The organism is Candidatus Fukatsuia endosymbiont of Tuberolachnus salignus (genome assembly GCF_964030845.1).
In the GTDB taxonomy this organism is placed as follows: Bacteria; Pseudomonadota; Gammaproteobacteria; order Enterobacterales; family Enterobacteriaceae; genus Fukatsuia; species Fukatsuia symbiotica.
The window spans coordinates 115,343-1,038,088 of record NZ_OZ034983.1 but is presented as its reverse complement, the minus strand read 5'-3'; the positions used below and the strand labels follow the sequence as shown (position 1 = coordinate 1,038,088).

784 protein-coding genes, 28 tRNA genes, 6 rRNA genes, 2 other RNA genes, 81 pseudogenes and 1 riboswitch (2 of these 902 only partly in view) are annotated in these 922,746 nt (G+C 43.8%); of the genes and pseudogenes, 488 read left to right on the top strand and 413 right to left on the bottom strand.

Annotated elements, in window-relative coordinates; genetic code table 11:
* From AAHH42_RS05055 to AAHH42_RS05040, 4 genes are all read left to right on the top strand, one after another.
* A protein-coding gene (locus AAHH42_RS05055) for an IS4 family transposase (protein WP_342221796.1) crosses the window boundary here: on the top strand, positions 1-635 show its 3' portion. It extends 511 nt beyond the left edge of the window; the window shows 635 of its 1,146 coding nt (coding positions 512-1,146); its start codon lies beyond the left edge, outside the window; it ends in the stop codon at positions 633-635.
* A gap of 146 nt (positions 636-781) precedes the next feature.
* Complete coding sequence (locus AAHH42_RS05050) at positions 782-967, top strand: hypothetical protein (RefSeq protein ID WP_119797565.1); 186 nt, start codon at positions 782-784, stop codon at positions 965-967.
* A 126-nt stretch (positions 968-1,093) separates the two neighbouring features.
* Positions 1,094-2,116, top strand: a complete 1,023-nt coding sequence (locus AAHH42_RS05045) for an IS630 family transposase (protein WP_342222015.1) — start codon at positions 1,094-1,096, stop codon at positions 2,114-2,116.
* A gap of 467 nt (positions 2,117-2,583) precedes the next feature.
* Positions 2,584-3,084 (top strand): DUF2165 family protein, encoded by a 501-nt coding sequence (locus AAHH42_RS05040; protein WP_072550116.1) that lies wholly within the window; start codon positions 2,584-2,586, stop codon positions 3,082-3,084.
* 205 nt (positions 3,085-3,289) lie between these two features.
* Here AAHH42_RS05040 and thiD read toward each other — a convergent pair whose 3' ends face one another.
* Genes thiD through AAHH42_RS14740 form a run of 3 tightly spaced genes read right to left on the bottom strand, consistent with a single transcriptional unit; the run spans position 3,290 to position 4,876 of the window.
* Positions 3,290-4,093, bottom strand: coding sequence for a bifunctional hydroxymethylpyrimidine kinase/phosphomethylpyrimidine kinase (gene thiD / locus AAHH42_RS05035; RefSeq protein WP_342221795.1), 804 nt, complete (start codon positions 4,091-4,093; stop codon positions 3,290-3,292).
* 51 nt (positions 4,094-4,144) lie between these two features.
* Entirely contained in the window at positions 4,145-4,705 is a 561-nt protein-coding gene (locus tag AAHH42_RS05030) for a disulfide bond formation protein B (RefSeq protein WP_072550115.1), read from the bottom strand.
* 18 nt (positions 4,706-4,723) lie between these two features.
* Complete coding sequence (locus AAHH42_RS14740; RefSeq protein ID WP_353962779.1) at positions 4,724-4,876, bottom strand: DUF5993 family protein; 153 nt, start codon at positions 4,874-4,876, stop codon at positions 4,724-4,726.
* Positions 4,877-5,414: 538 nt separating this feature from the next.
* Here AAHH42_RS14740 and AAHH42_RS05025 point away from each other — a divergent pair.
* Positions 5,415-5,831, top strand: coding sequence for a hypothetical protein (locus AAHH42_RS05025; protein WP_342221794.1), 417 nt, complete (start codon positions 5,415-5,417; stop codon positions 5,829-5,831).
* 105 nt (positions 5,832-5,936) lie between these two features.
* On the opposite strand, the gene rseC is transcribed toward AAHH42_RS05025, so the two are convergent.
* From rseC to rpoE, 3 genes are read right to left on the bottom strand one after another with little or no spacing between them, the layout of a single operon-like run.
* Positions 5,937-6,380, bottom strand: coding sequence for a SoxR-reducing system protein RseC (gene rseC, locus AAHH42_RS05020; RefSeq protein ID WP_072550113.1), 444 nt, complete (start codon positions 6,378-6,380; stop codon positions 5,937-5,939).
* A gap of 32 nt (positions 6,381-6,412) precedes the next feature.
* Positions 6,413-7,066, bottom strand: a complete 654-nt coding sequence (locus AAHH42_RS05015) for an RseA family anti-sigma factor (RefSeq protein ID WP_342221793.1) — start codon at positions 7,064-7,066, stop codon at positions 6,413-6,415.
* Between the two features lie 23 nt (positions 7,067-7,089).
* Positions 7,090-7,665 (bottom strand): RNA polymerase sigma factor RpoE, encoded by a 576-nt coding sequence (rpoE, locus tag AAHH42_RS05010; RefSeq protein ID WP_072550111.1) that lies wholly within the window; start codon positions 7,663-7,665, stop codon positions 7,090-7,092.
* A gap of 181 nt (positions 7,666-7,846) precedes the next feature.
* Here rpoE and nadB point away from each other — a divergent pair, with 181 nt between their 5' ends.
* The 6 genes from nadB to mukB all read left to right on the top strand — a co-directional run bounded on the left by nadB (position 7,847) and on the right by mukB (position 17,062).
* Entirely contained in the window at positions 7,847-9,451 is a 1,605-nt protein-coding gene (gene nadB / locus AAHH42_RS05005) for an L-aspartate oxidase (RefSeq protein ID WP_342221792.1), read from the top strand.
* Between the two features lie 78 nt (positions 9,452-9,529).
* On the top strand, positions 9,530-9,712 hold the full coding sequence (locus AAHH42_RS05000) for a Trm112 family protein (RefSeq protein WP_072550109.1): 183 nt from the start codon (positions 9,530-9,532) through the stop codon (positions 9,710-9,712).
* Positions 9,709-10,467 carry a 3-deoxy-manno-octulosonate cytidylyltransferase gene (gene kdsB / locus AAHH42_RS04995; RefSeq protein WP_072550108.1) on the top strand — a complete coding sequence of 253 codons (759 nt, stop codon included), beginning with the start codon at positions 9,709-9,711 and terminating at the stop codon, positions 10,465-10,467. Before AAHH42_RS05000 ends, kdsB begins: the two co-directional genes overlap by 4 nt.
* A gap of 45 nt (positions 10,468-10,512) precedes the next feature.
* Positions 10,513-11,835, top strand: a complete 1,323-nt coding sequence (mukF, locus tag AAHH42_RS04990; protein WP_072550107.1) for a chromosome partition protein MukF — start codon at positions 10,513-10,515, stop codon at positions 11,833-11,835.
* Complete coding sequence (gene mukE / locus AAHH42_RS04985; protein ID WP_072550106.1) at positions 11,816-12,517, top strand: chromosome partition protein MukE; 702 nt, start codon at positions 11,816-11,818, stop codon at positions 12,515-12,517. Before mukF ends, mukE begins: the two co-directional genes overlap by 20 nt.
* Positions 12,518-12,586: 69 nt before the next feature.
* Positions 12,587-17,062 (top strand): chromosome partition protein MukB, encoded by a 4,476-nt coding sequence (mukB, locus tag AAHH42_RS04980; RefSeq protein ID WP_342222014.1) that lies wholly within the window; start codon positions 12,587-12,589, stop codon positions 17,060-17,062.
* A 164-nt stretch (positions 17,063-17,226) separates the two neighbouring features.
* Here mukB and rplS read toward each other — a convergent pair whose 3' ends face one another.
* The 6 genes and pseudogenes from rplS to AAHH42_RS04950 form a co-directional block, all read right to left on the bottom strand.
* On the bottom strand, positions 17,227-17,616 hold the full coding sequence (rplS, locus tag AAHH42_RS04975; RefSeq protein ID WP_072550105.1) for a 50S ribosomal protein L19: 390 nt from the start codon (positions 17,614-17,616) through the stop codon (positions 17,227-17,229).
* A 241-nt stretch (positions 17,617-17,857) separates the two neighbouring features.
* On the bottom strand, positions 17,858-18,610 hold the full coding sequence (gene trmD / locus AAHH42_RS04970) for a tRNA (guanosine(37)-N1)-methyltransferase TrmD (RefSeq protein WP_240313917.1): 753 nt from the start codon (positions 18,608-18,610) through the stop codon (positions 17,858-17,860).
* Positions 18,611-18,696: 86 nt separating this feature from the next.
* Positions 18,697-19,245 carry a ribosome maturation factor RimM gene (rimM, locus tag AAHH42_RS04965; protein ID WP_072550103.1) on the bottom strand — a complete coding sequence of 183 codons (549 nt, stop codon included), beginning with the start codon at positions 19,243-19,245 and terminating at the stop codon, positions 18,697-18,699.
* Positions 19,246-19,753: 508 nt separating this feature from the next.
* Positions 19,754-19,978: pseudogene (gene rpsP, locus AAHH42_RS04960) on the bottom strand (30S ribosomal protein S16); the annotation flags it as partial.
* 147 nt (positions 19,979-20,125) lie between these two features.
* A complete protein-coding gene (gene ffh / locus AAHH42_RS04955) occupies positions 20,126-21,487 on the bottom strand; it encodes a signal recognition particle protein (protein ID WP_342221790.1) in 1,362 nt (453 codons plus the stop codon).
* 155 nt (positions 21,488-21,642) lie between these two features.
* Complete coding sequence (locus tag AAHH42_RS04950) at positions 21,643-21,999, bottom strand: diacylglycerol kinase (RefSeq protein WP_072550102.1); 357 nt, start codon at positions 21,997-21,999, stop codon at positions 21,643-21,645.
* 95 nt (positions 22,000-22,094) lie between these two features.
* Between AAHH42_RS04950 and plsB the strand changes: the two genes are divergently transcribed.
* From plsB to der, 11 genes are all read left to right on the top strand, one after another.
* Positions 22,095-24,563, top strand: coding sequence for a glycerol-3-phosphate 1-O-acyltransferase PlsB (gene plsB / locus AAHH42_RS04945; RefSeq protein ID WP_342221789.1), 2,469 nt, complete (start codon positions 22,095-22,097; stop codon positions 24,561-24,563).
* 570 nt (positions 24,564-25,133) lie between these two features.
* A complete protein-coding gene (locus AAHH42_RS04940) occupies positions 25,134-31,079 on the top strand; it encodes an autotransporter domain-containing protein (RefSeq protein ID WP_342221788.1) in 5,946 nt (1,981 codons plus the stop codon).
* A 316-nt stretch (positions 31,080-31,395) separates the two neighbouring features.
* Positions 31,396-31,824 (top strand): nucleoside-diphosphate kinase, encoded by a 429-nt coding sequence (gene ndk, locus AAHH42_RS04935; protein ID WP_072550099.1) that lies wholly within the window; start codon positions 31,396-31,398, stop codon positions 31,822-31,824.
* 64 nt (positions 31,825-31,888) lie between these two features.
* The gene (locus tag AAHH42_RS04930; RefSeq protein ID WP_072550098.1) at positions 31,889-33,082 is read left to right on the top strand and encodes a bifunctional tRNA (adenosine(37)-C2)-methyltransferase TrmG/ribosomal RNA large subunit methyltransferase RlmN; all 1,194 of its coding nucleotides are present in this window, start codon (positions 31,889-31,891) and stop codon (positions 33,080-33,082) included.
* Between the two features lie 528 nt (positions 33,083-33,610).
* Positions 33,611-34,327 (top strand): type IV pilus biogenesis/stability protein PilW, encoded by a 717-nt coding sequence (gene pilW / locus AAHH42_RS04925; RefSeq protein ID WP_342221787.1) that lies wholly within the window; start codon positions 33,611-33,613, stop codon positions 34,325-34,327.
* Positions 34,328-34,346: 19 nt separating this feature from the next.
* Positions 34,347-35,405: a cytoskeleton protein RodZ gene (gene rodZ / locus AAHH42_RS04920; protein WP_072550096.1), complete on the top strand. Its 1,059-nt coding sequence runs from the start codon at positions 34,347-34,349 to the stop codon at positions 35,403-35,405.
* 41 nt (positions 35,406-35,446) lie between these two features.
* Positions 35,447-36,586, top strand: coding sequence for a flavodoxin-dependent (E)-4-hydroxy-3-methylbut-2-enyl-diphosphate synthase (gene ispG / locus AAHH42_RS04915; protein ID WP_072550095.1), 1,140 nt, complete (start codon positions 35,447-35,449; stop codon positions 36,584-36,586).
* 97 nt (positions 36,587-36,683) lie between these two features.
* Positions 36,684-37,925 carry a histidine--tRNA ligase gene (gene hisS, locus AAHH42_RS04910; RefSeq protein ID WP_216824472.1) on the top strand — a complete coding sequence of 414 codons (1,242 nt, stop codon included), beginning with the start codon at positions 36,684-36,686 and terminating at the stop codon, positions 37,923-37,925.
* A gap of 182 nt (positions 37,926-38,107) precedes the next feature.
* Entirely contained in the window at positions 38,108-38,665 is a 558-nt protein-coding gene (locus tag AAHH42_RS04905) for a YfgM family protein (protein ID WP_342221786.1), read from the top strand.
* 205 nt (positions 38,666-38,870) lie between these two features.
* Complete coding sequence (gene bamB, locus AAHH42_RS04900; RefSeq protein ID WP_342221785.1) at positions 38,871-40,061, top strand: outer membrane protein assembly factor BamB; 1,191 nt, start codon at positions 38,871-38,873, stop codon at positions 40,059-40,061.
* A 56-nt stretch (positions 40,062-40,117) separates the two neighbouring features.
* Entirely contained in the window at positions 40,118-41,593 is a 1,476-nt protein-coding gene (gene der, locus AAHH42_RS04895) for a ribosome biogenesis GTPase Der (RefSeq protein WP_342221784.1), read from the top strand.
* On the opposite strand, the gene xseA is transcribed toward der, so the two are convergent.
* Positions 41,579-42,943 carry an exodeoxyribonuclease VII large subunit gene (gene xseA, locus AAHH42_RS04890; protein WP_072550090.1) on the bottom strand — a complete coding sequence of 455 codons (1,365 nt, stop codon included), beginning with the start codon at positions 42,941-42,943 and terminating at the stop codon, positions 41,579-41,581. The two genes, der and xseA, sit on opposite strands and share 15 nt — an antisense overlap.
* 368 nt (positions 42,944-43,311) lie before the next feature.
* Between xseA and AAHH42_RS04885 the strand changes: the two genes are divergently transcribed.
* From AAHH42_RS04885 to AAHH42_RS04830, 12 genes are all read left to right on the top strand, one after another.
* Positions 43,312-43,387 (top strand) — tRNA-Thr (locus AAHH42_RS04885).
* 17 nt (positions 43,388-43,404) lie between these two features.
* Positions 43,405-43,489: transfer RNA gene (locus AAHH42_RS04880), tRNA-Tyr, on the top strand.
* A gap of 27 nt (positions 43,490-43,516) precedes the next feature.
* Positions 43,517-43,591, top strand: a tRNA-Gly gene (locus AAHH42_RS04875).
* 199 nt (positions 43,592-43,790) lie between these two features.
* On the top strand, positions 43,791-44,174 hold the full coding sequence (gene secE / locus AAHH42_RS04870; RefSeq protein ID WP_072550117.1) for a preprotein translocase subunit SecE: 384 nt from the start codon (positions 43,791-43,793) through the stop codon (positions 44,172-44,174).
* Positions 44,175-44,178: 4 nt separating this feature from the next.
* Positions 44,179-44,727: a transcription termination/antitermination protein NusG gene (nusG, locus tag AAHH42_RS04865; protein WP_072550088.1), complete on the top strand. Its 549-nt coding sequence runs from the start codon at positions 44,179-44,181 to the stop codon at positions 44,725-44,727.
* Positions 44,728-44,935: 208 nt separating this feature from the next.
* Positions 44,936-45,364 carry a 50S ribosomal protein L11 gene (rplK, locus tag AAHH42_RS04860; protein WP_072550087.1) on the top strand — a complete coding sequence of 143 codons (429 nt, stop codon included), beginning with the start codon at positions 44,936-44,938 and terminating at the stop codon, positions 45,362-45,364.
* A 4-nt stretch (positions 45,365-45,368) separates the two neighbouring features.
* On the top strand, positions 45,369-46,067 hold the full coding sequence (gene rplA / locus AAHH42_RS04855) for a 50S ribosomal protein L1 (protein WP_072550086.1): 699 nt from the start codon (positions 45,369-45,371) through the stop codon (positions 46,065-46,067).
* Positions 46,068-46,320: 253 nt separating this feature from the next.
* Positions 46,321-46,818 carry a 50S ribosomal protein L10 gene (rplJ, locus tag AAHH42_RS04850; protein WP_342221783.1) on the top strand — a complete coding sequence of 166 codons (498 nt, stop codon included), beginning with the start codon at positions 46,321-46,323 and terminating at the stop codon, positions 46,816-46,818.
* Between the two features lie 63 nt (positions 46,819-46,881).
* Entirely contained in the window at positions 46,882-47,250 is a 369-nt protein-coding gene (gene rplL / locus AAHH42_RS04845; protein WP_072550084.1) for a 50S ribosomal protein L7/L12, read from the top strand.
* Positions 47,251-47,617: 367 nt separating this feature from the next.
* Positions 47,618-51,748, top strand: coding sequence for a DNA-directed RNA polymerase subunit beta (gene rpoB, locus AAHH42_RS04840; RefSeq protein WP_072550083.1), 4,131 nt, complete (start codon positions 47,618-47,620; stop codon positions 51,746-51,748).
* Positions 51,749-51,869: 121 nt separating this feature from the next.
* A complete protein-coding gene (gene rpoC, locus AAHH42_RS04835) occupies positions 51,870-56,090 on the top strand; it encodes a DNA-directed RNA polymerase subunit beta' (RefSeq protein WP_342221782.1) in 4,221 nt (1,406 codons plus the stop codon).
* Between the two features lie 597 nt (positions 56,091-56,687).
* The gene (locus AAHH42_RS04830) at positions 56,688-61,691 is read left to right on the top strand and encodes an ESPR-type extended signal peptide-containing protein (protein ID WP_342221781.1); all 5,004 of its coding nucleotides are present in this window, start codon (positions 56,688-56,690) and stop codon (positions 61,689-61,691) included.
* Positions 61,692-61,723: 32 nt separating this feature from the next.
* Here the strand turns inward: AAHH42_RS04830 and thiH are convergent, their stop codons facing one another.
* The 7 genes and pseudogenes from thiH to AAHH42_RS04795 form a co-directional block, all read right to left on the bottom strand.
* The gene (gene thiH, locus AAHH42_RS04825; protein WP_342221780.1) at positions 61,724-62,848 is read right to left on the bottom strand and encodes a 2-iminoacetate synthase ThiH; all 1,125 of its coding nucleotides are present in this window, start codon (positions 62,846-62,848) and stop codon (positions 61,724-61,726) included.
* Positions 62,841-63,644: a thiazole synthase gene (locus tag AAHH42_RS04820; RefSeq protein ID WP_072550079.1), complete on the bottom strand. Its 804-nt coding sequence runs from the start codon at positions 63,642-63,644 to the stop codon at positions 62,841-62,843. The genes thiH and AAHH42_RS04820 overlap by 8 nt, the downstream gene beginning before the upstream one ends.
* A gap of 1 nt (position 63,645) precedes the next feature.
* A complete protein-coding gene (gene thiS, locus AAHH42_RS04815) occupies positions 63,646-63,846 on the bottom strand; it encodes a sulfur carrier protein ThiS (protein WP_072550078.1) in 201 nt (66 codons plus the stop codon).
* Positions 63,847-63,858: 12 nt separating this feature from the next.
* Positions 63,859-64,620, bottom strand: coding sequence for a HesA/MoeB/ThiF family protein (locus AAHH42_RS04810; RefSeq protein WP_342221778.1), 762 nt, complete (start codon positions 64,618-64,620; stop codon positions 63,859-63,861).
* Positions 64,621-64,630: 10 nt separating this feature from the next.
* Positions 64,631-65,272, bottom strand: a complete 642-nt coding sequence (gene thiE, locus AAHH42_RS04805; RefSeq protein WP_342221777.1) for a thiamine phosphate synthase — start codon at positions 65,270-65,272, stop codon at positions 64,631-64,633.
* A pseudogene (gene thiC, locus AAHH42_RS04800) lies at positions 65,268-67,109 on the bottom strand (phosphomethylpyrimidine synthase ThiC); the annotation flags it as partial. The pseudogene thiC and the gene thiE, both read right to left, overlap by 5 nt.
* Positions 67,110-67,249: 140 nt before the next feature.
* A riboswitch (TPP riboswitch) is annotated at positions 67,250-67,362 on the bottom strand.
* A 62-nt stretch (positions 67,363-67,424) separates the two neighbouring features.
* Positions 67,425-67,922, bottom strand: coding sequence for an Rsd/AlgQ family anti-sigma factor (locus tag AAHH42_RS04795; protein ID WP_072550075.1), 498 nt, complete (start codon positions 67,920-67,922; stop codon positions 67,425-67,427).
* A 327-nt stretch (positions 67,923-68,249) separates the two neighbouring features.
* On the opposite strand from AAHH42_RS04795, the gene hemE reads away from it, so the two are divergent.
* The 3 genes and pseudogenes from hemE to AAHH42_RS04780 all read left to right on the top strand — a co-directional run.
* A complete protein-coding gene (gene hemE / locus AAHH42_RS04790) occupies positions 68,250-69,368 on the top strand; it encodes a uroporphyrinogen decarboxylase (protein WP_072550074.1) in 1,119 nt (372 codons plus the stop codon).
* 95 nt (positions 69,369-69,463) lie between these two features.
* The gene (locus AAHH42_RS04785) at positions 69,464-70,054 is read left to right on the top strand and encodes a YjaG family protein (RefSeq protein ID WP_072550073.1); all 591 of its coding nucleotides are present in this window, start codon (positions 69,464-69,466) and stop codon (positions 70,052-70,054) included.
* Between the two features lie 185 nt (positions 70,055-70,239).
* Positions 70,240-70,506: pseudogene (locus AAHH42_RS04780) on the top strand (HU family DNA-binding protein); the annotation flags it as partial.
* A 217-nt stretch (positions 70,507-70,723) separates the two neighbouring features.
* On the opposite strand, the gene purD reads toward AAHH42_RS04780, so the two are convergent.
* Both purD and purH read right to left on the bottom strand, forming a co-directional pair.
* Positions 70,724-72,016, bottom strand: a complete 1,293-nt coding sequence (gene purD / locus AAHH42_RS04775) for a phosphoribosylamine--glycine ligase (protein ID WP_072550071.1) — start codon at positions 72,014-72,016, stop codon at positions 70,724-70,726.
* 49 nt (positions 72,017-72,065) lie between these two features.
* Positions 72,066-73,655, bottom strand: a complete 1,590-nt coding sequence (gene purH / locus AAHH42_RS04770) for a bifunctional phosphoribosylaminoimidazolecarboxamide formyltransferase/IMP cyclohydrolase (protein WP_342221776.1) — start codon at positions 73,653-73,655, stop codon at positions 72,066-72,068.
* A 567-nt stretch (positions 73,656-74,222) separates the two neighbouring features.
* Here purH and AAHH42_RS04765 point away from each other — a divergent pair.
* From AAHH42_RS04765 to AAHH42_RS04720, 10 genes and pseudogenes are all read left to right on the top strand, one after another.
* Positions 74,223-75,769: ribosomal RNA gene (locus tag AAHH42_RS04765) — 16S ribosomal RNA — on the top strand.
* An 80-nt stretch (positions 75,770-75,849) separates the two neighbouring features.
* A tRNA-Glu gene (locus AAHH42_RS04760) sits at positions 75,850-75,925 on the top strand.
* Positions 75,926-76,114: 189 nt separating this feature from the next.
* Positions 76,115-79,027: ribosomal RNA gene (locus AAHH42_RS04755) — 23S ribosomal RNA — on the top strand.
* An 84-nt stretch (positions 79,028-79,111) separates the two neighbouring features.
* Positions 79,112-79,227: ribosomal RNA gene (gene rrf, locus AAHH42_RS04750) — 5S ribosomal RNA — on the top strand.
* A 50-nt stretch (positions 79,228-79,277) separates the two neighbouring features.
* A tRNA-Asp gene (locus tag AAHH42_RS04745) sits at positions 79,278-79,354 on the top strand.
* An 8-nt stretch (positions 79,355-79,362) separates the two neighbouring features.
* Positions 79,363-79,438: transfer RNA gene (locus tag AAHH42_RS04740), tRNA-Trp, on the top strand.
* 189 nt (positions 79,439-79,627) lie between these two features.
* A pseudogene (locus AAHH42_RS04735) lies at positions 79,628-79,964 on the top strand (ribonuclease E inhibitor RraB).
* 372 nt (positions 79,965-80,336) lie between these two features.
* Complete coding sequence (locus tag AAHH42_RS04730; RefSeq protein WP_342221038.1) at positions 80,337-81,311, top strand: IS110 family transposase; 975 nt, start codon at positions 80,337-80,339, stop codon at positions 81,309-81,311.
* A gap of 17 nt (positions 81,312-81,328) precedes the next feature.
* Positions 81,329-81,592: pseudogene (locus AAHH42_RS04725) on the top strand (IS481 family transposase); the annotation flags it as partial.
* Positions 81,593-81,645: 53 nt separating this feature from the next.
* Positions 81,646-82,649, top strand: a pseudogene (locus AAHH42_RS04720) (IS630 family transposase).
* 26 nt (positions 82,650-82,675) lie between these two features.
* Here the strand turns inward: AAHH42_RS04720 and AAHH42_RS04715 are convergent.
* Positions 82,676-83,037 (bottom strand): annotated as a pseudogene (locus AAHH42_RS04715) (IS982 family transposase); the annotation flags it as partial.
* A 136-nt stretch (positions 83,038-83,173) separates the two neighbouring features.
* On the opposite strand from AAHH42_RS04715, the pseudogene AAHH42_RS04710 reads away from it, so the two are divergent.
* Positions 83,174-83,585 (top strand): annotated as a pseudogene (locus AAHH42_RS04710) (transposase); the annotation flags it as partial.
* A gap of 238 nt (positions 83,586-83,823) precedes the next feature.
* Here AAHH42_RS04710 and acrD read toward each other — a convergent pair.
* Together acrD and hemF are read right to left on the bottom strand one after the other, a co-directional pair.
* Entirely contained in the window at positions 83,824-86,877 is a 3,054-nt protein-coding gene (gene acrD, locus AAHH42_RS04705) for a multidrug efflux RND transporter permease AcrD (RefSeq protein ID WP_342221775.1), read from the bottom strand.
* Between the two features lie 245 nt (positions 86,878-87,122).
* On the bottom strand, positions 87,123-88,037 hold the full coding sequence (gene hemF / locus AAHH42_RS04700; protein ID WP_342221774.1) for an oxygen-dependent coproporphyrinogen oxidase: 915 nt from the start codon (positions 88,035-88,037) through the stop codon (positions 87,123-87,125).
* Between the two features lie 303 nt (positions 88,038-88,340).
* On the opposite strand from hemF, the gene metK reads away from it, so the two are divergent.
* The 3 genes from metK to AAHH42_RS04685 all read left to right on the top strand — a co-directional run bounded on the left by metK (position 88,341) and on the right by AAHH42_RS04685 (position 90,951).
* The gene (gene metK / locus AAHH42_RS04695; RefSeq protein ID WP_072551096.1) at positions 88,341-89,495 is read left to right on the top strand and encodes a methionine adenosyltransferase; all 1,155 of its coding nucleotides are present in this window, start codon (positions 88,341-88,343) and stop codon (positions 89,493-89,495) included.
* Positions 89,496-89,739: 244 nt separating this feature from the next.
* Positions 89,740-90,555 carry a hypothetical protein gene (locus AAHH42_RS04690; RefSeq protein ID WP_342221772.1) on the top strand — a complete coding sequence of 272 codons (816 nt, stop codon included), beginning with the start codon at positions 89,740-89,742 and terminating at the stop codon, positions 90,553-90,555.
* Positions 90,556-90,618: 63 nt separating this feature from the next.
* The gene (locus AAHH42_RS04685; protein WP_342221771.1) at positions 90,619-90,951 is read left to right on the top strand and encodes a hypothetical protein; all 333 of its coding nucleotides are present in this window, start codon (positions 90,619-90,621) and stop codon (positions 90,949-90,951) included.
* 131 nt (positions 90,952-91,082) lie between these two features.
* On the opposite strand, the gene AAHH42_RS04680 is transcribed toward AAHH42_RS04685, so the two are convergent.
* Positions 91,083-92,225, bottom strand: a complete 1,143-nt coding sequence (locus AAHH42_RS04680) for an ISAs1 family transposase (protein WP_342221770.1) — start codon at positions 92,223-92,225, stop codon at positions 91,083-91,085.
* 293 nt (positions 92,226-92,518) lie between these two features.
* Between AAHH42_RS04680 and endA the strand changes: the two genes are divergently transcribed.
* The 10 genes and pseudogenes from endA to tldD all read left to right on the top strand — a co-directional run bounded on the left by endA (position 92,519) and on the right by tldD (position 102,383).
* Positions 92,519-93,217 (top strand): deoxyribonuclease I, encoded by a 699-nt coding sequence (gene endA, locus AAHH42_RS04675; protein ID WP_072550991.1) that lies wholly within the window; start codon positions 92,519-92,521, stop codon positions 93,215-93,217.
* A gap of 13 nt (positions 93,218-93,230) precedes the next feature.
* Entirely contained in the window at positions 93,231-93,977 is a 747-nt protein-coding gene (rsmE, locus tag AAHH42_RS04670; protein WP_342221769.1) for a 16S rRNA (uracil(1498)-N(3))-methyltransferase, read from the top strand.
* On the top strand, positions 93,974-94,930 hold the full coding sequence (gene gshB / locus AAHH42_RS04665) for a glutathione synthase (RefSeq protein WP_072550992.1): 957 nt from the start codon (positions 93,974-93,976) through the stop codon (positions 94,928-94,930). Before rsmE ends, gshB begins: the two co-directional genes overlap by 4 nt.
* Positions 94,931-94,935: 5 nt before the next feature.
* Positions 94,936-95,358 (top strand): Holliday junction resolvase RuvX, encoded by a 423-nt coding sequence (gene ruvX, locus AAHH42_RS04660; RefSeq protein WP_072550993.1) that lies wholly within the window; start codon positions 94,936-94,938, stop codon positions 95,356-95,358.
* 38 nt (positions 95,359-95,396) lie between these two features.
* Positions 95,397-95,990 carry a YhgN family NAAT transporter gene (locus tag AAHH42_RS04655; protein ID WP_072550994.1) on the top strand — a complete coding sequence of 198 codons (594 nt, stop codon included), beginning with the start codon at positions 95,397-95,399 and terminating at the stop codon, positions 95,988-95,990.
* A gap of 372 nt (positions 95,991-96,362) precedes the next feature.
* Positions 96,363-97,406, top strand: a complete 1,044-nt coding sequence (gene mreB, locus AAHH42_RS04650; RefSeq protein ID WP_072550995.1) for a rod shape-determining protein MreB — start codon at positions 96,363-96,365, stop codon at positions 97,404-97,406.
* Between the two features lie 131 nt (positions 97,407-97,537).
* The gene (gene mreC, locus AAHH42_RS04645) at positions 97,538-98,650 is read left to right on the top strand and encodes a rod shape-determining protein MreC (RefSeq protein ID WP_342221767.1); all 1,113 of its coding nucleotides are present in this window, start codon (positions 97,538-97,540) and stop codon (positions 98,648-98,650) included.
* Positions 98,647-99,135 carry a rod shape-determining protein MreD gene (gene mreD, locus AAHH42_RS04640; protein WP_072550996.1) on the top strand — a complete coding sequence of 163 codons (489 nt, stop codon included), beginning with the start codon at positions 98,647-98,649 and terminating at the stop codon, positions 99,133-99,135. Before mreC ends, mreD begins: the two co-directional genes overlap by 4 nt.
* Positions 99,136-99,201: 66 nt before the next feature.
* Positions 99,202-100,697, top strand: a pseudogene (gene rng / locus AAHH42_RS04635) (ribonuclease G).
* Positions 100,698-100,937: 240 nt separating this feature from the next.
* Entirely contained in the window at positions 100,938-102,383 is a 1,446-nt protein-coding gene (gene tldD, locus AAHH42_RS04630) for a metalloprotease TldD (protein ID WP_342221765.1), read from the top strand.
* A 205-nt stretch (positions 102,384-102,588) separates the two neighbouring features.
* Here tldD and AAHH42_RS04625 read toward each other — a convergent pair.
* The 3 genes from AAHH42_RS04625 to AAHH42_RS04615 all read right to left on the bottom strand — a co-directional run bounded on the left by AAHH42_RS04625 (position 102,589) and on the right by AAHH42_RS04615 (position 102,862).
* A tRNA-Lys gene (locus tag AAHH42_RS04625) sits at positions 102,589-102,664 on the bottom strand.
* Positions 102,665-102,678: 14 nt separating this feature from the next.
* Positions 102,679-102,754 (bottom strand) — tRNA-Val (locus AAHH42_RS04620).
* Positions 102,755-102,786: 32 nt separating this feature from the next.
* A tRNA-Val gene (locus AAHH42_RS04615) sits at positions 102,787-102,862 on the bottom strand.
* Between the two features lie 252 nt (positions 102,863-103,114).
* Here AAHH42_RS04615 and gltX point away from each other — a divergent pair.
* From gltX to AAHH42_RS04600, 3 genes are all read left to right on the top strand, one after another.
* Positions 103,115-104,521, top strand: coding sequence for a glutamate--tRNA ligase (gene gltX / locus AAHH42_RS04610; RefSeq protein ID WP_072550999.1), 1,407 nt, complete (start codon positions 103,115-103,117; stop codon positions 104,519-104,521).
* Between the two features lie 456 nt (positions 104,522-104,977).
* A tRNA-Ala gene (locus tag AAHH42_RS04605) sits at positions 104,978-105,053 on the top strand.
* 196 nt (positions 105,054-105,249) lie between these two features.
* Positions 105,250-105,528 (top strand): integrase arm-type DNA-binding domain-containing protein, encoded by a 279-nt coding sequence (locus AAHH42_RS04600; protein ID WP_240313857.1) that lies wholly within the window; start codon positions 105,250-105,252, stop codon positions 105,526-105,528.
* A 276-nt stretch (positions 105,529-105,804) separates the two neighbouring features.
* Here AAHH42_RS04600 and AAHH42_RS04595 read toward each other — a convergent pair.
* Positions 105,805-105,989, bottom strand: a pseudogene (locus AAHH42_RS04595) (IS5/IS1182 family transposase); the annotation flags it as partial.
* A gap of 61 nt (positions 105,990-106,050) precedes the next feature.
* Here AAHH42_RS04595 and AAHH42_RS04590 point away from each other — a divergent pair.
* The 4 genes and pseudogenes from AAHH42_RS04590 to AAHH42_RS04575 form a co-directional block, all read left to right on the top strand.
* Positions 106,051-106,371 carry an IS630 transposase-related protein gene (locus tag AAHH42_RS04590; protein WP_240313858.1) on the top strand — a complete coding sequence of 107 codons (321 nt, stop codon included), beginning with the start codon at positions 106,051-106,053 and terminating at the stop codon, positions 106,369-106,371.
* A gap of 91 nt (positions 106,372-106,462) precedes the next feature.
* Positions 106,463-106,663: a hypothetical protein gene (locus AAHH42_RS04585; RefSeq protein ID WP_119797328.1), complete on the top strand. Its 201-nt coding sequence runs from the start codon at positions 106,463-106,465 to the stop codon at positions 106,661-106,663.
* Positions 106,656-106,805 (top strand): annotated as a pseudogene (locus AAHH42_RS04580) (ISKra4 family transposase); the annotation flags it as partial. The gene AAHH42_RS04585 and the pseudogene AAHH42_RS04580, both read left to right, overlap by 8 nt.
* Before the next feature lie 223 nt (positions 106,806-107,028).
* Positions 107,029-107,497: pseudogene (locus AAHH42_RS04575) on the top strand (IS5 family transposase); the annotation flags it as partial.
* A gap of 86 nt (positions 107,498-107,583) precedes the next feature.
* Here AAHH42_RS04575 and AAHH42_RS04570 read toward each other — a convergent pair.
* Positions 107,584-108,282 carry an XAC2610-related protein gene (locus AAHH42_RS04570; RefSeq protein WP_072551001.1) on the bottom strand — a complete coding sequence of 233 codons (699 nt, stop codon included), beginning with the start codon at positions 108,280-108,282 and terminating at the stop codon, positions 107,584-107,586.
* A 440-nt stretch (positions 108,283-108,722) separates the two neighbouring features.
* Here AAHH42_RS04570 and AAHH42_RS04565 point away from each other — a divergent pair, with 440 nt between their 5' ends.
* The gene (locus AAHH42_RS04565) at positions 108,723-110,207 is read left to right on the top strand and encodes a CoA transferase (RefSeq protein ID WP_342221764.1); all 1,485 of its coding nucleotides are present in this window, start codon (positions 108,723-108,725) and stop codon (positions 110,205-110,207) included.
* A gap of 454 nt (positions 110,208-110,661) precedes the next feature.
* Here AAHH42_RS04565 and AAHH42_RS04560 read toward each other — a convergent pair.
* The 4 genes and pseudogenes from AAHH42_RS04560 to AAHH42_RS04545 form a co-directional block, all read right to left on the bottom strand.
* Positions 110,662-111,134, bottom strand: a pseudogene (locus AAHH42_RS04560) (integrase core domain-containing protein); the annotation flags it as partial.
* A 10-nt stretch (positions 111,135-111,144) separates the two neighbouring features.
* Positions 111,145-112,167 carry an IS630 family transposase gene (locus tag AAHH42_RS04555; protein ID WP_342222013.1) on the bottom strand — a complete coding sequence of 341 codons (1,023 nt, stop codon included), beginning with the start codon at positions 112,165-112,167 and terminating at the stop codon, positions 111,145-111,147.
* Between the two features lie 54 nt (positions 112,168-112,221).
* A pseudogene (locus tag AAHH42_RS04550) lies at positions 112,222-112,485 on the bottom strand (IS481 family transposase); the annotation flags it as partial.
* Positions 112,486-112,502: 17 nt separating this feature from the next.
* Complete coding sequence (locus tag AAHH42_RS04545; protein ID WP_342221038.1) at positions 112,503-113,477, bottom strand: IS110 family transposase; 975 nt, start codon at positions 113,475-113,477, stop codon at positions 112,503-112,505.
* A gap of 281 nt (positions 113,478-113,758) precedes the next feature.
* Here AAHH42_RS04545 and AAHH42_RS04540 point away from each other — a divergent pair, with 281 nt between their 5' ends.
* On the top strand, positions 113,759-114,430 hold the full coding sequence (locus tag AAHH42_RS04540; protein WP_342221763.1) for a hypothetical protein: 672 nt from the start codon (positions 113,759-113,761) through the stop codon (positions 114,428-114,430).
* Here the strand turns inward: AAHH42_RS04540 and AAHH42_RS14735 are convergent.
* The 3 genes from AAHH42_RS14735 to AAHH42_RS04530 all read right to left on the bottom strand — a co-directional run bounded on the left by AAHH42_RS14735 (position 114,362) and on the right by AAHH42_RS04530 (position 116,116).
* On the bottom strand, positions 114,362-114,607 hold the full coding sequence (locus tag AAHH42_RS14735) for a GNAT family N-acetyltransferase (protein ID WP_425286314.1): 246 nt from the start codon (positions 114,605-114,607) through the stop codon (positions 114,362-114,364). The two genes, AAHH42_RS04540 and AAHH42_RS14735, sit on opposite strands and share 69 nt — an antisense overlap.
* Before the next feature lie 250 nt (positions 114,608-114,857).
* Positions 114,858-115,286 (bottom strand): YjdF family protein, encoded by a 429-nt coding sequence (locus tag AAHH42_RS04535; RefSeq protein WP_342221762.1) that lies wholly within the window; start codon positions 115,284-115,286, stop codon positions 114,858-114,860.
* Complete coding sequence (locus AAHH42_RS04530) at positions 115,283-116,116, bottom strand: AraC family transcriptional regulator (RefSeq protein WP_342221761.1); 834 nt, start codon at positions 116,114-116,116, stop codon at positions 115,283-115,285. Before AAHH42_RS04530 ends, AAHH42_RS04535 begins: the two co-directional genes overlap by 4 nt.
* 214 nt (positions 116,117-116,330) lie before the next feature.
* Here AAHH42_RS04530 and AAHH42_RS04525 point away from each other — a divergent pair.
* From AAHH42_RS04525 to AAHH42_RS04515, 3 genes and pseudogenes are all read left to right on the top strand, one after another.
* Positions 116,331-116,429 (top strand): annotated as a pseudogene (locus tag AAHH42_RS04525) (IS5/IS1182 family transposase); the annotation flags it as partial.
* A gap of 179 nt (positions 116,430-116,608) precedes the next feature.
* Positions 116,609-123,652, top strand: a complete 7,044-nt coding sequence (locus tag AAHH42_RS04520) for a TcdA/TcdB pore-forming domain-containing protein (protein WP_342221760.1) — start codon at positions 116,609-116,611, stop codon at positions 123,650-123,652.
* Between the two features lie 100 nt (positions 123,653-123,752).
* Positions 123,753-123,908 carry an integrase core domain-containing protein gene (locus AAHH42_RS04515; RefSeq protein WP_342221759.1) on the top strand — a complete coding sequence of 52 codons (156 nt, stop codon included), beginning with the start codon at positions 123,753-123,755 and terminating at the stop codon, positions 123,906-123,908.
* Positions 123,909-124,121: 213 nt separating this feature from the next.
* Here AAHH42_RS04515 and AAHH42_RS04510 read toward each other — a convergent pair whose 3' ends face one another.
* The 6 genes from AAHH42_RS04510 to AAHH42_RS04485 form a co-directional block, all read right to left on the bottom strand.
* Positions 124,122-126,530, bottom strand: coding sequence for a hypothetical protein (locus AAHH42_RS04510; RefSeq protein ID WP_342221758.1), 2,409 nt, complete (start codon positions 126,528-126,530; stop codon positions 124,122-124,124).
* A 668-nt stretch (positions 126,531-127,198) separates the two neighbouring features.
* Entirely contained in the window at positions 127,199-134,452 is a 7,254-nt protein-coding gene (locus AAHH42_RS04505) for a TcdA/TcdB pore-forming domain-containing protein (protein ID WP_342221757.1), read from the bottom strand.
* 154 nt (positions 134,453-134,606) lie between these two features.
* On the bottom strand, positions 134,607-143,414 hold the full coding sequence (locus AAHH42_RS04500) for a C80 family cysteine peptidase (RefSeq protein ID WP_342221756.1): 8,808 nt from the start codon (positions 143,412-143,414) through the stop codon (positions 134,607-134,609).
* Between the two features lie 396 nt (positions 143,415-143,810).
* Entirely contained in the window at positions 143,811-144,698 is an 888-nt protein-coding gene (gene trfA, locus AAHH42_RS04495) for a plasmid replication initiator TrfA (protein ID WP_342221755.1), read from the bottom strand.
* Entirely contained in the window at positions 144,695-145,669 is a 975-nt protein-coding gene (locus AAHH42_RS04490) for an IS110 family transposase (RefSeq protein WP_342221038.1), read from the bottom strand. The genes trfA and AAHH42_RS04490 overlap by 4 nt, the downstream gene beginning before the upstream one ends.
* Before the next feature lie 572 nt (positions 145,670-146,241).
* Positions 146,242-146,532, bottom strand: coding sequence for a hypothetical protein (locus tag AAHH42_RS04485; RefSeq protein WP_342221754.1), 291 nt, complete (start codon positions 146,530-146,532; stop codon positions 146,242-146,244).
* A gap of 574 nt (positions 146,533-147,106) precedes the next feature.
* Here AAHH42_RS04485 and AAHH42_RS04480 point away from each other — a divergent pair.
* Positions 147,107-147,583, top strand: a complete 477-nt coding sequence (locus AAHH42_RS04480; protein ID WP_342221753.1) for a hypothetical protein — start codon at positions 147,107-147,109, stop codon at positions 147,581-147,583.
* Between the two features lie 176 nt (positions 147,584-147,759).
* On the opposite strand, the gene AAHH42_RS04475 is transcribed toward AAHH42_RS04480, so the two are convergent.
* The 6 genes from AAHH42_RS04475 to AAHH42_RS04450 all read right to left on the bottom strand — a co-directional run bounded on the left by AAHH42_RS04475 (position 147,760) and on the right by AAHH42_RS04450 (position 151,821).
* Entirely contained in the window at positions 147,760-148,941 is a 1,182-nt protein-coding gene (locus AAHH42_RS04475) for an IS91 family transposase (RefSeq protein ID WP_342221137.1), read from the bottom strand.
* A gap of 15 nt (positions 148,942-148,956) precedes the next feature.
* Positions 148,957-149,205, bottom strand: coding sequence for a hypothetical protein (locus tag AAHH42_RS04470; protein ID WP_342220947.1), 249 nt, complete (start codon positions 149,203-149,205; stop codon positions 148,957-148,959).
* Positions 149,206-149,367: 162 nt separating this feature from the next.
* Positions 149,368-149,559: a transposase gene (locus AAHH42_RS04465; RefSeq protein WP_240313882.1), complete on the bottom strand. Its 192-nt coding sequence runs from the start codon at positions 149,557-149,559 to the stop codon at positions 149,368-149,370.
* A gap of 189 nt (positions 149,560-149,748) precedes the next feature.
* Complete coding sequence (locus AAHH42_RS04460) at positions 149,749-149,913, bottom strand: hypothetical protein (RefSeq protein WP_342221752.1); 165 nt, start codon at positions 149,911-149,913, stop codon at positions 149,749-149,751.
* A 6-nt stretch (positions 149,914-149,919) separates the two neighbouring features.
* Positions 149,920-150,942, bottom strand: a complete 1,023-nt coding sequence (locus AAHH42_RS04455; protein ID WP_342221999.1) for an IS630 family transposase — start codon at positions 150,940-150,942, stop codon at positions 149,920-149,922.
* 42 nt (positions 150,943-150,984) lie between these two features.
* On the bottom strand, positions 150,985-151,821 hold the full coding sequence (locus tag AAHH42_RS04450; RefSeq protein WP_342221751.1) for an IS110 family transposase: 837 nt from the start codon (positions 151,819-151,821) through the stop codon (positions 150,985-150,987).
* Between the two features lie 327 nt (positions 151,822-152,148).
* Here AAHH42_RS04450 and AAHH42_RS04445 point away from each other — a divergent pair.
* The 3 genes and pseudogenes from AAHH42_RS04445 to AAHH42_RS04435 all read left to right on the top strand — a co-directional run.
* Positions 152,149-152,334 (top strand): annotated as a pseudogene (locus AAHH42_RS04445) (IS5/IS1182 family transposase); the annotation flags it as partial.
* Positions 152,335-152,390: 56 nt separating this feature from the next.
* A complete protein-coding gene (locus AAHH42_RS04440) occupies positions 152,391-153,413 on the top strand; it encodes an IS630 family transposase (protein ID WP_342222012.1) in 1,023 nt (340 codons plus the stop codon).
* A pseudogene (locus AAHH42_RS04435) lies at positions 153,407-154,067 on the top strand (IS5 family transposase); the annotation flags it as partial. The gene AAHH42_RS04440 and the pseudogene AAHH42_RS04435, both read left to right, overlap by 7 nt.
* A gap of 1 nt (position 154,068) precedes the next feature.
* Here the strand turns inward: AAHH42_RS04435 and AAHH42_RS04430 are convergent.
* The 6 genes and pseudogenes from AAHH42_RS04430 to AAHH42_RS04405 all read right to left on the bottom strand — a co-directional run.
* Positions 154,069-154,194: pseudogene (locus tag AAHH42_RS04430) on the bottom strand (IS5/IS1182 family transposase); the annotation flags it as partial.
* 54 nt (positions 154,195-154,248) lie between these two features.
* A complete protein-coding gene (locus AAHH42_RS04425) occupies positions 154,249-156,444 on the bottom strand; it encodes a TonB-dependent siderophore receptor (RefSeq protein WP_342221749.1) in 2,196 nt (731 codons plus the stop codon).
* Between the two features lie 17 nt (positions 156,445-156,461).
* A complete protein-coding gene (locus tag AAHH42_RS04420; RefSeq protein ID WP_342221748.1) occupies positions 156,462-157,805 on the bottom strand; it encodes a lysine N(6)-hydroxylase/L-ornithine N(5)-oxygenase family protein in 1,344 nt (447 codons plus the stop codon).
* Complete coding sequence (gene iucC / locus AAHH42_RS04415) at positions 157,802-159,550, bottom strand: aerobactin synthase IucC (RefSeq protein ID WP_342221747.1); 1,749 nt, start codon at positions 159,548-159,550, stop codon at positions 157,802-157,804. The genes AAHH42_RS04420 and iucC overlap by 4 nt, the downstream gene beginning before the upstream one ends.
* Complete coding sequence (locus AAHH42_RS04410; protein ID WP_425286313.1) at positions 159,547-160,494, bottom strand: GNAT family N-acetyltransferase; 948 nt, start codon at positions 160,492-160,494, stop codon at positions 159,547-159,549. Before AAHH42_RS04410 ends, iucC begins: the two co-directional genes overlap by 4 nt.
* Entirely contained in the window at positions 160,476-162,245 is a 1,770-nt protein-coding gene (locus tag AAHH42_RS04405; protein ID WP_342221746.1) for an IucA/IucC family protein, read from the bottom strand. The genes AAHH42_RS04410 and AAHH42_RS04405 overlap by 19 nt, the downstream gene beginning before the upstream one ends.
* 240 nt (positions 162,246-162,485) lie before the next feature.
* Between AAHH42_RS04405 and AAHH42_RS04400 the strand changes: the two genes are divergently transcribed.
* The 6 genes from AAHH42_RS04400 (at position 162,486) to fhuB (ending at position 169,633) form a co-directional block, all read left to right on the top strand.
* Entirely contained in the window at positions 162,486-163,598 is a 1,113-nt protein-coding gene (locus AAHH42_RS04400) for an MFS transporter (RefSeq protein ID WP_342222010.1), read from the top strand.
* Between the two features lie 5 nt (positions 163,599-163,603).
* Complete coding sequence (locus tag AAHH42_RS04395; protein ID WP_342221745.1) at positions 163,604-164,488, top strand: siderophore-interacting protein; 885 nt, start codon at positions 163,604-163,606, stop codon at positions 164,486-164,488.
* A 115-nt stretch (positions 164,489-164,603) separates the two neighbouring features.
* Entirely contained in the window at positions 164,604-165,353 is a 750-nt protein-coding gene (gene fhuC / locus AAHH42_RS04390) for a Fe3+-hydroxamate ABC transporter ATP-binding protein FhuC (protein WP_425286323.1), read from the top strand.
* A 50-nt stretch (positions 165,354-165,403) separates the two neighbouring features.
* Positions 165,404-166,648: an IS256 family transposase gene (locus AAHH42_RS04385; protein ID WP_342221106.1), complete on the top strand. Its 1,245-nt coding sequence runs from the start codon at positions 165,404-165,406 to the stop codon at positions 166,646-166,648.
* Positions 166,649-166,736: 88 nt separating this feature from the next.
* Positions 166,737-167,651: a Fe(3+)-hydroxamate ABC transporter substrate-binding protein FhuD gene (fhuD, locus tag AAHH42_RS04380; protein WP_072550921.1), complete on the top strand. Its 915-nt coding sequence runs from the start codon at positions 166,737-166,739 to the stop codon at positions 167,649-167,651.
* Positions 167,648-169,633, top strand: coding sequence for a Fe(3+)-hydroxamate ABC transporter permease FhuB (gene fhuB / locus AAHH42_RS04375; protein WP_072550920.1), 1,986 nt, complete (start codon positions 167,648-167,650; stop codon positions 169,631-169,633). The genes fhuD and fhuB overlap by 4 nt, the downstream gene beginning before the upstream one ends.
* Before the next feature lie 595 nt (positions 169,634-170,228).
* On the opposite strand, the gene AAHH42_RS04365 is transcribed toward fhuB, so the two are convergent.
* Both AAHH42_RS04365 and AAHH42_RS04360 read right to left on the bottom strand, forming a co-directional pair.
* Positions 170,229-171,020 (bottom strand): class I SAM-dependent methyltransferase, encoded by a 792-nt coding sequence (locus AAHH42_RS04365; protein ID WP_072550919.1) that lies wholly within the window; start codon positions 171,018-171,020, stop codon positions 170,229-170,231.
* Between the two features lie 41 nt (positions 171,021-171,061).
* Positions 171,062-171,847, bottom strand: a complete 786-nt coding sequence (locus AAHH42_RS04360) for a GNAT family N-acetyltransferase (protein ID WP_072550918.1) — start codon at positions 171,845-171,847, stop codon at positions 171,062-171,064.
* A gap of 1,082 nt (positions 171,848-172,929) precedes the next feature.
* On the opposite strand from AAHH42_RS04360, the gene srmB reads away from it, so the two are divergent.
* From srmB to AAHH42_RS04345, 3 genes and pseudogenes are all read left to right on the top strand, one after another.
* Positions 172,930-174,255 carry an ATP-dependent RNA helicase SrmB gene (srmB, locus tag AAHH42_RS04355; RefSeq protein WP_342221744.1) on the top strand — a complete coding sequence of 442 codons (1,326 nt, stop codon included), beginning with the start codon at positions 172,930-172,932 and terminating at the stop codon, positions 174,253-174,255.
* Between the two features lie 244 nt (positions 174,256-174,499).
* Positions 174,500-174,852 (top strand): annotated as a pseudogene (locus tag AAHH42_RS04350) (transposase); the annotation flags it as partial.
* A 5-nt stretch (positions 174,853-174,857) separates the two neighbouring features.
* Positions 174,858-175,133, top strand: a pseudogene (locus AAHH42_RS04345) (phage integrase); the annotation flags it as partial.
* A 7-nt stretch (positions 175,134-175,140) separates the two neighbouring features.
* Here AAHH42_RS04345 and AAHH42_RS04340 read toward each other — a convergent pair.
* Positions 175,141-175,377, bottom strand: a pseudogene (locus AAHH42_RS04340) (integrase core domain-containing protein); the annotation flags it as partial.
* 2 nt (positions 175,378-175,379) lie between these two features.
* On the opposite strand from AAHH42_RS04340, the gene AAHH42_RS04335 reads away from it, so the two are divergent.
* Complete coding sequence (locus AAHH42_RS04335) at positions 175,380-176,468, top strand: LD-carboxypeptidase (RefSeq protein ID WP_342064672.1); 1,089 nt, start codon at positions 175,380-175,382, stop codon at positions 176,466-176,468.
* 174 nt (positions 176,469-176,642) lie between these two features.
* Here the strand turns inward: AAHH42_RS04335 and AAHH42_RS04330 are convergent.
* A pseudogene (locus tag AAHH42_RS04330) lies at positions 176,643-176,753 on the bottom strand (IS5/IS1182 family transposase); the annotation flags it as partial.
* A 128-nt stretch (positions 176,754-176,881) separates the two neighbouring features.
* On the opposite strand from AAHH42_RS04330, the pseudogene AAHH42_RS14730 reads away from it, so the two are divergent.
* A pseudogene (locus tag AAHH42_RS14730) lies at positions 176,882-177,520 on the top strand (IS982 family transposase); the annotation flags it as partial.
* 167 nt (positions 177,521-177,687) lie between these two features.
* On the opposite strand, the gene AAHH42_RS04320 reads toward AAHH42_RS14730, so the two are convergent.
* Positions 177,688-178,932 (bottom strand): IS256 family transposase, encoded by a 1,245-nt coding sequence (locus AAHH42_RS04320; RefSeq protein WP_342221106.1) that lies wholly within the window; start codon positions 178,930-178,932, stop codon positions 177,688-177,690.
* 81 nt (positions 178,933-179,013) lie between these two features.
* Between AAHH42_RS04320 and AAHH42_RS04315 the strand changes: the two genes are divergently transcribed.
* Both AAHH42_RS04315 and AAHH42_RS04310 read left to right on the top strand, forming a co-directional pair.
* A complete protein-coding gene (locus tag AAHH42_RS04315) occupies positions 179,014-179,628 on the top strand; it encodes a hypothetical protein (protein WP_342221743.1) in 615 nt (204 codons plus the stop codon).
* A gap of 11 nt (positions 179,629-179,639) precedes the next feature.
* Positions 179,640-180,665 carry a hypothetical protein gene (locus AAHH42_RS04310; protein ID WP_342221742.1) on the top strand — a complete coding sequence of 342 codons (1,026 nt, stop codon included), beginning with the start codon at positions 179,640-179,642 and terminating at the stop codon, positions 180,663-180,665.
* Between the two features lie 95 nt (positions 180,666-180,760).
* On the opposite strand, the gene AAHH42_RS04305 is transcribed toward AAHH42_RS04310, so the two are convergent.
* A complete protein-coding gene (locus AAHH42_RS04305) occupies positions 180,761-181,204 on the bottom strand; it encodes a hypothetical protein (RefSeq protein WP_072551050.1) in 444 nt (147 codons plus the stop codon).
* Positions 181,179-182,132: a transcriptional regulator gene (locus AAHH42_RS04300; RefSeq protein ID WP_342221741.1), complete on the bottom strand. Its 954-nt coding sequence runs from the start codon at positions 182,130-182,132 to the stop codon at positions 181,179-181,181. Before AAHH42_RS04300 ends, AAHH42_RS04305 begins: the two co-directional genes overlap by 26 nt.
* A gap of 944 nt (positions 182,133-183,076) precedes the next feature.
* Between AAHH42_RS04300 and AAHH42_RS04295 the strand changes: the two genes are divergently transcribed.
* The 9 genes and pseudogenes from AAHH42_RS04295 to lafU all read left to right on the top strand — a co-directional run bounded on the left by AAHH42_RS04295 (position 183,077) and on the right by lafU (position 190,304).
* Positions 183,077-183,958 carry a flagellin gene (locus tag AAHH42_RS04295; protein ID WP_342221739.1) on the top strand — a complete coding sequence of 294 codons (882 nt, stop codon included), beginning with the start codon at positions 183,077-183,079 and terminating at the stop codon, positions 183,956-183,958.
* Positions 183,959-184,188: 230 nt separating this feature from the next.
* Positions 184,189-185,514, top strand: coding sequence for a flagellar filament capping protein FliD (gene fliD, locus AAHH42_RS04290; protein WP_072551048.1), 1,326 nt, complete (start codon positions 184,189-184,191; stop codon positions 185,512-185,514).
* 28 nt (positions 185,515-185,542) lie between these two features.
* Positions 185,543-185,941, top strand: a complete 399-nt coding sequence (gene fliS, locus AAHH42_RS04285) for a flagellar export chaperone FliS (protein ID WP_072551047.1) — start codon at positions 185,543-185,545, stop codon at positions 185,939-185,941.
* Entirely contained in the window at positions 185,934-186,266 is a 333-nt protein-coding gene (locus AAHH42_RS04280) for a hypothetical protein (RefSeq protein ID WP_072551046.1), read from the top strand. The genes fliS and AAHH42_RS04280 overlap by 8 nt, the downstream gene beginning before the upstream one ends.
* Positions 186,263-187,252, top strand: a complete 990-nt coding sequence (locus AAHH42_RS04275) for a flagellar hook-length control protein FliK (RefSeq protein ID WP_342221738.1) — start codon at positions 186,263-186,265, stop codon at positions 187,250-187,252. The genes AAHH42_RS04280 and AAHH42_RS04275 overlap by 4 nt, the downstream gene beginning before the upstream one ends.
* Positions 187,253-187,292: 40 nt before the next feature.
* On the top strand, positions 187,293-187,766 hold the full coding sequence (locus tag AAHH42_RS04270) for a flagellar basal body-associated FliL family protein (RefSeq protein ID WP_342221737.1): 474 nt from the start codon (positions 187,293-187,295) through the stop codon (positions 187,764-187,766).
* Between the two features lie 13 nt (positions 187,767-187,779).
* Positions 187,780-188,471 (top strand): annotated as a pseudogene (locus AAHH42_RS04265) (FliA/WhiG family RNA polymerase sigma factor).
* A gap of 7 nt (positions 188,472-188,478) precedes the next feature.
* Positions 188,479-189,339 carry a flagellar motor stator protein MotA gene (motA, locus tag AAHH42_RS04260; RefSeq protein WP_342221735.1) on the top strand — a complete coding sequence of 287 codons (861 nt, stop codon included), beginning with the start codon at positions 188,479-188,481 and terminating at the stop codon, positions 189,337-189,339.
* On the top strand, positions 189,339-190,304 hold the full coding sequence (gene lafU / locus AAHH42_RS04255) for a putative lateral flagellar export/assembly protein LafU (RefSeq protein ID WP_072551041.1): 966 nt from the start codon (positions 189,339-189,341) through the stop codon (positions 190,302-190,304). The genes motA and lafU overlap by 1 nt, the downstream gene beginning before the upstream one ends.
* A gap of 40 nt (positions 190,305-190,344) precedes the next feature.
* Here lafU and AAHH42_RS04250 read toward each other — a convergent pair whose 3' ends face one another.
* Positions 190,345-190,608: a DNA-binding protein gene (locus AAHH42_RS04250; protein ID WP_072551040.1), complete on the bottom strand. Its 264-nt coding sequence runs from the start codon at positions 190,606-190,608 to the stop codon at positions 190,345-190,347.
* A gap of 235 nt (positions 190,609-190,843) precedes the next feature.
* The gene (gene bioA, locus AAHH42_RS04245; protein ID WP_072550700.1) at positions 190,844-192,169 is read right to left on the bottom strand and encodes an adenosylmethionine--8-amino-7-oxononanoate transaminase; all 1,326 of its coding nucleotides are present in this window, start codon (positions 192,167-192,169) and stop codon (positions 190,844-190,846) included.
* Positions 192,170-192,261: 92 nt separating this feature from the next.
* Here bioA and bioB point away from each other — a divergent pair.
* The 4 genes and pseudogenes from bioB to bioD form a co-directional block, all read left to right on the top strand.
* Positions 192,262-193,249: pseudogene (gene bioB / locus AAHH42_RS04240) on the top strand (biotin synthase BioB); the annotation flags it as partial.
* Entirely contained in the window at positions 193,235-194,368 is a 1,134-nt protein-coding gene (bioF, locus tag AAHH42_RS04235; RefSeq protein WP_240313912.1) for an 8-amino-7-oxononanoate synthase, read from the top strand. The pseudogene bioB and the gene bioF, both read left to right, overlap by 15 nt.
* A complete protein-coding gene (gene bioC, locus AAHH42_RS04230) occupies positions 194,352-195,137 on the top strand; it encodes a malonyl-ACP O-methyltransferase BioC (RefSeq protein WP_342221734.1) in 786 nt (261 codons plus the stop codon). Before bioF ends, bioC begins: the two co-directional genes overlap by 17 nt.
* Positions 195,130-195,810 (top strand): dethiobiotin synthase, encoded by a 681-nt coding sequence (gene bioD / locus AAHH42_RS04225; RefSeq protein ID WP_072550694.1) that lies wholly within the window; start codon positions 195,130-195,132, stop codon positions 195,808-195,810. The genes bioC and bioD overlap by 8 nt, the downstream gene beginning before the upstream one ends.
* A 41-nt stretch (positions 195,811-195,851) precedes the next feature.
* Here the strand turns inward: bioD and yhjD are convergent, their stop codons facing one another.
* Together yhjD and secA are read right to left on the bottom strand one after the other, a co-directional pair.
* Positions 195,852-196,889 (bottom strand): inner membrane protein YhjD, encoded by a 1,038-nt coding sequence (gene yhjD, locus AAHH42_RS04220; RefSeq protein WP_083429633.1) that lies wholly within the window; start codon positions 196,887-196,889, stop codon positions 195,852-195,854.
* Positions 196,890-197,119: 230 nt separating this feature from the next.
* Positions 197,120-199,849: a preprotein translocase subunit SecA gene (gene secA, locus AAHH42_RS04215; RefSeq protein WP_342221733.1), complete on the bottom strand. Its 2,730-nt coding sequence runs from the start codon at positions 199,847-199,849 to the stop codon at positions 197,120-197,122.
* Positions 199,850-200,049: 200 nt separating this feature from the next.
* Here secA and AAHH42_RS04210 point away from each other — a divergent pair, with 200 nt between their 5' ends.
* Complete coding sequence (locus AAHH42_RS04210; protein WP_072550692.1) at positions 200,050-200,589, top strand: DUF721 domain-containing protein; 540 nt, start codon at positions 200,050-200,052, stop codon at positions 200,587-200,589.
* Here the strand turns inward: AAHH42_RS04210 and lpxC are convergent, their stop codons facing one another.
* From lpxC to mraZ, 16 genes and pseudogenes are all read right to left on the bottom strand, one after another.
* A complete protein-coding gene (lpxC, locus tag AAHH42_RS04205; protein WP_072550691.1) occupies positions 200,590-201,510 on the bottom strand; it encodes a UDP-3-O-acyl-N-acetylglucosamine deacetylase in 921 nt (306 codons plus the stop codon).
* 98 nt (positions 201,511-201,608) lie between these two features.
* Positions 201,609-202,757 (bottom strand): cell division protein FtsZ, encoded by a 1,149-nt coding sequence (ftsZ, locus tag AAHH42_RS04200; RefSeq protein ID WP_072550690.1) that lies wholly within the window; start codon positions 202,755-202,757, stop codon positions 201,609-201,611.
* A 104-nt stretch (positions 202,758-202,861) separates the two neighbouring features.
* A complete protein-coding gene (gene ftsA, locus AAHH42_RS04195) occupies positions 202,862-204,118 on the bottom strand; it encodes a cell division protein FtsA (protein WP_342221732.1) in 1,257 nt (418 codons plus the stop codon).
* A 50-nt stretch (positions 204,119-204,168) separates the two neighbouring features.
* The gene (gene ftsQ, locus AAHH42_RS04190) at positions 204,169-204,969 is read right to left on the bottom strand and encodes a cell division protein FtsQ (RefSeq protein WP_072550688.1); all 801 of its coding nucleotides are present in this window, start codon (positions 204,967-204,969) and stop codon (positions 204,169-204,171) included.
* A gap of 1 nt (position 204,970) precedes the next feature.
* On the bottom strand, positions 204,971-205,891 hold the full coding sequence (locus AAHH42_RS04185) for a D-alanine--D-alanine ligase (RefSeq protein ID WP_072550687.1): 921 nt from the start codon (positions 205,889-205,891) through the stop codon (positions 204,971-204,973).
* Positions 205,892-205,988: 97 nt separating this feature from the next.
* A pseudogene (gene murC / locus AAHH42_RS04180) lies at positions 205,989-207,443 on the bottom strand (UDP-N-acetylmuramate--L-alanine ligase); the annotation flags it as partial.
* Positions 207,444-207,514: 71 nt separating this feature from the next.
* Positions 207,515-208,591: an undecaprenyldiphospho-muramoylpentapeptide beta-N-acetylglucosaminyltransferase gene (gene murG / locus AAHH42_RS04175; RefSeq protein ID WP_342221731.1), complete on the bottom strand. Its 1,077-nt coding sequence runs from the start codon at positions 208,589-208,591 to the stop codon at positions 207,515-207,517.
* 214 nt (positions 208,592-208,805) lie between these two features.
* A complete protein-coding gene (ftsW, locus tag AAHH42_RS04170) occupies positions 208,806-210,026 on the bottom strand; it encodes a cell division protein FtsW (protein WP_119797524.1) in 1,221 nt (406 codons plus the stop codon).
* Positions 210,026-211,420, bottom strand: coding sequence for a UDP-N-acetylmuramoyl-L-alanine--D-glutamate ligase (murD, locus tag AAHH42_RS04165; protein ID WP_072550684.1), 1,395 nt, complete (start codon positions 211,418-211,420; stop codon positions 210,026-210,028). The genes ftsW and murD overlap by 1 nt, the downstream gene beginning before the upstream one ends.
* Positions 211,421-211,422: 2 nt before the next feature.
* Positions 211,423-212,505 carry a phospho-N-acetylmuramoyl-pentapeptide-transferase gene (gene mraY / locus AAHH42_RS04160; RefSeq protein WP_072550683.1) on the bottom strand — a complete coding sequence of 361 codons (1,083 nt, stop codon included), beginning with the start codon at positions 212,503-212,505 and terminating at the stop codon, positions 211,423-211,425.
* On the bottom strand, positions 212,499-213,914 hold the full coding sequence (gene murF, locus AAHH42_RS04155) for a UDP-N-acetylmuramoyl-tripeptide--D-alanyl-D-alanine ligase (RefSeq protein WP_342221730.1): 1,416 nt from the start codon (positions 213,912-213,914) through the stop codon (positions 212,499-212,501). Before murF ends, mraY begins: the two co-directional genes overlap by 7 nt.
* Complete coding sequence (gene murE / locus AAHH42_RS04150; RefSeq protein WP_425286312.1) at positions 213,911-215,470, bottom strand: UDP-N-acetylmuramoyl-L-alanyl-D-glutamate--2,6-diaminopimelate ligase; 1,560 nt, start codon at positions 215,468-215,470, stop codon at positions 213,911-213,913. Before murE ends, murF begins: the two co-directional genes overlap by 4 nt.
* Positions 215,415-217,181: a peptidoglycan glycosyltransferase FtsI gene (ftsI, locus tag AAHH42_RS04145; protein ID WP_072550680.1), complete on the bottom strand. Its 1,767-nt coding sequence runs from the start codon at positions 217,179-217,181 to the stop codon at positions 215,415-215,417. The genes murE and ftsI overlap by 56 nt, the downstream gene beginning before the upstream one ends.
* A 38-nt stretch (positions 217,182-217,219) precedes the next feature.
* Complete coding sequence (gene ftsL, locus AAHH42_RS04140) at positions 217,220-217,546, bottom strand: cell division protein FtsL (protein WP_072550679.1); 327 nt, start codon at positions 217,544-217,546, stop codon at positions 217,220-217,222.
* Positions 217,547-217,599: 53 nt separating this feature from the next.
* Positions 217,600-218,541, bottom strand: a complete 942-nt coding sequence (gene rsmH / locus AAHH42_RS04135; RefSeq protein WP_072550678.1) for a 16S rRNA (cytosine(1402)-N(4))-methyltransferase RsmH — start codon at positions 218,539-218,541, stop codon at positions 217,600-217,602.
* A gap of 50 nt (positions 218,542-218,591) precedes the next feature.
* On the bottom strand, positions 218,592-219,044 hold the full coding sequence (gene mraZ / locus AAHH42_RS04130) for a division/cell wall cluster transcriptional repressor MraZ (protein ID WP_072550677.1): 453 nt from the start codon (positions 219,042-219,044) through the stop codon (positions 218,592-218,594).
* 439 nt (positions 219,045-219,483) lie between these two features.
* Here mraZ and AAHH42_RS04125 point away from each other — a divergent pair, with 439 nt between their 5' ends.
* The 3 genes and pseudogenes from AAHH42_RS04125 (at position 219,484) to hslU (ending at position 222,258) form a co-directional block, all read left to right on the top strand.
* Complete coding sequence (locus AAHH42_RS04125; protein ID WP_216824475.1) at positions 219,484-220,125, top strand: SPOR domain-containing protein; 642 nt, start codon at positions 219,484-219,486, stop codon at positions 220,123-220,125.
* Between the two features lie 141 nt (positions 220,126-220,266).
* Positions 220,267-220,788: pseudogene (gene hslV / locus AAHH42_RS04120) on the top strand (ATP-dependent protease subunit HslV); the annotation flags it as partial.
* Between the two features lie 120 nt (positions 220,789-220,908).
* On the top strand, positions 220,909-222,258 hold the full coding sequence (gene hslU, locus AAHH42_RS04115) for an HslU--HslV peptidase ATPase subunit (protein WP_072550676.1): 1,350 nt from the start codon (positions 220,909-220,911) through the stop codon (positions 222,256-222,258).
* An 83-nt stretch (positions 222,259-222,341) separates the two neighbouring features.
* Here the strand turns inward: hslU and rpmA are convergent, their stop codons facing one another.
* Both rpmA and rplU read right to left on the bottom strand, forming a co-directional pair.
* Positions 222,342-222,620, bottom strand: coding sequence for a 50S ribosomal protein L27 (gene rpmA, locus AAHH42_RS04110; protein ID WP_072550675.1), 279 nt, complete (start codon positions 222,618-222,620; stop codon positions 222,342-222,344).
* Between the two features lie 19 nt (positions 222,621-222,639).
* Entirely contained in the window at positions 222,640-222,951 is a 312-nt protein-coding gene (gene rplU, locus AAHH42_RS04105) for a 50S ribosomal protein L21 (RefSeq protein WP_072550674.1), read from the bottom strand.
* A gap of 295 nt (positions 222,952-223,246) precedes the next feature.
* On the opposite strand from rplU, the gene ispB reads away from it, so the two are divergent.
* On the top strand, positions 223,247-224,227 hold the full coding sequence (gene ispB / locus AAHH42_RS04100) for an octaprenyl diphosphate synthase (RefSeq protein WP_072550673.1): 981 nt from the start codon (positions 223,247-223,249) through the stop codon (positions 224,225-224,227).
* Between the two features lie 70 nt (positions 224,228-224,297).
* Here ispB and AAHH42_RS04095 read toward each other — a convergent pair whose 3' ends face one another.
* Positions 224,298-224,672 (bottom strand): DNA-binding protein, encoded by a 375-nt coding sequence (locus tag AAHH42_RS04095; protein ID WP_072550672.1) that lies wholly within the window; start codon positions 224,670-224,672, stop codon positions 224,298-224,300.
* A 183-nt stretch (positions 224,673-224,855) separates the two neighbouring features.
* On the opposite strand from AAHH42_RS04095, the gene AAHH42_RS04090 reads away from it, so the two are divergent.
* Together AAHH42_RS04090 and AAHH42_RS04085 are read left to right on the top strand one after the other, a co-directional pair.
* The gene (locus AAHH42_RS04090; RefSeq protein WP_072550671.1) at positions 224,856-225,131 is read left to right on the top strand and encodes a helix-turn-helix domain-containing protein; all 276 of its coding nucleotides are present in this window, start codon (positions 224,856-224,858) and stop codon (positions 225,129-225,131) included.
* A 62-nt stretch (positions 225,132-225,193) separates the two neighbouring features.
* The gene (locus AAHH42_RS04085) at positions 225,194-225,484 is read left to right on the top strand and encodes an IS630 transposase-related protein (protein ID WP_072550670.1); all 291 of its coding nucleotides are present in this window, start codon (positions 225,194-225,196) and stop codon (positions 225,482-225,484) included.
* A 102-nt stretch (positions 225,485-225,586) separates the two neighbouring features.
* Here the strand turns inward: AAHH42_RS04085 and AAHH42_RS04080 are convergent, their stop codons facing one another.
* The 7 genes and pseudogenes from AAHH42_RS04080 to AAHH42_RS04050 all read right to left on the bottom strand — a co-directional run bounded on the left by AAHH42_RS04080 (position 225,587) and on the right by AAHH42_RS04050 (position 233,721).
* Positions 225,587-226,015, bottom strand: coding sequence for an IS4 family transposase (locus AAHH42_RS04080; protein ID WP_323586317.1), 429 nt, complete (start codon positions 226,013-226,015; stop codon positions 225,587-225,589).
* Between the two features lie 14 nt (positions 226,016-226,029).
* Positions 226,030-227,043, bottom strand: a pseudogene (locus tag AAHH42_RS04075) (IS630 family transposase).
* Between the two features lie 135 nt (positions 227,044-227,178).
* On the bottom strand, positions 227,179-228,084 hold the full coding sequence (locus AAHH42_RS04070; protein WP_072550303.1) for a TIGR01777 family oxidoreductase: 906 nt from the start codon (positions 228,082-228,084) through the stop codon (positions 227,179-227,181).
* A 359-nt stretch (positions 228,085-228,443) separates the two neighbouring features.
* Positions 228,444-230,207, bottom strand: coding sequence for a heme ABC transporter ATP-binding protein/permease CydC (gene cydC / locus AAHH42_RS04065; RefSeq protein ID WP_342221728.1), 1,764 nt, complete (start codon positions 230,205-230,207; stop codon positions 228,444-228,446).
* Positions 230,208-230,209: 2 nt separating this feature from the next.
* Entirely contained in the window at positions 230,210-231,982 is a 1,773-nt protein-coding gene (cydD, locus tag AAHH42_RS04060) for a heme ABC transporter permease/ATP-binding protein CydD (RefSeq protein ID WP_072550301.1), read from the bottom strand.
* Between the two features lie 16 nt (positions 231,983-231,998).
* Complete coding sequence (gene trxB / locus AAHH42_RS04055) at positions 231,999-232,955, bottom strand: thioredoxin-disulfide reductase (protein WP_072550300.1); 957 nt, start codon at positions 232,953-232,955, stop codon at positions 231,999-232,001.
* A 130-nt stretch (positions 232,956-233,085) separates the two neighbouring features.
* Positions 233,086-233,721 (bottom strand): hypothetical protein, encoded by a 636-nt coding sequence (locus AAHH42_RS04050; protein WP_342221727.1) that lies wholly within the window; start codon positions 233,719-233,721, stop codon positions 233,086-233,088.
* A gap of 108 nt (positions 233,722-233,829) precedes the next feature.
* On the opposite strand from AAHH42_RS04050, the gene AAHH42_RS04045 reads away from it, so the two are divergent.
* The 7 genes from AAHH42_RS04045 (at position 233,830) to rlmM (ending at position 239,463) form a co-directional block, all read left to right on the top strand.
* A complete protein-coding gene (locus AAHH42_RS04045; RefSeq protein ID WP_342220947.1) occupies positions 233,830-234,078 on the top strand; it encodes a hypothetical protein in 249 nt (82 codons plus the stop codon).
* Between the two features lie 15 nt (positions 234,079-234,093).
* Positions 234,094-235,275 (top strand): IS91 family transposase, encoded by a 1,182-nt coding sequence (locus AAHH42_RS04040; RefSeq protein ID WP_342221137.1) that lies wholly within the window; start codon positions 234,094-234,096, stop codon positions 235,273-235,275.
* Between the two features lie 229 nt (positions 235,276-235,504).
* Positions 235,505-235,855 (top strand): L,D-transpeptidase family protein, encoded by a 351-nt coding sequence (locus tag AAHH42_RS04035; RefSeq protein WP_342221726.1) that lies wholly within the window; start codon positions 235,505-235,507, stop codon positions 235,853-235,855.
* A 194-nt stretch (positions 235,856-236,049) separates the two neighbouring features.
* Positions 236,050-236,364 carry a hypothetical protein gene (locus AAHH42_RS04030; RefSeq protein WP_072550831.1) on the top strand — a complete coding sequence of 105 codons (315 nt, stop codon included), beginning with the start codon at positions 236,050-236,052 and terminating at the stop codon, positions 236,362-236,364.
* Positions 236,365-236,918: 554 nt separating this feature from the next.
* Complete coding sequence (locus tag AAHH42_RS04025; RefSeq protein WP_342221725.1) at positions 236,919-237,467, top strand: YcbK family protein; 549 nt, start codon at positions 236,919-236,921, stop codon at positions 237,465-237,467.
* A gap of 66 nt (positions 237,468-237,533) precedes the next feature.
* On the top strand, positions 237,534-238,163 hold the full coding sequence (locus AAHH42_RS04020) for an MBL fold metallo-hydrolase (protein WP_342221724.1): 630 nt from the start codon (positions 237,534-237,536) through the stop codon (positions 238,161-238,163).
* A gap of 196 nt (positions 238,164-238,359) precedes the next feature.
* Positions 238,360-239,463, top strand: coding sequence for a 23S rRNA (cytidine(2498)-2'-O)-methyltransferase RlmM (gene rlmM / locus AAHH42_RS04015; protein ID WP_072550828.1), 1,104 nt, complete (start codon positions 238,360-238,362; stop codon positions 239,461-239,463).
* A 90-nt stretch (positions 239,464-239,553) separates the two neighbouring features.
* Here rlmM and queF read toward each other — a convergent pair whose 3' ends face one another.
* The 6 genes from queF to AAHH42_RS03985 form a co-directional block, all read right to left on the bottom strand.
* A complete protein-coding gene (queF, locus tag AAHH42_RS04010) occupies positions 239,554-240,399 on the bottom strand; it encodes an NADPH-dependent 7-cyano-7-deazaguanine reductase QueF (protein WP_072550827.1) in 846 nt (281 codons plus the stop codon).
* Between the two features lie 746 nt (positions 240,400-241,145).
* The gene (gene dapD, locus AAHH42_RS04005; protein WP_342221723.1) at positions 241,146-241,964 is read right to left on the bottom strand and encodes a 2,3,4,5-tetrahydropyridine-2,6-dicarboxylate N-succinyltransferase; all 819 of its coding nucleotides are present in this window, start codon (positions 241,962-241,964) and stop codon (positions 241,146-241,148) included.
* A gap of 235 nt (positions 241,965-242,199) precedes the next feature.
* Entirely contained in the window at positions 242,200-243,210 is a 1,011-nt protein-coding gene (locus AAHH42_RS04000) for a hypothetical protein (protein ID WP_342221722.1), read from the bottom strand.
* 38 nt (positions 243,211-243,248) lie between these two features.
* Positions 243,249-245,915 (bottom strand): bifunctional uridylyltransferase/uridylyl-removing protein GlnD, encoded by a 2,667-nt coding sequence (gene glnD, locus AAHH42_RS03995; RefSeq protein ID WP_072550823.1) that lies wholly within the window; start codon positions 245,913-245,915, stop codon positions 243,249-243,251.
* 28 nt (positions 245,916-245,943) lie between these two features.
* Positions 245,944-246,735, bottom strand: a complete 792-nt coding sequence (gene map / locus AAHH42_RS03990; protein ID WP_072550822.1) for a type I methionyl aminopeptidase — start codon at positions 246,733-246,735, stop codon at positions 245,944-245,946.
* A gap of 20 nt (positions 246,736-246,755) precedes the next feature.
* Positions 246,756-247,343, bottom strand: a complete 588-nt coding sequence (locus tag AAHH42_RS03985; protein ID WP_342221721.1) for a lipoprotein — start codon at positions 247,341-247,343, stop codon at positions 246,756-246,758.
* A gap of 430 nt (positions 247,344-247,773) precedes the next feature.
* Here AAHH42_RS03985 and bolA point away from each other — a divergent pair, with 430 nt between their 5' ends.
* The 3 genes from bolA (at position 247,774) to recD (ending at position 253,785) form a co-directional block, all read left to right on the top strand.
* The gene (gene bolA / locus AAHH42_RS03980) at positions 247,774-248,112 is read left to right on the top strand and encodes a transcriptional regulator BolA (protein WP_420836475.1); all 339 of its coding nucleotides are present in this window, start codon (positions 247,774-247,776) and stop codon (positions 248,110-248,112) included.
* Between the two features lie 97 nt (positions 248,113-248,209).
* Complete coding sequence (recB, locus tag AAHH42_RS03975) at positions 248,210-251,761, top strand: exodeoxyribonuclease V subunit beta (RefSeq protein WP_119797419.1); 3,552 nt, start codon at positions 248,210-248,212, stop codon at positions 251,759-251,761.
* A complete protein-coding gene (gene recD, locus AAHH42_RS03970) occupies positions 251,758-253,785 on the top strand; it encodes an exodeoxyribonuclease V subunit alpha (RefSeq protein WP_342221720.1) in 2,028 nt (675 codons plus the stop codon). The genes recB and recD overlap by 4 nt, the downstream gene beginning before the upstream one ends.
* A gap of 34 nt (positions 253,786-253,819) precedes the next feature.
* On the opposite strand, the gene AAHH42_RS03965 is transcribed toward recD, so the two are convergent.
* Positions 253,820-254,296 carry a hypothetical protein gene (locus tag AAHH42_RS03965; protein WP_162860019.1) on the bottom strand — a complete coding sequence of 159 codons (477 nt, stop codon included), beginning with the start codon at positions 254,294-254,296 and terminating at the stop codon, positions 253,820-253,822.
* 181 nt (positions 254,297-254,477) lie between these two features.
* Between AAHH42_RS03965 and AAHH42_RS03960 the strand changes: the two genes are divergently transcribed.
* The 5 genes and pseudogenes from AAHH42_RS03960 to AAHH42_RS03940 form a co-directional block, all read left to right on the top strand.
* Positions 254,478-254,846 carry an IS630 transposase-related protein gene (locus AAHH42_RS03960; RefSeq protein ID WP_072549715.1) on the top strand — a complete coding sequence of 123 codons (369 nt, stop codon included), beginning with the start codon at positions 254,478-254,480 and terminating at the stop codon, positions 254,844-254,846.
* 265 nt (positions 254,847-255,111) lie between these two features.
* A complete protein-coding gene (locus AAHH42_RS03955; RefSeq protein WP_240313882.1) occupies positions 255,112-255,303 on the top strand; it encodes a transposase in 192 nt (63 codons plus the stop codon).
* Between the two features lie 24 nt (positions 255,304-255,327).
* A pseudogene (locus AAHH42_RS03950) lies at positions 255,328-255,453 on the top strand (IS481 family transposase); the annotation flags it as partial.
* Positions 255,454-255,672: 219 nt separating this feature from the next.
* Complete coding sequence (locus AAHH42_RS03945) at positions 255,673-256,647, top strand: IS110 family transposase (protein ID WP_342221038.1); 975 nt, start codon at positions 255,673-255,675, stop codon at positions 256,645-256,647.
* A 17-nt stretch (positions 256,648-256,664) separates the two neighbouring features.
* Positions 256,665-257,399, top strand: a pseudogene (locus AAHH42_RS03940) (integrase core domain-containing protein); the annotation flags it as partial.
* Between the two features lie 81 nt (positions 257,400-257,480).
* On the opposite strand, the gene AAHH42_RS03935 reads toward AAHH42_RS03940, so the two are convergent.
* Together AAHH42_RS03935 and AAHH42_RS03930 are read right to left on the bottom strand one after the other, a co-directional pair.
* Positions 257,481-257,557 (bottom strand) — tRNA-Arg (locus AAHH42_RS03935).
* Positions 257,558-257,567: 10 nt separating this feature from the next.
* Positions 257,568-257,660: transfer RNA gene (locus AAHH42_RS03930), tRNA-Ser, on the bottom strand.
* Positions 257,661-257,955: 295 nt separating this feature from the next.
* Between AAHH42_RS03930 and AAHH42_RS03925 the strand changes: the two are divergent.
* Positions 257,956-258,169: pseudogene (locus AAHH42_RS03925) on the top strand (helix-turn-helix domain-containing protein); the annotation flags it as partial.
* A 12-nt stretch (positions 258,170-258,181) separates the two neighbouring features.
* On the opposite strand, the gene AAHH42_RS03920 reads toward AAHH42_RS03925, so the two are convergent.
* Complete coding sequence (locus AAHH42_RS03920) at positions 258,182-259,204, bottom strand: IS630 family transposase (RefSeq protein WP_342222008.1); 1,023 nt, start codon at positions 259,202-259,204, stop codon at positions 258,182-258,184.
* 396 nt (positions 259,205-259,600) lie between these two features.
* Positions 259,601-260,143: an oligoribonuclease gene (gene orn, locus AAHH42_RS03915; RefSeq protein ID WP_072551111.1), complete on the bottom strand. Its 543-nt coding sequence runs from the start codon at positions 260,141-260,143 to the stop codon at positions 259,601-259,603.
* Between the two features lie 167 nt (positions 260,144-260,310).
* Between orn and rsgA the strand changes: the two genes are divergently transcribed.
* From rsgA to mscM, 3 genes are all read left to right on the top strand, one after another.
* Entirely contained in the window at positions 260,311-261,354 is a 1,044-nt protein-coding gene (rsgA, locus tag AAHH42_RS03910; protein ID WP_072551108.1) for a small ribosomal subunit biogenesis GTPase RsgA, read from the top strand.
* A 120-nt stretch (positions 261,355-261,474) separates the two neighbouring features.
* Positions 261,475-262,356, top strand: a complete 882-nt coding sequence (gene asd / locus AAHH42_RS03905; protein ID WP_342221719.1) for an archaetidylserine decarboxylase — start codon at positions 261,475-261,477, stop codon at positions 262,354-262,356.
* Between the two features lie 64 nt (positions 262,357-262,420).
* Positions 262,421-265,738: a miniconductance mechanosensitive channel MscM gene (gene mscM, locus AAHH42_RS03900; RefSeq protein ID WP_072551112.1), complete on the top strand. Its 3,318-nt coding sequence runs from the start codon at positions 262,421-262,423 to the stop codon at positions 265,736-265,738.
* An 87-nt stretch (positions 265,739-265,825) separates the two neighbouring features.
* On the opposite strand, the gene ybjG is transcribed toward mscM, so the two are convergent.
* From ybjG to gmhB, 7 genes are all read right to left on the bottom strand, one after another.
* Positions 265,826-266,431: an undecaprenyl-diphosphate phosphatase gene (gene ybjG, locus AAHH42_RS03895; RefSeq protein ID WP_072551110.1), complete on the bottom strand. Its 606-nt coding sequence runs from the start codon at positions 266,429-266,431 to the stop codon at positions 265,826-265,828.
* Positions 266,432-266,905: 474 nt separating this feature from the next.
* A 5S ribosomal RNA gene (gene rrf, locus AAHH42_RS03890) occupies positions 266,906-267,021 on the bottom strand.
* Positions 267,022-267,105: 84 nt separating this feature from the next.
* A 23S ribosomal RNA gene (locus AAHH42_RS03885) occupies positions 267,106-270,018 on the bottom strand.
* A 172-nt stretch (positions 270,019-270,190) separates the two neighbouring features.
* Positions 270,191-270,266, bottom strand: a tRNA-Ala gene (locus AAHH42_RS03880).
* A gap of 114 nt (positions 270,267-270,380) precedes the next feature.
* Positions 270,381-270,457, bottom strand: a tRNA-Ile gene (locus AAHH42_RS03875).
* 113 nt (positions 270,458-270,570) lie between these two features.
* Positions 270,571-272,117: ribosomal RNA gene (locus AAHH42_RS03870) — 16S ribosomal RNA — on the bottom strand.
* Positions 272,118-272,549: 432 nt separating this feature from the next.
* Complete coding sequence (gene gmhB / locus AAHH42_RS03865; RefSeq protein WP_072549920.1) at positions 272,550-273,116, bottom strand: D-glycero-beta-D-manno-heptose 1,7-bisphosphate 7-phosphatase; 567 nt, start codon at positions 273,114-273,116, stop codon at positions 272,550-272,552.
* 190 nt (positions 273,117-273,306) lie between these two features.
* Between gmhB and metN the strand changes: the two genes are divergently transcribed.
* The 6 genes from metN to AAHH42_RS03835 all read left to right on the top strand — a co-directional run bounded on the left by metN (position 273,307) and on the right by AAHH42_RS03835 (position 282,287).
* Positions 273,307-274,338, top strand: coding sequence for a methionine ABC transporter ATP-binding protein MetN (metN, locus tag AAHH42_RS03860; RefSeq protein ID WP_342221718.1), 1,032 nt, complete (start codon positions 273,307-273,309; stop codon positions 274,336-274,338).
* Positions 274,331-274,984 (top strand): methionine ABC transporter permease MetI, encoded by a 654-nt coding sequence (locus AAHH42_RS03855; protein WP_342221717.1) that lies wholly within the window; start codon positions 274,331-274,333, stop codon positions 274,982-274,984. The genes metN and AAHH42_RS03855 overlap by 8 nt, the downstream gene beginning before the upstream one ends.
* Before the next feature lie 223 nt (positions 274,985-275,207).
* A complete protein-coding gene (locus tag AAHH42_RS03850) occupies positions 275,208-276,023 on the top strand; it encodes a MetQ/NlpA family lipoprotein (protein WP_072549923.1) in 816 nt (271 codons plus the stop codon).
* 226 nt (positions 276,024-276,249) lie between these two features.
* On the top strand, positions 276,250-277,989 hold the full coding sequence (locus tag AAHH42_RS03845) for a proline--tRNA ligase (RefSeq protein WP_342221716.1): 1,740 nt from the start codon (positions 276,250-276,252) through the stop codon (positions 277,987-277,989).
* A 95-nt stretch (positions 277,990-278,084) separates the two neighbouring features.
* On the top strand, positions 278,085-279,362 hold the full coding sequence (waaA, locus tag AAHH42_RS03840) for a lipid IV(A) 3-deoxy-D-manno-octulosonic acid transferase (RefSeq protein ID WP_072549925.1): 1,278 nt from the start codon (positions 278,085-278,087) through the stop codon (positions 279,360-279,362).
* Between the two features lie 315 nt (positions 279,363-279,677).
* Complete coding sequence (locus AAHH42_RS03835; RefSeq protein WP_342221715.1) at positions 279,678-282,287, top strand: autotransporter outer membrane beta-barrel domain-containing protein; 2,610 nt, start codon at positions 279,678-279,680, stop codon at positions 282,285-282,287.
* An 8-nt stretch (positions 282,288-282,295) separates the two neighbouring features.
* Here AAHH42_RS03835 and AAHH42_RS03830 read toward each other — a convergent pair whose 3' ends face one another.
* The 6 genes from AAHH42_RS03830 to cyoA are packed head-to-tail and all read right to left on the bottom strand — an operon-like array spanning position 282,296 to position 288,526.
* On the bottom strand, positions 282,296-283,684 hold the full coding sequence (locus AAHH42_RS03830; RefSeq protein WP_342221714.1) for an MFS transporter: 1,389 nt from the start codon (positions 283,682-283,684) through the stop codon (positions 282,296-282,298).
* Between the two features lie 19 nt (positions 283,685-283,703).
* Positions 283,704-284,591, bottom strand: a complete 888-nt coding sequence (gene cyoE, locus AAHH42_RS03825; protein WP_072549927.1) for a heme o synthase — start codon at positions 284,589-284,591, stop codon at positions 283,704-283,706.
* Positions 284,592-284,604: 13 nt separating this feature from the next.
* Positions 284,605-284,970, bottom strand: coding sequence for a cytochrome o ubiquinol oxidase subunit IV (locus AAHH42_RS03820; protein WP_342221713.1), 366 nt, complete (start codon positions 284,968-284,970; stop codon positions 284,605-284,607).
* Positions 284,971-285,600, bottom strand: coding sequence for a cytochrome o ubiquinol oxidase subunit III (locus AAHH42_RS03815; protein ID WP_072549929.1), 630 nt, complete (start codon positions 285,598-285,600; stop codon positions 284,971-284,973).
* Complete coding sequence (gene cyoB / locus AAHH42_RS03810) at positions 285,590-287,581, bottom strand: cytochrome o ubiquinol oxidase subunit I (RefSeq protein ID WP_072549930.1); 1,992 nt, start codon at positions 287,579-287,581, stop codon at positions 285,590-285,592. The genes AAHH42_RS03815 and cyoB overlap by 11 nt, the downstream gene beginning before the upstream one ends.
* A gap of 3 nt (positions 287,582-287,584) precedes the next feature.
* Positions 287,585-288,526, bottom strand: coding sequence for a cytochrome o ubiquinol oxidase subunit II (gene cyoA, locus AAHH42_RS03805; protein ID WP_072549931.1), 942 nt, complete (start codon positions 288,524-288,526; stop codon positions 287,585-287,587).
* A gap of 676 nt (positions 288,527-289,202) precedes the next feature.
* On the opposite strand from cyoA, the gene cgtA reads away from it, so the two are divergent.
* Complete coding sequence (gene cgtA / locus AAHH42_RS03800; protein WP_342221712.1) at positions 289,203-290,315, top strand: Obg family GTPase CgtA; 1,113 nt, start codon at positions 289,203-289,205, stop codon at positions 290,313-290,315.
* Between the two features lie 80 nt (positions 290,316-290,395).
* Here cgtA and degP read toward each other — a convergent pair whose 3' ends face one another.
* Complete coding sequence (gene degP, locus AAHH42_RS03795) at positions 290,396-291,838, bottom strand: serine endoprotease DegP (RefSeq protein ID WP_072549933.1); 1,443 nt, start codon at positions 291,836-291,838, stop codon at positions 290,396-290,398.
* Between the two features lie 356 nt (positions 291,839-292,194).
* On the opposite strand from degP, the gene mtnN reads away from it, so the two are divergent.
* The 10 genes from mtnN (at position 292,195) to yigL (ending at position 302,532) form a co-directional block, all read left to right on the top strand.
* On the top strand, positions 292,195-292,908 hold the full coding sequence (gene mtnN, locus AAHH42_RS03790; protein WP_072549934.1) for a 5'-methylthioadenosine/S-adenosylhomocysteine nucleosidase: 714 nt from the start codon (positions 292,195-292,197) through the stop codon (positions 292,906-292,908).
* Between the two features lie 32 nt (positions 292,909-292,940).
* Entirely contained in the window at positions 292,941-293,741 is an 801-nt protein-coding gene (gene btuF, locus AAHH42_RS03785; protein ID WP_425286322.1) for a vitamin B12 ABC transporter substrate-binding protein BtuF, read from the top strand.
* A gap of 229 nt (positions 293,742-293,970) precedes the next feature.
* On the top strand, positions 293,971-294,129 hold the full coding sequence (gene lptM, locus AAHH42_RS03780) for an LPS translocon maturation chaperone LptM (protein WP_072549936.1): 159 nt from the start codon (positions 293,971-293,973) through the stop codon (positions 294,127-294,129).
* A gap of 15 nt (positions 294,130-294,144) precedes the next feature.
* Complete coding sequence (gene dapF, locus AAHH42_RS03775; RefSeq protein ID WP_072549937.1) at positions 294,145-294,969, top strand: diaminopimelate epimerase; 825 nt, start codon at positions 294,145-294,147, stop codon at positions 294,967-294,969.
* A gap of 13 nt (positions 294,970-294,982) precedes the next feature.
* The gene (locus tag AAHH42_RS03770) at positions 294,983-295,699 is read left to right on the top strand and encodes a DUF484 domain-containing protein (RefSeq protein ID WP_072549938.1); all 717 of its coding nucleotides are present in this window, start codon (positions 294,983-294,985) and stop codon (positions 295,697-295,699) included.
* Complete coding sequence (xerC, locus tag AAHH42_RS03765; protein ID WP_342221711.1) at positions 295,693-296,595, top strand: tyrosine recombinase XerC; 903 nt, start codon at positions 295,693-295,695, stop codon at positions 296,593-296,595. The genes AAHH42_RS03770 and xerC overlap by 7 nt, the downstream gene beginning before the upstream one ends.
* Positions 296,596-296,604: 9 nt before the next feature.
* Positions 296,605-298,767 (top strand): DNA helicase II, encoded by a 2,163-nt coding sequence (gene uvrD, locus AAHH42_RS03760; protein ID WP_342221710.1) that lies wholly within the window; start codon positions 296,605-296,607, stop codon positions 298,765-298,767.
* A gap of 29 nt (positions 298,768-298,796) precedes the next feature.
* On the top strand, positions 298,797-299,747 hold the full coding sequence (corA, locus tag AAHH42_RS03755; protein ID WP_072549941.1) for a magnesium/cobalt transporter CorA: 951 nt from the start codon (positions 298,797-298,799) through the stop codon (positions 299,745-299,747).
* Positions 299,748-299,801: 54 nt separating this feature from the next.
* The gene (recQ, locus tag AAHH42_RS03750; RefSeq protein WP_342221709.1) at positions 299,802-301,640 is read left to right on the top strand and encodes an ATP-dependent DNA helicase RecQ; all 1,839 of its coding nucleotides are present in this window, start codon (positions 299,802-299,804) and stop codon (positions 301,638-301,640) included.
* 91 nt (positions 301,641-301,731) lie between these two features.
* Positions 301,732-302,532, top strand: coding sequence for a sugar/pyridoxal phosphate phosphatase YigL (gene yigL / locus AAHH42_RS03745; RefSeq protein ID WP_342221708.1), 801 nt, complete (start codon positions 301,732-301,734; stop codon positions 302,530-302,532).
* A 5-nt stretch (positions 302,533-302,537) separates the two neighbouring features.
* Here the strand turns inward: yigL and glpQ are convergent, their stop codons facing one another.
* The 3 genes from glpQ to AAHH42_RS03730 all read right to left on the bottom strand — a co-directional run bounded on the left by glpQ (position 302,538) and on the right by AAHH42_RS03730 (position 305,566).
* On the bottom strand, positions 302,538-303,635 hold the full coding sequence (gene glpQ / locus AAHH42_RS03740) for a glycerophosphodiester phosphodiesterase (RefSeq protein ID WP_072549944.1): 1,098 nt from the start codon (positions 303,633-303,635) through the stop codon (positions 302,538-302,540).
* Between the two features lie 88 nt (positions 303,636-303,723).
* Positions 303,724-305,094 carry a glycerol-3-phosphate transporter gene (gene glpT, locus AAHH42_RS03735; RefSeq protein ID WP_342221707.1) on the bottom strand — a complete coding sequence of 457 codons (1,371 nt, stop codon included), beginning with the start codon at positions 305,092-305,094 and terminating at the stop codon, positions 303,724-303,726.
* Between the two features lie 94 nt (positions 305,095-305,188).
* Positions 305,189-305,566, bottom strand: a complete 378-nt coding sequence (locus AAHH42_RS03730; protein WP_342221705.1) for a hypothetical protein — start codon at positions 305,564-305,566, stop codon at positions 305,189-305,191.
* Positions 305,567-305,715: 149 nt separating this feature from the next.
* Here AAHH42_RS03730 and AAHH42_RS03725 point away from each other — a divergent pair, with 149 nt between their 5' ends.
* The 11 genes from AAHH42_RS03725 to pckA all read left to right on the top strand — a co-directional run bounded on the left by AAHH42_RS03725 (position 305,716) and on the right by pckA (position 315,015).
* On the top strand, positions 305,716-305,958 hold the full coding sequence (locus AAHH42_RS03725; RefSeq protein WP_072549947.1) for a YhdT family protein: 243 nt from the start codon (positions 305,716-305,718) through the stop codon (positions 305,956-305,958).
* Positions 305,948-307,402, top strand: a complete 1,455-nt coding sequence (gene panF, locus AAHH42_RS03720) for a sodium/pantothenate symporter (RefSeq protein WP_072549948.1) — start codon at positions 305,948-305,950, stop codon at positions 307,400-307,402. The genes AAHH42_RS03725 and panF overlap by 11 nt, the downstream gene beginning before the upstream one ends.
* A gap of 61 nt (positions 307,403-307,463) precedes the next feature.
* Positions 307,464-308,387, top strand: coding sequence for a 50S ribosomal protein L11 methyltransferase (gene prmA / locus AAHH42_RS03715; protein WP_072549949.1), 924 nt, complete (start codon positions 307,464-307,466; stop codon positions 308,385-308,387).
* 145 nt (positions 308,388-308,532) lie between these two features.
* Positions 308,533-308,925: a 30S ribosomal protein S6 gene (gene rpsF, locus AAHH42_RS03710; protein ID WP_072549950.1), complete on the top strand. Its 393-nt coding sequence runs from the start codon at positions 308,533-308,535 to the stop codon at positions 308,923-308,925.
* Between the two features lie 11 nt (positions 308,926-308,936).
* Entirely contained in the window at positions 308,937-309,251 is a 315-nt protein-coding gene (gene priB, locus AAHH42_RS03705) for a primosomal replication protein N (protein WP_425286321.1), read from the top strand.
* A gap of 4 nt (positions 309,252-309,255) precedes the next feature.
* Positions 309,256-309,486, top strand: a complete 231-nt coding sequence (gene rpsR, locus AAHH42_RS03700) for a 30S ribosomal protein S18 (protein ID WP_072549951.1) — start codon at positions 309,256-309,258, stop codon at positions 309,484-309,486.
* 39 nt (positions 309,487-309,525) lie between these two features.
* Positions 309,526-309,996, top strand: a complete 471-nt coding sequence (gene rplI / locus AAHH42_RS03695) for a 50S ribosomal protein L9 (RefSeq protein ID WP_072549952.1) — start codon at positions 309,526-309,528, stop codon at positions 309,994-309,996.
* Between the two features lie 210 nt (positions 309,997-310,206).
* Entirely contained in the window at positions 310,207-311,592 is a 1,386-nt protein-coding gene (cysS, locus tag AAHH42_RS03690) for a cysteine--tRNA ligase (protein ID WP_072549953.1), read from the top strand.
* Positions 311,593-311,726: 134 nt separating this feature from the next.
* The gene (gene rph / locus AAHH42_RS03685; RefSeq protein WP_342221702.1) at positions 311,727-312,443 is read left to right on the top strand and encodes a ribonuclease PH; all 717 of its coding nucleotides are present in this window, start codon (positions 311,727-311,729) and stop codon (positions 312,441-312,443) included.
* A gap of 184 nt (positions 312,444-312,627) precedes the next feature.
* The gene (gene pyrE, locus AAHH42_RS03680) at positions 312,628-313,275 is read left to right on the top strand and encodes an orotate phosphoribosyltransferase (RefSeq protein WP_072549954.1); all 648 of its coding nucleotides are present in this window, start codon (positions 312,628-312,630) and stop codon (positions 313,273-313,275) included.
* Between the two features lie 111 nt (positions 313,276-313,386).
* Positions 313,387-315,015: a phosphoenolpyruvate carboxykinase (ATP) gene (pckA, locus tag AAHH42_RS03675; protein WP_342221701.1), complete on the top strand. Its 1,629-nt coding sequence runs from the start codon at positions 313,387-313,389 to the stop codon at positions 315,013-315,015.
* A 114-nt stretch (positions 315,016-315,129) separates the two neighbouring features.
* Here the strand turns inward: pckA and AAHH42_RS03670 are convergent, their stop codons facing one another.
* A complete protein-coding gene (locus tag AAHH42_RS03670; protein WP_072549956.1) occupies positions 315,130-315,936 on the bottom strand; it encodes a helix-turn-helix transcriptional regulator in 807 nt (268 codons plus the stop codon).
* 869 nt (positions 315,937-316,805) lie between these two features.
* Between AAHH42_RS03670 and rdgC the strand changes: the two genes are divergently transcribed.
* From rdgC to emrD, 3 genes are all read left to right on the top strand, one after another.
* Positions 316,806-317,735, top strand: a complete 930-nt coding sequence (rdgC, locus tag AAHH42_RS03665) for a recombination-associated protein RdgC (RefSeq protein WP_072549957.1) — start codon at positions 316,806-316,808, stop codon at positions 317,733-317,735.
* Between the two features lie 88 nt (positions 317,736-317,823).
* Positions 317,824-318,096, top strand: a complete 273-nt coding sequence (tusA, locus tag AAHH42_RS03660) for a sulfurtransferase TusA (RefSeq protein WP_072549958.1) — start codon at positions 317,824-317,826, stop codon at positions 318,094-318,096.
* 86 nt (positions 318,097-318,182) lie between these two features.
* Positions 318,183-319,361 carry a multidrug efflux MFS transporter EmrD gene (emrD, locus tag AAHH42_RS03655; protein ID WP_342221700.1) on the top strand — a complete coding sequence of 393 codons (1,179 nt, stop codon included), beginning with the start codon at positions 318,183-318,185 and terminating at the stop codon, positions 319,359-319,361.
* A 49-nt stretch (positions 319,362-319,410) separates the two neighbouring features.
* Here the strand turns inward: emrD and glpK are convergent, their stop codons facing one another.
* Both glpK and AAHH42_RS03645 read right to left on the bottom strand, forming a co-directional pair.
* Complete coding sequence (gene glpK, locus AAHH42_RS03650; RefSeq protein WP_342221699.1) at positions 319,411-320,946, bottom strand: glycerol kinase GlpK; 1,536 nt, start codon at positions 320,944-320,946, stop codon at positions 319,411-319,413.
* Between the two features lie 40 nt (positions 320,947-320,986).
* Entirely contained in the window at positions 320,987-321,814 is an 828-nt protein-coding gene (locus AAHH42_RS03645) for an MIP/aquaporin family protein (protein ID WP_072549961.1), read from the bottom strand.
* Positions 321,815-322,320: 506 nt separating this feature from the next.
* Between AAHH42_RS03645 and AAHH42_RS03640 the strand changes: the two genes are divergently transcribed.
* A complete protein-coding gene (locus AAHH42_RS03640; protein ID WP_072549962.1) occupies positions 322,321-322,527 on the top strand; it encodes a cell division protein ZapB in 207 nt (68 codons plus the stop codon).
* Between the two features lie 257 nt (positions 322,528-322,784).
* On the opposite strand, the gene tcdA is transcribed toward AAHH42_RS03640, so the two are convergent.
* Positions 322,785-323,603 carry a tRNA cyclic N6-threonylcarbamoyladenosine(37) synthase TcdA gene (tcdA, locus tag AAHH42_RS03635; RefSeq protein WP_342221698.1) on the bottom strand — a complete coding sequence of 273 codons (819 nt, stop codon included), beginning with the start codon at positions 323,601-323,603 and terminating at the stop codon, positions 322,785-322,787.
* Positions 323,603-324,682: pseudogene (gene mltA / locus AAHH42_RS03630) on the bottom strand (murein transglycosylase A); the annotation flags it as partial. The pseudogene mltA and the gene tcdA, both read right to left, overlap by 1 nt.
* A 206-nt stretch (positions 324,683-324,888) precedes the next feature.
* Here mltA and AAHH42_RS03625 point away from each other — a divergent pair.
* The 11 genes and pseudogenes from AAHH42_RS03625 (at position 324,889) to truB (ending at position 334,470) form a co-directional block, all read left to right on the top strand.
* Positions 324,889-324,965, top strand: a tRNA-Met gene (locus AAHH42_RS03625).
* 419 nt (positions 324,966-325,384) lie between these two features.
* The gene (gene folP, locus AAHH42_RS03620) at positions 325,385-326,230 is read left to right on the top strand and encodes a dihydropteroate synthase (RefSeq protein ID WP_072549964.1); all 846 of its coding nucleotides are present in this window, start codon (positions 325,385-325,387) and stop codon (positions 326,228-326,230) included.
* Positions 326,231-326,238: 8 nt separating this feature from the next.
* Positions 326,239-327,582, top strand: a complete 1,344-nt coding sequence (gene glmM, locus AAHH42_RS03615) for a phosphoglucosamine mutase (RefSeq protein WP_072549965.1) — start codon at positions 326,239-326,241, stop codon at positions 327,580-327,582.
* Positions 327,583-327,776: 194 nt separating this feature from the next.
* Positions 327,777-328,103, top strand: a complete 327-nt coding sequence (gene secG / locus AAHH42_RS03610; RefSeq protein ID WP_072549966.1) for a preprotein translocase subunit SecG — start codon at positions 327,777-327,779, stop codon at positions 328,101-328,103.
* Positions 328,104-328,142: 39 nt separating this feature from the next.
* Positions 328,143-328,229 (top strand) — tRNA-Leu (locus AAHH42_RS03605).
* 60 nt (positions 328,230-328,289) lie between these two features.
* Positions 328,290-328,366 (top strand) — tRNA-Met (locus AAHH42_RS03600).
* Positions 328,367-328,626: 260 nt separating this feature from the next.
* Positions 328,627-328,722, top strand: a pseudogene (locus AAHH42_RS03595) (ribosome maturation factor RimP); the annotation flags it as partial.
* Between the two features lie 88 nt (positions 328,723-328,810).
* Complete coding sequence (gene nusA / locus AAHH42_RS03590; RefSeq protein ID WP_342221697.1) at positions 328,811-330,337, top strand: transcription termination factor NusA; 1,527 nt, start codon at positions 328,811-328,813, stop codon at positions 330,335-330,337.
* A 21-nt stretch (positions 330,338-330,358) separates the two neighbouring features.
* Positions 330,359-332,959: a translation initiation factor IF-2 gene (gene infB / locus AAHH42_RS03585; RefSeq protein ID WP_342221696.1), complete on the top strand. Its 2,601-nt coding sequence runs from the start codon at positions 330,359-330,361 to the stop codon at positions 332,957-332,959.
* Positions 332,960-333,067: 108 nt separating this feature from the next.
* Entirely contained in the window at positions 333,068-333,502 is a 435-nt protein-coding gene (rbfA, locus tag AAHH42_RS03580) for a 30S ribosome-binding factor RbfA (protein ID WP_072549970.1), read from the top strand.
* On the top strand, positions 333,502-334,470 hold the full coding sequence (gene truB / locus AAHH42_RS03575; RefSeq protein WP_342221695.1) for a tRNA pseudouridine(55) synthase TruB: 969 nt from the start codon (positions 333,502-333,504) through the stop codon (positions 334,468-334,470). Before rbfA ends, truB begins: the two co-directional genes overlap by 1 nt.
* A gap of 92 nt (positions 334,471-334,562) precedes the next feature.
* On the opposite strand, the gene yacG is transcribed toward truB, so the two are convergent.
* The 18 genes and pseudogenes from yacG to dprA all read right to left on the bottom strand — a co-directional run bounded on the left by yacG (position 334,563) and on the right by dprA (position 349,169).
* The gene (yacG, locus tag AAHH42_RS03570; protein ID WP_072549972.1) at positions 334,563-334,754 is read right to left on the bottom strand and encodes a DNA gyrase inhibitor YacG; all 192 of its coding nucleotides are present in this window, start codon (positions 334,752-334,754) and stop codon (positions 334,563-334,565) included.
* A gap of 245 nt (positions 334,755-334,999) precedes the next feature.
* Complete coding sequence (gene zapD, locus AAHH42_RS03565; RefSeq protein ID WP_072549973.1) at positions 335,000-335,752, bottom strand: cell division protein ZapD; 753 nt, start codon at positions 335,750-335,752, stop codon at positions 335,000-335,002.
* 11 nt (positions 335,753-335,763) lie between these two features.
* The gene (gene coaE / locus AAHH42_RS03560; protein ID WP_342221694.1) at positions 335,764-336,369 is read right to left on the bottom strand and encodes a dephospho-CoA kinase; all 606 of its coding nucleotides are present in this window, start codon (positions 336,367-336,369) and stop codon (positions 335,764-335,766) included.
* Positions 336,370-336,392: 23 nt separating this feature from the next.
* The gene (locus AAHH42_RS03555) at positions 336,393-336,731 is read right to left on the bottom strand and encodes a YegP family protein (protein ID WP_072549975.1); all 339 of its coding nucleotides are present in this window, start codon (positions 336,729-336,731) and stop codon (positions 336,393-336,395) included.
* 224 nt (positions 336,732-336,955) lie between these two features.
* Positions 336,956-337,870: an SPFH domain-containing protein gene (locus AAHH42_RS03550; protein ID WP_072549976.1), complete on the bottom strand. Its 915-nt coding sequence runs from the start codon at positions 337,868-337,870 to the stop codon at positions 336,956-336,958.
* A 214-nt stretch (positions 337,871-338,084) separates the two neighbouring features.
* Positions 338,085-339,149 carry a 5-(carboxyamino)imidazole ribonucleotide synthase gene (gene purK, locus AAHH42_RS03545; RefSeq protein ID WP_072549977.1) on the bottom strand — a complete coding sequence of 355 codons (1,065 nt, stop codon included), beginning with the start codon at positions 339,147-339,149 and terminating at the stop codon, positions 338,085-338,087.
* Entirely contained in the window at positions 339,146-339,670 is a 525-nt protein-coding gene (gene purE / locus AAHH42_RS03540; protein ID WP_072549978.1) for a 5-(carboxyamino)imidazole ribonucleotide mutase, read from the bottom strand. Before purE ends, purK begins: the two co-directional genes overlap by 4 nt.
* A gap of 234 nt (positions 339,671-339,904) precedes the next feature.
* Positions 339,905-340,657 carry a UDP-2,3-diacylglucosamine diphosphatase gene (locus AAHH42_RS03535; protein WP_342221693.1) on the bottom strand — a complete coding sequence of 251 codons (753 nt, stop codon included), beginning with the start codon at positions 340,655-340,657 and terminating at the stop codon, positions 339,905-339,907.
* Positions 340,658-340,675: 18 nt separating this feature from the next.
* A complete protein-coding gene (gene ppiB, locus AAHH42_RS03530) occupies positions 340,676-341,164 on the bottom strand; it encodes a peptidylprolyl isomerase B (protein ID WP_072549980.1) in 489 nt (162 codons plus the stop codon).
* A gap of 88 nt (positions 341,165-341,252) precedes the next feature.
* Entirely contained in the window at positions 341,253-342,065 is an 813-nt protein-coding gene (yidA, locus tag AAHH42_RS03525) for a sugar-phosphatase (RefSeq protein ID WP_072549981.1), read from the bottom strand.
* Between the two features lie 431 nt (positions 342,066-342,496).
* Positions 342,497-342,679, bottom strand: a complete 183-nt coding sequence (locus tag AAHH42_RS03520) for a hypothetical protein (RefSeq protein WP_072549982.1) — start codon at positions 342,677-342,679, stop codon at positions 342,497-342,499.
* 28 nt (positions 342,680-342,707) lie between these two features.
* The gene (locus tag AAHH42_RS03515; protein WP_275887666.1) at positions 342,708-342,842 is read right to left on the bottom strand and encodes a hypothetical protein; all 135 of its coding nucleotides are present in this window, start codon (positions 342,840-342,842) and stop codon (positions 342,708-342,710) included.
* Between the two features lie 76 nt (positions 342,843-342,918).
* The gene (locus AAHH42_RS14725) at positions 342,919-343,191 is read right to left on the bottom strand and encodes a hypothetical protein (protein ID WP_072549984.1); all 273 of its coding nucleotides are present in this window, start codon (positions 343,189-343,191) and stop codon (positions 342,919-342,921) included.
* A 237-nt stretch (positions 343,192-343,428) separates the two neighbouring features.
* Positions 343,429-344,544, bottom strand: a complete 1,116-nt coding sequence (locus tag AAHH42_RS03505; RefSeq protein WP_072549985.1) for a calcium-binding protein — start codon at positions 344,542-344,544, stop codon at positions 343,429-343,431.
* 149 nt (positions 344,545-344,693) lie between these two features.
* Positions 344,694-344,855 (bottom strand): annotated as a pseudogene (locus AAHH42_RS03500) (IS1 family transposase); the annotation flags it as partial.
* 728 nt (positions 344,856-345,583) lie between these two features.
* Positions 345,584-346,828: a tryptophan permease gene (gene mtr, locus AAHH42_RS03495; RefSeq protein WP_342221692.1), complete on the bottom strand. Its 1,245-nt coding sequence runs from the start codon at positions 346,826-346,828 to the stop codon at positions 345,584-345,586.
* 137 nt (positions 346,829-346,965) lie between these two features.
* Positions 346,966-347,988: an IS630 family transposase gene (locus tag AAHH42_RS03490; protein ID WP_342222006.1), complete on the bottom strand. Its 1,023-nt coding sequence runs from the start codon at positions 347,986-347,988 to the stop codon at positions 346,966-346,968.
* A gap of 92 nt (positions 347,989-348,080) precedes the next feature.
* Positions 348,081-349,169: a DNA-protecting protein DprA gene (gene dprA / locus AAHH42_RS03485; RefSeq protein ID WP_342221691.1), complete on the bottom strand. Its 1,089-nt coding sequence runs from the start codon at positions 349,167-349,169 to the stop codon at positions 348,081-348,083.
* A 434-nt stretch (positions 349,170-349,603) separates the two neighbouring features.
* On the opposite strand from dprA, the gene def reads away from it, so the two are divergent.
* The 5 genes from def to mscL all read left to right on the top strand — a co-directional run bounded on the left by def (position 349,604) and on the right by mscL (position 354,561).
* On the top strand, positions 349,604-350,143 hold the full coding sequence (gene def, locus AAHH42_RS03480) for a peptide deformylase (protein ID WP_072550354.1): 540 nt from the start codon (positions 349,604-349,606) through the stop codon (positions 350,141-350,143).
* 22 nt (positions 350,144-350,165) lie between these two features.
* Positions 350,166-351,128 carry a methionyl-tRNA formyltransferase gene (gene fmt / locus AAHH42_RS03475; RefSeq protein ID WP_072550355.1) on the top strand — a complete coding sequence of 321 codons (963 nt, stop codon included), beginning with the start codon at positions 350,166-350,168 and terminating at the stop codon, positions 351,126-351,128.
* Between the two features lie 16 nt (positions 351,129-351,144).
* On the top strand, positions 351,145-352,470 hold the full coding sequence (gene rsmB / locus AAHH42_RS03470) for a 16S rRNA (cytosine(967)-C(5))-methyltransferase RsmB (protein WP_342221690.1): 1,326 nt from the start codon (positions 351,145-351,147) through the stop codon (positions 352,468-352,470).
* 24 nt (positions 352,471-352,494) lie between these two features.
* Entirely contained in the window at positions 352,495-353,877 is a 1,383-nt protein-coding gene (trkA, locus tag AAHH42_RS03465; protein WP_072550357.1) for a Trk system potassium transporter TrkA, read from the top strand.
* 279 nt (positions 353,878-354,156) lie between these two features.
* Positions 354,157-354,561 carry a large-conductance mechanosensitive channel protein MscL gene (gene mscL, locus AAHH42_RS03460; RefSeq protein WP_072550358.1) on the top strand — a complete coding sequence of 135 codons (405 nt, stop codon included), beginning with the start codon at positions 354,157-354,159 and terminating at the stop codon, positions 354,559-354,561.
* Between the two features lie 184 nt (positions 354,562-354,745).
* On the opposite strand, the gene wzz(fepE) is transcribed toward mscL, so the two are convergent.
* The 32 genes from wzz(fepE) to dnaX all read right to left on the bottom strand — a co-directional run bounded on the left by wzz(fepE) (position 354,746) and on the right by dnaX (position 390,758).
* Complete coding sequence (gene wzz(fepE) / locus AAHH42_RS03455) at positions 354,746-355,870, bottom strand: LPS O-antigen length regulator Wzz(fepE) (RefSeq protein ID WP_342221689.1); 1,125 nt, start codon at positions 355,868-355,870, stop codon at positions 354,746-354,748.
* Between the two features lie 116 nt (positions 355,871-355,986).
* Entirely contained in the window at positions 355,987-357,363 is a 1,377-nt protein-coding gene (gene cpsG, locus AAHH42_RS03450; protein WP_072550395.1) for a phosphomannomutase CpsG, read from the bottom strand.
* A gap of 162 nt (positions 357,364-357,525) precedes the next feature.
* The gene (locus AAHH42_RS03445; protein ID WP_240313787.1) at positions 357,526-357,987 is read right to left on the bottom strand and encodes a PIN domain-containing protein; all 462 of its coding nucleotides are present in this window, start codon (positions 357,985-357,987) and stop codon (positions 357,526-357,528) included.
* Positions 357,947-358,171, bottom strand: a complete 225-nt coding sequence (locus AAHH42_RS03440; protein ID WP_342221688.1) for a DUF6364 family protein — start codon at positions 358,169-358,171, stop codon at positions 357,947-357,949. The genes AAHH42_RS03445 and AAHH42_RS03440 overlap by 41 nt, the downstream gene beginning before the upstream one ends.
* A 181-nt stretch (positions 358,172-358,352) precedes the next feature.
* Positions 358,353-359,105: a Fic family protein gene (locus AAHH42_RS03435; protein WP_072550362.1), complete on the bottom strand. Its 753-nt coding sequence runs from the start codon at positions 359,103-359,105 to the stop codon at positions 358,353-358,355.
* A 20-nt stretch (positions 359,106-359,125) separates the two neighbouring features.
* Positions 359,126-360,085 (bottom strand): NAD-dependent epimerase/dehydratase family protein, encoded by a 960-nt coding sequence (locus AAHH42_RS03430; protein WP_342221687.1) that lies wholly within the window; start codon positions 360,083-360,085, stop codon positions 359,126-359,128.
* A gap of 95 nt (positions 360,086-360,180) precedes the next feature.
* The gene (locus AAHH42_RS03425; protein ID WP_072550364.1) at positions 360,181-361,854 is read right to left on the bottom strand and encodes a glucosamine inositolphosphorylceramide transferase family protein; all 1,674 of its coding nucleotides are present in this window, start codon (positions 361,852-361,854) and stop codon (positions 360,181-360,183) included.
* 469 nt (positions 361,855-362,323) lie between these two features.
* Positions 362,324-362,923: an SIS domain-containing protein gene (locus AAHH42_RS03420; RefSeq protein ID WP_342221686.1), complete on the bottom strand. Its 600-nt coding sequence runs from the start codon at positions 362,921-362,923 to the stop codon at positions 362,324-362,326.
* Between the two features lie 5 nt (positions 362,924-362,928).
* A complete protein-coding gene (locus AAHH42_RS03415) occupies positions 362,929-363,918 on the bottom strand; it encodes a GHMP kinase (protein ID WP_072550366.1) in 990 nt (329 codons plus the stop codon).
* A 2-nt stretch (positions 363,919-363,920) separates the two neighbouring features.
* On the bottom strand, positions 363,921-365,825 hold the full coding sequence (locus AAHH42_RS03410; protein ID WP_072550367.1) for an HAD-IIIA family hydrolase: 1,905 nt from the start codon (positions 365,823-365,825) through the stop codon (positions 363,921-363,923).
* A gap of 16 nt (positions 365,826-365,841) precedes the next feature.
* Positions 365,842-366,642, bottom strand: a complete 801-nt coding sequence (locus AAHH42_RS03405) for a glycosyltransferase (protein WP_072550368.1) — start codon at positions 366,640-366,642, stop codon at positions 365,842-365,844.
* Between the two features lie 28 nt (positions 366,643-366,670).
* Positions 366,671-367,657 (bottom strand): NAD-dependent epimerase/dehydratase family protein, encoded by a 987-nt coding sequence (locus AAHH42_RS03400; RefSeq protein WP_342221685.1) that lies wholly within the window; start codon positions 367,655-367,657, stop codon positions 366,671-366,673.
* A gap of 261 nt (positions 367,658-367,918) precedes the next feature.
* Entirely contained in the window at positions 367,919-368,932 is a 1,014-nt protein-coding gene (locus AAHH42_RS03395; RefSeq protein WP_083429607.1) for a glycosyltransferase family 2 protein, read from the bottom strand.
* Positions 368,933-369,085: 153 nt separating this feature from the next.
* Positions 369,086-370,189 carry a hypothetical protein gene (locus AAHH42_RS03390; protein WP_342221684.1) on the bottom strand — a complete coding sequence of 368 codons (1,104 nt, stop codon included), beginning with the start codon at positions 370,187-370,189 and terminating at the stop codon, positions 369,086-369,088.
* A 227-nt stretch (positions 370,190-370,416) separates the two neighbouring features.
* Positions 370,417-371,253 (bottom strand): LicD family protein, encoded by an 837-nt coding sequence (locus tag AAHH42_RS03385; RefSeq protein ID WP_072550372.1) that lies wholly within the window; start codon positions 371,251-371,253, stop codon positions 370,417-370,419.
* A 596-nt stretch (positions 371,254-371,849) separates the two neighbouring features.
* A complete protein-coding gene (locus AAHH42_RS03380; protein WP_240313786.1) occupies positions 371,850-372,680 on the bottom strand; it encodes a LicD family protein in 831 nt (276 codons plus the stop codon).
* Between the two features lie 435 nt (positions 372,681-373,115).
* A complete protein-coding gene (locus AAHH42_RS03375) occupies positions 373,116-373,391 on the bottom strand; it encodes a hypothetical protein (RefSeq protein ID WP_072550374.1) in 276 nt (91 codons plus the stop codon).
* 40 nt (positions 373,392-373,431) lie between these two features.
* Entirely contained in the window at positions 373,432-374,532 is a 1,101-nt protein-coding gene (locus AAHH42_RS03370) for a 2-aminoethylphosphonate aminotransferase (RefSeq protein WP_072550375.1), read from the bottom strand.
* On the bottom strand, positions 374,532-375,722 hold the full coding sequence (gene aepY / locus AAHH42_RS03365) for a phosphonopyruvate decarboxylase (protein WP_072550376.1): 1,191 nt from the start codon (positions 375,720-375,722) through the stop codon (positions 374,532-374,534). The genes AAHH42_RS03370 and aepY overlap by 1 nt, the downstream gene beginning before the upstream one ends.
* Entirely contained in the window at positions 375,719-377,440 is a 1,722-nt protein-coding gene (gene aepX / locus AAHH42_RS03360; RefSeq protein ID WP_342221683.1) for a phosphoenolpyruvate mutase, read from the bottom strand. The genes aepY and aepX overlap by 4 nt, the downstream gene beginning before the upstream one ends.
* Positions 377,440-378,204 (bottom strand): phosphocholine cytidylyltransferase family protein, encoded by a 765-nt coding sequence (locus tag AAHH42_RS03355; protein WP_342221682.1) that lies wholly within the window; start codon positions 378,202-378,204, stop codon positions 377,440-377,442. Before AAHH42_RS03355 ends, aepX begins: the two co-directional genes overlap by 1 nt.
* A 208-nt stretch (positions 378,205-378,412) precedes the next feature.
* Complete coding sequence (locus AAHH42_RS03350; RefSeq protein ID WP_342221681.1) at positions 378,413-378,940, bottom strand: NTP transferase domain-containing protein; 528 nt, start codon at positions 378,938-378,940, stop codon at positions 378,413-378,415.
* Complete coding sequence (locus AAHH42_RS03345) at positions 378,937-379,881, bottom strand: DMT family transporter (protein WP_342221680.1); 945 nt, start codon at positions 379,879-379,881, stop codon at positions 378,937-378,939. The genes AAHH42_RS03350 and AAHH42_RS03345 overlap by 4 nt, the downstream gene beginning before the upstream one ends.
* On the bottom strand, positions 379,871-380,734 hold the full coding sequence (locus AAHH42_RS03340) for a phosphotransferase (protein WP_342221678.1): 864 nt from the start codon (positions 380,732-380,734) through the stop codon (positions 379,871-379,873). The genes AAHH42_RS03345 and AAHH42_RS03340 overlap by 11 nt, the downstream gene beginning before the upstream one ends.
* A gap of 96 nt (positions 380,735-380,830) precedes the next feature.
* A complete protein-coding gene (locus AAHH42_RS03335; RefSeq protein WP_342221677.1) occupies positions 380,831-382,336 on the bottom strand; it encodes a lipid II flippase MurJ in 1,506 nt (501 codons plus the stop codon).
* Positions 382,337-382,454: 118 nt separating this feature from the next.
* Entirely contained in the window at positions 382,455-382,886 is a 432-nt protein-coding gene (locus AAHH42_RS03330; RefSeq protein ID WP_072550383.1) for a DUF29 domain-containing protein, read from the bottom strand.
* Positions 382,887-383,333: 447 nt separating this feature from the next.
* Positions 383,334-384,299, bottom strand: a complete 966-nt coding sequence (gene hemH / locus AAHH42_RS03325) for a ferrochelatase (protein ID WP_072550384.1) — start codon at positions 384,297-384,299, stop codon at positions 383,334-383,336.
* A 144-nt stretch (positions 384,300-384,443) separates the two neighbouring features.
* Entirely contained in the window at positions 384,444-385,130 is a 687-nt protein-coding gene (gene adk, locus AAHH42_RS03320; RefSeq protein WP_072550385.1) for an adenylate kinase, read from the bottom strand.
* Between the two features lie 426 nt (positions 385,131-385,556).
* On the bottom strand, positions 385,557-387,542 hold the full coding sequence (gene htpG / locus AAHH42_RS03315) for a molecular chaperone HtpG (protein WP_119797693.1): 1,986 nt from the start codon (positions 387,540-387,542) through the stop codon (positions 385,557-385,559).
* Positions 387,543-387,886: 344 nt separating this feature from the next.
* Positions 387,887-388,492, bottom strand: a complete 606-nt coding sequence (recR, locus tag AAHH42_RS03310; protein WP_072550386.1) for a recombination mediator RecR — start codon at positions 388,490-388,492, stop codon at positions 387,887-387,889.
* A complete protein-coding gene (locus AAHH42_RS03305; RefSeq protein ID WP_072550387.1) occupies positions 388,492-388,803 on the bottom strand; it encodes a YbaB/EbfC family nucleoid-associated protein in 312 nt (103 codons plus the stop codon). Before AAHH42_RS03305 ends, recR begins: the two co-directional genes overlap by 1 nt.
* Before the next feature lie 86 nt (positions 388,804-388,889).
* Positions 388,890-390,758 carry a DNA polymerase III subunit gamma/tau gene (gene dnaX / locus AAHH42_RS03300; RefSeq protein ID WP_072550388.1) on the bottom strand — a complete coding sequence of 623 codons (1,869 nt, stop codon included), beginning with the start codon at positions 390,756-390,758 and terminating at the stop codon, positions 388,890-388,892.
* A gap of 211 nt (positions 390,759-390,969) precedes the next feature.
* Here dnaX and AAHH42_RS03295 point away from each other — a divergent pair, with 211 nt between their 5' ends.
* Positions 390,970-391,299: a hypothetical protein gene (locus AAHH42_RS03295; RefSeq protein ID WP_072550389.1), complete on the top strand. Its 330-nt coding sequence runs from the start codon at positions 390,970-390,972 to the stop codon at positions 391,297-391,299.
* Positions 391,300-391,390: 91 nt separating this feature from the next.
* Positions 391,391-391,837 (top strand): YcgN family cysteine cluster protein, encoded by a 447-nt coding sequence (locus tag AAHH42_RS03290; RefSeq protein ID WP_072550390.1) that lies wholly within the window; start codon positions 391,391-391,393, stop codon positions 391,835-391,837.
* A 296-nt stretch (positions 391,838-392,133) separates the two neighbouring features.
* Here AAHH42_RS03290 and dsbB read toward each other — a convergent pair whose 3' ends face one another.
* On the bottom strand, positions 392,134-392,664 hold the full coding sequence (dsbB, locus tag AAHH42_RS03285) for a disulfide bond formation protein DsbB (RefSeq protein ID WP_072550398.1): 531 nt from the start codon (positions 392,662-392,664) through the stop codon (positions 392,134-392,136).
* A 260-nt stretch (positions 392,665-392,924) separates the two neighbouring features.
* Here dsbB and fadR point away from each other — a divergent pair, with 260 nt between their 5' ends.
* Together fadR and dadX are read left to right on the top strand one after the other, a co-directional pair.
* Positions 392,925-393,614: a fatty acid metabolism transcriptional regulator FadR gene (gene fadR / locus AAHH42_RS03280; protein WP_072550391.1), complete on the top strand. Its 690-nt coding sequence runs from the start codon at positions 392,925-392,927 to the stop codon at positions 393,612-393,614.
* A gap of 78 nt (positions 393,615-393,692) precedes the next feature.
* On the top strand, positions 393,693-394,769 hold the full coding sequence (dadX, locus tag AAHH42_RS03275) for a catabolic alanine racemase DadX (RefSeq protein WP_342221676.1): 1,077 nt from the start codon (positions 393,693-393,695) through the stop codon (positions 394,767-394,769).
* Between the two features lie 51 nt (positions 394,770-394,820).
* Here dadX and gapA read toward each other — a convergent pair whose 3' ends face one another.
* Positions 394,821-395,828 carry a glyceraldehyde-3-phosphate dehydrogenase gene (gene gapA, locus AAHH42_RS03270; RefSeq protein WP_072550393.1) on the bottom strand — a complete coding sequence of 336 codons (1,008 nt, stop codon included), beginning with the start codon at positions 395,826-395,828 and terminating at the stop codon, positions 394,821-394,823.
* A 395-nt stretch (positions 395,829-396,223) separates the two neighbouring features.
* Between gapA and AAHH42_RS03265 the strand changes: the two genes are divergently transcribed.
* Positions 396,224-396,496: a YeaC family protein gene (locus tag AAHH42_RS03265; RefSeq protein ID WP_342221675.1), complete on the top strand. Its 273-nt coding sequence runs from the start codon at positions 396,224-396,226 to the stop codon at positions 396,494-396,496.
* Between the two features lie 49 nt (positions 396,497-396,545).
* Here the strand turns inward: AAHH42_RS03265 and sppA are convergent, their stop codons facing one another.
* Positions 396,546-398,375 (bottom strand): signal peptide peptidase SppA, encoded by a 1,830-nt coding sequence (sppA, locus tag AAHH42_RS03260; protein ID WP_342221674.1) that lies wholly within the window; start codon positions 398,373-398,375, stop codon positions 396,546-396,548.
* A gap of 216 nt (positions 398,376-398,591) precedes the next feature.
* Between sppA and AAHH42_RS03255 the strand changes: the two genes are divergently transcribed.
* Both AAHH42_RS03255 and AAHH42_RS03250 read left to right on the top strand, forming a co-directional pair.
* Complete coding sequence (locus AAHH42_RS03255) at positions 398,592-400,514, top strand: DNA topoisomerase III (RefSeq protein WP_342221673.1); 1,923 nt, start codon at positions 398,592-398,594, stop codon at positions 400,512-400,514.
* Between the two features lie 42 nt (positions 400,515-400,556).
* Complete coding sequence (locus AAHH42_RS03250) at positions 400,557-400,859, top strand: DUF1496 domain-containing protein (protein ID WP_072549919.1); 303 nt, start codon at positions 400,557-400,559, stop codon at positions 400,857-400,859.
* Between the two features lie 4 nt (positions 400,860-400,863).
* Here AAHH42_RS03250 and xthA read toward each other — a convergent pair whose 3' ends face one another.
* Positions 400,864-401,670 carry an exodeoxyribonuclease III gene (gene xthA, locus AAHH42_RS03245; RefSeq protein ID WP_072549915.1) on the bottom strand — a complete coding sequence of 269 codons (807 nt, stop codon included), beginning with the start codon at positions 401,668-401,670 and terminating at the stop codon, positions 400,864-400,866.
* Between the two features lie 726 nt (positions 401,671-402,396).
* On the opposite strand from xthA, the gene AAHH42_RS03240 reads away from it, so the two are divergent.
* From AAHH42_RS03240 to AAHH42_RS03230, 3 genes are all read left to right on the top strand, one after another.
* Positions 402,397-403,272 (top strand): LysR family transcriptional regulator, encoded by an 876-nt coding sequence (locus AAHH42_RS03240; RefSeq protein WP_342221672.1) that lies wholly within the window; start codon positions 402,397-402,399, stop codon positions 403,270-403,272.
* A gap of 426 nt (positions 403,273-403,698) precedes the next feature.
* Positions 403,699-404,712 carry a two-component system response regulator RssB gene (gene rssB, locus AAHH42_RS03235; RefSeq protein ID WP_072549913.1) on the top strand — a complete coding sequence of 338 codons (1,014 nt, stop codon included), beginning with the start codon at positions 403,699-403,701 and terminating at the stop codon, positions 404,710-404,712.
* Positions 404,713-404,913: 201 nt separating this feature from the next.
* Positions 404,914-406,260: a UDP-glucose/GDP-mannose dehydrogenase family protein gene (locus AAHH42_RS03230; protein ID WP_342221671.1), complete on the top strand. Its 1,347-nt coding sequence runs from the start codon at positions 404,914-404,916 to the stop codon at positions 406,258-406,260.
* 111 nt (positions 406,261-406,371) lie between these two features.
* Here AAHH42_RS03230 and AAHH42_RS03225 read toward each other — a convergent pair whose 3' ends face one another.
* On the bottom strand, positions 406,372-406,782 hold the full coding sequence (locus tag AAHH42_RS03225) for an H-NS family nucleoid-associated regulatory protein (RefSeq protein WP_072549918.1): 411 nt from the start codon (positions 406,780-406,782) through the stop codon (positions 406,372-406,374).
* Positions 406,783-407,516: 734 nt separating this feature from the next.
* On the opposite strand from AAHH42_RS03225, the gene oppB reads away from it, so the two are divergent.
* From oppB to oppF, 4 genes are read left to right on the top strand one after another with little or no spacing between them, the layout of a single operon-like run.
* Positions 407,517-408,437: an oligopeptide ABC transporter permease OppB gene (gene oppB / locus AAHH42_RS03220; protein WP_342221670.1), complete on the top strand. Its 921-nt coding sequence runs from the start codon at positions 407,517-407,519 to the stop codon at positions 408,435-408,437.
* 41 nt (positions 408,438-408,478) lie between these two features.
* On the top strand, positions 408,479-409,399 hold the full coding sequence (oppC, locus tag AAHH42_RS03215; RefSeq protein ID WP_072549910.1) for an oligopeptide ABC transporter permease OppC: 921 nt from the start codon (positions 408,479-408,481) through the stop codon (positions 409,397-409,399).
* Positions 409,396-410,409 carry an oligopeptide ABC transporter ATP-binding protein OppD gene (gene oppD / locus AAHH42_RS03210; protein ID WP_072549909.1) on the top strand — a complete coding sequence of 338 codons (1,014 nt, stop codon included), beginning with the start codon at positions 409,396-409,398 and terminating at the stop codon, positions 410,407-410,409. Before oppC ends, oppD begins: the two co-directional genes overlap by 4 nt.
* Positions 410,399-411,391: a murein tripeptide/oligopeptide ABC transporter ATP binding protein OppF gene (oppF, locus tag AAHH42_RS03205; RefSeq protein ID WP_425286311.1), complete on the top strand. Its 993-nt coding sequence runs from the start codon at positions 410,399-410,401 to the stop codon at positions 411,389-411,391. The genes oppD and oppF overlap by 11 nt, the downstream gene beginning before the upstream one ends.
* 32 nt (positions 411,392-411,423) lie before the next feature.
* Here the strand turns inward: oppF and cls are convergent, their stop codons facing one another.
* Positions 411,424-412,884 carry a cardiolipin synthase gene (gene cls, locus AAHH42_RS03200; protein ID WP_072549907.1) on the bottom strand — a complete coding sequence of 487 codons (1,461 nt, stop codon included), beginning with the start codon at positions 412,882-412,884 and terminating at the stop codon, positions 411,424-411,426.
* A gap of 340 nt (positions 412,885-413,224) precedes the next feature.
* Between cls and AAHH42_RS03195 the strand changes: the two genes are divergently transcribed.
* Entirely contained in the window at positions 413,225-413,974 is a 750-nt protein-coding gene (locus AAHH42_RS03195; protein ID WP_072549906.1) for a TonB family protein, read from the top strand.
* 120 nt (positions 413,975-414,094) lie between these two features.
* On the opposite strand, the gene AAHH42_RS03190 is transcribed toward AAHH42_RS03195, so the two are convergent.
* The 4 genes from AAHH42_RS03190 to AAHH42_RS03175 all read right to left on the bottom strand — a co-directional run bounded on the left by AAHH42_RS03190 (position 414,095) and on the right by AAHH42_RS03175 (position 417,734).
* Positions 414,095-414,637, bottom strand: coding sequence for a septation protein A (locus AAHH42_RS03190; RefSeq protein WP_342221669.1), 543 nt, complete (start codon positions 414,635-414,637; stop codon positions 414,095-414,097).
* 69 nt (positions 414,638-414,706) lie between these two features.
* Complete coding sequence (locus tag AAHH42_RS03185) at positions 414,707-415,462, bottom strand: YciC family protein (RefSeq protein ID WP_072549904.1); 756 nt, start codon at positions 415,460-415,462, stop codon at positions 414,707-414,709.
* A gap of 379 nt (positions 415,463-415,841) precedes the next feature.
* A complete protein-coding gene (locus tag AAHH42_RS03180; RefSeq protein WP_072549902.1) occupies positions 415,842-416,156 on the bottom strand; it encodes a BON domain-containing protein in 315 nt (104 codons plus the stop codon).
* 288 nt (positions 416,157-416,444) lie between these two features.
* The gene (locus tag AAHH42_RS03175; RefSeq protein WP_072549901.1) at positions 416,445-417,734 is read right to left on the bottom strand and encodes a citrate synthase; all 1,290 of its coding nucleotides are present in this window, start codon (positions 417,732-417,734) and stop codon (positions 416,445-416,447) included.
* A 466-nt stretch (positions 417,735-418,200) separates the two neighbouring features.
* Between AAHH42_RS03175 and AAHH42_RS03170 the strand changes: the two genes are divergently transcribed.
* From AAHH42_RS03170 to AAHH42_RS03150, 5 genes are all read left to right on the top strand, one after another.
* The gene (locus AAHH42_RS03170; RefSeq protein WP_342221668.1) at positions 418,201-418,947 is read left to right on the top strand and encodes a helix-turn-helix transcriptional regulator; all 747 of its coding nucleotides are present in this window, start codon (positions 418,201-418,203) and stop codon (positions 418,945-418,947) included.
* A gap of 225 nt (positions 418,948-419,172) precedes the next feature.
* On the top strand, positions 419,173-420,483 hold the full coding sequence (locus AAHH42_RS03165) for a cytosine permease (RefSeq protein WP_342222004.1): 1,311 nt from the start codon (positions 419,173-419,175) through the stop codon (positions 420,481-420,483).
* Positions 420,480-421,580 (top strand): DUF917 domain-containing protein, encoded by a 1,101-nt coding sequence (locus tag AAHH42_RS03160; RefSeq protein ID WP_072549898.1) that lies wholly within the window; start codon positions 420,480-420,482, stop codon positions 421,578-421,580. The genes AAHH42_RS03165 and AAHH42_RS03160 overlap by 4 nt, the downstream gene beginning before the upstream one ends.
* Positions 421,577-423,157 (top strand): hydantoinase/oxoprolinase family protein, encoded by a 1,581-nt coding sequence (locus AAHH42_RS03155; protein ID WP_342221667.1) that lies wholly within the window; start codon positions 421,577-421,579, stop codon positions 423,155-423,157. Before AAHH42_RS03160 ends, AAHH42_RS03155 begins: the two co-directional genes overlap by 4 nt.
* Before the next feature lie 180 nt (positions 423,158-423,337).
* The gene (locus tag AAHH42_RS03150) at positions 423,338-423,481 is read left to right on the top strand and encodes a hypothetical protein (protein ID WP_162859941.1); all 144 of its coding nucleotides are present in this window, start codon (positions 423,338-423,340) and stop codon (positions 423,479-423,481) included.
* A gap of 83 nt (positions 423,482-423,564) precedes the next feature.
* Here AAHH42_RS03150 and AAHH42_RS03145 read toward each other — a convergent pair.
* A tRNA-Ile gene (locus AAHH42_RS03145) sits at positions 423,565-423,641 on the bottom strand.
* Positions 423,642-423,851: 210 nt separating this feature from the next.
* Between AAHH42_RS03145 and AAHH42_RS03140 the strand changes: the two genes are divergently transcribed.
* Positions 423,852-424,061 carry a DUF1107 family protein gene (locus AAHH42_RS03140; RefSeq protein WP_072549896.1) on the top strand — a complete coding sequence of 70 codons (210 nt, stop codon included), beginning with the start codon at positions 423,852-423,854 and terminating at the stop codon, positions 424,059-424,061.
* Between the two features lie 73 nt (positions 424,062-424,134).
* Here AAHH42_RS03140 and AAHH42_RS03135 read toward each other — a convergent pair.
* Positions 424,135-424,989: pseudogene (locus tag AAHH42_RS03135) on the bottom strand (hemolysin family protein); the annotation flags it as partial.
* Positions 424,990-425,292: 303 nt separating this feature from the next.
* Between AAHH42_RS03135 and tamA the strand changes: the two are divergent.
* The 3 genes and pseudogenes from tamA to AAHH42_RS03120 all read left to right on the top strand — a co-directional run bounded on the left by tamA (position 425,293) and on the right by AAHH42_RS03120 (position 431,131).
* Positions 425,293-427,020: an autotransporter assembly complex protein TamA gene (gene tamA, locus AAHH42_RS03130; RefSeq protein ID WP_342221666.1), complete on the top strand. Its 1,728-nt coding sequence runs from the start codon at positions 425,293-425,295 to the stop codon at positions 427,018-427,020.
* Entirely contained in the window at positions 427,017-430,784 is a 3,768-nt protein-coding gene (tamB, locus tag AAHH42_RS03125) for an autotransporter assembly complex protein TamB (protein WP_072549893.1), read from the top strand. Before tamA ends, tamB begins: the two co-directional genes overlap by 4 nt.
* 2 nt (positions 430,785-430,786) lie before the next feature.
* Positions 430,787-431,131 (top strand): annotated as a pseudogene (locus tag AAHH42_RS03120) (gamma-glutamylcyclotransferase family protein).
* Between the two features lie 81 nt (positions 431,132-431,212).
* On the opposite strand, the gene ppa reads toward AAHH42_RS03120, so the two are convergent.
* Together ppa and fbp are read right to left on the bottom strand one after the other, a co-directional pair.
* The gene (gene ppa, locus AAHH42_RS03115) at positions 431,213-431,749 is read right to left on the bottom strand and encodes an inorganic diphosphatase (RefSeq protein WP_174224017.1); all 537 of its coding nucleotides are present in this window, start codon (positions 431,747-431,749) and stop codon (positions 431,213-431,215) included.
* A gap of 39 nt (positions 431,750-431,788) precedes the next feature.
* Positions 431,789-432,775 (bottom strand): annotated as a pseudogene (gene fbp / locus AAHH42_RS03110) (class 1 fructose-bisphosphatase); the annotation flags it as partial.
* A gap of 350 nt (positions 432,776-433,125) precedes the next feature.
* Here fbp and mpl point away from each other — a divergent pair.
* Positions 433,126-434,499, top strand: a complete 1,374-nt coding sequence (gene mpl, locus AAHH42_RS03105) for a UDP-N-acetylmuramate:L-alanyl-gamma-D-glutamyl-meso-diaminopimelate ligase (protein WP_072549891.1) — start codon at positions 433,126-433,128, stop codon at positions 434,497-434,499.
* Positions 434,500-434,513: 14 nt separating this feature from the next.
* Here the strand turns inward: mpl and argR are convergent, their stop codons facing one another.
* Positions 434,514-434,975 carry a transcriptional regulator ArgR gene (argR, locus tag AAHH42_RS03100; RefSeq protein ID WP_072549890.1) on the bottom strand — a complete coding sequence of 154 codons (462 nt, stop codon included), beginning with the start codon at positions 434,973-434,975 and terminating at the stop codon, positions 434,514-434,516.
* 244 nt (positions 434,976-435,219) lie between these two features.
* On the opposite strand from argR, the gene mdh reads away from it, so the two are divergent.
* Positions 435,220-436,182 (top strand): malate dehydrogenase, encoded by a 963-nt coding sequence (gene mdh / locus AAHH42_RS03095; RefSeq protein WP_072549889.1) that lies wholly within the window; start codon positions 435,220-435,222, stop codon positions 436,180-436,182.
* Between the two features lie 221 nt (positions 436,183-436,403).
* Here the strand turns inward: mdh and speG are convergent, their stop codons facing one another.
* Entirely contained in the window at positions 436,404-436,940 is a 537-nt protein-coding gene (gene speG / locus AAHH42_RS03090; RefSeq protein ID WP_072549888.1) for a spermidine N1-acetyltransferase, read from the bottom strand.
* A gap of 375 nt (positions 436,941-437,315) precedes the next feature.
* On the opposite strand from speG, the gene AAHH42_RS03085 reads away from it, so the two are divergent.
* The 7 genes from AAHH42_RS03085 (at position 437,316) to AAHH42_RS03055 (ending at position 442,920) form a co-directional block, all read left to right on the top strand.
* Positions 437,316-437,810 (top strand): choline/ethanolamine kinase family protein, encoded by a 495-nt coding sequence (locus AAHH42_RS03085; RefSeq protein ID WP_342221665.1) that lies wholly within the window; start codon positions 437,316-437,318, stop codon positions 437,808-437,810.
* A gap of 20 nt (positions 437,811-437,830) precedes the next feature.
* Positions 437,831-438,205, top strand: a complete 375-nt coding sequence (locus AAHH42_RS03080) for a phosphotransferase family protein (protein ID WP_342221664.1) — start codon at positions 437,831-437,833, stop codon at positions 438,203-438,205.
* On the top strand, positions 438,195-439,151 hold the full coding sequence (locus AAHH42_RS03075) for a DMT family transporter (RefSeq protein ID WP_342221663.1): 957 nt from the start codon (positions 438,195-438,197) through the stop codon (positions 439,149-439,151). The genes AAHH42_RS03080 and AAHH42_RS03075 overlap by 11 nt, the downstream gene beginning before the upstream one ends.
* Positions 439,148-439,846 (top strand): NTP transferase domain-containing protein, encoded by a 699-nt coding sequence (locus tag AAHH42_RS03070; protein WP_072549886.1) that lies wholly within the window; start codon positions 439,148-439,150, stop codon positions 439,844-439,846. Before AAHH42_RS03075 ends, AAHH42_RS03070 begins: the two co-directional genes overlap by 4 nt.
* Before the next feature lie 115 nt (positions 439,847-439,961).
* Positions 439,962-441,095, top strand: coding sequence for a CDP-glycerol glycerophosphotransferase family protein (locus tag AAHH42_RS03065; RefSeq protein ID WP_342221662.1), 1,134 nt, complete (start codon positions 439,962-439,964; stop codon positions 441,093-441,095).
* Positions 441,096-441,114: 19 nt separating this feature from the next.
* Positions 441,115-441,522 (top strand): adenylyltransferase/cytidyltransferase family protein, encoded by a 408-nt coding sequence (locus tag AAHH42_RS03060; protein ID WP_072549884.1) that lies wholly within the window; start codon positions 441,115-441,117, stop codon positions 441,520-441,522.
* A 162-nt stretch (positions 441,523-441,684) separates the two neighbouring features.
* The gene (locus tag AAHH42_RS03055; protein ID WP_342221661.1) at positions 441,685-442,920 is read left to right on the top strand and encodes a sulfatase-like hydrolase/transferase; all 1,236 of its coding nucleotides are present in this window, start codon (positions 441,685-441,687) and stop codon (positions 442,918-442,920) included.
* 288 nt (positions 442,921-443,208) lie between these two features.
* Here the strand turns inward: AAHH42_RS03055 and purN are convergent, their stop codons facing one another.
* Both purN and purM read right to left on the bottom strand, forming a co-directional pair.
* The gene (gene purN, locus AAHH42_RS03050; protein WP_342221660.1) at positions 443,209-443,835 is read right to left on the bottom strand and encodes a phosphoribosylglycinamide formyltransferase; all 627 of its coding nucleotides are present in this window, start codon (positions 443,833-443,835) and stop codon (positions 443,209-443,211) included.
* A gap of 16 nt (positions 443,836-443,851) precedes the next feature.
* Positions 443,852-444,895, bottom strand: a complete 1,044-nt coding sequence (gene purM / locus AAHH42_RS03045; RefSeq protein ID WP_072549917.1) for a phosphoribosylformylglycinamidine cyclo-ligase — start codon at positions 444,893-444,895, stop codon at positions 443,852-443,854.
* A gap of 169 nt (positions 444,896-445,064) precedes the next feature.
* Here purM and hda point away from each other — a divergent pair, with 169 nt between their 5' ends.
* The gene (gene hda / locus AAHH42_RS03040; protein WP_072549880.1) at positions 445,065-445,772 is read left to right on the top strand and encodes a DnaA inactivator Hda; all 708 of its coding nucleotides are present in this window, start codon (positions 445,065-445,067) and stop codon (positions 445,770-445,772) included.
* 177 nt (positions 445,773-445,949) lie between these two features.
* Here hda and arsC read toward each other — a convergent pair whose 3' ends face one another.
* The 4 genes from arsC to putP form a co-directional block, all read right to left on the bottom strand.
* The gene (gene arsC, locus AAHH42_RS03035; protein WP_072549879.1) at positions 445,950-446,306 is read right to left on the bottom strand and encodes an arsenate reductase (glutaredoxin); all 357 of its coding nucleotides are present in this window, start codon (positions 446,304-446,306) and stop codon (positions 445,950-445,952) included.
* A gap of 168 nt (positions 446,307-446,474) precedes the next feature.
* Positions 446,475-446,891, bottom strand: coding sequence for a hypothetical protein (locus AAHH42_RS03030; protein ID WP_072549878.1), 417 nt, complete (start codon positions 446,889-446,891; stop codon positions 446,475-446,477).
* A gap of 364 nt (positions 446,892-447,255) precedes the next feature.
* A complete protein-coding gene (locus AAHH42_RS03025; RefSeq protein WP_342221659.1) occupies positions 447,256-448,728 on the bottom strand; it encodes a M48 family metallopeptidase in 1,473 nt (490 codons plus the stop codon).
* Positions 448,729-448,782: 54 nt separating this feature from the next.
* Positions 448,783-450,267, bottom strand: a complete 1,485-nt coding sequence (putP, locus tag AAHH42_RS03020) for a sodium/proline symporter PutP (RefSeq protein WP_072549876.1) — start codon at positions 450,265-450,267, stop codon at positions 448,783-448,785.
* 655 nt (positions 450,268-450,922) lie between these two features.
* Between putP and putA the strand changes: the two genes are divergently transcribed.
* Positions 450,923-454,930, top strand: a complete 4,008-nt coding sequence (putA, locus tag AAHH42_RS03015) for a trifunctional transcriptional regulator/proline dehydrogenase/L-glutamate gamma-semialdehyde dehydrogenase (RefSeq protein ID WP_342222003.1) — start codon at positions 450,923-450,925, stop codon at positions 454,928-454,930.
* Positions 454,931-455,458: 528 nt separating this feature from the next.
* Positions 455,459-456,037: a thiamine pyrophosphate-binding protein gene (locus AAHH42_RS03010; protein WP_342221658.1), complete on the top strand. Its 579-nt coding sequence runs from the start codon at positions 455,459-455,461 to the stop codon at positions 456,035-456,037.
* Here AAHH42_RS03010 and AAHH42_RS03005 read toward each other — a convergent pair.
* From AAHH42_RS03005 to AAHH42_RS02990, 4 genes and pseudogenes are all read right to left on the bottom strand, one after another.
* Positions 456,034-456,843: a metal ABC transporter permease gene (locus tag AAHH42_RS03005; RefSeq protein WP_072549873.1), complete on the bottom strand. Its 810-nt coding sequence runs from the start codon at positions 456,841-456,843 to the stop codon at positions 456,034-456,036. The two genes, AAHH42_RS03010 and AAHH42_RS03005, sit on opposite strands and share 4 nt — an antisense overlap.
* A pseudogene (locus tag AAHH42_RS03000) lies at positions 456,843-457,573 on the bottom strand (iron chelate uptake ABC transporter family permease subunit). The gene AAHH42_RS03005 and the pseudogene AAHH42_RS03000 overlap by 1 nt, the downstream one beginning before the upstream one ends.
* Positions 457,573-458,463, bottom strand: coding sequence for a manganese/iron ABC transporter ATP-binding protein (locus tag AAHH42_RS02995; protein WP_072549871.1), 891 nt, complete (start codon positions 458,461-458,463; stop codon positions 457,573-457,575). Before AAHH42_RS02995 ends, AAHH42_RS03000 begins: the two are co-directional and overlap by 1 nt.
* Positions 458,460-459,398: a metal ABC transporter substrate-binding protein gene (locus AAHH42_RS02990; RefSeq protein WP_342221657.1), complete on the bottom strand. Its 939-nt coding sequence runs from the start codon at positions 459,396-459,398 to the stop codon at positions 458,460-458,462. The genes AAHH42_RS02995 and AAHH42_RS02990 overlap by 4 nt, the downstream gene beginning before the upstream one ends.
* A 206-nt stretch (positions 459,399-459,604) precedes the next feature.
* Between AAHH42_RS02990 and gspS the strand changes: the two genes are divergently transcribed.
* Positions 459,605-460,012: a type II secretion system pilot lipoprotein GspS gene (gene gspS, locus AAHH42_RS02985; RefSeq protein ID WP_342221656.1), complete on the top strand. Its 408-nt coding sequence runs from the start codon at positions 459,605-459,607 to the stop codon at positions 460,010-460,012.
* A gap of 146 nt (positions 460,013-460,158) precedes the next feature.
* On the opposite strand, the gene AAHH42_RS02980 is transcribed toward gspS, so the two are convergent.
* From AAHH42_RS02980 to AAHH42_RS02970, 3 genes and pseudogenes are all read right to left on the bottom strand, one after another.
* The gene (locus AAHH42_RS02980) at positions 460,159-461,400 is read right to left on the bottom strand and encodes an O-antigen ligase family protein (protein ID WP_072549869.1); all 1,242 of its coding nucleotides are present in this window, start codon (positions 461,398-461,400) and stop codon (positions 460,159-460,161) included.
* A 67-nt stretch (positions 461,401-461,467) separates the two neighbouring features.
* Positions 461,468-461,737 carry a hypothetical protein gene (locus tag AAHH42_RS02975; RefSeq protein WP_072549868.1) on the bottom strand — a complete coding sequence of 90 codons (270 nt, stop codon included), beginning with the start codon at positions 461,735-461,737 and terminating at the stop codon, positions 461,468-461,470.
* A gap of 870 nt (positions 461,738-462,607) precedes the next feature.
* Positions 462,608-464,136: pseudogene (locus AAHH42_RS02970) on the bottom strand (YifB family Mg chelatase-like AAA ATPase).
* Between the two features lie 405 nt (positions 464,137-464,541).
* Between AAHH42_RS02970 and metG the strand changes: the two are divergent.
* The 3 genes and pseudogenes from metG to sanA form a co-directional block, all read left to right on the top strand.
* A pseudogene (metG, locus tag AAHH42_RS02965) lies at positions 464,542-466,191 on the top strand (methionine--tRNA ligase); the annotation flags it as partial.
* Positions 466,192-466,435: 244 nt separating this feature from the next.
* Entirely contained in the window at positions 466,436-468,133 is a 1,698-nt protein-coding gene (locus tag AAHH42_RS02960; RefSeq protein ID WP_342221655.1) for an NAD-dependent malic enzyme, read from the top strand.
* 66 nt (positions 468,134-468,199) lie between these two features.
* Positions 468,200-468,937 carry an outer membrane permeability protein SanA gene (gene sanA / locus AAHH42_RS02955; RefSeq protein WP_072549863.1) on the top strand — a complete coding sequence of 246 codons (738 nt, stop codon included), beginning with the start codon at positions 468,200-468,202 and terminating at the stop codon, positions 468,935-468,937.
* 557 nt (positions 468,938-469,494) lie between these two features.
* Here the strand turns inward: sanA and hemB are convergent.
* Together hemB and AAHH42_RS02945 are read right to left on the bottom strand one after the other, a co-directional pair.
* Entirely contained in the window at positions 469,495-470,517 is a 1,023-nt protein-coding gene (gene hemB / locus AAHH42_RS02950; protein WP_342221654.1) for a porphobilinogen synthase, read from the bottom strand.
* 1,114 nt (positions 470,518-471,631) lie between these two features.
* Positions 471,632-472,116 (bottom strand): annotated as a pseudogene (locus AAHH42_RS02945) (IS5 family transposase); the annotation flags it as partial.
* Between the two features lie 68 nt (positions 472,117-472,184).
* Here AAHH42_RS02945 and AAHH42_RS14720 point away from each other — a divergent pair.
* From AAHH42_RS14720 to AAHH42_RS02925, 3 genes and pseudogenes are all read left to right on the top strand, one after another.
* Positions 472,185-472,983, top strand: a pseudogene (locus tag AAHH42_RS14720) (IS701 family transposase); the annotation flags it as partial.
* 58 nt (positions 472,984-473,041) lie between these two features.
* Positions 473,042-474,064 (top strand): IS630 family transposase, encoded by a 1,023-nt coding sequence (locus tag AAHH42_RS02930; RefSeq protein WP_342222002.1) that lies wholly within the window; start codon positions 473,042-473,044, stop codon positions 474,062-474,064.
* A 9-nt stretch (positions 474,065-474,073) separates the two neighbouring features.
* Positions 474,074-474,262 (top strand): annotated as a pseudogene (locus AAHH42_RS02925) (IS701 family transposase); the annotation flags it as partial.
* Positions 474,263-475,111: 849 nt separating this feature from the next.
* On the opposite strand, the gene AAHH42_RS02920 reads toward AAHH42_RS02925, so the two are convergent.
* On the bottom strand, positions 475,112-475,513 hold the full coding sequence (locus AAHH42_RS02920) for a helix-turn-helix domain-containing protein (protein ID WP_119797079.1): 402 nt from the start codon (positions 475,511-475,513) through the stop codon (positions 475,112-475,114).
* Between the two features lie 234 nt (positions 475,514-475,747).
* On the opposite strand from AAHH42_RS02920, the gene AAHH42_RS02915 reads away from it, so the two are divergent.
* The gene (locus AAHH42_RS02915; protein WP_342221653.1) at positions 475,748-482,530 is read left to right on the top strand and encodes a TcdA/TcdB catalytic glycosyltransferase domain-containing protein; all 6,783 of its coding nucleotides are present in this window, start codon (positions 475,748-475,750) and stop codon (positions 482,528-482,530) included.
* A 484-nt stretch (positions 482,531-483,014) separates the two neighbouring features.
* Here AAHH42_RS02915 and AAHH42_RS02910 read toward each other — a convergent pair.
* A tRNA-Arg gene (locus AAHH42_RS02910) sits at positions 483,015-483,091 on the bottom strand.
* A 214-nt stretch (positions 483,092-483,305) separates the two neighbouring features.
* Here AAHH42_RS02910 and folD point away from each other — a divergent pair.
* From folD to AAHH42_RS02885, 5 genes and pseudogenes are all read left to right on the top strand, one after another.
* Positions 483,306-484,091 (top strand): annotated as a pseudogene (gene folD, locus AAHH42_RS02905) (bifunctional methylenetetrahydrofolate dehydrogenase/methenyltetrahydrofolate cyclohydrolase FolD); the annotation flags it as partial.
* A 99-nt stretch (positions 484,092-484,190) separates the two neighbouring features.
* Positions 484,191-485,504, top strand: a complete 1,314-nt coding sequence (pepP, locus tag AAHH42_RS02900; RefSeq protein WP_072551073.1) for a Xaa-Pro aminopeptidase — start codon at positions 484,191-484,193, stop codon at positions 485,502-485,504.
* Positions 485,505-485,507: 3 nt separating this feature from the next.
* Entirely contained in the window at positions 485,508-486,686 is a 1,179-nt protein-coding gene (gene ubiH, locus AAHH42_RS02895; RefSeq protein WP_072551069.1) for a 2-octaprenyl-6-methoxyphenyl hydroxylase, read from the top strand.
* 3 nt (positions 486,687-486,689) lie between these two features.
* Complete coding sequence (gene ubiI, locus AAHH42_RS02890; RefSeq protein WP_342221652.1) at positions 486,690-487,898, top strand: FAD-dependent 2-octaprenylphenol hydroxylase; 1,209 nt, start codon at positions 486,690-486,692, stop codon at positions 487,896-487,898.
* A gap of 393 nt (positions 487,899-488,291) precedes the next feature.
* A complete protein-coding gene (locus tag AAHH42_RS02885; RefSeq protein WP_072551067.1) occupies positions 488,292-488,528 on the top strand; it encodes a hypothetical protein in 237 nt (78 codons plus the stop codon).
* Positions 488,529-488,882: 354 nt separating this feature from the next.
* Here the strand turns inward: AAHH42_RS02885 and AAHH42_RS02880 are convergent, their stop codons facing one another.
* On the bottom strand, positions 488,883-489,749 hold the full coding sequence (locus tag AAHH42_RS02880; RefSeq protein ID WP_342221651.1) for a hypothetical protein: 867 nt from the start codon (positions 489,747-489,749) through the stop codon (positions 488,883-488,885).
* A 639-nt stretch (positions 489,750-490,388) separates the two neighbouring features.
* Here AAHH42_RS02880 and AAHH42_RS02875 point away from each other — a divergent pair.
* The 3 genes from AAHH42_RS02875 (at position 490,389) to AAHH42_RS02865 (ending at position 490,706) form a co-directional block, all read left to right on the top strand.
* A tRNA-Gly gene (locus AAHH42_RS02875) sits at positions 490,389-490,461 on the top strand.
* A 74-nt stretch (positions 490,462-490,535) separates the two neighbouring features.
* Positions 490,536-490,609, top strand: a tRNA-Cys gene (locus tag AAHH42_RS02870).
* Between the two features lie 10 nt (positions 490,610-490,619).
* Positions 490,620-490,706 (top strand) — tRNA-Leu (locus AAHH42_RS02865).
* A gap of 103 nt (positions 490,707-490,809) precedes the next feature.
* Here the strand turns inward: AAHH42_RS02865 and AAHH42_RS02860 are convergent.
* The 10 genes from AAHH42_RS02860 to AAHH42_RS02815 form a co-directional block, all read right to left on the bottom strand.
* Positions 490,810-491,820 (bottom strand): tyrosine-type recombinase/integrase, encoded by a 1,011-nt coding sequence (locus AAHH42_RS02860; protein WP_119797153.1) that lies wholly within the window; start codon positions 491,818-491,820, stop codon positions 490,810-490,812.
* Entirely contained in the window at positions 491,820-492,053 is a 234-nt protein-coding gene (locus tag AAHH42_RS02855; RefSeq protein ID WP_119797152.1) for a DUF4224 domain-containing protein, read from the bottom strand. The genes AAHH42_RS02860 and AAHH42_RS02855 overlap by 1 nt, the downstream gene beginning before the upstream one ends.
* A 354-nt stretch (positions 492,054-492,407) precedes the next feature.
* Positions 492,408-492,551 (bottom strand): hypothetical protein, encoded by a 144-nt coding sequence (locus AAHH42_RS02850; protein WP_162859961.1) that lies wholly within the window; start codon positions 492,549-492,551, stop codon positions 492,408-492,410.
* Between the two features lie 11 nt (positions 492,552-492,562).
* Entirely contained in the window at positions 492,563-493,249 is a 687-nt protein-coding gene (locus AAHH42_RS02845; protein WP_342221650.1) for a helix-turn-helix transcriptional regulator, read from the bottom strand.
* A 153-nt stretch (positions 493,250-493,402) separates the two neighbouring features.
* Positions 493,403-493,669 (bottom strand): transcriptional regulator, encoded by a 267-nt coding sequence (locus tag AAHH42_RS02840; RefSeq protein WP_342221025.1) that lies wholly within the window; start codon positions 493,667-493,669, stop codon positions 493,403-493,405.
* 160 nt (positions 493,670-493,829) lie between these two features.
* Positions 493,830-494,594 (bottom strand): Rha family transcriptional regulator, encoded by a 765-nt coding sequence (locus AAHH42_RS02835; protein ID WP_342221649.1) that lies wholly within the window; start codon positions 494,592-494,594, stop codon positions 493,830-493,832.
* Between the two features lie 462 nt (positions 494,595-495,056).
* Positions 495,057-495,968: an Rpn family recombination-promoting nuclease/putative transposase gene (locus AAHH42_RS02830; RefSeq protein ID WP_205411484.1), complete on the bottom strand. Its 912-nt coding sequence runs from the start codon at positions 495,966-495,968 to the stop codon at positions 495,057-495,059.
* Between the two features lie 156 nt (positions 495,969-496,124).
* Positions 496,125-496,745, bottom strand: coding sequence for a lambda exonuclease family protein (locus AAHH42_RS02825; RefSeq protein WP_342222000.1), 621 nt, complete (start codon positions 496,743-496,745; stop codon positions 496,125-496,127).
* Positions 496,746-496,897: 152 nt separating this feature from the next.
* A complete protein-coding gene (locus tag AAHH42_RS02820; RefSeq protein ID WP_342221645.1) occupies positions 496,898-497,584 on the bottom strand; it encodes a group II intron maturase-specific domain-containing protein in 687 nt (228 codons plus the stop codon).
* On the bottom strand, positions 497,532-499,211 hold the full coding sequence (locus AAHH42_RS02815; protein WP_342221151.1) for a recombinase family protein: 1,680 nt from the start codon (positions 499,209-499,211) through the stop codon (positions 497,532-497,534). The genes AAHH42_RS02820 and AAHH42_RS02815 overlap by 53 nt, the downstream gene beginning before the upstream one ends.
* Before the next feature lie 175 nt (positions 499,212-499,386).
* Here AAHH42_RS02815 and AAHH42_RS02810 point away from each other — a divergent pair, with 175 nt between their 5' ends.
* Positions 499,387-500,205 carry a group II intron maturase-specific domain-containing protein gene (locus tag AAHH42_RS02810; RefSeq protein WP_119797158.1) on the top strand — a complete coding sequence of 273 codons (819 nt, stop codon included), beginning with the start codon at positions 499,387-499,389 and terminating at the stop codon, positions 500,203-500,205.
* A gap of 501 nt (positions 500,206-500,706) precedes the next feature.
* Positions 500,707-502,383, top strand: a complete 1,677-nt coding sequence (locus tag AAHH42_RS02805; protein ID WP_342221648.1) for a hypothetical protein — start codon at positions 500,707-500,709, stop codon at positions 502,381-502,383.
* A 289-nt stretch (positions 502,384-502,672) separates the two neighbouring features.
* Here the strand turns inward: AAHH42_RS02805 and AAHH42_RS02800 are convergent, their stop codons facing one another.
* The 11 genes from AAHH42_RS02800 to AAHH42_RS02750 form a co-directional block, all read right to left on the bottom strand.
* On the bottom strand, positions 502,673-503,737 hold the full coding sequence (locus AAHH42_RS02800) for a site-specific integrase (protein ID WP_072550644.1): 1,065 nt from the start codon (positions 503,735-503,737) through the stop codon (positions 502,673-502,675).
* Positions 503,712-503,942: an excisionase gene (locus tag AAHH42_RS02795; RefSeq protein WP_072550645.1), complete on the bottom strand. Its 231-nt coding sequence runs from the start codon at positions 503,940-503,942 to the stop codon at positions 503,712-503,714. The genes AAHH42_RS02800 and AAHH42_RS02795 overlap by 26 nt, the downstream gene beginning before the upstream one ends.
* Before the next feature lie 286 nt (positions 503,943-504,228).
* Positions 504,229-504,426, bottom strand: coding sequence for a hypothetical protein (locus AAHH42_RS02790; RefSeq protein ID WP_342221028.1), 198 nt, complete (start codon positions 504,424-504,426; stop codon positions 504,229-504,231).
* Positions 504,427-504,683: 257 nt separating this feature from the next.
* Positions 504,684-504,992, bottom strand: a complete 309-nt coding sequence (locus tag AAHH42_RS02785) for a hypothetical protein (RefSeq protein WP_342221027.1) — start codon at positions 504,990-504,992, stop codon at positions 504,684-504,686.
* A complete protein-coding gene (locus AAHH42_RS02780; protein ID WP_342221026.1) occupies positions 504,953-505,384 on the bottom strand; it encodes a PAS domain-containing protein in 432 nt (143 codons plus the stop codon). The genes AAHH42_RS02785 and AAHH42_RS02780 overlap by 40 nt, the downstream gene beginning before the upstream one ends.
* Positions 505,385-505,521: 137 nt before the next feature.
* A complete protein-coding gene (locus tag AAHH42_RS02775) occupies positions 505,522-505,788 on the bottom strand; it encodes a transcriptional regulator (RefSeq protein WP_342221025.1) in 267 nt (88 codons plus the stop codon).
* 159 nt (positions 505,789-505,947) lie between these two features.
* Positions 505,948-506,712, bottom strand: a complete 765-nt coding sequence (locus AAHH42_RS02770; RefSeq protein WP_342221647.1) for a Rha family transcriptional regulator — start codon at positions 506,710-506,712, stop codon at positions 505,948-505,950.
* A gap of 362 nt (positions 506,713-507,074) precedes the next feature.
* Complete coding sequence (locus tag AAHH42_RS02765) at positions 507,075-508,022, bottom strand: Rpn family recombination-promoting nuclease/putative transposase (protein ID WP_342221646.1); 948 nt, start codon at positions 508,020-508,022, stop codon at positions 507,075-507,077.
* A gap of 110 nt (positions 508,023-508,132) precedes the next feature.
* Entirely contained in the window at positions 508,133-508,753 is a 621-nt protein-coding gene (locus tag AAHH42_RS02760) for a lambda exonuclease family protein (RefSeq protein ID WP_342222001.1), read from the bottom strand.
* A 152-nt stretch (positions 508,754-508,905) separates the two neighbouring features.
* A complete protein-coding gene (locus tag AAHH42_RS02755) occupies positions 508,906-509,592 on the bottom strand; it encodes a group II intron maturase-specific domain-containing protein (RefSeq protein WP_342221645.1) in 687 nt (228 codons plus the stop codon).
* Positions 509,540-511,219: a recombinase family protein gene (locus tag AAHH42_RS02750; protein ID WP_342221151.1), complete on the bottom strand. Its 1,680-nt coding sequence runs from the start codon at positions 511,217-511,219 to the stop codon at positions 509,540-509,542. Before AAHH42_RS02750 ends, AAHH42_RS02755 begins: the two co-directional genes overlap by 53 nt.
* 175 nt (positions 511,220-511,394) lie before the next feature.
* On the opposite strand from AAHH42_RS02750, the gene AAHH42_RS02745 reads away from it, so the two are divergent.
* The 9 genes from AAHH42_RS02745 (at position 511,395) to AAHH42_RS02705 (ending at position 518,663) form a co-directional block, all read left to right on the top strand.
* Entirely contained in the window at positions 511,395-512,213 is an 819-nt protein-coding gene (locus AAHH42_RS02745; RefSeq protein WP_342220949.1) for a group II intron maturase-specific domain-containing protein, read from the top strand.
* A gap of 150 nt (positions 512,214-512,363) precedes the next feature.
* A complete protein-coding gene (locus AAHH42_RS02740) occupies positions 512,364-512,984 on the top strand; it encodes a lambda exonuclease family protein (protein ID WP_342222000.1) in 621 nt (206 codons plus the stop codon).
* A 110-nt stretch (positions 512,985-513,094) separates the two neighbouring features.
* On the top strand, positions 513,095-514,066 hold the full coding sequence (locus AAHH42_RS02735; protein WP_342221644.1) for an Rpn family recombination-promoting nuclease/putative transposase: 972 nt from the start codon (positions 513,095-513,097) through the stop codon (positions 514,064-514,066).
* Between the two features lie 356 nt (positions 514,067-514,422).
* Positions 514,423-515,187, top strand: coding sequence for a Rha family transcriptional regulator (locus tag AAHH42_RS02730; protein WP_342221643.1), 765 nt, complete (start codon positions 514,423-514,425; stop codon positions 515,185-515,187).
* A gap of 161 nt (positions 515,188-515,348) precedes the next feature.
* Positions 515,349-515,612, top strand: coding sequence for a helix-turn-helix transcriptional regulator (locus AAHH42_RS02725; protein WP_119797145.1), 264 nt, complete (start codon positions 515,349-515,351; stop codon positions 515,610-515,612).
* 353 nt (positions 515,613-515,965) lie between these two features.
* Complete coding sequence (locus AAHH42_RS02720; RefSeq protein ID WP_342221642.1) at positions 515,966-516,649, top strand: helix-turn-helix transcriptional regulator; 684 nt, start codon at positions 515,966-515,968, stop codon at positions 516,647-516,649.
* Between the two features lie 257 nt (positions 516,650-516,906).
* A complete protein-coding gene (locus tag AAHH42_RS02715) occupies positions 516,907-517,104 on the top strand; it encodes a hypothetical protein (protein WP_342221641.1) in 198 nt (65 codons plus the stop codon).
* 337 nt (positions 517,105-517,441) lie between these two features.
* The gene (locus AAHH42_RS02710; protein WP_240313846.1) at positions 517,442-517,621 is read left to right on the top strand and encodes an excisionase; all 180 of its coding nucleotides are present in this window, start codon (positions 517,442-517,444) and stop codon (positions 517,619-517,621) included.
* Positions 517,596-518,663: a tyrosine-type recombinase/integrase gene (locus AAHH42_RS02705; RefSeq protein ID WP_342221640.1), complete on the top strand. Its 1,068-nt coding sequence runs from the start codon at positions 517,596-517,598 to the stop codon at positions 518,661-518,663. Before AAHH42_RS02710 ends, AAHH42_RS02705 begins: the two co-directional genes overlap by 26 nt.
* A gap of 58 nt (positions 518,664-518,721) precedes the next feature.
* On the opposite strand, the gene AAHH42_RS02700 is transcribed toward AAHH42_RS02705, so the two are convergent.
* Both AAHH42_RS02700 and AAHH42_RS02695 read right to left on the bottom strand, forming a co-directional pair.
* Positions 518,722-519,603 (bottom strand): IS630 family transposase, encoded by an 882-nt coding sequence (locus AAHH42_RS02700; protein ID WP_342221639.1) that lies wholly within the window; start codon positions 519,601-519,603, stop codon positions 518,722-518,724.
* Positions 519,604-519,633: 30 nt separating this feature from the next.
* Complete coding sequence (locus tag AAHH42_RS02695; RefSeq protein ID WP_342221638.1) at positions 519,634-520,611, bottom strand: IS4 family transposase; 978 nt, start codon at positions 520,609-520,611, stop codon at positions 519,634-519,636.
* A 128-nt stretch (positions 520,612-520,739) separates the two neighbouring features.
* Between AAHH42_RS02695 and AAHH42_RS02690 the strand changes: the two genes are divergently transcribed.
* The 4 genes from AAHH42_RS02690 (at position 520,740) to AAHH42_RS14715 (ending at position 523,390) form a co-directional block, all read left to right on the top strand.
* Positions 520,740-521,108, top strand: coding sequence for an IS630 transposase-related protein (locus AAHH42_RS02690; protein WP_072549715.1), 369 nt, complete (start codon positions 520,740-520,742; stop codon positions 521,106-521,108).
* Positions 521,109-521,442: 334 nt separating this feature from the next.
* The gene (locus tag AAHH42_RS02685; protein WP_342220947.1) at positions 521,443-521,691 is read left to right on the top strand and encodes a hypothetical protein; all 249 of its coding nucleotides are present in this window, start codon (positions 521,443-521,445) and stop codon (positions 521,689-521,691) included.
* A 15-nt stretch (positions 521,692-521,706) separates the two neighbouring features.
* On the top strand, positions 521,707-522,888 hold the full coding sequence (locus AAHH42_RS02680; RefSeq protein WP_342220948.1) for an IS91 family transposase: 1,182 nt from the start codon (positions 521,707-521,709) through the stop codon (positions 522,886-522,888).
* A gap of 226 nt (positions 522,889-523,114) precedes the next feature.
* Positions 523,115-523,390 (top strand): transposase, encoded by a 276-nt coding sequence (locus tag AAHH42_RS14715; protein ID WP_425286320.1) that lies wholly within the window; start codon positions 523,115-523,117, stop codon positions 523,388-523,390.
* Here the strand turns inward: AAHH42_RS14715 and AAHH42_RS02675 are convergent.
* Entirely contained in the window at positions 523,321-523,506 is a 186-nt protein-coding gene (locus tag AAHH42_RS02675) for a transposase DNA-binding-containing protein (RefSeq protein WP_119797256.1), read from the bottom strand. The two genes, AAHH42_RS14715 and AAHH42_RS02675, sit on opposite strands and share 70 nt — an antisense overlap.
* Before the next feature lie 231 nt (positions 523,507-523,737).
* Between AAHH42_RS02675 and AAHH42_RS02670 the strand changes: the two are divergent.
* Positions 523,738-523,881: pseudogene (locus tag AAHH42_RS02670) on the top strand (recombination factor protein RarA); the annotation flags it as partial.
* A gap of 225 nt (positions 523,882-524,106) precedes the next feature.
* Here AAHH42_RS02670 and AAHH42_RS02665 read toward each other — a convergent pair.
* From AAHH42_RS02665 to AAHH42_RS02645, 5 genes are all read right to left on the bottom strand, one after another.
* Complete coding sequence (locus AAHH42_RS02665) at positions 524,107-524,466, bottom strand: hypothetical protein (RefSeq protein WP_342221637.1); 360 nt, start codon at positions 524,464-524,466, stop codon at positions 524,107-524,109.
* A 351-nt stretch (positions 524,467-524,817) separates the two neighbouring features.
* A complete protein-coding gene (locus AAHH42_RS02660; RefSeq protein ID WP_342221636.1) occupies positions 524,818-526,701 on the bottom strand; it encodes a dermonecrotic toxin domain-containing protein in 1,884 nt (627 codons plus the stop codon).
* A 395-nt stretch (positions 526,702-527,096) separates the two neighbouring features.
* The gene (locus tag AAHH42_RS02655; protein ID WP_162859987.1) at positions 527,097-529,316 is read right to left on the bottom strand and encodes a hypothetical protein; all 2,220 of its coding nucleotides are present in this window, start codon (positions 529,314-529,316) and stop codon (positions 527,097-527,099) included.
* Between the two features lie 25 nt (positions 529,317-529,341).
* Positions 529,342-531,738, bottom strand: coding sequence for a hypothetical protein (locus AAHH42_RS02650; protein WP_342221635.1), 2,397 nt, complete (start codon positions 531,736-531,738; stop codon positions 529,342-529,344).
* Positions 531,725-532,045: a hypothetical protein gene (locus AAHH42_RS02645; protein WP_342221634.1), complete on the bottom strand. Its 321-nt coding sequence runs from the start codon at positions 532,043-532,045 to the stop codon at positions 531,725-531,727. Before AAHH42_RS02645 ends, AAHH42_RS02650 begins: the two co-directional genes overlap by 14 nt.
* 191 nt (positions 532,046-532,236) lie before the next feature.
* On the opposite strand from AAHH42_RS02645, the gene AAHH42_RS02640 reads away from it, so the two are divergent.
* A complete protein-coding gene (locus AAHH42_RS02640) occupies positions 532,237-532,398 on the top strand; it encodes a hypothetical protein (RefSeq protein ID WP_162920469.1) in 162 nt (53 codons plus the stop codon).
* Here the strand turns inward: AAHH42_RS02640 and AAHH42_RS02635 are convergent.
* From AAHH42_RS02635 to AAHH42_RS02620, 4 genes are all read right to left on the bottom strand, one after another.
* Complete coding sequence (locus AAHH42_RS02635; RefSeq protein ID WP_342221633.1) at positions 532,395-535,367, bottom strand: glycosyltransferase family 32 protein; 2,973 nt, start codon at positions 535,365-535,367, stop codon at positions 532,395-532,397. The genes AAHH42_RS02640 and AAHH42_RS02635 overlap by 4 nt on opposite strands.
* Positions 535,368-535,458: 91 nt before the next feature.
* Positions 535,459-538,110: a hypothetical protein gene (locus AAHH42_RS02630; protein ID WP_342221632.1), complete on the bottom strand. Its 2,652-nt coding sequence runs from the start codon at positions 538,108-538,110 to the stop codon at positions 535,459-535,461.
* Positions 538,111-538,165: 55 nt separating this feature from the next.
* Complete coding sequence (locus tag AAHH42_RS02625) at positions 538,166-543,772, bottom strand: TcdA/TcdB pore-forming domain-containing protein (RefSeq protein ID WP_342221631.1); 5,607 nt, start codon at positions 543,770-543,772, stop codon at positions 538,166-538,168.
* An 18-nt stretch (positions 543,773-543,790) separates the two neighbouring features.
* The gene (locus AAHH42_RS02620; protein WP_342221630.1) at positions 543,791-545,434 is read right to left on the bottom strand and encodes a hypothetical protein; all 1,644 of its coding nucleotides are present in this window, start codon (positions 545,432-545,434) and stop codon (positions 543,791-543,793) included.
* Between the two features lie 214 nt (positions 545,435-545,648).
* Here AAHH42_RS02620 and AAHH42_RS02615 point away from each other — a divergent pair, with 214 nt between their 5' ends.
* The 5 genes from AAHH42_RS02615 to AAHH42_RS02595 all read left to right on the top strand — a co-directional run bounded on the left by AAHH42_RS02615 (position 545,649) and on the right by AAHH42_RS02595 (position 548,992).
* Positions 545,649-545,771, top strand: coding sequence for a hypothetical protein (locus AAHH42_RS02615; RefSeq protein WP_342221629.1), 123 nt, complete (start codon positions 545,649-545,651; stop codon positions 545,769-545,771).
* A gap of 9 nt (positions 545,772-545,780) precedes the next feature.
* Positions 545,781-546,212 (top strand): nuclear transport factor 2 family protein, encoded by a 432-nt coding sequence (locus tag AAHH42_RS02610; protein ID WP_342221628.1) that lies wholly within the window; start codon positions 545,781-545,783, stop codon positions 546,210-546,212.
* 582 nt (positions 546,213-546,794) lie between these two features.
* Entirely contained in the window at positions 546,795-547,106 is a 312-nt protein-coding gene (locus tag AAHH42_RS02605) for a helix-turn-helix domain-containing protein (RefSeq protein ID WP_342221627.1), read from the top strand.
* Positions 547,107-547,199: 93 nt separating this feature from the next.
* Positions 547,200-547,745, top strand: a complete 546-nt coding sequence (locus AAHH42_RS02600; protein WP_342221626.1) for a helix-turn-helix domain-containing protein — start codon at positions 547,200-547,202, stop codon at positions 547,743-547,745.
* 224 nt (positions 547,746-547,969) lie between these two features.
* Positions 547,970-548,992: an IS630 family transposase gene (locus tag AAHH42_RS02595; protein ID WP_342221996.1), complete on the top strand. Its 1,023-nt coding sequence runs from the start codon at positions 547,970-547,972 to the stop codon at positions 548,990-548,992.
* A 40-nt stretch (positions 548,993-549,032) separates the two neighbouring features.
* On the opposite strand, the gene AAHH42_RS02590 is transcribed toward AAHH42_RS02595, so the two are convergent.
* From AAHH42_RS02590 to AAHH42_RS02540, 11 genes are all read right to left on the bottom strand, one after another.
* A complete protein-coding gene (locus AAHH42_RS02590; RefSeq protein WP_342221625.1) occupies positions 549,033-549,413 on the bottom strand; it encodes a transposase in 381 nt (126 codons plus the stop codon).
* 91 nt (positions 549,414-549,504) lie between these two features.
* Positions 549,505-549,807 carry an IS630 transposase-related protein gene (locus AAHH42_RS02585; protein ID WP_342221624.1) on the bottom strand — a complete coding sequence of 101 codons (303 nt, stop codon included), beginning with the start codon at positions 549,805-549,807 and terminating at the stop codon, positions 549,505-549,507.
* Positions 549,808-549,813: 6 nt separating this feature from the next.
* Positions 549,814-550,836: an IS630 family transposase gene (locus AAHH42_RS02580; protein WP_342221999.1), complete on the bottom strand. Its 1,023-nt coding sequence runs from the start codon at positions 550,834-550,836 to the stop codon at positions 549,814-549,816.
* 295 nt (positions 550,837-551,131) lie between these two features.
* On the bottom strand, positions 551,132-551,323 hold the full coding sequence (locus AAHH42_RS02575; RefSeq protein ID WP_342221998.1) for a transposase: 192 nt from the start codon (positions 551,321-551,323) through the stop codon (positions 551,132-551,134).
* Positions 551,324-551,588: 265 nt separating this feature from the next.
* Positions 551,589-551,957, bottom strand: coding sequence for an IS630 transposase-related protein (locus tag AAHH42_RS02570; RefSeq protein WP_072549715.1), 369 nt, complete (start codon positions 551,955-551,957; stop codon positions 551,589-551,591).
* A gap of 28 nt (positions 551,958-551,985) precedes the next feature.
* Complete coding sequence (locus AAHH42_RS02565; protein ID WP_119797034.1) at positions 551,986-552,303, bottom strand: tail fiber assembly protein; 318 nt, start codon at positions 552,301-552,303, stop codon at positions 551,986-551,988.
* 3 nt (positions 552,304-552,306) lie between these two features.
* Entirely contained in the window at positions 552,307-553,692 is a 1,386-nt protein-coding gene (locus AAHH42_RS02560) for a phage tail protein (RefSeq protein ID WP_342221623.1), read from the bottom strand.
* Positions 553,689-554,297 carry a phage tail protein I gene (locus AAHH42_RS02555; RefSeq protein ID WP_119797036.1) on the bottom strand — a complete coding sequence of 203 codons (609 nt, stop codon included), beginning with the start codon at positions 554,295-554,297 and terminating at the stop codon, positions 553,689-553,691. The genes AAHH42_RS02560 and AAHH42_RS02555 overlap by 4 nt, the downstream gene beginning before the upstream one ends.
* 45 nt (positions 554,298-554,342) lie before the next feature.
* Positions 554,343-555,251 carry a baseplate assembly protein gene (locus AAHH42_RS02550; RefSeq protein ID WP_342221622.1) on the bottom strand — a complete coding sequence of 303 codons (909 nt, stop codon included), beginning with the start codon at positions 555,249-555,251 and terminating at the stop codon, positions 554,343-554,345.
* A complete protein-coding gene (locus tag AAHH42_RS02545; protein WP_342221591.1) occupies positions 555,251-555,598 on the bottom strand; it encodes a GPW/gp25 family protein in 348 nt (115 codons plus the stop codon). The genes AAHH42_RS02550 and AAHH42_RS02545 overlap by 1 nt, the downstream gene beginning before the upstream one ends.
* The gene (locus AAHH42_RS02540) at positions 555,595-556,188 is read right to left on the bottom strand and encodes a phage baseplate assembly protein V (protein ID WP_342221621.1); all 594 of its coding nucleotides are present in this window, start codon (positions 556,186-556,188) and stop codon (positions 555,595-555,597) included. Before AAHH42_RS02540 ends, AAHH42_RS02545 begins: the two co-directional genes overlap by 4 nt.
* A gap of 177 nt (positions 556,189-556,365) precedes the next feature.
* On the opposite strand from AAHH42_RS02540, the gene AAHH42_RS02535 reads away from it, so the two are divergent.
* Both AAHH42_RS02535 and AAHH42_RS02530 read left to right on the top strand, forming a co-directional pair.
* Complete coding sequence (locus AAHH42_RS02535) at positions 556,366-556,680, top strand: type II toxin-antitoxin system RelE/ParE family toxin (protein ID WP_119797549.1); 315 nt, start codon at positions 556,366-556,368, stop codon at positions 556,678-556,680.
* On the top strand, positions 556,677-556,961 hold the full coding sequence (locus AAHH42_RS02530; RefSeq protein WP_119797548.1) for a helix-turn-helix domain-containing protein: 285 nt from the start codon (positions 556,677-556,679) through the stop codon (positions 556,959-556,961). The genes AAHH42_RS02535 and AAHH42_RS02530 overlap by 4 nt, the downstream gene beginning before the upstream one ends.
* Positions 556,962-556,980: 19 nt before the next feature.
* Here the strand turns inward: AAHH42_RS02530 and AAHH42_RS02525 are convergent, their stop codons facing one another.
* The 10 genes from AAHH42_RS02525 to AAHH42_RS02480 all read right to left on the bottom strand — a co-directional run bounded on the left by AAHH42_RS02525 (position 556,981) and on the right by AAHH42_RS02480 (position 562,636).
* Complete coding sequence (locus AAHH42_RS02525; protein WP_420836488.1) at positions 556,981-557,436, bottom strand: phage virion morphogenesis protein; 456 nt, start codon at positions 557,434-557,436, stop codon at positions 556,981-556,983.
* Complete coding sequence (locus AAHH42_RS02520; protein ID WP_342221595.1) at positions 557,424-557,891, bottom strand: phage tail protein; 468 nt, start codon at positions 557,889-557,891, stop codon at positions 557,424-557,426. Before AAHH42_RS02520 ends, AAHH42_RS02525 begins: the two co-directional genes overlap by 13 nt.
* A 6-nt stretch (positions 557,892-557,897) precedes the next feature.
* Positions 557,898-558,368, bottom strand: a complete 471-nt coding sequence (locus AAHH42_RS02515; protein WP_342221620.1) for a lysis protein — start codon at positions 558,366-558,368, stop codon at positions 557,898-557,900.
* A complete protein-coding gene (locus tag AAHH42_RS02510) occupies positions 558,361-558,879 on the bottom strand; it encodes a lysozyme (RefSeq protein ID WP_342221619.1) in 519 nt (172 codons plus the stop codon). The genes AAHH42_RS02515 and AAHH42_RS02510 overlap by 8 nt, the downstream gene beginning before the upstream one ends.
* Positions 558,863-559,114 (bottom strand): HP1 family phage holin, encoded by a 252-nt coding sequence (locus AAHH42_RS02505; RefSeq protein ID WP_342221618.1) that lies wholly within the window; start codon positions 559,112-559,114, stop codon positions 558,863-558,865. Before AAHH42_RS02505 ends, AAHH42_RS02510 begins: the two co-directional genes overlap by 17 nt.
* A gap of 24 nt (positions 559,115-559,138) precedes the next feature.
* Positions 559,139-559,336 (bottom strand): tail protein X, encoded by a 198-nt coding sequence (locus tag AAHH42_RS02500; protein ID WP_342221617.1) that lies wholly within the window; start codon positions 559,334-559,336, stop codon positions 559,139-559,141.
* Positions 559,337-559,434: 98 nt separating this feature from the next.
* Complete coding sequence (locus AAHH42_RS02495) at positions 559,435-559,914, bottom strand: head completion/stabilization protein (protein WP_342221616.1); 480 nt, start codon at positions 559,912-559,914, stop codon at positions 559,435-559,437.
* A gap of 188 nt (positions 559,915-560,102) precedes the next feature.
* Positions 560,103-560,693 carry a phage terminase small subunit gene (gene gpM / locus AAHH42_RS02490; RefSeq protein WP_342221997.1) on the bottom strand — a complete coding sequence of 197 codons (591 nt, stop codon included), beginning with the start codon at positions 560,691-560,693 and terminating at the stop codon, positions 560,103-560,105.
* A gap of 70 nt (positions 560,694-560,763) precedes the next feature.
* Positions 560,764-561,819, bottom strand: a complete 1,056-nt coding sequence (locus AAHH42_RS02485; protein ID WP_342221615.1) for a phage major capsid protein, P2 family — start codon at positions 561,817-561,819, stop codon at positions 560,764-560,766.
* Between the two features lies 1 nt (position 561,820).
* Positions 561,821-562,636 carry a GPO family capsid scaffolding protein gene (locus tag AAHH42_RS02480; RefSeq protein ID WP_342221254.1) on the bottom strand — a complete coding sequence of 272 codons (816 nt, stop codon included), beginning with the start codon at positions 562,634-562,636 and terminating at the stop codon, positions 561,821-561,823.
* Between the two features lie 163 nt (positions 562,637-562,799).
* Between AAHH42_RS02480 and AAHH42_RS02475 the strand changes: the two genes are divergently transcribed.
* A complete protein-coding gene (locus AAHH42_RS02475; protein ID WP_342221614.1) occupies positions 562,800-564,563 on the top strand; it encodes a terminase large subunit domain-containing protein in 1,764 nt (587 codons plus the stop codon).
* Entirely contained in the window at positions 564,563-565,567 is a 1,005-nt protein-coding gene (locus AAHH42_RS02470) for a phage portal protein (protein WP_119797543.1), read from the top strand. The genes AAHH42_RS02475 and AAHH42_RS02470 overlap by 1 nt, the downstream gene beginning before the upstream one ends.
* Positions 565,568-565,925: 358 nt before the next feature.
* Here AAHH42_RS02470 and AAHH42_RS02465 read toward each other — a convergent pair whose 3' ends face one another.
* From AAHH42_RS02465 to AAHH42_RS02425, 9 genes and pseudogenes are all read right to left on the bottom strand, one after another.
* Positions 565,926-566,474, bottom strand: a complete 549-nt coding sequence (locus AAHH42_RS02465; RefSeq protein ID WP_119797542.1) for a hypothetical protein — start codon at positions 566,472-566,474, stop codon at positions 565,926-565,928.
* Between the two features lie 406 nt (positions 566,475-566,880).
* Positions 566,881-567,213 carry a type II toxin-antitoxin system HicB family antitoxin gene (locus AAHH42_RS02460; protein ID WP_425286319.1) on the bottom strand — a complete coding sequence of 111 codons (333 nt, stop codon included), beginning with the start codon at positions 567,211-567,213 and terminating at the stop codon, positions 566,881-566,883.
* 29 nt (positions 567,214-567,242) lie between these two features.
* Entirely contained in the window at positions 567,243-567,497 is a 255-nt protein-coding gene (locus AAHH42_RS02455; RefSeq protein ID WP_174224030.1) for a type II toxin-antitoxin system HicA family toxin, read from the bottom strand.
* Positions 567,498-567,695: 198 nt separating this feature from the next.
* Positions 567,696-569,723: a replication endonuclease gene (locus tag AAHH42_RS02450; protein ID WP_342221251.1), complete on the bottom strand. Its 2,028-nt coding sequence runs from the start codon at positions 569,721-569,723 to the stop codon at positions 567,696-567,698.
* 523 nt (positions 569,724-570,246) lie between these two features.
* Positions 570,247-570,594 (bottom strand): DUF5347 family protein, encoded by a 348-nt coding sequence (locus AAHH42_RS02445; protein ID WP_342221250.1) that lies wholly within the window; start codon positions 570,592-570,594, stop codon positions 570,247-570,249.
* Positions 570,595-570,606: 12 nt separating this feature from the next.
* Complete coding sequence (locus AAHH42_RS02440; RefSeq protein ID WP_342221612.1) at positions 570,607-570,987, bottom strand: phage filamentation protein Fil family protein; 381 nt, start codon at positions 570,985-570,987, stop codon at positions 570,607-570,609.
* Between the two features lie 468 nt (positions 570,988-571,455).
* Positions 571,456-571,812, bottom strand: a complete 357-nt coding sequence (locus AAHH42_RS02435; RefSeq protein ID WP_342221611.1) for a hypothetical protein — start codon at positions 571,810-571,812, stop codon at positions 571,456-571,458.
* 7 nt (positions 571,813-571,819) lie between these two features.
* Positions 571,820-572,022, bottom strand: a pseudogene (locus AAHH42_RS02430) (DNA-binding protein).
* Positions 572,010-572,225: a hypothetical protein gene (locus AAHH42_RS02425; RefSeq protein WP_119797538.1), complete on the bottom strand. Its 216-nt coding sequence runs from the start codon at positions 572,223-572,225 to the stop codon at positions 572,010-572,012. Before AAHH42_RS02425 ends, AAHH42_RS02430 begins: the two are co-directional and overlap by 13 nt.
* Positions 572,226-572,307: 82 nt before the next feature.
* Here AAHH42_RS02425 and AAHH42_RS02420 point away from each other — a divergent pair, with 82 nt between their 5' ends.
* The 6 genes and pseudogenes from AAHH42_RS02420 to AAHH42_RS02395 all read left to right on the top strand — a co-directional run.
* Positions 572,308-572,643 (top strand): helix-turn-helix domain-containing protein, encoded by a 336-nt coding sequence (locus AAHH42_RS02420; RefSeq protein WP_119797537.1) that lies wholly within the window; start codon positions 572,308-572,310, stop codon positions 572,641-572,643.
* Between the two features lie 427 nt (positions 572,644-573,070).
* Positions 573,071-573,445 (top strand): type II toxin-antitoxin system RelE/ParE family toxin, encoded by a 375-nt coding sequence (locus tag AAHH42_RS02415; RefSeq protein ID WP_119797536.1) that lies wholly within the window; start codon positions 573,071-573,073, stop codon positions 573,443-573,445.
* The gene (locus AAHH42_RS02410; protein ID WP_119797535.1) at positions 573,432-573,770 is read left to right on the top strand and encodes a helix-turn-helix domain-containing protein; all 339 of its coding nucleotides are present in this window, start codon (positions 573,432-573,434) and stop codon (positions 573,768-573,770) included. Before AAHH42_RS02415 ends, AAHH42_RS02410 begins: the two co-directional genes overlap by 14 nt.
* Positions 573,771-573,961: 191 nt before the next feature.
* Positions 573,962-574,681, top strand: a pseudogene (locus AAHH42_RS02405) (phage integrase); the annotation flags it as partial.
* Between the two features lie 58 nt (positions 574,682-574,739).
* Complete coding sequence (locus tag AAHH42_RS02400; protein WP_342221996.1) at positions 574,740-575,762, top strand: IS630 family transposase; 1,023 nt, start codon at positions 574,740-574,742, stop codon at positions 575,760-575,762.
* 9 nt (positions 575,763-575,771) lie between these two features.
* Positions 575,772-575,960: pseudogene (locus tag AAHH42_RS02395) on the top strand (IS701 family transposase); the annotation flags it as partial.
* A gap of 101 nt (positions 575,961-576,061) precedes the next feature.
* Here AAHH42_RS02395 and traF read toward each other — a convergent pair.
* Together traF and AAHH42_RS02385 are read right to left on the bottom strand one after the other, a co-directional pair.
* Positions 576,062-576,622, bottom strand: a complete 561-nt coding sequence (gene traF, locus AAHH42_RS02390) for a conjugative transfer signal peptidase TraF (RefSeq protein WP_072550899.1) — start codon at positions 576,620-576,622, stop codon at positions 576,062-576,064.
* 30 nt (positions 576,623-576,652) lie between these two features.
* Positions 576,653-577,825 (bottom strand): amino acid aminotransferase, encoded by a 1,173-nt coding sequence (locus AAHH42_RS02385; protein WP_425286310.1) that lies wholly within the window; start codon positions 577,823-577,825, stop codon positions 576,653-576,655.
* On the opposite strand from AAHH42_RS02385, the pseudogene AAHH42_RS14710 reads away from it, so the two are divergent.
* Positions 577,812-577,868: pseudogene (locus AAHH42_RS14710) on the top strand (hypothetical protein); the annotation flags it as partial. The gene AAHH42_RS02385 and the pseudogene AAHH42_RS14710 sit on opposite strands and share 14 nt — an antisense overlap.
* A gap of 223 nt (positions 577,869-578,091) precedes the next feature.
* Here the strand turns inward: AAHH42_RS14710 and AAHH42_RS02380 are convergent.
* Complete coding sequence (locus tag AAHH42_RS02380; RefSeq protein ID WP_342221610.1) at positions 578,092-579,171, bottom strand: porin; 1,080 nt, start codon at positions 579,169-579,171, stop codon at positions 578,092-578,094.
* Positions 579,172-579,473: 302 nt separating this feature from the next.
* Complete coding sequence (gene asnS, locus AAHH42_RS02375) at positions 579,474-580,874, bottom strand: asparagine--tRNA ligase (RefSeq protein WP_072550902.1); 1,401 nt, start codon at positions 580,872-580,874, stop codon at positions 579,474-579,476.
* 342 nt (positions 580,875-581,216) lie between these two features.
* Between asnS and pepN the strand changes: the two genes are divergently transcribed.
* From pepN to AAHH42_RS02355, 4 genes are all read left to right on the top strand, one after another.
* Positions 581,217-583,853 carry an aminopeptidase N gene (pepN, locus tag AAHH42_RS02370; RefSeq protein ID WP_342221995.1) on the top strand — a complete coding sequence of 879 codons (2,637 nt, stop codon included), beginning with the start codon at positions 581,217-581,219 and terminating at the stop codon, positions 583,851-583,853.
* A gap of 121 nt (positions 583,854-583,974) precedes the next feature.
* The gene (gene zapA, locus AAHH42_RS02365; RefSeq protein ID WP_072550903.1) at positions 583,975-584,286 is read left to right on the top strand and encodes a cell division protein ZapA; all 312 of its coding nucleotides are present in this window, start codon (positions 583,975-583,977) and stop codon (positions 584,284-584,286) included.
* 76 nt (positions 584,287-584,362) lie between these two features.
* A non-coding RNA gene (gene ssrS, locus AAHH42_RS02360) (6S RNA) lies at positions 584,363-584,546 on the top strand.
* 80 nt (positions 584,547-584,626) lie between these two features.
* Complete coding sequence (locus AAHH42_RS02355; RefSeq protein WP_072550904.1) at positions 584,627-585,232, top strand: 5-formyltetrahydrofolate cyclo-ligase; 606 nt, start codon at positions 584,627-584,629, stop codon at positions 585,230-585,232.
* A gap of 53 nt (positions 585,233-585,285) precedes the next feature.
* Here the strand turns inward: AAHH42_RS02355 and rpiA are convergent, their stop codons facing one another.
* Both rpiA and rfaQ read right to left on the bottom strand, forming a co-directional pair.
* Positions 585,286-585,942 (bottom strand): ribose-5-phosphate isomerase RpiA, encoded by a 657-nt coding sequence (rpiA, locus tag AAHH42_RS02350; RefSeq protein ID WP_072550913.1) that lies wholly within the window; start codon positions 585,940-585,942, stop codon positions 585,286-585,288.
* 121 nt (positions 585,943-586,063) lie between these two features.
* Positions 586,064-587,218 (bottom strand): putative lipopolysaccharide heptosyltransferase III, encoded by a 1,155-nt coding sequence (gene rfaQ, locus AAHH42_RS02345; protein ID WP_119797533.1) that lies wholly within the window; start codon positions 587,216-587,218, stop codon positions 586,064-586,066.
* Positions 587,219-587,456: 238 nt separating this feature from the next.
* Between rfaQ and AAHH42_RS02340 the strand changes: the two genes are divergently transcribed.
* From AAHH42_RS02340 to AAHH42_RS02320, 5 genes are all read left to right on the top strand, one after another.
* Positions 587,457-587,533 (top strand) — tRNA-Pro (locus AAHH42_RS02340).
* 194 nt (positions 587,534-587,727) lie between these two features.
* A complete protein-coding gene (locus AAHH42_RS02335; protein WP_342221609.1) occupies positions 587,728-588,972 on the top strand; it encodes an integrase domain-containing protein in 1,245 nt (414 codons plus the stop codon).
* A gap of 403 nt (positions 588,973-589,375) precedes the next feature.
* Positions 589,376-589,834, top strand: coding sequence for a hypothetical protein (locus AAHH42_RS02330; protein ID WP_342221608.1), 459 nt, complete (start codon positions 589,376-589,378; stop codon positions 589,832-589,834).
* Between the two features lie 114 nt (positions 589,835-589,948).
* The gene (locus AAHH42_RS02325; RefSeq protein WP_342221607.1) at positions 589,949-590,167 is read left to right on the top strand and encodes a helix-turn-helix transcriptional regulator; all 219 of its coding nucleotides are present in this window, start codon (positions 589,949-589,951) and stop codon (positions 590,165-590,167) included.
* Positions 590,167-590,382 carry a Derepression protein gene (locus AAHH42_RS02320; protein ID WP_342221606.1) on the top strand — a complete coding sequence of 72 codons (216 nt, stop codon included), beginning with the start codon at positions 590,167-590,169 and terminating at the stop codon, positions 590,380-590,382. Before AAHH42_RS02325 ends, AAHH42_RS02320 begins: the two co-directional genes overlap by 1 nt.
* 200 nt (positions 590,383-590,582) lie before the next feature.
* Here the strand turns inward: AAHH42_RS02320 and AAHH42_RS02315 are convergent, their stop codons facing one another.
* Positions 590,583-590,810 carry a transcriptional regulator gene (locus tag AAHH42_RS02315; protein ID WP_425286318.1) on the bottom strand — a complete coding sequence of 76 codons (228 nt, stop codon included), beginning with the start codon at positions 590,808-590,810 and terminating at the stop codon, positions 590,583-590,585.
* Between the two features lie 145 nt (positions 590,811-590,955).
* Here AAHH42_RS02315 and AAHH42_RS02310 point away from each other — a divergent pair, with 145 nt between their 5' ends.
* From AAHH42_RS02310 to AAHH42_RS02280, 7 genes are all read left to right on the top strand, one after another.
* Positions 590,956-591,228 carry a Cox family DNA-binding protein gene (locus AAHH42_RS02310; RefSeq protein WP_342221604.1) on the top strand — a complete coding sequence of 91 codons (273 nt, stop codon included), beginning with the start codon at positions 590,956-590,958 and terminating at the stop codon, positions 591,226-591,228.
* Entirely contained in the window at positions 591,225-591,569 is a 345-nt protein-coding gene (locus tag AAHH42_RS02305; RefSeq protein WP_342221603.1) for a hypothetical protein, read from the top strand. The genes AAHH42_RS02310 and AAHH42_RS02305 overlap by 4 nt, the downstream gene beginning before the upstream one ends.
* Before the next feature lie 478 nt (positions 591,570-592,047).
* On the top strand, positions 592,048-592,428 hold the full coding sequence (locus AAHH42_RS02300; RefSeq protein WP_342221602.1) for a phage filamentation protein Fil family protein: 381 nt from the start codon (positions 592,048-592,050) through the stop codon (positions 592,426-592,428).
* Positions 592,429-592,440: 12 nt separating this feature from the next.
* Positions 592,441-592,788: a DUF5347 family protein gene (locus AAHH42_RS02295; RefSeq protein ID WP_342221601.1), complete on the top strand. Its 348-nt coding sequence runs from the start codon at positions 592,441-592,443 to the stop codon at positions 592,786-592,788.
* Positions 592,789-592,863: 75 nt separating this feature from the next.
* On the top strand, positions 592,864-593,238 hold the full coding sequence (locus tag AAHH42_RS02290; protein WP_342221600.1) for a hypothetical protein: 375 nt from the start codon (positions 592,864-592,866) through the stop codon (positions 593,236-593,238).
* Between the two features lie 36 nt (positions 593,239-593,274).
* Positions 593,275-595,404, top strand: a complete 2,130-nt coding sequence (locus AAHH42_RS02285; protein ID WP_342221994.1) for a replication endonuclease — start codon at positions 593,275-593,277, stop codon at positions 595,402-595,404.
* Positions 595,405-595,408: 4 nt separating this feature from the next.
* Entirely contained in the window at positions 595,409-596,914 is a 1,506-nt protein-coding gene (locus tag AAHH42_RS02280) for a Fic family protein (protein ID WP_342221599.1), read from the top strand.
* 217 nt (positions 596,915-597,131) lie between these two features.
* Here the strand turns inward: AAHH42_RS02280 and AAHH42_RS02275 are convergent, their stop codons facing one another.
* The 3 genes from AAHH42_RS02275 to AAHH42_RS02265 form a co-directional block, all read right to left on the bottom strand.
* Positions 597,132-597,320, bottom strand: a complete 189-nt coding sequence (locus AAHH42_RS02275) for a hypothetical protein (protein ID WP_342221598.1) — start codon at positions 597,318-597,320, stop codon at positions 597,132-597,134.
* A 235-nt stretch (positions 597,321-597,555) separates the two neighbouring features.
* Entirely contained in the window at positions 597,556-598,599 is a 1,044-nt protein-coding gene (locus tag AAHH42_RS02270) for a phage portal protein (protein ID WP_342221597.1), read from the bottom strand.
* Positions 598,599-600,362, bottom strand: a complete 1,764-nt coding sequence (locus AAHH42_RS02265) for a terminase large subunit domain-containing protein (protein WP_342221253.1) — start codon at positions 600,360-600,362, stop codon at positions 598,599-598,601. The genes AAHH42_RS02270 and AAHH42_RS02265 overlap by 1 nt, the downstream gene beginning before the upstream one ends.
* A 163-nt stretch (positions 600,363-600,525) precedes the next feature.
* Between AAHH42_RS02265 and AAHH42_RS02260 the strand changes: the two genes are divergently transcribed.
* The 10 genes from AAHH42_RS02260 (at position 600,526) to AAHH42_RS02215 (ending at position 606,088) form a co-directional block, all read left to right on the top strand.
* Entirely contained in the window at positions 600,526-601,341 is an 816-nt protein-coding gene (locus tag AAHH42_RS02260) for a GPO family capsid scaffolding protein (RefSeq protein WP_342221254.1), read from the top strand.
* A 1-nt stretch (position 601,342) separates the two neighbouring features.
* Entirely contained in the window at positions 601,343-602,398 is a 1,056-nt protein-coding gene (locus AAHH42_RS02255) for a phage major capsid protein, P2 family (RefSeq protein ID WP_342221255.1), read from the top strand.
* A gap of 6 nt (positions 602,399-602,404) precedes the next feature.
* A complete protein-coding gene (gene gpM, locus AAHH42_RS02250) occupies positions 602,405-603,058 on the top strand; it encodes a phage terminase small subunit (RefSeq protein ID WP_342221256.1) in 654 nt (217 codons plus the stop codon).
* 96 nt (positions 603,059-603,154) lie between these two features.
* Positions 603,155-603,634 carry a head completion/stabilization protein gene (locus AAHH42_RS02245; RefSeq protein ID WP_342221257.1) on the top strand — a complete coding sequence of 160 codons (480 nt, stop codon included), beginning with the start codon at positions 603,155-603,157 and terminating at the stop codon, positions 603,632-603,634.
* 98 nt (positions 603,635-603,732) lie between these two features.
* The gene (locus tag AAHH42_RS02240; RefSeq protein WP_342221259.1) at positions 603,733-603,936 is read left to right on the top strand and encodes a tail protein X; all 204 of its coding nucleotides are present in this window, start codon (positions 603,733-603,735) and stop codon (positions 603,934-603,936) included.
* A gap of 18 nt (positions 603,937-603,954) precedes the next feature.
* A complete protein-coding gene (locus tag AAHH42_RS02235) occupies positions 603,955-604,206 on the top strand; it encodes an HP1 family phage holin (protein ID WP_342221260.1) in 252 nt (83 codons plus the stop codon).
* Positions 604,190-604,708, top strand: a complete 519-nt coding sequence (locus AAHH42_RS02230) for a lysozyme (RefSeq protein ID WP_119797042.1) — start codon at positions 604,190-604,192, stop codon at positions 604,706-604,708. Before AAHH42_RS02235 ends, AAHH42_RS02230 begins: the two co-directional genes overlap by 17 nt.
* Positions 604,701-605,171 (top strand): lysis protein, encoded by a 471-nt coding sequence (locus AAHH42_RS02225; protein ID WP_342221596.1) that lies wholly within the window; start codon positions 604,701-604,703, stop codon positions 605,169-605,171. Before AAHH42_RS02230 ends, AAHH42_RS02225 begins: the two co-directional genes overlap by 8 nt.
* 6 nt (positions 605,172-605,177) lie before the next feature.
* A complete protein-coding gene (locus AAHH42_RS02220; RefSeq protein ID WP_342221595.1) occupies positions 605,178-605,645 on the top strand; it encodes a phage tail protein in 468 nt (155 codons plus the stop codon).
* Positions 605,633-606,088 (top strand): phage virion morphogenesis protein, encoded by a 456-nt coding sequence (locus tag AAHH42_RS02215; protein ID WP_342221594.1) that lies wholly within the window; start codon positions 605,633-605,635, stop codon positions 606,086-606,088. The genes AAHH42_RS02220 and AAHH42_RS02215 overlap by 13 nt, the downstream gene beginning before the upstream one ends.
* A gap of 27 nt (positions 606,089-606,115) precedes the next feature.
* Here AAHH42_RS02215 and AAHH42_RS02210 read toward each other — a convergent pair whose 3' ends face one another.
* A complete protein-coding gene (locus tag AAHH42_RS02210) occupies positions 606,116-606,547 on the bottom strand; it encodes a TA system VapC family ribonuclease toxin (protein ID WP_342221593.1) in 432 nt (143 codons plus the stop codon).
* Complete coding sequence (locus tag AAHH42_RS02205; protein WP_119797039.1) at positions 606,547-606,780, bottom strand: CopG family transcriptional regulator; 234 nt, start codon at positions 606,778-606,780, stop codon at positions 606,547-606,549. The genes AAHH42_RS02210 and AAHH42_RS02205 overlap by 1 nt, the downstream gene beginning before the upstream one ends.
* Before the next feature lie 157 nt (positions 606,781-606,937).
* On the opposite strand from AAHH42_RS02205, the gene AAHH42_RS02200 reads away from it, so the two are divergent.
* Genes AAHH42_RS02200 through AAHH42_RS14705 form a run of 6 tightly spaced genes read left to right on the top strand, consistent with a single transcriptional unit; the run spans position 606,938 to position 611,317 of the window.
* Positions 606,938-607,531, top strand: a complete 594-nt coding sequence (locus AAHH42_RS02200) for a phage baseplate assembly protein V (RefSeq protein ID WP_342221592.1) — start codon at positions 606,938-606,940, stop codon at positions 607,529-607,531.
* Complete coding sequence (locus tag AAHH42_RS02195) at positions 607,528-607,875, top strand: GPW/gp25 family protein (protein WP_342221591.1); 348 nt, start codon at positions 607,528-607,530, stop codon at positions 607,873-607,875. Before AAHH42_RS02200 ends, AAHH42_RS02195 begins: the two co-directional genes overlap by 4 nt.
* Positions 607,875-608,783: a baseplate assembly protein gene (locus tag AAHH42_RS02190; RefSeq protein ID WP_342221266.1), complete on the top strand. Its 909-nt coding sequence runs from the start codon at positions 607,875-607,877 to the stop codon at positions 608,781-608,783. Before AAHH42_RS02195 ends, AAHH42_RS02190 begins: the two co-directional genes overlap by 1 nt.
* A gap of 45 nt (positions 608,784-608,828) precedes the next feature.
* Complete coding sequence (locus tag AAHH42_RS02185) at positions 608,829-609,437, top strand: phage tail protein I (RefSeq protein WP_119797036.1); 609 nt, start codon at positions 608,829-608,831, stop codon at positions 609,435-609,437.
* Positions 609,434-610,963 carry a phage tail protein gene (locus tag AAHH42_RS02180; protein WP_342221590.1) on the top strand — a complete coding sequence of 510 codons (1,530 nt, stop codon included), beginning with the start codon at positions 609,434-609,436 and terminating at the stop codon, positions 610,961-610,963. Before AAHH42_RS02185 ends, AAHH42_RS02180 begins: the two co-directional genes overlap by 4 nt.
* A 3-nt stretch (positions 610,964-610,966) precedes the next feature.
* On the top strand, positions 610,967-611,317 hold the full coding sequence (locus AAHH42_RS14705) for a tail fiber assembly protein (RefSeq protein WP_425286309.1): 351 nt from the start codon (positions 610,967-610,969) through the stop codon (positions 611,315-611,317).
* A 308-nt stretch (positions 611,318-611,625) separates the two neighbouring features.
* Here AAHH42_RS14705 and AAHH42_RS02170 read toward each other — a convergent pair whose 3' ends face one another.
* From AAHH42_RS02170 to AAHH42_RS02155, 4 genes and pseudogenes are all read right to left on the bottom strand, one after another.
* The gene (locus AAHH42_RS02170; RefSeq protein WP_342222100.1) at positions 611,626-611,964 is read right to left on the bottom strand and encodes a hypothetical protein; all 339 of its coding nucleotides are present in this window, start codon (positions 611,962-611,964) and stop codon (positions 611,626-611,628) included.
* 186 nt (positions 611,965-612,150) lie between these two features.
* Positions 612,151-612,942: pseudogene (locus tag AAHH42_RS02165) on the bottom strand (glucosyltransferase domain-containing protein); the annotation flags it as partial.
* A gap of 101 nt (positions 612,943-613,043) precedes the next feature.
* Positions 613,044-613,979 carry a glycosyltransferase family 2 protein gene (locus AAHH42_RS02160; protein WP_342221589.1) on the bottom strand — a complete coding sequence of 312 codons (936 nt, stop codon included), beginning with the start codon at positions 613,977-613,979 and terminating at the stop codon, positions 613,044-613,046.
* Positions 613,976-614,338: pseudogene (locus AAHH42_RS02155) on the bottom strand (GtrA family protein). The gene AAHH42_RS02160 and the pseudogene AAHH42_RS02155 overlap by 4 nt, the downstream one beginning before the upstream one ends.
* 317 nt (positions 614,339-614,655) lie before the next feature.
* Here AAHH42_RS02155 and AAHH42_RS02150 point away from each other — a divergent pair.
* The 5 genes from AAHH42_RS02150 (at position 614,656) to AAHH42_RS02130 (ending at position 619,699) form a co-directional block, all read left to right on the top strand.
* Positions 614,656-615,825 (top strand): phage tail sheath protein, encoded by a 1,170-nt coding sequence (locus AAHH42_RS02150; RefSeq protein ID WP_342221335.1) that lies wholly within the window; start codon positions 614,656-614,658, stop codon positions 615,823-615,825.
* A gap of 13 nt (positions 615,826-615,838) precedes the next feature.
* Positions 615,839-616,354, top strand: a complete 516-nt coding sequence (locus tag AAHH42_RS02145; RefSeq protein ID WP_119797556.1) for a phage major tail tube protein — start codon at positions 615,839-615,841, stop codon at positions 616,352-616,354.
* Between the two features lie 96 nt (positions 616,355-616,450).
* Entirely contained in the window at positions 616,451-616,801 is a 351-nt protein-coding gene (locus AAHH42_RS02140; protein ID WP_342221588.1) for a phage tail assembly protein, read from the top strand.
* A 14-nt stretch (positions 616,802-616,815) separates the two neighbouring features.
* On the top strand, positions 616,816-616,935 hold the full coding sequence (locus AAHH42_RS02135) for a GpE family phage tail protein (protein ID WP_342221587.1): 120 nt from the start codon (positions 616,816-616,818) through the stop codon (positions 616,933-616,935).
* A complete protein-coding gene (locus AAHH42_RS02130; protein ID WP_342221586.1) occupies positions 616,928-619,699 on the top strand; it encodes a phage tail tape measure protein in 2,772 nt (923 codons plus the stop codon). The genes AAHH42_RS02135 and AAHH42_RS02130 overlap by 8 nt, the downstream gene beginning before the upstream one ends.
* A gap of 102 nt (positions 619,700-619,801) precedes the next feature.
* On the opposite strand, the pseudogene AAHH42_RS02125 reads toward AAHH42_RS02130, so the two are convergent.
* A pseudogene (locus AAHH42_RS02125) lies at positions 619,802-620,267 on the bottom strand (integrase core domain-containing protein); the annotation flags it as partial.
* Positions 620,268-620,328: 61 nt separating this feature from the next.
* On the opposite strand from AAHH42_RS02125, the gene AAHH42_RS02120 reads away from it, so the two are divergent.
* Positions 620,329-621,351: an IS630 family transposase gene (locus tag AAHH42_RS02120; RefSeq protein ID WP_342221993.1), complete on the top strand. Its 1,023-nt coding sequence runs from the start codon at positions 620,329-620,331 to the stop codon at positions 621,349-621,351.
* A gap of 9 nt (positions 621,352-621,360) precedes the next feature.
* Here the strand turns inward: AAHH42_RS02120 and AAHH42_RS02115 are convergent.
* From AAHH42_RS02115 to AAHH42_RS02065, 11 genes and pseudogenes are all read right to left on the bottom strand, one after another.
* Positions 621,361-621,624: pseudogene (locus tag AAHH42_RS02115) on the bottom strand (IS481 family transposase); the annotation flags it as partial.
* A 17-nt stretch (positions 621,625-621,641) separates the two neighbouring features.
* A complete protein-coding gene (locus AAHH42_RS02110) occupies positions 621,642-622,616 on the bottom strand; it encodes an IS110 family transposase (RefSeq protein WP_342221038.1) in 975 nt (324 codons plus the stop codon).
* A gap of 171 nt (positions 622,617-622,787) precedes the next feature.
* Positions 622,788-623,846, bottom strand: a complete 1,059-nt coding sequence (gene ltrA, locus AAHH42_RS02105; RefSeq protein ID WP_342221585.1) for a group II intron reverse transcriptase/maturase — start codon at positions 623,844-623,846, stop codon at positions 622,788-622,790.
* A gap of 550 nt (positions 623,847-624,396) precedes the next feature.
* A complete protein-coding gene (locus tag AAHH42_RS02100) occupies positions 624,397-625,857 on the bottom strand; it encodes an AMP-binding protein (RefSeq protein ID WP_342221584.1) in 1,461 nt (486 codons plus the stop codon).
* A 795-nt stretch (positions 625,858-626,652) separates the two neighbouring features.
* Positions 626,653-627,156, bottom strand: a complete 504-nt coding sequence (bcp, locus tag AAHH42_RS02095; protein ID WP_072551016.1) for a thioredoxin-dependent thiol peroxidase — start codon at positions 627,154-627,156, stop codon at positions 626,653-626,655.
* Between the two features lie 321 nt (positions 627,157-627,477).
* Positions 627,478-630,390 carry an RNA polymerase-associated protein RapA gene (rapA, locus tag AAHH42_RS02090; protein ID WP_342221583.1) on the bottom strand — a complete coding sequence of 971 codons (2,913 nt, stop codon included), beginning with the start codon at positions 630,388-630,390 and terminating at the stop codon, positions 627,478-627,480.
* Between the two features lie 292 nt (positions 630,391-630,682).
* Positions 630,683-631,816 (bottom strand): radical SAM family heme chaperone HemW, encoded by a 1,134-nt coding sequence (gene hemW / locus AAHH42_RS02085; RefSeq protein ID WP_072551017.1) that lies wholly within the window; start codon positions 631,814-631,816, stop codon positions 630,683-630,685.
* Positions 631,809-632,402, bottom strand: coding sequence for an RdgB/HAM1 family non-canonical purine NTP pyrophosphatase (gene rdgB / locus AAHH42_RS02080; RefSeq protein ID WP_072551009.1), 594 nt, complete (start codon positions 632,400-632,402; stop codon positions 631,809-631,811). The genes hemW and rdgB overlap by 8 nt, the downstream gene beginning before the upstream one ends.
* 216 nt (positions 632,403-632,618) lie before the next feature.
* Positions 632,619-633,173 carry a YggT family protein gene (locus AAHH42_RS02075; RefSeq protein ID WP_072551010.1) on the bottom strand — a complete coding sequence of 185 codons (555 nt, stop codon included), beginning with the start codon at positions 633,171-633,173 and terminating at the stop codon, positions 632,619-632,621.
* 80 nt (positions 633,174-633,253) lie between these two features.
* Positions 633,254-634,078, bottom strand: coding sequence for a pyrroline-5-carboxylate reductase (gene proC, locus AAHH42_RS02070; RefSeq protein ID WP_072551011.1), 825 nt, complete (start codon positions 634,076-634,078; stop codon positions 633,254-633,256).
* Between the two features lie 68 nt (positions 634,079-634,146).
* Positions 634,147-634,880: pseudogene (locus AAHH42_RS02065) on the bottom strand (YggS family pyridoxal phosphate-dependent enzyme).
* Between the two features lie 19 nt (positions 634,881-634,899).
* Here AAHH42_RS02065 and AAHH42_RS02060 point away from each other — a divergent pair.
* Positions 634,900-635,913, top strand: a complete 1,014-nt coding sequence (locus AAHH42_RS02060) for a PilT/PilU family type 4a pilus ATPase (protein WP_342221582.1) — start codon at positions 634,900-634,902, stop codon at positions 635,911-635,913.
* Between the two features lie 184 nt (positions 635,914-636,097).
* Here AAHH42_RS02060 and sixA read toward each other — a convergent pair whose 3' ends face one another.
* On the bottom strand, positions 636,098-636,634 hold the full coding sequence (gene sixA / locus AAHH42_RS02055; protein WP_342221581.1) for a phosphohistidine phosphatase SixA: 537 nt from the start codon (positions 636,632-636,634) through the stop codon (positions 636,098-636,100).
* Between the two features lie 1,833 nt (positions 636,635-638,467).
* On the opposite strand from sixA, the gene AAHH42_RS02050 reads away from it, so the two are divergent.
* Complete coding sequence (locus AAHH42_RS02050) at positions 638,468-639,490, top strand: IS630 family transposase (protein WP_119797580.1); 1,023 nt, start codon at positions 638,468-638,470, stop codon at positions 639,488-639,490.
* Here the strand turns inward: AAHH42_RS02050 and trmJ are convergent.
* Positions 639,473-640,210 (bottom strand): tRNA (cytosine(32)/uridine(32)-2'-O)-methyltransferase TrmJ, encoded by a 738-nt coding sequence (gene trmJ, locus AAHH42_RS02045; RefSeq protein ID WP_342221580.1) that lies wholly within the window; start codon positions 640,208-640,210, stop codon positions 639,473-639,475. The two genes, AAHH42_RS02050 and trmJ, sit on opposite strands and share 18 nt — an antisense overlap.
* A gap of 122 nt (positions 640,211-640,332) precedes the next feature.
* Here trmJ and suhB point away from each other — a divergent pair, with 122 nt between their 5' ends.
* The 3 genes from suhB (at position 640,333) to AAHH42_RS02030 (ending at position 642,969) form a co-directional block, all read left to right on the top strand.
* Positions 640,333-641,142 carry an inositol-1-monophosphatase gene (suhB, locus tag AAHH42_RS02040; protein WP_072551063.1) on the top strand — a complete coding sequence of 270 codons (810 nt, stop codon included), beginning with the start codon at positions 640,333-640,335 and terminating at the stop codon, positions 641,140-641,142.
* Positions 641,143-641,315: 173 nt separating this feature from the next.
* Complete coding sequence (gene csiE, locus AAHH42_RS02035) at positions 641,316-642,608, top strand: stationary phase inducible protein CsiE (RefSeq protein WP_072551062.1); 1,293 nt, start codon at positions 641,316-641,318, stop codon at positions 642,606-642,608.
* Between the two features lie 285 nt (positions 642,609-642,893).
* Positions 642,894-642,969: transfer RNA gene (locus AAHH42_RS02030), tRNA-Gly, on the top strand.
* Between the two features lie 302 nt (positions 642,970-643,271).
* On the opposite strand, the gene queG is transcribed toward AAHH42_RS02030, so the two are convergent.
* On the bottom strand, positions 643,272-644,420 hold the full coding sequence (gene queG / locus AAHH42_RS02025) for a tRNA epoxyqueuosine(34) reductase QueG (protein WP_342221579.1): 1,149 nt from the start codon (positions 644,418-644,420) through the stop codon (positions 643,272-643,274).
* 562 nt (positions 644,421-644,982) lie between these two features.
* On the opposite strand from queG, the gene minC reads away from it, so the two are divergent.
* From minC to AAHH42_RS02005, 4 genes are read left to right on the top strand one after another with little or no spacing between them, the layout of a single operon-like run.
* Positions 644,983-645,660: a septum site-determining protein MinC gene (minC, locus tag AAHH42_RS02020; RefSeq protein WP_072551059.1), complete on the top strand. Its 678-nt coding sequence runs from the start codon at positions 644,983-644,985 to the stop codon at positions 645,658-645,660.
* Between the two features lie 24 nt (positions 645,661-645,684).
* The gene (gene minD, locus AAHH42_RS02015; RefSeq protein ID WP_342221578.1) at positions 645,685-646,497 is read left to right on the top strand and encodes a septum site-determining protein MinD; all 813 of its coding nucleotides are present in this window, start codon (positions 645,685-645,687) and stop codon (positions 646,495-646,497) included.
* Positions 646,498-646,501: 4 nt separating this feature from the next.
* On the top strand, positions 646,502-646,771 hold the full coding sequence (minE, locus tag AAHH42_RS02010) for a cell division topological specificity factor MinE (protein ID WP_072551057.1): 270 nt from the start codon (positions 646,502-646,504) through the stop codon (positions 646,769-646,771).
* A 44-nt stretch (positions 646,772-646,815) separates the two neighbouring features.
* Positions 646,816-647,037, top strand: coding sequence for a hypothetical protein (locus AAHH42_RS02005; RefSeq protein ID WP_072551056.1), 222 nt, complete (start codon positions 646,816-646,818; stop codon positions 647,035-647,037).
* A gap of 3 nt (positions 647,038-647,040) precedes the next feature.
* On the opposite strand, the gene rnd is transcribed toward AAHH42_RS02005, so the two are convergent.
* The 4 genes from rnd to tsaB all read right to left on the bottom strand — a co-directional run bounded on the left by rnd (position 647,041) and on the right by tsaB (position 651,132).
* Positions 647,041-648,162: a ribonuclease D gene (gene rnd, locus AAHH42_RS02000; protein ID WP_072551065.1), complete on the bottom strand. Its 1,122-nt coding sequence runs from the start codon at positions 648,160-648,162 to the stop codon at positions 647,041-647,043.
* A gap of 4 nt (positions 648,163-648,166) precedes the next feature.
* Positions 648,167-649,831: a long-chain-fatty-acid--CoA ligase FadD gene (fadD, locus tag AAHH42_RS01995; RefSeq protein ID WP_342221577.1), complete on the bottom strand. Its 1,665-nt coding sequence runs from the start codon at positions 649,829-649,831 to the stop codon at positions 648,167-648,169.
* Between the two features lie 5 nt (positions 649,832-649,836).
* Positions 649,837-650,349 carry a Slp family lipoprotein gene (locus tag AAHH42_RS01990; RefSeq protein WP_119797766.1) on the bottom strand — a complete coding sequence of 171 codons (513 nt, stop codon included), beginning with the start codon at positions 650,347-650,349 and terminating at the stop codon, positions 649,837-649,839.
* 84 nt (positions 650,350-650,433) lie between these two features.
* On the bottom strand, positions 650,434-651,132 hold the full coding sequence (gene tsaB, locus AAHH42_RS01985; protein ID WP_072551053.1) for a tRNA (adenosine(37)-N6)-threonylcarbamoyltransferase complex dimerization subunit type 1 TsaB: 699 nt from the start codon (positions 651,130-651,132) through the stop codon (positions 650,434-650,436).
* A gap of 391 nt (positions 651,133-651,523) precedes the next feature.
* Here tsaB and AAHH42_RS01980 point away from each other — a divergent pair, with 391 nt between their 5' ends.
* Entirely contained in the window at positions 651,524-652,546 is a 1,023-nt protein-coding gene (locus AAHH42_RS01980) for an IS630 family transposase (protein ID WP_119797033.1), read from the top strand.
* A 59-nt stretch (positions 652,547-652,605) separates the two neighbouring features.
* On the opposite strand, the gene AAHH42_RS01975 is transcribed toward AAHH42_RS01980, so the two are convergent.
* The 5 genes and pseudogenes from AAHH42_RS01975 to znuA form a co-directional block, all read right to left on the bottom strand.
* Positions 652,606-654,537, bottom strand: a complete 1,932-nt coding sequence (locus AAHH42_RS01975) for an ATP-dependent DNA helicase (protein WP_072550068.1) — start codon at positions 654,535-654,537, stop codon at positions 652,606-652,608.
* Between the two features lie 79 nt (positions 654,538-654,616).
* A pseudogene (gene zwf / locus AAHH42_RS01970) lies at positions 654,617-656,083 on the bottom strand (glucose-6-phosphate dehydrogenase); the annotation flags it as partial.
* Between the two features lie 499 nt (positions 656,084-656,582).
* The gene (gene lpxM / locus AAHH42_RS01965) at positions 656,583-657,563 is read right to left on the bottom strand and encodes a lauroyl-Kdo(2)-lipid IV(A) myristoyltransferase (protein ID WP_072550067.1); all 981 of its coding nucleotides are present in this window, start codon (positions 657,561-657,563) and stop codon (positions 656,583-656,585) included.
* Between the two features lie 36 nt (positions 657,564-657,599).
* Positions 657,600-658,916 (bottom strand): murein DD-endopeptidase MepM, encoded by a 1,317-nt coding sequence (mepM, locus tag AAHH42_RS01960; RefSeq protein ID WP_072550066.1) that lies wholly within the window; start codon positions 658,914-658,916, stop codon positions 657,600-657,602.
* 21 nt (positions 658,917-658,937) lie between these two features.
* Positions 658,938-659,927, bottom strand: a complete 990-nt coding sequence (znuA, locus tag AAHH42_RS01955; protein WP_072550065.1) for a zinc ABC transporter substrate-binding protein ZnuA — start codon at positions 659,925-659,927, stop codon at positions 658,938-658,940.
* Between the two features lie 102 nt (positions 659,928-660,029).
* Between znuA and znuC the strand changes: the two genes are divergently transcribed.
* Together znuC and znuB are read left to right on the top strand one after the other, a co-directional pair.
* The gene (znuC, locus tag AAHH42_RS01950) at positions 660,030-660,806 is read left to right on the top strand and encodes a zinc ABC transporter ATP-binding protein ZnuC (protein WP_072550064.1); all 777 of its coding nucleotides are present in this window, start codon (positions 660,030-660,032) and stop codon (positions 660,804-660,806) included.
* Positions 660,799-661,584 (top strand): zinc ABC transporter permease subunit ZnuB, encoded by a 786-nt coding sequence (gene znuB / locus AAHH42_RS01945; RefSeq protein WP_072550063.1) that lies wholly within the window; start codon positions 660,799-660,801, stop codon positions 661,582-661,584. Before znuC ends, znuB begins: the two co-directional genes overlap by 8 nt.
* 235 nt (positions 661,585-661,819) lie before the next feature.
* On the opposite strand, the pseudogene AAHH42_RS01940 reads toward znuB, so the two are convergent.
* Both AAHH42_RS01940 and AAHH42_RS01935 read right to left on the bottom strand, forming a co-directional pair.
* A pseudogene (locus AAHH42_RS01940) lies at positions 661,820-663,422 on the bottom strand (IgaA/UmoB family intracellular growth attenuator); the annotation flags it as partial.
* 180 nt (positions 663,423-663,602) lie between these two features.
* Positions 663,603-666,038, bottom strand: coding sequence for a PBP1A family penicillin-binding protein (locus AAHH42_RS01935; protein WP_342221576.1), 2,436 nt, complete (start codon positions 666,036-666,038; stop codon positions 663,603-663,605).
* A 119-nt stretch (positions 666,039-666,157) separates the two neighbouring features.
* Here AAHH42_RS01935 and pilM point away from each other — a divergent pair, with 119 nt between their 5' ends.
* The 13 genes and pseudogenes from pilM (at position 666,158) to AAHH42_RS01870 (ending at position 677,529) form a co-directional block, all read left to right on the top strand.
* Positions 666,158-666,991, top strand: coding sequence for a type IV pilus biogenesis protein PilM (gene pilM / locus AAHH42_RS01930; protein WP_342221575.1), 834 nt, complete (start codon positions 666,158-666,160; stop codon positions 666,989-666,991).
* Positions 666,991-667,557: a PilN domain-containing protein gene (locus AAHH42_RS01925; protein ID WP_342221574.1), complete on the top strand. Its 567-nt coding sequence runs from the start codon at positions 666,991-666,993 to the stop codon at positions 667,555-667,557. Before pilM ends, AAHH42_RS01925 begins: the two co-directional genes overlap by 1 nt.
* Complete coding sequence (locus AAHH42_RS01920; protein ID WP_342221573.1) at positions 667,550-668,245, top strand: hypothetical protein; 696 nt, start codon at positions 667,550-667,552, stop codon at positions 668,243-668,245. The genes AAHH42_RS01925 and AAHH42_RS01920 overlap by 8 nt, the downstream gene beginning before the upstream one ends.
* Positions 668,226-668,564 carry a hypothetical protein gene (locus AAHH42_RS01915; RefSeq protein ID WP_342221572.1) on the top strand — a complete coding sequence of 113 codons (339 nt, stop codon included), beginning with the start codon at positions 668,226-668,228 and terminating at the stop codon, positions 668,562-668,564. Before AAHH42_RS01920 ends, AAHH42_RS01915 begins: the two co-directional genes overlap by 20 nt.
* A 93-nt stretch (positions 668,565-668,657) precedes the next feature.
* A pseudogene (gene hofQ, locus AAHH42_RS01910) lies at positions 668,658-669,911 on the top strand (DNA uptake porin HofQ).
* 450 nt (positions 669,912-670,361) lie between these two features.
* A complete protein-coding gene (gene aroK / locus AAHH42_RS01905; protein WP_119797765.1) occupies positions 670,362-670,883 on the top strand; it encodes a shikimate kinase AroK in 522 nt (173 codons plus the stop codon).
* A gap of 19 nt (positions 670,884-670,902) precedes the next feature.
* Positions 670,903-671,997, top strand: a complete 1,095-nt coding sequence (gene aroB / locus AAHH42_RS01900; RefSeq protein WP_342221571.1) for a 3-dehydroquinate synthase — start codon at positions 670,903-670,905, stop codon at positions 671,995-671,997.
* Between the two features lie 170 nt (positions 671,998-672,167).
* Positions 672,168-673,130 (top strand): SPOR domain-containing protein, encoded by a 963-nt coding sequence (locus AAHH42_RS01895; RefSeq protein ID WP_342221570.1) that lies wholly within the window; start codon positions 672,168-672,170, stop codon positions 673,128-673,130.
* 80 nt (positions 673,131-673,210) lie between these two features.
* A complete protein-coding gene (gene dam, locus AAHH42_RS01890) occupies positions 673,211-674,023 on the top strand; it encodes an adenine-specific DNA-methyltransferase (RefSeq protein ID WP_342221569.1) in 813 nt (270 codons plus the stop codon).
* Positions 674,024-674,103: 80 nt separating this feature from the next.
* Entirely contained in the window at positions 674,104-674,808 is a 705-nt protein-coding gene (gene rpe / locus AAHH42_RS01885; RefSeq protein ID WP_072550051.1) for a ribulose-phosphate 3-epimerase, read from the top strand.
* Positions 674,809-674,819: 11 nt separating this feature from the next.
* Positions 674,820-675,836 (top strand): tryptophan--tRNA ligase, encoded by a 1,017-nt coding sequence (gene trpS / locus AAHH42_RS01880; protein ID WP_072550050.1) that lies wholly within the window; start codon positions 674,820-674,822, stop codon positions 675,834-675,836.
* Positions 675,837-676,008: 172 nt separating this feature from the next.
* Positions 676,009-676,692: a 2OG-Fe(II) oxygenase gene (locus AAHH42_RS01875; protein WP_342221568.1), complete on the top strand. Its 684-nt coding sequence runs from the start codon at positions 676,009-676,011 to the stop codon at positions 676,690-676,692.
* Positions 676,693-677,112: 420 nt separating this feature from the next.
* Positions 677,113-677,529: a hypothetical protein gene (locus AAHH42_RS01870; protein ID WP_162860062.1), complete on the top strand. Its 417-nt coding sequence runs from the start codon at positions 677,113-677,115 to the stop codon at positions 677,527-677,529.
* 774 nt (positions 677,530-678,303) lie between these two features.
* Here AAHH42_RS01870 and rplQ (AAHH42_RS01865) read toward each other — a convergent pair.
* From rplQ (AAHH42_RS01865) to fkpA, 39 genes and pseudogenes are all read right to left on the bottom strand, one after another.
* Positions 678,304-678,501, bottom strand: a pseudogene (gene rplQ / locus AAHH42_RS01865) (50S ribosomal protein L17); the annotation flags it as partial.
* Between the two features lie 279 nt (positions 678,502-678,780).
* Positions 678,781-679,002: pseudogene (gene rplQ, locus AAHH42_RS01860) on the bottom strand (50S ribosomal protein L17); the annotation flags it as partial.
* Between the two features lie 38 nt (positions 679,003-679,040).
* Positions 679,041-680,045: a DNA-directed RNA polymerase subunit alpha gene (locus tag AAHH42_RS01855; protein ID WP_072550044.1), complete on the bottom strand. Its 1,005-nt coding sequence runs from the start codon at positions 680,043-680,045 to the stop codon at positions 679,041-679,043.
* A gap of 27 nt (positions 680,046-680,072) precedes the next feature.
* On the bottom strand, positions 680,073-680,693 hold the full coding sequence (gene rpsD, locus AAHH42_RS01850) for a 30S ribosomal protein S4 (RefSeq protein ID WP_342221567.1): 621 nt from the start codon (positions 680,691-680,693) through the stop codon (positions 680,073-680,075).
* A 29-nt stretch (positions 680,694-680,722) separates the two neighbouring features.
* Positions 680,723-681,112 carry a 30S ribosomal protein S11 gene (gene rpsK, locus AAHH42_RS01845; protein ID WP_342221566.1) on the bottom strand — a complete coding sequence of 130 codons (390 nt, stop codon included), beginning with the start codon at positions 681,110-681,112 and terminating at the stop codon, positions 680,723-680,725.
* Positions 681,113-681,128: 16 nt separating this feature from the next.
* Positions 681,129-681,521: a 30S ribosomal protein S13 gene (gene rpsM / locus AAHH42_RS01840; RefSeq protein WP_072550041.1), complete on the bottom strand. Its 393-nt coding sequence runs from the start codon at positions 681,519-681,521 to the stop codon at positions 681,129-681,131.
* A 143-nt stretch (positions 681,522-681,664) separates the two neighbouring features.
* Positions 681,665-681,781 carry a 50S ribosomal protein L36 gene (gene rpmJ / locus AAHH42_RS01835; RefSeq protein WP_072550040.1) on the bottom strand — a complete coding sequence of 39 codons (117 nt, stop codon included), beginning with the start codon at positions 681,779-681,781 and terminating at the stop codon, positions 681,665-681,667.
* A gap of 34 nt (positions 681,782-681,815) precedes the next feature.
* On the bottom strand, positions 681,816-683,147 hold the full coding sequence (secY, locus tag AAHH42_RS01830) for a preprotein translocase subunit SecY (protein ID WP_072550039.1): 1,332 nt from the start codon (positions 683,145-683,147) through the stop codon (positions 681,816-681,818).
* Positions 683,148-683,154: 7 nt separating this feature from the next.
* Positions 683,155-683,376, bottom strand: a pseudogene (locus tag AAHH42_RS01825) (uL15 family ribosomal protein); the annotation flags it as partial.
* A 9-nt stretch (positions 683,377-683,385) separates the two neighbouring features.
* Positions 683,386-683,859, bottom strand: a pseudogene (rplO, locus tag AAHH42_RS01820) (50S ribosomal protein L15); the annotation flags it as partial.
* A complete protein-coding gene (gene rpmD, locus AAHH42_RS01815) occupies positions 683,859-684,065 on the bottom strand; it encodes a 50S ribosomal protein L30 (RefSeq protein WP_072550038.1) in 207 nt (68 codons plus the stop codon). The gene rpmD and the pseudogene rplO, both read right to left, overlap by 1 nt.
* A 2-nt stretch (positions 684,066-684,067) precedes the next feature.
* Complete coding sequence (gene rpsE, locus AAHH42_RS01810) at positions 684,068-684,574, bottom strand: 30S ribosomal protein S5 (protein WP_072550037.1); 507 nt, start codon at positions 684,572-684,574, stop codon at positions 684,068-684,070.
* 12 nt (positions 684,575-684,586) lie between these two features.
* Positions 684,587-684,940, bottom strand: a complete 354-nt coding sequence (rplR, locus tag AAHH42_RS01805; RefSeq protein WP_072550036.1) for a 50S ribosomal protein L18 — start codon at positions 684,938-684,940, stop codon at positions 684,587-684,589.
* Positions 684,941-684,948: 8 nt separating this feature from the next.
* Positions 684,949-685,482, bottom strand: coding sequence for a 50S ribosomal protein L6 (gene rplF, locus AAHH42_RS01800; RefSeq protein ID WP_072550035.1), 534 nt, complete (start codon positions 685,480-685,482; stop codon positions 684,949-684,951).
* Between the two features lie 14 nt (positions 685,483-685,496).
* The gene (rpsH, locus tag AAHH42_RS01795; protein ID WP_342221565.1) at positions 685,497-685,889 is read right to left on the bottom strand and encodes a 30S ribosomal protein S8; all 393 of its coding nucleotides are present in this window, start codon (positions 685,887-685,889) and stop codon (positions 685,497-685,499) included.
* A 35-nt stretch (positions 685,890-685,924) separates the two neighbouring features.
* A complete protein-coding gene (rpsN, locus tag AAHH42_RS01790) occupies positions 685,925-686,248 on the bottom strand; it encodes a 30S ribosomal protein S14 (protein WP_072550033.1) in 324 nt (107 codons plus the stop codon).
* Positions 686,241-686,828 carry a 50S ribosomal protein L5 gene (gene rplE / locus AAHH42_RS01785; RefSeq protein WP_072550032.1) on the bottom strand — a complete coding sequence of 196 codons (588 nt, stop codon included), beginning with the start codon at positions 686,826-686,828 and terminating at the stop codon, positions 686,241-686,243. Before rplE ends, rpsN begins: the two co-directional genes overlap by 8 nt.
* 14 nt (positions 686,829-686,842) lie before the next feature.
* Positions 686,843-687,175 carry a 50S ribosomal protein L24 gene (gene rplX / locus AAHH42_RS01780; protein WP_072550031.1) on the bottom strand — a complete coding sequence of 111 codons (333 nt, stop codon included), beginning with the start codon at positions 687,173-687,175 and terminating at the stop codon, positions 686,843-686,845.
* A gap of 10 nt (positions 687,176-687,185) precedes the next feature.
* Entirely contained in the window at positions 687,186-687,557 is a 372-nt protein-coding gene (rplN, locus tag AAHH42_RS01775; protein WP_072550030.1) for a 50S ribosomal protein L14, read from the bottom strand.
* Positions 687,558-687,735: 178 nt separating this feature from the next.
* On the bottom strand, positions 687,736-687,993 hold the full coding sequence (rpsQ, locus tag AAHH42_RS01770; RefSeq protein ID WP_072550029.1) for a 30S ribosomal protein S17: 258 nt from the start codon (positions 687,991-687,993) through the stop codon (positions 687,736-687,738).
* Positions 687,986-688,201: a 50S ribosomal protein L29 gene (rpmC, locus tag AAHH42_RS01765; protein WP_342221564.1), complete on the bottom strand. Its 216-nt coding sequence runs from the start codon at positions 688,199-688,201 to the stop codon at positions 687,986-687,988. Before rpmC ends, rpsQ begins: the two co-directional genes overlap by 8 nt.
* Positions 688,201-688,611 (bottom strand): 50S ribosomal protein L16, encoded by a 411-nt coding sequence (gene rplP, locus AAHH42_RS01760; protein ID WP_072550027.1) that lies wholly within the window; start codon positions 688,609-688,611, stop codon positions 688,201-688,203. Before rplP ends, rpmC begins: the two co-directional genes overlap by 1 nt.
* A 12-nt stretch (positions 688,612-688,623) precedes the next feature.
* On the bottom strand, positions 688,624-689,322 hold the full coding sequence (rpsC, locus tag AAHH42_RS01755; protein ID WP_072550026.1) for a 30S ribosomal protein S3: 699 nt from the start codon (positions 689,320-689,322) through the stop codon (positions 688,624-688,626).
* A gap of 2 nt (positions 689,323-689,324) precedes the next feature.
* Entirely contained in the window at positions 689,325-689,678 is a 354-nt protein-coding gene (rplV, locus tag AAHH42_RS01750; RefSeq protein ID WP_072550025.1) for a 50S ribosomal protein L22, read from the bottom strand.
* A 14-nt stretch (positions 689,679-689,692) separates the two neighbouring features.
* Positions 689,693-689,971, bottom strand: a complete 279-nt coding sequence (gene rpsS, locus AAHH42_RS01745) for a 30S ribosomal protein S19 (RefSeq protein ID WP_072550024.1) — start codon at positions 689,969-689,971, stop codon at positions 689,693-689,695.
* Between the two features lie 17 nt (positions 689,972-689,988).
* Positions 689,989-690,816 (bottom strand): 50S ribosomal protein L2, encoded by an 828-nt coding sequence (rplB, locus tag AAHH42_RS01740; RefSeq protein WP_342221563.1) that lies wholly within the window; start codon positions 690,814-690,816, stop codon positions 689,989-689,991.
* 18 nt (positions 690,817-690,834) lie between these two features.
* Positions 690,835-691,020 (bottom strand): annotated as a pseudogene (locus tag AAHH42_RS01735) (uL23 family ribosomal protein); the annotation flags it as partial.
* A 645-nt stretch (positions 691,021-691,665) separates the two neighbouring features.
* A pseudogene (gene rplW / locus AAHH42_RS01730) lies at positions 691,666-691,818 on the bottom strand (50S ribosomal protein L23); the annotation flags it as partial.
* Positions 691,815-692,420 carry a 50S ribosomal protein L4 gene (gene rplD / locus AAHH42_RS01725; RefSeq protein ID WP_342221562.1) on the bottom strand — a complete coding sequence of 202 codons (606 nt, stop codon included), beginning with the start codon at positions 692,418-692,420 and terminating at the stop codon, positions 691,815-691,817. The gene rplD and the pseudogene rplW, both read right to left, overlap by 4 nt.
* A 15-nt stretch (positions 692,421-692,435) precedes the next feature.
* Entirely contained in the window at positions 692,436-693,170 is a 735-nt protein-coding gene (gene rplC / locus AAHH42_RS01720; RefSeq protein ID WP_072550020.1) for a 50S ribosomal protein L3, read from the bottom strand.
* A 32-nt stretch (positions 693,171-693,202) separates the two neighbouring features.
* Positions 693,203-693,514 carry a 30S ribosomal protein S10 gene (rpsJ, locus tag AAHH42_RS01715; protein ID WP_072550069.1) on the bottom strand — a complete coding sequence of 104 codons (312 nt, stop codon included), beginning with the start codon at positions 693,512-693,514 and terminating at the stop codon, positions 693,203-693,205.
* Between the two features lie 283 nt (positions 693,515-693,797).
* Positions 693,798-694,982: an elongation factor Tu gene (tuf, locus tag AAHH42_RS01710; RefSeq protein ID WP_072550019.1), complete on the bottom strand. Its 1,185-nt coding sequence runs from the start codon at positions 694,980-694,982 to the stop codon at positions 693,798-693,800.
* 69 nt (positions 694,983-695,051) lie between these two features.
* Positions 695,052-697,208: an elongation factor G gene (gene fusA, locus AAHH42_RS01705; RefSeq protein ID WP_342221561.1), complete on the bottom strand. Its 2,157-nt coding sequence runs from the start codon at positions 697,206-697,208 to the stop codon at positions 695,052-695,054.
* A 105-nt stretch (positions 697,209-697,313) separates the two neighbouring features.
* On the bottom strand, positions 697,314-697,784 hold the full coding sequence (gene rpsG / locus AAHH42_RS01700; protein ID WP_072550017.1) for a 30S ribosomal protein S7: 471 nt from the start codon (positions 697,782-697,784) through the stop codon (positions 697,314-697,316).
* 97 nt (positions 697,785-697,881) lie between these two features.
* Complete coding sequence (gene rpsL / locus AAHH42_RS01695; protein WP_072550016.1) at positions 697,882-698,256, bottom strand: 30S ribosomal protein S12; 375 nt, start codon at positions 698,254-698,256, stop codon at positions 697,882-697,884.
* 157 nt (positions 698,257-698,413) lie between these two features.
* Complete coding sequence (gene tusB / locus AAHH42_RS01690; protein ID WP_072550015.1) at positions 698,414-698,701, bottom strand: sulfurtransferase complex subunit TusB; 288 nt, start codon at positions 698,699-698,701, stop codon at positions 698,414-698,416.
* A gap of 187 nt (positions 698,702-698,888) precedes the next feature.
* Positions 698,889-699,260, bottom strand: a complete 372-nt coding sequence (gene tusC, locus AAHH42_RS01685) for a sulfurtransferase complex subunit TusC (protein ID WP_119797764.1) — start codon at positions 699,258-699,260, stop codon at positions 698,889-698,891.
* A gap of 32 nt (positions 699,261-699,292) precedes the next feature.
* Complete coding sequence (tusD, locus tag AAHH42_RS01680) at positions 699,293-699,682, bottom strand: sulfurtransferase complex subunit TusD (protein ID WP_072550013.1); 390 nt, start codon at positions 699,680-699,682, stop codon at positions 699,293-699,295.
* Positions 699,683-699,749: 67 nt separating this feature from the next.
* Complete coding sequence (gene fkpA, locus AAHH42_RS01675) at positions 699,750-700,601, bottom strand: FKBP-type peptidyl-prolyl cis-trans isomerase (RefSeq protein ID WP_342221560.1); 852 nt, start codon at positions 700,599-700,601, stop codon at positions 699,750-699,752.
* 252 nt (positions 700,602-700,853) lie between these two features.
* Between fkpA and AAHH42_RS01670 the strand changes: the two genes are divergently transcribed.
* From AAHH42_RS01670 to ilvA, 10 genes and pseudogenes are all read left to right on the top strand, one after another.
* The gene (locus AAHH42_RS01670; protein WP_342221559.1) at positions 700,854-701,261 is read left to right on the top strand and encodes a hypothetical protein; all 408 of its coding nucleotides are present in this window, start codon (positions 700,854-700,856) and stop codon (positions 701,259-701,261) included.
* Positions 701,262-701,431: 170 nt separating this feature from the next.
* The gene (locus AAHH42_RS01665) at positions 701,432-702,145 is read left to right on the top strand and encodes a hypothetical protein (protein WP_342221558.1); all 714 of its coding nucleotides are present in this window, start codon (positions 701,432-701,434) and stop codon (positions 702,143-702,145) included.
* A gap of 289 nt (positions 702,146-702,434) precedes the next feature.
* Positions 702,435-703,523, top strand: coding sequence for a hypothetical protein (locus AAHH42_RS01660; RefSeq protein WP_342221557.1), 1,089 nt, complete (start codon positions 702,435-702,437; stop codon positions 703,521-703,523).
* 55 nt (positions 703,524-703,578) lie between these two features.
* Positions 703,579-703,797 carry a SlyX family protein gene (locus AAHH42_RS01655; RefSeq protein ID WP_072550009.1) on the top strand — a complete coding sequence of 73 codons (219 nt, stop codon included), beginning with the start codon at positions 703,579-703,581 and terminating at the stop codon, positions 703,795-703,797.
* 265 nt (positions 703,798-704,062) lie between these two features.
* Positions 704,063-704,161, top strand: a complete 99-nt coding sequence (gene ilvL / locus AAHH42_RS01650; RefSeq protein ID WP_119797763.1) for an ilv operon leader peptide — start codon at positions 704,063-704,065, stop codon at positions 704,159-704,161.
* A gap of 138 nt (positions 704,162-704,299) precedes the next feature.
* Complete coding sequence (gene ilvG / locus AAHH42_RS01645; RefSeq protein WP_342221556.1) at positions 704,300-705,949, top strand: acetolactate synthase 2 catalytic subunit; 1,650 nt, start codon at positions 704,300-704,302, stop codon at positions 705,947-705,949.
* On the top strand, positions 705,946-706,215 hold the full coding sequence (ilvM, locus tag AAHH42_RS01640) for an acetolactate synthase 2 small subunit (protein WP_072550006.1): 270 nt from the start codon (positions 705,946-705,948) through the stop codon (positions 706,213-706,215). The genes ilvG and ilvM overlap by 4 nt, the downstream gene beginning before the upstream one ends.
* Positions 706,216-706,332: 117 nt before the next feature.
* Positions 706,333-707,256 (top strand): annotated as a pseudogene (locus tag AAHH42_RS01635) (branched-chain amino acid transaminase); the annotation flags it as partial.
* A 107-nt stretch (positions 707,257-707,363) separates the two neighbouring features.
* Positions 707,364-709,217, top strand: a complete 1,854-nt coding sequence (gene ilvD / locus AAHH42_RS01630; RefSeq protein WP_342221555.1) for a dihydroxy-acid dehydratase — start codon at positions 707,364-707,366, stop codon at positions 709,215-709,217.
* A 1-nt stretch (position 709,218) separates the two neighbouring features.
* The gene (gene ilvA / locus AAHH42_RS01625) at positions 709,219-710,763 is read left to right on the top strand and encodes a threonine ammonia-lyase, biosynthetic (RefSeq protein WP_342221554.1); all 1,545 of its coding nucleotides are present in this window, start codon (positions 709,219-709,221) and stop codon (positions 710,761-710,763) included.
* A 49-nt stretch (positions 710,764-710,812) separates the two neighbouring features.
* On the opposite strand, the gene birA is transcribed toward ilvA, so the two are convergent.
* Both birA and murB read right to left on the bottom strand, forming a co-directional pair.
* Positions 710,813-711,772, bottom strand: coding sequence for a bifunctional biotin--[acetyl-CoA-carboxylase] ligase/biotin operon repressor BirA (birA, locus tag AAHH42_RS01620; protein WP_342221553.1), 960 nt, complete (start codon positions 711,770-711,772; stop codon positions 710,813-710,815).
* Complete coding sequence (murB, locus tag AAHH42_RS01615) at positions 711,769-712,806, bottom strand: UDP-N-acetylmuramate dehydrogenase (protein ID WP_072550002.1); 1,038 nt, start codon at positions 712,804-712,806, stop codon at positions 711,769-711,771. Before murB ends, birA begins: the two co-directional genes overlap by 4 nt.
* 487 nt (positions 712,807-713,293) lie before the next feature.
* Here murB and AAHH42_RS01610 point away from each other — a divergent pair, with 487 nt between their 5' ends.
* From AAHH42_RS01610 to AAHH42_RS01585, 6 genes are all read left to right on the top strand, one after another.
* Positions 713,294-713,977, top strand: a complete 684-nt coding sequence (locus tag AAHH42_RS01610; RefSeq protein WP_072550001.1) for a DedA family protein — start codon at positions 713,294-713,296, stop codon at positions 713,975-713,977.
* Complete coding sequence (gene mzrA / locus AAHH42_RS01605) at positions 713,974-714,348, top strand: EnvZ/OmpR regulon moderator MzrA (RefSeq protein ID WP_072550000.1); 375 nt, start codon at positions 713,974-713,976, stop codon at positions 714,346-714,348. Before AAHH42_RS01610 ends, mzrA begins: the two co-directional genes overlap by 4 nt.
* A 238-nt stretch (positions 714,349-714,586) precedes the next feature.
* Entirely contained in the window at positions 714,587-714,868 is a 282-nt protein-coding gene (locus AAHH42_RS01600; RefSeq protein ID WP_342221552.1) for a DUF1090 family protein, read from the top strand.
* Between the two features lie 110 nt (positions 714,869-714,978).
* The gene (locus AAHH42_RS01595; protein ID WP_072549998.1) at positions 714,979-715,284 is read left to right on the top strand and encodes a DUF883 family protein; all 306 of its coding nucleotides are present in this window, start codon (positions 714,979-714,981) and stop codon (positions 715,282-715,284) included.
* Between the two features lie 2 nt (positions 715,285-715,286).
* On the top strand, positions 715,287-715,682 hold the full coding sequence (locus AAHH42_RS01590) for a phage holin family protein (protein WP_072549997.1): 396 nt from the start codon (positions 715,287-715,289) through the stop codon (positions 715,680-715,682).
* Positions 715,679-715,963 (top strand): YqjK-like family protein, encoded by a 285-nt coding sequence (locus tag AAHH42_RS01585; RefSeq protein WP_072549996.1) that lies wholly within the window; start codon positions 715,679-715,681, stop codon positions 715,961-715,963. Before AAHH42_RS01590 ends, AAHH42_RS01585 begins: the two co-directional genes overlap by 4 nt.
* Before the next feature lie 214 nt (positions 715,964-716,177).
* Here AAHH42_RS01585 and rnpB read toward each other — a convergent pair.
* Both rnpB and rsmI read right to left on the bottom strand, forming a co-directional pair.
* An RNA gene (gene rnpB, locus AAHH42_RS01580) (RNase P RNA component class A) lies at positions 716,178-716,556 on the bottom strand.
* Between the two features lie 42 nt (positions 716,557-716,598).
* Complete coding sequence (rsmI, locus tag AAHH42_RS01575) at positions 716,599-717,471, bottom strand: 16S rRNA (cytidine(1402)-2'-O)-methyltransferase (protein ID WP_072549995.1); 873 nt, start codon at positions 717,469-717,471, stop codon at positions 716,599-716,601.
* Positions 717,472-717,604: 133 nt separating this feature from the next.
* On the opposite strand from rsmI, the gene AAHH42_RS01570 reads away from it, so the two are divergent.
* From AAHH42_RS01570 to dolP, 4 genes are all read left to right on the top strand, one after another.
* Positions 717,605-719,302: a penicillin-binding protein activator gene (locus AAHH42_RS01570; protein ID WP_342221551.1), complete on the top strand. Its 1,698-nt coding sequence runs from the start codon at positions 717,605-717,607 to the stop codon at positions 719,300-719,302.
* A 235-nt stretch (positions 719,303-719,537) separates the two neighbouring features.
* Positions 719,538-719,906: a YraN family protein gene (locus AAHH42_RS01565; RefSeq protein ID WP_072549993.1), complete on the top strand. Its 369-nt coding sequence runs from the start codon at positions 719,538-719,540 to the stop codon at positions 719,904-719,906.
* A 95-nt stretch (positions 719,907-720,001) separates the two neighbouring features.
* Positions 720,002-720,610, top strand: a complete 609-nt coding sequence (gene diaA / locus AAHH42_RS01560) for a DnaA initiator-associating protein DiaA (protein WP_072549992.1) — start codon at positions 720,002-720,004, stop codon at positions 720,608-720,610.
* Positions 720,600-721,175, top strand: a complete 576-nt coding sequence (dolP, locus tag AAHH42_RS01555) for a division/outer membrane stress-associated lipid-binding lipoprotein (RefSeq protein ID WP_342221550.1) — start codon at positions 720,600-720,602, stop codon at positions 721,173-721,175. Before diaA ends, dolP begins: the two co-directional genes overlap by 11 nt.
* Before the next feature lie 181 nt (positions 721,176-721,356).
* Here the strand turns inward: dolP and arcB are convergent, their stop codons facing one another.
* Complete coding sequence (gene arcB, locus AAHH42_RS01550) at positions 721,357-723,741, bottom strand: aerobic respiration two-component sensor histidine kinase ArcB (protein ID WP_072549990.1); 2,385 nt, start codon at positions 723,739-723,741, stop codon at positions 721,357-721,359.
* A 609-nt stretch (positions 723,742-724,350) separates the two neighbouring features.
* On the opposite strand from arcB, the gene glpE reads away from it, so the two are divergent.
* Complete coding sequence (glpE, locus tag AAHH42_RS01545; RefSeq protein WP_342221549.1) at positions 724,351-724,674, top strand: thiosulfate sulfurtransferase GlpE; 324 nt, start codon at positions 724,351-724,353, stop codon at positions 724,672-724,674.
* Positions 724,675-725,046: 372 nt separating this feature from the next.
* Here glpE and AAHH42_RS01540 read toward each other — a convergent pair.
* Positions 725,047-725,870, bottom strand: a protein-coding gene (locus AAHH42_RS01540) for an IS5 family transposase (protein WP_240313793.1) whose coding sequence is annotated in 2 segments (ribosomal slippage) — positions 725,047-725,483 and positions 725,483-725,870 — 825 coding nt in all. Because the reading frame shifts where the segments join, the coding sequence is not laid out codon by codon here.
* 504 nt (positions 725,871-726,374) lie between these two features.
* Positions 726,375-726,522, bottom strand: a pseudogene (locus AAHH42_RS14700) (IS982 family transposase); the annotation flags it as partial.
* 320 nt (positions 726,523-726,842) lie between these two features.
* Between AAHH42_RS14700 and macA the strand changes: the two are divergent.
* The 4 genes from macA to clpA all read left to right on the top strand — a co-directional run bounded on the left by macA (position 726,843) and on the right by clpA (position 732,541).
* Complete coding sequence (gene macA, locus AAHH42_RS01535; protein ID WP_425286342.1) at positions 726,843-727,904, top strand: macrolide transporter subunit MacA; 1,062 nt, start codon at positions 726,843-726,845, stop codon at positions 727,902-727,904.
* The gene (gene macB, locus AAHH42_RS01530; protein ID WP_342221548.1) at positions 727,904-729,862 is read left to right on the top strand and encodes a macrolide ABC transporter ATP-binding protein/permease MacB; all 1,959 of its coding nucleotides are present in this window, start codon (positions 727,904-727,906) and stop codon (positions 729,860-729,862) included. Before macA ends, macB begins: the two co-directional genes overlap by 1 nt.
* A 75-nt stretch (positions 729,863-729,937) precedes the next feature.
* The gene (clpS, locus tag AAHH42_RS01525; protein ID WP_119797762.1) at positions 729,938-730,237 is read left to right on the top strand and encodes an ATP-dependent Clp protease adapter ClpS; all 300 of its coding nucleotides are present in this window, start codon (positions 729,938-729,940) and stop codon (positions 730,235-730,237) included.
* A 27-nt stretch (positions 730,238-730,264) separates the two neighbouring features.
* On the top strand, positions 730,265-732,541 hold the full coding sequence (gene clpA / locus AAHH42_RS01520; protein ID WP_072551078.1) for an ATP-dependent Clp protease ATP-binding subunit ClpA: 2,277 nt from the start codon (positions 730,265-730,267) through the stop codon (positions 732,539-732,541).
* A gap of 10 nt (positions 732,542-732,551) precedes the next feature.
* Here the strand turns inward: clpA and tadA are convergent, their stop codons facing one another.
* Genes tadA through pdxJ form a run of 3 tightly spaced genes read right to left on the bottom strand, consistent with a single transcriptional unit; the run spans position 732,552 to position 734,215 of the window.
* Complete coding sequence (gene tadA / locus AAHH42_RS01515; RefSeq protein ID WP_072551077.1) at positions 732,552-733,058, bottom strand: tRNA adenosine(34) deaminase TadA; 507 nt, start codon at positions 733,056-733,058, stop codon at positions 732,552-732,554.
* 39 nt (positions 733,059-733,097) lie between these two features.
* Positions 733,098-733,484: a holo-ACP synthase gene (gene acpS, locus AAHH42_RS01510; RefSeq protein ID WP_072551076.1), complete on the bottom strand. Its 387-nt coding sequence runs from the start codon at positions 733,482-733,484 to the stop codon at positions 733,098-733,100.
* Entirely contained in the window at positions 733,472-734,215 is a 744-nt protein-coding gene (pdxJ, locus tag AAHH42_RS01505; RefSeq protein WP_072551075.1) for a pyridoxine 5'-phosphate synthase, read from the bottom strand. Before pdxJ ends, acpS begins: the two co-directional genes overlap by 13 nt.
* 652 nt (positions 734,216-734,867) lie before the next feature.
* On the opposite strand from pdxJ, the gene AAHH42_RS01500 reads away from it, so the two are divergent.
* The 5 genes from AAHH42_RS01500 to glpD all read left to right on the top strand — a co-directional run bounded on the left by AAHH42_RS01500 (position 734,868) and on the right by glpD (position 740,364).
* Positions 734,868-735,233, top strand: coding sequence for an IS630 transposase-related protein (locus tag AAHH42_RS01500; protein ID WP_342221546.1), 366 nt, complete (start codon positions 734,868-734,870; stop codon positions 735,231-735,233).
* Between the two features lie 265 nt (positions 735,234-735,498).
* Complete coding sequence (locus AAHH42_RS01495; RefSeq protein ID WP_342221545.1) at positions 735,499-735,726, top strand: transposase; 228 nt, start codon at positions 735,499-735,501, stop codon at positions 735,724-735,726.
* Positions 735,727-737,235: an IS4 family transposase gene (locus AAHH42_RS01490; RefSeq protein WP_342221544.1), complete on the top strand. Its 1,509-nt coding sequence runs from the start codon at positions 735,727-735,729 to the stop codon at positions 737,233-737,235.
* A gap of 541 nt (positions 737,236-737,776) precedes the next feature.
* Positions 737,777-738,619: a rhomboid family intramembrane serine protease GlpG gene (gene glpG, locus AAHH42_RS01485; RefSeq protein WP_072550429.1), complete on the top strand. Its 843-nt coding sequence runs from the start codon at positions 737,777-737,779 to the stop codon at positions 738,617-738,619.
* A gap of 260 nt (positions 738,620-738,879) precedes the next feature.
* The gene (gene glpD / locus AAHH42_RS01480; protein ID WP_072550428.1) at positions 738,880-740,364 is read left to right on the top strand and encodes a glycerol-3-phosphate dehydrogenase; all 1,485 of its coding nucleotides are present in this window, start codon (positions 738,880-738,882) and stop codon (positions 740,362-740,364) included.
* Here the strand turns inward: glpD and AAHH42_RS01475 are convergent, their stop codons facing one another.
* From AAHH42_RS01475 to rsmD, 5 genes are all read right to left on the bottom strand, one after another.
* Positions 740,365-741,735 carry a hypothetical protein gene (locus AAHH42_RS01475; RefSeq protein ID WP_342221543.1) on the bottom strand — a complete coding sequence of 457 codons (1,371 nt, stop codon included), beginning with the start codon at positions 741,733-741,735 and terminating at the stop codon, positions 740,365-740,367.
* A gap of 39 nt (positions 741,736-741,774) precedes the next feature.
* Positions 741,775-742,818 carry a hypothetical protein gene (locus AAHH42_RS01470; protein ID WP_342221542.1) on the bottom strand — a complete coding sequence of 348 codons (1,044 nt, stop codon included), beginning with the start codon at positions 742,816-742,818 and terminating at the stop codon, positions 741,775-741,777.
* A gap of 21 nt (positions 742,819-742,839) precedes the next feature.
* Complete coding sequence (locus tag AAHH42_RS01465) at positions 742,840-748,368, bottom strand: TcdA/TcdB catalytic glycosyltransferase domain-containing protein (protein ID WP_342221541.1); 5,529 nt, start codon at positions 748,366-748,368, stop codon at positions 742,840-742,842.
* A 481-nt stretch (positions 748,369-748,849) separates the two neighbouring features.
* A complete protein-coding gene (locus AAHH42_RS01460) occupies positions 748,850-749,122 on the bottom strand; it encodes a DUF1145 family protein (protein ID WP_072550425.1) in 273 nt (90 codons plus the stop codon).
* Complete coding sequence (gene rsmD, locus AAHH42_RS01455) at positions 749,112-749,717, bottom strand: 16S rRNA (guanine(966)-N(2))-methyltransferase (RefSeq protein ID WP_083429612.1); 606 nt, start codon at positions 749,715-749,717, stop codon at positions 749,112-749,114. The genes AAHH42_RS01460 and rsmD overlap by 11 nt, the downstream gene beginning before the upstream one ends.
* 415 nt (positions 749,718-750,132) lie before the next feature.
* On the opposite strand from rsmD, the pseudogene ftsY reads away from it, so the two are divergent.
* The 3 genes and pseudogenes from ftsY to ftsX all read left to right on the top strand — a co-directional run.
* Positions 750,133-751,086 (top strand): annotated as a pseudogene (gene ftsY / locus AAHH42_RS01450) (signal recognition particle-docking protein FtsY); the annotation flags it as partial.
* A 5-nt stretch (positions 751,087-751,091) separates the two neighbouring features.
* Positions 751,092-751,760, top strand: a complete 669-nt coding sequence (ftsE, locus tag AAHH42_RS01445) for a cell division ATP-binding protein FtsE (RefSeq protein ID WP_072550422.1) — start codon at positions 751,092-751,094, stop codon at positions 751,758-751,760.
* Positions 751,750-752,694 (top strand): permease-like cell division protein FtsX, encoded by a 945-nt coding sequence (gene ftsX, locus AAHH42_RS01440; protein ID WP_119797596.1) that lies wholly within the window; start codon positions 751,750-751,752, stop codon positions 752,692-752,694. Before ftsE ends, ftsX begins: the two co-directional genes overlap by 11 nt.
* A gap of 50 nt (positions 752,695-752,744) precedes the next feature.
* Here the strand turns inward: ftsX and rep are convergent, their stop codons facing one another.
* From rep to rnr, 3 genes and pseudogenes are all read right to left on the bottom strand, one after another.
* Positions 752,745-754,778, bottom strand: coding sequence for a DNA helicase Rep (gene rep / locus AAHH42_RS01435; RefSeq protein ID WP_072550420.1), 2,034 nt, complete (start codon positions 754,776-754,778; stop codon positions 752,745-752,747).
* A 33-nt stretch (positions 754,779-754,811) separates the two neighbouring features.
* Positions 754,812-756,289: pseudogene (ilvC, locus tag AAHH42_RS01430) on the bottom strand (ketol-acid reductoisomerase).
* A gap of 92 nt (positions 756,290-756,381) precedes the next feature.
* Positions 756,382-758,700, bottom strand: a pseudogene (gene rnr, locus AAHH42_RS01425) (ribonuclease R); the annotation flags it as partial.
* A gap of 257 nt (positions 758,701-758,957) precedes the next feature.
* On the opposite strand from rnr, the gene dps reads away from it, so the two are divergent.
* The 4 genes from dps (at position 758,958) to glnQ (ending at position 762,023) form a co-directional block, all read left to right on the top strand.
* On the top strand, positions 758,958-759,467 hold the full coding sequence (dps, locus tag AAHH42_RS01420) for a DNA starvation/stationary phase protection protein Dps (RefSeq protein ID WP_072550417.1): 510 nt from the start codon (positions 758,958-758,960) through the stop codon (positions 759,465-759,467).
* Positions 759,468-759,829: 362 nt separating this feature from the next.
* Entirely contained in the window at positions 759,830-760,576 is a 747-nt protein-coding gene (gene glnH, locus AAHH42_RS01415; RefSeq protein ID WP_072550416.1) for a glutamine ABC transporter substrate-binding protein GlnH, read from the top strand.
* A 34-nt stretch (positions 760,577-760,610) separates the two neighbouring features.
* Positions 760,611-761,276: a glutamine ABC transporter permease GlnP gene (gene glnP, locus AAHH42_RS01410; RefSeq protein ID WP_342221540.1), complete on the top strand. Its 666-nt coding sequence runs from the start codon at positions 760,611-760,613 to the stop codon at positions 761,274-761,276.
* Between the two features lie 24 nt (positions 761,277-761,300).
* Positions 761,301-762,023, top strand: coding sequence for a glutamine ABC transporter ATP-binding protein GlnQ (gene glnQ, locus AAHH42_RS01405; protein ID WP_072550414.1), 723 nt, complete (start codon positions 761,301-761,303; stop codon positions 762,021-762,023).
* A gap of 667 nt (positions 762,024-762,690) precedes the next feature.
* Here glnQ and AAHH42_RS01400 read toward each other — a convergent pair.
* Positions 762,691-763,452 (bottom strand): hypothetical protein, encoded by a 762-nt coding sequence (locus AAHH42_RS01400; protein ID WP_162860070.1) that lies wholly within the window; start codon positions 763,450-763,452, stop codon positions 762,691-762,693.
* 570 nt (positions 763,453-764,022) lie between these two features.
* Here AAHH42_RS01400 and AAHH42_RS01395 point away from each other — a divergent pair.
* Positions 764,023-764,223, top strand: a complete 201-nt coding sequence (locus AAHH42_RS01395; RefSeq protein WP_072550412.1) for a hypothetical protein — start codon at positions 764,023-764,025, stop codon at positions 764,221-764,223.
* A gap of 8 nt (positions 764,224-764,231) precedes the next feature.
* Here the strand turns inward: AAHH42_RS01395 and AAHH42_RS01390 are convergent.
* Both AAHH42_RS01390 and rhlB read right to left on the bottom strand, forming a co-directional pair.
* Positions 764,232-765,146, bottom strand: a pseudogene (locus AAHH42_RS01390) (guanosine-5'-triphosphate,3'-diphosphate pyrophosphatase); the annotation flags it as partial.
* Between the two features lies 1 nt (position 765,147).
* Entirely contained in the window at positions 765,148-766,455 is a 1,308-nt protein-coding gene (gene rhlB / locus AAHH42_RS01385) for an ATP-dependent RNA helicase RhlB (protein WP_072550411.1), read from the bottom strand.
* 118 nt (positions 766,456-766,573) lie between these two features.
* Here rhlB and trxA point away from each other — a divergent pair, with 118 nt between their 5' ends.
* From trxA to AAHH42_RS01195, 39 genes and pseudogenes are all read left to right on the top strand, one after another.
* Positions 766,574-766,915, top strand: coding sequence for a thioredoxin TrxA (gene trxA / locus AAHH42_RS01380; RefSeq protein WP_072550410.1), 342 nt, complete (start codon positions 766,574-766,576; stop codon positions 766,913-766,915).
* 519 nt (positions 766,916-767,434) lie between these two features.
* Positions 767,435-768,703 (top strand): transcription termination factor Rho, encoded by a 1,269-nt coding sequence (rho, locus tag AAHH42_RS01375; protein ID WP_072550409.1) that lies wholly within the window; start codon positions 767,435-767,437, stop codon positions 768,701-768,703.
* A 522-nt stretch (positions 768,704-769,225) separates the two neighbouring features.
* Entirely contained in the window at positions 769,226-770,302 is a 1,077-nt protein-coding gene (gene wecA / locus AAHH42_RS01370) for a UDP-N-acetylglucosamine--undecaprenyl-phosphate N-acetylglucosaminephosphotransferase (RefSeq protein WP_342221539.1), read from the top strand.
* 65 nt (positions 770,303-770,367) lie between these two features.
* Positions 770,368-771,447 (top strand): ECA polysaccharide chain length modulation protein, encoded by a 1,080-nt coding sequence (gene wzzE / locus AAHH42_RS01365; RefSeq protein ID WP_072550432.1) that lies wholly within the window; start codon positions 770,368-770,370, stop codon positions 771,445-771,447.
* 17 nt (positions 771,448-771,464) lie between these two features.
* On the top strand, positions 771,465-772,583 hold the full coding sequence (gene wecB, locus AAHH42_RS01360; RefSeq protein ID WP_072550407.1) for a non-hydrolyzing UDP-N-acetylglucosamine 2-epimerase: 1,119 nt from the start codon (positions 771,465-771,467) through the stop codon (positions 772,581-772,583).
* Positions 772,580-773,887 carry a UDP-N-acetyl-D-mannosamine dehydrogenase gene (gene wecC / locus AAHH42_RS01355; protein ID WP_342221538.1) on the top strand — a complete coding sequence of 436 codons (1,308 nt, stop codon included), beginning with the start codon at positions 772,580-772,582 and terminating at the stop codon, positions 773,885-773,887. The genes wecB and wecC overlap by 4 nt, the downstream gene beginning before the upstream one ends.
* Positions 773,884-774,939, top strand: a complete 1,056-nt coding sequence (rfbB, locus tag AAHH42_RS01350; protein ID WP_072550431.1) for a dTDP-glucose 4,6-dehydratase — start codon at positions 773,884-773,886, stop codon at positions 774,937-774,939. Before wecC ends, rfbB begins: the two co-directional genes overlap by 4 nt.
* Positions 774,940-774,947: 8 nt before the next feature.
* Positions 774,948-775,844: a glucose-1-phosphate thymidylyltransferase RfbA gene (gene rfbA, locus AAHH42_RS01345; RefSeq protein WP_072550405.1), complete on the top strand. Its 897-nt coding sequence runs from the start codon at positions 774,948-774,950 to the stop codon at positions 775,842-775,844.
* Positions 775,822-776,526 carry a dTDP-4-amino-4,6-dideoxy-D-galactose acyltransferase gene (gene rffC / locus AAHH42_RS01340; RefSeq protein ID WP_072550404.1) on the top strand — a complete coding sequence of 235 codons (705 nt, stop codon included), beginning with the start codon at positions 775,822-775,824 and terminating at the stop codon, positions 776,524-776,526. The genes rfbA and rffC overlap by 23 nt, the downstream gene beginning before the upstream one ends.
* Positions 776,523-777,653: a dTDP-4-amino-4,6-dideoxygalactose transaminase gene (gene rffA, locus AAHH42_RS01335; RefSeq protein ID WP_342221537.1), complete on the top strand. Its 1,131-nt coding sequence runs from the start codon at positions 776,523-776,525 to the stop codon at positions 777,651-777,653. Before rffC ends, rffA begins: the two co-directional genes overlap by 4 nt.
* 1 nt (position 777,654) lies before the next feature.
* The gene (gene wzxE / locus AAHH42_RS01330) at positions 777,655-778,905 is read left to right on the top strand and encodes a lipid III flippase WzxE (protein WP_072550402.1); all 1,251 of its coding nucleotides are present in this window, start codon (positions 777,655-777,657) and stop codon (positions 778,903-778,905) included.
* An 11-nt stretch (positions 778,906-778,916) separates the two neighbouring features.
* On the top strand, positions 778,917-780,062 hold the full coding sequence (locus AAHH42_RS01325; protein WP_342221536.1) for a TDP-N-acetylfucosamine:lipid II N-acetylfucosaminyltransferase: 1,146 nt from the start codon (positions 778,917-778,919) through the stop codon (positions 780,060-780,062).
* Positions 780,063-781,394: an ECA oligosaccharide polymerase gene (wzyE, locus tag AAHH42_RS01320; protein WP_072550400.1), complete on the top strand. Its 1,332-nt coding sequence runs from the start codon at positions 780,063-780,065 to the stop codon at positions 781,392-781,394.
* A gap of 187 nt (positions 781,395-781,581) precedes the next feature.
* Complete coding sequence (wecG, locus tag AAHH42_RS01315; RefSeq protein ID WP_072550399.1) at positions 781,582-782,322, top strand: lipopolysaccharide N-acetylmannosaminouronosyltransferase; 741 nt, start codon at positions 781,582-781,584, stop codon at positions 782,320-782,322.
* 169 nt (positions 782,323-782,491) lie between these two features.
* A tRNA-Arg gene (locus AAHH42_RS01310) sits at positions 782,492-782,568 on the top strand.
* 65 nt (positions 782,569-782,633) lie between these two features.
* Positions 782,634-782,709, top strand: a tRNA-His gene (locus tag AAHH42_RS01305).
* 15 nt (positions 782,710-782,724) lie between these two features.
* A tRNA-Leu gene (locus AAHH42_RS01300) sits at positions 782,725-782,811 on the top strand.
* 72 nt (positions 782,812-782,883) lie between these two features.
* Positions 782,884-782,960: transfer RNA gene (locus AAHH42_RS01295), tRNA-Pro, on the top strand.
* A 194-nt stretch (positions 782,961-783,154) separates the two neighbouring features.
* A complete protein-coding gene (locus tag AAHH42_RS01290) occupies positions 783,155-783,859 on the top strand; it encodes an integrase arm-type DNA-binding domain-containing protein (RefSeq protein ID WP_072550430.1) in 705 nt (234 codons plus the stop codon).
* Positions 783,860-783,908: 49 nt separating this feature from the next.
* On the top strand, positions 783,909-784,931 hold the full coding sequence (locus tag AAHH42_RS01285; RefSeq protein WP_342222071.1) for an IS630 family transposase: 1,023 nt from the start codon (positions 783,909-783,911) through the stop codon (positions 784,929-784,931).
* A gap of 12 nt (positions 784,932-784,943) precedes the next feature.
* A pseudogene (locus AAHH42_RS01280) lies at positions 784,944-785,495 on the top strand (tyrosine-type recombinase/integrase); the annotation flags it as partial.
* A 169-nt stretch (positions 785,496-785,664) separates the two neighbouring features.
* Positions 785,665-785,835 (top strand): hypothetical protein, encoded by a 171-nt coding sequence (locus AAHH42_RS01275; RefSeq protein ID WP_162860071.1) that lies wholly within the window; start codon positions 785,665-785,667, stop codon positions 785,833-785,835.
* Positions 785,819-786,265, top strand: a complete 447-nt coding sequence (locus AAHH42_RS01270) for a hypothetical protein (protein WP_119797599.1) — start codon at positions 785,819-785,821, stop codon at positions 786,263-786,265. Before AAHH42_RS01275 ends, AAHH42_RS01270 begins: the two co-directional genes overlap by 17 nt.
* A 110-nt stretch (positions 786,266-786,375) precedes the next feature.
* Positions 786,376-786,594, top strand: coding sequence for a helix-turn-helix transcriptional regulator (locus AAHH42_RS01265; protein WP_119797600.1), 219 nt, complete (start codon positions 786,376-786,378; stop codon positions 786,592-786,594).
* A 149-nt stretch (positions 786,595-786,743) separates the two neighbouring features.
* Positions 786,744-787,109 (top strand): IS630 transposase-related protein, encoded by a 366-nt coding sequence (locus tag AAHH42_RS01260; protein WP_342221003.1) that lies wholly within the window; start codon positions 786,744-786,746, stop codon positions 787,107-787,109.
* Complete coding sequence (locus AAHH42_RS01255; RefSeq protein WP_342221535.1) at positions 787,024-787,500, top strand: transposase; 477 nt, start codon at positions 787,024-787,026, stop codon at positions 787,498-787,500. The genes AAHH42_RS01260 and AAHH42_RS01255 overlap by 86 nt, the downstream gene beginning before the upstream one ends.
* Positions 787,501-787,620: 120 nt before the next feature.
* Positions 787,621-787,710 (top strand): annotated as a pseudogene (locus tag AAHH42_RS14695) (hypothetical protein); the annotation flags it as partial.
* Between the two features lie 57 nt (positions 787,711-787,767).
* Positions 787,768-788,589 (top strand): IS4 family transposase, encoded by an 822-nt coding sequence (locus tag AAHH42_RS01250; RefSeq protein WP_342221534.1) that lies wholly within the window; start codon positions 787,768-787,770, stop codon positions 788,587-788,589.
* Positions 788,589-788,903 carry a hypothetical protein gene (locus AAHH42_RS01245; protein ID WP_119797603.1) on the top strand — a complete coding sequence of 105 codons (315 nt, stop codon included), beginning with the start codon at positions 788,589-788,591 and terminating at the stop codon, positions 788,901-788,903. The genes AAHH42_RS01250 and AAHH42_RS01245 overlap by 1 nt, the downstream gene beginning before the upstream one ends.
* Positions 788,881-789,237, top strand: a complete 357-nt coding sequence (locus tag AAHH42_RS01240) for a hypothetical protein (protein ID WP_342221533.1) — start codon at positions 788,881-788,883, stop codon at positions 789,235-789,237. The genes AAHH42_RS01245 and AAHH42_RS01240 overlap by 23 nt, the downstream gene beginning before the upstream one ends.
* Positions 789,238-789,890: 653 nt before the next feature.
* On the top strand, positions 789,891-790,097 hold the full coding sequence (locus tag AAHH42_RS01235; protein ID WP_342221532.1) for a phage filamentation protein Fil family protein: 207 nt from the start codon (positions 789,891-789,893) through the stop codon (positions 790,095-790,097).
* A 13-nt stretch (positions 790,098-790,110) separates the two neighbouring features.
* On the top strand, positions 790,111-790,458 hold the full coding sequence (locus AAHH42_RS01230; protein WP_119963822.1) for a DUF5347 family protein: 348 nt from the start codon (positions 790,111-790,113) through the stop codon (positions 790,456-790,458).
* A gap of 75 nt (positions 790,459-790,533) precedes the next feature.
* Positions 790,534-790,875, top strand: a complete 342-nt coding sequence (locus AAHH42_RS01225; RefSeq protein WP_342221531.1) for a hypothetical protein — start codon at positions 790,534-790,536, stop codon at positions 790,873-790,875.
* A 206-nt stretch (positions 790,876-791,081) separates the two neighbouring features.
* Positions 791,082-791,474: a hypothetical protein gene (locus AAHH42_RS01220; protein ID WP_254052045.1), complete on the top strand. Its 393-nt coding sequence runs from the start codon at positions 791,082-791,084 to the stop codon at positions 791,472-791,474.
* Positions 791,475-791,564: 90 nt separating this feature from the next.
* The gene (locus AAHH42_RS01215; RefSeq protein WP_342221530.1) at positions 791,565-793,163 is read left to right on the top strand and encodes a replication endonuclease; all 1,599 of its coding nucleotides are present in this window, start codon (positions 791,565-791,567) and stop codon (positions 793,161-793,163) included.
* Between the two features lie 307 nt (positions 793,164-793,470).
* Positions 793,471-794,391 carry a hypothetical protein gene (locus AAHH42_RS01210; protein WP_342221529.1) on the top strand — a complete coding sequence of 307 codons (921 nt, stop codon included), beginning with the start codon at positions 793,471-793,473 and terminating at the stop codon, positions 794,389-794,391.
* Positions 794,364-794,612, top strand: a complete 249-nt coding sequence (locus AAHH42_RS01205) for a hypothetical protein (RefSeq protein WP_119797609.1) — start codon at positions 794,364-794,366, stop codon at positions 794,610-794,612. Before AAHH42_RS01210 ends, AAHH42_RS01205 begins: the two co-directional genes overlap by 28 nt.
* A gap of 17 nt (positions 794,613-794,629) precedes the next feature.
* Positions 794,630-795,184 carry an IS630 family transposase gene (locus AAHH42_RS01200; RefSeq protein WP_342221528.1) on the top strand — a complete coding sequence of 185 codons (555 nt, stop codon included), beginning with the start codon at positions 794,630-794,632 and terminating at the stop codon, positions 795,182-795,184.
* A 25-nt stretch (positions 795,185-795,209) separates the two neighbouring features.
* Positions 795,210-795,353: a hypothetical protein gene (locus AAHH42_RS01195; RefSeq protein ID WP_162860073.1), complete on the top strand. Its 144-nt coding sequence runs from the start codon at positions 795,210-795,212 to the stop codon at positions 795,351-795,353.
* A gap of 148 nt (positions 795,354-795,501) precedes the next feature.
* Here the strand turns inward: AAHH42_RS01195 and cpxA are convergent, their stop codons facing one another.
* Both cpxA and cpxR read right to left on the bottom strand, forming a co-directional pair.
* Complete coding sequence (gene cpxA, locus AAHH42_RS01190) at positions 795,502-796,878, bottom strand: envelope stress sensor histidine kinase CpxA (protein ID WP_072550701.1); 1,377 nt, start codon at positions 796,876-796,878, stop codon at positions 795,502-795,504.
* Positions 796,875-797,573, bottom strand: coding sequence for an envelope stress response regulator transcription factor CpxR (gene cpxR / locus AAHH42_RS01185; RefSeq protein ID WP_072550702.1), 699 nt, complete (start codon positions 797,571-797,573; stop codon positions 796,875-796,877). Before cpxR ends, cpxA begins: the two co-directional genes overlap by 4 nt.
* A gap of 145 nt (positions 797,574-797,718) precedes the next feature.
* Here cpxR and AAHH42_RS01180 point away from each other — a divergent pair, with 145 nt between their 5' ends.
* The 3 genes and pseudogenes from AAHH42_RS01180 to AAHH42_RS01170 all read left to right on the top strand — a co-directional run bounded on the left by AAHH42_RS01180 (position 797,719) and on the right by AAHH42_RS01170 (position 800,948).
* The gene (locus AAHH42_RS01180) at positions 797,719-798,150 is read left to right on the top strand and encodes a Spy/CpxP family protein refolding chaperone (protein WP_072550703.1); all 432 of its coding nucleotides are present in this window, start codon (positions 797,719-797,721) and stop codon (positions 798,148-798,150) included.
* A 294-nt stretch (positions 798,151-798,444) separates the two neighbouring features.
* Positions 798,445-799,425, top strand: a pseudogene (pfkA, locus tag AAHH42_RS01175) (6-phosphofructokinase).
* A gap of 395 nt (positions 799,426-799,820) precedes the next feature.
* Entirely contained in the window at positions 799,821-800,948 is a 1,128-nt protein-coding gene (locus AAHH42_RS01170) for a hypothetical protein (protein WP_342221527.1), read from the top strand.
* A 126-nt stretch (positions 800,949-801,074) separates the two neighbouring features.
* Here the strand turns inward: AAHH42_RS01170 and tpiA are convergent, their stop codons facing one another.
* Positions 801,075-801,842: a triose-phosphate isomerase gene (gene tpiA / locus AAHH42_RS01165; RefSeq protein ID WP_072550705.1), complete on the bottom strand. Its 768-nt coding sequence runs from the start codon at positions 801,840-801,842 to the stop codon at positions 801,075-801,077.
* Between the two features lie 1,010 nt (positions 801,843-802,852).
* Between tpiA and grxD the strand changes: the two genes are divergently transcribed.
* A complete protein-coding gene (grxD, locus tag AAHH42_RS01160) occupies positions 802,853-803,200 on the top strand; it encodes a Grx4 family monothiol glutaredoxin (RefSeq protein WP_072550706.1) in 348 nt (115 codons plus the stop codon).
* 159 nt (positions 803,201-803,359) lie between these two features.
* Here grxD and rnt read toward each other — a convergent pair whose 3' ends face one another.
* Positions 803,360-804,001, bottom strand: coding sequence for a ribonuclease T (gene rnt, locus AAHH42_RS01155; protein WP_072550730.1), 642 nt, complete (start codon positions 803,999-804,001; stop codon positions 803,360-803,362).
* 946 nt (positions 804,002-804,947) lie between these two features.
* On the opposite strand from rnt, the gene AAHH42_RS01150 reads away from it, so the two are divergent.
* The 6 genes from AAHH42_RS01150 to AAHH42_RS01125 all read left to right on the top strand — a co-directional run bounded on the left by AAHH42_RS01150 (position 804,948) and on the right by AAHH42_RS01125 (position 812,068).
* Positions 804,948-807,158 (top strand): inverse autotransporter beta domain-containing protein, encoded by a 2,211-nt coding sequence (locus AAHH42_RS01150; protein WP_119963731.1) that lies wholly within the window; start codon positions 804,948-804,950, stop codon positions 807,156-807,158.
* A gap of 127 nt (positions 807,159-807,285) precedes the next feature.
* Complete coding sequence (locus tag AAHH42_RS01145) at positions 807,286-808,203, top strand: hypothetical protein (protein ID WP_205411426.1); 918 nt, start codon at positions 807,286-807,288, stop codon at positions 808,201-808,203.
* 107 nt (positions 808,204-808,310) lie between these two features.
* Positions 808,311-809,195 (top strand): SinI family autotransporter-associated protein, encoded by an 885-nt coding sequence (locus AAHH42_RS01140; protein ID WP_342221526.1) that lies wholly within the window; start codon positions 808,311-808,313, stop codon positions 809,193-809,195.
* A 525-nt stretch (positions 809,196-809,720) separates the two neighbouring features.
* The gene (locus AAHH42_RS01135) at positions 809,721-810,749 is read left to right on the top strand and encodes an adhesion domain-containing protein (protein ID WP_162860074.1); all 1,029 of its coding nucleotides are present in this window, start codon (positions 809,721-809,723) and stop codon (positions 810,747-810,749) included.
* Positions 810,750-810,780: 31 nt separating this feature from the next.
* Positions 810,781-811,230, top strand: a complete 450-nt coding sequence (gene nrdR, locus AAHH42_RS01130; protein WP_072550711.1) for a transcriptional regulator NrdR — start codon at positions 810,781-810,783, stop codon at positions 811,228-811,230.
* A 94-nt stretch (positions 811,231-811,324) separates the two neighbouring features.
* Entirely contained in the window at positions 811,325-812,068 is a 744-nt protein-coding gene (locus tag AAHH42_RS01125; RefSeq protein WP_072550712.1) for a type 2 GTP cyclohydrolase I, read from the top strand.
* A 64-nt stretch (positions 812,069-812,132) separates the two neighbouring features.
* On the opposite strand, the gene AAHH42_RS01120 is transcribed toward AAHH42_RS01125, so the two are convergent.
* Positions 812,133-813,173 (bottom strand): PLP-dependent cysteine synthase family protein, encoded by a 1,041-nt coding sequence (locus tag AAHH42_RS01120; protein ID WP_072550713.1) that lies wholly within the window; start codon positions 813,171-813,173, stop codon positions 812,133-812,135.
* A gap of 122 nt (positions 813,174-813,295) precedes the next feature.
* On the opposite strand from AAHH42_RS01120, the gene AAHH42_RS01115 reads away from it, so the two are divergent.
* From AAHH42_RS01115 to lpxB, 15 genes are all read left to right on the top strand, one after another.
* Complete coding sequence (locus AAHH42_RS01115; RefSeq protein ID WP_072550714.1) at positions 813,296-813,757, top strand: Lrp/AsnC family transcriptional regulator; 462 nt, start codon at positions 813,296-813,298, stop codon at positions 813,755-813,757.
* A 452-nt stretch (positions 813,758-814,209) separates the two neighbouring features.
* On the top strand, positions 814,210-814,932 hold the full coding sequence (rpsB, locus tag AAHH42_RS01110; RefSeq protein WP_119797612.1) for a 30S ribosomal protein S2: 723 nt from the start codon (positions 814,210-814,212) through the stop codon (positions 814,930-814,932).
* Between the two features lie 129 nt (positions 814,933-815,061).
* The gene (gene tsf, locus AAHH42_RS01105; protein ID WP_072550715.1) at positions 815,062-815,910 is read left to right on the top strand and encodes a translation elongation factor Ts; all 849 of its coding nucleotides are present in this window, start codon (positions 815,062-815,064) and stop codon (positions 815,908-815,910) included.
* Positions 815,911-816,032: 122 nt separating this feature from the next.
* Positions 816,033-816,761: a UMP kinase gene (gene pyrH, locus AAHH42_RS01100; RefSeq protein ID WP_072550716.1), complete on the top strand. Its 729-nt coding sequence runs from the start codon at positions 816,033-816,035 to the stop codon at positions 816,759-816,761.
* Positions 816,762-816,911: 150 nt separating this feature from the next.
* Positions 816,912-817,469, top strand: coding sequence for a ribosome recycling factor (gene frr / locus AAHH42_RS01095; protein WP_342221525.1), 558 nt, complete (start codon positions 816,912-816,914; stop codon positions 817,467-817,469).
* A 35-nt stretch (positions 817,470-817,504) separates the two neighbouring features.
* The gene (gene ispC / locus AAHH42_RS01090; protein WP_072550718.1) at positions 817,505-818,752 is read left to right on the top strand and encodes a 1-deoxy-D-xylulose-5-phosphate reductoisomerase; all 1,248 of its coding nucleotides are present in this window, start codon (positions 817,505-817,507) and stop codon (positions 818,750-818,752) included.
* On the top strand, positions 818,730-819,488 hold the full coding sequence (gene ispU / locus AAHH42_RS01085) for a (2E,6E)-farnesyl-diphosphate-specific ditrans,polycis-undecaprenyl-diphosphate synthase (RefSeq protein ID WP_342221524.1): 759 nt from the start codon (positions 818,730-818,732) through the stop codon (positions 819,486-819,488). Before ispC ends, ispU begins: the two co-directional genes overlap by 23 nt.
* A 97-nt stretch (positions 819,489-819,585) precedes the next feature.
* Positions 819,586-820,434: a phosphatidate cytidylyltransferase gene (gene cdsA, locus AAHH42_RS01080; protein WP_072550720.1), complete on the top strand. Its 849-nt coding sequence runs from the start codon at positions 819,586-819,588 to the stop codon at positions 820,432-820,434.
* 42 nt (positions 820,435-820,476) lie between these two features.
* Positions 820,477-821,832: a sigma E protease regulator RseP gene (gene rseP / locus AAHH42_RS01075; RefSeq protein ID WP_342221523.1), complete on the top strand. Its 1,356-nt coding sequence runs from the start codon at positions 820,477-820,479 to the stop codon at positions 821,830-821,832.
* Positions 821,833-821,866: 34 nt separating this feature from the next.
* A complete protein-coding gene (bamA, locus tag AAHH42_RS01070; protein WP_342221522.1) occupies positions 821,867-824,254 on the top strand; it encodes an outer membrane protein assembly factor BamA in 2,388 nt (795 codons plus the stop codon).
* 103 nt (positions 824,255-824,357) lie between these two features.
* Complete coding sequence (gene skp, locus AAHH42_RS01065) at positions 824,358-824,855, top strand: molecular chaperone Skp (RefSeq protein ID WP_342221521.1); 498 nt, start codon at positions 824,358-824,360, stop codon at positions 824,853-824,855.
* Between the two features lie 3 nt (positions 824,856-824,858).
* Entirely contained in the window at positions 824,859-825,926 is a 1,068-nt protein-coding gene (lpxD, locus tag AAHH42_RS01060) for a UDP-3-O-(3-hydroxymyristoyl)glucosamine N-acyltransferase (RefSeq protein ID WP_072550724.1), read from the top strand.
* A gap of 133 nt (positions 825,927-826,059) precedes the next feature.
* Positions 826,060-826,536 (top strand): 3-hydroxyacyl-ACP dehydratase FabZ, encoded by a 477-nt coding sequence (gene fabZ, locus AAHH42_RS01055; protein ID WP_162860075.1) that lies wholly within the window; start codon positions 826,060-826,062, stop codon positions 826,534-826,536.
* Entirely contained in the window at positions 826,533-827,321 is a 789-nt protein-coding gene (gene lpxA, locus AAHH42_RS01050; protein WP_072550726.1) for an acyl-ACP--UDP-N-acetylglucosamine O-acyltransferase, read from the top strand. Before fabZ ends, lpxA begins: the two co-directional genes overlap by 4 nt.
* 3 nt (positions 827,322-827,324) lie before the next feature.
* Complete coding sequence (gene lpxB, locus AAHH42_RS01045; protein ID WP_072550727.1) at positions 827,325-828,524, top strand: lipid-A-disaccharide synthase; 1,200 nt, start codon at positions 827,325-827,327, stop codon at positions 828,522-828,524.
* A gap of 23 nt (positions 828,525-828,547) precedes the next feature.
* Here the strand turns inward: lpxB and ampC are convergent.
* Both ampC and AAHH42_RS01035 read right to left on the bottom strand, forming a co-directional pair.
* Positions 828,548-829,477, bottom strand: a pseudogene (gene ampC / locus AAHH42_RS01040) (class C beta-lactamase).
* A 52-nt stretch (positions 829,478-829,529) separates the two neighbouring features.
* Positions 829,530-830,552 carry an IS630 family transposase gene (locus AAHH42_RS01035; protein WP_342222096.1) on the bottom strand — a complete coding sequence of 341 codons (1,023 nt, stop codon included), beginning with the start codon at positions 830,550-830,552 and terminating at the stop codon, positions 829,530-829,532.
* Positions 830,553-830,597: 45 nt separating this feature from the next.
* On the opposite strand from AAHH42_RS01035, the gene AAHH42_RS01030 reads away from it, so the two are divergent.
* The 3 genes from AAHH42_RS01030 to csrA all read left to right on the top strand — a co-directional run bounded on the left by AAHH42_RS01030 (position 830,598) and on the right by csrA (position 834,213).
* Positions 830,598-830,774, top strand: coding sequence for a hypothetical protein (locus AAHH42_RS01030; protein WP_162860076.1), 177 nt, complete (start codon positions 830,598-830,600; stop codon positions 830,772-830,774).
* 371 nt (positions 830,775-831,145) lie between these two features.
* On the top strand, positions 831,146-833,776 hold the full coding sequence (gene alaS / locus AAHH42_RS01025) for an alanine--tRNA ligase (protein WP_342221520.1): 2,631 nt from the start codon (positions 831,146-831,148) through the stop codon (positions 833,774-833,776).
* 251 nt (positions 833,777-834,027) lie between these two features.
* Positions 834,028-834,213, top strand: coding sequence for a carbon storage regulator CsrA (csrA, locus tag AAHH42_RS01020; protein WP_072550507.1), 186 nt, complete (start codon positions 834,028-834,030; stop codon positions 834,211-834,213).
* A 393-nt stretch (positions 834,214-834,606) separates the two neighbouring features.
* Here the strand turns inward: csrA and murA are convergent, their stop codons facing one another.
* The 9 genes from murA to pncC form a co-directional block, all read right to left on the bottom strand.
* Complete coding sequence (murA, locus tag AAHH42_RS01015) at positions 834,607-835,878, bottom strand: UDP-N-acetylglucosamine 1-carboxyvinyltransferase (protein WP_072550508.1); 1,272 nt, start codon at positions 835,876-835,878, stop codon at positions 834,607-834,609.
* A 201-nt stretch (positions 835,879-836,079) separates the two neighbouring features.
* Positions 836,080-836,334 carry a BolA family protein gene (locus AAHH42_RS01010; RefSeq protein ID WP_072550541.1) on the bottom strand — a complete coding sequence of 85 codons (255 nt, stop codon included), beginning with the start codon at positions 836,332-836,334 and terminating at the stop codon, positions 836,080-836,082.
* A gap of 171 nt (positions 836,335-836,505) precedes the next feature.
* Positions 836,506-836,799 (bottom strand): lipid asymmetry maintenance protein MlaB, encoded by a 294-nt coding sequence (gene mlaB, locus AAHH42_RS01005; protein WP_072550509.1) that lies wholly within the window; start codon positions 836,797-836,799, stop codon positions 836,506-836,508.
* Positions 836,800-836,801: 2 nt separating this feature from the next.
* The gene (gene mlaC, locus AAHH42_RS01000; RefSeq protein WP_072550510.1) at positions 836,802-837,428 is read right to left on the bottom strand and encodes a phospholipid-binding protein MlaC; all 627 of its coding nucleotides are present in this window, start codon (positions 837,426-837,428) and stop codon (positions 836,802-836,804) included.
* Positions 837,429-837,523: 95 nt separating this feature from the next.
* A complete protein-coding gene (mlaD, locus tag AAHH42_RS00995) occupies positions 837,524-838,024 on the bottom strand; it encodes an outer membrane lipid asymmetry maintenance protein MlaD (protein ID WP_072550511.1) in 501 nt (166 codons plus the stop codon).
* A gap of 3 nt (positions 838,025-838,027) precedes the next feature.
* Positions 838,028-838,810: a lipid asymmetry maintenance ABC transporter permease subunit MlaE gene (gene mlaE / locus AAHH42_RS00990; protein WP_342221519.1), complete on the bottom strand. Its 783-nt coding sequence runs from the start codon at positions 838,808-838,810 to the stop codon at positions 838,028-838,030.
* 187 nt (positions 838,811-838,997) lie between these two features.
* Complete coding sequence (gene mlaF / locus AAHH42_RS00985; RefSeq protein WP_342221518.1) at positions 838,998-839,828, bottom strand: phospholipid ABC transporter ATP-binding protein MlaF; 831 nt, start codon at positions 839,826-839,828, stop codon at positions 838,998-839,000.
* A 78-nt stretch (positions 839,829-839,906) separates the two neighbouring features.
* Entirely contained in the window at positions 839,907-841,049 is a 1,143-nt protein-coding gene (gene recA / locus AAHH42_RS00980; protein WP_072550514.1) for a recombinase RecA, read from the bottom strand.
* A gap of 263 nt (positions 841,050-841,312) precedes the next feature.
* Positions 841,313-841,801, bottom strand: a complete 489-nt coding sequence (gene pncC / locus AAHH42_RS00975; RefSeq protein ID WP_342221517.1) for a nicotinamide-nucleotide amidase — start codon at positions 841,799-841,801, stop codon at positions 841,313-841,315.
* Between the two features lie 262 nt (positions 841,802-842,063).
* Here pncC and trbB point away from each other — a divergent pair, with 262 nt between their 5' ends.
* The 10 genes from trbB to trbL are packed head-to-tail and all read left to right on the top strand — an operon-like array spanning position 842,064 to position 851,949.
* Entirely contained in the window at positions 842,064-843,026 is a 963-nt protein-coding gene (gene trbB, locus AAHH42_RS00970; protein WP_072550516.1) for a P-type conjugative transfer ATPase TrbB, read from the top strand.
* A gap of 11 nt (positions 843,027-843,037) precedes the next feature.
* Entirely contained in the window at positions 843,038-843,439 is a 402-nt protein-coding gene (locus tag AAHH42_RS00965; protein WP_072550517.1) for a TrbC/VirB2 family protein, read from the top strand.
* A gap of 2 nt (positions 843,440-843,441) precedes the next feature.
* Positions 843,442-843,753, top strand: a complete 312-nt coding sequence (locus AAHH42_RS00960) for a conjugal transfer protein TrbD (RefSeq protein WP_072550518.1) — start codon at positions 843,442-843,444, stop codon at positions 843,751-843,753.
* The gene (locus tag AAHH42_RS00955; protein WP_425286308.1) at positions 843,750-846,326 is read left to right on the top strand and encodes a conjugal transfer protein TrbE; all 2,577 of its coding nucleotides are present in this window, start codon (positions 843,750-843,752) and stop codon (positions 846,324-846,326) included. The genes AAHH42_RS00960 and AAHH42_RS00955 overlap by 4 nt, the downstream gene beginning before the upstream one ends.
* 4 nt (positions 846,327-846,330) lie before the next feature.
* Complete coding sequence (locus AAHH42_RS00950) at positions 846,331-847,032, top strand: VirB8/TrbF family protein (protein ID WP_072550519.1); 702 nt, start codon at positions 846,331-846,333, stop codon at positions 847,030-847,032.
* Positions 847,033-847,048: 16 nt separating this feature from the next.
* Entirely contained in the window at positions 847,049-847,954 is a 906-nt protein-coding gene (gene trbG / locus AAHH42_RS00945) for a P-type conjugative transfer protein TrbG (RefSeq protein WP_425286307.1), read from the top strand.
* On the top strand, positions 847,954-848,433 hold the full coding sequence (locus AAHH42_RS00940) for a conjugal transfer protein TrbH (RefSeq protein ID WP_205411429.1): 480 nt from the start codon (positions 847,954-847,956) through the stop codon (positions 848,431-848,433). The genes trbG and AAHH42_RS00940 overlap by 1 nt, the downstream gene beginning before the upstream one ends.
* 5 nt (positions 848,434-848,438) lie before the next feature.
* The gene (locus AAHH42_RS00935) at positions 848,439-849,779 is read left to right on the top strand and encodes a TrbI/VirB10 family protein (protein WP_342221516.1); all 1,341 of its coding nucleotides are present in this window, start codon (positions 848,439-848,441) and stop codon (positions 849,777-849,779) included.
* Positions 849,780-849,796: 17 nt separating this feature from the next.
* Positions 849,797-850,588 carry a P-type conjugative transfer protein TrbJ gene (gene trbJ / locus AAHH42_RS00930; protein WP_342221515.1) on the top strand — a complete coding sequence of 264 codons (792 nt, stop codon included), beginning with the start codon at positions 849,797-849,799 and terminating at the stop codon, positions 850,586-850,588.
* A 14-nt stretch (positions 850,589-850,602) separates the two neighbouring features.
* Positions 850,603-851,949, top strand: a complete 1,347-nt coding sequence (trbL, locus tag AAHH42_RS00925; RefSeq protein ID WP_342221514.1) for a P-type conjugative transfer protein TrbL — start codon at positions 850,603-850,605, stop codon at positions 851,947-851,949.
* Positions 851,950-852,116: 167 nt separating this feature from the next.
* On the opposite strand, the gene AAHH42_RS00920 is transcribed toward trbL, so the two are convergent.
* Positions 852,117-852,698, bottom strand: coding sequence for an aminodeoxychorismate synthase component II (locus AAHH42_RS00920; protein WP_342221513.1), 582 nt, complete (start codon positions 852,696-852,698; stop codon positions 852,117-852,119).
* A gap of 106 nt (positions 852,699-852,804) precedes the next feature.
* The gene (locus AAHH42_RS00915) at positions 852,805-854,829 is read right to left on the bottom strand and encodes a TonB-dependent copper receptor (RefSeq protein ID WP_425286306.1); all 2,025 of its coding nucleotides are present in this window, start codon (positions 854,827-854,829) and stop codon (positions 852,805-852,807) included.
* A 306-nt stretch (positions 854,830-855,135) separates the two neighbouring features.
* Between AAHH42_RS00915 and AAHH42_RS00910 the strand changes: the two genes are divergently transcribed.
* Positions 855,136-856,824, top strand: a complete 1,689-nt coding sequence (locus AAHH42_RS00910; protein ID WP_072550525.1) for a hypothetical protein — start codon at positions 855,136-855,138, stop codon at positions 856,822-856,824.
* Between the two features lie 81 nt (positions 856,825-856,905).
* A complete protein-coding gene (gene dsbA / locus AAHH42_RS00905; RefSeq protein ID WP_072550544.1) occupies positions 856,906-857,526 on the top strand; it encodes a thiol:disulfide interchange protein DsbA in 621 nt (206 codons plus the stop codon).
* Positions 857,527-857,684: 158 nt separating this feature from the next.
* Here the strand turns inward: dsbA and AAHH42_RS00900 are convergent, their stop codons facing one another.
* Positions 857,685-858,230 (bottom strand): hypothetical protein, encoded by a 546-nt coding sequence (locus tag AAHH42_RS00900; RefSeq protein WP_072550526.1) that lies wholly within the window; start codon positions 858,228-858,230, stop codon positions 857,685-857,687.
* Positions 858,231-858,787: 557 nt separating this feature from the next.
* Here AAHH42_RS00900 and polA point away from each other — a divergent pair.
* Positions 858,788-861,589 carry a DNA polymerase I gene (gene polA, locus AAHH42_RS00895; protein WP_342221512.1) on the top strand — a complete coding sequence of 934 codons (2,802 nt, stop codon included), beginning with the start codon at positions 858,788-858,790 and terminating at the stop codon, positions 861,587-861,589.
* Positions 861,590-861,621: 32 nt separating this feature from the next.
* Here polA and yihA read toward each other — a convergent pair whose 3' ends face one another.
* Complete coding sequence (gene yihA, locus AAHH42_RS00890; protein WP_072550528.1) at positions 861,622-862,242, bottom strand: ribosome biogenesis GTP-binding protein YihA/YsxC; 621 nt, start codon at positions 862,240-862,242, stop codon at positions 861,622-861,624.
* 313 nt (positions 862,243-862,555) lie between these two features.
* On the opposite strand from yihA, the gene ompR reads away from it, so the two are divergent.
* A complete protein-coding gene (gene ompR, locus AAHH42_RS00885; RefSeq protein ID WP_072550530.1) occupies positions 862,556-863,275 on the top strand; it encodes a two-component system response regulator OmpR in 720 nt (239 codons plus the stop codon).
* A complete protein-coding gene (gene envZ, locus AAHH42_RS00880) occupies positions 863,272-864,603 on the top strand; it encodes a two-component system sensor histidine kinase EnvZ (protein WP_342221511.1) in 1,332 nt (443 codons plus the stop codon). The genes ompR and envZ overlap by 4 nt, the downstream gene beginning before the upstream one ends.
* Before the next feature lie 42 nt (positions 864,604-864,645).
* On the opposite strand, the gene AAHH42_RS00875 is transcribed toward envZ, so the two are convergent.
* Positions 864,646-865,026 carry a VOC family protein gene (locus AAHH42_RS00875; protein ID WP_072550532.1) on the bottom strand — a complete coding sequence of 127 codons (381 nt, stop codon included), beginning with the start codon at positions 865,024-865,026 and terminating at the stop codon, positions 864,646-864,648.
* Positions 865,027-865,356: 330 nt separating this feature from the next.
* Positions 865,357-866,412, bottom strand: coding sequence for a hypothetical protein (locus AAHH42_RS00870; RefSeq protein ID WP_342221510.1), 1,056 nt, complete (start codon positions 866,410-866,412; stop codon positions 865,357-865,359).
* Between the two features lie 511 nt (positions 866,413-866,923).
* Between AAHH42_RS00870 and AAHH42_RS00865 the strand changes: the two are divergent.
* From AAHH42_RS00865 to AAHH42_RS00855, 3 genes and pseudogenes are all read left to right on the top strand, one after another.
* Positions 866,924-867,061, top strand: a pseudogene (locus AAHH42_RS00865) (IS982 family transposase); the annotation flags it as partial.
* A gap of 499 nt (positions 867,062-867,560) precedes the next feature.
* Positions 867,561-867,851: a type II toxin-antitoxin system RelE/ParE family toxin gene (locus AAHH42_RS00860; protein WP_420866972.1), complete on the top strand. Its 291-nt coding sequence runs from the start codon at positions 867,561-867,563 to the stop codon at positions 867,849-867,851.
* Positions 867,851-868,135, top strand: a complete 285-nt coding sequence (locus AAHH42_RS00855) for a HigA family addiction module antitoxin (RefSeq protein ID WP_072550534.1) — start codon at positions 867,851-867,853, stop codon at positions 868,133-868,135. The genes AAHH42_RS00860 and AAHH42_RS00855 overlap by 1 nt, the downstream gene beginning before the upstream one ends.
* A gap of 408 nt (positions 868,136-868,543) precedes the next feature.
* Here AAHH42_RS00855 and AAHH42_RS00850 read toward each other — a convergent pair whose 3' ends face one another.
* The 4 genes and pseudogenes from AAHH42_RS00850 to AAHH42_RS00835 form a co-directional block, all read right to left on the bottom strand.
* Positions 868,544-868,795 (bottom strand): pyocin activator PrtN family protein, encoded by a 252-nt coding sequence (locus tag AAHH42_RS00850; RefSeq protein WP_072550536.1) that lies wholly within the window; start codon positions 868,793-868,795, stop codon positions 868,544-868,546.
* Between the two features lie 1,674 nt (positions 868,796-870,469).
* On the bottom strand, positions 870,470-871,192 hold the full coding sequence (locus AAHH42_RS00845) for a helix-turn-helix transcriptional regulator (protein WP_342221509.1): 723 nt from the start codon (positions 871,190-871,192) through the stop codon (positions 870,470-870,472).
* Between the two features lie 234 nt (positions 871,193-871,426).
* Positions 871,427-871,696 (bottom strand): transcriptional regulator, encoded by a 270-nt coding sequence (locus AAHH42_RS00840; RefSeq protein WP_072550539.1) that lies wholly within the window; start codon positions 871,694-871,696, stop codon positions 871,427-871,429.
* Positions 871,697-872,758: 1,062 nt separating this feature from the next.
* Positions 872,759-872,891 (bottom strand): annotated as a pseudogene (locus AAHH42_RS00835) (regulator); the annotation flags it as partial.
* Positions 872,892-873,544: 653 nt separating this feature from the next.
* Between AAHH42_RS00835 and AAHH42_RS00830 the strand changes: the two are divergent.
* A protein-coding gene (locus AAHH42_RS00830) for an IS5 family transposase (protein ID WP_342221508.1) occupies positions 873,545-874,359 on the top strand; the annotation gives its coding sequence in 2 pieces (ribosomal slippage) (positions 873,545-873,932 and positions 873,932-874,359; 816 coding nt in all).
* A 52-nt stretch (positions 874,360-874,411) separates the two neighbouring features.
* Here the strand turns inward: AAHH42_RS00830 and tnpA are convergent.
* The gene (gene tnpA, locus AAHH42_RS00825; RefSeq protein WP_119797021.1) at positions 874,412-874,843 is read right to left on the bottom strand and encodes an IS200/IS605 family transposase; all 432 of its coding nucleotides are present in this window, start codon (positions 874,841-874,843) and stop codon (positions 874,412-874,414) included.
* 169 nt (positions 874,844-875,012) lie between these two features.
* Here tnpA and AAHH42_RS00820 point away from each other — a divergent pair, with 169 nt between their 5' ends.
* The 3 genes and pseudogenes from AAHH42_RS00820 to AAHH42_RS00810 form a co-directional block, all read left to right on the top strand.
* Positions 875,013-875,363 (top strand): ATP-binding protein, encoded by a 351-nt coding sequence (locus AAHH42_RS00820; protein WP_119963701.1) that lies wholly within the window; start codon positions 875,013-875,015, stop codon positions 875,361-875,363.
* Between the two features lie 160 nt (positions 875,364-875,523).
* Positions 875,524-876,547 (top strand): annotated as a pseudogene (locus AAHH42_RS00815) (IS630 family transposase); the annotation flags it as partial.
* A 20-nt stretch (positions 876,548-876,567) separates the two neighbouring features.
* Positions 876,568-876,771, top strand: a pseudogene (locus AAHH42_RS00810) (ATP-binding protein); the annotation flags it as partial.
* A 112-nt stretch (positions 876,772-876,883) separates the two neighbouring features.
* Here the strand turns inward: AAHH42_RS00810 and AAHH42_RS00805 are convergent.
* On the bottom strand, positions 876,884-877,255 hold the full coding sequence (locus AAHH42_RS00805; protein ID WP_119797619.1) for a hypothetical protein: 372 nt from the start codon (positions 877,253-877,255) through the stop codon (positions 876,884-876,886).
* Between the two features lie 94 nt (positions 877,256-877,349).
* On the opposite strand from AAHH42_RS00805, the gene AAHH42_RS00800 reads away from it, so the two are divergent.
* From AAHH42_RS00800 to AAHH42_RS00675, 26 genes and pseudogenes are all read left to right on the top strand, one after another.
* Complete coding sequence (locus tag AAHH42_RS00800; RefSeq protein WP_119797620.1) at positions 877,350-877,574, top strand: transcriptional regulator; 225 nt, start codon at positions 877,350-877,352, stop codon at positions 877,572-877,574.
* Between the two features lie 473 nt (positions 877,575-878,047).
* Complete coding sequence (locus AAHH42_RS00795; protein WP_119797621.1) at positions 878,048-878,845, top strand: replication protein; 798 nt, start codon at positions 878,048-878,050, stop codon at positions 878,843-878,845.
* Between the two features lie 5 nt (positions 878,846-878,850).
* Positions 878,851-879,699, top strand: coding sequence for an ATP-binding protein (locus AAHH42_RS00790; RefSeq protein WP_162920444.1), 849 nt, complete (start codon positions 878,851-878,853; stop codon positions 879,697-879,699).
* 245 nt (positions 879,700-879,944) lie between these two features.
* A complete protein-coding gene (locus AAHH42_RS00785; protein WP_342221507.1) occupies positions 879,945-880,370 on the top strand; it encodes a hypothetical protein in 426 nt (141 codons plus the stop codon).
* A gap of 154 nt (positions 880,371-880,524) precedes the next feature.
* Complete coding sequence (locus AAHH42_RS00780; RefSeq protein WP_342221506.1) at positions 880,525-880,926, top strand: hypothetical protein; 402 nt, start codon at positions 880,525-880,527, stop codon at positions 880,924-880,926.
* Between the two features lie 122 nt (positions 880,927-881,048).
* Positions 881,049-881,600 carry a hypothetical protein gene (locus AAHH42_RS00775; protein ID WP_119963698.1) on the top strand — a complete coding sequence of 184 codons (552 nt, stop codon included), beginning with the start codon at positions 881,049-881,051 and terminating at the stop codon, positions 881,598-881,600.
* 229 nt (positions 881,601-881,829) lie between these two features.
* Positions 881,830-882,078 (top strand): hypothetical protein, encoded by a 249-nt coding sequence (locus AAHH42_RS00770; protein ID WP_342220947.1) that lies wholly within the window; start codon positions 881,830-881,832, stop codon positions 882,076-882,078.
* 15 nt (positions 882,079-882,093) lie between these two features.
* Positions 882,094-883,275: an IS91 family transposase gene (locus AAHH42_RS00765; protein WP_342221419.1), complete on the top strand. Its 1,182-nt coding sequence runs from the start codon at positions 882,094-882,096 to the stop codon at positions 883,273-883,275.
* Between the two features lie 199 nt (positions 883,276-883,474).
* On the top strand, positions 883,475-885,379 hold the full coding sequence (locus AAHH42_RS00760; protein WP_342221505.1) for a gp53-like domain-containing protein: 1,905 nt from the start codon (positions 883,475-883,477) through the stop codon (positions 885,377-885,379).
* 155 nt (positions 885,380-885,534) lie between these two features.
* Positions 885,535-887,199, top strand: coding sequence for a phage tail sheath family protein (locus tag AAHH42_RS00755; RefSeq protein WP_119963696.1), 1,665 nt, complete (start codon positions 885,535-885,537; stop codon positions 887,197-887,199).
* Between the two features lie 88 nt (positions 887,200-887,287).
* On the top strand, positions 887,288-887,737 hold the full coding sequence (locus tag AAHH42_RS00750) for a phage tail protein (protein ID WP_119797626.1): 450 nt from the start codon (positions 887,288-887,290) through the stop codon (positions 887,735-887,737).
* A gap of 22 nt (positions 887,738-887,759) precedes the next feature.
* Positions 887,760-888,236, top strand: coding sequence for a phage tail protein (locus AAHH42_RS00745; protein ID WP_119797627.1), 477 nt, complete (start codon positions 887,760-887,762; stop codon positions 888,234-888,236).
* The gene (locus AAHH42_RS00740) at positions 888,236-888,514 is read left to right on the top strand and encodes a DUF5908 family protein (protein WP_240313767.1); all 279 of its coding nucleotides are present in this window, start codon (positions 888,236-888,238) and stop codon (positions 888,512-888,514) included. The genes AAHH42_RS00745 and AAHH42_RS00740 overlap by 1 nt, the downstream gene beginning before the upstream one ends.
* A gap of 3 nt (positions 888,515-888,517) precedes the next feature.
* Positions 888,518-889,213 (top strand): hypothetical protein, encoded by a 696-nt coding sequence (locus tag AAHH42_RS00735; RefSeq protein WP_342221503.1) that lies wholly within the window; start codon positions 888,518-888,520, stop codon positions 889,211-889,213.
* Positions 889,214-890,884 carry a type VI secretion system tip protein VgrG gene (gene vgrG / locus AAHH42_RS00730; protein ID WP_342221502.1) on the top strand — a complete coding sequence of 557 codons (1,671 nt, stop codon included), beginning with the start codon at positions 889,214-889,216 and terminating at the stop codon, positions 890,882-890,884.
* Positions 890,885-890,896: 12 nt separating this feature from the next.
* A complete protein-coding gene (locus AAHH42_RS00725; RefSeq protein ID WP_176488058.1) occupies positions 890,897-891,307 on the top strand; it encodes a GPW/gp25 family protein in 411 nt (136 codons plus the stop codon).
* A gap of 263 nt (positions 891,308-891,570) precedes the next feature.
* Positions 891,571-892,005: a hypothetical protein gene (locus AAHH42_RS00720; protein ID WP_119963693.1), complete on the top strand. Its 435-nt coding sequence runs from the start codon at positions 891,571-891,573 to the stop codon at positions 892,003-892,005.
* Between the two features lie 108 nt (positions 892,006-892,113).
* A complete protein-coding gene (locus tag AAHH42_RS00715; protein ID WP_342221501.1) occupies positions 892,114-896,571 on the top strand; it encodes a baseplate J/gp47 family protein in 4,458 nt (1,485 codons plus the stop codon).
* A 33-nt stretch (positions 896,572-896,604) separates the two neighbouring features.
* A complete protein-coding gene (locus AAHH42_RS00710) occupies positions 896,605-897,843 on the top strand; it encodes a tail fiber domain-containing protein (protein WP_342221500.1) in 1,239 nt (412 codons plus the stop codon).
* A gap of 58 nt (positions 897,844-897,901) precedes the next feature.
* Entirely contained in the window at positions 897,902-898,114 is a 213-nt protein-coding gene (locus AAHH42_RS00705; protein WP_342221499.1) for a hypothetical protein, read from the top strand.
* 64 nt (positions 898,115-898,178) lie between these two features.
* Complete coding sequence (locus AAHH42_RS00700; protein ID WP_342221498.1) at positions 898,179-901,028, top strand: hypothetical protein; 2,850 nt, start codon at positions 898,179-898,181, stop codon at positions 901,026-901,028.
* A 13-nt stretch (positions 901,029-901,041) separates the two neighbouring features.
* Positions 901,042-903,405, top strand: coding sequence for a contractile injection system tape measure protein (locus AAHH42_RS00695; protein WP_342221497.1), 2,364 nt, complete (start codon positions 901,042-901,044; stop codon positions 903,403-903,405).
* Positions 903,406-903,464: 59 nt separating this feature from the next.
* Complete coding sequence (locus AAHH42_RS00690; RefSeq protein ID WP_240313773.1) at positions 903,465-905,561, top strand: AAA family ATPase; 2,097 nt, start codon at positions 903,465-903,467, stop codon at positions 905,559-905,561.
* On the top strand, positions 905,558-906,145 hold the full coding sequence (locus AAHH42_RS00685; protein WP_342221496.1) for a DUF4255 domain-containing protein: 588 nt from the start codon (positions 905,558-905,560) through the stop codon (positions 906,143-906,145). Before AAHH42_RS00690 ends, AAHH42_RS00685 begins: the two co-directional genes overlap by 4 nt.
* A 72-nt stretch (positions 906,146-906,217) precedes the next feature.
* Entirely contained in the window at positions 906,218-907,999 is a 1,782-nt protein-coding gene (locus tag AAHH42_RS00680; RefSeq protein ID WP_342221495.1) for an eCIS core domain-containing protein, read from the top strand.
* An 81-nt stretch (positions 908,000-908,080) separates the two neighbouring features.
* A pseudogene (locus AAHH42_RS00675) lies at positions 908,081-908,170 on the top strand (IS5/IS1182 family transposase); the annotation flags it as partial.
* Here the strand turns inward: AAHH42_RS00675 and AAHH42_RS00670 are convergent.
* Together AAHH42_RS00670 and AAHH42_RS00665 are read right to left on the bottom strand one after the other, a co-directional pair.
* Positions 908,170-908,529 carry a type II toxin-antitoxin system VapC family toxin gene (locus AAHH42_RS00670; RefSeq protein WP_342221494.1) on the bottom strand — a complete coding sequence of 120 codons (360 nt, stop codon included), beginning with the start codon at positions 908,527-908,529 and terminating at the stop codon, positions 908,170-908,172. The pseudogene AAHH42_RS00675 and the gene AAHH42_RS00670 overlap by 1 nt on opposite strands.
* A 78-nt stretch (positions 908,530-908,607) precedes the next feature.
* Positions 908,608-908,874 carry a type II toxin-antitoxin system prevent-host-death family antitoxin gene (locus AAHH42_RS00665; protein ID WP_119797637.1) on the bottom strand — a complete coding sequence of 89 codons (267 nt, stop codon included), beginning with the start codon at positions 908,872-908,874 and terminating at the stop codon, positions 908,608-908,610.
* Between the two features lie 121 nt (positions 908,875-908,995).
* On the opposite strand from AAHH42_RS00665, the gene AAHH42_RS00660 reads away from it, so the two are divergent.
* From AAHH42_RS00660 to AAHH42_RS00645, 4 genes are all read left to right on the top strand, one after another.
* On the top strand, positions 908,996-909,820 hold the full coding sequence (locus AAHH42_RS00660; protein ID WP_342221493.1) for an N-acetylmuramoyl-L-alanine amidase: 825 nt from the start codon (positions 908,996-908,998) through the stop codon (positions 909,818-909,820).
* Positions 909,821-910,275: 455 nt separating this feature from the next.
* Positions 910,276-910,533, top strand: a complete 258-nt coding sequence (locus tag AAHH42_RS00655; protein ID WP_119797638.1) for a hypothetical protein — start codon at positions 910,276-910,278, stop codon at positions 910,531-910,533.
* 37 nt (positions 910,534-910,570) lie between these two features.
* Complete coding sequence (locus AAHH42_RS00650; protein WP_119797639.1) at positions 910,571-910,894, top strand: type II toxin-antitoxin system RelE/ParE family toxin; 324 nt, start codon at positions 910,571-910,573, stop codon at positions 910,892-910,894.
* A gap of 12 nt (positions 910,895-910,906) precedes the next feature.
* A complete protein-coding gene (locus AAHH42_RS00645) occupies positions 910,907-911,218 on the top strand; it encodes a DNA-binding protein (protein WP_119963683.1) in 312 nt (103 codons plus the stop codon).
* Between the two features lie 108 nt (positions 911,219-911,326).
* Here the strand turns inward: AAHH42_RS00645 and AAHH42_RS00640 are convergent, their stop codons facing one another.
* The 8 genes from AAHH42_RS00640 to AAHH42_RS00605 all read right to left on the bottom strand — a co-directional run bounded on the left by AAHH42_RS00640 (position 911,327) and on the right by AAHH42_RS00605 (position 918,042).
* Entirely contained in the window at positions 911,327-911,614 is a 288-nt protein-coding gene (locus tag AAHH42_RS00640) for a hypothetical protein (RefSeq protein ID WP_119797640.1), read from the bottom strand.
* A gap of 321 nt (positions 911,615-911,935) precedes the next feature.
* Positions 911,936-912,229, bottom strand: coding sequence for a plasmid mobilization protein (locus AAHH42_RS00635; RefSeq protein ID WP_342221492.1), 294 nt, complete (start codon positions 912,227-912,229; stop codon positions 911,936-911,938).
* A 401-nt stretch (positions 912,230-912,630) separates the two neighbouring features.
* Positions 912,631-913,104, bottom strand: coding sequence for an IS630 family transposase (locus AAHH42_RS00630; protein ID WP_205411517.1), 474 nt, complete (start codon positions 913,102-913,104; stop codon positions 912,631-912,633).
* Positions 913,085-913,453 (bottom strand): IS630 transposase-related protein, encoded by a 369-nt coding sequence (locus tag AAHH42_RS00625; RefSeq protein ID WP_119797643.1) that lies wholly within the window; start codon positions 913,451-913,453, stop codon positions 913,085-913,087. The genes AAHH42_RS00630 and AAHH42_RS00625 overlap by 20 nt, the downstream gene beginning before the upstream one ends.
* A 114-nt stretch (positions 913,454-913,567) precedes the next feature.
* Entirely contained in the window at positions 913,568-914,182 is a 615-nt protein-coding gene (locus tag AAHH42_RS00620) for a recombinase family protein (protein ID WP_119797644.1), read from the bottom strand.
* Positions 914,183-914,297: 115 nt separating this feature from the next.
* A complete protein-coding gene (locus AAHH42_RS00615; RefSeq protein ID WP_119797645.1) occupies positions 914,298-915,470 on the bottom strand; it encodes a TniQ family protein in 1,173 nt (390 codons plus the stop codon).
* On the bottom strand, positions 915,467-916,375 hold the full coding sequence (locus AAHH42_RS00610; protein ID WP_342221491.1) for a TniB family NTP-binding protein: 909 nt from the start codon (positions 916,373-916,375) through the stop codon (positions 915,467-915,469). The genes AAHH42_RS00615 and AAHH42_RS00610 overlap by 4 nt, the downstream gene beginning before the upstream one ends.
* A gap of 2 nt (positions 916,376-916,377) precedes the next feature.
* A complete protein-coding gene (locus AAHH42_RS00605) occupies positions 916,378-918,042 on the bottom strand; it encodes a Mu transposase C-terminal domain-containing protein (RefSeq protein ID WP_342221490.1) in 1,665 nt (554 codons plus the stop codon).
* Between the two features lie 639 nt (positions 918,043-918,681).
* On the opposite strand from AAHH42_RS00605, the gene AAHH42_RS00600 reads away from it, so the two are divergent.
* The 6 genes and pseudogenes from AAHH42_RS00600 to AAHH42_RS00580 all read left to right on the top strand — a co-directional run.
* On the top strand, positions 918,682-919,152 hold the full coding sequence (locus tag AAHH42_RS00600) for an Hsp20 family protein (RefSeq protein WP_342221489.1): 471 nt from the start codon (positions 918,682-918,684) through the stop codon (positions 919,150-919,152).
* Positions 919,153-919,475: 323 nt separating this feature from the next.
* Positions 919,476-921,176, top strand: a complete 1,701-nt coding sequence (locus AAHH42_RS00595; RefSeq protein WP_342221488.1) for an endonuclease/exonuclease/phosphatase family protein — start codon at positions 919,476-919,478, stop codon at positions 921,174-921,176.
* A 342-nt stretch (positions 921,177-921,518) separates the two neighbouring features.
* Positions 921,519-921,743: pseudogene (locus tag AAHH42_RS00590) on the top strand (IS21 family transposase); the annotation flags it as partial.
* Positions 921,744-921,879: 136 nt separating this feature from the next.
* A pseudogene (locus AAHH42_RS00585) lies at positions 921,880-922,158 on the top strand (integrase core domain-containing protein); the annotation flags it as partial.
* A gap of 10 nt (positions 922,159-922,168) precedes the next feature.
* Positions 922,169-922,340, top strand: a pseudogene (locus AAHH42_RS14690) (IS1/IS1595 family N-terminal zinc-binding domain-containing protein); the annotation flags it as partial.
* Positions 922,341-922,718: 378 nt separating this feature from the next.
* Positions 922,719-922,746, top strand: the 5' end (the start) of a protein-coding gene (locus AAHH42_RS00580; RefSeq protein WP_119797651.1) for an AbrB/MazE/SpoVT family DNA-binding domain-containing protein. The gene runs 209 nt beyond the window's last position; the window shows 28 of its 237 coding nt (coding positions 1-28); its start codon is at positions 922,719-922,721; its stop codon lies beyond the right edge, outside the window.

Sequence of the window (922,746 nt, the reverse complement as noted above, 5' to 3'; positions counted from 1 at the left end):
TTCGCTCCATTTCAGGCTGGCTCCCCATTAGAAATAATCTAGTTTATGGGCCTACCAATAAAGACGCTTCACGGCATATCCATGAAAAGGTTCACGTATCTGCCATCAGTGTTAAAGAACAGCCTCCTCCAGAAGGAGTAGCGCCTGTCGAATGGGTATTATTGACCCATTTGACGGCCACTGACGCCTTTGAAGCAGAAGAGAAAGTGAATTGGTATAGACTGAGATGGAAGATAGAAGAGTTCTTCAAAACACTGAAATCAGGATGTTGTGTTGAACAATGTCGTTTAAATACGGCAACCAAACTAACGAAAATGATCACCCTCAAAAGCATTATCGCCTTCAAACTGATGTATATGACCAAAATGGCAGCGTTGTGTCCTGAGGCTACCTGCACCGATGTGTTGTCAAAGATAGAATGGCAAACGCTGTATTGCAGAATACAGACAACAAGCCGCCTTCCCGAGCATCCCCCCACAGTGCTTCAGGCAATAACATGGCTGGGTCAATTGGGAGGATTTCTTAACCGACGTGCCGAGGGTTTACCGGGAATCATGTCGCTTTGGCGAGGGTATGAGATCCTGCAAGAAAATGTGAGATTGTTCATTATTCTTAATAACAAAAATTGTGGGTAAAAGTGAGACCTCAATCCCATTGAACATCAATGGGCACAAGCCAAAAGCAAAAGAAGGAACTTAAATTGCAGCCTTGACGCCTTATTCTCTCAATATAGTGCATAATCATTATTATGTCGTTCAGCCATAAACAGGAAGGAGAGTCTGTGAGACGTTACAAAACAGCTCAGTTGGTGCGTGAGGCAGGCATAGAAAGCAAGCAACGCCGGCATCGTTATAAATTCACGGGTAAAGAAGCTTGTTATACGCCTAATCAAGTAGAGTGTGGCGATGTGACCTACATTGGTGATATATACACCAGGAAAAATGCGGCCAGTATAAAAGTAGCCTGATTAAGACAAATACCTTCCTATGAATTTTACTGTATGTAGGATGATGTTTTCTGTCATCAGACGGTTTATACCCGTGATCAATGAAGATGCTTGATTTTGAAGTCGATAAGGATCATGCTCATAGCCATGAAAATAGAGCTGACTGCTGACCAGAAAATTACCCTCGAAGCCCAACATCGTCAAAGCCATGACCGCCGTGTCTGTGACAGGATCCGGTGTGTTTTGTTGTCCGCAGACGGCTGGACTCCCCCTATGATTGCTCACTCACAGCTCATTAATGAAACCACGGTGCGGCGCCACCTTACAGACTATCATAAACTCAACAAGCTCAAGCCTGAAAATGGCGGCTCCGATGGCTATCTCAATGCGGAACAGACCACGTCGCTGGTTGAACATCTCACCCAGCCGCTCTACCACCACAATCACCAAATTGTGGCGTATATCGCTGGACGCTGGAACATCACCTTTACCGTATCAGGTCTGTATAAAGGGTTGAAGCAGCATGGCTTTAGCTATAAAAAGCCGAAAGGTGTTCCGCATAAATTTGCCGTTGAGAAACAGCAGCAATTTATAAAGACCTACAGCGAATTGAAAGACGCCGCGGGTAATGACCCCATACTGTTTATTGATGCCGTTCATCCGACACAAGCCACCAAAATAAGCTACGGCTGGATACGAAAAGGCCAGGATAAAACGATAGAGACCACCGGGAGCAGAACGCGGTTGAATATCATGGGAGCCTTGAACATCCAGAATGTGGCTAACCCCATAATCCGTGATGATGAGACGATTAACAGCGAAAATGTGGTTCACTTCCTGTCTGCCATTCGCGTGCATTATCCCATCACGACAACGGCACATGTGATCCTCGAGGGTGCAGGCTATCACCGTTCACAGCTTGTGCAAGACGCCGCGCTTACGTTGAATATCCAGCTTCATTACCTTCCGCCGTATAGCCCGAATCTAAACCCGATAGAGCGATTGTGGAAGGTGATGAATGAGCAAACACGAAACAATAGATATTACCCATCTAAACAGAGTTTTAAGAACGATATCTTAAACTTCTTTGAAGTGAAGCTACCACAAATGGCAAGTTCTCTGGTATCTCGCTTAAACGATAATTTCCAGGCGCTAAATCCTGCATCTTGATTTCACTTGGGTATATATAAAATAGATGGCAAATAACCACACAAATTACGGAAATAAGAATAGATTGATATAAAATATCGCTCATTAGGATAAGCACGGAATACATAACGACTGTATTATCGGTTTAAAAAACTTTATGAGCAGGGAGGTTAGGCTGCACTTGTGGAGTTTCATAAGACGATGAAAAATGAGTGCTATAAAGTGATGTTTCGGCGTAAAATTTATTCATCACTGGAAGAAATTAAGGATGACAGATACCCAATGAATTTCGAGTGGCAAGGCGGCAATTAATCGAATCCCAGGAGTGTACAGGTAGTACATGACTGGGATGAGTTTGAGCCATTACAAAAATCGAGCTTAGTTTTTAACATTTCATAAGGGGTTTTTCCAGCGTGTGCTTTCTGGGCTTAGTGACATCTAGAACCCCTATAAACAAATCAAAAAAACGACACCATGGAGAATGCATTATGAAGACCGTCCGCTTTTCAAAAATAGTGATGGCGTTAATGATTGTTTCGTTCGCTTTTATGATCACATTGAATAACATTCTTGACTACCGTACCAATTATGCTTTTGTGCAACATGTGTTAAGTATGGATACGACTTTTCCGAACAATACACTAATGTACCGTGCTATCACTAGCGAGAGTCTATGGCATTTTAGCTATTGGTTAATCATCGCTGGAGAAGGTTTAATCTGTCTATTTTTTCTGATGGGTAGTCTGGCGCTTTGGCGCGCACGCTATGGTACGGCAGAGGTATTCCATCACGCAAAAAAGTGGATTTATGTCGGCGCGACAATGGCAATGTCGGTCTGGTTTTTTGGCTTTATGGTGATAGGTAGCGAATGGTTTTTAATGTGGCAATCACGTGAATGGAAGGGGCAAGAAGCGGCATTCCGGTTTTACATGAGCGTACTCGGGGTGTTGATTTACATCAATCAGAGGGATAGAGATATTTCTTTATGAAAAAGGCGTGTTTCCATAGACTTGTTGCCTAATAGTGGCTTGTTGCTTATTAAGCAACAATGCGCGCCATAGAAGATAGAAGGGCCTCTAAGCGATTTTTTCGCACAAGCTAATGCAAAACGTCCCCCTAAAAATGACTAAAAAATATTTGTTTCTTGATTAGGCAGCATCTCATGAAAATTTATAATGGATTCTGGCACCACTACTACCACCAATGATGAAAATGATGTACCGGGCCAATCCCTTTGCCGACCTCTAGACTGTCTGCCTGTAACAATGCCTGTTGTAGGTAATCTTTAGCTATTTGGACACTATCTTGCCAATTATCATGCCTGGGCCGTAATGCTGCTAATGCTGCCGATAAAGTACAACCCGTACCATGTGTATGACGCGTTTTCACCCGAGCACAAGCAAAACGGTATTCACCTCCTTCGCTGGTAAATAACCAGTCAGGGCTTTCGTCGCTATTTAGATGACCTCCTTTTATTAATACGTTTTTGCATCCTAAATCCAATAATCTCTGCCCCTGTTCACACATTTGCTTTTCATTTTTCGCAATTGGACAATCCAGCAATATCGCGGCTTCCGGCATATTTGGCGTCACCAGGGAGACCTGTGGTAACAGATATTGCTTGATGGCTTCTACGGCCGTTAGCGGCAATAACGGATCACCACTTTTAGCCAACATCACGGTGTCCAGTACCACAAAACCAAGGGAATTATCACGTAATTTTTCAGAGACAATCCGTACGATAGATTCATTGGCCAGCATACCTATTTTAGAGGTATCGATACGCACATCATTTAGCACTGAATCTAATTGGGCTGATACAAATTGGGGATCGACAGCACAAATTGCTTGCACACCAAGGGTATTTTGCGCAACCAATGCGGTGATTACACTGGTGCCATAGGCTCGTAACGCAGAAAAAGTTTTTAGATCTGCCTGAATGCCAGCACCACCACTAGGGTCGGTTCCTGCAATGGTGAGCGCGTTGATGCGTTTCAAAGGATCGAGGTCTCCATCATGTGTCTATGAAATTCGCTGTGTCAGTACTCTTTATTGAATTAACTGGTACTTTACTGGATTTGCGGCGCATAGGCCACCAGCGCATTCAAAAACAGTGGAAACTGCATTACAGAATACCAATAGCGCAAAAACTACTATGATTACCCGACCCGTTTTATTCAGTATGGGGATAGACTCAGTGTTATCAAAAAATCTGTTATCAGAAAATTGACAGTCGAAAAACAGCATCACGGCAGCTCCTATGATAATCACTGAAAACAGGATAAATGCCCATGTATAAAAATGCATACCGAGGATAATATGACCATATGCACCTGTCCCTGGGATAATATGCAACAAAATTTGCCGGCCAGAGATAATGGTACCAACGACAGCACTCAGAATTGTTAGAGCATAATGGCTGGGTCGTGGGCCAAAGCGTATATTAAGAGCCAATCCTATCCCTACACCGGCAAACCCAATACGTTGCAACAAGCAAAGCGGGCAGGGAATATCGTGAAAAATAATTTGGTCAATGAATGCGATTAGCAATACAACGCCAATTGTGCTAAGTCCGAGCAGATTTAATTTGCATGCAACAGAAGGTGACATCGTGCATTCCTTTTATACTCAGAGGGGGACATTAAGTGAACCAGAAGTATGTAACCGGAATAGGACGAGAGTTAACACAGTGGCGATCAACCAGAAGAAAAGTGCAGCTCGTCGTTTCCCATTTAGAATGAAAACCAGTCCACCGGCATAGAACAGAAATGGTAACGCCATCATCAGGTTATTCCTTATCAACTGATTGCAAATTTATCTCCCGAGTATAGTAGAAAATATTGACGCTTATTAGAAAGCTATTACACCCGCTGATACTTCATCGAAAATGATCTCAACATGCGTGGTGTAACTACGTTTTTTCGCCAATTTTCCTTGTCTGAGCATCGCCTATGACGATGTCGAATGGTTTCCTGGAGTTTATGTGACATTACTGAGTGGCATGAGCTCTACTTTGTCTTAACACTGACCGTGGATGATGACGGAGTATAAAATCATGATGAATTGTCATCTCTGTAAACAGGCCGCACTGTGTTTTTTTTGACATGAGGAAGTGATTATTTTAGAGTGCGGCAGCTTTTCTGTATGGGACTAAGCTTGGGGCAAAAGTACGAGGCAATTGGAATGTCTGTTTTTTTAATGACTACAAGTTAAGTAATAGGTTGCAATTCGTTTACCTTTAAAACTGGCTTTAGGTTGGTTTTTTTCTTGTGGAAAGAGGTTTCTAGCAAAGGTTTATTTTTTTATTGAGGAACGATAGATGAAAAAATGGAGTATTTTAGCGATGGTTTCAGCAGTGATGTTAAGCGGCTGTGCGACAATAGTCGGTAAGGATACGCAATTGGTTCAGGTTAACAGTGATCCAGCAGGTGCTCACTTTGCAATAAAGGATGAGACAGGCCAGTTAGTGGCACAAGGAACGACACCTCAGGGAGTGACACTGGAAAAATCTGATGGTAGTTACTTTGGTAAGAGAAACTATCAAATTACTTTTTCAAAAGACAAATACCAACCCACAACTTTACCCATTAGAGCCAGTGTAAACGGCTGGTATATTGGTGGCAACGTCCTGTTTGGTGGTTTGATTGGATGGCTGGTAGTCGATCCTTTCCACGGTGGTATGTATACATTGCGCCCGAAAGAAACGAAACCCGCTATGGTGCCCAGTGCCCATTGAAGTTGAGGTCTTATTACTAATTCGAAACCTGTTACATTCACTGACACTTCGTCATAAATGATCTCAACATGTTTATTATATGGGGTGCTACGGTTTCACAAGAAGTTATGACTTGGGTGGTGAACCGATTTGCAGTATCACCGGTCGATAGGTACTACTGGTAGCTATTTTTTCTGCAAATCGGCGAGCCACTGTAAAACAACCGACACCGCCAATGAGCGCACCCAAAGCAGCAATAGCATCGTTGGAAAATGAAGCCTGACAAACAGTAGCGCCGATAATTAAGCCCAATAAAGGTGTCAGGTAAATGAGCAAAGCAGAACGTAATACACTGCTTCCACGGATACCGACCTCTACTCGCTGACCTGGTTGCAAAGCCTGCGCTATCGGTATCTGCAGTCGATGTTCCGGCCGTGAAAAAAACTCATCCAACAGTGCTTTTCCACACCCCCCCGATGAATTGCAGCGCTTGCATCCTGTACGCGGTTGATAACTTAGCAAGGCCATCCCTTGTTGCCATGATATCACTGTAGCCCATTCTTTCATCATACTTAAACCTTCAAATGAACCTTTTGCGAGATCTATTGTGTTGCCAATTGAGTGTCAGGGGCATGAACAGAGGTCGGTAACGGCTCCAGCCTGACAAAGGGTATGTGTTGGTCCAACCCAAATCCTTGTTCCACACGTTTACGTTGTTTTTGTACTTGTTGTTGTTGGCTATCGCCAAAAGTTCCATCGACAGGAACACCGAAACTAACCGGTGAAGCTTTACCTCCCATCATTGGCAAAGTATTAAATACTGGAGATTCTGGTTGTAAATTTAACATTGCCGGTTGATTACGTTGTTGGCTATATTGTTGAACACCGACAACTACCGCCAGGCAAACGCAGGCGGCCACGGCAACTTGAGTCACCTGGCTTGCCCAGGGGCAAACTTTTTGCCAATGCCAGCCGGATGGTCGTGGTTGATGTTCAGGCACACCAGCAGGGTTCAAAGGCACAACGGTCGCTTTTTCTCCTTCTTGCGCGTCGACGATTTTAATCACCTGCGCAACGGAATGGGCAATATCTATATGCAGCATCGCGCCCACGGCCTGATCTCTGCATAGAACACCACGGATCATGTGGTAACGTTGCCAACGTTGCTGAAGTTCGTCATCCTTTAATAAAGAATCTATCAGCTTAGTATCGAGAATTTCTCCATCCATCAAGGCGGAAAGCTTTTCTTTCTGCATGATTAAATACCTTTGCATATCCACTACTGCTGGATTAGTGGCTGAATTTTGTTATCGATAGTTTCCCTAGCCCGGAAAATACGTGAACGGACGGTACCAACCGGGCAATCCATAATGGTCGCTATTTCCTCATAGCTTAAACCCTCTAACTCACGAAGCATAATCGCCATACGGAGATCTGCTGGCAGTGATGCGATGGTTCGAAAAACCGTCTGCTCCAACTCCTCGGACAATATTAAGTTTTCAGGGTTCGATATTTCTTTTAATGCGGATGAATTTTCGTAATATTCAGCCTCATTGACATCGACATCACTTGAAGGAGGACGTCGTCCCTGAGAAATCAGATGGTTCTTCGCCGTATTCACTGCTATGCGGTACAACCATGTATAAAAAGCGCTTTCACCGCGGAATGACTCTAACGCACGATAGGCTTTAATAAAAGACTCCTGTACTACGTCGGGTATATCCCCCAGTGGAACGTATCGGGACATCAAACTAGCAACCTTATGCTGGTAACGGATGACCAGTAGGTTGAATGCTCGTTGATCCCCTTGTTGTACCCGATCAACCAATACTTGATCTGTTAACGGCTCGCTCATTCGGGGTAGACTCCCCCGAAATCTATTGCTAGGTAAAAAAAAGTAGTATTGATCATATAATTATTTTCCTGAGCAAGCTTGGTTGGGAAGCTGTTTACCTGGAGGATACTACATCCGTAGCTTTTGCTTAACCAAATAGGCTAACATGAAACTTTATTTTCTTCTGTAGGCATCATACCTTATGCCAGCATCATCTGAACATGTTAGTGATGTATTGATCATCGGAAGCGGAGCAGCAGGTTTATCACTGGCTTTGCGGCTTGCGTCACCACATTGTAATGTCACTGTCCTGAGTAAAGGATTACTTCAAGAGGGGGCCACGCTTTATGCGCAAGGCGGCATCGCTGCCGTTTTTGATGAAACGGACAGTATAGCATCACACATTAAAGATACGGAGATCGCGGGTGCGGGGCTATGTGACCCAATGGTAGTTGAATTTATCGCCAGTAACGCCCGTTTTTGCGTAGATTGGCTTATCGAACAAGGTGTCATTTTTGATCGAGAGACCGATATACATGGTGAAAAGCGTTATCATTTAACCCTTGAAGGGGGTCATAGTCACCGTCGAATTTTACATAGTGCTGATGCGACAGGCAAAGCGGTACAGAATACGCTAACAGGTAAGGCAAGTGCTCATCCCAATATCTGTGTGAAAGAACGCTGTAATGCGGTCGACCTGATTATTTCTAACAAAATCGGTTTACCCGGCACCAAACGTGTTGTCGGTGCCTATGTCTGGAATCGTGAGTTAGAAGAAGTAGAGACTTTTCAGGCGAAGGCAGTGGTATTAGCCACTGGCGGCGCGGCTAAGGTTTATCAATATACCACCAACCCGGATGTTTCTTCTGGTGATGGTATCGCGATGGCGTGGCGAGCCGGCTGCCGAGTAGCTAACCTCGAATTTAACCAGTTTCATCCTACCTGTTTATTTCATCCGTCAGCGCGAAATTTCCTGTTGACCGAAGCGTTACGTGGTGAGGGTGCCTATCTTAAACGCCCTGATGGTAGCCGTTTTATGCCCGATTTTGATTCACGCGCTGAACTGGCACCCCGTGATATCGTTGCCAGAGCCATTGATCATGAAATGAAACGATTGGGCACAGACTGTATGTATTTGGATATCAGTCACAAACCTAGTGACTTTGTTATACAGCATTTTCCGATGATTTATGAAAAGCTGCTGTCATTGGATATTGATCTGACCATTGATGCGATTCCCATCGTACCCGCAGCGCATTACACCTGTGGGGGAGTGATAGTGGATCAACATGGTCGTACTGATCTGGACGGTTTGTATGCCATTGGTGAAGTAAGTTACAGTGGATTACACGGCGCCAATCGCATGGCTTCAAATTCACTACTAGAGTGTCTGGTGTATGGCTGGTCAGCGGCGGAAGATATTCTGACGCGTCTACCCCGTGAAGAGCTGACCAGTAGTCTGCCTCAATGGGATGAAAGCAGGGTGGATAATTCTGATGAACAAGTGGTTATTCAACATAATTGGCATGAATTGCGTTTATTTATGTGGAATTATGTCGGCATTGAGCGAACCACTAAAAGATTAGAACGTGCGTTACGGCGGATCAATATACTACAGCAAGAAGTTAATGAGTATTACGCTAACTTTCGTCTCTCAAACAATCTGCTGGAGTTACGTAACCTAGTACAGGTAGCTGAATTGATTGTTCGCTGCGCCATGGAAAGAAAAGAAAGCCGGGGCTTACATTATATTCTTGATTATCCAGATAAAATAGACAATCCACAACCTACTATTCTCAGCCCTTGAACTTGACACCATAACCTGAGTGGATATGCTATGCTTCTGCTGGCCTGCTGATTGTCACTCCACACTTTTGGAGGATTTATGGATCACCGTTTACTTGAAATCATTGCTTGCCCCGTCTGCAACGGCAAATTGTATTTTAATAAAGAACATCTTGAATTGGTATGTAAAGCTGATAACCGGGCTTATCCTGTGCGGGATAACATTCCTGTTCTGTTGGAAAGCGCCGCTTACCCTCCTACTGTCGATGAGAAACTAACATGAGCTTTGTTGTCATTATTCCCGCTCGTTATGAATCACGTCGTTTACCTGGTAAGCCTCTGGCTGATATTGATGGTAAGGCGATGGTGTTGCACGTTATGGAGCGAGCACTGCAATCGGGTGCTGGGCGGGTGATTATCGCTACTGATAATAATGCTGTGGTGAAGGTCGTTGAGGCTGCTGGAGGAGAAGCCTGTCTCACCGGGCTCGATCATCAGAGTGGTACTGAGCGGCTAGCTGAGGTTATTAAACGGTATGGTTTTCCTGCCGATAATATTATCGTTAATGTACAGGGTGATGAGCCACTCATTCCTCCCGCGATTATCCGACAGGTTGTAGATAACTTGGCAACATGCGGCGCGAGTATGGCGACACTGGCAGTGCCTATTGAAAGTGGTGACGAGGTCTTCGACCCTAACGTAGTGAAAGTGGTGAGAGATGCGAAAGACTACGCGCTCTATTTTTCCCGTGCACCTATCCCTTGGGATCGGCAGCGTTTTTCTCAATCGAAAAGCAATATTGATGTAAGTCTTTTGCGGCATATCGGCATTTATGCTTACCCTGCAGCTTTTGTCCAGCGTTATGTCGATTGGTCATCCAGTCCAATGGAAAAAGTTGAATCACTTGAACAACTGCGAGTGCTGTGGCACGGCGAAAAAATTCATGTAGCACTAGCACAGGAGATACCTACTGTAGGGGGGATTGATACTCCAGAAGATCTGCAAAGAGTACGGGATATTTTTCCCTCGGTGAAATAGGCCTTTGCAGAGCTAGTGTTTGTTACCTGAAGTCAAGGATCCAGGATGAGTGAAATTTCCCAGACAATACCCGAGCTGATCGCTTGGGCACGAAAAAATGATTTTTCGATTACACTCCCTACTGAACGTCTCACCTTTCTGTTAGCCATCGCGATGCTTAATGGCGAAAGATTAGACTGTGAAATGAGCGAAAGCGAGTTGATTGATGTATTTCGTTATGTCAGTAGCGGATTTGAACAAACTCATGACACTGTCGTGCTACGTGCCAACAACGCCATTAATGATATGGTACGGCAGCGCCTGTTAAACCGTTTTACCACTGATTTGGCAGATGGCAATGCAATTTATCGTTTAACCCCTTTGGGTATTAATATTACCGATCATTATATTCATCAACGCGAGTTTTCAACGCTACGCCTTTCGATGCAACTCGAGGTTGTCGCACAAGAATTACATCGAGCAGCAGATGTGGCAGAAGAAAGCGGTGATGAATTCCATTGGCAACGCCATGTTTTTGCGCCTTTGAAATACTCGGTTGCGGAAATTTTTGACAGTATTGATATCAGCCAGCGGTTAATGGATGAACAACAAAATAGCGTCAAAGAAGATATCGCTGCGTTATTGAATCAAAACTGGCGTGCCGCCATTGCCAATTGTGAATTATTGCTCTCGGAAACTTCAGGTACACTGCGTGAATTACAAGATACGTTAGAAGCAGCAGGAGGTAAACTACAAACCAATTTGCTGCGTATCCAGGAGGCGACCTGTGGTAATGTTGCATTGGAGCGGATTGACCACCTGGTTTCTGCCTTGCAAAACAAACTGGATCGTATTATCGGCTGGGGTCAACAGACTATTGATTTGTGGATCCACTATGATCGTCATGTACATAAATTTATCCGTACCGCGATTGACATGGATAAAAACCGTGTCTTTGCACAGCGATTACGCCAATCGGTACAAAATTACTTCGATAATCCTTGGACACTGGTGTTCGCTAATGCTGATCGCCTGCTAGATATGCGTGATGAAACCCTAGCACTGTGCAGTGAAGAAGTCACAGGTGAATTACCACAGGATTTGGAATTTGAAGAGTTCAATGAGATTTGCCAACAACTGGCCGCTATCATCGCACAAGCATTGGCTGTTTTTCCACAACAAGCAAAACCACTTAATCTGGCGGAGGTGATGCGTGATTATCTGGCGCAGTATCCGCGCGCCCGTCATTTTGACGTAGCACGTATTTTGGTTGACCAAGCGGTTCGACTTGGTATAGCTGAAGCCGATTTTTCTGGACTATCCCCCGAATGGTTGGCGATTAATGATTACGGAGCCAAGGTGCAAGCCCATGTCATCGACAAATATTGACCTCATTATGCCGCTCAAGCTGGCGCAGGCATTAGCCAACTCATTATTTCCTTCTTTGGACAGTCAACTACGTGCTGGACGTCATATTGGCTTCGATGAACTGGATAACCATGCTTTTTTGATGGATTTTCAAGAGCCGTTGGAAGAATTTTACCGGCGCTACAATGTGGAGTTGATCCGTGCCACCGAAGGTTTTTTCTACTTAAGACCACGTTCCACCACCTTGATCCCTCGTTCTGTACTGTCTCAGCTGGATATGATCGTGGGTAAAATCCTGTGTTATCTCTACCTTAGTCCTGAACGCCTTGCTCATCAAGGGATCTTTAGCCAACAGGATCTGTATGCAGAACTGATAACGTTGGCAGATGAAAGCAAATTGCTTAAATTGGTTAATCAGCGTTCTAGCGGCTCAGATTTAGATAAACAGAAGCTACAAGAAAAGGTACGCGTCTCCCTTAACCGCTTGCGTCGTTTGGGTATGCTTCATTTTATCGGTAGTGACAGTAGCCGATTTCGCATTACTGAAGCGGTATTTCGTTTTGGTACCGATGTCCGTAGTGGCGACGATCCACGGCAAGCACAATTACGGATGATTCAGGATAGTGAGGCGATGGCGGTTGAAAAGGGTTTATTAGGGCATAACGACGATACTGAAGCGGATGCTGTAGTGGACAATAAATAGGGACAGTACGATAACGGAAAAGACGCTAGCGGAAAACACAGAGGATGAGTAGTGATGATTGAATCAGGCATAATCGAACGAGGTAAGTTTCGCTCACTGACATTGGTTAACTGGAATGGTTTTTTTGCTCGCACTTTCGATCTGGATGAATTAGTCACCACTTTATCAGGCGGTAACGGTGCGGGTAAATCCACGACTATGGCTGCTTTTGTCACCGCCTTGATCCCGGATCTGACCTTACTGCATTTTCGTAATACCACGGAAGCCGGTGCTACCACGGGTTCGCGTGATAAAGGTTTACACGGCAAATTGCGTGCTGGAGTCTGTTATGCCACTCTGGATGTTGTGAATTCGCGTCATCAACGGATATTGCTGGGCGTGCGTTTACAACAGGTGGTGGGGCGGGATCGTAAGGTTGATATTAAACCCTTTACCATTCAGGGATTGCCGATCACGCTTCAGCCAACACAAATACTGACGGAAATACTGAGTCAACGTCAGGCACGAGTTCTCACCTTAGCTGAGCTGAAAGTGCGCCTTGAGGAGATAGAAGGGGTACAATTTAAGCAGTTTAATTCGATTACTGATTACCACTCTTTGATGTTTGATTTGGGTGTGATCCCAAAACGGCTGCGTTCTGCGTCTGATCGCAGTAAATTTTATCGATTGATAGAGGCCTCTTTATACGGTGGTATTTCCAGTGCCATCACACGCTCACTGCGGGATTACCTGTTACCGGAAAATAGCGGTGTGCGTAAAGCTTTTCAGGACATGGAAGCGGCATTGCGGGAAAACCGCATGACATTGGAGGCGATACGTACTACTCAGTCGGACAGGGATCTATTTAAACACTTGATTACAGAATCGACACATTACGTCGCTGCCGATTATATGCGCCATGCCAATGAACGGCGTATTCATCTTGATAGTAGCCTGGTTCTACGGGGAGAGCTGTTTAGCAACCGTCAAAAACTGCAGGTGGAACAGTATCGTTATGTTGAGATGGTGCGCGAATTGGCAGAAAAAAGTAGCTCAGAGTCAGTTTTGGAAGCGGATCATCAAGCTGCCAGCGATCATTTGAATCTGGTGCAAACAGTCCTACGTCAGCAGGAGAAAATCGAACGTTATCAGAGCGATTTAGAAGAGTTAGCTTATCGACTGGAAGAACAAGGTGCAGTGATGGCTGATGCGGCGGATCAGCAAGCAGCAAATGAAGCAAAAGCTGAAGCTGCAGAGCAAGAAGTCGATGAACTAAAAAATCAATTGGCGGACTACCAACAGGCGTTGGATGTGCAACAGACCCGTGCCATTCAGTATCAACAGGCGTTGCAAGCATTGGATCGTGCTCGCACACTGTGCCAGTTGCCCGAACTGGCAGCCGATAATGCTGAACACTGGTTGGCAACTTTTCATGCTGTCGATCAAGAAAAAACTGCCGCTTTACTTCAGATTGAGCAAAAACTGAGTGTGGCAGAGGTTGCTCACAGCCAGTTTGAGCAGGCTTATCAACTCGTGATCAATATCGCTGGGCAGGTAGATCGTGCTCAGGCCTGGCAAAGTGCGCGTGAGTTATTACGCGATTGGCCGGCACAACAACATCTGGCGGAGCGTGTACAGCCATTACATATCGCTTTATCCGAATTGGACCAGCGTTTGCGTGCTCAACGGGATGTCGAACGGATGTTGCAAGAATTTTGTAAAGATCAGGAGCAGCAGTATCAACCCGAAGAGCTGGTAGATCTGCAACGTGAATTGGAGCAACAAGTTGCTACACTCTCACTCGGAGTCAACGACGTGGCAGAACGTCGTATGGAAATACGTCAAGAGTTGGAGCAAATTAAACAAAAAATTGCCACGTTAACTGCCCGCGCGCCCATCTGGTTGGTGGCACAGGATGCGTTGCATCAGCTCAATGAGCAGAGAAAGCGAATATTAGCGCTGTGGCGCCATCACAGCGAGTGGCATGTATTGGAAAATAGTGCTCAGATGACGGAGTACATGCAGCAATTGTTTGAATATGAACGTAAAATCACGATTGAACGCGACACAGTAGCGAATAAGCAACGTGAAATTGAAATACAGATTGAACGTTTGAACCAGCCAAATGGGGCGGAAGATCCACGATTACTCGTACTCGCAGAGCGTTTTGGTGGCGTGCTGTTATCAGAAATTTATGACGACATTACCCTTGACGACGCTGCCTATTTTTCTGCCCTTTATGGCCCTGCACGTTATGGCATTGTCGTGCCAGATCTATCGTTGTTAGTGGGACAACTGCAAAATCTAGAAGATTGTCCAGAAGATCTTTATCTGATCGAAGGGGATCCTCAATCGTTCAATAACGATGTTTTCACTGTAGAAGAGCATGGAAAAGCGGTACTAGTGAAAATCGCTGATCGCCAATGGCGTTATTCTTGCTATCCCAAAATGCCGTTATTTGGTCGTGCCGCCCGTGAAAATCACCTTGAAGTGTTATATTTGGAGCGAGCTAACTTAGCTCAGCGCTACGCTCTGCTGTCGTTTGACGTACAAAAAATTCAGCGTGTGCATCAGGCATGCAGTCATTTTATTGGTACTCACCTGTCTGTTGTTTTTGATACTGATCCAGAAGCGGAAATTCGGTTGCTTAATATTCGACGTACTGAAGTAGAACGTAATTTAACTACCCATGAAAATCAGAATCAGCAACATCAACAACAGCTTGAACGGGCAAAAGAAGCAATTTCTTCCCTTAATAAATTGATCCCTTTCGTTTCTTTACTGCTTGACGATGGGTTGCAACACCGTGTAGAAAAAATGACCGCTGAGCAGGCAGTGGCTGGCCTCGCTGCTCGTCATATTCAGCAACATGGTGAATCTTTAGCTAAATTGGAGCCTTTGCTTGCAGTATTACAAAGTGATCCACAGCAACACAAACAGTTGCAGGCAGATTACCTACAAACGAAGCAGCAGCAGCAGCAAGCCAAACAACAAACATTTGCTTTAACTGAAGTGGTGCAACGGCGAGTTCACTTTAGCTACAGTGATTCGGCTGGTATGTTAATAGAAAATGCAGATCTTAATGACGGATTGCGCCAACGTCTTGAACATGCGGAAACAGCACGTACCCGTGCTCGTGAACGATGGCGAGAGTATCAGGTTCAATTTACCCAGTACAATCAAGTTCTAGCATCGTTGAAAAGTTCTTATGATACCAAAAAAGAAGTGTTGAAAGAGCTCGCTCAGGAGTTACAGGATAGTGGTATACAGGCCGATATCAATGCTTACGAACGTGCTTCGAGGCATCGCGATGAATTGCATAGAGCGCTTCGTGACAATCGTTTACAACGTAATCAGTTAGAAAAACAGCTGATGTACTCTGAGGCAGAGACGGATAATTTACAGAAAAAGCAAGGCAAATTAGAACGCGATTACCGTCAGATGCGGGAACGAATTGTTAATGCAAAAGCGGGCTGGTGTCGGATTATGAGCATGGTGAAAGACAACGGTATTGAACGCCGCCTGCACCGCCGTGAGCTGGCCTATAGGGGGGCGGATGAGCTTCGTTCGATGTCGGATAAAGCGCTAGGTGCATTACGGCTGGCGGTCGCTGACAATGAGCATCTGCGTGATGTACTACGTTTATCGGAAGATCCTAAACATCCAGAGCGAAAAATTGCTTTCTATATTGCTGTTTACCAGCATTTACGGGAACGTATCCGTCAGGATATTATCCACACCGATGATCCGGTGGAAGCTATCGAGCAAATGGAAATTGAATTGGGACGCTTGACTGAAGAATTAACTACACGTGAGCAAAAACTAGCCATCAGTTGTAAAAGCGTCGCTAATATTATCCGTAAAACCATTCAACGGGAACAAAATCGGATCCGTATGTTAAACCAGGGCTTGCAAACCGTTTCCTTTGGTCAGGTAAAAAGTGTACGGCTTCATGTAAATATACGTGAAGCTCATGCTAGCTTACTGGAAGTACTTTCTGAGCAGCAAGAACAACATCAGGATCTGTTTAACAGTAATCGTTTAACTTTTTCTGAAGCATTAGCAAAATTGTATCAGCGCCTCAATCCTCAGGTGGATATGGGGCAGCGTTTGCCGCAGACGGTCGGTGAAGAACTATTAGATTATCGCAATTATCTGGAATTGACGGTGGAAGTTTACCGTGGCGCTGATGGTTGGCTAAAAGCGGAAAGTGGTGCATTATCAACAGGTGAAGCGATAGGTACAGGTATGTCGATTCTTGTTATGGTCGTGCAAAGTTGGGAAGAAGAATCACGGCGTTTACGGGGCAAAGATATTTCACCCTGTCGTTTACTCTTCCTTGATGAAGCTGCTCGATTGGATGCCAAATCTATCGCCACGCTGTTTGAATTATGTGCACGATTGGAAATGCAGTTAATTATTGCAGCACCAGAAAATATCAGTCCCGAAAAAGGTACAACGTACAAATTGGTGCGAAAAGTATTTAATAATCATGAACACGTTCATGTGGTTGGATTACGTGGCTTTGTTAACACGTCTCTTGAAGAAGAGGTTGTAGCTGTATAGGTTCGTCAAAAACGCGCTCAAAATGCTCACTTACTCCCTTTTTGTTGCATACAAAGAGTAAACTACACTTTTTCGCGCGTTTTTTCCTCGTCTGAGCGTCGCTCAAGAAGATTTGAAACAGGCTCTTAGGCGAGCTATCTCGGCCAGGGGTTGGCTATGCAACATCAGCTAGCGTTACGTTTTCGGCTAAGATCCTCTTTGATACGTGCCGATTTACCAGTACGTGTACGTAGGTAGTACAATTTGGCTCTACGAACGGCACCACAGCGCTTCACCTCAATGCTGTCGATGATGGGAGAGTGGGTTTGAAACACGCGTTCAACGCCCACACTCTTGGAAATTTTACGCACGGTGAATGCGGAGTGCAGGCCACGGTTGCGAATGGCGATAACGACACCTTCGAATGCCTGCAAACGTTCTGTATTTTTTGGTCGTGATTTGGTTCCTTCACCATCAACCACCTTTACCTTAACTTCCACAGTGTCACCAGGACGGAATGCAGGTAGGTTCGTCCTCATTTGTTCTTGTTCAATCTGTTTAATAATGTTGCTCATAATTAACTCTCTTATCCTAGGTAAACTGATATATCAGGCTAGTTGGCACCTTAGAACCTGTTCGAAATCTCTTGTGCTCGTCGTGTTTTGGTCAAGTAATTCGTCAAAAACGCGCTCAAAATGCTCATTTACTCCCTTTTTGTTGCATACAAAGAGTAAACTGCGCTTTTTCGCTCATTTCTTCCTCGTCTGAGCGTTGCTCAAGAAGATTTGGAACAGATTCTTAGTACACAACACGCCCCTACATGGTTTTATTGCATGGCTCTACTACGCAAGTTCTCTTGCTGAGGGTTTCATGCTCCTGTTGGAACTCAGCCAGCAGCACCATTTGCTCGTCAGTCAGAGCTAGGCTTGCCAGAAGTTCAGGCCTTCTTAGCCAGGTACGACCCAACGACTGCTTTAAACGCCAGCGACGGATCTCAGCATGGTTGCCCGACAGTAGGATTTGAGGGACTTCCATTCCATCTAACATTTTAGGACGGGTATAGTGTGGGCAGTCTAGCAATCCATCAACAAAAGAATCTTCTTCGGCTGAGGCTCGATGACCTAAAACACCCGGTATAAAGCGGGAGATTGAATCAATCAATGTCATTGCCGGTAACTCACCACCACTGAGAACGTAATCACCCACCGACCATTCCTGGTTAATTTCTGTTTTGATCACGCGTTCATCTATCCCTTCGTAGCGCCCACACACCAGAATTATCTTCTGATAAGCTGTCAGCTCAATAACACCTTGTTGGTCTAGTTTGCGCCCTTGAGGTGATAGATAAATCACTTCGGCTGCTAGGCTAGCCTTTTCTTTGGCTGCACGGATAGCTGCACGCAACGGTTGTACCATCATGAGCATCCCCGGTCCACCGCCATAAGGACGGTCATCTACGGTACGATGTTGGTCGGAAGTGAAATCACGTGGGTTCCAACAGGCTATCTCTAACAACCCTTTTCTCACCGCTCGACCTGTTACTCCGTAATCGGTTATTGCGCGAAACATTTCAGGAAACAGGCTAACAACACCAATCCACCTCGTTTTGCTTTGCTTAGCCTGGTTTGCCTCATCATACTGACTTAGTTCGGTACTCAAAAATGAGGCTCCCAATCTACTTCAACCCGTTGAGCCGCGATATCGACTTGTTTTATGACTTGCTCATCAAGGTATGGGATCAAACGTTCTTTGATGCCAAATGCATCTTTCAGGTTTGCTTTCACTACCATCACATCGTTAGAACCGGTTTCCATCATATCGACGATTTTACCTAGTTGATAACCAGACGTGGTCACTACCTGACAACCAATAAGGTCTTTCCAATAGTATTCACCATCACTTAAAGGGGGAAGCTGTGGCGCATCAACTATAATCTCTAGGTTAGTGAGTTGACTCGCGGCTTCTCGATCATCGACACCTTTTGCTTTGATGATAAGATCTCGGTTGTGGTACTTCCAGCTCTCTAGTTCGAGATGCCGCCACTGACTTGCTTGTTGGACAAACCAAGGTTGATAATCAAAAATATTGTTAGCATTTTCGGTGAATGAAAACACTCTGAGCCAACCGTGAATACCGTAAGCCGATCCCACTTTACCGAGAACAATCGGCTGCGTAGAGACGACAGAATTAAGTTGTTTGCTCATGCCACCACCTTAACGTGACGAATCAAGCGGCTTTTTTAGCTGCATCGGCCGCTTTCATTGCTGCATCGACAGCCTTTGTAGCTGCATTAGCGGCTTCTAGAGATAATTTTTCCGTTTTTTCAGCGGCTTTTTTAGCTGGAGCAGACATTTTTTCTGTTGCTTTTTCAACGGCTTTTTTAGCTACGCTTGCGGCTTTTTCAGCAGCTTTTTTAGCTACATCAGCGGTATTAGCGGCTTTTTCAGCGGCCTTCTTAGCTGTCGTTGCATTAGCTTCTGCTGCTGCATTTTTGGCTATAGACTCATTATTAGCGGCTTTTTTAGCTGCATTTTTAGCTTTGTTGGCTGCCTTTATGGCAACATCGATAACGGCATCAGCTGTTTCTCTATCTGCTTTTTCAAGTAAATTAGCGGGATCGACAGACTCTTTAGCTTCTTTTTCCTTTTTTCCGCTAATGAGCACGTTTCTTACAAGATCTTTTACTTTCAGTGTTTCCGAAATTGCCATTCCAGACACCCGCGCGGAAACGGTAGCACCTTTACGCAGCCAGTGTTCGATGCGATCTGCGTTTAAACGCAAAAGTTCAGTACGACCCTGTGCCAATGGAGCTAGCGGATTAAAAAAGCCGACACGCTCGATGAAGCGACCATCACGCGCATTACGGCTGTCAGCGACGACAACCTGGTAAAACGGCCGCTTTTTAGCACCGCCACGAGCCAAACGAATGGTTACCATAACATCCTCTTTAATTAACAAAATAACGAGATCCTGCCTAGAAGCGGGATCCTGTTCCAATACAAAAAGCCTCAGAATTCTACTGATTTCGGTGCAAAAAGCAATCTAAAGCTCGACTTTCTTAAGGCTCCTCATCCTCGATCCCTGTTAACGACCGAGGAAGCCCGGTAGCATCATGCCCCTCATGCTGCGCATCATTTTCGTCATGCCTCCATTCTTCATCTTTTTCATCATGCGTTGCATATCATCGAATTGTTTCAATAAAACGTTGACATCGTGCACTTGTACGCCTGATCCACTGGCGATACGGCGCCGGTGAGAACCTTTGATGATTTCTGGTTTAGCACGTTCTTTGAGTGTCATTGAATTAATGATAGCTTCCATACGTACCGTCATTTTATCATCCATCTGTGATTTTATGTTGCCAGATAATTGGCCTATACCGGGCATTTTATTCAACATATTGTTCACGCCACCCATATTGCGCATTTGCTTTAGCTGTTCCTGGAAGTCGTTCAGATCGAATCCGTGGCCTTTTTTCAGCTTGGTCGCCATTTTTTTAGCTTGAGCTTGATTGACTGTGCTTTCAATATCGTCTATTAGCGACAGTACGTCACCCATGCCAAGAATACGTGAGGCTATGCGATCGGGATAAAATGGCTCTAATGCATCGGTTTTTTCACCGACACCGAGAAATTTAATTGGTTTGCCTGTGAGATGGCGGATAGACAAAGCGGCTCCACCACGTGCATCGCCATCGACTTTAGTTAATACTACCCCGGTGAGAGGCAAAGCCTGGTTAAACGCCGTAGCGATATTAGCAGCATCTTGACCCGTCATGGCATCAACCACAAATAAGGTTTCTACCGGATTCACTGCGGTATGTAATTTTTTGATTTCGTCCATCATTGCGTCATCAACGTGCAGACGACCTGCTGTATCGACGATCAGCACATCGTAGAACTGGATCTCTGCTCGTTCCAAGGCACGGTTAACAATATCAATCGGTTCTTCCTGTTCATGAGATGGGTAGAAATCAATCTCTACTTCTTGCGCTAATCTTTCTAACTGTTGTATCGCCGCCGGCCGATAAACGTCAGCCGATACGACCAACACCTTTTTCTTGTGTTTTGCTTTAAGAAATTTTCCCAGTTTAGCTACACTGGTGGTTTTACCTGCACCTTGTAGTCCTGCCACCAACACGACGGCAGGAGGTTGGGCAGCGAGATTTAACTCGCTGTTGGCATCACCCATTGCTGAGGTCAATTCACGTTTGACTATTTTTATCAGTTCTTGACCTGGCGTAAAGCCTCTATTGACGGTTTTGCCCAGAGCATGTTTTGTAATTTCGCTAATAATAGCCTGTACCACTGACAAAGACACATCAGCGTCGAGTAGTGCCACGTGGACTTCACGTAGGGCATCTTTAATATTTTTTTCTGTCAGTCGACCACGGCCGCTGATATTGCGCATTGCGCCTGACAATCGATCAGTTAAATTTTCAAACATCGTTTTATGCTCAGATATAAACAAGTCGCTTGGGCGACAAAAACCATGCTGGCGCACAATACGCCGCACTCGGCGATACAAATAATAAGGTGATTGTAGCACGAAGCTGGAATTATCGAATCTGTTTGAAATCTGTTGTGTTCGCTTATCTCATATCAAATTAAAATACTTATCCAAACAAAGAAAGCCAATAAAATAGCCAACAAGACTGCCGCCGAAGCCATATCTTTCGCCTGACCTGACAGTGGATGTAATTCACTACCAATACGATCAACAGCCGCTTCAATGGCACTGTTTATTATTTCAACGATGATGACCAGTATCACCGATCCTATCAATAAAACACGTTCGATTATCGTCAAATCGAGGCAGTAGGCAACTATGATGGCGGCAATAGCCGCTACAGTTTCTTGGCGAAAAGCCGCTTCATTTTTCCACGCCACCCGTAATCCTTTTACCGAATAGTGGGCAGCTCTGTAGAGACGGATTAATGCTGCTGTCTGATTTTTCATCAATTAATAAGCCCTTATCGTCGTTGAGTCGTAACCTTCACTGGCGGTTTCTGGTATCCTTGTGCTGAATTGCTAACGAGAGGCTTTACCTTGTTATGTCAGGTTGGCGTAAAATATACTATAAGTTACTGAACTTACCACTTAATTTTTGGGTAAAAAGCAGGGTTATTCCGGCAGATCCGCTGACAGAATTAGGTCTGGATCCCTTATGTCCTGTTCTGTACGTGTTGCCTTATTATTCTAAAGCTGATTTGCTGACGTTACGGACGCAGTGTTTGGCGCAAGATTTGCCTGATCCCTTAGATCCCTTAGAAATGGATGGTAGGCAACTCCCCAGCTATGTTTTCATTGCCAGGGGTTCTAGAGCGGCGCCTGATTGTCGTTTTAAACAGGAATCGGTGAAGTTGTTTCACGATTATTTAGATCTGCATCGCAATAACCCTGAATTGGATGTACAAATGTTGCCGGTCTCGGTGATGTTTGGGCGTTCACCAGGTCGTGAGCAACATGGCACACTACGTTTACTTAATGGCATACAAAAATTCTTTGCTTTATTGTGGCTAGGTCGTGACAGCTTTGTTCGTTTTTCAAACAAAGTGTCATTGCGCTATATGGCGGATGAGCACGGTACAGATAAAACCATCGCTCATAAATTGGCTCGGGTAGCCAATATGCATTTTTCCCGACAACGTTTGGCTGCGGTTGGACCAAGCTTACCGGTTCGTCAAGATCTGTTCAACAAATTGCTGTCTTCTAAAGCTATTGAAAAAGCGCTATTGGATGAAGTACGTATAAAAAAAATTTCTTATGAACAAGCGCAGCAAAACGCCATGCTACTGATGGCAGAAATCGCTGCTGATTTTTCTTATGAGGCGGTACGTTTTTCCGATCGTGTATTGAGTTGGACTTGGAATCGTCTCTATCAGGGGATTAATGTCCACAATGCCGAACGGGTACGCCAGTTGGCACAGGATGGGCATGAGATAGTCTATGTGCCCTGTCATCGTAGTCATATGGATTATTTACTGCTCTCCTATGTGCTTTATCACCAAGGTTTGGTGCCACCCCATATCGCGGCGGGAGTTAATCTGAATTTTTGGCCTGCGGGGCCAATTTTTCGCCGTTTGGGGGCGTTCTTTATCCGCCGTTCTTTTAAAGGCAATAAACTTTATTCGACGGTATTTTGTGAATATCTTAGCGAACTCTTTACCCGTGGTTATTCGGTAGAATATTTTCTTGAAGGAGGGCGTTCTCGTACAGGGCGTTTACTGGAACCTAAAACAGGCATTCTATCTATTACTATTCAGGCCATGTTACGGGGGGGGACACGTCCTATTACACTGGTGCCAATTTATATTGGCTACGAGCATGTGATGGAAGTGAGCACTTACGCCAAAGAATTGCGTGGCGCAGCCAAAGAGAAAGAAAACCTGCTGCAAATGATACGTGGTCTGCGCAAATTGCGTAATCTGGGGCAAGGCTACGTGAATTTTGGTGAACCTTTATCGTTGATGACTTATCTTAATCACCATATCCCTCAATGGCGTGAATCCATTGACCCTATTGAGGCACCACGTCCGAGTTGGCTGACGTCGGTAGTGAATGATCTAGCAAGCCAGATTATGGTGAGGATCAACAATGCTGCCGCCGCCAATGCGATGAATTTATGTTCGACTGCGCTGTTAGCCTCGCGTCAGCGTTCATTGGCACGTGGTCAGCTGCTTGAACAGCTTGATTGTTATTTACAACTTTTGCGTTATGTGCCCTACGCTCATGACGTCACTGTACCGGATAAAACGCCGCAAGAATTGCTTGATCATGCATTAAAGATGAATAAGTTTGAGTTAGAGCAAGACAACATCGGCGAAATTGTGATTTTGCCACCTGAGCAAGCTGTGTTGATGACTTATTATCGTAATAATATTCAGCATTTGCTGGTACTGCCTTCATTGATTGCTAGTATGGTCATTCACCACAATGGTATTACGCGAGTAGAAATACTGCGTCAAATAGAAATAATTTATCCTATGCTGCAAGCTGAACTCTTTTTGCATTACAGTAAAGAGCAGTTACCGCAGATACTGGATACTTTGTTTGATGAATTGGTTCGTCAACAGTTAATTTGTGATACCGATAATCAGTTAATAGCAAATGTGGCACGTATCCGTCCGTTACAACTGTTAGCCGCCGGAGTGCGTGAAACATTACAACGCTATGCCATTACCTTTTTTTTACTCAGTGTGGATCCGCAAATAACACGAAGCGTCTTAGAAAAAAAAAGCCGTATTATGGCGCAACGTCTATCGGTATTACATGGTATTAATGCTCCCGAGTCTTTTGATAAAGCCGTGTTCACAACACTAGTAACGAAGTTACGTGAAGAAAACTTTATGAGTGACAATGATAATTCCATCGGAATGGATACGACGTTACAAATTTACCGTATGCTGAGCCATCTGATGACACCTGAAGTGAAATTGACCATTGAAAGTGCAAGCATAGCTGTGAAAACTGATACCACCTTGGTATTATCAAATGGATCTCCATCAAATACTCAAGATTAGTTTTTTATTATCATATTAAAAATAAATAGGCCATGATTATGCTTGGCCTTATTTATATAAGTATAATCTTTAATATTAGGGTAATAAATTCATCTCTCATCCTATTTTTTTATCTAAAAAGATTACGACAGTGGATTATAACAATACAATGGTGTTAAGCCGCTTGACGAATACCTTTTATTAAACTTTACTGTATTTATGTGAGTAAATTTTTTATTTAACGAATAGGAAGATAAAGCAATAATACAATCCTGGCTAGGCTGATATTATTGCCGTTGTCTTATTATTTTATAATCTATTTTTATCATCTGAGCATCGACTAAAAATTTATCCCTCTCAATTTTTTGCATAATAAATTTTATGTAGTTGGATAGCTATTGCCTGCTGTATTTTTTGGAGAATAAGAACAGTATGAATAAAAGCTATTATTTGATACGAAATAAAGTACAGGATGTTTTAGTCATGACTACGGAGTCCTCTAAAATTAATAGTAAAAAAAATGCGAGTCTATTAATATTTTTTGTAAATAATAAATATATATTTAATCGGTTTAATGAATTATTTAAATTGATGCTAAAATCGATTTTACTGGCGTTAGCCAGTGATATTTTTTGTCTTACTACAGCATTAGCAGCATATTCACTGAATAGCACCTCAAGCGGTCAAGTAGTCTGTTATGGCAATGAGCCTCCGGGAGTCAATAGCATTAAACCTTTTATTCCACCCAAAGGTGTTGTGGTGAATGCTGCTGTTCATAACCCTCAACATTTGGATATTAACAGCGGTGACTGTCTTGTTTCAGGCGTGCAAGAGTTTCAATATACCACCTTGAATGGCGGCTTGGTTTTTTTTGATCATGTTGCATCTTTTGGCAGGGGGATTATCAGCGCCAATGGTGGCATGATGGAAACACGTACCGACCAGCTTAGTCTTGAGAATGACATCCATTTAGAAAGTAATGGGTTAACCGTGCAAGGTGCTAATGAACTCCGGCTATTAGGGACTATTATGGGTAGCGGTAGTTTAACGAAATCCGGCTCTTCTAATTTGCTATTGAATGCTTCTAACCGTTATCGTGGTGGTACTTTTGCGACTGGCGGCATTATCACTCTCGGCAGCCAGTTAGCATTAGGTAGCGGTACCTTGACTGTAGAGGGTGCGACTTTCCTGGATACGACGCTTGGTATGGGACTCAATAATGCCGTCGTGCTTAATGCGGATCTGTCACTGACAGGCAATTATCCGATGATCATCAATGGGATGATCTCAGGCCAAGGGGGAATACATAAATACGGTAGTGAGTTATTGGAATTAACAGAGGCTAATAGCTACAGCGGTGGTAGTTTTTTATATCGTGGAATGTTATTCCTTAATCACAAAGAAGCACTGTCCAGTGGTGCCTTGACGGTTGAAGGACATTCGACCCTTGATGCTCAAAGCGGAATGCGGTTGAAAAATGATCTTAAACTTAATGCCGGTCTCAATTTGGTGGGTCGTTATTTAACGTTGAACGGTACAATTTCAGGCACGGGAGGGATAACACATTTAACTTCCTCACCACTGACGTTGAACGCAGCTAACAGTTATAGCGGTGGCACCTTCACCACGGGTGGAAAACTGGTTCTCGGTGATAATAAGGCATTGGGTAGTGGCGTTTTAGCAGTCGATGGAGAGACGATACTGGATAATTGGCAAGCGCTAGTACTGAATAATGATATAAATTTGAATGCTGACCTCAACGTGGGAGGCAGTCGCAATCTGGTGCTTAAGGGTATCATTTCAGGTACTAAAGGGATAAAAACAGGAGGGACGGCTTTGCTGACGTTAAATGGTGCTAACAGTTACAGTGGTGGTACCATCCTAAGTAACGGGAGTTTGACACTCGGTAACGATACAGCATTGGGCAGTGGTGTAGTGAGGTTAGAAACAGATCTGACTTTGAATAGCTCTATCCCGTTAACACTAGATAATGCCATGGTGTTAAATAAGGATCTCAAGGTGGTAGGTTATCACGATCTGACTTTAAACGGGGTAATTTCAGGTACCGGCGGGATCTCGAAATTTGGCATAAATCATTTAATGTTGAATGCGGCTAATAGTTACAGTGGCGGTACTTCTTTTGATAACGGAATGTTATCACTGGGTAACGATGCTGCACTAGGAAGCGGTACATTAACTGTCCATGGAATGTTCAACTCATTAGAGACGACGACTCCACTCACCTTAAATAATCCTATCGAACTCGTAGGGGATCTCAAGATAGCAGGAGATCACGATCTGACTTTAAACGGGGTAATATCTGGCGGTGAATACATAGATAAACAGGGCCCTGCTACTCTGAGATTAAATGCGGCTAATAGTCATGAAGGGGGTATTTTGCTGTATGGTGGAAAACTGCTGCTCGGCCATCATGCAGCATTAGGCCATGGTAGCTTGATGCTGATGAGTGAGGGTGGCAGTCTGGATACCACCACTGAGTTGACGTTGAGTAATAAGATTAAATTATGGGAGGCGGATCTTAACTTGGTAGGTAGTCATGATTTGACACTGAATGGAGAGATTTTGGGGCCAAAGAGGATAATAAAATCAGGTGCGAACACACTGATATTGAATGCGGCTAACCACTATGAAGGGGGTACTCTCTTTAACAAAGGAAAACTGCTACTTGGCCATCATACCGCATTGGGCAGAGGTGCATTGCAGCTCAGCGCAGAGGAGGTAAGTTTGGATACCCTCAAGGTGCTGACGCTGGATAATAATATTGAACTCAATGCCGATCTCAATGTAGCAGGTAGTCAGGATTTGACGTTAAACGGAATAATGACCGGCATCGGGAAGATAATCAAGTCAGGTTCTGTTGCTTTGAAATTGAATCAGCCTAACGATTATAGCGGTGGCACTGTCCTTAATAACGGAAAACTATTACTTGGAAATGATACAGCACTGGGCAGTGGTATTTTGACTGTCGAGGGTGCCGCGACCCTGGACACCACGACCAGGTTAGCACTCGATAATCCCATCGAACTCGGGGCGGATCTCCATCTAAATGGCAGTCACGATCTGACATTGAATGGTGTAATTTGGGGTGGCAGAGGGGTAACCAAATCCGGTTCTGGCACACTGACGTTGAACTCATCTAATCGTTATACCGGTGGCACCGTCCTCAATGACGGAAAATTATTGGTTGGCAGTCAAACAGCGTTAGGCAGTGGTGCTTTAACGGTAGCCGGATCGGCGACGCTAGATACGGGATCTATGCCGATGTTGGATTTGGATAATGCTATTGAATTGAAAGCCGATCTCGATATAGCAGGTCGTTATGCGATATTAAATGGCCCTATTTCAGGGCCGGGTGGGATAACGAAATCAACAGGTGCGCCACTTACGTTAAATGGGGTTAACAGCTATAGCGGGGATACGATCTTGTATGACGGAGAGCTGTTACTGGGTCGTTCAGCGGCGTTAGGCAGCGGTAAGTTGGTCATCAGGGGAGCAGCAATCTTGGATAATAAGATCGAGATGACGTTAGATAATGCCATTGAGCTTAATACTGATCTCAAAGTAATGGGTAGAAAAGATCTCACATTGAACGGGGTGATGACAGGTGACGGAGGGATAACGAAATTTGGCAACGGCACCTTGACGTTGAATGCAGCTAATCATTACGGCGGTGTTACTGTTTTGGATGATGGCGTACTGGTGCTCGGAGCGGGTGGTAGTTTTGCGGCAAACAGTGCGGTGAATATCACTGGCTCCGAGGCGCAGTTGGATATCTCAGCAGCAGGCGATCAAACTATAGGTTCATTAATAGGGGTAACAGGTAGTGGCGTGAACTTGGGTGAGCATACTCTGACCTTTGGCGACGGCAGCAATCAAACCTTTGCTGGCGTGATCAGTGGCAGCGGGGGGCTGATAAAAGCAGGTAGGGGGAAAGCTATTCTAAGTGGTACTAATACCTTTACCGGTCACACTACTATTAATGCCGGTACGTTACAGATTGGTGATGGTGGCACTACGGGTAGCTTAGTTGGTGACATTATTAATCATGGTTCACTGATATTTAATCATGCCAATAAACATGTTTTTGGCGGCGTTATCAGCGGAATAGGTAACCTGGTTAAGGAGGGAAATGGCGTGTTAGTATTGGCAGGAAATAATACTTATAGTGGTATGACCGTAGTAAATGCGGGTACGCTTGAAGTAACAGGTTCATTGGCTCATGCAGAGGTTAACGTGAATAATGGTGCCACCTTCCAGGCTGCTGGCACCATAAGAGATGTGACGATTGGTAGTGGTGCCACTGTTTCTGCCGCTCCCATTCCTCCGGTGGATCAGCGCGTTGATGACTTACAACGAGTCAGTGATATTCGTTCTGTCGTAGAAGGGGCTGATGATAATAATCACGATGATGTGCAGATTGTTTCGCAACGTTCAGAGGAGAGGGATACAACCAGGGCTGCCGCTTTGTTGGCGGCACCTATTGCTGCTGCTCCCATTCCTCCTGTGGATCAGCGTGTTGATGACTTACAGCGCGTCAGTGATATTCGTTCTGTCGTAGAAGGGGCTGATGATAATAATCATGATGATGTGCAGGTTGTTTCGCAACGTTCAGAGGAGAGGGATACAGCCGGGGCTGCCGCTTTGTTGGCGGCCCCTATTGCTGCTGCTCCCATTCCTCCTGTGGATCAGCGCGTTGATGACTTACAGCGCGTCAGTGATATTCGTTCTGTCGTAGAAGGGGCTGATGATAATAATCATGATGATGTGCAGGTTGTTTCGCAACGTTCAGAGGAGAGGGATACAGCCGGGGCTGCCGCTTTGTTGGCGGCCCCTATTGCTGCTGCTCCCATTCCTCCTGTGGATCAGCGCGTTGATGACTTACAGCGCGTCAGTGATATTCGTTCTGTCGTAGAAGGGGCTGATGATAATAATCATGATGATGTGCAGGTTGTTTCGCAACGTTCAGAGGAGATGGATGCAGCCAGGGCTGCCGCTTTGTTGGCGGCACCCGTTTTTGCTGCTCCTACTCCCCCTAGGAAAGAGTACGTTGATAGCTTACGAGTAGCCGGTAATATTAATTTTTCCTCTGGATCTTTCTATGATGTGCGTGTTACTCCGCAAAAAAGTGGCATCATCAATGTTGCCGGTAATGCCACCCTATCTGGTGCAGCTGTCAAAGTGGCAGTGACACCAGGTCGTTATCAATTGGTTAATCGATATACCATTCTTACTGCCGATGGCGGTTTCAATGGTATGTTTGTCGATACAACGTCTGATTTGGTGTTTCTTACGCCAAGTTTACGTCAGGATGCTAATCGTATTTTTCTTACTTTGTCGCGCAACGACACGACTTTCGAGCAAACAGCACAAACGCGAAATCAGAAGAGCGTGGCACGAGCACGGGATAACGCCGATGCTACAACCCTGATTAATAGGCATTTATTGCCTCTTGATATGGCCTCTGTTCGCACTGCATTCGATCATTTATCCGGCGAGATTCAGGCCAGTGCACAGAGTATTTTATTAGCTCATAGCCATTACACCAGAGAGACGGTGATGGCACGTACTCGAGGGGAGTATTTTATGCCCAATCCGGCGACCTATCATGTTTGTGCGTCTCACGATCAGTCAATACAACAAAATAAATCGTTCATCCCCAACGAAACATGTAGTGATCCCGTTCAGGAAACGGCGACCGTTTGGGGGCAGGTACTGGCTGGTAAAGGCAATTTAAAAGGGGGGGAGAATACTAACGCGGTGAATTATCGTACCACAGGGTTTGTTATGGGTAGCGATATGGTGTTGAATGATCGCTGGCATGTCGGTGCCGCGGGTGCGCTAGGTCATACCTTCTTTAATACCAATCAGATTGATAATTCGGGTTCCGTCAATCATTACCATTTGGCATTATACGGCGGCACAGGTTTTGGTGCACTGGCTGTGCGACTGGGGGCCGCTTATACCTGGCATCATCTTGATATTGATCGCCGGATTGTCTTTCCTAGCTTTAGCGAGCGTGCGCAATCCAGGTATAACGCAGGGACAATGCAGTTTTTAGGTGAACTGGGTTATGCCATTACAGCAGGTTCGGTCATGTTTGAGCCTTTTGTGAGCCTGGATCATATTAATTTATACAGCGATGGATTTACCGAGACAGGGGGAGCGAGCGCATTGGTTGGTAATAAAAATAGCCAGCATGTCGCTTTTTCAAGCTTGGGTTTAAGAGCGCGGACGTCTTTTGATATTTTGGGTTTGACGGTGAGTGGCCATGGTTCTATCGGCTGGCGGCGAGGGTTTGGCGATCTTATACCCAGGACAAATCTCACTTTTGGCGACCAAAGCACCACTTCCTTTGAGATAATCGGTGTTCCCATTACCGATGATAGTACGTTGATAACGAGCGGCATCGATGTCAAGATCAGTAAAAAATTCACTTTAGGGCTAGGGTACTCGGGTCAATTTGCCGCGAAAATGCAAGATAATGCCATTAACGCTCGAGTGATATGGGAATTTTAATAAACCTTGTAAAAGTGCCGTTGATTAATAACTATTTTGAATAGGCCACTGGGATCCCGTGTCAAGCAGTAGGTTTTATGAGAAGTCTACTATATAATCCGCTCCCCTTAACGCTGATTCGACGTTAGACTTCTTGCAAAACCTACTACCTACTGCGAATTCTACGTTACCTGGTCGCAATCCTCATGTACGTGCTCCAGGTGCCTTGACTGCACAAGCCCTCACTACGGTTTTGTAAGAAGTCTATTGTTGAGAACGAAGCTCAGACGAAGAAACAATTGGCGTGGATCCCCTTAAAAATCAAATAGAGGTTGTTATGGCTGTTGAACGTACCTTATCTATCATCAAACCTGATGCCGTTGCTAAAGATATTATTGACGCCATTTATGTGCGTTTCAAGATGGCTGGATTCAAAATTATTGCAGCAAAGATGGTGCACTTAACTCAAGATCAGGCAGAAGGTTTCTACGCGGAACATAAAGGTCGCCCATTCTTTGGTGAGTTGGTTACATCTATGACCTCAGGGCCAATAATGCTCCAGGTCCTGGAGGGTGAAAATGTGGTGCAACGTCACCGCGATATGATGGGTGCGACTGACCCGAGTCAGGCACTGACAGGTACGCTGCGTGCTGATTTCGCTGATAGTGTTACCGCTAATGCGGTGCATGGTTCTGATGCAGTTGCATCGGCTCAACGTGAAATTGCTTATTTTTTTGCCGCAGATGAAATTTTCTCGTGTAGCTAATCTGTAACATTCTGCGCTCTGGATGAGTTAATTTTCCGGAGCGTTCAACAAGGTCACGACGTTTATGCCCGAACAATTTTTATCGTCTCCTATTTTATCCGATGTGACGCCTCCATCTGGACAGATCAAGACTGCCACTGTGGTTAGCGCTAAAATTAATTTACTTGATTTAAATCGCCAACAATTGCGTGAATTTTTTGCCCGAATGGGTGAAAAGCCCTTTCGTGCCGACCAAGTGATGAAATGGATATACCATTATTGTTACGATGATTTTGAGCAGATGACCGATATCAATAAAGTATTACGCACCAAGCTACAACAAATGACAGAAATCCGCGCACCTGAAGTGGCGCAAGAGCAACGCTCGGCGGACGGTACTATCAAATGGGCGATTAAAGTGGGTGATCAGCAGATCGAAACCGTCTATATCCCGGAAGGTGACCGTGCCACCTTGTGCGTTTCTTCACAGGTAGGTTGTGCATTGGAATGTAAATTCTGTTCAACCGCCCAACAGGGATTTAACCGTAACCTGCGAGTCGCGGAAATTATCGGCCAAGTATGGCGTGCGGCTAAAATTATCGGCTCTTTGAAATCAAGTGGTCGCCGTCCGATCACCAATGTCGTCATGATGGGGATGGGAGAACCGTTACTTAATCTGAATAATGTGGTACCGGCGATGGAGATTATGATGGACGATTTTGGCTTTGGTCTGTCTAAACGCCGTGTCACTTTATCGACCTCTGGTGTCGTACCGGCGTTGGATAAACTTGGTGATATGATCGATGTGGCCTTGGCAATCTCTCTCCATGCCCCGACGGATGACATCCGTGATGAAATTGTGCCAATTAACCGTAAATATAATATCGCAACTTTTTTAGCCGCTGTGCGCCGTTATCTAACAAAATCTAATGCTAACCAAGGGCGTGTTACCGTTGAATACGTCATGCTCGATGATATTAACGATCGGATAGAACAAGCCCATCAATTGGCTAACTGCCTGAAAGATACGCCTTGCAAGATTAATCTTATCCCCTGGAATCCTTTTCCAGGTGCGCCCTACGGTCGTAGTTCCAACAGCCGTGTGGATCGCTTTGCCAAGGTGTTAATGCAGTATGGTTTTACTACCATTGTACGTAAAACCCGTGGTGATGATATCGACGCGGCTTGTGGTCAATTAGCGGGAGAGGTGATTGACCGTACAAAACGAACGTTGAAAAAGAAAATTACCGCTGAAACTATCGGCATAAAAATAGTTTGAACGTTGTTAGAACCTATTCGAAATCTTTTATGCTCACTGATACTTTGTCAAAAATGGGCTCAAAATGCTCATTATTCTATGTAAACTGCGCTTTCTTGCCCATTTTTTCCTCGTCTGAGCGTCGCTTAAGAAGATTTGGAATAGGTTCTTAGACTTCTTGCAAAACCGTAGCGAGGGCTACGAAGTCAAGGTACTTGGCATGCAATAGCTGCACGGTACAGTACATGAGGATTGCGAGCACCAGGTAACGCAGAATTTATAGCACGTAGTAGGTTTTGTAAGAAGTCTATTAAGACGAGGAGATAAGGCGCGGATTTCTATCTAACCTGTGTTAAAATTTTTCTGCGCTTGTTATTGAGGATGAGGAAGAGAGTAGACTTCTTGCAAAATCGTAGTTCGTTATGCGAAGTTAAGGCATCTGGCGCTCAGTGACTGCATGGGACGCGAATATATGAAGATGACGAGCACCAGAGGTTCTGCAAGAAGTCTATTGAAGGGTGATATAGCTCTAGGGACAGGATGGAAAGCATGAAGCTAAATAGGCTGTGGGCAATATACTTAACGAGTAGCATATTAGCGGGTTGTTCAGTATCACAGGATAAAACTCGTCAAGTGGTCGCCGGGCAGACGCGTTTGCAACTCGGTCTAGAATATTTGCTGCAAGGTGATTTCAATGCTGCTCGGCAGAATATTGCTAAGGTTTTGCATGCTGATCCGCAGAATTATCAGGCTCAGTTAGCGATGGCTCTTTATGAGCAAAGGGTTGGCGAAAATCGTGCGGCAGAGCTACGCTATCAGAAGGCGATGAAACTTGCTCCGGCAAAGGGTGTCGTATTGAATAATTACGGTGCGTTTTTGTGTGGTTTAGGGCAGTATGTATCCGCACAGCAGAAATTTAGTGCATCTGCGGCGTTTCCTGATGAAGGTCAAGTGGCAAATAGTCTTGAAAATTCGGGTTATTGTTTTTTACAGGCTAATCAGAATGCTCAAGCCCGGATGCGCTTAAGTCGTGCGTTGCAGTATGATCCTGGTAAAGGAAAGCAGTTGCTCGTTGAAGCTGAAAGGCATTTGGCGCTAAGGAACAGTGCTAAAGTACAGTTGTTACTAGAGGTGTACCAAAATATTCTGCCAGCGAATGCTGAAAGTTTATGGTTACAAATTCGTTTCGCCGCATTGGCAGGTCGTCAGGATAGCGTACGACGCTATGGCCAGCAGCTTGCGCGAAATTTCCCACAATCCAAATAGTACCAGCATTTTCTCGCCCATGAATACTGAAACCGGCCAAGATAACATTGTTCCAGAGACGACAGGTGCGCGCCTGCGTCGAGCTCGCCAGGCATTAGGATTAACAGAACAGACTGTTGCAGAACGTCTGTGCCTAAGGGTGTCTACGGTCCGGGAGATTGAAGAAGACAAGATGCAAGCTAATCTGGCTTCAACGTTTCAACGTGGCTATATTCGTTCTTATGCCAAACTGGTTCATATCCCAGAAGATGAGTTATTACCACTGCCCACGAAAGATGTAGCAGGGGGGATAACTAAATCTTCCTTGATGGGAGGTGTTTCATTAGGTAAAAAACGTAAAAAACGTGACACCTGGTTAATGGGCCTCACCTGGTTGATTGTGCTGATTGTTTTGGGTCTAACCTGTGCTTGGTGGTGGCAAAATCATCAAATTCGTCAGGTAGAGATTACGACTATGGTGAATCAATCGTCTTCTTCTGTGCCGTTACCTTCTGCACAATCGTCTGTTATACAATCGCCTACTACACAACGGTCACATGGTGATGGATCCGTTGCTCTTTCGCCGCCTGACGATCGTGATGTTGTTAGCGGCAAAAGAAATGAAGTACCTTTGGCTTCTAACCTTGCTGGGGTGACGCCAGTGGCGGCCAAGCAAAACTTGCTGCCGTTTAATGGTTCTCCAACGGGTGCTAGTGGTAATGGCTCTATTGCTATGGTATCTGACACAGTCATGGCGGAACCTTCCACTGAGGCAGTGGCGGTGGATCGAACAACCTCCGTAGACAGTGCGATGCCTTTATCCATATCCACGAATGATGCCACGTTCGAATCAAAGAGCGACTTGCTCATGAATTTTTCTGCGGATTGCTGGATACAGGTTATCGATATTAGCGGTAAGACATTGTTCCGAGGCATACAGAAAAAAGGAGCCACACTAAATTTATCTGGCAAGGCACCTTATAAACTGACCGTTGGCGTGCCGAGTGCAGTCAGTATTCAGTATCAAGGTGAGCGTGTGAATTTAGCTAAGTTTATCAAGGCAGGCAGCATAGCTCGTCTCACTGTTGGTGTAGAGTAGTGGTCTGTCATCGTTACCCTACCGTATAAGGAGAAAATGTGATGCACAATTCATCCCCTATAAGCCGTCGTAAATCTACTCGGATTTATGTTGGTGGGGTGCCGATCGGTGATGACGCTCCCATTACTGTGCAATCGATGACCAATACTAAGACCAGTGATATTGATGCAACGGTAGAACAGATCCTGGCTTTGCAACGTGTGGGTGCAGATATCGTCCGGGTTTCTGTGCCGACGATGGATGCTGCGGAAGCTTTCCAGAAGATCAAGAAACAAGTCAGTGTTCCGCTGATAGCCGATATCCATTTTGACTACCGTATCGCCTTGAAAGTGGCGGAATATGGCGCTGATTGCTTACGTATTAATCCAGGTAACATTGGTCATACAGATCGTATTCGTGCGGTCGTCGACTGTGCTAGAGATAAGAATATCCCGATCCGCATTGGTATCAATGGTGGTTCCTTGGAAAAAGACATTCAGGAAAAATACGGAGAGCCAACAGCGGAAGCATTGGTGGAATCAGCCATGCGTCATGTAAAGATCCTTGAAGACCTCAATTTTCATAACTTCAAAGTCAGTGTCAAAGCCTCGGATGTTGCTTTAGCAGTAGGTTCGTATCGTTTATTGGCAAAAAAGATCGAACAGCCACTGCATTTAGGCATTACGGAGGCAGGTGGATTGCGTAGCGGTTCGGTGAAGTCGGCAATAGGTTTAGGATTGCTTCTCTCTGAAGGTATTGGCGATACATTGCGTGTTTCTCTGGCTGCCGATCCGGTAGAAGAAATTAAAGTGGGTTTCGATATTCTCAAGTCGTTACGTATCCGGGCGCGAGGGATTAACTTTATTGCTTGCCCAACTTGTTCACGACAGGAATTTGACGTTATTGGTACGGTGAATGCGCTTGAACAGCGATTGGAAGATTTAATCATCCCTATGGATGTTTCCATTATCGGTTGTGTGGTTAATGGCCCTGGCGAAGCTTTGGTTTCGACGATTGGTGTAACTGGTGGACACAATAAAAGTGGATTATTTGTAGATGGTGTACGTCTTAAAAAAGAGCGTCTTGATAATAATAATATGATTGATCAACTTGAAGCCAAGATCCGAGCAAAAGCAGCGATATTGGATGAAAAAAACCGTATTGAGGTCAACCAGTGTGCCAGCCTGTCATCTGGAAATTAAAAATTTAGAGAGCCGTTGCCGGTATTTGGGATGATTGAACCATTATATTTAGAGAAAAGATGTGGCAAAAGTAGAAAATATTCAGGCTGTTCGTGGTATGAACGATTGCTTACCGGCAGAAACAGCAGTGTGGCAAAAAATTGAAAGTGTGTTGCAGCAGGTATTGGCAAGTTACGGTTATAGTGAAATACGTTTACCGATAGTAGAAGCGACACCCTTGTTTAAACGCGCCATCGGTGAGGTCACTGATGTAGTAGAAAAAGAGATGTACAGCTTTGAAGACCGCAACGGTGAAAGTTTGACGCTGCGCCCCGAAGGTACTGCGGGTTGTGTGCGTGCCGGTATTGAGAATGGTCTATTTTATAATCAACAACAACGTCTATGGTACAGTGGCGCGATGTTTCGCTATGAGCGCCCTCAAAAAGGGCGTTATCGTCAGTTTTATCAGTTGGGCGCAGAAGCTTTTGGTTTATCTGACTCGAGTATTGATGCGGAGTTGATCCTGCTAAGTGCACGTTGTTGGAAGGCGTTGGGTATTACGGATCATGTTGAACTTGAGCTGAATTCTATTGGATCCTTGGTCGCACGAACCGATTATCGTCAAGCGCTGGTAAAATTTTTAGAAGTGCATCAAGATAAACTGGACAAAGATTGTCGACGTCGTATGTACACAAATCCATTAAGGGTGCTCGATACTAAGGATCCGGATGTTCAGCGATTACTTAATGATGCCCCGCAACTCTCTGAATACCTCGATGAAGAATCAAAACAGCATTTTGCAGATTTGTGCGCACTTTTAGATCAAACAAAGATTAAATACAGAGTCAATCCCCGGTTGGTGCGTGGATTAGATTATTACAATCGTACGGTGTTTGAGTGGGTAACGAAAAGCTTGGGTGCGCAAGGTACAGTTTGTGCTGGTGGTCGTTATGATACATTAGTGGAGCAATTGGGTGGACGGGAGACCCCGGCAGTGGGTTTTGCTATCGGATTGGAACGGCTTATCTTGCTGTTTAAAAAGGTTGATCCTGACTTTACCGTACCCGTGGTTGATTTATATTTTGCCGTTTCGGGTGAAAATACCCTGAATGCAGCGATACAATTGTCTGAAACTTTGCGCGATGCGATACCTCATTTGAAATTAATGACCGATCACCGTGGTGGTAGAATGGCAAAGCAATTTACTCGTGCGAATAAGTATGGGGCACGTTTCGTTCTAGTACTTGGCAAAGATGAACTTGCCGCTAAGCGAGTGGGACTGAAAAATCTCAGTACCGGTGAACAAGAAACATTAGCACTGGTTGATGTTGTTTCACGTCTCGTGACGCTGTTGGCTTAAGAGTCTGTTCCAAATCTTTTTCGCTGTGCTCAGAAGAGGAAAAAATAGGCGAAAAAGCACAGTTTATTCTTTGTATGCAAAAGGGAGTAAATGAGCATGTTGAGCTCATTTTTGACGAATGACTTGACCAAAACACGGCGAGCACAAAAGATTTCTAACAGCTTCTAAGGAGGAAATATATCGTGGAAATTTATACCACTGCAAATGACCAAGCTGATGCAGTACGCCGTTTTTTTAGTGAAAATATTAGGGTGCTGGTTGTGAGTGTGGTGCTTGGCATCAGTGTTTTAATTGGCTGGCACTATTGGCAAAACCATCAGAATACAACATTAAAGGCGGCTTCTTTTTCCTATCAACAGGTGAGTGAAGCGTTGTTTCCTCGTGATAAAGATCTTGGCGATAAAAAATCGATTGATAAAGATCACGATGTTGCTGCGGCTGAAAAATTTATTCAAGACAATAATAATAATTACGGTGTTTTCATCGCCCTAGAATTAGCAAACTATTTTGTTGAGCAAAAAGCGTTTGACAGAGCGGAACAGCAGCTGACTCTCGCTGTGGATCAAACGAAAGATGAAAATCTATTATCGTTGATTAATCTGCGTATACGGGGTGACTTATTTTTGAGTAAGGGGGATATCGTGGCGGCACGTGCGGCTTACACTAAGGGTATCGAGTCCAATGCTTCTCAGGCACTGCAAGTATTGTTGCGCTTGAAGTTAGATGATCTGTCTGACTGACAGTCTATCCAGGTGCTGTAAATTCTGCGTTACGTGGTGCTCGCAATCTTCATATGTTTGCCTGTACGTTGCAGTTGCTGCGCTCCAGGCGCCTTGACTTCGCAGCACTGGTCACGGTTTTGCAAGGAAATCTATCTTGATATCATTTTTGACGAAACATCAGCGAGCCTAATAGATTTCGAAAAGGTTTTAAAGGGGAATTCTCATGCGATTGCGTAAAACACTTTTATCAGGACTGGTATCAGTTATTTTTTTGAGTGGTTGTTCACTGCTTAATAGTGAAGACGAGATGGCAGTTCTATCGCCTCTACCAAAAGTTACCAATCAATTCACTCCTGATAAAATGTGGAGTGTCTCTGTGGGTAGTGGTGTTGCCGGTTATTATTCTCGTTTACACCCGACTTGGCAGGGTTCGTCAATATTTGCCGCTGATCGTAAAGGTTTGGTGCAGGCAATGGAGGTAAACAGTGGTAAACAAATTTGGCGGGTTAATCTGGCGGAAAAAACTCATTTCCTTGGCAATGATCGATCAGCGATGTTATCGGGAGGCCTAACGGTAGCCGATTCTCATCTCTATGTTGGCAGTGAAGAAGCACGAGTGTATGCGTTGAATACCTCTGATGGCAAGCTCGTTTGGCAAAGTGCTGTCGCTGGTGAAGTCTTATCTCGTCCGGTGGTCAGCGACGATTTACTACTGATCCACACCAGTAATGGTATGTTACAGGCGTTAAACCGGGCGGACGGTACTATTAAATGGACATTGAATTTGGATATGCCATTGCTTTCGTTACGTGGTGAATCAACGCCGACCGTGGCAATGGGTGCTACTATTGTTGGCGGTGATAATGGTCGTGTCAGTGCCGTGATGATAGAACAAGGCCAGCTAATTTGGCAGCAACACATTTCCCAGATAACGGGTGCTACCGAAATTGATCGCTTGAGTGATGTGGATATGAGTCCGGTGGTGGTGGAGGGTATCGTCTACGCATTGGCCTATAACGGTAATCTGACGGCATTGGATCTGCGTTCGGGGCAAATTTTGTGGCAACGCGAGATGGGGTCAGTCGATGATTTTATCGTCAATATGGGGCGTATTTATTTGGTTGATCAAAATGATCGTATTATGGCACTGCAATCGAATGGTGGTGTTACCGTTTGGAACCAAAGCGATTTATTACATCGCAATCTGACTTCACCGGCCATGTATAACAATTATTTGGTTGTGGGTGACAGTAAAGGATATTTACATTGGCTAAATAAAGAAGATGGTCGTTTTGTGGCACAACAGCAGGTGGATAGCTCTGGTTTTCTCAGTACACCGTTAGTTGTTGATAATAAACTGATTATACAAAGCAAAAACGGCACAGTTTACGCCTTTACCGGTATCCCTGATTGACAGATTATGGATCCCTGACAACATTTACCCTGTGTAAGACCATAAGGCTTCAACAAATGATACCTGTTATCGCGCTAGTTGGGCGCCCAAATGTGGGTAAATCCACGTTATTTAACCGTTTAACACGCACTCGTGATGCATTGGTCGCTGATTTTCCAGGGTTAACACGTGATCGTAAATATGGTCGTGCTGAATTGGAAGGGCATGAGTTTATTGTTATCGATACGGGTGGTATCGATGGCACAGAAGAGGGTGTTGAGACACGAATGGCAGGGCAATCCCTATTGGCGATTGAAGAGGCTGACATCGTATTCTTTATGGTGGATGGTCGATCTGGAGTGATCCCTGCGGATAAAGGCATTGCTCAACATTTACGCAACCGAAAAAAAGCGACTTATTTGCTTGTCAATAAAACAGATGGTGTCGATCCTGATAGTGCTATAGCCGATTTTTACTCGTTGGGTCTGGGTGAAATTCATGCGATTGCGGCCTCTCATGGACGTGGTATTATCCAGTTGATAGAACGGGTTATGGCACCGTTTATTACCATTGAAAAACCTGAATCGGCATTGACTGAAGAACAACTTAACGCCTCTTATTGGCTTGAGCAAGAAAAACAGCATCATGAAGAAGAGCCAGAAGACGATTTCAATCCACAGGATTTGCCGATTAAACTGGCTATCGTTGGACGTCCTAATGTAGGTAAATCGACACTCACTAACCGTATTTTGGGTGAGGAAAGAGTGGTGGTGTATGATATGCCAGGTACTACACGTGACAGTATTTATATTCCGATGGTTCGGGGTGAACGTGAATATGTTCTCATTGATACTGCGGGTGTACGTAAACGTGGCAAGGTGACGGAAACCGTTGAAAAATTTTCAGTGATCAAAACATTGAAAGCGATTGAAGATTCTAATGTTGTGCTGCTGGTCATTGATGCTCGTGATGGCATTTCTGATCAGGATCTTTCTTTGCTGGGTTTTATCCTTAACAGTGGTCGCTCGTTGGTGATTGTGGTGAATAAATGGGATGGTATGAAGCCAGAAGATCGTAACCAATTGAAAGATATGCTTAATCTACGTTTAGGTTTTATCGATTTTGCCCGTGTCCATTTTATCTCTGCTTTACGGGGGAGTGGTGTTGGTGATTTGTTCACTTCGGTACAGGAAGCCTATGACTGTTCAACTAAACGGGTTAACACCTCGTTACTGACCCGAATTATGCAGATGGCAGAAGAAGAACATCAGCCGCCGCTGGTTCGTGGTCGCCGTGTGAAACTTAAGTACGCTCATGCGGGGGGCTATAATCCGCCTATTGTAGTGATCCACGGTAATCAAGTGGCAGAGTTAACTGATACATATAAACGTTATTTGATGAACTATTTTCGTCGCTCATTAAAAGTGATGGGGACACCGATCCGCATTCAATTTAAAGAAGGCGATAATCCCTTTGCGGGCAAACGCAATAGCTTAACACCAAACCAAATGCGTAAACGTAAGCGCTTGCAATCACATCTAAAGAAAAAATAACTTGTTTCGACGCATTTTTGGGGTGGTATTAATTTGTGTGACTTCACTTTCTACCCAACCATCTTGCAAGCAAGTAATTAATTTATCACCTGTTTGTACCTGCTGGGTTGTTTTTAATACCGTGCCTGCTGGAGTTTGTGTCACATTATAACCACGTGACAAGGTGGCTAACGGGCTGACGGCTTCCAGTTGGGAACAAGCAATACCAAAACGTTGGCGATAGCAATGCAGTTGGTGTTGTAAGGCTTGTTTAAGGCGATACGATTGCCGTTGTATTTGTTGCTGATAACCATGAATTATCCTTGGTAGTGGCAGCTGTGCTAGGCGTTGTTGTAGCCGATCCATGCGTTGTAACGGCAGGAGAATTTGTCTGGCTACGCCATTCTCCAGCCTGTTTTGTAGCTTGGTTAACAGGTTTTGTTGATGTGCCAACCGTAATTGTGGATGTTGCTGTTGTAGATGATGATTAAGTGTGGTAAATCGCTGATGGCATTGTGCCAGATAATAATCCATCGCCACTTCTATGTGTTGTCGTTGAACTTGTAGTTGGCGTATCAACTCCAACTGGTTACGGCTCACTAATTCAGCGGCAGCCGAAGGGGTTGGTGCACGTAAATCGGCGACAAAATCGGCAATGGTAACATCGGTTTCATGGCCGACGGCACTGACTATCACGATATGGCTATTAAAAATAGCGCGCGCGACCCGTTCATCGTTGAAACTCGATAAATCCTCCAGGGAGCCGCCACCACGACTCAGAATTAACAGGTCACACTCTGCTCTCTGATTAGCGATTTCGATTGCTCTGACAATTTGTAGTGGTGCATCGGTACCTTGCACGGCGGTGGGGTAAATCACCACAGGCAGTGAGGGATCACGACGTTGTAATATTTGTAAAACATCATGTAAAACTGCACCGCTGACAGAAGTAATGACGCCAACTTGCTTAACTGGGCTGGGTAGTCGTCGCTTGTGGTTTTGGTCAAATATTCCTTCGGTGATTAAACGTTGTTTAAGTTGTTCAAATTTGTGTTGTAATACACCCTCACCTGCGCTCTGCATACTCTCGATGATCAGTTGGTACTCACCTCTAGGTTCGTATACGGTGATCGATGCTCTGACAAGTACCTGCTGACCGTTTTGGGGTTTAACAACACTCCGACGATTACAGTTACGGAACATGGCACAACGTACCTGTGCATGATCGTCTTTCAAAGTGAAATACCAGTGACCAGAAGAGGGCTGTGAGAAATTGGAAATTTCGGCACTTAGCCAAATTTGACCTATTTCGACTTCCAACAGTTGCCGCACGCTTTGATTAAGGTGACTGACAGTAAAAATTGACGACATATAAGCGCTAGAGAATTCCAAAGTAAACACCTTCTATACTCATCACCATTTAAAACATTGGAACAATTAGATTATTTAATAGCGCACAACATGATGATTTTTACTGAAAATTGATAATATTTTTCTAAACACAAAAACCAATATCTTCAGGTCAAATGAGTATGTAGGATATTCTGGTTTGATACACTTGGACACTAAAAAGAGTACAAAATTTTTCTGAAAAGATCGGCGGTGAAGAAAAGGCACTAATTCCGCCTGATAAATCACCAATTAATAAATGTTTGTTCGTTTTACAGGCAAAAGAATCCGTAAAATAATTTTTTTGTTGCATAGCGCGTTCACACTGCCTAGAATGCGCTCCACTTGATGCCGGCATAGCTCAGTTGGTAGAGCAACTGACTTGTAATCAGTAGGTCCCGAGTTCGACTCTTGGTGCCGGCACCATTCAGATTCTAAATGTAGGTGGGGTTCCCGAGCGGCCAAAGGGAGCAGACTGTAAATCTGCCGTCATCGACTTCGAAGGTTCGAATCCTTCTCCCACCACCAGATTTGATTTTTCTACTCAGTGCTTCTGCGGGCATCGTATAATGGCTATTACCTCAGCCTTCCAAGCTGATGACGTGGGTTCGATTCCCACTGCCCGCTCCAGATTGTATTATGCCTATTGGTAAGTAGTGCGTAGCGTCGCGCCTCTGCATCAGTCTAGTATCACCTCCTCCCAATTTTATGTCACTATTGTCCGTGTTTGTCGATCGATTGAAGATGACTGCTCTGTCTTTGTAAGTGTGATACAATCGCCGAAGTTGTTACATTAGGGTTTGTTTGATTTAAAATGACGGGTTGGTTTATGAGTGTGAATATACAAGCTCAAGGTAGCCGTAGCGGTTTAGAAACGATTAAATGGTCTGTTGTTGCCGTATTGTTAATTGTGGCTGTTGTCGGTAATTACTATTACCGTGATGTTACTTTGCCACTGCGTGCGTTGGCAGTACTGGTTATTATCGCGATTGCTGGTGCTGTGGTGTTGGTGACGGTAAAGGGCAAAGCCACTATTGCCTTTGCTCGTGAAGCGCGTACTGAAATGCGTAAGGTGATTTGGCCTACGCGGCAGGAAACACTGCAAACCACCCTGGTTGTTGCTGCAGTAACTACCGTGATGTCGCTGATTCTTTGGGGGCTTGATGGTATTCTTGTCCGTCTGGTATCGTTTATTACTGGCCTGAGGTTTTAAAAAGATGTCCGAAGCACCTAGAAAACGTTGGTACGTCGTTCAGACGTTTGTCGGTCATGAAAAGCGTGTAGCGGTGGCGTTGCGTGAACATATCAAGTTGCACAACTTGGAGGAGCTTTTTGGTGAGATAATCGTGCCAGCAGAAGTAGTCGTCGAGGTACGTCCGGGCGGGCAGCGTGTCAAAAGTGAGAGTAAGCTTTTCCCTGGCTATGTGCTTGTACATATGCAGATGAATGATGCTAGTTGGCACTTAGTAAGGCGCGTAGCTCGAGTGCAGGGGTTCATCGGCGGAACTTCTGATCGTCCTGCGCCTATCAGTGATAAAGAATATAGGAATATAATGTGTCGTCTGGAACAAGTAGGTGATAAACCGCGGCCGAAGGTATTGTTCGAACCAGGTGAATCAGTGCGTGTTAATGACGGTCCCTTTGCCGATTTTAGTGGTATTGTTGAAGAAGTCGAGTATGACAAGAATCGTCTGAAGGTGTCTGTCTCTATCTTCGGTCGTTCTACTCCGGTCGAATTGTGTTTCAATCAAGTTGAAAAAAGTTGATTTTTCCGCCGTATATTGAAGTCTGAGTATTGCTACTGGCGTGGAATTAAAATAAAATTCCGCGCTTTCGTTTCTATTATCTGGTCTTCGCTTTTTATGGTGGAGAATATATCGAGCGTCTTGCTTTTGTTCGGTCGTGACAAGCGAAGTAAGGTGGCACAAGGGAAGCCTTAAATGAGGCGCTACTACCCAAATTGAGGAATGGTAAATGGCTAAAAAAGTACAAGCCTATGTCAAGCTGCAAGTGGCGGCCGGTGCGGCGAATCCGAGCCCGCCAGTAGGGCCAGCTTTGGGGCAGCAGGGTGTTAACATTATGGAGTTTTGCAAAGCGTTTAATGCCAGAACTGAAGGTATTGAAAAGGGCTTGCCTATCCCTGTTGTTATTACTGTGTATTCTGATCGCTCTTTCACGTTTGTTACTAAAACTCCGCCAGCTGCAGTTTTGCTGAAAAAAGCAGCGGGTGTTAAGTCTGGCTCCGGTAAGCCGAACTCAGAAAAAGTAGGTAAGGTGACCAGTGCCCAGATTCTTGAAATCGCACAGACTAAAGCTGCGGATATGACAGGTGCTGATATCGGTGCTATGGTGCGCTCTATTGAAGGTACCGCCCGTTCTATGGGTTTGGTAGTAGAGGGATGATGAAATGGCCAAGCTAACCAAACGTATGCGGATGATCCGTGACAAAGTTGATGTTACCAAAAACTATAGTATTGATGAAGCCTTTGCTCTGCTTAAAGAGCTGGCTGTTGCTAAATTTGTAGAGAGCATGGACGTTGCCGTTAATCTCGGTATTGATGCACGTAAATCTGATCAAAACGTTCGTGGTGCCACTGTTCTACCACATGGTACTGGTCGTTCAATACGTGTTGCTGTATTTGCTCAAGGCGCTGCTGCTGACGCCGCGAAAGATGCAGGTGCTGAACTGGTAGGAATGGATGATTTAGCTGATAAAATCAAAGAAGGTGAAATGGACTTTGACGTCGTCATTGCTTCCCCTGATGCAATGCGTGTTGTTGGTCAATTAGGACAAATTCTGGGTCCACGTGGTCTGATGCCTAACCCTAAAGTTGGCACTGTAACGCCTAATGTTGTAGAAGCGGTGAAAAACGCTAAAGCAGGTCAAGTTCGTTACCGCAATGATAAAAACGGAATTATCCATACCACTATTGGTAAGGCCGACTTTGATACTGCTGCGTTGAGAGAAAATTTAGAATCTTTGGTTGTGGCGCTGAAAAAAGCTAAACCTGCCACGGCGAAGGGTGTTTATATCAAGAAAATTAGTTTGTCCACTACTATGGGTGCAGGTGTTGCTATCGATCAAAGCGATCTGGCTGCTTTGTAATGACGAATTAATTACTAAGTTGATTAATTGCTAGATCATGTAATTCGGAGCTTGGCCTATCCAAGCCTCCGTCCAAGACCGCAGGTGTATTGAAAAATACTTAATTTCCTGCATAGACGGTGGCAGATTCTCAAGCTTCTTTGCTGAATTCTGCTCGCCGTGTTTAGACGCCTCACTGTCTCAATCTTATTTGTGGTTGGGATGATGTGAGTATACGGGGATATTTCCCCGCTAATCCAGGAGCAAAAAGCTAATGGCATTAAATCTTCAAAAAAAAGAGGAGATCGTTGCTAAAGTCAGGGAAGTAGCCAAAGGAGCGCTTTCTGCGGTTGTTGCCGATTCACGTGGCGTTACCGTAGATAAAATGACTGAACTGCGTAAAGCAGGTCGTGAGGCTGGCGTATATATGCGTGTTGTTCGTAACACCTTGATGCGCCGCGCTGTTCTGGATACTTCATTCGAGTGTTTGAAAGACACCTTCGTTGGTCCAACCTTAATTGCATTTTCCTCTGAGCATCCGGGTGCTGCTGCTCGTTTGTTTAAAGAGTTTGCTAAGGGAAATGCAAAATTTGAGGTTAAAGCTGCAGCCTTTGAAGGCGAGTTAATCCCAGCTACACAGATTGACCGTTTGGCAACCTTACCAACCTACGAAGAAGCAATCTCACGTCTGATGGCAACCATGAAAGAAGCCTCTGCAGGCAAACTGGTTCGTACTCTGGCTGCATTGCGCGATCAGAAAGAAGCGGCTTAATCGCTCCTTCTCCGTGCTGCTTTTTAACGTATAAACTATTTCTGTATTTTAGGAACACTTGTTATGTCTATGAGTAAAGAACAAATTTTGGATGCAATTGCAGAATTAAAAGTAATGGAAATCGTTGAATTGATCTCCGCTATGGAAGAGAAATTTGGTGTTTCTGCTGCTGCTGCTGTGATGGCTGGCCCTGCGGGTCCTGTTGAGGCGGTAGAAGAAAAAACTGAATTTGATGTTGTCATGACCTCTTTTGGGGCAAATAAAGTTGCGGTTATTAAAGCGGTACGTTCTGCAACTGGCTTGGGTTTGAAAGAAGCGAAAGATATGGTAGAAGCTGCTCCAACGACAGTGAAGGAAGCTATCGATAAAAAAGAGGCTGAAGAACTGAAAAAACAGCTTGAAGAGGTGGGTGCTACGGTTGATCTTAAGTAAGCTGAGTTTTTTAGTTTGCAGTCTGGCTTGATAGGCTGACGGCTGGTGATTCTTTGTCATCAGCCTTTTTGCGCTGTTAAGACTGAGCAAAGTTGCATGTTGTTCGTCTTCTGGCTACGCCAATATTTTTTTATCGACGACTTAATATACTGTGTTCTCAGCTACGACCCACTGAGGTAAGCTCGGTAGGCAACACAATGAAATGATTTAAGAGTGGTAGACAAAAATATGACGGAAAATGTTTCGGTGCTACAGTCATAATGGCCAATCGAGAAAATCGATCAAAATCAATAGCGTTGCATGCATTGTCTTTGAACAACGTTCTTAAGACAGAGTGGGTCATGAGATCAGTGAGCTGAGGAACCCTATGGTTTATTCCTATACCGAGAAAAAACGTATTCGTAAAGATTTTGGTAAACGTCCACAAGTACTGGACATACCTTATCTCCTTTCTATCCAGCTTGATTCGTTTCAAAAATTTGTCGAGCAGGATCTGGCAGGACAACACGGCCTAGAAGCAGCATTCCGTTCTGTGTTTCCGATTAAAAGCTATAGCGGCAATTCGGAGTTGCAATATGTTAGCTACCGTCTTGGTGAGCCAGTTTTTGATGTTAAAGAATGCCAAGTCCGTGGTGTAACCTATTCGGCACCCCTGAGGGTTAGACTGCGTCTGGTCATTTATGAGCGGGAAGCCCCCGAAGGCACAGTTAAAGATATCAAAGAACAAGAAGTTTACATGGGTGAAATCCCGCTGATGACCGAAAATGGTACCTTTGTGATTAACGGTACTGAGCGGGTTATCGTATCCCAGCTCCATCGCAGTCCGGGTGTATTTTTCGATAGTGATAAGGGAAAAACTCATTCATCGGGTAAAGTGCTGTATAACGCACGTATCATTCCTTATCGTGGTTCATGGCTGGATTTCGAATTCGATCCGAAGGATAACCTGTTTGTTCGTATTGATCGGCGTCGTAAATTACCGGCGACTATCATGCTGCGTGCATTGAATTACACTACACCGGTGATCCTGGATCTCTTTTTTGAAAAGGTCGTATTTGAAATTTGCGATAACAAGTTACAAATGGAATTGATACCAGAGCGTTTACGTGGTGAAACGGCTTCTTTTGATATTGAGGCCAATGGCAAAGTTTATGTCGAGAAAAACCGTCGTATCACCGCGCGTCATATCCGCCAACTTGAAAAAGATGAAATTGATTCTATTAACGTACCGGTTGAATATATTACCGGTAAAGTGGTAGCAAGAGATTATGTTGATCTGAATACCGGCGAAGTGATCTGTGCAGCCAATATGGAGTTGTCAACAGATTTGCTGGCGAAACTAAGTGAGGCAGGTCATAAGCGCATCGAAACGCTATTTACCAATGATTTGGATCACGGTGCTTATATTTCCGAGACCCTACGTGTTGATCCAACCAGTGATCGCTTGGGTGCTTTGGTTGAAGTTTATCGGATGATGCGTCCTGGTGAGCCCCCCACGCGTGAGGCAGCAGAAAACCTGTTCGAAAATCTTTTCTTTTCTGCAGATCGTTATGATTTGTCAGCGGTTGGCCGCATGAAATTCAACCGTTCACTGTCTCGCCCCGAGATTGAAGGTTCGGGTATCTTGAGTGAAGAAGACATCATTGACGTGATGAAAAAGCTTATTGATATTCGTAACGGTAAAGGTGAAGTCGATGATATCGACCACTTGGGCAACCGTCGTATTCGCTCTGTGGGTGAAATGGCTGAAAACCAGTTTCGTGTTGGCCTGGTTCGGGTTGAACGTGCAGTTAAAGAACGCCTTTCTTTGGGGGATCTTGACACACTGATGCCACAGGATATGATTAACGCTAAGCCTATTTCGGCGGCAGTGAAAGAATTCTTTGGCTCCAGCCAACTTTCTCAATTTATGGATCAAAATAATCCGTTGTCTGAGATTACGCATAAACGCCGTATCTCTGCATTGGGTCCAGGTGGTTTGACTCGTGAACGTGCTGGTTTTGAAGTGCGAGATGTACATCCGACTCACTATGGTCGTGTCTGCCCGGTTGAAACGCCGGAAGGCCCGAACATTGGTCTGATTAACTCCCTGTCGGTGTATGCAAGAACTAACGAATATGGCTTTCTGGAAACACCTTATCGTTCCGTAGGCGTCTATATAGGTGAACATAAGGGCGTCAAGCATACCGTACGTTTACGTGATAATCATCTTGTCGATTTAAGTGATGATGAGGCTGCAGGCCTGGACAATGGTAGTATTGTAATAACCAATGAAATTCGCTATCTGTCTGCCATTGAAGAAGGTAACTTCGTTATCGCTCAGGCGAACTCTAATTTAGATGAAAAAAACTGTTTTATAGAAGATTTGGTCACTTGTCGGAGTAAAGGTGAATCCAGTTTGTTTAGCCGCGAACAAGTTGATTATATGGATGTTTCCACTCAACAGGTGGTTTCTGTTGGTGCTTCGCTGATTCCCTTCCTGGAACATGATGATGCTAACCGCGCCTTAATGGGAGCGAACATGCAACGCCAAGCAGTTCCGACTCTGCGCGCTGATAAACCGCTGGTAGGTACAGGTATGGAGCGTGCCGTGGCGGTTGACTCGGGGGTAACTTCGGTGGCAAAACGTGGCGGTGTTGTACAGTATGTTGATGCATCGCGCATTGTTATTAAAGTTAACGAAGACGAAATGCGTCCAGGTGAGGCGGGTATTGATATTTATAACCTGACTAAATACACCCGTTCTAACCAAAACACCTGTATCAACCAAATGCCCTGTGTCAGCTTGGCTGAACCCATCGAGTGTGGCGACGTACTGGCGGATGGCCCTTCTACTGATCTTGGTGAACTGGCGTTAGGGCAGAATATGCGTGTTGCCTTTATGCCTTGGAATGGTTATAACTTCGAAGATTCCATTTTGGTTTCTGAACGTGTCGTGCAAGAAGATCGTTTCACTACCATCCATATTCAGGAATTGGCCTGTGTGTCCCGTGATACCAAATTAGGGCCTGAAGAAATTACTGCTGATATTCCGAATGTGGGTGAAGCTGCCCTTTCCAAATTGGATGAGTCCGGAATTGTATATATCGGTGCTGAAGTCACTGGTGGTGACATTTTGGTGGGTAAGGTAACACCGAAAGGTGAAACTCAGTTGACGCCGGAAGAAAAATTGTTGCGTGCTATCTTCGGTGAAAAAGCGTCTGATGTGAAAGATTCTTCTCTACGGGTACCAAATGGTGTTTCTGGTACGGTTATCGATGTGCAGGTCTTTACGCGCGATGGTGTAGAAAAAGATAAACGCGCATTAGAAATTGAAGAAATGCAACTCAAGCAAGCGAAAAAAGACCTGACGGAAGAATTGCAAATCTTCGAAGCTGGTTTATTTGCTCGTATCCGCGCGGTACTGGTTGCCGGTGGCATAGAGGTTGACAAGTTGAATAAGTTGCCACGTGAGCGTTGGTTGGAACTTGGCTTGAGCGACGAAGAGAAACAAAATCAGCTGGAGCAGTTGGCTGAGCAGTACGATGAAATGAAATCCGAATTCGAAAAGAAACTGGATGGTAAACGGCGTAAAATTACCCAAGGTGATGATCTCGCGCCCGGTGTGCTAAAAATTGTTAAGGTTTATTTGGCGGTTAAACGTCAAATACAGCCGGGTGATAAAATGGCAGGTCGTCATGGTAATAAGGGGGTTATTTCTAAGATTAACCCGGTTGAAGATATGCCTTACGATGAAAAGGGTACGCCGATTGACATCGTACTTAACCCGCTCGGTGTGCCTTCACGTATGAACATCGGTCAGATTTTGGAAACACATTTAGGCATGGCCGCGAAAGGTATTGGTGAGAAGATTAATGCCATGCTCAAAACGCGTGAAAAAGCGGCCAATTTACGTGAATTTATCCAGAAGGCTTATGATCTCGGCGATCACGTGTGTCAAAAAATTGATCTGAGTACTTTTTCTGATAGCGAAATATTACGTTTGGCGGAGAACCTGAAAAAAGGTTTGCCTATTGCTTCACCGGTTTTCGACGGTGCAACCGAAAAAGAGATAAAAGCATTGTTAGAGTTGGGTGATCTGCCGACTTCAGGTCAGATTACTTTGTATGACGGTTGCACAGGTGAAAAATTCGAGAGAAAGGTTACCGTCGGCTATATGTACATGCTAAAACTGAACCACTTGGTTGATGATAAAATGCACGCGCGTTCTACCGGTTCTTATAGCCTGGTTACTCAGCAGCCGCTGGGTGGTAAGGCTCAGTTCGGTGGTCAACGCTTCGGTGAAATGGAAGTGTGGGCGTTGGAAGCTTATGGTGCTGCGTACACATTGCGTGAAATGCTTACCGTTAAGTCTGATGATGTCAACGGCCGAACCAAGATGTATAAAAACATCGTGGATGGCGACCACCGTATGGAGCCAGGTATGCCGGAGTCCTTCAACGTATTGTTGAAAGAAATCCGCTCACTGGGTATCAATATTGAGTTGGAAGAAGAGTAAATTTTCTCCAAGGCGGCAAACTCTCAGAGCCGGGGGTTTGTCGGTGTTCGCATTGGTCACAGGGCTATTTAAACGTAGGTTTGAGTAGCCAACAGATCTAACTCCGACAGGAGCCAATCCCGTGAAAGACTTATTAAAGTTTTTAAAAGCACAAGCTAAAACTGAAGAATTTGATGCCATTAAGATTTCCTTGGCATCGCCAGACATGATCCATTCGTGGTCGTTCGGTGAAGTTAAAAAACCGGAAACCATTAACTATCGTACGTTCAAACCAGAACGTGACGGCCTTTTCTGCGCCCGTATTTTCGGTCCAGTGAAAGATTACGAGTGCCTTTGTGGTAAATACAAGCGTTTAAAACACCGTGGTGTCATTTGTGAGAAATGTGGTGTTGAAGTGACCCAAACTAAAGTGCGCCGGGAGCGTATGGGGCATATCGAGCTGGCTTCTCCCACCGCACACATTTGGTTCTTGAAATCGCTCCCCTCGCGCATCGGCTTGTTACTCGATATGCCACTACGTGATATCGAACGCGTACTCTACTTTGAATCTTATGTCGTTGTTGAAGGCGGAATGACCAATCTGGAACACCGTCAAATATTGACTGAAGAACAGTATCTCGATGCGTTGGAAGAATTTGGCGATGAATTCGATGCGAAGATGGGTGCCGAAGCTATCCAGGCTCTGTTGAAAAATATGAATCTGGAAGCCGAATGCGAGAAACTTCACGAAGAACTTAACGAAACCAATTCTGAGACCAAACGTAAGAAACTGACTAAACGTATTAAGCTGTTAGAAGCATTTATCCAGTCAGGTAACAAGCCAGAGTGGATGATACTGACCGTGTTGCCGGTGTTACCTCCCGACCTGCGTCCGTTAGTGCCTTTGGATGGTGGTCGTTTTGCGACTTCTGATTTAAACGATCTCTATCGTCGTGTGATCAACCGTAATAACCGCCTGAAACGTCTGTTGGATCTTGCAGCGCCTGACATTATCGTACGTAATGAAAAACGGATGTTGCAAGAAGCGGTTGATGCCCTGCTGGATAATGGTCGTCGTGGTCGTGCTATTACTGGATCGAATAAGCGTCCGTTGAAATCTTTGGCTGATATGATCAAAGGTAAACAAGGTCGTTTCCGGCAAAACTTACTAGGTAAACGTGTTGATTATTCCGGTCGCTCGGTTATCACGGTAGGCCCACGCCTGCGTCTGCATCAGTGCGGTTTACCGAAGAAAATGGCGCTTGAACTGTTCAAACCTTTTATTTATGGCAAGTTAGAGTTGCGTGGTTTAGCGACGACGATTAAAGCGGCCAAAAAGATGGTGGAACGCGAGGAAGCTGTGGTATGGGATATCCTAGATGAGGTTATCCGTGAACATCCTGTGCTACTAAACCGAGCACCCACACTGCACCGTTTAGGGATCCAGGCGTTTGAACCGGTTCTGATTGAAGGTAAAGCTATCCAACTGCATCCGTTGGTGTGTGCGGCTTATAATGCCGACTTCGATGGTGATCAGATGGCTGTACACGTACCCTTGACACTGGAAGCTCAGTTGGAAGCCCGTGCGTTGATGATGTCGACTAATAACATCTTGTCACCGGCGAACGGCGAACCCATCATCGTTCCTTCGCAGGATGTTGTTTTGGGGCTGTACTACATGACCCGTGATTGTGTTAACGCCAAAGGCGAAGGCATGTTACTGACGGGGCCGAAAGAAGCAGAGCGTGTGTACCGTATGGGGCTGGCTTCACTACATGCGAGGGTGAAAGTCCGTATTTCTGAAGAGGTACGTAACACTGAAGGCGAAACCCTTAACCAAACTAGTATTGTCGATACGACCATTGGTCGTGCCATTTTGTGGATGATTGTTCCGAAAGGTTTGCCATATTCTATCGTTAATCAGCCGCTAGGCAAAAAAGCCATTTCTAGGATGTTAAACACTTGCTATCGCATCATGGGACTGAAACCAACGGTTATTTTTGCTGACCAAATCATGTACACCGGTTTTGCTTATGCCGCACGTTCAGGTGCGTCGGTTGGTATCGATGATATGGTCATTCCACAGAAAAAAGAAGAGATCATCAAAGAAGCGGAAACCGAGGTTGCTGAGATCCAAGAACAATTCCAGTCAGGTCTTGTTACTGCTGGTGAACGTTACAACAAGGTGATTGATATTTGGGCAGCGGCTAACGAACGTGTCGCTAAGGCGATGATGGAAAACTTGTCAGTCGAAAAGGTTTGCAATCGTCAGGGTGAATGGGAAAAACAAGTTTCCTTCAACAGTATTTTTATGATGGCGGATTCCGGTGCGCGTGGTTCTGCAGCGCAAATCCGTCAGTTGGCTGGTATGCGTGGTTTAATGGCGAAACCTGACGGTTCTATCATTGAGACGCCTATCACGGCTAACTTCCGTGAAGGTTTGAACGTACTGCAATACTTCATTTCAACTCACGGTGCACGTAAAGGTTTGGCGGATACCGCATTGAAAACGGCAAACTCTGGTTATCTGACCCGTCGTTTGGTTGACGTGGCACAGGATCTGGTAGTGACCGAAGATGACTGTGGTACTCGCGATGGTATTGTGATGATACCGGTTATTGAAGGTGGTGATGTTAAAGAGCCGTTGCGTGAACGTGTATTGGGTCGTGTGACCGCAGAGGAAATCCTTAAGCCGGGTACGGCTGATATTCTGGTGCCGCGTAACACTTTGTTAAACGAAAAATGGTGTGATCTGTTAGAAGAAAACTCGGTTGACAGTGTTAAGGTACGCTCCGTAGTAAGTTGTGAAACTGATTTTGGTGTTTGTGCTAATTGCTATGGTCGTGATCTGGCGCGTGGTCACATTATTAATAAAGGTGAGGCGGTAGGTGTTATCGCTGCGCAGTCCATCGGTGAGCCGGGTACCCAGCTTACCATGCGTACCTTCCATATTGGTGGTGCGGCATCGCGTGCTGCGGCAGAATCGAGCATTCAGGTTAAGAGCAAAGGTAAGTTAAAACTCAGTAACGTTAAATGCGTTACTAACGGTGTGGGTAAACTGGTTATTATTTCACGTAATACTGAGCTTAAACTGATCGATGAATTCGGCCGTACCAAGGAAAGCTACAAAGTTCCCTACGGTGCGGTGATGGGCAAAGGTGATGGAGCCGAAGTTAATGGCGGCGAAACAGTCGCTAACTGGGATCCGCATACTATGCCAGTGGTCACTGAAGTCGGTGGTTTCATTCGCTTCACTGATATGGTTGATGGTCAGACTATTACTCGTCAGACTGATGATCTGACTGGCTTGTCTTCTCTGGTGATACTCGATAGTGCAGAGCGTACTGGTGGTGGTAAAGACCAACGTCCGGCGTTAAAAATCGTTGATGTCAAAGGTGAAGATGTCTTGATCCCAGGGACGGATATCCCTGCGCAATACTTTTTGCCGGGTAAAGCCATTGTCCAATTGGAAGATGGTGTTCAGATCGGTGCGGGAGACACTCTGGCACGTATTCCACAAGAATCCGGTGGTACTAAAGATATCACTGGTGGCTTGCCGCGGGTTGCTGATTTGTTTGAAGCACGTCGCCCGAAAGAACCTGCTATTCTGGCTGAAATCAGTGGAATTATCTCGTTTGGTAAGGAAACTAAAGGAAAACGTCGTCTAGTGATCTCACCTTTGGATGGTAGTGACGCTTATGAAGAGATGATCCCCAAATGGCGCCAACTCAACGTATTCGAAGGTGAAGTAGTAGAATGCGGTGATGTCGTCTCCGATGGCCCAGAATCGCCACACGATATTTTGCGCCTGCGTGGTGTGCATGCGGTAACACGTTACATTACTAATGAAGTGCAGGAAGTGTACCGTCTCCAGGGTGTTAAGATTAACGATAAACATATTGAGGTTATCGTTCGTCAAATGTTGCGTAAAGGCACTATCGTTAGCGCCGGGGGAACTGACTTTCTGGAAGGCGAACAGGCAGAAATGTCGCGTGTTAAAATCGCTAACCGCCAGTTGGCAACTGAAGGTAAGATCGAGGCGACTTATACCCGTGATCTATTGGGTATCACCAAGTCCTCTTTGGCGACAGAGTCCTTTATTTCTGCGGCTTCGTTCCAGGAAACCACGAGGGTATTAACCGAAGCGGCGGTAGCAGGTAAGCGTGATGAACTGCGTGGTTTAAAAGAAAATGTGATCGTAGGTCGATTGATCCCAGCCGGCACCGGTTACGCTTATCATCAGGAACGTATGCGTGGCCGTCTGCAAGGAGAAAAGTCGCTTGTACAGCCGGTGAGTGAAGATGAGGCGACAGCGAATTTTGCTGAGTTACTTAATGCGGGTTTTGCTAACAAGAAAGAGTAACAGGTTTTTTTAGGTAATATATTGATCGTTCTGTAGTATTTGAAAGAAATTATAGATAATTGATAATCAGGTTTCAACAATGTTGGAACCTGATTTTTTTGTTTAATAATAAATTTCGTATTTTAATATGATAGAAAATAAAAAAATATTTTGTGCAAATTTGCCTTTTACATATTACTAGCTAAACTTCCAATTACTGTGAACTAATAATAATACAGTGAAAATTTTATATTAGATTATTTCATCAATCTAATTCCCCTAATTTTTATCTTAAAAAAATAAATCTATCTATTTGTTTTATAATATTTAGATAGAATTAATATTATATGATACTTGGAGGTATATTAAAATTAAGTTTTTTCTGAAACTTTGATTAGGCAGTAGCTATATTCTAATCTCGTTATATTCGTTTAATCGTTTTATAAAGTGAGGGAATAATTATTTAGTAAGGATAATTATTTATTATACTTTGTCTTAATCTATTTATATGACATCGACAAGAATGTAAATCCTACATAGCATTTTATTGTGATGAACATAAGAAATTAGTCGTTATCCCAAGTAAAAAATAATGTTTATAGAGTGAAATAAAGTCCAATGAACAGAATATATAAAATAGTTTGGCATGGCTCTTTAGGCTGTTGGATAGCTGCTTCAGAACTGGCAAAAGCGTCGGGAAAGAAAGGCAAAAAAAAATTGTGGGTTTATAGGTTAATTATTGGTCTTTTTCTATCCGGCATAGTATTTGGTAGTTACGCTGCAAATTCTGGACAGAGGATTGAGGCTGCAAATGGAGCATTGGTAATTGATGGAGGGGTGCCCGAGAGTGCAAGCACAAAAACTGATGCAACGGGTCATATGGGTAAAGGTGGGGCGCAAGGGAAGACGCTTGCTGGCGTTGCGATTGGTTCAAGAGCTCAGGGTTATTTTGGCAGTGTTGCCATTGGTGACGACCCGAGTGCTAATTCTGTATATGGTGTGGCAATAGGTTCAGGAGTGTCGATTGATCGCAGAGGTAGTGGTGACGCTGATAGTGATGTGGGTAGAACTTTTGGTGATAAGGATACAAAAGGGCCATCGGAGCGTGCTGTTTCAATAGGAAGTGGGGTATGGGTAAAGCAATCGTTCGGGGGTATTAGTGTTGGTAATGAAGCCAGTGTCAATAACTCGACGAAGGGTATTGCCATAGGTAATGGTGCTAAGGTTGATAGCTCCGTAGGTTCTGTTGCCATAGGTAGTGAAGCCAGAGTTGATGGCTTCGCAAATTCTGTTGCTCTTGGTAGTGGTTCAATCGTTCATCAAGACAAAACGGTATCGATAGGAACTCTAACCAATCCACGTAAATTAACCAGCCTTGCTAAGGGAACCGTGAGCAACAGTAGTACGGAGGCCGTCAACGGTAGTCAATTTTTTCAGCTTGAGCAAGAAGTGACGAAAAATGCTAATAGTATTAGAACTCATAGATCTGAAGTCGATAGTGGATTATTCGGCATAGTACAACAGGATGTGATCACTCAGGAGATTACGGTAGCTGGGAGGAAAACAGGAAGACAAGTCTCGCTTCTAGGTACGTCGGGAACTCGTAAGTTAACCGGTGTCATGGAAGGTATATTAAACGCTAACAGCAGTGACGCTGTTAACGGCAGTCAGCTGTTTGCCACTAACGGAGAAGTGACGAAAAATACCAGAAGCATTACACAAAATGCTGCTGACGTAAGTACATTGACCACTAACATCAATGCGGGGTCGGTCGGCTTGGTGAGGCAAAATCCATCAAGCAAAGCCGTCACTGTCGCCGCTACCAGTGCAGGAAATCAAATTTCTTTTGCTGGTACAGCAGGATCACGGATGTTAACCGGTGTTGGGGAGGGTGTGTTAAGCGTGAGTAGCACTGATGCGGTTAACGGCAGCCAGCTTTTTTCTACTAACACCGCCGTTACCATTAATACTGAAGGGATTGAGAGAAATACCCTTGAAGTGAAAAAAAACACAGCTAGAAGTAGGACCAATTCCGATACGATTTTGGACAATGCTAGCAGTATTAGGCTAAATAATGATGCTGTCAGCCAGCTAAAGGTAGATATCGGCAAAGGAGCGATTGGTTTGGTGCAGCAAACTCCGGTGACAGGGGTTATTACTGTAGCGGCCGACAGTGGAGGAGATAACATCTCATTAAAGGGAAAAACAGGGGAGCGCAGATTGAGTGGCATTAAGGCAGGCGAGTTAAGCACCGTTAGCACTGATGCTGTCAGCGGCAGCCAGCTTTTTGCTACTGACACCAATGTGACGGGAAATCTCAATAATATTAGAAGATTGATCAGTAACCTTCATCAGGGAGCGATTGGTTTAGTACAACAGGATGGTACTACTAAGGTCGTCACTGTTGCAGCTACTCAAGCAGGAAATCAGGTTTCTTTTGCTGGTAGCGCAGGGACACGCAAATTAACGGGTGTTACACAAGGCGACATAACGGCAGATAGCAGCGATGCCATCAATGGTGCTCAACTTTTTACTACTAATAAAAATATTGTGAAAAATAGTGATGATATTGCAAAAAGCACTAAAGATATCGTAGAGAGTGCGCAAAAAATTACCGAAAATGTAAATACTATCAGTAAATTGACCCGTGATATTAGTCAAGGAACTATCGGATTAGTACTACAGGATCCATCAAGCAAAGCGATTACCGTCGCGGCGGATAGTGCAGGAACACAAATTTCTTTTACGAGTAACACTGGAGCCGCTCGCACATTAAGCGGTATAAAAGCGGGTACGTTAAGTATCAGTAGCAGCGATGCGGTCAACGGTGCCCAGCTTTTTGCTACCAATGAGAATGTGACGAGAAATGTCCGAGATATCGGGGAAGGCGCGAAGAAGATAACGGAAAATGCGGCGGCGGTGAGTACACTGACTAACAATATAAGCCAAGGAGCCATTGGATTAGTGCGACAGGACCCGTTAAGCAACGTGATTACTATCGCGGCGGACAGAGCAGGTGAGCAGGTGTCTTTTGCCGGTAATGCAGGGGTGGCACGTAGGTTAAACGGCCTAAAATCCGCTGAGTTAAGCACGAGCAGTAGTGATGCGGTCAACGGTGCTCAGCTTTTTGCTACTAATGAAAATGTTGCAAAAAATAGTCAAAGTGTTGCAAAAAATATCAGTGACATCACGCAACATGAAGGAAAGATCGCACAAAACAGTGCCGATATTCGGTCGAATGCGAGTGGTATAACGCAAAATGCCGACAAAATCACGCAACATGAAGGAAAGACTGCACAAAATAGCGCCGATATTCGGTCGAATGCGAGTGGTATAACGCAAAATGCTGACAAAATCACGCAACATGAAGGAAAAATCGCACAAAACAGTGCTGATATTCGGTTGAATACGAGTGGTGTAACGCAAAATGCTGACAAAATCACGCAACATGAAGGAAAGATCGCGCAAAACAGTGCCGATATTCGGTCGAATACGAGTGGTATAACGCAGAATGCTGACAAAATCACGCAACATGCAGGAAAGATCGCGCAAAACAGTGCCGATATTCGGTCGAATACGAGTGGTATAACGCAGAATGCTGACAAAATCACGCAACATGCAGGAAAGATCGCACAAAATAGCACCGATATTCGATTGAATGCGAGTGGTATAACGCAAAATGCTGACAAAATCACACAACATGAAGGAAAGATTGCGCAAAATAGCACTGATATTCGATTGAATGCAAGTGGTATAACGCAAAATGCTGACAAAATCACACAACATGAAGGAAATATTGCGCAAAATAGCACCGATATTCGGTCGAATACAAGCGGTATAACGCAAAATACTGGCGAGATTAGAACTTTGACTAACAATATTAGTCAGGGATCTATCGGTTTGGTACAGCAAGACACTCCTACCAATACTATCACTGTGGCTGCCACAAACTCAGGTGATAAAGTTTCCATCGTTGGTACGTCAGGTGTGCGCACCTTAAACGGCTTAAAAGATGGTGAATTAAGTGCTAGTAGTAGCGATGCGGTTAACGGCAGTCAGCTTTTTGCCACTAATACGGATATTGCGAAAAATGCTGACGATATCAACAAATTTAGCAACAGTGTTATAAAAGGGGCAAGTGGTTTGGTGCGGCAAAAATCGCCGACGGATATTATCACTGTAGCGAGTGAAAGTGCCGGAGATCAGGTTTCTCTGGCAGGTAAAACAGGATCTCGTAAATTAAGCGATTTAAAAGACGGTGTGTTGAGTATAGATAGTAGCGATGCTGTCAATGGCAGTCAGCTTTTTACTGTTAATCAAAATGTGGCGAAAAATACTGGAAACATTGTGCAAAATGCTGCTGATATTGTCGAAAATGCTGGCAAAATTGTGCAAAATTCTGAAAGTATCAGCAAATTGACTACTGATATTAGTGAAGGCGTGGTCGGTCTGGTACAGCAAAATTCGCCTATAGCGACTATCACTGTCGCTGCTATGAAAGGTGGAGAACAGATTTCCTTTGCAGGTCAAAGCGGATCACGCATTTTAACCCGTGTCAAACGGGGTGCGCTAAGTACGACTAGTACAGATGCCATCAATGGTAGCCAATTGCTGACGACCAATAATGAAGTCGAAAAAAATGCCGATGGTATCGAGCAATTGCGGGAAGAAATTATGAACGGATCGATCGGCCTATTACTAGATAATCCGAAACATGGTGGCTGGTCAACAGACTCCAATAGTACAAGGAAAACGAGAAGTATCACCTTGGCGGCGGGACACGTAGCAGAAGAAGTTTCCATTGAGGGTAAAAATGGAGAGCGTAGATTAATCGGTGTTGCGCCGGGTGAGCTAAGCCCAACCAGTGTGGATGCGGTCAACGGCAGTCAGCTTCTCAAAACGAATAACGAATTGATGCAAAATGCCAACAATATTGCCGCTATTGCCAACAGCTTCGGTGGCGGTGCGATGATTGATCCGACAGAGGACAAGTTTGTTTCCCCAAGTTATATCGTACAAAATAGGGAGGTCAACAACGTTGGGGATGCGCTCTCAATGCTAAATGATGTGGTGGTTCTAAATAGTAGCGACATTGCTGCATTGAAAGCAGGTAGAAATAAATATCCGTCTAATACTATGACTCAGCTAGTACGTGAGGATGCGAGTAGCAAAAAGATCACAGTAGGAAAACTGACTGGAGGAAAGTCAGTTGACATCACGGGAACAGAAGGGGTTCGTAGGATCAGTGGTGTTAAGGCGGGTGTGGCGGATAACGATGCGGTGAACCTTGAGCAATTGAATAAGACGTTGGCTGACATGCGATCCGCTAATGACCATTCAGTAAATCGGGCAATTAAAAAATTGGATAATCGCCTTGATCAGGTAAAAAATAAACTTACTGCGGGCATCGCTTCATCTATGGCAATGGCCGGGATCCCACAGGCATATGTACCGGATTCCAGTTTGCTAGGTGCTGCGGTTGCCAGCTATCGTGGCGGATCTGCGATTGCCATTGGAGTTTCTACCGTTTCTGAAAGTGGTAAATGGATAACGAAACTACAGAGCAGTAATAACACGCAAAAAGATTTTGGTGTCTCTTTGGGGATAGGTTATCAATGGTAAACACGGTTTTGCAAGGAGTCCAATACAAGAATTCATGAGCGCCCGAAATAATGCTCCCAATCTTTCCAAATGGGCTGTAGCCCATTTTTAATCAACGCTTGTGCGACCTGTTGTGGAGAACGGTTGTCATGTGGCGTAAATTGTTCCAGTTCAGGATGATCATCGGCATAACCTCCTGGTTGAGTTTTAGAACCGGCACTGATGTTATTGATGGCTAACGGGATCATATTATCGCGGAAAAACGGTGATTCTCGCGTCGAGAGAGAAAGCTCGACATCGGGTGCGAATAAGCGGAAAGCACAGATCACCTGCACTAGTTGTTGTTCACTTATTACGGATGCAGGCTCAACCCCACCAACGCAAGGGCGTAGACGTGGAAATGAGATCGAATAGCGGCTTTGCCAATACGTTTTTTGCAAATAAAATAAATGTTCCGCTAGCATATAACTATCGGCACGCCAGCTATGTGATAAACCGAATAACACCCCTAAGCCGATTTTATCGATTTTAGCGTGTCCCAAGCGATCTGGTGTTGTTAATCGCCAATAAAAATCTTGTTTTTTCCCCCGCAAGTGGTGCCGGTGGTAGCTAGCATGATGATAAGTTTCCTGATACACCATAACACCGTCTAACCCTAGCGTTTTTAGCTCTGCATACTCTTGTTCTGCCAGTGGCTGAACTTCCATCATTAAAGAACTAAAACGTTGGCGGATCCCAGGCAGATGATGACGGAAGTACGCCATGCCCACTTTGGTTTGATGTTCTCCAGTAACCAGTAACAAATGATTGAATCCTTGTGCCTTGATGGCGCTGCATTCACGGATAATTTCTTCTTCATTGAGTGTTTTGCGTTTGATTTTGTTGCTCATGGAAAAACCACAATAGCTACACTCATTGGCACACAGATTGGAAAGATAGAGCGGCACAAAAAAATGCACCGTATTGCCAAAGCGTTGCCGAGTCAACTGTTGTGCTTTTTGCGCGAGCGGCTCGAGATAAGGTAATGCCGCTGGTGATATCAGTGCCATCAGATCTTCTCGCCCTGGTTTGCTGGCATTCAGGGCGTCTTCAACGTCACGTGCTGTTTTGCTATTAATACGCAGAGAAATATCGTCCCAATCCAATTTTTTCCAGTGGTGACTAAAATCTTTAAGCATGTTCTTGATCTTTCATTTGATTGAGGAAAGCGGTTAATGGGCTACTGGCGACGGCCTGTTGTTGAGGTTGTACCAAACCAGCTTGATAAGCTGATCGACCGGCTACAACCGCCAGTTTAAAGGCATACGCCATCTGGATGGGATCACGGGAAACGGCGATGGCGGTATTGACCAACACGGCATCTACTCCTAACTCCATTGCTTCCAGGGCATGACTAGGCGCGCCAAGGCCGGCGTCGACTACGACTGGTACGTTGCTTTGCTCAATAATCAATTGTAGAAAATCACGGGTGCGTAATCCCAGATTAGAGCCGATGAAGGCACCTAGCGGCATTACGGCAGCACAGCCGACCTCTTCCAATCGTTTGCACAGCAATGGATCGGCATTACAGTAAGGCAGCACCACAAAACCTTTTTTTACTAAGGCTTCTGCGGCTTTTAGGGTTTCTATCGGATCGGGTAACAGATGTCTGATGTCGGGGTGGATTTCCAGTTTTATCCAGTGGGTACCTAGCGCTTCACGCGCTAGCCCGGCGGCAAAAATAGCTTCCGTTGCTGTTTTGGCACCGGAAGTATTCGGGAGTAATTGGATACCCAGCTGTTGTAGCGGTGTTAAGATTGCATCGTGATCGGCACCTAGATCGATCCGTTTCATCGCGAGAGTAGCCAACTGCGAACCTGATTCCTGTAGCGCATCTGTCATTAATTTTGAGCTGGCAAATTTTCCGGTGCCGGTAAATAGACGTGAATCAAAGAAAGTATCGGCAATTTTTAATTTATCATTAAGCTTTAACATATTAGCCTCCGGCTATCGCCTGAAACAGTAAGATCTCATCACTCTCTTGTAGCAAATGGGTCTCCCAGTGACTGCGAGGAATAATGTTTTGATTAATTGCCAGAGCATGCCCTTGCTGGTGTCGTCGTAATTGGCGGAGTAGAGCATCAATAGTCATGGCGGCTTCAAGTTCTATGGGCTGGTCGTTTAGCGTAATTTTCACAGTATTTTTCCACTAGGCTCTTTTTTCACATATTGTCCTGCTACAAACTGCACAGTGAGTTGAACGGCTTAGTTGTAATGTATGCCAACTATGCTGTTTGCCATCAAATAAACACAGTTTTCCACTGAGTGGGGAGGGTATCCCCGTTAGAATTTTGATTGCTTCCAATGCTTGCAAGGTGCCGATGACGCCAACCACGGGGCCTAATATCCCAGAAGTACGGCAGTTGTATGGCGCTATTTTTTGATCGGGATACAGGCAGGCGTAGCAGCCATAGGTATAGGGTGACTCGATCACTAACAGTTGTCCGCTAAAACCCATGGCACTGCCACTGATCAGGGTTTTCTGTGCCGTAACACAGGCTGTGTTAACTTGATGGCGAGAGCGCATAGTATCACTGCAGTCGAGTACCAAATCTGCATTGATTACCGTATCCGTCAAGTTTTGGCCGTCAAGCCTCTTGTTAATGGCGATAATATTTATCTGTGGATTAAGTTGATGTAGATGATTCTTGGCGAGTTTGGCTTTGCTCTGGCTGATATCACTGGTGCGGTATAGGATCTGGCGTTGTAAGTTACTAATATCGAGCAGGTCATCATCGGCGAGTAACAGGGTGCCGATTCCCGCTGCCGCAAGATAAAGGGCGGCCGGCGAACCCAGTCCCCCAATACCCACGATAAGTACACGGGACGCCTGTAACTGACGCTGTTTTTCAATGCCGATTTCTTCCAACATTAGTTGACGGCTGTAACGTAAAAAATCGTTATCATTCATCACCGGTTACCTATTTTTTTTCGATCAATTGCAATAAAGTGGCTGTTGCTTGCCGCCAGTTACTGACCTGTGTAATGGCACTTACCACCGCCACACCACTAACGCCGCACGCCAATACTTGTGGTACGAGCTCGATGCTGATCCCACCAATGGCAACGGTTGGGTAATCAGGTGTGTTGGCAACCTGACGTTTTAACGCCACTAACCCTTGTGGTGGAGAGGGCATTTGTTTGGTTTGGGTGGGGAAAATATGACCGAGTGCAATGTAAGAAGGACGCAATCTGCGTGCTTTTGCTAACTCTTTCTCATTGTGCGTTGAAATACCTAGTCGTAGCCCCGCGCGCTGAATGGCACTGAGATCTGCGCTGACGAGATCTTCTTGCCCCAGGTGTACGCCGTAAGCTTGGTGTTCAATGGCTAATTGCCAGTAGTCGTTGATAAATAGCCTTGCTTGATAGCGTTCAGCTAACGCAATGGCACAAGCAATGATTTTTTCCCTATGCGGATGCGCTAAGTTTTTAATACGTAGCTGTAAAGTGGTTACACCTGCATCCAGCATCCGGTTGATCCAGGTCAAAGAATCCACTACAGGATAAAGCCCCAAATGGGGCTTTGTACTGGCAAAGGCGATGTCAGGCAGATTGATTAGCATAATCACGCACTTCCTGCGAAATCTTCATCGAACAGAACTTAGGGCCACACATGGAGCAAAAATGAGCGACTTTGCCGGATGCCTGTGGCAGAGTTTCATCATGATAGGCACGTGCAGTAGCAGGATCGAGGGCCAGGTTAAATTGATCTTCCCAACGGAATTCAAAACGCGCTTTGGACAGCGCATTATCGCGGATTTGCGCACCAGGGTGTCCTTTCGCTAAATCAGCGGCATGAGCGGCGATTTTATAGGTCATCAGCCCTTGTTTAACATCTTCTTTATTTGGTAAGCCCAAATGCTCTTTTGGCGTGACATAACACAACATAGCACAACCGAACCAACCGATCATTGCTGCTCCAATACCGGAAGTAAAATGGTCATAACCTGGCGCGATATCCGTCGTCAGTGGTCCCAATGTATAAAAAGGGGCTTGATGGCAGTGTTCCAGCTCTTCCGTCATATTACGGCGGATCATCTGCATGGGCACATGCCCGGGACCTTCAATCATCACCTGTACATCGTATTCCCAGGCAATTTTTGTTAATTCACCTAAGGTATGCAATTCTGCAAATTGAGCCTTATCATTGGCATCTTGAATTGAACCGGGGCGTAGGCCATCGCCTAATGACAGTGAAACATCATAGGTAGCACAAATCTGGCAAATATCGCGGAAATGTTGGTACAGGAAATTTTCTTGATGGTGGGACAAGCACCACTTAGCCATGATAGCGCCGCCTCGAGAGACAATACCAGTCAAGCGTTTTGCTGTCATAGGAACATAACGCAGCAGTACTCCAGCGTGAATGGTGAAATAATCTACTCCTTGTTCTGCTTGTTCCAGCAGTGTGTCACGAAATATTTCCCAATTTAATTTTTCAGCAATGCCGTTCACTTTTTCTAATGCTTGATAAATGGGCACTGTACCTATAGGTACTGGACTGTTACGTAAAATCCATTCACGGGTTTCGTGGATATAACGACCCGTTGATAAATCCATCACCGTATCAGCGCCCCAGCGGGTTGACCAAACCAGTTTTTCTACTTCTTCTTCAATGGAAGATGTCACCGCTGAATTGCCGATATTGGCATTGACTTTGACTAAAAAATTACGACCAATAATCATTGGTTCGGATTCAGGGTGATTAATATTGGCAGGGATAATGGCACGACCCGCAGCCACTTCTTGTCGTACAAATTCAGCGGTAATATTTTCTGGCAGATTGGCACCAAAGGATTGCCCGGGGTGCTGTTGGCACAATATCTCACTACAGATTTTTTCGCGCCCCATATTTTCACGAATGGCGATAAATTCCATTTCAGGGGTGATGATACCGGCACGTGCGTAATACAGCTGAGTGACAGATCGACCCGCAATCGCCCTTATCGGATGAGGACGTTGTGCAAAACGTAGATGATCTAGCCCCTCATCAGCCAAACGTTGTTGGGTAAAACAGGAACTGACAGCAGGCAACGCTTCGGTATCTTGTCGTTGCGCGATCCAGTTGGCACGTAGTTTAGCCAGGCCCGCTCGGACATCCGGTTGAGCTTGAGGATCACCATAAGCACCGGATGTATCGTAAACGGGGATCGCTTCATTATCCACATAATGTGCCGCGTCTGTTGTGCCACTAATAAGTGTCGGACCTTGCTTGATTTCACGCATGGGCACTTGAATATCTGCCCGTGAGCCTTGCTGATAAATACGCCGTGAATTAGGAAAGGTCATGCCTTCTAATGTAGAGATAAACTGCTGTGCGGCATCACGTTGCCGTTTACGTGGGCGTGTTGTAGGCTCTGGTGTTATCGCCTGATGAACTGAAATCGTATTATTAGACACAGCAAATTCCTTGGTATGGGGAAATGAGTACGGCAGAGAAAATTGCTTGTCTGGAGGCTGGCGGGAGTAACGATATAGAGAGACGAATGGCATTCTTTCTTTTGCAAACGTAAATCACTGCAGTTGAAAACCAGTTCTAACGATAAATTACTCTTGTTCCCTTCGCGGGTATTAGCCCGATCAGGTTCCGCGGATCCCGAATTAACGGTCTCAGCCTGCGCAACGTTTACGCTAGGCACTCCGACAAGAGGGCTTAGTATATGAAGTAGAATAAAAACCACAAGCCCTGTTGAATTATATTTTTTAGATTTCGTTTTAGGTATCAGCGCATCGCTCCTGAACGATGGTTTGCCAAGATTCGACTGCCCACTGAATAAGCTGGTCCTCGAGCTGAAAACGTGTATCGAGCGCTTGACCGAGCGCAGACAACGTCTGATTAAATTCCAGGTAACGATCCTGATCGACGTTGGTATCTATATAGTTATCGTGAAATTCCATGATGTCTTGTGTATTATCTTTTAACGCCGGATAAATTTTGCTTTTGAGTGCCATCTTCGGGCTAGACTGACCTTCTGTCTGTTCAATAATGGTATCGTAAATCTTAAAATGACCCGATGAAAGATAATCCATTAAATTCTGGAAAAAATCCTCCAGTGCTTTTTTATCGAATGAGGCGTGCTCCGCTTTTGGCTGTTTAACACCGATCACGGTGCAATAGGTGACTAATAATTTTTTACGCGCCTGAAGCCATTGATCAATTAATTCATTACTGCCGCCAACGCGTTGAGTGAGGTTTTCCAGTCGGTTGAGCATGATTGATTCCGTGAGTTAAATAAGATAACGGTAGGTTATAGAACAGACCTCTTCTCCCCTCGCTACGGTTTTGAAAGCAGTCTAATATATAACAAGCCAGACTTTAGAGTGCCAGTGAACTCGAGATTGTGCAACAATAGACTTCTTGCGTAACTATTGCGTAGTGTAAATTCGGCGTTACACGGTGCTCGAATCCCATCCGTATGTACCGCGCCGTTACTGTGCTCCGGGTGCCTTGAACTCATACCATTCGTTACGGTTTTGCAAGAAGTCTAATTGAAATAACATATCCCCAGATATAGCCCGAGATAATTTAGGAAGCCTCTGATGAATGAATTGAAAAATGATCGTTATCTGCGTGCTTTGTTGCGTCAGCCGGTTGATGTTACTCCGGTGTGGATGATGCGTCAGGCGGGTCGCTATTTACCTGAGTATAAAGCCACCCGTGCGAAGGCGGGTGATTTTATGTCATTGTGCAAAAATACAGAGTTAGCCTGTGAAGTTGCAATGCAACCTCTGCACCGTTATCCACTATTAGATGCGGCAATTTTATTCTCGGATATTTTAACTATCCCTGATGCGATGGGGCTTGGACTATATTTCATCGATGGCGAAGGCCCGTGCTTTCACCAACCGATTAGCTGTTTAACTGATGTACAGCAACTCCCTACCCTCGATCCAGAAAACGAATTAAGGTATGTCATGGATGCGGTGCGTGCTATTCGTTGTGAATTAGCAGGCAGTGTGCCTTTGATCGGTTTTGCTGGTAGCCCGTGGACGTTGGCAGCTTACATGGTCGAAGGTGGTAGCAGCAAAAACAAGGATTTTACTAAAATAAAAAAAATGATGTGCACTGAACCTAAAACTTTGCATTTATTGTTGGATAAGCTGGCTGAAAGTGTACGGCTGTATTTAAATGCGCAAATTAAAGCCGGTGCACAAGCCATAATGATCTTCGATACCTGGGGTGGGCTGTTAACCACTGAAGGCTATCAAACATTTTCCTTGCAGTACATGCATAAAATTGTTGATGGCTTGTATCGAGAAAATGACGGGCGTCGCGTACCGGTTACACTATTTACCAAAGGTGGTGGGCAGTGGCTGGAAGAGATGGCAAAAACAGGATGTGATGCTTTAGGGCTGGATTGGACAACGGATATTGCTCATGCTCGTCATCGAGTCGGCGATAAAGTTGCGCTGCAAGGTAATATGGACCCCAATATTTTGTATGGATCACCAGAACGGATCCGTCAGGAGATCGCTACCATTCTAGGGAACTATGGTGAGGGGAATGGTCACGTATTTAATCTCGGTCATGGTATTCCTCAGGATGTGCTGCCAGAGAATGTGGAAGCCTTTGTTAAGGGAGTACATGGTCTCTCACGCCAATATCACCAGTCGGTCAATGATATTTTAGCACCTAGTGGAACCATTTTACTCTCATAAGTGTTCAGGTACACTAGCACGCAAATTTATGCACCAGGCCTCTTGCGCAAGCTGGATCCTGTGTTGCGTTAAAAGGTTTATTAAAAGAAGGTGTCATGTTACGTAATCCGATCCATTTACGTCTTGAAAAATTAGAGGGCTGGCAACATCTGACGTTTATGGCCTGTTTGTGCGAACGGATGTATCCCAACTATCAAAAATTTTGTCTGGAAACACATTTTGGCGATCCCGCTGTTTATCGGCGTATTTTAGATTTAATCTGGGAAACTTTACTGGTAAAGGATGCTAAGGTAGATTTTGATAGTCAGCTTGAAAAACTGGTAGAGGCTATTCCTTATACCGATGATTGCAGTATTTACGGTGTTTATCCGGCCATTGATGCTTGCAGGGCACTCGGAGAAGCTATCCATTCACGTCTGAGTGGTGGGGATTTGGAACATGCTATTGCTATCAGTGAGATTTCCGTCGATACGGTAGCGATGCTTGAAATGAGTCATGCAGGTAAGGAAATGACGGCTGAAGAGTTAAAAGTCCTGCCTGCAATTGCCGAAGAATGGGATATCCAATGGGAGATTTTTCGTCTGTTGTCCAGTTATGAAGAGCGTGATTCAGATCTGATCAAAGGGTTGCGATCTGACTTGCGAGAGGCTGCTGTAAGCAATATTGGTATAAATTTAATACAATAAGGAGAAAAAACGTGATTTAACTGCTAATTTGGGGTGTTTTAAAGCTTCACAGCAGCGCTTGTCTGTTCTACATTTGAAAGGTGAAAGCAATTGGCGATCAGTGCCTGTGTAGAAGGGTAGTGTTGGCCGGCATATCCATGGCACTTGGTGCTTTATAAACGATAAATATACTGTAAGGGTAACTTATGAATAAGACACAACTGATTGATATAATCGCAGACAAAGGGGATATTAACAAAGCTAAGGCTAAATCGATTCTGGACATTATTTTGGAGGCCATTACGAACTGTTTAAAAGAGGGAGATACAATGCAATTGGTTGGTTTTGGTACTTTCAAGGTCAATCAACGCCAAGCAAGAACCGGACGTAATCCACAAACGGGTAAGCCGCTTGAGATTGCAGCATCTAACTCGCCAGCGTTTGTTTCTGGTAAAACGTTTAAAGAGGCAGTTAATAAAGTAATGGCCAGTGAACCCCAAAAGGTAGTCGGTGCACCCCAAAAGGTAGTCGGTGCACCCCAAAAGGTAGTCGGTGCACCCAAAAAGGCGGCCAGTCCACCAAAAAAAGCGGCCAAGCAATAGTAATGTGCTAGTGGTCATCACAAAATAGGGGAGGGGTTGTTTAAACCCCTTTTATCTATGTGAATATAAAGGAGCCGGCAGTTCTTTGTTATTGTTTGCCTCGTGCAATAGCTCGATAGCCAATATCTTTTCGGTAAAAACTCCCTTGCCATTGAATGTTTTTGACCAATGCATATGCATGTTTCTGTGCATCGGCGACAGTCATACCGAGAGCCGTTACGCAAAGTACGCGTCCACCATGGGTGACCACCTGGTTACTGTCATTTAAATGGGTACCTGCATGGAACACTTTCCCTTCATTCGTGATTTTTTGTTGTGGCAAACCTTGAATAACATCACCCTTACGATAATTACCAGGATACCCCTCGGCGGCGAGTACCACACCTAACGCGCAACGTTCGTCCCACTCAGATTTTTTTTCGTTCAATTTACCTTGTGCACCTGCTAAACAAAGTTCGACTAAATCAGAACGCATACGCAGCATAATGGGTTGTGTTTCTGGATCGCCGAAGCGGCAGTTAAATTCGATGACTTTCGGTTGCCCGTCACTGGAAATCATCAAACCGGCGTACAAAAAACCGCTGTAAGTGTTACCTTCAGCAGTCATTCCTCGCACTGTCGGCCAGATAATCTGTTCCATAATCCGTTGATGGATATCATCTGTTACTACGGGAGCCGGTGAATAAGCACCCATACCGCCGGTGTTTAACCCGCGATCACCGTCATTAACACGCTTATGATCTTGGCTGGTTGCCATAGGTAATACATTTTTTCCATCTACCATGACGATAAAGCTGGTTTCTTCACCCTCAAGAAATTCCTCGATTACGATACGATGACCGGCATTGCCAAAAACATTACCCGCTAGCATATCATTAACCGCCGTTTCGGCCTCTTCCTGCGTACTGGCAACAATCACACCCTTACCGGCAGCTAAACCATCGGCTTTGATCACGATTGGGGTACCTTTTTTACGGATGTAAGCCAATGCAGCATCAATATCGGTAAAATTTTGATATGCCGCGGTTGGGATCTGATGGCGAGCCAGGAAGTCTTTGCTGAAAGCTTTCGAACCTTCCAATTGTGCGGCGGCTTGGGTTGGGCCAAATATCGTTAGATCGGCAGCGCGGAAGGTATCAACGATACCAATGACCAAAGGTGCTTCGGGGCCGACGATCGTCAGGCCGATAGCATGACTTTTAGCAAATGCCAGTAACGCGGGGATATCTGTGGCAGCAATATCAACATTTTCTAATCTGGGTTCCAATGCAGTACCTGCGTTGCCTGGTGCAATATAAATTTTTTCTGCTAAAGGTGATTGTGCTGCCTTCCAGCCTAGTGCGTGTTCGCGTCCACCATTGCCAATAATCAAAATATTCATCGTGATGATTCCGTGAAATTATGTGGTTTAAAAATAAGGGGATGTTAACTTAATGACGGAAGTGGCGCATACCGGTAAAAATCATAGCGATATCATGTTCATCGGCTGCGGCAATGACCTCTTGGTCGCGGATTGAACCACCAGGTTGGATGATACAGGCAATACCGACATCAGCGGCGGCATCGATGCTATCACGAAACGGAAAAAAAGCGTCAGAAGCCATCACGGCACCAGAGATGTTCAATCCTTCATCGGCGGCTTTAATTCCAGCAATTTTGGCCGAATAAACACGACTCATCTGACCAGCACCTATCCCTATGGTCTTATTATCACGTGCGTAGACGATGGCGTTGGATTTAACGAATTTAGCCACTGTCCAACTAAATAAAGCGTCACGTAACTCTTGTTTTCTGGGTTGACGTTTAGAAACGACTTTTAAATCATCCAATGTCACCACGCCAGCATCTCTTTCTTGCACCAATAATCCTCCATTGACACGTTTGAAGTCCAACGCTGCTGTTTGCTTATCGCATTGACCACAAATCAGAATACGCATATTTTCTTTCTTGGCTAATAATGTTTTGGCATCCTCGCTTATATTGGGAGCAATGATCACTTCGACAAATTGGCGGCTAATAATGGCGCTAGCCGTACCGGCATCCAACTCACGGTTGAAAGCAATAATACCGCCAAAGGCTGAGGTTGGATCGGTTTTATAAGCATTCTCATAGGCTTTAAGAATGGAATCTCCGATGGCAACACCACAAGGATTAGCATGTTTGACGATTACACAGGCAGGATCACTGAATTCTTTGACGCATTCTAGTGCTGCGTCGGTGTCCGCGATGTTGTTATAAGAAAGTGTTTTACCTTGTAGCTGTTGTGCACAGGTAACAGAAGACTCTTTCGACTCTTCTTCTACATAGAGAGCGGCTTGTTGGTGATTATTTTCGCCATAACGCATATCCTGTTTTTTGAAATAGTTAAGGTTCAGAGTTCGGGGAAAACGACCAGAAGGTTGGGTTGTTTCGCCATGATAAGCTGGAACTAAAGTGCCAAAATAGTTAGCGATCATACTGTCATAAGCAGCGGTATATTCGAAGGCTTTAACTGCCAGATTGAAACGAGTCGCATCGGTCAGGGAGCCGCCATTTTTTTTCAATTCATCGATAATGTCTTTATAGTCGCTGCTCTTAACCACGATAGCGACGTCTTTGTGATTTTTGGCTGCTGAACGTACCATCGCAGGGCCACCAATATCAATATTCTCAATGGCATCTTCTAGTGAGCAATCCGGTTTGGCAGTGGTCTGAGCAAATGGATACAAATTGACAACTACCATATCAATCGGTTGAATGTCATGTTCATCCATAACGGTTTTATCCTGACTACGACGCCCCAAAATGCCACCATGTATTTTGGGATGCAAAGTCTTAACACGTCCTGCCATCATTTCTGGGAAACCGGTGTAATCAGCAACTTCACAGACAGCCAAACCAGCTCCTTTCAATAGATTGAAGGTACCACCAGTGGAAAGTAACTCAATGCCCTGTGCGCAGAGTTCGGTAGCAAATTCAACGATGTCGGTCTTATCGGAAACACTGATTAGAGCACGGCGTATCACAGCGGGTCGTTGCATGGCTTGTATTCCTTGGTATTTTACTACAAAAATTATGGCAAAAATTGACGACACGAATTGTAGCGAAAATGTCTGCTTGATGCTTGTCAAATTTAATATGGAGTTATTTTGTGGATAACATTGTGCATAAAAGGGTATAAAGTGGACCTTTGCTGTGGAATACAGCGAACGTATATTTTAATTGGAACTAGCGATTGCGTATGGCACAAAAATCTCTATAATGCGCCCCTCTGCCGAGATGAAGTGATTTACTGAATAGTTTATCCGATAGAACGAAATTCAAGACAAGAAAATCTTGACTCTCGACAAGGGAAGCGTAGAATTCTCCCCCTCGCGTTGTACAGATAGCCGGTTGATATAGATACCGATAAGTGGTCAACGCCTTGCTCTTTAACAATTAATCAGACAATCTGTGTGGGCACTGGCAATATGCTATCGCTTGGTTTTGAAAAAGACTGGGCAAAAGCAAGAATAAAGTGCTGAAGAATGTATGAATCCGTGATCGTTTTGTTTTTTACTGCAAAGTGGTTGAGGCTGATTTCATATTGAAGCGCAGAGCAGTAAATAAAATTGAAGAGTTTGATCATGGCTCAGATTGAACGCTGGCGGCAGGCCTAACACATGCAAGTCGAGCGGCATCGGGAAGGTAGCTTGCTATCTTTGCCGGCGAGCGGCGGACGGGTGAGTAAAGTCTGGGGATCTGCCTGATGGAGGGGGATAACTACTGGAAACGGTAGCTAATACCGCATGATGTTACGCGACCAAAGCGGGGGACCTCCGGGCCTCGCGCCATCAGATGAACCCAGATGGGATTAGCTAGTAGGAGAGGTAATGGCTCCCCTAGGCGACGATCCCTAGCTGGTCTGAGAGGATAACCAGCCACACTGGAACTGAGAGACGGTCCAGACTCCTACGGGAGGCAGCAGTGGGGAATATTGCACAATGGGCGCAAGCCTGATGCAGCCATGCCGCGTGTGTGAAGAAGGCCTTCGGGTTGTAAAGCACTTTCAGCGAGGAGGAATGAAGCAATGCAAAGAGTGTTGCTAATGGACGTTACTCGCAGAAGAAGCACCGGCTAACTCCGTGCCAGCAGCCGCGGTAATACGGAGGGTGCGAGCGTTAATCGGAATTACTGGGCGTAAAGGGCACGTAGGCGGTTTCTTAAGTCAGATGTGAAATCCCCGAGCTTCACTTGGGAACGGCATTTGAAACTGAGAGTCTAGAGTTTTGTAGAGGGGGGTAGAATTCCAGGTGTAGCGGTGAAATGCGTAGATATCTGGAGGAATACCGGTGGCGAAGGCGGCCCCCTGGACAGAGACTGACGCTGAGGTGCGAAAGCGTGGGTAGCAAACAGGATTAGATACCCTGGTAGTCCACGCTGTAAACGATGTCGATTTGTAGGTTGTGGTTATAAACTGTGGCTTGCGGAGCAAACGCGTTAAATCGACCGCCTGGGGAGTACGGCCGCAAGGTTAAAACTCAAATGAATTGACGGGGGCCCGCACAAGCGGTGGAGCATGTGGTTTAATTCGATGCAACGCGAAGAACCTTACCTACTCTTGACATCCAGAGGAGTCGACAGAGATGTTGACGTGCCCTTCGGGGAGCTTTGAGACAGGTGCTGCATGGCTGTCGTCAGCTCGTGTTGTGAAATGTTGGGTTAAGTCCCGCAACGAGCGCAACCCTTATCTTTTGTTGCCAGCACGTAGAGGTGGGAACTCAAGAGAGACTGCCGGTGATAAACCGGAGGAAGGTGGGGATGACGTCAAGTCATCATGGCCCTTACGAGTAGGGCTACACACGTGCTACAATGGCGTATACAAAGAGAAGCGAGCCTGCGAGGGTGAGCGGACCTTATAAAGTACGTCGTAGTCCGGATTGGAGTCTGCAACTCGACTCCATGAAGTCGGAATCGCTAGTAATCGTGGATCAGAATGCTACGGTGAATACGTTCCCGGGCCTTGTACACACCGCCCGTCACACCATGGGAGTGTTTTGCAAAAGAAGTAGGTAGCTTAACCTTTGGGATGGCGCTTACCACTTTGTGAACCATGACTGGGGTGAAGTCGTAACAAGGTAACCGTAGGGGAACCTGCGGTTGGATCACCTCCTTACCTGAAGATAGGTATTGCGTGGTGTCCACACAGATTGTCTGATAGAAGTCGTTTCGTTTTTGTGCACTGAATATTTTTCCGTCCCCTTCGTCTAGAGGCCTAGGACACCGCCCTTTCACGGCGGTAACAGGGGTTCGAATCCCCTAGGGGACGCCATTTATTGGTATGAAAGAGGCAGTATAAGCGAGACAAAATATCTTAAAGCGTGTGATGGAATGTGTTTTAAGATATTGCTCTTTAATAATCTGGAACAAGCTGAAGCTGAGGCGATGAAGTCATGCGTGATGAAAATTAGGCGTGTGTCGTTGTGAGAACTCAGTACCCGAAGACAATTTCGGGTTGTAAGGTTAAGTAATGAAGCGTACAGGGCGGATGCCTAGGCAGTCAGAGGCGAAGAAGGGCGTGCAAATCTGCGAAAAGCGTCGGTAAGCTGATATGAAGCGAGAGAGCCGACGATCCCCGAATGGGGCAACCCAGTGCAATAAGTTGCACTATCGTTAGATGAATAAATAGTTTAACGAGGCGAACCGGGGGAACTGAAACATCTAAGTACCCCGAGGAAAAGAAATCAACCGAGATTCCCCTAGTAGCGGCGAGCGAGGGGGGAGCAGCCCAGAGTGTGTATTGTTAAGAGTGGTTAGGGGAATGACCTGGAAAGGTCGGCGATAAAGGGTGATAGCCCCGTACCTAAAAATGCGCTGACATTGCACTCAAAGAGTAGAGCGGGACACGAGAAATCCTGTTTGAAGACGGGGGGCCCATCCTCCAAGGCTAAATACTCCTGACTGACCGATAGTGAACCAGTACCGTGAGGGAAAGGCGAAAAGAACCCCGGCGAGGGGAGTGAAAGAGACCCTGAAACCCTGTACGTACAAGCAGTGGGAGCCTTGAATAGGGTGACTGCGTACCTTTTGTATAATGGGTCAGCGACTTATATTTTGTAGCAAGGTTAACCGTTTAGGGGAGCCGTAGGGAAACCGAGTCTGAATAGGGCGACGAGTTGCAAGGTATAGACCCGAAACCCGGTGATCTAGCCATGAGCAGGTTGAAGATAGGTTAACGCCCGTTGGAGGACCGAACCGACTTATGTTGAAAAATGAGCGGATGACTTGTGGCTGGGGGTGAAAGGCCAATCAAACCGGGAGATAGCTGGTTCTCCCCGAAAGCTATTTAGGTAGCGCCTCGTGAGATTATCTTCGGGGGTAGAGCACTGTTTCGGCTAGGGGGCCATCCCGGCTTACCACCCCGATGCAAACTGCGAATACCGAAGAATATATCACGGGAGACACACGGCGGGTGCTAACGTCCGTCGTGAAGAGGGCAACAACCCAGACCGCCAGCTAAGGTCCCGAAGTCATGGTTAAGTGGGAAACGAAGTGGGAAGGCGAAGACAGCCAGGATGTTGGCTTAGAAGCAGCCATCATTAAAAGAAAGCGTAATAGCTCACTGGTCGAGTCGGCCTGCGCGGAAGATGTAACGGGGCTAAACCATGCACCGAAGCTGCGGCAGTGGTGATTACAGATGTAATGACTGTTGGGTAGGGGAGCGTTCTGTAAGCCGCAGAAGGTGAATAGAGATGTTCACTGGAGGTATCAGAAGTGCGAATGCTGACATAAGTAACGATAAAGCGGGTGAAAAACCCGCTCGCCGAAAGACCAAGGGTTCCTGTCCAACGTTAATCGAGGCAGGGTGAGTCGACCCCTAAGGCGAGGCTGAAAAGCGTAGTCGATGGGCAACAGGTTAATATTCCTGTACAGTTTGTTATGACGAAGTGGTGACGGAGAAGGCTATGTTATCCGGGAGACGGTTTACCCGGTTCAATCGTGTAGGGAGTGCAGTTAGGCAAATCCGGCGGCACACAATCTTGAGGCGAGATGAGGAGGTACGTAAGGTACGTAAGTAACAGATGCCCGGCTTCCAGGAAAAGCCACTAAGTGAGATGTAACAGACGATCGTACCCGAAACCGACACAGGTGGTCAGGTAGAGCATACTAAGGCGCTTGAGAGAACTCGGGTGAAGGAACTAGGCAAAATGGTGCCGTAACTTCGGGAGAAGGCACGCTGATGTAGGTGAGGCACTGAGAACGTGCTGAGCGTATGTGAGTCGCAGAGACCAGCTGGCTGCAACTGTTTATTAAAAACACAGCACTGTGCCAACACGCAAGTGGACGTATACGGTGTGACGCCTGCCCGGTGCCGGAAGGTTAATTGATGGTGTAATCTGCGAGGAGAAGCGCTTGATCGAAGCCCCGGTAAACGGCGGCCGTAACTATAACGGTCCTAAGGTAGCGAAATTCCTTGTCGGGTAAGTTCCGACCTGCACGAATGGCGTAATGATGGCCAGGCTGTCTCCACCCGAGACTCAGTGAAATTGAACTCGCTGTGAAGATGCAGTGTACCCGCGGCAAGACGGAAAGACCCCGTGAACCTTTACTATAGCTTGACACTGGGACTTGAGAACTAATGTGTAGGATAGGTGGGAGGCGACGAGATGTGGACGCCAGTTTGCATGGAGCCGTTGTTGAAATACCACTCTTTAGTTTTTGATTTTCTAACTTAGCGCCGTGACCCGGCGCAAGGACAGTGTCTGGTGGGTAGTTTGACTGGGGCGGTCTCCTCCTAAAGCGTAACGGAGGAGCACGAAGGTTAGCTAATCACGGTCGGACATCGTGAGGATAGTGCAAAGGCATAAGCTAGCTTGACTGCGAGAGTGACGGCTCGAGCAGGTACGAAAGTAGGTCTTAGTGATCCGGTGGTTCTGAATGGAAGGGCCATCGCTCAACGGATAAAAGGTACTCCGGGGATAACAGGCTGATACCGCCCAAGAGTTCATATCGACGGCGGTGTTTGGCACCTCGATGTCGGCTCATCACATCCTGGGGCTGAAGTAGGTCCCAAGGGTATGGCTGTTCGCCATTTAAAGTGGTACGCGAGCTGGGTTTAGAACGTCGTGAGACAGTTCGGTCCCTATCTGCCGTGGGCGTAGGAAGATTGAGGGGGTCTGCTGCTAGTACGAGAGGACCGGAGTGGACGCATCGCTGGTGTACGGGTTGTCATGCCAATGGCATAGCCCGGTAGCTAAATGCGGAAGAGATAACCGCTGAAAGCATCTAAGCGGGAAACTTGCCCCGAGATGATTCTTCCCAGAGATAGTAATCTCCGAAGGGACGTTTAAGACGAAGACGTAGATAGGCTGGGTGTGTAATTGCAGTGATGCATTGAGCTAACCAGTACTAATGACCCAGGAGTCTTAACCTTACAACACCGAAGTTGTTTTATGTTGATTCAGCTTGCTTCTAGAAGCAGACATGTTGAGAGAGACATGTTGAGAGAAAGAATTTGCCTGGCGGCCCTAGCGCGATGGTCCCACCTGATCCCATTCCGAACTCAGAAGTGAAACATTGTAGCGCCGATGGTAGTGTGGGGTTTCCCCATGCGAGAGTAGGACACTGCCAGGCATCCATTTTAATTTATCAATGCGGAGCATTGATAATATAAAAGAATCGGTGGTGCGGTAGTTCAGTTGGTTAGAATACCGGCCTGTCACGCCGGGGGTCGCGGGTTCGAATCCCGTCCGCACCGCCACCCTGTCTAGGGGCGTAGTTCAATTGGTAGAGCACCGGTCTCCAAAACCGGGTGTTGGGAGTTCAAGTCTCTCCGCCCCTGCCAAATATGTCAAATAGGAACCCTTTGCGTAAGCGAAGGGTTTTTATTTGATGGCTAGAAAGTTATTGGTTTGAGTTATTAAGAAGTTTTCTGTAGCCATGTGGGGACATACTTATTTTCTTTTTTTTGTTTAGACAAAACTGATGGATTTTGCAATGGCTCGAAATAATACCACCGATTGAGGGTAGTAGCATGGGAAATGACGAAATACTGAGTGAGCAGCGCAAAGAAACCCGCTTGATCATTGAAAAATTGTTGGAAGATGGGAGTGATCCACATGCGTTGTATATCATTGAACATCATCTTTCTATTCCACAATCCCGAGATGTATTGAGTTGTGCTATGTTGTGATGTTATTAGTGAGCTCCCTCTCGAAGCAGAATTAATCGATGCTCAAGTAGAACAATTAGTTATGTTGGCTAAAGAACATGATGTTGACTATGATGGCTGGGGAACCTATTTTGAAGATCCTAATGATGAAGATGATGAAGAATTGTTTGATGCAGAGGATGATGGTAGGCGTCATTAATAAAGATCCTATTCTAAACGAGAGTGTTAGAAATTCTGTGTCATTCTAGTAAAATACTTCGAAAAAGGAATGACACATGCCCCAGCACTTTGATTTGAATAAAGCCCTGAAAGCTCTTCAAGATGGTCAAGCACTCACGGGCAAAGACGGTATCCTTATATCTTGATTATTAACTTTCAAAGGTTGATGATCCCCAACTGATCATTGGGATGTCACCGGAGAGTTTGTTTGCGCCCTTAGGCTTAAAGCTTGTGCAGTCAGATAAAACCCCGGTGACATATTTATCGTCGCCTGTAAGACCGAACGGTATCTTGTGCTAAGAGCACGTATTTATAAGGAAGGTCGGGGCGATCATTTAATTATCTGTTTTTCATGGGAGAATCAGCCATGGACAAGACCGCAGTGGGTATTGATGTTGCCAAATTAAAATTCGATGTTGCAGTGTGGGTAGAGAGAAAAAAGTATAAAACAAAAGCATTCCCGAATACCCCCTCTGGATTTAGCCAACTACTGAAATGGCTTATCCCTTACGGGGATTGTCATATTTGTCTCGAAGCCACAGGGAGTTACAGTGTTCCACTGGCTATGTTCTTAGTTGATAATGGCATTGACGTCAGCCTAGAAAACCCATCACGTATTCATGCCTTTGGTGAGAGTGAACTGAGTCGGAACAAGACGGATCAGGGGGATGCAAAAATGATAGTGCGCTACTGCGCACTGCATACACCTGTCCTCTGGACTCCTCCTCCCTTGAGCGAACGTCAATTAACCGCGCTAGTACGCCATCTAAAGAGTTTAGAGGAAATGAGGCAAATGCAAGAAAATCGGCAATCAGTGGCTGACGATGTCGTTCAATCCTCACTGCTTGAAATCATTTCTGCACTTAAACAACAAATCCAGGCCACCAAAGAAAAAATAAAAAACCATATCGATAACGATCCTGACTTAAAGAAAAATAAAGCGTTGCTGGAGAGTATTCCTGGTATCGGTGAAATACTAAGTGCCAGTTTGCTGGCGTATGTGGGTAATGTGTCAAAATTCACTAACAGTAAGGCAGTGGTGGCCTATGCCGGGCTTAACCCAAAACTTTGTGAATCAGGTTTATTTAAAGGACGGAGCCGCCTATCAAAACGGGGTCATACCGAGCTCAGGAAAGCGTTGTATATGCCCGCTCTGGCTGCCCTTTCTTGTAATCCGATAGTGAAAGCACAGTGGCAACGACTCGTATCACGCCATAAAGGGGGTAAAATGGGCGTCTGTGCAGCAATGCGCAAATTACTCCAACTGGCGTATGGTGTGCTGAAATCAGGCATCCCATTCGATACAAAAATAGCACTTGCATCATGATGGGCAAGACGGTATCTGACCTGGAAAATATCAAGAAACGCCTTTCTGCCTTGGAAGCCAAAGTAGCTCAGGAGGGGTACTTACTGACGGAAGCCCAACTGCAAGCATTAGAAAAAGTGCAGGATAAACGAGAAGCTCATGGACAAATTGAAACGCAACATCCGGGCTATCTCGGCTCTCAGGATACTTACTACGTGGGGCACATTAAAGGCGTGGGTAAAATTTATCAGCAGACCTTTGTTGATACCTATTCCAGAGTCGCTTTTGCCAAGGTCTATACCCATCGCCATTAAAACCACTGGAAAATTTGCTCAACTAGATTAAAAATAAGGTCATGAAAATAAACTCACTGACAGCCTCTCAAAAACAAGATTTGGAACGCCTTCATCGTTACGAACACGATGGCCGTGTTCGAGATCGAATCAAAGCGGTGTTGTTGAAAAATGAAGGCTAGAATAACAAAGCGCTTGCCCAAGCATTACGTATTCATGAAGAAACAGTGAGGCAACATGTAACAGATTGGCTTTCAGACGAAAAATTAAAGCCTGAAAATGGCGGTTCGTATAGTAAGTTGAGCGTGCATGAATCTTTATTGCTTGAAAAACACATTGAAAGCACGACTTATAGCCGTGTCATCGATATCTGTGCTTATAATTTGGCGTCTGTTACACCGTATCTGGCATGACAAAATGGCTGCAAGCGCATTGTTTTAGCTATAAGCAGCCCAAAGCGACGCCGGTTAAAGTGGATGTTGCTCAGCAAGAAGCGTTTATCGCGTCTTATTTCACTTTGCTAGAGAGTGCTCTTAAGAATGAACCGATTGTTTTTATGGATTCAGCCCCTCCAACGATGGCTACTAAAGTGGTCTGCGGTTGGATAAGGAAAGGCAAAGATAAGCCGCTGGTCAAAACAGGGGCAAAAACACGGGTTAATGTCATGGGTGCCATTGAATTGAGCACCATGAAGGTGGTCAGTGCCCGTCCTGAGCAGGTGAATTCAGAAACCACCGTCGCTTTTTTTGAGCAGCTCAAAGCTGCTTATCCTGATGCACAAAAGATACACATTATTTTAGATAATTCTGGCTATCATTGCCGTCAGCGAGTCAAAGACGCCGCATTAGAGAAGGCTATCGTACTCCATTATTTACCCCCTTATAGCCCTAATCTTAATCCCATCGAGCGATTATGGAAGGTCATGAACGAGTGTGTCAGAAACAACCGATTTTTCTCTTCAGCCAAAGAGTTTCGTGGGGCTATAGCCGAATTTTTTGATAGTACATTGGCAAAAATTGCTCCCTTTCTCAGGGGCAGAATTAACGATAATTTCCAAACCATCTAATCCAGACCTTCAAGTTGAATGAGTATATCGCAAACGGCAAGCGTCGTGGAATCGACAATAGAGAGCCCTGAACAGTCTCCCTTCACTGTTTCAAAGAAGGCATAAAGCGCCATTGCACAGCGGGGAAGGAGTTCAATACAACGAGAATAAAAGGGAAGGGTTGGAAACTCAGCCCTGAGATGCTGACACACATGATGAAGATAGAATGATTTGAACTGGTGATAACGAATTGGATGGAACAATACCACTAGCGTCATCAGCTCTGCCAAAGAAAGAGAACTGGCACGGATACGCCGCTTGGACCCATCAGGAGCTTTGCATTGAGTAGTGGCTCAAATTTTTTGCAAAAATCATCCATTAAGCAATAAAGTTCGGTAATACCGTTCATGAGTGTCTCGCTATTTCGTGATGAATAATGTCTGCAAACATCATTATCTTGAAGTACGAGGCACTTACCTCTTCTTGAGCAAAAAGTTAGAGAAAATAAACGTCAATTCCTTATCCCGAACTCAAGTTAGGAATGAGCTACAACGGCGGATTTAAAGCCGGTTTACCGCACCGTATCAAAAGAAGCAGCCGAAACAAACAGCACTGGATGTACTGGAAGTGCAATGTGGGGGTAGCTAATATCCTGTTGTCCTGCAGTCCTGGTGCAGAAAATGGGGTAATCTGTCAGCTTGTTTTCGCTATCTGGCAGACATACGTAAAATCATTTACATGACTAATGACATAGCATCGGTGCACTGTCAATTCAGAGAGCTGACGAAAACAAAGGGCGCTTTTCTCAATGAAAATAGCCTGCTAAAGTTGTTTTATCTTGGATTACAGAATGCGTAGGAAAAATGGACTATGCCGATCCAGAGCTGGAATCTGACGCTGTCACAGTTAGTCCTTTATTTTGAAGGACGCCTTGATAGCATGATAACCTTACAGTGATTTTTTAACCTGACACAGAATTCTGAACGCCTTCTTCTAAACCCGTTGCGTTTGCTGATATTTCGTCAGAAATGTGTTTAAAATTCTTATTTACTTTGTGTAAACTGCGTTTTTTTGCCATTGGTTTCCTTGACTGAGTTTTACTCTAACTATTTCGAATAGGTTTTAAGATAGATTTCTTACAAATTCCATTGTGGTGTAGTGGTATAAGTTCGGCATCTACATAGTGTCTGTGTTTTTATAGTTTGATTTTGCCTGGAAAACGACGCTTTATTAATACAAAAAACAGTGGCACGAAGAAAATAGCTAATATTGTTGCTGAAATCATACCTCCCGTCACACCTGTTCCAACGGCGTGCTGACTGCCAGAACCCGCCCCTTGGCTGATCGCCATAGGTAGAACACCAAAAATAAATGCCAAGGAAGTCATTAAAATGGGTCGTAGCCGTTGACGACAAGCTTCCAATGTCGCTGCTAATAAATCTTGGTTTTTGTTATTTAAATTATTAGCAAATTCGATGATTAATATGGCATTTTTTGCTGATAAACCCGTGATGGTTAATAGACCAACCTGAAAATAAATATCATTTTCTAAGCCGCGTAGCCAAGTGGCGCTCACAGCTCCTATCACTCCTAGAGGAACCACTAGCATGACACAGAAGGGAATTGACCAGCTTTCATATAGGGCGGCTAAGCATAAAAATACGACTAAGAGCGAAACGACATACAGTGCCGGAGCTTGTGATCCTGATAGTCTTTCCTGGTAAGACATGCCTGTCCACTCGAGTCCAAAACCATGAGGCAGTTGATCGACTAGTTTTTCCATAATATTCATGGCGCTGCCGCTACTTACTCCTGAGGCAGCTTCGCCTGTTATTTCCAATGAGGAGTAACCGTTATAGCGCTCCAGCCGTGGCGGACCATATTCCCAATGAGTGGTGCTGAAAGCTGAAAAAGGCACCATACTGCCATTTTTATTCGGCAGATACCATTTATAGATATCTTCTGGCAGCATACGTGCCTTGGCTTCTGATTGAACATACACTTTTTTTACTCGACCCCTGTCGATAAAATCATTGACGTAAGTTGAGCCCCAAGCAGTTTTTAGTGTGTTATTAATAGCATCGAGTGACACACCCAACGCTAGTGCTTTATGTTGATCAATATTAATTTGCAGCTGTGGACTGTCATCGAGTCCATTATGTCGTACCTTGGTGAGTTGAGGTTGTTGGGTGGCAAGTTGTAATAGTTGGTCACGGGCTGCCGTGAGTTTATTGTGTCCCAACCCGCCATGATCCTGTAATTCCATAACGAAACCTGCCGAGTTACCCAGCCCGGAAATTGCTGCAGGGCTGCTGGCAGAAATCTTGGCACTACTTATTTTATTAAAGGCTTTGTTAGCTCGTTCAATGATGGCGAAAGAAGAGTTCTGACTGGCTGAGCGTTGTTGCCAGTTTTTTAAACGGATAAACAAACGAGCGACGTTTTGTCCGTTGCCGCCCGATCCTGCCCCTATGGTTGAAAATACCGAGAGTAGGTTATGCTGTTCTTCACTCAGGAAGTAATGTTCTACTTTTTCAACGATCTTGAGTGTTTGCTGTTGTGTCGCACCAACCGGGAGTTGTACTTGAGCCGTAAATACCCCACGATCTTCCTGAGGTAAAAAAGAACTGGGTAATTTAAAAAACAGAAATATCAGACCTGTGAGGAGTAATAAATAGAGTATTATGTAGTATCCGCCGCGATGTAGCACCCGTTTGACCGCAGTTTCATAGCAGCCAGTGTTGCGATCGAACATGTGGTTAAACCAGGCGAAAAAACCATTTTTCTTATGATATTGTCCCTTGGCAATGGGCTTTAGTAGCGTTGCACAAAGTGCTGGGGTTAGGATGAGTGCGACCAATACTGATAATCCCATTGCTGAGACGATAGTGATTGAAAATTGGCGATAGATGGCGCCAGTAGTGCCACCAAAGAATGCCATTGGCACAAATACGGCGGAGAGGACTAAAGCGATACCGATTAATGCTCCCTGTATTTGTCCCATTGATTTACGTGTTGCCTCACGTGGGCCGAGTCCTTCTTCACTCATTATTCGTTCAACATTTTCGACGACGACAATAGCATCATCTACCAGTAATCCAATCGCCAGTACGATAGCAAATAGGGTAAGTGTGTTGATGCTAAAGCCGCAAGCAAAAAGGATGGCGACAGTGCCGAGTAGCACTATGGGTACTGCTATCGTGGGGATAAGGGTAGCGCGAAAATTTTGTAAGAATAAATACATCACCAAAAAGACCAGTAACACCGCTTCCAGTAGTGTTTCTATTACATCCTGGATAGAAGCCTTCACAAATGAGCTGGTTTCATAGGCAATCTTTGCCTCCAATCCTCTGGGAAAGAAGGGCGCTAATTCGGCGAGGCGTTTTTTCACCAATGCATCAGTTTGTAGTTGGTTAGCACCGGAGGCTAATTTGATGCCGAGACCTGACGCGGTTTGACCATTGAATCGGCTGAGATAATCGTATTTTTCTGCTCCCAATTCAACCTTGGCTACATTGCCTAAGGTGACTACTGAACCATCCTGATTGACACGTAAAGTGATGGCGTCAAATTGCTCAGGGGTCTGTAATTGTGACTGAGCGTTGATCACCGCGTTCAGTGCTTGCGTAGCAACGGCAGGTGTTCCTCCTAGCTGTCCAACGGCAACCTGACGGTTTTGGGATTTAATGGCAGCAACAATATCTTGAGCTGTCAAGTGATACTTATTAAGTTTTCCAGGATCTAACCAGATACGCATGGCATATTGAGAGCCGTAGACATCGACGCTGCCGACGCCTTGGATACGACTGAGAGGATCTTGCAGATTACTGGCGACGTAATCGGCAATATCCTGCTTGTTCATGCTGCCGTCAGTGGACACAAAAGCCAACATCATCAAGGTATTATCGCCAGATTTTGATACTGATATCCCTTGTTGTTGAACATCCTGCGGTAATCTTTTAATGGCAAATTGCAGTTGATTTTGCACTTGTGTCATGGCTTCACTGGGATTGGAACCGGCTTGAAAGGTGAGAGTGACACTGACTTTGCCGGTATTGCTACTCTGTGCAGACATATACAGCATTTCTGCGGAAGCACCAGGATAACTGGCATTGATACGCACTTTTGGTGGCGCTAAATTAGGGTATTGTTCAATAGGTAGAGAAAAGAGGGATAACACGCCGGCAAGACACAAAATAATCGCGAGTACCCAGGCAAAAATAGGGCGGTCGATAAAAAAATTGGCCATTTAGCATAAACCTCTTTCAAATATCACGGGCGTCACCGCTAATGCAGATAAATTTTTCGCAAAACTTACCTCGGTATTTTACGCGATTAAATATGGAAGATGATTAGACTTCTTGCAAAGCCTACTACGTGCTGCAAATTCTGCGTTACCTAGTTGCTTGCAATCCTCATATTCGTATGTACCGCGCAGTTACTGCGCGCCATGCGCCTTGAATTCGCATAACGAACTACAGTTTTGCAAGACCTCTATTCATCAATCCATTTACGCACGGGTAAAAAATCGCTATACAGTTTGGCTTCGGGGCTATTGGGAGTAGGCTGATAATCATATTGCCAACGAACCAGTGGTGGTAGCGAGATTAAAATGGATTCAGTGCGTCCTCCGGTTTGCAGGCCAAAAAGTGTCCCGCGATCATAAACGAGGTTGAATTCTACATAACGACCACGGCGATAGAGTTGAAACTGACGTTCTCTTTCCCCCCAAGGTAAATTTTTACGCTTTTCAACAATCGGCAAATAAGCGGCTAAAAATCCGTTGCCTATAGTTTGCATAAAATCAAAACAGCTGTTGAAATCTGGGGTATTAAGATCGTCAAAAAACAATCCACCAATACCCCGCGCTTCGTTGCGATGTTTGATGTAAAAATAGTCGTCACACCATTTTTTATATCGACCATATTTTTCATTGTCGAACTTATCACAGAATTCCTTTGCGGTTTTATGCCAAGACACCGCGTCTTCCTTAAAGCCATAATAGGGCGTCAAATCGAAGCCTCCGCCAAACCACCAAACGGGATCTTCGTCGGCTTTTTCTGCAATAAAAAAACGTACATTAGCGTGGCTGGTTGGTAGATAAGGGCTTTGCGGATGAATAATGACTGAAAGACCGATAGCTTGAAAACTGCGACCCGCTAGTTCGGAACAATGTGCTGTCGCTGAAATCGGGAGTTTTTCACCATGGACATGCGAGAAATTAACACCGGCTTGTTCGAATAGCGCGCCTTCTGTCATCACTCGGCTACGTCCGCCGCTGTCTGGAGCACTCGCCCATTTTTTTTCTGTAAACTTACCTTGACCATCTGTTCTAGCTAATTTTTCGCAGATGTCATCCTGCAAAAAAAGCAGAAAGGTTTTGATTTTTTCAATATAGGGTGAGTTCATAAATGCTGATCAGAGGGTTAGAAGTTTTCAACTGCTGAGTATACCGCTATTCATCATCATTAGTTGTATCAGTATATGTTTTAAGATGTTGAAACATATTTTTTAAGGCGATTAGAAATATTTTGATAAAAAAAGAAGTAACCCCTGAGGTAAAAAACAACTTATAATAGCCATCTAGATGTAAATCCATCTATATCTGTCAGTTCTTAGCCTAGTCAGTACAAAGTACAAATTTTAGTAATAAATTAAAAATAACAATTAATAATATGAATTAATTTTTAATTCTATTCCAAGGTAAAAAAAATGGCACAACACCTTTTCACCTCAGAATCTGTTTCAGAAGGGCATCCTGATAAAATAGCCGACCAAATTTCCGATGCAGTACTCGACGCAATTTTAGAACAGGATGTACAAGCCCGTGTTGCTTGTGAAACCTACGTTAAAACCGGTATGGTTATCGTTGGTGGTGAAATTACCACCGAAGCGTATGTGGATATTGAAACAATAACCCGCAATACTGTACGTGAAATCGGCTATACTCATTCTGACATGGGGTTTGACGCTGATTCTTGCGCAGTATTAAGTGCCATTGGTAAACAGTCACCGGATATTAGCCAAGGCGTTGATTGCACTGATCCGCTGGAACAAGGTGCCGGTGATCAGGGGTTAATGTTCGGTTATGCGACGAATGAAACCACTGAGCTGATGCCTGCGGCTATCACCTATGCGCATCGTTTGGTACAGCGTCAGGCGAAAATACGTAAAGAGGGTACATTAGAGTGGCTACGTCCTGATGCTAAAAGTCAAGTGACTTTTAAATATGATGACAGCAAAATTATCGGCATTGATACAGTAGTGTTGTCAACACAGCATGACGAAAATATCGAGTTGAAAGAGTTGCAAGAAGCCGTGATGGAGGAAATCATTAGGCCGGTTCTGCCTGCTGGCTGGCTTACTAAAGACACTAAATATTGGATTAATCCTACTGGTCGTTTTGTGATTGGTGGCCCTATGGGTGACTGTGGTTTGACTGGCCGTAAAATTATCGTAGATACTTATGGTGGTATGGCTCGTCACGGTGGTGGTGCATTTTCAGGTAAAGATCCATCGAAAGTTGATCGTTCTGCTGCCTATGCTGCTCGTTACGTAGCAAAAAATATTGTCGCTGCAGGTTTGGCTGATCGCTGTGAAATTCAGCTTTCTTATGCTATTGGCGTGGCTGCACCCATTTCCATCATGGTAGAAACCTTTGGTACTGGAAAAATTAGTGCTGAGAAGTTGGTTGAGTTAGTGCGGGAGTTTTTCGATCTACGCCCACACGGTCTAATCAAGATGTTGGATCTGCTAAGACCGATTTACCGTAAAACGGCAGCCTATGGTCACTTTGGTCGTGAAGATTTTCCGTGGGAAAAAACCGATAAGAAGGAATGTTTGCGGGAAGCTGCAAAGTTGAAATAAGCATCAATGCCGTAAAAATCATTGCTTTTTAATGATACCGCCCTTTAAAGGGCGGTTTTTTTATACAGATTGATAACGAATTATGGTTTTGCAAGAAGTCTATTGATACCTGGGTTTGGTATCTGTTACTCCTATCTCTCGTTATCGAAAAAGATCGATTGTTATCATATAAGGTACTGAGTATATTTATTTCCTAGCAAAAATAGTATTAAATACTCTTTACTTTTAGAGGGAGAATATAAAAATGAATTTTATAGACCCAAATGTTTCTGATATGGTAACGAATCGTTTCAAAAATTATTATAACAACACATTTGATACTGAACTCAATCAGATTTTAGTTGCAGTAGCTAGCATGGATGAAAAATCTACTCATGAGTGTGACGATATCCTCTCTATGTTTAATGCACATGACCGAAGGCTGATTGAAAGTACCAGAGACAATCTTGGTATTCAATCTATAAAAAAATTAATTATTGATGTTATGTTTGCTAATAAAAAATATTATGAGTTTTATCTCAATAAAGCACAAGAAAATAGCGTGATCAGCTCATTATTTTGTGAGAAAGCCTGGTGTGATATACATAAATCTTCGCTGAGTTTTAAGAATGTTAGCAAGGACTATCTCTGTATTTTTGCAATTCGTTTCATGTCAGAATTGGCTTTAATTCATATTAAAAAGAAATATATTAGGTTGCAAATAAAAACATTTTCTCTCGAACACTACAACGAAAAATGTGGCGATTTATTATGTCAAATCTCACAGATGCTAGGTATGGTGGGCAGTAGGTCTACAGAACGGAACAGTACTAAGGGCATTATGGCAATGCGGGAAGTCTTGTTTCAGGTTTTGAGTGATAATTTGGAGACTCATCATCAAATTGAGACTAATAAAGAAAAAATAGTCGATAATATTCTTTCTCTTTATTATAAAAAACATGCTCCTAAGTATAATCTTCCAGCAGAGGCGTTATTACGATCAATCGCTATTGCTACTGCTGAATCTGTTTTTAATGTAAAAAATGTAACGCTAATTATGTTATTGCTAAGGGAATTATAGAGCCTTATTTATTATAGAAATCATTTTGACCAAAAGACAATTACAGCTTATTTAATAGAATATATGTTTACTTACACAAAGAAACAAATTAAGAAAAATAAGGGAGAGAAATTAATTACTCTCTATGAAGCTTCGCTTATTAACTTTCTCTATTCAAATGGTGCTTCGGAAGGTATAGAAAAGACAACAAGATTGGTCAGTAAATTAGTTTATGAAACTTTAAAAATACTTAAAAAAAATCAACTGCTGGGATCTTACGAAGAAAACATGGCTATTTGTAATGCTTTTTATGATATAGCTAGAAAAAGTCACGGATTGAACTTACCGTCACTGGATGAGCTTAAAAATAAAGCCAAAATGATTATTGATAATGTTAATCGTAATCTTAAAGACTAATAGATATAAAATAAATCAGGTAATGAAGCCATTGCTTGTCTTAATGGATATTATGCCATCTTCAAATTAGACTTCTTTTGAAAGCCGAAGGCTACTTGAAACCCAGGGCGGGATTCCACTTTGCTGATTTTTTAACCAAAAATAAGTTTACTACGAAAATCGGCTGACCAGGCGGCTCGTCTACGTTTACTGGCAATACTATCTTGTTTACCTTTGTGCTGTTTAATCACACCCAACACGACGCGATTGAAAAGAGCGACATGGGCTGCTCCATCCGGAGCTTTTATCAAGAGTTCATCTTCTCTAAACACCACATCCAATACCCAGTGAAGTTGATTTTCTATCCCCCAATGCAGCCGAATTGCCTGTGCCGCTTGTTCTGCATTCAGCGTTAATGAGCTGACATACCAACGTGACCGACAGTGGGTGACATTATTTTTTGTTCGTTCACTAGCGACCTCAATGAAAGTACGAATGGTAGGCCATTTCGCTTTTAATTCATTGGGTAATTCCGCATTAATTTGCATAACCGTACGTTTTTCTATCCGGCCATGCCCCTGATTAGTCTGCGTATATTCGTGCAATTTATCGCTATCATAGGCAAAAGCAAATTGCTGTTTTACCTGTTCAAACAGCTTCTTTTGAGTCGCTTTAAGCTGCACCACAAAATTGCCTTTACGTTGCGTGATAAGTGATGAAGTTGAGGTTTGGCAATGCAATGAATCGAGCGTCACAATAGCATTATCCAGCGCTAACGCGTCAATGCTCTGACGGGCTAATTCTCCTTCTTTTCCCTTATTGTTCGCCGCTTTTTGATAAAGCGTAATACCAGCATCAACATCATAGGCACTCACCACATGCAGCGCAGTGCAAATCTCTTCAGACACATCATAGGCACTCACCACATGCAGCGCAGTGCAAATCTCTTCAGACCAGGTTCTCCGCAAGGTTTTACCGTCGATGGCGAGCAACGTCTTACCGGCTCGTTGGCGTCGTTCGTTAATCCATAAAAACAAGGATTGAATCAGCAAATTTGTATCTAATGCATTGATGATTTTAGCAATACAATGACGACGTGGGCTCACACCATGATAAGAGCCATATTTTTTTAGCCAATCGAGCTGAGCTTCGCCAAAATCCTGGATGGATTTCCATCCCGAGGCCCCACTTAACACGGCGGCAAAAAACAGGAAAATAACATCGAGCAGGTGATGTTTGATATTAATATCTTTACGCGGGTCAGGGATCAGGGCTAATTGCTTTAAAATACTCATGATTACATATTCTTTAGGATACATAATATTATGAGCTTACTGCCTATTATTAGTTCACATTAAAGTGGGATCCCGCCCTGACTTGAAACCTACTGCGTGATGTGGATCTTGCGTCATGTGGTGTACTTATGCACACCGTGCTACCGCGCTGACTTCACATTATTCGCTGTGATTTCACAAGGAATCTATTGTTTTGCTCCGTTGGGAATAGGGTTAGAGGTTCGACTGAATTTGCCTTGTTGTACAACTTTCTATAATCTGCGTGTTTTTCCATGTTTGAGCTATTTTGAGATATGCTACGCAAAATTTTATTTTTTCTTATTCTACTCTCCCCGTTATTTTCTCCAATCAGTTATAGTCAAAGTATAAATAATTTCTCGCAGGCTAAAATGGCAGCGGCTAAAATTCATCGGGATGTGTCAGGAAGTTTTTACTGTGGCTGTCCCATTCGTTGGCAGGGGAAGAAAGGGATACCTGATTTAGCCGCTTGTGGTTATCAGGTACGCAAGACCAGTCAGCGTGCTGAGCGTATCGAGTGGGAACATGTGGTACCAGCCTGGCAGTTTGGTCACCAACGTCAATGTTGGCAGCAAGGCGGCCGCAAAAACTGTGTTAATGATCCGGTATATCGTCAGATGGAAAACGATTTACACAATTTACAACCTGCCATTGGCGAAGTGAATGGAGATCGTGGTAACTTTAAATTTAGTCAATGGAATAGTAAGGCAGATCAATATGGTCAATGCGCGATGAAAGTCGATTTCAAAAATAAACAGGCTGAGCCCCCCGTCCGTGCTCGTGGTGCTATTGCCCGCACTTATTTTTATATGAGTGACCGTTATCAATTACGCTTATCTAGCCAACAGAGTAAACTGCTTGAAGTTTGGGATCGACAATATCCAGTGAGTTCATGGGAGTGTCAGCGTGAAGCACGTATTGCTCAAGTTCAAGGCAATCACAATCCCTATGTACAGCGGGCTTGCCAGTATTGACCAGGGCAAATGTATGCATATACCTCGTATTTATCATCCCGTGCTGTTGTCCGCTTACAGCGAGTTGTCGCTCAGTGATAGCGCTGCCCGGCATGTTAGCCGTGTGTTACGCATGTCTGTTGGGCAGGCTCTGTATTTATTTGATGGTAGTAATCAGGTTTTTACTGCCAACATCATTCACCTGGATCAAAAAAATGTCTCTGTCCGGCTTGACGCTGGCAAAGTGGAGGATCGTGAATCACCTTTGAAATTGCACCTGGGACAGGTTATCTCTCGTGGTGAAAAGATGGAATTCACTATTCAAAAATCTGTTGAATTAGGTGTCAATATAATTACTCCGTTATTTTCGCAACGTTGTGGTGTCAAACTCGACGGAGAACGCTTAGAGAAAAAAAACCAGCAGTGGCAAAATGTCGCTATCGTTGCTTGTGAGCAATGTGGTCGTAATACTATTCCCGAAATTCGTGCTGCCATGCTACTTTCCGATTGGTGCCAACAACAAAGTGATGGCTTTAAGTTAAATCTGAATCCGCACACCGGTCGAGGCATCAATAGTTTAACACCATCAATAAATAATATTCGCCTGTTGATTGGTTCGGAAAGTGGTTTGTCCACTGCTGAAGTTGCCATGACTGCAAGCAATGGATTTACTGATATCCTATTAGGGCCACGTGTTTTGCGTACAGAAACCACGGCGCTTGTTGCAATCACTGCATTACAGCTGCGTTTTGGTGATCTGGATTATAAGGAAAAAAAATGATCAAGCTTGGTATCGTGATGGATCCCATCTCATCGATCAATATAAAAAAAGATAGCAGCTTTGCGATGCTGCTTACCGCCCAAAAGCGGGGCTGGCAGTTGTATTATATGGAAATCGATGACCTCTATCTGCGTAACGGCGAGGGGTATGCTCACACTCGCGTAATCACAGTCAAAGACGACGATAAGGGATGGTATAGCTTTGGGGATGAGCAGGATCAGTCGCTGCATGATCTCAATGTTATTCTGATGCGTAAAGATCCACCATTTGATACTGAATTCATTTATGCCACCTATATTTTACAGCGAGCGGAAATGAAAGGTACTTTGGTGGTTAATAAACCGCAGAGCCTGCGTGATTGTAACGAAAAGCTATTCACTGCGTGGTTTCCTGATTTAACGCCGGATACTTTGGTGACGAGGAGTGCAAAACGGATCCGTGAATTTCATGAGAAATACAGGGATATCATCCTGAAACCACTGGAGGGTATGGGAGGAACCTCGATTTTCCGCGTAAAACCTGAAGATCCTAACTTATCAGTGATTATTGAAACCTTAACGGGGCAGGGGCACCGTTTCTGTATGGCACAAAACTTTCTGCCGGCAATCGAAGAGGGCGATAAGCGCGTACTGGTCGTTGACGGTGAACCTGTGCCCTATTGTTTGGCACGAATCCCCGCTCAGGGCGAAACGCGCGGTAATTTGGCGGCGGGCGGTCGTGGTGAAGTACGTTCTCTTAGTGACAGTGATTGGGAAATTGCACGTACTGTCGCACCGCTGTTAAAAGAAAAAGGGCTAATTTTTGTTGGTTTGGATATTATCGGCGACCGTCTTACTGAAATTAACGTCACCAGCCCCACTTGCATCAGAGAAATTGAAGCAGAGTCTTCGACCTCTATCACGGGTATGCTGATGGATGCTATCGAGGTATATTGCAGGCAACCAGCAGGATAGGATTAATGGTTAATCGTACTATCATGGCTTTTGATTTTGGTACCAAAAGTATTGGTGTCGCCATCGGTCAGGAGATCATTGGTACAGCGACAGGTTTGACTGCATTTAAGGCACAAGAGGGCATTCCTGATTGGCAACAGATTGAAAAATTGTTACAAGAATGGCAACCAGATTTAGTGGTGGTCGGATTACCATTAAATATGGACGGAACAGAGCAACCATTGACCATCAGAGCACGTAAATTTGCTAACCGTCTACATGGGCGTTTTGGTGTGCAGGCTGTTTTGCATGATGAACGACTGAGTACGGTGGAGGCACGAGCTTATTTGTTCGAAAGTAGGGGCTATCGTGCACTGGATAAAAACCGTATCGATGCTGCTTCGGCAGCTTGTATTCTAGAAAGTTGGTTTGAGCAGCAAACATCGTAATGCCTAACCCCGATATTTTTATGGTTAAGGAGGTCGACATGACAGAAATGATAGCGGTAACTGTATTGCTATTTTTGATTATCGATCCGCTAGGAAACTTGCCTATTTTCATGTCAATGCTTAAACAATTAGAGCCTCAGCGGCGGCGGGTGGTGTTAATCCGTGAGCTATTGATGGCACTGATAGTTATGCTGATATTTCTGTTTGTCGGCGAAAAAATTTTGACTTTCCTTAATTTGCGTACTGAAACGGTTTCAATTTCCGGCGGTATTATTTTATTTCTTATCGCCATTAAAATGATTTTTCCCAGTCATGAAGACAGTGTCCGGGGTTTACCTGCCCAAGAAGAACCTTTTTTAGTGCCATTAGCTATCCCGCTGGTTGCTGGCCCGTCTATCCTTGCAACTTTGATATTGTTGTCTCATCAATACAAAAATAAGATTACACAACTGGTGTTGGCATTGATGATTGCCTGGGGGCTATCGGTGGCCATTTTGCTTATGTCTAATGTGTTTTTACGTTTATTGGGGAAAAGAGGTGTTAGCGCGTTGGAGCGTCTCATGGGGTTGATCCTGGTGATGTTATCAACACAGATGTTTTTGGACGGGGCAAGGGAATATTTGAGATTTTAATCAAGAGCCTGTGCCAGAGATTGATATTTAACCTAAGCGTAACACAAAAATTGACGTAGAATGCTTTGTAGCTGTTTCTATCAGCAGCGAGCAAAGACCGACCTATCGCTGGTAAACTAATTGTTGGATATCCAGCGTGCCGTAAAACTCCATCCTTTAGGGGGGAGGATGTCAAATGTACTGTACTACGCCGGGTTGCATGCAAAATAGATAGGATTTTTAATCTATATACGTTTTTAGCAATGGCGGATGTATATAATTAAACCACTTTTCTCACCAATGCAGTATGTTTTTGAGCCTTGTCGCTGCTACGTGTGATTGGTAAAGTAGGCGGATTTTTCCGCCCTCAGCTTGCAGGATTATCCTTTCACTATGTTTAAGAAATTTCGTGGCATGTTTTCTAACGACTTGTCAATCGACCTGGGTACCGCCAATACCCTGATTTATGTTAAAGGACAAGGTATTGTACTTAATGAACCTTCCGTAGTTGCAATTCGCCAAGATCGTGCCGGTTCACCTAAGAGCGTAGCGGCCGTGGGGCATGACGCCAAACAGATGTTAGGGCGCACCCCTGGTAACATTGCTGCGATTCGTCCAATGAAAGACGGAGTGATTGCTGATTTCTTCGTGACTGAAAAAATGTTGCAACACTTTATCAAGCAGGTTCATAGCAATAGTTTTATGCGTCCAAGTCCCCGTGTACTAGTGTGTGTACCTGTGGGTGCGACTCAGGTTGAACGTCGTGCTATCCGGGAATCCGCACAAGGTGCCGGTGCCCGTGAAGTATTTTTGATCGAAGAGCCCATGGCTGCCGCGATTGGTGCCGGACTGCCTGTTTCTGAAGCCACTGGTTCGATGGTGGTGGATATTGGTGGTGGTACAACCGAAGTGGCCGTTATTTCACTCAACGGTGTGGTTTATTCTTCTTCAGTGCGTATTGGTGGTGATCGTTTCGATGAAGCTATTATTAATTATGTACGTCGCAACTATGGTTCCTTGATTGGCGAAGCGACAGCCGAACGTATTAAGCACGGTATTGGTTCATCTTATCCCGGTGAAGAAGTGTTAGAAATTGAAGTGCGTGGTCGTAATCTCGCTGAGGGTGTGCCGCGTGGTTTTACCTTGAATTCCAATGAAATTCTTGAGGCTTTGCAGGAACCACTGACCGGTATTGTGAGTGCGGTGATGGTTGCACTGGAACAATGTCCGCCGGAATTGGCATCTGATATTTCTGAGCGTGGTATGGTGCTGACCGGTGGTGGTGCGCTATTGCGTAATCTGGATCGCTTATTGATGGAAGAAACGGGTATTCCCGTCGTGGTTGCTGAAGATCCATTGACTTGCGTCGCTCGCGGCGGTGGTAGGGCGCTGGAAATGATAGATATGCATGGTGGTGACTTATTTAGCGAAGAATAATGAATGTCAGCGAAAATAGCTGACAGAGAATAATGTCAGTCGGATAAGGGAACGCTGAATCAGGTGAACGAACTCTACGCTCAGCGGATTTAGTGTCTCCTCTTGGTGTCGTCGAGGAGTTTGCGTAATTTATGAAGCCAATGTTTAGCCGGGGTCCATCTCTGCAGCTGCGACTGTTCATTGCAGCCATTGCAGCCATTGCGCTGATTATTGCTGATAGTCGGTTCGGTTCGTTTGTTAAAATACGAACTTACATGGATACCTTGGTCAGTCCTTTCTATTTTCTCGCTAATGGGCCACGTGTTCTATTGGATGGTGTTTCTGAAACGCTAGCAACAAGACAGCAGATTGAACTGGAAAATAGTGTGTTACGTCAGGAGTTGTTATTTAAAAATGCTGATTTACAACTATTGAAACAATTTAAACACGAAAACATTCGTTTGCGTGAGTTACTGGGTTCTCCTTTGCGTCAGGATGAGCATAAGATGGTAACGCAAGTGATGTCCAGTGGTACTGATCCCTATAGTGATCAAGTGGTTATTGATAAAGGCAGTAATAACGGTGTTTATGAAGGTCAACCGGTTATCAGCGATCGTGGGGTTGTTGGTCAGGTAACGGCGGTCAGTAAATTCACGAGTCGCGTGGTATTAATTTGCGATATCTCCCACGCGTTGCCGATTCAGGTATTGCGTAATGATATTAGGGTGATCGCTGCGGGAGGGGGCTGTGCTGATGATTTAATATTGGAGCATCTGCCGAGCAATACCGATATCCGTGTCGGTGATATGTTGGTGACATCGGGACTAGGCGGGCGTTTTTCTGAAGGTTATCCGGTTGCGATTGTTTCTTCGGTAAAAGTAGATAATCAGCGTGCTTATACTATGATTCAGGCACGCCCCACGGCGGACTTACAACGCTTACGCTATCTGCTATTGTTGTGGGCTGGGGATCGTCATGGCGATACACCCTTGGCGCCGGATGCTGTCCATCAGGTGGCCAAAGAACGTCTGACACAGATGGCAGACCTGCTTCACCCGCGTGGTGAATGGGATCAAGTTAAAGCGCCCACGCCTAGAGAATGTACTCAAATCGATGAAAATTGCCCATATCAGACAACATCTGATTCACCAGGCACGGTCGGTTTTGAAAGTACAACATCACATGGTCGTGAGCCAACAAATATCGTGAGGCCATTGGTTCCGATGACGAATACACCGTCAGTTCGGGATGGTGTAATACCATGAGTGCCTTGTACAGTCATGGTCGTTGGATAATCTGGCTATCATTTCTGTTGGCGATGGTCTTACAGATTATGCCTTGGCCGGAGCAAATGTATATGTTTCGTCCTTCTTGGTTGACTCTGGTGTTGATCTATTGGGTGATAGCATTGCCGCATCGGGTTAATGTCGGTAGTGCTTTTGTTCTTGGCTTGATTATGGATCTTATTCTGGGATCGACCTTGGGTGTCCGCGCACTGGGATTAAGCCTAGTGGCTTATTTTGCCGCTTTTAGATTTCAGTTATTCCGTAATATGGCGTTGTGGCAACAGGCACTCATTGTGGTATTACTGGTACTCATGCGGGATATTGTGGTGTTTTGGGCTGAATTTTTGGTGATTAACGTTTCGTTTCGTCCGGAGATTTTCTATAGCAGCGTAATAAACGGTATTCTATGGCCTTGGCTGTTTTTATTAATGCGCAAAGTTCGCCGTCAGTTCAGAGTGCAATGAGGATGAGCTACGTTTCAAGTAGCCTTCAGCTTTCGTGAAAAGGTCTATTGCGTACGAGAGGATTACATGACCACTGAATTATTGGTCAATATTACTGCATATGAAACACGGATAGCTTATATCGATGATGGTATTGTGCAAGAAATTCACATTGAGCGTGAAGCAAAAAAAGGCATAGTAGGCAATATTTATAAAGGTTTCGTTGGTCGAGTATTGCCGGGAATGCAGGCGGCTTTTGTTGATATTGGTTTAGAGAAAGCAGGATTTCTTCATGCGTCAGACATCGTATCCGATACCCCATATACTGCTAAAGATGAAACGAAAAAAATTCAGAATCGGGATATTGCCGAACTGGTTGATTCGGGGAAGAGTTTAATGGTGCAAGTGGTTAAAGAGCCGCTAGGTACTAAGGGTGCCCGTTTGACGACTGATATCAGTTTGCCTTCTCGTTATTTGGTGCTGATGCCCAAGGTGGCACATGTTGGTGTTTCTCGGCGTATTGAAAATGAAAAAGAACGTGAGCGTTTAAAAAGTATCATTACGTCGCATTGTGGTCCGGTGCAGGGGTTTATTGTGCGTACTGCTGCCGAAAATATCAGTGAGGAAGAATTGTTGGCCGATGTTATTTTTCTCAAACGGTTATGGGAAAAAATCACTAAACGGAAAAAAACAGCACAGTAAAATCCGACATACTTTATCGGGAATTGTCACTCGAGCAGCGTATTTTGCGTGATTTTGCTGCTGCTGAACTTGATCGCATTCTGGTTGATTCTAAACTGACCTATGATCTTTTGGTAAAATTTACTACTGAGTATATTCCTGCAATGGTACCAAAACTGGAGCACTACACGGGTAATCAGCCTCTCTTTGCTCGCCACAATGTTGAGAAGGAAATTCAGTATTCATTGGATCGCAAAGTGGTCTTACGTTCAGGTGGTTACTTGGTTTTCGATCAAACTGAAGCCATGACCACCATTGATATCAATACTGGTGCCTTTGTGGGGCAGCGTAATCTTGATGAAACTATCTTCAATACCAATATTGAAGCCACACAGGTTATTGCCCGTCAGCTGCGATTACGTAATTTGGGTGGCATCATCATTATTGATTTCATCGATATGAATAGCCAGGAGCATCGTCAAAAGGTATTACAAGCTTTGGAACAAGCATTGAGTAAAGATCGGGTAAAAACCACCTTCAGCGATTTTTCGCAGCTAGGGCTGGTGGAAATGACTCGTAAGCGTACGCGCGAAAGTATTGAACATGTTTTATGTCATCATTGCCCGAACTGTCATGGCCGCGGGACGATAAAATCTCTGGAGACAGTATGCTACGAAATTTTGCGTGAAATTTTGCGTTTTCGTCACGATTATCCTGCAAATGATCTTCTGGTTTGTACCTCTTCTGCTGTGAGTAACGCATTAAAAAACGAAGAGTCTGATGTGTTGGCGGCAATAGAAACTGTCACTGGTAAGCCGATAAAAATACAGGTTGAACCACTTTATCGTCAAGAGCAGTTTCACCTGCGTTGCATGAGTGACAAATATTCTGTTGCAACTTAGCATTATAAAAGATATTAAAGATATTCGTGTTGTATAAAATCGTTTTGGAAGAGGCCTGGTGTTTGATAGTGCCCTTTAATAATAATTAATCTAATAGACCTCTTGCATAACCTGCTACGTGGCGCGAATTCTACGTTACGTGGTGTTCGCAGTTCTCATGTACTCGTATGTACACTGCGGTTGCTGTGTGTCGTCACTCGTGACGATTTTGCAAGAAGTCTAATAAAGAGCGATAAAAATATGAGCCTCACTTTTGTTAGTGAGCAGCTACTCGCTGCTCACAAATTAAATCATCAAGATCTGTTTTCAGTACTTGAACAATTGAATCAACGACACCTTGACTATGCTGATCTCTATTTTCAATCGTGCTATCACGAAGCTTGGGTGATTGAAGACAGTATCATTAAAGAAGGGTCTTACCATATTGACCAAGGTGTTGGGGTACGAGCAGTCAGCGGCGAAAAAACCGGATTCGCCTATGCAGATCAAATAACCCTCAATGCATTGCAGCAGAGTGCACAAGCGGCACGTAGCGTTGTTAGCGATAACGGCAATAGTAAAGTTCATCAGTTGAGAGAAATTGTCCATTGTCGGCGTTACCCGTTATTGAACCCACTGGAAAGCTTATCACGGGAAGACAAAATTGCGTTACTACACCGTGTGGATAAAACTGCTCGTGAGGAAGATCATCGAGTACAGGAAGTCAGTGCCAGCCTGACCGGAGTTTATGAGCTAATTTTGGTCGCTGCCACCGATGGCACATTGGCGGCAGACGTGCGGCCGTTAGTACGTCTATCGGTAAGTGTATTAATTGAAGAAAATGGCAAACGGGAACGTGGTGCCAGTGGTGGCGGTGGTCGTTGTGGCTATGATTATTTTCTTACATCAATTGATGGTGAAGTACGTGCTGATGTTTTTGCTAAAGAAGCCGTCAGAATAGCCCTGGTCAATCTTTCGGCCATTGCTGCCCCAGCGGGAACGATGCCGGTGATCTTGGGTGCAGGTTGGCCGGGTGTATTACTGCATGAAGCGGTTGGACATGGTCTGGAAGGTGATTTTAATCGTCGTGGTAGCTCGGTATTCAGTGGTCAGATGGGGGAACTTGTCGCTTCTCCTTGTTGCACGGTGGTTGATAATGGCACTTTGGCAAATCGCCGTGGTTCACTGTCTATAGATGATGAAGGTGTCCTTGGTCAGTACAATGTTCTCATTGAAAACGGTATTTTAAAGGGTTATATGCAGGATAAACTGAATGCACGTTTAATGGGTGTGGCACCGACGGGTAATGGTCGTCGTGAATCCTACGCTCACTTGCCGATGCCACGAATGACCAACACTTATATGTTAGCGGGCACATCGACACCAGAGGAAATTATCGCCAGCGTAAAACACGGTTTGTATGCACCGAATTTTAGTGGTGGTCAGGTGGATATCACCTCGGGGAAATTTGTCTTTTCGACCTCAGAAGCGTATCTGATTAAGGAAGGCCGCATTACTGATGCCGTGAAAGGTGCAACCTTGATTGGTTCTGGTATTGAGGCAATGAAACAGATTTCGATGGTTGGCAATGATCTGGCTTTAGATAAAGGTGTTGGCGTCTGTGGTAAAGAAGGACAAAGTGTGCCGGTGGGTGTTGGGCAACCTACATTGAAACTGGATAATTTGACGGTCGGGGGTACGGTCTGAGTCAAGTAATCACTTGAACAACAGGGTGGTCGCGTGGAGAAATTAAATATGAAGTGTTGGATAGAAATGATTTAACGGATGGCGCGTAGTCGCCAAATGTTGTGCTTAAAGATCAAGTTAACTCACTCAGGATAATTTTAGTTTTCTCGGGGTGAGTTGGCTGAGTGGATCACTGTTACTAAATGGGAGTGGCTGATGAGGAATTTGGTGGGTCGTGCAGGATTCGAACCTGCGACCAATTGATTAAAAGTCAACTGCTCTACCGACTGAGCTAACGACCCAAAAAAACACGTTCTGGTGGGCGATACCAGATTCGAACTGATGACCCCCTCCTTGTAAGGGAGATGCTCTACCAACTGAGCTAATCGCCCATCATTTCTTTTATACCTTAACACGCCGAGTTTGGTGGGCGATACCAGATTCGAACTGATGACCCCCTCCTTGTAAGGGAGATGCTCTACCAACTGAGCTAATCGCCCCGTCGCGTTATTGGAGTCGCATTATAGGGATAGTTGTAAGTGAGTCAACGCTTTTTAAAACGAAAACCGTCATTAGCAGCAAATTTAGTCAGAATATTATGATGTCATTATCAATTGGGGTCGTATGAATGTGTAGCAGATAGTAACAGCGTTGAGGAATCGAAGCGGAGTGGTAGAATGCTAGCTAATTTTTCCCCATCCAAGGCAATCGTCAGCATTTGCTGATATAGCGTAGCGTAATAAGGCATCCGAATGAAAATCAAAACCCGTTTTGCCCCCAGTCCTACTGGCTACTTACATGTAGGTGGTGCCCGTACAGCACTATATTCCTGGTTGTTTTCTCGTCATTTGGGCGGTGAATTTGTATTGAGGATTGAGGATACTGATCGGGAACGCTCAACTCAAGAAGCTATTGATACGATTATGGACGGCATGAATTGGTTGAATTTGGACTGGGATGAAGGCCCGTATTTGCAGACTCAGCGTTTTGATCGCTACAACAGTGTGATCGATCAGATGCTAGAAGATGGTAAGGCATATCGGTGCTGTTGCTCCAGGGAGCGTCTTGAGGCGTTACGTGCAGCGCAAATGGCCAAAGGAGAGAAACCCCGTTATGACGGTCATTGTCGCGATAGCCAGTATAATTCGGATCAATGCTCGGTAGTACGTTTTCGTAATCCACAAGAAGGATCCGTCGCTTTTAATGATAAAATTCGCGGATTAATTGAAGTTAGTAATGCGGAGTTGGATGATTTAATTATTCGTCGTAGTGATGGTTCTCCCACTTATAACTTTTGTGTCGTTATCGATGACTGGGATATGCAAATTACCCATGTGGTCCGTGGTGAAGATCATATCAATAATACTCCGCGTCAAATCAATATTCTGCATGCTTTAGGGGCACCGATACCTGAGTATGCTCATGTATCGATGATTTTGGGAGATGATGGTAAAAAATTGTCAAAGCGTCATGGTGCTGTCAGCGTGATGCAATACCGTGATGACGGTTATTTGCCAGAAGCTTTGCTAAACTACTTAGTACGTTTGGGCTGGTCTTGTGGTGATCAGGAAATTTTTTCTCTAGAGCAGATGAAAACGTTGTTTACATTTGATGCTATCAGTAAATCTGCAAGCGCATTTAATACTGAAAAACTGCTGTGGCTAAATCATCATTACATTAACCATCTTCCACCGGAAAGTGTCGCAGTTTATCTCTCTTGGCATATAAAACAACAAGGTATTGATACCCGTAATGGACCACAATTGGTTGAAATCATTAAGTTACTTGGTGAACGTTGCAAAACACTGAAAGAAATGGCCAGCTCTTGCCGCTATTTTTATGAGGAGTTTGATGAGTTTGATGCAGATATGGCAAAAAAACATTTGCGTCCGTTAGACCGTCAACCATTAGAAGCACTGCGTACTAAACTGGCTGCAATTTCTGAATGGAATGTGGAAAACATTCACCAGGCACTACAAAGCACTGCGGTGGCACTCGGTATCGGTATGGGGCAAATTGGGATGCCACTACGTGTGGCAGTGACAGGAAGTGGTCAGTCTCCTTCAATAGATGTGACTGTTTGCGCTATTGGTCAGCAGCGGACGCTCACCCGTATCGATGGAGCACTAAAATTTATTACCGCACGTGAAGCTCAATAATTGATGCCTTGGTAGTATAACGCCTGTTCGAGATTATTATGCTCTTTGATATACTTCGTGAAAAATAGGTGTAAAACGCTCATTATTGTCTTGTGCTATATACAGTGACGGTGCTTTTTCTTCGATTTTTTCTTTTTCTGGCTGTTCATGACGGTTTCGAATAGGTCTTAGAGCCTGTTCTAAATCTTCTTGAGCGACGCTCAGACGAGGAAAAAATGAGCGAAAAAGCGCAGTTTACATAGAGTAAGTGAGCATTTTGAACTCGTTTTTGACGAAGTATCAGCGAGCACAAAAGATTTCGAACAGGTTCTTAGATCCATTCGCAAATCTATTGAGTGATGTGAATTTGGCGTCTTTTTCAACGCTCAACGTAAAAGGTTGATTTAACCATTGACACTATTTCAGTGGTTTCATATGATGCGGGCGGTTCGAAGCGTTTAATATGTTTAGGCTTGTGGGGCTATAGCTCAGCTGGGAGAGCGCTTGCATGGCATGCAAGAGGTCGACGGTTCGATCCCGTCTAGCTCCACCAAATACTCTATCGGCACTCACCAGCGAGTACCGGTAAAACAAGAAAAACCCGCACTCTAACTAAGTTTGTGGGTTTTTTATTGCCTGTTGTCTTTCGGTGTGGCAGGGTTATACTCTGTTTTTTAGGGACTAGATTTGAGACTCTATTCTCTAGTCCTTAAAATAGGTAGTCCCGTAGTCCTACTATGGTGATTAATATGGCAATACAAGCAAAACCTTTGACTAATACCGAAGTGGAAGCGGCAAAGGCACCCAACAAAGATTTATCTTTATACGGTGGTGGATTACTGCTGTTTGTTAAATCATCAGGCGTTAAAACATGGCGTCTACGTTACTACCACCCTACAACGAAAAAGCAGACAACGTTAACACCAGGACATTACCCTACTTTGTCTCTGGTAGAGGCAAGGAAAGGATTTGCTCCAGATGTGATCGAAGCAGCCTTGGTACATGTTGGATACACACCAAATCCGTAGAGCCTATAACCGTAGCACTTATGCCTAAGAATACGGTGCTCGTTTTTTTTGTAAAAACACTTGCTTTGATTGGATAATGTCGGTCTCTTATCTTTTAAACCACGTAAAAAACAAGCTTATTTCAAAACAAACTTTGTCAACAGTGCCATAACAAGGCGTTTAGCATACTGCTCAGTTACTATATGGCTCCATATAAATTGATTTAAAATAATCGAGCAGAAAACAAGGTACCTAGGTCACTTTGTAGTTTTCTAGGGAATGATTTAAATAGTGTCGTCATGAAATACTGAGCCATAGAGCAAGGCATCGTATTTGTACAGCAGCGGGAAAAGAGGAGGTATTCTTTACATAGCGAGTAGCAATCCCCCGCCAGCGCTTTAGGTGTAGAGTAGAAAAGCATTCTCCACGAGATGTCGATGTTTGTAGAGCACTTTATCGTATTCGCGTTGAATTTTACGATTTGCATGCCGGCTTCTTCTGCTTCTTTAATGATGTTATGGCATAAAATTCCGCCAACATGTCTTGGCTATTAAAAAGCAAGAAAAGCTCACTTATGCCGAAACGGCGACACGTTTTTGTGTGGGGATAGCGAGCCTAATGCGCTGGGCTAAACGTATCGACCCTTGCCTAACGCGTGATAAACCGGCGACCAAAATAAATCGCGCCGCGTTGCTCCTTGATGTGGAAACCTATCCTGAGGCGTCTCAATACGAACGCGCTCAACGTATGGGGGTCAGTGCTCGAGGGATAGGCGATGCGTTAAAACGGGCTGGGTTTAGCTATAAAAAAAACATTTTATCATCCCAAAATCGACGTCCAAGCTCGAAAAGATTTTCAGACTAAGATACAGGCCTATGAAACCTGTGATACCCCGATAATTTACGTGGATGAAAGCGGTTTTTCCCATGATATGCCGCGTCTTTATGGTTATTGAGTGAAAGGTAAGCGCTGTTACGGCCAGCACGATTGGCATGCTAAAGCCCGTACTTATGTCATTGGTGCCCAGCTTAACGGAACATTAACCACGGTTTGTACCTTCGACTGCCATATCAACAGCGATATTTTTTATGCCTGGGTCACCCAAGATTTACTGCCAAAATCCCCTCCAGGCGCGGTCCTTGTGATGGATAATTGAAGTTATTGCAAAGCGGAGGGTTAAAAAACAACAGATGTAATGGAGCCAGGAAGGTGCTCATTATTTGCTTCAGACACGAACAGTTGTTTTGAATGATGAGCTAAAGGCTCAATTTGAGCGTTGGCGCCCCGGTGTCAAAATTGGTTTTGTTGCATTAATAGAGATAAATGAATTGGAAACGGTGTACCTATTTTTTAAGCAGCTAATAGATAGAACTGCTCCACGGGAGATAGAAATAAACTTTCCTGATTTGAGAGTGTTCATAATTCTGTGTTAGGGGCTGTTGACGTTTGATAATAAAGAATTGAAAAATAATAGCAAATTCGTATTATTACAGTTCCTACACCTAATAAGACGAGTTTGCGATGCCCCGATTGATGTTCAATGATGAGCTCTGGCCGAAGCTGAAAGGTATCATGCTTCAACACATTATTTATGACAAGCCAAAATTACGTTTAATGGTAGAAGGCATGTTTTTCCGACTACGCACAGGATGCCCATGATGTGACCTCTCTGAACAATTTGGCCGCTGGAATTCTATTTTAAAAAAATTCAATAATGGGTCGAAAAAAGGGAAATGGCTATCTATGTTCAAAGCGTGAGTTGATGACCCTGATTTGGAATGGCAATTTATTGATGGCAGTGACGTAAAAGCGCATCAACACAGTACCGGTGCTGCAAGCATTGGCACCGGAGGCGATTGGCAAAAGCAGAGCAGGTAACACCACAAAAATTCATCTCGGTGTGGATGCTTACGGATTACCTGTTGCCTTTGAAATCACGGGAGGTGAAATTCATGATTGTACAGCGGCACCTGCTCTTCTGGATAAACTATAAACTGCCTCTTTCGGATGTTACAAATACGGTGCCTTGCTCTATGGCTCAAAATTTCATGACGACACTATATAAGATCTTCCAGATTACTGTGTAAATTTGCTTTTTTTCTTCGAAATTTCCCACTGACCCTCTACCAGATTACGAATAGTGATCTCTAACATATTCTCGTTAAATAAATATTCTTTTGTCACATCGCTAATTAACATGGGTGTATTGTGAACGACCTTGTAAGTGGATTCTTGCGACCAAGAGGCACCGCTTTTCATAAAAGTCGTTAAGGTTCTCTTTTTTTTATCGACATCAAATAATCCCATCCCCTCACTCGCCAGTACAGTCAACGTTTTACTGAACAGGAATTGTTTTTTATCTACATCAAAGAGATAAATATTATAGGATGGCGAGCCATAACCCCCATCATAGCCATTGAGCAAAGCAATATCATCGTGATTATCGAAATTGAAGTCATCAATAACCAATGTACTATTATCTTTATCGTCTATTGTTACCGTATTAACTGTTGTTTTATTCGTAGTATCCAGTTGGATACCTATTTTCTTAATAGTAATGCGTTGAAACAAATCATCCCGACCTTTGTTAAAAATATCCAGGGTACCTGCTCCCTCACAGCTTGGAGAAAGTTCATCATCATTACAATTGGCAACTTTTAAAACGAAATCCCATTGTTTTGATGTTTTTTTAAACAATGAGATGTTTGTGTTAGCTGAAAGTGCCCAAGTAGAGAACACAGATAAAAAAATCGCCAGGAACCTGTTTGAAATCATATAGCGTACCCCTCTGCATGTGATAACGGTCTATCCAAATAAACAATTATAAAGTATGTGTCCGTTATGATTTTGCTTTACGTTTTTTCAGCAGCCAATACGCTACGGATAAAACCATAATGGTGTGACTGTTAGAGGGAGTTGGAGAAAAATAGCCATCAATATGATTGTATTACAGTATGACACTCGATAGTGTGACTCTGCTTGCAAATAGGTCATCTCCCCGCTGAGCCATGTTCATTGAGAACTGAATTGATACACATATTGCGAAAAACAGTTAACCTAATTTAGGCTGAGTTGATTGATAATGCAGAGAGATCCTGTATAGCGGGACCGATGCAAATTGATGTTAAAAACACATGCTAATCGATTGATATTAAATAACCCCCATTAATAAAAGCTATCATAATTTACCTTATATAAAAAAGGACATTATGCTTATGAATACGAGACAAAAAAATATCCTCCAAGCCCTAGCCCATCCCATGCAAAGTGACAATATTCTTGATCCTGTACGTGAATTAACAAAGGTTATTGAAAGTGTCGGGCTACATCTCAATTCTGGTGGTGGCTCTGTAAGTTTTACCGGAAAAGATCCGATTATCAGCAGCCCACTGCCGCTCGCGACTATGGCAGGCGTCAGCCTTATGGCGAAAGCCATTGCAGTTGCAGACATATGGCGTATGCGAACGGGTCAAAGTCAAAATCTTTCTATTAATCTCGGGCAGGTACTGCACCGCCTCTGCCCCTTCTACGATAGAAAATGGGAATTGCTCAACGGATGCCCTCCAGGTACACCGGAAGATCTAAAAAAACCATTTATGCCAAGTTGTATGTATGAAACCCTAGATAATCGTCGGATCCAATTGGTGAATCCTTATCCTAAGAGCAAAGCTGAGACACTGAAATTATTAGGTTGTCACGAAGATCCTAGTGCTATTGCCGAGATCGTTAAGAAATGGAATTCCTTTAAACTTGAAGAGGCGGCCAATCGTCATGGCATTCAGGCAACCGTCATCCGTACTGTCGAAGAGTTTTTAACCTGTGAACAATTCCCTTATATCGATGCATTACCACTCATCGAAATCGAAAAAATTGGAGATAGTAAACCTGTTCCTTTCACGCATAGCCCTAAGCATCCGCTGGACGGGATACGTGCACTGGGGCTTGGTCATGTTATTGCCGGATCGGGTTTCGGTCGTGCACTGGCTTATCATGGTGCCGATGTACTGAATATCTGGCGCCCCATGGATTTTGAATTTGATATGATTTACTACTCGGCAAATGTGGGTATGCGTTCAAAAATACTTGAGATCGGTCAGACAGAAGGAATGGAAAAATTCCATACCCTCCTAAAGGGAGCCGATATTTTCTTCTCGAATCGTAGGCCAGGTTATCTGGAAAAGTTACATTTATCCGCAGAATCAATAAGCTCTCTTAAACCTGGCATTATCCATGTTGATATGTCACTTTACGGCCATCAAGGTCCTTGGGCCAACCGTATTGGTTTCGATCAAAATGCTGGGGGAGTTAGTGGAATACTTTCGCTGGAAGGTACAGCTGAGGATCCGCGCTTAACTGAGATATTCGTTGTTAATGATTACGCCATGTCTTGGCTTGGCGCCCTTGGTGCGATGGTTGCACTTAAAAGAAGGGCTATCGAGGGAGGAAGTTACCGTATCCGTCTCTCCCTTACAAGGTTGTCTTTATGGTTACTAGAAATGGGTATCTTCGATAAGAATTATGTCCGACAAGTTGCAGGAATCGGAAAAGATCATGCTTATCTAGTACCGGAAACCTTCTGTGAGGAAACACCTTGTGGTCTCTATCAGGGTGTAACCGATCAGGTATATATGTCTAAAACACCGGGCATGTATCAAATTCCCTTGGTACCTAGAGGATCCTCTAAACCTGAATGGTTGTAGTAAGCCTAGAATTGGTGCCAATGTAATATAGCTGAGCGATGCGTAGCCCTTAATAATTGCCGAGTATCACTCTCGCCCGGCGCGTGCTTCCTGCTATTCCCCAACAACGAAAGAAGTGGTAACGTATTGTTACCCCCCCCCCTTTATATTGATGGTGTTTCATTTACTTCCCGGTGAAAGGCGGCCAGCCAAACGCACCACCGAAAATCAGTCCACCGAAAAAAATCAATAATGGTGTAAGGATGAAAGCATAGTGATGGATGACATCATAAAGTTCTTGCAAGATTACTCTCCTGTTATCAGTTTGTTTACCTTTTTCCTTGGCCTGGTTCTCGGGAATAAATACGCTCGGAGATAAACGTAAAGAATTTAATGTGTTGGCAGAACCCGTGCTTGAAAAGCTTGTAGTAGCTCAAACTTAACCTGACAGACACAAGCTAAGCCATCGAATTTGTCAGAGTAGTCTGACTGTGCGATGGTTCAAATAAATTATCGAGTTGTTTTTCTTTTACTAACTCTTTTGATGCAATCCAAGTTTCCCAGGGGGTTTTGCCATAACAATACCAGCCTGAATGAGGTCGCTCTCTGTTGTAGAATGCGAGCCATTTATCGATGTCTTGCTGAATGTCTTCCAATGATGAATAAATTTTACGCCGAAACATCACGTCATAGCCTTCATTTTTCATCGTCTTATGAAACCTCTCACAGATACCATTAGTCTGCGGGCTGTATGCCTTGGTCCGCGTATGCTCGATATCTTCTAGCTCCAGGTAAAGCTGATACGCATGGGTTTCCTTTTTCCCCGAGTATTCCTGACCCTCTGTCGGTCAGGATACGCAATAAGGGAACCGCTTGCTCATCATATAATGGCAGCACCTGATCGTTTAACATATCTGCGGCAACCAAGGCATTTTTCTCTGTATATACCCAAGTGAAATCAAGATGCAGGATTTAGCGCCTGGAAATTATCGTTTAAGCGAGATACCAGAGAACTTGCCATTTGTGGTAGCTTCACTTCAAAGAAGTTTAAGATATCGTTCTTAAAACTCTGTTTAGATGGGTAATATCTATTGTTTCGTGTTTGCTCATTCATCACCTTCCACAATCGCTCTATCGGGTTTAGATTCGGGCTATACGGCGGAAGGTAATGAAGCTGGATATTCAACGTAAGCGCGGCGTCTTGCACAAGCTGTGAACGGTGATAGCCTGCACCCTCGAGGATCACATGTGCCGTTGTCGTGATGGGATAATGCACGCGAATGGCAGACAGGAAGTGAACCACATTTTCACTGTTAATCGTCTCATCATCACGGATTATGGGGTTAGCCACATTCTGGATGTTCAAGGCTCCCATGATATTCAACCGCGTTCTGCTCCCGGTGGTCTCTGTCGTTTTATCCTGGCCTTTTCGTATCCAGCCGTAGCTTATTTTGGTGGCTTGTGTCGGATGAACGGCATCAATAAACAGTATGGGGTCATTACCCGCGGCGTCTTTCAATTCGCTGTAGGTCTTTATAAATTGCTGCTGTTTCTCAACGGCAAATTTATGCGGAACACCTTTCGGCTTTTTATAGCTAAAGCCATGCTGCTTCAACCCTTTATACAGACCTGATACGGTAAAGGTGATGTTCCAGCGTCCAGCGATATACGCCACAATTTGGTGATTGTGGTGGTAGAGCGGCTGGGTGAGATGTTCAACCAGCGACGTGGTCTGTTCCGCATTGAGATAGCCATCGGAGCCGCCATTTTCAGGCTTGAGCTTGTTGAGTTTATGATAGTCTGTAAGGTGGCGCCGCACCGTGGTTTCATTAATGAGCTGTGAGTGAGCAATCATAGGGGGAGTCCAGCCGTCTGCGGACAACAAAACACACCGGATCCTGTCACAGACACGGCGGTCATGGCTTTGACGATGTTGGGCTTCGAGGGTAATTTTCTGGTCAGCAGTCAGCTCTATTTTCATGGCTATGAGCATGATCCTTATCGACTTCAAAATCAAGCATCTTCATTGATCACGGGTATAGACCTTGGCAAAAGCGACTCTGGAATAGGTATCAACAAAGGTCTGCTGATAAATTTTACCCACGCCTTTAATGTGCCCCACGTAGTAAGTATCCTGAGAGCCGAGATAGCCCGGATGTTGCGTTTCAATTTGTCCATGAGCTTCTCGTTTATCCTGCACTTTTTCTAATGCTTGCAGTTGGGCTTCCGTCAGTAAGTACCCCTCCTGAGCTACTTTGGCTTCCAAGGCAGAAAGGCGTTTCTTGATATTTTCCAGGTCAGATACCGTCTTGCCCATCATGATGCAAGTGCTATTTTTGTATCGAATGGGATGCCTGATTTCAGCACACCATACGCCAGTTGGAGTAATTTGCGCATTGCTGCACAGACGCCCATTTTACCCCCTTTATGGCGTGATACGAGTCGTTGCCACTGTGCTTTCACTATCGGATTACAAGAAAGGGCAGCCAGAGCGGGCATATACAACGCTTTCCTGAGCTCGGTATGACCCCGTTTTGATAGGCGGCTCCGTCCTTTAAATAAACCTGATTCACAAAGTTTTGGGTTAAGCCCGGCATAGGCCACCACTGCCTTACTGTTAGTGAATTTTGACACATTACCCACATACGCCAGCAAACTGGCACTTAGTATTTCACCGATACCAGGAATACTCTCCAGCAACGCTTTATTTTTCTTTAAGTCAGGATCGTTATCGATATGGTTTTTTATTTTTTCTTTGGTGGCCTGGATTTGTTGTTTAAGTGCAGAAATGATTTCAAGCAGTGAGGATTGAACGACATCGTCAGCCACTGATTGCCGATTTTCTTGCATTTGCCTCATTTCCTCTAAACTCTTTAGATGGCGTACTAGCGCGGTTAATTGACGTTCGCTCAAGGGAGGAGGAGTCCAGAGGACAGGTGTATGCAGTGCGCAGTAGCGCACTATCATTTTTGCATCCCCCTGATCCGTCTTGTTCCGACTCAGTTCACTCTCACCAAAGGCATGAATACGTGATGGGTTTTCTAGGCTGACGTCAATGCCATTATCAACTAAGAACATAGCCAGTGGAACACTGTAACTCCCTGTGGCTTCGAGACAAATATGACAATCCCCGTAAGGGATAAGCCATTTCAGTAGTTGGCTAAATCCAGAGGGGGTATTCGGGAATGCTTTTGTTTTATACTTTTTTCTCTCTACCCACACTGCAACATCGAATTTTAATTTGGCAACATCAATACCCACTGCGGTCTTGTCCATGGCTGATTCTCCCATGAAAAACAGATAATTAAATGATCGCCCCGACCTTCCTTATAAATACGTGCTCTTAGCACAAGATACCGTTCGGTCTTACAGGCGACGATAAATATGTCACCGGGGTTTTATCTGACTGCACAAGCTTTAAGCCTAAGGGCGCAAACAAACTCTCCGGTGACATCCCAATGATCAGTTGGGGATCATCAACCTTTGAAAGTTAATAATCAAGATATAAGGATACCGTCATTGACCAAAGTGACCTTGATGTCATTGTTCATGCCGGCGAAGGTGATGATAACGTGCTCGTGGGTACAGATAAAACGGCTAAGGAAAGAAAAGGAAACAAAACCTTCTATGGCGAGGCTGGCAATGATTTTCTTACCGGTGGCGCGGGTGATGATTGCCTTGATGGAGGCGTCGGTAACGATACGCTGAGAGGCAACCAAGGCCACGACCGTTTGGCAGGGGGGGAAGAGGATGATACCTATCTGTACCGCCTGGGTGATGGTAATGATGTTATTAATGAAATCGGTGGCCATGACACCTTGGCTTTTCTTGGCGACATTACTGAAGGTGACGTTCAGCTACAAAGACAAGGCAGCGATCTGTACCTATTAATTACCGCCAAAGAAGGTATAAATGCAGGTAAAATTCGGGTTGAAAACCACTTTTCTTCAGCCGATAACCGCCTGGAAAAATTACAGATAGCAGGCAAAGAGTATAATATTAGTCAACTGTTGGGTGCTAATGTTGCCTTTAATGCGGATGAGACAGAAGAAATAACCCTCAGGGGTTTACTCCAACAAAGTGATAATCTGCCTAGCAGAAACACCCTGGCGCCACTAACACAAGCGATGAGTTCATTGCATGAGTCAGGACAGCAATCGGTGGGGCCCAGTGCGTTACCTGCACCAAGCAGGCAACCGCTGACGTTTGGTGGCAACCCCCTGAATGATGTAGGCACCAGGTAATGCAAAATTTGCAGGATTATGGATTAAGTGAGAGGCATATATCCAGTTAAGGCTCAGCTGCGTGAATCCAAAGTGAAGAACAGCAAGAGTTGCTTCGGTTGCGTAGCCTTGTCTCCAAAACGGTGATCCTAACCAATATCCCAGCTCAGCCCGCAAGCAGCTAGACAACTGGCACATCACTCATGGCAAATGGACGAAGCAAAAGGTGCGCTGTTGTCACGATAGGCTGTTTAATCATATGGATTTCTCGGGTGCCAATGTCTTGGATAGTTGATACTGGTTGCAATAGTGCCGATTCAACCAGCAAGTGTAACCCTATTTTTAATATCCACAATTTTAGAAAAATTTAGGGATACAAACTATCTTTTAAAATAGCGTTATTTTATATAGCTTGTCTTAACAAGTCACAAGTACAATATTTTTTTACTTAGTGCCCACGTTTTTTCTTCTTTCTCTTAGCTTGTCGCAGTAAAAAAAATTTTTGAAGTAGTTCTTCTTTTTCAAATTTTGATAGAGATTTTTTTAACTGTTTATTTTTCTCAAGTTCAAGCCTTAGCACCTCTTGAGCTTGAGTTTTTTGTACTAACTTTAATTTTGCCATCTCCATTTTTTTTCTTACTTCACGCTGTACCCGTTTAGGGTTTTGACGTTTAGTCATTGTCTTGAAAGCGCGGGGTTCAGTAAATTTGAGCTGGTAAAAATGGGTCGCAATAAACTCATATATTTCTGGAGCTGTAGGCTCATCACCAAATACAGTGCGAGCAACTGTATATCCCTTTTCATCTATGCGTTCGAATAACGCTACCCATAGGGAGTTTTTTAGTAAAACAGTGATTTTAATAGTGGCTGGCTTCATAATAATGATGGAACTAACGGAACGTGAATAAGAATATTTTGTTCTTTTAAAGGCTCGGGAAAATGATCAAATTCCATAAAGGCAGATTTTGTTTTAACTATTTGAACTGGTGATGCTTTCGACCATTTTCCATAGATATAATGATAGTCAAGACCCAGATTATTGGGTTTTCCAAAATAGTGAAATCGGGCATAGCGGCCTCCTGATAGGATAACACGCTCAATTTCAAGGTCTCTCTTAATCAGCGCAACTCCTGCAGTAAAACGAACTTCATCTTCTTTTACATTTTCTTCATGAGGATTATCATGGCCTATGCCAATAAACATACTTAAAGAATCGTCACTGAGCTCATTTGTTGTTAGCTTACTTTTAAGAACATTAAATGTCTTTGGCGCAGCTTCAAAATAAAGCCCCTTTTCCGTGACAGATTGAATTGGCAAATCTGTTAATTCAACGATATCAGGCTCATCCAGTGAAACATTTTCCAACTCGCTAACGATATTTAATTTCTTCCTTGCGTGACGCGGTGAATAGCCAAATGTTTCTTTAAAACGACGCGCAAAAGATGATTGGTCTTCAAAACCTGAGCTTAATGCTACCTCTAGAATAGAATCTTTCCGACTTTGAAGAGAGAGAAAGGCACATTCCATTCTGAGACGCCGAATAAATGCGCCTGGTGTTTTAGCCGTTGCTGCTATAAAAAGCCGCTTTAAAGAAGATACAGACATACCAACGGATTTTGCCAAATCTTTTAGCGTGATAGGATGATCAATATGGTCATAAACAAACCGGACTGCGTTGATAAAATTTGTACTATTTAAATCATTCATTGGCAAACCTCTTTGTCAAGCTACCTATCATACACGTTAAATAAGTTACTATTTATGCAGAAAAGGTCATAATCTATTAGTTTCCAAGGTGTTACTTGAGCGGTGCTGTTTATCGGTTTTTCCTCAAATTCGGGGCATACCAAATGCTTTGTGTCATATTTGATAAATTCGATTTAATACGGAATAAAAGGAAAAAATAAAAGTCACATCATGTGCAGGTGCTGCAAGCAGGGGTACGGAGGCAATTGGCAAAAGTAAAGCAGGTAACACCACAAAAATTTATCTCGGTGTGGATGCTTATGGATTACCTATTTATGTGAATTGTCAACAGCCCCTCGTGGCGTGGATTGAATGGGTTTCAAGAGATCTCTATTAAAATAGGCATGATATTTGCTTATTTATATTGGCACCAAAATTGCATAGGTTGCTATTTTCTATTACAATCACTGAATTCTCCATTCTCCCCTCTTCAACATTAATGAAAAAAACACCATGAACCGACAAAATTTAATCAGCGAGATCAGTACCTGGATCGACCAGCAGGAAAAAACGGGCCTCAACAAAGAAGCTGCCTTGACGGCATTTAAGGCAATGCAACGGGCCTACCAGGAAATAAAAACAGACGTATCCCATAGTGAAGAAATGCTGCACTTGATCAAACTGCTGCAGGCAGTGAATGATAGCAACCACTGGGCGGAGGTAAAAACCAGGGTTAGCGAAAGTATCCAGCAACGCATCGCCGCGATTAAGGTAGCGCTGGCGCCGGCAGAGAAGATCCTGCATTTTTTTCTAACAGAAACGGATCCTATTCAGCAATACAACAACATCAGCAGCTGGATAAGGGCTTATCCCGATTTTCATATTAGGCTCTGGACTGACGATATGTTTGATCTGTCGCTTAAACTTTTTAACGTTTTGGAACAACAGGCCAGCAGCGAGTTAAACAATAAACTGCCTGATCATGACTATCAATTTGACAAAACATTAGAAACTCTGCTGTTGACGAAAAGAAAAGAAAGCCATAGCGAAATTTTACAAACCATCACGAACAACAGCTCAGACACACAGGCCCTTAAAACCTATCTAAAAAAGCTCGGCATCAGTGAAAATGAGATTACGAGTATTAGCACCGATAGAAAAAATAACGCTGCCGCATTGGTGCTGCAATTAAAACAGATCAATACGGATGCTGTTATTCAACATCAAACCATTACTATGGATGATACGCTTAAAGGTCTGTATCGGGATCGGCTGATTTTAACGCAAAACAAACAACACGCCATACATACCCTCCGCCTATCAGTGCTAGCAGCACAGGGCGGTATCTTTATTACTCCAGGTAGCACCGCTCACAGCATACCGAGTGAAAAATTAAAAATGGATGGATCATTCGGCGCACTTTATTCAAAAGGGCTTGAAATGGTGGTTGCCATAAAAAATAGCCCGTTCATCAACGCATTGGTTGCCAGAGAAGAAAAAATTAAACAGCTTATGACAGCGTTTCCACAGATCCAACAGGGAAGCACCTTGTCTCAAACCCTGCAGGAAAGCATAGACAGCCAACTGAAACAGCTGAAATTAACCATTTCAGCGAATGAACTGGCCGGGTATGCCTATGAAACACTGAGAACCCCCTACTCCAGTCATGCCACCGAATTCTTTGCCGGGGCAGGAGGCTATAACGATGTGTTTATGCAACAAATACAAATAGCTATCGGTGATAGCAGCACTGTTTTTAAAGAAAATAGTTTTTTAAATCTCATCGCGCCACATATTGATGACATGGTAGCCCATAGCGCACAGAGAAACGTCGATCCGGGCCCTTCGATGATTGCCAGCAAAGAAAGATTTGCTTTAACGGCTGCGCATAAAAATGCCACCGGACATAGCCAATATACCCGGCAAATCGTGCTGCAATTCACCGAAGATTTGACGATAAATGCTGGCGCGATGGCATTGCATAGAAAAAATAAAGCCATCAGTTCTCTGTATCGTTACCATGCAACAGAAGATAAATTGATCACAGTCGACGCCGGTAACATCGTGAAAAAACCTGATGAAGTGTTGCGCATTATCTTGATCAGTCATGGATCTTATTTACGAAATTTTCCGGCCGATAAAATAAAAGCGCTGCTTTTTAACCATGAGCAGTTACTGGTCGCCAAGCAACCACTCGCTAAGTTAAGTGTCGTGGCCTGTAATTTTGCCCAAGGGGCGCTAGAAAGAGGAGAAAATCCCAAAATATTGGGGGCCGGCCCGGCAAAAACATTATTCGATGTTTTCGATGCGGCAGTACAACTGGATAAAATGAGCATACGTGAAGGCTATCTCAGCATTGATAACAATGGGCAGAAATGGATCTCGATCAAAGGCGATCATACTGCCAACAAGATTGAAGATCGTGGTTACCAATCCAAACTGGCGAGTACCAGTGACGAAAGAATTGAAATTTATAAAGAGGATGGGATCGTTAAATATGAGCGGCGCGCGCCAGAAGAGAGTTTAGAAGCCAGAACAAAAGTTTTCGCCAACGATTCCCGCCGCTTTGGTTTGTTCAGCCCGATAAAAATCAATACCGCAAAAAGAGATGGCGTGGTCATCAGCAAAAAAAAAGAACAAGCGCTTAAAGGGGCAGTCGATACAGCAATCGCCCAAAAACTACTGGCAAACAGTGGCGGCCACACGGTCATCAATGCCAGCCCGATGGCATTGTTCGCGGCGATGGCCGACAGCCAGTATCGCGTGATGGTGATTGATAACGATGCTTATCAAATCGATGCATTGCAAAAAGCCCTGATCGAATCGCATTACCACGATACCTTTGCGAGCTGGATAGAAAAGATAAATTTAGCGCCCGAGGCAAAGCAAGCATTAAAAACGTTGTTTGCCACTTTTTCATCCGTCGATCAGCAAGAATATTTTGCCATGCTGCACAGACGTGATCAGCAAAGTGCCTATGATTTTTTTCATGCGGATATCAGTATCCCCGCACTGGCGCATGAAATGGTTTTATACAAAGGCGATAGCGCTATTACCCACATTCATTTGGCTATTGACCCGCTGCTAGCCGCGAAAATTTTACAACAGGATAAAAATGGCAGCACAATCACCCCTTTACCGACAGAAACAGCACAAAAAGGGGTCAAAACAAAGCTCGAGGCACTGACTAACAGCACCAGGATACTGTATGGCCCTTCATCAGCATCGAAATCCACGGATCAGTCCCTCTATTTATATAGTCACAGCGAGGGGCAATACAAAACGCTGACCAGCACGGCTATCGATACCTTAGCCAGCCTCTATATTGGCGCAACAGGCGAAAATTATGATTATGTCGCTAAAATACGGCAGCTCAACCAAGCCGGGCCGACACTCCTTAGCTGCGCCAGACAGGCACTCACCATTTTAGAAGAAGAGCAATTGATCAGGGCATTGCCACAAAATCAACGCACCATCGCAGGTAGCCGCCGCCAATTACCGAGCAGCTGGATCCCCTTGTTAGCGGAAATGACTTACGATCCCACATCTAAAGAATTCACGCTCCCTTACCTGGATAGCAATAATCCCAATCACAGGGAAACCTTAACCACTCAACGGACCGATTTCGCCCTGATGAAGCAGGATTTGGATCGCCAGAATAAACTATTGAATCACGACTTCGAGCTCGATCGCGACGATCAACTCCCTCATTATAAAGCCTCTTCCCTGACTGCCGTCGATGCCATCGGTATCGGTGTCAGTAGCCTTTTCTCCACACTGGCCATTTGGGGCTGGGTGAAAAATGGCATCAGGGTCCCAGGCAATGACGGCCTGGTGCAAGCACTGCAACTCCATACCTATGTTGCTATGGCCGAAGTCACCTATAACCTGGCGGACGATGCAGTGACGCTGAAACAGCTGGCGCAAAATAAAATCAGACTGAGCTTAAAGACCCCCTTGGCAAAAGGATCGATCAGCAATTTTTCGCAAGGGCTGAAAGCCTTTGCGCGCAAAGCCGGCTGGATCGGGCTGGTATTTGATATGACCGACATCGGCCTGAGTATTCGCGAATATCAGTTGGCGAAAACCGAGGCACAAGCCGTTATTTTCAGAACCGAAATTATCTTCGGTGGTATCAGCCTGGTACTGTCTTTGGGCTTTATCGTCGCGGGCATGTTGGGGGCGACTTTATTGGCTGCGGTGCTGCTACCGGTCAGTTTATTGCTTGCCGGCATACGCTACCTGGTTGGCGAGGCACTGGCAAAAGCAGCGGATGATGTCGCACGCGCTAAAGCAATAGGCGCTTATTTTAATGAGATGAAAGCGGGCTGGGAAAATGGGGGCTTCAAATTGGAAAAAGGGCTGTTGATCCCTTACCAAGGGGTCATGATCAGCAGCATCGATCTCCGTGATCCTGCTAATGCATCGGTTAGCTTCTCTCCGAAAGGATTACGGATGGGCCGGTCATCCAACACGAAAAATTATATTGATTGCTATCAGTTACGTGATGCAAGCAAAGTAAAAACGAAAATTCCGCTGCAGAATGATGCTGCCAAAATAAGAACCCTGATGCTACCCATGACCGCGGCGGCCAACGTGAAACCGACCTACAGCCTGATAGCGGATGAGGTAACTAATAATGATGCTGATTTTACCGCCTTGCGTTATTTTGCGGGAAAAAAAACCTTGGCATTTCTGTATTGTATAGGCGGTGAAACGGTCAGGATGGGCAGAGGCCAGCTGACTAAAACAGATAAATATGCGCCCACCGCACTGGAATTTTCCTATAGCAATACAGTGATAGATGTCCATCTTGGCGCTCATGACTACGTCCTGATCGCACCGGGAATAGCAGAAGAAGCCTCGGTAAGCGATTCTCCCTATAAAGAGCTGCATTATCATTTAAAAGGGCCTGCCAGCGGCAATGCGACGGTGGCGTTGGTGCTAAACCGAGGCCAGGGCACGGTGAAGATTGATTGTGCCAATAAAGAAGTAGACTGGGTGATTGAGGCAGGTCATTTATCGGGCATCGAACTGCTGGATGTAAAAGAAGGCACTGATGGGCGTCGCCTCACGTTCTCCCGCAATCAGATAAAGACTAACGGCTCCTATCTGAGCGAAGTACTGGCCACCATAGTGATCAGTAAACACGCCAGCACGCAACTGTCTATTCAGCTAGAAAGGGGGAGCATAAAATTAATGACCAACATGCAGCAACAGAGCCAGAGTTATCCTTTCCGTCGCGCTCTGCCTACCCTGGTTGATGGGGGCCATGGTTTGGATTTTTATCACACCCAAGACTACGTAAAAAGATTTGTCAGCAATGCGCCATGGTCTGGCGGCATTAGCCGTTATCTTAAAATAGATAATTTTATGCCGGTGCGGGGAGTAAAAAATGACAACGGTTTTTATCTCAGAGATGACAGTATCTATGTCGATCAACTGGTCTACACTCAAGACACCCAAAATCTGAAATTTAGTCAAGCAAAGCTGATTTTCTACAATGAGCACTATGTTTTATATCAAGGAGATGTGACTGTATCTTCTGCTGATGGAAAAACACATCGCACTATTAAACAGATATTTTGGATCACACTACTCACCGCCAATGTGCCACATCGGATTTATTGCCCAATCCTCCACCTGGTTGATCATCAGGAGCCGGTGCTGGCCGCCTCTGTCATCATTCAAACACAGGTGTTAGAAAAAGCTATCCTGTTTAAGCAACGCTTTACTGATCTGAACGGGCGCCACTTCTTTTTAACCTATCTGATTGATATTTTGGAGACATCCGATAAATTATACCTGCTTGAAGTGCAAGGACTCAGTCCACAGGAAAAAACCAATTTGAGCAGTGACAGCTTAACCAAACTGAAGACATTGATGCAGCAGATGATAAAGCGTCCCGCAGATACCTTCCAGTCGCCATTTGAATGGTGGGCACGGTATTCTCCTCCTCTGAGGACGGTTTCTTCTCTTGGTGGCAGCAAAATTATTCCTGAACTACAACTGCCACAAAGCACCACTCGAATATCGATAGGTGATCGATTGATTTGGCCGATGCTAAACAACTTAAAAGGGATCACAGGGGTGATCACGGCTAATATAGACAGCGTGGTGCTGAATAACGGCGATTACCACTGTCATCTGGTGGGTGTCCTGCGGGAGCCCACCACGCTGGATCACGGCTATTTTTGGCAGGCAGTAGAGATTAATAATTACAACCAGTGCCACAGTCTCTATTTTCAACAGGGTGATCAGCAGGCAGAAAGCATTGATCTCATCACCATGGGACTGCAACCATCACAAATAAAACAGGTGACCGACTGCCGGCAAGGGGTACAGCTGTACATGCATGATAACAGCCGCTATTACCTTTATCGCCAAACTGAAGGTGCCAGCCAGCAATGGGCATGCTGTCAAGAAGAAAAAACCTACCTCGGAAAAGCCAACGACCAACAGGGTGTGTGGTTTTGGGATCATTCTTTGGATACAGACAAAAAAATCAGCTATATGCCCGCCACCGACATCAGGCCTGATATGTTTGCCTGTAATACTTTTATCGCCGCCGATCATCCCGCCGTCACGCCGCTGGTTACCAGCACAGTGGCCAACGGAGAAGCAGGTAAATTACCTTATGGCGAAAGTGTCCTTGATGCCAACGTAGCGACCAGTGGCCATCTCAATGTCCTGACCCAGGGCGGGCTGCTGCTAGATATTCATATCGAGAAAAACGCACAAAATCAGCCAACGTTACAACTCGATTTAATCGGCGTCACCAAGGTTTTTACCGACAACTATGCTCAGCATGCTTCCGGTACCCGGGAGGCGCTTGAAGAGGTCTTCACCACTAAGCTCAGTCAGTTAACCTTGCCTGAAATCATCGCCATACCCTTTGCCACCGAAACTTATTGGTATCACCAGGCCAGTAACAGTCTATTTGAGACTGATATTGATCAGCCCTACCTCGGCTTTAATTCAGATCAGCAAACGGCTTATTTTGATGACGGAGACGCACTCTTAAGTATCACATTATCGACAACAGACCAGCAGCTCAGTTCGCTCAGCCTCCCTGAAAGCTATCAGCGTCAGGGAGAAGTCCTGATCTTCAAGGAGAATGAGATTACTGTACCAAGTCATTATCTCAACATTGATGGGATAACTAACTTATTGCTGGATATTCGAGGAGACGGCAATAATGCCTTCACTTTTGAGCCACACTTATTTACCTATCCGGTCATCGGTTTGTTATACGATTATCAGAGAGAATTGATTTGCCTGATTGAAAAGACCATCCGGCGGAAAGAAGTGCTCATGATGCAACAAGCGCAGCAGCTGATCTTGTATATTGGCAAACAATGGCTGGTGATTGATGATGCCTTCGCCCCACTGAAGCCAAATCTTGACAAACTGAAATTTACTTTCACGCGTGATGGTATTCAACTCACCGCTCTGCATTTAGTCAATGGCTATATTCAAACCCTGGATGAGCAAAATATCACTGATCGCGCCAATGCGGGGATCAAGATACCGATATTATTATGGCCTGATATCTGAATATACCCTGCGCCTCAATTAACAGCTTTGAAATCGGAACGTAAAATCATCCGCTTGTTTGTCCTGGAAATAAACTACAGCGATATCAACAAGGAGATTGATGATTTGTAGGCGGTTTCATAAAACGATGAAAAATGAATGCTGTGACGTCATGTTTCGGCGTAAAATTTATTCATCACTGAAAGACATGCAGCAAGACATCGATAAATGGTTATTATTCTATGACAGAAAGCGATCACATTCAGAAGTATTGTAACGGAAAGGCCCTTTGGAAAACCTGGCTGGCATCCAAAGGGCCGCTAGAAGAGAAACAGCTGGATAATTCATTTAAACCATCTGACAAAGTCGGCAGTTTACGTCTGTCAGGTTAAATTTAAGCTACTACATTTTAACATTGATCGATTAATCGCAAATACTTTGTGCTTTTGTATGAGATCTTTATTTCACCCTTAGCTGCCAGTACTTGTTTTCACTTCCCCACCATAGAGGTATGCTGGATACCGGCAGAAAGCGAAAACCAATCGCCGCTAGCGGCTACTGGTGCGCTTTGTGTGCCGCCATTACCAAGCGCATTATAACCCCAAGTATAGACTTTACCATTTCTTGTCAGCGCGGCTGAGTGTTGTTCGCCAGCCGCAACAGCATCCCAAACTGTGTCTGTGCCAACCTGTGTGGGTTCTGTCTTGTCTTTTAGATCACGTAATCCCAACCTGTGATTGGCACCCACTCCCCATGCCCAAAGTGTGTGGTCACTTTTAACAGCAAGGGAGTGGAATACACCAACTATCACGGCTATCCAGTCACCTATGATTTGTTTCGGGATAGTAATCGGATCGCCAATAGTACCGTGACCAGTTTGCCCCTTATCATTACGACCCCAAGTATAGAGTTTGCTGGCGTTACCCTGCGGGTTTTTTGCAAGTGCAGCACCATTAAAGGGACCCATTGTTACAGATGACCACGTTTCCGCTGGTGTTATGATCTGTTGGGGTAATAAGCTTTCAGTGGTAGTACCGTTTCCTAGTTGGCCATATGTGTTATTCCCCCAAGTACAAAGTTGACCTCTCGTGTTAATACCAGCACTAACACCTATAAACGTCCAGCCCACGGCTATTCCGCCAGCACTTACCGTTTCCCAGAAGTCATCTCCGATTCGCACGAAAAGATTACTCGGTGTCTTATTGCCAGTACCCAATTGGCCATTAGCATTGTGGCCCGTAGCATACAGGGAACCATCTTCTGTGAGCTTCAACGTGTGGGCATGACCACAAGACACGAAATGATCAGTAGTATTATTAGTATTTTTAATCAAGACGGGATCTTTGCTTTGTGTGGTGGTTTTGTTGCCATATAGCCCTTGGGCATTATAGCCCCAGGCCCAAACTTCGTCTTTACCCGATATTATCTCGTTGGTATAGCCTTTACTGGATATGTATTTAGCACCATCAGCAATGGGCTTATCAAGTATACTCGGAGTAGCGTAGAAAAATGATCTTCCAAGCTGCTGATAAGCGTTTAAACCGATGGTACACACCTGCCCTGTTTGGCTACCAATGGGGGGACGATGAGGATGCCCTTCTGGGTAGAAGGCGCCTGTTTTTGGTTGAGGTTCTTTTGTATCTTTCTCTGTGTCTTTCTCTGTGTCTTTCTCTGTATCTTTCTCTGTGTCTTTCTCTGTATCTTTCTCTGTGTCTTTCTCTGTATCTTTCTCTGTGTCTTTCTCTGTATCTTTCTCTGTATCTTTCTCTGTATCTTTCTCTGTGTCTTTCTCTGTGTCTTTCTCTGTGTCTTTCTCTGTGTCTTTCTCTGTGTCTTTCTCTGTGTCTTTCTCTGTGTCTTTCTCTGTATCTTTCTCTGTATCTTTCTCTATGTCTTTCTCTATGTCTTTCTCTGTGTCTTTCTCTGTATCTTTCTCTATGTCTTTCTCTATGTCTTTCTCTGTGTCTTTCTCTGTATCTTTCTCTGTATCTTTCTCTATGTCTTTCTCTATGTCTTTCTCTATGTCTTTCTCTATGTCTTTCTCCAATTCTCCGGGTGTACCTTTCCCAGCCCCCTGACAACACGCATCAATAAGTTTATTTATGGCCATGGCTGACATTTGTATGGTTTTAATAATCTCTGGCAATTTATCACAGACTAATTTGCATCCTGAGCTATCGCCGTCAGGAAGCTTGGGATCAGATGGATTCACAGGCGGATTCAGGCTGTCACACAATATCTCCTGCAACACCGGGTTAAAATCTGGCGCACCCGCTGTATGGATATAAGGAGTCCCCCCTGTCTCTTTAGCAAGGCGGCTATATTCCTCTGTCAATACGTCTGTTTCCGCCTTAGTACACGAAGAGGGGCCTTGGTAGGTGTAGACTTTAATCGAATGTTTCTGAGCGCAGGCAATGGCTTCATTGTTCTTTTCTTTTTCAACACTGGTTACTTTGCAACCGCCGCCTTCCAGACCTTCATCACCTAAAACAAAAATCGCGCGAGAAGCGCCTGCAAGCCAGTCGTAATGTGTACAGCAGTCAATCACAGCACGCGCTAAATCTTCCTGAGCCCCTGCGTCTGGTACAGAATTGACATCCCGCGCTTGTAGATTTTTTATATCAATACCGAGAGCGGTAAGGTAATCGGACAAGGACTGATCGAACTTTGTACCTGCCCAGGTACCCTGAATGCCAAAAAAACGAGAGCGTAGTTGCGACGGGCATTTTTTCTGTGCTGCATCAAGAGAAGTATTAAAATTGTCACTAAGCGCTTGGGCCTGATCCCTCATTGAGCCGCTCGTGTCAATGATGAACACGACATCAAGCGCAGAGCCAGAAGCTGCTTTTCTTGCCATAGCAGGCATTGTGGGTGAAGTCTCAGTCTGTATTTTATCCACAGTAGTTTCCTTAGAAAAATATATTATTTAATTTATTAGCCTATATTGACAATAACCAGGTGCTCATAATTAATATTTTATGTAACTTTAGGGCAGTGATTTTATTTTTATAAAATTTATATAACAACATTAAAATTTAAAATTTATATATTATAAATTAAATGGCTTTAATTTAAATGTCATCATGTGAATTTTTATTAGCAAGCTCTGACTGTATCGGTTCTGTCGCATTAAATTTTCATACCTGGCGTTTAAGTTTGAGAAACATTGAAGAGATGATGATAGTGACGACATTATCTAGAGTAAAAATGTATTACTTAAAATGGGAGAGGGTTTTTTAATGAGATGTTAGATGGCTTTTGCCCATCATTGCATTAATTAATAACTAACACCAACAATAAAATGCTTTTTTATATTTTCTGATTTGTTTTCTTATTTTATTAAAATGAGTGCAAGACCCCCTTTGTGGTCCTCTATTTGTTTTTGGAATGAGATTTCAACAAATGAGGACCGCAAGGGGATACACTCTGTAACGCAGAATTGGCAGCAGGTTATATAGAAAAAATATTCTATTCTAATTACAGCATAAAGATGAATCGTGTCGTATACTTATGTTAAATAGTATTCAGTATGTAATCAAAATTACACCGTACCGCTATACAAGAGGTCTACCCATTTTTTGACACCAGTACCGAATCAGGTATGGCAATCTCACTGTTTGCTTCTGTGCCCTCTTTAATCGTTTTTGTGTAGTGGCTCACTAATCTCTGCAAATCCGTTTCATGCCGCTGAAAAGAAAATTTCACCTTGTTAAGGCCGGTTTTACTCGGCGTAAAGGCATCGCTAATGACTAGCCATTGTTTTTTAACAGCGGGGTTGCCAATCAACAAATAGAGCTGCTGACCCTGTTGCATCATTGACACTGCTTGCGGGGTGTCGTCAAGTTTGCAATCCAATTGCCTGTTATAAGCAAGCAATATACCGATCACTGGGTACTGAAATTGTTTTGGCTCAAAAATAAAAGTATTACTTGCCGCTTGCCGCATCTCTATCAATAAATTTGACACACCATCAATGTTTAAATAATAGCCGGGTTGAGTTATTTGATCAGCATTCAAGATCAAGACGTCACCTTGACGGCTGTAGCGACCGGGTTGAACAATATCTCTAGTATCCGTGGAATAAATTCTAGCTCCCGATGAAAGTGTTTTCCGCGATGATTCGATGCGGATAAGTAATTCATGGCCATTTCTCGTAGAGCTAAAATACGCCCTGTTTTTATCGTTATTACCGCCTAAATAGGGCGCATGAGATCCCGTAACGAATAAGGTTTGATTTTTGGGTTGATACCAATCTGTTTGATTGTCAAAAGGCATCGCTATTATTTCAGGCAATGTCAACTGACTAAACAGGGTAGCAAACGCTGTTTTTATCTTATCTTCATCGTGTTGGTATGTGCCGGTAAATCGGGTCGTCACTCCGATTAAATCAAGTTGAAAAGTTGGCTGACCTTGCGGTGCCTGTTCTACCTGGATAGCCAAAACAAGCCCACTGCTGGTTATAACATTGAGGTTGCCACTGCTGGCAACACTGGCTTCGATAATCTTTTCTCCACGAGGGAGTTTACCCTTTTCACCGTTAGCTAAAACACTGGCAAACAGTGGGATAGCCGTATTGAGTAAAGGATCGATGCCTCTCACAGCGTCGCAGGTAAACATCTGAGGCGTTATATTTTCACCTGGCAGATAGCTAATGGTTTTCTCTGCGGTTATCGGGCTATCAAGCATCCACACCCCCTGTTGATTATTAGCCGTGCCAAGATAGATTTTGTCTTCTTTACAAAAAATAAATTCTGCATTGATACTAGGATGCCGCGCGGAAAGCCGCCTTATACCATCGGTGCCAAGCACCCCCCCTTTGAGGACATTGCTCGAAAGGTAATAACGCACTCCATCATGAGTATTGAGGTATACCCCTTGAGGGGCGCTGCTCACATCCTTTATCTGATTTTTTGCAAGCTGTATATTGGTTAACTCAACCTTTTCAGCTTGCTGATCACCACGCTGCAGGTATAAGGCGTAGAACTGGTTGTAATTATTGCGTTCTGTTGCTTCCCAAAAATAATAATGATCCTCAATTTTATTACCTGGCACTATACCAACAAGGTGAAAGTGGTAATCGTCGGTTTTAGCAAAATCTGATGCCTCTATACGGGCAGTAACCGTCCCTGTAATCCCCTTTACGCTGCTTGGCATTGGCCATATCAGCCTATCACCGATGGCGATAATCGTCGTGTTTTGTGGCAGCTGTAGTCTCGAGATAACGGCAATATTTTCCTGTAAGGAGGAGGTAAATTTTAATGGTTCAGGGATCGCGTCGATCATTAAGGTTTTCAATTTGTTTAGGCTGTCACTTTTTAAATTTTCCATTTCTGTGCCAGATAATCCTTGTACTTCAAGCAAATATAATTTATTTTCCGTATCTGTAGTATCAATCAAATAGGTCAAAAAGAGCTGTCGACCTGTCATATCAGTAAACTGTTGCTTAAACAAAATGCCTTTTTCTAACACCTGTGTCTGCACCATAGAAGAGGCCACCGTGACCTCTTGCTGATGATCGACCAAGTGTACGATCGGGAGGTAGATCCGATATGGCTGGTTAGCCGTCAACCCTGTGATCCAAAATATCTGCTTCAAGGTTTCATTGTCTCGCTCATTACCCTTAATCAAGATCACATCACCTTGATACAAAACATATTTATCATTGTAAAATACCAACTTTGCTTTACAAAACTGTACGTACCCTGTGTTTTGGGTATAGACGATCTTATCGACCTCGTTGAGATAAAAGCCGTTGTCATTTTTGCTACCATCGGGCATAAAATTATCTATTTTGAGGTAACGGGTGATACCACTGTACCACTGTGCATCGGTAACACATGTTTTTACCTCGGTAAGACTATGTGCTCTTCTATTTGTTGGCGCAGGCAATGCGTAACGAGCAAGATAGCGGCGGCTATCCTGTTGCATAGTCGTTTCTAATGCTATTGCTCCTCTTTCTAGCTGAATACGCAATGGGGTGTGAGTTCTATTGCTAATGGCGATAGTCGCGATCGGCTCATCCAGGTAGGTACCGTTTGTTTGCAGCTTCTTATAGGAAAAAATCAGTTTTCGACCATCAGATCCTGCTTTTTCATCCTGTAATTCAACATCGGGCAAATGGCTAGTCTCAATGATCCATTCTACTGCCTTATTGGTACAATCAATCTTTACTGCACCCTGCCCTCTGTTTAACACCAAGACGATTTTAGCCTTACCACTTGGGGAGGCTTTGAGATGATAGTGAAACTGGCGATAGGGTGAATCGGCCAATGAGATATCTTCCGTTATCCCTGGCGCAATCAACGCGTAGTCATAAGCACCGAGCAGGATTTCTACCTCTGTGGGTTGATAGGAAAAGGTCAATTCGGTAGGAACACGCGTATTATTTTGCGTTATGTTAATTGGGTTTCCTCGAGCACCACTATCTAGAAAAGGGTCTCTAACGATAAATGCATGAGATTGCTTTGAATTAAAATCCCTCAAGGCAGCAAAATCCGCCGTAGTATTAACGGTATCACCATTGATAACGCTATAAGCCGGTGTCACTGTGGCAGCAGTGGTCATCGGTAACATCATTGTTCTCGTTTTACCCGCATCATTGCGCAGTGAAATGGCTGTTTTTAATTTCTGTTGATCATGTAACGGATAGGAATTAATAGGTGTGGGGGAGTGCAGTGTGGGTATTATTTTCAATCCCTGCGGGTCGAAGACAACAAAAGCATTAGCGGGATCCTGCAGATTGAGCGTTTTGATAACGGCGCCCTGATAAGGGAGCAAGACACCTTTTTCGAGCTTAAAACCTCCATTTTCCCAACCCGCTTTCATCTGGTTAAAATAATTGCCGATAATTTTGGCTTTCTCTAGCGCGTCTGCTGCCGCCACGAGGGCCGTGCCGACCAGGTAGCGCATCCCGGCAAGGAGTAAGCCTATCGGCAACAGAACAGCAGACAATAAGGTGGCACCGAGCACGCTGGCAACGATAAAACCTAACGACAATCCCAGACTGATACTACCGAAAATAATTTCAGCACGAAAAATACGCTCTTGTGCCTCGTTTTTAGCCAGATGATATTCGGTACTACTGAGGGTAATATCTACGACGTCGAATACCGGCCCTAGCCACATGATCTTGCCACCAAAAGATCGCAAACCACGAGAAAAACTGCCAATCGGGCCTTTAGCCAGCGTACTTTTCATGCCCAGTTGTATTTTATTTTGTGCAAAATTACCCAAGGTGATCGCATCACCGGTGACACTGTGCGCCACTTCTGCCATCGAAACATAGGTATGTACTTGTAGCGCTTGCGCCAAACCGTCATTGCCTTCGACAGTGATGCCATTTTTTACCCAGCCCCAAATAGCCAGTATGGAAAAAAGGCTACTTGTACTCATGCTGGCGACATCTAGTCGACCTAAAGTAGACGTACCCTGCATTTTAAGACGAGGCTTATCGTCATGCAGTTCAAAGTATTCGTTCAACAACCTGTTCTGACGATCCAAATCCTGCTTTGCTCGCGCGAAATGAGTATTGCGGGTTTTCAATATTTCCTTTTTATACGGATTGTTGGGGTCGACATAGGGAACACTAAATTCTTTGGTGGTAGTGTCATAGTCGATTGCCGATAATAAGGGTATCCAGGTTGTTGGTAGTGGCGCTGCAGTCCTGCCCCCTGCTATTTTTCGTTGATTCTGTGCCAAATTTCTGATCGCGTGATCAGCCTCTAAGAGCTTTAACGACTGTCGCACCCAATTGAAAACCGTTGGCAATATTTTTCCCTGACTAGATAGCAACTGTACTTTAGCGACATAATCATAATCATCACCCTTTAAGCCGATATATTGACTGGATAAGGTATCGATATCGGCTTTAGCCAGTGTTTTATATTGCCTATCGCTAACACTGTACAAATAGAAGGAGAATGCTGTTGTTGTGGTTGACATTGAAGAGGATGTGGAGTCATTACAGAGTGCTCTTAAGCTTTGTGTCAATGTGGCAAGATTTGTTTTTACCTGTTTTTGCGCTGTTTCTTGGGATAAATTGTAAGTCACTTTACTTATTCTTCCTTTTTTAACCATTTTCTCGATGAGGATAGCGTCAATATCTAGATGAATAACCGTGATCGGGCTACTCCCTTTATGTAGAAGCAGTTCATTCGCCATTGAGGAACTGCTGATATCCGCATGGAAAAAATCATAAGCAATTTGCTGAACACGTGTGCGCATCATGGCAAAGTACTTTTTTTGATTTACCTCAGAAAAAGAAGACAATACCCGTTTTAATTGTTGTTTTGCTGTTTCCTCTAACACTATCTTCTCTATCCAGGTGTTAACATTATCGTGATATTTGGACTCGATTAGCGCTTTTTGTAATGCATCAATTTGATAAGGATCTTTATCTATCACCATCACACGATGAGGACCATCAGCCATCGCCGCTAACAAAGCCATGGGTCCGGCATTAATAACCGTATTACCGCTACTGTTTGCCAGGAGTTTTTTACCTATGTCTATATCTACGACCCCTTCAAGGCGTCTTTGCGCTTTTTCACTAATGATCACGCCATCTTCGTCACGCGTATTGATCTCAATGGGGCTAAACAAACCAAAACGTTTGAAATCATTGTGGAAAACTTTTGTCCTCGCCGACAGACTTTGTTCAATGGGGAGTCGCTGATATTTAAGACGCCCTCCTTCTTTGTAGATTTCAATTCTTCCATCAGTACTACGAGCCAGCCTGGATTGGTAGCCTCTCTCTTCTAGCTTGGCCGCGGTATGATCACCCTTGATCGAAATCCACTTTTGTCCATTATTATCGACGCTGACATAGCCTTCACGTACTGTCATTTTTTCCAGGTTGACTACAGTAGATAAATCGTCAAATAGCTTTTTCGCCGGACCATCGCCTAATAGGTGAGTGCCTACTGCGGTGTTTTCTGCGCCTTCTTGAAATTGACAAGCGACGACACTGACCTTGGCAACGGTTTGATGTTCGACCAGTAGCCCGTGGGTCAACAAGATATCTTTTATTGTTTTATTATTGTTTTCAAAGAAACGCTTTAAATAAGAAGCATGACCGACCAGAATGATACGTAAAATTTCACCGTGTTTTTTAACGACCTCACCAGGATCAACGGTAATTAAATTTTGTGCTACCTCATGGTAACGGTAGAGTGAACTGATTGCTCGATTTTTTCTGTTTAGTGCCATAGCGCTAGCATTAACGGCTAAATCCTCGGTAAATTGAATCACCATTTGCCGAGTATAACGACTGTACCCCGTCGAGCTCTGATGGCTGTTAATCGTCGACGTAAAAGCAAATCTTTCTTTGCTAGCAATCATTGAAGGACCAGGATCGGCGTTTTCTGCTACCGTATCGGCGGTAATACCTTTAATATAGGGCGCAATAAGAGGTAAGAATGGGCTTTTTTTGAATGACGAACGGGTATCGCCAATCGCGGATTGTATTTGTTGCACGAAGACATCATGGTAGCCACTTTCGCCGACCAAGCGCTCAGTAATTTGATTGTAAGAGGGGTTCCTCAATGTTTCATAAGCGTAAGCAGTGAATTCATCAGCAGAAATATTTAAACCTTCCGTTTTAAGTCGGAGATCTATGCTACTCAATGTAACCTGAGACAATGTATTTCCATATTGAATATCAGGAAACTGTTCCATCACTTTTTTAATTTTTTCTTCCCGAGAGAAAAGTGCGTTGATAAACAAGCTGCCTTTTTTAGCAATAACAATATCCAGGCCTTTTGTATAAGCTGCTCCTAATAAAGGATCGAGTTTTAAATTTTTAACCTGATCAAAGCGATTCTCTGTCTTGCTATCCACATTAATAAATATGCCACCATACTCTTTCAACACAGATAGACAGACAGTATGAATAGCCTGTTGTCGGTTGGCCGTTAAAATTAGCCTGTCCAGATAAGGTGTATTGAGGGCATGATCAATAGTGACTTTTTTATGCTCAATAATAGCGTCATCATTTCTATGGTGACTTTCTAATCCTGAGACCAATTGGTTGGCGTTATGAGTACTGGTACGGCTAATTCTATTTATCTCATCTTCATTTGAGATGAGTGTTTTTAGATAATTTTTTAATTCAATCGCCCTAATTTCGTCTATTTTACTCTGACTGATTGCAAACATTCTTAAAAAATCGGGTAAACTGGCCTGTTCAATATTTCTCCTTTGGTTTGGCGTCAGTGTATGTGTTCTTAGGTGATCGTAGAGGGTGTCGCTTCGAAAACGTTCCGTTTTAATATTGATCGCTTCCAAGATACGCGTATAGCTGTGTCTTCTTTTATTCAGCATCAGTGTTTCTAATGTTTTTGTAAACTGATAGTCATAATTGACTAGCGCGTCATTTAACTCAGTACCCACTTTTGTTTGCAATGTATCGGAAATTTCAACCGCCAGGTTAAAAGAATCGTCGGTCCAAATGTAGATAGTATAATCGGGATAGGCGGTAGCCCAGGCGTTGATATCGGTATGTCGATAGGTAGAGTTCGTTTCTGTGAGAAAGAAATGCAGAATTTTTTCTTCGCTGGCCAAAGGGATCCTGATCGTTTTTATACGTTCCAAAATGCTGTCTTTAATATTTTTTGGCGCATCAAACCAGCTGTCATCATTCACTTCTTGCAATAGTTTGATCAGGTGTTTCATTTCTTCACCCGGTGATGATGTGAACTGAGTTCTCCGGTAATTTTCTCGCAGGGTTTTAAATGCAGTGATCCTTGTTTCTTCATTAAGTCCTATTTTTTCCTGCTGGTGAATCCAGGTATTCAGTGCGGTGATAAGATCTTGTTTTTGCATGATGTTTTTCCTAGGATAAAGAGCGAGTGGCACTGTTATCGCCTGCTTTTTAAGCATTGCAAAAGTTGGCCCAAATATTGCTTACTTGATTTTGGCACAACTTTTGCTTAAACACTAGGATTTAATATAAAGATCAACGGCTCGTGCTATACAACTAAGCATCAAGCAGCAGGAAACCGTTATGCTGCGGCGCTAATGCACTGAAATTGACCGTTGGCGCCGATCCGGATCCCCGATTATCGAATGACCCCATGGTCTCCACGAGCTGCGTGGTATCGTATCGGGAAATCGTCTCTTCACTGCCTCCGAGAAAATAAGGCCTTTCTGTGCGGCAAAAAACCGAATAATTTTCCAGATCACTGCTTGCAGGCTGAGATGTCACCTCCGGTCTCTCTGCCAATAGCTGTTGACCATTCCAATACAAGATCGCTTCATCTTGCCTGATACTATCGATAATGCGCACCCTTTGTGGTGTCATCCTGTTCAACCAGGTCATTAATGGAGATAATTCATCAACGATATTTTCTTGTAGCTGCTGAAAAAAAGTATGCTTATTGCGCGCGTGAGTACGGTAATGTTGACTGTCGCTTAAGACGATGCTCAGTGGCTGATGGGCAGGTTCTGGCTGCTGATTCGGACTGTATTGATAGCGAAGCTGGACAAGGGGTTGTCTGTTGCTGTCATACATAATTGTTTTACTGCTAATAACATGAAGACCCTGTTTATCGTCAGCGAGAGTCGAGCCAGCAGGTATATCGATGTGCTTACCATGGCTGGTATAAAGCCTAAGATCAGGATGAGTTAGATCAGTATGACTATCGATGACCAGCCAGTTTTGTCGGGCTATATCAAACATCCCTTCGGCCTGCTGATTACTCTCATTATTATTGACATAAAGTGGGACGTATGCGCCCACCTCAAATCGTACTGGACCATTCAATGTGTAGTGCCCGAGTGTATGCGCAATTTTTGCCGCGTTATCGCCCTGCAATACGTCTCGACTCTCAGCGTACAACGACAGCCCCCATTTTTGTGTAGTTTCTCCGGGTACTGGCGGAATTGCTGTCAGCTTGAATGTGACCTTGGGCAGATCATTTCTGTGCAAAAAAAGTGTGGTATTGGGAGAAGCACCCACTATCTCTGTACCGACATGAGCAAAGACACTGAGGGGGATCGCGGGAAATGCCGATAAATCGATGGTGTCGGTGTTATCTTGCACTATGACAGCCAACCGTTTATCGTCACCCTTTTGGGATAAAATAAATTGATGACCACTGCTTTCGTCTTTCCACTGTACCTTTTCAAAATATTGTGAACGCCCAGACCACGTCAACTCTGCCCGTTGGCTTTTGAAGTGTACCGGTATCATTTGGCTTGATCGATCAATGACTTCATACAGTTGCCACAGGGTATCCCGCTGGACAATCTCGTCGAATAGCCGGTCTGAGAAGAGGGAAAAGGGTTGCATGTAATGGTCATTGAGCTCTACAACGATCTGCTGATAGCGATCCTTTTCTGGCCTATCAGGAAAATAACGGTAGTGCAGTTGAGTGATGGCATCCTGTTCCTCTTTTGCCTTCACCGTACCATCAACATAAAACCCTTTCTTTTCGTTATCGTAAGCGATAAAGGCTTCACCAGGGGGCAAATCAACCCTCTCGTAAGAGACATAAGCTTCATCAGGGGGCACAGGATACAGAGAAACATCATAGGGCAGCGTGACAGTAGCCCCGTTAATATCACGAGTGACATAGGCAGGCTCACCGGTTGGCAAATTAATCCTCGTACTGTCACTCCCGTAGAGGAAGGTGACAACAGCATCATTAATATCACGGGTGACGTACTTCACACCAACACGCAAGGGAAGGGTGACAAAGCTACCGTGAATATTGCGGGTCTCATAGCCCGGGCCTGTAGGCAAATCGACGCTCGTACCCTCACCGTTGCAAGGAATGATAGCCACGGCACCCTGAATATCACGGGTGATATATTCAGCATCCGGCCGCAAATAAACGTGTTTACCCTCACCCCTATAGAGAGTCGTGACCTTCTCACCGTCACGATGATTCCCCTGACTTATGGCTTGCCAACGCTGAGTCGTTAATTCAAGGGATCCCCTCGCCTCTTTTCCCTGCTCAATCTGGATATTCAAATATATTTGCGGTGCGACAACAAATCGCGTTGGATCGTTGAAATAGCGCTGCACTGTTGCCTGAATGACGGCTAATTTATCGCCAGATAAGGCATTTAAATTATCCACTGCTAATGTCAAATTAAATTTTTGTTTTTCTGCCGTGGATTTTATTAACGAAGTCAGTGTCAATGTCACCCCAGGTAATGCTAATAGACGCATATTCAGTACAACACTGCCGGGCAATTCGCCCGCAATCGCGATTTTCCTATTACCTAACGTCAGCTCCCATCCTGCCGAGACTTTATGTAACCCCAACTTTTGGGCATGCTCCTGTTGCGCAGCCGTTATTTCTGCCTTCTCTTTTCTTTGGGTGGACACAAAGATGGCTTCAACTCTAGCAATGGACGCGCTTGGTTTAACCCTCAGGTTGGTCACATGCTCCCCTGCTGCCTCCAAACGTTGGATCTCTTCTCTTACCGTATCGTCATCAAGCCTAAGCTCTCTTAACGCTGAGATCATTTCCTGGTACCCCATCTCCCTTTCGCGTATTTTCTGCAATGTTGACCACACTTTTTCTCTGTGAACAACAGTCGCTAACTTATCGGGAGTGATATCTACTACCCAGCGCTCGCTTTGTCGTTTTTTATTTTCACGGCTCGGTTCGATAGCAATCTGTCGAGCGTCATCGGGGAGATCAATAAAAGTCGTTCCCCCACCCCCCTGAAACTGGTAGGTTAAAAGGCTTGCATAGGCTGCATTGGCGATTGGTGTGGGCAACTGATCATCTCTAAGACCGTAATGATCCTGGCCTGGAATGGCCTTAACCTCTTGTGTCTCTTGAAAAGAAATATAACGCGTCCCCTCATCCAATTTTATGCTGTATTGTGTTGGAAGAGGATGGAATACCACGGTGTTGACCGCATTAAAACCGCCTATTGTGAAGGGGAAGTGGCCCGTACGAGCATAGTGCTCAGCGAATTTATTGAATATCTCTTTTCCCTCTAAACTCCCATACGCCCCCGTATCATGCATAAAGTTATAATGCCCATCCAAAGCGGCGGACAATGACAGTAGGGTCGTAGGTTTGAGAGTGACAGATTGTTGATAGCGTACTCCTGTCTCAAAACCAAAAGCTGGATAGGCACTTATCGACTCCGCGTGGCGAGTAGTGTGTGTCCGATCGACAGAAAAACGAGGGATCCCTATATCTGCCACCTGCACGAAAAGTTTCTCTCCACGTATCACTATCTCTTTTATCGGTACATAGGGTTCAAGATAGATAAAATTAGGGTGATTACCATCCACTTGCGCAACTTCCGTCGTTGTGATCGCTTGTTTCGAAATTGAGTGACGGAAAGGGGCGACGACCTGATCTAATTCGATTTGGTAGTGTGTATTATTATAAGTAATGGCTTGAATCCAGGCGCCCACACCTATCATGACGCCGGCAAAAGGAATGCTAAGCGGCCCGAGTATGGTCATGGCCGTCGCAGCAGCAGGAGAGACACTGGCAGCAACACCTAACACCGCCAGGCTGGTATCAGCTAACAATTGTATGCCCGCCAGTGCCGCTCGAGTAATGGCAAGATCTTTTTGCGCGCCAGGGGGTATCTCTTCCACCATCATAATGGCATCAACAAAATTGATGATATCAACCCCAACACTGATAGCACTGCCTGCATGGGTAATGGGTGTACCGCCAAGTAATCGAGACAGCATGCTCTGAGCCTTACTCCCTGCCCCTCTCAATACTTGTACTGTTTTGACAAAGGTGTAGACATCCTGCCCTATACCATGAAGTATTTGAGCCAAATTACTGATGTTGACGAACTGACTCCAAAGTGAGCCAGAATTTTCATGTTGATTCGACAAAAAGTGCATGGCAATAAATGCCACATTCATTGTCGATGTGCCCTCTACATTAGCAATCTCCGGTGCCAGCCCAGACATTACGCTAGACATCCGGGTAAAAACATCGCTCTCGCTGATTACCTGCCTTTCAAGAGGTTTTTCTTGCCCTTCTTGAACAGTAGAGACAAAAGTGAGTTGTGTTTTACCGTCCTCTGTTGACTGCAATCCTTTGAATCGATAGTGCCCGCCCTCACTATTTAACGCTGAATTTAACACTGATGTATGCCGCTCAATTTCGGCAGAAACAGTCCTCTCTAGCGACGCCACCTCGGCGGCCTGACGCGCAGATTCCGTTTGTTGAATTAACAGCGCATCCGATGGCGTAATAACCGAGTGCTGCGTAGCCTGTGTCGCAGTGAGCTTGGTAGGATGCGTTGGACTCCGTGGCACAGTCATGCCGGTTACGGTGACTAGTTCTTTTGCGGCATTCCAACGCAAGAGTAATTTATCCTCTCTGATTTTATGGTGCCAGTGGTCATCTTCTGAACGTGTTAATCGTTGGCCTGAGGGTTCGACCTCCACTTCTGTCCGGTACGCGCCGATATTTGCATAGAGTCCCTGATGAGCCAGTGCCTCAGCAAACTGCCGTGCATAACCACCGGTCTGTTGTGCATAGTCGGTCAGTGAACATCCCACTAACGTGATAGCCGCCGGTACACGCTTTTTACCATATTGAACCTCAAGATAATTAAGCGCCTTTTCCATCCTAGTCGCCAGCTCGGTTGGGTTGCTGCCGCCGAGCGTCTGATTATCTCTTTCGGCAACACCTTCACGACCATGGCCTACCGTCAGAATGGGGGAATCACTGTTCAAAATACCCGGGTCACCCTGTCTCAAACGTATTTCGCCTTCAGCACCGATATCAAATACGACGCGATTGCCGGGATCCTTATTAAACAATCTTTCTGCTGCATCTATGGCTTGTGGATCGTTTTCAAGCACAAAAATGGCTTTACTCTTTGAACGGGCGAGCCTCTCTGACGGTGCCACCATTGTTGTCCTGCCCCATTCGCTGCTATTAAACGGCTGTGCCGGACGCCTATGCGCAGACAATCCTCTTCTCTGGTCAGCAGAAATTCCTAAACGAGAAGGAATATCGTCAAGAACCTGCAATTGTCCTACTGACTGGATCTCCAATGCAGGTAGCCCTAGACGCAGGGCGATACCGGGTAAGAAGCCTGTTTCTGATTTACTGGAGAGAAGATAATGTTGTGGATAGACTGCGATGAATTTTTTACTTTTGAGTCTTGCTACCTCTGTCTCATTCACATATCTTTTTTGAAGTTCACTTTCCGGTTGGTCTAGTGGTGGTAAAACAACAAGAGTGATACCTAAATCACGGGCGTTCAAGCATAACTGTCCCAGGCTAGTATAGAGCTTTTCCTCAGGCAATCTTCTCAGTCTCTTCATGAAAAGATCAATTTCACTCGACGAAAACAAGGTAAATTTGTCTAACGAGAGATAAATTGTCGTGACACCCTCTGTTTTGAGTCTACCCATGGAGTTGCGAATGTATCGCAGATTGGATTGATATTGAGCATCATCCTTATAGCCCAGCAACAATCTTTTATTTCCCTGTCCTAGCGTTGCAACCACTTGATGGACATTTCTTTGTTCGACAAGCCGTTGGTTCAACGCTTCCCGTGCTGCTCCCGCATACTGCCTATCCCACTGAGTTACCGCCGATGTCGGATGGTGAAGGGAGGCATCATACACGCTTTTTATCTTCGTAAAACGCGCGCTAGCATCCACTGATCTCTTCAACTGGTCAATCAAAAAAATCATAGAGTCTGATTGAAAAGTTTGCGATAAACGGGATACCCATTGATAGCATTCAACCGCCAATGACAGATTATCTTTTGCAAAATGCGTGATTTTCTCTATATCAGACGACTGCATCTGCGTAATAAAGAGGGCGGTATCAATTTGCCTCTCCAGTACTTGCAAGGCATTATAACGCCGGTGATCCTGACGGGCGGCGATTGTATACTTCGCCATTAGGCCTTTTAAGCTAAAAGCAGCGGTAAGTTGTTCAGTACCGGATGTAGAGTGTAGTCTGTCGAGAGCATCAATAATGGCTTGATACGACGGACCAATACGTTTACCGGGCACCGCTGCTCTTTCTCGCAGGTGACGGCTCAACATCACAAATTCAAACTGACCGGTCTTTTGTTTTAGGCGACTTTCATGGCGTTTGAGAATAGCGACTAGGGTTTCTTTATGGGGAGGGGTAAGCGTTTCTGCGTTCGACAGGGCGTCACGGTATACGCTATCTAACCTGTCATTATTACGGCGAATACCGGCTAGCTGTTGCACCATATTGTCATTTCCTTGACGTATAGCCTGCATCAAGGCCTCAGCCGAGTCATCTCTAGCTTGAAACTTTAACAGCTCTTCCACCAAAGCGGGATCGCCTGACAATACCGCACTTAGCAAAATAGAGTGGGTGTTTGGCCGCAAACTTTTTTCGTTCGGATCCACCCCAGCCTGCAGCAGCTGCCTCAGTGTTGCCAATTCTTTATGTTTAATCGGATAGTAGAGCAAGCTATGTTTGTCTGACGGTTGATAAGCTTGCCAGGCATGTTTCGATAATAACCGAGATATCACCGAACTTAGATTTACGTCCAGCACGACCACTAACGGATTCCTGGTCGTTTCATAGTGACTTTGTGTGAGATGGATATTCCGTTTTTTGATCAATCTACTGGCCATCTCCTCATCTTTAGCTTCGATGGCATATATTAGCAATTGGCCCAGTACATAAGCATATTTCTCGGATGTTTTAACGCTGGGTAGCTTATCTTCCGTACCCTCCTCGGTGAAGAGCCTATCAATAATATTACCACTATTATTGATAGCATCAGCATCGGCCGCCGCTCGGCGTATCTGTTGGTAAATAATCTGCAACAAATTTGGGCCAAATTTGATATCCAGGGATTGCCAATATTTGAAAAAAACGCCTATATCAGTGAGGACCATCGAATGCAACATATCAGTGTTAATGTTGTTAGCCAATTCACCATCAGGGTACAAGGAGAGCTTGTGGAATAGAATATCTTTAGGTTTTAAACGATTAAACCAATCAAGATGACCTGTTATATAGTCGATGCTGGCTTGAACACCCAATTTTGAGAAAAACTGTTGGAGTTCTGTGGGAGTCATTTTCACTAACAACGCGGGAGGAATTTCAGCTAATGCTACTCCCGCGAGATCTGTGGTTAAAATAATATCGATCAAAGGGTTGAAGCTTAACCTATTGAACCAATCAAGGTGACGCGCTGTATAGTCGATGCTGGCTTGAACACCCAATTTTGAGAAAAACTGTTGGAGTTCTGTGGGAGTCATTTTCACTAACAACGCGGGAGGAATTTCAGCCAATGTTATCCCCGCGAGGTCTGTGGTTAAAATAGTATCGATCAAGGGGTTGAAGCTTAACCCATTGAACCAATCAAGGTGACGCGCTGTATAGTCGATGCTGGCTTGAACACCCAATTTTGAGAAAAACTGTTGGAGTTCTGTGGGAGTCATTTTCACTAACAACGCGGGAGGAATTTCAGCCAATGTTATCCCCGCGAGGTCTGTGGTTAAAATAGTATCGATCAAGGGGTTGAAGCTTAACCCATTGAACCAATCAAGGTGACGCGCTGTATAGTCGATGCTGCCTCGAACGCCCAATTTTGAAAAAAACAGGGAGATATCTTTCATGCTGCTGACTTGTAAATATTTAGGATCAATGCCACCCAGTCGCGGATCGGTTTCGGTTATCTGCTCAATGCCATAAATCAGTTGCTGGTAAGTCACCTCATCCACATATTTTACGAGATCGGCAAGGGTAGGCTGGCTCACTTCACCTTCCACCTCCTGCCAAAATAGATTACCTATCCGCTGGAGTCTCTTACCCTCTACTTCACTGGGTCCCCAATTTAGCCAAGTGATCTCCGGGGGTAAAAAAGAGAGCTGTTTGGCAATCTCAACTTGTAGCCAAAGGTGATCCTGTCGTAACCGATATCTACCTGGGCTATCAGGCAGTTCTTCTATCAAAGAGCCAGAATATATTGCTTTATAGCTTGATTTAAGGCCTGATAGTATGTCTGGTATCTGTCCCCATTCAGTTGCATCACCAATAAAACTACGGAGATTATTCAGATGATCTGTAGCCAACTTAGCCGTGATGCTATAGGGTGTGAGAGCTTGCTGTAGTGCATTTTGACAAAGTTGGCGATTTTCCCTGCTAATAGTGATGTTTGCAGAGAATGGATCTTCAATAGGATCAGAACCGAATGTTGGACCAAAATGATTCCAGTATCCATTAAAGGTATGTATATCACCCTGTGAGGGGATAGTACGGCCACTGGTAAATTCAGTTATTACAGCACGGGCTATCACATATTTACACGCCGAAAAATTATCCGATAATTCACCTGCATAGCCAGTCAACCTTAGCTTGGTATCCATGATATAGCTATATACACCGGGGCCACAAAGTTTAACTTTTATTGCAAGTTCCCGAATTTCATCCAATTTTGTTACAGTAGGAACCGGCGTCATTTCCAGAAGAGATTGAGCAATCTTTTCTATATGTTCTTTTGCTTTATATAGGCTATGAAGGTGAGCCGGATCGACGTTTTCTGCAAACAGATCCATTCTAAAATTACTGAACATATTTTCTACTGTAGTCTGACCATTTCCACCTTCGAATCTAATTGGATTCTGTCCTTGATTCAGGGCATGTTGCTTATAAAAATCAATGATGATCTGAATAGCATGTTCATACTCTTGTTGAAACTTAAGATAATTGGCTGAAAGTTTAAAGCCAGCAACCTCAGCTGAGGTTTTTCCTCCGTAATAGGCGCGAAGATTAATATCTGAAGAAGCCTCCGGCTGATTACTTCCTGTAGCCTGATCACTGTTTTGCATAATAATTACCCTGAATTAAATTAAATAGAAAGAAACCGTCTTTATTTTATATTATTATTAATCACTCATTTTTTTAAAAATAGTTATCCTTTTAAAAAGAGGAAATAACACCGATAAATAATTTATATATGCTTAATAAATAGACCATTGACATTAATAAAAGTATAAATGAAAATTATATTAAATAATAAATTAAAAAAATTATATTTACTTACCGTCTGCTAAATTAATACAAATAAGCTACCATCCTGATGGTCAACCGTTACGGTTATAATTTTCCGTGCGCGCCCATCGCACCTAAATTAATGAACTGAACGTTGGTCGTCTCATGTTACCGTATAGTCGCTCTAAAATATTTAATTTGAAGAGTAATGAGTAATGAGCAAAGAGCTAAGATTATTTTTTCTTTACATAAACCAAATTATTATCATTTATCAAACACTCCCAACCTGTAGCATCAGAAAGATAAACAAGGGATTTTTTAAGCTTTTGCTTAAATGTCTTTTCAGCAACGACTTCGCTACCACATAAGTGCATCAATGTTTCTACTTTGTACTCAAATGGCTGATCATGGGTACTATAAAAAGCATGTAACCACTTCGCCAAGGGTTTATTTTTCAACAGTGCCCGCTGTTCCGCTAAAATTCCTGTCCACATGTCAACCGAGAAAAACACGGCGATTTTTGGATTAATGACAATCAAATGCTCCCCTGTTGCTTCATCTCGATACCATTCATGAAGTATGTGCCCCACATAGAAAAAACGCCCGTCCCCTAATTCCAGTACGCAAGCCGACAATCGGAATAAACTGGATTTCAACCATTCATGTTGCGTATTACCGGTATTACGCCCAATTGATTTGAGAAAAGCGTACGAGGAAAAACGGATTTGTTCCCCCAATTCGTACCCCCTACAACGATGGATACACTCTGCCCACACATCAAGATCAGCTTGATCGAGTTGCTCTCCAGTAAACTTAACCGTAAGCCCCCTAACCGTAGCCTTGAGAATATTCTTTTCATAACGCCTCTTTCCCTTTGCAACTATACCAAACAACGAGCCACGCAAAATAGCATTAGGCAGTGTACGTACATTATTAGCACAAGCAGGGAGGAGGTAAGAAATTGCTGTTTTACTCTCAGCAATTTCACCTTTTGGTATATTTTTCTTTTTTTCTTTTGCTACAGACGCCTCAATCAATGCTTTGTGAGCCTCAAGAGCACTCAAGCCATCAGCTTTTTTTGCCTCTAACGTTTTCAGAACAGATACCGTCTTGCCCATCATGATGCAAGTGCTATTTTTGTATCGAATGGGATGCCTGATTTCAGCACACCATACGCCAGTTGGAGTAATTTGCGCATTGCCGCACAGACGCCCATTTTACCCCCTTTATGGCGTGATACGAGTCGTTGCCACTGTGCTTTCACTATCGGATTACAAGAAAGGGCAGCCAGAGCGGGCATATACAACGCTTTCCTGAGCTCGGTATGACCCCGTTTTGATAGGCGGCTCCGTCCTTTAAATAAACCTGATTCACAAAGTTTTGGGTTAAGCCCGGCATAGGCCACCACTGCCTTACTGTTAGTGAATTTTGACACATTACCCACATACGCCAGCAAACTGGCACTTAGTATTTCACCGATACCAGGAATACTCTCCAGCAACGCTTTATTTTTCTTTAAGTCAGGATCGTTATCGATATGGTTTTTTATTTTTTCTTTGGTGGCCTGGATTTGTTGTTTAAGTGCAGAAATGATTTCAAGCAGTGAGGATTGAACGACATCGTCAGCCACTGATTGCCGATTTTCTTGCATTTGCCTCATTTCCTCTAAACTCTTTAGATGGCGTACTAGCGCGGTTAATTGACGTTCGCTCAAGGGAGGAGGAGTCCAGAGGACAGGTGTATGCAGTGCGCAGTAGCGCACTATCATTTTTGCATCCCCCTGATCCGTCTTGTTCCGACTCAGTTCACTCTCACCAAAGGCATGAATACGTGATGGGTTTTCTAGGCTGACGTCAATGCCATTATCAACTAAGAACATAGCCAGTGGAACACTGTAACTCCCTGTGGCTTCGAGACAAATATGACAATCCCCGTAAGGGATAAGCCATTTCAGTAGTTGGCTAAATCCAGAGGGGGTATTCGGGAATGCTTTTGTTTTATACTTTTTTCTCTCTACCCACACTGCAACATCGAATTTTAATTTGGCAACATCAATACCCACTGCGGTCTTGTCCATGGCTGATTCTCCCATGAAAAACAGATAATTAAATGATCGCCCCGACCTTCCTTATAAATACGTGCTCTTAGCACAAGATACCGTTCGGTCTTACAGGCGACGATAAATATGTCACCGGGGTTTTATCTGACTGCACAAGCTTTAAGCCTAAGGGCGCAAACAAACTCTCCGGTGACATCCCAATGATCAGTTGGGGATCATCAACCTTTGAAAGTTAATAATCAAGATATAAGGCTTCATGAGATCTCTAATATTTTTAGCCATTACTCTTTGCTTCCATTAAAAAAAATTAATAGGTTCGGCAAATAAACACCCAAAAGCATAGGATAAAAATAAATAGGACGCGAAATAAATGGAGTAGAGCACTGGCAAAATAGGGGTGATCCGGTAAGATCGAGAGTATCCATAGCAGCCTCTTGTATAGGTTGTAGTGGTCAGCAGGTGAGGAGAGGGCTGAACTCTTTTTGCCTGCGTTAAACTCATTATTTAGTTGAATAAAATTCCTTCCTCCCGAATATAGCACTCTGAAAAAAAAAAACATCCATAATTTCGTCTCGTCAACATGACTTGATATCTATCTTTTTTGATCACCTGGCATAGCGGATACTAAAGCACGGCATAGCGGATACCAAAGCACGGCATAGCGGATACCAAAGCACGGCATAGCGGATACCAAAGCACGGCACAGCGGATACCAAAGCACGGCATAGCGGATACCGAAGCACGGCATAGCGGATACCAAAGCACGGCATAGCGGATACCGAAGCACGGCATAGCGGATACCGAAGCACGGCATAGCGGATACCGAAGCACGGCATAGCGGATACCAAAGCACGGCATAGCGGATACCAAAGCACGATAAAATTTATAATTAACATTATGATTAATAAAGTAAAAAACTTCAGTCCTATTTTTCACTAATCTTTTAATAATCAAAAGAATATAATCTTTTCTAATCCGCGCGCGCGTGAAAAAAAACAAAACCCGCTTAGCGTGCAGAAAAAGCATGGCGTTAAGACATTATCCTAGATCCTAGTTATTTGACGTATAGAAAATTCAGAATTTTACTAGCGATAAACATTAAGTGGGTATATTTCGTCTCACGTACCAAAAAATCCCGTATAACAGGTTTTACGGCAGGAGACATACGCTCACCTTACTAACAAGTGATCACACACTTAACAGCCCTCTATTCGCCTCTCAGGGGCATAAACAAGTTTCATTCACATAGCGGGTTATGCAAGAAGTCTATTAAGGACCTAAATGAGTATTTTGAGCGAATTTTTAATGAAGTATCAGCAAGCACAACAGATTTCAAACAGGCTCTTACTGTCTTGTTAAAGACCCATTATTGATTTAAACAACAAAAATTGTCAGCCATATAAATAAAATAATGCAAAAAAAATATAAAAATTATATGATGCTGCCTAATAAAAAATAGGGATATAAGACATGTTAACTATTAAAATAGCAAACAAATTTGTTAAAAATTTTCATAATAAAATCAATAATATATTTTCATTCGCTATGTTGATGGTCATGACGAGTTATAGTTTTCATGCTCATGCTAACGTGGAAAATATTAGCGTAGAAAAAAATACTCGATATGAAGTCGTTTTCGATGCGGGGAGCAGCAAAACACGTGCTTATCTCTACCAAATAGACAAAAACACCATAAAAATAACTCCACTCTTTGATGTAGAGAAAAAACTTCCTTTAGAAAAAGTGAATAATATAAAAACAGAAATTATTAATCCTATGCTAAGAGAGATAGCGACTTTTTTATTACAAGAACATAAAATTAAACCAGATGAAGTGGTTGTCAATATATTAGGCACGGCAGGTATGCGTAAGGTCACAGGATCACACCAAAAAGAGATTTATACACGTGCAAAAGAAGCAGTAAGTGATAATAATTTTAATAGATAGGAATTTTAATAATTTGGTTTTATTGTCAAAAACAGAATTGGATCAAAAAATAAACGATATTATTTTCAAACTTTAGGGTTATTCTCCTTAACGTAGAGAGTCCCGGGTGATAATAGGGTCATTTTCGTTTAAAAAACCAGCATTTTCGAACGCGAGGCGCCCCTTCCCTGCAGAGGCTAAATCCCCTTCATTTTTGCCAGAGATTCATGGTGAAGCATTAACTGATGCCACGGCAAGCCTGATGTGATACCGCTTAGCACCAAACGAGAGCCACACAGGATGCACTCATGAGGGTCAATACGACTTAGGCGTTTTAACATTGCCGCATAAGTGATGTTGACGGTTTTTTCTTTTTCCTGCCCCAACAAAGCATCTATAATCGGCAGCAGTGTAGTCCGACGGCGGGGCGCTAAAAAACCATAATAGCGGACCATCCTAAAATGTTTATCCGGAATGTGGCTAATAAAACGCTGAATAAACTCGTCCATACTGAGGTTAAGTTTTTCTTGCTCTCGGGTTTTATGACTGAGGTAGCGATAGGTCACTTCCTGGCCGTTATAATGTTCCAGCCGGGATAACGACACCGGAGGCTTTTTTAAATAACGGCCTAAATAATTGAGCGTTTGCTGGGCATTGTCTGTCGGCTTTGCCAGGTCGATATTCCAATGCCGTTGGTAATGGAAATCCAGAAACTGCTCCCGTTGACCCGGCCTCGTGAGGGTTTGTGATAACTCCGGTGGTAATTGCAAGGTATCCCACTGTTGACGAAGTAGTGTGATAATCTGATAACGCCACTGTTTCATCAACGTTTTTCCGCTAAACGTGATTTTTTTCCATTTTTCGGCATTGTCATCGAGTCCGCCACAGGTCACCGAAAGATGCACATGAGGATGCCAATTCAGCGCTCGCCCATGCGTATGCAACGCCGTGAATAGGCCAGGCAATAGGTTTTTTGGCTGGCAAAAATCTAAAATAACCTTGGCAGCGAGACGACTGAGATGCGTTAACAGCGCACGATTTAGCTCAAACAACGGCCAGAACTCACGGGGAAAAGTGAACGTAATGTGTTGCCATTTTGTGATGGGAAGCACCGTGCGCTGTTTGGCCACCCACCGCTCTGTGGCTTTCTTACCACAGGAAGGGCATGAACGGCTGTGGCAGGTAAAGCAAATCCGTTTGGTGTGCGTACAGCCTGCCTTTTGACAGCGCCAGCTGGCAAACCCCAGCGCCGATGTTCCGCAGGAAAACAGTTTAATCAGATTATCGACCACCACCGGCCGTATTTTATCCGCATGAGCACAATAGTAATTCCACCACGCATGACCGACCTGAAAAGGATGACGCAGTTTACGGTTCATCTTTCAGCTCAAGCATCACGGGTGTTCTAGATCAAACGACCGACACTCCGGGCAAAAATAGACCGCATTCATTGCAGACTCTGCGGGAAAGCGAGCCCAGAATATTTCCCAAAACGTCTCTGTAATGAAAAGATTATCTCCGCCAGTAAAGGCCTGATGCGTTTTCTGATAAGGCATGGCTAAGGCTTTAGCAACCTCTTTCAAGGTCTGCTTCACCATTTTGGTATGCGCTGTTTGATGTGAGTGACAGATATTTTTAGGCATAACACCTTAGCTGAACGAGTAACGGGACCGGCTAATAGATAACACCGTTTCTTCAAAAAAATCAAGAGATAACAGACTACTTCACGTCGCCGACCTTAGGAGGCAGCCTTGATGAGATGGAAGCCCAGCTCAGGCGGTATGGCTGTAGCCGTATAAATTGATTCAAAACAAAGGGTCAGAAAAGAGAGTGTCGATATCGCATTGTCGTTTCCTACGAAGGGCTTTAGCCTGAGCCCATTTGTGCTCAATTGGGTTGAGGTCAGGAGAATACGTCGGGAGATATTCCAGAATAAAACCGGATTTTTGTCTAGCAGACTGTATATCCTGGCGTTTGTGAAAGCTCACATTATCCATCACGATGACAGCCCCTTGAGGGATTTTTGGCAGTCAGTCTTGGGTTACCCACGCATAACAAATATCGCTATTGATATTATATTCAAAGGCACAAACGGTGGTTAATTTTCCGTTAAGCTGAGCGCCGATGACATTGGTACGCGCTTTAGCGTGCCAATCATGTTGACCGTAACACCGCTTACCTTTAGCTCAATAGCCGTAGAGGCGGGGCATCTCATGAGCAAAACCGCTTTTATCCACGTAAATAATGGGGGTCTCGCTGGCTTCATAGGCCTGGATCTTGATCTGAAAATCTTCTCGGGATTGGACGTTGGCTTTTGGATGATAAAATGTTTTTTTTATAGCTATACCCAAGTGAAATCAAGATGCAGGATTTAGCGCCTGGCAATTATCGTTTAAGCGAGATACCAGAGAACTTGCCATTTGTGGTAGCTTCACTTCAAAGAAGTTTAAGATATCGTTCTTAAAACTCTGTTTAGATGGGTAATATCTATTGTTTCGTGTTTGCTCATTCATCACCTTCCACAATCGCTCTATCGGGTTTAGATTCGGGCTATACGGCGGAAGGTAATGAAGCTGGATATTCAACGTAAGCGCGGCGTCTTGCACAAGCTGTGAACGGTGATAGCCTGCACCCTCGAGGATCACATGTGCCGTTGTCGTGATGGGATAATGCGCGCGAATGGCAGACAGGAAGTGAACCACATTTTCGCTGTTAATCGTCTCATCATCACGGATTATGGGGTTAGCCACATTCTGGATGTTCAAGGCTCCCATGATATTCAACCGCGTTCTGCTCCCGGTGGTCTCTATCGTTTTATCCTGGCCTTTTCGTATCCAGCCGTAGCTTATTTTGGTGGCTTGTGTCGGATGAACGGCATCAATAAACAGTATGGGGTCATTACCCGCGGCGTCTTTCAATTCGCTGTAGGTCTTTATAAATTGCTGCTGTTTCTCAACGGCAAATTTATGCGGAACACCTTTCGGCTTTTTATAGCTAAAGCCATGCTGCTTCAACCCTTTATACAGACCTGATACGGTAAAGGTGATGTTCCAGCGTCCAGCGATATACGCCACAATTTGGTGATTGTGGTGGTAGAGCGGCTGGGTGAGATGTTCAACCAGCGACGTGGTCTGTTCCGCATTGAGATAGCCATCGGAGCCGCCATTTTCAGGCTTGAGCTTGTTGAGTTTATGATAGTCTGTAAGGTGGCGCCGCACCGTGGTTTCATTAATGAGCTGTGAGTGAGCAATCATAGGGGGAGTCCAGCCGTCTGCGGACAACAAAACACACCGGATCCTGTCACAGACACGGCGGTCATGGCTTTGACGATGTTGGGCTTCGAGGGTAATTTTCTGGTCAGCAGTCAGCTCTATTTTCATGGCTATGAGCATGATCCTTATCGACTTCAAAATCAAGCATCTTCATTGATCACGGGTATATAGCGCTTTTCTGAGTTCTGTACACCCGACTTTTGAGAGGCGGCTACGCCCTTTAAATGCACCTGATTCGCACAGTTTCGGATTAAGCCCTGCGTAGGCGACCACTTGCTTGCTGCTAGTAAATTTTGATACATCACCGACAAACGCCAATAAAGTGGCACTCAATATTTCGCCTATACCAGGAATACTCTCCAAGAGATGCTTATTCTTTTTCAGCCCGGGGGAGTTATTAATATGCTCTTTAATTTTCTGTTTTATCTCGACAATTTGTTTTTCTAATGCACAGATACTGTCTGTCAAAAAAGGCTGGACTATTTCATCTGCCCCCTCTTTTCGGTTACATTCCATCTGTTTCATTTCGACTAAATGATTAAGACGACGTATCAGTGCCATAAGCTGACGTTCATTTAACGGGGCGGGAAACCAGCGTGCTGGCGAATAAAGCGCGCAATAACGCGCAATCATCTTCGCATCCCCTTGGTCCGTTTTGTTACGACTCAGCTCACTTTGAGCAAAGGCATGAATGCGGGCGGGGGTTTCCACACTGACCTCAATCCCGTTATCCACCAAAAAAGTGGCCAGTGGCACACTGTAATGGCTGGTTGCTTCCAGGCAAATGTGGCAGTCACCGTAAGGAAGTAGCCACTTCAGCAAGTCGCTAAAACCGGATGGGGTATTGTTAAACACTTTTGTTTTATATTTTTTTCTTTCAATCCAGACAGCCACATCGAACTTTAATTTTGCTATATCAATACCGACGGGGGTTTTGTCCATCAGATACACTCCAGACATGACAGTAAAAATCAGAGAATTCGCCAAGATCATCCTTATAAATACGTGCTCGAAGCACAAGATACCGTTCGGTCTTGAAGGCGATGATGAATATGTCACCGGGGTTTTATCTGTCTTACAAGCTTTAAAGCTTAAGGCTTCATTCAAACTCACCGCTGACATCCCAATGATCAGTTAGGGATCATTAGACCTCTTCGGAAACTATAGCAGGCGCCATGTAACGTGATCACTTTTGTTAATAAATATTAATTAATATCAATATGTTATTTCTAATTTTCATAATCAACTGATACGGCGCCTGCTATAGCATTCATGTAGGAATGTTGGTAAAAATCTCCTGAACAAGGAGCCCCCATGAAATATGAACAAATAAAGGTATTGGAAGAGGAAAAATTTCGGCGCTTAACCGGAGTTAAACGCAGTACATTTGAAAAGATGATAAAGATATTGAATGAAGCAGATAAATATAAGCAAGGGAAAGGAGGTCGGAAACCCAAGCTGGGTTTAGAAGATCGCTTATTAATGGCCCTTGAGTATATACCCGTGATCAATGAAGATGCTTGATTTTGAAGTCGATAAGGATCATGCTCATAGCCATGAAAATAGAGCTGACTGCTGACCAGAAAATTACCCTCGAAGCCCAACATCGTCAAAGCCATGACCGCCGTGTCCGTGACAGGATCCGGTGTGTTTTGTTGTCCGCAGACGGCTGGACTCCCCCTATGATTGCTCACTCACAGCTCATTAATGAAACCACGGTGCGGCGCCACCTTACAGACTATCATAAACTCAACAAGCTCAAGCCTGAAAATGGCGGCTCCGATGGCTATCTCAATGCGGAACAGACCACGTCGCTGGTTGAACATCTCACCCAGCCGCTCTACCACCACAATCACCAAATTGTGGCCTATATCGCTGGACGCTGGAACATCACCTTTACCGTATCAGGTCTGTATAAAGGGTTGAAGCAGCATGGCTTTAGCTATAAAAAGCCGAAAGGTGTTCCGCATAAATTTGCCGTTGAGAAACAGCAGCAATTTATAAAGACCTACAGCGAATTGAAAGACGCCGCGGGTAATGACCCCATACTGTTTATTGATGCCGTTCATCCGACACAAGCCACCAAAATAAGCTACGGCTGGATACGAAAAGGCCAGGATAAAACGATAGAGACCACCGGGAGCAGAACGCGGTTGAATATCATGGGAGCCTTGAACATCCAGAATGTGGCTAACCCCATAATCCGTGATGATGAGACGATTAACAGCGAAAATGTGGTTCACTTCCTGTCTGCCATTCGCGCGCATTATCCCATCACGACAACGGCACATGTGATCCTCGAGGGTGCAGGCTATCACCGTTCACAGCTTGTGCAAGACGCCGCGCTTACGTTGAATATCCAGCTTCATTACCTTCCGCCGTATAGCCCGAATCTAAACCCGATAGAGCGATTGTGGAAGGTGATGAATGAGCAAACACGAAACAATAGATATTACCCATCTAAACAGAGTTTTAAGAACGATATCTTAAACTTCTTTGAGGTGAAGCTACCACAAATGGCAAGTTCTCTGGTATCTCGCTTAAACGATAATTGCCAGGCGCTAAATCCTGCATCTTGATTTCACTTGGGTATCTACGGGAATATCGCACTTATTTTCATGTTAGCCGAAGCGATGGGGTGAGTGAGAGCACCTGCTATGAAACGATTAAATGGATAGAAAATACGCTAATAAAGCATCCTGATTTTGCACTCTCTGGACGCAAAGCTTTATTAAAAAGTGATAGGGAGTATGAGCTCGTTCTTATTGATGCCACAGAAACGCCGATTGAACATCCAAAAAAAACAAAAGCAATTTTACTCAGGAAAAAAGAAACGACCCACCTTAAAAACCCAAGTGATCGTCGATAAAAAAAGCAAAGCAGTCATCTGTACAAGCTTTACTCATGGGAGGCGTCATGATTTTAGGTTGTTCAAAGAGTCTGGCGTGCGAATACATCCTGAAATCAAAACAGTGACAGATACAGGTTACCAAGGGCTTGGCAAGATCCATTCAAACTCGGCGTTGCCTAAGAAAAAGACAAAGAAAAATCCCTTAACAAAAGAAGATAAACGCAACAATCGTGAGTTATCAAGCCAGCGTGTATTAAACGAAAATGTCCTTGGTATGATTAAACGATTTAAAATCGTATCAGATCGTTATCGAAACAGGCGAAAACGTTTTGGATTACGATTTAATCTGATTGCAGCAATTTATAACATGGAAATTAGATAAATCAGAGTTTCCGAAGAGGTCTAATGAAGAGACGATTAACGAACTGCAGGCTGGTATTGAGCTGTTGCTCGCAGTTTTTCCATACCCTTCGGCATTTTTCGAGCCAAGCAAATTTCCTATCCGTCACATCCGCTGTCGTTACACTGATGGTATTCAGAACAACAGCGCCGGGTTTCTAATTTTAAAAAATCACAGAATAGTTTAAACGAAAAGTTCTGCCACGGCCCTGGTAGTTATAGAGATCTGGTGAGCCATAGGCTGGACTGTAAAGGATTGGTGCACGCTGTCCCCAGACGGTTGCGTACTCCTTGTTCAGCACGTTTTCCACGCCAAAGCTGACTTTGCCCACCGGCAGGGCATAGCTGCCAAGGAAGTCGATGGTATTATAGCCATTGATTTTGCGATCCTGACCGTCGGACATGTCAAAGGTATTCTCCGATTGTACACGTAGCTCCCAGTTGTCAGTCGTCCAACCGACGTAAGCTGTAGCTTTCGATGGGCTGGCGGTATCGATGGTTAATTTCCGCCATTTGCCATCGGTTTGGGTCTCCGATTTAATCAGGTTAAAGGTGGTGCCAATGTTCCAGTCGCTGTCTTCGAAGAAATAATCTACAGCGCCTTCTATTCCGTAAATCCGGCGGTTAGACGACTGTACATTGATGCTCATATCGGTCTTGTTAATTGAAATGGTCTGATCTGACAACGAATAATATGCTGCAACCTGGGTGCGCAGGGTATCCCCGGTATAACGCCAACCCAGCTCGTAGGAGTCGATCTTTATACCTTTTAGCTTGGAGTTGTTGACGTTCAAGCTGTTTTGCAGCCGGTAATGGCCGTTGACCAGCCTATAGGTGCCGGAACCGTAATATTTTGCCAGGTCCGGGATCTCAAAGCCTTGTGAGAAGTTAAACCAGGTTTGCTGCTGTTCAGTCAGGTGCGCCAGCAAACCGGCGTTGAACAGGAGGTTATTGTAATCAGTCTTGCCGCCTGGCACTGTGTCGGCAGAAGCGGCCGTTCCGTTGGCAATCGCCTGCTGCTGTGCATAACCAACGAAATCATCTACCTTGTTTTCGGTATACTGATAACGTATACCCCCACTTAAGGTGAAGATTGGATTGATGTCGTAACTGCTCTGCAGGAACGGTGCAAGGTTGAGGGTCGTGTAGCTTGGGTAGCGGCCAACATTGTAGATTTTTTTTAGCGTCATACCACCAGACTGCTGTGCCTTCGTTAGGTTGAAGAACTGTTGGTTAGCGTTAAAGCTTTCGTGATCGGCGTCGATACCATAAGCCAGCGCCAGGTTGTCGCTTGGCTTACTGTTTAGCGTCATTTTTCCGCCGTAGAAATCGGTTTTTTGTTCTGAAGCACTAATACTGCTCACCGTACCTTTGCTCAGTTTAGGGAAAGGGTAAAAGGTTAGATTTTCGTCTCGATAATAGATCTGAGTTACCAGATCTTGGCCACAGAAATCGGTATTAGAGTATTGCAGGTTAATCAGATGACGTTTGGTACCCGGGATACGGTCGGCATTCAGGCCTCCGCTGTTGGACGCCCGATTCGTGCTGGTGACCGCAGAGAAATTCTTACCCAGGTACGTGCCGTGTTTACCATCCGATTCACTGTTAAAATACTGTGTGGTCAACTGCATTTGTTGGTGGTCATCAATGTTGATGGTACCGGTACCCATCACGTCGATGCGATCGGAATACTGCAACCCGGTCTGAGTGTTATCGATCAGCACCTCTTGGCCTTTACCGTCGTACCAGCCACCATAGCGCTGGTAGGAAACAGACAAGCGGCCTGCAGCATAGTCATTGCCACCGCTGACAGCAGCAGACACATTTTCGTCGTGGTCATTGTGGTTTTTTAAGCCGGTTTTGCTACCAATCTGTAGTTCGACCTGCTTCTCTTCCTTGCCTTTTTTGGTAACGATGTTGATCAGGCCGCCGGTGCTGCCGCCACCATACAAAGCGGTAGCACCGGAAATAACTTCAATATGATCAATATTGAACGGATCGATCGAATCCAGCTGGCGACTGTCGCTACGTGATGAGTTTATCCGTACGCCGTCGATCATCACCATCATCGAACGACCACGTACGTTCATACCGTAGTTGGTGCGCCCCTGACTACTGACGTCTATACCTGGAATTAACTGAGACAGGATATCTTTTATCTCCTTACCACCTTGCATCTGTTGCTCGATTTCATGGTCTTCGATTACCCAGATAGCTTGAGCCATTTCTGCGACCGGACGTTGTATACGGCTGGCGGAGACAACGATTTGTTCCTCATTCTTTTTTTCTTCTGCCCAGGCTGCAAGGGGGAGTATCGCTAGCAAGCCCATGTTTAATCCCCAGAGGTGTTTGCGTTTCATCTTTATTTATATTGTTCTCATGGTTGGTATGCCAAAACTCGATGTATATTGAGCATCGTGTGTTCAGTGCAGGTAGGGGCGTCTTGCTGCTGACTACGCCATTGGATCACTGTCGGGGTAGACGTTAAATCAAACTGATCACGTCCTAATGCCCGGTTGAGAATGCGAGCCGAACGCCAGGCCATCATGCTGAGCTGTGGTTCCGCGATGCCGTGGCTGTGCATGCCGACATTGACGGCAAACAGGCAATTGTCACGCGGTCCGTTCCACCCCAGCGTGAAGTCAGGCGCTACATGGTAATTACCGTCTGAAGTAATAAACAAGCGATAAGCTAACGGCTCGAGGAATGCCGGGCGATCCTGCTGATAGCCTGTGGCGAAGATCACTATGTCTGTATCGAAAGTTTCTTTGCCATGATCGAGATGGTGATGGGTCACTAGCTGATAGCCATTACCCTGGGTGTGGAGTGCGGCAAGCGTACGGCTTGGTAGTAAGCGCGCCCAAGGCTTTTCGCCCAGTACTTCGAACCGGTGGTATATTGCGCGGTAAATGGTCAGCAACGATTCACTGGTTATACCGTCGGAAGTCATCTTTTGTTCCGTCAGCATACGTTGCTTGGCGCCATCGTTTAAGGTATTGAACCCTTCTACGTATTCAGGTGTGAAGTATTCGTTGGCGAATGCTGCCTCGTCCAGTGTGTTGTAATTGTTGCGGCGAGAGATCCAATTCAGCTGCTGCGGTTGTCCCCATTCGGCACGGAAGATGTTCAGAAACAGATCAGCACCGCTTTGGCCACCGCCAACGATGGTGACGCGCTTACCAGTCAGGTTTGGGTTACGCTGAGCCATCTCGCTGGCGTGGAAGCAACGTTCGTTCTGCTCGACCACGCATTCCGGTAGTTTGATTTGTTTGCCAATACCCAAACAGATATGGCGAGCACGGTAGACGCTGCTATGGCTTGTAACGACAAACTGGCGTTGCTGGTCGTCAAAATCCACGCTTTGGATGTTTTGGCTAAATTCCAGTGAACTCAAGTCGTTGGCGGCCCAATTAAGGTAATCGGCGAATTCTTCGCGTGAAACAGTGCGTTGCTCAGTCGTCAGGAAGCGATAGAATTTTTTCCGTTTAACCAGATAATTAAGAAAGCTATACGGATTCGTAGGCGATACTGCGCTGACCAAATCCTTCAGAAAACTGGTCTGCATGCGACAATCCGGTACCATCATGCCCGGGTGCCAAGAAAAATTTGGCTTACGCTCGAAAAACTTGTTGTTAAAGCGGGGAACCTCGCTACTTAGAGCAGCAATGCTGAGGTTGAAGGGGCCGATACCGATGCCGATGAAATCGAGGGGGTGATTCATTGGTCAAACTCCTTAGTAACCAGATAAAGAGGGTTATCAAGATTTTTCAGATAATTCGGCAACATACGGCTACCGCCGTCATGTTCTGAATAGATGAGTTTCACTGGGTTGAGCACCACACGAATGATTTGTGGTGTAAACAGATCGAAAAGGGCAAAGCGTTCGACTAACTGTAGGTGCTGAGCCATGTAGCATTTTAGCACCTGCGCCAGCACTTGGTAGAAACGTGATTCATCCACATCGAAAGCAGCCATCAGTGGCGAAATAAAACGCAGTACGGTGACAAAATGCCCAGTTTGCAAGTCATGAATCAAATAATCGGCGGACAGTCGCACGGTAACCTCTTTCACCACCCTCGGCAGTGAAATCGCCTGTGGAAACTCCTGATCCACTAGGCGCATGTCACCCTGGAAATCTTTCAGTAACACACGCTGCGGAACGTGATCTTTCATCACTAGCGTGATGTTCTGCCCATGGGCGATCAGCGCTACACCGTAGCAGCACATTAGGTGGTACATCGGGATGACCACGGCCTGGAACATTTTCTCCAGCCAAGTTTCAGCACTCAGGCCGGAATGTGTGATATAGGCGCCAATCAACGGTTCACCACCATTGTCAGTTTCCATCAGTGTAGCCATAAGGATTGCTTGCTCACCATCTCGCAGATAACAGGAAGGGTTTTCGCGCCAAATGACCCCAAGCATCTCCTGGTAGCGGTATGGAGCCTGCTTCAGAGAGGCATACGTCTGGTGTGCCATATAGCCCGCTGCCAGCTCGCCGAGGATCTGCGCACCACTGGCCTGCAGCGTGAGGTCTTCGGCGAAGAGCTGCTGTAACCAGCGTGATGCTGCGGGTCCGGCGCTGATATATTTACCCGGGATGCCGCGATAACATGAGGTATTGTAAATGGTCAGTGTCAGCTTGATATCGAACGGTGTGTGGCGACTGACGTTGGTCAAGGTGCGTAGTGACTGTTGTGCAAGATAGTAGTCACCAAACTCTCCCAGCTCCACCAATTCACCGGATGCCAATTGTGGCAAAAAATGTAGGGCAATTTTTTGTTGCCACTGCCATGGGTGCAGCGGCACAGGTACCCAGTCGTTGCTTAGTTTCAGCTCGTCCCAGCGAAGGTTAAAACGTTGGCGTTCGCCCTGCTCCATTGCACTATTGAGCAGATTGTCCAACGGGCAACCTTCGTCAGCACACCAGACAAAGTTGCCACGTTTTGCTGCCACCCAGTACAAACGGAACTGACTCTGGTATTCGGGTGCATATTGCTGCAACGCTGTGAGCCCCCAACCACGGCGGCCTTTATTGAAGATAAACTTTGGGTGTCCGATCAGCAAGCATTGCAACATATCGGCATCGAGAGCGATCAGATCCTGCGCACTCATGCCATTGCGCGCGGCCAGGAGTTGCATGTCACCACGCAGCGTGGCGTAGAGGTCTTCCAGATGTTCAGCGATCTGTGCATCGTCCATATCCAGCACTTGTGCTAACTGGCGAAGTGTCTGATCGGCTGATAATGGCGGGTTGTCACATGTCAGTGAAGTCGGATCGATATGCAGCCAGCCCCAGATGCCACGTCGAGCGCTGAAAGTGTAGGTAGCGTCGCCCAACATAATACGCCATTTTCTACCCTGTGTTTCAGCTCTGAATACATGTTCGTACTCCAATTCGGCCAGAATTTTAGCGATCATCTGGCGGTTGACACATTGCCAGTCAGCGTAGTCATTTTTTATCATACGGATGCCTCTTGGAAGAAATTCCAACGCTGATTCATGACAAGACGTGAGCGTTTATGCGGGAAATCAAATTCCTTGATGGTCTGGTAACCTGCAGTTGGCAGATGACGGAAAAGTTGCTGGTTATCGACGTGCGGCTCAGCCACCACGCGGTGAGTGCGTGGCTCGTCAAGGTACAGATAATGGGTCAGGCCACGCAGCCAGCTGCGGATGTAGCGTGCACCCCGCCAGTTTTCTTCACCGACCAGCATATGAAGACCACGATCAAACGGCTGCCAGCGGTAGTGGCGGCCGATACGGTCTTCTGGCGCCCAGTACACTTCGAAATACCCGAACGGCTGATCGTCGAAGCAACCCAACAGTGGGTAGCAATAGCTGGAATCCAGCTGGCGTTGCAGATAAACAGCCTGCATGTCCAGTGGACCACTCATTTTCCAAAAAGCATCGACACGTGCCAAGTTCATCCAACGAGTAAACTGTTCAACATCTTGTGCTACTTCCGGTAGACGGAAGCTCAAAGTGTGTTGAGTTTGCGGATCGAAACGGCGGTAAACTTCACCCACCGGGCGCGCCGGACGTTTCGGGGACCAGAGTTCGCATTCAGCATTGTACTGCATTTTGCTGGAAGCGCTGTTACGCTTTGTCATTAACCAAAGTGGCAACTGGTAAAAAACTTCACGTGCCAAATAGTCACTGCTTGCCAGGGTAAATAACGCCTTAGCCTGCGGTTCTTCGTGCCATTCGGCGTGCGGTAGGACAATGCCGGTGAGCTGTGGCGCAGCAACTAACAGTTGGTCTAGCGCCTGCACTAACCAGCCTTGGGTTAGGGGACCAGGGTAATGGAGTATTGCGCTTCCATCCAGCCCCAAGCTGAGCGACAGTTTTTTTCCTTGGGTTTCACAGCGTAACCCCCCAACGGTATATATCAGTTTGGCCTGCTGCATGATTGTCTCCCTCCTTGACTCTCGTGCAATGGATTGACGAAATCGAAGTAAATCACTGCAGGATCTAAGATGGTGTTTTCATTGTGATCGTGCAGATAGCAAAAAAAGTTACCTTTGCAATTCCAATATGTACTATCCAGAACGTAGTCCAAGCACAGAGTGTTTTCCGTTATGGTGCGCAGGCGGCTGAGTAAATCGCGTACCTTTGCCATCAGGTTCTCTTCGCTGTCGAAACCGGCAGCCGCCATCGCAGCGGTAACTGCCAAAGTGGAGCTCACTAAAAGGTAATAGGGGAAGTAACGTAGCAGTTGTTGCTCACTGAAAAGGTTTTCCGCATCGGCCTCACCGATCTCTTCCAGCCATGGCATAGCGTTTCGGGTAAAACCGCTGCCTTGGCAATCGCGATACAGCATGCCAATCGGCAGATCCTGCTGCATCTCCACCAGGATATTTTGCTGATGAGCCAGCAGCACTAGGCCGTAATTGGCCTCGATGCTGAATAGTGGCAATAGTACGTGGTTGCAGTAGGCATCTAGCCAACAATGGGCTGCACACTGCTCAGGTAGCTTGAGACGCTCGGCCAAACGTCGTACTGTGGCAGCCAGCAAACTGTCACCACCGTCCAGTGCAGCCTGAGTCAATGTCACTAGCACATTGGTTTGGCTTTCCGGCAGACTGAACAAAAGGTTGTCGCGGAATGTCATCAAGCTATCTTCTTGGATCACGCCATTGACTGAATGCAGGCCGACCCAGCCATCTTCCTGCATTATCCGCATAGTGGGATAACATGCCTGAAGTTCCTGCCAGCGTGGTGTTTGCGCAAGCCGTGCCAAGCGCATGCCGCGTTTCACTTCTTTCACCGACAAGGTACGTATTGAGTTGGTCAGGCGCACATTGAGAGAAAACTTAATCATGTCGTGACTGGAAGCGTTATACAACGAACGTGATGAACTGGTTGGCAGCCAGCGTTCACCCGCTTCACCCAGATCCCGCATCCGTTGTTGCGCAATTAATTGCCGACACCATGCTTGTGCCAGCAGATGGTCGGCTTGCCACGGGTGCATCGGTACCAGCCAGACATTATCAGTAAAATGTTTTAGTAGCTGCGGTGCACTTTCAGTAACGAAGCGTTGCAGGCGTTGTTGCAGCGTGAGCACCAGGCTATCACCGCACACATAACGTTTATCCACAGCAAACCAGCGCAGTGGAAATTGAGCGGCAAAATCGGGTAGGTAGCGGCGTGCCTGTTGTTTATCAAAGGGTTCACGGGATTTTGGCGCAGGGTGGAAAGCGTGCCCGACCAGCAATCCCTGCTCCGCCTGGGCAAAGTTTAGCGGCTTATCGCGTAGCATAGGCCATTCGAGGCGAATATTAATGGCATTGTGGGTATTGTCATGACTTTCCAGCACTCGCTGGCGGAAGCGAGCTATAACCTCATCCGTCAATTCACCTCGTACCGCCGGTTTTTCTAACAATAGCGTCACCAGTTGCTCCACACTCAGTGCAACACCCTTACCATCACCCTGCTCATGCAGGCGTGCAGGGAAGATGTATTGATGATGCTGGGTTGGAGAGATATGTTGTAAGGCGATACGGATTGTTTGGGAATGGGAAAGAGGAATATGCACTTGAGTATGTTGCTGGATATCTGTCGTCGGGACAATTTGCCAATCCCGAGTTTCACGCATAAATGCGTTGAGGAAACATTGTATAGCCACATCGGTTGTTGTGGTTTCAAACTGGATAGTCATGATACCTAGTCACTTTAAATAATAATAATAGTAATATTAATAGTAATTATTATCAATTGGATTATAATTATTTTTGTTCGTGCCTACTTGTAAGGTACTTATTTTCTTAATAATTATTTTGATTTTTTTATAAGCGTATCTCCTAAATCGAAACACGTCACTGTCAGAAATGCGTCTGCTGGTAATTGGCCGCTGGCGTTTTGTGCCGGGTTGCTGGGCATTGGGCAAAACGGTTTACTGGTGGCATTGCCGATGCTGGTCAGTATGACACAGTTTCCCCTTTCTGTCTGGGCTGGGCTGTTAACACTCGGCTCAATGTTGTTTTTGATTAGCTCTCCTTATTGGGGCAGTCAGTCAGAAATTCGCGGATGTAAATTTGTGGTGGTAATGGCGCTGGTCGGTTATTTGCTGAGTTTTGCTTTACTGGCACTGTCAGTATGGGGGCTGTCGGCAGGTTGGTTGAGGGAAATGACCGGCTTGGGCGGCCTAATTATCGCACGGATTCTTTATGGGCTGACGGTGTCAGGCATGGTGCCCGCTAGTCAGATCTGGGCGCTGCAGAGAGCAGGTTATGAACAACGCATGACGGCTCTGGCAACCATCAGCTCTGGCTTGAGTTGTGGTCGTTTGCTTGGCCCACTGTGTGCCGCACTTGCGTTAGCTCTTCATCCAATGGCACCTCTGTGGTTGATGGCCGTTGCCCCCTTGATTGCGCTGTGGGTGATCTGCTGCCAGCAGAATGATCTGCCGTTGCCTCCAGTACCACACCAACAAAACCGTCTAACATGGGAGGTCCTACCTTACCTTATGTGTGCGCTGCTGCTGGCGGCAACGGTCAGCCTAATGCAACTGGGTCTAGCGCCACATCTGATGCTGCTGTTTCGTGATTCTGCCACTACCGTCAGTCATCATGTGGCGCTGCTACTCAGCGTGGCGGCCAGTTGTACCTTGCTGGCCCAGTTCCTAGTGGTGCGCCCACAGTGCTTTAGCCCGGCACAGTTATTGCTGATTGCCACAGTGCTCATGATTGCTGGCCTGGCGCTGATGTGTACCTCACCACTGGTGATTTTTTATGCAGGGTGTGCACTGACGTCGTTTGGCGCGGCAATGGCAACACCGGGTTACCAGCTCATGCTGAACGATAAATTATCCACCGGCAAAGGAGCTGGGATGATCGCAACCAGCCATACACTGGGATACGGCATGAGCGCATTGATGGTGCCGATGGTGATAACACTCTATGGCGAGTCGCAATTGGTCGCGGCAGCACTGGTAATGGCCGTCCTGTTAGGCGGCTTTAGCGGTTGGCTATGGTGTCGGCAACAAATAACGATCAATACTTTTAAAGAGTAATTTACATGTCCGCAAGCTATCGTATTTTTAATGTTACCCTGAAGCATAAGGAGCATATTTCTCCCTCGTTGCTACGCTGTATTTTCACTGGGCCAGAGGTGGATCGTATGAAGCTGGAAGCGCCTGACCAGCGCATTAAGCTACTGTTCCGGAACGAGGATGGACAGCTGCGACAGTTGGAAAACAGTGACGACTGGTACCGTAACTACATGGTGATCCCGAAAAAACAGCGTCCGGTGATGCGCACTTATACGTTGCGGGCCTTACGCAGCGAGCAGCGTGAGGTGGACGTGGAGTTCGTATTACACGGTGTAAAGGGCCCTGCTTCGGCCTGGGTAACTCATGCTAACCCAGGTGATCCTATCCAAATGGTAGCTCCGAATGCTGATTTTAAAGGAAAAAGTGGGGGTTATGAGTGGATGCCGTCCGCACAGGTGAAAAAAATTCTGTTAATTGCTGACGAAACGGCAGTGCCGGCTGTAATGGGAATCCTGGAGCAATTGTCGTTACAGGTAAACCCGCCGCCCGTGCAGGCTTTCTTCGAAGTGCCAATGGCGAAAGACTGCATTAACGTTGCACAATTTTCGTTCGCCGAGGTTTACTGGTTACCTCGTGATATTAGCCAGCAACAGCGACATGGGACCTTACTAGTAGAGGCTGTGCGTCAGCACGTAGACATCTCTGATGCTGCGTGTACAGATACTCCGGCGCTAGCGGAAAGGAGTCAGAATGGTGATCTACTGTGGGAACGTGCGGAAAGCACGACAGATTTTTACGCTTGGGTGGCGGCGGAATGTTCGACTGTTAAGATGCTACGCCATTACCTTCTTTCTGAGTGTAAACTGGATCGATTAACAATAAATTTCATGGCGTACTGGTGTAAATTTTAAGGTTATTTCTGAATTTGACAATTCCCCTCTTAAAGAGAGGGGAGATCCCGACTCCTCTTCCTCCCAGGCTTCAAGGTCGAGGTTTCTGGGAAACCCTATGATGAGTAAAACCGTGATGTCTATCCCAATAGTATTCTCTTTGCAACAGATCAGTTTTACGATTTCCGATCGCACTTTGCTACAGAATGTTTCCCTAACCTTTCCTCAAGGTAGTGTATGTGGCCTGCTTGGTCACAACGGATCGGGTAAATCCACACTGCTGAAAATGCTTGGACGCCATCTCTCTCCCAGCGGAGGAGAAATTCTGTTAGGCAATAAGCCGCTAACGCAGTGGAACTGTAAAACCTTTGCCCGTGAAGTGGCCTATTTACCGCAGCAACTGCCGGGTGCAGAAGGTATGAACGTACGCGAATTGGTAGCATTGGGGCGTTATCCGTGGCACGGTGCGCTAGGACGTTTTCGGTGTGAAGACCATCAATATGTAGAAGAAGCCATCGCAATGGTCGGCCTCAAACCTTTGGCAGGACGCCTAGTCGATAGCCTATCCGGTGGCGAGCGCCAACGCGCGTGGCTGGCAATGACGGTTGCCCAAAATAGCCGCTGCCTACTGTTGGATGAGCCAATTTCGGCGCTGGATATTATGCATCAGGTTGAGGTGCTGTCATTGATTCAACGTCTGAGTCGTCAACAGAGGATCACTGTGATTATCGTACTGCATGATATCAACATGGCGGCGCGCTACTGTGATCAGCTGATAGCTTTACGTAGTGGACAGCTAATCGCACAGGGCGCGCCAGAGGAACTAATGACCGCTGAAGTATTAGAAAAAATCTATGGTATTCCGATGGGGACGAGCCTGTCCTGAAAATTGTGTAATTGCCTATATTTAAACAATTTGTGAATAGGATATAGACAATGGTAAGAAAGAATAAATTACCGGATACCCCGCAACAATCTCAGCTACGTCAGGTAGCTCAGGCGCTGGTAAAAGACATTAAAACTGAATCTGATCTAAACAAGATACTCAATGAATTCGTTAAGATGACAGTAGAAGCGGCATTAGGTGCTGAAATGGAACATCACCTAGGTTATGCCAAAAATGCGGCTGAAGGACGTGGCAGCGGTAATAGTCGTAATGGCTATTCTGCAAAAAATATTACCTCTCAGTACGGTGAATTAGCGATAGAAACGCCCCGTGACCGTAACGGCGAGTTTTCCCCGATAATGGTTGAAAAAGGGCAAACTCGGCTGACCCATTTTGACGATCACATTTTAGCGTTTTACGCTCAAGGCATGACCACACGGGAAATTACCGAAACCTTTAAAAAAATCTATGATGCTGAGGTATCGCCAACCTTGATATCTAAAGTCACTGATGCGGTAATTGACCGAGTAACCACCTGGCGTAGTCGCCCACTGGACAATCTGTATCCGATTGTTTATCTGGATTGTATTGTCGTTAAAGTTCACCAGGATAAGCGGGTTATCAATAAATCTGTCTATATCGCGCTAGGCATCAATATGGAAGGACATAAGGAATGCCTTGGCTTGTGGATAGCGGAGACGGAAGGAGCAAAGACCTGGTTATCGATTCTGACCGAGTTAAAGAATCGGGGCTTAAATGATATATTAATTGCTTGTATGGATGGTTTAACCGGGTTTCCTGAGGCTGTCAACACGGTCTATCCTGAGACAAAAATCCAGCTTTGCATTGTCCATTTAGTCCGTAATTCGGTCAAATACGTCAGTTGGAAAGATCGACAAGCACTCTGTGCCGACCTAAAACTCATTTACCGTTCCGCTACAGAAGAAAATGCTTTGCAAGAGCTTGATAGTTTTGAAGGACGCTGGGGTGAAAAATACCCAACACTGGTACAAATTTGGCGCAGAAATTGGGATAACCTATCCACATTTTTTACTTATCCCGACGAAATTCGCAAGGTGATTTATACAACAAATGCGATAGAATCACTCAATAGTGTGATACGTAAAGCCATAAAAAAACGCAAAATATTTGCACATGATGGGTCTGCATTAAAAGTGATTTATCTGGCAATAGAATCTGCATCAGAAAAGTGGACAATGCCGATACCAAACTGGCGTCAGGCTCTCAATCACTTTATGATCGAATACCCTGAACGGTTATCAGTGTATTTATGAGGAATCGGCAGTTACACAGAATCTTGTACAGGCTCATGGGGACGTTACCTCATCCGAACGGTGGTGCGCCAGTGAGCTTTATTTATTAATGAAAAATTATCCCGATCTTATGCGGCGGCGTTTATTAACAGTGCTGGCATTATTTCCTTTGTCGCTACCGCAATTCTCTCTAGCAGCGGGTGCGGCCTGTTCCTCTGATACTCATTTTGATGTTAATCGCATAGTGGCATTGGAATGGCTACCGATCGAATTACTACTTACTCTCGGGATTATCCCTTTTGGTGTGACTGAAATCGCTAACTACCATCGTTGGGTACAGCAACCAAAACTACCTGTATCAGTCCTGGATGTTGGTAGCCGAACGGAACCCAATATGGAACTTATCCAGTATATCAATCCATCGTTGATCCTCCATACGACAGGCTTTGGACCGCCGGTAACAAAAATGAAAAGTATCGCGCCAATCATGGGCTTCACCTTCAACGATGGGTCAGGCAAACCACTAAAACTGGCAAAGCAATCACTGTACAGACTGGCTACTCACCTGGGTGTAGAAGATCGTGCTATGGTACATTTGGAGCAATACAAGCAACGTATCAATCAAAGTAAACAGAGGATTCAAGTATGGCGTGATACACCGCTATTGTTGTTTACCTTACTGGACAGTAACCATGTCTTGGTATTTGGTCGGGGCAGTTTGTTTCAGGAAGTGATGAATGATCTCGACCTAGAAAATGCTTGGATCGGACATACCAATTTTTGGGGTAGTGCTACTATCGGTATTGAACAATTGGCTATAGTACCTAAAGCACAGGCAATTTTTTTTAGTCATGGAAATGACACATTGTTTACTCAGGTACAAAAAACAGCGTTATGGCAAGCGTTACCTTTTGTCCGTCAAGGCAAAGTTTTCATTCAACCAGGTGTCTGGTTTTATGGCGCTACTCTTTCAGCGATGCGTTTTTGCGACCTGTTGGAATCTGCGGCGGGCGTGCAAGCATGAGCGTAAATATCAAAATATGGCTACTTCCCATACTACTGGCGTTACCCGCACTGGCATTAACGCTATATAACATGCAATATCAACTGCCATTTTCCCTGTGGTGGCAGGCAATGACAGCACCAGATATCAACAATATCAGTCAGATAGTGATGCACTACAGTATCTTGCCACGGAGCGTGGTTTCTCTTCTGGTTGGGGCAGGGCTCGGCCTGGCTGGACTCTTGTTTCAGCAGGTTCTGAAAAATCCGCTTGCAGAACCGGCAACGCTTGGTGTTTCTGCTGGTGCCAAATTGGGTATTACAGCGGCGATATTACTGGCAGTTCCCTCAGACAGCTGGATGATGTCAATCGCCGCCCTGAGTGGCGCGATACTGGTTGCGCTGATGGTGATAGGATTGTCTTGGGGAAAACAAATATCTCCTGTCACACTGATCCTCGCAGGTCTGGTAATGGGACTGTACTGCGGTGCGCTCAACTCGCTGATAGCATTATTCAACCATGAAAAGTTGCAAAGTATGTTCGTCTGGGCCAGTGGTGCACTGAACCAGCATGATTGGCACAATGTGACTGGACTGATCTTCCTATTGCTGGTGGCCCTGATCCTATCGGCATTGTTGATCCGTCCTCTGACGCTGCTCGGTATAGACGACGGCATAGCTAAAAATTTGGGGTTAAGACTTAAGTGTGCCCGTTTGGCAGCACTGGCACTGGCGGTACTTATCAGTTCGGAGATAGTCAATGCTGTCGGTGTGATCGGTTTTATCGGTTTGTTTTCACCCTTACTGGCACGTATCTGTGGTGCTCGCCGTTTGACACAACGCATAGTACTAGCTCCATTGATCGGGGCACTACTGCTTTGGCTGACTGATCAAGTCGTTCAGTCGTTGGCTCATGTTTGGCACGACATTCCAACAGGTTCCGCTACCGCTTTGGTCGGAGCGCCAGTACTGTTATTATTTCTACCCAAGCTGCTTACCAATGCTAATTTACCCACCGTACGTCAGGGCTATTACGTGGCGAAAGGGCACAACCATGTATTCTCCTGGATAACAATTGGCATAGCGATATTGGTTTTAACCTTCGTGGTAGCGTTGCTGTTTGGACGTGGCAGTAACGGCTGGTTTTGGGCACAGGGTAAACAAATTCAGGAACTGTTGCCCTGGCGTTTACCGAGAGTTATTGCCGCATTGGCGGCAGGTATGATGCTGGGAGTCGCAGGTAGCCTGATCCAAAAACTTACCATCAACCCGATGGCAAGTCCCGAAGTGTTGGGGATTAGTTCTGGTGCTGCACTTGGTGTACTGGTACTCATGATGTTGGTTTCAGAGAATACTATTGTCTGGTTTTTACCTGCAGGAAGTATTGGTGCGGCATTGACGTTGTTGTTGGTCATGGTCGTTGCGGGACGACGTAACGGTTTTTCTGCACAACGTATGTTACTGGCAGGGATTGCGGTGAGCACTGTATTTACTACGCTGGTGGTGATGATATTGGCCAGCGGTGATCCACGAACGGGGATACTACTGGCTTGGCTAGCGGGTTCGACTTACAACGTAAGTGCGGCACAGGCGTGGCGCACCCTAATCTTGGCAGTGATCCTGATTGCAACAACACCGTTATGCCGTCGTTGGCTGGTACTATTACCGTTGGGTACGGTTACGGCAAAAGCCGTTGGTATGGCGCTGGCACAGTCACGTATTATTATTCTGCTGATTGCTTCGTCTCTGACCGCTGCCGCTACACTAATGACGGGTCCACTAAGTTTTGTTGGCCTGATGGCTCCACATATGGCACGGTTGTTAGGCTTTAAACGTGCGATGCCACAACTGACGATAGCCGCTTTAATCGGTGGTGTTCTAATGATGTTTGCCGACTGGAGTGGTCGTATGGTGATGTTCCCATACCAAATCCCTGCAGGGTTGCTTGCAACTTTGATTGGAGTACCATACTTTATCTTACTGCTACGCAAGCAAGACAAATGAGGAATCAGTATTACCGCGCTAACTAGATGATTTAGAAGCTATTCTGATAGGTAATGGTTATTGTATCAAGGATTTTGTTGCACAACTTGATACCAGAAATGTTGAAATTAAAGCGCTTTTATTCACTTAATCCGGCATACAATTGTTACGACGAATGTAGTGGTCTAATGTCACGCCCGACCAAAGCAAATCGTAAACCCCGGGCACTCTGTGCTAACTCGCCCAATCAGCTGTACAGTTGGGACATCAGCTATTTACCCAGCTGTATTAAAGAACAGTATTTATTTTTACCTCTAAGTTTTCCTTGATATTTTTAGCCGTAAGATTGTGGGTTGGCAGGTTTATGCCGAAGAAAGTGCGGATAATGCCAGTGATATGATGAAAGCGATTTCGCAAAAGATATGCCGCGAAACCACAGGTATTCTACGCGGGGTCAGCGCTGTTTTGGCGTTCAACCGCTAGCTCAGTGCGAAATTCGTGTTAGATTCTTCTGCAGACACCTTCTGATACCTTGTTTTTACAGGAAAGTGTTTGCCTTTTTTAGTGTCCAAATTTATTGGATCAGAATATTGGCATACCAAAGAAACAAAATTTTCTATCGTTTAACGGCTCGCGTAGCCAAAAAAGTTGGCATGAACTTATCCACTAAAAAGCGAGGATTAGGTTGTTTGTCTTCATAAAATCCGTCGATGCTGAACCCTGCCTCAAGTTGGCCACCGATCAAATCCGTCAATGTATGTCCGAACACAACGGTTTCGCCACACTCGCATTTTTTATTGAGCATGGCTTGATCAAGGTCTTTAAGATCTGAATAAGGGAGTGTATACCGTGGTCGAATAATTCCCTTTTCAGCATAAACTGGGTCGCGATCACCAATAAACACTACAGGATTATAGAAACTGGCAAGTAAAGCACCGCCCGTCTTCAAAACACGGTAGCATTCCTTCCATACAGAGCGAACATCTGGGACATAGAGATTGGAAATTGGGTGAAAAATAAGATCAAAGCGTGAATTGCAAAAGGGGCTCAGATCACACATGTCACCTTGTACCGTTTCCAGTTTGAGAGTATCACGCTGTGCAACCCGGCGATCTTGCTCAAGTTGCTTGTCTGAAATATCAAAGACGGTCACTTGGGCCCCTGCTGCAGCTAAAACAGGGGCTTGCTGACCACCTGCAGAAGCTAGGCAAAGAATTTGTTTGCCACTGACATTACCCAACCATTCCCGAGGCAATGGGCGAGGTGTGAGGTGTACTTGCCATTGCCCATTCCGGGCTTTCTCAATCAAGTCGCTGCTTACCGGACGTGACCATTCTTTTTCATTTATGGCTTGTTGATCCCATGCAGCACAATTATGGGTCAGATAATCAAAATTAGGGTCTGACATAATTAAACTAATCTCTCTTACTTAGGCGTTCGGCTGTATAATCAACACCGCTCGCGATGAAAAATAATGTACTCAAATAGCGTTGAAAAACCTGTACGTTTATAAAGGGAAATACCTTCAGTAGACGCATCCAGAAAACATCGAGAAATACTTCGTGACTTCGCATAGCGTAGCGCATGCTGCATTAAAGCACTAGCGTGTCCTTGCCCCTGAAACTCAACTTTTGTTCCAATGTCGTCCAAACGAGCAATATCCTTTTGCATGGAAAGTGTGAGTGAACAAACAGGCTGTTGCTTTACATAGAGCGAAAAGTGGACAAGATTCTTTTTGGCATCTATCGCGGCTTGATGCCTTTCCTGATATTGGTTTATGACTGTTGGGATCGATGCAAACGCACTTTCTAGCGGCGTGGTCCAATCTGTCAAACACCTGTCTGTGCATTGAATATTATCATTGTTGCGCAAGTCACTCGATGGGAAATTCTCCATATTTAGTTGCATAGCAGTTGATGTATCATCAGTGTGAAAATTTTCTTTGTTTAATTTATTTTTTATTTTAATATCAATCAGTTCACTTCGAATCATAATGCTAAAGGGGTATTCAGTTGTGTGTAAAAAATGTATACCCCTTTGTAAAACGGCTTCTATATCCATATGGCAATTTTTTTTGTTTACGATCAACAAATTAAGACCACTTGATTCGACACCAGTGAAATAGGCACAAGCGCCATCAGTAACGTAATGATGGCGTTGGCTAATCGATGTAAAAAAATAGTTTTCTATCTGGTAATAAAGAGAAAATAATGGCGTACGGTTTTTATAATTCATAGTTTATAAAACACACTGTTTTTTGACGTTCCTTTAAATATAGTCCTCTTTTTTAGCCTAGGGACAATGTGTATTGAGCTGACAATTCATGAGACTCAGTCAGGGTCAGAAAACGTATCCGACTATCAACGATCATGTATTAAAATCAGAGTGTTGATATACATAATCCATTAACAGGCTGATTGTATACTTTTAATCACATTAAGAAAAATGTTCTTATGTACACTATAAACAGCAAGTTAATTACAGCTTTCTACACAGGCTTTCTTTGAAAATGGTTCATTTTTCGTTAGACCTCTTTCCAAACCCTAGCGAGTGATACGAAGTCAAGGCGCACTGCGCACAGTAACCTTCGTTAACACAGAGTACATGAGGATTTCGTGCACCGGGCAACACAGGATTCGAGTCACGCAGCAGGTTTAGAAAGAGGTCTATTATACAATTACATGGGTACGGCCTTTGGCCTGCCAATTTTGAACACTAAAACAGCGTTGACCCCGTGTAGAATACCCATGGGTTTGTGGCATATCTTTTTCGAAACCGCTTTCATCAAGATAAACGACGGATTTTCCCTCTTTCTTGTGGCCCTCTATTTTTTCTTGGAACCGGAGCCGGGCGGTTTTGTCCGCTTTGGGATGACGTCACGTTTTTGTTAGCAGATCCGTGCCAATGTGAAAACACTTAGCCGTTTCTTTTACGCTCAACTCTTCTTACTCTCAAATACTGAAGACTTTTCGCCGAAAATCAACTGAATACGTCATCTTTTGCTCATCGTAGTCAATAAAACATGCCTTCTACCATTAAACGTAATTTTGGCTTGTCATAAATAGTGTGTTGAAGCATGATACTTTTCAGCTTCGAGTAGATTTTATCATTCAACATCGATCAGGACATCGCAAACTCATCTTATTGGGTATCAGAACCGTAATATTACGAGTTTTCATCTTTTTTTCAAATGATTACGATAAAATGTCAATAGCCCCTAGCAACGCATAATTGATTAAAAAACCATTATTGCCACTGAAACAAGTGAAGAAGTAGGCCAAGCCGTCTATAATCGACGCCCCAAACAGAGGAACACCATGACTGTGACCCATTTTTCGGCGTTTGATCTCGATGAACGCTTGATTAAAGCTTTATGTGATAAAGACTACCAGCACCCGACTGCTATTCAGGCAATGGCTATCCCGGCAGCAATGGACGGGCGTGATGTTTTAGGGTCTGCTCCTACGGGAACCGGCAAAACCGCCGCCTTTTTACTGCCTGTCTTGCAGCATTTACTGGATTTTCCTCGTAAAGAACCGGGAGCGCCACGTATTTTGGTCCTCACACCCACTCGCGAGCTGGCGATGCAAGTGGCGGAACAGGCTCATGAATTGGCAGTGCATACTCGACTGGCTATCGCTACCATCACCGGTGGCGTCGCTTATATGAATCATGCAGAAGTATTCAGCAAAAACCAAGATATCGTGGTTGCGACCACTGGTCGTTTGCTGCAATATATCAAAGAAGAAAATTTTGACTGCCGTGCCATAGAAATTTTGATCCTTGATGAAGCTGATCGTATGTTGGATATGGGTTTTGCACGGGATATCGAAATTATCGCTGCTAAAACTGTCGAGCGTAAACAAACCTTACTCTTTTCCGCCACATTAGAAGGCGAAGCTATTCGTGAATTTGCTCAACACATTCTCAATGATCCCATAGAATTGGACGCTGATCCATCACGGAAAGAACGTAAAAAAATTACCCAATGGTATTACCGCGCTGATAATATTCAACATAAAATAGCATTGTTATGCCATTTGCTTATCCAATCAGAGGCAAAAAAATCCATCATTTTTGTGCGTACCCGTGAACGGGTGCATGAATTGGTTCGCTGGTTGCGTGAGGCGAATATTAATGCTTGGTATCTCGAAGGCGAAATGGTGCAGGCAAAACGCAACGAAGCGGTGGCACGTTTAAGTGATGGTCGAATTAAAGTGTTGGTGGCAACCGATGTCGCTTCTCGTGGCCTGGATATTGATGATATCAGCCATGTTTTCAATTTCGACATGCCACACACTGCCGATGTTTATTTGCATCGTATTGGTCGTACCGCTCGTGCAGGTCGTAAAGGCGTGGCGATTTCTTTAATTGAAAACCATGACCATTTATTACTGCAGAAAATAGGCCGTTACCTTAACGAACCGCTTAAAGCGCGCGTGATCGATGAGTTACGTCCTACCAGTAAAGCACCGAGCAACAGAGTCACGGGTAAACCATCGAAAAAAGTTCTCGCCAAACGCAAAGCGAAACAAAAAGCTAGCAAAGAGAAAATAAAGGTTAAAATTCGTCATCGTGATAGTAAAAATATTGGTAAGCGTCGTCAGCCTACAAAGAAATCTGAAAATACCGGTGCTAAATAAACCAGCAATCCGGGTGGGTTGGCCTAATAAATTTTGACCCTTATTTGACGAGTCGGTTCGAGAAAGCGCAGACAAAACAACCTATCACTTCCTCTACCTATCTTGGGCTTGGTTATGGATCGCTTCTTGTGGGAGCGGTATTAGAGGCTGTTGACATTTGATAATAAAGAATTGAAAGAGAAGAGTAAACTCGTAATATTACGGTTCCAACACCCAATAAAACGAGTTTAGTGTGCCACAATTGATATTCAATGATGACAGTTATGTAAAAACACATCAACACAGTGCAGGTGCTGCAAGCAGTGGTACGGAGGCAATTGGAAAAAGTAGAGCAGGTAACACCACAAAAATTCATCTCGGTGTGGATGCTTATGGATTACCTATTGCTTTTGAAATCACGGGGGTGAAATTAATGATTGTACAGCGGCACCCGCTCTTTGGGATAAACTCCCCCTTTCGGGGGTTGTGGTGGCAGATAAAGGTTATGACAGTGAACACGTGAGAGAATACATTACAAATAAAGGAGTGAAAAGGTTCATACCCAGAAAATGTAACTCAGTTATTGGTAATGGAAAAATGGACTGGGGTCTCTATAAATATATTCCTATCTCCGTGCCGTATTCTCTGAATTAAAGCGGTCAGGGGAATGGAAAGAAGATAATCCACTTGATGGAATTCGTCAGTTTAAAGAGGAATATCAAGAACTGGCTTTCTTTTATCCAGAGGATATAAAACGACTTTTGGAGGCTTGTGATGAGCCGGCAAATAAAGATTTAGGACATGTTGTACGTTTATGTCTAGCGACAGGAGCAAGATGGAGTGAGGCACAAAGGTTATCTCAATCACAACTCATGCCGGGGTGGGTCATTTTTACTGAATGAGGGGCTCTCTGTTGTAGAATGCGAGCCATTTATCGATGTCTTGCTGAATGTCTTCCAGTGATGAATAAATTTTACGCCGAAACATGACGTCATCGCATTCATTTTTCATCGTGTTATGAAACCGCTCACAGATACCATTGGTCTGTGGGCTGTACGCCTAAGTCCGCGTAGGTTCGATATCTTCTAACTCCAGGTAAAGCTCATACGCGTGTGTTTCCTTTTTACCCGAGTATTCTGACCCTTATGTCGCGTAGCTATATTATTTTTTATATTTACTACACTGAAATAACAGCAAAAATGGCAGGATTTTGTTACTTTAACCATAAAAATGAGGTGACATCAATGACATCAATGACATCAATGACATCAATGACATCAATGACATCAATGACATCAACGCAGCTAAAGTGGCCCAAGCCTTTAACTATAGGCAGTAAAATTGCAATTGTGTCTCCTGCTGGTGCTATAAAGGACCTGGCTATTTTAGATGACACAAAAAAGAAAATAACAGCTAAGGAATATAAACCAGAACTTGGACCACATGTCGACAAAACATATCAGAACCACTATCGTTATGCAGGAACAGTAGAGGAAAGGCTGAAAGATTTGCAGTGGGCATTGGATGACAATTCAATAGATGCAATCTGGGCGACAAGAGGAGGATATGGCTGTGTTCAGTTACTTGAAAAAATAAACCCCAAGAAATTTTTAGATAACCCCAAGTGGTTTATTGGTCATTCAGATAATACCTATTTGCAAAGCTACCTTGCCCAACATGGCGTTCCTTCCATACATGGGCAAAATGTTATTCAGACTACTAATACTCCTAGCCTAAAACCTGTATCTTATGAAAAGATTTTCGATATACTCGCAGGAAAAAAACTCTGTTACGAGATTAAGAAAAACTCGCACAACCAGAAAGGAAGCGCTGAAGGAATATTAATTGGGGGGAACTTAACTATAGTCGCCGCTCTTCTGGGGACAAAATACGACTTCTCTTATAAAGGAGCAATCTTGTTTATAGAGGAAATTGGGGAAAATGGCTATTACAAGATAGACCGGTATATGCAAAGTTTGGAGTTGTCTGGCGCTTTAAGCAAAATAAAAGGTATTGTGGTCGGTGGGATGAAAAATATAGGTGGAGCAGCAGAACCATATGACGATAAAGCATATAAAATTATTGCTGAAAATGTAAATAAATATAACATTCCTAAGATCTTTGGTTTTCCTAATGGGCATATTGCAGATACGCAACCCCTTATTATTGGTGCAACGGTCACCATCACAGTAGGTGATGAAAAAACGACGTTAAAATACAATAATCAGCGCTGAGAACCTGCTACCTTTTATCGTAAACTCAAACTACCTCGGGGCGTACGCTGAAATCAAACACTGGTATTCGATGGTGGCAAAGATTGTCGCGTGTTCTGGTCAAGTAATTTTGGATACAAATTCAGGAGTTTTATGCCGCTTGATATTCTTTCATCAGTAGACCTCTTTCGAAACTTATAAATTGAGCTCCCAGTTATATATTCCGGCAATAAGATTAAATCTGAGTCCAAACCTTTTTCGCCTGTTGCGATATTTTTCAGCGATAGTTCTGAAACGCTTAAGCATAACCTGAGTTCGGGATAAGGAATTGACGTTTATTTTCTCTAATTTTTTGCTCAAGAAGAGATAAGTGCCTCGTACTTCAAGATAATGATGTTTGCGAACATTATTCATCACGAAATAGCGAGACACTCATGAACGATATTACCGAACTTTATTGCTTAATGGATGATTTTTGCAAAAAATTTGAGCCACTACTCAATGCAAAGCTCCTGATGGGTCCAAGCGGCGTATCCGTGCCAGTTCTCTTTCTTTGGCAGAGCTGATGACGCTAGTGGTATTGTTCCATCCAATTCGTTATCGCCAGTTCAAATCATTCTATCTTCATCATGTGTGTCAGCATCTCAGGGCTGAATTTCCAACCCTTCCCTCTTATTCTCGCTGTATTGAACCCCTTACCCGCTGTGTAATAGCGCTTTATGCTTTCTTTGACACAGTTAAGGGAGACTGTTCAGGGCTCTCTATTGTCGACTCCACGCCGCTGGCCGTTTGCGATAACCTATGTTTTTCAAGGCTTGGCAGAACGGGGGAAAAGTTCAACCGGCTGGTTTTTTGGCTTTAAATGACATGTGCTGATTAAGCATCGGGGAGAACTACTCAGTATTCGTCTAACCCGTGGGAATGGTGACGATAGAAAACCCCTTCCTGACTTGGTCACAGGGCTTTTTGGCCAGCTTTATGCAGATAAAGGAGATATTTCTAACACATTGTTACAACAGCTGAAAGAAAAGGGAGGCGCCTTGAACACTCGAGTTCGTCGCAACATGAAGCCTTATATACCCAAGTGAAATCAAGATGCAGGATTTAGCGCCTGGAAATTATCGTTTAAGCGAGATACCAGAGAACTTGCCATTTGTGGTAGCTTCACCTCAAAGAAGTTTAAGATATCGTTCTTAAAACTCTGTGAGCCTGTACAAGATTCTGTGTAACTGCCGATTCCTCATAAATACACTGATAACCGTTCAGGGTATTCGATCATAAAGTGATTGAGAGCCTGACGCCAGTTTGGTATCGGCATTGTCCACTTTTCTGATGCAGATTCTATTGCCAGATAAATCACTTTTAATGCAGACCCATCATGTGCAAATATTTTGCGTTTTTTTATGGCTTTACGTATCACACTATTGAGTGATTCTATCGCATTTGTTGTATAAATCACCTTGCGAATTTCGTCGGGATAAGTAAAAAATGTGGATAGGTTATCCCAATTTCTGCGCCAAATTTGTACCAGTGTTGGGTATTTTTCACCCCAGCGTCCTTCAAAACTATCAAGCTCTTGCAAAGCATTTTCTTCTGTAGCGGAACGGTAAATGAGTTTTAGGTCGGCACAGAGTGCTTGTCGATCTTTCCAACTGACGTATTTGACCGAATTACGGACTAAATGGACAATGCAAAGCTGGATTTTTGTCTCAGGATAGACCGTGTTGACAGCCTCAGGAAACCCGGTTAAACCATCCATACAAGCAATTAATATATCATTTAAGCCCCGATTCTTTAACTCGGTCAGAATCGATAACCAGGTCTTTGCTCCTTCCGTCTCCGCTATCCACAAGCCAAGGCATTCCTTATGTCCTTCCATATTGATGCCTAGCGCGATATAGACAGATTTATTGATAACCCGCTTATCCTGGTGAACTTTAACGACAATACAATCCAGATAAACAATCGGATACAGATTGTCCAGTGGGCGACTACGCCAGGTGGTTACTCGGTCAATTACCGCATCAGTGACTTTAGATATCAAGGTTGGCGATACCTCAGCATCATAGATTTTTTTAAAGGTTTCGGTAATTTCCCGTGTGGTCATGCCTTGAGCGTAAAACGCTAAAATGTGATCGTCAAAATGGGTCAGCCGAGTTTGCCCTTTTTCAACCATTATCGGGGAAAACTCGCCGTTACGGTCACGGGGCGTTTCTATCGCTAATTCACCGTACTGAGAGGTAATATTTTTTGCAGAATAGCCATTACGACTATTACCGCTGCCACGTCCTTCAGCCGCATTTTTGGCATAACCTAGGTGATGTTCCATTTCAGCACCTAATGCCGCTTCTACTGTCATCTTAACGAATTCATTGAGTATCTTGTTTAGATCAGATTCAGTTTTAATGTCTTTTACCAGCGCCTGAGCTACCTGACGTAGCTGAGATTGTTGCGGGGTATCCGGTAATTTATTCTTTCTTACCATTGTCTATATCCTATTCACAAATTGTTTAAATATAGGCAATTACACAATTTTCAGGACAGGCTCACCAACGGTGATCAGGATATGCCTATCCATGCTGCTAATCTGGAGTATATTATCGATTCGATCATCTATCAGCTGAATGCTAAAGATACCGGTGGCAGCTATCTGTTCTCTGGTACCAAAAATGATGTAGCACCCATAATCTATGATACTGGTACTCAAAGCTATAGCTATGCAGGCAATGCCGAATATCGTGAAGTGAGTGTGGCACAGGGCGTGACACTAAAGGCGAATGTACATCTCTACAGTGCGTTTTCTACAGCCGGTGGCAACGATATGAGTATACTCACCAAGCTTAAACAGCTGAGTGAAAACATGAAAGATACGACTAAAAAGAAATCCGACTATCAGAATGATATCCAGGTACTTTTAGATCTAACCAGCAAAGCCAGGGATGATGTCAGTGGCACGGTAACTGAATTGGGTTACCGAACGAATATGTTAGAACTTCTGGACGGTGTTCAAATAACACAAACCAACGCCAACAATCAGCTATCTACTCATTTAGTGGGGCTAACTGAGGACGACAAGAAAGATAAAATACTAGAACTCACGCAGCAAGAATCTGCGTTGCAGACCAGTTTTTTAATCTATAGCAAAATCTATCGAATTTCCCTATTTGACTATATAAGGTAGACCGAGATTCTATGTCGGTAAAATTTCACACCAACAAAATCAGCACCAGCAAAACAGATACTGTCACGTTAACCCAACAAAGTGGCATTGAGACATTACGGCGAACCCAAACACAAAAAAGTAACAGGTCAACCGCTACTTTCCCCGATCAGCCGCTGATTTCCAGCTGCCCGTTACGTTATAACGTGCAGCTTAATCAGCAGCTAACCTCAGTGCAGCAGGCCTATCGCTATTTAATGAATGTTGAACGTCAGCTATCGCATTACTATCATGCACAAGAACAGGAGAAAAGCTCGCCTCTTATTCAACAGCAGGCGAATAAATTATTGTCATTATTACACCAGAGAAGCGAGCTTTCTGGTGGCACGGTTGATCGGCAGCTACAAGTTGAATTGACACGCAGGCCAAAGGTTGATTTTACTTCCAACGACCTCGATAACTTGCTACAACAATCCACGGGAGAAACATTATTGTTTTCTGTATCGGGGACAAAAAATAAAATGACCGCGGTAAAATTTGCTGAACAAAGTACGCTAAAACAGAGACTATTACAATTAAACAAAGGGTTGGGACGCTTTGGTATTCATGGTCAATTACGTCATGATCAGACAGTATTCAGCGTCGATGAAAGTCAGTGGAGCTTACTGAATAATCATTTCAGTGCCAGGGGAGAAGGGCATGGTTATCCTAAAGAACAATTCACTCAGATTAAATTACAACTTGAGAGTGCTGCCGAACAGCATATACAACAAATAGTCGCCAACCCCGCTACGGCTAAAAACCATCTTGATGAAATACAGAACCTGTTGGATAAGATAACGCAACAACTGCGACAACTCTCAACAAATAAAGAGAAGGTTCATAGCCGTATTAGCGGGATGTCTACTTTTAGCCAACCCGGATCAGCATTACTGGCAGCACAGATTTTAACCGAAAAATTAAGTCATGCAGATAACAATTACAGCACGTTATCACAGGCCATCAGTGGGCAAGATAATGTACACAGTGCTACAGTAAAAAATCTATTGTGTTATTGATCACTGGAAGCCCATTTAAAACCGTATTCATTAAGGGGGATGCACTCGCCCCCTGAGTGATGGCAGACTAGACTTTTTGTAAAACTGACTTAACCTCAGCTGCCTTCAAGAAAAATGCCCCCTTGTCCAAAGACCAAGTATTGCCCATTTACCCATATTGGAGTGATAATTATTCTGTTATGTACTAAATAGTCTATTAACCCATCTACCATATGACCGGATGTCGGATTATGGTGAAAAATAGGTGTGTACTTATATTGAAGTTGCCGCCCTGGTAATGGTTTTTGCACTAACTTTCCTTTCAAAATAAAGCGATTATCATTAGGACTTGTCATGGTAGAAATCACCACACCCTTGTTGACAGTTATTTTGGCATCATAAATTTCTTTTTTCTGCGAGAGCAGATCGTAAAAACCGATCTGCACATTCTCTCTTCTTTTTATAGTTGGCAACTCGTTAGTACTAAAAACAGGGAGAGGCATTATCGCTTGTGCCAAAATTAATCCGATGAAACTAACTGTGGCAGGGATCCATTTCATTAACTTTTCTCTCTGTTTCACGGTAAATCAGATTATTAAGATTTTTATTATCAAGACGCCAATGGTAGATAGTCATATTGAGTTGTTTTTTTTCACAACCATTTTCGATGAGAAAAGTATAATCCAGCCATCGTAGTGACAAATGATAGTAAATACTCATACGCATTTTTTTTGCCCCAATCTCTTTGTCAAGTAAATATAGGGTATCTTTCAATCTATGATAAAGATTATCATCATCTTCAGTGTTGGGGTCGTCATCCCTTAGTTGAAACAAACGGATATTGCGGTAAACGTTCGGTTCCTGTTCTTCGGCGAAAAAATTTGGCGCCAGACGGTTATTGTGCTCGATAACAAATGTGATCCAGCTACTCACCGCAACTGTCAATAAAAGCGTAAAAATTATTTTTATCTTGGTCGATAAGAACATTTTTTTTGCTAACGGTGGCAACGAAATATTTTCTTGCCATTGACTGTCGTTATTTTGATCGGGCACATTATCTTGGTTTTGCACATTGTATTTTTTATCGACATCATTGCTATTGTGATCAAAATTGTTTTTATCATCATTATTTTCATCAATCGCTGTTGCCGTATTTTCTTCCACGGTGACGCAATAAGAAGCATCTAATAGATAGCCTTTTTTGGGGATTGTTTGGATAACACGTTGTTGTTTCTTATCATCACCCAATGCAACCCTTAGCGTATGAATGGCATTCGGTAAACTATTATTGCCAATTACCCGTTTTTCCCACACCAAATGCGTCAATTGATCGCGAGAAAGGATCTCTCCGGCATGTTGTAGCAACATATCTAACAATTTAAGCTGGTACTCACCAAGACGTTTTTTCTCACCGGAACCTTGATGAGTCATAAATCCCGAACAGAAATCGATTAGCCAATTATTAACAGAATATAAACGTTTATTCATTGCAATTTTTCAAAAATATAAGCAAAAAGTGTCATGTAACAAAAATGCGCTCAACATGTTCATTAGACTGCGCTTTTTCGCCCATTTTTTCCTCATCTGAACCTCGCTCACGACGATTTTTTAATAGGCTTTTGGATCCTATCGTTTAGCTCTGTAGCTGTATTTTTTTAAATTTTTATGATAGAGGCTGCTGGAACCTAATGTTTTAAATAAAATTTAAATTGTTGTTAGTAACCAATTGTTAGCAAGCGAATATTTTTACGCTACAAAGAGAAAATAATCAATAGTTTCATGACTAATAGTCTGGTTTCTTTTTAAGAATGAATCACAACATCCCAGTAGAATTTTTCTATCCGATTGAATTTTATTAAAAATGCAGGGTACATACGAGTATATGAGGATGGCTAGCACTGAGTAACGCCGAATTTACACCACACAGTAGGTTATACAAGAGGTCTATTGACTTAATAACCTTACTTTAAATACAGTTATAATAGCGTTTGCTGGCAGAAAATGAATTAACTTATCTTTTAGCGGGTTATTTTATCCATGAAGATAATTTTGCTTGTTTATTATCCCCATAAATAATGTTAAATATTTGTTAAGTATTTAACATTATCAACGATGCCAGCGAACCCAACCAACCCATCATCAATAACCGATTTTTTTATGCTCAACAGTCATATTCTATTTTAAACATAGATCATATTAAATTTTTTAGTTTACATTATTAATTTTTACTAAACAGAGTTTATTAAAATATAGATCATAGTTAATTTTTAATAAAAAAATGTCGTCTCTTTTATTTTTTTATAGCGATAAAATTATTATTTTAAACATAATTTATCTTATCAAATTAATTTAATTTCACTTTGCCGGATGTCGCTTATATCGGGTATCAGCGGGGGCTAATAGGTAGCTCCCTAAATAAGGAGAGGTTTACAATGGCACAATCATCGGTTCACACTAATCCGGCGTCCATCGCAGCAAAGCTTTCAATGAGCAGGGCTGGCACTTCATCGACTAAATTTTCGACACAAGCAGCAACGGGTTATCGCATTAATGGTGCGGCTGATGATGCTGCAGGACTGCAAATTGCTGGTCGTTTGGACGGTGAATTGAGTGGTATGAGAGTAGGTATACGTAACATTTCCGACGCAAAATTCATGCTGCAAACGGCAGAAGGCGCTTTCCAGGAAATGAAAGATATCATGATTCGGATGAAAGATCTGAGTATGCAAGCCGCCAACGATACTAATTCACCTGCTGATAAAAAAGCAATGAATGATGAATTTAAAGAGTTGCACCTTGAATTAATCAATACCATTCAAACCACGAGCTACAGTGGCGAGAGATTACTACACGGTTCAGGTGTATTGAGTACAACTAGTGGTGCTAACTTCCAGATCGGTAGTGCCTCAGGAGCAAAATTGGCCGTTAGCTTGAAGGATCAACTTAAGAAGTTAACTGATATTATCGGTTTAAAACCTGCTGAGGGTTTTGGAAAAATCGATCTGGCGGCGAGTGGCGGTAAAATTGCCACTGAAGGGCCTATGTTTGCAGCGTCGGGACTTATAGCGGGACTCTCAGGACTGTCTGCCATACGTTCTAAATTGGGCGCCACTATTAACCGTCTAGACCATACCTCACGCAATCTAGAAAACATGGTAAGCAATACTGAAAAGGCCAGAGGTAATCTCATGGATACTGATTTTGCCGTTACCTTGACGGATCTGGCTCGTAGTCAAATGCTGGAACAAACCAGTATGGCAATGCTACAGAAATCGAACCAATCCTCTCAGATGATTTTGGGTCTGTTACGCTGATAAATCGTTAGTCTTTACTCGAATTATGATGGAAGCACCGTTTTTTGGCGGTGTTTCCATGCTATCAGCTCTTTCCTCCTAACAATAGGAAAGAGGAAGTATGACTTCCGCGATTGAATATATTTGTCTATAAATCAGTTAATTAATATTGGCACAATTGTTGCTTTCTTTTGTCATATAGATTGTGTGGTAACGGATAAGGCACAAGTACTACCAGGGGAAGCTATTCGATGAATATGAATATTGAACCAGAAAAATGGGCAGAAAAAATAGCACAAGCCAGCATTGAAGTTGAAGAAAAGCGTTGGAGCAATCAGAAGCTGAAAGCAGAGGCAGAAGAAAAGGGCTTAAAGGAACTTAAAAAAACACTCACTGGTTTTCGTAATTCTATCAGGGCATTAAATGGTATTGATGGTGGTATGGTAAAAAACAGTGTCACCACCAGTGACGACAAGGTTGCCAATATTACTTCTAATGGTAAAGCAGTTAAAAGCTCTTATAACTTGAAGATTGCTCAGCTAGCCAGCAATCATAAAATAAGATATCAGAGTCTGAATGATGCACAGGTAGCCAGTGCCACAGGTTCACTAAAGTTAAAAGTAGCGGGTAAAGATTTTACCATTGAGGTGGATAAATTGCGGACGTTGGAAGAGTTAGCCGATGCGATCAATCTCTATGCCAATAACAATGAAATCGCTGCTTCGATTTACCGTATCAACGGTCAACAACAATTGGTTTTAAGTAGCCATAAAAGTGGTAAGGACAATGAAATTGAGATTGATCCAAGCTCTAGTCCCCTATTCATTGGAAGCACAGAATTAAGTCCAGCACAAAATGCAAAGGTGACGCTCGACGGGATAGATATTGAAAGTGATAGCAATAAGTTAACCACTGTGCCCGGTGTTTCAATTGAGCTGAAAAAAGAGACCACAGTAGGCACAGATTTACATTTTTCTGTTGCTCCTGATGAATCAGGCACTGAAGAACAGACACAAAAATTTGTTGAGGCGTATAACACACTAAAGAGTTCACTCAAGTCTCTGATGCGCAGCGGCTCAGACTCAGAAAAGATTGAACGTGGTGCTTTTGCCGGTGATTCAGCTCTCGCTCAATTAGACAGCCAGTTATATCGTCAGATCTACAGCTCACCTGGTAGAAAACCTTTATCTGCATTAGGAATAACAACGCAAAGGGACGGAACCTTGTCAATTGACAGTAAAAGACTAAAAGAGTCGTTAACCACTGATTTTGGCGTTTTGGCCCATGTATTTAACGGTCCAGAGGGGCTTATCAAAGGCATGGAAAAGGCGTTATTTCCTTTCCTGAGTGCTACAAAAAACAAGGGTAATGCAGAATCTGAACCTAGCATTTTGCAACAACGTCAAAATTCTCTGGATATTCAACTAAAGAGTGTAAAGCGTATCGAAGAACAACTGAAAGAACGTCTTGACAAAGTGTACAAGGACAATCTTAAGAAATTTAGCGATGTGAAAACAGCCATGGCTAAAATACAGGAAAATTCAATGAGTATGATGTCGATGCTCATGAACAGATAAATTTCAACCCGAAAAACCGGAATATTTTATGTACCCAAACCAAGACCACAGTTTGTATCAGCAGGATGATATTGCTATTCAAGCAGCGGCGGCGACGCCGCATCAACTGGTACTGATGTTATTTGCAGGACTCATGGATGAATTAGTACGAGCTAAAAGCCATATTGTGGCAAAACGCTATGAAAAAAAGGCAAAGAGTATCAATAAATGCATTGATATTCTCAATGGACTGACCGCCGTACTCAATTACGAAAAAGGCGGTGAAGTTGCTGCCAATTTAGCGCGTTTATATGACTACTGTGTGTTCCGTTTGTATGGTGCCAGTCATCAATTATCCACCGAACTGGTTGAAGAAGCTGAAAAAATATTAATTTCCCTTCATGAAGGATGGATAAGATTGGGGAGCAAAAGCAAAAAGAATGGATGAGCTGCAGTGGATAGAACGCTTAGGCAACGAGTTAAAAAAAGCCGCTAAGGATCATGATTGGCAGCGTTTACAGAAGATCAATACACGTATTACAGAGTTATTGATTTCATCACAATCTGAGTCTTTATCAGTGAAAAAAATTCAAACATTAAAATGTTTGCGAAGCAGCCATCAACAAGCTTTCGATTATTGCCAACAACAAAGCCAGTTGCTGGAAAAGAAGATTTCCCTCTACCGCAATAACCAAAACGGTTTAAGTGCTTACGCCAATATGGCAGTGATAGCTCATGAGGACATTGCTGAACACGGGGGTATAGAAAAGTGAGCACCCAGATCAATTCGACACCATTAGCACCTGTGTCATTAGCTGCCGGGGAAAAAAGCAAAAATGTGGCTGCTAGCCCCATCTCTGGTTCACCAGAGAGCGATGGTGCAGATTTGCCCACATTTAACAATACGCTATCTCAGATGATGCAATCCAATTCGTCTGTATCGTCGACTGCTGAACCCCAGAACACAGAGGAAGAACTGGTGGCTTTGCACAACAATGCTGAAGAGGTTAGCGACACTGAGATATTGAATGAACAGAATCAGCAATGGCTACATGCTTTATTAAACATTGTGCCATCATCGAAGCCAGCCAATGTCCTCGTTACTCTGTCGTCTGCTATGGAACAGGTTAATTCATCGACATCCAATGAAACTCAGCTGCTGGTACCCGTAAAATCACAGGATGAAGAGCAATCTACCCGGAATCTAACCTCTGATTTGATGATGAATGTTTTAGCGGCAAAGCCAATGATAACAACATCAGAAAGCTCAGTGATCACGCTACAACCTGGTTCAAATAATCCGTCTATCGTCAATACTGATCAAAACCTTAAGATGGCAAACACGCATCTCACTTTGGCAAAGGATCAAAACCAATGGTCAGAACAGTTACGCACCCTGCTGGGGGAAAGACTACAGCTACAAATAGATAAACATGTTCAGCAGGCTACCATTCGTCTTGATCCTCCGGAAATGGGAAAAATAGATATTTCTGTGAGTTTTGATGCCGGCAAATTGCAAATCCATATCAACGCCAGCCAGGGGGATATTTATCGTGCACTTCAACAAAGCAGTAATGAACTGCGGCAAAATCTTATTGCGCTACATACATCACAGGTAGATGTACAAATCTTTTCTGGCGATAAACAGCAACAGAAAAAACAGGAAACAACACCAGGCTCCAAAATCATTGCCGCTGAAATTATTAATAGCGAAGAAGAGACGAGTGCAGATGATGGCACTCTTTTAGCAACCGTTTAATAGCAAACGGTTTAATAGCAAACGGTTTAATGGATTATTTATGACTATCTTAAAAAAATTCTCAAAAATATTGATAGTGATCGCCATTGCTGCCACTTTGATCGGCGGCTGGGTAGCATTTAATTATCAGAATGAAATAAAAAAAGATCCTATCAAACCACCGACATGGTGCGCCAAAAATTTTGTGCGCGGAAATAAAGCTGTGCAATTTGTTGAGATTAAAAATATGGTTATCACCCTGAAAAATATCGATCAGGATGAACGTTATATGTTATTGGAATTAGGAATAGCTACTGGTGATGACGATGACATTAAGAAAGTCAATGCGTTAACACCTGCTATTCGTGGTGCCACCGTTAATTTACTTTCAGGTATGAATTACCGGGAAGTCCGTGATCTTACGATTGCTGATTTACGCCAGAGTTTAATGAGCGAATATCAAAAGAACTTTAATCAATTAAAAGTTCCTATGCCATTCGATGATGTTGTAATTAGTAAAATGGTCTTTCAATAATTCTATGACGATAATGTGTCTTAAAGAAAATATAGCGTTGACTACTGTAGATGAAGGTAAATATCTCGATATTTATTTACCCTTGGTAAAGCGAGTCGTCAGGCAACTGTCATTTCAGGCTGACAGCGTTATAGAAAGAGAAGATATGCAGCAAATTGCCCTGATGGGGCTACTTGAAGCACTACGCCGTTATGGCCATCCCGATGGCAATTTGCTGCTTATGCGGTACATCGTATTCGTGGTGCTGTATTGGATCAATTGCGTGAACATGATTGGCGACCACGACGCTTAAGGCAAAAAACACACAAAACCAATGAAGCGATAAGGGAGCTAGGGAAACGATTAGGACATGAACCTAATTACGAAGAGATTGCCATAGAATTATTAATCACACCACAAGAGTATCAAGAGTATCTGTTATTGGAAAGCGCCAAGGCAATGGAAAGTTTAGATGATCTCCTTTCAGTAGAAATGCATACCGACGCATTGCAAAGTCGTGAACTGGAAGATCAAATCATTATTCAGGATAGCCTTCAACAGGCAATTGCTACCTTGGATAAACGAGAGCAACTTATTCTCAGTCTTTATTACCAGCAAGAACTCAGTTTGAAAGAAATTGCATTGGTATTAGAGCTTACTGAGGCACGTGTCTGTCAATTAAATAAAAAAATAACAGAAAAAATCAAAAAATTTTTTAGTCATTGAGGAATATATGCAGAAATTATTGGGTTTGATTATTATTATGTTCTGCGTTATTGGCGGTTATTTAATGTCGGGAGGCATTCTATCGTCTTTTTGGCAGCCAGGTGAAATTATTATTATTTTTGGCGCAGGCATAGGTGCCACCATCCTTGCCAATCCCAAAAATGTATTGGTGGAAATGTGGCAGCAGATAAAGAGTGTTACCAGTAAAAATGAATATACATTGGAATTTCAGCAACAGTTATTGATGCTGCTCTATGAATTATTAGAGATGGTCGATGAAGGAGGGCTGAAACGATTAGATGAACATATTGAAATTCCTGAAAACAGTAAACTGTTTCAAAAATATCCCCTTATTTTGCGTCATAAAAGTCTGGTGACATTTATCTCAGATAATTTTCGTTTAATGGCGATGGGAAAAATAAATGCTCATGAATTAGAAGGTATTCTGGAACAGGAATTAGCCGCAGTTGAAGAAGAGTTGCTGATTCCATCCCGTTCTATGCAAAGGACGGCAGAAGCCATGCCGGGTTTTGGTATTTGTGCGGCAGTACTCGGTATTATTATTACCATGCAATCGATAGACGGTTCTATTGCATTAATTGGTGTTAAAGTGGCGGCGGCTTTGATCGGTACTTTTCTTGGAGTCTTTATTTGTTATTGTCTGATAGATCCGTTGGCTAATGCCATGGAACAGGAAATGAAAAAGAAAATTTCCTTTTTTGAATGTGTCCGCATGGTATTGGTCAATCATGTAGCAGGTAAACCTTCTTTATTAGCTGTGGATTCGGGGCGTAAAATGTTACCACTGGATAACAAGCCCACCTTCGCCACGCTTGATTCTTGGATCAATAAGATGGAAGGCATGTAATGAGAGGACAAGGTCGAGGTACAGATACTACCATCATTAAACGTTCGGCCAAAAAACACCACAGCGGTGCCCATACTGGGGCGTGGAAAGTGGCTTTTGCTGACTTTACTCTCGCAATGATGGCGCTGTTTATGGTGTTGTGGATAGTGGGTGCTGTTTCTGAAGAAGAGCGACATGAAATTATGTCTCACATTCACGGAAATAGCATTTTTTCTGAACAATCATTTTTATCGATTCCATTACAGCATAAAAATGGCGCTGATCAGCATTTTGATATCGTTAATAGCAAGTCGCGAGACAACAAAAAAGAGAGTAATTGGCGTGAGCAATTTAAGCAAACCGATCAATCACTGCAAGAACTCGTCGATAAGTCTGCAATAGAAATGAAAGATTTATCACGTATGATTATGAAAATCAGTAATGCAAACAATGCGCAATCCAATTTGAACATAGAAATTATTCCGCAAGGACTGCGTATTTTAGTACAGGACGATAAAAACCGGGAGATGTTCTCGCGTAGTAGTGCTTTGCTTACACCGTTTTTTACTCGCTTATTGGGTGAATTAGCGCCGGTTTTAAATAACCTCAATAACAAAATTATCATTACGGGTCATACTGATGTTTCACGTTATCGTGACCAAGAGTTGTACAACAATTGGAATTTATCAGGGGAAAGAGCGATGGCCGCCCGTCGAGCCTTAGAGAAAGGTGGGTTAGACGGTACGCATCTTTTACAAATCAATGCTATGGCTGATCAAATGCTACTTGATGAAGAAAATCCTCTGGGAGCGGCGAACCGCCGTATTGAAATCATGGTGTTAACTAAAGCGGCGACCGCAACCCTCTATCAATTTTTTGGTGACCATGGAATAAAAACGATTAAAACGGTGACAGAGAAAGCCGAAACGATTAAAACAGGGGCAGAACAGGCTGAAGAACTGGAAGAATCGGAAGAAGCGGCGTAATACAACCGGTCAAGGGGCTTTCTCCCCTTGACAACCGAAATTAATGATGCCATAGCTCCTGAATCAAACTACGGACACGAACTTTAGACGCAGTCGCAACCCGTGCAATAATACGATTAGCACTCAGTTCTGACACTTCGGTATTCCATTCATCAAATGAATGTTCCGAATAACTGTCATTAAAAACTTTTTTTATTGATGATTCAGCTGTAGACATCTCAGTAAAAATTTTAGTATTGACTAAACATTTAGCGATAATTGAAACCTTTTTTACAACAATTTGCTTCATAAAAACTTTTTTCATATTTTATCCTCAAATCCCGGCATCGCATTTTAGCACAATTAATGTACACCTACTGACATATTCCGGTGCTTTTTTCTTAGAACCTGTTCTAAATCTCTTGTGCTCGCTGATACTTCGTTAAAAACGGGCTCAAATACTCATTTACTCTATGTAAATATGTAAACTGCGCTTTTTCGCCCATTTTTTCCTCGTCTGAGCGTCACTCAAAAAGATTGGGAATAGGTTCTTATTAGACTTATTCTACACGATAAGCGGAATACGCTTTGCCCTCGACACGTTTCAGTATAGTCACTATGGCATCAGTTAGCTGCCGCAGCTGCGGGGGCTGAATAATATACGGAGGCATCAAATAAATCAGCTTACCAAAAGGTCGGATCCATACCCCTTGTGCGACAAATTCGCGTTGTACCTCTGCGATATTGACCCTTTCTTTCATTTCTACCACACCGATAGCGCCTAACACGCGAACATCTGCCACTGTCTGTTGTTCCTTTAACGGTGATAATGCTTGCCATAACTGAGTTTCGATGGCTTTAACCTGCTGTTGCCAATGGTTCTGTGCCAGTAAATCCAGGTTGGCATTTGCTACCGAACAAGCCAGCGGGTTAGCCATAAAAGTGGGGCCGTGCATGAAACATCTGGCTTCGCCCAGGCTGATGGTTTCAGCAATCTGACGGGTGGTCAAAGTAGCGGCAAGCGTCATATAACCTCCGGTCAGTGCTTTGCCTAAGCAAAGAATATCTGGCTCAATAGCAGCGTGTTCACAGGCAAATAGTTTGCCGCTACGCCCAAAACCGGTGGCGATTTCATCAGCGATTAACAGGATCTGGTATTGATCGCAAAGTTCTCTCACTCGTTTTAAATAATCTGGATGGTAGAAACGCATACCACCGGCGCCTTGCACAATAGGTTCAACAATGACCGCCGCAATCTCATCAGCGTGACATGCCATCATAGTGGTAAAGTCGCTGATATCTTGCTCATCCCAATTCTCTTGTACCCTGCCTTCTTTAAAGCGAGATAGTGCCGGTGCTGTGGCAAACAGGTTTTCTTTTAGATAACCCCGATAAAGATGATGCATGGAATTTTGCGGATCACATACTGACATGGCAGCAAAAGTATCTCCGTGATAGCTATGGCGTAGTGCCAATATACGTTGACGTTTCTCCCCTTTGGCTTGCCAATATTGCAACGCCATTTTCAATGCAACCTCTACCGCGACCGATCCTGAATCCGCCAAAAAAACGGTTTGCAACGATTTAGCGGTGATGTCTATTAACTTGCGACACAGTGTGATTGCTGGCAGATGGGTAATGCCACCAAACATGACATGGGACATTTTTTTCAGCTGTTGGCACACAGCATCATTCAGTATTGGATGATTATAGCCATGAATGGCAGCCCACCATGAAGACATGCCATCAATTAAATGCTGATCGTTATCCAAATGTAATTCGACGCCATCGGCAGCAATGACCGCATAACAGGGAAGTGGATCACTCATCGAGGTGTAGGGATGCCAGATATGGCGCCGATCAAACGCGCGATCTTCAGGTTTAATAACATTCATATGTAAACAATAATATATTTAATTGGTTGACAGTATATCGCCTTCACTTAAACTAACGAAAATTTTATTTTGGAGATACCCTGATGGGAAATCGTAGACAATGGACAATCGAACAAGCTGAGGTGTTGTTTGCTCAACCTCTACTGGAATTGTTGTTTACTGCTCAGAATGTCCATCGTCAGTATTTTGATCCACAGCAAATACAAGTGAGTAGCTTACTGTCGATAAAAACGGGGGCTTGTCCCGAAGACTGCAAATATTGTCCACAAAGCGCGCGCTATAAAACCGGACTAGAAAATAAACCGTTAATGCAGGTTGAACAAGTGCTAGTAGCAGCGCGTGCCGCCAAAGCTGCGGGTGCCACTCGTTTTTGTATGGGGGCGGCTTGGAAAAGCCCTCACAAACGTGCTATGCCATATCTGCAACAAATGATCCAGGAAGTGAAAGAATTGGGGATGGAAACCTGTATGACACTGGGTGAATTGGATACTGATCAGGCTCAGTTTTTAGCCAGTGCTGGTCTGGATTATTACAATCATAATCTGGATACTTCACCCGAATTTTACCGTGACATCATCACCACTCGCAGTTATCAACAACGCTTAGACACCTTGCATGAAGTGCGCAATGCTGGCATCAAAGTTTGCTGTGGCGGTATTGTCGGCTTAGGTGAAAAAGTACGTGATCGCGCCAGTTTACTGGTACAACTGGCTAATCTAGACGCCCCCCCGGATAGCATACCTATCAATATGCTCGTCAAAGTGAAGGGAACACCGTTAGAAAGTAATCCAGATGTGTCCGCTTTTGCTTTTATCCGTACCATCGCAGTAGCACGTATTATGATGCCAACCTCATATGTTCGTCTTTCTGCTGGACGTGAACAAATGAATGAACAAACTCAAGCTATGTGTTTTATGGCGGGAGCGAATTCCATTTTTTATGGTCGACAATTGCTTACAACAGCGAATCCTGATGAAGATAAAGATCGTCAGTTATTTAGCACATTGGGTTTGTATCCACACAGAAACAAGGTATCTAATGAGTTGGCAACAGAAAATTGAACAAAGCCTACAGCAACGTCATGCCGCGGTTACCTATCGTACTCGTCAGTTAAATCAAGGTAGCACCGGACGTTGCTTGCGGATTGATAACCAATCCTATATCAATTTTTCCAGTAACGATTATTTGGGATTGAGTCATGATAAATCAGTCATTGCCGCTTGGAGGAAAGGATCACGCTGTTATGGTGTCGGCAGTGGTGGCTCTGGTCATATTACCGGTTACATGCAACCCCATGCTGAGCTTGAACAACAATTAGCCGATTGGTTAGCCTATCCAAGAGCTTTACTGTTTATTTCTGGCTATGCGGCTAATCAAGCATTATTAGCCTCCCTCACTGCCGCTGGCGATCGCATATTGGCCGATCGATTAAGTCATGCTTCGTTATTGGAAGCGGCAGTCAATTCAGCCGCGCAACTACGGCGCTTCCATCATAATCAGCCAGATGCTTTGCAAAGACTATTGGATAAACCTTGTGATGGTCAGACCTTGGTGATCACGGAAGGGATCTTTAGTATGGATGGTGATAGCGCACCACTGAGCCAGTTGCAAGCACAGACAATCGCGGCGGGAGGTTGGTTGCTGGTCGATGATGCACATGGCATTGGTACGCGTGGAGAACAAGGACGTGGCAGTTGCTGGCAGCAAAAAATAAAACCTGAACTGTTGGTGATAACCTTCGGTAAAGCCTTTGGTTTAAGTGGTGCCGCTGTGTTGTGTCAACACGAGGTTGCCGAATATTTATTGCAGTTTGCGCGTCATCTGATTTACAGCACGGCCATGCCGCCTGCTCAGGCTTGTGCTTTGCAGGCAGCTCTGATTCGTATCCAGCAAGGTGATGATCTACGTGATCGACTACAGCAGCGTATTAAGCAGTTCCGCCACGGTGCGGCGAATTTGTCTTTGGGCTTAGGTCGGTCTGATAGCGCCATTCAGCCACTGTGGGTCGGTGATAATCAATCCGCATTAGAACTGGTCCATAATTTGCGCAAACGTGGGCTATGGCTCACGGCGATCCGTCCCCCGACTGTCCCGCTAAACACGGCTAGATTGCGTATTACCCTGAGTGCAGCTCATCAGGCGAGTGATATTGATGATTTACTGGAGGCATTAAATGCAATCGACCGTTGATAAATCATCAGCTACTGACAATATTGATAAACAGGCCATTGCGGCGGCATTCAGCCGGGCAGCGGTAAGCTATGATTCTGTGGCACAATTACAGCAAAAAACCGGCAAGTTGTTGCTACGTATCGGTTGCCAACATCCGGGCACAGTCGTATTGGATGTGGGTTGTGGAACGGGTTATTTTAGCCAAAAATGGCGTGCATCAGGCAAAAAAGTGATAGCGTTAGATCTCGCTGAAGGCATGTTACAACAGGCACGCCGACAACAGGCAGCGGATGTTTATTTGCTTGCAGATATGGAAAAAATTCCTTTATCAGATAAAAAAGTCGACATTTGCTTCAGTAACTTAGCGGTGCAATGGTGTCACAGTTTGGATGCTGTATTGGCAGAATGGTATCGCGTGACGCATTCCGGAGGTGTTATTTTGTTCTCTACATTATCAGCAGGATCATTAGATGAACTCAGACAAGCCTGGCAAAGCGTCGACGGTTATCATCATGTCAATGATTTTCTTACCCTAAGCCAAATTCATGTGGCCTGTTCACATTACCCTCATCATTTACACCATCGTTTACAGCAACTCTTCTTTCCTGATGTGGTTACGCTGATGCGTTCACTACAGGGTATCGGTGCTACGCATTTGCACCATGGACGAAAACAAGGGCTAACCGGACGCCAGCGTTTAACTGCACTTCAGGCAGCTTATCCGTCTGTAGTAGGACGTTATCCACTCAGTTATCAACTCGTTTACGGGGTGATTTATCGTGATTAAGCGCTGGTTTATCACGGGTACCGATACTGGGATTGGTAAAACTGTTGCCAGTTGTGCGCTATTACAAGCGGCTAACAAACAGGGGTATTACACTGCCGGATATAAACCCGTGGCTTCTGGCAGTGTGATCACAGCGGCAGGTATACGTAATAGTGATGCGCTGGCGTTACAGGCTAACAGCAATCAGCGACTAACCTATTCACAGGTTAATCCATTGGCATTTATCGAAGCCACATCACCGCATATTGCCTGCGAGTCAGAGAAACGAGCTATCGAATTAGCTGAATTATCACAAGGATTACGGCAACTGGAAAACAGAGCTAATTGGCTAGTCATTGAAGGCGCGGGTGGTTGGTTTACACCGTTATCGGCACAAATTACCTTTGCCGATTGGGTTAAACAGGAAGCATTGCCCGTAATATTAGTGATCGGTATAAAATTGGGAGCAATCAATCATGCTTTGCTCACAGCACAGGCGATTGAACTTGCCGGCTTAACTCTAGCGGGTTGGATCGCCAATCATATCGACCCCACGGCTGAACGACAGCAAGAATATCTCTTCACCTTAACGACTCGACTTACTGCCCCATTGCTCGGTATCATCCCTTATCTCACATCTATAGACCGACAAGTGATGGGTGATTATCTCAATATTCACTTATTAGACTTCTAGGAACGGGTTCTTACAAAGCAGTAGCGAGTGGGTGTGATATGCTAGCGACAACTCTTTGGCTGGATTTCCTCTTCTGGGTAGTGAGCGGTGGCTATCCAGGCCGCACAGAATAAGATTAAACGGGCAAAAAAATAGAAAAAGGCCATCAAACCTAGTACTGAGCCAAAAGCAGCCCCTGAAGGTGAGCTGGCAAGGCGGGGTAACATCATGGTCATGACAAGTTTGATGATCTCAAAGCCGATGGCAGCAATAAGCGTACCTCGTAATAAGGCTTTTTTTTGCGGTTTATGACGCGGCAGTATCCACAAAATCCAAATGAATAATAAACAGTTGGCAGTAATAGAAATTGTCAGCGTAATCAAGGTCAGTGCTGGGCGTAGCCACTCAATACCGCCTAAACCCAATGCGTTGACAATAGCCGCTTGCGCTGAACCCGCGATCGATGTAAGCGACAGTGTTATGATCAGGGCGATGATCAGTCCGATCAATGAGACAAAATCACGGAGATAACGGAAATAAAATTTTTCTTTATCGTGAACGTTACGCTCCCAAACATCGCGTGATTGTGCCCGGATCGCCTCACGTAGATTGCCTATCCAACAAATGCCAGAATAAAGCGCGATAGCTAAACCGGTTAGCCCGACGGTCGTGCGTTGTTTCACCGCAGTATTAACCGTATTTTTTAACGTTGTCGCTAGCATGGGATCACTGATGCTATTAACGATTCTATTAATTAATTCGGCGAGCAGGTAGGGATTGGAAGCCAAAAAAAAACCCGCTGCCGCAAAAGAAACCATTAAAATCGGGATCAAAGACAAAAAAGAAAAGTAGGTAATAGCGGCACCAAATTGGCTACCCAAGCGATCGTTAAATCGATCTGTAGTACGTATTATATGGGCAACAGGTGAATACCTTTTGATCCGTTGATTCAAACGGGTAAAAATGGAAATGGCCTGTCTACTCTTTTGTATACCACCTTGTACACCACTTTGTATGCCCTCGGTGAGGGAGGGGGGAAGTCGCTCCTTGTATTTTTTTGTAGTAAATAAAATCTGATTATTTTTAGATGCGTTACGCATAATTCCTCATCCGGCAAGCTAACCGCTACTAAGCATAAAAGTCACATTAGACTTCTTGTAAAACCGGAGTTCGTTACGTGAAGTCAAGACGCCTAGCGTGCAGCAACCTCAGCAGTACATGAAGATTGCGAGCACCACGTAACGCAGAATTTGCAACACGTAGTCGATTTTGCAAGAAGTCTATTAAGGATCCTGTAACATTAGCTCTTTATCCGCGAGATACCAAAAAATTATTTTTTTAAACGACCGTGGCATTGTTTATATTTTTTTCTGGAACCACAAGGGCAAGGATCATTACGGCCCACTTTACCTTCAATCTCTATCCGTGTTATTTCTTTAGATGACATCAGTGCACTGCTATCATTTGGATGACTTAATTGTTGCTGGCTCACTAGGTGATCGGCATCTTCACGATATTGTAACTCTAGCGCAGCGACCTCCTCCGGCACATGTACCTGTAATTTGCTTAACACGCTGATGACTTCATATTCCAGTAATTCCAGCATAGCGGAAAACATCGCGAAAGATTCACGTTTGTATTCCTGTTTTGGATCTTTTTGCGCATAGCCACGCAGATGAATGCCCTGACGTAGGTAATCCATCGCCGCTAGATGTTCTTTCCATAGCGAGTCCAGTGTTTGTAGCATTACCCCTTTTGCAACGTTACGTATTGTTTCGCTACCAACAATTTCTTCTTTTTGTCGGTATTGCTCAATCGAGTACTGAAGAACACGTTCACGTAGTGTTTCTTCATCTAATGGTTGCTCGCTTGGCAGTTTTTTATTTGTTAACCAAGAAGCAATGGGTATATCGAGGTCGAAATCGTTTTTCAGACGTTGTTCCAATCCGCAGATATCCCACATTTCTTCCATCGACTGGGGCGGAATGAAGTGATTAATGGTAAGCGTGAATACGTCTTCACGAATGCTGTTTATGGTTTCACTCACATCTGAAGCATCTAACAACTCGTTACGTTGACTATAAATAGCACGTCGTTGATCGTTAGCAACATCATCGTATTCTAGCAATTGCTTACGCATATCAAAGTTACGACTTTCTACTTTACGTTGCGCGTTAGCAATCGCCTTTGTGACCCACGGATGCTCAATGGCTTCACCGGGCTCCATTCCCAGCTTACGCATCATGCCAGATACACGATCAGAAGCGAAAATACGCATCAAAGTATCTTCCATCGATAGGTAAAAACGCGAAGAGCCAGCATCTCCCTGACGACCTGCACGACCACGAAGTTGATTATCAATGCGACGTGATTCGTGGCGCTCAGTACCAATAATATGTAAGCCACCGGATGCCAGCACAGCATTATGACGGATTTGCCAGGCGGTTTTAATGGCATCGATTTGCTCTCGTGATGGATCATCCAGTAGAGTAATTTCACTTTGCCAACTACCACCCAATACGATATCAGTCCCTCGTCCCGCCATATTAGTAGCAATAGTGACCGCCCCAGGTTGCCCCGCTTGCGCGATAATTTCCGCTTCCGTCGCATGAAATTTGGCATTCAGTACTTTATGTGCAACACCGGCCTGGCTTAATTGGGCAGAGACCATTTCAGATTTTTCAATTGAGATGGTTCCCACCAGCACCGGTTGTCCATTGGCGGTACGTTCGCGGATATCTTCAATAATCGCCCCTATTTTTTCCCTCTCGGACATATAGACTAAGTCGGCCAGATCTTTACGCACCATCGGACGGTTAGTGGGCACCACTATAGTATCTAGTTTATAAATTGAACTAAATTCAAACGCTTCGGTGTCTGCAGTACCCGTCATTCCCGCCAGTTTCTCATAGAGACGGAAGTAATTTTGGAAAGTAATGGAAGCCAATGTTTGGTTTTCGTTCTGAATGCTAACACCTTCTTTCGATTCAACCGCCTGATGCAAGCCATCCGACCAGCGACGTCCTTGCATGGTGCGCCCCGTATGCTCATCGACAATGATCACTTCACCGTCTTTAACGATGTAATCAACATCGCGTGTAAACAAAACATGCGCGCGTAGTGCAGCAGTAACATGATGCATCAGCATAATATTGGTTGCAGAATAAAGAGATTCGCCTTCCTGCATGATATCGGCATCGATTAACATGTGTTCAATCAGGATCAACCCACGTTCAGTTAAATGTACCTGGCGTGCTTTTTCATCAACAGAAAAATGGCCTTCGCCCTGAAAGGTTTCAGAATCTTCTTTTTCCTGGCGGATAAGTTTTGGGATCAGTTTATCAATTCTGAGATACATGTCCGAGCTGTCTTCCGCTGGACCCGAAATGATAAGCGGAGTACGGGCTTCATCAATCAAGATGGAGTCAACTTCATCGACCAGTGCATAATATAGTTCACGTTGTACGCGTTCTTGTGGGCTGAAAGCCATATTATCGCGCAGATAGTCAAAACCATATTCGTTGTTGGTACCGTAGGTGATATCTGCAGCATAGGCTTCACGTTTGGCGGATGCTTGCATGCCTGACATATTAATCCCGACACTCAGACCGAGAAACTCAAACAATGGACGATTATTTTCAGCGTCACGTTGTGCTAGATAATCGTTGACGGTGACAACATGAACACCACGACCACCCAAAGCATTGAGATAAGCAGGCAGTGTTGCTGTTAATGTTTTACCTTCACCGGTACGCATTTCTGCAATACAGCGCTCATTGAGCACCATTCCGCCGATTAATTGCACATCGAAATGGCGCATACCGAATACCCGTTTACTGGCTTCACGAACAACCGCAAAAGCCTCCGGTATCAGGTTTTCCAATGTTTCATTTTTTGACAAACGTGCGCGGAATTCATCGGTTTTAGCACGCAGTTGCTGATCAGGTAATTTTGCAATTTCTGGCTCCATACGATTGATAAAATCAACCATTTTGTGCATACGGCGTAAGGTACGATCATTACGGCTGCCAAACATTTTGGTGAGTAATTTAATTAGCATAATTCTTAATGTCTCTTACAATGCCGCTAAACGGGCGATCAAAGGTTATATTGACCCCTTGCTTAACCTGCTGCGTGGTGTGAGAACGACGGTTTTGCAAGAAGTCTATTTAATTTGGCGACCAAAAATAACGGCTGCGTAACTGTTGCTAAGGATTTAGAATACCGGTTATCAGTCTAACATCCGACGAGGCTATATTCATGCGTCAAAGCCACCCACAATTATTGAACGTCTTGTTTGATGATACGATAGCAGAAAAACATAGTTCGTTATCTCATTCGCAAAAAGATAATTCCCAACCCTATAGCCTGCATAAAGTGCAACAGCGTACAGTTGCGCTATTAAAACTCAACCAGGCGGTGCAAGAATTACTCCCACCACAATTACAACCCTGGTGCCGTGTTGCCAATTATCGACAGAATATTTTAGTGCTAGAAGTAGCAAATGCGAGCTGGATGATGGCATTACGTTATCAACAACTTCATTTGCTCTCTACACTGAGAGCGCAAATTCTAGCATCATTGTCATCAATCGACATTAGGATTAATCCTGCGCTAATGGCTCCGGGTCATAACATTGTGAAAGACGCCGCAAAACCGGCAGCAAATGCGGAAAAACCGGCACTATCAGGCCGTCATTTAAGTGTGAAAAGCGCGGTAGAACTCAGAAAGCTAGCAAGTCGCAGCCCAGAAAAATTACGTGCTATCCTGGAACGCTTCGCTTCATTGGCAGGAACCTGATCAATAAGCCGGCAACGTTGACGGCGTTTTAAATGCCACTGGTAGTTCCGCTTCATCCTGAAAAGTGACATATTCCCAAGCCTGCTGTTTTTTCAGAACAGCCTGTAATAGCTTGTTATTTAATGCGTGACCAGATTTAAAGGCAGTAAAAGCGCCAATAATATTATGACCACACATAAAGAGATCACCAATAGCATCAAGCATTTTATGCCGTACAAACTCATCGTCGAAACGTAGGCCATCCTCGTTAAGTACACGGTAATCATCCACGACGATAGCACAATCGAAACTACCACCAAGGCACAACCCACGGGACTGAAGATGTTCGATATCACGCATAAAACCAAAAGTACGTGCCCGACTGATCTGCTGTACAAAAGAGTCAGCCGAAAAATCTAGACGATAACGCTGTGTGCTAGCGTCGATCGCTGGATGATTAAAATCGATGGTAAAATCTAGACGGAAGCCATTAAATGGTGACAATTCTGCCCATTTATCACCCTCTTCGACACGTACTGCTTCTTTTAAACGCAAGAACTTTTTCGCTGTATTTAATTCTTCGATACCTGCGTCTAATAACAGAAATACAAAAGGGCTAGCACTGCCATCCATAATCGGCACCTCGGGGGCATCGACTTCAATAATAATGTTATCAATCCCTAAGCCCGCCAGAGCAGCATTGAGATGTTCAACCGTGGAGATGCGTACATTGCGTTCATTAACCAGACAGGTACAGAGCAAGGTATCTTGCACCGATTTTGCGTCTGCCGGAAAATCGACCACGGGTGTTAGATCAGTGCGACGATAAATGACGCCGGTATTAGCTGCTGCGGGACGCATTGTTAGTGTGACCTTTTTGCCCGTATGCAGACCAACACCCGTCGCTTGAACAATACTCTTTAGTGTTCTTTGTTTTATCATTGTGTTATCCCGCAATATATCTGCCCAGCCGATTTAAGATAGCGCAAAACTTGCCGTACAGTCTAACACAAAGGATAAAGATTCCAAGCTTCTGGTCATTAGTCGGCTTGTTTACGCAAAAAAGCCGGAATATCCAAATAATCGGGTTCTTTATTGTTATCTGTGGTCTGATCATTAACTACATTCGCGTTAAATTTAGCCTCCTGTGGCATCAAAGACATCCCGGGTTGTTGATAACAACGCTCGAGTGGCTGAGCTTGTTTATTGGCAACTAGCTTGATTTCTTTTTGTTTATCTATGCCAATACCTGTCGCCACCACCGTGACCCGCAGTTCATCGTTCATTTCTGGATCCAGCGAGGTGCCGATAACGACAGTCGCATTATCAGAGGCAAAGGCGCGGATCGTATTACCGACGGTTTCAAACTCATCCAGACGTAGATCGAAGCCAGCAGTAATGTTGACTAACACTCCTCGCGCACCAGACAGATCGATATCTTCTAATAATGGGCTGGAAATGGCCGTTTCTGCTGCTTCTTCTGCGCGATCTTCGCCTCGCGAAACACCCGATCCCATCATGGCATAACCCATTTCGGACATCACAGTACGCACATCTGCAAAATCGACGTTCATCAAGCCAGGGCGGGTGATCAACTCTGCGATCCCCTGTACTGCACCTTTTAAAACATTGTTAGCCGCACCGAACGCATCGAGTAACGAAATACCTCGACCCAGTACTTTAAGTAATTTATCGTTGGGAATGGTGATTAAGGAATCGACATGTTTAGATAGCTCGGCGATGCCCTGTTCAGCAAATGCCATGCGTTTCTTGCCTTCAAACTGAAAAGGCTTGGTTACCACGGCAACGGTCAGAATGCCCAATTCTTTTGCCACCTTAGCGACGACGGGTGCAGCTCCCGTTCCGGTTCCCCCGCCCATACCCGCGGCGATAAAAACCATATCGGCACCATTGAGCGCGGCACACAGTGCTTCACGATCCTCCTCTGCGGAATGACGCCCCACTTCAGGGTTAGCACCGGCACCCAAACCTTTAGTAATGGTGTTGCCGATCTGGATCGTCTGTTCCACTGTTGTTTTGCGTAACGCTTGAGCATCGGTGTTCACGGCAAAAAATTCAACACCTTCGATGCGTTCACGCACCATGTGTTCAACAGCATTACCACCACCGCCGCCAACGCCGATGACTTTAATCACCGCGTCATTGGTTAATTCCATCGGTTCAAACATAGTTTCTCTCCGCTTTGTGCCTATAACTTTGAGATCAACTTACTTTGAGATCATACCCCCTGTTTTTTGTGGTGATCTCTTTGTTGCAATATCAGGTTAAGGCATTAAAACTCTTTTCTCAGCCAGCTATTGATACGTTTAAACCAACCGCACACTGAGGCACGTTTTTCTGTATCTGACTCATTATTAAGATGGCTCTCTTTACCATAGTGCAATAATCCAACAGCAGTAGAATAATAAGGTTTCTGAGCATAGTCCGTTAGTCCAGTAATATTGAGAGGTTGACCAATGCGAACCTGAGCATGAAATACCCGCTGCGCGCAAGCCGCCAGACCCTCAATCTGAGCCGCCCCTCCTGTCAGTACAATTCCCGCTGCCAGGTGATGTTTTACCCCTTGCTGACGTAATCGCTCCTGCAACTGTAATATCTCCTCATTAACTAAGTTCAGTAACTCGGTGTAACGTGGTTCAACCACCTCGGCGAGCGTCTGTCTTTGCAGACTACGAGGAGGACGTCCACCCACACTAGGTACTTCTACACTTTCATCCTTACTGACAATCGACCCGAGCGCACACCCGTGCCGAACTTTAATCGTTTCCGCATCACCTGGTGGTGTACCAAAAGCATAAGCAATATCGCTGGTGACTACATTGCCGGCATAAGGGATAACTTTACTGTGGCGTAAAGCTCCACCGGTATAAACGGCGATATCCATAGTGCCACCACCAATATCCACCACACAAACGCCTAGCTCACGCTCATCTTCGGTCAATACTGCATAACTGGCGGCCAACCCGGAAAAAATAAGTTGATCAACTTTTAAACCACAGCGTTCAACCGCTTTAACAATATTTTTTGCCATATCATTATGGCAGGTGATCAAATGCACTTTGGCGTGCATCCGCACACCACAAAGCCCAACCGGATTTTTGATCCCTTCCTGGTAATCGATGGCATATTCTTGAGGAATAACATGCAAGATGCGATGTTCATCACGTACACGTACCGACTTCGCAGTATGAACCACGTTTTCAACATCTTCCTGAATGACTTCCTCTTCAGAGATAGGCACCATCCCTATTTCATTTTGACAACTGATATGTTTACCCGATAGCGCCAAATAAACGGAAGAGATTTGGCAATCTGCCATTAATTCAGCTTGATCAATAGCACGTTGTACGCATTTTACTACCGATTCAAGATCGTTAACCCCGCCTTTATCCATGCCACGAGAAGGACAGCTACCCACACCAATAATGTTAACCATGCCATCGGGCAGAATTTCGCCAACTAATGCCGAGACCTTTGCCGTGCCGATCTCAAGACCTACTACCAACTTTCTGTCCGTTGACTTGATCATCGTTGTTTTGCCTGTCTCTGATGTTATTGCTGCCACTATTCTTTTGATCATCAATTGATCGCTTGAAAAACAGGCGACCAACCCACCGCAGCCCCGCTGTCATAACGTAAATCGACGTAATTGAGTTGTTTATCAGGCTGTTTTTCCAGCAATCGGTACAGCTCAATAAAACGTTGTAAGCGTCCGTTGAGGTCATCTCGCCCCAATTCGAGTCGAACATCATTATCCAAGGTCAATTGCCAGGAATGACGCGCGCTCATCGTGACCATTTTTACTTTAAATTTACTGGCAGCCAATACTTCATTGATTGTTTTATAACCGCTCAATACGTCATGCTCACTGCCTTCAGAGCCGTAAAGTGATATCAGTTTCTGATCACCAATACGCTCTAAGGGCACACTGAATGGCTTCCCTTCGCTGTCGAGTAGATACAAGTCGTTCCAACGCGCCACCGGCACATACTCTACCAGGTGGATTCTCAGCTCATCCGGCCATTGCTTACGCACACTAACTTGCTTGATCCAAGGTAAACGTTCAATATGCTGTTGAAAAATATTCACATCCTGCTTCATAAAAGAGCCAGGTGTTCCCAATGCCAGAACCGCCTGGCGGATATCATCGTTAGTGGTGAAGTAACGCTCCCCTGTCACCACTAATTTTGATAACGGCAAACGGCGCTCATCCTTCATCCAACTGACAATCGCCCAAATCGTCCACAGCAATGTCGCTAAAACCATCAGCAGGAAAATCAGCCCAGCTAATTGGCCTTTGTTGCGACTTCGTTTTGCACTCTGCCTGGCGATATTGTTTGCAACCATTCGTGCCTGTGTTTTTCGGGCAGCCTGTGACATATCAATCAGCCAACGCGAGAATGCGCATCACCAGCTGAGAGAAGCTCAACCCACACTGACGCGCCGCCATTGGCACCAAGCTATGATCGGTCATTCCCGGCGAAGTATTCACCTCTAACAGGCAGAAAGTGCCATCACTGTCTTGCATCACATCAACCCGACCCCAACCACTACAACCTAGCGCCTGATAAGCCTGTTTTGCTAACTGTGCTAACTGCTGCTCTTTTTCCTGGTCTAAGCCACTTGGACAAAAATACTCTGTATTATCCGAGAGATACTTAGCGTCATAATCATAGAACATGGCAGGTGTCTGAATACGAATTGATGGTAAAATTTCGTTACCCAGTATTGCAACGGTGAATTCCGACCCGCCAAGCCATTTCTCAATCAAGACCTCATCATCATGATGGAAAGCTTCTTTTAGTGCGGATAGCAATTCATCGTGTTGCATCACTTTGCTCATTCCGATACTGGAACCTTCACGGTTTGGCTTAACAATCAGTGGGAAACCAAGATGCTCAGTAAGTTGTTTTACATTATCAGGCAAAACGGTTGCAAATTGTTGACGATTCAGCGAGACATAAGGTGCTATCGGCAAACCTAATGCTTGCCATATTAATTTGCTGCGTAACTTATCTATCGCTAGCGCACAAGCCAGTACACCACTGCCGGTATAAGGCAATTGTAAAAATTCCAATGCTCCTTGTAAGCTACCATCTTCACCACCACGCCCGTGAAGCGCGATAAAAACCTTGTCAAATCCCAGCTGTTTTAATTTCGTGACCGCAACCTCTTTGCTATCTACTGCATGTGCATCAATGCCTCCCTGACGCAGACCCGCCAATACGGCTTTACCTGACAACACTGAGATTTCACGTTCAGCGGAAATCCCACCCAGCAATACCGCGACTTTTTCAGTCATGACTTGCCTCGTTTTTATCTAACAGTTGTCGTTTTAGTGGCTGTTGTTTCGGTGATCGTTGTTTCACTGGCCGTTTTGATGACAATTTCGATGACAGTCGTTTCTGCGGCTGTAATTCCAATGCAGCCAGGTGTCGCGCGATCTTACCAACGTTACCCGCGCCCTGAACCAATAGCAGATCGTTGCCATTGAGCATAGATGCCAAAATCTTTGGCACGTCTTCATTTTTTTCAACTAAGATCGGATCCAGATGACCACGGTTACGGATAGTACGGCATAGAGAACGACTGTCAGCACCTGGGATAACTGACTCACCTGCAGAATAAACATCAAGCATCAGCAAGAGATCTACTTGAGATAACACGTTAACAAAGTCGTCGTACAGATCACGTGTACGCGTGTAGCGGTGTGGTTGAAAAACCATCACAATACGTTTATCTGACCAGCCAGCACGCGCGGCCTTAATGGTGACATCAACTTCAGTGGGATGATGCCCATAATCATCAACCAGCATAACGCTGCCTTTTTTGCCATTTACCTTTTCTAATGAAAAATCACCAAGAATATCGAAGCGGCGACCGGTACCTTGAAAATTCTCTAATGCCCGTAAAATACAATTATCTCTGATCCCTTCTTCCGTCGCCACCGCTACCGCAGCCGCCGCATTAAGCGCGTTATGACGACCAGGTGCATTCAACGTTACTTTGATTGCTTCCTTATCTCGCCGCTTCAGGGTGAAATATCCCTGTGCCTTTTTCTGCTGGTAGTCGATAATTCGTACATCAGCACTCTCTGTAAAACCATAGGTTGTGATATGGCGCCCTACACGTGGCAATAATTCGCATACTACGGGATCGTCGATACACATTACAGATCGACCATAAAAGGGCAAATTGTGTAAAAAATTGATAAAAGTCTGTTTTAAATTCTCAAAGTTACCCTGATAGGTGTCCATGTGATCGGCTTCAATATTAGTCACAATGGCGACCATAGGTTGTAGATGAAGAAAGGAAGCATCACTTTCATCTGCTTCAGCGATCAGATAACGACTAACACCTAAACGTGCATGAACACCTGCAGCTTTCACCAATCCACCATTAACGAAAGTTGGATCCAAACCCGCTTCAGCATAAATACAGGCAACCATCGCGGTGGTGGTAGTCTTGCCGTGAGTACCAGCGACAGCAATACCATGACGATAACGCATCAGTTCGGCCAGCATCTCTGCACGACGGATCACCGGAATGCGTGCTTTACCCGCCGCGATAACCTCTGGATTGCCATCAAGGATCGCACTGGAAACCACCACCACATTGGCACCCAGTATATTTTCCGCACGATGATGATAATCAATCTGTACACCTAACTCACTCAGTATCTCTGTCACTGAATTGGGTGTGAGATCAGACCCACTGATTTGATAGCCTTCATTCACCAGCACTTCAGCGATGCCTCCCATGCCGGCACCACCAATGCCAACAAAGTGAATGTGCCGAACGCGCCGCATTTCGGGCACGATAGTACGTAATTTCGCCAGTTGCTGTGTATTCACGTTTTTTTTCGCTATCCCGTTGCCTGTTATAGGATTATAAATATTGTTTGTTACAAATATTGCCTATTTAACTATTTCTGTGACCTCTTTTCGGCCGCTATTACCGCGGCAGCGACGCGTTCAGTTGCATCAGGGATAGCGATTGCTCTGGCTTTCTCTGCCATCGCTACCAATGTTGCACGATCCCAACTTGCCAGCAAACTGCTCACTGCTGATACGGTAAACTGTGATTGCTCGATAATTGTGCCAGCACCTGCCTCTTCCAGCGGCAGTGCATTCCAATATTGCTGGCGATCTTTATGCTGAAATGGCACGAATATTGCTGGTAATCCAACCGCAGCTATTTCACTGACTGTCAAGGCCCCGCTACGACACACCACCACATCAGCCCAGAGGTAAGCCGCAGCCATATCGTCAATAAACTCGGTGATCTTATGCTGCTGCTGATTGTATTGCTGATAAGCTTGCTGTACCTCTGTCAACGCCCCTTTGCCTACCTGATGCCATATTGTTATTTGTTCGCCAAATTGAGCGGCGACACCCGGTAAAACCTGATTTAATATCCGTGCACCTTGACTACCCCCCATCACCAGTACTCGTATTGCCCCTGCACGTGTAGCCAGGCGTTGTGTTGGCGGCGGTAATACGAGTAGATCGCTTCGTAACGGATTACCTACCACATCGGCATGTAAAAATGCGCTTGGGAAGGCTTGCAATACTTTTTTGGCAATTTTTGCCTGAATGCGATTGGTTAAACCGGCGATACCGTTTTGTTCATGCAATACCAATGGCACCGCACACAGCCAGGCTGCCAGACCACCAGGACCTGAAACATAACCTCCCATTCCCAATACCACATCCGGTTGGTAATCACGGATAATTTTTTTTGCCTGGCGTACTGCCCGATAGATGTGTAGCGGTGCCAGCAGCTGAGCACGTAACCCTTTACCTCGTAGACCTGAAATCTGAATAAAGTCTATTTCAATGCCATATTTGGGGACTAAATCGGCTTCCATTCTGTCTGCTGTACCTAACCAACGCACCTGCCAGCCCTGCGCTAGCAAATAGCGAGCTACCGCCAGGCCAGGGAAAACATGACCACCTGTACCCCCTGCCATTATCATTAAACGTCTAGTGCTCACACTCATCACCTAACCCCTTAGAACCTATTCAAAATCTCTTTTGCTCGCCGTGTTTTGGTCAAGTAATGCGTTAAAAACGAGCTCAAAATGTTCATTTATTCCCTTTTGCTGTATACAAAGAGTAAATTGCGCTTTTTCGCCCATTTATTTCCTCTTCTGATGCATAGTGAAAAAGATTTGAAACAGGCTCTTAGAGTCTATGCGAAATCTATCGTGCTCGTCATGTCGATTTCGAATAGGTTCTGACAAAGGCTTGGGCTTTTGCTAAACGTGTTTCAAAATCAATGCGTAGCAACAACACTATTGCAGTGGACATTATCAACAGACTCGAACCACCGTAGCTGATCAAAGGTAGTGTTAGGCCCTTAGTCGGCAGTATTCCGGCAGCTGCACCAACATTAATCAATGTTTGCGAACTGAACCAAATACCAATTGAGCACGCCAAAAAACCCGCAAACTGCTGATCAGCCTTCAATGCACGATGTCCAATGGACATCGCACGCAAAGCGACGAAGAATACCATCAACAAGGTGAGAGCTACACCGGAATAGCCAAGTTCTTCAGCCAGAATCGAAAAAATAAAATCGGTGTGTGCTTCTGGCAAATATGCCATTTTCTGCACCGAATTTCCTAGTCCTTGTCCCCATAACTCGCCACGACCAAATGCCATCAACGATTGGGTTAATTGATAACCACTACCGAAGGGATCACTCCAGGGATCCCAAAACGATGTGACTCTGCTTATACGATAAGGTTCTGCAATAATCAGCAAAGCCACCGCAAAAATGCCACAACCGATGATCGCCAAAAATTGCCACAATTTGGCACCGGCTAAAAACAACATCGCGAGCGTAGTGATAAACAGCACAACCACGGTGCCTAAATCAGGTTGAGCCAGCAGCAACACCGCGAGAGCCACCATTACGCCCATGGGTTTACAAAAACCCCAAAAATTACGGCGCACTTCCGGTGCCTTGCGTACTAGATAACCGGAGAGATAGCAAAATAGTGCCAATTTGGAAAGTTCTGCTGGCTGAATGCGTAATGGACCCATAGTGATCCAGCGTGATGCGCCATTGACTGAACTCCCTACAAACAAAACCATGACCAGCAACATTGTGGTAACCAGTAAGATGATATTGCTATAGCGCTGCCAGATTAGCAGCGGAATGCGTAACGTGACGAGCGACATGGCGAACGCTAAAGTAAGATAAAACGCATCACGTTTAGCAAACAGGAAGGGATCATTAGCAAGCCGCTGGCCGATCGGCATTGAAGCCGAGGTCACCATTACCAAACCGATAATCGCTAAACCAAAGCTTAGCCATACTAGAATTCTGTCATAAAGAATAGGGCTAGTAATATCATGGTTATTAGCATTGCCTTTTGGCGAGCGTATTAGCCAATATTTTAGTTTGTTAGGCAACCTGTAGATATTCATCAGCCTAATTCCTTCGCGAGACGAGAAAACTCATCACCACGTTGTTCAAAATTACGGAATTGATCCAGGCTAGCGCAGGCCGGTGAGAGTAGCACTGTATCGCCGCTCACGATCTGCCCAGCGAGTAGCTGCATAGCTTGCCGCAGGTTATCAGTACGTTGTGACACTTCTGGTCGTAACTGGGCCAATTGTTGTGCATCGCGACCAAAACAGTAGATACGGATGTGGTCGCCTTGTAAAAATCGAGTTAAACCAGAAAAATCGGCAGATTTACCATCTCCTCCTAATAACAGATGTAGAGTACCCACTAGCTGTAAACCATCAAGGGCAGCTTCAGTACTTCCCACATTTGTGGCTTTGGAATCGTTAATCCAACGTATTCCTCTATTTTCAAACACCAACTGAAAACGGTGAGGCAGCCCCTGATAAGTGGTTAACGCTTTTAGACTGGATGAACGCGGAATACCGGCGGCATCAGCTAACGCCAATGCTGCTAATGCATTAGTGTAATTATGACGCCCGTTGAGTTTTATTTCTTTGGTATCTAATACTTTTTTCCTCCCTACCTGTAGCCAGATCGTGCCTTGTTGTTTACTCAAATGGTAATCGCCGACATCGATACCGAAGCTGACCCAACAGTTATTTTTTTTCTGTTCATCCTTTTCTTGTTGTGACATAGCTCGTCGTGGCATAGCTTGCAGTGAAACAGCGCATTGTGGCATAGCGAAATTCGGCATGGTACCGGTGTCATCCGCATTCACCACGCAAGTTTGCGCATTTTCATAAATACGTAATTTGGCTCTCTGGTACTGTTGCATCCCTAAAGGATAACGATCGTTATGATCTTCTGTAACGTTAAGTACGGTAGCCGCGCACGCGCGCAAGCTGTATGTGGTTTCTAACTGGAAACTGGATAATTCCAGTACTATTAACTGATATTCCTGTTTTAGCAGTGTTAACGCGGGGGTTCCTATGTTGCCGCCAACACCGACTTGCCAGCCAGCTGCTTGTGCCATCTCACCCAATAACATAGTAACGGTACTCTTGCCGTTAGAACCGGTGATAGCAACAATAGGTACTTGATTTTCTCGGCAGAATAATTCGATATCGCCGATAACTTCTACTCCGGCGACTATCGCCTCGTTGAGTACTGGATCAGACAATGCAATGCCAGGGCTGGCAACAATTAGGTCGGCCTCTAACAACCCTTCCCGATTGAGCGAGCCACAATGACATTCCACATCGGCCATTAATTGATGATCCAACTGGGGTGGATTAACACGGGTGTCCATAACCCATGGTGTTATGCCACGAGCCATAAAGAAATCAACACAGGAAATACCGGTCAATCCTAACCCGATAATAACCACTTTCTTACCCCGATAATCTACCATAACTACCGTACCTTAAGTGTTGCCAGCCCGATCAATACCAGCATCAGTGAAATAATCCAGAAACGCACGATCACCCGAGGTTCTGGCCAACCTTTAAGCTCATAATGATGATGGATCGGTGCCATGCGGAAAATACGTTGCCCACGCAATTTAAAAGACCCAACCTGCAAAATGACTGATAAAGTCTCAACCACGAATACACCGCCCATAATGACCAGTAAAAATTCTTGCCGTAGCAATACCGAGATGGTGCCCAATGCGCCACCCAGCGCCAGTGAACCGACATCGCCCATAAATACCTGAGCGGGATAAGTATTAAACCACAGGAAGCCTAAGCCTGCGCCGACAATGGCGGTGCAAACAATCACTAGTTCGCCGGCATGACGCAAATAAGGAATGTGTAAATAATGGGCGAAATTTACGTTACCTGTCGCCCAGGCGACCAGGGCGAAACCAGCAGCAACGAATACCGTTGGCATAATCGCTAGGCCATCAAGCCCATCCGTGAGGTTAACTGCGTTACTGGTGCCGACGATAACAAAATAAGCCAGCAGAATGTACAGCAAGCCCAACTGTGGCATAACATCCTTAAAGAATGGCACGACCAGTTGAGTCGCCGCTGTGTCTTTACCGATACTATACATGGCAAAGGCAGCGATTAGCGCAATGACTGATTGCCAAAAATACTTCCAGCGGGCAATCAAACCGTTAGGTTTTTTACTTACTACTTTACGGTAGTCGTCAATAAATCCGATAACACCGTAGGAGAATAAAATAAACAACACACACCAGACATAAGGATTTGTAGGATACGTCCACATCAACACCGAAATAATGATCGATAGCAGGATCATCAATCCTCCCATCGTGGGAGTACCGCGTTTATTAAAATGCGATTCTGGCCCGTCGCTGCGAACGACCTGACCAATTTGTAGTTTCTGTAACCAAGCAATCAGGTGTCGCCCCATCCATAAAGAGAGACATAAAGCGGTGAGTAAACTGACGATGGCACGAAACGTCAAATAGGAAAAGACATTAAAACCAGAATAAAATTTCACTAAATATTCAGCTAGCCAAACTAACATAATGTTTTCTCCTGAAGCGTGTGCACAATCTTTTCCATTGCAGCGCTGCGTGAACCTTTAATTAATACGGTGATCATCGGGTGTTCAAGCAACAATGTGACTAAACACGTCGTTAACTCGTGTTGATCCTGAAAATGTTCGCCGTTACCGCTGGCACTGCTAAGCTGCTGACTGAGTTTCCCGACACTCAACACCTTATCCACCCCCACTTGTCGAATCGCTTCACCAACCTGGCGGTGGTAGTCTGCTGCTTTTTCTCCCAATTCCCCCATATCACCGACCACCATAACGCGATAACCCGGCATATCGGCAAGTACCTGTGCTGCGACGGTCATAGAACTCACATTGGCATTATAACTGTCATCTAGCAGTAATTTCCCCACTGCCAGTGGGATGGGAAATAATCGTCCAGTCACTGCTTGGGATTGCGCGAGCCCTTGACGTACCGCTGGCAAATCAGCTCCCACTGACATAGCCAACGCTGCTGCCGCCAGTGCATTAGCAACGTTGTGTCGGCCAGGCAATGATAATGCAATCTCTGTAGTGCCCTGCGGTGAATGCAGAGTAAAATGCGTTACCTGCGCTTGAATACGGATATCAGTGGCAAAAAAATCAACACCCTCCTTCGCATCCAGTGCAAAACGCCAAACACGCTGTTGATGCAATAAACACCGTTGCCAACGCGGCCAGTCGTGACTGTCTGCATTAATAATGGCAGTCCCTTTTGGTGGTAATTCAGTGAAAATTTCCCCTTTAGCCTGAGCAACAGCGGACAGAGAACCAAATCCTTCCAGATGAGCAGCGGCTAAGTTATTTACCAATACACTTTCAGGGCGGCTTAAAGCGGTGGTGTAGGCAATTTCACCTAAATGATTGGCACCCAATTCAATAACGGCAAAATCATGTTCTGGCGTTAAACGTAATAACGTCAGTGGTACACCGATATCATTGTTTGCGTTACCGGCGGTATACAGCACAGTACTGCCTTTTTTTGCATTGATTCGGCACTGACACAAAATCGCCGCGACCATTTCTTTTACCGATGTTTTACCGGAAGAACCGGTTATAGCCACAACTCGGGTTGGTAACTCTTGACGAAGCCAAGCAGCAAGCTGCCCTAGCGCTATACGGGTATCTGCCACAATCAGTTGCGGGATCTTGAATGGCAAAAGGTTATTATCTAGTGGTCTACTGACCAACAAGGCTGTGGCACCCGCAGCAATGGCACTGGCTGCAAAATCATGCCCATCAAAGCGTTTACCTTTTAAAGCAACGAACAGACAACCCGTCGTCACTCGATGGCTGTCAATGACAACTTGTGTGATCTCGATTTTGTCGTTAGTCAGTTGTGTGCCAATAAGTTTAGCATTGAGCGCTTGTGCTAGTTGTCGCAAGGAAAGTGTGATCATACATTGATCTCCAATAGCCGAGTGGCGGTCAGGCGGTCAGAGTATTCAAACCGACGGCTACCCACTAATTGGTAATCTTCATGTCCTTTACCGGCGACTAAAACCACATCCTGTTCTTTTGCCTGCATAATGGCTCTGGTTAACGCTTCTGTCCGATCATGGATCACCAACGCATGATTAGCATCGAGCAATCCACTGCGAACATCCGCTACAATCGCATGTGCTTCTTCGTTGCGCGGATTATCATCCGTCAACACGATGTGGTCGGCCAGTTGTTCTGCAATACTTCCCATCAGTGGACGTTTACCTTTATCTCTACCTCCACCACAACCAAAGACACACCAGAGTTGTCCTTGACAATGTAACCGGGCAGCCATTAGCGCTTTTTCTAATGCATCAGGAGTATGTGCATAATCCACTATTACCTTTGGTTTACCTAACGCATTAAATATTTCCATCCGTCCACAAACTGGCTGCAATTGTGACCCTGTGGCAATCAGCCGTGCTAACGGATAATCGAGCGCCAATAGTGTCGCCAAGGCAATCAATAGATTGCTAACATTAAATTCACCTAGCAGGCGGCTTTGCAAATACCCTGTCCCCCAACTTGAATCAAAATTGATAATGACTCCTTCAGTCCGATAGCTGATACTTTGCGCCGCCAACCAACGTTTTCTGCCGCTGACAAGGGTTTTATCCTGCATCGTCACCGCCACTGCATCAGGCAGCTTATCTAGCCAACGATGACCGACCTCATCATCAGCATTAATTATTTGCTGTTTGACATTGTGAGTAGAAAAAAGTCGCCATTTTGCCGCCTCATAATTGACCATATCACCATGATAATCGAGATGATCGTGGCTTAAATTGGCAAACACAGCGGCGGCAAAAGATAATGCTGCTACCCGATGTTGTATTAAACCGTGGGAAGAAACTTCTATCGCGGCAAAATTCGCCCCTTGCATCCGTAAACCGTGCAACATTTTCTGAATAGCAACCGCAGAATCGGTAGTATTTTCTGTTTGCTTTAGCCGTTGCCCTAGTAGGCCACTGCCCAAGGTGCCCAATACGGCACTGGTTTTTCCCAAAGCATGACTCCACTGTGCTAACAATTGTGTGATTGTCGTTTTGCCGTTAGTTCCGGTGACAGCAACCAATTCTAATGCGGTGTCTGGTTGTGGATAGAAAAAACCGGCCAACTGAGATAAATGTCGTGTGAGATCATGAAGATAGATCACAGGTACGCCTTGTATTTCAGTTATCAGAGGAGTAACGGCGACTTCTTTGGTCTCTGTGTGTGCTTCTGCCCCTTTTGCCTCAGCAATAACGGCAGCGACACCTCGAGCGATGGCTTGTGGAATATAACAACGCGCGTCTATTTGCTGACCGACAACGGCAATAAAAACATCCCCAGCAGCAGCATGGCGGCTGTCTAATATCATTTCCCGTAGCGGGAGCGTGGGGACATCAAGCCCCCAGGGAGCGAGCAAGTCACGTAAATTACGATCTGCCACCTGAAGCCTCTTTCTTATTAATAACCAGTTTGCTTTGATCATTTATCGGTAACGCATCGGGTTCAATGTTCATAGTACGCAGTACTCCGCCCATAATGGCACCGAACACCGGAGCAGAGACCGCACCTCCGTAGTATTTTCCTGCCTGCGGATCATTAATCACCACAACTAAAGCAAACTGGGGATTGCTCGCTGGGGCCACGCCCACAGCGTAAGCGATATATTTTTTGATATATTTGCCGTCAGGGCCGACTTTCTTGGCTGTACCTGTTTTAAGCGCAAGACGATAACCTCTGATCGCGGCTTTGACACCACCACCACCAGGTAAAGCCACACTTTCCATCATATTTATCACCGTGCGTACCAGTGGTTCTGGAAAAACGCGTTGACCTGTTACAGATGAATCGACTTTGATGATCGACAGGGGGCGATAAATTCCCAGACTACCGATGGTTGCATAAGCACGTACTAACTGTAACGGAGTTACCATCAGCCCGTAGCCAAAAGAAAAAGTAGCTCTGTCCAGGTCAGACCAACGTTGTCTGCTCGGATATAAACCGCTTCTTTCGCCGACCAATCCCAGGTTGGTGGCTTTACCAATACCAAAGAGAGAATAAGTTTCGACTAATGACGAAGGAGGCATCGCTAACGCCAGTCTGGAAACACCGACGTTACTCGATTTTTGTAAAATCCCGGTAACTGATAGCTCAGCATAACGCGCAACATCTTTAATCTCGTGACCACTGATGTAGAATGGCAATGTATTTAATACGCTGTTTTCTTTCACCAAACCACGCTGCAAGGCCGCCAGCACCACCATAGGTTTTACCGTTGAACCCGGTTCAAAAATATCGGTTATCGCAAGGTTGCGCATTGCATCCTTGGTGGTACCGGTTAATTTATTTGGATTGTAAGAAGGACTGTTAGCCATGGCTAGTACTTCACCGGTGTTGACATCGACCAGGACGGCTGTGCCGGATTCCGCTTTGTTGAAGGCTACCGCGTTACTTAATTCTCGATATACCAACGTTTGCAAACGTTCATCGACGCTGAGTATCAAATTATGTGCCGCCTGACTGTCAATGGAAGAGACGTCTTCGATGACTCTTCCATAACGGTCTTTACGTACCGTACGTTCACCAGGCTGACCAGTGAGCCAACGGTCAAAACTTTTTTCTACTCCTTCAATACCCTGGCTATCAATGTTAGTCACGCCAATAATATGTGCCATTACTTGGCCAGCAGGATAATAACGGCGTGATTCTTGCTGCAGATAGACACCAGGTAATTTCAATTTATCGATGTAATTGCCAATAGTAGGGGTAACCTGACGCGCTAGATAGACAAAACGTCCTTTAGGGTTGGTGTTGATACGTTTAGTCAGTTGATCAAGCGGAATGTCTAGGGCATCCGACAACGCTTGCCAGCGTGTGTCCTGGGTGATCCCGCCATGTTCAAGTAATTCTTTTGGGTCGATCCATACTGCATCGACCGGTACACTGACGGCTAAGGGCCGTCCCAATCTATCACTGATCATGCCACGGGCAGTGGGTACCGTTTGTACTCGTAGTGAACGCATGTTACCTTCACGTACCAATTGTTCTGGACTGATCACTTGTAGGTAAGCCGTACGTATCATTAACCCCATCATCGCCAACAGGATGCAACTGCAGAGCAAAGCAAAACGCCAGCCAATAAAGCTAATTTGCCGTTCCTGACGTTTTAATTTGTTCGTAGGACGCACTGTTTTCATTTTCTAGAGCCTATTTGAAACTAACATCAAGATTGAGATCAAAAATATTTTTTTATTACAATGTTCTCTTGCAATGGATTAACCTGTTGCATTTTTAATTTTTCGCTGGCGATACGTTCAACACGGTTGTGAGCACCCAATGCATTTTCTTCCAGAATCAGATTACGCCATTCAATGTCGAGAGCATCTCTTTCGAGAATGAGCCGCTCACGTTCTGCTGTTAATGAACGAGTTCGGTAAGTCGTTGTGACCACGAGCATTGCTGATATCAATATCATGACCAATAATATCAATGGAATCTTGGCACTATGGATAAAATCCACTGTTATCACTTTGATTAAACTTGGTTGCTCATGGCTTGTCATGCGTTATTCCTTCTCTTCCTCTTCACACCCCTCGCTACGGTTTTGCAAGAAGTCTAGTACAGTTTTTCTGCAAAACGGAGTACTGAGCTACGCGCCCGTGGGTTTGTTTCCACCTCTTTTTTTGAAGGCATCATTTTTTTGAGTGATTTCAGATCACGTCCACCCAAGTTGTGTAATTGTGTTTCAGTCAGCGGCAAACCAGGAGGAATTTGTCGCCCACGACTGTGTTGGCGAATAAAATTTTTTACAATGCGATCTTCCAGTGAATGGAAGCTAATTACCGATAACCGCCCCTGTGGTGCCAAAATTTCAAGTGTTGCCTCTAATGCTCTGGTGATTTCTTCTAACTCCTTATTGAGGTAGATGCGAATCGCTTGAAAGCTACGTGTGGCCGGATGTTTATGTTTTTCACGCCGAGGAATGGTATTAGCAATTAGGTGAGCCAGTTCGAGAGTGTTGGTCATCGGTTGTTGTTGTTGGTTACGTTCGACAATGGCGCGAGCCAATCGTTTGGCAAAACGTTCTTCACCAAAGGTTTTTAGTACCCAGGCAATTTCGTCTATTTCCGCTTTCAGCAGCCATTGTGCTGCAGACACACCACGGGAAGGATCCATACGCATATCCAGTGGACCGTCACGCATAAAAGAAAAACCACGTTGTGGATCATCAAGTTGGGGGGATGACACACCAAGATCGAATAATATGCCATCAATGTGCCCAACAAGATCCCGTTGGCGCACATAGTGTGCTAAATCAGAAAAAGAACCTTGGATAATAGTAAAACGAGGATCAACGATGGATTTCGCCGCTGCTATCGCTTGTGGATCACAATCGATAGCAATCAGACGCCCTTCCCGACCAAGTTGCGAGAGGATCTGACGAGAATGACCTCCACGACCAAAGGTAGCATCGATATAGATACCGTTATCGCGAATATTGAGGGCATTTACTGCTTCATTCAACAATACGCTCGTATGCTCATAATGAGTTACCATTCTATTCATTTATCATGATCTTGCTTTATCCTGCCGTTTATTTACCCTAACTACAAAGAAAAATTCTGTAATCGTTCAGACAGTGGTTGGAGCTGTTCTGCGTCAACATCTTCCTTTATTTGCTGGTACCAAATCTGTACATCCCAGAGTTCAAACTTGTTAAATTGTCCGACTAACATGACTTCTTTACTTAGCCTTGCGTGTTGACGCAAAGTGTTGGGGATTAACAATCGGCCTGAACCATCCATCTGACATTCGCTGGCGTGTCCCAATAACAAACGCTGAACACGGCGTTCTAATGGGTTCATGCTGGATAAGTAAGAGAGTTTTTCCTCAATCACTTCCCACTCAGACAATGGATAAAGTAGTAAACAGGGCTGATGCAAGTCGATAGTACAGACCATCTGGCCTTGTGTTCCCTCATTGAGCAAATCCCGATACCGGGTAGGCACGGCGAGCCGACCTTTGTTGTCGAGGTTTATCATCGTTGCACCACGGAACATAGCTGAGTTACCTTTTCACCACTTTAACCCACAAATACCCACTTAAAGAGTTTACGGAGGGTTTTGAAACCTTGTCAAGGTAGAGCCAATACGGTTATCTATCTATTTTGCGATATGGCTCGTAGAAGCAGTGTTTTTTGTCAGCAAAGAAAGAATTAACATCATGATAAAATGAATATTTTTTTTGACATCAGCTTTTTATATAATAACTAATAAATTAGCAATTAATTATCTTATTATTGCTTACTAAAAGTAATATTTTATTTGAATGTAAATTTCTGTTACAGCTATTGGCTGTTATATTTTTCCTCTATTTGTGCCGTTGACAAGGATTACCCTAAAACGAAATAGGGTTAAGTGACAACATGTCTAGGCAAATATTCGAGAGTTAAGTAACATAACGAATCTATTTCATCTTCAAAAACGTGGCGCAAAAATAGTGGCACAAAAAGATTATGTAAGCCGAGAACGCTTGGCAACATCCCGGAGTAAAACTGGCCGCCCAAAGAGAGTCAACAGTGGCAGCATGGCTAAAATCGTGCTGGTTCTGGCTGTCGTACTATCGGTGGGGTTTGCTGCGGGATTTTATTTCATCAGCCATAACAAAGTAGATAAACCGCCGTTATTGCCAAATCGTAATCCTCACACTGTGACTGGATTACCTCCATTACCAGAAGAGCGTTGGCGCTATATTAAAGAATTAGAAAATCGCCAGATTGGGGTCGCAAAACCGACAGAACCTTCTTCAGGTAGTGAGGCTCGCTTGCTATCACCACTAACTCATGATCCCTCTCGTCAAATAATGGAGCCACCGTCGGTGACGACACCAAAACCCAAACTGGAAAAAGAAAAAGTACAGAGTTGGCTACTACAATGTGGTTCTTTCCGCACAGTGGATCAGGCTGAATCGATCCGGGCTAAACTGGCTTTTGATGGCATTGAAAGCCAAGTTACCTCCAGTGACGGCTGGAATCGTGTTCTACTTGGCCCTTATAGCAGCCGTGCTAGCATAGATACGATGTTGCGACGTCTCAAAGATACTGAGGTGTCAGGTTGTATTGCCCTCTCTGTGGGGGGTTGAAAAATATCATTTCTCCCCCATCTACAGCTTAAAAATGATTTTCAAATATACCCCGTGTTATCGTTGAGAAAGCATCATGTTGGAAACACCGCTTTTTTGGCATAACACGAGGCTCATTTAGTCTGCAACAAGGGGTTGTTCGTGACAACAATTGTGAGTGTACGTCTTAATGGAAGGGTAGTGATCGGTGGTGATGGTCAGGTCACCTTAGGTAATACGGTGATGAAGAGTGATGCTCGTAAAGTACGTCGTCTTTACCATAATCAGGTGCTCGCAGGGTTTGCTGGTGGTACTGCGGATGCTTTTACTTTGTTCGAGTTGTTTGAAGGTAAACTGGAAGCACATCAAGGGAATTTAGATAAAGCTGCTGTTGAATTAGCAAAGGAGTGGCGCGCTGATCGTTCACTACGCCGTCTTGAAGCTTTATTAGCGGTAGCAAATAAAAAATCATCCCTGATCATTACCGGTACTGGAGACGTCGTACGACCTGCAAAAGATTTGATTGCTATTGGTTCTGGTGGTCCCTATGCCCAGTCTTCAGCAATGGCGCTGCTCGAAAATTCTCAGTTAAGTGCCAGAGAGATTGTGGAAAAATCGCTGAGTATTGCGGGGAAGATTTGTATCTATACTAACCTCAATCAAACCATCGAAGAGTTAATTTTTGAAGATATCGAGAAAGAGGTCCCTTTAGTCGATAACGGTAAGATCGAAACTAAAGCGCGTGCTCATGGCCGTGGTGCAAAAATTAAGAATTCGCCTTTAAAGCGCAAGGAATAGAAAAATATGTCTGCAATTGATCCACAGGAACTGACCCCGAGCCAGATAGTTGATGAGTTAAATAGCCATATTGTCGGCCAGAACAAAGCCAAGCGTGCTGTTGCTATCGCCTTGCGTAACCGTTGGCGGCGTATGCAGTTGAATGAAGAGTTACGTCATGAAGTGACACCAAAGAATATTTTGATGATTGGTCCAACAGGTGTGGGTAAAACCGAAATTGCTCGTCGTTTGGCCAAGCTGGTCAACGCGCCCTTTATCAAGGTCGAAGCGACAAAATTTACCGAAGTCGGTTATGTGGGTAAGGAAGTTGATTCCATCATCCGTGATTTGACCGATGCCGCGATAAAAATGGCACGTCAGCAATCTATCGAGAAAATGCGTCCACGTGCCGAAGAATTAGCCGAAGAGCGCATCCTGGATGTTTTGGTTACACCACCGGCAAAAGATAATTCGAAATCCAAAGAAAAACCGGAGCTTCCTTCCGCCGCTCGCACCGCTTTTCGTAAAAAACTGCGTGAAGGCGAGCTTGATGATAAAGAAATCGAAATTGATTTGGCAGTGGGATCGCTAGGAGTAGAAATTATGACGCCTCCTGGCATGGAAGAAATGACCAATCACCTGCAATCCATGTTCCAACAGATGAACAGTCACAGGCAAAAAACGCGCAAACTCAAGATAAAAGAAGCACTTAGACTGGTAGTTGAAGAGGAAGCAGCTAAGCTGGTGAATCCAGAAGAGCTGCATAAACAAGCTATTGAGGCCGTTGAGCAGCAAGGCATCGTGTTTATCGATGAAATCGATAAAATTTGCAAGCGAGGCCAAACTTCTAGTGCAGATATCTCCCGCCAAGGTGTACAGAGGGATCTACTGCCACTGGTGGAAGGCTGTACGGTTTCCACTAAACATGGCATGGTAAAAACAGACCATATTCTGTTTATTGCCTCGGGTGCCTTTCAGGTAGCAAGCCCTTATGATTTGATCCCTGAACTGCAGGGGCGTTTGCCTATCCAGGTTGAATTAGAAGCACTGAGTACTGAAGATTTTGAACGCATTCTGACCGAACCTAATGCCTCACTCACCGAGCAGTACAAAGCATTGATGGCAACAGAAGGTGTAACTGTCAAATTTACTGACGATGGCATCAACAGTATTGCCAAAGCAGCCTGGCAGGTGAACGAAAATACCGAAAATATCGGTGCGCGTCGTTTGCACACGGTATTGGAGCGTCTAATGGAAGATATTTCTTATAGTGCCAGTGAAAATCACGGCCAGTCTGTCACTATTGATGAAAAGTATGTTCGTAAGTATTTGGATAAGCTGGTAACAGATGAAGATTTAAGTCGTTTTATTCTATAAAGCTATTAGTGTGTTCGGGGCTTAGAAAAAAGCCCCGCAGTTTCTGCAGGGCCCTATATTGAACTCAGTACAACACGAAAAATCTACATTGCTTTGTCAGTACTGACTGTAGCTTCAACACTGACAAATTTACGGTTCTTCAAGCCTTGAACCTTAAACTTGACTTTGCCACTAACCATAGCAAACAAGGTATGGTCTTTACCACAGCCGACGTTAGTACCTGCATGGAATTTGGTACCCCGCTGACGAACGATAATACTGCCAGCCAGTACCGTCTCACCACCAAAACGTTTCACACCAAGGCGTTTACTTTCGGAGTCGCGACCATTACGTGTCGAGCCACCAGCTTTTTTGTGCGCCATAAATTTACTCCCCTAAAACCTAAGCACTGATGCCGGTGATTTTAACATCAGTGAACCACTGACGATGCCCTTGTTGCTTACGGTAGTGCTTACGCCGCCGGAATTTAACAATCTTAATTTTTGCACCGCGGCCATGAGCAAGCACTTCAGCTTTAATCTTACCGCCATCGACGAGAGGAACGCCAATCTTGATATCTTCCCCATCAGCTACCATTAGAACCTGATCAAACTCAATAACCTCACCCGTTACAATGTCCAGTTTCTCTAGACGAACGACCTGACCCTCACTGACCCGGTGTTGTTTACCACCACTTTGGAAAACCGCGTACATATAAAGCTCCGCCTTCCGTACACCCCACTTTATTGAATCCAGAGCGCACATAAATATCCACAATAAAGCGCGAATTCTACGCAAAAACAGTGTGGATAACAAGAACAGAATCAGTACCAGGATAGAAAAAAACATAGTATGCTCAGATGTCATTTATTTACTGCATTTTTTCAGTACAATAAGGTTCTTTCAACAGAGGTCTCTTCATAGTCTTTAACTTAGTCTTGTGTAATTAATGTGAGCAATGATCTCATCACAGCTAAAACAACTAAAAAGAAAAGTGCTGGATAATATAATGAACCTAGAAAAATTAAACCATATTAATCAATTGATTATGGAAGATATGCTTGCTGTCGACGCAATGATTCGCCGGCAAATGGACTCCAAAGTTGCATTGGTGAACCAGCTTGGTGATTACATTATCAACAGTGGCGGGAAACGTATTCGTCCGATGGTCGCTCTCCTCGTTGCACGTACTTTGGACTATCAGGGTGATAAGCACATCGATATTGCTACATTGATAGAATTTATTCATATTGCCACACTATTGCATGATGATGTCGTCGATGAATCTGATCTAAGACGCGGTAAAAAAACCCCTAATACTGTATTTGGTAATACAGCCAGTATATTGGTCGGCGATTTTATTTATACCCGTGCCTTTCAGATGATGACTCGCCTGGGCTCAATGCGGGTGTTTGAGGTTATGTCTACAGCAACCAATATGATAGCAGCAGGTGAAGTGCAACAATTAATGAATTGTAATAATCCTAATATCACCGAAAAAGACTATATGTCTGTTATTTATGATAAAACGGCTCGACTGTTTGAAGCCGCATCACAGTCTTCTGCTATATTAGCAGGCGCCAGTACAGAGCAAGAACTGGCGTTGCAGTGCTATGGCTGTCACCTCGGCACCGCTTTTCAGTTGATTGACGATTTACTCGATTACAGCTCAGAGGGGAACACATTGGGTAAAAATGTCGGTGATGATCTTAATGAAGGCAAAGTAACACTACCACTGTTACATGCCATACAGCATGGCACAGAAAAGCAAGCTGCAATGATACGCCAAGCAATTAGACAAGGTAATAGCCGCCATGTGCTCACATCGGTACTTGAGGTTATGCAAGAATGTAAATCTTTGGACTATACCCGTCAACGGGCGCAGGAAGAAATCGACAAGGCCATTACCGCACTAAAAAAACTGCCCGCGAACGATTATTGTGCAGCGTTAAAGGACATCACTCATTTTGCTATAAATCGCTTTTTTTAAGAAAATATTTAGAAATTTTTACATATAAAAAACTGTTAAATTTAACAATTTAACGGTCACAGGGTTTCCTTCACTCTGATTCTAAAAGATCTTCCATTTGCTTATTATTAACCAGCTCGACTAACTTCTCAATGCCGGCACTCAATATGAAGCTAGTCATTCTTTTACGTTTAGACTCAGTCAATTGGTTAAATGCTCCGACCCATATTGCCAACGGATCTTCTCCATTGACAGAATAACATGCTGTATTTTCGTTTAATTGCAGTAGGTTAAAAACAGTATCTGGCAAACTATCTACGTGGTATTCGAGTGCTTTTCCTTGAACACCTAAGCGGCGACGTTGTTCCCATCCTTGACGTTTAGCCATGAGGTTGACTCCTTGTGGTGAAGAAGGTAATCCAGCAATGCCTGTAAGTTCTTTGGCTGCAAACCACTCTTTTTTCATGGCTTTATTTTCTCTATGTTTGCGTTGAGGAAAGAATAATTTTTTAAGAAAAAATTAGAAAATATATCGAAATTAATGGTATAATTGTCCAACAATTATCTTTTGTTCCTAATACGCCTAACAATATCACGTTAGTTATACCATTAATAGACCAGTACCTCAGCAGAAAATAAAGGATTAACGATGACAGTAACTCAAAGGAAGTCCGATTGGCACCCTGCCGATATAATTGCTGCATTACGCAAGAAAGGAACCACCATAGCATCTTTATCGAGGGAATCAGGGTTACATTCTTCCACTCTTTCTAACGCCTTGACGCGACCGTGGCCTAAAGGTGAATGGTTGATAGCCGAATGTCTGAAAATTCATCCATCCAAGATATGGCCATCTCGCTACTTTGATCGAAAAACTGGTGCCCTGATTGATCGTAAAAGCAAAATACGGGAATCAAAACTTTAACTAAATAGCTATGCATTTTAATTTTGATTACAATGTAAAAAAATAATCCAAACGAGCTAAAGATGAGCTATTCAGTTGATTTTCGACGAAAAGTCCTCAGTGTTCGAGAGCAGGAAGGCCTGAGCATAAGAGCCACCGTGAAGCGTTTCCACATTGGCACGGATCCGCTAACACGTTGGCTGAGGCGAATAGAGCCACAGCAGTCTGGCTCGCGTCGGCGTAAGATTGACAAAAAAGCCCTGGTCAAATATGTTGAGCTTTATCCGGATGCTTACCAACGGGAACGCGCGGCCCGTTTTGGGGTGTGCACGAAATCCATTTGGCAAGCCTTGAAAAAATGGGGCATCACCTAACGCCAGTTTCCACAAGCGTCAGGACATTCAGCAGGCCATTAGCAAGGCCGGGCATCTGATTGAATATCTACTTCCTTATTCATCTGACCTCAGTCCTCACTTTTACCCACAATTTTTGTTATTAAGAATAATGAACAATCTCACATTTTCTTGCAGGATCTCATACCCTCGCCAAAGCGACATGATTCCCGGTAAACCCTCGGCACGTCGGTTAAGAAATCCTCCCAATTGACCCAGCCATGTTATTGCCTGAAGCACTGTGGGGGGATGCTCGGGAAGGCGGCTTGTTGTCTGTATTCTACAATACAACGTTTGCCATTCTATCTTTGACAACACATCGATGCAGGTAGCCTCAGGACACAACGCTGCCATTTTGGTCATATGCATCAGTTTGAAGGCGATAATGCTTTTGAGTGTGATCATTTTCGTTAATTGGGTTGCCGTATTTAAACGACATTGTTCAACACAACATCCTGATTTCAGTGTGTTGAATAATTCTTCTATCTTCCATCTCAGTCTATACTCATTCAACTTGAAGGTCTGGATTAGATGGTTTGGAAATTATCGTTAATTCTGCCCCTGAGAAAGGGAGCAATTTTTGCCAATGTACTATCAAAAAATTCGGCTATAGCCCCACGAAACTCTTTGGCTGAAGAGAAAAATCGGTTGTTTCTGACACGCTCGTTCATGACCTTCCATAATCGCTCGATGGGATTAAGATTAGGGCTATAAGGGGGTAAATAATGGAGTACGATAGCCTTCTCTAATGCGGCGTCTTTGACTCGCTGACGGCAATGATAGCCAGAATTATCTAAAATAATGTGTATCTTTTGTGCATCAGGATAAGCAGCTTTGAGCTGCTCAAAAAAAGCGACGGTGGTTTCTGAATTCACCTGCTCAGGACGGGCACTGACCACCTTCATGGTGCTCAATTCAATGGCACCCATGACATTAACCCGTGTTTTTGCCCCTGTTTTGACCAGCGGCTTATCTTTGCCTTTCCTTATCCAACCGCAGACCACTTTAGTAGCCATCGTTGGAGGGGCTGAATCCATAAAAACAATCGGTTCATTCTTAAGAGCACTCTCTAGCAAAGTGAAATAAGACGCGATAAACGCTTCTTGCTGAGCAACATCCACTTTAACCGGCGTCGCTTTGGGCTGCTTATAGCTAAAACAATGCGCTTTCAGCCATTTTGTCATGCCAGATACGGTGTAACAGACGCCAAATTGGGTTTCCACATAAGCACAGATATCGATGACACGGCTATAAGTCGTGCTTTCAATGTGTTTTTCAAGCAATAAAGATTCATGCACGCTCAACTTACTATACGAGCCGCCATTTTCAGGCTTTAATTTTTCGTCTGAAAGCCAATCTGTTACATGTTGCCTCACTGTTTCTTCATGAATACGTAATGCTTGGGCAAGCGCTTTGTTATTCTAGCCTTCATTTTTCAACAACACCGCTTTGATTCGATCTCGAACACGGCCATCGTGTTCGTAACGATGAAGGCGTTCCAAATCTTGTTTTTGAGAAGCTGTCAGTGAGTTTATTTTCATGACCTTATTTTTAATCTAGTTGAGCAAATTTTCCAATGGTTTTAATGGCGATGGGTATACCCCTTTCTTGTCCATGGAAGAAAAGGCATCTGGGGTGTATAGCTATAAGACGTGTGATGATTGATGCTATTCAGGTCATGGTACATTCCGCAGTACATCCCGTAGTGCCCCTTCTAAATCACAGTGGTGAAAGTTAAAACCGGCTTCCTCCAGGCGTTTAGGAACGGCGTGTTGGCTGCCTAGCACCAGCACTGCTGATTCTCCCATCAGTAGGCGGATAATACTGGCCGGAGCCCGTAAAAATGCCGGACGGTGTAAAATCTTAGCCAGTATGGCACTGAATTGCCCATTACACACTGATGAGGGAGAAACCATGTTATAGGGGCCACATAGAGTATCATTAGTAAGCAGATAGTGAATCGCATTCACCATGTCATCAATATGGATCCACGGAAAGTATTGACGACCATTACCCATTGGTCCACCTAAACAAAGACGAAACAAAGGCAGCATTTTAGCTAATGCTCCACCTTTTGCGGCGAGTACTACTCCGGTACGTAACAGGCAAACACGGGTTTGGCTACTTTCTGCCGTTGATGCCAGTTGTTCCCAGCGCGCGCATAGCTGATGGGTAAACTCATCGTGTGGTGGTTCTTCTTCAGTGACCAATACCTGCTCTTTATCACCATAAAACCCTACTGCAGATCCGGAGATAAATACGTCAGGTGGATTACTGCTGACATTAATCAGTTCCGCTAATTGCTGGGTTATCTGCCAACGGCTTTGACATAACCGTTCTTTTTGTTGAACTGTCCAGCGTTTGTCAGCGATAGGTTCACCCGCCAAATTGATTACGGCATCAATGTTATTGAGATCCTGTTGGTCATTTAATGTTGACCAACAGGTTATTTGCTTGCCGAGTACATCAAATGCTTTCCGTGGATCACGGCTTAATACAGTTATCTGGTGGGAAAGAGACAGGAGCCGTTGGGTAAGCGCACGGCCAATTAAGCCTGTTGCACCTGTTATCAAGATATGCATGGAAAACCTCCGTTTAAATCGCCATTCCTACCTACAATGGAGACGACATTATGAAATTTGGGCGTACACACAAAAGACTCAATGTTGTAGTTATCGCAATACTCACTGTCAAACAAAAACATTTTTGCATGACTCTCACTGTCAAGGATGCCTGATCGAGGTTAAACGCCAGTTAGATTCATTTAAGAACCTATTCGAAATCTTTTATGCTCGCTGATACTTCGTCAAAAACGGGCTCAAAATGCTCATTTACTCTATGTAAACTGCGCGTTCTCGCCCATTTTTTCCTCGCCTGAGTGTCGCTTAAGAAGATTTGGAATAGGTTCTAAAAAATAGTGACTAAATTTTTTATCTCGAACTCAGATTATATGTGAACTGCCATAGCGCTTACGGAGTTGGTAATAACGACCTTTATTTTTTAGTAAGCTCTGATGATCACCTTGTTCGACAATACGACCACCATCCATTACACAAATACGATCCATCGTTTCCAATCCATATAGACTATGGGTAATCAGTATCAAGCTTTTGCGCTGACAGTGTTGCCTCAGTAGCGAAAAAATTTGTTGTTCAGTTTCTGCATCTAGCCCGTCGGTGGGTTCATCGAGCAGCCATAATGGCGCCGAATGCAACAGTGCACGAGCTATCCCTAAACGACGTTGCTCACCGCCGGATAATCCTCGCCCTCCTTCTCCTAACCATGCATTTAAGCCCTCATCATTGGCTAACAAATTTTGTAACCCTACCTGGTTTAATACCTTTTGCAATTGAATATCCGTAGCAGAAGGAGCAGCTAGTAATAAATTGGCTCGCAATGTATCGCTAAAAATATGTATTCTCTGACTAACGACAACCATTATTCGGCGCAATGTGCTTTCATCAAAATGGGTAATGGGCTGCTTATTAATGTAAATATGACCTTGAGGCGGATCCCAAGCACGGGTTAACAATTGCAACAACGTGGATTTGCCACAACCAGTACGCCCAAGCAACGCAATATGTTCCCCTGCAGCCAGTGATAATGAAATAGCTTGTAAGACAGGTAATGGTTGGTCTGGATAGGTAAAGCTTACCTGTTTCATTTCCAGGGTGATCAGTGATGATATAGGTGACGAGATTACTGTACTTGGGAAGGTCACTGCAGGTTGTTGCTTGATAAGGTGTGTGACACGTTTGGCGGCAGTGATCACCTGCCCCAAGTGTAGAAAAGCACCTGTTACTGGTGACAATGCTTCAAAAGCCGCGATGGCAGCAAATACAAAGAAAGCAATAAGAGCACTTGCTTGATCATTGCTAACAGTGTGAATGAAATTAATATTTTCGGCAGCCAGCCACAATAGCAAGATAAGCGTTAAGCCAGTAGCCAATATCATCAACGCTTGAGAAAACGCAGACAATGACGCCTGCTGCTGCTGACGAACCAGCCAATGTTGCTCGATATTTGCCAACTTAGTGTGAAAACGTTCCACAGTGCTAAATACCAAAAGTTCAGCTTGGCCTTGTAACCATGAGGTCAGTGCTGAGCGATAAAGAGCACGTAAATCGGTGAGAGCACTACCGATAGGTTTACCGATATGGTAAAAAATCACAGGTAATAACAGCAATAAACCCAGTAAAATCGCGCCTAATGTTAATGCCATATTGATATCTAACAGGCTTAACCCAAAAGTAACCGTAAAAATAATTACCATTGCGGCGACTAACGGGGTAATAATTCGTAGATAAAGATGATCTAAAGTATCCACATCAGCAACAAAGCAATTCAATATTTCACTTTGCCGAAAACGGGCGATACCGCCCGGGGATAACGGTAAGATTTTTTGAAAAGCGAACAAGCGTAGATGTGCTAATATGCGAAAGGTCGCATCATGACTCACCACCCGTTCAACATAACGCCCCGCAGTGCGTATTATTGCTGCACCTCTGACCCCCGCAGCAGGCAGCAGGTAATTAAAGCTATATAGCCCCGAAGAGCCAGCAAGGGCGCTACCTGCAAGGAACCAGCCAGATAGAGCAAGCAGACCCACAGCCGCTAGCAGGGTTAGAGTCGTCATGACTATCCCTAAGCTAGCAAGAAACCAATGACGACGATACAGCGCCAGAAAAGGCAACAAAAGGCGCATAATTAACCTTCCTTGCTACGGTAAGAAAGTAAGCTAGCAAAAGCGCCTGTAGTCTGACACAGCGTACTGTAATCACCTTGCTGAAGCAACATACCACGATCCATCACCCAAATAAGATCGTAATCACATATATTCTCTAGCTGATGAGTCACCAACAGGGTAGTTTGTGCATAGGAAGCTCTGCTTAAGGCGTTCATGACCCGTTGTTCACTATGCATGTCAAGGCTAGCACTGGGTTCATCCAATAATAATAGGCGACAAGGATTAAGTAAGACTCTCGCTACCGCTACTCGCTGTGCCTGACCGACAGAAAGGCGTGACGCATGATCGCCTATTTCAGTTTCCAGTCCTTCAGGTAAATCAACAAGAAATTCATTGATATAGGCTCGATCTATAGCCTGCTGTAACTGTACGTTACTGGCATTGGGTTGACTAAGTAAAATATTCGCTCTCAACGTTTTTTCTGGTAGATAGGGATTTTGACCGATCCAACTTACTTGATGACGCCATGCCTCTGTATTCAATTCTCTCAGTTCAATCCCCTCGACTTTGAGTGAACCACGGTAAGGCAAAAAACCAAGTAACAAATGAAGTAATGAACTTTTCCCTGCACCGCTATGGCCGACGATAGCGATCCGCTGTCCGGCAAGCACAGTAAAGTTTAATGGTCCAGCTAAGCGAGTACCGTTGACAGCTAATATTTCTAACTCATTGGCGACTAGCCTGATGGGTGTATTGCCTGATAATTTTTTATCTCCTTGCTCAATTGCCACCTCGGCTTCACTTGTCAAAAAAGTAACCAGTGATTCCGCGGCCCCTAAGGCCTGTGCTTTAGCATGATAAAAGGTACCGAGATCGCGTAAGGGCTGGAAAAATTCCGGCGCCAAAAGCAACAGAAAAAAACCGGAAAATAGCGTGACTCCTTCTGTATGGTAATTACCAAAATGCAGCACACCGAGATACGAAAAGCCGAAATAAACAGCGACGAGCGCAATAGAGACAGCGGCAAAGAACTCCAACACCGCTGATGACAGAAAAGCGAGACGGAGTACTTCCATTGTACGACGGCGAAAATGTTCTGACGTTTCAACAATTTGTTTTGTTTCTGCCTGTGCACGATAGAATAACCGCAAGGTATCCAAACCACGTAAACTATCAAGAAATTTACCACTGAGACGTGCCAAAGCGACAAAATTACGTCGATTGGCATCTGCTGCTCCCATACCGACTAACACCATAAACAGGGGTATCAAAGGGGCAGTAGTCAATAAAATCAGGCCGGCAACCCAATTTATAGGGAAAACAGCCAGTAGAATCAATAGTGGGATAAGCGCAGAAAGATATATTTGTGGTAGATATCGCGAATAATAATCCTGCATATCCTCAATTTGCTCGATGATAATCGTCGTCCAGCTACCGGCGGGCTTGCCTCTTACCCAGGACGGCCCTAATTGTGCCAATTTCTCCAATACCCTGTTGCGAATTAATAAACGGATACGCATACCACAAACAAAACTGGTACGCTCACGGCACCAGCTAACAATAGCTCGCAGCACAAATACTACCAACAGCCAGCAGAGATCGGTAACCAACAAGTGGCGAGGCAGATGATCAATAATCAAAGACTGCAAAAGTGTCGCTAATAACCCTGCCTGAGCAATCATCAGTAAACCACCCAACAGACCTAACAACATGGATAAACGTAACCAGGGCCGTGCGGGTGTACTCTGCTTTTTCAACCATTGGATCAATTCATGTTGTCTTGTTTTATTCATCAGATCATTAATCAGCTCATTGATTTAAACCATCTAAATAACGCTCGGCATCCAAAGCTGCCATACAACCACTCGCAGCAGAAGTAATCGCTTGACGATAAACATGATCCATTACATCACCCGCAGCAAACACACCAGGAATAGAAGTTTGTGTGACATTTCCACCAAGACCCGACTGTACTTTGATATAGCCATTTTCTAATCGCAACTGATCAGCAAAAATAGTGGTGTTTGGAACATGACCAATGGCGATAAAAACACCGGAAACTACCAACTCTTCACCTTGTCCACCCTTAGCATTGCCTAAATGTAGACCTGTTACGCCTGTATCATCACCTACTACTTCCTCCAAGGTACTATCGGTATGTAGCACAATCCTACCCTCGGTGACTTTTTTCATCAGCCGGTCGATCAATATTTTCTCTGCACGAAACTTACTTCGACGGTGAATTAAATAAACTTTTGTCGCAATATTCGACAGATATAGCGCCTCTTCAACAGCGGTATTCCCCCCCCCGACTACCGCAACGTTCTGATCACGGTAAAAAAATCCATCACAGGTCGCACAAGCTGAAACACCTTTCCCTTTAAAGGCTTCTTCTGATGCTAAACCAAGATAACGTGCACTAGCCCCCGTGGCGATGATTAATGCGTCACAAGTGTATTCTTGACTACCGCCAAACAGACGGAAAGGACGCTCTGTAAGATTTGTCTTGGTAATATGATCTTGTGAGAGGGTAGTGCCGAATTTTTCCGCATGCTTGCGCATACGTTCCATCAGAAGAGGGCCGGTTAAATTTTCAGCATCTCCTGGCCAGTTTTCCACTTCAGTGGTGGTGGTCAATTGACCACCTGGCTCCATACCAGCAATCAACAGCGGTTCCAGATTGGCGCGTGCCGCGTAGACCGCAGCGGTATAACCTGCAGGCCCTGAACCTAAAATAATTAATCGTGAATGTGTGGGTGTACTCATGAATACCTCAAGAAAAGCTAACAACCTCAACGGCTGTACAATCGCATAAATCAATAGACTTCTTTCAAAACCTACATATATGTTTGTAAATACGTGCTGCAAATTCTGCGTTACCTGGTGCTCGTAATCCTCATTTTGCGCGGGCTATCCGGTAGGTTTTTAGCCAATTTTTAATATTTTTACTTTCCCGAAAAAGAGTCAGATCTGCCTCCACACGATCAATATCACGTTGAATGTTTTTAATATCATTCTGTAAATCACGTATTACTGTCATAGGCACTATTCGGCAACGGGGTGACATATTTAAACGTATCTTGAACGAAACTTCGATATCGTTAATTTCATTTTGCAACTCAGCAAACTGCTCCGCTAAAATAGTATTGTAATATTTCAATTTATCTTCAGGGAGAGTATTAATAATAGACTGATCGATTTGTTCAATTTCCAATTGTAGCGCCAATAACTCAAGCAAATTTTTACTATTATACGCTATATTGACCCGTTGCATCAGTTCTGTTTTACGCTCTCTTTCTTCTGCGTCTTGTTCACGATCTGGATGTAAGCTGCTAGCTAGTTTACGGTAAATTTCACGGAGTGATTGGCTGATATTTTGTATTTCTGCTTGTTGTTTTTCTTCTCTGGCAAGAGTCTTTGCCGATTTTTTTTGTTCATTATAGGATCCCTCAAATTGTTTTTTAACTCGTTCTTCCTGAATTAATTCTTGTTGTATTTCCTCACCAACATTCTCCATTATTTTTTCTGTCAAGGCTGCCTCCTAAGGTCGGCGACGTGAAGTAGTCTGTTATCTCTTGATTTTTTTGAAGAAACGGTGTTATCTATTAGCCGGTCCCGTTACTCGTTCAGCTAAGGTGTTATGCCTAAAAATATCTGTCACTCACATCAAACAGCGCATACCAAAATGGTGAAGCAGACCTTGAAAGAGGTTGCTAAAGCCTTAGCCATGCCTTATCAGAAAACGCATCAGGCCTTTACTGGCGGAGATAATCTTTTCATTACAGAGACGTTTTGGGAAATATTCTGGGCTCGCTTTCCCGCAGAGTCTGCAATGAATGCGGTCTATTTTTGCCCGGAGTGTCGGTCGTTTGATCTAGAACACCCGTGATGCTTGAGCTGAAAGATGAACCGTAAACTGCGTCATCCTTTTCAGGTCGGTCATGCGTGGTGGAATTACTATTGTGCTCATGCGGATAAAATACGGCCGGTGGTGGTCGATAATCTGATTAAACTGTTTTCCTGCGGAACATCGGCGCTGGGGTTTGCCAGCTGGCGCTGTCAAAAGGCAGGCTGTACGCACACCAAACGGATTTGCTTTACCTGCCACAGCCGTTCATGCCCTTCCTGTGGTAAGAAAGCCACAGAGCGGTGGGTGGCCAAACAGCGCACGGTGCTTCCCATCACAAAATGGCAACACATTACGTTCACTTTTCCCCGTGAGTTCTGGCCGTTGTTTGAGCTAAATCGTGCGCTGTTAACGCATCTCAGTCGTCTCGCTGCCAAGGTTATTTTAGATTTTTGCCAGCCAAAAAACCTATTGCCTGGCCTATTCACGGCGTTGCATACGCATGGGCGAGCGCTGAATTGGCATCCTCATGTGCATCTTTCGGTGACCTGTGGCGGACTCGATGACAATGCCGAAAAATGGAAAAAAATCACGTTTAGCGGAAAAACGTTGATGAAACAGTGGCGTTATCAGATTATCACACTACTTCGTCAACAGTGGGATACCTTGCAATTACCACCGGAGTTATCACAAACCCTCACGAGGCCGGGTCAACGGGAGCAGTTTCTGGATTTCCATTACCAACGGCATTGGAATATCGACCTGGCAAAGCCGACAGACAATGCCCAGCAAACGCTCAATTATTTAGGCCGTTATTTAAAAAAGCCTCCGGTGTCGTTATCCCGGCTGGAACATTATAACGGCCAGGAAGTGACCTATCGCTACCTCAGTCATAAAACCCGAGAGCAAGAAAAACTTAACCTCAGTATGGACGAGTTTATTCAGCGTTTTATTAGCCACATTCCGGATAAACATTTTAGGATGGTCCGCTATTATGGTTTTTTAGCGCCCCGCCGTCGGACTACACTGCTGCCGATTATAGATGCTTTGTTGGGGCAGGAAAAAGAAAAAACCGTCAACATCACTTATGCGGCAATGTTAAAACGCCTAAGTCGTATTGACCCTCATGAGTGCATCCTGTGTGGCTCTCGTTTGGTGCTAAGCGGTATCACATCAGGCTTGCCGTGGCATCAGTTAATGCTTCACCATGAATCTCTGGCAAAAATGAAGGGGATTTAGCCTCTGCAGGGAAGGGGCGCCTCGCGTTCGAAAATGCTGGTTTTTTAAACGAAAATGACCCTATTATCACCCGGGACTCTCTACGTTAAGGAGAATAACCCTAAAGTTTGAAAATAATATCGTTTATTTTTTGATCCAATTCTGTTTTTGACAATAAAACCAAATTATTAAAATTCCTATCTATCAAGCGCCAGGGGCGAATAACTCGTTGGGAAGATACAAATTTAATATGCCAAGTTCAGATGCCATTTATTTGCATGACACTCCCAATCATAATTTATTCCAGAAAGATATGCTCGCATTAAGTTCAGGTTGTGTACGGGTTAATAAAGCTTCGGTATTGGCCAAGATTTTATTAAAGGATGCCGGTTGGGATGACGCCCGTTTATCTAGTGTCCTACAACAAGGAAATACTACTTACGTTAATATCCGTCAACATATTCCAGTGTTACTTTATTATTTGACGGCATGGATTGCTAAAGATGGTCAGCCGCAGTTTCGGAAAGATATTTATAGTTACGATACCATGGCACGCTCTGGCACACAGATTTCATCACAAGCAGAAGTTTTAATGCAATAAATATATTAAAAATAAATATAATTTATTATGTATCCAACCATTATAGACTAAGATATTTATGAAGCATCATTAATTTCATATTTTGTTTATTTGTATTTTTCAAAATTTTACACTAGTATCTGTACCCCTCCTCAGGGAGTACCATAAGTATAACGAAAGCACATTTAATTCAATTTAATATATAAGGATGTAATATGTCTACGCCAATGGCAACACCTGTACTTAGGGCTGCAGAGATGAGAAAGCAAGGTCGACGTGAGGAAATTTTTCCTGTCAGGTTCAAGGCTGAAACTATCAATACGAAAAACAAATTGCTTCTTTCAGCAAGCAAGCCAGATCCGGTTTCTGATTATACAAATGACCTGACGTCAGTAGATAAATTAACCATATTGATATCAGGATCGAAATTCAGTTTATTCAGTGCTCCATCTGCTATTCTCGCTCAAATTGGTATTTCTGTAACGGGTAATTCTGTTCCTCCTGTGGCGTCGAAAATCCTGCAGTGGTAGCAAAAACGTATTATTTTGTTAATAACCATAATATGTAAGCCAAACAAAAAGATATTTGTTTGGCTTCTCCTTATTACCTTACCCTCAAGATTTTATCCGTAATAATGGGTATATCACTGTGGTTCTCCACTATCGCCTCCGGCAAATTTTTCGCCCGCCGGTCAAAAATTCTTGCCGAATAGTTTGAGCCTTCAGAGTACGTTCAGATTGTTGAATGAAGAGTTGTAGGTCTGTTTTTTTAGCTAAATACAGATATTTACAATTAGGATAATACGTTGTGATTGAACAGACAAATTTCATGATAGGAAAAAGATTTTATTCAATAAAAATATGAAAAATCAATCAGTAATCTAGTAGATATTTAATGCTATATTAGGGGGCTTCTGTATTATTTATTGTAAATAGCCTAAAGTATTATGATTAATGTACCTTGACTGCTTTTCTGTGAAAGGTTAAGGTACATAACGCTTGATTATTGAGCATACATTATCAATACACAGTATAAGCAGATAATCAAGCAAATCGTTTTAATATTATTAGGTACAATAGAAAAGATGGAAAAAATAGATAATCATCGCCGTAAATGGCTAACTTTGGGTGGTGCTGCGCTGGGTATTTCACTGTTGCCACATAAAACGCTGGCTACTCTTTCTACTTCACGACCGCGCTTATTAAAATTGAATAATCTTCATACTGGTGAATCAATTAAATCCGAGTATTTTAATGGTCATAGTTATAATAAAAAAGAGCTCACTTGTTTGAACTATTTTTTTCGTGATTTTCGTGCCAATGAGGTAAAACATATCGATCCTAATTTATTTGATCAGCTTTATCGCCTAAAACTTTTACTCGATACCAATAAGCCTGTGCAACTTGTATCCGGTTATCGCTCACCCAAGACTAATAATGCTTTGCGTCAGCGTAGCAGTGGTGTCGCTAAACACAGTCTTCATACGTTAGGGAAAGCGATGGACTTTCATATTGAAGGTGTTGCACTGAATACTATCCGTAAAGCAGCGCTAAACATACGTGCCGGTGGTGTCGGTTATTATCCCCGCAGTAATTTTGTGCATATAGACACTGGGCAAGTAAGAGCCTGGTAATTGTATAGAAGAAATTAGGGTATTATTGCTATTTCTTTTTGTACATAGCACGAGGTTCAGCCTGAGATGAAGTATAAAATTATTCCGGTAACGGCATTTAAACAAAATTGTTCATTGGTTTGGTGCGAGAATACTTGTGAAGCGGCGTTGGTCGATCCGGGTGGAGAAGCGGATAAGTTGATTGACGAAATAAAACAGCAAAAATTGATCGTCAGTCAAATCTTATTGACCCATGGTCATTTAGATCACGTCGGTGCTGCTGCCGAATTGGCACAACGTCTGCAGGTACCCATTAATGGCCCGTCGATAGAAGATAATTTTTTATTATCGGAATTACCCGCCCACAGCCGGATGTTTGGCTTTGAAGAATGTCAGCCGTTTACACCGGACCGCTGGTTACAGGAAGATGATCAGATCAGTATCGGTAATATGTGTTTCACTGTTTTACATTGTCCCGGTCATACGCCAGGTCATATCGTTTTTATCAACCATGAAGCCAGCTTCGCTTTGGTGGGGGATGTTATCTTTAATGGTAGTGTTGGGCGCAGTGACTTTCCTCGTGGTGATCACCAACAGCTTATTGACTCCATCCGCAACAAATTGTTACCGCTTGGCGACAACATCACTTTTATCCCTGGTCATGGGTCGATTTCTACTTTTGGTAATGAGAGAAAAAATAATCCTTTTATTCGTTAACTTATTGTACGCGATCTACTCTGAATATACCCAATGAATTTCGAGTTACGGCCAGGCGGCAATCAATCGAATCCCAGGAGTGTACAAATAGTACATGACTGGGATGAGTGCGAGCAGCCAACGCTGCCGTAACTTGAAAGGCGAAGGGTATATTACTCATTCCTACTTTGGATAGGTTATAAAAAGGCTAACCACCATGAATAAAATAGCGTTGTATTGCCGTGCAGGTTTTGAAAAGGAGTGTGCGGCAGAAATCACAGCGAAGGCCACCGAACAGGGTGTATTTGGTTTTGCTCGGGTAAAAGAAAATTGTGGCTATGTATTGTTCGAATGTCAGCAACATGAAGATGCTGATAATTTACTTAAACAATTGCCTTTTCAAGATCTTGTTTTTGCTCGCCAAATGATAGTCGTTGGGGAGCTACTGCGTAATTTGCCACCCAATGATCGGATATCACCGATTGTTGGCATGTTAACCGATGTAATTGAAAACGCAGGCGAGTTAAGAGTTGAAGTCGCTGATACCAATGAAAGCAAAGCGTTACTGAAATTTTGTCGTAAGTTAACTGTCCCCTTACGTAACCGCTTACGTGAACAAAAACTGTTATTGATGAATGAGACGCGCTACCGTCCAGTGATACATGTATTTTTTATCGCTTCAGGTTGTTGTTACGTCGGCTACTCTTACAGTAATAATAATTCGCCCTTCTACATGGGTATACCACGCCTCAAATTTCCTGCTGATGCACCCAGTCGTTCAACATTAAAACTGGAAGAAGCGTTTCATCTTTTTATCCCTTTTGATGAATGGGGAGAACGGATAGCCAATGGCATGTATGCTGTGGATCTTGGCGCTTGCCCTGGCGGTTGGACGCATCAATTAGTGCAACGCGGTATGATGGTACAGGCAGTGGATAATGGAACCATGGCTGCAAGTTTGATGGATGGTGGTCAAGTGACTCACCATCGTGCTGATGGTTTTAGATATGAGCCAACACGCAACAATATCTACTGGTTAGTCTGCGATATGGTGGAACAACCGGTACGTGTGACTGCTTTGATTAGCAAATGGTTAATCAAGGGGTGGTGCCGTGAGGCTATTTTCAACCTTAAATTACCGATGAAAAAACGTTACCAGGAAGTATTACAAAACTTGGCAACCTTAAAGCAGAAACTTACCGTCGAGGGCATTAATGCTCAAATTCAGGCAAAACAGCTTTATCATGATCGAGAAGAAGTGACGGTACATGTCCGACGTGTCTGGTCGGCAGTAGCGGGTCGCCGTGATGAACGGCAGTAAATAAGCATTTTGATACCATTTTTGATCAAGTATTAGTAAGCGCAACAAGACTTCGAATGGCTTTCGGCCTTAGTTGCGCTACAACGTCAATCATTGCCGAGCCAGGCGTCCAGTTGCTGGCGTGAAGTCGGTATTAGAGCGCCAAGGATTGATATCTAACCCACCGCGTCGAGTATAACGGGCGTAAACGGAAAGTTGTTCCGGTCGACAAAAATTTATTAAATCATTGAAAATCCGTTCTACACAATGTTCATGAAACTCATTATGGTGGCGGAAAGACACAAGATAATGCAACAACGCTGCGCGGTTAATTTTTTTTCCACGGTAATAAATTTGTACCGACCCCCAATCTGGCTGATTAGTAATTAAACAATTCGATTTAAGTAAATGGCTAACCAGCGTTTCTTCGACGATTGACTCACCACAAGCGGTTTGTAGGTATTTAGTGCTAAATGCATAATCATCAATACTGATATCTTCTTGATCTATACATTCACCAGATAAATTTGTTATTGACTGATTCACTATTTCATCAAGGTGCCGTAGGGTTACGCTAACGTCACTTTCGGCACGAGTGGATAAATCGTTTTTCAGTCTGTCAGCTACCGTTTCCCAGTTTAAAAAACGAGTTTGGTTAAAACTATTGAGATAAAGTTTAAAACTTTTCGATTCAATCAAATAAGGACTATCGGCTTTAATGCTAATTTCACCCACTGCGACTTGAGGTACCCCCTTGTTATTTAGCCAGGATAATTCGTAAAGGGTCCAAATATCAGCGCCGTGAAATGGCAAGTTATCGGGACATAGGCCAATCTGTTCACGATTTGTACTACGGGGAAGCGTTTGTAATAAAGTCTCATCATATTGGTCTTTGAACTTTGTTACTTTACCGAGTGTCAGTTTCGAGAATACTTGAGAAGTGTGATAGGAAGACATGCCGTTTTCTCTCCGTAAGAGCCTGTTTATCACTAAGTGCAATTTAATTGAAATATTTAAGCGTGTCAGTCTAACACCGACTAGACTGGTGTGTAGAAAAAAATAAATTGATTAGCTCATTGCGGTAGTGCGTTACAACAGCTTGTTACAACAAGAGTGTATTGCTGACTACTGCTTTCGGTGATTATTTGAACGTAATTCGTTTTCTACGGTGGACGCGGGTGTAGGATATTTCTCACACTAACTGTGAGATATCACTTATTTTTATAAAATATGATTGCAGTATTTAATACTTATTTTTAATAAAATCATTGTATTACAGATTACTTTTTTTTTTACGGAAAATTTATATATAAGAAGCTTTACAGCATATTGTCTCTGTTGGTGAATTAATGCATTCTCTTGCTATCAGGTGGATGGGATCGTAGTTTGTACGACGTAAATGTCGTCATCGCTGATCACTGTCGAGGTGGGTTACTGCCCGACTTTAATCCCTGCGTAGGAAATATGTAGATTAATCAGGATGGTGTTAGTTGTCTTGGATTATTCGCAGAAAAAACTAAGGATTAATACCAAGGGGGTATGAAACAACGACAAGGATGTCTGGTTAGGATGACCACAGGGACAAGTTTTCAAGGATGAGCAGGGAGCAGCTTTTTAGCAGGATTGCTATAAAACGAATTAAGGGGTACTAATTAAACGGTGCCCCTTTTTTTTTGTGTTGATGATAAGTTTAATTCTTCGTATCAACCACGTAATAGTTCGTTAATACTGACTTTAGCACGCGTTTTCGCGTCCACTTTTTTTACAATTACCGCACAGTACAAACTGTATTTACCGTCTTTGGATGGCAGATTACCTGATACTACAACCGAACCTGCGGGGATGCGACCATAATGAGTCTCACCCGTTTGGCGATCATAGATAGCAGTACTTTGGCCAAGATATACGCCCATAGAAATCACCGAGTTTTCTTCCACAATAACGCCTTCAACCACTTCTGAACGAGCGCCGATAAAGCAATTATCTTCAATAATAGTCGGATTAGCTTGCAGCGGTTCCAACACCCCGCCGATACCGACTCCTCCAGAGAGGTGAACATTTTTACCTATTTGTGCACAGGATCCGACAGTTGCCCAAGTATCGACCATCGTACCTTGGTCAATAAACGCGCCAATATTAACATAAGACGGCATCAAAACGGTATCTCGTGCAATAAAAGCCCCTTTACGTACAGCTGCGGGTGGAACGATGCGCGCATTCGTACACTGAAAGCGTGCCTGATCATAATCAGCAAATTTCATGGGTACTTTGTCGTAATAGTGTGTTTCAGCACCTACAATTAGCTGATTATTATTGATACGAAAAAAAAGTAACACCGCTTTTTTTAGCCATTGATGGGTGATCCATCGGCCATCAATTTTTCCTGCTACTCGTAGTTTTCCGTTATCTAATTGGTTAATTGTACGATTAATGGCATCACAGGTTAGCGGATCTACATTTGTGGCTGTTATCTCACTGCGGCGTTCGAAAGCTCGTTCAATAACGGTTTGCAGTTGCTGCATGTTGTTTTTTTTCCTTCAGGTAATAAAAAATAATGGTGAGCTATGTGTTAGAACCTGTTCGGAATCTCTTATGCTCGCCGTGTTTTGGTCAAGTCATTTGTCAAAAACGCTCTCAATATGCTCATTGACTCCCTTTTGTTGTATACAAAGAGTAGATTGCGCTTTTTCTCGCGTTTTTTCCTCGTCTGAGTGTCGCTCAAGAAGATTTCGAACAAGCTCTTACACCGTATGTTTATCATTTATTTAATGCAGGTGATAACTTCAACACTTCCTCCACAAATTTATTAATAGCATTTTCCACGGTTGGTAAGTCGCCCGTATGCATTCCAGAGCCTAGTGTATGTGTATTGGCATTGGGGATAGCTATGGTGCGCTTATTGTGTTGCTCTGTCGCGAGTTCTTGATGCATTTTTAGTATAGCGGGTACTTTTACCACCGAATCTTGCTGTTGCTCATCTTTGTAATAATACAGGTTTAAAACAAGCTGTCGGATCTGGTCAAAAGTCAGCTTGTGCATAGTACTTTCCAGCAAATTCTGCAACTGCACCACGGCTTCTAATCGATACGCCTGATACCAATATTTTTTTTCTTCTCGAGTTTTTATTGTCCCCGCTTGAAATCGACCGTTTTTTATCAGTCGAGCGAATTGTAAGCCCCAAGGATTATTGATCATAAAAACGAAAGGATCGTTGATCGCCACATTGGGTGATAGATTGATCAGTGCAGCGACATCGTTGGGAAATTCAGCGGCCAATTTGAGCGCTAGCGTACTACCGGTAGAGGTACTGATCAGGATGACTTTATTTCCCAATGCGTTTCGAATACTTAAGGCTTCCTTCGCATCTTTCCATAAACCTGCCACTGTCATTTTTAATAAAGGATCTGTGGTCACTAAACCATGTTCATCAAGTCGCGATAAATAGAGATTACAACCATAACGACGCGCAGTATTAAAATGAATGGGGTCACCGTCTTGTTGACTCGCTGAAAAACCGTGCAGGTACACCATGCTACAGGCAGTTTTACTCGGTTGAGCTGGGTTAAACCATAGGATACGTGCTTCATTATTCGGTTTAATGCGGAATGATTTTTCTTTCTCTTGGATGTATTGCACAAGCTGGACGGGATCTTTGGGTACCACCGGCAACGTGGGATCATAGATTGGCACCGCGGGTTTGGGTCCCGATAAATATATCATTCCAAGTATAACCATAATCATTATGATTATTCCGATCTTTTTATACATGATTTTCATCCTTGCGCCGTGGTCCAAAAACATTTGTATCACAATTTCTGCTGCGTAGAAAAAGTATCTATCAGCCGTTGTGTCAATTGCTGGCGCGTTTCACAATTTAAAGCACGGTGATCCTTATCTGCTAGCACAAATAAATCTTCTATCCGTTCGCCGACGGTGGTGATACGTGCGCTATGCAATGATAATTTCAGCTCGGCAAAAACATTCCCCACTTTAGCGAGTAATCCTGGTTGATCTAGTGCAATCAGTTCCAGGTAACTGCGGCGCTCATTGTGTGTTGGCAAGAAGTTGACTTCGGTTGTGACACTAAAATACTGTAATTTCGCCGATGGATACTTTATCCGAGGTGGTCGATAATCGACCTGAATAATGGCTTGTTCGAGATTTTGACGGATCAGCCGGTGTCGATCTGATGCTAATGGGTTGCCGTCAGGTTGCAGAACAATAAAGCTATCCATCGCCATTCCATCACGATTGGTAAAAATTTGCGCATCATGCACACTGAGGTTACGGCGATCGAGTTCGCTTACCACGGTGGCAAACAGACAGGGACGATCTGGACCATAGATAAAAATCTCTGTCCCTCCACGATTCGTATCATCATTTATCAGCACCAGTGGCTTGTTGGTCCCCTGCTGTAGCAGATATTGCGCATGCCAGGCTAACTGTTTAGGTAAATGACGCAGAAAATAATCAGCATGACAACGGCTCCAGATTTGTTGTAGTGCTATCTCATCAATATTATTCATACGCAATAGTGCCAGCGCTTGAAAGCGATGCTCGCGTACTTTTTCACGCAAATTTGCTTGCCGAAAATCTCGACTATTTTGTAGGCCACTGTCCAACTGTTTTTCAGTAGCAAAATACAGCTCAGACAGTAAGCTTTGCTTCCAACTGTTCCACAAGACTTCATTAGTGGCGTAAATATCGGCCACAGTCAGATTAATCAGATAACGTAGTCGGGTTTTATTTTGTACGGCAGTGGCGAATTGCTGGATCACTTCTGGATCTTGAATATCACGACGTTGGGCAGTGATTGACATCAACAAATGATGGCGTACCAACCAAACAACAAGCTGGGTCTCCCGCGCATTTAGACCATGAAATTCGGCGAACTCCTGTGCTTCCTGTGCGCCCAATAGAGAATGATTACCACCACGCCCTTTGGCGATGTCGTGAAAGAGTGCCGCCAGCAATAATAGTTCAGGCTGCGGCAAATTTGGATAGAGTTCAACACACAGAGGGTGGTGCGCTCGAGTTCTTTCAGCAGTAAAACTCTCCAGTTTTTGTAATACCCGAATGATGTGTTCATCAACAGTATAAGCATGGAATAGATCGAATTGCATTTGCCCAACGATGTTACTCCATTGTGGCATATAAGCCCCGAGTACACTGTAGCGATGCATGGGTAACAATGCGTGATTGACCGCTCCTGGATGACGTAAAATAGCCATAAACTGCTTTCGTGCTTCAGGCAGCATATACAGTGGTTGTTTTAAGTTGCGACGCGCATGACGTAATTGACGTACTGTGGTGGAGTAAATGCCCTTTATCTTTGGATGATGCACCATGAGGTAGAACATCTGTATCATCGCTTCAGGTTGGCAGATAAATAATGTTTTTTCACGCAGATCGATTAAATTACCGCGTAATTGAAAATCGTCGTCTAACGGGTGTGGTTTTTTATCGCTTTCAGGTGAAAGGATAGCTTCATCAAACAATTGCAACAGCATTTGATTCAGCTCGCTAACACGTCGTGTCATCCGGTAAAAATCTTTCATCATACGTTCGACTGCTTGATTTCCCTCTCCTTGGTAGTGCAATGATTGCGCAACACTAAGCTGGCGGTCAAATAGCAAGCGGTTGTCATGGCGGGTTAGTCCCAGATGAAGCGCAAAGCGAACACGCCAAAGAAAGCTACGGCATTCATGAAGTTCATCACGTTCTGCCCGAGTCAGAAAATTAAAATCGACCATTTCATCGAGCGATGTTGCCGCAAAATGACGACGTGCTACCCACATCAGGGTATGAATATCACGCAACCCCCCCGGGCTACTTTTGATATCAGGTTCCAAATTATAGCTAGTACCGTGATAACGTTGATGGCGTTGTTGCTGCTCGGCGATTTTTGCATGAAAGAATTGGCGAGAAGGCCAAAAATTATCGCTGAAAATATGTTGCTGCATTTGTAACAATAAAGCCATATCGCCGCATATTAAGCGTGATTCAATCAAATTGGTAGCGACAGTTAAATCAGCCAGTCCTTCCAGCAAGCATTCTTCCAAGGTGCATACGCTGTGACCTACCTCTAGTTTCAAATCCCATAGTAGGGTAATGAATTGCTCCACATGCTGTGTCTGTTCTGCACTGAGTGGATTTGTACTCAGTAGTAGCAAATCGATATCTGATTGCGGATGCAGTTCAGCACGACCATAACCACCAACAGCCACCAATGTGGCTTCAGTCACTGTAGTAAAACCATAGAAAATCCACAAACGTTGCAATAAGCAATCAATATAATGACTGCGTGTTGCTATCAATGTTTCTGCACTGAGACCTGTATTGAAGGCCTCCGTTAGCCAAAGTTGGAAATCATGCAACCGCTTTTTCAGTACCGTGCAAGTCAGTTCATGATCCAGATAAGTCTCGGGTGATGCGGGCAGTGATGCTTGTATCGGAGTATGATGGATAGACATGTTTTAGTTGATAGTAAGGCTCTGCTGATTAGGAATGCTCGATAGTACTTGAGATACTGTCGTCTTTACGCCATGTCATTATTTCACAGCCGTTATCTGTAACGACCAAAGTATGCTCATATTGTGCGGACAAACTGCGATCTTTCGTTTTTACTGTCCAGCCATCACTCATGTTACGGATACGGCAATCACCTGCATTCACCATCGGCTCAATAGTAAAAGCCATACCGGGCTCCAGCACAACGCCATTATCGCCAGTATCGTAATGCAAAACTTGTGGAGGCTCGTGGAAACCTCTGCCAATACCGTGCCCACAATATTCGCGCACCACAGAAAATTTCTCTGCTTCTACAAATTTTTGTATTGCTCTACCCAAAGTACCTAGACGGATCCCAGGCTTAACCAGCCTGATCGCCAAATACAGACTTTCTTGAGTGATGCGACACAGGCGTTGCCCAAGAATGCTAGGCTTACCGACAAAAAACATCTTGGAAGTATCACCGTGGAAGCCATCTTTGATAACAGTGACATCAATATTAACAATATCACCATTTTTCAGTATCTTATGGTCGCTTGGAATGCCGTGGCAAACCACTTCATTGACCGAAATACAAACGGATTTAGGGAAACCATGATAGCCCAAACAGGCAGGTATGGCCTGTTGATGATAGGTAATGTGATGATCGCAAAGACGATCCAACTCACCGGTACTGATACCCGGTTTAACATGGGGTTCTATTACTTCCAGGACTTCGGCAGCTAGACGACCAGCAACACGCATTTTCTCAATCTCTTCAGGTGTTTTAATTAAAATTGCCATTAAAAGGATCCATAGGGGGGTTATAGTTGTGAACGGGCATTTTGTTTGATAAAGCTGCTGATGCTGGTGTCTTGTGACATATCGGCGATTACATCGCTTAACACGGCGTTAACGGCATCACTGATTTTTTCGTTAGTGGCGCTAAAAAGACCTTGCACATTGTAGGTAGATCGGTAATTTTTAGTTTGCTGACTTCCATTTCGTCCCTGAGCAATGATCGAAACGTCTGCTTTGGTGGTGATATTGTGACGCAGATTACCTTCTTGTACCTCGGCGTGTAGATAATTGACAATAATTTGCAAACCCACCAAACCATCACCGGAAACCATATAACCACGGCTAATCATTTGTCTTTCTAATGCCTCTTGCAATAGAAAACGTACATCACGCGAAGCAGTCAGTGCCACCAATTTTCCATCACGGTTTACTTTTGCCAAGGCCACATCCTGGCGCTGATCGGCACCATTGATGCTAATCGTGATCGCCATTAACGCAGGATCTTTCTGTGGTAATACCACTTTTGGTGCAATGTTTAAGGTACTATCACCGCTAGCACAACCCGTCAGTATGCAAACGGCTAACAAAGGGGAAGTCAGTTTCTTTAGCATGTTTATTTTCTCACTGGTTATAAAATTTTTAGCGTCCTCGCCACCTTGAACGACGGGATAGGTATGCCAGAATAATATACCAGAATGGGATTATGAACACCTCACAACCTAGGATCTAAATCATATTAACGGGTTTCAACTCTACTGAAAACAGGCCGTTTTGCTGTTTATTGAGCTAGAATTCCTTAGAGCCTGTTCCAAATCTTTTTCGCTGTGCCCAGAAGAGGAAAAAATGGGCGAAAAAACGCAGCTTGCTCCTTTGTATACAACAGCAAAGGATCCAATGAGCGTTTTGAGCGCGTTTTTGACAAATGACTTGACCAAAACACGGTGAGCACAAGAGATTTTGGACAGGTCCTCATATTGGGTGAATAACCTTGGATAAGATTACACCACGTAGTATATTTTCCTAAGTACATCAAGGAGATTAATGATGCCCTTTGTCGCTGAACGTATTGAAAAAAAGCTAAAAGAGAAGTTTAAACCTACTCATCTAAAAGTTATCGACGAAAGCTTCCGTCATGATGTGCCGGCAGGCTCCGAGACTCACTTCAAAGTCGTGATTATCAGTGACAAATTTTCCGATCAGGTTTTTACCACCCGCCATCGTGAAATTTATAGTTTGTTGGCACAAGAGTTTGAAGAGGGGCTGCGTGCGTTAGTTTTACACACTCATACCCAGAAAGAATGGAAAGATTTGCAATATACTGTTGCGGCCTCCCCTCCTTGTCGTAACGACGGACGCCCTTTTGACCTAAAGGAGCTGTAAATAGCACTCAAAACGAGAAATAGCGTTAATTTTATGTGGTTATGGAGAAGAATGATGCCAGTGCCACGCCTTACTTTTTACCTCAAAATTGAAAATAATGCTTTTAGCCACGACACCCCAGCGACTTGAACCGCTAACGCTCCCACTTTTTGGTGAACGCTTGATCGAAGCTTCTGCAGGGACAGGTAAAACTTTCACCATTGGGATATTGTATTTACGTTTATTACTTGGGTTGGGTAAGGATGCCGCTTATTCTCGTTGTTTAACCGTAGAAGAAATCCTTGTTGTTACCTTTACCGAAGCCGCGACCGAAGAATTGAGAAGCAGGATCCGCGGTAATATTCATCGCTTGTGGATAGCCTGTGTACGTGGGTTTAGTGATGAACCTATGGAGCAGGCGTTGTTAAGCGAAATCACCGATCTGGCTGACGCAGCAGCACAATTGTTGGCCGCAGAGCGCCAGATGGACGAAGCGGCTATCTATACCATTCATGGTTTTTGTCAGCGCATGTTAGCGACTAATGCATTTGAATCTGGCATGCTATTTGAGCAAACCTTAATTCATGATGAATTACCACTACGTCGGCAAGCTTGTACTGATTTTTGGCGACGTCATTGTTATCCATTATCCTTGCCTGAAGCACGAGCAGTCAGTAAGGAATGGAGCAACCCCGAAAAATTGCTTAACGATCTGTCTGCTTATTTACAAGGTGAAGTACCGCAGTTTCTTAGGGTGCCCCATGATGAAACCATTGGCTGTCGTCATCAGCAAATAGTGATGCAAATCGATGAGTTGAAAACCCATTGGCGACAAAAAGCCGATAAACTGGAAGCATTAATCCGCGATTCTGCTGTCGATAAGCGGAGTTATAACAGTAAGCATCTGCCTAACTGGCTAGCCATAGTGACGCAATGGGCAGAGCAGAAAACTGACGACTACAGCTTACCGAAAGAGCTGACTAAATTTCGTCAATCGGTTTTATGTGAAAAATGCCAAAAAGGCACTGTACCACAGGATACGTTATTTTTGGCCATTGACCGCTTATTTGAACAACCACTGACGTTGCGGGACCTCATTATGGCAAAAGCCATCAGTGAAATTCGCGCTTCTGTACAGCAGGAAAAACAACAGCGTGCCGAACTGGGTTTTGATGACTTATTAAGCCGCTTGGATATCGCGTTACAGCAAACAGGAGGGGAGTTACTGGCTGAAACGATTCGTCATCGTTATCCGCTCGCGATGATCGATGAATTTCAAGATACTGATCCGCAACAATATCGGATTTTTCGGCGCATTTATGCGGCTCAGGCAGATTGTGGATTACTGCTGATTGGTGATCCCAAGCAAGCCATTTACGCTTTTCGTGGTGCGGATATTTTTACCTATATCCGCGCTCGTTCTGCGATAGACGCGCATTATACTTTATCGACCAATTGGCGTTCTTCACATCGCATGGTGCAATCCGTTAATCGATTATTTAATCAGATCAAAACGCCCTTTTTATTTGAACAAATTCCGTTTATCAATGTAACTGCGGCGGAGAAAAACAGCGAATTAGCTTTCCAGATTGATGGTGAAGCACAACCCGCATTGCAGTTCTGGTTACAACCAGGAGAAGGTGTAAGCTTATATCAGTATCAACAGCTGATGGCTCAGAGGTGTGCAACGCAAATACGTGATTGGTTAATCGCCGGTCAATTTGGGCGAGCCAATTTGGTCACCAGACAAGGAATGCGTCCATTGCAAGCATCAGATATCACTATTTTGGTACGTAGCCGTTCCGAGGCGGCTTTAATTAGAAACGCGTTAACAGCATTAGCAATCCCCTCGGTTTATTTATCTAACCAGGACAGTGTATTTGACACACCGGAAGCCAAAGATCTTTTTTGGTTGTTACAGGCGGTATTGACACCTGAACAGGAACGCACCTTACGCTGTGCGATGGCAACCAGCCTATTGGGGCTGGATGCGCAACAATTGGATAACTTAAACCACGATGAACGTGCTTGGGATGCATTGGTTGATGAATTCGATGGCTATCGCCAACACTGGCGGCGGCGCGGTATTTTGCCTATGTTGCGTGAAATTATCGCCAAACGTCGTTTGGCAGAAAATTTATTGGTGAGCACGGGGGGGGAGCGTCGTTTGACCGATTTGCTTCATCTAGGTGAGTTGTTACAGGCAGCAGCAGTACAGCTTGACAGTGACTATGCTTTGGTACGCTGGCTGGCACAACAAATCGCACAACCTGAACGCCAATCTGAAAATCAGCAATTACGGCTGGAAAGTGATCGCCCTCGGGTTAAAGTCGTCACCGTCCATAAATCGAAAGGATTAGAGTATTCTTTGGTGTGGTTGCCTTTTATTGGTAATTTTCGCCAGCAATCGACAAATCTCTATCATGATCGGCAAAATTTTACTGCCATTCTCGATCTACACGCCAGTGATGAGAGCCAACAGCTAGCGCAACAAGAACGATTGGCGGAAGATTTGCGTTTGCTTTATGTTGCGTTAACCCGTTCAATTTATCATTGTAGTGTCGGGATCGCACCGTTAATAAAAGGTAATCGAAAAAAACAGGGAGATAGCGATCTACATCAAACGGCGTTAGGCTATTTGGTTCAGGGTGGGGAAGCCGGTGATGCTCGTTATCTGGCAGAAAAACTTGCCGCATTGCAAGGAGAAGATATCATCGTATCGCAGGTTGGTGCGTTGGATAAACACATATGGCAACCGCAAAAAACCACAATGCCTCCCTTAGCGGCAAAACACTTTACACGTCAGTTACAAGATTATTGGCGAGTGACGAGCTATTCAGGGTTGCAACAACAGGGTGCGTCAAAACTCACACCAACTTCACGGGTGGAAATGCCAAAGTTTGACAGTAATACCAATGGTGAACAAATCTTATCAGCAACAATAGGCCTAACTCCTCACCATTTTCCACGTGGTGCAATACCGGGAACATTTTTGCATTCTTTACTGGAGGAGCTTGATTTTAGTCAGTCAATCGAAATGGAATGGTTAGCTGAGCGATCCCTACAACAGGGATTTGATAGCGTCTGGTTGCCGGTATTACATCAGTGGTTGAGCGATATTGTACATATATCACTGAACGAAACTGGGGTAACACTGGCGGGGTTAGCGCCGATGAATAAACAGGCAGAGTTACAGTTTTATTTGCCGATAAAAAGAATACTACAAGCTGGAGAGTTGGATAGTTTAATAAAACACTATGATCCTCTGTCAGCCGTGTGTCCTGCCCTGGATTTCCAACAAGTACAGGGAATGCTGAAAGGTTTTATTGACCTGGTATTTTGCTGGCAAGATAAATTTTATCTGCTGGATTATAAATCGAACTGGTTAGGAGAAGACAGTCAGGCTTATAGCCATGGTGCGATGGCGCAAGCGATGGTTGAACATCGTTATGATTTACAATATCAGCTCTATACCTTGGCATTGCACCGTTATTTGCGCCATCGTCTAACAAATTATGATTATCAACGTCACGTTGGTGGAGTTATCTATCTTTTTTTGCGTGGTATTGATCACCACCATCCAGGTAACGGTATTTTTACCTGTCGTCCACAGCTGAAATTAGTTGAAGGCTTAGATCGTCTGTTTAGCAGAGAGAAAATCGCATCATGATGGAATTATTGGAGCGGGCTGTCCGTGAGCGATTGTTACGCCCACTGGATCTACAATTTGCCCGTATGATTGCTCCTGATGATTGTCCTTTGTTCGACTTGTTTCGTAACAGTCAGCGGTTGATGGAAATTAAAGCGCAAGATGTAACACAGGAGCAGCACCACAGGGTTGGTGCTGCACGAGCTTTACTGCAACTAACGGCCGCTTATTTGAGCGCCGAAACGGGGGCGGGGCATATCTGTTTACCAATAACAGGTTTACAGCCTCAACATTTATTTGATGGTCGTCAATCGGATCTCGCTCAAGCATTGTGGAAAGCCGCTGGGGAGCCGAGCACTCAACAGTGGCGAGAAACATTACAAGATTCGTTTTCTGTCAGCGATGGCTCACAACCGACACCCCTGGTTTTGCAACATGACCGTCTTTATTTGCAAAGAATGTGGCAAAATGAAGGCGATGTTGCACGTTTTATTGTGAATGGTAATGCCAACAATGAGAGGGTTGATGAAATCCTGCTACAAAATATTTTAGAGCAACTTTTTGGCACTAACGGTGATGAAGTCGATTGGCAAAAAGTAGCGGCGGCCGCGACGTTGACGCGGAGGATATCGATTATTTCTGGTGGGCCAGGAACGGGTAAAACCACCACTGTAGCAAAATTACTGACTGCTTTAGTGCGTTTAAACGGGGAGCAGCGGGTACGTATTCAATTGGTGGCGCCAACCGGTAAAGCTGCCGCACGTTTAACCGAATCTCTTGGCAAAGCGTGGCAGCAATTGGCACTTAACGAAAGCGAGCATAAATTATTCCCCAATCAGGCCTTTACATTACATAGTTTATTGGGGGTTCAGCCCAATCGCCATCGGCTACGTTACCACAGTGGTAATCCATTAAATCTTGATGTTCTCGTGGTAGATGAAGCTTCGATGGTTGATTTACCTATGATGGCGAAATTGATTGCTGCATTGCCTACTCATGCACGCGTGATTTTTCTTGGTGACAGAGATCAACTTGCCTCAGTAGAAGCGGGAGCGGTCTTTGGCGATATTTGCCGTTTTGTCGAATCAGGTTATAGTGTTTTTCGGGCTGAACAGTTAGCCAGAGTAACGGGTTATCCATTAGAGCAGTTGAATAATCCTCATGACATGAGCAAACGCAAAACACTGACGACAGGATTAACCGAGGTAAGTGATGGCCTGTGTTTGTTACGTAAAAGTTACCGTTTTGATAAAAAATCGGGTATTGGACAACTTGCTCAAGCAGTCAATGCCGGCGCATATCTTGAAGCTTTGTCGGTACTTAACGGGAACTATACTGACGTTGAACGCTTTGTATTGGCTAATATGATAGATTATCAGCAATTATTACAGGTGAGTGTTGCCGGTTATCAACCCTATCTTAAACTGGTTGCACAGGGTGCCGATGCGGCTGAAATATTAACTGCTTTTAATCATTACCAATTACTTTGTGCATTGCGTGCTGGGTCATTTGGTGTGAAGGGCTTAAATCCACTGATTGAACAGGTGCTGCAGCGTAACGGTTTGATACAACGCACACAGGGGTTATCTGGTCGCTGGTATGCAGGGCGTCCAGTGATGATCGAACGTAATGACAGCGCATTGGGATTGTCTAACGGTGACGTTGGTATCGCCTTATATGATGCTCATGGTCATTTACGGGTTCACTTCCAATTACCGAATGGCACTATTAAATCGGTACAGCCGAATCGTTTACCGAGCCACGGCACCGCATATGCAATGACCATACATAAATCTCAAGGTTCAGAATTTGAACATACCGCATTGGTATTGCCTGATTATTTTTCACCCATAATAACCCGTGAATTGCTTTATACCGGTATCACTCGTGCTCGTCAACAGTTAACGTTGTATACCTCTGACAGTGTATTAAGCCGCGCTATTAACACGCCAACTCTCAGACACAGTGGCTTGGTCGATCGGCTCTGCCTTGCTACGTTGGCTAAGCCGAATAGCGCCATACCCCTCGACGTCGTGTCGGCGTAAGTTTGGCAGGCGCTCAAAACACAATTGTTACCTATTAACAACAACACTTACAGCAGGCATTGCCTTGAGAAATCTCCCCGCTTTTGTCTCCCCTTATAGCAATGGATACCCCGGTAGCCATGTCCTTGGCGATCTTACCTAGGGTAAGATTTTCCATCGCTTTTATTGCTTCGCTACCAAGATCTGTTGTTGTTTTCTCAAGGGTGTTGACAGTTTCTTTTATACCGGTTTTTGTTACATCACCCAACGTATCTATCCCCGTTTTCACGACATCACTGGTAGCTGCTATACCGGATTTTACACCGGTTTCTGCTATATTACCTGCGGATTTTGTCACCTCTTCTACCGTCTTTTCTACTATCTTACCGCCGATCTTGATAGTTTCTTCTACAGCCTTGTCAGTTGCCTTAATAATAGAGTCCTTCACAGCGGTAGTAATATCACTGATACCCGGCATCTTCTTGCTTAAATCGCCTAGCAGGCTATAGGGAATAGCCTGTGGAAATGACATAATATTTTGCCCCGTTGCATTTTGTTGATTTCGTCGTATTTGTTGTTCTTCCCATAATATTTCTATTTCTAATTCTCGTAGGTTTTTCAATTTTTTTAGGAAAAAAATCTGTTCTCATTGTATGACTGTTCAATATTCTTTCCTATAGCGTAGGCTGTATAAATTGATGTATAATTTCAAGATGACTTATCCATTAAAATTTCGCCAACATGTATTGGCTATTAAAGAGCAAGAAAAGCTTACATATGCCCAAACGGCCACACGTTTTTGTATTGGGACCGCAAGTCTGATGCGCTGGGCTAAACGAATAGAACCTTGTCTGACACGTGATAAACCCGCCAGTAAAATAGCTCGAGCGGCGTTGATTCTTGATGTGGAAACCTACCCTGACGCGTCTCAATACGAGCGAGCCCAACGTATGGGAGTGAGCGCTAGAGGTATCTGCCATGCGTTGAAACGGGCAGGGTTTAGCTATAAAAAAAACATTTTATCATCCAAAAGCCAACGCCCAATCCCGAGAAGATTTTCAGATCAAGATCCAGGCCTATGAAGCCAGCGAGACCCCTATTATTTACGTTGATGAAAGCGGTTTTGCTCATGACATGCCCCGCCTCTACGGCTATTGAGCTAAAGGTAAGCGGTGTTACGGTCAACATGATTGGCACGCTAAAGCGCGTACCAATGTCATCGGCGCTCAGCTTAACGGAAAATTAACCACCGTTTGTGCCTTTGAATATAATATCAATAGCGATATTTGTTATGCGTGGGTAACCCAAGACTGACTGCCAAAAATCCCTCAAGGGGCTGTCATCGTGATGGATAATGTGAGCTTTCACAAACGCCAGGATATCCAGTCTGCTAGACAAAAATCCGGTTTTATTCTGGAATATCTCCCGACGTATTCTCCTGACCTCAACCCAATTGAGCACAAATGGGCTCAGGCTAAAGCCCTTCGTAGGAAACGACAATGCGATATCGACACTCTCTTTTCTGACCCTTTGTTTTGAATCAATTTATACGGCTACAGCCATATAGAACAAGCGGTGGTGAATATGGCTTACGACTATCCTGCTTATGGTCAGCACCGTGTGGCGAATGAACTTAACCGACAGGGGATAATGATTTCCGGCAGTGGTGTTCGCTCGGTTTGGTTGCGCCCTTATATCTTGATTATTAACTTTCAAAGGTTGATGATCCCCAACTGATCATTGGGATGTCACCGGAGAGTTTGTTTGCGCCCTTAGGCTTAAAGCTTGTGCAGTCAGATAAAACCCCGGTGACATATTTATCGTCGCCTGTAAGACCGAACGGTATCTTGTGCTAAGAGCACGTATTTATAAGGAAGGTCGGGGCGATCATTTAATTATCTGTTTTTCATGGGAGAATCAGCCATGGACAAGACCGCAGTGGGTATTGATGTTGCCAAATTAAAATTCGATGTTGCAGTGTGGGTAGAGAGAAAAAAGTATAAAACAAAAGCATTCCCGAATACCCCCTCTGGATTTAGCCAACTACTGAAATGGCTTATCCCTTACGGGGATTGTCATATTTGTCTCGAAGCCACAGGGAGTTACAGTGTTCCACTGGCTATGTTCTTAGTTGATAATGGCATTGACGTCAGCCTAGAAAACCCATCACGTATTCATGCCTTTGGTGAGAGTGAACTGAGTCGGAACAAGACGGATCAGGGGGATGCAAAAATGATAGTGCGCTACTGCGCACTGCATACACCTGTCCTCTGGACTCCTCCTCCCTTGAGCGAACGTCAATTAACCGCGCTAGTACGCCATCTAAAGAGTTTAGAGGAAATGAGGCAAATGCAAGAAAATCGGCAATCAGTGGCTGACGATGTCGTTCAATCCTCACTGCTTGAAATCATTTCTGCACTTAAACAACAAATCCAGGCCACCAAAGAAAAAATAAAAAACCATATCGATAACGATCCTGACTTAAAGAAAAATAAAGCGTTGCTGGAGAGTATTCCTGGTATCGGTGAAATACTAAGTGCCAGTTTGCTGGCGTATGTGGGTAATGTGTCAAAATTCACTAACAGTAAGGCAGTGGTGGCCTATGCCGGGCTTAACCCAAAACTTTGTGAATCAGGTTTATTTAAAGGACGGAGCCGCCTATCAAAACGGGGTCATACCGAGCTCAGGAAAGCGTTGTATATGCCCGCTCTGGCTGCCCTTTCTTGTAATCCGATAGTGAAAGCACAGTGGCAACGACTCGTATCACGCCATAAAGGGGGTAAAATGGGCGTCTGTGCGGCAATGCGCAAATTACTCCAACTGGCGTATGGTGTGCTGAAATCAGGCATCCCATTCGATACAAAAATAGCACTTGCATCATGATGGGCAAGACGGTATCTGACCTGGAAAATATCAAGAAACGCCTTTCTGCCTTGGAAGCCAAAGTAGCGCAGGAGGGGTACTTACTGACGGAAGCCCAACTGCAAGCATTAGAAAAAGTGCAGGATAAACGAGAAGCTCATGGACAAATTGAAACGCAACATCCGGGCTATCTCGGCTCTCAGGATACTTACTACGTGGGGCACATTAAAGGTGTGGGTAAAATTTATCAGCAGACCTTTGTTGATACCTATTCCAAAGTCGCTTTTGCCAAGGTCTATACAGAGAAAAATGCCTTGGTTGCCGCAGATATGTTAAACGATCAGGTGCTGCCATTATATGATGAGCAAGCGGTTCCCTTATTGCGTATCCTGACCGACAGAGGGTCAGAATACTCGGGGAAAAAGGAAACCCATGCGTATCAGCTTTACCTGGAGCTAGAAGATATCGAGCATACGCGGACCAAGGCATACAGCCCGCAGACTAATGGTATCTGTGAGCGGTTTCATAAGACGATGAAAAATGAAGGCTATGACGTGATGTTTCGGCGTAAAATTTATTCATCATTGGAAGACATTCAGCAAGACATCGATAAATGGCTCGCATTCTACAACAGAGAGCGACCTCATTCAGGCTGGTATTGTTATGGCAAAACCCCCTGGGAAACTTGGATTGCATCAAAAGAGTTAGTAAAAGAAAAACAACTCGGTAATTTATTTGAACCATCGCACAGTCAGACTACTCTGACAAATTAGATGGCTTAGCTTGTGTCTGTCAGGTTAAGTTTGAACTACTACAAATTACAGTCAGTTGCTAATACTCACTGACATTGAATTTGGTGCATCCAGAAGGATTCGAACCTCCGACCGCTCGGTTCGTAGCCGAGTACTCTATCCAGCTGAGCTATGGATGCATAAACTACATGGCGGTGAGGGAGGGATTCGAACCCTCGATACGGCTCTTAACCATATACTCCCTTAGCAGGGGAGCGCCTTCAGCCTCTCGGCCACCTCACCTACGCTTCTTTCGAATTGCACCTAATCTCCTCGAGAGGCTTATAGGCACCGCGTGGCGCACATATTACTTTCCCACACTTATAAGTCAAACAATTTTTCCCAACTTATATTTCATTTGAACAATCAACAGACAATATGTGCATGTTCCATCCTATCCGATTACTTAGAGCCTATCCGAAATCTCCTGTGCTCGCCGATATAGCTGGACGATATAGCTGGACGATATAGCAGTGTAAAAGTTTGAATTTAATCTGACATTTCAATATATTTAATATGAAATGAAGGCGTGTTAGAAATGAATCAAACAGCAAAAATAATCAAACCGAAACTCGGCTTACTTGACCTGGCAAAACAGCTGTGTAATGTTCAGTCAGCGTGTAAAGTCATGGGCTACAGCAGAGACAGTTATTACCGTTTTAAAAAGCTGTATGAGCAGGGAGGTGAGCCAGCCTTGGTGGAAATAAGCCGTAAAAAACCACTCGAAAAAAATCGAGTGGAGCCGCATATATACCCAAGTGAAATCAAGATGCAGGATTTAGCGCCTGGCAATTATCGTTTAAGCGAGATACCAGAGAACTTGCCATTTGTGGTAGCTTCACCTCAAAGAAGTTTAAGATATCGTTCTTAAAACTCTGTTTAGATGGGTAATATCTATTGTTTCGTGTTTGCTCATTCATCACCTTCCACAATCGCTCTATCGGGTTTAGATTCGGGCTATACGGCGGAAGGTAATGAAGCTGGATATTCAACGTAAGCGCGGCGTCTTGCACAAGCTGTGAACGGTGATAGCCTGCACCCTCGAGGATCACATGTGCCGTTGTCGTGATGGGATAATGCGCGCGAATGGCAGACAGGAAGTGAACCACATTTTCGCTGTTAATCGTCTCATCATCACGGATTATGGGGTTAGCCACATTCTGGATGTTCAAGGCTCCCATGATATTCAACCGCGTTCTGCTCCCGGTGGTCTCTATCGTTTTATCCTGGCCTTTTCGTATCCAGCCGTAGCTTATTTTGGTGGTTTGTGTCGGATGAACGGCATCAATAAACAGTATGGGGTCATTACCCGCGGCGTCTTTCAATTCGCTGTAGGTCTTTATAAATTGCTGCTGTTTCTCAACGGCAAATTTATGCGGAACACCTTTCGGCTTTTTATAGCTAAAGCCCTGCTGCTTCAACCCTTTATACAGACCTGATACGGTAAAGGTGATGTTCCAGCGTCCAGCGATATAGGCCACAATTTGGTGATTGTGGTGGTAGAGCGGCTGGGTGAGATGTTCAACCAGCGACGTGGTCTGTTCCGCATTGAGATAGCCATCGGAGCCGCCATTTTCAGGCTTGAGCTTGTTGAGTTTATGATAGTCTGTAAGGTGGCGCCGCACCGTGGTTTCATTAATGAGCTGTGAGTGAGCAATCATAGGGGGAGTCCAGCCGTCTGCGGACAACAAAACACACCGGATCCTGTCACAGACACGGCGGTCATGGCTTTGACGATGTTGGGCTTCGAGGGTAATTTTCTGGTCAGCAGTCAGCTCTATTTTCATGGCTATGAGCATGATCCTTATCGACTTCAAAATCAAGCATCTTCATTGATCACGGGTATACATCTGCTCCAATACTCTTTCATCCAAATTGCTATCCCAATTTTTAAGCTGTTTTTTTATGGCAGACTCAGACGATGGTGTTGTCGTTTCTTCTCTATCCGTCGGACATATCGCTAATTTTGATGAATCAAAAAGTAAACAGTACTGCGTCCATAAGGCGGCACCGTCTTATGACAATGGGAGAGGGTGTTACATCATCTTTTTTTTGAGTTTTATCTAGGAAAATATCTCTTTTTAGATACATTTTGACTGCCTTGTCATGAGGTTGAGCTTATCTGAAAGAGCGGACGACCAAACACATAAGCCAACGTTTTTGTCCTGTAATATACGTGATAATTAGCGGATAAAATGTTCACGGTAATAAGCTAATTCAGCGACTGAATCACAGATATCCTCCAATGCTCGATGGTTATTTTTTTTTGTAAAGCCTTCAAGTATTTCAGGCTGCCAACGACGAGCTAGCTCTTTCAAGGTACTGACATCCAGATAGCGATAGTGGAAGTAAGCTTCCAAAATCGGCATATAGCGGAAAAGAAAACGGCGATCCTGTCCCACACTATTACCACAAATCGGTGATTTCCCCTTGGGTACCCATTCTTCTAAAAATGCAATCGTCCGTAATTCAGCTTGACTCTCTGTAACCGTGCTTTCTCTTACCCGTTTAAACAAGCCGCTTTCGGTGTGAGTTTTAACATTCCACTCGTCCATCAGAGCAAGTTGATCGTCAGATTGGTGTACCACCAGTTCCGGCCCCTTGGCAAGAATACTCAGGTTGGCATCGGTCACGAGGGTGGCGATCTCGATGATGCGATCTTTCTGTGGATCAAGACCCGTCATTTCCAAATCTATCCAGATTAGACGGTTTTCATTTTCTGCCATAATAATTTCTACCTGCATAAATGTAAGAACCTGTTCCAAATCTTCTTGAGCGATGCTCAGATCAAACAACCACCAGAAGGTTAAACAAAGAGTTAATTGATAGAATAATGTGTATCATAGCCTTTTAAGGCTTCCTAAGCGACAAATGTAGAATTAAGTGAGGTACAGTGAGCAAAAATAAACTGTCCAAAGGCCAACAACGTCGAGTACAGGCAAACCATCAGCGCCGATTACGTACGGATAACTTATCACCCGATGACTCATCCTTCGGTGAGGCGCAACAAGGTATCGTCATCAGTCGCTTTGGTCAGCATGCTGATGTAGAGGCCAGCGATGGGGTGCAGCACCGTTGCAATATTCGTCGCACTCTTTCTTCTCTGGTGACCGGTGATCGTGTAGTGTGGCGCCCAGGTATTGAGCGGCAGGAAGGAATCAAGGTAAAAGGTATTGTCGACGCCATTCATCCACGCACTTCTGTTTTAACGCGCCCTGACCTTTATGATGGTGTGAAACCTATCGCCGCTAATATTGACCAAATTATTGTTGTCTCTGCCATCTTGCCCGAGTTATCGCTTAATATTATCGATCGCTACCTGGTAGTCTGTGAAACCTTGAAGATAAAGCCATTAATCCTGTTAAATAAGATTGATTTACTGGATGACGCTGGTCATAAATGGGTTGATGGCATGATGGCTATCTACCAACATATGAATTACCCTGTATTTAAAGTTTCCAGTCTCAGCGGAGAAGGAATGAAGGCTTTTGCTCAAGTATTGACTGGGCGCATCAGTATTTTTGCTGGTCAATCAGGAGTCGGTAAATCCAGTCTATTAAATGCCTTATTACCTGCCACTGAAAAACAAATTCTTGTTAACACGATTTCAGATAACTCGAATCTGGGCCAACACACTACTACGGTGTCCCGTTTGTATCATTTTCAACAGGGTGGTGATTTGGTTGATTCGCCTGGCGTGCGTGAATTCGGTCTTTGGCACTTAACACCACAACAAGTGACTCAAGGGTTTATCGAATTTCGTGACTATTTGGGACACTGTAAATTCCGTGATTGCCGTCATCTCAACGATCCCGACTGTGCATTACGTGATGCTGTTGAGCGTGGTGATATTGCTGAACAACGTTTTGATAACTATCATCGTATCTTGGAAAGCTTGGAACAGATGAAGCCCCGAAAATCATTTTTTGATGACTGATATTTATAATTAGCAGTTTACAATAGTAGACTTCTTGCAAAACCGTAGTTCGTTATGCAAAGTCAAGGCGCCTGGCGTGCAGTAGCCTTGATAACTTATGACTTTTCATGAGGTTTTTTTATGCTAGAACGTATCAAAATAAAATTGCAATATTTACTTCCTAAGCAGTGGCTGACGCTGTTAGCTGGCTGGGGAGCTGACAAACAAGCGGGTTGGTTAACCCAGTTAGCGATAAAAACGTTCAGTCGCTATTATAAAGTGGATATGAAAGATGCACAGAACCCCGAATTTTCGTCCTATCACTCTTTTAATGAATTTTTTGTACGCCCACTCCATGCTGATGCTCGCCCTATCGCTGCTGGCGATCAGGTATTGGTCCAACCCGCTGACGGTACTATCAGCCAGTTAGGAACTATCCGTGATGGGCAAATTTTGCAGGCTAAAGAGCATAATTACAGTTTAGAAGCGTTATTAGCGGGCAATTATCAGTTGGCGGCAGAATTTCAAAACGGTCAATTTATAACCACTTATTTGGCTCCTCATGATTACCATCGAGTGCATATGCCTTGTTATGGTGTATTGCGTGAAATGATATATGTTCCAGGTGATCTATTTTCAGTTAATCCGTTGACAACAGCTAATATTCCTAATCTATTCGCTCGTAATGAACGGGTCATCTGTATCTTTGATACCGCTTTTGGCACTATGGCACAAATTTTGGTCGGTGCGACTGTTGTCGGCAGTATAGAGACAGTCTGGGCAGGTAGCGTTACCCCGCCAAGAGAGGGTGTAATACGCCGTTGGACTTATCCCGCTGCCGGTGATGAAGGGGCTATCGTGTTGGAGAAAGGGCAGGAAATGGGGCATTTTAAATTAGGCTCTACGGTAATCAATCTGTTTGCAGAGAATAAAGTTTATTTGGATGTGCAACTAAGCAATGGTTCCATTACCCGTGTGGGTGAGCCGTTGGCAGAAGCGGTTGTGACACCGGCAACATCTTAACGCGAGGTGGAATAACGAAGTAACCAACAGAAAGAAAATAAGGAAGCATCACGTGCGCCTGATAATGATATGCCTATTTCCTCTGTTATTCACTATACCGGCTCAGGCGGCAACTCAGATCGATGAAACGCAGCTCAAGCAAGATCTGCAACAGGTGTCGTTAAATACCAAGATGCCCAATCATGCAGAAATTGTTCAGGCGTTACAAGGGGCGCTTAATTGGTTGGAAGAAGCAAAAGAGTCCAAAGACCGGTCTAGTCAGTATCAAGCTGTTATTAATAATTTCCCTAAGCTAATTAAAACATTACAGCAAAAGGTAGCGGAGGAAAATGACAAATCGCCACTGGTACCTGCTACTTTTACCACCAACGAACTCGAACAACAGATCCTTAAAACCAGTAGCCAGCTATCAGATTTAGAGCACCAGATGCAACAGGAGCAGGAACGTGCACGAGAAATTAGCGATTCTATTGTGCAGGTACCATTGCAACAATCAGACGCACGGCACATTCTTGCTGAAACTAAGCAACGACTCCAGTCATACAGCAATCCAATGACACCCCTGGCGCAAGCCAGGTTTTCTTTGCTACAAGCAGAAATTGTAGCTCGTAAAGCAACAGTTAATGAATTGGAGTTATCCCAACTTTCTGCTAATAACAGACAGGAGCTTTCGCGGATACGTGCTGAGTTATACAAAAAGCGCTATGAACGTATGGATGCGTTATTGCAGATTTTGCGTAACACTATCAATAATCAGCGGCAGCAAGAAGCAGAACAAGCGTTGCAACGTACCGAGTCACTGGCAGGACAAGGGATCGGTTTACCGGCATCTATCAGTAACCAGTTACAAACTAACCGTACACTTTCTTATGCGCTGAAGCAGCAAACTCAACGGATGAATGCAATTGCGGCTTCGCAACGTACAGCCGCAGCACAAGCACTACAAGTACGTCAAGCGTTGAGTACTATTCGTGAACAAGCGCAGTGGATTAGCGTGTCCGCCGCCTTGGGGGAAACTCTGAGAATGCAGGTAGCCAGATTACCCGAGATGCCAAAATCTCAGCAATTAGATCGTGATATGGCTCAATTACGCGTCCAACGACTCAATCTAGAAGATACTTTAGAAAAACAACAACATGGAGTGAAGTTCACCCAAGATAATGGTGACCTGCTCACTATCGAACAACAACGTATTCTTGATGCACAATTGCGTACACAGCGCCAGCTGCTTAATGTGCTGCTATCGGGTTACGATACCCAAATTTTGGAACTGACCAAACTTAAAGTCGCGGATAGTCAGCTGGTGGATGCACTCAATGAAGTGCGTGAAGCTGCACACCGTTATTTGTTTTGGGTCGCCGATGTCAATCCGCTTTCTCTCTCCTATCCGATTAATGTTGCTCGCGATCTTACTCGCTTACTCTCTCTTGATACCCTATCACAACTCGGGGGTGCCTTGGTGATGATGATAACCAATAAGCAGACACTAATCCCGATTGTTGGCGCATTATTCTTTGTCGGATTCAGTATTAGCTCTCGTCGCCATTATTATGCGTTTCTCGAACGGACAAACAGCTACATTGGTAAGGTTAATCAAGATAAATTTTCATTAACATTACGCACAGTGTTCTGGTCAATCCTGATAGCGTTACCGTTGCCGGTATTGTGGGCAGCGCTGGGTTATGGTTTACAGAACGCCTGGTCTTACCCGATGGCGGGAGATATTGGTATCGCTGTTACCGCGACAGTACCCGTGCTATGGATATTTATGATAAGTGGTGCTTTTACACATCCTCACGGCTTATTTATCGCTCACTTTCGCTGGCATCCTGCACAGGTTGCCAGAGCAATGCGTTTCTACCGCATGTCGGTATGGCTGATTGTTCCACTGATGATAGCTCTGATTACTTTTGAAAATTATAGCGATCGTGAATTTGCAGGTACCTTAGGACGGCTATGTTTTATTCTATTATGCGTCGCACTCAGTCTAGTGACCAACAGTTTGAAACGTGCTGGCATCCCGCTGTATCTGGATAAGGAAGGTCATGGTGAGAATAGGCTCAATCGTGCATTATGGGAACTATTACTTTCTGCTCCTTTAGTTGCAGCGCTGGCTTCAGCACTGGGTTATCTCACCACTGCTCAAGAGTTGCTAGTACGTTTAGAAACTTCGGTTGCTATCTGGTTTTTTTTGCTAGTCATTTACCATATTATTCGGCGTTGGATGTTGATTCAGCGGCGACGTATTGCATTTGACCGCGCCAAGCAACGGCGTGCCGATATTTTGGCACAACGGGCACGTGGAGACGATGATGTTTCCTTCGGTATCAATCCTGAAAGCGCCAACGAAACCGAAGAGCCTATGATTAATCTCGATGTAATCAGCGCCCAGTCACTACGGCTAGTCAGATCGATTCTCACTATGATCGCTTTAGTTTCCGTTATCGCCCTATGGTCGGAGATTCATTCTGCTTTTGGCTTTTTGGAAAACATCCGTCTGTGGGATGTCACCACTACGCTCAACGGAGTGGAAAGCATACAACCTATCAGTATGGGATCGATATTAATTGTTATTTTGGTCGTCATCGTCACTACTCAATTAGTGCGTAATTTACCCGCGCTACTGGAATTGGCTTTATTACAACATTTGAATCTTGCTCCTGGTACAGGTTATGCCATTTCCACCATTACCAAATATCTGCTGATGCTACTCGGTGGTATGGTAGGTTTCTCATTATTGGGTATTGAGTGGGCAAAATTTCAATGGTTGGTCGCTGCTTTAGGTGTTGGTTTGGGTTTTGGTTTACAAGATATTTTTAACAATTTTATATCCGGCCTGATCATCTTGTTTGAAAAACCGATCCGTATCGGCGATACCGTTACTGTCCGTGATCTCACGGGTAGCGTGACAAAAATCAACACCAGAGCGACCACGATTTCTGACTGGGATCGTAAAGAAATTATCGTACCAAATAAAGCATTTACCACGGAACAATTTACCAATTGGTCGCTATCAGATCCGATCACTCGAGTCGTTTTGACCGTTCCAGCACCTATCGAAGCCAATAGTGAAGAAGTCACTGAGATATTATTAATCGCATCACGCTGTTGTTCACTTGTATTGGATACACCGGCTCCAGAGGTGTATCTAACCGATATACAGCAGGGGATTCAGATCTTCGAATTACGTATTTACGCTGCCGAAATGGGACATAGGATGCCGCTAAGGCATGATATCCATCAGCTGATACTCGCTGGGTATCGAGAACATGGCATTACCCTACCGTTCCCACCTTTCCAAATACGTACAGACAGACTCAGTCGGGTTAGTGGTTCTATTTCTAATCGGAACAATAATGGCCATACCCAGGGTAATTTATAATTAGGCTTTTGCAAAACCGTAGCGAGTACTGTGAATTTTGAGTTAAATGTGACGTTGCTGGTGATAGGATAGCCTCAACGATAGAATTTACGCTTTTATCCAGCCTTTACTAATAGGAAACGCAAAGCAGAAACGGTAGAACTTAAACAAATATTGAGTAATACAATCACCCAATAAATGCCATACCCCTTGTGACAATAAACAGCCCATAAGCCCAACGAAAAATGCACCCAGCATATCCAACGGCCAGTGAACACCGAGGTAGATCCGTGACCAAGCAATAGCCAATGCAATGATGATCAAACCCATGCCAGACCACAGCCTATGCCAAAATAAAAAAGCCAGTGCAAAAGTAAATATTGCGCTACCGTGGTTACTTGGAAAAGAGCTATCAGGAACATGAGCCAAAAAAATATAACCAAAACCTTCAACAAAAGGTCGTTCATGGGGTAGCAACCGGCCAATGACAGCAGAGAGTAACATCGAAAAAACTAAAGCAATAGCCGTTTTAATAACCAGTTGACGCTGTAATACCATGCTATTTGCTGTCCCCCATAACCACAGGCCAATCAATAACAAAGGGATAATGAAAATAGCATATCTAGCAAGTACAATGGCAAATGTAATCGTCTCAAAAGTAGACGCAGGAGTAGCATTGATCAAAGTAAAGAGAAAATGATTGAGTTGTTCCATTATTAACTCCATGGTTGTCGTCATAACAATGTTCATCAATAGACCTCTTGCATAATCTGCTGTGTGGTGTGAATTCGGTGTGACACGGTGCTCACAATCCGCACATACTCGTATGCTAACGAAGGTTACTGCACACCATGCGCCTTAACTTCACATAACGAACAACGATTTTACAAGAAGTCTAATTGAAACAAACGCTCTCATAAACTGTTCGCATTTCAGTCACTAAAGCAAAAACATTGCTTGTAGAGGAACACCGTACTACCACATACCGGTACCCCGCTCTCACCAACAAAGAGTGAGTAGACGTTGTCAAATAGTTTGACTAAAGTAAAAAACCAATATCAATGCACTAGTGAGTCGCATTGGTATTACAAAAAACTGAAGCCCTGCGTTTTCACACAGGGCTTCAGTTACCTTAGTATCTGTCCAATATAACCCTTTCGGATACCAACTACTACCTTAAAAATGGATGCCTGGCAGTGTCCTACTCTCGCATGGGGAAACCCCACACTACCATCGGCGCTACAATGTTTCACTTCTGAGTTCGGAATGGGATCAGGTGGGACCATCGCGCTAGGGCCGCCAGGCAAATTCTTTCTCTCAACATGTCTCTCTCAACATGTCTGCTTCTAGAAGCAAGCTGAATCAACATAAAACAACTTCGGTGTTGTAAGGTTAAGACTCCTGGGTCATTAGTACTGGTTAGCTCAATGCATCACTGCAATTACACACCCAGCCTATCTACGTCTTCGTCTTAAACGTCCCTTCGGAGATTACTATCTCTGGGAAGAATCATCTCGGGGCAAGTTTCCCGCTTAGATGCTTTCAGCGGTTATCTCTTCCGCATTTAGCTACCGGGCTATGCCATTGGCATGACAACCCGTACACCAGCGATGCGTCCACTCCGGTCCTCTCGTACTAGCAGCAGACCCCCTCAATCTTCCTACGCCCACGGCAGATAGGGACCGAACTGTCTCACGACGTTCTAAACCCAGCTCGCGTACCACTTTAAATGGCGAACAGCCATACCCTTGGGACCTACTTCAGCCCCAGGATGTGATGAGCCGACATCGAGGTGCCAAACACCGCCGTCGATATGAACTCTTGGGCGGTATCAGCCTGTTATCCCCGGAGTACCTTTTATCCGTTGAGCGATGGCCCTTCCATTCAGAACCACCGGATCACTAAGACCTACTTTCGTACCTGCTCGAGCCGTCACTCTCGCAGTCAAGCTAGCTTATGCCTTTGCACTATCCTCACGATGTCCGACCGTGATTAGCTAACCTTCGTGCTCCTCCGTTACGCTTTAGGAGGAGACCGCCCCAGTCAAACTACCCACCAGACACTGTCCTTGCGCCGGGTCACGGCGCTAAGTTAGAAAATCAAAAACTAAAGAGTGGTATTTCAACAACGGCTCCATGCAAACTGGCGTCCACATCTCGTCGCCTCCCACCTATCCTACACATTAGTTCTCAAGTCCCAGTGTCAAGCTATAGTAAAGGTTCACGGGGTCTTTCCGTCTTGCCGCGGGTACACTGCATCTTCACAGCGAGTTCAATTTCACTGAGTCTCGGGTGGAGACAGCCTGGCCATCATTACGCCATTCGTGCAGGTCGGAACTTACCCGACAAGGAATTTCGCTACCTTAGGACCGTTATAGTTACGGCCGCCGTTTACCGGGGCTTCGATCAAGCGCTTCTCCTCGCAGATTACACCATCAATTAACCTTCCGGCACCGGGCAGGCGTCACACCGTATACGTCCACTTGCGTGTTGGCACAGTGCTGTGTTTTTAATAAACAGTTGCAGCCAGCTGGTCTCTGCGACTCACATACGCTCAGCACGTTCTCAGTGCCTCACCTACATCAGCGTGCCTTCTCCCGAAGTTACGGCACCATTTTGCCTAGTTCCTTCACCCGAGTTCTCTCAAGCGCCTTAGTATGCTCTACCTGACCACCTGTGTCGGTTTCGGGTACGATCGTCTGTTACATCTCACTTAGTGGCTTTTCCTGGAAGCCGGGCATCTGTTACTTACGTACCTTACGTACCTCCTCATCTCGCCTCAAGATTGTGTGCCGCCGGATTTGCCTAACTGCACTCCCTACACGATTGAACCGGGTAAACCGTCTCCCGGATAACATAGCCTTCTCCGTCACCACTTCGTCATAACAAACTGTACAGGAATATTAACCTGTTGCCCATCGACTACGCTTTTCAGCCTCGCCTTAGGGGTCGACTCACCCTGCCTCGATTAACGTTGGACAGGAACCCTTGGTCTTTCGGCGAGCGGGTTTTTCACCCGCTTTATCGTTACTTATGTCAGCATTCGCACTTCTGATACCTCCAGTGAACATCTCTATTCACCTTCTGCGGCTTACAGAACGCTCCCCTACCCAACAGTCATTACATCTGTAATCACCACTGCCGCAGCTTCGGTGCATGGTTTAGCCCCGTTACATCTTCCGCGCAGGCCGACTCGACCAGTGAGCTATTACGCTTTCTTTTAATGATGGCTGCTTCTAAGCCAACATCCTGGCTGTCTTCGCCTTCCCACTTCGTTTCCCACTTAACCATGACTTCGGGACCTTAGCTGGCGGTCTGGGTTGTTGCCCTCTTCACGACGGACGTTAGCACCCGCCGTGTGTCTCCCGTGATATATTCTTCGGTATTCGCAGTTTGCATCGGGGTGGTAAGCCGGGATGGCCCCCTAGCCGAAACAGTGCTCTACCCCCGAAGATAATCTCACGAGGCGCTACCTAAATAGCTTTCGGGGAGAACCAGCTATCTCCCGGTTTGATTGGCCTTTCACCCCCAGCCACAAGTCATCCGCTCATTTTTCAACATAAGTCGGTTCGGTCCTCCAACGGGCGTTAACCTATCTTCAACCTGCTCATGGCTAGATCACCGGGTTTCGGGTCTATACCTTGCAACTCGTCGCCCTATTCAGACTCGGTTTCCCTACGGCTCCCCTAAACGGTTAACCTTGCTACAAAATATAAGTCGCTGACCCATTATACAAAAGGTACGCAGTCACCCTATTCAAGGCTCCCACTGCTTGTACGTACAGGGTTTCAGGGTCTCTTTCACTCCCCTCGCCGGGGTTCTTTTCGCCTTTCCCTCACGGTACTGGTTCACTATCGGTCAGTCAGGAGTATTTAGCCTTGGAGGATGGGCCCCCCGTCTTCAAACAGGATTTCTCGTGTCCCGCTCTACTCTTTGAGTGCAATGTCAGCGCATTTTTAGGTACGGGGCTATCACCCTTTATCGCCGACCTTTCCAGGTCATTCCCCTAACCACTCTTAACAATACACACTCTGGGCTGCTCCCCCCTCGCTCGCCGCTACTAGGGGAATCTCGGTTGATTTCTTTTCCTCGGGGTACTTAGATGTTTCAGTTCCCCCGGTTCGCCTCGTTAAACTATTTATTCATCTAACGATAGTGCAACTTATTGCACTGGGTTGCCCCATTCGGGGATCGTCGGCTCTCTCGCTTCATATCAGCTTACCGACGCTTTTCGCAGATTTGCACGCCCTTCTTCGCCTCTGACTGCCTAGGCATCCGCCCTGTACGCTTCATTACTTAACCTTACAACCCGAAATTGTCTTCGGGTACTGAGTTCTCACAACGACACACGCCTAATTTTCATCACGCATGACTTCATCGCCTCAGCTTCAGCTTGTTCCAGATTATTAAAGAGCAACTGTTCCACAATACATTTCCACCTTGCAGCATCAATATATTCTGAAACGGTTTTACATGGTGGAGCTAAGCGGGATCGAACCGCTGACCTCCTGCGTGCAAGGCAGGCGCTCTCCCAGCTGAGCTATAGCCCCATGCAACGTATAAAAAAAGCGACGACCTCATCGCAACAGCTCCCCAAGCAAAACGCAGAGACGTAACCCTTGATGGCACAATAAATACCATACTAACGCAACATCGGAGCCTGTTGGTGGGTCTGAGTGGACTTGAACCACCGACCTCACCCTTATCAGGGGTGCGCTCTAACCACCTGAGCTACAGACCCAACAAGGTACAAAACCAAACCAATTCCTTAGCTCGGCTCGCTTTTTCTATAAAAAACACTCATTACTTCTATCAGACAATCTGTGTGGACACCACGCAATACCTATCTTCAGGTAAGGAGGTGATCCAACCGCAGGTTCCCCTACGGTTACCTTGTTACGACTTCACCCCAGTCATGGTTCACAAAGTGGTAAGCGCCATCCCAAAGGTTAAGCTACCTACTTCTTTTGCAAAACACTCCCATGGTGTGACGGGCGGTGTGTACAAGGCCCGGGAACGTATTCACCGTAGCATTCTGATCCACGATTACTAGCGATTCCGACTTCATGGAGTCGAGTTGCAGACTCCAATCCGGACTACGACGTACTTTATAAGGTCCGCTCACCCTCGCAGGCTCGCTTCTCTTTGTATACGCCATTGTAGCACGTGTGTAGCCCTACTCGTAAGGGCCATGATGACTTGACGTCATCCCCACCTTCCTCCGGTTTATCACCGGCAGTCTCTCTTGAGTTCCCACCTCTACGTGCTGGCAACAAAAGATAAGGGTTGCGCTCGTTGCGGGACTTAACCCAACATTTCACAACACGAGCTGACGACAGCCATGCAGCACCTGTCTCAAAGCTCCCCGAAGGGCACGTCAACATCTCTGTCGACTCCTCTGGATGTCAAGAGTAGGTAAGGTTCTTCGCGTTGCATCGAATTAAACCACATGCTCCACCGCTTGTGCGGGCCCCCGTCAATTCATTTGAGTTTTAACCTTGCGGCCGTACTCCCCAGGCGGTCGATTTAACGCGTTTGCTCCGCAAGCCACAGTTTATAACCACAACCTACAAATCGACATCGTTTACAGCGTGGACTACCAGGGTATCTAATCCTGTTTGCTACCCACGCTTTCGCACCTCAGCGTCAGTCTCTGTCCAGGGGGCCGCCTTCGCCACCGGTATTCCTCCAGATATCTACGCATTTCACCGCTACACCTGGAATTCTACCCCCCTCTACAAAACTCTAGACTCTCAGTTTCAAATGCCGTTCCCAAGTGAAGCTCGGGGATTTCACATCTGACTTAAGAAACCGCCTACGTGCCCTTTACGCCCAGTAATTCCGATTAACGCTCGCACCCTCCGTATTACCGCGGCTGCTGGCACGGAGTTAGCCGGTGCTTCTTCTGCGAGTAACGTCCATTAGCAACACTCTTTGCATTGCTTCATTCCTCCTCGCTGAAAGTGCTTTACAACCCGAAGGCCTTCTTCACACACGCGGCATGGCTGCATCAGGCTTGCGCCCATTGTGCAATATTCCCCACTGCTGCCTCCCGTAGGAGTCTGGACCGTCTCTCAGTTCCAGTGTGGCTGGTTATCCTCTCAGACCAGCTAGGGATCGTCGCCTAGGGGAGCCATTACCTCTCCTACTAGCTAATCCCATCTGGGTTCATCTGATGGCGCGAGGCCCGGAGGTCCCCCGCTTTGGTCGCGTAACATCATGCGGTATTAGCTACCGTTTCCAGTAGTTATCCCCCTCCATCAGGCAGATCCCCAGACTTTACTCACCCGTCCGCCGCTCGCCGGCAAAGATAGCAAGCTACCTTCCCGATGCCGCTCGACTTGCATGTGTTAGGCCTGCCGCCAGCGTTCAATCTGAGCCATGATCAAACTCTTCAATTTTATTTACTGCTCTGCGCTTCAATATGAAATCAGCCTCAACCACTTTGCAGTAAAAAACAAAACGATCACGGATTCATACATTCTTCAGCACTTTATTCTTGCTTTTGCCCAGTCTTTTTCAAAACCAAGCGATAGCATATTGCCAGTGCCCACACAGATTGTCTGATTAATTGTTAAAGAGCAAGGCGTTGACCACTTATCGGTATCTATATCAACCGGCTATCTGTACAACGCGAGGGGGCGAATTCTACGCTTCCCTTGTCGAGAGTCAAGATTTTCTTGTCTTGAATTTCGTTCTATCGGATAAACTATTCAGCAAATCACTGCCGATCACCATTCCAATGAGGTGCGCATTATAGGGAGCTATTTAAGAATGGCAAGGGTTTATAACAAATTTTATTTTTTTTGTACTTACTTACAGGTAACGCCAAATTATTTATCTCTTTTTTTAATCACTGCAGGTAAATCGGCTAGACTGTCCAGCACCCAATCAGCGGCTGCTACAGCGGCTGTGGTCGTTTCTTTACCGCTTCTTAACAATACTTTAGTAGCAACATGCGCAGCCTGAGCCGCCTGCATGTCTTCGATTGTATCTCCAACCATGTAAGAAGCCGCCATATCGATGTGTAGCTCGTTTTTCGCCTGCAGTAACATACCGGGTAATGGTTTACGACAATCGCAAAGCTGACGGTATTTATCTTCACGGCCTTCGGGATGATGAGGGCAGAAATAGATGCCATCAAGATCTACACCACGATCAGCTAATGACCAGTCCATCCACTCGGTCAAGGTTATAAACTGTGCTTCCGTAAATTTTTTCCTAGCAATGCCAGATTGATTAGTCACCAGCACCAAAGCAAATCCCATTGCCTTTAATTCACAGCAGGCATCAATTACACCTTCTATAAACTGAAAATTATCAATTTTATATACGTACCCGTGATCGATATTTATAGTACCGTCCCGATCTAAAAATATCGCTGGAACAGATTGGATCATTTAGTGGTCCCCTGATATAAAGTTAATTTGGCCAGTATCGCATTATTTATTGATTATTGGGCATTCAAAAGAAATAGTGTTACCCGTTGACTTAGCCATCTAGACGCCTTAACATCCAATTTGGATGTCGATTACATTCAATTTTATTTTTTATCTCTCCAGCAAACTTCATAGTTAAAATAAGAATAATATGATTAGACTTTCTCACATCAGCAAAGTATTCAAACAGGAAGCGAACACGATTAATGCACTCTCTGACGTCAGCTTGCATGTTCCTACTGGACAGGTCTATGGCGTTATTGGTGCTTCTGGAGCAGGAAAGAGCACCTTGATTCGCTGTGCAAACATGTTGGAGCGCCCTACTAGCGGTCGGGTATTGATTGATGGGCAAGATCTTACCCAGTTATCCGCGGGGCAACTGACAAAGGTTCGACGTCAAATCGGGATGATTTTTCAACATTTTAATTTGCTTTCTTGCCGTACCGTTTTCAATAATATCGCCTTACCATTAGAATTGGACAATTTGCCTTGCACTGAGATAAAAAGAAGAGTGAGCAAATTACTAGATTTGGTTGGATTGATAGATAAACAAAATGCTTATCCGACTAACCTTTCTGGTGGGCAAAAACAGCGTGTAGCCATTGCTCGTGCTTTAGCAAGTAATCCTAAGGTTCTATTATGCGATGAGGCCACTAGCGCCTTAGATCCTGCAACAACCCGTTCTATTCTAGAATTATTAAAAGATATTAACCGCCGTTTAGGATTAACCATTCTGTTAATTACTCATGAGATGGATGTAGTAAAGCGTATTTGTGATCAAGTTGCCGTGATCAGTGCAGGTAAATTAATTGAACAAGGTAGCGTCAGCAAGATATTCTCTCACCCCAAAACACCTTTGGCACAACAATTTATCCAGTCAACGTTACATCTAGATATCCCCGATGATTACAAACAACGCATGAGCGTACAGCCAGCACCAAGCCGTGTTCCCTTATTGAAACTGGAGTTTACTGGTCAATCCGTTGATGCACCATTAATTTCACAGGTGGTACGTCGCTTTAATATCGATATTAGTATTCTCAGTTCGCAAATGGATTATGCTGGCGGGGTTAAATTTGGTGTTATGCTAGTTGAAATGCACGGTGAAGAGCAAAGTAGATTGGCCGCCATCACATTTTTGCAACATCATCATGTAAAAGTCGAGGTTTTAGGTTATGTCTGAAGCAATGATTTGGTTATTGGGCCGAGGCATTTGGGAGACGCTGATGATGACCTTCGTTTCCGGTTTTTTTGGTTTTGTTATCGGATTACCCATTGGCGTATTGCTGTATGTGACTCGCCCGGGGCAAATTATCTCGAATACTACGTTGTATAAATTACTATCCGCACTGGTCAATATTTTCCGTTCTATACCTTTTATCATTTTATTGGTATGGATGATCCCTTTTACTCGTTTGCTGATTGGTACTTCTATTGGTCTACAGGCCGCTATTGTGCCTTTAACCGTAAGTGCTGCTCCCTTCATTGCACGTATGGTCGAGAATGCCATGTTGGAAATCCCATCCGGTTTAATTGAAGCAGCTCGAGCGATGGGAGCCACACCATTACAGATTATCAACAAGGTGTTACTACCTGAAGCGCTACCTAGTTTAGTCAATGCAGCAACCATTACTTTAATTACTCTGGTTGGTTATTCCGCTATGGGAGGAGCTGTCGGTGCTGGAGGGCTGGGTCAGATCGGTTATCAATATGGATACATCGGTTATAACGCCACTGTAATGAATACTGTATTAATCTTGTTAGTCACTTTGGTCTATCTGATGCAATTTGTTGGCAATTACATCGTTAACGCCTTAAACCATAAATAGCATCGTTAACTTTAAACACCTGTTCAAAATCGTCGTAAGCGACGCTCAAACGAGGAAGAAATTAACGAAAAAGTGCTGTTACCTTGTATGTAGTGGAAAGCATCAATGAGCATGTTGGGCACATTTTTGACGAAATATCGGAGAGCACCACAGATTTCGAACAGGTTCTAAGATCGTATTGATCCCTAACCTACATCAACTTATGTCAAATGGAGAAAAATCCATGTCTATAAAATTAAAATCTGTCACAGCAATCAGCATATTAATCGGTTCTTTGGTTCTTGTGGCCTGTGGACAAAAAGAAAAAGATCCCAACAGCATTAAGGTCGGCGTTATCAGTGGTTCTGAGCAGCAGGTAGCGGAAGTCGCTAAAAAGGTGGCTAAGGATAAATACGGTCTGAATGTAGAACTTGTGGTTTTTAATGATTATGTTTTACCCAATGAAGCACTCAGCCAGGACGATATCGACGCTAATGCTTTCCAACATAAACCTTATCTGGATCAACAAATTAAAGATCGAGGTTATAAACTGGTTGCGGTTGGTCATACTTTTGTTTACCCCATTGCTGGTTACTCAAAAAAAATCAAATCACTGGATGAGCTACAATCTGGTTCACAAATAGCGCTGCCTAATGATCCCACGAATCTCGGTCGTGCCTTATTACTGTTGCAAAAACAAGGTTTACTAAAACTCACAAACGACGTTGGCCTGCTTCCTACTGTTTTAGATGTGATTGATAATCCTAAAAATCTAAAACTCGTCGAATTGGAAGCTCCTCAGTTACCACGTTCTCTCGATGATCAGCAAATTGCCTTAGCGGTCATTAATAGCACTTACGCTAGCCAGATTAATCTAACACCGGCTAAAGATGGTTTGTTTGTCGAAGATAAAGATTCACCCTATGTTAATTTGATTGTCGCTCGTGCAGATAACAAAGAGGCAGAAAATGTGAAAAAATTTGTCCAGGCCTATCAATCTGACGAGGTATTCACTGCGGCTAATAAAATCTTTAACGGCGGTGCAGTAAAGGGCTGGTGAACGTCACTCACGACGATTTCGACCAGAATCAACAATTTTTATGTTTAATTATCAGACTTCTTGTAAAACCGGAGCGAATGCTGTGAGGTCAAGGCACCTGGAGCGCAGCGACCGCAGTGTACAGACGAGTACATGAGAATTGCGAGCACCACGTAACACAGAATGCGCAGCACGTAACCGGTTTTGCAAGAAGTCTATTTTTAGTTTTTATGGAAACCAACACATCATGCGTACCAGCCGATATCTACTTGCTACACTGAAGGAAACTCCTGCCGATGCTGAAATCATCAGCCACCAGATGATGCTGCGCGCCGGCATGATCCGTCAACTGGCTTCAGGGCTTTATACTTGGCTGCCAACCGGTATCCGGGTGTTGAAAAAGGTCGAAAATATTGTACGTGAAGAGATGAATAAGGCGGGTGCGATCGAAGTTTCCATGCCCATGGTACAACCGGCAAGTCTCTGGCAAGAAACCGGACGTTGGCAACAATATGGTGCTGAGCTGCTGCGTTTTGTTGATCGTAATGAACGGCATTTCGTACTCGGCCCTACCCACGAAGAGGTGATCACCGATTTCATTCGTAATGGTATTCGCTCGTATAAACAATTACCCCTTAACCTTTTTCAAATTCAAACCAAGTTCCGTGATGAAGTACGGCCACGTTTTGGCGTAATGCGCGCTCGTGAATTCCTGATGAAAGATGCTTACTCTTTCCATACCACGAAAGCATCCTTGCAAGAAACTTACAACGCCATGTACGCCGCATACAGTAAAATTTTTACTCGTATCGGCTTGGATTTCCGTGCGGTACTGGCCGATACCGGTTCGATTGGTGGTAGCACTTCTCACGAGTTTCAGGTATTGGCGGACAGTGGTGAGGATGATATCGTTTTCTCAACCGAATCCAATTTCGCGGCAAATATTGAACTGGCTGAAGCAGTAGCACCAACGCAGACACGGGCAGTCGCTACTGAAGACTTGCGTATTGTTGACACACTACATGTAAAAATCATCACCGACCTGGTAACGCAGTTCAAAATGCCAATCGAGAAAACAGTAAAAACGCTCTTCGTACGCGCACATGAAACGGAAGCAAACGGGCATAAACTGATTGCGTTGTTGCTACGTGGTGATCATCAACTCAATACAATAAAAGCAGAGAAACTGCCTCAGGTTGCCGTTCCACTCACTTTTGCCAGTGAGCAAGAGATCCACGAATGGGTAAATGCAAAACCGGGTTCTTTGGGGCCAATTAATCTGGCATCCTCGTCCATTGTCGTCGACCGCACTGTTGCCGTGATGAGTGATTTTAGTGCGGGGGCTAATATTGATGGTAAACATTATTTTGGTATCAATTGGGATCGTGATTTGCCGCTACCACAGGTGGCTGATATCCGTAACGTGCAAGAAGGTGATGCCAGCCCTGATGGGCAAGGAACCTTGCAGATTAAACGCGGCATCGAAGTCGGCCATATCTTTCAACTGGGCAATAAATACTCAGAAGCGATGAAAGCGACGCTACAATGTGAAGATTGCACTAATCAAGTGATAACAATGGGTTGCTATGGTATTGGTGTGTCCCGTGTGGTTGCTGCTACTATTGAGCAACACCACGATGATCGTGGCATTATTTGGCCGGATGCGATTGCTCCATTTCAAATCGCTATCATACCAATCATCAATATACACACTTCTTCTCGGGTGAAAGAATTCGCGGAACAATTGTATGAAACCTTAGTTAATCAAGGTATCGAGGTTATTATCGATGACCGTCAAGAACGGCCAGGTGTGATGTTTGCCGATATGGAATTGATTGGCATACCACATCACGTAGTGATTAGTGATCGCACTTTAGAGAAGGAAGAAGTGGAATATAAAAATCGCAGTGCCCATAAAAAAGATAAGCCAGAAATGATATCAAGCAGTGAGATTGTCGATTTTATAATCAAAAAAATCAAACAATAGTGCCTTAAAATGATACGACTTTATCTACACAGGTTAATTAAGATATTGCTGCATGTTAACGGCATACCACAATCGACAGCTTCGCAAGGAACCTCATGTTACTGCGTTTATATCAGATACTGTTTTACCTTATTCAACCATTAATCTGGCTACGTCTGCTATTACGTAGCCGTAAAGCTCCCGCTTACCGTCAGCGCTGGGGGGAACGTTATGGTTTTTGTGCCGGTAAGGTAGCGGCTAAGGGCATTTTGCTGCATTCCGTTTCAGTGGGTGAAACACTGGCAGCTATTCCGTTGATCAAAGCCTTGCGTCATCATTACCCTGATATGCCGATTACAGTGACCACCATGACCCCCACAGGGTCTGAACGGGTAAAATCCGCTTTGAATAACGAAGTTCATCACGTCTATTTACCCTATGATCTTCCTTGTGCCGTAAACCGTTTTCTTAATCAACTTAATCCCCATTTAGTGATTATTATGGAGACTGAGTTATGGCCAACACTCATTCATGCGTTGCATCGCCGATCTATCCCGTTAGTCATTGCCAACGCACGTCTTTCGGCGCGTTCAGCGGCGCGTTATCAGAAACTAGGCCATTTTATTCGTCAGATGCTGCAACGTATTACCTTGATTGCCGCACAACATCATGAAGATGGAGAACGTCTTATCTCCCTGGGATTGAAGCGCTGCCAACTTAGCGTCACAGGTAGCCTGAAATTTGATATTGCCATCACACCCGAGCTAGCCACTCGTGCCGCTACTTTACGCAGCCAATGGGCGTCACATCGACCAGTATGGATAGCCACCAGTACCCACGATGGTGAAGAAACCCTATTATTGGCCGCGTATCGTAAATTGTTGTCAACACATCCAACCCTATTACTGATTTTGGTACCACGGCATCCTGAACGTTTTCCCACAGCAATAGAACTAGTACAAAAAGCCGGTTTAAATTATATGCTACGTAGCCGTGGTGAAATCCCCTCAGCCAGTACTCAAGTGGTTATCGGCGATACCATGGGTGAACTCATGCTGTTGTATGGCATCGCCGATATCGCTTTTGTCGGGGGAAGTCTAGTAAAACACGGTGGACATAATCCATTAGAAGCCGCCGCCCATTCCATACCCATCCTTATGGGATCACATACTTTTAATTTTAAAGAGATTTGTGCCAAGCTGACAAAAGCGAAAGGGCTGATTACCGTCACTGATACCCTATCGTTAGTACAGAAAATGAACTTTTTACTCAATGATAAAAATCGCCTTTTTTATCACGGCCAGCAAGCTGTTGACGTTCTGTATAAAAATCAGGGAGCATTGCAGCGTTTATTACATTTGCTAGTCCCTTATTTACGCCCGCATAACCATTAGACTTCTTGCAAAACCTACTATGTGCTGCGAATTTTGTGTTATAGGGTGCTCGTGATCCTCATGTACTTGTAGCGTGAAATTACTGCGCTCCAGATACCTTGACTTCACAGCACTCGCTACGGTTTTGCAAGAAGTCTATTAAACTTTTGACAAACATATTCTATTTCTATCCATTCATGGCCGATTATAACAAGTTTGCCATTCAGATTTAAATTTGCATTTTCACGCATTTTTTACCATCTATTTAATAACGGTAAAAAAAACGGGCGTTTGTGTCGTTTATATGAAATATATTTTTTTATAAATGGGATGCTTATGAGAAGCCCAAATCTTGGATTATTCAATTTTTCTATTATCGCAACCTTGAGTGGTCTATCCTTCTCTGTGGTGGCAAACACCGGTAATGTAGAAAATACGATTATTACTTCACCAATGGTAACAGGATGCATGCTGAAGACTGATAACTCAAGTGTTACTGTGGATTCATCAGGATCGATATCCATCATTTCAAATACTAATAGAACCAGCCAGGGAGTGGGTATATTAGCAACAGGCGATACCACTTTTGGCAAAATAATCAATCATGGAAAAATAATGGGAGCAGGACAAAGTAGAGGTATTGAGATTGAAGAAGGTGCAACAGTCAATGCTATAATCAATACAGGAGAAATAACGACCGAGGGGCATGGTATTGAATTAGGTTTTAATAATAGCCTCGCTACTGTTAATCGAGGAACGGAAGAATTCGGTATTTATAATAGTGGATTAATAAAAACATCAAGAAGTATTTGGAGCGATGAATCAGGAATACGCATTCATAATCAATCTAAACTTGATGGCCTTTTTAATTCTGGGACCATCTCTGGATATCAGCACGCTATTTTTGTCAGCGATACCGAGGGTACCATCAATAATAATATTGTTAATAATGGTAGTCTCTCAGGCGAGTCACTCCATGGAATATATAATATCGGTAAAATTGATGGCATTATCAATCAAAACTCCATTGCAGGTAAAATGGATGGTGTCAGAAATGAAGGAAGAATAAAAAACATTAATAATAGCGGAAGTATCACCGGTGAGCAGACAGGTATAACCAACGAGGGTACTGTTGATTCCATTGTGAATACCGGTACTGTTGGCAGCACCCGTTATGCCATTAACAATACGGGTACAATTACTGACAGTATAGATAATTACGGAAGATTAAATGGGAATGTTGAATTATCTCATGCTACCCTTAATCTGCTGCGTAACGCTTCTGTTTCAGGCATCATTAACGGTAATAGTGGATCGGCCATTACCGTCGGCACAAACGTACTACCAACGAATTATACTGCCAATGATCATGCCTCCGTTGGCAAGGTTTCTGTTACCTCTGACAGTGTTCTGACATTAGGAAAAGAGATAATCTGGTCTGCTAACGGTGCAGATGGCATCACTATCGATGGTGACCTTCTCTTGAATGAACAAAGTACTTTTAGAGGGAATAGCACGAATAATAACAAAATTTTTCTGATAGGCCATTCAGCGAATATTGACGGTAACCTAATGAATAATAGATCCCTTATCCTCAATCCTCATACTGTCAGTACAGGAAATACGTTAAACATCACTAGAAATTATACCGGAGAAACTGACAGTACTCTTTTTTTAGCAACTGTTCTCGGTGATGATAATTCTTTAACAGATAAACTGATCATCGACGGAGATGCAAACGGTACTACTACCGTACATATTACCAATATCAATGGTAAAGGTGCTCAAACTCAAAATGGAATTGAAATTATAAAAATTAATGGCGCTTCCAATGCTATTTTTTTGCCAGGAGGGCGTATTGTTGCTGGCTCCTACGATTATAACCTGGTGAAAAAAAATGCTAATTGGTATTTAACCAGCACTGATACCACAGAACCGAAGATTAATCCCGTCGAGCCGGAAATTAATGAGCCAATAAAAGAGCCAATATTAAGACCTGAAGTCGGTGGTTATCTGAATAATATTACAATAGCTAATACCATGTTTAATATGCGCTTGCATGAACGTCTCGGTGAAATGCAATACACGGATTTTTTGGGTAGTAAAGAAAAGATCACCAACCTGTGGTTTCGTAGCACTGGGGGGCGTAGCCTTTATTCCGATAAAAGTGGGCAAATTAGCACTCAAGCCGATCGTTATGTTTTTCAGATAGGCGCGGATATTGCACAGTGGAGTTCTGATGGTGATGATCGCTTGCACTTGGGCATTATGGCCGGGCATGGCAATAACAGTGCATCTGCCCTGTCAAAGGTGACAGGCTACCAAGTGAAAGGAGGAATCGAAGGTTACAGTACGGGGCTATACACCACTTGGTACGCCAATCAGCAAGATAAATCCGGCCCGTATCTGGACAGTTGGGTTCTTTGGAATTGGTTTAATAACTATATTAGTGGTCATGGATTGCCAAGAGAAAATTATAGAAGCAAAGGGATCACAGCCTCACTGGAAACCGGATATAGCTTTCACATTGCAGAGGTAGGGATACACAGTTACTGGTTACAACCTCAAGCTCAAATTATCTGGATGAACGTTAAAGGCAATACACACTATGAAGCTAACGGAACCCGTATTACACATTCAGGGCAAGGTGATATCCAGCTACGCCTTGGTACGCGTGTTTATATGCGTGCTCATCATGATGTTACACGTGGCCAATTCCAGCCTTTCATTGAAGCGAACTGGTTTAATAACAGTCAAAAGCAGAGGGTTTCCATGGATGGCCTGAATAACAATATTGTGGGAAGCAAAAATAGTGGAGAACTGAGGATCGGAGTGGAAGGATATACTCCTACAGGCACCCAAATATGGGGTTCTTTTGGACAGCAGTGGGGCAACTATAACTATAAAGATACGCAGGTCATTCTCGGGATAAAATACAGTTTTTGAAAATGAATTCACAGCACTCGCTGCGGTTTTGCAAGAAATCTATTAGCTAATTGTTCTAATTGATGGCGAGTCGTTTGTCTTGTATCCACCTTCACGTAGACACTTTGTTCTGCTCTCACCACCACTGCTTCAGTGACGCCAGGCTGATTTCTGAAGCATTTTTCCAAGGTCGTATCTTTCATGGCTGCTGCAGAAAGTACAATACGCAGGCTACTGACATAGGGCGGTTCTTGCATGGTACAACTGACAGTAAACCATAGTAAGGCGATAATCGCACCACTCGCAAACACCGTTCCAGCCCCAGCAATCCCGAATATCCAGCCCCCCAAACTGCCACCGACAGCCACACCAATAAATTGGCTGGTAGAGTAGACTCCCATGGCCGTACCTTTGTAACCAGCAGGAGATTCTTTGCTTATCAGTGAGGGTAAAATAGCTTCCATCACGTTGAAAGCAATAAAGAACAGTTGCATACCGATAATAATTAGCCAAAGATGCTGCCTGGCACCCCAGAGTACGATCTCGGCAATCAGGAGTATAGCTACGCAGCTGATAAAAACCCGCCTCATATGTCGTTTAGTTTCAGCATAAATAATAAAAGGTACCACCGTCGCGAAAGAAATCAACATGGTTATCAAATAAACATATCCATGTTGCTTAGGCACCAATCCGGCGCTTTCCATCACATGTGGCAAGGCAATAAAACTCGACATCAATAAAATATGCAGGCACATAATACCGAAATTCAGTTTTAGTAACCGACGGTTGTTAAGCACTTTAGTGATACTACCTTTGACGATACTTGCTTCTCGATTGAGAACATGGACACTGGTCGCAGGAACGACAGTTAGGGTAATGATAATGCCAAGTAGGGCGAGTAGGGCAATACTCCCAAACAGGGTATGTAGGCCGAAAGCATGGGTAATCATGGGGCCAAGAAGCATAGCAATAGCAAAAGTAATACCAAAGCTGATACCGATAAGTGCCATCGCTTTAGTCCGATTTTGTTCGCGGGTCAGATCAGAGAGTAACGCCATCACTGCCGCTGCGATTGTGCCAGAACCTTGCAATGCACGCCCTAGTATAATGCCCCAGATAGAATCGCTTAATGCCGCAATGATACTGCCAAGTGTGAAAACCAGTAGCCCAAAGACGATCAGAGGTTTACGACCGATACGATCAGAGATCAATCCAAAAGGGATTTGAAAGATCGCCTGAGTGAAGCCGTAGATACCGATAGCAATGCCGATAAGTGCTTCGCTGGCACCGTTCAGCGCCATACCATAGGTAGTGATAACCGGCAAAACCATAAACATGCCGAGCATACGCAGTGAAAAAACAATTCCTAGCCCCCAGGTGGCACGTAGCTCTAGCGACGTCATTTTATTATCGTTCATGGGGTTCACAAGAAATTTATTAGCTGACATTAACCAGTAATGCGGTAGAAGCAGTTACATTGAAATCGACAGACATCATGATGCTGAGTGAGGTAATCGCAATTATCGAAAAAATAAACAGTTTTTTTGCCCATATACCATCATTGCCTGTTTTATAACCTCGCAATGCCATGCCCAACCACCAAAGGCTCACGGCAGCAGCCACAAAAAGATAGCTATACCCCGCGTAGCCACTTAATGTCAGCATTAAAGTAGCTAGCATAAATGCCAAAATATAGAGTGTGATATGGTTTTTAGTGACAGCGATGCCTTTGATTACCGGTAAAACGGGAATATTTGCTGCCTGATAATCCTTGAAGCGAAAAATAGCAATCGCGTAGGAATGTGGCATTTGCCACAAACTAAAAATCGACAATAGGATAAAAGCACCGGTATCAAGTTTGCCAGTGACGGCACAATAACCAATAACAGGAGGAGCCGCACCCGATAGACTACCGATCAGCGTGCCGTAGACTGAATGACGTTTCATGTAAAGGCTATAGACCACAACATAGATGACAAAACCCATCACTGCCAACACCATTGCTAATACATTAGCCACAAAATAGAGTAATAGCATACCGGCAATACCCAGTGCTGAGGCATAGATCAGGCTTGTCTTCGCATCGATCAGACCCATCACCAAAACGCGGTTCTTCGTCCTTTCCATGATGCCATCAATATCACGGTCAATATAATTATTAAATACACAACCGGAGGCAACCACTAAGGAGACACCAAGAAGCGTCGAGAGAAATAGAGGATAATCAATCACGCCCTTGGCTGCGAGGAGAAATCCTCCGATGACAGAAATTAAATTGCCAAAGATAATGCCTGGTTTAGTAACCTGCAAGTATTGCTTAATCATCAGAGGCTACTCATTACTCAACCATCATGTTGATGTTGAGGTTATACATAATCCAAAGTGAGCCGATAACAACAATAGCGATAATGATAACGGTAAACACAAAAGCCACCAAATTCCAACGCTCTGCTGAAGATCCATTCATATGCAGGAAGTACACCAAATGTACGATAATCTGCACTAAAGCCAAGGCAACCACCACTGTCAGAATGATGCTATGAGAGGCGCTATCATTCATTACCATAGCAAATGGAATAACGGTCAGAATAACGGAAAGCACGAAGCCAATCAGATAAGATTTTAAGCTTCCGTGGCTGGCACCAGTGTGATCAGTTTCAGCATGATCACGATTGCCAATACGGTCGTCAGTAGAAACACTCATTTACATGGCTCCTAACAGATAAACAACGGTGAATACACATATCCATACTACATCGAGGAAATGCCAAAACAGGCTCAGACACATTAACCTGGTTTGGTTCGTTGCACTCAAACCACGTTTTGTTATTTGGATTATCATGATAATGATCCAAACCAGACCGACGCTCACATGAATACCATGAGTTGCTACCAATGCGAAGAAGCTTGACAGGAAAGCACTGCGATCAGGACCATAACCTTCAGCAATCAGCTCATGGAATTCAAAAATTTCCATTGCTACAAAACCCAACCCAAGCAAAAAAGTCAATGCCAGCCACAGATTAACCTGGCCTTTACTGCCTTTATTCATTCCAAGCATCGCAATGCCGTAGGTAATACTACTAAACAATAACAAGAAGGTTTCTATTAACACAAAACGCAGATCAAAAATATCTTTACCTGAAGGCCCCCCTGCGGTGCTGTTGACTAAAACTGCATAGGTTGCAAACAATGTCGCAAATAAAATGCAATCGCTCATCAGGTAGATCCAGAAGCCAAATATTTTTGTAGCTCCACTATCATGATGGCTATGCTCTGCATGAGCCATATTATTATGGTTGAAACTATGCTGAGTCAGAGATTCAGTTGACATGATTCACGCCTGCTTTGCTGATTTGTTCATGATGTTGATTTTCAATATGTTCGATTTCATCAACAGGTACATAGTAATCGACATCCTCATCGAAACTTTTCGCGATCCAGGTGATAACCATGCCAGCAAAACCAATAGCCGCTAGCCACCAGATGTACCAAATCATGGCAAAACCAAAGATTAAGCTGAAGCCAGCAATCACTACACCGGCACCGGTATTTTTAGGCATATGGATTTCTTCATATTTTGCTGGGCGTTGGTACGCTTTACCTGTCTCTTTCATATGCCAGAATTCATCACGCCCGTGAATACGGGGAACTGTAGCGAAGTTATAGAATGGAGGAGGAGAAGACGTTGCCCATTCTAGTGTACGCGCTCCCCAAGGATCACCAGTCAGATCGCGATTTTGTTCACGGTCACGGATACTGACAAAAACCTGGATAACCTGACACAAAATACCACAGGCGATAAGCACGGCACCGCCTGCCGCTACCATCAACATCGGATGGAATTCTGGGTTAATGTCTTGGCTTAAACGGCGGGTCATTCCCATAAAACCAAGGACATACAGAGGCATAAAAGCGACGAAGAAACCAATCAGCCAAAACCAGAATGCGCGGATACCCCATTTTTCATTCAGCGTAAAACCAAAAGATTTAGGGAACCAGTAAGTTAGACCTGCGAAACAGCCAAATACTACACCACCGATAATGACATTATGGAAGTGAGCAATCAGGAACAGACTGTTATGCAAGACAAAGTTGGCACCTGGCACCGCCAACAACACACCGGTCATACCACCGACAGAAAAGGTGACAATGAAACCAATCGTCCACAACATGGCTGAGTTGAACTGGATGCGACCTTGATACATGGTGAACAGCCAATTGAAGATTTTTACCCCCGTTGGAATAGAAATAATCATGGTAGCGATACCGAAAAAGGCATTGACATTGGCACCTGATCCCATAGTAAAAAAATGGTGCAACCAAACAACAAACGACAGTACGGTAATAACAATGGTTGCCCACACTAATGAAGTGTATCCAAATAATCGTTTTTTCGAGAAGGTGGCAGTGACTTCGGAAAATATGCCAAATACAGGCAGCACCAAGATATAGACTTCTGGATGCCCCCAGGCCCAAATCAGGTTGATATACATCATCATGTTGCCACCCATATCATTGGTAAAAAAGTGGGTACCTAGATAACGATCTAGTGTTAGCAACGCGATGGTTACGGTCAAAATAGGGAAAGCAATGATAATCAAGATGTTGGCACAAAGCGCAGTCCAGGTGAAAACCGGCATTTTCATCATCGACATTCCGGGTGCACGCATCTTCAGGATGGTGGCGAAAAAATTAACACCGGTCAACAGAGTACCCAGACCTGAAATTTGCAAGCTCCATATCCAATAATCGACGCCTACGCCCGGGTTATACTCTTTGGCAGACAGTGGCGGATAGGCCAACCAGCCAGTTTGCGCGAATTCACCCACACCGAGGGAAATATTGATTAATAGCACGCCAACGACAAATAACCAGAAACTTAAAGAATTCAGGAACGGATAGGCGACGTCACGCGCACCTATCTGTAATGGTACGACCACATTCATGAGACCGATGACAAAAGGCATCGCCATAAAGAAAATCATAATCACGCCATGGGCAGTGAAAATCTGATCGTAGTGATGAGGTGGCAAAAAACCTGCTTCCCCTGCAGAGGACAACGCTTGCTGACTGCGCATCATAATCGCATCGGCAAAACCACGCATTAGCATGACCATAGCGACGATAATATACATGATACCGATTTTTTTATGATCAACCGAGGTCAACCATTCACTCCACAACCATTTCCATTTACCGAAATAAGTTAAAAAAGCCGTCAGTGCCAGTCCAGCGGCTATAATCAACGCGACGGTTATCATAACGATTGGTTCGTGAAACGGCACCGCTTCAAGTGTTAATTTTCCCAGCATCGTTTATTCCTCGGTTCCTGTGTGAACCTGTTCACCTTTGTGTATGCTTTGATGCATCTTGTCACCCATCGGCTCGCTACTATGCATGTGCATATCACCCATAAATTTATTAATTGTTTCTTTGAACAGCGCGGGTTTTACACTGGAAAAATAGTCAACGGGGTTATTTTCGCTCGGTTGCGCTAATTTATCGAAATCATCAGTATTATTCAGGGTGTGCGGCGATGCTTTTACTTGTGCGACCCATCGGTTGAAATCTGCTTCCGTCGGTGTAGCGATAGCAGTAAATTTCATTCCTGAAAAGCCTTCACCACTATAACTACCGGAAATACCTTTGTATTTACCGGCTTCATTAGCAATAAGATGCAATTTGGTCTGCATCCCGGCCATCGCATAAATTTGCCCACCCAACTGAGGAATAAAAAACGAGTTCATTACCGAATTAGAGGTGATCTTGAAATTTAGTGGAACATGAGTCGGGAACGCTAATTCGTTGACAGTAGCAATACCTTGTTCTGGGTAGATAAACAACCATTTCCAGTCAAGAGAAATCACTTCAATAGTGATAGGTTTTTTATCACTAACCAATGGTTTATAGGGATCAAGTTCGTGACTGGTTCGCCAGGTTATTACTGCTAGGATAGCAATGATAATGATTGGCACTGACCAAACAACGACCTCAATTTTGTTAGAATGAGACCAATTGGGAGTGTAAGCAGCATTTTTGTTGCTAGCGCGGAACTTCCAGGCAAAAGCAAAGGTCATAAAGATAACCGGAATGACGACAATTAACATCAAACCTGTCGCTGTCAGTATTAGCTTTTTCTGCTCAACCCCGATGGCACCTTTGGGATCCATCAAAACAGTGTCGCAGCCACTTAGCATTACCATGGCGGCAAATAAAGAAAATATCCCTATACTTTTAATGTAACTCTTACGTCTCATCTAACGACCTCAATGACAAAATAACGCTACCAGACCTCTTTTGAATCCCCTCGTTGACTTTATACCGCCGGTCAGCAGATAGAGGCCTATTGTCGCTTTCACCTGTGCCGGCATTTTACGGCAAGGTCGTTAGACTGTAAACATACCTGATCTGCTATCAACGGCTGATTGACCGGCTCAATCAAGATGATCATCAGTATCACTGATACCTGTTAACTGACTAACCGTTACAATAACTTACTAATAGCAGTAAGGAAAAAGTAACTAGTATTAATAAAGAAATGATACCAACTTGCGTTTGGTTAAGGTTAACTCCTGATTTTCAGTTATCCCAAATGTGCCATTACTTATCAAAAAAAGCAGTAATTAACCAGCTTCTTACCTCCACTCTCAGAGCCTGTTACAAATCCTTTTCGCTGTGTCCAAACGAGGAAAAAATGGGTGAAAAGGCGTAGTCTACTCTTTATAAAAAAAGGGAATAAATAAGCATTTTGAGCTTATTTTTGACGAGTCGTTTGACCAAAACACAGCGAGCACAAGAGATTTCGAACAGGTTCTAAGATATACTTCACGGAATATAGAATAGACTTCTTGCAAAACCTACTAGGTGCTGCAAATTCTGCTGCCAGTTTGATAGGCTCTCTGTACCCGATAACTGATTTACGGAGAAAGTAAAATGAAGTTTGTAGATGAAGCCATGATCCTCGTTGTGGCCGGTGATGGCGGTAACGGCTGCGTCAGTTTTCGTCGCGAGAAATACATCCCGGATGGAGGGCCTAACGGAGGGGATGGCGGTGATGGCGGTAATGTTTATCTACTCGCGGATGAGAATCTCAACACCTTGATCGACTATCACTTTGTAAAAGCGTTTCGTGCCGAGCGTGGTCAAAACGGTCAAAGTTGTGACTGTACCGGCAAACGAGGTAAGGATATCACCCTTAAAGTGCCGGTGGGTACCAGGGTATTAGATCAAGGTACCGGTGAAATCCTGGGTGATATGTTATGCCACCAGCAGAGTTTGATGGTAGCGCAAGGAGGCTTTCACGGACTGGGTAATACACGTTTTAAATCTTCTGTTAACCGTACTCCACGCCAAAAAACGATGGGAACAACCGGAGAAGCACGTGATTTGACCCTGGAACTTTTATTGTTAGCGGATGTTGGCATGCTAGGGTTGCCTAATGCGGGTAAATCTACTTTCATTCGTGCCGTTTCTGCCGCCAAACCGAAAGTGGCCGATTACCCTTTTACTACTTTGGTACCGAGCCTTGGTGCTGTTCGGATGGATCATGAGCAAAGTTTTGTCGTCGCTGATATTCCAGGGCTAATTGAAGGGGCCTCAACAGGTGTAGGTTTAGGGATCCGTTTCTTAAAACATCTGGAGCGTTGCCGTCTGTTATTACATTTGGTCGACATCGCACCGATAGACGGTTCTGATCCAGTTGAAAATATCAATATCATTATTAACGAATTACAGCAATATAAGGTTGATCTTGTCAACAAACCACGTTGGTTAGTCTTCAACAAAACTGATTTGCTAGACAAAACAGAAGTCGAAGAACGCGCAAAAAGCATTACCGCCGCGCTAGGATGGCAAGAAAAATATTACATAATATCGGCGGCAAATCGTAGTGGTGTTCATGTGCTATGCTGGGATGTAATGAATTTTCTCAATACACAGCAAAAAGACTTAACAATCGAAAAAGAATCAACGGAAAAGGTTGAGTTTATGTGGGACGACTATCATCGCGAGCAGCTAGCAGGCTTTGGGACCAACAACGGCTCTTAAGCCTATTCGAAATCCATTACACTCACGAATACTTCATCAAAAATCAGAAGGTGGGCAAGGCGAACCCTGCCCACAGGCGGTCATTGTTGTGCTAAAAGATAAATATCATTCTCACCACGACGAATACGTAACGCTAAGATCTTGGGTTCTCCGTCGAGTATTTTACGTAAATCTGCCAAATTCTGCACTCTTTGCTGGCTGATCGCCATGATAATGTCATCTTTTTTCAGGCCAATACGAAAGGCTGCAGACCCCGGTTTTACCTCACCGATTTTCACTCCTGGAGAGCTAGTGGCATTACTTAATTCCGCTCCCTCAATCCCCTTATAAAGCGTACCAGAACTGACGCGAGCCTGAGAACCCTGTTCCAGGGTGATATTAATGGTAATAGGTTTGCCATCACGCAACAAACCCAACGTCATTTTTGTCCCAATGGGTAAACTGCCTATCTCAGCACGGAAAGAGGCGAAGCTGTTGACCGGTTTATTATTCAATTTGACAATCACATCTCCGGCTTTAATACCCGCCTTAGCAGCAGAAGAATTCGGTAACACCTGGCTAATAAAAGCCCCCTTTTGTGCATCTACTCGCATGGCTTTCGCCAATTCTGCATTAAGCTCGGTACCCATAATCCCGAGTTCGCCTCGTTTTACCTGACCGAATTCCACCATTTGAGCCGTCAGATTTTTTATCATGTTGCTTGGAATGGCAAAACCGATACCAATATTGCCACCATCAGGGGCGAGGATCGCCGTATTAATACCAATCAGTTCACCCTGCAAATTAACCAAAGCGCCACCCGAATTACCCCGGTTAATCGCTGCGTCGGTTTGGATAAAATTTTCGTCATTTTCCAAATTCAGACCACTGCGCCCCAACGCAGAAACAATACCGAATGTCGCGGTTTCTCCCAAACCATAAGGATTACCAATGGCAACGGTATAATCTCCCACTCGTAACTTATCCGAATCGGCCATTTTCATGGCTTTCAGATTTTTAAAGTCTTTCAATTGCAGCAGAGCAATATCAGTGCGGGGATCTTTACCAATGATTTTCGCATCGTAGTGACGACCATCGCTCAATTGCACTTGAATTTTACTCGCGTGCTCCACCACATGGTTATTGGTGACGACATAGCCCTTATCTGCATCGATCACTACACCCGAGCCCAACGCCTTAAAATTTTTTTCTATTGGCTGGCTATAACCCCTTTGATTACCCCCGCAGAAAGGCGAGTTCTGGAGTGGAGAATCTTCTTGGCAAAAGGGAGAAGCGTCGCCAAAAAACTGCGATGATCTCTGGTCTCTCTTAACAATGGTACTGCCTTCAATATTAATGCTGACCACTGCAGGCATTACGTTCTCTAGCATCGGTGCTAAACTTGGCAACACTTGCCCGCTGCCTGTCTGGCTATCTCCTATCTGATTACTGGAAAGGGGTCCTGCAGCAGTGGCTACAACTGGCATGACAACTAAACTTATACTCAATGCCAATGTACTGAACACTAAAATGGTTTTCTTCATAAATCGATTTCTCTAGAGATAAAATAAAATTAGCGGATGATTTGACCTACTTGCTTAGTCATACCTTGTATGATTAATTCTTCGACCCGAAGTTCATTAGAACCTGTTCGAAATCTCTTGTGCTCACCGTGTTTCGCTCAAGTCATTCGTCAAAAACACGCTCAAAATGCTCATTGACTCCCTTTTATTATATACAAAGAGTAAACTGCGTTTTTTCGCCCGTTTTTTCCTTGTCTGAGCGTCGCTCAAGAAGATTTGGAACAGGTTCCGAAAGCAGACCTCTTGCATAATGTCTCTCTTTCAAGCCAAATACAGGCGATATATTAATCTAACCTTGGTAATTAGCGAACAATACGATGAAAATAGCCATTATTGGTGCCATGAAACCAGAAATAACCCTACTGCGTAACAAGATTGACAACTGTCAAACTCGATCGTTGCAAGGATTTGAAATTTATACCGGTCAGCTCAACGGTGTTGAAGTGGCTTTGCTGCAATCAGGTATCGGTAAAGTTTCAGCCGCGATCAGTACTTCCTTATTACTTAATCATTACCAGCCGAATTACGTCATCAATACCGGTTCCGCCGGGGGATTGGCGAGTAATCTCAAAATCGGCGATATCGTCGTCTCTAAGGAAGTTTGTTACCACGATGTGGACGTGACGGCATTTGATCATAAACTCGGTCAGATACCCGGTTGTCCCGCTACTTTTACCGCAGATAACCGGCTGATTACATCGGCAGAAAAAGGTATTGAACAGTTAACGTTACCGGCGCGGTCAGGTCTAATTTGCAGTGGCGATGCCTTTATTAACGGCGCTGAGCCTTTAGAACGCCTTAAAAAACACTTCCCGGCAGCAATCGCCGTAGACATGGAAGCGACGGCTATTGGGCATGTGTGTCATCAGTTCAATATACCCTTTGTAATAGTGCGCGCGATCTCCGATGTTGCCTGTCAAAAATCACATCTGAGTTTTGACGAGTTTTTACCGGTAGCAGCGCAACAGTCTAGCCGATTAGTTGCCAGCATGTTATCAGATTTAGCTCAACAGTCTCCTGCTGCTGCATGAAACTAAAAGTGCTTTCCAAGTGTGAGAGCGTCATTCTTTTTATTAGCCTGCTAATCACGGCCTCACTGGTATTCCCCCTGAGTGCGGCTGAGCGAGTAATCAGCCTCGCTCCCAGCACTACCGAGTTGGCTTATGCGGCCGGATTGGGTGATCAGTTAGTGGCGGTCAGTGACTATTCCGACTACCCGGCATCAGCCAATAAACTGGAACGGGTTGCTTCCTGGCAAGGGATCAACGTCGAGCGAATTTTAGCGTTAAAACCTGATCTTATCCTCGCCTGGCGTGGTGGCAACCCACAACGCTCATTGGACCAACTGGCGGCTTTCGGCATTCCTATTTTTTATTCCGATCCCCATAGTCTCGAGCAAATGGTACAAGATTTGGAAAAACTGGCTGTTTACAGCCCTAATGCTAAACAGGCCTATCAGGCTGCCGCGCAAATTCGTCAGCAAATTGCCGCACTATATCAACAATATGGCCGCCATTCTCAACCACTTCGGGTCCTACTGCAATTTGGCACTCAACCTCTATTTACCAGTTCAGGTAACACCTTGCAAAGTGAAATAGTGACACTCTGTGGTGGTAAAAATATTTTTGCGGATAGTCAGATACCCTGGCCGCAAATTAGCCGTGAACAAGTTTTGCGACGTCGCCCTCAGGTGGTGATTATTAGTGGTCAACCATCGCAAGCCAAAAACATAAAAACCTTTTGGCGACCACAACTTGAGCTACCGGTGATTGTACTCAATGAAGACTGGTTTAATCGCACCAGTCCACGTATCCTGCTGGCTGCTAAACAACTCTGCTCTCAACTGGCTGTTATTCCCTCCTAAGAACCTGTTCGAAATCTCCTCTTCTTATTACTGATACTTCATCAAAAAGGGATAAAAATGCTCATTTACGCTTTGTAAACTGCGCTGTCTCATCCCTTTTTTCTTCGTCTGAGTGTCGATCAAAAAGATTTAGAATAGGCTCTAGAATACCCCTGAGTGGTTTTACTTGCTTTTAATGATCGAGCTGCCGATTATAGAGAGCATAGATGAATAAATTACAGGCATCACTATGATGAAAAAACAACAACGTTGGCTGCTGATCACGATAATATGGGTTGGATTGGTAGGTTGTGGATTAAAAGGGCCACTTTATTCGCCTCCCGCTGTGATACAAAAAGTGGAAAAAGTAAAAATAGCAACAGCGCATCCTGATTTAGCCCGTCAGTAGCTAGCGGAGTATGATATGCAGTTCTCCAAAATGCATGGTCTTGGCAATGATTTCATGGTTGTCGATGCTGTCACTCAGAGTGTTTATTTTTCACCAGAACTTGTCCGTCGCCTGGCAGACCGACATACTGGTGTTGGTTTTGATCAAATGTTAGTGGTAGAAGCGCCTTATGATCCTGAGCTGGATTTTCACTACCGTATTTTCAACGCAGATGGTAGCGAAGTCTCTCAATGTGGTAACGGTGCGCGCTGTTTTGCCCTATTTGTACATCTTAAAGGATTGACAAAAAAACGGCATATTCATGTCAGTACACAAAGCGGACGTATGGTATTGCATATAACCGATGATGAACAAGTTTGCGTCAATATGGGTGAGCCTGTGTTTGCTCCTCAGGCTGTTCCTTTTCGCGCGGCAAAAGCTGAAAAAACCTATATTTTGCGCACCACTGAACATACTGTGCTTTGCGGCGTGGTTTCTATCGGCAATCCGCACTGTGTGCTACAGGTAGAGGATATTTCAGTTGCCGATGTGGCATTACTGGGACCAATACTAGAGAATCATGAACGTTTTCCGCAACGCGCTAATATTGGTTTTATGCAGGTAGTCAGTCGGGAACGTATCTGCTTACGTGTTTATGAACGTGGAGTCGGTGAAACCAAGGCTTGTGGTAGCGGTGCCTGTGCAGCTGTCGCCGTTGGTATTGAGCAGGGGCTATTGGGTGAGAATGTTGATGTACAGATGCAAGGTGGTAGTTTGCGCATTAATTGGCAAGGTGCAGGTCATCCATTATATATGACGGGACAAGCTGCCCATCTCTACGACGGATTTATTCATTTATAACGAGTTTCAATGTATGAATAATTATCAAGAACAGACAATAACGGACATCGAGCTAAATGATGAGCTTGTTATGCAATATTTATTACAGAGTCCCGATTTTTTTATTCGTAATGCCTCTTTAGTTGAAAAGATACGTATCCCTCATCCGATGAAGGGCGGTATTTCTCTCGTCGAATGGCAATTGAGACGCCAGCGCAATGAAATCAAACAGCTACAGGAAGAAATTACTTTATTGATGGAATATGCGGGTTTAAATGAAATGCTGTGCAAACGTTTGTTACAGCTACAGGCAGACTTAGCCATCGCCAGTACTCTGAGAGACATGTTAAAACGTTTACAACATTGGGCACGAACATTCGGTTTGTTAGATGCCCATGTGCGCCTGTTCAGCGATCGCTGGCAGTTAAATACACCTTTTGATGTGGCGAATTTGGCGCTGTCACGGCAGATCTTTGAACCCTTACGCCGACAACGATTGTCTGAAGAGCAGCACTTTCTTGGTAGTCTAAATGAAACTGAGTTACAGCTGCTCTTGCCACAGGCACAGCAGGTAGGTTCTGTGGCTTTATCTCTGCTCGGAGACAAGGGGGATCTCGGTGTAATTATATTCAGTAGCCACGATAGTCAACATTATCAGCAAGGCATGGGAACGGTGATACTGCATCAAATTGCCAAATTTTTACCCGGATTATTGACACGTTGGATAGAACGGACGTCCACACCATGCTAACGATGCTACAGCAACCAGTTAATAACTTTTTGCATTATCTCAAGGTTGAACGTCAACTCAGTCCATTGACGGTGGCTAGCTATAGCCGTCAGTTGCAAATACTCATCAAGATGATCGATCAACTAGGGATCAAACAATGGGAAATGCTAGATGCTGCGGGGGTTCGTAAGTTGCTGGTACAGAGCAAACGTGCTGGCTTACATGCTTCTAGCCTGGCATTACGTTTTTCTGCATTGCGTAGTTTTCTTGACTACTTAGTAACACAGAGGATATTGCAGGCTAACCCGGCAAAGGGCATCACAACCGGGCGTAGTGGGCATCATTTACCAAAAAATATTGATGTCGATGAAGTCGATCGCTTACTGGATATCGAATTACAGGATCCTTTAGCGATCCGTGATCGCACTATGCTTGAAGTGATGTATGGTGCGGGTTTACGGCTTGCGGAATTGATCGGAATGGATTGCCGACATGTGGATCTGATCGAAGGCGAAGTTTGGGTACTGGGCAAAGGCAGTAAAGAGCGAAAAGTGCCTATCGGGATGACAGCAGTCACCTGGTTACAGCGTTGGCTGCCTTTGCGTGATCTCTTCGTTCCACAAGATGATGCTATTTTTTTAGCCAATACCGGTAAACGTATCTCACCACGTAATGTGCAAAAGCGTTTTGCTGAGTGGGGAGTGAAACAGGGCGTAAACAGCCATATTCATCCACATAAGTTACGTCATTCTTTTGCTACCCATATGCTGGAATCTTGCGGTGATTTACGTGCCGTACAAGAACTGCTCGGGCATGCCAATTTGTCTACTACGCAAATTTATACCCATCTTGATTTTCAACATTTAGCAACAGTGTATGATGCTGCCCATCCGAGAGCGAAACGAGGTAAAAACTAAACAGTGCTTATGGACGATTCTTATCTACTTGACAGTTTGAATGAAAAACAACGCGAAGCCGTGGCAGCTCCTCTAAGCAACAGGTTGGTACTGGCAGGTGCCGGTAGTGGTAAAACCCGCGTATTGGTGCATCGTATCGCGTGGTTATTATCGAAAAAAAAAGTATCGCCCTTTTCTATTATCGCGGTCACTTTCACCAATAAAGCAGCCGCCGAGATGCGCTACCGTATTGAGCATTTACTCGGCGATGGCAACAATAACCATAGCATTTGGATGGGTACTTTCCACGGACTGGCACATCGGCTATTGCGGATCCATCATTTGGATGCCAATCTGCCGCCGGATTTCCAGGTGCTCGATAGTGACGATCAGTTACGTTTAGTCAAACGTATCGTCAAAGCTCTTAATCTGGATGACAAAAAATGGGCACCACGTCAAGCCATGTGGTACATCAATAGCAAAAAAGAAGCCGGATTACGTCCACAACATATTGAAGATTACGGTCACTTGGCAGAAGCCACCTGGTTGAGTATTTATCACGCCTATCATCAAGCCTGTGACAGGGGTGGATTGGTCGATTTTGCAGAACTGCTGCTGCGGGCCCATGAATTATGGCTGCATAAACCAGATATCCTGAATCATTACCAACAGCGTTTTAATCATATTTTAGTCGATGAGTTTCAGGATACTAACAGCATTCAGTACGCCTGGATCCGCTTATTGGCCGGAGATCAGGCTAATGTGATGATCGTCGGTGATGATGATCAATCGATTTACGGTTGGCGTGGGGCGCAGGTTGAAAATATTCAACGTTTCTTACAGGACTACCCTGCTGCAGAAACCATTCGATTGGAACAAAATTACCGTTCCACCGGTAATATCCTGACGGCGGCTAATACGCTGATTGCCAATAACAGTGAACGGCTAGGCAAAAATCTATGGACGCAGGCAGCCATAGGGGAACCTATTGCTCTCTATGCCGCCATCAATGAATGGGATGAAGCCCGTTTCGTCGTTAGTCGGATCAAAGTTTGGCAAGAAAGAGGAGGTTTACTAAAAAACTGTGCCATTTTGTATCGCAACAATGCGCAATCACGGGTATTGGAAGATGCACTTCTACACGCCACTATGCCGTATCGTATTTATGGCGGTCAGCGTTTCTTTGAACGTCAGGAAATAAAGGATGCCTTGGCTTATCTGCGCCTAGTTTGCAACCGTAATGATGATGTTGCTTTTGAACGGGTAGTGAATACACCGACGCGGGGTATTGGCGATCGCACCTTAGATATACTGCGCCAACATGCGCGCGACCAACAGTTGACCCTGTGGCAATCCACCACGACACTGTTACAGAATAACGTGTTGGCAGGTCGTGTCGCCGCGACACTCCAACGTTTTATTGAACTGGTGGAAGCATTGGCACATGAAACCGCTAATTTGCCGTTACATAAACAAACTGATCAAATCATTCACGATTCCGGTCTATGGTCAATGTACAAAGAAGAAAAAGGTGAGAAAGGTCAAGCCCGGATTGAAAACCTTACAGAACTGGTAACGGCAACCGAACAATACCAACACGAAGATTTAGACATGTCACCGTTGTCAGCGTTTCTTTCTCATGCTGCGTTAGAAGCGGGTGAAGGACAGGCCGATCCTCACCAGGATGCGGTACAATTGATGACACTTCATTCCGCCAAAGGTCTAGAATTTTCGCAAGTATTTATTGTCGGCGTGGAAGAAGGTATATTCCCTCGCCAAATATCGTCGGATACAAGTGGACATTTGGAGGAAGAACGCCGCCTCGCCTATGTTGGCATCACCCGTGCGATGCAGAAACTGACGTTAACTTATGCGGAAAGCCGTCGTTTCTATGGTAAAGATGTAAAACAGCCGCCTTCTCGTTTTATTGATGAACTCCCGTCAATCTGTATCGAGAGAGTTCGATCACGTGCTACGGTTTCTCGTCCGTTTAAAAATTATTCGAGGGATCCTTCCCTACATAAAGACGATAACGATTTTACCGTAGGTCAACGTGTACGCCATCCCATATTTGGTGAAGGCACGATAGTGCAACTAGAAAATAATGATGAACAAAAACGGGTACAAGTGGCCTTTCCTGGTGAGAAAGCAAAGTGGCTGGTAGTGGCCTATGCAAGATTAGAGAAGTTATAACCCTGCAAGTTAGGCGGAGTCAATGGAATATGTTAAGCGCATTTAAATTAGATAATCATCGGTTATCCCGTTTGGAGCTGGATGAATCGGATAAACTGACTGCTGCACTGTGGGTCGATTTGATGGAGCCAGAGATAGCAGAACGTGAGCGGGTACAAACTGAATTGGGTCAAAATCTGGCGACTCGACCAGAGCTAGATGACATCGAGGCCTCTGCGCGTTTCTTTGAAGATGAAGATGGTTTACATATTCACTCATTTTTCTATTACGAGGATGCAGAAGATCACGCGGGCAATACTACAGTGGCTTTCACCATTCGTGATGGTCGCCTGTATACCTTACGTGAGCGCGAATTGCCAGCTTTTCGTCTTTACCGAATGCGTGCTCGTACACAGAAGCTGGTAGACGGTAACGCCTACGAATTACTGTTGGATCTGTTTGAAACCAAAATTGAGCAACTTGCTGACGAAATCGAAAATATTTACAACGATTTAGAAAAATTAAGTCGAGTGATCATGGAAGGTCAACAGGGTGATAAGTATGATGCAGCGCTGTCTATCTTGGCGGAACAAGAAGATATCGGCTGGAAAGTGCGCCTATGTTTGATGGATACCCAACGGGCGTTAAATTTTCTCGTCCGTAAAGCGCGCTTACCCGCGGGACAACTTGAACAGGCACGTGAAGTACAGCGTGATATTGAATCCCTGCTACCACATAATGAGTCCCTATTTCAAAAGGTAAATTTCTTGATGCAAGCAGCGATGGGTTTTATCAATATCGAACAAAACCGTATTATCAAGATTTTCTCGGTAGTCTCAGTGATTTTCCTGCCTCCTACACTGGTGGCCTCGAGTTACGGTATGAATTTTCAGTTCATGCCGGAACTGCATTGGTCGTTTGGTTATCCTGGAGCAGTGAGCCTAATGATTATTGCGGGTGTCGCACCCTATCTTTATTTCAAACGTAAAAAATGGCTGTAACTCAACGGATACCCGTGAGAAAAAAAACATTAGACTTCTTGCAGAGGTAAGAGGGTGACAGACAGGGAACAACAAACCGTAAAAATATTACGCGATATCTTCGGCTATCAGCAATTTAGGCCAGGACAGCAAGAAATTATCAACGCTACTTTGTCAGGGCAAGATTGCCTGGTCGTGATGCCAACTGGTGCTGGCAAATCTTTATGCTATCAGATCCCTGCATTGGTAATGAAAGGTTTGACTCTGGTCGTTTCTCCTTTGATTTCATTGATGAAAGATCAAGTTGACCAGTTATTGGCTCATGGTGTCACTGCTGCCTGTTTAAACTCTACCCAAACCTGGGAACAACAAACGAAAGTAATGACCGGCTGTCGTAACGGTCAAATTAGGCTGTTGTATATCGCTCCTGAACGGCTAGTAATGGAAAATTTTCTCGAGCAATTGCCACATTTTTCACCGGTGCTGTTAGCGGTAGATGAAGCACATTGTATCTCACAGTGGGGGCATGATTTTCGACCAGAATACCGCGCTTTAAATCAGCTAAAATTGCGCTTTCCCAGTTTGCCAGTGATTGCACTGACGGCAACAGCGGATGAAACGACACGTAGTGATATTGCCCGACTACTGAATTTGCATCAACCCTTGATTCAGATCAGTAGTTTTGACCGTCCTAACATCCGTTATACCTTAATTGAAAAGTTTAAACCCTTGGATCAATTGTGGCGCTTTATTAGCACTCAGCAAGCAAAATGCGGTATTGTTTATTGTAACAGCCGAGCAAAAGTGGATAAAACGACCGAGCTCTTACAAAATCGTGGATTAAGTGTGGCAGCCTATCATGCTGGGCTGGATAATCAGCTCCGAGCGCAAGTGCAGGAGGCTTTTCAACGCGACGATCTGCAGATAGTCGTAGCGACGGTTGCTTTTGGCATGGGGATCAACAAACCAAACGTGCGGTTTGTGGTACATTTCGATATTCCACGCACCATCGAATCTTACTATCAAGAAACGGGTCGTGCCGGACGCGATGGGCTGCCCGCCGAAGCCATGTTGTTGTATGATCCGGCGGATATGGTATGGTTGCGTCGTTGCCTCGAGGAAAAACCGGCCGGTGAGCAACAAAATATTGAACGTCATAAATTGAATACGATGGTGGCGTTTGCCGAAACACAAACCTGCCGCCGTCTGGTGTTGCTCAATTATTTCGGTGAATATCAGCAGCAATCTTGCGGCAACTGTGATATTTGTCTCGATCCTCCTAAACGTTATGATGGCCTGGTCGATGCACAAAAGGTGTTGTCTTGTGTCTATCGGGTAGGCCAGCGCTTCGGAGCAGGCTATGTTGTTGAAATATTACGCGGTGCGAATAATCAGCGCATTAGGACCCTGGGTCATGATAAATTATCGGTTTTCGGTATTGGTCGTGAGCAAGCAGCAGAACACTGGACCAGTGTATTACGTCAACTGATTCATTTAGGCAAACTGCGTCAAAATATTGAGATGTTTTCTGCGCTACAACTGACTGAAGCTGCTCGGCCAATATTACGCTCTGAAATACCGTTATCGCTGGCGGTGCCGCGGATCCAGGATTTCAAACCCAGAAGAAATGCTAAAAACCAGAAATCCTCCGGTGGCCACAAGGTTTACAAAAACCAAACCGTCAGTGACGGTGAGCTGTTTGCCAAATTACGTAAATTGCGTAAATCGATGGCTGATGAAGCAAATATTCCACCTTATGTCGTATTTAACGATGCTACTTTGTTGGAAATGTCAGAAAAAATACCGATCACTAGCAGGGATTTGTTGAGTGTTAATGGCGTAGGGCAGCGCAAACTGGAACGTTTTGGTGCTGCTTTTATCAAAGCGATACGCAAGCATCTCAACGACTCATAAAAGTAGCGCTGTTATACACAGTGCTGAAACATCAATCTGATGACCACGACCAGATTGATGTTAATTTTACCAGAGGTTAAAACGGACTGTTATGTATCATATTGTCGCTTCTGATTTGGATGGCACCTTGCTATCCCCTGATCACACACTTTCTCCTTATGCTAGAGAAACTCTTAAATCACTGACAGAACGCGGGGTGCACTTTGTTTTTGCTACCGGCCGCCATCATGTTGATGTTTCACAAATTCGTGCCAGAGTCGCCATCGACGCTTTTATGATCACCTCGAATGGTGCGCGGGTGCATAACACCGCAGACAAGTTGATTTTCAGCGATAATCTCGATGAAGACATTGTTCATGATCTCTACGCAATGGAATACGATAACCCCGATATTTTGACCAATGTTTATCGTAATGACGACTGGTATATCAATCGTGAAAGCCCTGAGCAGGCCAAATTTTTCCACGAATCCATTTTTAACTACCAGATTGTGGAGATCAAATCATTGCCCACTGATGGCATGTGCAAAATCTATTTCATCAGTTACAACCATGAAAAATTGCTGCTATTGGAACAAGAGATCAAAACGCGTTGGGGCAATCGTGTTAATGTGTGTTTCTCATTGCCTACGTGCCTGGAAGTCATGGGAGCAGGCGTATCTAAGGGGCATGCATTACAACAAGTCGCACAAATTTTTGGTCATTCGCTACAAAACTGCATCGCCTTTGGTGATGGTATGAACGACATGGAAATGCTTTCTATGGTAGGTAAAGGCTGCATCATGAAAAATGCGCATGCACGCCTGAAAGAGGCATTACCTGCGCTGGAAATTATTGGCTCTAATGCCGATGATGCAGTCCCTCATTATTTACGTAAAATGTTTTTGGTATAAACAGATCATTTATGCTGTCCCTGCTGTTGTAAAAAGTGTACACCTTTGTCAGGGAAATCAGTAAAGGCACCCTCTGCCTTCGCTTTTTCATAAATGATGTTATATAACTGGTTAACATCGGTTACGTATGATGGCAGAGCATCCGCACGAAGGGTATAAGGATGCAATTGCAGCTTATTAGCATGAGCTTGTTCAGCCATGTCAGTCAATACGATCTCCTTCGGTGTTGAGCTATCGGCGATCAGCATATGGTAATCTGGGCCAACACCATCGGCGTACTCGGCGATTTTTTTCATGGCATCCGAACCCGGTTGAAGCATCCAGTCATAGTTATAATTGACCCACTGACCATTAGGTTGTTGTTCGTAAGTTTCTTTCCAATCGGTATACGCGATCAGTTGGATCAAATTTAAGTTCATGCCCATTTTCGGTAGTAGTTCTTTTTTAATCCGCTTTAATTCGTTAGGATCAAAGCATTGCAGATAAACTTTATCTTTTTTGTCACGATAGCCATACTCTTTAAGCACTTGAAGTACTTTAGTGGCGATATCTCTCCCTTCCTGATAATGAAACCAGGGCGCTTTGATCTCAGGGTAGATGCCGATGTTTTTACCGGTCGAGTGGTTCAATCCTTGAACAAACTCTATTTCTTCCTGGAAGGTATGTACTCGAAAATCAGATTTTCCCATCGGGAAACGTTTTGGGTAACGCTGTACTGGTTTACCCCCTTCAATATCGAAAACTTCACTGGCTTTCAGCGATTTAATTTCCTCTAGAGTGAAATCGATCGCGTAGTAGCGACCATCTTTTTTACGTGCCCGCCCCGGGAAACGCTGTGCCACGTCGGTGACACCATCTAAATAATGATCATGCAGTACTATCAGTTGATCATCTTTGGTCATCACCAAATCCTGTTCTAAATAATCCGCGCCTTGCGCATAAGCCAGCGCTTTAGCAGGTAATGTGTGCTCGGGTAAGTAACCACTGGCGCCACGATGGGCGATAACCAATTTGTTTGTCGATGGTTTTTCTTCAGCATAAACACTATTTGCTATTACAGAGGCGAAAATGATACTGATTAACTTATTGGCATAACTTGCCATACTTTCATGCTCCCATTTTAGGATATAAAAAAACCGCAGCCTGATACCATGGCTTAAAATAACAGACTGTATAGCGGCAACATCATCATTACGTATACTGGCTAACCTGTTCTTTTTGGTGTCTCTTCTCGCTTAACATCACAATGATTAACAATATAACCGCGATAATGCTGCCACCAATCATCACCATAAAACCACCGTCCCAACCGAAGAAATCAACGGTATAACCAACAAACGCACTGGCAGCGACAGAACCACCAAGGTAGCCAAAGAGACCGGTGAACCCCGCAGCGGTACCGGCTGCTTTTTTCGGTGCCAGTTCCAGGGCATGAAGACCAATCAGCATGACCGGCCCGTAGATTAAAAAGCCGATGGTGATCATGCAAATCATATCAATAACGGGATGACCAACGGGGTTGAGCCAGTAAACGACAGTAGCAATAGTCACCAATATCATAAAGAATACGCCAGTTGCTCCCCGATTGCCTTTAAATACTTTATCTGACATCCAACCACAGAGCAAAGTCCCTGGAATGCCCGCATATTCATACAAGAAATAAGCCCATGATGATTTATCCAGCGTAAAGTGCTTGACCTCTTTGAGATAAGTGGGTGACCAATCGAGGATACCGTAGCGAAGTAAGTAAACGAAAACGTTAGCGATAGCGATAGCGATAGCGATAGCGATATACCATAGCAATTTGTTGGGTAAAACATACTGCATAAAGATCTGCTTTGCTGTCAATTCTTCTTCTGTTTTTTCATTGTAGTCATCAGGATAATCATTTTTATACTCTTCAATAGGTGGTAAACCGCAGGATTGAGGGGTATCACGCATCAAAGCAAAAGCGATGAGTGCCACCAGCATGGCACCAAAAGCCGGCATATATAATGCTGCTTTCCAGTCATGAAACCAGGCCATTCCCAAAAGGAACAGTAATGGCGGCAAACCACCACCGACGTTATGAGCGCAATTCCAAATAGAAACGATACTACCGCGTTCTTTTTTTGACCACCAATGAACCATAGTACGGCCACAGGGAGGCCAACCCATACCCTGGAACCAACCGCACAAGAACAACAGCACAAACATCACGGCAATGCTTGATGTTGCCCAAGAGACAAATCCCATAAACAGCATCACTGCAGCAGATAGAATCAACCCCGCAGAAAGAAATACACGTGGATTAGAGCGGTCAGAAACTGAACCCATAATAAATTTTGAAAAACCATAAGCGATAGAAATGCCGGATAAAGCGAAGCCTAAGTCACCACGTGAAAAACCCTGTTCGATCAAATAGGGCATCGCCAGGGTAAAATTTTTACGTACCAAATAATAAGCGGCATAACCGAAAAATATGCCGCAAAAAATTTGCCAGCGTAAGCGTCGATAAGTCGAATCTATCCGTTCTTCGGGTAGCTTGCTTTGGTGCGCGGCGGGCTTGAAAATACTCAACATAAGTGTCTCCGATAGTATTGTTGGCTTTCATCGCTATTCGATTTCTTATAAAAACGACTCATAATGACTAACTTTATATTTTAATAACTTTTCGTTACCGGCCCGTTTTACCAATAATACCGAAATGACCGGCGCTTGTAGCTAAAGATAGCTGATGCCCAGTTTGACGAGTAAAATATTTCAGCAGGTTGTTGTCTGTTCTTGAGCTGTTGCTCACAGTTTCGCCATAACCTTCAATATTTCTCCAGCCAGGCAAAAAATGTTCGCCAACTGTCTTGCAGGCGCCTTCCAGTAACGGTTTAATAGACTTCTTGTTAAACTGTTCTTTACTGATATCTCTTAAGTATTTCTTCCTTTGTCCTCTTAAGTTATGTCTCTCAATTGGTAGCAAAGTGATTAATGATCTTCTAAGAGCCTGTTCCAAATCTTTTGTTGCTGTGCTCAAGAGAAGAAAAAATGAGTAGGAAAGCACAGTTTACTCTTTGTATACAACAAAAGGAGTCAGTGAGCATTTTGAGCTCGTTTTTGACGAATAACTTGACCAAAACACGGCGAGCACAAGAGATTTCGAATAGGTTCTAAGAAAAAGAGACGACGAGATAAATATTAACCGGAGCATCGATGGATGAGAGATTTGTTCAAGCCCACAAAGAAGCAAGATGGGCTTTTACTTTAACACTGGCTTATTTGGTGGGCTGGATCCTCAGTGCTTACTGGCCTGACGATTCCATAGGCATAACGGGGCTGCCTTTTTGGTTTGAAATCGCCTGTATCTATTTGCCACTGTTATTTATAGTGTTTTGCTGGTTAATGGTGCGCTTTATTTTCCGTGATATCCCACTGGGAGAGAACGATGCAAACTAATGTTGTCTTACCGTTGATTGCCTACCTGATGTTAGTATTTGCGCTATCCATTTATTCTTATACACGTCGGCGTACAGGAAATTTCCTCAACGAATATTTTATTGGCAACCGTTCTATGGGGGGATTTGTCTTGGCAATGACCCTAACGACTACCTACATTGGTGCCAGTTCCTTCATTGGTGGGCCAGGAGCAGCATATAAATACGGCTTAGGCTGGGTCTTATTAGCCATGATACAACTGCCGGTGGTTTGGCTGTCTCTAGGGGTACTGGGAAAAAAATTTGCTATCTTGGCTCGTCGTTATAACGCCGTGACACTCAACGATATGCTGTATGCCCGTTATCAAAGTCGCTTACTAGTATGGCTGGCGAGTATCAGTTTATTGATCGCCTTAATCGGTGCCATGACCGTGCAATTTATTGGCGGTGCCCGTTTACTGGAAACGGCCGCCGGTATCCCTTACAACACCGGTTTACTGATATTTGGCATCAGTATTGTGCTTTATACTGCCTTTGGCGGTTTCCGCGCCAGTGTACTCAATGATACTTTGCAAGGCCTGGTGATGCTAGTCGGTACCATTCTGTTACTCGTTGCCGTCGTGTATGCCGCCGGCGGATTACATCAAGCGGTCACGACACTCGCACGTATCGATCCAGCATTGATTTCACCACAAGGCAGTGATCAAATCCTCGACCTGCCTTTTATGGCCTCATTCTGGGTACTGGTGTGTTTTGGCTTGATTGGCTTACCGCCCACGGCAGTACGTTGTATTGCTTATCGTGACAGTAAAGCGGTTCACAGTGGGATTATCCTTGGCACCATTATTGTGGCAATACTGATGCTTGGCATGCATTTGGCCGGAGCATTAGGGCGCGCGGTTTTACCAGACTTGGCGATCCCCGATCACGTTATTCCAACACTGATGATAAAAGTACTACCGCCGTTTGCAGCCGGAATATTTCTGGCAGCACCGATGGCGGCCATTATGTCAACAATTAATTCTCAGTTACTGCAATCATCAGCGACTATTATTAAAGATTTATATCTCAATTGGCGACCCGATGAGATCAGCAATGAAAGCAAACTCGCCTATATTTCTAATCTGTCGACGTTACTGCTTGGATTACTGTTACTACTGGCAGCGTGGCGACCACCGGAGATGATTATCTGGCTTAATCTGTTGGCTTTGGGTGGCCTCGAAGCCATATTTTTGTGGCCATTGGTACTCGGACTATATTGGCAGCGCGCCAATGCTCATGGTGCGCTTAGCTCAATGATTGCTGGCGCACTATGCTATACACCACTTGCCAGTTTTCATATTAAATTGATAGGTCTACATCCGATCGTTCCCTCATTGTTACTGAGTCTATTGGCTTTTTGTATCGGTAATCAATTTGCAGATCGGACACTGACCCACACCAAAAAGTTAAATCGTACTAAATAAACCTCTGTGAAACTTACTGAGTAACGTACCTCAGGTTACACTCTGACTGAAGAGAATGGTTATGCCCTGGATACAGCTTAAAATAAATACCTCAAGCGATCATGCTGAGTCGCTTAGCAATACATTGCTTGAGAATGGAGCGCTTGCTATCACTTTTCAAGATACTTACGACAACCCGATATTTGAACCATTACCTGGAGAGACCCGACTTTGGGGAAATACTGATGTGATTGGTTTGTACGACGCTGAAACCGATATGGCGAAAATTATTGCCGCGCTAGCAGGACAGGATCGATTCAATAAAAATTTTATTCATAAAATTGAACAAATTGAAGATAAAGATTGGGAACGCGAATGGATGGATAATTTTCATCCTATGTGTTTTGGTCAACGCCTGTGGATTTGCCCAAGTTGGAAAGACATACCCGATCCCAATGCAGTCAACGTGATGTTAGACCCTGGTTTGGCATTTGGTACGGGTACTCATCCCACAACTTCATTATGTTTACAATGGCTCGATGGCTTGGATCTGACAGATAAAACGGTTATCGACTTCGGTTGTGGCTCGGGCATTCTCGCGATTGCAGCGTTAAAACTCGGTGCTGTACGTGCCATTGGTATTGATATCGATCCTCAGGCAATTCAAGCGAGCCGGGATAATGCACAGCGTAACGGCGTTGCAGAAAATCTGGAACTGTATCTGGCCAAAGATCAACCGGCAGATTTATCCGCTGATGTAGTGGTCGCTAATATTTTAGCGGCACCTTTGCGTGAACTGGCACCACTGATAAACACACTAAGCTGTGGTCATCTGGGGCTTTCCGGCGTCCTGGCTTCTCAGGCTCTCACTGTTGCACAGGCGTACCAGGGAAGTTTTATCCTTGATCCTGTCGTAGAAAAAGAAGGATGGTGCCGTATTACCGGAATAAAAAATAATTATTGCGAGTTCGTGAGCACACAAGTAGCAAACGGAGATCCTGAATAAGCTTTCACCTTTCCTTGAGTTTTCTGTACTGTCCAAGTATAGTTACGCGTCGTTTTTCAGCCGCACATAAACAAGTTCCTTGCCTCTATGGGTTGGCGGTTGACCCTAATCAGGAGGCTGAATAATCCGTAAGGAGCACAATTCTATGCGTCATTATGAAATCATTTTTATGGTTCATCCTGATCAAAGCGAACAGGTTCCAGGCATGATCGAGCGTTATAGCGCTATCATCGCTAAAGCTGCTGGTCAAATTCATCGTCTGGAAGACTGGGGTCGCCGTCAACTAGCTTATCCGATCAATAAATTGCACAAAGCCCACTACGTTTTGTTGAACGTTGAAGCGCCACAAGAAACAATCAATGAGTTGGAAACTAATTTCCGCTTCAACGATGCCGTTATCCGCAACATGGTTATGCGTGTTAAGAATGCGGTAACCGAAGCATCGCCAATGACGAAAGCAAAAGATGAGCGCCGTGAGCGTCCTGACTTCGCTATAGAAAACAATGATGAGGCAGATGTTGGGGATCCTGAAGAGTAAGCACCGTGGCGATAATCAATCGGGTGGTGCTTTCTGGCATTGTATGTAAATTCCCCATTCGGAATGTCAGTCCTGCTGGTATTCCGCACTGCCAGTTCGTGCTCGAGCACCGTTCACAGCAGCAGGAAGCTGGATTGAGCCGACAAACATGGTGTCATATGCCGGTTATCGTCAGCGGACATCGATCACATGCATTAACTCACAGTATAACGGTCGGTATTCAGTTAACCGTGCAGGGTTTTATTAGCTGCCATCAAGGGCGTAATGGGCTAAATAAACTGGTTCTGCATGCCGAGCAAATTGAATTGATAAATTCTGGAGATTAGCTAAATGTCACGTCATTATTACCGTCGTCGCAAGTATTGCCGTTTCACCGCGGAAGGCATTAAAAAGATCGACTATAAAGACATCAGCATGCTGAAAAATTATATCACCGAGAGTGGTAAGATAGTACCAAGCCGTATCACTGGTACTCGTGCTAAATTCCAACGTCAGCTTGCCAGTGCCATCAAACTTGCACGCTACTTGTCTTTATTGCCTTACACTGACAGCCATCAGTAATTAGGCCAGTCTACTAATGACTTTAATGAGGATAAAGTAATGGAAGTCATTCTGCTTGAAGAAGTAAAAATTAATGAAGTAAAAAAACTGGGCATTCTGGGTGATAAGGTTAATGTAAAAACGGGCTATGCCCGTAACTTTCTCATTCCACAAGGAAAAGCGGTACAGGCAACCAAGAAAAACATAGAGAATTTCGACACACTCCGTGCCAGAATGGAAGCTGAATTAGCTAAAAATCAGGCCAAAGCCAGAGATCGTGTCGATGAATTCGAGAAATTAGGCAATGTCACCCTCGAAGCGAAAGTTGGGGCAAATGATAAATTGTTTGGATCTATCGGCAGTAATGATATCGCGCAAGCGATAACCACGGCCGGTGTTCCTGTGAGTAAAAAAGAAGTGCGTCTGAAAGATAAGCTTGCTATACGTAGCTTGGGTGTGCATGAAATTCACATCCAGGTAGCCCAGGATGTGTCTGCGCGACTGACGGTGACTGTAGTTGCACAAGAGTAAGCTATGCTGTCAGAATACCTGTGCAGCTGTAGTGCCAAAACGTAGCGACAGTGATGTACTTGTATATGAAGGTAGTGAACAACATACAGGGTAAGTTGAGCAAAAAATATAGGGTTAACTCGTTAAAACGCCAGCATTAAGCTGGCGTTTTAATTTATCCTGGTAGTTTCAATCCCAGTAAGTTAAGAACCTCGACTAACGGACTTCCCAATGTTAAAAATTTTTAATACTTTAAGTCGTGAAAAAGAAGAATTTAAGCCGATCCATGCAGGAAAAATCGGTATGTATGTATGTGGTATCACTATTTATGACTTATGTCATATTGGGCACGGACGTACTTTTGTTTCCTTCGATGTTATCGCACGCTATTTGCGCTATTTGGGCTATTCCTTGATTTATGTTCGAAATGTGACCGATATTGATGATAAAATAATCAAACGTGCTGCTAAAAATAATGAAAGTTGTCAACAACTTACTACGCGGATGCTGGCGGAAATGCACCATGACTTCGAAGCATTGAATTTACTGCCTCCTGATAAAGAACCACGAGCCACGCACCATATCGCAGAAATTATCGTCCTAATCCAGAAATTGATTGAACGCCAACATGCTTATATTGCAGCCAATGGTGATGTGATCTTTGCTGTGGACAGCGCTCCTGATTACGGTTTACTCTCTCGTCAGGATTTGGAGCAATTACAAGCGGGGGCACGTGTAGAAATAGCCGACGTAAAACGCAATCCGATGGATTTTATATTGTGGAAAATGTCCAATCCGGGTGACCCAAGCTGGGAGTCTCCTTGGGGGAAGGGGCGTCCTGGTTGGCACATTGAATGTTCAGCAATGAATAGTAAACAGTTGGGCACGCATTTTGATATTCATGGCGGTGGCGCGGATCTTATGTTCCCCCACCATGAAAATGAAATCGCGCAATCTACCTGTGCTCACGGTGGTTCCTATGTCAATTATTGGATGCATACCGGTATGGTGATGATCGACAAAAACAAAATGTCGAAATCGCTGAATAATTTTTTTACCATTCGTGATCTGCTCACCAACTACGATGCAGAAACTGTACGTTACTTTCTCATGTCTGCCCACTACCGCAGCCAGCTTCACTATAACGCAGAAAATTTAAAACTAGCACACACGGCTCTTGAACGCTTGTACATTGCTTTACGAGGTACGGATGCTAATGCTGTCGCTGCCGGTGGCGAAGATTTTGTCACACGTTTCCGTGATGCGATGGATGATGATTTTAATACACCAGAGGCTTATTCCGTATTGTTTGATATCGCCCGTGAAGTAAATCGTTTGAAGAAAAAAGATCACGCAGCCGCCAGTGGGTTAGCTACAGAATTGCGTAATATGGCGTCAGTTCTTGGCTTATTGACACGAGATCCCGAACATTTCTTACAAAATGGTGAACAGATTGATAATCATACAATTGCTAAAATTGACGCATTGATTCAACAACGTGATACTGCCCGCAGCAATAAAAATTGGGCGCTGGCAGATTCTGCTCGACGTCAGTTAGATGAGATGAACGTGGTGTTAGAGGATCGGCCACAAGGAACGACCTGGCGTCGCAAATAAACATTACAATTTATTTTTGTTCAACAGAGAGCAAAGTCATTATTTTATACACTAACCGTTAATCCCCATACAGAAGAAATCGTGTCAGCCATATAATACTGACGAGGGTGTAGACGAAAAACCGGAGAAAATCAATGCCTCGAGTAGGTCGAACAATACAACAAATACGCCCTTTAACCTTCACCCGTCGTTACACAAAATATGCAGAAGGTTCGGTGTTGGTTGAATTTGGTGATACCAAGGTGTTATGTACCGCTACGATCGAAGAGGGCATTCCACGTTTTCTCAAAGGCCAGGGGCAAGGCTGGATTACAGCTGAGTACGGCATGTTACCGCGTGCTACCCATATTCGTAATCCCCGTGAAGCGGCTAAGGGCAAACAAGGAGGGCGTACGCTAGAAATCCAGCGCCTGATTGCTCGTTCGCTACGTGCTGCCGTTGACCTTAAAAAACTCGGGGAACGTACTATTACGATCGATTGTGATGTACTCCAAGCAGATGGAGGCACTCGTACAGCAGCAATCAGTGGTGCCTGCGTCGCGTTGTTCGACGCGCTGAACAGGTTGCTTGACAACGATAAGTTGAAAACTAACCCACAGACAGGATTGGTGGCTGCCGTTTCCGTCGGGATCGTTGAAGGTGAAGCACGTTGCGATCTGGAATATGAAGAAGATTCCATCGCTGAAACTGATATGAATGTAGTGATGATCGAAGATGGCAGGATGATCGAAGTACAGGGTACGGCAGAACGCAATCCATTCAGCCAAGAAGAGCTACTGACATTGCTAGAACTGGCTCGTAACGGTGTAGCGACTATTTTCCAGGCACAAAGAACGGCATTGGAGCAGTAGTCCTGTCAGGGCTTGCTCGAAATCGTTATGAGTGACGCTCAGACGAGGAAAAAATAGGCGAAAAAGCGCAGTTACGCTTTGTATACAACAAAAGGCAGTAAATGAGCATTTTGAGCCTATTTTTGACGAAGTATCCGCTAACATAATAGATTTCGAACAGACTCTAAGAGAGGAACGTATTGTAATGCAAGACTATCAACGCGATTTTATCGAATTTTCACTCCGTAAACAGGTTTTGAAATTTGGTGAGTTCAACCTGAAATCGGGGCGAGTCAGTCCCTATTTTTTTAATGCCGGACTGTTTAATACCGGAAAAGATTTGGCGGAATTAGGGCGTTTCTACGCGACAGCTTTGATGAACTCTAATATTCAATTTGATTTAGTGTTCGGACCCGCTTACAAGGGCATCCCAATTGCCACTGCGACCACAGTCGCGTTAGCAAATGATCATAAACGGGATGTCCCTTATTGCTTTAATCGCAAAGAAACCAAAGATCACGGTGAAGGTGGTCGTTTAGTGGGGAGTCCGTTACAAGGAAGAGTGATGCTAATCGATGATGTGATCACCGCGGGTACCGCAATTCGTGAAGCGATGGCCGTTATTGCTGCCCACAATGCTTCATTAGCTGGCGTAATGGTTTCCCTAGATCGACAGGAACGAGGTAACAGCGAAATGTCAGCCATTCAGGAGGTTGAGCAAAATTATCACTGCCAAGTCATTTCCATTGTCACCTTGGACGATTTGATCAGTTATCTCAAAGAAAAACCTGAGATGACTGATAACTGGAGTGCTGTAGAAAATTACCGAAAAAAATACGGAATAGTGAGCTAGCTCTCATAAACTAACAAACGGTAGGTTTGATATTAAAATATTTGATAACTATTGCGGTTAATTGGAGTCGAAGATTTACAATAATAAGCTGATGGTTCAGGAGTTACAATAATGAAGTTTGAAGGCATCACCTCCCAGGAACTCGCTACCTATGGTATCGAGAATGTCGATGAAATTGTATACAATCCAAGTTATACGTTATTATTCGAAGAGGAAACCTCTTCAGGACTAGAAGGCTATGAACGTGGTACTGTTACTTCATCGGGTGCAGTTGCTGTCGACACCGGTATCTTTACGGGTCGATCACCCAAAGATAAATATATCGTCCGTGACGATATAACAAACGATACCCTATGGTGGGCTGATAGAAATAAAGGTAAAAACGACAACAAGCCACTGAGCCAGGAAACCTGGCAGCATTTAAAAGGATTAGTCACCCAGCAATTATCGGGAAAGCGTCTGTTTGTCGTCGATGCTTTTTGTGGTGCTAACCGTAAAAGTCGTCTGCAAGTTCGTTTTATCACAGAAGTCGCTTGGCAAGCTCATTTCGTCAAAAATATGTTTATCCGTCCATCTGACGAAGAATTAGCACAATTCAAAGCTGATTTTATTGTGATGAACGGCGCAAAATGCACTAACCCACAATGGAGAAAACAGCAGCTTAATTCAGAAAATTTCGTCGCTTTCAATCTGACTGAACGTATGCAACTAATTGGCGGCACCTGGTACGACGGTGAGATGAAAAAGGGTATGTTCTCAATAATGAACTATCTTTTACCGTTACAAGGCATTGCCTCGATGCATTGTTCCGCTAATGTTGGCAAGAAAGGGGACGTCGCTGTTTTCTTCGGTTTATCTGGCACAGGTAAAACGACCTTATCCACTGACCCAAAACGTGAGCTAATTGGTGATGATGAGCACGGTTGGGATGATGACGGTGTGTTTAATTTTGAAGGGGGTTGTTACGCCAAAACTATTAATTTATCAGTGGAAGCCGAGCCAGATATTTACCATGCCATCAAACGTGATGCGTTACTGGAAAACGTCGGAGTACAGGCAAATGCGCAAGTCGATTTCAATGACAGTTCAAAAACCGAAAATACCCGTGTTTCCTACCCGATTTATCATATAAAAAACATTGTGAAACCAATATCAAAAGCCGGACATGCGAAAAAAGTGATCTTTTTAACAGCCGATGCTTTTGGGGTTCTACCTCCGGTTTCCCGCTTGAACACGGACCAAACCCAATATCATTTTTTATCTGGTTTTACTGCCAAGTTAGCAGGTACTGAACGTGGTATCACTGAACCTACCCCTACTTTTTCTGCCTGCTTCGGTGCCGCTTTCTTGCTGCTTCATCCAACACAGTATGCAGAAGTGTTGGTAAAACGGATGCAGGCGGTGGGCGCACAGGCCTACTTGGTTAATACCGGATGGAATGGTAGAGGTGAACGTATTTCTATCAAAGACACCCGCGCTATTATTGACGCCATCCTAAACGGCGAAATTGATAAAATAACCAATTTTACCACTTTGCCAATCTTCAATCTCGAGATACCAGAAACATTACAGGGTGTTGATCCCTTGATTCTCGATCCACGGAACACACACATATCCTACGAAAAATGGCAACAAGAAGCTGAAGATTTAGCACGACGCTTTATCGTTAATTTTGATAAATATACCGATACAGCAGCAGGAGAAGCATTACTGTCTGCTGCGGGCCCAAAACTCGGCTGAATACAATCAGACACTGGACGGTACCTTTAGATTTTCAGTGGGTACCGTCCCAAATCAAACTGTATACAAAATAAAGCATGTAGCGCGGGTAAATGGCTATTGATGGAGCCGCTTTTATCTTAGACTGCAACGATTAGTCGTAGAAATAAAAATATCACTAGGTAAGGTTGTCGATTTTGACTGGTTATATTTATCAAAGCCATTTTTCTTACAATATTCTTTAAACTCACCTGATGTACAAACTTTAGCTTTTCGATACATACTGCACAATTTATTTTCTACTGTTCTACAGGAAAGACCTAATATTTCAGCAATGGCTTTACTCGTCAGTGGTTTCGGTTTTTTCTGCTGTAGGAAAAATATTACTTCAAGTTCTTTATCGGTGAACAAATTACAATTAATATCGTCAGAAACTGGATTCACCTCCAGAGAAGGATCTTTAGTAAGATCAAGCTTCTTCTCTACATTAAATAATGTCTTATTGAGATACTGTATAGCAGAAAAAACCTGCAATTTTTTAGCATGTAAAATAACACCCATACATTTGCCATCTTCACTATAAAAAGGAGACTTCTCACAGATATAGGGTTGAATTATTTCTTCAGTTCCGAAAGGATAAATATTCAGTGAGAATACATGTTGTTTCGATTCCTGAACCTTGCGATCAAGTTCTTCGAAATAAAGTGCAGATCCCGCACTATCATGAGGTATCTGTTTATCTGTTAAATATTTGATATTAAATCCTTTTTTTAGATTTAATAACGCCATGTAGGCATCGTTTCCATACAGATAGCGTGATTGATTATCTTTAATCGCCCACGGATCACTACTACTATCACACAACGAAATAAGCTGCAGAGAAAGGTCGGTAGGGCAACTCTGTGCTCCACTCATTGAAGTTGGTTGGTTGATTTCAGCCATTTTAGATCCCTATCATAAAGTCAGGACGAAAAATTACTCTAGTCATATTGAGATTTCAAGTGTTTATTTAGTCTAAATCCACGTCAAAAAATACTATTTAGACAGTATTGGGTTAAGCAAAGGTCGATCACCAGCATATTTCACTTTTACAAAATGTATCAGCTCTCAGCTTTATTGATATATCTTCTTCCAGCACACATCCTTAGCCCATTGTAGATAGTCTACAAATAATTATTTAACAATATGCCTGAACGAATAGGATAGAGTAGTAAAATATGCAAAAGAAAAAGCAGTGATAACGAATTCATTTATCGTAATTATTATATGTTTATACTCATTTTAAGGACAAAAGTCTAACAGGCAAACTTACATAAGATATTAAACAATAAAAACTGCACCAGCCGCATGATCCACAACACAATCACTAATCGGCCAGCACACTTTTTACAAAAGAACATCATGTTTTCTTACAACAAAAACCAAACCACTTCAATTACAAACCATTACATCAAACAAACCCAACCAAGATAATAAATGCCCCTGGTGTTAGCATTTAATTATCCCTTACACTAAATAATCTTTACTACCTAATCAAAATTACTATAACGCCTCATTCTGTAACATGACTTTGTATAATTATGGTGTTTTCCTGAAGCCAATCAGATACTAGCAAGAACAAGAGATAATAGTAGAGTGTTAAATACTTGCATTGAGTAAGTGGTGGGGTCAAACAACACCGACGGTGCCGGCTAGACCCATTTTTATTTTTGTCTACGAATTAATTTTACTATTTTATCCAGGATTCGTTACCATGCTCTGTTGCATTTAATCAACCATACACCCTGAGTGTGCAAACCTGGAATTCACCTATGCCGTGGTTTAAAAATTTAATGATTTATCGTTTGAAGCAGCAAACTTCATTGCCTGCGGAGCAAATGGAAAAACAGTTAAGCAATTTCAGCTTTATCCCCTGTAGCAGTCAGGACATAACAAAAATGGGTTGGATATCGCCAATGGGCACACGCAGTAATGCACTAGTACATCATGCTCGTGGTCAGATTTTTATCTGCGCAGCCAGAGAAGAAAAAATCATTCCATCTACAGTAGTTAAAAGAGAATTAAAAACCAAAATCGATCATTTTGAAACAGAAAAACAGCGTAAAATTAAAAAAACAGAAAAAGAATCACTTAAAGATGAAGTTCTACATGGCCTATTACCACGTGCCTTTAGTCGTTTTGACCAGACGCTGCTATGGATTGATACAATTAATAATCTAATCATGGTCAATACCGCTAGTGCTAAACGAGCAGAAGATATTCTGGCGCTATTACGTAAGAGTCTCGGTTCTTTACCCGTAGTCCCTTTGACATTAAAAAACCCAGTTGAGTTAACGTTGACTGAATGGGTGCGATCTGAAAACCTCCCTGCAAATTTCACACTCATGTATGAAGCTGAGTTGAAAGCATCTGGGGAAGATGGCGGCCTAATCCGTTGTAAGCAACAAGATCTTGCCAGCAATGAAATTGCGGCACATATAGAAGCAGGCAAGCGAGTCACTAAGTTGGCATTAAATTGGAGAGAAAAGATACAGTTTGTATTGGGTAACGACGGCTCATTAAAACGCTTAAAATTCGTCGACACCCTACATAAGCAGAATGATGATATTGACAACAAAGATTTTGCTCAACGTTTCGCCGCTGATTGTATCCTAATGACCGACGAACTGGCAGTTCTAATTCAAAATATGATTGAAGCCTTAGGGGGATTGGCAATTGCGCCAGATAATGACTGGAAGTAATAACGATAATATGGAATAGTTGCGCGATTATCGCGGCTAGTGATCCGATCGGTTAATCTTCATCTATTGATGTAACGAGAAAATAAAAATGGCAGACCCTTTTGCTAATCCCGACAAAGTTATTAATACTCTGGGAATGCGTTGCCCTGAGCCGGTAATGATGGTGCGTAAAACCGTGCGTCATATGGACTGTGGACAAACTTTATTGATTATTGCCGATGATCCCGCTACAACTCGTGATATTCCCGGATTTTGTCGTTTTATGGAGCATCAGTTATTGGCACAGCATACGGAACAATTACCCTATCGATATTTAGTACGCAAAGGGATTATTGCCAACAAGTGTCCTTTAACAAGCTAATCTTCCCTAACTTACTAATGATGCCAAGTGTGCTTCAATTTCACCTACAAATTCCAAGTCGCTTTCAGCTCTCGCGAGACAGTCTAATGAGAAAAATAGAAAATTTTCACCTACTGATTATGCTAATCATGCTGATTGCTGTGGGGCAAATGGCACAGACTATCTATGTTCCTGTGATTGCTGAAATTGCTCATCATTTTTCGGTACGTACCGGAGTAGTACAACGAGTCATGTCAGCCTATTTACTGACTTATGGTTGCTCTCAATTACTTTATGGCCCTTTGTCTGATCGGATAGGGCGTCGACCAGTGATCCTAGTTGGCATGATGATTTTTATCTGCGGGGCACTGGGTGCCTCACTTGCCAATAGCCTGAGTATACTGGTGCTCGCTAGCGCACTACAGGGAATGGGGACAGGAGTGGCTGGGGTGATGGCTCGTACCATGCCCCGCGATCTGTATGCCGGTACAACATTACGTTATGCCAATAGCTTGCTGAATATGGGTATTTTGGTCAGCCCGCTATTAGCTCCACTCATTGGCGGTGTTCTAGCGAGTTGGTTTGGTTGGCGTGCCTGCTATGCCTTCTTGCTATTGCTATGCAGTGTGGTCGCTTATTGTATGTTCCGCTGGTTGCCGGAAACCCGTCCTCAACAGACAGAAAAACAACGTATGTTAGCGAGTTTTTACCGCTTATTATCCAATGGATTATTTAGTCGTTATCTGGTGATGTTGATTGGTGCCTTGGCAGGGATTGCGGTTTTTGAAGCCAGTGTCGGTGTTCTGATGAGCGGGGTACTAGGGTTAAGCAGTATCAAGGTGAGTATCCTATTTATTCTACCTATCCCAGCCGCATTTTTGGGTGCCTGGTATGCCGGGCGCGACAATAAAACTTTCTATAGTTTGATGTGGTATGCGGTGATAAGCTGTTTATTGGCCGGATTGATGATGTGGATCCCTAGCTGGTTTGGCATCATGAATGTTTGGACACTACTCGTACCCGCCGCCTTGTTTTTTTTTGGGGCCGGTATGTTGTTCCCATTGGCAACAACGGGCGCAATGGAACCATTTCCTTACCTTGCAGGTGCGACCGGTGCTTTGGTGGGCGGATTACAGAATGTGGGATCGGGGCTGGCAACCGGTTTATCAGCAATGTTGCCGCAGACTGGACAATTTAGTCTCGGATTATTGATGTTTAGCATGGCAACACTAATTTTACTCTGTTGGTTGCCTCTGGCTAAGCGTATACGGCAACAGGAAGGGTAGCCGCTCATGCTGCGGAGTAGATTTTGCAAACAATCTTTATCGCTCTTGTTTAGTCGTGTTCTTCCCAGGATTGAGCACGAGCCACCGCTTTTTTCCAACCGTTGTAAAGTCCCTCTCGTTCGGTAACCTTCATATTTGGGCGGAACTGCCGTTCAGTTGGCGCCTTACTTTTCACTTCTTCTAAATCCTGCCAAAACTCGGTGGAAAGACCCGCCAGGAATGCGGCACCTAACGCTGTGCTTTCGCATACTGCGGGGCGATCAACAGAAGTCCCCAGAATATCGGCCTGGAATTGCATCAAAAAATTATTGGCTACCGCTCCACCATCCACGCGTAGAAATTTTAATTGAGTATCTGCATCAGCCTGCATCGCTTCTAATACGTCACGGGTTTGGTAAGCGATAGATTCCAACGTAGCTCGAATAATATGGCTGCGATTTACGCCTCGGGTCATACCAAAAATTGCGCCACGGGCGTAGGGGTCCCAATAAGGTGCTCCTAAACCCGTGAAAGCCGGCACCACATAAACACCATTGCTGTCTTTAACTTTATTGGCAAAATATTCCGAATCCTCGGGATCAATGATAAATTTTAATTCGTCACGTAACCATTGAATAGCAGCACCTCCGATGAATACGGCACCTTCGAGAGCATAATTAATTTCGCCTTTTGCCCCGCAAGCGATAGTTGTTAGCAACCCGTGGTTGGATTGTTCCGCTTTGATGCCGGTGTTCATCAGCAAGAAACAGCCAGTACCGTAAGTATTTTTTGCCATCCCCGGTTGTACACAGAGCTGTCCGAACAACGCAGCCTGTTGATCTCCTGCGATCCCAGCAATAGCAATGGACGTATTACCTTCACCACCGATACTCGTTTTTCCATAAATCTCAGAAGAATGACGCACTTCAGGTAACATCTCTTCGGGAATATCCAACGCTGCCAATAATTCACTATCCCATTTTTTTTCATGGATGTTAAACATCATGGTACGTGATGCATTGGTATAATCTGTTATATGCAACTGATCCTGCCCTTGCCCCTGCGTCATTTTCCATACCAGCCAAGTATCAACGGTACCGAATAATAATTCACCTGCTTCAGCACGTTTACGCGCCCCTTCCACGTTATCGAGGATCCACTTCAGCTTAGTACCGGAGAAATAAGGATCAACTATCAGACCCGTTTTATCGCGTATCTTCTTCTCAAGCCCACTTTTTCTTTTTAGTTCTTCACAGATATCGGCAGTACGGCGACACTGCCATACAATGGCATTATAAATAGGCTTACCAGTGTCTTTTTCCCAGACAATAGTTGTTTCACGCTGATTAGTGATGCCGATACCCGCTATTTGACAAGGGCTAATATCCGTTTTCGCTAGCACTTCCACCAGCGTAGAGCTTTGTGTTGCCCAAATTTGCATGGGATCATGTTCAACCCAGCCTGCTTTTGGATAAATCTGGCTCAATTCCCGTTGGGAAATACCGATAATATTAGTATCGTGATCTAACACTATGGCTCTTGAACTGGTGGTGCCTTGATCGAGCGCAACAATGTATTTTTTCTCAGTGATATTATCTGTTGTCATGATAATCCTGTTGATATGCTGTTTGTGAAATCTGAAAAATTTATTGGGCTGGTGGTTTTTTTTCTTCCTGACAAATATAGCAGAGCGGCAGATGACGACCAATTAACGCACGGTAAACTAATGCCCCTAGTAACGCACCGACGATAGGTGCAAAAATGGGAACCAGGAAGTAAGGAATATCACGTCCTCCAGTAAAAACGATATCTCCCCATCCTGCTAAATAAGCAAAAATCTTAGCGCCAAAATCACGTGCCGGGTTTAAGGCAAAACCCGTAAGGGAACCAACAGAAGCACCAATTACCGCAATCAGGATACCAATAAGTAACGGAGCCAATGGACCACGTGGAATACCGTTACCGTCATCAGTCAAAGCCAAAATCATACACATTAAAATAGCGGTGATGATGGTTTCTACGATAAAAGCTTGGAGAACAGAGAGATGCGGATTCGGATAAGTAGAAAAAATAGCGGCTAAATCAAGGTTTTCTGTACTACCACGTAATATATGATGGGTTTGTTCAAAATCGATGAATAGATTGTAATACATACCATAAACGACAGCGGCGCCACAAAATGCACCGGCTATCTGTGCCAGAACGTAGGGAATAACCTTATGGCGTTCGAAACAGGCAAACAACCACAACGCAACAGTGACTGCTGGATTAAGATGTGCTCCAGAAATAGCTGCTGTTAAATAGATCGCCATGGCAACTCCCATACCCCAGATAACACTTACTTCCCACTGACTGAAACTGGCTCCCGCCAATTTCAACGACGCGACACAACCCACGCCGAAAAATATAAGTAAAGCCGTACCAAGAAACTCCGCAATACATTGATTTTTTAAGGCAGGGCTGGTTTCGCTCATTGCAGTGTCCTAGCTAGAAGTAGAGTGTAAACGGTAGCATTCTTCGCTCTCTTTTCTTCAATAATGTCATACTAGAGAAAGCGATGTAAATTTATCGTTAACAAACAAAAATAAGAAGTAATATTATAAAAATCTGTATACTTCATCATAAAAATGTACCGGTTTGTGTAATAGTGGAACCTAAAATGTGATCGAACAGGTATTTTTGTCTCACGTGATTAATAATGTTTTCTAATAAACTATGCTTTAGATGATGATAAGTGTCTGTGTGATGGTCATAAGCAGTAAATTACCCTAGAGTAGGCTTTGTGTCAGTATGTATCTAGACAGAAGTGCGTTGGCTACATACAATCTTTTCCATCAAACTGTGTTGTCTACAGTGAAGATGTGCATTAAAAATGACGCTTGTTATTTAGAGTAATGAATTTCGCAGCGGTTACAACGTTAAATCGTTTGTTACCGTTATAAACTGGCTATATACCTGGCGATCACTAAGGGGATGAACGATGGCATTTGAAGTATTTGAAAAATTGGAAGCGAAAGTTCAGCAAACTATTGATACTATTACTTTGTTGAAAATGGAAATTGAAGAATTAAAGGAACAAAACCGTACTCAGGCTGAGAAAAATGAGCAACTGAAGCGAGAAGAGCATGTTTTACAGGAACGCTTGGGGCAGCTGTTGTCTAAAATCGAAGGAGTCGAAGAAATCTAAGGAGGTCGCTTTTTCATCTCGGGTTTTTCTTGGTTTTGGTACTCTGCCCTAGTACATCGAGTAGAACAAGACACTAGACTTCTTGCAAAGCTACTACGTGCTGCAAATTCCGCGTTACGTGGTGCTTGCAGTCTTCATGTATTCGCATGTACACCGTGCTTACTGCTCCCGAGGCACCTGGCTTCGCAGCACTCGCTACGGTTTTGCAAGAAGTCTACTATCGCCTCATCCTTTCATAGCATCCATCTTGAACGCTGTTATTTGGCCTCGGCCTCACGCATAGATTTAGCTATCATTTTTTTCAGAACATGGGCCACGGCAATAAAACCAAAAGTCGCCGTGACCATTGTACTCGCGCCCAGTCCTGTCGTACAGTCCATCCGTTTTGTCCCTGTGGCAGAGGGGCGGGAGGGGCATACACTACCATCTATTTGCGGATACATCAGTGGTTCACTAGAGGATACGCAATCAATTCGCAATTTACCTTTACTATTTTTTACTATATTGAAATTATATTTCAGTCTTTCCCGTAACTTAGCCGCAAGAGGATCCCGGATGGTTTTAGCCAAATCAACAACCATTATACGAGTAGGATCAATCTGTCCTCCGGCTCCTCCCGTTGTAACCACCGGAATTTTATAACGCCGACAATGCGCCAATAAAGCGGCCTTAGGACGAACGCTATCTATTGCGTCAATAACATAGCTAAAATTTCGATCCAAGATGTCGACTACATTATCTGGTGTAACAAAGTTGTAGATACAATGTACTTGGCATTTAGGATTAATAGCCAAAATACGTTGCTCCATAACCGCTGTTTTAACCTGCCCGATGTTTTGACGCAGAGCATGATTTTGGCGATTGGTGTTGGTAATACAAACATCATCCATATCTACCAAGGTGATGGTACCAATGCCAGTACGTGCCAATGCTTCAGCCGCCCATGATCCAACACCACCGATACCAATCACACAAACATGTACCCGTGAAAACAACGCTTGTGCCTGCTGGCCATACAGTCGTGCAATACCACCAAATCGATCTTGATCCACTTCATTATAAAATTGATCCGTCATTTCAATACCCAGACGCGACCATAATGATTATAGAAACCCGCTTCATGCGCTGCTTCATTACCTATCCCCTGATATATATCAAGATGATGCCCTTTGATAGCCCCACCAACATCCAGAGATACCATCAAACGCATTTGATATTTTCCAGTAAATTTTCCTTGCTGATCCAATAAGGGAATTTCTGCCAGCAATGTCGTTCCTGCTGGAATGAGAGAAGGATCGGAGGCTACCGAAGCCTGCGCAATTAAGGGGACAGCGCTGGCTCCTTTTACTGGGGCATCCATAATTGGTTGAAAAAAGACAAAAGAAGGATTCTGTATCAAGAGTTCCTTCAGTTCAGCTTCACTATGGGTTGCAGCCCAATGGCGAATTGCCTGTGTCGACATATCAGCTAGTGCGATTTCACCACTATCGGTTAACACCTTACCAATACTGCGATAGGTATAACCATTTTTACCGGCGAATGCAAAGAAGGTGAGTGGCTTACCATCACCAAAATCAACATAACCACTGCCTTGAACTTCCATAATAAAGTTATCGATCAGTGAATTCGTAAAGGCTATAGCCACATCATGCTTATCTAAGACACCAGCATAGATAGCCTGACGGTGAGGAAGCTTCTCTTTTCCCTTCGGTGGCATAGCGTACAGAGGGTAACGGAATTTACCTTGTGGCGTGCGCCGAGCCTCCACTATCGGGGTGTAGTAACCGGTAAATTGCACATTTCCGAAACCATCAACACCGGCCATCTGATAAGCATGCAAACCAAATTGACTCAGCCTGTGGCTATCCCCTCCAGACTCTAACCATTTTTGTACTGCATTAAATGTCTCCCCGTTACCGTTGTACAGACGTGGCGACGATTGATTAATCGCCGCAATCTGTTCAAGATAGCTTTTTACATTAACTGGCTTACCTTTCGCATTCGATTCTCTCACCCACGTCAGTGACTGACTTAGGCGCTGGTTTCCATATTGTTGCCCACGATCAGAGGGGTATGATTGGCATCCTGCCAATAGAAAAATAAATATGGAAATAACAAGCCTACTAAGTAAATATTTATGCGAATACCTGTTCATTATATATTGCCTATGCCTATAAGTCAGAGCAAGATAGCAAATGGCTATCAACAAAGGAATTGGGGAAACTAAAAAATTATGCGAATCTCATCGTAGAAGAAGAGAACAAAAAAGGGTAGAAACATCAAAAAAAAATTTTTTATACAAATTAAATGGTAAAAGCACTTGCAACAGATCTGATCCAAGGTATAGTGCGCACATTCGAACGCGGGATGGAGCAGTTTGGTAGCTCGTCGGGCTCATAACCCGAAGGTCGTCGGTTCAAATCCGGCTCCCGCAACCAGTTGTGTCGTTGTGTTAATGAATCAATCAGCCAGAAGCTCCTAATCTCTGTCATCAAGATCTCATCGAAGCCTTTATCGTCAAAATCATGGCCTACTAATGTGATTGTTTAAAGCGACCAATCCCTGGCCACAGTCAATGTGCCCTAGTCTTCCTTTCCCACAGGAACTCAATAGATTTCTTGCGAAACCATGGTGAGTGCTGAGAAGTCGAGGCGCCTGGGGCCAGTGTAATACTGAGGATTGCGAGCACCACGTAACCCAGAATTTACGGCACGTGTTTGCAAGCACATAGTAGGTTTTGCAAAACGTCTAATGTATGAAATAACTTGTGTTGAATATTTGCACACGTAGATTCCGTAAAAATTTTAATGTATAAAACACCCTATTCCCGCATTTCCCCTCTATAAAGTGAAATCATATGCAGTTAACTGCCAGGAACTTGACCTTAGATCTTTGCCAACCACAAGTGATGGGTATTTTAAATGTAACACCAGACTCCTTTTCCGATGGTGGGCAGCACAATGACCTCGATAAAGCGTTAAAACATGCCCAAGCCATGATCACAGCAGGTGCAACACTGATTGATATTGGTGGTGAATCCACTCGCCCAGGGGCAAAATCAGTGAGTGAGCAAGAAGAACTTGATCGCGTTATCCCCGTCGTGGAACACCTGGCGCCCCTGGCAACCGATTTAAAAATTTGGCTGTCGGTTGATACCTATAAAGCACAAGTTATCACTGAAGCCGCTAAAGCCGGTGCTCATTTGATCAACGATGTGCGTGCACTACAAGGACTAGGTGCATTAGAGGCTGCTGCTTCAACCGATTTGCCCATTTGTCTAATGCATATGCAAGGGAATCCAAAACATATGCAACAATCACCGCACTATGAGGATCTACTGACCGAGATTGATGATTTTTTTCAGCAGCGTATTGATAGCTGTATTGCGGCAGGTATCGCAAAAAATAAATTATTACTCGATCCTGGCTTCGGTTTTGGCAAAACATTGGCGCATAATTACCGACTATTGACGCATTTAGAAAAATTTCATCATTTTAATTTGCCACTATTGGTAGGCATGTCACGGAAATCGATGGTTGGACAAATGCTACTCGGTGTTCCCCCGAAGCAGCGGGTCACCGGCAGCGTTGCCTGTGCAGTTATTGCGGCAATGTCGGGGGCTAAAATTATTAGAGTGCATGATGTGCAAGAAACCGTCGAAGCAATGTGTATTGTTAGAGCAGCACTTTCTGAGAAGGAATAAAATAAATTATGAGTAACCGTAAATACTTTGGTACAGATGGTATTCGTGGCAAAGTGGGTAACAAGCCGATTACACCTGACTTTGTATTGAAGCTCGGATGGGCGGCAGGGAAAGTACTGGCACGACAGCATGGCTCCCGTAAAATCATTATCGGCAAAGATACCCGTATTTCTGGTTACATGTTGGAATCCGCACTCGAGGCAGGTTTATCCGCTGCGGGGTTATCGGCGGCATTTACCGGTCCTATGCCCACACCCGCCGTGGCTTATCTAACCCGTACTTTCCGTGCCGAGGCCGGTATCGTGATTTCAGCTTCTCATAATCCTTTTGATGATAACGGCATTAAATTTTTTTCTATCGATGGCAAAAAATTACCTGATAACGTGGAAGCAGCCATTGAAACTGCAATGGAAGAGCCTCTTACCTGTGTTCCTTCTGCAGAGTTAGGTAAAGCCAGCCGGATCGTTGATGCGGCAGGACGTTATATCGAATTTTGTAAAGGGACTTTTCCTAGTGAACTCAGCTTGAATAACTTAACAATAGTCGTCGATTGCGCACATGGCGCAACCTACCACATTGCACCCAGTGTATTACGTGAGCTGGGCGCAACGGTTATTCCCATCGGCTGTGAACCTGATGGCATGAATATCAATGAAAAATGCGGTGCAACCGACACCCGTATGTTACAAAAGCAAGTTCGTGCTAAAAAAGCAGATGTCGGTTTGGCGTTTGATGGTGATGGTGATCGTTTGATAATGGTTGATAATTTGGGTAATAAGGTTGATGGTGACCAAATTATCTACATCATTGCTAATGAAGAATTGAATCAAGGACAATTGAAGGGAGGAGTCGTAGGTACCTTGATGAGTAATATGGGGCTAGAGCTGGCTCTTAAGCAACGGAGTATCCCCTTTACACGTGCAAAAGTTGGCGATCGTTATGTATTAAAAAAAATGCAAGAAAAGGGTTGGCGTATCGGTGCGGAAAATTCCGGTCATGTGATCTTGCTAGATAAAACGACTACGGGTGATGGTATTGTGGCAGGTTTACAAATACTTGCTGCTATGGTACGCAATAACAAAAGTTTGTATGACCTTTGCCGCGATATGCAATTATGGCCGCAGGTTTTGGTAAATGTACATTTCAGTGGAGATCATAACCCTCTAGAATCAGCAGAAGTTACCGAAATAACCCAACAAGTTGAAACTGAGTTAGCAGGACAGGGGCGTGTATTATTACGTAAGTCAGGCACAGAGCCATTAATTCGAATCATGGTTGAAGGTAATAAAGACGAAGAAACAATAAAATCTCTCGCCGACCGTATCACGAAAGTGGTAAAAACGGTGGGTTGATTGTTTTCGGTAAACGAAAAAAATGAGGAAACTGCCGCTAGAGAATGATAATGCAATTAAATAACATGACGTTTTTTTCTGCAAATAAACGTTAGCGATGAAATTGCTCTTGCGCGGATTAAACGCTTTGGTTAGTATTCGCACCGGTTTAAGTGGGTTAAATGCGGTAAACTCGCAATGATATGGGTACAACTATGTATGAGGCTCTTCTGGTATTTTTCCTGTTGATTGCGATGGGACTGGTCGCGCTTATCATGTTGCAACAAGGTAAAGGTGCGGATGTAGGTGCTTCATTCGGAGCAGGTGCTTCTGCGACTCTCTTCGGGTCTAATGGTTCCGGTAATTTTATGACCCGAATGACGGCTATATTGGCGACGCTGTTCTTCGTTGTCAGCCTGATATTGGGAAATATGAGCACTGAACAGCATCACAAGGGGAGTGAGTGGGAAAATCTGGGTCAGCCTGCCAAGAATGAGCAAGCGGATACGCCACCAAAACCAGGCAACGATATCCCACAGTGATCAATGTGATTGTGGTGAAGTTTTTCAAATCATGTCAGTACCGAGGTGGTGAAATTGGTAGACACGCTACCTTGAGGTGGTAGTGCCCAGCTGGGCTTACGGGTTCAAATCCCGTCCTCGGTACCAAGTCGTAGAGATAGCTTGCTTTTCCTCGGTTATCGACGTAGTATTTGCCACGTTTTCAAACGCGGGATGGAGCAGTTTGGTAGCTCGTCGGGCTCATAACCCGAAGGTCGTCGGTTCAAATCCGGCTCCCGCAACCATTTCTTTGAAATGTTTTTTTCAAATGCCCTATTCGACAACTTTCGCTTACAAGTTTGAAAAAAATTTTTGTCAGAAACATGATCGTGGATTTTTTGCTAAGCCATCGCTTGTCATGTGAGTCAACATGCAGGCTCGGGTGGATTGCAGTAGCTTATGAAAATGTATTATTGATAGTATGTAACGATTTATATCCATCTATTTTTGCGTTCTGTCGAACCACTGGGCTGTCAGGCCCTTTTTTTATGTCTTGGGGGTGGGCTTGTCCACATTTGAACAAAAATTAACAGAGATAATTTCAGCACCAGTCGAAGCTTTAGGTCACGAATTGGTTGGCATCGAATTCATCCGGGGACGTCAATGGAAAAGATGAAGTGTTCGCACTAAGCAATATCCAAAAAGCGAACCTGGTACCCCATTTTTAAAATTTGGACGAGGCAACGAGGATGAACAAAGAGGTTCTGGCTGTTGTAGAAGCAGTTTCCAATGAGAAAGCCCTTCCAGCCGAGAAGGTGTTTGAAGCATTAGAAACAGCTCTAGCGACAGCGACCAAAAAAAAATATGAACAAGAAATTGACGTGCGCATTGAAATCGATCGTAAAACAGGCGACTTCGATACTTTCCGTCGTTGGAAAGTTGTTCGTGAAGTGACCATGCCAACCCGAGAGATCACGCTAGAAGCCGCGCAATATGAAGATCCGACTATCCAGCAGGATGATTACATCGAAGAGCAAATTGAGTCTGTCGCTTTTGATCGTATCACCACCCAAACGGCCAAGCAGGTTATTGTACAAAAAATGCGCGAAGCTGAGCGAGCGATGATAGCGGAACAATATCGTAAAGATTTAAGTACAATTGTGACTGCTGTCGTTAAAAAGGTGGGTCATGACAACATTACCCTGGAACTCGTCAAAAATGGCAACAACGCTGAAGCTGTTATCTGTCGTGAAGATAAGTTACCACGTGAGAACATCCGTCCTGGCGACCGTATTCGTGGTGTCCTGTATGATATCCGCCCTGAAGCACGTGGCCCTCAGCTGTTCGTTAGCCGCTCACGCCCTGAAATGTTGATTGAACTGTTCCGTATTGAAGTGCCAGAAATTGGTGAAGGAATAATCGAAATTAAGGCAGCTGCCCGTGAGCCAGCTTCCCGCGCTAAAATCGCTGTGAAAACTAAAGATAAACGTATCGATCCTGTGGGTGCCTGTGTTGGTATGCGCGGGGCCCGTGTTCAGGTTGTCTCCAAAGAGCTATGTGGTGAGCGTATTGATGTCGTTTTGTGGGATGATGAGTTTACCAAGTTTGTCGTTAATGCCATGGCACCAGCCGATGTCGAATCAATTGTGGTCGATGAAGACAAACATACCATAGACGTAGCGGTTAAAGCTGATAATCTGGCACAAGCGATTGGTCGTAATGGCCAGAACGTACGTTTGGCTACAGCTCTCATAAATTACGGAAAAGACGAAAACGCTCCCAAATGGGTATTAGATGTCATAACGGAGGATAAGCTTAAAGCAAAAAACTACGCCGAAACCCATGCCACTATGAGTATTTTTACCAAATATCTTGATGTAGATGAACAGTTCGCCACTATTTTAGTCGAAGAAGGTTTTTCTTCTTTGGAAGAATTGGCCTACGTGCCGATGAAAGAGTTGCTGGCAATCGATGATTTTGACAAAGATATGGTTGAGAAACTGCGCGAACGCGCTAAAGCTGCCTTAACCACGCTGGCTCTGACACAAGAAGAAAGTCTTGGCGACCATAAACCCGCTGACGACTTGTTAAATTTGACCGGTCTAAAACGTGATATGGCATTCAAACTAGCCGCAGTTGGTGTGTGTACGCTAGAAGAACTTGCCGAGCAGGGTATCAGCGATTTAGCAGGTATTAAAGGGCTTAGCGATGAGAAAGCCGGTGAGCTGATTATGGCTGCCCGTAATATCTGTTGGTTTAGCGATGATGCGAAATAAACCGTAGCAGGAAAAAACAGCATGACAGATGTAACCATAAAATCACTGGCGACAGAGATTCAGACCCCGGTTGAACGTTTGGTCGCACACTTTGCGGCGGCAGGGATCAACAAATCTGAAACAGACTCTGTTACTCAGCAAGAGAAAGAAACATTGTTGGCGTATTTAAAACGTGAACACGGTAGTGCACCGAATAAACTCACTCTGCAACGTAAGATACGTAGCACTTTAAGCATTCCGAGCACCGGTGGAAAAAATAAATCGGTGCAAATTGAAGTTCGTAAAAAACGCACTTATATCAACACGTCAGAGACAGAACCTGTTAAGGCGGAAGAACAAACAAAATCTGTAACGGAGATCGAAGCGCAGAAAGTTACTGAAGGAAAAGCTAAGCAAGCAATGGAAAAAGAGAAATTGACACGTCAAGCCTCTTCTAGCAAGAAAAATAACCCCGTGCAGAGCGAAAAAGCGCGTCGTGAGATCGAGGCTGCTGAATTAAAACGCTCTGTCGAACAAGAAACATACCGTAAGGTCGAAGAAAACGCGAAACATGTTGCTGAAGAAGCTCGTAAAATGGCGGCAGAGAATGAAGGTAAATGGTCAGAACCCGTAGATGAACAGGCTGAATCTGCTGATTATCACGTGACAACCTCACAACATGCGCGGGCAGCGGAAGATGAAAACGACGCTAAAGTTGAAGGCGATCGCCGTAGTCGTAGCCGGAGTGGTAAGGCGGCAAAACAGAAAAAAGGCAATAAGCTTTTTGAATCTAAAGCCGACCGGGAAGAGGCTCGCGCTGTGGGTCGTAAAAATAAACGCAAGCCAAGCACTTTACAACAGGGTTTCAATAGGCCGGTTGTTGCCGTTAACCGCGACGTAATCATTGGTGAAACATTATCAGTTGCCGAACTGGCGAACAAAATGGCGGTTAAAGGTTCTCAGGTCATAAAAGTAATGATGAAACTGGGAGCTATGGCGACAATCAACCAGATTATCGATCAGGAAACGGCACAGTTGGTTGCTGAGGAAATGGGTCACAAAGTTATCCTACGCCGCGAAAATGAGCTCGAAGAAGCGCTCATGAGTGATCGTGATACCGGAGTCGCTGCGGAATCACGAGCACCGGTGGTGACCATAATGGGGCATGTTGATCATGGTAAGACCTCGCTACTAGATTCCATTCGTTCGACTAAAGTTGCGGCAGGAGAAGCCGGCGGTATCACGCAGCATATTGGTGCTTATCACGTTGAAATTGAGAACGGTATGGTGACTTTCCTGGATACCCCTGGACATGCAGCCTTTACCTCGATGCGTGCCCGTGGTGCTAAGGCTACCGATATTGTTGTGTTGGTTGTAGCAGCTGATGATGGTGTCATGCCACAAACTATTGAGGCCATCCAACATGCTAAAGCTGCACAAGTACCCGTTGTGGTTGCGGTTAACAAAATAGACAAACCGGAGGCTGATCCTGAACGTGTTAAAACAGAATTATCTCAGCACGGCATCCAGCCGGAAGAGTGGGGAGGTGATTGCCAGTTTATCCACGTGTCGGCAAAAGCCGGTACCGGTATTGATGAACTGCTAAATGCAATTCTTCTGCAAGCTGAAGTACTGGAATTAAACGCAATCCACAGTGGTATGGCAAGTGGTGTGGTCATTGAATCCTTCCTAGATAAAGGTCGTGGACCCGTTGCCACTGTATTGGTACAAGAAGGCACCTTAAATAAAGGCGATATCGTACTCTGCGGTTTTGAGTATGGTCGTATACGCGCCATGCGTGACGAACTGGGGCGCGCGATCCTCTCTGCAGGACCTTCTATCCCGGTAGAGATCCTCGGATTATCGAGTGTTCCTGCCGCCGGTGATGAAGTAACAGTAGTACGTGATGAGAAAAAAGCGCGTGAAGTGGCCTTATATCGACAAGGCAAATTCCGTGAGGTTAAGCTAGCACGTCAGCAAAAATCAAAACTGGAAAACATGTTTACTAACATGACTGAAGGCGAGATTTCAGAACTGAATATCGTACTAAAATCTGATGTACAGGGTTCTTGCGAAGCTATCTGTGACGCTCTAAAGCAGCTGTCTACTGATGAAGTAAAAGTGAAAATTGTGGGATCTGGTGTTGGAGGTATCACCGAGACTGATGCAACCTTGGCAGCCGCTTCTAATGCCATCATCATTGGCTTTAATGTGCGAGCCGATGCATCAGCACGTCGAGTGATAGACAGCGAGAGTCTGGATCTACGTTATTATTCCGTTATCTATAGTTTGATTGATGAAATCAAACAGGCAATGAGCGGAATGCTAGCACCGGAATATAAACAACAAATTATTGGTCTGGCAGAAGTTCGTGATGTCTTTAAATCACCGAAATTTGGCGCTATTGCAGGTTGCATGGTAACAGAAGGTATGATCAAGCGCAGTAGCCCAATCCGTGTTTTACGTAACAATGTTGTTATCTACGAAGGCGAGCTGGAATCTTTACGCCGTTTCAAAGATGATGTCAACGAAGTCCGTAATGGTATGGAATGTGGTATCGGTGTTAAAAATTATAATGATGTGTGTGCTGGCGATATGATCGAAGTATTCGAAACTATCGAAATTAAACGCACCATCGCCTAACAGCCTCAGAGTTACTTATAATAGACCTCTTGTGAAAGCTGCACGCTTTCACAAGAGGTCTATTATTTGGGGTATTTTTTCCCCTTTCATCTTGTTTGGAGAGCCCGAATGGCAAAAGAATTTAGCCGTGCTCAACGTGTTGCTCAAGAGCTACAAAAAGAGATTGCCATCATTTTGCAACGTGAAATCAAAGATCCACGGATAGGCATGGTAACAGTTTCAAGTGTTGAAGTTTCTCGTGATCTCGTTTACGCCAAAGTATTTGTCACTTTTTTGAATATGTTAACTGAAAACGCTGATCCCAAAACGGTCACTAACGGTATCACAGTCTTACAAGATGCTTCTGGTTATATCCGTAGCTTATTGGGAAAGGCAATGCGTTTGCGTGTGGTGCCCGAGCTCACCTTTGCTTATGACAGCTCCTTGGTGGAAGGGATGCGAATATCTAATCTCGTTACCGATGTCGTCAAAAAGGATGCCGAACGGCGCGACCATCAACATCATAACGGCGAACGCCACAACGATGGTAGCGAGGAAACATAATGGGACGCCCACGTCGCCGCGGCCGTGATATTAACGGTATTTTGTTGTTAGACAAACCCGCAAAACTCTCTTCAAATGATGTTTTGCAAAAAGTTAAACGCATTTTTGCTGCCAACCGTGTAGGCCACACCGGAGCGTTAGATCCATTAGCAACAGGTATGCTGCCTCTTTGCTTCGGTGAAGCAACCAAATTTTCCCAATTTCTGCTCAATTCAGATAAACGCTACCGTGTGGTTGCACGTTTGGGGCAGCGAACGGATACGTCGGATGCGGAAGGCCTCGTGATCAATGAAAGGAAGCCGATCTTTACACAGATTCAGTTGGAGGAAGCACTGCAACGTTTCCTGGGTGACAGTTTACAGATACCCTCGATGTATTCAGCGTTAAAATATCAGGGGAAACCGTTGTACCAATACGCTCGACAAGGAATTGAAATAGAACGTGAGGCACGTACTATCACCGTCTTTGATCTGCAACTTATTCGTAGAGAGGAGTATAGTCTAGAACTGGAAATCCATTGTTCTAAAGGCACCTACATTCGCACCATTATTGATGATTTGGGCGAATTATTGGGATGTGGCGCCCATGTAAGTCAATTACGCCGTTTGCAGGTCGCTACGTATCCATACCAACGTATGGTGACTTTAGAACAATTGAGCATGCTTATTGAATCAGAAAAAATTGAATCGACACAAACTGAATTAGCCGGACAGTATTCACCGTATCAGGCATTGGATACATTATTATTACCCATGGAGAGTGCAGTATTGCATTTTCCTGAAGTCAATTTACTGCCAATTGTTGCTGCTTATGTAAAACAAGGTCAGCCCGTCCAGGCCTCTACTGCTCCCTCTGCTGGTATGGTACGCATCACTGAAGGTACAGAGCATCATTTCATTGGTATTGGCATCATTGATGACAATGGTCGTGTCGCACCAAAGCGTTTAATTGTTGAGCGTGCAGACTGATTTTTTCCCTGAAGGAAGAGGCCTTATGGCACATTGACTAAAGAAAAGTTCTGTATAAGCGCGCTCGGATGATCGATGGCACTCATCCAGCTTCAGCGTTGATCTTCATCACTTTCTGAAACTTTTTCTTGGCTGGGAATATATTTTTCTCCGCTAGCCCACTCACCTAGATCAATGAGCCGGCAACGTTCACTGCAAAAAGGTCGATAGGGACTTCTTCCTTTATGCCAGCTAACGATTTTATCGCAAGTCGGGCAATGAACTTGTATCTCATTTAACACCATTTTGTCTCCTAAAAATTCATTGAATTCGTTCGAAATCTTTTGTGATTGCTGATATAACCTGTTACAAACCACATGTGTTGCAAGCTACATACTGCAAATTCTGCATTACCTGGCGCTTGCAATCCTCATGTACTTGCAGTTACAGAGAGCCGTCTTGACTTCGCATAAAAAATACGGTTCTGCAAGAAGTCTCTTTTATCGTCTACAGACAGATCGAGATAATCTGAACAAAAATAATACACTAACTAACAGCAAGCTAACTCGAAGCCGAAGTATTCCGGAATTATACCCTTTTCACTATCTAAGGGTAAAAAACGAATGGAATATCGAGTTTTATAACCTGAAACCTGTGGATAAAGTTGATATTGTAAAGGAATACGCAAGCGCAGCAGATCAGCGTTATAAGCATTCCCCTGAAAAAATCCATTCTGGCTTTCTTCAGCGTGCAGCACACCAGACTGGCGAATTAAATCTAATATCATGGTCACGGCTTGAGATAGCGGAATCAATGAATTGATTAAATTATCGATATATTGACTTTGTTGTTCTAGAGGTAAATGCAGCCACAGATGTAACATAGGTAAATCAAAGCTGCAACAGCCACAGGGAATACCCAGCCGCTGACGAACCATATTGACTAAACGATCCTCTTTCAACGATTTGCCAATACGTAGTGTAGACATCAGAACCTCAGCGCAGTCTTTTAACTGGTCACGCAGTGAGTTAATTAAAGTAGTATCGACATTGGGTGCCCCTACCCATTGCGCCAATTTTTTTTGCTGACGTTCCAACTCTTTTAGCAGCTCAGTACGTGCTTCACTTCGCTCAAGGACATCAATCAAATCTGACGCAGTACGGAAAAAAATTAATGCGCTGGCAATATTATTTAAATTTTTTTGGCCTGTTAATTGTTGTAATAAAAATTCAATACGGAGCCATGTACGCATCCTTTCATTTAGCGGATATTCAAAAAATCTGGTTGAGGTAAAGTCGCTCATTAATGAGGCTCCTATTGGAACACTGCCGCTAACTCTAAATATTGTTTATGTAAAAAGGTGACACTTTGAATGATGGTCGCAGGCTCACCACTATTGTCAACAACGTCATCAGCACAGGCCAGACGCTGTTCACGCGAAGCCTGTGAGGCTAAAATTTGTTCTGCTTGTTGATAAGTTATGCCATCTCTCACTATTGCCCTGGCCAATTGTATTTCTGGAGTAACATCAACCAACAACATTCGATTGGCTTTACCACATAAACCATTTTCGACGAACAAGGGGACAACCCAAAGTACGTAGGGTCCTTTAGCTGAGGAAATTCTGAGTTCTGTCTCTTGCCGGATAAGGGGATGTAACAACGAATTCAACCATTTTTTTTCCCGTTGCTCACTGAATATTTTTTGCCGCAATACCGCTCGGTTCAGGGAGCCGTCAGAGAGCAGTATATGATATCCATAGCGAGCAACAATTTTACTCAAGGCGGTAGTACCCGATTCGACCACTTGACGCGCGATAATATCAGCATCCACCAAAGGAACACCCAACCTGGCAAAAACATTAGCGACAGTGCTCTTCCCACTGCAAATCCCACCGGTGAGAGCCACAATATAGGTCATTGTGCCGCCTTGCAGATTGTATTCTACGATACCCGATCGCGAATGTCGGTTGTCTTACCATTATTCATGACAGAAGCAATGCCCTTCTGTACTGAATCTATGGATTTATAGGATTCACTAACGCCGATGATTTGATGATTTTTAGCTTTCAATACAAAATAGGGCTCCTCTCTAACATTACGTTTCTGCTCATATTGTTCACTGCCAGAGGAGTTAATTTGTACAGAGGCAATACCATTCAACGCCGAAGCCTTACTGCGATACATCTCACTAGTAAGGATAACCTCGCCATTACCGGCTTTCAGATTGAAGTAAAACTGCCCATCTTTCGCTTTTTTAATTTCATAGTAGCCGTTTGCCATAATACTGTTCCTTTCTCGTTGGCTAAATACCTCTAACCAGTTTAGTCAAAGTTAATAATTTTGCCGCTATTGAATATCGATCCTTACGCAAATCAAATTCCACAATTTGAGTATAAAGTAAATGAAACCAAAAGGCAGAGGTCAGCCTGCCCAAGATAGCCAAAATTGTATTTCACTCACGACGACTTCAAATAGGCTCCAAAACACGAGAAAGTAGCGCGGCTTTATTTTCCTCGGTGATTTTTACTCTCGGCAATCAGTTCACTGATACCACCAATGGCTCCCATTAGATTACTGGCTTCCAGTGGCATCATAATCACCTTACTATTATTGGCGGAACCAATATGTTGCAAAGCATCAGTATATTTTTGTGCTACAAAGTAATTAATGGCTTGTATATCACCGGCAGCGATAGCTTCAGATACCATTTTAGTGGCTCGTGCTTCTGCTTCTGCCGCTCGTTCCCGGGCTTCCGCCTGTAAAAATGCTGATTGACGTTCTCCCTCCGCTTTTAAGATCTGTGACTGTTTTTCACCCTCAGCACGTAAAATTGCAGCTTGTCGTACACCTTCAGCCTCCAAAATATCGGCTCGCTTGGTTCGCTCTGCTTTCATTTGTGCATTCATCGCCGAAATGAGTTCAGTCGGTGGGCGGACATCACGGATCTCAATACGGGTAATTTTGATACCCCAAGGATTGGTGGCTTCATCGACAATATGAAGTAAACGACTATTAATATTATCGCGTTGAGATAGCATTTCATCCAGCTCCATAGAGCCTAATACCGTACGAAAGTTTGTCATGGTCAAATTAACGATCGCCAACTCCAGATTACTGACTTCATAAGCCGCCTTTACCGGATCAATAACTTGAATAAAGCAAACGGCATCAATAGCAACATTGGCATTATCGCGGGAGATAACTTCTTGAGAAGGAATATCCAGTACTTGTTCCATCATATTGATTTTTCGACCAATACGATCTATAAATGGGACAACAATATTTAAACCAGGCATCAACGTTTTGGTATAACGACCAAATCGTTCTACCGTCCACTGATAGCCTTGTGGCACAATCTTAACAGAGCCGAACATCACGATCAGGGCGATGGCAATAAGAATTGGAATAGCAGTCAACATATTTAGCGTCCTGTCAAAATAGATAGATTTCCTTCCATACTACGTGACAGGTAGTGAAATACCTAACAAAATGCCGTTGACAGAACCAAACGGTGATAAAAATTGCAAATTACTTCGCATTACTCACTAAAATCAACATAACAATGCACAGAACTGATGACGATATTTAGCAGTCAAGTGTATCGTTGGGCTTTAGTCACGATCCTGGCGCAGATCATAATTTTTGTATCGCCCAGCTTAAACTGCGCTGATATTCATTTGGTAATAATGGAGCCAGTTTTGTCAGTACACCAGATAGCCGTTTGACGTCAGGGTCTGTCAGATTCAAGTGACCTAATTTACGGCCTGCCCGCACTTCTTTTTCATACCAGTGTAAATGTACCAGTGGCAGTGATGACCATGCAGGGTTAATGGGAATACCGATCAAATTAACCATCACCGATGGGCTATTGACTACCAGTTTTGGTAATGGCAAATCGAGAATCGCCCGTAAATGCAATTCGAACTGGCTGATAGACGCCCCGTTCTGTGTCCAATGACCGCTGTTGTGGACACGGGGAGCTAATTCGTTAATCAATAGGTTATCACCGTCGATAAAACATTCCATTGCCATCACACCGATATAATTCAGTTTTTCCATAATCGTCGATAACATGGTTTCGGCTTTTTGTTGCAGCTTCTCATTCAACTGAGGGCGGACAACACTAATACGTAAAATGCCTTCTTCATGTAGATTATCGGTCAATGGATAGAACACCAACTTCCCCTTACTACTACGGGCACCAATTAATGACACCTCAGCGGAGAAATTTATCCCTTGTTCAACAATGGACTCACCATAGACATCTTGCGGCAGCGAGCATTGTTCACCCTGACGCAAACGCCACTGACCACGGCCGTCGTAACCACCGACCCGGCGTTTAATAATGACGAATTGGCTAAAAGTGGTAAATATTTCTGCACACTGCTCAGCATTTTCCAACAACAGCCAAGGTGCTGTCGCTAAGCCAAGATCATCCAGTAATTTTTTTTGCCTCATGCGATCAGCTAAGCATGGAAAGATATCACGGTTAACAAACGTCTCTTGCTCTGCCAGTTTTTTGGTTAAAGCCGTTTCCGGCCAACGTTCAATTTCAGCAGTGATGATGCTTTCCTGGTAGGGTACTGTCTCTGGTTTAGCATCCAGACCAACAGGATAGACTGCGATTCCCAAAGGTTCACCAGCCTGGCGCAGCATACGCCCCAGCTGACCGTTACCGAGAACACAAACCGGTTTCATGCGTTTTTCCTCGGAGTTGCATTATTGAGCACTTCCTCAGTTTGCGTTTTACGCCATAAGGTAAGGCGTTCTGCTATAGATTTATCATGCAGCGCTAAAATTTGTGCCGCCAATAATGCAGCATTAGCGGCCCCTGCTTCGCCAATAGCCAGAGTTCCTACAGGAACACCTCGCGGCATCTGCACAATCGAATAAAGACTATCCATACCGTTCAATACCGTGCTTGGTAGTGGAACACCTAATACTGGCACAAGCGTTTTTGCTGCCAACATACCCGGCAGATGAGCCGCACCACCAGCCCCAGCTATAATCACATGTAGACCTGCTTCTTTGGCTTTTTCGGCAAAACTAAATAATCTGTCCGGTGTGCGGTGTGCGGAGACAATTTCAACATAAAATGGGATCTCCAACTCAGTAAGTAAACCAGCAGAGCATTGCATCGTAGACCAGTCACTTTTGGATCCCATGACAATGGCAACTTTAACCCCGGCTGGATAAGCCGAGTTGAGATTGGCTAGCATGAATATAAGGCTCCTGTTGTTTTTGGGGTTTATAAATGTACTGGTGTCGACCAGAACCGGTGTGTTAAGAACCTGTTCGAAATCCCTTGTGCTCGTTGATATTTCGTCAAAAACGCGCTCAAAATGCTCAGTTACTCCCTAGTTTGTTGTATACAAAAGTAAACTGCGCTTTTTTGCCCATTTTTTCCTCTTCTAGCACAGCGAAAAAGATTTGGAACAGGCTCTTAGGGTTTCTTATAGTGGAAACGGGATCAGTTCAACCGTTTCCGCCGTGACTTCGATCATTGAACCTTGCTCGTGCCACGCGCCTAATACTGCTCGATGAGCCACCATCTTAGGTAAATTGGTCGTAGATAAATCGGTTTTCGGTAGTTCAACGGAGTGGATTGCTGGACGATGGGTATGCCCGTGGATCATCCAATCGACATGATTACGTTGTAATGTATCAATAACGGCCTGCTGATTCACGTCCATAATAGTTTCCGATTTGCCCGTATTACTTTGTTGGCTGTGCTGGCGTAACTTCGCGGCAATATGCAGACGTATACCCAACGGCAACCATAGAAACAGCTTCTGAATTAGCGGACTCTGTACTTTACGACGAAAACGTTGATAGTCAATATCGTCAGTGCAAAGTGTATCTCCATGTAAAAGCAGAATTTTACGACCGTATAGGGTAACGACTTTTTCTTGAGCTAACAAAGTCATCCCACTTTCTTCAGCGAAATCCTTTCCAAGTAAGAAATCACGATTCCCATGGATAAAATAGCAGGGAATACCTTGTTGTTGCAGAGATCCGAGCGCGCTGGCAACTTGTCGGTAAAGTGGGTTAGGATCATCATCACCAATCCAGGCTTCGAAAAGATCGCCCAAAATATACAGGCTATCAGCATAAATAGCTTCAGACTGTAAAAAACGCATAAAACCGGCGGTAATCGCCGGTTGTTGAACACTGAGGTGCAAATCTGCAATAAAAAGCGTTTTCATCCTCGCAACAGTTATGCGCTAGACGGTCACGTTTTTAATGATGACGTCTTCTTCGGGTACATCCTGATGCATACCTCTATCACCAGTTTTTACACTTTTGATTTTATCCACTACGTCCAGGCCTTCAGTGACTTCTGCAAAGACACAGTAGCCCCAACCACCAGCATTCTCTGAACGGAAATTCAGAAAGTCATTATCAACAACGTTGATAAAAAATTGAGAGCTAGCCGAATGTGGATCGTTAGTACGAGCCATTGCCAAGGTACCACGGGCATTTTTCAGGCCATTATTGGCTTCATTTTTGATTGAAGTCCCAGTGGGTTTCTCTGCCATACCCGGTTCGAAGCCACCGCCCTGGATCATAAAACCATCAATAACACGGTGAAAAATAGTGCCATTATAAAACCCTTGACGGCAATATGTAAGGAAATTTTCCACGGTAGTCGATGCTTCGCCACCGAAAGTGTTAATAACAATATCGCCGTGATTAGTATGAAGAGTAACCATAATAATATTCCTACAATATAATAAAAGTGCCATCAAAAAATAAGGCGGCCCTTATATCATATCTAGATAGTTGAGTCAGTATAGGATTTTAATTTAAAGCATACTTCTCAATTGCATAGGCTACACCATCCTCAGCATTGCTAAGGGTGATATGCTGAGCAATCTTTTTCAATTCGGGAATAGCATTTCCCATCGCAATACCGATACCCGCATACTCGATCATCGCAGCATCATTAGCCTGATCACCCAATGCCATGACATCTTCTTGGGCAATCCCTAAATATTCTGCCAACACTTGTACACCAAGACCTTTATTCGCTCCTTTATGCAGGATTTCGAGGAAGTGATCTGCGCTTTTCATGAGAGTAAAACGCTCAGATACTTCTGCAGGAATACGAGCGATCGCTCTATCTAACAATTCAGGTTCATCAACCATCATAACTTTTGGAAAACGTGAGCGAGTATCCATGTCGTTAACACTGCAATATTTCAATGGGATACCCGTCAGCGATACTTCATGAACCGTATATTTGCTGATGTCCGTATTTGCGGTATATAAAGAGTTAAAATCAACAGCATGAAAATGGACACCTAATTCGCGCGCTAATCCTTCAAAATAGAGATAATCTTCAAAACTCAGCGTCTCCTGCGAGATACACTCGCCGGTAGCTGCTTTTTGTACCAGTGCACCATTGCTAGTAACGCAATAATTATGGCCATTATTCATCTCCAATTCACACAGATGTTTTTGCACACCAATATAGGATCGCCCTGTAGCCAACACGACATAAATACCTTTTTGTTGTGCTTTTTTTATCGCCTGTTTTACTGCGGGAGTAATTGTATGATGTGGATCCAGCAAGGTTCCATCCATATCAATTGCAATCAACTTAATAGCCATAATGCCCTCCTTGATTTAGCCAACTAACCGCTATTACTAAAAACAGCTCTCTTGTAAAACCTACTGAGGAGCGCTTGAACTTGCTTTACGTGCGATCCTAATGATTCGTATATCAGGATCACCTTGCTTCGTATGCCTCGACAGTGCCTATCTCACTAAGCTTTATAGTGGGCTCAATTTATATTAATTTAATTACACACCGATAAGCAAGTTAACATAACCTATTCATGTTTAGCTGAATAAAAGTTCTCATCCCGATAGGTTATTTAATTTCAGAATCTATAGTAGACATAGTATAAGTATTTTGTTTATGATAAAAATCAATGGATTAAAAACAAAAAGTCACAATCGATCGAAATTAGGCCAAAATGCCAGTGGATTATCTCATACCTTAACGTTTTACTCGATAACCAAAAAAATCATAGTTTGTATCAAATTTCGTCCCACTCACTTCCTCTGCTGTCGTGGTATTTGTTCGTCATGGCAGAGGGTTTGTGTCCCAGTAATTTTTGTACAAAATCCTTATCTCTGGCTTCACTATACAGCCTCGCTGATATACCCCCCTCGCCTTTCAAATTACGGAGACGTTGGCTGCTCGCACTCATCCCTGTCATGTACTACCTGTACACTCCTGGGTTCCGATTAATTGCCGCCTTGCCGTAACTCGAAATTCATTGGGTATAAACTTCGGATTTCGTGGAATGAAGGCGACGTTCCTTGCCATTTCATCCGTTGGATATCCCCTACCCGCTGACTCGTAAGTAAGGCCAAGTCCATGCTTAAACCTATCCCACGGCTGCCTTTTGTTTTCTGCCTCTCTGATCACAATAAATTCTTCCAGAGATATACCCATTCAACTTGAAGGTACGGCGTCAATGTCAACATAAGCACAGATATCCATGACGCAGGTGTAAGTTGTGCTCTCAATATGTTTTTCAAGTAATGAAGAATTATCCACGCTCAACTTACTATACGAGCCGCCATTTTTAGGCTTTAATTTTTCGTCTGAGAGCCAATCCGTTACAGGTTGCCTCACTGTTTTTTCATGAATACGTAATGCTTGGGCAATCGCTTTGTTATTCCAGCCTTCGTATTCGTATCCTGGATGGTTAAAAAAGTGGAGCACAAAAATCGACTATTCCAAACTCACTCTCTGCCCAGCCAGTAGATGCGGTAGTTACATTTCCTTCTTCCATCTTTTTCTCACTATCAGACACAATCATCGGTTTTGGTGATTTTTTCCAGCCGGGATTATCCTATAGCGGCGAGATTTAATTTTGATTGCCTAACGGATACATTGAGGAGTAAATATACGGAGTAACTTATATTTGTGTGCTAATCAAAATTAAATTGCATAGCTATATCATGGGTTTGATGTGGCTATCCACAAGCTGTTAATATGTGTTTGTAAGTTGATATTACCTGCTGCTGATATACTCTCTGAAGAAGTAAAAGTAGACATTGCCTCAACCATTCGATCAATATTATCACCAGCTAGCTGATACCTCTCGACGCTTATCATTTCAATTTTATTTTTTGGATTATCGTAATAGCCTAGAACCGTTACTGTGTCACCTGAATTTGCGCCATTGACTTGTATCCGCAAGTTATCGCCGTCTTTTTTCAACCATAATGTTTCTCTGGTAATCTCCCTGGACGTGAACACCAAGCTGTCGGTGCCGCCATCCTCTAGGATGCTGTCATGGCCATCTCCACGAGCAAATAGGTAAATATCGTCGCCTACTCCTCCTACCATAATGTCGTTGCCAGCATTACCTACCAATGTATCGTTACCTGTTTCACCACAGAGAACATCATGTCCAGTACCACCAACCAACCGATCATTGCCAGCCCCTCCAAACAGTGCATTATTGCCTGACCAGGCCAGAAGCATATCATTGCCATCATCGCCATGCAGAGTATTACTCCCCCCACTTTTATCAATAATTGTATCATGGCCTGGCCCTGCATGTAGGCTGATACCCGTTGTAGCGGTGGTGTTGTGTAATATCAGGTTATTATCACCATTATTAATTTGGCGTTGCATCAGCAACACGTGATCCTCTGCGTCAACGACGAGATCATAAAGCCTACTATTTTCGTCCATTATTGACAGATGGCGGTAACGCTCATGAGCCATAAAATTGAGGAGGCGTATTCTGGGATACTGTTCTGGTGAACTGCGGTGACTAAATATTATATCGTCACCTTGCTTGTGTAGGTGTATTTGCTCAATCGGGAATTGCAATTGCAAAGTATCCTGTGCGAATGCCACGGACAAATCATCCAAAGGCGTATTACCATCATTGTTGATAATAATTTCTATACCTGTATTTCCTTCTTTGTTGATAATGTAATTATCTCGTCCGCGTTTTCCGGTAAGTACTACGTTATTTCTTTGAGCCTGCTGTCGCTGATTATTTCTAGCATCTTCTTCCAACGTTGTTGCTACTGCGCTTAGGTTGTTTGCAGTGGTCATATTGATATCCTTGAATAAAACATTTTCTAATTTTTCTTAGAGTCTATTTGAAATCTTTTTGGAAGACGCTCAGGCGTGGAAAAAACGGCAGGGATGACAGGTTCAAACGGCTTTTCCTTCGGTCATGTATTCAATAAGTTGTCCAGGTATCACAAATAGTATTCCCTCTCAATGAATATCCCAATAACCTTATCGTGAATTTTTTCGGATTTTGAGTATCCTCTTGTTTTACGATTCAATCGCTTAAGTCGCGTTTTCAGTGTTAAATTCTCTCTTTCTCTCCTTTGTGTATAAAGCTTGCTGACGATATGAATAGTTCTTTGTATATCTCCGTTCATTACCCATAGCTCACCTCAAGTTTAAAAATAGGCTATCATCGTGAAAAAAAGCTTTTTAATATGCAGCACAGCGTGGTGTATAACAATCATCAATGATTGTTATAGGTGCAACAAAAGGCATTATCACAAGAGATGTCCAGGGCGGCGTTTGAGCAAGTGTTTGGCCGTAAGTTTCTAGTCTTTAGTTTATTGGTACGAATGATTGAGTATCCTGAAGATAAATACCACGTGATTAATTGGTACATCTCATCGACTGATATGTACAACTCAGCTTACTGTGCACCTTGATTTCAGGTAATGAACAGTCTTTTCACAACAGACAGGTCGAAATAAATAGGCAACGTATTGATCAATAATGACTGAAAAGTGGTGTTCTGTCGTATTTTTCTGCCTATTATACAAGCAAAATATAATTCATCTTTTTATTTTCTACACTTTATTTTTTAATAATATCCTCCATTGGAAATATATCTGCGCGATTTAATTTTGATTGCCTAACGGACACATTGAGGAGTAAATCTACGGAGTTGATCATATTTGTGTGCTAATCAAAATTAAATTGTGCAGATATAATATAAGTCAATTGTGAAATTTACATTAACATTTAATATATGTTAATAAAAACCCAGATTACATCACACAGGTCATATTATTTACTGTGTGTGATTAACGAACTATTTTTGAGTGTCGTGTAATGTTAGCTATTGATAAATTGGTAACAGACTCAATGAAGTAGCAATATGAATGACGACATTAGTGAAACCAAAAATAATAATAAAACCAATTACAGTCTTACCACCTGGTACTTTATAACCCATTAATGGAAAACGAGGGCGACTGGCATGAACCATAAGTGCCGGGACGATCACCGCCCAGATAGTAGCCGCCAAACCGGCAAAACCAATCGCATATAAAAAACCATTAGGAAATAACAAAGCACCTAACGTAGGAGGTACAAAAGTCAACAGTGCGGTTTTAACTCTCCCCATACCATGGTCAGCAAATTTAAAAAAATCAGCCAAGTAATCAAATAAGCCGAGTGATACCCCCAAAAATGAGCTTGCCAGTGCCATATAGGAAAAAGCATTCAACAACTGTTTGGTCATCGAGCTACCAGAAATGACATCCATCCTCTCGAGTAAGCTACCGATATTTCCTCCGTCGGCGATGATCTGCTTAAAGGTTTCACGAACTATATTGCCTTGAATCACATACTGCCACAGAATATAAATCATCAAAGCGATCAACGTGCCGAAAAACAGGCTGAACACCACCGCTCGACTGTCTTTTCGATAATATTTTACTAATCCGGGGACATTGCCGTGATAGCCGAAAGAGGTTAATAAATAAGGTAAAGCAGCCAGTGCATACGGTGAATAGCTAGCGCTATGATCGTTTTGGTTCAATAACACCCCAATTTTAACATGAGTAAACATATCACTGACTGATAAAACAAAACTAATTAGCATCCCAACGATTAAAATAGTGCTTAAACGGTCAACTGCACGGGTAGATAACCAAACAATAAAGGCTACGATCAAGGCAAAAATAAGACCAGCTTCTGTCTGGTTAACACCGATTACTTTGCCAAGCGTGTGGGTGATAATGGAACCACCCGCAGAAATATAGGCGTACGTCAAAATATAGAGTACGAAGGTGATAGACAATCCGTTGATTGAACTCCACATTTTGCCTAACAGATCCCGTACCATAGTATGAAAGCTAGCGCCTATTGGGTAGTTAAGATTCACTTCCAGGATCATCAAGCCGGAAATAAACATACATGCCCAAGTGTAAATTAGCAGCAGTACGGCACCACTAAACCACACACCCGAGGTGACAATAGGAATCGAAAACATACCGGCGCCGACAGCAGTACCGGCGACAATCATTGCACCGCCAAGAATGGATGGCCGCAGCGAAGACGAGGACGCAATCATTGACATGTGTAGCTCCTAAACACTGTTTTTACGATGATTTCAATTTTAGATAAGCTCTAATGTAAACGAGGCTTTTGTACTATCTAGATAGTACATGGGTGACGGATCCGTGTAAAGAACTTGCTATCTATACCCAAGTGAAATCAAGATGCAGGATTTAGCGCCTGGAAATTATCGTTTAAGCGAGATACCAGAGAACTTGCCATTTGTGGTAGCTTCACTTCAAAGAAGTTTAAGATATCGTTCTTAAAACTCTGTTTAGATGGGTAATATCTATTGTTTCGTGTTTGCTCATTCATCACCTTCCACAATCGCTCTATCGGGTTTAGATTCGGGCTATACGGCGGAAGGTAATGAAGCTGGATATTCAACGTAAGCGCGGCGTCTTGCACAAGCTGTGAACGGTGATAGCCTGCACCCTCGAGGATCACATGTGCCGTTGTCGTGATGGGATAATGCGCGCGAATGGCAGACAGGAAGTGAACCACATTTTCGCTGTTAATCGTCTCATCATCACGGATTATGGGGTTAGCCACATTCTGGACGTTCAAGGCTCCCATGATATTCAACCGCGTTCTGCTCCCGGTGGTCTCTATCGTTTTATCCTGGCCTTTTCGTATCCAGCCGTAGCTTATTTTGGTGGCTTGTGTCGGATGAACGGCATCAATAAACAGTATGGGGTCATTACCCGCGGCGTCTTTCAATTCGCTGTAGGTCTTTATAAATTGCTGCTGTTTCTCAACGGCAAATTTATGCGGAACACCTTTCGGCTTTTTATAGCTAAAGCCATGCTGCTTCAACCCTTTATACAGACCTGATACGGTAAAGGTGATGTTCCAGCGTCCAGCGATATACGCCACAATTTGGTGATTGTGGTGGTAGAGCGGCTGGGTGAGATGTTCAACCAGCGACGTGGTCTGTTCCGCATTGAGATAGCCATCGGAGCCGCCATTTTCAGGCTTGAGCTTGTTGAGTTTATGATAGTCTGTAAGGTGGCGCCGCACCGTGGTTTCATTAATGAGCTGTGAGTGAGCAATCATAGGGGGAGTCCAGCCGTCTGCGGACAACAAAACACACCGGATCCTGTCACAGACACGGCGGTCATGGCTTTGACGATGTTGGGCTTCGAGGGTAATTTTCTGGTCAGCAGTCAGCTCTATTTTCATGGCTATGAGCATGATCCTTATCGACTTCAAAATCAAGCATCTTCATTGATCACGGGTATAGACAGGGCATTACGTAGTACGAGTATATAATATCATCCCCTGACTCGGATATAACCACCAGGCACAGCGCTGATCCATCCTGCTAACTCTAAATCAAGTAGCTTGATCACAACCTCTGCCACCGATTGTCCGGCACGTTCCGCAACAGTATCAACAGCCGTTACCTCATACTCTACGTTAGTCAATACATCGACGAAGGGTAATTCAAGCTGTTCTTCTGGAAAAGGCGGAGAAGTATCCTTATTAAGAGATAGCCACTGAAGTGACCCTTCAAGCTGTTCAACAATATCCCGTGGATCATTTGCCAAATAAGCCCCCTGTTGAATCAACCAATGTACCCCGTCACTTGTTGGGCTATCTAATGGACCTGGCAGCGCAAATACATCTCGCCCTTGTTCTAATGCATATCTGGCCGTGATAAGAGAACCACTTTTAAGCGAAGCTTCGACCACGACTACCGCAGAACTTAATCCGCTAATAATCCGGTTACGCCGTGGAAAATGTGTTGCTAACGGCGATGAAGTGACTAAAAATTCAGAAACCAGAGCACCCCCTTGTTCCACAATACGGTGAGCTAATTCATCATGCTGGTGTGGGTAGATATTTTTCAGCCCACTACCAAGTACCGCAATGGTCTCCCCTTGAGAATATAATGCAGATTGATGACAGATTGCATCGATACCAAGAGCTAACCCACTGGTAATAGCTAAACCGTGCTGTACTAGTTCCGAAGCAAAATATCTTGCCCAACGCCGACCATAATGGCTGAAACTACGACTACCTACCATTGCCACCTGCGGTCGGGAAATAGCAGCAATATTCCCCGTAACGAAAAGCAGCAAAGGTGCAGAAGATATATGGCTTAACCGCTCTGGGTAGTCGAGATGCCCATAAATCAGCATATGGTGAGAAGGATCCTCCAACCAGGCTAAAGTTGAGGCAATATACTGGTCATTAGCTCCGATAAATTGCTGAGCTTGCAACTTATTCAATCCTGCAGCCATTAACACATCGGGGTGAACATCAGAGTAATAGATTAAACGTTCAGCAATGGTGCAACTTCTAACCGCCCCTATTCCTTTGACCATGCTTATCCGTAACCATATTTCTGCTATTATCATACCCACTCCTCTTATGAGCCTATTCGAAATCTCTTATGCTCACTAATACGTCGTCAAAAACACGCTCAAAATGCTCATTTACTCCCTTTATTGTATATACCCAATGAATTTCGAGTTACGGCAAGGCGGCAATCAATCGAATCCCAGGAGTGTACAAGTAGTACATGACTGGGATGAGTGCGAGCAGCCAACGCCACCGTAACTTGAAAGGCGAAGGGTATACAAAGAATAAACTGCACTTTTTGCGCCCATAAGACCTACTACATAAACCGCTGTGTGGTACGAAGCGGCATTCACGGAAATTCTGAATAGACTTAGAACAATCTATACACACAGATAAATTCTTTCAATGAGTGATGCTGTCAATTGAGCGTAAAAATGTCTAGAATGGGGATCGAATATTCTTCATTTCTCAGACACAGATCTAAATATTTATGTCAGCATTAAAAATATTACGTTTCCCGGATGAGCGACTGCGCACAATTGCAGAACCGGTTAAAAAAGTGGATGCTGGAATCCAGCGTATCGTGCATGATATGTTTGAAACCATGTATAAGGAAGAAGGTATTGGCTTAGCAGCAACACAAGTCGATATCCATCAGCAGATTATTGTGATTCATATCGTTGGTGATCGTTATGAAAATGATGTTCCAGAGCAATCTAATCGACCTTGGGTTTTAATCAACCCTGAGTTGCTGCACAGAAGTGGTGAGACAAGCATTGAAGAAGGCTGCTTGTCTATCCCTGATCAGCGCGCACTTGTACCACGTGCTGAAAAGGTAACGATCAGGGCGTTGGATATTGAAGGCAAATCATTTGATCTCGACGCTGATGGTCTATTAGCCATTTGTATTCAACATGAGATGGATCACCTGGTAGGTAAGCTGTTTGTCGATTATTTATCACCGCTTAAGCGTCAGCGTATTCGCCAGAAGCTAGATAAAATGGCAAGGCTTGCAGCACGAGATAACTAAAGGTCTCATTCAGGAGATTTAAGTGTGTGATTCTTTAAAGATTATTTTCGCAGGAACACCTGATTTCGCAGCGCATCACCTTAGCGTATTACTGTCTTCCAAGCATCAAATCGTTGGTGTGTTCACCCAACCTGATCGGCCAGCGGGCAGAGGAAATAGATTAACACCCAGCCCTGTAAAGGTATTAGCGCAGCAGCACAATATTGCTCTGTATCAGCCAAAGTCGTTGCGCCTGAAAGAGAATCAGCAATTGGTTTCCGATCTTGTTACCCGTTGGCGTGTTGACGTTATGGTAGTGGTTGCTTACGGTCTGATTTTGCCCCCAGCAGTACTGGCTATGCCGCGTCTAGGTTGCATTAATGTCCACGGCTCCTTGCTGCCACGTTGGCGTGGTGCTGCCCCGATCCAACGCGCGTTGTGGTCGGGTGATGAAGAAAGCGGTGTCACTATCATGCGCATGGATGTTGGATTAGATACTGGCAATATGTTGCATAAGGTCGCCTGTGGTATACAGCCCGATGACACCAGTGCTACTTTGTACCACAAATTGGCAAAATTGGGATCGGCGGGGTTACTGAACACACTCAAGCAACTTGATGACAGTGTACAGGGGGAGAAACAGGATGAAAGACAGGTTACTTACGCAGCAAAATTAAGTAAAGAAGAGGCTAAGCTCGACTGGTCACTTTCTGCTTCTCAGCTGGAACGTTGCATTCGCGCATTTAATCCATGGCCTGTCAGTTACTTTACTGTTGACCAACAACGGATAAAAGTCTGGCAGGCGGAAGTGCTACCTGCAATAAATCAGTCGAACACCCCTCGTGGTACGGTTATCCATGCCGATAGCAATGGTATTCAAATTGCGACCACTGACGGTGTACTTAATATTACACAGCTGCAACTTGCAGGTAAAAAGGTGATGTCAGCCGCCGATTTGCTAAATTCTCGACGCGAATGGTTCTCCGTTGGGAATCAACTCGAATAATGGTTTCTGCTTGGCTATGAAAAACACTTACAATCTGCGTAGTATCGCTGCTAAAGCAATCAGTCAGGTATTAGATCAAGGAAAATCACTGAATACTGTGCTACCAGGATCACAGCAGAGTGTCTCTGTCAAAGATCGTGCGTTGTTGCAAGAATTGTGCTTTGGCACGTTACGTGTTTTACCTAAACTTGAATGTTGTATTCAACAATTAATGACGCGTCCGATGTCAGGGAAACAGCGTGTGTTTCATTATTTGCTGATGATCGGCCTCTATCAGCTAATTTATACAAGGATCCCCGCTCACGCAGTGTTATCTGAAACCGTTGCCGCCGCCACTGCGCTGAAACAGCCACAATTAAAAGGATTGATCAATGGTGTATTACGCCAGTTTCAGCGCCAACAGATCGAGTTGTTGGAACGAATAGAGCAGACGAGCAACGACGAAAGTCACTATTTGCATCCTAGCTGGTTGTTCAATCGCATCCAAATGGCTTATCCGCATCAATGGCAACAAATCCTAATAGCGAATAATCAGAAACCACCCATGTGGCTACGAGTAAACAGGCTCCATCAGTCTCGTCGTGAATATTTAGCACTGTTGCAACAGGCGGGAATTGAGGCACAAGCTCATCCTTCCTATAAGGATGCGATCCGTCTGATCGTACCTCGTTCAGTCGACAGTCTGCCCGGTTTTGCGCTTGGCTGGATCACCGTTCAAGATGCCTCAGCACAGGGGTGTGTTGATCTACTTGATCCACAAAATGGTGAGCAAATCCTTGATTTATGTGCTGCACCAGGAGGAAAAACTACTCATATTCTTGAGGTCGCACCCAATGCTCAGGTATTAGCTGTCGATATTGATGAACAGCGATTACAGCGTGTTAAAGAAAATTTACAACGTCTGCAATTACAAGCCACGGTCAAAATGGGTGATGGTCGCAGCCCCGAGGCATGGTGTGGTGACCGATTATTTGATCGGATCCTGCTTGATGCGCCTTGTTCTGCCACCGGCGTGATCCGCCGCCATCCCGATATCAAGTGGCTACGTCGAGACAGTGATATCACCGAACTTGCGCGATTACAGGCGGAGATCATGGATGCTATCTGGCCGAAATTAAAAAGAGGAGGGCTGATGCTCTATGCCACCTGTTCCATTTTACCGGAAGAGAATCAGCAGCAAATTGCATCATTTTTGCAACGTCAGCCGGATGCACAACTTATAAAAACTAAAGTGACAGACACCTTTGGTAAACAGAATCTTCCTCATCCTGATGAGGGGGATGGTTTCTTTTATGCCAGGTTAACCAAATCGGCCAGAGATAAATCAACCTACGAAACGTAATTTCAGAGTGAAAAAGAGAAAACGATGAAAATAATCATTCTTGGAGCGGGGCAAGTAGGTGCCACATTAGCGGAGAACCTGGTTGTTGAGAAAAATGATATTACTGTTGTCGATACGAATGCGGAGCGCCTGAACCAGTTAAAAGAAAAATTTGATCTACGAGTTGTGCAAGGCAAAGGCTCTTATCCTCGAGTATTGCGCGAAGCTGGCGCTGAAAATGTAGACATGTTGGTTGCGGTAACCAGCTGCGACGAAACCAATATGGTCGCCTGTCAAATTGCTTATTCATTATTTAAGACACCGCGCCGTATTGCTCGCATTCGTTCACCTGAATATATCCGGGAAACAGATACTCTTTTTCAGTTAGCGGGAATACCCATTGACCATTTAATTTCACCAGAACAACTGGTCATTGATTCTATTTATAAATTAATTGAATATCCTGGTGCATTACAGGTGGTTAATTTCTCCGAAGGAAAAGTGAGTATTGTCGCCGTGAAGGCTTATTACGGTGGATCTTCCGTGGGTAGTGACCTTGCTTCCTTAAGTGATGTTATGCGCAAGAAGAATGTTAACGCTCTGGTCGTAGCAATATTTCGCCAAGATCAACCCATACACCCTCAAAAATCCACCATTATTGAAGCGGGTGATGAAATATTTTTTATCGTCGACTCACAATATATCAAGACAGTCATGAGTGAATTACAACCTTTGGAAAAGTCGTACGAACGCATTATGATCGCGGGCGGTGGCAATGTTGGCGCGGGCTTAGCGCTGCGGCTCGAGAATGATTACAAAGTAAAACTCATTGAAAACAACGAGCAGCGAGCAGCGGAATTAGCTGAAATGCTTCATAAAACTGTTGTATACCATAGTGACGCATCAGATCAGGAAAGATTAGCAGAAGGGCATATAGAACAGGTCGATGTTTTTATCACTATAACGAATAACGATGAAATCAATATTATGTCTGCCATGCTTGCAAAGAACATGGGAGCTAAGAAAGCGATGGTGTTGATCCAACGTAGTGCTTATGTCGCTTTAGTTCAAGGTGGTGTAGTGGATATTGTCATTTCACCACAACAGGCAACGATTTCGGCATTATTAGGTTATGTACGTAAAGCGGATATTATTGGTGTCGCATCACTGCGCCGGGGCGTTGCTGAAGCTATCGAAGCCATTGCTCACGGTGATGAAAGCACTTCCAGAGTTATCGGACGGGAAGTAGGCAAAATCAAATTACCGCCAGGTACAACCATTGGTGCTATCGTCCGTGGTGATAAAGTCATTATTGCCAATAATGATTCTGTGATTCAGCAAGGTGATCACGTGGTGATGTTTATTACTCATAAAGAATTTATTGCGGATGTTGAGAAATTATTTCAACCCAGTCCTTTCTTTCTGTAAAGAACTGGCTTCCATTCAAATACGCTTTAGCTGATATCCTTGTAGATAACAAATAGACTTCTTGCAAAATCTACTACTGTACGTGCTGCGAATTCTGCGTTACGTGGTAATCGCAATCCTCGTGTACTCGGTACCATGCAGTTCTGCGCTCCAGGCGCCTTGACTTCGCATAACGAACGACGGTTTTGCAAGAAGTCTAATATTAATTGGTTTCTGTAACTAAAAATTTCCTATAATTTAGTGTGAATGAATCAAATTTTACTAGCAAGGAGTTATGTGATGAGCTTGATAAAGGAATTTCGTGAATTTGCTCTACGTGGCAATGTTGTTGATTTGGCGGTGGGTGTTATCATTGGTTCCGCATTTGGAAAAATAATTTCTTCATTAGTTGGTGATATTATTATGCCCGTGTTAGGACTGTTGATAGGAGGTATCGATTTTAAACAACTTTATTTTATATTACGCGCAGCGGGGAATACCACTCCTGCTGTAGTCATGAATTATGGTTTATTTATTCAAAGTGTTTTTGATTTTTTACTGATTGCCTTAGCGATATTTGCAACAGTCAAGTTGATGAATCATTTGCGCCGAATGCAAACTATAGAATCAACCGCACCCAGTAACGAAGAAAAATTGTTAACCGAAATCCGCGATTTATTAACCAATGTCACCAAGCTAAAATAAGCAATATACCCTTCACCTTTCAAGTTACGGCGGCGTTGGCTGCTTGCACTCATCCCAGTCATGTACTACTTGTACACTCCTGGGGTTCGATTGATTGCCGCCTGGCCGTACTCGAAATTCATTGGGTATATGATCTAAACGAATTTATGCGACCACCCAGGTCGCATAACAGAGAAGAGACACATCATCCAGCCAACTGATTTTTACGTTCTTTAACAAAATGCCGAATCAGAACGTAGCCTACCGAACAGAACAACCCCATAAATACACTGAGAAGAACGATAAAAGTACTTTTCGGTGAATTCTTCTTTATCGAACCAGAGGCTTGTTGTAAATATTGGAAAGGCATCACAGTCAGTTTAGGAATGGCCAACATATTTAGCTGATTCAAGTGTAATTTACGATTCAAAAGATCGGCATTGATAGTGGTAATATCGCCAATAGTTTGTAGCGATTCCAATTTTTTGTTGAGAGCATAAGAACCGATAGTAATAGGAAAAGTATCGTCATCATTGAATGTACCACTGCCATTTACCGGTGTCTTCACTCCAGCCACATTTGCAATAGCAATTGCAATTTTCAATTTTTCGATGTTAACACTCAAATTATTTTTAGCTTTTAACAGATCAAACCTATATTGCTCATCCGTATTCAATTTCGCTATGTCTACTGCCCGTTGAATTTTTATTTTTACATTTTTATTAACAATGGCGTTAACATAATCAATATACCCTTGTAATAAATTATAGGCATCCTGTGGTGTTTCAGCACTGTAAGATAAGGTATAAAAATTGTAATGCTTATTTTCCTTGTCTTTCTTGTCTAAAGACGAGTTGGAAAGAATATTATTATTCACTATGTTTTCAATCAATATACGCTGTTGGATCTTATCTATTGGATTCTCTTTCATTTTTAATCTGAAATAATCGGAGTTGATTAAATATTTTTCACGTAGATCGGCAGAGTCGAAACTCTGTTCAAAAGTTCCCAGTAAATAACTTGAATCAATACCTATATTGATGCCTAACACCGTAAGTTCACTGGATAATTTATCTAATACTTGCAGTTGCTGATCCGTGGCAGAGGTAATGACTGCTGTACTGGTCCATTTTTGCGGCAATAAATAGCACACCCCAGCCGCAACAATAGCGAACAACAAAGTCATCCATAAAATAGTCTTTTTAGATTTGACAATAATCGAGAAAAGCTCAAAGAGATCAATTTCATCTTTTGATGAGGATAAAGATGAAAAGTCATAATTATTCGACATTGCATCAACATTTTGGTTACGCTTAATTTCTTCATTCATTAATGGATATCCATCTTGATTAACCAATTATATTTACTGGAAATTTATTATTTATCGTATCCATGGGGATTGTTTTGTTACCATCTCCATATGTCCCTGACCATATCATCCAGGCGTTAATATGTTCGCCTCAGCAACTCTAATATCTCATCTGTTTTTTCATCCAACAGTATTTTATTGGCACGAGATTCTACATTGAGTCGTACAACAGGTTCAGTATTCGAGCTACGTAAATTAAAACGCCAATCGAAAAATTCTAAACTGATACCATCAGTTTCATCAGCAGAAAGTGCATATTGCTGGTAAACTGCACGAACACGTTCCATTGCCATGGTGGGATTAACTAATTTAGAATTAATTTCGCCTGATGCAGGGTAAGCCGCCATACGATCTTTGACTACTTGTTCGAGCGTTTTATTTTTAACACACAATAACTCTGCTACCAGTAACCAAGGGATCATACCAGAATCGCAATAAGCAAAATCACGGAAATAGTGATGCGCACTCATCTCACCGCCATAGATTGCATCTTCTTCACGCATACGCTGTTTAATAAAGGCATGACCGGATTTAGACATCACAGGTTTACCCCCTGCGGCTTTAACCACCTCTATGGTATTCCAACTCAAACGTGGATCGTGAATAATCTTGGCACCAGGTTCTTTCTGTAAAAATGCTTCTGACAGCAAACCAACAATATAATATCCCTCGATAAACTCACCTTTATGATTAAACAGAAAGCAACGATCAAAGTCACCATCAAAAGCGATACCGATATCCGCACCATGAGCTAATACCGCATCGCTAGTATCTTGTCGACATTCTGGTAATAGAGGATTAGGGATACCATTAGGGAAGGTGCCATCAGGTTGATTATGAATTTTAATCAGGGTGATAGGCATTTTTAATTGCTCGAATCGATCTTCCAAAGCGTCAATCACATGACCTGCGGCACCATTACCACTGTTAATCACCAGTTTTAAGGGTTTAAAGTGAGCGGGAGTGAGATAGCTCATCAAATGGTCAATATAAGCATCAAGGATAGAAATCTGCCGATAGCTGCCCCTAGCCGCTGGATCGACAGATGAAAACTCATTCAACTCCACCAAGCGTTGAATATCTAATAAACCAGTATCACTACTAATAGGACGAGCGCCCGCACCGACCAATTTCATGCCATTATAATCGATAGGATTATGGCTGGCGGTCACCGCAATACCACCATCCATTGCAAGATGGAAGGTAGCAAAATAGACTTCTTCAGTACCTGCAAGACCAATATCCAACACATCAGCACCCGCGTCCTGTAAACCACGACTAAGAGCCAATTTAAGGCTTTCACTGGTCAAGCGGACATCACCCCCAACGACCACCTTTTTAGGTTTGACAAATTCAGCATAAGCACGACCAATACGGTAGGCGATATCTTCATTGAGTTCATCACCTAGTCGCCCACGAATATCATAGGCTTTAAAACAAGATAATTTAGTCATAACATCACTTTCGAAATCATAAATGAGGCAGGCCATCCAACTTTCAACAATACTTTGCCTTTTATAGGCGATCTCGGGATCCTGGATTCTTTTCAGTACCAAAGATCTTCTTAAAGACAACATCGTTTTTGGGATCAAGAAATTTGAGCAATACGTGTAACATCAGTCAATAAATGGATTAATTATCTGAACAGCATCCACATGCTCTCCAGTATTCATGTCTTCACTCAATAGCAAGCGACAACTTGCTATTTGCGCACTGGCCAGCACAAGCGCATCGTAAAAAGCAACACTGCGAGTTTGATGTAAATCGATCCCTGCACGAATGATAGTTGGCGTCACTTGAACGACTTCAAACTGTTGATATAAATCCAGTTGTGCCCGAATGTATTGTGGTGAAAGTTTAAGTTTTTTAATAGCGACATTGCAGTACTCTTGCAGCACTTGCGTGGAGAGGACACCACTCTTGTCTTGATAAAGCTGCTTAAGCAGAGCAAGTGCCGCCCTTTGCTTCACTGGCACATCACTCGCGTCGGCATAAATTAGGATATTAGTATCGATAAAACTACGGATAGTCCTATGATTAACGCTCATTGGCATCGTCACGATTGAAGTGCCAACCACCAAGCTGCCCAGGTGATTGTAAGCAACGTGCTTCAAACTGTATCCATTGCTGCTCGCGACTGTTTCCGCCTGCCAGTTGCTCTAGATAATCACGTACCACTTGGTTAAGACTTTTTCCCATCTTCTTCGCTGCCTCACGGGCACCCTGGGCCACTTGTTGGTCTACAGAAAGAGTAATGTTCATAAATTAAACTCCATAAAATACTTAACACTTATTATGTGTGCACGCTATATTTTAGAGAGTTAAAATAGTCTGTCAACGTGAAAAGCCGTTCAATCACCTAATTTGATCACTAAAACTGAACGAAAATCAATCGAAATCGTCGGCCGTTATACTCGAATATTCTTGTTATTAAAGTATAAATTTACTTAGCATCAGGATGGCAATGAAACAAAAACGCTATCATCTCATTGGCGTCTTTGCTTAGGTAGAAGCGCACCATCTTCTCATTAAATTCGTGCAACTTTACGGCGGGCACACTGATGGCATCCACCCCCTGTGACATTAATATACCATTCATCATCAATCGCGAAGTGCGCTTGTTACCGTCAAAAAAGAATTGCTGCAAGGCACCAAACAAAAAGAATATCGTTGCTTTTTCAAAAACATTAGTCACATGTTCATTTAGAACCGATATCCCTTGCATAAATCTATCATGCAAAATTGCACCACCGGCAAGCGTTGGCAGAGGGAGATAACGACCATATTCGCCAAGACTTACATGCGGGGTATAGTTTGTTTCTTGCCCTTCACCGCGAAAGCATCCCCACTCCAAAGCCTCATTACGTGCAACAATGTTATGTAGCTGTGTAAAAATTGTCTTGTTTAATTCAAATTGACCTGTTTTCACCAATGACACAAGAAACTTAGCACTTTCAGCCAAATTAAGCACTTGTTCTTGATCAGCCAATTTTCTGCCCCCGACAGTAATGCCACCTAATAGTGTTTTCACTTCTGGGAAAGTGAAAGGATTGCCTTCCAGCATGCTGGCATCCCAGACAAATTCGGCTAGCATGCGATGGAAACGAAAACAAACCCGCTCGATGGAGTGAGCAGGAATAATGGTCGGAATAGTTTCCCTATTCCAAGTAAAGCCAAGTGCGTTAGATAGTGTCATAGTTTATGGCAACTTATTATTTATTTTATAAATTCGCTACGCATAGTTTTAATAATCCCCTCTTCCAACGATACCGGCGCTTTAAAATCATGCTGTTTGATGCTATCCGATCTAAATTGCGTGCGCGCACAAAATTTTTTAACTCGAATACGACTGATGGGATATTTTCTTTTTGTTACCTTAGCCAACAAATCGAAGCAATAACCCGCAAATAATCCAATATTATAAGGCACTCGGAAATTATTTTTTTGTTTATCCAACGCCTGGCAGATAATATCGGTTAATTCATTCATGGTAAAATCGGGCTTATCGATATAATTGAATACATAACGATCAGGGGATAGAGTAATGACATACTGTAAAAATGCAGCTATATTTTCAACGTACGCCATCGATTTTTTATTATTTCCCCCTCCGACCATCAAAAATTTACCGGATGCAATCTGCCTAAACAGATTATAAACATTACCACGGTTACCTTCGCCAAAAACAACGGTAGGACGTACCATAACTAATGTTCTGCTTGAATTTTTCGCAGCCCATTCATCATAAACTTGCTCAGCCGCTAATTTCGATTTACCATAATCATTAAAAGGACGATAAGCACCGTCTTCAGCAGTTTCATGTTCAACAAAACCATAAACGGCGACAGAAGAAGTAAAAATAATATGCTGAATGTTTAAACGCTCAGCCGCTGCACAGACATTTTTAGCACCTTGAACATTGACATCATAATACAGGCTTTTCGGTTCAACATTATCTTGATGTTCAGCGGCTAAATTAATAATGATATCAACCCCGGCAAGCGTCTTATCTAAAGTTGAAGGCTGAGTGACATCAGCAAATTGCCACTTTTCAGGAAATTGAATACTTTTAATTTTATCAATAATAATAAAATTAATATTCATCTTGACTAGACGTTGACTTAAGCGAGAACCAATAAACCCTGAACCACCTAAGATAGCTATTTTTTTAATCATCTTATCCTGTTTATAATATTGTATTTAGTTTAAAACCGGGAGAAGTAAGGAAAAGCACAAAATACTATCAATTATGGTCACACTCAGTTGTACCATTATTTCTTGTAGTTTTCTATTTTTGCGAAACCGATCGCCATCAACCCTTTATTAAAACTATATGTATGAGTGGCTTTTGCTTTACGTAAAAACTCTGGCTTTACTGTAAACTCGACATCCTCAGTATAGTGATTTTCATCAAGACGGGTGATACGCGCCACACCAAAATTCTCACCATATAAATCAAATCCTTGAACTTGAAAAACTCTAAAAATCTTATTATCTTCGAATAGAAGACCTCCATTCCGAGCCTGCTCAGAATCGAAAACGACGGGATTTCCTGGATGAGATATCCAAGGTTCAGTTAATAAATCTTTGGAGTGAAAAACGTGCAACTCCGATCCATGATCTCCCAATATTGAAGAATCTATATTTGTCATTAGCCACCATTTTTCGTCCATGTAAAAAATATTTGTATTAGCAGCTGATACATTGGAGATAAGTATTTTCTCAATCTCCCAAACTAATGGGAAATCAATACAACGATAAATCCTAATATCTTTAGCTTCATGTGTTGTTGGGCACATATATAGTTCGTTATTGCTTTGAATAATAAAAGGATAGGAAAGGCGAAAATCTTCTCTGAGAGCAATTCCAAGATTTGTATATCCATCTTTAGTAATTTTATAAACAGAGATCACTCCCTTTTTTCTTGTGTAATCAAAATCCTCAACAAAACAATAATGGCTACAGTTCCTTTCAATAATGAAAGGATTAGCTAGAAACCTATTAGGCGGATTTTTAATAACTTTTGATTTCCACAGAGTTACCTCACGCCAATTTAAACAATATTGATAAGCAACACCCCATCGATATCTTCTGCTAGTCAACGTTCTAAGAACTTTTTTAGACACATAATTAATTGTTTTTACAATGTAGTGTAACTGCTGAAATAAATTAGGTATTTTATATAATGGAAAACTATAGGGAACCTTAGGATATACCAATAAATCACGGTTGCTAGAAAATAAATCTTCCAACACTCTATGCATAAAAATAGGTGATTTCGTATTCATTCTAGCCAAGTTTAGGGAATACAGAAAACTTGTCGCTATGCTTCCCTTGTAAATTACATCTCCTCCATCAAGCTCATCTGTTAGTAATTGAATGATAAATCCTGTACTTCGTTGCTGATAGAAAACTTCCCAGAAACCAGGAGGACAACCACGATTGATATCATTATTTGCATAATGAAAAGAAATAATTCTTCTTGGGCATATGTTAAGTACATCACCTCTGAGGATACCACTTCCTACTCGAATTAGAATATCCAAATTTTTTTCTTTAATTTTATTAAGATCTTCATCATTATATCGATACACGAATCCACTTCTCGATATTTGAGGATTCACTATCACAGATTCAATGTCACATTTTCCTAGATCATATTTTGTGTCAAAATCTTTAAAACTATACGTTCTTTTCAAGAACTGCGCCTCAATTTTTAAAATAACTTTAAATGTCACAGCTGAAAAAAATTTTCTACACCCGTGCCTATTTATGTAATCAAACACCTTTTTCAATAGTGAACGTAGCCCACTTTGGGAAGTTTTTTGAACTATCAAGCAACTTATTTCATATACACTGGATTCTTTAGATAACTGTATAAGATCAAATAATCGCTTAGATACAACGATATCATCTACAATTAAACCGACTTTCTTTTTTGACATTGATTAGCTATACTAAATATTTTAATTTTACGTCGTATATCAGCTTAGATATGACAAATAGGGCATAGAGTGACACAACGACCTGAGTGTATAATAATCTGACTTTTATTTGTGAAACAGATAAAGAACGCTTCCTAGCTTTATATAACATTAACTAAAAAAGTGGCTTCGCTATAGCTAGTATTTTTCCAGAAAAAATAGAGAAGATAAAATAGGCTCTTCTTGAAGCCCATGTACAGAAACCTCCTCAGAAATAGGATCATTATTCACAATAATGGCTAGAGATGGGTAATTTTTAGCTCTATTTTTTAATTTCTTCTACGTACCATGTAATGGTATAGAGAACTGCTTATTGTCTCTACAAAACTATATTCTGCAACACACTTTGATTTAGTTTTTATAATCATGACTTCTCTCTATGAACTCAATTATAATCAATTAAGAAAAAACAGGATATTTCTCGTTATTATTAACTTTCTAACGTAGTAGAAATATTAAAACTATTCACCGACATGGTTAAAGCTTTCATTACCATGTGACCGAACATCAAATGCACGTCCTCGCAAAGCTGCATGTCAAATGAGGGAACCCAAACACTCAATTTCGCTTGCTGCATTAACTTACCCCCGTCGTATCCTACCACCGCTAACGTGTCAATATTATTTAGGCTGGCGTATTCAACGGCACGTAAAATGTTTGGAGAATTTCCACTACCACTAATAGCCACCAGCAAATCTCCTTCATCTGCTATCGCCGCCAATTGCCCACAAAATACATCATCATAGGAAATATCGTTGCCAAAAGCGGTGATGAGTCCAATGTTGTCACATAGAGAGAACCCCCGAAATTTCTTGCCAGTTGCAAGACTCACCATCTTGTTCCAATCGGTAATGTAATGTGATGCGGTAGATGCACTTCCGCCGTTCCCGCAGGTAATAATTTTTTTGTTTGCCGAAAATTTCTCTTTGATTAAACTAATACCTGATTCGAAAGTACTCAGATTGAGTTCCTTTGCCAGATCAGTGTGAGAGTTTAAATAATTGGCAACACTAAAATTTTTCTGAGTCACAATTTCTATCCTTCCGAGGGTTGATAAAAAACGATTTGAGTCCCATTTCGGTCAAAACGGAATTTCACAGACTGTAAACCGCCCATTGCTTTTTTGATGGGATCGTGTATTTCTGGTGGGGCAAAGAACATCATGAATCCTCCGTTTCCGGCACCGAGTAGCTTGCCACCTAAGGCACCATGAGTGATGCCTCGTTGATACCAATCATCAATTTGTGGATCGGTTACTCCATTGGCAAGCTGTGCTTTAAGACGCCAATTCTCGTCTAACATCTGGCCGAAATTATCCAAAGAATCAGATTCAAGTTCTTTCTTCATGTCAAACGCCAACTCCACCATGCGCCGCATTAGTAGCTTACAATTAGATTGAGTCATCGCTTTTGTTTGCTCTGCAAGAATCGCTGATGCGCTACGTGTTCTACCGGTATAGAAAACCAGGGTAGATTCCTCTAGTGCACGCAATAGTTCAGGTCGGCAAATCACCGGATCGACAGATACCGATTCGTCGGCATGAAATCGTATTAAGTTAAGCCCCCCATAGGCTGAAGCATACTGATCTTGCTTACCTATCGGTTCACCACAACGTATGATTTCTATTTCGCAGGCTTGTCTTGCCAAGGTTTCTTTGGATGCAAAAGAGTTTTTGAAGGCGTACAACGCGTTTAATAAACCTACTGTGTAGGTACTGGATGAACCCAATCCAGAGCCTTTGGAAGGAATATCTGCCATCGACGTAATCTCTAACCCCCCCGATATATCGGTGAGGGCAAGTGCTTCACGTACCAGTGGATGCTCAATTTGACAGGGGGAGTCCACTTCCTCTGTTTTCGAATAATTGACCCTGATACCTCCGTCAAACTTTCGGTTGACACAAATATACATATATTTATCGATCGAAGTTGAGAGGACTGCCCCCAATTCTTCTCTATAGAATACGGGTAAATCACTCCCGCCACCGACAAAACTCATCCGCAAGGGGGTTTTACTGACTATCATATTTATCGCCCCGATAGGGTTATTTTATAGCTGGCGTACTGTGCAGCTGCAAGAACATCGGCAACTTCGTCTTGCTCTCGAGATCCTATGCACTTAGCAACCTCGCAAGCATCAAAACCACGCCATGCATATTCGAAGCACATCCGCTGGTGTCGAACTTGTTGTGGAACATCTAGGTGTAGCCTATGTGGAGTCATTTCCCTTAGCGTAGGATGCAGCAACGCGGGTACGCCTTCACATATTAGAAAATCATTCGGCCCAATTGAAAGTCGACGCGTAGAAATCAGCTCGCTTTTTCTTCGATTCCACTGAGAGACATGTAAAGTGATCCGTTCTTTACTATTCCGTAATGACTCTAAAAGAGGAACCAGTTGATCCATGTCGTAACGTGACATGACGCCACAGCCTTCTATGCGCTGCTCTTTCGCTTTAAGCCATGCGTCTAATGGAAGAATATGGACAACTCGTCCCATGGCTTCAACTAACTCTTTGAGCACTTGAGCAGCCATGGTTTTACCGGAACGCGAGGCTCCACCAATAAGGATCATACGAGTATCTTGCATCTCGATAGCAACGGGCATGAGTTTTCCAACCAGGCGAGCATGCCCGGACAAAATCCAGTCTACAGCGGACAAGATATCATCACAGATATAGTCAGGAATAGCTTGATACTTATTATCGAGGCCGGCATAGCCAGTGCGCAGTAATATTGTACATACGCCAGCACGCTGACCCGCCAATATATCGCTTGTGGTATCACCTATCATCCATGAGCGCCGACGATCAATGTCCAATTCTCGAACTGCCCTGTCAATGAGGCCAGACTGAGGTTTTCGGCAGTCACATACCTTTTTAAGTGCTGGGGTCTCGCCAGGAAAACCTGAGGCTGGATGGTGTGGACACAGGTACAGACGATCCAAATATGCGTGCTCTTGTCCAAGTAAGTGGTCAAGACGAGCATGAATCTGACGCATGTCTTCCCAAGTTGCATTGCCTCTGGCAAGGACGGGTTGATTAGTCACGCAAATCGCTAAACGTCCGGCACGGTTGAGTTGATGGATCGCTTCGCCAGCACCAGGCAACAGCTCAAGCTGGCCTGCACAAGACAAATAATTTACCTCTTTATTTAATGTACCATCCCTATCAAGAAAAACCGCAACACGTTGTTGACGAACAGATAAGCGCTCTGGTAAACCTAAAATCAGGTCTCTCTCTACTTTGTTCAACCGAGATGGTGTACCCATATCTTTGATGTATTCAGGTGTGATATAGGCTTTAAACTTATGCCCTGATGCAAGCATCGATTTAAAGGTATCTTTGACCAAATCGTATTTACCTTGATCTGGAATCAGGTTCATCAGGTGTTTTTTTTGCAGTACGTAAAGCGCGGCGTTGACAATATTCGGATAATAGACGCCTTCAGGGTGAGGGTAGGTCCTTATAGCGATTACGTAACCCGCTCCATCGAGTTGAACCAAATCAGAATCCTGCGGATGATCATTGGGGTGTATTAAGAGAGTTCCTGCAGCATCGGAGCGGGTAGCCATCTGCCATAAACGCCTTAAATCGATATCAGCATAGATATCAGCATAGAGGACTAAAAATTTATCTTCTAATACAGCAAGGGCATCTCGCAGTGCACCAGCGGTGCCACGTGCACTGACCTCCTCAACATAAGTGAGTTCAACATCCCACGCAGCTCCATCACGAAAGTAAGATCGTATCGCTTCTGATTGATAGTGAACAAGTAACGCAATTCGGTCGAAACCGTGCTTTTTACACAACTCAATTTGATGCTCAAGTATGGGCTTGCCCAATATTGGAGCCATAGGCTTAGGCAAATTGCCAATCGTCGACTTTAGTCTGGTGCCCAACCCTCCCGCCAATATTGCGACCTGATTTCTCATGAAATTCCTCAAAAAATTATTTACGACGCAGTATAAGCACCTTGTAAATGGATTCTTGTATTTTTCTTGGCAGAAAAGCCCAGCAGCCAATAATGGCTATTCCTGAAACACGGCGAATGAGGTCATGTGGTCTAAAATTCTTAATCCTTGCCTTGAAATTAAAGCGCCAATTGATATCGGGTCGACTGAGTGTTGACTGCCTATATTGGATGAGTATCTTGTCAAGATTGGCAAATTTAGCATTCTTATTGATGAGTCGAAGCCATAATTCTAAATCTTCGCCATACTTAAAGCGAGGATCGTACCCGCCGGAATCCAATACTGTGTTTCTCCTGAACATAACTGTTGGGTGTGCGAGTGGATTTATAAAATGGCTTTTCCTGATTATTTCATTGTGAGCCTCAGGATAGAATTTAAACCCCACTCTGTTTAGCGAGTCATCAACGATTTCAATAGCACCGCCTAATACATCAACGTCTTTATTTTTAGATAAAAATTCAACCTGTTGAGCAATTCTATCTGGCATGCAAATATCATCGGAATCAAACCTGGCAACCCAATCGGCGCGAGCCATTTGAAGGGCTAGATTCAGACTAGCTGCTAATCCAATCCTTTTTTGAGGATTAACGTAGATAAAGCGACTATCCTGTGAACAGAGTTGTTTGCAAAAATCAGCGCGATCCGAATCAGTGCTCTCATCGATAACAATGCATTCAAAATCTATAAAGCTTTGTTCAAAAATACTCTTTAAACTGCGCTCTAACGTAGCAAGCGGCTCGTTGAAGGTTGGAATAATGATTGAAACCCTAGGTTTCATAGAATTTACTCTTGTTACTGACTCATGTTTATTGACCTAGCTGGCTAGCTATTTCATCAATGGCACGTCGAACCGCCTCAGAAGATCCCAACTGCGGCTTCCAACCATAGCTTTGCAGCTTTTCGGTTGAATAATGAAATTTGGGCACGTCTCCAATCCAGCCTTTATTGCCTTTACCATATTTAATTTGAGCCAGAGGATTAATACGGGCAATCACCTGTTCAGCGATCCATTGCACGGTAACACCTTTATCAATTGGCCCAATATTAATCACGTCTCGTTTTGGTGCATCCTGTTTTGCTCTGACTACGAGCATGGCAGAGATAAGATCTGAAACATGTAGGTAAGCTTTCTGCTGGGTTCCGTTGCCAAGTACCTCTAAACATTCAGGACTCGCGATTAATTTATTAATAAAATCATAGATGACTCCATGGGTAGCGGGAGCCCCAACAACATTGGGAAATCTGAAAATGCATGCTTTGTTAAGATCACTTTCACAAGATGCACTGATCAATGCCTCTGACGCCAGTTTCATTGCGCCATAGTTAGAAATAGGCAGCAGAGGCCCAATGTTTTCATGCAATTCTACATTGCCAAGATCACCGTATATGGCCGAGCTGGAGGCAAAGTAGATCTCCTTCACATGATATAATTTTATCGCTCTTAATATCTCAACGGTTGTGAGGAAGGTATCTTTAAGATCGACGTCTGCATCAGCTACTCCGGCGGGAATATCGGAATTTGCAGCCAGGTGCCAGACTTCCGAGATAGTTCCCTGTTTCGCCGCTTCTTCAAAGGCGCACATGGTGTCATCACGCTTAGATAAGTCACCGCATAACAGCTTAAAATGACTGTCATTAAAATAGCTTTCCAGATAGCTCTTTTGGCCTCTGGAAAAATTGTCAATAGCAACGACAATTTTTCTTTCATTCAGCAGCTGGTTACATAAATGAGAACCAATAAAGCCCGATGCTCCGGCTACCACGGACACAGTGATGTCTTTTGTATTATTCATTAAACTCACTTTTTATATGAGACATTGGGTCGATCTATTTTACACCAGTTTCGTATTTCAATAAAAAGTGCTAAAAGATAAAATTTGAAAGGAAGCTGATGAGAGTAGTACCGAAATGTCAAATTATCACGGTAAGATAGAGTCAAACCAGAGTACCTTACACTACTAATAAAGTATATTATGTTTGATACAAATTCTTTCTAGCTCTTTCAATTCTTCAAACAGAAGCATTTGAGCCTCTCGTAAAATTCTCATTTTCAATTATTTCAAATAGCGCTGAGAAAACAAGATAAAATTTTTATACCTATTAGCAGGGATCAGGCATAAGATTTTATAAAAAATATAACATTTCAAACCTAAAATAGTATATGGAAATTTTATCTTCCTTTTTAAAAGAAGAGTTATTTTACTAATTTGATCGTAAACATCATCTGTACCATCTGTTTTCAATCCTTTTCTGAAAATTCCTAATATTAAATGAATATGTAGAGTGAGATGATAAAAGTTAAATTTTTTAACTAAATCCATTGAATAATTATTAGTAGAAAAATACAAATACAATTTTTCGGATGAATCAATTCTTGTTAACTGTGACATGCTCACCGGTTCCTTTACTGTTGAATTAGGTCGGTTTACATAATGGAATAAGATATCCTTAATATAAAATATATTATTAGTGAGTGATATTGCACGAATTATAAAGTCAATATCCTCACCATAATAAACTAATTCATCAAAAAAAATATTATTAGCTTGAATAAATTTTCTTCTAATAGCTACTGCACAAATATGAAAATAAATTTTTTTAAGAAAAAAATTTGATAGAAGTAATTCTGAATCATTTTTACTAAATAAAGTATTAATATTATCAGAATCACTCAATGCATAATTCCTTATTATGTTATCATTTAGATTGACTGTATTGTATCCAAAAAAAATTAAATCTATGGTTGAAGTGACAGCATCTAGTTTCTCAAAAATGTTATAAGAATAAAAATCATCTGCATCTAAAAATAAAATATAGTCACCAGTAGCATGTAAAATTCCCTGATTACGTGCTGATGAAACTCCCCCATTTTTTTTACGAACTATTAACATTTTTTCAAATGAAAAAGATGACAATTTTTTATATGTATCATCAGTAGAACCGTCATCTACAAAAATTATTTCAACATCATTCCTAGATAATAAGAGAAATGATATTTTTTTCAGTGTCTTATCAATAAAATCTGAAGTATTATGACAAGGCATTATGATGCTATATTTTATCTTCATTTATTACGAAGCTTCTTAAAATTGATATAAAAATCATGATATTTACTTAATAGTGAAAGGTTAAACTAAAAAAATGCTACAGACGAATGATCAAAAGTATAATCAACTATGATTAATCTCTATAGATTAGGTTATAATATTATTAGACCAGTTCTACTGAACTGCTTTATTTATTATAAATTTTGATAAATCTTTACTAAAGTAATAGAACATTAAAGCGTAAGGAAAAGCTGAAAAAAGCCCTAGAGGAAAATAAGAATAAACGATATTTTCAGCAAAAAGTGATGAGAATGTTAATAATAAGCAGAGAAAATAAAAACTTAAAAACTTTCTTTCCACTCTAAACATTAAAGCAAACTGCAATGCTAGTATAAGGTATAAAAATAAACCACCTAACATGGTAACTAAATTAGCCCACGAGAAGTCTTGGTTCGTTTGACTAATTGATGGAAAAAGTAAATTCTTCCCTAAAATATACTCGCATGCGAAACTTAATCTAGAACTCAATACTTCATCTAACTTTATAAAAACTGGAAAATCAAGTAACAATGAAAAATAAAAACCATTATCTGTGACTAATATAGATATTAATAAAAATGATAAAAAAATAATTAACATAATCCCTATTCTTATAAATTTATCGGACAGTTTTTTAAATACGAATTGGTAGAAATAAAATATACTAATTAGTATTAGTGAAGTACGTGAAAAAACTTGTAAATAAATACAAAAAAATAATAGTAATGATAAAAATGCTATTTTTCTATTTATATAGTAACCAATGATAACTATTCCAGCGGCTATCAACCCTATAGTGTTTGGATTAGAGAATCCAAGAGAATTTTTTTTAACACCTGCAAAAGCATAAACGACATTATCGCTAAATCCTGTAAAATATAAACCTAGTAAAGTAAATAATCCAAGCAAGCTACCTAGCCATATAGGAATAAAACAATTTTTTAATGTCAATTTTTCATGATGAAATATAAAAATCAGACAGAAAATAAATAGTACGTAAAAATGGATGAAATATGTATTTTTGCTTATCATTGAAAAAAATATTAAAAAAGGCAGCATTATAAAACTAGAAATTAAAACATTACACCCAGACAAAAAAACAATTATGATAAAATTTATAAAAATAAAAATTCGTATGAAGAAATAAATTTCTTTATCTACATTAAGATAAGTAGATGATGCTAGAACAGAAAGATAATAAAATATCACACAGCTTATAAATAAGTATTTTTTTTCCATATAAACAATTCATTTCCAGAAAAAGAGATAAGGCAAGAAACGAATATAAAAATAGGGTCATGCCTCACAAGGGTTATTTCGTACCCTGGGACCGTTCATTGCCATTTCAACGATCTTTTCTTTTATTTCTGTATTCCTGGTTTATACTCGTTATAGCGATAATATAGTAATACTAGGGGCAATCACACTAGAATTTCTGTTTAAATTCTTTATCCTACGGTTAACTGTTATAATTCAATGCTTTCAAAATGCCATACACGCTTATTTTCAGGAGGTAATTCCATATAATCATCACCATAGTATTTAGTCAGATAGCTATGGACATTATTTGGGCATTTAAATATCGTATCTTCGAACTTAATCTCTCTAAGAGGAAATATCTCATTATCACTAAATATAATTTTACCAAGGCCCATCTCTATACCCGGACCATAAACATAATCTTTTGTTCTTAAGCTCATGTTGCGGCTTATTTTTTTTGTAGTCGATATAAGAAAATCTTTCGATATAAGTTTTCCAAGAGGTTTTATCAAAGGAAATAATTTTTTAATACCTTTAACCTCAGTAAAAGTAGAAAAATATGATATCACTTTTATAGAAAAGAATATCGACAATATTCTTTCTATATATTTTCTGATGAAATAATGTTTAGAGTACTTATCAAAAGGAAATATGTCTATAAATAATCCATGTGATGAACGTGCATCATAGCATTGATACTTAACTTCAAATTTTTCAATTATTTTTGTGTTTAATATTCTAAGTTTGCACGGAACATTAATATTTATATAATAAGGATCCGACTCTGCAGTTTGCAAGAAATATTTTTCTTTATTAAGTTGCTTATCACAAATTTGAATAAAGCGATTGTAATCCTTTCTTGTCATACCAATATCAATATCATCATCCCAAGATATAAACCTGCCATCTCTTTGAGCACCCAGTAAGGTGCCACTATCTAACCAATAATTAATATTATTCGCAATACAAATTCTATTTATTTCTTTTAAAGCATCAATCATTTTTAGCTGTGCTTGTCTTAATATTTTATTGGTATTATTCATACCTTGATACCTTTTATAAGCTGTTGTATAAATATTTTTGTCATGATTCCGACCTGTATTTGCGGTAGATCTTCCTAATTTTAAGAGAAGGTAGTGATGGCGTTGATAGAGGTAGCTTGTCGATTTTGTGCTTACAAACGAAATCGGCTCGTAAACATGGAAAGAGTTATGCAGGCAATCCACTTTACCACTGCCTTGACTCTCACAAAAAGTTCCAGCTCAATTATCTCTATCAAGTTTATAAAACCAACACTAAGGAAAAAATTGTCGAGATGGCAATGAATGACTCGGGGACCAGGGATACCCCGTGCGAGTTTTTTAATGTGTGTATAACTGTATTCATGCTGATACCCAGAACAGGCCACTGGTATCCCGTACCAACTGTTCATTGCCCTACAACGACTTTTTTTTGTGTCGAATTTATGCACGTTATAGTGATAATTACACTGAAAAACTTTTTTACATGACTGCAGAAGTAGCGGAGGAATCGCCCGTTTTACCTGTATCAAGCTTACGAGCGGGCTCTGTCTAACAACAATATCGACAAGCCACTTTTATCATTTCTCAAAAATGACAGTAACTTATCAAATTAACACTTATGAGTCATCACTTAATTTAATACTATGATGGTGTGACGTTCTTTTTTCTTCAGGTGGGATAAGAAAATAATCAGGGCCATATTGACTTTCCAAATATCCATCTACGTCTCTCGGGCAATTGAACATTTCGTTTTCAAACATGATTTTACTAAGAGGGAATATTTGATCTTCTTTTAACTTAATAGGGTTAAAAGGTGTCTCTATACCTGCACCATACACGTAATTTGTCGTCTTTTTTGACATGAAGTCAGATTGGATATTAACCAATTTTAATAATAAACTTCTTGATATAAATATACTAATAAATTTTATCACAATTGAACGAAAAAAATTTTTGTTCGAACGTTTAGACAATAACTTTATAACAAATAACCACGATAATATTCTTTCTATATATTTTATTTTGAAATTTGATACAGAATACTTATCGTATGGAAATATATCTATATATAAACCATGTTGCGATCGTTCATCATAGAAACAACGCTCAATTTCAATTTTTTCAATTATTTCTGTTTTTAAAATCCTTAATTTACAGGGAATATTAATACTTGAATAAAACACATCTGAGTATGCAGTTTGTAAAAAATATTTTTCTTTATCAATTTCTAACTCGCTCACTTTCAGAAACTTATTATAATCTTTACGAGTCATACCAATGTCGACATCATCATCCCACGGTATGAATTTACCATCTCTTTTAGCACCCAGAAGGGTGCCACCATCTAACCAATAATCGATATTATGCTTAACACAAATTCGATCTATTTCTTTTAAAGCTTCCAATAAAAGTAATTGGGCTTGGCGTAATACTGATTTTTCTATCATTAAGAGGCTCTCAAACCAGATTTATTGTATATTTAAAGGTTTTTTAAAACAAAGTACATATACTTACTGTCCTTTTTCATATTTTGTAATATGAAATCATACTCAAGAACAATAAAATATTTTGAAAAAATTTCAAAGAAATTTTGTATCGTTCTGTATTGAGTATTATAAGGATGAGCTAGCTGCATATCAAAATTTTGTAGAATGATTTTATTGTCTAGAACAGAGACCCCTTCCTGTATAAAAAGGATAACCTTTATAACTTTCACTGATTTTTTTAAAATTACCTCTAATTCTTTATCTAAAAAAAATTGTAATAGAAATTGGATTAATATAAAATCTCCATCATTGCAGATAATGATTAATATTTGAAAAATCGTCGGTAATAAATTTTATTTTTTCTTTCTCATTAACTAATGCATTAGCTAACATAATTTATTGACTGCTAAAATCCATCCCTAAATAGTCTAAATTTAAGCATGTCGCTAAATTGGAAGCATAGCCGCTTCCGCATCCAGGATTAATCATCCTACTGGCTTTAATAGCATGTGAATTAAAAACTTGCTTTATAGCTATAAGCTTATTACTTTTTCTTTCTTCAATTTCGGCATGATTAAAGTGAATATTTAACGAATCTACTTGAAGATCATCATAAAAAGGCTTAACGGGTAATTCCGCCACATCTCTATCATCACATGCTTTATATTTCATTTATGTATATCCCACTAATATATTTAGAAATCACTTGATTTTACGTAAAAGTTAGCTCATCTTTTGGCTCTATAACTTTAGCAACGCCTTCCAGCAGTCGGCAGATATCAGCTGCAGTTAGATTGCCCATAGTGGAGATCCGAAACAGTGTTTTCGATAAATCTCCTTGCCCCGCATAGATCACAAAACCTTCTGCTTTCAATGCATCATGTAACCTGGCATAGGTAAGCCCTGTCGGTAAACGGTAAGCACGTAGCACGACTGATGACTGAGAAATGGGTATGACTGACTCAATTCCGAGCGCCTCCATTCCTGTCCGTACCTGTTCGGCCAGTGCTGAATAATGTTGGTAACGTGCGCTTCGACCGCCCTGTTTTTCGAATTCACGCAGTGCTGCCGCTAACGCATAATAGGCATGTACCGCAGGTGTGAATGGCGTATTACGTTGATCTTGCAAGCGTACCAATCGGACAAGATCAAGATAATAGGTACGACAGGTTGCCTGAATCAGTGCACTACGCCGTACTATCACAAAAGACACACCTGGCACCGCATGCAGGCATTTATTAGCCGTTGCCGCGATGCCGACTAGGCTTTCGTCGGAAAAATCTAATGGTTCCGCACCGAAACTGCTAACCGCATCGACAAGTAACTTGATGCCACGTTCACGACATAATTTGCTCAGAGAGTGCAAATCGTTAAGTCGCCCGGTCGTGGTCTCGTGGTGTACCATGGCCAAATGAGTGAAACGCTGATCTTTAGGTGTCGCATCAAGTTCCGCGGCAATCACATCGAGGTTAGGTTCCTGCATCCAATCACCGACGATCCTGGTATGCACAATATCGTACTGGGCAGCAATTTGTGCGATACGATCACCATAAACACCGTTCTCAACAATGAGCAAGCGACCTGTTTTAGGGATCAATGCCGCCAACATACTTTCAACAGCAGCCGTACCTGATCCTGTGATAAGTACTGCTGCCCACTCTGCGGGATCCAGCGCATAAACCTTTAAGATCCGCATTTTTATCTCATCTTGCAAATCAAAAAATTCGCTTTCACGATGACATAAATCAGGCTGTAATAAACTGCTACGTACAGATTCTGTGAGTGTGACAGGGCCAGGATTGAGTAATAGCATTAGTTAACTCCAGTAGTCGGGTTAATATGTCGCATCAAACGTGTTTTCACCTCAACAGGAGTCATAGAGGGACGGGGTAAACTTTCAGGCATGCCGGTGTTCGTCAACAGGCAGGCAAAACGGGGGCCAGCTAAGGGCGCTGAACTTAACCAAGTATCGATTTCTTCAATATCATCCGTTTCAAGTGACGACACGTAACCGCAGGCCGCGGCAACACCCGCAAATGAGAGATGAGACGACACTGTCGCTTGTCCTCCGGTTGAATTGTGTACGCCATTGTCGAGTAATAGATGTTGCAGGTTGGACAAACCATAAGCACCCACAGTGGCAAATGCTCCCATACGCATCAATGCTGCACCATCACCATCGAGTATCACCACCCTTAAATCTGGGCGTGCCAAGGCGAATCCGAGCGCCAATGGCACCACACAACCCATTGATCCGACCATATATAACTGATTGGGTCGATCGTCGATGGCATACAATACCCGCCCACAAAATCCCGTTGATGCAAAAACCACCGTCGAAACGGTTGGCGTCTGAGTGACCACCTTTTGCAACGCCTGGCATTGTGATGGTCTCGCTGTAGACTCAAGGCCGCGCCATTTCGACACTACGCAGGAGACGGATTTAGTATTCGACACTGTAGTGACACTAGATTTGAGCGGATAAGAAGCCACACTCCCCTTTTGCATCACTAGCGCATAGGGTCGCCCCGTTTTGTCCATATGGGCTATTGCCCTATCCAGAGCTGGGACGATGGCATCAGGCTCGGTAGGAAACACTTCCCAAGGGATCGCCATCTTTTCCAGTATCGCGGGTGTAATCGGACCCATCAATGCATGCTGTGGCTCATCAGCGACACCCGGCTGACCCCGCCAGGTCACGATTAATAACTGTGGCAGACGAAATGTCCACGTCAACGACGTCAAGGGACTGACTGCGTTACCCAGCCCCGAATTTTGCATCATTGTAATACCACGCCGGTGAGACAACCCAGGCGCCCCCGAGAGTGCAACACCCGCAATCAACGCGACGGCATCGCCTTCATTAGCCATGGATACGTAATGTAGAGAGGGGTCTTGCAGCACATAATTGATAAAGGGGGTTAAATAGGAGCACGGCACACCGGCATACCAGTCAAAGCCTTTTTCACGCGCCGCTTCAACAAACTGGCGTGCTTCAATCATCGATCGATCTCCTGTTCGTACGACACATCCTCTATACTTTTTAGCGGCGTCTGCGCATTGGTGAAATCACTGAGATCGTTCACGCTACGCCAATGACCATGCACATAAAGTACTTCTATGGAGGCACCCTCTGCGATCAACGCATTGAGTAGTTCTGGCATACCAAACGTATCGAAATCAGGTTGCCTACGTAGATTTGTTAACACCGTCTTCAATTTAGTTAGCCCTTTACCACGCACATTCAGTAGGCCAATCCAGCGTCCTTGCGCCAGAGTATCTTCAGAAAGCACGGTGGTTAAACCGTTGGTGACATGCTTGAGCAATACCTTTTGACCAAACATGCCTCGATCGTCTTTGACCGTACAGTAAGCGAAATTACGTACAGTACGGTTGTCAGCACCTGTTTGTGACGAATCAACGGCGACACAAAACTCAGCATTGCTCTCGACCAGATCACGTAATACATAGTGACGAAATAATAAATCACCATAGGAGATCACGACATCGCCGTTAAATGTATCGATGGCACAGGCCAGTGATACCAACTCACCGGTTGTTGCGTAACGTTGATTGACGACCAGTTTAATTCCGGTATTATCGATTGCCTCCGTACGATAACCACCGACTACCGTGATGTCATTAATACCCTCTTTTTTAAAACCATCGACCAACCAACGTAACAGCGGTTTACCGGCAATCGGTAACATGACTTTTGGGCGGTCATGCGTGATAGCCTCCAGCTCACGTGCCCCACGACTGGCCGCTAGCACGAGCGCGGCACCGGGGGCATTGGAAGCCGATAAATAAGTTTCTTCAGCGGCAGTGTATTCAGCCGCATCTTGCAGACGAAAAATTTCGTTAACGGAAGCAATGCGATCTTCTACATTGATCAACGTCTGACTTTGATAAATTTCCTTAACGACACTTTGCATGGCTGAGGCTGCTGAACGTACCGAATGGTTTGCCCAGATTACAGTACTGATACCGGCTTGGCGAAAGACGTCGGTCGGTGTGCTGTAGTAGCGGGTTGGCACGATGACCAGTGGGCTACGACCTGCCCACTCACGTGCGAAAGTGACAATTTCGTCCGGTTTTGATAATTTACTGTGGATCAAAATCGCGTCAGCTCCTGCGAGCCGGTAAGCTTCGGCACGGTGTAAGGCTTCATCCATGCCCCAACCGGCAATCAATGCTTCGACACGTGCGACAATGGAAAAATTGGGATCGCTCTGAGTGTCCTTACCGGCTTTAATTTTGCCGACAAATTCTTCGATTTCTGCCAGCGGCTGGCGTTCGCCATTGAGAAAGCTATTGGTTTTTGGAAATTGCTTATCTTCTATGCAAACACCGGCAACGCCCCGTTGTTCAAGCTTACGCACTAAGCGGCGCATATTGTTAAAGTTGCCGTAACCGGTGTCACCATCAAGTAAGATAGGCAGGTTGCTGGCATCAACCATAAACTCAAGCATGTCAACCACTTGGGTCCAACTTGCTTCATTGTTATCGCGGACACCGAATTGCGCTGAAATCGACAGACCCGACGCCCAAATGCCACGAAAACCGGCTTCGCGTACGATACGTGCAGACAAACCATTGTGGGCTTCCATGAGAAATTCAAGTTGATCACTTAACAACATTTGGCGTAATTGCGCGCAATGAGTCTGTGTAACGCGACTTTCGGCAGAGTCAATGGCATCAGTGGGGGAAACGGTATTCATTAAACAATTCCTAATAATGGTTGTAGTTGCGGCAAGACTTCATGGGTTGCACGCATCATATCCTCGGGAAAATCAATTTCTATCCACGGGCACCCTGTGATGTCACTGACATCGAACAGGTGATGACCTTCTTGTAGCAAATCACGTACGGCTTCTTCATGTGGCAGATGTGCACGGTTGCTATCGACATAATAGTTAACGATGGCAGCAAGACGTCGGGCGCTCGACTGATCAAAACGGAAGAAACCAACCGACTCACCAACAGTGTCGTATTGCAGGCCAGCGACGGGTTGCTTACGTAATTCAATGGGTACACCGTCGCGTAAACACAGTTTGACGGGTTCATCACCTGCTTCGAAATCGTAGTCAATGAGTAAACGATTAGCTGATGGCGGATCCGAAACCAAAGCACCTAGGATACGTTCGTCATACAATACATCGGAGTCCATCAGCAACACATCTCCACCCCGAATCAGGGCATCGGTCACAGTGTGAACAGTGAATACACTGCCGAGATCAAAATGTGGATTCAGTACAATTTCAGGGCGTGGTTGCCAACTGAGACGCTGGAGTTCAGCTTCAATCAATTCGTGACGGAAACCCAGTGCTAAAACAATATCGTCGATCCCAACATTTTTGAGTAGCCTAAGGTGCCGTTCGAGTAAACTCATGCCTCCAAATTGCAACAGACACTTCGGTATTTGCTGGTCTTCAGGTTGCTGTAAACGTAAGCCACGACCAGCAGTAAGAATGATGGATCGCATAAAAATATCTCCTGATATAGTTAATGTTTGAATGCTGCCATAGGTGCCGAACCTAACTGACTAGATATCATTTTATAATGATCCAAAGTATCCATTTCAGCCGCTACTGTTTCCGTCACTAAAAATGTTTTTATTTTGAGTTTTTTTAATATAGAAACAGGGATATTGTCCCAATATAATTTTGGATTGATCAGGTTTTTTTCATCTTTTAAATATTCCCACAATTTTTTTTGATAAGTTGACAGTCTGTTTGAACCCAGTACGAAACACCTAGCAACGAAGGGAGATATTTATTCGTCACCACAATATTCTCGACAAAACCCTCTTCATTTAGACAGGGTACCCATTCATTTTCTTCTGATCTTGACCTTTGAATAATATAATAGCAACTGTACAATGACTGTTGAAAAATATTTTCTAGTAATACCACATCAGCGTCAATAACCAAAGTATCATTGAAAAATTCTTGCGCACAGTATAATGAATAAATACTATTGTATTGTGCGTATTTTTCATTATAAATCAAGTTGCAAGCATGTTTTTCTTTTAAATATTCAAATAAATGATGCATATGTCCGGTAACAATATGAATTTCTATAATGCCAAATTCTTTCAAAGAATTAATTGTTCTTTCAATATTAGGCATACTACCAACAGGCAATAATGCTTTATGATTTTTTTTCGTTATATCGCCAAAACGCGAACCTAAGCCTGCTGCTAGAATAATGGCATTCATTTATTATATCTTAATAATATGGACAAACTTTTAGGATTACTGACGGTTAAGAAAGACCCTATCATAATAATACAGCATAATATAATCAACTGGGCATCGAGTTTATTATTTGATATTGACCAGCCGAATAAAACAGCCCAAACAGCATAAGTAATATTCAGTCCCATCGCACGAATAGGACCAACAAGATTAATAGACCGATAGTAGTAGAGGTAAGAACCCGTTGCTATGAGTGATACCACAACTATCTGTAATATTATTTTTAGATCCATAAAATAATATTCTGTAATATCAGAAAAAGGAATCACGCTTGCAAATAAAAGTACATAGCCAAAAGATGATGAAATTTGTCGAATAAAATAAGCGACATCAGGAGAAATAGATTTTCTCATACCATAAGAACTTATCACTACTTCCAAACCCCAACTGACAGCACACATTAAGGCAAATAAAAGTCCTATCAGACTAAATTCTGAATCTGTCGCAGCACCGTACCCTAAAGTCATCGTGGTAATGATTGATAGAAAAAGCCCTAATACGCCGATTTTATGTAATTTATCTTTTAGAAATAAAAAAGCAATTAAAGCACCAAAAGCAGGATAAGACGCAGAAATAGTCGCTGCATAGCCAACTCCGATGTATTTAATTGCCATAAAATAGCAAGACATACCGATGGGTCCACCACACAGAGCAGCAACAGATATAATTAGTGCTTTACGCTCAGTCAGTGCTTCTTTAACAGGGTACTTTTTTTTGATAAGGTAAAATAGCATGTAACCACTTGATAAAAAATCACTGATAAATGCTAAAATTATAGGAGCAAATAAAAGATTCTGCAGATGTTTGTCTATCAACACCATCCCCACTAAGGTACCACTTGCCCCCCATAAAACGCCAGAGAGTAGGCCATAATAAGTTCCTGCTCTTGTGCTATTTTTCATATTGATATTGATATTGATATTGATACATCAGTTGATATGCATTTTTAAATCGATTGATACCATAATCACCAAAATTGTTACCATTTTTTTCTTTTATTGCTGTCCAAAATGTCCACAATACATCCTGAGTAAATTTAAATAACAGTATTTTTTGTCTGGATCTATCTGGAATATTTCCTGCAAAGTAGAAAGTTAAAAAAATTTTCTCTTCCTCAGGGGTAAATTGGCATTCCAAAAAATGTGAGGCTAAATCCCACATTGGATCATTCATGCCAGAATATTCCCAATCAATTAAATAAATTCTATCGCCACTTTTAACAATATTTGCGGCAACTAAATCATTATGACAAGGGCATCTATCTTGATCTAATTTTTGTAAAATTTTCTGTGCTTCATGAAAGTAATCAAGAATAGCCTTGTAATGAGGAAGGCTACAATAGGCATTACCTAAATCTAATAAAATATCTTTATATCTTTTATATTCAGAAAAAACATTAAACTCATTAGCAAATTTAACGTTTGATTGATGCAATCGACGGAAACAAAAACTGATTTTTTCAATATTGTCCTGTTTTCTTACAATACTAGGACTTAATGTTTCTGCATTAGGAATATACGTAGTTATTTTAATGCCTGTAGTACTATCAAAATAAATCGTTTCTGTATTTATACCAATTGTGGCAGCTAATTTGCTGTTGTTCTTTTCATAACTATGGTTGATAAGATGTTCAGTAGCCATACCAGGCAGACGTAAAACGACTTTCATTGTCTCAGTTACCACAAGGTAGTTAGTGTTTGTCATACCACCAATAGGAGTAATATGTACTTTATCTTTTTGACTTAAATTCAGCACCCTAACAAGCAAATTCCTTATAATTTTATTCTCACTACTCACTACTCACTACTCACTATTAATAAATAACTGCCTATTTTATATAGAAAATACATATCATACAAGACTGAATGTTTTATAACGTTCAATGACCATTTTTATTAATTTTTTCTCTTCACCTTGGTAAAATAGTGCCGCTAAAAATAAAGCACCAGCAACTAATAAAGCACATGAAGCCAATATTACCAAATTATTAGTAAAATAAATGAGAACAAATCTACAACAGAAATAAGTTATAGCTAAAAATAGAGCAAGCCACATTCCCCATTTCAATGCACGTAATAAATCTATTGGATAACCTATTTTTCTTAACGCTTGTAAACTGGTTAATAGCATTACCCAATAACTAATTGAAGTAGACAATGCAATACCGAATAATCCCCAATGAAAGATAAAAAGAAATACACTGTTTAGAATTAAATTAGTCATAAAACCCAGCACAGTGCGCCGTACTATTAAGCCAATTTTACGCTCTACTTGGAAAATTTGATCGAAGGGCTTATTAAGAAAAGAAGGTAAAATGACGCCACTGTATGCCATCAAAGCAATAGCAACACTTTGAGTATCCGCTGTGGTGAACAAACCGCGCTCAAGTAACATTGCAATGACGTTTTTACCTGCCACGAGAATAAAGAGAGTGGCACCCAAACTAAAAAAAATCACTAATGCCAATAAATCATTAATTTTTTTTGTTCGTTGTTGTTTGTCAGTTTGTTCTGAAATGACTGTAATAAAAGCACTATCTAAACCAATAACACTAGGTAGCAAATAGATTAGAATCGTGGCATAGAACAATGCTGAAACCATACCGGTAGGTAAAAATGAAACAAATATCTGGTCAGTTAAAACGTAAACATATTGTGCGCTTTGTAGAATAAAGAGTCCAGGTGCCATTACCAGTGATTGACGCACAGTGAGTGAAAAAGGATTACCAAGCGGGAGGAAAAAACGCCAATTCCTCACGAGAAGATATAAAAATGCCCCCATTATCCCAAGACTATAAGACCAAAATAAAACATTGTGCTGTTGATTAAAGAACCCTACACATAGCAATGTAGCCAGTGATAATAAAAATTCAGCTTGATAGAGCGGTGAAAATTGTCGCTTAGCGCGTAAAACAGCACCAATATGCCGAAAAGGGATATAAAAAATAATGGCGGGTAACAACCAAGGAACAGCATCAATCAGAAGTTGCCCTCTCTCCGTTTCAAAGCCAATAGCCAACAGCGGTAATTTATCTCGAAAAAAATAAATCAGTGAAGCCAGTAACAAGGATCCTAGCAAAGTAAGTGTCATATAACCCGATGCAATTTTTTTAAATTCTTCTGTATCTCCTTTTTGCCAACTTTGTACCATATGAGGAACGGCCATGATATCAACCATTTCACCCCAAGAAAGCACCAGGATACCCAGTAACGCCATCATCATAAAAAAACTATCGAGCTGAGCACTCAAGCCAATAACACCAGCGATGATAACATGCTTAGCTAGACCTGATAATTTACTGAATCCTCGCCAGAAAATAGCAGAGTTAATCGATTTTAAAAAAGATTCTGGATACATTAATAAGTTTTCAATAGGTTAATGGAGAATATTCAAGAATATCTGTGGTGAACTTTAGACATGAATTTTTTATTTTATCAGCTTTATCCAATTTACTTGTTGATAGCAAAAACGAGGGTTAATCAGGAAAAAATTCACTACTAATGATCTGCTCAAACGTCCAAGGACAGTGTTTAGGAAATATCGATTGACTCATTTGTGTTTCATTTTCAGCTAATCGGCGCGCAGAAGCATAGGCTTTTTCAAGGTGTTCATTGAGCTTGTTTTTTAGACTCGGAGAGTCGTCGAGACATTCCATTATTTTAGCGCGTTGTTCTTCTATCGTTAATTGCCAACTACGCCCACTTTTTTCCGGTTGATATTGCCATTTTAGGAGGTAAGCAAGTAGAATTTCTAGCCTAGAGCGCAATTCCCTGCGTTCACTGCGTCCCATTGATTCGATCTCCTCCAGGAGGTTTTTCGTGTCTAACTGATTCAGATTGTTAGCGCGGAGCAAATTAGCTTGCTCTTGCGTCCAACCGTGAAAATCGCTGTCATAACGAGTCGCCATCATTTCCTCGGTACTCAAATGTGGTTTTATGGATTTGGGAAAATTATTGCATCACTTATAGTATTTTTGGCAGCACAGTGATGATACTGATAGCGAATACTAATATGCCACCTAATCTCACTGTAAGCTGTACACCGAATTTATCGATTTTTTTGTTAAGTTTTTCAAAATTTATAACCATATCTCTGTGTAACTTATTTATTTCACAAGAAAAACCACGACGAGCTTTTGTTATGTGTATATATCCGCTTATTTAGTTTTTAAGTCACTGTGTTAGAGCATCAGACACGCTACCGCCCTTGACTTACAGCCGCCAATACGCTCTCTAAATTTTTATTTTTGTGGTAATAAAGATACGTTTGGCTTGCTCGCTATACGATCACCACGACAATACAAAGATTTTCATAAAAAAATCAGTGGTCAATCATCTCATTCAATATTTTTTTATTATGCATTCACAACAATTAACTGTTCTAATAAATCAATATGCGCCGGCGCGTCATTCAATGCCGGGATATACTCGAATTTTTCCCCGCCCGCTTTTAGAAATATCTCACGGTTCTGTTGCTTGATCTCTTCTAAGGTTTCCAAACAATCGGCTGCAAAACCTGGGCATATGACTTGGATATGTTTCACGCCCTGAACGGGTAATTTTTTTAATGTTTTATCCGTATAAGGTGTTAACCAAGGCTGACAGCCAAAGCGTGACTGATACGTCATGATCATCTTATTTTCTGGCAACGCCAAAGCAGTATGCAGCGCACGGTAGGTGTCTTCGCAGCGCTTAGGATAATCATCACCCAGTTTTGCATAACGTTTAGGAATACCATGAAATGAAACAATTAACCTATCCGGCTGACCCTGCTTTTTAAATGAGCGCTCAACACTTTGTTTTAATGCATCAATATAGGCTGGATGCTCGGCATAGTCGCGGATAAAATGAATGGATGGCAAGCAGCGGTATCTTTTTAAAATATCCGCTACGGCATCCCAAACGGCTGCACTGGTCGAAGCGGAATATTGTGGATAAAGGGGTAAGATAATGAGCTTAGTCAGGTTTTGTGATAACAGTTTTTTAATCGCCTTAGCTAAACAGGGTGAACCGTAACTCATGCCTAACTCAACAGAGACATCTGGCAGGCGGCGTGCCGCTAAGGCTTTTTGTTGGCGCTGACTATAAACTAACAACGGCGACCCTTCTTCCATCCAGATGGATTGATAAAGTTTAGCAAGACGGGATGCACGAAACGGCAGGATCACTGCATGCAATAACGGCCACCACAATAAAGGCGAGGTCTCGATGACTCTGCGATCACTGAGAAATTGTGCCAGGTAATTTTTGACAGCAGGAGAAGTAGGCGCATCAGGCGTACCTAAATTAACCATTAGTACACCAACTTTATTGTGCATTATGCCTAATTCCTTTACTATTCATTATACAACACATGGCTTACCAAGCCACCCAATCAGACCACAAGCTAAACAGAGCGGGCATGATAACTATCATTTTTACTTACGACAACCTTTATTTGTGGCAACTTTTACCGATTGTAATCTTTACTTACATTTGCTCAAAACAGATAAAAAATCATCGCATGATTCACCAAGGATAGTGGCTAATTCGGCGCTGATTTCACTGACTTCGCGATTACCATCGAGTTTAAAATAGTGCGTGTTACCTTCATTCGCTTCTTGACGATAATAGGAAAGCAAGGGTTCAGTTTGCTGGTGATATTCAATCAGACGTTTACGTACTGTCTCCTCTTGGTCATCTTTACGAATACTGAGTTGCTCACCAGTGATGTCATCTCTGTCTTTAATTTTAGGTGGGTTAAATTTTATATGATAAATACGACCCGAGGCGGCATGAACACGGCGGCCAGCGATGCGTTCGATGATGATTTTGTCAGGCACCGCAAATTCCAGTACATAATCTATCTTAATACCCGCGGCTTTCATGGCATCTGCCTGAGGAAGAGTTCGAGGAAACCCGTCAAGCAGAAAACCATCACGGCAATCATCTTGCTTGATGCGTTCTTCAACCAATGCGATAACTAATTTGTCAGTGACGAGTTTGCCTTCGTCCATGATTTTTTTTGCTTGTAGACCCAACTCAGAAGCCGTCCTAACGGCAGCTCGCAACATGTCACCGGTGGAAATTTGTGCGATGCCGTATTCCTTCATGATGAATTGAGCTTGAGTGCCTTTACCAGCGCCCGGAGCGCCCAGCAGAATGATACGCATTGCGTAAATTCCCTTAATTATGTAGTTTTGTATAGTAGACTTCTTGCAAAACCACAGCGAGTACTGTGAAGTCAAGGCGCCTAGAGCGCAGTAACTGCACGGTACATGCGAGAACATGAAGATTGCGAACAACCACGTAACACAGAATTTGCAGTACAGGGTAGATTTTGCAAGAAGTCTATTGTTTTATATGTGCATGCAACTATAGCATCGCATAGGGGCGTGGCTCAAGGCAGTAAAGCAATGGGATCCGTGCTAGACGAGATTTTTAGAACATGCCATTTGGATTTTTCAGCGAACTAAATGGATAAAAATGAATAGTAGGTTTTGTAAGAAATCTGTTGTTTTTTCGTTTTTTGACGAAGAAGCCGTGGGAGACTTATAAATGGCAACCACGGCTTTTGCTAGGGGGGCAATTAAGAAAAATTACGCGCTCAATAGTAGCTTATTCATGCGGTTCATAAATTGGCTAGGATTGTCTAACGTACCTCGTTCAGTCAGTAACGCCTGCTCAAAAAATAGCTCGACCCACTCTGCAAATTGACTCTCATCCTCAGTTTTAGCAACACGTTTAACTAATTCATGCTCTGGATTTAGCTCGAGAATATATTTTACTTCCGGCGCTTTTTGGCCGGCAGCAGTAAATAATTTCGCCATCTGAGTGCCCATTTCATTGCTATCCGTGGTGACGATAGCCGGCGTCCCTGTTAAACGATGTGTTAATCGTACATCTTTTACCCTGTCGCCTAACAGTGTTTTTACTCTTTCGATACAAGGCGCCAACGCCTTTTCTGCTGCTTGTTGTTCAGGGGTTTCTTCATCAGCCAGCTTTTTTAACGAATCGTCAACCTGACTCACTGATTGGAATGCTTTACCTTCAAATTCAGTTAGATGGCTCATCATCCATTCATCGATACGATCGGATAATAGTAGCACTTCAACCCCTTTCTTGCGGAATAATTCCAGGTGTGGACTGCTATTCGCCGCGGTGTAGCTATCAGCAGTGATAAAGTAAATTTTATCCTGCTCCGCTGTCATTCGTCCTTTATAATCCTCCAGAGAAATGGTTTGTTCTGAGCTGTCATTATGTGTTGAAGCAAAGCGTAATAGTTTAGTCATGCTTTCTTTATTAGCATGATCTTCGGCTGGTCCCTCTTTTAAGACCAGACCAAATTGTTGCCAGAACTGCTGATATTTTTCGCTGTCTTTTTCGGCCAGATCTGTCAACATTTTCAACACACGTTTTGTTAATGCGCTCCGCAAATTTTGAGTAATTTTGGTATCTTGCAAAAGTTCGCGTGATACATTGAGCGGTAGATCATTCGAATCAACTAAACCACGAGTAAAGCGCAGATAGTTAGGCAGGAACTGTTCTGCTTCGTCCATAATGAATACCCGCTGCACATAAAGCTTTAACCCGTGTTTGTGTTCACGGTTCCACAAATCCCAAGGTGCTTGTTTAGGGATATACAGTAAGCTGGTATAGTCTTGCTTACCTTCCACACGGTTGTGGCTCCAAACTAATGGATCGTTAAAATCGTGAGAGATATGCTTGTAAAATTCTTTGTGCTCCTCGTCCTTAATTTCACTTTTACTACGGAGCCATAGTGCCTTGGCTTTGTTAATCGGTTCCCAGGTGACCGTTTCCTCTGTTTCATTAGGCACTGGAGGATCTTGAGCGGTATCATCACTCGCTTCAGCGTCGACAACAGATTCGTTATCTGCATCTACGTTTTCATCTTTTTTGGTTTCTACCGCGGGTTCTACTTTTGTTTTATTTTCGATTTCTACCGGTAACTCGATATGGTCGGAATACTTTTTGATGACTGAGCGTATTTTCCAGTTGTCGAGATATTCATCTTCACCTTCACGTAGATGCAGTGTAATTTCAGTACCGCGATCTTCTTTGGGGATGGTGGCGATAGTATAATCACCCTCTCCGGCAGATTCCCAAAATACGCCGGCATCGGTTGGCTCACCAGCAGCACGGGTACGAACAGTGACTTTATCTGCTACGATAAAAGCAGAATAAAAGCCAACGCCAAATTGACCAATTAACTGACTGTCTTTGGCTTGATCTGACCCCAGAGACGCAAGGAAATTTTTGGTGCCCGATTTAGCAATGGTTCCCAAATTATCAATCACTTCATCATAACTCATACCAATGCCGTTATCGCTTAGGGTCAACGTGCGTTTTTCTTTATCAACCGAGACACGAACTCGCAATACAGCATCGCCGGCATAGAGTTCAGGCATCGAAAGTGCACGAAAACGCAGTTTATCAGCGGCATCCGAAGCGTTTGAAATCAGTTCACGCAAAAATATTTCTTTATTGGAATAAAGCGAGTGGATCATCAAATGGAGCAATTGTTTGACTTCAGATTGAAATCCACGAGTTTCTTGATTTTTCATATTCATTAAATTACCTCAATCCAAGGCTGGTAAATAAAGCAGTGTCAACTAAATGGGGGTAACAATGAAGGGTTTCAAGTGAGAAAATCGAAAAATCAGCAAAAAGAGACGATGGTCAATGAATTATTCGCAAGTCAATCAATGAACGAGTCATCTATGACCATTAAGAACCTATCCAAATTTTCTTGAACGACCGCTCAGACAAGGAAAAAATGGGTGAAAAAGCACAGTTTACTCTTTGTATACAAAAGGAAATAAATGAGTATTTTGAGCACGTTTTTGACGAATGACTTGACCAAAATACGGCGAGCACAAGAGATTTCGAACAGGTTCTAAGAATGATGTCAGTATATTAGCCTCTGTCGCCCAATCAATGAATGCGATAAAGTGGTGCCATCAACCATTTCCAGTTCACCACCAACGGGTACACCATGAGCAATTCGGCTAGCTGGAACCCGATATTGCTGACAGATTCCACCGATATACCGTGCCGTGGCATCCCCTTCAACCGTAGGGTTTGTCGCCAGGATCACCTCACTGAAAGTCTCACTTGCCAGGCGACTTGCTAATAAATCCAAACCAATATCAGTGGGACCGATGCCATCCAACGGAGACAAACGCCCCATTAGCACAAAATAACGACCAGAAAATTGACCGGTTTGCTCGATAGCATGGACATCCGCTGGGCTTTCAACCACACAGATTTGACCATTTTTCTGTCGATACGGATTAACACAAACAGTACAACTCTTTTCCTCGGTAAAAGTACGGCAACTGACACAATGGCCAATGTTAGACATCGCCTGTGTCAGCGATTGCGCTAATCGCATACCACCACTACGATCCCGTTGTAATAAATGGAAAGCCATCCGTTGCGCTGATTTCAAGCCGACACCAGGTAAACAGCGTAATGCTTCCATCAAGGATCCAAGTAAAAGAGGGGTTGACATCAGAATGGTATCTGCATGCCTGGGGGTAATGGTATTTCGTTGACCACAGATGCCATTTTCTTTTTTTGTAGTGCCGTAAGACGCTTCACTGCATCGTTATACGCGGCTGCAGTCAATTCTTCTAACATTTGTTGACCATCATTCATCAGGCTGGGATCAATTTCAACTCGCTTACAATTGTAGGTTCCACTTAGAGTCACTTTTATTAAACCTGCTCCTGACTCACCGATTACTTCTAATTCGGCGAATGTTTCTTGCACTTTTTGCATACGGTCTTGCATTTTCTGGGCTTGTTCCAGGATATTTAACATAGTGATTTCTCGTCGTCAGGCCGCGGTGCTGTATCATGTATTGATCGCGGGAGTTAAAAGGGTACTTTGTAACATTAGCTGAATAATTAGATTGGTGTGATACTTTCTTCATCCAGATCAGCATCAAAAAAACGACGTAGCGTTTGGATGTTGTTATCCGCCACAATCGATTGACGCGCCTGCGCCAGTTTTTCTGCGTAAATGGCTTGGCGCCATTCTGACGGAGTGAGTTGTGCCGTATTATCATCTTCAACCACCTCGAGTTCAACCTGTTTACCGTACAAAGCGCTCAGCGCATCGGCTAAGGTTTTTTGTGTCGACAAGGAGTTCAAATGGCGTTGTGCAGAGCGTAAGTGGAGGCAAATATTCTCAGGCGCAATTTGTTGTTTAAACGTGTTTAGTGCTAGCTGCTGTACCATTTTAGGCATAGTTAGCTTATCTAGCTCCTTAGCCCAGGGATCGCGAATAATGGCTTCTTGCGTCAATTTTTCCATTAGTTCAGGGTTTTCTTTATTTTGTAATGCGTTACGTAAAGTTTGTAGTATCGTCACCGCTTTTACGGCAATCGGCTGCGTTTTCGCCTGCCAGTGATAAGCCTTTTTTGTATCTGTCCTGTTTTTTTCAACTGGTAGGCTTTTTTCAGCGGATGGTTTTTTCTTAGTCGATAGATCTTTTTTTTGCTGGAATAACTGTGTTTGTGCCTGCAACAACTGAACCGTGATAGTAGAGGGAGTAGATCGGGTTTCGTTGTTAGTGCTATCTATATCATTAATCGTAGAGCTAACAAGTGGTGGAGTAACAGTAATATTTTTTTGTGGCGTGTTCAACGGTCGCACCTGAGGTTCCGAGATAGGTGTTTGTGGATGAAATGCCAATGCACGCAGTAAAGTCATTTCTACCCCCATACGTCTATCTGGGGCATAAGACAGTTCTTTGCGCCCGATAAGTAGCGTTTGGTAGTAAAGCTGAATATCAGTTGGAGGCAGTATTTTTGCCAGTTCGTGTAAACGTTGTTCTGTTAGCGTATCCTGATCATTTAGCGGACTATCGAAGGGTGTAGGCAATAATTGCATCATAGCAATACGATGTAATAACGTTAACGCCTCAATAAGGAGGTTTTCCCAGTCGACACCCCGTGATGCCACTTGTTCTACCTGAGCCATTAATTGTACGCCATCAGCGCTAACCAGTGCTTCAATAATGGCTAATGGCTGTGCACCATCCAGCGTGCCAAGCATTTGGTTGACGGGAGCCGTAGTCACTTTGCCTTGTCCGATGGCAATGGCTTGATCGGTCAGGCTCAGTGCGTCGCGCATACTACCGTTCGCTGCTTTAGCTAATAACTGCAGAGCGTGAGGATCACTGATAATTCCTTCGGCCTGTAAGATTTTTTCCAACTGAGTACAGATTTGTTGCACATTTAACGCTTTCAGATGAAATTGCAGACAACGTGAAAGGACAGTGACCGGCAATTTTTGTGCATCAGTCGTGGCAAGAACAAATTTTACATGAGCGGGGGGCTCTTCTAGCGTTTTCAACAGTGCGTTGAAGCTGTGACGAGAGAGCATATGAACTTCATCGATCAGATAAACTTTAAAACGACCACGCGCCGGCACATATTGTACATTATCCAATAGTTCACGAGTGTCTTCCACTTTAGTACGTGAAGCGGCATCAATTTCGATCAAATCGACAAAACGTCCTTGCTCTATTTCCTGGCAATGAGTGCATTGTCCACAAGGAGTCGAGGTGATTGCTTGCTCACAGTTAAGCCCCTTCGCCAACAAGCGGGCAATCGACGTTTTTCCAACGCCACGCGTGCCGGATAAAAGGTAGGCGTGGTGAATACGCCCTAACGAAAGGCCATTAGCCAATGCCGTCAGCACGTGTTGCTGACCTACCACCGCATCAAAGGTTTGTGGGCGCCACTTACGGGCAAGAACCTGATAGCTCATTAATTCCAAAAAAGTCAGACAATCCGGTTCACCATGCTAACACAGCCTTAAGGTTAACGGCCTCTATATTAGCCACAAATTTTCAGTTTTTTAGAAAAAATTCTGAATACCTGGACGCAAAACCCTGAATCAATGACTCCGTAGAAGGTTTTAGCATTGTGATATATGATACTGCCTTTACTGATACTGAGGTTATGCACGGAGATTAATAATGAAACGAAAATTTCTCGGTCTATTGCTAGTTAGCGGTGCAGCGCCTTTTACCTTTTGCCTTGCTAGCCCTGATTTTACTTATCACCCTCCTGTGCCTGAGCACAGCCAACCTTCACCTGAATATTTGGAAAAAAGAAAACAGTTAGACGATCTTGAGGAATTACAGAAAAAAGCAGCAGCAGAAGAAGATGCTAAGAAAGAAGCTGCTAGAATAATGGAAGAAAAGATACAGGAAGAAAGACTGGAACGACAAGAAGCTCAAAGGGGGAAAAAAGAACGGGATTATTACTCCTGTAAAGAGAAAGATGTATGTGGATACTATTATTAGCGAACACAATAGATTCCAAACAAGTTTTTGTGTATCGATACTTCAGCAGTTGTTAACTTAGCCTGAACTCATATTGCAATGGATACTGAATATGTCACAACTTCCTTTTTGGCAACAAAAAACTTTGGCTGAAATGTCAGACGAAGAGTGGGAATCGCTTTGCGATGGATGCGGTCAATGCTGTTTAAATAAACTTATCGATGCCAACACTGACGAAATTTACTTTACTAATGTGGCCTGTAATCAGCTTAATCTCAAAACTTGTCAGTGCCGTCACTATTCTCGTCGTTTTGAGTACGAAAAAAATTGCATTAAATTAACGCGTGAAAATTTGACAACACTCAACTGGCTTCCTCATACCTGTGCTTACCGTGCACTCGCTGAAGGCCATGATTTGCCTCTGTGGCACCCGTTGTTAACAGGATCGAAAACCGCAATGCATGGTGAACGTATTTCGGTACGCAATATTGCCGTACATGAAAGTGAAGTATTTGACTGGGAAGATCATATTATCAATAAACTTGATAGAATCAGATAGTCATTAACTTTCATGATTTATGAGATTTTTTAACTATGTTGCTTTTACCTGAAAATTTTAAAGCGTCACTATAACAGTATCACTTAATATATCGATGGGGTACACCGCCAAATGCAGATCAGGTAGTAAACTATCACTGTAAATCTCTTAATGACACATAAATCATCTATATCTAATGAAATAGATATATTTTTTAATGAGAATGTGATTGTATTTTTATTGATAGATATATTTAACGATACGAATAAAAAATGGCACTTTTTCGGTGCCACTTCAGTTAAGATGATCAATAAAAATTAGCGTTTAAAAAGATAAGGTCTTTTCGGTTTTATCCATTGACTCATAAGAACCAATATACCGATCAACAGATAAGTAGAAAAAATCGCCAATAACCACTGCGGCATGCTAAACGACATAAATTGCCATTGTTGCAGTGAACAATCACCCTGGGCAACAAATATACTTGGCAACCATTTGTCTAGTGGCAACCATGTGGGGAAATCAACAAAAAAATCGCAGCGACTAAAGGGGGATGGAAATAATTGTTGCATGATATGTTGCCAGGTTAATTGAATACCTTTGCCAGCACTGTATAGCCACAAAAAAATAGCGACATAGCGTAGTGGTGAATTAGGAAAGAGAGCACCTATTAATGATGCAACAATAATTCCCAGTAACACACAACGTTCATAAATACACATCACACAGGGTTGCATCAACATGATGTGTTGGAAATAAAGCGCGATGAGTTCAAGAATTATCCCTGACAGACCGATTAAAAACCAGGCACTGCGCCCTTTAAAGCAACGATTGAAAAATTGCAACATATCTTTATATTCCATGCAATGAGCTATTTCTTCCTAGTGTAAACGAATTCATCCATAATTTGCAGGCTGGGTAACATCAGATATTCATAATCATCCTTGTATTACGATTACTGCATGCCAGGCGCTTTGACTTCACATAACGAACTACAGTTTCACAAGAAGTCTAATAATTAACAGACCTCTTTTGAAACCGTATTTTCATCTGGTATGATGAGTGTCATCAATTCGCCGATAAATATCGTTATGGAATGTTATAGCAGATGGTCATAAAAGCGCAAAGTCCTGCCGGTTTCGCTGAAGAATATCTCATTGAAAGTATTTGGAAAAAACGTTTTCCACCGGATTCATTTCTGCCAGCGGAGCGGGAACTTTCAGAGCTTATTGGTGTTACTCGCACCACGCTACGGGAGGTTTTGCAGCGTTTGGCGCGTGATGGTTGGTTAACCATCCGTCATGGTAAACCGACAAAAGTCAATAATTTTTGGGAAACATCGAGTTTAAATATTCTGGAAACGTTAGCAAGGTTGGATAACGATAGCACACCGCACTTGCTCGAGCACTTACTGACAGTACGCACTAACATCGCCTCTCTCTTCGTAGGTACCGCATTTTGCAAAAACCCAGATAAAGCGCAAGAAATTTTGGCAACGGCTGAAAACGTGGAAGATCACGCAGAAGCGTTTACTACACTAGACTGTAATATTTTCCGGGCGTTGGCCTTCGCTTCAGGTAACCCCATTTATGGTTTAATTCTAAATGGATTGAAAGGGCTTTATAGCAAGATGGGGCGTTATTATTTTTCGAATCCTGAAGCACGTAAACTGGCTACGAGTTTTTACTGTCGATTAGCAGCTTTATGTAAAGAAAAAAATCACGAACAAATCATAGATTGTCTACGAATTTACAATAAAAACAGCAGAGCTATTTGGCAGGATATGCAATGTCAGTAAAAAAAAAAGTCTGTTGTGCTTTTTCGCTCATGACGATCTAAACAGGTTCTAACATCATCTCTTATTTAAGGAAGTATCGTGCCACGTCCAATATCTGCCATTTTGAACCTTTCTGCTCTGAGTAACAATCTGAAGGTGGTACGACATTATGCGCCAAAGGCTAAAATATGGTCAGTAATAAAAGCCAATGCTTATGGACATGGTCTAGCTCGTGTTTGGCAAAGTTTGGCCACGACTGATGGTTTTGCCCTGTTAGATCTGAATGACGCTATTTTTCTGCGTGAACAAGGCTGGCAAAAGCCGATTTTATTGCTGGAGGGATTTTTTGAAGCATCGGATTTGCCGTTGTTGGATCGGTATCGTCTGACCACAACAGTGCATAACGCTTGGCAATTAGCCACGCTAAAAAAGGCAAAGTTGGAAACACCATTGGATATTTATTTGAAATTAAACAGTGGGATGAATCGCTTAGGCTTTTCCGGCGAAGCTATGTATAAAATTTGGCAAGAAGCGAAAGCGAGCAATAATATTAGCAAGATAACGCTGATGAGCCACTTTGCTAATGCTGATAACACCGTGGGTATACAAGATCAGTACACCTTTATCGAGGAAAGTTGTAAGGGTATTCTTGTTGAACGTAGTTTAGCGAATTCTGCTGCTATTTTATGGCATCCATCGACACATTATGATTGGGTACGCCCAGGGATTATTCTCTACGGTGCCTCACCCAACGGTCATGTTACCACTCTTAAGGATACAGGATTACGCCCTGTAATGAGCTTACATTCAAAGTTATTGGCTGTGCAGACCCTGGAAGCCGGTGCCGGTGTTGGTTATGGTAACTGTTACCATACCAAAACTGCCATGCGTATTGGTATCGTGGCTTGCGGTTATGCCGATGGTTATCCTCGCCATGCGCCCCAGGGCACACCTATCATCGTCGATGGTATTTTAACCCATACTATAGGGGCGGTATCCATGGATATGTTAGCCGTAGACTTAACGCCTTGCCCTCAAGCAGGGATTAATAGCAAGGTAGAGTTATGGGGAGAAAATCTATCGATTGATGAGGTTGCGGCAGCGGCAAACACCATCGGCTATGAACTCATGTGTGCGTTAGCAGCAAGAGTCCCTGTCGTATCACATCTTGATTGATGAAAAAACCACCCGTAGGTGGTTTTCAAGTCAGATCGGAATAAAGATTCATTATTTGCTGATATAGGTAATGAGGTCTAGCACTTTATTCGAGTAACCGGTTTCATTATCGTACCAGGCAATCAGTTTTACAAAATTATCGTTCAGTGCAATACCGGCTTTGGCATCAAACACTGAAGTCAGCTGTTCTCCATTGAAATCACTGGAGACAACTTCATCGTCTGTATAGCCCAAGATTCCTTTTAGTCCATCTTTATCTTCATCTTCAGCGGCCGCTTTAATCGCTGCACAGATTTCTCTGTAAGTCGCAGATTTCGCTAAGCGTGCTGTGAGATCAACAACGGAAACGTTCGCTGTTGGCACGCGGAAAGCCATCCCTGTCAATTTTCCTTCCAGTTCAGGGATCACCTTGCCTACTGCCTTAGCGGCACCGGTGGAAGAAGGAATAATATTCTGTGATGCACCGCGTCCGCCACGCCAATCTTTGTGAGAGGGGCCGTCCACTGTTTTTTGTGTCGCAGTGGTTGCATGTACCGTCGTCATTAACGCTTCAACGATGCCAAATTTATCATTGATGATTTTTGCTAACGGAGCCAGGCAATTGGTGGTGCAAGAAGCATTGGAAACAATCTCCTGCCCAGCGTAAGTTTTATGATTAACCCCCATGACAAACATCGGTGTATCGTCTTTAGAGGGGCCAGTGAGCACCACTTTTTTGGCTCCCGCCGCGATATGCTTACGGGCGGTTTCATCGGTAAGAAACAGCCCTGTCGCTTCTGCTACAACACTAACATTAACTTCGTTCCATTTCAGGTTAGCAGGGTCTTTTTCAGCGGTAACACGGATAGTTTTACCATTAACCACCAAATCACCGTTTTTTACTTCTACAGTACCGTCAAAACGACCATGTGTAGAATCGTATTTCAGCATATAGGCCATGTAATCGGCATCCAACAAATCGTTAATCGCGACGATTTCGATGTTAGAACGTTGTTGAGCAGCACGGAAAACAATGCGACCGATACGACCAAACCCATTGATACCTACTTTGATAGTCATAATATTCCATCCGCTATGTCTTAATGAATACAAAAGTGGCGAGTAAAATTACAAAAACCTCAGCAAGCGTCAAGTGGAATCGTGTCAATACGCGTTATAAATTAAAATCAGACACAGGGAGTTATGAATTATGACGAATTTTTCGTTATCATGACGCCCTGTATTCCGGTGTTCACTTAGAACCTATTCTAAATCTTCTTAAGCGACACTCAGACAAGGAAAAAACGGGCGAAAAAACGCAGTTACTCTTTATACAACAAAAAGGAGGTAAATGAGTATTTTGAGCCTATTTTTGACGAATTACTTGACCAAAACACGGCGAGTATAAGAGATTTCGAATAGGTTCTAGAGAAAGAATCGATTTAGCTTGATATATGTTTTACTAAGGATGTCTGATGGAACTTGATGATTTAATTGCCAGTATCACCCCTGAAATTTACCAACGTCTACTACAGGCGGTGGAGTTGGGCAAATGGTCAGATGGGAATGTGCTGACATCAACACAGAAAGAGAACAGTTTGCAAATGATTATGCTGTGGCAAGCACGCTACAACCATGAAGCTCAACATATGAGTATCGGTACTGACGGTCAGATGGTGATAAAAAGCAAACAGAAATTACAACAGCAGTTTACTCATCCAATGCTGATTAAATTGAAACCACAATAGATCTAAAGCCCGACTACTGCCGGGCTAGATACAAGAAATCAAGGGCTTATCAGCGAATATCGCCGCAAGTTAAACACAATGCATAACGGTTTTGCGGATCATTAAATTGATTGAACGAATCCGTTTGGTCCTTCACCACGGTCGCCACAGCAGACAACGGAGCAGGTAGCATTGCCTGTACTGAAACGCCAATTTGGCTCAAAATCATATCACTCAGGCTAGGCTGATCAACAAACCATTGCAATTCATAGTTATCAAGCTTCGCCAACTCAGCCGCTTTTTTCACCGCATCATCAAAATTGCCCAATTGATCGACCAGATCGTTATTTTTAGCATCTGATCCCATCCATACACGCCCCTGAGCAATCTGATCGACTTGCTCAGGTGTTTTGTGACGGGCAGTAGCAACCAAATTAATAAAAGTTTGGTAGCCATGCTCGATATTGATTTGCATCATCTGGCTAAACTCAGAGGGAAGTGCCTTGGTCGTGGCAACATCCGCCAGCGGTGAAGTTGTTACTCCATCGGTATGTACACCAATACTCTCGAGTGATTTATCAACGGTATTGATCACACCGAAAATACCGATAGAACCAGTGAGAGTACTTGGATTAGCGATAATATAATTAGCAGGAGTAGAAATCCAATAGCCCCCTGATGCGGCCATTCCGCCCATAGAAACTACCAGTGGTTTACCTGCGGCACGGAGCGCCACTAATTCTGAACGTATCACTTCAGAGGCGTTAACACTGCCACCCGGGCTATTTACTCGCAAGATAACGGCTTCAATTTTAGGATCTAGGCGTGCCTGGCGGATTTGTGCGGCGGCAGTATCTCCACCGACGCTACCTGGCGTCTGCAAGCCATCGACAATAGCACCATTGATCAGAATGACCGCTATTTGGCTATCTTGCTGTGGTTTTTCTTTTGTTTGATAGTTGTAGATGCTGATAAAGTTAAAATCGTTATTTTGTTTATCCCAACCAAAAATGTCAGTCAATTCGGCTTCTATAGCGGAACGAGAAGCCAATCGATCGACAAGTTTATGATCCAATGCATACTGAGCTAAATTGCCACCAACGGCCTGCAATCGGCTCACAATATCGGTAGCCGCATTTGGGAACAGCTGCTCTTTACTGAGATTTCGATTAGAAGCTACCTCTATCAGGTAATTTTGCCATAACCCTTCTATCCAACGACTGTTCGCCTCTCGTGCTTCCGGAGACATGTCATCACGGATCATTGGCTCAACCGCAGACTTATAACTACCCACACGGAAGACATGGGTCGTAATTTTTAGCTTATCTAACAACGATTTATAGTAGAGGGTATTACTGGAAAAACCTTGAAGTTCAACCGAGCCCTGTGGCGATAGATAAATTTTGTTGGCAAAACTGGCCAGATAATACTGAATCTGATTGTAACTATCACCAATGGCGTAAATCGGTTTACCGCTGTCACGAAACTCGCGTAACGCATTACCCATGTATTGTAATGACGGTTGGTCTGCACCGACAAAGTTATTTAACGACAGCACGATACCGGTAATATTGTCATCAGCCTTAGCTTGGCGGATGTTTTCTACTACCTCAAACAAAGAGTTTTCCTGTAAACGGGTACTGGAAGATCCCAGCAGCTCACGACCCCATTCTCGTAATTTATCATTCACGATCGGTTTGTCGACAACAACACCACTTAAATCAACTAATAACGCGCCCTTGGCAGGATCCGCGGGTTTATTTTGAAACTGAAAATAAAGGCCAATACCAATTAAAATCAACAGAATAAAAAATAAATTAAGGAAAAATTCTCTGACAAAATTGAGCAAACGCCACGTACGCCGGACAGTACCGGCAATAAATCGCCACAAAATGCGCATGTAGTCTCCAATACAAATTTAACAGGTAGTCACATCCTAATCATCCCTAAAATAAATGTCAGCCTTAATTATCTTGCCAACTCTGTTAATTAGCAATTATTGACACCAAACCGGCAATATATGTTATTTTTAGCTTAAAATGAAAATTGCTATCAGAAGAATTGATCAGGATCCACTACTCATTTTTAAATTTTGTGCAATCTCTTAGGGTGGATAATGCAGCTTTTTATTGCCGAAAAACCCAGTTTAGCGCGTGCTATTGCTGATATATTACCCAAACCGCATAAACGTGGTGACGGTTTTATCGCCTGTGGTGATCATCATATGGTGACTTGGTGTATCGGGCATTTATTAGAGCAAGCACCACCGGATGCCTATCATAGTCGTTATGTCCGCTGGTTATTGTCTGATTTACCTATTATTCCTGAAAAATGGCAACTGCGGCCGCGACCAGAGGTAAGTAAACAGCTCAATGTGATTAAAAAGTTATTACAGCAAGCTGATGATGTGGTTCATACCGGTGATCCGGATCGTGAAGGACAATTGCTGGTAGACGAAGTACTCAATTATTTAGCATTGACACCTTCAATGCGGCAGAATGTCCGTCGTTGCCTGATCAATGATCTCAACCCATCGGCAGTTGAACGGGCGGTAAAACAATTACGTTATAACCATGAGTTTATCCCGCTCTGTGTATCCGCATTGGCACGATCACGAGCGGATTGGTTATATGGCATTAATATGACTCGTGCCTATACCCTTCTTGGTCGTAGTGCTGGGTATGATGGTGTACTGTCAGTTGGAAGGGTACAAACCCCAGTATTAGGATTGGTAGTGCGTCGTGATGAAGAGATTGAAAATTTTGTCGCAAAAGACTTTTTTGAAGTCAAAGCGCATATCATCACTCTCGCACAAGAACGTTTCGTTGCCTTCTGGCAGCCTAGTGATGCCTGTGAAAGCTATCAGGATGAAGAAGGGCGGTTATTACATAAGTCATTGGCGGAACATGTCATTAATCGCATTACCGGGCAGCCAGCATGGGTTACTTCATACAGTGATAAAAAAGAATTAGAAACCGCACCACTGCCCTTTTCTTTATCGACATTGCAGATAGAAGCTGCCAAGCGTTTCACTTTAAGTGCGCAACAAGTGCTCGATATTTGTCAGCGTTTGTATGAAACCCACAAATTAATTACTTATCCTCGCTCGGATTGCCGCTATTTGCCCAAAGAGCACTTTGCTGAACGCCATGCGGTATTCAATGCTATCAAGCACCATCAACCCACTCTGCTGCCACTATCAGTGATCGATGACGAGCGCCGTAACCGTTGCTGGGATGATAAAAAAGTGGACGCACATCATGCTATTATCCCAACTTCACTTGCCCGCAAAATTAATCTGACTCCAGATGAAAGCAAAGTTTATGGCCTGGTAGCAAGGCAATATCTGATGCAATTTTGCCCAGATGCGCAATTTCGCAAATGTGTCATTGAACTGGAGATCGCGGGAGGTAAATTTATAGCAAAAGCACGTTTCCTTATTGCTGCAGGTTGGCGAACATTACTCGGTAACAAAGAACGCAACGAAGAAGACGAAGGCACACCACTACCGGTTGTCAAAAAAGGGGATGAATTACTCTGTGAAAAAGGAGAATTAGTCGAACGGCAAACACAGCCTCCACGCCCCTTTACTGATGCAAGTTTACTTTCGGCTATGACTGGGATTGCACGCTTTGTACAGGATAAAGAATTGAAAAAAGTATTGCGTGCTACCGACGGTTTAGGTACTGAAGCAACCCGGGCAGGTATTATTGAGTTACTTTTCAAACGTACTTTTTTATTTAAAAAAGGCCGTTACATTCATTCCAGCCTTACTGGTAGGGCGTTAGTTCATGCATTGCCTGCTATCGCGACCGGTGCTGATATGACAGCACGCTGGGAAGCAACACTAACACAGATAAGCGAAAAAAGTTGTTGCTATCAAAATTTTATGCAACCTTTAATAGCCACATTACAAAGTTTAATCTATCAAGCACAACAAAAGAGTTCATCTCCGGTATTTAATGGATTACCTGACATCCCAGTAACGGCTATTAAGAAAGAGAAGAAACGCCAGTCTACCAAACTGAGGAAGAAATAGATGATGAAAGCATTGTCAATAGAAGGCACAATAAAAAAATTGATGATAAAAAAAGTGGCATTGTTATGCTTTATTGTATGCACTCTGTTGTTCTCCTCAGTAGCTTCTGCGGTTGAAGGTAACAACGTTAACCTCGTGGTCCCGTTGCCTGCCGAACTTTTGAAAAACCCGGTGACAACTAATAGCAACAATAGTAATCCTTGTATTCGTTGCTGTGTCTATCAAAATCAAAGTTATACCGAAGGCGCAATATTACAAATACCAGGTGGTATATCACTACAGTGCACACGGGATAAAAATAGTGTCAGGACGAATCCACTCATTTGGCAACGGCTAACTCACTAGTTGTTCAAAAAGCGAATTCCGACCATACGGGAGCATGATCAGAGGGCTTTTCCATGCCCCTGATCTGATAATCAATACCCGTTGCGATGCAATGTTCTGCTAAGGGATGACTCGCCAATAATAGATCAATACGCAGTCCACGGTTTTCATCGAAGCCACGTGAACGATAATCAAACCAGGAAAATCTATCGTTACATTCAGGATATTTTGTACGAAAGGTGTCAATCAACCCCCAATTTTGCAAGCGAGCTAACCAATCACGTTCCTCCGGTAAAAAAGCACATTTTCCGCTACGTAACCAGCGCTTACGATTTTCTTCACCAATACCAATATCCTGTTCTGTCGGGCTGATATTTAGATCGCCCATAATTAAAACCTGAGAGTCATCAGAAAGATATTGTTCCAAATAATTCTGTAAATCACCGTAAAATTTTTCTTTGGCTGGAAATTTGGTAGGGTGATCACGGTTTTCTCCCTGTGGAAAATAACCATTAATTACCGTTAAGATGCCTCTTGGTGTCTGCAAATCAACCATAATAATACGGCGTTGCGCATCATCGGCGTCGGTAGGGAAGCCACGTCGTACAGCTAGCGGCGGCTGTCTGGTTAACAGTGCAACGCCGTAATGTCCTTTTTGTCCATGATAAAACACGTGATATCCATGTTGGCTAACCTCCTCCAAGGGAAACATATCGTCATGAACTTTAGTTTCCTGTAGGCCAATCACATCAGGTTGGTGCTGTGTAACAATTGCTGCGAGTTGATGGGGGCGGGCTCGTAACCCATTAATATTGAAAGAAACGAATTTCATTCTTGCGGCCGTTTTTTAGTATAAATGTGCCCGAATGCTAACAGATATTTGATCAAAATGTTATCCGCGCAAGATTCCCTAGAGAGGTAACTTAAATCTTAATGGTATTAAATTGCCTGTAATGCTTCGAAAGCTTACATGAATTTTGCACAGATTTTATCAGGAGAAAAAAAGAGAAATTTATTTTTAAAGAAAAAAAACCAGACTAAATTGCAATATATCCAGGTAACAGATTGTAATATAAAATTTTCTATATTAACTCTTTGATATTCTATAACGAATTTCATCAATTTTTTTGTTGAAATTTTTACCATTTTTTGCAAAACAAAAAATTTATGCCCTAAAGAAGTACCAAATAAAATTTATTAGCACATCATACAGTAATTTCAATTAACGATTATTGTCACATCCCAGCCAAAAAATAACTGTTAAAAATCATAGTATTATATTAATAAATTTGTTAAAAATTAGTTTCATTGTGGCTTTATATGAGAATTTAATAGATTTTGATTAACACGCTAGGATTTAAATTTATTATTTTTACAATAGTGTGGTTTTTTACAGTATTGAAATTTATTTCAATAGAGATTCCACAATTCGAAAATTTCATTTTTTAATCTAAAGGATGATTTTATTACTTGATTATACAAATCGGAGTGGATGATCTGTTTTGTTAAAGCTATAAACATAAAATATTTTTCACAACAAAAAGAGGATTGGTGAATTATGTTTTTCTCAATTTTTTCAATAAAACTTGAAGCATTTATGAAAGTGGCTAAATATGGATCAATAAGTCAGGCAGCTAGGGAGATGAACCGAACAACACCACCCGTAGCAAAAGGTGTTAAAGATTTCGAGTGCTGTATGGGGAAAAAATTATTTATAAGAGAAAAATTTGGTATGAGACTAACTAACGAAGGTACTATTCTCTACAATGATTTAAAAGGGTTGTACCAGGAAGCAAAAGAGATTACAAAAAAATATGCGACTGATAATTTTACCAACACGGTAAATATATATTATGACTGGGGAAAATCAAAAATTTTAAGCGCAATATTCAAAGAGGCAAAAAGGAATAATATAGAGCCTAATATCCTTGGAATGAACGTTGAAAATGCCACTGACCTCCCTGATTATGATGGTAACATATTGATTATAACGTCAGAAAAAATAATATGTGATAAATTTTCATTAATAAGAGAAGTACAGGGTTTTGCTATTGGTGTCTATGCAAAGAAAGATATCATTAATAAAAGTAAGGACGTTATGAGTTTGCTGCACGATAATATATGGCTATGTAATCCTATTTTATATAAAAGTAAATTTATCAAATCGCTTAAAGAACAGGTACCCAATCATGTTTCCAATAATAAGATAACCCAAGTCGATAACACAGCATGTTGTTCAGAATTTATGCACGAAGGGAACTACATATTTATCACTAATTCTACTATTGATGACTTTGATCGGGATGCTACGCTGACCTTTGTACCCTTTACCAAGGAAATTTTCAGTGAAAATAATCTTTATTTTTACCAGTCAAAATCACCCTCAAGTGCGCTAAATAAGCTTATTGATTATGTTAAAAATGTCAATCTATAGTTTTTAATAAAACAACCAATTGCACGACTTTTGTGCGCCAGGGGACCTTGTTTTGAAATCATAGTACGAGAGTGTATTCCATTTTTTAACCAGTTATAAATTAATTGATATTACGGTTGTATCGGATTTATTTACCTAAAATTAAAGATTGTCAATTAATAGAATAGCTGTTTACTAAAAATGTTTTAACATGGTTACTACTTCATCCAAGGTATTTACCAAGGATTATTATTTAATCACCAAAATCTAATCAAACCATCGGTATAACATGCTGAATTGATAAAATAAGAGTGATAATTACTTCTTATAAAAAATGCAAAGAAGATCGCAATGTGAGAAAAAAACTGGGGTCATGCCACATTGTGGCAAGCACAAGTGCTCATTTTGAGCCACTATTTACAGTAAGCAGGGTAAGAGAGGCTATCCGTGGAAAAGCCATTAATAAATAAAAAAATTTTAATCGTGGAGGACGAAATTGTTTTTCGCTCAGTATTGGCTGGTTATTTAAGCTCACTTGGTGCTTCTATATATCAGGCGGTTAATGGGCGGGAAGCATTGAGAGTACTCGACGAGCATGCCCTAGATCTGATCCTTTGTGATCTGACTATGTCAGAGATGGGTGGGATTGAATTTGTCGAATGTCTGTTAGCACAGGGGATAAAAATTCCGGTGTTGATTATTTCTGCAACGGATAAAATGACAGATATCGCTCAGGTATTACGCCTGGGAGTCAAGGATGTACTGCTAAAACCTATAGTAGATCTTGCACGTTTACGTGAAGCAGTATTAGCCTGCCTTTATTCTGACTTGTTTACTTCCCCAGCCCTTGAAAGAAGGGAACTTGATCAGGACTGGGACGAATTACGTAAAGATCCTCAAAAAGCGGCTCAATTATTGCTTCAACTCCAGCCACCACTGCAACAAACAATGGCTCAATGCAAAATCCGTTATCGACAATTGACTGCCGTGGAGCAGCCGGGTTTGGTACTTGATATCGCTGCATTATCTAATAACGAATTAGCATTTTATTGCCTGGATATTACCAAAGCCGGTAATAACGGTGTATTAGCCGCCCTGTTGTTACGTGTATTATTTAACGGTGTTTTACAGGAGCATTTAGCACAACAAAAACGACGTTTGCCACAAATGACGGCATTGCTGCAACAGCTGAATCAATTGTTACGCCGCACACATCTTGATGGCCAGTTCCCCTTGTTACTCGGATATTATCATTCTGAATACAAAAATCTTAGCCTGATTTCTGCCGGTTTACAGGCCAGTATCAATATCGGAAAAAACAAAATTCAGCTGGACAATGGAATGCCACTAGGTACCTTAAATACAGCCTACCTGAAGCAGATTAGCCAAGATTGTGCATCTTGGGAGTGTCAGGTACGGGGTGGTGGCAGTGGTTTGCGGTTGACGCTTTCCACACTCTGAAAATAACCCTTCCTGAAAAGTGTAGCGCTTCTTTGCAATTCTCTTTCCACAACGTTATAACGGCAAAAATAATATCCGCCACTGACGAGCGGGCACGACCCAGTCGATAGCAACTCTATGTACTTTAAAGGCTAACTGATATAGTCTCGCCGCTTTATGGCGCTATGATAGCCGTGGATTTTACTATTTAGGACAGAAACCATGAAAGTAACAGTTTTTGGCGTTGGTTATGTGGGATTGGTTCAGGCAGCAGTATTAGCAGAAGTAGGACATGATGTATTCTGTATCGATGTCGATGCTGAAAAAATAGCAAAGCTGCAAGGAGGTCAGATTGATATTTATGAACCAGCGTTGGCTCCTTTAGTACAAAATAACGTTGCTGCGGGTAGATTGTGTTTTTCTACCGATGAAGCAGCCGGTGTTGCACATGGTATTATCCAGTTCATTGCTGTCGGTACACCTCCTAATGAAAATGGCACTGCCGATCTGCAATATGTTATGCAAGTGGCTGAAACCATCGCTAACCACATGAATGATCGCAAAGTTGTCATTGATAAATCAACAGTTCCGGTAGGTACGGCAGATAAAGTCCGTACTGTAATAGAGACGATTTTACAGCAACGTGGTCAAAAGATTTCTTTCGACGTAGTATCCAACCCCGAATTTTTAAAAGAAGGGGCAGCAGTTGCTGACTGTCGGCGCCCAGAACGCATTGTTATTGGCAGTGATAATAAGGAAGTGCTTGAGTTAATCCGTGAATTGTATGAGCCCTTTAATCGCAATCATGATCGCATGATATTGATGGATATACGTAGTGCTGAGCTGACTAAATATGCGGCTAACTGTATGCTGGCCACTAAAATTAGTTTTATGAATGAAATGGCTAACCTGGCTGAGTTATTCGGTGCTGATATTGAAAAAGTGCGTCAAGGGATTGGTTCAGACTCACGCATCGGTCATCACTTTATCTATTCTGGTTGTGGTTATGGTGGTTCCTGTTTTCCCAAAGATGTCCAGGCATTGATTCGAACAGCTGAAAATAATGCTTATCAACCTAAATTGTTACAGGCTGTTCAAGCCGTTAATAACCAGCAGAAATATAAATTGACGCAATTTATTTTTCAGCATTTTGGTCACCCATTGACAAACAAAATATTTGCACTTTGGGGACTCGCTTTCAAACCTAATACGGATGACATGCGTGAAGCACCTAGCCGTATCGTGATGGAAACCCTATGGAAAGCCGGTGCTATTATTCACGCTTATGATCCTGAGGCAATGAATGAAGCCGCACGTATTTATGGGAAGCGTAAAGATCTCCAATTGATGAAGACTAAGGAAGCTGCCTTACAGGGAGCTGAGGCACTGATTATTTGTACTGAATGGCAGAATTTCCGAGCACCCGATTTTGGCATGATAAAAAATAAATTACGGCAACCCGTTATTTTTGACGGCCGTAATTTATACGATCCAGAACGACTACATAGCCAAGAGTTTATTTATTATGCCATTGGTAGAGGCGCATCAGTTAAGCCGCTAATGAAATAAAATCCAATTTAGATGAAATTGATTAAACGACAAAATACTCGGAACGCGATAAAAAAAACCCTCCCGATTGAGGAGGGTATTTTTTATCGCGTAAAAACAGACAACATAATATTATTTGATCTGATAGTCTTCCAGCGACTTGCCTTGTTCTAGCCCCTCTTTAATCCCTGCAGGAGTACGTCCCTGACCTGTCCAGGTTTTACTTTCGCCAGTTTTTTCATCAGTATATTTATATTTAGGTGGACGTGGTACACGCTGTTTTTTATTTGTATCTTTGGACGACGCAGTGCCTTGCAGCAATTCAGCAGGTTCAATGCCATCGGCAGCTAACATTTTGAGATATTCAAGCTTTTTATGTGCACGTTCTTCAGATTTTTCCCTCTCTTCCTCTGCTTCTTTACAGCGGTCTTCAACTATAGCACTTAATTTCTCGAAGATTTCTTCCAATGTTTCAAGACTGCATTCACGCGCTTGAGCACGCAGGGTACGTACGTTGTTAAGTGTTTTTAATAATTCGCTCATTAGTCCTAGTCTCAAATTAATAATCATAGTGGGGGCATGCAGATAATAATAGAATGCTACGTTATTTTCTGCAATAGGCAATTTGATTAGCACGATAAAAATGATACTTTTAAAGTGCAATATTTTTGCTCGTTACTAATAAACCCGGAGTATTTACTATTATTTTTTCATTATCAAGCGAAAACACCAGGAAAAACCATAAAATTGTTACAAACTGATACTATATAAAAACATGATTTGTCATTAAGTTACCTGTTCGTGGTAGATATTAGAAGTGAGGAAATTGTAACAGTATGACAAAAGATAAAAATAATGTTCAAAGAAAAATAATCGCCCTGTTTGCTTATTGCTCAGGGAAAATTCTTTTCCCTGACCATTATGCTTCAGCCGACAATAAAAGTAGCAGTTACTTCACTTTTTTTATTGTTTGCTAACGAAATGCTTTATCTCCCTATATTTATCAGTCTATTGTAAATAGCGTCTCAATATTGTTTCACTAATAGGTTACTGAGTATGTGTTTCATTGATAATCATTTTCATTAATATAATTTTTATCAATGAAAATTCTTTGTTAGACTACCGACAAATTTTACAACCAAAAAGTAGAGCTCCAAAGCACCTTTAAGATACTTACTAAACAGTGAATAGATAAGACATGTTAATAAAGTGGCGAGTGCTTCACTGCAACTGGTAATATAAAGTGCTAGTCAAAACGGCAAACACAGGTACTTGCTATGTTACGGTTTATTCTTCGCCGCATTTTGGAAACAATTCCGACACTTTTTATTTTGATTACCTTTTCATTTTTTCTGATGCGATTTGCTCCTGGTAGTCCTTTTACCGATGAACGTCATCTTCCTCCAGAAGTGATGGCCAACATCGAAGCAAAATATCATTTCAATGATCCCATTTATAAGCAATATTTCAGTTATTTACTTCAATTAGCACAAGGTGATTTAGGCCCTTCGTTTAAATACAAAGATTATACGGTCAATACTTTAGTCGTTTCTTCTTTTCCAGTATCGGCAAAACTCGGAGGCGTGGCATTTTTATTCGCGGTAATTTGTGGCATTAGTGCAGGTGTAGTTGCTGCTCTTAAGCAAAATACAGTATGGGATTATACCGTCATGGGATTAGCCATGACGGGTGTAGTTATCCCAAGTTTTGTGGTTGCTCCATTATTGGTCTTGGTGTTTGCTATTATATTGCAATGGCTACCTGCGGGTGGTTGGAATGGTGGCTCACCACAATTTATTATTTTGCCTATGGTTGCGTTATCTCTTTCTTATATTGCGAGTATTGCACGTATTACCCGTGGTTCGATGATTGAAGTGTTACATGCAAATTTTATTCGTACTGCGCGGGCTAAAGGCATACCATTACGTATTATTGTGTTACGCCATGCGTTGAAACCAGCTTTGTTGCCAGTACTTTCGTATATGGCACCGGCTTTTGTTGGTATTATTACCGGTTCGATGGTAATTGAGACCATTTTTGGTTTGCCGGGTATTGGGCAGTTGTTTGTCAACGGTGCATTAAACCGTGATTATTCATTAGTTCTTAGCTTGACGATTTTACTAGGAAGCTTAACTATTTTATTTAATGCGATTGTTGATGTGTTATATGCTGCTATCGATCCAAAAATCCGTTATTAATCTACGGTTTCGCAAACAATTTATTAAAATATAGGGCACCGATGTTAAGTAAAAAAAATATTACCACGCTGGATATTTTTAATGACAGCCCTAATGTGGTCGGACGCAGTCTGTGGCAGGATGCTCGCCGTCGTTTTCTACATAATCGTGCCACAATGGTCAGTTTGTCTGTTCTCATGTTAGTTACTTTTTTTGTTATCCTGGTGCCACTGTTTGCTCAGTTTACCTATGACGATATTGATTGGGATAGCATCGCCACAGCACCGAATTTTGATAACGGTCATTATTTCGGTACTGATTTGTCTGGACGGGATTTGCTAGTACGCATGGCTATAGGTGGTCGTATCTCGTTATTGGTTGGGCTGGCCTCTGCGGTGATCGCCGTGATCGTCGGCACCTTATATGGCTCACTTTCTGGTTATCTAGGTGGGAAAATAGATTCATTGATGATGCGCCTACTGGAAATTCTTAATTCCTTTCCGTTTGTATTTTTCGTGATCTTGTTAGTGACTTTTTTTGGTCAGAATATTTTGCTTACTTTTGTCGCTATCGGCATGGTTTCCTGGCTCGATATGGCGCGTATTGTACGAGGTCAAACATTAAGTCTGAAACGTAAATCATTCATCGAAGCGGCAGTGATCGGCGGTGTTTCCACACGCCGTATCATATTACGTCACATTGTGCCAAATCTACTGGGTTTGGTGGTGGTCTACGCTTCATTACTGGTGCCAGGAATGATCCTGTTTGAATCTTTTCTAAGTTTTCTCGGTTTGGGCACTCAGGAACCTTTGACGAGTTGGGGGGCATTGTTAAGTGATGGCGTGAGTGCAATTGAAGTAGCACCGTGGTTACTGCTGTTCCCAGCCGCTTTTTTGATAGTGACGCTGTTTTGTTTTAACTTTATCGGCGATGGTTTACGTGACACCCTCGATCCCAGAGATCACACTGGAGTGGCACGATGATAACTACAGCTGATCATTCATCCAGCACCTCATCGGTATTACTTAAAGTGACGGATCTTAGGGTCACCTTTTCGACAACTGACGGTAATGTAACGGCAGTGGATAATCTTAATTTTGATTTATCTTCAGGAGAAACACTCGGGATTGTTGGTGAGTCGGGTGCGGGTAAATCACAAACTGCCTTTGCTTTAATGGGGTTGCTGGCTTCTAACGCTCAGGTTGCCGGATCGGCTCAGTTTAATGGCCGTGAGCTCTTGAATTTGCCGGAGAAAAAGCTCAACCGAATGCGGGCGAAAGATATCGCCATGATTTTTCAAGATCCAATGAATTCATTGAATCCCTATATGCGCGTCGGTAAACAATTAACAGAGGTTTTGCGTCTACACAAAAAGATAAGTCACAGTGAAGCAATTGAAGAATCAATCCGTATGCTCGATGCCGTTAAAGTATCAGAAGCGCGTAAGCGTATGCGTATGTATCCCCATGAATTTTCGGGAGGGATGTGTCAACGGGTGATGATCGCCATGGCGTTGTTGTGCAACCCTAAGTTATTGATTGCAGATGAACCAACCACAGCATTGGATGTAACAGTACAAGCACAAATAATAGCCTTACTCAATGATCTAAAACATGAATTTAATACAGCAATGATTATGATCACCCATGATCTCGGCGTAGTTGCCGCGACTTGCGATAAAGTATTGGTGATGTATGCGGGGAGAATCATGGAATATGGACAGACACGAGACATTTTTTACCGTCCAGGCCACCCGTATTCTATTGGTTTACTCAATGCCGTTCCGCGCTTAAATACAAAAAGCGACTCTTTGATCACCATCCCTGGTGATCCGCCGAATCTGTTGCATTTACCCAAGGGCTGTCCATTCCAGCCACGTTGCCAATATGCTATGGAACGCTGCTCGACGACGATCCCTTCATTGGAACATTTTGGTTCAGGCCGTTTACGAGCCTGTTTTAAACCCGTTGAAGGTAAGTATTGTGGCAGATAAAAAATTATTACTCGAAATAACTGATCTGCAAGTTTATTTTAATATTAAAGACAATACACAGTGGTTCTGGCAACCGGCTAAAACATTAAAAGCAGTTGATGGCATGACCTTGAATCTCTATCAAGGGGAAACCTTAGGAATAGTTGGTGAATCTGGCTGTGGCAAGTCTACCCTTGCTCGGGCAATTATTGGCCTGGTTAAAACCAGCGGAGGCAGTGTGACCTGGTTAGGTAAAAATCTGCCTAGTATGACGGCCACTGAATGGCGTACCGTTCGTCGTGATATTCAAATGATATTTCAGGATCCGGTTGCTTCTTTAAATCCACGGATGACTATCGGCGAGATAATCGCCGAGCCGCTACGTACTTATCATCCGCAAATGTCACGTCAAAAAATGCAAGATAACGTTAAGGCGATGATGTTAAAGGTTGGTTTATTGTCTAATCTTATCAATCGTTATCCTCATGAATTCTCCGGTGGTCAATGCCAGCGTATTGGTATTGCTCGCGCACTGATCCTGCAACCTAAACTAGTGATATGTGATGAGCCTGTATCAGCACTGGATGTATCTATTCAAGCACAGGTGGTTAACTTATTACAAAAATTACAACAGGATATGGGATTATCATTGATCTTTATCTCTCATGACTTGTCTGTGGTTAAGCATATTTCCGATCGCGTATTAGTGATGTATCTAGGGCATACAGTAGAACTAGGGAGTTGTGATCAGATATACCATAATCCACAACATCCTTATACCAAAGCACTGATGTCAGCGATGCTGATCCCTGATCCAGATAAAGAACGCGCAAAAAAAACCCAGTTATTGGCAGGTGAACTTCCCTCGCCGATCGACCCACCTTCTGGCTGTGTGTTCCATACACGTTGCCCAATTGCGACAGCAGAATGTGTTAAAACACGACCAACACTAGCGGAGAATTTTCGTCATGCGGTCGCTTGCCTTAAGGTTAAAATAGATTAAGAACCTATTCGAAGAAGAAACGGCATGGTGTGTCATAGTAATGGACTAAAGAAATAAAAGAGCCGTTCAGTCACTCGATATCTGACAGAACGTTTCGCCCATTGCTCTGCATCGAGCAGAACCGAACGTGCCATATAATCATCCTGAACCCTTGCTAAATCGCTACCGAAAGCAGCATCATCGACCAACAAGGTAATCTCAAAATTTAACCACAGGCTACGCATATCCAAATTAGCGGTACCGACCAAACTCAGTTGCCCATCAACCAACACGCTTTTACTGTGTAATAAACCGTCTTCGAATTGATAAATTTTTACTCCTGACTCCAGCAGTTCAGCAAAAAACGAGCGGCTTGCCCAACGCACCATCATAGAATCGTTATTACGGGGTACAATGATGTTAACATCAACCCCCCGGTGCGCGGCGGTACAGATAGCATGTAGTAGATCGTCACTGGGAACAAAATAAGGTGTGGTCATAATCAACTGCCGACGTGCAGCATAAACCGCCGTTAGCAGTGCCTGATGGATCAATTCTTCAGGGAAGCCTGGCCCTGAAGCAATGACCTGAATAATGTGGCTGCTTTTTTGTTCGAAAGGCATGACATTCACATCGGGTGGAGGAGGCAAAATCCGTTTACCTGTTTCGATTTCCCAGTCACAAGCATAGACTACCCCTATAGTTGTAGCGACTGGACCTTCCATCCGAACCATTAAATCAATCCACTGCCCTACACCCGCATTTTGTTTAAAGAAACGCGGATCAACCATGTTCATACTGCCAGTATAGGCAATAAAATTATCAATCAACACAACTTTCCGGTGCTGGCGTAAGTCCATCCGCCGTAAAAAGACACGGAATAGATTAACTTTTAGTGCTTCGACGACTTCAATACCCGCATTACGCATCTTCATAGGAGAAGAACTGCGAAAAAACTGTCGGCTACCAGCAGAATCCAACATCAGCCTACAATGCACTCCGCGGCTCGCGGCAGCTATTAATGATTCAACTACCTGGTCAACTAACCCACCAGATTGCCAAATGTAAAACACCATTTCTATATTATGACGAGCCTGTTCGATATCTTGAATCAATGCCTTGAGGGTGTCATCAGCGTGAGTGAGTAGCTGTAGCTGATTACCTTTAACACCACTAATCCCTTGGCGTCGCTCACACAGTTTAAACAGTGGGATAGCTACTTCACTATTTTGGGTGGCGAAGATATGCTGATAATCTTTTAGTGCTTTTAACCAATTAGCAGTAGAGGGCCACATTGACTTGGCACGTTCAGCACGCCTCTTCCCAAGATGTAATTCACCAAATAAAAAATAAGTGACGATCCCAACCAATGGCAGGATATAGATGATCAACAGCCACGCCATTGCTGAAGGAACAGCACGGCGTTTCATTAGTATTCGTAGTGTTACCCCGGCAACAAGCAACCAGTAACAGAAAAAAGAAAGCCAACTGATTACAGTATAAAACGTGATCATAAGGGCAGCGATCCTATTGGAAAACCAATATTACTGTATTTATCAACAGCAATTAAATAGTGAAACCACCTATCCTATTATTCTTGCATAAATTCCTTAACTTAAAAGAACTTAGATTAATAGACTTCTTGTAAAACCGTAGTTCGTTATGTGAGGTCATAGAGTAAATGAACATTTAAACTCGTTCTTAACGAAGTATCAGCGAGCACAAGAGATTTCGAACAGGTTCTAATAAAAATCTATATTGATTGCGTGATAGTACAGACTAAAGAATAATCCTTATTGAATATGATTGCTATTTACATTTAAACTTAGCAGCATGAGAAAATATCCAGTCACTATGCAGCAAATAAAAATTTTTCCGGACCACCGAATTATATGGCCTGCAATACTCTCCACAGTATTACATGTTAGTCTAATTACAGCATTGCTTTATGTTTCTGTGCAAGATATGCCGATTTTTCCCGACATTACAGAAGTGCCCTCTGCTGTCACCAGAGTGAATATCTCCACTTTTGCGCCGGTTCCTCAATCGCTGTCCGTAACTCAAGCTGTGGTAGGAAAATCGCAGAGCCAATCCCTGAAAGCCACAATCCCCAAGATGACGCAAGCGAAACCTTTGGTGAATGATCCGCTCGTTAAATCGGCACGATCCAAGGTGATCAGTAAAAATGCAGCAGCAAAATCGGTACCGACAGCGTCAACTCTAAAGAACTTAACAACAGTTTCAGAGAATACAACAGCAATCTCAAAGCATTCAGCGACAGCCTCAGGGAATTCAGAAACTGTCTCAGGAGATCCAACAACAATCAAGCCCAAAGCACTCAGCAGAGCTAAACCGGTTTATCCCGCGCGTGCTTGGGCGGCAGGCATTGAAGGTGAAGTTAAAGTGAGGTACGACGTTGATGAAAATGGGTTAGTGATTAATGTGAAGGTATTGCAAGCCACTCCGCGCAATATTTTTGAGCGCGAAGTGAAAAAAGTGATGAAAAAATGGCGTTACGAATCTATTGCGTTCAAGGGCTATGTAATGGTAATTAAATTTAAAATCAATGGGCTATCAATGGCTACTGAAGTCAGCACCAGGTAGCAAACACACCAGGATTTGACCTCAATAGGCATATTTTACTTTGTAATAGACTTCTTGCAAAATCGACTAGATACCGCAAACTACGTGCTGCGAATTTCGCGTTACGGGGTGCTCACAATCCTAAGATTTTTTTTGGCTTTCCGGTACATGACGATAAATATACAGGCCACTCACAATGGTGAATAGCACTGTTAACGCTGTCAAACCAAACACTTTAAAATTCACCCATATATCTTGTGGTAGCCAGAATGCGACATAGACATTGATCGCACCACAACCTAAGAAAAATAATGCCCAGGCCAGATTGAGTTTTGACCACACAATATCAGGCAATGTCAATCCTCGTCCCAACATGCTTTGAATCAGCGGTTTTTTCAGCACCCATTGACTAATTAACAAGGCAGCAGAGAAGAGAACATAAATCACAGTGACTTTCCATTTAATAAATAGATCGCTGTGGAAAGCAAAGGTCAGAGAGCCGAAAACAATGACCATAACCGAGGTGATCAGTGTCATTTTGTCTATTTTGCGATATTTAATCCAGGTAAAAATTAAGGCTAATGATGTGGCCACTACCAATGCAGCGGAAGCGACGAAAATATCGTATGCCTTGTAAAAAACAAAGAACACGATCAATGGGAGAAAATCTAGAAGCTGCTTCATTAAACAATCCATTCATTTGTATATCGCCGACTACAGCGAATGTGATTAAATGCGTAGTCTATCGCAAAATTAACCATTATGTAGCAGCATATGCAGGCGGAATAAGTAGACTAACAGTAGCGTGGATAGCAAATTATTCAGTGTGCTTAATATCACATCCATGATTATGGGTGTGAAGATGGTTACGCGGCTAATTAGTAGCAATAACAATAATTTCGCACTGAACCACAATATCATCGTTGGAGCTATCAAACGTATGTTGGCAAAAGCTAATTTCGCACTGCTTTTAATGGCGGCGAAAATTCCGATTTTTTCATTGGTGATAATGATTGGCGTCAAAGAGACGGCCAAGGCAATGGCAATACCAGGTACAACAAATAATGCCAGTCCAAATTGGATAAATAGTGTACAAATAAATATCAGCAGAGACAAACGTGGTAACGTTGAGAGTGAAAAACCCACTGCCTGCCATGTATTGACGCGATGCCCTTGAGATACCAGTGTCATCAGGGCTAGCATGGCACCGATCAGTAGTACATTGCCTAGCAAGGTTGAAAACGCGGCAGCAGCTGATACTTTGAGCAATACCATCTGCTGCTCAGGCGTCATCAGTTGCACCATCTCTTTGATCCCCATCCCCTTCGATGATCCAAAATCGTTCTTCACTGTACCCAAAATTTTTAATTGCTCAGCATCAGGAATCAATACCTGATTCAGTATGACGGTAATCAAGGCGGTCAGTAACGCTAACAACAGGATGTTGAACAATTGACTGCGCGCAAAATTAAAACTGTCACGGTGCAAGATATTAGCCGTGATCGGCATGTAAGTACTCCTCTGGATTCGAAAATAAAATAATGTTCAGCCAGTGATTATACCCTGTTATGTTTGTTTTTTCTGTGAATTGAGGATAGCGGATAAACTTGCTACGGTTCCGAAAGAAGTCTATTGGAGTTTTTTTTGCGTTTTACGTAAGAACCTGTTCAAAATCGTTGTAAGGGCCTGTTCAGCCTGTTCCAAATCTTCTTGAGCGACGCTCAGACGAGGAAAAAACAGGCGAAGAAGCGCGGTCTACCCTTTGTATACAAAAAAAGGGAGCAAATGAGTATTTTGAGCTCGTTTTTGACAAAATATCAGTGAGCACAAGAGATTTCGAACAGGCTCCAAGCACAATAGCAAGGGGCGAGTTCACCCCCTAGTGCAGTTATTTAACTTGCATTTTATTAGAGACAGATTTCACCCCCGGAACACTACGAGCGATTTTCACTGCTTGGTCGGCAGCCTGTTTTGAAGTCACAAAACCGCTTAATTGTACTCGACGTTTGAAAGTTTCAACCTTAATTTCTGTAGATCTAAAATTCTTTGTCCCGAATAGGGCTGATTTCACTCTAGTGGTGATTACCGTGTCATCAATATAACCGCCAGTACCTTCTGATTTGTTCGTTGGTGCGCAAGACGCTATCGCAAAGGTCAGCATCGTAGTAACACACAATATCGCAAAGATTTTCAAAAGCTTCATAAATTCTTCCTATTTTGAGATGTCGAACAAGATGACAGATCGGGGCTTCACAAAAGGCCGAATCAATTACCCAATGACAGAGATGAGTAAATACTGCATGCATGAAATCAATTATTAGTTAAGAATATGTATTGTTCAAATTATTCCTGGAGATTTGGTTCTTTATACAAATACAAAATGAGGACTGTAAGCACTGTGCCGCGCTCGATCTATCTCAAAATCCCGTGCTACACAGCAATTTGGCAAGAAGTGGATCCATGATGAATAGGGGCGTTACCTGTGACGATTTCAAATAGATTCTGAGCAGCTAGTAAATTCGCGTTTCTCATGACCCGTATAGCGCTGGCGTGGGCGGGCAATTTTAACGCCTTCGTCATGCATTTCCTTCCAATGTGCTATCCAGCCGATAGTTCGAGCGATGGCGAATAATACAGTAAACATGGAAGAAGGAACTTTCATTGCTTTGAGGATAATACCTGAGTAAAAATCTACGTTCGGGTACAATTTTCTTTCAATAAAATACGGATCCTCTAACGCGATCCGTTCCAATTCTAGTGCTACCTTAAACAAACTGTTGTCTTTCATCTTGAGTTCATCCAATACTTCATGACAGGTTGCACGCATCACTTTAGCTCGTGGGTCATTACTTTTATACACACGATGACCAAAGCCCATCAAGCGAAAAGGATCATCTTTGTCCTTAGCCCGTGTAATATATTCAGGAATTTTATCAACGGTTCCGATCTCCTCCAACATTTTTAAGCAAGCCTCATTAGCACCACCGTGAGCAGGCCCCCAGAGTGAAGCAATCCCCGCAGCAATACAGGCAAAGGGGTTAGCACCAGAAGAACCGGCAGTACGCACAGTAGAGGTTGAAGCATTTTGCTCATGATCGGCATGCAAAATAAAAATCCGATCCAGGGCCTTCTCTAGCACTGGATTAACTTTATACTCTTCGCAAGGCGTAGCAAACATCATGTGCAAAAAGTTAGCAGCGTAAGAAAGATCGTTACGAGGATAAACAAAAGGTTGGCCTATTGAATATTTGTAACACATTGCCGCGACAGTTGGCATTTTAGATAACAGGCGGAAAGCGGTAATTTCACGATGGCGCTCGTTATTTACGTCCAGAGCATCATGATAGAAGGCAGCCAGCGCGCCGGTGACACCACAAAGTACCGCCATTGGGTGTGAATCACGACGGAAACCACGGAACAGGTGTGTAATCTGATCGTGGATCATGCTATGACGGGTGACGGTGGTTTTGAACGTTGCGAACGCCTCTTTAGTCGGCGTTTTACCGTACAGCAGGATGTAACAGACTTCCAAATAAGTCGATTTTTCGGCCAACTCCTCGATGGAAAAACCACGATGTAGCAGTATGCCGTTATCGCCATCAATAAAAGTGATTTTCGATTCACATGATGCGGTAGAAGTAAAACCAGGATCAAAGGTAAAATAGCCCTCACTACCCAAGGTTCGGACATCGATTACCTCAGTACCTACAGTCGCCGAAAGGACATCCAATGTGATTTTCTTCCTGTTCCCTATCTGTAGCGTTGCTTTTTTGTTATCCATATATCATCTCCTGCAGCGTTTTATTTTAAAATTTTTAACAATTGAGCATTGTCTACAATATTTGTGAGGATACTAGATTCCTTGAGAAACCGTAGCTTATGTACGAAGTAAGATGCCCCAGCCTTGTTCTTTGGAGTGTACAACAGAGTACAGGAAGATTGCGAGCGCAATAAATTTCGAACAAGTCATAAGCAAACATATTGATTCTTCGAGCCTGTTCCTGATCTTTTTCGCTGTGCTCAGACGAGGAAAAAATGGGTGAAAAAGCATAGTTTACTCTTTGCATACAATAAAATGATGAGCATTTTGAGCGTGTTTTTGACTAAATATCAGCGATATAAAATATTTCTAACAGATTCTTAGTACAGTTCATTCGACTGTTTTCCACATTTTATGTTACAACCTCTTGCAAGATTTACGTCACTAAAGTATTGTCTGATTTTAGACTTTGGGTAGGAGGTTAAGGATGGCTAAAACTCATCAAGAAAATGATCCCGTGAAGAATACGACTCCCCAGATTTCACCGCAAATTTTGTCACTATGTCACAGTAGCACGGATCCTTGGGGGATTAAGGATCTCGATTCGCGCTACCTGTATGGAAACAGTGCCTATTTTGAGTTATTGAATCTACCTGCCAGGTTTGATATCGAAGGTTTACTAGACGATGAAATACCTCATCCCATTCATCAATTCGCAAATGATTTTCGTGAACAGGATCGTCAGGTTCAACAGTCGTTAAAAAATATATCTGCACTTGATATCCACCCCTACGGGCGAAGGAAAGAGTGCCAACCCTATGTTTTCGATAAATATCCTTTTTATGACCAGAATGGCAACTGTGTTGGTACGATCTTTCATGCAAAAAAACTTCGTTTTTATTCTCCCATGAGCTGTGTACAAGGCAAACTACCCAGTTCACTGCTACTCTCTCCACCGAGTGGGCTATTCACTCGTAAAGAACTTGATGTCGTGTTTTATACCCTACAATCTCTTAGCGCCAAGAGGATAGCCAAGAAACTCAATCTTGCTCACCGAACCATAGAAAACAGGTTACAAGACATATATAGGAAGTCTGACGTCAATTCATCAAGTGCTTTTAAAGATTTTTGTCAAGCGAAGGGGTTTGATAAATATGTGCCGGTTCGATTACTTAGTCCCAGTAGTAGCATCATCAGTGATGTTGTTGATTATGACTGTGGAGAAAAGGAATAAACGTTACCATGTGAGACCCCTGCTAAAAAATTTTTCAGGCTGAATAATCAGCCTGTTAATTTCGTTGCATCCTAAGATTACCCGTATTGTTCATCATAAAATCTGTTCTTTTTGAGTAATATATACTTAGGAAGAGAGGATACTTCTTTTGTGGTATTGCCATTTGACGGCCGATACCTGATGATTCCCAGTTACAAATTTTAATTCTTTAGAAGATGAATTATGATGAATAAAAATAATGTACTTGGCGATGATTATGCCTTTAGCCCCGTTCCACCTACCGCACGTTCTAATCTGTTCTCTATGATTTTAATCCGTATTGGGATGATGACTGCACTGTCACAGTTCATGTTAGGGGCAACATTAGGCCACACAATGACATTCAGCCAGGCATTGCTTGCCACCTTTCTTGGTAGCTTGATTTTAGAATTCATTAGCCTCGGATTAGGGGTTGCCGGGGCACGTGAAGGGCTATCGACAAGCTTGTTGGCACGTTGGTGTGGTTTTGGTCGTTTAGGCTCCGTGCTTATTGGGGTAGTCATCGCAGTCAGTTTAGTCGGCTGGTTTGGGGTACAAAATGCAGTTTTTGCTGAGGGTTTAAATTATGTTTTCGAGGGGCAATTAGGTTTTGGCTGGTCGGCCGTGATCTCTGGTATGACAATTACCGGGTTAGTCGCCTTTGGATTTCGTGCTCTAAGTTGGACAGCAAAAATAGCGGTGCCACTGTTTTTCGTGGTGGTTGGCTGGATTTCTCTTATCTTACTGCAGGGTCATAATATCACGGATCTTATTACCTCTATGCCTACCGGTACGCCCTTGACGCTAGGTGCTGCCGCCACTATGGTCGCTGGCGGATATGTTGTCGCCTCGCTAACAACCGCAGATATCAGCCGTTATTGTCAGAACGAGCGGCACGTGTTCTGGATGGTCACTGCTTCTATCATTGTGGGTGAATTTATTGTTAACAGTATCGCCATATTGATTGCACACGCACTTAAAACGGATGATGTTGTTTCTATTATGACGCAAACCGCAGGTTGGATTGGATTACTCTCAGTTATTCTTTCTGCGGTCAAAATTAACGATGTAAATTTATATTCTTCATCTTTGGCCGTAGCTAATACAGTGGAAGGTTTTACTGGCAGGAAATGGCGTCATACCTGGTTAACATTGGCATTAGGTACCATAGGAACGACCCTATCAATAATGGGTATTTTAGACAAATTTACACATTTTCTGATTTTACTGGGGACTATTTTTCCTCCTATCGCCGGTGTTATGCTGGTCGATTATTATGTCCTACGTACGAGCCGCTCACTGCTTGATGCGGCTCGTACCGGGCAAACCTTACCGACATCAACACCGTTGATCGGTTGGCCGGCTATCTGCGCCTGTGTAGCAGGCTCTGCCGTTGGCTGGAATGCTAAATTTGGCATTGCATCATTAAATTCAATACTTGTTGCCTGCATTGTTTATGGTGTTATTGCTAAAATACGGGCCTCATCACCACACACTCACACTAAGGGTCTAAAATGAGGTTACTAGGTGAAGCGGAAATAAATCATATTGCGCTAGGTGCATCGATCCTTGCTAGTGGCGGCGGCGGTGATCCTTATATCGGTAAAATCATGGCAACAAGAGCAATAAAACAACATGGTTCGATGAAACTGCTTGATATTGATGAATTACCGTCAGATGCACTCATCGTTTCTACGGGTATGATTGGTGCACCAAGTGTGATGATAGAAAAAATACCCAATGGTGATGAATCTATTGAGGCGTGTCGCTTTATTGAAAGGTACCTAGGCAAGAAGATCTCAGCTATTTACCCAATCGAAATCGGTGGAGTTAATTCGTTATTACCCCTGGCAACAGCTGCTCATCTTGGTGTCCCCCTGGTCGATATTGACGCTATGGGAAGAGCTTTCCCCGAATTTCATATGACGACATTTTATCTCGACGGTATTAACTCTTCTCCTTTTTCCCTGGTAGATTCGCGGGCTAATACCTGTCTCGTGCAAGCAACGGATAGTTACGCAACTGAGAAACTATCACGTGCTGTATGCGTAGAAATGGGAGGATTAGCTTTTTTTGCCGCCTATCCGATCACATCAGGTGTTGCCAAAAAATCAGGTATTCCAGGTACTATTAGTTTTGTACAGCGTATTGGTGAAGAATTAGAAAAAGCACGCCATGAAAAAGCGGATATCGTGCAAACATTAGTGAAACTATTGCAGGGTTCTGTGTTATTTAACGGCAGGGCGACACGGGTTGACCTGCGCGTTGAGGGCGGCTTTACCTGTGGTAGTGCCTATTTTGACGGCATTGAGGTAGATAAAGGTAAGGAGTTCAACTTATCCTTTCAGAATGAATATTTACTGGCACAAAGCGGTAATCGTCTACTGTGCAGTACCCCTGATCTGATTATCCTACTGGATAAAGAAACGGGGATACCGATCCTTGCTGAACGGCTACGGTATGGTGCCCGCGTTATTGCCCTGGGTGTACCCGCCAATCAAAAATTGCGCACACCGTTTGGGCTTAAAATCACGGGACCAAAGTATTTTAACTACGATGTTAACTTCACCACAATTGAAAAATTAGCGGTTGTTAACAAGGAAAATTTAAGATGAATTATCGTATTGGCATAGATGTCGGTGGCACCAATACCGATGCTGTACTCCTAGATAATGATAAGACAGTTATCGCACGTACCAAACAATCAACGACAAGCGATGTGATCACGGGTATCGAACAAGCCATTGCTTCTCTGTTAAAAGATTCTGACATCGATAAAACGACCATTACGGAAGCCATGCTTGGTACTACCCATTGCACTAATGCAATTGTGGAGCGTAAGGGGTTAAACTCGGTCGTGCACTTTCGCCTTGGCGCACCCGCAACCTTGGCTATACCCCCCCTCACTGATGTTCCCGACGATTTCCGTAATAATCTGGCTGCCTATTTATTTGTCGTTAAGGGAGGATTTGAGTATGACGGCAGGATACTCTCTCCTCTCGACGAAGAGGAAATACGTGGACATTTGCGGCAGGTTAAAGGCAAAGTCGATGTAGTTTCTGTTTGTGGTGTTTTTTCACCCGTTTCTAACACACAAGAGTTAAGAGTGGCAGAATTAGTACGAGAAGAATTGGGAGAGGAAACGCCAATATCGCTTTCGTATGAAATAGGATCAATTGGCTTATTAGAAAGGGAAAATGCATCGATTTTAAATGCTGCTCTCTTTACCACCGCGCGTAACATTGCCAACGGATTTAGCAAAGCGTTGCTGATGCATCAAATCAATGCTGAGATTTTTTTCGGTCAAAATGATGGTACGTTAATGCCTCTAAAACACGCGCTTTCGTTTCCCATTCTCACCATTGCTTCTGGACCAACTAACAGTATTCGTGGTGCTTCATATCTGACTGGTTTAAAAAACGCATTAGTCGTTGATGTGGGTGGTACGACAACGGATGTCGGTGTACTGACGAACGGTTTTCCTCGAGAATCACTTATTGCCGCTGAAATTGGGGGCGTTCGCACCAATTTTCGCATGCCAGATATTGCCTCCATTGGCTTAGGTGGAGGGACTATTGTCACTCGGTTGCCCAATGGGGAGTTTAAAATAGGCCCTGAGAGCGTCAGATACAAACTGGTTGAACGTGCCTTGGTATTTGGCGGAGACACTATCACTGTGACTGATATCGCGGTAGCCAAAGGGTTGCTGCAGCTTGGTGACAGTAAGCACATCCAGCATTTACCAGCCGATTGGGTTGAACAGGTTTTTACGCACTATGTTGCTATGGTGGAAAAGGTCATCGATCGGATGAAAACCAACAATGATCCAACACCGGTTGTGTTGGTAGGGGGAGGGGCGGTTCTACTGCCAACCACATTACAGGGAGCATCCCAGGTTATCCGACCGGAGAACGCCAGTGTTGCTAATGCAATTGGTATTTCAGTAGCACAAGCCAGTGGCGAGGTAGATATCCTTGTGGTACTTAATGAAAATAAAGATCTTAATGCCGGTCTGGAAGATGCTCAAAACAAAGCCATTATGCGTGCGATAGCCATAGGAGCACAACCTGATTCTATTGAAACTATCGAACTTGAAGCGATACCACTGGCTTACATGCCTGGTAATGCCGTTCGTATACGAGCAAAGGTAGCAGGTACACTCGGAACTACGTCGAAAAAAAGAAATAGCTAGAATAAGGTATAATTTCGCCCCTGATAATCACAAAACCCGATGACTCGAAACAGGAGGAGGAAGCCGTATGTTTGACGATGCTACACTTTCTCTACCACAAGGAAGTCCCCCTACCATTTGTTGCATTTTGGAAAATCAGCGAAAAGTCTTGGGTTTTTAAAGCCTTTAAGGACGACGACGATGTCATTTCTGACGCCTGGGCGATATATCGAGGAAAAATCACCCCTCCGACTACAACTTGAAAAGCTAAATGATTTTTTCACCGATGAAGAATATGATCTGCTGTATTGCCTGGTGTACAAAAACGTTGAAAAAAAAAGTTGAAGGCGCCGATAAACGAGGCATAACGCAAGAACTGAAGATTTCTGATTCGGAAGTAGAGACGTTAAAGATGTTATTGAAAAATTTGGTGGCCCCTGCTGGACTTGAACCAGCGACCAAACGATTATGAGTCGTGTGCTCTAACCAACTGAGCTAAGGGGCCTCATCAGGCGGCGATTATACGGTATTTTTTAGTGACAGGTCTAGCATTGTTAAGCAAAGAGTGGAACTTAAACACTATTTCTCCGGTCTACTGCTTTGCAGCCTGCTTGTGCTCTGCTTGCTTTGTGCTTTTGTTTTGCGCTGACTGTGATTGACCGTTTTGGTCGTTAGCGGCGCCTGTGTGTTAGTACTGTAGGAGGAAAATGATACAATGAGGATCTTCCAGCGTTACCATCCTATGAGAATCGCAATGTACGTAAAAACACTGTTCCGTGGACGCCTATATATCAGGAATATGGGGGTTTTCGAGTTCGATAGAGGCAAGATTTTACGACCCAATAAAGTCCTTGATAAACGCTATTTTGAAGTCATGTCAGAGGTCAACCGACAGGTGCTGCGTTTGCAAACCGAAATAAGTTGATTTTCTTGTCAACAAGCAAATTCGACTGTGGCTCCTGAATCTGGAGCCACAGTGTTTTTATCTACAAGAGATGTCAGTCAGCTAACTTAGTGACTAACAGTTGATCAATCTTATGGCTATCGATATTAATTACTTCAAATTTGTAGCCAGCATATTTAAAGAAATCGGTACGTTTTGGAATTTTTCGCAACATGTACATCATAAAACCCCCGATGGTTTCATAGTTAACCGATTGTGGAAATGCACCGATATTAAGTGCACGCATCACATCGTCGATGGGGGTCCCACCTTCAATTAACCATGAATTCTCGTCACGTGCGACGATCAGTTCTTCCTGGCTTTGCCCAACCAAATCCCCCATTAGAGTAGTCATCACATCATTTAGTGTGATAATCCCCACAACTAGTGCGTATTCATTCAAAATAACCGCAAAATCTTCGCCAGCAGTTTTAAAACTTTCCAATGCTTCAGAGAGTGTCAAAGTATCAGGTATGATAAGGGCAGCACGGATTTGTACACCACTACTAAGGACTAAACTTTGATTGCCGAGTACACGATTGAGTAGATCTTTTGAGTCTACATAGCCTACAATTTTATCGATATTGCCATCACAAACCAGGAATTTAGAATGAGGGTGAACCGAAATTTTTTCTTTAATATTGTCCTCGCTAGTGCACAGATCGAGATAAATGACATTTTCACGTGATGTCATAGAAGAGGGGACAGTACGAGATTCCATTTCAAATACATTTTCAATCAATTCGTGCTCTTGTTTACGTAAGACCCCGGCCAGCGCACCAGCTTCCACTACGGCGTAAATGTCGTCAGAGGTAATGTCATCGTTACGAACCATCGGTAATTTAAACAGGCGGAAGATCAAATTGGCCATACCGTTGAAAAACCAGATTAATGGGCGAAAAATCATCAAACTAACATAAAGACCTCTTGCGAAACCGTACCTGCGGTGGAAAGTCAAGACTCAGGGCACGTTATCCTCGAAGTGTACACGAGTGTATGAGGATTGCGAGCGCCTCGCTACCCATGATATCGTTTTTACAAGAGCATAATTAGACTTCTTGCAAAACCGTAGCGAGTGCTGCGAAGTCAAGGCGCCTGGCGCACAGCAACCACAGTGTACATGCGAGGGCATGAGGATGGTGAGCACCACGTACCGCAGAATTTGCGGCACGTAGTAGGTTTTGCAAGAAGTCTATTCATTCGGAGTATGTACGTGCCACGATACCCTATTCTCTGTTTTTTGTGTGTAATGCTCACTACCCCATTTGTTCATGCCACTATAGGGTTACAGATTAATGGGCTTAGTGGTGAACTCGAAAAAAATGTGCAAGCAAGTTTATCAACCATCACTGCTGATGAGATCAGCTTTGATGGACGTTTTCAGGCGCGCGTGCAAGCCGCTATCCGTCAAGGGCTACGCGCGTTAGGTTATTACGATCCAACGATTAATTTTGATCTGCAGCAAGAGCCTAAGCGCTCGACGTTGGTTGTCAATGTGGTAGCAGGCACACCAGTACGCCTTGCTGGCGTTGATATCCGCTTGCGTGGTATGGCTAAGGACGATCCCGCCTATCAAGCCTTGGTGAGCAAAGATACACCTAAAATAGAGTCGATATTGAATCATGGTGAATTTGACGATTTTACCCGCTCACTTTCTGCGCTAGCACTGCGTAAGGGTTATTTTGACGCCGATATGATTAAAAAACAATTGGGGGTCGCTCAGCAGCGGCATCAAGCTTTTTGGGATATCGATTTCGACAGTGGACAACGTTATCGTTTTGGTCACCTGCTATTCCAAGGGGCGCAAATCAGGGAAGATTATTTACAAAATTTAGTGCCATTCCACGAAGGAGATTATTATAGCTCGGATGATCTCGCTGAGTTAAATCGCCGTCTGGCTGCAACTAACTGGTTTAACTCGGCGGTGGTTTCTCCCAACTTTACTGATGCTAACACCAGCAAAATTTTGCCGTTGGAAGCTATAGTGACACCTAAGACTAAAAACACCGTTGAATTGGGTGGAGGCTATGCAACTGACATAGGACCACGAGTAAAAGCCAGTTGGCGTAAACCTTGGCTCAACTCCCGTGGTCATAGTTTAACCACCAGCGCGAATATTTCCGTACCTGGGCAAAGCCTTGATTTCAGTTATCGTATTCCCTTATTAAAAAATCCGCTGGAGCACTATTACCTACTGCAAAGTGGGTTCAAACGTATCAATCAAAACGATACCAAATCAGATATCAGCACATTAAACGTGGCACGCTTTTGGAACTTGTCCAGTGGTTGGCAACGTGCTATTAACCTACGCTGGAGTCTAGAACACTATACTCAAGGACAAATCACCCATACCCCTATGCTGCTTTACCCGGGGGTCAGTATCAATCGTATTCGTCAACGTGGTGGCGCAATGCCAACTTGGGGAGACAGTCAGCGTTATTCTCTTGATGTTTCCAATAGATCATGGGGGTCAGACCTCAATTTTGGTGTGATACAGGCACAACATGTTTGGATCCGGACATTAGGCGAAAAAAATCGTTTCGTGCTACGGGGTAATCTTGGCTGGATAGAAACCAATAATTTCGACCTGATGCCGTCGTCACTGCGTTTTTTTGCCGGTGGTGATCGTAGTATCCGTGGTTATAAATATAACGGTATCTCACCACGCGATAGTAAAGGCAAGCTCACAGGTGCGGCAAAACTGGCTACCACGTCTGTCGAATACCAATATAACGTCACGGATCGATGGTGGGGCGCGGTCTTTGTCGATGCAGGTGAAGCGGTAAATGATATCCACCGTAGCGATTTTAAAACCGGTGCCGGTGTAGGAGTACGCTGGGCATCTCCTATTGGTCCAGTAAGATTCGATATTGCCCTGCCTATTGGTGATAAAGAAACCCAGCGTATGCAATTTTATATCAGTTTGGGACCTGAATTATGAGTTGGATAAAAAAACTGAGTCTTTCACTCCTGCTCATATTGTCATTACTGATCGCTACTCTAACTATTCTACTGGGTACAACCAGTGGTGTGCACTTCTTGATTAATAGTGCGACTCGCTGGGTTCCAGGGCTGGATATCGTTACTGTTAAGGGGGGCTTGCGTGATCTCACACTGGAAGGTGTTCAGTATCAGATGCCAGGGGTGCTGGCCAAAGTGGATCAGTTGCATCTTTCGCTCCAGTTTTCCTGCTTGAAGCAGGGAGAAATCTGTATTGAGGCGCTCAATGCACAAGATATTGATGTACAGATCACAACAGCAGAACTACCGGCAAGTTCTGCTCCAACTGACACTAAACCATTAACCGATCTCAAAACACCCTATCCGATAACGTTAAAATTGTTGACGTTGAATAATGTCAACGTCAGGGTAGACCAAACGGCTATTTCTTTAGAAGAGTTGCGTACTGGGGCGCATTGGCAGCAGCGAGTATTATCATTGATGCCAACTAAAATCAGTGAGTTATTGATCGTAACCGGGGTGCCGACAGTGGCTGACCCATTGCCAGAAAGATTGAATGCACAGAAAAAGAGCAAATTATCGACTGAGTCGTTGAATGAAACTTTAATCGCTTTGTTTCGTCAGCCCCTATTACCCTCGTTACCAGATTTTCATTTACCGCTCGATATTCAGATAACGGCGCTTTCTGGGCAACAACTGCGCTTGCGTGGCGAAAATGATTTCATCATAAACAGCTTATTCTTGCAGGGACATACTCAGGGTCAAGCTATCCAACTCGACAACTTAGCCATTAAAACACCGCAAGGTGAATTATTGGTCAAAGGCACTGCCAATTTGTCGGATAAATGGCCACTGGATATTGTGGCGGAGAGCACTCTCAATATTGCACCGCTACAAAGAGAAAAAGTGAAATTGCGCTTGCACGGTGGATTATGTGAACAACTGAAACTGGCACTTAATCTTTCCGGATCCATCAATGCCCAGTTGGATGCCGAGACCGTACTCACTGAAGCAGGGCTACCGCTCGCTATAACGTTACAAAGTCCACAATTACATTGGCCGTTAACCGGTAATGCACAATATCAACTCAATGATTTTAAAATGCGTTTCAATGGCAAAGCTACTCACTATGCACTGTCATTGCACGGTAATTTGCAAGCCATTGATTTGCCACCAGCACGCTTAACGCTTGATGGTAAGGGCAACTTAGAGCAATTCGACCTGACAAGGTTGCGCTTAACCGCTTTACAAGGTAGTACAGATTTAACGGGGAAAGTAACCTGGCGAGATGGCATCAGTTGGCAATCATTATTGACCGTAAATGGTATTAATACAGAAAAACAATGGCCACAATGGCCGGCAAAACTGAACGGTACAATACGCACCAGTGGCAAGATACATGAAGAGCACTGGCAACTACAAGTTCCTGAGCTGATGTTAGACGGTAATATAAAGCAAAAACGTTTGATCGCGCACGGCTCTTTGAATGGTAACTCCGCGGGACAGTGGCATATTCCTACTATCAATCTGGCGCTGGGCCGTAACCGGCTGGATGTTAAAGGTGATCTCAATGACAAATGGGTATTGGATGCTGATCTTGATGCTCCCCAATTAGACGGTGCCTTGCCCGGATTAGCAGGGATAGCGAAAGGTACGCTCAAATTGCGTGGTAACTTAAAAGCACCTCAGCTATTGGCTGATATCACGGCGAATAATTTACAGTGGCAAAAACTGTATATTAAGCGGGTCAAAATTGATAGCGATGTGCGTTCAAGTGATCTCATACAAGGACAGCTATCGATGCAGATTGATCAACTTAAGCAGGAAAATTTTTTGATCAAGACATTAACACTTGCAGCCAAAGGCACTGAAAAGCAACATCAGTTACATTTAAAATTGACCGGCGAGCCTCTTAGCGCTCAATTGGCACTGAACGGCAGTTTTGATCGACAGCAGCAACATTGGCTCGGAAGTCTAAATAATAGCCATTTTTCAACCTTGGTCGGTGAATGGAACGTAAATCGCGCCATCACGTTTGACTATCTCAATAAGACGCAAAAGTTAATTATCGGTGCACACTGTTGGCAAAATCCTCATGCAGAACTCTGTGTGCCACGTGCTATCGAGCTAGGTGCCAACGGCCAAGCGACGGTTATCCTCAATCGCTTTGATTTACAGATGATCACCCCCTTCCTCAGCCCGCAAACTACCCTGCACGGCATCTTTAGTGGACGAGGGGATATCAGTTGGCAAGCGAATAGCGCTTTGCCACAGGCTACAATATCTCTGGTGGGGAAGGGTGTAAAAATACAACAACAAATACAGGGTAATTCACTGCCAATTGCCTTTGATAGGCTAGACTTAGACGCAGGTCTGACTCAAGGACATGCACAAATGGATTGGCTGATTAAATTGACCGACAATGGACAATTTAACGGACAACTGCAGGTTACACAGCCACAGGGGCAACGTAAATTATCGGGTAATATTGCTATCAATAATATCGCACTAGCGACGATTAATCCGATCTTGAGTAAAGGTGAAAAGGCGACAGGCATGTTAAACGCCAATCTACGTTTGGCGGGTAATGCAAAAAATCCGCTGCTCTATGGTCAGCTGACGTTAGACAAAGTAGGTCTAGATAGCAGTTGGATGCCATTTAAAATTAGCGAAGGTCGCTTGTCGGTGGACTTCAATGGCATGACATCGACGCTAGAAGGGTTGATCCGCACGGCCAAGGGGCAGCTAAATTTAGCGGGTAATGCGGATTGGCGTAATATTGCTGCCTGGCGCGCCAGAATTACGGCTAAAGGAGAGAGATTACGCGTGGTAGTACCACCGATGCTACAGATCGATGTCTCACCCGATTTGGTATTTGCAGCCACGCCACAGATGTTCACATTGGATGGTTCGATCGATATTCCGTGGGCCCGTATTTTTGTACAGGAAATACCGCAAAACACGGTGTCAGTTTCTCCAGATGAAGTGATGTTAAACAACCAACTGCAACCGATAGAGGATAAAAAGAGAACGGTTGCTATTAACAGTAATCTACATGTTCGCCTCGGCTCTGATGTACGCCTTGATGCTTTTGATCTAAAAGCCCAATTACAGGGCGCATTAAAGGTAACACAGGATAAACAAGGATTGGGATTGAATGGTCAGATCACTATTCCTGAAGGCAGTTTTCATGCCTATGGACAGGATCTGATTGTGAAAAAAGGGTTATTGCTGTTCTCCGGCCCCGCTGACCAGCCTTTATTGAATATTGAAGCGATACGTAATCCGCAGGCAACCGAAGATAATGTAACCGCGGGTGTACGAGTTACAGGCATGGCTAATGCTCCGCTGGTCACGGTATTTTCCGATCCAGTCAAGCCAGAACTGGAGGCCTGGTCTTATCTGCTGCGTGGTCAGGGTTTAAGCCAGTCCGGTACGGATGGCAACATGATGACGTCAATGTTAATCGGTCTTGGGGTAGCAAAAAGTGGTAAACTTGTCGGCAAGATTGGTGAAGCATTCGGTGTCAGTAATTTAGCATTGGATACTGAGGGCGTAGGTAATAGCTCTCAGGTGGTTGTCAGTGGTAATTTGACTAGAGATCTACAGGTAAAGTATGGTGTTGGCATATTTAATTCATTAGCAACCTTAACATTACGCTATCGATTAATGCCCAGGTTGTATCTGGAAGCAGTGTCCGGTATTAATCAAGCACTCGATATGGTTTATCAATTTGAGTTTTGACCATGAAAATTATTGTCTACGGGAGTTTACGGCGCAATCAAGGCAATAGCCGTTGGCTGACGGCGGCGCAGCTGTTAGCAGAATGTAATCTAGATGGTTATGAAATGTACTATTTAGACCATGGTCCGGCGGTGGTTGCAGGCAAAGGGCAGGTGCGTTGAGAAATTTATCATATTCATTCATCGACACTCATTGAGCTGGACGAAATAAAAAACCGCAACAAAATCTATCAGCGTGAATTGATTCAGACACCCTATGGTAAGGCCTGGATCTACCTTTATCGTCTTAGCGTTACAGGCTTAACACGTATCGACAGCGGTGACTGGTTAAAACGTCACCCAATATAGGATCTATTCAAAATAGTCGTCAGCGACGTCGAGATGAGGAAATGACACCGCTGTACAAGCCAGTGCCATTGATCGAAAAAATTATTTCTTATCGAGTTTGTAACGCTCGTAAGAGGTGCAAATTTCGGCTCTAGCTGCGGTAGCATCTTGCCACCCTTCAATTTTCACCCATTTTCCTGCTTCCAAATCCTTGTAATGCTTAAAAAAATGTATGATCTGAGATTTCAATAATCCGGGTAGATCCTCTACATCTTTAATACGATCGTACTCTGTGCTTAGTTTTGTATGCGGAACTGCCACCAACTTGGCATCCTCGCCTGATTCATCGCTCATCTTTAACATACCGACCGGGCGACAACGGATCACTGAGCCTGGCTGTAACGGATAGGGTGTTGGCACTAACACATCAACAGGATCACCATCTAACGACAAGGTATGATTGATATAACCGTAATTACAGGGATAAAACATGGCGGTAGACATAAATCGGTCAACAAATAAAGCGCCACTTTCTTTATCGACTTCATATTTAATCGGATCTGCATTGGCGGGAATTTCAATCACTACATAAATATCTTCGGGTAGGCTTTTACCTGCTGGAACCTCTTTCAAACTCATCTCTGTTTCCTTATCATTTAAGTTATTTTGATCACACACCATAAAACTTTCTGCTTTTTCAACCATAGATCGAGTGCCAACAAAAAGCGGTGATCGCTGGTGGAGTTCTTTTGGAACGATCGACAAAATACGTTCCTTACCATCGCTGGCTTTACCACCAGCTTGCTCTGCCAAAAATGCCATTGGATTACATTCATACAGGAGACGTAATTTACCTTGCGGATGAGCAGCAGTACTGGGATAAATGTAGATACCGCCTTTTAGTAAATTACGATGAAAATCCGCGACCAAAGAGCCAATATAACGTGAGCTATAGGGGCGTTGTGTCTCTTTGTCTTCTTCCTGACAATACTTAATATATTTTTTCACTCCCAGCGGAAATTTAATGTAGTTGCCTTCGTTAATCGAATACATACAACCTCCGGGAGGGTACTCTACTCTTTCTTTTTCATGAGACAAACAGAATACACCCAACGAGGGATCATAGGTAAAAGCATGCACACCATAGCCGGTGGTATAAACCAGCATTGTCGATGAGCCATAGACCACATAGCCGGCAGCCACTTGGTTAATACCTGGTTGCAAAAAATCGGCGAGAGTCACTGGCTCATCTATTGGCGTAATACGCTTATAGATAGAAAAAATAGTACCAACCGAGACATTGACATCAATATTGGAAGAACCATCCAAAGGATCCATCAGCACTACGTACTTGCCGCTTTTTGCTCTTTCTTTGAAAATAATAATATCATCTTCTTCTTCTGACGCGATCCCTGCGACCTCTCCGCGGGCTTGCAATGCTGCCTTCAACTTCTCATTGGCAAACAGATCGAGCTTGGTCTGTGCCTCTCCTTGAGTATTGGTCACACCGTTGGCGCCAAGAATGTCGACCAGACCGGCTTTATTGATATCACGGTTGATAATTTGCGCGCCGAGCTTGATTGCTGACAGTAGAGCACTCAAGTCACCCTTGGCCTCGGAGAATTCGTGCTGTTTATCGACGATAAATTCGCCTAATGTCTTCATATTTTACGATCCCTAAATCTATGGTTAACTGTCGATTGATCTCACAACAGTCCATTTTTACTCTTTGACAAGAATCAGGAGTCTATGATTCAAAACTAAATTTGAAAAAACCTCACAATTTTCCATGACAATATTATGAATGGGAAGCTTTAAATTAAGTTGCTACGCAACCCGATATACTACAAATTATTAGACTTCTTGCAAAACTTACTACATGCTGCAAATTCCGCGTTACTTTGGTGCTCGCCATCCTCATGTACTCAGTACCACTGCGGTTGCTGCGTTCCATGCACCTTGACGTCACATAACGAACAACGGTTTTGCAAGAAGTCTATTCATTTGGAAAATTTATGCATATTCATATTTTAGGCATTTGTGGTACTTTTATGGGCGGATTGGCGACATTAGCACGTTCGTTAGGGCATCAAGTCACAGGATCGGATACAAATGTTTACCCACCGATGAGTACCCTATTGCAAGAACAAGAGATAGCGTTAATCCAAGGGTATGATCCCGCTCAACTCCGACCAGCACCGGATTTGGTGATCATCGGTAATGCGCTGACTCGTGGTAATCCCTGTGTCGAAGTGGTATTAGAAGACAGCGTTCCCTATATTTCTGGGGCGCAATGGTTGCATGATCAGGTTCTAGCTGGACGCTGGGTAGTCGCTGTCTCGGGAACGCACGGCAAGACTAGCACCGCGAGTATGATTGCCTGGATACTGGAAGCTTGCGGCCATCAGCCCGGTTTTATTATTGGTGGTGTACCGGGTAATTTTGCTGTTTCTGCCCGTTTGGGTCATAGTCCGTTTTTTGTGATCGAAGCCGACGAATACGATTGCGCTTTTTTTGATAAACGCTCTAAATTTGTTCACTACGTGCCACGTACGCTGGTGATGAACAATCTTGAATTTGATCATGCTGATATTTTTGACGATTTGCATGCCATTCAAAAGCAATTTCATCATTTAGTACGTTTAGTGCCAGGAAAAGGAAAAATAATCTTGCCGCAAAATGATACCAATCTACAACAGGTTATGGCAATGGGATGTTGGAGCGAGCAACAACAGGTCGGTGACTGTACCGGTTTACATACAAAAAAAACCAGGGATGATGCCAGTGCATATCAGGTATTTCTCAATCATACACAGCTAGGAGAAGTGCATTGGTCGTTAATTGGTGAACATAATATGCACAACGGCCTGATGGCGATTGCTGCAGCCTGTCACCTGGGAGTGAAACCGAAGGAGGCCTGTCAGGCACTCAGTGGCATTATCGGCGTTCGGCGGCGACTTGAATTACGTGGAACAGTAAAGGGTATCCATGTTTACGATGATTTTGCTCATCATCCCACCGCCATCCTCGCCTCGTTAACGGCATTACGCGCTAAAGTGGGTGAGGCACGAATAGTTGCCGTGCTAGAACCTCGTTCTTACACCATGAAACTGGGTTTACATAAAAAGGATTTGGTATTGGCATTAGCATCCGCGGATGAGGTTTTTTTATTCCAACCGCCAGATATTCCGTGGCAAGTCGCCGATATTGCAAATAGCACTAGCAAGCCGACACATTGGAACGCTGATATTGATAGCTTGGTGGCAACAATCGTGCAAACCGTTCAAAATGGCGACCATATTTTGATCATGAGTAACGGTGGTTTTGCTGGGATCCACGACAAGTTATTACACAAGCTAGCTCTTAGAACCTGTTCCAAATCTTCTTGAGCGAATAATGACTCTTAACCCAATAATTTCAGGATCGATTTATAGAGCGTTTCAACGCTAACATTCTGCCTCGGAGTAGTAAAAATAGTATCGTCTCCAGCAATACTGCCCAAAATACCCTCGGCGCTTCCTAAAGAATCGAGTAAACGGGCAATCAATTGAGCGGAAGCTGGACTGGTACGGATCACTACCAGAGAATCGTTGTGGTTAATATCTAACACCAAATTTTTTAACGGGCTGCTGATAGTAGGCACAGAACGTTCTGCAGGCAAGCAATAAACCGTTTCCATTTTGGCATTACGTACTCTAATAGCACCAAATTTTGTCAACATCCGTGATACTTTGGATTGGTTAATACTTTCAAATCCGGCGCTCTGCAACGCTAAGGCAATCTCACCTTGAGAGCTGAATTTTTCTTCTTTGAGTAGTGCCTTAAATTTTTTGATAAGGTCTTGCGGGTCAGCCAAATTATCCATTTTTTACCTAAGCACGGAGAGTTATAACGGTCATTATGTCTATCGACGGATCATTATTCAACATAGACCTCTATCGAAACCTACGGCATGATGTGCATCCTGTGTTGCACGGTGTTCGCAGGCCCCTAATTTTAAGATTGAGATCCCAACCTGACGGTGAACCAATTGTGTTTAATAACGCAATCACTTAAAGTGTGTAACCCTGTCAATCCAGCATCAATTTAGATTAAATTAGGAGTATAGAATGAAAGTTGCAGTTCTCGGTGCCGCCGGTGGTATTGGTCAGGCTCTCGCTCTTCTACTCAAAAACCAGCTTCCTGCCGATTCAACACTCTCACTTTACGATGTCGCGCCAATCACCCCCGGTGTTGCTGCTGATCTCAGCCATATTCCCACGGCTGTTGAAGTTGAAGGATTTGCTGGCGAGGATGCGACACCAGCATTACACGGTGCCGACGTTGTTTTGATTGCTGCAGGCGTAGCACGTAAACCAGGCCTGGATCGCAATGATCTATTCAAATTCAATGCAAGTATTGTGCGCGATTTGGTGGCGAAAATTGCCAAAATTTGCCCAGAAGCACTTATTGCTATCATTACTAACCCGGTGAACAGCACTGTTGCCATCGCCGCCGAAGTGCTGAAAAAAGCAGGTGTCTACGACAAAAATAAACTCTTTGGTATCACCACCCTCGATAGCATACGCTCAAACACCTTTGTTGCTAAATTGAAAAACAAGCAACCGCAGGATATCACAGTACCGGTTATTGGTGGACACTCAGGGACAACGATTTTACCTTTGCTGTCACAGATCCCGGGTATCAGTTTTACTGAAAAAGAAGTGACCGACTTGACTAAACGCATTCAAGATGCGGGGACTGAAGTGGTGAAAGCCAAAGCAGGCGGCGGGTCTGCTACGCTTTCTATGGGAGAAGCCGCGGCACGTTTTGCGCTTTCTTTAGTGCGTGCATTGCAAGGTGAAAGTGGTATTGTCGAATGCGCTTATGTTGATGCCGTTGAAAACGATGAAAAATATAAATATGCTCCATTCTTTGCCCAGCCAGTTTTGCTCGATAAAGACGGTATTACTGAACGTAAGGGCCTCGGTGTTTTGAGTCCTTATGAACAGGAAGCATTGCAAAAAATGCTGAAAGTATTGAACGAAGATATTGCATCAGGTAAAGATTTTGTTAATTTACCCTCGTTATAAATCAAGCACTATTTCTTGATATTTCACCGTCCTTTGAGAAGTGGCATTGCCGTATATACCCAATGAATTTCGAGTTACGGCAAGGCGGCAATCAATCGAATCCCAGGAGTGTACAGGTAGTACACGACTGGGATGAGTTCGAGCAGCCAACGCCGCCGTAACTTGAAAGGTGAAGGGTATACCGGAGAAAAATCTTGCTCATACGGAAGACCTATAAAGCATCATTTTGTAGATAATTTATACTTATCAAAATATTCTCTTTGAAAAATACACATACGGATCACTGTACGGTATTCACCGTTGATAAAAAATTCTTTCTTTAATTCTCCTTCTTTTTCGAAGCCCAATTTACTATAAATATGAATGGCTTTATTATTTTCTTTATCAACAATCAGATAAAGTTTATACAAATTAAGTACCGAGAACCCGTATTCCATGGCTAAAATCGCGGCCCTACTGGCAAAACCTTTTCCCTGATGAGCGGGATCAATAATAATCTGGAACTCAGCACGACGATGGATGTAGTTGATTTCAGCCAATTCAACCAAGCCTACCCTACCGCCTTCACTGGAGATAATAAATCGGCGCTCACTCTGATCATGAATATGTTTATCGTACAGGTCAGAAAGTTCAACAAAGGCTTCATAAGGCTCTTCAAACCAATAGCGCATCACATTAGCATTATTATCCAATTGATGTACAAACGGCAGATCATCACGTTCCAATGGGCGTAGCTTAATGCTACTGGTGCTCGACATGCTGATTTCCTCAATTGATTGATAGTCACAACAATTATAATGGTATATGGGGAAGGAGTATAAAATAAAATGCTTTAACTTCGTATAACGAACTGCGATTTTGCAATAAATCTATTTATGAAAAAATAATTTAAGTTTTAACTTTTTTGTGACGTTACTGTTTTTGTAAAGAGATAATAAGGAAAAAAGTGTGATTTATAAAAATAGGTCTCTAGAGATATAGCGGTTCTTTAGACTCGCAATAACTCACCAACACAGAATGTCGGATTGTAGGGACTGATCTCTACTGACTTGTATATGGTGTGAAATTTTCAGAAATATTGGCATATGTCAGCCAAGGGCGGTAGCGTGTCTCTAATAGAATTATGATAAAAAATGAATGACAAAAATATCAATGATCTTGTAATAAAAATATTAAATTTAAGTAAGAAAAATAAAATAATCATGACTCCTATTGGTGGCATGACAAACAGTAATTATCTTTTAACAATTGACGATGTAAAAATGGTTTTGCGTCTTCCCGGCGTAGCGACTGAATGCTTTATTAACCGTGGTTATGAAAAAAACAACAGTGAACTCGCTTCTTTAATTGGCATTAATGCAAAAACCATTTATTTTGATAGTGCCACAGGAATCAAAATAACTGTATATATTCCGGATGCTGAAGTGCTAAATCCTCAGATTGTAAGACAGCAAGATAACATTAAAGAAATTAGCCTTTGTTTTAGAAAATTGCATCAATCAGATATTAAATTTGGCAATTCTTTTAATGTTTTTTCCGAGTATGAAAAATATAAACACATATTAGATAATCACTATAGTTATCTTGATTTTTTTGTCAAAAAGATATTTTTTATCACTTCAACGTAATACAAGAAATCTTACAAGAATTGGGGCAAGACAGGTGCCCTTGCCATAACGATTTGGTTGCCGAAAATATAATTAGAAGTAATAACAAAATTTATTTAATTGATTGGGAATATTCAGGTATGAATGATCCGATGTGGGATTTAGCATCACATTTTTTAGAATGCCAGTTTACTCCTAATGAAGAGAACATTTTTTTAATGTCATATTTTGAAGGCGGTATTCCAGATAAAGCAAAACAAAAAATACTGTTATTTAAATTTACCCAGGACATATTATGGGCTATGTGGACAATAATCAAGGAGGAAAATGGTGATAACTTTGGTAATTATGGTGTTAATCGACTTAGAAATGCATATCAACTGATGTGTCAATATAAAGAACAATATGATAAATAACAAGATAAAAGAAATTTATTATGGATTATTTTCTGGCGCTTTATGGGGAGTCGCTGGTACTTTATTAGAAATGATGCTTATGGATAAAAACCTTAAAACTATTCTAGTTGCTCCTATAATTTTGGCTTTCGCCAATGATTTTATATCAAGTGGTTATATGTTGTTTCACCTTATCAGGAAAAAATACTCTATTAAAAAAGTATTACTTGGTCGTAACACATTGATTATCGTTGCTGCAGCGTTGTTGGGTGGTCCTATAGGCATGTCTTGTTATCTTATAGCCATTCAGTATATTGGCGTTGGCTATGCAGCAGCTATCTCTGCTTCTTATCCCGCTTTAGGAGCTTTAATGGCTTTTGTATTTATAAAAGACAAATTATCTAAAATGGGGGTATGCGGAATTTTATTGTCAGTGATTGCAACAATGCTTTTAGGGTATAGTGCCTCTACAAATTCATCTTTTTGTTGGATAGGATTTACATTTGCTTTAGTATGTGCTTTAGTATGTGCTTTAAGCTGGGGCTTAGAAGTTATTATCAGCTCTTATGGAATGAAAAAGTCTATTCCCCCTGATTTTGCTTATTTTATTCGACAAGTTTCAGCCTCTCTGGGATATTTAACTTTGTTTGTGATGATAATCCCTCTTGATAATATTAAAGAATGTTATGCTATGACCTCAAAAATAATGCCACATATCTTTATGATATCACTAATAACAACAGTCTCCTACTTATATTATTATCGTGCCATCAATATTATTGGCCCAGTCCGGGCTATGGGACTTAACATTACTTATGCTGTTTGGGCCATTTTATTGGGTTGGTTTTTATTAAGTAACCAAATTAATTTTCAATTAATTATATTATGTTGTTTTATCATATTGGGATCTTTTTTAACAATAATTTCTCCTAAAAAATCATCTAAACTATTAAGATATAATAAATGAATGCAATTATTTTAGCAGCAGGTTTAGGCTCTCGTTTTGGATATATTACAAAAAACAATCATAAAGCCTTATTGCCTATTGGTGGGACACCCAATATTGAAAGAACAATAAAGTATTTACACGAATTTGGAGTGACAGAAATTCATATAGTGACAGGCCATATGAGTCATTTATTTGAGGTTTTAAAAAATAAATATCATTGTAATCTTATCTACAACAATAGATATAATGAATATAATAATATTTATTCATTATACTGTGCTCAAAAATATTTTACTGATACTCTTGTTATTGATGCAGACGTCGTATTATTAGAAAATATTTTTCTAATATCGGATCACAGTCACTACTATGTTATTCAGAGAAAAAAATCAAAAAATAAAGAATGGGTAGTATGTACCACTGATGAGGGCATTGTCGATAAAATTTTAGTGACCAATAAATATAAGCCATCATTACTAGGGGTCTCTTATTGGATAAAAGAAGATTGTCAACTTATTAAACAAAAACTACTTTGTTATCTGCAAGATGAAAAACATCTGATTAATCAAAAATTATATTGGGATCACATACCCATCTCTATCTTGCAAACACTTAAAGTGAAAGCCTTTCTTATTCATAAAACCGCAGCGGCTGAAATGGATAATATGGATAACTATCATAGGATATGTACTCAATTGGCATCTGTAAACTAATAGTAGGTAGCTTATCCATACGATATAAAAACGGAATAATTGATAAAATTAGAATTTTCATGTTTTCTCAGCGTAGTAATTGAATATTTTATTAATACTAATTGGAGCAGTATTGATGAATTTAGAACAGACAAAATCAGAAAAATTAATAAAAGTAGGTTTTTTCATGGAGACGACTTTTCATTTTTATGTTTATGAAAATATTATCTTTCATCTACAGCAACAAAGTATTGCGTGTTGTTTAGTAATAAATAACATGATGGATGAACCTAAACTAATTAATGATATGCTAGAGTTCTTTCGTAATACTAAACTCGAAAATTTATCAATTGAATTATTAACTTCGTTACGTGAATCAAAATCAAAATTATCCGTTATGGTGAGTCCCTATTTTTCAGTTGGGCTACAATCAACAGCAGACTACCATGTTAGAGCTATGTATGGTTTAGCTAAAGAGGGTTGGAATCATGCGTGGTGGAATATTTTTTATGATATTATTTTATGTTATGGAGACTATACGAAAGAAAGATTAAATGTTGCAGATAATTGTTTAGTTGTCGGCAATCCTAAATTTGATAAATGGTATTTCCCTGAACGATTTAAAAATATTGAAGGTATGCTAAAAATAGATAATAAGAAACCCGTGCTTCTCTATGCCCCCACCTATGGAAAATTAAGCTCCCTTGATGAATGGGGAAAAAAATTGAGTCATTTACAGAATTTTTATAATGTTATTATAAAATTGCATCACGGTACAACATTTCGGGATACTGAAAAAGCACAGTATAAATTAGCGAAATCTTTTTTTAAAAATATAATTACTCAATCAGATATTACTTTTGAACTACTCAAGTTCTGCGATTATGTGCTAACAGATAATAGCGGTTTTATTTTTGATTCCATATATGCAGGAAAAAGAACGATCCTGCTTACTAGTGCAAAGATTAATAACATTATTTCCCTAAAAGAGGACTATTCTAATCAGCAAAGTGCTGAGTTCAAAATGAGAGATTATTTACCTGTAGTAGAAAATATTGAATCCTTAAGACATTGTCTTGCCGAAGAGTATGATTGGTCAAGAAATGATAAAACCATAGCAGAAATCCGCCATCATTATTGTGATCCATGGCAAGATGGGCAGGCAGGATATCGTGCGGCTAATAGTATTATTAATCTTATCCATAATAAGAAAAAGATAAGAAATGATATTGCTACAAATTTACGAACTGTAATTTTTGAAAAAAGATAAATTATTTAAATAGGTAACAATGAAAAAAGTCATTACTTTCGGAACATTCGATGTTTTTCATATTGGTCATTTATTTTTATTAAAAAGAGCCAAGCAACTCGGTAGCCAATTAATCGTAGGCATTTCGTCAGATACATTAAATTTAAAGAAAAAAAATAAACATCCCATATATTGTCAGGATGAGCGTTTAGCCATTATTCGTTCTCTTAAATGTGTCGATGAAGTGTTTATTGAAGAATCCTTAGAAATGAAAAGAAATTACTTAATTAACAATAAAGCTGATATTTTAGTGATGGGTGATGATTGGACAGGAAAATTCGATGAATTTAATGATATCTGTCGTGTTATCTATCTTGAACGTACACCATCTATATCCACCACATCGATTATTGAAGTTATTAAAATGAAAAAAATATCTTTCTTATAATTAGACACTTAGTTCTAATAGACTGATATAAAATATTTTAATTTATGACATGATAATTGTTCAGGCGATAGATTATCGCATACCGAGTGTGACGTCAATGAAGTGCTAGATATCTCTATTTTTGATAACAGTATGCTTGACCACTTACTAAAGGAATAAATAATGAAAAAAAATCTCGTCTTTATTCATCTTGAAAGTCTTAATCAGGCTATTTTTGGCAATCGTCATTGGTTTCCCTGCTTGAACAACATTTACAATCGATCACTACGTCTAAATAACTTTATCTCCAGTGCCACCTCGTCAAACATGGCACTGAGTGATTTGATATATGGTGATGATAACGTATTAGAGCATAACTACGATTTGTCTGAAAACATGACTATTAATTCTAATGGTTCTACATTGTTTGACTACCTACAGCAATTAGGTTACCAAACCTTGGGAGTTGGCTATCCAAAGTGTTGGGGCATGGATGACGTTGATAGAGTCTGGAGCGATCATCAGCCATTTAATTGGTATGACGATTCAGCACAAATGCTGGCGGCAGCTGATAAATTGATTGCTAACAAGGAACAACCGTTTGCTCTGTATTTTTGGAATATGTGTAGCCATCTTAGCTACGTCGATGGAATTAAAGCGAGGGGGCAACACAGTTTTGAACGTTGGCGCTTAGGACATCAAAGCTTGGATACGACAGTGGGTGAAGTTCTCAGTCTGTTACTGACATATCAGCAGTTGGAAAATACGGTAATCGTTGGTTTCGGTGATCATGGTGATGATTTCTGGAATCACGGTTTGAGCAGTGGTTGGTGCCACGGAGTTGAACCCTATACTGCATTAGTTCATACACCTGCGTTTATTTATGATGCACGTTATAAAGGGCGGGATATCAACCATCTAGTTAGTATGCTAGATTTGAAGCGTACTGTGTTGGAACTACTGGATAAGCCTTGTAGTAATGATGAACTACCAGGCACTTTTTCAGCGTTATCGGGTGAACGTAGATATTGTTTTAGCCGAAATTTATTTATCAACCAGCCAGATCGGGAGAAAGGCAACCCACTGATTAAAGGATATGCCATTACGTCTGAATTTTTCCATTTGCTATATTCTCAAGGAAAATATCAAATGTTTGCTTGGCAGGCCGATGCCGGTAATCATTTCGACCTACTATCACAATTAGTGAGTGATGGTAATGAAAAAAAATATATTGACATAGAAAAATTGGGAGCAGGGCGAGCAGGTGGGCCACATCCTCACATACTGCATTTCTTGGGGAACCCAGCAGTAATTGAGGATAATTACCGTGTAATGCACCAAATATTAGAGTATTGGATTACAAGTAAACAAAAATACGTTGAGACTTGTATAAATAGCGTCAAAAAATGGAATGTATAATTTATAGATCTAAAAATCATTATCATTCTTCGAATAACATATTCTGAGTCCTATTTTAATAAATTCATCCACAAAATTGGTGCCATAGAACACCATGAAAGTAAGTATTGTGGTTTTGACTTATCCAAAATTTGGATGGGTTTTATGCAACCTCTTACTTGAAGATAATTAATCACGTGAATTATTTATACAATTAACCTTATATCGGGTGCTTGGATATAATCATATCAGGATTCAAGAGCATTGATATTGGAGTGAAAATCGTAAGATAATTCGTGAACATTCCTGTTATAGCATGGGGAATAACCGCGCACCGTCCAACCAAGCCGCATTATCACGCATTTCCAGTCTTCCTTCAGTAAACCAGTTTACTACCTGTGGATAGATATTGTGTTCTTGAATTTGTACGCGCTGAATAAGATCTGCTTCGCTGTCACCGGGGAATATCGGTACCTGGGCTTGTAAAATAAGTGGCCCTTTGTCCAGTTCTTCAGTGACAAAATGTACGGAGGTCCCGTGCTGCTGATCGCCGTTTTCCAATGCCTGGCGATGGGTATGTAAACCTGGATATTTGGGTAACAATGAGGGATGTATGTTTACTATTCGACCGGCATAATGCTGTACAAAAGTGGGGCTAAGAATGCGCATATAACCTGCGAGTACCAGTAAATCTGGCTGATAGCGATCGATAGCTCGCGCCAGCACAAGATCAAAGCTGGCGCGATCGACGTAGTCCTCAGCATCCAATACATGAGCAGGAATAGTCGCCAATGCTGCACGAACCAAGCCATAAGCATTAGATCTATTACTGAATACTGCACTGATAATGCCGTTAATCCGCCCCTGTTGCTGGGCATCAATCAACGCTTGCAGGTTGCTGCCCTGCCCAGAAATCAATACAACAATTTTTTTCATAACGTACTTCTTTCCACTACGGATTAATAATCACTTGCTCAGTATTCTCTGCGGCTGCAACGATGGTGCCGATTTTCCACGCTTGCTCACCGGAGTCACGCAATAATTTAAGCGCCTGATCAACTTGCTTCTCGGGCAGCGCAATCACCATACCAACGCCACAGTTAAAAGTACGATACATTTCATGGCGACTCACATTACCAGCCTGTTGTAGCCAGTCAAAGATGCGGGGCCATTGCCAGCTTGTTTCATCAATTATTGCCTGTGTACCCTGCGGCAATACGCGTGGAATATTCTCCCAAAAGCCTCCCCCCGTGAGGTGTGCGATGGCATGAATTTCTAATTTTTCGATTAGATTGAGCACTGACTTGACATAAATTCGGGTGGGTTGCAATAAATGATCAGCGAGAGATTTCCCCTCTAACCAGGTTTCTTCTACATTTGTTTCGCTGATTTGCAAAATTTTTCGGATCAGGGAATAACCATTAGAATGCGCACCGCTGGATGCCAGAGCGAGCAATGCATCACCCGATTGTACTTTCCTGCCGTCGATAATCGCTGATTTTTCTACTACACCGACGCAAAAACCGGCAATGTCATAATCTTCTCCATGATACATGCCTGGCATCTCTGCGGTTTCACCACCCACTAAAGCACAACCGGATTCTGTACAACCTGTGGCGATCCCAGTGATAACACCGGTAGCGGTATCGACATCCAGTTTACCGGTAGCAAAGTAGTCCAGGAAAAACAGCGGTTCTGCTCCTTGAACGATCAGATCATTAACACACATTGCCACCAGATCGATACCGATAGTATCGTGACGTTTCAAATCCATCGCCAAACGCAGCTTAGTACCGACACCGTCAGTAGCTGAAACTAAAATCGGTTCACGGTATTTTTGCGGTAACGCACATAACGCACCGAACCCTCCTAATCCTCCCATCACTTCTGGACGACGAGTCTGTTGTACGGCGCTTTTGATGCTATCAACGAGCTGGCTGCCAGCATCGATATCGACACCGGCATCTTTGTAGCTAAGAGAGGTTTTGTCGGTCACTGAAAGATCCCTAAGGCGGTTGGCTGTTTGAAAAGGCGGTAATTCTAACAGCGCAAGTAAAAGTTTGCCAAACCTTTGCACAGAGTAGGTGTAGGATAGAGATGAATATTCCGTTATTACTCAGCTTTTATGCTAAGCTTGCAGGGTTCTGCTGTCCGTTTGACTTGAGGTGCTTTTGAATACGCCGGCACAGCTTTCACTGCCACTTTATCTACCCGATGATGAAACTTTTGCCAATTTTTATCCGGGTGAAAATCCGTCCTTGTTAGCCGCGATCCAAACTGCTATTTATGATCCTCATGGTAGTTATATTTATTTTTGGTCAAAAAAAGGGGGAGGCCGTAGTCATTTGTTACATGCGGCTTGCGCTGAGTTTTCACAACGAGGTGAAGCCGTCGGCTATGTTTCGCTGGATAAACGCGCCTATTTTGTTGCTGACGTATTAGACGGAATGGAACAACTGGCTCTGGTTTGCATCGACAATATCGAGTGTATCGCCGGAGATCCGCAGTGGGAAATGGCGATATTTAACCTTTATAACCGCATTGTGGAAAGCGGTCGTACCCGATTGCTAATTACTGGAGATCGACCGCCCCGTCAGTTGAATCTGCAGTTGCCGGATCTGGCTTCCCGCCTCGAGTGGGGACAAATTTATAAATTACAGCCTCTCTCCGATGATGAGAAACTGCAAGCACTGCAGCTACGGGCGAAATTACGCGGTTTTGAACTGCCAGAAGATGTAGGGCGTTTTATGTTAAAGCGTCTTGATCGCGAAATGCGTACACTATTTATGACACTTGATCAGCTTGATCGTGCCTCCATCACTGCTCAACGCAAACTGACCATTCCTTTTGTAAAGAATATTCTTGGGTTGTAATCATTTTAATCGACTTCTTGCAAAACCGTAGCGAGTGCTGCAAATTCAAGACACCTAGAGCACAGCAACTGCGCGGTACAGGCAAGTATATGAGGATTATGAGCACCAGGTAACGCAGAATTCGCAGCACGTATTTGCAAACACACGTATTTACAAACACTAGGTTTTGCAAGAAGTCTAATGCAGGATCTCATTGATTCGTTCTAGTGGACGACCCACCCGCGCTTGGCCCTGATAAACCACGATTGGGCGTTCAATCAATTCGGGGTGTTCAGTCATCGCCAATGATAATTGCTCTTGACTGAGTTCAGGGTTAGCTAATTGTAAGGTTTGATACGCTGCTTCCTTAGTTCGCATTAGCTGTCGAGCATCACTGAAGCCTAATTGACGCAGTAATTCGCGTAGTGTCGCGACAGAGAGTGGTGCTGTCATATACAGCACAGTATCAACTTTTATTCCTTGCTGTTCAAGCAAAGACAAGGCTTCACGGCTTTTTGAGCAATGTGGGTTATGATAGATTGTGACGTTTTTCATCATGACGTCCTCGTATTAGACTACTTATAAAGCCGTTGTCCATTATATGAAGTCAAAACACGCGAAGCACAGAAACCCGTATACACAACAGTATATGAGGATTGCGAGCACCACGTAACGTAGAATTCGCACCACGCAGTGGGTTTTGCAAGAAGTCTATTATATTGTTCACCCTAATTGATAACCATTCGAGGACCAAGGGCTGAGTGATTTTTGTTGCTCGTTACCTTGTTTGGCTAAGAACATAGTGATCGCAACAGCCCGTGGTGTCAGAGGAATTTCGGGGTTTCCGTGCTTTGAATAAGCCTCAACATACTTTGGTCCATACTCTGCTGTCAGAGCGTCATCAAACGCCTTGTTGGCTTCAATGTTCTTTGCAATCTTCTTTTCTTTGAAATTTTTTACATACGATAGTTTGTCACTTCCCGGAAGATGGGTGAGCAGGTCAACGACTTTCTTACCGACAGTGGGACGTGAAACCTGAAGATCCTTATTCCCGTTAGCATCCGTTTTTATCGTGATATGACTACCTGTTGGGCTCCAGACAATTCGTCTGAATTGTGCGAGAGGAATACTATTACTCATATCTTTACTCCTGTTAGGTGGTCAACTGATTTGGAATTATGTTGTTGAGTCGATCCTAAAAAAAATGATGATGGAATACCATAAAAAAATCCTTATTGCTCTTAGAACCTGTTCGAGATCTCTTGTGCTCGCCGTGTTTTGGTCAAATCATTCGTCAAAAACACGCTCAAAATGCCAATTTACTCTCTTTTATTGTATACAAAGAGTGAACTGCGCTTTTTCGCCCATTTTTTCCTCTTTTGAGCATAGCGAAAAAAATTGGCAACAGGTTTTTATATAAACTGATTAAATTTTAATTTATTGTATATCAATGGGTTAGTAAAAACCCTTCGAAGATTTTTTATCACAGATTAAAAATGTAAGGTTAAAGATACTGGCGGAAGCGCTGATTTAACTGACGCAGTTGATCAATGCGCGCGTCATAACGTGCCTGTTTCAGACTGCCTAACTTCACCAGTGTACTGGCATCACTTAATAAATCGATAGCCTGGGATAAATGACCTTGCAGAGCCAGGCTTTCTGCCCGTGCTGCCAGTACTTCATCGCGCAATCTTTGTGCCGCAGTAACCTGAGCCAACAGTTCCCAGCCATTAAGATCATCAGGATGGCTGAAAGTGTAACCATACAATAGCTTGCTAGCCACCGTAAGTTGCTTGTCCTCAAGATACGCGTTAGCCAGATTCAGTTGTAGCACGGCTTCATTATTTTCAGGGTTGATGTTTTCACGGGTTATCGCCTGTTGTAGGCGGGTAATAGCTAACGCGTTTTTATGCTGTTTTAGATCAATATCGGTGATTAAATCGAGAAACCAGATATTGTTTGGCTGTTGTGTTAACAGCGGTTGCAGTGTATTGCGAGCCTTATCGTATTTTTTAGCTTGATAAAACAAAATGGCCTGACCATATCTGGCAGCTAGCTGTTCTTCTGTGGTACCTGCACTTAGCGTATCGAGTAAATGAGTCTGTAAATTGTCCCCTTCTGCGGCGTACATGCCAAGGAGGCGTACTTTAGCAAGCAGATAGTCTTGTGAGGAAGCGACAGGATGAGCAGGCATTTGGTTAGCACGATTACGGACGTCAGATAAGCGACTGTCCGGTAAAGGGTGAGTCAGCAACATCTCAGGAGGTTTGGTAGCATAACGAGACTGATCAGCCAGTTTGCGCAAAAAATTGGGCATGGCTTGTGGATCAAAACCCGCACGCTGCAAAACCTGAATACCAATACGATCGGCTTCTTGTTCATTTAACTGAGTGAAACTGATGGTACTTTGTTGAGTACCAGCAATAGTCGAATTTAACGCTGCCATACCGGCTTGTGGATTAGCCATTGTCAGCAGAATAGACCCAAGTGCACTTGCCCAAACCAGTGGTGCTGTACTTTGTTGTTGTTCCATCGCTCGGGCTAAATGACGCTGAGTTACATGTGAGATTTCATGGGCGAGCACTGAAGCTAGCTCACTTTCATTGGCGGTATAGCGTAGCAGGGCAGAATGCAATACAACATTACCACCAAAGAAAGCAAAGGCGTTGATTCGGTTATTATTGACCAGATAAAAGTGGAAGGGAGTACGTACTGAATTAGCATGGGCAACCAGTTTATTACCTAATTTATTAACATATTGCTTTAACAGCGGATCATTTATCAGCGGAACACCGGCTCGCATTTGGCGGGCATAAAAATCTCCCATATCCAATTCTTGATTAATACTGAGCGTACCACCAGCAGCAGTGCCAATATCTGGCAAGAGATCTGACGTGTTGGCGTTGACCGGTGTTTGCCAACAGTACAGAACGCCAAGTAGTAGGGTGATCACGGTTTTACTTAATTGACGACTCATAGACGGAACGCTCCGTTCGCCTCCTGCAAGCAGGAGGCGTGGTAAGCAACTCAATTAGACTGTCTTAAATTCTACTTCTGCTTTGTGGAAACGTGCTGTAATTTTCTTACATGGCTCTGTCCCCATCAGGCTGACGACAACAATGGAGAGGCTTGCCAAAAAGAAACCAGGAATGATCTCATATAGGCCTAACCAACCAAAATGCTTCCAAATGATAACGGTCATCGCACCCACTATCATACCAATCAACGCGCCGTTACGTGTCATTCTCGGCCAAACCACAGAGATCAAAACGACAGGTCCAAATGCAGCACCAAAACCCGCCCAAGCATAGCTCACTAGACCAAGTACACGGTTATTTGGATCCGCCGCCAACGCGATAGCAATTAACGACACTAGCAATACCATGCAGCGACCCACCCAGACCAATTCTTTCTGGCTGGCAGTTTTACGGAAAAACGCTTTATACAAATCTTCTGTTATTGCACTGGAACACACCAACAACTGGCAACTCAGTGAACTCATTACTGCAGCCAAAATCGCGGATAAAACCACACCAGCCACCCATGGGTTAAACAATAATTTAGCCAGTTCAATAAATATCCGTTCCCCATTGTGCGATACATTACCTGCTAGCTCGGGGTGATCTTCAAAATAGGCGATACCAAAAAAACCGATAGCAACAGTCCCTGCCAGACACAGGATCATCCAAGTCATACTAATGCGCCTCGCGCTACGAATAGTATGATGTGTATCTGCCGCCATAAAACGTGCCAAAATATGAGGTTGACCAAAGTAGCCCAATCCCCAGCCCAGTAAAGAGATAATCGCGACCAGATTCAGACCGTTAAACATATCAATATTAGCTGGATTTTTAGCTTCTATCACCATGACTGATGCGTCAATACCACCGACAGACAGGATCACAATAACGGGTGTCAGGAGTAGAGCAAAAATAATCAAAGTGGCCTGTACAGTATCTGTCCAGCTTACCGCTAAAAAACCACCAATAAGCGTATAGGCGATGGTAGCTGCTGCCCCGACCCACAGCGCACTTTGATAACTCATGTCGAAGATGCTTTCAAACAACCGAGCGCCAGCAACAATCCCAGACGCACAATAGATAGTAAAAAAGATCAATATCACTACCGCTGATATTATCCGTAATACCTTACTTTTATCGGCAAATCGACTGGTGAAATAATCAGGCAATGTTAACGCATTATTGTTTGCTTCAGTATGGACACGTAAACGCCCTGCTACCAGCCTCCAGTTGAGATAGGCACCGATAATCAATCCAATAGCGATCCAACTTTCCGAAATACCGTGCATAAAAATGGCACCGGGTAAACCCATGAGTAACCAACCACTCATATCCGAAGCGCCAGCAGACAAGGCAGTGACGACACTACCCAAGCTGCGGCCACCTAAAATGTAGTCATCAAAATTATTCGTCGCCCTGTAAGCCATTAATCCAATGAGAATCATCCCAAAAATATAAATCGAAAAAGTCACCAGCATCGGTGTATTTGTTGTCATGCAACGTCTCCATAAGTGCGTCTTATCTATTACATCTCGCTTATCAGGCCTCTTGCGAAAGCTGAAAGCTGCCCGCGGCGTGGCGCTTGTCACCTTCATGCATGTACATTCGAGGAGTCAAGCACCGAGCGCCTTGACGTCATATCGTTTCACAAGAGGTCTATTGTGGCGTTATGTTGATTTTTCTTTGTGCTTAGCCGTATAACGGCGTTTGGCGGCACATGAAATTATTATGAAACTAATTTGTATCCTTTTATTAACATAGTGTTAATAAAGGGCCGTTTTAATTAGACTACTTGCAAAACCGTCGTTCTCACACCACGCAACAGGTTATACAGGAGGTTTATTAAAGAATTGCATAAAACTTGGTCTAGATGACATATATCCCTCCGTGAGAGCTCTAACCTTCCATCGTAAGATGAATAACACAAGAGAGAAATCAGCTATAAACCTTATAGTTAAAAATTATGACGAGTGTGATTATAGTAGCAAAATGATATGAATATTGGCTTGATATGTCAAAAATCTGACTGATCTCACAGTTCACCATTTTCTTATGTTGCCAGTTGCATAAAGTGGCAACATGCTGGATATTCGCGCCATAACAAACTATTATCCCCCCGATTTAAAGAATAACACAGAGGAGCTGAATGGCATGGGTAGTACAACAATGGGCGTGAGATTGGATGAAATCACTCATGACCGGATAAAAACAGCAGCACAAGACATTGATCGAACACCACACTGGTTAATCAAGCAGGCCATTTTAAACTATCTAGCTTGCCTGGAAGAAAACACAGTAGTGCCCGAAATAGAAACACCAGATGATCACCATGCTGCCGAAGTGCATGATGTTATGCCACAAGAACCAATATCTGCCCATCAACCCTTTTTAAATTTCGCCGAGCATGTGCTGCCACAGTCAGCGATACGTGCTGCTATCACCGCCGCCTATCGTCGCCCAGAAAGCGAAGTCATTCCAACGTTACTGAAACAAGCACGCTTGCCCGCCGATCTCGCGCAAGCGACTCATAAGCTGGCTTACGCTATCACCGAAAAATTGCGTAATAAAAAAGGGGTAAACGGTCGTTCAGGAATAGTACAAAGCTTATTGCAAGAATTTTCGTTATCTTCCCAAGAAGGCGTCGCTTTGATGTGTTTAGCCGAAGCACTATTACGCATTCCTGATAAACAGACCCGTGATGTCTTGATCCGCGATAAAATCGGCCAGGGAAATTGGCGTTCTCATCTTGGTCATAGTCCTTCCTTGTTTGTTAATGCGGCAACCTGGGGTCTATTACTTACCGGTCGCCTGGTTTCCATTGATAATGAAACCAAGCTTGCCAGCTCACTGAGCCGTATAATCAGTAAAAGTGGTGAACCACTGATCCGCAAAGCAGTAGACATGGCAATGCGTCTCATGGGCGAACAATTTGTTACCGGAGAAACCATCACCGAGGCGCTCGCTAATGCGAGAAAACGGGAAGATAAAGGTTTCCGTTATTCTTACGATATGTTGGGTGAAGCCGCATTGACAGAAGAAGATGCCCAGGCGTATCTCGTTTCTTATCAACAGGCGATTCATGCCATAGGTAAGGCCTCTCATGGTCGTGGTATTTACGAAGGACCAGGGATATCGATTAAGCTTTCTGCACTACACCCACGTTACTGCCGTGCTCAATATGAACGTGTGATAGATGAACTTTATCCCCGGTTGCTGTCATTAACATTGCAAGCCATGCAGTACGATATTGGTATTAATATTGACGCGGAAGAAGCCGAACGTTTAGAAATTTCCCTCGATTTGCTGGAAAAGCTGTGTTTCGAACCGCAATTAGTGGGTTGGAATGGTATTGGCTTTGTGATCCAGGCTTATCAAAAGCGCTGTCCATTTGCCATTGATGCGATTATTGATATGGCACAACGGAGCAATCGCCGTTTAATGATCCGTCTCGTTAAAGGTGCATATTGGGATAGCGAAATTAAACGCGCCCAGATTGACGGTCAGGAAGGTTATCCGGTCTATACCCGTAAGGTCTACACCGATGTTGCTTATCTGGCCTGTGCCCGTAAGTTACTGTCTGTACCGAATCTGATTTATCCACAATTTGCTACCCATAACGCTCACACGCTAGCGGCTGTTTATCACCTGGCTGGGCAAAATTACTATCCTGGTCAATATGAGTTCCAGTGTTTGCACGGTATGGGCGAACCACTGTATGAACAAGTGGTTGGCCAAGTTGCCGAAGGTAAACTCAACCGCCCCTGTCGAGTCTATGCCCCAGTGGGAACTCATGAAACCTTGCTAGCCTACCTGGTACGCCGCTTGTTGGAAAATGGTGCTAACACTTCTTTCGTCAATCGAATCGCTGATACCACATTAGCGTTGGACGATCTGGTTGCTGATCCTGTTAAAGCGGTGGAAGCAATGGCAGCATCAGAAGGACGATTGGGTTTACCACATCCACAAATTCCTCTACCACAAGATCTGTATGGTCAGGAGCGTCTCAATTCCAGGGGACTGGATCTGTCAAATGAACAACGCTTGGCTTCTCTGTCTACGGCCTTGAGTGCTAAGTTAGACAGTGATGACCCGCTGTGGCATTCACAGCCGATGATTGCTGCTGAATTTGATCAAGATCTTACTCAGCATCCTAAAAAACCCATTATCAATCCAGCAGAACCAAGCGACGTGGTTGGCTATGTACGTGAAGCGACTCAAGGGGAAGTTAGTCGAGCGTTAGATGCCGCCGCCGCCGCTGATTCGATCTGGTTTACAACACCTGCCTCCGAACGTGCTGTTATTCTGTCGCGAGCCGCAGAATTGATGGAAGACCAAATACAGAGTTTGATCGGTATTTTGGTACGTGAAGCCGGTAAAACCTTTGATAATGCTATCGCCGAAGTACGCGAAGCCGTCGATTTTCTGCGTTATTATGCTGCAATGGTACGTGATGATTTTTCCAATGAGAGCCATTGTCCTCTCGGATCTGTGGTCTGTATCAGCCCGTGGAATTTCCCGCTTGCCATTTTCACTGGACAGGTTGCTGCAGCCCTCGCTGCGGGTAATGCGGTGTTGGCAAAGCCTGCGGAACCCACCCCGCTAGTCGCGGCACAAGCCGTGGCGATTTTACTACAGGCCGGTATTCCTCAAAATGCCTTGCAGTTATTACCGGGTAAAGGTGAAAAGGTTGGCACGTGGCTGGTGAATGATCCACGCGTGCGCGGTGTGATGTTCACGGGTTCAACAAAAATTGCGAGTTTGCTGCAGCGTAATATTGCTGGCCGTTTGGATCCACAGGGTCGACCCACTCCGTTAATTGCCGAAACCGGTGGTCTGAATGCCATGATCGTCGATTCTTCGGCGCTAACAGAACAGGTGATCACCGATGTCGTTTCTTCTGCGTTCGACAGTGCCGGCCAGCGTTGCTCTGCTTTGCGTATTCTGTGCATTCAAGAAGATGTTGCCGAACATACCTTGCGGATGTTGCGTGGGGCAATGGCTGAATGCCGTATGGGCAATCCGGAACGTTTATCCACGGACATCGGCCCCGTCATTACTCGTGTCGCCAAAGAAGACATTGAAAGCCATATTCAGGCGATGCGTATCAAAGGGCGCAAAGTGTATCAGGCTGCACGACCCAATGCCTGTGATGAAAGAGAATGGCAGCGTGGTACCTTTATCAGGCCCACTTTAATAGAACTGGAAAATTTTGAAGAGTTGCAAAAAGAAGTTTTCGGTCCTGTATTGCATGTTGTCCGCTTCCAACGACAGGATCTTGATGCACTGGTCGATAAAATCAATGCTACAGGTTATGGTTTAACTTTAGGTATTCATACCAGAATAGATGAAACAGTTTTACGAGTCACTGAGCGTGCCAAAGTAGGTAATATCTATGTTAATCGCAATATTGTAGGTGCGGTAGTTGGGGTGCAACCTTTTGGTGGTGAAGGGTTATCTGGCACTGGGCCGAAAGCAGGTGGGCCGCTTTACTTATATCGCTTATTATCGCAGCGTCCGAAAGAGGCTTTAGTGACAACATTAGCACGCCAGGACGATCAGCAAGTACAAGACGTCAGCGGTCGTGAACCCTTGTTAGCGGCTCACCGTGCTTTAATGCAGTTCTTATCAACTCGGCAGAAAAAAGAGCAACAACAGCCAGAGTGGCTCCCGTTAGCGCAAGGTTATGCTGAATTGGCGCAGGGAGGTACTGTACGTCTATTACCTGGGCCAACCGGTGAACGTAACACCTATGCCCTGTTGCCTCGAGAGAGAGTTCTTTGTCTCGCTGATAATCAGGATGATATGCTAATTCAGCTCGCGGCTGTATTGGCGGTGGGTAGTCAGGTACTTTGGGTAGACAGTGGATTACAAAAAGAACTGTTTCGCCAGTTACCGGCAGCCGTACAATCTCACATTCGTTTTAGTCACGATTGGAAGACGAGCAATATTCTTTTTGATGCAGTTATATTCCATGGTGATACTGAGCAACTACGTACACTGTGTGAACAAATATCACAACGAGATGGGCCTATTATTTCGGTACAAGGATTCACTCGGGGAGAAACCAATATTTTGCTAGAACGTTTGTTGATTGAACATACTCTCAGTGTTAATACGGCTGCAGCAGGCGGTAACGCGAGCTTGATGACTATCAATTAATGACTTTCGCCGACCCCGGTAGTTAGTGGAATTCTATAATAGAGGCTCTTCGGGGCCTTTATATCATTATGACAGTATAGACTGAATGTAAAATTTTACACTAATATATTGATATTAAAAATATTTATTAATAAAGGCAGCTCTGCCACAGTGTTCATTGTTATATAAGACCGCTATTAGTAAAAAGAGAAAATGATATATTGTATCGCTCGTTTTTCCTCATTATTCCGATAGCGATAAACTCCCCTTTTGTATTATTCATCCTCCTTCGGTATACCTCTTTCTGACTGATTTTCTATTGATAAGCAAATTTAATCATTGCTATTTAAGTTTTATTGATCTTAAACTAAATTGGATTTGGTCATTAATAAAATGGGGTAACCGTTCGATTAACCTTGTATCTTATGTAACATATAACAGTTTTTTAGGATAGATATCGGGGAGAAAATCAAATAACACATTGAAAAAATTATTAATTTAACAATTTAAAAAGAATATCATCTGCTATCTTTTTGAACTGGAGATGTCATGATAAATGCTGATTGTTTTTTACGTGTATTGGCACAGCACAATGTGAATTTTTATAGCGGTGTTCCTAATCCGTTACTAAGTGAGTTTTGTTTTGCTGTTTACAATTATTCTAGTGAAATAATTCATCAGATTGCCTGTAATGATAAAGCTGCGATAGGCATGGCAATTGGTAGCTATCTAGCGACAGGCGATATCCCGGCCGTTTATCTGAAAAATTCAGGGCTGAGCAATATTATTAATCCGGTTTGTTCTCATGCCACCCCAGAAGTTTATGGTATACCGTTATTAATCATTATGGCTTGGCAGAGTGGATCCAATGATGTTGAGAAAAATGATACCACTGATGCTTCTCAAGATAAGGAGCTTACATTGGAGAGCCTCTCATTGTTAAAAAAATTACATATCCCCTATCAAATACTGGATGAATATGGCGATGACTGTGAAAAAAAAGTGGCATCATTATTAAGCATTGCTCATAATGAATGTAGACCTGTAGCTCTGTTGATTAAAAAAAATATTTTCTCGGTAAATCACAATAAACAACAACATATTACATCGGCTAGTGTAATTAATTAGCTGATAATTAGCGCGATGACAAAAAACAGTGCTTGCACGATAATAATACAAGGGCCGGTTGCACCATCGATATAAAAACTGATCAACGTCCCCAACACACAGGAGGTTACTGAAACCAATATCGCGATCATCAACATTTTATCGAAACTGTGGCAAAGCATAAAAGCAATAATACCGGGTGCAATTAACATGGCTATCACCAATATCACGCCGACGGCTTGCAATGAAGCAACAATCGTTAACGCTAACAAACACAATAGACCATAATGAAGCAGTTTAACGGGTAATCCTATTACCTTTGCATAGTTGGGATCAAAGCAATACACCATAAAGTCTTTACGCTTCAACAACACGAGTAAAAAAGTAAAACAAGCGATCCACAGTGTTTGCTTGAATTCAGTGAGAGTAATCCCTAATATGTTGCCAAATAAAATATGGCTGAGGTGTTGATCGGTATCGATTTGTGAAAACAGTACAATACCCAAAGCAAACATGCCAGAGAACACAATCCCCATCACGGTATCTTCCTTGACTCGGCTATTGTCCTTTAAATAACCTGTTGCCACAGCACAGAAAATACCAGAGAAAAAAGCACCGATAGCCAGTGGAATACCGAGTAGAAACGCCAACACGATACCAGGTAATACCGCATGAGAAATAGCATCGCCCATTAATGACCAGCCTTTGAGCACTAAATAGCAAGAAAGTACCGCACAAACCACGCCAGTAACGATAGCTGTCAGCATTGCCCGTTGCATAAAAGGGTAGGAAAGCGGCTCACTAATAAAACCAAGCAGGGTATGCATTAGCTATCTCCTTGAGTAATAAAAGGTTGCTTTGTGCAATAACGCTTTGACAATAACCCATGTTTAGGGGCAAAGAAAAAAGCCAGTAAGAATAGCAATGTTTGCAATGTCACTATGACACCACCTGTTGCACCATCAAGATAAAAACTTAGATAGGCACCGAATGCACTGGTAAACGCCCCAATGATGATGGCAATGATCAGCAAGCGACTAAAACGATCAGTCAGCAAATAAGCTGTCGCACCCGGAGTCACCACCATTGCAATAACGAGTATCGCACCAACCGTTTGCAAAGCAGCCACTGTACAGGCGCTTAGCAATGTAAAAAATAACAGTTTCAAACGTAATGGGGATAAACCCAGTGACAACGCATGATTTTCATCAAAAAATACGACTAACAGATCTTTCCATTTTAGGCATAGGATAATAAAAGAAACCAAAGTAATGATTTCAACTTGTAGCACGTCTGCATCAGCAATGCCCAAAATGTTGCCCAAAATAATGGATTGAACATTGACTGAAGTGGGATTAAGAGAAACGATCAACAACGAACATAAGCACCCGCTACGCCAGGTACCACCGAGTGGGAAAGCGCGTCACCCATCAACGACCAGCCTTTGAGCATCAAGTAAGCAGAGAGAAAGGCACACACGCCCCCCACAATCATGCTGACCCAGATGGCTTTAACCATGTAATTGTAATTAAAAGGTTGTAATAAGAGTTCCAACATTAGGTGTGATCCCTCTTTTTCTGGCTCTGGGTTGGCGGATCATTTTTGCTATGACCATAAAACACAGCGGGACGTTCATCATCAGTGATCACGGTGATAGAACGCGCGTCATTATCATCATGTAGTGCAGAACCAGAAAGATTGATATGACGCAGCACACCCCCAAAGGTCATCTCCAGATTTTTTTGTGTGAAAGTGGTTCCCGTAGATCCGGCGGCCAATACTCTCTGATTAATTAAAATCACATGATCACAAAATTCTGGGACGCTGCCTAAATTATGAGTGGAAACCAAAATTAGATGTCCTTCATCACGTAAAGTGCGCAGTAAATCAATAATGGCATTTTCTGTTTTGACATCGACTCCGGTAAAAGGCTCGTCGAGTAATAATACGGATCCCTGCTGTGCCAAGGCGCGCGCCAGAAATACCCTTTTTTTCTGTCCTCCGGAAAGCTCACCAATTTGGCGACAACGCAACGCCGATAAATCGACTCGTTCAATCGCCTGAGCGACAATGGCATGATCACGAGAATTAGGAATACGCAAAAAATTCATTTTACCGTAGCGTCCCATCATCACGACATCTTCGATCAGTACAGGAAAGTTCCAGTCAACTTCTTCAGTTTGCGGGACGTAAGCAATGGTATTGTGTTTCAGTGCTTCCCTTATCGGCCTATTATTAAGCGTCACCATACCGGTAGTTGGCCTGACGAGCCCCATAATACTTTTAAATAGTGTCGATTTACCACTACCGTTTACCCCCACCAAAGCACAAATGGTGCCGCCATTTAAGGTAAAACTAGCATTATGGATAGCGGTATGTCCGTTGTTATAAGTGACAGAAACATCGTCAACCACTAACTTAGGACGGATAAATGCTTCATTACTCATTGACCAAATCCTTTTGCAATAGTCTCAACAGTGGTATTAAGCAAATCAATATAAGTGGGTACTACGCCTTTCTCATTTGAGAGTGAATCAACATATAACACACCACCATACTGCGCCCCAGTTTCTTTACTGACCTGTTTTGCCGGTTTATCAGAAATAGTGCTTTCGCTAAATACCACTGGAATGTTATGAGCACGAACAGCATCGATAACCTTACGCACTTGTTGCGGCGTACCTTGCTCTTCAGCGTTAATTGGCCATAAATAAATTTCTTCAAACTTGTAATCTTTTGCCAAATAACTAAAAGCACCTTCACTGGTGACTAACCAGCGTTGTTCCTCGGGGATACGTGATAAACGCGCACGTAATGGAGCATCTAATGCAGCAATCTTAGTGGCATAAATTTTAGCATTACGATTATAGGTCTCAGCATGAGTGGGATCATGTTCCACCAGCGCTTTACGGATATTTTCAATATAAATCAGTGCATTGGATGCTGACATCCAGGCGTGAGGATTAGGGTTCTCTCGATAAGAACCTTCACGGATCGGCAAAGGATCAATACCTGCGGTAACAACAGCGGAAGGAACCTGTTTAATATTCTCGAAAAAGGGTTCAAACCAACGCTCCAGTTTCATGCCATTCCATAAAATTAAATCGGCGGATTGAGCTTTAACGATATCACGAGGTGTCGGCTGATAACCGTGAATTTCAGCCCCGGGCTTGGTAATAGATTCTACGACAGCTGCATCACCAGCAACATTCTGTGCCATATCTTGAATAATAGTGAAGGTAGTGATGACTTTAAATTTATTTTCGGCATTGGCGACACGAGTCGTGAGCAAGAAGAACAACAATAAAATTAATGAAGTAAAACCATAAAAAAAAGTCTGTCGGATAATAGGCAGATAGGGTTTTCTGTAATGAATTAACATGGTAATACTGCCTTGTTTCAAATAAAAATAATTTAGCACCACGCGCAGTAGGCTATGCAAGAAGTCTGATTTATAAATGAGTCAGCTTAACTAATTAGATAACTGATGTTAAATAATAGGCATGACATAACCCTTAGATTTTGTAGTTTTATGTAAATTTATCTTGACATACAATACTTTTTCTCACTTTACTTGGGCGCTAGAACATGAATTGTTTTCTATGCAAAGCATCCTTCACTATCAGTATATTATTGCTGCTTGTTAGCTGCCAATATCCGATAAAAACAAAGATACCTTCTCTCAATCCTCAAATACAAATTAACCAGCTTTCGGCATTAATCGCTAGCGGGATCTACATAAAAAAGAATTGTAATCGCCTGGATATTCCTGACGATACAATATTGATACAAACAGCATTACATCTAGCACAGCGACGCCATTGGGATACGCAAGTAGTCGAGTATCAGAAACTTACTGACACGAGTCAAGCGCGTTATCAAGCATTGCTCCAAGACAATACAACACACGCAAAAAAATGCGCACAGCTTAACCCACTGACTGAAAAATTTATTGCTGAAACCAAACGCCATAATAGACTTTTTGCAAAACCATAGTACTCGCCGTGTTTTGGTCAAATCATTCATCAAAAACGCGCTCAAAATGCTCATTAACTTCCTTTTGTTGTATGCAAAGGGTAAACCGCGCTTTTTCGCCCATTTTTTCCTCTTTTGAGCACAGTGAAAAAGATTTAGAGCAGGCGCTAAAAGTTATCTTCTTGTTCTTTGATATCTTGTGCGGGCAAGCTGTAACTGGCCAGGATAGCGGTGAGGACAACAAATAAGTGACCTTCAGAAAAATCAAGTAAAAATGAATTGAAAAAGTGGCCTACCACGTAACTACTGAATAATGCGATAAAAAGATTTCTGACCATAGTAGCTTGCTGCCAAGCGGCACAAAAAAAACATAGCATCCAGCCAAGAAAAAGAGCTAACCCTACTAACCCTGACTGAACGGTTTGTATTAAGTATTCATTATGTGGGTTATTAACACTGTAGCCTTCTGCAGGGATAGAATAAAAAAAACTTCCCGCACCATGACCAAATAGGGGAGCTTGCTTTATTAGCTGCAAAGATCTTAATGCAAATACGGTACGCAGCCCCATGGAACTATAACAAGAAGTACTCGAATTTTTATCCGTTGCTGTCATACATCTCTGGATCTCTTCTATACCTATTTTCACTCGATCACTGGCGTTATTAGGCACCATCACGAGAATACAACCTAAAACGAGTGCACCCATTGCTGTCCCCAACTTCTGACGGGGGGATAACGACAAAAACATCCAGATAATAAAAGCAACTATCAAGGCGGCATAACCCGTTCGACCCTCGACCATAAAGAACACATTATAGATTGCTATACATACCAGAAGAGCATAACCACAACGTTTTATACCCTGATGGGTAAAAGCTTGTGCTAACCAGATAACTGCAGCTAAGGCCATAAAAAAATTTTGCGTAATGTGTAGCTTAAAAACGGTGGCATTGCTTGGAGAGCCACTACCTAAAGGAAGGTGAAAAATAGCTATCAGTAAACTAGCAACCAGTATGACAACATTAGCCAGTAAAAAACCTTTAATAAAATAGGTGATTAAAGAACGGGAAAGCAAGAAAAACAGTGCCAACGGCATGACATATAATAATTTTTTATACTTATTAACCATTTCCGAGCCATATGGATTTTGCTGGCTTAGCAGAGAAAATGCTAGCAGTAAAAACATGATGGCAGGCAGCCAAATCAGCGGATGTTGCGCTAACACTTTCATGTGGTGGCTATTAGATTTTAACAACACGCAGATCAATGCTAGAACAAGGGCAAAATTCACTAAAAAAGTGGAGGTAGGCAATGCAAGCCCTAATAAAAATGCTGCCATACAAGGCAGCATACCGAGATACCGAGTAGCAGCAGAATGGCAGTTGGTAAAGAAAGTGAAAGAGGTCATTCTTGTAACTCCAGCGACAGGACTACATGCCAAGCAAGCGGGTAAGGTGTTCCTTGAACATCGAACATCAATGTAAGCGCTGCGGCAACGATGAACATTGTACGCGATCGAATTCCGATTCAAGCTTATCAAAACGTTTTGTCGTTTCTTGTTTGAAATCAGTCAGTGATTCTTCTGCCTGCTCAAAGCGTTTATCTACTTGCTCGAAACGTACATCCATATCTCTGCGCACGCTGATTATTTGAGCATCAGTTTTTTCTGAGAACCTGTTCGAAATCTTTTGTGCTCGCCGTGTTTTAGTCAAGTAATTCGTCAAAAACGCACTCAACATGCTCATTTACTCTCTGTAAACTGCGCTTTTTCGCGCGTTTTTTCCTCGTCTGAGCGTCGCTCAAGAAGATTTGGAACAAGTTCTGAAACCTGCCTCCATATCTTTACGGACTGCGGCTATCTGTAAGTCAATTTTTTCGAGCCGAAAGCCAATATCATTATGTAAATCATTCAGATCACGCTTGGTCGTAACGTCTACCACTTCGTGAGATTGACACACAACGGAAAAAATTGCCCTAGCCTACTTTACAGACAAACCGGCTGTTTCAAGTATTTCGACAAATTCTTGCGTATAAAACGCCACCAATGCTATCTATACCGAATGAATTTCGAGTTACGGCAGGGCGGCAATCAATCGAATCCCAGGAGTGTACAGGTGGTACATGACTGGGATGAGTACGAGCCGCCAACGCCGCCGCAACTTGAAAGGCGAAGGGTATATACGTTATTTTAAGAATATCTTTAACTAGCATAAAGGTACTGAATCTTTACGTTATATGCAACTCCCGTCCGATAAACAAAGAAAATTCATCTGCTTTGGATTTCCTTCTACGTTGCCTTTTTTTACATCGATAATAATAACCACTTCGCTTAACGCCAAAATGTCACACAACTCCATTCGTGGATAATTCTCACCTCATTCATCAATCATATCTTACCGATTGCAGGAGTCAGACATATCGATCACCGAGACCTTAGAACCTGTTCCAAATCTTCTTGAACGACGCTCAGACGAGGAAAAAACGCGCGAAAAAGCGCAGTTTACAGAGAGTAAATGAGCATGTTGAGTGCGTTTTTGACGAATTACTTGACCAAAACACGGCGAGCACAAAAGATTTCGAACAAGTTCCTAAACCTAATGTAAACGAGTAGTCTGTCAAATCAAATTCTTATGTAATTGTAAGAGCAGACGATCCATACAACGATAGCTCAGCGCCTCTGCAAGATGATTTTTTTGAATATCATCTTGCTGTGCTAGATCAGCCAGCGTTCGCGCCACTTTTAAAATACGATGCCAAGCACGTACCGAAAGACCAAGGGTAAGTAGTGCGTGCTCGAGGAACTTGGCATCTTGTGGTGTCACACGACAAAACAGCGCAACTTCTCGACTCGTAAGCTGTGCATTTATTTTACCCGCTCGATCTAATTGACACTGTCTAGCCTGTAGTACACGCTGCTTGACTGTAATACTACTTTCCCCTTGATTTTTCTGCATTTGTAATAGACCGGCAGGCAATAGAGGAACTTCTATCGACAGATCAAATCTGTCTAAAAAAGGGCCAGAAATTTTTGATAAATAACGCAAAATCTGTTGTGGTTGTGCACGATGATGAACACCCTGATAATGACCGCTTGGGCTCGGATTCATAGCGGCGATGAGCTGTACTTTAGCAGGGAAACAGACCTTAGCCGTTGCCCGGGAGATGATAATCTCACCCGCTTCGAGTGGCTCACGCAATGCATCTAGCACTCGGCGTTCAAATTCAGGTAATTCATCAAGAAACAACACCCCGTTATGTGTCAGTGAAATTTCTCCTGGACGAGGCAAAGAGCCTCCTCCAACCAGTGCAGCTAAAGATGCACTATGATGTGGTGCTCGAAAAGGGCGCTTGTGCCACCGTGTTAAGTGATCATGAATGTGTAACAAACCAGTAATAGAGGCCGTCTCTAGTGCTTCTTCGTTGGTTAACGGTGGTAAAAGACTAGTAAGCCGGCTAGCCAACATTGTTTTTCCAGTGCCTGGGGGACCTAAAAGTAACAGGTTATGTCCGCCGGCAGCAGCAATTTCAAGTGCGCGTTTGGCCTGATACTGACCAATGACGTCTTGTAAATCAGCATGAGTATCCTGTCGATCTTCCAGTTCACTAATATTGCTTACCATCGGTCGCAGGTTTTTCTTCCCCTGTAAAAATCCACAGACCTCTAATAAATGTTCCAAGGCGAAGATATTTCCTTCGGGGATCAACGCCATTTCAGCACCATTGGCGACGGGTAGTATCAGCTGTCGCCCATTTTTCACACACGCAAGGGCTGTCGGTATGGTGCCATTAACGCAACGTAATGCTCCAGAAAGTGCTAACTCTCCAATAAATTCATAGTGGCATAATGTGTCGTTTGGGATCTGTTCTGAAGCCGCCAGTATTGCTATAGCGATAGGCAGATCATAACGCCCCCCTCTTTGGGTAGATCCGCCGGTGCCAGGCTGACAGTAATACGTTTACAGGGAAAGGAAAAACCGCTGTTAATAAGAGCACTACGCACCCGATCACGTGCTTCCTTTACTGTGGTCTCAGCCAACCCAACTAAAGCGAAGCTGGGTAACCCGTTACTAATATGTACTTCGACGGTAACCAGAGGAGCCTGTATCCCGAGGGTCGCACGGGTGTAAATAATCGCCAATGACATAATGCTCTCCCTTGTATAGCTGCGCAATTTAATTTTGATTGCCTAACGGATACATGGAGGAATAAATATACGGAGTGACTCATATTTGTGTGCTAATCAAAATTAAATCGTACAGCCATATACGCTCTATTCTGCCTCATCGCTACTTTTTGCGGACAAAAAGATAATGAGATTACGTGATGAATCGAAAAGTATTAATGTAACATCAGAAAACAGCTAAAAAAATGCGAGATACCACACAAAATATGATGATTTTTCGTAGGTACCCAAGAACCTGTCTCTTCACAGTCGTTGTGAACATACAGACCAACGGCGACTCTAACCGGATACTACAGCTAGCGACTCACAACACGATCGGTTAACATCCAACATCCTTTAATTACCTCATGGTTAAGTAATCCTTTTATGGTTCAAGTCGCGAAAAAAATACTGGTGACGTGCGCACTACCCTACGCTAACGGTTCTATTCATCTCGGTCATATGCTCGAGCACATCCAAGCAGATATCTGGGTTCGTTACCAGCGAATGCGTGGTCACCACGTTTATTTTATCTGTGCTGATGATGCCCACGGCACACCTATCATGTTGAAAGCACAGCAGTTGGGTGTAACGCCGGAACAAATGATTGCTGAAATCAACCAAGAACACCAACAGGATTTTGCCGGATTTGCCATCAGTTATGACAATTATCACTCCACGCATAGCGAGGAAAGTCGGGAGTTATCAAGCCTGATTTATCGCCGTCTGAAAGATAACGGTTATATCAAGAATCGTACTATCTCACAGTTATACGATGCGCAAGAAGGCATGTTCCTGCCTGATCGCTTTGTAAAAGGGACCTGCCCAAAATGTAAATCGCCAAATCAGTATGGTGATAATTGCGAGAGTTGTGGCGCCACTTACAACCCGACTGAGCTGATCGATCCAAAATCCGTTGTTTCCGATACAGTACCAATCATGCGTGAATCTGAACATTTTTTCTTCGATTTGCCTGCTTTCAGTGACATGCTACAAGCTTGGATTCGTTCTGGTACGTTACAGGAACAAGTCGCCAATAAAATGCAAGAGTGGTTTGAATCTGGTCTGCAGCAGTGGGATATAACTCGTGACGCACCCTATTTTGGTTTTGAAGTGCCAGATACACCGGGTAAATATTTCTACGTTTGGTTAGATGCACCCATCGGTTATATGAGCGCATTTAAAAACCTCTGTGATAAGCGCCATGATCTGGATTTTGATGAGTTCTGGCATGAAGACTCAACCACTGATTTATATCACTTTATCGGCAAAGACATTGTTTATTTCCATAGTTTATTTTGGCCGGCAATGTTACAAGGCAGTCGTTTCCGTAAGCCGACTAACCTGTTTGTGCATGGTTATGTCACGGTTAATGGCGAAAAAATGTCCAAATCCCGAGGTACTTTTATTAAAGCCAGTACCTATCTAGCTTATTTAGATGCTGATTGTCTACGTTATTACTATGCGGCGAAGTTATCTTCCTCTATTGAGGATATTGATCTAAATCTAGAAGATTTCGTGCAACGAGTTAATACAGATGTCGTCAATAAAGTAGTCAATTTAGCTGCACGTAATGCCAGTTTTATCAATAAAACATTTGCTGGCAAATTAGCCGATCATCTGGCTGAGCCTAATCTATATAAAACTTTTATAAATTCATCTTTAATTATTGCAGAAGCATATAATAGCCGAGAAAATGGTAAAGCTATACGTAAGATTATGGAACTGGCTGATTCGGCTAATCGTTACGTAGACAAGCAGGCTCCTTGGGTGATTGCAAAAGAGGCCGATCGTGCTAGCGAGCTACAAGCCGTCTGTTCAATGGGGATCAACCTGTTTCGCATATTGATGACTTATCTTAAACCGGTCATGCCAGCCTTAATAACACGCAGTGAAGCCTTTTTAAATATTGAATTGACTTGGAATAATATAGAAAAGCCACTATTAAACCATAAAATTAATGGTTTCCACGCACTGTTTAACCGTATCGATTTAGATAAAATTGACCAACTGGTTAGTGCATCGAAAGAAAACCTCAAAAAATGAGATGATCGGGAGGTTTCACAATAGACTTCTTGCAAAACCGTCATTTGTTATGTGAAGTCAAGGCATCAGAGCACAGCAACCCTCGTTAACATGCGATACATGAGGATTGCGAGCACCGCGTAACGCCGAATTCACGCCACGTAGTAGGTTATGCAAGAAGTCTAATAAATCTATTCTTTCATTTACTTGATCGCTGTGGAACGCAGCGATCCAATAACCTCTGAGAGTCAAGCTGATGGTACATGAATACGACAGTAAACGCCCGCTATACATTCCCTACGCCGGCTCGATCCTACTGGAATTTCCGTTGTTGAATAAAGGCAGTGCCTTTACCGAAGATGAGCGCAATCATTTTAATCTTCATGGTTTGCTTCCCGAAAAAGTAGAAACGATCGAAGAACAAGTTGCACGTGCTTATCAGCAATATCAAGAATTTAAAAACGACGATGATAAGCATATCTATTTACGGAATATTCAGGACACTAACGAAACACTCTTTTATCGCCTATTGAATGCTCACCTCAGTGAGATGATGCCGATTATCTATACTCCGACTGTTGGTAAAGCCTGCCAAAATTTTTCGGCTATCTATAGACGCGCACGTGGGTTGTTTATCTCTTATCCAAATCGTGATCGTATTGATGATATGTTACAAAATGCGACGAAACAAAAGGTTAAGGTGATAGTCGTCACTGACGGCGAGCGTATTCTTGGCTTGGGTGACCAAGGAATCGGTGGCATGGGGATCCCTATCGGCAAACTTTCGCTCTATACTGCCTGCGCAGGTATAAGCCCTGCTTACACTTTGCCGGTAGTGCTCGATGTTGGCACTAACAATCAAGATTGTTTACAAGATCCACTGTATATGGGCTGGAAACATCCGCGTATTCGTGGTGATGAATATAATGCTTTTGTTGATGCGTTTATTCAGGCAGTAAAACGCCGCTGGCCTAAAGTATTGTTACAGTTTGAAGATTTTGCCCAAGAGAACGCTACCCCTCTATTAAATAGCTATCGTGATAAACTATGCTGCTTTAACGATGATATTCAGGGCACAGCTGCAGTCACTCTTGGTAGCCTGATTGCTGCGAGTCAGGCAGTGGGTATCAGATTGTGCGATCAAACTGTCACTTTCCTCGGTGCGGGCTCCGCAGGTTGTGGTATTGCTGAACAGATTGTCGCACAGATGGTATTAGAAGGCTTAAGTGAAATGAAAGCGCGTGCACGTGTCTTCATGGTAGACCACGCAGGCTTATTGACGGACAAGCTGTCTGATGTGCGGGATTTTCAACGTAAACTGGTACAAAAAAGCGATAATTTACACGGCTGGGGCCCGCAAACCGAAACTATTTCTTTATTAGATGTGGTACGCCACGCTAAACCTACCGTATTGATTGGTGTCTCCGGTCAGCCGGGGTTATTTAACGAAGAACTTATCCGCGAGATGTACCGTCATTGTCAACACCCTATCATTATGCCGCTATCCAACCCAACCTCTCGTATCGAAGCTCGACCTGAAGATATTATTACCTGGACAGAGGGTAACGCACTCGTTGCCACCGGTAGCCCATTCCCTCCAGTCTACTATAAAGGACAGATTTATCCTGTTGCTCAATGTAATAATGCTTATATTTTTCCAGGAATTGGGCTTGGTGTACTGGCATCAAAAGCGAGCAAAATTACTGATGGCATGTTAATGGCTGCCAGCCGTGCTTTAGCTCAGTGTTCACCATTGGCGAGCACAGGAGAAGGGGCACTACTACCAAACATTGATAATATTCAGGAAGTATCAAAACATATTGCACTAGAAGTAGCTAAAGTAGCACAATCAGAAGGCGTTGCGACAATAAACGCACCAGAAGCTTTGACCGAATCTATCAAAGGCAACTGCTGGCAAGCACAATACCGTACATACAAACGGACATCATTTTGATAACATCAGGATCATACACATCACTCGCTACGGTTTTGAAAGAGGTCTAATACACGAAGGCTTATAATGTGGAAACGCTTAATAATTAGTCTGCTAGTCATGATTGGGTTTTTAACGGTATTGGCGATTGTGTTTGACCGTTGGATAAGCTGGAAAACAGCGCCTTATATCTACGAAGAAGTACAACTACTACCACATCGAGAGGTGGGTGTAGTATTGGGCACCGCAAAATATTACCGCATCGGAGTGATTAACCAATTTTACCGGTATCGTATGCAAGGGGCGTTAAATGCTTACAACAGTGGGAAAGTAAGCTACTTACTGCTCAGCGGTGATAACGCACAAAAAAACTACAACGAACCACGAACCATGCGTCGTGATCTCATCAAAGCTGGGGTTGCCCCAGCCGATATCGTACTGGATTATGCCGGATTTCGGACATTAGATTCTATTGTGCGAACACACAAAGTATTTGATACTAATGATTTTATTATTATTACACAGCGTTTTCATTGCGAACGAGCGCTATTTATTGCGCTTCATATGGGTATTCAAGCGCAATGTTATGCTACCCCTTCCCCTAAAAACCTGCTTTCAGTCAGGGTGCGTGAAACGTTTGCCCGTCTGGCTACCTTTACTGATCTCTATATTTTCAAGCGAGAGCCACGTTTTCTCGGCCCAACCATCCCAATACCGACAGTACATATTATTCCCAGTGACGCTCAAGGATATCCAGCAGTATCTCCTGAGCAATTAGTCGAATTAGAGAATGAATTGGCAGCAGAAAAGCAAAAAAATCATTAGATTTCTTGCAAAACCGTAGTTCGTTATACGAAACAAAAGCACCTGGAACACAGCAAGCAAAATGTAGATGCAGTGCAAAAATGATTTCAATCAGCGGAGGGGGTGAACTACATCACCAATCACTGACTGTCGATTTTCCTACATCCTTTAGAAGGCGCACCAACGCTATTAACTAATAATCGCAGTAAACAGCCAGCCACTTTAACAAGTAGGTGAATCCAGAAGGGGGGTATTTGGAAAGACCTTTATTTTGTATTTTTTTCTCTCAACCCATACTGCAACATCGAATTTTAATTTGGCAACATCAACACCCACTTATAGCAGGCGCCGTATAAGTTGATTATAAAAATTAGCAATAACATATTGATATTAAATAATATTTATTAACAAAAGTGATCACGTTACATGGCGCCTGCTATATGATTTATTGGGATCGACAGAAGGTGTTGACAGTAATTTAAACCTGTTAATTTCACCTCTACTCCCTGTCGATCGTTCAATAAAATTTTAGCTCAGTTTAGTTGGGTATTTCTTTTTGCGTAGGTCGCTAATAACGATTAAGGCTGCATTTTTTCGTCATATAACCACTGTGCCGCTTGTTTTGCGAAATAGGTTAGCACGCCATCCGCACCGGCGCGTTTAAAACATAGCAATGATTCCATGATAGTTGGTTTCTCCTGCAACCAATGGTTTGCAATTGCTGCCTTATGCATGGCATATTCCCCGGAAACTTGGTAGGCAAACGTTGGCACTTTAAAGGTATCTTTAACGCGTCGCACTACATCCAGATAAGGCATACCCGGTTTAACCATCACCATATCGGCACCTTCTTGCAGATCCTGAGCGATTTCATGCAATGCTTCGTCGCTGTTAGCAGGATCCATCTGATAGGTTCTTTTATCCCCAGCTTGTAGATTCTTACTTGAACCAATAGCATCGCGAAAAGGACCATAATAACAGGAAGCATATTTCGCTGAATACGCCATAATCTGCATATTAACCCAATTTTGAGCTTCTAATTGGTTACGAATAGCAGCAATACGCCCATCCATCATATCACTGGGCGCCACAATATCGGCTCCGGCCTCAGCATGAGAAAGTGCCTGAAGTACCAGTATTTTTTTACTTTCGTCATTTACTACATAGTCATGCTTATCAATCACGCCATCTTGACCATGAGTTGTATAGGGATCCAGCGCCACATCAGTTAAAATTCCTAACTCCGGGAACGCTTTTTTAAGTTCACGAATAGTGCGTTGTATTAATCCTCTTGGATTATAAGCTTCTTTCGCTTCTAGAGATTTCAGATTCGTTTCAATCATTGGAAAGAGAGCAATAATAGGAACATCCAATCTGGCAATAGTTTCCGCTTCTTTTAACAGTCGATCGATGGTCATGCGCGATACATCCGGCATAGAAGAAACGGCTTGTTGGCGATTAACACCTTCCATGACAAAGACTGGATAAATAAGGTCATTTACCGTCAGTTGATTTTCAGCCATCAAACGACGGCTAAAATCATAACGCCGTATACGTCGCATACGGCGGCCAGGAAAAAGGCCAGGGAATACATCACTCATTTTTCTCTCCCCACTTATTAAACTCGGCAAGTAGCGTTATCAGTCAGAATTTACGCAAGCTTTAACCTGCTGTAGTAGCTCAAACTCGACCTGAAAATTACTGGTTATATATACAGTTTCCTGTCAGATTAGATCTGGATCAAGTTCTTTTCTACCCAGACCTGTTTTCCATCATGAAGTGTGTCCATCGGCGTACATAATGACTTCCAAAACATGTTGGCAAAATTTCAATGGATAAACCATGCTTGCATGGTACATCAATTTATGTAATTAAGAGACTTAATTTTGATTAGCACACAAATATTAGCCACTCCGTAGATTTGCTCCTCAATGTATCCGTTAGGCGATCAAAATTAAATTGCGCATCTATAGCGAAGAAAGAAAAGAAAGTGATATAGCTATGCGTTTTAATTTTAATTACAACGTAAAAAAATAATCCAAACGAGCTAAAGATGAGTTATAGCAGGGGCCGTATAATTTGATTATGAAAATTAGAAATAACATATTGATATTAATTAATATTTATTAACAAAAGTGATCACGTTACATGGCACCTGCTATATTCAGTTGATTTTCGGCGTAAAGTCCTCAGTGTTCGAGAGCAGGAAAAATCGTTGGTTTATCTTGACGAAAGCGGTTTTGCAAAAAATATGCCACGAACTCACGGGTATGCGACACGAGGTCAACGCTGTTTTGGCGTTCAAGTATGACGGCGAGTTGCTTCAATGACTGCACTCACATTTACATCTATCAAATAGACTATAAAATCATCAGGATGAATCGCTTTTAAGCTGTATCTTAGAATTCTTTATTTGGAAAATCTCTAAGATTAAAAGTCACGATAGCATCTGCATCAGTTTGGACGGCTGCGGAGACAACATGACGATCATCTTTGCCTGGTAAATGTATTCGTCAAAAAATGAATCGTTCATTAATTAATGCCTATTATCCATTTCCCAATAATTATCGGAAAATGTCAGTAATATTTGAGACAATATTTTATGCGTGAAAGAGAAGAGGTTTATAGAAATTAACGTAAACGCCTGATGATAACGTTATGTTTTTATTATTTCATGTTCTTACTGTTTAATTCGCAGGTTTTTAGATAGTGTCGTCATGAAATATTGAGCCATAGAGCAATGCATAGTATTTGTACAGCAGCCAAAAACGAGGTGTTATTCTTTGCATAACGCGTGGCAATACCCTGCCGGTGCCTGAGATGTAGAAAAGCATTCTCCACAAGATGTCGATGTTTGTAGAGGTCCTTGCCATATTCACGTCGCATCTTCCGATTCTTTTTGGGCGGGATAACCACTTCCATACCGACTTATTTTGCTTGTTTAATCACGTTATTACTGTCAGAGCCCTTGTCAGCCAACAGATATTCCGCTGTCATGCCCTCAATTAAATCCATAGCCTTCGTGCAATCTGCTTCGATACCTGTAACCGCTCTGACCGGCATACCATGCGCATCCATGGCCAAGTGTATCTTACTGTTGAGCCCCCTTTTGTGCGCCCCCTATCTTGATTGCCTCCTTTTGCGCCTGCTGCGTGAGGGTGAACTTGACTATGAGTGACATCGAGCATCAGCCATTCAAACACGAGTTTCGCACTGTACTAAATGATGGTAAAAGGAGAGTAGGAAAAAAGATAAGAATGGTAATGAGATGTCAGACTATCCCTGTACGAAAGACCTTTATAAAGCATTTTTACAAGCGAGTAGTGTCAGATATTCTGGTCTAGCGTTGTCAGAAGTGAGCCCGTCGAGGGTATCGCATGATAGCGTAAGCCGGTGGTTAAAGAGCCGGTGTTTTCGTCCCAAAGAGTTGTGGCAACTTGTCGCCCCCTCGATAGACCGGGAAGCACCTTGTTTTCTGATTGCGGATGATAGAGTGCTAGCCAAAAAACGGAGTAAGAAGATAGAGCGAGTTCATTATCACTATTCTGGTAATGAACATGATGTGATAGCCGGTATTGGTTTGGTTAATCTGTTGTGGCAGGGTCTTGAAAAGGGAGAGTCAGTGCCTATTGACTACCGAATTGACGACAAAGAGACCGACGGAAAAACAAAAAACTCGCATTTTTGCGACATGCTCAAACTGGCAAAAGCGAGGGGTATAGCCCCTGAAGCGGTGGTAATGGATGCGTGGTATTCGGTATTCAAGTTTAGATAATCTCAACGCCATTCGTTCTCCTGGCTGGATTGGGGTCACCACCTTGAGAAAGAACCGGATAGTTAATCGCAACGTCACATTAGCCTCACTTGATATTCCAGAAGAAGGGCTTTCAGTACACCTGCGGGGCGATGGTTGGGTGACAGTCTTCAAGTTTGTGACCAAACACGGTCGCATTGATTATGTTGCAACGAATAAAGAGAACCCCACCCGGGAACAGATGAAGGCTGTCACCGAGGCCCGTTGGTCTGTTGAAGTTTATCATCGGGAAATCAAACAAACTTGTGGTATATACCCGTGATCAATGAAGATGCTTGATTTTGAAGTCGATAAGGATCATGCTCATAGCCATGAAAATAGAGCTGACTGCTGACCAGAAAATTACCCTCGAAGCCCAACATCGTCAAAGCCATGACCGCCGTGTCTGTGACAGGATCCGGTGTGTTTTGTTGTCCGCAGACGGCTGGACTCCCCCTATGATTGCTCACTCACAGCTCATTAATGAAACCACGGTGCGGCGCCACCTTACAGACTATCATAAACTCAACAAGCTCAAGCCTGAAAATGGCGGCTCCGATGGCTATCTCAATGCGGAACAGACCACGTCGCTGGTTGAACATCTCACCCAGCCGCTCTACCACCACAATCACCAAATTGTGGCGTATATCGCTGGACGCTGGAACATCACCTTTACCGTATCAGGTCTGTATAAAGGGTTGAAGCAGCATGGCTTTAGCTATAAAAAGCCGAAAGGTGTTCCGCATAAATTTGCCGTTGAGAAACAGCAGCAATTTATAAAGACCTACAGCGAATTGAAAGACGCCGCGGGTAATGACCCCATACTGTTTATTGATGCCGTTCATCCGACACAAGCCGCAAAAATAAGCTACGGCTGGATACGAAAAGGCCAGGATAAAACGATAGAGACCACCGGGAGCAGAACGCGGTTGAATATCATGGGAGCCTTGAACATCCAGAATGTGGCTAACCCCATAATCCGTGATGATGAGACGATTAACAGCGAAAATGTGGTTCACTTCCTGTCTGCCATTCGCGCGCATTATCCCATCACGACAACGGCACATGTGATCCTCGAGGGTGCAGGCTATCACCGTTCACAGCTTGTGCAAGACGCCGCGCTTACGTTGAATATCCAGCTTCATTACCTTCCGCCGTATAGCCCGAATCTAAACCCGATAGAGCGATTGTGGAAGGTGATGAATGAGCAAACACGAAACAATAGATATTACCCATCTAAACAGAGTTTTAAGAACGATATCTTAAACTTCTTTGAGGTGAAGCTACCACAAATGGCAAGTTCTCTGGTATCTCGCTTAAACGATAATTGCCAGGCGCTAAATCCTGCATCTTGATTTCACTTGGGTATAGAACGCTGTCAGGCCCGCACGGGCCGGGCGCAAAGAAATCATATTTTTCTAGCCATGGCTGCCTGGTTTGAACAACATAAACGCCGTCTGTCCGAAAAAATAACCCTTTACCAACAAAATTGGGCTGTCATTAAAAACGCTATTACTACACACATCAGAGTACTATTGGCTGCACCAGGTTAGATTCGTGCGAAACTCGTGTTCTGGCTTGCTCGCGGGCATTTTCCTGCTCTTCGGCCGAAATGACCCCAAGACGGGTTTGAGTGTTTTAGTGTAAGCCCAGCCATGAATCCTGTTTACCCATACGGGATCCGGGGGTTTTTGCGTAGATCAGCGACAGTCATCTTACTGATCTTGATTTGGTTAATCTGGGTTTTGATCATATTTTTTATGCTCTATTGCTGTATCTTTTACTTATCGGTGATTAAATTTTATCATTTATAAGCAAAATTTATGCCAAAATTTATGACAATAATATATGCATAAATCATGCCAATTTTATTGTATGCCATTTAATAAAGGTGTTACCTTGAAACTCACGCAAACTCCACCAGCAATGACCCAAAAAATTAAAAATATTTATTTAACATATCTTCCATAAGCGTTTATTTCCTCTTTGCTCTACCGCTCTGTTTTTGACATACAAACAATATCTTTTGATAAGATTTTTAAAGCGCTCGCTGGATGCCAAGAATTCAGGCAAATCTGTACTGCCGATGAATGGCGTAAAAATGAAAAATGATTCAGGTGGAATTGGATGATTGGTAGAGTCAATAGTAAAGGAGCGAGGTACATCAGGAAACACGAACATGAAAACAGTAACGGGTTATGGGAGTGAGTGGGTCAGGGAAGAATTTCATCAAATTGATTTCTGAGATAAACGCCTCATATAGTATCGTCATGAAATTTTGAGCCGTAGAGCAAGGCATCGTATTTGTACAGCAGCGACAAAACGGCGGCTTTATCACGACGATTTTGAATAGGTTTTCAAAACTTATACGAAATTCTTCGTGCCAAATAATAACTTGTATTTTAAGCCTTTTTTCTATCTCTGGCATTTAACAGTTCAGTTAATAACCTGGCATAATGTTCTTTTTTCTCTTCAAGCGTTTTGATTAATTGTTCTTGTTCGCTTTCTGGAAGGCCAGAAAATAAATCAAGCAATATTGTTTCTTTGGAAGTGAGTTGTTCTTTCTCCCTGGTTACTTCTGCTGTCGGCGTCTCTGCTAAAGAGGAATCGCCTCGTAACACCCAGGAAGCCTCACAATCGAGCGCTTCCGCGAGAGAAAATAAGCGATCGCCGCGTGGAGAGGTGTCGCCACGTTCCCATTGTGAAATCGTAACATGCGCTACGCCTACCCTTTTCGCTAACTCTTTTTGAGTTAATTTCAGTTTTAGGCGTCTGCTTTTAATTCGTTGACCAGAACTTTCCATAATCAGGTTATCTTAAACTCCCTTGACTTAAGTTTCTCTAATTGTCATTATTTAGTTAAACTTAAATTTGTCGCATCCCCAGGTTGCTGATTATCGCTACCGAGCACTTAACGTCCCTTGAATTAAGAGGATGTTACCACACTCAGTCTCAGCAGATAAGAGAAGTACGGTGTTTACTTTTCCCAGTTTATGCGACGATTTTACTGGAACTTCTAATAAAAAAGGCAAATTAAGATGACCGAGTCAGATCTCGCCACAAAAATAAGTCTATTTTTCATCCAAAATCACAGCCTGCTAAAAACGACTACTGAAGAAAAGCTGGTTACGGCCCTTGTAGACTATCTCGCTAGCAGTGCTGAACGCTTTACCAAACCTGTTCCAAGAATGGAAAACCCAAAAAAAGAAATGGAAAAGTTGAGCGGTCTTCTCTATTTGCTTGAAAAATCTAAATACTCTAACTTTTATCAACGTAATCTCGTGCGTTCCATCACAAGACGTATTGCCACTATTTCAGTACCTGTGCCGGAAGAAATGCATTTTATGTCTTTAGTCAAACTGGAGGCGGTGCAGCTTGACTACATTAATCTTTGGGCACAGCAAAACGCCAGTAATTACAAGATAAATATTTGGATGGATTCGGGCACCCTGTTAGCGGGGGAGCTCGCCGAGCGCCTACAGGAAGTGGCGATTAAACATTCGTTGAATGCAGAATATAGAAGTAATGAGGCCTTCAAAACCCACTTGATGGAGTGGCAAAGCCGGGCTTATAAGAGCATTGTGGCAAAGATGTCACTGATTGATTCCAGTAAGAAAGGCAATCAAAAATTTTCTTTTGATCAAGCAGTAAGCTTCTTTTTGGAAGATAACGGGTTAGCAAAACCCGGTGAGTTGGAAAAAATTCGCCGAGCCAACGCGGAAAGTTTTCATATCAGTGTTGAAAAACTGAAAAAGAGCATACCTCATCGTGATAGGAAAAACATTAATCTGATTGATTTTTACTCGATGCGTGATCAACCTCATTATTTGCTTTATATCAGAGAACTCGCTTCAAGGGGTAACCTGCTTGCTGCAACCGATATCAGTCGTCTCATGCTTTTGCAGGAACATGGTGGCCTCTACCTTGATACCGATGTGCTACCCACGTTTAATAAGTGGCTATTTTCTTTAGTGACTAAATTCGATTCCGCCGGTACAACAGATACGCGTAATCATGAAGTCATTATGCGCGTTATTTTAGATGAGTTGACCGAACGCGGTAAAATGCCTGGGCGTGCTGCGGTTATTGCCAGTGAAAATCACGGGGGGTATCTTGATCCGCTGCAGGACAGAAGCCCTCATGAGATACGACGTATCAGGAAGTGGGTGCAACTCGTTCTGGATCGAGGAGATTCACCCTTTTTGCCACTGAACAAGCTAACTGTCGATCCACTTTTTCAGTACAGTTACGCCAATGGGAATAACAAGGCAGTAGTAGCGAAGAAAGATAGCTTTTTCATCAACGAACTATTAACCAATTTGCAGCAAATACATGAGGTAATGGACAAACATCATGTTGGCGAGCTTGATTACCCGATCCCGCAAGAAACCCTCAACACGATGACCACAGAACTCAAAGCCAAAGGGCTGCTGATCCATGCTGATACGCTGTTTTGTTACCGTTCAGAAGGTGCCATCACAGCAAGTATCCCGGGTACAGACCAGGTTGCAGGCGTTTCCACCTACCATCATGCTTATTCTTCCTTGTTACATAATCAGGATATTGCATCAGATAGCAAAAGATCATTGTCGAGAAAAATTTTCTTTCCTTTTAAGCGTGCTTTTTTCTTGACCGAAGAAGCCCACCGGTCACGTTTGCGTGAACCAGGAATGAAATCGCCTCACTATGTGTCTCACCATAAAAGCAACTACGATAGTCAATACATTATACAGTTGCAGGACGATGCCTCGGTTAACCAAATGGCGCGTTTTCTCTACAACAAAAATGGCGATCGCACTGCCCATTACTGTTATACGCAGCAACATCAGCGCTTGGTAAAAGTGAATGCCAAACCGAATTTTGCATTCAACGGTAAAACACGCATCATCCTGATCGGTCACGGTAGCTTTATGAGAACGATGGGTGAAGAAAAAATCGTGCAATTACTGGTTGACGCCAATTTATTAGCTAAAGATACCTCTGGCGCATTTATTGCCGTTGATCGGGTGAGCCTGGTGGCGTGTAATCTTACCGAATCGACGCCTATAGAGGCTAACAGGCCCGTGCAACAACTGACTGTAGAGCAGCCATCAGAAGGCTTTGTCGAGCGTCTTTATCGCACTTTTTCTGCCAAGAAAATCAAGGTAAATAGTATCAGTGCCCGTGATAATTTAGTCACTGTCGATGTTTTGGGTCGTAAATGGACAGGTGTACCGCTTAACCAGAATGCACCACAAAATCAATGGTATATCCAGTGGACACTCGTCAAAGAGAGTAGCAAAAAACTGATTTTTACGCAGCAGGATGATGGAAAAATAGTCAGTGAGCGTATTCTGGAGACAAAAGATATTGCGGCACGTACCAGAAAGATACATAGCTCTTACAGCGGTCGATTTGGTGTCGATTATATGATTAAGGTTCCCGACGGGCAGAAAGTCAGACTCAGTGGCAAGGTAGATGAAAAAACCGTGCTGAGGCTGATGGATAACATGAAGAAAGGGCAGGTATTGATGGCGCCGGATTGTATGGCATTGGTAGCAGGGATGTGTGAAGGCCAGGGGATTATTGTCAATGGCAGTGAACGTGCCATGTCTGCCTGGCAGAAAGCGTTACAACTCACCAAAGATCATGATGATTATCTCTCCTGGTTGGCTGCACTGGATCTGTCTTCTGGCACGACAGAATTAACTTTCTGTATGGAAGAACTGTTTCCTGATCCAGAAGAAGCTTTTATGCGTTTGAAAGAACGTTATTTGCACGATGAGTTTGATCTGTTTTGTCTCGATTTAAGTGATCCACAGAGTGCCGGTATTATTGATCGTGATATACGCAAAAAAGGGGCAGTTCGTGGCATTGACTTAGGTTCGGTTGAGGAGTTATTGCTTAACACGACCCGAGAAGTCCTGAAACTTGAAGATGAGCTGTCAGTCCATCAAAGCAAAATACAACGGGCGCTTGAAATAATCGAAGGTAATCTTCTCCATCTAAGTGGGGGGAGAAGTGATACCCCGTTATATTATCGTTCCGTGATCATCAAAAAATCAGAGGCAGCGACTGTCGGTGTCAGTAAATTGCGCAGAAAGTATGCTGATAAGGATTACCTCACCCGATTACGTGCTTTAAGCAACAAGCCTGCTTTTCGTACTTTATTTGGCGACCCGATCATGCTCAGTGAGTCACTCAGTCAGGCCAATCAAGCCTTACTGGCTGAAAACCATTTGCCGGCCGAGCAATGGTCGCCGTTACTTTCAGCGACCAGACATGATAAAGGGTATGGCAAGTATGTGGTTCCCTATTTGCATAATGATGGCATTCAAGAGAAAGAGCTCCTTACTTCCAGCGACGAATTTGCCAAAATGAAGGTTTTTTTGGATCAACAACAAGAAATCCTCGCTGATTACTACCACCTGACAAGCAATGCGCGTCTCATACAGAATAAATTCTTTAGCAAAACAGAGATTATCGGCATGGGTGTGAATACGGTGTTTGCGATCATGGCAATCCAGCATTGGTTACGCAATGGTGTGACCCTCCCCAGCGATACACCGCTGGCCAACATTTTACAGGTACATACCTATGTTGCTATGACACAGGTCGGTTTTAATGCCACCAGTGATAGCGTTAGCAGTCTGGCTTCGTTGCAAAACGCTTTTCTACGACGTCAGATCTTACAGAATCGTGCGGCTTTTACCGCATTGAAGAAGATGGGGTTAAACAGTACGACATTAAGCGCCCCTGCATCAGGCAGTACTGTATTAAGCAATGTTGTATTAAACAAAACCGGTTTTACCGCCTTTTCTCGTCTGTTTCAACTCATTGCCTTACCCGTAGGGCTAGGGTTAGGCATTGCCGACGTGGTTCTCAGTACCATCGAACTAAGCAAGGCTGAAAGCGAAGGGCAACGTACCCTTGCAATCACACAGTTGAGTTTCTCGGCTGCAGGTCTGTCACTCTTTATCGGGAGTGTCATTGCCGGCTTGCTTGGCTTGGCGCTACTGGTCACAGGGCTGTTTATCGTCGGTATTGCGTTGGCAGTGGCGGGCTTTTTTATACAACAAACTGTCGTTGATTCACTCAATGAGGCTGAAAAGGTCCGGTTTATTATCGATTATTTTAAAAATATGTTTACCGGTTGGGGAAAAGGTGGTTTTACCTTACAGCGAGGCGTATTCGTGCCCTGTCAGGGCGTGGTAGTCAAACAGTTAGACCTAAGGAACCCAGATTATATTTCTGTCATCTTTAACGAAGAGGGGCAACAACTGCGCAACAACAAAGAAATATTCAGTGACCAGCCTTATCTCAATTTATATCGGTTGCGCGACACACATAAAACCGTTACTACCTGCGCTAAAAACAATAACGTGGCTGACATAACAACCTTGATTTTACCCAATCAGCCACGAGCCAAGATAAACACTCTCTCAGAGTGCCGAATTTTAGAAAAGCAGAAGCCAGAAAAATTGCCGTTGCTCCCCCACACTGATCCGGTTGATAGAGGTATTTACTATTTGATGCCGAGCGAACTCCGCTTGAACTATCTGTTGACCAACGTAGAAATTTTATTAGGCAATAATCAATATCATCTGATTGCACCGGGGATTGACCCAACACAACCGGTACATTCGTTCATCAATCAGCCGGTATACGCGAAAGATTTACATTATTGGCTACGTGCGCCTGAACAGGGGCCAGCGACGGCGGTCCTAGTGCTAAATAGAGCACAGGCGAATATGACGATTATTTGTGCTAACAAACAGGTAGACTGGATCATTGATGCTAGCCATATTGACGCGATTGAAATGAAAAATAATGCAGGTGCAGGGAGGAGTCGTACACTGAAATTTGTGCGTCGTATACTGAAGACCGAGGGGGAATATAGTACTGAAGTTATCACCACCATTACTCTTGGAAATAGTGAAAAGACCCAAATTAGCGTGCGTTTACCTCAGGGTACGATAAAAAAACTGGATAATCAGCAAAGTATTTTTTACCGCGTCAATGTGGCTGATTTGAACGTTGACCTCAGCCATCCCGCAACCTATGGTGAACGGGTAAAAACGGCGTTGCCACACTATCTTCAACAACAGAATAGGCTTAATAACCATGCCGTTAATTATATTCATCTTGATGATTACTTACACCATGATAACCAAGGCAACGCTGAAAAGATTGTAGGTTGTTTTTATCCCATGAGGCAGGAGCGTTCCACTTTACTCTATACTGCCAACCACGACGATACACCTTTCAACAGTGAAATTGCACGCAGTCATGTTGAGTTGATTTTTCACAATGAGAATTTTGCGTGGTATCGCGGTGATATTACTCTGACCCTTGAGCGGTCTCGAGAGCGAGCAGGCAGTCGGGGTCAGCTGATCCGGCCTGTCCCTCCGACCGTTATCGAGTCCAGCACCTATGAAAACGTCTTTTGGATGTCGAACAACCGTACTAAAAAGCTGTGTAAATTATATCTGCCTGCCATTCATCTACCGGTTGTCAATCACACCACCAGTATGGTGGGTCGCCCACCTGCTGCTCTATCAGAGATCACACAAACACAGGTGTTTGCCAAAGGTATCTTGTTTCAGCACAGATATACCTACCATACAGGGGAGATGAGCAGTGGTTATGTTAGCCAACAGATCCATCTGATCTGCATGATTGATACCTCTTCTGCTGAAGGAAGTATGACACTGCTAGAAGCCCGAGACCTTCCCAGAAACCTGATGACGACGTTAAGTCACAGTGATAGCCTTGAGGACCTGCATCGCTTCATGAAGGAAAAAACCGTCAACTCTTCTGCTGGAGCACGTTTCTCTTCATTGCACCCCGGTCACAGTAGTATCGTTAAATTGGGTCTTCCACAGACCAATACAACAGTCTCCATCGGTAACCGGCTGATATGGCCACTGCCTGAGAGTTTACATGGCGTGACTGGCAGGATAGATGCAAAAATTGATAGCGCTATCCTGTATGATACGCGCTACCTGACCACTTTGGCCGGTATCGTCAAAGGAGACAGTGAAGATCAGCACCATTATTTTTGGAGCGTGACAGAACCCGATAATCAGCAGCAGTTTTATAAACTTTACCTACAAAAAGGTCAGTCTGGAGCGCGGGAGATTGAGTTAACTGATTTTGGCTTGATAAATACGCAGATAACCAACATAACAGATTGTCATCAGGGTGTCCTGATCAGTATGAAACAGGGGCAAGGTTATTATCTCTCAGTCGATGAGCAACTCTGTTTACAACGCATCAGCAAAACATGGCACAGTGGTGATAGCCATTGGTTATTATCTTTGACGGCTTATGTCGGTGAATTACAAGCACAGCAAGGCACCTCTTTTTCGAGCGAAAGCGGGCAAAAGAAGCCGAATCTCAATATTGATAACGTAGAGAAATTATTGATAATGACCACCTCGGAGCAAAAAAACGATAGGGAGTGCACGGTTGATCTCCAGTCGTTCTCTTACAAAGAGATACAATTGCTTCATCGTGGGGCGGGATCACTGCACTGCCGCTGTCGATGCTCACGAAGACATGTGGTTATCCTACGCATGGGTATGGATCTGCGGCTACTCATTGCCGATAAAACGGATACAGAAAAAGTCGATAAGATGGTAACCATCAAAGCGGTTTTCGATCCGCAGGAAAACAGTGCTTACTCCAGATTACAGCTCAGTTTTGACGAAGGTCAGATTACAGCCAACGTGCTGGCCTCATACCACACCAGCAATACGACGGCAGAGAGCGATCAGTCTACTGAAGAGACGGATATTTTCCTTCCGGTGTCAATCGTTGGTCTATCATTGAATACATAAGGGGAGCAACTCAAAACGCGCGTTGCTGCACTCGCCACACTAAAAATTCAGTGAATGACGGGTCATAACGCGTGATTAACTAAATCTACCCCATGAATACACACTGCTCCTTGTTTTTCATCAGGAGTCACTACAATATAGTCTAAGTGTTGTAAAACAGTTAATGATAAAGAATAAGATAAGTGACTCGCATTAGAAATACGTGTCAAATTAGAGCAAGCTCGTCATCGTTCACCCTATAATTTTATCGTCAATCTATTCGGATGCTGTCTTACGCTATCCAAACCAGAATTGGCAGTTACCTGTTTAAAGATCGTACGCACAATCTACTCGTGCCTTGGGCACCAGCATGGAAGTGAAATTATCGGATGGGGATTTTGTTGGTATTAATACAGAATCGAACATGGGAGGATCCAGAAACAGAAACAACACCCATTAGAACACCTGTAAAATTAATAAAATCTGGTTAAGATATTGAAAAAACTGGTGCGCCCTACAGGATTCGAACCTGTGACCTACGGCTTAGAAGGCCGTTGCTCTATCCAACTGAGCTAAGGGCGCTCGTGATATTGACGACAACTAAAATAAACTCTAACAGTCAACTGCGGATTGGAATTATACGGGCAGCCACTATCGAGTCAATGGCTTTTTACCTCATGATTTATCGTCTGTACATTTTATCGTAAATTAATTGCTATTCTAAACCTGACAGCGTAGCCAGCTTCTGACAAAATAGTCTATTCCCGCTTTTTTTAATTGATGGACTCCTCGAACGATGTCAGCAAAAATTATTGACGGTAAAGTTATTGCTCAAGAAGTAAAAAATGAGGTCACTGTAGCGGTAAAAGAGCGTGTAGCTAAAGGCAAACGCGCTCCTGGTCTGGCAGTGGTATTGGTTGGTACAAATCCAGCGTCGCAAATTTATGTTGGCAGTAAGAATAGAGCTTGTAAAGAAGTCGGTTTTGTTTCTTTTCCTCATCATTTACCTGAAATAACCACTGAAACTGAATTATTATCCTTGATTGATAAATTGAATCAGGATGACCAAGTTGATGGTATTTTAGTTCAGCTACCTCTGCCTGCTGGAATTGATAATGTTAAAGTCCTGGAACGCATTCATCCCAATAAAGATGTTGATGGTTTCCATCCGTACAATGTTGGTCGTCTGTGTCAACGTGCGCCTACATTACGCCCCTGCACACCTCGTGGCATCATTACTTTGTTAGAAAAAAGTGGAATTAAGATTCAAGGTCTGAATGCCGTGGTGGTCGGTGCTTCGAATATTGTCGGCCGGCCCATGAGTTTGGAACTTTTGCTTGCCGGTTGTACCACTACCATCACTCATAGATTCACGATTAATCTACGTCAACATGTTGAAAATGCTGATTTATTAGTTGTCGCTGTTGGGAAACCCAATTTTATTCCGGGCGAGTGGATTAAACCTGGGGCCGTCGTGATTGATGTCGGGATCAACCGTCTCGAAAATGACAAGACAGTCGGTGATGTTGAATTTGATAGTGCAGAGCAGCGAGCAGGTTGGATCACCCCTGTGCCAGGCGGCGTTGGACCGATGACGGTTGCCACTTTAATGCAAAATACCTTACAAGCTTGTGAAAACAGTGAGTTACCGTATCAACAAGATAAAATTCAAGGAGAGGTGATAATTCAACAAAAATATCAGCAGCGCCGTAAGACATTGTTGGCAAAGATGCCGATCAGCAGTGTGGCTGTTATTTTTTCCGCGCCACAGGTAACACGTAATGCAGACTGTGAATATCCTTATCGCCAAGACAGCAATTTCCGTTATTTAACCGGTTTTAATGAACCAGAAGCGGTATTGGTTTTGGTGAAAAAGAGTGAAATTGACACCGAAAGTGTATTGTTTAACCGAAAACAGGATCCCATTGCCGAGATTTGGTCTGGACGACGTTTAGGACAAACGGCAGCACTGGAGCAATTGGGTATTGATCGGGCGTTACCATTTGATGAAATCAGTGAACAACTCTATTTATTGCTCAATGGGGTGGACGTGGTTTATCACGCGCAAGGTCAATACGCTTATGCTGATCACATCCTGTCTACTACATTAGAGCGATTACGTCTTGGCTTGAGTAAAAATTTACGTGCGCCTGCAACATTAACCGATTGGCGTCCGTGGTTGCATGAAATGCGCTTATTTAAGTCGTCAGAAGAAATTGCCGTAATGCGTCGTGCCTGCGAGATCAGTGCCGGTGCCCATACTCGGGCGATGAAAATTTGCCGCCCAGGGCTGTTCGAATATCAGCTTGAAGGTGAAATTCATCATGAATTTACCCGGCATGGTGCCCGTTACCCTGCTTATGGCACCATCGTTGGTAGCGGCGATAACGGTTGTATTTTGCATTACACCGAAAATAAATCTAAGTTGCGTGATGGTGATCTGGTGTTGATTGACGCCGGTTGTGAATATCAGGGGTATGCTGCTGATATCACCCGTACGTTTCCGGTTAACGGTAAATTTAGTCCACCGCAACGGGCAATTTATGACATAGTGTTAGCATCAATTAATAAAGCATTACAATTGTTCAGACCGGGCATCAGTATCCACGATGTAAACCAAGAAGTGATAAAACTTATGATCAACCGGTTGCTAGATCTGGGTATTTTGCAAGGGAATGCTGAAGAATTGCTGGCAAAGCAGGCTCACCGATCATTTTTTATGCATGGTTTAAGCCATTGGTTGGGGATGGATGTTCATGATGTGGGTAATTACTGTTCTCCAGAAAAAAATCGGATCTTGGAAGTCGGTATGTTACTGACGGTAGAACCTGGTTTGTATATTGCTCCTAATGCTCAGGTTCCAGCAGAATACCGTGGCATCGGTATTCGTATTGAAGACGATATTTTGATCACTGAAAATGGTAATGAAAACCTGACGGCCAGCGTGGTAAAAGAAACAGGTGCTATTGAAGCGTTAATGGCGGCAAAAAATTAATCGATGAGTATTATTATCGTTGGCGCAGGTATGGCAGGTGCCACCCTTGCATTGGCAATTTCATCGCTAACTGGTGGCAAAATTCCAATATCATTGGTGGAAGCTTTGTCACCGAATGCTATGCAACATCCAGGCTTTGATGCGCGTGCGATTGCGTTGGCACAAGGCACGTGCCAACAATTAACCCGTCTAGGGATCTGGTCAGCACTGGCTGATTGTGCAACAGCAATCTCTCGGATTCAGGTCAGTGACCGTGGTCATCTTGGCTCCGTTAATTTACGGGCTAAAGATTACTTTGTCCCTACGCTAGGTAATGTGGTTGAGTTGCACGATGTAGGCAAACGCCTATTTGCGTTACTGGAACAAGCACAGGGTGTCAATTTGTATTGTCCAGCGAAAGTCGTCAATGTTGTTAGGACACAGGAAACAGCGAGTGTTACCTTAGATAATGGGCAGCAATTAACAGGAAAATTGTTGGTCGCCGCTGATGGTTCTTACTCGCAGTTGGCGGGTGGTTGTCACATTCATTGGCAACAACAGGATTATCAACAAATTGCGGTTATTGCCAATATCACAACAGCGGAAGATCCCGCCGGACGTGCTTTTGAGCGTTTTACCCGTTCTGGTCCACTGGCATTACTGCCGATGTCACAGCAACGCTGCTCGCTGGTTTGGTGCCATGCACTGCAAGATCGTGAGCAAGTGGACAGGTGGCATGATGCACGTTTTTTATCGGAGTTACAGCAGGCTTTCGGCTGGCGCTTAGGTAAAATTCTACAAGTCGGTAAGCGACATAGCTACCCGTTACATTTGCTTACCGCATCGCGCCATATCAGCCATCGTCTGGCGTTAGTGGGTAATGCAGCACAAACCCTGCATCCCATTGCTGGGCAAGGATTTAATCTCGCTCTACGGGATGTGATATCGTTGGCTGAAACCTTAGCAGAGGCGGCACGGCACAGTGCTGATCTTGGAGCCTATCAGATCCTGAGCCAATACGAATCGCGACGTCAAAAAGATCAGCAAGCAACCATAGGTGTCACTGATGGGTTAATCCACTTGTTTGCCAATGATTACTGCCCTTTGGTTATTGGGCGTAATCTTGGTTTGATGGTCATGGAACAGATGCCGACAATGCGGGATGCGTTTGTCCGGCGTGCTTTAGGTTGGAGTCAAGGTTAATGTATGCAATCATTTGACGTGGTTATCAGCGGTGGCGGTATGGTCGGTTTGGCTCTAGCCTGTGGATTACAAGGCAGCGGTTTACGAGTTGCGTTATTGGAACCAAACCCAACTGAAAATAAGCTGGGCTTCCCTTTACCTGATGCACCTGCTTTGCGGGTATCTGCTATTAATACGGCAAGTGAACGTTTGTTACAACATATTGGTGTTTGGGATAATATTTTGGCATTACGTGCCAGCCCTTATGGTGGGATGGAAATCTGGGATAAAGATAGTTTCGGCAAAATCGCTTTCCACGCCAACGAGTACGGTTTCAGCCATCTGGGACATATCATAGAAAATCGGGTGATTTTGCAAGCATTGTGGCAGCGTGCTAGTCAGTTAGCTCATATCACCCTACTGGTACCTGCCAAGTTGAAGCAAGTAGCTTGGGGAGAAAACGAGGCTTTTATTACACTGAGCGATGGTCGTCTACTCAGCGCTCGCTTGATGGTGGGTGCCGATGGAGCCAATTCATGGCTGCGCCAATATGCGGATATACCAAAAACATTTTGGCATTACCGTCATGACGCGCTGGTCGCTACTATCCGTAGTGAAGAACCTCATCAGATTAAAGCACTTCAGGTGTTCCACGGTGATGGTATTTTGGCATTTTTACCGTTTTGCGATCCCCATCTCGGTTCTATTGTTTGGTCACTGCCGCCTCAGCGTGCCACTCAGTTATCGCAGTTACCCATAGAGCAATTTAACCGTGAGCTGGCGACAACATTTGATATGCGTTTAGGTAGGTGCCAGCTAGAAAGCGAAAGACAGACTTTTCCGTTGATAGGTCATTACGCACGTAGTTTTGCCGCTCACCGTTTAGTGCTGGTGGGCGATGCTGCTCATGGTATACATCCGCTGGCTGGACAGGGGGTTAATCTAGGTTTTATGGATGTGGTGGAGTTAATCTTTGAACTTAATCGTTTGTACCGTCGAGGTAAAGATATCGGTCAACATCTTTGTCTGCGCCGCTATGAACGCCGCCGTAAGCACAGTGCTGCACTCATGCTAGCCAATATGCAAGGATTCCGCGAATTGTTTGCAGGTAATAATCCACTACAAAAATGGTTGCGAGACATCGGGCTAAGCCTGACAGACAAGCTGCCCGGTGTGAAACTAAAGTTGCTGCGTCGAGCTATGGGCTTAGATGATATCCCTGATTGGCTGTGATCCTAGATAGTGCCGTCATGAAATTTTGAGCCATAGAGCAAGGCATCACATTTGTACAGCAGCGAGAAAAGAGGCGGTATTTTTTGCATGCGTGTAGCAATACCCCGCCAAAATGTGTAGCGGTTTGAGCGAAAGTGAGTTTTTCTTTAATAGCCAAAGCTTGTTGGCCAAATTTTACTGGATATGTCATCGCAATATTATACTTCAATTTATATGGAGTCAGCTATACATACAAGGTTTATCACGGAAAGCAATTACCTCTTATTATCAAAAACGTGCATTGCCACGCAAAGGAAAGAGAGGCAGGGTCAAGAAACCTTCGTTTATCTCCTGTCGTCGAGAAATCGATGAGTGACCACAAAACCCTGACCTTCACCGTCGGGGTTTTTGCATTTGAAGTTGATGAAAAAGATATACTCATTTGACTTGAATGATGCTAGTTTTCTTATTGAAAAAATTATTTTTATCAATAAAACAATAATGTTGCATAAATTAATGGCTCTTTATGTGTTTTGGATTCAGGGGGGAGCGCAAAACCTTAAGAATATTGTTGCCGTTATGCATAAATTGGTCGCTATAATGAGTAGCGTTTATAAACGAAAATCGCCTTGGGTTGAAAATCTTGCTTAATTCTCTTGATTTCTAATATAGATGCTGAAGTTACTTATTCTGACTGGTTACAGCAACAACCCTATCATCGTCACGTGCAGGTGCTGGGCAAAATCCGTGCTAACCGACGTATTTTTCAGCGACAAAGGGGGAATGGTTCACCTCGGAACAACTGCGTGAAACCATCCATATAGAGTAGAAATCCAACAGTCAGCACAAACGATAAAGCACCCGACATGGCCGACCGGCTAGCACAACTTAACATGTGTTTGCTTGAGATAGCAAAAAATACGGTTACTCTACAGTAGAGTTGACATTGATGGGCAGTTTCTGTGATGTATCACACATAGCTTCCACTATTGAGACAAGGAGAACCTAATTGTTTTTCTTGAACGCTCTCGCATCACTTATTTGATTCGGCCAAAAATAGTCTTTTACCGCATTCTCCAATGGACCCACGGGATTACTGCTTGGTAACTCATGTTCTATGATAAATGTTATCTTTGCATGCGAGCGGCTAAAAGAATGACTTCCCTGAAAAATATCATCGATTTGCTTCCGGGATATATTATTGCTAGATATATCAATGTAACTAATACAAGATAACGTGCAGATAGCCGCTGGTAATTCGGTAAATTCATTGTAACTGAGGTCGAGGACAGTGAGTTTCATGGGCAAGGTTATCGGTAAATGGCTTAGGCAGTTCGCAGCAACATTGAGCACCTCTAGTGAGCCCGGTAAATTTTCCGATAAGTCATCCAGCTGATTGTGGTTAATATACAGCTCCTGTAGCAAGGGGGGTAAATTCTTCGGCAGTTTGGTTAGGCAGTTTGCGGTAACACAAAGGACCTTCAGTGAAGGCGGTAAATTTTCCGGCAAAGAGATGAGTTGGTTATAACTGACATCCAGCTCTCTTAACGAGGGCGGTAATTTCTCTGGTAGGTGGGTCAGCCAGTTACCGGCAACCTTCAGTACTTGTACGAGGGGAGGTAATTTCTCTGGTAGGTGGGTTAGGTCGCAACCGGATAAATCCAATTCCACCGCGTTTACTCTCAGACATTCTTTCAATTTATTGATGACTACACCAAGAAATTTTCTGGCACCGGGTGTGACTGTTTGTGCCCATTCATCCCATTTTTCATGAAAATAGGCATGACTGCTTTCTGTATTATTACAGACAGTTACCGATTGCACGGAAGTTGAAGAAAAAATTGGGGTGGAAATCGAACAATGACGACCCATTTTTTATCCCTCTTTTTTATAAGGGAAATTTTTTTCCCCGCAGAATGGGAAACAATCAACCGTAAGTGAATCACCACAGCTTACTAAAAGAGAATGCTGTATTAAAATATAGATGATGGTGTCAGTTCCGTCCATGACGGTTCACATGCAACTACACCATGACTCCGTGTTACTACCCATGTAACCCACCCAGGCAACTTAACATGGGTTCTCATCACATAAAGTAGCAAAAACCGGACAGGTTAAAGTAGCGTTGATAACCAACGCCACTCAATATGAAAACGCTTCGCCGTTTCTTTTATACTCAACCCTTATTGCTCTCGAATAATCAATATTTTTTGCCGAAAATCAACTGAATAACTCATCTTTAACTCATTTGAATTATTTTTTATATTGTAATTAAAGTTAAATTTCATAGCTATATGCAAAGAATACCACTTCGTTTTTGGCTGCTGTACAAATACGATGCATTGCTCTACGACTCAAGATTTCATGACGATATTATCTAGTAGGGCCTCGATCATAGCGCCGTAAAAAACAGCGAACGGATGCTTTATTTGATAATTTTATTGACTCAGTGTGTCAGGCAAGTAGAATGCACCGCATTGAAAGACGGTATAGCACGGCGGAAATAGAATTGCGGGAATAGCTCAGTTGGTAGAGCACGACCTTGCCAAGGTCGGGGTCGCGAGTTCGAGTCTCGTTTCCCGCTCAAAATCTACAGATAAAAAAATTTGTTGACTTCAAATTATAAAAAAAGTCAGAAGTAAAGGATCTAAGAAGTTAGGCGCGTTAACAAAGCGGTTATGTAGCGGACTGCAAATCCGCCTAGTCCGGTTCGACTCCGGAACGCGCCTCCAAAATTGTTTAGCCCGGGTGGTGGAATCGGTAGACACAAGGGATTTAAAATCCCTCGGCCTTAAGGCCGTGCGGGTTCAAGTCCCGCCCTGGGCACCACTGGTTTTAAGTTTTAAATCAAATAGTTGTCTTTAAACAAATTGATGATGAGAAGTACATTTTTTAATCAGCTGCACGGTTTTCAGAATATCGCTTCAGAATATTATTGACCTCCTACCACCGGAACTACGTTAATTTTCCTGTCGTAGCGAGCGGTTTGTGCCACATTCTTATGACCTGAAATAGTCTGTTTTTCATACAATGTGCCTTCGAGATCGGAAATTCCCTTCGCTTTTAAATCGTGAAAAGTGAAGTCAAATGCCAGTTCAGGGTATTTCATTTTTGCCTCTTGCTTGGCCTTTAGCCACCGGCTGTTAAATCCATCCCGCGTATACCGCGCACCTGAAACCTGGTGAATAACAAAAATGCTGCTCATTCCCGTATTGAGTGGAAGTGACTTTGCTTGATTAATCACGGCTCTTAGTCGCTCAGTCCAACCTTTTATTTGTGCGACACCTGTTTTACTTTGTTGCAGCAATATACCTTCTTCAAGAACGTGCTCTTTTCTTAAAGCAAGAATGTCTGATTGCCTCGCACAACATAAATAAGCCAGCTCCATAGCAATTTGAACCACCCAAGGTGAAACATGATATAACGCGTCATATTCTTTATGCGTGATATACCGGGTTCTCGCTATTTCTTTGAACTGCTTGACACCTTGGCAAGGATTCATTTTGACTTTTCCTCTCTCATAACCCCAGCGGAATACACGAGAGATAAACGCCTTCTCGCGATTCGCCTGTATCCGACTTTTCACCCCACGGTGGTCCATATATTTCCTAATGTGCTCAGGTTTAATCTTATCAGCAGACATCTTACCGAAAACGGCCAGCGCGTTTTGTGCATATTTTCGGTAATCCTTCTGTGTTTCCCCTGCTAATTCAACAAAATCACCCGAATTAAAAAATTGCTCAACCAGGCCGGAGAAAATACTTTCGTCTTGCTTATGATTTAATAACGCTTCATAAGCCGCCCATACTTGTGAAGGCGTTGCTGTCAAATCACACAGTCTCAGGGTACCACCCAACTTGGGTTTAAACTCATAGGCTGAACGCCCTCTGTAAGTCCGAGGAGGCATCCAGTTATCTGCTGGCTTGCTCCGTTTTCTTCCCATCAGTTCAGTGCCCCAAAGTTAGGTGCAGCTGTTTCTTTGATAGGGTTTAGATGACGGAAACTGAGTGGATTTTGGAAGTGTCCCCATGTCGTCTGTGGACGCCCATCTCGGCGGGTGATAAAAAATATTCCCGCTGAATGTAATGATTCACACTGTTTTGAGGGGATTTTATAGCCTGTCAACTGTATTAAATCTTCAATGCTGATTATCTCATTGGCATCATGTTGAAACATCGTTATTTCCTTAGTCTTGTTATGAGTGAGTTGGTTTTGTAGCGTGAAGTGATATTAGAATTTCAGTTAGGGTGGAGTAATTGGGTAAGTTTGATCATTTGATTGTATTTTCCCATCACGCCTATTTTTTTCTTTATGCAGGTTTCTATAAACGTTTTTGTTGCTTCAGCATTGATAGTATTTCTGGAGATTTGTAATCGTACCTTGGGTGGGTGATCCGATTAGCCTCCGGGAATGTGCCGGATCCAGCTGGCCTCCACTTTTATTTAAGGAAAAAAATCTTGGCAAAATATTTCTGCCAAGATAGAGTTATTGAACAATAAAATTTTTATATGAATAACGGAGAAGGAAATATTAAGGCAATCGATGTTTAGGCTTTTTTTTCTTATTGAACCAACTTCTTAATCGGGTAAGCCAATTTTTCTTTTCATTTCTTTTCGCTTCCAAGGCCTTATCTTTTAACTCTCGTTTTTTCGCTCTGCTCTGTCTGTTGCTCATGAGAAAATCTCCTACTCAATAAACTGTATCCCGGGGCGTATAAACGCTTGGGGAACAGTGCGGTCAAAGCCGGTTTGATGACAAAAATGTTTAAAGTCTCGCAATGAATGCACTTTCGCTTTTTGGTATAGAATACGAATTCTGTTTTCTATTGTGCGATGGGAGCGTGCCAATTTTTTACCTATTTCCTTGGCACTCATCGTGCGTAATAAATAAAAGATTATCCTCAGTTCAGATTGCGTAAATAGAGTCGAGGGAGGGTCCAATAATAGCGTGGCAGTTAGCTTATCTACGTAGTGGGACAGTGAAATAATAGCCAGTTTTCTGCCATAAAAAACTGTGCCGATGCACTTGTTTCTTTTATTATGCAACGGAAAGGTTTCGTATAAATAAGGTTGCAGTTTCTGTTCACGACCAAAGAAATGCGTTTTAATGAGGGTGATTTTTTGCCCGCTTTTTATAACCTCTCTTTCCAGTTTTTGAATGATTAAAGTAAATTCTAAAATACACGTAGGAAGTTCATCATCACGCCGCCCTATCACATCAAATCCTTGTGGCAAATTTAAAAAGTCAAGAAAAGCACGATTGGTATAAATAAAACGTGAGTCACAGTCTTTTATTCCCCAAACATCTTGACTATTTTCCATCATAGATGTCAGAGGTAATGAACGTGATACCTTTGTTATTTTTTTCATCATCTGTCCTAACCCTATTCAGTCCCTTTCATCGTGGATGACGCCCATCTAGGATGAGGGTAAATTACTTAGTCAGTGTGAAAGTCTAATTAGAAAAATAAAATGGAATAGTCTCCACGAGAGAGACTCTCTTTTCTATTTTTATCATGCTAGACGCTATCGCTTTCTACATCCCTTCAAAGCAAAAAGCGCAAGGCGGACATGAAATACGGTAAACAGACCATGCAGCGAATACGGTTCAAATTTGAGTTTTGCACTTGCCAACGTCTGTTTCACTGCGGGATAGGACACAGAACGTAATAAGGCGATGTCTTTTTGTGACACGCCTAACGCGAAAAGCATCGCCGTTTCAAATTGCACCGGTGTTAATTCAGGAAACACTTCCCGTAATTCAGGAAATTGGGTAATATCGATGTTAGCCATTGTAGCCTCCGAGAGAGGTTATGGTGGTTAGCTGACAGGGGTGGTTCACGCCACCGCTGTTAGCGCTAGGGTTAAGTGATGTAAACGGTGATTGCGTCACCGTCGCTATTTGCAACTTGTTGTAGCTATTTATGTTTTCATGGTGAGTGACTCCGTGGGTTTATGATGCGATGCTAAGTTCTTTTTCGTGGGTGAAGTGCCCGTCCCAATGGGTTTTCATTGGCAACTTATTTTTGCGGTAGAGGTCAAATAATCGGATTGCCCCTTTGCGCAGTAAAACGGGTTGGTACTTGATAAAGTCATCACCGCTATGAATGCTGATTTTATGTTGATGTTCCGTCAAATATCGGTCACGCGCATAAGAGGTTGCACGCCAGCGGGTATGGGATTTACTTTCGTTATAGAGCCAATTTCTTTCTGCCAAACAGTGATTAATCTGTTGTGTATTAATACCGTTGAGCATTTTGCAAAATTGAGTGGTCGTTATTCCTTCCTTAAACAGGTTCTTCAACTCCTTTAATTCCGCTTCCTGTTCTTTGTTCACTAAGGCTAACCTGGTTTTTTCGCGAAACTGCTCTGCCCATGCCATAGCCGCAACAGGGGGGTCTTCGAAATTAGGTAATATGCAGACAGGCCGTGTTGCTTTCTCTTCCAGCTCCCGCCAGCGTGTGGCGACTTTATGGCGAAGTGGAATACTGTAACCCATGACCAATGTCATGGTTAAATCTTGGTCAAGCAAATATTCCTGATAGGTGCGACCACTGGTGTCTTTATAATCGGCGGAAAAGTCCGCCGATTGAATAGTGAGCACTTCAAACATTTTTCTACAGTCATAAAGTACGTCTTTATGCTGTTTGCCTGTTAGTCGAGCAATTTCACGGCTAGATATTTTTACCTGTTGATAGATAGTGATGACATTTGACATGCAGAATTCCTTGCAAGTGAATTGCGATTAATGACCTCCGGTACGTTACCGGAGCAGAAGATTAATTAAGCTTTGATGTTGTGTCAGCGTGAGGTTGGGCTTTGCTTCTATTAACAAAATTAACTAATACCATCCCATCTTTGAAACAGTCACAAAGACGGCAGGCTAAAGGTGAATTTATAGCAGGGGCCATGTAACATGATTTACTTGACCAGTAAATATTATTTAATATCAATATATTAGTGTAAATTTTTACAATCAACTTATACGGCCCCTGTTATAGTTTTATTGAAGGCGTATAGTTGTTCACTATCTGACCATTACACGCTATGGGCGTAAAAAAACCGCACTACTTGCGTATGCGGCATTCGCTAGTTAAAGGTATTTAACACCTTTAACGAAATATTCCCCGAGGCTGAATCATCATTCAGCCCATCCGGGTATAGCAGGTGTTAAGACACCTTAATGTAGCAATACTTCAATATCTTCAATATCTTGGTCAGAAAGTCCAGTAGATGTTTTAACCAAAGCCCTATCCACACCATTCTTAAGAAGCGCTTTGGCAATTTCTGTGTTTCTTTCCTGACGTCCCTGTTGCATGCCCTGTTGCATGCCCTGTTGCATGCCCTGTTGCATGCCCTGTTGCATGCCTTCCTCACGGCCCTCTCTTCTCAGGTCTTGTGCAATCGTCATGATGTCCTCACTGTAAGTCGGTGCGTGCTCCACAATCGTTTTGAAAAATTGCGGTGTATCCGCTGTTTTTCCTCTCTGAGCAATATAATACATTAATGTCTTAACCAGTTCACTCTCTGTATAACCCGTATTCAGTAAATGTGCAATAGACTGACTTATCACTATGATATCACGCGCATAAATGTGCTTTTGTACTAATTCAAGAAGAGCAACACTGCGGTGAGTCAAGATTTCTTCATCGGGTATCGTGGTCACATCCACCAAAGGAAAAGGCTGAGAATAGACTCTTTGTGCTAAGTCTCTGTCAGCAAAACAATCCAGCCAATCCATACTGTAGGGATAAGGGCTTGTTTCTCCATGATAAAAGAGGATCGGTATTACCACCGGCAACTCGTCATGGCCTTGGTCAAGATGCTGTTGCATGATGGGAATACTGTAGCGGAACAAGCGGAAAGCCATTAATTTTTTTGGCGTGCTTTGATGTTCGATGAGACAATGAATGTAGCAACGCTTACCCTCCTTCGTTTTGAGTGAATAAACAATGTCAGAATAATGTTGTCTCAAATTCGGCTCAATGAATGAACCCGGTTCGATCTTCAACGTAGAAAAATCGCATTGCTCCTTGATTTCAGGCGGTAAGTGGAACTGTAGGAAATCACGGGCAACGTTAACATTGCTCATGCACTTCCTAAATGTTGCATCATGTGGGTTCGGTACCTGAGGCACGGCGCAATCTCCCTGTGATTATTCTCTACAATGTGGCGTCGATATTATCGACAGGCAACTCTACGCGTATTTCATCCGCTAAACGATCACTTTTTTTCAGTGGCGTTATCTTCATGCCACTTTTCCATACGTTTTAATCTGTTCGATTTCATCTTCAAGTTCCTGCAGAAATTTTCGCACTTCTGTTTCAATTTCCTTGCCCAGTGCCTCATCAAAGTGAATGCGCTTTTTGAAGTAGGCTAATGTGTCAGGCAGTCGATTGTCATAGCTGACAAAGTCACACCATCTTCGCCCCGTACACAGCATTTGCGCGTGCATTTGCAGGCGGTATTTTTTTTCTGGTTCACCTGTTCTTATCGTTTTCAGATGTGTCCAGGTTTTTGGGCATTTGATTTCGATGAGACCATCCTCATTAACCAGTCCGTCGGGACTGGCGGCAAACCCCTTGATGGTAGGGTGGTCGACGAGCCCCACTTCCGTGACCTCTACTGCAAATTCACGCAATAGGTAAGCCTTACGCGCGACGGGTTCCAGTGCTGTCCCGTGCTTCATGTCGAGCGTGACAAAGGTGTCTTCCCGTTTCCCCGTCAGACGCTGGCAAATCAGCTCGGCCCTGTATTTTTTTCGCGTTGCGGCGTCGCCTGTTTTGACTTTTGCCATCACCTCTGCCAATTTGCTGGCCGTCACTTTGCCACATCGTGCGGCAAACCAGGCTTCTGTTCGTTGTTCCATTTTTTTACCTCGATAAATTGTCTTGTCATCAAAACGGAGAACCCCTCGTAGAGTAGGTCTCTGGTTTGACATCATCTCCCCAGCGACCTCTCGTCAAACCGTGCTTGCAGTTTTCCCGCACACGGCTTTCCGACTGTCTTCTTTCCACAGCGTTACGACGGCACAGGTCGGGCATACCGACTCCCTTCATCTCCGGTTATGGACAGGCTGTACAGCTTAAACAGCCCGTGGTAATCGTAGAACCAGGACGGCGGGTGGTCCCTCCACCCCTTACCCCGTTTCTTGTGCTTCTTCCGCAACATGATGCAGAGTGTCCATATCGTGTAATTCGCTATGCTCAAGAAATGCTTCCTTGAATTACCTGTCTTGAAGTAATTCCCCCATCCGCGAAGAATCGGGTTTACCTTTTCTTTCACCAATGTGGGCCAATCCCAGTGCTGCCCTTTTCGGACAACATCACGGATTTTCTGCTTAACAGACTTCATAGCCTTGGGAGTCGGATAGTAAAAGGTCTTCAACTCGCCCGTCACTTTCGATGGTTGAACTGCGAACCTGTGACCTAGAAAGTCAAACGGCTCTTTCATGGCATTAACTATCCGCGTTTTCTTGGCATTAAGCGTCAACCCAAGTCGGTCTAAGACTTTCTTGGCCTGATCCAGATAAAACTCCGGGCGCTTGCTGCACAAAATCACAAAATCGTCGGCATATCGCACGATATGAGCATCATGCGGACGTTTACCGAACGCCTTTTTCTCCCACGTCGAATCAAGCCAGTGCAGGTAGAGATTAGCGAGCAAGGGAGAACTTACTCCGCAAACAATCTGGCAAACTTCTGCCATATGTTTTGTCTGATCCTGCTTCCAGGCTGGTATCATTCCCGGGATTCACCCGAAAAACCACCACAATTTCATCACGATAAATTTCTATCCGTTTCACCAGCGCACGCAGAATTTCTCGCTTCATCAGAAAATCGTCCGTACTCAGGCGTTCCGTGACCGCAGCAGCAAAATCCTCCACCCGGTTAACCAGTAGCAGCAACTCATGCTGGTTCTCTGTGGCCTGTTTCACCTTCACTCTCTGGCGCGCAAGTTCCGCCAGCCTGAGCGTCATCACTCTGATCCGTGGTTCAAAGTCTGTTTTGCCAATCAGCCCTTCGGCAAAACTATCAATCAATCGGGACCGCCCCACGTTTAGCTGATTTTCTTGCTTTTTCAGACGCTCAGCATCTGCGGTCTGTCCACTGTGCTCTGACGCCTGCGTTAGACGCTGCTCATATTCTTTTTTCAGCCGTTCCGGCTCAGACAGCAGCGCAATGACCTGTGCCCAGACCGTTTCATCCAGCATGGATGTCCTGACCTGTTTATTGTCACACACCCGAATGCCCCCAAAGCGGTAAGCATCCGTCCCAGTACAGTGGTAATAAGAATACTGCGCCCCCCCTTTTGCCGCAGATTTACTGACTTTTTTGCCATAATACGCATAGCGACAGTGGCCGCACACAGTCAGCCCCTGTAAGAGATAAGCGGCTCCCCGGCGCCCCTGTCGTGCATGTCGGCGGTTTTCTTCCAGCTGTTCGTTGACCGTCAAGAAAAGAGCGCTGTTGATGATGGCAGGCACAGGGATCCCGATGCCGTCATCCGGCTTACTTCGTATTACTGAATAACCGTTCTTGAGGATATCTGCACTGTTGCGCGCTGCTCTCACCCGGGGACGGGGGGCGCAGTTTTTCGTTTTTCCGAACACAGCAAGTCCTTTGTAAGCGGGGTTCTTTAACATGCCCCATACCGTACTGCGGTCCCAGCCGGGTTTGCCGGTGGCGCTTTCTATGCCTTTCTCAGCCAGACGTCTGACCACACCGCCTAGACTCAGGCGCTCTATGCCAGCCCAACTAAATATCTTCCTGACCACGGAGGCTTCATGAAGGTTGACAATATACTGTGCGGGTGTCCCGTCCGGCTGCCTGCGGATATACCGATAACCGTAAGGTGCACCGGAAAGGACACCGACATTACCACAGCGTGCACCGTGAAGCTTACCACGCCGGTTGCGCTCCATAATCTTTGCCCGCTCATATTCAGCAAACATCCCCTGCATCTGCAGAAGCATCATGTCTTCCAGCGTGTCGCCGGGGGTGTGACAGATAAAGATAACCTCCACGCCGCAGGCGCTGAACTCTTCCATCAGCAGAGCCTGATAGGCGTATTTACGGGCTAGCCTGTCGGGCGACAGGATGTACAGGCATTCAATATCGCCTGCCGCCGCGTAGTCCCTCAGGCGCTCTAGTTGCGGGCGGATAAGTGTAGCACCGCTGACACCATCATCGATAAAGAGCATGGCGTCAGGCAACACGTGGCCGTCCTCACGGATGCGGTCCTTGATTGCTGCAAGCTGACTGCCGATGGTGCCATTTTTTACCTGTTGCCCGGAAGAAACGCGGGCGTAGAGTGCGACCAGTGCCTTGTTCATAACATTTTGCTCCGTCTAGCGGTTGAGCGGGCAGGAGCCCGGTGAGGTTTGGCCTGGGCCTGGTCGTGAGGGGTAAGCACGTGGTGGTTAACGGGAGTCAGCTGTTCATAAACATCCGTCAGCTGGTCGTCAGAAAACCGGCTGGGCTCGAAAGTGATACGTACGTGTTGTGAAAATGGCTTCGGTTTCATTGCTGAGGGTCACTCCGTGTGCCGTTATCAGTCTCAATAACGAGGGAAAACTCAGTGATGCTCCCATCCGGATGACCAGACTTGAGGCAGCGCCGGTGAAAACGCAGGCCCCAGCTTACGCGAAAGTTTGCACTATTGTTTGCGGAGTAATTTCTCCCTTGCTCGCTAATCTCTACCTGCACTGGCTTGATTCGACGTGGGAGAAAAAGGCGTTCGGTAAACGTCCGCATGATGCTCATATCGTGCGATATGCCGACGATTTTGTGATTTTGTGCAGCAAGCGCCCGGAGTTTTATCTGGATCAGGCCAAGAAAGTCTTAGACCGACTTGGGTTGACGCTTAATGCCAAGAAAACGCGGATAGTTAATGCCATGAAAGAGCCGTTTGACTTTCTAGGTCACAGGTTCGCAGTTCAACCATCGAAAGTGACGGGCGAGTTGAAGACCTTTTACTATCCGACTCCCAAGGCTATGAAGTCTGTTAAGCAGAAAATCCGTGATGTTGTCCGAAAAGGGCAGCACTGGGATTGGCCCACATTGGTGAAAGAAAAGGTAAACCCGATTCTTCGCGGATGGGGGAATTACTTCAAGACAGGTAATTCAAGGAAGCATTTCTTGAGCATAGCGAATTACACGATATGGACACTCTGCATCATGTTGAGGAAGAAGCACAAGAAACGGGGTAAGGGGTGGAGGGACCACCCGCCGTCCTGGTTCTACGATTACCACGGGCTGTTTAAGCTGTACAGCCTGTCCGTAACCGGAGATGAAGGGAGTCGGTATGCCCGACCTGTGCCGTCGTAACGCTGTGGAAAGAAGACAGTCGGAAAGCCGTGTGCGGGAAAACTGCAAGCACGGTTTGACGAGAGGTCGCTGGGGAGATGATGTCAAACCAGAGACCTACTCTACATATTATTTATAATCAATAAGGTTTGTATTCAAGCATTTTACAGATTAAGACTCCTCACAAGTTCAATTAACATAAAGAAATTGAATATTTTACAACCTTAAATTGGTTAATTAATGAGTATAATCCTGCCTTGATGAATGGGATGGGCTCATTGTACTGCAAAATGAAAAAAATTTACTATAAATAAAATACATTTTATTAGAAGATAATTTTTTCAAGAAGAGTCTAATTAATAATGAGATGGTTTTTGTGACAAATAGTTTAATAGAAGGCAGACATGATTAGGAGTAGAAGTACATTTGTAGAAGTAAGCTATGAAGGACTAGAGGGTAGTCTGAGTGGCAATACAGAAAAAGCTATGCATATGAATTTTCTTTTTGATTTTTTTGATTTATTTGGAATATGAAAGCGGAAAAGCGAAACTTGAGCAATTATATGATAAATTACATAAAAATTCGGAGGGGAGAGAAGACGATAGTATCGAAAAATTAATAATTTTTTCAGCTATGATCAATATGGCTACAAATGATAAAAAAGACAAATGTACAGTTTTTCTAAATAATCATGGAGGAATAATATTCTATATCAATGGAAAATCTATTTTCAGTCAGGTTATTGATAATACTTCTCATGCCATAATACTAAATATTTTTTTAGAACATAATTTATCCATCCCAAATTCTGATTCATATCTTATAAAAGATGCTAATAAATTAGAAGAATTTAATTTATTATATAATAAGCTACATAAAAAAAATGAAAATAAATTTAAAATAGTAACGTTTAGAAATATATGTAATGTAATGATTTTTTCTCAAATAAGAGATTTAGCTCCTCATAATAAAAAAGATAAATTTATGGTCTCTGTAAGAGAGGGTAAAATGGTGTTTTCCATTTCTGGAGTGTCTATTCATACTGAGTCTATCTCAGAGCATTCTAGTCAATTTATCCAAAATAGTCTTTTAGGCTTTAATCAAACTATGCTAGATACAGAAGAATTAATAATACCAATCAAAAAAATAATGGATGAAAAAATTAGAAATTATTTCATCCCGTATGGAAAAAGATTAGTAGAAATAAAAAATCATGCTATCAATACTATGAAGGAATTTGTGAAATTAGTATATGCCGGTACTTATCTTAAACATGAGGGTATAATATATTATTATGATGTGGAGAAAAAGTATTGTAAGAGTGTTATTTATGCACCAGGTACAGAGCCAGAAAGTAAATTAACAGGAAAGTCTAAACAGGTAAAAAAAATGGATCACCGATTTGTGACGTTAATCCCTAACTTAGAATCTCAAGATAACCTTCCTGATAATTCTTCTGACCTTGGTCATTTTAACGAATTCAAACATGAGAATAATAAATATTATAACGAGTTATCAGAGCTAAATGCCATAATAGATGGTTTAGTGGTAGATCATGGTTTGATAATTATGCGTAATGCAGGTGATAACTTATATAGATTAATATTCGATGATAAAATTATTATTGGTATTATGAGTTTTACGAATGTGTTATTCGAATTAAAAAAATTGCATACCAACGGTATTTATATAACAGATATTAAACTTGGAAATTTGACCTATGATGAAAAAAGTGAAGAAGTTAGAATGATTGATGTACAAAATAGGGTTAGAAAAGGAGAAAAGCACAAAAAAATAGGACACACTAACAGATATGTTACTGTTCAAGTATATTCTTATTGTACTGAGCGAGTTGACCCAAACAGTGAAGAAATGCATGATAGTAATTATCACTATCTAAGAGTAGCGGACGAATATGCTATTCTTATATGTATGATGCAATCTACTACAGGAGATCGTGTTTTTCGTAGTCCATCACCTAGTAACGTTGGAGAGAAATGGAACCATCATGGAATAATGAATTATAAAAACCAAGATATTATTTCGGATTGGATCGATCATTATGTACAACTTGAATTTCGTGAGCATGTTAAAAAATTTTTAACAAACCCTGCTAAAGCTGCAGATGAATCACCTGATCGAAAATATTTAGCCGACATGCTATCCATTCAGAATGGTCAATTTGTACAGAACTTTTAGCATAGAAGAACAGGTCGAAATGAAGAGGCAACATATTGATAAATAGTGACTGAAAAGTTGTGTTTTGTCGTGTTTTGTTGCCTATTATATAAGCAGAAATATTTTATCTATTTGTTTTTTATTGATTATTTTATCTTAGTGTGACTTAACTCCTCATAGTGCGAGTATTTTATTTATCATATAAATCAATAAATTAAAAACAAAAAGTCACAATCGATCGAAATTAGGTCAAAATACATAGATGCGGCTCGCATCCTAACACCTTACTTGGTAGCCCAAAAGGTAATAATTAGTATCGAATTTCGTCCCACTCACTTCCTCGGCTATCACGGTATTTATCCGTCATGGCAGAAGATTTGTGTCCCAGTAATTTTTGTGCAAAATCGTTACCTCTGGCTTCACTGTGCAGCCGCGCGGATAAACTTCTAATCTCGTGAAATGAAGGCGGTGTGCCCTGCCATTTCAAGCCTGATTTCTCTCTTGAATCGGCAAAACCTGTCGATAGCGATCTCTGACTGAAGCGGGTTTTATTCCTTCCCGCAAAGACATAATTTTCACCCCTTATTTGTTGCCGACAATCCGCAAGAACACCTTCAAGGTTCTTGTCAATCACCTCCAGATTCAAGGTTAAAGGTATCGCCAATTTCATCCCTGTCTTCTGTTGCTCTACCCACCATTTCCCATCATGAACATCTTGCCATTTCATCCGTTGGATATCCCCCACCCGCTGACCTGTCAGTAAGGCCAAATCCATGCTTAAACCTATCAACGGCTGCCGTTTGTTTGCCGCTTCTCTTATCACAAGAAACTCTTCCAGTGATAAACGTTCTCGCTGTATCTGTACGCGAGGCTTCTTCGTCGCTGTAGCCGGATTGGTTGCCAAATGCCCTTCTGCAATGGCTTCATTAAACATATCGATCAACAAGCTGCGAATTAATTTTGCACTGGCGGTTTTGCCTTGTTCGCTGTAACTCTTTAAAAATTTAGCAATGTCTTTGGTGGTAAGGGTGTTCAATGTACTATCAGGAAAAGCCTGGGTGATGGCCGTTAATCTTGATTGGTAGTCTGTGAGTGTTTTAGAACGAAGGCCACGTTGATGCAATTTTTCTTTAAATCTGGCTATCCATTCTGTCACCGACAGCGTATTCACCTCGTTAATTCTGTCTACCAAATTGTAGCGTTGGTCAAAAATCTGCATATTCATGGCAATCGCTTCGTTGATTGCGATACGTTTCACGCTCCCTAGGCCGTATTCCTTACCTGTGCGGGGGTCTCGGTAGCAATAGTAGCCGTTATTGCGGACATACAGATTGGGGGGCAGGTCTCGGTTAGCCGGCTTTCTTTTGCGTGCCATGATACAGTCTCTCCATTAAGCGCTTTCCGGCGTAACTGGCGGGGGTTGTGGGGTCGATCTTCACGGCATTAGCGTTAACAAGGTATTCTCTGCCATCGAGCCGTGGTGGCGGTTGGATGGCACCAGAGCGGACCCATCGACGTACTTGTTCCATGCAACGTGGGCGAGGCTGATTTTGATTCCATTGCTTGAGGCTGATTTCCATCGCAGTGCTTTCCTTATCAACGTTAAAAACGTCATGACCTCGTCCGTGTTGTAGACGGAAGAGTTATAGAGGGTCATGTGAATAACTTTATTTTAAGAATAAAAAATAATGAGAGGAATAATCAATATCAATAAATAATAGCGTCTTTCATTGTTATGAGGGGGTAGTATTAAAATAGGGTCTTCTCTTTATAGGTCGAATAATGAGGCAATCATATAAAATTTATCCAATAAAAATAGCCTTGATGAAGAAGGCTATTTTATTTATTCTGTAATAAAATCCATTTTCAATTTTTCAATGTGGCAATAATCGTGTCTTTGGCTATTTCACCATAATGGTCGATAAGGTATTGAGCAAAATGAGCTGCAGTGATTCTGTATCCACAATGAGCGCTGACAGACGCGGCAAAGGTTTCAAGTGCTTGGTGGAGTATCGCGCCAATATAAATCATCTCTGACGGTTCTTTCATCACGTCTTGTAACATAACGCTTCCTTTTTTTAGAGATAATATGTAAGTACTCCACTTGTATTGATAAGACGAAGCCCTTCGCTAAACGCATTATTTTTCGAAGAAGCAATAAAATGGTTTTATGGCAATCGATGTGTAGGCTTTTTTCTCTTTTTAAACCAACTTCTTAATCGAGTAAACCAATTTTTTTTCATTTCGCTTAGCTTCCAAGACCTTATCTTTTAACGCTCGTTTTCTCGCTCTGCTCTGTCTGTTGCTCATAAGAAAACCTCCTACTCAATAAACTGTATCCCGGGGCGTATAAACGCGTGGGGAACAGTGCGGTCAAAGCCGGTTTGATGACAAAAATGTTTAAAGTCCAGCAATGAATGCACTTTCGCTTTTTGGTATAGAATACGAATTCTATTTTCTATTGTGCGATGAGAACGTGCCAATTTTTTACCTATTTCCTTGGCACTCATCGTGCGTAATAAATAAAAGACTATCCTCAGTTCAGATTGTGTGAAGAGATTCGAGGGCGGTTCCAATAATAGCGTGGCAGTCAGCTTATCCACGTAGTGTGGCAGTGAAATAATAGCCAATTTTCTGCCATAAAAAACGGTGCCGATGCATTTCTTTCTTTATTATGCAACGGAAAGGTTTCGTATAAATAAGGTTGCAGTTTCTGCTCACGACCAAAGAAATGCGTTTTAATGAGGGTAATTTTCTGTCCGCTTTTTATAACCTCTCTTTCCAGTTTTTGAATTATTAAAGCAAATTCTGCAATACACGTAGGAAGTTCATCATCACGTCGTCCTATTACATCAAATCCTTGTGGCAAATTTAAAAAGTCAAAAAAAGCACGATTGGTATAAATAAAGCGTGAGTCACTGTCTTTTATTCCCCAAACATCTTGACTGTTTTCCATCATTGATGTCAGAGGCAATGAACTTGAGACCTTTGCTATTTTTTTCATCATCTGTCCTAACTCCATTCAGCCCCTTTCATTGTGGATGACGCCCATTTAGGAGAGGGTAAATTACTTAGTCAGTGCGAAAGTCTAATTAGAAAAATAAAATGGAATAGTCTCCACGAGAGAGACTCTCTTTTCTATTTTTATCATGCTAGACGCTATCGCTTTCTACATCCCTTCAAAGCAAAAAGCGCAAGGCGGACATGAAATACGGTAAACAGACCATGCAGAGAATACGGTTCAAATTTGAGTTTTGCACTTGCCAACGTCTGTTTCACTGCGGGATAGGACACAGAACGTAATAAGGCGATGTCTTTTTGTGACACGCCTAACGCGAAAAGCATCGCCGTTTCAAATTGCACCGGTGTTAATTCAGGAAAAACTTCCCGTAATTCAGGAAATTGGGTAATATCGATGTTAGCCATTGTAGCCTCTGTGGTAGGTTGTGGTGGTTAGCTGACAGGGGTGGTTAGTCCCACCTCTGTTAGCGCTAGGGTTAAGTGATATAAACGGGATTGCGTCACCGTCGCTATTTGTAAGTTGTTGTGGCTATTTATGTTTTCATGGTGAGTGACTCCGTGGGTTTATGATGCGATGCCAAGTTCTTTTTCGTGGGTGAAGTGTCCGTCCCAATGGGTTTTCATTGGCAGCTTATTTTTGCGGTAGAGGTCAAATAATCGGATTGCCCCTTTGCGCAGTAAAACGGGTTGGTACTTGATAAAGTCATCACCGCTATGAATGCTGATTTTATGTTGATGTTCCGTCAAATATCGGTCACGCGCATAAGAGGTTGCACGCCAGCGGGTATGGGATTTACTTTCGTTATAGAGCCAATTTCTTTCTGCCAAACAGTGATTAATCTGTTGTGTATTAATACCGTTGAGCATTTTGCAAAATTGAGTGGTCGTTATTCCTTCCTTAAACAGGTTCTTCAACTCCTTTAATTCCGCTTCCTGTTCTTTGTTCACTAAGGCTAACCTGGTTTTTTCGCGAAACTGCTCTGCCCATGCCATAGCCGCAACAGGGGGGTCTTCGAAATTAGGTAATATGCAGACAGGCCGTGTTGCTTTCTCTTCCAGCTCCCGCCAGCGTGTGGCGACTTTATGGCGAAGTGGAATACTGTAACCCATGACCAATGTGATGGTTAAATCTTGGTCAAGCAAATATTCCTGATAGGTGCGACCACTGGCGTCTTTGTAATCGGCGGAAAAGTCCGCCGATTGAATGGTGAGCACTTCAAACATTTTTCTACAGTCATAAAGTACGTCTTTATGCTGTTTGCCCGTTAGTCGAGCAATTTCACGGCTAGACATTTTTACCTGTTGATAGAGAGTGATGACATTTGACATGGAGAATTCCTTGCAAGTGAATTGCGATTAATGACCTCCGGTACGTTACCGGAGCGGAAGATTAATTAAGCTTTGATGTTGCGTCAGCGGGGGGTTGGGCTTTGCTTCTATTAACAAAATTGGCGAATACCATCCCATCTTTGAAACAGTCACAAAGACGGCAGGCTAAAGGTGAATCTAGTTTTATTGAAGGCGTATAATTGCTCACTATCTGACCCATTACACGCTATGGGCGTAAAAAAACCGCACTACTTGCGTATGCGGCATTCGCTAGTTAAAGGTATTTAACACCTTTAACGAAATATTCCCCGAGGCTGAATCATCATTCAGCCCGTCCGGGTATAGCAGGTGCTAAGGCACCCTTAATGTAGCAATACTTCAATATCTTTAATATCTTGGTCAGAAAGTCCAGTAGACGCTTTAACCAAAGCACCATCTACACCACTTTTAAGAAGCTGCTTGGCAATTTCGAGTTTAGTTTCCTGACGTCCCTGTTGCATGCCCTGTTGCATGCCCTGTTGCATGCCCTGTTCGATGCCCCGTTTTTCGCCCCGTTTTTCGAGTTGTTGTGCAATCGTCATAATGTCCTCACGGTAAGTGGGTGTCTGATCCACGAGCGCTTTGAAGAACTTTTCAGTATTCTTCGTTTCCCCTTGGTAGGTGATATAATAGAGCAAAGCGTGGAACAATTCACGGTTTGTATAACCTTTATTCAATAGTTCTGCAATGGGTCCGACCATGTTTATCATATCACGCATGTAAATGTGTTTTTGCACCAGTTCCATCAACGCCACATGGCCGTGTGTCATGATTTCCTCATCAGGAATAACGCTAATATCCACCAAAGGAAACGGCTTGGTGTAGATTTCTCTGGCTAGCTCCGGGTCAACAAAACAATCCATCAAATCCCTGCTGTAAGGATAGGGCCGCCTTTTCCCGTGATAAAACAATATCGGCACCACAATAGGTAATTTTTCGTTCGGGTTTTTGTCAAAATATTTTTGCCAAATCCCCACACAATAGCGTAATTCACGAAACGTCATCAAAAGTTGCGGGTTGCTTTGATGTTCGATAATACACTGAATGTACGCCTTGCTGCCGTCGTTCATCTGCATTGAATAAACAATATCAGAGAAATATTGTCTCAAATTTTCATCAACAAAGGAGCAATCTTCTACTTTCAGTGTAGAAAGGTCACATTTCTTCAAAACAGCGGGCGGTAAATGTGTTTTCAAAAAGTCTCGTGCCACCTCAAGATTACCCAAAAACTTCTTACAGAAGGCGTCGTGAGGAGAAATTATTGCTTTCATCGCTTTATCCTAAGCTTAATATAACGACGTTTCAGAAAGGCATGCCCTGTATCATACCATCTCTGCCCCTGTTTTGATGTTGACGACCACTTTTTTCAGTGGCGTTATCTTCATGCCACTTTCCCATACGTTTTAATCTGTTCGATTTCATCTTCAAGTTCCTGAAGAAATTTTCGCACTTCTGTTTCAATTTCCTTGCCCAGTGCCTCATCAAAGTGAATGCGCTTTTTGAAGTAGGCTAATGTGTCAGGCAGTCGATTATCATAGCTGACAAAGTCACACCATCGACGCCCCGTACACAGCATTTGCGCGTGCATTTGCAGGAGGTATTTTTTTTCTGGTTCACCTGTTCTTATCGTTTTCAGATGCGTCCAGGTTTTGGGGCATTTAATCTCGATCAGGCCATCCTCATTAACCAATCCGTCGGGACTGGCCGCAAACCCCTCAATAGTGGGGTGGTCGACGAGACCGACCTCCGTGACCTCTACTGCAAATTCACGCAAGATGTAAGCCTCACGGGCGACGGGTTCCAGTGCTGTCCCGTGCTTCATGTCGAGCGTGACAAAGGTGTCTTCCCGTTTCCCCGTTAGACGCTGGCAAATCAGCTCGGCCCTGTATTTTTTTCGCGTTGCGGCGTCGCCTGTTTTGACTTTTGCCATCACCTCTGCCAATTTGCTGGCCGTCACTTTGCCACATCGTGCGGCAAACCAGGCTTCTGTTCGTTGTTCCATTTTTTTACCTCGATAAATTGTCTTGTCATCAAAACGGAGAACCCCTCGTAGAGTAGGTCTCTGGTTTGACATCATCTCCCCAGCGACCTCTCGTCAAACCGTGCTTGCAGTTTTCCCGCACACGGCTTTCCGACTGTCTTCTTTCCACAGCGTTACGACGGCACAGGTCGGGCATACCGACTCCCTTCATCTCCGGTTATGGACAGGCTGTACAGCTTAAACAGCCCGTGGTAATCGTAGAACCAGGACGGCGGGTGGTCCCTCCACCCCTTACCCCGTTTCTTGTGCTTCTTCCGCAACATGATGCAGAGTGTCCATATCGTGTAATTCGCTATGCTCAAGAAATGCTTCCTTGAATTACCTGTCTTGAAGTAATTCCCCCATCCGCGAAGAATCGGGTTTACCTTTTCTTTCACCAATGTGGGCCAATCCCAGTGCTGCCCTTTTCGGACAACATCACGGATTTTCTGCTTAACAGACTTCATAGCCTTGGGAGTCGGATAGTAAAAGGTCTTCAACTCGCCCGTCACTTTCGATGGTTGAACTGCGAACCTGTGACCTAGAAAGTCAAACGGCTCTTTCATGGCATTAACTATCCGCGTTTTCTTGGCATTAAGCGTCAACCCAAGTCGGTCTAAGACTTTCTTGGCCTGATCCAGATAAAACTCCGGGCGCTTGCTGCACAAAATCACAAAATCGTCGGCATATCGCACGATATGAGCATCATGCGGACGTTTACCGAACGCCTTTTTCTCCCACGTCGAATCAAGCCAGTGCAGGTAGAGATTAGCGAGCAAGGGAGAACTTACTCCGCAAACAATCTGGCAAACTTCTGCCATATGTTTTGTCTGATCCTGCTTCCAGGCTGGTATCATTCCCGGGATTCACCCGAAAAACCACCACAATTTCATCACGATAAATTTCTATCCGTTTCACCAGCGCACGCAGAATTTCTCGCTTCATCAGAAAATCGTCCGTACTCAGGCGTTCCGTGACCGCAGCAGCAAAATCCTCCACCCGGTTAACCAGTAGCAGCAACTCATGCTGGTTCTCTGTGGCCTGTTTCACCTTCACTCTCTGGCGCGCAAGTTCCGCCAGCCTGAGCGTCATCACTCTGATCCGTGGTTCAAAGTCTGTTTTGCCAATCAGCCCTTCGGCAAAACTATCAATCAATCGGGACCGCCCCACGTTTAGCTGATTTTCTTGCTTTTTCAGACGCTCAGCATCTGCGGTCTGTCCACTGTGCTCTGACGCCTGCGTTAGACGCTGCTCATATTCTTTTTTCAGCCGTTCCGGCTCAGACAGCAGCGCAATGACCTGTGCCCAGACCGTTTCATCCAGCATGGATGTCCTGACCTGTTTATTGTCACACACCCGAATGCCCCCAAAGCGGTAAGCATCCGTCCCAGTACAGTGGTAATAAGAATACTGCGCCCCCCCTTTTGCCGCAGATTTACTGACTTTTTTGCCATAATACGCATAGCGACAGTGGCCGCACACAGTCAGCCCCTGTAAGAGATAAGCGGCTCCCCGGCGCCCCTGTCGTGCATGTCGGCGGTTTTCTTCCAGCTGTTCGTTGACCGTCAAGAAAAGAGCGCTGTTGATGATGGCAGGCACAGGGATCCCGATGCCGTCATCCGGCTTACTTCGTATTACTGAATAACCGTTCTTGAGGATATCTGCACTGTTGCGCGCTGCTCTCACCCGGGGACGGGGGGCGCAGTTTTTCGTTTTTCCGAACACAGCAAGTCCTTTGTAAGCGGGGTTCTTTAACATGCCCCATACCGTACTGCGGTCCCAGCCGGGTTTGCCGGTGGCGCTTTCTATGCCTTTCTCAGCCAGACGTCTGACCACACCGCCTAGACTCAGGCGCTCTATGCCAGCCCAACTAAATATCTTCCTGACCACGGAGGCTTCATGAAGGTTGACAATATACTGTGCGGGTGTCCCGTCCGGCTGCCTGCGGATATACCGATAACCGTAAGGTGCACCGGAAAGGACACCGACATTACCACAGCGTGCACCGTGAAGCTTACCACGCCGGTTGCGCTCCATAATCTTTGCCCGCTCATATTCAGCAAACATCCCCTGCATCTGCAGAAGCATCATGTCTTCCAGCGTGTCGCCGGGGGTGTGACAGATAAAGATAACCTCCACGCCGCAGGCGCTGAACTCTTCCATCAGCAGAGCCTGATAGGCGTATTTACGGGCTAGCCTGTCGGGCGACAGGATGTACAGGCATTCAATATCGCCTGCCGCCGCGTAGTCCCTCAGGCGCTCTAGTTGCGGGCGGATAAGTGTAGCACCGCTGACACCATCATCGATAAAGAGCATGGCGTCAGGCAACACGTGGCCGTCCTCACGGATGCGGTCCTTGATTGCTGCAAGCTGACTGCCGATGGTGCCATTTTTTACCTGTTGCCCGGAAGAAACGCGGGCGTAGAGTGCGACCAGTGCCTTGTTCATAACATTTTGCTCCGTCTAGCGGTTGAGCGGGCAGGAGCCCGGTGAGGTTTGGCCTGGGCCTGGTCGTGAGGGGTAAGCACGTGGTGGTTAACGGGAGTCAGCTGTTCATAAACATCCGTCAGCTGGTCGTCAGAAAACCGGCTGGGCTCGAAAGTGATACGTACGTGTTGTGAAAATGGCTTCGGTTTCATTGCTGAGGGTCACTCCGTGTGCCGTTATCAGTCTCAATAACGAGGGAAAACTCAGTGATGCTCCCATCCGGATGACCAGACTTGAGGCAGCGCCGGTGAAAACGCAGGCCCCAGCTTACGCGAAAGTTTGCACTATTGTTTGCGGAGTAATTTCTCCCTTGCTCGCTAATCTCTACCTGCACTGGCTTGATTCGACGTGGGAGAAAAAGGCGTTCGGTAAACGTCCGCATGATGCTCATATCGTGCGATATGCCGACGATTTTGTGATTTTGTGCAGCAAGCGCCCGGAGTTTTATCTGGATCAGGCCAAGAAAGTCTTAGACCGACTTGGGTTGACGCTTAATGCCAAGAAAACGCGGATAGTTAATGCCATGAAAGAGCCGTTTGACTTTCTAGGTCACAGGTTCGCAGTTCAACCATCGAAAGTGACGGGCGAGTTGAAGACCTTTTACTATCCGACTCCCAAGGCTATGAAGTCTGTTAAGCAGAAAATCCGTGATGTTGTCCGAAAAGGGCAGCACTGGGATTGGCCCACATTGGTGAAAGAAAAGGTAAACCCGATTCTTCGCGGATGGGGGAATTACTTCAAGACAGGTAATTCAAGGAAGCATTTCTTGAGCATAGCGAATTACACGATATGGACACTCTGCATCATGTTGCGGAAGAAGCACAAGAAACGGGGTAAGGGGTGGAGGGACCACCCGCCGTCCTGGTTCTACGATTACCACGGGCTGTTTAAGCTGTACAGCCTGTCCATAACCGGAGATGAAGGGAGTCGGTATGCCCGACCTGTGCCGTCGTAACGCTGTGGAAAGAAGACAGTCGGAAAGCCGTGTACGGGAAAACTGCAAGCACGGTTTGACGAGAGGTCGCTGGGGAGATGATGTCAAACCAGAGACCTACTCTACGAGCGGTTCTCCGTTTTGATGACAAGACAATTTATCGAGGTAAAAATGGAACAACGAACAGAAGCCTGGTTTGCTGCAAGATGCGGCAAGGTCACAGCCAGCAAATTGGCAGAGGTGATGGCAAAAGTAAAAACAGGCGACGCCGCAACGCGAAAAAAATACAGGGCCGAGCTGATTTGCCAGCGTCTGACGGGGAAACGGGAAGACACCTTTGTCACGCTCGACATGAAGCACGGGACAGCACTGGAACCCGTCGCGCGTAAGGCTTACCTATTGCGTGAATTTGCAGTAGAGGTCACGGAAGTGGGGCTCGTCGACCACCCTACCATCAAGGGGTTTGCCGCCAGTCCCGACGGACTGGTTAATGAGGATGGTCTCATCGAAATCAAATGCCCAAAAACCTGGACACATCTGAAAACGATAAGAACAGGTGAACCAGAAAAAAAATACCGCCTGCAAATGCACGCGCAAATGCTGTGTACGGGGCGAAGATGGTGTGACTTTGTCAGCTATGACAATCGACTGCCTGACACATTAGCCTACTTCAAAAAGCGCATTCACTTTGATGAGGCACTGGGCAAGGAAATTGAAACAGAAGTGCGAAAATTTCTTCAGGAACTTGAAGATGAAATCGAACAGATTAAAACGTATGGGAAAGTGGCATGAAGATAACGCCACTGAAAAAAGTGGTCGTCAACATCAAAACAGGGGCAGAGATGGTATGATACAGGGCATGCCTTTCTGAAACGTCGTTATATTAAGCTTAGGATAAAGCGATGAAAGCAATAATTTCTCCTCACGACGCCTTCTGTAAGAAGTTTTTGGGTAATCTTGAGGTGGCACGAGACTTTTTGAAAACACATTTACCGCCCGCTGTTTTGAAGAAATGTGACCTTTCTACACTGAAAGTAGAAGATTGCTCCTTTGTTGATGAAAATTTGAGACAATATTTCTCTGATATTGTTTATTCAATGCAGATGAACGACGGCAGCAAGGCGTACATTCAGTGTATTATCGAACATCAAAGCAACCCGCAACTTTTGATGACGTTTCGTGAATTACGCTATTGTGTGGGGATTTGGCAAAAATGTTTTGACAAAAACCCGAACGAAAAATTACCTATTGTGGTGCCGATATTGTTTTATCACGGAAAAAGGCGGCCCTATCCTTACAGCAGGGATTTGATGGATTGTTTTGTTGACCCGGAGCTAGCCAGAGAAATCTACACCAAGCCGTTTCCTTTGGTGGATATTAGCGTTATTCCTGATGAGGAAATCATGACACACGGCCATGTGGCGTTGATGGAACTGGTGCAAAAACACATTTACATGCGTGATATGATAAACATTGTCGGACCCATTGCAGAACTATTGAATAAAGGTTATACAAACCGTGAATTGTTCCACGCTTTGCTCTATTATATCACCTACCAAGGGGAAACGAAGAATACTGAAAAGTTCTTCAAAGCGCTCGTGGATCAGACACCCACTTACCGTGAGGACATTATGACGATTGCACAACAACTCGAAAAACGGGGCGAAAAACGGGGCATAGAACAAGGTCTGGAACAAGGCATGCAACAAGGCATGCAACAAGGCATGCAACAGGGCATGCAACAGGGTGAAAAAAAAGCATCCTTAAAAATTGCGAAAGAACTTCTCTCTCGAGGGATAAATCGCGATGTAATTAAAACGGCTACTGGACTTTCTGACCAAGATATTAAAAATATTGAAGTATTGCTACATTAAGGTGTCTTAACACTTGCTATACCCGGACGGGTTGAATGATGATTCAGCCTCGGGGAATATTGCGTTAAAGGTGTTAAATACCCTTAACTAGCGAATACCGCATACGCGAGTAGTGCGGTTTTTTTACGTCCATAGCGTGTCATGGTCAGATAGCGAGCAACTATACGCCTTCAATAAAACTAAATTCACCTTTAGCCTGCCGTCTTTGTGACTGTTTCAAAGATGGGATGGTATTCGTTAATTTTGTTAATAGAAGCAAAGCCCCCCCGCTGACGCAACATCAAAGCTTAATTAATCTTCCGCTTCGGTAACGTACCGGAAGTCATTAATCGCAATTCACTTGCAAGGAATTCTGCATGTCAAATGTCATCACTCTCTATCAACAGGTAAAAATGTCTAGCCGCGAAATTGCTCGACTAACGGGTAAACAGCATAAGGACGTACTTTATGACTGTAGAAAAATGTTTGAAGTGCTCACTATTCAATCGGCGGACTTTTCCGCCGATTACAAAGACGCCAGTCGTCGCACCTATCAGGAATATTTACTTGACCAGGATTTAACCATGACATTGGTCATGGGTTACAGTATTCCACTTCGCCATAAAGTCGCCACTCGCTGGCGGGAGCTAGAAGAGCAAGCAACACGGCCTGTCTGCGTATTGCCTAATTTCGAAGATCCACCGGTTGCGGCTATGGCATGGGCAGAGCAGTTTCGCGAAAAAATGAGACTGGCCTTAGTAAATAAAGAACAGGAAGAGGAATTACACGCGTTAAAAAGTCTCTTTAAAGAAGGGATGACGATCCCTCAATTTTGCAAAATGCTCAACGGTATTAATACACAACAGATTAATCACTGTTTGGCGAAAAGAAATTGGCTCTATAACGAAAGTAAATCCCATACCCGCTGGCGTGCAACCTCTTATGCGCGTGACCGATATTTGACGGAACATCAACATAAAATCAGCATTCATAGCGGTGATGACTTTATCAAGTACCGACCGGTTTTACTGCGCAAAGGGGCAATTCGATTGTTTTATCTCTATCGCAAAAATAAGCTGCCAATGAAAACATATTGGGATGGGCACTTCACCCATGACAAAGCATTCAATATTGCATCATAGGCTAGAGGAGTCACACACGATGAAAACATAACATTCACAATAAATTGCAAAACAACAACGGCAACGTAATCACCGTTTACATCAATTAACCCTAGCGCTAACAGAAGTGGTCTTCAGCCACCCCTGTCAGCTAACCACCATAACCTCTCTCGGAGGCTACAATGGCTAACATCGATATTACCCAATTTCCTGAATTACGGGAAGTGTTTCCTGAATTAACACCGGTGCAATTTGAAACGGCGATGCTGTTTTCTTTGGGCGTGTCACAAAAAGAAATTTCAGAATTGCGATCAATCTCGTACAAAGTCGTGAAACAGACACTGGAGGCGGCAAAAATCAAATTTGAGCCTCGTTCACTTCATGGCCTGCTAACCATATTCCATGTGCGTCTTGTGCTGTTTGCTTTGCAGCAATGTGTAAAATGAACGGACTTTCATTCCGTTAAATAGCAACGGCAAGCCCGTACTACAAAATAAAAAAGGAGCATAGGTGCCTTAAAGGCACCTACAGCATCCCGTTTGTTCCCTTTAGCATTATCTGGCTTAAGTAATTAATACGTTCCAATCTGCATTGGAAAAAAGGCGCATATTTAACGCAAAAGCCGATGTTACTTCAAAGGAAAGACTGTTATGAATAATCCCATGATTGAAAACGTTGTATTCTGGATGACTGTGCCTTTTCTCATCCTATTAGCCCCGTTTATTTTAATGTTGGTTATTTCGATTATCCGCGATTCACGTGCACGGAAACAGACTAAAAACAATTCATGGAGCAATTCATGAATAAGATTAACTTATCGTCACGTTCATTGCCTCTGACCGCTATGATGGAAAATAGTCAAGATGTTTGGGGAATAAAAGACAGCGAATCACGCTTTATTTATACGAATCGTGCTTTTCTTGATTTTTTAAATGTGCCACAAGGATTTGATGTGATAGGGCGGCGTGATGATGAACTTCCTACGTGTATTTTAGAATTTACTTTAATCATTCAAAAACTGGAAAGAGAGGTTATAAAAAGCGGGCAAAAAATCACCCTCATTAAAACGCATTTCTTTGGTCGTGAACAGAAACTGCAACCTTATTTATACGAAACCTTTCCGTTGCATAATAAAAGAAACAAGTGCATCGGCACGGTTTTTTATGGCAGAAAACTGGCTATTATTTCACTGCCCCACTACGTAGATAAGCTAACTGCCACGCTATTATTGGACCCTCCCTCGACTCTATTTACGCAATCTGAATTGAGGATAATCTTTTATTTATTACGCACGATGAGTGCCAAGGAAATAGGTAAAAAATTGGCACGTTCTCATCGCACAATAGAAAATAGAATTCGTATTCTATACCAAAAAGCGAAAGTGCATTCATTGCTGGACTTTAAACATTTTTGTCATCAAACCGGCTTTGACCGCACTGTTCCCCACGCGTTTATACGCCCCGGGATACAGTTTATTGAGTAGGAGGTTTTCTTATGAGCAACAGACAGAGCAGAGCGAGAAAACGAGCGTTAAAAGATAAGGTCTTGGAAGCTAAGCGAAATGAAAAAAAATTGGTTTACTCGATTAAGAAGTTGGTTTAAAAAGAGAAAAAAGCCTACACATCGATTGCCATAAAACCATTTTATTGCTTCTTCGAAAAATAATGCGTTTAGCGAAGGGCTTCGTCTTATCAATACAAGTGGAGTACTTACATATTATCTCTAAAAAAAGGAAGCGTTATGTTACAAGACGTGATGAAAGAACCGTCAGAGATGATTTATATTGGCGCGATACTCCACCAAGAACTTGAAACCTTTGCCGCGTCTGTCAGCGCTCATTGTGGATACAGAATCACTGCAGCTCATTTTGCTCAATACCTTATCGACCATTATGGTGAAATAGCCAAAGACACGATTATTGCCACATTGAAAAATTGAAAATGGATTTTATTACAGAATAAATAAAATAGCCTTCTTCATCAAGGCTATTTTTATTGGATAAATTTTATATGATTGCCTCATTATTCGACCTATAAAGAGAAGACCCTATTTTAATACTACCCCCTCATAACAATGAAAGACGCTATTATTTATTGATATTGATTATTCCTCTCATTATTTTTTATTCTTAAAATAAAGTTATTCACATGACCCTCTATAACTCTTCCGTCTACAACACGGACGAGGTCATGACGTTTTTAACGTTGATAAGGAAAGCGCTGCTATGGAAATCAGCCTCAAGCAATGGAATCAAAACCAGCCTCGCCCGCGTTGCATGGAACAAGTACGTCGATGGGTCCGCTCTGGTGCCATCCAACCGCCACCGCGGCGCGAGGGCCGAGAATATCTCGTCGAGGCGCATGCCGTAAAAATTGACCCAACAACCCCCGCCAGTTACGCCGGAAAACGCTTAATGGAGAGACTGTATCATGGCACGCAAAAGAAAGCCGGCTAACCGAGACCTGCCGCCCAATCTGTATGTCCGCAATAACGGTTACTATTGCTACCGAGACCCCCGCACAGGTAAGGAATACGGCGTAGGGAGCGTGAAACGTATCGCGATCAACGAAGCGATTGCCATGAACATGCAGATTTTTGACCAACGCCATAGCCTGGTAGACAGAATCAACGTGGGCAATACGGGCAATACGCTATCGGTGACAGAATGGATAGCCCAATTTACGGAAAAATTGCACCAATGTGGTCTTCGTCCTAAGACGATTCAGGACTACCAAAAAAGATTAGCGCCCGTCGCTCATGCTTTCCCTGATAGGATATTGAGTACACTGACCACCAAAGAGATTGCTATTTTTTTAAACAGTTACACCGAGCAAGGTAAAAACGCCAGTGCAAAGTTAATCCGTAGTGTACTTATCGATATGTTTAATGAAGCGATTGCAGAAGGTCATCTGGAAGCGAATCCGGTAGAAGCCACAAGGAATCCTCGTGTACAAGTACGGCGTGAGCGCTTATCACTGGAAGCGTTTCTCGTGATTAGAGAGGTTGCCAATCAGCGACCACCGTGGGTGGGGTTAAGCATGGATTTAGCCTTACTCACAGGTCAGCGAATGGGGGACATCCGGCAGATGCAGTGGAAAGATATTCATGACGGAAAATGGTGGTTACAGCAACAGAAGACCGGGATGAAACTGGCGATACCCTTAACCTTGAGTTTGGCAATCATTGATAAAAACGTTGAAGGCATTCTCAATGATTGTCGGCAACACATAAAGGGTGAACATTATGTTTTTGTGGGAAGGACGAAAACGTGTTTTAGTCAGGGACTTCTATCGACAGGGTTTGCAGATTCAAGAGAAAAATCCGGTTTGAAATGGCAGGGTACACCGCCCTCATTTCACGAAATCAGAAGTTTATCCGCGAGGCTGTACAGTGAAGCGAGGGGTAAGGATTTCGCGCAGAAATTACTGGGACATAAATCTTCTGTCATGACGGATAAATACCGTGACAGCAGAGGGAGTGAATGGGAGGAAGTTTGATACAAGTTATGATGTTTGGGTTATCGAGTAAGACGTTAAGAGAGAAGGCATTGTGACCTTATTTCGATCGATTGTGACCTTTGTGTTGTAATTTATTGATTTTTATTATAAATAAAATACAGTGGATATTCAACGTAAGCGCGGCGTCTTGCACAAGCTGTGAACGGTGATAGCCTGCACCCTCGAGGATCACATGTGCCGTTGTCGTGATGGGATAATGCGCGCGAATGGCAGACAGGAAGTGAACCACATTTTCGCTGTTAATCGTCTCATCATCACGGATTATGGGGTTAGCCACATTCTGGATGTTCAAGGCTCCCATGATATTCAACCGCGTTCTGCTCCCGGTGGTCTCTATCGTTTTATCCTGGCCTTTTCGTATCCAGCCGTAGCTTATTTTGGTGGTTTGTGTCGGATGAACGGCATCAATAAACAGTATGGGGTCATTACCCGCGGCGTCTTTCAATTCGCTGTAGGTCTTTATAAATTGCTGCTGTTTCTCAACGGCAAATTTATGCGGAACACCTTTCGGCTTTTTATAGCTAAAGCCATGCTGCTTCAACCCTTTATACAGACCTGATACGGTAAAGGTGATGTTCCAGCGTCCAGCGATATAGGCCACAATTTGGTGATTGTGGTGGTAGAGCGGCTGGGTGAGATGTTCAACCAGCGACGTGGTCTGTTCCGCATTGAGATAGCCATCGGAGCCGCCATTTTCAGGCTTGAGCTTGTTGAGTTTATGATAGTCTGTAAGGTGGCGCCGCACCGTGGTTTCATTAATGAGCTGTGAGTGAGCAATCATAGGGGGAGTCCAGCCGTCTGCGGACAACAAAACACACCGGATCCTGTCACAGACACGGCGGTCATGGCTTTGACGATGTTGGGCTTCGAGGGTAATTTTCTGGTCAGCAGTCAGCTCTATTTTCATGGCTATGAGCATGATCCTTATCGACTTCAAAATCAAGCATCTTCATTGATCACGGGTATACATCAGTTTGAAGGCGATAATGCTTTTGAGGGTGATCATTTTCGTTAGTTTGGTTGCCGTATTTAAACGACATTGTTCAACACAACATCCTGATTTCAGTGTTTTGAAGAACTCTTCTATCTTCCATCTCAGTCTATACCAATTCACTTTCTCTTCTGCTTCAAAGGCGTCAGTGGCCGTCAAATTGGTCAATAATACCCATTCGACAGGCGCTACTCCTTCTGGAGGAGGCTGTTCTTTAACACTGATGGCAGATACGTGAACCTTTTCATGGATATGCCGTGAAGCGTCTTTATTGGTAGGCCCATAAACTAGATTATTTCTAATGGGAAGCCAGCCTGAAATGGAGCGCATATCCACATAAGCCGTTCTTGCTACCCTTTGCTGATTTTTGGGCAGGGTGAGTGCTATGGTTTTTAAAATCGGCGTCTTTGACAAGGCGGTTTGCACCGTTGTTTTTTTTCCCTTTTCATCGATAAATTTTCTGTCTTTCCGGTTGCGGATAATAAAAAATGTTTTTAGTGAGCTTGCAACCCGAAAAAGTTCGAAAATATCCGCTTCTCTGTCTCCCAGCGTGATTAAGCAGGTATCTTTGGGTATCAGCGCCGCTGTCTCGTAGAGGGTCTCTATCCACTTAATACTTTCTTTCTCTTTCATTGTCGATTGATAAAGCCGCCGCTGTTTTTCCTGAGGCGTTTCCTCTCGGGAAACACGTGACCAGCATTTAAGCGAGGATAACCCAAGCGGCAAGCCCTCCTGAGTTACCATCAAACTTGCATGAAGCATCAACCCCATTTTATGTTTGTGATAGGCTTGAGATAGACTTCCCAACCCCTCTGTCTTTTTATGTGAGTCAAAGTTCAACTCTGATGTGTCCTGAAGAGAAAAAACCAGTGAATGCCCCTCCAGACGTTTTTGTGTTTGCACACAATGTGTACGGAATAGCGCGCTCTCGCTCACTCTCTCATTGCTAAAAAATCGATAAGCTCCTTTGGCCTGTGACCAGGAGCCATGACAGCTTGGGTAAATTGAACCTGACGCTTTTGATGATATAGCGTAGGCTGTATAAATTGATGTATAATTTCAAGATGACTTATCCATTAAAATTTCGCCAACATGTATTGGCTATTAAAGAGCAAGAAAAGCTTACATATGCCCAAACGGCCACACGTTTTTGTATTGGGACCGCAAGTCTGATGCGCTGGGCTAAACGAATAGAACCTTGTCTGACACGTGATAAACCCGCCAGTAAAATAGCTCGAGCGGCGTTGATTCTTGATGTGGAAACCTACCCTGACGCGTCTCAATACGAGCGAGCCCAACGTATGGGAGTGAGCGCTAGAGGTATCTGCCATGCGTTGAAACGGGCAGGGTTTAGCTATAAAAAAAACATTTTATCATCCAAAAGCCAACGCCCAATCCCGAGAAGATTTTCAGATCAAGATCCAGGCCTATGAAGCCAGCGAGACCCCTATTATTTACGTTGATGAAAGCGGTTTTGCTCATGACATGCCCCGCCTCTACGGCTATTGAGCTAAAGGTAAGCGGTGTTACGGTCAACATGATTGGCACGCTAAAGCACGTACCAATGTCATTGGCGCTCAGCTTAACGGAAAATTAACCACCGTTTGTGCCTTTGAATACAATATCAATAGCGATATTTTTCATGCGTGGGTAACCCAAGGCTGCCTCCTAAGGTCGGCGACGTGAAGTAGTCTGTTATCTCTTGATTTTTTTGAAGAAACGGTGTTATCTATTAGCCGGTCCCGTTACTCGTTCAGCTAAGGTGTTATGCCTAAAAATATCTGTCACTCACATCAAACAGCGCATACCAAAATGGTGAAGCAGACCTTGAAAGAGGTTGCTAAAGCCTTAGCCATGCCTTATCAGAAAACGCATCAGGCCTTTACTGGCGGAGATAATCTTTTCATTACAGAGACGTTTTGGGAAATATTCTGGGCTCGCTTTCCCGCAGAGTCTGCAATGAATGCGGTCTATTTTTGCCCGGAGTGTCGGTCGTTTGATCTAGAACACCCGTGATGCTTGAGCTGAAAGATGAACCGTAAACTGCGTCATCCTTTTCAGGTCGGTCATGCGTGGTGGAATTACTATTGTGCTCATGCGGATAAAATACGGCCGGTGGTGGTCGATAATCTGATTAAACTGTTTTCCTGCGGAACATCGGCGCTGGGGTTTGCCAGCTGGCGCTGTCAAAAGGCAGGCTGTACGCACACCAAACGGATTTGCTTTACCTGCCACAGCCGTTCATGCCCTTCCTGTGGTAAGAAAGCCACAGAGCGGTGGGTGGCCAAACAGCGCACGGTGCTTCCCATCACAAAATGGCAACACATTACGTTCACTTTTCCCCGTGAGTTCTGGCCGTTGTTTGAGCTAAATCGTGCGCTGTTAACGCATCTCAGTCGTCTCGCTGCCAAGGTTATTTTAGATTTTTGCCAGCCAAAAAACCTATTGCCTGGCCTATTCACGGCGTTGCATACGCATGGGCGAGCGCTGAATTGGCATCCTCATGTGCATCTTTCGGTGACCTGTGGCGGACTCGATGACAATGCCGAAAAATGGAAAAAAATCACGTTTAGCGGAAAAACGTTGATGAAACAGTGGCGTTATCAGATTATCACACTACTTCGTCAACAGTGGGATACCTTGCAATTACCACCGGAGTTATCACAAACCCTCACGAGGCTGGGTCAACGGGAGCAGTTTCTGGATTTCCATTACCAACGGCATTGGAATATCGACCTGGCAAAGCCGACAGACAATGCCCAGCAAACGCTCAATTATTTAGGCCGTTATTTAAAAAAGCCTCCGGTGTCGTTATCCCGGCTGGAACATTATAACGGCCAGGAAGTGACCTATCGCTACCTCAGTCATAAAACCCGAGAGCAAGAAAAACTTAACCTCAGTATGGACGAGTTTATTCAGCGTTTTATTAGCCACATTCCGGATAAACATTTTAGGATGGTCCGCTATTATGGTTTTTTAGCGCCCCGCCGTCGGACTACACTGCTGCCGATTATAGATGCTTTGTTGGGGCAGGAAAAAGAAAAAACCGTCAACATCACTTATGCGGCAATGTTAAAACGCCTAAGTCGTATTGGCCCTCATGAGTGCATCCTGTGTGGCTCTCGTTTGGTGCTAAGCGGTATCACATCAGGCTTGCCGTGGCATCAGTTAATGCTTCACCATGAATCTCTGGCAAAAATGAAGGGGATTTAGCCTCTGCAGGGAAGGGGCGCCTCGCGTTCGAAAATGCTGGTTTTTTAAACGAAAATGACCCTATTATCACCCGGGACTCTCTACGTTAAGGAGAATAACCCTAAAGTTTGAAAATAATATCGTTTATTTTTTGATCCAATTCTGTTTTTGACAATAAAACCAAATTATTAAAATTCCTATCTATCAAGACTGACTGCCAAAAATCCCTCAAGGGGCTGTTATCGTGATGGATAATGTGAGCTTTCACAAACGCCAGGATATCCAGTCTACTAGACAAAAATCTGGTTTTATTCTGGAATATCTCCCGACGTATTCTCCTGACCTCAACCCGATTGAGCACAAATGGGCTCAGGCTAAAGCCCTTCGTAGGAAACGACAATGCGATATCGACACTCTCTTTTCTGACCCTTTGTTTTTAATCAATTTATACGGCTACAGCCATAATAAGCCCGCTGTTTCAAAAAAACGCTCTTTAAGGCGTTTATCTCCGAAATCAATTTGATGAAATTCTTCCCGGATCCACTCATTCCCATTACCCGTTACTGTTTTCATGTGCCTGTTTCCTGATTTAACTATTGACTCTACCAATAATCCAATTTCACCTGAATCATTTTTCATTCAACTTTGTGGGTAAAAGTGAGACCTCAATCCCATTGAACATAAATGGGCACAAGCCAAAAGCAAAAGAAGGGACTTAAATTGCAGCCTTGACGCCTTATTCTCTCAATATAGTGCATAATCATTATTATGTCGTTCAGCTATATGTTGAAAATACTGACAAGGCCTATCATGTAGACGTAGGTATCAATCACTTCTCTGCGCAAGGGGGCATTTATTGACGGATGGTTAGCCACGGGCGAAAGTTATTTTCCAGCGGAAATGGCAAAAACGCGCTATTATTTTCCATCCTCACGTGGCCTTGAAGGTAAAATCACTGAACAATTGGCATGGTTAGCGCAACAAGATGAAAATAGCCCGGTAAAACGCTACTGATAATCAGAGAGTGACTTGGGAGTTGAGATCCAATGGAGGATTTTCTTATATTTGCCAACAGCCTTGGCTCTAATGACGCCTTCATGATTGATAACTCGCTGTTTTTTGAGATCACATCGAAGGTTTTTTCATTTTCGCCAGCGATTTTGCTCAAACAACGGTCAAAAAAAACGGCCGCACAAATTCTGTTAACGTATCCAGATTAATGCGACCGAATCAGCGTCATTATGCCGCAGGCGAATAGCTGCCTGGACTATTGCTACATGACAGCAATGGCGGAGCCATTTTATCTACGGCGATACCCGATGTAGACGATGCCCATACCCTGTCAGGTTGCGAAGTGAAGGCCGCCATTTGTTCAGGCAGTAAACTGTTTTTTGTACCACGATCTTCCGCAATTTTGCTGTGATCACCACTCAAATTGGCATCGCGTCTGACTCTCTTTTTTTCTGTTGTCAATGTCGTATAAGACGGATTGGCAGGGGCGAAATCTCTCCCAATAATAGAGCGCCTGTTACGTATTGTCTCTGGTATTTTGCCCGCCAGATCCATTATCAAAAGTGATTGCGTATCTGGATTTTTCATTAATAAGCCGCGTCGGGTCTCTGAGTCAAAAAGAAACTTGCTCTTTGCACGGCCTATAGTATCAGCGCCCATTGCTTTCATGAAATTACTGTCTAGTATATGCGCACCCTTTAAGAATCCATGGGATATCCCTAATTGCTGTTTTCTTCTGTCCGTAGTAGGGTGCTCTTGCCCGTTTTGACCTGTACTTTTCACATAATAGTAATCGGGCACGGGTGCACCATCCACTTGAATACTCGCATGCACACTTTCGTGTAACAGGACTTGTAACCTTTCTATTGGATCCCTTTTGAAAAACGCATCATTAAACGCTATTTTCTTGTCTGCTGGATTATAATAGGCAACAACACCCTATCTTTTTTGATCGTAGATCGACACTCTCTTGACACTCATGTCGTCGTTCTTCAACCATTCTCCAGTACCTTCAATAGATTCTATATTTTTCTTAATATTGTTAATATCTATAGCAGTCAATTCATTGGGATCCTCATATCCCAAATGCTCAGCCGCTATTTTTTTTCCTTCTTTAGTATCAAGTGCATCCTTTGCCTTCTGAAGGCTCTCTCTCATCTCATCTACCGCCTCACTAATTGCCCGGCCATTAACCATATCTTTTTTCCAGATAGCTTTTAGTCCTCGTTCATGTACCACAGTTCGACTTAACATACGATTGATATGGTCTGACATTCGATTGATCAATGTGCCTGAAACCTCCTCTACAGGCATCTCAGGTGATGAAGATCCGCTTGAAGAATCTGGCAGGGGCTCATTGACATCAAAAGTTCTTGGGCCTGAGACGCCAGGCTCATCAATCTGTGCTCCTGTCCCCAGCGCGCCAAACAGTATATTAACCCCGCCGTTAATAATATCACTGACCCCTTGGCTGCGTTGTGACTGCGTATCACCGTTGATGATTTCATCTGTACCCAGTTCAGACTGTGTTAGGCCAATTCCCAACAGCGTCAGGCTGCCCAGTCCTGGAAAAAGAAGAGCGCTTACGGCGGCGGTATCTGCCACCGGCTTCAGATTCATTAAGAGTTGTTCTTTGAAAACCTCACCATTAGTGGTCGTCAGCGTATTGGCATCCGCTAGTGTGCGCGCTTTGGCCTGCTGCGTTAACCAGGTAAATGCGTCTTCTCTGAGGGGTTTCGGATCATAATTAATGTATTTACTGTCCCAGCGATTTTGGGCAAGTTCCCTGAGAGCCGTATCAACGCCACAATAAGTATTACCATCCTGCCGATTATAGAGTGAAAAGTGACTGGCAAGTTCCGCGCGCTTATGGCTGTCTCGAGCCCGTTCCAGCACCCAATTACCAAGCTGCTGTTTATTATCAAACTCATGAAATGTTTTATCGTCACCGGGTTTGTATAAAATCATTTTTCCGTTGTCGCCGTGGATCAACAGCATGTCGTTTGCCGGATAGCCATAAATATCAAAGGTAGTCAGGCGGTTTTCTTTGCTGTCATAAAATCTTTTTTCCAGCTCTGCCATGAAAATTTTTCGATCATTGAGGGGATTTCCTGCCGTTGCTTTCAATACCAGCGCTAGCCCTTGTACAGATAAATCCCCCGCTTCATGCTGATGTTTGGCTGAAGCGATAAATAATCCTTTATTCACGATGCGAAACGTCTCTTCATTCGCTCGCCAGAATTCACTGAGTTTATCGATATATTTCTTGCTAAAGTTACTTTCGGTGACGATTTTCATAAAATCAACCGGCAACAGGCGAACCTCATTATGTTTGCCAAATCCACGGGCTGAACGACCTTCAGTATAAATCCCGGAGTTACTGCTGAGCTCGTCGAAATTAAGGCGGTCTTCGGCACCAAAATTACTTAACAACCGTTCCGTTAATGTTTTTGATTCCGCGGGAGGATCATTATGCTCCCAGCCAGTAAAAGTTTCAGATGAACTGGATGCATAATTAAATCTGTTAAAAAAAGTTTTATTGGGGTCAATCTCTAAACCGTATTTTTCTTTGATCGCATCTTTGAGATAGTTTGCAGCTGACTGGATTATTTGTGGATAATTCTCTTTCAGGCTGTTTACTTTTTCGAGGTAACTTTTCCGCTCTCTGGTGAGAAAATCTTCCTGATGCACGTTAACAGCACCTTCAGCAGGCACTAAGCGGAATGGACTCGAATGACCTAAAGGCTTCATATACCATTCCGTTTTTAAGATGGAAGCATCAGGATCTTGTGATGGCTGCACAGTCGTAGTTTGAGATTGCATGTTTTTTCCCCTCATATTAAGGCGTGATAAAAGCGTTATTCTGAGAGCCTGCTCGAAATCTCTTGTGCTCGCTGATACTTCGTCAAAAACGAGTTCAAAATGCTCATTTACGCCATGTAAACTGCACTTTTTCGCTCATTTTTTCCTCGTTTAAGCGTCGATCAAGAAGATTTGGAACAGGCTCAGGGTAACGAATTTTTCAATTACTGATAGTGTCTTGGTCGCGTACACACTGTCCATCAGGACAGGATGAAAAACCCATCCTCAATCGTAGACCACATGGCTATTTTCTGCATGGAGGCTACGGGCGTAAGCCAGTTAGTGCCACCGGGTAGTAAGTCTTGCGCTCTCTGGAGTATAAAATCTGGTCTTCAGTAGACAGTTAATGTTTTTTTTCAATTGTCTGGCTTTGCTAAAAAACTATCTTCCTTCCAGGCCGCCAAGGTGGCTTGGTATTGTATCTGTAATAATTTTTTTATGCTGATGTTGTTGTCTTCATCGTCTTCGTCTTCGTCATAATTTTCTTCGCTTTGATTATCTTTATTCGCTATAAAATGTGAGATTTGTATCGGCAATGCGCTGTAGCCGATATCAATTAATGCTGCCTGGGCGCGCACCACCTGGTAACCTCGATCCGTTGCGCTGATAGGGGGAACATCCGCCGAAAATATAGTGGGTAATTGACTTTTAAACGGCTGGATAAACATTTTTTGTAGCGCTAAGGCAGCCAGTCTGATGGTTTCCAGCGGTTTTATGCCTTGATCCGATAAATAGACCCACTTATCACTGTGACGAACGATGATTTTTTTCTCGTCTGGTTTTACCTCTAGCACTAGCGGTGTAGAGGTGGCGGTGATTACCGCCGGCTCGACGCGAAGAGTCCAGAAGCCTGTCACATCACGGCCTTTTTTATGCCACCACAACAGGGCATCTTGTTTTATTTCTTTGCTTTGCGTCAGTAAACTCTGAAAATCTTGCTGATAGCGGGCGTGTAAAGTGGGATCTAAAGCAGCATCGAATTCCCACTTCACTAGCCCGTTGAATGCGTTGGCCGTATCCTGTGGGCTGAGTCTTTCGATGGCATCTCTGATGGTATTGAGATCTTTGATAAAAAATAGCGTTTGAGCTACGGTGAGCCGTTTGTCAATTTTAGTGCGGAAGAGCACGGTATACTTGTCACTCTGCGCTAATATTTCCTTAAGCTGTTGATTAATTACTCGCCTTTCCGCCAGCGTCTGTTCAAAAGCGGTTTGTAGCGCTTGAGTGCGCATTCTCCCTGCCGTGTAGGCCTGTTTAAATTCTTCAGTCGCGTGAACGATACGCATTGGGTTTTTTTGACCCATTTCAACGAGGATAATATCGGTTAAATGATCGACTGGACCTACACCTCGACCCGCAATGGAGACACCATTGATTGCCATCGCATCAATATTTTTTAAACCGGTCAGCATGTGGACGGTTTCATGCGTCATGGCTTGAGCCACAGTAAATGAATGCTCCCCATCGTAGGAAAAATACTTCAGCTGGCTGATTTTTTCAGCAGAAGGCATGTCAATGGTATGGGCTTTATGTTTATTCAATAATTGTGTCAGGTTTTCAGTTCCGTGTGAGTTGAAATAGTCGCGACTTAGGGTTTTTGGATCCAGGTAAGCGCGTGGTCGGGTGTGGGTGCTGGAGAGATTGACGTGGATCGGTGCTGAACCTGAAAATTTATGCCGTTGTAGCAAGCGCCTAAAGGTTGGGCTGTGTTGAGCGGCGTTATCAAGATAACTCACAATCTCCATTGTGATCGATGTATTCTCCAGATCGCCGCTATAGTGGAATGTTTTTTCTATCAATTCTTCGGCCTTTGCCGCTGTCATATCAGGGACAGTGCGGATCTTTTTTACCGTGTTGATCACCGTCGGCTTGAGTAACATGGTGGCGGGAGGACGGAGGCGATCAAGATCATCGACATAGCTGATGGTTTTTTTCAGTGTCTGCAGCGGCAAATTTTGCAGTTTTTTGAGTTGTGCTAAACAAGGGATCAGCGCTAATTTATCACGCATCCATTGGTAACCTTTGTATAGTCCTAAGGTGATTTTTTTACCACCTTGATAGAGTGGCACGAGAAAACCAAACGGATTAGCTGCGTCAAGCAGTCCCCAAAATAACGTTTTACCCGTTTGTTTCGCCGCCAAAATAGCTCTTAACGTCGCCAGTGTTTTGGTGGTGACCGTGATTTTATTGGCGACTAGCGCCGCCCTCATCCCCGCTTTGAACGCCAGTCCAAAGGGCACCAAAAAGCTAGCCAATTCGAGCAGACCAAATACCGCTCCCAGAAAAGTCAGTTGCCCATCGTGATAATCTTTGGCAGTGCTGTAAAAGGGAATCAATACTCGTTTGGCGACATCACTTCTCACATTAGCGGCGGCGTCATGTTTTTCCTTTGGGGTATCACGGCGATAATAACTACGGGCCTCGGTAACAGGTAGGCCAAATACGTTGTCAACCATGTGTTTAGAGAGTTTTTCAATTTTCTCATCGTCAGTATCAGTGGTAACCAATGGGGGAAAGTTAAAAGATTTGACCTGTTGTGGAATTTGCTGTTTTTTATTGCTTATTTTGACTTCCACCCCGTAAGCGTTAACATCCACTTTTTCATTGACATAAAGTGGTGGTGGGGGGGGTAGGCTGTACTAACCCATGTGTTCCAGGAAGAATTGTTTGCTCGGTCGTGGTGACCGTTACTGGTATTTTACCCGGCTCCAGCGTTAATGATTTAATTCTCCCTGCCAATGGCAATACTTGATAGGCAAATCGCTTACCGTTATCTTCACCTTTGATGATTGCCCCCCGATACCCTTTTTCTTTTTCATCCTTATCGTTGCTAAAAGCAACCTGAACCAATTTGAGATTTTTTGCCGTGATACCCAGTAAGCGATGCCGATCGACGCGAAATAAATCTTTAATCGCCCATGATAGGCGCGAAATAAGCGCCGCTTTATATTTTATTTCAAAAGAAGCGTAGTCCTCATTAAAGTCATGATCTAACATTTCGGCGCTCATCGCTTGACCTCGCTGAAAACCGAGATCTTGATCGTTATAGTAAAACTTGCCTGAGTAGGTCATATATTGTTCAATCCGGGTCATTTCAAGTGAACCGGCATTGAGTAGCTTAGGGACGGATATCTTCTCATCGATACTAATATGCGGATGATATTGTTTCAGTTGTGCGCTAGCGGTCACTTTGCGATCGGGCGCGGACGCCATTAAGGCCTCCAAATCTTTTGCTTCTTGTGTTTTACGATTGATTTCATAGTCAACTGCTACCTTTTGATTGGCGGCGGTCACTTTATCCAGATCGCTTGCGGGGATCAGTCGTCGGCTCATCGCATGTTGTAGTAACGGCGCCAGGCGTGCTGATGTCACGGCGATTTTTTGTTCATCCATTGCCCATTCCATATCATCATTCGTCGCCAGGTTACAGAGCGCGTTGAAAGAATAAGCGGTTGATGAACCGGGTTGTACCCGTTCTGCCATGGTCACACCGTGGCGAAAATCGACGGAAGTCATCTCGAAGCCATAGGTTTGTTGAGGCGGAATATCGCGAACCAGCAATTCCGGCGCATAGCGGCTGGCCAGAAGCGCCAGCGCCAGCCGGCTTTCTGCGCGCGTGGTATTGGATAGAGGGATTTTTAAATAGATGCTTAGGCGAATGGCTAAATTAGCGGTGACCTGAGTAAAAGTATCATTCCCCAGCGCGCCGGTATACAAGTTAAAGTTAGCAATATAGCCCGCTTTATATTCATTTGGCGGGTATAAATAATCGGTGATCACAGCCAGGCCTATCGCTTTAATTTCACCAGCAGAGCGTTCTGGATTAACGGGTTGTAGCGCCTGATCCAGTCTGCCGATATCATTGGCGGGCAAAGGGCGTTCTGTATTAACGGGGTTCAGTGCCTGTTCCAGTCTGCCAATATCATTGGCGGGCAAAGTTTCTTCACTGTCATCGGGATTAGTTTGATCGGCACAGTCGTTCGCTAATTGATAAAACGCCGGCAGATCGGTGACGATAGTAAAAATTTTATTCAGTGATAGCTGGCCTGCTTTGAATAATTTATTTTTGAGTAAAACACTGCCCAAATAACGAATTAACGCACTTTTGGTCGCCGCACCGCTCAGAGTGGTCAAGGCCGTGCTGACCTCCGATTTCAATGCCGGTGGGGTGGTGCTGTCATTCCTAACTTGCGCACGCGCGGTTTCTTGCTCTTCAGCTGAGATGATCGCAGGTGATGCAAATACTTCCCCCTCCGCCTCTCGGGTGAGCAAGGTGGCGACCTGATACGCCATATTACTATCATCATCGTTACTTCTATCAAATAAAGACGAGTCTAATAATGTTTCGGCGAGCACCAAGGCTTTTTGTTGGCGGCTGTTTTCTGGTAATGACCATGACACCGAATTTTGTGCTAAGAATTGTGTAGCTATTTTCTTTAATAGCTGCCAGGCGTCTTTGTCGCTGATCTTACCGAGGTAGGGTTCAAATAATTGGCTGCTGGCCAGATGGCGAGAAAAGCGCCTGATTTTATCGCCATGGAGTTGCAGCATCAAGAGCACGAATTCATGACGACGATAATCGGAATCTTTATCGAAAATACCGCTCTGAATAAAACCTAACACCTCATTTAAATTGGGTAATAGAGTTTGGTGAGCCGTCGGCAAGGTTTGATTCGCATTATGATAACGCCACCAGGCCGCCACTATGGTTTCACCGGTCATCGCTGTTATCTGTTCTGAGGCCACTTTGGTTAATTCTTGATAGTAACAGGCTTGTACTTCAGCGATAAAAGAGAAGTATCCGGGGTCAACGGTTAAGTTTTTTTTCATCTGCGGATCAGATAGCCGTGCAACTTGTTCATGCAGCTGAATTTCTATCGCTGCCTCCGTGGGCGCACTTTGAGCTGCCGTTTGCGAGAGAATCTGAGTCGATAATAAATTCACGATCGGGCGAATGAGTTTAAAACAAAAAAATAGCACGTCCTTATATCTGTTCACTCGGTGTTGTTCCTTCAATTTTTGTGGCGCCAGTAACAAATTCTTTTACTTTTTGTTTTTGCGCGAAAGTAGCAAAGCTATCATCGTCACTCCACACTGAACTTGAATTGAATGCATCAATATTGCTTATCATCCCTCCCGGGATGGCTATAAAGCTCGCCTCTCTGAGCAGGTTTGATAAAAGAGAAAAAGCGGCCTGTGCTTCGGTCTCTGTTGGCAGTGCGGTGTTAGCAAAGGGTGAGTTGTTACGCAGCTCGGCAATAGTCAGGTTATTGATATCGGATTGGTTAACGTTAGTTTTAAGCATAGGTTGCCTCTTTATTTTTATGTCGGATGATTGATCACTGGTTGAATTAATACCTGGAAAGTGAGCATTCAGAGTGCAATAGGGCCCGATCCCAGGCGAAATGCACATAATTTTGCCGCCGGGCGACAGCGCTGGCTCAGGAAAGGTGCTCAACAGCTAGTACGGGCAATGCTTTCCGCGAGATCAGGGATGTGGTTAAAGGATTTATCGATGAACGACTGTCTGTGCATCCCTCGGCAGAGATCATCAGCGGAAAACTGTGCATCAATACGCGAGGTCGTACTTCATTGGGAAAAAGAGCTGAAATACGACTGCCAGAAAATGTTTACTTATTGGATTGCGATAGCCCCTAACGCGTATGCTGCATAGATTGTTCGGCACCGATATTAACCTCAAAAAACATCGAGTCGAAAGGGAAGTAATAGTCAGACGCGTTCTTTGCTGCCTTGATATAGTCTTTTGATACCACCCCAGATGAAAACTCGAGGTGTTTCTCATGTAGCTTGTCTAGAAAGTAATAATCAGGTCGCTGTTGGCGCAGTACATCATTAAACATTGTGGGGCCAGTGACGTCGAAAATTTTTCGTTGGTAAGCCTTAAATTCCGCTCGGGATGCTCCCTGATTTATATAAGGACGAGGGGTAGCAAAAAATGCTTCATTTTTTTTATAACGCTGATTCATCTCTTTGATCATTTCCTTTAATACCGGATTATTCGGCTGACTGGCAAAACAACTGGTGTTATGACCTTTGAATAAAGTGGGTTCATGCGTTACCACGCCATTTAGCAGTATGTCATTAGGCATTGCTTTCAGTTGAATACCATGCACCTTGCGTACAATGGTGTCATCTGTATCGAGGTAAATCCCCCCGTGCTCATCGACTAGGGGGTAACGCAATGTGTCTGATGTTGCTGAGTAATTTTTTCCGATACCGGCGCGAAAATGTTGATACATTTCTCCTGAGTCTGTCTTTCTAAAATTACGAAAAAACTCGTTTTGGTGCAGATCGCGGATTTCGATATTACCCACTTTATAGCCCAACTTAGCCTTTATTTTTTCGGAAAATTTAGTGGCAATTTTATTGTTTAATTGCCGTTTTATCTCTTTGAAAATAGTTGAACTATCCGCATCAACGTGAATAATCGATTTGTAGTTCGGGCTGTTTTTCACATTTTTAGCGATGTTATCGAGCAATTTATCCGGTATCACCTCACCGACCCAAATATAATGGATCTGCTGTGGGATCAATGCTGCCTGAGCAGGAGGTACTGATGAGATACTGCCTAATGTGATGATTTCGTGCCTTATTGCGCTCGGCAATTGATTTTTTATTTGTTGAAAATCAGCATAGCTGCCCGATTTCCATTGACCTGACGGGTCTGGCCAGATGGGATCTCCCAGCTGTTTTATAGATATTGCACGTCCTCTTTTCATTACCGTTGTCTCTGTTACCTCTCGCCATGTGCCCCAATCGGTATCGTATACCACAGAGATGGGATCACGCGTCTGACCGCGATAAAGTGAAAATTGCCGCGTTGTATTGCCAAAGTCATCTGGTTCTATCTCTAGCTGTATTCCACGATACCGTGGGAGTCTAACCTCTTTGGCTTTAAACGCGAGGGCAATATCCTCACTGAGTGGAGCATTGAAGCGTGCCAGAGGCAACGGAATAACACCGGGTACCGGTTCAACAGGTAATAATGCGTTTTCACCTTGTGGGTGATACTCTTTCTTTATAGTTGCCAAATAATGGTCGATAATCTCCTTTTCCTGTGTATTTTTTTCTCTATAGCGAACAAATTGCACTTGGTCATACCATTTTAGGTTACGTGCATTTGGCATCTTCGCGCCGTAAAAAATCAAAGGATCGGCTTCTAACATAATTATTTCAGCCCCTTCCTTGCCTGGGTCTGTAATAATGAGTGCGCGCAGCGTGCGTTTATCCGCTATGTTGTCGACAATACCCTCAAGTTTTATCACGTAGGTGTTTTTATCCAGCACTTGATCAGCAAACGCATGAGGTTTGCCGAACAGAGGCTCTGACTCGACTCGCCCCCGCACCTCCTTTTTATAAATTAATGATGTGTTTTCTTCGGCTAATGCTAGCTGTTGTTTTCCTGCTGGATCGTAGCGATAAATGCGTCGTTCCAAGACTAGTAAGCCTGCAGTTTGTTCGCCGGTCTGACCATGCTGATAGCGTTGGTGGGTCAGTGCCTGGTAACGAAGTTCTCGCGGATCATCGAATGACTTAAGCTCTTTCTCTAAACACTGCTTACCAAGGCTACGTCGTACCCGTAGGCCACAGGAAACAGATTCTAAATTCTCGGCCTCGGTCGAAACTCGGTGTTCCAAATCGCGTAAAATGGATTGATGTGGTGTGGCGCGATAAACGTGGCTGCCAACGCCAAAATCAATCCCTAGGCTATCACGATCAACAATTCTCGCCGTTTCGTTTAATGCAACATCGGTGATAAAACCCCCGTTATGTACATTCGGTACTAGCTTGATCTCCCGGGGATAGAAAAATGTTGCGTGCTCACCGGCGTAGCCGGGTAAGGATAATAAAGGCCCGTAGGGCAGATTGTTGGTGGCATCCACCGCATGAACGCTACCTTCGCTGGTTGAACGGGTTAATACATGACGCTTCTGTTCCAGATCACCCAGCAGAGTCGTGGGGAATTTGGTGGCGGTTAAGCCTTGTGGCGCGCGATAATAACTGCCATTAAGTATAATGCCCTCTTCTATAAGACGGCTACTTGCCTGGGTTAATTTGGCGAGTGTGGGGACCTGATCCAATAATATCCGCCATGCCGAGGTCAGCAGCCATCTGCCACCTTTGATCATATCCGGCAAGGCGAATACCGTGCTTTGTTGCGCTAGGCCGCTAATTAATTTAACCGTAGCGTCACTCATCGCTTCGCCTAGCGAAAGCAGGGTCATTTCTCCCGCGCGCCAGATAATTCGTGCGGTTGAGCCAACGAACTGACCCAGCGGGATCAGAGCAAAAGCAATATCCAATGCACAGCCGCCAATCACGCCCGCGCTACGCTTTCCCTGAGCCAGATCGGTAATACAACCGAAGAAGGGGATCAAGGTACGGGCCATAAAATCGACAATGGCACGTTCTGATGCAAATACCTGCTCCCATCGGGTTTCACCGGAATGTACTTTTTTCGTCGCCGTCAAGGGATCAGCCAACAAATGTTGTGCAGCGGCAGTCGCTATTTGATTCATCGCTGCTGTTTGATCGGCAGAAGCAGTGAAAATCAGTGGCGCAGCAGGGAGTAGTGTTGCTTTACGTGGATCGGGCACCTCTTTCATCGAGCGCGCCGGCGTGCCGTGCAAATAGGCACTGCTATCAAAAGGGAGCTGTGGAGTGATGATCGCGGCCTGTCTCCGTGTCGCCTCTTCGTCATTGCGCTCGGTCCGGCTGATCTGCTATGTAATGATGACCATAGTCAAAACTCTGCTCGATTTTCCTCGCCACCCCTGCCGCGGGAATAATTTCAAAATAAGCTTCGGTAGCGGTGTTATGCTGTTTAAAATCATGACTATGATCGCCAGATTGGCAGCGGATAAAAATGCCTTGATAGGCTTGCTCGTCAGCAAATTTTAGTCGACTCAGTTCACAGGTTGACGTAGCCAGTAGTGTACGATCACTGGCCGGTAATTCTAACAATAACCGCTGTATAATATCGGTTTCGGCAGCGGTTATCGTCTGAGAAAAAAGCGTAAAAGCGCTGTCAAAAGCATGAGGGACATCTTGAACGCCCTCTATATAACGATCACCCATCATCATCAGATCCACCAAAGAAGGATAGGCTTCAGGAGTGTGAGGTATATAGCCCCCCCGCTCATGTGGTCCCGCACCCCAGTTAGTAAAGAAATTCGCTTTACTTTCATCCCATGTCTCTTCAGTTGCCTCTAACACATGACATCGCGTTAAATATTCCTGATGAGGTCGTGGATCACCCGACCAATACTGTTGATCCACCCCTGCATTGGTGAGTTGGTGCTCGGCTATCGCGCGGCGATCAGGCGCTTTGCTCTGCAATTTATTGAGGGCATTGGCATGCTGATTTTGCTGATCACGCAGATAATTTACCGCCGTGGTGATCTGCTCTGTGGTTGCCCTGTGAATGTCATTAATTGGCGTGATAGCGTTGTGTGCCTGTGCATAGCGTAATGCGGGATACACCTGCGTCTCTACCCATAATTTTTGGATTGATGGATCCTGGCTACTCGCTAGCTGGGCAGATAAGGTAACGACGTCGTCAAATTTTGCCCCATGAGAGGCTCCCGGCGTCATCGCCTCTAACAGTGCTATACCGTGTAGCAAGGCTACACTTTGCAATGAACGACCATAGCAGAGGGAATCTGGCACATTGAGTATGAATAATTCGGGGGCTATTTCACGGCATAGCAGGTAGTGCAGCATATCCAGGGTAGCGGTTGAGACACCCGGGTTACGCAATGTTATCGAGGCTTTGAGTCGATCAAACATCTGGGCGTGGGTATATTCCGTCGCTTGGTTATCTCGGAACTCTTGCATGATAGAACGCGTGGTGCCCACGGTAGCACCGAGAAAATGCTCAATGATGACTTTACCAACCAGTGCCTGAGTCACTCTCGGTGAAGTGCGTTCTTTTGCCTCACCACCGTACCAGCCGATTCTTTTTAGCAGAGGAGCGGAAAATTCAGTGAACTGTGTGGTTTGCATCAATGCCTGCCAGGTATCACGCGCCGATTGGCGCAATTGCCGCTGTGTGCCATTGTGCTGACAAAGTGTGTCGATCCCGATCAGGTTAAAAAGTTGATCAGCAGGGGCAGTGCTGCTGCTCGCTGCCAGTAGAACATTGAGCTTAGGCAATGGATCAATCAGTGGTAGTGGGTTAGGCGCATTTTCAACTTCCTGAGACTCTCCCGCCTGTATGATCATCGGTGCTAATAGCAGAGCGGCGATCTTTAATGCTTGCTCCGGTTTGAGGGTTGAATGCTCTCTACGCAGTGAGATGGCAAGAGATAAGGTTTGCATACCGGGCGCATTTTGTGCCCGTTCGATATCAGTCGCGAGCCAGGTTCCATTATCAGGGTTGATAACATATTGTGTGATCTTATGATAAAACAACATTCTTGTGGCTAAAGATACCGGCTCTCCCAAATCGATTGTGCTAGCATCAGCCATTTTAGAGAGATAAATCTCGATCGAAAGCCACGAGGCAACCGAGCTTATTTGTTTAGTCAGTGCCGGTACGAGCAAATTGTCCTGGTATTCATGGGGTAGCGGTGCTAATAACCGATCAAAAGCAGTGGTAAAGACCAGTAAGGGAGCGGCATCTTTTTTTCCTTCGCCTTGAGCAAAGCCATCGTACAGATCCGCTGCTGATACTGTGGCAAGCCATTCAGCGGCAATATAAAGTCTTTCTCCACGTTTGAACTGTATCATCCATGAACGTAGATCCGTAGGGACAGGGGTTAATAGCCCTCCAAGCTCCGAGTAATCACCGGCTCCCAGCTGGATTTCTTTATCCCAAAAAGGATTTATTCCGAATAGATACTTCTCCAGCTGTGCTTGCGCACTGGTGCCAGTCAACGTTGATTCGTCTATCCAGGCTAGACGCCCGAAAAAATGATGTACCAGCGCTGGCGTGACCTCATTTGCAGGACAGCCGAGCACTTTTTCTACCAGGGTTTTACTACGCGTCGAGCAGTAAAGTGTTAACAACTTGGCTTCCTGACCGGCATGGGAGCCAGCGACTACATCAGCAATAGGGAAAGTGATCTCTGCGCCGAAAAGATGCGCTAGCACGAGCCTGACCACCTTAAAGTGTTTTAATGCCTTTGCGGAAGTGACTAATGCGGATTGGGCAGTAATATTAGGTCGAATCTCATTGGATATTTCGCTTTCATTATCATTACCTAACTCATTAATAACTGCTTGTAATAATTGATCATCTGTCAGGCGCGTTAGATACGACATATTAGGCATATTAAGGTTCGAGAGGTTGGTGGTCGATTCTACTTCATGGTCTGCAAGATCGTTTGTGGTGTTGGTAATAGACATATTGGTTCTCCAAAAGAGCGGAAATAAACGGGTTGCGGATCATTACAATCAAATATTAGGCCGATAATAATATCGGGATCTTGATCCCCGCATTAGCACGATCAGTGATATTTTGCTCACCCAGCGTTTTAATATAGTGATTAACCAACTGCTGAGCGGTGGGTTGAATACCATCATAAGTGAAAGTAAATTTCAGTTTGTCAAGATTTGGTTTCATCGGGGCGAAGGCATCATTAATCACCAGCCATTTTGTCCCTATCGACAAACAGAGTGCTGTGTTTTGGCGCTTCATCAACACCTTTTGTGGCGTGATGGTCGCGTCAATTTTGCAAATGACCTGCCGATCGGCATCATGAAAGAGGCCGATTACGGGATAGGGGAGGAGTTTTAATTCAAAAGTGAAGGCTTCAGTTTTCGGTTGCCGGATCTGCAGCAAAAAATGCGACACCCCATCTAGGCTAAAATAATCGTGCGGTTGGTCAATGTGATCGGCATTGAGCATCAGTATATCGCCTTGACGGCTATAGTGACCTGATGATGCAAAATCCGACGTTCCAGTATAGCTTGCTGTTGCTGAAATTTGTGTGGTAGCCGTCCTCAGTTGGGCGCGGTCACCGGCACTGTTGGTGGTACTAAAATAAGCGGTTTTGCTTGCTGTATTACAGCCTAGGTAGGGCGCATGAGATCGTGGTATAAACAGGGTTTGACTTTTAGGATGATACCAGTCGGTTTGTTGGTCATAAGGCAGCGTGATGATCTCAGGCAAGGTTAGTTTACTGAATATGCCAGAAAACAGGGTCTTGATTTGTGTCTCCTTCTGTTGGTATTTCCTACTAAAGACGGTGGTGACACCGATTAAATCAAACGTAAAATCGGGTGGATTTGAGGGGGTATTGACTGTAACCGCCAAAACTAATCCGCTGGTAGTGATCACTTGCAAACTGCCATTGGCGGCCATGCTGGCTTCGTCTACCTTTTCACCGTACGGCAGTTTACCGGTTTCACTCTCCTCTGTGCTGCTGGCGGGCAAAATAACCGCGTTGCTGAGTAAGGTATTGATCCCTCTTGGTTTGCCATTGTAGCTAAACATCTCAGCGGTAATATTTTCTCCCGGCAGATAGCGGATCACTTTTTCACGCGTAATCAGGCTGTCGAGCATCCAGACCCCTTGCCTCTCATTGGCGTGGCCCAGGTAAATTTTATCTTCTTTACAGAGTAAAAATTGACCGAAGCGGGTGATGCTGGTCTGCGTTGCTGCTACTGCACTGGCGCTATTGGCATTGAGTAATGTGCCGTCTTCCAGGCTATGACTGGTGAGGTAAGCGCGCAGGCCATCACGCCTATGCAGGTAAACCCCTTTATTGGCCCCGGTGATGTTTTTGATCTGTTTTTTGGTTAAACCCAGTCTGAGGAGATCAATTTCTTCGGCATTATTATCTGCGTGTTGCAGATATAGCGCATGGAATTGATTGTAGTTATCCGCTTCAGTGACTTGCCAATAATAATAGTGATCAGCCGCTGTCGTTCCTGGCACTATTCCTACCAGATGAATATGGTATTTAGCATTATCCAGTGTTGCCGCTGCTATTCTGGCGGTGATGGTGCCAGTAACCCCCTTCAAGCTGTTTGGCATCGGCCAGATCAGCCGATCACCGATGGTGATACTGCTGGTGTTTTGCGGTAGCTGTGGTGGTAAAAAAATAGCCTTGGTTGCTGTTGAAATACCGAGAGCTTCTTTTATTTCCAAAGGAGAGAAGAGTTTTAATGCTGTATATTTCGGATCTTCTAAGGGTTGGGCTCCCGCTCCCCACTGTTCCTTCCATTGATATTTTTTCAAGTTCTTCATTAATTTTTTTAATTGATTGATGTCACTATTTTTTAATGTCTGCTGCTCTTGGTCGCTCAGCCCTTGTCCTTCAATTTCAAGTAGATATAGTTTATCGCTTGTCTTGGTGGTATCAATCAGATAGGTTAAAAAAATCGTCTTTTTCCCACTATAATCAGTAAACTGTTGCTTAAACAGAATGCCTTTTTCTAACACTTGCGTTTGGATCATGGTCGAGGAGGTTTTGACGTCTTGCTGATGATCCATAAGATGGACTATTGGCAGATAGATCCGATGCACTTGATTGGTGTTTAACAAGCTGATCCAAAATACCTGTTTTAAGGTTTGATTAGCGTGCTCATTCAATACAGAAAAGGTGATGTCACCTTGGTAAAAAACGTATTTATCATTGTAAAACATTAATTTAACTTGATTAAATTTTAGATCGGTGCTGTCTGGGATATAAACCACTTTATCCGGATCTTTAAGATAAAAGCAGTTTTCATTGTTAACGCCATTGAACTTAAACTTATCTACTTTCAAATAATGAATGATCCGCGGGTAGCTCGCTTCGGCACTAATGAATTGATTGACTTCTTGCAGCGTATGGCTATTGCCATTACCTGGCACAGGCAGCGCGTGGCGAACCGGATAGTGATGGCTATCTTGTGGAATATCCAATGTTATCGTGCCTCGCTTTAGCTGAATGCGCAGTGTGGTTTTCGTTCTATCGCTAATGGTAATGATGGCGATGGTTTCATCCTCATAGGACCCATTGGCGAGTAATTTTTTGCTCGAAAAGGTGAGTTTTCGACCATTAGTGCCTTCTTTAGCATCGCGCACTTCAATCAACGGCAAATGGCTAGCTTCAATGATCCACTCAATTTTTTGATTATTACTCTCAATTTTAATCGCGCCCTGACCCCGGTTTAACACCAAAACGACTTTAGCCTGACCCGTCTGTGGCCCTTTGAAATGGTAACTCAGTGTTTTGTAAGGTGAGTCGGCTAAGGGCATTCCTTCACTGATCCCAGGGGCAATCAGGGTATAATGATGCTCACCGAGTAAAATCTCTACCGTCGTGGTTTGATAAGCAAAGTTCAGTTCAATCGGCACACGGGTATCGAGTAGTGGAATCGGAAGTTGGTCACCTGGGCGCTCATCTGGCCAATAATCTTTTACGATAAAAGCCTTATCTGCTGTGGTGTTGATTTTTACTTTATTATGAAAGTAACGTAACGCGGCAAAATCAGAGGAGGTATCAATATCGTCTTCATCGGCAACATAATAAGCCGGGGTGAGCGTAGCTAAAGTGGTCATGGGCAGTATCAGTGTTCTGATGGTTCCCACTTCATTGCTTAACTGAATGCAGGTATCGACCTGTTGTTGATCACGCAGCGCATAGCAATTAATCAGCTGAGTATCATTCGGGTACAAGGCTTTTTTGATTTTAAGACCCTCGGGGTTAAAAATCACGGAGGCGTTAGTTGGTGTGCGTAGATCAAGTGTGTTGATCACCACCCCTGGATAGGGGCTCAATACGCCATTTTCTAATTTAAAGCCGCCATTTGCCCATCCCTGCTGCATTTGTTGAAAATACTGGCTGATAATTTTGGCTTTTTCCTGATTAGTAGCTGCCGCCGCCAGGGCAGAACCCACCAAATAACGTAGCCCAGCCAAGAGTAAACCGATCGGGAGTAACACCGCCGATAACAAGGTAGCGCCGAGTACGCTCGCTACGATAAAACCTAACGACAAGCCTAGGCTGATACTGCCGAAAATGATTTCGGTACGGAAAATTTTCGCTTGGGCTTCATTTTTTGCCAGATGGTATTCGGTACTGCTGAGGGCAATATCGGCGACATCAAACAGCGGTCCTAGCCACACTATCTTGCCGCCAAAAGATCGCAATCCGCGCGCAAAATTGCCTACTGGGCCTTTAGCCAACGAACTTTTAAGCGCCAAATGGACTTTACTTTGGGCGAAATTACCGAGCGTAGTCACATCACTGAACACGCTCTGTGCCACCTCGCTCATCGAAACATAGGTGTGTATCTGCAGCGCTTGCGCCAAACCGTCATTGCCCTCGACGCTAATGCCATTTTTTACCCAGCCCCAAATTGCTAATGTGGCAAACAGGCTGCCGCTGCCGATGCCAGCCGCCTCGATTTTGCCTAACCGCGTGGGCACTTTTAGTCGTGGCTGATCATTATCCAGTTCGAAGTAGTGGCTTAACTGTTCATTTTGTCGATCTAACGCTTTCCTGACCAAGGCAAAATTTTTACTGTCGGTGGTTAAGATCTCTTTTTTAGACGGATTATCGAGATCAACATAGGGCACGTTAAATTTTTGCGTGGAAGAATCATATTCAATCCCGGATAGCAGTGGGATCCAGCTATTGGGTAAGTTCACTGCAGTGCTGCTGCCGGGAATTTTGCGTTCATTGCCGGCTAATTTTTTGATGGCCTGATCGGCGGCTAAAATATTTAATGACTGGAGCACCCCATTTAAAAAAGGCGGCAGTATGGTTCCTGGCTTGAGCAATTGGATCTTGGTGACATAATCATAATTATCGCTTGCTGAGCCAATATAAAGACTTGCCAGGCTGTCAATGCTGTTTCGGGTGAGGGTTTTATATAATCCATCGTTGATGCTATATAAATAAATCGCCGCTGTCGTGGACGCCGTCGATGAGCTGCCACGGAGCACTCTGAAGCTTTGGGTTAAAGTGGCTAACCGGTTTTTTACCTGTTTTTGTGCCGCTTCTCGATCTAATGTAGAGACATTATCTAATAGCACAGTATCAATATCTAAATGAACAACACTGATAGCCCCTTGGCCTTTATGTAAAATCACCTGATCAGCCATTGATGAGTGGCTAATATCGTCATAAAAAAAGTCATAGGCGATTTGTGTGACACGTTGCTGCACCATGGCGAAGTACTTTTTCTGATCGATTAACGAAAAAGTATTCCATAATGCTTTTAATTTTTGTTTGGCTGCTTTTTCAAGTGCTATTTTTTCTATCCAGGTAGCAAAAGTATCGTGATACCTTGATTCGATCAGTGCTTTTTGTAAAGCATCAATCTGATAGGCATCTTTATCGATCACCATCACACGATAAGGGCTCTCTGCCATGGCAGCTAACAACGCCATCGGACTCGCATTAATCACCGTATTACCACTACGGTTGTTGAGAAGTTTTTTCGCGATTTCAGTGTCTACAGGCCCTTTAAGTTTTTTTTCCTCTTTTTTGCTAATGGGCACGTCATCCGCTTCTTTGGTATCGATTTTAATCGGGCTAAATAAACCAAATCGCTTAAAACTATTGGCAACTTTTTTTCTCACTTCACTGTTTTCACTCGGTCGTCGTTGGTATTTAATCACCCCATTTTCTTGATAAATTTCAATTCTTGCCTCAGTGGTACTGGCTAATCTAGAGAGGTAATTTCGATCCTTTCTTTTAGCCGCAGTATGATCACCCTGGATAGAGATCCACTTTTGTCCGTTGTTATCAATGCTGAGATAACCCTCACGCACGGTCATTTTTTCAAGTTGGACCCCGTGACCTAATAAGCTCTCAAATAGCCGTCTTGCTGGTCCGTCAGCTAATGTTTGTGCTCCAGTGGCCTCACTTGTTGTCCCTTCGGCGAAACGACAAGCCACGACACTTAACTTGGCAACCACTTGATTGCTGATGAGCAAGTGGCTATCAAAAAATAATTTTTTGATATTGTCTGCCGAAAAATTGCTGAGATCAGAGCCGTGACCGATGAGAATAATACGTAAAACTTCACCTGCCTGTCTGGTGACGATTCCTGCTTCTACGGTTATCAAAGTATTGTATGTTTCATGTTAACGATAGAGTGAACTGATCGCTTTATTTTTTCTGTGTAGCGCCATGGCACTGGCATTAACCGCCTGATCTTCGGTCAATTGAATGACAATTTGCCGGGTATAATTGGTATGACCCGTCACATTTGGCTTAAAGGCAAATCTGTTTTTACTTGCTATCATTGAGGGGCCAGGATCCACCTCTGTTGCCACTGGATCCATCGTCATGCCTTTGATACAGGGAACAATAAGCGGTAAAAAGGGTTTTTCTTTGAGGGAGGTCCCTATCTCGATTTGGATTTGTTGCTTAAAAACATCAAAGTAGCCTCGTTCACCGGCAAAGAAATCCGTGACGTCGGTGTACGAAGGATTTCTTAAGGTTTCATAGGCGTATGACGCAAGCTCATCGACTGAAACCACTAAATTTTCTCTGTTAAGGCGTGCCTTGATATCACTTAGGCCAGTTTGAGAAGGCGTTATCCCCTTTTCAATATCAGGAAATGCGGCCAGGATGGTTTTAATTTTTTCTTCGCGCGTAAAGAGCGCATTAATAAACTGGCTGTCTTTTTTGGCAATAATCATCTTTAAATTTTTGCTATAAGCCGCGCCTAATAAAGGATCGACTTTTAAATGATTAAGATGATCAAAGGTGCTATTAACTTTGCCACCGGTATTAATAAATACACCCCCTTGTTCTTTTAATATCGATAACCCTATGGTGTGTATCGCCTGTTGCTGATTGGCGGTAAGAATTAATCGGTTTAAATAGGGAGAATTGAGTCCATCATTAATAATGACTTTTTTATGTTCAATAGTGACATTACCGTCTCGATGCCGTACTTGTAATGCTGAAACGAGATCTTGAGCCCGAGCGCTGTAAGCGGTATTGATTCTAGTTATCTCATCGTCACTGAGATTAAATGTTGTTTTTATATAGTCGCTTAATACGGTAGCCCTCAGTTCATCTATTTTATCCTGACTGAGGCTTAAGCTATTTAAAAAATCAGGCAGGCTAGAATGCTTAATACGGTTTCTTTCATTTTCACTAAGAACGTTAGGGTTAGCAGTAATATAATCGCTTAATGCTTTTTCGCGAAAATCCGTTATTTTTATCTGCATCGCGCTCGAAATTTGAGAGTGGGCATACCTTCTTTTATTTAGCATCAATATTTCTAACGTCTTAGCCACATCATAGCCATAATTGGCCAGAGACTGATCGAGATCAACTCCTATTTGTGTTTGTAAGCGGTTAAATATTTGAGTTGATGAATGAAAGGAATCATCGGTCCAAATCCTGATGTTGTAATCGGGATAGGCGGTCATCCAATTGTTGATATCTTGGTGTCGATGGGTCGAATTCGTTTCGGTAAGAAAGAAGTGTAACGTTTTCTCATCGGCGGCTAAGGGGATTTTGATCGCCTTTATGCGTTCGAGTAAGCTTTTTTGAATAGTTTCTTGGACCTTAGACCAGTAGGTTTCGCTGACATTGGCGAGCAGTTTGATTAAATGTTTCATCTCTTCACTGCCTGATAAACTCGTCGCGGTATTGTTGTAATTGTCTTTTAGCCGATTAAGTTCAGTGATGCGGCTTGCTAGATTGAGCCCGGTTTTTTGTTGCTGATCGATCCAGGTGGTTAATGCTGTGACCAGTGTTTGCTTTTGCATGGGGTTTTCCTAAGGGCATTAAAGAGCGTAATCAGTTAGGATGAAGTGATTGTATTATAAATTAGCCATTAAGCAATATTTATGCCAAAATAAATATGCAAATATAATGCCAATTATTAAAAATAATTTTCGTTTGGTAGCTTCGCCATCTTTATCGGAGATACAATGGCAAATGTTCGACTAAAGCTTTTAACAGACTCAAGGAATTGACAGAATGAAAAGTATTCGCCACGCAGAAGTGAGCGCTAAATTGTTACGTGACACACTCTCCTTACTCGCCTATAAAGAAACCCACAAAGAGGCAGAACTTGCCCTTATTGATGCCAAAATAAAATAGGAAGAAATTATGGATAACAATTTGAAAAGTTTTACTCATTTTATGGAGAAACGTGAGGAGGTGGCGCAATCATACGTATGTGGTGATCCAGTTCCACTCGTTAACATTGCTACACTGGTTTCCCCGGCAACTTTTTTTGACCCACGTGGATACGTCGTCCAGCAAGCGGCTGATGATGTGTCGCGCACATACCAGCAGGGTGCTAAGGCATTCAAAACGGGCAGTGAGACGCATTTTGAGATCCTGCATATGGCTGCAAGCGATAGTATCGCTTATTGGGTAGGCTTTCAGCACGCCACTGTTCACATGAATGAAAGTAAAGATCCCTGTCCAATGTATTTACGAGTGACAGAAATATTCCGACGCGAAGATAATGAGTGGAAATTGATTCATCGTCATGCCGACGGCGCACAACAACCTTCGTTAACACAGAGTACATGAGGATTGCGCGCACCGGGCAACGCAGGATTCGAGTCACGCAGCAGGTTTGGTTTGGAAAGAGATCTATTGGAAGGTTCTGCCTCTGCATGTGGCTCTAAACCGGATATCCGCTCTGTCGATCTTTGATTCAGCATTCATCGTCAATTCAGCATGGTGATTTGAGGATCTATCTCCTTCTTCTCCGTTACGTAGTTTTTGTAGCGATTGACTAATTGCTGTAGATCGGTGCTATGCCCCTGAAAAACAAGTTTTAACTTATTTAAATTCGTTTTGCTGGCGCTGAAAGCATCATCAATGATTAGCCATTGGCTGCCAATAGATAACTGGAGTTTTTCATCTTGGCGTTTCTGGGTAAAAATGTTTGATGAAAGAAAACCAGTTTGTGTTCACGTGCTAGACATCGCGTTATTGAGTGTTGAAGGTTAGCTTAAAGAAGCTCTGCCAGAGTTATAGCAAGAGGCCATGTAACATGATTGGTTTGACCAGTAAATATTATTTAATATTAGTGTAAATTCTTACAGTCGACTTATACAGCCCCAGCTATATCATTCATAATGCAGAGCCTGTTACGAACAGGTGAATATGAAGACTTCGCTGGAAATGAAAAAAAAGTTTGCTTTGATTAATGTGTTGTCGAAACTCGAAAAACCGAGTCTTCTTGACTTCCACAGAGCTACTAAAATTCCTCAATCAACAATTAAGCGTCAATTAGCGGCCTTGCGAAAGGAATTCGGTATGCAGATACTGTTCATCAGAGAACCAACCAACGAGAAAGGGAGGAAAGGTTATTATATGCTAATTGACTGGGGGATCATTGATCGAGCAACTTTTTTAACAATGTACAGTCACATCGAAGGTATACGGCCACTTGAAAATAAACCCTCGGATACCTGAATGGCATGGTTGATCAGCAGTGCCAAAATAAAGCCCCTAAAGTAATATACCCGTGATCAATGAAGATGCTTGATTTTGAAGTCGATAAGGATCATGCTCATAGCCATGAAAATAGAGCTGACTGCTGACCAGAAAATTACCCTCGAAGCCCAACATCGTCAAAGCCATGACCGCCGTGTCTGTGACAGGATCCGGTGTGTTTTGTTGTCCGCAGACGGCTGGACTCCCCCTATGATTGCTCACTCACAGCTCATTAATGAAACCACGGTGCGGCGCCACCTTACAGACTATCATAAACTCAACAAGCTCAAGCCTGAAAATGGCGGCTCCGATGGCTATCTCAATGCGGAACAGACCACGTCGCTGGTTGAACATCTCACCCAGCCGCTCTACCACCACAATCACCAAATTGTGGCGTATATCGCTGGACGCTGGAACATCACCTTTACCGTATCAGGTCTGTATAAAGGGTTGAAGCAGCATGGCTTTAGCTATAAAAAGCCGAAAGGTGTTCCGCATAAATTTGCCGTTGAGAAACATCAACACCTTTTGTGGCGTGATGGTAGTATCCATTTGGCAAATGATCTGCCGATCGGCATCATGCAAGATACCGATTATTGGATAAAGAAGACGTTTTAACGCAAAAATGAAAGGCTGGGGTTTCGTTTGCTGGATTTGCAGCAGAAAATGCGACACACCATCCAGGCTAAAATAAATGTGCGGCTGGTCAATGTGATCGGCATTGAGCATCAGTATATCGCCTTGACGGCTATAGTGACCTGATAATGGAAAATTCGACGTTATATACCCGTGATCAATGAAGATGCTTGATTTTGAAGTCGATAAGGATCATGCTCATAGCCATGAAAATAGAGCTGACTGCTGACCAGAAAATTACCCTCGAAGCCCAACATCGTCAAAGCCATGACCGCCGTGTCTGTGACAGGATCCGGTGTGTTTTGTTGTCCGCAGACGGCTGGACTCCCCCTATGATTGCTCACTCACAGCTCATTAATGAAACCACGGTGCGGCGCCACCTTACAGACTATCATAAACTCAACAAGCTCAAGCCTGAAAATGGCGGCTCCGATGGCTATCTCAATGCGGAACAGACCACGTCGCTGGTTGAACATCTCACCCAGCCGCTCTACCACCACAATCACCAAATTGTGGCCTATATCGCTGGACGCTGGAACATCACCTTTACCGTATCAGGTCTGTATAAAGGGTTGAAGCAGCATGGCTTTAGCTATAAAAAGCCGAAAGGTGTTCCGCATAAATTTGCCGTTGAGAAACAGCAGCAATTTATAAAGACCTACAGCGAATTGAAAGACGCCGCGGGTAATGACCCCATACTGTTTATTGATGCCGTTCATCCGACACAAACCACCAAAATAAGCTACGGCTGGATACGAAAAGGCCAGGATAAAACGATAGAGACCACCGGGAGCAGAACGCGGTTGAATATCATGGGAGCCTTGAACATCCAGAATGTGGCTAACCCCATAATCCGTGATGATGAGACGATTAACAGCGAAAATGTGGTTCACTTCCTGTCTGCCATTCGCGCGCATTATCCCATCACGACAACGGCACATGTGATCCTCGAGGGTGCAGGCTATCACCGTTCACAGCTTGTGCAAGACGCCGCGCTTACGTTGAATATCCAGCTTCATTACCTTCCGCCGTATAGCCCGAATCTAAACCCGATAGAGCGATTGTGGAAGGTGATGAATGAGCAAACACGAAACAATAGATATTACCCATCTAAACAGAGTTTTAAGAACGATATCTTAAACTTCTTTGAGGTGAAGCTACCACAAATGGCAAGTTCTCTGGTATCTCGCTTAAACGATAATTGCCAGGCGCTAAATCCTGCATCTTGATTTCACTTGGGTATATATGGCATAGGCGTTATAAATTGATTTAAAATAAAGGGTCATAGAACAAGGTATCGATATCACATTGTCGCTTTCTACGAAGGGCTTTAGCTTGAGCCCATTTGTGCTCAATGGGGTTCATATCAGGAAAATAAGTGAGAAGATATTCCAGAATAAAGCCGGCTTTCTGTCTAGCAGACTGAATGTCTTGGCGCTTATGGAAACTGACATTATCCATTACAAGTACGGCCCCTGGAGGAGATTTTAGCAATAAATCTTGGGTGACCCAGGCATAAAAAATATCGCTGTTGATATGGCAGTCGAAGGTACAAACCGTGGTTAATTTTCCGTTAAGCTGGGCGCCAATGACGTTAGTACGCGCTTTGGCGCGCCAATCGTGTTGGCCGTAACAGCGCTTACCTTTCACTCAATAACCATAAAGACGCGGCATATCATGGGAAAAACCGCTTTCATCCACGTAAATTATCGGGGTACCACAGGCTTCATAAGCCTGTATCTTAGTCTGAAAATCTTTTCGCGCTTGGACGTCGATTTTGGGATGATAAAATGTTTTTTTTATAGCTAAACCCAGCCCGTTTTAACGCATCGCCTATCCCTCGAGCACTGACCCCCATACGTTGAGCGCGTTCGTATTGAGACGCCTCAGGATAGGTTTCCACATCAAGGAGCAACGCGGCGTGATTTATTTTGGTCGCCGGTTTATCACGAGTTAGGCAAGGGTCGATACGTTTAGCCCAGCCCAGCGCATTAGGCTCGCTGTCCCCACACAAAAACGGGTGGCTGTTTCGGCATATACCCAAGTGAAATCAAGATGCAGGATTTAGCGCCTGGCAATTATCGTTTAAGCGAGATACCAGAGAACTTGCCATTTGTGGTAGCTTCACCTCAAAGAAGTTTAAGATATCGTTCTTAAAACTCTGTTTAGATGGGTAATATCTATTGTTTCGTGTTTGCTCATTCATCACCTTCCACAATCGCTCTATCGGGTTTAGATTCGGGCTATACGGCGGAAGGTAATGAAGCTGGATATTCAACGTAAGCGCGGCGTCTTGCACAAGCTGTGAACGGTGATAGCCTGCACCCTCGAGGATCACATGTGCCGTTGTCGTGATGGGATAATGCGCGCGAATGGCAGACAGGAAGTGAACCACATTTTCGCTGTTAATCGTCTCATCATCACGGATTATGGGGTTAGCCACATTCTGGATGTTCAAGGCTCCCATGATATTCAACCGCGTTCTGCTCCCGGTGGTCTCTATCGTTTTATCCTGGCCTTTTCGTATCCAGCCGTAGCTTATTTTGGTGGCTTGTGTCGGATGAACGGCATCAATAAACAGTATGGGGTCATTACCCGCGGCGTCTTTCAATTCGCTGTAGGTCTTTATAAATTGCTGCTGTTTCTCAACGGCAAATTTATGCGGAACACCTTTCGGCTTTTTATAGCTAAAGCCATGCTGCTTCAACCCTTTATACAGACCTGATACGGTAAAGGTGATGTTCCAGCGTCCAGCGATATACGCCACAATTTGGTGATTGTGGTGGTAGAGCGGCTGGGTGAGATGTTCAACCAGCGACGTGGTCTGTTCCGCATTGAGATAGCCATCGGAGCCGCCATTTTCAGGCTTGAGCTTGTTGAGTTTATGATAGTCTGTAAGGTGGCGCCGCACCGTGGTTTCATTAATGAGCTGTGAGTGAGCAATCATAGGGGGAGTCCAGCCGTCTGCGGACAACAAAACACACCGGATCCTGTCACAGACACGGCGGTCATGGCTTTGACGATGTTGGGCTTCGAGGGTAATTTTCTGGTCAGCAGTCAGCTCTATTTTCATGGCTATGAGCATGATCCTTATCGACTTCAAAATCAAGCATCTTCATTGATCACGGGTATAGCAGGGGCGATATAGCATGGTGGCATTTAGTGAATATCCCCCGGCAAAGCCGGGAGATTACCTGATTTTATTTATAAAAACTATTTTATACCAATGTATTAATGTGAATTACTACAATCAATTTATATCGCTTCTACTATAATTATGATTAATAATAATTAAGTGAAAACTACTCTATCACGACAGGCCACTCACTCTCTGCCGTCGTGGTATGGCTGTAGCCGTATAAATTGATTCAAAATAAAGGGTCAGAAAAGAGAGTGTCGATATCGCATTGTCGTTTCCTACGAAGGGCTTTAGCCTGAGCCCATTTGTGCTCAATCGGGTTGAGGTCAGGAGAATACGTCGGGAGATATTCCAGAATAAAACCAGATTTTTGTCTAGTAGACTGGATATCCTGGCGTTTGTGAAAGCTCACATTATCCATCACGATAACAGCCCCTTGAGGGATTTTTGGCAGTCAGTCTTGGGTTACCCACGCATGAAAAATATCGCTATTGATATTGTATTCAAAGGCACAAACGGTGGTTAATTTTCCGTTAAGCTGAGCGCCAATGACATTGGTACATGCTTTAGCGTGCCAATCATGTTGACCGTAACACCGCTTACCTTTAGCTCAATAGCCGTAGAGGCGGGGCATGTCATGAGCAAAACCGCTTTCATCAACGTAAATAATAGGGGTCTCGCTGGCTTCATAGGCCTGGATCTTGATCTGAAAATCTTCTCGGGATTGGGCGTTGGCTTTTGGATGATAAAATGTTTTTTTTATAGCTAAACCCTGCCCGTTTCAACGCATGGCAGATACCTCTAGCGCTCACTCCCATACGTTGGGCTCGCTCGTATTGAGACGCGTCAGGGTAGGTTTCCACATCAAGAATCAACGCCGCTCGAGCTATTTTACTGGCGGGTTTATCACGTGTCAGACAAGGTTCTATTCGTTTAGCCCAGCGCATCAGACTTGCGGTCCCAATACAAAAACGTGTGGCCGTTTGGGCATATGTAAGCTTTTCTTGCTCTTTAATAGCCAATACATGTTGGCGAAATTTTAATGGATAAGTCATCTTGAAATTATACATCAATTTATACAGCCTACGCTATATCCAGCCGATTTAACGCCACGCGGTAGTGTTTCCAGGCGTTAAGCGCTGCTATCTCGTCCTCAGTAGCAATCCCTAACTCCAGCGCATCTTGCAGGGGCGCGATTCTCGTCGTCGCTTCTCTAAGTAAATAACGGCGCTTTTCAGCACAAGCTTTCGTTTGCCGGGCAGTCAACGCCTGTTGATGCAGCGCCATCGCTTCCGGCCAGCTAAAACCCATTTCGGTCAGTTGATACGGATCGGCGGGAACATTGACGTATTGATAGCCATTTTTATCGGTGAGTGTTTCAAGATAGAGCGGTTCGTTCATCGGTTAACTTCCTTTTTTGGCTTCGTAGCGTTTGTCGTAGTCCAATGAGTATGGCAAGGTGGCATCTTCATAGTCATCACCCAAATTCGGATCGCTGGCAGCGAAAGATTTCGCCATATATCTGACTTCAAAGGCCACACCAATATGAACAGCATCTTCAACTTTGGTCTTGGTTTTGCCACCACCCGCAGTAGTATGGCGCGACATCTCGACTTTTCCCTCTTCACGAGAAGAAAAAATCCCACCAAAATTGCTGGTCACAAAATAGGTCAATCCCCCGCGCAAGTAACAGCCACTACGTGTCGGACAGTCAGCAACAGCGCCTGCGGTATAACCTGTATGAAGGGGATAGTTTCCATCAACCGGACGAACCACACTGAGCATGCGGAAACGAATGGCTTTGACCGTTTTGCGGTAACTTTGATGAAGACGTTTGATGGTCAAATAATGGGCATCGCCGCCCCAACCGCAATCTCCCCCTTCTAGTTGCACCAATAATCCTGCCAAATGTGTCACACCTGCCCCAAACGGGTTTTTATGCCCATCATAATGATAAGGCCGATGGATTGTCAGCCAACTGTTTGCGCCGGCATTCGCTGGGTTTTGCCACCACACGGGGTAATAGCGTTCTGTGCTCAGGCCAGTAAAATCAATGGTAGTCGTGTAACGCGGCTCACCGTCAAGGTCTTTGGCCTTAACGGTTTTTTGCCAATTGTCTAGTCTCACGACCCCCGTATCATCACCTTTCATTAGCGTGTTGGCCGTGGTGCCAACAGACATGCTGGCGGCAGCGGTTTCACTGTCACTATCAGTGGCGCTGCTGAGCGTGACAAAGCCTTTTTCTGTTTTACTCGCATCGGGGTGATTGCGGGATTTTTCATGGGCTGAGAGTAATTTATCCGCATACACTTTGACTTCAATTACCTTGTCATCAACGTATTGACGGGTTGCCAATACCACTGCCGGATCAATTTTTAGCGTGACAGCTGCGGTGCTGCTGACAATCAGTATCATGCGTAAGGTTTGCGTGCGACCGCTGCCTTGCTGGAGTTGCGGTTTGTAGGTTTCGGGGCAGTTAGCCAGCGCGATAAGGGTGTCGTCGCTGTCAAACAGGCCGATTTCACGGATCCACCATCCGCCTTCTGTCTCCGGGATCACTTGTTCTGCAATCAGTTGATGGGTATTGATGGGATCGAGGCTCAGTGAATTCAGTGCCGCGCGGCGGCGTTCACCGATAAGCTGGGTCTGGCTGGCGTCGGGCGTGGGTAAGCTGCCGCCACCGTCACCGACCGCCATCTGTGTGATTTTCAGCTGGGTTCCCAGTGCGGTGGCATTGGCCAGTTTTGCCGCACCTTGATGGGTCAGTAAGGCATAAAATTTTTCGTTCATGAGGTGATACTCAGATTGTCAATGACATGGACGGCAGCGCCGTGATACGCGGTGCCGGTGACGGTAATCGTTTCAGGGAAATAGGGATAGACGGTGAGTTCATCACCCTCATAGCAGGCAGCACCGACACAGGCTGAACCCTGTGTATCCAGATTGATGGACAGGCCAATCAGATGGCGGCTACAGGGTTTAGCCTGCTCAATCAGGCGTTCCAGCTCGACATACATGGCTTCGGTGATACCGGTTTCGATGACCCCGATATCCAGTCGAAACGTCCCAGGGGGGTCGTTAGTTTGCCACCACTCGATAACCCGTATCAGGGTGCCGAGCGGTTCAACCATACGGCGCAGTGCTGCAATCGTCCCTTTGTGTTTATGCACATAAAAGGCGGTTTTAATCACCGCCCGTTTGGTCGCCTCTGACCAGCTTTCATCCCAGCGATCCACTGACCATGCCCACGCCAGATAAGGGAGCAACGCGAGCGGGCAGTTATCTGCATCCCACAATTGGCGCAGGGGAAGCGGTATCTCACTCAAGCCCGCACAGGCGTGAGCGGCTGCGATTTCTAATGCCGAGGAACCCACTGGCAACAAATGGTTATTCATTAATGTCTCCTCGTTAAAGAAGAAAAACTGACCCATCTCAGACAGCTATTCATCACAGCCGCCTATTTTCAAGCTATAACCTGTGCACCAGGCGGCCTGGGTTTTATCCAGTATCACATCACGTAAGGGGGCAGCCAGTTCTACCCGCTGTACCCCCTTGACATGCAGGGCACCATAAATCGCCGACAAACGGATATCACGCCCTAAACGACGTTGCGTACTGATATAGGCAGTGAGACGATTTTCGGCAGCCATGCGGATCGGTTCGGCTTCCGGTTTAGGGTAGAGCGTGAGCGTGGCATCAATGCGGTAATCAATAATGGTTGCCGATTGTACGGTGAGCCGATCCGCCACCGGTCGGATATTTTCATCATTCAGTGCCGCGTTAACGTGAGCTAACAGCTCTGCTGAGGCGACGCCGTTATTTTCCCTGGATAATACCGTGAGGGTCACGCAAGCTGGCGAGGGACTGATGGCGGAAGCATCGGCTACACGGCCATCGGCACTGAGAGCGTGAAATTCGTAAGCACCGGTCGAACCAGCAACACTTAAGCCTTCAAAGGCCTGTTGAATGCGAAGGCGGAAATCGGTGTCATTTTCTGTTATCAACGCCAGCGGCAGGATAACGTCAGGATTGGCTGCTTGAAGGATTAAGCGTTTAACCTGGTAGTTGGCGCCAATCTGATCGAGATCGGCGTCTTTGGCATAGGCCAACAGGGTGGCTTGCGCGGCTTCGTTGATCCGTTGGCGTAATAGTAATTCGCGGTAGGTGTTTTCTTGCAGTAGTTTGGTGATCGGCTCGGATTCATAGTTGAGCGTCTGGCTAATCGCCGCTTGCTGTTCTGGGGGCGATAAGGCAATAAACTGCGCTTTACGCTGCTTGAGGAGCGTTTCAAAATCCAGCGGTTCTACCACCTGGGGGGCCGGCAGTAAGCTTAAATCCAGGTTAGGCATTATTTTCCTCCTATCGGTAAGGAGAGCCTGAGAGGAACCCCGGTATCACTGCGATGGCCGCACAGGTCGATTGTCATCGTACCGTTGCTATCAGAGGTAATGTCGATGGCGCTCAGGGTGAGGCGGTTTTCCCAACGTAATAAGGCACTGTAAATGGCGGCCATCATTCTGAGGCGCAGTGCCGGACTCTGCGGGCTGTCGATCAGGGTTGAGAGCAGCGAACCGTAAGCACGGCGCATCACCCGTGAGCCTTGTGGGGTGATGAGAATGTCACTGATCGATTGGCGAATATGCGCGATGTCGCTGATCGCTTGACCACTGTGGCGGTGCATACCAAGGTACGTCATCGGGGGTTCCCACTGTTATTGCCGCCACTTTTTACCCCGCTGTATTGATGGCGGTGCAGGGTGATACCGTTAGAGGTCAGGTTACCCCCGCTGTGGGTGAATTCTCCGGTGATTTTGCCACCCTGATTAACCTGTAAGCGGTCGGTGATCAGCTGTTGTGTGCAGGTGACAACCGGGGTATCCAGGGTGATGGCACTAGCGGCGGTTATCGTTGCAGTTTTGATGCCTGTTAGCACTAAGTGGCTGGTTTTTGGCTCATAGGCAAAGTGAGCACCGTCCGGGAAAGTCAGCATGATCGCATCCGCTGAAACCGAAGGCGCTGGGTTAACATCGGAAAAGACCGCCGGTAAAACAAATGCGGTGGTCAGTTCGCCACCCAGACTGAGGATCAGGACTTGTTCACCCACCGAGGGTGCAGACCAGCTTTTGACACGCCCTGCACGTAACGTGAGCCAGTTTAGCCAGTCGGTTTCTAAATCACCGGTTTTTACGCGGCACCGTCCTTGAGCCGTATCCACGGCAGATACCGTGCCAATCCGGATCAGGTTTGCCAGCAGGCGTTGATATTCTGCATGATTGAAGGTTTTCATGCCGTCAGTGTGCCGCGTGGGTGACATTCGGGCATGTGATCGGCGTTGTGTGAGGGGTGAGACAGAGGAAGTGAAGTTATGCTCAGAAAATATAAAATGTTATTTTTAAAATAAATTAGCATTTGTGCTAATTTAATGAATAGACTAAAATAAACATTGTCATCAGGGAGAAGGCTAATGTTCGAACTTATTTATCATTCTGAAGCAGTCCAGGAACTTGAGGACTTACCCGCTCCACTTAAAGGTAAAACAGCTTACCTACTTGATAGACTAGAGAAAGAAGGCAATCGTTTGAGATACCCGTTAAGCGATTCATTGCGTGATGGTTTATTCGAACTGCGTGTAGGGGGAGGTGATATCGCTCGAACTATTTACGCCTTTGCTAAAGGTCGTCGAATATACATATTAAGATCCTTTGTGAAGAAAACCCCTAAGACCCCGCCGAAAGAAATGGCAATCGCTTTTAACAGACTCAAGGAGTTTACAGAATGAAAGGTATACGCCACGCAGAAGTTAGAGCTAAATTATTAAGTGATCCACTCTCCTTGCTCGCCTATGAAGAAGCCCACCGCGAGGCAGAACTTGCCCTTATGTTACAAAGTATTAGGGAAAAAGCAGGTATAACCAGAACTGAAATTGCGCTACGCATGGGAGTTACTCCCCCTGTAGTCACCCGGATTGAACAGAATGTGATAAAGGCAAGCATTCACACATTGGAACGTTATGCTTCTGCATGTGGCTCTAAACTGGATATCCGTGCTGTCGATCTTTGATTTTGCCGGTAGGACTGCTTTAACCCACCAGATGTGCCAACGCGAGATCAGTGATCTCGTCAATATCCCTGTCAGTCAACCCCAATAACGGGCGGCTTTCGTAACGTACGGTCACGCCGTTGCGTGTTACTTTATCCCGCAGACCATAATGATGTACCCGTGCTACTTGTGTGACTTGGCTTGCAAAACTCACCATGGCTTCATGGGCGTTACTGTGGCTCTTTAAAAACCGGGCTGTACGTAATTTGCTGAACATTTTGCGTTTAATACGTCCGTTTTTGTCACGGCGTTTTTTCTTGCGCGGTGCAAACGGGGTACCGTCGGGTTCCTGTTGTGCTTGGATGCGCTGTTTTTGCCGTTCCCGTAGCTTTTTGGCTATCTGGCGCGTGAAAGATTTCCTACTGGCTGGTGATAATTGCTTCAACAGGTTGGCGAGTGCCTGGCTGAGCTGATCGCGGGTATTTATTGTTGCCATTGTGCCACTTTTTCCTCTTTGATAAAGAGTTCATAACGGCGGTGTGTCGTATCAGGGTCAGGCGGTTCATCCAGATGGGTGACCTGTAAGACGCCCTGTTCTTCTTTGACGATGACCCGTTCGGTCAGTCTGAGATTAATGCTGATATCACGCAGGCTGTTGTTTAAATGATCGGCTTCAAAGGTCAGTCCTTCTGCGCGGGTAGCATGTTGCGCCATGATGTCGGGCTGATGGGTGCGTAACCAGTGTAAAATAGGTACAAACAGGGTATCGGCGTCGTCTGCATAATCGGTGATGATCAGATTGAGGGTGTATTGGTATTCAAAGGACAGGGACGACGCCAATGTGGAGACAATAGCGCCCCGATCAATAAAAATATGCAAGCTATCGGGATTTTGTTTGAGATAAGGCACGGCATCTGTCAGTGCCTTTCTTAGCAAAGTGGGTTTTAACATCGCGGGTTATCCTGGGTGAGTTAAGCACACTGTTTGAATGTAAGCCTGTAATCCCGCTATTTGCTGAGTTGCGGTTTTGATACGTTCTCGGAGATGGAAATAATGTTTGATAGCGGTGTCGTTAAGTCTGGCGCGGGTACCATCATCCAGGCGGGCGGCGGTGGCGGCGTGGGGCACGGGTTTGGGGCAAGTGGCGTTGAGCTGCATCCTACGGTGCTTATCATTAATATCACGTTCAAGGGCAGCCAGCTGAGTTTTGGCATCGGTTAATTCCTGTGTATAGTGACTGTCAATGGCCGCGAGCTGTTGGCGCTGTTTTTCCAGTGCCTGGATAAGGGAAAAGGCCGTATCGCGCTCTTGGGTGATTGTTTTGATGGCGATATCCTTTTCTACGGTTTCTTCGTGATAATAAAAAGCCGTGAGGAGTAATCCGCTAAAAATCAGTACCAGTACGCCGGTAACGAGTCGATTAAGCATCTAACCCCCAACAGCTGAGTACACTTTCCTGTGCGCGTCTGAGAGGCTGACCCGCACAGTTATTGGCTCGAATGCGACAATCTTTACCGCCATCGAAGATCCAGCGTTTAATTTCTGCACAGGCTCCGAGGGTGTCACCGGCATTGAGTTTGCGATAAAAAGTGGATGCCGTGCATTTACCTGCGCCGATGTTGTACGGGCAAAACGAAGCAATACCGGCTTTCTGTACGTCGGTTAAGGGTACCTTGATATGGTGTTCGACCCAGGCAATCGCCTTATCCACTTCAAATTTGTTAACCTGCTCGCATTTTTCGCGACTGAGTTGCAGCCCTTGTCTCACCGGCTGCCCATCAACCCAGGTCGCACCACGGCAAATCGTCCACATCTTGGCACCATCCTGATAGGCGCTGAGCCGGTTGCCTTCTTTTTCTCGCAAGAATTGTGCGAGCAGGATCGCAGTACTGGCACCGGCTACGATTAAGGTCTGGATTTTTTTACTGAGTGGGCGCATTCTGACCACCTTGAGTGCGTTGTGTACGTTGGTGTTCAGTCAGCTGTTGGCGCTGGAGTGCGTGGATTTCCTGTTGACGTTGATCTTCACGCCGTTTGTAGTAACGGTTATTGAGGTAAGTCCCCATTGCCAACGCGACGCCGATCAGCGTTGCCCAGTCCTGTAACGTCCACGCGCCCAAACAGGTCAGCAGCCAAGCCGATGAATAAGAAAGCCAAGAAGTGTGTCTGTCCATGCGGTGTTTTTCCGAGTATCAGTCTCACAGTTGGAGATGTTGTTTGAGGGGAGAAGGTGTCGGATCGGGCATCTCTACGGCGTAGCCGTGCGGTAAGTGTGATCCTTGGTCAGCCAGCCCCGGGTTGATGGCGAAGGCCTGTTCGGTGATGCCTTCGGTACGCTGGTAATAACGCCAGCATAAGGCGTCTACCGTGTCGTTTTGCTGTGCAAAGATTTTCATGACCGTCGCTCAAAGTGATTAATGGGTTCCATGTTTAAATGCGTTCGAGATTAAAATGGTTCAGGGTTAAATGTGTTCAAGATTAAACGTGTTTAACGTTAAATCAGCTCAATGGTGGTGCGAGTGAAGCCTTGTATGTCCTGGATTGCCCAAGCCGCATCACGGCGGAGGTGATCAATCGTCTCTTCCCGTGCTTCTGCCCGTTTCGTGCCCGAGGCCGTGGCATCAACGCTGCGAAACCGTTCCGTTACTGTGGCCTGTATCAGGCAATAGACAGCACGGCGGTAGAGGAGCAGGCAGCTACTTTCATTGCCTACCTGCTTCGCAGGCACCTCAACCAGTGAGGGATAGCCCGCCTGTTGTTGTTTTTTTCGCCATGCTGCAAGCCGATCATGGGTTTCATTGAGGCCAACCTGTGCCGCTTCGAGTAAACGTGCCGGGGTGAGGGTGCCGTCCTGTCGCATGGCATCACGGTAGTGCTGGAGATCGAGGTCCGGCCAGAAGCCGTTGTTTTTGATGAGCTGTTCAGTTTTTATCCCGGCTTCATTCGCTGTGGGGTTGACTGCAATACTGACCATCTGATGTTTCTCCTATCATGTTGAAAAGGTGTCAGATTCACTCCTGCCCTCCCTCCGTTCTTCATTCGGCAGTCTTGATGTGCTCTGAACATCTAAATCACTCGATTAAAAGGGCGGTGAACGGACGCATTGATAGCAATACATTTGTCCTGTCAATTGCCCGTGCCGCCCGGCCGTTGGGTATGGGGTTAAGCAGCCTGAAGTAATTTTTCAAGCTGTTTGATGTCGGTTTTGACCCCACTGCAGCTGTCCAGGGTGAGTGCCTGCTTTAAATGGAGACAGGCGGGTTCATATTTCCCATCTTGACGCAGGGCGTAACCGACCATTTTATGCAGACGGGCTTTGACCGGATCGGGCATGTCTTGCCCCCGTAAAATGTGTTGCGCACGCAGCAACTGGGCCGTATCAAGCGGGCGTTTTTTCAGCAGCGTTTGGCTGGCTAGTGCCGCCACTTCTTCGGCGATTAAACAAGCCGTGGAACGCTGGAAACTGTCCGGTGTAGCCAGATCGTGTTTGATAGCGTAGTCAGCAATGTCGAGGGCACGGGTGAGATCGCCGACATCCAGTTGCCAAATCAGCATGCGCATCAGGATCGCATCTTGCGTGCCTGTGCCCTTAGCCAGTACTCCTGCTACCCACGGGCTGTAGGTCGGTAACAAGCGGCGTTTGACCTCGGCTTTACGACTGATCGAGGCCATGCTTTTTAAGTGCAATAAATCTTGCTGCAATTTGAATAATAGTAATTCGTAGGTGCTGGCATGGCGCAGTCCTGCCGTCATCACGCGATGAGGCCGCTTGCTGGGCCGCAACAAACTGTTTATGGCGGCGGACAGGATTGCTCATGGTGTGTTAATCCTCGGCTGGCGGCGTGATGTCGCCAATGACGATATTTTCAATCAGTGCGGTGCAGCCGTAATCTTCCACCACGTAGGCTTCATTGACTGATTCAAAATTTTCCACCCGATCACGTTTCGGGTTGTCAATGATCGCGCGACGGCGCGTCCCTTCCTGCCAGTAAATCGACAGGTTATCCAGACGGGTAATTAACAGCGCGTTAGCCGGGAAGTAAGGTGCGCGGACAGCGGGTAGGCCGCCGATCCGTTTTTGGCTGATGATCAGATCGGCTGCCAGGCTTTCGCTGTTGGCTTGGTTCTGGTTGATAATCGGAAAATATTTATCCGCCAATAACGCACGACCGCAAATCACCACCAGTTCGGTATCATCCTGAAACCATGTTTCAATCAGTTCATCGACCGCATTCATCACCAGTGCATCCAGATTGGCAAAATCCCCGCCTTGACCGATGCGGATGGTGTCTGACGTCACCGCCCCTTGTGCATTGATGATTTTATTCATCACCTGTGAGGCGGCCTGGGCGCGGATATGCTGTAACCAGCCGATATTGACATCTTGCAACAACGGATTTTGGGTCGCATTGGAGGTGGCTTCCCGTTTGATGCCGTTAAAGCCAATCATGATGCGATCTAAGGCTTGCCGTTTAACCAGCGTGTCACGGATCAGCGGTTGAAAGTGGGGGAATTTTGCCCACATGTCCAGCTTTTGATAGCTGAGAGCGGTATCAAAGTTGGTTTGTGTGCAGCGGTAGGGGTGGTTGTCCAGGCTAGTGGGATCGGCAGGGCTGCGTTCTTTTTCGCTAGTCTGCGTGGTACTGGCGATCGGACGTTCAATCCCTAAGCCCACTTTTTCGCCGGTTTGTTCATCCACCGGAAACAGGTTGATTTTTGATAAAAAACTGCTGCTTTCCTGTTGTTTGGCTTCCAGTCTTTGTGCAATCGACGGTTCGACGGTGAATTTTGCGGCGATATCGGCGGGGTTTTCCAATCCGTTGAGCGTGACGACCTGATGAATATATTGGTTAAATTGGCTGCGGGTGTGTTTTTTCATGTTAGCAATCCGTCAGGTGAGTTGGGTTGGCACCCGTGGTCAGGGGGCGTGAGTGGGTACTGCGATCCGCGTGAGTTAACTGGGCAGTGAGTGTGGTCACGCTTTGTTGTGTTGTCTGATGCGCGGCCTGTAATGCCGTGACAGTGCTTTCTAGCGCTGTTAAGTGAGCACATTTTTCGGCTAGCTGTTGCTGATGCTCGGCTATCAGGGAGACCGCCTGATGGATATCCGTGAAACGTGCGTCATCGCTGAGGTGTTTTTTGCCAAACAGGGCTTTGACGCTGTGAAACAGCGCCGGTTTTTGTTCGGTTTCAAATTCCAGCGTGATTTCTTCCGCTGCGCTAAACAGCGCCTCTGCCTGGCTTTTACGTGATGCCAGCGGGTTATGTTGACTGTTAGCACAGAAGGTGAGCATTTCAGCGCCCAAGGATGCCGGGTTGTCGGTGAAGGCGATGCCAGTCAGGTAAGCTTTACCGGTATCGGCGAATTTGAGCACGTATTCAATGCTGGTGTACACCTTTTGCCGATTTTCTCGCAGTTTGACCAGTTCCTCGGTCGCATCTACCTGAACCAGTAAGGCGATTTTTCCTTTAAGCGGGCCGGCGCTAATTTCTTCATATTTTGTTGCGACGATATCGCCATAAGCACGAAACGGGCTATCCGGTAACAGGCTTTTGATGTGTTCCAGATTGGCACGTGCGCCGCGATAGGACGGGTTATAACTTTCCGCCATTTCAATAAGGTGTTGCCGTGAAATGCTGCGCCCGTCACTGGTCGCTCCCTCAACGGCGGCGCGGAAAAAGGTGGATTTTGCCATGCTGTTGGCTCCGGTTAACAATGATGGGGTCTAGGATGGCGAGCCGAGCGCACGTGAACAATCCGTCGCTGTTGTTTCAGTGCTAGCACAGCGCGTCGCGAGAGAGGGAGGGGGGGTTGCACGGTAGCCTTGCGGGATCTGATTCAATTAAGGTTATTTTTGCATGGATAACATCACCCTGACGAGGGAGTTAGATCCGCGCCGTCAAGCCATGTATTTGTATTGGCAGGGGCTACAGGTGGCGCGTATCGCTGAAATCTTAGGCATCAAGGCAACGACGCTACACAGTTGGAAACGTCGTGACCAGTGGGATCAATATGGTGTGTTGGAAAAGATGCAACTCACTACCGCCACACGCTATTGTCAGTTGGTGGCTATCGAGGCAAAGAGTGGGCGTGATTTCAAAGAGTTGGATGCCCTGGGGCGTCAGGCAGAACGGCATGCCCGTATCGGCAAATACAATAATGGGGGCAATGAAGCCGATCTGGATCCGAACCGGGCAGCGCTCCCGCGAGGAAAACGTAAGGTGTCGGTGAAAAATGTTTTTTCAGACGAGCAGATTAGCCAGCTGGCGACCTTATTTCAAGCGTCCTTGTTTGCTTATCAGCGTGCGTGGTATCAGGCGGGTTTGGATGATCGTTTTCGCCTGCGTAATCTGCTGAAATCGCGGCAAATCGGGGCGACGTTTTATTTTGCCCGTGAAGCCTTGCTTGATGCGTTGACCACCGCACGTAATCAGATGTTTATTTCTGCTTCGAAGGCGCAAGCCCATCAATTTAAACATTATATCGTCGATTTCGCCGCCGAAGTGGGCGTAGAACTGCGCGGTGATCCGATTTGTTTGCCCAATGGGGCCGAATTGCATTTTTTAGGCACCAATACCAATACCGCGCAGGGGCGGTCCGGGTGTTTGTATGTCGATGAGTATTTTTGGATCCCCGGTTTTAAGAAGTTACGTCGTGCGGCCTCGGGCATGGCATCACAAAAACGGTATCGGCAAACCTATTTTTCCACGCCCTCGAGTGTCAATCATGAAGCCTATCCGTTCTGGAATGGCACCTTGTTTAATCAGGGACGCGAGAAAAATCAACGCATTGAGGTCGATACCAGTTATCCGCATTTGGCCGCGGGGGCACTGTGTGCAGACGGGCAGTACAAGCAGATTGTGACCCTTGAGGATGCGCTGGCCGGTGGCTGTGATCGCTTTGATATCGCGCAATTGCGGCGTGAGAACAGTGATGACGATTTTGATAATCTGTTTATGTGTCAGTTTATCGACGATGCGCAATCGGTATTTCCGATGAAGGAGATGCAACGTTGTATGGTCGACAGCTGGGAGCAGTGGCCGGATGTGAAATTACTGGCAACGCGACCTTATGGGTATCAACCGGTGTGGATTGGCTACGATCCGGCTAGTACCGGTGATGCCTCGGGCTGTGCGGTGATGGCGCCGCCCAAGGTGGCAGGCGGGAAATTTCGCGTGCTGGAACGTTTTCAATGGCACGGTATGGATTTTTCCGAGCAGGCACGGCATATCCAGACACTGACTGAGCGCTATAACGTGAGCTATATCGGCATTGATGATACCGGCCTGGGGCGGTCTGTGACCCAGCTGGTCAGGCAATTTTTCCCCGCCGTGCAGGCCATTCATTATACCGTCGAGATGAAAACCGATCTGATTTATAAGGCCAAGGATGTGATCACCTCGGGCAGGCTGGAATTTGATGCCGGTGCGATGGATATCGCCAAGGCGTTTATGTCGATCCGCAAAACCTTGAGCGCCAGTGGTCAGCGTGCCACCTATGTCACCAACCGCGCCGAGGGCACCAGTCATGGCGATGTTGCCTGGGCGATTATGCACGCCCTGTTTAATGAACCGCTGGCCGGTATCACTGTCAATAACAGCAGTTTTATGGAGCCATTTTAATGGCTAATAGGAAACAGAATACGATGCAGCGGGTAGAGGCGTTTACCTTTGGCGACCCGGTGCCGATGCTCGATCAGCGGGATATGCTGGATTATCTGGAGTGTGCCGTTGTTGACCACTGGTATGAACCACCGGTGTCGTTTCATGGGCTGGCAAAATCCTTTCGTGCCGCCGTGCACCACAGTTCACCGATTTATATGAAGCGTAATTTGCTGGTGAGTCTGTTTCAACCGCATCGCTGGTTATCTAAGCAAGATTTTAGCCGCTATGCGTTGGATTTTTTGGTGTTTGCCAATGCGTTTTTAGAAGTGCGCACTAATCGTTTGGGCGGGGTACTAAAACTGGTGCCCAGTCCGGCAAAATATACCCGCTGCGGCGTTGAAGCGGGCACCCATTGGTATGTGCAATCCTGGGCAGCGCCGCATTTATTTGCTGAAAATAGCGTCTTTCACCTGCTCGATCCAGATATTAATCAGGAAATTTACGGTGTACCGGATTATCTGGCGGCACTGAATTCAACCTGGCTGAATGAAGCCGCGACACTGTTTCGGCGTAAGTATTATCTCAATGGCAGTCATGCCGGTTTTATTTTGTACATGAACGATGCGGCGCATAAACAGGAGGACATTGACCGCTTACGGCAGGCGTTGAAGGACTCAAAAGGCCCGGGGAATTTTCGTAATTTATTTATGTATGCCCCGGGCGGTAAAAAAGACGGGTTGCAACTGATCCCCTTGGCAGAGGTGGCAGCCAAAGATGAATTTATCAACATTAAAAATGTGACCCGTGATGATCAATTAGCGGCACAGCGGGTACCACCGCAACTGATGGGCATTTTACCGCACAATACCGGCGGTTTTGGTGATATCGAAAAAGCGGCACGGGTGTTTGCCATCAATGAATTGGCACCATTGCAAGAGCGACTGAGTGAAATTAATGACTGGCTGGGCGAGGAGGTGATCCGTTTTAAACCCTATGAATTAGTCGAAAAACCGTCGGTGTAAAAGTGCAAGTCTAGACTGCATCAATCTGCACGTTTTTTTGCAGCCTTATTTAAGGCTAAAATCCAAGCTAGAACAGGTTTTATGATGGATCAACAGACGCATGAAAAAGTTGATTATTACATACCCAGACCGAGGGCGCGGGGAGCACCCGCTTTCGTAGTTGAAGAGCATGGCCGCCTTCATTTTGTGGCAAATTGAGGGGGATCATTGCGTTTTGATCGCAGAAAATGTGTTTTTCTACATGCGTCGGGCATGAGAGCTTCTGATGCGCGTGCAAGTGATAGTTGTTCTCTGTGTAGGAGGAACATTTATTGATGTGTTTTTAATCATTTATATTTTGTAGCGATACAAAATATGTTCAAGCATAAGTAAGAGCGAACGCACCTAATGCAAGCACACTTAACGTACCTAACATCCCAGAAGTTACGTAGCAGACGTTAGAAAAACCACTAGATTTATCTGGTGCATTTAATGATACAGCCTGACTAGCTTGACCCCCTGTTATATTTTGCAAATTTATGACTGGAACGAACTCGGTGCTAGCAGGTGGCATTACCTGCTCAGTTTTCATGCCTAAAATTCCTAATCTTTCGTAGGCTGATTTGGTTATACCATTTATGCTCACTTTTTTCTTATCACAAATAGTTGGTTGAGGATGAATAATGGATACATCCAGCCCCGGGAATTGTAGGCTTATTTTTTCTAGGCAATCGACATGCTTATCGTCTATCGTCAGAGTCCCACCCAATCCAAGATCCAATGTCAGTTCTGTTAAGGACAGTTCGCTCATTTCTACTGCATTAAGTATTATTACCAAGTCATCTGCAGAGAGGTTATGAACTTCACAGTTTATTTTGACAAAAGACGAATCAGGGGTGTCTATGATGGATTGTGCTATTTTTATCAAACGGTCAGTGTCTTTTAGAGGTTTTCCGCACGTATCATATCCACATACGGAGGTTCTACGGAAATAACTACCTGTTGCTCAGAATTGTAGTTGGTGGAAAAACTTGTTTCGTTAAAAGGAATGTTTTCAGAACCTAACCTCATAATGCAAAAACCTTTTATATAAATTTAAAGGACAGCATTGTAACGATTTATAGCAGGGAATGCGCCTAAGGCAATTGTATCTAAATTTATATCTATTAGATTTTTAAGTCATTTTATTAATAAATGTAAAATACATATCGATCGATATGATTAATGCTCTTTCTTTAACCGGTTTAACCTACTGTCGTTTTCAGGTAATGCTCTCAAAATCACTTAAATCCGTAGTAATAATATGTTGCTCCTTCGATCTAAACGAAGAAAAATTAAGCATGCTTGATACGCTCATTCAGGGTTTCAAGGATAAAAGTATTAACGGATACTTGTCGTTCAGATGCTGCACCTGCTAGACGTTCTCCCAATGACTCAGGGTAACGCAATGTAAAGGTTTTTACCTTCTCTGTTGTAGCAAATGGAGCGATGTTGTGTTCTTTACAATCCTCCAGATAGCCATTGAGAGAAACTTCTCCCTCTTTTTTCAACCCCTCTATGCTATCAGACATAAAATCACAATAGCCTGATAAACCTAAAAACTTACCGCGAAACATACCCATTTCAGGTATGTAAGCGATAGTAGCGGGTTGTCCGGCTACTACCATAGTATTGAGCGTGTTTGTCATTGTTTTATTCATTGTTTAATTCCTATACTTTCTAACCATTCACGTAGACTTACCAATGCGCCTTTATCTGTATCTGGTGAGGGGTGTGGACGGTGAAACCGTGCGATACTCCCCTTTAGAAGGAATCGGACTCTTGAACCGTTTCCTTCTTTGACTTCTCCACCCAGTGCTACGATCAATGATTCAATATCAGCCCATTTGATATTTGAAGAGGGTGGCTTTCTTAATACTTTTTTTAGTGTTTCTGCCTGTTTTTTTCTCACAATGGATTCACTGAATGAAGTCAATTGGTCAATAATAGGGATTGATTTCTATGACGTCAATAGATGAAGTCACTCTGTTCTCTTTAGCCGACTGGTTACTATCTTAAATGTCCTCTGTACAATCAGATAAATAACTAACCCTCCTCAAATCCTCATCGGAACCGCCTCTTTCCCTCGCTTTTTATTTTTGATTATTTTTCACGCAAGGGGACAGTTATTGCCACGAGTCCGAGTCCAAGGGACGGTAACCCCGTCCTGAAGGGCAACACCTAACCCCAGATCACTTTCTGCCTGATTAACAGGATGAACAGGCTGCTTATCACTTTTCGCCTTACGCACCTTTTTCCACGTATCCACATGGGTACAAATCCGTGACGCCATGCCCAGCCGGGGCGACCACACCCCGTAAATTTTCACGCCCTGCTCACCGTAGGCATTCAGGGTCTCAGATTTGATATAAGCGGTACGTACAGTATGGTCTTTACGTGGGATCAATACCCCGCCTTGCTTAATAATATAGGTCGCCATACAACCGGCATCGGCGGCAGCCAATACATCATCCATCGGCTTATCATCAAGTAATTGCGTGCTTTTTTTCGATTTTGCTTTGCGCTGCAATTGACCGGCCAGCAAACGCAATTCACGGTACGTTTGACGCGAAGGAATACCAAAAAACTGAAATTGTCGTACCCGATGCAAACTTGCCCAGGCTACCGCGTTTTCAACTGATTCATTAAGTGGCTTACCGGTCTCGGTACTTAATAGGGGCTCATCGGTCGCCTTATCAACGACTTTTTTCAGTACGGTGCCATCCATATTTTTACTGATGTATTTCGCCAGATAACTGGTGGGCGACCCTTTACTCTTCAGCACCGGCTTGACATCAAAGCGTGGTTTGATATTTTTTCCTAGCTCCTCACGATCGCTACGGATCGCAAATTCACGTAACACCGCGGTAATGGCGACCCGATCTTTTCTCGCCATAAAACACAGCAAATGCCAATGCACGGTACCATCATGATGAGGCTCTGCTACCCGCACGCCGTACCAGCGCAGCCCCATTTTGTTCATCTTTTTGCGCACACCCGCAAACAGAGCGACCAGATAATCACTGCTTTCACGTACCGTATGGGTTGCCCATTTGGGATTAGGTTTACCGCAGGATAAGGTAGCGTGATAGCGCGACGGACAGGTAAGGGTATAAAACATCGCATAATCGCCACGCTGTTCTGCCAGATTTTCCAGACCTCTGGCGGTGGTCATCATTTCCAGATGACGTAAGTGAGGATTGCTGGTACTCGCGTTAACCACCTTTTCCATGTCCAGCGTCACCCCGTCCTCATTCACCAGTTCATGTGAGCGGATAAATTCCCGTGCACGGCGATCCTGCTCACGCTTACGGGTCAAGGCATCATAGCTGACATAGGCAGAAGCTTGTTTATGCACCAAACAAATGGCACGGTATTGCTCCTCACGCCATTCACAACGCAACCGCCACAGTTTACGTGCCCACCAGTCAGCACAACACAGCCGTGCCAGTGCGCCAGGGATCAGATGATAAGGCATTTTGCCACGGTGCTGGATATGCTCACGCAAACTGTGCCAATGCGGGGGTGTAATAGAAAACCGTTTAGCTTCCGCGGCCACACGCTGATAAAGTCGCAATATTTTATCCGGATCCGTATTATCATCCGGTAACACCTCGGCGCAGGCACAGAAAAACAGTTCCATATGTCCTGCCACCCTCGCTGCCACATTCTTTACTTCCTTTTGCATCAGTGTCGGTAAATCCAATAACACGCGTAGCGCAGGATAGTAGGTAACACGCTGATAATCCTCCGTCCTCTGCTTTTTACGCACGGTTTCAAGACGGTGCAAGACTGGCTTAATCACCTCCAATAAAAAGGTTTTGGCTCTTGCTTCACCGCCCTCACGACGCAGATAATCCAGGCGCTGCTGCAACGGCTGCTGGATAAATTTCGGCTGACGGCGTAAATCTGCTTGTATTGCTAATTCGGGATCAGCCTGCCACTTCCGTTTTATGTGATCGAGATGAGCAAGATGATTGGCTTGCGCCACCTGACGTTGCCAATAGGCTTCTATCCTCGGTTCCAGGATGGCAGGCAATTGCTCGCGCTCCCACATTAACGGAGAAAAAATGTGACAGGGGGCAGGATTGAGAGAACGCGGTGCGGGGATAGGGATTTCTTCTGAATAGAGGGTCATCGGTAACGGCCTTGTTTTTGAATAAAACGGTTCCCACGTCATCACGTGTTTATTTATTTCAGGTATGAATTAATGGCGTTAATCAGGAAGTCGATAATGCTCGATATACGTTATGCGATTAGGCAGTAATAATCTGCGTTTTATTCCTGGCCCTATTTCGTATTCATCTGGATCTAATAGCGGGACAGGTTTAAACACCTCGTGGCACGTTCTAAAGATGTGTTGTATTGCATTATGCCAGTCTTCCATAATCTGATTGTCTACCCTCAACCCATGATGGCGGATCAGACTCTCAATGAACGCGGGGAAGGATGAATAACACGCCAAGAATTCAAGATAATTTTTGATGGCCTTTTTTGACGAATTAAAATAGATTTTCTTTTTATATAAAATAAACCGTGAGTTATTATGGGCTGATAACATAATCGTTATCGATATACAGGCTCATAATACGTCCTTATTTAGATGACAGGAATACCGACACAATAACGCGTCTGTTCATTTTAAAAATGAAGGGATGGTGTTATTCCGTCTTGTTCGGCAGCGGATCACAATCAATATACGTCACCCTGTCAGGCAATAAACTGATAACGGCACGTAAGCGAATAATCGCGTCAATAATATTCATCTGTTCTTCTGGAGATAACTGTTTAAATGCCAACGCATGCTTTTTCTTTTCAATACCGGCCAAATAATACAAAGCCCCTTTCATTTGCGGATCGGTTTCTTGCATTTCAGTGATCAGCGCGGGAATAACCCCTTTATATTTTGCGTCAGGAAATGCCCCCCATAATAACGCGATGTGCTTAAGACTGCATTGACGCTGTTCTAAATTCAGCGGGACGACACGTGCTGGCTCTGTATTCGCCATAACCCCTCCTTATTAAGCAAAAATCCCCATCAAATGTGCAAACCAACGGCGGCGTGGTTTATTGATGACGGGTGTACTCATTCCTTTAATAAATTGTACATCCTGCGCATTAGGCTGAACACGGCGACCATCAGGGGTCTCCAGCCAGCCACGGCGATGACGGCGATGCGTAATGTGCAACGGGTTATCTGGCAATACGGCTACGGATGTGCAGGTTTTTATTAACATGGTGCCATCTCCATTAAGTGAAAGAAGTGCCGGAATGTTTACCCCGTCCGGCGCGGGTTTGTGTGGTACTATTTTTATGCCGGCTTCTGCTCTACCAAAGATGACGCCGGCATAACCTCCCACCACAACAAGGGAAATAGGTTGATGTTTAACAATAAAACGCAAAGTGCGATTAACATTCGCATCTCATTTAATCGCCCTTGGTACTCTCTACGAAGACATTAAAATCTCTGCATTCAATTTGAAAAGATTTTATTCTTAGCATGAAAAAGAAATGACCGCACTGCCTAAAAAATAGATAAAGATAGAAAAATATGAATTTCAGGAGAATATTTTCAGTTCTATCGTGATGGTATTTAAGCTTGTGCATTATAATAAAGCACTTCCCAAACATATATACTCCCATTGCACCATAGACTTTGTAATATCCCCGTTGCACCTTAGAAGGTAAAGTGACAGGGAATGGCTTAATTGTCATAAATGTTATCTCGAAATAGCGTTAAAACACAGTGTGTATTTTAAAATTCATCACTTATTCCTGTAATAAATAAAACCTCTTCATAATGCTAATTTAGGGGAAGGCTTTACGCTTTGATTTAAAGGGCATGACGTGTTTTGCATTTAATTTCTGCTTCATGCATGAGAAATTGCTGCCAACCGGTTAATTTTGCGTGTTTCTTTCGGTATGTATGGATTGCCATCATAATACGCATGGCACCGTAGACCATCACAGCGAGAATAATCGTGATTGATATCAGTAGTTCTGTTGAATAACTCATTATTATCATTCCGCTCTATTTTCTTCGTCTGATGTAACTGATCGATGTAATCTGTTGCTTGTGCCAGCGTATCCACCTTGCCAAACGACTGATCACCTAACCACAGGTGATAACGGGTAATCGGTTGAGTCACTGTTTTCGGCAGGCGGACAAGAGTAAATCCACGGTATTCCTGTGAGTGGCGACTGATTGGGGTTGGGGTGTGTGTCATATATTCCTTAACTATTAGCAATAGCGTCTTTCAGCATGGCAACAAGGTTAACTTCAACTTTGTCTTTAGCTTTCTGCTTGGGACGAATAATAATCCGACCATCGCGTACCATCCCTCGGCAGTATTGAAAGGAATACCAACCAGTTTCGAATATTCTTTCAGAGAGACATACCCTGTAGGAACAGCGATGTTTATGGTCACATTCCCCATACTTCCCCCAATTTATCAGCCTGAATAGCAGCCATACCACGTAAACACACAAGGCGAGCCATACTGGAAATAGAACGACTGTCTTTAGCGGCAAGAGCCTCTAAACTGCCACGTTCATCATCAGATAAACGCATAGGGATAGGGTTCTTGGTCGCAATACCCTTTGGTAATCGTGAAGGCTGATTATGTTTGACTTGTTTCATAATGGTATATTGTGATCTACTGGATTATTCATATGTTTATAGTGTCACCGTTTGGTGAACTTGTAAAATAGAGGTTCAATAAATGGATAACTTTGGGGGCAGGCTAAGGGAAGAACGTAAGCGGTTAGGCATGACTCAGACTGAGTTTGCAGATGTCGGAGGTGTTCAAAAAACTACACAAAGTAATTATGAAAACAATATTAGATTACCGGATGCTCAATACTTAGGGTCAATAACGAAGATAGGTATTGATATAGCTTATATAATCACTGGTGCTCGCACCATAAAAGCTGATATCACAACAGAAGAACAAAAATTAGTTGAAAATTACCGAGCAATGGACGACTCGGCGAAGCTAAATATACAGGCGGTTGGTGATGCGTTTGCTCAATCGAAACCCAACTTGAAAACAGGTTAATATTTATACTATGCAACATGTTGATTTTATTTATATTTTATAAATTTATTGTTATTTTATATGAAAAATAAATAAACAATAATCATAAAAAATCAATAAATGGAATAAGTCAATATCATAATTAATATTTATATGATTCATATGGCAATGTATTTAGATAAAAATAATTCGGCAAGGTTAAGTATACAAATGGTTGGTGATGCATTCGCGCAATCAAAACCTAAGCAAGAGTAAATAATGATAGAAATTTTGTCCTTGAGTGAACGATTACTATTGCTCACTTTAGTTGAAGAGCTAAATAAAATGAATCTCAAATTATGTCAAAAAAATTAGAAAGATGGTGAAAATCTGCTGTCAAGCTAATTAATGATTTTTTATACCAGTCATGATATAATTACATTATCGGATAGACAGTAGGTTAGGATTAATGAATGCCAAGACTGAAAAATCTTTAGTTTGGATAGGGAGCAGTAAAAAAGACTTGTTGGAACTGCCGCAAGACATTGTTAAATCTGTCGGTTATACGCTGCATTTTGCCCAAAAAGGCTTAACGCCTCCAAACGTTAAACCATTATCTGGGTTTCATGGTGCTGGTGTACTTGAAGTCGTAGAAAATTATGATGGTAACACCTATCGGGCTATCTGTACGGTTAAGTTTGCAAGTGTTGTATTTGTTTTACATTGCTTCCAGAAAAAATCCAAAAAGGGCATAGCTACACCAAGGGCTGATCTTGATCTGATAAGAACCCGCCTCAACACAGCCCAACAGATTTATGAGGATATGAAGAATGGAAAGATCTAAAGAATATGATTTTGAAGTCGGATCAGATAATGTTTTTTCTGATTTAAATTTACCAAACTCAGAAAGTCTGAAGCTAAAAGCTGACTTAGCTATACAAATTATTACGACCATAAAAAAAATGGGGTTAAATCAGGCCGAAGCAGGTAAAAGAATGCATTTACCTCAAGCGCGTGTTTCTGCACTTTATAACGGTAAATTCTTCAATATGTCAGAAAAAAAACTGATGGATTGTTTAAACCGACTCGGTTATGACATTGAAATCGTAGTAAAACCTAGCCATGAATTTTTAGGTCGTAGAACATTATTTATACCCGCGCATAGCTAAAAATAAGATCAGATATCAGTCGTAACAAGAAACGCCAATTCTGATAAATTTTTAATGTGGTAACCCGATTAGTTAACAAGCTGAGTCAAATGTAGTACTTCTGAAAGAAGACAATAGGTCAATACCATAATTAATATTTATATGATTCATATGGAAATGTATTTAGATAAAAACAATGCGAGACGCTTATTTTGACAATCCGTAAACTTTCTACCGGCAAATGGATCTGCGAATGTTACCCCAACGGGCGTCGTGGTGAACGAGTTCGTAAGCAATTTGCCACAAAAGGAGAAGCATTTTCATTTGAACGCCGTATTATGCCAAAAGATCAAACTATGGATGCTTCTGTTGCTAACAGGCAGAAACTCAGTGATCTTGTCGCACGTTGGTATGAAATGCACGGTAAAACGTTAACCTCTGGCGAATCGCGCAAAGTAAAACTTGATGCAGTATGTGAACGTTTGGGTGATCCATTAGTAATAGATTTTGATAAAAATGCTTTTGCAGTGTATCGAGAACAACGCTTGAATGGAAAGTGGCAAGCAAAGGGACGTGCCGCACCGAAACAGGCAACCGTTAACCGTGAATATTCCTATCTCCGTGCCGTATTCTCTGAATTAAAGCGCTTAGGTGAATGGGAAGAAGATAACCCGCTTGATGGAATTCGTCAGTTTAAAGAGGGAGATCAAGAACTGGCTTTCCTTTATCCAGAGGATATAAAACGGCTTTTGGAGGCTTGTGACGAGTCGGCAAATAAAGATTTAGGGCATGTTGTACGTTTATGTCTAGCGACTGGAGCAAGATGGAGTGAGGCACAAGGACTATCTCAGTCACAACTGATGCCGGGGCGGGTCACTTTTATTCAGACAAAAAGCAAGAAGAACCGCACAGTGCCGATATCCAGACGTCTATACCCGTGATCAATGAAGATGCTTGATTTTGAAGTCGATAAGGATCATGCTCATAGCCATGAAAATAGAGCTGACTGCTGACCAGAAAATTACCCTCGAAGCCCAACATCGTCAAAGCCATGACCGCCGTGTCTGTGACAGGATCCGGTGTGTTTTGTTGTCCGCAGACGGCTGGACTCCCCCTATGATTGCTCACTCACAGCTCATTAATGAAACCACGGTGCGGCGCCACCTTACAGACTATCATAAACTCAACAAGCTCAAGCCTGAAAATGGCGGCTCCGATGGCTATCTCAATGCGGAACAGACCACGTCGCTGGTTGAACATCTCACCCAGCCGCTCTACCACCACAATCACCAAATTGTGGCCTATATCGCTGGACGCTGGAACATCACCTTTACCGTATCAGGTCTGTATAAAGGGTTGAAGCAGCATGGCTTTAGCTATAAAAAGCCGAAAGGTGTTCCGCATAAATTTGCCGTTGAGAAACAGCAGCAATTTATAAAGACCTACAGCGAATTGAAAGACGCCGCGGGTAATGACCCCATACTGTTTATTGATGCCGTTCATCCGACACAAACCACCAAAATAAGCTACGGCTGGATACGAAAAGGCCAGGATAAAACGATAGAGACCACCGGGAGCAGAACGCGGTTGAATATCATGGGAGCCTTGAACATCCAGAATGTGGCTAACCCCATAATCCGTGATGATGAGACGATTAACAGCGAAAATGTGGTTCACTTCCTGTCTGCCATTCGCGCGCATTATCCCATCACGACAACGGCACATGTGATCCTCGAGGGTGCAGGCTATCACCGTTCACAGCTTGTGCAAGACGCCGCGCTTACGTTGAATATCCAGCTTCATTACCTTCCGCCGTATAGCCCGAATCTAAACCCGATAGAGCGATTGTGGAAGGTGATGAATGAGCAAACACGAAACAATAGATATTACCCATCTAAACAGAGTTTTAAGAACGATATCTTAAACTTCTTTGAGGTGAAGCTACCACAAATGGCAAGTTCTCTGGTATCTCGCTTAAACGATAATTGCCAGGCGCTAAATCCTGCATCTTGATTTCACTTGGGTATAGAACGCTGTCAGGCCCGCACGGGCCGGGCGCAAAGAAATCATATTTTTCTAGCCATGGCTGCCTGGTTTGAACAACATAAACGCCGTCTGTCCGAAAAAATAACCCTTTACCAACAAAATTGGGCTGTCATTAAAAACGCTATTACTACACACATCAGAGCACTATTGGCTGCACCAGGTTAGATTCGTGCGAAACTCGTGTAAATAGCGGTTTTGCAGGAAGCTTATTCTCTAAAAGCGAAAGTAGCCAGCAGCTAAGTTACCTGGGCATAGCGAATACTAAATTAAGATGTCGTCCAGGTTATCATTGGCTGTAAAACGGATATGACTTGTTTTTTACCGAGGATACCAAAATAACGCGCATCGAATGAACTGGCACTATGGTCGGTCATCAGTAATAACTCAGATTCATTCAAGATGTAAGGCTGTAAATCTATTTGTGGTAATGGACGTCCCATTTTATCGAACGCTAGAGGTCGGCTATGTTGCAGTAATACACCGTTTACCGTAACGCCCTGTGAGGTAATACTCACTTTGTCGTCTTTCATTGCCACGATTTTTTTCATCATATAGCCGTAATGATCAGGACAAAAACCTGAGCTAATATAGCCGCGCTCTTTAGCTTCCCTGAACACGGCCTTTGATGGTGGGCAAAAGATGACGTATTCTCCTTTTGCCAACGGCTTGCTGCTGATCCTATATAAACCTAAAGGAATGCTTTTGCTGATGTTGATGCGTCCACCTGACAGGTAGATGGCACCCAAAATTCCGGTGATCACCATAGCAATAATAGCTAGTGTGATAATACTATCAGCAAGGATCTTACCTTTAGTAATTTTTTTCATCCCTTAAGTCACGTCTTCGTGGTTGGATAATCAAGTTTCGGAGCAAAGAACGGCAACAATAGCTTCACAGAGTGCTGCCATATTACTGGTTGTCATCCCTGCAACATTGACTCGACCAGAGTTAACGGCATAAACCGCAAATCGGTCACGCAGCTCCGGGTCACGTAGCTGTAATACCTGTTTTTCGGTCAAACCACTAAAAGAAAACATGCCGTTCTGTTTCTCAATGAAACTAAAATCTCCGGCACCTTTTGCTTTCAGAGTCTTCACAAACAGTTGACGCATACGCTGAATACGTTCTCGCATCTCGGTGAGCTCACCTTTCCATAGCTCATATAATTCTCTATCATTGAGGATAGTGGCTACCACCGCTGCTCCGTGCGCCGGAGGATTGGAGTAATTAGCGCGAATTATCGCTTTCATCTGGCTCAATGCGTCCTCTGCATTCTTAGAGGTAGCGGCTACCAGGGTACAAGCTCCAACACGTTCATTATATAAACCAAAGTTTTTCGAATAGGAGCTGCAAACAATCAATTCTTGATGTTTGTCTGCAAAAATACGTAGACCCTGAGCATCTTCTTCCAACCCTTTGGCAAAGCCTTGGTAAGCAAAATCAAACAGTGGCAGCCAGCCTTTACTTGCAGACAGATCCGCCAGGTCGCGCCATTGCTTTTCCGTTGGATCGATGCCGGTTGGGTTATGGCAACAACCGTGGAACAGTACGACATCACCGGCCTGGGCACCGGTTTTTAAGCTGTCCAACAGACCATCAAAGTCCAGGGCATGCTTTTCGGCATCGTAGTAAGTGTATTCATGCACTTCCAGACCGGCAGCAGAAAATATATTTTTATGATTAGGCCAACTTGGATTACTCACCCAAACCCGTTTAGCACCAGCCTGTTTGACGATAAAATCAGCAGCAATACGCAAGGCACCGGTTCCGCCCGGAGTTTGCGCACTGCGCGCCCGTTCGATCACTGAATTTGAGCTACCAAAAAGTAAGTGCTGGGTAGAGCGCGTAAAGGTTGCAAGCCCATCGATACTCAGATAATTCTTTGTGGTCTCACTGTTTAACAGAAGCCGTTGAGCTTGTGCCACACTTTCGAGGATCGGTGTTTCACCCTTTTCATTTTTATAAACACCAATACCCAGATTGATTTTGTTATCTCGGCGGTCCTTTTTAAAAAGGTCTGCTAAACCCAAAATAGGGTCAGCAGGTGCAGCAGTGATTTTTTCAAACATGTAAGAGACTTCCATAACTTAAAGTTGAGCGATTGAACCGCCAGAGTAGCGCCAGTTCACTACTTTGCCAATCGTTTGTGATAAAAAAGAAATGAATGTTGTGCACCAGTTGGACTTAGCATAAAAAAACAACAAAACTGATGACAATAAAAAAAGCAGAGCCCAAACCCTGCTTTTTCGTACATAGTTGGCAGCCAAACGAAACGGCGTGCCATTATCAAATTGACTTAGAATTTGTAAACTACACCTACGCCAACAACATCTTTAGTGTTGATACCGCTAACCTTGGTAAATTCATTCTCATTCAATAGGTTGATTTTGTAATCAACATAAGCAGTAACATTTTTATTGAAATTGTAAAAAGAACCAACGGAAACATACTTCAGCAAATATTCACTCCCCATGTCGTTGGAGCCTTTAGACTGAACATAGGCCAATGAGGGACGTAAACCAAAATCTAATTGGTACTGTGCTACAACTTCCACATTTTTTGTTTGCTTCGCGATGGCTTCCTTACGTTTGCCGTATGGCGTTAGGTTCTGGGTTTCTGCATACATTGCTGCCAAGTATAGATTATCAGCATCATATTTAGCACCTATATTCCACGCTTGAGCTTTATTACCGTGAGTATCAGACAGCTCTTTCTGTTCAGCAGTACGATTAGCAGCAGAGTAAGCGGCACCTAGCTTTATGCCGTAACCAACATCATAGGTAGTGGAAACGCCGACACCTTCACCATTTTGGGTTTTTATATTTTCAATGCCTTCTCTACCATCCTGATTCGCGCCCTGGTATTGCAGAGCAAAGTTTAAACCATCAACCATGCCGAAGAAATTAGTGTTACGGTACGTTGCCAAGCCAGAAGAACAAGCGGTCATGTAGTTGTCAGGGCGAAAGAATGAGTCGCCTCCGCTGGTTGGCAATACATCAGTCCATATGTTGACATCATAGAGTACGCCATAGTTACGACCGTAATCGACCGAACCCAAGTCAGCAAATTTCACGCCAACAAAGGCAAGACGGAGTTTTTCATCATTCTTAGACTCAGGTTTGTTGGCTTCTAGTTCTTTCTCCACTTGACCATAACCAGTGAGTTGGTCAGAAATCTCAGTTTGACCTTTTAAACCGAAACGGACATAAGATCTGTCGCCACTTTCGCTCTTGTTATCAGAAAACAGATGGCGCGCATCAACCATACCGTAGAGGTCAAGTTGACTGCCATCCTTGTTATAAATCTCTACTGCGTTTGCAGTGCCAGTAGCTAAAAAAGTGGAAATAAGTACTGAGAGAATATTGCGCTTGATCATTATTATTACCTTCATTGGTGTTATTCGAATACCTGTCACTGCCGTCAATAATTTCTAGGGAACTATTGTTGATAGTCTGGTGTCGTCTATGCCGTCAAGGTGCAGTGTTCCATTCATGAGAAAGTTAATCCACCCACAAAATGCTACAAATTCAATAAAAATGTTTCTATTTGAAATAAATTGTATCTAAATATTAATAAAGTATCACTTTATGACAAAAATAGACTATCGAAAATAACAAAAGCCAGTACAACTTGGCTTTTGTTTATCAATTTGATATCAATGGTTTTTAATTAACTGGATTAAAAGGCAACATTCTTCGGCGTCCGTGGGAAGGGGATCAGCTCACGGACGTTAGGTACGCCGGTAACATAAGCGATCAAACGCTCAAAACCAAGACCAAAACCAGCATGTGGTACTGTGCCATAACGACGTAAATCGCGATACCAGCTGTAATCTTCTCTACTAAAATCCATCTCTGCCAAACGTTGATCTAACATATCAAGTCGTTCTTCACGTTGTGATCCCCCGATGATTTCACCAATGCCGGGTGCCAGCACATCCATAGCGGCGACGGTTTTACCGTCATCGTTGAGACGCATATAAAACGCTTTAATATCCTTCGGATAATTTTTCACCACCACTGGCGCTTTAAAATATTGCTCGGCCAAATAACGCTCATGTTCAGAGGAAAGATCGATTCCCCAAGAAACTGGGTTTTCGAAGGATTGATTGGATTGTTGTAATATTTCAATAGCAGTACTGTAATCAATTTGTTCAAAATCTAACCTAACAAGATCAGTCAAACGAGCAATCACATTTTTATCTATACGTTCAGCAAAGAACTTGAGATCATCAGAGCGATCGTCTAGCACTGCCTTGAAAACATATTTCAGCATTTCTTTTGCCAAGGTGGCGATATCATCAAGGGTAGCAAAGGCGACTTCGGGTTCAACCATCCAAAATTCAGCGAGATGACGACTGGTGTTAGAGTTTTCCGCCCGGAAAGTAGGGCCAAAGGTATACACTTTTGATAGGGCACAAGCGTAGGTTTCCGCATTTAATTGGCCTGATACCGTTAGGAAGGCTTCCTTACCAAAAAAATCTTTTGTGAAATCTATCTTGCCATCCTGCCCACGTGGGAGGTTTTCGAGATCCAGTGTCGAAACGCGGAACATCTCACCGGCACCTTCAGTATCGGCAGCAGTAATCAGGGGTGTCGATACCCAGAGATAACCCTTTGCATGAAAAAAACGGTGGATAGCCTGTGCTAATGTGTTACGTACCCGTGCTACGGCACCAATCAGATTAGTACGCGGACGTAAGTGAGCACATTCACGCAGATATTCCATACTGTGGCGTTTAGGTGCCATCGGGTAACTCTCTGGATTATCAACCCAACCAATAACTTTGATATCAGTGGCCTGAATTTCAAACTTTTGCCCCTCAGCGGGTGAAGAGACAAGCTGTCCCGTCATCTCAATCGAACAACCAGTCGTCAGACGCAATACCTCATTCTCATAATTATTAAGACAACTATGCGCTACAATCTGTAACGCATTAAAACAAGAACCATCATAAAGGTCGATAAAGGAGATCCCTTCTTTGGAATCTCTCCGGGTACGTACCCAACCACGTACGGTAACTTCGCTGTTCAGGGTGGCAAGGCCTTGCAATACCTCGACGACAGGTCTAATGTTCATAAATTACTCTCTGTATAAGTTTTATTTTGCGAAAATAGTGAGTTAACAAATAAGCCGCAACCCAATAGAATGGGGTAGTAGACTTCTTACAAAACCGTAGCGAGTGCTGTGAAATCAAGGCGCCTGGCACACAGCCACCGCAGTGTACATGCGAGTACATGAGGATTGCGAGCATCAAGTAACACAGAGTTCGCAGCACGTATTTACAAACACAGAGTAGGCTTTGCAAGAAGTCTGTTGTTATGTTACTTCTCGTGATGTAGGACACAAGTAGCAATTATCGAATTAATAGGATCAAAATTTTTTATGACACAGTCTTCAACTAATTCTTCTGCTGCAAAAATGTCTGTTACCGCAAACAAGCCACCGATTAAATACCGTCACGATTATCAGACACCTGACTATAGCATCACAGAAATCGATTTAGATTTCGTCTTGGATGCACAAAAAGCCACTGTCACCGCGATCAGTAAAATCATACGTCTGACAAAAGAAAAAACCCCTTTGATCCTCGACGGGGAAAATCTGGTGTTGCTGGAAGTCCGTGTCGATGGGCAGCCGTGGCCATATCAACAGAATGACCAGTTGATCCTGGAAAATTTACCCGCAAGTTTCACCTTAACCATTGTAAATGAAATTAATCCTACGACTAATACAGCACTTGAAGGTTTGTATCTTTCCGGTGAGACATTATGTACACAATGTGAAGCAGAAGGCTTCCGCCATATCACTTTTTACTTAGATCGACCCGATGTGCTGGCATGTTTTACCACCCGCATTGTGGCGGATAAAGCGCGTTATCCTTATCTTCTTTCAAACGGTAATTGTATTGACAAAGGCGATTGTATTGATAAAGAAGGGCACCCGGATGGTCGTCACTGGGTGAAATGGCAAGATCCGTTTCCGAAACCTTGCTATCTATTTGCGCTGGTGGCAGGGGATTTTGATCTATTGAGTGATAGTTTTACGACCTGCTCTGGGCGTAAAGTTTCATTGGAGCTTTTTGTCGATCGCGGTAATCTGGATCGTGCTACTTGGGCGATGGCTTCGCTGAAAAACGCTATGAAGTGGGATGAAACCCGCTTTGGCCTGGAATATGATCTTGATATCTACATGATTGTCGCTGTTGATTTTTTTAATATGGGTGCGATGGAAAACAAGGGATTAAATGTCTTTAACGCCAAATACGTACTGGCCAATGCCGAAACTGCTACTGATCAAGACTATCTTGCTATTGAAGCGGTAATTGCTCATGAGTATTTCCATAACTGGACGGGCAACCGTGTGACATGTCGCGACTGGTTTCAGCTTAGTCTCAAAGAAGGGCTGACGGTATTTCGTGATCAAGAATTTAGTTCGGATCTGGGGTCACGCTCGGTTAATCGTATCGAGAACGTCCGTGTAATGCGGTCGGCACAGTTTGCCGAAGATGCTAGCCCAATGGCTCATCCTATCCGCCCAGATAAAGTTATCGAAATGAACAACTTCTATACGCTAACAGTGTATGAAAAGGGCGCGGAAGTCGTGCGCATGATACATACTTTATTAGGTGAAGAAAAATTTCAAGCGGGTATGAAGCTTTATCTTGCACGCCACGACGGCAGTGCGGCAACCTGTGATGATTTTGTGAAAGCGATGACCGACGCGAGCAAAATTGATCTTGAGTTATTTAGTCGTTGGTATAGCCAATCTGGCACGCCATTACTCACAATACACGACAGTTATGATGCCGAAAAACAACAATATCATTTGGTCGTCAATCAAAAGACATTACCCAGCGTGGAACAATCAGAAAAATTGCCATTACATATTCCACTAGATATTGAGCTATATGATAACGATGGCAATGTGATTAATCTGCAATATAATGGAGCTCCGCTAGGTTCTGTGCTTAATGTAACTGAAACGAAACAAACCTTTATCTTTGATCGGGTTAAATGTCAGCCCATCCCTTCTCTACTCCGTGAATTTTCCGCGCCAGTCAAACTGGATTATCCTTACAATGATGAGCAGTTGATCTTTTTGATGCGCTACGCTCGTAATGAATTTTCACGTTGGGATGCAGCTCAAAGTTTGCTAGCGATCCACATTAAAAAAAATGTCGTCAACTATCAGCTAAAAGTACCTATATCGCTGCCGTTACCGGTCATCGATGCGTTTCGTGCCATTTTGCTAGACAAAAATATCGATCCGGCCTTGGCAGGCCAAATTCTCAAACTACCTTCTGAAAATGAAATGGCAGAGTTGTTTACGCTGATTGATCCGCAAGCCATCCGTTCCGTTCATCAAGCGTTGACACGTTGTTTGGCAGAAGCATTAGCCAATGAATGGCAGGCGATGTATCACATCAATAAAACGCTGCCTTATCAGATTAAACATGCTGATATTGCTAAGCGTGCGCTACGTAATGTTTGCCTGGGATACCTGGCATTCGGTGATATTACATTAGCGAATGATGAAATCACCAAGGCATACTGCCAAGCGGATAACATGACAGATTCTCTTGCTGCTTTGGCGGCTGCAGTCGCGGCGCAACTACCTTGCCGTGTTCAACTATTGGATGCATTTGAACAACGTTGGTCTCAGGATAGTCTGGTAATGGATAAATGGTTTATGTTACAAGCCACCAGTCCGGCGGTGGATGTGCTCCACCAAGTACGAACTTTACGAAACCATCGTTCATTTAGCTTGAATAATCCTAACCGTACACGCTCACTCATTGGTAGCTTTGTGTTATCCAACCCAGCGGCATTTCATGCTGACGATGGCAGCGGCTATCAATTTTTAGTTGAAATATTAAGAGACCTAAACAGCAAAAATCCACAGTTAGCATCACGTCTTATTGAACCATTAACCCGCCTGAAACGTTATGATACAAAGCGTCAGCAGTTAATGCATGATGCGCTGCAACAACTAAAAGCACTGGATAATCTCTCTGGTGATATGTATGAAAAGATAGAAAAAACATTAGGATCTTAATTTTCCATTAAACTGCTTGCTATCAGAAGCGAGTGTGTTGATATTCATGATTCATGATGTTGTGGTATAATTTGATCCGTAGTGTTGTCGATTTGGCACAAAAATTAGGCAGGAAGGTGGCATGTCTGCACAACCGGTAGAAATTCAGATTTTTGGTCGTTCACTAAAAATTAATTGCCCACTAGAAAAACAAGAGGCGTTAGAGAAAGCAAAAGAAGATCTTGAGCAACGGTTGCAAGATCTCAGAGAGCGCACTAAGGTCACAAACACAGAGCAGTTAGTTTTTATTGTGGGGTTAAACCTCTGTGCCGAACTAACCCAAGAAAAAGTGAAAACCGACGAAGAAGAAAGAAAAAAATGTGACTATATTGCCAAAATGGAGTTCCGTATCACGGAGTTACAGAAAGTCATTGACCGAGCTTTACCCAAATAGCGTAGCCTAATGGAAACATAGGAACGTATGACTTGAATAAATCGCTATCGAATGATAGATTCAACGGTGAGTAAGAAATTCTCTGAGATGTTTGCCAGTGGGCGAGTCCCCTGAGCCGATATTTTGTACCAATAAGGATGTGATGTTCTGTGATTGGTGAGCATGCTCGGTTCGCCGAGAAGCCTTAAAGTTGCAGCATCGCGTTCACCTTGAACCAAGGGTTCAAGGGTTACAGCCCACAGCGGCATCTTGGAGATCCTATCACTCGATTACTTTTTGTTGTGAACACCTTTCTACTGTATGCGCTTTTATTGGCAAATATTCACAGAATTGATAGCCTATGACGTTGACTCCACAGAATATCCTTCTACGCCGACAAATTAGAAATAAAATCCGTCAGCAACGCTGTTGCCTCGGGTCACAACAACGGCAAATAGCAGCGAAACTTGTTGCCGAGCGTGTTATTAATCACGACAGGGTCCAGCAAGCAAAAAGTATCGCTGTTTTTCTCTCTTTTGATGGTGAGTTGAATACCCAACCAATTATTGAACAACTTTGGCAACAACAAAAGCAGCTTTATCTACCGGTATTACATCCTTTCAGCCGAGGCAATCTGCTATTTTTGCATTATGATGCTACCACGCAGCTGATTATCAATCAGTTTAAGATCCGCGAGCCTCAACTAGACGTTCGGGCTGTGCTCCCACTCGCGCAATTAGATATTATTCTAACCCCCTTGGTGGCATTCGATCGCTTCGGACAGCGCTTGGGGATGGGGGGAGGATTCTATGATCGCACTCTACAGTATTGGCAACAGCAAGGCACCTATCCCATTGGCCTAGCTTACGATTGTCAGCTCGTCGATAAATTGCCGGTGGCAGATTGGGATATTCCGTTACCGGAGATCATCACACCAGACGAAGTGTGGCGATGGCCATTGAAATAAACTCCAGCAAAATCTGGTTAGCCCTAGTCGATCTTCAAAAAAATCTCTTGATTCTATTCGATAACCCTGACGCCATCAGCTGTTGCTACCAACACAACATCTGCACCACGGTTAGCAAACAGCCCTACGCTCACCACCCCAGCAATACAGTTAACGGTATTTTCTAAAGCGATAGCATCTACAATCTGCAAATTATGGACATCCAAGATCTCATTGCCATTATCGGTGATCACATTCTGGCGATACTCTGGCAATCCACCGAGTTTAACCAGTTCACGAGCCACAGCGGATCGCGCCATCGGGATCACTTCAACGGGCAACGGAAATTTACCCAAAACACTTACCTGTTTCGATTCATCTATAATACAAACAAATTTATCGGCAATAGCAGCAACAATTTTCTCGCGAGTCAATGCCGCACCCCCTCCCTTAATCATTTGTTTTTGTTCATTAATTTCATCAGCACTATCCACATAAATATCCAGCATATCTACAGCATTACAGTCGAAGACGGGGATACCGAGATTTTTAAGTTTTGCTGTCGATATATCCGAGCTGGAAACAACACCTTCAATCTGATGTTTGATTGATCCCAAGGCATCGATAAAATGTGCAACCGTGGAGCCCGTACCCACGCCAACAATGGAGTTAGGTTTGACATATTTCAATGCTGCCCAGCCAACTGCTTTTTTAAGTTCATCCTGAGTCATAATCAGTTCATTGCCTATCATCGATCTATTACTAATTAATTGAAGTATAATGTAAAAATACCACTGCAGTGTACAACTAGTTATAAGGGTTGTGAACACCATACAACACAAAATACGCTAATTATGAGCATTCAGAATCGATTGCCTTGATAACGTCCTGTACCGGAATGGCATCCAGATAACGCTCAGTCGTATTAGTATCAACTTCATCAGAAGAGGGTAAAGGCCGATAATCACCTGCCCACAATAGAGTATGCCGTGCTTGCCAAGGGTACCACTGTTTAAGATTAGTGGGTCCGAATAACACGACTGATGGTGTGTGTAATGCTGCTGCCATGTGCATAGCTACCGAGTCGACACCAATATACAAACAGGCACGGTCAATTAACACGGCCAGCTCAGGAAAAGTGAGTGTACCGGCAAGATTAATAAGCTTACTGTTTTGGGAACCATTTTTTTTAGCACAACCATTAACAATATCGGCAATATGATCCAATGCAGCTTTATCGTTTCCACCGGTCAATACAACCATTTTGCCTTGCATAATAAGATGATCAATCAATAGGCTGAAAGAAGCACTTGACCAGGTTTTGAACTTCCAGCGGGATCCTGGCTGAATCAAGATATAATTATCTAGTTTCCACTGCTGACAAATTTGCGTTATACGTTCAACGTCAGCCATGCTGTAAGCCATGGTCACTTCAGTATTAACATCAGTTAACTGTAGTGGCTCCAGAATAGCAAGATTAGTCAGTACCGTATGTTGTTCCGTGCTATTGGATATATAGACCAACTTTGAATGACAGTAACGCCATAGCCAGTTATCACGCTTTGAATAGTGAAAAGCAATACTGAATTTAGGTTGTAGTAAACGACAATAAAGCCCGGCACGCCATTGATCCGATAAATTAAGGATTAAATCATAGCCTTGTTGTTTCAGATTATTAAACAAAGCCCACTCACTACAAATTTGAGCCTTAACACTGGTATATTTTGATCCACGCATAACAGTCCAGGCTTGATTAACCGTTTTGTTCGCCGACAATATATCCTGAGTGCCACTGTAAACAAGGACATCAATCAAAGCATGAGGAAAATGGATTTTTAGGGTATTAAGCAGGGGCGTGGTCAACAACACATCACCGAAGTGACGCAGTTTTATCACAAGGATCCGTTGGACATTATCTTTATTACATAATCCATTGAGGGTAATGGGTGAAGAAGAGCGAGAGCGTTGTTGCCCGGCGGATAATTCGGTTTCATTAGACAGATTCATTGTAAGACACACCATTAGAGGCAACAAACAAAAAGGCGGTTATGCTATATTAATGGGTCACTCAATGGCAATTTTTTTTTGAGGTAGATACCGAATACTCATGCCATATCTCGAATATCACTACCATTGAGAACTATTTAACCAGTTGGCACATATTTAATACTAACCGCTTAAGATATAAGCGTTCGTCGCGCGAATGCTTGCATTCGCGGCAAGAAAATGTACCATGCAACAGCGTCGGCATGTAGCGCAGCTTGGTAGCGCACCGTCATGGGGTGTCGGGGGTCGGAAGTTCAAATCTTCTCATGCCGACCAAATACATTATCAGCCAGTATTAGCAACTGACTGTAATCCTACAAAAACCCGCATTCTAACTAGGTTTGCGGGTTTTTTGTTGCCTGTTATCTTTGAGTGTGGCATGGTTATACTCTGTTTTTTAGGGACTAGATTTGGGACTCTATCTTTTAGTCCCCAAAATAGGTAGTCCCATAGTCCTATTAATGGTGATTATGGCAATACAAGCAAAACCTCTGACTAATACCGAAGTGAAGGCAGCAAAAACAATCAATAAAGAGTTATCTTTGTATGATGGCGGTGGATTGCTGCTGTTTGTTAAATCATCAGGTGTTAAAACGTGGCGTCTACGTTACTATCATCCCTCAACGAAAAAGCGAACAACCTTAACACTAGGACATTACCCCACTTTATCGCTGGCAGAAGCAAGACGTGTACGAGAAGAGATCAGAGCACTCCTGGCACAAGGAATCGACCCACAGGAGCAACAAAGGCAGCAACAAGAAAAAGAAAAGGCATCTAATAACAATACCTTTGCTAAAATTACTGCCGACTGGTTTGCAGTAAAAAAATCAAAAGGGTTGCGAGCGCATACGCTTAACGATATATGGCGATCACTGGAAAAGAACATTTTCCCTTATGTGGAAGGGGTGGCTATCACGAAACTGACCGCACAAACATTTATACAAGCGATGGAGCCGATTCGTGTCAGTGGCCGTTTGGAAACAGTGCGGCGGGTGACTCAGCGTATTAATGAAGTGATGAACTATGCCGTTAATGCAGGGTTACTTCAAGCCAACCCTGCTGCGAAAATCAGTCAGGTCTTTGAAAAACCAGTGATTAAGCACATGCCGACGATTAGGCCAGAACAGTTACCTGATTTGATGCGTTCTTTATCCGTTGCCAATATAGAGTTACAAACGAGACTGGTGATAGAATTTCAGCTACTGACGATTGCTAGACCCGCAGAAGCCGCTAGCGCCCGGTGGGATGAAATCAATCTGATAGATAAAACATGGACAATCCCAGCCGGTCGGATGAAAATGCGCCGTGAACATGTTGTGCCACTCTCTCCCCAATCGCTTGCGGTATTGGAGGTGATGAAATCGATCAGTGCACACCGGCCTTTTGTCTTTCCCTCCTTTAAAGATCCCTCTCTCCCAATGAATAGCTCTTCGGCCAATGCAGCCTTGCGGCGTATGGGCTATAAGGGGATACTGGTTTCACATGGATTGAGGGCGATTGCTAGTACTGCACTGAATGAAAAAGGGTTTGCTCCGGATGTGATTGAAGCCGCTTTATCTCATGTTGATACCAACGAAGTACGCCGAGCCTACAACCGTAGCACTTATTTGGAACAACGTAGAGTCTTGATGGATTGGTGGGGTGAATTCGTTGAACAATCTGCAACAGGGAAATTTACTGCCGCCGAAGGCGTGAGAGGATTACGAATCAAATAGAGCCATATAGCAGGGGCCGTATAAGTTGACTGTGATAATTTACACTAATATATTGATATTAAGTAATATTTACTGGTCAAGTCAATCATGTTACATGGCCCCTGCTATAAGATCGGAATAAGGGAAAACAGTCGAAACATAACGTTATCATCAGGTGTTGATGTTGATTTCTGTAGACCCCTTCTCTTTCATGCATAAAATACGGGTCTCAAATATTAACTGACATTCTCCGATAATCATCGGGAAGTGGATAATAGGCATTAATTAATGAACGATTCATTCCTTGACGAATACGCCGAGTTTGCATACATGGATTTAAGTGTTGTGTTGGATGCTTTTATCACTGAAGGCTATTTAAATCACTGCGAAGCGCATTCTTATCTGTCCCGAATAATTAAAGGCAGTGCCACCCTTTCCCCCTGTGGCACTCTATCGTAAGCCCTTCAATCCTCTTCCTTTTGATGACTATCAAGAATTTGGCAAAACAGAAACGGAGTCCATGATAAACGCGTTGAGAGACGCCGCTTATTTTAATACTGTTCAGAATTTTTCTATCACTTATCTACAGCGAAAGGCATTAATTCACCGACTTAAGATTACAGGGAAGCCCATTCCTAACGCCATCATTTTACGTCGTAACCAAGCTAGTATTAGCAACACGGGTCGACTATCGACAGCCTGTAAAATAGCCATTGTCACTCTTTACGAAAAAACACACGGCACTATTTCAGCTAATTATACTCAAGCCGCAAACATATTGTCGGCTTATGTGACTGAGGCGGGTTATAACCACAAGTTCAATAAAGATACCATTAAGCGATGGTGTGAAGAGATAAAAGTGATAAAAAAAAGAACACAATAGCGCATTAAGAGACGAGAGGGCTTATTAAGCCCTCTCTTTCTTTCTATCTGTAGCAAAAAGATCAATCTTATCTGTATCCGCTGGTCATCCAGTTTACTTAAGGAAAATAGAGAGATGTCAATGTTAGATCGTAAAATACTACTGAAGAAAGAAGTTAAGTCCATTCTACGTATTTCCGCAGACAGTGCCTTTGACGAAATGTGGAAACAACATGATTTTCCTAAACCTATTCGCATTGGTATTCGTCGTACTGGATGGTATGCCGATGAAGTTGAGGGTTGGTTAAGGGCAAGAGATTTAGAACGCTCACTAAAAGATATGGAGATCGCATAATGAAAAATGTACAAATGAGTATTGAGAGCTATCACAAATTAAATCGTTCAAAAGATTTATTGGCTTTTCTACACGTACATCTTATTCATCAGGAAGTAAACGGGATCTATAGATTTTTTATACCTCATTTATTTAATTATATTACGGATGATATTTCTTACGTACTAAATGAGTTAAAAGATAAAGGTCTGTATGAAGATTTTCTTAAGAAATAAAAATGCTTGAGTGATGATTATGTTATTTTTTGCATGATGAGATTAATACTGTAAGTTAATCTAACTAAAAGCGCCGGTTAACTCGGCGCTTGAAAAGTATTTTTCGCTACAACTTCCATGTTTTTCTTAGAAAATTCATATTTTGTAGGTAGCTAACCAATGTCTAGAATATTTGGTCTAACCTTTCAAGAAAAAAGCCATTATGCCTTGCTAACGTATAGAGCAGGTGCAATCTGTCCGGCTTCTGGGGATACCTGATCAGTCATAAACCACATCATGTACTTATTGAATTTCGGATGCCTGAATATTTTCATGCCTACCTCAACTGTCATTTTTACACGCTCTAACTCGTAACCTGTCAAACTTCCGTAAGGAATATCAACAAGTTCGCTCATTTCACGACGATTAATTCTCTCTGACTCACGCATCAATTTCAATTTTTCACCTTGTGTGCATATTGACATATGTGTGCTTATCCACTAAATTATTTATCACATAAACAACCGAAATATAGCTATAAGCAGTTGTAAGTAACTACAAGCTGTTTGTCGGAACCAATAAGAAGGTTATCAGATGAGCAAAGAAATCGTAAGTATATCTAGTGTATTACCGTATCGAGAATTTGCCCGCTTAATTGGTAAAACTCCAGAAGCAGTCAAAGGAATGATTGATAAGGGGAAACTACCAATAGTAGAAATGCGTAATCCGGAAACCTCAACATCACGTTCTGAGTATTGGATCTATCTCCCCGCGTGGAATGAAGGCATAAAACTTGCTTACGAAAAACGCCCTAAAGAAATTCGTGACGGATGGCTAATGTGGTTGGGATTAGGGGAACCAGCATGATCCACATACCAAGCCCAATCAGTCGCCACTCACAGGAATACCGTGGATTTACCCTTGTCCGCCTGCCGAGAACTGCGGCTCAACCAATGATCCGTTATCACCTGTGGTTAGGTGATCAATCGTTTGGCAAGGTTGACACCTTGGTACAAGCAACAGACTACATCAATCAATTACATCAGACGAAGAAAATAGAGAGGAATGATGATGAATTATTCAACAGAACTCGTGCTATCAGCCCTGATTACTCTCGCTGTGATGGCCTACGGTATTGTGATGGCAATCTATGCATACCGAAAGAAACATACCAAATTAACCGGTTGGCAGCAATTTCTTATACATGAAGAAGACATTAAACGCAAAACGCGTCATGCTCTTTAAATCAAAATGTAAAACCTTCCCCTAAATTAGCATTATGAAGAGGTTGTATTTATTACAGGAATAAGTGATGAATTTTAAAATACACACTGTCACACACTGTGTTTTAACGCTATTTCGAGATGACATTTATGACAATTAAGCCATTCCCTGTCACTTTACCTTCTAAGGTGCAACGGGGATATTACAAAGTCTATGGTGCAATGGGAGTATATATGTTTGGGAAGTGCTTTATTATAATGCACAAGCTTAAATACCATCACGATAGAACTGAAAATATTCTCCTGAAATTCATATTTTTCTATCTTTATCTATTTTTTAGGCAGTGCGGTCATTTCTTTTTCATGCTAAGAATAAAATCTTTTCAAATTGAATGCAGAGATTTTAATGTCTTCGTAGAGAGTACCAAGGGCGATTAAATGAGATGCGAATGTTAATCGCACTTTGCGTTTTATTGTTAAACATCAACCTATTTCCCTTGTTGTGGTGGGAGGTTATGCCGGCGTCATCTTTAGTAGAGCAGAAGCCGGCATAAAAATAGTACCACACAAACCCGCGCCGGACGGGGTAAACATTCCGGCACTTCTTTCACTTAATGGAGATGGCACCATGTTAATAAAAACCTGCACATCCGTAGCCGTATTGCCAGATAACCCGTTGCACATTACGCATCGCCGTCATCGCCGTGGCTGGCTGGAGACCCCTGATGGTCGCCGTGTTCAGCCTAATGCGCAGGATGTACAATTTATTAAAGGAATGAGTACACCCGTCATCAATAAACCACGCCGCCGTTGGTTTGCACATTTGATGGGGATTTTTGCTTAATAAGGAGGGGTTATGGCGAATACAGAGCCAGCACGTGTCGTCCCGCTGAATTTAGAACAGCGTCAATGCAGTCTTAAGCACATCGCGTTATTATGGGGGGCATTTCCTGACGCAAAATATAAAGGGGTTATTCCCGCGCTGATCACTGAAATGCAGGAAACCGATCCACAAATGAAAGGAGCGCTGTATTATTTGGCCGGTATTGAAAAGAAAAAGCATGCGTTGACCTTTAAACAGGTATCTCCAGAAGAACAGATGAATATTATTGACGCGATTACTCGTTTACGTGCTGCTGTCAGCTTATTTCCTGAGAGGGTGAGTTATATCGATTGTGACCCTTTACCAAATAAAAATGAATAATATTATCCGTTAATTCTTTAAATAAATAGACACGTTATTGTGTCGGTATTCCTCTACCCTAAATAGGGAAGCACGATGAGCCTGTATATTGAAATCGATAACCGTTATGTTATCACTCGTAATAACTCATGGTTTATTTTACATGAAAAGAAAATCGACTCTGACACATCAAAAAATGTCGGTGACAATTATCTTAAACTCTTGGCGTATTATTCATCCTTCTCAGCGCTAATTAAAGGACTAATACGCCATCATGGGTTGACGTTAGAAAATAAAAGGCACAAAGACAAGCAGAATGAAATACAACGTATCGGTAGAGCGTGCCACGAGGTGTTTAAACCTGTCCCGCTATTAGATCCAGATGAATACGAAATAGGGCCAGGAATAAAACGCAGATTATTACTGCCTAATCGCATAACGTATATCGAGCATTATCGACTTCCTGATTAACGCCATTAATTCATACCTGAAATAAATAAACACGTGATGACGTGGGAATCGTTTTATTCAAAAACAAGGCCGTTACCGATGACCCTCTATTTAGAAGAAATCCCTATCCCCGCACCGCGTTCTCTCAATCCTGCCCCCTGTCACATTTTTTCTCCGTTAATGTGGGAGCGCGAGCAATTGCCTGCCATCCTGGAACCGAGGATAGAAGCCTATTGGCAACGTCAGGTGGCGCAAGCCAATCATCTTGCTCATCTCGATCACATAAAACGGAAGTGGCAGGCTGATCCCGAATTAGCAATACAAGCAGATTTACGCCGTCAGCCGAAATTTATCCAGCAGCCGTTGCAGCAGCGCCTGGATTATCTGCGTCGTGAGGGCGGTGAAGCAAGAGCCAAAACCTTTTTATTGGAGGTGATTAAGCCAGTCTTGCACCGTCTTGAAACCGTGCGTAAAAAGCAGAGGACGGAGGATTATCAGCGTGTTACCTACTATCCTGCGCTACGCGTGTTATTGGATTTACCGACACTGATGCAAAAGGAAGTAAAGAATGTGGCAGCGAGGGTGGCAGGACATATGGAACTGTTTTTCTGTGCCTGCGCCGAGGTGTTACCGGATGATAATACGGATCCGGATAAAATATTGCGACTTTATCAGCGTGTGGCCGCGGAAGCTAAACGGTTTTCTATTACACCCCCGCATTGGCACAGTTTGCGTGAGCATATCCAGCACCGTGGCAAAATGCCTTATCATCTGATCCCTGGCGCACTGGCACGGCTGTGTTGTGCTGACTGGTGGGCACGTAAACTGTGGCGGTTGCGTTGTGAATGGCGTGAGGAGCAATACCGTGCCATTTGTTTGGTGCATAAACAAGCTTCTGCCTATGTCAGCTATGATGCCTTGACCCGTAAGCGTGAGCAGGATCGCCGTGCACGGGAATTTATCCGCTCACATGAACTGGTGAATGAGGACGGGGTGACGCTGGACATGGAAAAGGTGGTTAACGCGAGTACCAGCAATCCTCACTTACGTCATCTGGAAATGATGACCACCGCCAGAGGTCTGGAAAATCTGGCAGAACAGCGTGGCGATTATGCGATGTTTTATACCCTTACCTGTCCGTCGCGCTATCACGCTACCTTATCCTGCGGTAAACCTAATCCCAAATGGGCAACCCATACGGTACGTGAAAGCAGTGATTATCTGGTCGCTCTGTTTGCGGGTGTGCGCAAAAAGATGAACAAAATGGGGCTGCGCTGGTACGGCGTGCGGGTAGCAGAGCCTCATCATGATGGTACCGTGCATTGGCATTTGCTGTGTTTTATGGCGAGAAAAGATCGGGTCGCCATTACCGCGGTGTTACGTGAATTTGCGATCCGTAGCGATCGTGAGGAGCTAGGAAAAAATATCAAACCACGCTTTGATGTCAAGCCGGTGCTGAAGAGTAAAGGGTCGCCCACCAGTTATCTGGCGAAATACATCAGTAAAAATATGGATGGCACCGTACTGAAAAAAGTCGTTGATAAGGCGACCGATGAGCCCCTATTAAGTACCGAGACCGGTAAGCCACTTAATGAATCAGTTGAAAACGCGGTAGCCTGGGCAAGTTTGCATCGGGTACGACAATTTCAGTTTTTTGGTATTCCTTCGCGTCAAACGTACCGTGAATTGCGTTTGCTGGCCGGTCAATTGCAGCGCAAAGCAAAATCGAAAAAAAGCACGCAATTACTTGATGATAAGCCGATGGATGATGTATTGGCTGCCGCCGATGCCGGTTGTATGGCGACCTATATTATTAAGCAAGGCGGGGTATTGATCCCACGTAAAGACCATACTGTACGTACCGCTTATATCAAATCTGAGACCCTGAATGCCTACGGTGAGCAGGGCGTGAAAATTTACGGGGTGTGGTCGCCCCGGCTGGGCATGGCGTCACGGATTTGTACCCATGTGGATACGTGGAAAAAGGTGCGTAAGGCGAAAAGTGATAAGCAGCCTGTTCATCCTGTTAATCAGGCAGAAAGTGATCTGGGGTTAGGTGTTGCCCTTCAGGACAGGGTTACCGTCCCTTGGACTCGGACTCGGACTCGTGGCAATAACTGTCCCCTTGCGCGACAAATAATCAATAGTAAAAAGCGGGGGAAAGGGGCGGTGCCGATGAGGATTTGAGGAAATGTGGGGAATAGCTTGCCGTCAACGGGGTAAAAAAATGCTCGACACATTGATAAACCGTCCATCTAGCTATACATTGTTCTCATATTGGCTAAAAAAAGAGAGCAAGGTTATGAAAAAGCCGCCAGCAAGAACAGCATTCATCACCGATCCTGTCGAATGTGCGCAGATACTGTATAACAAAGCACAGCCAGAAATCTTGGAGATTGCTGAAATCGCTTTGATGCGAAGAGTAGTAGACAACAAAGGGCGCTATCTTCATTGGCAAGATATTTGTGACAGAACTCGTAACAGAGACCATGCATTAGTACAATGGTCATTGATAAAAACTGCCCGTGACGGCTGGAAGGTGACTCTTGGAGAATCAGAACATCTTTTGCATACATCGTCTTCCTATGTACTGACACCTTATATGCAAAAAATCACCTCTTTGATTGACCGTCGTTGTACATCAGCAGGGTTGCAGGAAATTATGCAAGGTTATTCTCTCGATGGCACCCTCTTCAAAGATTTTATTGACGAAGAGAGTATTGCCTCCAGTCAGATGGAAGGGGCTTCAACCACCCGTGTTGTGGCAAAAAAAATGCTTCAGGAGGGGCGACCTGCCAGAACCGAAGGCGAGCGGATGATTATCGGTAACAAACGCTTAATGGATCTGGCGTGGGAGCGGCGCTTTGATGATATGAGCATGGAGATATTAATGGCATTTCATTCAAACTGCTGCCAAGGTATCGATGATGAAAAATACACCCCGGGAAAGATCCGCACTGGCGACAATGTCTATATTGCCGGATATAATAACGAAGTTGTCCACACTCCCCCCGTCGCCTTCGCTTTACCCCATATAGTAAAAGCATTGATAAAATGGCTAAATACTCCCCATGAGACCCTTGAAACATGGAGGGGATATTTGCATCCCGCAATCAAAGCGTGTATTGCCCATTTTTGCCTAGGCTATATTCATCCTTTTAATGATGGTAACGGCAGGGTCGCCAGAGCCCTGAGTTATTGGTTGCTATTCCGTTGCGGGTATGAAGCCTTTCGTTATATCTCAATCTCGAAATTGCTACAGAAAGCCCCGATCAAATACGGCAAAGCCTATTTGAAAACAGAGACGGATGAGATGGATCTTACCTATTTCATCAGCTATCAATGTTCGATATTTGAACGTGCAATTCAGGAAACACTAGAGTATGTCAGGGTATCCGCACTTAAAATACGTGAATTTGATACGTGGCTATTTGATCATGGGATCATGGCAAAACTGCCGCCAGTACAAGCTATCCTACTGAAATCTATTATCTGTTTTCCAGAAAAAACCTATACAATCAAGGAGTTTTCTGAAAAAGCAGGCATTTCGCCAACATCAGCACGACAGCATTTAGAGAGGATGGTAAAGGCAGGAGTTATGGGGAAAACAGGAGGAAGCGGTACAACCCCTGCACACTATGCTAGCAAATTGTCGATAGACAAGCTGAAAAATGTGGTACCTGCCCTGTTTGAATAATCACATTTAAAAACGTTACTCACATCAATCCGTACTCACTGTTTTTCTCACGGGTCACTTTTCAATTGCTCAAGCTATAAAGGATTAACAATCCGTCAATAACTCCCCCTCCTGCGCAGAAAAGTGGTTAACACCCACGCAGGCGTGACAGGCTCGGCCGGTATTCTTCACCACCCGGATCGCTTTATCATCCCATAGCGCGCTCATCTGGCTGTCTTTAACATTGGTCACAACAAGTTTGGGGTAACAGCCAATGTTGTACCGCTATCACCCCGTCTGGCGTCTCTGCACGGGCGGTAAAAATACGCACCTCGTTTCCTGCACTTAACCATGCCTTGATACGCTGCACCATCGGAGTCAACGGGCGACCCAACGTGTTACCTTGACCCGGTTCAGAGAGGCGCAACTAGTCACTTGCACTGGCATCAGAAGCTTTCTTATTTCCCTCTTGTCGCAAAGTGAGGGCAGCTATACTCTTCAATTACGAAAGCGGGTGCTCCCCGCGCCCGCGCGTGCTGTGTTTAATGATCGGCTTTTTTATGCACCTGTGGATCCGTGACAAAACCTGTTGTGGCCTGGATTTTCGAGGTAAATAAGGCCGCAAAAAAACTTGCGGATCTATGCAGTCTAGACTTGCACTTTCATGCTGACGCTTTTTCAACTAATTCGTACGGTTTAAAACGGATCACCTCTTCACCCAGCCAGTCATTAATTTCACTCAGTCGCTCTTGCAACGGGGCCAGTTCATTGATGGCAAATACCCGTGCCGCTTTTTCGATATCACCAAAACCGCCAGTATTGTGCGGTAAAATGCCCATCAGTTGCGGCGGTACCCGCTGTGCCGCGAGCTGATCATCACGGGTCACGTTTTTAATGTTGATAAATTCATCTTTGGCTGCCACCTCTGCCAAGGGGATCAGTTGCAACCCGTCTTTTTTACCGCCCGGGGCATACATAAACAGATTACGAAAATTTCCCGGTCCTTTTGATTCTTTCAACGCTTGGCGCAAGCGGTCAATGTCTTCCTGTTTATGCGCCGCATCGTTCATGTACAAAATAAAACCGGCATGACTGCCATTGAGATAATATTTGCGCCGAAACAGCGTGGCAGCTTCATTCAGCCAGGTTGAATTCAGCGCCGCCAGATAATCCGGTACGCCGTAGATTTCCTGATTAATATCCGGATCGAGCAGATGAAAGACGCTATTTTCAGCAAAAAGATGCGGCGCTGCCCAGGATTGCACATACCAATGGGTGCCCGCTTCAACGCCGCAGCGGGTATATTTTGCCGGACTGGGCACCAGTTTTAGTACCCCGCCCAAACGGTTAGTGCGCACCTCTAAAAAGGCATTGGCAAACACTAAAAAATCCAGCGCATAGCGGCTAAAATCTTGTTTGGATAACCAGCGATGCGGTTGAAACAGACTTACCAGCAAATTACGCTTCATATAAATCGGTGAACTGTGATGCACCGCGGCACGAAAGGATTTTGCTAGCCCATGAAACGACACTGGTGGTTCATACCAACGGTCAATTATCGCGCATTCCAGATAATCTAACATATCCCGCTGATCGAGCATCGGGATAGGATCGCCAAAAGTAAAGGCTTCACAAGACTGCTTTGTATTCTGCTGCAGGCGCCGGGTACTGTGATTATCACGGTGTTTTTTATCAGACTGACGCATTAAAATAACTCCATAAAACTGCTGTTATTGACAGTGATACCGGCCAGCGGTTCATTAAACAGGGCGTGCATAATCGCCCAGGCAACATCGCCATGACTGGTGCCCTCGGCGCGGTTGGTGACATAGGTGGCACGCTGACCACTGGCGCTCAAGGTTTTGCGGATCGACATAAACGCCTTGGCGATATCCATCGCACCGGCATCAAATTCCAGCCTGCCCGAGGTGATCACATCCTTGGCCTTATAAATCAGATCGGTTTTCATCTCGACGGTATAATGAATGGCCTGCACGGCGGGGAAAAATTGCCTGACCAGCTGGGTCACAGACCGCCCCAGGCCGGTATCATCAATGCCGATATAGCTCACGTTATAGCGCTCAGTCAGTGTCTGGATATGCCGTGCCTGCTCGGAAAAATCCATACCGTGCCATTGAAAACGTTCCAGCACGCGAAATTTCCCGCCTGCCACCTTGGGCGGCGCCATCACCGCACAGCCCGAGGCATCACCGGTACTAGCCGGATCGTAGCCAATCCACACCGGTTGATACCCATAAGGTCGCGTTGCCAGTAATTTCACATCCGGCCACTGCTCCCAGCTGTCGACCATACAACGTTGCATCTCCTTCATCGGAAATACCGATTGCGCATCGTCGATAAACTGACACATAAACAGATTATCAAAATCGTCATCACTGTTCTCACGCCGTAATTGCGCGATATCAAAGCGATCACAGCCACCGACCAGCGCATCCTCAAGGGTCACAATCTGCTTGTACTGCCCGTCTTCACACAAAGCGCCGGCAGCCAGACGCGGATAACTGACATCGACCTCAATGCGTTGATTTTTCGCGCGTCCCTGATTAAACAAGGTGCCATTCCAGAACGGATAGGCTTCATGATTGACACTCGAGGGCGTGGAAAAATAGGTTTGCCGATACCGTTTTTGTGATGCCATGCCCGAGGCCGCACGACGTAACTTCTTAAAACCGGGGATCCAAAAATACTCATCGACATACAAACACCCGGACCGCCCCTGCGCGGTATTGGTATTGGTGCCTAAAAAATGCAATTCGGCCCCATTGGGCAAACAAATCGGATCACCGCGCAGTTCTACGCCCACTTCGGCGGCGAAATCGACGATATAATGTTTAAATTGATGGGCTTGCGCCTTCGAAGCAGAAATAAACATCTGATTACGTGCGGTGGTCAACGCATCAAGCAAGGCTTCACGGGCAAAATAAAACGTCGCCCCGATTTGCCGCGATTTCAGCAGATTACGCAGGCGAAAACGATCATCCAAACCCGCCTGATACCACGCACGCTGATAAGCAAACAAGGACGCTTGAAATAAGGTCGCCAGCTGGCTAATCTGCTCGTCTGAAAAAACATTTTTCACCGACACCTTACGTTTTCCTCGCGGGAGCGCTGCCCGGTTCGGATCCAGATCGGCTTCATTGCCCCCATTATTGTATTTGCCGATACGGGCATGCCGTTCTGCCTGACGCCCCAGGGCATCCAACTCTTTGAAATCACGCCCACTCTTTGCCTCGATAGCCACCAACTGACAATAGCGTGTGGCGGTAGTGAGTTGCATCTTTTCCAACACACCATATTGATCCCACTGGTCACGACGTTTCCAACTGTGTAGCGTCGTTGCCTTGATGCCTAAGATTTCAGCGATACGCGCCACCTGTAGCCCCTGCCAATACAAATACATGGCTTGACGGCGCGGATCTAACTCCCTCGTCAGGGTGATGTTATCCATGCAAAAATAACCTTAATTGAATCAGATCCCGCAAGGCTACCGTGCAACCCCCCCTCCCTCTCTCGCGACGCGCTGTGCTAGCACTGAAACAACAGCGACGGATTGTTCACGTGCGCTCGGCTCGCCATCCTAGACCCCATCATTGTTAACCGGAGCCAACAGCATGGCAAAATCCACCTTTTTCCGCGCCGCCGTTGAGGGAGCGACCAGTGACGGGCGCAGCATTTCACGGCAACACCTTATTGAAATGGCGGAAAGTTATAACCCGTCCTATCGCGGCGCACGTGCCAATCTGGAACACATCAAAAGCCTGTTACCGGATAGCCCGTTTCGTGCTTATGGCGATATCGTCGCAACAAAATATGAAGAAATTAGCGCCGGCCCGCTTAAAGGAAAAATCGCCTTACTGGTTCAGGTAGATGCGACCGAGGAACTGGTCAAACTGCGAGAAAATCGGCAAAAGGTGTACACCAGCATTGAATACGTGCTCAAATTCGCCGATACCGGTAAAGCTTACCTGACTGGCATCGCCTTCACCGACAACCCGGCATCCTTGGGCGCTGAAATGCTCACCTTCTGTGCTAACAGTCAACATAACCCGCTGGCATCACGTAAAAGCCAGGCAGAGGCGCTGTTTAGCGCAGCGGAAGAAATCACGCTGGAATTTGAAACCGAACAAAAACCGGCGCTGTTTCACAGCGTCAAAGCCCTGTTTGGCAAAAAACACCTCAGCGATGACGCACGTTTCACGGATATCCATCAGGCGGTCTCCCTGATAGCCGAGCATCAGCAACAGCTAGCCGAAAAATGTGCTCACTTAACAGCGCTAGAAAGCACTGTCACGGCATTACAGGCCGCGCATCAGACAACACAACAAAGCGTGACCACACTCACTGCCCAGTTAACTCACGCGGATCGCAGTACCCACTCACGCCCCCTGACCACGGGTGCCAACCCAACTCACCTGACGGATTGCTAACATGAAAAAACACACCCGCAGCCAATTTAACCAATATATTCATCAGGTCGTCACGCTCAACGGATTGGAAAACCCCGCCGATATCGCCGCAAAATTCACCGTCGAACCGTCGATTGCACAAAGACTGGAAGCCAAACAACAGGAAAGCAGCAGTTTTTTATCAAAAATCAACCTGTTTCCGGTGGATGAACAAACCGGCGAAAAAGTGGGCTTAGGGATTGAACGTCCGATCGCCAGTACCACGCAGACTAGCGAAAAAGAACGCAGCCCTGCCGATCCCACTAGCCTGGACAACCACCCCTACCGCTGCACACAAACCAACTTTGATACCGCTCTCAGCTATCAAAAGCTGGACATGTGGGCAAAATTCCCCCACTTTCAACCGCTGATCCGTGACACGCTGGTTAAACGGCAAGCCTTAGATCGCATCATGATTGGCTTTAACGGCATCAAACGGGAAGCCACCTCCAATGCGACCCAAAATCCGTTGTTGCAAGATGTCAATATCGGCTGGTTACAGCATATCCGCGCCCAGGCCGCCTCACAGGTGATGAATAAAATCATCAATGCACAAGGGGCGGTGACGTCAGACACCATCCGCATCGGTCAAGGCGGGGATTTTGCCAATCTGGATGCACTGGTGATGAATGCGGTCGATGAACTGATTGAAACATGGTTTCAGGATGATACCGAACTGGTGGTGATTTGCGGTCGTGCGTTATTGGCGGATAAATATTTTCCGATTATCAACCAGAACCAAGCCAACAGCGAAAGCCTGGCAGCCGATCTGATCATCAGCCAAAAACGGATCGGCGGCCTACCCGCTGTCCGCGCACCTTACTTCCCGGCTAACGCGCTGTTAATTACCCGTCTGGATAACCTGTCGATTTACTGGCAGGAAGGGACGCGCCGTCGCGCGATCATTGACAACCCGAAACGTGATCGGGTGGAAAATTTTGAATCAGTCAATGAAGCCTACGTGGTGGAAGATTACGGCTGCACCGCACTGATTGAAAATATCGTCATTGGCGACATCACGCCGCTTGCCGAGGATTAACACGCCATGAGCAATCCTGTCCGTCGCCATAAACAGTTTGTTGCTGCCCAGCAAGCGGCCTCATCGCGTGAGACGGCGGGACTGCGCCATGCCAGCACCTACGACTTATTGCTGTTTAAATTACAGCAGGATTTACTGCACCTAAAAAGCATTGCCTCGATCAGCCGCAAAGCTGAAGTCAAACGCAGCTTGTTACCGACCTACAGCCCGTGGGTAGCAGGCGTACTAGCTAACGGCACAGGCACGCAAGATGCGATCCTGATGCGCACGCTGATTTGGCAACTGGATGTCGGCGATCTCACCCGTGCCCTCGACATTGCTGACTACGCTATCAAACACGATCTGGCTACACCGGACAGTTTCCAGCGTTCCACGGCTTGTTTAATCGCCGAGGAAGTGGCGGCGCTAGCCAGCCGAACACTGCTCGAAAAACGCCCGCTTGATACTGTCCAATTGCTGCGGGCGCAACACCTTTTACACGGGCAAGACATGCCCGATCCGGTCAAAGCCCGTCTGCATAAAATGGTGGGCTATGCCCTGCGTCAAGATGGGAAATATGACCCCGCCTGTCTCCATTTAAAGCAGGCACTCACCCTGGACAGCCGCAGTGGGGTCAAAACCGACATCAAACAGCTTGAAAAATTACTTCATGCTGCTTAACCCTATGCCCAACGGCAGGGCGGCACGGGCAATTGACAGGACAAATGTATTGCTATCAATGCGCCCGTTCACCGCCCTTTTATTGAGAGAAAGTTAATGGTCAGCATTGCAATCAACCCAATGGGGGATGAAGCCGGGATAAAAACTGAACAATTCATCAAAAATAATGGGTTCTGGCCGGATCTCGATCTCCAGCACTACCGTGATGCCATGCGACAAGACGGCACACTCACTCCCGCGCGTTTACTTGAAGCGGCACACAGTGCCCTCAATGAAACCCATGATCGGCTTGCAGCATGGCGAAAAAAACAACAACAGGCGGGCTATCCCTCACTGGTTGAGGTGCCTGCGAAGCAGGTAGGCAATGAAAGTAGCTGCCTGCTCCTCTACCGCCGTGCTGTCTATTGCCTGATACAGGCCACAGTAACGGAACGGTTTCGCAGCGTTGATGCCACGGCCTCGGGCACGAAACGGGCAGAAGCACGGGAAGAGACGATTGATCACCTCCGCCGTGATGCGGCTTGGGCAATCCAGGACATACAAGGCTTCACTCGCACCACCATTGAGCTGATTTAACGTTAAACACGTTTAATCTTGAACACATTTAACCCTGAACCATTTTAATCTCGAACGCATTTAAACATGGAACCCATTAATCACTTTGAGCGACGGTCATGAAAATCTTTGCACAGCAAAACGACACGGTAGACGCCTTATGCTGGCGTTATTACCAGCGTACCGAGGGCGTGACGGAACAGATCTTTGCCTGTAACCCCGGACTCGCCGACGCGGGCGTTATCTTGCCGCACGGCTACAGTGTGGACATGCCCGATCCGACGCCTTCTCCCCTCAAACAACATCTCCAATTGTGGGACTGATGCTAGGGAAAACACCGCATGGACAGACACACTTCTTGGCTTTCTTATTCATCGGCGTGGCTGCTGACCTGTCTGGGTGCCTGGACATTACAGGACTGGGCAACGCTGATCGGCGTCGTGTTGGCAATGGGGACTTACCTCAATAACCGTTACTACAAACGGCGTGAAGATCAACGTCAACAGGAAATCCACGCACTCCAGCGCCAACAGCTGACTGAACACCAACGTACACAACGCACTCAAGGTGGTCAGAATGCGCCCACTCAGTAAAAAAATCCAGACCTTAATCGTAGCCGGTGCCAGTACTGCGATCCTGCTCGCACAATTCCTACAAGAGAAAGAAGGCAACCGACTCAGTGCCTATCAGGATGGCGCTAACGTGTGGACGATTTGCCGCGGTGCGACGCGGGTTGATGGGCAGCCGGTGAGACAAGGGCTGCAACTCAGTCGCGAAAAATGCGAGCAGGTTAACAAAATGGAGGTGGATAAGGCGATTGCCTGGGTAGAGCAGCATATCAAGGTGCCGCTAACCGACGTGCAGAAAGCCGGTATTGCCTCATTCTGCCCGTACAATATCGGTGCCGGTAAATGCACGGCGTCCACTTTTTATCGCAAACTCAATGCCGGTGACACCCTCGGAGCCTGTGCAGAAATTAAACGCTGGATCTTCGATGGTGGCAAAGACTGCCGTATTCGAGCCAATAACTGTGCGGGTCAGCCTCTCAGACGCGCACAGGAAAGTGTACTCAGCTGTTGGGGGTTAGATGCTTAATCGACTCGTTACCGGCGTACTGGTACTGATTTTTAGCGGATTACTCCTCACGGCTTTTTATTATCACGAAGAAACCGTAGAAAAGGATATCGCCATCAAAACAATCACCCAAGAGCGCGATACGGCCTTTTTCCTTATCCAGGCACTGGAAAAACAGCGCCAACAGCTCGCGGCCATTGACAGTCACTATACACAGGAATTAACCGATGCCAAAACTCAGCTGGCTGCCCTTGAACGTGATGTTAATGATAAGCACCGTAGGATGCAGCTCAACGCCACTTGCCCGAAACCCGTGCCCCACGCCGCCACCGCCGCCCGCCTGGATGATGGTACCCGCGCCAGACTTAACGACACCGCTATCAAACATTATTTCCATCTCCGAGAACGTATCAAAACCGCAACTCAGCAAATAGCGGGATTACAGGCTTACATTCAAACAGTGTGCTTAACTCACCCAGGATAACCCGCGATGTTAAAACCCACTTTGCTAAGAAAGGCACTGACAGATGCCGTGCCTTATCTCAAACAAAATCCCGATAGCTTGCATATTTTTATTGATCGGGGCGCTATTGTCTCCACATTGGCGTCGTCCTTGTCCTTTGAATACCAATACACCCTCAATCTGATCATCACCGATTATGCAGACGACGCCGATACCCTGTTTGTACCTATTTTACACTGGTTACGCACCCATCAGCCCGACATCATGGCGCAACATGCTACCCGCGCAGAAGGACTGACCTTTGAAGCCGATCATTTAAACAACAGCCTGCGTGATATCAGCATTAATCTCAGACTGACCGAACGGGTCATCGTCAAAGAAGAACAGGGCGTCTTACAGGTCACCCATCTGGATGAACCGCCTGACCCTGATACGACACACCGCCGTTATGAACTCTTTATCAAAGAGGAAAAAGTGGCACAATGGCAACAATAAATACCCGCGATCAGCTCAGCCAGGCACTCGCCAACCTGTTGAAGCAATTATCACCAGCCAGTAGGAAATCTTTCACGCGCCAGATAGCCAAAAAGCTACGGGAACGGCAAAAACAGCGCATCCAAGCACAACAGGAACCCGACGGTACCTCGTTTGCACCGCGCAAGAAAAAACGCCGTGACAAAAACGGACGTATTAAACGCAAAATGTTCAGCAAATTACGTACAGCCCGGTTTTTAAAGAGCCACAGTAACGCCCATGAAGCCATGGTGAGTTTTACGAGCCAAGTCACACAAGTAGCACGGGTGCATCATTATGGCCTGCAGGATAAAGTGACACGCAACGGCGTGACCGTGCGTTACGAAAGCCGCCCGTTACTGGGGTTGACTGACAGGGATATTGAAATGATCACTGATCTTGCGTTGGCGCATCTGGTGGGGTAGGGGGTATTGTATCTGAACAACAGGCAGTCACTGAATGAGATGCAAACTCCGTGCACCATTATACACAGCATCTGTCACCAAACGTCGATCAAAAGTAGCAAGTTGTCCGTTATGGGCACAAGCTAATGCTAAAAGATAACTATCAGTCAGTTGAGCTGAAGTTAGTAAGCGTGTCACATCCAGTTTTTCCGTATCCAATAAACTGATGTTGTCTGGCCAAAAACAGTGACCGGGCAATGAGCACAAGGTTGTCATCAATTCTGCGACCACTGCAGGTGTGCCTGGTGAATTTGGATACCGTTCATGCCCTACAATACGTAGTACACCATTTTCAGTTAACGGGCAGGTAGCCCAAGCTTGTTGCCCTTGTTTTTTAAACCAATTATGTGCAGCGTCATGTTGAATATGAGCAGGATCGATCAATGCTATTAGCACGTTGACATCAAGTAAAAACGTCATTACGGTAACTCGTCACGTAACTGGTTCACTAACTCTGGTGTCACTAACATCCCGTTACTACGTACTAACAACAGCGGAACACCATTACGTTTAGGGTAACTAGGTACATGGGTAGGTCGTAATGCTTGCCTAGCCAGTGAGGAAATCACTGCTCCCAAACTCTTATTTTGTCTTGCTGCTAGCCCCTTAGCTGCCGCAAGGATATCATCATCAATAGCCAGTGTTGTTCGCATATTCTCTCCCGCAAATAGCATCAATCATCACGCATCTTACATCAAATAGTCTTTTTTGTCATCGATATTCAAATCAACATGTAGTTCCTCCCCTGTCCCACTCCCCACACAACGCCAATAACATGCCCGAATATCGCACACGCGGCACACTGACGGCATGAAAACCTTCAATCATGCAGAATATCAACGCCTGCTGGCAAACCTGATCCGGATTGGCACGGTATCCGCCGTGGATACGGCCCAAGGACAATGCCGCGTAAAAACCGGTGAATTAGAAACCGACTGGCTAAACTGGCTCACGTTACGTGCAGGGCGTGTCAAAAGCTGGTCTGCACCCTCGGTGGGTGAACAAGTCCTGATCCTCAGTCTGGGTGGCGAACTGACCACCGCATTTGTTTTACCGGCGGTCTTTTCCGATGTTAACCCAGCGCCTTCGGTTTCAGCGGATGCGATCATGCTGACTTTCCCGGACGGTGCTCACTTTGCCTATGAGCCAAAAACCAGCCACTTAGTGCTAACAGGCATCAAAACTGCAACGATAACCGCCGCTAGTGCCATCACCCTGGATACCCCGGTTGTCACCTGCACACAACAGCTGATCACCGACCGCTTACAGGTTAATCAGGGTGGCAAAATCACCGGAGAATTCACCCACAGCGGGGGTAACCTGACCTCTAACGGTATCACCCTGCACCGCCATCAATACAGCGGGGTAAAAAGTGGCGGCAATAACAGTGGGAACCCCCGATGACGTACCTTGGTATGCACCGCCACAGTGGTCAAGCGATCAGCGACATCGCGCATATTCGCCAATCGATCAGTGACATTCTCATCACCCCACAAGGCTCACGGGTGATGCGCCGTGCTTACGGTTCGCTGCTCTCAACCCTGATCGACAGCCCGCAGAGTCCGGCACTGCGCCTCAGAATGATGGCCGCCATTTACAGTGCCTTATTACGTTGGGAAAACCGCCTCACCCTGAGCGCCATCGACATTACCTCTGATAGCAACGGTACGATGACAATCGACCTGTGCGGCCATCGCAGTGATACCGGGGTTCCTCTCAGGCTCTCCTTACCGATAGGAGGAAAATAATGCCTAACCTGGATTTAAGCTTACTGCCGGCCCCCCAGGTGGTAGAACCGCTGGATTTTGAAACGCTCCTCAAGCAGCGTAAAGCGCAGTTTATTGCCTTATCGCCCCCAGAACAGCAAGCGGCGATTAGCCAGACGCTCAACTATGAATCCGAGCCGATCACCAAACTACTGCAAGAAAACACCTACCGCGAATTACTATTACGCCAACGGATCAACGAAGCCGCGCAAGCCACCCTGTTGGCCTATGCCAAAGACGCCGATCTCGATCAGATTGGCGCCAACTACCAGGTTAAACGCTTAATCCTTCAAGCAGCCAATCCTGACGTTATCCCGCCGCTGGCGTTGATAACAGAAAATGACACCGATTTCCGCCTTCGCATTCAACAGGCCTTTGAAGGCTTAAGTGTTGCTGGTTCGACCGGTGCTTACGAATTTCACGCTCTCAGTGCCGATGGCCGTGTAGCCGATGCTTCCGCCATCAGTCCCTCGCCAGCTTGCGTGACCCTCACGGTATTATCCAGAGAAAACAACGGTATTGCTTCGGTAGACCTGCTAACACGGGTTAACAGCGCACTCAATGATGAAAACATCCGCCCCGTCGCTGATCGCCTCACCGTACAATCGGCAACCATTATTGATTACCGCATTGATGCCACGCTCACGCTCTACCCTAAACCGGAAGCCGAACCGATCCGCATGGCTGCCGAAAATCGTCTCACTGCCTATATCAGTACGCAACGTCGTTTAGGGCGTGATATCCGTTTGTCGGCGATTTATGGTGCCCTGCATGTCAAGGGGGTACAGCGGGTAGAACTGGCTGCCCCCTTACGTGATGTGATACTGGATAAAACCCAGGCCGCCTGGTGCACAGGTTATAGCTTGAAAATAGACGGCTGTGATGAATAGCTGTCTGAGATGGGTCAGTTTTTCTTCTTTAACGAGGAGACATTAATGAATAACCATTTGTTGCCAGTGGGTTCCTCGGCATTAGAAATCGCAGCCGCTCACGCCTGTGCGGGCTTGAGTGAGATACCGCTTCCCCTGCGCCAATTGTGGGATGCAGATAACTGCCCGCTCGCGTTGCTCCCTTATCTGGCGTGGGCATGGTCAGTGGATCGCTGGGATGAAAGCTGGTCAGAGGCGACCAAACGGGCGGTGATTAAAACCGCCTTTTATGTGCATAAACACAAAGGGACGATTGCAGCACTGCGCCGTATGGTTGAACCGCTCGGCACCCTGATACGGGTTATCGAGTGGTGGCAAACTAACGACCCCCCTGGGACGTTTCGACTGGATATCGGGGTCATCGAAACCGGTATCACCGAAGCCATGTATGTCGAGCTGGAACGCCTGATTGAGCAGGCTAAACCCTGTAGCCGCCATCTGATTGGCCTGTCCATCAATCTGGATACACAGGGTTCAGCCTGTGTCGGTGCTGCCTGCTATGAGGGTGATGAACTCACCGTCTATCCCTATTTCCCTGAAACGATTACCGTCACCGGCACCGCGTATCACGGCGCTGCCGTCCATGTCATTGACAATCTGAGTATCACCTCATGAACGAAAAATTTTATGCCTTACTGACCCATCAAGGTGCGGCAAAACTGGCCAATGCCACCGCACTGGGAACCCAGCTGAAAATCACACAGATGGCGGTCGGTGACGGTGGCGGCAGCTTACCCACGCCCGACGCCAGCCAGACCCGGCTTATCGGTGAACGCCGCCGCGCGGCACTGAACTCACTGAGCCTCGATCCCATCAATACCAGCCAACTGATTGCAGAACAGGTGATCCCTGAAAAAGAAGGCGGATGGTGGATACGTGAAATCGGCCTGTTTGACAGCGACGACACCCTTATCGCGCTGGCTAACTGCCCTGAAACCTACAAACCGCAACTCCAGCAAGGCAGCGGTCGCATACAAACCTTGCGCATGATACTGATTGTCAGCAGTACGGCAGCAGTCACACTGAAAATTGATCCGGCAGTGGTATTGGCAACCCGTCAATACGTTGATGACAAGGTAATTGAAGTCAAAGTGTATGCGGATAAATTACTCTCAGCCCATGAAAAATCCCGCAATCACCCCGATGCGAGTAAAACAGAAAAAGGCTTTGTCACCCTCAGCAGCGCCACTGACAGTGACAGTGAAACCGTCGCCGCGACGCCCAAAGCCGTAAAAACCGCGTACCAATTAGCCCGCGATGCGAATAACAATGCCAATAGCAAACTGGCAAAAGAACAAAATGGGGCGGATATTCTCAACAAGCCCCTGTTTATCAAAAATCTGGGTTTAACCGCTGCCGCTAGCATGCCTGTTGGCACCACGGCCAACACGCTAATGAAAGGCGATGATATGCGGGTCGTGAGACTAGACAATTGGCAAAAAACCGTCAAGGCCAAAGACCTTGAAGGCGAGTCGCGTTACACGACTAAAATTGATTTTACTGGCCTGAGTACCGAGCGCTATTACCCCGTGTGGTGGCAAAACCCAGCGAATGCCGGCGCAAACAGTTGGCTGACAATCCATCGGCCTTATCATTATGATGGGCATAAAACCCCGTTTGGGGAAGGTGTGACACATTTGGCGGGATTATTGGTGCAACTAGAAGGGGGAGATTGTGGTTGGGGCGGAGATGCCCATTATTTGACCATCAAACGCCTTCAGCAAAGGTATCGTAAAACGGTCAAAGCCATTCGTTTCCACATGCTCAGTGTGGCTCGCCCTATGGAGGGAAACTATCCCCTTCATGCAGGTTATACCGCAGGTGCTGTTGCTGACTGTCCGACACGTAGTGGCTGTTACTTGCGCGGGGGATTGACCTATTTTGTGACCAGCAATTTTGGTGGGATTTTTTCTTCTCGTGAAGAGGGAAAAGTCGAGATGTCGCGCCATACTACTGCGGGTGGTGGCAAAACCAAGACCAAAGTTGAAGATGCTGTTCATATTGGTGTGGCCTTTGAAGTCAGATATATGGCGAAATCTTTCGCTGCCAGCGATCCGAATTTGGGTGATGACTATGAAGATGCCACCTTGCCATACTCATTGGACTACGACAAACGCTACGAAGCCAAAAAAGGAAGTTAACCGATGAACGAACCGCTCTATCTTGAAACACTCACCGATAAAAATGGCTATCAATACGTCAATGTTCCCGCCGATCCGTATCAACTGACCGAAATGGGTTTTAGCTGGCCGGAAGCGATGGCGCTGCATCAACAGGCGTTGACTGCCCGGCAAACGAAAGCTTGTGCTGAAAAGCGCCGTTATTTACTTAGAGAAGCGACGACGAGAATCGCGCCCCTGCAAGATGCGCTGGAGTTAGGGATTGCTACTGAGGATGAAATAACAGCGCTTAACGCCTGGAAACACTATCGCGTGGCGCTAAATCGCCTGGATACCACGACGGCAGAGAGTGAGTGGCCTGTCGTGATAGAGTAGTTTTCACTTAATTATTATTAATCATAATTATAGTAGAAGCGATATAAATTGATTGTAGTAATTCACATTAATACATTGGTATAAAATAGTTTTTATAAATAAAATCAGGTAATCTCCCGGCTTTGCCGGGGGATATTCACTAAATGCCACCATGCTATATCGCCCCTGCTATATGATGGGCAGCATGTGTGAGTACTTTATCTACTATCTAGAGCAAAAAAATAAAAATCCTAAGTGACTACCGATTTACACACTGGAGTCGCTTGAATTCGTTACGTTACTCCAGCCTGCTGAGTGGAATGGTTCATTTAATTACATTGTTGTTTGTTGAAATCTATGAGGACATTTTTTAAATCACTTCTAATGATGTAATAGTTATTACTATGGGTGATAGGGATCAGACATTTTTTATTAACGATCATTTCTCTTTCCTCACCTACTACATAATGTCCTAGGGGTATTATACCATTGAGTTCTAATAACCGACCTCCCCAATTCCATCCGTTTGACATATAAACATGTATTATTTTACCAAGAAATGGAAAATTTTTTTTAGCAAGCAATGCCTCAGGTGATTGAGGTGAACTCCCGTCAACAGTTATCTTTTGATTTTTAATTTCAAGTCTACTAAAAATAGCACTTGCCATATTTAATTCGTACTTATTCTGTGATAACAAAGCATTCGAGTAAGTAGACATTATGGGTAATGCTGTAATGAAAATAAAAACACCGATATATGTGCATGTTTTTTCTGATAGTCTCGAAATGAAAATTAAAAATCCATATATAACAAATGGGATGCCAATAAACACCCTTGCTGTCCACCATGTAGAAGCAAGAAGTACGGGAATTAATATGCTTGTAACTGGTAGTGTCAATAGTAATAATATTGACATTATTTTATTTTTAATTTTTGCCTGTGAACAGGAAAAGAAAATAACAGACAAAGATGTTAATAAAAATAATCCATATATATGGAATTTTAATATTCCATTGTTTAATATCGACAGGGTATTGATTGCTTTTATTATATTATTTTTTATTAATTCAAACGGGTACTCTGTAGAAAAAACTAAAGTATTTCTGTTTCCAAATTCTATTGAAAATAATGTCTCAATTATTTTAAATGCCAAAATAAAAATAAAAAAACTTGTTATTGATAAAAATATATTTCTAATAACTTCTGAGAATTTATTATCGATAGAATCCCGCATTGATCTAATGATACATAGCATAGGGTAGATTATAATAGAAGCCTGATATGTTAGTATTGAAATTAACAGTCCTATTACTGACAAGGATATAAATAAATATATATTTTTACTAAATAAAAACGGAAAAATACAGGCTATTACTGATATTGACATGGGTAGGGAATCATAACGATATGACAGGTTCTCCAAGATAAATGGGCTAACCAAAAGAATTAAAGAACATATTTTTATTTTTGCGTGGTTTTCTATTCCTGATATTTTGCAAGTTAGATACCCTGAAGCTGTAAATATAAGTGCCGCTAGAATATTGGTATAAGGAAATAAATTGGTTATATCAGTGCCAAGAGAAATGATTTCCATCAGTGAAGTTGCTAGAATTCTCCCATCACCATCCCAACCATACCCGCGCATAGCTCTGCTCATGTCATCAATGTAATATACATTTGATATAATTAATGGAAATATGTATGTCAATGTGAGCACTGTATAAAAAATAATATTTTTACTATCCTTCATTTTACTTCTTCACCTTTTTCAATGCTTTCTATTATATAACGTGGTCTATTTTTACTTTCTAGGTAAATTCTACCAATATACTCACCAAGCATCCCGATACCAATGAGTTGAATACCACCGAGGAAAAGAATGGCTGTCATAAGAGAAGGATATCCAGGCACTGGATTTCCCCATATGATCTTATCAAGCACCATCCATACTGAATAAATAAAAGCAAATCCAGATACCCAGAATCCTAGGTATGTCCAAATACGCAGTGGGAAAGTTGAGAATGAAGTGATCCCTTCTAAAGCAAGGTTCCATAGTTTCCAACCATTAAACTTACTTACACCAGCAATACGTTCCGCTCGGCTATACTCTACAATTTCCGTTCTGAAACCAACCCAACTCAATATGCCTTTCATGAATAGATTCCGTTCTGGGAGACGTGTAATTTCTTTAACTACTTTACGAGACATTAAACGAAAATCGCCTACGTTCTCTTCTATTTTTGGGTGAGATATTTTGTTGTGTAATTTATAAAACATTTCAGCACTACGACGTTTGAAATAGCCATCTGTGTGGCGTTCGGTTCTCTTAGCCAACACAACATCAGCACCGCTCTCCCATTTTTTAATCAGCATAGGGATAACATCAAGGGGATCTTGTAAGTCAACATCAATAGGGATAACTGCATCCCCGGTTGCATATTCAAGCCCTGCAAAAAGAGCGGCTTCCTTACCAAAATTTCGTGAGAAGTTAACGAGAGTGACGAGTGGATCAGTGACTAATAACATACCAGCAACGTAGGAAGTTTTATCCTGGCTACCGTCATTAATAAATATAATTTCAATTTCATATTGAGCCAAAGGCTTAAAATTACGTACTGCCTGATAGAACAGTGGGATTGTATCTTCTTCATTGAAGACAGGAACCACCAAAGATATCTTCATTTTTTACTCCTAAAAACAATGAATTTAGAATAGAAAAATCCACAAATTAAACTAACAACAGAAAAGCTGATGAGGGTGAATAGAGGGGGTAGGTTTAGTTTGTCTGCAGTAGTACCTACAGCGATACTCATGGTACCCATAGAGGCTATGTAAATCATGTAACGGGTAATTGTAGCTTCAGCGTTGAATGTATAACGCGCGTTAGCAAAGAAGGAAAAAGTTACCGCCGAACAGAACGCGCCAAGGTTACTTAATGCTTGTTCGATGTGTGCTACAAAATGAAGAAAAAAGAAAATAAGCTAATGGAGTATAGTGTTAACTATGCCAACTAATCCGTAGCGGGTGAATAATTTCAACATGTAAAGTATTTTTATAGAAGAAAGAACGGTGATCTTAGCTCTATTCAATTCAAAAGGATATCCCTGTAGCATTCTACTGTCGTTTCATATAGTAGTCGCCATATAAGTTGATTATGAAATTTAACGATAACATATTAATATTAAATACTATTTATTAAAGAAAGCGATTACGTTACATGGCGCCTGCTATGAATACAGCTGCGTGATACTTGGGTAGTTCCATAAAAGATTGTTCCCTCCCTCACACAAGGTCACTCCCCTGCAAACCACAGCAAAACCCCTCACACTAGCGGAAATCGTAACCGGAGATCCGCCCCATGGCGCAAGCTTATCATCACGGTGTCAGTGTGCAGGAAATCAACCAAGGCACCCGCACCGTCACCCCTATTAGCACCGCGATTGTCGGCATGGTCTGTACCGCTGACGATGCCGATGCAAAAACTTTCCCACTGAATACCCCGATCCTGCTCACCGATGTCCTCACCGCCAGTGGCAAAGCCGGTGAAACCGGCACCTTAGCCCGAGCATTGGAGGCCATCAGTGATCAAACTCAGCCACTCACTGTGGTGGTTCGTGTCGCACAGGGGGACAATGAAGCCGAAACGACTTCGAATATCATCGGAGGCAGCACCCCTGAGGGGCGCAAAACCGGCCTCAACGCCTTGCTCGCCGCCCAAGGCCAATGTGGGGTGACACCGCGTATTTTAGGCGTTCCGGGTCATGACACCCAGGCCGTTGCCAGCGAACTGGTTGCCCTTGCCCAACGCTTGCGAGGGTTCGCTTACCTCAGTGCTTACGGCTGTAAAACCAAAGAAGAGGCCATCCATTACCGCAAAAATTTCAGCCAACGTGAAGCTATGCTGATTTGGTCTGATTTTCTCAGCTGGGACAGCGTCACCCACGCGGAAACCACCGCCTTTGCTACCGCGCGTGCGCTCGGGCTGCGAGCAAAAATCGACCAGCAAACCGGTTGGCACAAAACGCTTTCTAACGTCGGTATCAACGGTGTCACCGGCATTTCTGCCGATGTCTATTGGGATTTACAAAACAGCGCGACCGATGCCAATCTCTTGAATCAGCATGCCGTTACCACGCTGATCCGCAAAGACGGCTACCGCTTTTGGGGGTCACGTACCTGCTCTGATGACCCGCTGTTTCAGTTTGAAAATTACACCCGCACGGCACAGGTGCTGGCCGATACCTTAGCGGATGCACACCTGTGGGCAGTAGACAAACCGATACATCCCTCATTAATCAAGGATATCGTGGAAAGCATCAGCGCCACCTTTCGCACACTGAAATCAGCGGGTCATCTTATCGACGGTAGCTGCTGGTTCGATGAAACCCGCAACGACAAAGACGCCCTTAAGGCCGGAAAACTGGTGATTGATTACGACTACACACCGGTGCCCCCACTGGAAAATCTGCTGCTCCGTCAACGCATTACTGATCGTTATCTTATCAATCTGGCACAACAGGGCACTTAAGGGGGGGGACACTATGGCATTACCACGCAAACTCAAATATTTCAACCTGTTTAACGACGGCGATAATTATCAAGGCGTTGTTGAATCGATCACCTTGCCCAAACTGGTACGCAAACTGGAAGACTACCGTGGTGGTGGCATGAACGGCAGCGCTAAAATTGATTTAGGGCTGGAAGAAGGCGCAATCGACATGGAGTGGACAATTGGTGGTGTTGAAGCCCAGCTTTACCGACAATGGGGCAGTGCTAAAATCGACGGCGTGCAACTGCGCTTCGCCGGTTCATTGCAACGCGATGATAGCGGTGACATCACATCCATCGAGATAGTGACGCGCGGGCGTCATCAGGAAATTGACAGCGGTGACTACAAACAGGGCGATAACTCACAGACCAAGATTTCATCAAAAAACACCTACTACAAATTGACGATAAATAACGAGGTGATTGTCGAAATTGACACCCTCAATATGATTGAAATCTCGAATGGCAACGATTTATTGCAAGAACACCGACGGGCAATCGGTCTGTAAATCGGGGTTTGCCTCGCACGGCAAACACATTCTTAAAGGGCGTTACATTGCAGTCTGCGAACCTGATCGCATTTCTGTTTATTTCTGGAGCAAAACATGAGCAAACCCACGGCAACACAAAACAACGATGTTATTATCACCACATCGGAAGAAAATAAAACCGCAGCCACCGTGACACTGGATACCCCGCTGGTCAGAGGGGAGAGCACACTCAATGACATCACGGTGCGTAAACCCTTGGCAGGTGCCTTACGCGGGGCAAAAATTCAGGCGTTACTTGAAACCGATGTCGATGCACTGATGATCGTCTTACCACGAGTAACCACACCGTCACTCACACACAGTGACATCATGGCACTCGACCCGGGGGATTTGTATCGCCTCAGTGTTGAACTGATTTATTTTTTGTTACCGAAGTCGGTGAAATCCAGTTTCCCGCCCGATTAACGGTAGAAGATTTAATGGCCGACATTGCGATGCTTTTTCACTGGCCGCCGTCCGTCATGGGTAGCATGACATTAACCGAATTATTCGATTGGCGTGAGAAAGCCATTATTCGCAGTGGTGCAAAAGATGAGTGACAAAAACCTCAGATTACAGGTGGTGATGAGTGCGGTAGACAAAGTAACCCGCCCGCTCAAAACGATGCAGGCCAGTCATCACAAGCTGGCCGCAGCGGTGAAATCCTCGCGCGATGCCCTGGGGCGGTTAAATGCGGCAGGAAGCAAACTCACCGCCTTTCATGCGCTGCAAGGCTCGCTGAAAAAAGTGTCCACTGAATTAGGCAGCGCCCGTCTCAACGCCCAGCTGATGACGCGGGACATGTCAGGGTTAACCTCGCCGACGAAAAAACAGACCAAAGCCTTAGACGCACAATGGAAAGCCGTCAGTCAGCTAGAACAGAAGCAACGCAGTGAAACCCAACAGTTACAGCAATTACGGGCTGAACTCCACCGCATGGGGATATCCGCAAAAGACAGTGCCGGGGCGACAGCGCGTATCAGCAGAGAAACGGACCGTTACACGCAACGTTTACAACAACAGACACGCCGACTCAAACAGGCGGCAGACCAGCAACAACGGCTGACAGCCGCCAAAGCCCGTTACAATAGGCTGCGTGACACCCGTCATCGACTGGTAGGCGCGGGCGTGGCGGCAACGGGAGCCGGCATCGCGATGGGCCTGCCGGTGCTGGCTACGGTAAAACGCTACCGTGATATTGAAGATGCGATGAAAGGGGTTGCCAAACAGGTCAGTGGCTTACGTGACGACAACGGCCAGCGTACTTTACGGTTCCATGAGCTGCAAAAGGCCATCAAAGACACAGCAGAACAGCAACCGATGGAACAGGGTGCCGTTGATTTTGCCGCGTTGGTGGAAGGGGGTGCCCGCATGGGCGTCACGCAGGGTAGCGCCTCATGGCAAGAGCAAAAAGATAACCTGCTCAATTTTGCCTGCACAGCCGCCAAAGCGTTTGAATTACCGGCCGGTGAACTGGCAGAAGACCTGGGAAAAATCGCCGGATTGTATAAAATTCCGATCAAAAACATTGAAGCCTTGGGCGATACCCTCAATTTTTTGGATGATAACACCCAATCTAAAGGGGCAGACATCATCGATGTGCTCAAACGGATGGGCGATGTGGCCGATAAAATGGATTTCAGGCAAGCCGCTGCCTTGGGTTCCGCTTTCTTGTCGCTGGGTGCCACCCCCGAAATTGCCGCCAGCGCCAGCAAAGCGATGGTGCGTGAACTAGGGATAGCCACCATCAAAGCCAAAGACTTTCAAGAGGCGATTGACCGCCTGGGCCTCGACGGGAAGGCGCTGCAACGGGGTATTGCTTATGATGCGGTGGGTACCTTGCAAACAGTGTTGGCTAAAATCACAACACTGCCCAAAGACCAGCAATTAGTTAATATGACGCAGATTTTTGGTAAACAGTTTGGCGATGATGCCACCAAACTGGGGCTCAATATTGAAGAATTCAGCCGCCAGCTCGCCCTCACCCGCAGTCAAAAAGCGACCGGTTCCATGCAACGGGAATCGGAGATTGACAAAGACTCACTCTCTGCACAATGGCTGCTGCTCAAAACCAGCGCACATAACACCTTCAGCAGTCTGGGCGAAACCCTGCGCAGTCCACTGCTGGGCATCATAGCGAAAATGAAAGCCGTCACCCGCAAAATACGCGATTGGGTAGAAGCCAATCCGAAACTGGCCGCCACCCTCATGAAAATCGCCACTGTGCTGGCCGTGTTCACCGTCGGTGTTGCGACGCTGGCCTTATCGGTGGCAGCCTTGTTAGCCCCGCTGGCAGTGTTAAAATTAACCTTTTCCGTACTGGGGATACGACTGTTACCCGTGTTATCTCATGGATTACACAAAACAGGCCAGCGGGTTGCCTGGCTGGCGCGTTCCTCGTTGCCATTACTGCAAACCGGTCTACGTCTACTCTCTGCTGCGCTAATAGGGTTACTGAGTCCGATGGGACTCGTTATAGCAGCGATAGCGGGCACGGCACTCACCTTAACCCGTTACTGGCAGCCGATGACGGCATTCTTACGTGGACGGGTCGAAGGATTTAGGCAAGCCGTCGCGCCGATTAAAGAGGCGTTTGCTCCATTACAACCGCTATTTGACTGGCTGACAGAAAAAATCAGGGCGCTGTTTGGCGGGTTGAGCGAGCTGCTCAGTCCAATCACCGCCAGTGCGCAAGCATTGGATACGGCGGCTGCCAAGGGGGAAAAATTTGGCGACGCTTTAGCCGCAGGTATCACGCTCGCTCTGACGCCGCTCAAACGGTTAAGGGAAGGTGTGTCATGGTTACTGGAAAAATTGGGCGTGATTGAAGCCAAATCCACAAAATTACCCCAGATAGCGGCCACACAACCCGTACGGCCTCGCCCTCATTACACCGCCCCGCTTTACCAATCGTATAAAGGGAGCTACACAGGACAATACGACACAGGGGGTCATATTCCACGGGGAAAATGGGGTATTGTCGGTGAGAAAGGGGCAGAAATCGTCTCCGGTTCTGCGCACATCACCAGCCGTAAAAAAACCGCTGCGTTGGCGGCAACAGCTAGCATGATGTTAACCGGCTATCAGGCCACCGCAGCACCGCTACACCCCCAAAGCTTACCGGCGACACAGTATCGCACCCACTCGGTTACTGATGCCACTTACCATCAAACCACACCGGTATCGATTCATGCCCCGATCCAGATCATCACCCAGCCCAACCACAGCCCACAGGATATCGCGCGGGAAGTCACCCGTCAGCTAGATGCCCGAGAGCGCCGAGCCAGAGCACAAGTCAACAGCCTCTACCAGGATAATGATTAAGGAAACAGCAACATGATGATGGCATTAGGGATGTTTGTCTTTATGTTAAAATGTAGTAGCTCAAACTTAACCTGACAGACACAAGCTAAGCGATCGAATTTGTCAGAGTAGTCTGAGTGTGCGATGGTTCAAATAAATTATCGAGTTGTTTTTCTTTTACTAACTCTTTTGATGCAATCCAAGTTTCCCAGGGGGTTTTGCCATAACAATACCAGCCTGAATGAGGTCGCTCTCTGTTGTAGAATGCGAGCCATTTATCGATGTCTTGCTGAATGTCTTCCAATGATGAATAAATTTTACGCCGAAACATCACGTCATAGCCTTCATTTTTCATCGTCTTATGAAACCGCTCACAGATACCATTAGTCTGCGGGCTGTATGCCTTGGTCCGCGTATGCTCGATATCTTCTAGCTCCAGGTAAAGCTGATACGCATGGGTTTCCTTTTTCCCCGAGTATTCTGACCCTCTGTCGGTCAGGATACGCAATAAGGGAACCGCTTGCTCATCATGTAATGGCAGCACCTGATCGTTTAACATATCTGCGGCAACCAAGGCATTTTTCTCTGTCTATACCCGTGATCAATGAAGATGCTTGATTTTGAAGTCGATAAGGATCATGCTCATAGCCATGAAAATAGAGCTGACTGCTGACCAGAAAATTACCCTCGAAGCCCAACATCGTCAAAGCCATGACCGCCGTGTCTGTGACAGGATCCGGTGTGTTTTGTTGTCCGCAGACGGCTGGACTCCCCCTATGATTGCTCACTCACAGCTCATTAATGAAACCACGGTGCGGCGCCACCTTACAGACTATCATAAACTCAACAAGCTCAAGCCTGAAAATGGCGGCTCCGATGGCTATCTCAATGCGGAACAGACCACGTCGCTGGTTGAACATCTCACCCAGCCGCTCTACCACCACAATCACCAAATTGTGGCCTATATCGCTGGACGCTGGAACATCACCTTTACCGTATCAGGTCTGTATAAAGGGTTGAAGCAGCAGGGCTTTAGCTATAAAAAGCCGAAAGGTGTTCCGCATAAATTTGCCGTTGAGAAACAGCAGCAATTTATAAAGACCTACAGCGAATTGAAAGACGCCGCGGGTAATGACCCCATACTGTTTATTGATGCCGTTCATCCGACACAAGCCGCAAAAATAAGCTACGGCTGGATACGAAAAGGCCAGGATAAAACGATAGAGACCACCGGGAGCAGAACGCGGTTGAATATCATGGGAGCCTTGAACATCCAGAATGTGGCTAACCCCATAATCCGTGATGATGAGACGATTAACAGCGAAAATGTGGTTCACTTCCTGTCTGCCATTCGCGCGCATTATCCCATCACGACAACGGCACATGTGATCCTCGAGGGTGCAGGCTATCACCGTTCACAGCTTGTGCAAGACGCCGCGCTTACGTTGAATATCCAGCTTCATTACCTTCCGCCGTATAGCCCGAATCTAAACCCGATAGAGCGATTGTGGAAGGTGATGAATGAGCAAACACGAAACAATAGATATTACCCATCTAAACAGAGTTTTAAGAACGATATCTTAAACTTCTTTGAGGTGAAGCTACCACAAATGGCAAGTTCTCTGGTATCTCGCTTAAACGATAATTGCCAGGCGCTAAATCCTGCATCTTGATTTCACTTGGGTATAGACCTTGGCAAAAGCGACTCTGGAATAGGTATCAACAAAGGTCTGCTGATAAATTTTACCCACACCTTTAATGTGCCCCACGTAGTAAGTATCCTGAGAGCCGAGATAGCCCGGATGTTGCGTTTCAATTTGTCCATGAGCTTCTCGTTTATCCTGCACTTTTTCTAATGCTTGCAGTTGGGCTTCCGTCAGTAAGTACCCCTCCTGCGCTACTTTGGCTTCCAAGGCAGAAAGGCGTTTCTTGATATTTTCCAGGTCAGATACCGTCTTGCCCATCATGATGCAAGTGCTATTTTTGTATCGAATGGGATGCCTGATTTCAGCACACCATACGCCAGTTGGAGTAATTTGCGCATTGCCGCACAGACGCCCATTTTACCCCCTTTATGGCGTGATACGAGTCGTTGCCACTGTGCTTTCACTATCGGATTACAAGAAAGGGCAGCCAGAGCGGGCATATACAACGCTTTCCTGAGCTCGGTATGACCCCGTTTTGATAGGCGGCTCCGTCCTTTAAATAAACCTGATTCACAAAGTTTTGGGTTAAGCCCGGCATAGGCCACCACTGCCTTACTGTTAGTGAATTTTGACACATTACCCACATACGCCAGCAAACTGGCACTTAGTATTTCACCGATACCAGGAATACTCTCCAGCAACGCTTTATTTTTCTTTAAGTCAGGATCGTTATCGATATGGTTTTTTATTTTTTCTTTGGTGGCCTGGATTTGTTGTTTAAGTGCAGAAATGATTTCAAGCAGTGAGGATTGAACGACATCGTCAGCCACTGATTGCCGATTTTCTTGCATTTGCCTCATTTCCTCTAAACTCTTTAGATGGCGTACTAGCGCGGTTAATTGACGTTCGCTCAAGGGAGGAGGAGTCCAGAGGACAGGTGTATGCAGTGCGCAGTAGCGCACTATCATTTTTGCATCCCCCTGATCCGTCTTGTTCCGACTCAGTTCACTCTCACCAAAGGCATGAATACGTGATGGGTTTTCTAGGCTGACGTCAATGCCATTATCAACTAAGAACATAGCCAGTGGAACACTGTAACTCCCTGTGGCTTCGAGACAAATATGACAATCCCCGTAAGGGATAAGCCATTTCAGTAGTTGGCTAAATCCAGAGGGGGTATTCGGGAATGCTTTTGTTTTATACTTTTTTCTCTCTACCCACACTGCAACATCGAATTTTAATTTGGCAACATCAATACCCACTGCGGTCTTGTCCATGGCTGATTCTCCCATGAAAAACAGATAATTAAATGATCGCCCCGACCTTCCTTATAAATACGTGCTCTTAGCACAAGATACCGTTCGGTCTTACAGGCGACGATAAATATGTCACCGGGGTTTTATCTGACTGCACAAGCTTTAAGCCTAAGGGCGCAAACAAACTCTCCGGTGACATCCCAATGATCAGTTGGGGATCATCAACCTTTGAAAGTTAATAATCAAGATATAAGACTTCATAGCCTTGGGAGTCGGATAGTAAAAGGTCTTCAACTCGCCCGTCACTTTCGATGGTTGAACTGCGAACCTGTGACCTAGAAAGTCAAACGGCTCTTTCATGGCATTAACTATCCGCGTTTTCTTGGCATTAAGCGTCAACCCAAGTCGGTCTAAGACTTTCTTGGCCTGATCCAGATAAAACTCCGGGCGCTTGCTGCACAAAATCACAAAATCGTCGGCATATCGCACGATATGAGCATCATGCGGACGTTTACCGAACGCCTTTTTCTCCCACGTCGAATCAAGCCAGTGCAGGTAGAGATTAGCGAGCAAGGGAGAAATTACTCCCCCTTGCGGCGTACCGGTCGTCTCCTTCCGGATTTTCATCTCTTCCATCGCTCCAGCTTTAAGCCACATCTCGATCAGCTTTACAACCGAGCGATCAATGACTCTGGTTCGAACGGACAGCAGTAATTTATAGTGCGGAATTGTGTCAAAGTACGACTTCAAATCCGCATCTACCACCCAGTGGCACTTGAAATTCAGCCACTTGTAGATTTCCCGCAATGCTTGTTGTGCATTCTTCCGAGGCCGGAAGCCATACGAGCAATCCTTGAAGGTAGCCTCAAAAAGAGGTTCGATAACAATTTTCACCGCTGCCTGAACAACACGATCTGCGATAACGGGAATGCCTAGAGGTCTTTGCGTTCCGTCAGCCTTGGGGATGTACACCCGTTTGACCGGCAGAGGCGTGTACCTCTTTTCCATGAGTTTTGTTTGGATTTCAGCCAAGAATGACCCAACTCCAACTTCCTTTTCAATGACTTCAAAAGTCTGCTGGTCGATGCCTGGGGCACCTTTGTTGGCTCGGACTTGCTTGTAGGCCATCCATAACACATCGATCTGACACACCTTGTCATACAGCACGCCGAATTTCCGTGTTGGATTCGTCTTGGCTGCTAGGTATAACTTTCGTTGCAGTACTCGCACTCTTTCTAGCGACGTGTTTTCAGCTTTCGCAATCACGTAATGCCTCCTACAAAAAATAGCATGACAGAAGCAGAGGCCCTTCTCTCCGACGAGGTTATGTTGTCCTCATCATCAACAGTACTATGGCCTCCTCCGACTCCTCTATCCCGCGTCTATTCGAACTTCGGCGGTTACCTTATATCTTCAATTACGCGGTGGGTTAAACCACGACGGGTAGAGGTCTCGTTCGTTCCGCTCAGTTCTATGCGCACATCCCATCCTCAATACCCCGAGTTCCCGTTCTAGCTTCAAGTGGTTAGTTAATCCACTAGAACTCGATGACCTTCGCCCCCATTCCAAAGGCTCGGCGGAACCACCCTACACCACACTCTCCCAGCATTGCCGTGTGGCTGACATTTACGAGGCTTGTTCAGGTTCACTTTCGTTACGGGCTGTGTGCTTGCGCGCGCCCACGGACTGGGTCAGGGGCAACGTTTATCCGGCGTTGCTTCCATGTTTCAGTCGCCTTCCACATGTACGCCATAGCTACGCAATCAAACTAACCAATTATTGCAGCAGGACTCGCACCTGCAAGAAACTGAGCAGCTTAGCGAACCGCTCGGAATAGAATATCTTCAACTTCACGTGGATATATGTTCTCTCCACCACGAATCAGCATGTCTGTCAGCCTACCGACAATGCTGCAATATCCATCGATGTCAATTGTAGCAAGATCACCCGAGTGCATCCATCCATCTATAATTGCCTTATTTGTTGCTTTTTCATCAGCCCAATACCCCCTCATCACTGAATATCCACGGGTACATAGCTCCCCGATTTCAGTAAGTGGTACAATTTTACCTTCTTTATTGACGATCTTTACTTCCAGATGCGGATGAATACGCCCGACAGTAGTAGTGAGCTTATCGATAGGATCCGCAATGTCGCTTTGGAATGAAAGTGGGCTGGTTTCTGTCATGCCGTAAGCAATCGTGATCTGGTTCATATGCATCTTGCTAACGATGCGCTTTATCGTTTCAACTGAAAAGATTGCACCTGCCATGATCCCAGTTCGCAGGTGGCCCAGATCATATCTATCAAAATGTGGATGTCCAAGTTCGGTGATAAACATCGTTGGTACGCCGTGCACCGCGCTGCAACGCTCCTCACTGATGGCAGAAAGTGTAGCCTCTGCGTCAAAGATTTCACCAGGAAACACCATAGTTGCTCCCGTAGAAACACAGACCAACACGGAAAGTACCATACCCATGCAGTGATACAGAGGCAAGGGAATACAAAGCGAGTCGGTTTCCTTCAGATTTATCGCCAGTGCTGAATAGCGAGCATTGTTGACGATGTTGTGATGTGTCAGAGTCGCCCCTTTGGGATGACCTGTTGTTCCACTGGTAAACTGAATATTGATGGGATCCTGTGCTGCTAACCGAGCTTCTACTTCATTCAGTTGGCTGATATCCAACGATTCTCGACCTTGTGCCATCACGTCTTGGAATCTAAACATTCCTGGTGTTACCTGCCCGCCCATTCTGATTACAACACGTAAATGTGGTAAACGAGCCACGCTTAAAGCGCCAGGCTGTGAATCGATTAGTTCCGGTGCTAAAGATTGGAGTATTTTCGACGCCTTGGCATGGGGTGACAAGATCAAAACCTTACAGTCGACTTTATTCAGGGCATACTCAAGTTCTAATTCAAGGTATGCTTGATTGATATTCACTAGAATTGCACCAATTCGTGCTGTTGCAAACTGTGTCAGTAACCATTCAAAGCGATTTGCAGACCAAATACCAACACGGTCTTTAATATTCACTCCTAACCCTAGTAATCCGCTTGCGAGTATGTCGACTTGTTCGGCGAATTGACGCCATGTCCAGCGAATATTCTGTTCTCGAAAAATAATGGCAGGATGATCGGAAAATTTTGAAACTGTCTCGTCAAGAAAACGCCAAATAGTGGCGTCACTCAAGGGAATATTGGTCGAACCACGCACATAAGAAAGGCCATCTAATGGAGCAGTTCGTTTATCACTTTGTATAAATTGAGTTATCATTGGTTGGCTTCCTTTTTTCACTTCTGACCGACTTAAGTTCTGCTAAGTCATCGGCTATTTGCTTGCCAATTAATTAAACTTCTTACAAAACCGTCACGAGTGCTGCGAAGTCAAGGCGCCTGGAGCGCAGCAACCGCTGTGTAATATATCCACCTGATGGAAAATATTGTTTATAACTTGTTCGAAATCTCTTGTGATCGCCGTATTTTGGTCAAGTAATTCGTCAAAAACACGCTCAAAATGCTCATTGATTCCCTTTTTGTTGTATACAAAGAGTAAACCGCGCTTTTTTGCCCATTTTTTCCTCTTCTGAGCACAGCGAAAAAGATTTGGAACAGATTCTTAGAGACAGGACTCTTTGCCTATACGAACAAGAAGCACAAATCATAGCGTAAAAATATGATTACTTTTTAAACCATTTTTTATATCTATGAAATTAATTTTTATCATCGTGCAGTTCCCTCGCGGCCTCGACTGATCGATTGAGGTCTCTTTCTTTTAAACTCCCTGAACCATGACGATGTAAAATAACAGTCGTGCCTATCTGTCTATGCACATTTGATCTTTGTTTTCTTTTTTTATGAAGTGTGTTGAAAAGATGCCAGAACAGACCACTTTTACTCCAGAGCCTAAAGCGGGTGTAAATTTCTTATAAAATCTGACTCTTTAATTGGACTTTTTGTAGAACCGTCGTTCGTTATGTGCAGCCAAGGCGCACAGCAGCCGTAGTGTACATACGAGTACATGAGGATTGCGAGCACACCGCGTAACGCCGAATTCACACCACGCAGCAAATTATGCAAGAGGTTGATTAGGTAATACGCTACACTGAGTGTTTTGTTGTAGATAATTGATCACAATATCGTGGTGATTGTCCGTTTTGAAATTATCAAATACTTTTTCCACTTTGCCATCAATATCAATCAAAAAACTAATCCGATGAATGCCATCATAGGTTTTTCCCATGAAACTTTTACGACCCCAAACGCCGAATTTTTCCGCAACCTTATGGTGTTCATCCGATAGCAAAGTAAAATTCAATAATTCTTTATCGGCAAAACATGCCAATTTTTTCGGTGTATCGGTACTAATGCCCAGTACTTCAACGTTGGCTTTTTTCAATACATCCATTTTATCGCGTAGGCCACAGGCTTGAACGGTACAACCCGGTGTCATCGCTCTTGGATAAAAGTAAATCAAAATACGTTTTGTAGAAAAGTCGCTAGACTTAATCTCTGAGCCATCTTGATCGAGTAAACTAAATTGTGGTGTAACATCTCCGGCTTTCAATGGACTCATCATTCACTCTCCGTTTAATCGCTATATTGTGAATAGTTCATAATATTAATATTGCCCTGTACATTAAATTCTGTACATAACTGTTTGAAAGTTGTTTAGGTAATTGAGTTATTTTCGCTGGTAGGACTATGAAAGTTACTTTTATATGTCTTGTAACCCGTGAGTATGATACCTCATAGTAAAAGTAAAAAAACACAGGTTTCCGAGCGTTCATAACACACTTAGTTACTTGATTTTTGATAGAGGTAACTGTTTTTTATATTTGTTTCCCAGTGATTTCTGTACAAAATTACTACTTTTATAGTAGATTTTGCAACAAGCCTAATGTGCTACCACAATTAAACGTATCGCATCAAGCCGCCAATTGGCTTGATTCAAGTTAGCTAAAACTTGTTTATAATTATCTTGCAAGGCTACTATTTCGCTATCACGAATAGTTGAGTTGACCATTTTCAGTGCTTTCATACGTGCTAACTCGGTACTTAGCTGCTCGTTAGCGTTATCTTTCGCATTGTTAATCAATACCTTTGCTTGCGGTTTTACCAACACTTCAGCCTGTTGTAGTATGCCATGTACTTCTTGCTGTACGGTATTGATTAATTTACGCGCCATATGGCGGCTAACTAAGGTTAGTTGGCAATGAAAGTGCTCGAACTCTACCTGAGTAGCTAAATTAGCTCCTTTAGGATCTATTAGCATACGTATTGGCGTTGGCGGTAAAAAACGAGTCAGTTGTAAGTATTTAGGTGCTTGCGCTTCAACCACGTAGACTAATTCAGTCAGCAACGTACCAACAGGTAACGCTTTGTTCTTCAGCAAAGCAACAGTACAACTGCCAATATCACTCGATAGAATCAAATCCAGACCATTACGGATGATCGGATGTTCCCAACTGATAAACTGAGCATCTTCTCTACATAGCGCCAAATGGCGGTTGAATGTCACCGTGCAACCTTCTGGTGGTAAACCAGGAAAATCAGGCACCAGCATGTGATCCGAGGGGGTTAGGATAGTCAGATTATCACTGCTGTCTTCTTGATTGATACCCACAATATCAAACAGATTAACGGCGAAGTTCACCAATTCTACATCATTATCTTGCCGAGCAAGGGTTAACGCGAGCTGCTGGCTTTGTTCTCCACCGTTGGAATGCATTTCTAGCAAGCGGTCACGACCCTGCTCCAGCTTTGATTTCAGAAGATCGTGTTGCTGGCGACAACGATGAATAAATTCATCTAGCATTTTCTTTTCTTCATCGAAGCCAGGTGAAGAGAGATAATCAATCAACTCCTGATAACAACTATCATAAATGGCACGACCCGTTGGGCAGGTATGTTCAAAGGCATCTAATCCTTCGTGATACCAACGTACTAAAATGGCCTGTGCGGTATTTTCCAGATAGGGCACCATAATTTGAATGTCACGCCGTTGACCGATGCGATCCAAACGCCCTATCCGTTGCTCCAGTAGATCGGGGTTAAACGGCAAATCAAACATCACCAAGCGGCAAGAAAACTGGAAATTACGCCCTTCAGAACCGATTTCAGAGCACAACAGAACCTGAGCACCCTCTTCTGTTGAAGAGAAGTACGCCGCTGCGCGATCACGATCAATGAGGGATAAACCTTCGTGGAATACACCAGCACGTATCGCTTCTCGTTCGCGTAATACCTGCTCTAATTGTAGTACTGTGGTGGCCTGAGCACAGATAACCAGCACTTTCTTATCACGGTTAGCAAGCAAATAATTTAATAGCCATTCGATTCGGGGATCAAAATTCCACCAGGTTGCGTTTTTACCTTCAAGTTGTTGGTAAATTTGCTCTGGATAGAGCATCTCTTTAGCACGCTCTTCCTGTTTTTTATTGACACTCATCATATCAGAGACTTTAATTGCCGTTTTATATTGACTGGGCAACGGCAACTTAATTTGCTGCACCACACGCTGTGGAAAGCCTTTGACTCCATTACGGGTATTACGAAATAGCACCCGGCTGGTTCCGTGACGATCCATCAACAAAGTGACAAGTTTACGACGTGCTACTGCCTGGTCTTCATTTTGGTTATTAACTGCCTGTAGCAATGGCTTGATGTTTTGTTCTTTGATCAATTCACTAAGCAAGTTCAGCTTATCTTGTGCCAAATGCTCACCGCCAAGTAATAGCGTCACGGCATCAGCAATTGGACGATATTTTTGTTGTTCTTCGATAAACTTTTGATAGCTATGAAAACGATCCGGATCCAACAAACGTAAACGGGCAAAATGACTTTGTTGACCTAGCTGTTCAGGAGTGGCAGTTAACAGCAAAATACCCGCGATATGTTGTGTTAACCGCTCAATAACCTGATATTCGTGGCTTGGAATGGTTTCATTCCAGGCAAGATGGTGAGCTTCATCCACCACCAACAAATGCCAACCGGCAGCGGAAATCTGATCTGAACGTTGCTTATCCTTACACACAAAATCCAGCGAGCAAATTACCAATTGCTCAGTTTCAAATGGATTACTGCTATCTTGCGTTGCTTCTATGTAACGGTTGTCATCAAACAGTGAAAAACACAGATTAAAGCGACGCAACATCTCTACCAGCCATTGATACTGTAAACTGTCTGGCACCACCAGCAACACTCGCTCAGCACGTCCCGTCAGCAATTGCTGATGGATAATCATCCCCGCTTCGATGGTCTTTCCCAAACCTACTTCATCGGCTAACAACACGCGTGGTGCATGGCGCCGACCCACTTCATAGGCGATATGTAATTGGTGGGGAATCAAATCGGCCCGGATACCGCGCAAACCACTCCAAGGGAGGTGAAACTGCTCGCTTTGGTATTTACGAGCACGAAAGCGCAGCGCAAAACGATCCATACGATCAACTTGACCGGCAAATAACCGATCTTGAGGTTTATTAAAAGTGAGTTGACTATCAAGAAAGACCTCTCGCATCGTTACATCGTTTTCGCCGGTATCCAGACGAATACCGACATAACTCAGCAAGCCATTTTTTTGCTCTACTGAGACGACTTTTAGCTGCCAGCCCTCGTGATTATTGACGGTGTCACCTGGATTAAAAATCACTCGGGTAATGGGAGGATGATGCTTAGTATAGAGGCGGTTCTCACCGGTTGCGGGGAACAGCAAAGTGACCATACGTACATCAACAGCGATGACGGTACCCAGTCCAAGTTCACTTTCTGTGTCGCTGATCCAGCGTTGACCAAGAGTAAAAGACATAAATTATCGGCTCGATTTTTGTAAACAATATTCTTCAGGATATGGAATAGACTTCTTGCAAAAACATAGCGAGTGCTGCGAGGTCAAGGCGCATGGAGTGTAAAAATCGCAGTGTACATACGAGTACATGAGGATTGCGAGCACCAGGTAACGCAAAATTTGCAGTACGTAGTAGGTTTTGTAAGAAGTCTAATGTTATTCGTGATGCAAAGTGAGGGCGGTATGTTAATGGAAGAAGAGCACTGCGTCACCTGTAAAACGTTAGGGGAAGTCGACTGATTTGCTGATTATCCTACAATAAAAATAAATCTAACAACGAGTTAAGAAATAATTTCCCTTTTTCAGTAATCTGCCAATATTCATCGGTCTCCTCCAAATAACCTTTAGCCAGGGCTTGATCCAAGGGAGAGCGAATGACACTTTCTGTTAATCCCGTTAAATTATAGAAATCAACACGGGGTGTAGTTTCCAATAAACGGAAACGATTCATAAAAAATTCGAATGGACGCTCAGTTCGTTCAACATTATACTGTTGATTTTTATACTTACCTTGCATAAAACCACGTGGATGCTTCGTTTTTACTGTACGTAATATCTGACCATCACTAAAGGTTATTTTACTATGAGCACCACAACCAATGCCAAGATAATCACCAAAACGCCAATAATTTAGATTGTGCTGACATTGATAGCCTGATTTGGCATACGCTGAAATTTCATATTGCTGATAACCGGCGTTGCTTAAAACCTGGTGCCCTTGTTGAAAAATTTCCCATAATGCATCGTCGTCGGGTAGAACGGGAGGACGAGAGCTGAAAGCGGTATTTGGTTCAATAGTGAGCTGATACCAAGAGATATGGGGTGGATTTAAGGCGATGGCTTGACGAAGATCGTCAAGGGCTTCTAACGGTGTTTGATCGGGTAAGCCGTGCATCAGATCTAGATTAAAACTACGCAATTGCAGCGAAGTTGCCAGCAGTGCCGCTTGTTTTGCTTCATCACTGCCATGTATGCGCCCAAGCTGCATGAGCTTACGGGGGTTGAAACTTTGTACACCAATAGAAATACGGTTCACTCCGGCGCACTGGTAGTGACTGAAACGATCTGCTTCGATCGCACCCGGATTGGCTTCCATTGTTATTTCAGCGTGTTTTGCCAGCGGCAGCCGTGCTCTGACACCTTGTAACAATTGCTGCATGGCTTCAGCACTCAGTAAACTTGGAGTGCCACCACCGATAAAAATGGTGCTAATTTCTCTCCCGCTACTAAGAGGCACATCAGCATCAAGGTCGGCGAGCAAATGCCTAACATATTCTTGATGAGGAACCTTTCCTTTTAATGTATGAGAATTAAAATCGCAATAAGGGCATTTTTGTATGCACCAGGGAATATGAATGTAAAGGCTGATTGGCGGTAATTTAATCATTTTTAAAAGCATTCAACAACAATTTCAATGCTTGACCACGATGGGAAACCGCCCGTTTTTCCTCATTACTCAACTCTGCCGCTGTACGCCGGAATTCGGGGATATAAAAAACAGGATCATAACCAAAACCCCCATCACCCATTCGAGTGTGAGTGATTTCTCCCTGCCAACAACCGTGAAACACCAATGGAACCGGATCAGCGGCATGACGCAGATAAACTAACACACAATGAAACTGTGCTCTCCGTCGTTGATCAGGTATGTCTTCCATGCGGGCCAGTAGTTTCTCCAGATTTTCCTGATCACTGGCATGACTACCAGCATAGCGAGCCGAACAGACCCCCGGCGCTCCCCCTAACGCATCTACAGCTAAGCCAGAATCATCAGCAATAGAGGGCAAACCCGTGTGCTGTGCGGCATGACGTGCTTTTAAAATGGCATTTTCGATAAAAGTAAGGCCGGTTTCTTCAACAGAGGCAACACCCAGCGCCGTTTGCACAACGACATGCAAACCGCAACTGGACAGCGAGTCTGCCAGTTCACGTACTTTACCTGAATTACTGGTGGCTAATACAATTTTTTGCATCAATAAATCCTGACTAATTAGTTTAGACTTCTTGCAAAACCGTTTTAGAGCCGGTTCCAAATCTTCTTGAGCGACGCTCAGACGAGGAAAAAACGGGCGAAAAAGCGTATTTTACTCTTTGTATACAACAAAAGGGAGTCAATGAACATTTTGAACTCGTTTTTGACAAATTACTTGACCAAAACACGGCGAGAATAAGAGATTTCGAACAGGTTCTTAGAGTACTAACCACAGCTCACCGAGCAAATCCATCCCCAGATAATTGATCAGATACAAAATCAATATCACCGCCATCGGAGAAAAATCAATACCACTCATCGATGGAAGAACACGGCGAATCGGGGTTATCAACGGCTCGGTTAATTGATACAACAGATAGTCCATTGAACCACGACCTTGGCTAATCCAACTCATTAATGCCCGAATAATCATCACCCAGAAAATGAGATGACCCACGGCTTTGAGCAAAGAGATGACACCGAATAGAAGATTGTAGGGGTTTAATGCAATGCTTCCCCCTTGAATCAGCAATAACAGCGGATACTTTATCGTCATCAACAAAAATGCCAGCAGCAATGACGCCCCATCGATTGCTCCTGACGACGGCAGTATCTTACGTAAGGGAGAGACAATCGGCTGGGTAAATTTCACTACGGATTGTGCAAATGGGTTGTAAAAATCACTCCGAACCCATTGCATCCAGACTCGTAACAATAACAACATGACGTAAAGGTCAATGACGGTTTTAGTCAGAAAAATCAGTGTTAGCATAAATTGTTTTTAATCCTTAATTATATTAAATTCTTGCAAAATCTGTCGTGTAGCGTGGATTACCCTTCAAAGAGCGATGACTAAAATAGTTTCTCCATTTCTTCTGCACGGATGGTCGCCGCTTGCATGGCACGGGAAACAATACCCGATAAATCTTGCTCTTCAAAGACCTGTAACGCTGCTGCTGTCGTTCCTCCTTTCGAAGTCACTTGCTCACGTAATTTGGATAAAGGCAACTGTGGATTAGCTTCAACCAGTGCTGTAGCACCGGACGCCGCTTGTTGCACCAGTAATCGTGCTGTTGCTTCGTTAAATCCCTGTTTAATGGCCTGCTGCTGCATAGCTTCCATCAGCAGGAAAAAATAAGCGGGAGCACTGCCAGCAGCAGCAATGACTTTATTGATATCTTGTTCGTTTTCTAGCCAACAAATTTCACCGATTGAACGCAGCAGACGTTCGGTGAAATCACGATCTGCCTGATTAACATATGTTGGCGCAAACAAACCGCTCATTCCTTTGCCTACTGATGCAGGCGTATTTGGCATAATGCGGATTATATTAAGCTTATCGCCCAACAAGGCGTAAAAACGTGAAATGCCGATTCCAGCAGCAATGGATAAGATTAACTTACTAGAAAAATCGATTTTTTTCCCTTGCAGCGACTGGCAAACCTCGACCATAACTTGTGGTTTTACTGCTAGCACAATAACCTCTGCTTGCTGAGCTTGAGCGATATTATCACTGCTATTTGTGATATTAAACTCTTCAGACAAGGCATTACGCTTATCCACAGAGGGAGCGCAAACACTGATTTGCGTAGCAGGATAACCACTGGTGATCAATCCTGAGATGATCGCACGAGCCATATTTCCCGCACCGATAAAAGTAATATTACGATTTTTCATAGAAATATCTCTTTAGATTAGAGTCCTATCACGTAAACCATATAACATGATTGCTTCTGTTAATAATGTTATTTTATATCAATAGACTTCTTGCAAAACCGTCTGTAATCACGGGTGCCAAAAATAGCGCTGCCAATCCGCAGCAAAGTACTGCCGGCATGAATAGCGGCAACCATATCAGCACTCATTCCTAAAGAAAGCGTATCCATTTGAAAATAATTTCTTTTTAGTTCCAAAAAAATCTGTTTTATTTCCTTAAAATTTTCCAGTTGACGCTGATAATCATTTTCTACTGCTGGAATAACCATGAGTCCCCGTAATCGTAGCCTGGGCAAGGTACAAATATTTTCTGCCAGCTGCCGCAACTCATGTAATGGGATCCCCGATTTATTACTTTCATTACTGATATTAATTTGGATTAAAACATTTAACGCAGACATATTAACCGGACGTTGCTTATTTAATCGCTGAGCTATCTTCAGATTATCCACAGTATGACACCAAGCAAAATGCTCTGCTACTAAACGACTTTTATTCGATTGTAACCGGCCAATAAAGTGCCATTCCAATGTTAAGTTCCGTGCAAAATGATGAATTTTTTCTACCCCTTCCTGAACATAGTTTTCACCAAAGGCACGTTGTCCGGCTAAGATAGCTTTTTCGATCGCCGTCACAGGTTGAGTTTTACTCACTGCAAGCAATAACACTTCTTCTGGAGAACGTGCACAGTCTCGTGCTGTTGATGCGATCCGTTCTCTCACATCATGTATATTCTGTCGGATAGTCGTCATCTCGTACTCATATGGACCAAGGAGTTTGCAATGGATTTCGAGGAGTTCGTTGCCTTCAGTGTAAAGCATAAGGCATCCGATCTACATCTCTGTAGCGGTCATCACCCACGGTTGCGTATTGATGGTGTGTTACAGTCTTTACAGCAATATGCACCGCTAAGTGATAGCTGGACGCAAATATTGTGTCAGCAACTATTAAATGAAAGGCAATACTTAAAGCTACAGCAAAAAGGACAACTCGATTTTTCTTACACAACGAAACATGGACAACGGTTAAGAGGCAATTTTTTCCAGCAACAACACGGATTATCTGTCGCTTTCCGTTTAGTATCCAGTCACTGCCCTGAACTGAAAGCCTTAGCTGCTCCCGCAATCATCGAACGATTAATGCAGCAAGAAGACGGTTTGATTTTAGTGACAGGTGCCACTGGCAATGGCAAATCAACCACACTAAACGCCATTATTGGTGCCATTCACCAGCAAGGCGGACGGCATATTATCACGTTGGAAGATCCTATTGAATACATTCATAACGAGGGATCAGGGCTTATCCAACAACGAGATTTAAGCTGTCACACTCACTGCGCGAGCGCTGCTTTGAATGCGGCGCTACGTCAAGATCCTGATATTATTTTACTCGGTGAACTGCGTGATACGGCAAGCATTCGTCTAGCATTGACTGCAGCAGAAACCGGTCATCTTGTTTTGGCGACGTTGCATACCCGAACAGCAGCACAGGCGGTCGATAGGCTGATAGATGTTTTTCCGGCAGAAGAAAAGGCATGTGTACGAGGGCAGTTAGCCGCCGGACTAGTTGCAGTCATTGCTCAAAAGCTTGCTCGTAAGCGTGGAGGGGGTCGTATCGCTTTATTTGAAATTTTGGTTCGCAGCACAGCAGTCAGCAATCTGATCCGTGAAGGAAAAACACACCAGCTAGAAGGTGTCATGCAAACAAATGGGCAACTGGGTATGCAAACTTTTTCGCAGGGAATACAGCAGCGTCAAAAACAGAAGCTATTGGCAGAAATTGAGCAAGAAATTTAATCAGGATAAAAATAGACATAACATCAACAGACCCCTTGCAAAACCGTATTTCGTTATGCAAAGTTCGTTATGCGAAGTCAGGACCGCTTGAAGCACGCGGTGTACATTAAGAGTATTGCGAGCACCACGCAATGCAGAATTTGTAGCACGTTGGCCATTTAGAATAACAAATCACGCACAGATCTCATGCGTGCATTTTTCTTACAACAATGTTCGTATCAGAAAAAACACTACTAATCATATTTTTGCTATCAGTATGTGAAGGGCGCGCCTGCCAATCGAGGATACCATGACCAGTACTCTCATCGAGACTAACACAAGCGATAGCTGAAGTGGCAAACATTGGGGGATAGTGCCCCGGGCAGAGTTCAGCAACCAAATAACCCACCAACGGCAAATGTGATATCAACAGTACCGCGGAACACCCTTCTTTCGCCAACGTTTGTAAATAGCAAGTCATCAATACCACGTCACCGCTCGGAGTCAGCTCTGGCATGACCTCTTGCTCTCTTGGTAAAACAAGGGCTTCACGCGTAACCTCAAGGGTTTGTTTCGCTCGCAGATAGGGGCTGACTAATATTTGCTCTATATTCACGGATTGCTTATTTAGCCAACTTGCCACTTGCAGCGACTCACCTCGACCAGATAAGGTGAGAGGTCTTTCTGCGTCTTTGATTGTATCCGGTACCGCGTCGCCATGACGCATAATTAAAACTTGCATATTACACCGTTTTCATTAACAAAAAAGAACGTTATACGGGAACACCTAACATGCTATAACGCCGAAGTCCCAGCTAAAGATCGAAGAAACTTTCAAACGATAAACACGCTATCTCTATGCCGGCTGTGCATTCTGCCTGAAAATTAACATGAATAAAATGTCTATTTTCTATACACATCCATTAGTAATCAGTTTATCTTCCTATCTTATCAACCAAGATCAATAATTTAACCATAATTATACTTGATGTTAATGAGTGGTTATTACCTTTAACAAAAATTCTACCCATACCCTTAACTTCTGTTAAACAAACCTGGCATTAACACTTCTATCCAGATAACACAACTCTATTTAATATCATCATAGTACAGTGCTGAATAATTGCTGCTAATTACTGACATCACCCTACTAATAAGGATAACCTTATCATTTATTTTTATTAATTTACTCTCAAGTTAAAACCTGATATTTGCTGGAATTTGGTTTTATTTTTTTCAACTTGAAATTTCAACGATTCATTTGCGAAAAAGTGCAGTCTGCATTTACTTTTTAGCAACAAAAGGAATAAATGAGCACATTTTTGACGAAATATCAGCGAAAGCAATAGGTTTCGCAAGTGGCTAAGACTATGACGTTAAAGATGTACACATTGGCTAGAAAGCAAACTAAGCAATCAAATGGCACAGAAACGCCCCTCTTTTTATTCGACAATTATCATCTTTCCAAAGGGAAAACTCACATCAAGCTCCACCAGATTATAAGGATCGATTTTAATCGTATGAACATTAACATCACCGGAAAATAAGTAAAAAATACTCTAAGACGGAATGCTATCGTGAAGCCAGGAGCTCCACGCGCTTTGACTTCACATAACGCACTACAGTTTTACAAGGAATCTATTACCAATAGCAGCGATAGCCTCTTCGCGCATTATATTAATCCTTAGAAAGTAAATTTAACGAGTAGGGATACCGCTTTCTCCCTCTTTTTTGTATACCGTAAATTCCTCAATAAAAATGTTAATTACAGTACTTATATGAAGATATTCATGTGAAAACGGCAGAACACAAAAAACTCCGGTTATTAACCAAAGCTTTTTAGAAAAGAAAGTTAAAAAAATACGGATATCATTCGCAGAACCTATACCAAATCTATGCAAAATGCAAAAGCTCATTGATAATTCGGTGTAATACAATTATAGGGTAATCCCACAACCTACTAAAAATCTATTCCGCTCGTTGATACTTCGTCAAAAATGGGATAAAAAATGCTTATTTATTACCCTTTATTGTTACAAAAAGTGACTGCACTTTTCGCTAATTTTTTCCTTTTCTTTGAGCGTCACTCATGACGATTTCAAACAGGCTCTCAGATATCACAAAGGCTGTATGATATGATTGTTTTTATTAAAAAATTATTTATTATCAATATATTAGGTATTATTCCATAATCAGATTATGCCACTCTTGCCATGTCATTTTATGACGACTAGGTTGAAATTGAGAAATCACACTGAACGATCAGTAATTGAAAAGTTACGTAAATAAAGGGTATATAGTACTCAATATAGAGTACTATGTCCCCTTCCCTGGTGTTAGCCAATTGGCAACCCTTCTTCAAGCTACGCTTGCAGAAGGGATTTTTTGTCTGGAATGTTCGATCAATTGTCAGCACATCGTTTTAACACGATGAGCTTCTAATAATTTTTCACTGAATGTAACGCTACGTACATAAACGGCAACTGTATAGTATGACCACTATGAAACCGCTTTATATACCCGTGATCAATGAAGATGCTTGATTTTGAAGTCGATAAGGATCATGCTCATAGCCATGAAAATAGAGCTGACTGCTGACCAGAAAATTACCCTCGAAGCCCAACATCGTCAAAGCCATGACCGCCGTGTCTGTGACAGGATCCGGTGTGTTTTGTTGTCCGCAGACGGCTGGACTCCCCCTATGATTGCTCACTCACAGCTCATTAATGAAACCACGGTGCGGCGCCACCTTACAGACTATCATAAACTCAACAAGCTCAAGCCTGAAAATGGCGGCTCCGATGGCTATCTCAATGCGGAACAGACCACGTCGCTGGTTGAACATCTCACCCAGCCGCTCTACCACCACAATCACCAAATTGTGGCCTATATCGCTGGACGCTGGAACATCACCTTTACCGTATCAGGTCTGTATAAAGGGTTGAAGCAGCATGGCTTTAGCTATAAAAAGCCGAAAGGTGTTCCGCATAAATTTGCCGTTGAGAAACAGCAGCAATTTATAAAGACCTACAGCGAATTGAAAGACGCCGCGGGTAATGACCCCATACTGTTTATTGATGCCGTTCATCCGACACAAACCACCAAAATAAGCTACGGCTGGATACGAAAAGGCCAGGATAAAACGATAGAGACCACCGGGAGCAGAACGCGGTTGAATATCATGGGAGCCTTGAACATCCAGAATGTGGCTAACCCCATAATCCGTGATGATGAGACGATTAACAGCGAAAATGTGGTTCACTTCCTGTCTGCCATTCGCGCGCATTATCCCATCACGACAACGGCACATGTGATCCTCGAGGGTGCAGGCTATCACCGTTCACAGCTTGTGCAAGACGCCGCGCTTACGTTGAATATCCAGCTTCATTACCTTCCGCCGTATAGCCCGAATCTAAACCCGATAGAGCGATTGTGGAAGGTGATGAATGAGCAAACACGAAACAATAGATATTACCCATCTAAACAGAGTTTTAAGAACGATATCTTAAACTTCTTTGAAGTGAAGCTACCACAAATGGCAAGTTCTCTGGTATCTCGCTTAAACGATAATTTCCAGGCGCTAAATCCTGCATCTTGATTTCACTTGGGTATAGATTGACGTCAGTATACCGCGCAAAATATTGAGTTCTTCGCTCTCAGGGCGTGCACGAGTAAATAAACGACGTAATTTGTTCATAATCTGTCCCGGATGAACCTGACGAATAAAACCAGTGTGGACCAAAGTCTGCTCTAGATGCTGATAAAAACGTTCAAGATCATCGGCTGGTGGGTAGGCTGTGGTTTCTTCTGGTTGCAGCAAAGGTTGCTGTAACTTTAGAGAAGCCTTGTGTATTTCATAAACGAGAATTTGTACTGCCATTGCCAGATTAAGCGAGCTGTATTCTGGGTTTGTCGGGATTGCCACATGATAATGGCATTTTTGCAATTCTTCGTTAGTTAACCCTGTGCGTTCACAGCCAAATACCAGCCCAACAGGCGCTTGTCTAGCCGCAGAAACACTACGAACAGCGCACTCAGACGGTTCTAAAATCGGCCATGATAGAGTACGTGAACGGGCGCTGGTTCCGATCACCAGGCTGCATCCCTTTAGTGCATGATCCAACGTATCGACAAGAGTCGCTTCCTTGATAATGTCAGCGGCACCAGCAGCCAATGCGGTGGCCTGGTGATCCGGTTTTACCAGTGGATTCACCAGATATAGACGAGTTAACCCCATGGTTTTCATTGCCCTTGCGGTCGAACCTATGTTTCCAGTATGCGATGTTTTAACCAAAATAATACGAATATTATGTAGCATGCTCACTCTGAATGATTAAGGGGAGACAAACACATTTTAACACAGACGTAGGCATTTTTTCGATCCCCTGCTATACTGCGCGCCGCTTCCTGTTCTTTAACATCCTAGTGGAAAAAATACCCATGCATCCAATGCTGACTATTGCCATACGTTCTGCACGTAAGGCCGGTGATTTTATCGCCCAAAGTTATCACCTCCAGAATTCTACCGAATCGAGTAACAAAAGCAGGAATGATTTTGTTACTTGTCTTGCTCAGGGGGCAGAACGTCAGGTTATTGACGTTATCAAAAAATACTACCCCAAACATAGTATCATCGCTAAACATTGTGGTGAACGCATTGGTGATGACAGGGATGTACAATGGGTTATTGATCCACTGGGTGGTGTTGCCAATTTTATCAAATGCCTACCTCATTTTGCGATATCTGTTGCTGTGCGTATCAAAGAGCACACTGAGGTTGCTGCGATTTACGACCCGGTGCGCAATGAATTATTCACCGCGGTCCGCGGGCAAGGAGCACAGCTTAACGGTTATCGGTTGCGTGTTATCGCTGCCCAAAAAAGAGATTTGCGTACCGCTACGCTAGTGACAGCTTTATCCGTTAATTCCCGTCAACACTCAGCAAGTTATCTCAATATATTTAACAAATTGTTTATGCAATGCACTGATATGAATAGTTCTGGTTCATCTGTCCTAGATCTGGCCTATGTTGCCGCGAGCCGTGTGGACGGTTTCTTTGGTGTCGGTTTAGAACCTCGGGATTTTATCGGCGGTGAATTACTAATACGTGAATCTGGCGCTCTGATAACAGACTTTACTGGTAATCATAATTATTACGATTCCGGTAATGTTGTCGCTGGTAATTCAAATGTAGTTAAAGCGATGCTGCAAACAATACGTGAAGAATCGAGCGAAGCACTTAAACGCTGATTTTTTTCTCCGTCTAAGCTTCACATACGACGATTCCGAACAGGCGCCAAGGACATCAAGAAAAAACAGTAAGTTGTAAGCCAATGTAAAAATCATCACTTAAACAAGCTCTATTTACCTCTTTTGCTATGCTTAGACTGATAAGTACTAACATTACTCTTGCAGAAGGATGTATGAGCCTGGAAACTTTTCCTGTGATTAAGCTATCTAATCAACAGCGACAGTGTCGTGCATTGTTGATGCTTTTTTCACCAAAATCAGCGGTGCCACTAGAGACTATTAGTCAATTCAATGGCGTAGCATCTACGATTAGTCGACAAGATATCGCTGATATTGCCAATGATATAAAACTATATCATCTGGATATTTGTATCCACGCCAATAACCGTTGCCAACTTGAAGGAAAATTATTGGATAAAAGGCTGTGCCTCATCCATTGGTTACGCCGTGGATTACGCTATTGCCCTGAGTTTATTGATAACTACTTTTCTGTGTATTTATATCAAGCATTGTCTTTAGAATCGCATCAAGTCGATAACTGGTTAAAACCGCAGTTACAGCGAATCATTGCTCATTGTGAAAAGCTGCTGACACAGCCTTTTAGTGAGAGGGATCGCCGGTTTTTACTGATTTATATTTTTTATTGTGCCTGGGAAAACCAGCAACAATGCTGCCTCAAGCTAAAAACCAATCAGAGGGACTGGCTGAATCAGAAACGAGAACGGGCCGCCGCTAATATCTTGTTTCATTCAGTAAATCCCCTTTTACCTACCCCTTTGGCTACCATTGAACGAGATATGATCATCTTAATGCTGACCTTGCTTAAACCTCATAATTATGATAGTAGCAGCTCAGTTGAAGATACGAGATTAATGGTCTCCATTCATCAATTAATTAGCCGTTTTCAGCAATTGTCCGAGAAAAAAGTGAGCAACAAGCTGGCGTTAGCGAGTCGATTATTTGCTCATTTAGGACAGGCCATCCCACGTTGTCACTTTGATATTGGTGTTGAAGGTTTATCATTAGAGAGAATCACTAAAAAATATCCACGATTGTTACGTACTACCCAGCAATCTTTGAGAGAGTTTGAAAGAGAATATCAAATCGAATTTTCATCGGAAGAAACGGGACTGATCGCACTGAGTTTTGGTGCCTGGTTAATGCAAGGTAATGCCTTACAGGAAAAACAGGTACTTCTACTCACCCGGGATAATTCTCAACTCGAAGATCAATTGGAACAGCAAATTCGAGAGTTGACAATATTGCCACTGCATATCAGATATCTGCCTCTCGATCAATATCTTCAATCAGGGAAACCAATGGATGATGAATTAGTAATAACACCCTATTTTGTTCTTTTTTCCCCATCAGCACCGCCATTGACGCAAGTTTTTCTACCACTGACTAAACAACAAAGCGAGCGAATACGTATTTTACTGGAAACACCTCATCATTCAAATTATTAGATTTGACTGTATTGTTCCCATGCATTATAAAATCCCCGTCTTCAAGCTGCGAGTTACTCGGGGAAAATCATTAGACTTCTTGCAAAACCGTCGTTCGTTATGAATTGTATTTTTGTTCATCACTTACCAACAAAAAACGGTTTTTTCTTCCTAAGAGGCTTGCCGTCGCGTAAAATTCTCGTATAATGCGCCCCCGTACCGGTGGATGGCTGTGAACAAAACACTTTTATGCTCACAAGCTATCGCCTATACGGTAGCTCCAAAGGCGGTTTTTAGGCGTCTAAAGCGGGAATAGCTCAGTTGGTAGAGCACGACCTTGCCAAGGTCGGGGTCGCGAGTTCGAGTCTCGTTTCCCGCTCCAATTTTTTCAATTTCACCTCGATTATCCACAAAGCATATTAGGCTACCACGCAGTCCGATCACTCAAAAAATTAATTTCGTCAACAGACTTATCCACATATTCCCCCTTCCTCACATACTGGTAATGAGTTAATAGCACTCCATTGTTATTATATATCTAATTGATTTTATTTATTTTATTTTTATATGCAAATATTAAATCAATCACTTGCTATTTTTTTTCTTTTAATTGACAAGGTTTTTTATTTTTATGCACAAGGAGGTCGGAACATTATCCACAAAATAATAACTGATTGAAAAGTATTAGGCATCCCGAGGTAATCCTCTTTTCACCACACGAACCAGCCGTTTTTTTTGTGCCGATTGAACCTGTACCTCTTGCGCAACACGACGAGTTAGCTGTTGATTAACCGCCCACTCAATGTGTTCATCGAGCATAGGGTGCAAACCTCGGCGTTTTTCCAGTGCTAATACAATATTGTCCTGGTAGTCAGCGTTACCTAATGCAACCGAAATATTACGCAACCAGCGTAGATGACCAATACGCCGGATGGCGGAGCCTGCGGTTATTCGCAAAAACTGTTCTTCATCCCAGGCAAAGAGATCCAGTAACTTGGGTGTATGTAATGACGCCCGTGGACTAAAATCTTCCTCATCGGTCAGTTGCGCAAAACGATTCCACGGACAAATTAGCTGGCAATCATCACAGCCATAGATTCTATTGCCCATTAACGGACGGAATTCTTCGGGGATGGTACCTTCCAATTCAATGGTGAGATACGAAATACAACGGCGGGCATCGATAGTGTAGGGGGCGACAATCGCCTGTGTCGGGCAGATAGTGATACAAGCAACGCAGCGTCCGCACCCTTCCTGTACGGGTTGATCAATGGGCAGAGGTAAATCAATTAATAATTCGCCTAAAAAAAACCAAGAACCGGCTTCACGATTTAATACCAGAGAATGTTTACCGACCCATCCAAGCCCCGCTTTCACCGCTAATGGCCGCTCCATAATAGGTGCTGAATCAACGAAAGGACGAAAACTAATTTCGTTAGTATCACTGCAATAAGTTTGAATTTTATCGCCCAGTTTTTTAAGCCGTTGGCGCAACAGTTTATGATAATCCCGCCCCAAGGCATAGCGGCTGATATAACCCAAATCGGAATTATTTAATGTGCTAGCAAAGGAAGCTTCAGCGGGTAAATAATTCATGCGTACGCTGATTACCCTTAAGGTGCCGGGCAGTAACTCATGTGGTCGCGCACGTAGCATACCGTAGCGTGCCATCCATGCCATTTCTCCGTGGTATTGTTTATCTAACCATGCCTGAAGCTTGGGTTCTTCCGCAGACAAATCAGTATCGCATATTCCTACTTGCTGGAAGCCCAGTGATTGCCCCCACTGTTTAATATGTTGAGCTAGTTGATTTAAATCTAGATGATGTGCCATAAGTAACCTACAAAAAAAGCAGAAAGATAACTGTGCTAGTGAACATAGCAAAGTTATGCTGCATTTCATGAGAACCTGTTCCAAATCTTTTGGGCTGTGTTCAGAAGAAGCAAAAATGGGCGAAAAGGCGCAGTCTACTCTTTGTATACAACAAAAGGGAGTCAATGAGCATTTTGAGCACATTTTTGACGAATTACTTGACCAAAACACGGCTAACACAAGAGATTTCGAACAGGTTCTAAGTCATTTTCGCAAGAAATCTAATATACTAGTACCAATAGTTTTGTTTTTTATTAGGCTTCTTGCAAAGCCGTAGTGCGTTATGTGGAGAGTTCATTATGTGAAGTCAAGGCGCCTAGTAGCGCAACAGCTGCAGTTACATGCAAGTATATGAGAATTGTGAGCACCGCGTAACACAGGATCTGCAGCGCGTAGTAGGCTCTACAACACGTAGTAGGTTTTGCAAAAAGTCTATTGTAGACGCCCTACTTATGTAGGGCAGAATGTCAGCTGTAATAGGGTGTTACAATGGGTTAACCTAGTGGAAACCGAGTCAAAATAGATGTCATCGTCGCCAATAAAACTACAAGGCAGTAATTTTACCCTGGTGGTTGTGCACTTACACAGTTCACAACCGGGGGAGATCCGCCTGGCATTACAACAAGAAGTGGATAAAACGCCCACATTTCTGCAAAATGCGCCCGTGGTGATTAATGTCGCCATGTTGCCGACAGAAACAAATTGGGTGGAGCTGCAACAAGTGGTGGCAAGCGTTGGCTTGCATGTTGTTGGCTTTAGTGGTTTTCGTGATGATGAACACAAAACTGCACTGATAAAAGCAAATTTGCCGTTACTCAGTGAAGGAAAAAAAGAAAATTCGGCACCAAATCCACCTGAGGGTAGTTTGTCTAATAAAGCACAAATCGTCCGCACTCCTGTCCGTTCTGGTCAACAAATTTATGCTCGTCATCGTGATTTGATTGTTATGAGTAGTGTCAGCCGTGGTGCCGAGTTAATTGCCGATGGTAATATCCATGTCTATGGAAAAATGTGCGGACGGGCGCTCGCAGGAGTCTCTGGCAATGTTGAATGTCAAATTTTTTGTACGCAATCGGAAGCTGAACTGGTTTCTATCGCTGGGCATTATTGGTTGAGCGATAAAATTCCGTCTGACTATAAAGACAAGATTGTTCGCTTCTATTTATTGGGTAATGCCCTAGCTATAGAATCATTAAACTAAGCCCTTTAACAAGGAATCCACTTCATGGCACGTATCATTGTTGTTACATCGGGTAAGGGGGGTGTTGGCAAGACGACATCAAGTGCGGCCATCGCGACGGGTTTGGCTCAACAGGGTAAAAAAACAGTGGTCATAGATTTTGATATTGGCCTGCGTAACCTTGATTTGATTATGGGCTGTGAGCGGCGGGTGGTTTATGACTTTGTTAATGTGATTCAGGAGGATGCCACCTTAAATCAGGCATTAATCAAAGATAAACGCACAGAGAATCTATATATTTTACCTGCCTCACAAACCCGTGATAAAGATGCTCTGACTAAAGAAGGCGTCGAGAAAGTGTTAACGGGTCTTGATGAGATGAATTTTGAGTATGTTGTTTGTGATTCCCCTGCAGGGATTGAAACGGGGGCATTGATGGCACTGTATTTTGCCGATGAAGCGATTATCACGACCAACCCTGAGGTCTCCTCAGTACGTGATTCCGACCGCATTCTTGGTATTTTATCATCAAAATCGCGTCGTGCTGAGCGAGGTGAAGAGCCAATTAAAGAACACCTATTACTCACTCGCTATAATCCAAGTAGAGTTAGCCGTGGTGATATGCTGAGTATGGAGGATGTTCTTGACATATTGAGGATCCCACTGTTGGGCGTTATCCCGGAAGATCAGTCTGTTTTGAGCGCTTCCAATCAAGGCGAACCCGTGATCCTAAATGGGGGATCCAATGCCGGTAAAGCGTATGCTGATACTGTCGCTCGCTTATTAGGAGAAAAGCGCAACTTCCGTTTCATTGAAGAAGAAAAAAAAGGGTTTCTAAAACGCCTTTTTGGAGGATAACACGATGGCTTTATTAGACTTTTTTCTGTCAGGGAAAAAACCGACGGCCAATATCGCCAAGGAGCGGCTACAAATTATCGTTGCCGAGCGTCGTCGTGGCGAACAAGAACCTCATTATTTGCCCGATTTGAAACGTGATGTTCTGGCGGTAATCTGTAAATATGTGCAGATCAATCCTGACATGTTGCAAGTACAGTTTGAACAGAAAGGGGATGATATTTCGGTATTAGAACTGAATGTAACTTTACCGGATATGGAAGAAACATCAAAATGACGGGTTTCAAGTGATTTAATTTTTCACATCATGAGGGTAAGACAATGTCAGAAAAAAAAAGGTGGATAGTCATTGCTTCAACAATATTACTGAGTGGTACTGCTACTGGTGTACTCGCTGCCGATGGAGCTGTGATTCAAAATCATGATAATCAGCACTACTATTTATCCGTCCCTGATAGGGTTGAAATCCCGTCAATTTACGAACATTTTCTTGCTGAACAACCAGATAGACCGGACACGGCAATCACTCCTCCCCGGTATTAGATCCTAATATTTTTTGAGTATTTCCTGTAACGGCGAGGCTAATAACTCAGCACGCCATGCAGTGATGAGTTCTGGCAGCTGCTCTGTTGATTTTGGCTGCCAATGCCATTTTAATAGTTGATTAATTTGTCTACGTGAAGCCAACAACTCGCTGTTTAGTCCGCAAGTCAGACTAGTCAATTGCACTTTCTTCTTAATCTCTTTGAAAGCTTCTTTATAGTTATGCTGTTCAAACAAAGTGGTTGCCAATGGTAGTAGCAGTTTTTCTGGTGCCAGATTGCCTTGTGCGACTGATTCCAACAAAGCTTTCCCGTGAGAATGGACCTCCAACCTGCTCAGTCCCAGTGAATTCAGTTCCCCAAGAGAAGTGGGTCGATAACGTGCAACCTTCCACAACCGTTCCTCCCGTATCACAAAATTCACCGCTAAATTGCGTTCACGTGCTTCGTTTAAACGCCATTCAGCCAGTTTTTGTAAACAGGCCAGCTCAGGGATCGATAATTGCCAGGCACGAGCAATTTTACGGTAAGCCAGTGCTGGATCCAGAATTTGACTACGACGGTGAACAAGTAATAAACATTCATATTCAACGGCTTCCATCCAACCGGCAGCAACTGTTTCGGCAACCAATTGTTTCGCGAGTGGCAAAAGGTGAAATACATCGGCAGCAGCATAATGACATTGTTCTTCACTCAGTGGGCGCATCAACCAATCGGTACGCGATGCATTCTTATTCAATTCAACACCGCAATATTGCTTCACTAAAGTGGCAAGACCACAGGACAGGTTGTGTCCAGTAAAAGCCGCCAGGATCTGGCTATCAATCATGGGAGTCGCTAACTGATTGAAGAAATGTAAGAAGACTTCAATATCTTCTCCTCCCGCATGTAAAAACTTCACCACATTTTTATCCTGTAACAGCTGACAAAAGGGCTGCCATTCTCTGATAACAAGTGGATCGATAAGGGACAGATTTTCACCGTCGTACAATTGCATCAAACCTAACTGCGGGTAATAGGTGTGTGTTCTGATAAATTCTGTATCCAGTGCCACTTCTTTACGGGTACGAGCTTGCTCGCAAATTCTTTGCAACGCACTGTCACTCGTGATCAATTGATAATCCAAAGTATCATTCTCTTTCATTACGCAGTTCCCTGCGGAGTATTTTGCCTAAGTTAGATTTCGGCAATTGGGCGCGAAACACTACTATTCTCGGTACTTTATAACCCGTGAGGTAACGACGACAGTGGGCAAGCAGTTCATCTTTACTCAAACGGCTATCTTTTCGCACCACAAAAATTTTTACTCTTTCACCCGAAATGTGATTAGGCACACCCACTACTGCCGATTCCAGCACTTTCGGATGCATGGCAACCACTCTCTCGATTTCATTGGGATAAACGTTAAATCCTGAAACCAAAATCATATCTTTTTTACGATCCACAATACGCAAAAAACCTTGATCATCCATAGTCGCGATATCACCGGTTGCTAACCAGCCATCTTGTAAGACTTGCTGTGTGGCGGCATATTGTCGCCAGTAACCTAACATAACTTGGGGTCCACGTACCCATAATTCACCTGGTTCACCGAGAAGAGCACTCTTACCCTTACTATTGAGTAAACGGATCTCTGTTGATGGCACCGGTATTCCGACACTCCCGCTATACGTTTTTAGGTCGTGTGGGTTACTGGTAACCAATGGCGAACATTCCGTCAGGCCATAACCTTCATTAAGGTGTTGACCGGTTAGTCGCTGCCATTGCTCTGCGAGTGTTTTTTGTCCTGGCATGCCACCACTGACTGAGAAACGCAATGTAGAAAAATCAAGTTTTTTAAAAGCTGCATGATTTAATAACGTGTTGAATAACGTATGAACACCTGTTATCGCACTAAAGGGATAACGACTTAATTCTTTTACCATCGCCGAGATATCACGCGGGCTGGTGATCAATAAATTTTTTCCACCTCGTTCGATAAATAATAAGCAATTAATGGTCAAAGCAAAAACATGATAAAGCGGCAAAGCGGTAACGACCAATTCCTGCCCTGATTGCAGTAATGATCCGTAGGATGCTTTTACTTGCTCAAGATTAGACAACATATTGCGATGAGTTAACATGACGCCTTTAGCCAATCCGCTCGTGCCACCGGTGTATTGTAAAAACGCCACATCAGTGTTGATGATATCTGGTTTCACATATTGTAGTTGTTGCCCTTTGCGCAACGCAGTACCAAAGGGGACGGCACCAGGCAAGTGATATTGGGGTATCTGCCGTTTGATATATTGCAGCACAAAATTCACTACAATCTTCTTGGCGACTGAAAATTGATCCCCCACATGCGTCAAAATGACATGCCTTATCTGGCTGTAGCCAATAACTTTTTCTAAAGTACGGGCAAAATTAGCCACAATCACGATCGCCGTTGCACCGCTATCGTTGAGTTGATGTTGCAATTCAGGTGATGTATAGAGGGGATTGACATTCACGACTATCATGCCAGCCCGTAAAATGCCAAACAGTGCGATGGGATACTGCAACAGGTTTGGCATCATTAGAGCAACCCGGTCGCCCTTTTTTAAACCCAATTCCTGTTGCAAGTAGGCAGCAAAAGCACGGCTATGCTCTTCCAACTGGTGGAAAGTCATCGCCTCACCTTTATTAATAAAGGCAACTTTGTCTGCATAAGCTAATACTGCATTCTCGAACATCTCTGGCAAAGACGCATAACGATCCGGGTTAATCTCTGCTGGCACGTCAACGGGATAACGTTTTAACCATATTTCTTCCACCTTGCTTACTCGGTAACGATAGTCTGTATTTGTGCAGTCTGGTTATTGTACCATCCCCAATTGGGATAACCACGCAAGCCCCAGGGATCCATTAGCGCCGGTGGCATAACGATTTGCTCCGCCAGATACCAACGCTTATAACCGTTAACATTAATCACTACGAAATCATAGGGAACTTTGCCGATTTTACCCTTTTCAATGCCGGCAACGGATCCAATAACCGTGACTAAACGCCCTTGAAAATCTACAGGTTCAAGAAACGCATTAACATAAGCAATAATCCTCCCTTGAGACGCTTCACCTAAAATCGGTTTGGCACCGCTATCCAGAGGAACGCTGGTAATTTCCAAACGCGTCCGTTTCGGCTCATTGACAACACTCACAACAGTCCCCCCGAAGCGGGCTTCTTGCCCGATAAACGCCTGAGGGGTCATTTTTATTACATTCAGATTTTGTTGTGGTGTCCTGGTGGTGCCTTCTAGCACTTTAGGTACATTCACACACCCCACCAGCAACATAACAGCCAAAGTCAATGCTGTAAAAGACGCTTTATTGCTAAATACATTGATTGTCACCACAGGTTATCTCCGCCAAAAATCTGCTCAAAATCTATTTAATTTTTTCCACGTTACTTCATTGCGTAAGTAGATCGGTTCAGCTTGTTCAACTTTGATAACATCTCCGTCGTACCACGATTGTAACGCGAGCGGTAACATATCTTCCGCCCGTGGTAATGTTAATTGCCCCGTCGACAAGATCACTCCGCTGTCGGCAATCAAATCAGGATAGGTTTGCCAACCCGTCCCCACAGTAACCCAATGACCTGCCAACGACTGTGAACACAATAAAGCCTGTTGAGGTGTGATAACTGCCTCGCTATCTGTTCCCAGCCAGTAACCAGAGGCACTTTGCGTAAATTGCCCCCAATAAATCTCACCCATACGGGCATCAATCGCTGCTAATACTTGCTGCGCTCCACTCTGCCGCCATGCGCCTTGAGCTAAAGTTTGTAAAGTTGAGACACCAATCATCGGCAAATCAGTGCCTAATGCTAGCCCTTGCCCAATGCCAATACCGATACGCACACCGGTAAAACTGCCAGGACCACGCCCAAAGGCTAACGCATCCAATTGATGAAGAGAGAGTTCTGAGTCAGCTAGAACCTGTTGTATCATAGGTAAAATACGTTGTGTGTGCTTGCGAGGACAAACCTCAAATAAGGTACAAATTTCACCGTCATTCCAAAGGGCGACAGAACAAGCCTCTGTTGCCGTATCAATCGCTAAAATTCGCACCGACATGCCAACCTCGGAAGAAAAAAAAAGAAGGGATTTATTTATAGTCCGTTATGCTTCGTTACAACCCCAGCGTAAACAAGATCCTGCAGAACACAAATCATAGCATACCTTGCGATGATATGAGCCTTACAACATTAGACTTCTTAGAACCTGTTAGCAATTTCTTGTGCTCACCGTGTTTTGGTCAAGTCATTCGTCAAAAACGCGCTCAAAATGCTCATGAATGCCCTTTTTATTATATACAAAGGATAAACTGCGCTTTTTAGCCCGTTTTTTCTTCGTCTGAGCGTCGCTCAAGAAAATTTGGAACAGGCTCTTCAAAACCATAGTGACATATACCCGTGATCAATGAAGATGCTTGATTTTGAAGTCGATAAGGATCATGCTCATAGCCATGAAAATAGAGCTGACTGCTGACCAGAAAATTACCCTCGAAGCCCAACATCGTCAAAGCCATGACCGCCGTGTCTGTGACAGGATCCGGTGTGTTTTGTTGTCCGCAGACGGCTGGACTCCCCCTATGATTGCTCACTCACAGCTCATTAATGAAACCACGGTGCGGCGCCACCTTACAGACTATCATAAACTCAACAAGCTCAAGCCTGAAAATGGCGGCTCCGATGGCTATCTCAATGCGGAACAGACCACGTCGCTGGTTGAACATCTCACCCAGCCGCTCTACCACCACAATCACCAAATTGTGGCGTATATCGCTGGACGCTGGAACATCACCTTTACCGTATCAGGTCTGTATAAAGGGTTGAAGCAGCATGGCTTTAGCTATAAAAAGCCGAAAGGTGTTCCGCATAAATTTGCCGTTGAGAAACAGCAGCAATTTATAAAGACCTACAGCGAATTGAAAGACGCCGCGGGTAATGACCCCATACTGTTTATTGATGCCGTTCATCCGACACAAGCCACCAAAATAAGCTACGGCTGGATACGAAAAGGCCAGGATAAAACGATAGAGACCACCGGGAGCAGAACGCGGTTGAATATCATGGGAGCCTTGAACATCCAGAATGTGGCTAACCCCATAATCCGTGATGATGAGACGATTAACAGCGAAAATGTGGTTCACTTCCTGTCTGCCATTCGCGCGCATTATCCCATCACGACAACGGCACATGTGATCCTCGAGGGTGCAGGCTATCACCGTTCACAGCTTGTGCAAGACGCCGCGCTTACGTTGAATATCCAGCTTCATTACCTTCCGCCGTATAGCCCGAATCTAAACCCGATAGAGCGATTGTGGAAGGTGATGAATGAGCAAACACGAAACAATAGATATTACCCATCTAAACAGAGTTTTAAGAACGATATCTTAAACTTCTTTGAAGTGAAGCTACCACAAATGGCAAGTTCTCTGGTATCTCGCTTAAACGATAATTTCCAGGCGCTAAATCCTGCATCTTGATTTCACTTGGGTATATACCAGGTCGACATTGCTCGTAGATATGACGCATCTTTCCAGTGTTAATCTATGCGTGCTTTGAGGAAATCAATCGCAATGGTTAAATCGCGAGTACGCGGCGTCGGGGGCAAACTCTTAAGAAATACTTCCCCATAGGGACGCATCACCAATCGATTGTCACAAATGATTAATACGCCGTAGTCATTAATATCACGGATTAAACGCCCAACGCCTTGTTTTAGCATAATAACCGCATCAGGCAGTTGAACCTCATTAAAGGGATCACCACCACGTAAACGACAATCCTCAATTCTGGCTTTTAATAACGGATCATCAGGGGTAGTAAAAGGCAATTTGTCGATAATAACGCAGGATAATGTATCACCGCGTACATCGACCCCTTCCCAAAAACTGGTAGTCGCCACTAACAATGCATTGCCCGTAGTGACGAATTCGGCTAACAACTGCCCTTTACTGGTTTCTCCTTGCACGAACACGGGCAGATCCATGTTGGCACGGAACGCTTCTGCTAGCTCTCGCATCATCTGGTATGAGGTACATAAAAAAAAGCAACGTCCTTGATTAGCTTCAATCAAGGGTTGAAGCATAACAACTAATCTTTTTGCCGCACCGGGTTGATTAGGTGATGGAAGATCACGCGGTACGCAGAGTAACGCTTGATGTGCATAGTCGAATGGACTCGGCAGTAACAGGGTTTGTGCTTGCATCAAACCAAGACGCTGAGTGAAATGCTCCAGTTGTTCATTAACCGATAATGTGGCAGAGGTAAAAATCCAGCTAGCCGGTTTTTCCGCGATTAATTCATGAAAACGATCCGCAATGGAAAGCGGCGTCAGTGCTAGTACAAAGTGACGTGAACTACATTCATACCAATAACTAAAACCAGGGGTACTCACTTCGTTGAGCCGTTTCAACCGATGACGGTACAGGGTTATGCGCTCGAAAGCCGCATCAAGTATAGCGGAACGCCCAAGGGATAATTTACTCACCTCATAACAGAGTTCCAGTGCATCATCTAATAATAACAACGCCTGTTGGATCGGTGTTTGTTGTAATAAATCACGTAAATTACCGCGTAAATTACCGAGAAAGCTACCCTGAGAATCAGGGTTTCCAAGTGCCAAACGAAAATCCTGTGTACGCCGAACCAAACTATCAGCACTCTTCTGCAGCTGTACTACATCCCTCACTTCGGTACGATAGGCAATAATGATATCCTTTGCCAGATCCATTAATTGGCGGCTAGTTAATTGTTGACCGAAGTATTGGCTAGCAATATCAGGGAGTTGATGAGCCTCATCAAAAATAATCACATCAGCACGGGGGATAAGTTCGGCAAAGCCACTTTCTTTCACCACCATATCAGCCATAAACAGATGGTGATTGACCACAATGATATCAGCGTCTATCGCTCTGCGTCGCGCTTTGACAACGAAACAATCCTGGTACCTTGGGCAGTCACCGCCTAAACAGTTATCATTGGTGCTGGTGACTAACGGCCAGACAAGGCTATCTTCTGAGACTTGAGAGCAGGTGCTAACATCTCCATCCCGTGTTTTCGACGACCAACGACGCAAATGTGCCAAATCTTTCAGCGTATTCTTTGTTTGCTCGCCGCCCGCAAGTGATTGTTGGTCTAAACGCTCCAGACAAAGGTAATTTGATCGCCCTTTCAATAACGCCAATCGACCTTTAAAATTTACCGCACCAGCAACGGTAGGAAGATCCCGTCCATATAGCTGATCCTGTAATGCTTTTGAACCGGTAGAGATGACAACTTTACAATTCGCCCGTAGCGCCGGTGCCAAATAAGCAAAAGTTTTCCCCGTTCCAGTACCAGCCTCTACCACCAACTGTTGTTTAGTATCAATGACTTTACTTATCGCTTGTGCCATCTGCCGCTGAGATCCCCGCGGATTAAAACCAGTGATCGCCCGTGCTAACGCGCCATCTGTTGTAAAATCGTCTATCACACTATCTCTCAGTCAGTTCAGGGCTAATTATCTCGTCGGAACCTCGCTCATGACGATTTCGAACAGGTTCTTTCGAACATTCGTTCCATAAGCGACCATCACGCGTAATCATGGCAATAGAAGCGGTTGGCCCCCAAGTACCGGCTTGATATGGCTTCGGTGCTTCATCGTCTGTCTGCCAGGCATCCATGATGGAGTCAACCCATTTCCAGGCTTCTTCAACTTCATCACGACGGACAAACAAGGCTTGAATACCGCGCATAAATTCCAGAAGTAAGCGCTCGTAGGCATCAGCGAGATGTTTTTGATGAAAAGTTTCTGAAAAACTCAAGTCAAGCTTCGTGGTTTGTAACCGATGCTTATGCTCTAAGCCAGGTACTTTATTAAGTACTTGTATTTCGATACCTTCATCAGGTTGTAGACGGATAATTAATTTATTTTGTGGCAGTTGTTGATAGGATTCACGAAATAAATTAATTGCTGGATTTTTAAAGTAAACGACGACTTCAGAGCATTTAGTCGGCAGACGTTTGCCAGTGCGTAGATAAAAAGGCACGCCAGCCCAACGCCAATCATCAATATCAACACGAATTGAGACAAAGGTTTCAGTCGCACTATCTTTATTCGCGCCTTCTTCTTCCAGATAGCCTGGTACTTTTTCTCCTTGCACAAACCCAGAAGTGTATTGACCACGGACCGTGGTATCACGCACGTTGCCATGATCGATCCGGCGTAGTGAGCGTAGTATTTTCACTTTTTCATCACGGATACGGTCAGCACTGAGATCGGCGGAAGGCGACATAGCAATCATGGTAAGGATCTGTAGCAGATGGTTTTGCACCATATCACGCATTTGCCCCGCACTGTCAAAATATCCCCAACGCCCTTCAATACCAACCTCTTCAGCAACGGTAATTTGCACATGGTCGATGGTGCGGTTATCCCAGTTTGAGACAAACAATGAGTTAGAAAACCGTAGCGCCAACAAATTGAGCACTGTTTCTTTACCTAAATAATGATCAATACGATAAACCTGAGACTCATCGAAATATTCAGCAACCTGGTCGTTAATTACCCGTGATGATGCTAAATCGGTTCCCAATGGTTTTTCCATTACCACTCGACTTGGTTGTTTATTTAACCCTGCCTGACCTAATCCCTTACAAATTGTGCCAAAGGTGTCAGGCGGCATGGCAAAATAATGTAGAGTGGTACGTTTTTTTTGATCAAGCATTGCGCTTAATTTCTTAAAGTTTTCTAAGTCATTGATATCAAGATGACAGAAATCTAGCCTGGCACTGAGTTTATGCCAAAACTGATTATCTGGTTTCTCTTTCATAAATTGTTCAAGGGCTTTCTTCATCTCTTCGATGTAGGTTGCTTTGTTCCAATCGGCACGAGCCACACCAATGATCCTGGTATCAGGATGAAGATGCCTCGCTTTTTCTAACTGGTAAAGGGAAGGCAGCAATTTTCGGCGTGCCAGATCACCTTTAGCACCGAAAATAACCAGATCACAAGCTGGAGCTGTATTGATCACTGCCATATTGATTCTCCTTGTTAGCGAACAGATGATAGGTAAACGAATACTATCAGAAACACTGCCGGGTGGTAGTCTCCTTCTACCTCGGCTTACCACTATAAAATGTCTCCTCCCATAGCACAAATGAGAGCCTTGTGTACAAAGGATGTCAACAAATGCGAGGTAACAACCCTATTATCATGCGACACAGGAAGAGGCTTCATTACCCAATGATACCAAGCAACCTACGGCACTACCTCCAGCTAACCTCTTTCTTTCTCTACTTGTCGTGAACACTGCCCTCCTATTACTAAAGAGGTCACCTCTTCCTGAAATACTTTTCTAGGGCGTTCTAGTTTGTCTTCATAATCTGATAAATACGGCTCTTTATGCTTTCTCTTACACCTTTTATGTTCCCCACACACTGCCCAAGAAAACCCGGCCTAAGAGGCTCGAGAATCGGTTACCTAAAAAACATCCTATTTATTACCAAGCTAGTTATATAATAAAGTAGGTAAACTATCTATAGATCCTCACGTGCGTAAGGATCTATCTCGCCCTGCCTACGAGTTTTAATTAATTTAAGTATCCAGGTGTACTGTTCTGGGTATGGGCTGACTAATGCTTCAATCTCTTCATTCATCCTACGAGCAATATAGTGGTTATCTGCTTGTGCTAAATCATTCATCGGAGGATGGATATAAACATCCAAACGGTGTTTATCATAATCGTATACAGGGAACATCGGCACAATGGCTGCCTGGCATACTTTCATTAAAGAACCAATAGCCGGCAACGTCGCTTTATAAGTGGCAAAAAAATCAACGAATTCGCTTTGATCAGCGCCATAATCCTCGTCCGGAGAATAATGCCCCCAAAATCCCTGACGTACCGAGGAGATAAAAGGTTTAATACCTTTCTCTCGTGCATGGAGACGACCGCCAAAACGTGATCTGGCCTTGTTCCATAAGTAATCGATAAGCAGGTTACGTTGATGATGAAAAACCACAGCAATAGGTTTACCTTCAGCAGCCAGTAACATCGCTGGGATATCTATTACCCAGGCGTGAGGAACCAGAAAAATGATGTTACGCCCTTGCTGCTGCACATCATCCAATACTTCCCTACCATGCCAATGTACGCGTGAACGCAACGATTGAGTGCCTCGAAAATACAATTCAGCCAGCATTACCATGGGCTGTGCCGCAGTAGCAAACATGTTATCGATCAGCTGTTCACGTTGTTTTTCATTCAGTTGGGGCATGCAATAGAGAAGGTTAATACGTGCCCGCCGACGCGCACCTTTAGCTAATTTACCGACGAAGCGGCCAACACTTGCCCAAAATGGGTCACGTATTTTGGCGGGGACATAAGCTAGGACAGCAAGCAACCCAATACCAAACCAAATCGCCCAATAGCGGGGATGCAGAAATGCTTTTCGAAAGCGCGGAGTGAAACCTGAGTTCGTGCTCTTCTTTTTATATTGTTTTTTTTCTTTACACATTCAGAAAGCTCTGTGTTTCACATAAAGGTTTATTAATTAAAACGTAGCTAGCTGTGACGCTACCTGCTTTACCATCGCCATATATTCGCGGCGATCTTGCCCGGTTAACCCTTCAGAACGCGGTAATTTCACAGTGATGGGGTTAACCGCCTGCTGATTCATCCATAATTCATAATGTAAATGAGGACCGGTGGAACGCCCAGTATTACCAGATAAAGCAATACGATCACCTCGTTTTACTTTTTGCCCAGGTTCAACCAAAAGCTTTTTCAAATGCATATAGCGCGTAGTGTACTGGCGACCGTGACGGATAACGACATAGTTACCCGCCGCTCCGCTACGCTTTGCTATCAATACATCACCATCACCGACAGCTAATACCGGTGTCCCTACTGGCATGGCAAAATCCACCCCTTTATGGGGAGCGATACGTCCAGTCACAGGATTAAGGCGGCGTGGATTAAAGCCAGAAGAAATGCGAAATTGTTTCATCGTCGGAAAGCGCATAAAACCACGCTCTAAACCAGAGCCTCGATGATCGTAAAATTTGCCGTCATCGGCACGAATAGCATAATAATCCTTACCTTCGGAACGCATCCGTACCCCGAGTAAGCGGCTTTGCTCGTTACGACCATCGAACTTTTCACGAGATATCAGTACAGAAAACTGATCACCACTGTGTAATTTATTCAAATCTAATTGCCACTGTAATGCTTTCGTCACCGCATGTATTTCAGCAGTATTCAACCCTGCATTTTTCGCACTGTTGAAAAAACTGCCCGTGAGACGACCGCTTAGCACACTATCGTGCCACTCACCTTGTTGTAGGGTTTTCTTTTCTTTAAAGCTATTACCAACACGGTCATAAGTGCGTGTTTCACGACGTGAGACCTCCCAGATCACCTGTTGTAGATCACCCTTTTCATTCACAAACCAGGAAATTTGTTGGCCTATTTTCAGATTACGCAAATCACGGTGTTGTGAAGCCAATAAAGAAATATCAGCCATATCAATACCATACTGTGTCAGAATACTGCCTAAGGTATCACCCGTTGAAATAACATATTCATGCGCACCGGTTTCATCAGGATACTTGCTGTCAAGTTCATCTTGCGGGATATCATCATCAGGTAATGCTTGATCGAGAGGCTCACTGGCTTCAGGGAGTAATGAGCGCGATTGAGTGAGATTCAAAGCCACACTCCTGACAACAGGATCATTTTCTGAATGATAAGACGCAGGCCGCCAAGCGATAACGGCCAATGTGATTAGGGTCAAAGACCCTAATATTATGCGATGAGGGCGGGATAGCGTGTTATACGCCAGAGTGATAGTTCGGACTATCTGCTGCACTGATATTTATCCTTATAAGTCTCATTCTAGGCAGCTCACATATTGCTTCGACAACTGAGATAAAAATCTCATATAGCTGTCCCTGCTCAATTTGATGCCATTACCCAACGGATCCAGCTCACCTGTACGTACGTTTGTATCCTTGGCAATAGCATTAATTACGGCTGGCTTGAATTGTGGCTCAGCAAAAATACATACTGCTTCTCGCTCAATCAACTGTGTTTTAATTTGATGTAAACGTCGTGCACCAGGAGGTATGGCAGGATTGACGGTAAAATGCCCTAATGGCGTCAAGCCAAACTGTTTCTCAAAGTAGCCATAGGCATCATGAAAAACAAAATATCCCTTACCCCGTATAGGTTTAAGCATACTAGCAATATTTTTCTCGCTTTGCGCTAATTTATCTTCGAATCGGCGCAGGTTTGCGTCTAGTTTGTCTTTTTTTTGCGGCATAAGTTCCAATAAATTATCATGAATGGTGATTGCAGCCAGTCTAGCTATTTTAGGTGACAGCCAAACATGCATATCATAATCACCATGATGATGATGATGCTGATCGTTAGTCGGGGGATCATCGGTTTGGTGATCGTGGTGCTGATGATCATCAGTGGATTGATCGTGTTGACTGCCAGCCATTAGTAGTCCGGCAATCTTAGCCAAGGGTGCAATGGCAATCTGTTTGCCAGTCGCCACTTTCATTAATGGCTTGCCGAGAAAGGCTTCCATCTCCACACCAACCCAGACAACCAGATCTGCGTCGTGTAAACGCTGTAAATCAGATGGTCGTAGCGCATAATCATGAGGTGAAGCGCCATCCGGTAAGAGAACTTGAACTTCTGTTGGCATGACACCCTCAGCGATAGCCGCCGCAATAAAGCCCAACGGACGTATTGAGGTAACAACTGCAGCAGAAACCTGACTAGAGGAGTTAATTACAAGCAAAATAAGCGCTAACACGGCATGATTAGCTAATACGGAACAGTGTTGCCATCTATTTTTTTTCTGTAACATCAGTTAAATTCTCTCATCGTCTTAGTGGATAAAGTGTAATACTATATATCAAATTTATTAGACCTTTTTACGTAATAGGTCTGTTCAGCAAACGTAATCATCATGTCCACACTGATAGCTCTGAATAAAATATCCGTCACTTTGGGTAATCGACAGGTACTTAGCGATATTTCTCTTTCCCTACAAACAGGTAGGCTACTGACGTTGCTTGGTCCAAATGGAGCAGGTAAATCAACTCTGGTTCGAGTAGTGCTCGGACTCATTCCGCCAACGAGTGGCACATTGATTCGCCGACCCACTTTGTGTATCGGCTATGTACCCCAGAAACTACATTTAGATGCCAGTTTACCTTTGACTGTCAACCGTTTTATGTGCTTGAAATCAGCGGCTCTGAAGTCAAAAAGAAAACGCACAGATATTTTATCTGCACTTAGTCGTGTTCAGGCTGCTCATTTGTTAGAAAGCCCAATGCAAAAACTGTCTGGCGGTGAGAATCAGCGAGTCTTACTCGCTAGGGCATTACTCAATAAACCACAACTGTTAGTGCTAGATGAGCCAACACAAGGGGTTGATGTTAATGGGCAGTTAGCGCTGTATGCTTTAATCGAACAACTAAGAAAGGAATTAGGCTGTGCGGTATTGATGGTGTCACATGATTTACATTTGGTCATGGCTAAAACTGATGAAGTGTTGTGCCTAAATCAACATATCTGCTGTTCTGGTACACCTGAAGTGGTTTCGATGCATCCTGAATTTATTGCTATGTTTGGTAACAGTGGTGCAAAACAACTGGCTGTTTATCGCCATCATCACAACCATAACCAGGATTTACATACCCATGGATCTTGTTGCAAGACCGGAGCCGTGACTGATGATTGAATTACTTTTGCCAGGTTGGCTAGCCGGCATTTTGCTAGCAGCGGCAGCAGGACCACTGGGTTCTTTTGTCGTATGGCGCCGAATGTCTTATTTTGGTGATACTCTTGCTCATGCTTCTTTACTTGGCGTAGCTTTTGGCTTGTTGTTAAATATCAATCTATTTTATACAGTTATCGCCATTACCTTAGTGCTGGCGTTGGTGCTGGTCTGGTTGGAACGCAAACCGCAACTTGCCATTGACACCTTACTCGGGATCCTAGCTCATAGTGCGTTATCTCTCGGGTTGGTGGTGGTCAGTTTAATGTCCAATGTGCGGGTCGATCTCATGGCCTATCTATTTGGCGATTTGCTTTCAGTGACGTTCGGTGACATTTGGCTTATTGCCAGCGGGGTGATAGTGGTGTTAGTGCTACTATGTTGGCAGTGGCCGGCATTACTATCGATGACCATCAGCCCCGAACTTGCTCATGTCGATGGCGTTAATCTGCAACGGACCAAGATGTTGTTGATGCTGATTACTGCACTCACCATCGGACTATCGATGAAGTTTGTCGGCGCATTGATCATTACCTCTTTACTGCTTATCCCTACCGCCGCTGCTCGTCGGTTCGCTCGTACGCCGGAACAGATGGCGGGCATTGCAGTGCTTATCGGTATGCTATCGGTTAGTGGCGGCCTTGCTTTTTCAGCCTATTACGATACGCCGGCAGGTCCTTCTGTCGTCCTCTGTGCCACAATGATATTTATGCTAACTTTATCGCAAAAAGCGCGGGGGTAGTTCATCACAAGTGGCCGCATAACAATTGTAAGCAGCCCTTAAGCATAATAACCTGTTCGAAATCTCTTGTGCTCGCCGTATTTTGGTCAAGTTATTCGTCAAAAACGAGCTCAAAATACTCATTGACTCCCTTTTTATTGTATACAAAAAATAAACTGTGCTTTTTCGCCCATTTTTTCCTCGTCTGAGCGTCGCCCAAAAAGATTTGGAACAGGCTCTAAGATTGAGATCCTGCTTATTTATTGGAAAAAGTTTCAGTGTGATCAAAACACCTCGTATAATAATGTTGGATATTTTTCATGCGGTAACGGTTTTTGCCCACCCGTCTGATAAACAGTACAGTGTTTATCACCAGACAGCTGATCACCACCAATAGCAACAGGCTAGTACCTTGGTAGCGAATTATTGTGATCATATCTGGTTTACTGTGCAAACTAATATGCTGAGTACCCTGCGTATCTGTAACAATATCCGTGATGATGCCTTCTGCTTTAAAGTATGTGTTGAGTAACTGACGAGAAAGCCGTTGCAGTTCTTGCCACTGCTCCAACGCACTGTAATCAAATAGTGGTATTAAAGGAGGGGTGTGCTCTACCCATTGTTTGCCTTCACTGTTGGTTATTAAAAAACCACCGGGTGAGGGGCTATTCAGTGCCACTGTTGCCCGATGGATTTCACGATGGACATATGAAGAAATAATGATATTGACCAATCTTTGCAGCGCTTCGACTTTGACCGGGGGCAAAAGTACATTTACCTGTGCTAACCGTCCTGAACACGCAGCTTCAACAAGTACAGTCCAATTTTTGGCATGCCCCAAATTAATCAACACATTTTTTAGCCAAATGCAATCGGACGCTTTTTCGCAAAGGGCTTGAGTTTTTAAAATAATATCAGTGAAATCATCTAGCCGTGTCATACTTGATTTTTTCATTTTTGCGGTTGATTGTTGATTTCCCGAGATACCTTTGTTCTCTTGCGGATGTAATTGTCGCTTAATCGTGTTCATTAACGTGGCTACTTTCTCAATGATGGCTGATTCAGGTTGTGCTAAGGGTGCCACACTATTCCAGTAAATTCCTGAACAATCAAAGGGAGTAAAAACAACATAATTAGGATGCTTACTACTCGGTGGGACATAGCACATACCCGTACCCTGAACGCTGAGTATATCGCCTATATGCAGGGGGATCTTTCTCAGCGCTTCGATATCGGTTACGTGCCAACTTTGTGCTCCTTGGAACCAAACAACACTTAGCTTGAGTGACAGACTGAGCGGAACATACAGTAGCAGCATAATCAGGATTAATAGTGAACCGACCATCAAAATCAGGTTTCTGCCCCAGCGTTGCAAAGGGAAACGTTGCGCTTCGTCATGGAGTGATAAATGACTTCCCTGACGTATTACCTGATGATTAACGTAGATATCTATCTGGGTTTTTTTATCCAAATCATGAGTCAAACGAGATCCCCAATGAGAGGGATAAATCAAGTCGATCATACCTAAAGAAATATTATTATTCATTTGGCTTTGCTTCGATTCACCAAATAATCCCCAGCGTTTTGGTGTACCACTTAAGCAATAGACTTCTTGTAAATCGGCTTTGGATAGGACGAAACAAACGCCAACATGCCCCGACAAGGGGCATTAACGCAATCAAAATCAGCCAGGGTAATAGCATCCCAGGACTAATAAGACTAAAAAACAAACATGACAAAGCAATGCAAATAGTGATCGCTTCCTGCACGCCTCGCGAATGATGTAAAGTATATTCTTCAGGTGTTTCTTTGCGGATATCAATCAGCTCAATGCGTTCACCATCCTCCTTGCGCACTGATGTAATGAGTTCTTTTAGTGTCAGTTTTCGGGTTGTTGACCGACGCCGTATATAAAACCACCATCGCAAACCTACAGTGACCAAACTGGTAAACAGTAAGGTCAGTATTAACGCTATCGTGCTCATTTCATTTCCATACCAGGGTCTCTGATTTATTTTTTATCTTAACTAGCGGATATGTCAGAACAATTCTTCTACCTGCCCACGATATATCAAGGTAGTACCTACGTCCAGAGTAATATTGGCGTCTTGAACGACATAAGCAGTGGGCTGCGTCCCTTCAATAAAATACTCAGTACGACTGTCTGCCCCACCTTTTGATAGCTTACCCGTTCGCTTATCGATAACGACACTCACAACACCGTCAGGTGGTATGATTTTTTCTTCTGGTAGCCCTGTTACGGCAACTTTCATAAAATCATCCCAAGCTCTCTGAGCACTCTTTGCTCCCCCCTCAGCACCAGAGATTTGCTTATCTATCACTCCTGATACACTACTGTGTCCCAAGCTCCGACGATGATCGTCAAAACCTATCCATACAGACGTCACCGTATCTGGTCCATAGCCTGAAAACCAAGCATCTCTTAAATTGTTAGTGGTTCCCGTTTTACCACCGATATCATTATGCTTTAGATCACGCGCCGAACGCCAACCTGTCCCCATCCAGCCAGATTCACCAAAGATATTGCTATTTAGTGCATCTCTCATCAAAAAAGCCAACTGTCGGCTGATAACACGTGGAGCATACAGCTGCTGAGCCTGTTGTTGATGACAACTATCACAAACGATCTTGGGATTGGCTTTGAACAACACATTACCCATATTATCATTGATTTTACTGATAAAATACGGATCCACTAAATGACCGCCATTAGCCAGCACGGCGTAACCACGTACCAGTTGCAGCGGTGTAAATGAGGGAGAACCTAACGCCAAGGATTCTGTACGGACAATATTTTGCTTTGGAAAGCCAAAACGTTGCAAATACTCTGCCGCATAGTCGACACCTATAGCACGCATTACTCTGACCATAACAACGTTTTTCGATTGCCCCAGCCCCTGACGCAAGCGAATAGCACCATTGTAAATGGGTGGGGAGTTTTTCGGACGCCAGTCAGTACCTGCACCAGGATCCCAACGAACAATAGGCAAATCATTGAAAAGGCTAGATAATGTTAATACTTTATCCAATGAAGCAGCATACAAAAAAGGTTTAATGCTCGATCCTATCTGACGCAATGATTGCGTTACACGGTTGAATTTGCTCCGATTGAAATCGAAACCTCCGACTAGCGCCTTAATAGCGCCGTTATTGGGATCGATGGAAATCAACGCAGAATTGACATCGGGTATCTGTGCCAGCCACCAGCCATTCTCAACCTTTCTCACCCAAATTTGCTGCCCAGCTTGCACAACATCACTAACCCGTTTAGGTGTCGTCCCCTGAGCATCATCCGATTTAAAAGGACGCGCCCAACGTACTGATTCCATTGATAACCTGATATTACTTCCATCAAGACGCAACGCATTGGCTTGCTTAGCATCCGCTTGAGTGACTACTGCCGGCAGCAATGGGCCAGAAACCGGTAACGTTTTCAACCAGTCCATAATTTGTTCAAGACTCCATACAGGTTCACCGACTTTCCATAACACAGTAGATGTACCGCGATAACCGTGGCGCATATCATAAGCCAGCACATTAGCTCTTAATGCATTGAATGCCGCCAGTTGCAGTTTTTTAGTAATGGTAGTATGTACCTGATAACCATCTGTGTAAGCATTCTCACCATAACGTTTTATCATTTCCTGACGTACCATTTCTGTGAGATAAGGCGCGGAAAATGCAACCTGGGGTGCATGGTAATTCGCTACTATAGGTTCAGCTCTCGCTTGCTCATATTGTTCTCGGGTAATGTAACCTTCGTCTCGCATCCTTTTTAGTACCACATTACGACGACTCATCGCTCGGTCGTAAGAATAAAGAGGATTAGAAGTAGAAGGTGCTTTTGTCAAACCCGTGATCGTTGCTATTTCACATAAAGTAAGTTGACTGATTTCTTTACCAAAATAGACTTCTGCCGCTGCGCCAACACCATAAGCACGGTAGCCAAGATAAATTTTGTTCAGATATAACTCAATAATCTCATTTTTTGTCAATAATTGCTCAATTCGGATTGCTAAAAACGCTTCTTTTACCTTGCGCATGATGCTGCGTTCTCGACTTAAGAAAAAATCTCTGGCGAGTTGTTGAGTAATAGTACTGGCACCTTGCGAAGCATATCCTGAAGACAACGCAATAAAAACAGCACGTAGAATACCGATAGGATCGACACCATAATGTTCATAAAAACGACTATCTTCAGTAGCAATAAATGCATGGATTAACTGAGGAGGGATTTGGTTCAGAACTAGCGGAATACGACGTTTTTCACCATATTGGGCAATTAATTCACCATCGGCACTGTACACCAACATCGGTGATTGCAATCGAATATCTTTTAACATGGCAACATCGGGCAACTGCTGTTCAATATATTTGTACAAACCAAACATTGAAGCGGCTCCCAATAAAATGCAACAGGTTACAAGGATCAAAAAATACTTTACGAGCTTCACCTAAAATTTTCCATTCAATGCCATTTGGGCAGTTTATAAACAAACCTACTGTAGTATAAATGCAAGCCATAGATCGTGGATACGTTCTTTTGCTGTCTCTCAATACGGAGGTTAAACAGATGTACTCAAAACTATGGCAAGTGGGTCTGGATATTCAAACGAGCTGTGTACGGGCATTAGCTGTAATGCGACGCCGTTACGGTTGGCAGCTCCGTTATTGGTGGCAGCAGGCTTTGCCACCGGGCGTCTTACAAGATGGAAATTTACAGCAGCCCGAGGTACTTAGTGAGATACTTTGTCTGCTACGCCAACACTTACCCAAACGTATTTCATTGCGTATTGCTCTGCCCGCTCAGCGGATACTACAACAAACGATGCTGTTGCCCGATAAACGGTTAAAAGAACCTTCCCGCAGTGAATTTATCCAGCTAAATGCAATTAAACAGCTCCCGCTCAATGGTCAAACGTTAGCACTGGATTATCGGATTGATACAGGCAATAGCACCGAATTATTGATCACCGCAGCACATCAACAGGAAATACAATGTTGGAGTCACTGCCTGCAACAAGCCAATCTACCGCCAGAAGTGATAGATATTACACCTTGTGCGCTGCGCTATATGGTGATAGCGGCAGGGCTATCAACGGAATATATTTTACTCCATCGCTTGGAGAATGAATGGCTATGGGTGTCTCCACTCAGCACCCCCTTTCGCTACGGATTAATTCCACTTACGCAGAATATTTTGAAGCAATTACATCATATTTATCCATCCGAACGGGATAAGCCATTAATGGCATATTACAGCAGCATTGTTGATGAGCTTCCACCGATCAACGCCACAGGATGGTCGCAGTTTTCTATATTTAAGCGACTACAATCCCCCTTACCGGCAATTCCAATGGCTTTTGCCCTGGCGGGTGGACTGGCAATACGAAAAGTGGACTATTGATGTTTCAGGTAAATTTCTTGCCTTGGCGCGCCAGGCAATTAAAACGTCGCTATCACTTTTGGCGTAACCTGTTTTTATTGCAAGCCATCATGTTAATAACAGGAATAATGCTTATTTCGCTGTTATGGCACAGTGAGCATCTGCAACAACAAGTAACAATCAGACTACTGTTACAGCAACAAAAGGTATTACAAACGATTCTCCTTGCAACTCAACAAGGAGCGGAGCATTTAGAACGTATCAAAGCACGTCGCCGCAATCATCAAAAAATACAACATCAAACATATAATTATTTAATATTATTACAACGCTTGTCACGTCTAATTCCTGATAGTTGTTGGTTAATTAAGCTGGAACAACATGATGATCTGCTGGTTCTTGCTGGAATAGGCAACAACTACACTACAATTATTGCTTTTTTACAGAAATTAGTTGCTGAAGATAATCTGTTTAACATTCAACTACATAATCTTAATCAACAGAAAAAAGGGGAGCTGCATTTTGTGATACATGTAAAAGGGTTGTACAAAATGTACAACTTGCAGGAGAAACTCAGGGATGAATAAGAAATTGCAACAATGGTTAGCTAAGCCGGCATGGCAGTTACTGTTTTGGCAATGGAGCCTATTTATAGTGCTAGTGTGCTTTGCCTATCTGTTGGAACTGCAACCAATATGGCAAAAAAGGGCTTCAAAGCAACAGGAACTGGTTACCCAACAGAATAGAGTCGAGCAGACTCGAAAGGAATTGGCATCTTTGCCAACATTATCACTTACTCAACACCAGATTAATGAGCTACTGTCAAAAGAACAATCGCGGGATGCTACACAACATACATTAGAGCTTTTACGAGATCGTGACCAGTGGTGCACAGTCAAAGTAAAGGAAACACAACAATCTTTGTTAACTGGAAAACATAAAGATTGTGAAGGCCGTGTAATAGATTTAAAAACAGATACCACAACAACAACCAATATGTTGATAGAGCATGTTGGCAAATCGCTCACTGCTTTTGGTGGACAAATTGTTCATTGGCAACGGCAAGCACTGCTGCCAGAAAACAGCCTCATACGTCAACATTGGAGTGTCACTGTTGCTATAAATTTTCAAGGATTAATATATTTTCTTTATGATGTTCTAAACATTTATCCTCCCATATTGATTGAACAAATGCATATTACTCGTGAAAAAGACGGACTGATTGTGAAACTAAGGTTAACGGAATTCTCACCCAATGATGGATCGAATGAATAAAACCCCAATACGGCTCGTCGTCCTTATTTTGATGATGCCATCAATCGGCGGAACGAATGATACGATCCCTATTAAAGATCCTTTTCAGCCACTACCGTTGACATCCTGCAACCAAGATATTGACCATCTAAAAAAATGGCGATTACGGGGGATAGTAGGTCGACAAGGTTATCATCATGGTTGGGCATTGACGCCAGAAGGCGGATGGCACAAGCTGGTTGTCGGCAAACTTGTATTAACGAATTGGGCACAAGCTGGTTGTCGGCAAACTTGTATTAACGAATTGGCGGGTAAGTCATATCGATCAGAGGCAGGTTGAGGTGCGTTATGAAAAAACAACACCACTATGCCTAACAGTGCGCCAAATATTATGGTCGATGCTATCAGGCTCTAACCAATGACGGGTGACACCATGAAATTTTTTCTAGGACTATTTTTGTTAGCAATAAGTAATCTGACTTGTTTAGCAGCACAACAAGATATTTCTGTTAACATGGAATTTCAGGATACGCCAGTCTCTGTCATATTACAGGCTTTAGCCGATTATCAGCAGCTTAATTTGATCACCACAAAGGAAGTCAGTGGCAATCTCAACCTGAGGCTAATTGAGGTTCCTTGGACACAGGCATTGGCCATTATCTTACGAGTCGGAAGGCTACGGGTCGAACATGAAGGTAATGTGATGTTGGTATTTACCGAACAAGAAATTACGGAAAGAGAACAACAGATAGCAAAAATACGAAACCAACAGAAAATACGCCAACAACCGCTAGACAATCTAATATTGACATTACAGCATGCCGATGCAGAACAACTCGCGGAGAGCCTTAGCAGTAGCTACGGCTCGTTAATTTCCGATCAAGGCAGCATAATTGCCGATAAACGAACAAACAGTTTACTTATCCGTGATACTCCAGAGTCTCTGATAACACTAAAAGCCTGGCTGACCGAAATGGATGCGCCCTTACAACAAGTACAATTAGCTGCTCACATTGTCACCATCAGTAGTGAAGATTTACATGAACTAGGAGTACGTTGGGGAATGAAAACTGAAGAAGGAAGCAGCCCACTGAGAATAAATAACTTCAATGTGAGTTTGCCTTTGCAAAATCCGGCTCTGGCGGCGGGTTTTCATGTTGCTCGGATTAGTGGCCGCTTACTGGATCTTGAACTCAGTGCACTCGAACAAGAAAAACAGGTGGACATCATCGCCAGCCCTCGTTTAATCACCTCTCACCAACAAACAGCCAGCATTAAGCAAGGTACTGATATACCCTATGCTGTATCGAGTGGCACAAAAGGGGCTACAACCATTGAATTTAAAGAAGCAGTCCTGGGCATGGAAGTTACACCAAAAATATTTCGTAATGGTTAAATTACACTAAAACTAAAAATTAGCCAGAATGTGCCCGGAATGGCGATTAAACGTGGTGAAGGGGAAGCCTTCGCTATCGACAAACAGGAAATAAAAACACAGATCACAGTAAAGCACGGTGAGACCATTGTTCTTGGGGGTATCTTTCAGCAAAAAAATAATCAAAGGGTGTATAAAGTGCCAGGATTAGCAGATATCCCTCTGTTAGGCGGTTTATTTAAACAAGATGTTCAGCAACAAACTCGGCGAGAATTGGTGATTTTTATTACACCTAAGCTGATCAGTTCTTAAAAAAATATGCATTTGGCATTTATTTGCAATTTTTTATGATTTTGAAGCCTTCTAAATTTGACGCTGCGAAAGATTTAGCTTACAAGTGTTATCGAAAGTTGAAGAAATACATTTCACTTTTTGAGGGTGAAGTTTTTAGGTGTTCATCGTGGGCAAAACTTAGCGCTGCAATAAACATTCGAACACCAAAGGTATCGTTGATTTAAAAACAGCGGTGTTTTTGTCGTTTCTGTCCACTGAAACCGAAGTCAGACTCATCCCACATGAGCTACGGTCCACAGAGAGTGAGGGAAGGATCGCCAAAGTAGGGTGACGAACACGTTGTAGACAACAAATTTACAGTAACAGAGTTTAAGTAATAAGTTTTAACGGATCTAGTTTAGGTCCCGTCGCTGATCTGATTGGCGGGGCGGGTTATCATCAACGAATAATCTTAGTAATACCAAAAACATGGCAGAGAAACGCAATATCTTTCTGGTTGGGCCTATGGGTGCCGGCAAAAGCACTATTGGACGTCAATTGGCTCAACAGCTCAATATGGATTTCTTCGACTCCGACCAAGAAATTGAACGACGTACTGGAGCTGACGTAGGCTGGGTGTTCGATGTAGAAGGCGAAGACGGCTTCCGTGATCGTGAAGAAAAAATCATTAATGAACTAACGGAAAAACAAGGCATCGTGCTAGCAACTGGAGGGGGATCTGTAAAATCTAAAGAAACCCGCAACCGCCTGTCAGCTCGTGGCATAGTGGTATATTTAGAGACCACCATAGAAAAACAACTGGCACGTACACAACGTGACAAAAAACGGCCACTGTTACAAGTGAATGAACCTGGGCGAAAGGTACTGGAAAAGTTGGCAGCAGAACGTCGACCTTTGTACGAAGAAATTGCGGACGTTACCCTCCGTACTGACGACCAAAGTGCAAAGTTAGTAGCCAATCAAATCATTAATCTATTGGGGAATGACTGACGTTAGCATCAAGCATCATATGGTTAAAATTACTGTTACACTGGGGAAGCGTAGCTACCCGATTGCTATAGCCTCTGGGTTATTTGGTGATCCGACGGCATTTGTGCCATTGAAAACAGGTGATCAAGCGATGCTGGTGACTAATCAAACGCTGGCTCCTCTTTATTTGGATTCACTCCGGGTAACCTTGGAACTGAGTGGCGTTAAGGTCGATCAGATCATTTTACCTGATGGTGAACAGTATAAATCTTTAGTCGTTCTTGAACAGGTATTCTCTGCACTGTTAGAAAAATCACACGGGCGTGATACTACACTGATTGCCCTAGGGGGCGGAGTAATAGGCGACTTAACCGGTTTCGCTGCCGCATGTTATCTACGTGGAGTACGTTTTATTCAGGCACCTACCACTTTGCTGGCACAAGTGGATTCTTCCGTTGGTGGTAAAACGGCGGTTAACCATCCGCTGGGCAAAAATATGATCGGCGCGTTTTATCAACCTATCTCGGTAGTGATTGATCTTAATTGCCTACAAACCCTACCAATGCGTGAGTTCATTTCTGGCTTAGCTGAGGTGATTAAATATGGCATTACCCTTGATTTTCGGTTTTTTGTCTGGCTAGAAAATAATATCGATGCTTTGTTAGCGCGGGATGTAACAGCATTGAGCTGCTGTATCCGTTGGTGCTGTGAACTAAAAGCAGATGTTGTCTCCACCGATGAACGTGAAGAGAATGGAAGACGTGCGTTACTCAATTTCGGCCACACTTATGGTCATGCTATTGAGGTTAAAATGGGTTATGGTGTCTGGTTACATGGTGAAGCTATAGCCGTAGGTATGCTAATGGCTGCCGAAACCGCACGGCTACTGGGTTGTTTTGCGGAGGCCGATGTTGAGCGTATTAGAAAACTATTATCGCGTGCCCGTCTTCCTATCCACAGGCCAGCGGAAATGACAGCAGGATCTTATTTGACGTACATGAAGCGGGATAAAAAAGTGTTGGTAGGTGAACGTCGTCTGATACTCCCCACAGCCATTGGCCGAGCAGAGATCCGCAGCCGAATATCGAACGATATTGTCCTCACTGCGATTAGAGCCTGTTCCAAATCTTCTTGAGCAACGCTCGCAAGCACCACGTAACACCAAATTCACGCCACGTAGTAGGTTATGCAAGAAGTCTAATGATATGAGTATGATGATGTTGTATCATCAGTGTGATATCTTCTTTCAAATCAATTCACCCGATTGCTGTGGCGGGGAGCTTCATTTTTAGTTGGAGGGATTAAATGGACGATTTAAAGCCGAAAGACGACCTAAAAGCAGACAGCAGTGATCACCGTCCTACACACTTACGGAAATCTTCAAATGGGTCTCAACTCGCCATTTCACATCAACGTATGATGATTGGTATTGGTATTTTAGTCTTGTTATTGATTGTCGTCGCTGTTACTTCTGCTTTAAAAGCACCAACACAGCATGAATTAGCACAGCAGACACCGAATATGGCAACGAAGGAAGTCAATATTCCTGCTATTTCTTCACTAGCATCCAATGCCGATGTTTTGAAAATAGACAGTAGCCATGATACCAAAGGTGTTAAAAACAGTGTCCAGCTACAGGATGTCAGGATACCACCGATTTCTGCAGTTCCCACTGACGCAGCACCCAGGCTTGCAGCCAGTCAGACACAACGTATCGAATTATCGGGCAATATATCTGATGCTCTTTCGGCACATCAGGGTGAGATCTTATCTCACAATACAAACAATACTCCGTTATCAACTGTGCCGGCGCGAGCGACGACTATCTCTTCGTCGAAAGAGACAGTCCAACCCATAGTAGTATCTCCTCCGTCCACTCAGACAACACCTAAACCGAGTGATAATGCAGCCAAAAACCTGATTATGAGTAATAAAAATACGGTAATAACGAGGGATACTGGCACGAAGTTTGGTTCAACCCATATCGTCGGCTCATTGAGAACTGCCCCGAAGCACCATTTTACCTTACAACTGAGCAGTGCATCACGTGCAGATACCCTGAATGCTTATGCCAAACAGCAAAAATTAACCAATTATCAAGTGTATGAGACCAAACATGATGGTAAATCCTGGTATATATTGGTAAGCGGTAACTATGCCTCTTTTACTGAAGCCAAGAGTGCTCTCGCTATGTTACCCGCCGATATTCAAGCAAAAAAAACCTGGATTAAACCTGTGTATCAATTGCAGCAGAATCTGAAAGACTAAAATATTTTATCCAGTACGCTGATAAGCAGGTTTCGCAAGAGGTCTAATCTGTATCTCTGAATGACTAAGTAGCCGACGGCATGAAGAAAAACCGCGCTTTTTTAAAATGGGCTGGTGGAAAATATCAGCTAGTTGATGATGTACGACACCATCTGCCGGCAGGGGAATGTTTAATTGAGCCATTCGTCGGCGCCGGCTCGGTGTTTTTGAATACCGAATACAAGTCTTATATTTTGGCCGATATTAACAACGATCTTATCGAGCTCTATAATATTGTTAAGTTACGAACAAATGATTTTGTGCGTGACGCTCTTGTACTGTTTAGCGGTGAATACAACAACGCTGAACGGTTTTATCTTATTCGTCAAGAGTTTAATACCAGTAAAGATGCTTACCGCCGAACGCTTCTCTTTCTCTACCTTAATCGCCATTGCTACAATGGGTTATGTCGTTATAACTTGAAGGGTGAATTTAATGTACCCTTTGGTCGTTACAAAAAGCCTTATTTTCCTGAAGCGGAGCTGTACTGGTTTGCAGAAAAAGCGCAACATGCCACTTTTATCTGTGAGCATTACCAACAAACTTTATTAAAAGCGACCTGTGGTGCAGTTGTATATTGCGATCCACCTTATGCTCCATTATCAACAACTGCCAATTTTACCTCCTACCACAGCAATAATTTTACTATGGAAGATCAACAAAATCTGGCACGTCTGGCTCACCAACTTTTCAGCCAAAACCAGATTCCGGTACTTATTTCTAATCACGATACTGAATTGACACGAGCCTGGTATTATCAAGCAATACTGCATCAGGTCAAAGCTCGCCGCACTATCAGTAGTAATATTCTTGGTCGTCACAAAGTAAATGAGCTTTTAGCACTCTACAGTTAAACAAATTTTTAATGGCCTTTCATATTTTATTTTTTCGTAAAAATAGATTACTGAGCAAGTAAAAATTTTGGAGAAACAAAATGAAAGAATTTTTAATTGCCCCATCCATTCTGGCGGCAGATTTTGCCCGTTTAGGTGAGGATACAGCCAAAGTACTGGCCTCCGGCGCTGACGTTATTCATTTTGATGTCATGGATAACCATTACGTTCCCAATTTAACAGTCGGCTCCATGGTTTGTCAGTCTCTGCGAAATTATGGCATTCTTGCCCCCATTGATGTGCATTTGATGGTTAAACCTGTTGATCATCTAGCAATAGCTTTTGCTAAAGCGGGTGCCACCTCTATTTCTTTTCATCCAGAAGCCACTAAAGATATCACCTGTACCCTAGCACTAATAAAAAATCAGGGTTGTAAGGTTGGCTTAGTATTCAATCCCAATACGGATCTGAGTTGTCTCGATAATGTAAATGTAATGGACAAATTAGATATCATTTTATTGATGTCAGTTAACCCAGGCTTTGGCGGTCAATCGTTTATTCCGGCAACGCTAGATACATTATGTCAGGTACGAAAACTCATCGATGACGGTGGTTATGATATTCGGTTAGGGGTGGATGGAGGTATTAACACAGCGAACATCTATGAGACAGCAAAAGCAGGAGCAGATATGTTCGTCGCAGGTTCCGCTATTTTCAAACAGCCGAATTATAAAACGGTGATTGAGATGATGCGATGTGAGTTAGCAAAGGTTTTCCCTCCATCTGTAACAGATGTCAATCATTAAGGAAAAATAAAATGAATCAAACAACACAAAAACCCATTGTATTTAGTGGTGCTCAGCCTTCCGGTACATTGACCATTGGCAACTATATGGGCGCCCTGCGTCAATGGGTAAAGATGCAAGACGATTATGACTGTATTTACTGCATTGTTGATTTACATGCTATTACTGTACGCCAAGATGCCCAAACTCTGAGCAAAAGAACGTTAGATATCTTAGCCCTATATTTGGCATGTGGTATCGATCCGCAAAAGAGCACTATTTTTGTGCAATCACATGTCCCCGAACATGCCCAATTAAGCTGGATACTGAACTGCTACACCTATTTTGGTGAGCTAAGCCGGATGACCCAGTTTAAAGATAAATCAACACGCTACGTGGAAAATATCAACGCCGGATTGTTTAGCTATCCAGCACTTATGGCCGCAGATATACTGCTGTATCAAGCCAGCCAAGTGCCCGTAGGCGAAGATCAAAAACAGCATCTGGAACTAAGCAGAGATATTGCTCAACGCTTTAATAAGCAGTATGGCAAGATATTTACTGTCCCTGAACCCTTTATTCCTAAAAATGGAGGAGCAAGGGTGATGTCACTGCAAGAACCACATAAAAAAATGTCTAAATCAGACGATAACACTAATAATATTATTGGATTATTAGAAGATATTGATTCGGTAGAAAAAAAAATCAAACGGGCGGTAACCGATTCTGATGAACCTGCCCTGATCCGCTACGATGTAGAAAAAAAAGCGGGAATATCTAATTTGCTGGATATTCTATCAGGTGTGAGTGGACAACCTATTTCTGAGCTAGAAACACAATTTATAGGCCAAAAATACAGTGATCTAAAAAGCGCAGTGGCTATTGTACTTATTCATATGCTCGGCAATTTACAAGAGCGTTATCGTAAGGAACGTAAAGACGAAAACAATTTAAAAAATATAATGCGCGAGGGAGCGACTAAAGCACAAAAACGCGCACAAGAAACGCTTAAAAAAGTGTACGAGGCAATAGGTTTTGTGACTCCATGATAGACGATATAGTAGTACGATTTAATTTTGATTACATAATGGATACCATTAAGTATAAATATACGACATGATTCATCTTTATTCTGTACTTATAATAAAATCGTTCTGCTATATTACGTATCTCTCATGATTGATAGGATTGAGTACCCGACTATTAAGGATTTAGAGAATTATGAAAAAAGATATATTTAGAAATATTTGTAATTCGCTTAAAAAAGATGATGAACCGGATAGAAGATGCTTTTATGTTGAAGGTGCACTAAAACCATCAGATGTTCAGATAAACATTGTAGAAGTAGGAAAAATTGATCCGCTCCCCACACAACAAGATATTCAAAAATTGATAGCGATTTCTTCAAAGGCAAAATTCGGTTTAGGAGATAAAACATTATTAGATGAAAACATTCGCGATACACAAGAAATTTCAAGAGATAAGCTACGTGTCATCATCAACGAAGATGCATTATCTATCATATTAACTAATATTAAAAATGCATTAGAACTTTCTGATGACACCACACTTGTACCTCATCTACATAATCTGTTGGTTTACGGTAAAGACCAATTTTTTAACAAACACCAGGATACAGAAAAATTGGAGGGTATGGTTACAACATTAGTCATGATATTACCCTCTCCCCATATTGGTGGTGACTTGATCGTCGAACATAATAAAAAACAATGTATTTTTTCTTCAGAAAATATTGATTGTAACATGATAAAATATACCGCTTTTTATGCTGATTGTCATCACGAGATTAAAAAAACCACACAAGGATCTCGTATCGCTTTAACGTATAATTTAGTGTTAACATCAAAAAATATTGCTGGAAAAAAAATGAAAATCCTCATCTAGAAAAAGCCATTGGCGAATATTTTAATAGCAAAGAAAATTTAAAACCCTTGCCACTTGTCTATTTTTTAGATCACAGTTACACAGAACACAGTCTGGGATGGAATATATTAAAAGGTCTTGATCGTGTTAATGCCTCTTCTTTTTATATCACTGCAAAAAAAATTGGGGTTCATTCTTCATCTTGCCCTGATAGAAATTTATCATTCGTAGGCGACAATCGGATATGATGAAGATCCACAAGTTGATGAACTCATTGACAATGCAACAATTTTATCCTACTGGATAGATGCCGATAATAAAAAATCACCTTTTTCTGAGTATGATGTTTCAGACGATTATATCTGTTGCAATACAGAAACAGAGGATTTTGTCCCTTTTAATTCAGAATATGAAGAATATACCGGTAACACTGGTAATACTATGGACTATTGGTATCGGCGAGCAGCAATTGTCTTATGGCATACATCAAATCAAATTCCGATGAATTTTTTGTTAAATTATGAAAATGCGATAAAAGAACTGTTGTTGCTGACAACGATACCAGCTCAAGAAGAAAAGGTTATCGAAATTATTCACAAAGCTGGAGAATATTTTCATCAATCTGGCAAACAATATCAGAAAAATGATTTTTCAACTTATAGTCGTATTGGAATATATATTCAAAATAAAGAGTTAGCTCAAGCAATATTGTCCCATTTTAAATGGAAAATACTAGAATATGATATTGTTAATGAACTTATCGCTTTACAAGATCTTTATGGTGTTGCCTGGTGCCTTGAACTTTTAAAAACCTGGAAAAAAGAAAATAAATTTTACCACCACTTTACAAAAAATTAATTTTGAAAAATATCAACTCTTTTATAAAGAGTTTCTTATCCTGTAATGGTGTCGTTCAGATAGCTGAATTATTATTAGATACTCAGAGCGATGCTATAATTAACAATGACAAATACTTGTATCAATATAAAAAATCAATAGACTAAAAAAAACACTACCACAAAGAATAGATTGGGTAAAGGGTATACTACAGACCGCTGTTACCATTAAATATGACAGAATACTCGATAAAATAATTAAACACTTAATATCAAACCCTAAATTATATCCAGAAGTTCATTTATCTAAACTTTTTTATACTAAAAGATGCAATTTCGTCTGACGATTTAGTTTATTATCAATCGCTACAAAACTATTTAATAACAAAGATACAGAAAGAACTCACCTTGGGTTTACAGCATAAAGATAATTTTTCGATCAAAACAGAATTACCTTGTCAATGTGAATACTGCAAAATAACCACGAATTTCTTATGTGCAGAAACTAAAAAAACAAAAATATGGCCCATTCGTGCAGAAATCCTCGATCATATTATGAATATCTTTCAAGATTCTGACTTACCGATTGACCTATCAGTAGAAAAGAAAGGGTCTCCCCATCGACTTATTATGACAAAAAATAGTCGCCTACACCAAGATGCTGAAAAAAAGTTTGACCCATTAAATCATTACTACCAAAAATTCTACAAATAACAGGATCTCCCTTCTCTAGTATGCCAATGCAAAAAACCGGGCAAGCCCGGTTTTTTGTCTGCTCACAGCAATTTTGGTACAACTATTCCGTTTTTTCTACTTGCTCAGATGATTGGGATTCAACCAGTTGGATGTAAGCCATAGGTGCATTGTCACCCGTACGGAAGCCACACTTTAAAACTCGAGTGTAGCCACCTGGACGCGTCGCAAAACCTGGACCTAGATCATTAAACAACTTTGCTACTATTTCGTTATCACGAAGATGATCAAATGCTTGACGATACCTGGCTAAATGCTCAGTCACTGGCTTAATGGCACTTTCCTTGGCTTTCTTGGCTGTATCATACTCGTCGAACTCATCGAGCTTACTATGTTTTTCTTTGAACCTCTTCTTAAGATCCGCTTTGAGACTCTTTTTGAAATTCTCAAGATGTTTCTCGAACCCTATGAGCTTTTGGGCTTCCTCCTGCTCAGATTTATACTCCTCACTTTCAGTTACCAGTTCCTCTAGCTTAGTTTCATATTTTTCTTTCGCGGCTTTGTACTCCTCCTGCTTAGCTTCGTACTCCTTCTTCTTAGCTTCGTAATTCCCTTCGTGAGCTATATAGTCGTTCTTAGCAAGAGTAATTAGTGGTTCAACAACACGACGCAACTCTTTTGCTTTCGGCAAGGTTGTTTTGATCACCTCGTGACGAAGCAAAGAACTGGCCATATTGCGTAACATAGCCTGTCGATGACTGCTATTACGGTTCAGTTGACGACCACTTTTACGATGGCGCATAACCTTATCCTTTTCAGTAAAACTTTAATCTACGATTGTTATGAGTGTTCTGTTAGATCGTCGGCGATACAAACTGGAGGCCATTTTTCCAAGCGCATGCCTAAAGACAGACCACGTGAAGCCAGCACATCCTTGATTTCAGTGAGCGATTTTTTACCCAAATTTGGCGTTTTCAGCAATTCAACCTCTGTGCGCTGTACCAGGTCACCGATGTACTGGATAGCTTCTGCCTTAAGGCAGTTGGCGGAGCGGACAGTCAACTCCAAATCATCAACAGGGCGCAATAAGACCGGATCAAATTCTGGCTTCGCTTCTTTTTCTTCCGGTTGGCGTACATCACGTAGATCAACGAAAGCCTCCAACTGTTCAGCCAGAATAGTTGCGGCACGGCGAATAGCGTCCTCAGGCTCAATGGTACCATTGGTTTCCATATCAATGACTAACTTATCCAAGTCAGTACGTTGTCCTACACGAGCTGCTTCAACATCGTAGGCAATACGCTCTACAGGACTATAGCATGCGTCCACCAATAAACGACCAATAGGGCGCTCATCTTCTTCCGAATGAATCCGGGCAGAAGCCGGAACATAACCACGACCACGCTGAACCTTAATACGCATACTGATAGACGCATTTTCGTTAGTCAGGTTGCAAATCACTTGCTGTGGCTTGACGATTTCAACATCACCATCATGAGTGATATCAGCAGCCGTCACAGAGCCAATGCCAGACTTATTCAGGGTAAGAATAACTTCATCTTTTCCTTGAATTTTCACCGCCAACCCTTTCAAGTTGAGCAGGATTTCCAGGATATCTTCCTGTACGCCTTCTTTACTACTGTACTCATGAAGTACACCAGCAATCTCAACCTCAGTCACCGCACAACCCGGCATCGATGAGAGCAGAATACGGCGCAGTGCGTTACCAAGAGTATGGCCAAAGCCACGCTCTAAAGGCTCAAGGGTCACCTTAGCGTGCGTCGAAGTGGTTTGCTCGATATCTACTAAGCGTGGTTTTAGAAACTCTGTCACAGAACCCTGCATTGTGTCCTCTCTCTTTGGTACTAAACTTTACTTGGAGTAAAGCTCAACGATCAGGTGTTCGTTAATATCCGCAGGTAAATCAGCACGTTCAGGAATACACTTGAACATACCCATCATCTCAACAGCATTAACTTCCAGCCAAGTTGGCTTTTCACGCTGCTCAGACAGCTCCAAAGCAGCCTTAATACGTTTTTGCGTTTTCGCTTTTTCACGAACGCTGATTTTGTCATTCGGAGATACTTGATAGGAAGCGATGTTGACAACACGCCCATTTACCAATATAGCTTTATGACTCACTAACTGACGTGCTTCAGCACGAGTAGCGCTGAAACCCATGAGGTAAACGACATTGTCTAGACGACTTTCCAATAGTCGCAACAAGTTCGCACCTGTATTGCCTTTTACACTTGCGGCTTTTTTGTAATAATTACGGAATTGACGCTCCAGAACACCATATATCCGGCGAACTTTTTGCTTCTCACGCAACTGCACACCATAATCAGACAGACGTGGCTTACGTGCACCATGCTGGCCAGGTGGTTGATCAATTTTACACTTGGTATCAATCGCACGGGCACCTGACTTCAGAAATAAATCAGTACCCTCACGACGGCTCAGCTTGAGCTTAGGCCCCAGATATCTTGCCATTTTTTTCTCCAACAAACCTAGGCGTAGCGCTATACACGACGCTTTTTAGGCGGACGACAACCGTTATGAGGGATCGGAGTCGCATCGGTAATATTAGTGATGCGGAAGCCCGCCGCGTTTAACGCACGGATGGTAGACTCACGACCTGGACCTGGTCCTTTCACCATAACTTCCAGATTCTTGATACCGTAGTCTTTTACTGCCTCAGCGCAGCGCTCTGCTGCAACTTGCGCTGCAAACGGAGTTGACTTACGAGAACCACGGAAACCAGATCCCCCTGCCGTTGCCCAACCTAAAGCATTACCTTGACGATCAGTGATGCTAACAATAGTGTTGTTGAAAGAAGCATGGATATGAGCCACACCGTCAGAGACTTGTTTTTTTACACGTTTACGCGTACGAACAGAAACCTTTGCCATTATTTAATCACCCCGATTATTTCTTGATCGGTTTACGCGGACCCTTACGGGTACGTGCGTTGGTCTTCGTACGCTGCCCACGAACCGGCAAACCACGACGATGACGTAAACCACGATAAGCTCCAAGATCCATAAGACGCTTGATATTCAGGGTAACTTGACGACGCAGATCACCTTCTACAACGTATTTGGGCTTAAGCTTGTTATCATCAGACATAACCGACCGGGTAATTTCTTGACGTAACTTCTCGATTTGTTCTTCAGACAGTTCCTTGACCTTAACATTTTTAGCAACACCCGCAGCATCACAGATAGACTGTGAGAGAGTTTTGCCTATACCATAAATTGCGGTTAACGCGATAACAGTATGTTTTTGGTCAGGAATGTTAACGCCTGCTATACGGGCCACTATGCACTCCTAACTATTTTATAAACAATGCCACTCTGAAAAGCCCGTTTTCAGGATACTCAAATGACATCTAGTCATAGACAAAAGATCAGCTGGCTAATCTAGCCAGCTCAATCCAACTTTGCAAGAAAATTATACAAAAATCAGCCTTGACGCTGTTTATGCTTTGGTTCGACACTGCAAATTACACGAACGACACCACGACGCTTAACAACTTTACAGTTACGACACAATTTCTTGACGGAAGCACGAACTTTCATTTTTCTCTCCGTTTTACTTCTCAAACATTCCTGACTAGCGGTTATTGCCTTTCAGGTTTGCTTTTTTTAATGCAGACTCATACTGATTCGACATCATCAGAGTTTGCACTTGTGCCATGAAGTCCATGATAACCACGACAACGATCAACAGTGAAGTACCGCCAAAATAAAAAGGTACTTTCATTGCATCACGCATGAACTCAGGGATCAGGCAGATAAAAGTAATATAAATCGCGCCAATCAAGGTAAGACGCGTCATTACTTTATCAATATACCTAGCTGTTTGTTCTCCCGGACGAATACCTGGTACGAATGCACCGGACTTTTTCAAATTATCTGCTGTTTCACGCGGATTAAACACCAACGCAGTGTAAAAGAAACAGAAGAAAACAATTGCCGACGCATACAGCAGTACGTAAAGCGGTTGCCCTGGTTGTAAATACATTGAAATAGTCGTTAGCCAATTCCAACCCGTACCACCACCAAACCAAGAGGCAATAGTTGCGGGGAACAAAATTATACTGGAAGCAAAGATTGCCGGGATAACCCCAGCCATATTTACTTTCAACGGTAAATGTGTACTCTGTGCTGCATAAACACGACGACCTTGTTGGCGTTTCGCATAGTTAACAACAATACGCCGCTGACCACGCTCGATGAAAACAACAAAAAAAGTAACTGCAAACACCAATATTGCAACCAACAGCAACAGAAGAAAATGCAGATCACCTTGCCGAGCTTGCTCAACGGTATGACCCACTGCTGATGGCAGTCCCGCTACAATACCAGCAAAGATTATGATTGAAATACCGTTGCCAATACCTCGTTCAGTAATTTGTTCACCTAGCCACATAAGAAACATGGTTCCAGTAACCAGGCTCACAACAGCGGTGAAATAAAAAGCAAAACCGGGATTCAGCACCAAACCCTGCATACCAGGCATATTCGGCAATCCGGTAGCAATACCGATCGATTGGAATATCGCCAATACCAATGTACCATAGCGAGTATACTGACTAATCTTCCGACGACCGGCCTCACCCTCCTTCTTTATCTCTGCTAACGCGGGATGAACTAGCGTTAACAGTTGGATAACGATCGATGCCGAAATATACGGCATAATACCCAAGGCAAAAATTGAAGCACGACTGAGAGCACCACCAGAGAACATATTAAACATTTCAATGATAGTGCCCCTCTGTTGCTCGAGCAATTTAGCAAGCACAGTGGCATCGATACCAGGGATCGGAATAAAAGAGCCGATACGGAAAACAATAAGCACACCGATAACAAACAACAGTCTGCGTTTCAGCTCACCTAACCCGCCTTTAGCACTTTGAAAATCTAGTCCCGGTTGCTTGGCCATCTGCTACTTATTCCTCAATTTTGCCGCCAGCGGCTTCAATAACAGCACGGGCACTGGGGCTGATACGCAAACCATGAAGAGTTACTGCACGATTGATTTTACCAGGAAGCACAACTTTCACAGATTCAACTTCGGTATCAACAACGTTAGCCGCTTTCAGTGTACCCAAATCAATGACGTCGCTTTCCATTTTAGCCAGTCTGGACAAACGAACCTCTGCGATCACTATTTTCTCAATTTTCTCAATTTTACCGCCAGCAGCTTCAATAGCAGCTTGAGCGCCTTTAGTAACACGCAGATCACCCAAAGTCGCTTCACGAGCACTTTTGGCAACACGCAGACTACGTAAAGTTATCGCACGATTGATTTCACCAGAAAGAATGATTTTTACAGATTTAACCTGGGTACCAATAATATTAGCGGCTTTTAGTGCGTCCAGGTCGATTAGCTCAACTTCCATTGACGCCAGTTCAGAAAGACGAACTTCCGCTACAAACTCCGCTTTACGAGAAACAAAACCAAACTTTGGCAAACGACGCTGCAGAGGCATCTGACCGCCCTCAAAACCACGACGCACGCCACCGCCCGATCGCGAATTCTGACCTTTATGACCACGACCGCAGGTCTTACCTAGGCCAGAACCAATGCCACGACCTACACGCTTTGGCGCATGCTTAGCACCTTCAGCCGGAGACAGAGTATTTAAACGCATTACTTACTCTCCTCAACATTTGCTTTTTTAACAACTCTAACCATGTAAGAAACCTGCTCTACCATACCACGTATGGAAGGAGTGTCTTCACGCTCTACAGTATGACCAATGCGACGCAGTCCTAAACCAACAAGCGTCTTCTTATGCTTAGGTAAACGACCGATAGAGCTGCGAGTTTGAGTTATTTCAATCATAGTCTTTGCCATGGTCATTCACACCCTAGAATTTCTTCAACGGTTTTACCACGCTTCGCAGCGACCATTTCTGGAGACTTCATCCTTTCCAAGGCAGCAAAAGTTGCACGAACCACATTGATCGGATTAGTAGAACCATAAGTCTTAGATAATACTTCACGAACCCCTGCAACCTCCAGAACAGAGCGCATAGCGCCACCGGCAATAATACCGGTACCTTCGGAAGCGGGTCGCATAAACACATTAGACCCCGTATGAGCACCCTTAATAGCGTACTGCAGAGTACCATTATTCAACGGAACGTTAATCATAGAGCGACGGGCTTTTTCCATCGCCTTTTGGATTGCTGCTGGAACTTCGCGGGCTTTGCCATAGCCAAAACCAACACGACCATTACCATCACCTACAACTGTAAGTGCGGTAAAGCTGAAAATACGACCACCTTTTACGGTTTTAGATACGCGGTTCACCGCAATCAGCTTTTCTTGCAGTTCACCAGCTTGTTTTTCGGTGTGAGCCATCTTACATTTACCTTAGAACCGAAGGCCAGCTTCACGGGCAGCATCTGCCAGTGCCCTGACTCGACCATGATATTGGAAACCGGAACGGTCAAAAGATACGCTCTTGATATCTTTTTCCAACGCGCGTTCAGCAACAACCTTACCGATTACTGCTGCTGCATCTTTGTTACCAGTATATTTCAACTGCTCTTTAATAGCTTTCTCCACTGTAGAGGCTGCTACCAAAACTTCAGAACCGTTTGGGTCGATAACCTGCGCATACATATGGCGCGAGGTACGGTGTACCACCAGGCAAGTCGCACCCAGTTCTTTTAATTTGCGTCGTGTACGGGTCGCACGACGGATACGAGCTGCTTTCTTATCCATAGTGTACCTTATTTTTTCTTAGCCACTTTAGTACGCACGACTTCATTGGCGTAACGGACACCTTTGCCTTTATAAGGCTCAGGACGACGGTAGGCACGCAGATCTGCTGCAACCTGACCAACAACCTGTTTATCAGCGCCTTTTAGCACGATTTCAGTTTGGCTCGGACACTCGGCAGTGATGCCTATTGGGAGCTCATGATCAACGGGATGAGAAAAGCCTAGGGCCAAATTTATCCTGTTACCCTCAACTTTGGCACGATAACCCACACCTACCAGTTGTAGCTTCTTGGTGAAGCCTTCGGTGACACCAACAACCATAGCACTAACCAGTGCACGAGCAGTACCCGCCTGTGCCCAACCTTCTATAGCACCCTCGTGTGAAGCAAAAACCAATGTATTTTCTTTATGCTCAACAACAACGGCACTATGGATTGTACGAGTCAACTCGCCATTTTTACCCTTAATCGAAATAACCTGACCGTTGAGTGTTACCTCTACGCCGGCAGGAATAACGACGGGTGCTTTTGCAACACGAGACATTCTTTCCTCCCGAATTAAGCTACGTAGCAGATAATCTCGCCGCCAATTTCGGCTTCACGAGCTGTACGATCAGTCATGACACCTCGAGAGGTAGAAACAACAGCGATGCCTAAACCAGCCATAACCTTTGGTAGCTCATCTTTTTTCTTGTAGATGCGCAAACCCGGACGACTGACACGTTGAATAGTTTCTACGACTGGCTTCCCCTCAAAGTACTTGAGTTCCAGTTCCAAGGTAAGTTTAGATTCCCCAGTAACACAGAAATCTTCAATGAAACCCTCCTTTTTCAGCACCATAGCAATAGCTATTTTCAGCTTAGAGGAAGGCATAGTGACCGTGACTTTGTTCGCGGCCTGACCGTTGCGGATACGGGTCAGCATATCTGCGATCGGATCTTGCATGCTCATTTGTCTTTACTCCCGTGATTCTCAATGGGTAATGATTACCAGCTAGCCTTTCTAAGACCCGGTATTTCACCGCGCATCGCGGTTTCACGGACTTTCATGCGGCTCAAGCCAAACTTTCGCAGGTAAGCATGCGGACGGCCAGTTTGGCGACAGCGATTACGCTGGCGAGACGGACTGGAATCACGCGGTAAAGTTTGCAGTTTAAGAACAGCAGCCCGACGCTCTTCGTCACTCCAATGCGCTTCGGACGCTTTACCCTTACTAGCAATGATATCTTTCAACTCCGCGCGTTTTTCCCGGTATTTAGCAGCCAGTGCCAAGCGTTTTACTTCACGTGCTTTCAATGATTGCTTAGCCATGAGTTGTAACCTTACCTTCCTTGCGGACTGGAAATGGGAAATCGTCGCGGAATGGGAATTTAAAAGCAGTCAGCAACTCGTAACCATCCTTATCGGATTGTGCAGTAGTAGTAATGGTGATATCCAAACCACGCATGCGATCGATTTTGTCGTAGTCAATTTCTGGAAAGATAATTTGCTCGCGCACACCCATACTATAATTTCCATTACCATCAAATGACTTAGCAGATAAGCCACGGAAATCACGAATACGAGGTACAGCAATGAAAATGAGGCGCTCAAAAAACTCCCACATACGCTTGCCGCGCAGGGTCACCTTACAACCGATCGGATAGCCTTGACGAATTTTGAAGCCTGCAACCGATTTACGGGCTTTAGTCATCAACGCCTTTTGACCGGAGATAGCTGCCAAATCATTCATCGCACTATCCAACAATTTTTTGTCGGAAACAGCCTCACCAACACCCATATTCAAGGTGATTTTTTCAATCCTAGGGACTTCCATGATAGAGCTGTAGCCAAGCTTAGCCTTTAATTCTGGGGCTACCTTTTCTTTGTAACAATCATGCAGTTTCGCCATCGTATTATTCCAAATTACTTGCTAATTTTTTCGCTAGGAACAGTTTCACCATTAGATTTAAAGAAACGCACTTTTTTACCTTCTTCAAACCTAAAGCCCACACGATCAGCCTTACCCGTTTCCGTGTTGACCAGTGCAACATTAGAAACCTGAATCGCCGCTTCTTTTTCAATAATACCACCTGGTTGACTCTGGTTCGGAGCCGGCTTTTGATGCTTTTTAACCAGATTAATACCGTCAACAATGACTTTACCAGAAGATAAAACATTCGTTACTTTACCGCGCTTACCTTTATCTTTTCCGGTTAGCACGATAACTTCGTCATTACGACGGATTTTCGCTGCCATGGTTCGCTCCTTAGAGTACTTCTGGTGCCAGAGAAATAATTTTCATGAACTTGTCACTACGTAGTTCACGAGTCACCGGTCCAAAAACACGGGTACCAATCGGCTGCTCGCTGCTATTGTTTAAAATAACACAAGCGTTACCATCGAAGCGAATGACAGAACCGTCAGGGCGACGTACACCCTTCTTAGTGCGCACAACTACCGCTTTCATTACATCGCCTTTCTTCACCTTGCCACGGGGAATCGCTTCCTTGATGGTAATTTTGATGATGTCGCCGATGTGTGCGTAGCGGCGGTGTGAGCCACCTAGAACCTTGATACACATTACGCGGCGCGCGCCAGAGTTGTCGGCCACGGCTAGCATAGTCTGTTCTTGGATCATGTTAGTGCTCCGCTAATATCAACTATCATTTAGACCCCAAACAGGCACATCAGAGCCCAAGATAGGCCGGTTAAAAACCCAGTAAACTAGGGCGCAGCATTGTAACACTGCTCCCAGATTATGGGTAGACAAAATGAACGACCCATTTTTTGAGCCGTTTTTTGAGTAGCGACGTTAATTAAAGAATCGCTTTCTCTACAACTTCAACAAGTGTCCAAGATTTAGTCTTTGACAGTGGACGGCATTCGCGGATCTTCACCACGTCACCAATACCACATTCATTGTCTTCGTCATGTACATGCAATTTCGTCGTACGTTTGATGAATTTACCATAAACCGGATGCTTCACCATTCGCTCAATAGTAACAACGATAGATTTCTCCATTTTGTCACTTACCACACGACCTTGCTTCGTACGGATCTTTTTCTCAGTCATGACACACCCGCTTTTTAGCCTCTTCAGTCTTTTCAGTCAGTACAGTCTTAACACGTGCGACCTGTCGCCGCCCTTGTTTCAACAGGTGAGTTTGCTGTAACTGACCACCGGCTGTTTGCATGCGCAGGTTAAACTGTGCACGCAACAGGCTGAGCAGTTCAGTATTCAGCTCTGTAATGCTTTTTTCACGCAGCTCTTGTACTTTCATTACATCACCGTCTTGGTTACAAACGTGGTCCCAACAGGCAACTTTGCTGCCGCCAGCTTAAATGCTAGACGGGCGACATCTTCAGGAACACCAGCCATTTCAAATAACATTTTTCCTGGCTTAATCAAAGCAACCCAATACTCTACGTTACCTTTACCTTTACCCATTCGTACTTCTAGCGGTTTTTGCGTGATCGGTTTATCAGGAAATATACGGATCCAAACTTTACCTTGACGCTTGATTGCACGTACCAGCGCACGACGGGCTGCTTCAATTTGACGCGCCGTTATGCGGCAACAGCCGCAAGCCTTCAAGCCAAACTCACCGAAACTAACATCCCTACCACGCGCCAGACCACGGTTACGGCCCTTCTGCATCTTACGGAATTTTGTACGCTTTGGTTGTAACATCAGCGATTCTCCTTACTTACGGCCTTTACGCTGCTGCTTTTTAGGCTGAGCAGCCGGTTCCGGTTGTTCAACAGCAGTCATGCCACCCAAGATCTCACCTTTGAAGATCCATATCTTAACGCCGATAATACCGTAAGTAGTGTGCGCCTCAGATGTATCGTAATCGATATCCGCACGCAGTGTATGCAACGGAACACGACCTTCACGATACCATTCGGTACGCGCAATTTCAGCACCACCAAGACGGCCACTGACGTTAATTCTGATGCCTTTCGCGCCAAGACGCATAGCGTTCTGTACAGCACGCTTCATCGCACGACGGAACATAACACGGCGTTCCAACTGTGAAGTGATGCTATCAGCCACCAATTTTGCATCTAATTCCGGTTTACGAATTTCGGAAATATTAATCTGCGCCGGTACGCCAGCAATATCTGCTACCATCTTACGCAGTTTTTCGACGTCTTCACCTTTTTTACCGATAACAATGCCCGGCCTAGCAGTGTGGATAGTCACACGAATGCTTTTTGCAGGGCGTTCGATAACGATACGAGAAACAGACGCCTTCGCCAGTTCCTTATACAAGAATTGACGAACTTTAAAATCGCCGTCCAGGTTGTCAGCGAATTCTTTGGTATCTGCGTACCAGGTAGAGTTCCAGCGTTTGACAATACCTAGCCGAATACCATTAGGATGTACTTTCTGACCCATTGCTAGTCTCCAACAAAGTCTCGGCGATTATCGGACACAACCACAGTAATATGGCTGGTACGCTTCAGGATACGATCTGCTCGACCTTTTGCACGCGGCATAGTGCGCTTCATGCTAGGACCTGCGTCTATGAAAATTTTTGTGACCGTAAGCTCATCAACATCAGAGCCATCGTTGTGTTCTGCGTTAGCAATGGCAGACTCCAATACTTTTTTAACCAAACCAGCTGCTTTTTTGTTGGTGTAAGTTAGAGTTTCCAGAGCTTGCGACACTTTCTTACCGCGAATCAAATCCGCCACAAGACGAACCTTCTGAGCAGAAGAACGAGCGTGGCGATGTTTAGCGATAGTTTCCATCTCTTCCTCCTACCTTAGCGTTTTTTAGCCTTTTTGTCGGCCGCATGGCCGCGATAAGTACGGGTTGGCGCAAATTCACCCAATTTATGTTCGATCATCTCTGAGGAAACAAATACCGGAACATGCTGACGACCATTATGGACAGCGATGGTCAAACCGACCATTTCTGGAAGGATCATTGAACGACGGGACCAAGTTTTAACTGGTTTTTTGTCTCCGCTTTCCACCGCTTTCTTTACCTTCTTCAGCAAGTGATGGTCTATAAAGGGACCTTTCTTGAGAGAACGTGGCATGGCTTATCCTCTAATAATTACTTTTTACTGCGGCGATGTACGATGAATTTATCAGTACGTTTGTTGCTACGCGTTTTTTTACCTTTGGTCTGAACGCCCCACGGGGTTACTGGGTGCTTACCAAAATTACGCCCCTCACCACCACCATGTGGGTGATCGACCGGGTTCATTGCTGTACCACGAACGGTAGGACGAATACCACGCCAGCGGCTGGCTCCCGCTTTACCCAATTGACGCAACATATGCTCAGCATTACCCACTTGACCTAAAGTAGCACGACAAGCAGATAAAACCTTACGTATTTCGCCAGAACGCAGACGCAGAGTGACATAAGGACCATTACTCGCAATAATCTCAACGTACGCACCAGCAGAACGTGCCAATTGACCGCCTTTACCCGGTTTCATCTCTACGTTATGAACTTTTGATCCCATTGGGATATTGCACATAGGTAGAGTATTTCCTAATTTAATTGCGGCATCGACACCCGATTGGATTACATCTTCCGCTATTAGCCCCTTTGGTGCTAGGATATAACGACGTTCGCCATCCGAATACAAAACCAACGCGATATTGGCAGAACGGTTCGGATCGTACTCCAGGCGCTCAACCTTAGCAGGGATACCGTCTTTATTACGTTTGAAGTCAATGAGACGATAATGTTGCTTATGGCCACCACCGATATGACGGGTGGTGATACGACCCTGGTTGTTACGGCCACCGCTTTTGCTTAATTTTTCAAGCAGCGGAGCATAGGGTTTACCCTTATGTAACTCAGGGCTGACCAATTTAACAACGTGACGACGACCCGGAGATGTAGGTTTACATTTAACAAGTAGTGCCATTGTTTACTCTCCTTCGATTTACTTTGCGTCGTTGATGAAGTCCAGCCTGTGGCCTTCTTTCAGGGTGACGTAAGCTTTTTTCCAATCACTACGCTGACCAACACGTTGACCCCGACGCTTAGTTTTGCCTTTCATCAGCAAGGTATTTACGTCTTTGACTTTGCTTTCAAACAGTTTATCAATCGCAGCGTTGATTTTTGTTTTTAGCAGGCCGGTATATCTAATCGATTTTAAATCCTTTAGCTCTTTTTCTGTCGGCCTGTCCAAATCTGTCAAAACTTTTCTAAATCCTGGTTTGGTCTTAGATTCAGCTTTAGAAAACAGTTCATCCATCGCAGCTTTGGTTTCTGTTTTAAGCGCATTGCGGGTTTCAAACAGCTCACTAACCACAGTATCAATTTCTGTATCAGTGGGTATTATAAACAGTTTATCTATCGAAGCCTTCAGTTCTGATTTAGTCAGGAATTTAGCTCCAGAAAACAGACCTTCCAGTGCTTTTCGAATTTCCTTTTCAGTTTTAATCTGTTTATATAATAAGGCTTTTTGGAAGTCTGTTTTATTCACATTGTCAACGCCAGAAAACAGTTTATCCAAAGCGTTATCGATTCCTGTTTTAGGTGCCTTTCTGATTTCACACAATTTATACGCCTCTGCTTTGACTTCTGTTTCAGTCACCTTTTCTTTGGTTTTTCTGAACAGTTCATTCATAACAGTGGTAATTTTTGTTTTAAATGCACCTGTAGCTGCGAACAATTTATGCAGTTCCACCACAATTTCTGCATCGCTCAAGAAATCCAGGCTATTTACCGCCGTGCTGACCTGTGCAGAAGTTGCCTCACCAGTGTCAAGAAACAATTCATTCACTGCCGCTTTAATTTCTGCTTTGGTCGCGTCTTTAGCAACTTTAACAACAATAGTATTATTTTTCTCCATTACTACAGTCGCCTTCTCAGAGACCAATGGAGCACGTAACACTTTTAGCAAACGCTCTTCAGGAATCATGCCAGCATCTCCTCAACTTGCTTCACCGCATCAGTAGTCATCACCACTGTATCAAAAGCGATCAGGCTAACTGGATCGATACTCGCAGCGTTGCAAACATCGACTTTGTATAGATTGCGAGCGGCCAAATACAACGTTTCATCAATTGCATTCGTTACAATCAGTACGTCTTTTAGATCCATTTCTTTAAGCTTTTGCACCAGCAACTTGGTTTTAGGTGCCGCAATAGAAAACTCTTCGACAAGGACCAGACGATCTTGACGTACAAGCTCTGATAAGATACATGTCATCGCACCACGATACATTTTTTTATTTACTTTTTGACTGTGATCCTGAGGTTTCGCAGCGAAAGTGACACCACCAGAACGCCAAATAGGGCTTTTTACAGAACCTGCTCGCGCACGGCCTGTCCCCTTTTGACGCCAGGGCTTCTTACCTGAACCCACTACTTCAGCGCGAGTTTTCTGAGCACGAGTACCTTGACGGGATCCTGCTGCATAAGCAACAACAACCTGATGTACCAGCGCTTCATTGAAATCACGCCCGAAGGTAGTTTCGGAAACAGTCAGCACGCCTGACGCGTCTTTTATTACCAATTCCATTCTATCTCCTCGACGCTACGCCTTGACAGCCGGTTTAACGATCAGATTGCCACCGGTCGCTCCCGGTACAGCACCTTTGACTAGCAATAGGTTGCGTTCAACATCAACACGCACTACATCCAGGCTTTGAATGGTTACGCGTTCATTACCTAACTGGCCGGCCATTTTTTTGCCTTTGAATACTTTACCCGGAGTCTGGTTTTGGCCGATAGAACCCGGAACACGGTGAGACAGGGAGTTACCGTGGGTAGCATCCTGAGTGCGGAAGTTCCAACGTTTTACCGTACCTGCAAAACCTTTACCTTTAGATGTTCCGGTAACATCGACTTTTTTAATATCTACGAAAATTTCGACGCTAATTTCGTTGCCAACAGTATACTCATGGCTTTCTGCAGAACGGAATTCCCACAAACCACGACCTGCTTTTACACCCGGTTTTTCACCCGTTTCTAAACCCATTCTTTTACGCGCATCTTCACGCGTTTCACGCGTTTTACGCGCTTTTTTGCTCACTGTTCTACCCAGTTTTACTTTACCCGCTTCGGCAAAGTGACCCGCCGCAGGTTTGTTCACACGACTTGCTTTTTTACTACCAGTAGTGACCTGAATGGCACAATAGCCATCGGTATCCAGGGTTTTAACCTGAGTCACCCTGTTTGCTTCCACTTCGATAACAGTTACCGGGATTGAAACACCTTCTTCGGTGAAGATACGTGTCATACCCAGTTTTTTACCAACTAAACCAATCATTGTTTCAACCTCTCAATCGTTCAATGACCTGATTAACTCAAGCTAATCTGCACATCGACACCAGCAGCGAGGTCAAGACGCATCAAAGCCTCAACGGTTGTCTCGGTTGGTTCAACGATATCAACCAGACGCTCATGAGTACGAATTTCATATTGATCGCGCGCGTCTTTATTGACATGCGGAGAAGTCAAAATAGTAAAACGCTCCTTACGGGTTGGCAATGGGATCGGTCCACGAACCCGCGAACCAGTACGTTTTGCAGTCTCGACGATTTTTCCTGTTGATTGATCGATCAAATGATGATCAAACGCTTTCAGGCGGATACGGATCCTTTGTTTCTGCATGAGACCAAAGCTCCAATTATTTATAAAACGTAAATAACCACCACCCACATCCTCCGATTAACGGGGAGAAGAGCGCAGTCGTTCAACATATAACTCCCCTATCGGGAGTATTTGTTTGCTGACATTATTAAGATACTGAGTGCCAGACTAACTTTATGACCCACCAAGACCAGGCGAGCCAGCGGGATTATACGTAAATCAAGATAGGAAGCAAGACAGTGTTGACAATCTTTGTAATAAAAAAACGAAAAGGGCACCGAAGTGCCCTTCTACTGCTTAGAAATTACTGGATAATCTTAGCAACAACACCCGCACCGATAGTACGACCACCTTCACGAATCGCAAAATGCAATCCTTCATCCATTGCTATCGCATGGATCAAGGTAACCTCCATCTCGATGCTATCACCTGGCATCGCCATTGCTACACCTTCTGGCAATTCAATAGCACCGGTTACATCAGTAGTACGGAAATAGAACTGTGGACGGTATTTATTGACAAAAGGAGTGTGACGACCACCTTCTTCTTTGGTAAGAACATAAATCTTTGCTTTGAACACAGTATGAGGTTTGATGCTACCTGGTTTACATAAGACTTGCCCACGTTCAATCTCTTCACGTTTAATACCACGTAACAAGACACCAACATTCTCACCCGCGAGGCCTTCATCGAGTAGTTTGCGGAACATCTCGATACCGGTAGCGACACTCTTAACCGTATCTTTAATACCAACGATTTCTACTTCATCACCCTTTTTAATAATACCTCGTTCTACACGACCGGTTACTACCGTACCACGGCCCTCGATACTAAACACATCTTCAATGGGTAACAGAAATGGCTTGTCAACATCACGTTTTGGCTCAGGGATATAGCTATCTAGATAATCAGCAAGCTCGATGATTTTCGCTTCCCATTTTTCCTCACCTTCTAGTGCTTTTAGTGCTGAACCTCGTACAACTGGCGTGTCCTCACCGGGGAACTCGTACTGAGTAAGAAGCTCACGAATTTCCATTTCAACCAATTCTAGTAGTTCTTCGTCATCAACCATATCGCATTTGTTCATAAATACGATCATGTAAGGCACACCAACCTGACGACCTAACAGAATGTGCTCACGCGTCTGTGGCATTGGGCCATCTGTTGCGGCAACAACCAAGATTGCCCCATCCATTTGAGCCGCACCGGTGATCATATTTTTTACGTAATCGGCATGTCCTGGGCAGTCAACGTGCGCATAGTGACGAGTCGGAGTATCATATTCAACATGAGAAGTATTGATGGTGATACCCCGCGCTTTTTCTTCCGGCGCGTTATCTATCTCATCAAATGCGCTAGCGGTACCGCCGTATGTTTTGGCCAATACTGAGGTAATAGCAGCAGTTAGGGTAGTTTTACCGTGGTCAACGTGGCCAATAGTACCTACGTTAACATGGAGCTTTTTACGTTCAAATTTTTCTTTAGACACGATTATTTCCTCACTCTAGTGCTCTTTGTTAAAGAAAGAACACTGAATCTAAATTTTAAAATCGCAAGCTTATTTAGCATTACGAGCTTCGATAATGGTACAAGCGACGTTCTGCGGCGCTTCATCGTACTGCTGAAATTCCATGGAGTAAGAAGCACGCCCCTGAGTCTGAGAACGCAGGTCAGTAGCATAACCGAACATTTCAGCCAACGGAACCTTAGCACGAATTGTCTTACCGGCAGCCGTATCTTCCATACCTTCGATCATACCACGACGACGATTCAAGTCACCGATAACATCACCCATATAGTCTTCTGATGTTTCAACCTCGACTTTCATGACGGGTTCCAACAAAACGGGTTTTGCTTTCATGAAACCCGCTTTGAACGCCATCGAACCTGCGAGTTTAAACGCAAGCTCCGAGGAGTCGACCTCATGGAAAGAGCCATCGAACAGGGTTACTTTAACGTCAACGATGGGGTAACTAGCCAAAACACCTGTCTTCAGCTGTTCTTTAATGCCTTTTTTTACCCCTGGGATGTATTCTTTTGGAATAACACCACCAACGATTTTATTAACAAATCTATAGCCTTCTTCTATATCTACTTCGTATCTTGCTCTTTCTTTTTCATCTTCTTCTTCATTGAAACTCAATGGTTCAATTTTTAGCCACACATGACCAAATTGACCACGACCACCCGACTGTTTGGCATGTTTTCCTTCTTGCTCAACAGTGGCCCGGATAGTTTCACGGTAAGCGACCTGAGGTTTACCAACGTTTGCTTCCACATTAAATTCACGGCGCATACGATCAACCAAAATCTCTAAATGCAATTCACCCATGCCAGAGATGATAGTTTGACCCGATTCCTCGTCAGTCCTTACACGAAAGGAGGGATCCTCTTTCGCCAAACGCCCTAAAGCCATACCCATTTTTTCCTGGTCGGCCTTGGTTTTCGGTTCTACAGCAACAGAGATAACCGGTTCTGGGAACTCCATTCGTTCAAGGATGATTACACTGTTCGGGTTCGGATCACATAAAGTCTCACCTGTCGTCACATCTTTCAGACCAATAGCGGCGGCAATATCACCCGCATGTACTTCTTTGATCTCTTCACGCTTATTAGCATGCATTTGCACAATACGGCCAAAGCGTTCACGCTGCCCTTTTACTGAGTTTAATACCGTATCACCGGACTTAACCACACCAGAATAAACGCGGAAGAAAGTAAGATTACCTACAAAAGGATCGCTGGCGATTTTAAAAGCCAATGCAGAAAACGGTTCTTCATCGCTAGATTGGCGCTCGGCGGGAGTATTATCACTCAACATCCCACCAATTGCTGGAACATCAGTGGGCGCTGGCAAATATTCGACAACAGCATCCAGCATGGCTTGTACGCCTTTATTTTTAAAGGCAGAACCACAGGTAACCAGGATGATCTCATTCCTCAATACCCGATCACGTAAACTTTTTTTGATCTCTTCTTCGGTCAGAGAATTACTGTCGGCGAAGAATTTATCCGTCAGTTCATCCGAAGCTTCAGCGGCGGCTGCAACCAGATATTCACGCCATTCGTCAGCCAATGCTTGCATATCGGCCGGGATATCCTGATATTCGAAAGTAACTCCTTGATCAGAGTCATTCCAGTTGATGGCTTTCATTTTCACCAGATCGATAACACCGGTGAAATTATCTTCTGCACCTATAGCTAGCTGAATTGGCACTGGATTTGCGTTCAAACGATCTCGTAGCTGCCCAACAACACGTAGGAAGTTAGCACCCATACGATCCATTTTGTTGACGAACGCGATACGTGGAACTTTATATTTATTCGCCTGACGCCATACAGTTTCAGACTGTGGTTGAACACCACCCACAGCACAATAAACCATCACTGCGCCATCAAGAACACGCATGGAACGTTCCACTTCGATAGTGAAATCAACATGCCCTGGGGTATCAATAATGTTGATGTGATGAGATGCAAACTGTTTGGCCATACCAGACCAAAAGCAGGTAGTCGCAGCAGAAGTAATGGTGATCCCTCGCTCCTGCTCCTGCTCCATCCAGTCCATCGTTGCCGCCCCGTCATGCACTTCACCGATTTTATGATTTACACCGGTATAGAACAAAATACGCTCGGTAGTGGTTGTCTTACCAGCATCGATATGCGCACTGATACCGATATTGCGATAGTGCTCAATGGGCGTTTTACGGGCCATTTAATTTCTCCTAAAAACGTTCAGGTTAACCCATACCAAACCTGCTACTGCAGTGTTGCCATGGTTAGCATACTCCTGCTTAGTGATCAGCAGATGATAGTGAAATCACCAGCGGTAGTGGGCGAACGCTTTGTTAGCCTCGGCCATACGGTGAACATCTTCACGTTTTTTAACGGCAGCACCTTTGTTTTCTACTGCGTCGGACAATTCATTCGCTAGGCGCAAAGCCATTGATTTATCACCACGTTTACGCGCAGAATCAACGATCCAACGCATTGCCAAGGCATTACGGCGAACCGGACGGACTTCAACTGGCACCTGATAAGTAGAGCCACCGACACGACGCGACTTAACTTCTACCGTAGGACGTACATTGTCCAGCGCGACTTCAAAAGCTTCTAGATAATTTTTACCAGAGCGTTGAGCCAGGGTTTCCAGCGCGCTGTAGACGATGGCTTCAGCAGTAGATTTTTTACCATCTACCATCAGGATATTAACAAATTTGGCCAGTAGCTCAGATCCGAATTTAGGATCTGGCAAAATTTTACGTTGACCAACAACACGACGACGTGGCATGGAAATAACTCCGTTGTTAATTCAGGGTTGTCCAAAACTCTACGAGTTTATTTTGACATTAGAATGAAAATGTTTGGCCTTACTTAACGGAGAACCATTAAGATTTGGGCTTCTTCACACCGTATTTGGAACGTGCCTGTTTACGGTCTTTAACGCCCGAGCAGTCGAGTGCACCACGAACGACATGGTAACGAACACCAGGTAAGTCTTTAACACGACCACCACGAGTCAGAACCACTGAGTGCTCCTGCAGGTTATGGCCTTCACCACCGATATAAGAAGTCACTTCGAAACCGTTAGTTAAACGCACACGACACACTTTACGCATCGCAGAGTTAGGTTTTTTCGGTGTGGTGGTATACACGCGGGTACAAACACCACGTTTTTGCGGGCAAGCCTCCAGAGCAGGAACGTTGCTTTTCACAACCTTCCTGCTGCGGGGCTTACGAACCAGCTGGTTAATCGTTGTCATTATTAAACAAGCTCCTAATTTTTTTTCTGTGTAAACGGTGACAAATCTTCCTCCCTATGCATAGCTGGCAAAGTAAGAGGACGCAGAATTCTATGGCTGACAATGCAAGGAGTCAAGAAATATACAACATTGCCTGGGCTGTTATACCCTGTGGTGTTTACCATGCCAAGTACTGACGATGTTTGGTAGTGAGATCAACGAAAGCATGATAGTTGATCACCTCAACATGATCTGATATCTGATAACGCAAGCCACGCGCTACCAAATCATTTTCCAGTACAAACAGATTTTTCAGTTGACTTAACATCAAGTTATAAATTGCACCCTTCTTTACTAACGCCACCACGCCATCCTGCAAAAACAAGATGTCATCCTGTGGTGTCACTAATCTTAACAGAGAGGCTAAATCACATTGATACGGAGAACGACTGACACTGTACAACATATTGATATCTTATCCTGATTAATAACCTTAGAACCTGTTCCAAATCTTTCTCACTGTGCTCAAGGGAGGAAAAAATGCGCGAAAGAGCGCAGTTTACTCTTTTATATACAATAAAAGAGAGTAGATAAGCATTTTGAGCGTGTTTTTGACGAAGCATCAGTGAACACAAGAGATTTCGAATAGGTTCTTAAAATGTCAGTACAACATCATACGTTTTCAGTTGACGGCTCAAATCTGCTGGAGATAATAGGGTGACATCATCGATAGCCCATTCGCCGTTGATATCAAGCCCACGTTGCTCTAATGAAGTTGCACACAGATAGCATTTTTTCACATCGTACAGCGATAACACACCGAAAGTAGCAATGTAGTCTCGAGCTAGAATTTTTTCTGGCTGTTGCTGTGGTAACAGTTGCAACACACCATCAGCAATAAAGAACACCGCAACCCTGTCCGCATCATCCGTCAATGCCGAAACAGCAAGCAACGCATCCAACCCTTCTCTGCCTGCGGCGGAACCGTGAGGCGAGTGTGTGAAAACAAAGGCGACCGAGTTCATTTTTTCTTTCATTGTCGAACCATGTATCGGGGCTAAAATTGCACCACACGGTCACAGGTCCACAGCGCTTCAGCCAGCGTGCCCAAGCCGCTAAATGTAAAATTGGGTTGTAAGCTGGCCACGCCAAGATCACCCTGTACCGCTTGATCGCTGACACCACGCCGCAATGCTGCTGCTACGCAGACGTTGAGTGTTATTGCCTTATCGCGAGCTAACTTTTGCCATGCCCGCACCAGATCAAATTCGTCTGTGGCCGGTGCCGTCAATTGATTCGCGTTCAACACCCCTTCGCGATAAAAAAAAACGCTAGTCAACTGATGACCTGCAACCAACAACGCTTTTGCAAATTGATAAGCGCTGCTGGCTTGCTGAGTGCCGTATGCAGGGCCAGTAACCAGCAAACAATAGTTCAAACAGTGCATTGAACCTCCTGCGAAATCTACAGCGTTGAGCGATTATGGCGTCGAACACACAGACTGTTTGTAGCAGCTACTCAGTGGTCGCTACAGATTTTTCTTTTACTTTCGCCTCTTCTTTTTTTACAGGTTCCACGGCTTTTGCGGGGAGCACATCCAACAGCTCCACCTCGAACACCAGCGTAGATCCAGCAGGTATACTGCCTGGAACACCGTTTTTACCGTATGCCAGACTAGGTGGGATCACCAAAGTAATTTTGCCCCCTTTTTTCAGTTTTTTTAGACCTTCCTGCCAACCAACAATTACGCTATCAAGACGGAAAGAGGTTGCCTCACCACGCTTATAAGAGTTATCAAATTCAGTACCGTCAATCAGAGTGCCTTTATAATTAACTTTCACGGTATCGCTGTCTTTTGGCGTAACACCGGTTCCCGGCCTCTCTATTTTGTATAGCAGCCCCGATGCCATTTTCTTCACGTCGGATTTTTTAGCGAAAGAGTCACGGTACTCATCACCTTGTACCGCATTTTTCTTGGCAATCTCGGCATTTTTTGCAGCCTCTTGCGCCATTTTTACATTAGCCGCCGCTTTTACCTGTGCTTCAAACCCTTCCAGGGTTTTTCCAACTTCTTCATCGCTCAATTTATTCTCGTTAGCAAACACATCTCGAACACCGGCAATAATCTGATCCTTATCCAATGTATAGATGCCGAGTTTTTTTTGTTCTGCAAACGCATTTTCCATATAGCTCGCGAGAGAAGCACCTAACGCATAAGCAGTTTGTTGCTCTGTATTTTTGAAGTGGCTATCCAGTGTGGGCTTGACAGGTTCTTTGGCGATTTCTTCCGCAGCCAAAGTCTGAGTAGTATTCAGGGTCAGTGCCAGGGTGCTTGCCAGCAGGGTGATTTTAAACAGTGACTTCATCTATCTCTCCAATGGCTTAAGCTGTTTTACTTAAGCAAAAATGACAAGAGCTGCATACTATAGCGTCCACGGCATAGAGAAAACAATCCTTACATTCATACAGGTTAAACGATTTTCACACTTTTTTACTGATTAATCCGTTAGAAAGCATATTAATTAAAAATTAAATCATAATTTCGGGGGGCTTTTCGAAAGCATGTGAGCAGGATTTACTTATAATTCCTGAAATTTATTATTTAATGAGGAATTTTCATGTCATGTATAATTACAGTTTTTAATCCACTAAATATTTCCTCATTCCAAAATGTAGATAAAGCTTTCGAGCCTAAACTAACTTCTTGGGATAAATTTTTTGATTTTTTTAGAAAAATTATTTTTGGTGCCGACAAAACAAAAGAAGCGCAGTTGCGTAAAATATATGGTTATATATCTTCTGAAGATAATCGTATAGCAATAAAAAATGGCTTCTCGGATTTGATAAATAGCACTCCATACGATTATAAAAATAAATTTAATATAACGGTGGATTGGAATAAAAACGGGACAGTTATTAAGCTGAATTATGCAAATTCTTTAATAAAACAAATTAATCTAACAGCTGAAGAGAGAGACTTAGACGATTTTTTTGTAGTCAACAACTACTACCAAAACAACAAGTAACAATAAACAGCAATAAACCAGCTTGTATACCAGCTAATACAAATTCAGCCAATGATTGGCGTTATCAATTTCGCGTACTAAGAGCTAATATTCAAAAAATCTATGATAGTGGTACTGTTTCTGCCCCAATTTCTAGCATTGAAAAATTACAAAGTGTTGTTAAACAATGTTTGGACGAAATTAGTAAAAAAGGGGGAGAACCTACTGATGAAATGATTATAAAACTTAGATACGCATTAAAAGAATTTAAGAAAATAGACTCCAACGAGTGGGAAAAAATTATAGATGCTTCGATTTGCGATGACAAAAACCCAATAAAAATAGAAATGGAAAAGGCCTATAAAAAAATAGATAAACTCTCTAATTTTCTTAAGATGGATAATAAGCATTTCAATCTAAATCAGATAGATGAAAAAGAACTCATAAAAATATTACTCACTTCGAGTCAAATGCCGGAACCAGTTCTTCAGGTGAAAAAGAAAGTTATTCAGGCTATAGGCCCTAATAAAGATAATAAATTTTTTTGCCGATTAGGTGAAACTCAAACATATATTACGACTTTACTAAAAAACTATGTTCAGAATTTTCTAACTCAGGTTCCCTTGTCACAATTTAAGACTAAAGAAGATCTTAACACATTGAAAGCAGCTCTCGAAACTCTAGATAACACATTAAAACCAGAAGACAGGCCCGGTATTTTGGCAGAACATCTTTGTGCTATAGAATCATTACTTACTTCTCCTTCTAACAAAAGATCTCATCGTGCTCATGATGAAAGAACGTGCCTTCTACCCGATGTGGGAACTTCTCGTGCTAGTAATGGAGGAAATGGGCTTCTATCACTTGCGAAAAAATTCCGTGAGGTTTCTGAACAATTGTCTTAAATTAAATAACTAGTTAGAGAAAAACATCATGATTAAAAGATGTTTTTCTCAGCATGAGACAACTATTTTTTCAATAATGAAAAGGATTTCATTTCCAATAAGTTGCTTAATTGACTGAGCCAGACCACCCAAAAAAGCCAGCGTTTTTATTTTAATAAAAAGTTACATTTGTTTAGTTTAAAAAAAATAAAAAGTGTGGTTATCTAAGAACTTATTGGATGAAATTATAAAAACACCTTACTGAATGAGATAAAATGATAAAAAAGTAACTGTGTAATAGGAGATGGTTATGACTATGAGAGTAATGCCCGTAGGAGCATCAGGATCCGAACTGATTGTAGAACCATGTAAAACTGAAAAAAAGCAGCCACCTTCAAATAGATTCATAGATATTTTAAAGGAATTATTTGAATGGCTTAAAAGCATATTTACCAAATTTATAAGCGAAAGCGATATACAAGATACTTTGTTAAAAGCTCAAAAATATTCAGCGACTCCAAGTGATAAAAAAAATCAAAGTGAACTCATTACACAACTAACTGCCCTCATCAATAAATTGCCATACGATTTTAAAGAACACGTAGAGTATACTATTGATAAGATTAATAATATTATTATTATTACTTATGATACATATAGTACAACTATTAGCATAAATGGAGTAATAGACAATGGGGTAATAGACAATGTACTGAGGCAGGTTAATGATGAACTGAGGAAACTCAATCTGGTACTTGAGTTGAGCGATTTAAGAGTGACTCAGGAATTTGAAAACTGTCCGCCTAGCGCAGATTCCCAAACTACTCCCATAGTAGTGCCGCAAACTCTTTCGACTCTTCAGGAGTGTCCTAATGTTGTTATGGAAAATTCTAGCCCTACTGATAGTGTCGCTACTAAGATAGAACAAATAAAACAAAATACAAACGAAGTTTTAGAAGAAATTATAGCATTCTTGAACATGAATCCTCCTCTTGAGCAAAACGATAAAAAACTAAGGACAACAAGAAGTGAAAGAATTATTGGGTCCCTAATGACGTACTCCTCAGCATTGGTAGAAAATATAGAAGAATTAAGTAATGTATGCTCAAAAGAAATACCTCCACAAGACTCACCAAATTTATGGTATCTAGATATATCAAACATAAAGATACTTGACAGTATCAAAGAATTATCTACTTTATCTAGCATACATAAAAGATATGAATCAGATAATGGTACGAATCCCGATTTCATGTCTGACTTCCATACAAAAATAAATGAAATCGTCTCTAACAACTCTTTAACAGTAGACATAAGTAACTTTCAAAATGAGTTAAATCGTATATTTGAGAAGGTTCAAAATATACTCAGTGTATTATCAACACAAAAAGAAGCTTAGATATACGATCCAAATTTTCAGCCCCATTTAAAACAAAAGATGCAAGGACCAACAAATGCCCCTATCTCCCCTCGAGAAACGGCTTGAAGATCTGGAAAGCAGATTAGCTTTCCAGGAAGCCACCATTGAAGAACTCAATCTAAGTGTGATTGAGCACCAGATGGCAATCACAAAATTGCAGGGGCATTTGCATTTGTTGAGTGAGAAATTACAAACATCACAGACTTCACTGTTAGCCTCTGCGGCGGAAGAAACTCCGCCGCCACACTATTAGAACCGGCTCGAAATTTCTTGCAAAACCGTAACCAATGGTATGAAGATTACCTCGAAATCCCTCACCGAGGGTAAAGACATCGGAAGAAATGCAAAAAAAACTGATTAGGAAAAATTAGCTATTACTTTTTGATAATTAACATGATTTGTAGCATGACAGTGCCCATCGAAAGAATAATAAATGAAAAAAAATGTTGCCATAAATCATATAGCTATGATAACTCTGTATGTACTCAATTCGACAAAAGACAATAGATGACTCAATGATGAAAACAACTTTCCAAGTGATTAACCTACTCCTCATTAGCGTGGTGGTGATTCTTATCCCACCGTGCGGGGTTGCATTTGGAAGACGAAGGGCTTAGAAAAAAAAGCCAGAATCTCAAAAAACCCCCGCACCGAAAGGTTCGGGGGTTTTTTATTGGTCATTAAAAATGCGAGGAACATAGCATGAACAACAGAACAAAATACCGTTTTCCTCGTAAAAACAAAGGAAAATAACTATGAATGGTGCGCAATTTGTCGTTCAAGAGTTACATCAACAGGGTGTTGATACAGTATTCGGTTATCCCGGTGGCGCAATCATGCCACTCTACGATGCTCTGTATGACGGAGGTGTTGAACATCTGCTGTGTCGACATGAGCAAGGCGCAGTGATAGCGGCTATCGGTTATGCACGTACCAGCGGTAAAGTGGGTGTCTGTATTGCGACCTCCGGTCCTAGCGCCACCAATCTGGTCACAGGTCTGGCGGATGCTTTGTTAGATTCAGTGCCGATCATTGCCATTACCGGACAAGTCAGCTCTGCCGCTATCGGTACTGATGCCTTTCAAGAAATTGATATGCTGGGTTTATCACTGTCCTGTACCAAACACAGTTTTTTGGTTGAATCACTGGAAGCCTTGCCGCAGATCATGGCTGAAGCCTTTGCCATCGCTAACAGTGGACGTCCTGGACCGGTTTTAATCGATCTCCCCAAAAATATTCAGCTCGCCTGTGGTGAATTTATCTCTTATCCGCTCGCAACGAAAGCCCATTTTATCGATGCTGATGCGCAGTTACAGCAAGCTGACGCCCTGTTAGCCACCGCTAAAAAACCAATATTGTACGTTGGTGGCGGTGTAGGCATGGCTCAAGCGGTCACAGCATTGCGCAATTTTATTGCCCAAACGCATATTCCCACGGTAGTCACGCTAAAAGGATTAGGTGCCGCCGACAACAATCATCCCTGTTATCTGGGGATGTTAGGTATGCATGGCACTAAAGCGGCAAACTTAGCAGTACAGCAATGTGATTTGTTGATGGCGGTGGGTGCTCGTTTTGATGATCGTGTGACCGGTAAGCTGGATCAGTTCGCGCCCTTAGCAAAAGTCATTCACATGGATATCGACCCCGCAGAGTTAAATAAATTACGACGAGCGCACGTGACGTTGCAAGGCGACCTAAAAACCTTGCTGCCATCCTTGCAACAAGCCTTGCCGATCGAAAAATGGTGTGCAGAAGTCCTGGCATTAAAACAGCAATATTTCTGCCGTTATGATCATCCTGGTCAAGCCATTTACGCGCCGCTGTTATTGAAACAGATTTCCGAACGCAAAACGGCTTCCACCATTGTGACAACAGATGTTGGTCAACATCAGATGTGGGCAGCACAACATATGTCCTTTAGCTGTCCGGAAAATTTTATTACCTCGAGCGGGCTAGGCACTATGGGGTTTGGTATTCCCGCAGCCGTAGGCGCTCAGATGGCGCGCCCTGAAGATCAGGTGATCTGTGTAACCGGTGATGGCTCTTTTATGATGAACGTACAGGAATTAGGGACGATAAAACGTAAACAATTACCGCTAAAAATTGTTTTATTGGATAACCAGCGTTTGGGGATGGTTCGTCAGTGGCAGCAACTGTTTTTTGAGGCACGCTATAGCGAAACCAATTTGTCAGACAATCCCGATTTTATCACTCTGGCTAGCGCCTTCGATATCCCCGGTCAGTGTATTACCCGTAAGGATCAGGTTGAGGCCGCTTTGGCAACATTATTTGCCAGTGAAGGCCCCTACCTGCTGCAAGTTTGTATCGATGAACACGAAAACGTTTGGCCACTGGTTCCGCCAGGGGCATGTAATGCCACCATGATGGAGGATGTAAAATCATGAGACAACATCAGATTTCAATCAAAACCCGCTTTCGTCCTGAAATAATAGAGCGTGTTTTGCGCGTAGTACGTCATCGTGGCTTTTGTATTCACACAATGAATATGATGTCGATGACAAATAGCAATATTAATATTGAACTGACCGTTGCCAGCCAACGCCCAGTCGATTTACTTTCTTCTCAGCTCAATAAATTAATGGATGTCACCCATGTTGAGATCGTGCAACCCACGTACAGGACAACTACCGATGTAGCAAAGGCGACATAACATGATCACTTTTATTGAACATATTTAATATCAATATATTAACCATAATTAATACATTCAAATTATACAACTTCTGTTATACAAACTCCTGCATGATCACTCAGAGGAAAAAGTAAGATGACAAAAAAAGCAGATTATATTTGGTTCAACGGTGAGATGGTGCCCTGGGCAGAGGCAAAAATTCATGTGATGTCACATGCACTGCATTATGGTACCTCGGTTTTCGAAGGCCTGCGCTGTTATGAATCTTACAAGGGTGCCGTCATCTTTCGTCACCGTGAACACATGCAACGTTTACATGATTCGGCCAAGATTTATCGCATGCCCATCACAGAATCCGTTGATGAATTAATGGCTGCCAGCCGACAAACCTTACGTAAAAATAAATTGACCTGTGCTTATCTTCGTCCATTGGTGTTTATCGGTGATGTCGGAATGGGTGTCAATCCACCAGAAAATTACGAAACAGATGTGATTATTGCCGCTTTTCCTTGGGGTGCCTATTTGGGCAAGGAAGCACTCGAAGAAGGGATTGATGCAATGGTTTCCTCTTGGCACAGGATGGCACCTAATACCATCCCCACCACCGCGAAAGCCGCGGGTAATTATCTTTCTTCTTTATTGGTGAGTAGCGAAGCACGTCGCCACGGCTATCAAGAAGGGATTGCGTTAGATGTGCATGGCTATCTCTCTGAAGGAGCAGGTGAAAACCTGTTTGAAGTAAAAAACGGGGTGATCTTTACACCCCCCTCGACCTCTGCGGCGCTGCCAGGTATCACCCTTGATGCGATTATCACATTGGCTAAAAACAGTGGGCTGGAAGTGCGTGAACAGGTGTTATCCCGCGAGTCACTTTACTTGGCAGATGAAATTTTTATGTCCGGTACCGCGGCAGAAATCACACCGGTACGCAGTGTGGATGGTATTCAAATTGGTAGCGGTAGATGTGGCTGCATCACCAAACGGATCCAACAGGCATTTTTTGGTTTGTTTAATGGTGAAACTGAAGACAAATGGGGCTGGTTGGATCCCGTCAATCCAACAGAAAATTTCGCACGAGATCTTTACGAGTGCTCAAAACCTGTGCGAAACCGTCATCAGCGAACACAACAGATTTCGAACAGATCTTCAGAGGAGAGTAAAACATAATGCCTAAATACCGTTCCCATACCACTACCCACGGTCGCAATATGGCGGGCGCGCGAGCGCTGTGGCGCGCTACCGGTATGACTGATGAAGACTTCGGCAAACCGATTATTGCCGTCGTAAACTCTTTTACCCAATTTGTACCTGGGCATGTGCATTTGCGTAATTTGGGTAAATTGGTCGCCGAACAAATTGAAGCCTGCGGTGGTGTTGCAAAAGAGTTCAATACCATTGCTGTGGACGATGGTATTGCCATGGGCCACGGCGGCATGTTGTATTCACTGCCTTCACGCGAATTAATTGCCGATTCAGTAGAATATATGGTCAATGCACATTGCGCTGATGCAATGGTCTGCATTTCCAATTGTGACAAAATTACCCCCGGTATGCTGATGGCCGCTTTACGGCTCAATATTCCGGTTATTTTTGTTTCCGGTGGACCAATGGAAGCCGGTAAAACGAAATTATCGGATCAAATTATCAAGCTTGATTTAGTGGATGCGATGATCCAGGGTGCCAATCCCACAGTCAGTGATCAAGAGAGCGCACAAATTGAACGTTCCGCTTGCCCGACCTGTGGTTCCTGTTCTGGCATGTTTACCGCTAATTCGATGAATTGCCTCAATGAAGCGCTAGGCTTGGCGTTGCCAGGGAATGGTTCTCTACTAGCAACACATGCCGATCGTAAAGAATTATTTCTTGCTGCCGGTCAACATATTGTTACTTTGACTCGACGCCATTATGAAGGAGATGACGACGGGGCACTGCCACGTAGTATCGCCAATAAAGCCGCGTTTGAAAATGCGATGACACTGGATATTGCAATGGGTGGCTCTACCAATACAGTGTTGCATTTGCTGGCTGCCGCGCAGGAAGGTGAGATTGATTTCACCATGGAAGATATTGATCGTCTATCACGTAAAGTCCCTCATCTGTGCAAGGTGGCACCTAGCAGCGCAAAATATCATATGGAGGATGTACATCGCGCCGGTGGAGTCATGGCTATTTTGGGCGAACTTTATCGTGCAGGCTTACTGAATACGGACGTTAACAATGTGTTGGGTCTGAATCTGCTGCAAACACTGACGGCCTATGATGTGATACTCACCCATGATGATAAAGTTAAAAAAATGTATGCCGCGGGTCCGGCAGGGATCCGCACTACCAAAGCGTTTTCACAGCAGTGCCGCTATCCCTCATTAGATATCGATCGTCAGCAAGGGTGTATCCGTGACCACCAGCATGCATACAGTCAGGATGGCGGTTTAGCGGTGTTATACGGCAATATCGCTGCCGACGGCTGTATCGTAAAAACCGCAGGGGTGGATCAGGATAATTTAATTTTCAGGGGCGTCGCCAAAGTATATGAAAGCCAAGACGACGCGGTTACCGCCATTTTAAGCGGTCAAGTGATGGCCGGTGATGTCGTAGTGATCCGCTACGAGGGACCGAAAGGGGGGCCTGGTATGCAAGAAATGCTTTATCCGACCACCTATTTAAAATCGATGGGATTAGGTAAAAGCTGTGCCTTGATTACCGATGGTCGTTTTTCCGGCGGGACATCAGGTTTATCCATTGGTCACGTTTCCCCTGAAGCCGCCAGCGGTGGCGTGATCGGTTTAGTCCAGGATGGAGACATCATCTCTATCAATATCCCGCAACGCAGTATGAAATTGAATATTACTGACAGCGAACTGCTGACACGGCACTGTGCTGAGTTAGCCCGTGGTGATCGTGCATGGACCCCACAAACCCGTAAACGGCAAGTTTCTTACGCGTTGCGGGCTTATGCGCTCTTGGCAACCAGCGCTGATCAAGGTGCCGTCCGTGATAAAAGTAAATTAGGAAGCAAATAATATGGCAGCATCACAACCTCTCTCTGCTACGCCCTGCGATGCAGAATATCTACGTGCAATCCTAAGTGCACCGGTATATGAAGTAGCAAAGGTCACTCCGTTACAAATAATGGATAAAATATCCAGTCGTTTGGCAAATACTATTTTAGTCAAACGTGAGGATCAGCAACCAGGACATAGCTTTAAGCTGCGTGGTGCTTACACCATGATGAAAGCGCTCACCTCTGATCAAAGAGTCTGCGGTGTGATCACGGCTTCTGCTGGCAATCACGCTCAGGGAGTCGCTCTTGCGGCAACCAAACTGGGCATTAATGCATTAATCGTTATGCCGTTAGCGACAGCGGCAATTAAAGTGGATGCCGTACGTAATTTCGGCGGAAAAATACTGTTATTTGGCAATAATTTTGATGAAGCAAAAGAAAAAGCCATCGAATTGGCACAGCAAGAGGGTTACACCTTTGTGCCACCCTTTGATCATCCAGCGGTGATAGCAGGACAAGGCACGCTGGCACTGGAATTATTACAACAAGATATCCTTTTGGATCGAATTTTTGTCCCGATTGGTGGTGGGGGCTTGGCTGCAGGGGTGGCGGTACTCATCAAACAATTGATGCCAAATATCAAAGTCATTGGTGTCGAAGCACAGGATTCCGCCTGCCTGTGTGCTGCATTGACGGCAGGCAACCCGGTTGATCTCACCAGGGTAGGTTTGTTTGCCGAAGGGGTTGCCGTACGCCGCATTGGTGATGAAACTTTCCGTTTATGTCACGATTATCTAGACGACGTGATTACCGTTGATAGCGATGCTATCTGTGCGGCAGTCAAGGATTTGTTTGAAGATGTACGCGCCATCGCCGAACCTTCTGGCGCTTTGGCGCTAGCCGGTCTGAAAAAATACGTTCAAGAAAAACAGATCCAAGGGGAAAGACTCATACACATTCTTTCAGGAGCCAATGTCAATTTCCACGACTTGCGTTATGTCTCTGAACGCTGCGAACTCGGTGAACAACGAGAAGCGCTGCTAGCAGTCACTATTCCCGAAGAAAAAGGCAGTTTTCTCCGTTTTTGCCAATCGTTGGGCGGGCGTTCAGTCACTGAATTCAATTATCGCTATGCAGATGCTAATAACGAGCGCATTTTTGTTGGCGTACGTTTAACAGGTGGCGATATCGAACGGGCAGAGATCATTGCTACATTACAAATAGAGGGTTATCAGGTAGCGGATCTCTCTGACAATGAGATGGCTAAATTACACATTCGTTATATGGTTGGCGGGCGACCTTCCAAATCGTTAAATGAAAAATTATTCAGTTTTGAATTTCCTGAATCACCTGGTGCCTTATTGAGGTTTCTACAAACCCTGGGTACCTGCTGGAATATTTCTTTGTTTCATTATCGTGGCCACGGTACTGACTGTGGCAGAGTGCTAGCCGCTTTTGAACTGGCTACAGTAGAAGCAGAATTTAAACAGCATCTAACAAAGTTAGGCTACCACTGCAATGATGAAACGGACAATCCTGCTTTTAATTTTTTTTTGACGGGCTAACTGGTTGAAATTATCATAAGCGCCGCCCAATGGTATATTGAGGGTTAATCTACAGGCCACGTAGCGATATTTCACCACCAAGATAGATTTTTTCTACACCATTTTGCTCCAATAGTAATGCGCCTTGTGGATCAATACCTCTAGCGATACCCAGTATTTCCTGATCTCCAATGATCAATTTTACCGGGCGATCAAGATAATTATCCAGTTCAAACCAACGTGGAATAAAATCCGTTAATCCATTTTTTTCAAACTTAGCTATTTCACGTCGTAATACCGATAATAACTCTGCAGTTAATTGATTACGGTCAATAGTAATCCCCGCTTCCTGTAAATTAATCCAACCCTGATTGATTAAATCTGTGGATGATCCTCGCATTAAAAGATTAATACCCATGCCAATAATTAATTGAGCAGCATCGCCAGTTTTACCTGTCAATTCTACTAGGATCCCTGCCAATTTTTTATCATGTAAATAAAGATCATTTGGCCATTTTACCCGGATATCGTGCGCACCCAGCTTTTTTAATACTTCTGCCATCACTATACCGATAACCAGGCTTAGCCCGATAGCAGCGGAAGGACCTTGCTCCAAACGCCAATACATGGAGAGATAAAGATTAACGCCAAATGGTGATATCCACTGACGACCACGCCGCCCACGACCCGCACTTTGATATTCGGCAACACAGGCGTCACCGGGTTGGAGTTCATTCATGCGTTCTAACAAATATTGATTGGTTGAGTCCACTACAGATAGAACATTCACTCGTCCTGAAGGCATATAGCTAAGTATTATCTGTTCGTTAAGTAATTGTATCGGATAAGGTAGACAATAACCTTTTCCGCATAAGGTAAATACATCTAATCCCCACTCTCTAATAGTTTGAATATGCTTACAAATGGCGGCACGGCTCATTCCCATTATTTCACCTAATTGCTCACCGGAATGAAAAAAACCATCAGCCAATATATTAATTAATCTTAAAGGAACTCTGATATTTTTCACCCAACACACTCCACTGAATTTATTTCTCCATTCGCTGCAATGAAACGAACTTCTGGCTCCAGGTAAATTGCAAATTTCGCGACCACCTGTCTACGTACATAACGGGCTAAATCTAATATATCCTGGCTGACGGCATTATTGATATTAATTAGCACTAAAGCTTGTTGCTGATGCACTGCTGCGCCCCCTATACGATGGCCTTTTAAAGCACAACTGTCTATCAGCCACCCTGCCGCCAGTTTTATACAATGATCAGGCTGAATATAATAAGGGACCCTAGGGTATTTTTTCAGGATCTCCATTGCCTTTTTTCTACTGACTATTGGGTTTTTAAAAAAACTACCGGCATTACCTGTGACAGCTGGATCAGGGAGTTTGCGGCGACGTGTAGCACAGACCTGATTAAAAATTTCTTCAGCAGTAACGGTTAATGGATCCAACTGAGTTAAATCACCATGACTTAATGTTGGGATCCATGCCTTGGTTAATTTAATCCCTACCGCAATAATAGCAAAACCTTCTTTGTAACAATGTTTAAAAATACTATCGCGATAGCCAAATTGACAATCTTCGACCATCAAGCGCTGACTTACGCCATTATTCAGATCGAGCAGATCAACGTATTGACAGACATTTTGTAATTCAACCCCATAGGCGCCAATATTCTGGATCGGGGCAGCGCCAACACAGCCAGGGATCAGGGCCAGATTTTCTAGCCCCCTTATACAATGCTGTAATGTATAACAGACCAACTGATGCCAGTTTTCACCAGCACCGACATGCAAATACCAGGCGCCACTATCCTCAGTACAGCTAATACCTTTGATCCGATTCAGTAACAAGGTTCCCGAAAAATCTTCGACAAATAACACATTACTGCCTTCACCAAGCAATAAAACAGATTGATCTGCCATCCTTGCTTCGTGCCAGGCAGTGATTAATGTGCTGACTGAATTAATACCTATTACCCGAGTAGCATATACAGGTAAAGCAAAAGTATTGAGATGTTTTAGGGACTGCCCTTGATTCGACATGAAAATAAGTACTCGTTCTCGCTCACTGGCTGTCTAGTTTAACCGACCTAATACTGAGATGATATTTTGTTTAAGTGAAGTGGTGAAAAAAACAGGCAAAAAGATGTAGTTTACTCTTTGTATACAAAAAAGGGAGTAAATAAGCATGTTGAGCACGTTTTTGACGAATTATTTGACCAAAACACGGCGAGCACAAGAGATTTCGAACAGGTTCTCAGAGAGTGTGCTTAAATATATTCATATCAGATAACTACCGTATTTATCTGATAGATCAATAAACATTACCTATCACCCTATATTTCCCTGTTTCATATCCTGTGATTTTGCTAGAGTGGTGTTTTTTTTAATCCCGCATCCCCGAAGGCAATTAAAAAAACAAAGCATAAGGGGTGCACTCGGGCATATGAGGATGGGGCAAGTACTACTCCACACGGGATACACACCACGCAGTAGGTTTCGAAAGAGGTCTGGTCATTAGGAATAGCACATGGATATTATTTTTAAACTTTTACACGCGCTATGGCAGCAGGATTATGAAACGCTGGCGAATCCCTCTTTGGTTTGGGCTATCTATATCTTGTTGTTTATAATAATTTTTCTTGAAAATGGCCTACTCCCCGCCGCCTTTTTACCGGGCGACAGCCTGCTTATTCTTGTTGGTGTATTGGTAGCAAAGGATGCGATGAACTTCCCCATCACGGTGATTGTGCTAACGATGGCTGCCAGCCTAGGATGCTGGCTAAGCTATATTCAGGGTCGGTGGTTGGGCAATACCAAAATTGTGCAAGGATGGCTTGCTCATCTTCCTGCTCATTATCATGAACGCTCCCACCAATTGTTCTACCGTCATGGTTTGTCTGCTCTCTTGTTGGGACGTTTTTTAGCTTTTATCCGTACCCTGTTACCGACGATTGCTGGTATCGCTGGTTTGAGTAATACGCGTTTTCAGTTCTTTAATTGGGTTAGCGGTTTGCTTTGGGTACTTATCCTCACTTCTTTAGGATTCGCATTAGGTAAAACGCCAGTTTTCGTTAAATATGAAGATCAAATGATGTTTTTTCTAATATTACTGCCTTTAGCATTACTGGTGATTGGCTTATTTGGCTCACTCTATTTTCTATGGCGCAAAAAACGCATCAATGCAAATCATGATAAAGGGAACAGCTTATGATCCGATTTAAGACTGATGTCCACCTTTCTAATTGGCAATATCTGGGGCTGATGGTATTAACCTTATTAGTCGTAGTAATATTTCTTATGCCCATTATGTTACCGACAAAGAATACCTTAAAAATCAGCTCTAATCAGCAAGGATTAATGCCACCGGATGGCTTTTCCGTATATCAATATCTTGATGCACAAGGCATCCAGTTTAAAAGTATCACCCCTGAAAATGACGCATTGGTAGTTAGCTTTGAATCCCCAGAGCATCAGAAAAAAGCAATGGCAGTACTCAATACTCTCTTGCCACAAGGCTATGACATCGTATTAAGCGAAGCCAGGACCCCTTTTAATTGGCTACCCAACTCAATAAGCAGTTAATAAAAAAATATTAAAGTAAATTTGGGGGATTATAATATTTAACGCTATGCTTAGCTTTGAGCGGTAGTACTATTAATCTTCGACGTTGTTTGCTGTATAGCATGAAGTAAAAGTTTGCCGCTATTGTGTCTTTTTAGATCAGGACAACTTAATTATGTCGCTACGTCATTATTTTCTACTGGCCCTGCCGACTGTTATTTTTTGTGGCTTCAGCCAAGCTAACGAGTGCCAAGACCGAATGCACGAGATACAACGACAAATCGACTACGCCAGAGGGCATAACAATACCGAGCGCGTCACAGGTCTGAAAACAGCGCAACAAGAGATAAAAGCCAACTGTAATGAAAAAAATTTGCAAAGCGAGAAGCAGCAAAAAATAGTTAAACAACAGCGAAAATTAATGGAAAGCCAACAACAGTTAGCTGCTGCCAAAGAAAGCGGTGATCGTGAAAAAATCATGAAAAAGCAACGTAAATTAGATGAAGCCAAAGCCGAATTGCAAGCAATACAAGCAAAATAATTTCACCATAGGTCATCGAAAAACTATTTGTATCAGCGAGCGCAAGAGATTTCAGACAGGTTCTAACTGGATCAAACGTTCTTCAGCACCTATATCAAGAGGTTATTTATATGGAACAACATGCTACTTTTGGAAATTTACGCAATGAACTTGACTCACTCTCAGACGCCGTAGAAGAGGTGCTCGATTCTTCAACCGACAAACCCAAAGCGGAGTTGGAGAAGCTACGCGCCAAAGCAGAAAATGCGCTGAAAGATATACGGGAACATTTATCTGAAACCAGCGATAAAATCACTGCTCATGGTAAAAAAATTACCGCGCAGGCGGATACTTATGTCCATGATAACCCATGGGCGGGTGTCGGTATCGGTGCTGCGATAGGTGTGGTATTGGGCGTTTTGTTATCGCGACGTTAATTATGACTAAGCAACCTAATGCCAAAGGGCCTGCGGGTGGGATCCTCGGTATTATTAGTCGTGTTGCAACCATTGTTGTTGGCATGGTAGAAACACGTTTACGCCTGGTGGCTATTGAATTGGAAGAGAGCAAAGCAACGCTTGTCCAACTGTTTATTATCGCCAGCATTGCCCTGCTATTCGCCATTTTTGGGTTAGCCGGTCTGCTGGTGTTGATAATCTGGTCGATTGATCCTACTTATCGCTTAATAGCCCTCGCCATCACTACTGCAATATTGCTGATACTAGCTTTGGTAGGCATCATCTGGGCATTAGTCAAGGTGCGTAGAACCTCGATACTGGGAGCGACCCGTAAACAACTGGCCATCGATTGCCATTTATTGGGAAGAAGTAAATGAACCGCCAGCAACGGGAGCAAGAGAAAAATAAATTGCTGTATGTGATTGAACAGCAACGCCAGGATCTCGCTGACCATAATGCTCGTTGGCGACAGGTAGTGACTTCTTACGATCGTGGCTGGCTCAAAGTGGTCGGTATGCGTAAATATTTGCTGATAGGATCAAGCTTGCTAGTGTTGTATGCTGTGCGTCATCCCCGATTTATATTCCGCTGGTCTAAACGCACTATAGGCACTTGGGGAGCCATCCGGTTATTACGGCGTAACCTTTTTTTACGCTGAGTTTGTTCTGCCACTTTGTGACTTTAATAGACTTCTTGCGAGACCTACTACGTACCAAAAATTCTGCGTTACGTGGTGCTCACAATCCTCATACACTCGCGTACCATGCGGTTACTGCGCGCAAGCCGCCTTGACTTTACATAACGAACTACGGTTTTGCAAGAAGCCTATGAAAAAAGCGCCGAATAGCTAAAGCTGTTCGGCGCTTTGGTGTTAGGGGAGTCAACCGGTAAGCCGGGTCCTGTCGTGGACAGTCATTCATCTAGGCCAGCAATCGCTCACTGGCTCAAGCAGCCTACCCGGGTTCAGTACGAGCCGCACCATGTGAACCCCTATTTGGCCTTGCTCCGGGTGGAGTTTACCTTGCCACAAGCTGTTGCCAGCTGCGCGGTGCGCTCTTACCGCACCCTTTCACCCTTACCTGATCTCGCTTACGCGAGCCATCGGCGGTCTACTCTCTGCTGCACTTGTCGTGGGCTTAAGCCCCCCAGGAATTACCTGGCACCCCGCTCTGTGGAGCCCGGACTTTCCTCCCCTCTACCACTTCTCTCCGGAGAGGATTGAGGTAAAGCGGCGACTGTCTAGTCAACTCCTCAGGCGATTATAACGAAGTCACAACAAAATGTCATCAGAGCCTATTCCAAATCTTCTTGAGCGACACCATAACGATACAAAGCATTTTTTTTCACACTGTGGATTTTAGCAGTCAACGCTGCCGCTTTTTTTAACGGCAATTCTTGTCGCAACAGCGCCAAAGTACGCAATGCCTCCACAGGCAATGCGTCATTAAGTGGAACTTTATATCCCTCAACAATCAATACCATTTCACCACGGCCACGATATTCATCTTCTTGCACCCAAGCTAAAAGTTCTTCCACTGGCGCGCCATAAATCGACTCATAAGTTTTCGTCAATTCTCGCGCAAGTATTACATAACGCACTGAGCCAAATATGTTAACCATATCTGCTAAACTTTCCTTGAGCCGATGGGTTGATTCGAGAAAAATTAAAGTTCGTGGTTCTTTAATAAGCGACCGTAGCCTATCTTCACGTGCTTTTTTTGTAGCAGGCAGAAAACCTTCATAACAAAAGCGATCCGAAGCGACACCCGCCGCAGAAAGCGCAGTGATAGCAGCACAAGCCCCTGGCAGAGGCACCACCCTGATGCCCGCTTCACGACAGCACCGTACCAAATGATAACCAGGATCATTGATCAGAGGTGTCCCTGCATCGGAAACTAGGGCTATACTTTGGCCTGCTTGCAATTTTTTCAATAGTTGATCCGTTGCCTGCTTTTTTTCATTATGGTCATGAAATGCAAACATACTGGTCTTAATAGCAAAATGTTGTAACAGTAGACCGGTATGACGTGTATCTTCTGCTGCGATCACACTAACCTGTTGTAATACTTCCAGCGCCCGATAGGTAATATCGCCTAAATTACCGATTGGTGTTGGCACCACGTAAAGTGTAGAGGCAAAAATGACTGTTTGATTTGCTGAATTCATTAGACCTCTTGTAGAACCGTAGGTTATGGTATGAAATTAATGTTAGGCCTCTTGCATAACCTGCTGTGTGGTATGGATACGGTTTTGCAAGCAGTCTATTAATCACTTAAATAAAACATCATTGGATACAGTTATGCTTTCCTCAATATGTGTTCGTACCTTTGTGGATACTCAAATAGCGCTTTTTATGGCTGTGGTCCTTGCCGTTTTTATTCTGAGTGGGTGTGCGGATGATGACCCACAAATGCCACCTCCATCAAATATACTTCACAACACCAGTACTCATTCTGATAATAGATTACCACCCGTGCAGCACAGCCAGAATGATAACAACTCTGACGAACGATTACTTACCATTCGCGGCTACCTGTTTCAAGAACCATTACTGGAAGATGAACAGGATCATCAAGATAATATCGATAACACCTTGCAGACGTTGACGCAATTGACTCCCCAGCAACTCAATGAGTTGGTTATCAACACTGATGAAAACGTGCTACAAGCCTGGCTGGATTTAGTCAAGCTCTACCATGATAGCAAGCAAAATCAAAATTTACTGAGAGTGGAAATGAGAAAGTGGCAAACACGTCATCCACTCCATCCCGCAGTTAAAAACTTACCGACACCGTTAAAGCAGAAGATTAACTTTATTCCTGTATCAACGGATAAAATTGCGTTGTTATTACCACTCAGCGGCTCCGCCAAAGTATTTGGTGAGGCTATTCGCCAAGGATTTCTCGATGCCCACAGTGGTTTACCGGTGGTTACTATGCCAATGCCGACCGTTATGGCTGCTAATGATGATGTTAACCCAGATCAAGTTGATCACTTGTTGGATCCCGTAGAGTCGGTTGCCAATACCACGACTACCTTTAACCCACAGGTAAAAGTTTATGACACTGAGAGTCAACCTGTCGCAAAAATATTGGCGCTTGCACAACAAGAGGGAGCGACACTGGTGGTGGGCCCCTTATTGAAACCAGAAGTGGCACAGCTGGCAACCATCGCAACAACACTGAATATTCTGGCACTTAACCATTCTGAAGAAAGTAAAACCAGCACAAATATCTGTTATTTTTCCTTGTCTCCTAAAGATGAAGCACGTAATGCGGCTCATCATCTATGGCAGAAAAAAAAACAAACGCCATTACTGATTACCCCGCAGGGAACCTTTGGCGATGCAATTGCTTATGCCTTTACCCAGGAATGGCATAAACTTGGCGGTCAAACTGTGCTACAACAACGCTTTGCTTCAATGAGCAAACTGAAACAGGCGATCAACCGAGGTCAAGGTATACGCCTAAGTGGTCAGCCGGTCTCTCCCCTACCTGGCTCACCCCCCGTTACGGCAGCCATGAGCAATCATGTGGATGCGGTTTATATTGTGGCAACACCCGGTGAAATGACGCTTATTAAACCAATGATCGAAATGACAACCGATTCGCCGACTAAACCTGAGCTGTTTACCAGCTCACGCAGTAATCAGACAAATAGTAGCCGGAAAAATAATAATCAGTATAGTATTAGCGCAGATTATTATTTGGAAATGGAAGGCATTCAGTTCAGTGAGATCCCACTGATAGCGGGGTCGAATCCCGCACTCATGAAACAGGCTGCGGATAAATATAATAATGACTATTCTCTGATACGCTTGTACGCTATGGGGATAGATGCTTGGGCGTTAGCTAACTATTTTGCTGAAATGCGCCAGATAGCCGGCTTCCATCTTTCAGGCACCACAGGTGATTTAAACGTCACAACAGATTGTGTTATCAGCCGTAAATTGCCGTGGTTACAGTATCGTCAAGGCAAGCTGATCCCTGCGATATAACGGTTTATTATTTAATAGACTTCTTGCAAAACCGTAGTTCGTTATGTGAAGTCAAGGCACATGGAGCACAGCAACCGCAGCGTATAGAGTAAATGAACATTTTGAGTGCGTTTTTGACGAATTATTTGACCAAAACACGGCGAGCACAAGAGATTTCGAACAGGTTCTAAGAAGTCTAATGAACCACGCCAACCCATTGGCTTTCACAGCAGCTTTAATCTAAAGCGAGAAAATTATGGATAAACGTGTTAGCCAACGGGATATTGGCAACAGTTACGAAATGCTAGCCCGCCGCTATCTCGAGCAAGCGGGTCTAGTGTTTGAAGCTGCCAATATCACTCTAGGTGGCGGAGAGATTGATATTATTATGCGTGATAGAAAAACCTGGATATTCGTTGAAGTACGCTTCCGTCGTAATAATGCTTTTGGTGGTGCAGCCGCTAGCGTCACCTGGGCCAAACAACAACGATTATGCCGTGCTGCAGCATTGTGGCTGGCAAAGCGCAGTGCCAGTTTTGATACTGTGCCCTGTCGCTTTGATGTTATCGCTATCACTGGGAACCAATTAGAATGGCTACCTAATGCGTTCAACGCGGATCGGTAGGAGACTTCCTGAAGTCTGTGCGAAATCTATTGGGTTGCTCGTGACGATTTCAAACAGGCTCTTAGCAATTAGTTTTACGAGAGGGTGAAACCAACGTGTTGGATAGAATCAAAGTCTGTTTTACCGAAAGTATTCAAACCCAGATTGCAGCGGCAGAGGCCTTGCCTGATGCTATATCCCGTGCGGCAGAAACACTCGTCCAGTCACTGCTTAACGGCAACAAAATTCTCTGTTGTGGCAATGGTACCTCTGCGGCAAATGCACAGCATTTTGCGGCCAAAATGATAAATCGCTTTGAAACCGATAGACCCAGTTTGCCTGCTTTCGCCTTGAATGCTGATAATACCGTGCTCACTTCCATCAGCAATGACAATTTACATGAAGCAATTTATGCCAAACAAGTGAGTGCTTTTGGGCAAGCAGGTGATGTTTTGTTGGTGCTTTCCGCACGTTGCAAAAGCCGTAGTATTATCAAAGCAGTTGAAAAAGCAGTCACTCGAGATATGAATATTATTGCCCTTACTGGTTGCGACGGTGGTGAATTAGCCGGTCTGCTAGGCCAAAAAGATGTAGAAATTCGTGCTCCCTCTCATCGTAGTGCCCGGATACAAGAAATACATATGTTAACAATGAATTGTTTGTGTGATTTGATTGATGGGAAGCTATTTTCTCAAGAAGACAAAAGGAGTACGAATGAAAATTGATGCTATTTTTACTGCGCTGTTGTGCACTCTGCTGCTACAAGGTTGTATCAGTGCCGTGGTCATTGGCAGTGCTGCCGTTGCCACAAAATCCGTCACTGATCCTCGAACCATAGGTACACAAGTTGATGACGGTACTTTGGAGATACGTATCGCTAACGCATTAAGCAAAGATCAACAATTAAAGAAAGATGCACGAGTGATTGCTACTGCTTACCAGGGTAAAATTCTACTCACCGGTCAAGCGCCTAAGACCTCGTTATCTGATCGTGCCAAACAGATCGCCGGTAACATAGAGGGAGCTAACGAGGTATATAATGAAATTCGCCAGGGAATACCGGTAGATTTAGCAACAGCATCGTCAGATACCTGGATCACCGCCAAAATACGTTCTCAGCTCTTAACCAGTAATTTGGTCAAATCATCGAATGTAAAAGTTACTACCGAGAACGGTGAAGTATTTCTACTGGGTTTGGTTACTCAACAAGAAGGACAGTCGGCAGCGAAAATAGCCAGTAAGGTCAGTGGAGTTAAACATGTCACTACCGCGTTTACTACTGTTAAATAAGCCCCTCTAATCCAGATTTTTGTATTATCAAGCATTTAGATTTTTTAAGTAAAAAAGCAACCTGTATCACATATTTTAATAATTTTTGTAACAAGGATCCTGACGTTTGCTATGTTTAATTATACATGTGTCCGTGAGGACGGTTGGGCCCACAATAATCATGACGAAAATGATACGTGGGTTAAGTGTTTCCCTGGTGTTGGCGCAATATTGGCGCACCCCGGCTGCGGTCGGGGCTATTTTTTTCAGCGTCAACAAGCCATTCGCGTAAAATTTGCACGTCGTTGCGCCATTCTAGTTTTAATTCATCGATCCAGTCTTGAACATTATCCCACCACGCAGGCAACGACGGCGTCTGTATCTGTTGTGCTAACTGCTGTAAATGACGCAAACCAACCGAACCGGCAGCACCTTTGATTTTGTGTGCCTGCTGCGCGATACCATTTTGGTCACGCGCCGTCATATTTGAATCCAGTACAGCTAAATAATCCGGCATCATTTTCTCAAATAGCAGTAGACTCTGATGAATCAATTGAGATCCCACCAATTCCAGATATTGTTCTAATATTTCAATATCAAGTAACGACTTACAGATTTGCATCGATTTATATTCCTGTTTTTCTGTGTCAGAATAGGGTTGATGATAGCAAAGTTGCTTAATCATTCGTGTCAGCGCCGTAACGGACAACGGTTTACTCAACACGTCATCCATCCCTGCATCCAGATATTCTTTTCTATCTTTTAATACATTGGCGGTTAACGCTACCAATGGCGGCAGCGGATGTTGCTTATAGTCCGATCTGATTTTGCGGGCGATATCCAAACCGCTCATATCAGGAAGCTGGATATCTAATAACACTAAATCGAAATTATTCGGATTAAACATCGCCAATGCATCCTGTCCATTCATTGCCACTTCAACGCTATAGCCTAATTTTTCCAGCACAGAACGGGCAACGACGACATTAAGTTCGATATCTTCAACCAACAAAACGTGCAGCGCCGATAATGGCAGATTATCGCACACCTGAGTAACCGTTTCTGCTGTTGTGGCCTTGATCGACAAAGTAAAACAGGACCCCAATCCAGGCGTGCTTTTGACTGTAATATCACCACCCATACTCTCTGCCAGACGTTTAGACACCGCCAGACCAATGCCGGTACCCGTAGCTGGGCTTCTGCCATGACAGTCTTTCACCTGATAGTACATGGCAAAAATTTTGTCCTGTTCATCCTCAGCAATACCCACACCAGAATCTTCAACGGCAAATATTAGCTGATTGTTGGCCTCATAACATACCCGCAAGACAATCCGCCCTTGCTCGGTAAACTTTACCGCATTGCTAATGAGATTCCACAATATCTGACGTAGACGCGTACCATCAGTGATGATTTTCTTCGGTAAAGGCACTTGTGGTTCCATGACAAATTGCAAATTTTTAGGCTGTACTAACAAGCCAGACAAATTCTCTAAATCCATCATAAAGCTGATAAAATCAATGGATTTATTATCCAGGCGTACTTTACGTTGCTCGAGTTTATCCATCTCGATAATATCGTTAAAGATATTTCCCAACGTGATGGCACTAACATGAATAGTTTTAAGATACTTGAGTTGTTCGGCATTTAATTCGGTATCAAGCAAAATACGGCTTAACCCGACAATGCCATTAAGTGGTGTACGCAATTCATGGCTGATAGTCGAAATAAAGGTAGTTTTATCCCTACTGGCATTTTCCAGTGCGTCTTGATAGCGTTTACGTTCGGTAATATCGCGACCAAAGCCCATTAACCCACGTCGCTTACCCACCTGGTCATAGAATGGTACCTTACGCAATTCAAAACAGGCCTTACGCCCATCAGGGTAAGTGAGCCACAGCTCATAAGTTAAAGAAAGATTATGCTGCAATACTTTCTCATCTGTTGCTAATACTTTTGCTGCAATATCCGACGGATACACATCCTTTGGTGTCAAACCAACCAATTGTCTCTCACTTTTACCGAGTAGTAGCTCTATGGCTCGATTACAACCGGAGAATTTATGATTTTCATCACGGTAATAGACTAAATCTGGCGAAGCATTAAGAAACGAACGCAGCAAAGAAGATTGTTGACTTAACTCAATCTGTGCCTGTTTACGCTGCTCCATTTCCTCTTTCAGCTTGGCGACGACTCGCGTGCGCGCTTTTTCGGCTTTCTCGCGTTCGACAATTTCCTGGTTAAGTTGAGCAATATTTTGAGTGAGTTGTCGATTCAGCTCCATATCTCGGTAACGCATCACGGCTAATTTATCGACCAGACGGGAAAGACGTTGCCTTGCCTCTTCAAGCTGCTCAACCACTACGGATAAAAAATAGACCGCCCAAGGTGTGATCAACAAGCCAAAAAATATAGAGCGTACGATATCGACACTTTCCACGGAACCCCGTAATAGTAGAGTGACGGTCATCTGCACCAGTATCGCTAAAGTAACCAATGCCGATGCCAACAACAGCGAAAAACGCACTAGTCCCAATTTAACCATCAGATCAACGTAATGTTGAGCTAACCCTTTAATTTTGTTCATAACAACTCCTTGCAGAGTTGTTATGATAAATCATTTGATTGATGGATGAATTTTTTATTTTTACCACTGTATGAGTGATGGGATTAATCTAATTACTAAGGCCGGTAACGTGCTTTTGAATTTCATCGAGCATATATTTTTTAGTTTTCGCGTCTAGTGCATTTTCTGCACTTATAACTTTTAGGTATTTTTGGAGACCTCTATCTAATAAGTACCTTAATATTATTTTTGTCAATACCAACTGTAAGAGCCCCTCATTACTGAGTAAAAATCTCTTCCATTATCCTTTTTTTTCTTTTCTGTATTTCTTGTGTAATTTTTACTTTATTTTTTCGTCTAATAACGTACCACCATCTATAGATTCTTCCTACTTTATTAAAAAAACTTAATGGCTCAGAAAAATTTTCTATCAGATTTTACCTTTATGATTGGTGTTGAACAACGAGCTATACATAGAAACAGATCCAAGCATAAATTTCCTATTCATGCTGTAATTATAAATCAGGTTATATTTATCAACATTATAAGGTAATATGACAACAAAATACTCTCAAAAAAGTGTTTTTATAAGATAAAATCACATTAATTCATTAAGTTACATAAGATAAAATGAAAAAATTTATAACAATAAATGTTGCACAAGCTCACTTACGTTGGAAACAAGGTAGTGCATTGTTAATTGATATTCGGGATCAACATAGCTACCTGGTAAGTCACGCACCCGGTGCCCTTCATCTGGCTAATGACAAGGTGCAATCCTTTATACGACAAACTGATTTTACCAAGCCATTGATGGTAATGTGCTATCACGGCAACAATAGTCGAGATGCGGCGCAATATTTGCTCGAGCAAGGCTTTGCCGCAGTTTATAGCGTTGACGGGGGTTTTACTGCCTGGGCGAAACAGTATCCACGGGATGTTACCACTAAATAAAATAATAAAAAACAAGTAGATAAAATACTTTTGCTTATATAACAGACAACAAAACACGACTTTTCAGTCATTATTCATGAATACGTTACCTCATTTTGATCTGTCGTCTTGCACTGAGAAAACGTTCATTTCTGTCATTTCTGTCATTTCTGTCATTTCTGTCATTTCTGTCATTTCTGTCATTTCTGTCATTTCTGTCATTTCTGTCATTTATCATAAAATCATTCGCTTTTTCAACTTTCAATAAAAGTTATTCTGTGTTGGCACTCTTCAGTTCATCATCTCAATAAAACATACTAGCTAGATATCCGCAATTAGATAAATTTTTTGCAGCTTCAGCTGGATTCATTAGACCTCTTCGGAAACTCTGATTTATCTAATTTCCATGTTATAAATTGCTGCAATCAGATTAAATCGTAATCCAAAACGTTTTCGCCTGTTTCGATAACGATCTGATACGATTTTAAATCGTTTAATCATACCAATGACATTTTCGTTTAATACACGCTGGCTTGATAACTCACGATTGTTGCGTTTATCTTCTTTTGTTAAGGGATTTTTCTTTGTCTTTTTCTTAGGCAACGCCGAGTTTGAATGGATCTTGCCAAGCCCTTGGTAACCTGTATCTGTCACTGTTTTGATTTCAGGATGTATTCGCACGCCAGACTCTTTAAACAACCTAAAATCATGACGCCTCCCATGAGTAAAGCTTGTACAGATGACTGCTTTGCTTTTTTTATCGACGATCACTTGGGTTTTTAAGGTGGGTCGTTTCTTTTTTCCTGAGTAAAACTGCTTTTGTTTTTTTGGGGACGTTCAATCGGCGTTTCTGTGGCATCAATAAGAACGAGCTCATACTCCCTATCACTTTTTAATAAAGCTTTGCGTCCAGGGAGTGCAAAATCAGGATGCTTTATTAGCGTATTTTCTATCCATTTAATCGTTTCATAGCAGGTGCTCTCACTCACCCCATCGCTTCGGCTAACATGAAAATAAGTGCGATATTCGCGTAGATACTCAAGGGCCATTAATAAGCGATCTTCTAAACCCAGCTTGGGTTTCCGACCTCCTTTCCCTTGCTTACATTTATCTGCTTCATTCAATATCTTTATCATCTTTTCAAATGTACTGCGTTTAACTCCGGTTAAGCGCCGAAATTTTTCCTCTTCCAATACCTTTATTTGTTCATATTTCATGGGGGCTCCTTGTTCAGGAGATTTTTAACAACATTCCTACATGAATGCTATAGCAGGCGCCGTATCAGTTGATTATGAAAATTAGAAATAACATATTGATATTAATTAATATTTATTAACAAAAGTGATCACGTTACATGGCGCCTGCTATAGTTTCCGAAGAGGTCTATTAATAAAGATTCAACAGTCTGATGGAATTTAGGTTTGACATTTTTACGTATCCAATCTGGAAAGAAATCATGGTTTTTAGGATCCATCACTCCGGAATGTTCATAAGAACGGTTGCGCAGGCAGCTGGAAGAGATGACAAAGATAGGTCGGACCGAGATTCACTAAACCTGAATGATTTTCTGAGCTTAAAGCTCGTCCACTAAATGAGGCCTGAGTCGACGGATTTCATCGGGGCCCACAGTAGCGTATACTGCAACCAGGCCGAATATAAAGCTGCAACCGAACATTTTTCAGTCAAAACAGCCGAAAGCTTTGGCAAACGGTATGCCTTCATATAAAAGTCGTGAGTTCTGCCCAAAAAAAAGAGGGGGAATGGATACGCTGCTTCGAGCCATCCGTTAAACGTTGTGCATTTAAATAGGGGCTCAAATTTTTTGCAAAAATCATCCATTAAGCAATAAAGTTCGGTAATATCGTCCATAAGTGTCTTGCTATTTCGTAATTAAGCCTGCTTGCAAACATGATTATCTCAAAGCACGAGTCATTTATTCATTTTTTATCAAAAGGTTAATGGAACTGAACCTTAACTCCTTATATCGAACTCAGGTTTGAGTAGGTTATAGGTATCGGTTTGTGTTTAATTATTATCGTTTTTATGTTAATTTTTTGATTTACTGAATGTTTATAAATTCAGTGTCCGCATAACGCTGGGCAATTTGATGACACTGACTCAATAAGGCAGAAATAGCTTTGACAAGGTTTAAAGGATCCAAGAAACGCATATTCGTAATTATTATTTTGATGATTGCAGGTTTTATTGCTATCAGCTATTTTACGACACCGACGCCGGTTCAATATCACACCTTGAAAGTCGTTCAAAAAGATCTACAACAGAACGTGCTAGCAACCGGTAAACTTGACGCGGTGCGTAAGGTGGATGTTGGCGCTCAAGTTAGCGGTCAATTACAACATCTATATGTAAAAATCGGCGATAAAGTGCAACAAGGCCAGCTATTGGCGCTAATCGATCCCAAACAAGCGCAAAACCAAATCAAAGAGGTTGAGGCTACTCTACAAGATTTGAATGCTCAGTTGTTATTGTCACGAGCCGAGCAACAGCTTGCTAAAATGACCCTGGATCGTCAGCGTAAGCTGGTTCAGTCACAGGCCACCCCAGAACAAGAGTTAGATAAAGCCAGTACCGAACTAGCAGTAAGCGTAGCCAAAGTAGCCACCATCAAAGCAAAAATTAATAAAACTACAACCAGTCTGGACACCGCAAAACTTAATCTTGATTACACCAAAATTTCGGCACCTATGAGTGGTGAAGTCGTGCAGATCACCACTTTGGAAGGCCAAACAGTCATCGCCTCGCAACAAGTGCCCACCATTCTCACACTGGCGGATATGAACACCATGCTCGTTAATGCGCAGGTTTCTGAGGCTGACGTTATCCATTTGAAGCCTGGCTTAAAAGCCTCATTTACCATGTTAGGTGATCGGAGCAAACGTTTTAATGGTGTTTTAAAAGATATTTTGCCGACACCAGAAAAAGTCAACGACGCGATTTTCTATATAGCCCGTTTTGAAGTCCGTAATCCCAATGCAGTATTGCGTCTGCAAATGACTGCACAAATCTCGATCCAATTGATAGATATAAAGCAAGCGACAGTAATACCTCTAGCTGCTTTGGGTGAATCCTTAGGGGACGATTACTATCAGGTCGCAGTACTAGTAAACAATAAAGAAGAAAAGCGCAAGGTTCGCATCGGTATCCGTAATGACGTGGATGTGCAAATCATCGAAGGGCTAAAAGTCAATGAGGACATTATTCTCAGCCGTAGTGGTCAGGAGGAAGAATAATGACGGCCTTACTTGAACTCAAATCTATTCGTCGGCGCTACCAGTCCGGCGAACCCTGTATTGATGAACAAGGTCTCGATGTACTACAGGATGTTTCGTTAGAAATTCATGCCGGCGAGATGGTCGCGATCATGGGTGCTTCTGGCTCTGGTAAATCAACGCTGATGAATATTCTCGGTTGTTTAGATCAACCGACAGCAGGCACCTATCTGGTTGCCGGCCAGGATGTGGCAACACTGGATAACGATGGGCTAGCCCTGTTGCGGCGTGAACATTTTGGTTTTATCTTTCAGCGTTATCATTTATTGTCACATCTCAATGCCACCCATAATGTTGAAATACCCGCGGTTTATGCGGGACTAGCTAAGAACAAAAGGCGAGAACGCGCCATTGAATTGTTGACACGTCTCGGGCTAGAAGAAAGAATCAATTATCAACCGAATCAGCTATCAGGGGGACAGCAACAGCGCGTCAGTATCGCTCGGGCGTTGATGAACGGTGGACAAGTGATCCTCGCTGATGAACCCACCGGGGCATTGGATAGTCATTCCAATGCAGAGGTCATGGCTATTCTAAAACAGCTGCAACAGCAAGGCCATACCGTGATTATCGTCACCCATGATCCCAATATTGCGGCTCAAGCTGAACGTATTGTTGAAATCAAAGACGGTAGAATTATCGCTGATTCCGGTTATTGGTCGTCGCCAAAGAACAGGATATCAACAAACCCCAAAGTGAATATCCCTTCGTGGCAACAAGTGATCGGGCGGTTTCGTGAAGCGCTACTTATGGCCTGGCGCGCCATGATGTCCAGTAAAATGCGCACCGCCCTGACGATGTTAGGGATCATCATTGGTATCGCCTCGGTGGTGTCTATTTTGGTGATTGGTGATGCCGCTAAACAAAAAGTTCTGGCGGATATTCGCGCTATAGGCACCAATACTATCTATATTTACCCAGGGCGTGATTATAGTGATGATGATCCCAATAATCAGCGCGTGCTGGTTTATAATGATGTAACCGCACTCAATGCTCAATCCTACGTTAGTGCAATATCGCCGGTTATTTCCGGAAGTATGCGTCTGCGAGCGGGTAATCTTGATAGAGCGGGCAACGTTTTCGGCGTCAGTAACCAATATTTTCATGTTTTTGACATGGCGATGGCACAAGGGGTGCCCTTCAGCCAAGATCAGGTAGACCAGCAAAATCAGGTCGTGGTGATTGATAACAACACGCGACGTCTCTTATTCCCACATCTGAAAGAAGTGATCGGACAGGTTATTTTGATCGGTAATATGCCTGCAACCGTAGTCGCGGTGGTAGAAAAAAAACCATCGATGTTTGGCAATGGCAAGACTTTGCAGGTATGGCTGCCCTATAGCACGATGGCGAATCGGTTAATAGGCAAATATTATTTTGATTCTATTACGGTACGCCTAAAAGAAGGGTACAACAGCAAAGAAACCGAGCAAAAATTAATCAGGTTGTTAACACTGCGTCACGGCAAAAAAGATATCTATACCTATAATATGGATACTTATCTACAAGCTGCTGAAAAAACCACGCGGACAATGCAGCTTTTTCTCACCTTGGTGGCGGTGATTTCTTTGGTCGTTGGAGGCATAGGGGTAATGAACATCATGCTAGTCTCTGTGACAGAACGTACTCGTGAAATTGGCATCCGTATGGCAGTCGGCGCGCGGTCGGGTGATGTGATGCAACAATTTTTGATTGAAGCAGTATTGGTGTGTCTGGTCGGCGGCGCTCTGGGGCTGACACTGTCCTTTACCATTGGCTTAACAGTTTCAGCCTTGTTACCAAACTGGCAAGTGGCTTTTCCACTTATGACAATGGTCAGTGCCTTCTTATGCTCTACTATTATTGGTGTTGTTTTTGGTTATCTACCCGCACGCAATGCGGCGCGTCTTAACCCTATTGACGCTTTAGCACGGGAGTAAAATCATTTGTATCACGACAACGAGCAAAGCAAGGCAACCCTATACAACAACAACGAGGGACTAGATAATTCGGGACTGGATGTCGAATATTTAGTTAATGAGCAGCAAATCGATCAGCTTAGACCACCCTCTATGTATAAAGTGATACTTAACAATGATGATTATACTCCAATGGAATTTGTAATTGACGTGCTGCAAAAATTCTTTTCTCATGACATCGGACTAGCAACACATTTGATGTTAAGTATTCATCATCAGGGTAAGGCAATTTGTGGTGTGTTCACCGCAGAAATCGCAGAAACTAAAGTCGTACATGTAAATCAATACGCCAGGAAGAACGAACATCCATTGCTTTGTACGCTGGAAAAAGCCTGATTAAGGCAATTTATTGGGGAGGTGCCTATGCTCAATCAAGAACTTGAACTCAGTCTCAATATGGCTTTCGCCAAAGCGCGGCAGCATAGACATGAGTTTATGACCGTGGAGCACCTATTGCTAGCGTTACTGAACAATCCGGCTGCAAGAAGAGCACTAGAGGAATGTACAGTTAATCTGGTTGCATTACGGCAAGAACTGGAAACTTTTATTGAACAAACGACACCGACATTATCTAAAAATGACAAAAAGCGTGATACTCAGCCAACACTCAGTTTTCAACGTGTTTTACAGCGTGCGGTATTCCACGTGCAATCATCCGGCAGTAGTGAAGTATCCGGTGCCAACGTATTGGTTGCTATCTTTAGCGAACAGGAATCCCAGGCAGCTTATCTGCTGCGTAAACATGATGTCAGTCGTTTAGATGTTGTTAATTTTATTTCCCACGGATCGCGGAAAAATGAACCCGATCCCCTACCCAATGTGGAAAATTCGTCGAGCGAAGAACAGACGGGAGCGGAAGAGGTGATAGAACATTTCACTACCAATCTTAACCAACTGGCGAATGTCGGTGGTATTGATCCTCTGATTGGTAGAGATAATGAATTAGAACGTGCCATTCAGGTGTTGTGCCGTCGGCGAAAAAACAACCCCTTGTTCGTCGGTGAATCGGGTGTCGGGAAAACAGCTATTGCTGAAGGATTGGCCTGGCGTATCGAGCAAAAAGAAGTGCCCGATGTAATAGAAAAGTGCAAACTTTATTCTCTGGATATCGGTTCATTATTGGCTGGAACCAAATACCGCGGCGATTTTGAGAAACGTTTTAAAACTTTATTGAAACAGTTGGAGCAAGATAAAGACAGCATTTTATTTATCGACGAAATTCATACGATTATCGGTGCTGGAGCGGCATCAGGTGGGCAGATCGATGCCGCTAATTTGATAAAACCGCTGCTTTCCAGTGGTAGGATCCGAGTTATGGGTTCGACCACTTATCAGGAATTCAGTAATATTTTTGAGAAAGACCGCGCTCTAGCCCGTCGCTTCCAGAAAATTGATATCGCTGAACCCACAACAGAAGAAACGATACAGATCCTTAATGGATTGAAATCGAAATATGAGGCATATCATAATGTCCGTTATAGCGCTAAAGCCATTCATTCGGCGGTAACGCTGTCAGTCAAATATATTAATGATCGTCATTTACCGGACAAAGCTATTGATGTACTTGATGAGGCTGGTGCCCGTACCCGATTAATGCCAACGAACAAACGCAAAAAAACCGTCAATGTTGCTGATATTGAAGCTGTGGTCGCTCGTATAGCGCGGATACCAGAGAAAACCATCTCAGAGCGTGATAAAGATGTGTTACAACATTTATATGATCGTTTAAATATGTTGGTATTTGGTCAAGATAAAGCGGTTGCAACATTGACCGAAGCTATCAAAATGAGCCGTGCTGGGTTAGGTCATGAAAAAAAACCGGTGGGTTCCTTCTTATTTGCAGGCCCAACCGGCGTAGGGAAAACCGAAGTCACCGTGCAATTGGCGAAAGCGTTGGATATTGAATTACTGCGCTTTGATATGTCGGAGTACATGGAACGTCATACTGTTAGCCGATTGATTGGCGCACCACCAGGTTATGTCGGCTATGATCAAGGAGGATTACTGACCGATGCGGTAATGAAACATCCACACGCAGTCTTGCTGCTGGATGAAATCGAAAAGGCGCATCCTGATCTTTTTAATCTCCTACTTCAGGTAATGGATAATGGCATCTTGACGGATAACAATGGTCGCAAGGCCGATTTCCGTAATATCATCCTGATCATGACCACCAACGCCGGTGTACGGGAAACAGAACGTACCTCTATCGGTTTCAGGCAACAAGACAACAGCAGCGATGCGATGGAAGAAGTCAAAAAAATATTTACACCGGAGTTTCGTAACCGTCTCGATAACATTATTTGGTTCAATCATTTGTCACCGATGGTGGTACAACAAATCGTTGACAAATTTATTGTCGAATTACAAGTTCAGCTCGACGCAAAAGGCGTGTCGCTTGAAATCAGTGATGAAGCACGTCACTGGCTGACAGAAAGGGGCTATGACAAAGCGATGGGGGCACGACCAATGGAAAGAGCCATTCAGGAAAATCTGAAAAAACCGCTAGCTAACGAGTTGTTGTTCGGCTCGCTGCTTTACGGTGGATCAGTCATCGTTGGCTTGGAGAAAAATAAAAAGCAACTTGCCTATCAGTTTCACGCGGCGCAAAAACGAAAAACAGTAGGAGCGGTTCATTAATATTTATTGATTAACATTGCACATCATCCCGTCGAGCGAGTTTTTTTGCTCTGTGTTGTAGCCGCCGCTGGCTGAAAAAAGCGCTCAACAACTGTGAACAGGCTTCAGTTAACACCCCGGTACTGATTTCTACCTGATGATTCATGCCGGGATGACGCAAAATGTCCACCAACGAGCCCACTGCCCCAGTTTTTTCATCACTGGCTCCATATACTAGACGGCGGATACGGCTATGGACCATGGCACCGGCGCACATCACACAGGGTTCCAAAGTCACATATAAGGTGGTGTCAGGTAAACGGTAATTTTGTTGTTTTTTTCCTCCCTGACGCAACGCCATAATTTCTGCATGGGCGGTGGGATCGTGATGAGTAATAGGTCGGTTCCAGCCTTCGCCAATCACGTGATTATCCAAAACCAAAATCGCGCCCACCGGCACTTCACCTTCTGCCTGCGCGCGCTGTGCTAATTGTAATGCCTGAGCCATCCAATATTCATCATTATATTCAGCAAACATATTCTTCTCTAAACGACAATATCCTAAGAGCTTGTTCGATTAAACACATCCTTCAATAATAACGGTAGCACAGGCATAGTGTTGCTCATCCGACAACGAAACATGCAACGATGTCATACCAAGCTCTGCCGCCAATTCTGCAGCTCGTTGATGCAGTCGCAAAACCGGTTTACCCAGTTTGTCGTTGAACACTTCAAATTGATTAAACCTCAGACCATTGCGCATCCCCGTCCCCAAAGCCTTCACCGCCGCTTCTTTGACGGCAAAACGTTTTGCCAGAAAACGAACCGCCTGTTGATGTTGCAAATAACGCTGTAATTCCGAGGGATGAAGGATACGTTGTGCGAGTTTATTGTCAGAACGCGTGACGATGATTTTAATACGCGCTATGGCGACAATGTCAACACCTAAACCTAAGATCGCCATTGAGCACGCGCTTCCTTCATTAATTCTTTCATCTTGCTCACCGCAGACGCTAAACCCATCATCGCTGCCTCGCCTATAATAGCATGACCAATATTTAGCTCGTGAATATCATCTAACACAGCAATAGATTTGACATTATGGTAAGTAATGCCATGACCCGCATTAACCTTTAACCCTTTACTGGCAGCGTAAACTACTGCGCTGGCGATACGCCCTAATTCTTTCTGACGATCAAGGTCATTGGACGCATTGGCGTAAACACCCGTGTGGATCTCAATATAGGGTGCGCCAACAACACTGGCAGCGTCAATCTGTTGCTCATCGGCATCGATAAACAATGAAACCAAGATCCCAGCCGCAGACAAGATGTCAACCGCTGGGGCAATTTTATCCAATTGACCAGTAACATCCAGTCCACCTTCAGTAGTCACTTCCTCACGCTTTTCCGGAACGAGGCAACAAAAATGCGGTTTCAATTCTCTCGCGATGGCAACCATCTCATCGGTTACTGCCATTTCTAAATTCATCCGTGTCTGGATGGTTTCACGCAAAAGACGCACATCACGATCAGTAATATGGCGACGGTCTTCACGTAAATGCACGGTAATACCATCTGCTCCGGCCTGTTCAGCAATAAAAGCGGCATGGACAGGATCAGGATAGCAAGTCCCACGTGCATTTCGTAATGTCGCGATATGATCGATATTAACACCCAATAGCAGATCAGCCATAATGCCCCTCTAAGAACCTGTTCGAAATCTCTTGTCTCGTTTGATATTTCGTCAAAAACGTACTCAAAATGCTCATTTACTCCCTTTTGTTCTATACAAAGAGTAAACTGCGCCTTTTCGCCCATTTTTCCCTCGTCTGTCGTCTGAGCACAGCGAAAAAGATTTGGAACAGGCTTTAAAAAAATTAATTCGCGTACTTCATGCCTGTTTTCTGTTGCTCTACCCGCCGTTTGCCATCATGAACATTTTGCTGCGACTGACTTTTAACCTACCGCTCATTTACTTGATTTATTTTAATATTTTTTATCAAAAACTATTTTATAGTCCCCATTACAGCCCTATAAACAAGAGTCGCCCCACTCTACAATAATCATTCCTGCAAATCAAAAAAATCCCGCCTGACCGTCTTTTTCGGGTATGGAGGTACAGAATTGAACATCGGGCAGTATCACAATGTGACTTGAGAAGGTGTCCTGTTTCATTGAACCATTACAATGCGTTGACAAGCTTGATGTCACCTTCTTTCCTTGCTTCGCTATCGTTTATCTTAATGTCCTCAAAATGTCCTCAAATTACTTTGTTAACAATGTATAGCGTAACGTATTAATTTTGATTACAATGTATAGCTAAATTATTTAACAGGGAGTTAGCGATGAGCCACTCTGTCGATTTTCGCCGTAAAGTTCTGAGTATTCGAGAGAAAGAAAACTTGAGTATCAGAGAGACCGCTAAACGCTTCCACATTGGTTCAGCTTCCGTTACTCGCTGGCTCAGTCGTATCGAGGTTAAACCTTCTTCCCCCCGTCGGCGTAAGCTTGATAAAGTGGCGTTAGCTGAAGATGTTGCACTTTATCCCGATGCTTACCAACGGGAACGGGCGGCGCGCTTTCAGGTGTGCCAGAAAGCCATTTGGCAGGCACTGAAAAACCTGGGTGTCACCTATAAAAAAAAACCTGCGTCATCCCAAGGCAGACGAAGAGACACGGCGTGCCTTCCAGGACACGATAGCCTGCTATAAAAAGCAGGGAAAACCGGTCGTTTATCTGGATGAAAGCGGTTTCGCACACGATAGGCCACGAACCCACGGTTATGCTGCACGAGGTCAACGCTGTTGGGGTACCCAGGATGGGCAGGCTATAGCAGGCACCATGTAACGTGATCACTTTTGTTAATAAATATTAATTAATATCAATATGTTATTGCTGATTTTCATAATCAACTTATACGGCCCCTGCTATAAGGGCCGAACAAATGTCATTGGCGCGTTACTGGGAACCGTCCTGATGGCGGTCGGCTTATTTTTTTGTTCCATTAACAGTGATGTTTTTTACGCCTGGGTTACCCAGCGCCTTTTGCCTACTCTTCCTCCTCATTGTGTCATCGTGATGGATAACGCCAGTTTCCACAAACGTCTCGACATTCAGCAGGCTATCAGTAAAGCCGGGCATCGGATTGAATATCTCACTCCCTACTCACCTGATCTCAATCCTCACTTTTACCCACAACGTTGAATGAAAAATGATTCAGGTGAAATTGGATTATTGGTAGAGTCAATAGTTAAATCAGGAAACAGGCACATGAAAACAGTAACGGGTAATGGGAATGAGTGGATCCGGGAAGAATTTCATCAAATTGATTTCGGAGATAAACGCCTTAAAGAGCGTTTTTTTGAAACAGCGGGCTTATTATCATCAAAAGCGTCAGGTTCAATTTACCCAAGCTGTCATGGCTCCTGGTCACAGGCCAAAGGAGCTTATCGATTTTTTAGCAATGAGAGAGTGAGCGAGAGCGCGCTATTCCGTACACATTGTGTGCAAACACAAAAACGTCTGGAGGGGCATTCACTGGTTTTTTCTCTTCAGGACACATCAGAGTTGAACGTTGACTCACATAAAAAGACAGAGGGGTTGGGAAGTATATCTAAAGCCTATCACAAACATAAAATGGGGTTGATGCTTCATGCAAGTTTGATGGTAACTCAGGAGGTCTTGCCGCTTGGGTTATCCTCGCTTAAATGCTGGTCACGTGTTTCCCGAGAGGAAACGCCTCAGGAAAAACAGCGGCGGCTTTATCAATCGACAATGAAAGAGAAAGAAAGTATTAAGTGGATAGAGACCCTCTACGAGACAGCGGCGCTGATACCCAAAGATACCTGCTTAATCACGCTGGGAGACAGAGAAGCGGATATTTTCGAACTTTTTCGGGTTGCAAGCTCACTAAAAACATTTTTTATTATCCGCAACCGGAAAGACAGAAAATTTATCGATGAAAAGGGGAAAAAAACAACGGTGCAAACCGCCTTGTCAAAGACGCCGATTTTAAAAACCATAGCACTCACCCTGCCCAAAAATCAGCAAAGGGTAGCAAGAACGGCTTATGTGGATATTCGCTCCATTTCAGGCTGGCTCCCCATTAGAAATAATCTAGTTTATGGGCCTACCAATAAAGACGCTTCACGGCATATCCATGAAAAGGTTCACGTATCTGCCATCAGTGTTAAAGAACAGCCTCCTCCAGAAGGAGTAGCGCCTGTCGAATGGGTATTATTGACCAATTTGACGGCCACTGACGCCTTTGAAGCAGAAGAGAAAGTGAATGGGTATAGACTGAGATGGAAGATAGAAGAATTATTCAACACACTGAAATCAGGATGTTGTGTTGAACAATGTCGTTTAAATACGGCAACCCAATTAACGAAAATGATCACCCTCAAAAGCATTATCGCCTTCAAACTGATGCATATGACCAAAATGGCAGCGTTGTGTCCTGAGGCTACCTGCACCGATGTGTTGTCAAAGATAGAATGGCAAACGCTGTATTGCAGAATACAGACAACAAGCCGCCTTCCCGAGCATCCCCCCACAGTGCTTCAGGCAATAACATGGCTGGGTCAATTGGGAGGATTTCTTAACCGACGTGCCGAGGGTTTACCGGGAATCATGTCGCTTTGGCGAGGGTATGAGATCCTGCAAGAAAATGTGAGATTGTTCATTATTCTTAATAACAAAAATTGTGGGTAAAAGTGAGCTCTCAATCCCATTGAACATCAATGGGCACAAGCCAAAAGCAAAAGAAGGGACTTAAATTGCAGCCTTGACGCCTTATTCTCTCAATATAGTGCATAATCATTATTATATCGTTCAGCCATATATCGTGATAGCAGAAAGAGTGAGTAGGACGAAATCTGATACAAACTATGATTTTTTAGGTTATCGGGTAAAATGTTAAGGTACGAGATAATTTAATAGGCATTTTGATTTAATTTCGATTGATCGTGATTTTTTGTTTTTAATCTATTGATTTTTATCATAAATAAAAAACTTACAGTCTCTGCGGAATATTGCCACTAAAAACAGGTAAATTACCGCTGTTTTTCCTTAGAACCTATTCGAAATCTTTTATGCTCGCTGATACTTCGTCAAAAACGGGCTCAAAATGCTCACTTATTCTATGTAAACCACGCTTCTTCGCCCATTTTTTCCTCGTCTAAGCGTCGCTTAAGAAGATTTTGAATAGGTTCTTATCGTTAACTTAACTTTTGTAGAGCAATTAATTAACACTATGATCCGTGTGACAGCCATCTCTAATCAACGTTTGGCACAAATTTTTGTCGATTATATGACCACCTTCAACGTTGTCTTGACCCTTAGCCGTAATACGCAACAGGTAGAAATCTGGTTAGGCGATGAACAAAAGCTACCGCTGGTACAATCTGAATGGAAGCAATTCCTGCTTGATCCCTGTAATCCGTGTTATCAGGCGGCCAGTTGGCAAGCTGGAACGCTTAATAGTACCTTACCCTATCAAGGTTTTTTTTCTCTACAAACGATTCTTCAGACCGTACGCAATAAAGCAGGCCGCATGACACTTAGTGTCATGTTACTTTGCGGTGCCATCTATATTTTGATGCAATTCGTGGGTGATACTACCGTCATGTCATGGCTGGCGTGGCCAAAAAATAGTCGCCAATATTGGCAATTATGGCGTTGGATCACCCATGCTTTGCTACATTTTTCACTGTTACATATTTTATTTAACTTGATGTGGTGGTGGTATCTTGCCGGGCAAGTAGAAAAACAACTTGGCAGCGGTAAATTGCTGGTGTTAACTATTTTATCTGCGATATTCAGCGGTTGGGGTCAATCGTTATTTAGCGGTGCTAACTTTGGTGGCTTGTCGGGCGTGATCTACGCTTTAATCGGTTATGTTTGGCTGATTACAGAACGTGTGCCGGGATCTGGCCTTATCTTACCCCGTGGGGTGATGGTTTTTTCTGTGATCTGGCTGGTTGTTGGACTCTTCAATATATTGGCGTTGTCAATTGCCAATAGCTCTCATCTCTGTGGTTTGCTGATTGGCTTACTAATAGCTTTGTGGGATACTCGCACCTATCTGCAGGTGTGATGCAAATCATTAGACTTCTTGTAAAGAAGACTACATGCTGCAAATTCTGCGTTACCTAGCGTTCGAAATCCTCGTGTATTCGCATGTACCTCGCAGTTACTGCGCTCCAGGCGCCCTTGGCCTCGCATAACAAACGACCGTTTTACAAGAAGTCTATTGAGCAATAGGGTGTGCAATTGGAACTTTGCTAAGCTTTTGTTTACAATGCTAAGTGGAAACAAGCATGAACGCACTGTTTCGCCTATCTGAAGGAAGATGACGTGGAAACCAAAGATTTGATTGTGATTGGTGGAGGTATCAACGGAGCGGGTATCGCTGCTGATGCTGCCGGGCGAGGTTTATCGGTGCTGTTACTTGAAGCCCAAGATTTGGCTTGTGCGACTTCTTCTGCCAGTTCCAAGCTGATCCACGGTGGATTACGTTATCTTGAGCATTACGAATTTCGTCTAGTCAGAGAAGCACTGGCCGAACGTGAAATATTATTACAATTGGCACCCCATATTGCGTGCCCAATGCGTTTTCGGCTACCGCATCAACCTCATCTACGTCCAGCCTGGATGATCCGTGCTGGTCTATTCCTTTATGATCATTTAGGTAAACGCTCCAGTTTACCTGCCAGTCAAAGCCTTCGTTTTGGCTCAGAATCGGTGTTAAAACCGAAGTTAGTGCGCGGATTCGAATATTCAGATTGTTGGGTTGATGACGCTCGTTTAGTGGTGTTAAATGCTCAGGCTGTGGTGCAACATCATGGTGAAGTGCGTACGCGAACCAAAGTCACTCGTGCATGGCGTGAACAGGGTCAATGGAGGGTTGAAGCCGTTGACACAAAAAACGGCTCTACTTTGAGTTGGAAGGCTAAAGGGCTGGTTAATGCTACCGGTCCCTGGGTGAAACAGTTCTTTGATGAAGGTCTGCAACTGAAATCACCTTATGGTATTCGCCTGATTAAAGGCAGTCATATTGTGTTACCACGTGTGCATAATCAGCCACAAGCCTATATCCTGCAAAATGAAGATCAGAGAATTGTGTTTGTTATTCCGTGGTTGGATAAATATTCCATCATCGGTACTACAGATGTGGAATATCATGGCGATATAGAAAAAGTAGAAATTGATGATCAAGAAATCGATTACTTACTGAAAGTGTATAACGATCACTTTATCAAACAATTCGGGCGTGCTGATATTGTTTGGACTTATTCTGGCGTTCGTCCGTTGTGTGACGATGAATCTGATTCACCTCAGGTGGTGACACGTGATTACACCCTGGATATTACCGATGAGCAAACTGCCACTCCACTGTTGTCAGTTTTTGGCGGAAAATTGACCACTTACCGCAAGCTGGCAGAGCATGCGTTAGAAAAACTGCGCATTTATTACCCCGAAATGGGTTCAGCCTGGACTAAGCATAGTAAGCTGCCAGGGGGCGATATTAACGGTAATCGCGACAGTTATACTATGCAATTGGGAGATCGCTTCAAGTGGTTGCCACAGGCATTGGCACAACGTTATGCCTACACCTATGGTAGCCATAGCGAGTTGATTTTGGCTGATACTCATGACCTTGCCGATTTGGGTGAACATTTTGGTCATGATTTATATGAAGCTGAACTACGCTATCTGATCAGAAAAGAGTGGGTAACTGAGCTCGACGATGTGATCTGGCGACGCACCAAGTTGGGTATGTGTCTTGATGATGCTCAGAAACAGCGAGTCCAGGCGTGGTTGTCACAGAACGGACTCTGATTATGCCTCCAGAGGAGGGCAGGGAATAAGAGCATGCCCATCTTGCGTAGCACCCCCTGTCTGCTCGGTGTAGTATTCTGTCAATTTATCAATTGTGAGGATGACATCAACAAGAGTAACAGCCTTAACCTCAGTAAGGTTACTCTCTCTAGGAGCGGAAATATAATACTCCGATAAACCTTTGGCAGGCACTTTGATGCCTTTGAATATGAGTTTAATGCGTTTATCCGGCCTATTACGTAACGGGAAGAAAGAATAATTAATCACTAATAGATTTTTTCTGACAAATAAAAGAAGAAACCGATATTTTTTTGAAAGCAACACTGCTTCTGGTGTGCCAGGCATGATGCATTGCACCGCGCCCCAGCTTGAGTGATCCAGGTATATCACTGGATAACGAAACTTCTCAATCTGAAAAGTGAAGGATTCGGTTCTCGTTTGCTCAATGGGTGTCGTAATCAGTAAAGCAGGTGCATCAATGTTGACATGTTCAACAGTGCTTAGCACTGAAAGCTTACTACTATTTAAAACGAGTATAGAATTAAATCTGAATCTTTCATACAGTGAACCTACTTCATGCACAATATCTACCTGAAAATCTTGCCTTATTCTATTTTTATTTATCTTTATTAAGTTCTGATCGTTTTCATTTTTCTCCATAAAATACACACATTGTTCTTGACGGTTAAAGCCAAGGTAAATATCTAACTTGTGTGTCCCAAAAGGCATAAAAAGTTTTTCTGATGTCGGCTCATACCAACCACATTCATTATTTTCTAGTATAACTTTAACTATTTCATAGCATTGATAGTTCTTTATGCATTCTGTTAAACCCGTTTCTAGCGCATGATTACTTGGGTACTTGCGAGTAAAATCAGGGGTGACGGCAAGTAAAATAGTTTTAAATTCGCTGCCTATTCTTTCAATATCCAAAAGAAGTCCTTCAACAGTAGTACCTTTTAGATGCCCTTCGCCATCTGAATTGATATGGGAAAAAGAAGTCGGCATATCTGATATTGTATTGCCAGTAAATTTGATCAAATGGTGCGATGATAATTTGTCGTTAAATACAATCCCTTGCAAAAGGGTATGTAATTCATCGATGGTTATTCCATCTACATAACCTATTTCGTTTCTGTTGTTGCTGGTGACATCCTTAATCCAGGCACCTTGACTATTATTAGTCATCCCTAGATAACTAAGTTTTTGGCTATTTTCGCTTTTACAAAAAATAAACTGTTGGCTAGCACAATCATACCAGGCAGCCAACGGCTTTAAGCCATCATTCTGTCGCAAACCGGAAAATGTCAAATGAGAGGAGATGTGAATAGGTTTCGTTTGTCCTACTTGAAACTGAATATAACCGTCCATACTTCTTGTCAGTTCCTCGATATATTGAGAAAAATAAATCTACCAATGATTGTGTTTGACTAACCAATTTTCTTCGACCCCCACAAATAGAATATTCTGATTATCGTACAAACCATACAGAAAACCACTCGTAGTATAAATAATCGTATCATTTATACTTAACACGTTGTTATTATGAATATTAAAATGACTCAAATTAATTTCTGTAGAAGAATTTTTATCCTGTTGAACATAGAGTTTTACGAATTTCTCATCCTTATCCATAATACTCCAAAAATGGTAATGTTTGACACTAACGGGTGTATTGATTGCTATGGCCGCTTCTTCATCTATAACGATCTTTGTCGTTCCTGCATAGCTAACTAAATATTCTGAATTATTAGCTATTTCATTGGGTAAGGTCGCGTTGATATTACCCTTTGCAATAGGGTTGTACTCCGATGACCATACTAAGCGCCGGCCAATAGATAGAGTAGTCTCTGTTTTAGGATTGAATAGGGGAATGATATTTAGCCCGGTACGACCCCATGGATCAATTATTTGTGGAGAGACTGTTGTGTAGTTTGAATTGGCATTGTTTTTCATGAAATCGCTAAGAGTCACTAATTCCTTGGTTTGAATGAGTTGTGTAGCTAAATTTACGGGTAAATCACGTGCCTCTGTGAATATTAATCCTTTTTCAGGGTATTTGGTGTCAATTTTATATTGCAAAATCATTTGTAATACATGATTTTCTTGTTTATAGCTATAGGACTGTTCAAAGAAGATAAATCTATCGATATTTTTTTGGTTGGTGAATGTTATTATCTTTGATGGAGAAGGATACGCAACTTGTCCTTGAATAACACTATCAGGAAGATGACAAAATGGAAGGTAAACTTGTTTTAGCGTTTTATTTGAGATATCTGATACCCAGAAAAGATCGTTATAGACTTGTTCAACACCATCAACTGTTATCGATAAATTGCCTTTAAACCAAATATATATTTCACTGAAAAAAAGTATTTTAACATGACTACGTTTAGTATTATAGAAAAGTGTACCCTCTTTATTTTCTGTCTGAACGAAATTTTTGCTTTGCACAGAATAATAAACATTGTTGCTTTATTCATTACCGAAAATAGCCAGGTTTTTTACCGGGATATATTTCAACACTTTTGCCGAATCTTTTGTCATTTCCTCAAGATAGGCTCTTACCATTTGTGGCATACGTGATGCTTCGTCCATATTTCTTATACGTCTATCCCCATCGAGAAAATCAATAATTTGAGGAGTCAATTGAGTTTTAAATATTGTCGCATTAAACTCTCGGACAATTAGCTTACCAACAGAATGTGTTGTACTACCTTTAAAATCTATCGTGCCAACTCCAATAGAAAGATGAAAAGTAAGCTTAGTGTTATCTCTGTCGTCAATATTTATGTAAATAGCATCATCTGTTTCACCCGATGCATTAGGCACTGTTCTGAAAATTTTACAACCATTAGAGATAGGCTCCACCTTTGTATCACGAAAATTTTCATGATAAGCCCCAATAATCCAGGTTATACTGGGATTACTACGCGCAATGGTGATATCAGACTGCCCTCTATTTAATAGTATAAAGATAGTGGCTTTACCTTTAGTAGGACCATAAAGTTTATAGTGCAGATATTTTCTATAAAGAGAATCATCTGTTCTTTCATTCTTTTCGATTCCTGGTGCTATTAGTTTATAATCGTCATTACCTAAATAAACATTTACATTGTTTTTCTGATAACGATAGTTCAGGTTTGTTATTGCCATCCAGTTTGTACCCAAAAAATTTTTAATTGGATCGATAAAAGAATTTTCTTTATAAAATTCAAATATAAATTTGGACTCTCTGCTAGAAAAATAACGCATGGCATCAAATTCAGTATCACCTCTCCATTTTATAAGATCTGTTTCAGTATATACAGGATCAATTTTTATTTTAGGGGACATAGGTAAGACCAGTTTTTTTAATGCTGGTTGATTGAACGATGGAAGACCTGTTATGTCTATAGATTGATCCAACGCCACACCGTTCAGTTCACGGAGGTTAATATAAGCCGCCGGATCATTACTGTCGACAATAAAGTCTTCTCCTTGATCCGTTTTTTTACGCATTTGTACACCGATATCATCAAATACGACAAAAGGTTTTCTGGTATTTTCCAGATTAATTGTTTTAATCACAGAGCCTTTACAAGGCATTAACGTATCGTTTATTACAGTAAATCCCCCTTTTTCAAATCCATTTTTCAATTGGTTAAATTCAACGCCACAGAGTCTTGCACGTGTTATATTATCAAACATTATCTCTATGTCATTACCAATGGCTTGACTTATTTTAGACAATGAATAACTTGCTATAATGACAATCAATAACGGGGGGAACTCCGCTGAAGATTGCATAATATTCTCAGCAGCTATGCCCCAAGCAAGGCTTGCTCCATCAAAGGTAGCTTTTGTTACGGCGAGACTACGTTGATGATGATTTTGGGCTTCGTGGTATTCATAAGCATCAAATAAAAGGCTAATAACACCCAGCCCCTGACCTGTTTTTGTTGCAATATCATTAAACCATTTATTTTTTTCAGAATTGGCAGCTTGATAAAGAACATTCCACAAAGTATTGATGGGAGTTTTGCATTTTTCATAAAGCCAGCTGGTATTAATAGCACTTTCTAATAGTCTATCCCCTCCGTCAATAACAGTGGATGGAAGACTCATTACATTGATAAAATCTGACAACAAAGATACCCAAGAATGCACTTTTTTGTTTACGGGTATTTCTTCTTCCTTTTTTTCCAGATCTGACGTAGAAGTAAAATCGATAAAAAAATGCCATAAAGAAGAAAAGGAATCAGATGTACCTCCTATACCACCTGCTCCACCCATACTTCCCACTGATCGTGCGATGGGCCGTTTTTTTCTTTTCAATACACGGTTAGTTTCAACGAGCTGTAAATTTTTATTCAAATATAACATCATGCGTGCAAAAGAAAGATCTTTAGCACTGACGTCGATTGTATTATGACGCGTAGTATTCAGTTGGCTAATTATATAGTTTTCATCTATCGTCTTGTATTTTATACTCGCTAATAATAGCCGCCATTCATTCATGGCTAATTTCTTGTGTTTTCCCTGTGAAGCGTGCAAATTCGCACGCCTCCATGCTTGTCTCTTAGTATATTGGGCAGTGTCTGCAAAGCTCAAAGACAATTTATTTTTATTCCAAGCGAATTGCAGTAACCTATGTATATAGTCAATGTTAAAATTACTTTTTTCGAATACTGTCTCAACATTTCCTATTAAACTACGTTCAGGATCATACAGAGAATAAGTATAAAGTTTAGGTAATGAACGCGGGGCGTTATCTGCATTTTCCAAATCATTAACGAGATCGCTAAAGTTAGCATTGAGATTTGTTACCTTGTTTGCAACCTGTGCAAGTTGAGTTGAATCGTCGGCATCAATCTCCATCCCAGGTAATAAAGCCTCCTCAATACTGCCTAAAAAAATGGCCTGAATGGTGGTTTTGCTCTTCATTCCTCGGCGTATACGCTTAGCGTTATCCTTTTCACTCAGACTTAAATTGAAAAAAGTAAAACGCTTGTGACACACTCGCCATTGAAGACGCCTAAAGGCGCGATCAAGCTCGTTGGGTGTTGTAAAGAGCGCGTTAATAAGATGATTGAACTGCTTTTCTCCACAAGCAAAATCAAGAGATGCAAACCAATCCACGTAAGTATTGACCTCCAAACTGCGTTCTAATACCTGCATAAGTGTTTTAATTCTGGCAAGGTGAGGATCACTGATAATCAGCTCATGAATAGATTCACACATAGCCGCCACTAATACTATGCTCTCAGCGGCCATAACAACAACACCATTCTTTAGATCCTGTGAGATCCTTTCAGCCATTGTTTGCTCTATCCATCCATCTAATTTAGCAGGATTATTCTTCCAAGGTGGCAATCTCCCAGGGTTAACAAGTGGGGTTTCTATTACCGAACCCAATCCGAAGGCAGCTTTATTCGATTCAGAGATAACCCTATTACGTGTTAATACACTTGTACCCAGTCTCGGTATTGTGTATGTGTAGGCGCCTTGCGGCTTATCTCCTGAGAAGGTCGCGATCACTTCACTGTCGTTTTCTGTCACAATACGCCAATCGATCTCTCTTTTTACCCCTGTGCTTATGCCATTTACAAACAGGCTTCCTTTCCATTGGCGACCCATCATATCGACCATAAATAAGCTTTCTTGTGCAACAATGCGTTTGATGTTTATCTTGGGTTTACTGTTTTCGCAAGCATGAAAAAGCCCTTCAATGGAGAGTGTTTTATTTCCCACACCGGCAATGGGTCCCGTTCTTCTAGGTTGGCAAGCAATTAAGGTCATTTGTTCTACATGAAAATTATTTTTTAATAGGATCTGCTGTGTTAACTGTAAAAAATTAATGGCATCAATAATAGCTATGGGGTAGCCGTTTCCCACCCAAATAAGGCACTTTTCCTGCTGCGAATCAATCTGTGTACCTACAGATTGAGGTATTAACCGTTTTGTTTCTTCATCGTAACGATACCATTCACTTATATCGCTATTGTTGTTATATAAAAATTTGGCTGTTTTTTCACTTATCACATCATCTTTGAGTTGTATTATGCATTGACCTACATATTGAGGACTATTAATAAACGGCTTAAGGTATCTTTGAGCACCCATCAGATGAGATTGAGTGGCTTCTTCAGTCAAAAAAGTTGCAGAGTTAAAGGAGGGAGTCACTTTTTTTTGAAAGGAGTAAAAATCGATAGTTTGTGTTTCCACACTTTCACTATTTAACAGTTCTTTTAGTAACTGAGAATAGACACAATCATAAGCAGGAGTACCTAATAATTCGGGAATGGCTTGTTCATATTGACTCAAAATATCCCAGTGATAATGTATGAGTGCCTTGGCATTGACCTTTAAATTCTTTCTTGCAAATGCTTCTTGGGTGCTAGTAATCGCATTTCTTAGTGAATTAGGCACCGATAGTTGTATCGCGTGGATCCCGTGCTGTAAAATTATTCGATATGTCTCAATCCAATTATTTAATAATTTGCTAATAAATTGATTATTTTCTCCTTCTTTAACTGACGCTATTAGCATCTTCACATTGCCATCAGCATATGATGATTGGAAATAGGGATCTACTTTAATTTCATCAAGTCCCATAAATAGAGGGATCTTCCTTTGTTTTGCTTCTATGATTATATTTTTTATTGAACTCTCTATTTGAGGATCGATCTTATCGAGTTGATAAGATTTCACTAGAGCTTCTGTGCGCCCTGGCATTTGTCCATCGTTGCCAAGCTCATCAAGAATAATCCTTGAAATAATAGTTTGGCTCAGCGTGCCGTTAGGATCATCTGGCGTTTTATCGATTAAATCCACAAATAGGTTTTCATTAATGGCAGGCAGTAAATCAGTACCTAAATAAATGCCACCCTCACTGATTAAAACGTTTAACGCAAATATGCCACTAGCGGCAGATAGATTTCCTCGTAATTCATTTAAATAATTTGACTGAAAATTACCATCAGGATTTTTATATATTAACTCAATATTATTTTCTGGGTTGGCTGCTTTGAGATAATCACGCATTTTTGTGAATATTGCTCTATTCTTTGTGCGCTCTTTCTCCAAATTTTCACGTTCTTCTAAACCATTTTTTATACAAAAATCTATTACACATTGATCAAAGCATACATCACCTTTTTCTTTTTCGTTCAAGAAATAACGATAGAATTTTTCTTGCCAATAAAAGAATCTTTGCGAGAAAGAATTGTATTTCTGTCGAATAAAAGTACGTTTTATAACTTCCATCTCTTCTGGGTATGTCATTTCAATGATATCAAAATTAAGATGCCCTTCTCTAAGTTCAATACTAACATCAATAAGAGTAGTGATGGTTTTATTAAATTCTGTATTTAATGGGTTATTATAAAAATACTCATCGAAAAACTCAATTTCATTTTTTTCTTGATTAGTTTCATTCGTATAGTATGTGTTTCCTTTGCTTTTAAATTTTAAGAAAATCTTTATCGTTTCTTGAAAATTATTAAAGTTTCTAGGTAAAAAATACATTAATGTTTCTTTTGCAGCCTTTTCTTGTATACATGTAACAAGTTTTTGCACGAGAAGGCTATCGTCATCTGTCCAGATCTTTACCAAGTAGTCTGGATTATTTTTCAACCAAAGATTAATGTAATCCCGTTGAATATCTGTCATTGTACAGAGACAGATAAAATGTATTGTTTTAGGTACAGTTTCCATAATAGTATTTTTACGAGCTAAAAGTATTTGCGCTAAAAAAGGGTTATACCGTCTTTCCCCTTTGTTGTTATTAATCGCAACCCACTTGTCAAGATAAAACATCATTTTTAATAGCAGCGAAGTTTCATCTAATTGTGCTGGTTCGACTTTATTTGATGGCGTTGAGGAGGTAGTTAAATTTAAATATTGATTACGAGCTGTAATAAATTTGTAATAATTCTCTTTTTTATCATATTCAGATTTATCTATTTTTATATCGCCCAATTGTCGAGCGACATCTAAGTATTGTACGGTTTGTAATTCCATTATTTTCTATTCCATTTTTTCTGGTTTAAGTATGTTGTGATTTATTTAAGAGGCTGTGAAAACTCGTCATGAATAACGCTCATATAAGGAAAAAATTGGCGGAAAAACACAGTGATTTTTTGTATATAATGAAATAAATAAATAAATAAATAAATAAATAAATATTTTACGCTGATTTTTGACGACGTATCAACAAAGGAGACAAATTTTAAAAAATTTAATTTAAAAATAACGGCGAAAAACGGTTTCCACTTTGACTGCATGTGTAAAAATGGATTTTGGGATGAACAAATCGTGATAGGTATATAAAAATATTTTAAAAGCACGCACACTTTTCAAAATACTACGCCAGTTTTATGCAAAATGCAAAAATGATTATCCGCTACGGTAGATCAAACATAGATTGAGGATCTGAATCCATTGACATCAGATAATCTCCTCATCTACTTTAAATACTGATCCTCAACCGAAGAAAAACGCATTATTTTTTAGGTAACTGGAGTTGTTTTTTTTGCCAAGCCAACAGCTCAAAGACACCAAAAATAAAAATCTTAGTCTGTTGCCATCCACTAATTGGCTGATCCTTGGGTTGGGTTGATCTCAATAGTGCTAGTTGTAATCCATGCATCAGCATCATAAATATCATGGCAACATCGATAAAGTATCTTAAAGGTTTAGGAAAAAAACGAAAAAGATTTAATAATAAAAATCCCCATGTTGTTAACATTAATAATCGACCGAAATTAATCCACATTTTCTTGCTCCAGTATCAAAAGATGACGAATATACAATCTATAAACAACCTGTCCGGCAGTTTTTTCCCGGTGTAATTGCCAATTGGTGGGAAAGTCTATGGCTATGTTTTCTACCTCTGTCTCAACATAAATCCATGCTTCATCAGCCAACCAATTTTTTTGCTCTAGTAGATGCGCGCTTGCAGCCAGCAAACCACGACGAAAAGGAGGATCCAAAAACACCAAATCGTAGGGTTGGCCGAGTTGTGTTAACCAGTTCAGTGTATCAGTGTGGATCACCTGCCCATTTTCTGCTTTTAATAAATCCAAATTACTTATCAATTGACGCACGACATGCTGTTCTGACTCCAGTAGGGTTGCTGCTGCCGCATAACGGGATAGGGCCTCCAGTCCCAATACACCACTGCCAGCGAAGCAATCTAGACAACGACACCCTTGAATCATAGGAGCAAGCCAGTTGAAGAGGGTTTCTCTCACTCTATCCGTCGTGGGACGCAGCCCCTGGCCAGCAAGTACTGGCAGTCTACGGCCACGCCATTTGCCACCAATGATACGAACTTTCCCCGAGGAGGTAGATTGTAATTTTTTTGCCATTTTACGTGGAGAGATAAGAAAGTTGGCCGCCATTCTACCGATGACTGTACTGTGTAAGGAAGGCTTAAATAACACTTCTTACAAAACAATTGACTCACCCTAGTTGCTGTGGCATGGAAAATGGTAGACTGACTAGGCACCACGTAACGCAGAATTTGCAGCACGTAGTAGATTTTGCAAGAAGTCTAACTTTATATCAGCCATGATCCGAACACTAGGAGTGCAACTGCCAATGGCAAAAGAAAAAAAACCTGGGCTTTTTTCGTGGCTAGGTCTTGGCCGTCACAGTGAACAGCAAACAACAGAACAACCTCAAGAGCCTGCTGTTGACATGGTGCTCCCGACGCAAAGTGATGAAAAAACGGGTAGCGACATCGATAAAGAACTGAAGCAATCCGTTGACGTTCATATTGAGCCAATAACGCAACAAGAGCAGAAACGGCCAAACAAAGAAAGTTTCTTTGCTCGTCTAAAACGTAGTCTATTGAAAACCAAAGAAAATATTGGTTCCAGTTTCATTGGCTTTTTTCGCGGTAAAAAAATTGATGATGATTTGTTTGAGCAGCTAGAAGAAAAACTGCTGATTGCCGATGTAGGTGTAGACACCACACGTAAGATCATCATTTCACTGACTGCTCATGCCGATCGTAAGCAGTTAAAAGACGCCGAGACGCTATACATTAAGCTGAAAGAGGAAATGTCTGAAATTCTTGCTAGAGTTGATAAACCACTGGATATAACGGGCAAGGCTCCGTACGTTATTTTAATGGTTGGAGTTAACGGTGTTGGCAAAACGACCACCATAGGTAAATTGGCACACGAGTTTCAGTCGCAAGGCAAATCAGTCATGCTGGCTGCAGGTGATACTTTTCGCGCTGCTGCTGTTGAACAATTGCAGATATGGGGTGAACGTAATAAGGTTGCCGTCGTGGCACAACATACCGGTGCTGACTCTGCTTCAGTCATTTTCGACGCATTTCAGGCAGCTAAAGCACGTAGTATTGATGTGTTGCTAGCAGATACTGCGGGACGTTTGCAAAATAAAGCCCATTTGATGGAAGAGCTGAAAAAAATAGTCAAGGTAATGAAAAAGCTGGACGCTGATGCTCCCCACGAAATTATGCTGACGTTGGATGCTAGCACCGGACAAAATGCGATCAGCCAGGCAAAACTATTTAATGAAGCCGTAGGTTTAACCGGAATTAGCTTGACCAAACTCGATGGCAGTGCGAAAGGCGGGGTAATTTTTGCCATCGCGGATCAGTTCGGCATACCTATTCGTTATATTGGTGTTGGTGAAGGCGTCGAAGACTTACGGCCATTCAAGGCTGACGATTTTATTGAGGCTCTTTTTGCTCAAGAGGATTAATACCCATGATTCGTTTTGAACAGGTCAGTAAAGCGTACCTCGGAGGGCGACAGGCACTGCAAGGAGTAGATTTTCACCTACAGCGGGCGAAAATGACATTTTTGACCGGTCATTCTGGTGCCGGTAAAAGTACCTTGTTGAAGCTCATTTGTGGTATCGAACGACCCAATGCCGGTCACATCTGGTTTGATGGTCACGATATTAGTCGCCTGAAAAACCATGAAGTACCTTTCCTACGCCGTCAAATCGGAATGATTTTTCAAGATCATCATTTGTTACTGGATCAGACGGTGTATGACAATGTGGCTATGCCACTGATTATTGTCGGTGCCAGCATCGAAGATATCCGTCGGCGGGTGTCCGCTGCCCTGGATAAAGTGGATTTGTTGGATAAAGCCAAAAATTTTCCTATCCAGCTTTCTGGTGGTGAACAACAACGGGTGGGTATTGCTCGTGCCGTGGTGAACAAACCCGCGGTGTTATTGGCGGATGAACCAACAGGTAACCTGGATGACAGCCTGTCACAAGGGATCATTCGGCTGTTCGAAGAATTCAACCGTGTGGGCGTTACTGTATTGGTCGCCACTCATGATACTTCATTGATCGCCCGGCGAAAATATCCAGTTCTGACATTAAGTCAAGGGCGAATGTCAGGAGCGCATCATGACGAATAATGCGAAAATAAAGGCGCTACGAGGAGGCTGGCATGTTCAGTGGCGATATGCCTGGAAAAATGCATTAACGGATATGTTGCGCCAACCACTGGCAACGTTACTGACGGTAATGGTGATTACCATTTCGCTTACTTTGCCAAGTGTGTGTTATATCGTCTGGAAAAATATTCATCAGGCTGCCACCCAATGGTATCCCATGCCCCAGCTTACCGTTTATTTAGATAAAACACTCAATGATGCTGCTGCCGAAAAGGTGATCACTGTACTAAAAGCCGAGCCTGGAGTTGAAAAAGTGAATTATCTGTCACGAGAAGAAACAGTCAGCGAATTTCGTAACTGGTCTGGTTTTGGCGGGGCGTTGGATATGTTGGAAGAAAATCCATTGCCTGCAGTCGCGATAATCACACCGAAACTGAATTTTCAGAGTTCAGAAATGTTACATACTCTGCGCGAACGAGTAAGTAAAGTGATAGGTGTAGCAGAAGTTCGTATGGATGATAGCTGGTTTGCTCGCTTAACCGCACTAACTGGGCTAATCGGTCAAATAGTTGCAATAGTGGGTGTATTGATGGTGGTTGCGGTATTTTTGGTGATCGGTAACAGTGTGCGTTTAAGTATTTTCAGCCGTCGTGACACGATCAATGTGATGAAACTAATTGGTGCCACTGATGGATTTATTTTACGACCCTTCCTCAATGGCGGTGTTATATTGGGCCTGGGCGGTGCAACATTATCGTTAGTTTTATCTAGCGCGCTAGTATGGAAACTAGGCGGGGTGGTGACACAGGTGGCCAGTGTCTTTGGAACGGCTTTTAGTTTACAGGGGCTTAGCTGGGATGAAAGTCTATTATTACTGCTTATTTCTGCCATGATCGGTTGGCTGGCCGCCTGGTTAGCGACAATAGAACATTTGCGTCGATTTACACCACAGTAAATAACCATGAAATATATAGGATTTTCCTCGTTTGAACATCATTATAACGATTATTTTTTGGCATCCGCCAACTGAGCGCGCAGCCGTGCCAAATGAGACAGCCCTTTGCTGATCCTTTCTTCTGGAGTCACCACTTTTCGCTCTGATTCCCAGTCAAGATCGTCCTGCGGTAACTCCAGCAGGAAACGACTGGGTTCAGAGAGTATCGGCTCGCCATATTGACGCCGCTCCTTGCATAAGGTGAAAAATAGCTCTCGCTGCGCCCGGGTAATACCCACGTAGGCCAAACGCCGTTCTTCATCCACATTGCCTCCATCAATACTATTTTGATGCGGCAGTAACCCCTCTTCCATCCCGACTAAAAACACATAAGGAAATTCCAGCCCTTTAGACGCATGTAGAGTCATCAATTGCACCTGATCATCTTCTTCGTTACTGTCGTTCTTTTCCATCATGTCACGTAAAGTAAAACGTGTGACTACCTGTGCTAGCGTCATTGCCTCATGCAGATCAGAACCTGCCAACATTTCGCTCATCCACCCAAACAACAGATTGATATTTTTTATGCGCATTTCTGCGGCGAGTGGGCTAGGAGAGGTCGCACACAGCCAGTTTTCATAGTCGATACCATTGCGCAAAAACCGTACTGCTGCATTCGGATCTCGCTCCACCAGCGGTATAATCCCGGCCATCCATTGAGTAAAGTGTTGTAGTGATTCCAGACCACGACCGCTAAGATGCTGAGTTAACCCCAGATCACAGCTAGCATAAAACAGACTTTTGTTACGTAAACTCGCCCACTCGCCTAATTTTTGGACAGTTACTGAACCGATCTCACGTTTAGGCGTATTCACGATGCGTAAAAATGCACTGTCGTCTTCAGGATTAGTCAACACTCGTAGATAAGCAAGAATATCTTTAATTTCAGGTCGAGAAAAAAAAGAATCACCGCCAGAAATTCGACAAGGGATACGATTTTGTATTAGCGCTTTTTCCAGCAACCGTGATTGGTGATTCCCTCGATACAAAATAGCGTAATCGCGATAACGTGTTTTGTTGACAAAGTGATGTGTGATTAGCTCACCCACCACCCGTTCAGCTTCATTATTTTCGTTATTGGCGGTAATAACTTTTAATACCTCACCATAAGCCAGTGCAGAAAAAAGCTGTTTTTCAAAAATATGGGGATTATTGGCGATCAGGATATTAGCAACGTTAAGAATTCGTCCCGAAGAGCGATAATTCTGCTCCAGTTTGATCACTTGCAACTGTGGAAAATCTTCATTCAGCCGTTGCATATTTTGCGGTCTAGCACCCCGCCAAGAATAAATTGATTGATCATCATCACCCACCACAGTAAAACACGCGCGATTGCCGGCCAACAATTTAACCATTTGATATTGGCTGCTATTGGTATCCTGATATTCATCCACCAGCAGATAACGCAATCGATTTTGCCAACGTTCACGTACTTCCTGATTATTTTTCAATAATAAAGTAGGTAACGAAATTAAATCGTCAAAATCCAACACATTACAGGCTTTAAGATGCGCATCGTACAAGGAATAACAATCGGCAAACAGCTTATCCTGTGGGCAACGAGCCTGAGCTACCGCCGTGAGGGGATCCTGCAATTCATTTTTCCAATCAGAAATACGCGTGATAAGTTGTTGTAGTTGCGTTTTGTCTTCTGCAACCCATTGTTGGGTAAGCTCTTTTAGCAATGCCATCTGATCGTGAGCATCAAACAGTGAAAAATTCGCTTTTATTCCCAACGCTACGTATTCTCGCCTAATAATTTCCAGCCCTAATGTATGGAAGGTTGAGATGATTAAGCCACGTGTTTCTTTTTTCCCTAGGGTCTGCGCGATCCGTTCTTTCATTTCACGCGCCGCTTTATTGGTGAAAGTCACCGCAGCAATATGGCGCTGCTGATAACCGCAATGACGGATTAAGTAAGCGATTTTATTGATAATCACTCGGGTTTTTCCTGAGCCGGCACCGGCAAGTACCAGGCAAGGTCCTGTGACAAATTCGACCGCTTGTTGCTGTCTAGGGTTTAGCTCCCGAGGATTTGATTGCATGGTATTCAGTGACTCAATAGATAAAAAGGTAGGTCAATTTGCTACAGCGATACGTTTCATGTCCTTCATATAACCACGTAGTTCACGACCAATCAGCTCAATCGGATGATGACGGATAGCATCATTGATATCCCGTAATTGTGCATTATCGACGGCAGTATTCACTACTCTGCTACCCAGATCACCGCTTTGCAGCGAGGGCATGAATTTCTCCTTCAGTAAAGTGATGGCGGCATTGGCAAATAGATAATTACCATATTCAGCTGTATCAGAAATTATCACGTTCATTTCATACAGGCGCTTACGGGCAATGGTGTTAGCAATTAATGGCAGTTCATGCAGTGATTCATAATAAGCCGACTCAGCAATAATACCAGTGCTGACCATGGTTTCAAATGCTAGTTCAACCCCCGCTTTCACCATTGCAATCATCAATACACCCTGATCAAAATACTCTTGTTCCGCGATTTTTTCCTGGTATTCAGGGGCGTTCTCGAAAGCCGTTTTACCGGTATCAGCACGCCATTGTAACAATTTTTCGTCGTTTGCAGCCCAATCAGCCATCATGTCACTAGCAAACTCGCCTGAAATAATGTCATCCATATGTTTACGGAATAATGGCGCCATAATATCTTTTAACTGTTTGGCTAAAGCAAATGCCCTCAATTTTGCCGGATTCGACAAACGATCCATCATCAGCGTGATACCGCCTTGTTTCAGCGCTTCAGTAATGGTTTCCCAACCAAATTGAATCAATTTTCTCGCGTAAGCATCACTGCTACCTTCAGCAACCAATTTTTCGAAACACAACAGAGAGCCGGCCTGCAACATACCACACAAAATGGTTTGTTCACCCATCAGATCCGATTTCACTTCCGCAACAAAAGAGGATTCCAGCACACCCGCACGATGTCCCCCCGTTGCCACAGCCCAAGCTTTAGCTATCAATATGCCATCGCCTTTGGGATCATTTTCAGGATGCACCGCAATCAAGGTTGGCACACCAAAACCGCGTTTGTATTCTTCGCGCACTTCGCTACCAGGGCATTTCGGGGCCACCATGACAACAGTGATATCTTGACGCACCTGCTCACCCATTTCCACGATATTAAAACCATGAGCATAGCCCAGTGTTGCACCCTGTTTCATCAGTGGTTGCACCGCCTGTACGACTGAGGAATGTTGTTTATCTGGCGTTAAATTAATCACCAAATCCGCCTGTGGGACTAATTCTTGATAACTACCTACTGTAAAACCATTTTCGGTAGCGTTACGCCATGAGAGGCGCTGTTCTGTGATCGCTTCTTCACGCAGGGCATAAGTGACCACTAAACCGGAATCCCTCATATTTAACCCCTGGTTAAGTCCTTGTGCGCCACAGCCAATTATCACTATTTTTTTCCTTTGAGATAATTCGCTTCATCGGCAAATTCGTCGCGCTTCATAAAACGACATTTACCTAATTGCGACAGTTTTTGATTCAAAGTCAAGGTATTAAAATAGTTAGTCATAATCTTCCTTTTTTGTATAAGTTCTAATTGGATGTTTTCTTTCTTATTCGTTTGGATACCGTCGCTAACTTAGCTGTTGACTGGGCTGCTGATTTGGACGCTGGCAGGGCAGAGCTACGTTTTGATGAAGTCTTGTTACGCAGAGACTTCGTATCATTTTTTTTGGCTTTTTTTCGTGCAGTTTTACCTGAACCACGCGGTTTACATGCGCCTGGAACTAAGAAAAAATCGATTTTTCTTTCATCCATATGCACCGCCGCTACAAGGATCTTCACTGTATCGCCCAGACGATACACCATACCGGATGATTCACCAATCAAGCGCTGACCAATATTATCATAACGATAATAATCATTATCCAAGCTAGAAACATGTACCAGACCGTCGATAAAAAGATCATCCAGGCGTACGAAGAAACCAAATCCAGTGACATTAGCGATAATACCTGTAAATTCTTTATTGACTTGATCACGCATAAAATCGCATTTCAACCAGTCAGCAACATTACGCGTGGCCTCATCAGCGCGACGCTCAGTCATTGAGCAACGTACGCCCAATTGTAACATCTCTTGGTGATCACTGTGCCAACCACCAGTTGGTGTACAGTATTCTTTGTGCGGAGCAAGTACTTCGGCCAATTGACACTTGATTGCTCGATGCATAATCAGATCAGGATAACGGCGGATGGGGGAAGTGAAATGCCCATATGAATCCAACGCCAATCCGAAATGCCCACGATTTTCTGGATCATAAACCGCTTGTTTCATCGAACGCAGTAACATGGTTTGCAACATCTGGTGATCAGGACGATGAGAAATTTCGTTCATCAATGAGGCGTAATCTTTTGGTTGCGGCTCTGAGCCACCCGCCAGGGTTAAACCTAATTCGTTCAATACACTGCATAATGCAGCAATATGATCATCGCTCGGACGATCATGCACACGAAATAGCGCCGGTTCCTTGTGTTTTTCTACAAAACGGGCGGCGGCAATATTTGCCAGAATCATACACTCTTCAATCAATTTATGAGCATCATTGCGCACGAGCGGCTCAATACGTTCAATACGCCGTTCTTCGTTAAAGACAAACCGGGCTTCTTCCGTTTCAAAAGCGATACCGCCCCGTCTAACCCGCGCTCTATCCAGCGCCTTGTACATCTTGTGCAATTCTGTCAGATGGGGGACGAATGGCTGATATTGGTCACGCAAAGATTGCTCACCATCGATAATTTTCCACACTTTGGTATAGGTCAAACGCGCATGAGAATTCATGACCGCTTCATAAAATTTATATGTGGAGAGTTCGCCTGCTGAAGAAATGGTCATTTCACAAACCATACAGAGACGATCTACCTGTGGATTAAGCGAACATAAACCGTTGGATAACACTTCCGGTAGCATTGGAATCACTTCTGACGGGAAGTAAACAGAGTTACCACGGCTACGTGCTTCATCGTCCAGTGCTGTTTGCGGGCGTACATAATAACTTACATCCGCAATCGCGACCCATAAACGCCAACCACCCCTGTTTTTTTTATCATCATCTTGTTGGCAATAAACAGCGTCATCAAAATCACGGGCATCCTCACCATCTATGGTGAGCAAAGGTAAATCGCGTAAATCAACTCGCCCTTTTTTTGCGGCTTCTGGCACTTGGTCTTGCAGTGATTCAATCTGTTTTTCTACCTGCATTGGCCATACATGAGGGATTTCATGGGTACGCAAAGCAATATCTATCGCCATGCTGGCGCCCATATTTTCTCCTAACACTTCAACGATTTTACCCACAGCTTTAGTCCGCGGAGTTGGGCGATCGATCAGTTCGGCTACCACGATAGAGCCTGCACAGGCGTTACAAACATCATCAGGAGGGATGATAATATCAAAACTAAGACGGCTGTCATCGGGGACAACAAAACCAAGACGGGTACTGGCATCGGTAAAATAGCGCCCAACAATCTGGCTGGTTTTGGGTACTAATACCCTGACAATACGTGCTTCACGGCGTCCTCTGCGATCAAGCCCCAAAGACTGAGCCAATACTTCATCACCATGAATCGCTTTTTTCATTTGTTCTACAGAGAGATACAGATCATCTTTACGGCCTTCGAGCCGTAAAAAACCATAGCGATCGCGATGACCGATGACAGTACCACGCAGTAAATCCAAGCGTTCCGGTAAGGCATAACATTGACGACGGGTAAACACCAGTTGACCATCACGCTCCATAGCTCGCAAGCGGCGACGAAGCGCTTCTAGAGGTTCCTCACCAGACAAATTGAATTCTTTAGCTATCTCCTCGCGGCTAGCGGGCGCTTCGCGGCTTGCCAGATGGGTCAAAATAAATTCTCGGCTTGGGATAGGAGAACCATATTTTGCTATTTCTCGTTCCAGGAATGGATCTTGTGACATTACAGTATCTCCGTTGTCATCAGCAAAGAGGTCTATTATTTCACCCTGGCCGCCATTAGACTTCTAGCATACCTACCCTGTGGTGTGAATTCGGTTTTGCAGGAAGTCTATTAAATTAGCGTTAGTACTCCAGTAGCAAAAAAATTTTAACACAAGTTGGCTTGAAAGCTGTGCCTTATATCTGGTAGGTATTTTTGTTATACTGATTCAGCAGAAGAGTACAAAGTAGACAACCACTAAAAAAGAGGATGCCCATTATGAGTGCCACTAAACTAGTGAAAACCAAATCTTTTAAGCTCCGCCCTACCAGTAATGACATTGATAAATCGGTAAAAGTTGTCGTTATTCAAGAATTAAATCGGATAGTCATCCAATTAACCGACCTGGCGTTAATCACTAAACAAGCTCATTGGAACATGCGTGGCACAAATTTTATTGCTGTCCATACCATGCTCGATGATATCCACAGCTGTATTACTGAGCACGCAGATACCTGCGCTGAACGGGCTGTTCAACTCGGGGGGCGGGTGTTAGCTACAGTGCGATCCATTAATGATAATACCTTGCTTGAATCTTACCCGACCGATATTTATGCGGTACAAGATCATCTGACTGCGCTTGCTGGATGTTATTCAGTGATAGCAAATAGTATACGCAAAAGAATTATTGACATTAAAGATGAAGGCAGTGCTGATATACTTACCGCTGCGTCCAGAGATTTGGACAAATTTTTGTGGCTTATTGAAGCCAACATTGATAAACAATAAGCCTGTTGCAAAATCTATCCGGTGCCACTGATTCCACATTGCGAGGTGCTCGCAATCCTCATGTACTCGTTGTACACTCCGGTTGCTACGCACCCTGCCCCTTGATTGCATACAACGAACTTCGGTTTTTTAAGAAGTCGACAAGATTGTTCGAAATCGTCATGGACGACGCTCAGACAAGGAAAAAATGGGCGAGAGTGCTGCGTTGCCGGGCGATCGAAACACAGCGTACAATATTAGACTTCTTGCAAAACCGTCGTACACCACGCAACAGGTTATGTAAGAGGTCTATTTTAGCGGCAGGTCATGTCGTGTTAGTCTAAAACGGATATTTTCTACCCAAAACAAAGGAATTTCCCCGTATGACATCACTTATAAAAATTTTGTTAGTCACAACATTAACGTTGGCCTTTGCCGTCAATACATCCTCCGCGCAAGAAAAATTGGTTGTAGCGACTGATACTGCTTTCTTTCCCTTCGAATTTAAACAGGGGAGCACATACGTTGGTTTTGATATTGACCTTTGGCAGGCTATTGCCGAAGAATTGAAATTGGACTACCAACTGAAACCCATGGATTTCAGTGGCATCATTCCTGCGTTACAAACTAAAAACGTCGATTTAGCCTTAGCAGGCATTACTATTACTGATGATCGTAAAAAAGCCATAGATTTTTCGGATGGTTATTACGACAGTGGTTTGCTGATTATGGTGAAAAAAGACAATGACGACATCAAAAGTGAAGCGGACTTGCAAGGGAAAATCGTCGCGGTGAAAAGCGGTACGAGTTCAGTAGACTACGCTAAAGCCAACGTTAAAAGTAAAATTTTGCGTCAATTCCCCAATATCGATAATGCCTATCTAGAATTAGCGACCGGTAATGCTAACGCTGTATTACACGATGCGCCCAATATTCTGTACTTCATCAAAACGGCCGGTAATGGTCAGTTTAAGACAGTTGGCACACCCATTAAGGCACAGCAATATGGTGTGGCTTTTCCATCAGGTAGTGAATTACGAGAAAAAGTTAACGATGCACTAAAAACTCTGCGTGCAAAAGGTACTTATTCTGCTATCTATAAAAAATGGTTTGGTGTCGAGCCTAACTAATTTATTTTTAGTATGTTAGATCAGGAGGATATCCATGTTGTTTGAATGGAACGCTATTTGGCCAGCCATCCCAATTCTACTCGAAGGTGCCAAGTTAACCTTGTGGATCTCGGTCCTCGGGTTACTTGGTGGTTTGATTATCGGCGTTATTGCGGGTTTTGCCCGTGCTTATGGTGACAAAGTCAGCAGTTATATCGCACTGGTATTTGTTGAGCTGATCCGTGGTACACCCATTGTCGTACAGGTGATGTTTATTTATTTTGCGCTACCGATTATGATGCCGATGCGCATCGATCCTTTCACTGCGGCGGTAGTCACAATTATGATTAATTCCGGTGCTTATATCGCCGAGATCACTCGTGGCGCAGTGCTATCGATTCACAAGGGTTTTCGCGAAGCGGGCCTCGCGTTAGGTTTATCTAAACGTGATACGCTACGCTATGTCATCGCGCCTTTGGCGCTACGGCGTATGCTACCTCCCTTAGGTAATCAATGGATTGTGAGCATCAAAGATACGTCATTGTTCATCGTTATTGGCGTTGCTGAGCTCACCCGCCAGGGACAGGAAATTATTGCCGGTAACTTCCGCGCTATGGAAATATGGTCCGCAGTCGCGGTGATTTATCTGATTATCACGCTAGCACTGAGTTTTGTCCTGCGTAGGTTAGAAAAAAAGCTGAAAATATTTTGTCCTGCGTAGGTTAGAAAAAAAGCTGAAAATAATATGATTGAATTCAAAAACGTCTCTAAACATTTTGGAAAAACCCAAGTACTCCACAATATTAATTTAAATATCACCAAAGGAGAAGTGGTGGTGATTATCGGCCCTTCGGGCTCAGGAAAATCGACATTATTACGTTGTATCAACAAGTTAGAAGTAATTACTAGCGGGCAACTAATAGTCGATGGCTTAGACGTTAACGATCCTGCTGTTGAGGAACGTTTGATCCGCCAAGAAGCGGGTATGGTTTTCCAACAATTTTATCTCTTCCCCCATTTGACAGCACTGGAAAATGTCGCTTTCGGTCCGATCCGCGTCCGTGGCATTAAAAAAACCGATGCAGAAAAACTTTCTCTTGCACTGTTGGCAAAAGTGGGGCTATCAGAACGTGCGCATCATTACCCCTCAGAGCTTTCTGGAGGACAGCAGCAACGTGTCGCTATTGCTCGTGCACTCGCGGTAAAACCACAACTCATGTTGTTTGACGAACCGACTTCTGCACTTGATCCAGAGTTACGCCATGAAGTCTTAACGGTGATGAAAGATTTGGCGGAAGAAGGCATGACAATGGTAATCGTGACCCATGAGGTAGGCTTTGCTCATAAAGTTGCGTCACGCTTACTCTTTATTGACAAAGGACGGATTGTACAAGATGGCAAGCCTGATCGTCTTATCTCTAATCCACCCAGTAACAGATTACGTGAATTCTTGCAACACGTTAGCTAAGCGCATGTTTTGTGGGTACCTATACTTGGGCTACGGTGCCCCTTGTTTCGTTATCTAAAACGAGTACAATCCGTGCTATTTTTATTAAAAACTGAGCTGTCAATATGCTAAAAAAAGTGCTTATTATCTTATTTGCTATCATGGCGTTGAGTTCTTTTAGCGGCGTATTCTTAGCAGGATTAAATATTTATACCCGTTCGGTCGGGTGAGTAAACCTGTTTATACGCTGTAGCCAAAAGGTACTGGGGGTAGGCAGAGAAGCTGGGCATATTCTCTCGTGATCAAACAATCCCTCCGCATCACAATAGGCGCATCTAACCCGACATACGAGCTATACGGAACATGGTAAACCTGAGAGCATCCATCATGGATAATATTAAAGTGGTTGATCTAGATTAGCAGAATCTGTTTTTCAAGTCTGTGCCTGGCTAGATAATGTTCTGTTGCCTGGAATCGTAAACTCTCACACAGTAAGGAGCACCTGACTATCTGAAGGGCAACGCGCCGATATGAAAGTCTTTGCGGCGCTATGGGCGAGAGGGAACTGGAAACAGGTGAGTTATGCCATCGTCGATAAAGAGTATGATTTTTTCGATGTGAGAAAACTCATTTCAGTTTGATCATTTTTGCTGTTTGATTCATTTCTAACACTCCTTCATCTTACTTCCTATTGTGGCTGTTGTTTGAATCTGAGTTTGCCCTTGTTGTATTCCGTTACATATTTTGACAAAGTCTTTTCTGCTGTCGTACACCCTAAATTTTTAGCTAATTTTTTGAAGTCGGAGATGTGTGCTTTTCTTGTATTGTTGCTCTCTCTTGTTGAACAATCGGCGAACAATATCCAAAACAGACGGGGATAGGTAACGTAACCTCCCTTCTTAAACTTTTGATACCATGCTATCAAAATATCCATTTTTTTAGATTCATCGTATCCTGACAACTGTGTTTCGGTCTCCGGATCCACTCCTGTGTGCATATACATTGGCAATTTTTCTACAAAAGTACTAGTGGAAAGGGAAAGTAAGCTTTCATCGGTTTTCTGTCGCTTTGGAACTTGATTTTGTTCTAACAACGGTATCTCGGAAGCCATTACTCTTTCGTCGACAGGAACATCACTTTCAACTGGCCACTTTTTTGTCCGAAGTAAGTCTTGAAAATTTACACTTGGGTATTCGTCAGGTGGTAAATCGGGCGGCTCTGACGCTATTCCTCTAACCATTACTACTCCTTGGTGAAAGGATACACCATCGTGTGTGCCTGAAATCATTGTAAGAATGGGATCATATTGTCTTTTGCTAGGAGTAGAGATTGATGCATGGGCACCAGTAAATCGTTGTTGCAAAACTGTTGCATTATCACTATTTCCTGCCCCACTTAAGTGACATAGATCTAATGGAAGTGAATTTGATGCTGATTCTGAACCTGGCATTGTATTCTTCTCTATTATAATCTCAGTTAGGGACAAAATTAAGTAACTATTTGTTTTTAAATGAATTTGATAAAGATGTTGGCTTAATGATTATGAAAAAGTAGGTATTTGAAACTTAAAAATACAATTTTTGGTACGTCTTCTCATTATAGTTTTTTTACACCATGATAATTTCAATTAGTTATACTTATCCCGAATTGAGTTTATTGTAATTTTATAGACGATAAGATTTTATATAATTAAATAAAAAATTAATTGTCTTTATTTATTCGAGGATAATTAAAAGTATTGAAAAATAGTAATCCAACCGAGATGAGTTGATAAAAAATTCTCTTAAATAGCTTATTTACGTTTAGCAATATAGCAGGGGCCGTATAAGTTGACTGTAAAATTTACACTAATGTATTGATATTAAATAATATTTACTGATCAAATCAATCATGTTACATGGCCCCTGCTATATAATCATGACGTATCTGCTTGCAAAAAACGTGGCCCTCTATTTTTTCTTGGCGCCGGAGTCGGGCGGTTTCATCTGCTTTGGGATGACGTCGCGTTTTTTTACAGGTGATGCAACATGGCCTGCAACTTCATTTGCTGATCGGTACACAATGGTTAGTGATTAATGATGCCTTCACGCCGGGCAAAGCTTCTCTTAGCCAAGTGAAATTTTCTTTTCAGCAATATGAAACGGATTTGCAAAAATTGGTTGATTATTGCAGACAAACGAGTACAGAAGAAAACAATAGGATACGCTACCTGGTTCACTAAAATCCTCACACAGGTAAGCCCAGCATTTCATACAGCAAGCCCTCACGTAACCCACCGCCCGCGAGCTGCATACTTGTGACACTCAGTTCTTGAAAAATGGCGATTAGAATCGACAAACCACTGGGAAAAACTAATGCTCGTTCCGGTGTTAGCCCCGTGATCGTTAACTTTTCTAGTTTGCCGCACTCAATCGCTCGTCGCTTCAATTGCTGTAATTTTGCCAAGGTGATCAGCTCACCCATGCCTTGAGCGATCATGATCTCTTGTAAGCTTTGCACAATACCAGAAGCGCCGAGACAAATTTGCCAACCATATTGACGAAAACTTGCAACTACTGGCTTGATTATCTCTCGAGCGCTCTGTCCTGCTTGAACAAAATTTTTCCTGGTCAAAGAATAATCGTTAAAATAACGATCCAGCCAAGTGACACAACCCATGGGTAGACTGACTAAAATATTGGCTTTGGCCCCCTTGCCAGCGATAATCTCGGTGCTACCACCACCAATATCAACGACTAAACGTTTTTCCGTTCCACCGGTAGTCTGTGCTACACCATGATAAATGAGTCGTGCTTCTTCCTCACCACTGATCACTTCAACAGGACAATTCAGAATATTGTTAGCCGTTTGTAGAAATTCATCTGCGTTCGAAGCCAACCTCAATGCGGCGGTTGCCACTACACGAATTTGATTGTGTGGAACCGCTTGTAAAGGCGCTGTAAATAATTTTAAACATTGCCAACCACGCTCCATCGCTGCCGATGATAGACGCTGTTGAGCATCTAAACCCGCAGCTAAACGTACTTTTTGCTTGATGCGGGTCAGGATTTGCAGGCTGCCAGCCACCTCACGCACTACCAACAGATGAAAACTGTTGGATCCAAGATCGATGGCAGCATAAAAAGAAGGGGTACTCGACATCATATTATCCGCCTACTCGTTTACGGTTATGGCGTGTTGTACCATTATGACTACGTGTTGCTGAGCGAGATGTTGGGTGACGGCGAGGGTGTCCACCACTACGACTACTATGTTGCAAATGTTTTGCTTGTGGTAAATCGGTTAACAATACATCGCTGTTATACTTGCTTACCGGAATACTATGACCGATATAGGTCTCGATTGCGGGTAAATTCAGTGCGTACTCTTCACAAGCAAGGCTGATTGAATGACCGCTTTCCCCTGCACGTCCGGTACGACCAATGCGGTGAACGTAATCTTCACAATCATCAGGTAGATCATAGTTGAAAACATGAGTCACTAGCGGAATATGCAGCCCCCTAGCTGCGACATCAGTGGCAACCAAAATATCCAGATTGCCTTTGGTAAAATCGTCTAAAATACGCTGACGTTTTTTTTGCACGACGTCACCGGTCAATAACCCTACCCGATGACCATCAGCGGCTAAATGCCCCCAAATATCTTCACAACACTGTTTGGTATTAGAAAAAATAATGCAACGATCTGGCCATTCTTCTTCAATCAGTGTTTGTAGCAGACGCATTTTTTCTTCACTTGAAGGGTAAAATAGCTCTTCCTGAATACGATAACCCGTTTTTTGTAACGGCTCTACTTCAACAGATTCGGCATTGTTCATTTGTTCAAAAGCGAGCTCACGCACGCGGTAAGAAAGGGTTGCGGAAAATAGCATATTCAAGCGTTTTTCTACCGGCGGCATACGCCGGAAAAGCCAACGAATATCCTTGATAAAACCAAGGTCATACATACGATCGGCTTCATCCAATACCATTGCCTGAATAGCACCCAGATTAATGTAGTTCTGTTTGGCATAGTCAATGATACGACCCGTGGTACCAATCAGAATATCGACACCGTCTCCCAATATCTTAAGTTGTTTATCGTAGCCATCGCCTCCGTAAGCTAAACCCAATTTTAGCTTGGTTGTCCTGGATAATGATTCTGCATCAGCGTGGATCTGTACGGCTAATTCACGTGTCGGCACCATAATTAAAGCACGTGGTTGATTAGTTTGTCGCCCTTTTTGCGCGGGCGAGGAAAGCAAACAATGAAAAGTAGACACCAAGAATGCTAGCGTCTTTCCTGTACCGGTTTGCGCCTGACCCGCGACATCTCGACCGGTTAGGGTGAGTGGCAAAGCTAATGCCTGGATAGGCGTGCAATGATGAAATCCTTTGCTCTCAAGAGCCTCTATAACCAGCGGGTGCAGGGCGAAGTCGGAAAACTTCTGTGTAGTCAAATGTGTTTTGCTCATAGTATGGTAGAATATCAGCTAATTATCATTTTACGAAAGCGTATCAGGTGAAATAAAATCAACCTTTTTTCGATTAGTACTATATCGGACAGGTTGATACAATCCTTCGGAGTAAATTATGCGTGATAAAATAAAGCATTTGCAAGGCAGCAACTTTGATGCTGAGGTGCTACAAGCAAATGGTCCAGTGCTAGTGGACTTTTGGGCTGAGTGGTGTTCTCCATGTAAAGCGATTGCTCCGATACTCAATGAAATTGCTGACGAGTATGCAGGTAAACTGACTGTCGCTAAGTTGAATATCGATGGACATATACACGGAGGAGGAAGAGAAATAGCAGTAGAATACAGTGTCCGTAGTATCCCCACATTGTTGCTGTTCAAAGAGGGGAAAATTGTGGCGACCCGTGTAGGGGGTTTATCTAAAGATGAACTCAAAAAATTTCTCGACGCTAATCTATAATCTACGTTAGCGCTGTCAAAACGGGTGTTCAACGTAAAACGGAGTTTCTCTCACTGACTGCTAGACGCCTGCAAAGAAGCATGTTAGATTTAACAGAAGCTATGTGTCAGCATGTGCTACAGGCAACACCCGGGTTTGTAGCATCCAAAAAATTCTGTAACGTCAAATTCTATAGTATCGAATGATCAACCTAAGTTTTTATTCTATGTTGAAATAATCTGTTTTGAGAATAGACTGTACTTAATGACGGATAGTGTTGGGAATAGCCTATATGGGAATAAACTGCGTTGAAAGTAGTCATTGCCTTAACCCATTTTTTGACCACTTAATCTTTTTGTAAAATTAGTCTAAACATTTAATTTTGAAGCCGCCGTTTTTGCGCAAATCTGGCATGGTTTATTATTTACGTTATTACCGCCGGTGGTTATGGAATGCTCCATTGAACTGGCCCGGGTGACGTTGCCGTGCCTTTCACAACAATACTTCGAGACATACCCCGAGTTAAAAGAACCCACCATTATGAATCTTACCGAATTAAAGAATAAGTCAGTCCCTGAATTAGTAAAACTTGGCGAAGAAGAGATGAAGCTGGAAAGTCTCGCTCGCATGCGTAAACAAGACATTATCTTCGCTATTCTTAAGCAACACGCAAAAAGTGGAGCCGATATCTTTGGTGATGGCGTATTGGAGATATTACCGGATGGATTTGGTTTTCTCCGCTCTGCAGACAGTTCCTACCTTGCCGGTCCCGACGATATTTATGTTTCTCCCAGCCAGATTCGTCGTTTCAACCTGCGTACTGGCGACACGATTTCTGGTAAAATCCGTCCACCGAAAGAAGGTGAACGTTATTTTGCCCTATTGAAAGTGAGTGAAGTTAACTACGATAAACCAGAAAACTCCCGTAATAAAATTTTGTTTGAAAATCTGACACCTTTACATGCTAACTCACGTTTACGTATGGAGCGTGGTAATGGTTCAACAGAAGATATAACCGCCCGTGTATTGGATCTGGCTACTCCCATTGGTCTTGGTCAACGTGGTTTGATCGTTGCAGCACCAAAAGCGGGTAAAACAGTTTTGTTGCAAAATATTGCCTCCAGCATTGCCTATAATTATCCAGACGCTGTTTTGATGGTACTACTGATTGATGAGCGTCCAGAAGAAGTGACAGACATGCAACGTTCAGTTAAAGGTGAAGTGATTGCTTCTACTTTTGATGAACCCGCATCCCGTCATGTGCAAGTAGCTGAAATGGTCATTGATAAAGCCAAACGTCTGGTTGAACATAAAAAGGATGTTATCATCCTGCTCGATTCAATTACTCGTTTGGCTCGTGCCTACAACACGGTAGTGCCAGCTTCAGGGAAAGTTTTAACCGGTGGTGTCGATGCTAACGCTTTACAGCGACCTAAACGTTTTTTTGGTGCCGCCCGTAACGTTGAGGAAGGAGGCAGCCTGACCATCCTGGCCACTGCGCTGGTCGATACCGGTTCTAAAATGGATGAAGTTATCTTTGAAGAATTTAAAGGTACTGGTAACTGTGAAATGTGTTTATCGCGTGAAATTGCTGACAAACGCATTTTCCCGGCAATTGAGTTCAATCGTTCTGGTACACGTAAAGAAGAACTACTCACGACTCCTGACGAGTCACAAAAAATGTTTATTTTACGTAAAGTGCTCCATCCAATGGGGAAAGTTGAGGCTATGGAGTACCTCCTAGGCAAATTGGTACAGTGTAAAACTAACGATGAATTCTTCGAAATGATGAAAAAACATTCACGTTAATAACTTCGTCAATAGTCAAGACACCACTTAGAGCCTGTTCCAAATCTTCTTGAGCGACAGTTCAGACGAGGAAAAAACGAGCAAAAAAGCGCAGTTTACCCTTTGTATACAGCAAAAGGGAGTAAATGAGCATTTTGAGCTCGTTTTTGACGAAATATCAGCGAGCACAAAAGATTTCGAACTGGCTCTTAAACACGAGGCCTCTTGCAAAATCGTAACCGGTGGTGTGAAATTACAATAGACTTCTTGCAAAACCGTCGTTCGTTATGTGAAGTCAAAACACTTGAAGCGCAGTAACTGCACAGTGCACGCGAATACATAAGGGATTGTAAGCGCCAGGTAACGCAAAATTTGCAGCACGTAGTTTTGTGGCACATAGTAGGTTTTGCAAAAAGTCTCATGTATGAAGCTAGACCCGCGCAACACAGTAGGTTTCTCAAGAGGTCTGCCAAGGCTCTTTCGACACCGTAGCGAGTGAGGTTCATTTTTTCCAAGCGCTGTTAAACGAGATTTTTACTCACAATGAGTATAGAAATTCTAATCATCTTCCTGTTTTCTCTAGCCTTTTTGTTTTTCGCACGCATAGTGGCAAAAAAGGTTGGTTTGGTCGATAAACCTAATCATCGTAAATGTCATCAGGGTCTGATCCCTTTGGTTGGTGGTATCTCGGTTTATGCGAGTATTTGTTTTGCTTTTCTAAACAGTAGCCAGAATATTCCTCATTTCAGGCTCTATTTAGCCTGTGCGGGCGTGTTGGTGCTAATAGGTGCACTGGATGACAGGTTTGATATCAGTATCAAGATCCGCGCCTTAGTACAAGCATTGGTGGGCATTGTGATGATGGTTTACGCCGAGCTGTATCTATGCAGTTTTGGTCATGTGTTCGGTTCCTGGGAATTAGGATTAGGCCCCTTTGCTTACGTGATCACACTACTTTCCGTTTGGGCATCAATCAATGCTTTCAATATGGTTGATGGGATAGATGGCCTATTAGGTGGACTATCCTGTGTTTCCTTTGGCGCACTCGGCATATTGTTATATCAAAAAAACCACTTTGAAGTCGCTTTATGGTGTTTTGCGATGATTGCCGCCATTATGCCCTATATTTTGTTAAACCTCGGTTTATTAGGACATCGCTATAAAGTTTTTATGGGTGATGCAGGCAGCACACTGATCGGTTTTACCGCAATGTGGCTATTGTTACAAACTACACAGGGTGTTTCACATCCGATCAAACCGGTCACCGCATTATGGATTATTGCTATTCCTCTGATGGATATGATCGCCATTATGTACCGTCGTTTACGCAAAGGCATGAACCCGTTTTTACCTGATCGTCAACACATCCACCATCTGATCATGCGGGCGGGTTTCACGTCGAGACAAGCTTTTGTGTTAATTACGTTGGCTGCTGTATTGCTTGCTGCCGTAGGTATGATGGGTGAATATCTGACTTTTGTGCCAGAATGGATAATGTTGTTATTATTTTTTCTGGTATTTTTTATATATGGCTACTGTATTAAACGAGCTTGGCGCGTGGCACGTTTCATCAAACGCGTAAAACGTCGGATACGGGGAGCGACTAAACATATATCTTAACCAGGGGTTTAGTGATGAAGGTAGAAGCTATGTCTACATCTACAAAAGCGGCGTCCACAAAAACAATGTCCGTAGAAAAAAATGTGACAAACAATGGGTTACTCGTTGATAACGAATTGGATATTCATGGTCTTTGCCGTAGTCTATGGTGTGGCAAACTATGGATTATGGGGATGGTCATTTTGTTTGCCCTTATTGCTTTGGCAGTTTCCTATTTAATGAAGCCGCGGTGGATCGCAGTGGCGATCACAGATAAGCCCACTGTCAATAGTTTGGCTGGATATTATTCACAGCAGCAACTTTTACGCAATTTGGATATGCATATCTCTGGCTCTACCCCCAGTAATGAGCGGCCGAGTATTCCTGATGAAGCATATAATGAATTTACTACCCAATTAGCGGCCTATGATACGCGCCGCGATTTCTGGCGCCAAAGTGATTACTACAAGCAACGTCAACAAGATGATACTCAAACTGACGCACGATTACTTGACGAATTAGTCAACGATATTTCGGTCTCAGTACGTGATAATAAAAAAATGCTCAACGACAGTGTGAAACTGATCGCCGAAACTGCAGCAGAAGCGAATACTTTATTACGTCAATATGTCAATTTTGCCAACAAGCGAGCAACCAGCCACTTGAATGATGAGATCCAGGGAGCTTGGGCGGCTCGAACGCAAGCAATCAAAGCGCAAATTAAACAACAAGAGGCGGTCACACATGCTGTTTATACACGTGAGCTAAATAGAGTACAGCAAGCTTTGAAAATCGCCAGTCAGCAAAAGATAAACCGTAATCAGACGGACGTTTCAACCGAACAACTGCCTAACTCCGAATTGTTTCTACTCGGTAGGCCAATACTACAAGCGCGTTTGGAGATGCTAGAAGCATCCGGTGAAAATTTTGGTCCTGATTACGACCAAAACCGGGCGCTTCTAGCAACATTAAATGTAAAACCGACTCTAGATGCAAAATTCCAGACCTACCGTTATCTACAAACACCGGAAGAACCTGTTACCCGTAGCAGCCCAAGGCGTGCTTTTCTGATGATAATGTGGGGTGCCATTGGCGGATTAATCGGCGCAGGTATCGTTTTGTCACGTCGTATTAGTATGTTACAGGCTTCGTCTGTCGTTTACTGACCTTAAGAGATTCACGCGTGAAAGTGTTGACTGTTTTTGGTACCAGACCTGAGGCCATCAAGATGGCACCCCTGGTTCGCGCTTTGACTGCAGATACATTCTTCAATGTAAGGGTGTGTGTCACTGCACAGCATCGAGAGATGTTAGATCAAGTGCTCACACTCTTTGAGATCCAACCAGACTATGATCTCAACATTATGAAGCCAAGTCAGGGATTGACAGAAATTACTTGTCTTATTCTGGCGGGTTTAAAACCGATTCTGGAGGAATTTAAACCTGATGTTATCCTGGTTCATGGTGACACCACCACGACCTTTGCTACCAGTTTGGCTGCATTCTATCAGCGTATTCCTGTTGGACATGTTGAGGCCGGTTTGCGCACCGGAAATGTTTATTCTCCTTGGCCAGAAGAGGCTAACCGTCAATTGACTGGACGACTGGCGATGTACCATTTTGCACCGACAGCCAATGCACGGCAAAACCTACTACGGGAATCCCTGCCTGAAAACCGTATTTTTGTTACTGGTAATACGGTGATTGATGCTCTGTTTTGGGCACGTGATCGTGCCACGGAAAACGATGAATTACTCAAACAATATGCCTTCCTCGATGACGAAAAAAAGATGATTCTGGTTACAGGACATCGGCGGGAAAATTTTGGTGGGGGTTTTGAACGGGTATGCAGTGCGTTGGCGATGATTTCCAGGTCACATCCCAAAGTACAACTGGTGTACCCTGTTCATTTAAATCCGAACGTCAGTGAACCCGCCAAGCGTATTTTAAACGGCATTGAAAACATTTTTTTGATAGAACCACAAGATTACCTACCCTTTGTTTACCTGATGAACAGATCCTACCTCATTTTAACTGATTCGGGGGGGATCCAGGAAGAAGCACCTTCATTAGGTAAACCTGTATTGGTCATGCGAGATACGACTGAACGTCCAGAAGCGGTGGACTATGGTACTGTCAGATTGGTCGGTACCCGCATCGATAAGATCGTTGAGGGTGTGAGCCGTCTGCTGACTGATAAAAATGAATATAATAAAATGAGCCAGGCACATAATCCTTACGGTGACGGAAAAGCCTGCCAATACATCCTTGCTACGTTAAAAGATCAGTGGGTCATATTATGAGTTCTACAACAATACATTTTGCAAAAGAAGAGGCTGCAACGACGAATTTTGCAACAATTTCGGTGATCGGCTTAGGATATATCGGCTTACCCACTGCGGCTATTTTTGCTTCTCACAAAGTGAAGGTGATCGGTGTTGACGTTAATGCAGATACTGTTGCTACCATTAATCGTGGAGAAATTCATATTGTAGAGCCGGATTTAGGTAATGCAGTGAAAAACGCGGTTGCCAAGGATTTTCTACAAGCGGTAAATCAGCCTTTAGCTTCTGATGCATTTTTGATCACTGTACCAACACCGTTGCAAGATGATCACCAACCAGACATGTCTTTTGTTGAATCCGCCGCAAAATCCATTGCACCGGTATTGCAGAAAGGTAATCTGGTTATTTTAGAATCCACTTCACCAGTGGGTGCTACCGAGAAAATGGCTCAATGGCTTGCACAAGCACGCCCTGATCTCAGTTTTCCTCAGCAAATGGATGAAAAAGCAGATATTAATATTGCTTATTGTCCCGAACGTGTTTTACCGGGACGAGTGATGGTCGAGCTGATTCAAAATGATCGTGTGATTGGAGGTATGAGCGCCACCTGTTCTGCGCGTGCCTGCGAGTTATATCAAATCTTTCTACAAGGTGAATGTGTAGTGACACAATGCCGTACTGCTGAGATGTGCAAACTCACCGAGAATAGTTTTCGCGATGTTAATATCGCCTTTGCTAATGAATTATCATTGATTTGTTATGAACAAGCTATCGACGTATGGGAATTGATCAATCTGGCGAATCGTCATCCACGGGTAAATATTTTACAGCCGGGGCCGGGTGTGGGGGGGCACTGTATTGCTGTTGACCCCTGGTTTATCGTAGCGCAAAATCCGCAGCTAGCGCATTTAATTCACACCGCGCGTTTAGTGAACGACGCTAAACCGCAGTGGATAATTGATCGAGTCAAGGCTGCTGTCGCTGATTGTATCAAAACCACCAATAAACGTGCCGCTGAAGTGAAAATCGCCTGCTTTGGCTTGGCATTCAAACCCGATATTGACGATTTGCGTGAAAGTCCAGCGCTGGCAATCGCGAGTCTGGTTGCCGAATGGCATGCAGGGGAAACCTGGGCAGTCGAACCTAATATAGAGCAATTACCACCATCACAAACAAGTCAGATGAAGCTTACAGATACAGATAGCGCATTACAAATCGCCGATATTTTGTTGATGTTAGTCGATCACCACGAGTTTAAAGCAATCAAGGCGGAAGATATCAAACAGTCCTGGATTATTGATAGCAAAGGGGTATGGCGGTGAGATGTATTTTAGTCACCGGTGGGGCAGGTTTTATCGGCTCGGCTGTAGTGAGACATATTATTAATGACACGACAGATACGGTGGTCGTGGTAGATAAAATCACTTACGCAGGTAATCTTGCGTCTCTCGATAAAGTAAAAAACAGTGATCGTTATGCTTTTCAACAAGTGGATATTTGTGACCGGAATAAACTGGATCAGATATTTACGCATTATCAGCCCAATGTGGTGATGCACCTGGCAGCGGAAAGCCATGTTGATCGTTCGATTAATCGGCCAGCCGCATTTATTGAAACTAACGTGGTAGGAACTTATACCTTGTTAGAAGCCGCGCGCCATTACTTTAGTGGAGTCTCCGTTGATATAAAATCAACCTTTCGTTTTCATCATATCTCAACAGATGAAGTTTATGGTGATTTGCAAGGCACAAACGATTTATTTACTGAAAGCACCCCTTATGCACCGAGTAGCCCTTATTCTGCTTCAAAAGCTGCCAGTGATCATTTAGTACGCGCATGGTTAAGAACCTACGGTTTGCCCACTCTGATCACTAACTGTTCTAATAATTATGGTCCCTACCATTTTCCAGAGAAATTGATCCCACTGATGATCCTCAATGCCTTGGCCGGCAAACCGCTGCCGGTGTATGGTCAGGGTGATCAAATACGCGACTGGTTATTTGTTGAAGATCATGCGCGTGCACTATATCAAGTAGCGATACGAGGTGTTGTTGGCGAAACCTACAATATTGGTGGGCATAACGAGCGTAAAAATAGGGAAGTGGTTGAAACTATCTGTACGCTGTTAGAAGAACTCACGCCACAGAAACCGGTAGGCGTTAAACAATATCGTGATTTGATAACCCATGTTACCGATCGCCCGGGTCATGATAAGCGTTATGCCATTGATGCGGGAAAAATTGAACGTGAGCTGGGCTGGCGTCCACAGGAAACATTCGACAGTGGTCTGCGTAAAACCGTCAATTGGTATTTAAAAAACGAATCTTGGTGGCGTCCTCTTCAGGACAATTCCTCTTCGAGTGGTTTGATTTAGGAGTGTATATGAAAGGCATTATTCTGGCAGGTGGCTCGGGGATGCGGTTACATCCCATTACCCGCGGTGTCTCTAAACAACTGCTACCAGTCTATGATAAGCCGATGATTTATTACCCATTATCAGTGTTGATGTTGGCGGGGATACGCGATATTTTGCTTATTTCGACAGCAGAAGATCTCCCTTCTTTTAAGCGTTTGTTAGGCGACGGGGCTGCATTTGGCATTCATCTGAGTTATGCAATCCAGCCTCGCCCGGATGGATTAGCACAAGCCTTTTTGATTGGCGAAGAATTTATCAACAATGAAAACTGTTGTCTGGTCTTGGGTGATAATATTTTTTTCGGTCAAGGTTTTAAAACAAAACTAGAGATAGCGGTTGCTAATCAGAAGGGAGCGACCGTATTCGGTTATCAGGTGATGGACCCAGAGCGCTTTGGTGTGGTGGAATTTGAAGATAAGCAGACTGATAATTGTTTCCGAGCCTTATCCATTGAAGAAAAACCCAACAAGCCAAAATCGAATTGGGCAGTAACCGGACTGTATTTTTATGATCATCGGGTGGTTGATTTTGCTAAGCAGCTAAAACCTTCAGATCGTGGCGAACTAGAGATCACCTGTATCAATCGCATGTACCTAGAACGTAACGCATTAGCTGTTGAATTGTTAGGCCGTGGTTTCGCGTGGCTGGATACCGGTACCCATGACAGTTTGATCGAGGCAAGCACATTTGTACAAACGATTGAAAAACGTCAAGGTTTTAAAATTGCCTGTCTAGAAGAGATTGCTTGGCACAATAAATGGTTGGATGACGAAGCCATAAAACACACAGCAACATCCTTGGCAAAAACCAGTTACGGTAAATATCTGTTGGATCTGTTAAATGTGCGTCCACGCCAATATTGAACCCCTTCTCTGGGAAAGTGAATTTTTCCAGATCAAGAGTGCGAAGCTAAATTTTTCGCCCAGAGCACCATTAGTCAATTCATCTAAAATGAGTGGATATCGCTTAATTCAAGCCAAAATTCCCACCGATCGTGTCGATTTGTCGGACGCTTTGTATTCACTCGGCTTTCAATGGGTCACAGGAGAAGTTGATTTGGTGCTGACGATCAATATGGAAAATCAGCTAACAACAAGTCGCTTGGCAACAGTCGATGATATTCCGCGGTTACGCCAAGTGGCGGCAGAAGCCTTTGCAGCGAGTCGTTTTCGTGCACCCTGGTATCATCCACAAGACAGCGGGCGTCTATACGCTCTTTGGGTTGAGAAAGCGGTACAGGGCACCTTTGATGATCAATGTTTATTACTCGACGATGCTCAAGGTCAGCCAGCAGGTTTTGTTACCTTACGTGATTTAAAAAATGGTGCTGCCCGTATCGGTTTATTAGCGCTATTTCCTAAAATGGCAGGTAAAGGTATCGGCATGCAACTGATGTTAGCAGCAAAAAAATGGTGCCAGCAGCGGAGCTTACGTCGGTTACATGTTGCCACACAAATAAATAATATTGCCGCTTTGCGTCTTTATATCCGCAGTGGTGCCTTAATTGAAAATACCGCGTATTGGTTATACAAAGGACAAAAATGATTCCATTTAACTCACCCCCTGTCGTCGGCGGCGAATTGGCTTATATGCAGGAAGCGATCACTAGCGGCAAACTCAGCGGTGATGGTGGATTTACTCAGCGCTGCCAAAAATGGATGGAACAGCACTTTGATTGCCCGAAAGTGTTGCTCACCCCCTCTTGTACTGCGTCGCTAGAAATGGCGGCGTTGTTACTCAATATTAGGCCCGGTGACGAAGTGATCATGCCGAGCTTTACTTTTGTCTCTACCGCTAATGCATTTGTACTACGTGGTGCAGAAATACGGTTTGTTGATATCCGACCAGATACCATGAACATTGATGAAAGCAAAATTGAGGCGGCAATCACGGATAAAACTCGCGTTATTGTTCCTGTGCATTACGCAGGGGTGGCTTGCGAAATGGATGCCATTATGGCGCTGGCAAAAAAATATCGCTTATTTGTCGTCGAAGATGCCGCTCAAGGCGTCATGTCGACATACAAGGGCAAAGCGTTAGGAAGTATCGGCGATATTGGCTGTTTTAGCTTTCATGAAACCAAAAATTACAGCGCGGGGGGTGAAGGGGGCGCGATCTTGCTGAACGATGCTACATTGATCGAACGCGCTGAAATTATCCGCGAAAAAGGCACTAATCGTAGCCAATTCTTCCGTGGTCAGGTGGATAAATACACTTGGCGTGATATTGGTTCCAGTTACCTGATGTCAGATATACAGGCCGCCTATCTGTGGGGTCAGCTAGAACATGCAGAACAAATTAACCAGCGCCGTCTAGTATTGTGGAACTGCTATTATCAAAGTTTAACGCCACTGGCGGACAGTAAACGAATTGAACTGCCCACGATCCCTGCTGATCTCATACATAATGCCCACATGTTTTATATTAAATTGCGTGATATAGATGATCGTGACGCCTTCATTAACCATATGAAAAATTCGGATATTTTGACAGTATTCCACTATATTCCATTGCATACTTGCTCTATGGGTGAAAAGTTTGGGCGTTTTTCGGGTGAAGATCGCTTTACTCGATCACAAAGTGAACGTCTAGTGCGTCTACCCCTGTTTTACAACCTGACTGATGCCGATCAGCAAAAGGTCATCAATGCCACGCTAAGTTTTTTTTCCTGATATGTCGCTGGCAAAAGCATCGATCTGGACGACGGGTTCTACGCTAATAAAAATTGGTGTCGGGCTGGTCGTGATTAAGTTGCTCGCGGTCACTTTTGGCCCTAGTGGCGTGGGTCAGGCAGGGAATTTTCGCCAATTAATCACAGTATTAGCTGTGTTGTCTGGTGCCGGTATTTTTAACGGTGTTACCAAATATGTTGCTGAATATTCTCGACAACCTGAAAAGTTACGGACGCTGCTAGGAACGTCATCAACTCTGGTATTCGGATTTTCTACTCTACTAGCGCTGATTTTTCTGTTAGCGGCCAAACCGATCAGTATCGCGTTATTTGGATCCGCTGATTATCAAAATGTGGTGCGCGCACTCGCTTTTATCCAAATGGGTATCGCCTACGCTAATTTATTTTTGGCAATTTTGAAAGGCTATCGTGATGCTGCCGGTAACGCCTTAGCCGTTATCACCGGTAGCCTGATAGGCGTAGCAGTCTATTATTTTGCTTTCCGGCTGGGTGGTTACTCAGGAGCACTACTGGGCTTGGCTCTCGTACCTGCATTGGTGATGATCCCGGCATTTTTGTTATTGGGTCGCCGTAAAGCGATCCCATTCCACTATTTGAAATTAGGTTGGGATAAAAAACGGGTTAGCCAGCTAGGTAAATTCACCATCATGGCGTTGATCACTTCAGCAACCCTACCGCTAGCGTACGTAATGATGCGCAATCTGCTGGCTAACGACTACAGCTGGCAGGCTGTGGGGATTTGGCAAGGGGTAAGTAGTATCTCGGATGCTTATCTACAATTTATCACCGCATCCTTTACCGTATATTTGCTGCCTACTTTGTCACGATTGCAAGATAAAGACGATATCGCTCGTGAGATCCTGCGTTCATTGAAATTTGTACTACCGACGGTAGCAACTATCAGTCTGTTGGTTTGGCTGTTGCGTGATTTTGCCATCTGGTTATTGTTCTCCAACCATTTCGCCGCCATGCGTGATCTCTTTGCCTGGCAGCTGGTGGGAGATGTATTGAAAGTGGGATCTTATGTTTTTGGTTATCTGGTGATTGCAAAAGCATCATTACGTTTCTATTTATTAACTGAAATAAGCCAATTCTTACTGCTAACAGGTTTTACGCATTGGTTAATTCCTCTGCATGGTGCTCTTGGCGCGGCACAGGCCTATATGGCAACGTATATCGTTTATTTTGCCCTGTGTAGCGGTGCATTTTTCATTTATTGTCGACGAACATAATATAGATAAGCATGAAGACCCTTATTCACGTATTGGGATCGGACATCCCACATCATAATCTGACGGTATTGCGTTTCTTTAATGATGTACTAGTGCCTCTCTTAGCTGAACAAAAGCAGCAAGGGCAGTATTTTATGGTCGTAACACAAGATGTAGCACCTTTTAATGCATTTACCAAACTGACCATTGAAACATACTGCGATAAAAAAACGCTCGCCAAAGCAGTGATTACACAAGCTCAGAAGAATCGGAACAAACACTTTTTCTGGCATGGACAATTCAATGTCATGTTATGGCTGGCACTGTTGTGCGGGAAAATTAAATCAGCGCAAGTATATTGGCATGTGTGGGGAGCTGATTTATATGAAGTCACCCCTCATTGGAAATTTCGTCTGTTTTATCTGCTACGGCGTATAGCACAAGGCAAAGTCGGGCATGTTTTTGCGACCCGTGGTGATTTACTTTATTTTCAGCAACGTCATCCACAGGTAGCGACGTCCTTACTCTATTTTCCAACCCGTATGGATCCTGCACTCACTACTAACAGCAAAAAGATAGGGGGTGGGGAAAGAAATAATTTGGCAAAACCGTCAACCTGTCACATGACTATTCTCGTCGGTAACTCCGGTGATGTGACTAACCGCCATATTGAAGCCCTTAAAGCCATTTATCAGCAATTTGGCTCTGATGTTATGGTGATCTTGCCGATGGGTTATCCACAGAATAATGACACTTATATAGAGCGAGTCAGAAGAGAGGGGCTGACTCTATTTGCGCCGGAAAGGCTACGTATACTGACACAACAGATGGCATTTGATGATTATTTAACTATTTTGCGTCAATGCGATCTGGGCTATTTTATTTTCCAACGACAACAAGGTATCGGCACCCTCTGTTTATTAACTCAATTAGCTGTGCCTTGTGTCCTTAGCCGCCATAATCCATTCTGGCAGGATTTAGCTGAACAATATATCCCCTTTTTCTTCTACGGTGATACTCTCGATGAACAGCTCCTGCGTAAGGCACAATACCAGCTTGCTGAGTTGGATAAACAATCGATCACTTTTTTCAATCCCAACTATATTGATGGTTGGCGACAAGCACTGATGACAATAAACGCCAATAACATAAGTATTAATAACGACAGGAAAAGATAAATGACCCTAGAACAATTCAGCGGTTTGTTAGGCGTTTATTTGATCGCGGTAAGCTTTATCTTCATCTTGACCTATCAAGAATTCAGACGCGTACGCTTTAACTTTAATGTGCTCTTTTCCATGCTGTATTTACTGACTTTTTATTTCGGTTTCCCTCTGACTTGCCTATTGGTATTTCAATTTAATGTTGTTGTCTCACCGGCGGAGTACCTGCTCTATGCACTACTAACGGCAACTTCTTTTTACGCCATTTACTATATAACTTATAAAACACTTTTGCGTCAGCCACTTACTCAGCAGCACCAACCACTTTTCACCATAAATCGAGTGGAAGCCAATCTAACCTGGATATTGTTGGCATTAGTGGCAATCGTGACCCTTGGCGTATTTTTCCTGCAAAATGGTTTTCTATTATTCAAACTCAATTCTTATAGCCAAATTTTTTCCCGCGATGTTTCTGTCGTCGCCTTAAAACGTTTTTTTTATTTTTTTATCCCAGCAATGCTAGTGGTGTATTTTCTCAAACAGAGTAAGCGTGCTTGGATATTTTTTCTGGCTAGCACACTGACGTTTGGTATGCTGACTTACATTATCGTTGGCGGTACGCGTGCAAATATTATTATTGCTTTTGCATTGTTTCTGTTTATGGGTATTGCCCGTGGCTGGATAACCTTATCAATGTTATTTATGGCCGCGGTATTCGGCGTTGTGAGTATGTTCTGGCTAGCATTAAAACGTTATAACCTTGATGTTAATGGTACGGAAGCCTTCTACACTTTTCTCTATTTAACACGTGATACCTTCTCACCGTGGGAGAATCTGGCGTTATTATTGCAAAACTATGACAAAATAGATTTTCAGGGATTAGCCCCGATCATTCGTGATTTTTACGTCTTTATTCCTGGTTTTCTGTGGCCTGATCGCCCTCATTTCGTCCTTAACACGGCGAATTATTTCACCCAGGATTTATTGGATAACCATTCGGGTCTCGCTATTTCTCCAACGTTATTAGGCTCATTGCTTGTCATGGGTGGAGTACTCTTTATTCCTCTTGGTGCCGTGGCGGTAGGACTGATTATTAAATGGTTTGATTGGTTATACCAACAAGGTCTTACTGAAACGAACCGTTATAAAGCGGCGATTCTACAAAGTTTCTGCTTTGGCGCAATTTTCAATATGATCGTATTAGCACGTGAAGGACTGGACTCGTTTATATCACGTGTCGTGTTTTTCACTATCATTTTTTTTACCTGCCTACTACTGGCAAAACTACTGTATTGGTTATTCAATACGGGTGGTTTGATTAAACAACGGATAAGATATACAGATTAATCATTAGACTTCTTGCAAAACCGTAGCGGGTGTAGTGTGAAGTCAAGGCACCTGGAGCACAGCAACCGCTGTGTACATGCGAGTACGTGAGGATTGCGAGCACCACGTAACGCAGAATCCACAGCACTAGTAGGTTTTGCAAAAAGCCTATTCACCTCGGATCTGTATTCTTTATAAGGATAAAATAATGGGTTCCAATATGCTTATCCCCAAATATGATGTACGTGGCTTCAAGATTTTTGGCTTTCGTGATAGGGATCAAACGATTAATTATCTATTCGATAACAATCAGGTTAAAACCGGAACACTGGTGGCAATGAATGCAGAAAAGTTATTGACGGCGGAACAAGATACTGAACTGCGTACTTTACTCGATAATGCCGACTATCTCTATGCTGATGGTATTAGTATGGTAAATGCTATCGGTCGTAAATACCCGCAAGCTGAAGTCTCACGCGTGGCAGGAGCCGACCTATGGCCAGCATTAATGCAACGGGCAGGACAACAGAACACACCGGTATTCCTGGTGGGTGGCAAACCAGAGGTTCTCACCCAAACTGAAGAAAAATTACGTATGCAGTGGAACGTCAATATAGTCGGCAGCCAAGACGGTTATTTCACAGCCGAACAACGAGAAACATTACTTACCCGTATTGCTGCCAGTGGGGCGGTAATAGTAACAGTGGCGCTGGGATCACCAAAACAGGAAATTTTTATCCGTGATTGCTACCAACTCTATCCTAATGCTTTATATATGGGCGTCGGCGGCACCTATGATGTCTTTACCGGTCGTGCTAAACGCGCGCCAAAGCGTTGGCAAGATCTCGGGCTAGAATGGCTATACCGGCTGTTATCACAACCGAGCCGCATTGGTCGCCAGCTAAAATTGCTTAGATTTGCTTATTATTATTACCGTGGACATTTGTGATCCTTGCTCTGAATAGCACGATATGCTGTAAAATTGGCAATAGAGGCCGTTTTTTCATATTGACTTATAAAAAAATGAATAAAGGGTAAACAAATGAATCATTCCGATTTAAAAAGCACTAGACAGACTGATATTAAAACCGTAGTATCCTCACCCGAAACGGTGCCGAGCGCCCGTAGCTCAGCTGGATAGAGCGCTGCCCTCCGAAGGCAGAGGTCTCAGGTTCGAATCCTGTCGGGCGCACCATTAGTTTTGTGTGCGAGAGCTGCGGAAGCGGAGTCACGACTTAAAAGGCGTTGGCTTTTGTGATGGTGGCTATAGCTCAGTTGGTAGAGCCCTGGATTGTGATTCCAGTTGTCGTGGGTTCGAGCCCCATTAGCCACCCCAAATTTTGTGAGACATGCGATGGTGGCGGAATTGGTAGACGCGCTAGCTTCAGGTGTTAGTGTCCTTACGGACGTGAGGGTTCGATTCCCTCCCTTCGCACCACACGGTCTATATCGTTATTTGTTGACGTTGAAAGAATAAAGTATAGAGTGAAATTGATCTGCATTAATAAATCGGCGAGTAGCGCAGCCTGGTAGCGCAACTGGTTTGGGACCAGTGGGTCGGAGGTTCGAGTCCTCTCTCGCCGACCAAATACATTATCAGCCAGTATTAGCAACTGACTGTAATCCTACAAAAACCCGCATTCCAATTAGGTTTGCGGGTTTTTTATTGCCTGTTATCTTTAAGTATGGCAGGGCTATACTCTGTTTTTTAGGGGCTAGATTTGGGATTCTATCTTTTAGTCCTCAAAATAGGTAGTCCCATAGTCCTATTAATGGTGATTATGGCAATACAAGCAAAACCTCTGACTAATACCGAAGTAAAAGCCGCAAAGGCAGTTAATAAAGAGTTATCTTTGTATGATGGCGGTGGATTACTGCTATTAGTTAAATCATCAGGTGTTAAAACCTGGCGTCTACGCTACTATCATCCCTCAACAAAAAAGCGAACAACCTTAACACTAGGACATTACCCCGCTTTATCACTGGCAGAAGCAAGGCGTGTACGAGAGGAGATAAGAGCACTCTTGGCACAAGGAATTGACCCACAGGAGCAACAAAGGCAGCAACAAGAAAAAGAAAAGGCATCTAATAACAATACCTTTGCTAAAATCACTGCCGATTGGTTTGCAGTAAAAAAATCAAAAGGATTGCGGGCGCATACGCTTAACGATATATGGCGATCACCGGAAAAGAACATCTTTCCTTATGTGGAAGGGGTGGCTATCACTAAATTGACCGCACAAACATTTATACAAGCGATGGAGCCTATTCGTGTCAGTGGCCGCTTGGAAACAGTGCGGCGGGTGACTCAGCGTATTAATGAAGTGATGAACTATGCCGTTAATGCAGAGCTGCTTCAAACCAACCCAGCCACGAAAATTAGTCAGGTCTTTGAAAAACCAGTGATTAAGCACATGCCGACGATTAGGCCAGAGCAGTTACCTGATTTGATGCGTTCTTTATCCGTTGCCAATATATACCCGTGATCAATGAAGATGCTTGATTTTGAAGTCGATAAGGATCATGCTCATAGCCATGAAAATAGAGCTGACTGCTGACCAGAAAATTACCCTCGAAGCCCAACATCGTCAAAGCCATGACCGCCGTGTCTGTGACAGGATCCGGTGTGTTTTGTTGTCCGCAGACGGCTGGACTCCCCCTATGATTGCTCACTCACAGCTCATTAATGAAACCACGGTGCGGCGCCACCTTACAGACTATCATAAACTCAACAAGCTCAAGCCTGAAAATGGCGGCTCCGATGGCTATCTCAATGCGGAACAGACCACGTCGCTGGTTGAACATCTCACCCAGCCGCTCTACCACCACAATCACCAAATTGTGGCCTATATCGCTGGACGCTGGAACATCACCTTTACCGTATCAGGTCTGTATAAAGGGTTGAAGCAGCAGGGCTTTAGCTATAAAAAGCCGAAAGGTGTTCCGCATAAATTTGCCGTTGAGAAACAGCAGCAATTTATAAAGACCTACAGCGAATTGAAAGACGCCGCGGGTAATGACCCCATACTGTTTATTGATGCCGTTCATCCGACACAAGCCGCAAAAATAAGCTACGGCTGGATACGAAAAGGCCAGGATAAAACGATAGAGACCACCGGGAGCAGAACGCGGTTGAATATCATGGGAGCCTTGAACATCCAGAATGTGGCTAACCCCATAATCCGTGATGATGAGACGATTAACAGCGAAAATGTGGTTCACTTCCTGTCTGCCATTCGCGCGCATTATCCCATCACGACAACGGCACATGTGATCCTCGAGGGTGCAGGCTATCACCGTTCACAGCTTGTGCAAGACGCCGCGCTTACGTTGAATATCCAGCTTCATTACCTTCCGCCGTATAGCCCGAATCTAAACCCGATAGAGCGATTGTGGAAGGTGATGAATGAGCAAACACGAAACAATAGATATTACCCATCTAAACAGAGTTTTAAGAACGATATCTTAAACTTCTTTGAGGTGAAGCTACCACAAATGGCAAGTTCTCTGGTATCTCGCTTAAACGATAATTTCCAGGCGCTAAATCCTGCATCTTGATTTCACTTGGGTATAGAGTTACAAACGAGACTGGTGATAGAATTTCAGTTATTGACGATTGCGAGACCCGCAGAAGCCGCTAGCGCCCGGTGGGATGAAATCAATCTGATAGATAAAACATGGACAATCCCAGCCGGTCGCATGAAAATGCGCCGTGAACATGTTGTGCCACTCTCTCCCCAATCGCTGGCGGTATTGGAGGTGATGAAATCGATCAGTGCACACCGGCCTTTTGTCTTTCCCTCCTTTAAAGATCCCTCTCTTCCAATGAATAGCTCTTCGGCCAATGCAGCCTTGCGACGTATGGGCTATAAGGGGATACTGGTTTCACATGGATTGAGATCAATTGCCAGTACTGCACTGAATGAAAAAGGGTTTGCTCCGGATGTGATTGAAGCCGCTTTATCTCATGTTGATACCAACGAAGTACGCCGAGCTTACAACCGCAGCACTTATTTGGAACAACGTAGAGTCTTGATGGACTGGTGGGGTGAATTCGTTGAACAATCTGCAACAGGGAAATTTACTGCCGCCGAAGGCGTGAGAGGATTACGAATCAAATAATAATAAGATGGAATAAGGAAAAATAGTCAAAGCATGATGTTACCATCAAATGTTTACGTTAATTTCTATAGACCCCTTCTCTTTCATGCATAAAATACTGGCCTCAAATATTAACTGACACTTTTCGATGTGTGTTTCATATTAGTAAATGGATAATAGGCATTAATTAATGAACGATTCATTCCTTGACGAATACGCCGAGTTTGCATACATGGATTTAAGTATTGTGTTGGATGCTTTTATCACTGAAGGCTATTTAGATCACTGCGAAGCGCATTCTTATCTGTGCCGAATAATTAAAGGCGGTGCCACCCTTTCCCCCTGTGGCATTTTATCGTAAGCCCTTCAATCCTCTGCCTTTTGATGACTATCAAGAATTTGAAAAAACCGAAAGGGAGTCCGTGATAAAAGCGTTGAGAGACGCCGCTTATTTTAATACTGATCAGAATTTTTCTATCACTTATCTACAGCGAAAGGAATTAATTCACCGACTTAAGATTACAGGGAAGCCCATTCCTAACGCCATCATTTCACGTCGTCACCAAGCTAGCACTAGCAACACGGGTCGACTATCGACAGCCTGTAAAATAGCCATTGTCACTCTTTACGAAAAAACACACTGCACTCTTTCAGCTAATTATACGCAAGCGGCAAATATATTGTCGGCTTATGTGACTGAGGCGGGTTATAATCACAAGTTTAATAAAGATACTATTAAGAACTGGTACGAAGAAGTCAAAAACAACATACAGAAAATTTCTCACCGCTAATTAAGAGACGAGGGAGCTAATTTAGCCCCCTCTTTCTTTCAATCTATAAAAAAAAGATCAATCCTATCTGTATCCGCTGGTCATCCCGTTTACTCAAGGAAAATAGAGAGATGTCAATGTTAGATCGTAAAATACTACTGAAGAAAGAAGTTAAATCCATTCTGCGCATTTCCGCAGACAGTGCCTTTGACGAAATGTGGAAACAACACGACTTTCCTAAACCTATTCGCATTGGTATTCGTCGTATTGGATGGTATGCAGATGAAGTTGAGGGCTGGTTAAAGGCACGGGATTTGGAACGTTCACTAAAGGATAAGGAGATCGCATAATGAAAAATGTACAAATAAGCATCGAGAGCTATCACAAATTAAATCGTTCAAAAAATTTATTAGTGTTTCTAAACGTAGATTTGATTTATAGCGTAACGTATTAATTTTGATTACAATGTATAGCTAAATTATTTAACAGGGAGTTAGCGATGAGCCACTCTGTCGATTTTCGCCGTAAAGTTCTGAGTATTCGAGAGAAAGAAAACTTGAGTATCAGAGAGACCGCTAAACGCTTCCACATTGGTTCAGCTTCCGTTACTCGCTGGCTCAGTCGTATCGAGGTTAAAGCTTCTTCCCCCCGTCGGCGTAAGCTTGATAAAGTGGCGTTAGCTGAAGATGTTGCACTTTATCCCGATGCTTACCAACGGGAACGGGCGGCGCGCTTTCAGGTGTGCCAGAAAGCCATTTGGCAGGCACTGAAAAACCTGGGTGTCACCTATAAAAAAAACCCTGCGTCATCCCAAGGCAGACGAAGAGACACGGCGCGCCTTCCAGGACACGATAGCCTGCTATAAAAAGCAGGGAAAACCGGTCGTTTATCTGGATGAAAGCGGTTTCGCACACGATAGGCCACGAACCCACGGTTATGCTGCACGAGGTCAACGCTGTTGGGGTACCCAGGATGGGCAGCCTAAGGGCCGAACAAATGTCATTGGCGCGTTACTGGGAACCGTCCTGATGGCGGTCGGATTATTTTTTTGTTCCATTAACAGTGATGTTTTTTACGCCTGGGTTACCCAGCGCCTTTTGCCTACTCTTCCTCCTCATTGTGTCATCGTGATGGATAACGCCAGTTTCCACAAACGTCTCGACATTCAGCAGGCTATCAGTAAAGCCGGGCATCGGATTGAATATCTCACTCCCTACTCACCTGATCTCAATCCTCACTTTTACCCACAACGTTGAATGAAAAATGATTCAGGTGAAATTGGATTATTGGTAGAGTCAATAGTTAAATCAGGAAACAGGCACATGAAAACAGTAACGGGTAATGGGAATGAGTGGATCCGGGAAGAATTTCATTAAATTGATTTCGGAGATAAACGCCTTAAAGAGCGTTTTTTTGAAACAGCGGGCTTCTTATCATCAAAAGCGTCAGGTTCAATTTACCCAAGCTGTCATGGCTCCTGGTCACAGGCCAAAGGAGCTTATCGATTTTTTAGCAATGAGAGAGTGAGCGAGAGCGCGCTATTCCGTACACATTGTGTGCAAACACAAAAACGTCTGGAGGGGCATTCACTGGTTTTTTCTCTTCAGGACACATCAGAGTTGAACGTTGACTCACATAAAAAGACAGAGGGGTTGGGAAGTATATCTAAAGCCTATCACAAACATAAAATGGGGTTGATGCTTCATGCAAGTTTGATGGTAACTCAGGAGGGCTTGCCGCTTGGGTTATCCTCGCTTAAATGCTGGTCACGTGTTTCCCGAGAGGAACCCCCTCAGGAAAAACAGCGGCGGCTTTATCAATCGACAATGAAAGAGAAAGAAAGTATTAAGTGGATAGAGACCCTCTACGAGACAGCGGCGCTGATACCCAAAGATACCTGCTTAATCACGCTGGGAGACAGAGAAGCGGATATTTTCGAACTTTTTCGGGTTGCAAGCTCACTAAAAACATTTTTTATTATCCGCAACCGGAAAGACAGAAAATTTATCGATGAAAAGGGGAAAAAAACAACGGTGCAAACCGCCTTGTCAAAGACGCCGATTTTAAAAACCATAGCACTCACCCTGCCCAAAAATCAGCAAAGGGTAGCAAGAACGGCTTATGTGGATATTCGCTCCATTTCAGGCTGGCTCCCCATTAGAAATAATCTAGTTTATGGGCCTACCAATAAAGACGCTTCACGGCATATCCATGAAAAGGTTCACGTATCTGCCATCAGTGTTAAAGAACAGCCTCCTCCAGAAGGAGTAGCGCCTGTCGAATGGGTATTATTGACCAATTTGACGGCCACTGACGCCTTTGAAGCAGAAGAGAAAGTGAATTGATGACCGTTCCAAAATCAAAAGAACGTATTGTTTCATTGACGCAAAGGAATCCGCATCCTTCCATAACTAGTGCTATGGAGTTATCTCTCTCTTATTTAACGGCAAATAATATCAAGCCAAGCATGACACTTAGTGAGTATGCAAAATTTACTGGCATGGAATTAAGGCAAGTTCAAAGTGATGCTGAACGTAACTATCTCCCATTATTGAAACGTACGATAAGCAACCGAAGAGAATTAAAACGTATCAATATGGTTGCTTTTTATGCGATCCCTGTGATCGAGGGTTTTGATGCCATTGAAAAGCGCATTTGAGGAAAAAATGATCTACCCCCCAACCGCAATCAGTCGCCACTCACAGGAATACCGGGGATTTACTCTTGTCCGCCTGCCGAGAACAGTGGCTCAACCGATTACCCGTTATCACCTGTGGTTAGGTGATCGGTCGTTTGGCAAGGTCGATACGGTGGCACAAGCAACAGATTACATCGATCAGTTACATCAAATGAAGAAAATAGAGAGGAATGATGATGAGTTATTCAACAGAACTATTGCTATCAGCCCTGATTGTTCTCGTTGTGATGGCAATCCATGCACACCGAAAGAAACACGCCAAATTAACTGGTTGGCAGCAATTTCTTATACATGAAGCAGAAATTAAACGCAAAACGCGTCATACCCTTTAAATCAAAGCGTAAAGCCTTCCCTTAAATTAGCATTATGAAGAGGTTTTATTTATTACAGGAATAAGTGATGAATTTTAAAATTCAAAAAATACACACTGTCACACACTGTGTTTTAACGCTATTTCGAGATAACATTTATGACAATTAAGCCATTCCCTGTCACTCTACCTTCTAAGGTGCAACGGGGATATTACAAAGTCTATGGTGCAATGGGAGTATATATGTTTGGAAAGTGCTTTATTATAATGCACAAGCTTAAATACCATCAAGATAGAACTGAAAATATTCTCCTGAAATTCATATTTTTCTATTTTTATCTATTTTTTAGGCAGTGCGGTCATTTCTTTTTCATGCTAAGAATAAAATCTTTTCAAATTGAATGCAGAGATCTTAATGTCTTCGTAGAGAGTACCAAGGGCGATTAAATGAGATGCGAATGTTAATCGCACTTTGCGTTTTATTGTTAAACATCAACCTATTTTCCTTGTTGTGGTGGGAGGTTATGCCGGCGTCATCTTTGGTAGAGCAGAAGCCGGCATAAAAATAGTACCACACAAACCCGCGCCGGACGGGGTAAACATTCCGGCATTATTTTCACGTAAAGGGAGATTGCACTATGTCAATAAAAACCTGCACATCCGTAGCCGTATTGCCAGATAACCCGTTGCACATTACGCATCGCCGTGGCTGGCTGGAGACCCCTGATGGTCGTCGTGTTCAGCCTAATACACAGGCGGTGCAATTTATTAAAGGAATGAGCACACCAGTAATCAGTCAGCCGTGCCGCCGTTGGTTTTCACGTTTGATGGGAATTTTTGCTTAATAAAGGAGGGATTATGGCGAATACCGAGCCAGCATGTGTGGTACCGCTGAATTTAGAACAGCGTCAATGTAGTCTTAAGAATATCGCGTTATTATGGGGGTTATTGCCTGACGCAAAATATAAAGGGGTTATTCCCGCGCTGATCACTGAAATGCAAAAAACCGACCCGCAAATGAAAGGCGCACTGTATTATTTGGCCGGTATTGAAAGGAAAAAACATGATTTGGAATTTAAACAGTTATATCCAGAAGAACAAATAAATATTATTGACGCCATTAATCGATTACGTGCCACCGTCAGTTTATTGCCTGACAGGGTGACGTATATTGATTGTGATCCGCTGCCGAACAAGACGGAATAACACCATCCCTTCATTTTTAAAATGAACAGACGCGTTATTGTGTCGGTATTCCTGTCATCTAAATAAGGACGCATTATGAGCCTGTATATCGATAACGATTATGTTATCAGCCATAATAACTCACGGTTTATTTTATATAAAAAGAAAATCTATTTTAATTCGTCAAAAAAGGCCATCAAAAATCATCTTGAATTCTTGGCGTGTTATTCATCCTTCCCCGCGTTCATTGAGAGTCTGATACGCCATCATGGGTTGAGGGTAGACAATCAGATTATGGAAGACTGGTATAATGCAATACAACACATCTTTAGAACGTGCCACGAGACGTTTAAACCTGTCCCGCTATTAGATCCAGATAAAGACGAAATAAGGCAGGGAATAAAACACAGATTATTACTGCCTGGTCGCCTGATATAGCAGGGGCCGTATAAGTTGATTATGAAAATCAGCAATAACATATTGATATTAATTAATATTTATTAACAAAAGTGATCACGTTACATGGCGCCTGCTATATATATCGAGTGTTATCGACTCGCTGATTAACGTCATTAATTAATACCTGAAATAAATAAACGCGTCATTGCGTGGGATCCGTTTTATCTAAAAACAAGGCCGTTACGATGATAATGCATGCAGAAAAAATTCGTGTCACTGCACCGCGTTCTATTAACCCTGCTCCCTGCAACATTATTTCTCCTTTGCTGTGGGAGCGCGAGCAACTGCCCGCCATTTTGGAACCGAGGATAGAAGACTATTGGCAACGCGAGGTGGTGCAAGCCAATCATTTCGCCCACATTTCTCAGGTGAAGCATCGGTGGCAGGTTCACCCTGAACAGGAAGTCCAAGCGGATTTACACCATCAGCCGAAATTTATCCAGCAGCCGTTGCAGCAACGCCTGGATTATCTGCGTCGTGAGGGTGGTGAGGCGCGTGCCACTGCATTTTTACTTGATGTTATCAAACCAGTATTGCACCGTCTTGAAAGCGTGCGTAAAAAGCAACTAACAGAATAATATCAGTCTGTTACCTACCCCGCGTCCCTACGAGATTTACTGCATCTGCCCACATTGATGCAAAAAGAAGTGAAAATCTTGGCGGCAAGGGTGGCTGCACATATGGAACTGTTTTTCTGTGCCTGCGCCGAGGTGTTACCGGATGATAATACTGATCCAGATAAGGTATTGCGGGTTTATCAGCGCGTGGCTGCGGAAGCCAAACGGTTTGCTATTACAGCCCCGCATTGGCACAGTTTGCGTGAGCATATCCAGCATCGTGACAAAGTGCCTTATCCTCTTATCCCGGGTGCGCTGGCACGGCTGTGTTGTGCCGATTGGTGGGCACGCAAACTGTGGCGCTTGCGTTGCGAATGGCGTGAGGAGCAGTTGCGGGCCATTTGTCTGGTGCATAAACAGGCGTCTGCCTATGTCAGCCAGGATGCCTTGACGCGTAAACGTGATCAAGATCGCCGTGCCTTGGAATTTATCCGAGAGCATGAACTGGTGAATGAAGAGGGTGTGACTCTGGATATGGAGAAGGTGGTTAACGCTAGCACCAGCAATCCTCACTTGCGTCATCTGGAGATGATGACCACTGCCAAAGGTCTGGAAAACCTGGCAGAACAGCGCGGTGATTATGCGATGTTTTATACCCTTACCTGCCCGTCACGTTATCACGCCACCTTATCTTGCGGTAAACCGAATCCGAAATGGGCGACCCATACGGTACGCGAAAGCAGTGATTATCTGGTCGATCTGTTTGCGGGCGTGCGCAAAAAGATGAATAAGATGGGGCTGCGCTGGTATGGCGTGCGGGTCGCCGAACCGCATCATGATGGCACGGTGCATTGGCATTTGCTATGTTTTATGGCGAAAAAAGACCGTGTGGCGATCACCGGTGTGTTGCGTGAGTTTGCGATCCGTAGCGATCGTGAGGAGCTAGGAAAAAATATCAAACCGCGCTTTGATGTCAAACCGGTGCTGAAAAGTAAAGGGTCGCCAACCAGTTATTTGGCGAAATACATCAGTAAAAATATTGACGGCACAGTACTGAAAAAAGCCGTTGATAAGGCCACAGGTGAGCCATTACTGAGTATTGAGACCGGTAAGCCGCTTAATGAATCGGTTGAACATGCCGTGGCCTGGGCAAGTTTGCATCGGGTACGACAATTTCAGTTTTTTGGTATTCCTTCGCGTCAAACGTACCGTGAATTGCGTTTGCTGGCCGGTCAATTGCAGCGAAAATCAACATCAAAAAAAGGGGGGCAACAGCTGGAAGATAAGCCAATGGATGAGGTGCTCGCGGCTGCCGATGCCGGTTGTATGGCGACCTATATTGTTAAGCAAGGCGGGGTGTTGATCCCACGTAAAAACCATACTGTGCGTACAGCTTATATCAAATCTGAGACCCTGAATGCCTACGGTGAGCAGGGGGTGAAAATTTACGGCGTGTGGTCGCCCCGGCTGGGCATGGCGTCACGGATTTGTACCCATGTGGATACCTGGAAAAAGGTGCGTAAGGCGAAAAGTGATAAGCAGCCTGTTCATCCTGTTAATCAGGCAGAAAGTGATCGGGGGTCAGGTGTTGCCCTTCAGGACGGGCTTACCGTCCCTTGGACTCGGACTCGTGGCAATAACTGTCCCCTTGCGTGGAAAATCATCAAGTGTAAAAAGATGAAGGAATGTGCGAGGCCGCTAAGGATTTGAGGAAATTTATGCTCAATGCCATATCTCAGCAGTTAAACATAGCTCTCTCAACGGTATTAAAATCTTAAAAATAGCTTAAGCACGGATTCTCATCTACTAAGCTTCAGACACACTATGATTATTAAATGAGCTATTTTTGAAGGATTTTTTAGAGAGATGTTTGGTATAAAGTATCTATGTGTTAATAGATTGAGTAAATAATTTATAATTAAATTTAGTCTATTATGTTTATTTTACACACTTAATTATTATCAATTTAGTGTCATAAAATCTTATTCCTCATTTAATTATAATAGAGAATAGTAATATGCCAAGCCCAATGTCAGTTAGATCAAAGTCTCCACTTCAAACTATTTTACCTGAAAGTAGAGACGAAATTAGCTATCAAGCGGTTTCTAGAACGTTCAATGGTGCGCGTAATTCATCTGATGCAATAATTTGTACAAACCAAGCAATAGTATCATCTCAACCTCAAGACCCTCCTAAGTCACAAAACACATGTGACGAGTTACATGAACCTACAGAAAGGCTTTCATCGGAGGAAGAAAGGCTTATAGAAGAGCAAATATCACAAAGTTTTACAAATGATGAAATACCACAAGATCTTGAAGGGGAACCACTCCTAGATGAAGACGGTTCTTTTGAAGAATTTTTGAGTACTACTCAAAATACTTCGTCACCTTTGGAAAAAAGGCATTTTTCCGTCGATGAAAGTAATCAAATATTTTCTGGGAAGAGACAAAAAACCGAGAATTCATCTGTTTTTTCTCAAAGCATTTCTCAACCTAGTACAAGTTTTTCTGTTTATTTACAACCGAATACTATTGAAAGTGAACCTTCTGACGAAAATCATTCAAATGAAGCTTCTAGGGAAATAAATAGCACATCAAATTATATCGAGAGTCTAGAACCGACAATACTTTCAGAGCAAGAATTCAACAGCCTACCTATAGTGACAAGTAGTATGATAGATCCCAGAGTCAAAGCAAAAATATCAGAGCAACGACCTGCCCAACGAGTCAACAACTTAAAAAAATGGGGAAATACAATTCAGGAACATCAAAAAAATTCTAAGCCAGACCGTAAGCATATATATTATCATCAGGAATTTATATCAGAGTTCCTTGCTATTGCACCACACTGTGGCGGCGTCAAAAAACTCGCAAAGGATTTAAACATACATAAAGATACAGCCCACATTTGGGAAAAAAATCTAAATCCCAAGTAAGAATAAAATCAGACAATATAGGTTTTTGGTCACTTTCAGATAGCGATAAAAAAAATATCGATGATGAAATAGAAAAAATATTTTCAGATAAAACTCAAGATTTGAAACTGGAACCAAAACGTGTAGAAGAACTTAAGTGCCTGCCCTCCGATGATCGAATATATTTTATGAAACAGTTCCAAGACAAATGGAAAAAATATAAATCCACTGCATATGGCTGAACGACATAATAATGATTATGTCGTTCAGCCATATCTGTGCTTATGTGGAAACCCAATTTGGCGTCTGTTACACCGTATCTGGCATGACAAAATGGCTGCAAGCGCATTGTTTTAGCTATAAGCAGCCCAAAGCGACGCCGGTTAAAGTGGATGTTGCTCAGCAAGAAGCGTTTATCGCGTCTTATTTCACTTTGCTGGAGAGTGCTCTTAAGAATGAACCGATTGTTTTTATGGATTCAGCCCCTCCAACGATGGCCACCAAAGTGGTCTGCGGTTGGATAAGGAAAGGCAAAGATAAGCCGCTGGTCAAAACAGGGGCAAAAACACGGGTTAATGTCATGGGTGCCATTGAATTGAGCACCATGAAGGTGGTCAGTGCCCGTCCTGAGCAGGTGAATTCAGAAACCACCGTCGCTTTTTTTGAGCAGCTCAAAGCTGCTTATCCTGATGCACAAAAGATACACATTATTTTAGATAATTCTGGCTATCATTGCCGTCAGCGAGTCAAAGACGCCGCATTAGAGAAGGCTATCGTACTCCATTATTTACCCCCTTATAGCCCTATATCTTAATCCCATCGAGCGATTATGGAAGGTCATGAACGAGCGTGTCAGAAACAACCGATTTTTCTCTTCAGCCAAAGAGTTTCGTGGGGCTATAGCCGAATTTTTTGATAGTACATTGGCAAAAATTGCTCCCTTTCTCAGGGGCAGAATTAACGATAATTTCCAAACCATCTAATCCAGACCTTCAAGTTGAATGAGTATAGACTCTGTTTTTAGGGACTAGATTTGGGATTCTATTCTCTAGCGCCTAAAATAGGGGGGTCCCATCGCCCTATTTTGGTGAACACATGCCGCATTTTTTGCATGAGGTAAAACGAGCGATGTTATGCTCTTATATTATTAATAGGTAGCCAGATAATTAAACGTAGCCCACCCAGTTGACTGTCTTCTGCCAGTACCCAACCGCTGTGCTGAGTGACAGCAGTTTCTACAATTGCCAAACCTAAACCGGTACCTCCGGATGACCGATCCCGTGCTTCATCGGTGCGATAGAAAGGACGGAATATTTGTTCACGCTCTTCCAAGCTCACACCTGGGCCATCATCATCAACAGTAATAGTGACCCCTTTATTATTCGCACTGAATGCCACGGCAATGTAGTGATGTGAATAACGCAGTGCATTACGTACGATATTTTCTAGGGCGCTATCGAGTGCAGCAGGATTACCAAACAATGTCCAAGGTTCCGGGGGCGTGACTACTTCCAGCGTTTTACCTATTTGTTCAGCTTCGAATTTTGCATTTTCAAGCATACCTGCCCAAAGCTCATCAGCTTTAAGTGGTTCACGGCGTAACTCATGTTTATTGTGCGTACGGGAAAGGACGAGCAGATCGTTAATCATACTGTCGAGCCGTTGTGCTTCCATTTCAATACGTTCGAGTTCTTTCCCTTCGCCATGACGACGACGTATCAGGGCAGTAGCGAGTTGCAAGCGGGTGAGTGGGGTACGTAATTCATGAGAAATATCGGAGATAAGACGTTGTTGAGCAGCAACCATGCGTTCCAACGCACTGATCATTTGGTTGAAACTGGTACCGGTGGCCAAAAATTCTTGCGGCCCTGATTCCAGTTCTGGGTGCTGTTTTAAATTACCACGAGCGACATCATCGGCCGCATTTTTCAACTTACGTGCCGGTTTTGCCAGACTCCATGCTAACCAAAGCAGTAGCGGTGCGCTAATCAACATGGTAACCAACAGCAAGAGTAACGGGCGATCAAACATCAGGTTGATGAAATCGGACTGTGGACTACTCGCGGGGCGGATAAGATAAAGCTGATAATTTTCCTCAGCATCACGGATAGAAAAGGGGCCAACCATTTCCAGTCGACCATATTTTTTCTTTTTAGGTGCATCGGCATTATCCGACTGCCCGATAAAATTGCGCACAATTTGCATTTCTTTATGTTCGGCACCGATAACCCGACCTTCAGTGGTCACTAACACTAAACGTTGACCAGGGGGAGCCCACTTTTCGATGGCCCGCTGTAAACGGCGCCACCACATAAGGTCATTGTCCGGTTCACCGGCAAGCTCCGCTTCGACGTGTTGTTCCAGCATCATGCCCTGACGTCGCTCATTGTCTTGCAAAGCGGTAATTTTACGTGAATCGAGTTTTGGTACCATCAATACCAACAGCAACACCAGCGACAAAGTAAACCAGAAAATAGCAAAGATACGGGCAGTTAAACTATTAATCATGTTGCTGAAACCATCAGGTATCCTCGACCACGCAGGGTTTTAAACCAGAGTAGCCCATCTTTGCGATCTGGTAGCTTACGCCGTAAATTAGAAACATGCATATCAATAGCACGATCGAAAGGCGTCAGACGTTTCCCTAGAACCTCTTGACTCAAGCGCTCACGTGATATCACCTGACCAAGATGTTGAGCCAATAGATAAAGCAGCGTAAATTCAGTACCCGTTAAATCCAGCACGATTTGATCAAAACTGGCTTCCTGTCGACCCGGATTCAGTTGTAAACCATCTACCTCCAGCGTTGATGCACCCTGATCCACGTTCTGTTGTTGTCCACTCCAGTTAGAACGCCGTAACATTGCCCGTACACGTGCTACCAACTCGCGATCATTAAATGGTTTGGCTAAATAATCGTCGGCACCTAGTTCCAGCCCTAGCACGCGATCTAATTCACTACCTCGAGCAGTCAACATCATCACCGGTGTTTGGTAAGATTGCCGCAGTTCTTTCAGTGTTTCGATACCATTTTTTTTCGGCATCATAATATCGAGTAACAATACATCAATCGAACCATCCAACAGTTGCAAAGCTTGCTCTCCATCGTGGGCGACAACGACATCGAACCCTTCTATTTCTAGTAGTTCTTTCAATAGGGAGGTGAGGTCTATATCGTCGTCAACCAGCAGAATTTTATTCATAGTTCTTTTGTCCCTTGATGCAAAATACGTTATTAATCACCTATATTTTGTTACTTTACTTAATTTTACAGGCACTGAAGCTAGTTTGCAGCCAGGTAGATAGACTACCCCAATTGTATAGTAAGGCTGAACTCACGGGGTAATAATGCGCAAGTTAACAGCGCTGATCATGGTGTCAATATTGGTTTCAGGATATTCCCCTGTCTTTGCCACACATACAATCGTAGCAGATAGTTGGTGCTATGGAGACGATGCATTAACAAAAATGGGCATCGATCCTGGTTATTATAATATGTTTGACATGGTTTCCTTGACTGAACACCAACGCATGCACATTCGTGACTTGGTCAGTCAAACCTGTCGTAATCGAACCGGCATTGATAGAATAAACAGAGAAAAAATGCGTCAGCTAATTACTACGGATCAATTCGATGAAGTAGCTGTTCGTGAGCTAGCAGAAAAGATGTCAATGCAACTGGTTAATCGCCAAATCGAAATGGCAAGAGTACGTAATAAAATCTACAGTTTATTAACTCAGAAACAAAAAGATTTATTGCATCAAAAGTATTCGCAATAAATATCACGCCTGCTGCTTGAGTCAATGGCAGCTTAATATTTTGCGGTAATATTTCATACCCACATAGTGGTTTACATTATATTAATGGCATAATCAACAAACCTCTTGCGAAACCATAATTCGTTGCCAAACCTATACTCGTTATGCGAAATCAAGGCGCCTTACGCGTAGTAACTGCACGGTACATGCGAATACATGAGGATTGTGAGCGGGCAGATAACGCAGAATTTGCAGCACCTAGCAAGTTTTGCAAGGAGTCTAATCAATAAGGTGTTTACAGCTTCAGAGGTTATTATGGTCAAAAAAATTGCTGTATTGACAAGCGGTGGTGATGCACCAGGGATGAATGCCGCTATCCGTGGGGTGGTACGTGCCGCTTTGTCTGAAGGTCTGGAAGTCTGGGGGATTTATGATGGCTACCTTGGCCTGTACGAAAATCGTATGCTGCAATTGGATCGCTGTAGTGTTTCTGACATCATCAACCGTGGCGGCACGTTTCTTGGCTCGGCGCGTTTCCCTGAATTTGCTGAACCAGAAAAACGATTGTGCGCCATTAATAACCTGAAAGAACGTGATATTGATGGTTTAGTGGTGATTGGTGGCGATGGTTCTTATGCTGGTGCTGATTGTCTGACAAACGAAGGCCAAATTCCCTGCATTGGTTTACCGGGTACCATTGATAATGATGTGGCAGGTACCGATTACACAATAGGTTTTTTCACCGCATTAGAAACAGTGATTGAAGCTATTGACCGTTTACGTGATACCTCTTCTTCTCACCAACGTATCTCGCTGGTTGAAGTGATGGGGTGACGGTGTGGTGATCTGACGCTGGCAGCAGCTATTGCCGGAGGCTGTGAATTTATCATCATACCCGAAGAAACATTTCAACAAGAAGAACTGTTGAGCGCCATCAAAGCCGGGATCGAAAAAGGTAAAAAGCATGCCATCGTTGCCATTACTGAACATGTCTGTGATATCAATGAACTGGCTAAATATATCGAAGAAAAAACTCAGAGGGAAACCCGAGCAACGGTGCTGGGTCATATTCAGCGCGGCGGTTCACCGGTGGCTTATGACCGAATTTTAGCCTCACGTATGGGAGCCTACGCGGTCGAACGCTTAGTTAAAGGCTGGAGGCTATCAGGTGCACGCTGTGTGGGAGTACAAAACGATAAAATGGTGAATAAACTGATTTCTACCTGTATTGCACCTAAAAATAAAAAAAGTAAGTTTAAAAAAGACTGGTTAGAGATAGCGAAAAAACTATTTTAATGACAGGATTACAATAAGCTAACCTTCTATTTATGGAGGTTTTTTTATTAGACTTCTTGCAAAATCTACTGTGTGGTGTGAATTCTACGTTACTCGGTGCTCGCATGTTGTACACACTGTGACTGCTACGCTCCAAGTGCCTTGACTTTCACTCCACAGATCACGGGTTTGCAAAAAATCTATTCTTTATCATTAAATATTTTTCTGCATCTGTTATTAGCACGATAAAAATAATTATACTGCTAACATTCTTACGTATTTTTAAGCGCAGTCTTTTTATGCCAATAACTTTCATAAACGTTCATTTTCTATTAGATATAGAAAATAGGATGAAGTCTACATTATTTTATCTACTACGGTTAAATAAGGCAGTTTTCTTTCTGGAGGAACTTCTTATGAAAACGTCAATAAGTATGTCTGAGCTTCCTTTATTACGAGACAATGAAAGCACAGCAATGAATAAATTGAATGGATGTTTCTCAGGATCAAATAAATTTTTGCTTTCTATCAATAATGGAAATAATGAATTTCACTCTCTCAATTTTTCAACAAAGGAACTGCATGGTTCAGTAGATGAAGCGCTTAATTCCCTACGTAAAAAGGGAATGATAAGAGAAAATGCTCATGACTTAGTCAAGTATAAACTAAAAAAATATAAAGAGTCGCACAGACTGGCAGTAGTAGAATGTTACAGTTCTTCACCTTGTCTCAGAATATTTAGTAGTATTCGAGGACATTTTGGTAATGAAAAAAAATTAGAAGAAACCATTGATCTCGATAATTGCGCCGGAACCAGCCATCCGATGATAGATGACAGTGGCAGTAAAGGCTTTTCCAACATTAACATCGAAGATAATTATTTTAGCACAGCAGACACAGATAAATTATTAAAGAAAAAAATTTATCCAGACATCGATATCTGGGGGCTTCCACATGACTCAACCCATAGATTTTATTCGTCTATATTAGAATCGTACACAAAAAATATGCTATTAGAAGAAGTAAATCGTTATGGTAGACCTGTTAAGCGTTTAAAATTTGTCGCTTGGCTGGCTGAAAAAATATTTAGGATCCACGGTGTGGGACAAACTAATTCTGCATCTTGTGCTAAATCGGTAGCAGATACGATAAATACAACGATATTGCATCGTGCTATACCTGAAATAAAAGGGAATGACGTTATACTGTTTGTAACAGAGGAGACAAATATTAAATGTTACGACTCCATTGCACAATTATCTGCCAGACTAGCAAAAAATAAAAAAAATATGAATGGAATATTAGTGATCCCACGCAAAATAGGCTGTTGGCGTTCGCTGTTCTGTCCAACACCAGAACATCGATGTAATGTGGTTGTCACCAATAACGAAGTTCATTTAATTGATGTACAAAAGAAAAAATATTATAAAGTGGATATTTCTTCTGATCATAAGAGCCTGAAGCGTACACTAAAAAAATTCATTGGCTCGGTTGGCGCCGGTAAACTGGAGCTGTATGACGTCGGTTTCCGTGATCAAAAATAAAGGTCTTTAATAGTAGTAGACTGCTTGCGAAACTATAGCGAATACTGCAAAGCCAAAGCGCCTGGCGCGCAGCAACAAAAAAACCGGAGTCATCGTCGCTCCGGTTTTTTTAGCGTCAAACCGTTCTTAGTTTCGCTTAGCATCTGCTGCCGCTTTGACTATCGCTGCAAACTCATCCGCTTTTAATGATGCAGCCCCTACTAGCGCACCGTCGATATCGGGTTGTTCGAACAATTCGGCAGCGTTAGCGGGACTAACAGACCCTCCGTATTGAATAACCACTTTTTCTGCACTGTTAGCATCTTTTTGTGCAATATGGCCACGGATAAATTTATGTACCCTCTGTGCCTCTGCTGGGGTCGCGGATTTACCGCTACCAATTGCCCAGAGAGGTTCATAAGCGATGACTGCATTTTCAAATGCTTTATCACCTGAGGTCTTTAATACGGCATCCAGCTGCTTTGCACAGACTCCCTGTGTCTCCCCCGCCTGGTTTTCGACCTCGGATTCACCGATACAAAGTACCGGAATCAAATCCTGTGCTTTTAAGAGGGCAAATTTTTTAGCGATAATCTCATCACTTTCGCGGTGATGACTACGACGCTCAGAATGACCAATAATGATGTATTTTGCACCGATATCTTTCAGCATTTCGGCAGAAATTTCACCGGTGAAAGCACCAGCAGGATGTATATCGACATTTTGTGCACCCAATCTGATAACACTACCCGCAAGCAGACTTCGGACTTGATGGAGGTAAACCAACGGTGGAGCAATGACCAGGTTACACTTCTTCATTTCGCTTAATTTTGCCAGTAGCGCTGGGATAAATGTACTGATCATCCCAGTACTACCGTTTAATTTCCAGTTACCCATAACCAAGGGATGGCGCATCTTTATTCCTCCAATCTTTTTTTCAGCAAAGAGAATAGACTTTTTGAAAAACCGGCGTTCGTTATGCGAAGCCAAAGCGCACAGCAACCTTCGTTGACATACGAGTACATGAGGATTGCAAACACTCCATGACACCGAATCCACACCATGCAACAGGTTATGCAAGAGGTCTAATGTATTATATGCTGCACAGTATAGAGAGGATTAATTGTAATGGCTTTGTTTTTCATTATTAACTTATATTATTCATCATATGCAATTAATTAATATTTATTATATAATTCAAGCGAGAAACCCTTATTGTGAAGAGCCAACAGCCCCTAGACTAAAAAATTAATTTGTCCAAAGAAAATATTTCCCTTGCTGATCACTAAATTAGTAGCTTGATTTTAATTAACATATTGTTATAGAAGCGATTAAATAAAAAAGAAGAGAATATCGGCAAAACGGTACAAGTGGCGCACGTACGCGTTTGACATCAGTTTTCTATGGCTAACACACAAGGTTATCCACAGAACTGGTGGATAACTCACGAAAACCCTATCACTACTGGCGTTGGCTAAGAATAAAAAATTAGATTCATCGAGCGATGATTCCAGTTTTTAGCTATTTTTGCTATTTTGTTTGCTATGTTTATTACCATTTATACTAAGCTCGCTCTTGCGTGTTGATAGGATAACACCTAGCTTCTCTTACGGCTTAGAATTACGGTTTGGCATCAACAACCATAAATAATTTATATGATTTTCTTCAATTTATCCAGTGTGATTTGAAGTTCTAGCTCTATGGCGAGGATATCGGCCTTTACATTGTAAGGATATTAAACGCGGTTTTCTGGCTGAATTATGTTAAAATTTTGCGGCTGCCGCCTAACCCACCACCAGTCAATTTGATGACGGTATAGCTATCGCAAAGTCACTACCGCAAAATATGCGGAAATTCGTAACGGTGAAAGACAGGTACAGATTATAACCATGATGCAATTAAACATATTGTTGAGGACGTAACAGATGACGACTATTGAAAAGATTAAAAATCAACTCGCAGAAAACCCGATCCTGTTGTACATGAAAGGTTCGCCCAAGCTGCCAAATTGTGGTTTTTCGGCACAAGCGGTGCAAATATTATCTGCCTGTGGTGTACCTTTTAGCTATGTAGATATTTTGCAAAACCCCGATATTCGGGCTGAGCTACCCAAATTTGCTGTATGGCCAACTTTTCCACAACTTTGGGTTGATGGCGAACTAATAGGTGGCTGTGACATCTTGAATGAGCTGTATCGGACCGGTGCGTTGCAGCCGCTAGTAGACAAAGCCGCTGATAAACACCGCCCACAGCAGGCCGAAACCGTACAATAAACCTCTTGCAAAACCGGAGCGAGTGGTGTGAAGTCAAGGCGCCCGGCGTGTAGCAACCGCAGTGCGTACTGCGCAGTACCATAAAGGTTGGCGGGCACCACGTAACGCTGAATTCATACCACACAGTGGGTTTTGCAAGGAGCCTCATAGAGTCCCCCATCAACCAGGGCGAGACGGAGGCCAACCACCAAAACGCTTCCAGCGGTTTACCAGTTCGCAAAATAATGTTGCGGTCTGCTGAGTATCGTATAAAGCTGAATGTGCCTGCTTGCTGTCAAATCCGATTTCAGCAGCGACACAAGCCTTGGCTAACACCGTCTGCCCCAACACCAAACCACTTAACGCCGCGGTATCGAAAGTAACAAAAGGGTGGAACGGATTTTGTTCCAATGCAGATCGTTCGGCAGCGGCCATCACGAAGCCGTGATCGAAGCGAGCGTTATGGGCGACAATAACCGCCCGCCGACATCCCTCACTCTTGAGCTCTGCTCTTATCTTCTTGAAAATGGCATCCAAAGCCTCATATTCACTAATAGCGCCACGCAACGGATCCTTAGGCTTTATCCCATTAAATATCAATGCGTTCTCTTCTAAAATGGCACCTTCAAAAGGTTGCACGTGAAAATGCTGGGCTTCATTACATGTTAACCAGCCTGCTTCGTTCATCCGCAACGTGATTGCCGCAATTTCTAGTAATGCGTTAGTTTGAGCATCAAAACCACTGGTTTCTACATCGATTACCACTGGATAATAGCCTTGAAAACGGTTTCTCAGGATATTGAGATTTTTTTTATCTGCCATCAGCTTTCTATCTTCATTAAATATAATGCCTATTATGTCAAACTTTTTCACTGGATGCAGAAAGGAATACGCATCCGGCACGATTTATATCCCCTAAAGGGGTGCCTCAATCTGCCATGAAAGTCAATGAACATTTTGAGTTCATTTTTGACGAAGTATTGGCGAGTATAATTAGATTTCTAGCGGGCTCCTATGCTCAACATGAATCAATGATTATATAAGGTAATGCTGCCTCATCAGACAGTTACAAAAAAATACATGGATCCCATATTTTAAATGGGTGTTTTTAACCATTCTGTTAAATCACAGTTTTTAAGAGTATATTGATTGCTCTCAATAGAAACCATAAATATTATTATCACAGTAATTAAAATTAGAATGTACTTTTATTTCTGCCTAAAAATGGCAACCATAGGGTGTGAAAGAACAGTGGAATACGTTTTTGTTCAATGTGTTGTATCAATAGACCGGGATGTAAATTGTTAGAGTATATACCACACTATTAATGCTGAAGTTAAATAACCCCCCCTTTTGAAAGTTACATACGAGCATAATTATTTTTTCTATTTATTAACGTAAAAGGTTGTGCTATCCTCCGCGCCCGAGTGATGGCTATATACCTTTAGCTGTTCATCAATAGATTACTGATTTATTAAGATTAACCATTAAATGTTACTTGTTACTTATTTTTCGTAGTGTCATATGGAGGGACAGTATTAAATTTAATTTTTGCTTTTATAATGTTTATTAAACGCATAAAATCAATTAGTTACTAATTGGTTTCTCGTGCGTCTCTCTAGTCTCTTTATATGATTACGTCTGTATTTTCATAAATATCAAGAAAATTTCATAGCGGCATTTGGTTAAAAAAATGGAACGTATTTTATTTAAATTTCAATTAATTAGGTCAATATGCTTTAACTTTCCTATATTAGTTATCGGATTCATGTTTAGCCCCTTGCTTGCCCAGCAAAATGAAGTGGCATGGCAGCCCGTTGTTGAAAATCAAAAGGGTTTATTGCACCCGGCGCAGTCTGATGATATTTATAAAGCTAACCATTACCTACCTAATTCGCCAGCAATTAATAAACATAGAAATATTATTGTTAATGAAAATTCCTTTTTTTCTATTGGCTCATCAAGTTCTAATACCACACTATTCGGCGATCGAAAACAGGATACAAATAAAGAGGCACGGCATAATTTGCCGGTTTTATCAAGTGAAAACAATTGTTGCCAACCCAAGGGAACTACTGAGGCGGATCCATTACGGGCCCTCCAGTTTTTGGCCAGTAAAGATTTAAATAATATCACTCTTGATAAAATAAAAACCGAGGCAACAGGGAAGGTTAAAAGCATGGCGAAAAATTATTTTCTGACGCCATTACAGCAAAAAACGCAAACTTTATTAGGGAAATTTGGGCAGGCACAATTTAATTTAGCGGTTGATGATCGGGGACGCTTTAATAAGAGTAGTGTTTCACTATTTACACCTTGGTATGACAACCCGCACCAATTACTCTTCTCACAAATGGGCATCCATGATCAGCAAGGGCGTATGATCACTCATTTAGGTATTGGGCAACGTATTGATATGCCTGATAACCGTTGGCGTTGGGGATATAACTTTTTCTTTGATTATGATTGGAGTCGCTCTCATCGCCGTATGGGAATGGGGCTAGAGACGTCGATGGACTATCTGAAATTTGCTGCCAATTATTACCATCCGTTATCAAACTGGAGGGATTCCGCTGATGTTGAAGATTATCTCGAACGTCCTGCACGAGGGTTCGATATTCGTGGACAAGGCTATTTGCCTGCTTACCCTCAACTCGGTGCCTCGCTGAAATATGAGCAGTATTTTGGCGATGCAGTTGGCCTCTTCGGTTTTGGCAAAAATCAACGACAACAAGATCCTCGTGCTGTCAACCTAGGTTTAAATTACACCCCTTTTCCACTAGCAACCATTAATGTCAATCATAAGCAAGGGCAGCAGCGCCAAAAAGAAACCCAATTTGGCCTGACATTAAATTATCAATGGGGTGTCACATTACAGCAGCAGTTAGATCCCACTAAAGTGGGAACAAGCCGTAGTCTTACAGGTAATCGCTTCGATCTGGTAGATCGTAACTACGATATCGTCCTTGAATACAAGGAAAAACAGGTTATTAGCGTTGATCTTCCTCCGGTGACACCAGGGCTGATAGAGGGGGATAGCTATATTATGCAGCCGTTGGTAAAGACAAAATATCCAATCACTAAAATACGCTGGCTGGGTGATGTTGTGCCACTTTCCTTAGTCGCCACTGCGGGTAGCCTCAATCCCCAAGGATGGAAAATTACGTTACCAACTTGGCGTCCCGAATCAGAAGACAGTAATACTTATCAGCTAGCTATTGAACTTACTGATAAAAAAGGCAATACCGCAATTTCTAATAATTTGCACATTCTTAATGGTCACAATCGAAAAGGAAAGTTATCCGTCATCGGCGATAACAAGGCACCGGCTAGCGGCATCGTCGCGGATGCCATTCAAGTAAAAATTAACGTGCAAGATTACAAAGGTAATACGGTACAGCTTAAAGGTATAAAACCAACGTGGTATGTGGTTGATAAGGATGGCAAAAGGGTGCCGGTAGTCACTGAAAAACGTTGCCCTAAAAATAGTAATGGAATGAGACTCCCTTGTATTCGTGTTATTGAACCTAATCAGCCAGAAGCCAACGAATATGTAGTGAAAGTAGTAAGTAGTCTGCACGGAAGTTTCGAACTGGCTGCATCTTTGGCCGACTATGGTGAGAGCAATCGCCTGTCTTTGTTATTTGTGGCTACTAATAGTACTGAAGACGTACGGATAGTTATTCTTGATCCAAAGGGATCGAATCTTTTAAAAACGGGTGATACCCCGCTGGTTGGCAAGGCATATGAGGCGAAATTTTACGCCAAAAACGATGAAGATATCACCGAACAAATCCCCCCTGATCATATTAGATGGTTGTTACATGGTGAAAATAGCGAATGTGGTGCATCAGGAGCATCACTGAACAACCATGATACTGGAGTGCGTGGCTATACCTTTACCCCTCGAGAATCCCATGAAAGTAATACGGGTCTGACTTGTGGTGATCAAGGTTTTAAAATTAGGGTCACTTATTAATAAGTAGGTTTTGCAAGAAATCTACTGTTGTAACAACGGAAAGGAGTCAATCAGCATTGGATAAAATGCATTTAACGCTGGAACAGATAGCATGAAGTTAACGTTAAAAACAATTGCAATAGCTACGATGACACTCGTTTTATGGTTGAGTGGATATTCGAATGCTATCGCTAATACGGATGATCCTGTTAGCGAGGATGACATTTTTGATTCTGGCTTTATCCCAGGAACAAGGATAAGCAAAGAAACTGCGCCGATACAGGGTCGAGCACCGACGATCAGTGCGCCTTCCAACCAGAAGGCTGATGCAGTGGATATTAGCCGTGTTTCTGTTATTGCTGGAAAAATAACCGCAGGGGACAGTATAACCCTAACCTATAACTTTCATGATAAAGATAATGATACCGATAACAGTATAGTGAGCTGGTTTTATACTTTGAATGAGGTTGATCACAGCATTCCTGATGCCAGTCATGTCTTAGGTGATCGCAAAAAATCAGGTAGTTCGACAATTAAAATACCACCTCAAGCAGCCGGTGCTTCAGTGATTAAAGTGAGCATTCAAGTCGCTTCTGCTTACGGTTACCCCCGTCTTGGCAAATTGATAACCATTGCTGATATTAGTCAGCACGATGATCACATCGCTGCGAATATTGGCGTAGTTACGCTCACGGGTACTCATGGAGGTATCTTTTTAGCGACAGATAATCCACAGGCAGGATCAGGAGCGCAAGACTATACCAGGGCGGAAGCACCCTCTGTTCGAGTGGGTCAAAGCTATTTATTCAGGGCTTGGGTTGATAGTAATAGTAACGGTGTTTGGGATGCGACGGAAGCTGATATCACCGCAAACCTCAAGCAGATTCAGTGGATTTTACACGGAAATAACCAGGTCGCCACAGGAAATAACCCATCGTCAACATTAAATAAAATGGCAATTCCCGGGGCAACTTCCGACAAATACAACGTACCTGTCAACAGTCTTTCAGAGTCGGGCACAGTAGCAGGAGACCAGGGCTTCAAACTGATGGTCGAATTTGACTAATAACCTATTTCGGTAGGTATTAAATATGCGTAACAAAAGATTGAATCGTTGCTTTACCAACGATAAAAAAAGATTTGTTACACCCAATCCAGTAAAGGAAAAAATGAATGAAAACCGATTTTACCTTAAAGAAAACAGCACTGGCCTTGGCTTTAATTGGCTACAGTATGGGTGGTGCTTACGCGATTATGACCACACCTACGAGCACAATTAAAGGGACGGTACCAACACTACTGAATGGAACGGGTATTGAGGGAGTTGATTTTTCATTACAGCAACAAGACCAAAGTGCTTTAACTACAGGAGATCAAATCAGTTTAGAGTATATTTATAGCGACATTGATGGTGACTTAGATGCTTCTACCGTTCAATGGTATGCGGTGACACCAAAAAGTACAATTCCCCTGGACACAGCTTTAATCACCAATACCCTTGCATCAGGGGCGTCAGGAACGACAGGTCGAAGCGTATTAAAAATCCCACTGAGTGCGGCAGGAGCGACAACATTCAAGGTTGAGATAACAGCGATTTCGGCAACGGGAGATCCTAAAACAGGTAATAAGCTTACGATTGAAGATATTACCACCAATAAGCAGGCACATCCTGTAGTGATACCAGGGCCAGTGAAAATTGCGAGCAGGAGCGTACTAGCTGGAATTTATGACAGTACCGATACTAACTTTGATACGAACTTGATTGGTCATGCTACCAATCCACAAGTGGATAAAACCTACGTATTTAAACTATGGGCGGATGAAAATACTGACCAAGTCCCTGATGATAAGAGTCCTACTGGCGATCTAACTGCGCTGACTTCTTATACTTGGGTATTAACCGGTACCAGTGCTTCAGGTGATGCCAATGGAGACAAACGTACAACCACAGCCGACGGTAATTTCCTCGTACCAGATAACACAGCGGCTGAACGAATAACAAACTCGAAGGATGGTGCACAGGGCTTTAGCCTAGCTGTCGATTACAACTATAAATAAATGACTATTTATAGTTAAAACTACAGGGTTAACTTTATCGATTACGGTAGAGTTAATCCCTTTCATATATATCCTTATTTTTGTTAGAGCCTGTTCCAAATCTTTTTCGCTGTGCTCAAACGAGGAAAAAACGGGCGAAAAAGCGCAGTTTACCCTTTGCATACAATAAAAAGGAGTAAATGAGCATTTTGAGCGCGTTTTTGACGAATGACTTGACCAAAACACGGCGAGCACAAGAGATTTCGAACAGGCTCTTAGAAGTAGGAAGAGAATAAAATGAAAACCCTCTGCCGATATGTTAAAAATAACAACCCATCTTGTTGTATCACCCTAATCAAAAAAAATAAACTCTTGGCGTCGCGAGTTTGTTACCGGTCATGGCTCTATTTAGCTTTATTGATCTGTTATCCCGCTGATGCCATTCTCAGTAATAAAACGAGCATTATCCACGGGCGTTACCCCGAGGTAAGTGGCACAGTTTATTTGCTGCACCCTAATGGAACCCCGGTTCGGAACGGTGATATTTTGAGTCTATTAGATAGACCGATACAATTTACAGTTTCCGATAAAGTTGGAAACGTACAGTTATCAGATGCAGACGGTGATGTAGGATTAAGTGCTGTGGTTGAAACCCGTCGTAACATTCCTATGATCCATTGGCACCATAAAGATGTAGGACTTTCTGATGACGAAAAATTACTTTCTTTTGTTGCTGCCAAGGCGGAGGGTAAAGAATATCAAGTGACGCTACACACTTTTCTGCTAGCCTCCTCTACCTCAGGTATACCCAATCAGAAATGGTATCGGACATCTCGTACCTATTCGTTGCAAGTTAGCCAAACCTATATCAAGAATATAGTAATAACCAACAGCAGAAAGAATGCTGATGGTACAGAGACACACGATATGGAGATAACAGTGACTGATCACTATCAAAAACCGATTGCAGATCAGCCCGTTCAGATCATGACCAGCAATCGTTCTCACATTGGTGAAGTTGGAAGCAATGCCGCCAGTGGTTACATACTGAATCGTGATTTGAATATACTCACTGTCAAATCAGGAATAAAAACAGACAGAAGCGGTAAAATAAGGATTACTGTGACCAATACTTTACTTGGAAAAAGTAGAGTGAGCGCTAGCTTAAATAATGGCCATCACCAAAGTAAAGAGTTAAATTTTACCGGCAGGCTCAATAAGATCCACAGAAACCGCATTACCTTTTTACGACCTAAGTTACACTCTGAAGAATTACCATCAAATCGCTATCATAGTCCTCATATTGTTGATGGAGAAGAATGGGCAAAGTACCTCAAAGATAGTGGTATAAGAAAATTTTGTGCCCCAGGAAGAATACCCACGGAAAACGAATTTAAGCATCTCCATGATGAATTTTCACCCAATGTAAAACAAAAAATCGGTTGGCCTGTTAATCAACCTTATTGGGTGATATCCTCAGAAAACGGTGAATTAAAGCTGTATAATCTAGATAGTGGCACAATAAATAATACGCCATCCAAGAGAGCCAAAGCTTTGATCAGTTGCATTGAATAGTTTTATGTTATTGCAGTGAGGTCGATACATTATGCATTGTCCGTTTTGTACTGCTGTTGATACCAAAGTCATTGATTCGCGCTTGGTGAGTGGGGCTTCGCAGGTGCGTCGCCGTCGTGAATGTCTACTCTGTCATGAACGCTGGACAACATTTGAATCGGCTGAGTTGGTCATACCACGGGTGATAAAAAGTAATGGTGTCCGTGAGCCGTTCAATGAAGATAAACTGCGTAGTGGCATATTAAAAGCGTTGGAGAAACGGCCAGTGAGTGCTGACGATGTTGAAACCGCTATTAGCCATATTAAATCTCAATTACGTGCTACGGGTGAGCGCGAGATCCCCGCCAAAATGGTCGGTAATTTGGTGATGGAAGCGCTAAAACGATTAGACAAAGTAGCCTATATCCGCTTTGCTTCCGTGTACCGTAGTTTCGAGGATATTCGCGAATTTGGCGAAGAAATCGCCAAACTGAAAGATTAACCTAATTTTGATTGATTGTGATTTTTTAATTTTAATTTACTCATTTTTATAATAGATTAATTTTATTCTCTATATCTAACTCGATCCCGATCTTATGAACAATATTGTCCTAGAAAAATTAATTAACACCGAGCTCAATATTGAAACTTTTCAAGACTACGCACCTAATGGTTTACAGGTAGAAGGACGACCAGAGATCAAACGTATTGTCACCGGCGTGACCGCCAGTCAGTTGCTTTTAGAACGAGCAGTGGAGCAGAAGGCTGATGCTATTTTAGTTCATCATGGCTATTTTTGGAAAAATGAACCAGCGGTAGTACGCGGCATGAAACGTAATCGCTTAAAAACACTGTTGGCGCACGATATTAATCTTTATGGCTACCATTTACCCCTTGATGCTCACTCGGTATTGGGTAACAACGCGCAATTGGCTAAACGGCTTGATATTGAAGTACAGGGTAAGATTGAATCACTGCTACCTTATGGTGAATTTAAACCACCACTTGATGCCACGATCTTGGCTAAACGTCTGCAAATACTGTCGGAACGAACAGTATTGCATTGTGGTGATAATGCACCTACTAAAGTGCAAAGTGTGGCTTGGTGTACAGGCGGAGGCCAAGGCTATATCCAACAGGCAGCTGAATTTGGTGTCGATGCCTTTATTACCGGTGAAGTCTCTGAGCAAACCATCCACATTGCCCGAGAGATGGGGGTGAATTTTTATGCTGCCGGACATCATGCCACTGAACGTTATGGTATCGAAGCATTAGGAAAGTGGTTAATCGATGAACATCAACTAGACGTCATTTTTATTGACGTACCCAATCCAGCATAACAGATTGTTATAAATCATAATAAGTAATATTCAGACGAGGAAAAAACGCGACGAAAAAGCGCCGTTATAAGTTTTCCAATTGGCGTAGATAGGGGGCCAGATCGCCAATACAGTCACTTACCCATTGTGGGTTATAGTAGGTATCAAGATAACGCTCACCACTGTCACATAATATGGTGACTATTGCGCCAGATTGTGATCTATCACGCATTTGTATCGCGAGTTGTAATGCACCCCAAACGTTAGTACCAGTAGAAGCTCCCACTTTTCGATTTAGTATATGTTCAAGCCAATGTATGGTGGCAATACTGGCAGCATCGGGGACACGTATCATATTGTCGATGACCTTTGGCATGAAAGAAGGCTCGACACGAGGACGCCCGATCCCTTCAATCCTGCTGCTAGATGTACCCGTGATATCCTTCTTCCCGGTGGTAAAACAATCATAGAATACTGAGCCTTCAGGATCGACGACGACTAACTTGGTATTGTAACCTTGATAACGAATATAGCGACCTAAGGTTGCCGAGGTGCCACCGGTACCGGCGCTCATTACAATATATTTGGGTATTTGAAATGGCTCGCGGGCTATTTGCTGAAAAATACTATCGGCAATATTATTGTTACCACGCCAGTCAGTCGCACGTTCCGCATAGGTAAATTGATCCATATAATGACCGTTAAACTCACGGGTAAGTTGTTCCGATGCCTGATAAATTTGACTAGCATGATCGACAAAAGAGCAGCGTCCACCGTAAGAAGTAATTTGTTCTATTTTCTTTCTAGCCGTACCTTTAGGCATGACAGCGACAAATGGCAGGCCGATTAAATGAGCAAAATAAGCTTCTGAGATCGCGGTACTGCCAGATGAAGCTTCAATGATGGTGGTGTCTTGTTTGATTAAACCATTGCACAAACCGTACAAAAAGAGGGAACGTGCGAGCCGGTGTTTTAAGCTACCCGTTGGATGGGTACTTTCATCTTTTAAATAGAGATTGATGTTTGGAAAGGCTGACAGCCTTAAGCGAATGAGATGTGTATCAGCTGAGCGTTGATAATCCGCTTTTATTTCATTAATCGCATGTTTTATCCAGGCACTATTCATAGAAGTCTACGTTTTATATCGTGAATTAATGTTGTCAATTTTAATTTTTTTTGTGGAAAAAAAATTATGATTTTTGCTGTTTTTTTGCAATAAAATGGAAATATTTTCTACTGGTGAACCCTATGATAGATAAAATAGATCGAAAATTATTGCGTATGCTGCAAAAAGATTGCACCCAATCATTACAAGTTTTATCTGAAGTGGTCCATTTGACATCCACACCCTGTTGGAAACGTATCAAGCGTCTGGAAGATGAAGGGTTTATTCGTGGTCGTGTGGTGTTACTTGATAGCGAAAAACTGAAGTTAGGGTTGACGGCTTTTATGCTGATCAAAACACATCAACATAGCAGTGACTGGTACGAAAAATTTACGCCATGGGTCAAAAATATGCCTGAAGTTGTGGCATTGTATCGTATGACGGGTGAGTATGATTACCTCATGCAAGTCACAGTGAACGACATGAAAAGTTATGACAATTTCTACAAGCAGCTGGTCAACAGCGTAGAAGGATTAATCGATGTAACAACCAGCTTTGCGATGGAAAAAATTAAATACACGACTGAATTGCCCGTATATGACTAATTGAGATCGAAGCCTATGCAACGCATAGAAAGACGTAACAAAGATTGGTGTATAGTGCTGCTTTATGGTATAAAACGCGCCGATAATCCACTCTGTTTTAGCTTAGTGAACTGCCGTTTTTATTAGGCTTCTTGCAAAACCATGATTCGTTATGCGAAGTCAAGGCGCCTGACGCACAGCAACCGCAGTGCACGAGGATTCTGGGCACCACGTGACTCAGAATCTGCAGCACGTATTTACAAACAAATAGATAGTAGGTTTTGCAAGAAGTCTATTGTGGTTGACTAAGGTGGCGGGTGGAAAAAATGACACCAATGAACTGTACTCATATGTGTAAATAACACACACGAATCGACACATACGCCGGGGTGCTCCGAGTTTCTTTCTTGCGGGGTCGGTGTTATGGGATTTGTGGAGGCATAACCCCAACTCAAATTATAGAGGTTTTAATCATGGCAACTGTTTCCATGCGTGATCTGCTCAAAGCAGGTACTCACTTCGGCCATCAAACTCGTTACTGGAATCCCAAAATGAAGCCTTTCATCTTTGGTGCCCGTAATAAAGTTCATATCATCAACCTGGAAAAAACGGTCCCCCTGTTCAACGACGCTTTGGCTGAATTGAAAAAGATTGCTTCCCGTAAAGGTAAGATCCTGTTTGTTGGTACCAAGCGTGCTGCAAGTGAAGCGATAAAAGAAGCGGCCAATGGCTGTGAGCAATTTTTTGTCAATCATCGCTGGTTGGGTGGCATGTTGACTAACTGGAGAACCGTTCGTCAATCTATCAACCGTTTGAAAGATTTAGAAACCCAGTCTCAAGATGGCACTTTTGACAAGTTAACCAAGAAAGAAGCGCTAATGCGCAAACGTGAACTGGACAAGTTGGAAAATAGCTTGGGTGGCATCAAAAATATGAGCGGTTTACCCGATGCCCTGTTTGTTATTGATGCTGAGCATGAACATATCGCGATCAAAGAAGCGAATAACCTGGGTATCCCCGTACTCGCAATCGTTGATACTAACTCTAGTCCGGACGGCGTTGATTTCATTATTCCCGGTAACGATGACGCCCTCCGTGCCATAAAATTATATCTAGAGGCTGTTGTAAAAGCTGTTCAGGAAGGCCGTTCTCAAGATCTGGTAGTACAGGCAGAAGAAAATTTCATCGTAGAATAATAAGCGTGCAAAACGCCTTGACCTCGCATAACAAACTACAGTTTTGCAAGAAGTCTATTAAAAAAATTGTTTGTAGAAATCGTTCCGCGATCGAATTTTTCCCCCAATGGGATAAACGAGGAAAATTGAATGACTGATATTACTGCGACTCAGGTAAAAGAACTGCGCGACCGTACCGGCGTAGGTATGATGGACTGCAAAAGGGCGTTGACTGCGGCCAATGGCGATATTAATTTGGCTATTGACAACATGCGTAAATCGGGTCAAGCGAAAGCAGCAAAGAAAGCAGATCGTGTCGCTGCTGAAGGCATCATTCTGACTAAAGTTGACGGTAACGCTGCGGCTATGGTTGAGCTGAATTGTGAAACAGATTTTGTCGCAAAGGATGCGGGTTTCAAAGCATTTGGTGAAGAAGTGATCAACCAGGCGCTAGCCGAAAAAATAACGGACATTGCCATCTTACAAACCAGATTCGAAGAACAACGCGCCAGTTTAGTCGCCAAAATAGGTGAGAATATCCGTATTCGCCGTATTGCTATATTTACAGATGCGGTATTAGGCCAATATTTGCACCATAACGCACGTATTGGTGCAATAGTGGCAGCCAGGGGTGCTGATGCAGAACTGGTTAGACAGCTCGCGGTACACATCGTAGCGAGTCATCCTAAATGTCTTACACCTGAGGATGCTCCCAAAGAGGATGTTGATCGTGAGCACCAGTTTCAATTGAGTAGAGTGCTAGAATCTGGCAAACCCCCTGAGATTGCTGAAAAAATACTTGAAGGGCGTATGAAGAAGTTCACTCATGAGATTTCTCTGACTGGTCAGACTTTCTACGCGGACGCCAACAAAACAGTGAGTCAAATATTAGGTAATGCTGATGTCGTCGGCTTCGAACGTTATGAAGTGGGTGAAGGGATTGAGAAACCTCAATCCGATTTTGCCGCCGAAGTGACTGCGATGAATTCACCATCTTGATACCCGAATAAAACCGTCAAATGGCGGTTTTATTTTTGTCTGTCAGACAGCTAATCGCTATTACCCATCATGTATACGGTCAAATTTCTAACATTTTTATACAGAGGCTCAAGACAAACACCATGGCAATCAGTGAAAAACCCATATATAAGCGTATTTTACTCAAATTGAGTGGTGAGGCCTTGCAGGGTAAAGAATGTTTTGGTATCGACCCTGATATCTTGTATCGTATCGCTAAAGAAATCAAAGAACTAACCGACCTGAAAATTCAAGTTGGTGTCGTCATTGGCGGGGGTAATCTGTTCCGCGGTGCAGGTTTGGCAAAAGCAGGAATGAACCGTGTCGTTGGTGACCATATGGGTATGCTAGCTACGGTGATGAATGGCTTGGCAATGCGTGATGCGCTGCACCGTGTCGAAGTTAAAGCACGTATGATGTCTGCTATCCCACTGAGCGGTGTATGTGATAATTATAGCTGGGCCGAAGCTATTAGCTTACTTTGTAATAATAGGGTAGTAATTTTTTCTGCCGGTACCGGTAATCCGTTTTTTACTACAGATTCAGCCGCTTGCTTACGTGGTATAGAAATTGAAGCGGATGTGGTGTTAAAAGCCACCAAAGTTAATGGGGTTTACTCGGCTGATCCGGTGAAAGTTCCAGGAGCGACCTTGTATTCACGGTTAACCTACCAGGATGTGTTAGAGCGTGAACTAAAAGTGATGGATCTCGCCGCCTTTACCTTGGCTCGTGACCACAGTTTACCCATCCGTGTATTTAATATGAATACATTTGGAGCATTACGACGGGTTGTCATGGGTGAAGATGAAGGAACGTTAATCGGTAACAAGTGATCTCTTTTCACAATCCGTCCATTATTCCTTTGCTTATTCAACAGTGACACGACATGGTATAGTAGAGTTACTACAGAACTATGGTTTTGCAAGGGCGATTTTGCAAAGGGTTGGGTTTGCCAAATTATCAGTTTTTCAAAGGTTCACAACGTGATCAATAAAATTAAAATAGATGCCTCTGAGCACATGAAAAAATGTATAGAAGTTTTCAAGGGTCATATCAGCAAAATCCGTACAGGGCGCGCTGCGCCGAGCATGCTCGATGGTATTTCAGTCGAATACTATGGTAGTGCAACGCCGTTACGCCAATTGGCTAACGTAGTTGCAGAAGATTCCAGAACCCTGGCCATCACCGTATTTGACCATAGCATAAGCTCGACGGTAGAAAAAGCCATCAGAACATCAGATTTAGGCCTCAACCCTATTTCTGCCGGTGCTGTTATTCGAGTGCCTCTAGCTCCCCTTACTGAAGAACGCCGCAAAGAGTTAGTAAAAACTGCACGGGGAGAGGCTGAACGAAGTCGTACTGCTGTACGGAATATCCGTCAGGATGCTAACAAAAAAACGAAAGCGTTACTGAAAGACAGTGCAATCAGCGAAGACGAAGAACATGATTCTCAAGATAGTGTACAAAAACTGACGGATGCTCATATCAAAGAAATTGACGAGTTACTGGCGATGAAAGAAGCCGATCTGATGACATTTTAATTTAAAACCATGTCGTTCATATTCAGAGTGTATTCATGAAGAGATTGGCTATTCTTGGTTCTACCGGTTCCATCGGCTGTAGTACTTTGGACGTAGTACGAGCTAATCGCTCTCGGTTTACCGTGACAGCATTAGTTGGTGGTCGTAATGTCAAACGGATGGTCACGCAATGTCAGGAATTCAAGCCGCTTTATGCTGCGATGGCTGATAAACACTCAGCACTCTCCCTGCGTACTTCATTGGCAGAACACGGGATAAAAACTGAAGTTTCTTTTGGCGAGCAGTGCATCGGTGAACTGGCAGCATTAAATGATGTTGATCAGGTGATGGCTGCTATCGTTGGTGTCGCTGGGTTATTGCCTACCTTGTCGGCGATTCGGGCGGGTAAACAGGTGTTATTAGCCAACAAAGAGTCGGTGGTCACCTGCGGTCGTCTATTTATGGAGGAAGTGCAAAAAAATGGTGCTCAATTATTGCCGATCGACAGTGAACACAATGCTATTTTTCAATGTCTACCGGAGCGGGTCCAACAACAATTAGGTCATGCTGATTTAGCTGAATATGGGGTTTCAGGTATTATTTTGACAGCCTCCGGTGGGGCGTTACGTGAAATACCTTTGGCACAACTCGCTGATGTTACTCCTTATCAAGCCTGCGCCCATCCGAATTGGAGTATGGGGCTCAAGATTTCCGTGGATTCAGCTACCATGATGAATAAAGGTTTGGAATATATTGAGGCACGCTGGTTATTTAACGCTTCAAGTAAACAGGTAGAAGTTGTTTTACATCCACAATCAGTGATTCATTCTATGGTACGTTATAACGACGGCAACCTATTAGCTCAATTAGGCACTCCTGATATGTGTATCCCGATTGCTTATGCGATGACTTACCCCGAACGGATAAAATTGACCGTCAAGCCACTCGATCTATGTAGTATTGGAACGCTGACCTTTGCCAAGCCTGATAAGAATCGTTATCCTTGCCTACAGTTAGCGATTGACGCCTGTAATAAAGGTCAGGCTGCGACCACCACGCTTAATGCAGCCAATGAAGTTGCAGTGCAAGCGTTTCTCAACGGCTCTATTCGTTTTACTGATATTGCAACAGTGAACCACCAGGTTGTTGAAAGGCTGAGTTTGCTCGATCCAACCAGCGTAGAAGAGGTTTTAGACATCGACACCGAAGCTCGTGATGAAGCAAAGAGAAGTATCGCAGCATTGGAAAAAAATTATTTTACTAAGGGAATCAGTTCGAACCATGTCGTCCAAAAATGCAGATAAGGCGAGTTTGCCCTCCCTGGCGCAGCGATTGCCGCGTCATATTGCTATTATTATGGACGGCAATGGTCGCTGGGCAAAATCTCAAGGGAAAATGAGGCCCTTCGGTCATAAAGCAGGATTGAAATCCGTGCGCCGAGCGGTTAGTTTTGCCGCAAAACAGGGGTTGAAGGCGCTGACACTTTACGCATTTAGCAGTGAGAATTGGCATCGTCCTGCTGATGAAGTCAGCGCATTAATGAAACTTTTTATGTATGCCTTAGACAAAGAGGTAAAAAGTCTACATGAAAATAAGGTCTGCTTACATATCATCGGCGATACCAGCCGTTTTGATCCGCGCTTACGGGATCGTATTCAGAGTGTTGAAGTACTGACAGAAAATAATAATGGGTTGCAACTCAACATCGCAGCCAATTATGGCGGACGTTGGGATATTATGCAGAGTATGCGCCATTTAGCTCGACAGGTTCAGCAAGGATTGTTACAACCTGATGATCTTGATGAGGAATTAATTAATCGCTGCATGAGCACACGATCTCCGGTCGATTTAGTAATCAGAACGGGTGGCGAGCGTCGCATCAGTAATTTTTTATTGTGGCAAATAGCCTATGCTGAACTTTATTTTACCGATGTACTCTGGCCTGATTTTGATGAAAACATCTTTAAAAGGGCACTGGATGAATTTGCACAACGTGAACGTCGTTTCGGTGGAGCATCACCCGTAGACAACATGACATAAATTCAGAATTACACCTAAAAATTGCATTTTTTCGCCGATTTTTTCCTCGTCTGAGCGATGCTCATGATGATTTCGACTAGCTTCTTAGGGGGAACTTTTGCTGAAGCCTCGTCTTATTACTGCGTTGATTTTGATCCCCATGGTTATCGGCGTGCTATTTCTTCTACCACCCACTGCCTTTGCCGGCGTCATCTTAATGGTCTGTATGCTAGCCGCTTGGGAGTGGGGGCAGTTAGCAGGGTTTGTCAACAGTGGTCAACGTCTTTGCCTGGCTATCCTATGCGGTTTGCTCCTCGTTGTGATGTTATTGAGTATCCCTAGGCATCAATATTCAGTGGATCTACTGCAGATTGGTATACCACTTTGGATCTCCCTGGGGTGGTGGTTAACAGCGCTGATATTAGTGCTCACTTATCCACGTTCAGCGGTTTTCTGGCGTAATTCGCGTATTTTGACTATCATCTTTGGCGTTCTTACCATTGTTCCGTTCTTTTGCGGGATGTTTGCCCTGCGTCAATATGATTACCAACAGAGTCATACCGCTGGAGCCTGGTGGTTACTTTACCTAATGTTATTAGTATGGGGTGCAGATTCTGGTGCTTATTTTTTTGGTAAAACGTTTGGTAAACATAAATTGGTGGTGAAAGTCTCTCCTGCCAAGACTTGGGAAGGATTATTGGGTGGTTTACTGACTTCTGCCTTAATATCCTGTCTGTTTAGCCACTATGCACCACTGGAGTTGAGCCATAAAAAGCTTTTAATTTGCTCTGTTGTGGCAGCACTTGCATCCGTACTGGGTGATCTGAGCGAAAGTATGTTTAAACGCGAAGCGGGGATTAAAGACAGCGGTCATTTAATTCCAGGACATGGCGGCATATTGGATCGTATCGATAGCTTGACCGCCGCTGTACCCGTGTTCACTTGCTTGATGCTGTTAGTGTTTTAAAATAGATTTCGAATAGGCTCTTAAGCAAGGAATGTAGTGATTATGATACATATATTGTGGAGCTTGAGTGCCTTCATCCTTGCATTGGGTGTTTTAATTACCGTCCATGAGTTTGGTCATTTTTGGGTAGCACGCCGTTGTGGTGTCAAGGTGGAATGTTTTTCCATTGGTTTTGGTAAACCCCTGTGGCAACGTATTGATCGTCAAGGTACGAAGTATGTCGTCGCCCTGATCCCGTTGGGCGGTTACGTTAAAATGCTTGATGAATCTATCACAGCTGTCGCACCGGAGTTCCGTCATCAGGCTTTTAATAACAAGACAATTCTACAACGTGCAGCTATTATTAGTGCCGGACCTATTGCTAATTTTCTTTTTGCTATCCTTGCTTACTGGCTGGTATTTGTCATCGGTGTGCCGAGTGTACGGCCGGTTGTTGGTGATGTTCTTGAACAATCCATCGCAGCGCAGGCACGTATTTTGCCAGGGATGGAGCTGAAAACAGTCGATAATAGAGAAACACGAGATTGGGATGCTGTTCGACTGGCACTGATGGGCAAAATCGGTGATGACCAGGTTAAAATAGGTGTTACTCCCCCCGGCTCTGGTGGTGTAGTGCAAAAAATTCTGGATCTAAAGCAGTGGAAATTCGAAGCGGATAAACAGGATCCCATAGCCACGTTAGGTATTCTTCCTCTAGGTCCACAGGTTCAGTCAGTACTGGCAGAAGTTCGATCGGGTTCGGCTGCACAAAAGGCAGGTTTACAAGTGGGAGATAAGATAGTTAAAGTGGGTAACCAATTAGTCAATAGTTGGTCATTATTTGTCACCTTGATACGTAATAACCCTAATAAACCTTTAGCATTAGAAATTGAAAGAAAAGGAACACCCTTATTTTTGACTCTGATACCTGATGCCATTCCAGGAGATATCACACCCACTCAAGGTTTTGCCGGTGTCGTACCGCAAATGATACCACTAGCACAGGAATACAGAATAGTTCGCCAATATGATCCGCTTTCTGCACTGTATCAGGCCTTCGATCAAACCTGGCAACTCACGCGATTGACGGTCAACATGCTGCGAAAACTGATTACTGGTGATGTTAAGCTGAATAACCTGAGTGGCCCGATATCGATTGCACAGGGAGCGGGAGCTTCAGCTCAGTATGGATTTGTGTATTACCTCATGTTCCTGACACTCATTAGTGTCAATTTAGGGATCATTAATCTATTCCCATTGCCAGTATTAGATGGCGGTCATCTGCTTTTCTTAACGATAGAAAAGCTAAAAGGTGAACCGCTTTCCGAACGAGTACAAGACGTCAGCTTCCGCATCGGTTCAATTTTGCTGGTGTTGTTGATGGGGCTTGCACTTTTCAATGACTTCTCCCGCTTTTAAAGGTTGGAGATAATAAGAAGAGCGCGTAACAACGATGGTGATGAAAAAATTGCTCATAGCGTCGCTGCTGTTTGGCAGCGCCACCGTGTACGGGGCAGGTTCGTTCGTGGTGAAAGATATTCATTTCGAGGGCTTACAGCGCGTAGCCGTTGGTGCCGCGTTGCTTAATATGCCGGTGCGTGTCGGTGATACTGTCGATGATGAAGATACCGGTAGAATTATCCGTGCATTATTTGCCACCGGCAGTTTTGAAGACATCCAAGTCTTACGTGATGGGAATACATTGGTTGTTCAAGTCAAAGAACGACCAACCATTGCTAATATCACTTTTTCCGGCAACAAATCGGTAAAAGCAGATATGCTGAAACAAAACTTACAAGCTTCAGGTGTTCGGGTAGGTGAAGCATTGGATCGTACAACCTTATCAAATATTGAAAAAGGATTGGAAGATTTTTATTACAGCGCCGGTAAATATAATGCTTCGGTCAAAGCCATTGTTACCCCTTTGCCCCGTAATCGTATTGATCTCAAACTGGTATTTATTGAAGGTGTCGCGGCGAAAATCAAGCAGATTAATATTGTCGGCAACCATGCCTTTACCAACGATGAACTGATTTCGCGCTTTCAACTCCACGATGAAGTTCCTTGGTGGAACCTGCTAGGCAATCGTAAATATCAAAAACAAAAACTGGCGGGTGATCTAGAAAGCTTACGTAGCTTCTATCTGGATCGGGGCTATGTCCGTTTTAATATCGACTCTACTCAGGTAAGTTTGACGCCAGATAAAAAAAGCATCTACATCACGGTCAATATTACCGAAGGCAAGCCCTATAAGTTCAATAAAGTAACGGTAAGTGGTAATCTGGCCGATCACCAATCGGAAGCCGAAAAACTGATTCAGATTAAACCAGGCGAGTGGTACAACGGCAGCAAAGTTACCCGTATGGAAAACGACATCAAGAAAATGTTGGCCCGTTATGGTTATGCTTATCCGACAGTAATCAGCCAGCCGGAAATTAACGATGTGGATAAAACAGTAACACTACGTATCAACTTGGAGGCGGGTCGTCGCTTTTACGTGCGCCATATTCGTTTTCAAGGTAACAACACCAGTAAAGATTCCGTTTTACGTCGTGAAATGCGTCAAATGGAAGGTGCCTGGTTGGGGAATGATCAAATCGAACAAGGCAAAGAGCGCCTGAATCGGTTAGGTTATTTCGAAAGTGTTGACGTGGAAACACAACGGGTACCAGGTACCGTTGATCAAGTAGATGTCATTTACAAAGTGAATGAACGTAACACCGGCAGCCTTAATTTTGGCCTGGGTTACGGTACAGAAAGTGGTATCAGCTACCAGGTTGGTGCCTCACAGGATAACTGGCTGGGCACGGGTAATAGCGTGGGTATCAATGCCAGTAAAAATGATTACCGGAGTTACGCAGAATTTACTTTAACCGATCCTTATTTCACCGTGAATGGTGTCAGTCTGGGTGGGCGTATTTTCTATGACAATTTCAAAGCAGGTAAAGCTGATTTATCTAGCTATACCAACAGCAGTTATGGTTTAGATGGAACGCTTGGCTTTCCAATCAACGAGAACAATTCATTACGAATAGGTATGGGGTATGCCCACAACAGCTTATCTGATATGCAACCCCAGGTTTCCATGTGGCGTTATCTGAAATCAGTAAAGCAAGATGTTAACTACGTTGATCGTACCAATTTTACCACTAATGATTTTACCTTAAGCAGCGGCTGGTCTTATAACAGTCTCGACCGAGGTTTCTTCCCAACATCAGGGGTAAAATCGTCACTAAGTGGTAAAGTTACCCTGCCGGGATCAGGTAACGAATTCTATAAAGTTACTCTTAATACATCGGCCTACCTACCATTGGATGAAAATCATTCATGGGTGGTATTAGGTCGTGGACTCCTCGGTTATGGTGGCGGTATTGGCGCAAAAGAAATGCCATTTTACGAGAATTTCTATGCGGGGGGATCCAGTACTGTGCGCGGTTTCCGTTCAAACAACATCGGGCCTAAGGCAGCATATTATGCCGATAACGGTGCCAAGATAAACAAATCTACTGATGCGATCGGGGGTAATGCAATGGCAGTAGCCAGTATAGAATTGATCACACCCACCCCCTTTATCAGCGAAAAATACGCTAACTCAATACGTACTTCTTTCTTTATCGATTCGGGCACAGTGTGGGATACCGACTGGAAGAATACAGCACAAACACGCGCAGCAGACATTCCAGACTACAGCAATCGAAATAATGTCCGTGTCTCTGCGGGGGTCGCACTACAATGGATGTCGCCACTGGCTCCTTTGGTCTTTTCCTATGCCAAACCGATTAAAGACTACCCTGGCGACAAATCAGAGCAATTCCAGTTTAATATTGGTAAAACCTGGTAACTCAATTCGAATATGATGAGAAAACGCATGAACACCGTGCTTTGCCGGTGTTATGTGTGTTACAAGGTATGACTACACATAAAAGGTATGTAAGGAGATGGTAATGAAAAAATGGTTATATGCCACAGGTCTTGGTTTAGCATTAATGACATCGGCTGGCGTCCAAGCTGGTGACAAAATTGCCATTGTTAACGTCGCGCAGATTTTCCAAAAATTACCTGCACGTGAGGCTGTAGCCAAACAATTGGAGAATGAATTTAAAGGACGTGCAACAGATCTAAAAAGCATGGAAGAAAAACTGCGGACTGATATGGAAAAATTGCAACGTGATCGAAGCATCATGAAAACCAGTGATATTAGCAGCATGGAAAAAAATATTATGGAGCAGCGTGAAACATTCAGCAACAAAGCACAAACATTCGAGATAGACAATCGTCGTCGTCAAACGGAAGAACGCAATAAAATTTTGAGTCGTATTCAAGATGCAGTGAAAACAGTAGCGACGAAAAAAAGTTATGACATGGTGATCGACGTAAGTGCTGTGGTCTATGCGTTACCGTCTAAAGATATCACGGCTGACGTACTGAAAGAGGTTAAATAACCCATGTTTTCAATGCGAGTGGCTGACCTCGTCCAAAAATTGGCAGAAAAGGGCTTGCATGCACAGGTACAGGGTGATGGCAATCTCGTCATCACCGGTATTGCATCAATGCATTCTGCTCAAGCAGGACAAATCACGTTTTTGTCAAACAGCCGCAACCGTGAACAACTGGTTACTTGCCAAGCCAGCGTCGTAGTGCTCACTGAGACAGATTTACCATTTTGCCAAATGACAGCCCTAGTCGTTAACAATCCTTATGTTGCCTATGCACACATAGCACAAATAATGGATACTACACCTCAACCTGCTCAGGGCATCGCACCCAGTGCCGTAGTTTCACCACAGGCGACGATAGGAAGACAGGTTTCTATTGGCGCAAATACTGTTATCGAATCCGGCGTAATACTAGGTGATCACGTGATCATTGGTGCGGGTTGTTTTATCGGTAAAAATGCACGTATTGGCACCGGTAGCCGTTTATGGGCTAATGTTGCACTTTATCATGAAGTTGAGATCGGACAGTATTGTCTTATCCATGCAGGTAGTGTCATTGGTGCCGATGGTTTTGGTTACGCCAATGAAAGCGGCAAGTGGATTAAAATCCCACAATTGGGTACGGTACAAATTGGTAATCATGTTGAAATTGGCGCTTGCACTACCATTGATCGCGGCGCACTGGATAACACCGTTATTGGCAATGGTGTCATCATTGATAATCAATGCCAGATTGCACATAACGTGGTGATTGGAGAAAATACGGCTATTGCTGGTGGAGTCATTATGGCAGGTAGCCTGAAAATTGGGCGCTATTGTCAGATAGGTGGTGCCAGTGTCATCAACGGTCATATGGAAATTGCAGATAAGGTGGTGATCACAGGAATGGGAATGGTAATGCGCCCTATTACCGAGCCTGGGATATACTCTTCGGGTGTTCCCTTGCAACCCAATAAAACCTGGCGTAAAACGGCAGCATTGGTGATGAGTATCGATAAAATAAACCAACGTTTAAAAAAGGTTGAACGTCACATCGATAAAGATCCCGCATCGTCTGATGATGCTCTAAGTAAATAAGAGATACACTGCCAAAAAAGTACTGCACAGTTGCCAATTTTCAGCTTATCTGCTTGATCTATATTTAGAAAAAAATTGGGATCAACGCAACCATGCTATTAATGCCATCAGTTTTTTAGACAGGAAAAGTATTTTGACTACAAACAACGATCCTCTGCATATTGAAGAGATTTTGACACTGCTCCCGCATCGTTATCCATTTTTGTTGGTCGATCGTGTTTTGGAATTTGAAAAATGCAAATTTCTACGAGCGACAAAAAACGTTTCTTTTAACGAGCCTTTTTTCCAAGGACATTTTCCCGGTAAGCCTATTTTCCCCGGCGTACTGATTCTGGAAGCGCTAGCACAGGCAACCGGGATCCTCGCTTTTAAAAGCTATGGTGAGCTTAAATCTGGTGAGATTTTCTATTTTACCGGTATTGACAAAGCACGCTTTAAACGTCCGGTCACACCTGGAGACCAGATGATTTTGGAAGTGACATTTGGTAGAACACGCTGTGGTATCACCTGTTTCGACGGTGTCGCCAAAGTTGATGGCAACGTCGTCTGTGAAGCCACCATGACCTGTGCACGTAGTCAGCAAAAAACGCCTGGAGAACAAGGTCAGTGATTAATAAAACCCCTGTTATCCATCCAACAGCTATCGTCGAAAAGGGTGCGGTTATTGCTGCCAACGTCACTGTCGGCCCTTTCTGTTTTATCGGCTCCAAGGTAGAAATCGGCACGGGTACAGAACTTAAATCTCATATTGTTATTAACGGCATCACAAAAATTGGTTGCCATAATCAAATTTATCAGTTTGCTTCCATTGGTGAAGTCAACCAAGACTTAAAATACGCAGGGGAACCCACCCGTGTTGAGATCGGTGATCACAACCGTATCCGCGAGAGCGTTTCTATCCACCGGGGTACAATACAAGGTGGAGGGCTAACTAAAATCGGCAATGGTAACCTGCTAATGGTTAATACTCATGTTGCTCATGATTGTCTGGTTGGTAACAACTGTGTTTTGGCTAATAATGCAACTTTGGGGGGACATGTCAACATAGGTGATTATGCGATTATCGGCGGGATGACGGCGATACATCAATTTTGCGTGATTGGCGCTCATGTGATGGTCGGTGGCTGTTCGGGCGTTGCTCAGGATGTACCACCCTGTATGGTTGCTCAGGGTAATCATGCAACACCTTTTGGGGTTAATATCGAAGGATTAAAACGCCGTGGTTTTGACAGGGAATTCCGCAGTGCTATCAGTGAAGCTCATAAATTATTGTATCGTAGTAAAAAAACGTTTGAAGAAGCAAAAAACGAAATAGCAATACTGGCAGAAAAAAAGCCCGCACTAAAATTGTTCACTGATTTCTTTGCCCGTTCGACTCGAGGTATCATCCGCTAACTTATGCAAAATCATCTGCAAAATCGTCCGTTGACCATCGGATTAGTTGCCGGAGAGACCTCAGGTGATATTTTAGCCGCCGGATTAATGCGCGCCTTGAAAGCGCAGGTTCCTGATGCACACTTTGTTGGTATTACCGGTCCCTTGATGCAGGCCGAAGGCTGCGAAACATGGTATCAAATGGAAGAATTGGCGGTGATGGGCGTGGTCGAAGTGTTAGGCCGTTTACCACGCTTACTCAAAATTCGCCGTGATCTTGGTCAGCGCTTTACCAAACTCAATCCTGATATTTTTATCGGCATCGACGCACCTGATTTTAATATCAATCTTGAACGGTATTTGAAACAACAGGGTATTCGTACCCTCCATTATGTCAGCCCATCAGTCTGGGCCTGGCGGCAAAAACGCATTTTAAAAATAGCTAAGGCCACAGATATGGTTTTGGCGTTGCTGCCTTTCGAAAAAGCGTTTTACGACCGTTTCAAGGTTCCCTGTCGTTTTATCGGTCATACTATGGCTGATGCCATGCCGCTAATACCTGATCAGCAAGCAGCAAGAGCGGCGCTCGGTATTGCCGCCGATAGCCGCTGCCTGGCATTATTACCAGGCAGTCGCCATGCGGAAGTCGCCATGTTGAGTGCCGATTTTCTCCTTACCGCGACGCTACTGCGTCAACAATTTCCCGATCTTCAGGTACTGGTGCCACTGGTTAACCCTCAACGACGGCAACAATTCATCGCCATTAAAACTAAAATAGCGCCAGATTTACCACTACATCTGCTCGATGGTCAGGCGGGCCGTGCCATGACCGCCAGTGATGCCACATTACTTGCTTCAGGAACAGCGGCACTGGAATGTATGCTGGCCAAGTGCCCGATGGTCGTCGCTTACCGTATGCGGCCTTTCACTTTCTGGCTAGCAAAACGATGGGTGAAAACACCTTATGTCTCACTGCCCAATCTACTGGCAGGAGAAGAGTTGGTCACTGAATTATTGCAACAGGATTGCCAACCACAAAAACTCGCCAATGCGCTATTGCCATTATTAACCGAAGAAAAAACTGTTGTAGCACTGAAAGAACGCTTTTTGACTTTACATCAAGACATCCGTTGCGGTGCTGATCAGCAAGCCGCTCAAGCAATCCTCGAATTAGTAAGACAAGAGTCAAATGACCTTATCTTTTCAATAGATACCGGCAGTTAGGACAATCGGTTTTGCAATGTAGTCTAATTATCCAGCTGAGTTAATATTTGATAAGCAGCAGTCACTCTCGGAGCAATCGGATAAGATTTATTTGCCAGTACCACAATGCCCATTTTTTTGATAGGGATAAAGGCAGCGTAAGCTGCAAAGCCGTTGGTTGACCCGGTTTTGTTGATCAGGACATCCACCTGTGGCAGCAATGGGGGGCTTAACTTGACCACTGGCGTATTCTGATAGATCATCGTATCGGAGTTACCGGTTAACAACCGTTCCAGCTTTACCGGATAGGGGTATTGCTCCCATATTAAATCCTGCGTTATTTCGCCTGATTTGAAGTATCCCATATGAGTGTCAGTTATAGCACGTTGCAACTTTTCGTTAACCTTAACGACTTGCATGTTGGTTTCAATAAACCGGATCAAATCACTGGTGTTGGATTTTACCCCGTACGCTTCGGATACTAGAACACCCGTATTTAACCTGACGGGCATGTCTTTTTTATTATAACCTTGTGCATAATCCTTCATCTTATTTTCTGGCACATTAATGTAACGGTGTCTCATTCCAAGTTCAGAGAATAATTTCTTTTCAATCGTGTCATCATAAGACCCGTGCATACTATTAGCCGCGATCATGCCTAACATACCGACACTGAGATTTGAGTAAGTCCGGTATGTTCCAGCGACATGAGCAGGTTACCCGTGTTTGAAATAATCCATTAATTAATCGGTATTACTAATATTGTCAGGAACTTGCAGCGGGAGGCCACCGGCAGTATGTGTAGCCAAATTTAGTAGGCTGATGTTGTCAAAGCTGCTACTACTCAAGGAAGGTAAATATTTGCTGGCACTGTCAGATAACGAAAGGTTACCATTGACTTGCTCATAAGAAGCCCATGTTGCCGTAAATGTTTTGCTAAGCGAGCCGATTTCAAAAAGAGTTTCACTTGTAATGCGTTGTTGGCTCTCTCTTGATGCAACACCATAGTTATATACCCAAGTGAAATCAAGATGCAGGATTTAGCGCCTGGAAATTATCGTTTAAGCGAGATACCAGAGAACTTGCCATTTGTGGTAGCTTCACTTCAAAGAAGTTTAAGATATCGTTCTTAAAACTCTGTTTAGATGGGTAATATCTATTGTTTCGTGTTTGCTCATTCATCACCTTCCACAATCGCTCTATCGGGTTTAGATTCGGGCTATACGGCGGAAGGTAATGAAGCTGGATATTCAACGTAAGCGCGGCGTCTTGCACAAGCTGTGAACGGTGATAGCCTGCACCCTCGAGGATCACATGTGCCGTTGTCGTGATGGGATAATGCGCGCGAATGGCAGACAGGAAGTGAACCACATTTTCGCTGTTAATCGTCTCATCATCACGGATTATGGGGTTAGCCACATTCTGGATGTTCAAGGCTCCCATGATATTCAACCGCGTTCTGCTCCCGGTGGTCTCTATCGTTTTATTCTGGCCTTTTCGTATCCAGCCGTAGCTTATTTTGGTGGCTTGTGTCGGATGAACGGCATCAATAAACAGTATGGGGTCATTACCCGCGGCGTCTTTCAATTCGCTGTAGGTCTTTATAAATTGCTGCTGTTTCTCAACGTCAAATTTATGCGGAACACCTTTCGGCTTTTTATAGCTAAAGCCATGCTGCTTCAACCCTTTATACAGACCTGATACGGTAAAGGTGATGTTCCAGCGTCCAGCGATATACGCCACAATTTGGTGATTGTGGTGGTAGAGCGGCTGGGTGAGATGTTCAACCAGCGACGTGGTCTGTTCCGCATTGAGATAGCCATCGGAGCCGCCATTTTCAGGCTTGAGCTTGTTGAGTTTATGATAGTCTGTAAGGTGGCGCCGCACCGTGGTTTCATTAATGAGCTGTGAGTGAGCAATCATAGGGGGAGTCCAGCCGTCTGCGGACAACAAAACACACCGGATCCTGTCACAGACACGGCGGTCATGGCTTTGACGATGTTGGGCTTCGAGGGTAATTTTCTGGTCAGCAGTCAGCTCTATTTTCATGGCTATGAGCATGATCCTTATCGACTTCAAAATCAAGCATCTTCATTGATCACGGGTATAGAAATAATTTTTTCCATCGATGGTTACTGCGATCGCCATTCACCGGATATTGTATTTCTTTATCAATGGTTGGATAGTATTGTTTACTATGTCTTTGATCCTGGATTACTCTACATTGGCGGTAGCATAGCCACTGGCTGTGAGGATGCAGATAAAAATTGACAACAGTTTTATAATTTTTAGTGAACAACAATGAACTCGATACATCGTTTAATTACCCTCTTCGATCCAAAAGGTTTAATCTGGTTACCTAGGGTTAGACTATAATCCAGATTGGTTTAATATGTTACCTTGTCTTTCGTTCTCTATGGCTATACTCTGAACGTGATAAAAAATGGTGAATAACAATCACTAAAGGTATTAGGCTCTGTTTTCAAATTTATCGACCTTGTGTAAAATGACGCACAATATTCTAGATCCTTAACAGCATATTTGCACTGTTAGACTGTGGTTTGAACACGGTAAAGATCCTCGCATTTTTAGAACGAGGAGGGTGTAAAAAACCATTCTGCCAGTTTCACTTTGGGAAAATTATGAGTAAGAGCACCGCTGAGATCCGTCAAGCGTTTCTCGATTTCTTCCGTAATAAGGGACACAGGATTGTATCAAGCAGTTTCTTGATCCCTGACAATGATCCTACTCTGTTGTTTACCAATGCAGGGATGAATCAGTTTAAAGACGTTTTTTTAGGCCTGGATAAACGGGATTATTCTCGCGCTGCTACGTCTCAGCGTTGTATACGTGCTGGCGGTAAACATAATGATCTGAAAAATGTAGGTCATACCGCACGTCATCATACCTTCTTCGAAATGCTGGGCAATTTCAGTTTCGGTGATTACTTTAAACATGAAGCGATTCATTTTGCTTGGGAACTACTGACCAGTAAGCAATGGTTCAATTTGCCCCAAAATAAGCTTTGGATAACTGTGTATCACACTGATGATGAAGCTTATAATATCTGGTCGAACGAAATTGGTGTGCCCCATGAGCGCATTATTCGTATTGGTGATAATAAGGGTAGTGCATTTGCATCAGATAACTTCTGGCAAATGGGAGATACCGGTCCTTGTGGCCCTTGCAGCGAAATTTTCTATGATCACGGTGATCATATTTTTGGAGGGCCTCCTGGATCGCCTGAAGAAGACGGTGATCGTTATATTGAGATCTGGAATATCGTCTTTATGCAATTCGATCGCCAGTGTGACGGTACGATGCTGCCATTATTTCAGCCATCGGTTGATACCGGTATGGGATTAGAGCGTCTTGCGGCTGTATTACAGCACGTGAACTCCAATTATGAGATTGACTTATTCCGTGATTTAATTGCAGCTGTTGCCAGTATCATCGGTATTACCGATCTATCGAGTCAATCTCTACGGGTTATCGCTGATCATATTCGTTCCTGTGCTTTTCTGATCTCTGATGGTGTTATACCGTCAAACGAGAACCGTGGCTATGTGTTACGTCGTATCATTCGGCGAGCTATCCGTCATGGCAATATGCTAGGTACAAAAGATATTTTCTTCTACAAACTGGTTGCTCCATTAATTGCTGTTATGGGATCAGCGGCAGATGAACTGAAACGTCGACAGTCAATGATTGAGCAGTTACTACGGACTGAAGAAGAACAGTTTGCCCGTACGTTAGAACGTGGCTTAGCTTTATTGGATGAAGAACTCAGTAAATTGATAGGGGATACACTGGATGGTACAACGGCTTTTCGGCTGTATGATACCTACGGCTTCCCTATCGATTTAACAGCTGATGTGTGTCGTGAGCGGGCTGTTAAAGTTGATGAAGCCGGATTTGAGCAAGCGATGCAAGCCCAACGTCGGCGTGCTCGTGAATCTGGTGGTTTTGCTGTCGATTACAGTCATGTGATCCGTGTTGAGAACGTAAGCCAGTTTTCTGGCTATGAACATATGCAACAACCGGCGACGATAACTGCCTTGTTTCATAATGGTAAGACGGTGAATGAAATTCATCCTACCGAAGAAGCTGTGGTGGTATTGGATAAAACACCTTTCTATGCTGAATCAGGTGGGCAAGTTGGTGATACCGGTGAGCTGAAAAATACTACCGATGCCCATTTTGTCGTGGCAAATACTCAGAAATATGGTCAGGCTATTGCTCATCTGGGGCGGCTGACTCAGGGATGTTTGCGTGTGCAGGATAAAATTGATGCGACTGTTGATGCTGCCCGTCGTAATCGTATTCGCTTAAACCATTCAGCGACACATCTGTTACATGCTGCTCTGCGTAAGACGCTGGGCGAACACGTTTCTCAGAAAGGCTCTTTGGTCAACGATAAATACCTGCGTTTCGATTTTTCTCATACTCAAGCAATGGGGAAAAAGCAAATCCACGAGGTTGAGGCGCTTGTCAACGCCCAGATTCGCTGTAATCAACCTATACAGACTGAAATTATGGCATTGGAAGTAGCCAAAAAAAGAGGAGCGTTGGCGTTATTTGGTGAAAAATACGACGATCAGGTGCGTGTTCTGGTGATGGGTGATTTTTCTACCGAGCTTTGTGGTGGCACGCATGCCAGTCGTACCGGTGATATTGGTTTGTTCCGTATTACCGCTGAATCAGCTACAGCAGCAGGGATCCGTCGTATCGAAGCCGTGACTGGTGAGAAAGCCATTGCACTGCTACATCAGGAAAGCGATTTGTTACAAAAAATTTCTCATCAGGTTAAAGGTGATAGCCATAATGTGCTTGATAAAATCCGCTTGATACAGGATCGTGGTAAAACTTTGGAGAGAGAATTACACCAACTTAAGGGTAAGCAAACGGCGCAGGAGAGTGCTTCTCTACTCGCTGACGTGAAACAAATAAAGGGTGTGAAACTCCTCGTGAAGAAGTTAGATAACGTTGCACCAGAGATGCTGCGTACTGTGGTTGACTCGCTAAAAAATCAATTGGGTTCAGCAATTATTGTGTTGGCGACGGCTACAGATAATAAGGTGAATCTAATTGTCGGTATCACTAAGAACTTGATCAATAAAGTAAAAGCGGGTGACTTAATAGCAGATATCGCAGGGCAAGTGGGTGGTAAAGGTGGCGGGCGTTCAGATATGGCAGAGGCAGGGGGAACGAATGTAGAAGCGTTACCTTCAGCGCTGATCAGTGTAGAAGCATGGGTAAACGCCCGACTATAAGTTGGTAGTGACGACTAGAACCTGTGCGCCATATTGCTATATCGCATATGGCGTTTTTTTAATTTCGTATCGTATATCTGTTGTAAACTTAAGCGCAAAATTGTTCGATTCAACTAAACTTGTATCGGTTAGGAGCAACCAAGCTGCTTACATTTTATGTAGATGCAGTCGCTTATGTTTTCACGGTGTATGGTAGATAATGGCGGGGAAACTGAGAGACCCGACTCTTTTAATTTTTCAAGGAGCAAAGAATGCTTATTCTGACTCGTCGAATTGGTGAAACACTCATGATTGGCGATGATGTGACGGTTACTGTGTTAGGAGTTAAAGGCAACCAAGTACGACTTGGTGTAAATGCACCGAAAGAAGTTTCTGTCCACCGTGAAGAAATCTATCAGCGTATTCAAGCAGAAAAGCGTGCCACACCGGATTACTGATTCTGAATTAGGGCTTTGCTTTTTGCGAAGCCCGTCGCTTATATTATCTCTATGCTGTTTTGCTTGGCCAGACATAAGCGCTATTTTACATTACAGAATCGTCAACAAGTACGCACTTTCATCCAATAACTTACTTTTTTAAGTGGAGACCCCGTATTTCTGGGGTCTTAGAACCTGTTCTAAATCTTCTTAAGCGACCGCTCAGACGAGGGAAAAATGAGTGAAAAAGCGCAGTTCACTCTTTGTATACAACAAAAAGGGAGTAAATGAGCATTTTGAGCCCATTTTTTACGAATTACTTGACCAAAACACGGCGAGCACGAGAGATTTCGAACAGATCCTTACACATCGGCTGACGTTAGAGGGTGCTATGGGCTGGTTCGTCAGCAACCGTCAACTGTTTTTTACCCGCTCAATTTGTGCACCCAAGGCGTTCAATTTATCTTCGATGCGCTCATAACCGCGATCGATATGATAAATACGGTCGATGGTAGTGACACCATGGGCAATACAGCCGGCCAAGACCAGACTGGCAGAAGCACGCAGATCAGTTGCCATGACCTGTGCACCAGAGAGTTGCACGACACCATGACAAGTAACGTTGCTACCCTCAATTTCTGCTTTTGCACCCATCCGGATCAATTCAGGTATGTGCATAAAACGGTTTTCGAAAATAGTTTCAGTAATGACACTGCTCCCCTCTGCGACCAGGTTCAGCAAGCTGAATTGTGCCTGCATATCTGTTGGAAATCCCGGGTGTGGCGCAGTACACAAAGTGACGGCTTTGGGACGTTTTCCATGCATATCCAGGCTAATTTGTTTGTTATCTACATCTATTTCAGCACCTGCTTCAAGTAATTTGGCTACTACCGTATCAAGAGTATCTGGACGAGCGTTATGGCAGACAATTTTGCCTCCTGAAATAGCTGCAGCAATCAAAAAGGTACCGGTTTCAATCCGATCTGGCAGAATGGGATACTGACCACCAGCTAGCCGATCAACGCCTTCGATGGTAATGTTGTTTGTCCCTGCACCACTGATTCTTGCTCCCAACATATTAAGAAAATGTGCTGTATCGACAATTTCAGGTTCACAGGCCGCATTTTCAATCACTGTGGTACCATCCGCTAGCGTGGCCGCGCTCATTGTCGTCACCGTTGCACCGACACTGACTTTATCCATAATGATACGTGCACCTTGCAGGCGACGTTGTGGCCAGCCTGGTATTGATGCTTTGACGTAACCTTGTTCCAATATTATTTCGGCACCCAGTTGCTCCAAACCACTAATATGCAGGTCAACTGGGCGAGCGCCAATAGCACAACCACCCGGTAGAGAAACTGCCGCTTTACCAAATCTTGCCACCAGTGGCCCCAACGCCCAAATTGAAGCACGCATGGTTTTCACTAATTCATAAGGCGCACAGAACTGATCAACCTGACTCGCATCAACCAATAGCGAGCCTTGACGTGTAATTTTAACACCTAGGCAACGGAGTAATTTAATGGTAGTGTCGATATCCCTAAGATGTGGAACATTCTGTAACTCCACTGTTTCCTCAGCCAATAATGAGGCAAATAATATTGGCAAAGCGGCATTTTTTGCACCAGAAATAGTGACTTCACCACTCAAGCGAGTTGGCCCTTGTATACGGAATTTATCCACGATGTGCCCTTTATTGTTAGAACCTATTCGAAATCTCTTGTGCTCGCCGTGTTTCGGTCAAGTAATTCATCAAAAACGTGCTCAAAATGCTCATTTACTCCTTTTGTTGTATACAAAGCGTAAACTGCGCTTTTTCGCCCGTTTTTTCCTCGTCTGAGCATTGCTTAAGAAGATTTGAAACAGGCTCTTAGATGCAAAAGGTCAAAAACCGTGAAGTTTGCGATTACGTTTCCACTCTTCTGGTGTATAAGCTTTAATTGATAGCGCATGAATACTACCGTTGACGATATATTCATTTAATTGAGTATAAACAGCTCGGTGTCTTTGTATTGTCTTCATAGTGGCGAAGAGATCACCGACAACAATTACCTCAAAATGGCTGCCTTGAGCGCTGACGTGAGCTTCTTGTAATGACAGTCCTCGTGTCAGTACGTTTTTAATTTCGGTGGTGTCAATAACGTTCATATTTACCTGTTAATCCAATGTTTCAGTAGACTTTTTGAAAAACCTACTACCTGCTGCAAATTCTGCGTTACCCTGTGCTCACAATTCTCATTACTCGCGCGTAGTTACTGCGCTCCAGGCACCTTGACTTCGCACAGCGCTGGCTACGGTTTTGCAAGAGGTCTAATAAATAGAAATTATTTGCTGTAAATTGTAGAGTTTAACCAGTGTTGCCAATTGCTCACTGATGCCAGAAATTGTTAAGGTCGTGCCATGCTGATGTGATCTTTGTTGTAAATGAACCAACAGTGCCAGACCTGAAGAATCGACCCGTTGTAATTGCGCAACATTAATACAGTGAATACCAACTAGCAGCGCACCACTCTGTTGCCATAGTGGTAACAGTGTTTCGCGATTTAAATCTCCCTGTAACAGTAAGATATTTTGCCGTAATTGCCAGCTAAGCTGAGCGGTCATTATTACTTTTTATCCAATGTGATAGGTTGTTTCGCGCTGATACGCAGCTGTTCCGTTAGACCCTCTACCCCCTTTTGACGTAAGACAGAAGCCCATTCATTCTGCTTAGTCGTGATCATACTTACCCCCTCTACAGCCATGTCAAAAGCTTGCCAATATCCCGTTTGACTGTTTTTACGCCATTGGAAATCCAGACGCACAGGTGGACGTCCATTCGGATCAATGATGCTGACACGGATGGCAACAATGGTCGCATCGCCTAACGGTTTTTCCGGTGTAATTTGGTAACTCTGACTGTGGTACATGGCTAATGCTTGCCCATATGCCTGTTCCAGGTATGAACTAAAAGCAGTGAAATAAGCTGCACGCTGTACTGGAGTGGTTCCTTTATAGTCAGGACCCAATACTAAAGCACCCGCGTATTTTATCTGTATAAAAGGTAATAATTCTTCACGTACAATAGTTCGCAGATAGTTAGGATCTTGTTTGATTTTTGGCTGCTCATCTTTCAAACGACCGAAGGTTTTTTGGGCAACTTCCTCCATCAAATGATAAGGGTTAGTTCGATCCACGGCATTCGCCAGTGGTGCCACCATCAACAGTATTATCACTAATAAACGTTTAAACATACCTATCACCTCTTAGAACCTGTTCGAAATCTATTAGACTTTTTGCAAAATCTACTACGTACTACAAATTCTGCGTTACCTGGTGCTCGCAACCCTCACGTACTTTTTGATGACACAACCTGATTTTTTTCGCCTCTGCTGTAGAGTAGCTGACCAATTAAATCTTCTAAAATCAATGCAGATTTCGTATTTTGGATGGTGCTACCTTCTTTTAAGAGATTCGTGCCCATTTCTTCATCTTCGAATCCCACGTTCAGTGCCAGGAACTGCTCTCCCAATAAACCGGATGTTCTGATAGCCAAAGAGCTACTGTCCGGGATCCTGTTATAATTTGCTTCGATATCCATAGCGACACGGGGACTGTAATTGTTGTCATCCAAAGAGATAACGGCTACTCGTCCTACCACAACACCGCCAATTTTGACCGGAGAATTGACACCTAGACCACCCACATTATCGAAAGTCGCGTATATCCGGTAAGTGGCTTGACTACCAATCGATTTAATACCTGCCACTTTCAGACAGATAAATATAGTGGCAACCAAGGCAAGTAAAACAAATAGGCCAACCCCTATTTCACTTTTCTTCGTTTGCATCACTTAACTCCCGAACATCAATGTTGTTAACACAAAATCCAATCCTAATACCGCTAATGATGAATGTACCACTGTACGGGTCGTGGCCTGGCTAATTCCTTCAGAGGTAAGAACCGCATCATAACCATTAAATAATGCAATCCAGGTCACGGCAATGGTGAATACGAGGCTTTTAATCAGACTATTTAGCAAATCAGCGCGCCACTCAACTGTATTTTGCATCGCCGACCAAAAAAAACCAACATCGATACCTTTCCAATCAACAGCAACTATGGCACCCCCTGTTATTCCCATGGCGATAAAAATTGCTGTTAATAGTGGCATACTGATCACGCCCGCCCAAAAGCGAGGGGCGATCACACGCCGAAGCGGATCAACAGCCATCATCTCCAAACTAGAAATCTGTTCGGTGGTTTTCATCAGGCCGATTTCGGCAGTGAGTGCTGATCCCGCCCGCCCAGCAAACAGTAGCGCAGTGACTACCGGCCCCAACTCTCTCAATAATGACAAGGCTACCATCATGCCTAAACTGGCTTCTGCACTATAAGTCGTCAAAACTAAATAGCCTTGTAAACCTAGCACCATACCAATGAATAATCCGGAAACCATAATAATTAGCAGCGATTGCATTCCCAGATTATGGATTTGTTTCAGCAGTAATGGCCACTGTTTACGGGGTTCAGGTTTGCCTATCAATGCATTAAACAACATCAATCCGGCACGACCGAATGACGCGCATAGATCTATTGCATGGCGACCTAAGTATGCTAACGCTTTTACTAACATAAACACTCCATCGGCCTAAGAATCTGTTCGCAATCTCTCGTGCTCGCCGTGTTTTGGTCAAGTCATTCGTCAAAAATGAGCTCAAAATGCTCATTTACTCCCTTTTTGTTGTATGCAAAGAGTAAACTGCGCTTTTTCGCCCATTTTTTCCTCGTCTGAGCACAACGAAAAAGATTTGGAACAGGCTCTAAAAGCGTTTTGCTGAATATTGAACAGGTTCTAATAGTTCGGTTTTATAATCATTAGAGGCAAAACGAAAAGGCACTACCCCGTCGGCAGTACCATCGAGGAACTGGCGTACCCGTCGGTCATCATTATTTTGTAACTGTTGTGGTGTTCCTTCAGCAATCACGTATTGATCAGCAATAATATAAGCATAGTCAGCGATACTAAGCACCTCAGGTACATCATGTGACACGACAACACAGGTGGCCCCCAATGCATGGTTCAGTTCATCGATAAGTTTAACCAGTATTCCCATGGTGATCGGATCTTGACCAACGAAAGGTTCATCGAACATGATCAACTCAGGATCAAGGGCAATTGCCCGTGCCAAAGCAACCCGCCGGGCCATACCACCAGAAAGTTCGGATGGCATCCAATGAGCAACACCACGTAACCCGACGGCTTCCAATTTCATCATCACCGTGCTGTGCAACAGTTCAGGTGGCAGATTACTATGCTCACGCAAGGGAAATGCCACATTCTCAAAAACACTCAAATCGGTAAATAGTGCACCAGACTGAAATAATATACTCATTTTTTTACGCACATGATACAACCGTTGTCGTGACAAAGTAGGAATATTGTCGCCATCAAACAAAATCATGCCACAGTCAGGGGCTAATTGTCCCCCTATCAAACGTAACAAGGTGGTTTTACCTGTCCCTGATGGCCCCATGATCGCTGTTATTTTGCCACGAGGCACTGTCATATCGATATCGGCGAATATTTTACGTCCACCGCGAGTAAAACTCATACTACGGATTTCAATTAAATTCGATGCCAATGGGGTCATTTCGGGTGTACCTTTTTGTGCCTTACTATGCCTTACTGTGCCTCAGCATGAAATGCAGCTTCAACCCAGTGAAAGAGGTTAAAACTCTTCACTCGTATCGTTGTTTCTTTCATCATCTGCAGTTTCCGTCGCTGCTTCTGTTTGCATCTTCTTTGGGATACCAGAAGAACTTCTAACACGCGTGTCTTGAGTGCCAGAACTTTTTGCATCAGCGCTTTTAATGTTGGATTTAGGGAGCAACATCTCACGTAATTTTTTATCCAATTCAGCAAAAATAGAGGGGTTTTCTTTCAGATACTTACTGGCATTAGCCTTACCTTGACCAATTTTGTTATCATTATAGCTGTACCAGGCTCCTGCTTTTTCGATAAGTTTATGTTTAACACCAAGATCAATTAACTCACCGTGGATATTAATCCCCTCTCCGTACTGTATCTGAAATTCAGCTTGCTTGAACGGCGCTGCAACTTTATTTTTAACTACCTTGACCCGAGTCTCATTACCGATCACTTCGTCACCGTCTTTTACTGAACCTGTCCGCCGAATATCTAAACGTACCGATGCGTAAAATTTAAGTGCATTGCCTCCCGTTGTGGTTTCAGGGCTGCCGAACATTACCCCAATTTTCATACGGATCTGATTGATAAAAATTAATAGCGTGTTAGCGTTCTTTAGATTCCCCGCCAATTTACGCATCGCCTGACTCATCATACGCGCCGCGAGCCCCATATGAGAATCACCGATTTCTCCCTCAATTTCTGCTTTCGGTGTCAAAGCAGCAACAGAGTCGACGATGATCACATCAACAGCATTAGAACGTGTTAAGGCATCACAGATTTCCAGTGCCTGTTCACCCGTATCAGGTTGAGAACAAAGTAAATTATCAATATCTACACCCAATTTTTTGGCATAGATAGGATCAAGAGCGTGCTCAGCATCAATAAATGCACAGGTTTTTCCTTCACGTTGAGCCGATGCAATAACCTGTAAGGTTAGCGTCGTTTTGCCTGATGATTCTGGGCCATAAATTTCGACAATACGCCCCCTCGGCAAGCCACCCACACCCAATGCAATATCGAGAGAGAGAGATCCTGTCGAGATGGTTTCAACGTCCATAGAGCGGTCTTCACCCAGGCGCATGATAGAACCTTTGCCAAATTGCTTTTCAATTTGTGCTAATGCCGCAGCCAACGCTTTTTGTTTATTCTCATCAGTCACCATTTTTACTTCTCTCCTTTACATAACGTTTACATAGCGAACGACAGCTTTGCAAAAAGTCTATTATTGCCATTAAATATTGTGCTATACCCCATGAATTTCGAGTTACGGCAAGGCGGCAATCAATCGAATCCCAGTCATGTACAGGTAGTACATGACTGGGATGAGTGCGAGCAGCCAACGCCGCCGCAACTTGAAAGGCGAAGGGTATACACAGAAAACTACTCCTGATTATACTGTACAATAATACAGCATCAAGACTATTTTTATAGAAAATGTTCTAATATTTTTTTTAATGAAAAAACAGTAGCTTGCATACGTATTGATTCGCGATTACCACGGAAAATTTGCAGCTGCGTGATAACCTCACCGGTTTTTGCCGCAAAACCAAACCATACTTCACCCTGCGGGTCGTGGACGTCTTTTTTATCGGACCCAGCGAACCCGCTAACAGATAAAGAAAAATCTGCATTCGCCTTGTCCAACGCCCCTAACGCCATTTCTTTTACGACTTCGGCACTCACCGCGCCACAAGCTAGTAATGTCGCCTTAGAGACACCAAGTAGATCATGTTTAGCGGCATCGCTATAGGTGACATAGCCACGATCAAAATAGGCAGAGCTATCAGGAATATCAGTAATCGCTTTTGCTATCCATCCGCCAGTACAAGATTCTGCACAGGTAATAAAAGCCTTTCGCTGTCTGAGCTTTTTACCGACAGCAAAACTAAATTCATGTAGTTGGTCATGACTCATTATCTCTCCGTCTTGATAAAATGTTTAGTTTGATAGTAACACTCTTTATCTTTTCTACTCTAGTATCACTAAAAGATGCGAGATGCTTCACAAACCAACCATCAGCCCCAAAAAAAGCAACGCCATTTGCTGCAATTCCTTAGCTAACTCTATCTTTCCTTAACTACATGCAAAATTCCGGTGTTTATATTGTTTCGTTGACTAATTATTTCACTTCCTCGTTTATTATGTAAATTCTTTGTAAAAGGCAAGGGCGTAGACGATGACTATAGAGGAAAAAGAACATTCGTCAGTCAACACACGAGCAATTGAGAAACTGGGGCGTGATTTGGGGCCACTTATTGTCTCAGCACTAAACGATCCTAAAACGATAGAGGTACTACTCAATGCGGATGGCGGTATTTGGCAAGAAAAGTTAGGTGAAAAGATGGCGCGTATTGGCACCATGTTGCCGCAACGTGCCGCTGCCGTCATCCAGGTTGTTGCCGGTTATCATGGCAAAACAGTCACTCGTGCCTCTCCTCTGATCGAAGGGGAATTACCGCTCGATGGCTCACGTTTTGCCGGGCAGCTTCCTCCCGTAGTGCAAGCTCCAACTTTTGCCATCCGTAAAAAAGCGATTGCTATCTTTACTCTCGATCAGTACCTCGCCGCCGGGATCATGACCGCTGAGCAATGTTCGATGATAAAACAGGCGGTGTGTGATCACCGTAATATATTGGTGATTGGCGGTACGGGTTCGGGTAAAACCACACTGGTCAACGCAATCATTCATCAAATGGTTTTACATGATCCGACAGAACGCGTTTGTATTATTGAAGACACCGGTGAAATTCAATGTGCCGCTCAGAATTGTGTTCAGTATCACACCACGCTTGAAGTCACAATGACGATGTTGCTGAAGACCATTTTGCGCATGCGACCCGATCGCATTCTGGTTGGTGAAGTCAGGGGTGCCGAGGCGCTGGATCTGTTAGATGCGTGGAATACGGGTCACGAAGGAGGGGCTGCAACTTTACATGCAAATAATGCTATGTCAGCGCTAACGCGTCTGAAGTCACTCATTACTCGTAACGCAAATGCTCCCTCTGATATTGAGCCGCTTATTGGCGATGCGGTGCATGTGATTGTTCATATCGCCAAAACTCCGCAAGGCCGTCGTGTACAGGGGATCATTGAGATTTCCGGCTATACAAACGGTCATTATAAAACCCGTCAACTTTGAGGAAAGCCAACATGCCATTTTTCACTGTGTCTCGTTTTACTGTCAGTCATCGCCTGTTACTGGTTATGGGTATCGTTTTGTTGTTGATAAGCACACATCCAGCCTTCGCCACCCAAGTTACCTCTGCTGGTGCTGATTCTCTTCCTTTCGATACTTATCTCACCAAGATCCGTACCTCGGTGAGTGGCCCCTTTGCCTTTGCGGCAGCCATTATTGGCCTAGTCGGTGCAGGGGCAGCACTGATTTTTGGTGGTGAAATGAACGGTTTTTTACGCTCGTTGATTTTCGCTGTTTTAGTTGTTTCTTTTATTGTGACGGCAGATAGCATGCTTACAGCAATTACCGGAAAGGGTGCTGAGATAGCCTCGTTATCACATAACTTAATCGATCTTATACCAATGAGATGGGTATAGGTATGGCACTACGAACGATCTGTATTCGCAGAGTGAGTAACCGAGATAATCTTTTCATGGGAGGTGATCGTGAAATGGTGATGTTTTCCGGTTTGCTTGCTGCAATTTTGGTGGTAGCAGTACAAGATTGGAATGCGGCTATCTTTGGCACTGTTATGTGGTTTTCCGTGATCTGGATTTTGCGAAAAATGGCCAAAGCAGACCCGAAAATGCGTTTCGTTTATCTGCGCCACCGGCGATACAAACCTTATTATCCACCACGCTCAACACCGTTTCGCTCTAATACGGTTTCTCAAGGACAGCAATACCAATGATGGTGATCACGAAAGAAGTTATACCCGTTGTGATAACGATGGTCATTGCTGTCTTAGGCATAGTGTTACTTTGCACGTTGTTTACGCGTGTTTGCGTGGTTAATGCGAGCTTGAGGCTAAAAAAACATCATTCTAGTGATGATGGATTGGCAGATTTACTCAATTACGCCGCCGTGGTGGATGACGGTGTGATTGTCGGTAAGAACGGCTCTTTTATGGCAGCCTGGTTTTATCGTGGAGCCGATAACGCCAGTGCCACTGATTCCGAACGCGAGATGATTTCGTTCCGTATCAACCAGGCGTTTGCCAATATGGATAACGGCTGGTTGTTGCATGTGGATGCAGTACGCAGACCGGCACCCAACTACAGCGAAAGAAGGCTATCACATTTTACCGATCCGATTTCAGCAGCGATTGACGAAGAACGGCGTAATCTGTTCGAAAATCTGGGTACCCTTTACGAAGGTTTTTTTGTCATTACTCTGACTTGGTTTCCACCTATGTTGGCTGAACGGAAGTTTGTCGAGTTAATGTTTGATGATGATGCGCATAAGAAAAATAAAAAACTGCAAACCACGCATTTAATCGAACAATTTAAACGTGAAGTGGTTAACTTCGAATCACGTTTATCGGCAGCGGTCAACATGGAAAGACTGCGCAGTCAGAAAATCATCAACGAAGATAGCTCAACCGTCACACATGACCAATTTTTACAGTGGTTGCAATTTTGTGTCACGGGGTTGAATCATCCCATTCAGTTGCCAAGTAATCCGATGTACATCGATGGGCTTATTGGTGGACAAGAGTTATGGACGGGCATAGTGCCGAAAATAGGGCAACATTTTATTCAAGTCGTTGCCATCGAGGGCTTTCCCCTTGAATCTTACCCAGGGATCCTGTCAACCTTGGCAGAATTACCTATCGAATATCGTTGGTCGTCACGGTTTATTTTTATGGATCAGCATGAAGCGATTTCACACCTGGAAAAATTCCGCAAAAAATGGAAGCAAAAAATACGTGGTTTTTTCGATCAAGTGTTCAATACCAACAGTGGCACCGTAGATGAAGATGCATTAGCCATGGTTGCCGATGCTTCATCGGCGATCGCAGAAACCAACAGTAATATGATCGCACAGGGTTATTACACCAGTGTGGTCATTTTGATGAATGATAACCGTGAACAAGTAGAAGCTGCAGCGCGACAAATTGAAAAAGCCATCACCAGGTTAGGCTTTGCCGCGCGTGTTGAAACTATCAATACGATGGATGCCTTTATGGGATCATTGCCGGGGCATGGCGTTGAAAATATTAGGCGTCCGATACTTAATACCATGAATGTGGCGGATTTGTTACCGACCAGCACCATCTGGACGGGTGAAAATCGTGCACCTTCACCGCTATTTCCACCCAACGCACCAGCGTTGTTACATGCCATAACCAGCGGAAATTCGCCGTTTCGCATGAATTTACATGTCCGTGATCTTGGACACAGTATTATTTTCGGACCCACGCGTACCGGTAAATCAACCAAGCTCGGTTTGGTTGCTTTTCAGTGGCGTCGTTATCTGGGAGCACGTATTTATGCCTTTGACAAGGGATTATCGATGTACCCAACCTGTAAAGCGGCGGGGGGGTTGCATTTTACCATCGCAGGTAGCGATGATACGCTCGCTTTTGCACCGTTAGCACGAATCGACACGCGTGCCCGCCGTGCATGGGCTATGGAATGGATCGATATCATTTTGGCATTGAATGGTGTCATTACTACGCCGGTGCAGCGCAATGAAATCGCTACCGCTATTATGAGTATGAGCGATAGCCATGCAAAAACGCTGTCTGAATTTAGTGTCACCGTGCAAGATGCTGAAATTCGTGAAGCACTAAAACCCTATACGGTGGATGGCAACATGGGACACCTGCTTGATGCCAGCGAAGACGGTTTACATCTGTCCAGTTTTATGACCTTCGAGATTGAACAGTTGCTGGGTTTAGGCGAAAAATTCGCCTTACCCGTGTTGCTTTACCTATTTATGCGCATCGAAGAGTCGTTAGATGAAGCCGAAGGCTGGCCAACGTTACTGATCCTCGATGAAGCCTGGTTGATGCTCTCTCATCCGGCCTTCCGCGATAAAATCGAGGAATGGTTACGTTCGATGGCGAAAAAAAATTGTGCGGTACTGATGGCGACCCAGAGTATTTCTGAAGCCCTGAAATCTGGCATCCTCGATATCATTACCGAATCGACAGCCTGTCGTATTTATCTTGCTAACCCTAACGCCCGCGAGGAAAAAACCGCAGCAATTTACGCCAACATGGGGTTAAACCCACGCCAGATTGAAATCATCGCCTCTGCTGTTCCCAAGCGTGATTATTATTACGTATCTGAGAATGGTCGACGTTTGTATCAATTGGCACTGGGTCCGCTAGCACTCGCTTTTGTCGGTTCTACTGACAAAGAATCTATCGCTACTATTAGAAAACTTGAAGCGAAGCACGGCCAAACTTGGAGCTATGAATGGGCACGCCTTAAAGGGCTTGATCTTAACGACTATATCCCAAAGACGGTGGAGTAACAGCATGAGTATTTTCGGAAAAAAAACGGCGCCGGCGAACAACACAACCAACCCTTATACCAATGCGCGTCGTTCCTGGAATAGCCATGTTGGTAGCGTGATGGAATATAGCACCTTAGCTATTTTTTTCAGCCTGATATGTCTCTTGATAACACTCAGTGCAGTGGGGGGGCTTATCTACATCGGTAGCCAATCCAAATTTATTCCCTTGATATATCAACAAGATTGTAGCGGTAATACGATCTCGATGACACGTGCCGATCATATTCCTCAAGCCAAGGTTGATAACTATCGCTCTGCGGTTGCTGACTGGATAAATAATATCCGCCTGGTTACACCGGATGCGGAGGTACAACGTAAAGCAGTAATACGCACCTATAGCTATTTAGCGCCCAACGATCCCGCCACCATCAAAGCTAACGATTACTTAAATGGTAGCCAGGAAGCCAACCCTTTTAACAGAGCCGCGAATGAGACAGTAAGCGTGGATATTAAATCGGTCATCCAGCAGTCAAAAGATTCCTGGCAAGTCGACTGGATTGAAACCATACGAGCACGAGAAGGTTCACCTAAAGGTGAACCGTCCAGAATGCGTGCACTGGTTACTATTTACCAAAATAAGGATGCCAATATGCCGTCAGCAGAAATATTTATGAATCCGCATTACATCTTTATCAAAGATTTTAATTGGTCGAAGCAACTTTAAACCTGAGGCTTTCGTTATGAAAAAAATTTTCGTTATGAAGCAAATAGTTTTTGCTTTGATTTTCGGTTTGATACCGAGGGCGACCATGGCTGTCCCTGCTGATAATCAGTTAGCTGAACAGTATTTCTCTGACAATGATCCACTACTGACATCACAAGAGAAGGCGGCGCTCTCTATCGGGCAACAGTGGCAAACCGGTAGCACCACAAGTAAGCCGTTTGCCGGACAAAACGGGGCTATTAATTATGTCTACACTACCGGCCAAACACAGATCCTCTGTGCGGTTCTGCAGGTGTGCGATGTGGCGTTGCAACCTGGTGAACAGGTTAACAATCTTAACGTCGGTGATCCCCGTTTTAATGTCGAACCGGCAATTACCGGTGCAGGTGACGCCAAAATGATGCATTTGCTGATCAAACCACTCGATGTTGGCTTGGATACCTCCATGGTAGTCACGACCAACCGCCGGACTTACCATTTCCGTTTGCGTTCGAGTCGCAATCAGTTTATGCCGTTTGTTTCCTTTACTTATCCAGAAGATGCACAGGCAAAATGGAATGCCATCCGTGAGAATAAAGTGAAAGAACGTCAGGAAAAAACCATTCCACAAACGGGTGAATACTTAGGCGATCTTGATTTCAATTATGATCTCAAAGGCTCAGCACGTTGGAAACCAACGCGTGTGTATAACGATGGTCGTAAAACCATCATTGAAATGCCAGCAACAATGAAACAAAGCGAAGCGCCGGTACTGTTGGTCATTCGTAAAAATGGCTCTCGTTTGTCCGATGGAGAAACCCAGATGGTTAACTACCGTGTGCAAGGAAACCGTTACATCGTCGATACTGTTTTTGAGAAAGCTATGCTGATTTCTGGCGTGGGTTCGAGCCAGAATCGCATTACTATCACCAAGGGGAAATAATGATGTATAAAAAGGTGATGCTGCTGATGGTCAGCTTAGCCGCTCTCAGCGGCTGCACATCAAACGGAGGATATGGCAATTATGCCGCTGCGCCGGTTCATTTGAATCAGAAAATGGCGCAGGACACGGTGGCGCAATTATTAACGTTATATCCGCCTGCACAAACACATTTGTGTCTTAAACAGCCGATACAAGATACGTACGGTGCGACCTTGGTGGTAGCGCTACGCGCCAAAGGGTATTCCCTGATGGAATATACCACGCCCAAACGCACTCGTCGTCCGCAAGCCAGTGTGGTCGCTGCAGCGCCTCATCCTGATTTGCGTTACCTTGATCTGCATTACATTGTCGATGCGCCGAAATCGACGGATCTTTATCGTGTCACCCTGCAGATTGGTAATCAATCTATCAGCCGTGTTTTCACGCTCACCCCTGAGGGTAAGCTGTATCCGGCTAGTGCTTGGATCCGTAAGGAGTAATCGCAATGGCAGATGACACTGAACTTTCTATCGGTGATAAGCCCAAAAATGGTGTCCGCCGTGTCAACAATTTTCCGCTGATCATCGCGGTTGTCGCCGTTGGCATTTTTGTGTTGTTGGTCGCTATGGTTGCTGTCAAACGGGCAAATAAGGTACAAAACGAGGAAGACATATCACAGACTTCGAATAAAAACACCGATACTTCTACGATGGCAATGAGTGTGGTAGCGGGTCGGTGCGTCGGTTTAATCCCGTCTGAGACGCCTGAGCCTTTGCCCGAACCCACCGAAAAGTTTATCGATAACCTGCCCTCGTTGCCCATAGGCGGCACTGATCTCTCGTCGATACAAGCTACTCAGGAAACACCGATACCCACAGAACCGGATCCTGTGGAACAGCAAAGGCACGCAGAAAAAATGCAGCAGTTTCAAGAAGCCGTGAGAGCGAAAACCGCGATACCGATATCGAGCCAGCTGACGTCAAACTCTGTCTCCGGTAATCACTCACCACAAAACCGTGATAACACATTTGGTATCGACGCTGTACAGCAGGAAATTGATAAGCAAGCATCGATTGACCTAAACCTTGACTATCAAGCACAGGTATCGAAAATTCAATCAAGTATCGCTGCTTCTCAATTGGGAGCTCAATCTGGTTCCACCTTAAGCACGCGCAACGACATTAACCAATTCGCTAACAAAGAGCAAACCGATCGCTGGCAGCTGAATGAAAAAATGCAAGTACCACGTTCAGCATTTGAAATCCGTGCAGGGGGGGTGATCCCGGGCGTGATGATCAGTGGAGTCAATTCCGATTTACCGGGACAAATCATGGGACAGGTATCACAGGATGTATACGACACAGCAACCGGCAAATACCTCTTAATCCCACAGGGTACTCGTCTGCTGGGCGCTTATACCAGTGATGTTGCCTACGGACAATCCGCAGTCATGATTGCCTGGCAGCGTTTAATTTTTCCTGATGGTAAAGCGCTCGATATTAGCGCGATGCCCGGTGCCGATAACGCGGGCTATTCTGGTTTCCGTGATCAGGTGAATAATCATTATTTTCGTATTTTTTCCTCAGCGTTACTGATGTCTGTTGTCACTGCGGGTATATCCTATAGTCAAGACCAAGACAATAGCGGAAATAAAGATAAAAGCCCCAATATGAATAGCCAAATGAGCCAAGCCCTTGGCCAACAGTTTGGTCAAGTTATCACTAAGATGATTGAAAAAAATCTCAATATTGCGCCGACATTAGAAATTCGGCCTGGTTATCGCTTCAACATCATTATCATAAAAGACATTACTTTCACCAAAGCCTACCAATCGTTCGATTACTAACGTCAAGGAGAAGTAAGATGAAAAAAAATGTGAAGCAAACGTTAACGTCCAAAATTAATGTATTAACAATGATTATCGCTGGATTGATGTCACAACAGGTGGTTGCATGGCCTGTGTTCGATGTACCCCATACAGCAGTATCGGGCGCAAATGCTCTTACCACTGCAGGTACCAAATTAGAGCAGGGCCTGCACTACATGAAACAGGTAAACCACTATAGACAACAAATAAACCATTATAAAGAAATGGTAGAAAAATTGAGCTCTTATAATTGGGATGATCCGCTCGCAAGCACAGAAAAATTGCTCCAAGCACAAAACACCTTAAACGATTATAAAAGGAAGCTCGGTGGTCTAGAACAATATTTGTTACAATATAAAGACCTAAAGGGTCATCTTTCGTCACCCTGCTTTACCAGTGGTGGATGTACTGATTCACAACGTCAAGAACTACTTAAGGCACAAGATAATGCTTCAGAAGTACAGAAACTTGCCTACGATGCTGTATTGACAGGTATCGATCAACAGCAAAAATCTTTACAGAAAGACTCGGGTCAATTAACGAAATTGCAAAGTCAGGTTGAAAGTGCTAAGAGTCAAATGCAGGCAGCACAAGCAGCGAGCCAACTCGCCAGTGCACAGGCAAACCAGTTATTACAAATTCGTGGATTACTTATGGCGCAACAGAATGCAGAAGCTACCCGTGCGCAAGTGATTGCCGATAGTGAAGCACAGGCAATGGCATCGTCACGACAGCTACGTAATAGCAGTAATATTTCCAGTCCTACAGTGAAAACCTGGTCCTGGTAAGGAATGAAAATCCAATGAACAAACGCATCCTGGGTGTTTTGTCTGTTGCCACCTTCGGCTTGATATTCTTTTATTCGGTGTCCGCTTATGCGGCACCTATGGATACCAATGTATTTGATAAAATATTAAGCCGTTATCAAAATGCCGCAAGTGCCTGGGGTACGGTTATGGTGGAGTACGCTACCTGGCTATTTTGGGGGTTGGTACTCATTAGCATGGTGTGGACCTACGGCATGATGATCTTGAGGAAGGCGGATATTCAGGAGTTTTTTGCCGAAACTGTCCGCTTTTTTGGCGTTACCGGCTTTTTTTGGTGGATCCTGGTCAATGGCCCCGCTATCGGCGATACCATTATTAAATCGATGTGGCAAATAGGCAGTAAGGCAATAGGCATAAAGACTGAATTCACACCCGGCGGTGTGGTGCAAATTGGTTTTGATATTTTTTTTAAAGTATTGGATCAATCGTCGATATGGTCGCCAGTGGATAGCGCAATGGGTATTCTCATCTCCATCGTCATTCTCTTTGTGTTGACCTTAATCGGTATCAACTTGTTACTGCTTTTCATTTCAGCGTGGATTTTGATTTATGGCGGTGTCTTCTTTCTTGGATTTGGAGGCTCTCGCTGGACGTCTGATATTGCGATTAGCTTCTACAAAACGGTGCTGAGTGTCGGCGCTCAGCTTATGGCAATGCTGCTGTTAATCGGTATCGGAAAAACCTTCATCGATCAGTATTATGCTGATATGGGCGGTGGAGCCAACTTAAAAGAGCTGGGGATCATGTTTGTTGCTTCTATTATGCTATTTTTCCTCACCAATAAGATCCCTCCGTTGATCGGCAGTATTATTGACAATGGGAATTTTGGTGGCGCTGGCTTGAGCGGTAATTTTACTGGCGGTGCCGTAGGCATGGCGGCGGCAGCGGCGGCAACCGGTGGTGCCATGGCGTTGACTGGCGCAACTAATATAGTAGGTGGCGGATCTTCTACACTTCAAACCGCCTTTCAATCCGCGCAGCAGATGGCCGGAGGGAGCGGTATACTTTCTGGCGGAAGCAGTGGTGGCGGTGGGGGCACAGGTGGTAGTAGTGGTTTTGCATCAGCGATGGCGAGTTCTGGCGGTTTTACCGCTGACGTAAGTACAAAATCGGCACAACAGGGGACAGCGCCAAACCCGCAGCCATCACAACACGCACAAAATCTTATGGCGAATGCTGGAAGTGACAATAACAGTACCGGCAGTAGCAGCGTACAACAACAGACGGATGTTTCTGCTAATGCCCCTCCTGTTGTGAGTCAAGCTAAGCCTCTGGTGGCGGGAATGAACGAAGAAGCTGCCGCTTTTGTCAACAAAAACTAATCGAATCAATATTTATCTTGGAATAGGGGCGTGTCAAACTATCGATATTAACATACCCTTCGCCTTTCAAGTTGTGGCGGCGTTGGCTACTCACACTCATCCCAGTCATGTACTACCTGGATTCGATTGATTGCCGCCTTGCCTCAACTCGAAATTCATTGGGTATATCACCATGTGACTTGTAGAAAATTATTCAAAAGCTGATGCCCCTGTTCACTAAGAATACTTTCGGGATGAAATTGTACTCCCTGAAGCGGTAGAGTGCGATGACGGATGCCCATGATTTCATCAATGGCTCCCGCTTGCTCCATCCAAGCGGTTAATACAAAACAATCCGGTAATGAATCTGCAGCTATCACTAACGAATGATAACGAGTGACGGTCAGTGGCTGCTTTAATCCATGAAATACCCCACTATTGTTATGCCGAATGGCACTGGTTTTGCCATGCATCGCTTGCCGTGCGCGGACGATGGTGGCACCGAATGCCTGCCCTAATGCCTGATGACCTAGGCAAATTCCAAGAATTGGCAATTTATCGGCGAAACGGTCGATCACGTCCAGAGAGATACCGGCTTCATTGGGCGTGCAAGGGCCAGGTGAAATCACCAAATGTGACGGTGCGAGTTGCTGAATATCGTCCAATTGCAGTTCATCGTTACGTTTTACTAATACTTGTTGCCCTAATTCACAAAAATATTGATACAGGTTATAAGTAAAAGAGTCGTAGTTATCTATCAGTAGTAACATGGTAAATCCAACAAAACAAAAAGAGATAAAAGACAACTTTTCGCTTTTTTAAGAAAATTATTGTACTTTTAAATCTATATTTAGAAATTTTAAAGAAATTAATTTCTTAAAATGTGATATTCAGCTTAGTCCAGGCGGTTCTGCCAGGTTCATTGATCGCCGTTCTCGCGGCGTAACCAAAGCTATTGTTACCGGCTAAATTGAGGTGTTCGCTATAATTTTTATCGAGTAGATTATCGATGCCCGCACTGATTTTTACTTGTTTATTAAATTTGTAAGCCATATTAGCCGATAACACGGTAAAACCCGTACTGGAGCCAAAGTCTTTACCGGCAGCGTTGCCCTCATTTATCGCGACTTGATGTTGACTACTCACCACACGCCACAAGGCAGTGCTGCTCCAATTACCTTGCTCGTAAGTTAACCCCAGACGCGCTTCAAGGGGAGGCATTTGCGGTAAGGGGCGCTGATCGCTATTATTGCGTCCCCATGAATAGGCCAGGCTAGCATCTGTTTTCCAATGTTCATCTAGAGAATAACCGACGCCCATTTCACCGCCGAAAAGAGTCGCATCGATATTATCAGCTTGAATACGACGAACATAATTCGGATCATATTTAAATAAAATAAAATCGTTTACTCGCCCAACATAGGCGGAGATCCAGGCATTCACAGTCGAGTGATTATATTGTGCTCCAATATCAAACTGAGTGGTTTTTTCCCTGTTAAGGTTTGCAAAAGCACTCGCGCTACCCTTTGTTCCGTTATTGGGTGAAAATAATTCCCAATAGTCAGGAAAACGCTCGGTATATCCCAGCCCTGCGTAAAATAATACCGGTGTGTCTGACAAATTATGTTCGAAACGCATAAAACCGCTCGGTAATGTAGTCGAGCGCCTGTTGCTATCACGTGAACTATTATCGCGCAAATCGCGTGCTAGATTACGATCTAAGCGTGCACCCGTAATCAACCTATTCTGCTCGGTGGCAAACCAAATCAATTCACTGAATAAGCCATAGTTATAAAAGCTAGCATTATTTTTCCAGTTATTCTCTTTTTTAATACGATGGGTATTAGTTTGAAAATCCGCGCCACTCTCCAATTTAAAATCTTGCCATAACCAGGTTGCCATCACTCGCCCACCGAAGGCTACACGATCTAAATTAGTGCTGGATTTGCCACTAATAGGAAAACGTAATGTGGTATTGTCCATAATATGATTGACATAATTGTAATAAATCTTAGCGTCGATTTTATCCCATATTTCGCCAAGATTATTCTTTTCAAAACGCATCCCCAAACTATCACGTTGTAATTGTGAGCCGTCTCGCCCTCGACCAGCATAACGCGCGGCACCGTCACCCTTGCCCATCGTAAATTCAAGCAAAGTATCAGCATCGGGTGTCCAGCCCAGTACAAGATCTGTGTTCCACTTTTTCCATTTAGAGGGAACAGTCACACCATGGCCATCCTTATAATCGCCTGCCTGGGACCGATTACCGATCAAACGCAGATAACCTTGTTGGTTGCCCAAACTAGCATCAATATTCTCATCGTGACGACCATTAGAGCCAACCAATAGGCTACTATTGGTTTTGATACCTGTTTGATCAAATTGTGGCGCTTGCCGTTCAAACAAAATCGTTCCTGCTGAAGCGCCCGATCCCCAAAGTACCGATTGTGGTCCCTTAATTAACGTTAATAAATCATAATTTTCTGGTGCAATATAAGAAGTCGGTGCATCCATACGAGAGGGGCAAGTGCCCAATATTTCACCACCATCGTTAAGGATTTTTAAGCGAGAACCAAACATACCGCGGAATACTGGATCACCATTGGTGCCACCGTTACGGATTTGGGAGAACCCGGGGATAGTTTTTAGATAATCAGAGCCATCGCTGGCAGGCACCGGTTGCCGTGGCGTTTTAGGCGAAGTCACCACCGTCAATGGCGAATACAAAGGCGCTGTAACCGTAATCACATCTTCATCATCGGGCTGATTTCCCTGTTTATTGGCCACTGTATAATCTAGCACTGATTCAGCAGCAGTATTAAGCGGCATCAACACCGTAATAGTAGCGATAGTGCATGATAATAAGGTTTTTTTATATAAACCATTTATGTCGAACATAGTGATCCCTAGACAATAAAAATGCCCCGATGAATAGACTACCTCGCATAACGAACGACGGTTTTGCAAGAAGCCTAATGAACTGTCATCAGGACAAAGCATTTTACGATCCTATCTGAAATTCATAAACAACCGCTAACATTTAAAATCAGGTGATACAATCGTAGCCAAGCCAGTGCTTCCTATAGCTGAGCGATATAACAATAATTGTGCTGATTTTTATCGCCGATTAACTGATTTTCTATTGAGCTAATCGGCGAATTACGGCATAAAGGGGGCCATATTGAAACGCTTGGACTTGATCAAATGAAATTGATTGGAAAAGTATTACTGACGCTATTACTGCTATTGATATTTTCTATGGTGTCATGTTACTTCCTGCTACAAACAAGTTGGGCTGCGGGTTGGATCGGTCGTTGGATCAGTGACAATAGTTCATATCGTCTCTCGCTAAAAAAAATCGAGCATGCTTGGGCACGACCTTGGCAACTCAGTTTTAATGATGTTGCTCTCACCACACGGGATAAAAAAACCGTGCTGAATGCACAGCACATCGTCATCGATCTAAAGTGGCGGCAATTTATCCACTTACGCCATTTCTCTATTGGACAGCTTAACAGAGTGCTACTTAAAAACGGCACACTCACTTTTGATAATGCACTGCCGGTGTTACCGTTCCAAGCTGATTCATTGCAGCTAAATAATATGACCTTGATAACCCATGTAGGTCAATGGCAGATTGCAGGCCAACAGGTCAATGCGGGATTCAAGCCTTGGCAGCCACAGATAGGCCATCCGTTAGGGGAAAACAGTCAATTTCAGCTGAGTGCCAATTCGCTGAATATTAACGGTATTCCCGCTGAACGGATTTTTGTACAAGGAGAAATACAAAATAAAGTACTAACGCTAAGTAATTTTGGTGCCAGTGTCGCCAAAGGTGAAATGACGGGAAGTGCAAGCCGTTCTGACGATGGTAGCTGGAAAATTAACCAATTACAATTAAGCAATATTGGACTACAAACCACGCAAACAGTGGATGATGTGTGGCAAAAGTTGATTCAGTTACCACTGCTGACCATCACCCATTTTGATCTGATCAATGCGCGTTTAGAGGGGCACAATTGGGCACTGAGTGATCTCGATTTAACACTCAAAAACATAAAATTAAATCAGGGAAACTGGCAAAGTGATAACGGTGAACTAACTCTGAACGCGGCTGATATTATCAGGGGTGACATGCACCTGGTTGATCCTGTTATGACGTTGGCATTATCAACTAACAAGGTCACTATCAACCAATTTTCAACCCGTTGGCAAGATGGCTTGATCACAGGCCAAGGGAGCTGGCAGCGCAACAACCATCGTCTACAGCTTGACGATCTAACGATAGCATCGTTGGTTTACAACTTACCGACAGATTGGCAACAACGCTGGCAACAAACACTGCCACATTGGTTGTCTGAGATTTATATCAGCAAACTCATGGTTAATCGCAATTTGTTGATGGATACTTCGCCTGATTTCCCTTTTCAAATCACCTCGTTAGACGGTTTTGGCACTAACCTGCTGCTCGCGCAGAACCATCAATGGGGAATATGGGCAGGAAAATTAAAACTCAATGCCAGTGATGCCACCTTTAATGAAACGGATATGCGGCACCTTGCGTTAGAATTCACTGCTAATAATCAGCACATCGATCTGCACGATCTGAGTGCTTTTACCAAAGATGGGTTACTGGAAGCAACGGCTAATATCGGGCAAACTCCCGATCGGCTTTTCTCACTCGAATTGACGGGGCGTTCGGTCGAACTGAATATTTTACAAAACTGGGGATGGCCAACCTTAGCACAGCAAGGTATCGGTGAGTTGAAATTAAAACTCAACGGCAGTCTCGCCGCTGGAGTCCCTTTAAAATCGGTGGTACAAGGTTCTTTACAGGTCGAAGATCGTCAAGGAAAGCACAGTTATCAATTGACACCACAGAGCGGAGGTTAGCACGGAAAAAAATCAACTTTGGTATTGCAACAATCGCTTAAATATTAACGTTAAAATAATGGAGATGACTGCTGTATGTGTATAAAAAAAATGGGCTTCTTACTGCTAGGTATGATGATGGCATTCACTGTTTCCGCGACGCCATTTCAAGAGGATAAGCAATATGAAACGCTCGATAAACAGGTCATTACCGATTCGCAGGTATTAGAATTTTTCTCTTTTTATTGCCCCCACTGTTATCAGTTTGATACAGAGTACCAGGTAGCTAAAACGATAAAAGCGGCGTTACCGAAAGGTGTTAAAATGGCGCGTTACCATGTTTCATTCGGTGGTGCAATGGGCCATGAGCTAACTCGAGCCTGGGCGGTTGCCGTCGCGCTAGGTGTAGAAGATAAAATTGCACCTTTGATGTTTGCAGCGGTACAAAAAACACAAACCATTAAAAAAGCAGCGGATATTCGTAAAATTTTTATCCAGGCAGGTGTTAAGGGAGAGGATTACGACAGTGCGCTTAACAGCTTCGTGGTAAAAGCACTGATTGCACAGCAAGAAAAAGCAGCGACAGATTTTAATCTGAAGGGCGTCCCTACGATGTTCGTCAAGGGCAGATACATGATTAAAAATGAAGGTATCGATACCAGTTCAAAAGAGGCTTATGCCAAGCAATATGCCGATGTGGTGAAATTCTTACTGAAGCAATGATAGGATTTTTGGTTATATTTTATTTTCCCACCCAAGGTACAGGGTTCTTATGGTAACTTGGGTGGGATTGATACTGGTTGCTAGCAGTCTAGTCTGTACGCTGAAGCCAGCACCTCTAATCAAATACGTATTCTCTCCGTCATCCTGCGAATGTAATCTTAACTATCATCGCGGTCAAGCCAATGGTAAACGTAGGCACCACCACCACATAATATTGGCAATGTAACCGTGAGTACTATCGCTACCACAGGAAGCGCAAAAGTGAACGCGACAGCTCCCCACGCAAGACCGATGGCTCCCGAAACAGCGACAAGAGGGTTTTTCTTTATCCATGTGCCGAAGCTCCTCATTTTTGAGCCTAAGCGCTCCATCCATGTTGTTTCTTTTGGTGTTGTATTGCCTGAGAGCGGTGTATAAACTGCAGGGGCTACGCCTTCATCTGATGCCTCTATCGGTGGTTCTGTACTTAGCAGTCGCTGTGGAGTGTTTGGTGCGGATACGTTAACATCCGGAGGCGGGTTGCTCCCAACGCCCCGAGTCACACTTCCACGCATTTCATTGCTGGGGGAAACACGGTTGGGCTCATGATGAGTATTACCTAAACCTACTACTGCTCTCCTCTGATGCTCCTGGGGAGGAGCGGAAGACAAGTTTTCTACCGGCACCCTCGATCCTGATCGTGCTGTGCCTAAACATCCACCCATTACTTTATCCTTAACTTTATATTTATATGTTAAGAACAATAAAGTATAAAAAAGTTGACATCAATCCCATTCGTTCCATTTTGAATAATTCAGGCCTGAAATCAAAAAAATTACGTCAAAATGTAACACCCACGGCCCTGGCAACAGCTAGCACAAACACCACTGCATCATCAACCTATCCTCGGTTTTATTTCCTAGAAAAATGTGATTCTAAATGGAGGAGGGGCTTGCAATTATTCAGCTAATATGCAACGCCCGCGAAATAATATCCACAGTTAAAATAAAAAATCAATAACTATATGTTAGATAAATTTTAATTATAACATGATGATTATTATCATAATAATATGTCATGAATAGCTATTACTCGCTTATCATGTCGCCAAAAGCATTTTTTACTCACAAACTTATGCACAGTTTATAACACCAGGATTTTGATGCGATAACGCTCTCTTTTTCATAAAAAAGGTAACGAAAGTTCGTCTCCTGCCGCGAGTTGTGGCATGCTTATATGACAGTTTCGAACAGCTCTTACAAAATAAAGATAAAACAATTTTATGGTACAAGTTAAAGTAAATCCTTTAATCCTGGTTGATGGCTCTTCGTATCTCTATCGGGCTTACCATGCGTTTCCCCCTCTGAGCAACGCAAACAAAGAACCAACGGGGGCGATCTATGGGGTGATGAATATGTTGCGCAGCTTATTGTTGCAATATAATCCGAGTCATATCGCTGTGGTGTTCGATGCCAAAGGTAAAACTTTCCGTGATACACTTTTCGCCCAGTATAAATCTCATCGCCCTCCGATGCCCGATGATTTACGCTCACAAATCGAACCCTTACATAACCTGATGCAGGCGATGGGATTGCCTTTGCTCGTAGAGCCTGGTGTTGAGGCTGATGATGTCATCGGAACCTTGGCACAACAGGCAGAAAAAGCAGGTCATGCTGTTTTAATCAGTACCGGTGATAAAGATATGGCACAGCTTGTCACACCAAATATTACCCTGATTAATACCATGAATAATACGCTCTTGGGGCCACAGGAAGTCTGCGATAAATACGGTGTGCCACCAGAGTTAATGATTGATTTTCTCGCATTGATGGGCGATTCCTCCGATAACATACCGGGCGTACCGGGTGTTGGAGAGAAAACTGCACAAGCCTTGTTGCAAGGAATGGGGGGCCTGGATACGTTATTTGGCGATTTGGACAAAATCGCTACCCTGACTTTCCGTGGCGCTAAAACCCTGGCTGCAAAATTGCAGCAAAATAAAGAGCTGGCTTATTTATCCTATCAATTAGCGACGATCAAAACTGATGTTAAGCTCGATATCACCTGTGATGAGTTGCAGATCACGCCCCCAGATGTCGATAAACTGCACCAACTTTTGTCTCGCTATGAGTTTAAACGTTGGCTGGTTGAGCTGGAATCTGGCAACTGGTTGAGCGATAAAAAAGATCAACCAACGGTAAAAATTAATCAATCTTCATCGACAGAGAATCATGCCCTAGTGACTACACCGCGGGTAACGCATCAACTCTCACAAGAAAACTATCAGACAATTTTGGATACACAAACATTGTCTGCTTGGATCGATCGTCTTAGTCAAGCGGATCTCTTTGCTTTTGACACCGAAACCGATGGTCTGGATATACTTGGCGCTAATTTAATCGGTCTTTCTTTTGCCATTGCGGCAGGTGAAGCGGCGTATTTGCCATTAGCGCATGACTATCTCGGCGCACCCGATCAGCTAGATCGCGATCAGGTTTTAAACATGCTAAAACCATTATTAGAAAATGAGCAAGTGCGTAAAGTAGGGCAAAATCTTAAATTCGACAAAAGTATTCTGGCTAACTATGATATTGATCTAAAAGGGATCACGTTTGATACCATGCTCGAATCTTATATCTTGGACAGTACCGATCGTCATGACATGGATAGTTTGGCTGAACGCTATTTACATCATAAAACCATCACCTTTGAAGACATTGCTGGCAAAGGTAAAAAACAACTGACCTTTAACCAGATTGCCCTAGAACAGGCCGTGCCTTATGCTGCGGAAGATGCAGATGTGACACTCCAGCTTCATTGGATCCTGTGGCCACAATTACAACAAAGTAACGCCTTGATGCGGGTATTTCAGGATATTGAAATGCCATTATTAGCGGTATTATCACGTATCGAACGTACAGGCGTATTGATCGACCCGTCTATTCTGGCGGAGCATTCTAAAGAGCTGACCATTCGCCTGGCTGATTTGGAAACACAAGCTCATCTTTTGGCAGGAGAATCTTTTAATCTGGCATCACCTAAGCAATTGCAGGTTATTCTTTATGAAAAACAAAAACTTCCCATACGGAAAAAAACGCCACGTGGCGCACCTTCAACGGATGAAGAAGTACTCGCAGAACTGGCGTTAGATTATCCGTTACCCAAGGTGCTATTGGAATACCGTGGGCTGGCAAAGTTGAAAACAACCTATACCGATAAGCTCCCGTTGATGATTAATCGGCTTTCAGGTCGAATCCATACCTCATATCATCAGGCTGTCACGGTGACTGGGCGTTTATCCTCTCGTGATCCAAATCTGCAAAATATTCCGATACGGAATGAAGAAGGGCGACGTATTCGTCAAGCATTTATTGCGGCACCTGACTATCGTATTTTAGCGGCGGATTATTCCCAGATCGAACTGCGTATTATGGCGCATCTTTCTCAGGATCCAGGATTGCTAAACGCTTTCGCTGCCGGTAAAGATATTCACTGTGCTACTGCTGCTGAGGTGTTTGCTGTGCCGTTAGATAACGTCACCTTTGATCAACGTCGCAGTGCCAAAGCGATTAATTTTGGCTTGATTTATGGCATGAGCGCGTTTGGGCTGGCGCGTCAATTAGGCATAACACGTGCTAAAGCACAAAAATATATGGATCTGTATTTTGAACGTTATCCCGGGGTAATGGACTATATGGAACGCACCCGTAAACAGGCCGCCGAACAGGGTTACGTCACCACCTTGGAGGGTCGACGTCTCTATTTGCCGGATATTCAATCGCGTCATGTTATGCGACGTAAAGCCGCCGAGCGTGAAGCGATTAATGCCCCGATGCAGGGCAGCGCCGCTGATATTATTAAACGTGCGATGATTAAGATCGATACCTGGTTACAACAAGAGACCGAACTACGGGTACAGATGATTATGCAAGTACATGATGAACTGGTATTTGAAATCGATGAACGTGATTTGGATGAGGTGCAGCCAAAGATCCGTGCTCTAATGGAAGAACAAAGCATACAGCTGAGGGTACCTTTACAAGTTGATATCGGGGTCGGCGATAATTGGGACCAAGCACATTAGTGAAATTGTTGTAGATAATATTTGCAAGAAGTTTATTCGCCTAGAGGGAGCTTATTAAACCAACCGTCTAATTTTTCTCGTAATTTGTCGACACCTATTTTTTTCGGTGACGAGAAATTTTCCACCTGAATATCTCCCATAAAGGGGAGTATAGCTTCACGTACCATATTAAGTTGAGTATTAGCCGCACTTGAAGCCAATTTGTCTGCTTTAGTAAGCAGCAACAAAATTGGAATGCCAACAGCAACCGCCCAAGTAATCATTTGTTGATCCAACGCTTTCAGCGGATGACGAATATCCATGAGTATGACTAATCCTTTTAGACAATGACGGTTCTGTAGATATTCATTCAATGCACGTTGCCATTTATTTTTTATTTCTTCCGGCACTTCGGCGTAACCATAACCGGGTAGATCAACCAGACGAGCGCCATCAATGACGCCGAATAAATTGATCAATTGTGTCCGCCCCGGTGTTTTACTGGTTCTCGCTAAGCTTTTTTGATTGGTTAATGTATTGAGTGCACTGGATTTACCCGCATTAGAACGACCTGCAAATGCAATCTCAATACCTTCACCAGCGGGAAGGTAGCGGATATCCGGCGCACTGGTGATGAAGTGGGTCTTATGATAATCGTGTTTTTTGATAGTCAAAATTTTTGTTTCCCTTAATAGACACTGACACCCCGCGATTATAACGGTGTCGAAAGGAAAAGAGTGAGTTTATCTTTTTCCTTTTGTTACATACAAAGAGTCACTGCGCTTTTTCGCCCATTTTTTCCTCATCTGAGCACAGTGAAAAAGATTGGAAACAGGTTCTTACACTCTGGCTATTGATAGTCAAGCAAAACAATAATTTTTGTAACAATTTAGTTTGCGACATATAGTATAAATGGTTATTTGTTAGATATGCTTTACTTACTCTAACAACGCGCTTGCCAGCGCCATGAGCTTTTGGAAATAAAAAATGCAAGAGAACCATAAAATACTCGTTGTCGATGATGATATGCGCCTGCGAGCGCTTTTAGAACGCTACCTAACTGAGCAAGGTTTCCAGGTTCGCAGTGTCGCCAATGCTGAACAAATGGATCGCTTGCTAACTCGGGAATCATTCCATCTACTCGTCCTTGATTTAATGCTACCCGGGGAAGATGGCTTGTCTATCTGTCGCCGTTTGCGCAGTCAAAGTAATCCCATGCCCATCATTATGGTCACGGCTAAGAGCGAGGAAGTTGATCGTATCGTCGGTCTGGAAATAGGAGCAGATGATTATATACCCAAACCTTTTAATCCACGTGAGCTACTCGCTCGTATCCGCGCCGTATTACGCCGTCAAGCGAATGAATTACCGGGCGCGCCCTCACAAGAGGAAGCCGTCATCACCTTTGGTAAGTTCAAACTGAATCTCGGCACCCGTGAAATGTTTCGTGAGGATGAACCCATGCCGTTGACCAGCGGTGAGTTCGCTGTGCTAAAAGCGCTAGTCAGCTATCAAAAGGAACCGTTATCCCGTGATAAGTTGATGAATTTCGCTCGAGGACGTGAATACAGTGCGATGGAACGTTCGATTGACGTACAAATCTCGCGCCTACGCCGTATGATAGAAGAAGATCCAGCGCACCCGCGTTACATTCAGACCGTTTGGGGTTTGGGCTACGTATTTGTACCAGACGGTAGTAAAGCATGATGCGATGGTGCCTTTCTCCGCGTAGTTCATTTACGCGTACTTTGTTACTAATTGTTACCCTGTTGCTTGTCAGTTTAGTGACCACTTATTGGGTAGTGCTCAACTTCGCCATTCTGCCTAGTTTGCAGCAGTTCAATAAAGTACTGGCTTATGAAGTCCGTATGCTGATGACCGATCGGCTGCAATTGGAAGATGGTATGCTAATCGAAGTTCCAGAGGCTTTTCGACGCGAAATCTACCGTGAATTAGGCATTTCTCTCTATACCAATGCCGCAGCGGAGGAAAATGGTCTACGTTGGGCACGATACTACAAATTTCTTAGCGAACAAATGGCTCAACAATTAGGTGGCCCAACGGATGTGCGGGTTGAAGTCAATCAGGATTCTCCCGTTGTCTGGCTGAAAACATGGTTATCACCCGACATCTGGGTTCGGGTGCCCTTAACTGAGATACATCAGGGCGATTTTTCACCCCTTTTCCGCTATACATTAGCCATTGTCTTACTCGCGGTAGGCGGTGCCTGGTTATTTATCCGCTTGCAAAATCGCCCATTGGTAGAATTAGAGCACGCCGCATTTCAGGTAGGCAAAGGGATGATCCCTCCCCCATTACGCGAGTACGGTGCGTCAGAAGTGCGTTCAGTTACCCGATCCTTTAACCAAATGGCAGCAGACGTTAAATTATTATCAGATGACCGAACATTATTAATGGCAGGAGTCAGTCACGATCTACGTACTCCTTTAACTCGTATCCGACTGGCAACAGAAATGATGAGTAAGCAAGATGCTTATCTTTCTGAATCCATTAATAAAGATATAGAAGAATGCAGCGCCATCATTGAACAGTTTATCGACTATCTGCGTACTGGACAGGAAATATTGGCAGAAACGGTCGATCTCAATCCAATTCTCGGTGAAGTCATTGCCGCCGAAAGCGGTTACGAGCGAGTGATTGAAAGCGGGTTATCAGATGACGAATTGATAGTCAATGTGGATCCGTTATCCATCAAACGTGCTTTGGCAAATATGATGACCAACGCAGCGAACTATGGTAACGGTTGGATAAAGGTCAGCAGTGGTGATGAATTACAACGCGTCTGGTTCCAAGTTGAAGATGATGGTCCTGGTATCAAACCCGAAGAGCTACAACATCTGCTGCAACCTTTTGTCCGTGGGAATAGCGCTCGTACCACCAGCGGTACTGGATTAGGGCTGTCGATTGTGCAGAGGATTGTTAACTCTCATGCCGGCGTGCTCGATATTGGTGTAAGTGAGCTTGGAGGTTTACGTATTCGTGCTTATATTCCGAAAGCGGAAGGATTTTATTAACCATAAAAATCAATAAATTAAAAATAAAAAGTCACAATCGACTTAATCCAACGGAGATACTCGAATAATATGACCGTCAGGGTCTTCAACGAGAAAAGTACGACCAAAGACTTCAATGTAGGGTTTCTTCACGATCTTAATATGGGGGTTCTTTTGCCATTCTTCAAAGAGGTGATCTACCTCTTCGTTAGAAGGCAACATAATGCCGATCTCAGAGAATCGAGGAATAGCAGCATCTGGGGTTGTTCCACCCGTCCAAATGGCAAACAGTGCTTTACCACTGTCGACGGCAGCAAATGCCACATAGCGCGGACTCGAAAACACGGGCTCCGAATTAAAAATTGTTTTGTAGAATACTGTCGAACGTTCGATATCAGAGACGTAGACAAGCTGCAGGTTGGGTTTAGGGGACACCGTTACCATATATTCCTCATGTTACTTCGATTTAGATCAAGAAATTCAGTCTCCCCCTATCGCTAGGAAAATAGCAGTACAGAGACTTGAACGGAGCCGGAAAATACTATGAAGGATCAGATTTGTCAAAAAATCTCCTGATTAGCAAGAAACCTAAGCCAAGTCTCCAATAATTATGCCTAAAAAAACAACTCATTGATTTAAAATTATTTTAATTTCAATGAGGAAATTATCTTTCCATATCGAAAAATGGCTTCAGTACTGGCACCACCGAAGTGACCGGTTAGCATGGCTTAGCTTCCTTGTCAATCGAGATATTTATTAACAAAATCGATCACGTTACATGGCGCCTTCTATAAGACATGCCATGTCGATGTTAATAGGCCCTTCTGGCAAATTCAGTTCGAATAAATCATATAGGTTAGTTTCTCCTACCTTTTTATTCTGTAAAATATGCCGGATATTTACAAGAGCAGAATTTCCTACCCTTTTATTCTGTAAAATACGCTGGATATTTACAAGAATAGAATTATCCTCATCAATGTAATTATTCAAATGAGTTCTGTGTGGCGCAGAAACATAAACAAGACGGCTGTCATCTTTAGTCATAAAACCACAACTACATAGCTCTCTTAAATTTTGATACTTAGAGTCTTTGCCTTCTATTTTATTTTTCAAAAGATTCCCACGGAATTCACCAGTTTCGTTACCTCGATTTGATAATTCAAGTTTACCACTTGTAAAATGTGCAAAGAACGTACTATTACCTTCAGCACCAGATAGATGTGAAAATTGCTCTTTAGCGTATCTAGGGTCATCAAGTTTTTCGCGAATTTCTTCTCTCACGGATTCATCATCTGACATTGTTTGAATCCGTGACTCGGTAAGTGCACTTTGTGATAAAACTTCTCTAAATTCATAGAGATCATCGTCAAAATCGTTACATATTTTTAAGGTACATACTTCATTGTAATAATTTTCATAACGATAATCTAATGGCTCAGATTGAAAAATTGTATATTCTTCAGCGTGAAGAGAATATGACCAGGTTTCTTGTTGTCCCATGTTCTGATTAATTCGAATCTGAAAATGATGTCGATGCTCTTCATCGGCCATCTCCCGTAATTTATTAAATTTGTATGCCATTATTATTGGCGTGCGTTCATTTGACGGGCATAAATCAGGCACGGCCAGTTGTTCGTATAGTGCTATAATACGCTCTCTTTTGGCTCCGTTTCTGAAAAATTTATCAATAATTGTATCGATCAATCCCATTTTTGCGGCTTCGTTACCCGAAGCGGCTTCCATTATTGTCCCGATTCTCCTGTCGTTTAACTTGAAACCCCCTCCTAAACTATCGCTCAATAGACTTGAACAATGAGAAGTTGTTGTCATGCTGCCTCCATCCTATATAACGATCGTGCTTTAATGAACCAAAATTGATGACAAACCATTATACCCATATCGGTTAAATGGCGTTTCACACTAAGCCGACATGTCTTATAGTGATACTCTTGCAAAAATGTTTTTAAAAATCAACGAGAAGCCGCTAAAAGACAAAACCAGTACATTCAAGTAGCATGAGTGTCATTACCACTTGGTAAGTGTTAGGAAAATGTTAAGTAACCATTGACAAAATAGTAAGCAATGTATAGTAATCTTATGTGTTTTTTTGTAAAAAATCATTAATAAAATGAATAATAAAGAGATGATTTTATACTTAATGGCTCTCGTAAGCTGAATGGATTGTCTACGAGGATATTACTTCAGTTCTACATAACCTGAGTTCGGGATAAGGAATTGACGTTTATTTTCTCTAATTTTTTGCTCAAGAATAGATAAGTGCCTCGTACTTCAAGATAATGATGTTTGCGGACATTATTCATCACGAAATAGCGAGACACGCATGAACGATATTACCGAACTTTATTGCTTAATGGATGATTTTTGCAAAAAATTTGAGCCACTACTCAATGCAAAGCTCCTAACGGATGGGTCCAAGCAGCGTATCCGTGCCAGTTCTCTTTCCGAACTACTCAGTATTCGTCTAACCTCTGAATTGGCACTGAATTGTTCAAACATCGTCACGTTATAAAATAGGCGGCTTATCCCGAATTCAGGTTGAGTAAGTTTCAGGGCACAATGACAACGCACCCTGCATCATTCGCAGGCACTTTTCTATGCTACAATGCGCCGCATTTTAATTTTTCCTTGTTCAGCACCCCATGTATTAGGAATGCTGTATGGGGTGCTGATAAAAAAATACACGAAAAAGACTTTACATGCACGAGAATAAAGAGAGTACAACCGCAGCACCTTCCCCTGACGGGAGCGCGCTAAGGCAGGGTTACCCTTCAGGGCGTTTCTCTGTAGCACCGATGCTGGATTGGATTTACTGGAAATAATAATCAATAGGTTATGTTTTTATGGTGTACCATTGGTGTACTGCTTACTGTAAGCTCCTATCAATTTGTTACCAAGCCTAACCTCAAAAAGTGTTCCTCAATATGGAACATATGCTATACTGTTCCATATTGAGGAACATGGATAATGTCATGATAAAAAGCTTTGAGCATAAGGGGTTGAAAAAGTTTTTCCTCAAAGACGATAGTAGTGGCATTGAGCAGAAATTGGTTAACCGTATAAAAACACGGCTTACCGTAATTGACGCCGCTAGCTGCACAGACGGAATCGACATGCCTGGCTACGATCTGCATCAGCTTAACGGTGATCGTAAAGACATCTGGTCAATTAGTGTTTCCGGTAACTGGTGTATTACTTTCAGATTTATTGATGGTGATGCAAAAATTCTCAACTTGGAGGATTATCACTAATGAGAATGGCTAACCCTGCCTACCCTGGCGAAATTATTGCAGAAACGCTGGAAGACATGCATGTGAGTCTCCGACAGTTCGCAAAAGCAATGGATATAGCACCGTCAACGGCCAGTCGGTTACTATCTGGTCAAACCACAGTCACGCCGGAAATGGCATTGAGACTGTCAGCCGTTGTTGGCAGCACCCCTGAAACCTGGTTAAAAATACAGACAAATTACAGTTTGCATGAAGCCAGACAAAAAACAGACATCAGCCATTTGCACAAACTGGCTTTTGCCTGATATACCCTTCGTCTTTGAAGTTGCCGCTAGGCGGCCAGGGTGTAAGACCGATGAGCGTAGACATACTACGTGATTCGGCGCGCACCCGCAGCCAACAACGCGGCGGCATCAAAGGTGAAGGGTATATCACTGCTTTTGGGACGTTACCGGGGATCGTGAGTCAGTAAAAGCGTCAATACGAAAGTGTACTGAGAAACTAGAAATACAATAGAATGACTAAAAATGCACGAAAATAAAGCCCCCACCCACCCGTACCAAAGCAGTGATAACAGCAGCCCCGCGCCAAAATACCCCGCTAACCGTTTTTCCGTCGCGCCTATGCTCGATTGGCTTGGACTGATTAATAATAAAATTAATATATTAAATGGTTATGGTGTACTGATTGGTGTTAAAAATCACATTGTTATTTTATTTACAGTGTTCAAATTCTTTTTTGGCTTCTTTTCTGCGTTTGTCAATAAAAGCTGCTAAATCATTAACGTGTACCATTCTAGGCGCTTTTTGTGTATTTCCCATGCGAAAAGTAGGTATTGGCAGATCACCGGCGCCGGCTTTCTTATCCGCGGTAGATGGTTTCATGCCAAGATAGCGCTCAGCAATACTGGAAAGTGGGATTGTTGATGTTTCGAATTCAGCCATTAACAGAAACATAGTATTCATTTTGCAAACCTCCTCATTTTTTACTGCTTCGAGTAAAAATGTTTTGTACTTTACTTTTCGAATCTTTAGGTTCCTTATACCCACTCATTTACGGTGTTTTCGATGACTAAGGCGATAACTTCTATGGCCTCCGCAAGGCTGTCAATTAAATACATGAACTTCAATGAGAACCAGAGAATCACCATTGTCTATGCGCTCAAGCACTACCCCACGTTTATTTGCTATTTTTTGCTCCAGTTACGCCATTGCACAGCGCATCATTACGGACAGCAGGCGAGGAAAGATACATTTGTAAAAATGGGGGGTTGTGTTGGCGGTTCATACAATTGCTGGCAGCTGGTGTCATTCGATCACCTGTTATGGTGTGAATAGATGATCATCTTCATCGATAATTTTTTCCATTTCTGATGTTAAAATTTAGGTGTTTAAAAAGCCGACCGGAGTTGGTTTTTTGAAAATGAGTGGCCTTTTAAATTATAAAAATATTGAACCTTTGGCAGTGCCATGCAATCACTTGTTATGGTGTGAATAGATGATCACCTTCATCAATGATTTTTTCCATTTCTAACGTCAGAATTTAGGTATTCAAAAAGCCGACCGGAGTCAGTTTTTTGAAAGCGAGTGGCCTTTAAAATCATAAACATGTCGCTAAATAACAAAAGTATATTTTTTAGCGCGTGAGTTTGTTGCCTAACAATGGCTAACTGCTTATTGAACAACAAGGTTAATGGATTTATCCGATGAGTCAATTTTGGGATGGGGTAAGCGCATTGATTCCCTGGTGTTGTTTTATGATCAATAGCACATAACCCCATCCGAAAACTGACTCTGTTGGATATTCTTTTGTACTTGACGTTGGTGTTTCAGGCACGATTCTCGTGAATCACCCATGTCACCACAACTAAATAAAATAGTAGCCGACTATACCCATAACACTACGTCAACAACAATGGATGGATTCATTCATCGCAATGCCCTCCCAAAGTGAGTGGTGTGTATTTCATGATAAAAATGCTGTCGTTTTATTGGCGTGGACTTACCTCTGTAATGAGAAAAGTACAAAACGTATATGGAACACAGTAGAAAGACGCTAGAGTGAATATGGCTCAAATTTGCTCTTTGCCTGAAAAAGCGACTTTTTTACTGTGGGGTATGACACTGACCGCAACACTGCGATGTCTTTCTGGGATATTCCCAACACAAAAAGCATTGCGGTTTCAAATTGGACGGAGGGTTAATTCAGGAAAGACTTCCCGCAATTCGGAAAATTGAGTAATATCGAAAGCAGCCATAGCAGCCTCTCGGTAAGGTTGTGGTGGTTAGCTGACAGGGGTGGTCTGCGCCATCTTCTGTTAGCGCTATCTAAAATTAATTAATGTTGAAGGCGATTGCCTCGCCGTTTCCAATTGAACTATTTGCGGGTCATTTCATTTCTCCATTGAGTTATGATGCGATACAACGGTTTTTCATGGGTAAGCTGTTCGTCCCAATGTTTTTTTGATTGGCCGCTTTTCTTGATCGGTAAAGTCAATTGTCTATAGGCGCTCAAGGTATTTTTGAAGCGGTTACTCATCCACGAGAGATTGCTCACGCCGTTGTTGCTGAGTAGTTCGGAGCTTCAAATTGAATTGGAGGTTACCCACTTCTTTGATCGAGACTATCCAATACCCACCTTTAGGATAGGCTTTTAACACCCAAGCCAATCGGTTGACTACCTATAGGGAGAAATTGGGGTGGGATGTAGTTATCTAAACCTTTTGTTTTGCAAAATGTGATTAATTGATTTAAAAAATGGATTCCTGCTTTTCGATATATTTTTTGTAATGTGTTTTCTATGGTTCGGTGAGAAAGATGTAGTTTTTTGGCTATCTCTTTAGCACTCAGAGAATATAAAGCAAAAAATATCACCTCAAGTTCTTTTTTAGAAAACAATTTTTTTGTTGGATGAAAAACCGGTAAATGAGGTAGCTCTCCATTAATGCATTGCAACGCAGAAAAGAAAGCGCATTTTCTGCTATGGAAAATAATCCCTATACATTTCCCCGCTTCATTATAAAGCGGGGATTTTTCACAAATATAAGGTTGAACTATTTGCTTACGCCCATAGGGATAAATATCCAGTGAAGAGAGACTTTGTTGCGTTTCACGGACTTGGCGGTCATGCTCCTGAAAATAACAGGCAAACTTTGCGGTAAGGTGCGGGATATCACTGCCCAACCGACCTTTGAGGCTAAAATTAGCGGGAAGATTCAATAGTTCAAACCAGGCTTTATTAGCATACAAGTAGCGTGATTCATTATCTTTAATGCCCCAGGGATCAGCGCTATTTTCGCACAGCAATATAAGCTGTTTTGATATCTCATCCGTCGTATATTGTGCGTTATTATCCGTTCTCATTTTTTAGGAACGGCTTCATGGATAATCCACGTTATCAAAGTTAAACAAAATAGTAGGCCGGCTACCCATAATATTATGTCAACAACAATGGATTCATTCATCACAATGACCTCCTCAAATGGATAGGGTGAATTACTTAGTGAGAGTGAATGTTAATGAAAAAGATGAAGGTTACTAGACTCCTCTGAGGAGTCTATCTTTATTCTCTTTTTTGTGATAAGGGCGCTACCGTTTCTATTCGCGCTGTTTACATTCCTGTAATGCGAAGAGTACAAGACGTACATGAAACACAGTGAAAAGACCATAGAGTGAATAGGGCTCAAATTTGCTCTTTGCCTGAGCTAACGTTTTTTTTACCACGGGGTATGATACTGAACGTAACAAAGCAATGTTTTTTTGAGACACGCCTAATGAAAAAAGTAATCCTGTTTCAAATTGGGCTGGAGTTAATTCAGGAAAGACTTCCCGTAATTCGGGAAATTGAGTAATATCGAAAGTAGCCATTACAGCCTCCCATAAGGTTGTGGTGGTTAGCTGACAGGGGTGGCTGGAACCGCCTCTGTTAGCGCTATTTAAAATTTTGTACGTCGCCGTCACTGATTGAGCTATTTTCTAGGTTATCATTCTTCTCCGTTGTTGAGTTATGTTGTGGTACAGAAGATTTTTTGTGGTAGGCTACCCGCTTCGTTGTTTTTCAATGCAATGTTCCTTTTGGTAGAGTGTGTACAAGCGTTCGGTGCCTTTTTGCTGAAAAACAGGTGAAAATTTAATGAAGTCCTCGTCGCCTTGGACACCGATTAATTGTGAAAAGTAAGAGTAACGTCATGATGATTTCCTTGTTAGGTTAGGATAATCACCGCTTAGAGGTGCAAAACTCTACTTAATGGCGGTGAGCTGAACAGGGTTTGCACTACCGGCTAACAAGGCCCCGGCGAGCCTTTCGACTCCCCCATCCAACCCACCATTTCAGATGGTGTGCAGGATTTACGCACAAAAAAACCACGTCTGGCGCGGCATGCATGCGCCTTGTTAGATATCTGGGGTGCAAATCCCTACACCTGATTTTGCAGGTGCCTGGTGATATATAGCCCACAGTTAATACTTTCGTCAATATAATGAATTAAAACTCTGAGCTGAAGAAGGACTTCGCTATGACACAACTTGTATTTGATACCCTATAAATTTTTAAAATATATTGAAATTGCTGATTTTCCTAAGGTGAGATGGTCACACTCATCGATGATTTTTTCCATCATTCATTCTCCCCTATTAACGTGCCGTAACGTTGCTTTTTCTGTTGTCTGTGTTGTGATACAACCATACATCAGGGAGCAAGCGATTGTTTAGGCTATCTCCTTGCTAATAATCACGTAGAGAAGGAAATGGTAATGCATTAGACTTGTTGCCTAATAAATAAGCGAACATTTTTTAGGCATTTTTAGGGGTGCGTTTTGCATTACCTCGTGCGAAAAAATCGCTTAGAGGCCCTTCTATGACGCCCACTGTTGCTTAATAAACATCAATATACTATTAGGCAACAAGTCTATTGAATATATGCTTTTTGCCACCCATGAGTGCCAGTTCAATTTTACGTGCTAACCGCCCTATCTTTACGGCGCTGAGCGACTAAAACAGCCCGACGAGCTTTGTAGCGACTTTTTGCGGGGCCCTTAGAGGGCTTCCAGATTATGGTTACCATAAAACAACTCCAATTCAGTGGATTAGGGATGAGATGGCAGGTACTGATATCCTGCATGTTGTCACTGAGGTGTTCAGTTCTTACATCTGACAAGGGTGCATTCATTACGTATAGAAAATTAAACCACGGCTGAATTTACGTACGCGTCAGCCCGCGCCTTCACCTCATCCCAAAACCATCGGGTTCTGGTCTTACCGGTTAAAGTGAGAGTTCAAAATGTTAAAGAGCATCCGTGTAAGCGGTTTACATCAGAGTCCACTAAAGTTGTTAATATGTTATTTTTTTGACTATATCTTCCCTTTTTCTCGCATTTTATTTTCTCCCTTCCTTGGCCGCTGTATTGATAGTATTAATTTATAAAATAATAAACCATTAGTCAAGTTAATAGTAAATAAAAATTATTATTTAATTAACTAGTTGACTAATTTATATATTTTTAATGTTATTTGTAGATGTAAATCATCAGACTCAAAACAGTAGGCAATAGACCTCTTCGGAAACTATAGCAGGCGCCATGTAACGTGATCACTTTTGTTAATAAATATTAATTAATATCAATATGTTATTTCTGATTTTCATAATCAACTGATACGGCGCCTGCTATAGCATTCATGTAGGAATGTTGGTAAAAATCTCCTGAACAAGGAGCCCCCATGAAATATGAACAAATAAAGGTATTGGAAGAGGAAAAATTTCGGCGCTTAACCGGAGTTAAACGCAGTACATTTGAAAAGATGATAAAGATATTGAATGAAGCAGATAAATGTAAGCAAGGGAAAGGAGGTCGGAAACCCAAGCTGGGTTTAGAAGATCGCTCATTAATGGCCCTTGAGTATCTACGGGAATATCGCACTTATTTTCATGTTAGCCGAAGCGATGGGGTGAGTGAGAGCACCTGCTATGAAACGATTAAATGGATAGAAAATACGCTAATAAAGCATCCTGATTTTGCACTCCCTGGACGCAAAGCTTTATTAAAAAGTGATAGGGAGTATGAGCTCGTTCTTATTGATGCCACAGAAACGCCGATTGAACGTCCCAAAAAAAACAAAAGCAGTTTTACTCAGGAAAAAAGAAACGACCCACCTTAAAAACCCAAGTGATCGTCGATAAAAAAAGCAAAGCAGTCATCTGTACAAGCTTTACTCATGGGAGGCGTCATGATTTTAGGTTGTTCAAAGAGTCTGGCGTGCGAATACATCCTGAAATCAAAACAGTGACAGATACAGGTTACCAAGGGCTTGGCAAGATCCATTCAAACTCGGCGTTGCCTAAGAAAAAGACAAAGAAAAATCCCTTAACAAAAGAAGATAAACGCAACAATCGTGAGTTATCAAGCCAGCGTGTATTAAACGAAAATGTCATTGGTATGATTAAACGATTTAAAATCGTATCAGATCGTTATCGAAACAGGCGAAAACGTTTTGGATTACGAGTAAATATCCCCCGGCAAAGCCGGGGGCTTTAATTATTAGCCCCTAGAAGAGGCCAACAAACCTTGAACCGCCTGAAGGCGGTCATTACATCCTAAGCTTCAATTGTTCATAATGATTGTCTTGTTTTTCTTGGTATCGAATGTAAGCTCGTATCAGCTCTTCGTTCAAACCCACTGTAGATACAAAGTAACCTCTAGCCCAAAAATTCTCACCACTATAATTCCGGACTTTACCCATAAACCGTCGTACGATTGAGATTGCACTTTTTCCTTTTAGATAACCCATTACATATGACACTGAATATTTCGGCGGAATACTTATGCAAATATGGATATGATCAATCATCAAATGTCCTTCAATAATTTTGCATTCCTTCTGACTTGCTAACTCGTGAAACATCTCACCGAGATGCTTTCTAATTTCACCAAATATTGTTTTTTTACGGCCTTTCGGGATAAAAACAATGTGATACTTACAATCCCATTTCGTATGGCTAAGACTCTGGTAATCTTTCATTTGAATTTCCTATCTCTTGGTCGAGATAGAAGATTCGGGTGACCGCACCACACGGTCAAACCTTACGGAGTCCCCCGGCAAAGCCGGGGGATTACCTAATTTTATTTAATCTGATTGCAGCAATTTATAACATGGAAATTAGATAAATCAGAGTTTCCGAAGAGGTCTAATGAAAACCGAGTGTCACACGTTGGTAGAAGGCTGGCCCCCGTCTCATTTTCTCACCACGTTATGTGAGTTGGAACTCACTCACCGTGAGACAGCGCGGCTTAAACGCTATCTGCAGGAGTCAAAATTACCCACAGGCAAAACGTTGCACAGCTTCAGCCTGCAGGTATTCCCCTCACTCAACGGAGCACAAGTGGGGCCATTGTGCAACAGCAGTGACTGGCTAGATGAGTGCCATAATGTGCTGCTTTTTGGGCCGAGCAGGGTGGGCAGAACGCCTCTGGCAGCCGCGATTGTCGACGGGAACGTTCGTCAGGGAATACGTGCCAGGTTTTACAGTGCTACCGCATGAGTTCAGGAATTACAGGTTGCCAAAAAAGCATTAAAACTGAATCAGATGCTGATGAAACTTGATCGTTACCGGGTGCGGATGATAGACGCTCTTAGGTATGTTATACTCATCGCCATCAAAACCACTGGAAAATTTTCTCAAATAGATTGAAAATGAGGGCATGAAGATAAACCCACTGACAGTCTCTCAAAAACAAGATTTGGAGCGCCTTCATCGTTACGGACACGATGGCCGTGTTCGAGATAGAATCAAAGCTGTGTTGTTGAAAATGAAGACTGGAATACCAAAGCGATTGCCCAAGCATTACGTATTCATGAAGAAACAGTGAGGCAACCTGTAACGGATTGGCTCTCAGACGAAAAATTAAAGCCTGAAAATGGCGGCTCGTATAGTAAGTTGAGCGTGCATGAAGCTTCCTTGCTTGAAAAACACATTGAAAGCATGACTTATCGCGTCATAGATATCTGTGCTTATGTGGAAACCCAATTTGGCATCTGTTACACCGTATCTGGCATGACCAAATGGCTGAAAGCGCATTATTTTAGCTATAAGCAGCCCAAAGCGACTCCGGCTAAAGTGGATGTTGCTCAGCAAGAAGCGTTTATCACATCTTATTTCTCTTTGCTAGATAGCGTTCCTGAGCATGAACCCCTTGTTTTTATCGATTCAGCCCATCCAACGATGGCCACCAAAGTGGTCTGCGGTTGGATAAGGAAAGGCAAAGATAAGCTGCTGGTCAAAACGGGGGAAAAACACGGGTTAATGTCATGGGGGCTATAGAATTGAGCACAATGAAGGTTGTCAGTGCCCGTCCTGAGCAGGTGAATTCAGACACCACCGTCGCTTTTTTTGAACAGCTCAAAACCGCTTATCCTGATGCACAAAAGATACACACCATTTTAGATAATTCTGGCTATCATTGCAGTCAGCGAGTCAAAGACGCCGCATTAGAGAAGGGTATCATGCTCCATTATTTACCTCCTTATAGCCCCAATCTTAATCCCATAGAGCGTTTATGGAAGGTGATGAATGAACAAGTCAGAAACAATCGATTTTTCTCTTCCGCCAAAGAGTTTCGTGACGCTATAGCCGAATCTTTCGATAGTACATTGGCAAAAATTGCTCCCTTTCTCAGAGGTAGAATTAACGATAATTTTCAAACCTTCCACCCCGTACCTTCAAGTTGGATGGGTATAAATGAGACAACACAGAAACCAGCGTTCTGCTCGAACTCATCGCCTGCCGTTATGAGCGTGCTAGCCTGGTTGTCACCGCCAATCAGCCATTCAGTGCTTGGGAAGCGGTTTTCAGCGACAAGCTGATGACCGTCGCCGCTGTAGATAGATGGGTGCATCATGCTTATATCTTTGAACCACAGGGAGAAAGCTATCGCAAAAAAACGCAATAAACAACCGAAAACACCTTATTGCATAACCAAAAAACGGGCAGCCAAAGTAATTGACGTCATACATTTTTTGTGTCTACAGTAAATGCTTTTCAACATTACAACGATGATCTTGCTAAGCTCTTTTATTCAGCCCATATTTTTCCATCATTTCGTCAACAAGTTGATCAATTTCGTTCTTTCTATCAGTAATTTCCTGTAAAAATCTTTGCTGTTCTATTTTTGGTAAACCATCAAACATGTCGAGTAGTATTTTTTGTCGCTGAGACAAAACAACCGGACTATTAGCGCATTGATTTGTGTCTATATGCATATCAAGGTAACCATACTCCATACCATAAGCACGCTCTATCCGTCTTGCTGCTCTTTCACCAAAAGACGCTTTCCCATTGATTATTTGAGAGAAATAACTCTTCTCCCTCTGAGGCAAAGGACGATTTTCAAACCATTTTTTTAAGCGTTGTCGCCGAATTTCTTTCATTTCCATAAATGGATTATCTTTAGTTATTGCTAAACAATCAAATACTTTACTATTAGTTTATTTTTGAATAAACTAATAGCGTCGATTTAAGGAGGTATGAATGAGACTAAAGGAATATCTAGACTCCCTTGAGCCTGGTGGACATAAAGTATTTGCGAAAAAGTTAAGGGTATCTCCTTCATTTTTATCGCAAATGGCTTCTGGAACTGCATCAATTTCACCGGCAAGGTGTGTTGAGATAGAACTGATTACCGAAGGCACTGTTACTCGTCGTGATTTACGTATTGATTGGGTTTCAATATGGCCTGAATTACAAGTGGCCTAACCCAAGATACCAACCATATTGAACTTTAATAACCCAGATGGCCTTTTCCCTGGTGAATGAACGTTACACACTTTAACCAACAAGGGAAAGACTACTTAATGGATACCGTCATATAGCAGAGGCCATATAAATTGATTGTAGTAATTCACATTAATATATTGATATAAAACTTTTTTTATAAATAAACGCCATCATGTTATGTCGCCCCTGCTATATCACCACAGAGAAGGCACTGCATATGATGGAAGAGTGTTGCGGACTGGATTTAACCCTGTTTGTTAATGTTGGTGCCAAGGTAGTCGGCCTAAACAACGAGTTACTCAATGAATTGATTATGAGTTGAGAACGAAGCAGGAAATCATTCGTGATGATTTTTTTACGCACTCTTGACCCGGCAGGAGCGTTATCCTCGACAACACAAAAACGTTTTGTGGAGGAATGCCTTATACAGCAAAAACTTTATGGAAATCACTATGAGTAATATCGCTTATATCAATTTTGGCCCACAGTCGGCTCGTGAAGAGCGTCTCGTGGCTGATACCGATAATGGTTATACCCGTTTGGCTAATGAGCTGTACGAACAGGTCAACTTTGTCGATTTAAATCGCAATGAGTTGAAAGTGATTCATACGATTATTCGAAAAACTTACGGTTTTAATAAAAAATCTGATCGAATATCTGACAGTCAAATCGCAGAGAAAACAAATCTGTCGCGTCAGGCGGTAAATTTTGCAAAAAATTCATTACTACGGATGCATGTTTTGTTGATGGATGGTAACCGGATTGGCATCAATAAAGTGCTATCAGAATGGGACATCCGTGAATGTCATAGGAAGTCTGACAGTGTCAGAAAAACCATGACAAAAGTTGTCACAGAAACCATGAAAAACTTGTCGCAGTTTCACGGGCATACAAAAGACATTATTACAAAAGACAAAAAAGACAATACAAAGATTGTGCCTGCAATACCAAAAAACGTTGCCAAAAAAATTAACAAAGCCACGCAACAACCCTCAGGGTTTACTCCTTCTGAAAAACACACCGCGTTGGCCAATGCACTGGGCGTCAACCTGCTCAGTGAATTTGCTGCGTTTGTGGATTACCACGCCTCGAAAGGGTCAAAGTTCAAAGATTGGGATGCCGCCTTAAACACCTGGCTCAGAAACGCAGTGAAGTTCGGCGTTAAACCGCGTTCTGTATCCCAACGGATGACTGAAAATTTTAATGAAAAACACTATGGTGTCTCGGATATACCGGCTTGGATGGAGTGATAATCATGCTGGACTATCAGGAAGAAATCACTGGCCTGGAAAAGCATCTCCTCACCCTTGAGCAACCGCCGATGGCCATCCCCAACACCATCGTGTTTACCCAGGAGGCCCACTGTAAAAAACATGGGTCTTATGAACAACGTATTCGGGAGTTCAATGTGATTAGCTGTGTCGCCAGGCATTCAGCCTGCCCAGACTGTATCCGAGATAAAATCACGGCGCTTAGGCAAGCTCAGCAGGAAAACAATAAACGTCTCTCTGAGCAACAGATTATCCGCTTGATGCAGGGCTTGAATCTGCCCCCACGTTTTCAGTCAGCTACATTGAATAATTTTGAGCCCATCAATCAAGAGGCCGCGCACTGTCTGAAAGTATGCCAATCTTACGTCAATCAGTGGCCTGAACGACTCAAACAAGGCGGGGGGATAGTGATGTGTGGCAAGCCCGGCACAGGTAAAAACCACTTAGCGCTGGCCATTGCTCAGCATGTTATCACTACCTACCAGGCATCGGCATTGTTCACTTCAGCTCTGCACCTGGTGCGAGTATATAAGTCAACCTGGGCTAAGCCGTCTCAGATGACAGAGGCCGAGGTGCTGCGGATGCACACCTTACCAGACCTGTTAATCATCGATGAAATAGGCGTTCAATTTGGCTCTGACACAGAAAAAATTATCTTGTTTGACATCATCAATAGCCGATACGAAGGGATGAAACCAACCATTTTACTCAGTAATCTGCCAAAAGAAGCCTTAGCTCAGTTCATGGGTGAACGGGTGATGGATCGGATGAATGAGGGCGGGGGCTGCACACTGGCGTTTACCTGGGACAGTTATCGATCAATAGTGGCTTAGTGACGGCCATTAAACACGAATGCAGAGCGTATCGGCAGAGAGTGAATACAACACCATGTCAGCAACAACTGTTAACTACGGCTGTAGTACTAGAAGAGGAACTTAAAGACATGGATTTAACGTGTCCCACTGAATTTGAACTCACAGCTCTACGATAGCATAGGTCTCTACCTATTTTGCCGTCGACAATCCCTTGACTTTTTTTCATGCCCTGTTTGACGCGGGTTTCCCGTCAAGGTCATACCGTGCCAAAGAAAACGCATGCTGCTATGGATATTACCCTCATGAATACCAATAATTTTATCCATTATCTCGAAGAACGCTTGTATCAATGGGCTGAATGGTATAGCCGAGGGAATTTTTCGGGTTTAGGTTATCCCTCTTGTTCCATTGAATACCGCGTTATGACGGAAGGGAATGTGTTTCGCCGTCCAGGGCTTAAACCGCTGCCCATCCATGCCGCCGCTGAAGAGATAGAACGTTTGGTCAACGCGATGGCCCAACAAAATCCTGTGATGGTACAGGTATTACGATGTCATTATTTCAACCGAGGCTCCTTACGCTACAAAGCCAAAAAATTGGCCATTTCTCACACTCAGTTCAAAAATTATGTGGATATGGCTCACCAATGGTTATTAGGTCGCTTAAGTGGCCGTCTTGAAAAAGACTGATGTTTTTTTAATTTTCTATTTGTGTTGTCAATACAAATCGGGTATAAATTCTCTATTCTGTTACTACTGCATTTAAAAAGCCCGCTTAAGCGGGCTTTTTTTCGTTCAACTTGACTTAAAAAACGTTTCCCCACTACTGCTAAGTCGTGCTTACATGAACGAACTCACTGATATTGTGCATCAGCACGCCAATCAAATAAAGGCGGCAGTCCGCCAGATTAATGCGTTGAACACGGATCTGCAAACGATGGAACTACAAGACCCCGGACAAATGAAGCTAGCTGAACTGTCAGAAGCACATCTAAAAATACTATCGGATATCACTGCTATCCAAAAAACCATCATGTCCACCCAGGCTAAGATCGAGACGATGCGTATCACGCTAAAAGAGATAGAGACGACCCTTTGGCAAAAAAGGGTAGAAGAGGTGAGGCGCTCTCAGTTGTTGGCCTTGCTGAGAAAGTATTTTCTTATTTTATGTGGATTGGGAACCATCCTGTTTATTTCTAGCACAAAGATTGATGAGATAAAAATTATCACTCAAATTTTAGCGTGATCGCTGTAAGTCACATTATTGGCACGACGATTTTCGCTATAACCAGTCAATATCAAATCTGAAAGGGGAAAGCGTGGATAAAACAGGATTATCTCAATGCCGATTATAAAGAGGGTTTACGTATGAGCCTAGAAGCGCTAGGACAAGTAGTAGCAAAAGCCGCGCCATTATTGGGGAGCGCCTTGGGAGGATCTGCGGGTGCCGCAATAGGATCAATCATTGCCTCCAAATGGGGGGGCAATATCGATAGCTCAGAGGAGTTAATACAACGGATAGAGTCTGATCCGCAGGCTCACCTCAAATTAATCGAAATACAATCGAACCATGAAATTGAGCTACAGCGTATTCAACTTATGGAATCAGAAACGCAGCTAAAGGAGAGAGAAAATGCACGGCAGCGTGAAACCACATTAGCTCAGGCAGGAAAAAGGGATATCACTCCAGCGCTACTCGCTTATCTGCTAACACTTGGCATATTAAGTGCGTTGTACTACTTATTTATCCATCGGGTGCCTACTGAAAACAAAGAATTGATTATCGCCATCGTCAGCGCACTCTCCACCGTATGGATAGGTGCGATGGCGTATTTTCATGGCTCTTCGGCGGGCTCTCGTGCTAAAGATTCGTCGATACATCATGAAGATAATAAACATTCCACGATAGAAATGCGTTAATACGCTTCACTGCAGGTGTTCTCTCTGAGGGGTAATAAATCAATGTCTTCCTATTCATTTCATCACCAGGGTAATTCATCCTATGAACACCAACGATCAGATTCTTTCTTGGACTGACCAAGGCTGCCTCCTAAGGTCGGCGACGTGAAGTAGTCTGTTATCTCTTGATTTTTTTGAAGAAACGGTGTTATCTATTAGCCGGTCCCGTTACTCGTTCAGCTAAGGTGTTATGCCTAAAAATATCTGTCACTCACATCAAACAGCGCATACCAAAATGGTGAAGCAGACCTTGAAAGAGGTTGCTAAAGCCTTAGCCATGCCTTATCAGAAAACGCATCAGGCCTTTACTGGCGGAGATAATCTTTTCATTACAGAGACGTTTTGGGAAATATTCTGGGCTCGCTTTCCCGCAGAGTCTGCAATGAATGCGGTCTATTTTTGCCCGGAGTGTCGGTCGTTTGATCTAGAACACCCGTGATGCTTGAGCTGAAAGATGAACCGTAAACTGCGTCATCCTTTTCAGGTCGGTCATGCGTGGTGGAATTACTATTGTGCTCATGCGGATAAAATACGGCCGGTGGTGGTCGATAATCTGATTAAACTGTTTTCCTGCGGAACATCGGCGCTGGGGTTTGCCAGCTGGCGCTGTCAAAAGGCAGGCTGTACGCACACCAAACGGATTTGCTTTACCTGCCACAGCCGTTCATGCCCTTCCTGTGGTAAGAAAGCCACAGAGCGGTGGGTGGCCAAACAGCGCACGGTGCTTCCCATCACAAAATGGCAACACATTACGTTCACTTTTCCCCGTGAGTTCTGGCCGTTGTTTGAGCTAAATCGTGCGCTGTTAACGCATCTCAGTCGTCTCGCTGCCAAGGTTATTTTAGATTTTTGCCAGCCAAAAAACCTATTGCCTGGCCTATTCACGGCGTTGCATACGCATGGGCGAGCGCTGAATTGGCATCCTCATGTGCATCTTTCGGTGACCTGTGGCGGACTCGATGACAATGCCGAAAAATGGAAAAAAATCACGTTTAGCGGAAAAACGTTGATGAAACAGTGGCGTTATCAGATTATCACACTACTTCGTCAACAGTGGGATACCTTGCAATTACCACCGGAGTTATCACAAACCCTCACGAGGCTGGGTCAACGGGAGCAGTTTCTGGATTTCCATTACCAACGGCATTGGAATATCGACCTGGCAAAGCCGACAGACAATGCCCAGCAAACGCTCAATTATTTAGGCCGTTATTTAAAAAAGCCTCCGGTGTCGTTATCCCGGCTGGAACATTATAACGGCCAGGAAGTGACCTATCGCTACCTCAGTCATAAAACCCGAGAGCAAGAAAAACTTAACCTCAGTATGGACGAGTTTATTCAGCGTTTTATTAGCCACATTCCGGATAAACATTTTAGGATGGTCCGCTATTATGGTTTTTTAGCGCCCCGCCGTCGGACTACACTGCTGCCGATTATAGATGCTTTGTTGGGGCAGGAAAAAGAAAAAACCGTCAACATCACTTATGCGGCAATGTTAAAACGCCTAAGTCGTATTGACCCTCATGAGTGCATCCTGTGTGGCTCTCGTTTGGTGCTAAGCGGTATCACATCAGGCTTGCCGTGGCATCAGTTAATGCTTCACCATGAATCTCTGGCAAAAATGAAGGGGATTTAGCCTCTGCAGGGAAGGGGCGCCTCGCGTTCGAAAATGCTGGTTTTTTAAACGAAAATGACCCTATTATCACCCGGGACTCTCTACGTTAAGGAGAATAACCCTAAAGTTTGAAAATAATATCGTTTATTTTTTGATCCAATTCTGTTTTTGACAATAAAACCAAATTATTAAAATTCCTATCTATCAAGGCGACAGACGTTTGCAAGCAGCAGAGACACTCAATGGTTCGCCACTGCAACTGACTCATATGGTGTTAGGCAATGTTTTAACATCAATACCTGCCATTAAGCAGGCGATACAGGTTAGAAACGAAGTGTACCGTGCGCCTGTTGATCGTGTCGCCGTGGATACAGCAAAGAAAAGCGTCGTCTGTGAACTCATTGTGCCTGAGAATCAAAGAAATCAAACCATTCGTGAAATTGGTCTTTTGGAACACGAGACGCTGATGGCAATCGGTTATGCTTCCTCTCGTTATACACCGATGCAGCAGAAAGATGGCTCATGGATCTACATTGTCCATATTCCACTTGAGAATATCCCTGCTTCTGCTATTGAAACAGTGGATAACTTAATCAGTCTTGAGGTATCAGATACGCGTTATCTCGATGCAGCAGAAAATTTAAAAGATGTAACGAATAAAAATACTGCACGAGATAATCTTGGTTTAGGTTCTGCGGCGGTGAAAAATGCAGGTACGGGTAATACTGATTTAATTACCACGGGAGACGCAGAGAGCCGTTATCTCAATGCGGCAGATAATTTGAGTGATTTACCTGACAAAATCATAGCGCGAACCAATCTTGGACTTGGAGATGCCGCGACTAAAAAAGTGGGTGTGGATGATAACGATCTTGTTACAGCAGCCAATGCGTTGATTAGCAGATCAACTGTTCAAATTAGAGGTTCTGATATTAATGGAGATTTGAATAAACTCTTCACTCCTGGTATTTATTGTGTTGGGTTCATTAGTGAAATAGCTATTTTAAAAAATAATTTCCCTGAAGGGATCAGTAAATCGGGTTTTTTACTAGTGCTAAGGGGTGATTCTAGTAACTACTGCCAAATATATATAGAGGGTAATAATTCTAAAGGCATTTTCTGGCGTAATAAATGGAGTAATGGGAGTAATGGGAGTAATGGGAGTAATGGGAGTAATGGGAGTAATGGGAGTAATGGGAGTAATGGGAGTAATTGGACATCGTGGCACGAACTTATCACAGATGAAAATGCAGACAACCGCTATCTGAAAAACTCAGAAAATCTAGCCAATAACACAACTGCACGAACAAAACTTGGCCTGGGTACTGCAGCACTGAAAGATGCGGGCACAGGTAATACTGATTTAATTACCACGGGAGACGCAGATAGCCGTTATCTTAATGCTGCAGATAATTTGAGTGACCTATCTAATAAAACCACCGCGCGAACAAACCTGGAACTTGGAACAGCGGCAACGAAAGAGGTGGGTACTGGCGATGATCAGTTGGTCACAGGTAAAGATGCACTGGTTAGGCGGTCTTTTAAATTAATTAATGAGGTTGACGGTGATTTAGATAATCTTATCACACCTGGAATCTACAACCCTGGAGTAGTAGATAGAATCGATATCATTAAGAAAGGGTTACCGACGGGAGTATCTTCATCAGCTGGCTTCCTATTGGTACTTAGAAACAGTGAAGGTGGCAATTATTGCCAATTTTTTATAAGTGACAGCGCGAGTGGTAAAGCCGTCTACTATCGGAATAAATGGGGCACCAACAATTGGCAACCATGGTGTAAGCTGATCACAGATGGAAACTACAAAGATGATTTCAGTGCTAACACTAACGGCTATCAGAAATTCCCAAGCGGATTAATCATGCAATGGGGAAAAGCTCAGCAGACCACTCGTGGGCAAGTAATGGTAACCTGGCCCATGCCATTTCCTAGCACGGTATTATCTGTGACAGCTACCCCCATTTTGATTAACCCAAAAGGAGAAGACTGCATTGGTATCTATAGTTATACAAAAACAGGAGCGACTTTTTACCGTAGAGCTCAGTATGATAATGGCCTCCGTGTAGAAGCCGATTGGCCATTTTTATGGCAAGCGGTTGGGCACTGATCGTCGTAACCGATAAATTCTGTATTAAAAAACATCAATGCACTAAAACCGGTTTTCTCGCCGTCATCTTTTTGACGGTGAGCGATTCGTCGTGCGTGATGGCACAAACACCGTTCATTATTTCTTTATTTTTTCACTAAATGAGAGCATTCACTATGAGCTATAAAACCCCCAATGTGTACGTCGAAGAACAAGCCATTTTACCCCCTTCGGTGGCTGAAGTATCCACCGCCATTCCCGCCTTTATTGGTTATACCGCGCGTGCCGGGGCAAACAACGAACTAAAAGAGAAAGCGGTGCGCATTAGCAGTCTGCTCGCGTATCAGCGCCATTTTGGTGAGGCACCTTTGACTCACTTTGACGTTAAAGTGAATAACCAGAATGTTGTTGAAGTAAACCCTAAAAAAACAGTCGATTATTTCATGTATGACTGCCTGCGCCTTTATTTTGCTAATGGTGGGGGGGATTGTTACATTGTCTCCGTCGGTAATCATCAAGAAGAGATCAGCAAAATCGCCATAGAAAAGGGCATCGACGCCTTAGAAAAAGAAGATGAGCCGACATTAATCGTCATGACTGAGAGTGCCAATCTTTCAACAGAGGACTACGGGGCATTATGTCAAAAAGTATTAATGCACTGTGCAACATTAAAAGATCGCTTTGCTATTTTTGATGCCGGTGAAAATGATATTGATCAAGTCAAAACATTCAGAGAGAAGATTGGGACGAATAATTTAAAATACGGTGCCGCGTATTTTCCTTATCTCACGACGAATTTAGGCTATCACTATAGTGATGACTCCGTGGAAGTCACCGGAATCAGTGATCCCCGTACGCAAATAGGGCGTTATTCGTCTGGCGACAATGGCTTATTAGTGACCTATACCGGTAATCAAAGTGATGCGCCCAAGATAAAAATAAGTAAACACACCGATGCAGAAGAAAAGTCAATTAGTGTCGTTCCCAACAACAGCTTTGTTTTGGAAATCACCATCCCCAAGACTGGCGCTTCGGCGAAAGATATTGTTGCTATTTGGAATGGTCTCAGTGATAAAAAACAATTTAATATGGAGAACCAAGGCACCGGGGCAGATCTGATAGCACAAGAAATTACCTCACCGCAGGCGCTCACTTATGCGAGTGATACGCCCAGTGCTACACGCGAGAAGTTAAGTAAACTAAAAAGTAATAAAACCGCGCTTTATAACCAAATTAGAGCCAAGATTGACAATGAACGATTAACGTTACCCCCCAGTGCCGCGATAGCCGGCGTTTATGCCCGTATCGACAGAGAACGCGGTGTCTGGAAATCCCCCGCCAATGTGAGCTTAGTCGATGTGATCGGGCCGACGCTGAAGATTACCGATCAACAACAAGAAGACTTAAATGTCGATGCGACAGCGGGTAAATCCATCAACGCGATCCGCAGCTTTACCGGCAAGGGCACAATAGTTTGGGGGGCGAGAACCCTGGCGGGGAATGATAATGAGTGGCGTTATATTTCTGTGCGGCGTTTATTCAATCTTATTGAGGAGTCGTTGCAAAAATCCACGGCGTTTGCCGTGTTTGAGCCCAATAATGCCATGACCTGGCTGAAAGTGAGAACCCTAGCGCAAAGTTATCTCGACGACCTCTGGCGTAAAGGGGCGTTAGCCGGGGCGACACCCGAGGAAGCGTATTTTGTCAAAGCAGACCGCGGGCAAACGATGACCGAGCAAGACATTCTCGAAGGCAAATTGATTGTCGAAATCGGTGTGGCGGCGGTGCGTCCCGCTGAATTCATCGTGTTGCGCTTTGCGCATAAACTGCAGCAAGCCTAACGCTTTTCTTCTGTTTTTTCTTAAAGCGGCGGTTTGATTCACTGCCTCTTACCCTTTTTTTATTATTTTTAAGCTGGAGATGACCACCATGGCCACCACTGTCGCTGATATCAAAGCGGATTACCCCTTTTCTGTTTATCGTTTTAACGTAAGTATTATGGGTCTAGAAGACAAAGTCGGTTTTTCTGAAGTATCCGGGTTAGAAGTCGGGCATCAACCCATTACGTATAAAGATGGGTTGGGTTTTAAGCATATGCCGGGCATGCCAGAGCCTATCAAACTGACCTTAAAAAGAGGCCTGGTAAAGGGCAATTCTATCCTTTACGATTGGATGATCAGTGTCCGTTTGAATCGTGTTGAGAAACGCGATATCACCATTAGCCTACTGGATGAAGAAACCCATCCACTTGTGACTTGGACAGTACAAAGTGCGTTTCCCACCAAATTAGTCGCCCCGTCATTTAATGCGACCAGTAACGAAGTGGCCATTGAGACGCTAGAGCTTATGGCTGATAGTCTGCGTGTTGAGCATGCATGATAAGGCATAAGGCGTTAAAATAATGCTGTTACCCAATCTTTCTGCCATGGAGATAAACACGCCGCCCGTGAGCTACCGCTTCGCGGTGGTGTTTTATCCCTCAGGTCGCACACCCAATTTAGTCGATATGCGCTTTCAAAAGGTATCGGGGTTATCACTTGAGGTAAAGACCCACAAGATACAGGAGGGGGGCAACAATGTGGGTCATGCCGTATTACCCAGCGGCGTACGGTCGCCGACGTTACGACTCGAACGGGGCATGGTATTGCTATCGCCACTGAATACGGAGTTTAACAGCACACTGAGCTTTTTTCAGTTTAACCCTTGTCATGTCATGGTCACGTTACTCAATGAAACTTGTCTGCCCACCGCAGCCTGGCTATTTTTCAACGCGTTTCCCGTGGGCTGGCAATGTTCGGATCTGGACGCCAATGCCAATGTCATCCTGATCGATACTTTTGAGCTGGCGTATCAACGTCTGCAACCGTTGCGAGTGTAATGATGCCGATTGAAATCCGCGAGCTGATGATTAAAGCCACCCTGAGTGATCCGCCACATTTTAGCGGGGAAGCATCCCGATGGGTCGAAGAGGTGAATACGGAGGATCCGATCCTGCCTGAGCGGCAGGATCACGATCCCAGGGGGCGTCGGTTTATCGCCGCCCAGCTTGAACAGTTGCTGCCTGAACAAGTAGAGAAGCTGTTACGTGATCGATTTTCTGAACAAGCATTAACCGACCAGATAGTGCACATCTTGGCACGAATGAAGGAAAGGTAAAATATGAACCCACTGCAAGCATTGAAGTCTGCGATTAAATTAGAAAAGCTCACGCTCTACGCCTATGACTACGTTGAACGCAGCCAGAAGCAAAAAACAGCAGAATCCTTTGAAGCACGCTTTAATCCGGCGTCGTATTCCCTTTTTTTTAAAAATACCTTTTCGCACTTTGAACAAACTCAGTACCTCGGCGACACGTCACAATATTTGGCGGTGACCTTACTGCTCGATGGCACAGGGGCTGTAGCAGAGATGGGGCTTCATCCCGCGCCGCGCCAAGACGTGCAAAAGGAAGTGAAACGCTTTCTTAAGCTGACCTATGATATTTATGGTAAAACGCACGAAGCGAGATACCTCACGCTGGAATGGGGTCGCCTGAGTTTCGATTGCCGCTTGTACTCGGTTGACGTCAATTTTACCTTGTTCGATCGCGATGGATCGCCGTTACGTGCAGAGTTGGCTGCGGTCTTTATTCAAGATGTCGACAGTAAAAAACGGTTGTTATTGGAGGATAAACAGTCCCCTGATCTCAGTCACATCAAGTGGGTGACCAGCAGTGACAACCTGCCGTTGATTGCCTACCACGCTTATAATGACATTGACTATTATCTTCATTTAGCACAATGCAATCGCTTGGATAATTTTAGGCGGCTGCGCGTGGGTAGCACGTTAAACCTGCCTCCGGTCAGTGGACAGTGAATGATGAAAGGTGTCTATACCATTACGCTCTCCTGTCAGGGGAAAAAACTCACCTCACTGCAACGTCACATTGTGGCGTTAGAGGTGATACTGACGGTGAATAAAATACCGACGGCTCAGCTGGTGATAGCAGAACGCGGCCCGCCTGCAGAGCAACCGTTTCATTTGAGCCCAGGGGATTTTTTTAAACCGGGTCATCGCGTGGATATCCACTTACGTTATGAAGATGAACCCAAAAATGAAAAATTAATTTTTTCCGGTATCGTGGTTAAGCATAAAATTGCGTGGCATGATGATCACGGATCACGATTATCACTTGATCTCAAAAGCCAAGCGATTCGGCTGACAACGCGACGTAAAAGCGTCTTGTTTGAAAAGACCACGGATAAAGACATTATCACGCGCCTGATTAAACAAGGGGGACTCACCTTGAAAGGCGCTATAGGGAAAGCAGAGGTAAAACATCCCCAAATGGTGCAGTATCACTGTAGCGATTGGGATTTTATCTTGGCGCGCGCGACCGCGAATGGATTGTGGGTGTTATTTCATTACCTGGAAGGGAAAGAGCACATCCAGATTGTGGCACCCGATTTCAAACAGTCGCCTAAACAAGTGTTTAACGTGAATAACGTCGATCCACAGATCGTCATCCACAACGTGGAGCTTGAGGTGGATATTCGTCAGCAATTGAACAAGGTACGTGCTGCCCACTGGGATACGAAAAAATTAGCCTTGACTTGGGTCGACGCTCAGCAAACCAGTGTTAAACAAGGCACCGTCGATGCTGTGCAAGCCGCTCAGACCATCGGCGCGGATCCCTATCCGCTGGTGCATCTGGGCGGGGTGGCTCCTGAAGAGCTCCAGGCCTGCAGTAAGGCGATGCTGGATCAAGCGCGACTCACGCTATTGCGGGGCCGCTTTCAGATAAAAGGCAGAAAAAACATTACACTTGGTGAATGCATTGCCATTAAAGGTGTGGGAAGCTACTTTGAAGGCCATGCCATTGTCACCGGCATTCGTCATCAGCTCAATCGAGAAGGTTGGCAGACCCATGTGCAAGTGGGCCTCACCGAGGGAATGAGCCGTTCCTTCGAAATGTGTGATCCCGCTGCGGCAGGATTATTACCTGCCATCCAAGGTCTCCATGTCGGGATCGTGGTCGGGCACGCGAAAGAACAAAACCCGCAGTTTTGCCTCAAAGTCCATTTACCCCTATTGGAAGATAAAAATAAAGTGCTGTGGGCCCGGTTGGCATCGCCTTATGCGAGCGATAAAAAAGGCCTGGTGTTTCGACCTGAAGTGGGGGATGAAGTGGTGTTAGGGTTTTTTAATAATGACCCCCGCTATCCGGTTATTCTCGGTGCCATGCACAGTGAAAAAAATCCGCCACCGCTGGCTATGGAGAAAGACAATCATCAAAAAGGCATTGTGACGCAAGAGAACATGCAATTTTTAATGGATGATAAAGAGAAAACGCTGAAGTGGATGACCGCTAAAAATAATAGCGTGACGTTGGTCAGTGGCAAAAAATCCGGTATTTACTTGAAAGATCAACATAACAATCAGGTGAATTTAACGGAGCAAGGCATTGACATCAAACTTGATAAAAATTTGACGGCTGATACGGGTCAGAATGTGGTGATTAAAGGTAAAAAAATTGACTTTAAATAAAAGGGGCTGATAATGGTAAATGACCAGGCATTTTTAGGCCAAGGTTGGAGCTTTCCGCCCACCTTTTCACAGCAGGGGGCGGTACTGGAAGTGGTGTCGGGTGAAGAGGATATTCGGCAAAGCTTACGCATCCTGCTCTCGACTAATCTGCAAGAACGTGTGATGCAACCGACGTATGGCTGTGAACTGGGTCAGTTTGTATTCGAGGAAGTCACCCAGGGCTTGATCCATCGTCTGCAAAACATTATCAGTGACGCCGTGTTATACCATGAGCCCCGTATCCGACTCGATGAGGTCATCATCACGCCGCATGCGCAGACGTTACTACTGATCACCCTGAATTACACGCTACGCACCACCAATTCACGGAGCAATCTGGTGTATCCCTTTTATTTAACCGAAGCGACGCATTTGTCATTTTAAGATAATGCGTTCTATTTTTACTTTTTTGTAGATATTCGCATCTACATTTAAGGAGGATAAATATGAGTCAATTTGTAATAGAGACATCGGTGGAAATGTTGCCGAATGAATGGGGTGTGGTTATCCGTCGAAAAGGCGTCCCCACACTCACAATTAGCGCAAAGGTTTGCCGCATTTGATACAGAGAAACACGGGGTGAAGCGATGGCAACCGGCTGTATGGGTGCTGAAATAATTTGATGTGTCGGCTCTGGGAGGTTAACTATGTTAAATATCATCCTCGTTGATGGCGATAGCGTCTTGTTTATGCCGCTATTTGGCCAGGCGATGGTCGTAGTACGTCCTGGCAAACTGACAGCGAGCGGTAAATCCACTAGGAAAGGTAAAAAAATCGCCCTAGTAGGGGATGAAAAGCAGGTCTCTGTGGCAGGATGCGTCTATGTCACGCCGGTGTATAGTATTCCCGGCACCGGCACACTAAAAATTGCGGCATTGGCCGGTGATCAAAAAACACAGAAAGTCATGTGTTGCGGTAAGGCGATACTGCGTAAAGGTCAACGATTTACGGCGAAATTTGAGGTGCAAAACCCTGCCAAGCAACCGCCACCCGGTCCAGGCGCCCCCATCCCCGATCCTACCCCGAGCTACAATGGTAGCGGGATATTTCTGAACAGCCATGTTCATGCCAGCGCAAAATAATAACCCTCTCTTCTGAATACGCTACGTGCCTTCATTGAGGGCATTGCTGGCAGGCCGATGCTGCAATGACACAAAAACCGTATTCTTGAAATTTTTGGAAAAAATGACATGAAGCTTAACGCAGCATCCCAATATCGCGATGGCACCAGTCAACGCCATCGATTGTTGACCGCTCTGGCTCCGGATTATTTTGTTGTCGATGATCGCACATTGCATGATGTTATCCAGTTTGCTCAGGCGTATGCCAAAGAGCTTCGATTTTATGAGAGCGGACAAATTACCCCTACAGACTGGACCGGTTTTTTGCCTACGGATAAACAGTTTATTGAGGACGCCGTTCGTTTTATTAAGCAGCCGGAAGCCATTGTTGACCTGGATCGGCGAATGGCGTTGATGCAACCTCATCGGGTCTTGTTTTGGGTTTTTCTCTTATTGCTTCGTTACCCCCAGCAGCAATTGAACGCCCTCACGCAGCGTTATCTCGAGTTTTACTACCGAGACTGCCTACAATTAAGAGAAAAACCGCCCCAGCCGGATCGGGCGCATGTGATCTTCGAACTGGCGCCATCTCAGCAAGCCTATTGCCTTAAAGAAGGGATCTTACTCAGTACGGAGCAAGGTCAATCTGATAGCGCGGCGCCGATTTATCGTCTCGACCGAGATAGCGTGATCACCTCGGCACAAGTGGCTAAAATTTGTGCCTTGGCGCTTAAAAAAGAAGTGTACGACTTTGCGACTTTTTATCACCCGGGAAAAACCAGCGATAACGATTTTGCCGCTCTGTTGCAGTGGGTTTTAGAGAGAGCAGCGCAACAGGTGGCTATGCCCGCAGGTTTTGAGAACGCAGCGCCAACGCCTTCCATTGATTTGCCTTCGCTCAAAATGCTCGCTGAGCAAGATCAATTAAAAGGTAAACAAAAAGATTACATTGAAGAAGAGCTGGCTTTCCATGACGTGAACGATTTCAAAATGTGTTTGCAAGGGCATCGGTTGCAGACGGCAGAACAAACAGACCAGATTCACAAGATGATGGAACGTGTTTATCAAAAAAAAATAGCGCTCCAGCGATACCAGGCACTAGAACATAAACATCGTAATGGAAATTTTATCAACATGCTGGCCTTCGCGCTGGGTGCTCCATTACCGACATTGCCCCATCCGCACACTGCGATAACGTCCTTAAAAACCGATCTCACCCATCCTGCGGTCATGGATTATATTAATAAAAAACTCTATATGACGATTAAGGATTTTGAAAAAATCATCGATATCGTCATTAAAGCGCCTGACATCAATTCCAAGGATTGGAAGGAAGTGTATCAACTCGTCCAGGGTGCTCAGACCCTAAAGCAACGTTATCCCGATATTCGTATTGAAAAAACAACGCATCTGTGTACACGCGTTATGCTGGATGCTGAACTGAAGGAGCATAAGCCGTTTAAAACATTCGATTGGTCTGCAACCGATACCCCGGCTCTGCTCGGTTTTGCTGTCAGTTCGCCTTTATTACGCCTTGGTGAAGGGCGTAGGAAGATCACTTTAACAGTAGACTGTCAACGCGATACTTTTCACCTTGATCGGCTGAATAAATTTGTGCAACAGTCACCTTTCACTTTTCAATTAAGCGGCGCTGAAACCCATTTTGCTCCCTCGTCGGCGACAGTCACCGCAGGGCATTTTTTTTTGGCAACCGCCCTGGCGGAATACGATACGAATACGTTGGCTTTAATTTGCCGTTTTAAAGGTGAAAAGGGGCAATTCAACAGCGAGAGGGATAAGGATAATTATCTCCAATTTGAAGACGGGCAGCTTTATCAAATCACGGAGGTGATGAGTGCGCAACACGCTAAACTCCGCCCCGTCGGTTTTTTGCCGAGTAAAGGTTTCATTAAAAAATACCCTGAACTCACTCTGACGGGCACGGGCAGCCCTTTGTCAGGCTTGGCATTAGAAGAAATGCCTGTCACTGAAGGCATAGGCGGCAAAACGCGTAAAATCATCACGGCAAACAGCAATTTGTTTACCGTGAAAGATCATTTTAAACAGTACATTTTATGGACGGACGGGCGAGTTTATCGGATTGAACACCGGGTGAATGCCAATAAAATAGAAGTCGTTGAAGTGGCTTATTTACCGGATATAAAACCCAAACCCGCCGCGCCACGGCTGTATCCCGATATTCAATTGACGGAAACCGAAATACTCACGGGGTTAGTTATCGATGGCGTCGCTGCAAATAACGAGCAATTCACAGAAAAAGAGGTCGGTAATTGGTTGGTTTGGTCCAATGGGCAGGTCTTTGCTATTCAAAAACAGGTGGGGAACCAAGAAGTTAAAGTCGCTTGTAGAGGGCAATTACCTCCCAATACGAAGATTGAAAAATATGCTGCTGACGCCTTATTTTTAAATGGGCTTCAGTTTACATTCGATCTTAATGAAACGGCCCCGGCAATGACCGCTCCGCTAATCGATGTTAGCCATCAAGGGTTGACCGGTGTTGACCCGACGATAAAAATAACCCTCAAAGCCGGGGGTGACTACGATCTGTTTAAAATGATCATCGTAGAAAAATATAAGTTGGCGGTGAATGTGCAAGGGATTAAGGATGTAAAACGGAGAAACGATGCATCGCTGTTAACGAACACCGTTTTATTGCAGCCGTTTGGTGATCAACCTACCGCCCATGCCGGATTTTATTGGGCGCACTCAGAAATTTGTGATAAAGCGTTAGATTCACTGGATTTAGGCATCACCTGGTCAGGGTTACCCGAAGATTTTGGTACCCACTATGCGGCTTATAAAAAATTTTTAAGTAAAAAAATTGATAACACAAGCTTTCAAACCCAGTTAACCGTCGTGAACAACCGTGTCGTCACCGCCATTGGCACGCCACAATGCTTATTTTCCGTCGATCCGAACAGTAAAAAATTAACCGCCCACACCTGTCTGCAGTTTAAAAATTTACCGAAGCTGGGTGAGGAGGAGGTAAACCGCTTCACACACAACGACCCCGATGAAGAAGACCCTATGGCCTGGTCTCGCTATTTTAAACTCGCATTAACCGAGCAAGATTTTTTGCACGACCAATATGCTACGGTGCTCAACAAAAGCGCATTAGCACCGCCGACAAAAGGTGAAAGTGTGCCGGACGTCTATCCGCCTTATACGCCATTGATACGCGACTTGACGCTCAATTATACGGCTTCCGCGCTGATAAACCTGGCCCATCCTGCCCATAATGCAATCAATGAAGCACAATTATTTCAGCTACATCCCTTTGGAAGTAAGGTCTTGGGGCACAGCGTCAATCAGTTATTACCCCAATTTTCAGCCGCGGGTTATTTATATATGGGTCTGAAAGACGCAACCGTGCCGGCACCGCTCTCATTACTGTTTCAAATCATCCCGAGCGAAAGTGATAAGCTGGAAGAAAGCGCCGATATGACCTATCACTATTTAGGTCAACATGATTGGGTAGCAGCAGATAGCTCGACTTATTTTCATGATGAGACGAAAGGGTTGATGCACAGTGGGGTGATGTCGTTTCATCTGCCAGCGGCCGCCAGTCATGAAAATCCCCTTATGCCCACGGGTTTACACTGGTTGTGCGGCTCCGTTAATCAAGAGGTGGTATCGCCTCAGATTGTTGCGATTAAAACACAAGCGGCAACAGTCACGTTGGCAAAGGAGGCGAATGATGAACACTACCGCAAACCGTTGCCGGCTTATTCTATTAATCAACTTGTTACTGCCGATCCACAGATAAAAGCGGTCACACAACCCTACGCTTCATTTGGGGGGCGTGCCAGGGAAAATCATCAGGCTTTTTGGCAACGGACGAGTGAGCGATTACGTCATAAACAGCGCGCCATTTCCAGCTGGGATTATGAGCGCTTAGTGTTAGCGGCATTTCCACAGCTCTACAAAGTCAAGTGTTTAACGCAAACACAACTGAGTGCATCACCGTTAACGAAGGTCACTGTCGTGGTTATCCCCGACAATGCCAATAACAGCGAACCCTTTTTGCTGCTGAAACCCAAGGCCTCGCGTGACTTGCTGGAAGCAATCAAAGTTTATTTAAGCCAGTATATTTCGCCTTTCGTTGATTTGGAAGTGAAAAATCCAAGCTATGAACAAATAAAATACCGGGTCACTGTTCGCTTTAAAAAAGCCGATGAACCCGGTAATGATATTGCTGAACTCAATAAAGCGATTAAACGCTTTCTGTCACCTTGGGCCTATGAAAGTACCGCGGAGGTGACATTCGGTAGCTATATTCACAACTCATTGTTAATCCATTTTATTGAAAAACAGCCTTATGTCGATTACGTCGCCCAACTCAGACTCATTGAACACATCAAACTGGACAGTGATCTCACGGCTTCTAACACCGTTTATTCGATACTGGATGTGGATCAAGCGCAAGCGCAAGTGCACGCCCTCGATGCTGTCTTGGTTTCTGCACCGGAACATATTATCGAATTAGTGACAATGCATCAGCATGAAGATATTTATTTTGAAGGGATTGGTCACATTATCATTGAAACAGATTTCATCGTTCATTAAGGCTTTACATTTAATTCTATAGAGGAAACCACAATGCCTCAAAAAACCAGAGCAGAGCTAAAAGACCGCTTTAAGCGCGGTGACAAACCCACCGCGCAAGATTTTAGCGATCTGTTCGAATCTTTTTTAAACGTTAAAGAAGATTGGATCAAAAAACCAGAAGGGGTTGAAAAGCCGCTGCGCATCATGCCACAGAGTGACCAACAAAATTGGCTGGATTTCTGTGTCAATGAAAGCAGTTGCGATACGGATTACTGGCGTTTAAATCATCAACCTCAGGACGATAGCACCGGTTTCAATTTATCTTATGAGGGTAAAAGCCGACTTTTCATTGATAAAGAAAAGGGGAAAACCGGCATTGGCACCTTTAATCCCGGCGCACAATTGCATATTCAGTCCACGAAGGACGTGGATATGTTACGTGTTGGCACTGCTGTCACTACCGCCTTGTTTATTGAAAAAGACGGTAAGGTAGGCATTAATCATGCAAGTCCAAGCTACGCATTGGATATTCAGGGTGAAGTCCAGGCATGGGGTTTGAGCTTAACGGATCGAACAACACATTGGGAGAAAAATGGTACCTTGTACCAGCGTAATGGGTCCGTTTATCTCACCACCGATCAAGGGCTTCACCTGCGCAGGCAGGGCAGTGCAGATACCGCGTTTCATTTTGATACCACCCAGAGAACACTAACGATTAGCACACAAGATGTTAATCAAATATCGATTGAGGCAAAAGGTTATATCAAATGTAACAGTCGTATTGAGTGTCAAGGGGGGATACACATCGATGGAGCCAGTGCGATTTCTCACTGGAATAGCGCCGCCGGTGCGTTTTATCGCTACAATAAGCATTGGTATCTGATGGTGGATAATAACCTTTATTTTCGTAAAAAAGGGGCGAAAAATATCGCTTTTCATTTTGATATTGATACCGCGACGTTAAGAGCCAACAAGTTTCAGCAGGCCTCTGATCGCCGTATCAAAACCAATATCAAACCGCTCGGGCCGGTGCTTGACAAAATACAACGATTACAGGGGATCTATTATGACTGGAGTGACCATGCGAGGACAAAAGACTATCTCAAAGAGCCACAAATAGGGTTAATTGCCGACGAACTGCAAGCGTCGTTTCCTGAATTGGTCGCTTGTGACCAAGATAATTTTAAATACGTTGATTACGGGCGTTTTACTGCTGTATTACTGGAAGCGGTCAAACAACAGCAGCAAATGATAGCGCAATTGTTTGTGCATTTGAAACTCACGCCATAGAAAACAGTTCATCTTCAAAGCCACTTTTATCCCCTCCAACACAGTGAGCCGCCCCTACATGAAACAACCATTACAGCGTCGTCTGGACGAGCTAAAACAGGCCTTTTCGCAAGGCCAAACGGTGTTTAACGAGCTTAAAGAAAAACAAGCCAATACGCATGACACCTTGTTACGTTTACAAGGCGCGATTCAAGTGCTAGAAGAAATATTGACGCAAGAACCCGAGCCCGTTTCTGATGAAGCCGAGAAAGCCCTTCATCCGCCTAAATAAAGACGACAATTGGGATAAAAACACAACCGGATGTGACTGAACAGTAAAATACAGAGCAAACAGTATGATAAATAACGATGCCATGGCCACGACAGCGCCATCCACAAAACCAACCCCGCTTGGCATGGATTATGCCTTTCTGCGCAAAACGGGTATTGAGCATATTCAACGCTTAGCCGGTGAGCGGTGGACTGACCATAACACACATGATCCCGGTATCACGCTATTGGAGTGTTTATGTTACGCCATCACCGATGTGAGTTATCGCTTATCGTTTGAGATGAAAGATTTGTTGGCCATATTGCCCGCCCACGGAAGCAACCCGTCAAACATAAGCCGTGCCCCCTTGTTTACGGCACGTGATATTCTGACTTCTCATCCTGTGACGCTCAACGACTATCGCAAATTGTTAATCGATATTCCTGGCGTCAGAAACGCATGGATTGAAAAAAATCCCGCGTCTTTGGTGCCCATTTATTATGAAGCCCAATCCAATTGCTTACACTTGAATCAAGCCACGGCAACGGCAAAACCGTTGTCTCTGCACGGAGTATACCAAGTGTATATCGCCAAGGACGACACGGTTTCCGATGGCAAAAAGGAACAAGCGCTGATGAAGACAGTGAAAGCGCGATTACACCAATACCGCCAGATCGCCGAGGATTTTGCCGATCCCATTCTGCTGCCCTTTGAAGAAATTACGGTAAAATTATACATCGTGGTGGCCGATGATGTGGATCTTGATCGCTTAGCGGCGCATATCTACTGGCAATTAAGTCAGGCGATTGCACCCACGCTCTCTTTTCATTCACTGAGTGCCCGGCGCCAGGAAAATAGGCCAATTGACACGATTTTTGAAGGCCCTCCTTTAGCCAACGGTTTTATTGATGAGACTGAGCTGGAAGGATTTGATCGTAAAACCACGCTGCGTAGCTCCGACTTTATTCATATTATTCTCGATATGGATGGTGTGCAGTCGGTGAAAACAATTACGCTGGAAAGCAGTCAAAAGAGAGGATTTCACCACCCCTGGGTGTTGGAACTGGATCTGAATTACACACCGAAATTGAAACCGTTGCAACAACTGCTCGAAAGCGATCTACAATTTGAGCGCCAGGGTATCCTTTGTCAAATCAATATAGAGGCGGCTAAAGCACATCTCAAAAACGTGAAGGAGCGCGAGGCATTCGATAAAAAAAAGCAGCCGCTACAAGATATTCCACTGCCCCTCGGTCACTATCGACACCTCGGCGACTATGTATCGATACAACATGATCTCCCCCCCAACTACGGTATAGGATCATTAGGGCTGCCCGATTCTGTCTCTCCAGCGCGTAAAATTCAAGCCAAACAACTCAAAGCGTATTTACTTTTCTTTGATCAATTGCTGGCCAATTATCTTGCGCAATTAGCACACATTAGAGAGCTATTTTGTCCCCCTATAATAGGAGATACCGCGCCTCGGTCGATTCAGACGTATTTTACCCAGTCCGTCACCGATGTGCCGGAACTCGACAGTGTACTGAATCCCGATCACAAAACGCATTTACAGCAAGCCATAGAAAATGTTGACACGAAGATAACACGTGAAAATAAATTGTTAAATCATTTAATGGCCCGCTTTGGGGAGCAATTTATCGATGACGCTCTGTTGTTATATGACAAACAACAGCAGCGTAAGCCGGTGATTTCTCTTGGCGAAAATAAAGCGCCTTGGCAGGGGTTTCATCTCGAGGACAAACTCGCTTTTCTGCAAGCCTACCCGCAAATGAGTGCCGCCCGCGGCAGCGCCTTTAACTATACCCAAAAAAGGGGGGATACGGACAATATTGCTGGCCTCAAAAGGCGTCTCTGCGGATTATTAGGTATACAAGCGGTGAATACCGCCACGATTAACGATGAAGGATTTCACCTCGTTGAACATGTGCTGCTAAGACCCCGATCAACGCCGTCCACTGAGCCCTATTGGGCATTTTTGGGTTCACCGATTGTTAATTTTTCGGAATCAGCGCCTACACGCATTGCTCGTTTTTCGGAATCAGCGCCTAACAGAACTGTCTGTCACGTTCCCGATCATGATTTACAAGCAGGTGATCACATCACGATTTCTAATACCACGCATTATAACGGGCGCTATGAAATAAAATGGATCGCCAAGGATTCCTTTCATATTGAAAAACCCTTTGTCGCGGAAGAGGCGAATCAAGGCAAATGGACGTTTCCTAACAGCACTTTAGCGCCTACACGCATTGCTCGTTTTTCGAAATCGGCGCCTAACAGAACTGTCTGTCACGTTCCCGATCATGATTTACAAGCAGGTGATCACATCACGATTTCTAATACCACGCATTATAACGGGCGCTATGAAATAAAATGGACCGCCAAGGATTCCTTTCATATTGAAAAGCCCTTTGTCGCGGAAGAGGTGAATCAAGGCAAATGGACGTTTCCTAACAGCACTTTTTGTCATGCCTCCGATCACGGTTTACAAAAAGGCGATCACATCACGGTTTCTGACACCGGTCATTATAAAGGGAATTATGAAATAAAATGGAAGGACAAGGATTACTTTTGTATTGAAAAGCCTTTTGTCGCAGAAGAGGCGAATCAAGCTCAATGGGCGATGGACATTCATGGGAAAGATCCTTATTCATTACAACTGAGTTTTATTTTTCCTGCTGCGTCAAAACGATTTAAAGAGAAAAATTTTAAAAAATTGCTCTGTGACGTCTTAATCAATGAAGTGCCTGCCCACCTGGTGATTTATGTGCATTGGTTTAATTACAAGGCTATGTGCGCATTTGAAGAAGTCTATCAGGCGTGGTTAACGAAAATGGCCACCGATCCTACCTCTGCTTGGCAAGAATCGGTGCAATTACTGGCATTGCTTCGCATGGGAAAAGCGCTAACGTAGCAGTCTACAGACGATGCCAACGCACCTTATACAATGCCAAACCTGGATAGTGCACTTGTCCTCACAGCAGCCAAGCTGGGCGATAAAAAATACCCTCAGTCAATGGGCACGCGTACAGCTGCCGCCGATCTTGGCAAAGATTTGTGATGAGCAGATTGAAGCTAATCAGTGGTATTCACTGGATAAAGTGGAACTGGATTTAGGGGTCATTACATTACCTGCTGAGCCACAACAGGTTATTGAGCAGATCGCTACAGCCTTTTCCCAAGCATTAGCTGAGCAATTACAGAACTTTAGGCCAGCGGCGATCATGAAGCGCGATGAAAATGCACAAGCGCTCCGTACGTTAGATTATTTTATTAAAACGGGCACGCGACCTTGGTGGGTTTCCAAAGACGCCGTGGCACTGACTCAATGCTTGCTTCGGTTAATTGACCGTACCCCCGCACGGCTTAGAGAAAAATTATGTCACTACCTCGCGCAAGCCGCCACTTTACAGCGCCTCATTGCACAGTGTTCTGATGATCAGCTATTAGCCCTCAGTCAACTATTAGCCCAAAACGATCATGTGGAGCTGTGGTGTCAACAAATCAGTGTCCCTTTACACCGTGCTTTTACCCGAGAACAGTTTGCTGCCATGGCATTAAGAAGCGCTTATTGGCAAGCCATATTAATCACCAGTGAGATGATGAGCCGTGTAAAAATCGATAAGACAGCTTTTTATAAGCACATCCTGCTGCACCTGGCCACCCATTGTCAGCTCAATTATCATTACCTTTTGGTGAGGCTGTTCGCCACACTCAAGGCGCAAGAAAAAATTGCCGACCCCTGGCCGACACTGTTACCTGAGCAGCATGGCAGTCCATCAACACGGGAAAAAAATGATGTAAACGTTTTTATAAATGAGGCTATTTATGAACAACTGCTCACCCAATTACAAATACTGAGAGCTTTTTGTACAGCCAAAAACAAGCAACCATCTCTCTCTTATACTCACACGCCAGTGCTTGATATTGCTCGCCAAACAGGGCTGATAAGCAAGGTGGATCGCCTTGTCGACGTCATCATGGCGAATAAAAAAAGATTTTCTGAACATCCTCAGACGCGAGAAGTGGAACTCAATCGCTTTAGGGCGTATTTAAACAAAATAATCCCTCAATTAGGGATCTCTTCATCTGAAACGTTGGCGCATCTGCCTTATCACCGCCTGGTGACGTTGCAACAAACGCTGAAGGAACTTGACACTTTTTCACTCATGCGAAAACATCACGTTTTTATTCGTAGCATCATGGAACAGATAAAGCCAAGTGTGTCAAATCAAGTCACACTCAGGCATCAAGAGGGTAAATTTGCGGCGCTGATCCCGCTGTTAAGGCAATTATTAAGCCGGTTACAGCAAGAAATCACGAAAGCCGAACATCAATCCACGTCGAGTAAACGCGTTGACAGAGTTCAGCATGATCGCCTGTTACAGGGAACAGTGTCACCCCAGCCGATAACAGTGGCAAATGGTGGAATCGGTCAATCTGAGCAACGTCAAAAGAGTCAGATAGCCTCATTGATCCCTCACAGCGAGAAAGCGTCGTTAAATGATTTAAAAGAGAAAGTGACAAAGTTGCGTAAACACTATGGACGCTTATATCGGCAATACCAAACACTATTAACATTGACGGGGCAAACCGCTACAGTGAAAGCGGCTAAGCACGACGTTGCCAACCTTATTTTGAGTACACCGTCCTTGCAACCTGTCACGGCAATGATCAATACGCTCTCTGTGGTGCTAAAAAAACAGCAGCAAGCACATCAAGCGGCGTTAATGCTCACGAAAACAAGGCACCCGCCACCTTTATTGGCAAGAGAAGCGGATACTGATCAACAGGAAGCTATTTACGTTGATAATGCAGGGCTAGCGCTTTTAGCGATTTATTTAAAACCCTTTTTCACCACGGCGCACTTACTGCAAGGAGATCACTTTATTGATCCCCTTGCAGCGCGGCAAGCCGCGTTGCTATTACAATACCTGATGACCTCACAGTCGATATGCTTTGAAGAAACCTTGACGTTTAATAAACTCCTTTGTGGTCTGAATTTACAAGTACCGATTGAGCGCACCATTGAAGTCAATGTCGCGGAGCAGGCGGCATGTGATCAGCTCTTTGCGCAGGTCAAAACCCAATGGCCGGTGATGACGCACCTATCAAACTCCTATTTGATTCAGCATTTTCTTATGCGCCAGGGGGTGATACGAAATCACCCCTATCACTGGCAATTACAAATAGAGCGTACGTCCCACGATGTGTTGATGAAAGGGATCACCTGGCCTATCAACCTCATTCAATTACCCTGGCTTGACAAACCTATACAAGTGGATTGGTAAAAATGCCCCTCTCATTCTTTTCAAGCTCGTTTGAGCATTTGCTCACCGAGCTTAAGCGCATGGACGCTTTGATAAAAGCTTATGTAAAACAAGCAATCACAACACAAACGCATGATAATCCCTACCCCGGTTTGCAAGTGACGGCCCAAGAAGCGCAGGCGTTACTTAATGACACTGTGGGGCTGCCTTTTTGGCATACAGCGTATGCCGACATCGATTCTCCTTTGAGTCAATTCGCTCATGAACGCCAGGCGATTGACCAGGCGGTTGAGCAGAGTATTAAAAATCAGATCTCGCTACAGTTAATCGCTTTGCAGCAACGCTTTCAGTTAACACCTCAGGAGATTGACATTTTACTTATCTGTTTGACGGTAGAATGGGATGCCCGCTACGCGGTATTTTTCGCTTATCTGCACGATGATGTTAATCAAAAACGACCCACGATGGATCTGATTTTAAACCTATTAAGCCAAAGTTGGAGCGAAAAAGGGGCTATAAGACGGTGGCTTTCCCCTACTGCAACGCTGAGGCGTTACGCACTGATTGAAATCAACGAGCAAAACGGGGCGTCTTCTCTCAGCCGACCGGTCAATATCAGTGAGCGGATCACTCACTTTCTGCTAGGGCAAGAAGATTTACCGGCGGCGCTCAGCACAATAGTGTCGATTATGACACCCGATAAATCCTTATCGGCGTTAATATTGCCCGATGCCTTGCGTGATCGCCTCGATAACCTGCTCACACAGCACCGTGCTGAGCTTGCGCAGGCAGTGATTTATTTGCAAGGGGGCACTGGCGCGGGTAAACGAACGCTGGCGCAAGCCCTGTGCCATGCGTTAAAGATAACGCTAGTGGTGGTTGATTTACCGGCATTGATAAAAAGTCAATCGCAGGAGCGAGTAGCATTGATCTTACGTGAAGCCTATTTGCACAATGCCGCGATTTACTGGCGTGGCATGCCATCAGTCTTGCAGGCTGATCAACAAGACTGGCACCAGCCAATCATGGCGGCTTCTAAGGCGTATCGTGGGCTTGTCTTTATGGACGGTGAGGCCAACTGGCCCTGGGCACAAACGAGGGTCCCCGAGAAGAGAATACTGACGATAAGCCTGCCGCCCTTAACCACACTGCAAAGGCAGGACTTATGGCAACGCGCGTTACCCCACCTTGATCAAAACACGGTCATAGACGTAGCGACGCGCTTTCGCTTTTCGCCTCGCCAAATTTTTTCAGCCGCACAGCTGGCTAAACAAGTTAGCCACGGGGATAATCCCCGTGATCTCAGCATCGATGACGTCTTTCATGCCTGCAAGTTACAAACCACACAGGCACTTTCAACCTTGGCACGTCCTTGTCAACCCAGTATCCAGTGTCCCGAGATAATCTTACCTCTGTCTTGCCGGCAACAACTTGATGAATTGCTCCATCATGTTCAGTACGCCACCACCGTGTATGAGCATTGGGGGTTTGCTCGTCAGCTCACACGTGGGAAAGGATTAAGCACGTTATTTTCCGGCCCCCCGGGAACAGGCAAAACCCTGGCGGCCGAAGTTGTCGCCGCTCGCTTGAAATTAACACTGTATAAAATTGATCTCTCCTCGATAGTCAGCAAGTACATTGGTGAAACCGAAAAAAATTTAGAGCAACTCTTTCTAGAAGCCGAAGCCCACCAGGGGATCCTCTTTTTTGATGAAGCGGACGCGTTATTTGGCAAGCGTAGTGAGGTGCAAAACGCCCATGACCGCTATGCGAATATGGAAACCAGTTATCTCTTGCAGAAAATCGAAGCGTATCCGGGGATCATTATTTTAGCGAGCAACTTTCGACACAATATCGATGACGCCTTTGTGCGCCGGTTGCAATTTTGTATCGATTTTCCCTTTCCTACTGCCGAGGAACGCTTGCGGATTTGGCAAGGGATTTGGCCCAAAGAAACTCCGCTTAGTCCTGAGGTTAATTTCTCCACCTTGGCAACCCTTGAGATTGCGGGCGGTCATATTAAAAATATCGCCTTGGCGGCCGCATTTAAAGCCGCGAGTACTCCCTCCACGCCAAAAGGCGCTCAGGTGACCCTGGCGCATATTAAAGCGGCCGCGCAAAGTGAGTTTAAAAAAATGGGCAAAATCATCCATCCAGAACAATGGGCTTTCTTATGATAAATGACCTCAATGACACGCTCGCTGCCTTACTCGAACAAGAACTCGCGTTGAAAGAGGCAGGGATTAACGTTGTCTTTGCCGCGCCTGATACACGCTTTTTTCAAAAAATCACCCCGCCACTGATTGCTATCTTTCTTTATGATATTCGAGAAAATCTGACGTTAAGGGTGAGTGAGCCTTTTGCCCAGCAAAAAACGGTGGGGGCTGATACCACCTCTCTCACCCGTTCACCGGCTCCTATCGATTATTCGTATCTGATTACGGCCTGGGGCAGCAGCGGCAGTGAGATCGCGCCGGATAAAGACCAGCATGACATGCTGAGCCGGGTACTTCATGCCTTATTACGTCACCCCATCTGGCCGGCCGCACTATTAAAAGGGCAGTTAGCAGCGCATCCTCTGCCGCGTGCCTTTGTCGCCCAACCTGGCCATTTACACAATATGGCGGAATTTTGGAGTGCCATGGGGGGACATCCACGGGCAGTACTGCACTACACGGTAACCGCTCCTTTACGCGCATACGACCCGATAGAAAACATCCCCGTGGTGAAGTCCGTTGCTCATCAAGCCGGCAATAAATGATGAGGCAGCTCGGTTGATGACACAAACAGAACATCTGCTTAACAATGACATTTTTATCTGAAGGAACACATTATGGCTACAAGTGGTCACAACACTTTTCAACCTGCTACATCTCATAAACAGCAGCACTTCCCGCGAGCAGCCAATCGGACGCGGCATGCCTCCTCCCCTGCGTTCCATCCCGTTATTCCCTTACAATTTCAACGGAACCCACAGCACGTATTAGCGGCACAAAGCCTGATAGGTAATCGTGCTGTTGTACAATTATTGAATCAAACGCATAACCGGGAAACCCAATCTGTCAATAAAACCGGTTTGCCGACCCCACTCAAAACGGGCATAGAATCCCTGTCGGGGATAGACTTAAGTGACGTGCGTGTCCATTACTATTCAGAAAAACCCTCACAACTCCAGGCGTTAGCTTATGCGCAAGGCGAGCACATCTATTTAGGCGCTGGCCAAGAACGGCATTTGCCGCATGAAGCCTGGCATGTGGTGCAGCAAAAGCAAGGGAGAGTGAAACCGACACTACAGATGAAAACAGGGATTGGCATTAACGATGATGCTACTTTGGAACAAGAAGCAACGCAGTGGGGAGAGAAAGCAGAGCACTATACACCGAATGAGGATTTATCGTTACTTCGCAGAGAAACGGTAGATGATCCCCAGGTGGTGCAACGTAAGGTAGAAAATCTGACACTGGAAAGTGGTGATAATCTGAATACTATTGTAGGTGTATTGAAGCAAGGCACTATCATCGTAAACGGTACTCCCTGGTATCTAAATGAAATATACCAGGCTAATGTGGACGGACTAAAGAAAAAAGAGGGTTTAATTAACCTATACCGTGCCAAGTTCGCTAAAGCAACAATTGTTCCTGAGATAGATGGTAAACGAGGAAACAACACTTCAGAATACGGTCATGTAAAAGCGTTAGGAGAGTGGGAACATTTAGCGTCTACTCATACTAAAGAGAGAAATTTAGATACGGGTCACCTTATTGCTGATGTCTTTTTCGCTCCAGAACAGAAGCAAGAATCCTATGTAGCAACAAATTTAGCACCTCAAGATACTCATATAAATGTTTCGGATTACAAACGAAAAGAGAATGATATAAAAAAAATCGTCAAGGACGATATATCAGTTGAAATGCACGTGAAATTAAACTACGGCGACTCGCCAAAGTATTCATTAAAAACACTAGTTGAAAGAGGTGCGTTAAAAAATGTGTACAAACCGAAAAAGGACAAAACGGATCCCAATTTCTTAAAAGAATTAGAGGATCAGGAAAAGAAAACCAGCATAGAAGTACCAAGACGTATCCCTTCGCAATGGACTCTTGATATACAGAAGCTAAAAGGAGAAAAGGAGGGTGATACCATAAAATATAAAAATGAGGGCGATCCAGAACATAATAGTGGTTTTACTAAAGAACTTGCATTTTACGACCCTAAGGGCCTGTTAAATCCTACGGAAGTTTTTAAACATAAAGATAATAGTTATCGGTATACAGAAGCTCAGTTAGAAGAGGGAGAAAAAACTATTAAGTCTATTAAGTATGCCGAAAAAGCTAAAAAATATGAGGAAGTGTTAAAAACGATAGAAACAGAATATGGAAACATTGAAAAGCCAAAAGGATTGAATGAAAATGACTATTGGAGCCTATTTCAGCAAGCTTTAATCAATACTTTAAAGAAAAATAAAGAAGCATTCCAAAATGAATTGAATTTATTAATTGAATTGAATTTATTAATTAAGATCGAAAGAACAGCAGAGTCCTTTAAAACAATGAGATTAAAACGTGAGCCACAAGACCTTTTAGAGGGTGTAGCAAAAAAATCAAACAACGAATAACATTGAAATACCTAATGTTTTCTAATTTAATTCAGCGTAGTAAATAGCGCTCAGTCTGGTAACAGGTCGAGCTTATCCGACAAACATCGACATCTGGTTGAGAGCACTTTTCTGCATCTTAAATGTTGGCGAGGCATTGCCACTCGTTATGCAAAGAATACCGCCTCTTTTCAGTCTTTGTTTAGGTGGAGCCAAGGGTTAACCAGCGACACACCCGTGTTAATGAAATCTGACACGTTACGTGTAACTACCGTAAATCTATGTTCAATGGCTGTTGCGGCGATCATGGCATCACGTTCAACATGCGCATTCGGTACATGCAGTGTAGCACACACTGGGGCAGTGTGTTCGGTGAAGGGCAGTATACGTCCTGCAAATGCGACGCTGACGCCCGTCAGCCAGACCCGCAGCGTACCGCCCTGCTGTGGTGTGCGCCGCTCTAAAGTCTGGATGCCTTTTTCTAGTTCAAGAAGGGTGATGGCCGACAGGAAAAGTCGCCCGATTGGTTGTGTTGCCGCCCACGCACGCACGGCGGGAGATGGTTTGGGTTTGCCATGGCGTAGCTCAGAAATGACGTTAGTGTCCAGAATGAACATCGTTATTGCGCCTTAATCGAACAGGGTAGGGCGAAGTTGAACATGAACATCAAGGCATGAAGGGTCAAACTCAATACCAACACCGCCAGGAATACCCTCCATAACAGTGAGAAGCGACATCTCACCTTGACCTGTGAGGTGGTAGTAATCATCTATTTTCAGCAGTGCAAAAGCCGGTTGGCCGCGGTTGGTGATGAACACCGGTCCTTCGGCGGCCGCTCTCTTGGCAGCAGACACATCACGTGTGAAATCTCGACTGGAAAAAGTGTGGATGGCCATGTTTTTTCTCTTCCCCCTATGGCTATGGATTATTGTTTGTATGTTACAACAATATGGAGAAACGGTCCATCACCTTCAGTATTTAATCTTAATTTTTAATATAGTCATTGAAGAAACCACTATGAATATTAATTTTAACACGTATCGATCATTGAGAAGACCTGACAAAGGTTACAATGACCGCATTCGCTTTCTGGTCATGCATTACACTGCCGCTAATTTTTCAGCTTCCGTAAACAGCTTAACGGGCGGAGCAGCCAGTGCGCATTATCTTGTCCCCGATCCGACGGATCGTTCGTATATCAATGCCGGTTTTAAAGATCAACAAATTTTTAATCTGGTGGATGAAAAAGACCGTGCCTGGCATGCCGGCACCAGCACCTGGGGAAACCGCACCAACCTTAACGATAGCGCGATTGGGATCGAAATAGTTAATCAGGCGACTGATATACAAGGTGTATTCACCTTTCCTCCTTTTAATGATCGCCAAATAGAGGCAGTGAAAGCATTATCCTTGGATATTCTCCAACGCTACTCTGACATCTCCCCCACTCACGTGGTCGGTCATGCTGATATTGCGGTGGGACGCAAAAGTGACCCTGGTGCCGCGTTTCCCTGGAAAACACTCTTTGATGCGGGTGTAGGCGCCTGGTATGATGAAGAAATGAAATCTGCCTATATGGAGCAGTTCACTACAGCTCCATTAACTCAGGCTGACATGTTGATCCGTTTTAAAAAATACGGTTATGACACCAGTGGCGCCGCTACTGATTCAGCTGTCTATAAAAAGCTTGTCCGCGCCTTTCAACTGCATTTTCGCCAAAGTCGCTATGATGGCGAACTCGATATAGAAACGAGTGCTATATTAGCGGCATTAGTGAAAAAATATTTCAATTATCCGGCAGAAAACCCAACCACCACCCAAAATACCAGCAGTGTCATTTAGCAACCACTCAGCAAAATCTCTTTTTAGGGAGGCTATTTGTTTGACATTATCATGAACTGACGGCAGATCATCTTAGAATCATTACGAATAAACTCGGCTTAACGGAAAATAGTTTGTTCAGTAGTTAAAGTAATCTTAGATAATGCTTCATATTGGATACGGAACAATTCATTTTCTATAGATAAATTATATCTTAAAGTTTATCGTGACATTGTTTGGGTTCATTCATTAGCCTTCTATTAAATTTTGTTCGATAGTGCTAAATTGGAACTCTACCTAAGGCCATTACTTTTTTTATACATCGTTAACAAATGGATTGCGTATCTGAATACCATCAATTTTCTCGCCCGTGTTCATGTCTTCGCTAAATAACACTCTGTAAAAACTAACGCAGCCTGACAGAGTTATCTCCTCTGAAAGACTGCTAACCACAACAACCTACGAAAGAGGCTATTATGGCTAACGGTGATTTTACGCAAGTACACAACGATGATCTAGGTGCATTATTTGAAATGATTGATCAACTTGTATTTACGAATGAAATACTCAACAAACAAGTTTTAGATCTGGAAGATTATTCTATTGCTATTCAAAGACTAAAGAATACAAAAGTGATACCCAAGAATAATACATTTTCATGCTGTATTTTTAAGCCGTTTTTGAGGTATTGGTGTTTTATTGAGACAGCCTCAAAAGCACCGATGCCAGTTTAACTTGATAAATTATCGTTTATAAACGATAATGTGAGATATGAACGAAATACGACACTACATCGACAACAATGGAAACGACCTTTTTGATGAGTGGCGTGAGCAGGTACGCGATATCAAGGCCAAGATTGCTATTGACCGCCGTATCATGCGTGTAGAGCTGGGTAATTTCGGCGACCACAGGTTTTTACGTGAAGGCGTCTGGGAATTACGTATCGATATTGGTCCTGGGTATCGAGTCTATTACGCTAAAGCTGGCTTGACAATCATTCTGCTGCTGTGCGGTGGAGACAAACGTAAGCAGGACGTAGACATAACCCGCGCATGTGAATATTGGCGCGAATGGAAACGTAATAGTGGATAGGAGAGTTGGCTAATGAAAGATAGATCACACGACGATGCAATGGCCGAGGTATTCCGTAAAGACCCTGCTTATGCAGCTGAACTGCTTAATGGCATCCTCGAAGATGGTGAGCAAGCCGAGCTACTGATTGCTATGCGCCAGATGGCTAAGGCCTTCGGGGGCGTTCGCGTAGTGGCAAAGGAGGCAGAGTTGAATTCAAACCAGCTCTATCGCACTTTGTCTGCGAGGGGTAATCCTGAAATCAAAAGCTTAAACGCGATCTTACGCGTTATGGGTTTACGTCTTGCTGTTCAACCTGTGAGATATCAAAAACTGGGGCCATAGTATGGCTCGTGCTTCTTAACTCGTACCTGTTGGTGACGAATAGTTGAATTCAACGTCTGTTCGTTTTGTAGAGTTTGCTCAATTCCATCAGCTGATTGCTTAAGTTGTTTACTTGCTTCTGTAATTCATCGTCAGCCAACTGCCGCCGAAGATACCTAGAGAGAGGCTCAATCCGATCAATAACGGCCAAAAAATCCGATTGCGGACTACTTTCCAGCCCATACTTTCGTTCTGGCTGTGGATATCGGTTTTGATGGTACTCAGCTCTTGCTCCAATATGGTGGTTAAGGCGTTGCGTAAATCTTTGAGCTGCTGCCTTGTCAGGTTTTGAATAGTCTCGTTCTCTTGCGCTATCTGATTTTTCAATCGTTCGGCTAACGCTGTAGTCTCTTGCATACAGTGCCCCTTTCAATCTCCAGCGTTTACCGCTCTCTGGTTCACAAGCAGTGATATAGTCATTTCCCGTACGGGTTATTTCAAAATCTAATTTTTTCACTTGAACTATCACATCTTCACGATTGCGTATAAGCCCATTTACGGCTCTCTGAGACAAGATCGCATCCAAGAGTATCCCGAACATCATCTGATGGCTTATCGCCTCTTCTGGTGGCCTCTACGGTGATTTTGAGGATATGATTGGGGGTCTTCATGTTTCTTATTCGATTTGGATCTGTGGGATCAGCTAATCCGTACTTTGCGTTTACTTCACTACGAAAGTCATCGAAATGTTGCTGTGTCTTTTTCCCTGGTGGCTTGATATTCAAACTTTTTCCAGTACTTAATCATGTTTAAGTTGGCATTGATGCGATTGAGCATAGCTACTTGCTTTCTTTCATCGTTTCGGTTCCTCACGCTAACTTTACCTAAATGATTGCGAACAAACTCAGACATCGACATTTCTGCCGATTTTGAAAGTTGTTGAAGCCGCTCCCACTCCGTACCAGAAAACCTGACCCCAGCAACATCGGGGCTTGCCAGAGGGCTCCGCCCCCTGGCACCCCCCAAGGTCAAGTTCAACCCCCCGCTTAGCATGGGGGATGGCCTCCCTTCGGGAAACCATCCCCCATTTAACAGGGTAATCGGGTCTTCATTTTGTCAATGCCAAGCCCTGACGGGGGGCTTCGCCCACATTGACAAAACTCCGGCCCTTAAAAAAGAATTAAAAAAATTTGTTTTAAAAAAATAGAGACCGCTCGCCGCAAGAATGGTTTTCGCGCAGCGAAAGCCGTTCGAGGAAGCGGAATATCATCTGAAATTACAGAGAAACTCGGTCACTCTGGTGGTGAATAGAAATTCTTGGTTTTAGGTCCGATTAAATAACAATGATAAGTCAGAAAGAGTTAAAACAATCTTGGACTGTACTTGCGATGGTTAAAGTGGTAACCAATATAGCAGCGGTGTTATAAAATGACTTAATTAAAGAAGGAAAACAGGTGATCGACATCACACCTCTCTTTTCTACGCCGTGCTTTGGCATGAGCCCATTTCTTCTCAATGGGATTCAAATCAGGCGAATAAACGGGAAGATATTCAAGAATAAAACCGGCATTTTTTATTGCATCCTGAATATCTTTACGTTTGTGAAAACTCGCATTGTCCATCACCATGACGGAATTCAGTGGTACTTTAGGCAATAAGTCCTGCGTTATCCAGGCATGGAAAATATCGCTGTTGATGTTACTGGTGAACGCACAAACCGTTAGCAATGCTTTCTCAAGCAAGGCACCCATGATGTTAGTACGCCCTCTGGCCTGCCAATTATGTTGACCGTAACAACGCTGACCTTTAGGCGAATAACCATAACGGCGTGGCATATCATGTGAAAATCCACTTTCGTCAATATAAATAATGGGATGACCCGCTGTCTTATAATTTTGGAGCCTTATCTGGAAAGCCTCTCTGGCTTGTGCCTTGGCTTTGGGATGCTGCAGCGTTTTTTTTACAGGTTAATCCCAGTCGTTTCAGGGCATCACCGATACCACGGGCACTTACACCCAGCCGCTGCGCACGTTCGAACTGATAAGCATCAGGATAAGTAGCAACATCTTGTGTGAGAACTTCTCTATCTATCTTCGTCGCAGGTTTATTACGCGTCATACAGGGCTCTATTCGGTTAGCCCAGCGCATCAGACTGGCCATGCCGACGACAAAACGTTCCGCTGTTTGCGCATACGTAAGCTTTTCTTGTTCTTTGATTGCCAAGACATGTTGGCGAAATTTCAATGGATAAGTCATCCTTGTATTTTACATCAATTTATAGCGAGCCTTGTCATTTTCAGAAACCGACTGCACTAAATATCAAAAGCCGACTGCACTACTTTGCTACCTATAAAAACTATTCAACTAGATTTAATTTTTAGCAAAAAATTTTACGCCATCTGACCGCAGTTCTCCCTTAGGCGACACGTGTCGGTAAAGTGTTTGCCGAGTAATGCCTAACTCTTCGCACAAATCGTTTACCTTAGTTTCAGGCTGACCCATTGCAGACATCGCCAACCTCAACTTAGCAGCAGTTATCTTGAATGGACGTCCGCCTTTCCGGCCTCTCGCTCGTGCTGAAGCTAGTCCTGCCACTGTGCGCTCTGAAATCAGCTCACGCTCAAATTCAGCCAGTGCCGCAAAAATTCCAAAGACCAGTTTTCCAGATGCCGTCGTCGTATCAATTGCTGCACCGTGACCCGTGAGTACTTTCAAACCTATACCTCGGCCAGTCAATTCATGCACAGTATTAATCAAGTGTCGTAGGTCTCGGCCTAACCGATCCAGCTTCCATACAACAAGCGTATCCCCTTTGCGCAGCGCCTTTAGGCAGGCTGACAATCCAGGGCGGTCTTCGCGTTTGCCCGAGGCTTGGTCTTCATATAATTGGGATGTATCAACACCAGAAACAATCAGTGCATCTCGTTGCAGATTAGTCGTCTGGCTGCCATCGGCTTTGGATATCCGCATGTAACCCATCAGCATATTTTTTACTTTTCCTGTCACTTATACGGTCGGTTGCGTGACATTGTGAAAGCAGTCTGCGCGACTGTCAAAACTTGTCACTTAACCCGTTATTTAATTTAAGACATGCAAAGGGTTATTTATGGTCATAATGTGACAGAAATTCTAGCGGAATTTTTACTTCGGTAAACAAAGCATGTAGTTGCTTCAGATAATCTGGGTCATGCTGCCCGTATGAAGCCAGCCAGAATAGCGAGCGGGCCGCTTCAGGATTGTGCCTCGCTTCGATAATGGCTTCTTCGATCGCTTTAGCCGCTTCTCGCCAATAATTGATAGGTTCATTTTTCCCAGTATCCGTCGGTTGTAGACCATTTATAAACTTGGTCTGTGGTTCCGTCAGAAACAATTCCGCTTGCTCCCCGTATGGACTTAACATTCTCGATTCGACTAAATGTATCGCGGTAGCTGCTGCCTCCAGCATTTGCAACTGCACCGAAGTATTGAGGCTCTCGTAGGGATGCCACAAAGTTTGCTTGGCGCGTAAGGGATATCCGCTTTGTTCCCAAACGTAACGGATATCCCTACCATAAGAGCCACAGTACGAAAGCGGTGTGTTTAGTTCATCCAGCAGCGTCCGCAACAACCGAAACCAGAGTCCAGCGTGGACACGCCGACGAGGCAACTCTACACAGCCAGCCGTCAGCGCCTGCCAAGTGCGCCGATCCATCACCAAAATCGGCTCGCTGGCCTCTCGAGGTTCACAAGATTTGGTTTCCCAACACATGAACTGCCATGGCCCTCCCAAATAGGGCTCTAGCCAGCAGCCATGCGTTGGGCAACTCAGCATCAATGGTAGCTGCCACGCAAGTAGTATTGGGTGGTCTACCGAATCGTTTAGGCAGATCGGGCATGCTCGATGGATTGACTGCATAGGCAGCCAGGCGCGCCAACTTGCAATGTGCCTCACTTTTCGGTTTTTCTTCGGCAGCAACACCGAAAATTGGAAAACATAGGTTTCCAGGGCTGACGTAACCTCATCATCTAGGCTGTCCAGTAACCACGGCATCCAGCAGGAAAAACTCATGCAGTGTAACCGTTCCAGACCTACGCCACTTCTCTGTGCTAGCGCTGTCAGCAGTGACAGGGGTGGCGCCAGATCTAGGTCATTAACCTGACCGTGGCCGAGGTCATGCTCCAGCAAATCATGTCCATTCATCTGATAGCAACCGGCGATACGATTAAGCCATGAGGATAAAGCTTCGCCTTCTTTAGGCGCAGGGTGCAACGGCCAGCGATGCGCTGGTTTCACATCAACTCCCGCTCGAATTGCCGACGCCGCTCGCTAGGGCCTGCATAATTGCTCATACTGAGCGTACGGGGGTTAATTGACTCCTCTCCGCTTTCCACAGCAGACACAGCGGCTGCTATCAGCAAATGCGTCAGTTCTCCGATCGTACCCTCGCTACGAGCAAGCAGATAGCGAGCCATATCCTGCGTGGCAATGGGGGAGTATCGTCGCAATGGGAGAGAAGCAGCGAAGCTGGCGAGCAATGAGCAACAATCATCATTGACTTCCCACAACGGCAATATGACAGGAGAGAATCTATTTTCTAACTGGTCGTCTGAACGAATGGCAAGGTAGGCATCACGTGTGCCGACCCCTACTAGTGGGACACGCAGCTCATTGCCGAGAAAGCGCAATAGGTTGAGAAATTCCCGGCGGGTGCCGCTATTCCCAGCCAGGACATTATGCAGCTCATCAATCATCAGCATGCGTACGCCAATACGGCGTAGTAATTCGAGCGATAGTTGTTCCATTTCCAGTAACCGTTGACGTGGCCTTATAGGCGCACCCATCGCGGCAAGCAATGCCACGTAAAAGCGGGAAACTGAAGGCTCGGATGGCATCTGTACGCTCAATACTGGGATATGTTCCTGGTTATCATTTGAGCTACCAGGATGGCTGCGGCGGAATTTTTCTATGATCATCGACTTGCCGTTGTTGGTTGGACCAACAAGTAGCAAGTTGGGCATACGCTGTTTGTTTGGCCATGCATACAGAGTTTCCAGTCTGCTTAACGCTTCAAGCGCACGTGGGTAACCAATCCATCGGTCGGCGCGGATGCGCTGGATCCTCTCGACAGCGGGCAGCCTGGCTAAACCCTGTGCTGCTGGCAGCAAGTGAGACAGGTCAGTGATAGGGAACTCATCCATAGCTACCACTCCTCGATCTGGTCAAACGGCAGGGCCTTCTGTGAGTCAGCAACGTCCGATTCTGGCGGAGCAGGCTTGCTAGGTGCTGGCAACTCCTTGAGATGCTGTCGGCGCACCGCATCACGCCTCGTCCTGCGTGTATTCTGCTGAGCCGTGGTGACGATATCTCTCATTTGCCTGATCATGTAAAACAGTGCTGATTCGTCCACCTGTTCACGCCCAAGCTGGCGTAGCTTTGTCAATGCTTGACGCTGTTCCCATAGGGTGACAGCTGGGTGGGACAAGGTACGGTAGGGAACTTCCAGGTAGTTTTTACCCTCTGGCTCCAACACCCAGATTCGACTGATATCGCGAGGATCACGTCGAATCAGGAAGGGAGGTAAGCAGTCACGTCGGGCTATCCACGGTTTGAGTGCGTCTGCATAGTAGTGAATGTAATCAATGACAAAGCCGGTCCGGATTAAGATGCGGCGGATGACAGGAAGAAAATCGACCAGAAAAGCCGTGACATGAGTGATGATGCTCGGTACGCCGACACACACAACAGCTTCTGCCCAGCATGCGGCCGGTGTTTGAAGCAGACTGCTGTGTATCGAACCATGGTAGGTACCTACCGCCAGCGTAAGCCATCTCTCCAGTTCACGCAGCGTCAGAGTTGCCATACTCTCCGAATTGTATGTACCACGCTGTTCAGGGTTTGAAAAGGTTGTTCCTGGTAATTCATCGTGGACCATTTTCATCGCTGTGCCTATGATCCTTTCCACGATACCGCCGTAGTGTGGTTGGCCTGGCGGACGATAATTTAACTGAATGCCGTGTTGCTCGCAGCCACGGCGTAGCACCTCACTTTTAAATTCAGCGGCATTGTCTAGATAGAGATGCTGTGGCTTACCGCTCATCGGCCAGTCCATTTCCACCTCCAAGTGTTCCAGCCAGGGCCGTTTATCACAGGCAACCTGTGTCAGGCAGAGGCCAACAGAGACAGCAGACGGTGCCTCTAGCGTAACCACAATACCAAGTACACAGCGAGTGAACACGTCGATGGCGATTGTTAGGTAAGGACGGCCGATTGGCTGCCGATCACGTTCATCAACGATGATCAAGTCGATGACTGTATGATCAATCTGCACCTGCTCCAGTGGCATTGCAACTTTTGGAGGAACACCGCCAACACTTTGCAAGGCGCGGGACGCATTTTGACCTTCCCGGCGGCGCGCTATTTTCCTAGGGTCGAGTCTGGCAATCCTCAGGGAAACGGTGTTGCGTGCTGGCGCCCGTAGCTTTTGGGTTTTGCAAGCCTGTACGATTTCTCGATAGAGCGCGGCCAAACTGCGTTTCTGCTTGGTCAAAAAGCGTTTATGCAATAGCTCACGGATAATGTGCTCAATCTGCTCTGGCAAGCGTTGTTTGCCTTTGCCGCCGCTAGACTGGCCGGGGGCTAGATCGGTCAGCAACCCAGCACCCTGCCGGTAGCGGCGCACTAGTTCATAGATATGGCGACGGGACAGCCCTAATTGTTGGGCGGCGTCATCAGCGGCTTGGTGACTAATTCCTTCCTGAGCTGCCAGTGGAGCAATGACTTGCTGCCGTCTTTGTGCTTCACGCCACGTAGCTTCTGGCAAAGTTAATACACCTTGCTCGGTAATCTGGTGCTCCTCGGAGCCCATGCTCAAGCCTCACTGTAGGGAAGAGGAGTATTGAGCATAATCCAAAACGGTGCAGTTGACTACTGATATTATGCTGTCAGAAGGTGACTGCACAAGGTTAGGTTTGGGTTAATGAAATGGGGCACTGGCCTTCTAAAGATAAAGGTTTTTAATTAATAAATTCATTTAGTTATCTTGTTATCGTACGTTTTGGCACCCTTGGATTTTAAACTATCAGTGCAGTCGGCTTTTGATATTCCGTGCAGTTGCCTTCTGAAAATGACAATTGGGAAGAAAGTAAAAGATCCATCAAACGTTGGTTTACTGGATGGTCTGGAAGGTAATTTTGATTGTCAAATAATGTGAGCCGGAAAGGATGGATGGCAAGCCAGGAAAGATAAAGGCGAGCTGATTGTCATTTATTAGACTTGTTGCCTAATAGTACATTAGTGTTTATTAAGCAACAGTGGGCGTCATAGAAGGGCCTCTAAGCGATTTTTTCGCACGAGGTAATGCAAAACGCACCCCTAAAAATGCCTAAAAAATGTTCGTTTATTTATTAGGCAACAAGTCTACTTGAAAACGTATCAAATGCCCCTATGTGAATGGTATGAGCATAAGTTTGCATTGAATGTTAGATATATGTTAAAGGAGGATGTTATGGCTTATCGTTCTTTCTCTCTTATTCCGGCATTGAGCAATCATCTACTTTCTGACCGTTTTACGCAGATGGATAATCTGTTTAGCCGTTTAACGGGTGAAAAGCCTATTGCGGATACGCCTGCCTATAATCTGCTGAAAAAAGACAAAGCGCATTATGAAATGACCGTGAGCGTACCCTGTTATACGCAGGATGAACTGGATATTTCGGTGCTCAATAACCAGTTAACCATTAGCGGTAAACCGAAGGTTGAGGAAACAGATGCTAACGAAGAAAAAGACGGCATCAAATGGTTGCATCAGGGTATTAGAAAAAGTGAGTTTTCCTTAAGTTTCAGTCTTGAGCATCGGATAACGATTCAACAGGCGAGTCTGGATAAAGGATTATTAACACTGCAATTTACTTATGATATTCCTGAACAGGAGAAACCGCAGAAAATTGCCATTGGTATGCAAAATGAATCAGGCTGAGTGCTTGAACACCATGCCGCTTAAACTTAGCGCCCTTGTTTTGTGCGTCCAGCATGGGCGTATTCCTGTGGGTGAAAGTCCCGCCATAAGCTGATCACGGCAAATGAAGTGAAGCGCAACTGCATAAGGGCGCCCAAATGTGGGGAGGAAGCGTGGAGCATAAATCGTCGAGGTAATGCTGACAGAGCGAAAGCAGAAAAAGTGGTGATTTTAGCCAGAGAGCAACGTATGCGAGCGATACTAAGTCAACTAAGTTCAAGAAGTATCAGTACTGCACTTCCACGCATAGCATAATCTATTAATATTATTTGGAGTTTTATTATATGGTTAATAAAAAAGCAAACATGAACAACGAAATAGATCATGGATTTTGGTCAAAATATTATGGTTGTCAATTTCCTTTCAACATAAATGGTCGGCAATTCTTCTATGGACAATCTGAAGATGATAATAGTTGGTTTATTCACGAACTGTTACCCAATGGTACAATGGGTAGTAAAACAGCTCATGGTACTTGGGCCCACTATTATAACTGTCAGTTTCCTTTTAAAATAAATGGTCGTCAGTTCTTCTATGGACAAGCCAAAGAGGGCAATAACTGGTTTATTCAGGAACTGCTGTCTTATGGTAAAATGGGACGAGAAATAGATCATGGATTTTGGTCAACATATTATGGGTGTCAATTTCCATTTTACATAAATGGTCGTCAGTTCTTCTATGGACAAGCCAAAGAGGGTAATAACTGGTTTATTCAGGAACTGTCATCTGATGGTACAATGGGAGGAGAAATAGATCATGGATTTTGGTCAACATATTATGGATGTCAATTTCCATTTTACATAAATGGTCGTCAGTTCTTCTATGGACAAGCCAAAGAGGGCAATAACTGGTTTATTCAGGAACTGTCATCTAATGGTAAAATGGGTAGTAAAACAGCTCATGGTACTTGGGCTCACTATTATGATAGTCAATTTCATTTTTACATAAGGGATAATCACTTCTTATATGGGCAAGCTAAAGAGGGCAATAACTGGTTTATTCAAAAACTGTCATCTAATGGTACAATGGGACGAGAAATAGATCATGGATTTTGGGCTCACTATTATGATAGTCAATTTCCATTTTACATAAACGGTCGTCAGTTCTTCTATGGACAAGCTAAAGAAGGTAAGAATTGGTTTATTCAGGAAATATCATCATGTATAGATGATGATATTTTATCTCCATATCACTTTTCTGACTATAAAATTGCTTCGTGGAATATGCAAGGAGCGAACCATAACGAAGGTAAATGGGGAAATATAATTGCCAATGAAGTAAAAGTTATCTCTAATCATTCTAATGTAGATATATTTGCTTTACAGGAGTGTGGAGCACTCCCTAAATCTGTGTCGACTGTTTCTGATAGAGCTCCACAAGAATTAATTTCCTCAAATAATAATATAGAATTAACCCAAAATCTGTGGGCTCTTGGTACCAATTATCGACCAAATGATGTGTATGTTTATCACGTAGAGAACGGAAATCAATATAACAGAACCAGTATGGCTATTGTTTCCAGATATAAAGCAGATGAAGTTTTCATTGTTGGGCCTGTTGATAATGCTACTCGACCTGTTATCGGTATTCGACGCGGAAATGATTATTTTTTTAATATACATGCGGGTGCACACAGAAATAATGAGTCTCCATCTGTGATTAGTGTAATAGAAAACTATATGAGCCGAATTGTAAATGATAATGTAAATGCAACATGGGTAATTATGGGCGATTACAATACAGCGCCAGATGATTTAAGATTAACTAACGCTCCATTAAACATAGAGCGTGGATTTGCCATACCAGCCAGTCCTACTCACTTTGGTGGTGGTGACAGAATTCTTGATTATGCTATAACAGGGACTGGCATAGAAAATCAAGCGACATTAACAACTACTGTTTCTGAACGTACATTATCTGATCATATTATTGTTTTATTTATTCATTTATTTTTGCGGCCAACCGGTCGTTGTCGGAGAGGTTAGAGCCATATCGTTATACACATCTTTTAAAAATCTTTATAAATCAATCAGTTAACCACTAACCTTGTTTTTCTTAATTTGCTGTTTTAAAAGGATTTTTAAAAGATGTGTATAACGATATGGGTTAGAGCGTATTTACTGAACACTATATCACTATCTATTATGATTAAATTCAAAGATAAAAATATGTTGTCACCAGCAATGTAAAACTGACCCACTAATGACAATTGAAAATTGACCCACCTGAGGAAAAATTGCCGCCTTTTTAACATAAAAATTGGCGGTGTAAATAAAATGCTGATTCAGGAGTGACTAGTGGAAATTCACGTGTTACATCGACAAGGGATGAATATTCGAGCCATCGCTAAACAGCTTCACCTATCACGTAATACGGTACGCCGTTATTTACGTAATATCGCCAGAACACCCCGTTACAGCCAGCGTACTGCACCGTTATCAAAACGGGAACCCTTTAAATTTTATTTACTCGAACGGATTAAAGCAGCAAAACCTTACTGGATCCCTGCCACTGTGTTATTTCGCGAACTTCAAGCGCGAGGCTATGAGGGAAAAGACGGTATCTATCCAACTGGCGTATGGCGTACTGAAATCCGGCGTTCCTTTTGATGAAAAAATAGCGTTTGCCAAGGCTTAAGCAAGACGGTATCTATGACAGTCAGATTGACGGGATAGAAAAACGCAACGGGAAGATATCGAGCATACACGGACGAAGGCGTATAGCCCGCAGGCCAATGGGTTCTGTGAGCGGTTTCATAATACGATGAAAAATGAAGGCTATAACATGATGTTTCGGCGTAAAATTTATTCATCACTGGAAGACATTCAGCAAGACATCGATAAATGGCTCGCATTTTACAACAGAGAGCGACCTCATTCAGGCAGGTATTGTTATGGCAAAACCCCTTGGGATGCTAGTGCTAATGATAGTCGAGTAGTGTTGACACCGTTGCCGCTACTGTGGTAAAACCAGTGACGTGAAAAAACATGGGATAGGAAGCGGTGGGCATCCCCGTTTTCGTTGCCTGTCCTGCAACCGCACATTTCAACTTGATTATTGCTATAAGACCTGTCAATCTGGGGTCATAAGAGCAACTTGTTGATATAGTAATGAATAACTCAAGTATTCGAGACACAGCAAGAGTGTTATGGCACTGTTAACAAAGTTATATCAATTAACTAATTGGAATAAATATAATTTTAAAAGAATTTACATAGAATGAACTTATTCAAAACTTAGCCCCGGTAGTGTGGTTAACAGGCGCACCCTGACCAGGAGAAAAACCCCCGAACAGGGGCGTAGTCGTGAGCACAACAGTCCCAACGCAACACCGCCTAGCCCTTCCATGCAAGCCAGATCAAAAGCGGCCGTTGAAAAAATGAAAGCGTGCTGTCAATAATTAAGGGTGTCACACTTATTTTTAATTGTCTGACATTATCAGACATTCTTTGATTAATACTTGCGGTCGTTCCTTTTAATGAGAGATGATATACATGACAAATGTATATCTATAAGAGGAAGATATAATGCAAGTAGCAAAGTGGGGTAATAGTT

What these genes read in the sequence shown, in the direction of transcription:
- bamA (WP_342221522.1), top strand. Translation starts at nt 821,867, where the DNA reads ATGGTGATGAAAAAATTGCTCATAGCGTCGCTGCTGTTTGGCAGCGCC.
- AAHH42_RS03645 (WP_072549961.1), bottom strand. Translation starts at nt 321,814, where the DNA reads ATGAGCGAAACCAGCCCTGCCTTAAAAAATCAATGTATTGCGGAGTTT.
- mpl (WP_072549891.1), top strand. Translation starts at nt 433,126, where the DNA reads ATGCATATTCATATTTTAGGCATTTGTGGTACTTTTATGGGCGGATTG.
- AAHH42_RS01170 (WP_342221527.1), top strand. Translation starts at nt 799,821, where the DNA reads ATGAAAACGTCAATAAGTATGTCTGAGCTTCCTTTATTACGAGACAAT.
- AAHH42_RS00900 (WP_072550526.1), bottom strand. Translation starts at nt 858,230, where the DNA reads ATGGGTGGATGTTTAGGCACAGCACGATCAGGATCGAGGGTGCCGGTA.
- pncC (WP_342221517.1), bottom strand. Translation starts at nt 841,801, where the DNA reads ATGAGTCATGACCAACTACATGAATTTAGTTTTGCTGTCGGTAAAAAG.
- rplU (WP_072550674.1), bottom strand. Translation starts at nt 222,951, where the DNA reads ATGTACGCGGTTTTCCAAAGTGGTGGTAAACAACACCGGGTCAGTGAG.
- aepY (WP_072550376.1), bottom strand. Translation starts at nt 375,722, where the DNA reads ATGATTGAAGCACGCCAGTTTGTTGAAGCGGCGCGTGAAAAAGGCTTT.
- emrD (WP_342221700.1), top strand. Translation starts at nt 318,183, where the DNA reads ATGAGAAAAATAGAAAATTTTCACCTACTGATTATGCTAATCATGCTG.
- AAHH42_RS00665 (WP_119797637.1), bottom strand. Translation starts at nt 908,874, where the DNA reads ATGGCCATCCACACTTTTTCCAGTCGAGATTTCACACGTGATGTGTCT.
- bamB (WP_342221785.1), top strand. Translation starts at nt 38,871, where the DNA reads ATGCGATTGCGTAAAACACTTTTATCAGGACTGGTATCAGTTATTTTT.
- AAHH42_RS02675 (WP_119797256.1), bottom strand. Translation starts at nt 523,506, where the DNA reads ATGAAAAATGATTCAGGTGAAATTGGATTATTGGTAGAGTCAATAGTT.
- AAHH42_RS04810 (WP_342221778.1), bottom strand. Translation starts at nt 64,620, where the DNA reads ATGAATGATAACGATTTTTTACGTTACAGCCGTCAACTAATGTTGGAA.
- yigL (WP_342221708.1), top strand. Translation starts at nt 301,732, where the DNA reads ATGTATCATATTGTCGCTTCTGATTTGGATGGCACCTTGCTATCCCCT.
- AAHH42_RS03345 (WP_342221680.1), bottom strand. Translation starts at nt 379,881, where the DNA reads ATGAAAAATAGCACAAGAGCAGGAACTTATTATGGCCTACTCTCTGGC.
- AAHH42_RS01895 (WP_342221570.1), top strand. Translation starts at nt 672,168, where the DNA reads ATGGACGATTTAAAGCCGAAAGACGACCTAAAAGCAGACAGCAGTGAT.
- aroB (WP_342221571.1), top strand. Translation starts at nt 670,903, where the DNA reads ATGGTTAAAATTACTGTTACACTGGGGAAGCGTAGCTACCCGATTGCT.
- AAHH42_RS04680 (WP_342221770.1), bottom strand. Translation starts at nt 92,225, where the DNA reads ATGAGTATTTTAAAGCAATTAGCCCTGATCCCTGACCCGCGTAAAGAT.
- mtnN (WP_072549934.1), top strand. Translation starts at nt 292,195, where the DNA reads ATGAAAATAGCCATTATTGGTGCCATGAAACCAGAAATAACCCTACTG.
- gspS (WP_342221656.1), top strand. Translation starts at nt 459,605, where the DNA reads ATGAATTGTTTTCTATGCAAAGCATCCTTCACTATCAGTATATTATTG.
- AAHH42_RS03835 (WP_342221715.1), top strand. Translation starts at nt 279,678, where the DNA reads ATGAGAAGCCCAAATCTTGGATTATTCAATTTTTCTATTATCGCAACC.
- rseC (WP_072550113.1), bottom strand. Translation starts at nt 6,380, where the DNA reads ATGATGAAAGAATGGGCTACAGTGATATCATGGCAACAAGGGATGGCC.
- AAHH42_RS02570 (WP_072549715.1), bottom strand. Translation starts at nt 551,957, where the DNA reads ATGACTTATCCATTAAAATTTCGCCAACATGTATTGGCTATTAAAGAG.
- AAHH42_RS00735 (WP_342221503.1), top strand. Translation starts at nt 888,518, where the DNA reads ATGAACCCACTGCAAGCATTGAAGTCTGCGATTAAATTAGAAAAGCTC.
- AAHH42_RS04490 (WP_342221038.1), bottom strand. Translation starts at nt 145,669, where the DNA reads ATGGGAGAATCAGCCATGGACAAGACCGCAGTGGGTATTGATGTTGCC.
- AAHH42_RS02270 (WP_342221597.1), bottom strand. Translation starts at nt 598,599, where the DNA reads ATGCGTCAGTCTGATAAAAAACACCGTGATAATCACAGTACCCGGCGC.
- envZ (WP_342221511.1), top strand. Translation starts at nt 863,272, where the DNA reads ATGATGCGATGGTGCCTTTCTCCGCGTAGTTCATTTACGCGTACTTTG.
- AAHH42_RS02995 (WP_072549871.1), bottom strand. Translation starts at nt 458,463, where the DNA reads ATGAGTAATGAAGCATTTATCCGTCCTAAGTTAGTGGTTGACGATGTT.
- iucC (WP_342221747.1), bottom strand. Translation starts at nt 159,550, where the DNA reads ATGATAAAAAATGACTACGCTGACTGGCAATGTGTCAACCGCCAGATG.
- trxB (WP_072550300.1), bottom strand. Translation starts at nt 232,955, where the DNA reads ATGAGTACACCCACACATTCACGATTAATTATTTTAGGTTCAGGGCCT.
- rsmD (WP_083429612.1), bottom strand. Translation starts at nt 749,717, where the DNA reads ATGGCAAAAAAATTACAATCTACCTCCTCGGGGAAAGTTCGTATCATT.
- speG (WP_072549888.1), bottom strand. Translation starts at nt 436,940, where the DNA reads ATGTCGAGCACCAGTAGCATTAAGCTACGCCCATTGGAACGTGATGAT.
- AAHH42_RS02400 (WP_342221996.1), top strand. Translation starts at nt 574,740, where the DNA reads ATGAAAATAGAGCTGACTGCTGACCAGAAAATTACCCTCGAAGCCCAA.
- AAHH42_RS01150 (WP_119963731.1), top strand. Translation starts at nt 804,948, where the DNA reads ATGTTTAGCCCCTTGCTTGCCCAGCAAAATGAAGTGGCATGGCAGCCC.
- cyoA (WP_072549931.1), bottom strand. Translation starts at nt 288,526, where the DNA reads ATGAGACGTAAGAGTTACATTAAAAGTATAGGGATATTTTCTTTATTT.
- AAHH42_RS01325 (WP_342221536.1), top strand. Translation starts at nt 778,917, where the DNA reads ATGAAGACCCTTATTCACGTATTGGGATCGGACATCCCACATCATAAT.
- AAHH42_RS04425 (WP_342221749.1), bottom strand. Translation starts at nt 156,444, where the DNA reads ATGAAACGCAAACACCTCTGGGGATTAAACATGGGCTTGCTAGCGATA.
- AAHH42_RS02605 (WP_342221627.1), top strand. Translation starts at nt 546,795, where the DNA reads ATGAAGACTTCGCTGGAAATGAAAAAAAAGTTTGCTTTGATTAATGTG.
- tsaB (WP_072551053.1), bottom strand. Translation starts at nt 651,132, where the DNA reads ATGTCGGTGCGAATTTTAGCGATTGATACGGCAACAGAGGCTTGTTCT.
- AAHH42_RS04045 (WP_342220947.1), top strand. Translation starts at nt 233,830, where the DNA reads ATGCCTAAAAATATCTGTCACTCACATCAAACAGCGCATACCAAAATG.
- rdgB (WP_072551009.1), bottom strand. Translation starts at nt 632,402, where the DNA reads ATGCAAAAAATTGTATTAGCCACCAGTAATTCAGGTAAAGTACGTGAA.
- rlmM (WP_072550828.1), top strand. Translation starts at nt 238,360, where the DNA reads ATGAATAAAATAGCGTTGTATTGCCGTGCAGGTTTTGAAAAGGAGTGT.
- AAHH42_RS00915 (WP_425286306.1), bottom strand. Translation starts at nt 854,829, where the DNA reads ATGTTCGACATAAATGGTTTATATAAAAAAACCTTATTATCATGCACT.
- AAHH42_RS04535 (WP_342221762.1), bottom strand. Translation starts at nt 115,286, where the DNA reads ATGAAGCCAGCCACTATTAAAATCACTGTTTTACTAAAAAACTCCCTA.
- znuC (WP_072550064.1), top strand. Translation starts at nt 660,030, where the DNA reads ATGTCCACACTGATAGCTCTGAATAAAATATCCGTCACTTTGGGTAAT.
- ftsZ (WP_072550690.1), bottom strand. Translation starts at nt 202,757, where the DNA reads ATGTTTGAACCGATGGAATTAACCAATGACGCGGTGATTAAAGTCATC.
- AAHH42_RS04480 (WP_342221753.1), top strand. Translation starts at nt 147,107, where the DNA reads ATGTTAACTATTAAAATAGCAAACAAATTTGTTAAAAATTTTCATAAT.
- AAHH42_RS01585 (WP_072549996.1), top strand. Translation starts at nt 715,679, where the DNA reads ATGAACCGCCAGCAACGGGAGCAAGAGAAAAATAAATTGCTGTATGTG.
- AAHH42_RS04000 (WP_342221722.1), bottom strand. Translation starts at nt 243,210, where the DNA reads ATGTATAAAAAGATCGGAATAATCATAATGATTATGGTTATACTTGGA.
- AAHH42_RS04520 (WP_342221760.1), top strand. Translation starts at nt 116,609, where the DNA reads ATGAACCGACAAAATTTAATCAGCGAGATCAGTACCTGGATCGACCAG.
- AAHH42_RS02795 (WP_072550645.1), bottom strand. Translation starts at nt 503,942, where the DNA reads ATGGAAATCAGCCTCAAGCAATGGAATCAAAATCAGCCTCGCCCACGT.
- AAHH42_RS00940 (WP_205411429.1), top strand. Translation starts at nt 847,954, where the DNA reads ATGATGTATAAAAAGGTGATGCTGCTGATGGTCAGCTTAGCCGCTCTC.
- nrdR (WP_072550711.1), top strand. Translation starts at nt 810,781, where the DNA reads ATGCATTGTCCGTTTTGTACTGCTGTTGATACCAAAGTCATTGATTCG.
- AAHH42_RS04385 (WP_342221106.1), top strand. Translation starts at nt 165,404, where the DNA reads ATGGTAAGAAAGAATAAATTACCGGATACCCCGCAACAATCTCAGCTA.
- AAHH42_RS02205 (WP_119797039.1), bottom strand. Translation starts at nt 606,780, where the DNA reads ATGCGAACAACACTGGCTATTGATGATGATATCCTTGCGGCAGCTAAG.
- AAHH42_RS04360 (WP_072550918.1), bottom strand. Translation starts at nt 171,847, where the DNA reads ATGAATTATAAAAACCGTACGCCATTATTTTCTCTTTATTACCAGATA.
- mtr (WP_342221692.1), bottom strand. Translation starts at nt 346,828, where the DNA reads ATGTCAATGATTGCGTCCTCGTCTTCGCTGCGGCCATCCATTCTTGGC.
- argR (WP_072549890.1), bottom strand. Translation starts at nt 434,975, where the DNA reads ATGGATAATTTGGCTGACCCGCAAGACCTTATCAAAAAATTTAAGGCA.
- AAHH42_RS02615 (WP_342221629.1), top strand. Translation starts at nt 545,649, where the DNA reads ATGAAAAGTATTCGCCACGCAGAAGTGAGCGCTAAATTGTTACGTGAC.
- AAHH42_RS03490 (WP_342222006.1), bottom strand. Translation starts at nt 347,988, where the DNA reads ATGAAAATAGAGCTGACTGCTGACCAGAAAATTACCCTCGAAGCCCAA.
- cysS (WP_072549953.1), top strand. Translation starts at nt 310,207, where the DNA reads ATGTTAAAAATTTTTAATACTTTAAGTCGTGAAAAAGAAGAATTTAAG.
- rnt (WP_072550730.1), bottom strand. Translation starts at nt 804,001, where the DNA reads ATGGCAGATAAAAAAAATCTCAATATCCTGAGAAACCGTTTTCAAGGC.
- AAHH42_RS00795 (WP_119797621.1), top strand. Translation starts at nt 878,048, where the DNA reads ATGAGTAATATCGCTTATATCAATTTTGGCCCACAGTCGGCTCGTGAA.
- mraZ (WP_072550677.1), bottom strand. Translation starts at nt 219,044, where the DNA reads ATGTTCCGTGGTGCAACGATGATAAACCTCGACAACAAAGGTCGGCTC.
- AAHH42_RS02215 (WP_342221594.1), top strand. Translation starts at nt 605,633, where the DNA reads ATGGCAACAATAAATACCCGCGATCAGCTCAGCCAGGCACTCGCCAAC.
- suhB (WP_072551063.1), top strand. Translation starts at nt 640,333, where the DNA reads ATGCATCCAATGCTGACTATTGCCATACGTTCTGCACGTAAGGCCGGT.
- AAHH42_RS02460 (WP_425286319.1), bottom strand. Translation starts at nt 567,213, where the DNA reads ATGGTAGTAGCCGGACAACCCGCTACTATCGCTTACATACCTGAAATG.
- AAHH42_RS04085 (WP_072550670.1), top strand. Translation starts at nt 225,194, where the DNA reads ATGAGCTATTCAGTTGATTTTCGACGAAAAGTCCTCAGTGTTCGAGAG.
- uvrD (WP_342221710.1), top strand. Translation starts at nt 296,605, where the DNA reads ATGGACGATTCTTATCTACTTGACAGTTTGAATGAAAAACAACGCGAA.
- AAHH42_RS01460 (WP_072550425.1), bottom strand. Translation starts at nt 749,122, where the DNA reads ATGTGGATTAATTTCGGTCGATTATTAATGTTAACAACATGGGGATTT.
- AAHH42_RS03265 (WP_342221675.1), top strand. Translation starts at nt 396,224, where the DNA reads ATGGAACTTGATGATTTAATTGCCAGTATCACCCCTGAAATTTACCAA.
- AAHH42_RS05000 (WP_072550109.1), top strand. Translation starts at nt 9,530, where the DNA reads ATGGATCACCGTTTACTTGAAATCATTGCTTGCCCCGTCTGCAACGGC.
- putA (WP_342222003.1), top strand. Translation starts at nt 450,923, where the DNA reads ATGGGTAGTACAACAATGGGCGTGAGATTGGATGAAATCACTCATGAC.
- AAHH42_RS02510 (WP_342221619.1), bottom strand. Translation starts at nt 558,879, where the DNA reads ATGCGCCCACTCAGTAAAAAAATCCAGACCTTAATCGTAGCCGGTGCC.
- AAHH42_RS03985 (WP_342221721.1), bottom strand. Translation starts at nt 247,343, where the DNA reads ATGCTAAAGAAACTGACTTCCCCTTTGTTAGCCGTTTGCATACTGACG.
- AAHH42_RS01600 (WP_342221552.1), top strand. Translation starts at nt 714,587, where the DNA reads ATGCACGAGATACAACGACAAATCGACTACGCCAGAGGGCATAACAAT.
- fadR (WP_072550391.1), top strand. Translation starts at nt 392,925, where the DNA reads ATGGTCATAAAAGCGCAAAGTCCTGCCGGTTTCGCTGAAGAATATCTC.
- AAHH42_RS03355 (WP_342221682.1), bottom strand. Translation starts at nt 378,204, where the DNA reads ATGCGATCCATCATTCTTACTGCTGGTCGTGGCTTACGTTTACAGCAA.
- ftsX (WP_119797596.1), top strand. Translation starts at nt 751,750, where the DNA reads ATGACGAATAATGCGAAAATAAAGGCGCTACGAGGAGGCTGGCATGTT.
- secG (WP_072549966.1), top strand. Translation starts at nt 327,777, where the DNA reads ATGTATGAGGCTCTTCTGGTATTTTTCCTGTTGATTGCGATGGGACTG.
- AAHH42_RS00790 (WP_162920444.1), top strand. Translation starts at nt 878,851, where the DNA reads ATGCTGGACTATCAGGAAGAAATCACTGGCCTGGAAAAGCATCTCCTC.
- AAHH42_RS04410 (WP_425286313.1), bottom strand. Translation starts at nt 160,494, where the DNA reads ATGCAGCAGGCCAAACTGATATATACCGTTGGGGGGTTACGCTGTGAA.
- AAHH42_RS02845 (WP_342221650.1), bottom strand. Translation starts at nt 493,249, where the DNA reads ATGATGAAAAAAATAACAAAGGTATCACGTTCATTACCTCTGACATCT.
- AAHH42_RS04210 (WP_072550692.1), top strand. Translation starts at nt 200,050, where the DNA reads ATGCGTCAAAGCCACCCACAATTATTGAACGTCTTGTTTGATGATACG.
- queF (WP_072550827.1), bottom strand. Translation starts at nt 240,399, where the DNA reads ATGTCTTCCTATCACACTTCTCAAGTATTCTCGAAACTGACACTCGGT.
- cyoE (WP_072549927.1), bottom strand. Translation starts at nt 284,591, where the DNA reads ATGATTAAGCAATACTTGCAGGTTACTAAACCAGGCATTATCTTTGGC.
- lpxM (WP_072550067.1), bottom strand. Translation starts at nt 657,563, where the DNA reads ATGTGTAAAGAAAAAAAACAATATAAAAAGAAGAGCACGAACTCAGGT.
- rdgC (WP_072549957.1), top strand. Translation starts at nt 316,806, where the DNA reads ATGCCGTGGTTTAAAAATTTAATGATTTATCGTTTGAAGCAGCAAACT.
- AAHH42_RS03440 (WP_342221688.1), bottom strand. Translation starts at nt 358,171, where the DNA reads ATGAACATTACTCTTTCTGTAGACCAACAAGTGGCCCAGGGTGCCCGT.
- AAHH42_RS03535 (WP_342221693.1), bottom strand. Translation starts at nt 340,657, where the DNA reads ATGAAAACGCTTTTTATTGCAGATTTGCACCTCAGTGTTCAACAACCG.
- rplF (WP_072550035.1), bottom strand. Translation starts at nt 685,482, where the DNA reads ATGTCTCGTGTTGCAAAAGCACCCGTCGTTATTCCTGCCGGCGTAGAG.
- tsf (WP_072550715.1), top strand. Translation starts at nt 815,062, where the DNA reads ATGACTGATATTACTGCGACTCAGGTAAAAGAACTGCGCGACCGTACC.
- AAHH42_RS04440 (WP_342222012.1), top strand. Translation starts at nt 152,391, where the DNA reads ATGAAAATAGAGCTGACTGCTGACCAGAAAATTACCCTCGAAGCCCAA.
- hemW (WP_072551017.1), bottom strand. Translation starts at nt 631,816, where the DNA reads ATGATTAAATTACCGCCAATCAGCCTTTACATTCATATTCCCTGGTGC.
- AAHH42_RS00720 (WP_119963693.1), top strand. Translation starts at nt 891,571, where the DNA reads ATGTTAAATATCATCCTCGTTGATGGCGATAGCGTCTTGTTTATGCCG.
- minE (WP_072551057.1), top strand. Translation starts at nt 646,502, where the DNA reads ATGGCTTTATTAGACTTTTTTCTGTCAGGGAAAAAACCGACGGCCAAT.
- grxD (WP_072550706.1), top strand. Translation starts at nt 802,853, where the DNA reads ATGACGACTATTGAAAAGATTAAAAATCAACTCGCAGAAAACCCGATC.
- AAHH42_RS03170 (WP_342221668.1), top strand. Translation starts at nt 418,201, where the DNA reads ATGGCTAAAACTCATCAAGAAAATGATCCCGTGAAGAATACGACTCCC.
- orn (WP_072551111.1), bottom strand. Translation starts at nt 260,143, where the DNA reads ATGGCAGAAAATGAAAACCGTCTAATCTGGATAGATTTGGAAATGACG.
- AAHH42_RS02240 (WP_342221259.1), top strand. Translation starts at nt 603,733, where the DNA reads ATGAAAATCTTTGCACAGCAAAACGACACGGTAGACGCCTTATGCTGG.
- rsmE (WP_342221769.1), top strand. Translation starts at nt 93,231, where the DNA reads ATGCATATACCTCGTATTTATCATCCCGTGCTGTTGTCCGCTTACAGC.
- rbfA (WP_072549970.1), top strand. Translation starts at nt 333,068, where the DNA reads ATGGCAAAAGAATTTAGCCGTGCTCAACGTGTTGCTCAAGAGCTACAA.
- AAHH42_RS02750 (WP_342221151.1), bottom strand. Translation starts at nt 511,219, where the DNA reads ATGAACAAGGCACTGGTCGCACTCTACGCCCGCGTTTCTTCCGGGCAA.
- AAHH42_RS02255 (WP_342221255.1), top strand. Translation starts at nt 601,343, where the DNA reads ATGAAAAAACACACCCGCAGCCAATTTAACCAATATATTCATCAGGTC.
- AAHH42_RS02915 (WP_342221653.1), top strand. Translation starts at nt 475,748, where the DNA reads ATGACCGAGTCAGATCTCGCCACAAAAATAAGTCTATTTTTCATCCAA.
- AAHH42_RS00695 (WP_342221497.1), top strand. Translation starts at nt 901,042, where the DNA reads ATGCCAACGCACCTTATACAATGCCAAACCTGGATAGTGCACTTGTCC.
- AAHH42_RS04040 (WP_342221137.1), top strand. Translation starts at nt 234,094, where the DNA reads ATGAACCGTAAACTGCGTCATCCTTTTCAGGTCGGTCATGCGTGGTGG.
- def (WP_072550354.1), top strand. Translation starts at nt 349,604, where the DNA reads ATGTCAGCATTAAAAATATTACGTTTCCCGGATGAGCGACTGCGCACA.
- AAHH42_RS02355 (WP_072550904.1), top strand. Translation starts at nt 584,627, where the DNA reads ATGACGTTGACTCCACAGAATATCCTTCTACGCCGACAAATTAGAAAT.
- rpmJ (WP_072550040.1), bottom strand. Translation starts at nt 681,781, where the DNA reads ATGAAAGTTCGTGCTTCCGTCAAGAAATTGTGTCGTAACTGTAAAGTT.
- AAHH42_RS02790 (WP_342221028.1), bottom strand. Translation starts at nt 504,426, where the DNA reads ATGTTACAAGACGTGATGAAAGAACCGTCAGAGATGATTTATATTGGC.
- AAHH42_RS02160 (WP_342221589.1), bottom strand. Translation starts at nt 613,979, where the DNA reads ATGAAGATATCTTTGGTGGTTCCTGTCTTCAATGAAGAAGATACAATC.
- AAHH42_RS03195 (WP_072549906.1), top strand. Translation starts at nt 413,225, where the DNA reads ATGCAGCAAATAAAAATTTTTCCGGACCACCGAATTATATGGCCTGCA.
- ubiH (WP_072551069.1), top strand. Translation starts at nt 485,508, where the DNA reads ATGAGTATTATTATCGTTGGCGCAGGTATGGCAGGTGCCACCCTTGCA.
- gshB (WP_072550992.1), top strand. Translation starts at nt 93,974, where the DNA reads ATGATCAAGCTTGGTATCGTGATGGATCCCATCTCATCGATCAATATA.
- thiE (WP_342221777.1), bottom strand. Translation starts at nt 65,272, where the DNA reads ATGCTAATCAATCTGCCTGACATCGCCTTTGCCAGTACAAAGCCCCAT.
- wzxE (WP_072550402.1), top strand. Translation starts at nt 777,655, where the DNA reads ATGTCGCTGGCAAAAGCATCGATCTGGACGACGGGTTCTACGCTAATA.
- AAHH42_RS03225 (WP_072549918.1), bottom strand. Translation starts at nt 406,782, where the DNA reads ATGAGCGAATTATTAAAAACACTTAACAACGTACGTACCCTGCGTGCT.
- tusB (WP_072550015.1), bottom strand. Translation starts at nt 698,701, where the DNA reads ATGTTGTACAGTGTCAGTCGTTCTCCGTATCAATGTGATTTAGCCTCT.
- nadB (WP_342221792.1), top strand. Translation starts at nt 7,847, where the DNA reads ATGCCAGCATCATCTGAACATGTTAGTGATGTATTGATCATCGGAAGC.
- hisS (WP_216824472.1), top strand. Translation starts at nt 36,684, where the DNA reads ATGAACGATTGCTTACCGGCAGAAACAGCAGTGTGGCAAAAAATTGAA.
- AAHH42_RS02760 (WP_342222001.1), bottom strand. Translation starts at nt 508,753, where the DNA reads ATGGAACAACGAACAGAAGCCTGGTTTGCCGCACGATGTGGCAAAGTG.
- ppiB (WP_072549980.1), bottom strand. Translation starts at nt 341,164, where the DNA reads ATGGTTACTCTTCATACTAATCACGGCGATATTGTTATTAACACTTTC.
- AAHH42_RS03250 (WP_072549919.1), top strand. Translation starts at nt 400,557, where the DNA reads ATGATAAAAAAAGTGGCATTGTTATGCTTTATTGTATGCACTCTGTTG.
- pckA (WP_342221701.1), top strand. Translation starts at nt 313,387, where the DNA reads ATGAAGTTTGAAGGCATCACCTCCCAGGAACTCGCTACCTATGGTATC.
- rimM (WP_072550103.1), bottom strand. Translation starts at nt 19,245, where the DNA reads ATGAGCAAACAACTTAATTCTGTCGTCTCTACGCAGCCGATTGTTCTC.
- murF (WP_342221730.1), bottom strand. Translation starts at nt 213,914, where the DNA reads ATGATCACACTTTCCTTGCGACAACTAGCACAAGCGCTCAATGCTAAA.
- minD (WP_342221578.1), top strand. Translation starts at nt 645,685, where the DNA reads ATGGCACGTATCATTGTTGTTACATCGGGTAAGGGGGGTGTTGGCAAG.
- AAHH42_RS04730 (WP_342221038.1), top strand. Translation starts at nt 80,337, where the DNA reads ATGGGAGAATCAGCCATGGACAAGACCGCAGTGGGTATTGATGTTGCC.
- rpsJ (WP_072550069.1), bottom strand. Translation starts at nt 693,514, where the DNA reads ATGCAGAAACAAAGGATCCGTATCCGCCTGAAAGCGTTTGATCATCAT.
- AAHH42_RS02810 (WP_119797158.1), top strand. Translation starts at nt 499,387, where the DNA reads ATGGCTTCGGTTTCATTGCTGAGGGTCACTCCGTGTGCCGTTATCAGT.
- recA (WP_072550514.1), bottom strand. Translation starts at nt 841,049, where the DNA reads ATGGTGACTGATGAGAATAAACAAAAAGCGTTGGCTGCGGCATTAGCA.
- AAHH42_RS00800 (WP_119797620.1), top strand. Translation starts at nt 877,350, where the DNA reads ATGAGACTAAAGGAATATCTAGACTCCCTTGAGCCTGGTGGACATAAA.
- queG (WP_342221579.1), bottom strand. Translation starts at nt 644,420, where the DNA reads ATGGCACATCATCTAGATTTAAATCAACTAGCTCAACATATTAAACAG.
- AAHH42_RS03435 (WP_072550362.1), bottom strand. Translation starts at nt 359,105, where the DNA reads ATGACACTATCTAACGCACTTGGCTTTACTTGGAATAGGGAAACTATT.
- mdh (WP_072549889.1), top strand. Translation starts at nt 435,220, where the DNA reads ATGAAAGTTGCAGTTCTCGGTGCCGCCGGTGGTATTGGTCAGGCTCTC.
- AAHH42_RS04555 (WP_342222013.1), bottom strand. Translation starts at nt 112,167, where the DNA reads ATGAAAATAGAGCTGACTGCTGACCAGAAAATTACCCTCGAAGCCCAA.
- AAHH42_RS00710 (WP_342221500.1), top strand. Translation starts at nt 896,605, where the DNA reads ATGCCTCAAAAAACCAGAGCAGAGCTAAAAGACCGCTTTAAGCGCGGT.
- AAHH42_RS00755 (WP_119963696.1), top strand. Translation starts at nt 885,535, where the DNA reads ATGAGCTATAAAACCCCCAATGTGTACGTCGAAGAACAAGCCATTTTA.
- zapD (WP_072549973.1), bottom strand. Translation starts at nt 335,752, where the DNA reads ATGAGCGACTTTACCTCAACCAGATTTTTTGAATATCCGCTAAATGAA.
- rpsL (WP_072550016.1), bottom strand. Translation starts at nt 698,256, where the DNA reads ATGACAACGATTAACCAGCTGGTTCGTAAGCCCCGCAGCAGGAAGGTT.
- macA (WP_425286342.1), top strand. Translation starts at nt 726,843, where the DNA reads ATGATTGCAGGTTTTATTGCTATCAGCTATTTTACGACACCGACGCCG.
- lpxC (WP_072550691.1), bottom strand. Translation starts at nt 201,510, where the DNA reads ATGATAAAACAAAGAACACTAAAGAGTATTGTTCAAGCGACGGGTGTT.
- AAHH42_RS01140 (WP_342221526.1), top strand. Translation starts at nt 808,311, where the DNA reads ATGAAAACCGATTTTACCTTAAAGAAAACAGCACTGGCCTTGGCTTTA.
- AAHH42_RS01245 (WP_119797603.1), top strand. Translation starts at nt 788,589, where the DNA reads ATGACCGTTCCAAAATCAAAAGAACGTATTGTTTCATTGACGCAAAGG.
- AAHH42_RS02075 (WP_072551010.1), bottom strand. Translation starts at nt 633,173, where the DNA reads ATGCTAACACTGATTTTTCTGACTAAAACCGTCATTGACCTTTACGTC.
- AAHH42_RS04830 (WP_342221781.1), top strand. Translation starts at nt 56,688, where the DNA reads ATGAACAGAATATATAAAATAGTTTGGCATGGCTCTTTAGGCTGTTGG.
- AAHH42_RS04530 (WP_342221761.1), bottom strand. Translation starts at nt 116,116, where the DNA reads ATGAATGATTTAAATAGTACAAATTTTATCAACGCAGTCCGGTTTGTT.
- AAHH42_RS00765 (WP_342221419.1), top strand. Translation starts at nt 882,094, where the DNA reads ATGAACCGTAAACTGCGTCATCCTTTTCAGGTCGGTCATGCGTGGTGG.
- folP (WP_072549964.1), top strand. Translation starts at nt 325,385, where the DNA reads ATGCAGTTAACTGCCAGGAACTTGACCTTAGATCTTTGCCAACCACAA.
- mlaF (WP_342221518.1), bottom strand. Translation starts at nt 839,828, where the DNA reads ATGACCCCATTGGCATCGAATTTAATTGAAATCCGTAGTATGAGTTTT.
- AAHH42_RS03845 (WP_342221716.1), top strand. Translation starts at nt 276,250, where the DNA reads ATGCGTACCAGCCGATATCTACTTGCTACACTGAAGGAAACTCCTGCC.
- AAHH42_RS03380 (WP_240313786.1), bottom strand. Translation starts at nt 372,680, where the DNA reads ATGATAGAAAAATCAGTATTACGCCAAGCCCAATTACTTTTATTGGAA.
- bolA (WP_420836475.1), top strand. Translation starts at nt 247,774, where the DNA reads ATGATGCCCTTTGTCGCTGAACGTATTGAAAAAAAGCTAAAAGAGAAG.
- AAHH42_RS02825 (WP_342222000.1), bottom strand. Translation starts at nt 496,745, where the DNA reads ATGGAACAACGAACAGAAGCCTGGTTTGCCGCACGATGTGGCAAAGTG.
- AAHH42_RS05045 (WP_342222015.1), top strand. Translation starts at nt 1,094, where the DNA reads ATGAAAATAGAGCTGACTGCTGACCAGAAAATTACCCTCGAAGCCCAA.
- pdxJ (WP_072551075.1), bottom strand. Translation starts at nt 734,215, where the DNA reads ATGGCTGATCTGCTATTGGGTGTTAATATCGATCATATCGCGACATTA.
- tnpA (WP_119797021.1), bottom strand. Translation starts at nt 874,843, where the DNA reads ATGAAAGATTACCAGAGTCTTAGCCATACGAAATGGGATTGTAAGTAT.
- AAHH42_RS01490 (WP_342221544.1), top strand. Translation starts at nt 735,727, where the DNA reads ATGAAAAATGATTCAGGTGAAATTGGATTATTGGTAGAGTCAATAGTT.
- cpxA (WP_072550701.1), bottom strand. Translation starts at nt 796,878, where the DNA reads ATGATTAATAGTTTAACTGCCCGTATCTTTGCTATTTTCTGGTTTACT.
- gapA (WP_072550393.1), bottom strand. Translation starts at nt 395,828, where the DNA reads ATGACTATCAAAGTAGGTATCAATGGGTTTGGTCGTATCGGTCGCATT.
- AAHH42_RS02305 (WP_342221603.1), top strand. Translation starts at nt 591,225, where the DNA reads ATGATCCACATACCAAGCCCAATCAGTCGCCACTCACAGGAATACCGT.
- AAHH42_RS01655 (WP_072550009.1), top strand. Translation starts at nt 703,579, where the DNA reads ATGCCCCTATCTCCCCTCGAGAAACGGCTTGAAGATCTGGAAAGCAGA.
- AAHH42_RS03375 (WP_072550374.1), bottom strand. Translation starts at nt 373,391, where the DNA reads ATGAAATATAAAGCATGTGATGATAGAGATGTGGCGGAATTACCCGTT.
- rapA (WP_342221583.1), bottom strand. Translation starts at nt 630,390, where the DNA reads ATGTCTTTTACTCTTGGTCAACGCTGGATCAGCGACACAGAAAGTGAA.
- endA (WP_072550991.1), top strand. Translation starts at nt 92,519, where the DNA reads ATGCTACGCAAAATTTTATTTTTTCTTATTCTACTCTCCCCGTTATTT.
- bioC (WP_342221734.1), top strand. Translation starts at nt 194,352, where the DNA reads ATGCAATCGACCGTTGATAAATCATCAGCTACTGACAATATTGATAAA.
- mreB (WP_072550995.1), top strand. Translation starts at nt 96,363, where the DNA reads ATGTTTAAGAAATTTCGTGGCATGTTTTCTAACGACTTGTCAATCGAC.
- AAHH42_RS02145 (WP_119797556.1), top strand. Translation starts at nt 615,839, where the DNA reads ATGGCATTACCACGCAAACTCAAATATTTCAACCTGTTTAACGACGGC.
- AAHH42_RS03370 (WP_072550375.1), bottom strand. Translation starts at nt 374,532, where the DNA reads ATGCTATTACTCAATCCTGGCCCTGTCACACTCACAGAATCTGTACGT.
- AAHH42_RS04565 (WP_342221764.1), top strand. Translation starts at nt 108,723, where the DNA reads ATGAATACGAGACAAAAAAATATCCTCCAAGCCCTAGCCCATCCCATG.
- AAHH42_RS00715 (WP_342221501.1), top strand. Translation starts at nt 892,114, where the DNA reads ATGAAGCTTAACGCAGCATCCCAATATCGCGATGGCACCAGTCAACGC.
- dapD (WP_342221723.1), bottom strand. Translation starts at nt 241,964, where the DNA reads ATGCAGCAACTGCAAACCGTTATTGAACGAGCTTTCGAACGCCGCAGT.
- glpK (WP_342221699.1), bottom strand. Translation starts at nt 320,946, where the DNA reads ATGACAACAGATAATATCACTGAGAAAAAATACATTGTTGCGCTCGAT.
- rpsQ (WP_072550029.1), bottom strand. Translation starts at nt 687,993, where the DNA reads ATGACTGAGAAAAAGATCCGTACGAAGCAAGGTCGTGTGGTAAGTGAC.
- trpS (WP_072550050.1), top strand. Translation starts at nt 674,820, where the DNA reads ATGAATCAAACAACACAAAAACCCATTGTATTTAGTGGTGCTCAGCCT.
- cyoB (WP_072549930.1), bottom strand. Translation starts at nt 287,581, where the DNA reads ATGCTGGGAAAATTAACACTTGAAGCGGTGCCGTTTCACGAACCAATC.
- ftsW (WP_119797524.1), bottom strand. Translation starts at nt 210,026, where the DNA reads ATGAATATCTACAGGTTGCCTAACAAACTAAAATATTGGCTAATACGC.
- AAHH42_RS01875 (WP_342221568.1), top strand. Translation starts at nt 676,009, where the DNA reads ATGAAAAAAGATATATTTAGAAATATTTGTAATTCGCTTAAAAAAGAT.
- cls (WP_072549907.1), bottom strand. Translation starts at nt 412,884, where the DNA reads ATGATCACGTTTTATACTGTAATCAGTTGGCTTTCTTTTTTCTGTTAC.
- fhuC (WP_425286323.1), top strand. Translation starts at nt 164,604, where the DNA reads ATGTCTATCCCAATAGTATTCTCTTTGCAACAGATCAGTTTTACGATT.
- ndk (WP_072550099.1), top strand. Translation starts at nt 31,396, where the DNA reads ATGGCTGTTGAACGTACCTTATCTATCATCAAACCTGATGCCGTTGCT.
- AAHH42_RS02470 (WP_119797543.1), top strand. Translation starts at nt 564,563, where the DNA reads ATGGCTAATAGGAAACAGAATACGATGCAGCGGGTAGAGGCGTTTACC.
- glpT (WP_342221707.1), bottom strand. Translation starts at nt 305,094, where the DNA reads ATGTTGAGTATTTTCAAGCCCGCCGCGCACCAAAGCAAGCTACCCGAA.
- AAHH42_RS01590 (WP_072549997.1), top strand. Translation starts at nt 715,287, where the DNA reads ATGACTAAGCAACCTAATGCCAAAGGGCCTGCGGGTGGGATCCTCGGT.
- oppD (WP_072549909.1), top strand. Translation starts at nt 409,396, where the DNA reads ATGATAACTACAGCTGATCATTCATCCAGCACCTCATCGGTATTACTT.
- bcp (WP_072551016.1), bottom strand. Translation starts at nt 627,156, where the DNA reads ATGAGTCCATTGAAAGCCGGAGATGTTACACCACAATTTAGTTTACTC.
- tldD (WP_342221765.1), top strand. Translation starts at nt 100,938, where the DNA reads ATGAGCCTCACTTTTGTTAGTGAGCAGCTACTCGCTGCTCACAAATTA.
- AAHH42_RS02100 (WP_342221584.1), bottom strand. Translation starts at nt 625,857, where the DNA reads ATGATAACTCAATTTATACAAAGTGATAAACGAACTGCTCCATTAGAT.
- AAHH42_RS00860 (WP_420866972.1), top strand. Translation starts at nt 867,561, where the DNA reads ATGGATAATGTCATGATAAAAAGCTTTGAGCATAAGGGGTTGAAAAAG.
- ispC (WP_072550718.1), top strand. Translation starts at nt 817,505, where the DNA reads ATGAAGAGATTGGCTATTCTTGGTTCTACCGGTTCCATCGGCTGTAGT.
- AAHH42_RS03670 (WP_072549956.1), bottom strand. Translation starts at nt 315,936, where the DNA reads ATGGCTGAAATCAACCAACCAACTTCAATGAGTGGAGCACAGAGTTGC.
- motA (WP_342221735.1), top strand. Translation starts at nt 188,479, where the DNA reads ATGCAGAAATTATTGGGTTTGATTATTATTATGTTCTGCGTTATTGGC.
- AAHH42_RS04310 (WP_342221742.1), top strand. Translation starts at nt 179,640, where the DNA reads ATGTCGGTAAAATTTCACACCAACAAAATCAGCACCAGCAAAACAGAT.
- AAHH42_RS14705 (WP_425286309.1), top strand. Translation starts at nt 610,967, where the DNA reads ATGAACGAACCGCTCTATCTTGAAACACTCACCGATAAAAATGGCTAT.
- AAHH42_RS02850 (WP_162859961.1), bottom strand. Translation starts at nt 492,551, where the DNA reads ATGAGCAACAGACAGAGCAGAGCGAAAAAACGAGAGTTAAAAGATAAG.
- AAHH42_RS01395 (WP_072550412.1), top strand. Translation starts at nt 764,023, where the DNA reads ATGCAACATGGCCTGCAACTTCATTTGCTGATCGGTACACAATGGTTA.
- AAHH42_RS02495 (WP_342221616.1), bottom strand. Translation starts at nt 559,914, where the DNA reads ATGGTCAGTATTGCAGTCAACCCCACAGCGAATGAAGCCGGGATAAAA.
- murE (WP_425286312.1), bottom strand. Translation starts at nt 215,470, where the DNA reads ATGATCAAAGCAAACTGGTTATTAATAAGAAAGAGGCTTCAGGTGGCA.
- oppC (WP_072549910.1), top strand. Translation starts at nt 408,479, where the DNA reads ATGTTAAGTAAAAAAAATATTACCACGCTGGATATTTTTAATGACAGC.
- AAHH42_RS01285 (WP_342222071.1), top strand. Translation starts at nt 783,909, where the DNA reads ATGAAAATAGAGCTGACTGCTGACCAGAAAATTACCCTCGAAGCCCAA.
- AAHH42_RS03055 (WP_342221661.1), top strand. Translation starts at nt 441,685, where the DNA reads ATGAAAAAAAATCTCGTCTTTATTCATCTTGAAAGTCTTAATCAGGCT.
- zapA (WP_072550903.1), top strand. Translation starts at nt 583,975, where the DNA reads ATGTCTGCACAACCGGTAGAAATTCAGATTTTTGGTCGTTCACTAAAA.
- rplC (WP_072550020.1), bottom strand. Translation starts at nt 693,170, where the DNA reads ATGATTGGTTTAGTTGGTAAAAAACTGGGTATGACACGTATCTTCACC.
- AAHH42_RS03290 (WP_072550390.1), top strand. Translation starts at nt 391,391, where the DNA reads ATGTCACAACTTCCTTTTTGGCAACAAAAAACTTTGGCTGAAATGTCA.
- AAHH42_RS02930 (WP_342222002.1), top strand. Translation starts at nt 473,042, where the DNA reads ATGAAAATAGAGCTGACTGCTGACCAGAAAATTACCCTCGAAGCCCAA.
- cydC (WP_342221728.1), bottom strand. Translation starts at nt 230,207, where the DNA reads ATGCGCCTTTTGTTGCCTTTTCTGGCGCTGTATCGTCGTCATTGGTTT.
- AAHH42_RS04515 (WP_342221759.1), top strand. Translation starts at nt 123,753, where the DNA reads ATGATTTGTAGGCGGTTTCATAAAACGATGAAAAATGAATGCTGTGAC.
- mlaB (WP_072550509.1), bottom strand. Translation starts at nt 836,799, where the DNA reads ATGACCGCTCAGCTTAGCTGGCAATTACGGCAAAATATCTTACTGTTA.
- AAHH42_RS01475 (WP_342221543.1), bottom strand. Translation starts at nt 741,735, where the DNA reads ATGGACGGTTATATTCAGTTTCAAGTAGGACAAACGAAACCTATTCAC.
- AAHH42_RS03025 (WP_342221659.1), bottom strand. Translation starts at nt 448,728, where the DNA reads ATGAGTCGTCAATTAAGTAAAACCGTGATCACCCTACTACTTGGCGTT.
- AAHH42_RS04035 (WP_342221726.1), top strand. Translation starts at nt 235,505, where the DNA reads ATGCCAAGTTCAGATGCCATTTATTTGCATGACACTCCCAATCATAAT.
- AAHH42_RS02120 (WP_342221993.1), top strand. Translation starts at nt 620,329, where the DNA reads ATGAAAATAGAGCTGACTGCTGACCAGAAAATTACCCTCGAAGCCCAA.
- AAHH42_RS00840 (WP_072550539.1), bottom strand. Translation starts at nt 871,696, where the DNA reads ATGGCTACTTTCGATATTACTCAATTTCCCGAATTACGGGAAGTCTTT.
- wzzE (WP_072550432.1), top strand. Translation starts at nt 770,368, where the DNA reads ATGTCCGTAGAAAAAAATGTGACAAACAATGGGTTACTCGTTGATAAC.
- tcdA (WP_342221698.1), bottom strand. Translation starts at nt 323,603, where the DNA reads ATGACGGATCAATTTTATAATGAAGTGGATCAAGATCGATTTGGTGGT.
- rplB (WP_342221563.1), bottom strand. Translation starts at nt 690,816, where the DNA reads ATGGCACTACTTGTTAAATGTAAACCTACATCTCCGGGTCGTCGTCAC.
- srmB (WP_342221744.1), top strand. Translation starts at nt 172,930, where the DNA reads ATGACTGTGACCCATTTTTCGGCGTTTGATCTCGATGAACGCTTGATT.
- cydD (WP_072550301.1), bottom strand. Translation starts at nt 231,982, where the DNA reads ATGAATAAAACAAGACAACATGAATTGATCCAATGGTTGAAAAAGCAG.
- murB (WP_072550002.1), bottom strand. Translation starts at nt 712,806, where the DNA reads ATGTCGAATCAAGGGCAGTCCCTAAAACATCTCAATACTTTTGCTTTA.
- AAHH42_RS02745 (WP_342220949.1), top strand. Translation starts at nt 511,395, where the DNA reads ATGGCTTCGGTTTCATTGCTGAGGGTCACTCCGTGTGCCGTTATCAGT.
- AAHH42_RS03350 (WP_342221681.1), bottom strand. Translation starts at nt 378,940, where the DNA reads ATGAATGCCATTATTCTAGCAGCAGGCTTAGGTTCGCGTTTTGGCGAT.
- AAHH42_RS04455 (WP_342221999.1), bottom strand. Translation starts at nt 150,942, where the DNA reads ATGAAAATAGAGCTGACTGCTGACCAGAAAATTACCCTCGAAGCCCAA.
- AAHH42_RS03070 (WP_072549886.1), top strand. Translation starts at nt 439,148, where the DNA reads ATGAATGCAATTATTTTAGCAGCAGGTTTAGGCTCTCGTTTTGGATAT.
- AAHH42_RS02735 (WP_342221644.1), top strand. Translation starts at nt 513,095, where the DNA reads ATGAAAGCAATAATTTCTCCTCACGACGCCTTCTGTAAGAAGTTTTTG.
- kdsB (WP_072550108.1), top strand. Translation starts at nt 9,709, where the DNA reads ATGAGCTTTGTTGTCATTATTCCCGCTCGTTATGAATCACGTCGTTTA.
- AAHH42_RS01855 (WP_072550044.1), bottom strand. Translation starts at nt 680,045, where the DNA reads ATGCAGGGTTCTGTGACAGAGTTTCTAAAACCACGCTTAGTAGATATC.
- AAHH42_RS01115 (WP_072550714.1), top strand. Translation starts at nt 813,296, where the DNA reads ATGATAGATAAAATAGATCGAAAATTATTGCGTATGCTGCAAAAAGAT.
- rodZ (WP_072550096.1), top strand. Translation starts at nt 34,347, where the DNA reads ATGAATACTGAAACCGGCCAAGATAACATTGTTCCAGAGACGACAGGT.
- AAHH42_RS02520 (WP_342221595.1), bottom strand. Translation starts at nt 557,891, where the DNA reads ATGTTAAAACCCACTTTGCTAAGAAAGGCACTGACAGATGCCGTGCCT.
- AAHH42_RS01195 (WP_162860073.1), top strand. Translation starts at nt 795,210, where the DNA reads ATGAACGAGCGTGTCAGAAACAACCGATTTTTCTCTTCAGCCAAAGAG.
- polA (WP_342221512.1), top strand. Translation starts at nt 858,788, where the DNA reads ATGGTACAAGTTAAAGTAAATCCTTTAATCCTGGTTGATGGCTCTTCG.
- tusC (WP_119797764.1), bottom strand. Translation starts at nt 699,260, where the DNA reads ATGAACTCGGTCGCCTTTGTTTTCACACACTCGCCTCACGGTTCCGCC.
- AAHH42_RS02380 (WP_342221610.1), bottom strand. Translation starts at nt 579,171, where the DNA reads ATGATCAAGCGCAATATTCTCTCAGTACTTATTTCCACTTTTTTAGCT.
- AAHH42_RS02770 (WP_342221647.1), bottom strand. Translation starts at nt 506,712, where the DNA reads ATGTCAAATGTCATCACTCTCTATCAACAGGTAAAAATGTCTAGCCGT.
- AAHH42_RS04300 (WP_342221741.1), bottom strand. Translation starts at nt 182,132, where the DNA reads ATGAATAAACGTTTATATTCTGTTAATAATTGGCTAATCGATTTCTGT.
- AAHH42_RS01180 (WP_072550703.1), top strand. Translation starts at nt 797,719, where the DNA reads ATGCGCAAGTTAACAGCGCTGATCATGGTGTCAATATTGGTTTCAGGA.
- AAHH42_RS03160 (WP_072549898.1), top strand. Translation starts at nt 420,480, where the DNA reads ATGAGGTTACTAGGTGAAGCGGAAATAAATCATATTGCGCTAGGTGCA.
- AAHH42_RS02630 (WP_342221632.1), bottom strand. Translation starts at nt 538,110, where the DNA reads ATGTCTATTACCAACACCACAAACGATCTTGCAGACCATGAAGTAGAA.
- AAHH42_RS02195 (WP_342221591.1), top strand. Translation starts at nt 607,528, where the DNA reads ATGACGTACCTTGGTATGCACCGCCACAGTGGTCAAGCGATCAGCGAC.
- AAHH42_RS02715 (WP_342221641.1), top strand. Translation starts at nt 516,907, where the DNA reads ATGTTACAAGACGTGATGAAAGAACCGTCAGAGATGATTTATATTGGC.
- rplA (WP_072550086.1), top strand. Translation starts at nt 45,369, where the DNA reads ATGGCCAAGCTAACCAAACGTATGCGGATGATCCGTGACAAAGTTGAT.
- AAHH42_RS02840 (WP_342221025.1), bottom strand. Translation starts at nt 493,669, where the DNA reads ATGGCTAACATCGATATTACCCAATTTCCTGAATTACGGGAAGTGTTT.
- AAHH42_RS02635 (WP_342221633.1), bottom strand. Translation starts at nt 535,367, where the DNA reads ATGAAAGAGGTGCCCGATCCACGTAAAGCAACACTACTCCCTGCTGCG.
- secY (WP_072550039.1), bottom strand. Translation starts at nt 683,147, where the DNA reads ATGGCCAAGCAACCGGGACTAGATTTTCAAAGTGCTAAAGGCGGGTTA.
- ilvA (WP_342221554.1), top strand. Translation starts at nt 709,219, where the DNA reads ATGGCAGCATCACAACCTCTCTCTGCTACGCCCTGCGATGCAGAATAT.
- AAHH42_RS02560 (WP_342221623.1), bottom strand. Translation starts at nt 553,692, where the DNA reads ATGAACGAAAAATTTTATGCCTTACTGACCCATCAAGGTGCGGCAAAA.
- AAHH42_RS04185 (WP_072550687.1), bottom strand. Translation starts at nt 205,891, where the DNA reads ATGACTGAAAAAGTCGCGGTATTGCTGGGTGGGATTTCCGCTGAACGT.
- AAHH42_RS02600 (WP_342221626.1), top strand. Translation starts at nt 547,200, where the DNA reads ATGCTCATAGCCATGAAAATAGAGCTGACTGCTGACCAGAAAATTACC.
- AAHH42_RS02855 (WP_119797152.1), bottom strand. Translation starts at nt 492,053, where the DNA reads ATGTTTCAACATGATGCCAATGAGATAATCAGCATTGAAGATTTAATA.
- AAHH42_RS00620 (WP_119797644.1), bottom strand. Translation starts at nt 914,182, where the DNA reads ATGCTGATGGGTTACATGCGGATATCCAAAGCCGATGGCAGCCAGACG.
- dam (WP_342221569.1), top strand. Translation starts at nt 673,211, where the DNA reads ATGAAGAAAAACCGCGCTTTTTTAAAATGGGCTGGTGGAAAATATCAG.
- AAHH42_RS02335 (WP_342221609.1), top strand. Translation starts at nt 587,728, where the DNA reads ATGGCAATACAAGCAAAACCTCTGACTAATACCGAAGTGAAGGCAGCA.
- AAHH42_RS02525 (WP_420836488.1), bottom strand. Translation starts at nt 557,436, where the DNA reads ATGGCAACAATAAATACCCGCGATCAGCTCAGCCAGGCACTCGCCAAC.
- AAHH42_RS00605 (WP_342221490.1), bottom strand. Translation starts at nt 918,042, where the DNA reads ATGGGCTCCGAGGAGCACCAGATTACCGAGCAAGGTGTATTAACTTTG.
- AAHH42_RS02235 (WP_342221260.1), top strand. Translation starts at nt 603,955, where the DNA reads ATGGACAGACACACTTCTTGGCTTTCTTATTCATCGGCGTGGCTGCTG.
- ffh (WP_342221790.1), bottom strand. Translation starts at nt 21,487, where the DNA reads ATGTTTGAAAATTTAACTGATCGATTGTCAGGCGCAATGCGCAATATC.
- AAHH42_RS14735 (WP_425286314.1), bottom strand. Translation starts at nt 114,607, where the DNA reads ATGTGCCAGTTGTCTAGCTGCTTGCGGGCTGAGCTGGGATATTGGTTA.
- ispG (WP_072550095.1), top strand. Translation starts at nt 35,447, where the DNA reads ATGCACAATTCATCCCCTATAAGCCGTCGTAAATCTACTCGGATTTAT.
- AAHH42_RS01265 (WP_119797600.1), top strand. Translation starts at nt 786,376, where the DNA reads ATGTCAATGTTAGATCGTAAAATACTACTGAAGAAAGAAGTTAAATCC.
- oppB (WP_342221670.1), top strand. Translation starts at nt 407,517, where the DNA reads ATGTTACGGTTTATTCTTCGCCGCATTTTGGAAACAATTCCGACACTT.
- xseA (WP_072550090.1), bottom strand. Translation starts at nt 42,943, where the DNA reads ATGTCGTCAATTTTTACTGTCAGTCACCTTAATCAAAGCGTGCGGCAA.
- proC (WP_072551011.1), bottom strand. Translation starts at nt 634,078, where the DNA reads ATGAAAAATCGTAATATTACTTTTATCGGTGCGGGAAATATGGCTCGT.
- ftsL (WP_072550679.1), bottom strand. Translation starts at nt 217,546, where the DNA reads ATGACAAGCCATGAGCAACCAAGTTTAATCAAAGTGATAACAGTGGAT.
- rpmC (WP_342221564.1), bottom strand. Translation starts at nt 688,201, where the DNA reads ATGAAAGTACAAGAGCTGCGTGAAAAAAGCATTACAGAGCTGAATACT.
- AAHH42_RS02545 (WP_342221591.1), bottom strand. Translation starts at nt 555,598, where the DNA reads ATGACGTACCTTGGTATGCACCGCCACAGTGGTCAAGCGATCAGCGAC.
- AAHH42_RS02580 (WP_342221999.1), bottom strand. Translation starts at nt 550,836, where the DNA reads ATGAAAATAGAGCTGACTGCTGACCAGAAAATTACCCTCGAAGCCCAA.
- hemF (WP_342221774.1), bottom strand. Translation starts at nt 88,037, where the DNA reads ATGAACTCACCCTATATTGAAAAAATCAAAACCTTTCTGCTTTTTTTG.
- rho (WP_072550409.1), top strand. Translation starts at nt 767,435, where the DNA reads ATGAATCTTACCGAATTAAAGAATAAGTCAGTCCCTGAATTAGTAAAA.
- gmhB (WP_072549920.1), bottom strand. Translation starts at nt 273,116, where the DNA reads ATGATCCAATCTGTTCCAGCGATATTTTTAGATCGGGACGGTACTATA.
- AAHH42_RS02645 (WP_342221634.1), bottom strand. Translation starts at nt 532,045, where the DNA reads ATGCTTAAAACTAACGTTAACCAATCCGATATCAATAACCTGACTATT.
- AAHH42_RS02150 (WP_342221335.1), top strand. Translation starts at nt 614,656, where the DNA reads ATGGCGCAAGCTTATCATCACGGTGTCAGTGTGCAGGAAATCAACCAA.
- AAHH42_RS02755 (WP_342221645.1), bottom strand. Translation starts at nt 509,592, where the DNA reads ATGGCAGAAGTTTGCCAGATTGTTTGCGGAGTAAGTTCTCCCTTGCTC.
- AAHH42_RS00600 (WP_342221489.1), top strand. Translation starts at nt 918,682, where the DNA reads ATGGCTTATCGTTCTTTCTCTCTTATTCCGGCATTGAGCAATCATCTA.
- putP (WP_072549876.1), bottom strand. Translation starts at nt 450,267, where the DNA reads ATGACAACAAATACACCGATGCTGGTGACTTTTTCGATTTATATTTTT.
- tadA (WP_072551077.1), bottom strand. Translation starts at nt 733,058, where the DNA reads ATGTTTGCTGAATATAATGATGAATATTGGATGGCTCAGGCATTACAA.
- rpe (WP_072550051.1), top strand. Translation starts at nt 674,104, where the DNA reads ATGAAAGAATTTTTAATTGCCCCATCCATTCTGGCGGCAGATTTTGCC.
- AAHH42_RS02920 (WP_119797079.1), bottom strand. Translation starts at nt 475,513, where the DNA reads ATGGAAAGTTCTGGTCAACGAATTAAAAGCAGACGCCTAAAACTGAAA.
- rpiA (WP_072550913.1), bottom strand. Translation starts at nt 585,942, where the DNA reads ATGACTCAGGATGAACTTAAAAAAGCAGTTGGCTGGGCAGCATTGAAA.
- AAHH42_RS01125 (WP_072550712.1), top strand. Translation starts at nt 811,325, where the DNA reads ATGAACAATATTGTCCTAGAAAAATTAATTAACACCGAGCTCAATATT.
- AAHH42_RS02005 (WP_072551056.1), top strand. Translation starts at nt 646,816, where the DNA reads ATGTCAGAAAAAAAAAGGTGGATAGTCATTGCTTCAACAATATTACTG.
- AAHH42_RS04030 (WP_072550831.1), top strand. Translation starts at nt 236,050, where the DNA reads ATGTCTACGCCAATGGCAACACCTGTACTTAGGGCTGCAGAGATGAGA.
- rsmB (WP_342221690.1), top strand. Translation starts at nt 351,145, where the DNA reads ATGAAAAACACTTACAATCTGCGTAGTATCGCTGCTAAAGCAATCAGT.
- AAHH42_RS02445 (WP_342221250.1), bottom strand. Translation starts at nt 570,594, where the DNA reads ATGGCGAATACAGAGCCAGCACGTGTCGTCCCGCTGAATTTAGAACAG.
- rplK (WP_072550087.1), top strand. Translation starts at nt 44,936, where the DNA reads ATGGCTAAAAAAGTACAAGCCTATGTCAAGCTGCAAGTGGCGGCCGGT.
- AAHH42_RS02815 (WP_342221151.1), bottom strand. Translation starts at nt 499,211, where the DNA reads ATGAACAAGGCACTGGTCGCACTCTACGCCCGCGTTTCTTCCGGGCAA.
- pilM (WP_342221575.1), top strand. Translation starts at nt 666,158, where the DNA reads ATGTACTCAAAACTATGGCAAGTGGGTCTGGATATTCAAACGAGCTGT.
- AAHH42_RS03240 (WP_342221672.1), top strand. Translation starts at nt 402,397, where the DNA reads ATGTTTTTCTCAATTTTTTCAATAAAACTTGAAGCATTTATGAAAGTG.
- corA (WP_072549941.1), top strand. Translation starts at nt 298,797, where the DNA reads ATGTTAAGCGCATTTAAATTAGATAATCATCGGTTATCCCGTTTGGAG.
- rpsS (WP_072550024.1), bottom strand. Translation starts at nt 689,971, where the DNA reads ATGCCACGTTCTCTCAAGAAAGGTCCCTTTATAGACCATCACTTGCTG.
- mlaD (WP_072550511.1), bottom strand. Translation starts at nt 838,024, where the DNA reads ATGCAAACGAAGAAAAGTGAAATAGGGGTTGGCCTATTTGTTTTACTT.
- AAHH42_RS02550 (WP_342221622.1), bottom strand. Translation starts at nt 555,251, where the DNA reads ATGCCTAACCTGGATTTAAGCTTACTGCCGGCCCCCCAGGTGGTAGAA.
- rpsH (WP_342221565.1), bottom strand. Translation starts at nt 685,889, where the DNA reads ATGAGCATGCAAGATCCGATCGCAGATATGCTGACCCGTATCCGCAAC.
- dolP (WP_342221550.1), top strand. Translation starts at nt 720,600, where the DNA reads ATGAAAATTGATGCTATTTTTACTGCGCTGTTGTGCACTCTGCTGCTA.
- rpoB (WP_072550083.1), top strand. Translation starts at nt 47,618, where the DNA reads ATGGTTTATTCCTATACCGAGAAAAAACGTATTCGTAAAGATTTTGGT.
- AAHH42_RS00595 (WP_342221488.1), top strand. Translation starts at nt 919,476, where the DNA reads ATGGTTAATAAAAAAGCAAACATGAACAACGAAATAGATCATGGATTT.
- AAHH42_RS03960 (WP_072549715.1), top strand. Translation starts at nt 254,478, where the DNA reads ATGACTTATCCATTAAAATTTCGCCAACATGTATTGGCTATTAAAGAG.
- rplV (WP_072550025.1), bottom strand. Translation starts at nt 689,678, where the DNA reads ATGGAAACTATCGCTAAACATCGCCACGCTCGTTCTTCTGCTCAGAAG.
- AAHH42_RS03640 (WP_072549962.1), top strand. Translation starts at nt 322,321, where the DNA reads ATGGCATTTGAAGTATTTGAAAAATTGGAAGCGAAAGTTCAGCAAACT.
- AAHH42_RS02690 (WP_072549715.1), top strand. Translation starts at nt 520,740, where the DNA reads ATGACTTATCCATTAAAATTTCGCCAACATGTATTGGCTATTAAAGAG.
- tusA (WP_072549958.1), top strand. Translation starts at nt 317,824, where the DNA reads ATGGCAGACCCTTTTGCTAATCCCGACAAAGTTATTAATACTCTGGGA.
- AAHH42_RS02220 (WP_342221595.1), top strand. Translation starts at nt 605,178, where the DNA reads ATGTTAAAACCCACTTTGCTAAGAAAGGCACTGACAGATGCCGTGCCT.
- map (WP_072550822.1), bottom strand. Translation starts at nt 246,735, where the DNA reads ATGGCAATTTTAATTAAAACACCTGAAGAGATTGAGAAAATGCGTGTT.
- aroK (WP_119797765.1), top strand. Translation starts at nt 670,362, where the DNA reads ATGGCAGAGAAACGCAATATCTTTCTGGTTGGGCCTATGGGTGCCGGC.
- AAHH42_RS00725 (WP_176488058.1), top strand. Translation starts at nt 890,897, where the DNA reads ATGGTAAATGACCAGGCATTTTTAGGCCAAGGTTGGAGCTTTCCGCCC.
- AAHH42_RS03175 (WP_072549901.1), bottom strand. Translation starts at nt 417,734, where the DNA reads ATGGATAACAAAAAAGCAACGCTACAGATAGGGAACAGGAAGAAAATC.
- AAHH42_RS03030 (WP_072549878.1), bottom strand. Translation starts at nt 446,891, where the DNA reads ATGAGTAATAGTATTCCTCTCGCACAATTCAGACGAATTGTCTGGAGC.
- ubiI (WP_342221652.1), top strand. Translation starts at nt 486,690, where the DNA reads ATGCAATCATTTGACGTGGTTATCAGCGGTGGCGGTATGGTCGGTTTG.
- rsmH (WP_072550678.1), bottom strand. Translation starts at nt 218,541, where the DNA reads ATGGTAACTCATTATGAGCATACGAGCGTATTGTTGAATGAAGCAGTA.
- AAHH42_RS02800 (WP_072550644.1), bottom strand. Translation starts at nt 503,737, where the DNA reads ATGGCACGCAAAAGAAAGCCGGCTAACCGAGACCTGCCCCCCAATCTG.
- purN (WP_342221660.1), bottom strand. Translation starts at nt 443,835, where the DNA reads ATGAAAAAAATTGTTGTATTGATTTCTGGGCAGGGCAGCAACCTGCAA.
- gpM (WP_342221256.1), top strand. Translation starts at nt 602,405, where the DNA reads ATGAGCAATCCTGTCCGTCGCCATAAACAGTTTGTTGCTGCCCAGCAA.
- AAHH42_RS00625 (WP_119797643.1), bottom strand. Translation starts at nt 913,453, where the DNA reads ATGACTTATCCATTGAAATTTCGCCAACATGTCTTGGCAATCAAAGAA.
- AAHH42_RS02260 (WP_342221254.1), top strand. Translation starts at nt 600,526, where the DNA reads ATGGCAAAATCCACCTTTTTCCGCGCCGCCGTTGAGGGAGCGACCAGT.
- AAHH42_RS01240 (WP_342221533.1), top strand. Translation starts at nt 788,881, where the DNA reads ATGCCATTGAAAAGCGCATTTGAGGAAAAAATGATCTACCCCCCAACC.
- AAHH42_RS01225 (WP_342221531.1), top strand. Translation starts at nt 790,534, where the DNA reads ATGAGCCTGTATATCGATAACGATTATGTTATCAGCCATAATAACTCA.
- AAHH42_RS04785 (WP_072550073.1), top strand. Translation starts at nt 69,464, where the DNA reads ATGTTACGTAATCCGATCCATTTACGTCTTGAAAAATTAGAGGGCTGG.
- AAHH42_RS02505 (WP_342221618.1), bottom strand. Translation starts at nt 559,114, where the DNA reads ATGGACAGACACACTTCTTGGCTTTCTTATTCATCGGCTTGGCTGCTG.
- mscL (WP_072550358.1), top strand. Translation starts at nt 354,157, where the DNA reads ATGAGCTTGATAAAGGAATTTCGTGAATTTGCTCTACGTGGCAATGTT.
- AAHH42_RS01565 (WP_072549993.1), top strand. Translation starts at nt 719,538, where the DNA reads ATGGATAAACGTGTTAGCCAACGGGATATTGGCAACAGTTACGAAATG.
- AAHH42_RS01230 (WP_119963822.1), top strand. Translation starts at nt 790,111, where the DNA reads ATGGCGAATACCGAGCCAGCATGTGTGGTACCGCTGAATTTAGAACAG.
- trbB (WP_072550516.1), top strand. Translation starts at nt 842,064, where the DNA reads ATGACTATAGAGGAAAAAGAACATTCGTCAGTCAACACACGAGCAATT.
- lptM (WP_072549936.1), top strand. Translation starts at nt 293,971, where the DNA reads ATGATGAAAAAACAACAACGTTGGCTGCTGATCACGATAATATGGGTT.
- rplS (WP_072550105.1), bottom strand. Translation starts at nt 17,616, where the DNA reads ATGAGCAACATTATTAAACAGATTGAACAAGAACAAATGAGGACGAAC.
- AAHH42_RS02620 (WP_342221630.1), bottom strand. Translation starts at nt 545,434, where the DNA reads ATGCAAAAGCAAACACTGGTCACAGCATTAACCACCTGGATCGATCAG.
- wecC (WP_342221538.1), top strand. Translation starts at nt 772,580, where the DNA reads ATGAGTTCTACAACAATACATTTTGCAAAAGAAGAGGCTGCAACGACG.
- lafU (WP_072551041.1), top strand. Translation starts at nt 189,339, where the DNA reads ATGAGAGGACAAGGTCGAGGTACAGATACTACCATCATTAAACGTTCG.
- AAHH42_RS04395 (WP_342221745.1), top strand. Translation starts at nt 163,604, where the DNA reads ATGTCCGCAAGCTATCGTATTTTTAATGTTACCCTGAAGCATAAGGAG.
- AAHH42_RS01570 (WP_342221551.1), top strand. Translation starts at nt 717,605, where the DNA reads ATGCTTTCCTCAATATGTGTTCGTACCTTTGTGGATACTCAAATAGCG.
- ftsE (WP_072550422.1), top strand. Translation starts at nt 751,092, where the DNA reads ATGATTCGTTTTGAACAGGTCAGTAAAGCGTACCTCGGAGGGCGACAG.
- ilvD (WP_342221555.1), top strand. Translation starts at nt 707,364, where the DNA reads ATGCCTAAATACCGTTCCCATACCACTACCCACGGTCGCAATATGGCG.
- AAHH42_RS03395 (WP_083429607.1), bottom strand. Translation starts at nt 368,932, where the DNA reads ATGAAGATAAAATATAGCATCATAATGCCTTGTCATAATACTTCAGAT.
- AAHH42_RS03400 (WP_342221685.1), bottom strand. Translation starts at nt 367,657, where the DNA reads ATGAATAATACAAAAGACATCACTGTGTCCGTGGTAGCCGGAGCATCG.
- AAHH42_RS00935 (WP_342221516.1), top strand. Translation starts at nt 848,439, where the DNA reads ATGGCAGATGACACTGAACTTTCTATCGGTGATAAGCCCAAAAATGGT.
- hslU (WP_072550676.1), top strand. Translation starts at nt 220,909, where the DNA reads ATGTCTGCAATTGATCCACAGGAACTGACCCCGAGCCAGATAGTTGAT.
- AAHH42_RS00660 (WP_342221493.1), top strand. Translation starts at nt 908,996, where the DNA reads ATGAATATTAATTTTAACACGTATCGATCATTGAGAAGACCTGACAAA.
- ppa (WP_174224017.1), bottom strand. Translation starts at nt 431,749, where the DNA reads ATGAGTTTGAAAGAGGTTCCAGCAGGTAAAAGCCTACCCGAAGATATT.
- AAHH42_RS03830 (WP_342221714.1), bottom strand. Translation starts at nt 283,684, where the DNA reads ATGAACGATAATAAAATGACGTCGCTAGAGCTACGTGCCACCTGGGGG.
- rplX (WP_072550031.1), bottom strand. Translation starts at nt 687,175, where the DNA reads ATGGCAGCGAAAATCCGTCGTAATGACGAAGTTATCGTGCTAACCGGA.
- AAHH42_RS00910 (WP_072550525.1), top strand. Translation starts at nt 855,136, where the DNA reads ATGAAATTGATTGGAAAAGTATTACTGACGCTATTACTGCTATTGATA.
- AAHH42_RS03550 (WP_072549976.1), bottom strand. Translation starts at nt 337,870, where the DNA reads ATGTTGACTGCTATTCCAATTCTTATTGCCATCGCCCTGATCGTGATG.
- AAHH42_RS04315 (WP_342221743.1), top strand. Translation starts at nt 179,014, where the DNA reads ATGCCTATCCATGCTGCTAATCTGGAGTATATTATCGATTCGATCATC.
- AAHH42_RS02425 (WP_119797538.1), bottom strand. Translation starts at nt 572,225, where the DNA reads ATGAAACAAGTCAAACATAATCAGCCTTCACGATTACCAAAGGGTATT.
- recR (WP_072550386.1), bottom strand. Translation starts at nt 388,492, where the DNA reads ATGTCAACCCCTCTTTTACTTGGATCCTTGATGGAAGCATTACGCTGT.
- rplE (WP_072550032.1), bottom strand. Translation starts at nt 686,828, where the DNA reads ATGGCGAAACTGCATGATTGTTACAAAGAAAAGGTAGCCCCAGAATTA.
- acrD (WP_342221775.1), bottom strand. Translation starts at nt 86,877, where the DNA reads ATGGCCAATTTTTTTATCGACCGCCCTATTTTTGCCTGGGTACTCGCG.
- AAHH42_RS00610 (WP_342221491.1), bottom strand. Translation starts at nt 916,375, where the DNA reads ATGGATGAGTTCCCTATCACTGACCTGTCTCACTTGCTGCCAGCAGCA.
- AAHH42_RS01235 (WP_342221532.1), top strand. Translation starts at nt 789,891, where the DNA reads ATGTCAATAAAAACCTGCACATCCGTAGCCGTATTGCCAGATAACCCG.
- AAHH42_RS02575 (WP_342221998.1), bottom strand. Translation starts at nt 551,323, where the DNA reads ATGGATAATGTGAGCTTTCACAAACGCCAGGATATCCAGTCTACTAGA.
- AAHH42_RS04655 (WP_072550994.1), top strand. Translation starts at nt 95,397, where the DNA reads ATGACAGAAATGATAGCGGTAACTGTATTGCTATTTTTGATTATCGAT.
- mlaE (WP_342221519.1), bottom strand. Translation starts at nt 838,810, where the DNA reads ATGTTAGTAAAAGCGTTAGCATACTTAGGTCGCCATGCAATAGATCTA.
- rpsC (WP_072550026.1), bottom strand. Translation starts at nt 689,322, where the DNA reads ATGGGTCAGAAAGTACATCCTAATGGTATTCGGCTAGGTATTGTCAAA.
- rffA (WP_342221537.1), top strand. Translation starts at nt 776,523, where the DNA reads ATGATTCCATTTAACTCACCCCCTGTCGTCGGCGGCGAATTGGCTTAT.
- AAHH42_RS03180 (WP_072549902.1), bottom strand. Translation starts at nt 416,156, where the DNA reads ATGAAGCTTTTGAAAATCTTTGCGATATTGTGTGTTACTACGATGCTG.
- AAHH42_RS01400 (WP_162860070.1), bottom strand. Translation starts at nt 763,452, where the DNA reads ATGCCAGGTTCAGAATCAGCATCAAATTCACTTCCATTAGATCTATGT.
- dsbB (WP_072550398.1), bottom strand. Translation starts at nt 392,664, where the DNA reads ATGTTGCAATTTTTCAATCGTTGCTTTAAAGGGCGCAGTGCCTGGTTT.
- AAHH42_RS02700 (WP_342221639.1), bottom strand. Translation starts at nt 519,603, where the DNA reads ATGCTCATAGCCATGAAAATAGAGCTGACTGCTGACCAGAAAATTACC.
- yidA (WP_072549981.1), bottom strand. Translation starts at nt 342,065, where the DNA reads ATGGCTATTAAGTTGATTGCAATTGATATGGATGGAACCTTGCTGGAT.
- yacG (WP_072549972.1), bottom strand. Translation starts at nt 334,754, where the DNA reads ATGGTGTTAAATGAGATACAAGTTCATTGCCCGACTTGCGATAAAATC.
- wecA (WP_342221539.1), top strand. Translation starts at nt 769,226, where the DNA reads ATGAGTATAGAAATTCTAATCATCTTCCTGTTTTCTCTAGCCTTTTTG.
- ompR (WP_072550530.1), top strand. Translation starts at nt 862,556, where the DNA reads ATGCAAGAGAACCATAAAATACTCGTTGTCGATGATGATATGCGCCTG.
- rseP (WP_342221523.1), top strand. Translation starts at nt 820,477, where the DNA reads ATGATACATATATTGTGGAGCTTGAGTGCCTTCATCCTTGCATTGGGT.
- AAHH42_RS02295 (WP_342221601.1), top strand. Translation starts at nt 592,441, where the DNA reads ATGGCGAATACAGAGCCAGCACGTGTCGTCCCGCTGAATTTAGAACAG.
- rpsN (WP_072550033.1), bottom strand. Translation starts at nt 686,248, where the DNA reads ATGGCTAAGCAATCATTGAAAGCACGTGAAGTAAAACGCTTGGCACTG.
- AAHH42_RS02200 (WP_342221592.1), top strand. Translation starts at nt 606,938, where the DNA reads ATGAAAACCTTCAATCATGCAGAATATCAACGCCTGCTGGCAAACCTG.
- AAHH42_RS02285 (WP_342221994.1), top strand. Translation starts at nt 593,275, where the DNA reads ATGACGTGGGAATCGTTTTATTCAAAAACAAGGCCGTTACCGATGACC.
- thiH (WP_342221780.1), bottom strand. Translation starts at nt 62,848, where the DNA reads ATGCTTAAAGATTTTAGTCACCACTGGAAAAAATTGGATTGGGACGAT.
- cpsG (WP_072550395.1), bottom strand. Translation starts at nt 357,363, where the DNA reads ATGACTAAATTATCTTGTTTTAAAGCCTATGATATTCGTGGGCGACTA.
- rplJ (WP_342221783.1), top strand. Translation starts at nt 46,321, where the DNA reads ATGGCATTAAATCTTCAAAAAAAAGAGGAGATCGTTGCTAAAGTCAGG.
- AAHH42_RS02775 (WP_342221025.1), bottom strand. Translation starts at nt 505,788, where the DNA reads ATGGCTAACATCGATATTACCCAATTTCCTGAATTACGGGAAGTTTTT.
- glpG (WP_072550429.1), top strand. Translation starts at nt 737,777, where the DNA reads ATGATCCGTGTGACAGCCATCTCTAATCAACGTTTGGCACAAATTTTT.
- trbJ (WP_342221515.1), top strand. Translation starts at nt 849,797, where the DNA reads ATGAAAAAAAATGTGAAGCAAACGTTAACGTCCAAAATTAATGTATTA.
- AAHH42_RS03820 (WP_342221713.1), bottom strand. Translation starts at nt 284,970, where the DNA reads ATGAGTGTTTCTACTGACGACCGTATTGGCAATCGTGATCATGCTGAA.
- rpmA (WP_072550675.1), bottom strand. Translation starts at nt 222,620, where the DNA reads ATGGCGCACAAAAAAGCTGGTGGCTCGACACGTAATGGTCGCGACTCC.
- AAHH42_RS02245 (WP_342221257.1), top strand. Translation starts at nt 603,155, where the DNA reads ATGGTCAGCATTGCAATCAACCCAATGGGGGATGAAGCCGGGATAAAA.
- lpxD (WP_072550724.1), top strand. Translation starts at nt 824,859, where the DNA reads ATGTTTTCAATGCGAGTGGCTGACCTCGTCCAAAAATTGGCAGAAAAG.
- AAHH42_RS02740 (WP_342222000.1), top strand. Translation starts at nt 512,364, where the DNA reads ATGGAACAACGAACAGAAGCCTGGTTTGCTGCAAGATGCGGCAAGGTC.
- znuB (WP_072550063.1), top strand. Translation starts at nt 660,799, where the DNA reads ATGATTGAATTACTTTTGCCAGGTTGGCTAGCCGGCATTTTGCTAGCA.
- AAHH42_RS00650 (WP_119797639.1), top strand. Translation starts at nt 910,571, where the DNA reads ATGAACGAAATACGACACTACATCGACAACAATGGAAACGACCTTTTT.
- cgtA (WP_342221712.1), top strand. Translation starts at nt 289,203, where the DNA reads ATGAAGTTTGTAGATGAAGCCATGATCCTCGTTGTGGCCGGTGATGGC.
- AAHH42_RS02860 (WP_119797153.1), bottom strand. Translation starts at nt 491,820, where the DNA reads ATGGGAAGAAAACGGAGCAAGCCAGCAGATAACTGGATGCCTCCTCGG.
- xerC (WP_342221711.1), top strand. Translation starts at nt 295,693, where the DNA reads ATGCTAACGATGCTACAGCAACCAGTTAATAACTTTTTGCATTATCTC.
- AAHH42_RS01290 (WP_072550430.1), top strand. Translation starts at nt 783,155, where the DNA reads ATGGCAATACAAGCAAAACCTCTGACTAATACCGAAGTAAAAGCCGCA.
- AAHH42_RS04690 (WP_342221772.1), top strand. Translation starts at nt 89,740, where the DNA reads ATGAATTTTATAGACCCAAATGTTTCTGATATGGTAACGAATCGTTTC.
- metN (WP_342221718.1), top strand. Translation starts at nt 273,307, where the DNA reads ATGATTAGACTTTCTCACATCAGCAAAGTATTCAAACAGGAAGCGAAC.
- AAHH42_RS00750 (WP_119797626.1), top strand. Translation starts at nt 887,288, where the DNA reads ATGGCCACCACTGTCGCTGATATCAAAGCGGATTACCCCTTTTCTGTT.
- AAHH42_RS02475 (WP_342221614.1), top strand. Translation starts at nt 562,800, where the DNA reads ATGGATAACATCACCCTGACGAGGGAGTTAGATCCGCGCCGTCAAGCC.
- rph (WP_342221702.1), top strand. Translation starts at nt 311,727, where the DNA reads ATGCCTCGAGTAGGTCGAACAATACAACAAATACGCCCTTTAACCTTC.
- AAHH42_RS00640 (WP_119797640.1), bottom strand. Translation starts at nt 911,614, where the DNA reads ATGCAAGAGACTACAGCGTTAGCCGAACGATTGAAAAATCAGATAGCG.
- rplD (WP_342221562.1), bottom strand. Translation starts at nt 692,420, where the DNA reads ATGGAATTGGTAATAAAAGACGCGTCAGGCGTGCTGACTGTTTCCGAA.
- AAHH42_RS04465 (WP_240313882.1), bottom strand. Translation starts at nt 149,559, where the DNA reads ATGGATAATGTGAGCTTTCACAAACGCCAGGATATACAGTCTGCTAGA.
- AAHH42_RS01145 (WP_205411426.1), top strand. Translation starts at nt 807,286, where the DNA reads ATGACACTCGTTTTATGGTTGAGTGGATATTCGAATGCTATCGCTAAT.
- AAHH42_RS00820 (WP_119963701.1), top strand. Translation starts at nt 875,013, where the DNA reads ATGAAAACCGAGTGTCACACGTTGGTAGAAGGCTGGCCCCCGTCTCAT.
- metK (WP_072551096.1), top strand. Translation starts at nt 88,341, where the DNA reads ATGGCACAACACCTTTTCACCTCAGAATCTGTTTCAGAAGGGCATCCT.
- pyrH (WP_072550716.1), top strand. Translation starts at nt 816,033, where the DNA reads ATGGCAATCAGTGAAAAACCCATATATAAGCGTATTTTACTCAAATTG.
- ilvL (WP_119797763.1), top strand. Translation starts at nt 704,063, where the DNA reads ATGAAAACAACTTTCCAAGTGATTAACCTACTCCTCATTAGCGTGGTG.
- AAHH42_RS04795 (WP_072550075.1), bottom strand. Translation starts at nt 67,922, where the DNA reads ATGCTCAACCGACTGGAAAACCTCACTCAACGCGTTGGCGGCAGTAAT.
- AAHH42_RS03085 (WP_342221665.1), top strand. Translation starts at nt 437,316, where the DNA reads ATGAATGACAAAAATATCAATGATCTTGTAATAAAAATATTAAATTTA.
- AAHH42_RS02980 (WP_072549869.1), bottom strand. Translation starts at nt 461,400, where the DNA reads ATGACCTCTTTCACTTTCTTTACCAACTGCCATTCTGCTGCTACTCGG.
- AAHH42_RS04470 (WP_342220947.1), bottom strand. Translation starts at nt 149,205, where the DNA reads ATGCCTAAAAATATCTGTCACTCACATCAAACAGCGCATACCAAAATG.
- AAHH42_RS02225 (WP_342221596.1), top strand. Translation starts at nt 604,701, where the DNA reads ATGCTTAATCGACTCGTTACCGGCGTACTGGTACTGATTTTTAGCGGA.
- rfaQ (WP_119797533.1), bottom strand. Translation starts at nt 587,218, where the DNA reads ATGAATCTGTCTAATGAAACCGAATTATCCGCCGGGCAACAACGCTCT.
- AAHH42_RS02190 (WP_342221266.1), top strand. Translation starts at nt 607,875, where the DNA reads ATGCCTAACCTGGATTTAAGCTTACTGCCGGCCCCCCAGGTGGTAGAA.
- fliD (WP_072551048.1), top strand. Translation starts at nt 184,189, where the DNA reads ATGAATATGAATATTGAACCAGAAAAATGGGCAGAAAAAATAGCACAA.
- AAHH42_RS02185 (WP_119797036.1), top strand. Translation starts at nt 608,829, where the DNA reads ATGAATAACCATTTGTTGCCAGTGGGTTCCTCGGCATTAGAAATCGCA.
- rpsB (WP_119797612.1), top strand. Translation starts at nt 814,210, where the DNA reads ATGGCAACTGTTTCCATGCGTGATCTGCTCAAAGCAGGTACTCACTTC.
- ispU (WP_342221524.1), top strand. Translation starts at nt 818,730, where the DNA reads ATGTCGTCCAAAAATGCAGATAAGGCGAGTTTGCCCTCCCTGGCGCAG.
- pepN (WP_342221995.1), top strand. Translation starts at nt 581,217, where the DNA reads ATGTCTGTTACCGCAAACAAGCCACCGATTAAATACCGTCACGATTAT.
- ftsQ (WP_072550688.1), bottom strand. Translation starts at nt 204,969, where the DNA reads ATGTCACAGGCTGCCCGAAAAACACAGGCACGAATGGTTGCAAACAAT.
- AAHH42_RS02765 (WP_342221646.1), bottom strand. Translation starts at nt 508,022, where the DNA reads ATGAAAGCAATAATTTCTCCTCACGACGCCTTCTGTAAGAAGTTTTTG.
- AAHH42_RS04485 (WP_342221754.1), bottom strand. Translation starts at nt 146,532, where the DNA reads ATGTTAATTATAAATTTTATCGTGCTTTGGTATCCGCTATGCCGTGCT.
- AAHH42_RS04250 (WP_072551040.1), bottom strand. Translation starts at nt 190,608, where the DNA reads ATGAAAAAAGTTTTTATGAAGCAAATTGTTGTAAAAAAGGTTTCAATT.
- cpxR (WP_072550702.1), bottom strand. Translation starts at nt 797,573, where the DNA reads ATGAATAAAATTCTGCTGGTTGACGACGATATAGACCTCACCTCCCTA.
- AAHH42_RS05025 (WP_342221794.1), top strand. Translation starts at nt 5,415, where the DNA reads ATGAAAAAATGGAGTATTTTAGCGATGGTTTCAGCAGTGATGTTAAGC.
- AAHH42_RS01120 (WP_072550713.1), bottom strand. Translation starts at nt 813,173, where the DNA reads ATGAATAGTGCCTGGATAAAACATGCGATTAATGAAATAAAAGCGGAT.
- wzyE (WP_072550400.1), top strand. Translation starts at nt 780,063, where the DNA reads ATGACCCTAGAACAATTCAGCGGTTTGTTAGGCGTTTATTTGATCGCG.
- rpoE (WP_072550111.1), bottom strand. Translation starts at nt 7,665, where the DNA reads ATGAGCGAGCCGTTAACAGATCAAGTATTGGTTGATCGGGTACAACAA.
- gpM (WP_342221997.1), bottom strand. Translation starts at nt 560,693, where the DNA reads ATGACGGCAGGACTGCGCCATGCCAGCACCTACGAATTACTATTATTC.
- AAHH42_RS02420 (WP_119797537.1), top strand. Translation starts at nt 572,308, where the DNA reads ATGGATAACTTTGGGGGCAGGCTAAGGGAAGAACGTAAGCGGTTAGGC.
- AAHH42_RS04335 (WP_342064672.1), top strand. Translation starts at nt 175,380, where the DNA reads ATGTCGCGTAGCTATATTATTTTTTATATTTACTACACTGAAATAACA.
- AAHH42_RS04095 (WP_072550672.1), bottom strand. Translation starts at nt 224,672, where the DNA reads ATGAAAAAAGAGTGGTTTGCAGCCAAAGAACTTACAGGCATTGCTGGA.
- mreD (WP_072550996.1), top strand. Translation starts at nt 98,647, where the DNA reads ATGAGTGCCTTGTACAGTCATGGTCGTTGGATAATCTGGCTATCATTT.
- AAHH42_RS00685 (WP_342221496.1), top strand. Translation starts at nt 905,558, where the DNA reads ATGATAAATGACCTCAATGACACGCTCGCTGCCTTACTCGAACAAGAA.
- glnP (WP_342221540.1), top strand. Translation starts at nt 760,611, where the DNA reads ATGTTGTTTGAATGGAACGCTATTTGGCCAGCCATCCCAATTCTACTC.
- glmM (WP_072549965.1), top strand. Translation starts at nt 326,239, where the DNA reads ATGAGTAACCGTAAATACTTTGGTACAGATGGTATTCGTGGCAAAGTG.
- rpsG (WP_072550017.1), bottom strand. Translation starts at nt 697,784, where the DNA reads ATGCCACGTCGTCGTGTTGTTGGTCAACGTAAAATTTTGCCAGATCCT.
- AAHH42_RS04280 (WP_072551046.1), top strand. Translation starts at nt 185,934, where the DNA reads ATGGATGAGCTGCAGTGGATAGAACGCTTAGGCAACGAGTTAAAAAAA.
- glnD (WP_072550823.1), bottom strand. Translation starts at nt 245,915, where the DNA reads ATGTCTATCCATCATACTCCGATACAAGCATCACTGCCCGCATCACCC.
- AAHH42_RS03295 (WP_072550389.1), top strand. Translation starts at nt 390,970, where the DNA reads ATGAAACGAAAATTTCTCGGTCTATTGCTAGTTAGCGGTGCAGCGCCT.
- AAHH42_RS03060 (WP_072549884.1), top strand. Translation starts at nt 441,115, where the DNA reads ATGAAAAAAGTCATTACTTTCGGAACATTCGATGTTTTTCATATTGGT.
- AAHH42_RS00805 (WP_119797619.1), bottom strand. Translation starts at nt 877,255, where the DNA reads ATGGAAATGAAAGAAATTCGGCGACAACGCTTAAAAAAATGGTTTGAA.
- AAHH42_RS03385 (WP_072550372.1), bottom strand. Translation starts at nt 371,253, where the DNA reads ATGAATAATACCAATAAAATATTAAGACAAGCACAGCTAAAAATGATT.
- AAHH42_RS01035 (WP_342222096.1), bottom strand. Translation starts at nt 830,552, where the DNA reads ATGAAAATAGAGCTGACTGCTGACCAGAAAATTACCCTCGAAGCCCAA.
- purH (WP_342221776.1), bottom strand. Translation starts at nt 73,655, where the DNA reads ATGCAACGACCCGCTGTGATACGCCGTGCTCTAATCAGTGTTTCCGAT.
- AAHH42_RS00845 (WP_342221509.1), bottom strand. Translation starts at nt 871,192, where the DNA reads ATGAGAACGGATAATAACGCACAATATACGACGGATGAGATATCAAAA.
- AAHH42_RS03390 (WP_342221684.1), bottom strand. Translation starts at nt 370,189, where the DNA reads ATGGAAAAAAAATACTTATTTATAAGCTGTGTGATATTTTATTATCTT.
- AAHH42_RS04820 (WP_072550079.1), bottom strand. Translation starts at nt 63,644, where the DNA reads ATGTTAAAGCTTAATGATAAATTAAAAATTGCCGATACTTTCTTTGAT.
- ftsA (WP_342221732.1), bottom strand. Translation starts at nt 204,118, where the DNA reads ATGATCAAGTCAACGGACAGAAAGTTGGTAGTAGGTCTTGAGATCGGC.
- AAHH42_RS02725 (WP_119797145.1), top strand. Translation starts at nt 515,349, where the DNA reads ATGGCTAACATCGATATTACCCAATTTCCTGAATTACGGGAAGTGTTT.
- AAHH42_RS01465 (WP_342221541.1), bottom strand. Translation starts at nt 748,368, where the DNA reads ATGGAATTACAAACCGTACAATACTTAGATGTCGCTCGACAATTGGGC.
- glpQ (WP_072549944.1), bottom strand. Translation starts at nt 303,635, where the DNA reads ATGGCAAGTTATGCCAATAAGTTAATCAGTATCATTTTCGCCTCTGTA.
- AAHH42_RS04930 (WP_072550098.1), top strand. Translation starts at nt 31,889, where the DNA reads ATGCCCGAACAATTTTTATCGTCTCCTATTTTATCCGATGTGACGCCT.
- AAHH42_RS02660 (WP_342221636.1), bottom strand. Translation starts at nt 526,701, where the DNA reads ATGCAATCTCAAACTACGACTGTGCAGCCATCACAAGATCCTGATGCT.
- AAHH42_RS02680 (WP_342220948.1), top strand. Translation starts at nt 521,707, where the DNA reads ATGAACCGTAAACTGCGTCATCCTTTTCAGGTCGGTCATGCGTGGTGG.
- AAHH42_RS01925 (WP_342221574.1), top strand. Translation starts at nt 666,991, where the DNA reads ATGTTTCAGGTAAATTTCTTGCCTTGGCGCGCCAGGCAATTAAAACGT.
- AAHH42_RS03850 (WP_072549923.1), top strand. Translation starts at nt 275,208, where the DNA reads ATGTCTATAAAATTAAAATCTGTCACAGCAATCAGCATATTAATCGGT.
- AAHH42_RS00855 (WP_072550534.1), top strand. Translation starts at nt 867,851, where the DNA reads ATGAGAATGGCTAACCCTGCCTACCCTGGCGAAATTATTGCAGAAACG.
- AAHH42_RS02720 (WP_342221642.1), top strand. Translation starts at nt 515,966, where the DNA reads ATGAATAAGATTAACTTATCGTCACGTTCATTGCCTCTGACCGCTATG.
- murG (WP_342221731.1), bottom strand. Translation starts at nt 208,591, where the DNA reads ATGAGTGTGAGCACTAGACGTTTAATGATAATGGCAGGGGGTACAGGT.
- csrA (WP_072550507.1), top strand. Translation starts at nt 834,028, where the DNA reads ATGCTTATTCTGACTCGTCGAATTGGTGAAACACTCATGATTGGCGAT.
- dapF (WP_072549937.1), top strand. Translation starts at nt 294,145, where the DNA reads ATGCAGTTCTCCAAAATGCATGGTCTTGGCAATGATTTCATGGTTGTC.
- rplI (WP_072549952.1), top strand. Translation starts at nt 309,526, where the DNA reads ATGGAAGTCATTCTGCTTGAAGAAGTAAAAATTAATGAAGTAAAAAAA.
- mukF (WP_072550107.1), top strand. Translation starts at nt 10,513, where the DNA reads ATGAGTGAAATTTCCCAGACAATACCCGAGCTGATCGCTTGGGCACGA.
- AAHH42_RS04405 (WP_342221746.1), bottom strand. Translation starts at nt 162,245, where the DNA reads ATGACTATCCAGTTTGAAACCACAACAACCGATGTGGCTATACAATGT.
- macB (WP_342221548.1), top strand. Translation starts at nt 727,904, where the DNA reads ATGACGGCCTTACTTGAACTCAAATCTATTCGTCGGCGCTACCAGTCC.
- rplN (WP_072550030.1), bottom strand. Translation starts at nt 687,557, where the DNA reads ATGATCCAAGAACAGACTATGCTAGCCGTGGCCGACAACTCTGGCGCG.
- rep (WP_072550420.1), bottom strand. Translation starts at nt 754,778, where the DNA reads ATGCAATCAAATCCTCGGGAGCTAAACCCTAGACAGCAACAAGCGGTC.
- AAHH42_RS02110 (WP_342221038.1), bottom strand. Translation starts at nt 622,616, where the DNA reads ATGGGAGAATCAGCCATGGACAAGACCGCAGTGGGTATTGATGTTGCC.
- AAHH42_RS02960 (WP_342221655.1), top strand. Translation starts at nt 466,436, where the DNA reads ATGGTACATGAATACGACAGTAAACGCCCGCTATACATTCCCTACGCC.
- rpsK (WP_342221566.1), bottom strand. Translation starts at nt 681,112, where the DNA reads ATGGCAAAGGTTTCTGTTCGTACGCGTAAACGTGTAAAAAAACAAGTC.
- AAHH42_RS02880 (WP_342221651.1), bottom strand. Translation starts at nt 489,749, where the DNA reads ATGGGTCGTCATTGTTCGATTTCCACCCCAATTTTTTCTTCAACTTCC.
- AAHH42_RS04020 (WP_342221724.1), top strand. Translation starts at nt 237,534, where the DNA reads ATGAAGTATAAAATTATTCCGGTAACGGCATTTAAACAAAATTGTTCA.
- AAHH42_RS01980 (WP_119797033.1), top strand. Translation starts at nt 651,524, where the DNA reads ATGAAAATAGAGCTGACTGCTGACCAGAAAATTACCCTCGAAGCCCAA.
- AAHH42_RS04365 (WP_072550919.1), bottom strand. Translation starts at nt 171,020, where the DNA reads ATGTCAGACCCTAATTTTGATTATCTGACCCATAATTGTGCTGCATGG.
- trmD (WP_240313917.1), bottom strand. Translation starts at nt 18,610, where the DNA reads ATGTTTCGCGCAATAACCGATTACGGAGTAACAGGTCGAGCGGTGAGA.
- pilW (WP_342221787.1), top strand. Translation starts at nt 33,611, where the DNA reads ATGAAGCTAAATAGGCTGTGGGCAATATACTTAACGAGTAGCATATTA.
- AAHH42_RS02315 (WP_425286318.1), bottom strand. Translation starts at nt 590,810, where the DNA reads ATGCGTGAGTCAGAGAGAATTAATCGTCGTGAAATGAGCGAACTTGTT.
- AAHH42_RS02415 (WP_119797536.1), top strand. Translation starts at nt 573,071, where the DNA reads ATGAATGCCAAGACTGAAAAATCTTTAGTTTGGATAGGGAGCAGTAAA.
- rhlB (WP_072550411.1), bottom strand. Translation starts at nt 766,455, where the DNA reads ATGAGCAAAACACATTTGACTACACAGAAGTTTTCCGACTTCGCCCTG.
- asnS (WP_072550902.1), bottom strand. Translation starts at nt 580,874, where the DNA reads ATGAACATTAGACCTGTCGTCGAGGTATTGCAAGGCCTTGCCACCCTG.
- rfbA (WP_072550405.1), top strand. Translation starts at nt 774,948, where the DNA reads ATGAAAGGCATTATTCTGGCAGGTGGCTCGGGGATGCGGTTACATCCC.
- ruvX (WP_072550993.1), top strand. Translation starts at nt 94,936, where the DNA reads ATGGTTAATCGTACTATCATGGCTTTTGATTTTGGTACCAAAAGTATT.
- AAHH42_RS01275 (WP_162860071.1), top strand. Translation starts at nt 785,665, where the DNA reads ATGAACGATTCATTCCTTGACGAATACGCCGAGTTTGCATACATGGAT.
- dprA (WP_342221691.1), bottom strand. Translation starts at nt 349,169, where the DNA reads ATGATAATAGCAGAAATATGGTTACGGATAAGCATGGTCAAAGGAATA.
- purD (WP_072550071.1), bottom strand. Translation starts at nt 72,016, where the DNA reads ATGAATATTTTGATTATTGGCAATGGTGGACGCGAACACGCACTAGGC.
- AAHH42_RS03140 (WP_072549896.1), top strand. Translation starts at nt 423,852, where the DNA reads ATGAGGATCTTCCAGCGTTACCATCCTATGAGAATCGCAATGTACGTA.
- purK (WP_072549977.1), bottom strand. Translation starts at nt 339,149, where the DNA reads ATGAAACCGGTTTGTGTTCTCGGTAACGGTCAGCTGGGGCGTATGCTG.
- clpA (WP_072551078.1), top strand. Translation starts at nt 730,265, where the DNA reads ATGCTCAATCAAGAACTTGAACTCAGTCTCAATATGGCTTTCGCCAAA.
- vgrG (WP_342221502.1), top strand. Translation starts at nt 889,214, where the DNA reads ATGATGAAAGGTGTCTATACCATTACGCTCTCCTGTCAGGGGAAAAAA.
- AAHH42_RS04685 (WP_342221771.1), top strand. Translation starts at nt 90,619, where the DNA reads ATGTTTACTTACACAAAGAAACAAATTAAGAAAAATAAGGGAGAGAAA.
- AAHH42_RS01920 (WP_342221573.1), top strand. Translation starts at nt 667,550, where the DNA reads ATGAATAAGAAATTGCAACAATGGTTAGCTAAGCCGGCATGGCAGTTA.
- tamB (WP_072549893.1), top strand. Translation starts at nt 427,017, where the DNA reads ATGAGTTGGATAAAAAAACTGAGTCTTTCACTCCTGCTCATATTGTCA.
- AAHH42_RS00920 (WP_342221513.1), bottom strand. Translation starts at nt 852,698, where the DNA reads ATGTTACTACTGATAGATAACTACGACTCTTTTACTTATAACCTGTAT.
- asd (WP_342221719.1), top strand. Translation starts at nt 261,475, where the DNA reads ATGCTAGAACGTATCAAAATAAAATTGCAATATTTACTTCCTAAGCAG.
- AAHH42_RS01660 (WP_342221557.1), top strand. Translation starts at nt 702,435, where the DNA reads ATGACTATGAGAGTAATGCCCGTAGGAGCATCAGGATCCGAACTGATT.
- fhuB (WP_072550920.1), top strand. Translation starts at nt 167,648, where the DNA reads ATGAGCGTAAATATCAAAATATGGCTACTTCCCATACTACTGGCGTTA.
- AAHH42_RS02325 (WP_342221607.1), top strand. Translation starts at nt 589,949, where the DNA reads ATGTCAATGTTAGATCGTAAAATACTACTGAAGAAAGAAGTTAAGTCC.
- adk (WP_072550385.1), bottom strand. Translation starts at nt 385,130, where the DNA reads ATGCGTATCATTCTGCTGGGCGCTCCGGGCGCTGGTAAAGGCACTCAA.
- AAHH42_RS02830 (WP_205411484.1), bottom strand. Translation starts at nt 495,968, where the DNA reads ATGAGCAATGTTAACGTTGCCCGTGATTTCCTACAGTTCCACTTACCG.
- trbG (WP_425286307.1), top strand. Translation starts at nt 847,049, where the DNA reads ATGAAAAAAATTTTCGTTATGAAGCAAATAGTTTTTGCTTTGATTTTC.
- AAHH42_RS02665 (WP_342221637.1), bottom strand. Translation starts at nt 524,466, where the DNA reads ATGAAAAATCCAGATACGCAATCACTTTTGATAATGGATCTGGCGGGC.
- AAHH42_RS00775 (WP_119963698.1), top strand. Translation starts at nt 881,049, where the DNA reads ATGAGCCTAGAAGCGCTAGGACAAGTAGTAGCAAAAGCCGCGCCATTA.
- nusG (WP_072550088.1), top strand. Translation starts at nt 44,179, where the DNA reads ATGTCCGAAGCACCTAGAAAACGTTGGTACGTCGTTCAGACGTTTGTC.
- arcB (WP_072549990.1), bottom strand. Translation starts at nt 723,741, where the DNA reads ATGAACAAAATTAAAGGGTTAGCTCAACATTACGTTGATCTGATGGTT.
- secE (WP_072550117.1), top strand. Translation starts at nt 43,791, where the DNA reads ATGAGTGTGAATATACAAGCTCAAGGTAGCCGTAGCGGTTTAGAAACG.
- nusA (WP_342221697.1), top strand. Translation starts at nt 328,811, where the DNA reads ATGAACAAAGAGGTTCTGGCTGTTGTAGAAGCAGTTTCCAATGAGAAA.
- xthA (WP_072549915.1), bottom strand. Translation starts at nt 401,670, where the DNA reads ATGAAATTCGTTTCTTTCAATATTAATGGGTTACGAGCCCGCCCCCAT.
- AAHH42_RS04570 (WP_072551001.1), bottom strand. Translation starts at nt 108,282, where the DNA reads ATGATTTCAAACAGGTTCCTGGCGATTTTTTTATCTGTGTTCTCTACT.
- dps (WP_072550417.1), top strand. Translation starts at nt 758,958, where the DNA reads ATGAGTGCCACTAAACTAGTGAAAACCAAATCTTTTAAGCTCCGCCCT.
- AAHH42_RS03165 (WP_342222004.1), top strand. Translation starts at nt 419,173, where the DNA reads ATGAATAAAAATAATGTACTTGGCGATGATTATGCCTTTAGCCCCGTT.
- AAHH42_RS02170 (WP_342222100.1), bottom strand. Translation starts at nt 611,964, where the DNA reads ATGGCAAGTGCTATTTTTAGTAGACTTGAAATTAAAAATCAAAAGATA.
- AAHH42_RS03305 (WP_072550387.1), bottom strand. Translation starts at nt 388,803, where the DNA reads ATGTTAAATATCCTGGAACAAGCCCAGAAAATGCAAGACCGTATGCAA.
- AAHH42_RS00850 (WP_072550536.1), bottom strand. Translation starts at nt 868,795, where the DNA reads ATGAATACTATGTTTCTGTTAATGGCTGAATTCGAAACATCAACAATC.
- AAHH42_RS02320 (WP_342221606.1), top strand. Translation starts at nt 590,167, where the DNA reads ATGAAAAATGTACAAATGAGTATTGAGAGCTATCACAAATTAAATCGT.
- AAHH42_RS04505 (WP_342221757.1), bottom strand. Translation starts at nt 134,452, where the DNA reads ATGCAAAAACAAGATCTTATCACCGCACTGAATACCTGGATTCACCAG.
- AAHH42_RS03005 (WP_072549873.1), bottom strand. Translation starts at nt 456,843, where the DNA reads ATGCATACCCTGCTTGGTTTTATTAGTGAGCCGCTTTCCTACCCTTTT.
- minC (WP_072551059.1), top strand. Translation starts at nt 644,983, where the DNA reads ATGTCATCGTCGCCAATAAAACTACAAGGCAGTAATTTTACCCTGGTG.
- AAHH42_RS02485 (WP_342221615.1), bottom strand. Translation starts at nt 561,819, where the DNA reads ATGAAAAAACACACCCGCAGCCAATTTAACCAATATATTCATCAGGTC.
- AAHH42_RS02835 (WP_342221649.1), bottom strand. Translation starts at nt 494,594, where the DNA reads ATGTCAAATGTCATCACTATCTATCAACAGGTAAAAATATCTAGCCGT.
- dnaX (WP_072550388.1), bottom strand. Translation starts at nt 390,758, where the DNA reads ATGAGCTATCAGGTTCTTGCCCGTAAGTGGCGCCCACAAACCTTTGAT.
- hemE (WP_072550074.1), top strand. Translation starts at nt 68,250, where the DNA reads ATGAATGAATTGAAAAATGATCGTTATCTGCGTGCTTTGTTGCGTCAG.
- AAHH42_RS03430 (WP_342221687.1), bottom strand. Translation starts at nt 360,085, where the DNA reads ATGATTAAAAAAATAGCTATCTTAGGTGGTTCAGGGTTTATTGGTTCT.
- secA (WP_342221733.1), bottom strand. Translation starts at nt 199,849, where the DNA reads ATGCTAATTAAATTACTCACCAAAATGTTTGGCAGCCGTAATGATCGT.
- fhuD (WP_072550921.1), top strand. Translation starts at nt 166,737, where the DNA reads ATGAAAAATTATCCCGATCTTATGCGGCGGCGTTTATTAACAGTGCTG.
- AAHH42_RS00770 (WP_342220947.1), top strand. Translation starts at nt 881,830, where the DNA reads ATGCCTAAAAATATCTGTCACTCACATCAAACAGCGCATACCAAAATG.
- alaS (WP_342221520.1), top strand. Translation starts at nt 831,146, where the DNA reads ATGAGTAAGAGCACCGCTGAGATCCGTCAAGCGTTTCTCGATTTCTTC.
- mscM (WP_072551112.1), top strand. Translation starts at nt 262,421, where the DNA reads ATGATATGCCTATTTCCTCTGTTATTCACTATACCGGCTCAGGCGGCA.
- tpiA (WP_072550705.1), bottom strand. Translation starts at nt 801,842, where the DNA reads ATGCGCCATCCCTTGGTTATGGGTAACTGGAAATTAAACGGTAGTACT.
- AAHH42_RS03230 (WP_342221671.1), top strand. Translation starts at nt 404,914, where the DNA reads ATGAAAGTAACAGTTTTTGGCGTTGGTTATGTGGGATTGGTTCAGGCA.
- rpsD (WP_342221567.1), bottom strand. Translation starts at nt 680,693, where the DNA reads ATGGCAAGATATCTGGGGCCTAAGCTCAAGCTGAGCCGTCGTGAGGGT.
- AAHH42_RS03185 (WP_072549904.1), bottom strand. Translation starts at nt 415,462, where the DNA reads ATGCCGATCACGGCTAATATCTTGCACCGTGACAGTTTTAATTTTGCG.
- sppA (WP_342221674.1), bottom strand. Translation starts at nt 398,375, where the DNA reads ATGCGCATTTTGTGGCGATTTATTGCCGGTACTGTCCGGCGTACGTGG.
- AAHH42_RS02780 (WP_342221026.1), bottom strand. Translation starts at nt 505,384, where the DNA reads ATGGAGTTAGGACAGATGATGAAAAAAATAGCAAAGGTCTCAAGTTCA.
- AAHH42_RS03065 (WP_342221662.1), top strand. Translation starts at nt 439,962, where the DNA reads ATGAATTTAGAACAGACAAAATCAGAAAAATTAATAAAAGTAGGTTTT.
- recB (WP_119797419.1), top strand. Translation starts at nt 248,210, where the DNA reads ATGCTTTTAGCCACGACACCCCAGCGACTTGAACCGCTAACGCTCCCA.
- der (WP_342221784.1), top strand. Translation starts at nt 40,118, where the DNA reads ATGATACCTGTTATCGCGCTAGTTGGGCGCCCAAATGTGGGTAAATCC.
- AAHH42_RS14715 (WP_425286320.1), top strand. Translation starts at nt 523,115, where the DNA reads ATGGATAATGTGAGCTTTCACAAACGCCAGGATATCCAGTCTACTAGA.
- AAHH42_RS02540 (WP_342221621.1), bottom strand. Translation starts at nt 556,188, where the DNA reads ATGAAAACCTTCAATCATGCAGAATATCAACGCCTGCTGGCAAACCTG.
- AAHH42_RS02280 (WP_342221599.1), top strand. Translation starts at nt 595,409, where the DNA reads ATGTGGGGAATAGCTTGCCGTCAACGGGGTAAAAAAATGCTCGACACA.
- AAHH42_RS04545 (WP_342221038.1), bottom strand. Translation starts at nt 113,477, where the DNA reads ATGGGAGAATCAGCCATGGACAAGACCGCAGTGGGTATTGATGTTGCC.
- AAHH42_RS02610 (WP_342221628.1), top strand. Translation starts at nt 545,781, where the DNA reads ATGGATAACAATTTGAAAAGTTTTACTCATTTTATGGAGAAACGTGAG.
- waaA (WP_072549925.1), top strand. Translation starts at nt 278,085, where the DNA reads ATGTTACTGCGTTTATATCAGATACTGTTTTACCTTATTCAACCATTA.
- AAHH42_RS04420 (WP_342221748.1), bottom strand. Translation starts at nt 157,805, where the DNA reads ATGAATCACCCCCTCGATTTCATCGGCATCGGTATCGGCCCCTTCAAC.
- AAHH42_RS01210 (WP_342221529.1), top strand. Translation starts at nt 793,471, where the DNA reads ATGCCAAGCCCAATGTCAGTTAGATCAAAGTCTCCACTTCAAACTATT.
- AAHH42_RS04025 (WP_342221725.1), top strand. Translation starts at nt 236,919, where the DNA reads ATGGAAAAAATAGATAATCATCGCCGTAAATGGCTAACTTTGGGTGGT.
- coaE (WP_342221694.1), bottom strand. Translation starts at nt 336,369, where the DNA reads ATGACCTATATTGTGGCTCTCACCGGTGGGATTTGCAGTGGGAAGAGC.
- AAHH42_RS03555 (WP_072549975.1), bottom strand. Translation starts at nt 336,731, where the DNA reads ATGGCAAACGGCTACTATGAAATTAAAAAAGCGAAAGATGGGCAGTTT.
- AAHH42_RS04500 (WP_342221756.1), bottom strand. Translation starts at nt 143,414, where the DNA reads ATGCAAAACAGTGATCAGGCTACAGGAAGTAATCAGCCGGAGGCTTCT.
- AAHH42_RS00645 (WP_119963683.1), top strand. Translation starts at nt 910,907, where the DNA reads ATGAAAGATAGATCACACGACGATGCAATGGCCGAGGTATTCCGTAAA.
- mzrA (WP_072550000.1), top strand. Translation starts at nt 713,974, where the DNA reads ATGATCCGATTTAAGACTGATGTCCACCTTTCTAATTGGCAATATCTG.
- AAHH42_RS03190 (WP_342221669.1), bottom strand. Translation starts at nt 414,637, where the DNA reads ATGAAGCAGCTTCTAGATTTTCTCCCATTGATCGTGTTCTTTGTTTTT.
- rpsF (WP_072549950.1), top strand. Translation starts at nt 308,533, where the DNA reads ATGCGTCATTATGAAATCATTTTTATGGTTCATCCTGATCAAAGCGAA.
- AAHH42_RS00745 (WP_119797627.1), top strand. Translation starts at nt 887,760, where the DNA reads ATGCTGTTACCCAATCTTTCTGCCATGGAGATAAACACGCCGCCCGTG.
- rpsE (WP_072550037.1), bottom strand. Translation starts at nt 684,574, where the DNA reads ATGGCTCACACCGAAAAACAAGCTGGTGAACTGCAAGAAAAGCTGATT.
- murD (WP_072550684.1), bottom strand. Translation starts at nt 211,420, where the DNA reads ATGGTAGATTATCGGGGTAAGAAAGTGGTTATTATCGGGTTAGGATTG.
- sanA (WP_072549863.1), top strand. Translation starts at nt 468,200, where the DNA reads ATGTGGAAACGCTTAATAATTAGTCTGCTAGTCATGATTGGGTTTTTA.
- AAHH42_RS03415 (WP_072550366.1), bottom strand. Translation starts at nt 363,918, where the DNA reads ATGATAGTCAGTAAAACCCCCTTGCGGATGAGTTTTGTCGGTGGCGGG.
- AAHH42_RS02820 (WP_342221645.1), bottom strand. Translation starts at nt 497,584, where the DNA reads ATGGCAGAAGTTTGCCAGATTGTTTGCGGAGTAAGTTCTCCCTTGCTC.
- AAHH42_RS00680 (WP_342221495.1), top strand. Translation starts at nt 906,218, where the DNA reads ATGGCTACAAGTGGTCACAACACTTTTCAACCTGCTACATCTCATAAA.
- AAHH42_RS02410 (WP_119797535.1), top strand. Translation starts at nt 573,432, where the DNA reads ATGGAAAGATCTAAAGAATATGATTTTGAAGTCGGATCAGATAATGTT.
- AAHH42_RS01915 (WP_342221572.1), top strand. Translation starts at nt 668,226, where the DNA reads ATGATGGATCGAATGAATAAAACCCCAATACGGCTCGTCGTCCTTATT.
- AAHH42_RS01990 (WP_119797766.1), bottom strand. Translation starts at nt 650,349, where the DNA reads ATGTTGCTGGTGGGGTGTGTGAATGTACCTAAAGTGCTAGAAGGCACC.
- AAHH42_RS03405 (WP_072550368.1), bottom strand. Translation starts at nt 366,642, where the DNA reads ATGAAACCTAGGGTTTCAATCATTATTCCAACCTTCAACGAGCCGCTT.
- glnQ (WP_072550414.1), top strand. Translation starts at nt 761,301, where the DNA reads ATGATTGAATTCAAAAACGTCTCTAAACATTTTGGAAAAACCCAAGTA.
- ilvM (WP_072550006.1), top strand. Translation starts at nt 705,946, where the DNA reads ATGAGACAACATCAGATTTCAATCAAAACCCGCTTTCGTCCTGAAATA.
- AAHH42_RS00870 (WP_342221510.1), bottom strand. Translation starts at nt 866,412, where the DNA reads ATGACAACAACTTCTCATTGTTCAAGTCTATTGAGCGATAGTTTAGGA.
- AAHH42_RS01220 (WP_254052045.1), top strand. Translation starts at nt 791,082, where the DNA reads ATGATAATGCATGCAGAAAAAATTCGTGTCACTGCACCGCGTTCTATT.
- AAHH42_RS03330 (WP_072550383.1), bottom strand. Translation starts at nt 382,886, where the DNA reads ATGGCGACTCGTTATGACAGCGATTTTCACGGTTGGACGCAAGAGCAA.
- AAHH42_RS02060 (WP_342221582.1), top strand. Translation starts at nt 634,900, where the DNA reads ATGGATTTCGAGGAGTTCGTTGCCTTCAGTGTAAAGCATAAGGCATCC.
- sixA (WP_342221581.1), bottom strand. Translation starts at nt 636,634, where the DNA reads ATGCAAGTTTTAATTATGCGTCATGGCGACGCGGTACCGGATACAATC.
- AAHH42_RS02230 (WP_119797042.1), top strand. Translation starts at nt 604,190, where the DNA reads ATGCGCCCACTCAGTAAAAAAATCCAGACCTTAATCGTAGCCGGTGCC.
- AAHH42_RS02050 (WP_119797580.1), top strand. Translation starts at nt 638,468, where the DNA reads ATGAAAATAGAGCTGACTGCTGACCAGAAAATTACCCTCGAAGCCCAA.
- AAHH42_RS04070 (WP_072550303.1), bottom strand. Translation starts at nt 228,084, where the DNA reads ATGCATATCTTGATAACAGGTGCAACAGGCTTAATTGGCCGTGCGCTT.
- AAHH42_RS03150 (WP_162859941.1), top strand. Translation starts at nt 423,338, where the DNA reads ATGTCATTTCTGACGCCTGGGCGATATATCGAGGAAAAATCACCCCTC.
- rplL (WP_072550084.1), top strand. Translation starts at nt 46,882, where the DNA reads ATGTCTATGAGTAAAGAACAAATTTTGGATGCAATTGCAGAATTAAAA.
- yhjD (WP_083429633.1), bottom strand. Translation starts at nt 196,889, where the DNA reads ATGCGTAACGCATCTAAAAATAATCAGATTTTATTTACTACAAAAAAA.
- plsB (WP_342221789.1), top strand. Translation starts at nt 22,095, where the DNA reads ATGTCAGGTTGGCGTAAAATATACTATAAGTTACTGAACTTACCACTT.
- AAHH42_RS04940 (WP_342221788.1), top strand. Translation starts at nt 25,134, where the DNA reads ATGCTAAAATCGATTTTACTGGCGTTAGCCAGTGATATTTTTTGTCTT.
- mukE (WP_072550106.1), top strand. Translation starts at nt 11,816, where the DNA reads ATGTCATCGACAAATATTGACCTCATTATGCCGCTCAAGCTGGCGCAG.
- AAHH42_RS03425 (WP_072550364.1), bottom strand. Translation starts at nt 361,854, where the DNA reads ATGTCAAAAAAGAAAGTCGGTTTAATTGTAGATGATATCGTTGTATCT.
- AAHH42_RS03920 (WP_342222008.1), bottom strand. Translation starts at nt 259,204, where the DNA reads ATGAAAATAGAGCTGACTGCTGACCAGAAAATTACCCTCGAAGCCCAA.
- gltX (WP_072550999.1), top strand. Translation starts at nt 103,115, where the DNA reads ATGAAAATCAAAACCCGTTTTGCCCCCAGTCCTACTGGCTACTTACAT.
- AAHH42_RS04270 (WP_342221737.1), top strand. Translation starts at nt 187,293, where the DNA reads ATGACTATCTTAAAAAAATTCTCAAAAATATTGATAGTGATCGCCATT.
- rplR (WP_072550036.1), bottom strand. Translation starts at nt 684,940, where the DNA reads ATGGATAAGAAAGCAGCTCGTATCCGTCGTGCGACCCGTACACGACGC.
- trfA (WP_342221755.1), bottom strand. Translation starts at nt 144,698, where the DNA reads ATGATGGGCAAGACGGTATCTGTTCTGAAAACGTTAGAGGCAAAAAAA.
- AAHH42_RS00690 (WP_240313773.1), top strand. Translation starts at nt 903,465, where the DNA reads ATGGACGCTTTGATAAAAGCTTATGTAAAACAAGCAATCACAACACAA.
- trbL (WP_342221514.1), top strand. Translation starts at nt 850,603, where the DNA reads ATGAACAAACGCATCCTGGGTGTTTTGTCTGTTGCCACCTTCGGCTTG.
- AAHH42_RS03515 (WP_275887666.1), bottom strand. Translation starts at nt 342,842, where the DNA reads ATGGACTTGGCCTTACTTACGAGTCAGCGGGTAGGGGATATCCAACGG.
- AAHH42_RS04600 (WP_240313857.1), top strand. Translation starts at nt 105,250, where the DNA reads ATGGCAATACAAGCAAAACCTTTGACTAATACCGAAGTGGAAGCGGCA.
- AAHH42_RS03855 (WP_342221717.1), top strand. Translation starts at nt 274,331, where the DNA reads ATGTCTGAAGCAATGATTTGGTTATTGGGCCGAGGCATTTGGGAGACG.
- glnH (WP_072550416.1), top strand. Translation starts at nt 759,830, where the DNA reads ATGACATCACTTATAAAAATTTTGTTAGTCACAACATTAACGTTGGCC.
- AAHH42_RS01670 (WP_342221559.1), top strand. Translation starts at nt 700,854, where the DNA reads ATGTCATGTATAATTACAGTTTTTAATCCACTAAATATTTCCTCATTC.
- AAHH42_RS00740 (WP_240313767.1), top strand. Translation starts at nt 888,236, where the DNA reads ATGATGCCGATTGAAATCCGCGAGCTGATGATTAAAGCCACCCTGAGT.
- acpS (WP_072551076.1), bottom strand. Translation starts at nt 733,484, where the DNA reads ATGGCGATCTTAGGTTTAGGTGTTGACATTGTCGCCATAGCGCGTATT.
- AAHH42_RS04320 (WP_342221106.1), bottom strand. Translation starts at nt 178,932, where the DNA reads ATGGTAAGAAAGAATAAATTACCGGATACCCCGCAACAATCTCAGCTA.
- fkpA (WP_342221560.1), bottom strand. Translation starts at nt 700,601, where the DNA reads ATGAAGTCACTGTTTAAAATCACCCTGCTGGCAAGCACCCTGGCACTG.
- trxA (WP_072550410.1), top strand. Translation starts at nt 766,574, where the DNA reads ATGCGTGATAAAATAAAGCATTTGCAAGGCAGCAACTTTGATGCTGAG.
- AAHH42_RS01610 (WP_072550001.1), top strand. Translation starts at nt 713,294, where the DNA reads ATGGATATTATTTTTAAACTTTTACACGCGCTATGGCAGCAGGATTAT.
- rpsR (WP_072549951.1), top strand. Translation starts at nt 309,256, where the DNA reads ATGTCACGTCATTATTACCGTCGTCGCAAGTATTGCCGTTTCACCGCG.
- AAHH42_RS02265 (WP_342221253.1), bottom strand. Translation starts at nt 600,362, where the DNA reads ATGGATAACATCACCCTGACGAGGGAGTTAGATCCGCGCCGTCAAGCC.
- AAHH42_RS02555 (WP_119797036.1), bottom strand. Translation starts at nt 554,297, where the DNA reads ATGAATAACCATTTGTTGCCAGTGGGTTCCTCGGCATTAGAAATCGCA.
- AAHH42_RS03505 (WP_072549985.1), bottom strand. Translation starts at nt 344,544, where the DNA reads ATGACCACTGCAAACAACCTAAGCGCAGTAGCAACAACGTTGGAAGAA.
- AAHH42_RS02595 (WP_342221996.1), top strand. Translation starts at nt 547,970, where the DNA reads ATGAAAATAGAGCTGACTGCTGACCAGAAAATTACCCTCGAAGCCCAA.
- tusD (WP_072550013.1), bottom strand. Translation starts at nt 699,682, where the DNA reads ATGCACTGTTTGAACTATTGTTTGCTGGTTACTGGCCCTGCATACGGC.
- AAHH42_RS03010 (WP_342221658.1), top strand. Translation starts at nt 455,459, where the DNA reads ATGATAAATGCTGATTGTTTTTTACGTGTATTGGCACAGCACAATGTG.
- AAHH42_RS00875 (WP_072550532.1), bottom strand. Translation starts at nt 865,026, where the DNA reads ATGGTAACGGTGTCCCCTAAACCCAACCTGCAGCTTGTCTACGTCTCT.
- AAHH42_RS02530 (WP_119797548.1), top strand. Translation starts at nt 556,677, where the DNA reads ATGAAAGGTATACGCCACGCAGAAGTTAGAGCTAAATTATTAAGTGAT.
- AAHH42_RS02730 (WP_342221643.1), top strand. Translation starts at nt 514,423, where the DNA reads ATGTCAAATGTCATCACTCTCTATCAACAGGTAAAAATGTCTAGCCGC.
- hemB (WP_342221654.1), bottom strand. Translation starts at nt 470,517, where the DNA reads ATGAGTGATGTATTCCCTGGCCTTTTTCCTGGCCGCCGTATGCGACGT.
- AAHH42_RS02975 (WP_072549868.1), bottom strand. Translation starts at nt 461,737, where the DNA reads ATGAGCATGTTGAGTGCGTTTTTGACGAATTACTTGACTAAAACACGG.
- ilvG (WP_342221556.1), top strand. Translation starts at nt 704,300, where the DNA reads ATGAATGGTGCGCAATTTGTCGTTCAAGAGTTACATCAACAGGGTGTT.
- AAHH42_RS02500 (WP_342221617.1), bottom strand. Translation starts at nt 559,336, where the DNA reads ATGAAAATCTTTGCACAGCAAAACGACACGGTAGACGCCTTATGCTGG.
- ftsI (WP_072550680.1), bottom strand. Translation starts at nt 217,181, where the DNA reads ATGAAAACAGTGCGTCCTACGAACAAATTAAAACGTCAGGAACGGCAA.
- AAHH42_RS03075 (WP_342221663.1), top strand. Translation starts at nt 438,195, where the DNA reads ATGATAAATAACAAGATAAAAGAAATTTATTATGGATTATTTTCTGGC.
- AAHH42_RS04475 (WP_342221137.1), bottom strand. Translation starts at nt 148,941, where the DNA reads ATGAACCGTAAACTGCGTCATCCTTTTCAGGTCGGTCATGCGTGGTGG.
- AAHH42_RS02180 (WP_342221590.1), top strand. Translation starts at nt 609,434, where the DNA reads ATGAACGAAAAATTTTATGCCTTACTGACCCATCAAGGTGCGGCAAAA.
- prmA (WP_072549949.1), top strand. Translation starts at nt 307,464, where the DNA reads ATGCCCTGGATACAGCTTAAAATAAATACCTCAAGCGATCATGCTGAG.
- fusA (WP_342221561.1), bottom strand. Translation starts at nt 697,208, where the DNA reads ATGGCCCGTAAAACGCCCATTGAGCACTATCGCAATATCGGTATCAGT.
- rpmD (WP_072550038.1), bottom strand. Translation starts at nt 684,065, where the DNA reads ATGGCAAAGACTATGATTGAAATAACTCAAACTCGCAGCTCTATCGGT.
- AAHH42_RS04295 (WP_342221739.1), top strand. Translation starts at nt 183,077, where the DNA reads ATGGCACAATCATCGGTTCACACTAATCCGGCGTCCATCGCAGCAAAG.
- AAHH42_RS03335 (WP_342221677.1), bottom strand. Translation starts at nt 382,336, where the DNA reads ATGTATCCAGAATCTTTTTTAAAATCGATTAACTCTGCTATTTTCTGG.
- AAHH42_RS03770 (WP_072549938.1), top strand. Translation starts at nt 294,983, where the DNA reads ATGAATAATTATCAAGAACAGACAATAACGGACATCGAGCTAAATGAT.
- arsC (WP_072549879.1), bottom strand. Translation starts at nt 446,306, where the DNA reads ATGAAAAACGTCACAATCTATCATAACCCACATTGCTCAAAAAGCCGT.
- lpxB (WP_072550727.1), top strand. Translation starts at nt 827,325, where the DNA reads ATGCAAAATCATCTGCAAAATCGTCCGTTGACCATCGGATTAGTTGCC.
- infB (WP_342221696.1), top strand. Translation starts at nt 330,359, where the DNA reads ATGACAGATGTAACCATAAAATCACTGGCGACAGAGATTCAGACCCCG.
- AAHH42_RS01260 (WP_342221003.1), top strand. Translation starts at nt 786,744, where the DNA reads ATGAGCCACTCTGTCGATTTTCGCCGTAAAGTTCTGAGTATTCGAGAG.
- ispB (WP_072550673.1), top strand. Translation starts at nt 223,247, where the DNA reads ATGAACCTAGAAAAATTAAACCATATTAATCAATTGATTATGGAAGAT.
- trkA (WP_072550357.1), top strand. Translation starts at nt 352,495, where the DNA reads ATGAAAATAATCATTCTTGGAGCGGGGCAAGTAGGTGCCACATTAGCG.
- trmJ (WP_342221580.1), bottom strand. Translation starts at nt 640,210, where the DNA reads ATGCTACATAATATTCGTATTATTTTGGTTAAAACATCGCATACTGGA.
- AAHH42_RS02565 (WP_119797034.1), bottom strand. Translation starts at nt 552,303, where the DNA reads ATGAACGAACCGCTCTATCTTGAAACACTCACCGATAAAAATGGCTAT.
- AAHH42_RS03965 (WP_162860019.1), bottom strand. Translation starts at nt 254,296, where the DNA reads ATGTCATTTCCACAGGCTATTCCCTATAGCCTGCTAGGCGATTTAAGC.
- AAHH42_RS02705 (WP_342221640.1), top strand. Translation starts at nt 517,596, where the DNA reads ATGGCACGCAAAAGAAAGCCGGCTAACCGAGACCTGCCGCCCAATCTG.
- ybjG (WP_072551110.1), bottom strand. Translation starts at nt 266,431, where the DNA reads ATGGAACAACTCAATCATTTTCTCTTTACTTTGATCAATGCTACTCCT.
- AAHH42_RS00780 (WP_342221506.1), top strand. Translation starts at nt 880,525, where the DNA reads ATGAACGAACTCACTGATATTGTGCATCAGCACGCCAATCAAATAAAG.
- fliS (WP_072551047.1), top strand. Translation starts at nt 185,543, where the DNA reads ATGTACCCAAACCAAGACCACAGTTTGTATCAGCAGGATGATATTGCT.
- AAHH42_RS00950 (WP_072550519.1), top strand. Translation starts at nt 846,331, where the DNA reads ATGAGTATTTTCGGAAAAAAAACGGCGCCGGCGAACAACACAACCAAC.
- mlaC (WP_072550510.1), bottom strand. Translation starts at nt 837,428, where the DNA reads ATGTTTAAACGTTTATTAGTGATAATACTGTTGATGGTGGCACCACTG.
- AAHH42_RS02435 (WP_342221611.1), bottom strand. Translation starts at nt 571,812, where the DNA reads ATGACACACACCCCAACCCCAATCAGTCGCCACTCACAGGAATACCGT.
- AAHH42_RS05030 (WP_072550115.1), bottom strand. Translation starts at nt 4,705, where the DNA reads ATGTCACCTTCTGTTGCATGCAAATTAAATCTGCTCGGACTTAGCACA.
- AAHH42_RS03955 (WP_240313882.1), top strand. Translation starts at nt 255,112, where the DNA reads ATGGATAATGTGAGCTTTCACAAACGCCAGGATATCCAGTCTGCTAGA.
- aepX (WP_342221683.1), bottom strand. Translation starts at nt 377,440, where the DNA reads ATGAATACCGTTTCCCCCACTGATGCCATTGACTCTGCCGAAAGTCGC.
- wecG (WP_072550399.1), top strand. Translation starts at nt 781,582, where the DNA reads ATGGGTTCCAATATGCTTATCCCCAAATATGATGTACGTGGCTTCAAG.
- csiE (WP_072551062.1), top strand. Translation starts at nt 641,316, where the DNA reads ATGAGCCTGGAAACTTTTCCTGTGATTAAGCTATCTAATCAACAGCGA.
- AAHH42_RS04305 (WP_072551050.1), bottom strand. Translation starts at nt 181,204, where the DNA reads ATGAAATGGATCCCTGCCACAGTTAGTTTCATCGGATTAATTTTGGCA.
- AAHH42_RS04090 (WP_072550671.1), top strand. Translation starts at nt 224,856, where the DNA reads ATGACAGTAACTCAAAGGAAGTCCGATTGGCACCCTGCCGATATAATT.
- AAHH42_RS00700 (WP_342221498.1), top strand. Translation starts at nt 898,179, where the DNA reads ATGATAAATAACGATGCCATGGCCACGACAGCGCCATCCACAAAACCA.
- AAHH42_RS02535 (WP_119797549.1), top strand. Translation starts at nt 556,366, where the DNA reads ATGTTCGAACTTATTTATCATTCTGAAGCAGTCCAGGAACTTGAGGAC.
- rplP (WP_072550027.1), bottom strand. Translation starts at nt 688,611, where the DNA reads ATGTTACAACCAAAGCGTACAAAATTCCGTAAGATGCAGAAGGGCCGT.
- AAHH42_RS02450 (WP_342221251.1), bottom strand. Translation starts at nt 569,723, where the DNA reads ATGACCCTCTATTCAGAAGAAATCCCTATCCCCGCACCGCGTTCTCTC.
- AAHH42_RS02685 (WP_342220947.1), top strand. Translation starts at nt 521,443, where the DNA reads ATGCCTAAAAATATCTGTCACTCACATCAAACAGCGCATACCAAAATG.
- AAHH42_RS02310 (WP_342221604.1), top strand. Translation starts at nt 590,956, where the DNA reads ATGAGCAAAGAAATCGTAAGTATATCTAGTGTATTACCGTATCGAGAA.
- AAHH42_RS01870 (WP_162860062.1), top strand. Translation starts at nt 677,113, where the DNA reads ATGGACTATTGGTATCGGCGAGCAGCAATTGTCTTATGGCATACATCA.
- AAHH42_RS02135 (WP_342221587.1), top strand. Translation starts at nt 616,816, where the DNA reads ATGGCCGACATTGCGATGCTTTTTCACTGGCCGCCGTCCGTCATGGGT.
- glpE (WP_342221549.1), top strand. Translation starts at nt 724,351, where the DNA reads ATGAAAAAATTTATAACAATAAATGTTGCACAAGCTCACTTACGTTGG.
- purE (WP_072549978.1), bottom strand. Translation starts at nt 339,670, where the DNA reads ATGCTAGCCAATCTCAACTCGGCTTATCCAGCCGGGGTTAAAGTTGCC.
- AAHH42_RS00965 (WP_072550517.1), top strand. Translation starts at nt 843,038, where the DNA reads ATGCCATTTTTCACTGTGTCTCGTTTTACTGTCAGTCATCGCCTGTTA.
- AAHH42_RS00655 (WP_119797638.1), top strand. Translation starts at nt 910,276, where the DNA reads ATGGCTAACGGTGATTTTACGCAAGTACACAACGATGATCTAGGTGCA.
- truB (WP_342221695.1), top strand. Translation starts at nt 333,502, where the DNA reads ATGGGACGCCCACGTCGCCGCGGCCGTGATATTAACGGTATTTTGTTG.
- AAHH42_RS01500 (WP_342221546.1), top strand. Translation starts at nt 734,868, where the DNA reads ATGAGCCACTCTGTCGATTTTCGCCGTAAAGTTCTGAGTATTCGAGAG.
- skp (WP_342221521.1), top strand. Translation starts at nt 824,358, where the DNA reads ATGAAAAAATGGTTATATGCCACAGGTCTTGGTTTAGCATTAATGACA.
- AAHH42_RS02140 (WP_342221588.1), top strand. Translation starts at nt 616,451, where the DNA reads ATGAGCAAACCCACGGCAACACAAAACAACGATGTTATTATCACCACA.
- AAHH42_RS01200 (WP_342221528.1), top strand. Translation starts at nt 794,630, where the DNA reads ATGTCGTTCAGCCATATCTGTGCTTATGTGGAAACCCAATTTGGCGTC.
- rffC (WP_072550404.1), top strand. Translation starts at nt 775,822, where the DNA reads ATGTGCGTCCACGCCAATATTGAACCCCTTCTCTGGGAAAGTGAATTT.
- AAHH42_RS01595 (WP_072549998.1), top strand. Translation starts at nt 714,979, where the DNA reads ATGGAACAACATGCTACTTTTGGAAATTTACGCAATGAACTTGACTCA.
- AAHH42_RS01495 (WP_342221545.1), top strand. Translation starts at nt 735,499, where the DNA reads ATGGCGGTCGGCTTATTTTTTTGTTCCATTAACAGTGATGTTTTTTAC.
- traF (WP_072550899.1), bottom strand. Translation starts at nt 576,622, where the DNA reads ATGAAAAAAATTACTAAAGGTAAGATCCTTGCTGATAGTATTATCACA.
- AAHH42_RS03725 (WP_072549947.1), top strand. Translation starts at nt 305,716, where the DNA reads ATGGATGAGAGATTTGTTCAAGCCCACAAAGAAGCAAGATGGGCTTTT.
- AAHH42_RS02130 (WP_342221586.1), top strand. Translation starts at nt 616,928, where the DNA reads ATGAGTGACAAAAACCTCAGATTACAGGTGGTGATGAGTGCGGTAGAC.
- AAHH42_RS00955 (WP_425286308.1), top strand. Translation starts at nt 843,750, where the DNA reads ATGATGGTGATCACGAAAGAAGTTATACCCGTTGTGATAACGATGGTC.
- htpG (WP_119797693.1), bottom strand. Translation starts at nt 387,542, where the DNA reads ATGAAAAATCAAGAAACTCGTGGATTTCAATCTGAAGTCAAACAATTG.
- AAHH42_RS00705 (WP_342221499.1), top strand. Translation starts at nt 897,902, where the DNA reads ATGAAACAACCATTACAGCGTCGTCTGGACGAGCTAAAACAGGCCTTT.
- AAHH42_RS05040 (WP_072550116.1), top strand. Translation starts at nt 2,584, where the DNA reads ATGAAGACCGTCCGCTTTTCAAAAATAGTGATGGCGTTAATGATTGTT.
- AAHH42_RS02210 (WP_342221593.1), bottom strand. Translation starts at nt 606,547, where the DNA reads ATGACGTTTTTACTTGATGTCAACGTGCTAATAGCATTGATCGATCCT.
- AAHH42_RS02290 (WP_342221600.1), top strand. Translation starts at nt 592,864, where the DNA reads ATGAGCCTGTATATTGAAATCGATAACCGTTATGTTATCACTCGTAAT.
- AAHH42_RS02515 (WP_342221620.1), bottom strand. Translation starts at nt 558,368, where the DNA reads ATGCTTAATCGACTCGTTACCGGCGTACTGGTACTGATTTTTAGCGGA.
- AAHH42_RS14740 (WP_353962779.1), bottom strand. Translation starts at nt 4,876, where the DNA reads ATGGCGTTACCATTTCTGTTCTATGCCGGTGGACTGGTTTTCATTCTA.
- mraY (WP_072550683.1), bottom strand. Translation starts at nt 212,505, where the DNA reads ATGTTAGTTTGGCTAGCTGAATATTTAGTGAAATTTTATTCTGGTTTT.
- AAHH42_RS03815 (WP_072549929.1), bottom strand. Translation starts at nt 285,600, where the DNA reads ATGTCAACTGAATCTCTGACTCAGCATAGTTTCAACCATAATAATATG.
- mreC (WP_342221767.1), top strand. Translation starts at nt 97,538, where the DNA reads ATGAAGCCAATGTTTAGCCGGGGTCCATCTCTGCAGCTGCGACTGTTC.
- AAHH42_RS03410 (WP_072550367.1), bottom strand. Translation starts at nt 365,825, where the DNA reads ATGAGAAATCAGGTCGCAATATTGGCGGGAGGGTTGGGCACCAGACTA.
- AAHH42_RS03945 (WP_342221038.1), top strand. Translation starts at nt 255,673, where the DNA reads ATGGGAGAATCAGCCATGGACAAGACCGCAGTGGGTATTGATGTTGCC.
- AAHH42_RS04950 (WP_072550102.1), bottom strand. Translation starts at nt 21,999, where the DNA reads ATGAAAAATCAGACAGCAGCATTAATCCGTCTCTACAGAGCTGCCCAC.
- AAHH42_RS05015 (WP_342221793.1), bottom strand. Translation starts at nt 7,066, where the DNA reads ATGCAGAAAGAAAAGCTTTCCGCCTTGATGGATGGAGAAATTCTCGAT.
- AAHH42_RS02990 (WP_342221657.1), bottom strand. Translation starts at nt 459,398, where the DNA reads ATGTTAATTCATTACAGAAAACCCTATCTGCCTATTATCCGACAGACT.
- znuA (WP_072550065.1), bottom strand. Translation starts at nt 659,927, where the DNA reads ATGTTACAGAAAAAAAATAGATGGCAACACTGTTCCGTATTAGCTAAT.
- AAHH42_RS03520 (WP_072549982.1), bottom strand. Translation starts at nt 342,679, where the DNA reads ATGACAGGGATGAGTGCGAGCAGCCAACGTCTCCGTAATTTGAAAGGC.
- AAHH42_RS00960 (WP_072550518.1), top strand. Translation starts at nt 843,442, where the DNA reads ATGGCACTACGAACGATCTGTATTCGCAGAGTGAGTAACCGAGATAAT.
- recD (WP_342221720.1), top strand. Translation starts at nt 251,758, where the DNA reads ATGATGGAATTATTGGAGCGGGCTGTCCGTGAGCGATTGTTACGCCCA.
- panF (WP_072549948.1), top strand. Translation starts at nt 305,948, where the DNA reads ATGCAAACTAATGTTGTCTTACCGTTGATTGCCTACCTGATGTTAGTA.
- AAHH42_RS03255 (WP_342221673.1), top strand. Translation starts at nt 398,592, where the DNA reads ATGCAGCTTTTTATTGCCGAAAAACCCAGTTTAGCGCGTGCTATTGCT.
- AAHH42_RS03155 (WP_342221667.1), top strand. Translation starts at nt 421,577, where the DNA reads ATGAATTATCGTATTGGCATAGATGTCGGTGGCACCAATACCGATGCT.
- AAHH42_RS02710 (WP_240313846.1), top strand. Translation starts at nt 517,442, where the DNA reads ATGGAACAAGTACGTCGATGGGTCCGCTCTGGTGCCATCCAACCGCCA.
- rsmI (WP_072549995.1), bottom strand. Translation starts at nt 717,471, where the DNA reads ATGAATTCAGCAAATCAAACAGTCATTTTTGCCTCTACACTTTACGTG.
- AAHH42_RS02480 (WP_342221254.1), bottom strand. Translation starts at nt 562,636, where the DNA reads ATGGCAAAATCCACCTTTTTCCGCGCCGCCGTTGAGGGAGCGACCAGT.
- degP (WP_072549933.1), bottom strand. Translation starts at nt 291,838, where the DNA reads ATGAAGAAAACCATTTTAGTGTTCAGTACATTGGCATTGAGTATAAGT.
- pyrE (WP_072549954.1), top strand. Translation starts at nt 312,628, where the DNA reads ATGCAAGACTATCAACGCGATTTTATCGAATTTTCACTCCGTAAACAG.